Annotated in this window: 805 protein-coding genes, 4 tRNA genes and 28 pseudogenes (1 of these 837 cut by a window edge); 403 read left to right on the top strand and 434 right to left on the bottom strand. The window is 62.4% G+C overall.

What is annotated here, in order from left to right; all coding sequences use genetic code 11:
- Nucleotides 1-169: 169 nt before the first annotated feature.
- Entirely contained in the window at nt 170-874 is a 705-nt protein-coding gene (locus tag X735_RS157040; RefSeq protein ID WP_023810165.1) for a hypothetical protein, read from the bottom strand.
- 359 nt (nt 875-1,233) lie between these two features.
- Between X735_RS157040 and X735_RS157045 the strand changes: the two genes are divergently transcribed.
- Nucleotides 1,234-1,323, top strand: a tRNA-Ser gene (locus X735_RS157045).
- 537 nt (nt 1,324-1,860) lie between these two features.
- On the opposite strand, the gene X735_RS157050 is transcribed toward X735_RS157045, so the two are convergent.
- A complete protein-coding gene (locus tag X735_RS157050) occupies nt 1,861-3,078 on the bottom strand; it encodes an FAD-dependent oxidoreductase (protein ID WP_023810163.1) in 1,218 nt (405 codons plus the stop codon).
- A gap of 15 nt (nt 3,079-3,093) precedes the next feature.
- The gene (locus X735_RS157055; protein WP_023810162.1) at nt 3,094-3,858 is read right to left on the bottom strand and encodes an HpcH/HpaI aldolase/citrate lyase family protein; all 765 of its coding nucleotides are present in this window, start codon (nt 3,856-3,858) and stop codon (nt 3,094-3,096) included.
- A gap of 110 nt (nt 3,859-3,968) precedes the next feature.
- On the opposite strand from X735_RS157055, the gene X735_RS157060 reads away from it, so the two are divergent.
- The 5 genes from X735_RS157060 to X735_RS0133935 are packed head-to-tail and all read left to right on the top strand — an operon-like array spanning nt 3,969 to nt 7,694.
- Nucleotides 3,969-4,859: a 2-hydroxy-3-oxopropionate reductase gene (locus X735_RS157060; protein ID WP_023810161.1), complete on the top strand. Its 891-nt coding sequence runs from the start codon at nt 3,969-3,971 to the stop codon at nt 4,857-4,859.
- Nucleotides 4,860-4,864: 5 nt separating this feature from the next.
- A complete protein-coding gene (locus X735_RS157065; RefSeq protein ID WP_023810160.1) occupies nt 4,865-5,677 on the top strand; it encodes a hypothetical protein in 813 nt (270 codons plus the stop codon).
- Nucleotides 5,670-6,476 (top strand): SDR family oxidoreductase, encoded by an 807-nt coding sequence (locus X735_RS157070; protein ID WP_023810159.1) that lies wholly within the window; start codon nt 5,670-5,672, stop codon nt 6,474-6,476. Before X735_RS157065 ends, X735_RS157070 begins: the two co-directional genes overlap by 8 nt.
- Before the next feature lie 31 nt (nt 6,477-6,507).
- Nucleotides 6,508-6,855: a RidA family protein gene (locus X735_RS157075; RefSeq protein WP_023810158.1), complete on the top strand. Its 348-nt coding sequence runs from the start codon at nt 6,508-6,510 to the stop codon at nt 6,853-6,855.
- 50 nt (nt 6,856-6,905) lie between these two features.
- Complete coding sequence (locus tag X735_RS0133935) at nt 6,906-7,694, top strand: FadR/GntR family transcriptional regulator (RefSeq protein WP_032908872.1); 789 nt, start codon at nt 6,906-6,908, stop codon at nt 7,692-7,694.
- Between the two features lie 43 nt (nt 7,695-7,737).
- Here the strand turns inward: X735_RS0133935 and X735_RS1000000168675 are convergent, their stop codons facing one another.
- Nucleotides 7,738-8,001, bottom strand: a complete 264-nt coding sequence (locus tag X735_RS1000000168675) for a hypothetical protein (RefSeq protein ID WP_128303176.1) — start codon at nt 7,999-8,001, stop codon at nt 7,738-7,740.
- Between X735_RS1000000168675 and X735_RS157080 the strand changes: the two genes are divergently transcribed.
- The 22 genes from X735_RS157080 to X735_RS157180 all read left to right on the top strand — a co-directional run bounded on the left by X735_RS157080 (nt 7,985) and on the right by X735_RS157180 (nt 33,395).
- The gene (locus X735_RS157080) at nt 7,985-8,695 is read left to right on the top strand and encodes an SDR family oxidoreductase (RefSeq protein ID WP_023810156.1); all 711 of its coding nucleotides are present in this window, start codon (nt 7,985-7,987) and stop codon (nt 8,693-8,695) included. The two genes, X735_RS1000000168675 and X735_RS157080, sit on opposite strands and share 17 nt — an antisense overlap.
- Nucleotides 8,696-8,706: 11 nt before the next feature.
- Entirely contained in the window at nt 8,707-9,456 is a 750-nt protein-coding gene (locus X735_RS157085) for an SDR family oxidoreductase (protein WP_023810155.1), read from the top strand.
- A gap of 95 nt (nt 9,457-9,551) precedes the next feature.
- Nucleotides 9,552-10,502 (top strand): LysR substrate-binding domain-containing protein, encoded by a 951-nt coding sequence (locus X735_RS157090; RefSeq protein ID WP_023810154.1) that lies wholly within the window; start codon nt 9,552-9,554, stop codon nt 10,500-10,502.
- Nucleotides 10,503-10,588: 86 nt separating this feature from the next.
- On the top strand, nt 10,589-11,623 hold the full coding sequence (locus X735_RS157095; RefSeq protein ID WP_023810153.1) for an amino acid ABC transporter substrate-binding protein: 1,035 nt from the start codon (nt 10,589-10,591) through the stop codon (nt 11,621-11,623).
- 82 nt (nt 11,624-11,705) lie between these two features.
- Nucleotides 11,706-12,869, top strand: coding sequence for an ABC transporter permease subunit (locus X735_RS157100; RefSeq protein ID WP_023810152.1), 1,164 nt, complete (start codon nt 11,706-11,708; stop codon nt 12,867-12,869).
- A gap of 3 nt (nt 12,870-12,872) precedes the next feature.
- Nucleotides 12,873-13,952 (top strand): amino acid ABC transporter permease, encoded by a 1,080-nt coding sequence (locus X735_RS157105; protein WP_023810151.1) that lies wholly within the window; start codon nt 12,873-12,875, stop codon nt 13,950-13,952.
- 11 nt (nt 13,953-13,963) lie between these two features.
- Nucleotides 13,964-14,722, top strand: coding sequence for an amino acid ABC transporter ATP-binding protein (locus X735_RS157110; protein ID WP_031212843.1), 759 nt, complete (start codon nt 13,964-13,966; stop codon nt 14,720-14,722).
- A gap of 32 nt (nt 14,723-14,754) precedes the next feature.
- Nucleotides 14,755-16,185: an FAD-binding oxidoreductase gene (locus X735_RS157115; protein WP_245273150.1), complete on the top strand. Its 1,431-nt coding sequence runs from the start codon at nt 14,755-14,757 to the stop codon at nt 16,183-16,185.
- 95 nt (nt 16,186-16,280) lie between these two features.
- A complete protein-coding gene (locus tag X735_RS157120; protein WP_023810148.1) occupies nt 16,281-17,951 on the top strand; it encodes a thiamine pyrophosphate-binding protein in 1,671 nt (556 codons plus the stop codon).
- Nucleotides 17,948-20,041, top strand: coding sequence for a hydantoinase/oxoprolinase family protein (locus X735_RS157125; RefSeq protein WP_023810147.1), 2,094 nt, complete (start codon nt 17,948-17,950; stop codon nt 20,039-20,041). The genes X735_RS157120 and X735_RS157125 overlap by 4 nt, the downstream gene beginning before the upstream one ends.
- A complete protein-coding gene (locus X735_RS157130) occupies nt 20,038-21,657 on the top strand; it encodes a hydantoinase B/oxoprolinase family protein (RefSeq protein ID WP_023810146.1) in 1,620 nt (539 codons plus the stop codon). The genes X735_RS157125 and X735_RS157130 overlap by 4 nt, the downstream gene beginning before the upstream one ends.
- Nucleotides 21,654-22,856 (top strand): pyridoxal phosphate-dependent aminotransferase, encoded by a 1,203-nt coding sequence (locus tag X735_RS157135; RefSeq protein ID WP_023810145.1) that lies wholly within the window; start codon nt 21,654-21,656, stop codon nt 22,854-22,856. The genes X735_RS157130 and X735_RS157135 overlap by 4 nt, the downstream gene beginning before the upstream one ends.
- 3 nt (nt 22,857-22,859) lie before the next feature.
- Nucleotides 22,860-23,672: an NAD(P)-dependent oxidoreductase gene (locus X735_RS157140; protein WP_023810144.1), complete on the top strand. Its 813-nt coding sequence runs from the start codon at nt 22,860-22,862 to the stop codon at nt 23,670-23,672.
- Nucleotides 23,673-23,835: 163 nt separating this feature from the next.
- Nucleotides 23,836-24,060, top strand: a complete 225-nt coding sequence (locus X735_RS157145; RefSeq protein WP_023810143.1) for an alkylphosphonate utilization protein — start codon at nt 23,836-23,838, stop codon at nt 24,058-24,060.
- Between the two features lie 257 nt (nt 24,061-24,317).
- Nucleotides 24,318-24,620 (top strand): DUF982 domain-containing protein, encoded by a 303-nt coding sequence (locus X735_RS157150; RefSeq protein ID WP_023810142.1) that lies wholly within the window; start codon nt 24,318-24,320, stop codon nt 24,618-24,620.
- Between the two features lie 452 nt (nt 24,621-25,072).
- The gene (locus tag X735_RS21525) at nt 25,073-25,162 is read left to right on the top strand and encodes a K(+)-transporting ATPase subunit F (RefSeq protein ID WP_023810140.1); all 90 of its coding nucleotides are present in this window, start codon (nt 25,073-25,075) and stop codon (nt 25,160-25,162) included.
- A gap of 21 nt (nt 25,163-25,183) precedes the next feature.
- Nucleotides 25,184-26,887, top strand: coding sequence for a potassium-transporting ATPase subunit KdpA (gene kdpA, locus X735_RS157155; RefSeq protein WP_023810139.1), 1,704 nt, complete (start codon nt 25,184-25,186; stop codon nt 26,885-26,887).
- A gap of 7 nt (nt 26,888-26,894) precedes the next feature.
- Nucleotides 26,895-27,110, top strand: coding sequence for a hypothetical protein (locus tag X735_RS157160; RefSeq protein WP_023810138.1), 216 nt, complete (start codon nt 26,895-26,897; stop codon nt 27,108-27,110).
- Nucleotides 27,107-29,275 (top strand): potassium-transporting ATPase subunit KdpB, encoded by a 2,169-nt coding sequence (kdpB, locus tag X735_RS157165; protein ID WP_023810137.1) that lies wholly within the window; start codon nt 27,107-27,109, stop codon nt 29,273-29,275. The genes X735_RS157160 and kdpB overlap by 4 nt, the downstream gene beginning before the upstream one ends.
- A gap of 74 nt (nt 29,276-29,349) precedes the next feature.
- On the top strand, nt 29,350-29,916 hold the full coding sequence (kdpC, locus tag X735_RS157170) for a potassium-transporting ATPase subunit KdpC (RefSeq protein WP_023810136.1): 567 nt from the start codon (nt 29,350-29,352) through the stop codon (nt 29,914-29,916).
- A 54-nt stretch (nt 29,917-29,970) separates the two neighbouring features.
- Nucleotides 29,971-32,706 (top strand): sensor histidine kinase KdpD, encoded by a 2,736-nt coding sequence (locus X735_RS157175; RefSeq protein WP_023810135.1) that lies wholly within the window; start codon nt 29,971-29,973, stop codon nt 32,704-32,706.
- Nucleotides 32,703-33,395, top strand: coding sequence for a response regulator transcription factor (locus tag X735_RS157180; RefSeq protein ID WP_023810134.1), 693 nt, complete (start codon nt 32,703-32,705; stop codon nt 33,393-33,395). The genes X735_RS157175 and X735_RS157180 overlap by 4 nt, the downstream gene beginning before the upstream one ends.
- Nucleotides 33,396-33,407: 12 nt before the next feature.
- Here the strand turns inward: X735_RS157180 and X735_RS157185 are convergent, their stop codons facing one another.
- The 7 genes from X735_RS157185 to X735_RS157215 all read right to left on the bottom strand — a co-directional run bounded on the left by X735_RS157185 (nt 33,408) and on the right by X735_RS157215 (nt 38,996).
- Nucleotides 33,408-34,844 carry an MFS transporter gene (locus X735_RS157185; protein WP_023810133.1) on the bottom strand — a complete coding sequence of 479 codons (1,437 nt, stop codon included), beginning with the start codon at nt 34,842-34,844 and terminating at the stop codon, nt 33,408-33,410.
- A 210-nt stretch (nt 34,845-35,054) separates the two neighbouring features.
- Nucleotides 35,055-35,534 (bottom strand): DUF992 domain-containing protein, encoded by a 480-nt coding sequence (locus X735_RS157190; protein WP_023810132.1) that lies wholly within the window; start codon nt 35,532-35,534, stop codon nt 35,055-35,057.
- 93 nt (nt 35,535-35,627) lie between these two features.
- Nucleotides 35,628-36,104: a DUF992 domain-containing protein gene (locus X735_RS157195; protein WP_023810131.1), complete on the bottom strand. Its 477-nt coding sequence runs from the start codon at nt 36,102-36,104 to the stop codon at nt 35,628-35,630.
- A 201-nt stretch (nt 36,105-36,305) separates the two neighbouring features.
- Complete coding sequence (locus tag X735_RS157200; protein WP_023810130.1) at nt 36,306-37,148, bottom strand: tetratricopeptide repeat protein; 843 nt, start codon at nt 37,146-37,148, stop codon at nt 36,306-36,308.
- Nucleotides 37,149-37,286: 138 nt separating this feature from the next.
- Nucleotides 37,287-37,565: a 30S ribosomal protein S21 gene (gene rpsU / locus X735_RS157205; protein WP_023810129.1), complete on the bottom strand. Its 279-nt coding sequence runs from the start codon at nt 37,563-37,565 to the stop codon at nt 37,287-37,289.
- Nucleotides 37,566-37,742: 177 nt separating this feature from the next.
- Entirely contained in the window at nt 37,743-38,129 is a 387-nt protein-coding gene (locus X735_RS157210) for an SET domain-containing protein-lysine N-methyltransferase (RefSeq protein WP_023810128.1), read from the bottom strand.
- 108 nt (nt 38,130-38,237) lie between these two features.
- Nucleotides 38,238-38,996 carry an SDR family oxidoreductase gene (locus X735_RS157215; RefSeq protein ID WP_023810127.1) on the bottom strand — a complete coding sequence of 253 codons (759 nt, stop codon included), beginning with the start codon at nt 38,994-38,996 and terminating at the stop codon, nt 38,238-38,240.
- A 269-nt stretch (nt 38,997-39,265) separates the two neighbouring features.
- On the opposite strand from X735_RS157215, the gene X735_RS157220 reads away from it, so the two are divergent.
- The 8 genes from X735_RS157220 (at nt 39,266) to X735_RS157255 (ending at nt 47,115) form a co-directional block, all read left to right on the top strand.
- Nucleotides 39,266-40,519, top strand: coding sequence for a sarcosine oxidase subunit beta (locus X735_RS157220; RefSeq protein WP_023810126.1), 1,254 nt, complete (start codon nt 39,266-39,268; stop codon nt 40,517-40,519).
- On the top strand, nt 40,519-40,959 hold the full coding sequence (locus X735_RS157225) for a hypothetical protein (RefSeq protein ID WP_023810125.1): 441 nt from the start codon (nt 40,519-40,521) through the stop codon (nt 40,957-40,959). The genes X735_RS157220 and X735_RS157225 overlap by 1 nt, the downstream gene beginning before the upstream one ends.
- Nucleotides 40,960-40,970: 11 nt before the next feature.
- Nucleotides 40,971-41,282 carry a sarcosine oxidase subunit delta gene (locus X735_RS157230; protein ID WP_023810124.1) on the top strand — a complete coding sequence of 104 codons (312 nt, stop codon included), beginning with the start codon at nt 40,971-40,973 and terminating at the stop codon, nt 41,280-41,282.
- The gene (locus tag X735_RS157235; protein WP_023810123.1) at nt 41,279-44,272 is read left to right on the top strand and encodes a sarcosine oxidase subunit alpha; all 2,994 of its coding nucleotides are present in this window, start codon (nt 41,279-41,281) and stop codon (nt 44,270-44,272) included. The genes X735_RS157230 and X735_RS157235 overlap by 4 nt, the downstream gene beginning before the upstream one ends.
- Nucleotides 44,265-44,849 (top strand): sarcosine oxidase subunit gamma, encoded by a 585-nt coding sequence (locus X735_RS157240; protein ID WP_023810122.1) that lies wholly within the window; start codon nt 44,265-44,267, stop codon nt 44,847-44,849. The genes X735_RS157235 and X735_RS157240 overlap by 8 nt, the downstream gene beginning before the upstream one ends.
- A 59-nt stretch (nt 44,850-44,908) precedes the next feature.
- A complete protein-coding gene (locus X735_RS157245) occupies nt 44,909-45,139 on the top strand; it encodes a hypothetical protein (protein ID WP_023810121.1) in 231 nt (76 codons plus the stop codon).
- A 76-nt stretch (nt 45,140-45,215) separates the two neighbouring features.
- Nucleotides 45,216-46,001: a ThuA domain-containing protein gene (locus X735_RS157250; RefSeq protein WP_023810120.1), complete on the top strand. Its 786-nt coding sequence runs from the start codon at nt 45,216-45,218 to the stop codon at nt 45,999-46,001.
- A 64-nt stretch (nt 46,002-46,065) separates the two neighbouring features.
- Nucleotides 46,066-47,115, top strand: a complete 1,050-nt coding sequence (locus X735_RS157255; RefSeq protein WP_023810119.1) for a Gfo/Idh/MocA family oxidoreductase — start codon at nt 46,066-46,068, stop codon at nt 47,113-47,115.
- A gap of 50 nt (nt 47,116-47,165) precedes the next feature.
- Here the strand turns inward: X735_RS157255 and X735_RS157260 are convergent, their stop codons facing one another.
- From X735_RS157260 to X735_RS157280, 5 genes are all read right to left on the bottom strand, one after another.
- Nucleotides 47,166-47,414 carry a DUF680 domain-containing protein gene (locus X735_RS157260; protein WP_023810118.1) on the bottom strand — a complete coding sequence of 83 codons (249 nt, stop codon included), beginning with the start codon at nt 47,412-47,414 and terminating at the stop codon, nt 47,166-47,168.
- Nucleotides 47,415-47,586: 172 nt separating this feature from the next.
- Nucleotides 47,587-48,225: a TetR/AcrR family transcriptional regulator gene (locus X735_RS157265; RefSeq protein ID WP_023810117.1), complete on the bottom strand. Its 639-nt coding sequence runs from the start codon at nt 48,223-48,225 to the stop codon at nt 47,587-47,589.
- 164 nt (nt 48,226-48,389) lie between these two features.
- Nucleotides 48,390-49,421 (bottom strand): phosphotransferase, encoded by a 1,032-nt coding sequence (locus X735_RS157270; protein WP_023810116.1) that lies wholly within the window; start codon nt 49,419-49,421, stop codon nt 48,390-48,392.
- Complete coding sequence (locus X735_RS157275; RefSeq protein WP_023810115.1) at nt 49,418-49,903, bottom strand: MaoC family dehydratase; 486 nt, start codon at nt 49,901-49,903, stop codon at nt 49,418-49,420. Before X735_RS157275 ends, X735_RS157270 begins: the two co-directional genes overlap by 4 nt.
- A 38-nt stretch (nt 49,904-49,941) precedes the next feature.
- Nucleotides 49,942-50,757 carry an SDR family oxidoreductase gene (locus tag X735_RS157280; RefSeq protein WP_023810114.1) on the bottom strand — a complete coding sequence of 272 codons (816 nt, stop codon included), beginning with the start codon at nt 50,755-50,757 and terminating at the stop codon, nt 49,942-49,944.
- 115 nt (nt 50,758-50,872) lie between these two features.
- On the opposite strand from X735_RS157280, the gene X735_RS157285 reads away from it, so the two are divergent.
- The 6 genes from X735_RS157285 to X735_RS157310 all read left to right on the top strand — a co-directional run bounded on the left by X735_RS157285 (nt 50,873) and on the right by X735_RS157310 (nt 56,778).
- Nucleotides 50,873-52,114, top strand: coding sequence for an acyl-CoA dehydrogenase family protein (locus X735_RS157285; RefSeq protein WP_023810113.1), 1,242 nt, complete (start codon nt 50,873-50,875; stop codon nt 52,112-52,114).
- A gap of 52 nt (nt 52,115-52,166) precedes the next feature.
- The gene (locus X735_RS157290) at nt 52,167-53,204 is read left to right on the top strand and encodes a zinc-binding dehydrogenase (protein WP_023810112.1); all 1,038 of its coding nucleotides are present in this window, start codon (nt 52,167-52,169) and stop codon (nt 53,202-53,204) included.
- Between the two features lie 215 nt (nt 53,205-53,419).
- Nucleotides 53,420-54,583, top strand: a complete 1,164-nt coding sequence (locus X735_RS157295; RefSeq protein WP_023810111.1) for a glycosyltransferase 87 family protein — start codon at nt 53,420-53,422, stop codon at nt 54,581-54,583.
- Nucleotides 54,576-55,565 carry a glycosyltransferase gene (locus X735_RS157300; RefSeq protein ID WP_023810110.1) on the top strand — a complete coding sequence of 330 codons (990 nt, stop codon included), beginning with the start codon at nt 54,576-54,578 and terminating at the stop codon, nt 55,563-55,565. The genes X735_RS157295 and X735_RS157300 overlap by 8 nt, the downstream gene beginning before the upstream one ends.
- Nucleotides 55,562-56,371, top strand: a complete 810-nt coding sequence (locus X735_RS157305; RefSeq protein ID WP_023810109.1) for a ChbG/HpnK family deacetylase — start codon at nt 55,562-55,564, stop codon at nt 56,369-56,371. The genes X735_RS157300 and X735_RS157305 overlap by 4 nt, the downstream gene beginning before the upstream one ends.
- Nucleotides 56,368-56,778 (top strand): GtrA family protein, encoded by a 411-nt coding sequence (locus X735_RS157310; RefSeq protein ID WP_023810108.1) that lies wholly within the window; start codon nt 56,368-56,370, stop codon nt 56,776-56,778. The genes X735_RS157305 and X735_RS157310 overlap by 4 nt, the downstream gene beginning before the upstream one ends.
- A gap of 61 nt (nt 56,779-56,839) precedes the next feature.
- Here X735_RS157310 and X735_RS157315 read toward each other — a convergent pair whose 3' ends face one another.
- The 3 genes from X735_RS157315 to X735_RS157325 all read right to left on the bottom strand — a co-directional run bounded on the left by X735_RS157315 (nt 56,840) and on the right by X735_RS157325 (nt 62,151).
- The gene (locus X735_RS157315) at nt 56,840-59,971 is read right to left on the bottom strand and encodes an efflux RND transporter permease subunit (protein WP_023810107.1); all 3,132 of its coding nucleotides are present in this window, start codon (nt 59,969-59,971) and stop codon (nt 56,840-56,842) included.
- Nucleotides 59,968-61,131, bottom strand: a complete 1,164-nt coding sequence (locus tag X735_RS157320; RefSeq protein ID WP_023810106.1) for an efflux RND transporter periplasmic adaptor subunit — start codon at nt 61,129-61,131, stop codon at nt 59,968-59,970. The genes X735_RS157315 and X735_RS157320 overlap by 4 nt, the downstream gene beginning before the upstream one ends.
- 192 nt (nt 61,132-61,323) lie before the next feature.
- The gene (locus X735_RS157325; protein ID WP_023810105.1) at nt 61,324-62,151 is read right to left on the bottom strand and encodes a MurR/RpiR family transcriptional regulator; all 828 of its coding nucleotides are present in this window, start codon (nt 62,149-62,151) and stop codon (nt 61,324-61,326) included.
- Between the two features lie 144 nt (nt 62,152-62,295).
- On the opposite strand from X735_RS157325, the gene X735_RS157330 reads away from it, so the two are divergent.
- From X735_RS157330 to X735_RS157385, 12 genes are all read left to right on the top strand, one after another.
- A complete protein-coding gene (locus tag X735_RS157330; RefSeq protein WP_023810104.1) occupies nt 62,296-63,114 on the top strand; it encodes an N-formylglutamate amidohydrolase in 819 nt (272 codons plus the stop codon).
- A gap of 18 nt (nt 63,115-63,132) precedes the next feature.
- Entirely contained in the window at nt 63,133-64,695 is a 1,563-nt protein-coding gene (locus X735_RS157335) for an amino acid permease (protein WP_023810103.1), read from the top strand.
- A gap of 87 nt (nt 64,696-64,782) precedes the next feature.
- Nucleotides 64,783-66,153, top strand: coding sequence for a glutamine synthetase family protein (locus tag X735_RS157340; RefSeq protein WP_023810102.1), 1,371 nt, complete (start codon nt 64,783-64,785; stop codon nt 66,151-66,153).
- 191 nt (nt 66,154-66,344) lie between these two features.
- Nucleotides 66,345-67,733: an aldehyde dehydrogenase family protein gene (locus tag X735_RS157345; protein WP_023810101.1), complete on the top strand. Its 1,389-nt coding sequence runs from the start codon at nt 66,345-66,347 to the stop codon at nt 67,731-67,733.
- Between the two features lie 17 nt (nt 67,734-67,750).
- Complete coding sequence (locus tag X735_RS157350) at nt 67,751-68,923, top strand: iron-containing alcohol dehydrogenase (protein WP_023810100.1); 1,173 nt, start codon at nt 67,751-67,753, stop codon at nt 68,921-68,923.
- 242 nt (nt 68,924-69,165) lie between these two features.
- Entirely contained in the window at nt 69,166-70,272 is a 1,107-nt protein-coding gene (locus tag X735_RS157355; protein ID WP_023810099.1) for an ABC transporter substrate-binding protein, read from the top strand.
- A gap of 63 nt (nt 70,273-70,335) precedes the next feature.
- Nucleotides 70,336-71,250 (top strand): ABC transporter permease subunit, encoded by a 915-nt coding sequence (locus tag X735_RS157360; RefSeq protein WP_023810098.1) that lies wholly within the window; start codon nt 70,336-70,338, stop codon nt 71,248-71,250.
- Nucleotides 71,247-72,038 (top strand): ABC transporter permease, encoded by a 792-nt coding sequence (locus X735_RS157365; RefSeq protein ID WP_023759707.1) that lies wholly within the window; start codon nt 71,247-71,249, stop codon nt 72,036-72,038. Before X735_RS157360 ends, X735_RS157365 begins: the two co-directional genes overlap by 4 nt.
- An 11-nt stretch (nt 72,039-72,049) precedes the next feature.
- Nucleotides 72,050-73,114, top strand: coding sequence for an ABC transporter ATP-binding protein (locus tag X735_RS157370; protein WP_023810097.1), 1,065 nt, complete (start codon nt 72,050-72,052; stop codon nt 73,112-73,114).
- A 269-nt stretch (nt 73,115-73,383) separates the two neighbouring features.
- Nucleotides 73,384-74,934: a sodium:proton antiporter gene (locus X735_RS157375; RefSeq protein WP_023810096.1), complete on the top strand. Its 1,551-nt coding sequence runs from the start codon at nt 73,384-73,386 to the stop codon at nt 74,932-74,934.
- A 164-nt stretch (nt 74,935-75,098) separates the two neighbouring features.
- Complete coding sequence (locus X735_RS157380) at nt 75,099-76,001, top strand: endonuclease/exonuclease/phosphatase family protein (RefSeq protein WP_023810095.1); 903 nt, start codon at nt 75,099-75,101, stop codon at nt 75,999-76,001.
- Nucleotides 75,998-76,843: an EamA family transporter gene (locus X735_RS157385; RefSeq protein ID WP_013529691.1), complete on the top strand. Its 846-nt coding sequence runs from the start codon at nt 75,998-76,000 to the stop codon at nt 76,841-76,843. Before X735_RS157380 ends, X735_RS157385 begins: the two co-directional genes overlap by 4 nt.
- Before the next feature lie 7 nt (nt 76,844-76,850).
- On the opposite strand, the gene X735_RS157390 is transcribed toward X735_RS157385, so the two are convergent.
- The 13 genes and pseudogenes from X735_RS157390 to X735_RS157445 all read right to left on the bottom strand — a co-directional run bounded on the left by X735_RS157390 (nt 76,851) and on the right by X735_RS157445 (nt 91,994).
- The gene (locus X735_RS157390; RefSeq protein ID WP_023810094.1) at nt 76,851-78,068 is read right to left on the bottom strand and encodes an MFS transporter; all 1,218 of its coding nucleotides are present in this window, start codon (nt 78,066-78,068) and stop codon (nt 76,851-76,853) included.
- A gap of 170 nt (nt 78,069-78,238) precedes the next feature.
- On the bottom strand, nt 78,239-78,547 hold the full coding sequence (locus tag X735_RS157395) for a Dabb family protein (RefSeq protein WP_023810093.1): 309 nt from the start codon (nt 78,545-78,547) through the stop codon (nt 78,239-78,241).
- Nucleotides 78,548-78,564: 17 nt separating this feature from the next.
- On the bottom strand, nt 78,565-80,193 hold the full coding sequence (locus tag X735_RS157400) for a choline dehydrogenase (protein ID WP_023810092.1): 1,629 nt from the start codon (nt 80,191-80,193) through the stop codon (nt 78,565-78,567).
- A 12-nt stretch (nt 80,194-80,205) separates the two neighbouring features.
- Complete coding sequence (locus X735_RS157405) at nt 80,206-80,964, bottom strand: 3-ketoacyl-ACP reductase (RefSeq protein WP_023810091.1); 759 nt, start codon at nt 80,962-80,964, stop codon at nt 80,206-80,208.
- Entirely contained in the window at nt 80,961-82,463 is a 1,503-nt protein-coding gene (locus tag X735_RS157410) for a GMC family oxidoreductase (RefSeq protein WP_023810090.1), read from the bottom strand. Before X735_RS157410 ends, X735_RS157405 begins: the two co-directional genes overlap by 4 nt.
- 88 nt (nt 82,464-82,551) lie before the next feature.
- Entirely contained in the window at nt 82,552-83,667 is a 1,116-nt protein-coding gene (locus X735_RS157415) for an ABC transporter ATP-binding protein (RefSeq protein WP_023810089.1), read from the bottom strand.
- 4 nt (nt 83,668-83,671) lie between these two features.
- The gene (locus tag X735_RS157420) at nt 83,672-84,616 is read right to left on the bottom strand and encodes a carbohydrate ABC transporter permease (protein WP_023810088.1); all 945 of its coding nucleotides are present in this window, start codon (nt 84,614-84,616) and stop codon (nt 83,672-83,674) included.
- Nucleotides 84,613-85,569: a sugar ABC transporter permease gene (locus X735_RS157425; protein WP_023810087.1), complete on the bottom strand. Its 957-nt coding sequence runs from the start codon at nt 85,567-85,569 to the stop codon at nt 84,613-84,615. Before X735_RS157425 ends, X735_RS157420 begins: the two co-directional genes overlap by 4 nt.
- A 90-nt stretch (nt 85,570-85,659) precedes the next feature.
- Nucleotides 85,660-86,913 carry an ABC transporter substrate-binding protein gene (locus tag X735_RS157430; RefSeq protein ID WP_032900903.1) on the bottom strand — a complete coding sequence of 418 codons (1,254 nt, stop codon included), beginning with the start codon at nt 86,911-86,913 and terminating at the stop codon, nt 85,660-85,662.
- A gap of 57 nt (nt 86,914-86,970) precedes the next feature.
- Nucleotides 86,971-88,482 carry an aldehyde dehydrogenase family protein gene (locus X735_RS157435; RefSeq protein WP_023810085.1) on the bottom strand — a complete coding sequence of 504 codons (1,512 nt, stop codon included), beginning with the start codon at nt 88,480-88,482 and terminating at the stop codon, nt 86,971-86,973.
- Between the two features lie 10 nt (nt 88,483-88,492).
- A pseudogene (locus tag X735_RS01000000165685) lies at nt 88,493-89,345 on the bottom strand (enoyl-CoA hydratase/isomerase family protein).
- The gene (locus tag X735_RS157440) at nt 89,338-90,939 is read right to left on the bottom strand and encodes an acyl CoA:acetate/3-ketoacid CoA transferase (protein WP_023810082.1); all 1,602 of its coding nucleotides are present in this window, start codon (nt 90,937-90,939) and stop codon (nt 89,338-89,340) included. The pseudogene X735_RS01000000165685 and the gene X735_RS157440 overlap by 8 nt, the downstream one beginning before the upstream one ends.
- Nucleotides 90,936-91,994, bottom strand: coding sequence for a LacI family DNA-binding transcriptional regulator (locus tag X735_RS157445; RefSeq protein ID WP_023810081.1), 1,059 nt, complete (start codon nt 91,992-91,994; stop codon nt 90,936-90,938). The genes X735_RS157440 and X735_RS157445 overlap by 4 nt, the downstream gene beginning before the upstream one ends.
- A gap of 237 nt (nt 91,995-92,231) precedes the next feature.
- On the opposite strand from X735_RS157445, the gene X735_RS157450 reads away from it, so the two are divergent.
- Together X735_RS157450 and X735_RS157455 are read left to right on the top strand one after the other, a co-directional pair.
- Nucleotides 92,232-93,386, top strand: coding sequence for a dihydrodipicolinate synthase family protein (locus X735_RS157450; RefSeq protein WP_023810080.1), 1,155 nt, complete (start codon nt 92,232-92,234; stop codon nt 93,384-93,386).
- A 184-nt stretch (nt 93,387-93,570) separates the two neighbouring features.
- Nucleotides 93,571-93,777: a hypothetical protein gene (locus tag X735_RS157455; protein WP_023810079.1), complete on the top strand. Its 207-nt coding sequence runs from the start codon at nt 93,571-93,573 to the stop codon at nt 93,775-93,777.
- A 154-nt stretch (nt 93,778-93,931) separates the two neighbouring features.
- On the opposite strand, the gene X735_RS157460 is transcribed toward X735_RS157455, so the two are convergent.
- Together X735_RS157460 and X735_RS157465 are read right to left on the bottom strand one after the other, a co-directional pair.
- A tRNA-Val gene (locus X735_RS157460) sits at nt 93,932-94,006 on the bottom strand.
- A 116-nt stretch (nt 94,007-94,122) separates the two neighbouring features.
- Nucleotides 94,123-94,485, bottom strand: a complete 363-nt coding sequence (locus tag X735_RS157465) for a response regulator (RefSeq protein WP_006199474.1) — start codon at nt 94,483-94,485, stop codon at nt 94,123-94,125.
- A gap of 164 nt (nt 94,486-94,649) precedes the next feature.
- Here X735_RS157465 and X735_RS157470 point away from each other — a divergent pair, with 164 nt between their 5' ends.
- Together X735_RS157470 and hisN are read left to right on the top strand one after the other, a co-directional pair.
- Nucleotides 94,650-95,591: an N-formylglutamate amidohydrolase gene (locus X735_RS157470; RefSeq protein ID WP_023810078.1), complete on the top strand. Its 942-nt coding sequence runs from the start codon at nt 94,650-94,652 to the stop codon at nt 95,589-95,591.
- A 327-nt stretch (nt 95,592-95,918) separates the two neighbouring features.
- Nucleotides 95,919-96,692, top strand: coding sequence for a histidinol-phosphatase (gene hisN, locus X735_RS157475; RefSeq protein WP_023810077.1), 774 nt, complete (start codon nt 95,919-95,921; stop codon nt 96,690-96,692).
- Between the two features lie 97 nt (nt 96,693-96,789).
- Here hisN and X735_RS157480 read toward each other — a convergent pair whose 3' ends face one another.
- Entirely contained in the window at nt 96,790-97,767 is a 978-nt protein-coding gene (locus X735_RS157480) for an alpha/beta hydrolase (RefSeq protein ID WP_023810076.1), read from the bottom strand.
- Nucleotides 97,768-98,247: 480 nt separating this feature from the next.
- On the opposite strand from X735_RS157480, the gene X735_RS157485 reads away from it, so the two are divergent.
- Complete coding sequence (locus tag X735_RS157485; protein WP_013529716.1) at nt 98,248-98,715, top strand: Hsp20 family protein; 468 nt, start codon at nt 98,248-98,250, stop codon at nt 98,713-98,715.
- Nucleotides 98,716-98,787: 72 nt separating this feature from the next.
- On the opposite strand, the gene X735_RS157490 is transcribed toward X735_RS157485, so the two are convergent.
- Nucleotides 98,788-99,837: a low specificity L-threonine aldolase gene (locus X735_RS157490; RefSeq protein WP_023810075.1), complete on the bottom strand. Its 1,050-nt coding sequence runs from the start codon at nt 99,835-99,837 to the stop codon at nt 98,788-98,790.
- A gap of 494 nt (nt 99,838-100,331) precedes the next feature.
- On the opposite strand from X735_RS157490, the gene gltB reads away from it, so the two are divergent.
- Both gltB and X735_RS157500 read left to right on the top strand, forming a co-directional pair.
- Nucleotides 100,332-105,068: a glutamate synthase large subunit gene (gene gltB / locus X735_RS157495; protein WP_023810074.1), complete on the top strand. Its 4,737-nt coding sequence runs from the start codon at nt 100,332-100,334 to the stop codon at nt 105,066-105,068.
- Nucleotides 105,069-105,208: 140 nt separating this feature from the next.
- Entirely contained in the window at nt 105,209-106,663 is a 1,455-nt protein-coding gene (locus X735_RS157500) for a glutamate synthase subunit beta (protein ID WP_023810073.1), read from the top strand.
- Nucleotides 106,664-106,821: 158 nt separating this feature from the next.
- On the opposite strand, the gene X735_RS157505 is transcribed toward X735_RS157500, so the two are convergent.
- Together X735_RS157505 and X735_RS157510 are read right to left on the bottom strand one after the other, a co-directional pair.
- The gene (locus X735_RS157505) at nt 106,822-108,036 is read right to left on the bottom strand and encodes a DUF459 domain-containing protein (protein WP_023810072.1); all 1,215 of its coding nucleotides are present in this window, start codon (nt 108,034-108,036) and stop codon (nt 106,822-106,824) included.
- Between the two features lie 128 nt (nt 108,037-108,164).
- Entirely contained in the window at nt 108,165-109,385 is a 1,221-nt protein-coding gene (locus X735_RS157510) for a lytic murein transglycosylase (protein ID WP_023810071.1), read from the bottom strand.
- Nucleotides 109,386-109,594: 209 nt separating this feature from the next.
- On the opposite strand from X735_RS157510, the gene galU reads away from it, so the two are divergent.
- Entirely contained in the window at nt 109,595-110,500 is a 906-nt protein-coding gene (galU, locus tag X735_RS157515; protein ID WP_023810070.1) for a UTP--glucose-1-phosphate uridylyltransferase GalU, read from the top strand.
- A gap of 40 nt (nt 110,501-110,540) precedes the next feature.
- On the opposite strand, the gene X735_RS157520 is transcribed toward galU, so the two are convergent.
- Nucleotides 110,541-112,331: an outer membrane beta-barrel protein gene (locus X735_RS157520; RefSeq protein ID WP_031212822.1), complete on the bottom strand. Its 1,791-nt coding sequence runs from the start codon at nt 112,329-112,331 to the stop codon at nt 110,541-110,543.
- A 250-nt stretch (nt 112,332-112,581) separates the two neighbouring features.
- Here X735_RS157520 and X735_RS157525 point away from each other — a divergent pair, with 250 nt between their 5' ends.
- Nucleotides 112,582-113,583 carry a KpsF/GutQ family sugar-phosphate isomerase gene (locus X735_RS157525; RefSeq protein ID WP_023810068.1) on the top strand — a complete coding sequence of 334 codons (1,002 nt, stop codon included), beginning with the start codon at nt 112,582-112,584 and terminating at the stop codon, nt 113,581-113,583.
- Between the two features lie 63 nt (nt 113,584-113,646).
- Here X735_RS157525 and X735_RS157530 read toward each other — a convergent pair whose 3' ends face one another.
- From X735_RS157530 to X735_RS157565, 8 genes are all read right to left on the bottom strand, one after another.
- The gene (locus X735_RS157530) at nt 113,647-114,111 is read right to left on the bottom strand and encodes an NfeD family protein (protein ID WP_023810067.1); all 465 of its coding nucleotides are present in this window, start codon (nt 114,109-114,111) and stop codon (nt 113,647-113,649) included.
- 11 nt (nt 114,112-114,122) lie between these two features.
- Nucleotides 114,123-115,073 (bottom strand): SPFH domain-containing protein, encoded by a 951-nt coding sequence (locus X735_RS157535; protein ID WP_023810066.1) that lies wholly within the window; start codon nt 115,071-115,073, stop codon nt 114,123-114,125.
- Between the two features lie 121 nt (nt 115,074-115,194).
- Complete coding sequence (locus X735_RS157540) at nt 115,195-116,406, bottom strand: FAD-binding oxidoreductase (RefSeq protein ID WP_023810065.1); 1,212 nt, start codon at nt 116,404-116,406, stop codon at nt 115,195-115,197.
- A 52-nt stretch (nt 116,407-116,458) separates the two neighbouring features.
- Nucleotides 116,459-117,523, bottom strand: coding sequence for a ferrochelatase (gene hemH / locus X735_RS157545; protein ID WP_023810064.1), 1,065 nt, complete (start codon nt 117,521-117,523; stop codon nt 116,459-116,461).
- Between the two features lie 236 nt (nt 117,524-117,759).
- Nucleotides 117,760-119,787, bottom strand: a complete 2,028-nt coding sequence (locus tag X735_RS157550; RefSeq protein WP_023810063.1) for a bifunctional metallophosphatase/5'-nucleotidase — start codon at nt 119,785-119,787, stop codon at nt 117,760-117,762.
- A gap of 187 nt (nt 119,788-119,974) precedes the next feature.
- Nucleotides 119,975-120,355, bottom strand: a complete 381-nt coding sequence (locus X735_RS157555; protein WP_031212818.1) for a hypothetical protein — start codon at nt 120,353-120,355, stop codon at nt 119,975-119,977.
- An 85-nt stretch (nt 120,356-120,440) separates the two neighbouring features.
- Complete coding sequence (locus X735_RS157560; protein WP_023810061.1) at nt 120,441-121,886, bottom strand: homospermidine synthase; 1,446 nt, start codon at nt 121,884-121,886, stop codon at nt 120,441-120,443.
- Between the two features lie 219 nt (nt 121,887-122,105).
- Complete coding sequence (locus X735_RS157565; RefSeq protein ID WP_164892874.1) at nt 122,106-123,137, bottom strand: substrate-binding domain-containing protein; 1,032 nt, start codon at nt 123,135-123,137, stop codon at nt 122,106-122,108.
- Between the two features lie 213 nt (nt 123,138-123,350).
- Here X735_RS157565 and X735_RS157570 point away from each other — a divergent pair, with 213 nt between their 5' ends.
- Together X735_RS157570 and X735_RS157575 are read left to right on the top strand one after the other, a co-directional pair.
- A complete protein-coding gene (locus X735_RS157570) occupies nt 123,351-123,680 on the top strand; it encodes a hypothetical protein (protein WP_023810059.1) in 330 nt (109 codons plus the stop codon).
- Between the two features lie 95 nt (nt 123,681-123,775).
- Nucleotides 123,776-124,219, top strand: a complete 444-nt coding sequence (locus X735_RS157575; RefSeq protein WP_031212814.1) for a hypothetical protein — start codon at nt 123,776-123,778, stop codon at nt 124,217-124,219.
- Here the strand turns inward: X735_RS157575 and X735_RS157580 are convergent.
- From X735_RS157580 to X735_RS157600, 5 genes are all read right to left on the bottom strand, one after another.
- Complete coding sequence (locus X735_RS157580) at nt 124,216-125,136, bottom strand: DUF3445 domain-containing protein (RefSeq protein WP_023810057.1); 921 nt, start codon at nt 125,134-125,136, stop codon at nt 124,216-124,218. The two genes, X735_RS157575 and X735_RS157580, sit on opposite strands and share 4 nt — an antisense overlap.
- A gap of 3 nt (nt 125,137-125,139) precedes the next feature.
- Nucleotides 125,140-125,802 carry an aminotransferase class IV family protein gene (locus tag X735_RS157585; protein ID WP_023810056.1) on the bottom strand — a complete coding sequence of 221 codons (663 nt, stop codon included), beginning with the start codon at nt 125,800-125,802 and terminating at the stop codon, nt 125,140-125,142.
- Complete coding sequence (locus tag X735_RS157590; protein ID WP_023810055.1) at nt 125,751-126,896, bottom strand: aminodeoxychorismate synthase component I; 1,146 nt, start codon at nt 126,894-126,896, stop codon at nt 125,751-125,753. Before X735_RS157590 ends, X735_RS157585 begins: the two co-directional genes overlap by 52 nt.
- Before the next feature lie 181 nt (nt 126,897-127,077).
- Complete coding sequence (locus X735_RS157595) at nt 127,078-127,845, bottom strand: NADH dehydrogenase (RefSeq protein ID WP_023810054.1); 768 nt, start codon at nt 127,843-127,845, stop codon at nt 127,078-127,080.
- A gap of 361 nt (nt 127,846-128,206) precedes the next feature.
- The gene (locus X735_RS157600) at nt 128,207-130,039 is read right to left on the bottom strand and encodes a M3 family oligoendopeptidase (RefSeq protein ID WP_023810053.1); all 1,833 of its coding nucleotides are present in this window, start codon (nt 130,037-130,039) and stop codon (nt 128,207-128,209) included.
- Nucleotides 130,040-130,214: 175 nt separating this feature from the next.
- On the opposite strand from X735_RS157600, the gene X735_RS157605 reads away from it, so the two are divergent.
- From X735_RS157605 to X735_RS157615, 3 genes are all read left to right on the top strand, one after another.
- Entirely contained in the window at nt 130,215-131,750 is a 1,536-nt protein-coding gene (locus X735_RS157605; protein ID WP_023810052.1) for a sigma-54 dependent transcriptional regulator, read from the top strand.
- Between the two features lie 409 nt (nt 131,751-132,159).
- Nucleotides 132,160-133,983: a DUF882 domain-containing protein gene (locus X735_RS157610; RefSeq protein ID WP_023810051.1), complete on the top strand. Its 1,824-nt coding sequence runs from the start codon at nt 132,160-132,162 to the stop codon at nt 133,981-133,983.
- Nucleotides 133,984-134,148: 165 nt separating this feature from the next.
- A complete protein-coding gene (locus tag X735_RS157615; RefSeq protein ID WP_023810050.1) occupies nt 134,149-134,340 on the top strand; it encodes a hypothetical protein in 192 nt (63 codons plus the stop codon).
- Between the two features lie 73 nt (nt 134,341-134,413).
- Here the strand turns inward: X735_RS157615 and X735_RS157620 are convergent, their stop codons facing one another.
- Nucleotides 134,414-135,052, bottom strand: a complete 639-nt coding sequence (locus X735_RS157620; protein ID WP_023810049.1) for a 2-dehydro-3-deoxy-phosphogluconate aldolase — start codon at nt 135,050-135,052, stop codon at nt 134,414-134,416.
- A gap of 297 nt (nt 135,053-135,349) precedes the next feature.
- Here X735_RS157620 and X735_RS157625 point away from each other — a divergent pair, with 297 nt between their 5' ends.
- The 3 genes from X735_RS157625 to X735_RS157635 all read left to right on the top strand — a co-directional run bounded on the left by X735_RS157625 (nt 135,350) and on the right by X735_RS157635 (nt 138,132).
- On the top strand, nt 135,350-136,270 hold the full coding sequence (locus X735_RS157625) for a rhodanese-related sulfurtransferase (RefSeq protein WP_023810048.1): 921 nt from the start codon (nt 135,350-135,352) through the stop codon (nt 136,268-136,270).
- A gap of 116 nt (nt 136,271-136,386) precedes the next feature.
- On the top strand, nt 136,387-137,118 hold the full coding sequence (locus X735_RS157630) for a tellurite resistance TerB family protein (RefSeq protein ID WP_023810047.1): 732 nt from the start codon (nt 136,387-136,389) through the stop codon (nt 137,116-137,118).
- A gap of 258 nt (nt 137,119-137,376) precedes the next feature.
- On the top strand, nt 137,377-138,132 hold the full coding sequence (locus X735_RS157635) for an SDR family oxidoreductase (RefSeq protein ID WP_023810046.1): 756 nt from the start codon (nt 137,377-137,379) through the stop codon (nt 138,130-138,132).
- Here the strand turns inward: X735_RS157635 and X735_RS157640 are convergent, their stop codons facing one another.
- Nucleotides 138,133-138,498, bottom strand: a complete 366-nt coding sequence (locus X735_RS157640) for a YciI family protein (protein WP_023810045.1) — start codon at nt 138,496-138,498, stop codon at nt 138,133-138,135.
- A 149-nt stretch (nt 138,499-138,647) separates the two neighbouring features.
- Complete coding sequence (locus tag X735_RS157645; protein ID WP_023810044.1) at nt 138,648-139,832, bottom strand: pyridoxal phosphate-dependent aminotransferase; 1,185 nt, start codon at nt 139,830-139,832, stop codon at nt 138,648-138,650.
- An 83-nt stretch (nt 139,833-139,915) separates the two neighbouring features.
- On the opposite strand from X735_RS157645, the gene X735_RS157650 reads away from it, so the two are divergent.
- The 4 genes and pseudogenes from X735_RS157650 (at nt 139,916) to denD (ending at nt 142,891) form a co-directional block, all read left to right on the top strand.
- Nucleotides 139,916-140,602: a GNAT family protein gene (locus X735_RS157650; protein WP_023810043.1), complete on the top strand. Its 687-nt coding sequence runs from the start codon at nt 139,916-139,918 to the stop codon at nt 140,600-140,602.
- 10 nt (nt 140,603-140,612) lie between these two features.
- A pseudogene (locus X735_RS01000000165680) lies at nt 140,613-141,595 on the top strand (cation diffusion facilitator family transporter).
- Nucleotides 141,596-141,684: 89 nt separating this feature from the next.
- The gene (locus tag X735_RS157655; RefSeq protein WP_023810042.1) at nt 141,685-141,897 is read left to right on the top strand and encodes a hypothetical protein; all 213 of its coding nucleotides are present in this window, start codon (nt 141,685-141,687) and stop codon (nt 141,895-141,897) included.
- 16 nt (nt 141,898-141,913) lie between these two features.
- On the top strand, nt 141,914-142,891 hold the full coding sequence (gene denD / locus X735_RS157660) for a D-erythronate dehydrogenase (RefSeq protein ID WP_023810041.1): 978 nt from the start codon (nt 141,914-141,916) through the stop codon (nt 142,889-142,891).
- A gap of 25 nt (nt 142,892-142,916) precedes the next feature.
- Here denD and X735_RS157665 read toward each other — a convergent pair whose 3' ends face one another.
- The 4 genes from X735_RS157665 to X735_RS157680 all read right to left on the bottom strand — a co-directional run bounded on the left by X735_RS157665 (nt 142,917) and on the right by X735_RS157680 (nt 146,956).
- On the bottom strand, nt 142,917-144,110 hold the full coding sequence (locus X735_RS157665) for a nickel/cobalt transporter (protein WP_023810040.1): 1,194 nt from the start codon (nt 144,108-144,110) through the stop codon (nt 142,917-142,919).
- Nucleotides 144,107-144,775, bottom strand: coding sequence for a DUF1007 family protein (locus X735_RS157670; protein WP_023810039.1), 669 nt, complete (start codon nt 144,773-144,775; stop codon nt 144,107-144,109). Before X735_RS157670 ends, X735_RS157665 begins: the two co-directional genes overlap by 4 nt.
- A gap of 82 nt (nt 144,776-144,857) precedes the next feature.
- Nucleotides 144,858-145,757 (bottom strand): LysR family transcriptional regulator, encoded by a 900-nt coding sequence (locus X735_RS157675; protein ID WP_023810038.1) that lies wholly within the window; start codon nt 145,755-145,757, stop codon nt 144,858-144,860.
- 2 nt (nt 145,758-145,759) lie between these two features.
- Complete coding sequence (locus X735_RS157680; RefSeq protein WP_023810037.1) at nt 145,760-146,956, bottom strand: amidase; 1,197 nt, start codon at nt 146,954-146,956, stop codon at nt 145,760-145,762.
- Between the two features lie 540 nt (nt 146,957-147,496).
- Here X735_RS157680 and odc2 point away from each other — a divergent pair.
- The gene (gene odc2 / locus X735_RS157685) at nt 147,497-148,630 is read left to right on the top strand and encodes an ornithine/lysine decarboxylase (protein ID WP_023810036.1); all 1,134 of its coding nucleotides are present in this window, start codon (nt 147,497-147,499) and stop codon (nt 148,628-148,630) included.
- A gap of 171 nt (nt 148,631-148,801) precedes the next feature.
- Nucleotides 148,802-149,371, top strand: coding sequence for an N-acetyltransferase (locus X735_RS157690; protein WP_023810035.1), 570 nt, complete (start codon nt 148,802-148,804; stop codon nt 149,369-149,371).
- A 92-nt stretch (nt 149,372-149,463) separates the two neighbouring features.
- On the opposite strand, the gene X735_RS157695 is transcribed toward X735_RS157690, so the two are convergent.
- The 11 genes from X735_RS157695 to flhA all read right to left on the bottom strand — a co-directional run bounded on the left by X735_RS157695 (nt 149,464) and on the right by flhA (nt 159,529).
- On the bottom strand, nt 149,464-149,772 hold the full coding sequence (locus X735_RS157695; protein ID WP_196815312.1) for an SCP2 sterol-binding domain-containing protein: 309 nt from the start codon (nt 149,770-149,772) through the stop codon (nt 149,464-149,466).
- Nucleotides 149,773-149,945: 173 nt separating this feature from the next.
- Nucleotides 149,946-150,461 carry a hypothetical protein gene (locus X735_RS157700; protein WP_023810033.1) on the bottom strand — a complete coding sequence of 172 codons (516 nt, stop codon included), beginning with the start codon at nt 150,459-150,461 and terminating at the stop codon, nt 149,946-149,948.
- Nucleotides 150,462-150,558: 97 nt separating this feature from the next.
- Nucleotides 150,559-150,984 carry a hypothetical protein gene (locus tag X735_RS157705; RefSeq protein WP_023810032.1) on the bottom strand — a complete coding sequence of 142 codons (426 nt, stop codon included), beginning with the start codon at nt 150,982-150,984 and terminating at the stop codon, nt 150,559-150,561.
- Nucleotides 150,985-150,997: 13 nt separating this feature from the next.
- Entirely contained in the window at nt 150,998-151,609 is a 612-nt protein-coding gene (locus X735_RS157710; protein WP_031212809.1) for a rod-binding protein, read from the bottom strand.
- Nucleotides 151,610-151,738: 129 nt separating this feature from the next.
- On the bottom strand, nt 151,739-152,632 hold the full coding sequence (locus tag X735_RS157715; protein ID WP_023810030.1) for a carbohydrate ABC transporter permease: 894 nt from the start codon (nt 152,630-152,632) through the stop codon (nt 151,739-151,741).
- Between the two features lies 1 nt (nt 152,633).
- Nucleotides 152,634-153,584, bottom strand: a complete 951-nt coding sequence (locus X735_RS157720; RefSeq protein ID WP_023810029.1) for a sugar ABC transporter permease — start codon at nt 153,582-153,584, stop codon at nt 152,634-152,636.
- A gap of 94 nt (nt 153,585-153,678) precedes the next feature.
- Nucleotides 153,679-155,004: an ABC transporter substrate-binding protein gene (locus X735_RS157725; RefSeq protein WP_023810028.1), complete on the bottom strand. Its 1,326-nt coding sequence runs from the start codon at nt 155,002-155,004 to the stop codon at nt 153,679-153,681.
- A gap of 38 nt (nt 155,005-155,042) precedes the next feature.
- Nucleotides 155,043-156,128 (bottom strand): sn-glycerol-3-phosphate ABC transporter ATP-binding protein UgpC, encoded by a 1,086-nt coding sequence (gene ugpC / locus X735_RS157730; protein ID WP_023810027.1) that lies wholly within the window; start codon nt 156,126-156,128, stop codon nt 155,043-155,045.
- Between the two features lie 178 nt (nt 156,129-156,306).
- Nucleotides 156,307-156,690 (bottom strand): hypothetical protein, encoded by a 384-nt coding sequence (locus tag X735_RS157735; RefSeq protein WP_023810026.1) that lies wholly within the window; start codon nt 156,688-156,690, stop codon nt 156,307-156,309.
- Nucleotides 156,691-156,692: 2 nt separating this feature from the next.
- Entirely contained in the window at nt 156,693-157,445 is a 753-nt protein-coding gene (gene fliR / locus X735_RS157740) for a flagellar biosynthetic protein FliR (protein ID WP_023810025.1), read from the bottom strand.
- Nucleotides 157,442-159,529 carry a flagellar biosynthesis protein FlhA gene (flhA, locus tag X735_RS157745; protein ID WP_023810024.1) on the bottom strand — a complete coding sequence of 696 codons (2,088 nt, stop codon included), beginning with the start codon at nt 159,527-159,529 and terminating at the stop codon, nt 157,442-157,444. The genes fliR and flhA overlap by 4 nt, the downstream gene beginning before the upstream one ends.
- 147 nt (nt 159,530-159,676) lie before the next feature.
- Here flhA and X735_RS157750 point away from each other — a divergent pair, with 147 nt between their 5' ends.
- Nucleotides 159,677-159,976 carry a putative quinol monooxygenase gene (locus tag X735_RS157750; protein WP_023810023.1) on the top strand — a complete coding sequence of 100 codons (300 nt, stop codon included), beginning with the start codon at nt 159,677-159,679 and terminating at the stop codon, nt 159,974-159,976.
- Nucleotides 159,977-160,105: 129 nt separating this feature from the next.
- Nucleotides 160,106-161,887: a chloride channel protein gene (locus X735_RS157755; protein WP_023810022.1), complete on the top strand. Its 1,782-nt coding sequence runs from the start codon at nt 160,106-160,108 to the stop codon at nt 161,885-161,887.
- A 49-nt stretch (nt 161,888-161,936) separates the two neighbouring features.
- Here X735_RS157755 and X735_RS157760 read toward each other — a convergent pair whose 3' ends face one another.
- From X735_RS157760 to X735_RS157900, 30 genes and pseudogenes are all read right to left on the bottom strand, one after another.
- Nucleotides 161,937-163,580 (bottom strand): MFS transporter, encoded by a 1,644-nt coding sequence (locus tag X735_RS157760; RefSeq protein ID WP_023810021.1) that lies wholly within the window; start codon nt 163,578-163,580, stop codon nt 161,937-161,939.
- 229 nt (nt 163,581-163,809) lie between these two features.
- Nucleotides 163,810-164,076, bottom strand: a complete 267-nt coding sequence (gene fliQ / locus X735_RS157765; protein ID WP_023810020.1) for a flagellar biosynthesis protein FliQ — start codon at nt 164,074-164,076, stop codon at nt 163,810-163,812.
- A gap of 24 nt (nt 164,077-164,100) precedes the next feature.
- Complete coding sequence (gene flgD, locus X735_RS157770) at nt 164,101-164,508, bottom strand: flagellar hook assembly protein FlgD (RefSeq protein WP_013529774.1); 408 nt, start codon at nt 164,506-164,508, stop codon at nt 164,101-164,103.
- Nucleotides 164,508-164,951, bottom strand: coding sequence for a flagellar biosynthesis repressor FlbT (flbT, locus tag X735_RS157775; RefSeq protein WP_023810019.1), 444 nt, complete (start codon nt 164,949-164,951; stop codon nt 164,508-164,510). Before flbT ends, flgD begins: the two co-directional genes overlap by 1 nt.
- Nucleotides 164,948-165,295: a flagellar biosynthesis regulator FlaF gene (flaF, locus tag X735_RS157780; RefSeq protein WP_023810018.1), complete on the bottom strand. Its 348-nt coding sequence runs from the start codon at nt 165,293-165,295 to the stop codon at nt 164,948-164,950. The genes flbT and flaF overlap by 4 nt, the downstream gene beginning before the upstream one ends.
- 31 nt (nt 165,296-165,326) lie before the next feature.
- On the bottom strand, nt 165,327-166,370 hold the full coding sequence (locus X735_RS157785) for a flagellar hook-associated family protein (protein ID WP_023810017.1): 1,044 nt from the start codon (nt 166,368-166,370) through the stop codon (nt 165,327-165,329).
- A gap of 4 nt (nt 166,371-166,374) precedes the next feature.
- Nucleotides 166,375-167,829, bottom strand: a complete 1,455-nt coding sequence (gene flgK, locus X735_RS157790; protein ID WP_023810016.1) for a flagellar hook-associated protein FlgK — start codon at nt 167,827-167,829, stop codon at nt 166,375-166,377.
- A 27-nt stretch (nt 167,830-167,856) separates the two neighbouring features.
- Nucleotides 167,857-169,113 carry a flagellar hook protein FlgE gene (locus X735_RS157795; RefSeq protein ID WP_023810015.1) on the bottom strand — a complete coding sequence of 419 codons (1,257 nt, stop codon included), beginning with the start codon at nt 169,111-169,113 and terminating at the stop codon, nt 167,857-167,859.
- Between the two features lie 79 nt (nt 169,114-169,192).
- Complete coding sequence (locus X735_RS157800) at nt 169,193-169,861, bottom strand: response regulator transcription factor (RefSeq protein WP_013529780.1); 669 nt, start codon at nt 169,859-169,861, stop codon at nt 169,193-169,195.
- A 222-nt stretch (nt 169,862-170,083) separates the two neighbouring features.
- A complete protein-coding gene (locus tag X735_RS157805) occupies nt 170,084-170,671 on the bottom strand; it encodes a transglycosylase SLT domain-containing protein (protein WP_050592657.1) in 588 nt (195 codons plus the stop codon).
- Nucleotides 170,601-171,707 (bottom strand): flagellar hook-length control protein FliK, encoded by a 1,107-nt coding sequence (locus tag X735_RS157810; RefSeq protein WP_245273146.1) that lies wholly within the window; start codon nt 171,705-171,707, stop codon nt 170,601-170,603. Before X735_RS157810 ends, X735_RS157805 begins: the two co-directional genes overlap by 71 nt.
- Before the next feature lie 1,625 nt (nt 171,708-173,332).
- Nucleotides 173,333-174,667: a MotB family protein gene (locus tag X735_RS157815; RefSeq protein ID WP_023810012.1), complete on the bottom strand. Its 1,335-nt coding sequence runs from the start codon at nt 174,665-174,667 to the stop codon at nt 173,333-173,335.
- Nucleotides 174,664-175,290 carry a hypothetical protein gene (locus tag X735_RS157820; protein WP_023810011.1) on the bottom strand — a complete coding sequence of 209 codons (627 nt, stop codon included), beginning with the start codon at nt 175,288-175,290 and terminating at the stop codon, nt 174,664-174,666. The genes X735_RS157815 and X735_RS157820 overlap by 4 nt, the downstream gene beginning before the upstream one ends.
- A gap of 3 nt (nt 175,291-175,293) precedes the next feature.
- Nucleotides 175,294-176,940 carry a flagellar basal-body MS-ring/collar protein FliF gene (gene fliF / locus X735_RS157825; protein WP_023810010.1) on the bottom strand — a complete coding sequence of 549 codons (1,647 nt, stop codon included), beginning with the start codon at nt 176,938-176,940 and terminating at the stop codon, nt 175,294-175,296.
- Nucleotides 176,941-177,072: 132 nt separating this feature from the next.
- Nucleotides 177,073-178,137 (bottom strand): flagellin, encoded by a 1,065-nt coding sequence (locus X735_RS157830; RefSeq protein WP_023810009.1) that lies wholly within the window; start codon nt 178,135-178,137, stop codon nt 177,073-177,075.
- A 268-nt stretch (nt 178,138-178,405) separates the two neighbouring features.
- Nucleotides 178,406-179,392: a flagellin gene (locus X735_RS157835; protein WP_023810008.1), complete on the bottom strand. Its 987-nt coding sequence runs from the start codon at nt 179,390-179,392 to the stop codon at nt 178,406-178,408.
- 198 nt (nt 179,393-179,590) lie between these two features.
- Nucleotides 179,591-180,322, bottom strand: coding sequence for a flagellar type III secretion system pore protein FliP (fliP, locus tag X735_RS157840; RefSeq protein WP_023810007.1), 732 nt, complete (start codon nt 180,320-180,322; stop codon nt 179,591-179,593).
- A pseudogene (locus X735_RS01000000165670) lies at nt 180,319-180,812 on the bottom strand (flagellar basal body-associated FliL family protein). Before X735_RS01000000165670 ends, fliP begins: the two are co-directional and overlap by 4 nt.
- Before the next feature lie 19 nt (nt 180,813-180,831).
- Complete coding sequence (flgH, locus tag X735_RS157845) at nt 180,832-181,539, bottom strand: flagellar basal body L-ring protein FlgH (RefSeq protein ID WP_023810006.1); 708 nt, start codon at nt 181,537-181,539, stop codon at nt 180,832-180,834.
- On the bottom strand, nt 181,536-182,126 hold the full coding sequence (locus tag X735_RS157850; protein ID WP_032908856.1) for a MotE family protein: 591 nt from the start codon (nt 182,124-182,126) through the stop codon (nt 181,536-181,538). The genes flgH and X735_RS157850 overlap by 4 nt, the downstream gene beginning before the upstream one ends.
- A 3-nt stretch (nt 182,127-182,129) precedes the next feature.
- Complete coding sequence (locus tag X735_RS157855) at nt 182,130-183,371, bottom strand: flagellar basal body P-ring protein FlgI (RefSeq protein WP_023810004.1); 1,242 nt, start codon at nt 183,369-183,371, stop codon at nt 182,130-182,132.
- Complete coding sequence (flgA, locus tag X735_RS157860; RefSeq protein WP_031212802.1) at nt 183,368-183,895, bottom strand: flagellar basal body P-ring formation chaperone FlgA; 528 nt, start codon at nt 183,893-183,895, stop codon at nt 183,368-183,370. Before flgA ends, X735_RS157855 begins: the two co-directional genes overlap by 4 nt.
- 3 nt (nt 183,896-183,898) lie before the next feature.
- Nucleotides 183,899-184,687, bottom strand: a complete 789-nt coding sequence (gene flgG / locus X735_RS157865) for a flagellar basal-body rod protein FlgG (protein ID WP_013529795.1) — start codon at nt 184,685-184,687, stop codon at nt 183,899-183,901.
- A gap of 11 nt (nt 184,688-184,698) precedes the next feature.
- Entirely contained in the window at nt 184,699-185,025 is a 327-nt protein-coding gene (locus X735_RS157870; protein WP_023810002.1) for a flagellar hook-basal body complex protein FliE, read from the bottom strand.
- Nucleotides 185,025-185,441: a flagellar basal body rod protein FlgC gene (gene flgC, locus X735_RS157875; protein ID WP_013529797.1), complete on the bottom strand. Its 417-nt coding sequence runs from the start codon at nt 185,439-185,441 to the stop codon at nt 185,025-185,027. Before flgC ends, X735_RS157870 begins: the two co-directional genes overlap by 1 nt.
- Before the next feature lie 2 nt (nt 185,442-185,443).
- Nucleotides 185,444-185,824, bottom strand: a complete 381-nt coding sequence (gene flgB, locus X735_RS157880; RefSeq protein ID WP_023810001.1) for a flagellar basal body rod protein FlgB — start codon at nt 185,822-185,824, stop codon at nt 185,444-185,446.
- An 80-nt stretch (nt 185,825-185,904) separates the two neighbouring features.
- The gene (locus X735_RS157885) at nt 185,905-186,747 is read right to left on the bottom strand and encodes a hypothetical protein (protein WP_023810000.1); all 843 of its coding nucleotides are present in this window, start codon (nt 186,745-186,747) and stop codon (nt 185,905-185,907) included.
- Nucleotides 186,734-188,137, bottom strand: coding sequence for a flagellar protein export ATPase FliI (fliI, locus tag X735_RS157890; RefSeq protein ID WP_023809999.1), 1,404 nt, complete (start codon nt 188,135-188,137; stop codon nt 186,734-186,736). The genes X735_RS157885 and fliI overlap by 14 nt, the downstream gene beginning before the upstream one ends.
- 3 nt (nt 188,138-188,140) lie before the next feature.
- The gene (gene flgF / locus X735_RS157895) at nt 188,141-188,863 is read right to left on the bottom strand and encodes a flagellar basal-body rod protein FlgF (RefSeq protein ID WP_023809998.1); all 723 of its coding nucleotides are present in this window, start codon (nt 188,861-188,863) and stop codon (nt 188,141-188,143) included.
- A 7-nt stretch (nt 188,864-188,870) separates the two neighbouring features.
- The gene (locus tag X735_RS157900) at nt 188,871-189,992 is read right to left on the bottom strand and encodes a DUF1217 domain-containing protein (RefSeq protein WP_023809997.1); all 1,122 of its coding nucleotides are present in this window, start codon (nt 189,990-189,992) and stop codon (nt 188,871-188,873) included.
- Between the two features lie 146 nt (nt 189,993-190,138).
- Here X735_RS157900 and motA point away from each other — a divergent pair, with 146 nt between their 5' ends.
- Genes motA through X735_RS157930 form a run of 6 tightly spaced genes read left to right on the top strand, consistent with a single transcriptional unit; the run spans nt 190,139 to nt 194,977 of the window.
- Nucleotides 190,139-191,014: a flagellar motor stator protein MotA gene (motA, locus tag X735_RS157905; RefSeq protein ID WP_023809996.1), complete on the top strand. Its 876-nt coding sequence runs from the start codon at nt 190,139-190,141 to the stop codon at nt 191,012-191,014.
- 32 nt (nt 191,015-191,046) lie between these two features.
- Nucleotides 191,047-191,994 (top strand): FliM/FliN family flagellar motor switch protein, encoded by a 948-nt coding sequence (locus tag X735_RS157910; protein ID WP_023809995.1) that lies wholly within the window; start codon nt 191,047-191,049, stop codon nt 191,992-191,994.
- 16 nt (nt 191,995-192,010) lie between these two features.
- On the top strand, nt 192,011-192,397 hold the full coding sequence (gene fliN, locus X735_RS157915) for a flagellar motor switch protein FliN (protein ID WP_023809994.1): 387 nt from the start codon (nt 192,011-192,013) through the stop codon (nt 192,395-192,397).
- 43 nt (nt 192,398-192,440) lie between these two features.
- Complete coding sequence (locus X735_RS157920) at nt 192,441-193,451, top strand: flagellar motor switch protein FliG (protein ID WP_023809993.1); 1,011 nt, start codon at nt 192,441-192,443, stop codon at nt 193,449-193,451.
- 9 nt (nt 193,452-193,460) lie between these two features.
- A complete protein-coding gene (gene flhB, locus X735_RS157925) occupies nt 193,461-194,543 on the top strand; it encodes a flagellar biosynthesis protein FlhB (protein ID WP_023809992.1) in 1,083 nt (360 codons plus the stop codon).
- Entirely contained in the window at nt 194,540-194,977 is a 438-nt protein-coding gene (locus tag X735_RS157930) for a hypothetical protein (protein WP_023809991.1), read from the top strand. The genes flhB and X735_RS157930 overlap by 4 nt, the downstream gene beginning before the upstream one ends.
- A 35-nt stretch (nt 194,978-195,012) precedes the next feature.
- Here the strand turns inward: X735_RS157930 and X735_RS157935 are convergent, their stop codons facing one another.
- From X735_RS157935 to X735_RS157950, 4 genes are all read right to left on the bottom strand, one after another.
- Nucleotides 195,013-195,783, bottom strand: coding sequence for a helix-turn-helix transcriptional regulator (locus X735_RS157935; protein ID WP_023809990.1), 771 nt, complete (start codon nt 195,781-195,783; stop codon nt 195,013-195,015).
- A complete protein-coding gene (locus X735_RS157940) occupies nt 195,780-196,403 on the bottom strand; it encodes a LuxR family transcriptional regulator (protein WP_023809989.1) in 624 nt (207 codons plus the stop codon). The genes X735_RS157935 and X735_RS157940 overlap by 4 nt, the downstream gene beginning before the upstream one ends.
- 549 nt (nt 196,404-196,952) lie before the next feature.
- The gene (locus X735_RS157945) at nt 196,953-197,984 is read right to left on the bottom strand and encodes a histone deacetylase family protein (protein WP_023809988.1); all 1,032 of its coding nucleotides are present in this window, start codon (nt 197,982-197,984) and stop codon (nt 196,953-196,955) included.
- A gap of 26 nt (nt 197,985-198,010) precedes the next feature.
- Nucleotides 198,011-198,667, bottom strand: a complete 657-nt coding sequence (locus X735_RS157950) for a TetR/AcrR family transcriptional regulator (protein ID WP_023809987.1) — start codon at nt 198,665-198,667, stop codon at nt 198,011-198,013.
- 261 nt (nt 198,668-198,928) lie between these two features.
- On the opposite strand from X735_RS157950, the gene X735_RS157955 reads away from it, so the two are divergent.
- From X735_RS157955 to X735_RS157990, 8 genes are all read left to right on the top strand, one after another.
- Entirely contained in the window at nt 198,929-200,608 is a 1,680-nt protein-coding gene (locus X735_RS157955; protein WP_023809986.1) for an amidohydrolase, read from the top strand.
- Between the two features lie 141 nt (nt 200,609-200,749).
- On the top strand, nt 200,750-201,844 hold the full coding sequence (locus tag X735_RS157960; RefSeq protein ID WP_023809985.1) for an ABC transporter ATP-binding protein: 1,095 nt from the start codon (nt 200,750-200,752) through the stop codon (nt 201,842-201,844).
- A gap of 2 nt (nt 201,845-201,846) precedes the next feature.
- Nucleotides 201,847-202,767 carry an ABC transporter permease gene (locus X735_RS157965; protein WP_023809984.1) on the top strand — a complete coding sequence of 307 codons (921 nt, stop codon included), beginning with the start codon at nt 201,847-201,849 and terminating at the stop codon, nt 202,765-202,767.
- Complete coding sequence (locus X735_RS157970; RefSeq protein ID WP_023809983.1) at nt 202,760-203,560, top strand: ABC transporter permease; 801 nt, start codon at nt 202,760-202,762, stop codon at nt 203,558-203,560. Before X735_RS157965 ends, X735_RS157970 begins: the two co-directional genes overlap by 8 nt.
- 23 nt (nt 203,561-203,583) lie before the next feature.
- Entirely contained in the window at nt 203,584-204,618 is a 1,035-nt protein-coding gene (locus X735_RS157975) for an extracellular solute-binding protein (protein WP_023809982.1), read from the top strand.
- Nucleotides 204,619-204,686: 68 nt separating this feature from the next.
- A complete protein-coding gene (locus X735_RS157980) occupies nt 204,687-205,883 on the top strand; it encodes a serine hydrolase (RefSeq protein WP_023809981.1) in 1,197 nt (398 codons plus the stop codon).
- A gap of 36 nt (nt 205,884-205,919) precedes the next feature.
- Nucleotides 205,920-207,101 carry a serine hydrolase gene (locus X735_RS157985; RefSeq protein WP_023809980.1) on the top strand — a complete coding sequence of 394 codons (1,182 nt, stop codon included), beginning with the start codon at nt 205,920-205,922 and terminating at the stop codon, nt 207,099-207,101.
- A gap of 128 nt (nt 207,102-207,229) precedes the next feature.
- Nucleotides 207,230-209,554, top strand: a complete 2,325-nt coding sequence (locus tag X735_RS157990) for a Tex family protein (RefSeq protein WP_023809979.1) — start codon at nt 207,230-207,232, stop codon at nt 209,552-209,554.
- On the opposite strand, the gene X735_RS157995 is transcribed toward X735_RS157990, so the two are convergent.
- Nucleotides 209,555-210,466, bottom strand: a complete 912-nt coding sequence (locus X735_RS157995; protein WP_023809978.1) for a LysR family transcriptional regulator — start codon at nt 210,464-210,466, stop codon at nt 209,555-209,557.
- 137 nt (nt 210,467-210,603) lie between these two features.
- On the opposite strand from X735_RS157995, the gene X735_RS158000 reads away from it, so the two are divergent.
- The 4 genes from X735_RS158000 (at nt 210,604) to X735_RS158015 (ending at nt 218,577) form a co-directional block, all read left to right on the top strand.
- Entirely contained in the window at nt 210,604-211,800 is a 1,197-nt protein-coding gene (locus tag X735_RS158000) for an acyl-CoA dehydrogenase (RefSeq protein WP_023809977.1), read from the top strand.
- Between the two features lie 111 nt (nt 211,801-211,911).
- Entirely contained in the window at nt 211,912-215,271 is a 3,360-nt protein-coding gene (locus X735_RS158005; RefSeq protein ID WP_023809976.1) for a transglutaminase family protein, read from the top strand.
- A 6-nt stretch (nt 215,272-215,277) separates the two neighbouring features.
- A complete protein-coding gene (locus X735_RS158010) occupies nt 215,278-217,689 on the top strand; it encodes a circularly permuted type 2 ATP-grasp protein (protein ID WP_023809975.1) in 2,412 nt (803 codons plus the stop codon).
- 3 nt (nt 217,690-217,692) lie between these two features.
- The gene (locus X735_RS158015) at nt 217,693-218,577 is read left to right on the top strand and encodes a transglutaminase family protein (protein ID WP_023809974.1); all 885 of its coding nucleotides are present in this window, start codon (nt 217,693-217,695) and stop codon (nt 218,575-218,577) included.
- A gap of 58 nt (nt 218,578-218,635) precedes the next feature.
- Here X735_RS158015 and X735_RS1000000169725 read toward each other — a convergent pair whose 3' ends face one another.
- Nucleotides 218,636-218,812, bottom strand: a complete 177-nt coding sequence (locus tag X735_RS1000000169725; RefSeq protein WP_245273167.1) for a hypothetical protein — start codon at nt 218,810-218,812, stop codon at nt 218,636-218,638.
- On the opposite strand from X735_RS1000000169725, the gene X735_RS158020 reads away from it, so the two are divergent.
- The 5 genes from X735_RS158020 (at nt 218,730) to X735_RS158040 (ending at nt 224,363) form a co-directional block, all read left to right on the top strand.
- Nucleotides 218,730-219,659: a glycosyltransferase family A protein gene (locus tag X735_RS158020; RefSeq protein ID WP_245273162.1), complete on the top strand. Its 930-nt coding sequence runs from the start codon at nt 218,730-218,732 to the stop codon at nt 219,657-219,659. The genes X735_RS1000000169725 and X735_RS158020 overlap by 83 nt on opposite strands.
- Nucleotides 219,660-219,758: 99 nt before the next feature.
- Nucleotides 219,759-220,865: a DNA topoisomerase IB gene (locus X735_RS158025; RefSeq protein WP_023809972.1), complete on the top strand. Its 1,107-nt coding sequence runs from the start codon at nt 219,759-219,761 to the stop codon at nt 220,863-220,865.
- 107 nt (nt 220,866-220,972) lie between these two features.
- On the top strand, nt 220,973-221,347 hold the full coding sequence (locus X735_RS158030) for a YciI family protein (RefSeq protein WP_023809971.1): 375 nt from the start codon (nt 220,973-220,975) through the stop codon (nt 221,345-221,347).
- Entirely contained in the window at nt 221,344-222,618 is a 1,275-nt protein-coding gene (locus X735_RS158035; protein ID WP_023809970.1) for an RNA polymerase sigma factor, read from the top strand. Before X735_RS158030 ends, X735_RS158035 begins: the two co-directional genes overlap by 4 nt.
- Before the next feature lie 209 nt (nt 222,619-222,827).
- On the top strand, nt 222,828-224,363 hold the full coding sequence (locus X735_RS158040; protein WP_031212791.1) for an aldehyde dehydrogenase family protein: 1,536 nt from the start codon (nt 222,828-222,830) through the stop codon (nt 224,361-224,363).
- 44 nt (nt 224,364-224,407) lie between these two features.
- Here the strand turns inward: X735_RS158040 and X735_RS158045 are convergent, their stop codons facing one another.
- Together X735_RS158045 and X735_RS158050 are read right to left on the bottom strand one after the other, a co-directional pair.
- Complete coding sequence (locus tag X735_RS158045; RefSeq protein ID WP_023809968.1) at nt 224,408-225,274, bottom strand: hypothetical protein; 867 nt, start codon at nt 225,272-225,274, stop codon at nt 224,408-224,410.
- Nucleotides 225,275-225,426: 152 nt separating this feature from the next.
- Entirely contained in the window at nt 225,427-226,290 is an 864-nt protein-coding gene (locus X735_RS158050) for a hypothetical protein (protein WP_023809967.1), read from the bottom strand.
- A 372-nt stretch (nt 226,291-226,662) separates the two neighbouring features.
- On the opposite strand from X735_RS158050, the gene X735_RS158055 reads away from it, so the two are divergent.
- On the top strand, nt 226,663-228,453 hold the full coding sequence (locus X735_RS158055; protein ID WP_245273144.1) for a ShlB/FhaC/HecB family hemolysin secretion/activation protein: 1,791 nt from the start codon (nt 226,663-226,665) through the stop codon (nt 228,451-228,453).
- A 10-nt stretch (nt 228,454-228,463) separates the two neighbouring features.
- Nucleotides 228,464-235,144, top strand: coding sequence for an MBG domain-containing protein (locus X735_RS158060; RefSeq protein WP_196815311.1), 6,681 nt, complete (start codon nt 228,464-228,466; stop codon nt 235,142-235,144).
- Nucleotides 235,145-235,435: 291 nt separating this feature from the next.
- On the opposite strand, the gene X735_RS158065 is transcribed toward X735_RS158060, so the two are convergent.
- From X735_RS158065 to X735_RS158075, 3 genes are all read right to left on the bottom strand, one after another.
- On the bottom strand, nt 235,436-235,771 hold the full coding sequence (locus X735_RS158065; protein ID WP_023809964.1) for a hypothetical protein: 336 nt from the start codon (nt 235,769-235,771) through the stop codon (nt 235,436-235,438).
- A gap of 62 nt (nt 235,772-235,833) precedes the next feature.
- Complete coding sequence (locus X735_RS158070; RefSeq protein WP_023809963.1) at nt 235,834-236,682, bottom strand: endonuclease/exonuclease/phosphatase family protein; 849 nt, start codon at nt 236,680-236,682, stop codon at nt 235,834-235,836.
- Nucleotides 236,683-236,792: 110 nt separating this feature from the next.
- Nucleotides 236,793-238,256 carry a phosphatidylserine/phosphatidylglycerophosphate/cardiolipin synthase family protein gene (locus X735_RS158075; protein ID WP_023809962.1) on the bottom strand — a complete coding sequence of 488 codons (1,464 nt, stop codon included), beginning with the start codon at nt 238,254-238,256 and terminating at the stop codon, nt 236,793-236,795.
- Nucleotides 238,257-238,562: 306 nt separating this feature from the next.
- On the opposite strand from X735_RS158075, the gene X735_RS158080 reads away from it, so the two are divergent.
- From X735_RS158080 to X735_RS158130, 12 genes and pseudogenes are all read left to right on the top strand, one after another.
- Nucleotides 238,563-238,766: a hypothetical protein gene (locus X735_RS158080; protein ID WP_023809961.1), complete on the top strand. Its 204-nt coding sequence runs from the start codon at nt 238,563-238,565 to the stop codon at nt 238,764-238,766.
- A gap of 436 nt (nt 238,767-239,202) precedes the next feature.
- A complete protein-coding gene (locus X735_RS1000000167250) occupies nt 239,203-239,691 on the top strand; it encodes a hypothetical protein (protein WP_081734785.1) in 489 nt (162 codons plus the stop codon).
- 190 nt (nt 239,692-239,881) lie between these two features.
- The gene (locus X735_RS158090; protein WP_031212781.1) at nt 239,882-240,397 is read left to right on the top strand and encodes an AraC family transcriptional regulator; all 516 of its coding nucleotides are present in this window, start codon (nt 239,882-239,884) and stop codon (nt 240,395-240,397) included.
- Between the two features lie 196 nt (nt 240,398-240,593).
- Nucleotides 240,594-245,293: pseudogene (locus X735_RS01000000165665) on the top strand (YadA-like family protein).
- A 7-nt stretch (nt 245,294-245,300) separates the two neighbouring features.
- Complete coding sequence (locus tag X735_RS158095) at nt 245,301-245,858, top strand: invasion associated locus B family protein (RefSeq protein WP_023809958.1); 558 nt, start codon at nt 245,301-245,303, stop codon at nt 245,856-245,858.
- A gap of 13 nt (nt 245,859-245,871) precedes the next feature.
- Nucleotides 245,872-246,540: a hypothetical protein gene (locus X735_RS158100; RefSeq protein WP_023809957.1), complete on the top strand. Its 669-nt coding sequence runs from the start codon at nt 245,872-245,874 to the stop codon at nt 246,538-246,540.
- Nucleotides 246,541-246,578: 38 nt separating this feature from the next.
- On the top strand, nt 246,579-247,040 hold the full coding sequence (locus tag X735_RS158105; protein ID WP_023809956.1) for a DUF4189 domain-containing protein: 462 nt from the start codon (nt 246,579-246,581) through the stop codon (nt 247,038-247,040).
- Complete coding sequence (locus X735_RS158110; protein ID WP_196815310.1) at nt 247,010-247,573, top strand: invasion associated locus B family protein; 564 nt, start codon at nt 247,010-247,012, stop codon at nt 247,571-247,573. Before X735_RS158105 ends, X735_RS158110 begins: the two co-directional genes overlap by 31 nt.
- 419 nt (nt 247,574-247,992) lie before the next feature.
- Nucleotides 247,993-249,516, top strand: coding sequence for a TolC family protein (locus X735_RS158115; RefSeq protein WP_023809954.1), 1,524 nt, complete (start codon nt 247,993-247,995; stop codon nt 249,514-249,516).
- 39 nt (nt 249,517-249,555) lie between these two features.
- Nucleotides 249,556-251,688, top strand: coding sequence for a type I secretion system permease/ATPase (locus X735_RS158120; RefSeq protein ID WP_023809953.1), 2,133 nt, complete (start codon nt 249,556-249,558; stop codon nt 251,686-251,688).
- A gap of 42 nt (nt 251,689-251,730) precedes the next feature.
- Entirely contained in the window at nt 251,731-253,020 is a 1,290-nt protein-coding gene (locus X735_RS158125; protein ID WP_023809952.1) for an HlyD family type I secretion periplasmic adaptor subunit, read from the top strand.
- The gene (locus X735_RS158130; RefSeq protein ID WP_023809951.1) at nt 253,010-253,648 is read left to right on the top strand and encodes a ribbon-helix-helix domain-containing protein; all 639 of its coding nucleotides are present in this window, start codon (nt 253,010-253,012) and stop codon (nt 253,646-253,648) included. Before X735_RS158125 ends, X735_RS158130 begins: the two co-directional genes overlap by 11 nt.
- Nucleotides 253,649-253,671: 23 nt before the next feature.
- Here the strand turns inward: X735_RS158130 and X735_RS158135 are convergent, their stop codons facing one another.
- On the bottom strand, nt 253,672-254,604 hold the full coding sequence (locus X735_RS158135; protein WP_023809950.1) for a transglutaminase-like cysteine peptidase: 933 nt from the start codon (nt 254,602-254,604) through the stop codon (nt 253,672-253,674).
- 2,404 nt (nt 254,605-257,008) lie between these two features.
- On the opposite strand from X735_RS158135, the gene X735_RS1000000169720 reads away from it, so the two are divergent.
- The 7 genes from X735_RS1000000169720 (at nt 257,009) to X735_RS158170 (ending at nt 264,040) form a co-directional block, all read left to right on the top strand.
- Nucleotides 257,009-258,058 (top strand): Ig-like domain-containing protein, encoded by a 1,050-nt coding sequence (locus X735_RS1000000169720; RefSeq protein WP_348625579.1) that lies wholly within the window; start codon nt 257,009-257,011, stop codon nt 258,056-258,058.
- Nucleotides 257,949-259,805, top strand: a complete 1,857-nt coding sequence (locus X735_RS1000000169715; RefSeq protein ID WP_348625578.1) for a type I secretion C-terminal target domain-containing protein — start codon at nt 257,949-257,951, stop codon at nt 259,803-259,805. Before X735_RS1000000169720 ends, X735_RS1000000169715 begins: the two co-directional genes overlap by 110 nt.
- A 60-nt stretch (nt 259,806-259,865) precedes the next feature.
- On the top strand, nt 259,866-260,237 hold the full coding sequence (locus tag X735_RS158150; RefSeq protein ID WP_023809946.1) for a hypothetical protein: 372 nt from the start codon (nt 259,866-259,868) through the stop codon (nt 260,235-260,237).
- A 32-nt stretch (nt 260,238-260,269) separates the two neighbouring features.
- Nucleotides 260,270-261,028, top strand: coding sequence for a lytic transglycosylase domain-containing protein (locus X735_RS158155; protein WP_023809945.1), 759 nt, complete (start codon nt 260,270-260,272; stop codon nt 261,026-261,028).
- A gap of 140 nt (nt 261,029-261,168) precedes the next feature.
- Nucleotides 261,169-262,320 carry an ABC transporter substrate-binding protein gene (locus X735_RS158160; protein ID WP_245273142.1) on the top strand — a complete coding sequence of 384 codons (1,152 nt, stop codon included), beginning with the start codon at nt 261,169-261,171 and terminating at the stop codon, nt 262,318-262,320.
- Between the two features lie 372 nt (nt 262,321-262,692).
- A complete protein-coding gene (locus tag X735_RS1000000169710) occupies nt 262,693-263,058 on the top strand; it encodes a thermonuclease family protein (RefSeq protein WP_245273141.1) in 366 nt (121 codons plus the stop codon).
- 229 nt (nt 263,059-263,287) lie between these two features.
- Nucleotides 263,288-264,040: a GGDEF domain-containing protein gene (locus X735_RS158170; protein WP_023809941.1), complete on the top strand. Its 753-nt coding sequence runs from the start codon at nt 263,288-263,290 to the stop codon at nt 264,038-264,040.
- A 58-nt stretch (nt 264,041-264,098) separates the two neighbouring features.
- On the opposite strand, the gene X735_RS158175 is transcribed toward X735_RS158170, so the two are convergent.
- On the bottom strand, nt 264,099-265,646 hold the full coding sequence (locus X735_RS158175; RefSeq protein WP_023809940.1) for a GMC family oxidoreductase N-terminal domain-containing protein: 1,548 nt from the start codon (nt 265,644-265,646) through the stop codon (nt 264,099-264,101).
- Nucleotides 265,647-265,689: 43 nt separating this feature from the next.
- A complete protein-coding gene (locus X735_RS158180) occupies nt 265,690-266,367 on the bottom strand; it encodes an FCD domain-containing protein (protein ID WP_023809939.1) in 678 nt (225 codons plus the stop codon).
- A 204-nt stretch (nt 266,368-266,571) separates the two neighbouring features.
- On the opposite strand from X735_RS158180, the gene X735_RS1000000169705 reads away from it, so the two are divergent.
- From X735_RS1000000169705 to X735_RS158220, 10 genes are all read left to right on the top strand, one after another.
- A complete protein-coding gene (locus X735_RS1000000169705) occupies nt 266,572-267,378 on the top strand; it encodes a GMC family oxidoreductase N-terminal domain-containing protein (RefSeq protein WP_245273138.1) in 807 nt (268 codons plus the stop codon).
- A complete protein-coding gene (locus X735_RS1000000169700; protein WP_245273136.1) occupies nt 267,305-268,276 on the top strand; it encodes a GMC oxidoreductase in 972 nt (323 codons plus the stop codon). Before X735_RS1000000169705 ends, X735_RS1000000169700 begins: the two co-directional genes overlap by 74 nt.
- A gap of 290 nt (nt 268,277-268,566) precedes the next feature.
- Nucleotides 268,567-269,718, top strand: a complete 1,152-nt coding sequence (locus X735_RS158185; protein WP_027039500.1) for a cupin domain-containing protein — start codon at nt 268,567-268,569, stop codon at nt 269,716-269,718.
- 45 nt (nt 269,719-269,763) lie between these two features.
- The gene (locus X735_RS158190; protein ID WP_050592656.1) at nt 269,764-270,921 is read left to right on the top strand and encodes a hypothetical protein; all 1,158 of its coding nucleotides are present in this window, start codon (nt 269,764-269,766) and stop codon (nt 270,919-270,921) included.
- Between the two features lie 9 nt (nt 270,922-270,930).
- Nucleotides 270,931-271,338 carry a RidA family protein gene (locus X735_RS158195; protein ID WP_023809936.1) on the top strand — a complete coding sequence of 136 codons (408 nt, stop codon included), beginning with the start codon at nt 270,931-270,933 and terminating at the stop codon, nt 271,336-271,338.
- Between the two features lie 26 nt (nt 271,339-271,364).
- On the top strand, nt 271,365-271,985 hold the full coding sequence (locus X735_RS158200; RefSeq protein ID WP_023809935.1) for a glutathione S-transferase family protein: 621 nt from the start codon (nt 271,365-271,367) through the stop codon (nt 271,983-271,985).
- The gene (gene fhmpcd1, locus X735_RS158205) at nt 271,985-272,914 is read left to right on the top strand and encodes a 5-formyl-3-hydroxy-2-methylpyridine 4-carboxylate 5-dehydrogenase (protein ID WP_023809934.1); all 930 of its coding nucleotides are present in this window, start codon (nt 271,985-271,987) and stop codon (nt 272,912-272,914) included. The genes X735_RS158200 and fhmpcd1 overlap by 1 nt, the downstream gene beginning before the upstream one ends.
- A 130-nt stretch (nt 272,915-273,044) precedes the next feature.
- On the top strand, nt 273,045-273,875 hold the full coding sequence (locus X735_RS158210) for an ABC transporter ATP-binding protein (protein ID WP_023809933.1): 831 nt from the start codon (nt 273,045-273,047) through the stop codon (nt 273,873-273,875).
- Nucleotides 273,872-274,687, top strand: a complete 816-nt coding sequence (locus X735_RS158215) for an ABC transporter permease (RefSeq protein WP_023809932.1) — start codon at nt 273,872-273,874, stop codon at nt 274,685-274,687. Before X735_RS158210 ends, X735_RS158215 begins: the two co-directional genes overlap by 4 nt.
- A gap of 39 nt (nt 274,688-274,726) precedes the next feature.
- Complete coding sequence (locus X735_RS158220) at nt 274,727-275,737, top strand: ABC transporter substrate-binding protein (RefSeq protein WP_023809931.1); 1,011 nt, start codon at nt 274,727-274,729, stop codon at nt 275,735-275,737.
- A gap of 38 nt (nt 275,738-275,775) precedes the next feature.
- On the opposite strand, the gene X735_RS158225 is transcribed toward X735_RS158220, so the two are convergent.
- Nucleotides 275,776-276,201: a hypothetical protein gene (locus X735_RS158225; RefSeq protein ID WP_023809930.1), complete on the bottom strand. Its 426-nt coding sequence runs from the start codon at nt 276,199-276,201 to the stop codon at nt 275,776-275,778.
- 154 nt (nt 276,202-276,355) lie between these two features.
- Between X735_RS158225 and X735_RS158230 the strand changes: the two genes are divergently transcribed.
- The 8 genes from X735_RS158230 (at nt 276,356) to X735_RS158265 (ending at nt 284,811) form a co-directional block, all read left to right on the top strand.
- Complete coding sequence (locus tag X735_RS158230; protein ID WP_023809929.1) at nt 276,356-277,330, top strand: BMP family protein; 975 nt, start codon at nt 276,356-276,358, stop codon at nt 277,328-277,330.
- Nucleotides 277,331-277,409: 79 nt separating this feature from the next.
- Nucleotides 277,410-278,978: an ABC transporter ATP-binding protein gene (locus X735_RS158235; RefSeq protein ID WP_023809928.1), complete on the top strand. Its 1,569-nt coding sequence runs from the start codon at nt 277,410-277,412 to the stop codon at nt 278,976-278,978.
- Nucleotides 278,975-280,072, top strand: a complete 1,098-nt coding sequence (locus X735_RS158240; RefSeq protein ID WP_023809927.1) for an ABC transporter permease — start codon at nt 278,975-278,977, stop codon at nt 280,070-280,072. Before X735_RS158235 ends, X735_RS158240 begins: the two co-directional genes overlap by 4 nt.
- Before the next feature lie 3 nt (nt 280,073-280,075).
- Nucleotides 280,076-281,011 (top strand): ABC transporter permease, encoded by a 936-nt coding sequence (locus tag X735_RS158245; protein WP_023809926.1) that lies wholly within the window; start codon nt 280,076-280,078, stop codon nt 281,009-281,011.
- Between the two features lie 47 nt (nt 281,012-281,058).
- Nucleotides 281,059-281,865 (top strand): 4-pyridoxolactonase, encoded by an 807-nt coding sequence (locus X735_RS158250; RefSeq protein WP_023809925.1) that lies wholly within the window; start codon nt 281,059-281,061, stop codon nt 281,863-281,865.
- 25 nt (nt 281,866-281,890) lie between these two features.
- The gene (locus X735_RS158255; protein ID WP_023809924.1) at nt 281,891-283,069 is read left to right on the top strand and encodes an alanine--glyoxylate aminotransferase family protein; all 1,179 of its coding nucleotides are present in this window, start codon (nt 281,891-281,893) and stop codon (nt 283,067-283,069) included.
- A 33-nt stretch (nt 283,070-283,102) separates the two neighbouring features.
- Nucleotides 283,103-283,849, top strand: coding sequence for an SDR family NAD(P)-dependent oxidoreductase (locus X735_RS158260; protein ID WP_023809923.1), 747 nt, complete (start codon nt 283,103-283,105; stop codon nt 283,847-283,849).
- 125 nt (nt 283,850-283,974) lie between these two features.
- Nucleotides 283,975-284,811 carry a sulfite exporter TauE/SafE family protein gene (locus X735_RS158265; RefSeq protein WP_023809922.1) on the top strand — a complete coding sequence of 279 codons (837 nt, stop codon included), beginning with the start codon at nt 283,975-283,977 and terminating at the stop codon, nt 284,809-284,811.
- A 21-nt stretch (nt 284,812-284,832) separates the two neighbouring features.
- Here X735_RS158265 and X735_RS158270 read toward each other — a convergent pair whose 3' ends face one another.
- Nucleotides 284,833-286,182 carry an HlyD family type I secretion periplasmic adaptor subunit gene (locus tag X735_RS158270; protein ID WP_023809921.1) on the bottom strand — a complete coding sequence of 450 codons (1,350 nt, stop codon included), beginning with the start codon at nt 286,180-286,182 and terminating at the stop codon, nt 284,833-284,835.
- Entirely contained in the window at nt 286,179-287,948 is a 1,770-nt protein-coding gene (locus X735_RS158275; protein ID WP_023809920.1) for a type I secretion system permease/ATPase, read from the bottom strand. Before X735_RS158275 ends, X735_RS158270 begins: the two co-directional genes overlap by 4 nt.
- A gap of 490 nt (nt 287,949-288,438) precedes the next feature.
- Between X735_RS158275 and X735_RS1000000168655 the strand changes: the two are divergent.
- Both X735_RS1000000168655 and X735_RS158280 read left to right on the top strand, forming a co-directional pair.
- Nucleotides 288,439-288,610: pseudogene (locus X735_RS1000000168655) on the top strand (IS21-like element helper ATPase IstB); the annotation flags it as partial.
- A 495-nt stretch (nt 288,611-289,105) separates the two neighbouring features.
- Nucleotides 289,106-291,208 (top strand): hypothetical protein, encoded by a 2,103-nt coding sequence (locus tag X735_RS158280; protein WP_023809919.1) that lies wholly within the window; start codon nt 289,106-289,108, stop codon nt 291,206-291,208.
- Between the two features lie 333 nt (nt 291,209-291,541).
- On the opposite strand, the gene X735_RS158285 is transcribed toward X735_RS158280, so the two are convergent.
- Nucleotides 291,542-292,183 carry a response regulator transcription factor gene (locus tag X735_RS158285; protein WP_023809918.1) on the bottom strand — a complete coding sequence of 214 codons (642 nt, stop codon included), beginning with the start codon at nt 292,181-292,183 and terminating at the stop codon, nt 291,542-291,544.
- A gap of 98 nt (nt 292,184-292,281) precedes the next feature.
- Between X735_RS158285 and X735_RS158290 the strand changes: the two genes are divergently transcribed.
- Together X735_RS158290 and X735_RS1000000169240 are read left to right on the top strand one after the other, a co-directional pair.
- Nucleotides 292,282-292,491: a hypothetical protein gene (locus X735_RS158290; protein ID WP_023809917.1), complete on the top strand. Its 210-nt coding sequence runs from the start codon at nt 292,282-292,284 to the stop codon at nt 292,489-292,491.
- Between the two features lie 270 nt (nt 292,492-292,761).
- Entirely contained in the window at nt 292,762-293,211 is a 450-nt protein-coding gene (locus X735_RS1000000169240) for a hypothetical protein (protein ID WP_196815309.1), read from the top strand.
- Nucleotides 293,212-293,588: 377 nt separating this feature from the next.
- Here the strand turns inward: X735_RS1000000169240 and X735_RS158305 are convergent.
- A tRNA-Met gene (locus tag X735_RS158305) sits at nt 293,589-293,665 on the bottom strand.
- A 240-nt stretch (nt 293,666-293,905) separates the two neighbouring features.
- Between X735_RS158305 and X735_RS158310 the strand changes: the two genes are divergently transcribed.
- Nucleotides 293,906-294,871: a Gfo/Idh/MocA family oxidoreductase gene (locus tag X735_RS158310; RefSeq protein WP_023809914.1), complete on the top strand. Its 966-nt coding sequence runs from the start codon at nt 293,906-293,908 to the stop codon at nt 294,869-294,871.
- A gap of 40 nt (nt 294,872-294,911) precedes the next feature.
- Here the strand turns inward: X735_RS158310 and mnmA are convergent, their stop codons facing one another.
- The gene (gene mnmA, locus X735_RS158315) at nt 294,912-296,102 is read right to left on the bottom strand and encodes a tRNA 2-thiouridine(34) synthase MnmA (RefSeq protein WP_023809913.1); all 1,191 of its coding nucleotides are present in this window, start codon (nt 296,100-296,102) and stop codon (nt 294,912-294,914) included.
- A 288-nt stretch (nt 296,103-296,390) separates the two neighbouring features.
- Between mnmA and X735_RS158320 the strand changes: the two genes are divergently transcribed.
- Nucleotides 296,391-296,666: a DUF1153 domain-containing protein gene (locus tag X735_RS158320; RefSeq protein WP_013529904.1), complete on the top strand. Its 276-nt coding sequence runs from the start codon at nt 296,391-296,393 to the stop codon at nt 296,664-296,666.
- Nucleotides 296,667-296,730: 64 nt separating this feature from the next.
- On the opposite strand, the gene X735_RS158325 is transcribed toward X735_RS158320, so the two are convergent.
- Nucleotides 296,731-297,657, bottom strand: a complete 927-nt coding sequence (locus X735_RS158325; RefSeq protein WP_023809912.1) for an NADP-dependent oxidoreductase — start codon at nt 297,655-297,657, stop codon at nt 296,731-296,733.
- A gap of 90 nt (nt 297,658-297,747) precedes the next feature.
- Here X735_RS158325 and X735_RS158330 point away from each other — a divergent pair, with 90 nt between their 5' ends.
- Nucleotides 297,748-298,146: a helix-turn-helix domain-containing protein gene (locus X735_RS158330; RefSeq protein ID WP_023809911.1), complete on the top strand. Its 399-nt coding sequence runs from the start codon at nt 297,748-297,750 to the stop codon at nt 298,144-298,146.
- Nucleotides 298,147-298,232: 86 nt separating this feature from the next.
- Here the strand turns inward: X735_RS158330 and X735_RS158335 are convergent, their stop codons facing one another.
- Nucleotides 298,233-298,610: a flagellar export protein FliJ gene (locus X735_RS158335; protein ID WP_013529907.1), complete on the bottom strand. Its 378-nt coding sequence runs from the start codon at nt 298,608-298,610 to the stop codon at nt 298,233-298,235.
- 452 nt (nt 298,611-299,062) lie between these two features.
- Between X735_RS158335 and ctrA the strand changes: the two genes are divergently transcribed.
- Nucleotides 299,063-299,758 carry a cell cycle two-component system response regulator CtrA gene (ctrA, locus tag X735_RS158340; RefSeq protein WP_006203583.1) on the top strand — a complete coding sequence of 232 codons (696 nt, stop codon included), beginning with the start codon at nt 299,063-299,065 and terminating at the stop codon, nt 299,756-299,758.
- A gap of 102 nt (nt 299,759-299,860) precedes the next feature.
- Here the strand turns inward: ctrA and X735_RS158345 are convergent, their stop codons facing one another.
- Complete coding sequence (locus X735_RS158345; RefSeq protein WP_023809910.1) at nt 299,861-300,265, bottom strand: response regulator; 405 nt, start codon at nt 300,263-300,265, stop codon at nt 299,861-299,863.
- 239 nt (nt 300,266-300,504) lie between these two features.
- Nucleotides 300,505-301,206, bottom strand: a complete 702-nt coding sequence (locus X735_RS158350; protein WP_023809909.1) for a histidine phosphotransferase family protein — start codon at nt 301,204-301,206, stop codon at nt 300,505-300,507.
- A gap of 390 nt (nt 301,207-301,596) precedes the next feature.
- Here X735_RS158350 and X735_RS158355 point away from each other — a divergent pair, with 390 nt between their 5' ends.
- Both X735_RS158355 and X735_RS158360 read left to right on the top strand, forming a co-directional pair.
- On the top strand, nt 301,597-302,133 hold the full coding sequence (locus tag X735_RS158355; protein ID WP_245273156.1) for an EipA family protein: 537 nt from the start codon (nt 301,597-301,599) through the stop codon (nt 302,131-302,133).
- A gap of 189 nt (nt 302,134-302,322) precedes the next feature.
- Nucleotides 302,323-303,459, top strand: coding sequence for a hypothetical protein (locus tag X735_RS158360; RefSeq protein ID WP_023809907.1), 1,137 nt, complete (start codon nt 302,323-302,325; stop codon nt 303,457-303,459).
- Nucleotides 303,460-303,550: 91 nt separating this feature from the next.
- Here the strand turns inward: X735_RS158360 and X735_RS158365 are convergent, their stop codons facing one another.
- The 6 genes from X735_RS158365 to X735_RS158390 all read right to left on the bottom strand — a co-directional run bounded on the left by X735_RS158365 (nt 303,551) and on the right by X735_RS158390 (nt 308,455).
- Entirely contained in the window at nt 303,551-304,441 is an 891-nt protein-coding gene (locus X735_RS158365) for an RNA methyltransferase (protein ID WP_023809906.1), read from the bottom strand.
- Between the two features lie 164 nt (nt 304,442-304,605).
- On the bottom strand, nt 304,606-304,950 hold the full coding sequence (locus tag X735_RS158370; protein ID WP_023809905.1) for a metalloregulator ArsR/SmtB family transcription factor: 345 nt from the start codon (nt 304,948-304,950) through the stop codon (nt 304,606-304,608).
- Nucleotides 304,951-305,102: 152 nt separating this feature from the next.
- Entirely contained in the window at nt 305,103-305,882 is a 780-nt protein-coding gene (locus X735_RS158375; RefSeq protein WP_023809904.1) for a HugZ family protein, read from the bottom strand.
- Nucleotides 305,883-305,913: 31 nt separating this feature from the next.
- Entirely contained in the window at nt 305,914-307,089 is a 1,176-nt protein-coding gene (locus X735_RS158380) for a CaiB/BaiF CoA-transferase family protein (protein ID WP_023809903.1), read from the bottom strand.
- Nucleotides 307,090-307,095: 6 nt separating this feature from the next.
- Nucleotides 307,096-307,857, bottom strand: coding sequence for a 3-hydroxyacyl-CoA dehydrogenase (locus tag X735_RS158385; protein ID WP_023809902.1), 762 nt, complete (start codon nt 307,855-307,857; stop codon nt 307,096-307,098).
- A gap of 61 nt (nt 307,858-307,918) precedes the next feature.
- Nucleotides 307,919-308,455, bottom strand: coding sequence for an N-acetyltransferase (locus X735_RS158390; RefSeq protein WP_023809901.1), 537 nt, complete (start codon nt 308,453-308,455; stop codon nt 307,919-307,921).
- A gap of 275 nt (nt 308,456-308,730) precedes the next feature.
- Here X735_RS158390 and X735_RS158395 point away from each other — a divergent pair, with 275 nt between their 5' ends.
- Complete coding sequence (locus tag X735_RS158395) at nt 308,731-309,723, top strand: glutathione S-transferase family protein (RefSeq protein ID WP_023809900.1); 993 nt, start codon at nt 308,731-308,733, stop codon at nt 309,721-309,723.
- Nucleotide 309,724: 1 nt separating this feature from the next.
- Here X735_RS158395 and X735_RS158400 read toward each other — a convergent pair whose 3' ends face one another.
- Nucleotides 309,725-310,219, bottom strand: a complete 495-nt coding sequence (locus tag X735_RS158400) for an NUDIX domain-containing protein (protein WP_023809899.1) — start codon at nt 310,217-310,219, stop codon at nt 309,725-309,727.
- Between the two features lie 53 nt (nt 310,220-310,272).
- On the opposite strand from X735_RS158400, the gene X735_RS158405 reads away from it, so the two are divergent.
- Nucleotides 310,273-311,202 carry a metallophosphoesterase gene (locus X735_RS158405; RefSeq protein ID WP_023809898.1) on the top strand — a complete coding sequence of 310 codons (930 nt, stop codon included), beginning with the start codon at nt 310,273-310,275 and terminating at the stop codon, nt 311,200-311,202.
- On the opposite strand, the gene X735_RS158410 is transcribed toward X735_RS158405, so the two are convergent.
- The 4 genes from X735_RS158410 to leuA form a co-directional block, all read right to left on the bottom strand.
- Nucleotides 311,186-311,803 carry a hypothetical protein gene (locus X735_RS158410; protein ID WP_023809897.1) on the bottom strand — a complete coding sequence of 206 codons (618 nt, stop codon included), beginning with the start codon at nt 311,801-311,803 and terminating at the stop codon, nt 311,186-311,188. The genes X735_RS158405 and X735_RS158410 overlap by 17 nt on opposite strands.
- 113 nt (nt 311,804-311,916) lie before the next feature.
- Nucleotides 311,917-312,720 (bottom strand): alpha/beta fold hydrolase, encoded by an 804-nt coding sequence (locus tag X735_RS158415; protein WP_023809896.1) that lies wholly within the window; start codon nt 312,718-312,720, stop codon nt 311,917-311,919.
- 198 nt (nt 312,721-312,918) lie between these two features.
- Nucleotides 312,919-314,694 (bottom strand): hypothetical protein, encoded by a 1,776-nt coding sequence (locus X735_RS158420; protein WP_023809895.1) that lies wholly within the window; start codon nt 314,692-314,694, stop codon nt 312,919-312,921.
- A 184-nt stretch (nt 314,695-314,878) separates the two neighbouring features.
- Nucleotides 314,879-316,555 carry a 2-isopropylmalate synthase gene (gene leuA / locus X735_RS158425; RefSeq protein WP_023809894.1) on the bottom strand — a complete coding sequence of 559 codons (1,677 nt, stop codon included), beginning with the start codon at nt 316,553-316,555 and terminating at the stop codon, nt 314,879-314,881.
- Between the two features lie 712 nt (nt 316,556-317,267).
- On the opposite strand from leuA, the gene X735_RS158430 reads away from it, so the two are divergent.
- A complete protein-coding gene (locus X735_RS158430) occupies nt 317,268-318,434 on the top strand; it encodes an ATP-grasp domain-containing protein (protein ID WP_023809892.1) in 1,167 nt (388 codons plus the stop codon).
- A gap of 4 nt (nt 318,435-318,438) precedes the next feature.
- A complete protein-coding gene (locus X735_RS158435) occupies nt 318,439-319,215 on the top strand; it encodes an esterase family protein (RefSeq protein WP_023809891.1) in 777 nt (258 codons plus the stop codon).
- 23 nt (nt 319,216-319,238) lie between these two features.
- Here the strand turns inward: X735_RS158435 and X735_RS158440 are convergent, their stop codons facing one another.
- On the bottom strand, nt 319,239-320,774 hold the full coding sequence (locus X735_RS158440) for an MFS transporter (RefSeq protein WP_023809890.1): 1,536 nt from the start codon (nt 320,772-320,774) through the stop codon (nt 319,239-319,241).
- A gap of 147 nt (nt 320,775-320,921) precedes the next feature.
- Between X735_RS158440 and X735_RS01000000165655 the strand changes: the two are divergent.
- Nucleotides 320,922-321,774, top strand: a pseudogene (locus X735_RS01000000165655) (LysR substrate-binding domain-containing protein).
- Nucleotides 321,775-321,896: 122 nt separating this feature from the next.
- Entirely contained in the window at nt 321,897-322,976 is a 1,080-nt protein-coding gene (locus tag X735_RS158445; protein ID WP_023809889.1) for a siderophore-interacting protein, read from the top strand.
- A gap of 36 nt (nt 322,977-323,012) precedes the next feature.
- Here X735_RS158445 and X735_RS158450 read toward each other — a convergent pair whose 3' ends face one another.
- The 5 genes from X735_RS158450 to X735_RS158470 all read right to left on the bottom strand — a co-directional run bounded on the left by X735_RS158450 (nt 323,013) and on the right by X735_RS158470 (nt 326,212).
- The gene (locus X735_RS158450) at nt 323,013-324,116 is read right to left on the bottom strand and encodes an AbrB family transcriptional regulator (protein WP_023809888.1); all 1,104 of its coding nucleotides are present in this window, start codon (nt 324,114-324,116) and stop codon (nt 323,013-323,015) included.
- Nucleotides 324,117-324,206: 90 nt separating this feature from the next.
- A complete protein-coding gene (locus X735_RS158455; RefSeq protein ID WP_023809887.1) occupies nt 324,207-324,452 on the bottom strand; it encodes a type II toxin-antitoxin system Phd/YefM family antitoxin in 246 nt (81 codons plus the stop codon).
- A 28-nt stretch (nt 324,453-324,480) separates the two neighbouring features.
- Entirely contained in the window at nt 324,481-324,789 is a 309-nt protein-coding gene (locus X735_RS158460) for a putative quinol monooxygenase (protein ID WP_023809886.1), read from the bottom strand.
- A gap of 56 nt (nt 324,790-324,845) precedes the next feature.
- Nucleotides 324,846-325,625, bottom strand: coding sequence for an SDR family oxidoreductase (locus X735_RS158465; protein WP_023809885.1), 780 nt, complete (start codon nt 325,623-325,625; stop codon nt 324,846-324,848).
- Nucleotides 325,626-325,774: 149 nt separating this feature from the next.
- The gene (locus X735_RS158470; protein WP_023809884.1) at nt 325,775-326,212 is read right to left on the bottom strand and encodes a DsrE family protein; all 438 of its coding nucleotides are present in this window, start codon (nt 326,210-326,212) and stop codon (nt 325,775-325,777) included.
- 102 nt (nt 326,213-326,314) lie between these two features.
- On the opposite strand from X735_RS158470, the gene X735_RS158475 reads away from it, so the two are divergent.
- Nucleotides 326,315-327,418 carry a hypothetical protein gene (locus X735_RS158475; RefSeq protein WP_023809883.1) on the top strand — a complete coding sequence of 368 codons (1,104 nt, stop codon included), beginning with the start codon at nt 326,315-326,317 and terminating at the stop codon, nt 327,416-327,418.
- A 377-nt stretch (nt 327,419-327,795) separates the two neighbouring features.
- Here the strand turns inward: X735_RS158475 and X735_RS158480 are convergent, their stop codons facing one another.
- Together X735_RS158480 and X735_RS158485 are read right to left on the bottom strand one after the other, a co-directional pair.
- Nucleotides 327,796-328,743: a cation diffusion facilitator family transporter gene (locus tag X735_RS158480; protein ID WP_023809882.1), complete on the bottom strand. Its 948-nt coding sequence runs from the start codon at nt 328,741-328,743 to the stop codon at nt 327,796-327,798.
- Nucleotides 328,744-328,748: 5 nt separating this feature from the next.
- Nucleotides 328,749-330,938 carry an anthranilate synthase gene (locus X735_RS158485; RefSeq protein ID WP_023809881.1) on the bottom strand — a complete coding sequence of 730 codons (2,190 nt, stop codon included), beginning with the start codon at nt 330,936-330,938 and terminating at the stop codon, nt 328,749-328,751.
- A gap of 318 nt (nt 330,939-331,256) precedes the next feature.
- On the opposite strand from X735_RS158485, the gene X735_RS158490 reads away from it, so the two are divergent.
- On the top strand, nt 331,257-332,027 hold the full coding sequence (locus X735_RS158490) for an isocitrate lyase/phosphoenolpyruvate mutase family protein (protein ID WP_023809880.1): 771 nt from the start codon (nt 331,257-331,259) through the stop codon (nt 332,025-332,027).
- Nucleotide 332,028: 1 nt separating this feature from the next.
- Here the strand turns inward: X735_RS158490 and X735_RS158495 are convergent, their stop codons facing one another.
- The 4 genes and pseudogenes from X735_RS158495 to X735_RS158510 all read right to left on the bottom strand — a co-directional run bounded on the left by X735_RS158495 (nt 332,029) and on the right by X735_RS158510 (nt 336,320).
- On the bottom strand, nt 332,029-333,084 hold the full coding sequence (locus X735_RS158495; RefSeq protein ID WP_023809879.1) for a succinylglutamate desuccinylase/aspartoacylase family protein: 1,056 nt from the start codon (nt 333,082-333,084) through the stop codon (nt 332,029-332,031).
- A gap of 87 nt (nt 333,085-333,171) precedes the next feature.
- Nucleotides 333,172-334,360, bottom strand: a pseudogene (locus X735_RS158500) (MFS transporter).
- A 125-nt stretch (nt 334,361-334,485) separates the two neighbouring features.
- Nucleotides 334,486-335,862 carry an FAD-containing oxidoreductase gene (locus X735_RS158505; RefSeq protein WP_023809877.1) on the bottom strand — a complete coding sequence of 459 codons (1,377 nt, stop codon included), beginning with the start codon at nt 335,860-335,862 and terminating at the stop codon, nt 334,486-334,488.
- A complete protein-coding gene (locus X735_RS158510) occupies nt 335,859-336,320 on the bottom strand; it encodes a membrane protein (RefSeq protein ID WP_023809876.1) in 462 nt (153 codons plus the stop codon). The genes X735_RS158505 and X735_RS158510 overlap by 4 nt, the downstream gene beginning before the upstream one ends.
- A gap of 142 nt (nt 336,321-336,462) precedes the next feature.
- On the opposite strand from X735_RS158510, the gene X735_RS158515 reads away from it, so the two are divergent.
- Nucleotides 336,463-337,020, top strand: coding sequence for a sugar O-acetyltransferase (locus X735_RS158515; protein WP_023809875.1), 558 nt, complete (start codon nt 336,463-336,465; stop codon nt 337,018-337,020).
- Nucleotides 337,021-337,025: 5 nt separating this feature from the next.
- On the opposite strand, the gene X735_RS158520 is transcribed toward X735_RS158515, so the two are convergent.
- Nucleotides 337,026-338,021 (bottom strand): helix-turn-helix domain-containing protein, encoded by a 996-nt coding sequence (locus tag X735_RS158520; protein ID WP_023809874.1) that lies wholly within the window; start codon nt 338,019-338,021, stop codon nt 337,026-337,028.
- Nucleotides 338,022-338,148: 127 nt separating this feature from the next.
- Between X735_RS158520 and X735_RS158525 the strand changes: the two genes are divergently transcribed.
- Entirely contained in the window at nt 338,149-338,793 is a 645-nt protein-coding gene (locus tag X735_RS158525; RefSeq protein WP_023809873.1) for a cysteine hydrolase family protein, read from the top strand.
- Between the two features lie 65 nt (nt 338,794-338,858).
- Here X735_RS158525 and X735_RS158530 read toward each other — a convergent pair whose 3' ends face one another.
- The 8 genes from X735_RS158530 to X735_RS158565 form a co-directional block, all read right to left on the bottom strand.
- Entirely contained in the window at nt 338,859-340,538 is a 1,680-nt protein-coding gene (locus X735_RS158530) for a formate--tetrahydrofolate ligase (RefSeq protein WP_023809872.1), read from the bottom strand.
- 312 nt (nt 340,539-340,850) lie between these two features.
- Entirely contained in the window at nt 340,851-341,975 is a 1,125-nt protein-coding gene (locus X735_RS158535; RefSeq protein WP_013529949.1) for a DUF2333 family protein, read from the bottom strand.
- Nucleotides 341,976-342,080: 105 nt separating this feature from the next.
- Nucleotides 342,081-343,388, bottom strand: a complete 1,308-nt coding sequence (locus X735_RS158540) for a DUF6638 family protein (RefSeq protein WP_031212740.1) — start codon at nt 343,386-343,388, stop codon at nt 342,081-342,083.
- 195 nt (nt 343,389-343,583) lie between these two features.
- A complete protein-coding gene (locus X735_RS158545; protein WP_023809870.1) occupies nt 343,584-345,494 on the bottom strand; it encodes an ATP-binding protein in 1,911 nt (636 codons plus the stop codon).
- A 24-nt stretch (nt 345,495-345,518) separates the two neighbouring features.
- A complete protein-coding gene (locus tag X735_RS158550) occupies nt 345,519-346,664 on the bottom strand; it encodes a hypothetical protein (protein ID WP_023809869.1) in 1,146 nt (381 codons plus the stop codon).
- A 31-nt stretch (nt 346,665-346,695) separates the two neighbouring features.
- Complete coding sequence (locus X735_RS158555) at nt 346,696-347,784, bottom strand: hypothetical protein (protein WP_023809868.1); 1,089 nt, start codon at nt 347,782-347,784, stop codon at nt 346,696-346,698.
- Between the two features lie 311 nt (nt 347,785-348,095).
- On the bottom strand, nt 348,096-348,485 hold the full coding sequence (locus X735_RS158560) for a cytochrome c family protein (RefSeq protein WP_023809867.1): 390 nt from the start codon (nt 348,483-348,485) through the stop codon (nt 348,096-348,098).
- A gap of 94 nt (nt 348,486-348,579) precedes the next feature.
- Nucleotides 348,580-349,437, bottom strand: a complete 858-nt coding sequence (locus tag X735_RS158565) for a LysR substrate-binding domain-containing protein (protein ID WP_023809866.1) — start codon at nt 349,435-349,437, stop codon at nt 348,580-348,582.
- 100 nt (nt 349,438-349,537) lie between these two features.
- Between X735_RS158565 and X735_RS158570 the strand changes: the two genes are divergently transcribed.
- Nucleotides 349,538-350,434 (top strand): DMT family transporter, encoded by an 897-nt coding sequence (locus X735_RS158570; RefSeq protein WP_023809865.1) that lies wholly within the window; start codon nt 349,538-349,540, stop codon nt 350,432-350,434.
- A gap of 70 nt (nt 350,435-350,504) precedes the next feature.
- Here the strand turns inward: X735_RS158570 and X735_RS158575 are convergent, their stop codons facing one another.
- Nucleotides 350,505-351,116 carry a thymidine kinase gene (locus tag X735_RS158575; RefSeq protein ID WP_023809864.1) on the bottom strand — a complete coding sequence of 204 codons (612 nt, stop codon included), beginning with the start codon at nt 351,114-351,116 and terminating at the stop codon, nt 350,505-350,507.
- Between the two features lie 258 nt (nt 351,117-351,374).
- Here X735_RS158575 and X735_RS158580 point away from each other — a divergent pair, with 258 nt between their 5' ends.
- The 3 genes from X735_RS158580 to choV all read left to right on the top strand — a co-directional run bounded on the left by X735_RS158580 (nt 351,375) and on the right by choV (nt 354,466).
- The gene (locus X735_RS158580) at nt 351,375-352,310 is read left to right on the top strand and encodes a choline ABC transporter substrate-binding protein (RefSeq protein WP_023809863.1); all 936 of its coding nucleotides are present in this window, start codon (nt 351,375-351,377) and stop codon (nt 352,308-352,310) included.
- 123 nt (nt 352,311-352,433) lie between these two features.
- Nucleotides 352,434-353,288 carry a choline ABC transporter permease subunit gene (gene choW, locus X735_RS158585; protein ID WP_023809862.1) on the top strand — a complete coding sequence of 285 codons (855 nt, stop codon included), beginning with the start codon at nt 352,434-352,436 and terminating at the stop codon, nt 353,286-353,288.
- The gene (gene choV / locus X735_RS158590) at nt 353,285-354,466 is read left to right on the top strand and encodes a choline ABC transporter ATP-binding protein (RefSeq protein WP_023809861.1); all 1,182 of its coding nucleotides are present in this window, start codon (nt 353,285-353,287) and stop codon (nt 354,464-354,466) included. The genes choW and choV overlap by 4 nt, the downstream gene beginning before the upstream one ends.
- A 51-nt stretch (nt 354,467-354,517) precedes the next feature.
- Here the strand turns inward: choV and X735_RS158595 are convergent, their stop codons facing one another.
- Nucleotides 354,518-355,924 carry an ATP-binding protein gene (locus X735_RS158595; RefSeq protein WP_023809860.1) on the bottom strand — a complete coding sequence of 469 codons (1,407 nt, stop codon included), beginning with the start codon at nt 355,922-355,924 and terminating at the stop codon, nt 354,518-354,520.
- Nucleotides 355,921-356,637 (bottom strand): response regulator transcription factor, encoded by a 717-nt coding sequence (locus X735_RS158600; protein WP_013529960.1) that lies wholly within the window; start codon nt 356,635-356,637, stop codon nt 355,921-355,923. Before X735_RS158600 ends, X735_RS158595 begins: the two co-directional genes overlap by 4 nt.
- A 252-nt stretch (nt 356,638-356,889) precedes the next feature.
- On the opposite strand from X735_RS158600, the gene X735_RS158605 reads away from it, so the two are divergent.
- The 4 genes from X735_RS158605 to clpS all read left to right on the top strand — a co-directional run bounded on the left by X735_RS158605 (nt 356,890) and on the right by clpS (nt 358,479).
- A complete protein-coding gene (locus X735_RS158605; RefSeq protein WP_023809859.1) occupies nt 356,890-357,192 on the top strand; it encodes a hypothetical protein in 303 nt (100 codons plus the stop codon).
- Nucleotides 357,193-357,231: 39 nt separating this feature from the next.
- Nucleotides 357,232-357,465, top strand: coding sequence for a hypothetical protein (locus tag X735_RS158610; RefSeq protein ID WP_013529962.1), 234 nt, complete (start codon nt 357,232-357,234; stop codon nt 357,463-357,465).
- 215 nt (nt 357,466-357,680) lie between these two features.
- Nucleotides 357,681-358,046: a hypothetical protein gene (locus tag X735_RS158615; protein ID WP_023809858.1), complete on the top strand. Its 366-nt coding sequence runs from the start codon at nt 357,681-357,683 to the stop codon at nt 358,044-358,046.
- 127 nt (nt 358,047-358,173) lie between these two features.
- Nucleotides 358,174-358,479, top strand: a complete 306-nt coding sequence (clpS, locus tag X735_RS158620; protein WP_023809857.1) for an ATP-dependent Clp protease adapter ClpS — start codon at nt 358,174-358,176, stop codon at nt 358,477-358,479.
- A 2-nt stretch (nt 358,480-358,481) separates the two neighbouring features.
- Here the strand turns inward: clpS and X735_RS158625 are convergent, their stop codons facing one another.
- The 4 genes from X735_RS158625 to X735_RS158640 all read right to left on the bottom strand — a co-directional run bounded on the left by X735_RS158625 (nt 358,482) and on the right by X735_RS158640 (nt 365,412).
- Nucleotides 358,482-360,560: a membrane protein gene (locus X735_RS158625; RefSeq protein WP_023809856.1), complete on the bottom strand. Its 2,079-nt coding sequence runs from the start codon at nt 360,558-360,560 to the stop codon at nt 358,482-358,484.
- A 63-nt stretch (nt 360,561-360,623) separates the two neighbouring features.
- Complete coding sequence (locus tag X735_RS158630; protein ID WP_023809855.1) at nt 360,624-363,446, bottom strand: DUF4159 domain-containing protein; 2,823 nt, start codon at nt 363,444-363,446, stop codon at nt 360,624-360,626.
- Nucleotides 363,443-364,408, bottom strand: coding sequence for a DUF58 domain-containing protein (locus X735_RS158635; protein ID WP_023809854.1), 966 nt, complete (start codon nt 364,406-364,408; stop codon nt 363,443-363,445). The genes X735_RS158630 and X735_RS158635 overlap by 4 nt, the downstream gene beginning before the upstream one ends.
- Nucleotides 364,408-365,412 (bottom strand): MoxR family ATPase, encoded by a 1,005-nt coding sequence (locus X735_RS158640; RefSeq protein ID WP_023809853.1) that lies wholly within the window; start codon nt 365,410-365,412, stop codon nt 364,408-364,410. The genes X735_RS158635 and X735_RS158640 overlap by 1 nt, the downstream gene beginning before the upstream one ends.
- 154 nt (nt 365,413-365,566) lie before the next feature.
- Here X735_RS158640 and X735_RS158645 point away from each other — a divergent pair, with 154 nt between their 5' ends.
- From X735_RS158645 to X735_RS158655, 3 genes are read left to right on the top strand one after another with little or no spacing between them, the layout of a single operon-like run.
- On the top strand, nt 365,567-366,196 hold the full coding sequence (locus X735_RS158645; protein ID WP_023809852.1) for a DUF1285 domain-containing protein: 630 nt from the start codon (nt 365,567-365,569) through the stop codon (nt 366,194-366,196).
- Nucleotides 366,196-366,828, top strand: a complete 633-nt coding sequence (locus X735_RS158650; RefSeq protein ID WP_023809851.1) for a CoA pyrophosphatase — start codon at nt 366,196-366,198, stop codon at nt 366,826-366,828. Before X735_RS158645 ends, X735_RS158650 begins: the two co-directional genes overlap by 1 nt.
- On the top strand, nt 366,825-368,090 hold the full coding sequence (locus tag X735_RS158655; RefSeq protein WP_023809850.1) for a CCA tRNA nucleotidyltransferase: 1,266 nt from the start codon (nt 366,825-366,827) through the stop codon (nt 368,088-368,090). The genes X735_RS158650 and X735_RS158655 overlap by 4 nt, the downstream gene beginning before the upstream one ends.
- Nucleotide 368,091: 1 nt before the next feature.
- On the opposite strand, the gene X735_RS158660 is transcribed toward X735_RS158655, so the two are convergent.
- The 3 genes from X735_RS158660 to hemF all read right to left on the bottom strand — a co-directional run bounded on the left by X735_RS158660 (nt 368,092) and on the right by hemF (nt 369,992).
- Nucleotides 368,092-368,277: a DUF1059 domain-containing protein gene (locus X735_RS158660; RefSeq protein ID WP_013529972.1), complete on the bottom strand. Its 186-nt coding sequence runs from the start codon at nt 368,275-368,277 to the stop codon at nt 368,092-368,094.
- A 228-nt stretch (nt 368,278-368,505) separates the two neighbouring features.
- Nucleotides 368,506-368,766, bottom strand: coding sequence for a DUF1344 domain-containing protein (locus tag X735_RS158665; protein WP_023809849.1), 261 nt, complete (start codon nt 368,764-368,766; stop codon nt 368,506-368,508).
- A gap of 311 nt (nt 368,767-369,077) precedes the next feature.
- A complete protein-coding gene (gene hemF / locus X735_RS158670; protein ID WP_023809848.1) occupies nt 369,078-369,992 on the bottom strand; it encodes an oxygen-dependent coproporphyrinogen oxidase in 915 nt (304 codons plus the stop codon).
- Between the two features lie 167 nt (nt 369,993-370,159).
- Here hemF and X735_RS158675 point away from each other — a divergent pair, with 167 nt between their 5' ends.
- Nucleotides 370,160-370,417, top strand: a complete 258-nt coding sequence (locus X735_RS158675; RefSeq protein WP_013529975.1) for a hypothetical protein — start codon at nt 370,160-370,162, stop codon at nt 370,415-370,417.
- Here X735_RS158675 and soxR read toward each other — a convergent pair.
- Nucleotides 370,414-370,875, bottom strand: a complete 462-nt coding sequence (gene soxR, locus X735_RS158680; RefSeq protein WP_023809847.1) for a redox-sensitive transcriptional activator SoxR — start codon at nt 370,873-370,875, stop codon at nt 370,414-370,416. The genes X735_RS158675 and soxR overlap by 4 nt on opposite strands.
- Before the next feature lie 161 nt (nt 370,876-371,036).
- Nucleotides 371,037-371,495, bottom strand: a complete 459-nt coding sequence (locus X735_RS158685) for a tRNA (cytidine(34)-2'-O)-methyltransferase (RefSeq protein ID WP_023809846.1) — start codon at nt 371,493-371,495, stop codon at nt 371,037-371,039.
- A 505-nt stretch (nt 371,496-372,000) separates the two neighbouring features.
- Between X735_RS158685 and X735_RS0133870 the strand changes: the two genes are divergently transcribed.
- From X735_RS0133870 to X735_RS158705, 5 genes are read left to right on the top strand one after another with little or no spacing between them, the layout of a single operon-like run.
- On the top strand, nt 372,001-372,396 hold the full coding sequence (locus X735_RS0133870) for a hypothetical protein (RefSeq protein ID WP_023809845.1): 396 nt from the start codon (nt 372,001-372,003) through the stop codon (nt 372,394-372,396).
- 29 nt (nt 372,397-372,425) lie between these two features.
- Complete coding sequence (locus X735_RS158690) at nt 372,426-374,312, top strand: ABC transporter ATP-binding protein (protein ID WP_023809844.1); 1,887 nt, start codon at nt 372,426-372,428, stop codon at nt 374,310-374,312.
- Nucleotides 374,313-374,322: 10 nt separating this feature from the next.
- A complete protein-coding gene (locus tag X735_RS158695) occupies nt 374,323-376,206 on the top strand; it encodes an ABC transporter ATP-binding protein (RefSeq protein ID WP_023809843.1) in 1,884 nt (627 codons plus the stop codon).
- A gap of 3 nt (nt 376,207-376,209) precedes the next feature.
- Entirely contained in the window at nt 376,210-376,701 is a 492-nt protein-coding gene (locus X735_RS158700; protein ID WP_023809842.1) for a GNAT family N-acetyltransferase, read from the top strand.
- A 1-nt stretch (nt 376,702) separates the two neighbouring features.
- Complete coding sequence (locus X735_RS158705) at nt 376,703-377,014, top strand: DUF6665 family protein (protein ID WP_023809841.1); 312 nt, start codon at nt 376,703-376,705, stop codon at nt 377,012-377,014.
- 62 nt (nt 377,015-377,076) lie between these two features.
- On the opposite strand, the pseudogene X735_RS01000000165645 reads toward X735_RS158705, so the two are convergent.
- The 3 genes and pseudogenes from X735_RS01000000165645 to X735_RS158715 form a co-directional block, all read right to left on the bottom strand.
- Nucleotides 377,077-377,422 (bottom strand): annotated as a pseudogene (locus X735_RS01000000165645) (cupin domain-containing protein).
- Nucleotides 377,423-377,845, bottom strand: coding sequence for a type II toxin-antitoxin system VapC family toxin (locus X735_RS158710; RefSeq protein ID WP_023809840.1), 423 nt, complete (start codon nt 377,843-377,845; stop codon nt 377,423-377,425).
- Nucleotides 377,845-378,120: a type II toxin-antitoxin system Phd/YefM family antitoxin gene (locus tag X735_RS158715; RefSeq protein ID WP_031212730.1), complete on the bottom strand. Its 276-nt coding sequence runs from the start codon at nt 378,118-378,120 to the stop codon at nt 377,845-377,847. The genes X735_RS158710 and X735_RS158715 overlap by 1 nt, the downstream gene beginning before the upstream one ends.
- Nucleotides 378,121-378,380: 260 nt before the next feature.
- On the opposite strand from X735_RS158715, the gene petA reads away from it, so the two are divergent.
- From petA to X735_RS158745, 6 genes are all read left to right on the top strand, one after another.
- A complete protein-coding gene (gene petA, locus X735_RS158720; RefSeq protein WP_023809838.1) occupies nt 378,381-378,941 on the top strand; it encodes a ubiquinol-cytochrome c reductase iron-sulfur subunit in 561 nt (186 codons plus the stop codon).
- Between the two features lie 16 nt (nt 378,942-378,957).
- On the top strand, nt 378,958-380,259 hold the full coding sequence (locus X735_RS158725; protein WP_013529985.1) for a cytochrome b N-terminal domain-containing protein: 1,302 nt from the start codon (nt 378,958-378,960) through the stop codon (nt 380,257-380,259).
- A gap of 28 nt (nt 380,260-380,287) precedes the next feature.
- Complete coding sequence (locus tag X735_RS158730; RefSeq protein ID WP_023809837.1) at nt 380,288-381,160, top strand: cytochrome c1; 873 nt, start codon at nt 380,288-380,290, stop codon at nt 381,158-381,160.
- A gap of 127 nt (nt 381,161-381,287) precedes the next feature.
- Entirely contained in the window at nt 381,288-381,983 is a 696-nt protein-coding gene (locus X735_RS158735) for a phosphatase PAP2 family protein (protein ID WP_023809836.1), read from the top strand.
- Nucleotides 381,984-382,159: 176 nt separating this feature from the next.
- Nucleotides 382,160-383,305, top strand: a complete 1,146-nt coding sequence (locus tag X735_RS158740) for an alpha-hydroxy acid oxidase (protein WP_023809835.1) — start codon at nt 382,160-382,162, stop codon at nt 383,303-383,305.
- A 9-nt stretch (nt 383,306-383,314) separates the two neighbouring features.
- Nucleotides 383,315-383,860 (top strand): adenine phosphoribosyltransferase, encoded by a 546-nt coding sequence (locus tag X735_RS158745; RefSeq protein WP_013529989.1) that lies wholly within the window; start codon nt 383,315-383,317, stop codon nt 383,858-383,860.
- Nucleotides 383,861-383,905: 45 nt separating this feature from the next.
- Here X735_RS158745 and X735_RS158750 read toward each other — a convergent pair whose 3' ends face one another.
- The 4 genes from X735_RS158750 to X735_RS158765 all read right to left on the bottom strand — a co-directional run bounded on the left by X735_RS158750 (nt 383,906) and on the right by X735_RS158765 (nt 387,518).
- The gene (locus tag X735_RS158750; protein WP_023809834.1) at nt 383,906-384,376 is read right to left on the bottom strand and encodes a MaoC family dehydratase; all 471 of its coding nucleotides are present in this window, start codon (nt 384,374-384,376) and stop codon (nt 383,906-383,908) included.
- Nucleotides 384,373-384,849: a MaoC family dehydratase gene (locus X735_RS158755; RefSeq protein WP_023809833.1), complete on the bottom strand. Its 477-nt coding sequence runs from the start codon at nt 384,847-384,849 to the stop codon at nt 384,373-384,375. Before X735_RS158755 ends, X735_RS158750 begins: the two co-directional genes overlap by 4 nt.
- A gap of 123 nt (nt 384,850-384,972) precedes the next feature.
- Nucleotides 384,973-385,947, bottom strand: coding sequence for a magnesium/cobalt transporter CorA (gene corA, locus X735_RS158760; protein WP_023809832.1), 975 nt, complete (start codon nt 385,945-385,947; stop codon nt 384,973-384,975).
- A gap of 236 nt (nt 385,948-386,183) precedes the next feature.
- Nucleotides 386,184-387,518, bottom strand: coding sequence for a solute carrier family 23 protein (locus tag X735_RS158765; protein WP_023809831.1), 1,335 nt, complete (start codon nt 387,516-387,518; stop codon nt 386,184-386,186).
- Nucleotides 387,519-387,654: 136 nt separating this feature from the next.
- On the opposite strand from X735_RS158765, the gene guaD reads away from it, so the two are divergent.
- Nucleotides 387,655-389,019, top strand: coding sequence for a guanine deaminase (gene guaD / locus X735_RS158770; protein ID WP_023809830.1), 1,365 nt, complete (start codon nt 387,655-387,657; stop codon nt 389,017-389,019).
- A 67-nt stretch (nt 389,020-389,086) separates the two neighbouring features.
- Here guaD and ychF read toward each other — a convergent pair whose 3' ends face one another.
- From ychF to X735_RS158790, 4 genes are all read right to left on the bottom strand, one after another.
- Nucleotides 389,087-390,190 (bottom strand): redox-regulated ATPase YchF, encoded by a 1,104-nt coding sequence (ychF, locus tag X735_RS158775; protein ID WP_023809829.1) that lies wholly within the window; start codon nt 390,188-390,190, stop codon nt 389,087-389,089.
- 91 nt (nt 390,191-390,281) lie between these two features.
- Nucleotides 390,282-391,007, bottom strand: a complete 726-nt coding sequence (gene pth / locus X735_RS158780; protein WP_023809828.1) for an aminoacyl-tRNA hydrolase — start codon at nt 391,005-391,007, stop codon at nt 390,282-390,284.
- 23 nt (nt 391,008-391,030) lie between these two features.
- Entirely contained in the window at nt 391,031-391,672 is a 642-nt protein-coding gene (locus tag X735_RS158785) for a 50S ribosomal protein L25/general stress protein Ctc (protein WP_023809827.1), read from the bottom strand.
- Between the two features lie 249 nt (nt 391,673-391,921).
- Nucleotides 391,922-392,956, bottom strand: a complete 1,035-nt coding sequence (locus tag X735_RS158790) for a class I SAM-dependent methyltransferase (RefSeq protein WP_023809826.1) — start codon at nt 392,954-392,956, stop codon at nt 391,922-391,924.
- A gap of 292 nt (nt 392,957-393,248) precedes the next feature.
- Between X735_RS158790 and X735_RS158795 the strand changes: the two genes are divergently transcribed.
- The 8 genes and pseudogenes from X735_RS158795 (at nt 393,249) to X735_RS158820 (ending at nt 403,595) form a co-directional block, all read left to right on the top strand.
- Nucleotides 393,249-395,255, top strand: a complete 2,007-nt coding sequence (locus tag X735_RS158795; RefSeq protein WP_023809825.1) for an EAL domain-containing protein — start codon at nt 393,249-393,251, stop codon at nt 395,253-395,255.
- 478 nt (nt 395,256-395,733) lie between these two features.
- Nucleotides 395,734-397,167: pseudogene (locus tag X735_RS01000000165640) on the top strand (LLM class flavin-dependent oxidoreductase).
- Between the two features lie 91 nt (nt 397,168-397,258).
- Nucleotides 397,259-398,053 (top strand): ABC transporter ATP-binding protein, encoded by a 795-nt coding sequence (locus X735_RS158800; protein WP_031212725.1) that lies wholly within the window; start codon nt 397,259-397,261, stop codon nt 398,051-398,053.
- Nucleotides 398,050-398,931 carry a branched-chain amino acid ABC transporter permease gene (locus tag X735_RS158805; RefSeq protein ID WP_023809823.1) on the top strand — a complete coding sequence of 294 codons (882 nt, stop codon included), beginning with the start codon at nt 398,050-398,052 and terminating at the stop codon, nt 398,929-398,931. The genes X735_RS158800 and X735_RS158805 overlap by 4 nt, the downstream gene beginning before the upstream one ends.
- Nucleotides 398,932-398,934: 3 nt before the next feature.
- Nucleotides 398,935-400,005 (top strand): branched-chain amino acid ABC transporter permease, encoded by a 1,071-nt coding sequence (locus X735_RS158810; protein ID WP_023809822.1) that lies wholly within the window; start codon nt 398,935-398,937, stop codon nt 400,003-400,005.
- 23 nt (nt 400,006-400,028) lie between these two features.
- Nucleotides 400,029-401,328: pseudogene (locus X735_RS01000000165635) on the top strand (ABC transporter substrate-binding protein).
- A gap of 86 nt (nt 401,329-401,414) precedes the next feature.
- The gene (locus X735_RS158815) at nt 401,415-402,764 is read left to right on the top strand and encodes an ABC transporter substrate-binding protein (protein WP_023809821.1); all 1,350 of its coding nucleotides are present in this window, start codon (nt 401,415-401,417) and stop codon (nt 402,762-402,764) included.
- A gap of 60 nt (nt 402,765-402,824) precedes the next feature.
- Nucleotides 402,825-403,595 carry an ABC transporter ATP-binding protein gene (locus tag X735_RS158820; protein ID WP_023809820.1) on the top strand — a complete coding sequence of 257 codons (771 nt, stop codon included), beginning with the start codon at nt 402,825-402,827 and terminating at the stop codon, nt 403,593-403,595.
- A gap of 96 nt (nt 403,596-403,691) precedes the next feature.
- On the opposite strand, the gene X735_RS158825 is transcribed toward X735_RS158820, so the two are convergent.
- Complete coding sequence (locus X735_RS158825) at nt 403,692-404,120, bottom strand: MarR family transcriptional regulator (RefSeq protein WP_023809819.1); 429 nt, start codon at nt 404,118-404,120, stop codon at nt 403,692-403,694.
- Nucleotides 404,121-404,270: 150 nt separating this feature from the next.
- Between X735_RS158825 and X735_RS158830 the strand changes: the two genes are divergently transcribed.
- A complete protein-coding gene (locus tag X735_RS158830; RefSeq protein WP_023809818.1) occupies nt 404,271-405,128 on the top strand; it encodes an alpha/beta hydrolase in 858 nt (285 codons plus the stop codon).
- Between the two features lie 76 nt (nt 405,129-405,204).
- Here the strand turns inward: X735_RS158830 and X735_RS158835 are convergent, their stop codons facing one another.
- Complete coding sequence (locus X735_RS158835) at nt 405,205-406,446, bottom strand: MFS transporter (RefSeq protein ID WP_023809817.1); 1,242 nt, start codon at nt 406,444-406,446, stop codon at nt 405,205-405,207.
- Nucleotides 406,447-406,618: 172 nt separating this feature from the next.
- Here X735_RS158835 and X735_RS158840 point away from each other — a divergent pair, with 172 nt between their 5' ends.
- Nucleotides 406,619-407,503: a helix-turn-helix transcriptional regulator gene (locus X735_RS158840; protein WP_023809816.1), complete on the top strand. Its 885-nt coding sequence runs from the start codon at nt 406,619-406,621 to the stop codon at nt 407,501-407,503.
- 117 nt (nt 407,504-407,620) lie between these two features.
- Here the strand turns inward: X735_RS158840 and X735_RS158845 are convergent, their stop codons facing one another.
- The 7 genes from X735_RS158845 to lgt form a co-directional block, all read right to left on the bottom strand.
- Nucleotides 407,621-408,556 (bottom strand): ribose-phosphate pyrophosphokinase, encoded by a 936-nt coding sequence (locus tag X735_RS158845; RefSeq protein ID WP_013530002.1) that lies wholly within the window; start codon nt 408,554-408,556, stop codon nt 407,621-407,623.
- Between the two features lie 63 nt (nt 408,557-408,619).
- The gene (locus X735_RS1000000170240; protein WP_280940280.1) at nt 408,620-408,751 is read right to left on the bottom strand and encodes a hypothetical protein; all 132 of its coding nucleotides are present in this window, start codon (nt 408,749-408,751) and stop codon (nt 408,620-408,622) included.
- A 42-nt stretch (nt 408,752-408,793) separates the two neighbouring features.
- A complete protein-coding gene (locus X735_RS158850) occupies nt 408,794-409,381 on the bottom strand; it encodes a hypothetical protein (protein ID WP_023809815.1) in 588 nt (195 codons plus the stop codon).
- 43 nt (nt 409,382-409,424) lie between these two features.
- The gene (locus tag X735_RS158855; protein ID WP_023809814.1) at nt 409,425-410,585 is read right to left on the bottom strand and encodes a Xaa-Pro peptidase family protein; all 1,161 of its coding nucleotides are present in this window, start codon (nt 410,583-410,585) and stop codon (nt 409,425-409,427) included.
- Nucleotides 410,585-411,379 carry a peptidoglycan editing factor PgeF gene (gene pgeF / locus X735_RS158860; RefSeq protein WP_023809813.1) on the bottom strand — a complete coding sequence of 265 codons (795 nt, stop codon included), beginning with the start codon at nt 411,377-411,379 and terminating at the stop codon, nt 410,585-410,587. Before pgeF ends, X735_RS158855 begins: the two co-directional genes overlap by 1 nt.
- A 107-nt stretch (nt 411,380-411,486) precedes the next feature.
- Nucleotides 411,487-412,575, bottom strand: a complete 1,089-nt coding sequence (locus tag X735_RS158865) for a class I SAM-dependent methyltransferase (protein ID WP_023809812.1) — start codon at nt 412,573-412,575, stop codon at nt 411,487-411,489.
- A complete protein-coding gene (gene lgt, locus X735_RS158870) occupies nt 412,572-413,426 on the bottom strand; it encodes a prolipoprotein diacylglyceryl transferase (RefSeq protein WP_023809811.1) in 855 nt (284 codons plus the stop codon). The genes X735_RS158865 and lgt overlap by 4 nt, the downstream gene beginning before the upstream one ends.
- A gap of 166 nt (nt 413,427-413,592) precedes the next feature.
- Here lgt and X735_RS158875 point away from each other — a divergent pair, with 166 nt between their 5' ends.
- From X735_RS158875 to X735_RS158885, 3 genes are all read left to right on the top strand, one after another.
- On the top strand, nt 413,593-413,895 hold the full coding sequence (locus X735_RS158875) for an accessory factor UbiK family protein (RefSeq protein WP_023809810.1): 303 nt from the start codon (nt 413,593-413,595) through the stop codon (nt 413,893-413,895).
- A gap of 344 nt (nt 413,896-414,239) precedes the next feature.
- Complete coding sequence (locus X735_RS158880) at nt 414,240-414,740, top strand: YbjN domain-containing protein (RefSeq protein ID WP_013893499.1); 501 nt, start codon at nt 414,240-414,242, stop codon at nt 414,738-414,740.
- A 26-nt stretch (nt 414,741-414,766) separates the two neighbouring features.
- A complete protein-coding gene (locus tag X735_RS158885) occupies nt 414,767-415,126 on the top strand; it encodes a tRNA-binding protein (RefSeq protein ID WP_023809809.1) in 360 nt (119 codons plus the stop codon).
- A gap of 78 nt (nt 415,127-415,204) precedes the next feature.
- On the opposite strand, the gene X735_RS158890 is transcribed toward X735_RS158885, so the two are convergent.
- From X735_RS158890 to X735_RS158905, 4 genes are all read right to left on the bottom strand, one after another.
- The gene (locus X735_RS158890) at nt 415,205-416,227 is read right to left on the bottom strand and encodes a glycosyltransferase family 1 protein (protein ID WP_023809808.1); all 1,023 of its coding nucleotides are present in this window, start codon (nt 416,225-416,227) and stop codon (nt 415,205-415,207) included.
- Nucleotides 416,228-416,448: 221 nt separating this feature from the next.
- On the bottom strand, nt 416,449-417,864 hold the full coding sequence (locus X735_RS158895) for an ATP-binding protein (RefSeq protein ID WP_023809807.1): 1,416 nt from the start codon (nt 417,862-417,864) through the stop codon (nt 416,449-416,451).
- Nucleotides 417,865-417,913: 49 nt separating this feature from the next.
- Nucleotides 417,914-418,633 (bottom strand): response regulator transcription factor, encoded by a 720-nt coding sequence (locus tag X735_RS158900; protein ID WP_013530014.1) that lies wholly within the window; start codon nt 418,631-418,633, stop codon nt 417,914-417,916.
- The gene (locus X735_RS158905; RefSeq protein WP_023809806.1) at nt 418,620-419,153 is read right to left on the bottom strand and encodes a MarR family transcriptional regulator; all 534 of its coding nucleotides are present in this window, start codon (nt 419,151-419,153) and stop codon (nt 418,620-418,622) included. Before X735_RS158905 ends, X735_RS158900 begins: the two co-directional genes overlap by 14 nt.
- A gap of 246 nt (nt 419,154-419,399) precedes the next feature.
- Between X735_RS158905 and X735_RS158910 the strand changes: the two genes are divergently transcribed.
- From X735_RS158910 to X735_RS158920, 3 genes are all read left to right on the top strand, one after another.
- On the top strand, nt 419,400-420,293 hold the full coding sequence (locus tag X735_RS158910; RefSeq protein ID WP_023809805.1) for a branched-chain amino acid aminotransferase: 894 nt from the start codon (nt 419,400-419,402) through the stop codon (nt 420,291-420,293).
- Nucleotides 420,294-420,438: 145 nt separating this feature from the next.
- Complete coding sequence (locus X735_RS158915; RefSeq protein ID WP_023809804.1) at nt 420,439-420,756, top strand: hypothetical protein; 318 nt, start codon at nt 420,439-420,441, stop codon at nt 420,754-420,756.
- A 137-nt stretch (nt 420,757-420,893) separates the two neighbouring features.
- Nucleotides 420,894-421,532 carry an MBL fold metallo-hydrolase gene (locus tag X735_RS158920; protein ID WP_023809803.1) on the top strand — a complete coding sequence of 213 codons (639 nt, stop codon included), beginning with the start codon at nt 420,894-420,896 and terminating at the stop codon, nt 421,530-421,532.
- A gap of 126 nt (nt 421,533-421,658) precedes the next feature.
- On the opposite strand, the gene X735_RS158925 is transcribed toward X735_RS158920, so the two are convergent.
- From X735_RS158925 to X735_RS158935, 3 genes are all read right to left on the bottom strand, one after another.
- Nucleotides 421,659-422,087, bottom strand: a complete 429-nt coding sequence (locus X735_RS158925; RefSeq protein WP_023809802.1) for a BA14K family protein — start codon at nt 422,085-422,087, stop codon at nt 421,659-421,661.
- Between the two features lie 183 nt (nt 422,088-422,270).
- On the bottom strand, nt 422,271-422,483 hold the full coding sequence (locus tag X735_RS158930) for a cold-shock protein (RefSeq protein ID WP_013530020.1): 213 nt from the start codon (nt 422,481-422,483) through the stop codon (nt 422,271-422,273).
- A gap of 321 nt (nt 422,484-422,804) precedes the next feature.
- Nucleotides 422,805-423,017 carry a cold-shock protein gene (locus tag X735_RS158935; protein ID WP_006202520.1) on the bottom strand — a complete coding sequence of 71 codons (213 nt, stop codon included), beginning with the start codon at nt 423,015-423,017 and terminating at the stop codon, nt 422,805-422,807.
- A gap of 496 nt (nt 423,018-423,513) precedes the next feature.
- On the opposite strand from X735_RS158935, the gene X735_RS0133850 reads away from it, so the two are divergent.
- A complete protein-coding gene (locus X735_RS0133850; RefSeq protein ID WP_031212712.1) occupies nt 423,514-423,930 on the top strand; it encodes a Kazal-type serine protease inhibitor domain-containing protein in 417 nt (138 codons plus the stop codon).
- A gap of 31 nt (nt 423,931-423,961) precedes the next feature.
- On the opposite strand, the gene X735_RS01000000165630 is transcribed toward X735_RS0133850, so the two are convergent.
- The 7 genes from X735_RS01000000165630 to X735_RS1000000168645 form a co-directional block, all read right to left on the bottom strand.
- Nucleotides 423,962-425,473: an EAL domain-containing protein gene (locus X735_RS01000000165630; RefSeq protein ID WP_196815308.1), complete on the bottom strand. Its 1,512-nt coding sequence runs from the start codon at nt 425,471-425,473 to the stop codon at nt 423,962-423,964.
- A 190-nt stretch (nt 425,474-425,663) separates the two neighbouring features.
- A complete protein-coding gene (locus X735_RS158940) occupies nt 425,664-425,882 on the bottom strand; it encodes a hypothetical protein (RefSeq protein ID WP_023809801.1) in 219 nt (72 codons plus the stop codon).
- Between the two features lie 99 nt (nt 425,883-425,981).
- Complete coding sequence (locus X735_RS1000000169235) at nt 425,982-426,119, bottom strand: hypothetical protein (RefSeq protein ID WP_023809800.1); 138 nt, start codon at nt 426,117-426,119, stop codon at nt 425,982-425,984.
- Between the two features lie 39 nt (nt 426,120-426,158).
- The gene (locus tag X735_RS158945; RefSeq protein ID WP_023809799.1) at nt 426,159-426,440 is read right to left on the bottom strand and encodes a hypothetical protein; all 282 of its coding nucleotides are present in this window, start codon (nt 426,438-426,440) and stop codon (nt 426,159-426,161) included.
- Nucleotides 426,437-426,706, bottom strand: coding sequence for a hypothetical protein (locus X735_RS158950; RefSeq protein WP_023809798.1), 270 nt, complete (start codon nt 426,704-426,706; stop codon nt 426,437-426,439). The genes X735_RS158945 and X735_RS158950 overlap by 4 nt, the downstream gene beginning before the upstream one ends.
- 144 nt (nt 426,707-426,850) lie before the next feature.
- Nucleotides 426,851-427,057 (bottom strand): cold-shock protein, encoded by a 207-nt coding sequence (locus X735_RS158955; RefSeq protein WP_023809797.1) that lies wholly within the window; start codon nt 427,055-427,057, stop codon nt 426,851-426,853.
- Between the two features lie 219 nt (nt 427,058-427,276).
- Nucleotides 427,277-427,687, bottom strand: a complete 411-nt coding sequence (locus X735_RS1000000168645; protein WP_155930562.1) for a hypothetical protein — start codon at nt 427,685-427,687, stop codon at nt 427,277-427,279.
- 94 nt (nt 427,688-427,781) lie between these two features.
- Between X735_RS1000000168645 and X735_RS158960 the strand changes: the two genes are divergently transcribed.
- Nucleotides 427,782-429,404, top strand: coding sequence for a tetratricopeptide repeat-containing sulfotransferase family protein (locus X735_RS158960; protein ID WP_245273128.1), 1,623 nt, complete (start codon nt 427,782-427,784; stop codon nt 429,402-429,404).
- Nucleotides 429,405-429,548: 144 nt separating this feature from the next.
- On the opposite strand, the gene X735_RS158965 is transcribed toward X735_RS158960, so the two are convergent.
- Together X735_RS158965 and X735_RS158970 are read right to left on the bottom strand one after the other, a co-directional pair.
- Nucleotides 429,549-429,902: a DUF1428 family protein gene (locus tag X735_RS158965; protein ID WP_023809794.1), complete on the bottom strand. Its 354-nt coding sequence runs from the start codon at nt 429,900-429,902 to the stop codon at nt 429,549-429,551.
- A gap of 75 nt (nt 429,903-429,977) precedes the next feature.
- Nucleotides 429,978-430,406 carry a glyoxalase/bleomycin resistance/extradiol dioxygenase family protein gene (locus X735_RS158970; RefSeq protein ID WP_023809793.1) on the bottom strand — a complete coding sequence of 143 codons (429 nt, stop codon included), beginning with the start codon at nt 430,404-430,406 and terminating at the stop codon, nt 429,978-429,980.
- Nucleotides 430,407-430,644: 238 nt separating this feature from the next.
- Here X735_RS158970 and X735_RS158980 point away from each other — a divergent pair, with 238 nt between their 5' ends.
- The gene (locus X735_RS158980; RefSeq protein WP_023809791.1) at nt 430,645-431,259 is read left to right on the top strand and encodes a glutathione S-transferase family protein; all 615 of its coding nucleotides are present in this window, start codon (nt 430,645-430,647) and stop codon (nt 431,257-431,259) included.
- A gap of 16 nt (nt 431,260-431,275) precedes the next feature.
- Here the strand turns inward: X735_RS158980 and X735_RS1000000167235 are convergent, their stop codons facing one another.
- The 10 genes from X735_RS1000000167235 to X735_RS159025 all read right to left on the bottom strand — a co-directional run bounded on the left by X735_RS1000000167235 (nt 431,276) and on the right by X735_RS159025 (nt 441,758).
- Complete coding sequence (locus tag X735_RS1000000167235; RefSeq protein ID WP_023809790.1) at nt 431,276-431,434, bottom strand: hypothetical protein; 159 nt, start codon at nt 431,432-431,434, stop codon at nt 431,276-431,278.
- 136 nt (nt 431,435-431,570) lie between these two features.
- A complete protein-coding gene (locus X735_RS158985) occupies nt 431,571-431,879 on the bottom strand; it encodes a HigA family addiction module antitoxin (RefSeq protein ID WP_023809789.1) in 309 nt (102 codons plus the stop codon).
- Between the two features lie 27 nt (nt 431,880-431,906).
- Nucleotides 431,907-432,185, bottom strand: a complete 279-nt coding sequence (locus X735_RS158990) for a type II toxin-antitoxin system RelE/ParE family toxin (RefSeq protein WP_023809788.1) — start codon at nt 432,183-432,185, stop codon at nt 431,907-431,909.
- A 78-nt stretch (nt 432,186-432,263) separates the two neighbouring features.
- Nucleotides 432,264-433,790: an ABC-F family ATP-binding cassette domain-containing protein gene (locus tag X735_RS158995; RefSeq protein WP_023809787.1), complete on the bottom strand. Its 1,527-nt coding sequence runs from the start codon at nt 433,788-433,790 to the stop codon at nt 432,264-432,266.
- 252 nt (nt 433,791-434,042) lie between these two features.
- A complete protein-coding gene (locus X735_RS1000000167230) occupies nt 434,043-434,630 on the bottom strand; it encodes a hypothetical protein (RefSeq protein WP_081734780.1) in 588 nt (195 codons plus the stop codon).
- Between the two features lie 136 nt (nt 434,631-434,766).
- Nucleotides 434,767-435,075 (bottom strand): hypothetical protein, encoded by a 309-nt coding sequence (locus X735_RS159010; RefSeq protein ID WP_023809784.1) that lies wholly within the window; start codon nt 435,073-435,075, stop codon nt 434,767-434,769.
- 63 nt (nt 435,076-435,138) lie between these two features.
- Nucleotides 435,139-438,309, bottom strand: a complete 3,171-nt coding sequence (uvrB, locus tag X735_RS159015) for an excinuclease ABC subunit UvrB (protein ID WP_023809783.1) — start codon at nt 438,307-438,309, stop codon at nt 435,139-435,141.
- Nucleotides 438,310-438,437: 128 nt separating this feature from the next.
- Entirely contained in the window at nt 438,438-440,060 is a 1,623-nt protein-coding gene (locus X735_RS159020) for a DUF2778 domain-containing protein (RefSeq protein WP_023809782.1), read from the bottom strand.
- A 145-nt stretch (nt 440,061-440,205) separates the two neighbouring features.
- Nucleotides 440,206-440,460: a hypothetical protein gene (locus X735_RS1000000168640; RefSeq protein ID WP_155930561.1), complete on the bottom strand. Its 255-nt coding sequence runs from the start codon at nt 440,458-440,460 to the stop codon at nt 440,206-440,208.
- 35 nt (nt 440,461-440,495) lie between these two features.
- Nucleotides 440,496-441,758, bottom strand: a complete 1,263-nt coding sequence (locus tag X735_RS159025; protein ID WP_023809781.1) for a hypothetical protein — start codon at nt 441,756-441,758, stop codon at nt 440,496-440,498.
- Nucleotides 441,759-441,864: 106 nt separating this feature from the next.
- Here X735_RS159025 and X735_RS159030 point away from each other — a divergent pair, with 106 nt between their 5' ends.
- Both X735_RS159030 and X735_RS159035 read left to right on the top strand, forming a co-directional pair.
- Nucleotides 441,865-442,923 carry a CapA family protein gene (locus tag X735_RS159030; protein ID WP_023809780.1) on the top strand — a complete coding sequence of 353 codons (1,059 nt, stop codon included), beginning with the start codon at nt 441,865-441,867 and terminating at the stop codon, nt 442,921-442,923.
- 84 nt (nt 442,924-443,007) lie between these two features.
- Nucleotides 443,008-443,958, top strand: coding sequence for a DUF3137 domain-containing protein (locus tag X735_RS159035; RefSeq protein ID WP_050592655.1), 951 nt, complete (start codon nt 443,008-443,010; stop codon nt 443,956-443,958).
- 13 nt (nt 443,959-443,971) lie between these two features.
- Here X735_RS159035 and X735_RS159040 read toward each other — a convergent pair whose 3' ends face one another.
- On the bottom strand, nt 443,972-444,466 hold the full coding sequence (locus X735_RS159040) for a DUF2314 domain-containing protein (protein WP_023809778.1): 495 nt from the start codon (nt 444,464-444,466) through the stop codon (nt 443,972-443,974).
- Nucleotides 444,467-444,902: 436 nt separating this feature from the next.
- Between X735_RS159040 and X735_RS159045 the strand changes: the two genes are divergently transcribed.
- The 4 genes from X735_RS159045 (at nt 444,903) to X735_RS159060 (ending at nt 448,275) form a co-directional block, all read left to right on the top strand.
- Nucleotides 444,903-445,145 carry a DUF1344 domain-containing protein gene (locus tag X735_RS159045; protein ID WP_013530037.1) on the top strand — a complete coding sequence of 81 codons (243 nt, stop codon included), beginning with the start codon at nt 444,903-444,905 and terminating at the stop codon, nt 445,143-445,145.
- Between the two features lie 233 nt (nt 445,146-445,378).
- A complete protein-coding gene (locus X735_RS159050) occupies nt 445,379-447,001 on the top strand; it encodes an FAD-binding oxidoreductase (RefSeq protein ID WP_023809777.1) in 1,623 nt (540 codons plus the stop codon).
- Between the two features lie 15 nt (nt 447,002-447,016).
- A complete protein-coding gene (locus X735_RS159055; protein WP_023809776.1) occupies nt 447,017-447,649 on the top strand; it encodes a hypothetical protein in 633 nt (210 codons plus the stop codon).
- A gap of 95 nt (nt 447,650-447,744) precedes the next feature.
- On the top strand, nt 447,745-448,275 hold the full coding sequence (locus tag X735_RS159060; protein WP_023809775.1) for a dihydrofolate reductase family protein: 531 nt from the start codon (nt 447,745-447,747) through the stop codon (nt 448,273-448,275).
- Nucleotides 448,276-448,308: 33 nt separating this feature from the next.
- On the opposite strand, the gene X735_RS159065 is transcribed toward X735_RS159060, so the two are convergent.
- The 3 genes from X735_RS159065 to X735_RS159075 form a co-directional block, all read right to left on the bottom strand.
- Nucleotides 448,309-448,830, bottom strand: a complete 522-nt coding sequence (locus tag X735_RS159065; protein WP_023809774.1) for a hypothetical protein — start codon at nt 448,828-448,830, stop codon at nt 448,309-448,311.
- Nucleotides 448,831-448,980: 150 nt separating this feature from the next.
- Complete coding sequence (locus X735_RS159070; protein WP_023809773.1) at nt 448,981-450,111, bottom strand: hypothetical protein; 1,131 nt, start codon at nt 450,109-450,111, stop codon at nt 448,981-448,983.
- Between the two features lie 6 nt (nt 450,112-450,117).
- Complete coding sequence (locus X735_RS159075) at nt 450,118-450,552, bottom strand: hypothetical protein (protein WP_023809772.1); 435 nt, start codon at nt 450,550-450,552, stop codon at nt 450,118-450,120.
- Nucleotides 450,553-451,273: 721 nt separating this feature from the next.
- Here X735_RS159075 and X735_RS159080 point away from each other — a divergent pair.
- Complete coding sequence (locus X735_RS159080) at nt 451,274-452,212, top strand: diacylglycerol kinase family protein (protein WP_023809771.1); 939 nt, start codon at nt 451,274-451,276, stop codon at nt 452,210-452,212.
- Between the two features lie 79 nt (nt 452,213-452,291).
- On the opposite strand, the gene X735_RS159085 is transcribed toward X735_RS159080, so the two are convergent.
- The 3 genes from X735_RS159085 to X735_RS159095 are packed head-to-tail and all read right to left on the bottom strand — an operon-like array spanning nt 452,292 to nt 456,030.
- Complete coding sequence (locus X735_RS159085; protein WP_023809770.1) at nt 452,292-453,209, bottom strand: NAD(P)-dependent oxidoreductase; 918 nt, start codon at nt 453,207-453,209, stop codon at nt 452,292-452,294.
- Entirely contained in the window at nt 453,206-454,417 is a 1,212-nt protein-coding gene (locus tag X735_RS159090; RefSeq protein ID WP_023809769.1) for a mandelate racemase/muconate lactonizing enzyme family protein, read from the bottom strand. Before X735_RS159090 ends, X735_RS159085 begins: the two co-directional genes overlap by 4 nt.
- Nucleotides 454,414-456,030 (bottom strand): GMC family oxidoreductase N-terminal domain-containing protein, encoded by a 1,617-nt coding sequence (locus X735_RS159095; protein WP_023809768.1) that lies wholly within the window; start codon nt 456,028-456,030, stop codon nt 454,414-454,416. Before X735_RS159095 ends, X735_RS159090 begins: the two co-directional genes overlap by 4 nt.
- A gap of 204 nt (nt 456,031-456,234) precedes the next feature.
- Between X735_RS159095 and X735_RS159100 the strand changes: the two genes are divergently transcribed.
- The 3 genes from X735_RS159100 (at nt 456,235) to X735_RS1000000167225 (ending at nt 458,258) form a co-directional block, all read left to right on the top strand.
- Entirely contained in the window at nt 456,235-457,176 is a 942-nt protein-coding gene (locus tag X735_RS159100) for a phosphoribosylaminoimidazolesuccinocarboxamide synthase (RefSeq protein ID WP_023809766.1), read from the top strand.
- Nucleotides 457,177-457,542: 366 nt separating this feature from the next.
- Nucleotides 457,543-457,938 (top strand): acyl-CoA thioesterase, encoded by a 396-nt coding sequence (locus X735_RS159105; RefSeq protein WP_023809765.1) that lies wholly within the window; start codon nt 457,543-457,545, stop codon nt 457,936-457,938.
- A 116-nt stretch (nt 457,939-458,054) separates the two neighbouring features.
- The gene (locus X735_RS1000000167225) at nt 458,055-458,258 is read left to right on the top strand and encodes a hypothetical protein (protein ID WP_081734779.1); all 204 of its coding nucleotides are present in this window, start codon (nt 458,055-458,057) and stop codon (nt 458,256-458,258) included.
- A 150-nt stretch (nt 458,259-458,408) separates the two neighbouring features.
- Here X735_RS1000000167225 and X735_RS159110 read toward each other — a convergent pair whose 3' ends face one another.
- On the bottom strand, nt 458,409-458,777 hold the full coding sequence (locus X735_RS159110; RefSeq protein WP_023809764.1) for a helix-turn-helix domain-containing protein: 369 nt from the start codon (nt 458,775-458,777) through the stop codon (nt 458,409-458,411).
- Between the two features lie 89 nt (nt 458,778-458,866).
- Here X735_RS159110 and X735_RS159115 point away from each other — a divergent pair, with 89 nt between their 5' ends.
- A complete protein-coding gene (locus X735_RS159115; RefSeq protein ID WP_023809763.1) occupies nt 458,867-459,472 on the top strand; it encodes an NADPH-dependent FMN reductase in 606 nt (201 codons plus the stop codon).
- A gap of 60 nt (nt 459,473-459,532) precedes the next feature.
- On the opposite strand, the gene X735_RS1000000167220 is transcribed toward X735_RS159115, so the two are convergent.
- Together X735_RS1000000167220 and X735_RS159125 are read right to left on the bottom strand one after the other, a co-directional pair.
- Nucleotides 459,533-460,255, bottom strand: coding sequence for an MBL fold metallo-hydrolase (locus X735_RS1000000167220; RefSeq protein WP_245273154.1), 723 nt, complete (start codon nt 460,253-460,255; stop codon nt 459,533-459,535).
- A 155-nt stretch (nt 460,256-460,410) separates the two neighbouring features.
- Nucleotides 460,411-460,815, bottom strand: coding sequence for a helix-turn-helix domain-containing protein (locus X735_RS159125; RefSeq protein ID WP_023809761.1), 405 nt, complete (start codon nt 460,813-460,815; stop codon nt 460,411-460,413).
- A gap of 97 nt (nt 460,816-460,912) precedes the next feature.
- On the opposite strand from X735_RS159125, the gene X735_RS159130 reads away from it, so the two are divergent.
- Together X735_RS159130 and X735_RS159135 are read left to right on the top strand one after the other, a co-directional pair.
- Entirely contained in the window at nt 460,913-461,893 is a 981-nt protein-coding gene (locus X735_RS159130; protein WP_023809760.1) for a zinc-binding dehydrogenase, read from the top strand.
- A gap of 109 nt (nt 461,894-462,002) precedes the next feature.
- Nucleotides 462,003-462,929 (top strand): DMT family transporter, encoded by a 927-nt coding sequence (locus tag X735_RS159135; RefSeq protein WP_023809759.1) that lies wholly within the window; start codon nt 462,003-462,005, stop codon nt 462,927-462,929.
- Between the two features lie 10 nt (nt 462,930-462,939).
- On the opposite strand, the gene X735_RS159140 is transcribed toward X735_RS159135, so the two are convergent.
- Nucleotides 462,940-463,848 carry an alpha/beta hydrolase gene (locus X735_RS159140; RefSeq protein WP_023809758.1) on the bottom strand — a complete coding sequence of 303 codons (909 nt, stop codon included), beginning with the start codon at nt 463,846-463,848 and terminating at the stop codon, nt 462,940-462,942.
- Nucleotides 463,849-463,957: 109 nt separating this feature from the next.
- Here X735_RS159140 and X735_RS23520 point away from each other — a divergent pair, with 109 nt between their 5' ends.
- The gene (locus X735_RS23520) at nt 463,958-464,656 is read left to right on the top strand and encodes a CGNR zinc finger domain-containing protein (RefSeq protein WP_032908926.1); all 699 of its coding nucleotides are present in this window, start codon (nt 463,958-463,960) and stop codon (nt 464,654-464,656) included.
- A 55-nt stretch (nt 464,657-464,711) separates the two neighbouring features.
- Here the strand turns inward: X735_RS23520 and X735_RS159145 are convergent, their stop codons facing one another.
- Nucleotides 464,712-466,217, bottom strand: a complete 1,506-nt coding sequence (locus X735_RS159145) for a winged helix-turn-helix domain-containing tetratricopeptide repeat protein (protein WP_023809756.1) — start codon at nt 466,215-466,217, stop codon at nt 464,712-464,714.
- 230 nt (nt 466,218-466,447) lie between these two features.
- Here X735_RS159145 and X735_RS0133825 point away from each other — a divergent pair, with 230 nt between their 5' ends.
- Both X735_RS0133825 and X735_RS1000000168635 read left to right on the top strand, forming a co-directional pair.
- Nucleotides 466,448-466,702 (top strand): hypothetical protein, encoded by a 255-nt coding sequence (locus X735_RS0133825; RefSeq protein WP_023809755.1) that lies wholly within the window; start codon nt 466,448-466,450, stop codon nt 466,700-466,702.
- A 5-nt stretch (nt 466,703-466,707) separates the two neighbouring features.
- Nucleotides 466,708-466,881 carry a hypothetical protein gene (locus tag X735_RS1000000168635; protein WP_155930560.1) on the top strand — a complete coding sequence of 58 codons (174 nt, stop codon included), beginning with the start codon at nt 466,708-466,710 and terminating at the stop codon, nt 466,879-466,881.
- A 207-nt stretch (nt 466,882-467,088) separates the two neighbouring features.
- Here X735_RS1000000168635 and X735_RS01000000165625 read toward each other — a convergent pair.
- Nucleotides 467,089-467,399 (bottom strand): annotated as a pseudogene (locus X735_RS01000000165625) (winged helix-turn-helix transcriptional regulator).
- 171 nt (nt 467,400-467,570) lie between these two features.
- On the opposite strand from X735_RS01000000165625, the gene X735_RS159150 reads away from it, so the two are divergent.
- Nucleotides 467,571-468,455 (top strand): NAD(P)-binding domain-containing protein, encoded by an 885-nt coding sequence (locus tag X735_RS159150; protein WP_023809753.1) that lies wholly within the window; start codon nt 467,571-467,573, stop codon nt 468,453-468,455.
- 1 nt (nt 468,456) lies between these two features.
- A complete protein-coding gene (locus tag X735_RS159155; protein WP_023809752.1) occupies nt 468,457-468,849 on the top strand; it encodes a hypothetical protein in 393 nt (130 codons plus the stop codon).
- A gap of 27 nt (nt 468,850-468,876) precedes the next feature.
- Here X735_RS159155 and X735_RS159160 read toward each other — a convergent pair whose 3' ends face one another.
- Complete coding sequence (locus X735_RS159160) at nt 468,877-470,187, bottom strand: hemolysin family protein (protein WP_023809751.1); 1,311 nt, start codon at nt 470,185-470,187, stop codon at nt 468,877-468,879.
- A 75-nt stretch (nt 470,188-470,262) separates the two neighbouring features.
- Nucleotides 470,263-471,177, bottom strand: coding sequence for a LysR family transcriptional regulator (locus tag X735_RS159165; RefSeq protein ID WP_023809750.1), 915 nt, complete (start codon nt 471,175-471,177; stop codon nt 470,263-470,265).
- A gap of 126 nt (nt 471,178-471,303) precedes the next feature.
- On the opposite strand from X735_RS159165, the gene X735_RS159170 reads away from it, so the two are divergent.
- Nucleotides 471,304-472,326: an NAD(P)-dependent alcohol dehydrogenase gene (locus X735_RS159170; protein WP_023809749.1), complete on the top strand. Its 1,023-nt coding sequence runs from the start codon at nt 471,304-471,306 to the stop codon at nt 472,324-472,326.
- A gap of 13 nt (nt 472,327-472,339) precedes the next feature.
- Here the strand turns inward: X735_RS159170 and X735_RS159175 are convergent, their stop codons facing one another.
- Nucleotides 472,340-473,047, bottom strand: coding sequence for an LssY C-terminal domain-containing protein (locus X735_RS159175; protein WP_023809748.1), 708 nt, complete (start codon nt 473,045-473,047; stop codon nt 472,340-472,342).
- Between the two features lie 110 nt (nt 473,048-473,157).
- On the opposite strand from X735_RS159175, the gene X735_RS159180 reads away from it, so the two are divergent.
- Nucleotides 473,158-473,871 carry a gamma-glutamylcyclotransferase gene (locus tag X735_RS159180; RefSeq protein ID WP_023809747.1) on the top strand — a complete coding sequence of 238 codons (714 nt, stop codon included), beginning with the start codon at nt 473,158-473,160 and terminating at the stop codon, nt 473,869-473,871.
- A 12-nt stretch (nt 473,872-473,883) separates the two neighbouring features.
- Here the strand turns inward: X735_RS159180 and X735_RS159185 are convergent, their stop codons facing one another.
- From X735_RS159185 to X735_RS159195, 3 genes are all read right to left on the bottom strand, one after another.
- A complete protein-coding gene (locus tag X735_RS159185; RefSeq protein ID WP_023809746.1) occupies nt 473,884-474,690 on the bottom strand; it encodes an extensin family protein in 807 nt (268 codons plus the stop codon).
- A 115-nt stretch (nt 474,691-474,805) separates the two neighbouring features.
- Nucleotides 474,806-475,843 carry an extensin family protein gene (locus X735_RS159190; protein ID WP_031212699.1) on the bottom strand — a complete coding sequence of 346 codons (1,038 nt, stop codon included), beginning with the start codon at nt 475,841-475,843 and terminating at the stop codon, nt 474,806-474,808.
- Nucleotides 475,844-476,030: 187 nt separating this feature from the next.
- Nucleotides 476,031-476,456 carry a DUF3775 domain-containing protein gene (locus X735_RS159195; RefSeq protein WP_013530064.1) on the bottom strand — a complete coding sequence of 142 codons (426 nt, stop codon included), beginning with the start codon at nt 476,454-476,456 and terminating at the stop codon, nt 476,031-476,033.
- Nucleotides 476,457-476,599: 143 nt separating this feature from the next.
- Between X735_RS159195 and X735_RS159200 the strand changes: the two genes are divergently transcribed.
- Both X735_RS159200 and greA read left to right on the top strand, forming a co-directional pair.
- Entirely contained in the window at nt 476,600-477,139 is a 540-nt protein-coding gene (locus tag X735_RS159200; RefSeq protein ID WP_023809744.1) for a tetratricopeptide repeat protein, read from the top strand.
- Nucleotides 477,140-477,409: 270 nt separating this feature from the next.
- Nucleotides 477,410-477,883 (top strand): transcription elongation factor GreA, encoded by a 474-nt coding sequence (gene greA, locus X735_RS159205; protein ID WP_013530066.1) that lies wholly within the window; start codon nt 477,410-477,412, stop codon nt 477,881-477,883.
- A 242-nt stretch (nt 477,884-478,125) separates the two neighbouring features.
- Here greA and waaC read toward each other — a convergent pair whose 3' ends face one another.
- From waaC to X735_RS1000000170230, 4 genes and pseudogenes are all read right to left on the bottom strand, one after another.
- Complete coding sequence (gene waaC, locus X735_RS159210; RefSeq protein WP_023809743.1) at nt 478,126-479,115, bottom strand: lipopolysaccharide heptosyltransferase I; 990 nt, start codon at nt 479,113-479,115, stop codon at nt 478,126-478,128.
- Nucleotides 479,112-480,119, bottom strand: a complete 1,008-nt coding sequence (waaF, locus tag X735_RS159215) for a lipopolysaccharide heptosyltransferase II (RefSeq protein WP_023809742.1) — start codon at nt 480,117-480,119, stop codon at nt 479,112-479,114. Before waaF ends, waaC begins: the two co-directional genes overlap by 4 nt.
- The gene (locus X735_RS1000000170235) at nt 480,092-480,604 is read right to left on the bottom strand and encodes an NAD-dependent epimerase/dehydratase family protein (protein WP_348625574.1); all 513 of its coding nucleotides are present in this window, start codon (nt 480,602-480,604) and stop codon (nt 480,092-480,094) included. The genes waaF and X735_RS1000000170235 overlap by 28 nt, the downstream gene beginning before the upstream one ends.
- A 118-nt stretch (nt 480,605-480,722) precedes the next feature.
- Nucleotides 480,723-481,184: pseudogene (locus X735_RS1000000170230) on the bottom strand (NAD-dependent epimerase/dehydratase family protein); the annotation flags it as partial.
- 147 nt (nt 481,185-481,331) lie between these two features.
- On the opposite strand from X735_RS1000000170230, the gene X735_RS159220 reads away from it, so the two are divergent.
- The 6 genes from X735_RS159220 (at nt 481,332) to X735_RS159245 (ending at nt 485,515) form a co-directional block, all read left to right on the top strand.
- Nucleotides 481,332-481,568, top strand: a complete 237-nt coding sequence (locus X735_RS159220; protein WP_023809741.1) for a type II toxin-antitoxin system Phd/YefM family antitoxin — start codon at nt 481,332-481,334, stop codon at nt 481,566-481,568.
- Nucleotides 481,561-481,998 (top strand): hypothetical protein, encoded by a 438-nt coding sequence (locus X735_RS1000000168630; protein ID WP_245273125.1) that lies wholly within the window; start codon nt 481,561-481,563, stop codon nt 481,996-481,998. The genes X735_RS159220 and X735_RS1000000168630 overlap by 8 nt, the downstream gene beginning before the upstream one ends.
- 16 nt (nt 481,999-482,014) lie before the next feature.
- Nucleotides 482,015-482,647, top strand: a complete 633-nt coding sequence (locus X735_RS159230; protein ID WP_013530072.1) for a LysE family translocator — start codon at nt 482,015-482,017, stop codon at nt 482,645-482,647.
- 142 nt (nt 482,648-482,789) lie between these two features.
- Nucleotides 482,790-484,283 carry a D-glycero-beta-D-manno-heptose-7-phosphate kinase gene (gene rfaE1 / locus X735_RS159235; RefSeq protein ID WP_023809739.1) on the top strand — a complete coding sequence of 498 codons (1,494 nt, stop codon included), beginning with the start codon at nt 482,790-482,792 and terminating at the stop codon, nt 484,281-484,283.
- 7 nt (nt 484,284-484,290) lie between these two features.
- Nucleotides 484,291-484,863, top strand: a complete 573-nt coding sequence (locus tag X735_RS159240; RefSeq protein WP_023809738.1) for an SIS domain-containing protein — start codon at nt 484,291-484,293, stop codon at nt 484,861-484,863.
- Complete coding sequence (locus X735_RS159245; RefSeq protein ID WP_023809737.1) at nt 484,856-485,515, top strand: HAD family hydrolase; 660 nt, start codon at nt 484,856-484,858, stop codon at nt 485,513-485,515. The genes X735_RS159240 and X735_RS159245 overlap by 8 nt, the downstream gene beginning before the upstream one ends.
- Nucleotides 485,516-485,519: 4 nt before the next feature.
- Here X735_RS159245 and X735_RS159250 read toward each other — a convergent pair whose 3' ends face one another.
- Both X735_RS159250 and X735_RS159255 read right to left on the bottom strand, forming a co-directional pair.
- Nucleotides 485,520-486,314 (bottom strand): glycosyltransferase family 2 protein, encoded by a 795-nt coding sequence (locus tag X735_RS159250; RefSeq protein ID WP_023809736.1) that lies wholly within the window; start codon nt 486,312-486,314, stop codon nt 485,520-485,522.
- 251 nt (nt 486,315-486,565) lie between these two features.
- Nucleotides 486,566-487,045, bottom strand: a complete 480-nt coding sequence (locus X735_RS159255; protein ID WP_023809735.1) for an Lrp/AsnC family transcriptional regulator — start codon at nt 487,043-487,045, stop codon at nt 486,566-486,568.
- A 248-nt stretch (nt 487,046-487,293) separates the two neighbouring features.
- Here X735_RS159255 and trxB point away from each other — a divergent pair, with 248 nt between their 5' ends.
- Both trxB and X735_RS159265 read left to right on the top strand, forming a co-directional pair.
- Nucleotides 487,294-488,268 (top strand): thioredoxin-disulfide reductase, encoded by a 975-nt coding sequence (gene trxB, locus X735_RS159260; protein ID WP_023809734.1) that lies wholly within the window; start codon nt 487,294-487,296, stop codon nt 488,266-488,268.
- Between the two features lie 79 nt (nt 488,269-488,347).
- On the top strand, nt 488,348-489,244 hold the full coding sequence (locus X735_RS159265) for a LysR family transcriptional regulator (RefSeq protein ID WP_023809733.1): 897 nt from the start codon (nt 488,348-488,350) through the stop codon (nt 489,242-489,244).
- A 175-nt stretch (nt 489,245-489,419) separates the two neighbouring features.
- Here the strand turns inward: X735_RS159265 and X735_RS159270 are convergent, their stop codons facing one another.
- Together X735_RS159270 and X735_RS159275 are read right to left on the bottom strand one after the other, a co-directional pair.
- On the bottom strand, nt 489,420-489,917 hold the full coding sequence (locus tag X735_RS159270; RefSeq protein WP_023809732.1) for an isoprenylcysteine carboxylmethyltransferase family protein: 498 nt from the start codon (nt 489,915-489,917) through the stop codon (nt 489,420-489,422).
- Between the two features lie 719 nt (nt 489,918-490,636).
- On the bottom strand, nt 490,637-492,688 hold the full coding sequence (locus X735_RS159275; RefSeq protein WP_023809731.1) for an elongation factor G: 2,052 nt from the start codon (nt 492,686-492,688) through the stop codon (nt 490,637-490,639).
- Nucleotides 492,689-492,978: 290 nt separating this feature from the next.
- Between X735_RS159275 and X735_RS159280 the strand changes: the two genes are divergently transcribed.
- Entirely contained in the window at nt 492,979-493,374 is a 396-nt protein-coding gene (locus tag X735_RS159280; protein ID WP_023809730.1) for a cupin domain-containing protein, read from the top strand.
- A gap of 182 nt (nt 493,375-493,556) precedes the next feature.
- Nucleotides 493,557-495,074: an MFS transporter gene (locus X735_RS159285; protein WP_023809729.1), complete on the top strand. Its 1,518-nt coding sequence runs from the start codon at nt 493,557-493,559 to the stop codon at nt 495,072-495,074.
- Between the two features lie 92 nt (nt 495,075-495,166).
- Here X735_RS159285 and X735_RS159290 read toward each other — a convergent pair whose 3' ends face one another.
- On the bottom strand, nt 495,167-496,369 hold the full coding sequence (locus tag X735_RS159290; protein ID WP_023809728.1) for a pyridoxal phosphate-dependent aminotransferase: 1,203 nt from the start codon (nt 496,367-496,369) through the stop codon (nt 495,167-495,169).
- Nucleotides 496,370-496,576: 207 nt separating this feature from the next.
- On the opposite strand from X735_RS159290, the gene X735_RS159295 reads away from it, so the two are divergent.
- The 3 genes from X735_RS159295 (at nt 496,577) to X735_RS159305 (ending at nt 499,068) form a co-directional block, all read left to right on the top strand.
- Nucleotides 496,577-497,476: an EAL domain-containing protein gene (locus tag X735_RS159295; protein ID WP_023809727.1), complete on the top strand. Its 900-nt coding sequence runs from the start codon at nt 496,577-496,579 to the stop codon at nt 497,474-497,476.
- Nucleotides 497,473-498,321 (top strand): EAL domain-containing protein, encoded by an 849-nt coding sequence (locus X735_RS159300; protein WP_023809726.1) that lies wholly within the window; start codon nt 497,473-497,475, stop codon nt 498,319-498,321. Before X735_RS159295 ends, X735_RS159300 begins: the two co-directional genes overlap by 4 nt.
- 138 nt (nt 498,322-498,459) lie before the next feature.
- Nucleotides 498,460-499,068, top strand: a complete 609-nt coding sequence (locus tag X735_RS159305) for a glutathione S-transferase family protein (RefSeq protein ID WP_023809725.1) — start codon at nt 498,460-498,462, stop codon at nt 499,066-499,068.
- Nucleotides 499,069-499,261: 193 nt separating this feature from the next.
- On the opposite strand, the gene X735_RS159310 is transcribed toward X735_RS159305, so the two are convergent.
- Both X735_RS159310 and X735_RS159315 read right to left on the bottom strand, forming a co-directional pair.
- On the bottom strand, nt 499,262-499,462 hold the full coding sequence (locus X735_RS159310) for a hypothetical protein (RefSeq protein WP_023809724.1): 201 nt from the start codon (nt 499,460-499,462) through the stop codon (nt 499,262-499,264).
- 272 nt (nt 499,463-499,734) lie between these two features.
- Nucleotides 499,735-499,947 carry a cold-shock protein gene (locus X735_RS159315; RefSeq protein ID WP_010910991.1) on the bottom strand — a complete coding sequence of 71 codons (213 nt, stop codon included), beginning with the start codon at nt 499,945-499,947 and terminating at the stop codon, nt 499,735-499,737.
- 276 nt (nt 499,948-500,223) lie between these two features.
- Here X735_RS159315 and X735_RS159320 point away from each other — a divergent pair, with 276 nt between their 5' ends.
- Nucleotides 500,224-500,553, top strand: coding sequence for a hypothetical protein (locus X735_RS159320; protein WP_023809723.1), 330 nt, complete (start codon nt 500,224-500,226; stop codon nt 500,551-500,553).
- Nucleotides 500,554-500,579: 26 nt separating this feature from the next.
- On the opposite strand, the pseudogene X735_RS01000000165620 reads toward X735_RS159320, so the two are convergent.
- Nucleotides 500,580-501,471, bottom strand: a pseudogene (locus X735_RS01000000165620) (LysR family transcriptional regulator).
- Between the two features lie 156 nt (nt 501,472-501,627).
- Here X735_RS01000000165620 and X735_RS159325 point away from each other — a divergent pair.
- Nucleotides 501,628-502,530 (top strand): MBL fold metallo-hydrolase, encoded by a 903-nt coding sequence (locus X735_RS159325; RefSeq protein WP_023809722.1) that lies wholly within the window; start codon nt 501,628-501,630, stop codon nt 502,528-502,530.
- 1 nt (nt 502,531) lies between these two features.
- Nucleotides 502,532-502,921 (top strand): nuclear transport factor 2 family protein, encoded by a 390-nt coding sequence (locus X735_RS159330; RefSeq protein ID WP_023809721.1) that lies wholly within the window; start codon nt 502,532-502,534, stop codon nt 502,919-502,921.
- Between the two features lie 304 nt (nt 502,922-503,225).
- On the opposite strand, the gene X735_RS159335 is transcribed toward X735_RS159330, so the two are convergent.
- Nucleotides 503,226-503,795, bottom strand: a complete 570-nt coding sequence (locus X735_RS159335) for a methylated-DNA--[protein]-cysteine S-methyltransferase (protein WP_023809720.1) — start codon at nt 503,793-503,795, stop codon at nt 503,226-503,228.
- A gap of 181 nt (nt 503,796-503,976) precedes the next feature.
- Between X735_RS159335 and X735_RS159340 the strand changes: the two genes are divergently transcribed.
- The 5 genes from X735_RS159340 (at nt 503,977) to X735_RS159360 (ending at nt 508,731) form a co-directional block, all read left to right on the top strand.
- Nucleotides 503,977-504,882, top strand: a complete 906-nt coding sequence (locus tag X735_RS159340; RefSeq protein ID WP_023809719.1) for a lytic transglycosylase domain-containing protein — start codon at nt 503,977-503,979, stop codon at nt 504,880-504,882.
- 5 nt (nt 504,883-504,887) lie between these two features.
- Nucleotides 504,888-505,376, top strand: a complete 489-nt coding sequence (locus X735_RS159345) for a GNAT family N-acetyltransferase (protein WP_023809718.1) — start codon at nt 504,888-504,890, stop codon at nt 505,374-505,376.
- 251 nt (nt 505,377-505,627) lie between these two features.
- Nucleotides 505,628-506,896: an ABC transporter substrate-binding protein gene (locus X735_RS159350; protein WP_023809717.1), complete on the top strand. Its 1,269-nt coding sequence runs from the start codon at nt 505,628-505,630 to the stop codon at nt 506,894-506,896.
- 46 nt (nt 506,897-506,942) lie between these two features.
- A complete protein-coding gene (locus X735_RS159355) occupies nt 506,943-507,905 on the top strand; it encodes a sugar ABC transporter permease (protein ID WP_023809716.1) in 963 nt (320 codons plus the stop codon).
- A gap of 1 nt (nt 507,906) precedes the next feature.
- Nucleotides 507,907-508,731 (top strand): carbohydrate ABC transporter permease, encoded by an 825-nt coding sequence (locus X735_RS159360; protein ID WP_023809715.1) that lies wholly within the window; start codon nt 507,907-507,909, stop codon nt 508,729-508,731.
- A gap of 13 nt (nt 508,732-508,744) precedes the next feature.
- Here X735_RS159360 and X735_RS159365 read toward each other — a convergent pair whose 3' ends face one another.
- Nucleotides 508,745-509,080 carry a hypothetical protein gene (locus X735_RS159365; RefSeq protein ID WP_023809714.1) on the bottom strand — a complete coding sequence of 112 codons (336 nt, stop codon included), beginning with the start codon at nt 509,078-509,080 and terminating at the stop codon, nt 508,745-508,747.
- Between the two features lie 145 nt (nt 509,081-509,225).
- Here X735_RS159365 and X735_RS159370 point away from each other — a divergent pair, with 145 nt between their 5' ends.
- Both X735_RS159370 and X735_RS159375 read left to right on the top strand, forming a co-directional pair.
- On the top strand, nt 509,226-509,969 hold the full coding sequence (locus tag X735_RS159370; RefSeq protein ID WP_023809713.1) for a DUF899 family protein: 744 nt from the start codon (nt 509,226-509,228) through the stop codon (nt 509,967-509,969).
- A gap of 209 nt (nt 509,970-510,178) precedes the next feature.
- Nucleotides 510,179-510,733 carry a DUF4142 domain-containing protein gene (locus X735_RS159375; RefSeq protein WP_023809712.1) on the top strand — a complete coding sequence of 185 codons (555 nt, stop codon included), beginning with the start codon at nt 510,179-510,181 and terminating at the stop codon, nt 510,731-510,733.
- 343 nt (nt 510,734-511,076) lie between these two features.
- Here X735_RS159375 and X735_RS159380 read toward each other — a convergent pair whose 3' ends face one another.
- Nucleotides 511,077-511,397: a DUF1476 domain-containing protein gene (locus tag X735_RS159380; RefSeq protein ID WP_023809711.1), complete on the bottom strand. Its 321-nt coding sequence runs from the start codon at nt 511,395-511,397 to the stop codon at nt 511,077-511,079.
- A 211-nt stretch (nt 511,398-511,608) separates the two neighbouring features.
- Here X735_RS159380 and X735_RS159385 point away from each other — a divergent pair, with 211 nt between their 5' ends.
- The 5 genes from X735_RS159385 to X735_RS159405 all read left to right on the top strand — a co-directional run bounded on the left by X735_RS159385 (nt 511,609) and on the right by X735_RS159405 (nt 515,519).
- Complete coding sequence (locus tag X735_RS159385; protein ID WP_023809710.1) at nt 511,609-511,992, top strand: DUF6152 family protein; 384 nt, start codon at nt 511,609-511,611, stop codon at nt 511,990-511,992.
- The gene (locus X735_RS159390; protein ID WP_023809709.1) at nt 511,993-512,454 is read left to right on the top strand and encodes a DUF6644 family protein; all 462 of its coding nucleotides are present in this window, start codon (nt 511,993-511,995) and stop codon (nt 512,452-512,454) included.
- 347 nt (nt 512,455-512,801) lie between these two features.
- Nucleotides 512,802-513,194, top strand: a complete 393-nt coding sequence (locus tag X735_RS159395) for a RidA family protein (RefSeq protein WP_023809708.1) — start codon at nt 512,802-512,804, stop codon at nt 513,192-513,194.
- A 375-nt stretch (nt 513,195-513,569) separates the two neighbouring features.
- Nucleotides 513,570-514,643: an ATP-binding protein gene (locus X735_RS1000000167200; RefSeq protein WP_210164042.1), complete on the top strand. Its 1,074-nt coding sequence runs from the start codon at nt 513,570-513,572 to the stop codon at nt 514,641-514,643.
- Nucleotides 514,644-514,661: 18 nt separating this feature from the next.
- Nucleotides 514,662-515,519: a hypothetical protein gene (locus tag X735_RS159405; protein ID WP_155930557.1), complete on the top strand. Its 858-nt coding sequence runs from the start codon at nt 514,662-514,664 to the stop codon at nt 515,517-515,519.
- A 33-nt stretch (nt 515,520-515,552) separates the two neighbouring features.
- Here the strand turns inward: X735_RS159405 and carB are convergent, their stop codons facing one another.
- From carB to X735_RS159420, 4 genes and pseudogenes are all read right to left on the bottom strand, one after another.
- A complete protein-coding gene (carB, locus tag X735_RS159410) occupies nt 515,553-519,050 on the bottom strand; it encodes a carbamoyl-phosphate synthase large subunit (RefSeq protein WP_023809705.1) in 3,498 nt (1,165 codons plus the stop codon).
- Nucleotides 519,051-519,330: 280 nt separating this feature from the next.
- Nucleotides 519,331-520,230: an SH3 domain-containing protein gene (locus X735_RS159415; RefSeq protein WP_023809704.1), complete on the bottom strand. Its 900-nt coding sequence runs from the start codon at nt 520,228-520,230 to the stop codon at nt 519,331-519,333.
- A gap of 178 nt (nt 520,231-520,408) precedes the next feature.
- Nucleotides 520,409-521,175, bottom strand: a pseudogene (locus X735_RS1000000170380) (metallophosphoesterase family protein).
- A gap of 76 nt (nt 521,176-521,251) precedes the next feature.
- Nucleotides 521,252-521,608 carry a helix-turn-helix transcriptional regulator gene (locus tag X735_RS159420; RefSeq protein WP_023809703.1) on the bottom strand — a complete coding sequence of 119 codons (357 nt, stop codon included), beginning with the start codon at nt 521,606-521,608 and terminating at the stop codon, nt 521,252-521,254.
- Between the two features lie 199 nt (nt 521,609-521,807).
- Between X735_RS159420 and X735_RS159425 the strand changes: the two genes are divergently transcribed.
- On the top strand, nt 521,808-522,986 hold the full coding sequence (locus X735_RS159425) for an MFS transporter (RefSeq protein ID WP_023809702.1): 1,179 nt from the start codon (nt 521,808-521,810) through the stop codon (nt 522,984-522,986).
- Between the two features lie 28 nt (nt 522,987-523,014).
- On the opposite strand, the gene X735_RS159430 is transcribed toward X735_RS159425, so the two are convergent.
- Nucleotides 523,015-523,473, bottom strand: coding sequence for a MarR family winged helix-turn-helix transcriptional regulator (locus X735_RS159430; RefSeq protein WP_023809701.1), 459 nt, complete (start codon nt 523,471-523,473; stop codon nt 523,015-523,017).
- A 208-nt stretch (nt 523,474-523,681) separates the two neighbouring features.
- On the opposite strand from X735_RS159430, the gene X735_RS159435 reads away from it, so the two are divergent.
- Nucleotides 523,682-524,476, top strand: a complete 795-nt coding sequence (locus tag X735_RS159435) for an SDR family oxidoreductase (protein ID WP_023809700.1) — start codon at nt 523,682-523,684, stop codon at nt 524,474-524,476.
- Nucleotides 524,477-524,549: 73 nt separating this feature from the next.
- Here X735_RS159435 and X735_RS159440 read toward each other — a convergent pair whose 3' ends face one another.
- Nucleotides 524,550-525,488, bottom strand: coding sequence for an IS110 family transposase (locus X735_RS159440; protein WP_023809699.1), 939 nt, complete (start codon nt 525,486-525,488; stop codon nt 524,550-524,552).
- Nucleotides 525,489-525,911: 423 nt separating this feature from the next.
- A complete protein-coding gene (locus tag X735_RS159445; protein ID WP_023809698.1) occupies nt 525,912-526,511 on the bottom strand; it encodes a LysE family translocator in 600 nt (199 codons plus the stop codon).
- 96 nt (nt 526,512-526,607) lie between these two features.
- On the opposite strand from X735_RS159445, the gene X735_RS159450 reads away from it, so the two are divergent.
- The gene (locus tag X735_RS159450) at nt 526,608-527,477 is read left to right on the top strand and encodes a LysR substrate-binding domain-containing protein (RefSeq protein ID WP_023809697.1); all 870 of its coding nucleotides are present in this window, start codon (nt 526,608-526,610) and stop codon (nt 527,475-527,477) included.
- Nucleotides 527,478-527,548: 71 nt separating this feature from the next.
- Here the strand turns inward: X735_RS159450 and X735_RS159455 are convergent, their stop codons facing one another.
- The 3 genes from X735_RS159455 to X735_RS159465 form a co-directional block, all read right to left on the bottom strand.
- A complete protein-coding gene (locus tag X735_RS159455; protein WP_023809696.1) occupies nt 527,549-528,199 on the bottom strand; it encodes a dihydrofolate reductase family protein in 651 nt (216 codons plus the stop codon).
- Nucleotides 528,200-528,306: 107 nt separating this feature from the next.
- On the bottom strand, nt 528,307-529,149 hold the full coding sequence (locus tag X735_RS159460) for a protein-L-isoaspartate O-methyltransferase (RefSeq protein ID WP_023809695.1): 843 nt from the start codon (nt 529,147-529,149) through the stop codon (nt 528,307-528,309).
- Nucleotides 529,150-529,236: 87 nt separating this feature from the next.
- Nucleotides 529,237-530,601, bottom strand: a complete 1,365-nt coding sequence (locus X735_RS159465; RefSeq protein WP_023809694.1) for an Nramp family divalent metal transporter — start codon at nt 530,599-530,601, stop codon at nt 529,237-529,239.
- Between the two features lie 234 nt (nt 530,602-530,835).
- Here X735_RS159465 and mntR point away from each other — a divergent pair, with 234 nt between their 5' ends.
- Entirely contained in the window at nt 530,836-531,288 is a 453-nt protein-coding gene (gene mntR / locus X735_RS159470; RefSeq protein ID WP_023809693.1) for a manganese-binding transcriptional regulator MntR, read from the top strand.
- Between the two features lie 97 nt (nt 531,289-531,385).
- Nucleotides 531,386-531,574 (top strand): hypothetical protein, encoded by a 189-nt coding sequence (locus tag X735_RS159475; protein WP_023809692.1) that lies wholly within the window; start codon nt 531,386-531,388, stop codon nt 531,572-531,574.
- A gap of 83 nt (nt 531,575-531,657) precedes the next feature.
- Here the strand turns inward: X735_RS159475 and X735_RS159480 are convergent, their stop codons facing one another.
- Nucleotides 531,658-533,757, bottom strand: a complete 2,100-nt coding sequence (locus X735_RS159480; RefSeq protein ID WP_031212682.1) for a hypothetical protein — start codon at nt 533,755-533,757, stop codon at nt 531,658-531,660.
- 188 nt (nt 533,758-533,945) lie between these two features.
- On the opposite strand from X735_RS159480, the gene X735_RS159485 reads away from it, so the two are divergent.
- From X735_RS159485 to X735_RS159495, 3 genes are all read left to right on the top strand, one after another.
- Entirely contained in the window at nt 533,946-534,866 is a 921-nt protein-coding gene (locus X735_RS159485) for a neutral zinc metallopeptidase (protein WP_023809690.1), read from the top strand.
- Nucleotides 534,867-535,020: 154 nt separating this feature from the next.
- A complete protein-coding gene (locus X735_RS159490) occupies nt 535,021-536,286 on the top strand; it encodes a tetracycline resistance MFS efflux pump (RefSeq protein WP_023809689.1) in 1,266 nt (421 codons plus the stop codon).
- The gene (locus X735_RS159495) at nt 536,283-537,200 is read left to right on the top strand and encodes an aldo/keto reductase (RefSeq protein ID WP_023809688.1); all 918 of its coding nucleotides are present in this window, start codon (nt 536,283-536,285) and stop codon (nt 537,198-537,200) included. Before X735_RS159490 ends, X735_RS159495 begins: the two co-directional genes overlap by 4 nt.
- A gap of 73 nt (nt 537,201-537,273) precedes the next feature.
- Here X735_RS159495 and X735_RS159500 read toward each other — a convergent pair whose 3' ends face one another.
- The 3 genes from X735_RS159500 to carA form a co-directional block, all read right to left on the bottom strand.
- Nucleotides 537,274-537,654, bottom strand: coding sequence for a helix-turn-helix transcriptional regulator (locus X735_RS159500; RefSeq protein ID WP_023809687.1), 381 nt, complete (start codon nt 537,652-537,654; stop codon nt 537,274-537,276).
- 14 nt (nt 537,655-537,668) lie between these two features.
- On the bottom strand, nt 537,669-537,920 hold the full coding sequence (locus tag X735_RS159505; RefSeq protein WP_023809686.1) for a type II toxin-antitoxin system RelE/ParE family toxin: 252 nt from the start codon (nt 537,918-537,920) through the stop codon (nt 537,669-537,671).
- A gap of 70 nt (nt 537,921-537,990) precedes the next feature.
- Nucleotides 537,991-539,208, bottom strand: a complete 1,218-nt coding sequence (gene carA / locus X735_RS159510) for a glutamine-hydrolyzing carbamoyl-phosphate synthase small subunit (protein WP_031212679.1) — start codon at nt 539,206-539,208, stop codon at nt 537,991-537,993.
- Between the two features lie 278 nt (nt 539,209-539,486).
- Here carA and X735_RS159515 point away from each other — a divergent pair, with 278 nt between their 5' ends.
- Nucleotides 539,487-539,936, top strand: coding sequence for a GatB/YqeY domain-containing protein (locus X735_RS159515; RefSeq protein WP_023809684.1), 450 nt, complete (start codon nt 539,487-539,489; stop codon nt 539,934-539,936).
- 128 nt (nt 539,937-540,064) lie between these two features.
- A complete protein-coding gene (locus X735_RS159520) occupies nt 540,065-540,379 on the top strand; it encodes a hypothetical protein (protein ID WP_023809683.1) in 315 nt (104 codons plus the stop codon).
- Nucleotides 540,380-540,493: 114 nt separating this feature from the next.
- Here X735_RS159520 and X735_RS159525 read toward each other — a convergent pair whose 3' ends face one another.
- Nucleotides 540,494-541,399: a LysR family transcriptional regulator gene (locus X735_RS159525; protein ID WP_023809682.1), complete on the bottom strand. Its 906-nt coding sequence runs from the start codon at nt 541,397-541,399 to the stop codon at nt 540,494-540,496.
- Between the two features lie 102 nt (nt 541,400-541,501).
- On the opposite strand from X735_RS159525, the gene pcaD reads away from it, so the two are divergent.
- The 3 genes from pcaD (at nt 541,502) to X735_RS159540 (ending at nt 543,062) form a co-directional block, all read left to right on the top strand.
- Nucleotides 541,502-542,293, top strand: a complete 792-nt coding sequence (pcaD, locus tag X735_RS159530) for a 3-oxoadipate enol-lactonase (protein WP_023809681.1) — start codon at nt 541,502-541,504, stop codon at nt 542,291-542,293.
- A 262-nt stretch (nt 542,294-542,555) separates the two neighbouring features.
- Nucleotides 542,556-542,801 (top strand): hypothetical protein, encoded by a 246-nt coding sequence (locus X735_RS159535; RefSeq protein WP_023809680.1) that lies wholly within the window; start codon nt 542,556-542,558, stop codon nt 542,799-542,801.
- A gap of 111 nt (nt 542,802-542,912) precedes the next feature.
- Entirely contained in the window at nt 542,913-543,062 is a 150-nt protein-coding gene (locus X735_RS159540) for a hypothetical protein (RefSeq protein ID WP_245273118.1), read from the top strand.
- A 103-nt stretch (nt 543,063-543,165) separates the two neighbouring features.
- Here the strand turns inward: X735_RS159540 and X735_RS1000000167195 are convergent, their stop codons facing one another.
- A complete protein-coding gene (locus tag X735_RS1000000167195) occupies nt 543,166-543,309 on the bottom strand; it encodes a zinc-binding dehydrogenase (RefSeq protein WP_023809679.1) in 144 nt (47 codons plus the stop codon).
- A gap of 78 nt (nt 543,310-543,387) precedes the next feature.
- Nucleotides 543,388-544,371 (bottom strand): hypothetical protein, encoded by a 984-nt coding sequence (locus X735_RS159545; protein ID WP_023809678.1) that lies wholly within the window; start codon nt 544,369-544,371, stop codon nt 543,388-543,390.
- A gap of 403 nt (nt 544,372-544,774) precedes the next feature.
- Here X735_RS159545 and X735_RS159550 point away from each other — a divergent pair, with 403 nt between their 5' ends.
- Nucleotides 544,775-545,488, top strand: coding sequence for a DNA helicase (locus X735_RS159550; RefSeq protein WP_023809677.1), 714 nt, complete (start codon nt 544,775-544,777; stop codon nt 545,486-545,488).
- Between the two features lie 19 nt (nt 545,489-545,507).
- Here X735_RS159550 and X735_RS159555 read toward each other — a convergent pair whose 3' ends face one another.
- Nucleotides 545,508-546,461: a hydrogen peroxide-inducible genes activator gene (locus X735_RS159555; RefSeq protein WP_023809676.1), complete on the bottom strand. Its 954-nt coding sequence runs from the start codon at nt 546,459-546,461 to the stop codon at nt 545,508-545,510.
- A gap of 263 nt (nt 546,462-546,724) precedes the next feature.
- Here X735_RS159555 and katG point away from each other — a divergent pair, with 263 nt between their 5' ends.
- Nucleotides 546,725-548,923 (top strand): catalase/peroxidase HPI, encoded by a 2,199-nt coding sequence (katG, locus tag X735_RS159560; RefSeq protein ID WP_023809675.1) that lies wholly within the window; start codon nt 546,725-546,727, stop codon nt 548,921-548,923.
- Nucleotides 548,924-549,104: 181 nt separating this feature from the next.
- Nucleotides 549,105-549,661, top strand: a pseudogene (locus X735_RS01000000165610) (GNAT family N-acetyltransferase).
- 8 nt (nt 549,662-549,669) lie between these two features.
- Here X735_RS01000000165610 and X735_RS159565 read toward each other — a convergent pair.
- Nucleotides 549,670-550,086: a helix-turn-helix domain-containing protein gene (locus tag X735_RS159565; protein ID WP_023809674.1), complete on the bottom strand. Its 417-nt coding sequence runs from the start codon at nt 550,084-550,086 to the stop codon at nt 549,670-549,672.
- Nucleotides 550,087-550,192: 106 nt separating this feature from the next.
- On the opposite strand from X735_RS159565, the gene X735_RS159570 reads away from it, so the two are divergent.
- Nucleotides 550,193-552,367, top strand: coding sequence for a heavy metal translocating P-type ATPase (locus X735_RS159570; protein ID WP_023809673.1), 2,175 nt, complete (start codon nt 550,193-550,195; stop codon nt 552,365-552,367).
- A 59-nt stretch (nt 552,368-552,426) separates the two neighbouring features.
- Here X735_RS159570 and X735_RS159575 read toward each other — a convergent pair whose 3' ends face one another.
- Entirely contained in the window at nt 552,427-553,611 is a 1,185-nt protein-coding gene (locus X735_RS159575) for an MFS transporter (RefSeq protein ID WP_023809672.1), read from the bottom strand.
- A 144-nt stretch (nt 553,612-553,755) separates the two neighbouring features.
- Nucleotides 553,756-555,420 carry a Na/Pi cotransporter family protein gene (locus tag X735_RS159580; protein WP_023809671.1) on the bottom strand — a complete coding sequence of 555 codons (1,665 nt, stop codon included), beginning with the start codon at nt 555,418-555,420 and terminating at the stop codon, nt 553,756-553,758.
- 387 nt (nt 555,421-555,807) lie between these two features.
- On the opposite strand from X735_RS159580, the gene X735_RS159585 reads away from it, so the two are divergent.
- The 7 genes from X735_RS159585 (at nt 555,808) to X735_RS159615 (ending at nt 563,015) form a co-directional block, all read left to right on the top strand.
- Nucleotides 555,808-556,188: an RcnB family protein gene (locus X735_RS159585; protein ID WP_023809670.1), complete on the top strand. Its 381-nt coding sequence runs from the start codon at nt 555,808-555,810 to the stop codon at nt 556,186-556,188.
- Between the two features lie 136 nt (nt 556,189-556,324).
- Complete coding sequence (gene dnaG, locus X735_RS159590; RefSeq protein WP_023809669.1) at nt 556,325-558,259, top strand: DNA primase; 1,935 nt, start codon at nt 556,325-556,327, stop codon at nt 558,257-558,259.
- 423 nt (nt 558,260-558,682) lie between these two features.
- Nucleotides 558,683-560,704, top strand: a complete 2,022-nt coding sequence (gene rpoD / locus X735_RS159595) for an RNA polymerase sigma factor RpoD (protein WP_023809668.1) — start codon at nt 558,683-558,685, stop codon at nt 560,702-560,704.
- Between the two features lie 181 nt (nt 560,705-560,885).
- A complete protein-coding gene (locus X735_RS159600; RefSeq protein ID WP_023809667.1) occupies nt 560,886-561,179 on the top strand; it encodes a GYD domain-containing protein in 294 nt (97 codons plus the stop codon).
- 106 nt (nt 561,180-561,285) lie between these two features.
- Complete coding sequence (locus X735_RS159605; RefSeq protein ID WP_023809666.1) at nt 561,286-561,555, top strand: DUF333 domain-containing protein; 270 nt, start codon at nt 561,286-561,288, stop codon at nt 561,553-561,555.
- Between the two features lie 26 nt (nt 561,556-561,581).
- A complete protein-coding gene (locus X735_RS159610) occupies nt 561,582-562,646 on the top strand; it encodes a DMT family transporter (RefSeq protein WP_031212677.1) in 1,065 nt (354 codons plus the stop codon).
- Nucleotides 562,647-563,015 carry a DCC1-like thiol-disulfide oxidoreductase family protein gene (locus X735_RS159615; protein ID WP_023809664.1) on the top strand — a complete coding sequence of 123 codons (369 nt, stop codon included), beginning with the start codon at nt 562,647-562,649 and terminating at the stop codon, nt 563,013-563,015. It begins immediately after the preceding gene.
- Nucleotides 563,016-563,082: 67 nt separating this feature from the next.
- On the opposite strand, the gene X735_RS159620 is transcribed toward X735_RS159615, so the two are convergent.
- On the bottom strand, nt 563,083-563,340 hold the full coding sequence (locus X735_RS159620) for a DUF2798 domain-containing protein (RefSeq protein WP_023809663.1): 258 nt from the start codon (nt 563,338-563,340) through the stop codon (nt 563,083-563,085).
- A 271-nt stretch (nt 563,341-563,611) separates the two neighbouring features.
- Here X735_RS159620 and X735_RS159625 point away from each other — a divergent pair, with 271 nt between their 5' ends.
- Together X735_RS159625 and X735_RS01000000165605 are read left to right on the top strand one after the other, a co-directional pair.
- Nucleotides 563,612-564,313 carry a PadR family transcriptional regulator gene (locus tag X735_RS159625; RefSeq protein ID WP_023809662.1) on the top strand — a complete coding sequence of 234 codons (702 nt, stop codon included), beginning with the start codon at nt 563,612-563,614 and terminating at the stop codon, nt 564,311-564,313.
- A gap of 112 nt (nt 564,314-564,425) precedes the next feature.
- Nucleotides 564,426-564,725 (top strand): annotated as a pseudogene (locus tag X735_RS01000000165605) (HlyU family transcriptional regulator).
- 88 nt (nt 564,726-564,813) lie between these two features.
- On the opposite strand, the gene X735_RS159630 reads toward X735_RS01000000165605, so the two are convergent.
- From X735_RS159630 to X735_RS159655, 6 genes are all read right to left on the bottom strand, one after another.
- Nucleotides 564,814-565,023 carry a hypothetical protein gene (locus X735_RS159630; RefSeq protein WP_023809661.1) on the bottom strand — a complete coding sequence of 70 codons (210 nt, stop codon included), beginning with the start codon at nt 565,021-565,023 and terminating at the stop codon, nt 564,814-564,816.
- Between the two features lie 93 nt (nt 565,024-565,116).
- Nucleotides 565,117-565,740, bottom strand: a complete 624-nt coding sequence (locus X735_RS159635; RefSeq protein ID WP_023809660.1) for an outer membrane lipoprotein carrier protein LolA — start codon at nt 565,738-565,740, stop codon at nt 565,117-565,119.
- Between the two features lie 49 nt (nt 565,741-565,789).
- The gene (locus tag X735_RS159640) at nt 565,790-566,053 is read right to left on the bottom strand and encodes a YMGG-like glycine zipper-containing protein (RefSeq protein ID WP_023809659.1); all 264 of its coding nucleotides are present in this window, start codon (nt 566,051-566,053) and stop codon (nt 565,790-565,792) included.
- Nucleotides 566,054-566,169: 116 nt separating this feature from the next.
- Nucleotides 566,170-566,856, bottom strand: coding sequence for a hypothetical protein (locus X735_RS159645; protein WP_245273116.1), 687 nt, complete (start codon nt 566,854-566,856; stop codon nt 566,170-566,172).
- A 21-nt stretch (nt 566,857-566,877) separates the two neighbouring features.
- Entirely contained in the window at nt 566,878-568,080 is a 1,203-nt protein-coding gene (locus tag X735_RS159650; protein ID WP_023809657.1) for an MFS transporter, read from the bottom strand.
- A 126-nt stretch (nt 568,081-568,206) separates the two neighbouring features.
- Entirely contained in the window at nt 568,207-568,665 is a 459-nt protein-coding gene (locus tag X735_RS159655; RefSeq protein ID WP_013530158.1) for an Lrp/AsnC family transcriptional regulator, read from the bottom strand.
- A gap of 173 nt (nt 568,666-568,838) precedes the next feature.
- Here X735_RS159655 and X735_RS159660 point away from each other — a divergent pair, with 173 nt between their 5' ends.
- On the top strand, nt 568,839-569,573 hold the full coding sequence (locus X735_RS159660) for an AzlC family ABC transporter permease (RefSeq protein WP_023809656.1): 735 nt from the start codon (nt 568,839-568,841) through the stop codon (nt 569,571-569,573).
- Entirely contained in the window at nt 569,570-569,869 is a 300-nt protein-coding gene (locus tag X735_RS159665; protein ID WP_023809655.1) for an AzlD family protein, read from the top strand. The genes X735_RS159660 and X735_RS159665 overlap by 4 nt, the downstream gene beginning before the upstream one ends.
- Before the next feature lie 55 nt (nt 569,870-569,924).
- On the opposite strand, the gene X735_RS159670 is transcribed toward X735_RS159665, so the two are convergent.
- The gene (locus X735_RS159670) at nt 569,925-570,560 is read right to left on the bottom strand and encodes an FMN-dependent NADH-azoreductase (RefSeq protein ID WP_023809654.1); all 636 of its coding nucleotides are present in this window, start codon (nt 570,558-570,560) and stop codon (nt 569,925-569,927) included.
- A gap of 111 nt (nt 570,561-570,671) precedes the next feature.
- Between X735_RS159670 and X735_RS159675 the strand changes: the two genes are divergently transcribed.
- On the top strand, nt 570,672-571,622 hold the full coding sequence (locus X735_RS159675) for a LysR family transcriptional regulator (protein ID WP_023809653.1): 951 nt from the start codon (nt 570,672-570,674) through the stop codon (nt 571,620-571,622).
- Here the strand turns inward: X735_RS159675 and X735_RS159680 are convergent.
- Nucleotides 571,561-572,181: a TetR/AcrR family transcriptional regulator gene (locus X735_RS159680; RefSeq protein WP_023809652.1), complete on the bottom strand. Its 621-nt coding sequence runs from the start codon at nt 572,179-572,181 to the stop codon at nt 571,561-571,563. The two genes, X735_RS159675 and X735_RS159680, sit on opposite strands and share 62 nt — an antisense overlap.
- A gap of 66 nt (nt 572,182-572,247) precedes the next feature.
- Here X735_RS159680 and X735_RS159685 point away from each other — a divergent pair, with 66 nt between their 5' ends.
- Nucleotides 572,248-572,673, top strand: coding sequence for a VOC family protein (locus X735_RS159685; RefSeq protein ID WP_023809651.1), 426 nt, complete (start codon nt 572,248-572,250; stop codon nt 572,671-572,673).
- A gap of 6 nt (nt 572,674-572,679) precedes the next feature.
- On the opposite strand, the gene X735_RS159690 is transcribed toward X735_RS159685, so the two are convergent.
- Nucleotides 572,680-573,630, bottom strand: coding sequence for a trypsin-like peptidase domain-containing protein (locus tag X735_RS159690; RefSeq protein ID WP_023809650.1), 951 nt, complete (start codon nt 573,628-573,630; stop codon nt 572,680-572,682).
- 168 nt (nt 573,631-573,798) lie between these two features.
- Between X735_RS159690 and X735_RS159695 the strand changes: the two genes are divergently transcribed.
- Together X735_RS159695 and X735_RS159700 are read left to right on the top strand one after the other, a co-directional pair.
- The gene (locus tag X735_RS159695; RefSeq protein WP_023809649.1) at nt 573,799-574,671 is read left to right on the top strand and encodes a S1C family serine protease; all 873 of its coding nucleotides are present in this window, start codon (nt 573,799-573,801) and stop codon (nt 574,669-574,671) included.
- Nucleotides 574,672-574,679: 8 nt separating this feature from the next.
- Entirely contained in the window at nt 574,680-575,315 is a 636-nt protein-coding gene (locus X735_RS159700) for a helix-turn-helix transcriptional regulator (RefSeq protein WP_023809648.1), read from the top strand.
- 6 nt (nt 575,316-575,321) lie between these two features.
- On the opposite strand, the gene X735_RS159705 is transcribed toward X735_RS159700, so the two are convergent.
- Both X735_RS159705 and X735_RS159710 read right to left on the bottom strand, forming a co-directional pair.
- Nucleotides 575,322-575,711: a type II toxin-antitoxin system VapC family toxin gene (locus X735_RS159705; RefSeq protein WP_023809647.1), complete on the bottom strand. Its 390-nt coding sequence runs from the start codon at nt 575,709-575,711 to the stop codon at nt 575,322-575,324.
- A complete protein-coding gene (locus X735_RS159710) occupies nt 575,708-575,974 on the bottom strand; it encodes a type II toxin-antitoxin system VapB family antitoxin (protein WP_023809646.1) in 267 nt (88 codons plus the stop codon). The genes X735_RS159705 and X735_RS159710 overlap by 4 nt, the downstream gene beginning before the upstream one ends.
- A 179-nt stretch (nt 575,975-576,153) precedes the next feature.
- Here X735_RS159710 and X735_RS159715 point away from each other — a divergent pair, with 179 nt between their 5' ends.
- The gene (locus tag X735_RS159715; RefSeq protein ID WP_023809645.1) at nt 576,154-577,020 is read left to right on the top strand and encodes an NAD(P)-dependent oxidoreductase; all 867 of its coding nucleotides are present in this window, start codon (nt 576,154-576,156) and stop codon (nt 577,018-577,020) included.
- 124 nt (nt 577,021-577,144) lie between these two features.
- On the opposite strand, the gene X735_RS159720 is transcribed toward X735_RS159715, so the two are convergent.
- Nucleotides 577,145-577,660 (bottom strand): TIGR00645 family protein, encoded by a 516-nt coding sequence (locus X735_RS159720; protein WP_023809644.1) that lies wholly within the window; start codon nt 577,658-577,660, stop codon nt 577,145-577,147.
- 305 nt (nt 577,661-577,965) lie between these two features.
- Nucleotides 577,966-579,948, bottom strand: coding sequence for an OmpA family protein (locus tag X735_RS159725; protein ID WP_023809643.1), 1,983 nt, complete (start codon nt 579,946-579,948; stop codon nt 577,966-577,968).
- A gap of 196 nt (nt 579,949-580,144) precedes the next feature.
- Between X735_RS159725 and X735_RS159730 the strand changes: the two genes are divergently transcribed.
- Complete coding sequence (locus tag X735_RS159730; RefSeq protein WP_013530173.1) at nt 580,145-580,591, top strand: YcgN family cysteine cluster protein; 447 nt, start codon at nt 580,145-580,147, stop codon at nt 580,589-580,591.
- Nucleotides 580,592-580,844: 253 nt separating this feature from the next.
- The gene (locus tag X735_RS159735) at nt 580,845-581,201 is read left to right on the top strand and encodes a hypothetical protein (RefSeq protein ID WP_023809642.1); all 357 of its coding nucleotides are present in this window, start codon (nt 580,845-580,847) and stop codon (nt 581,199-581,201) included.
- Nucleotides 581,202-581,447: 246 nt separating this feature from the next.
- Here X735_RS159735 and X735_RS159740 read toward each other — a convergent pair whose 3' ends face one another.
- On the bottom strand, nt 581,448-582,158 hold the full coding sequence (locus tag X735_RS159740) for an SIMPL domain-containing protein (RefSeq protein WP_023809641.1): 711 nt from the start codon (nt 582,156-582,158) through the stop codon (nt 581,448-581,450).
- A gap of 135 nt (nt 582,159-582,293) precedes the next feature.
- On the opposite strand from X735_RS159740, the gene X735_RS159745 reads away from it, so the two are divergent.
- Nucleotides 582,294-582,369 (top strand) — tRNA-Ile (locus X735_RS159745).
- 213 nt (nt 582,370-582,582) lie between these two features.
- On the opposite strand, the gene X735_RS159750 is transcribed toward X735_RS159745, so the two are convergent.
- Genes X735_RS159750 through X735_RS01000000165600 form a run of 3 tightly spaced genes read right to left on the bottom strand, consistent with a single transcriptional unit; the run spans nt 582,583 to nt 585,154 of the window.
- Nucleotides 582,583-584,271 carry a recombinase family protein gene (locus X735_RS159750; protein ID WP_023809640.1) on the bottom strand — a complete coding sequence of 563 codons (1,689 nt, stop codon included), beginning with the start codon at nt 584,269-584,271 and terminating at the stop codon, nt 582,583-582,585.
- The gene (locus X735_RS1000000167190; RefSeq protein ID WP_032908834.1) at nt 584,268-584,774 is read right to left on the bottom strand and encodes a DUF2924 domain-containing protein; all 507 of its coding nucleotides are present in this window, start codon (nt 584,772-584,774) and stop codon (nt 584,268-584,270) included. The genes X735_RS159750 and X735_RS1000000167190 overlap by 4 nt, the downstream gene beginning before the upstream one ends.
- Nucleotides 584,775-584,779: 5 nt before the next feature.
- Entirely contained in the window at nt 584,780-585,154 is a 375-nt protein-coding gene (locus X735_RS01000000165600; RefSeq protein ID WP_245273115.1) for a DUF3489 domain-containing protein, read from the bottom strand.
- A gap of 366 nt (nt 585,155-585,520) precedes the next feature.
- Here X735_RS01000000165600 and X735_RS159755 point away from each other — a divergent pair, with 366 nt between their 5' ends.
- A complete protein-coding gene (locus X735_RS159755; protein ID WP_081734773.1) occupies nt 585,521-586,507 on the top strand; it encodes a 5'-nucleotidase in 987 nt (328 codons plus the stop codon).
- 219 nt (nt 586,508-586,726) lie between these two features.
- Here X735_RS159755 and X735_RS159760 read toward each other — a convergent pair whose 3' ends face one another.
- From X735_RS159760 to X735_RS1000000166735, 11 genes are all read right to left on the bottom strand, one after another.
- Nucleotides 586,727-587,263 (bottom strand): GNAT family N-acetyltransferase, encoded by a 537-nt coding sequence (locus X735_RS159760; protein ID WP_023809638.1) that lies wholly within the window; start codon nt 587,261-587,263, stop codon nt 586,727-586,729.
- A gap of 111 nt (nt 587,264-587,374) precedes the next feature.
- The gene (locus X735_RS159765; RefSeq protein ID WP_023809637.1) at nt 587,375-589,111 is read right to left on the bottom strand and encodes an adenylate/guanylate cyclase domain-containing protein; all 1,737 of its coding nucleotides are present in this window, start codon (nt 589,109-589,111) and stop codon (nt 587,375-587,377) included.
- A 439-nt stretch (nt 589,112-589,550) separates the two neighbouring features.
- Nucleotides 589,551-590,009 carry a YidB family protein gene (locus tag X735_RS159770; protein ID WP_023809636.1) on the bottom strand — a complete coding sequence of 153 codons (459 nt, stop codon included), beginning with the start codon at nt 590,007-590,009 and terminating at the stop codon, nt 589,551-589,553.
- Nucleotides 590,010-590,371: 362 nt separating this feature from the next.
- The gene (locus X735_RS159775; RefSeq protein WP_023809635.1) at nt 590,372-591,325 is read right to left on the bottom strand and encodes a PleD family two-component system response regulator; all 954 of its coding nucleotides are present in this window, start codon (nt 591,323-591,325) and stop codon (nt 590,372-590,374) included.
- A 64-nt stretch (nt 591,326-591,389) separates the two neighbouring features.
- Nucleotides 591,390-592,409, bottom strand: a complete 1,020-nt coding sequence (locus X735_RS159780) for a chemotaxis response regulator protein-glutamate methylesterase (RefSeq protein ID WP_023809634.1) — start codon at nt 592,407-592,409, stop codon at nt 591,390-591,392.
- 22 nt (nt 592,410-592,431) lie between these two features.
- A complete protein-coding gene (locus tag X735_RS159785) occupies nt 592,432-594,705 on the bottom strand; it encodes a hybrid sensor histidine kinase/response regulator (protein WP_023809633.1) in 2,274 nt (757 codons plus the stop codon).
- Nucleotides 594,702-595,406 carry a chemotaxis protein CheW gene (locus X735_RS159790; RefSeq protein ID WP_023809632.1) on the bottom strand — a complete coding sequence of 235 codons (705 nt, stop codon included), beginning with the start codon at nt 595,404-595,406 and terminating at the stop codon, nt 594,702-594,704. Before X735_RS159790 ends, X735_RS159785 begins: the two co-directional genes overlap by 4 nt.
- Nucleotides 595,406-596,644 carry a protein-glutamate O-methyltransferase CheR gene (locus X735_RS159795; RefSeq protein WP_023809631.1) on the bottom strand — a complete coding sequence of 413 codons (1,239 nt, stop codon included), beginning with the start codon at nt 596,642-596,644 and terminating at the stop codon, nt 595,406-595,408. The genes X735_RS159790 and X735_RS159795 overlap by 1 nt, the downstream gene beginning before the upstream one ends.
- Complete coding sequence (locus tag X735_RS159800; RefSeq protein ID WP_023809630.1) at nt 596,641-597,108, bottom strand: chemotaxis protein CheW; 468 nt, start codon at nt 597,106-597,108, stop codon at nt 596,641-596,643. Before X735_RS159800 ends, X735_RS159795 begins: the two co-directional genes overlap by 4 nt.
- Nucleotides 597,109-597,131: 23 nt before the next feature.
- Complete coding sequence (locus X735_RS159805) at nt 597,132-598,769, bottom strand: methyl-accepting chemotaxis protein (RefSeq protein WP_023809629.1); 1,638 nt, start codon at nt 598,767-598,769, stop codon at nt 597,132-597,134.
- A 914-nt stretch (nt 598,770-599,683) separates the two neighbouring features.
- Nucleotides 599,684-600,853 (bottom strand): fasciclin domain-containing protein, encoded by a 1,170-nt coding sequence (locus X735_RS1000000166735; RefSeq protein ID WP_023809628.1) that lies wholly within the window; start codon nt 600,851-600,853, stop codon nt 599,684-599,686.
- 551 nt (nt 600,854-601,404) lie between these two features.
- Between X735_RS1000000166735 and xth the strand changes: the two genes are divergently transcribed.
- Nucleotides 601,405-602,202, top strand: coding sequence for an exodeoxyribonuclease III (gene xth / locus X735_RS159810; RefSeq protein ID WP_023809627.1), 798 nt, complete (start codon nt 601,405-601,407; stop codon nt 602,200-602,202).
- Between the two features lie 50 nt (nt 602,203-602,252).
- On the opposite strand, the gene ligD is transcribed toward xth, so the two are convergent.
- Entirely contained in the window at nt 602,253-604,025 is a 1,773-nt protein-coding gene (gene ligD, locus X735_RS159815; protein WP_023809626.1) for a DNA ligase D, read from the bottom strand.
- A 424-nt stretch (nt 604,026-604,449) separates the two neighbouring features.
- The gene (locus X735_RS159820) at nt 604,450-604,824 is read right to left on the bottom strand and encodes a hypothetical protein (protein ID WP_031212655.1); all 375 of its coding nucleotides are present in this window, start codon (nt 604,822-604,824) and stop codon (nt 604,450-604,452) included.
- Nucleotides 604,825-605,016: 192 nt separating this feature from the next.
- Here X735_RS159820 and X735_RS159825 point away from each other — a divergent pair, with 192 nt between their 5' ends.
- Both X735_RS159825 and X735_RS159830 read left to right on the top strand, forming a co-directional pair.
- A complete protein-coding gene (locus tag X735_RS159825) occupies nt 605,017-606,459 on the top strand; it encodes a LuxR C-terminal-related transcriptional regulator (RefSeq protein ID WP_031212654.1) in 1,443 nt (480 codons plus the stop codon).
- A gap of 561 nt (nt 606,460-607,020) precedes the next feature.
- Nucleotides 607,021-607,743, top strand: a complete 723-nt coding sequence (locus X735_RS159830) for a Crp/Fnr family transcriptional regulator (protein ID WP_023809623.1) — start codon at nt 607,021-607,023, stop codon at nt 607,741-607,743.
- A 322-nt stretch (nt 607,744-608,065) separates the two neighbouring features.
- On the opposite strand, the gene X735_RS0133760 is transcribed toward X735_RS159830, so the two are convergent.
- Together X735_RS0133760 and X735_RS1000000169680 are read right to left on the bottom strand one after the other, a co-directional pair.
- Nucleotides 608,066-608,353, bottom strand: a complete 288-nt coding sequence (locus tag X735_RS0133760) for a hypothetical protein (RefSeq protein ID WP_023809622.1) — start codon at nt 608,351-608,353, stop codon at nt 608,066-608,068.
- The gene (locus X735_RS1000000169680) at nt 608,350-608,535 is read right to left on the bottom strand and encodes a hypothetical protein (protein ID WP_245273113.1); all 186 of its coding nucleotides are present in this window, start codon (nt 608,533-608,535) and stop codon (nt 608,350-608,352) included. Before X735_RS1000000169680 ends, X735_RS0133760 begins: the two co-directional genes overlap by 4 nt.
- A gap of 167 nt (nt 608,536-608,702) precedes the next feature.
- On the opposite strand from X735_RS1000000169680, the gene X735_RS159840 reads away from it, so the two are divergent.
- Nucleotides 608,703-608,891 (top strand): hypothetical protein, encoded by a 189-nt coding sequence (locus X735_RS159840; protein ID WP_023809620.1) that lies wholly within the window; start codon nt 608,703-608,705, stop codon nt 608,889-608,891.
- On the opposite strand, the gene X735_RS159845 is transcribed toward X735_RS159840, so the two are convergent.
- Entirely contained in the window at nt 608,888-609,607 is a 720-nt protein-coding gene (locus X735_RS159845; protein WP_023809619.1) for an SOS response-associated peptidase, read from the bottom strand. The two genes, X735_RS159840 and X735_RS159845, sit on opposite strands and share 4 nt — an antisense overlap.
- Nucleotides 609,608-609,687: 80 nt before the next feature.
- Between X735_RS159845 and X735_RS159850 the strand changes: the two genes are divergently transcribed.
- Both X735_RS159850 and X735_RS159855 read left to right on the top strand, forming a co-directional pair.
- Nucleotides 609,688-609,921, top strand: coding sequence for a hypothetical protein (locus tag X735_RS159850; protein WP_023809618.1), 234 nt, complete (start codon nt 609,688-609,690; stop codon nt 609,919-609,921).
- An 11-nt stretch (nt 609,922-609,932) separates the two neighbouring features.
- Entirely contained in the window at nt 609,933-610,178 is a 246-nt protein-coding gene (locus X735_RS159855; protein ID WP_023809617.1) for a hypothetical protein, read from the top strand.
- Here the strand turns inward: X735_RS159855 and X735_RS159860 are convergent.
- Both X735_RS159860 and X735_RS01000000165595 read right to left on the bottom strand, forming a co-directional pair.
- On the bottom strand, nt 610,175-610,402 hold the full coding sequence (locus X735_RS159860) for a hypothetical protein (RefSeq protein WP_023809616.1): 228 nt from the start codon (nt 610,400-610,402) through the stop codon (nt 610,175-610,177). The genes X735_RS159855 and X735_RS159860 overlap by 4 nt on opposite strands.
- Nucleotides 610,402-611,240, bottom strand: a pseudogene (locus tag X735_RS01000000165595) (RNA ligase family protein). The gene X735_RS159860 and the pseudogene X735_RS01000000165595 overlap by 1 nt, the downstream one beginning before the upstream one ends.
- Before the next feature lie 135 nt (nt 611,241-611,375).
- Here X735_RS01000000165595 and X735_RS159865 point away from each other — a divergent pair.
- Nucleotides 611,376-611,564: a DUF3606 domain-containing protein gene (locus X735_RS159865; RefSeq protein WP_023809615.1), complete on the top strand. Its 189-nt coding sequence runs from the start codon at nt 611,376-611,378 to the stop codon at nt 611,562-611,564.
- A gap of 489 nt (nt 611,565-612,053) precedes the next feature.
- On the opposite strand, the gene X735_RS1000000167180 is transcribed toward X735_RS159865, so the two are convergent.
- Both X735_RS1000000167180 and X735_RS159870 read right to left on the bottom strand, forming a co-directional pair.
- Nucleotides 612,054-612,227 (bottom strand): hypothetical protein, encoded by a 174-nt coding sequence (locus X735_RS1000000167180; protein WP_023809614.1) that lies wholly within the window; start codon nt 612,225-612,227, stop codon nt 612,054-612,056.
- Between the two features lie 407 nt (nt 612,228-612,634).
- On the bottom strand, nt 612,635-612,934 hold the full coding sequence (locus X735_RS159870) for a hypothetical protein (RefSeq protein ID WP_127291957.1): 300 nt from the start codon (nt 612,932-612,934) through the stop codon (nt 612,635-612,637).
- Between the two features lie 1,457 nt (nt 612,935-614,391).
- Here X735_RS159870 and X735_RS159875 point away from each other — a divergent pair.
- Together X735_RS159875 and X735_RS159880 are read left to right on the top strand one after the other, a co-directional pair.
- On the top strand, nt 614,392-614,622 hold the full coding sequence (locus tag X735_RS159875) for a hypothetical protein (RefSeq protein WP_023809610.1): 231 nt from the start codon (nt 614,392-614,394) through the stop codon (nt 614,620-614,622).
- Nucleotides 614,622-614,864 (top strand): DUF982 domain-containing protein, encoded by a 243-nt coding sequence (locus X735_RS159880; RefSeq protein ID WP_023809609.1) that lies wholly within the window; start codon nt 614,622-614,624, stop codon nt 614,862-614,864. The genes X735_RS159875 and X735_RS159880 overlap by 1 nt, the downstream gene beginning before the upstream one ends.
- A 460-nt stretch (nt 614,865-615,324) precedes the next feature.
- Here X735_RS159880 and X735_RS159890 read toward each other — a convergent pair whose 3' ends face one another.
- Nucleotides 615,325-616,071: a Crp/Fnr family transcriptional regulator gene (locus X735_RS159890; protein ID WP_023809607.1), complete on the bottom strand. Its 747-nt coding sequence runs from the start codon at nt 616,069-616,071 to the stop codon at nt 615,325-615,327.
- Between the two features lie 490 nt (nt 616,072-616,561).
- Between X735_RS159890 and X735_RS01000000165585 the strand changes: the two genes are divergently transcribed.
- Nucleotides 616,562-616,912 (top strand): response regulator, encoded by a 351-nt coding sequence (locus tag X735_RS01000000165585; RefSeq protein WP_245273111.1) that lies wholly within the window; start codon nt 616,562-616,564, stop codon nt 616,910-616,912.
- A 95-nt stretch (nt 616,913-617,007) separates the two neighbouring features.
- On the opposite strand, the gene X735_RS1000000168625 is transcribed toward X735_RS01000000165585, so the two are convergent.
- From X735_RS1000000168625 to X735_RS159920, 6 genes are all read right to left on the bottom strand, one after another.
- A complete protein-coding gene (locus X735_RS1000000168625; RefSeq protein WP_155930556.1) occupies nt 617,008-617,307 on the bottom strand; it encodes a hypothetical protein in 300 nt (99 codons plus the stop codon).
- A gap of 453 nt (nt 617,308-617,760) precedes the next feature.
- On the bottom strand, nt 617,761-619,215 hold the full coding sequence (gene terL, locus X735_RS159900) for a phage terminase large subunit (RefSeq protein ID WP_081734771.1): 1,455 nt from the start codon (nt 619,213-619,215) through the stop codon (nt 617,761-617,763).
- Nucleotides 619,212-619,658: a DUF5681 domain-containing protein gene (locus X735_RS159905; RefSeq protein ID WP_155930555.1), complete on the bottom strand. Its 447-nt coding sequence runs from the start codon at nt 619,656-619,658 to the stop codon at nt 619,212-619,214. Before X735_RS159905 ends, terL begins: the two co-directional genes overlap by 4 nt.
- Entirely contained in the window at nt 619,655-621,034 is a 1,380-nt protein-coding gene (locus tag X735_RS159910) for a DNA methyltransferase (RefSeq protein ID WP_023809603.1), read from the bottom strand. Before X735_RS159910 ends, X735_RS159905 begins: the two co-directional genes overlap by 4 nt.
- 299 nt (nt 621,035-621,333) lie before the next feature.
- Nucleotides 621,334-621,711, bottom strand: a complete 378-nt coding sequence (locus tag X735_RS159915) for a hypothetical protein (RefSeq protein ID WP_023809602.1) — start codon at nt 621,709-621,711, stop codon at nt 621,334-621,336.
- Nucleotides 621,708-622,970, bottom strand: a complete 1,263-nt coding sequence (locus X735_RS159920; RefSeq protein WP_023809601.1) for a hypothetical protein — start codon at nt 622,968-622,970, stop codon at nt 621,708-621,710. Before X735_RS159920 ends, X735_RS159915 begins: the two co-directional genes overlap by 4 nt.
- Before the next feature lie 99 nt (nt 622,971-623,069).
- Between X735_RS159920 and X735_RS1000000167170 the strand changes: the two genes are divergently transcribed.
- Nucleotides 623,070-623,480 carry a helix-turn-helix transcriptional regulator gene (locus tag X735_RS1000000167170; RefSeq protein WP_023809600.1) on the top strand — a complete coding sequence of 137 codons (411 nt, stop codon included), beginning with the start codon at nt 623,070-623,072 and terminating at the stop codon, nt 623,478-623,480.
- A gap of 486 nt (nt 623,481-623,966) precedes the next feature.
- Here the strand turns inward: X735_RS1000000167170 and X735_RS159930 are convergent, their stop codons facing one another.
- The 8 genes from X735_RS159930 to X735_RS159965 all read right to left on the bottom strand — a co-directional run bounded on the left by X735_RS159930 (nt 623,967) and on the right by X735_RS159965 (nt 630,585).
- Complete coding sequence (locus X735_RS159930) at nt 623,967-624,659, bottom strand: ABC transporter permease subunit (RefSeq protein WP_023809599.1); 693 nt, start codon at nt 624,657-624,659, stop codon at nt 623,967-623,969.
- Between the two features lie 17 nt (nt 624,660-624,676).
- A complete protein-coding gene (locus X735_RS159935) occupies nt 624,677-625,393 on the bottom strand; it encodes an amino acid ABC transporter permease (RefSeq protein ID WP_023809598.1) in 717 nt (238 codons plus the stop codon).
- 66 nt (nt 625,394-625,459) lie between these two features.
- Nucleotides 625,460-626,287, bottom strand: a complete 828-nt coding sequence (locus tag X735_RS159940) for a transporter substrate-binding domain-containing protein (RefSeq protein WP_023809597.1) — start codon at nt 626,285-626,287, stop codon at nt 625,460-625,462.
- Between the two features lie 24 nt (nt 626,288-626,311).
- Nucleotides 626,312-627,052, bottom strand: a complete 741-nt coding sequence (locus tag X735_RS159945) for an amino acid ABC transporter ATP-binding protein (protein ID WP_023809596.1) — start codon at nt 627,050-627,052, stop codon at nt 626,312-626,314.
- A 56-nt stretch (nt 627,053-627,108) separates the two neighbouring features.
- A complete protein-coding gene (locus X735_RS159950; RefSeq protein ID WP_023809595.1) occupies nt 627,109-627,672 on the bottom strand; it encodes a peroxidase-related enzyme in 564 nt (187 codons plus the stop codon).
- The gene (locus tag X735_RS159955) at nt 627,669-628,139 is read right to left on the bottom strand and encodes a hypothetical protein (RefSeq protein WP_196815305.1); all 471 of its coding nucleotides are present in this window, start codon (nt 628,137-628,139) and stop codon (nt 627,669-627,671) included. Before X735_RS159955 ends, X735_RS159950 begins: the two co-directional genes overlap by 4 nt.
- A gap of 8 nt (nt 628,140-628,147) precedes the next feature.
- Nucleotides 628,148-629,617 carry an NAD(P)/FAD-dependent oxidoreductase gene (locus tag X735_RS159960; protein ID WP_023809593.1) on the bottom strand — a complete coding sequence of 490 codons (1,470 nt, stop codon included), beginning with the start codon at nt 629,615-629,617 and terminating at the stop codon, nt 628,148-628,150.
- The gene (locus X735_RS159965; protein WP_023809592.1) at nt 629,614-630,585 is read right to left on the bottom strand and encodes a LysR family transcriptional regulator; all 972 of its coding nucleotides are present in this window, start codon (nt 630,583-630,585) and stop codon (nt 629,614-629,616) included. Before X735_RS159965 ends, X735_RS159960 begins: the two co-directional genes overlap by 4 nt.
- Nucleotides 630,586-630,817: 232 nt before the next feature.
- On the opposite strand from X735_RS159965, the gene X735_RS159970 reads away from it, so the two are divergent.
- Complete coding sequence (locus X735_RS159970; protein WP_023809591.1) at nt 630,818-631,888, top strand: NAD/NADP octopine/nopaline dehydrogenase family protein; 1,071 nt, start codon at nt 630,818-630,820, stop codon at nt 631,886-631,888.
- A gap of 138 nt (nt 631,889-632,026) precedes the next feature.
- Here the strand turns inward: X735_RS159970 and X735_RS159975 are convergent, their stop codons facing one another.
- On the bottom strand, nt 632,027-632,719 hold the full coding sequence (locus tag X735_RS159975) for a flavin reductase family protein (RefSeq protein ID WP_023809590.1): 693 nt from the start codon (nt 632,717-632,719) through the stop codon (nt 632,027-632,029).
- Nucleotides 632,720-632,758: 39 nt separating this feature from the next.
- On the bottom strand, nt 632,759-633,439 hold the full coding sequence (locus tag X735_RS159980) for a GntR family transcriptional regulator (protein ID WP_023809589.1): 681 nt from the start codon (nt 633,437-633,439) through the stop codon (nt 632,759-632,761).
- A 170-nt stretch (nt 633,440-633,609) separates the two neighbouring features.
- On the opposite strand from X735_RS159980, the gene X735_RS159985 reads away from it, so the two are divergent.
- The 7 genes from X735_RS159985 (at nt 633,610) to X735_RS1000000169670 (ending at nt 640,452) form a co-directional block, all read left to right on the top strand.
- On the top strand, nt 633,610-634,830 hold the full coding sequence (locus tag X735_RS159985) for an amidohydrolase family protein (RefSeq protein WP_023809588.1): 1,221 nt from the start codon (nt 633,610-633,612) through the stop codon (nt 634,828-634,830).
- A gap of 122 nt (nt 634,831-634,952) precedes the next feature.
- Nucleotides 634,953-636,530 carry a nickel ABC transporter substrate-binding protein gene (locus X735_RS159990; RefSeq protein ID WP_023809587.1) on the top strand — a complete coding sequence of 526 codons (1,578 nt, stop codon included), beginning with the start codon at nt 634,953-634,955 and terminating at the stop codon, nt 636,528-636,530.
- 12 nt (nt 636,531-636,542) lie between these two features.
- On the top strand, nt 636,543-637,478 hold the full coding sequence (locus X735_RS159995; protein WP_023809586.1) for an ABC transporter permease: 936 nt from the start codon (nt 636,543-636,545) through the stop codon (nt 637,476-637,478).
- The gene (locus tag X735_RS160000; protein ID WP_031212634.1) at nt 637,469-638,377 is read left to right on the top strand and encodes an ABC transporter permease; all 909 of its coding nucleotides are present in this window, start codon (nt 637,469-637,471) and stop codon (nt 638,375-638,377) included. Before X735_RS159995 ends, X735_RS160000 begins: the two co-directional genes overlap by 10 nt.
- A complete protein-coding gene (locus tag X735_RS160005) occupies nt 638,370-639,365 on the top strand; it encodes an ABC transporter ATP-binding protein (RefSeq protein WP_023809584.1) in 996 nt (331 codons plus the stop codon). The genes X735_RS160000 and X735_RS160005 overlap by 8 nt, the downstream gene beginning before the upstream one ends.
- Entirely contained in the window at nt 639,362-639,742 is a 381-nt protein-coding gene (locus X735_RS1000000169675; protein ID WP_245273109.1) for an ATP-binding cassette domain-containing protein, read from the top strand. The genes X735_RS160005 and X735_RS1000000169675 overlap by 4 nt, the downstream gene beginning before the upstream one ends.
- A gap of 38 nt (nt 639,743-639,780) precedes the next feature.
- Nucleotides 639,781-640,452 carry an ABC transporter ATP-binding protein gene (locus X735_RS1000000169670; protein WP_245273107.1) on the top strand — a complete coding sequence of 224 codons (672 nt, stop codon included), beginning with the start codon at nt 639,781-639,783 and terminating at the stop codon, nt 640,450-640,452.
- Nucleotides 640,453-640,608: 156 nt separating this feature from the next.
- Here X735_RS1000000169670 and X735_RS160010 read toward each other — a convergent pair whose 3' ends face one another.
- The 3 genes from X735_RS160010 to X735_RS24400 form a co-directional block, all read right to left on the bottom strand.
- Nucleotides 640,609-641,256 carry a hypothetical protein gene (locus tag X735_RS160010; protein WP_023809583.1) on the bottom strand — a complete coding sequence of 216 codons (648 nt, stop codon included), beginning with the start codon at nt 641,254-641,256 and terminating at the stop codon, nt 640,609-640,611.
- Nucleotides 641,257-641,292: 36 nt separating this feature from the next.
- Nucleotides 641,293-641,961 (bottom strand): HupE/UreJ family protein, encoded by a 669-nt coding sequence (locus tag X735_RS160015; RefSeq protein WP_031212632.1) that lies wholly within the window; start codon nt 641,959-641,961, stop codon nt 641,293-641,295.
- A gap of 114 nt (nt 641,962-642,075) precedes the next feature.
- Nucleotides 642,076-642,360, bottom strand: a complete 285-nt coding sequence (locus tag X735_RS24400) for a hypothetical protein (protein WP_155930554.1) — start codon at nt 642,358-642,360, stop codon at nt 642,076-642,078.
- Nucleotides 642,361-642,568: 208 nt separating this feature from the next.
- Here X735_RS24400 and X735_RS160020 point away from each other — a divergent pair, with 208 nt between their 5' ends.
- From X735_RS160020 to X735_RS01000000165575, 8 genes and pseudogenes are all read left to right on the top strand, one after another.
- Complete coding sequence (locus tag X735_RS160020; protein WP_023809580.1) at nt 642,569-642,850, top strand: metal-sensing transcriptional repressor; 282 nt, start codon at nt 642,569-642,571, stop codon at nt 642,848-642,850.
- Nucleotides 642,851-642,858: 8 nt separating this feature from the next.
- On the top strand, nt 642,859-644,166 hold the full coding sequence (locus X735_RS160025) for a cation diffusion facilitator family transporter (RefSeq protein ID WP_023809579.1): 1,308 nt from the start codon (nt 642,859-642,861) through the stop codon (nt 644,164-644,166).
- A gap of 116 nt (nt 644,167-644,282) precedes the next feature.
- Nucleotides 644,283-644,717 carry a YqaA family protein gene (locus X735_RS160030; protein ID WP_023809578.1) on the top strand — a complete coding sequence of 145 codons (435 nt, stop codon included), beginning with the start codon at nt 644,283-644,285 and terminating at the stop codon, nt 644,715-644,717.
- A 103-nt stretch (nt 644,718-644,820) separates the two neighbouring features.
- Nucleotides 644,821-645,087, top strand: a pseudogene (locus X735_RS160035) (VTT domain-containing protein); the annotation flags it as partial.
- 107 nt (nt 645,088-645,194) lie between these two features.
- Nucleotides 645,195-645,719: pseudogene (locus tag X735_RS1000000169665) on the top strand (DUF1007 family protein); the annotation flags it as partial.
- Between the two features lie 3 nt (nt 645,720-645,722).
- A pseudogene (locus X735_RS1000000169660) lies at nt 645,723-646,235 on the top strand (DUF1007 family protein); the annotation flags it as partial.
- 21 nt (nt 646,236-646,256) lie between these two features.
- Nucleotides 646,257-646,970: a sulfite exporter TauE/SafE family protein gene (locus X735_RS160040; RefSeq protein WP_023809575.1), complete on the top strand. Its 714-nt coding sequence runs from the start codon at nt 646,257-646,259 to the stop codon at nt 646,968-646,970.
- Nucleotides 646,971-647,099: 129 nt separating this feature from the next.
- Nucleotides 647,100-647,811 (top strand): annotated as a pseudogene (locus X735_RS01000000165575) (CNNM domain-containing protein); the annotation flags it as partial.
- An 856-nt stretch (nt 647,812-648,667) separates the two neighbouring features.
- Here the strand turns inward: X735_RS01000000165575 and X735_RS1000000169655 are convergent.
- The 3 genes from X735_RS1000000169655 to X735_RS1000000170375 all read right to left on the bottom strand — a co-directional run bounded on the left by X735_RS1000000169655 (nt 648,668) and on the right by X735_RS1000000170375 (nt 650,162).
- Entirely contained in the window at nt 648,668-649,024 is a 357-nt protein-coding gene (locus X735_RS1000000169655) for a tyrosine-type recombinase/integrase (RefSeq protein ID WP_023809574.1), read from the bottom strand.
- A gap of 69 nt (nt 649,025-649,093) precedes the next feature.
- Nucleotides 649,094-649,738, bottom strand: a complete 645-nt coding sequence (locus X735_RS1000000169650) for a hypothetical protein (protein ID WP_245273103.1) — start codon at nt 649,736-649,738, stop codon at nt 649,094-649,096.
- 43 nt (nt 649,739-649,781) lie between these two features.
- Nucleotides 649,782-650,162, bottom strand: coding sequence for a hypothetical protein (locus X735_RS1000000170375; protein WP_348625576.1), 381 nt, complete (start codon nt 650,160-650,162; stop codon nt 649,782-649,784).
- 775 nt (nt 650,163-650,937) lie between these two features.
- Between X735_RS1000000170375 and X735_RS160050 the strand changes: the two genes are divergently transcribed.
- Complete coding sequence (locus X735_RS160050) at nt 650,938-652,092, top strand: RelA/SpoT domain-containing protein (protein ID WP_245273101.1); 1,155 nt, start codon at nt 650,938-650,940, stop codon at nt 652,090-652,092.
- Between the two features lie 93 nt (nt 652,093-652,185).
- Here X735_RS160050 and X735_RS1000000169645 read toward each other — a convergent pair.
- Nucleotides 652,186-652,353: pseudogene (locus tag X735_RS1000000169645) on the bottom strand (IS1595 family transposase); the annotation flags it as partial.
- 158 nt (nt 652,354-652,511) lie between these two features.
- The gene (locus X735_RS160055) at nt 652,512-655,418 is read right to left on the bottom strand and encodes a glycosyltransferase (protein ID WP_023809568.1); all 2,907 of its coding nucleotides are present in this window, start codon (nt 655,416-655,418) and stop codon (nt 652,512-652,514) included.
- A gap of 904 nt (nt 655,419-656,322) precedes the next feature.
- Between X735_RS160055 and X735_RS160060 the strand changes: the two genes are divergently transcribed.
- The 4 genes from X735_RS160060 to X735_RS160075 are packed head-to-tail and all read left to right on the top strand — an operon-like array spanning nt 656,323 to nt 661,265.
- Nucleotides 656,323-656,997 (top strand): hypothetical protein, encoded by a 675-nt coding sequence (locus X735_RS160060; RefSeq protein ID WP_031212622.1) that lies wholly within the window; start codon nt 656,323-656,325, stop codon nt 656,995-656,997.
- A gap of 7 nt (nt 656,998-657,004) precedes the next feature.
- The gene (locus tag X735_RS160065) at nt 657,005-659,683 is read left to right on the top strand and encodes an OmpA family protein (RefSeq protein WP_023809565.1); all 2,679 of its coding nucleotides are present in this window, start codon (nt 657,005-657,007) and stop codon (nt 659,681-659,683) included.
- Nucleotides 659,684-659,696: 13 nt separating this feature from the next.
- The gene (locus X735_RS160070; RefSeq protein WP_023809564.1) at nt 659,697-660,191 is read left to right on the top strand and encodes a Rab family GTPase; all 495 of its coding nucleotides are present in this window, start codon (nt 659,697-659,699) and stop codon (nt 660,189-660,191) included.
- 3 nt (nt 660,192-660,194) lie between these two features.
- Complete coding sequence (locus X735_RS160075; protein WP_023809563.1) at nt 660,195-661,265, top strand: adenylate/guanylate cyclase domain-containing protein; 1,071 nt, start codon at nt 660,195-660,197, stop codon at nt 661,263-661,265.
- Nucleotides 661,266-661,570: 305 nt separating this feature from the next.
- Here the strand turns inward: X735_RS160075 and X735_RS160080 are convergent, their stop codons facing one another.
- The 3 genes from X735_RS160080 to X735_RS160090 all read right to left on the bottom strand — a co-directional run bounded on the left by X735_RS160080 (nt 661,571) and on the right by X735_RS160090 (nt 664,388).
- Nucleotides 661,571-662,950, bottom strand: a complete 1,380-nt coding sequence (locus X735_RS160080; RefSeq protein WP_031212620.1) for a hypothetical protein — start codon at nt 662,948-662,950, stop codon at nt 661,571-661,573.
- A complete protein-coding gene (locus X735_RS160085) occupies nt 662,950-663,474 on the bottom strand; it encodes a GNAT family N-acetyltransferase (protein ID WP_023809560.1) in 525 nt (174 codons plus the stop codon). Before X735_RS160085 ends, X735_RS160080 begins: the two co-directional genes overlap by 1 nt.
- 74 nt (nt 663,475-663,548) lie before the next feature.
- Nucleotides 663,549-664,388, bottom strand: coding sequence for a hypothetical protein (locus X735_RS160090; RefSeq protein WP_023809559.1), 840 nt, complete (start codon nt 664,386-664,388; stop codon nt 663,549-663,551).
- A gap of 189 nt (nt 664,389-664,577) precedes the next feature.
- On the opposite strand from X735_RS160090, the gene X735_RS160095 reads away from it, so the two are divergent.
- On the top strand, nt 664,578-665,993 hold the full coding sequence (locus X735_RS160095; protein WP_023809558.1) for an adenylate/guanylate cyclase domain-containing protein: 1,416 nt from the start codon (nt 664,578-664,580) through the stop codon (nt 665,991-665,993).
- 124 nt (nt 665,994-666,117) lie between these two features.
- Here X735_RS160095 and X735_RS160100 read toward each other — a convergent pair whose 3' ends face one another.
- From X735_RS160100 to X735_RS160135, 8 genes are all read right to left on the bottom strand, one after another.
- Nucleotides 666,118-666,597 carry a class I SAM-dependent methyltransferase gene (locus X735_RS160100; protein WP_023809557.1) on the bottom strand — a complete coding sequence of 160 codons (480 nt, stop codon included), beginning with the start codon at nt 666,595-666,597 and terminating at the stop codon, nt 666,118-666,120.
- Between the two features lie 207 nt (nt 666,598-666,804).
- A complete protein-coding gene (locus X735_RS160105; protein WP_031212616.1) occupies nt 666,805-667,986 on the bottom strand; it encodes an ABC transporter permease in 1,182 nt (393 codons plus the stop codon).
- A complete protein-coding gene (locus X735_RS160110; RefSeq protein WP_023809555.1) occupies nt 667,983-668,981 on the bottom strand; it encodes an ABC transporter permease in 999 nt (332 codons plus the stop codon). The genes X735_RS160105 and X735_RS160110 overlap by 4 nt, the downstream gene beginning before the upstream one ends.
- 2 nt (nt 668,982-668,983) lie before the next feature.
- Nucleotides 668,984-670,882 (bottom strand): ABC transporter substrate-binding protein, encoded by a 1,899-nt coding sequence (locus X735_RS160115; RefSeq protein ID WP_023809554.1) that lies wholly within the window; start codon nt 670,880-670,882, stop codon nt 668,984-668,986.
- Entirely contained in the window at nt 670,879-672,774 is a 1,896-nt protein-coding gene (locus X735_RS160120; RefSeq protein ID WP_023809553.1) for an ABC transporter ATP-binding protein, read from the bottom strand. Before X735_RS160120 ends, X735_RS160115 begins: the two co-directional genes overlap by 4 nt.
- 157 nt (nt 672,775-672,931) lie before the next feature.
- Nucleotides 672,932-674,266, bottom strand: a complete 1,335-nt coding sequence (locus X735_RS160125) for an adenylate/guanylate cyclase domain-containing protein (protein WP_023809552.1) — start codon at nt 674,264-674,266, stop codon at nt 672,932-672,934.
- Nucleotides 674,267-674,801: 535 nt separating this feature from the next.
- Entirely contained in the window at nt 674,802-674,906 is a 105-nt protein-coding gene (locus X735_RS1000000169640) for a hypothetical protein (RefSeq protein ID WP_023809549.1), read from the bottom strand.
- 179 nt (nt 674,907-675,085) lie between these two features.
- Nucleotides 675,086-676,267 (bottom strand): DUF3095 domain-containing protein, encoded by a 1,182-nt coding sequence (locus tag X735_RS160135; protein ID WP_081734769.1) that lies wholly within the window; start codon nt 676,265-676,267, stop codon nt 675,086-675,088.
- A gap of 74 nt (nt 676,268-676,341) precedes the next feature.
- Between X735_RS160135 and X735_RS160140 the strand changes: the two genes are divergently transcribed.
- Nucleotides 676,342-677,430: a glycosyltransferase family 4 protein gene (locus X735_RS160140; protein WP_023809547.1), complete on the top strand. Its 1,089-nt coding sequence runs from the start codon at nt 676,342-676,344 to the stop codon at nt 677,428-677,430.
- A complete protein-coding gene (locus X735_RS160145) occupies nt 677,427-678,188 on the top strand; it encodes a polysaccharide deacetylase family protein (RefSeq protein WP_023809546.1) in 762 nt (253 codons plus the stop codon). Before X735_RS160140 ends, X735_RS160145 begins: the two co-directional genes overlap by 4 nt.
- A gap of 1 nt (nt 678,189) precedes the next feature.
- Here the strand turns inward: X735_RS160145 and X735_RS160150 are convergent, their stop codons facing one another.
- From X735_RS160150 to X735_RS160155, 3 genes are read right to left on the bottom strand one after another with little or no spacing between them, the layout of a single operon-like run.
- Nucleotides 678,190-679,044 carry an MBL fold metallo-hydrolase gene (locus X735_RS160150; protein WP_023809545.1) on the bottom strand — a complete coding sequence of 285 codons (855 nt, stop codon included), beginning with the start codon at nt 679,042-679,044 and terminating at the stop codon, nt 678,190-678,192.
- 23 nt (nt 679,045-679,067) lie between these two features.
- The gene (locus tag X735_RS0133700) at nt 679,068-679,514 is read right to left on the bottom strand and encodes a cyclic nucleotide-binding domain-containing protein (RefSeq protein ID WP_031212612.1); all 447 of its coding nucleotides are present in this window, start codon (nt 679,512-679,514) and stop codon (nt 679,068-679,070) included.
- A 34-nt stretch (nt 679,515-679,548) separates the two neighbouring features.
- On the bottom strand, nt 679,549-682,263 hold the full coding sequence (locus X735_RS160155) for an ABC transporter ATP-binding protein (protein ID WP_023809544.1): 2,715 nt from the start codon (nt 682,261-682,263) through the stop codon (nt 679,549-679,551).
- 233 nt (nt 682,264-682,496) lie between these two features.
- On the opposite strand from X735_RS160155, the gene X735_RS160160 reads away from it, so the two are divergent.
- Nucleotides 682,497-683,162, top strand: a complete 666-nt coding sequence (locus tag X735_RS160160) for a class I SAM-dependent methyltransferase (protein ID WP_081734794.1) — start codon at nt 682,497-682,499, stop codon at nt 683,160-683,162.
- Nucleotides 683,163-683,198: 36 nt separating this feature from the next.
- On the opposite strand, the gene X735_RS160165 is transcribed toward X735_RS160160, so the two are convergent.
- From X735_RS160165 to X735_RS160210, 12 genes are all read right to left on the bottom strand, one after another.
- A complete protein-coding gene (locus tag X735_RS160165) occupies nt 683,199-684,350 on the bottom strand; it encodes a glycosyltransferase family protein (protein ID WP_023809542.1) in 1,152 nt (383 codons plus the stop codon).
- Nucleotides 684,347-685,591, bottom strand: coding sequence for a glycosyltransferase (locus tag X735_RS160170; protein ID WP_023809541.1), 1,245 nt, complete (start codon nt 685,589-685,591; stop codon nt 684,347-684,349). The genes X735_RS160165 and X735_RS160170 overlap by 4 nt, the downstream gene beginning before the upstream one ends.
- A gap of 1 nt (nt 685,592) precedes the next feature.
- Nucleotides 685,593-686,807 carry a glycosyltransferase family protein gene (locus tag X735_RS160175; RefSeq protein WP_023809540.1) on the bottom strand — a complete coding sequence of 405 codons (1,215 nt, stop codon included), beginning with the start codon at nt 686,805-686,807 and terminating at the stop codon, nt 685,593-685,595.
- A gap of 937 nt (nt 686,808-687,744) precedes the next feature.
- A complete protein-coding gene (locus X735_RS24565; protein ID WP_023809539.1) occupies nt 687,745-688,236 on the bottom strand; it encodes an alcohol dehydrogenase catalytic domain-containing protein in 492 nt (163 codons plus the stop codon).
- Complete coding sequence (locus X735_RS1000000170225) at nt 688,190-688,315, bottom strand: alcohol dehydrogenase catalytic domain-containing protein (RefSeq protein WP_196815303.1); 126 nt, start codon at nt 688,313-688,315, stop codon at nt 688,190-688,192. The genes X735_RS24565 and X735_RS1000000170225 overlap by 47 nt, the downstream gene beginning before the upstream one ends.
- Nucleotides 688,316-689,061: 746 nt before the next feature.
- Complete coding sequence (locus X735_RS160180; protein ID WP_023809537.1) at nt 689,062-690,438, bottom strand: MmgE/PrpD family protein; 1,377 nt, start codon at nt 690,436-690,438, stop codon at nt 689,062-689,064.
- A 26-nt stretch (nt 690,439-690,464) separates the two neighbouring features.
- Entirely contained in the window at nt 690,465-691,277 is an 813-nt protein-coding gene (locus X735_RS160185; protein ID WP_023809536.1) for a CoA ester lyase, read from the bottom strand.
- Nucleotides 691,271-692,113 carry a MaoC family dehydratase N-terminal domain-containing protein gene (locus X735_RS160190; RefSeq protein WP_023809535.1) on the bottom strand — a complete coding sequence of 281 codons (843 nt, stop codon included), beginning with the start codon at nt 692,111-692,113 and terminating at the stop codon, nt 691,271-691,273. Before X735_RS160190 ends, X735_RS160185 begins: the two co-directional genes overlap by 7 nt.
- A gap of 10 nt (nt 692,114-692,123) precedes the next feature.
- Nucleotides 692,124-693,254: a CaiB/BaiF CoA-transferase family protein gene (locus X735_RS160195; RefSeq protein WP_023809534.1), complete on the bottom strand. Its 1,131-nt coding sequence runs from the start codon at nt 693,252-693,254 to the stop codon at nt 692,124-692,126.
- Nucleotides 693,247-693,987 carry an NAD(P)H-dependent oxidoreductase gene (locus X735_RS160200; RefSeq protein ID WP_023809533.1) on the bottom strand — a complete coding sequence of 247 codons (741 nt, stop codon included), beginning with the start codon at nt 693,985-693,987 and terminating at the stop codon, nt 693,247-693,249. Before X735_RS160200 ends, X735_RS160195 begins: the two co-directional genes overlap by 8 nt.
- Before the next feature lie 9 nt (nt 693,988-693,996).
- Nucleotides 693,997-695,145 (bottom strand): acyl-CoA dehydrogenase family protein, encoded by a 1,149-nt coding sequence (locus tag X735_RS160205; RefSeq protein WP_023809532.1) that lies wholly within the window; start codon nt 695,143-695,145, stop codon nt 693,997-693,999.
- A gap of 105 nt (nt 695,146-695,250) precedes the next feature.
- A complete protein-coding gene (locus X735_RS160210; protein ID WP_023809531.1) occupies nt 695,251-696,186 on the bottom strand; it encodes a LysR substrate-binding domain-containing protein in 936 nt (311 codons plus the stop codon).
- A 101-nt stretch (nt 696,187-696,287) separates the two neighbouring features.
- Here X735_RS160210 and X735_RS160215 point away from each other — a divergent pair, with 101 nt between their 5' ends.
- The 5 genes and pseudogenes from X735_RS160215 (at nt 696,288) to X735_RS160230 (ending at nt 700,267) form a co-directional block, all read left to right on the top strand.
- A complete protein-coding gene (locus tag X735_RS160215; protein ID WP_023809530.1) occupies nt 696,288-696,860 on the top strand; it encodes a thiamine pyrophosphate-binding protein in 573 nt (190 codons plus the stop codon).
- Between the two features lie 5 nt (nt 696,861-696,865).
- On the top strand, nt 696,866-697,453 hold the full coding sequence (locus X735_RS160220) for a thiamine pyrophosphate-dependent enzyme (RefSeq protein WP_023809529.1): 588 nt from the start codon (nt 696,866-696,868) through the stop codon (nt 697,451-697,453).
- Between the two features lie 8 nt (nt 697,454-697,461).
- Nucleotides 697,462-698,923, top strand: a pseudogene (locus tag X735_RS01000000165565) (aldehyde dehydrogenase).
- A gap of 94 nt (nt 698,924-699,017) precedes the next feature.
- Nucleotides 699,018-699,797 carry an SDR family oxidoreductase gene (locus X735_RS160225; RefSeq protein WP_023809528.1) on the top strand — a complete coding sequence of 260 codons (780 nt, stop codon included), beginning with the start codon at nt 699,018-699,020 and terminating at the stop codon, nt 699,795-699,797.
- A 20-nt stretch (nt 699,798-699,817) separates the two neighbouring features.
- Entirely contained in the window at nt 699,818-700,267 is a 450-nt protein-coding gene (locus X735_RS160230) for a VOC family protein (RefSeq protein ID WP_023809527.1), read from the top strand.
- A gap of 46 nt (nt 700,268-700,313) precedes the next feature.
- On the opposite strand, the gene X735_RS160235 is transcribed toward X735_RS160230, so the two are convergent.
- Together X735_RS160235 and X735_RS160240 are read right to left on the bottom strand one after the other, a co-directional pair.
- Nucleotides 700,314-700,967 (bottom strand): GntR family transcriptional regulator, encoded by a 654-nt coding sequence (locus tag X735_RS160235; RefSeq protein ID WP_023809526.1) that lies wholly within the window; start codon nt 700,965-700,967, stop codon nt 700,314-700,316.
- Nucleotides 700,968-701,073: 106 nt separating this feature from the next.
- Nucleotides 701,074-702,252 (bottom strand): FAD-binding oxidoreductase, encoded by a 1,179-nt coding sequence (locus tag X735_RS160240; protein ID WP_023809525.1) that lies wholly within the window; start codon nt 702,250-702,252, stop codon nt 701,074-701,076.
- A gap of 203 nt (nt 702,253-702,455) precedes the next feature.
- On the opposite strand from X735_RS160240, the gene X735_RS160245 reads away from it, so the two are divergent.
- The 5 genes from X735_RS160245 to X735_RS160265 are packed head-to-tail and all read left to right on the top strand — an operon-like array spanning nt 702,456 to nt 706,685.
- A complete protein-coding gene (locus X735_RS160245) occupies nt 702,456-703,658 on the top strand; it encodes a pyridoxal phosphate-dependent aminotransferase (RefSeq protein WP_023809524.1) in 1,203 nt (400 codons plus the stop codon).
- A gap of 8 nt (nt 703,659-703,666) precedes the next feature.
- Entirely contained in the window at nt 703,667-704,116 is a 450-nt protein-coding gene (locus X735_RS160250; RefSeq protein WP_023809523.1) for an acetyl-CoA carboxylase biotin carboxyl carrier protein subunit, read from the top strand.
- A 5-nt stretch (nt 704,117-704,121) separates the two neighbouring features.
- Complete coding sequence (gene accC / locus X735_RS160255; protein WP_023809522.1) at nt 704,122-705,495, top strand: acetyl-CoA carboxylase biotin carboxylase subunit; 1,374 nt, start codon at nt 704,122-704,124, stop codon at nt 705,493-705,495.
- Nucleotides 705,485-705,874 (top strand): biotin attachment protein, encoded by a 390-nt coding sequence (locus tag X735_RS160260; RefSeq protein WP_023809521.1) that lies wholly within the window; start codon nt 705,485-705,487, stop codon nt 705,872-705,874. The genes accC and X735_RS160260 overlap by 11 nt, the downstream gene beginning before the upstream one ends.
- A gap of 37 nt (nt 705,875-705,911) precedes the next feature.
- Nucleotides 705,912-706,685 (top strand): 5-oxoprolinase subunit PxpA, encoded by a 774-nt coding sequence (locus X735_RS160265; protein ID WP_031212611.1) that lies wholly within the window; start codon nt 705,912-705,914, stop codon nt 706,683-706,685.
- A gap of 49 nt (nt 706,686-706,734) precedes the next feature.
- Here the strand turns inward: X735_RS160265 and X735_RS160270 are convergent, their stop codons facing one another.
- The 6 genes from X735_RS160270 to X735_RS160295 all read right to left on the bottom strand — a co-directional run bounded on the left by X735_RS160270 (nt 706,735) and on the right by X735_RS160295 (nt 712,530).
- Nucleotides 706,735-707,760, bottom strand: a complete 1,026-nt coding sequence (locus X735_RS160270) for a proline racemase family protein (RefSeq protein ID WP_023809519.1) — start codon at nt 707,758-707,760, stop codon at nt 706,735-706,737.
- Between the two features lie 42 nt (nt 707,761-707,802).
- Nucleotides 707,803-708,834: an Ldh family oxidoreductase gene (locus X735_RS160275; protein WP_023809518.1), complete on the bottom strand. Its 1,032-nt coding sequence runs from the start codon at nt 708,832-708,834 to the stop codon at nt 707,803-707,805.
- A gap of 38 nt (nt 708,835-708,872) precedes the next feature.
- A complete protein-coding gene (locus X735_RS160280; RefSeq protein ID WP_023809517.1) occupies nt 708,873-710,036 on the bottom strand; it encodes an epoxide hydrolase family protein in 1,164 nt (387 codons plus the stop codon).
- The gene (locus X735_RS160285; RefSeq protein WP_023809516.1) at nt 710,033-711,013 is read right to left on the bottom strand and encodes a biotin-dependent carboxyltransferase family protein; all 981 of its coding nucleotides are present in this window, start codon (nt 711,011-711,013) and stop codon (nt 710,033-710,035) included. The genes X735_RS160280 and X735_RS160285 overlap by 4 nt, the downstream gene beginning before the upstream one ends.
- Nucleotides 711,010-711,747, bottom strand: a complete 738-nt coding sequence (locus X735_RS160290) for an allophanate hydrolase subunit 1 (protein WP_023809515.1) — start codon at nt 711,745-711,747, stop codon at nt 711,010-711,012. Before X735_RS160290 ends, X735_RS160285 begins: the two co-directional genes overlap by 4 nt.
- Nucleotides 711,748-711,753: 6 nt before the next feature.
- A complete protein-coding gene (locus tag X735_RS160295) occupies nt 711,754-712,530 on the bottom strand; it encodes an SDR family oxidoreductase (protein ID WP_023809514.1) in 777 nt (258 codons plus the stop codon).
- Between the two features lie 238 nt (nt 712,531-712,768).
- On the opposite strand from X735_RS160295, the gene X735_RS160305 reads away from it, so the two are divergent.
- The 6 genes from X735_RS160305 to X735_RS160330 all read left to right on the top strand — a co-directional run bounded on the left by X735_RS160305 (nt 712,769) and on the right by X735_RS160330 (nt 718,154).
- Nucleotides 712,769-713,404, top strand: coding sequence for an RraA family protein (locus X735_RS160305; RefSeq protein WP_023809512.1), 636 nt, complete (start codon nt 712,769-712,771; stop codon nt 713,402-713,404).
- 147 nt (nt 713,405-713,551) lie between these two features.
- On the top strand, nt 713,552-714,670 hold the full coding sequence (locus X735_RS160310; protein WP_245273099.1) for a branched-chain amino acid ABC transporter substrate-binding protein: 1,119 nt from the start codon (nt 713,552-713,554) through the stop codon (nt 714,668-714,670).
- A 118-nt stretch (nt 714,671-714,788) separates the two neighbouring features.
- The gene (locus X735_RS160315) at nt 714,789-715,700 is read left to right on the top strand and encodes a branched-chain amino acid ABC transporter permease (RefSeq protein WP_023809510.1); all 912 of its coding nucleotides are present in this window, start codon (nt 714,789-714,791) and stop codon (nt 715,698-715,700) included.
- The gene (locus X735_RS160320; RefSeq protein ID WP_245273097.1) at nt 715,700-716,659 is read left to right on the top strand and encodes a branched-chain amino acid ABC transporter permease; all 960 of its coding nucleotides are present in this window, start codon (nt 715,700-715,702) and stop codon (nt 716,657-716,659) included. The genes X735_RS160315 and X735_RS160320 overlap by 1 nt, the downstream gene beginning before the upstream one ends.
- Nucleotides 716,660-716,661: 2 nt before the next feature.
- Nucleotides 716,662-717,426 (top strand): ABC transporter ATP-binding protein, encoded by a 765-nt coding sequence (locus X735_RS160325; protein WP_023809508.1) that lies wholly within the window; start codon nt 716,662-716,664, stop codon nt 717,424-717,426.
- A complete protein-coding gene (locus X735_RS160330; RefSeq protein ID WP_023809507.1) occupies nt 717,426-718,154 on the top strand; it encodes an ABC transporter ATP-binding protein in 729 nt (242 codons plus the stop codon). Before X735_RS160325 ends, X735_RS160330 begins: the two co-directional genes overlap by 1 nt.
- A 234-nt stretch (nt 718,155-718,388) precedes the next feature.
- On the opposite strand, the gene X735_RS1000000169635 is transcribed toward X735_RS160330, so the two are convergent.
- On the bottom strand, nt 718,389-718,529 hold the full coding sequence (locus X735_RS1000000169635; protein WP_023809506.1) for a hypothetical protein: 141 nt from the start codon (nt 718,527-718,529) through the stop codon (nt 718,389-718,391).
- Nucleotides 718,530-718,776: 247 nt separating this feature from the next.
- On the opposite strand from X735_RS1000000169635, the gene X735_RS160335 reads away from it, so the two are divergent.
- From X735_RS160335 to X735_RS1000000169630, 3 genes are all read left to right on the top strand, one after another.
- Nucleotides 718,777-718,980 (top strand): CsbD family protein, encoded by a 204-nt coding sequence (locus tag X735_RS160335; RefSeq protein ID WP_023809505.1) that lies wholly within the window; start codon nt 718,777-718,779, stop codon nt 718,978-718,980.
- A 534-nt stretch (nt 718,981-719,514) separates the two neighbouring features.
- Nucleotides 719,515-719,820 (top strand): hypothetical protein, encoded by a 306-nt coding sequence (locus X735_RS160340; protein ID WP_023809504.1) that lies wholly within the window; start codon nt 719,515-719,517, stop codon nt 719,818-719,820.
- 265 nt (nt 719,821-720,085) lie between these two features.
- Nucleotides 720,086-720,334, top strand: a complete 249-nt coding sequence (locus tag X735_RS1000000169630) for a c-type cytochrome (RefSeq protein ID WP_245273152.1) — start codon at nt 720,086-720,088, stop codon at nt 720,332-720,334.
- Here X735_RS1000000169630 and X735_RS160345 read toward each other — a convergent pair.
- From X735_RS160345 to X735_RS160375, 8 genes and pseudogenes are all read right to left on the bottom strand, one after another.
- Nucleotides 720,306-721,766 (bottom strand): cytochrome c, encoded by a 1,461-nt coding sequence (locus tag X735_RS160345; protein ID WP_196815302.1) that lies wholly within the window; start codon nt 721,764-721,766, stop codon nt 720,306-720,308. The genes X735_RS1000000169630 and X735_RS160345 overlap by 29 nt on opposite strands.
- Nucleotides 721,767-721,786: 20 nt before the next feature.
- On the bottom strand, nt 721,787-722,128 hold the full coding sequence (locus X735_RS160350; protein WP_023809501.1) for a hypothetical protein: 342 nt from the start codon (nt 722,126-722,128) through the stop codon (nt 721,787-721,789).
- A 1-nt stretch (nt 722,129) separates the two neighbouring features.
- Nucleotides 722,130-722,732, bottom strand: a complete 603-nt coding sequence (locus tag X735_RS1000000168615) for a cytochrome c oxidase subunit 3 (protein WP_023809500.1) — start codon at nt 722,730-722,732, stop codon at nt 722,130-722,132.
- A complete protein-coding gene (ctaD, locus tag X735_RS160360; RefSeq protein WP_050592652.1) occupies nt 722,729-724,669 on the bottom strand; it encodes a cytochrome c oxidase subunit I in 1,941 nt (646 codons plus the stop codon). The genes X735_RS1000000168615 and ctaD overlap by 4 nt, the downstream gene beginning before the upstream one ends.
- The gene (coxB, locus tag X735_RS160365) at nt 724,666-725,646 is read right to left on the bottom strand and encodes a cytochrome c oxidase subunit II (protein ID WP_050592651.1); all 981 of its coding nucleotides are present in this window, start codon (nt 725,644-725,646) and stop codon (nt 724,666-724,668) included. Before coxB ends, ctaD begins: the two co-directional genes overlap by 4 nt.
- Before the next feature lie 248 nt (nt 725,647-725,894).
- Nucleotides 725,895-726,776 (bottom strand): cytochrome c oxidase assembly protein, encoded by an 882-nt coding sequence (locus tag X735_RS160370; RefSeq protein WP_023809497.1) that lies wholly within the window; start codon nt 726,774-726,776, stop codon nt 725,895-725,897.
- Nucleotides 726,777-726,871: 95 nt separating this feature from the next.
- Nucleotides 726,872-728,625, bottom strand: a pseudogene (locus X735_RS01000000165555) (thiamine pyrophosphate-dependent enzyme).
- A 106-nt stretch (nt 728,626-728,731) separates the two neighbouring features.
- The gene (locus X735_RS160375) at nt 728,732-729,742 is read right to left on the bottom strand and encodes an ATP-dependent DNA ligase (RefSeq protein ID WP_023809496.1); all 1,011 of its coding nucleotides are present in this window, start codon (nt 729,740-729,742) and stop codon (nt 728,732-728,734) included.
- A 224-nt stretch (nt 729,743-729,966) separates the two neighbouring features.
- On the opposite strand from X735_RS160375, the gene X735_RS160380 reads away from it, so the two are divergent.
- The 3 genes from X735_RS160380 to X735_RS160390 all read left to right on the top strand — a co-directional run bounded on the left by X735_RS160380 (nt 729,967) and on the right by X735_RS160390 (nt 732,766).
- Nucleotides 729,967-730,557: a LysE family translocator gene (locus X735_RS160380; RefSeq protein ID WP_050592649.1), complete on the top strand. Its 591-nt coding sequence runs from the start codon at nt 729,967-729,969 to the stop codon at nt 730,555-730,557.
- A 247-nt stretch (nt 730,558-730,804) separates the two neighbouring features.
- Nucleotides 730,805-732,184: an Nramp family divalent metal transporter gene (locus tag X735_RS160385; RefSeq protein ID WP_348625573.1), complete on the top strand. Its 1,380-nt coding sequence runs from the start codon at nt 730,805-730,807 to the stop codon at nt 732,182-732,184.
- A gap of 87 nt (nt 732,185-732,271) precedes the next feature.
- Nucleotides 732,272-732,766, top strand: coding sequence for a hypothetical protein (locus tag X735_RS160390; RefSeq protein ID WP_023809493.1), 495 nt, complete (start codon nt 732,272-732,274; stop codon nt 732,764-732,766).
- Between the two features lie 72 nt (nt 732,767-732,838).
- Here the strand turns inward: X735_RS160390 and X735_RS160395 are convergent, their stop codons facing one another.
- The gene (locus tag X735_RS160395; RefSeq protein WP_023809492.1) at nt 732,839-734,950 is read right to left on the bottom strand and encodes a catalase; all 2,112 of its coding nucleotides are present in this window, start codon (nt 734,948-734,950) and stop codon (nt 732,839-732,841) included.
- A gap of 291 nt (nt 734,951-735,241) precedes the next feature.
- Here X735_RS160395 and X735_RS160400 point away from each other — a divergent pair, with 291 nt between their 5' ends.
- On the top strand, nt 735,242-735,805 hold the full coding sequence (locus X735_RS160400) for a sigma-70 family RNA polymerase sigma factor (protein WP_023809491.1): 564 nt from the start codon (nt 735,242-735,244) through the stop codon (nt 735,803-735,805).
- On the opposite strand, the gene X735_RS1000000167145 is transcribed toward X735_RS160400, so the two are convergent.
- From X735_RS1000000167145 to X735_RS160440, 10 genes are all read right to left on the bottom strand, one after another.
- Entirely contained in the window at nt 735,806-735,982 is a 177-nt protein-coding gene (locus X735_RS1000000167145; protein ID WP_023809490.1) for a hypothetical protein, read from the bottom strand. It abuts the gene before it with no gap.
- A gap of 461 nt (nt 735,983-736,443) precedes the next feature.
- Nucleotides 736,444-737,358, bottom strand: a complete 915-nt coding sequence (locus X735_RS0133675; RefSeq protein ID WP_031212594.1) for a class I SAM-dependent methyltransferase — start codon at nt 737,356-737,358, stop codon at nt 736,444-736,446.
- A gap of 3 nt (nt 737,359-737,361) precedes the next feature.
- On the bottom strand, nt 737,362-738,336 hold the full coding sequence (locus X735_RS160405; protein ID WP_032908818.1) for a GNAT family N-acetyltransferase: 975 nt from the start codon (nt 738,334-738,336) through the stop codon (nt 737,362-737,364).
- Between the two features lie 8 nt (nt 738,337-738,344).
- Nucleotides 738,345-739,493: a glycosyltransferase family 4 protein gene (locus X735_RS160410; protein ID WP_032908815.1), complete on the bottom strand. Its 1,149-nt coding sequence runs from the start codon at nt 739,491-739,493 to the stop codon at nt 738,345-738,347.
- A gap of 6 nt (nt 739,494-739,499) precedes the next feature.
- Complete coding sequence (locus X735_RS160415; RefSeq protein WP_023809485.1) at nt 739,500-740,432, bottom strand: beta-xylosidase; 933 nt, start codon at nt 740,430-740,432, stop codon at nt 739,500-739,502.
- The gene (locus tag X735_RS160420; RefSeq protein WP_023809484.1) at nt 740,425-741,087 is read right to left on the bottom strand and encodes a methyltransferase domain-containing protein; all 663 of its coding nucleotides are present in this window, start codon (nt 741,085-741,087) and stop codon (nt 740,425-740,427) included. Before X735_RS160420 ends, X735_RS160415 begins: the two co-directional genes overlap by 8 nt.
- Nucleotides 741,088-741,089: 2 nt before the next feature.
- Complete coding sequence (locus X735_RS160425) at nt 741,090-741,893, bottom strand: sugar phosphate nucleotidyltransferase (protein WP_023809483.1); 804 nt, start codon at nt 741,891-741,893, stop codon at nt 741,090-741,092.
- Nucleotides 741,893-742,993, bottom strand: a complete 1,101-nt coding sequence (locus X735_RS160430) for a glycosyltransferase (RefSeq protein WP_023809482.1) — start codon at nt 742,991-742,993, stop codon at nt 741,893-741,895. The genes X735_RS160425 and X735_RS160430 overlap by 1 nt, the downstream gene beginning before the upstream one ends.
- 14 nt (nt 742,994-743,007) lie before the next feature.
- Nucleotides 743,008-743,604 (bottom strand): histidine phosphatase family protein, encoded by a 597-nt coding sequence (locus X735_RS160435; protein ID WP_023809481.1) that lies wholly within the window; start codon nt 743,602-743,604, stop codon nt 743,008-743,010.
- A complete protein-coding gene (locus X735_RS160440) occupies nt 743,601-744,704 on the bottom strand; it encodes a myo-inositol-1-phosphate synthase (RefSeq protein ID WP_023809480.1) in 1,104 nt (367 codons plus the stop codon). The genes X735_RS160435 and X735_RS160440 overlap by 4 nt, the downstream gene beginning before the upstream one ends.
- A gap of 154 nt (nt 744,705-744,858) precedes the next feature.
- Here X735_RS160440 and X735_RS160445 point away from each other — a divergent pair, with 154 nt between their 5' ends.
- Nucleotides 744,859-746,601 carry a hypothetical protein gene (locus tag X735_RS160445; RefSeq protein WP_023809479.1) on the top strand — a complete coding sequence of 581 codons (1,743 nt, stop codon included), beginning with the start codon at nt 744,859-744,861 and terminating at the stop codon, nt 746,599-746,601.
- A 9-nt stretch (nt 746,602-746,610) separates the two neighbouring features.
- Here the strand turns inward: X735_RS160445 and X735_RS160450 are convergent, their stop codons facing one another.
- From X735_RS160450 to X735_RS160485, 9 genes and pseudogenes are all read right to left on the bottom strand, one after another.
- On the bottom strand, nt 746,611-746,796 hold the full coding sequence (locus X735_RS160450; RefSeq protein WP_023809478.1) for a hypothetical protein: 186 nt from the start codon (nt 746,794-746,796) through the stop codon (nt 746,611-746,613).
- A 94-nt stretch (nt 746,797-746,890) separates the two neighbouring features.
- Nucleotides 746,891-747,937: a UDP-glucuronic acid decarboxylase family protein gene (locus X735_RS160455; protein WP_023809477.1), complete on the bottom strand. Its 1,047-nt coding sequence runs from the start codon at nt 747,935-747,937 to the stop codon at nt 746,891-746,893.
- 23 nt (nt 747,938-747,960) lie between these two features.
- Nucleotides 747,961-749,168: pseudogene (locus tag X735_RS1000000166725) on the bottom strand (glycosyltransferase).
- On the bottom strand, nt 749,165-750,259 hold the full coding sequence (locus tag X735_RS160460; RefSeq protein WP_023809476.1) for a glycosyltransferase: 1,095 nt from the start codon (nt 750,257-750,259) through the stop codon (nt 749,165-749,167). Before X735_RS160460 ends, X735_RS1000000166725 begins: the two are co-directional and overlap by 4 nt.
- Nucleotides 750,256-751,386, bottom strand: coding sequence for a glycosyltransferase (locus tag X735_RS160465; RefSeq protein WP_023809475.1), 1,131 nt, complete (start codon nt 751,384-751,386; stop codon nt 750,256-750,258). Before X735_RS160465 ends, X735_RS160460 begins: the two co-directional genes overlap by 4 nt.
- A gap of 2 nt (nt 751,387-751,388) precedes the next feature.
- Nucleotides 751,389-752,489: a glycosyltransferase family 4 protein gene (locus X735_RS160470; protein ID WP_023809474.1), complete on the bottom strand. Its 1,101-nt coding sequence runs from the start codon at nt 752,487-752,489 to the stop codon at nt 751,389-751,391.
- Complete coding sequence (locus X735_RS160475) at nt 752,474-753,766, bottom strand: TIGR04295 family B12-binding domain-containing radical SAM protein (protein ID WP_023809473.1); 1,293 nt, start codon at nt 753,764-753,766, stop codon at nt 752,474-752,476. The genes X735_RS160470 and X735_RS160475 overlap by 16 nt, the downstream gene beginning before the upstream one ends.
- Entirely contained in the window at nt 753,763-754,836 is a 1,074-nt protein-coding gene (locus X735_RS160480; protein ID WP_023809472.1) for an NAD-dependent epimerase/dehydratase family protein, read from the bottom strand. Before X735_RS160480 ends, X735_RS160475 begins: the two co-directional genes overlap by 4 nt.
- Nucleotides 754,833-755,939 (bottom strand): SDR family NAD(P)-dependent oxidoreductase, encoded by a 1,107-nt coding sequence (locus tag X735_RS160485; protein ID WP_023809471.1) that lies wholly within the window; start codon nt 755,937-755,939, stop codon nt 754,833-754,835. Before X735_RS160485 ends, X735_RS160480 begins: the two co-directional genes overlap by 4 nt.
- 212 nt (nt 755,940-756,151) lie before the next feature.
- On the opposite strand from X735_RS160485, the gene X735_RS160490 reads away from it, so the two are divergent.
- Nucleotides 756,152-756,424: a hypothetical protein gene (locus tag X735_RS160490; RefSeq protein WP_023809470.1), complete on the top strand. Its 273-nt coding sequence runs from the start codon at nt 756,152-756,154 to the stop codon at nt 756,422-756,424.
- Nucleotides 756,425-756,530: 106 nt separating this feature from the next.
- On the opposite strand, the gene X735_RS160495 is transcribed toward X735_RS160490, so the two are convergent.
- A complete protein-coding gene (locus X735_RS160495; RefSeq protein ID WP_023809469.1) occupies nt 756,531-757,124 on the bottom strand; it encodes a response regulator in 594 nt (197 codons plus the stop codon).
- Nucleotides 757,125-757,456: 332 nt separating this feature from the next.
- Here X735_RS160495 and X735_RS160500 point away from each other — a divergent pair, with 332 nt between their 5' ends.
- Together X735_RS160500 and X735_RS160505 are read left to right on the top strand one after the other, a co-directional pair.
- On the top strand, nt 757,457-760,567 hold the full coding sequence (locus tag X735_RS160500; protein ID WP_023809468.1) for a CheR family methyltransferase: 3,111 nt from the start codon (nt 757,457-757,459) through the stop codon (nt 760,565-760,567).
- Nucleotides 760,564-760,944, top strand: coding sequence for a response regulator (locus tag X735_RS160505; RefSeq protein WP_023809467.1), 381 nt, complete (start codon nt 760,564-760,566; stop codon nt 760,942-760,944). The genes X735_RS160500 and X735_RS160505 overlap by 4 nt, the downstream gene beginning before the upstream one ends.
- A 427-nt stretch (nt 760,945-761,371) precedes the next feature.
- Here X735_RS160505 and X735_RS160510 read toward each other — a convergent pair whose 3' ends face one another.
- Together X735_RS160510 and X735_RS160515 are read right to left on the bottom strand one after the other, a co-directional pair.
- Entirely contained in the window at nt 761,372-762,550 is a 1,179-nt protein-coding gene (locus X735_RS160510) for a zinc-dependent alcohol dehydrogenase (RefSeq protein WP_023809466.1), read from the bottom strand.
- A 76-nt stretch (nt 762,551-762,626) separates the two neighbouring features.
- Nucleotides 762,627-763,403 carry an SDR family NAD(P)-dependent oxidoreductase gene (locus X735_RS160515; protein ID WP_023809465.1) on the bottom strand — a complete coding sequence of 259 codons (777 nt, stop codon included), beginning with the start codon at nt 763,401-763,403 and terminating at the stop codon, nt 762,627-762,629.
- Between the two features lie 330 nt (nt 763,404-763,733).
- Between X735_RS160515 and X735_RS160520 the strand changes: the two genes are divergently transcribed.
- The 8 genes and pseudogenes from X735_RS160520 to X735_RS160550 all read left to right on the top strand — a co-directional run bounded on the left by X735_RS160520 (nt 763,734) and on the right by X735_RS160550 (nt 767,287).
- Nucleotides 763,734-764,000 carry a hypothetical protein gene (locus X735_RS160520; RefSeq protein WP_023809464.1) on the top strand — a complete coding sequence of 89 codons (267 nt, stop codon included), beginning with the start codon at nt 763,734-763,736 and terminating at the stop codon, nt 763,998-764,000.
- Nucleotides 763,997-764,215, top strand: a complete 219-nt coding sequence (locus X735_RS160525; RefSeq protein WP_023809463.1) for a hypothetical protein — start codon at nt 763,997-763,999, stop codon at nt 764,213-764,215. Before X735_RS160520 ends, X735_RS160525 begins: the two co-directional genes overlap by 4 nt.
- 4 nt (nt 764,216-764,219) lie before the next feature.
- Nucleotides 764,220-764,438: a hypothetical protein gene (locus tag X735_RS160530; protein ID WP_023809462.1), complete on the top strand. Its 219-nt coding sequence runs from the start codon at nt 764,220-764,222 to the stop codon at nt 764,436-764,438.
- Nucleotides 764,439-764,522: 84 nt separating this feature from the next.
- Entirely contained in the window at nt 764,523-764,753 is a 231-nt protein-coding gene (locus tag X735_RS160535) for a hypothetical protein (RefSeq protein ID WP_031212583.1), read from the top strand.
- A 157-nt stretch (nt 764,754-764,910) separates the two neighbouring features.
- On the top strand, nt 764,911-765,366 hold the full coding sequence (locus tag X735_RS160540; RefSeq protein WP_023809460.1) for a hypothetical protein: 456 nt from the start codon (nt 764,911-764,913) through the stop codon (nt 765,364-765,366).
- Nucleotides 765,363-766,583, top strand: a complete 1,221-nt coding sequence (locus tag X735_RS160545; RefSeq protein ID WP_023809459.1) for a divalent metal cation transporter — start codon at nt 765,363-765,365, stop codon at nt 766,581-766,583. The genes X735_RS160540 and X735_RS160545 overlap by 4 nt, the downstream gene beginning before the upstream one ends.
- Nucleotides 766,583-766,952, top strand: a pseudogene (locus X735_RS01000000165550) (hypothetical protein). The gene X735_RS160545 and the pseudogene X735_RS01000000165550 overlap by 1 nt, the downstream one beginning before the upstream one ends.
- Nucleotides 766,952-767,287, top strand: a complete 336-nt coding sequence (locus tag X735_RS160550; protein ID WP_245273093.1) for a hypothetical protein — start codon at nt 766,952-766,954, stop codon at nt 767,285-767,287. The pseudogene X735_RS01000000165550 and the gene X735_RS160550 overlap by 1 nt, the downstream one beginning before the upstream one ends.
- A 31-nt stretch (nt 767,288-767,318) precedes the next feature.
- Here X735_RS160550 and X735_RS160555 read toward each other — a convergent pair whose 3' ends face one another.
- Together X735_RS160555 and X735_RS160560 are read right to left on the bottom strand one after the other, a co-directional pair.
- Entirely contained in the window at nt 767,319-767,645 is a 327-nt protein-coding gene (locus tag X735_RS160555) for a hypothetical protein (RefSeq protein WP_023809457.1), read from the bottom strand.
- A gap of 353 nt (nt 767,646-767,998) precedes the next feature.
- A complete protein-coding gene (locus X735_RS160560; RefSeq protein ID WP_023809456.1) occupies nt 767,999-768,430 on the bottom strand; it encodes a GNAT family N-acetyltransferase in 432 nt (143 codons plus the stop codon).
- Nucleotides 768,431-768,662: 232 nt separating this feature from the next.
- Between X735_RS160560 and X735_RS0133655 the strand changes: the two genes are divergently transcribed.
- Nucleotides 768,663-768,860: a hypothetical protein gene (locus X735_RS0133655; RefSeq protein WP_013530427.1), complete on the top strand. Its 198-nt coding sequence runs from the start codon at nt 768,663-768,665 to the stop codon at nt 768,858-768,860.
- A 125-nt stretch (nt 768,861-768,985) separates the two neighbouring features.
- Here the strand turns inward: X735_RS0133655 and X735_RS160565 are convergent, their stop codons facing one another.
- Nucleotides 768,986-769,504: a ferritin-like domain-containing protein gene (locus X735_RS160565; RefSeq protein ID WP_013530428.1), complete on the bottom strand. Its 519-nt coding sequence runs from the start codon at nt 769,502-769,504 to the stop codon at nt 768,986-768,988.
- Nucleotides 769,505-769,939: 435 nt separating this feature from the next.
- On the opposite strand from X735_RS160565, the gene X735_RS160570 reads away from it, so the two are divergent.
- Nucleotides 769,940-771,502, top strand: coding sequence for a GMC family oxidoreductase N-terminal domain-containing protein (locus tag X735_RS160570; RefSeq protein ID WP_023809454.1), 1,563 nt, complete (start codon nt 769,940-769,942; stop codon nt 771,500-771,502).
- 67 nt (nt 771,503-771,569) lie between these two features.
- On the opposite strand, the gene X735_RS160575 is transcribed toward X735_RS160570, so the two are convergent.
- The 8 genes from X735_RS160575 to X735_RS160610 form a co-directional block, all read right to left on the bottom strand.
- Entirely contained in the window at nt 771,570-773,099 is a 1,530-nt protein-coding gene (locus X735_RS160575) for an aldehyde dehydrogenase family protein (RefSeq protein ID WP_023809453.1), read from the bottom strand.
- Complete coding sequence (locus tag X735_RS160580; RefSeq protein WP_031212578.1) at nt 773,096-773,902, bottom strand: creatininase family protein; 807 nt, start codon at nt 773,900-773,902, stop codon at nt 773,096-773,098. Before X735_RS160580 ends, X735_RS160575 begins: the two co-directional genes overlap by 4 nt.
- A complete protein-coding gene (locus X735_RS160585; RefSeq protein ID WP_023809451.1) occupies nt 773,899-774,873 on the bottom strand; it encodes an ABC transporter permease in 975 nt (324 codons plus the stop codon). The genes X735_RS160580 and X735_RS160585 overlap by 4 nt, the downstream gene beginning before the upstream one ends.
- 10 nt (nt 774,874-774,883) lie before the next feature.
- Complete coding sequence (locus X735_RS160590) at nt 774,884-775,906, bottom strand: Gfo/Idh/MocA family oxidoreductase (RefSeq protein WP_023809450.1); 1,023 nt, start codon at nt 775,904-775,906, stop codon at nt 774,884-774,886.
- Nucleotides 775,907-775,917: 11 nt separating this feature from the next.
- Nucleotides 775,918-778,461, bottom strand: a complete 2,544-nt coding sequence (locus X735_RS160595; RefSeq protein WP_023809449.1) for an ATP-binding cassette domain-containing protein — start codon at nt 778,459-778,461, stop codon at nt 775,918-775,920.
- A 116-nt stretch (nt 778,462-778,577) separates the two neighbouring features.
- Nucleotides 778,578-779,597, bottom strand: coding sequence for a sugar ABC transporter substrate-binding protein (locus X735_RS160600; protein ID WP_023809448.1), 1,020 nt, complete (start codon nt 779,595-779,597; stop codon nt 778,578-778,580).
- A gap of 159 nt (nt 779,598-779,756) precedes the next feature.
- Entirely contained in the window at nt 779,757-780,695 is a 939-nt protein-coding gene (locus tag X735_RS160605; protein ID WP_023809447.1) for a threonine/serine dehydratase, read from the bottom strand.
- Nucleotides 780,685-781,752 (bottom strand): succinylglutamate desuccinylase/aspartoacylase family protein, encoded by a 1,068-nt coding sequence (locus X735_RS160610; protein WP_050592648.1) that lies wholly within the window; start codon nt 781,750-781,752, stop codon nt 780,685-780,687. Before X735_RS160610 ends, X735_RS160605 begins: the two co-directional genes overlap by 11 nt.
- Before the next feature lie 129 nt (nt 781,753-781,881).
- Between X735_RS160610 and X735_RS160615 the strand changes: the two genes are divergently transcribed.
- From X735_RS160615 to X735_RS160640, 6 genes are all read left to right on the top strand, one after another.
- Nucleotides 781,882-782,667, top strand: a complete 786-nt coding sequence (locus X735_RS160615; protein ID WP_023809445.1) for an IclR family transcriptional regulator — start codon at nt 781,882-781,884, stop codon at nt 782,665-782,667.
- 129 nt (nt 782,668-782,796) lie between these two features.
- Complete coding sequence (locus X735_RS160620; protein WP_023809444.1) at nt 782,797-783,546, top strand: GntR family transcriptional regulator; 750 nt, start codon at nt 782,797-782,799, stop codon at nt 783,544-783,546.
- A 46-nt stretch (nt 783,547-783,592) separates the two neighbouring features.
- Nucleotides 783,593-785,161, top strand: coding sequence for a putative N-acetylmannosamine-6-phosphate 2-epimerase (locus tag X735_RS160625; protein WP_031212571.1), 1,569 nt, complete (start codon nt 783,593-783,595; stop codon nt 785,159-785,161).
- 82 nt (nt 785,162-785,243) lie between these two features.
- The gene (locus tag X735_RS160630) at nt 785,244-786,539 is read left to right on the top strand and encodes a sugar ABC transporter substrate-binding protein (protein WP_245273091.1); all 1,296 of its coding nucleotides are present in this window, start codon (nt 785,244-785,246) and stop codon (nt 786,537-786,539) included.
- A 56-nt stretch (nt 786,540-786,595) separates the two neighbouring features.
- Nucleotides 786,596-787,462: a sugar ABC transporter permease gene (locus X735_RS160635; RefSeq protein ID WP_023809441.1), complete on the top strand. Its 867-nt coding sequence runs from the start codon at nt 786,596-786,598 to the stop codon at nt 787,460-787,462.
- Between the two features lie 2 nt (nt 787,463-787,464).
- Nucleotides 787,465-788,286 (top strand): carbohydrate ABC transporter permease, encoded by an 822-nt coding sequence (locus tag X735_RS160640; protein ID WP_023809440.1) that lies wholly within the window; start codon nt 787,465-787,467, stop codon nt 788,284-788,286.
- Here the strand turns inward: X735_RS160640 and X735_RS160645 are convergent.
- The 8 genes from X735_RS160645 to X735_RS160680 all read right to left on the bottom strand — a co-directional run bounded on the left by X735_RS160645 (nt 788,276) and on the right by X735_RS160680 (nt 796,853).
- A complete protein-coding gene (locus X735_RS160645) occupies nt 788,276-789,403 on the bottom strand; it encodes an NAD(P)/FAD-dependent oxidoreductase (protein ID WP_023809439.1) in 1,128 nt (375 codons plus the stop codon). The genes X735_RS160640 and X735_RS160645 overlap by 11 nt on opposite strands.
- Nucleotides 789,404-789,579: 176 nt before the next feature.
- A complete protein-coding gene (locus X735_RS1000000168610) occupies nt 789,580-789,969 on the bottom strand; it encodes a hypothetical protein (protein ID WP_155930552.1) in 390 nt (129 codons plus the stop codon).
- An 81-nt stretch (nt 789,970-790,050) separates the two neighbouring features.
- Nucleotides 790,051-791,661, bottom strand: a complete 1,611-nt coding sequence (locus tag X735_RS160655) for a GMC family oxidoreductase N-terminal domain-containing protein (protein ID WP_023809437.1) — start codon at nt 791,659-791,661, stop codon at nt 790,051-790,053.
- A 56-nt stretch (nt 791,662-791,717) separates the two neighbouring features.
- The gene (locus X735_RS160660; protein WP_023809436.1) at nt 791,718-792,749 is read right to left on the bottom strand and encodes an extracellular solute-binding protein; all 1,032 of its coding nucleotides are present in this window, start codon (nt 792,747-792,749) and stop codon (nt 791,718-791,720) included.
- A gap of 104 nt (nt 792,750-792,853) precedes the next feature.
- On the bottom strand, nt 792,854-793,642 hold the full coding sequence (locus X735_RS160665; protein ID WP_023809435.1) for an ABC transporter permease: 789 nt from the start codon (nt 793,640-793,642) through the stop codon (nt 792,854-792,856).
- Complete coding sequence (locus tag X735_RS160670) at nt 793,639-794,538, bottom strand: ABC transporter permease (RefSeq protein WP_031212568.1); 900 nt, start codon at nt 794,536-794,538, stop codon at nt 793,639-793,641. Before X735_RS160670 ends, X735_RS160665 begins: the two co-directional genes overlap by 4 nt.
- Nucleotides 794,535-795,629 (bottom strand): ABC transporter ATP-binding protein, encoded by a 1,095-nt coding sequence (locus X735_RS160675; RefSeq protein ID WP_023809433.1) that lies wholly within the window; start codon nt 795,627-795,629, stop codon nt 794,535-794,537. The genes X735_RS160670 and X735_RS160675 overlap by 4 nt, the downstream gene beginning before the upstream one ends.
- A 93-nt stretch (nt 795,630-795,722) precedes the next feature.
- Complete coding sequence (locus X735_RS160680) at nt 795,723-796,853, bottom strand: branched-chain amino acid ABC transporter substrate-binding protein (protein ID WP_023809432.1); 1,131 nt, start codon at nt 796,851-796,853, stop codon at nt 795,723-795,725.
- Nucleotides 796,854-797,046: 193 nt separating this feature from the next.
- Here X735_RS160680 and X735_RS160685 point away from each other — a divergent pair, with 193 nt between their 5' ends.
- From X735_RS160685 to X735_RS160725, 9 genes are all read left to right on the top strand, one after another.
- Nucleotides 797,047-797,964 (top strand): branched-chain amino acid ABC transporter permease, encoded by a 918-nt coding sequence (locus X735_RS160685; RefSeq protein WP_023809431.1) that lies wholly within the window; start codon nt 797,047-797,049, stop codon nt 797,962-797,964.
- A 1-nt stretch (nt 797,965) separates the two neighbouring features.
- On the top strand, nt 797,966-799,141 hold the full coding sequence (locus tag X735_RS160690) for a branched-chain amino acid ABC transporter permease (protein WP_023809430.1): 1,176 nt from the start codon (nt 797,966-797,968) through the stop codon (nt 799,139-799,141).
- Nucleotides 799,138-799,923, top strand: a complete 786-nt coding sequence (locus X735_RS160695) for an ABC transporter ATP-binding protein (RefSeq protein ID WP_031212566.1) — start codon at nt 799,138-799,140, stop codon at nt 799,921-799,923. Before X735_RS160690 ends, X735_RS160695 begins: the two co-directional genes overlap by 4 nt.
- Complete coding sequence (locus X735_RS160700; protein WP_023809428.1) at nt 799,916-800,617, top strand: ABC transporter ATP-binding protein; 702 nt, start codon at nt 799,916-799,918, stop codon at nt 800,615-800,617. Before X735_RS160695 ends, X735_RS160700 begins: the two co-directional genes overlap by 8 nt.
- A gap of 203 nt (nt 800,618-800,820) precedes the next feature.
- Entirely contained in the window at nt 800,821-802,095 is a 1,275-nt protein-coding gene (locus X735_RS160705) for an NAD(P)/FAD-dependent oxidoreductase (RefSeq protein WP_023809427.1), read from the top strand.
- Nucleotides 802,096-802,137: 42 nt separating this feature from the next.
- Nucleotides 802,138-802,554: a RidA family protein gene (locus tag X735_RS160710; protein ID WP_023809426.1), complete on the top strand. Its 417-nt coding sequence runs from the start codon at nt 802,138-802,140 to the stop codon at nt 802,552-802,554.
- Nucleotides 802,555-802,559: 5 nt separating this feature from the next.
- The gene (locus tag X735_RS160715) at nt 802,560-803,234 is read left to right on the top strand and encodes a DUF1028 domain-containing protein (RefSeq protein WP_023809425.1); all 675 of its coding nucleotides are present in this window, start codon (nt 802,560-802,562) and stop codon (nt 803,232-803,234) included.
- Between the two features lie 20 nt (nt 803,235-803,254).
- Nucleotides 803,255-804,745: an aldehyde dehydrogenase gene (locus tag X735_RS160720; RefSeq protein WP_023809424.1), complete on the top strand. Its 1,491-nt coding sequence runs from the start codon at nt 803,255-803,257 to the stop codon at nt 804,743-804,745.
- A gap of 151 nt (nt 804,746-804,896) precedes the next feature.
- On the top strand, nt 804,897-805,853 hold the full coding sequence (locus tag X735_RS160725; RefSeq protein ID WP_023809423.1) for a LysR family transcriptional regulator: 957 nt from the start codon (nt 804,897-804,899) through the stop codon (nt 805,851-805,853).
- A gap of 6 nt (nt 805,854-805,859) precedes the next feature.
- Here X735_RS160725 and argE read toward each other — a convergent pair whose 3' ends face one another.
- Nucleotides 805,860-807,020: an acetylornithine deacetylase gene (argE, locus tag X735_RS160730; protein WP_023809422.1), complete on the bottom strand. Its 1,161-nt coding sequence runs from the start codon at nt 807,018-807,020 to the stop codon at nt 805,860-805,862.
- Between the two features lie 279 nt (nt 807,021-807,299).
- Between argE and X735_RS160735 the strand changes: the two genes are divergently transcribed.
- The 11 genes and pseudogenes from X735_RS160735 (at nt 807,300) to X735_RS160775 (ending at nt 820,905) form a co-directional block, all read left to right on the top strand.
- On the top strand, nt 807,300-809,369 hold the full coding sequence (locus X735_RS160735; protein ID WP_023809421.1) for an NAD(P)-binding protein: 2,070 nt from the start codon (nt 807,300-807,302) through the stop codon (nt 809,367-809,369).
- Between the two features lie 82 nt (nt 809,370-809,451).
- Nucleotides 809,452-809,844: pseudogene (locus X735_RS1000000168605) on the top strand (response regulator); the annotation flags it as partial.
- A gap of 2 nt (nt 809,845-809,846) precedes the next feature.
- Nucleotides 809,847-810,128: pseudogene (locus X735_RS1000000168600) on the top strand (ANTAR domain-containing protein); the annotation flags it as partial.
- Nucleotides 810,129-810,130: 2 nt separating this feature from the next.
- Nucleotides 810,131-811,369 (top strand): CmpA/NrtA family ABC transporter substrate-binding protein, encoded by a 1,239-nt coding sequence (locus tag X735_RS160740; protein ID WP_031212563.1) that lies wholly within the window; start codon nt 810,131-810,133, stop codon nt 811,367-811,369.
- 356 nt (nt 811,370-811,725) lie between these two features.
- On the top strand, nt 811,726-813,042 hold the full coding sequence (locus X735_RS160745) for a CmpA/NrtA family ABC transporter substrate-binding protein (RefSeq protein ID WP_023809419.1): 1,317 nt from the start codon (nt 811,726-811,728) through the stop codon (nt 813,040-813,042).
- Between the two features lie 70 nt (nt 813,043-813,112).
- The gene (gene ntrB / locus X735_RS160750; RefSeq protein ID WP_023809418.1) at nt 813,113-814,003 is read left to right on the top strand and encodes a nitrate ABC transporter permease; all 891 of its coding nucleotides are present in this window, start codon (nt 813,113-813,115) and stop codon (nt 814,001-814,003) included.
- A gap of 10 nt (nt 814,004-814,013) precedes the next feature.
- On the top strand, nt 814,014-814,811 hold the full coding sequence (locus X735_RS160755) for an ABC transporter ATP-binding protein (protein WP_023809417.1): 798 nt from the start codon (nt 814,014-814,016) through the stop codon (nt 814,809-814,811).
- A gap of 4 nt (nt 814,812-814,815) precedes the next feature.
- Nucleotides 814,816-817,266, top strand: a complete 2,451-nt coding sequence (gene nirB / locus X735_RS160760; RefSeq protein WP_023809416.1) for a nitrite reductase large subunit NirB — start codon at nt 814,816-814,818, stop codon at nt 817,264-817,266.
- Between the two features lie 62 nt (nt 817,267-817,328).
- Nucleotides 817,329-817,658 carry a nitrite reductase small subunit NirD gene (gene nirD, locus X735_RS160765; RefSeq protein WP_023809415.1) on the top strand — a complete coding sequence of 110 codons (330 nt, stop codon included), beginning with the start codon at nt 817,329-817,331 and terminating at the stop codon, nt 817,656-817,658.
- Nucleotides 817,659-817,662: 4 nt separating this feature from the next.
- A complete protein-coding gene (locus tag X735_RS160770; protein WP_023809414.1) occupies nt 817,663-820,539 on the top strand; it encodes a nitrate reductase in 2,877 nt (958 codons plus the stop codon).
- Nucleotides 820,540-820,638: 99 nt separating this feature from the next.
- Nucleotides 820,639-820,905: a BrnA antitoxin family protein gene (locus tag X735_RS160775; RefSeq protein ID WP_023809413.1), complete on the top strand. Its 267-nt coding sequence runs from the start codon at nt 820,639-820,641 to the stop codon at nt 820,903-820,905.
- A gap of 17 nt (nt 820,906-820,922) precedes the next feature.
- Here X735_RS160775 and X735_RS160780 read toward each other — a convergent pair whose 3' ends face one another.
- The 9 genes from X735_RS160780 to X735_RS160820 form a co-directional block, all read right to left on the bottom strand.
- Nucleotides 820,923-821,279 (bottom strand): cupin domain-containing protein, encoded by a 357-nt coding sequence (locus X735_RS160780; RefSeq protein ID WP_023809412.1) that lies wholly within the window; start codon nt 821,277-821,279, stop codon nt 820,923-820,925.
- 9 nt (nt 821,280-821,288) lie between these two features.
- Nucleotides 821,289-822,671, bottom strand: coding sequence for an FAD-binding oxidoreductase (locus X735_RS160785; RefSeq protein ID WP_023809411.1), 1,383 nt, complete (start codon nt 822,669-822,671; stop codon nt 821,289-821,291).
- Between the two features lie 28 nt (nt 822,672-822,699).
- Nucleotides 822,700-823,809, bottom strand: a complete 1,110-nt coding sequence (locus X735_RS160790) for an ABC transporter ATP-binding protein (RefSeq protein ID WP_023809410.1) — start codon at nt 823,807-823,809, stop codon at nt 822,700-822,702.
- Between the two features lies 1 nt (nt 823,810).
- Nucleotides 823,811-824,599 (bottom strand): ABC transporter permease, encoded by a 789-nt coding sequence (locus X735_RS160795; protein WP_023809409.1) that lies wholly within the window; start codon nt 824,597-824,599, stop codon nt 823,811-823,813.
- Nucleotides 824,596-825,504, bottom strand: a complete 909-nt coding sequence (locus X735_RS160800; RefSeq protein WP_023809408.1) for an ABC transporter permease — start codon at nt 825,502-825,504, stop codon at nt 824,596-824,598. The genes X735_RS160795 and X735_RS160800 overlap by 4 nt, the downstream gene beginning before the upstream one ends.
- A gap of 24 nt (nt 825,505-825,528) precedes the next feature.
- Complete coding sequence (locus X735_RS160805) at nt 825,529-826,608, bottom strand: extracellular solute-binding protein (protein ID WP_023809407.1); 1,080 nt, start codon at nt 826,606-826,608, stop codon at nt 825,529-825,531.
- 3 nt (nt 826,609-826,611) lie between these two features.
- Nucleotides 826,612-827,304, bottom strand: a complete 693-nt coding sequence (locus X735_RS160810; RefSeq protein ID WP_023809406.1) for an XRE family transcriptional regulator — start codon at nt 827,302-827,304, stop codon at nt 826,612-826,614.
- Between the two features lie 135 nt (nt 827,305-827,439).
- A complete protein-coding gene (locus X735_RS160815; RefSeq protein ID WP_023809405.1) occupies nt 827,440-828,534 on the bottom strand; it encodes an ROK family transcriptional regulator in 1,095 nt (364 codons plus the stop codon).
- A gap of 57 nt (nt 828,535-828,591) precedes the next feature.
- Entirely contained in the window at nt 828,592-829,242 is a 651-nt protein-coding gene (locus tag X735_RS160820; RefSeq protein ID WP_023809404.1) for an SGNH/GDSL hydrolase family protein, read from the bottom strand.
- A gap of 342 nt (nt 829,243-829,584) precedes the next feature.
- Between X735_RS160820 and X735_RS160825 the strand changes: the two genes are divergently transcribed.
- The 5 genes from X735_RS160825 (at nt 829,585) to X735_RS160845 (ending at nt 834,935) form a co-directional block, all read left to right on the top strand.
- Nucleotides 829,585-830,664, top strand: a complete 1,080-nt coding sequence (locus X735_RS160825; protein ID WP_023809403.1) for a substrate-binding domain-containing protein — start codon at nt 829,585-829,587, stop codon at nt 830,662-830,664.
- An 81-nt stretch (nt 830,665-830,745) separates the two neighbouring features.
- Nucleotides 830,746-832,257: a sugar ABC transporter ATP-binding protein gene (locus tag X735_RS160830; protein ID WP_023809402.1), complete on the top strand. Its 1,512-nt coding sequence runs from the start codon at nt 830,746-830,748 to the stop codon at nt 832,255-832,257.
- Between the two features lie 10 nt (nt 832,258-832,267).
- Nucleotides 832,268-833,230, top strand: coding sequence for an ABC transporter permease (locus tag X735_RS160835; RefSeq protein WP_023809401.1), 963 nt, complete (start codon nt 832,268-832,270; stop codon nt 833,228-833,230).
- 3 nt (nt 833,231-833,233) lie between these two features.
- On the top strand, nt 833,234-834,187 hold the full coding sequence (locus X735_RS160840) for an ABC transporter permease (RefSeq protein ID WP_023809400.1): 954 nt from the start codon (nt 833,234-833,236) through the stop codon (nt 834,185-834,187).
- A gap of 64 nt (nt 834,188-834,251) precedes the next feature.
- Nucleotides 834,252-834,935 carry an SGNH/GDSL hydrolase family protein gene (locus X735_RS160845; protein ID WP_023809399.1) on the top strand — a complete coding sequence of 228 codons (684 nt, stop codon included), beginning with the start codon at nt 834,252-834,254 and terminating at the stop codon, nt 834,933-834,935.
- Nucleotides 834,936-835,082: 147 nt separating this feature from the next.
- On the opposite strand, the gene X735_RS160850 is transcribed toward X735_RS160845, so the two are convergent.
- Nucleotides 835,083-835,454, bottom strand: a complete 372-nt coding sequence (locus X735_RS160850; RefSeq protein ID WP_245273087.1) for a hypothetical protein — start codon at nt 835,452-835,454, stop codon at nt 835,083-835,085.
- Between the two features lie 108 nt (nt 835,455-835,562).
- The gene (locus X735_RS160855; protein WP_023809397.1) at nt 835,563-836,666 is read right to left on the bottom strand and encodes a histidinol-phosphate transaminase; all 1,104 of its coding nucleotides are present in this window, start codon (nt 836,664-836,666) and stop codon (nt 835,563-835,565) included.
- A gap of 130 nt (nt 836,667-836,796) precedes the next feature.
- Here X735_RS160855 and X735_RS160860 point away from each other — a divergent pair, with 130 nt between their 5' ends.
- The 8 genes from X735_RS160860 to X735_RS160895 all read left to right on the top strand — a co-directional run bounded on the left by X735_RS160860 (nt 836,797) and on the right by X735_RS160895 (nt 845,182).
- A complete protein-coding gene (locus X735_RS160860; protein ID WP_023809396.1) occupies nt 836,797-837,570 on the top strand; it encodes a 3-oxoacyl-ACP reductase family protein in 774 nt (257 codons plus the stop codon).
- A 207-nt stretch (nt 837,571-837,777) separates the two neighbouring features.
- Nucleotides 837,778-839,100, top strand: coding sequence for a histidinol dehydrogenase (gene hisD, locus X735_RS160865; RefSeq protein ID WP_023809395.1), 1,323 nt, complete (start codon nt 837,778-837,780; stop codon nt 839,098-839,100).
- Nucleotides 839,101-839,115: 15 nt separating this feature from the next.
- Nucleotides 839,116-840,141 (top strand): zinc-binding dehydrogenase, encoded by a 1,026-nt coding sequence (locus X735_RS160870; protein WP_023809394.1) that lies wholly within the window; start codon nt 839,116-839,118, stop codon nt 840,139-840,141.
- A 32-nt stretch (nt 840,142-840,173) separates the two neighbouring features.
- A complete protein-coding gene (gene hutC, locus X735_RS160875) occupies nt 840,174-840,905 on the top strand; it encodes a histidine utilization repressor (protein ID WP_023809393.1) in 732 nt (243 codons plus the stop codon).
- A 109-nt stretch (nt 840,906-841,014) separates the two neighbouring features.
- The gene (locus tag X735_RS160880; RefSeq protein WP_023809392.1) at nt 841,015-842,313 is read left to right on the top strand and encodes a hypothetical protein; all 1,299 of its coding nucleotides are present in this window, start codon (nt 841,015-841,017) and stop codon (nt 842,311-842,313) included.
- A 200-nt stretch (nt 842,314-842,513) separates the two neighbouring features.
- Entirely contained in the window at nt 842,514-843,521 is a 1,008-nt protein-coding gene (locus tag X735_RS160885; RefSeq protein WP_031212560.1) for an ABC transporter substrate-binding protein, read from the top strand.
- Nucleotides 843,522-843,621: 100 nt separating this feature from the next.
- Complete coding sequence (locus X735_RS160890; RefSeq protein WP_031212557.1) at nt 843,622-844,389, top strand: ABC transporter permease; 768 nt, start codon at nt 843,622-843,624, stop codon at nt 844,387-844,389.
- A 10-nt stretch (nt 844,390-844,399) separates the two neighbouring features.
- A complete protein-coding gene (locus X735_RS160895; protein ID WP_023809389.1) occupies nt 844,400-845,182 on the top strand; it encodes an ABC transporter ATP-binding protein in 783 nt (260 codons plus the stop codon).
- 105 nt (nt 845,183-845,287) lie between these two features.
- On the opposite strand, the gene X735_RS160900 is transcribed toward X735_RS160895, so the two are convergent.
- From X735_RS160900 to X735_RS160920, 5 genes are all read right to left on the bottom strand, one after another.
- Nucleotides 845,288-845,734 carry a hypothetical protein gene (locus tag X735_RS160900; RefSeq protein WP_245273084.1) on the bottom strand — a complete coding sequence of 149 codons (447 nt, stop codon included), beginning with the start codon at nt 845,732-845,734 and terminating at the stop codon, nt 845,288-845,290.
- Nucleotides 845,735-845,895: 161 nt separating this feature from the next.
- A complete protein-coding gene (locus X735_RS160905) occupies nt 845,896-846,336 on the bottom strand; it encodes a DUF411 domain-containing protein (RefSeq protein WP_023809387.1) in 441 nt (146 codons plus the stop codon).
- 41 nt (nt 846,337-846,377) lie between these two features.
- Nucleotides 846,378-847,724: a multicopper oxidase family protein gene (locus tag X735_RS160910; protein WP_245273082.1), complete on the bottom strand. Its 1,347-nt coding sequence runs from the start codon at nt 847,722-847,724 to the stop codon at nt 846,378-846,380.
- A gap of 222 nt (nt 847,725-847,946) precedes the next feature.
- Nucleotides 847,947-848,309, bottom strand: a complete 363-nt coding sequence (locus tag X735_RS160915) for a hypothetical protein (protein ID WP_245273081.1) — start codon at nt 848,307-848,309, stop codon at nt 847,947-847,949.
- A 163-nt stretch (nt 848,310-848,472) separates the two neighbouring features.
- A protein-coding gene (locus X735_RS160920) for an ABC transporter ATP-binding protein (protein WP_023809384.1) crosses the window boundary here: on the bottom strand, nt 848,473-849,932 show its 3' portion. Its footprint extends 349 nt past the window's final position; only the last 1,460 of its 1,809 coding nucleotides appear in the window; its start codon lies beyond the right edge, outside the window; its stop codon occupies nt 848,473-848,475.

Below are 849,932 nucleotides of genomic sequence, written 5' to 3'. Positions count from 1 at the left end.
TGCGCTTCAAACTCTCGCTGTGTTTGGACATGAAAACCCCCGAAGGTGGATGTCCAACTTTCGGGGGTCAGTTCATACAGGCGGGTTTTTGCGTTTGGTGCCTTGCAAACCGACGTGCCGGCGAAGTCTTTAAAGACCGGGTGAACCCGGATTCCTTGCTCTGCGCGAATTATACGGCCGGCTTCCTTTTGCGCCGATGGACAAGCCAGACGGCGAAAATGCCGCCGCCAATGGCGCCGATCACGAGGCCGGCCAGGCCGGTGAACACGGCAAAATAGCCGCAGGCGCCCTCGAAACAGCTCATCTCGGTGGCATCAGCGATCACCGAGCCGATGGCGAATCCGCCCACGGCGCCGATGACCGCGCCCAGGACGATGCCGAGCAGCGCGGCGATGACCGAGACGAAGGCCGATGGGCTTTCGGTTTCCGGATTGACATAAACGGCATCGGCTTCGGATCCACGGCGCAGCAGATAGATGCAGAGAACGCCGATGGCGATTTGAGCAGCCATGATGGCAAGCGCCTGGCCCGAAAAGACGAAATCCGAAATCGTCAGTGCACAGGCCTGCCAGGTCACCAGCCAGACGATTGTGGCGACCTGCCAGATGATGAACCGTCGCGGGAAGCGGGCCGAGCGGCCGAAGGCGAGGCCGAGCAGGTAAAGCCCCCACAGGATGGTGACGATATCGATGACGAGCCCGCCATAGATAAGGTAAAACACGCTGTCTGGCAGGCCGGTGGCGCCGACCGCGGGCCAGACGGAGATCAGGCCGTAGACCGACCACGCCATGACGAAGACAAGCCAGCCCACCGGCACGAAGGACAGCCCGCTGTCCGGCCGCCTGACTGGCGTCTGTCCATTGCTCGATGTCATGTCCGCACAATGCCCCCGCAAAGCCTCGGCACCCGACAGGCAACTCCGGGGGAAGTCAAGGGCGGCCGGCCCCGCGGTCCTGCCTGTGCACACCATTGCAGCGGCGGCGCCTGTAAAAACGGGCATGCCGGCCGCCTTGTGAAACACTGTGTGGCCGGCAAAGCGAATAGACTGCCGTTATGGCTTGGCATTCGGCGCCGGATCGACTAGATGAGCCCCGCGCCTGTTGCTTCGGCTCAGGTGCGGGGAAGGGCGTTCGCTGGTTGGCGGCGCCGGCGCGGATTTCCACGCCTCAGCCCCAAGGGAGGTGCATCTCCCCAACCCGCACGGCGAAACCGGCCGACGCGACATGCATGGACGGAGAGGTGGCCGAGTGGTTGAAGGCGCACGCCTGGAAAGTGTGTTTACGGGAGACCGTAACGCGGGTTCGAATCCCGCTCTCTCCGCCAATTTGCAACCCAGCCGGAGTTGCCTGGAGCCGGCGCCCAGGGCACACGGACCAAGGCAATCCTCGTCGAGCGCCACGGAGGACCCGACGTTCTGCAGCTTGCGGAGATCGGCTTGGCGCCGCCATCGTAGCGAGGTCCAGATCCGTCACACAATCATTGGGGTCAATTTCATCGACGTCTATTGCAGGACCGGATTTCGACCTCCTGTAGCCGCCGGGCGTTCCGGGCATGGAAGCCGCCGGTCTCATCGCAGCGGTCGGCCCGGAGGTTTCAGGCTTTTCAGTCGGCGACCGCATTGCCTATGCATGCCCGCCGGTCGGCGCCTACTGGCGCAGGCTGCCGACGCTCATCGCGATCTCGAGGCCAGGAGGACAACCGGGGCGCTTGTGCTGAAGGTGTGATAGTGTTGCCCCGGTGCTGTCATATTCTGAACTTGGCGAGCAGTTTTCACTACCGTCTCCACTGAGATGCAATTTCATTCGACAAATGCCGGGCCGAATACCGGAGAATGGCAGCAAAACGGTCGATCATCTCGCCCTAGATCACCGCTTCCTCGAGGAACGGCTCGTTGCGCTCTATGCGCTCGTAACAGAACGGCGACAGATCGAGTGTCTGGAAAGCCCCGTGAACGATGAGTTCTGAAACTCCCCGGCCCACGGCTGGCGACTGTTGCAGCCCGTGCCCCGAGAAGCCGTTGGCAAACATGAAATTGGTCACCTGCGGGTGGAAGCCGACGATGCCATTGTGGTCGAGCATGTTGTACTCGTAGTGGCCGGTCCAACTGGTCTGGACCTTGAGGGCATCGAAGGCCGGGACGCGATGCCAGAGCGCTGGCCAGATATATTCGTCGAACTCTTCATACTGCATTTCGAAGTCGTCGTAGCCGGCCGGCCCGTCGCCCTGCGGGGTGTTGCCGGTGAGAAAAAGCTCGCCTTCCGGGCGCACGAATGTTCCGGAAAGGTCGATGACGTTAGGCATCCGGCCAGGGATCGGATTGGCACTGGCGAAGACGAAGCTATAGCGCTTGTACGGCGCGACCGGGATCGACAGGCCGGCCATGGCTGCCACCTGTTGCGCGCGCGGACCCGCGGCGTTGACCAATGTTCCGCAGGCGATCGTCTGGCCGGTCGCGAGGCGCACTGAGACGACCCGCCCGTTGGCGATGCCAAGCTCCGTCACGGCATTATCGATATACTCGACACCGCTGGCGCGGGCGGCTCGGCGAAAACCGTTCATCAGCCCCATGGAATCGAACCAGCCCTCTTCCCGGGCCCCCCAGGAACCGCCGCCGAGATCATCCACGTTGAGCCAGGGAAAGCGATCCTTCAGCGGGCCCGGCTCGAGGAAGACAGTGTGAGCCCCGAGACTTCGCTGCAGGTCGACGCGCTCGCGGGCCGCTTCGATGCCGTCCGGGGAGCAGCAGTAGAGATAGCCGTGCTCACGAAAGCCGAGATCGGGCGCCGGCTCGTCCTTGTAGAAGGGTGCCATGCGCTCCTGGAAGGTGCGGATGACCTCGATGCCGAACTGGCTGATCTTCACATTGATCGGATTGGAATATTGCTGCCGGATCGCGCTGGTGGACAGCGCTGTCGATGAAAACTCGTAACTGCTATCGCGCTCGACCACGAGGATCGAGGCACCGCTGCCCAGCGCCTGGCTCAGCCAGTAGGCCGTGGACGAGCCGACAACCGCTCCGCCGACGATGACGATGTCGTAGGCGTTGCGCGATGGCGCTTTGTAAGGCGGGATCGCCATGGCTCCGACTCCAAGCTACTGGTTGAACAATGCGATCAGGGCATCCGAGCCCCGCGCAAGAAGGCCAAGGTCCGAACCGACGGCAACCATGGTGAAGCCTTCGGCAAGGTAGCGGTCGGCATCGGCCTTCGCCGGCGCCAGGATGCCGCTTGCCTTGCCTGCCGCCGTTGCGGCCTGACGCACGGACGAGATTGCCTCCTGGACATGTGCCGCGCCGGGATTGCCCATCGCGCCCATATTGGTGGAAAGATCGCCGGGACCGACGAAGAGAACGTCGACGCCGTCGACCGCCGCGATCTCGGCGGCATTCGCCACGCCCAATTCATCCTCAATCTGCACGGCGAGAAGCTGCTGCTCACGCGCCTTGGCGTGGTAGCCGGCGATGCGGCCGAAGGCGTTGGCGCGGTGACCGACCGAGAAGCCGCGAAATCCGCCGGGCGCATAGGTCATGGCCGCGACGATGGCGCGGGCCTGATCGGCGGTCCGTACATTGGGGATCATCAGGCTGCGTGCGCCGATATCCAGCGCCTGCTTGATCAGATTGGGATCGTCGGAGGGCAGCCTGACGACAGCTTCGCTGTCGAAGCCGCCCATCACCTGAAGCTGCGCCATGATGCTGCGCAGATGGTTGGGGCTGTGCTCGCCGTCGATCAGCACCCAATCGGCTCCGGAGCCGGCGACGATCTCCGTGGTGAGCGCCGAAGCCAGCGAGCACCAGATGCCGATGTGAGCCTGGCCAGCCGCTGTGGCAGCTTTCAGCGTGTTGAGGCGTTCTTGCATCTTGCGATCATCTCCAATCATCTGGATTGAAATTTGTATGATGTCCTATATCATATGGCTACAAAACGGTGCAAGATGGGATGTGCGGACTTTCGAATGGGAGCTGGAGAATGAGGATCGGGTTCATCGGGCTTGGCGTCATGGGAGCACCGATGGCGCGCCACCTGGCCGATGCCGGGCATGAGATCGTCACCGTTCTCAATCGCTCCCCTCTACCGCAGGGCCTGACCGCATCGGTCGTCGCGTCCGCCGCCGAAGTGGCACGGCGGTCCGAGATCATCATCACCATGCTGCCCGACACGCCTGACGTCGAACGCGTCCTGTTGGGCGAGGACGGCGTCCTGGAAGGACTGTCAGCCGGCAAGCTGGTCGTCGACATGAGCTCGATCAGCCCCATCGCCACGGCGGCGTTCGCGGCGAAACTGCGAGAGAAGGGAGCCGGCTACCTCGACGCCCCGGTCTCGGGCGGCGAGGTCGGCGCCAAGGCGGCAAGCCTCACCATCATGGTCGGCGGCCCGGCCGCCGAGTTCGAGCGGGCGCTGCCGATCTTTGAGACACTCGGCAAGAACGTCACTTCGATCGGCGAGCAGAATGGCGCCGGGCAGACCTGCAAGATCGCCAACCAGATCATCGTCGCGCTCAACATCGAGGCCGTGGCCGAAGCGCTTGTCTTCGCCAGCAAGGCCGGGTGCGACCCGACGAAGGTGCGCGGCGCCCTGATGGGTGGCTTCGCCGCTTCACGCGTCCTGGAAGTGCATGGCCAGCGCATGATCGACCGGACCTTCGCCCCAGGCTTCCGCATCAAGCTCCACCAGAAGGATCTCAACCTGGCGCTTGACAGTGCCCGCGTCCTTGGCGTGGCGCTGCCGAACACCGCCATGGCGCAGCAACTGATGAATGCCTGTTCAGGCCATCCAGGCGGCGCCGAGGCCGATCACTCGTCTCTCGTCCGGGCGCTGGAGATCCTCAGCGGCCACGAACTGTCAAAAGAAAAGGAGTAAAACCGATGCGCGGAACCGGCAAGGCCGAGATCTTCGTGATGCTGGCCCATCCCGTGGCCCATGCCAAGAGCCCCGGCATATTCAACGAGATCTTCGAGCAGAAGGGCCTCGACAGCCTCATGGTGCCCTTGAGCTGCCGCCCGGAGGATTTCGAGACCTTCTGGGCCGGCATCACGGCAGCCGAGAATATCAGGGGCGTGATCATTTCGGTGCCGTACAAGGTTGCCGTCTACCACAAATGCTCCGCCGCGCATGACCGCGCCGCGCGGGTGGAAAGCGCCAACTCGGTGCGACGGCTGCCGGATGGCAGCTGGTATGCCGACAATTTCGACGGCGTCGGCTTCATCGATGCGCTAAAGGCAAACGGACATCAGATCGCCGGCCGCCGCATTCTTCAAGTCGGTGCCGGCGGCGCCGGTGCCTCGCTCGCCTATTGTCTCGCGGAAGCCGGCGCCGACGAAATCCGCCTTACCGACATCGATACGGCGCGTGCCGAGAAACTGGCGGCGCTGGTTGGCCGCGCGTTCCCGAAATGCCGCATCCAGGTCGGAGGGGCCGAGCCTTCCGGCATGCATATGGCGATCAACGCCACACCTGTCGGCATGCATGCCGGCGATCCGCTGCCGCTTGACGTCAGCCGGCTGACCCCGGATATGACGGTCGTGGACATCATCATGGAGCCTGCGGAAACCGCTCTGCTGCGGGCGGCCAAGGGGGTCGGCTGCCGCGTTCAACCGGGACGCCCGATGATGGATTTCCAGGTCCGGGCGATGTCCGAATTCTTCGACATCGAAGGCAAGGACCGTGGCCATGGCTGAGACACCGACTGCCGTCGTCATCGGCGGCACGTCCGGCATCGGACGCGCTATCACGCAGCGCTTCGCCGAAGACGGTTATCATGTGGTCGTCTCCGGCCGGGATGCGACGAGGGGCAATGAGGCGGCCGGCTCCTGCCAGGCGGCAGGCGCGCCGCGTGCGCTGTTTGTCCAGACAGATGTCGCAGATAGCGGCTCAGTCGAGGCTCTGGCACGGATTGTCAGCGACGGGTTCGGCACGCCTCACGTCGTCGTCAACTGCGCCGGCATCTTGCAGAGCGGCAAGTACGTCCTTGATCAGGATCTGGACGAGGACGAGAAGATGTGGCGGGTGAATTATCGCGGCACGCTGTTGGGGTGCCAGGTGTTTGGCCGGCTGATGTCGGCCGCCCGGCGAGGCGCGATCCTGAATGTCGGCTCGCTCGCCTCTTTCGCGCCGCTGTCGCTGCCGGCCTACACGCCGGGAAAGCATGCGGTCCTGGCCCTGACCCAGATCCTCGCCGCCGAACTCGGCCCGCATGGCGTTCGCGTCAATGCGGTCGCGCCCGGCTATACACTTTCCGATGGTTTGAAGACCAAGATCGCCAAGGGTGAACGCAACCCCGAAGCCATACAGGCCACCACGGCACTGCGACGCTTCGTCGAGCCGCGCGATGTCGCCGAGGCGGCATTGTTCCTCTGCTCGGAGCGCGCCGCTTCGATTACCGGCGTCACCTTGCCGGTCGACGCCGGCTGGCTGGTTCAGGCGCCTTACGCACAATATCTGCAGGGAAATCCCATCCGGCAAACGCCGGCTATCTGACAAGGATAATCCAGTGAGCAATATCCGGCCAGTGAGCGACATCCAGCGCTTCGACTTCGATACCCGCATCCACCACGGCGTCATCCATAACGGCACGCTCTACCTCACCGGCCAGGTCGCGAGGCCCGGCCAGTCCGCGGCCGACCAGATGCGCGAGGTGCTCGGCAAGATCGATGCGCTGCTTGGCAAGGCGGGCACGGACAAGACCCGCATCCTTCATGTGCAGATGTGGCTGGACGACATCAGGGATTTCGACGAAGTCAACGCGGTGTGGGACGCCTGGATGCCCGGGGAGCACGCACCGGCGCGCTCATCGGGCGAAGGACGGATGGCGAAGCCCGGAATGCTGGTCGAACTGATCGTCACCGCGGCGGTTTGAATGGTCCTGCCGGTTCGGGCATCATCCCGAATCTGGCGAGAGGGAGACTGATGACGAAGCGCAAGCCGCTTTCCACCGTCGTGGCGGAGAGCCTGTCCGAGAAGATCCGTTCCGGACAGCTGCTGCCCGGCGCGCAATTGCCGACAGAGGCGGAGCTTTGCGCCGAGTACGATGTCAGCCGCACGGTGGTGCGGGAAGCTGTGGCGCGACTACGTTCCGAAGGCCTGGTGGTGCCGCAGCAGGGGCGCGGCATGTTCGTCAGCGAGACGCCGGCGCCGCGCAACTTCTCGATACCGGACGAAGCGCTCAGGACCTTGCCGGAAACCATTGCGCTGCTCGAGCTGAGGTTGAGCGTCGAGGTGGAGTCGGCGGGATTGTGCGCGGAACGGCGCACCGATGCGGAAGCCAGCGTGATCCGCACCTTGATGGAACAGGTCGACGCCCAGCAGGCCGATCCCGCCGTCGTCCAGATCCACTACGACTATGATTTCCACCTGGCGATCGCCAAGGCGGCACGAAATGAATTCATCCACGGTTTCCTAGGCTATCTCGGGCCGATGATCGTGCCGCGCTTCCAGCTCGGCTATCTGGTCACGCCCGAACTCAAGGACAGCTACTACGCGCGCATACACAGCGAACATAAGACGATCGTCGACGCCATCGAAAGGCAGGATGGCCGCGCCGCCCGCCAGGCCATGCGCAAGCACCTGCACAACAGCCTCGGGCGGGTGCGCGCCCTGGCCCGAGCCTCTGGCGTGGAGGCAATCGAAGCCGAGCAGAAGGCGGCGGCGGCCTCACTTTTCACCGACATGAAAAGGCCTGTCTCGACAGGCGGATGAGGCCTCGGCGAATTCGATCGCATCGGCGCGCCTGAGCCGAAAATTAGACATCCGTTGCGAAAGCCGTGTTTTTTGTTCCGTCACCGGCTGCGCGGGTTTCCCAAGGGTTGAAGGCGCCAGCTTGCCAGCGTTTCCCTGGGTTTTCGGCTGCTGCGGTTAAACCAACACCCCAAGGGATTTTGGAGGCGTTCGAAATTTTCGAAAGTTTATCTTTCCTTTTTGCTGGTTTTCTTGGTTTCGCGGCATCGGCCCGGGCCGCAAACTGAAAACAGACAATCAGGAAAGTCCACGTGACGACAGCCTTCATCACCGGTGCGACGAGCGGCATAGGGCGGGCCATAGCGATCGCGCTGAGCGACGCCGGCTACGACGTCTATGCGGTCGGGCGCAGCCAGGCCGCGCTCAAGGAGCTGCAGGCACAGCGGTCCGGCATCGTGCCGATTGCCGTCGACGTCACCGACCGCGAGGCCCTGGAAGCGGCCCTGGCGGATCTCACCATCGACGTGCTGATCAACAATGCCGGGGTCATGCCGCCGCTCGGCAACTTCGCCGATATGAAGATCGCTGACATCGACACCACGCTCGAGGTGAACCTCAGCGCGGCAATCCTGCTCACGCGCCTCGTCGTCCCGCAAATGCGCGAGCGGCAGTCCGGGCATGTATTGTTCACCGGCTCCACAGCGGGCCACGCGGCATACTCCAACGTTGCCGTCTATTCAGCGACCAAGGCGGCGATATCAGGCTTTGCAGCAGCGCTGCGCGCCGACCTCTCCCCATCAGGCGTACGCGTCACCGAGATCGTTGCCGGCCGTGTCGAGACGCAGCTCTACCAGGACATCCTCGACGCCAACGCGCGCGCAGCCATGTACGCCAGCAAAGTGGTGCAACCGGATGACGTGGCCAGGATGGTCGTCGCTGTGCTTGGGCTCCCCGCATGGGCCGACGTTACCCGTTTCGACATCATGCCGACTTGGCCAACCTCGCCAAGCGGTACCAAGTAAGGAAAACTGGGATGAAAGATCTTTCCGTTCTGATCGTTGGCGGTGGTGCCGGCCTCGGTGCCCTCTTAGCCGAGATGGCTGTCGAGGCCGGAGCGGCAAAGATCGGCATCATCGACATCAACCAGGAAGCCGCCGAGTCCGCGCTGGCGACCGCGAAGGCCAGCGGACTGCCTACCGCGACCGCCCTTTGCGACATCCAGGTAGGCCCAGAGTGCCACGCCGCATTCGAGGCGATCGTTTCGAAACTCGGGCGCGTCGACACGCTGATCAATTGCGCCGCGATCTACCCTCGCCGCCCGCTCCTCGAAATCACCGACGCCGACTGGGATGCCTCCAACGGCATCAACATCAAGGGCACCTACCACATGATGGTGGCGGCGGTTCGCCACATGCAATCGCAGGAGCCGAAGAGCCACGTCCGCGGGCGGATCGTGAACCTGACCTCGGTCGACGCCTTCAAGGCGCATCCGCAGAACGCTCATTATGCGGCGACCAAGGCCGCCGTCGTCAGCCTTACCCGATCCTTTGCCCATCACGTGGCGAAGGACGGCATTCTGGTGAATTCGGTGGCGCCGGCCGGCATGGCGACGGAGAAGGCAAAAGCGCTCGGCTTCCTGGAGGAACTGGCCAAGGCGAGCCCGCTCGGCCGCGGTGCCGAGCCAAAGGAAATTGCCGAATGGGTGCTGATGACGGGCAGCCCCAAGAACACTTACATGACCGGTGAAAACGTAATTGTTTCAGGCGGTTACATATACGCCTGAGCCTCTTTCGCCGCAGGCGACTGAACTCTGGCAGTGCATGACCGAGGCAGTGCATGACCGACCGGCCACAAGCAGGGAAAGGAACGGGATTTTCGATGACCGGCAAGCTGCGCCTTCCCTCGCTGAATGCTCTGCGCGTGTTCCACGCGGTCGCGCAGCACAAGAGCTTTCGGCAGGCGGCGGATGAATTGCTGGTCACGCCGCAGGCCGTCGGACAGCAGATCAAGCTTCTGGAGGATACGCTCCAGGTAACGCTGTTCGAGCGTAAGGGCCGGTCGATCGAACTGACCGAGTCGGCCATTCTTCTGTCGCACTATGTCAAAGCCGGCTTCAACGAGTTTGCCGAAGGCGTTCGCCGCGTCACCAAGTCGAACTATCGGGACCGCATCAACCTGAATGCAAGCCCATACTTCGCCACGCACTATCTCCTGCCGCGGCTTTCGTTGTTCCGGGAAATCTTGCCGGGCGCGGATCTGCGCCTGACGACGATGGTCGACCTGCCCGATTTCGGGCGCGACGATATCGATATGACGGTCCAGTGGGGCTACGGCAACTGGTCCGACTATGAAACCACGTTGCTGGTGCCGGACCCGAAGATCATCTGCTGCACGCCGGCGATCGGCGAAAGGATCAAGTCGGCGCATGATCTGACACAGTTCACGTTGCTCGACACCGTCAAGTCGAAGCGTCTGTGGCCGGACATATTGCGCCACCTTGGCGTGGAACTGACGGATGGCGACCGCAGCATCAGCTTCGACGACGCCGCGACCATGCGCCGGGCGACCTTGCAAGGCATAGGTGTGGGCTTGGTTTCCGTCATCGACGCCGAGGAAGATTTCCGAGCGGGCACGCTGGTCGCGCCGATCGGCCGCGACGCCATTGCCGATATGAAGCCAGAGGAAGTCCCGGGCTTCTATCTTGTCGTCCCGCGCGGACATCTGCGTGTGAAGGCGGTCGCCGCACTTCACCGATGGCTGGCTCAGCAGGACTGGCGCGGCGACCTCACGATTTCCTCGTTACCGAAACCGGCCCCGCTTTCCGACTAGAAGCGGCTTCGAGACCGAGGCCTGAAAGACGCTTTTTAGGCCTCCAACAACAAGAAACCAAACAACCTCAACAGTGGAGACGGAACATGAAAATGATGAAATGGGGGGCTTCGGCCCTGGCCCTTGGCCTCGTGCATTTTGCGGCGCCGGCGGAAGCCGCCGGCGGCAAGACGCTCGAAACCGTCAAGGCACGCGGCATGCTGAACTGCACCGGCCATGACGGCTCCTATCTCGGCTTCGCCGAGGTGGACGACAAGGGCAACTGGAAGGGCATGGACATCGACCTCTGCAAGGCGGTAGCCGCGGCCGTGTTCGGCGACCCGGCGAAGCTGAAGGTCGTTCCGATCAGCTGGGCCCAGCGCTGGCCGGCCTTGCAGTCCGGCGATGTCGACATCATCATCAAGGCCTCGGGCGGCACGCTCAGCCGCGACACCGAACTTGGGCTGCAGTTCTCCATGTCCTACTATCTCGGGACCACCAAGGTGATGGCGCACAAGGAGCTGAACCTCAAGTCGCTCAAGGATGCCGCAGGCGGCACGATCTGCATTCCCGCCGGCACCTCGCAGGAACAGCAGGTCGCTGCCTATACGGCCAAGCTCGGCATCAAGCTCGAACCGGTGCTCATCGAGAAGACCGAGGAGCTCGAGCAGGCCTATTTCTCGGGACGCTGCGATCTTTATGCGCAGTGGGGTCCGACACTGGCCATTGCGCGCATCGCCAAGAGCAAGGTCGACGACCACGTCATTCTGCCCGACGTGCTCGCCGTCGAGCCTGAAGTCATGATCATGCGGCAAGGCGACGACAACTGGGTCGACATCGCCAACTGGACGCTGAGCACGCTGATCTTTGCCGAGCAGGAAGGTATTACCTCGAAGAACGTCGACGAGATAAAGGCCAAGCCGACCTCACCGCAGGTCGCCAAATTCCTCGGCGTCACGCCAGGCATGGGCAAAGGTCTCGGGCTCTCCGACGACTGGGCCTACAAGGTGATCAAGAACGTCGGCAACTACGGCGAAATCTTCGATCGCGATCTCGGCAAGGACTCGCCCTACAAGATGGATCGCGAACTGACCAATTTGTGGAACAATGGCGGTGTCCTGTTCCCGCTGGTTGTCGATTGATCCGTTCTGAACGCATCTCGCTCCAGGTCCCGCCCGGCTCCCACCGGGCGGGACCGCGCGGCAATTCGGGAAGGATTTCTGAATGGTCAGCCTGCTGAGAAATCAAAAAGTCCGCAACGCACTGTTGCAGGTCCTGTATGTCGGCTCGATCGCCGCGATGGTGCTTGCCGGCATTGCGATCGCCAGACAGAACCTGGCGGCGCAGGGGATCACCTCCGGATTCGACTTCCTGTTCAAGTCCACGGGCTGGGACCTGAACTTCTCGCTGCTGCCCGCCACGGCGAACGATCCTTATTGGTGGTACTTCCTCATCGGGATCATCAATACGCTGTTTCTGGGAACCGTCGGCCTGACGCTGGCGACGATCGTGGGAACGATCGTCGGCCTGGCGCGAACATCCTCGAACGAATTGGCCCGGCTGCTCGGCCGCACCTATGTGGACATCTTCCGAAACATCCCGCTGATCCTCCAGGTTTTTTTCTGGTATGCCGTCATCACCCATCTGCCGACGCCGCGCGCCGCGCATGAGGGATGGGGCTTTCTCCTCACCAGCCGGGGGCTTTACATTCCGTTCCCCAATGTCAGCAGCGCCGCGCTCGCTGCGGCGACATTGGCTGTGATTGCCGCCATCGCGCTGCCGATCTGGCTGGGCAGGACATCGCGCCTCAGCCTGCCGGTCGGCCAGCGTGGCGGCATCCAGCTTGCCTGCGCGGCGGCGGCACTTGCCTGCGCGGCCGTCGTTCTGGTGGCCGGCCGCCTGGCCGACTTGCCGCTGCTCGATTTCCCGGCGCTGCAAGGTCTCAATCTGAGAGGCGGCCTGCGCATTCCGCCGGAATTTGCGACACTGGCCATCGCGATCGCCATCTATGGCGGCTCCTACATCGCCGAGATCGTGCGCGGCGGGTTCAAGGCTGTCGGCAAGGGCCAGGTCGAGGCGGCTCTTTCCCTGGGCCTTGGCCCGTGGCGGGTCTTCATGCTGGTGCGGCTGCCGCTGGCACTACGCGCCATGCTGCCAATCCTCGCCAACCAGTATGTCTGGCTGATGAAGGCGACCACAATGGGCATCGCGGTGGGCTTCACGGATTTCTTCATGATCGTGGCGCTGACGATCAACCATTCCGGCCAGACAATCGAAGCGATCGGCATCCTGATGGCTGGCTTCCTCGCCATCAACCTCAGCCTCGCCGCCATCTTCAACCGCATCAACAAAGCAATCGCCCTCAAGGGCAACCAGTTGAGGGGGTGAGGGATGGAAATGGTCGTTGTCGCCCCTCCTGCCCTTGGAAAGATCGAGGATCTGAGGCGGCGCTTCTTTGCGACACCCCTGCAGGCATTGCTGTCGCTGGCTTCCCTGGCGATCATGGTCTTCCTGGTCTGGAAGCTCCTGAATTGGGCGGTTTTCTCGGCCGTCTTCACGACGAGCGGCGGACCCGAAGCCTGTCAGGCGGCGGCGGGAGCCTGCTGGTCGGTCATTGCCGCGCGATGGCGCATCATCCTGTTCGGCCTCTATCCCTATGACGAGCAGTGGCGGTCGGCCCTGGCTTGCCTGACCGTCGTGGTCATGACGGTGCTAAGTTGCATTCCGGCCTTCTGGACGGGTCGCCGCATCGCACTCGTATGGGGAGCCGGAACGGCGCTTTTCTACGTGCTGATGAAGGGCGGCGTGCTTGGTCTGCCCTATGTCGGCGAGGAGGCCTGGGGCGGACTGGCGCTGACCCTGTTCATCTTCGTGACCACCTGCCTGATCGGCTTCCCGCTGGCAATCTGCCTGGCGCTGCTGCGCCGCTCCGGCCTGCCATGGATTTCCCGCACCACCGGCCTCATCATCGACGGGGTGCGTTCATTGCCTCTGATCTCGATCCTGTTCACCTTCGCCATCGTGCTGCCGTTCGCACTGCCGCAATGGCTGGTGGGCGACAAGCTGTACCGGGTGATCCTGGGCTCGGCCCTGTTTTTTTCCGCCTACCAGGCGGAGATCGTCAGAGGTGGGATGCAGGGCGTTCCCAGTGGGCAAGAAGAGGCAGCCAAGGCGCTTGGCATGCGCTACTGGCAGCGCGTCGGCCGCATTCTTCTACCGCAGGCCATGCGCAATGCGCTGCCGGCGACGATCAACCAGTTCGTGATCTCGTTCAAGGAAACCTCGCTGGTGATCATCGTCGGCTTCTTCGAGATCCTGGCCTCCGGCAATGCCGCCTACGGCACCGGCGAGTGGCGCTTCGCCTATGTCGAGGTCTATGCCTTCATCGCCTTCATCTACTTCATCTTCGTGTTCAGCCTGTCCCGCTATGGCGCTTTTCTCGAGCGCCGTATGTCGGTCGGCGAACGATAGGGGGCGTTTACGTGATTTCAGGAAACCGATCCAGCGGCCCCGCGGTGCTGATCGAAAATCTCGACAAATATTACGGGACATTCCAGGCGCTGCGAAAGGTGAGCTTGTCCGTGGATCGCGGCGAGAGGATCGTCGTCTGCGGCCCGTCCGGCTCCGGCAAGTCCACCATGATCCGCTGCATCAACCGTCTGGAGCAGCACAATGGCGGCCGGATCACCGTGCTCGGCACCGAGCTCAACGACGATGTCGGCAACATCGACGGGATCAGGCGGGAAGTCGGCATGGTGTTCCAGCACTTCAACCTGTTTCCACACATGACGGTGCTGGAGAACTGCATGCTCGCGCCCATGATCGTGCGCAAGGTGCCGCGCGCGGATGCCGAGGCGACCGCCCGGCGCTATCTGGAGAAGGTACGCATTCCTGAACAGGCGATGAAGTATCCCGGTCAGTTGTCCGGCGGCCAGCAACAGCGGGTCGCGATAGCGCGTGCCCTTTGCATGCAGCCCGAGATCATGCTGTTCGATGAGCCGACCTCTGCGCTCGACCCGGAAATGATCGCGGAAGTGCTCGACGTCATAGTCACGCTCGCCTCCGAAGGCATGACAATGATCTGCGTCACGCATGAGATGGGTTTTGCGCGCCGGGTTGCCGACCGGGTAATTTTCATGGATGGAGGCGAGATCGTCGAACAGGCGCCTCCCGATGAATTCTTCACCTTTTCCCGCAACGAGCGCACGCGGCAGTTCCTGTCGCAAGTGCTTGGTCACTGATCGATGCAACGATCCCGCGTCAGGCCGCAGCCATGTCCGTGACTGATCCCGTCACCGTCTTGCGCGAGATGCTCGGACCGAAAGGCTGGCTTTCGGGCAGCGATGCCAGGCCCTATCAGCGCGATTCGCTCGATCGCTACGGCGTCGCGGCTCTGGGCGTAGCCAGGCCTGCGGACACCTCCGAAGTGGCCAGTGTCGTAAAGGCATGCCATGCGGCCGGACTGGCGGTCGTGCCGCAAGGCGGCAACACCGGGCTTTGCGGCGGCGCCGTCGCCGATCGGCCGGATGCGGTGATCGTTTCGCTTTCGCGCATGACGGCGATCGGCAAACCGGACTTGGACAGCGGCTCGATCCTCATCGAGGCGGGGGCCGTGCTTGCCGCGCTGCACGAGGCGCTGGAACCGCACGGCCTGATGTTTCCGATGCATCTCGGCGCGGAAGGCAGCGCCAGGATCGGCGGCCTGGTCGGCACCAATGCCGGCGGCAGCCAGGCATTCCGGTATGGCATGATGCAAGACCTCGTGCTTGGCCTGGAGGTCGTGACCCCTGACGGGGCGATATGGAACGGGCTGCGCGCGGTGCAGAAGGACAATGCCGGCTACCAGTTGCGCAAGCTCTATTGCGGCGCGGAAGGAACGCTTGGCATCGTGACGCGGGCGATCCTGCGGCTCTACCCGATGCCGCAGCGGCAGGCGAGCGCGCTTGTCGTCATGCCCGATTTCGCTGCCGCGGTTTCGTTCGGCACCTTTCTGCGGGGCGAGGCGGGGGAATTCCTGACCGGCCTCGAGTTCTTCTCCGACATCGGGCTGGGACTGGCCCTCAAACACCTGCCCGACCTAGCCTACCAGTTGGAGGCACGCGGCGAGGTCTATGTGCTGGTCGAACTGGCATCGGCCGTCCCCCGCGTTCCACTCGACGAGATACTGGCTTCGGCGCTGGAGTGGGGGATGGAGCAAGGCCTGGTGCTGGACGGAGCATTGGCGGCGACGGGCGCGCATCGCGCACAATTCTGGCGGCTGCGAGAGGAGCAGCCGGAAGGACAGAGGCTGGAAGGCGAGCAGCTGAAGCACGACATCTCGGTGCCTCCGGGCGCTATCGCCCGTTTCGTCGAGGCCGGCGCAGAGATCTGCGACGACATTCTTCCCGGCGTGCGGATAAACCCGTTCGGGCATCTCGGCGACGGCAACATCCACTACAATCTGTCGCCGCCGGAAGGCCGCGCCGATTTTGACGGCAAGGCCGGGCGGTTCGCCGAGGCGCTATCGTCGCTCGCCACGGAAATGGGCGGCAGTTTCGCGGCCGAGCATGGACTTGGCCGCGCCAAGGTCGCCATGGCCGACCGAAACCGCAGTCCGTTGGAGCGCGAACTCATGGCGCGGCTCAAGGATGCATTCGATCCACGGGGAACGATGAATCCGGGCGTGCTGGTGCACGCTGCTCGGCAAAGAAAAACTTTCGAATAGACGGCATTTCTTGATTTCGCCCCGAACCGCCTGCGTGCACCTATGAACCGAAGGCAGGCTCGATCGACCTGCCGCCAAAGTGAGGATGTCGAAGCATGATCCGCAATGGCGGCCGCCTTCTCGTCGAGTGCCTGATCGGGCTTGGCGCGACCAGGAGCTTCGGCGTGCCCGGAGAAAGTTATCTGGCCGTCCTGGACGCGCTGCACGACACGCAGGGAAAGCTGGACTACACGCTTTGCCGCAATGAAGGCGGCGCGGCGTTCATGGCCTCGGCCTACGGCAAGCTTACCGGCTCGCCAGGCATCTGTTTCGTGACGCGCGGCCCAGGCGCCACCAACGCCAGCATCGGCGTTCACACGGCCATGCAGGACAGTTCGCCGATGATCCTGTTCGTCGGCCAGGTCGGCACCGACATGAAGGGCCGCGAAGCCTTTCAGGAAATCGACTACCGGGCGGTGTTCGGCACGGTCGCCAAATGGGCGGTCGAGATCGACGATGTCGCGCGCCTGCCCGAGATTGTGGCGCGGGCATGGACGACCGCATTGACCGGACGACCTGGTCCCGTCGTGGTCGCGCTGCCCGAGGACATGCTGACCACCATGACCGAAGCGGCTCCGCTCAGCGCACCGGTGGCCATTTTCGAGCCGGCGCCGGCGCCGGAAGCGATCGCTTCGGCCTTCAGGCTGCTGGCCAAGGCCGAGAGGCCGGTCCTGCTCATGGGCGGCGCCAACTGGACCGTGGACGGACGCGCGGCGCTACAGGCTTTCGCAGAGGTTTCCGACATCCCTGTCGTGGCGGCCTTTCGCTATCAGGACCAGTTCGACAACCATTCGCCGGTCTTTGTCGGCGAGGCCGGCGTCGGCATGGTGGCGCATGTCAAAGCCCTGCTCCGCGACGCCGACGTGATCCTGGCCGTCAATGTGCGTTTCGGCGAGATGACCACGGACGGCTATACGCTGCTGTCCGTGCCGTTGCCGCGCCAGAAACTGATCCATGCCCATGGCTCCGATCGCGAGATCGGCAAGATCTATGTGCCGGCCATCGGTATCCATGCCGGGCCGAACGCTTTCGCCCGGGCGTTGACGCCCGTCAAAGGCGGCTGGGCGGACTGGCGCGCGACGGCCCGCAAAGCCTATGAAGGGACATTCGGCGCGCCCGTCCAGCCCGGCCCGGTGGACATGGTGGAGGTCAGCGCCTGGCTGCGCGAAAACCTGCCTCCCGACGTCATTCTCACCAACGGCGCCGGCAATTTCACCGTCTGGCCGAACAAGTTCTTCAAGTTCGGGCCGGACGCACGGCTGCTCGCCCCGCAGTCTGGCGCCATGGGCTACGGCCTGCCGGCGGCAATTGCCGCCAAGGTTGCGTTTCCAGAACGCACGGTCGTCTGCTTTGCCGGCGACGGCGACTTCCAGATGAATTGCCAGGAACTCGGAACCGCCATGCAGGCTGGCGCGCAGCCGATCGTGCTGATCCTCAACAACGGCATCTACGGCACGATCCGCGCCCATCAGGAGCGCCACTATCCGGCGCGCGTTTCGGGCACGTCGCTCGAAAACCCTGATTTCGTGACACTGGCAAAGGCCTATGGCTTCCATGCCGAGCGGATCGAGGCGACGCGCGATTTCGCGGCGGCGTTCGATCGGGCGCTCGGATCCGTGACGGGAGCGGTCCTCGACATCGCCATATCTCCCGAAGCGCTGACGCCCCGACAGACCCTTTCCCAGATGCGTGACGCCGCGCTCGCTTCCCAGAAGGCCAAGGCATGACCTCCAAAGACGACATCCGTCTCGGCGCGGACATCGGCGGCACGTTCACCGACGTCGCGCTCGACCTCAGGGGAACGATCTTCTCCACCAAGGTGTTGACCAATTATGCGGCGCCCGAGCAGGCGATCCTGGACGGCATTGCCGTCGTCACGCGCGATGCCGGTATCGCGCTTGCCGAGATCGGCATCATCATCCACGGCACGACGCTGGCGACGAATGCGCTCATCGAACGCCGTGGCGCCAGGACCGCGCTGGTCACCACCGAAGGGTTCCGCGATGTCATCGAGATGCGTACGGAAAACCGCTTCGAGCAGTATGACCTCGACCTGCAGCTGCCGGCGCCGCTAATCCCGCGCGAGCACCGTTTCACGGTAAAGGGCCGGATCGGCGCGGAAGGCCAGGAGCTTCAGCCGCTCGACGAAGCCGCCCTGGAAGGCATTGCCGACCGGATCGGGGCCGGCGGCTTCGGCTCCGTGGCGATCGGCTTCATCCACGCCTACACCAACCCTGATCATGAGCGCCGGGCACGCGCTATCCTGTCCCGCAAGCTTACCATCCCGATTTCGATCAGCGCCGAAGTCTCGCCGCAGATGCGCGAGTTCGAACGCTTCAACACGGTCTGCGCCAACGCCTATGTGCGGCCGCAGATGGCGGACTATCTCGCGCGTTTCCAGACCCGCTTGAAGGAGATGGGCGCCGAGTGCCCGGTCTTCATGATCCATTCGGGCGGCGGTCTGATCTCGGTGGAGACGGCCTCGGAATTTCCCGTGCGCCTCGTCGAGTCCGGCCCGGCCGGCGGCGCCATCTTCGCCGCCGACATCGCCAGGCGATTCGGCCTGGAAAAGGTCGTCTCCTATGACATGGGCGGCACCACTGCAAAGATCTGCCTGATCGAGGATTATGCGCCACGCACCGCCAGAACCTTCGAAGTGGCGCGTACCTATCGCTTCTGCAAAGGTTCCGGCATGCCGATCTCCATTCCCGTGATCGAGATGATCGAGATCGGCGCCGGCGGCGGCTCGATCGCCTGGGTCGACGCCATGGGCCGCATCCAGACCGGTCCCGAAAGTGCCGGATCGGAACCTGGCCCGGCCTGCTACGGCCGCGGCGGCAGGCGCCCGGCCATCACAGATGCCGACCTGGTGCTCGGCAAGCTCGATCCCGACAATTTCGCCGGCGGCGCCATCAGGCTGGACACGTCCGCATCCGAACAGGCGATCCTGCGCGATGTCGGCGAACGCCTGTCGCTCGATGCCATGGCGACGGCCTTCGGCATCTGCGAGGTGGTGGACGAAAACATGGCCAATGCCGCCCGCGTCCATGCCGTCGAAAACGGCAAAAACATTTCCGACAACGTGATGATCGCCTTCGGTGGCGCGGCCCCGCTTCACGCCGCAAGGCTTTGCGAGAAACTCGGCATCGACCAGTGCATCGTCCCCAAGGGCGCGGGCGTCGGATCGGCGATCGGCTTCCTCAAGGCTCCGTTCGGCTACGAAGCCCTGGCATCCCGGCTGACGCGGCTGTCGCAGTTCAAGCCGGCCGAGGCCAATGCTTTGCTCGACGACCTCAAAGTGTCAGCCGAAAGCTTCGTGCGGGCAGGGGCCAACGGTACGATCACATGCGAAATCACCGCCTTCATGCGCTACGCCGGCCAGGGCTGGGAAATCCCCGTGCCGCTGCCGGACGTGCCGTTCGGCAACGATGCCGCAACCACGCTCGAGGATTTGTTCCAGGCGAATTACCAACGCTTCTTCGGCCGCGCCATCGAAGGACTTGCCGGCCTGGAAATCGAGATCGTCACCTGGTCCGTGAAGGCGACGGATGTCCGGCCTGCTGTCGCCAGGCACGAGCTGATCACCGGCAAGCGGACCACTCAGCCGGCAACAAGCCGCGCGGTGTTCGATCCGGCCAGCGGTGCGCCACGGACCTATGGCATCGTCGAACGGGAGGGGCTGTGCACCGGCGATCGGGTGGCGGGCCCGGTCATCATCGTCGAACGCGAGACGTCCACCGTCGTCACCACGAGCTTCGACGCCGTCATCCAGAGCGACGGCGCAATCCTTCTGATCCGCAAAGGCAGCCAGGCATGAGCGACATCAGTGAAATCCGCATGCAGGTTATGTGGAACCGGTTGATCTCGGTGGTCGAGGAGCAGGCCCTCACCTTGCTGCGCACGGCTTTCTCGACATCGGTGCGCGAATCCGGCGACCTGTCGGCGGGCGTGTTCGATCCCCGCGGCCAGATGCTGGCACAGGCGGTGACGGGAACGCCCGGCCATGTCAACACCATGGCCGAGGCGGTGCTGCATTTCATGAATGAAATCCCGCGCGAAACCATGTTCGAGGGCGACACCTACGTCACCAATGACCCCTGGTTGGGCACGGGCCACCTGCACGACATCACCATGGTGTCGCCGTCGTTCCTGAACGGCGAATTGGTTGCGTTCTTCGCCTGCACGGCGCATGTGGTCGATGTCGGTGGGCGCGGCTTCGGCGCTGACGGCAAGTCGGTCTACGAGGAAGGCATCCAGATCCCGATCATGAAGTTCGCGGAGAAGGGCAAGGTCAATTTCGATCTCGTCAGGATCCTGCGCGCCAACGTCCGCGAGCCGAACCAGGTCGTCGGCGATTTCTATTCACTCGCCGCCTGCAACGAAGTCGGCCACCGACGCCTCATCGACATGATGAAGGAGATCGGCCTGGCATCGCTGGACGGGCTTGGCGAGTTCATCTTCTCGCGCACCCGCGACGCCATGGTCGAACGCATCAAGGCGATGCCCAAAGGCAGCTGGTCGAACGCGCTGGTGACCGACGGCTACGACAAGCCGGTGAAGCTCGCGGCGACCGTCACGGTTCGGGACGCCGGCATCGAGGTCGATTTCACCGGTACCGACCCGATGAGCCGATGGGGCATCAACTGCCCGATCATCTACAGCAAGGCCTATGCCTGCTACGCGTTGAAATGCGTGGTGGCGCCCGATATTCCTAACAATGCCGCGTCGCTCGCCTTCTTCACCGTGTCGTCTCCGGTCAACATCCTGAACGCCGTGCGGCCGGCGCCGGTGGCGCTCAGGCACATCTTCGGCCACATGGTTCCCGATCTGGTGCTCGGCGCGATTGCCAAGGCGATGCCCGGCAAGATCCTTGCCGAGGGCGCCGGCGCACTGTGGAACATCCATATCTCGGTTCGGCCGGTCTCCGGCGGTTCGGGCCGCCGCGCCGAGGTGCTGATGTTCAATTCCGGCGGCATGGGCGCGCGCCCCGGTCTCGACGGATTGTCGGCGACGGCCTTCCCCTCCGGCGTCCATACGATGCCGATCGAGGCAACGGAGCACACCGGCCCGATCGTCATCTGGCGCAAGGAGCTGCGGCCCGATTCCGGCGGCGACGGCGAGTTCCGCGGCGGGCTCGGGCAGGTTATCGAAATCGAGGCGATCGAGGGCCATGAATTCGACTTTTCGGCCATGTTCGACCGCGTCAATCATCCCGCCCACGGGCGCAACGGCGGCGGGCCTGGAGTGGCCGGCGTGGTCAGGCTGGACGATGGCACGCAGATGCGGCCCAAAGGCTGGCAGCATGTTCCGGCCGGCCGTCGGCTGATCCTCCAATTGCCGGGCGGTGGCGGCTATGGCGATCCGTCCAAGCGCAGCACCGAGGCGCGGGCGAACGACCGCTCCAAGGAATACATTTCGGAGAACGGCAAATGAGCTACATTGCCTCGCGCCTGTCTGCGGTGAAGCCTTCGGCGTCCATGGCTGCTTCGCAAGCAGCCAAGGCCCTGCGCGCCAAGGGCGTCGACGTGATCGATCTTGGCTTGGGCGAGCCGGATTTCCCGACACCGAGCCACATCATCGAAGCGGCGCATTTTGCCGCGAAGGCCGGCCAGACGCTATACACGGGTGCCGCCGGCACGGCCGAGGTGCGCGAAGCCGTGGCCGGCAAGTTCCGCCGCGAAAACGGACTGGACTACACGGCGGACGACGTCGTCGTGGCCAATGGCGCCAAGCAGATCATCTTCAACGCGCTGATGGCGACGCTGGAGTCTGGTGACGAAGCGATCCTGCCGGCGCCCTACTTCGTTTCCTATCCCGAGATGGTGAAGCTGCTCGGCGGCACGCCTGTCGTTATCGAGTGCCCGGAAACTTCGGGCTTCCGGCTGACGCCGGAGTTGCTCGAAAAAGCCATCACGCCAAGGACGAAATGGCTGTTCCTCAACATGCCCGGCAACCCCTCCGGCGCCATATATTCGCAATCGGACCTGCGGGCACTCGGAGCGGTTTTGGCAAGGCATCCGCAGGTGCTGGTGCTTTCCGACGAGATTTACGAGCACATCCTGTTCGACAGACGCGACTTCGTCTCCTTCGGCAAGGCTTGCCCGGAACTCAGGGACCGCACCCTGATCGTCAACGGCGTCTCCAAATCCTATGCGATGACCGGGTGGCGTGTCGGCTATGCCGCCGGGCCGGCGCCGCTCACCAGGGCGATGGCGACCATCCAGAGCCAGTCCTGCACGTCCGTCTGCTCGATCGCGCAAGCGGCGACGGTGGCCGCGCTCAACGGCCCTCAGGACGAGGTGGCACGCTTTCGGCAGGCGTTCGAGGCGCGCCGCGACCTTGTCGTCGACGGCATCAGGCGAATCAACGGTCTTACGCTTTCGCCACCGGAAGGCGCCTTCTATGCCTATATTGGCTGCGCCAGCCTGATCGGCCGCAGGACCCCAAAAGGCGTCGTGCTCGAGGACGACACGGCAGTGGCGAATTATCTCCTGAACGAAGGGCGCGTGGCCTCGGTGCCGGGCGCCGCCTATGGACTTTCACCCTATTTCCGCATCTCGACCGCGACCGGCGAAGAGGTGCTGACCGAAGCGATCGCGCGCATCAACGCCGCCGTCGCGCAAGTGGAGTAGATCATGCCGCATTACGAACGCATCCTGATCACCGGCGCGGCCGGCCGCCTCGGTTCGGAACTGCGAAAGGGGCTGGTGCCGCTGGCAAAAACGATCCGCCTGGCAGGCCGCGAACCGTTCGGCGATCTTGCTCCACACGAGGAAGAAGCGGTCTTCGACCTCGCCGATATGGAGGCGACGATTGCCGCCACCAAGGATTGCGACGCGATCGTGCATTTCGGCGGCGCACCACTCGAATGCGAATGGCAAACCATCCTGGACTCCAGCATCCGCGGCTCCTATCACATCTACGAGGGCGCCCGGAAACACGGCGTGAAACGAGTCATCTATGCCTCCTCCGTACATGCCGTCGGCTATCACGAGGTCGAGGCGCATATCGGCGTCGACGTGCCGGTCCGTCCCGACAGCCTCTATGGCGTGTCGAAGAACTTCGTCGAGAGCCTGAGCCGGCTTTACTGGGACAAGTTCGGCATCGAGACGGCGTGCCTGCGCATCTTTTCATCCTTCCCCGAACCGGCGGACCGTCGCATGCTATGGTCATACCTCTCCTTCGCCGACTGTGTGCGTCTGGTCGAGGCAGCTCTCACCGCGCCGCGCGTCGGCCATACGATCTCCTTCGGCCTTTCCGACAACAAGGTGAAAACGGTCGACAACAGCGGCGCCAACCATCTGGGGTTTTCTCCGCAGGATAGTGCCGAGCCGTTCCGCGCAGCGGTCGAGGCGAAGACGCAGATTCCGGATCCCAAGGCGCCATCGGTGAAGTATCTGGGCGGGTGGTTCTGCGAGCTTGGCCATCCGGACGACGAGCCGGCGTAGCTATCGAAATACCAATCCGCTAGATGGCGCAGACCGGAAGCCGAGATGCGGCAGGCGATGGATTCACGCATGGTGGCGGAGATCGAGCAGGTTGTCGGCGGTCGTCATCGGTTTTGGGATTCTCACCTGATCTGGTAGTGGGATCCAAATCACAGGAGATGGCATGCCGAACGATGTACTCGTGCGCGACAGCAATGGCGCTCAATTGAATGACGGCGATTCCGTCACGCTGATCAAAGACCTCAAAGTCAAAGGCACTTCGGAGACGATCAAGCGCGGCACGTTGGTGAAGGCCATCCGGCTGAACGGCAATCCCGGCGAGATCGAATGCAACACCAAGCAAGTGAAAGGCCTGGTGCTCAAGACGGAGTTCGTGAAGAAGGCGTAAGCCTCAAGGCGGCAAGCGATCTCGATGGCTCCTTCGGGATTCCGGAAAGCCTGCCGTCGCCAAGTGGGTCGCGGAGCCATTGAGCGTCCGGCACCCGACAGTTGCGCTGTAAAATTGATGATTTCGCCGACCAGGCACAAAAAACCGCCAAGACCTAAGTCTGGAACCTCCTGCCGCTCCGCGCGTTTCACGGCGTCCCGTTCGCGGACCCGCCCGGATATCTCTCCAAGCGCGCGAAAAAACCAGGAGCCCGCTTCATGCACGACAAGCTGTTTCATTCACCGGTCGCACTGTCGGTCGGCCTCGGCTTCAAGCGCGAGATTGCCTCGCTGGCCGAAATGCACGATTTCCTCACCAATTGGACCACCTCCCGCCGCGGCCCGCTCTACCGAAATGCGGTGAAGGCATGTGATCTGGCCGTTCCAGGTTATGTGAGCGTCGAGCAGGCGCGCCGGGCGTTGCTCGAATTCGCGCAAGCCGCGGGCATCCTGTGGCCGGACCTCGAGCCGGTGGCGGGCGTGCACGCCGTTGCGCGTGGTTATGGCGGCTACGCCGCCTGAAGATTGATGTTCCCCGTGGCGGCTGAAGCCATACCACCATAGAAAGCCCGGCTGGCCCCCAGCCGGGCTTTCCCGTTTCCGGCAGCTCGCAAGGAAATCGCAATCCTGTGGTTGGCCGTGTGCCTTGGGCGACAATGCCTGGGTGGAGTGTTGGGAAGAGCCCGCGCAAAAATCTTTATGACATTCCTATTTCTTTCCACTGCGCCCTGTCTCGAACCTTTATGGCGATCGGGTCCATATTCCTTTCAGAAAACACAACCGGTTCCGTCGCCAAAGATGCGACGGGCCACTTCCGATATATTGCGAACTCTCCTGTCAAATTCGCAAAGTGCAAAAGAACAAAAGGAATAAACACAATGGATATAGCCGTTATCGGGATCGGAATTTTGTTCTTCGCCTTTTGTTTCGCCTACATCAAAGCTTGTGACGCGCTCTAGAGCGAGGCTGAAAAAATGATCATCGACTATATTCTCGGTGGCGGCGTTACGCTGTTCCTGCTCGCCTACCTGACATACGCCCTCGTTCGTCCAGAACGCTTCTGAAGGCACGGAAAGCCCACAGCCATGACACTGAACGGTTGGATACAGATCCTGGTCTATTGCGGGATCGTCATATTGCTGGTGAAGCCGCTCGGCGGCTACATGCACCGCGTCTTCAACGGCGACCGCACGCTGCTTTCGCCGGTCCTTCGCCCGCTTGAGCGCGGGCTTTATCGTATCTGCGGAACCAGCGAACGCGAGGAACAGCACTGGACCACCTACGCGGTCGCCCTGCTGCTCTTCAACCTCGCCGGCTTCCTGGCGCTTTATGCCCTGCAGCGTCTGCAGGGCAGCCTGCCTTACAATCCTGCCGGCATGACAGCGGTTGAACCAGGGCTGGCCTTCGACACCGCCGCCAGCTTCATGACCAACACCAACTGGCAGAACTATGGTGGCGAGAGCACGATGTCCTATCTCGTGCAGATGGCCGGGCTGACGGTGCAGAACTTCGTTTCGGCGGCCACCGGCATTGCCATCGCCATCGCGCTGATCCGCGGCTTTGCACGGGCCTCCGGCAAGTCGATCGGCAATTTCTGGGTCGATATGACCCGCTCCACACTCTATCTGCTTCTGCCGTTCTGCATCGTGCTGACGCTGGTCTATGTCTGGCTCGGCATGCCGCAGACGCTCGGCGCCTACGTCAACGCCACGACGCTGGAAGGCGCGCAACAGACCATCGCCGTCGGCCCGGTCGCTTCGCAGGTGGCCATCAAGATGCTCGGCACCAATGGCGGTGGTTTCTTCAACGCCAATGCCGCGCACCCGTTCGAGAACCCCGACGCGATCTCCAACCTGATCCAGATGGTGTCGATCTTCGCCATCGGCGCCGCCTTGACCAATGTCTTCGGCCGCATGATCGGCAACCAGCGCCAGGGCTGGGCGATCCTCTCGGCCATGGGCGTCATGTTCATCGCCGGTGTCGCCATCTGCTATTGGGCGGAAGCCGCCGGCAACCCGCTGGTGCATGCGCTGGGCATCGACGGCGGCAACATGGAGGGCAAGGAGACGCGTTTCGGCACCGCCCTGTCGGCGCTGTTTGCCGTCATCACCACGGCCGCTTCCTGCGGCGCGGTGAACGCCATGCACGGCTCGTTCACCGCGCTCGGCGGCATGATCCCGATCATCAACATGCAGCTTGGCGAAGTCATCGTCGGCGGTGTCGGCGCGGGTCTCTACGGCATCCTGATGTACATCGTCGTTGCCGTCTTCATTGCCGGCCTGATGGTCGGCCGCACGCCCGAATATCTCGGCAAGAAGATCGAGGCCAAGGAGGTCAAGATGGCTATGTTGGCCATACTATGCCTGCCGCTGGCGATGCTGATCTTCACGGCCATCGCCGTCGTGCTGCCGACCGGCGTGGCGTCGATGGGCAATGCCGGCCCGCACGGCTTCTCCGAGGTTCTGTATGCCTACACTTCGGCGGCGGCCAACAACGGTTCGGCCTTTGGCGGCCTCAGCGGCAACACGCCCTGGTACAACATCACGATCGGCATCGGCATGCTGATGGGCCGCTTCCTGGTCATCATTCCGGCGCTGGCCATTGCCGGCTCGCTGGTGGCGAAGAAAACGGTTCCGGCTTCCGCCGGCACCTTCCCGACCGATGGCCCGCTGTTCGTCGGGCTGCTGGTCGGCGTCATCCTGATCGTCGGTGGCCTCACCTTCTTCCCGGCGCTCGCCGTCGGGCCGATCATCGAGCACCTGGCGATGGCTCACGGGCAGACCTTCTGAGACCGTCATGTCCTGGTTCAATGCCATGCGCCGCAAGGTCGGCCACAGGGACGATCACGGAAAGGAGGAGAGACCTCCTCCTTTCCCGACCCTGTCGACGTTTCTCGGCCTTGCGGCAGTCATGCTCGTCCTCTGGCTGCTGGCCTACAGGCCGCCGCATTTCCTTTCGGCATCCAATCATCGGGTGCCGTCCAACAACACCGAAGCCGGAGCTTCAAAATGAGCAACTCGAAATCAGCCAGCATCATGGATGCCCGCATCTTGGTTCCCGCCATTGGCGGCGCCTTCCGCAAGCTCGATCCGCGCACGCTGGCCAGGAACCCGGTGATGTTCGTCGTTGCCGTCGTCTCGGCGCTCACCACGGTGCTGTTCGTCAAGGACCTGGTCACCGGAGGCGGCAATCTCGGCTTCACGCTGCAGATCATCATCTGGCTTTGGTTTACCGTGCTGTTCGCCAACTTCGCCGAAGCGGTCGCAGAAGGCCGCGGCAAGGCGCAGGCGGATTCGCTGCGCAAGGCACGCACCGAGACCCAGGCCAAGCTTTTGACCGGTGAAGACCGCACCAAATACAAACTCGTNTCGCTGCGCAAGGCACGCACCGAGACCCAGGCCAAGCTTTTGACCGGTGAAGACCGCACCAAATACAAACTCGTGCCCGGCACCAGCCTCAAGGTCGGCGATGCCGTGCTGGTCGAGGCCGGCGACATCATCCCGTCCGACGGCGAAGTGATCGAAGGCGTTGCTTCGGTCAACGAGGCTGCGATCACGGGCGAATCCGCGCCGGTCATTCGCGAATCCGGTGGCGACCGTTCGGCGGTCACCGGTGGCACCCAGGTGCTGTCCGACTGGGTCCGCGTCCGCATCACCGCCGCCTCCGGCCATACCTTCCTCGACCGCATGATCTCACTGGTCGAAGGTGCCGAGCGCCAGAAGACGCCGAACGAGATCGCGCTCAACATCCTGCTCGTCGGCATGACGCTGATCTTCGTGCTGGCCACCGCGACGATCCCGAGTTTTGCCTCCTACTCGGGCGGCTATATCTCGGTGACCGTTCTGGTGGCGCTGTTCGTCACCTTGATCCCGACCACGATCGGCGCGCTGCTTTCGGCCATCGGCATCGCCGGTATGGACCGTCTGGTGCGATTCAACGTGCTGGCCATGTCGGGCCGCGCCGTGGAAGCCGCAGGCGACGTCGACACGCTGCTGCTCGACAAGACCGGCACGATCACACTAGGCAACCGCCAGGCGACGCAGTTTCGCCCGGTCAAGGGCGTCACCGAACAGGAACTGGCCGACGCGGCCCAGCTTGCCTCGCTCGCCGACGAGACGCCGGAAGGCCGCTCCATCGTCGTGCTGGCCAAGGAGAAATACGCCATCCGCGCCCGCGACATGGCAACGCTGCACGCCACTTTCGTGCCCTTCACAGCGCAGACCCGTATGAGCGGCGTCGACATCGATGGTTCATCGGTGCGCAAGGGCGCCGTCGATTCCGTGCTTGCCCATGTCAACCAGTCGGCAGCCGCCGCCCATGGCACGCGCCCAAGCAGCGAATCCATCCGCGATCTCCAGTCCATCGCCGACGAGATCGCCAAGTCCGGCGGCACGCCGCTGGCGGTCGAACGCGACGGGCGCCTGCTCGGCGTCGTCCACCTCAAGGACATCGTCAAGGGCGGCATCAGGGAGCGTTTCACCGAACTGCGCCGCATGGGCATCCGCACGGTGATGATCACCGGTGACAATCCGATGACGGCGGCGGCGATCGCCGCGGAAGCCGGCGTCGACGACTTCCTCGCTCAGGCCACACCGGAGGACAAGCTGAAGCTGATCCGCGACGAACAGGCCAAGGGCAAGCTGGTGGCCATGTGCGGCGACGGCACCAACGATGCACCCGCCCTTGCACAAGCCGATGTCGGCGTCGCCATGAACACCGGCACGGTTGCCGCCCGCGAGGCCGGCAACATGATCGACCTCGATAGTGACCCGACCAAGCTGATCGAGATCGTCGAGATCGGCAAGGCGCTCTTGATGACGCGGGGTTCGCTGACAACCTTCTCGATCGCCAACGATGTGGCCAAGTATTTCGCCATCATTCCGGCGATGTTCGCCGTCTTCTACGTCGCACCGGGACAGACGACCGGCCCGCTGCAGGCACTCAACGTCATGCATCTGGCGACGCCGCAAAGCGCCATCCTGTCGGCCATCATCTTCAACGCGCTGATCATCATCGCGCTGATCCCGCTGTCGCTGAAGGGCGTCAAATACCGCGCCATTGGCGCCGGCGCGCTGCTCAGCCGCAATCTTCTCGTCTACGGCCTCGGCGGCCTCATCGTGCCGTTCGTCGGCATCAAGGCGATCGACATGATCGTCACCGCGCTTGGCCTCGCTTAACTCTTTGTTTTAACGCAATTCCGGACGGAAAACCGCTTCACACTTTTCCTGGAATTGCTTTGAGGAACATCTCCATGCTCACCCAGCTAAGACCCGCGATCATCATGATCGTCTTCTTCACGGTCCTGACCGGCCTGATCTATCCGATCGGCATGACCGGCATCGCCCAGGCGATCTTCCCGCGCCAGGCCAATGGCAGCCTGATCGAGAAGGATGGCAAGGTTATCGGCTCCGAACTGATCGGCCAGGGCTTTGCCAGCGACAAGTATTTCCATGGCCGCCCCTCGGCCGCCGGCGACGGCTACAACGCCGCCGCTTCGAGCGGCAGCAATCTCGGCCCGACCAATCCCAAGCTGATCGACCGCATCAAGGGCGATGCGGAAAGACTGAAGGCGGAGAATCCGAACCAGCCCGTCCCGATGGACCTGGTGACGACGTCCGGCAGTGGCCTCGATCCCGATATCAGTCCCAAAGCAGCCTACTTCCAGGTCGCCAGGGTGGCCAAGGCCAGGGGGATCGATGAAGCCAAGGTCAAGGCGCTTGTCGACAGTCAGGTCGAGGGCAGGGAACTCGGCTTCATGGGCGAACCGGTGGTCAATGTGCTCGGTCTCAACCTTGCGCTGGACGCCGCGAAACAGTGAATGGTGCGGGCTGGGGATCGACAGTATCTCCGGCGCCATCCATGATCGGTCCCGATGCCGGACGACAGAAACAACGACGCCAGACCTTCTCCCGACGCACTGCTTGACCATGCCGAGCGGGAAGGTCGCGGCCGGCTGCGGATATTCCTGGGTGCCGCTCCCGGCGTAGGCAAGACCTATGAGATGCTGATGTCGGGCCGCGCCAGGCTGACCGACGGCGTGGATGTGGTGATCGGTGTCGTCGAGACGCATGGGCGCAAGGAGACACTGGCCCTGGTCGAGGGTTATGAGGTCATTGCCCGCCGCAAGGTCGACTACAAGGGGCGCATCCTCGACGAGATGGACATCGACGCCATCCTCGCCCGGCGCCCGGCGCTGGTTCTTGTCGACGAACTCGCCCACACCAATGCGCCCGGCAGCCGCCATCCCAAGCGCTATCTCGACGTCCAGGAAATCCTGACGCACGGCATCGACGTCTACACGACGCTCAACATCCAGCATGTCGAAAGCCTGAACGACGTTGTCGCCCAGATCACCAAGGTCAGGGTTCGCGAGACGGTTCCCGATTCCATCATCGACCAGGCCGACGATGTCGAGATCATCGATCTCACTCCCGACGACCTGATCAAGCGGCTCGAGGAAGGCAAGGTCTATTTCCCCAACACCGCGCAGCGCGCGATCGAGAACTATTTCTCGCCGGGCAATCTGACGGCGCTCAGGGAGCTGGCGCTGCGCCGCACCGCGCAGCGCGTCGACGACCAGTTGCTGATCCATATGCAGGCCCACGCCATTCCTGGACCGTGGGCTGCGGGGGAAAGGGTACTCGTCTGCGTCGACGCGCGTCCGGGCGGGGCGGCGCGTATTCGCTACGCGCGCAGGTTGGCCGACCGGCTCCGTGCCCCGTGGACGGCGCTGCATGTCGACAGCCCTCGCTCGGCCAGCATGCCCGAAGCGGACAAGGATCGGCTCGCTACGAACCTGCGGCTTGCCGAACAGCTCGGCGCCGAGGTGACCACCATTCCCGGTCAGAACATCGCGCAGGACATTGTTCGCCATGCGACGGCGAACAATTTCACCCATATCGTGGTCGGCAGGCCGACCCGGTCGCGCTGGCGGGAATTGATCGAAGGCTCGCTCACCTACGATCTCATCCGCAACGCCGGTGACATCAGCGTCCATGTCATTTCAGGAACCGAACGCAACGCCGAGGTGACGTCGAGGAGTGTCAAGGCGGCGGACGAGCAGTGGCAGTTCGAGATCTGGCCCTATCTCAAGGCCACGGCCTTTGTCATCGGTTCGCTCGCCTTCGCCGTCGTTCTCGACCAGTTTCTCGACGTTCGCAACCTGGCGATCATTCTTCTCATCGGCGTACTGGCATCGGCGGTAACCGGCGGTCTGTGGCCGGCTCTGTACGCTTGTTTCGCCAGCGCCCTTGCTTTCAATTATTTCTTCCTGGAGCCTCGTTATACGCTGACGATCCGGGATCCGGAGAGCATCGTCGCGCTTGGCGTCTTTCTCGTCGTTGCGGTCATCGCCAGCAATCTGACGGCGCGCGTGCAGCGCCAGGCGGTCGCCGCCCGCTCGCGGGCGCGGGCCACGGAAGACATCTACCTCTTTTCAAAGAAGCTCGCCGGCGCCGGCACGCTCGACGACGTCCTTTGGGCCACGGCCTTCCAGATCGCCTCGATGCTGAAGCTGCGGGTGGTGCTGCTTTTGCCGGAAGACGGGACCATCACCGTCAAGGCCGGCTATCCGCCCGACGACACGCTGGCCGAAGCCGACATCGCCGCCGCCCGCTGGGCCTGGGAGCACAATCGTGCCGCGGGTCGCGGCGCCGACACGCTTCCAGGCGCCAAGCGCCTCTATTTGCCCTTGCGGACGGGGCGCACGGCCATCGGGGTCGTCGGCCTGGACAACGACAAGCAGGGTCCGCTGCTGACGCCCGAGCAGCAGCGGCTGCTTGACGCACTGGCCGACCAGGCGGCGGTCGCCATCGAACGTATTCAATTGGTTGCCGACGTCGACCGTGCCAAGCTCGCGGCCGAGGCGGACAGGCTGCGCTCGGCGCTGCTCACCTCCATTTCCCATGATCTGAAAACGCCGCTCGCTGCCATCATGGGCGCGGCTGGCACGCTGCGGGATTTTTCAGTCGCGCTTCCCGAACCGGACCGGGCCGAACTGCTGTCGACGGTGCTGGACGAATCCGAGCGGTTGAACCGCTTCATCGCCAATCTGCTCGACATGACCAAGATCGAGTCCGGCGCGATGGAGTCGAACTACGCCTTTCACTATGTCGGCGACATCGTCGGCTCCGCCTTGCAAAGGGCCAGGAAAATCATTGGCGAGCACAAGATCGAGACCGACATCCCCAAGGATTTGCCGATGTTGAAGGTCGACCCGGTGCTGTTCGAGCAAGCGTTGTTCAATCTTCTCGACAATGCGGCGAAATATGCCCCGGCAGGCTCGACGATTCGCATGCAGGGTTGGACCGACAATGGCTCCGTCCTGCTGCAAATCATGGATGAAGGGCCAGGCATTCCTCCCGGCGATCTGGAACGGATTTTCGACACGTTCTATCGAGTGCGCAAGGGCGACCAGATCCGCGCCGGTACGGGGCTCGGCCTGTCGATCTGCCGCGGCTTCGTCGAAGCGATGGGTGGCACGATCATGGCGGCAAACCGGACCGACGGTTCGGGCGCGGTGTTCACCATCAAAATGCCCAGGCCGGCAAATCCGCCCAATTTCGACGCTTCGAATACCGACGACCACGATGTGGGTGACCTGGCATGACAAACTCGAACGTCAGAATATTGGTCGTCGATGACGAGCCGCCGATCCGCAAGCTGCTGCGCGTCGGGCTCGGCAGCCAAGGTTATGCGGTCAGCGAGGCGCCGAACGCGAAGGTGGCGATCGAGCTGATGGAGGCGGAGAAGCCGGACCTCGTCCTGCTCGACCTTGGGCTGCCCGGCATGAGCGGCCATGAACTGCTGCGCAAATGGCGCGACGATGGTCTCGACATTCCAGTGGTCATCCTGTCCAGCCGGACCGACGAGGCCGGCATCGTCCAGGCCCTGGAACTCGGCGCCGACGACTATGTCACCAAGCCTTTCGGCATGAATGAGCTGGTGGCGCGCATTCGCGTGGCGCTCCGCCACAAGTTCCAGCAGCAGGGCGAGAAGCCGATTTTCCAGACCGGCGATCTCAGCGTCGATCTGGTCAAGCGCATCGTCAAGGTCGAGGGCAAGGAGGTAAAGCTCTCGCCGAAGGAATACGACATCCTGCGCATGCTGGTGCAGCACGCCGGCAAGGTGCTGACCCATCATTTCCTGTTGAAGCAGGTCTGGGGCGACTCGACCGACGTGCAGTATCTCAGGGTCTATGTGCGGCAGCTCAGGCAGAAGATCGAGAAGAGCCCCGACCAGCCGCGCTACATCACCACCGAGACCGGCGTCGGCTACCGCCTGCGCGAGGTCGAGTGAGCAGGCCAGGTTTTAGCCGATAGCTTCCCGTGGCTGGCCAAGCGGTCTGGAAACCCGCAAGGCCGCGAGGCAGCCGACAATGCCGAGCGGCACGAAGGCAAGAAACAACCACGACGCGACATTCGCCGCCGCGTCGTGGTTCAGACCTTGCGAAAAGCCGCTGGCGTTGGCGACGATGCCGGCGAGTGCGGCGCCCACGGCATAGCCGATGCGCTGCATGGTCGGCACCGCCGCCGAGGCGATGGTCTGCTCGCCCTCCGGCGCGGAGGCCACGATGACGCGCGTGAGGAAGGGCCAGGCCACGCCGAAGCCGCCGCCTTGCAGCAGGGCGCAGATCAGGATCAGCGGAATGGAGCCCAGCGGTATCGCATACGCAAAGCCTGCGATGCCGGCCGCGATCATCACCGCGCCGCCGACGATGATCAGCCGCTCGCGCTGCGGCGGCGCGTTGGCGACCAGGATCGACAGGATCGACCAGGCGATCGATTCGGCGGCGATGATGTAGCCGGTGGTCAGCAGCGGAATGTCGTGAAGACTGGTCAGCAACAGCGGCCCGTAGACGCCGAAGGAACAGGTCGCCACCGAAAAGGCGGCAACCATGGTCATGCCGGCGCCGACCGGCGTGCGCCACGAGAACAGCCGCGCCGGAAACAGCCGCGAACGCGGCTTCAGCGCGTCGATGGTGAAGAACAGCACCAGGCCTATCAGGCCGAAGGCCATCAGCAGCGAAGAGCGCAGCAAGGCGATGTCGACGCCGGCCGAGGCAATCAACACCACGGCGACGGCAAGGCAGCCAAGGGCCGCGAACGGGAAGGGCGGCGCCTTGCCCGTGCTCGTCTTGGGTTTCGTCGCCTGCGGCGTGTCGAGCACGATGAAGCTTGCCAGCGCCATGGCAGTGCCGCCGAGAGTAAAGATGCCGAAGGCCCAGCGCCATGACAACAGCTCGGTCATGATCGCGCCGAGCAATGGTCCGCTGAAGGCGGCGACGCCCCAGATCGCCGACATGATGCCGAAAAGCTGCGGCCAGATGGCGCGCGAGAACAGTCGTTCGACCGAGACGAAGGCCAGCGACACCAGCGCACCGCCGCCAAGTCCTTCGATCAGGCGGCCGGCGAGGAACAGTGGCATGGAAGGCGAGGTGGCGCATATCAGCGCGCCTGCTGCGTAGAGCAGCGCGGCGACCACCATGTTGGTGCGCAAGGGGACATAACTCACCAGTCGTCCGGCGGCTGCGCCGGCAACGATGGCGCCGAGTTCGTAGATCGCCAGCGACCAGCCGACGAGCTGTACGCCCGCCAGTTCGCCGACCATGGCCGGCATCACCGTTGCCACCATCGTCTCGTTGGTGGCGTGCAGCAGGATGCCGAGGCTGATGAAGCAGAAGCGCGCCAGGTCGCCGCTTGCCCACAATAAGCGCCAGTCGACCCTGTTCGTGCTGATCTCGGTCATTTCCACCCCTGTCTTGCATATCTCGACGCCAGCGCAGCACGCCAGAAGCCAGTACGGGTTTCCGGCAGGACCATGCGAATCGACAGCGCCGGATCGAGGCGTTGTGGCGTTCGGGGCAGGCTTGTAAAACCTCAACCGGGGTTGAGCTCAAGCGGTTTTTTTGAAGATCGTTCGCGCGGCAGCCTTTCCGGTTGCGGGTTCGTTGCGCGATCAGTTCTCGGTGCTGCGCAGCTGGAATTGGCTGACGCCGATCGCGAGGTTCATGCCGGTCTGCGTCTGCAAGCTGAGCGGCTGCAAGGTGAAGGCCTGAGAGGAGCCGCCGACCAGCAGATTGGCGCCGGCGCCGACGGCGGCCGTCACCTCCGCGCTGGCGCCGATGTAGTCGCCGGCCAGCGCACCCGGCGCATAGATGTTCTTCAGCGGCGTCAGCACGATCCACTGCATGACCGTCTGCTTCGTCGTGCCGATGTCGAGGCCGTATTTGTTGACAGCGCCGAAATAGGCTTCCGGCGCGAAGCTTTTGTCGGCGGGGTTAAAGGTGCAGCTCAGATCCTTGCTTGAGCCGAAGATGAAGCCGGTGCCGCCGCCTATGGCGCAGTCAAGCGTACCGACTTCCATGCCTCGGTCCTGCGCCTGCACCGCTCCGGATAGCGTGGTGAACATGGCGGCAGCTATGGCTGTCTTCAGCATGATGGTTCCCCTCCAAAATCAAACGGCGCGAAACCATCCTATTTGGTTCCGCGCCGCGGGGTGAGGGGTCATGGAGCGCACGGCTCCATGTAATCACTTGAATGAGTGGATCAGCTGGAGCGAGGTCACGGCCACGGCAAGGTTGACGCCGGTCTGCGCCTGGACGCTGAGCGGCTCCAGCATGAAGGCGCTGTCCAGGCCGCCAACCAGCAGATTGGCGCCGCCGCCGGTCACCACGCTCGCTTCGGCGTTGACACCGTAGTAGCTGCCGGCGAGATCGCCTCCGTCACGGTCCCGGGTCGCAGCCAGCACGGCCCAGACGAGCTGGCCCTGATGCGTCTGGCCGACATCGAGGCCGATCTTGGAGATGACGCCTGTGTAAATCTCGGACGGCCCGTGATGATGAGGCCGGAAGACACAGGACACGCCCTTGTTGGAAGCGACGATATAAGCGGTGCCGCCGTCGATGGTGCAATCGAGCGTGCCGAGTTGCAGCTTGCCGGCGCTGGCCGGAGCCACCGCGAACATCGTCGTGGCGAGGGCAGCGGCGCAGGCGAGTTTCTTGATCATGGGAGGGTCCTTTCGCAAAATACTTTCAACAACGGCTTGGGTGGGTAGACCGTTCCGCCGAAAACTTGGCGCGATCAAGGCAGGGGCCGAAAGCCTCCTGCCGGGGTTAATGCGCGGTTGCGAAGTGCGTCCTTTCGGACACGCAAAGAATCCCGCAGCACTTGGATGTCATGCGGATTTGTATGGGAAGCCGAACCGAGATCAGCTGACGCGGGCGAGGCCATCCTTGGCCGGCTGGTAGGTAGGGTCGAGGCGAACGGCTTCCTTATAGGATTTCGCGGCCTTCGCCTTGTCGCCGCGCCGCTCATAGATCAGCGCCTGGTTGGACCAGGCCTCGGCATTCCTGCCGTCGAGCTTGATCGCCATGTTGAAATCGGAGAAGGCATTGTCTTCGTCGTTGGTCGCCAGATAGGAGAGGCCGCGGCCATTGTAGGGTTCGGCGGCGTCCGGCGCCAGCGAGATGGCGGTCGAGAAGTCCTCGATGGCGAATTTGTGCTGGCCCTGGCTCTGATAGATCAGGCCTCGATTGTGGTAGGCGCGCGCGTCGGTCGTATCGAGCTGGATCGCCTTCTGAAAGTCGTTGAAGGCGTCCTGGGTGCGACCCGCCTTGCGGTAGAGATTGCCGCGGCCGATATAGGCGGCGTCATAGTTCGAGTTGATCTGGATCGAACGGTTGTAGTCCGCCAGCGCGGCTTCCTGGTTGCCGAGGAAGCGCTGGATGAGCGCGCGATTCGAATAGGCCTGGAAGAAATTCGGATTGAGCTGGATGGCTTGATTGAAATCCTTGAGCGCCGCCTGGTACTGACCGCCACGGCCATAGGCCGAGCCGCGCACATTGTAGCCTTCGGGATCCTGGGGATTGCGCTGGATGACCGCCGACAGCGAGGAAATGTTCTCGCTCGACCCTTGCGCCTTGTCGATGTTGTTGAATTCACCGGTCGGGCCCGCCGTTTGGCAGCCGGCAAGCGCCAGTCCGGAGAGCAGGGCTGCTGTCAGGGCGAAACCACGCAATGCGGTCCCGCGCTCCACGCTCGTTGCGTTCATGTCTGCCCTGTCCTCACTTCAAGCCGCGTCGTTCAGGTCCGGCTCCCCCTCCGGACCGGTCACATCAAAACAAAAAGGTGGCGGCGATTCCACATCGCGCCACCTCTGATATCCTTCGAAAAGGACGAAAAATTGGCGTTAGAACCGCGGCGGACGCGGAGCGCCACCTGCACCGCCGGCGGCGCCAGCAGCGACCGGGCGCGGCGTCATCGGCAGTAGGCCTTCGCGCTGGGCGCGCTTGCGGGCCAGCTTGCGGGCGCGGCGAACGGCTTCAGCCTTTTCGCGGGCGCGCTTCTCGGACGGCTTCTCGTAGTGACCGCGCATCTTCATTTCACGGAAAATGCCTTCGCGCTGCATCTTCTTCTTGAGAGCGCGAAGCGCCTGATCAACGTTATTGTCGCGGACGAGTACCTGCACGGGCAATCCTGTCTTTCGGGTTTGATATCAACAGGCAAGCGGCCATAGCCACTAGCCTCCGCGGCGGTTTACACCACGAATTGTGGCGGCTGATAGCAGAATCATGCCGCGCTGTCCACAGCGGAAATGAATTTGCGGGGCCAGCCGCCGTCTGTTTGCCTTGATATAAGGAGCCGACTAGGCCGTCGCGAGGTGCAGCAACTCGAAATTTTCGAAGAACTCGCCGTAGTCGCAGGTGATCTCCTCGCCCACGCCGATGTCGCGGGTCGCGGTGGCCCCGCCATATTGCGAAAAATCCGTATTCGGATTGCTGGAATGGTTCATGAAGCGGCCATTGTCGACTTCATAGACCAGGAAACCTGGCCGGTCCGGGCTCGGATAGGCATAGCGGTCGAGCAGCTCCCTGAGATGCGGGGGTGCCGTCTCGTATTTGTCCATGGGGATCAGCCGGTCGAAATCCGGATCGAGCCGCCAGATCGAAGCGCCTTTCCTGATCGGCTCCGCGGCGAACACGCCGACACCTTCGATCGCACTCGCAGTCACATAGGTTCTGATCAGCATCATGGTTCCAGACCCGCTTTTGGACATAAACGGAATCGCCAAATCGCGGCGAAAAATCAAGAGCGGCCGTTTGCCTGGCGGTTATGAGCATGCATCCCGCCGCTGGAATCTTCACGTCCGGTTGATCGACACGCCGCCATCGGCAAACAGAGCCGCTCCGGTGGTGAAGCTCGAGGCGTCGGAGGCGAGATAGAGTGCCGAGCGGGCGATCTCCTCCGGCATCGCGATACGCTTCAAAGCATGCAGGCCTTCGACGAAAACCCGTGATTCCGGGGTCTTGAAGGTTGCCGCCGGTGTGTCGGTGCCGCCGGGCAGCAGCGCGTTGACCCGCACGCCTTTCGGGCCGTATTCGGCGGCCAGCACCTGTGTCAGTCCGATCAGGCCGGCCTTGCTCGCGGCATAACTAGTCATGCCGGGCATGCCGACTGTGTGACCAACGAAGGTGGAGGTGAAGATCAGCGAACCGCCGCCGCGCTCGATCATTGCCGGCACCTGGTATTTGGCGCCGAGAAACGCGCTGGTGAGGTTGGTGTCGAGCGTCTTGCGCCATCCCTCCAGCGGCAGGTCCGAAATCGGCCCCATCCGGCCAACGGCGCCGGCATTGTTGAAGGCGATGTCGAGCCCGCCGAACTTTTCGACCGCCAGATCGACAAGGGCCTTTGCATAGGCTTCGTCCCTGACATCGCCGGCAAGCGCGATGGCCGCGCCATCATTGTCTTCTATCTCGGCGACGAGCGTATCGAGCTCGGCCTGACGGCGGGCGGCGACGATGACCTTGGCGCCTTCCTCGGCAAAGAGTTTTGCCGAGGCCCGGCCGATGCCGGAACTGGCGCCGGTGACGATGGCGATCTTGTTTGCGAGTGCGAACATTTTTGCATCCTTTTCTTCGCGCCGGCCTGACCGGCAGTTGGGGTGCTTGGTCGCAGATCGAGGCAAGGCGAGCCACCCGATACGTGCCAAGATGCTGGAAAGCGCCGACGCACCAGATGCGTCTTTTTCACCACGGCGCAAAACGGCAAGCGCCGTCGCAAACAGCGCAAGGGTGGAAGTGCTGTTTCGCTAGTGATACACCTCGCGCGCCGGGACCGAACGAACGCCGGCCGCCATTCGCGAAGCCTTTTTGGGGCGAGGTTGGGACGTTGAAGAAATATTCGGTATTCGCCATCGCCCGGGAAGCCATGCGCGGCCACAAGGGCTGGGAGGAACAGTGGTCCTCGCCTGAGCCCAGGAAAGAATACGACGTCATCATCGTCGGCGCCGGCGGCCATGGCCTGGCCACCGCCTATTACCTCGCCACGGTGCACGGCATCACCAATGTCGCGGTGCTGGAAAAGGGCTGGCTCGGCGGCGGCAACACCGGCCGCAACACCACCATCATCCGCTCCAACTATCTCTATGACGAGAGCGCCGGCATCTACGACCACGCGCTGAAGCTGTGGGACGGGCTCAGCCAGGAGCTCAATTACAACGTCATGTATTCGGCGCGGGGCGTCATGATGCTCGCGCACAATGTGCACGACGTGCAGGTGCTGAAGCGTCACGTTCACGCCAACCGGCTGAACGGCATCGACAATGAGTGGCTGACGCCGGAGCAGGCGAAGGAATTCTGCCCACCGCTCAACACCTCCAAGGAGGCGCGCTATCCGGTGGTCGGTGCGTCGCTGCAGCGGCGCGGCGGCACGGCCCGTCATGACGCCGTTGCCTGGGGCTATGCGCGCGGCGCCTCGGCGCGCGGCGTCCACATTATCCAGAATTGCGAGGTTACCGGGGTCAAGCGGGCGGCCAATGGCGCGGTGATGGGCGTCGACACGACGCGCGGCTTCATCGGCGCCAAGAAGGTGGGCGTCGTTGCCGCCGGCCATTCCTCCGTCATCATGAACATGGCCGGCGTGCGCATGCCGCTGGAAAGCTATCCGCTGCAAGCGCTGGTGTCGGAACCGGTCAAGCCGGTGGTTCCCTGCGTGGTGATGTCGAACACGGTGCACGCCTATATCTCGCAGTCCGACAAGGGCGAGCTGGTGATCGGCGCCGGCACCGACCAGTATGTCTCCTACTCGCAGACCGGCGGCTTGCACATATTGCAGCATACGCTCGACGCCATCTGCGAGATGTTCCCGATCTTCACGCGCATGAAGATGCTGCGCTCGTGGGGCGGCATCGTCGACGTCACGCCCGACCGCTCGCCGATCCTGGCCAAGACGCCGGTGCCCGGCCTCTATGTCAATTGCGGCTGGGGCACGGGCGGCTTCAAGGCGACGCCGGGATCGGGCCATGTCTTTGCCCATACGATCGCCAGGGACGATCCGCATCCGATCAACGCGCCCTTCACCATCGAGCGCTTCCGCACCGGACGGCTCATCGACGAGGCGGCGGCGGCGGCGGTGGCGCACTGATGATGGCGCAGATGGCTGTCGCGATGCCGCTGATGCTGGCGGGGGAACAAGTGCTGGCGGGGGAACGGGGCATGTTCCATTTTCCCTCGCCGGACGAAGTGCGCACGCAGCCGATCAGCCGCACCGGCAACGAAACCGTCTGGCCGTTTTCGGTCGATGACGGCACGCTGGCCTGCGTCTGGAGTGGCGGCCAGAGAGTGGTGATGTTCTTCGAGGGACGACCCGAAGGACTCGACGAGGCCGAGACATTCCAGCCGCGTCAAGTCATCGTCACCACCGATCCGATGCAGCTCACCCTCGGCAACATGGCGTCCCGCGATCTGTTTCGTCCCGCTGCAAGCGTGGAAGAGCGCATCCGGCTCGTCGCACCGTTCGCGACCTTGGGACAGAAGCTTTGCGATCAACCGGCGGGCGCCCACGTCGGCCACGGCGAATTGTAGGAACCAGGACAATGCTTCTCATCCGCTGCCCCTATTGCGAGGAAGAGCGTCCGGAACTCGAGTTCCGCAACGCTGGCGAGGCGCACATCGCGCGCTCGGCCAATATGGCCGGCGAGAGCGACGACGATTTTGAAAAGTTCTTCTTCATCCGCTCCAACCCCAAGGGCATCATTTATGAGCGCTGGCGGCACATGCATGGCTGTGCGCGCTTCTTCAATGCCGTACGCGACACCGTCACCGACAAATTCGTCATGACCTACAAGGCCGGCGAGCCCAAACCCACCAAGCTGCCGAAAAACTCCAACGAAGTGGTTGCCAAATGAGCGGCGCGTTCCGCATTCCCGGCGCTGGCCGCTTCAGCCAAGCCAAGACCGCGCGGTTCAGCTTCGATGGCCAGTCCTATGCCGGCATCGAGGGCGACACGCTGGCCTCGGCGCTGCTCGCCAATGGCGTCCATCTCGTCGGCCGTTCGTTCAAGTACCACCGTCCGCGCGGCATCCTGTCGGCGGGCGCCGAGGAGCCGAACGCCCTGGTCGAAATCAGGCGCGACGCGGCACGCAAGACGCCGAACGTGCGGGCGACCGTGCAGGAGCTCTATGATGGGCTTGATGCGCAGTCGCAGAACCGCTGGCCGTCACTGTCCTTCGACCTCGGTGCGGTCAGCGATATCGCCTCGCCGCTGCTTTCGGCCGGCTTCTACTACAAGACCTTCATGTGGCCGAAAGCGGCGTGGAAGACGCTCTATGAGCCAAAGATCCGCGCCGCGGCCGGTCTTGGCGTTTCCCCGGACCAGCCGGATCCCGACCATTATTCATCGCGCTATGCGCATTGCGACGTGCTGGTGCTGGGCGGCGGTGCGGCAGGCATCGCGGCAGCGCTTGCGGCGGCCGAGACCGGCGTGCGCGTCATCCTCGCCGACGAGCAGGCCGAGTTCGGCGGCAGCCTGCGTTTCGAGAGCGGCGCGAAGATCGACGGCCAGGACGGTTTTGCCTGGGCGCAAGCTGCCGTGGCGAAGCTCGCCGCGATGGACAATGTCCGCGTGCTGTCGCGCACGACGGCGTTCGGCTACTATGCGCAGAATTTTATCGGGCTGGTCGAGCGTGTCAGCGAACATCTGAGGACCCCCGGCCACGATCTGGCGCGCGAGCGGCTTTGGCAGGTCCGGGCCAAGCGCGTGGTGCTGGCCTCCGGTGCGATCGAGCGCCACATGGTGTTTGCCGACAATGACCGGCCCGGCATCATGCTGGCGGGTGCCGCGCGTACCTATCTCAACCACTATGGCGTCGCCGTCGGCAGGAATGTCGGCGTCTACACCGCCAATGATTCCGCCTATGCAGCGGCGATCGACCTGAAGAAAGCCGGCGTCAACGTGGCGGCGATCGTCGATCTGCGCGACAATCCGACCGGACCGGTGATCGATGAGGCGAGGGCGCTCGGCATCGAGATCAATTTCGGCCGCGCGGTGATCCGCGCCGGCGGTAAGCTCAGGGTGTCGTCGATGACCGTGCAGCCGAAGAATGGCGGCGGCGAACGCACCATCGCGGTCGATGCGATCCTGATGTCGGCCGGCTGGACGCCGTCGGTGCATCTGTTCTCGCAGTCGCGCGGAAAGGTCGCCTTCAACGACGAGACCAAGCGCTTCGTGCCGGGCACCTATGCGCAGGACTGCGTCTCGGTCGGCGCCTGCAACGGCACCGATGGGCTGTCGGCCACGGTGGACGAGGCCTATGCGGCGGGCGTCAGGGCGGCGAAAGATGCCGGCGCCAAGGCCGCCAAGAGCAGCAAGCCGAAGGTCGATGCGTCGGAGAGCTGGTCGCGCGGTATGTTGGGCGCGGCGCCCGGCGCCGGGCCGGACACGACGGTGAAGGCGTTTGTCGATTTCCAGAACGACGTCACCGCCAAGGATATCCGCCAGGCGGTGCACGAAGGCATGCGATCGATCGAGCACGTCAAGCGCTTCACCACCAACGGCATGGCGACCGACCAGGGCAAGACCTCCAACATGCACGGCCTGGCGATTGCCGCCGAGGTGCTGGGAAAGCCGATCCCGGAGGTCGGCCTGACCACGTTCCGCGCGCCCTATACGCCGGTCACCTTCGGCGCGATCGTCAGCCATGCGCGAGGTCCGCTGTTCGACCCGACACGCAGAACCGCGATCCATCCCTGGGCCGAGGCGCAAGGTGCCGTGTTCGAGGATGTCGGCCAGTGGAAGCGCGCCTGGTATTTCCCCAAGGCGGGCGAGGACATGCACGCGGCGGTCGACCGCGAATGCGTCGCCGTGCGCAAGACGGCTGGCCTGTTCGATGCCTCGACGCTGGGCAAGATCGAAGTGGTCGGGCCGGACGCGGCCAAATTCATGGAGCTGCTCTACACCAACCCATGGGAGAAGCTGGAGCCCGGCCGCTGCCGCTACGGCATCATGCTGCGCGAGGACGGGTTCATCTATGATGACGGCGTCGTCGGCAGGCTGGCCCCCGACCGTTTCCACGTGACGACGACGACCGGCGGCGCGCCGCGCGTCATGAACCACATGGAGGACTATCTCCAGACCGAGTTCCCGCATCTCAATGTCTGGCTGACCTCGATCACCGAGCAATGGGCTGTTATCGCGGTGCAGGGACCCAAGTCGCGCGACATCATCGCGCCGCTGCTCGAAGGCATCGACATGTCGGACGAGGCGCTGCCGCACATGTCGGTGCGCGAAGGCAAGATCTGCGGCGTGCCGACGCGGCTGTTCCGCATGTCGTTCACCGGCGAGCGCGGCTTCGAGGTGAACGTGCCGGCCGACTATGGCCAGGCGGTCTGGGAAGCGCTGTGGGCCGAAGGCCAGAAGCATGGTGCGGCTGCTTATGGCACCGAGGCGATGCACGTGCTGCGCGCCGAAAAGGGCTACATCATCGTCGGCCAGGACACCGACGGCACGGTAACGCCGAACGACGCCGGCCTCGATTGGGCGGTCGGCAAGAAGAAGCCGGACTTCGTCGGCATCCGCGGCCTGACGCGGCCAGATCTGGTCGCCAAGGGCCGCAAGCAATTGGTCGGCCTGAAGACCAGGGATCCCAAGGTGGTGCTGGAAGAGGGCGCGCAGATCGTCGAGGACCCGAAGCAGGCGATCCCGATGAAGATGATCGGCCATGTCACCTCGAGCTACTGGTCGGAAAATTGCGGCCGCTCGATCGCTCTGGCGCTGGTCGCCGGCGGCCGCGACCGGATGGGCGAGACCCTCTATGTGCCGATGCCGAACGGGGTGATCGAAGTGGAGGTTACCGGCATGGTGTTCTTCGACGAGACGGGAGGGCGCCTCAATGGCTAAGGCCGCTGCAAGAAAGACGGCTCCGGCTGCATCGCCTTCGGTCGAACGCCGTCCGGCGCTGGCTGGGCGCAGCACCACTGCCGCCAGCGTCAAGGTCGAGGTGCTGCCGCCGGCCGAGCGCGTTTCATTACGGGCGCCGGAGGCTTCGGTCGCAGCGCTTTCAAAGGCGCTCGGCGTGACCTTGCCGAACAAGCCGAAAACCGCTGCCGCGAACGGCGGGCGCACCGCTCTGTGGCTCGGCCCCGACGAATGGCTGGTCATCGATGAGGCCGACAACGATCCGCTCGCCGATTGCGCCAAAGTATCCGCGCTGCATTCGGCGGTCGGCGTCTCGCATCGCAACATCGCGATATCAGTGACGGGTGCCGGAGCGGCGGCGGCGATCAATGCGGGCTGCCCGCAGGACCTGTCGCTCGACGCCTTCCCGGTGGGAGCAGCGTCGCGCACCATCCTGGGCAAGACCGAGATCGTGCTGCTGCGCACGGGTAACGACGCCTTCCGGGTCGAATGCTGGCGTTCCTTCTCGGACTATGTCTTTACTTTGCTGTCCGAGGGATCGCGCGACGCGGCGGTCTGAACTCGGAACGTTTTGCAGGGCACGCTCGTTCTGCATCCGCACGCCGAGGGAGAATGCCGATGCCGTCGAATTCCGCGCCGAAGTCGCCGGTCATAAAGACATCGGCTGTCCGCTCGCTCGAACACGAGCGGCACGAAGCGCCGAGCGCCGAAGACGAACTCGAGGAAGGCCTCGAAGACACGTTCCCGGCCAGCGATCCGATATCCATCACTGGAACGGCCATTCCTGGAGCTCCGGCAAAACCAGGCAAGGCCAAGACCGTGCCCGGGCGCAAGAGGCGCAAGCCGTAGTTTCCATCGGGCAAGATCTCATCGGGCCTTCTCAATCCCCTTGGACATGCTATTTAAAGCGCTTTGGGAGATGAAAATGCCGACAAAAGCGATCGTATGGGGCGAGAACGTCCACGAGCAGACCAATGAAGCCGTGCGCGACCTCTATCCCTTGGGGATGCACGGCACCATTGCCGCCGCCCTCAACCAGGACAAGGGCATCGAGGCGACCACCGCCACCTTGCAGGAACCCGAACATGGCCTGAGCGAGAAGCGCCTGGCGGCCACCGACGTGCTTTTGTGGTGGGGCCACGCGGCGCATGGCGAGGTCAAGGACGATATCGTCGAGCGGGTGCAGAAGCGGGTCTGGGAAGGGATGGGCCTGATCGTGCTCCATTCCGGCCACTACTCGAAGATATTCAAGCGGCTGATGGGCACGCCCTGTTCGCTGAAATGGCGCGAGGCGGGCGAGCGCGAGCGCGTCTGGGCGATCAACCGCGGCCACCCGATCGCGCAAGGCATCGGCGAGTGCCTGGAGATCGGCGAGACGGAAATGTATGGCGAGCCGTTCGCCGTGCCGGAGCCGCTCGAGACGGTGTTCGTCTCCTGGTACGAGGGTGGTGAGGTGTTCCGATCCGGGCTGACCTACCAGCGCGGTGCAGGACGGATCTTCTACTTCTCGCCCGGCCACGAGACCTATCCGATCTATCACAATGAGGGCGTGCAGCAGGTGCTGCGCAACGCCGTCCATTGGGCGCACAACCCGGCGCCGGCCTGGTCCGGCATCACCAACGCGCCGAACGTGCCGACGGATGCGGCCAAGGAGAAGATCGTGCAGAAGGGGCTGCGCCTGCATGCCGACGGCGACAAGGGCCTGAGTTGATTCGGGCCTGAGCTGATCGGGGCCTGAATTGCTTAAGGCGTGAGTTGATTGGGGCTTGGGGCTAATGCACCGAATTCTTCTGCTCGGCACCGGCGGTATCGCCGGGCATCATGTCGAGGAGTTTGCCGAGATCCCGGGCTGCAGCATCGTCGCCTGTGTCGACCAGGTGCCCGGCCGCGCCGCAGCGTTTGCCGCCGTCAGCAAGATCGGCGAATCTTTCGAGAGCCTGGAGGCGGCGATCGCCTGGGGTCAGTTCGATGCCGCCATCAACGCGACGCCGGATGGTGCGCATATGGCGACGACGCTGGCGCTGCTTGCCCAGGGAAAGCATGTGTTTTGCGAAAAGCCGCTGGCGCCGAACCACGCCGACGCGCTTGATATGACCGAAGCGGCCGAGGCTGCAGGGGTGGTCAACATGGTCAACCTGACCTATCGCAACTCACCGGCGATTCATGAAGCGCGGCGCATGGTGCTGGCCGGCGAGATCGGCGAGCTGCGCCATGTCGAGGCGAGCTACCGGCAAAGCTGGCTGGTCAGCCAGTCATGGGGCGACTGGCGGGTCGAGGACAAATGGCTGTGGCGCTTGTCCAGCCGGCACGGTTCAACCGGCGTGCTGGGCGACGTCGGCATCCACATCCTGGACTTCGCCACCTATGGCGCCGATCAGGACATCGTCAGCCTCCACGCCGATCTGGTGACGTTTCCGAAGGCCGAGGGCGAGCGCATCGGCGACTATCTGCTGGATGCCAATGACAGCGTGGCGATGACGGCCCGGCTCAGTTCCGGCGCGCTCGCCACGATCGCGGCGAGCCGCTACATGACCGGCCACGCCAACGATTTGTCGCTGGCCCTGCACGGCACCAAGGGCGCCATCAGGGTCGAGACCGACGGCAAGGCATCTAACCTGTCGGCCTGTCTCGGCGGCGATGTCGATCTTCAGCAATGGCGAACGCTGGCGCTGCCCAGTGTCAAGCGCAATGCGCGACGCTTTGCCGATGCGCTGGATACAGGCCGGAATGGCGATCCGTCGTTCCGGCGTGCCGCCGACATGCAGAAGCTGATTGACGCGGCCTTCGAGAGTTCAGCGGCGAAGCTGCCGGTTTCGGTCAGCTGAAGTTTCCACCTGACCGGCTTGTGCCGGCCAGAAGTGATGTCCTGCAAATATCAGAACGAGCTCGGCACGATCCAAGGATTGATGTCGATGCCGAGGCGCGGACCTTTGCCTTCAGCGGTATTTTCCGTGGCGCCCTTCTTCTCGACCGAACCGGTCGAAGCGCAATCGAGCTTCACGTTGGTCTTGGTGTCAACGCAGGCCGCCACCGGCGCATGCTTGACGGGGTGGGTGGTGTTGGCGGCGAAGGCCGAGCCCGAAAGTGCCAGCACGGCGGCGAGGGTGAGGAGTATCTTTTTCATTGTCAGTCTCCGTTTTCGACGGGTGAATTTCTCTCGTACATGTACGATGCACTGTACATATACGCCCGTCGATCGCGAAGTTCAAGGAAAACCGTACGCGTACAATAAATTTTTTGTTAACCAAGAAACCCCCCAGGTCTGGAGGGGATACACAAACCAAAGGAAACGGCGTTCAGCAGTTGACCGGTGTCTCGGTCAGTGGCGGCACGTTTTGCGTGCTGAGCGTGGCAAGCGTGAAATCGCACATCCGCTTCACGAAGGCCTGCGGGTCGCCGAAGGGGTAGAACGGAAAGGTGATGAGCAGCGAGATCGTGCCGTGGCCGACCGCCCACAGCATGGTGGCGATGGCGCGCGGATCGCCCTGCAATTTGCCGGCGGCGACGCAGGCCTCGACCCTGCTGATCAGCACCTTCATAGCAGGGTTGCTCTCTTCCATTTCGTTGTAGCCTTCTGGCAGCTTGGTCTTTTCGGTCATGAACACGGTGCGGTATTCGTTGGGATTGCCGAGTCCGAAAGCGGCATATTCGGTCATCACCGCCTGCAAGGCCTCGATCGGATCGTCGGACGGATGCTCCTCGATGCGGCGGGCAAGCGTCTCGAATGCATCCTCGGCCAGAGCGAACAGGATGTCCTGCTTGTCGGCGAAGTAGGAATAGACCGACATCGGGGCGTAGCCGACCCGCTTGGCCAGCTTGCGGATGGTCAGGCCTTCATAGCCTTCCTCCTGGACGAGCTTGTGCGCGGCCTCGACCAGTTCGGAGCGCAGTTCGGCCTTTTGTTTCTCGCGGCGTGTCGGGACGCTCGGCGGCAAGATCTGGTGCCTTTGGTTGGTTGGTGTCTGGCTAAATTATATACGCTGTACGGAAACGGACAAGAGCGCGGGAGGTTCCCAAGCGGTATGCTTCGGATCGTGCCGACGCTTGTCGAAGTTGGCGGCACCCGTGATCAGCACCTTTGCTCCGTCAAAGCGGCCCATCACGCCTCCTTGTCGATCAGCTTCGCGGCAAGACGCGAAAGCAGCTTCACCGCCTCGCCATAGGTCCGGGCTTTTTCCGGATTGGAGGCGTTGCCGTCCAGCGCCCGCTTGTAGACGCCTTGGCAGATCGCGGCCAGCCGGAAGAAGGAAAAGGCCAGGAAGAACGTCCAGTTGCCGATACCGGTGAGCCCGCGCCGCCGGCAGTAGGCGGCGACGTAGTCCGTTTCGGAGGGCAGCCCGCGCGCCGCGCGGTTGATGCCGCCCAGGCCGCGAAAACCCGACGCGTGCGGCAGCCGCCATTGCATGCACTGATAGGCGATATCGGCGAAGGGGTAGCCTGATGTCGACAGTTCCCAGTCGAGCACCGCCAGAACTTTTGGCCGGTGGGGCGCGAAGATCAGATTGTCCAGCCGGTAATCGCCATGGACCAGGGAGACGCGGCCGTCATCCTCCGGTATGTGTGTCTCCAGCCAGGCAATCAACCGGTCCATATCGGCCACCGTGCCGGTCTCCGAGGCGCGGTACTGGCTGGTCCAGCGCGCCAGCTGGCGCTCGAAATAACTGCCCGGTCGGCCGAAATCGCCGAGCCCCACGGCCTCGACATCGACCTCGTGCAGCGCGGCAAGAGTGTCGTTCATGGCATCGTAGATGGCGGCGCGTTCATCGTTGTCGCGAGCCTCCGGCAGGGCCGGATCCCAGAAAATGCGGCCGTCCAGGAAATCCATCACGTAGAACATACGGCCGATGGGCGAGTCTTCCGCCGACAGATGCAGCATGGCAGGCACAGGCACGGCGGTGCCGGCAAGCGCGCTCATTACCCTGAATTCGCGATCGACCTGATGCGCCGATTTCAGCAATTGCCCCGGCGGCTTGGCGCGCAGCACATAACGGCCGCTTGCCGCCGTCAAAAGGTAGGTCGGGTTCGATTGGCCGGATTTGAACTTCTCAACTGCCTCAAGGCCGGAAAAGCCAGGTATGTTCGCCTCGAGGTAAGGCGCAAGCGCTGCCTGGTCGAGAACGGGATCACTCATGCCGTCTCGGGCTGGCGTTCGATCAAGGTCAGCGTCAACCAGCGCGCGGTCAGTGCCGGCTTCTTCGAACCCTCGATCTCGATCGTCACGTCATGCGCGGTCTGCACCCAGCCCGACGGCCTGACCTTGACGTCGGCCAGCACGAACCGCGTGCGGATGCGCGCGCCGGTCTTCACCGGCGCTAGGAAGCGCAGCGAATCGAAGCCGTGGTTGACGCCCATCTTGCCGTTTTCCAGCGGCGGCATGGTCTCGAAAGTCATCGCCGACAACAGCGACAGCGACAGGAAGCCGTGCGCGATGGTGCCGCCGAACGGCGTTTCGCGCATGGCCCGCTCCGGATCGCAGTGGATGAACTGGTGGTCGTCGGTGGCGTCGGCGAACTGATCGATCATGCGTTGCGTGACCGCCCGCCACGGCGACACGCCAACCTCCTTGCCGACACTGGCCAGAAGCACATCGAGACTGATCGGTTCCACGCTCATGTCCTCCAGTTCCCCCCGGCTTCTGTGGCCGGAAAATGTCATTCCTTGAACAAGGTCAGCCCATGCTGCACCGACTGTCCGCCGTCGATCGGCAGAATGGCGCCGGTGATGTAGCTGCCTGCACGGCTGCACAAATAGAGCGTTGCGCCGGCAATGTCATCCGGTGCGCCGATACGGCCGATCGGAACATGGCTGCCGACGTGCCTGGCCTGCTCATCCGTGCCCGTGGCGAATGCCGTCATCCGGCTCTGGAAGGGGCCGGGAGCGAAGGCATTGACGGTGATGCGGCGGCCGGCGAACTCGAGCGCAAGGGTGCGGGTCAGATGATGCACGGCTGCCTTGGACGCCGTGTAGGAATAGGCGTCGTCGGCCAGCGGCTGCGTGCCCATCACCGAACCGAGATTGATCACCCTGGCCGGATCGGCGTCGCTGGCGGCAGCGTCGAGCAGTGGCAGCAATTCGCGGGTCAGATGGAAGACCGCGGTGACATTGACGCCAAACACCTTGGCCCAAGCCGAATAGGGGAAGCTTTCCAGCGGCGCGCCCCAGGAGACGCCGGCATTGTTGACCAGAATATGCAGTTTCCCGGTCCGCGCCTTGACCGCGGCGACGAGTGCAGCGATGCCGGCTTCGCTAGAAACGTCCCCGGCGAAGCCCTCGGCCCGGCCCGGTGCACCAAGCTCGTTCAACTCTTCGGCGACCTGGATGCAATCCTCGCCCTTGCGCGACGCGATCATCACGCTGGCGCCGGCCCTGACCAGCCCGGTCGCCGCCATGCGGCCTATGCCGGTCGCGGCACCCGTCACCAGCGCGGTCTTGCCGGCCACCGAAAACAGCTCGTCCAGATAGCTCATCACAATCCTCCGCGCTCGGCATGCGGGCAAACAGTTCGCGTTGACAAGGCTATCCGAAGTACGGTCATCCTTGCCACTGACAAAATGCCTGGCATGCATGAAGGGTTAGCGACCGATGACGGAGATGAATCTCGGCATGACCGAGCGGCTGAAGCCGATCCACGCGCGCGTCGCGGCCATGGTTCGCGACGAGATCATGCCGCTCGACAGGGAATTCCTGAGCGAGGTGGGCAAGGCAGGCAACCGCTGGGTCTACAGTGCGCGCCAGAGCGAGATCCTCGAAGGGCTGAAGAAAACCGCAAGGGAGCGCGGCCTGTGGAATTTCTGGCTGACCGGCTCGGAACGCGGCTACGGCCTTTCCACCGTCGAATATGCCTATCTGGCCGAGGAGATGGGCAAGGCGCATCTTGGCGCCGAGACCTTCAACTGTTCGGCGCCCGACACCGGCAATATGGAGGTGCTGGAACGGTACGGCTCGGCCGACCACAAGAAAGAATGGCTGGAACCGCTGATCGAGGGCAAGATCCGCTCGGCCTATCTGATGACCGAGCCGGATGTCGCGTCGTCCGATGCCACCAACATTGCCATGCGCTGCGAACGCCAGGGCGACGACTACGTGCTCAACGGCGAGAAATGGTGGGCTTCGGGCGCCGGCGATCCGCGCTGCGCCATCTACATCGTCATGGTCAGGACCGGCGGCGATGACGAGCCGCAGCACCGCCGTCATTCGATGATCCTGGTGCCATCAGGCACAAGGGGTGTGACCAAGGTCCGGGCCATGCAGGTTTATGGCGATGACGACGCGCCGCACGGCCACATGCATCTTCGCTTCGACAATGTGCGGGTACCGACATCGAACCTGATCCTCGGCGAGGGCAGGGGGTTCGAGATCGCGCAAGGGCGGCTCGGTCCCGGCCGCATCCACCATTGCATGCGCGCCATCGGCCAGGCCGAGATGGCGCTCGAGATGCTGTGCCAGCGTTCCTTGCGCCGCGAGGCCTTCGGCCAGAAGCTGGCAAAGCTCGGCGCCAATTTCGACATCATCGCCGAATGCCGCATGGAGATCGAGATGGCCCGGCTGCTCTGCCTCAAGGCGGCGTGGATGATCGACCAGGGCGACGCCCGCGCCGCAGCCCCCTGGATCAGCCAGATCAAGGTGGTGGCACCCCGCGTCGCGCTCAAGGTCACCGACGAGGCGGTGCAGATGTTCGGCGCGCAAGGCATCAGCCAGGACACGCCGCTGGCGCGGTCGTGGACGCATCTGCGGACCTTGCGCCTTGCCGACGGGCCGGACGCCGTGCATCGCCGTCAGGTGGCGCGCACCGAGCTGAAGAAATACACGCAAGAAAAGGTCTGAGCGCCGGCATCGTCATCTGGCGATGCCGACAGTCCAAGCACGGAGTGTTCCAATGGCCGTCCCCTCCGAAATGAAGGCGCTGCTGCTGGTCGGCGACGGCTACACCAGGACGCCGAGCGGCAGTGTGCTGGAGGCGATGGAGCCGTATCTCGAGCCGGGCAACATCGCGGTGCCGACACCCGGACCGACGCAGGTGCTGATCAAGGTCAGCCTCGCCTCGATCAACCCCTCCGACATCGCCTTCGTCAAGGGCCAGTACGGCCAGCCGCGCGCCAAGGGACAGCCGGCCGGCTTCGAGGGCGTCGGCATCGTCGTCGCCAGCGGCGACGAGACCTATCCCCAAAGCCTGATCGGCAAGCGCGTCGCCTTTGCCACCGGCGTCACCAACTGGGGCTCGTGGGCCGACTATGCCGTCGCTGAAGCTGCTGCATGCATTCCGCTGCTCGACACGGTCCGCGACGAGGATGGGGCGGCGATGATCGTCAACCCGCTCACCGCGCTCGCCATGTTCGACGTCGTCAAGGAGGAAGGCGAGAAGGCCTTCGTCATGACCGCCGGCGCCAGCCAGCTCTGCAAGCTGATCATTGGCCTGGCCAGCGGAGAGGGCTTCCGGCCGATCGTCACCGTGCGCCGCGACGACCAGATCGCGGCGCTGAAAGCGCTCGGCGCGGCGCACGTCCTCAACGAAAAGGCGCCGGATTTCAAGGCAGCGCTGCGCGAGGTGATGAAGGCCGAACAGCCGCGCATCTTCCTCGACGCGGTGACCGGGCCGCTGGCTTCCGCCATCTTCGACGTCATGCCGAAGCGTTCGCGCTGGATCATCTATGGGCGGCTCGATCCCGAACACACTGTTATCCGCGAGCCCGGCCAACTGATCTTCCAGCACAAGCATATCGAAGGGTTTTGGCTGAGCGAGTGGATGCGCCAGTTCCGCGATCGCCGCGGCCCGGCGATCCTGGAAGCGCAGAAGCGTTTTTCCGATGGGCGCTGGTCGACCGACGTGACGGCGGTGGTGCCGCTTGCCGAGGCGATGGCGCGGGTGCCAGCGGAACTGGCCAAGCCGAACGGCAAGGTGTTCATCCGGCCTTAGGCCAATTCGAAAGATTCGAGCAGCTTGGACGGGAGGGGCCTCGGAGGGCTTTGCGGGCAGAGATTGCCGGTTATCCGCCGACGCGGGACCGTCAGGCCGATATCCTGGTCCATCAAGCCCCCTATGCCACGCCGCTGCGTCCGTGATATGCCGCCGCCATCGAATGCCGGGACAGGCTGGACTGAGCCTGTTCCGGGATTGTGTGGGGTGCCTTGATGACGATTTCCAAGCCGGTTTTCGACCGTTTGGGGTTTGGCCTGTGGATCGGAGCGTTCCTGGTCGTTCTTGCCATGGTCCTGTGGTCGCCGTACACGCGGACGGTATGGAAGGCCTATATAGATGGCAGCGAGGCGCTTCTGGCCGGTCTGCCACTCTACGACACCCAATCCGAGATGGGGTATCTCTACGCGCCGGCCTTCGCCGCGCTCTACACTCCAATAGTCAAGCTCGGTCCGCATCTGGGCGGCGTGATGTGGCACTCCCTCGGGTTTGCGGTGCTGACCTATGCCGCGATGCGGCAGGTGCGCAAGCTCGGTGGTGACGAGTTGATGTGGCTGCTTTCTTTCGGCCTCTTCCTCGCTGTGCCGATGGCGCTCGGCGCGATCCGCAACGGCCAGGCGACGATCCTTTTGACCGGCGCTTGCTGGCTTCTCACATTGTCGGCGCTGGAAGGACGACGGGCGGAGACGTTCTTCTGGGCTTCGCTCGCCATCATCGCCAAGCCGACCGCGATCATAATGCTGTTGTTGGTAGGAGCCCTTCGGCTTCGGTTGATACCGGTGCTGGTGCTGGCGGTGCTGTTCGTGCTCGCACTGCCTTACGCTTTTGCTCCCGCCGGCTATCTCAACGATCAGTATCGTGTCTTCGCCCAGATGCTGACCTCCATGGCCGTCGAGAACACCAGCCATTTCGTGTCCACCGATTTCACGGCACCGTTCACCACGATAGGGCTGCCGATACCGGAATTCGGCGCAACGATCGTGCGCATGGTCATGGCCCTGCTTACGCTTTCAGCCGTCATCTGGTTCGACCGCAGGCTCGAACAGGGAAAGGCGGCGCTGGCGATCTTCCTGACGGCCACCTTCTACATGTGCGTCTTCAACCCGCGCGTCGAACCCAACACCTTTGCCATGATCGCGGTACCAGCCGGTCTTGCCATCGCCCTGTTGTGGCGCGAAGAACGGGGCGGCGTCCTCGCCTCGGTGCTGTCGATGACGCTGTTCGTGACCGGGCTGAGCGGCGTCGAGCGCCATGTGCACGATTTCCTCTTCCCCTGGTTCCGGCCGGTCGCCGTCACTTTCATCGCCGGTTCGCTGATCTGGTGGTTCTGGGCCAAGGCACGGGAAAAGGTGGTGAATGCGGGAGTCGCGAATGGCTGAGTTGCGACAGAGCCTCGATATCGTTGCGCCATTCTTCAACGAGGCGGCATCGGCATCGGCCTTCGCGCGCCTGCTAGGCGAGCTCGAAGCGGCCGTGGCACAGCGCTTCGGCATGACCGTGCACAAGATCCTGGTCGATGACGGCAGCGGTGACGATGGCGCTGGACGATTTTCGCAAGCGCTGACGGGATCGTGGGAGATCGTCCGCCTCAGCCGCAATTTCGGCAAGGAAGTCGCTGTACTCGCCGGCCTCGACCAGTCGCGCGGCGACATGGTGCTGATCATGGACGCCGACCTCCAGCATTCCCTGGACATCAGCCTGAAGCTGATCGCCGAGCTGGTGGACCATCCGGACATCGACGTCGTCTTTGCCCAGAACGACCGCCGCGAGGCGAGCTGGCGGCGCAGCCAGCTTGCACGGCTTTTCTACAGCCTGATCAACAGCAGCCAGCGTTTCGATATTCCCGAAAATGCCGGCGACTTTCGCGTCATGCGCGGCGCTGTCGCGCGCGCTCTGACCAGCCTGCGTGACAAGCGTCGCTTCAACAAGGGCCTGTTTGCCTGGGCCGGCTTTCGCCAGAAGGCGTTGCCCTATTCGCCGGAAGGCCGCGCCAGCGGCACATCGAAATGGAGCCGGCTCAACCTCATCGCCTTCTCGCTGGAGGGGTTCACCTCGTTCTCCGTCATTCCGCTACGCCTGATCAGTCTTAGCGGGCTGCTCGCGGCGATGGCCGGCGCGCTCTATGGCGCCAAGGTGTTCTTCGAGGTGATCTTCTACGGCATTGCCGTTCCGGGCTACCCCAGCCTGCTGGTTGCCGTCGTTCTGCTCGGCGGCCTCAACCTGACCCTGCTTGGCCTGATCGGCGAATATGTCTGGGTGACGCTCAGCGAGAGCAAGGATCGGCCGGTCTATCTCGTGCGCGATGTCGTGCGCAGCGAGGCCCCCGCCGACCGGCCGGAGCCGGGCACTTCGAACAGATGACGCGGCGCATTCGCCTGATCGCTGACGATTACGGCCTGGCGCCTGGCGTTTCCGCCGGGATTCTCGATCTTCTCGATCGGGGGCGCCTGACCGGCACCAGCTGCATGACCGGCTTTCCCGAGTGGGCAAAGGAGGCAGAGCGCATAAAACCGCTGTGCGGCCGGGCCGCGGTTGGGCTGCACCTCACCTTGACCGACCAGTTGGCCGCCACCGGCCGGTCGGCCTTGGCGCCGGAAGGCCGGCTGCCACCGCTCCGCGCACTGGCCTTGCCTGTTCTGCGCGGCCGCATCGGCGACCGCCATGTCCATGCCGAGCTTGACGCCCAGTACGGCCGCTTCGTCGAGGCGCTTGGCCGCCGCCCCGATTTCGTCGACGGGCACCAGCATGTGCATTTCCTTCCCGTTGTGCGCACATGGCTGCGCACACGGTTTCCAGAAGGCGCCGACAGGCCGGCCCTGCGCGGCGCCCCGGCGCTGGCCGCAGGGTCGAAAGTCGCCGCCATTGCCGCGCTGGCTGCCGGGTTCAACCGCTCGATGCAGCGCGCGGGCTTCATCGTTTTCCAGCCGCTCGCCGGCATCTATGACTGGCGACAGCCCGAAAAGTTCGCTGCGGTTCTGCAGGCGGCCGTCGAAGGGTTGCCGGAGCGAGGGCTGTTCATGTGCCATCCCGGCCATGTCGACGAGACGCTGCGCGCGCGCGACACCATGCAAGATGTGCGCGAGGTGGAATTCGCGGCCCTCGCATCGGACGAATTCGGCGCTGGTCTGGCCCGCGCCGGCGTCGAGATCTTGGACGGCAAGAGATGAGCGAAGCCGATCGGCCCCAGCGTTCGGCCGGCAGCAAGATCGTCCGCTTCGCCATTGTCGGACTGGCGAACACGGCCATCGACCTTGCCAGCTTCTTCCTGCTGCTCAAGCTCGGGGTTCCGCCGGTGCCGGCCAACATCGCTGCCTGGTTCGTCGCCGTCACCTTTTCCTTCGCGGCGAACGGCTTGTGGTCGTTCGAGCGCAATCGAGCCATCCGGCTGCATGATGCGTTCCTTCGTTTCGCCACGCTTGGAGCGCTGATTTCGCTCGGTGTCTCCAGCCTCTCGATCGCGCTATTCGCCGGCATAATCGGGGTGTGGCCGGCGAAAATCGGGGGCGTCGTGGTGGCGGCGGTGCTGAATTTCCTCGCCGCGCGCTGGTCGATCGAAGGTCGGTTGCTGAGATAGCCGGAATTATTTTTCTTACGAAATTCCGGACGAAAAACCGCTACACACTTTCCTGGAATTTCTATTCTGCCGGCTCCACATTGGTGTAGGCGGCTTCCTCCAACTCGCGCTTCAGCCGGGCTTCCTCGTGGGTCTTCGGCGTGACGAAGCGGCCAAGCAGGAGATAGGCGACCGGCGTCAGGAACAGCGTCGAGACGGTGGCCAGCCCCAGGCCGCCGACGATGACCCAGCCGAGCGCGACGCGCGCCTCGGCACCGGCGCCGCTCGCCAGCACCAGCGGCAGGCCGCCGAGCACGGTGCAGATCATCGTCATCATCACCGGCCGCACGCGGATGATCGAGGCCTGTTCGATCGCCTCGCGCACGCCAAGCCCGCGGTCGCGCAACTGGTTGGCGAATTCGACGATCAGGATGCCGTTCTTGGCCATGACGCCGACCAAAAGCACCAGGCCGATCTGGCTGTAGGCGTTGAGACTGGTGCCCGAGAGGAGAAGCGCGAAAATCGCACAGGCCAGCCCGAGCGGCACCGTCGCCATGATGATGACGGCGCTGACAAAACTTTCGAACTGGGCGGCCAGCACCAAAAGGATGATGACCAGCGCGAAGCCGAAAATGGTGACCATGGCGCTGTTGGTCTCGCCTAGCGTCGCCGCCTCGGCCAGGGGCAGGATGCGGCTGCCTGGCGGCAGCAGCGGTGTGGCGATTTGCTCGGCGCGGGTGAGCGCGTCGCCAAGCGCGAAGTCGCCGCTGAGGTTGGAGGTGATCGCCACAGAGGGCTGCTGCTGTTCGCGCGACAGCGACGGTGGCACGGCGCGTTCGGTCAGCGTGGCGATGGTCGACATCGGCACGAAACGTCCGTCGGCTGTTTTCAGGAAGATGTTTTCCAGATCCGTCGGATCGTTGATCGGATTGGTGGTCGAGACCAGCTTCACGCCGTAGCTGCGGTCGGCGATGTAGACGTCGACGACGTCGTTGCCGTCGAGCATGGCCTGCAAGGTGTTGGCCAGTCCTGATATGTCGATGCCGAGGTCGGAGGCGCGCTCGCGGTCGATGGCCACGGCTAGCTGCGGCTGCGTCGGGTCGATCGACAGGCGCGGTGTCTGGAAGCGCGGGTCCTTCTGCATCTCGGCGATGATCTTCACGGCGGCATCGCCGAGTGCCTTGCGGTCGTTGCCGACCAGCGCGAACTGCAGGCCGTTGCCGGCGCCACGGATACCGAGGCTGTTGGGCTGCACCGGGAAGATGCGCACGCTCGGCACCTGCCTGGTCAGCTGGCTGATCTCGGCCATGATCTCCTGCTGGCTGCGGCTGCGCTCGTTCCACGGCGCCAGCGTCATCACCATGAAGCCGGAGTTGTAGGAGCCGTTCTGGCCGGCATTTTCGAAAGTGCTGCGGATCTCGCCGGAATCGCGCATCGGCTGGATCAGTCTCTCGATCTTCTGCATCTGCTGCGTTGTGTAGTCGAGGCTGACGCCTTGCGGGGCGCTGATGCGCAGAAGCACGGCGGCGCGGTCCTCGGTCGGCGTCAGCTCCTGGCGGATGGTGCCGAACAGCGTGAAGGCGGTGCCGGCGAACAGCACCGCGACCAGAAGCACGATCCATGGCGCGTCGAGGCAGGCGTGCAGGCTGCGCTTGTAGGCCGTATTGAGCGCGCCGCCGATGCGGGCGCCGATGCCATGGCCACCTTCGTGGTGGAGCGATGCGCTGGTCAGCATGCGCGAGGCGAGCATTGGGCACAGCGTCAGCGCCACCACGCAGGACAAGAGCACCGACATGGCAAGCACGAAGCCGAATTCGCGGAACAAGCCGCCGGTCTGGCCGGGCAGGAACGAGATCGGCACGAAGACGGCGACCAGCGTCAAGGTGGTGGCGATGACGGCGAAGAACACCTCCTGCGCGCCGAGCACGGCGGCGGCGCGCGGCCCCATGCCTTCGTTGCGTCGTCGCACGATGTTTTCGAGCACGACGATGGCGTCGTCGACGACCAGACCGGTCGCCAGCACCAGCGCGAGCAGGGTCAGGATGTTGACCGAGAAGCCGGCCAGATAGATGGCGGCGATGGTGCCGATCATGGCGACCGGCATCGACAGGCCGGGGATCAGCGTCGCACGCCAGTCGAGGAGAAACATGTAGATGACGATCAGCACCATGGTGACGGACAGGCCGAGCGCGATCTCGACCTCGTGCACCGCCCCCTTGACGAAGACAGCGTCGTCGCTGGTGATCTTGATCGACATGCCCTCGGGCAGGTTTTCCTGCAGCTTGGCGACGGCGGCCTGGACGCCGGTCGAGATGTCCAGCGTGTTCGATTCCGCCTGGCGGATGATGCCGATGCCGATGCCGGTCTTGCCGTCCGAGCGCAACGTGGTCTGGCCGACGTCGGGGCCGAGCGTGACGGTGGCGACATCGCGGATGCGCGTCGTGCCGCCGACAATTATGTTTTCGAACTCTTCAGGCGTGGTCACGTCGGCAGTCGTGCGGACGATCAGGTCCTGGTTGGTCGTGGTGATCGAACCGGCGGGGGAATCGAAGGCGACCGAGGCAAGGGCGGCCCTGAGGTCGGCGACCGTGAAGCCGAGGCTGGCCAGCTTGTTCTGGTCGACATCGATGCGGAAGATCTTGTCGCGGTCGCCATAGACCTGAACGTCGGCAACGCCGGGCACGGCGGCCAGCTCGTCCTCGATCTGGTCCTGGACCACCACGGTCATGTCCTGGATCGACATGTTGTCCGAGGTCACCGCCAGTCGCATCACCGCGTCGGAATTGGCGTCGGCCTTGACGATGCGCGGCGGATCGGCGGTGTCCGGCATCTGGTTGGCGACGCGGCCGACGGCATCACGCACGTCCGAGGCGGCGACATTCAGATCGACGCCATCGTTGAACTCGATGGTGACGCGGCTCGAGCCGAATGAGGAAGACGACGAGATCGACTTGACGCCGGAGACGCGGGCGACGGCGCCCTCGATGGTGTCGGTCAGTTCGCGATCGACGGTCTCGGCCGCCGCGCCCTCGAAGGTGGTGGAAACGGTGACCACCGCGCGATCGACGTCCGGCAGTTCGCGGATCTCGACGCCGTAGAAGGCGGCCAGGCCGGCGACCGCAATCAGTGTGTTCAGCACGAAGGCCATCACCGGCCTGCGGATGAACAGGGCGGTGAAGCCGGTCTCGCTGGCAGTGTTGGCGGGGCTGGTCATGTGCCTGCGGCGGCGTCCGCGGCGCGCTGCTCTTCGCCGGCGAGGCGGACCGCGCCGCCCTCGCTGACGCTCTGGGTGCCTTCTGTGACCACCATGTCGCCATTGTCGATCTCGGCGTCGATCAGCACGGTCTCGGTGTTGCGCTGTACGATGCGCACCGGGACCCGCCTGGCCTTGCCGTCCTCGATCTGCCAGACATAGGCGCCGTCCGCCCCCCACAGGATCGCCAGCGGGCTGACGGCCGGATAGGTTTGCCCCGGAAATTTCATGGTGATGCCGAACGACATGCCGGCGCGCAGTGAATCCGCCGGGTTGGCGATCTTGGCCTTGACCAGCAGGGTGCGGCTCTTTTCATCGATGTGGTTGTCAATGGCCGAAACGGTGCCGCTATAAGCATTGCTGGGATTGGCGATCGGCGTCGCCGTCAATTGTGCACCGATCTTGACGGCGGCAGCGAAGCGCTCGGGCACCAGGAAGTCGACCAGGATCGAGGACCGGTCGTCGAGCGTGGCGATGGCCGACTGGTTGGTGACATAATTGCCGGCCGAGATCGGCAGGATGCCGACGGTGCCGGCGATCGGCGCCAGAATCGACCGGCGCTGCAGTGCGAGTTCCGCATCCTGAAGCGCCAGCTTGGCGCCCGCCAGCACCACCTCGGCGTCAGCCACTGCGACTGGTGTCGCGGCATTGGAGGCACGAAGCGACCTGACACGGTCGAGTTTGGCCTGCGCATCCTGCAAGGCGAGCTTGGCGCGGTCCTGAGAGATCACTTCGGTCTCGGAATCCAGGGTGGCGAGAATCTGTCCCTTATCGACATGGCTGCCGGATTCGACCAGCAGTTCGGCGAGGCGGCCGGAGCTGTAGGGATTGACGGCCACCGAGGCGTTGGCACGGCCGGTGCCGATTGCCTGCAGGCGGTCGTTGATAACAGCCGAAGTGGCCGCAAGGGCGACCACGTTCACCCGCTGGTTGCCGCTATTGCGGCCGTTTGACTGCTTCGCGTTGGCGGCGCCGGTCTCAGCCGGGGGCGTTGCCGCGGAGGCCCAGTCGATGCCCCAGCGTGCCAGCACGTCCGGCGCGCCGGGATAAAAGCGCAGCCAGGCGGCTGCCGCCACCACCAGCACCACAAGTGCAAAAAGTATCTGTTTCCAGGCGGCCATCGGCACTCCGGTTGGTAAAACAATCCTTCCGTCTACCGGTTTCCCGAAATGAAGCAGACGCAGCGAGGCTATTGTAAGGCAAAGAAGCCGCCTCGATATCGCGTCTTTATGACAATTCTCCGGGGGCTGCGCACATTAAATATATGTAACGTTGAGAAAATATGCATAACGCTTTGGATCATCACACAGGCACTAACGCAGACTTTCCATCTCGCGAATGCGTTTGGCGCCTTCTGCTTCCAGTTGCCTGGTGACGGCGCCGATCAGCGTTTCGGCGACGACGAAAAGGGCAGCCGAAGAGTCCCATGCCGACGGCACCGCGGTTCGTCCGGCGATAACATGACGAGCAAAGCGGGCGATCGGCGACAGCCACTGGTCGGTGAACAGCACGATCTGGACGCCACGCTGATGCGCCTTTTCGGCGAAGCGGACGAGGCTGTCCTGGTAGCGCCTGATGTCGAAGATCACCAGCACGTCGCGCTTGCCCATGTCGATCAATCGGTCGCGCCACATGCTCTCCTGCCCGGCGAGGTGAAAGACATCCGGCTGGATGACAGCGAGGTGGGCGGCCATGTAGCGCGCCAGCGGATCGGTGAAGCGGCCGCCGATCAGGAAGGTCTTGCCGCGCCGGTCCGCTAGCCGGGCGGCGATGTCGGCAAGCTGCCTGTCGGACAGGTGTCTGAACGTCTCGCGCATGTTGTCGAGCGTCGCTTCCAGCATCGGCGACACCGTCCCACCACCAGGCGAGGGCGGATTGAGCGTCCTTGTCGCCGGCGATTGCAGTTGCGCCGCCAGTTCGTCCTGCAGGCTCGACTGGAATTCCGGATAGTTCTGAAAACCCAGCCGGGCGACGAAACGCAGGATCGTCGGCGAGGAGACGCCCGCCGCGGCCGAGAATTCAGCGACCGTTTTCAGGCCGATCATCGGATAGTTGGCGATCAGTGTCTGGGCCGCGCGCCGTTCGCCGGCCGGCATCGTGCCGAGGCGATCGGCGATCAGTTCGGCAATGCTGGAAATCATGTTTTCCCCACCCCTGGCCCGGCCGAAGGCCTTTTCCGAGATCGCATTTGACAAAGCCGGACAAACTGTATGAAATCATCCACAGGGACGCAATGAGGCAAAATACGTAACATACGATACAGCGCTCCCCGGGGACGGCACAGTATGGAGAAAGCACGGCCCGCCAGCCTTGCATCGTCTGATACCGTAAGGGTGACGAACCCCGGCGGATCGAGCCCTTTCGTGCTGACTTGCGATCACGCCTCGAACTTCCTGCCGGCCGAATTCGGTACGCTCGGCCTTGCCGCCGAGGACCTGTCCCGTCACATCGCCTGGGATCCCGGCGCGCTGCCGGTTGCCCGCCGCATGGCGCAGGCGCTCGACGCGACGCTGGTGGAAACTCGTATTTCTCGCCTTGTCATCGACTGCAACCGGCCACTCGACGCGCCCGACCTGGTACCGCCGGTCAGTGAGACAACGGCCATACCGGGCAATGCCGGCCTGTCGGAGAGCGAGCGGGCGGCGCGTGTTGCCCTGTCATGGCAGCCGTTCCACAACACGATTGCCGGTATCATCGACAACAGGCTGTCACAGGGTCAGCAAACCCGGCTGGTTTCGGTCCACTCCTTCACGCCGGTCTACAAGTCCATGAGCCGGCCCTGGCATATCGGCATCATCCACGACGAGGATCGCCGGCTGGCGGCGCCGCTGATATCGGCGCTGAAGCGGCTTGCCGGCGTCACCGTCGGCGTCAACGAGCCTTATTCGCCTGATGACCGCGTCTATTTCACGCTGGAACGGCATGCGCGCTCGCGCGGCCTGCCCTGCGCGATGATCGAAATCCGCAACGACGAAATCGCCGGCGAGACCGGGCAGCGGAAATGGGCGGATCTGCTCACGGGCATTTTTTCGGATCTGGAGCCAGAGGAGGCCGGATATTCCAGATCGCATTCAGTCGGAAAGTCAGTTCAATCGGCCAATTAGAACCACAGGGGAATGAAAATGGCAGGACCGGATTATACGGACGTTGACAAGAAGGAGGACCTGAAGGTTCTCCATGGCATGGGCTATGCCCAGGAACTGTCGCGAAGCATGAGCCGCTTCTCGAATTTCGCGATATCGTTCTCGATCATCTGCATCCTTTCGGGCGGCATCAACTCCTTCGCGCAAGCCACATCGTCGATCGGCGGCGCAGGTGCGGGCATCGGCTGGATCGTCGGCTGCTGCGTGTCGGGCTTCTTCGCCCTTGCCATGGCGCAGATCGCCTCGGCATTTCCGACCGCCGGCGGCCTCTATCACTGGTCGTCGATCCTCGGCAACCGCTTCACCGGCTGGCTGACGGCCTGGCTAAACCTGTTCGGCCTGATCACCGTGCTCGGCGCCATCAACATCGGCACCGCTTTCTTCTTCGTTGGAACGTTCGGAAGCTGGTTTGGCATCACCGGCACGCCGGGCGAAATCGTCGGGTTCGTCGCCTTCATCACCGTGCTGCAGGCGCTGTTCAACCATTTCGGCATCAAACTGACGGCAATGCTCACCGATGCTTCGGGCTTTCTTATCCTGGGCGCAACAGCAGTGCTGATCGTGGCCTGCCTGGTGTTCGCACCGGCAATCGACATCAGCCGGCTGTGGACGTTCACCAACTATTCAGGCGATGCGGGCGGCGGTGTTTTTCCGCAAACCGACTCCATGAGCTACCTGTTCCTGCTCTGCCTGCTTCTGCCCGTCTATACCATCACCGGCTATGACGCCTCGGCCCACACCTCCGAGGAGACCGTCAAGGCAGCACACTCCGTCCCGCGGGCGATCGTTTCGTCGGTGCTGTGGTCGTCGCTGATCGGCTGGGTGATGCTGTGCGCAATCGTTCTCGCGATCCCGGACCTGGCTGCCGGCGCCAAGCAGGGATGGAGCGTATTCTTCTCGACAATGGATGCAATCCTGCCGGTGTGGCTGAAGGAACTGCTTTATTTTGCAATCCTGATCTCGCAATTCCTCTGCGGCCTCGCCACCGTGACCTCGGCTTCGCGCATGCTGTTCGCCTTCTCTCGCGACGGCGGCATGCCTGTTGGCTCCGCGGCTCTCGCCAAGGTCAACCCGACCTGGCGCACGCCGGTCAATGCGATCTGGACGGCCGCGATCCTCGAGATCCTTTATGTGTTCCTTGCCCAGTTTATTTCGATCGGCGGCACCAACATCTACACCATCGTCGTCAATTCGACGCTGGTGTTCCTGTTCCTGTCGTTCACCATCCCGATCGCACTCGGCATGGTCGCATTCGGCACGGCCAAGTGGCCCAATCCTGGCCCGTGGAACCTGGGCGCCGGACTGTTCAAGCTCTTCTGTGCGCTGTCGATTGTCGGCATGGTGATCATCTTCTACATCGCCATCCAGCCGCCGAACGACAAGGTGCTTTACATCACCATAGGCTTCATCTTGCTGACCGCCGTGCTTTGGTTCGGTTTCGAGAATCGCCGCTTCCAGGGTCCGCCGATCGGTGACCAGATTGCCAAACGCCAGGCCGCGATCAGGGCAGCCGAGGTGGCTATCGGCGAAGCTGGCGCCTGATATCGCCCTATATGGCCATGGCCGGCCTCGCGCCGGCCATGGCTACGTTTATCCCTTTCAATCGACAAGTGCTGGAGTGCCAAAGGAATGGCCGGAAATTTCTCGTTCGATCAGTTGAAGAAAGCGGTCTCCAGCGGTGAGATCGACACCGTGCTGGCCTGCATCGTCGACATGCAGGGACGGTTGGCGGGAAAACGCTTCCTGGCGCAGTACTTCATCGATTCCGCGCATGACGAAACGCATGGCTGCAACTATCTGCTGGCGGCCGACATCGATATGGAACCGGTGCCGGGCTACAAGGCCGCGAGCTGGTCGAAGGGCTATGGCGATTTCGTCATGAAGCCGGATCTCGCCACGCTGCGGCGCATTCCCTGGCTGGAAAAGACCGCACTCGTGATCTGCGACGTGCTCGACCACCACACCCATGATGACCTGCCGCACTCGCCGCGCGCCATCCTCAAGAAGCAGGTCAAGCGGCTGAGCGAGCGCGGCTATATCGGCTATTTCGCTTCCGAGCTCGAATTCTATCTGTTCAACGAGACATACGATTCTGCCCGAAAGAAGCACTGGCAGGGTCTCGACACCGCATCGCCCTATATCGGCGACTACCAGATCGGCATCACCACCAAGGAAGAAGGCGTCATGCGCCGGCTTCGCAATGAGATGGAAGCGGCCGGCATCCCGATCGAAAATTCCAAGGGCGAGTGGGGTCCGGGCCAGGAAGAGATCAATGTGCGCTATGCCGAGGCGCTCGACATGGCCGACCGCCACGTCATCCTGAAGAACGGCGCCAAGGAAATCGCCGAGTCCGAGGGCAAGGCGATTTCGTTCATGTCCAAGTATAATTACGGGCTCGCCGGCAATTCCAGCCACATCCACAATTCGCTGTGGAGCGCCGACGGCAAGACACCGCTGTTCTTCGACAAGACGGCCGACTGGACGCTGTCGACGCTTGGCCAGCAATGGGCCGCCGGCCAGCTCAAATACGCCAAGGAATTCACCTGGTTCCTGGCGCCCTATATCAACTCCTACAAGCGCTTCCAGGCCGGCACCTTCGCGCCGACTAAGATCATGTGGAGCGAGGACAACCGTACCGCCGGCTTCCGCCTGTGCGGCGAGGGCACCAAGGGCATCCGCATGGAATGCCGCATCGGCGGCGCCGATCTGAATCCGTATCTTGCGTTCGCAGCGCTGATCGCCGCCGGCCTTGCCGGCATCCACGAAAAGCTGGAATTGCAGAAGCCGTTCGTCGGCGATGCCTATCAGGCATCTCGCCTGCCGGAGATCCCGAAGACGCTGCGCGATGCCACCGACACGCTGGCGAAGTCGAAGATGCTCAAGCAGGCGCTCGGCGAGGATGTGCTCGAACACTATGTCCACACCGCAAAGTGGGAGCAGTTCGAATACGACCGCCGCATTACAGATTGGGAACTGCACAGAGGGTTCGAGCGGTACTAGTTATCGACTGTTCGTCGGCGCCGTCGGCGCCGTCCCTTACCCTTCCTCTCCGTGTGAAGAAAACGGAGAGGAGGCGAAGACGCTGGAGCTCCATCCTTCTCCCCGTCACTATGCGGGGAGGGGTGCCGGCAGGCGGATTAGGGGCAGCGTCAGCCCACAAGACTTTGTTGTAGAATGCGAGGACTTCCAAAATGACCGAAACGGTCAAACTCATATCCCCCATCGATGGCTCGATCTATGCCGAGCGGCCGATCGCGACCGACCAAGCGATCAACGCCGCGGTCGAGCGTGCCAAGGCGGCGCAGGAGAAGTGGGCTGAGACGCCGATCGTCGAGCGCGGCAAGTTTATGCTGGCCATGCTGGAAGCGCTGGTCGCGATGACCGACGAGATCGTGCCGGAGATCGCCTGGCAGATGGGGCGCCCGGTGCGTTATGGCGGCGAGTTCGGTGGTGTCAAGGAGCGCACCACCTACATGGTCGAGATCGCCGAGGCGGCGCTCAAGGCGGTGCCGGCCTCCAACCCGAAGGACGGCTTCCGTCGCTATGTGAAGAAGGATCCGCTTGGCGTGGTCATGGTGATCGCGCCGTGGAACTATCCCTACCTCACCGCCGTCAACACCATCGTGCCGGCGCTGATGGCCGGCAACACCGTGGTCCTCAAGCATGCGGCGCAGACGCTGCTGGTCGGCGAGCGCTTTCAGCAGGCTTTCGACAAAGCGGGCCTGCCCAAGGGCGTATTCCAGAATGTCGTGCTCAACCATGCCCAGACCGAGAAACTGCTCGGCTCGGGCAAGATCGACCATGTCAATTTCACCGGTTCGGTCGGCGGCGGCCGTGCCATCGAAAAGGCCGCGGCCGGGACCTTCATGACGCTCGGCCTCGAACTTGGCGGCAAGGATCCGGCCTATGTGCTGCCCGACGCCAAGATGGACCATGCGGTCGCCAATCTGGTCGACGGCGCCTTCTACAATTCCGGCCAGTGCTGCTGCGGCATCGAACGTGTCTACGTGCACGAGAAGGTCTATGACGAATTCGTCGAAGGCTTCATCGCCGAGACCAAGAACTATGTCGTCGGCAACCCGCTCGACCAGGCGACGACGATGGGACCGATGGCGCAGGCGCGCTTCGCCGACCTGATCCGCGAACAGAAGGCCGAAGCGCTGCGCAAGGGTGCCAAGGCGCACATCAATATGAAGGTGGCTAACGACAAGGCGGGTTCGCCCTATCTGGCGCCGGAAGTGCTGACAGAAGTCGACCATCAGATGAGCGTCATGCGTGAGGAAAGCTTTGGCCCGATCGTCGGCATCATGAAGGTGCGCAACGACGAAGAGGCGATCGCGCTGATGAACGACAGCCCCTACGGGCTGACCGCTTCGATCTGGACGCGCGATACCGAGCATGCGGTGGCGATCGGCAACCGCGTCGAAACCGGCACGGTGTTCATGAACCGCTGCGACTATCTTGACCCGGCCTTGGTCTGGACCGGCGTCAAGGACACCGGCAAGGGTGCGGGCTTGTCGGCCATCGGCTACGATAATCTGACCCGGCCGAAATCTTTCCATCTGCGCGAAGCCATCTGATTTATTGAAAGACAAAAATGTCCAAGCTGATCTCCAAATGGAACTATCCCACCACCGTCCGCTTCGGCGCCGGTCGCATCAAGGAATTGCCCGAGGTATTGACGGCCACCGGCATCAAGCGGCCGTTGTTCGTCACCGATCCGGGCCTGGCGAAACTGCCGGTCGTCGCCTCGACCTTGAAGATCCTCGACGATGCGAAGGTCCCTTACGGCGTTTTCTCCGAGGTCAGGCCGAACCCGGTCGAATCCAACCTGACCGCCGGCATCGCCGTGTTCAAGAAGGGCAAGCATGACGGCGTCATCGCCTTCGGCGGCGGCTCGGCGCTCGATCTTGGCAAGCTGATCGCCTTCCAGGCCGGGCAGACGCGGCCGGTGTGGGATTTCGAGGATGTCGACGACTGGTGGACGCGCGCCAACTCGGATGCCATCGCGCCGATCATCGCCGTGCCGACCACCGCCGGGACCGGATCGGAGGTTGGCCGCGCCGGCGTCATCACCAATGAGGCCACGCACACCAAGAAGGTCATCTTCCATCCCAAATTGTTGCCGGCTATCGTCATTGCCGATCCGGAGCTTTCGGTCGGCATGCCGGGCTTCATCACCGCCGGTACCGGCATGGATGCGCTGGCCCATTGCCTCGAAGCCTATTGCGCGCCCGGCTACCATCCGATGGCCGACGGCATTGCTGTCGAAGGTGTCCGGCTGGTCTTCGAGAACCTGCCCAAGGCCTATGCCAACGGCAGGGATCTCGTTGCGCGCGCCCATATGATGAGCGCCGCTGCCATGGGCGCCACCGCCTTCCAGAAAGGGCTCGGTGCCATCCATTCGCTTTCGCACCCTGTCGGCGCGCTCTACGACACCCATCACGGTATGACCAACGCGGTGTTCATGCCCTATGTTCTGGCCTTCAACCGGGACTCCATCGAGGAGCGTATTGGCCGGCTCGCCGCCTATTGCGGCATCAAGGGCGGCTTCGACGGCTTCGCCAAAGCCATCATCAAGCTTCGCAAGGAACTGAAGGTGCCGCATGCACTGCCCGGCCTTATCAAGGGGCTCGACATGGACAAGAAGCGCAAGGCGCTGATCGCCGACATGGCGGTGGTCGATCCGACTGCCGGCGGCAACCCGGTCAAGCTGACTAAAAAGGCGGCGCTGACGTTGCTCGAAAACGCCATCGCCGGCACGGTCTGAGGCGTTTTCCGCACGCAAAGTGATCTGAAAAGGGGCTATGAAAACAAAGGGGGAGGATGACGGGCAAGGCAAAAACTAGTTAGCCGGAAAAAGAATCCCGAAGCGATTGCTACATCAGGTTAAAAAGAGTTTACTTTTTCGCACTGCGAGCAGCCGCTTTCACAAAGCTTTCATCTGGCTGTCACATGAAAACGATACCGCATCGCAGGCGTCCAACGGCGTCAGTTCAACGGAGAGAACACATGTTCAAATTCACGGGGAAAGTGCTTTCCCTTTCGGCCGCGACCCTGATGGTGTCGTCGGTGATTTCGTCCGCGGATTCGATGGACGATCTCGTCAAGGCCGCCAAGGCGGAAGGCCAGCTCACCACCATCGCGCTGCCGCATGACTGGTGCGGTTACGGCGACGTCATCGCCGGCTTCAAGGCGAAGTATCCGGAAATCACCGTCAACGAACTCAATCCCGATGCCGGTTCCGGCGACGAGATCGAGGCGATCAAGGCCAACAAGGACAACAAGGGCCCGCAGGCGCCTGACGTCATCGACGTCGGCCTGTCCTTCGGTCCGACCGCCAAGGCCGATGGCCTGATCCAGCCCTACAAGGTGTCTACCTGGGACTCGATCCCCGACAGCGCCAAGGATGCCGAAGGCTTCTGGACCGGCGACTATTACGGCGTGCTTTCCTTCCAGGTGAACAAGGACCTCGTCAAGGAAGCTCCGGCCGACTGGGCCGACCTGCTGAAGCCGGAATTCGCCAACTCGGTAGCCCTTGCCGGTGATCCGCGTGCCTCGAACCAGGCGATCCAGGCGGTTTATGCCGCCGGCCTGTCGTCAGGCGCCGCCGCCGGTGAAGCTGCCGGCACCGCGGGCCTCGACTTCTTCAAGAAGCTCAATGCCGCCGGCAATTTCGTGCCGGTCATCGGCAAGGCTGCGACGCTCGCCCAGGGCCAGACCCCGATCCTCGTCACCTGGGACTACAACGCGCTCGCCGGCCGCGACACGCTGAAGGGCAATCCGCCCGTCGACGTCGTCGTGCCGAAGACCGGTGTTGTCGCCGGTGTCTATGTGCAGGCGATCAGCGCCTACGCGCCGCATCCGAATGCAGCCAAGCTCTGGCTCGAATACCTCTACTCGGACGAAGGCCAGATCGGCTGGCTGAAAGGCTATTGCCACCCGATCCGCTTCAACGATCTCGCCAAGAACGGCAAGATCCCGGCTGAGGTGCTAGCCAAGCTGCCGCCGGCCGAAGCCTATGCGTCCGCCGTGTTCCCGACACTCGACGAGCAGGGCAAGTCCAAGGAAGCCATCACCAAGAACTGGGATGCCGTCGTCGGCGCCAACGTCAAGTAATTCACACCATGCCGGGCGGCCTCGCGGCCGCCCGGTCCTTCTCTCGAAGACGGTAGCCGGCGCATGACCGATATCTCATTGTCCGACCACGCTGTTACCGGGAAGACCGCGCCTCCCGCCGAAGCACGCAGCATGCGGCTGCCGACCCAGTGGCTTGGCGTTGCACCGTTCTTCATCTTCGCCATCATGTTCCTCATCCTGCCCACGCTCTATCTGATGCTGGGTGCATTCCAGAACGATGCCGGCGAATTCACTCTCGAAAACATCGCAGCGCTGGCGCAACCGTCCATCGTTGCCGCCTACTGGATTTCTATCAAGATCAGTCTTGCTTCATCGCTGATTGGCGCATTCGCGGGCCTGGCGATTGCCATTGCCATCGTGCGTGGTGGCCTGCCGGACTGGATACGTTCGGCGACACTGACGTTTTCCGGCGTGGCCTCCAATTTTGCCGGCGTGCCGCTGGCCTTTGCCTTCCTCGCCACGCTCGGCCGCCTCGGCCTTGCGACGGTGATCCTAAACACCGTGTTCGGCCTTAACATCTACGCGCATGGCTTCAACATCCTGTCATTCTGGGGCCTGACACTGACCTATGTCTATTTCCAGATACCGCTGATGGTGGTGATCATCGTGCCAGCCATCGACGGGCTGAAGAAGGAATGGGGCGAGGCAGCCGCGACGCTGGGCGCGACCATGTCCCAGTACTGGCGCATGGTGGTCATTCCGGTGATCTGGCCGAGTTTCCTCGGCACCGTGATCCTGTTGTTCGCCAACGCCTTCGGCGCCATCGCCACCGCCTATGCGCTGACCGGCTCGTCGCTCAACATCGTGCCGATCCTGCTCTATGCCCAGATCCGTGGAGATGTGCTGCACAATGCCCATCTCGGCTATGCCATCGCCTTCGGTATGATCGTCATCACCGGTCTTGCCAATGTGTTCTACATCTGGTTCCGGACCCGTTCCGAGAGGTGGCTGAAATGAAGTCGGGAAAGTTCTGGGCCTGGCTCGTCTTCGCTCTTGGCGCGGCCTACTTTTTCATCCCGCTGATCGCGACCGTGGAGTTCTCGATGCGCATGCGGCGCGGGGAGTACTCCTTCGACGCGTACAAGGTCGTGTTGGGCGACGCCCGTTTCCAGGCCACCTTCGGCTATTCGGTACTGGCCGCCGTTTTCACCATCATTCTCGGTGTGCTGATCGTGGTGCCCGCCGCTTATTGGATCCGGCTTCGGCTGCCGCAATTGCGGCCGATCGTCGAGTTCATTACCCTGCTGCCGCTGGTTATCCCAGCCATCGTCATCGTCTTCGGCTACATCAGAATGTACGGGTCGAATTCGCCGCTGCCGTTTCTGGCGACCGATACAGGCACCAATGCCTTGTTGGTCATCGGCTATGCGACACTGGCGCTGCCCTATATGTATCGCGCCGTCGACACCGGGCTTCGCACAATCGACGTACGCACCTTGACGGAAGCGGCACAGATCCTTGGGGCTGGCTGGGGCACCATCATCACCCGTGTCATCCTGCCCAACGTGCTGATCGCGGTGCTCTCGGGCGCCTTCCTCACCTTCGCCATCGTCATCGGCGAATTCACCATGGCCAGCCTGCTCAACCGGCCTGCCTTCGGCCCTTATCTGCAGAATATTGGTGCCAACCGCGCCTATGAGCCGGCGGCACTTGCCATCATCGCCTTCGCCATCACCTGGGGCTGCATGTCGTTGATCCAGATCCTGTCCCGCTTCGCGCCGAGATCGGCGAACCGTCCGAACTGAAAGTCAAAGCCATGGCCGACCCGTTCCTCTCCATCCAGCACGTTCGCAAATCCTTCGGCGCCACCACAGTGGTGGAGGATTTCAATCTCGACGTCGAGCGCGGCGAATTCGTCTCCTTCCTGGGTCCGTCCGGTTGCGGCAAGACCACCGTCCTGCGCATGGTCGCCGGTTTCGAGGAGCCGAGCGCGGGCACGATCGTCGTCGGCGGCAAGGACATTACGCGGCTGAAGCCCAACCAGCGCAATGTCGGCATGGTGTTCCAGGCCTATGCGCTGTTCCCGAACCTGACCGTGGCGCAGAACATCGGCTTCGGCCTGAAGGTCGCCGGCATGCCAAGGGCGGACATCGATGCTCGTGTCGCCGAGATGCTCGGCATCATCAAGCTGCCGCAGATGGCGGATCGCTATCCCTACCAGCTCTCGGGCGGCCAGCAGCAGCGCATCGCATTGGCCCGCGCCATCGCCCCGAAGCCGAAGCTGTTGCTGCTCGACGAGCCGCTGTCGGCGCTCGACGCCAAGGTGCGCGTGTCGCTGCGCGAGGAAATCCGCTCGATCCAGAAGAAGCTCGGCATCACCACCATCTTCGTCACGCACGACCAGGAAGAGGCGCTGTCGATCTCGGACCGCATCGCCGTGATGTATGGCGGCAAGGCCGAGCAGGTCGGCACGCCGTTCGAGATCTACAACCGCCCGGCGACCAAGTTTGTCGCCAATTTCGTCGGCACGCTGAACGTGCTCGAAGGCACCGTCACCGATGCGGCTGCAGGCACGGTGCGGGTCAATTCCGAACAGGTCTCGCTCAAGGGCAAGCTCAACGGTTCCAAGTCAGGCGACACGCTGTCGCTGGCGTTGCGACCTGAGGCAATCTCGCTCGGACGACAGCCCGGCCGCGATTCCAGCCTTTCGGGAGAGATATCCGAGGTGCATTTCCTCGGCTCGGTCATCCGGGTTCGTGTCGGCATCGGCGGCAACACGGTCTCGCTCGACACCTTCAACAGCCCGGCGACACCGCCCCCCGCAGTCGGTGAAAAGGCCGAGATCTCGTTCTCGTCGAGCGATATGCTGGTGCTTCACTAGGCTGATGCGCTTGTTCAAAATGAATGGCTGCATCCCGGTCTGCGAAGACGGGAGGATGCTTCCGTCCGCGTGGCATGGGCTGCAATGCAGGGTTTAAGCGAGCCCTCTATCGGTGATTTCGATGTCGGTGCGGTCGGCGCATTTGTCGAATTGGCAGGGCATCGGCGGAAGGCGAGGCATATTCCCCTCGGCTCAAGCTTGCTGGCCAATCAACAGTTTCCAGCCGCTTTGCCACTGCCAGCGTCTCGGCTTCCCGGCTATAACAGGCCATGGCGCTTTTCGAACTGACACTCGTTCTGCTGTTGATCGCTGTTGCGCTGACGGCGCTGTCGCGGCGCGTGCAGGTTCCCTATCCCTCTTTGCTGGCGCTGGCAGGGGTGGCCATCGCCTTCGTGCCTGGCGTGCCGACCATAGAAATCGATCCGGAACTGGCGCTAGCCCTGTTCATCGCGCCGGTGCTGCTCGATGCCGCCTATGATACCTCGCTGCGCGATCTCAACCGCTACAGGGTGCCGCTTGTGCTGCTGGCGCTTGGCGCCGTCCTTTTCACGACAGCGACGGTTGCGCTGGCCGGCTGGGCGATGGCAGGCCTGCCGATCGCCGCAGCCATAGCGCTTGGCGCCATCGTGGCGCCGCCCGATGCGGTTGCGGCATCGGCCGTGCTTGGCCAGTTCAAGGTGCCGCACCGCATCACTGCCATTCTGCAGGGCGAGAGCCTGCTCAACGACGCCACCGCGTTGCTGATTTACCGGATGGCGATTTCGGCGGCAGCAGGTTCCATTCTGCTGAGCAGCGCCGTTCCGATGATCCTGCTGTCCACGCTCGGCAGTCTTGCGGCCGGCTACCTGCTTGGCCGGGTGTCTCTGATAACGCTGGGCCGGATCGAGGACCCGGCGAGCGGCACCGTGGTGCAATTTGCCGGCACATTCGGGGTCTGGATCCTGGCCGACAGGATCGGACTGTCGGCCATCATCACCATAGTCGTCTATGCCATGACGATCGCCCGCACCGCGCCGCGCCGCATGCCGGCCAGAAACCGCATCAGCTCTTATTCGGTCTGGGAAACGGCGGTGTTCGTGCTCAATGTCCTGGCTTTCGTGCTGATGGGCCTGCAGGCACGTACGATCGTCGGCCGGCTTGCCGGGCAGGGGCAGACCGATGCGTTCGTCCTGGCCGGGACAGTGCTTGCCATCGTCATCGTCTCACGCCTCATCTGGGTGCTGGGGTGCGGCGCGATCATCAGGTGGTTTGACCGTTCCGGCGGAGCTGATCGTCAGCGTGACGCTCCGTCGTTTCGGGGCGGCGTGCTGATCGGCTGGTGCGGGATGCGCGGTTTGGTGACGCTTGCGGCGGCATTCGCCCTGCCGGCTGAATTCCCGGCCCGCGACCCGATCGTGCTCGCTGCCTTCACGGTCGTGCTCGGCACGCTGGTGCTGCAAGGCATGAGCCTGAAGCCGCTGCTGCGCCTGCTAAATCTCGACCCTGACGAAACGGTCGACCGCGAGGTTGCGCAGGCACGCGTCGTGGTCATGCAGGCCGCGCTCGACATATTGGGCGGCAAGACATCGGACGCGGCGGCCGCGGTGCGCGAGCAATATGCCGCTCAACGCAAGATCGCCAAAAATCCCGACGATGCCCAGGCAGCGACCGAATATGACCGCTTGCGTCTTTATGCGATCAAGAGCCAGCGCGACGCGCTGGAGGAATTGCGCCGCAACGGGACGATTGGCGACGAAGCCTATCATCGCCTTGAGGAAGAGATCGACTGGACCGAACTGGCGGCGTCGCCACCCGGCCGGTTCCAGCCGCTGAATACATAAGGCATCGCACGCCGTTTTCCGGCGCACGGAAGATACCGAAGTGCTTCGGGATCGGTGCATGATCCCGGTGAAGCAAGGCTGGTCCAAGCCACGTCCATTCTCCTGCACATTGCAACCGTGGCATCGAACCGCTACTGCCAACACGAAATTGAGCCGGATAAGCAATGAAGCTGGTCAGCTACAACATCCAGTACGGGTTCGGCGGCGACGGCCGCTACGATCTTTCGCGCGCCGCGCGCATCGTTGCCGGCGCCGACATCATTGCGCTTCAAGAGGTGGAGCGGAATTGGCAGCGCAGCAATTTCGATGATCAGCCGGAGCTGCTTTCCCGTCTGCTGCCCGAACATCACTGGGTTTACGGCCCGGCCTTCGACATGGATGCCAGCGAAAGGCGCGACGGCCGTCTGGTCAATCGGCGCCGCCAGTTCGGCACCATGGTGCTGTCGAAACTGCCGATCGTCTGGTCGCGGCTGCATGCGCTGCCGATGCGCCGCACGCAGCGGCCGCTCAACACCCGCAACGCCGCGCTTGAATGCATGATCCGCACGCCGGCAGGGCCGGTGCGGGTGTTGTCGCTGCATCTCGCCCACATCGCGGCCGAGGAGCGGCTGGAGCAGATCGACTATCTCTTGGCCGAGCATCGCCGGGCACCGTCCGATGGCGGGCCGTGGAGCGGCGTCGACGACGAGCCCACGCGCAACTGGACCAGCGGCGAAGCGGAACCGGAAAACCCGCTGGCGGCGATCTGGATGGGTGATTTCAACATGGAGCCGGGCAGCGCCGAATATCGCCGCATCGTCGGCAGCACGCCCTACCATCGGGGTGCCGCCTATCTTGATGGTTTCGTCGATGCCGCCGCCGTTGCCGGGGAGCCGGTTCCGGACTTCCACACCCATGTGAAGACCATCGACGGCAAGCTGGCAAAGCGCCGGCTCGACCATTGTTTCGTCGGCGGCGTGTTCGCCGGGCGGGTGCGTTCGATCAGTGCCGACATCGGCGAGGTTGCGTCGGATCATTTTCCGCTACGGGTCGACATCGACCTGGAAACGCCCGGAATTGCCACATGACGCTTTTCGTCTTCTTCGCAGTGCTTGCCGCCGCCGCCATGCACGCGATCTGGAACGCGCTGGTCAAGGTCCATCTCGACCGCTTCCTGTCGATCACGCTGATGACGCTCGGCATGGGCGCTGCGGCCCTCGTGGTGCTGCCTTTCGTCGAAGTGCCGAAGGCGGAAGTGTGGCCCTACATCATCGCCTCGGTCATTTTCCACATGGGCTACCGGACGTTCCTGATCGGCGCCTACAAGGCCGGCGATTTCGCACAGACCTATCCGCTGGCGCGGGGCACAGCACCTCTGCTCTCGGCCTTTGGAGGCATGTTCGTCGTTGCCGAAATCCCCGGCCCGTTCGCCATGCTCGGCATCTTCCTGTTGTCGGCCGGCACGCTGGTGATGTCGTTTCGCGGCGGCGCGCATCTGGAGAAGCTCAATCTGCGCGCGGTCGGCTTCGCGCTGGGCACCTCTATCTTCATCGCCAGCTACACGCTGTCCGACGGTAGCGGCGCGCGGCTGGCGGCAACCGCGCAGAGCTATGCAGCCTGGCTGTTTATCTGCGATGCTTTTGGCGCCTTGGTGCTGTGCCTCATCTTCCGCGGGCCGAAGGCGCTGCCGGTGCTGGCGCGCGACTGGAAGGCAGGGCTGTTCACCGGCGTGCTCAGCGGTGCCGCCTACTGGATCGTCATGTGGGCGATGACCAAGGCGCCGATCGCTTCGGTGGCATCGCTGCGTGAAACCTCGATCCTGTTTGCCATGATGATCTCGGTCTTCGCTCTCGGCGAAAAAATGACCGGCTGGCGCGGTGCTGCCGCGCTCAGCATCGTGGCCGGCGTCGTCGCGCTGAGGCTTGGTTAGGCGCCGCTCAGGTCAGGACCGTCATCACCTGGCCACGTCGTTCCGGGCTGAAGCGGATGACGATGATGATGCAGACGGCGACCACGCCTGCGAACAGCGCCAGGGCATAGCCATAGCTGCCTCCGGCGCTTTCAGCGATTCCTGCTTGATAGGGGCCGCCATAGGACGCGGCGAGATTGCCCGCCTGATAGATAAAGCCGGGCAAGGTCGCCCGCACCGCGCCGGGCGAAAGCTCGTTGAGGTGCACGGGGATGACGCCCCAGGCACCCTGGACCGCGACCTGCATGACGAAGGCGCCGATGGCGAGCATGAACGGCGTGGTCGAGTAGGCCCATAGCGGGATGGACGGCAAGGCGATCAGGCATGCCAGCGTGATGGCGTTGACGCGGCCGATCTTCTCCGACAGCGCGCCGAATGCCAGGCCACCGACGATGGCGCCGATATTGGCAACGATGGTGATCCAGCTCACTGTGTGCGGATCAAAGCCATGCTGCTTCTTCAGGAAGGTCGGATAAAGATCCTGCGTGCCATGGCTGAAGAAATTGAAGAACATCATCAGCACGACGGCATAGAGCGCGACGCCCCAGTGCTTCTGCAGGGTTTCCCACATGCCCGGTCTCGCGGTCTTCTGCGCTTCGACGAAGGCCGGCGATTCCGGCACATGCGAGCGGATGAAGAGCACGATCAGCGCCGGCACGAAGCTGAGCAGGAACATGGCACGCCAGCCGATCGTGTAGCCGCCGATCGTCTGCTGATAGAGCAGACCATAGACCACCGCCGCCAGCAGATAGCCGGCCGGATAGCCGCATTGCAGGATGCCGGAGACCATGCCGCGTGCGCTCGGCGGAATGGACTCCATGGCCAGCGAACTGCCAAGCCCCCATTCGCCGCCCATGGCGATGCCGAACAAAGCACGCAGGGCGAGGAATATGCCGAGATTGGGCGAGAAGGCGGCCAGCGCGCCAATCACCGAATAGCTGACGATGTTGAGCATGAGGATCGGCTTGCGCCCGTATTTGTCGGCAAGCATGCCGAAGAAGAACGCGCCGATGAAGCGTGTCGCCAAGGTCAGGAACAGCGCCTTGGAGACCGCGGGCACGTCGGCGTGGAATTCGGTCGCGATATCGGTGAGCAGGAATGTCAGAAGGAAGAAATCGAAAGCATCGAGCGTCCAGCCCAGGAATGAGGCAAGGACGGTCTTCTTCTGCTGCGAATTAAGGGGCAAATCTTCCTCCATCATCATCGATGGGGGGAATTATCGGCCAGTTCAGGGAAGACCGGTGGTCACGTTTTCGCGTGGCTCATTTGATCGAACGCCCGCAGGAATGGCGGAAGGTGCGATGAGACCGACCGGTGCCATCTGTCGATGAACTCGATCGTGGCTTGAGGGTAGGTTTAGATTTCGAGATCAAACACCAGCAGTCCGTCCGTGCCGCCTTCCAGGGCAGCGACCAGGCGCGCGCCGGCGCGCTGGTGCGCTTCATGCACAAGATAGGCATCGCGCGCGGCAGCATCGCGGAAATCGATGGTGAAGCCGTGGGTGAAGCCGCGTGCGAACGGCTCCGGGCTGACATTGGCGCTGAATTTTACTGCGTCCATGCCGTCGATCACCTGTCGCAGCGCCTCGAGATCGGCATGGATCGCCGTGCGCTCGGTGGCGTCGACATCGTTGCGCAGCTTGACGAAAACACAGTGCCTGATCATGTCTTACTCCTCAGTGGCTAAGCAGCCCGGTTTCCGGAAAACACCGCCGGCGGCAGCGGCTCGCGGCCAAGGACCAGGTCGGCGCCCTTTTCACCGACCATGATGGTCGGCGCATTGGTGTTGGATGAAGGCACGCGCGGCATCACCGAGGCGTCGCAGACGCGCAGGCCCTCGATGCCGCGCAGCCGCAGATCCGGCGTCACGACAGCCATATCATCATGGCCCATGCGGCAGGTGCCGACCGGATGGTGGTCGGTCTTGGAACTGCGGCAGGCATAGTCGAACAGCTCGTCGTCGCTGGCGAGTGACGGGCCGGGCAGCACCTCGCGCAGCACGTAAGGGGCAAGCGCCTTCTGCCGCATGATCTCGCGGGCCAGCCGCAGCCCCTTGATCGACATGGCGCGGTCATAGGGATCGGACCAATAGTTCGGATCGATCAGCGGGTGGTCGGCCGGGTCGGCACTCTTCAGCCGGACCGTGCCGCGCGAACGCGGACGCAGGAAAGCCGAGTTCAGGGTGACGCCAGGGTTTTTCAGCTTCTCGACGCCGGCTTCGATGCCGGAACCCAAGCCGAGATGAAACTGGATGTCGGGCGAGGCGGCGGTCGGGTCGGCGTACCAGAAGCCGCCGGTCTCGAACAGGCTGGAGGCCACCGGCCCTTTCTTCAGCAGCAGATACTGCAGGCCGGCCCAGGCCGTGCGGTGCAGCTTGGCGTAGTTGTCATAGGTGTGATCGCCCGTACATTCGGCGATGACGAACAGATCAAGATGGTCCTGCATGTTGGAGCCGACGCCGGGCAGGTCGTGCACCGGCGTGACGCCGACCGACTTCAGATGGTCGGCGGGGCCGATGCCCGACTGCATCAAGAGTTTCGGCGAGCCGATGGCGCCGGACGAGACGATCACCTCGCGCTCGGCGCGCAGGATTTTCTTCTCGCCGCCCGGTCTGTCGACAATTTCGACGCCGATGGCGCGGCCCTTCTGGACGACGATGCGCGTCACCAGCACATCGGTTCGGACGGTCAGGTTCTTGCGGGCGCGGATCGGCCTCAAATAGGCGACTGAAGCGGACGAGCGCCGGGCATCCTTCTGGGTCAGCTGGTAATAGCCGACGCCTTCTTGGGCAGCGCCGTTGAAGTCCGGGTTGAAGGGGATGCCCATCTGCTGCCCGGCACGGAAATAGGCCTCGCAGATCGGCAGCGGCGCAATCGGGTTCGAGACGCCGAGCGGGCCCTGGTCACCGTGAAAATCGTTGGCGTAGCGCTGGTTGTTCTCAGCGCGCTTGAAATAGGGCAATACATCGCGATAGCCCCAGCCGGCGAGGCCTTCTTCCTTCTCCCAGTCGTCGTAGTCGCGGGCGTTGCCGCGCGTGTAGATCTGGGCATTGATGGACGAGCCGCCGCCGACCACCTTAGCCTGCGTGTACCAGAAGACGCGGTCCTTCATATGACTCTGCGGCACGGTCGACCAGCCCCAGGAAGCAATACCCTTGGTCATCTTGGCAAAGCCGGCAGGCATGTGGATATAGGGATGCCAGTCCTTGCCGCCGGCTTCCAGCAGCAGGACCGAATTTGCCGGATCCTCGCTCAATCGGTTGGCCAGAACGCAGCCGGCCGGACCGGCGCCCACGATGATGTAGTCGGTCATGACACTGTCCACTTATAGTCGCGGCACGGAGAGGGCGCCATCGACATTGATGATCGAGCCGGTCGAAAAGCCGAGCCTGCCGCCGGCGAGCGTCGCCACCACCGCACCGATGTCCGATGCTTCGCCCCAGCGTTTGGCCGGCACCAGTCCACTGTCGATGAGGGCATCGTATTTGGCGGTCACGCCTGAAGTCATGTCGGTGCGGATGATGCCGGGCCGCACCTCGAACACGCCGATGTTTTCGGGCGCCAACCGCAGCGCCAGGTTCTTCACCCACATCGAAAGCCCGGCTTTCGAGATGCAGTAATCCGGCCGCTCCGGCGACGCCATTTCGGCGCTGACCGAGGTGATGGTGATGATCGATCTCTGATCGCCCGAAGTGGCCAGCATCGCCTTGGCGACAGCCTGGCTGAGGAAGACGGTACCGCGCAGGTTGATGCCCATTGTGCGGTCGAAGTTCTCCGGTTTGAGGTCCAGGAGGTCACCGCGCACCACGGCGCCGATGCCGGCATTGTTGACCAGGCAGTCGATGCGGCCGAAGGCGCGCATCGCGGTATCGACAAGTACGGTGTGGCTTGCGAGATCGGCGATGTCGGACTGGACGTAGGCGAACTTCGCGCCACGCTTGGTGATGTCGGTGGCAAGTCCGTCAGCGGCCGTTTCGGCAAGGTCGACGACCAGAATATCGAAGCCGGCATCCGCCAGTGCCTGGGCGCAGGCAAGCCCAATGCCGCGCGCGCCGCCGGTGACGATGGCGGAGGGGCGGGTCATGCGGCGAGGTCCGTCTTATGGATGTGATCGGCGACACGCAGCGCCTGCGCGGCGATCGACAATGCCGGATTGACCGCCGCCGAGTTCGGCAGGAAGCCGGCGTCAACGACAAACAGGTTCCGGTGATCGAATGAGCGGCAGAACGGATCGAGCGCCGCCGTCGCCGGATCGTCGCCCATCTTTATCGTGCCGCATTGGTGCGACGGCGTGCGCTTGTCGAAGGGGCGCGAGAGAACGATGGGATAACCGCAGGCGCGGAAGTTTTCGCGCATCACCTTGGTCAGCCCGTCGAGCGATTGCATGTTGGAGCGCCGCCATTGCATGACGATGTCCTTGCCATCAACCATGATGCGGCTTTCGGGATCCGGCAGGTCCTCGCACATCAGGTACCAGTCGACGGCGTGGCCGGCCATGAAATCAAGCGCGAATTTTGGCGTGTACCTGACATTGGCCTGCAGCATGTTGCCGTCGATCTTGCCGAGCAGCTGGACGTTGCCGAGCGGCTTGCCGCCCTTGCCGCCGGACAGGTAATAGTCGTTCAGCATCAGCGTCTTCTGGTACACGGCATCGTTGCGGCGGCGCGGGTCGATCGCCAGCATGGCGCTCGAATTGTGGTTCATGAAATTGCGGCCGACCTGGTCGGACCGGTTGGCCAGGCCTTTGCCATCAGGAGAGGGCGAGCGCAGCAGGATGACTGCGGAATTGACCGCGCCGGCTGAGAGGATGACCAGCTTCGGTGATACTTTCTTCAACTCGCCATTCTGGCGGTAGTGAATGGCTGATATCGTCGTGCCGTCCGCCGAGGCTTCGAGATATTCGACGCAAGCGCCAGTCTCGAGCCGAATGTTCTGGTCGGTCAGCGCCGCCGTCAGCGGACCGGTCTGCGCGTCGACCTTGCCCTGGCCGGTGTTGGGAAACGCGTCCCAGCCGGTCTTGCCCTCGTTCAGCCAGGTTTCGATGTCGACACCGAGCGGCAGCGAGGCCGGATGCAGGCCAAGGTTTTTCAGCTCGGCGCGGGCGCGGGCGATCGGTGCCTCGTCGGGCACCGGCTTGTAGGTGTAGGGGACCGAATGGAACGGCTCGGTCGGATCCTCGCCCAGTGCACCGCGCACGCGAAACAGCTGTTCGGCTTTCGAATACCAGGGCTCGAATTCCTCATAGGAAAACGGCCATGCCGGCGAGACGCCGCCAAAGTGCTCCATGGCGGCGAAATCTTCCTTGCGGTAGCGGATCAGCACCGCGCCATAGAACTTCGAATTGCCGCCGACATAGTAGTAATTGCCGGGGTTGAAGGCGGCACCACCGGCCTCACGCCACATCTCCTTCGGCCTGTAATGGCCGTCGACAAAGATCGAGCGTGTGTCGCGCGCGTGCGGTGTCGCCGGCAACGGCTCGCCGCGTTCCAGCATCAGGATGGAGGCGCCGCTGCCGGCAAGGCCGGAGGCGATCGTGGCGCCGCCAATGCCGGAGCCGATGATGACGATGTCCGGATTTGTCATGGCCTAAATCGCGTCCCGACGCGTTTTAGTTTCTTGTTTTGATGCATGTCGTTGCCCCAAAACCGGATCCACTTTTGGGCGACATACATTAGCGAATACGGGTCTCGGTCGCCGGATCGAAGAACACCGCCTTGGTCAGGTTGAAGGCGAGCGGCGTGTTGGTGCCCGGCTGGATGTTGGCGTCGGCGCGCAGCCGCGCCACCACGCCCTTGCCGCCGAGATTGGTGACGGCGAAGGTATCCGAGCCGGCCGGTTCGACGACCTCGATGTGACAGTCTGCGGTTGCGATGTGCGAGGCGTTGCGCTCGGCACCTTCCGGATCGGTCAGGGCTTCGGGGCGGACACCGAAGATGATCGGCTTGCCCTGGAATGCCGACAGGCCGGCCGGTGCATTGGCCATCGGCAGCGAGATCGGCTCTCGTGCTTCGCGCTGCAGCACGACGGACAGCGCATTGCCTGACGTGCCGATGGTCGCCGGGATCAGGTTCATCGCCGGCGAGCCCATGAAATCGGCGACGAAGAGATTGCTCGGATTGTTGTAAATTTCGGCCGGCGTACCGAACTGCTGCACCTCGCCATCCCGCATGACCGCGATCTTGGTGGCCAGCGTCATCGCCTCGATCTGGTCGTGTGTGACGTAGACGATGGTGGTGCCGGTGGTGGCGTGCAGACGCTTGATCTCGATGCGCATGTCGACGCGCAGCTTGGCGTCGAGGTTGGACAGCGGCTCGTCGAACAGGAACAGTTTTGGGTCGCGCACCAGCGCCCGGCCCATGGCGACGCGCTGGCGCTGACCGCCCGAAAGCTGGCTCGGCTTGCGCTGCAGCAGATGACCGATCTGCAGCACCTTCGCCACCTTGTCGATGGCCTTCTGGCGCTCCGCCGCCGGCACGCCGCGCATCTCCATGCCGAAGGAGATGTTTCCGGCCACCGTCATGTTCGGGTAGAGCGCATAGCTCTGGAACACCATGGCGATGTCGCGCTTGGAGGGGTGCAGATCGTTGATGGTGCGGCCGTCGACACGGATTTCGCCAGACGTGATCGTCTCCAGGCCGGCGATGGTGTTGAGCAAGGTCGACTTGCCGCAGCCGGAAGGGCCGACCAGCACCAGGAAGCCGCCTTTCTCGAGTTCGACATCGATCCCTTTGAGGATCTCGACCTGGCCGAAGCGCTTTCTCAGACCATCAATTTCCAGAAAAGCCATCAGATCATCCTTTGACGGCGCCAGCCATGAGACCACGCACGAAGTAGCGGCCGGCGAGCACATAGACGAGAAGGGTGGGCAGTGCCGCGATCATCGCGGCGGCCATGTTGACGTTGTATTCGACGACGCCGGTCGAGGTGTTGACGACGTTGTTGAGCGCCACCGTCATCGGCATCGCGTCGCCGGTGCCGGCGTAAGCCGAGGCGAACAGGAAGTCGTTCCAGATGTTGGTGAACTGGTAGATCACCGTGACGACGAAGATCGGCATTGAATTCGGCAGCATGATGCGCCGGAAGATCTGGAAGAAGGAGGCGCCGTCGACCTGTGCCGCCTTGACCAGTTCGGTCGGGAACGCCTCATAGTAGTTGCGGAAGAACAGCGTGGTGAAGCCGATGCCGTAGACGACGTGGACGAAGACGAGGTTGACCGTCGGGTTGCCGAGGCCAAAGCTGGTTCCCGTTGCATTCTGCAGCGTGACGCCGAAGCGGCCGAGACTGCCGAGGATGGTCGCCATCGGCAGCAGCACCGACTGGAACGGGATGAAGCAGGCGAACAGCATCAGCCCGAACACCAGCGTTGCCCCGCGAAAACGCCACTTGGTCAGCACGTAGCCGTTGAGCGCGCCGAGCATCGTCGAGATCAGGACGGCCGGGACCACCATCTTGATAGAGTTCCAGAAATAGCCCTTGATGCCGGCGCAGGTGAGGCCGACGCAGGTCTCGCCCCAAGCCTTCAGCCACGGATCGAAGGTCGGCGCCCTGGGCAGCGCCAGCATGTTGCCGTTCTGGATCTCGTCCATGGTCTTGAACGAGGTCACCAGCATGACGAACAGCGGCATCAGATAAAATAGCGCAAACAGCGCCAGCAGCCCGTAGATGACGATGCGGTTGATAACCTTGACGTTGACGCCGCCGGAGGCTTGGCGGGCGGGAGTGGTGACGGCGCTCATCGCGGCTTCTCCCGCAGTTCCGAATAGAGATAGGGCACGATGATGGCGACGATGGTCATCAGCATGATCACGGCGCTGGCCGAGCCGACGGCCATTTCGTTGCGCTTGAACGTGTACTCATACATGAAGTTGGATGGCAGCCAGGCCGAGCCGCCGGGGCCGCCGCTGGTCAGCGCCACGACCAGATCGTAGGACTTGATGGCGAGGTGCGCGAGCACGATGAAGGCCGACAGGAAGATCGGCCGCAGCAGCGGGATGACGATGCGGCGGTAGAGCTGGAAGGTGGTGGCGCCGTCGATCTGCGCCGCCTTCATGATCTCGCCGTCGATGCCGCGCAGGCCGGCCAGGAACATCGCCATGATGAAGCCGGAGGCCTGCCAGACGCCGGCAATGACCACGGTGTAGATGACGAAATCCTTGTTCTTGATCCAGTCGAAATGGAAGCTCGTCCAGCCCCATTGATGCAAGGTCTGCTCGAGGCCGAGGCCGGGATCGAGGAACCATTTCCAGGCGACGCCGGTGACGATGAAGGACAGCGCCATCGGGTAGAGATAGATCGGCCTCAACACGCCTTCGCCGCGGATCTTCTGGTCGAGCAGGATGGCCAGGAACAGGCCGAGCGCCAGGCAGATGAAGATGTAGAGAAAGCCGAAGATACCCATATTGGTGATCGACGTGTACCAGCTCGAGGGCGGGTCGGTGTCGAAGGTCCAGCCCCACAGTCGCTGATAGGCGCGCGAGCCGGTTAGGACATAGGATGGGAAGGTCTTGGAATTGGTGAAGGACAAATAGATCGTCCACAGGATGAAGCCGTAGACGAAGACGATGGTGATGGCAAAGCTGGGCGCCAGCACGATCTTCGGCAATGCGTCCTGCAGGCGTGAGCGCACCGAGGCGCGTGGCCGCGCATGCTCCGGCGTCAGCTTGATCTGGCTTGTCGCTACCGTGCTCATGGGGCTCCTCCCGTCGACTCGCGGCCAACCAGCTTCGCGGATCTGGGCCTTCCCCGCCGGAGCGGGGAAGGCGTTTTTGGCGCGTGGCGCTTACTTGGCGTCGTCGATCGCCTTGACCAGCTCGGTCACGGCCTCGTCCGAGGTCTTGATCTGCCCATGGACGAATTTGGAGACGACGTCCTTGTAGGCATTGGCGACCGCCGGGGGCGCGCCATAGCCCTGGGCGAGCGAGCCGAACAGCGTGCCGCCTTCGTTAGCTGCCTTCAGGTCGGCGATGCCCTTCTTGCCGCACGCGTCGAAGTCGGTGTCCGGAACGTCGGTACGGGCCGGAACCGAACCCTTGACGACGTTGAAGGCCGACTGGAAGCTCTTCGACAGGGTGGCGGTAGCCAGTGCGACCTGGGCGGCCTTGCGGTCGTCGGGAACATTGAACATGCCGAACATGTCGGAGTTGTAGATCACCGAGCCGTCGGTGCCCGGGAAGCGATAGCACAGGAAGTCGGTGCCCGGCGTTTTCTTGGCGGCGTTGAACTCGCCCTTGGCCCAATCGCCCATGACCTGCACCAGGGCATCGCCCTTGATGACCATGGCGGTGGCAAGGTTCCAGTCGCGGCCGGAGAAGTTGGGGTCGACATAGGTGACGAGCTTGGCCAGATTGTCGAACGACTTCTTCATCGTGTCGGACTTCAGGGATGCGTCATCGAGGTCGTTGAAGGCCTTCTTGTAGAACTCGGGTCCGCCGGTCGACAGCACGACCGAGTCGAACATGGTGGCTTCCTGCCAGTTCTGGCCGCCGAGAGCGAGCGGGATCACCCCTGCCGCCTTGGCCTTGTCGAGCAGGGCAACGAAGTCGTCGAAGGTCTTCGGCTCGGTGCCGCCGATCTTGTCCAGGACGGCCTTGTTGATCCACAGCCAGTTGACCGAGTGAACGTTGACCGGCGCCGCGACCCACTTGCCGTCATAGACCGAAAACTTCTGCAGGGCTGCCGGAACGGACTTGTCCCAGCCTTCCTTCTTCGCCGTTTCGGTCAGGTCGCCCATGACGCCGGCAGCGGCGTAGTCGAGCACGGTGTAGCCGAGCATCTGCGAGGCGGTCGGATAATTGCCGGCCGCGACCATCGCCTTCAGCGCAGTCATGGCGGCGTCGCCGCCACCGCCGGCCACCGGCACGTCCTTCCAGGCGTAGCCTTCCTTGGCCAGATCTCCCTTAAGGACGTTGAGAGCAGCCGCTTCGCCACCCGACGTCCACCAATGCAGCATCTGCACTTCCTTGACGTCCTCGGCGTGGGCCGCGAAAGCCAGGCCGGATGCGAGAGCGGTTCCGATAAGCAGTTTGCGCAACATGTACTACCTCCCTTGTTGCATTACACGACCGGTGAAGCCCACCGGGTTCTTCTCAACTCAGCCGACCCACCACCCGGTGCGCTGGCCGCGATGAAACTGGATTGTCTTTTCCTCGGTATAATCCTCGACGGCGCGTTTGCCGAGTTCGCGTCCGAGACCGGACTGCTTGTAGCCTCCGAACGGCAGCTCGGGATAGCCTTCCATGAATGTGTTCACCCAGACGGTTCCCGAACGCACCCCACGCGCAATCGACATGCAATTGTCGATACTGGCGCTCCACACGCCCGCCGACAAACCATAGGGCGTGTTGTTGGCGATGTGCAACGCCTTTTCAATCGATTCAAAAGTCAGAACCGAGAGCACCGGACCGAACACTTCTTCGCGCGCAATGGCCATCTCCTCGGTAACGCCGCGGATGATGGTGGGATCGAGATATTGGCCGACATTGGAGGCCAATTGCTTGCCTCCGCTGTAAACCTGGCTGCCGTCGCCTTCAGCGGCGGAAACATAGCCGGCCACCTTCTTCAGATGGTCGGACGAGATCATCGCGCCCACCTTGGTTTGGTCATCGAGCGGATCGCCGACCGTAACCCTGGCGGTAAGCGCCTTGACGGCGCTGAGAAAATCGTCGGCGATCGCCTCGTGCACGATCAGCCGGCTGCCGGCATTGCAGCACTCGCCGGCATTGAAGAAGCCGCCGAACACCGCCGCATCGGCGGCCGCCTCGAGGTCGGCGTCCGGGAAGACGATCTGGCCGTTCTTGCCGCCGAGCTCCATCGAAACTTTCTTCAGCGATAGCGCGGCGGACGCCATGGTCATCTTGCCGACGCGGGTCGAGCCGGTGAACGAGACCATCTCGACCAGGGGATGGCTGACCATCGGCGCGCCGACGTCGGCGCCAAGCCCGGCCAGGATGTTGACGACGCCGGGGGGCAGGCCGGCCTGCAGCAGGATATCGCCGAGCACAAAGGTCGAGGCCGAGGTCATTTCGCTCGGCTTGACCACCGCCGTGCAACCGGCGGCGAGCGCGAAGGGCAGTTTCTGGCTGACGATCAGGAACGGGAAATTCCACGGCGTGATGATCGAGACGACGCCGATCGGCTCGCGCAGCACGACGCCCAGCATGGCATCGCCGAGATTGGCATAGGATTCACCGTGCAGCGTGCGGGCGAGCGAGGCGGCGTAGCGCCAGATATCGACGGCGCCGCCAATCTCACCGCGCGCCTGGGCGATCGGCTTGCCGGATTCCAGTGCATCGAGCCGGGCGATCTCTTCCAGCCGGCCCTCGATCAGGTCAGCCGCCTTGAGTAGGATCGCGGCACGCTCAGCTGCCTTCATGCGCGGCCATGGACCGGTCTCGAACGCCTTGTGGGCGGCCTGCACAGCGGCTTCCACTTCGGCCTCGCCGGCCTGCGCGTAGTGCGAGACGGTGAAGCCGTGGCCGGGGCTATTTCGAGCAATCGTGCGGCCGTCGCGGGCATCGACATGCTTGCCGCCGATCAGCAGTCTGTACGCTTTCGGTGCCGCAGCCGCCTCGGCCGGCATGGCGATCTTGAGGGGGGCGTTCATCTGTTTTCCTCTAGGATCTCGAAAAGGCTGGCTTCTGCTTGGCCTTGAAGGCATCGACGCCGGCCTTGAGATCTCCGGTCAGGGCGATGAAGCCGCTGGCCAGCGCTTCGGTGGCGGCGGCACTTTCCTCGCCTTCGGCGACCGCGATCATCAGCTTGGCGGCTTCGGTCGCCAGCGGGCCGCGCTCGGCGATCTTTTCCGCCCACGCCCTTGCTTCGTCGTATGCCTTGCCAGTCGCGACCACCCGGTCGACGATGCCCAGAGCGAGTGCCTCGGGGGCGAGAAAGATCTCGCNCGTATGCCTTGCCAGTCGCGACCACCCGGTCGACGATGCCCAGAGCGAGTGCCTCGGGGGCGAGAAAGATCTCGCCGCCGAGCGCCATGCGGCGCACCGTCTGCGCGCCGAAGCGGCGCACGGCGCGCTGCGTGCCTGACCAGCCGGGCACGACACCGATCGAAGTTTCAGGGAAGCCCAGTTTCACTTGTGTTTCCGCCACGCGGAAGTCGCAAGCCACAGCCAACTCCAGGCCGCCGCCCAGCGCATGGCCGGACAGGACGGCGATGGTCGGCTGCCGCAGCCGCGCCAAGCGGTCGAAGACGCGGTGGCCATAGCGCACCCATTGCACCTGGAAATCGGCGGCACTCATCCGCGCCCACGCCTCGACATCGCCGCCGGCGCAGAAGCCCTTGCCTTCGCCACGGATGAGCACGACGCGCACGCCGTCGGCCGCTTCCGCTTCGTCGAGCGCTGTTTCGAGCGCGCGAAGCATGGGGATATCCAGTGCGTTGAATTTCTCCGGCCGGCGCAGCGTGACGATGCCGAGGGCGCCATCCTGTTTGAAGGTGACGAGAGGCTCAGCCATGCGCGCCTCCGAGCGAGGCGCCGCCATTCAGTGACAGGCCTATCGGTTGCTCCTGATAGAGGGCTGCCGGTGTCGTCTTGAGGTCCTTGGCAACGCCCAACGGCATTTCCGACTGCGCCAGCACATCGCGCTGTAGATCGATGCCGGGTGCGAGTTCTGTGACGACCAGGCCCTCCGGCGTGAGCCTCATCACGCAGCGCTCGGTGACATAGGTGATGTCCTGCCCCTGCGCGACCGCGCGCTTCCCCGAAAACGAGATGTGCTCGACCTCGTTGACCACCTTCTTGACCTTGCCCTCCTGCTCGATGCGGATACCGCCATCGGCCAGAGACAGCTTGGCGCCGGCGTTGAAGAAGCCGGAGAAGACGATCTTCCTCGCCCGTGCGGTGATGTCGACAAAGCCGCCGGCGCCGGCGGTGACATGCGGGCGCGCCGAAAGCTTCGAGACATTGACCGAGCCATGGCGATCGATCTGCAGGAAGGACAGCAGCGAAGCGTCGAAGCCGCCGGCCTGGAAATAGACGAACTGGTGCGGCGAGGGCATGAAGGCGTCGGCGTTCGACGAACAGCCGAATTTGAAGTCGAGCAGCGGCACGCCGCCGACCGCGCCCTGTTCGATCACCCAGGTAATCTTGCCGTGCTGTCCTTCCTCGAGAAGGATGCGAGGGACATTGGCGGAAATGCCGAAGCCGATGTTGACGGCCATGCCGTCGCGCAACTCCATGGCGACGCGGCGCGCGATCACTTTCTGGACGTTCATCTCCGGCGTGCGGAAGCTCGACAGCGGCCGGAAGATTTCTCCGGAGATGGCCGGGTCATAGGGTGTCAGCGTCGTCTGCAACTGGTCGGGCGCGACGACGATATGGTCGACCAGGACGCCCGGCACGCGCACGTCATGCGGTTTCAGCGTACCGTTTTCAACGACACGCTTGACCTGCGCGATGACGATGCCGCCATTGTTGCGAGCGGCGAGCGCCTGTTCGAGGCCGCCGAGATAGGCGCCCTCATGCTCGTAGGTGAGGTTGCCGCGCTCGTCGGCTGACGTGGCGCGGATGATCGAGACCTGCGGCACGATGGAGCGGAAATAGAGCCATTCCTCGCCGTCGAACTGCTGCACCGAAACGATCGGCTCGCTGGCGGCGGCGTTCATGGCGCAGCCCTGGTGGCGCGGGTCGGCGAAGGTGTCGAGACCGACCTTGGTCAGCACGCCCGGCCGCTTGGCGGCCGCTTCGCGGTGCATGTCGAACAGGATGCCGGACGGCACGTTGTAGGCGGCGACCGAATTGTCGCCGATCATCTTCCAGATCTGCGGCGGTTCGGAAGAGGAGGGGCCGGACGGGTAGGAGCCGCACAAAGTACGCTTCAGCAGGCCGGGCTTGGCCAGATGGTCGATGCCTTTGATGCCGTACATGTCGCCGGCGGCGATCGGGTGAAGTGTGGTGATATTTTTTGGGTGGCCTTCCCCATCGAAGCGTTCGCCGATCGCGGCAAGCACCGCGTCCGGACAGCCGAGACCGCTCGACGACGACACGGATACGACCATGCCGTCCTTGATCAGGCCCGCCGCCTGCGCTGCCGAAACGACCTTGCTCAATTCATGCTCCCCGAACCGGCCGTCCTGTTTCGGGTGCGGCGATCCGGGCCACAGCTTTCCCTGACGACCAGATTGACCGCGCCGATATGGTCCTCGGCGCGTGTGGTGCGCGACTGGATCATTTTCAGCATGACATGGGCGGCGCGTTCGCCGAGGCCGGCCGAGTCCACCGCGACGCTGGTCAGCGCCGGCATGTAATGCTCGGCCTCGGCCACGTCGTCGAAACCGACGATGGCGAAATCAGTTCCCGGCTCAAGCCTACGCTTGCGCAGCGCCAGCATGGCGCCAAAGGCGACAGCGTCGTTGAAGCAGAGCGCCGCGGTCGGCGGCTCAGCCATAGCGAGAGCGGTTTCCAGGCACGCTATACCACCTCTGCGGCTGGTCTCGCCCTCGACGACAAGTGCGTCGCGGGCGGCGATGCCCTGCGTCTCGCAGGCTTCGCGAAATCCGCCAAGCCGCTCGTGATAGACCACCAGGTCGGACGAGCCGCCGAAGAAGACCAGCCGGCGATGTCCCTTGCCGATCAGATGCGCGGTGGCGAGATAGGCGCCGCGATGATTGTCGGGCGCGATCACCGGGATGCGGCTCTCGGGAAGCCGGCGCATGGCGAAGACAACCGGCAGACCCGCCGTCTCGATCCGCCTGAAGGCGCCCGGCGTCGTGCCGCGAGCCGGCGAGACGATGAGACCGGCGACGCCTTGCTCCATCAGCGACTTCAGCACTTCTTCCTGGCGCACCGGATTTTCCGCCGTGTTGGCGATGAACGGCACGATGCCGGCCGACTGAAAGACGCGTTCCATGCCGACCGCCAGTTCGGCGAAGAAAGGATTGGTCAGATCGTTGATGACCATGCCGATGACGTTGGAGTGCGCCTTGCGCAGATTGGCGGCGCCGCGGTTGTAGACGTAACCGACATCCTCGATCGCCTTGCGCACCTTGCTCGCTGTTTCGGGCCGGATCAGTCCGCTGCCCTGGAGCACGAGCGATACCGTCGATTTGGACACGCCTGCTTCGCGGGCGATGTCGAATATCGTCGCCTTGGCCCGGTTGGCCATCCAGATGCATCCTCCTCGATTGCAGGCCCAAACTATTGGAACGTTCTAATCTCCGCTCCGCTCGTAAGTCAATCGGGATTTTCCCGCGCCTCGAACGCCGATTGTGCGTACTCAAATGGCTTGCTCCACAAGGATTAGTGTTGCAATGCAGCATTCTTCCTACCGTGGAGCCCGAATCTTAAAGGTTCTTGATTTATTGGAACGTTCCATTTAGTAGCGTTGCGAAGGGAGAGATCGATGGACATTTCCTTGCCTGGTGAGGGTGGCGGCAGCACCCGGTACACGCTGGTCGGCGAACCGGTGCAGTCTGACATCGGCGCGCGATTTTCGCGTATTGCCTATGCCGCTGCGCACGTCGTTGCCGATCCGCTCGCCATGACCGATCCGTGGTCCAGGCCGGTGGTCGACTGGGACAGGACGATGGCGTTCCGTCACCATCTGTGGCGGCTGGGATTCCGCATCGCCGAAGCGATGGACACGTCGCAGCGCGGCATGGGCTTCGACTGGGCAAGCGCGCAGGAATTGATCCGCCGTTCGATCGCCGAGGCGCGTACCGTCGATGGCGCCGATCTCGCCTCGGGTGCCGGCACCGACCATCTGGCGCCCGCCGCCGCCAGGACGCTGGACGATGTGATCGCCGCCTATGAGCAGCAATTCGCTTTCATCGAAGGCTTGGGCGGCAAGGCGATCATGATGGCCAGCCGGGCACTGGCGGCAGTGGCCAAGGGGCCGGACGACTATGTCGGCGTCTACGACCGCATCCTGTCCCAAGCATCCGGCAAGGTCATCCTGCACTGGCTGGGCGACATGTTCGATCCGGCGCTCAGGGGCTATTGGGGCAGCGAGAATTTCGAGACTGCTCTCGATACAGTTGTTGCCATCATCGAACGCCACGTTGGCAAGGTGGAGGGGATAAAAATCTCACTGCTCGATGCCGGCAAGGAGGTCGCGCTGAGAAACCGTCTGCCGGACGGCGTCGTCATGTTCACTGGCGACGATTTCAATTATCCCGAACTGATCGCCGGCGACGAGAAAAGACACTCGCACGCACTGCTCGGTATTTTCGATGCGATTGCGCCGGTCGCCAATGCAGCGCTGGCGAAACTGGCGGAGGGTGACCGCGCCGGCTATGACACATTGATGGCGCCGACCGTGCCGCTATCGCGAAAAATCTTCGAAGCGCCGACCGAGTACTACAAGGCCGGCATCGTCTTCATGGCCTGGCTGAATGGCCATCAGGACCATTTTGCGATGGTCGGCGGTATGCAGTCGGCGCGCGGCATCCGTCACTATGCCGACGTGTTCCGCCTTGCCGACCAGGCGGGATTGCTCGCTGATCCCGATCTGGCGGTAGCCAGAATGAAGAGCCTTTGCACCGTCGCGGGCATCTGAAGCGCGGAAAGGCTGACCGGTCGAAGAGGACGCGTCGCCACGCGATTGCTGCGCCTGCCCAGGTGTTTCCGCTGTCGAACGACCGCAGGGTGGTTTTCGCGTCACCAATTTTCTTGTGAACCAATTTCTCTCGAGGCGCGACCAAGCGATGTGTCCAAACATGGTCCATCAAGGAGAACGTCTGATGTTTACTGTTTCAAGAAACGTCCTTTTGGCCGCCATCGCCGTTTCGGTGCTGGCCGGCTGCAAGACAACCGCTCCCAGGGAATGCGACAAGCTGAAGCCTGGCGTCACCTACAACGGCAAATGCTGCGGTCTCGGAGAGCCTTGTCGCGAAGGCAAGGGCGGCGGCGACAGGCCGGGAAATACGCCTGATCCAGCGCCGCAATGATCTGATCGAGTGCGGCCCGTTCCGGTCAAACGCCGGGACGGGCGCGTTGCGCTCGAAAAACTCGCCAGTGTCCAGCTTCCCTTGGGCGAACGAAAATTGTCCAGCTCGGGCGAGCGGGCCAGGATGCCGATTCAAGTCTGATCGTCTGGTTGGATGGTGGGCGTGACAGGGATTGAACCTGTGACCCCTGCAATGTCAATGCAGTGCTCTCCCGCTGAGCTACACGCCCATCCGAAGCCGCGCATACACCATTTTTGATCCAGCGCGTCAATAGCAGGAAAAAGGAAAGAAGGCGTCGTCTCGCCGCAGTGGCGAAGAGGCGCGGCGCCTTGCCTAGAAAACGGCTCAGGCCGCCTGCAGCATCTTCTCGACCTCGTTGACGAGGTCACGCAGGTGGAAGGGCTTCGACAGCACCTTGGCGTCTTTCGGCGCCTTGGAATCCGGGTTCAGCGCAACGGCGGCGAAACCGGTGATGAACATGACTTTCAAATCAGGATCGATCTCGGTGGCGCGCCGCGCCAGTTCGATGCCGTCCATCTCCGGCATGACGATGTCGGTCAACAGCAGCGAGAACGGTTCCTCGCGCAGCCGCTCATAGGCGCTGGCGCCATTGTCGAAATCGCTGACCTGGTAACCGGCGCGCTCCAGCGCCTTGACGAGGAACCGACGCATATCGTCGTCGTCTTCCGCCAGAAGAATGCGTGCCATGATATCCCGTCCGAATCACCCGCCCGAGATTGCCGTTGGGCAAGCCCGTTAACCATCCTGTATATGAGGAGGTGAGGGTAAACATCAAGTGAACGCGGACGGCGATGATCCATATTTGCCAGGGCGCGTGCTGCCGCTGAAATGCTGGACACGCGGCCTGCAAGGTGACACTTTCACATCATGATGCACTGGTGTTTTCGGGTTCGCTCAAATTGAAGACGGCAGCCGAGGATTTTTCGGTCTTTCCACCCTTCGAAATCCGGTCGGGCGCCGAGCAGCGCGTCCCCTTCCTCTTCAACTCGCCGCATAGCGGCCGCTACTATCCCGAACGCTTCCTGGCCATGGCAAGGCTGGACCGCAATGCCATCCGCCGGTCGGAAGACTGTTACGTCGATGAGCTGTTCGGCGGCGCCGTGGCGCTAGGCGCGCCGTTGCTGGCAGCGAATTTTCCGCGCGCCTATCTCGACGTCAATCGCGAGCCGTGGGAACTCGATCCGCGCATGTTCGCCGAGCCAGTGCCGTCTTTCTGCAACATCCGCTCGGCGCGGGTGGCCGGCGGGCTTGGCACGGTGCCGAAGCTGGTGGGCGAGGGGCTCGACATCTATTCCGGTCGCCTGCCTCTGGCCGAAGCCGTTGCCCGCATCGAGGCCGTCTACAAGCCCTATCACGAGACACTGAAGCGGCTTTTGACCAGGACCCATGCGCGGTTCGGTTTTGCCGTGCTGATCGACTGTCATTCGATGCCGGCGAGCATCCGTGTCGGCGACAGCGGCCTGCGGCCCGACTTCATCATCGGCGACCGCTTCGGCATCTCGGCAACCGCCGCCCTGACCGAGACCGCGATCGGCCTGCTCAGCGCCATGGGCTATTCGGTTGCCCACAACAAGCCCTATGCCGGCGGCTTCATCACCGAGCATTACGGCCGCCCGGCGCGCCATCTGCATGCGCTGCAGATCGAAGTCAATCGCGGGCTCTACATGAACGAGCGGACATTCGAGAAGGCCGGCGGCTTCGATGCGCTGGCCGACGACCTGACGCGGTTCTCAGCCGACCTGATGTCGATGCCCGACCATCATTTCATCGACCTGCCGCTAGCCGCCGAGTGAGCGACCGGCCGTTGGCCGCAGAGTGAAATCGCGGCGTAAAAAAAGACCGCATCGTTTGCACGATACGGTCGAAGTCTAGGGAGGAAACGCCCAAGGAGGGCATGGACAGGAAACCCTGTCCGAGATCAAGGGTATTGTGCGCTGCACAAATGTCAAGCGACCTTGAGGCTTTTTTAATTCACTCTGATGTGGAAATTGCGTTTCGACGACGCTTGTGTGACATCCGGGCAACAGATGCCGTCGCGGAAAAGTCGTCGAACACTCTTGTTTTGGTACGAAATTGGCGGCAGAGCACGGCTCGGACATGCTGCAGTGCGGGAGAATCAGTTGGACATCAGTGTCGGTTTCATGCGCCGCATCGCGCAGGTGGCAGCGGCGGAGACCTTGCCGCGCTTTCGCAGCCAAGGTGCGGTCGCCAACAAGGAACAGGGCAGTTTCGATCCGGTCACCGAGGCCGATCGCGAGGCCGAGCGCGCCATCCGGGCGCTGATCTCTGCTGAGTATCCCGACCATGGCATTCTTGGTGAAGAGCATGGCAGCGAGAACATTTCGAGCCGGCATGTCTGGGTGATCGACCCGATCGACGGCACGCGCGCGTTCATTTCCGGCCTGCCGGTGTGGGGCACACTGGTCGGGCTGACGATCGACGGCGACGCCGTTGCCGGCATGATGGCGCAACCCTTCACCGGCGAGCTTTTCTACGCCAACGGCTCGGGCTCCCATTATGAGGGGCCAGGCGGGCCGCGAAAACTGACGACCCGCAAGACGACGAAGTTGGACCAAGCGACGCTGTTCACCACCACGCCGGCCCTGTTCAAGGGCGAGGCGCGCAACCGTTACGATGCATTCGAAAGACAGATCCAGCTCGCCCGCTATGGCGCCGATTGCTATGCCTTCGCCATGATCGCCTCAGGAAGCGTCGACATCGTCGCCGATCCCGGATTGAAGCCCTACGACATCGTGGCGCTGATCCCGATTATCGAAAAGGCAGGCGGCGTCGTCACCACATTCGATGGCGGGCCGGCGGAACAGGGCGGCGATGTGCTCGCCGCGGCGACGCCGGAGCTTCATGCCGCCGCCATGGCCGCCTTGCGCGGCTAAACGAGCGTCCGCTGCCATTCAGGTGATGCCGACCGCTTGAAGCAGTCGTTTTACTGCCGGCGCACCCCTTGGGGAGCGGGCCAGCGACCGGCGCCTGTCAGGCTGTGGGGTCGTCGCTCCCGGGAATGAAGGCGTCGAAAGCGGCGAGCAATTGCTCGCGATAAATGTCGGCTTCCTGCAGGATTTCGTGGCGGGAGCCATCGATCATCAGCAGCGAACCGAGCCGCAGACGCCTGGCGTAGGTTTCCACGGCCCTGGTCGAGACGACCTGGTCGGCGCCGGCGGCGATTATCAGCAGGGGGACCTGAATCCCTGCCATGAAGTCGGGGTCGCTGACAGCTTCGGAGGCTTTCGCGGCTGCCCGCAGCCAGCGGATCGTCGGACCCCCAAGCGCCAGTTGCGGATGTTCTTCATAGAGCCGCGTGTTGCGTCGATAGCGTACCGGGTCAGACGTCAGCTTGTTGGTCTCGAAAGGGGCCGTCACCTTCGGCCGCGGACCCCAGGCGGCATAGAGCCGGCCGAGGCCGAGAACGCAGAACAACGAGCAGACGCGGCGAACCGTCGAGATCGAGACCGGCAGGTCGGGCAGCGTCAGGAAGGGCGCGATCAGCACCATGCGCCGGATGCGGTTCACCATCGACGGGGCGGCAAGCAGGGTGATCAAGGCACCTGCCGAATGGGCGAGGATGTAGTACGGTCCGCGGCAATCGGGCAGCACGATCTCCTCGAAGAACTGTTCGAGGTCGGCGGTGTAGTCGCGGAAGCTGCTGACGTAGCCGCGCTGGTGATCGCGGATCAGCCGGTCGGAATCGCCCTGGCCGCGCCAATCGAGGGTGGCGACGCCAAAGCCGCGATCGGCAAGGTTGCGGATGGTTTCGAAATATTTCTCGATGCACTCGTTGCGGCCGGTGAGCAGGACCACGGTGCCCTTCATCGGGCGAGCGACTGCGCCGAACAGGCCGTAGCGGATATTCTTGCGGTCACGCGTGGTGAAGAAGCCGCCGGTGGCGTTTTCCGGCCGCGGATTGCCCTCGATTTCGTGAAAAAGGGAGTTTTCGGTGAAAAGATCCGTCATTCGGCGCTTCGTGCTCGGCGTCTCGCATGCCCGCCTGCGCTGGCCGGCTCCGCTAAGGTGATAGACGCCCATGCGCCAAAAGCCAAGGAATTCCCGGTGAAGGGGAGGCTGCGCCAGGGAAGGCCGGAAGCCGCTCGAAAGCGTGCTTCCGGCCTCTGTCGATCCGGGAGGAAGGGACGTTACACCCGGTCGGCCTCGTTGCGGTGCCTGTTGTGCAATGGGCGCCGCCAGTCCTTGATCCTGTAATGGACTTTAGCGCCGGCTGCCTGAACGCGCGCCGAAGTGCCGGTTCATCTGCCGTTCATCAAGGGGCCTGCCGCCGTGGTTTTTGCCGCCAGGTGAAATCTTGAAATGCTTTCCAGCGCTCCCCAAATGTCTGGTGCGGTCGCCAATGTCGGGGCCGCTGGCCCACCCGAAACGCCGCTCAAGGGTTTCGCACCGGCCATACGCAAACCATGTTGCTCAACAGGAGAACACCTCATGCGTCACGTTGATTTTTCCCCGCTTTATCGCTCCACCGTCGGCTTCGACCGTCTGTTCACGATGCTCGATTCGCTTGCGCAGCCGGATGGCGCGCAGACCTATCCCCCCTACAACATCGAGCGCACCGGTGAGGATTCCTACCGCATCTCGATGGCGGTTGCCGGCTTCTCGGACGAGGAAATCTCGATCGAAGCCCATCGCAACGTGCTGACCGTGAAGGGTGAGCGCAAGGACGAGGGTACCGGCGAAGGCTCTGAGCTGCTCTATCGCGGCATTGCCTCGAGGGCTTTCGAACGCCGCTTCCAGCTTGCCGACCACGTCGAGGTCGTTGGCGCCTCGCTGAAGAACGGCCTGCTCTTCGTCGACCTCAAGCGCAACATCCCCGAGGAGCTGAAGCCGCGCAAGATCGCCATTACGGCGTCTTCGGCCAAGGCCAAGCAGATCGAGGCCAAGACCGCTGCCTAAAGTACAAGTCTCCTCCCGAGACGGAAGCGGCGCCGAAAGGCGCCGCTTTTTTGTTGTCGGGGATATCCGTTATCAGGCGATCAGCTGGCCAAAACGGTCGACTTCATCGGCTGTCGTCGCAAAGCTGGTGACGAAGCGGTAGAGCAACTCGTCCTCGCCGATGTGGCCGTCAAAGCCATGCGGCTTGTGCCAGTCGTAGAAGGCGGCCCCCGCGGCCTGCAGCCCCTCGGCCTCGGCTTTCTTGATCACCGCGAAAACCTCGTTCGCCTGCGGCAGCCATGCCAGCTTGGCCGTGGCCGAATCCTCGATCGCGGCGGCAAGGCGTGCGGCCATAGCGTTGGCGTGGCGGGCGGTGTCCAGCCACAGTCCATCCTTGAAATAGGCCTCGAACTGCGCCGCCACGAAGCGCGATTTCGAAAACAGCTGGGCGGCGCGCTTGCGCAGGAAGGCCAATTCCCTGGCACGATCAAGATCGAACAGCACGACCGCCTCGGCGCACCAGCAGCCGTTCTTGGTGCCGCCGAAGGAGAGGATGTCGACGCCGCGTCTCCAGGTCATTTCGGCCGGTGTCGTCTCGAGTGCGACCAACGCATTGGCAAAGCGGGCGCCATCCATGTGCAGGGGCACCGAATATTGTTTGGCGATCGCGGAGATCGTCTCGATCTCATCCAGGCCGTAGATGGTGCCGACCTCGGTCGACTGGGTGATCGAAACGGCCATCGGTCGTCCCCAATGGACGATTTCCGGTGCGAAACGGCCGATGGTCCTTTCCAGATTGTGCGGATCGATCTTGCCCAGCGCGCCATCGATCTCATGCAGGCGAGAGCCGCCGGAAAAATACACCGGCGCGCCGCATTCGTCCTCGATGACATGCGATTCGCGATGAGCAAAGGAAATGCCGCCCGGCTTGTTGTAAGCGGTGAGCGCCAGCGAATTGGCGGCCGTGCCGGTGGCCACGAAGAACACCGCGACCTCTCGTTCGAAAATCTCGCTGAAGCGCTGGTAGACTGCCCGGTCGAGCGCACCGTCGCCATAGGCGGTGGAAAAGCCGCCGGCATTGGCCGACAGGCCGGCGGCAATATTGGGATGGGCGCCTGCCCAATTGTCGGAAGCGAAGAACATGCATCTGCCTATGTCTTGGGAGATCGGGGCTTTGGGGAAATCAGCCTGAAGTTGACCGGTTTCGCGAGCGGACCGCAAGGGGCCAGGCGCCGGAAAAATGGTAAAGCCAGCCAACCGACAAAGCCCGGGTCGAAGACTGAAGCTTACGTTTTTCCTCAACTTCACGACATTTTCTGTCGCGGAAAGCCCAAGTTTTTTGTGAATCGGTCTTGTGTGCGTCCCAGATTTCTGCAATAAAAATTTAGGACAGTAGTGCTGTCTTATTTTGTCGCACAAAACGAGCTGGATTGGCGTATCATTTGGGCCTCTCCGGCTGTTGCCGCGAGCGACAGGTGGACAGCCAGACTCTGGCCTGTACGATTACCAGATGCGATCCATGCGAAAAGCCGCCTGGTTCGGCAAGGATTTCGCAAGACGTGCCACAAGGATCAGGGTGAGCCAAGCGCTTGCCGAGGCAAACCAGCGCCTGAATGGCTGGGAATGGAGGACAGGAGATGACGGACATGACGCACTCTGCGACGAACGGCCAGGCCGCGCAGACGAAAGCGGCAACCGTCAAAACCATGTCCCGGACCGATATTGGCCGAACCGCCAACGGCCTTTCCGCCCAGGGCCTTTACGATCCTCGCAACGAGCATGACGCCTGCGGCGTCGGCTTCATCGTCAATATGAAGGGGGTGAAGTCGCACCAGATCGTCAAGGACGGGCTGGCTGTGCTCGAAAACCTGACGCATCGCGGCGCCGTTGGCGCCGATCCGCTGGTCGGCGATGGCGCCGGCGTGCTGGTGCAGCTTCCCGACCAATTCTTCCGTGAGGAGATGGCGGCCCAGGGCATCGACCTGCCGCCGGCCGGCCAGTACGGCGTTGGACACTGGTTCATGCCGCAAGACGTGGCCCTTCGCGCCCATATCGAGGACATCATTGCCGAATCGGCGCAATCCGAGGGGCTTCCGCTCATCGGTTTCCGTGACGTGCCCGTCGACAATTCGTCGCTGTCGAAGGCGCCTGACATCGTGGCATCCGAGCCGTTCCATCGGCAGATATTCATCGGCCGCACGCCAGACATTACCGATGACGAGGAATACGAGGCCAGGCTCTATCTGTTGCGCAAGGTGATATCGGGCCGCATCTACGCCGAGAACGACAACAAGGACATCGGCGCCTATTGCGTGTCGCTGTCGGCGCGCACCATCGTCTACAAGGGCATGTTCCTGGCCTACCAGGTCGGCGCCTATTACAAGGACCTGATCGATCCGCGCTTCGAGACCGCGCTGATCCTCGTCCACCAGCGCTTCTCGACCAACACCTTCCCGTCTTGGAAGCTGGCGCATCCCTACCGCATGGTCGCCCACAATGGCGAGATCAACACCGTGCGCGGCAACAACAACTGGATGGCCGCGCGCCAGGCGTCGGTCGATTCCGAACTGTTCGGCAACAACATCTCGAAGCTGTGGCCGATCTCCTATGACGGGCAGTCCGACACCGCCTGCTTCGACAATGCGCTCGAGTTCCTGTTCCAGGGCGGGTACAGGCTCAGCCATGCCATGATGATGCTGATCCCGGAAGCCTGGGCCGGCAACAAGCTCATGGATGCCGATCGCAAGGCCTTCTACGAATACCATGCGGCACTGATGGAGCCGTGGGACGGGCCGGCGGCGGTGGTTTTCACCGATGGACGCCAGATCGGCGCCACGCTCGACCGCAATGGCCTGCGCCCGGCACGCTACATCGTCACCGACGACGACCGCGTCATCATGGCCTCGGAAGCCGGCGTGCTGCCGGTGCCCGAGGAGAAGATCGTCAAGAAGTGGCGGCTGCAGCCAGGCCGGATGCTGCTGATCGACCTGGAGAAGGGGCGTATCGTCTCCGACGAGGAGCTCAAGTCGGAGATCGCGACCAAGCATCCCTACAAGACCTGGCTCGCCAACACACAGCTCATCCTCGAAGATTTGAAGCCGGTCGAGCCGCGCGCGCTGCGCAAGGATGTCAGCCTGCTCGATCGCCAGCAGGCGTTCGGCTACAGCCAGGAAGACACCAAGCTGTTGATGTCGCCGATGGCGACAACAGGCCAGGAGGCGGTGGGCTCGATGGGCACCGACACGCCGATCTCGGCGATGTCGGACAAGTCGAAGCTGCTCTACACCTATTTCAAGCAGAATTTCGCCCAGGTCACCAATCCGCCGATCGACCCGATCCGCGAGGAGCTGGTGATGAGCCTGGTGTCCTTCATCGGGCCACGGCCCAACATCTTCGACCTGGTCGGCAATTCGCGCCGCAAGCGGCTTGAGGTGCGCCAGCCGATCCTGACCAATGGCGATCTCGAAAAAATCCGTTCCATCGGCCACACCGAGGACCGCTTCGACACCAAGACGATCGACATCACCTATGGCTCGGCCGAAGGGGCCGCGGGCATGCAGGGCGCCATCGACCGGTTGTGCGAGCGGGCGGAGGCGGCGGTCGCCGGCGGCTACAACATCATCATCCTGTCCGACCGCCAGGTCGGGCCGGACCGCATCGCCATCCCGGCGCTGCTGGCTACGGCTGCGGTCCATCATCACCTCATCCGCAAGGGGCTGCGCACCTCGGTCGGGCTCGTCGTCGAATCCGGCGAGCCGCGCGAAGTGCATCATTTCTGCTGCCTTGCCGGCTATGGCGCCGAGGCGATCAACCCTTACCTTGCCTTCGACACGCTGCTCGACATGCACAAGCGCGGGGAACTGCCGAAGGAGGTGGACGCCTACGAAGTCGTCACGCGCTACATCAAGTCGATCGGCAAGGGCATCCTCAAGGTGATGTCCAAGATGGGCATCTCGACCTACCAGTCCTATTGCGGCGCGCAGATTTTCGACGCCATCGGCCTGAAGACCGATTTCGTGCAGCAATATTTCACCGGCACCGCGACGCTGATCGAAGGCGTCGGGCTGGACGAGATCGCGGCCGAGACGCTAAGCCGCCACAATGACGGTTTCGGCAACGACCCCGTGCTGCGCAACAGCCTCGAGGTCGGCGGCGAGTACATGTACCGCATGCGCGGCGAGGCCCATATCTGGTCGCCCGACGCTGTCGCCACCTTGCAGCACGCCGTGCGCCAGGGATCGTGGGAAACGTTCAAGGACTATTCCGCCCAGATCGACAGCGAGACGGCCCGCGCCCAGACCATTCGCGGCCTGTTCAAGATCAAGCTGGCCGGAGAAACCGGCCGCAAGAAGGCGGCGCTCGACGACGTCATGTCAGCGGCCGACATCGTCAAGCGGTTCTCGACCGGGGCGATGTCGTTCGGTTCGATCTCGCGCGAAGCGCACACGACGCTGGCGCGCGCGATGAACCAGATCGGCGGCAAGTCGAACACCGGCGAGGGCGGCGAAGAGGCCGACCGCTATCTGCCGCTGCCCGGCGGCGGCAAGAACCCGGAACGCTCGGCGATCAAGCAGATCGCCTCGGGGCGTTTCGGCGTCACGGCCGAATACCTCGTCAATTCCGACATGATGCAGATCAAGGTGGCGCAGGGCGCCAAGCCCGGCGAGGGCGGCCAGTTGCCCGGCCACAAGGTCGACGCGACCATCGCCAAGGTCCGGCATTCGACGCCGGGCGTCGGCCTGATCTCGCCGCCGCCGCATCACGACATTTATTCGATCGAGGATCTGGCACAGCTGATCTACGATCTGAAGAACGTCAATCCGGCGGCCGACGTGTCGGTCAAGCTGGTGTCGGAAGTCGGCGTCGGCACGGTTGCGGCGGGCGTTGCCAAGGCACGCGCCGACCACATCACCATTTCGGGCTATGATGGCGGCACGGGCGCCTCGCCGCTGACCTCGCTCAAGCATGCCGGCAGCCCATGGGAAATGGGCCTTGCCGAGACGCACCAGACGCTGGTGCTGAACGGTCTGCGGTCGCGCGTTGCGCTGCAGGTCGATGGCGGGTTGCGCACGGGACGCGACGTGATCATCGGCGCGCTGCTCGGCGCCGATGAATTCGGCTTCTCGACCGCGCCGTTGATCGCGGCCGGCTGCATCATGATGCGCAAGTGCCATCTCAACACCTGCCCGGTCGGCGTCGCGACTCAGGATCCGGTGCTGCGCAAGCGCTTCAAGGGCACGCCCGAGCATGTCATCAACTTCTTCTTCTACGTCGCGGAAGAGGTCAGGGAGCTGCTCGCCGAGATGGGCTACACCCATCTCGACCAGATCATCGGCGACACCGATCTTCTGGAAAAGCGCGACCTGATCGTGCACTGGAAGGCACGCGGGCTCGATTTCTCGAAGATGTTCTTCAAGCCGGATGCGCCGCATGAGGCCGTGCATTGGACCGAGCGGCAGAAGCACCCGATCGACGACGTGCTCGACCGCAAGCTGATCGAGCTGGCAAAGCCGGCGCTCGAAAGCAAGCAGCCGGTCAAGATCGAGGTCGACATCCGCAATGTCGACCGCTCCACGGGCGCCATGCTGTCGGGTGAAGTGGCCAATCGCTTCAAGCACAAAGGCCTGCGCGAGGATACGATCCAGGTGAAGCTGACCGGCACCGCCGGCCAGTCCTTCGGCGCCTTCCTGGCGCGCGGCATCTCATTCGAGCTTGTCGGCGCCGGCAACGACTATGTCGGCAAGGGCCTGTCGGGCGGCCGCATCGTCATCCGGCCGCCGGAAGGGGCCAAGATCGTCGCGGCTGAGTCCATCATCGTCGGCAATACGGTGCTCTATGGCGCAACCGAGGGCGAGGCCTACTTCGCCGGCGTCGCCGGTGAGCGTTTCGCCGTGCGCAATTCGGGCGTCGCCGCCGTCGTCGAAGGCGTCGGCGACCATGGCTGTGAGTACATGACCGGCGGCATCGTGGTCGTCATCGGCCAGACTGGCCGCAACTTCGCCGCCGGCATGTCGGGCGGCGTTGCCTATGTGCTTGACGAGGCAGGCGACTTCGCCGAGCGCTGCAACATGGCGATGGTCGAGCTGGAGCCGGTTCCCGAAGAAGACGATTTGATGGAAAGGCTGCTGCACCATGGCGGCGACCTCGATCACAAGGGCCGCGTCGACGTCTCCGGCGACATGACCAGCCATGACGAGGAGCGGCTTTACCAGCTGATCTCGAACCATGTGCATTACACCGGGTCGGTACGTGGCCGCGAGATCCTTGACGACTGGACGACATTCCGGCCGAAATTCCGCAAGATCATGCCGGTCGAATACCGCCGCGCGCTGATCGAGATGGAACGCATGCGCATGGGCGTGGCGGCGGAATAGATTTGGAATTGCCGGGAGGCCCAGGTTTCCCGGCCCATCTTCATCGATAGTTTGACCTCGTGCGAAAGGTTGCCATGGCTGCCTCAAGGGGTTAACGGGTGCGGCGAAAACCGTACCATCTGGACAGCAGGAACTGGACTATGGGCAAGGTAACAGGCTTTCTCGAAATCGACCGGCAGGTGCACAAGTACCAGCCGGCCTCCGATCGCATCCGGCATTTCCGCGAATTCACGCTGCCGATGTCGGACAAGGAGGTCGAGAAACAGGCCGCGCGCTGCATGGATTGTGGCATTCCGTTCTGCCACGGGCCGACCGGCTGCCCCATCCACAACCAGATCCCAGACTGGAACGACCTCGTCTACAATGGCGACTGGGACAACGCGATCCGCAACCTGCATTCGACCAACAATTTCCCGGAGTTCACCGGCCGCATCTGCCCCGCGCCCTGCGAGGAAGCCTGCACGCTGAACCTCGAGGACATTCCCGTCGCCATCAAGACGGTCGAGCAGGCGATCGCCGACAAGGCCTATGAAACCGGCCATATCAGGCCCTATCCGCCGGAAAAGAAAACCGGCAAGCGCGTCGCCGTCATCGGCTCCGGCCCTGCCGGCATGGCGGCGGCCCAGCAGCTTGGCCGCGCCGGCCACGATGTTCATGTATACGAGCGCGAAAGCCGGCCCGGCGGGCTGATGCGCTACGGCATTCCCGACTTCAAGATCGAGAAGCACTACATCGACCGGCGCATCGAGCAGATGCAGGGTGAGGGCGTGACCTTTCATTGCGGCGTCAATGTCGGCGTCGACAAGCCGGTTGCCGAGCTGCTCGCCGAACATGATGCGGTGCTCTATTGCGGCGGATCGGAAACGCCGCGCGCGGCCGGCATTCCCGGCGACGATCTCGGCGGCGTGCATGACGCGATGCCCTATCTGGTGCAGCAGAACAGGCGAGTCGGCGGCGAACCGATCCAGTCGGTGGCGTGGCCGTCGCATCCGATCATCGCCGGCGGCCAGCATGTGGTCGTCGTCGGCGGCGGCGATACAGCGTCCGACTGTGTCGGCACGGCCTTCCGCCAGGGCGCCGTGCGTGTCACCCAGCTCGACATCCGCCCGCAGCCGCCGGAGAAGGAAGACAAACTTTCGGTCTGGCCCTACTGGGCGACCAAGATGCGCACCTCGTCCTCGCAGGCCGAGGGCGCGGAGCGCGAATTCCAGGTGGCGACGCTCGAATTCATCGGCGAGGAAGGCCAGCTGACCGGCGTCAAGTGCTGCGAGGTCGATGACAAGCGCAAGCCGATCGCCGGTACCGAATTCGTCATTCGTGCCGATCTCGCTTTCATCGCCATCGGCTTTGCCGGGCCGGCCGCGGCCGGTGTGGCGAGAGAATTGGACGGGCAGATGAAGATCGCCACCGACAGCCGCCGTTCCAGGAATGTCGAGGCCAATGACCGGGACTACAGGACCAGCGTCGACAGACTCTATGCGGCCGGCGACGTGCGTCGTGGCCAGTCGCTGGTCGTCTGGGCAATCCGCGAGGGCCGCCAGGCGGCACGCTCGATCGACGAGGCGTTGATGGGGTCGAGCGTTCTCCCGCGCTGAGCCCGTTTGGAAACTCTACTCCTGCGGCCATCTGAAGGCGTTTTCTGCGCTTCCGGTGCTCGCGTACTCAAATGTACGCTCCGCTCCGGTTCTCGCAAACACCATCATATGACTCGCAGGAGCGAGTTTCGAAACGGCCTTGGAGTAGCTCTGCGATACTAACGATTGATCGCGGTCGTGGTGTCGCTCGCGGCCGCGGCTTTCGGCGGCCATGAGAAATCGTCCGCGCGGCCGGGCGATGCAATAGGTGCCTTGCCCTCGACCACAAGCTTTTCACCGGGCAGGTCCGGATTTGCTTTCGCCGGCGGGGCCGCGCCAAGCAGCTCGGAGCCGCCGTCGAGTGCCGGATCGCTGAGCAGCATCGGCGCGGTGCGGTCGATGACGATGGGTGCCGCGGCCGGCGCCGGCGCCTCGACAGGGGCGCCCGCCGGAGCGGACGGTGTAATCACGCTTCCAGGCGCGGTCAGGCCGAGGATCTTCAGCAGCGGTTTTTCGGTATAGAAGGCGAGTTTGCGCTTGCCCGCCCTCGAGACGTTGATGCCGTCATCGGCGCGCAGCCGCACCGGCTGGCCGTTGATGTCGGGGCCGCTGGTGACGAAAGCACCGTTCTCATCGACGAAACCGTCCCAGACGTCGACGAATTCACCGCCATGGCTTTCAGCGGCCTGATGGTAGATGTCGTTGAAGGCCAGCATGTCGGAGGTCATCTTCGGCACCCGGAACGCCGGCATGCCGACCCACAGGAAGGGGACTTTGGCCGCGGCGATGGCTTTGCCCAGCGCGTCGGTCCGCCGTTCATATTCCTTGGTCCAGTTCTCGGAACGTGGCTGCTCGCGCACGTCACCCACCTTCATCTGCTGGCGGTCGTTGGAACCCAGCATGACGATCACGGCGGCAGGTTTTTCGGTCTCGATCAGCGATTTGATCTGTTCGGGCCAGTTGTAGAAGTCGTCGCGTACGAAGCCGGACGAACCATTGCTGCGAACGACGATCCTGACGCCGGCATTCTCGGCAAAGGCGGTGTCGAGGCCTTCGGCGAGGCCGGCCGCCATGAAGTCGCCGACTACCAGGACGGTGCGGGCGTCCGGTGCCTTGACGACCACCGGGATTTCCGGTTCCGCGGGCGGGCGAGGGGCGCGGGGTTTTTTCGCCTTGGGCCTGGGCCTTGCTTTCTGGATGTCCTGCGGCGGCTCGATGCGCTCGCTGCGGCGCGGGAACAGAAGGTCGCGCAGCGACCAGCCGCGGTTTTGCTGCTCCTGCGCCATGGCCGGCGCATGAAAGGCGCCAGCCACACCGACGGTGAGCACGATCACGGCCAGGATGAGCACCGGCATGCGACGAACAAGCCCTGCGATGCGCGCAGCCGAAGCCAATCGTTTCCTCCATCCCTTGGCGCAGCCCTTTTTTTGAAAAGTCGTACTTTTCAAACGGACTTTGCGCCAACCAGATTGCTACAGCGTCCTTTGCGCGGCCGAAAGGCCGCGCGGCACCGCAGGCGGCTCTATTTCTGCCGGAGCCACTTCAGCACTTCCATGCTCGGGTAACCGTCCTGGGTCAAGCCGGCCTTGGCCTGGAAAGCCAAGATGGCTGATTTCGAGCCGTCGCCTATCTTGCCGTCGAACTTGCCGTCATAAAGGCCATGTTGGGAAAGCCGCTGCTGCAGCTCCTGCCTTTCCTCGAAAGTGAGCTTGGTGAAAGGCCGCTTCCAGTCCTGCACGAGACCGCTGGAGCCGGCGATTTCGTCGGCAAGAAGGCCGACGGCAAGCGCATATTTGTCGGCATTGTTGTAGGCTTTGATGACCGTGAAATTCTTGATCATCAGAAAGGCCGGCCCGTTGCGGCCGTCCGGCACCTTCAACGTCGCCTTGTCTGAGCCGTTCTTGAACGGCTTGCCGTTGGCCCTGACGACGCCCAGCGCCTGCCATTGCGACAGCGTCTTGGACCCGGCGGGAAGTTTGCCGGCCGGCAAGGCGACCTCATAGCCCCAGGTCTTGCCGGCCTGCCAGCCATTCTTCTTCAACAAATTGGCTGATGTCGCCAGCGCATCGGGGATCGAATTCCAGATGTCGCGCTTGCCATTGCCGTCCATGTCGACGGCATAGTGCAGATAGCTGGTCGGAATGAACTGGGTGTGGCCCATGGCGCCGGCCCAGGATCCGCTCAGATGGCTTTCGTCGATGTCGCCGGTCTGCAGGATCTTCAGTGCGGCGACCAGCTGGGTGCGGGCGAATTTCGCCCGCTTCGGATCGGCATAGGCCAAGGTTGCCAGCGAGCGCACGACATTGCGCATGATGTCGTCGCGCTTGAGGATCTCGCCATAGTTCGATTCCATCGACCAGATGGCCAGGAGGATGTAACGGTTGACGCCGAACCTGGCCTCGATCCGATCCAGCCACGGCTTCCATTTCCTGGCCATCTGCTGGCCGACGGCGACCGACTGGTCATGGACGCGGTTGTCGAAATAGTCCCAGGCAGGAGCCGTGAATTCAGGCTGCGTACGCGCCTTTTCCAGCACCACCGGATCGATATCCCTGATGTTCCTGAAGGCCTGGTCGTACAGGGCGCCGGAAACGCCGCTCTGCACGGCGGTGGCGCGGAAGCCGGCGACCCACTGCCGGAAACCGGCATCGGCGAAAGCGGGGCCAGGCATCAGCAGAGCGAGCGATAGGCTGGCTGCCGCTATGACGCTGGTAAAACGTTTTGCGGCATTGCGAACGGACATCTTTTCCTCCTTCTCTGTCTCAGGAAAGACCATTCATCGCCGAACCAGGTTAGGAATTAGTTTACCATAGGCGCCACCGGGAACGAAAAGACGCTTCGAAGCTTTACCGGTGGACATTCCTCTCAGTTGCCCAGTATTCCCCAATTCCGGCGTGAAAATGTCTTGGAACGGGGATTGCGGAGCTGGCCCTCAAACGGATAATTGAAAGCATGAAGAGAGTTCGCAAGGCAGTCTTCCCGGTCGCCGGTCTCGGCACACGGTTTCTCCCGGCCACCAAGGCTGTCCCCAAGGAAATGCTGACCGTCGTCGACCGGCCGGTGATCCAGTATGTGGTGGATGAGGCGCGCGAGGCCGGCATCGAGCATTTCATCTTCGTCACCGGCCGCAACAAGGCCGTCATCGAGGACCATTTCGACATCCAGTTCGAACTCTATGACACGCTGGCCCAGCGCGGCAAAGACGACCAGCTCGCCCGCCTGCAACGGCTGCAGCCGGCGCCGGGGCAGACCAGTTTCACACGCCAGCAGGTACCGATGGGACTTGGTCACGCCGTCTGGTGCGCCCGCGAGCTCGTCGGCGACGAGCCCTTCGCGCTTTTGCTGCCCGACATGATCATGCAGTCGGAGAAGAGCTGCACGAAGGCAATGGTCGAGCTCTACGAGGAGACCGGCAACAACATCATCGCGGTGCAGGAATGCGCTCCCGCCGAAGCCCACAAATACGGCATCGTCGGCCGCGGCGAGGACACGCATCACGGTTTCCGCATCACCGAGATGGTGGAAAAGCCGAAGGCCGGCACCGCGCCGTCCAACCTTTACATCAACGGCCGCTACATCTTGCAGCCGGAGATATTCAAGATCCTCGAAGGCCAGGAAAAAGGCGCCGGCAACGAGATCCAGCTCACCGACGCCATGCTGAAGCTGGAAAAGCAGCAGCCTTTCTACGGCTACCACTATCGGGGCCGCACGTTCGACTGCGGATCGCCGGAAGGCTTCGTCGAGGCCAACGTCGCCTTCGCGCTGTGGCGCAGCGACATGAACGAGAACATGGCTGGCGTCATCCGCACGCTTCTGGACGAGTTGAAGCCGTCTGAGCGCCGCGGCGCTGCGTTTTAAGGTATTATAGCGAGCGGCCGGATGTCGTTGGTGCGGCCGTTCAGCGCTGCACCTTCACGCCGAGGAAGATGCTGTTGGCGGTGTAGTCCCGGCCCGGCAGATTGCTGGTCAGCTTCTCGGTCCTCACTCTTGTGGTCAGGCCGGCGTAGCGGTTCAACCACCAGGTCAGTCCGGCCTCGGCGCTCAACACCCTGTCATGGCCGTCGATGCCGATGTAATCACGCCAGTCGAGGCCCAGAGCCGCATTGGCGGTGAGGTTGGCGCGAATCTGGCGCTCGCCGGTCAGGCGACCGGAATAGAGGATGTCGCCGCTTTCGCCCGATGTGGTCGTGGGCTCGACGGTGGTCCGCCCGGTCAGGCCGATCGTTGTGCCGCGCTCGGGTGACCATTTGAGGTCGGCGTTGACGGTGGCACCAGAGATCGCATCAAGGTTTTTGTCGTCGATCGCTTCCCTGAGCCAGCCGGCCGAGAATTCACCCGACAGCTTCTCACCCATATCGAGTGCAAGGCCAGCGCGGGCGCCGAGCCGCGTCGACGAGCGCTCGAAGCCTTCATTGTCGATGCGTTGATCATAAGTCCGGCGGCCGACCTCGATTTCGGTGAAAGGGGTCAGGGCAGGGGAGATCTCGTAGCCGGTGCGCAACGTCGCCGTGTAGAGCGTGGAGTCCTGATCCTTCTGCGACAGCGAGGTGCCGTCCGAGAGCTTGGCGTCGCCGTAGAAGTCATGCGAGACCGCGCCGGTCAACGTGTACTGCATCTTGCCGAGATGCTTTTCGACGGCGAGGCTGCCATCGATGGTCTGCCGCAGCGGCTGCTTGCTGACGCCCGCGATGGCGTCCGGCGATGATGCCGATTCCGGCACGGCCTCGTAGCCGAGCTTGGCGATGGCGCGCAACTCATTGTCGAGGTCGACATTGAGCTGGCCTTCGATGCGCCCTTGCTCGTCGTGAACCGGGTAACCCGAGACAGTCTCGCGAAAAAGGCCATAGCCGTCGATCGTGGCTGAGTTCTCGCGCCAGTCGGAGGCGGCGGAAAAGCGCAGCGCCGTCTCGGACAGCAGCGCCGACTTGCCGGCACTGCTCGAATCGCCGTTCGATGTGGCGGTCAGGCCCTGTTCGATCGTCGGCCGGATGACGAAGGACCCCCATTTGACGCCGGTGGCAGCAAACGGATCATCCTCCGGTTTTTTCTTCTGGCCTTCGATGGCGTCCGTGCGCTCCGCGCCTGGGTCGAGCTTCTGCCTGTCGGCACTGTCGATGGTGAGGGCGCGGCGGTTGGCCGTGCCCGCATCGGTCTCTTCACCATCGGCAGCGTCCGTCGTGGAGGCCGTCGTGGAAGCGGTGATGTCGGAGGCGCCGGCCGTCGATTTCTTCTTCTTTTTCGATTTGTCGGCAGCCTTGTCCTTGGCCTGGTCAGCAGCATTCTGCCCGGCGGTCGATGAGCGGCGGCGAGGCTTGGGCGGCGCCGCAGTGTCGGCGGCCGTGTCGTCGGTGGCTGACGCCGGGTCGAAGAGGCTGCCGGTCGCGTTGGCGTCGCCAGTGTCGGCGTCGTCAGGCACGGCACCGGCGCTGGCCGGCAGATAGGTGCGGGCCGGCGCATTGGCCTGCGCTGCATTGGCCGGCTGTTGACCCTGCGCTGCCAGGGCCAGCTGTCTCGCCTTGCGCTGCTGGTCGGACAGGATCGCCGATTCCGAAACCTCGCCGCGCAGTTCGGTTTCCTGGGCATGGAGCGCAGTCGGGCGCAGCAAGGCAAACATGCTGGTTGCCAGCAGCAAGGCGCAGACCGCCTTGCCCTTTCGTCCTGTCGAATTTTCTGGCTGGGCCCCGGACATCGCCACCACTGCTTGCGCGGCGCACGCGCGCCATACTTACCGAACCGTAAATGGGGATGGTTAACGGAGGGTTGAGGCGGCGGCCCGTCAGCCGCCTGAAGCGCTGATTTCCAAAGGCATTCATACCGCGTGCGTCAAGCTTTTGGTTTTCGCCCCTGCCGTCGTCAAAAACCACCGCACACGTTCGGGCAACACGCCTTGGGCCATTTCTGTTGGACAGCGCGCCGGCAAAGCGCTAATCGCATCAGCCATGCATGCGGGATCCATGGATAAGAAACCTTCGGACAGGCAAGCCTCGATCGCTTCGGCGCTGAGGACGGTGGCGACAGAACAGGCTGGTGTCGCAGCCCTTGCCGAGGCGCTGGAGAATGGGCTGGCCGGGCCTTTCGCCCAGGCCGTCGAGATGATCTCGGGGATTGAAGGCCGGCTCATCGTCACCGGCGTCGGCAAAAGCGGCCATATCGGTTCGAAGATCGCGGCGACGCTGGCCTCGACCGGCACGCCGGCTTTCTTTGTCCATCCCGCCGAAGCCAATCACGGCGATCTCGGCATGATCGCCAGGGACGACGCCATCATCGCCATGTCGTGGTCGGGCGAAAGCAAGGAACTGATGGGCATCGTCGCCTATTCCAGGCGCTTTTCCATTCCGCTGATCGCCATCACCGCCGGAGAGACATCGGCGCTGGCGCGGGCGGCGGACGTGGTGCTGCTTTTGCCGCGCGCTCCAGAGGCCTGTCCGCACGGCCTGGCGCCGACGACATCGACGCTGCTGCAACTGGTGATGGGCGACGCGCTGGCGATCGCGTTGCTCGAGGCACGCGGCTTCACGCCGGACCATTTCCGCACCTTTCATCCGGGCGGACAGCTCGGCGCCAACCTGACACAGATTCGCGAGATCATGCATGTCGGCGACAGGCTGCCGGTGGTGGTTGCGGGCACCGGCATGCAGGACGCGATCCTGGAACTGTCGCGCAAGGGGTTTGGCTGCGTCGCGATCACCGACGCCGACGGTGCGCTGGTCGGCATCATCACCGATGGCGACATCCGCCGTCACATCGGCAGCAATCTGCTGGCGATGACGGTGGATCAGGTGATGACAAAAGGCCCGAAGACCGCGACGCCGGACACGCTGGTGGCAACGGCGCTGCAGACGATCAACAATTCAGCCATCACCAGCCTGATGGTGGTGGAGGGCCGGAAACCAGTCGGCCTCATCCACCTGCACGACCTGCTGCGTATCGGCGCCGCCTAAGAGCGCTGATCTTCGGTGATGCCGGCCTGACCCGGATCTCGACACACTCTTAACGCCGCTCGTTCAGACCGCCTCGACGGTCAGTTCCAGATCCGTATCGGCCGCGCCCGTCACGCGCACTTGCGTGCCGGCCGGCAAATCCGGGCCGGAGACACGCCACAGCGTATCGCCCAGCTTGATGCGGCCGCGTCCGTCCCGGATCGGCTCGGCAAGTGTCGCCATCCTGCCGACCATTTGCGCGCCGCGCCGGTTGAGCAGCGGCTGGTCGGTCGGGTCGTTGCGGCTGCCGACCAGCTTTTTGCCGACATAGGCCGAGACCAGCGACAGCGCCAGGAAGGCGAGGACCTGAACCTGCCAGGTCCAGAAGCCGGCGTCCCAGATCAGCAGCGACACGGCGCCGATGATCAGCGCGGCGATGCCGATCCACAGCATGAAGATACCCGGTGCGATGATTTCCATCACCAGCAGGACGAAACCGAGTACCATCCAGTTCCACGGGCCGAGTTCGGAAACGATGCGGTCGATCATTGGTTTCGACCTCAGTTGTCGGTTGGGCGAACGACCGGCGGGCGCGCGGCCTGCCTCTGCGAGCCGGTCGTGCCTTCGCTGCGGAAGACTTCCTTGGCGATCTCGCCAATACCGCCGAGCGAACCGATCAGCGACGATGCCTCGAAGGGCATCAGCACGATCTTGCTGTTGGTGGCCGTGCCGATCCTGCCAAGCGCTTCAGTGTATTTCAGCGCTACGAAATAGTTCAGCGCCTGCACATCGCCTTTGGAGATCGCTTCCGACACCACCTGGGTGGCGCGGGCTTCCGCCTCGGCCGAACGTTCGCGCGCCTCGGCATCGCGGAAGGCGGCTTCCTTGCGGCCCTCGGCCTCGAGGATCTGCGACTGCTTGAGACCTTCGGCGGCAAGGATCTGCGCGCGCTTGTTGCGTTCCGCCGTCATTTGCCGGCCCATCGATTCGATAAGGTTGGCCGGCGGGTTGATGTCCTTGATTTCGACGCGGGTGATCTTGATGCCCCACGGATGGGCCGCTTCATCGACGACGCGCAGCAGGCGCTCGTTGATGGCGTCGCGGTTCGACAGGAGTTCATCGAGGTCCATCGAACCCATGACGGTACGGATGTTGGTCATCGTCAGGTTGAGGATAGCGTTCTGCAGGCCGGCAACCTGGTAGGCGGCCTGCGCTGCGTTGAGGATCTGGAAAAAGGCAATGCCGTCGACACCGACGATGGCGTTGTCCCGGGTGATGATTTCCTGGCTCGGGACGTCGAGCACCTGCTCCATCATGTTCATCTTGGCGCCGATGCGGTCGATGAACGGGAAAATGAAATTGAGGCCTGGGCTCAGTGTCTTGGTGTAACGGCCAAAACGCTCCACCGTATAATTGTAACCTTGCGGGATTGTCCTGATGCCTTTGATCAGCAGCACCAATACCAGAAGTGCAAGTGCACCAACCGCAATATCGAAACCACTGAAATCCATTTGGCTCTCCCTCAGACGAAGGCCGCTCAAGCCATTCTCGCGCAGCCGACTTCACCAAAGACTTAAGTGTATTTCAGATGCGTTACAATCAGGTGATGATGGATTGTTTATAGGGTTGCACTCAGCGGTTGAAGGCAAACAACCTTGCATCCGTGTCATCCAGCCCGTTGATCGAAGCCGGGACAATCTCGGAAGCGATCTGCGAGAAGGTGATGCCGTTGCCGCCGTAGCCCAGCACCGCATGGATGCGCGGGTGGCGGGGAATGGCGCCGATATAAGGCAGGCCGGTGGTCGTGGTGCCGAACGAGCCGGTCCAGGCAAAATCGGGTCTGGTGTCGAGATGCGGAAATATCAGGCCGAGCTTCTCGGCGATGCGTGTGCTCTTGTCGGCGATCAGCTCGTCGCGCCGCGCTTCGTCGATAAAATCCTCGTCCTCGCCGCCGCATATGACCCGGCCGTCGACCGTCGTGCGCATATACAGATACGGCTCCGACGCTTCCCAGATGAACGCTGCGTCCGGCCAGAGCTTTCGCGGTTGCGGGCGTGTCGCAATCGCCCATGTCGAGATGATCCGGTGGGCCGCGGCCGGCACGATGTCTACAAGTTCGTAGCCGGTGGCCAGAACAACATGTCGTGCGGTTATGGTCGGGCCATCCCTGGTCGCGACGACAACAGCTTCGGCGCTGTCCTCGATCATTGTGGCTTCGACGGGGGCATAGAAGCGTGCCTTGCGCTCCAGGGATTTCAGCAGCAGCCCAGCCGTCAGCTTGCGCGGGTCGAGCGCGATGTTGCCGTGGCCGAGAATGGCGCCTTGGCGGTCGATGCCGAATTTCTCGGCTAGCTGTTGTCGGGTTAAGCAGATGGCGCCGATGCCGGCTAGCCGACGTGCCTCGGCCTCGTCGCGCAGTTCCGACGGACCAAGCATCGTGCCGGCCAGATAGAGTGATGGCATGCGGCTCAGGCCACAGTTGATGCCGAGTTCGGCGATGCGTCCGGCGAGATTGGAGACGGCGAGCCGCGAGCGTCGCCAGGCCTGCTGGGCCGAGGCTCTGCCGACCATCTTCGAGAGCGTGGAGAGGGGCTGGTCTATTTCGAATGCCACCAGTGCGGTGGTTGCGGCGGTCGAGCCCTTCAGCGGGCCGCGCCGGTCGATGCAGATCACCCGATGGCCATCGGCCGTCAGCGCCTCGGCCATCATGGCGCCGCTGATGCCCATGCCGACGATCAGCACATCCGTCTTGACATCTCGGGTCAGACTGTCCGTCGGCACCGTAGGCGCCCGATAGGCGGACCAGACGGGCCGGCCACTACTGAGGTCGAGTTTGCGGGACATCGAATTCTCCGGAGGGCGCGCCTTAACGCCTCGGAGCAGGCGTTGTTCCGGTTCAGACCCAGCCGGACAGTTCGCGCCGCACCATCGCCTCGATCACCGCCATCCCTTCCGCGCTATCGTTGAGGCAAGGGATATGGGCGAAATTCTTGCCGCCGGCATGGTGGAAGGTTTCGGCCGCCTCGCGGCCGATCTCGTCCAGCGTCTCGATGCAGTCGACGGAAAAGCCGGGATTGACGATGGCGATCGACTTGACGCCGTCCTGCGCGAGTTTCTCGACCGTCTTGTCGGTATAGGGCTGCAGCCATTCCTGCGCCCCGAAGCGCGACTGGAAGGTGATGATCAGTTTCTTGTCATCCCAGCCAAGCCGTTCGCGCAGCAGCCGCGTCGTCTTCTGGCAATGGCAATGATAGGGGTCGCCCTTCTCGAAATAGGGTTTTGGAATGCCGTGATAGGAGGTGATGACCACCTCCGGCTCGAAGTCCAGCGTCGCCAGATGCCGTTCAATCGAGCGCGCCAGCGCTTCGATGTAGACCGGTTCGTCATAGTAGGGCGGCACGCTGCGGACGGCCGGTGCGCGGCGCATTTTCATCAGCGCGCGAAACAGCTGGTCGTTGGCTGTTGCCGTGGTCGTCGCTGAATATTGCGGATAGAGCGGGAAGGAAAGAATGCGGTCGCAGCCCTGGTCGACCAGACGCTGGGCAATGCTGGCGGTTGAAGGGTTGCCGTAGCGCATCGCCCAGTCGACGACGACATCAGGCAGGTCGCTCAGCGCTTCGGCCAGCTTTTCGGCCTGGGCGCGGGTATAGGTGCGCAGCGGCGACTCGTTCTTTTCCCGGTTCCAGATCCGTGCGTAGTTGGCGCCCGACTTCTTGGGCCGCGTGGTGAGCACAAGGCCATAGAGGATCGGATACCAGATTGCCCTGTTGAGCTCGATGACGCGCGGGTCGGACAGGAATTCACGGAGATACCGCCACATCGGCTTGAAATCGGTGCCGTCGGGCGTACCCAGATTGACCAGCATGACGCCTATCCTGCCCGCCTTGACCGGCGGATGCCCAGCGGGCAACGGGCCGAGCGCCTTTGCGGCCTTGGGTTCGGCAGGGGTGGGAAGCGTCATAAGGGTTCTCCGGAAGACGCGAACCTAACCATCTTGCGCGCGCATTCAATGCAGCGTCTGGCCGCACCTTAAAGCGGATTGTCTGAATGGATTCAGACGACCCGCTTTAAGTCTTTGTTTTTATGCATGTCGTTCTCCCAAAACCGAGTTCACTTTTGGGCGATATGCATTAGCCCGAAAACAGGACGCCCGTCCGGTTTTCGGACGGACGGTGTCATTCAGGCATATAAGCGAGGCTATTTCGGCGGGATGGTCAGCGTTGCGCCGACCGGAAGCCGGCGCGGCTCATAGCCCTTGTTGGCGCCCGAAATGACCTTCCACCTGGCGCCGTCGCCATAAGCTTTCTTTGCCAGATCCCAGTAGGTGTCGCCGGCAACGATGACATGGCTGGCTTCGGTCGGCGCGGCCTCAGCAGGCTTTGCCGGCTCGGCGGCGGGAGCCGGTGCCGCCGGGGCGGGGGCTGCTTCAGCCGGTTTTGCCGCCTCGGCTGGTGGCGCTGGCGGGGCTGGTGCTCCTTCCGTCGATATGGCCGGGGGCGTGTTGGCGATGTCGCCCGAGTTGGCCGGCAATTCAGGCATTGCAGGTGCCGCTTCAGCAGGCTTGGCGGCTTCAGCCGGATCGGTTGCCGGGGCCGCAGGCGCCGCAGCGACGGTCGCGGCCATTTCGGTGATGCGGCCGTCGAGCTTCGGCGTGTAGGGTCGGTGGGCACCGAGATAGTCGGCAACCACCTGTTCGAGGCCGGGGCCGTAATCGTAGGCATTCTTGGCCTTGTCGGCGAAGATCTTGTAGCCGTCGCCGCCCTGGCGGACATAGTTGTTGGTTGCGACCAGATAGTCCTTGTCCGGCTTGATCGGCGTCCAGGCGCCGCCTTCCATGACTTCCACCGACTTGACGCGGCCGGCATTGGGCGCGACGGATTTGTCGAAGGAATATTTCAGGCCGGCGACCTGGGGGAAGCGCCCGGCGCCGTCCTCGAGCTGGCTGAGGCCGCCCTCGAGGCCGGCCACCAGATCCTTGCCCGAAATCTGGAAGGTCGCCAGCGTGTTCTGGAACGGCAGCACGGCCAGCACCTCGCCCATGGTGACGGTGCCCTTGTCGATCGAGGCGCGCAGGCCGCCGCCATTGGAGATGACGATTTCGACGCCCTGTCCCTTGACGCGGTCGAGGACGGCGTCGGAAACGAGGTTGCCCATCGCGCATTCTCGGGTGCGGCAGCTCTCACGACTGCCGTCGATGACGTCGGTGGTTTCCGCCACTTCCTTGTTCTTCAGCGCCTCGATCGGCGCGCCAAGTTCCTTGATGCGGGCGAGCACGGCCGGGTCGTGGGTGATCGACTTGTCGAGATAGATCGGGTCGCCGCTGGCCGATTTGACGACGCCATTGTCGTCGAACACCACCTTGAACTCGCCGAGATATTTCGAGTAGGACGCCGCCTGCACCACCGGCACCTTGTAGCCGTCCGGATTGTCGACCATCGTCGGGTAGGGGCCTTCGGCCTTCGGATCGGTGTTCGACAGCAGGGAATGGCTGTGGCCGCCGACGACGACATCGATGCCCGGGATCTTGGCAATGACGTCGCGTTCGCGCCTGTAGCCGATATGGGTCACGGCGATGATCTTGTTGACGCCTTCGCCCTTGAGCTTCTCGACCTCGGCGGTGATCGACCTGACGTCGTCCTCTATAGTGACGTTGGGTCCGGGGGAAGCGAGGTCCGGCGTGTCGTTGGTGATCGCGCCGATGATGCCGATCTTCTGGCCGCCGACCTCGACGACAACAGACGGCTTGATGCGGTCGCCGAGCTTGGATTGCGCGTTGGCCTTCACATTGGCGCCGAGCACCGGGAACTTGATCATGTCGAGGAACGGCGCCAGGGCCACTTCGCCGTCGTCGAATTCATGGTTGCCGAGCGCCATGGCATCGAACTTCATGTCGTTGAGGAATTCGCCTTCGACCTTGCCCTTGTAAGTGGAGTAGAACAGTGAGCCCTGGAAATTGTCGCCTGCGCTGAGCAGCAGCACGTTCTGGCCTTCCAGCTTCTTGCGCTCCTGGGCGATCGCGGTGATCAGCCGGCCCGCGCCACCGATGCACTCGCCCTTGGTTTCCTCGTCCGCCGAGCAGGTCGATTCATATTTGTTGTTGCCTTCGATGCGGCTGTGCCAGTCGTTGATATGCAGGATGTTCAGCGTGTAGTCGGCAAAGGACGCGCCGGCCGACAGACCGAGTGCTGAGGCTGACAGGGCTGCAATGGCGGCAAGCTTCTTCATCTTCGTCTCCCGGAAAGCTGATCGGAGGCCATTAGCGCTCTTGCTTGACTGGAACATAACAGCCGGCGCTTCGGCCATGTTCCCATCGCGTTCGGGATGACGCAAGCGGAATCCGGGACCCTTTGCCGGCATAAAAAAGGACGGCGGCCAACTGGCCGCCGTCCTTGGAAAACGAATGGTCGTGGGTTCAGACGCGCCTTGTCAGCACGAAATTCTGACCGCTGGAGCTGGTGCAGTTGAGCTGGCTTGTCGACACCATCAGGCAGTTGAAGCTGACCGCGGTCTGGCGGATCAGCGAGGTGCCGCTGATCTGCACCGATGTGGCGCCTGTCATCGTATAGCTGCCGTCGGCAAGCTTCTGGCCGGTGTCGGTGGCGACCGTCGTGAAGGTACCGCCGGCGAAGGTCGACAGGCCGGTGCCTTTGGCGTCGATCCAGGAGCCCTCGACGCCTTTCGGCGCCGCCGCCATGGGCGGCTCATCGGGACCGCTGGTCGCACAAGCAGCAAGCCCGGCCAAGGCTGCCGCCGCTACGCTCATCGAAAGAACTTTGCGCGCAATGTTGTTCATATGAAAATCCTCTCCTCAGTCCGCATCCCTTCAATCGCCCGATTTCCGGGCGATTGCAAGGCAGTGAGGCAGGTAGGCGGTGCTGCTATCGCACAAGGATGTTGCGGAACTGCCACGGGTCGTTCCGGTCGAGGTCTTCCGGGAACAGGCCGGGACGGTTATCGAGCGGCGTCCAGTCGGTGTAGTAGCCCTTGACCGGTCCGAGATATTGGGACTGCACTTCCAGGCACCGCCTGTAGTCCATCTCGTCGGCTTCGACGATGCCGGCCTCGGGGTTTTCCAGCGCCCAGACCATGCCCGAGAGCACCGCCGAGGTGACCTGCATGCCGGTGGCGTTCTGGTAGGGCGCCAGCTTGCGCGCCTCGGCGAGCGACAGCTGCGAGCCGTACCAATAGGCATTCTTGTCGTGGCCGTAGAGCAGCACGCCGAGTTCGTCGACGCCGTCGATCAACTCGTTCTCGTCGAGCACATGATGCACCGGCTGAGGCTTACCGGCGGCGCCGAACATCTCGTCAAGCGACAGCATCGCGTCGTTGCAGGGATGGTAGGCATAGTGGCAGGTCGGGCGGTAATGCACCTTGCCCTTCTTCGAACGCACGGTGAAGAAATCGGCGATCGAGATCGCCTCATTGTGCGTCACCAGCAGGCCGTATTGCGCGCCGGGCGTCGGACACCACGAGCGCACGCGCGTATTGGCGCCCGGCTGCTCCAGATAGATGGCTGCCTTGGAGCCATGCTTGTGCTTCTTGGCGTTCTTCGGCATCCATGTCTCGTGCGTGCCCCAGCCAAGTTCCGCGGGCTGCAGGCCCTCGGAGATGAAGCCTTCTACCGACCAAGTGTTCCAGAACACATTCATCGGCTTCGGCTTCTTGGTGCGCTGGGTGTCGCGTTCGGCGATGTGGATGCCCTTGACGCCGGCCTTCTTCATCAGCTTGGCCCAGCCCTCGCGGTCGTCCTGCGCGGGCTCCGAGAATTCCAGGCCAAGATCGGTGGCGAGATTGACCAACGCCTGCTTGACGAACCACGAGACCATGCCTGGATTGGCGCCGCAGGTGGAGACCGCCGTGGCGCCGCCGGGCTTGTCGTGCTTTTCCTTGAGCAGCGACTCGCGCAGCGCGTAATTGGTGCGGCTGGCGTTGTCCGCCTTGGCGTCGAAATAGAAGCCGAGCCACGGCTCGACGACGGTGTCGATGTAGAGCACACCGAGCTTGCGGCAGAGCCGCATCAGATCCACCGAGCCGGTATCGACCGACAGGTTGATGCAAAAGCCCTGGCCGCCGCCATTGGTCAGAAGCGGGGTCAAGAGCTTCTTGTAGTTCTTCTCGGTCACCGCTTCCTGGACGAAGGCGATGCCGCGCTCGTCGAGCAGCTTGCGGTCGGTGTCGCGCGGGTCGATGACCGTCATGCGCGACTTGTCGAACTTGAAATGGCGTTCGATCAGCGGCAGCGTTCCCCGGCCGATCGAGCCGAAGCCGATCATCACGACAGGGCCGCTGATCTCACCGTAAACGGGCCAGTTTTCATTCGCCATTTTATCGAGCACTCCTTCAAAACCCAGGAAACTGGGAAAACACGCGCAAAACCGGGAATTTCTGCCCGGCGGCCATGCGCTACATCACAGATCATTGTCACAAACCAGCGAAAAGCGCCAACCAGCGGCTACGCTGCGTTGGCTACGTGGTTAAGGCCGAAACCGTGGATGAGTGGCTCTATCCGAGCCTGAGCTTGCCCATTCGCCAAGCGCACCGGTTTAACGGATTTTTGCCCTCGGCGCGGCTGTGGACGCCCGAACCACCAGTTCCACGGGCAGAACGACTTGGCGGGGCGGTTGATTGTCAAGAACCATGCGGGCGGCGAGCCTGCCTTTTCCGATCACGTCTTGCGCGACAGTCGTCAACGGAGGCGTGGTGCGTGCGGATTCGGCAGTGCCATCGAAGCCGATAACCGACACATGGCGCGGCACCTCTATGCCACGACGAACCGCCTCGTCGAGTATTGTGATCGCTTGCCAATCCGACATGGTCAGGATTGCGGTTGCTTCGGGCACATTGTCGAATACCACCGCCCCAGCAGATGGATCGCCCGGCGTCGTCTCGATGATCGGAACATCGTCGATCGACAAGTTCGCCTCCGCCAAACCCTGTTTGAAACCGTCGAGCCTTTCGTCGTCGAGTGAGAAGCCGGCTAGAAGCGGGCGCTCTGCCTGTCCGGGCATGTGCACGATCGGAGGGCCTGGAGTCCTCCGTATGGAAAGGATGGCAAAATGCCGGTGCCCTAACCCGGTCAGATGCCGGACGGCGGCGACCGCGCCACTTCTGCCGTCGATCTTTATCGAATTGATGTCGGGACCTGCGTCATTTTCGAGAATGACGAAGGGCAGGCGCCGTCGTTGTGCCGATGTTATGAGACCGATGTCCCCGCTGTGACCAAGGATGAAGCCGTCAACGAGGGCCTCGCGGATGCTGGCGAAGCGGGTATTGTCGGTGCCGTTTACAAGGCTGAGCGTCGTTCCGGCCTCGTCGCAGGCGAGCGAAACGCCCAGCACCAACTCGCGGCCATAGGGGCTTCTCATCACCTCGGCGATGGCGTAGGCGCCAGGTGGCATGAACCCGATGGCATTGAACTTGCCATCCCGCAGCAATCGTCCTTTCGGGTCGGGGCCGCCAAATCCGAGCGCTCTCGCGGCCGCTTCAACACGTTGGCGCAATTCAGGCCTGACCAGTTCCGGCCGGTTGAAGACGTTGGAAACAGTGCCCCGGGAGACACCGGCAGCCTTGCCCACATCGGCTAGCGTTGGCATTGTGATTCACCCATTTCCCTTCAGTTAGACCATTTTTTGGAGCGCTCCAAGAATTTCGTTGACTCGAAAGTGAAAAAGGGGGATCGTATCACTTGGAGCGCTCCAAATAAACATATCTGCTATATTTCGCGTCTGAAACAACGGAGATTGTCAAAAGGCTTGGTCACAGCGGCGGCCATGCCCAAGGAGAGAGTCATGGCAGAAACCAATGTTTTTCCAGCCTCGCTTGTCGGTAAGTCTTTCGACTGCGTTTTCGGCCCGTTCGTACCCCGGCTGACGTTTTTCTCGCCGGAGGAATTGCATGTGCAGGCGTCGATCGGTGCCACCGAAATTGACGAGATGGTCAAGATCGACATGACCAGCGTACGCCCGAACCTCGTTCTCATGAGCTGGACGGAGCAGAGCGGCAACTTCATCGTGCAGTTGCAGGATCATGAAAACGGGATCGTCCATAATTATGCGCGTCTGGCCGATGGGCAGCTCTTCTGTGCCCAAGGTGCCATTCAATCCGTTGCGGTGGCGTGACACTGCCGCGTCTTGGCCCGGCCGACCGCGTGCGGCCGGACTCCGATCTGCTGAAGTGCCTGTCATCGATTTCCCTAATGGAGGAGGAAAGTGCGATGGAACTCGCTTACGACAGTCATCTGCTTGCCCGAATTCTGTTGAGCGTCGCGACCGTGGGCTACGGTGTGGTGACGATCAAAGCCGACCTCAACGCCACCCACGCCACCAATCCGCTGTGGACCCCGCACGCCCGGTTTCACGTCGTTTGGCAGGTGCTGAGCTACACCGGAGTTGCGCTGATTGCGCTGGGGCTTATCTGGATCGAGGGGCCACTCGAAGCCGAGCGGCTCTATCTCGCAGGGGGATTGGGCGTCGCTATGTACGGAGCGTTCTTCGTGGCAATGCTCTCACGACCGATTTATGGCGGCGTGCTCTACGACGAGAACGGCTATCTGCCATTCCGACCGCCGTTCGGACCGGCGGGTTGGCGGTGGGATGTCAACGTCACCGTCTTTAGCGCGATGTCCGCGATCCTGCTGCTGGGCCTAGCCGCGATTTAGGACAGCGCCAGCGCCCCGAGCCGGTCGACTAGCCGATCGCGGTCTGATGTCAGGCCCTTGTAGTCGAGATGCGCGAGATCGAGCGCCTTGAGCTGGGCGGCGAAAGACGCCGCGAGCTTCGCCCGATCAGGGTGCCTGGCCAGCACGGCGAGCGGGTCGAGATGGATGCGGATGGTGAACAGGATATCGCGTGAAACAGGCAGTTTGCGCAGGGTTTGCCGCTCGACGCGGATGAAGGCATGGGCGTCGATGTCGCCATCGGGAAAGCGCGACCGCCGATTTGTAGCGCGGTCGATGCGCTGCAGGTCGGAAAGCGGATGGTAGAGCGCGTTATCGGACTGGATCGACCAGTTGTAGCGCTCGACGGCCTGCCCCTGGAGGCCATCGAACATCCGGTTGATGAGTTCCGCCGGACGCGTGCCCGGGCCGAAACCCGGCACCGGCGCGTGGATGTCGTGCAGCGGCTTGCCGAATTTTTCCAGGAGCGACCAGGACGAGGGAAAGCACAGCGAGCCGGCAACGAGACGCCAGCCATTGTCGCCGCGGCGCATCAGGATCAGGTCCTCCTGGATGAGCTGTGAGGCCTTGGCCAGCGGAGCCTCGGCGAGGGAAGCAGGCAGACGGCGCGCCGCGCCCACCACCTCGACGCCTGATCCGATGCACCGATAGATTTCTGGAAACCTGTCCAACAGATGCGCACTGAGCAAGTCGAGCACCTCCTGCTGAGCGTCCCGCGTGCCGTCCTCCTCGACAAAAACCCGCTCGGGGATTTCGGCATAGAGCCGGTACTTCTCGGCGAGATACGGCAGCAGATGGTCGTCGATCTCGATCCAGTCCGCCGGATCGAGCGGCTTCAGCCCGATGCTGAAGAGTTTCGACGAGCCGTCATAGGGCGTGTGGGTGGGCAAAGAGGTCATGCTTCAGATCAGTCTCGCAGGGATTAGTCCGCGCAGCGAATTGCCGACAAAAAGTGCTTTGGCCGACTTCAGGTCGCTGTAGCTGTAGACGGCTTCACGGGCGCGGCCTTCATCCAGAAGCTGCGCGCGCAATACACCAGGCAGCAGGCCGCAGTCGAGCCGGGGTGTGGCCAGCACGCCGTCGCCGAGATCGGCAAAGACATTGGTGATCGTGCCTTCACAGATCTCGCCGCGCTCGTTGGCCATAAGCACCTCGTCGGTCTGGGTGACGAGATATTCGGCGCGGGCATGCGTGTAGAGCTGTCGTCGGCTGGTCTTGTGGCGCAGCAGCGTGTCGTGCGAATCGAGCCTCGTCCGCGCCAGCCGCAGCGTCCAGACCTTGTCGGCGGCGAGCGGTTCATAAGGCTGCGCCGAGGCCGCCACCTTACCATCATGCGACAGGACGAGCCGCGTGCGCATGGCAACGCCGGAACCGCTGACCGCGCTGCTCAGCGCCTCGCCGACCGTGCCTGGATCACAGCGGAAGCCGAGCTCAGCCGCCGAGCCGTAGAGGCGCGCAAGATGGCGATCGAAGCGCAGGAAGCCCGGGCGGGGTTCCCAGCGCATGGTCTCGATCAACTGAAAGTCGGCGGTGTTCCCGTCGCGAAGCGCGCTTTCAGCAGACACTCCTGATACTCCTCCTGCGCCGTCGAATCGAAGACGACGCCGCCTCCGACATTGTAGACGGCCTCGCCGCCCGAAAAGAGCGAGATGGTGCGGATCGCCACGGAAAAGCGCATCGGGCCGCCGGGCGCGATCCAGCCTATGGCGCCGCAATAGGCATCGCGGGGCGTGCCTTCCAGATCGCGCAGGATCTCCATGGCACGGATCTTAGGCGCGCCGGTAATCGAACCGCAAGGAAACAGCGCCGCGAAGATCTGGCGGATAGAGAGACCCGGCAGCAGTCTGGCCCTGACGTCGCTTACCATCTGGTGCACGGTCGGGTAGGTCTCGATGCGGAACAGCGCCGGCACGTCCAGCGTGCCCACCTCGCTGATCAGCGAGATATCGTTGCGCAGGAGATCGACGATCATCCGGTTTTCGGCCTGGTTCTTCTCGTCATTGCGCAGGAAGATCTTCTGCCGTTCGTCCTCGGCTTTGGTGGCGCCGCGCGGCGCCGTTCCCTTCATCGGATGCGTCTCGATCATGCCCTCGGCGTCGATCTCGAAGAACAGTTCAGGCGAGCGCGACAGCACGATGGGTTCACCGAGCGCGATCAGCGCGCCGTATTTCACCGGCTGACGTTCAGTCAATGCATTGAAGGCGGCCAGCGGCTCGCCCGACCACTGCGCATGCACGGGAAAGGTCAAATTGCCCTGGTAGCAATCACCTTGCCGGATGTGCTGGTGCAGCCGCGAGAAGCGTTTTTCATAATCCTCGGGCGACCACGTCGCACGGGCGTCGAAGATCGGGCCGTTGGTCGCCGTGGTGTTGCGCGGCGGCACCGCCTCTTCGACCGGGGCATCGAAAACCCCAAGGCACACGAGTGGGGAGCGGCGTCCGTTAGGCAGCAGGGGAACGAGCTTGGGTTCGAGCAGGTAGCCCGCCTCATACGAGAAATAGCCGGCAAGCCATTTGCCTGCATCATGCGCGGCTTGTGCTGCTTCCAGAGCCGGCCCGAAATCCCCTGCTTCGTGCGCCACGATGATATCGGCCGGCCGGTCGAAAACGAGCTGGCGCGCGCTTTTGTCATTGCGAAAAATTGCGGCGGGCAGGGACATGGGCACCGAATGCTGCGGTCAATGAAGCCATCAACCGCTCTATATGGGGTGCCGCCCGCGCGCAATCGAGGGAACGGCACGCTGCCTCTTAAAGCCGACCTTAGGGCCAACTCAGGAACCAAGAGCAAACGGCGGCGCCGATATGGCGCCGCCGCTTGCAATCTTCAATATTCGCCAGCGATCAGCTGTTGCCGGTGGTTCCGGCTGTTGGAAACTGCTTGGCGAATTCCTTCTCGTTGCCGGCGGCGAGCAGCTTGGCCTGCTCGATCCAGCGTTCGCGCGCGATGCGGCCGTCGAAATTCATGACGTCCTCGATCCGTTTGATATCGGCCGCGGTCCAGGACGCGATCTGGGCGAAGTTGGTGACGCCTTGCGCCTTGAGCAGCTTCTCGTTGACCGGACCGATACCGATCAGCCGGCGCAGATTGTCGGGCTTGCCGGATGCTGGACCGGCTGCTGGCTTGGCTGCTGGTTTGGCTGTTGCAGGCTTGCTCGTTGCGGATTTGGCTGGAGCCGAGGTTTTGGTGACGGCGGGTTTCGCCGCCGGCTTGGCAGAGACCGCCTTGGCAGAGACCGGCTTGGCAGAGACCGCTTTCGCAGCGGCGGCCGGTTTAGCCGGCGCGGGCTTTGTGGCGGCGGATTTGGCCGGCGCGGGGGTCGACATCAGGGCCGCCGGCGCCTGGCTTGCCGGCTTTGCCGCGCTGCTTCCGGCGGCAGGTGCGGCCGGCGCGTCGCGCAGCCGGCGCTCGAGGTCGGCGCGGGTCTTGCCGCATGCATCGAGTTCGCCGGTCAGGCGGTCGCTGTCGGTGCGCAGCCTGTCGCGTTCGCTGCGTGTACGGTCGAGGTCGCCGCGCAAGCTGTCGAGTTCACCGCGCAGGCGCCCCCAAAGGAACCAACCGACCAACACGCCTATCAGGAACGCCAGGACCACGTAGAAAAAAGTGCCCATTGTCTCTCTCCAGTCAGATCCGTCTGCCGTGGGTCATGACCTTCGGCGAAGGACTACTCTTGGTGGTTCCGCGGTAAGCAGAACAGCCGGCTTCGGTTCGAGCTGCGGCGATCGGCTTTGCTTGCCCATGGCCAACGGCCGTTGTCGCGTTCGCCTGAGCGCCACGGCCGGCTGAGATTTCTCCTCGCCGATCCGCATGCGCTCCGGCTGAGCTTGGAGCGAAGGCTATCATAGAGCTTGTGGAAAGCTATCGGAAAACTTCGGTGGAGAGTACTTCAAGAACAGATATTTAGGGTGATAGTAGAGCTGTCCCAACATGCATTCCGGCTAAACTGTTAGAGCGATGCCTGAGGGACGCGTTTCAAGCGTCGAGCGCTTCCAGCTCGTCGATCAGGCCGCTGATGACGCCAAGTCCGATCTGCCAGAAGGCGGGATCGGTTGCGTCGAGCCCGAAGGGTGCCAGAAGCTCGGAATGATGCTTGGTGCCGCCCGCGCGCAGCATTTCGAAATACTTGTCCTGAAAGCCGCGCTCGGCGTTCTGGTAGACGGCGTAGAGCGAGTTCACCAGGCAGTCCCCGAAAGCATAGGCATAGACATAAAAGGGCGAATGGATGAAGTGCGGGATGTAGGTCCAGAACACCTCGTAGCCTTCGCGCAGTTTGATAGCGGGACCCAGACTTTCGGCCTGCACTTCGAGCCAGAACTGACCGAGCCTGTCGGAGGTCAGTTCGCCGTTCTTGCGTTCGGCATGCACCTTGCGCTCGAATTCATAGAAGGCGATCTGGCGTACGACCGTGTTGATCATGTCCTCGACCTTCTGGGCGAGCATGGCCTTTCGCTCGCGCCGGTCGGTGGTCTGGTCGAGCAGCGAGCGGAAGGTCAGCATCTCGCCGAAGACCGATGCCGTCTCGGCCAGCGTCAGCGGCGTCGAGGCCATCAGTGCGCCCTGGCCGCCGGCCAGCACCTGATGCACCCCATGGCCAAGCTCGTGCGCCAGCGTCATCACATCGCGCGGCTTGCCCATGTAGTTGAGCAGGACATAGGGATGCGCCGACGGCACGGTCGGATGCGCGAAGGCGCCAGGCGACTTGCCGGGCCGCACCGGCGCGTCGATCCAGTTGCGGTCGAAGAAGGTTCGTGCGATCTCGGCCATGTCGGGCGAAAAGCGCTGATAGGCGGACAGCACCGTGTTCCTGGCCTCGTCCCAGCCGATGATCGCCTGGGGCGTATCCGGCAACGGCGCGTTGCGGTCCCAGTGGTTCATCACCTCCATGCCCAGCCAGCGCGCCTTCATCGCGTAATAGCGGTGCGACAGGCGCGGATAGGCATCGCGAACGGCGGAAGCAAGGGCGTCCACCACGCTGCGCTCGACGCGGTTTGCGAGATGGCGTGAATCGGCGATGTCCTCGAAGCCGCGCCAGCGGTCGGATATTTCCTTGTCCTTGGCCAGCGTGTTGGTGATCAGCGTGAAGGTGCGCAAATTTTTGCGGAAGGTCGTGGCCAGCGCCTCGGACGCCCGGCGGCGCACCTCGCCGTCGGCATCCTGCAAGCGGTTCAGCGCCGGCTCCAGCGTCAGGTCCTCGCCGTCGATGTCGAAGCGAAGGTCGGTCATCGTCTCGTCGAACAGGCGGTTCCAGGCGCCGCGCCCAGTGATCGACTTTTCGTGGAAGAGCTGCTCGACGCGGTCCTCGAGCTGGTAAGGCTTGTCCTTGCGCAGATCGAGCACCCATGGCCGGTAGTGACCGAAGGCGGGGTCGCCGGCGAGCGCGCCTTCGATCGACGCATCGTCTATCAGGTTGAGTTCGAGCGCGAAGAACAGAAGGTGCGCGCTGGCGTCGGTCATCTTCTCCTGGACGTCGCCATAGAGCTTGGCGCGCTGGGGATCAGCGGTGTTTCCGGCATAAACCAGTCCCGCATAGGAGACGATGCGGCCGATCAGTTCCTCCAGCGCCTCGTAGGCGACAAGCGCCTCGCCCAGCCTGCCGGCGCTGCCGCGCTCGGCCTCGGCGGCCAGTGTGCCCTTCCAGCGGTTCTCGAAGCTGGTCGCATCAGTCGCGGCCCTGGCGATGTCGCGCTTCAGTTCTGGCGCGTCCATGCCGGCATAGAGGTCGGCAAGGTTCCATTCCGGCAGGTCGCCCAGCTCGGCCGCGCCCTGACCGGACGCCGGCGCCGTCAGCCGCCGTGCGGAAACCATGTGCCCAGAATCCTTATGCATTGCCGACACCTTCCGTGGCCAAGGTTCGAGGGGAAACGAGAAGCCGGTCAAATCCTAAGGAATTCATTCACCGGGTTTTTTGAAACCTTATTTAGAACCCTGTGCCAAGATGGTCCACAGGGCAGAATTCCTCGGGCGGGCAGTCATACCAGTCATGACAGGTTCCATACTCATAGTCGATGACGATCCGGTGCAACGCCGGCTGCTCGAAGCGGCGGTGACGCGGTTCGGCTACAGCGCAATCGTCGTCGACGGCGGCGCGGCCGCTCTCGATATCCTCGATGGACCCGGCGCCCGCGAGGTGTCGGTGGTCATCCTCGATCTGGTCATGCCCGGTCTCGACGGTATCGGCGTGCTGAAGGCGATGCGCGAGCGCGACATCCACGTGCCGGCCATCGTGCAGACCGCGCAGGGCGGCATCGAGACCGTGGTTTCGGCGATGCGTCACGGTGCCTTCGATTTCGTCGTCAAGCCGGCGTCTCCCGACAGGCTGCAGGCGTCGATCGGCAATGCGCTCAAGGTCGAGGCCGTCGAGGGCGAGGTCAAGCGCACGTCGCGCCGGCGCGGCGGCCTCCTGACCTTCAAGGACATGATCACGCACAGCCCGGCCATGGACAGGGTGATCCGCCTTGGCCAGAAAGCGGCGGCATCCAACATCCCGATCCTGATCGAGGGCGAGTCCGGCGTCGGCAAGGAATTGGTGGCGCGCGCCATCCAGGGCAGTGGCGACCGCCGTTCGAAACCCTTCGTCACGGTCAATTGCGGCGCCATCCCCGACAATCTGGTCGAATCGATCCTGTTCGGCCATGAGAAGGGCTCGTTCACCGGCGCCACCGACAAGCACACGGGCAAGTTCGTCGAAGCGCATTCGGGCACACTGTTCCTCGACGAGATCGGCGACCTGCCGCTCGACGTGCAGGTCAAGCTGTTGCGCGCGGTCCAGGACGGCGAGGTCGACCCGGTCGGCGGACGCTCGACCGTCAGGGTCGACATAAGGCTGATTTCGGCCACGCACCGCAACCTCCTGCAGCAGGTCAAGGACGGCAAGTTCCGCGAGGATTTGTTCTATCGGCTGAACGTCTACCCGATCTTCGTGCCGCCGCTGCGCGACCGCCGCGACGACATCCCCTATCTGGTCACCCATTTCATGGAGAAGGTGGCGCCGGCCGACCCGCACCGTCGCCTGCAGGGTATTTCGGCGGCAGCGCTCGCCGTGCTGCAGGCCTATGACTGGCCTGGAAACATCCGGCAGCTCGAAAATGCCGTCTTCAGGGCCTCGGTGCTTTGCGAAGGCGATGTGCTTTCCGCCGAGGACTTCCCGCAGATACGGGCGCAAGTGGAAGGCACCGTCAACCTGGATATGGACGGCGATGCGCCGGCGCCCTCCCAGTCTTTGCAGGAGCGCGATGACGAAGCCTTGCCCGGCGAGGGCGGCCCAGCAATCGCGTTCGATCCGCCGGCAAGGCTGCAGCCTCGCTTCGGCATGTTGCGGGCGCTCGACGAGCGCGGCAATGTGCGGGCACTGGCCGATGTCGAACTCGAGATGATCAAGCTTGCCATCGATCACTACAACGGACAGATGAGCGAAGTCGCCCGCCGGCTCGGCATCGGCCGCTCGACGCTCTATCGCAAGCTCAAGGAACACGGCATCGATCCGGAGACAGGCCGCGTCGACCGACTCGCCTCGTAAGGACGAGGCCAGACTGAGCTTCGGCCCGGAATCCGGCCTTGCCATAAGGCCGGCGCCAGCTTGCAATGCCACAACAGCCCCTGTATCGCCGTTTCAGCGGGATTGTGGCTGTCCCATGGACAGCTCTGTTCACGCATTAAGGCTAACGGTAACAGATTGTGTTCGGGCCGAAGGCGGAAATCTGATCTAAACCAGCGGTTTACCAAGAAACCTTGTGAACAATTTTTGACGGGATATCGCCACGGTGTTACCGCATTTCGGCTTCAATAAGCGATGATTAACCATTAGGATCGATATTCGGGTGTGCTAATGCCACATCCGTTTGGACAAATCCGGGGACAAACGGCAGCCTGCAAGGCCTTTTGATTTGAACAGAATCGAACGACACACAAACAGGCGGCACCATCATTTGAGCGTCTGGCCGAAGTGGCTGGCAGTGTTGGTTGTCGCTTTTGGTTTTGTTGCCGCGGCTGCGAGCGGAGCTAGCGCCGAAACACGGTCGCTGAAGCTGTATCATCTCCACACCCATGAGAAGGCCGAGATCGTCTACAAGCGCAACGGCCGCTACGTTCCCGAGGGTCTCAGGAAGATCAACATCATTTTGCGCGACTGGCGTCGCAACGAGCCGACCAAGATGGATCCGCGCCTGCTGGATCTGGTCTGGGAAGCGTATCGGGAAGCCGGCGCCACGGACTACATCCAGGTCATCTGCGGCTATCGCTCGCCGTCGACCAACTCGATGCTGCGCGGCCGCAGCAGGGGCGTCGCCGAGAAGAGCCAGCACATGCTCGGCAAGGCGATGGATTTTTACATCCCCGGCGTGCCGCTGAAGAAGCTGCGTAACATCGGTCTCAAGATGCAGGGCGGCGGCGTCGGCTACTATCCGTCATCCGGTTCGCCGTTCGTCCACATGGATGTCGGCAATGTGCGCCATTGGCCGGGTATCAGCCGGCAGGAACTGGTCAGCCTGTTCCCCAATGGCAAGACGCTGCATGTGCCGAGCGACGGCAGGCCGCTGCCCGGCTTCGAGCAGGCGCTCGCCTCCTACAAGGCGCGCAAGGGTTCAGGCTCGCCGGCTATCGAGATGGCCAGCGCCGGTGGCAGCGGCAAGAAGTCAGGCGGGTTCCTGTCGGCATTCTTCGGCGGCGGCGACGACGAGGCCGAAGACAGCGCCGATGTCCAGACCGCTTCGGCCGCCCCCCCGCCCAAGGCGAGAAACCTGAAGCCGGCAGCAGCAGCCAAGACCAACAACCTCCCGGGTATCGCCATCGTGGCGCCGGAGAATGCGCGGCGCGCCGAGATTCCGCAGGTGACCGAGCAGCAGGCTCCGGAGCCTGAAGAGGACACGCCGGAGACGATCATCGCGGCATTGCCGGCCCGAAGCATTCCGCTGCCGGATTTCGCACCGCGGCCGAAAGCCGATGTCGGCGCTCAGCAGCCTGAGAACGTTCCTTTTGCGATGGCGGAGGCGACAGCCACCACCGAGCAGGCCGTGGCGACCGCGCATGCGCCGGCGAGCGTTCCTTTCGGCTTGGCCGATGCAACGGCTTCGGCTAATCCGGCCCAGATCGCGGTCAACAACATACCGTTGCCGACATGGCGTCCCGACAATTCGCTGCCGGCCGCTCTGGCTGCGCCGCCCAGCAAGGATGTGCTGATGGCGCTGGCCGAGACGGCTGATCAAGGCAAGACCGCGACCGATGCGTTCTCGGTGCTGCCGACGGCGCGGCCCGAGATGGCCAGGCCGGATGCGGTCAAGGCCGTGCTCGACGAGGCCAATGCACAGGTCGGTGCGGCCGATTACCAGCTTGCTTCCTTGTCCGGATCCGAGCCGCGTTCGGCGTTCAACGATCCGGGCACCAACGCCGCATCGCCGCGCGATGCTGTCGTTGCCCGTCCGGCCGGTTCCGATCCGGCCGCCGCGATCGGCGCCGGCGTCAAGACGACCCGCAAGGAATCGAGAGCCACCGCCCGCGACCTGAAGCCAGGCCCCAAGGCCATGGTGGTTGCAGCCGCACCGCAGGCCGCCCGCTGGGCGCTGACCAGCGGCGAGCATGTCGCCACCGTTTCAAGCGCGACGACGGCGCCGGGTTACGCCTACAGCATCGTGCACACGCCGCCGAGCGAGGTCTACACGGCCGGCTTCCAGCCGAGCAGCCAGGTGGCCGATGCCAATCGCTTCACCGGCAACGCCGTCAAGTTCATGTCGGTGGCCCGCTTCCAGACCAAGTGACGGCAAATCAATCGACAAAGCCGCGCCGGGCAACCAGCGCGGCTTTTTGTTGTTCAGCGAACCGGGCCAGCCCGCACGGTCACGCGCGGCTGAACTTCTCGTGAAGCCGGAACGGTCGGCCTATTCCCCGGGTTAATGTAGGTTCGTTCAAACCCGGGGAGATCCATGAAGAACATCCTATTGGCATCGGTCATCGCATTGGCAACCGCTTCGGCGGCCATCGCCCCTACGCAGGCCGAGACCATTGTCGTCAAGACTCATGACCGTATGCACATGAAGAAGCATTGCCGGACCAAGGTGGTCACAAGCTGGAAGCATCACCACAGGGTGGTTGAAAAGGTTCGGGTCTGTAGCTGATCCGGTTCGGAGCCGATTTGGCAAACCCGGTCGACGCGAGTCGGCCGGGTTTTTTCGTGCCGTGGCCGAAGCCTTATTTCGCAAGCTTGCTCGCCGCGCGCGCCAGGGCTTCGATCTCGTCCCACTTGCCGGCCTTGACGAGGTCGTCGGGCGCCACCCAGGAACCGCCGACGCAGACCACGTTGGGCAGGCTTAGATAGTCAGCCGCGTTCTTGGCCGAGATGCCGCCGGTCGGGCAGAATTTCACATCGGCGAGCGGTGAGGCGAAGGCCTTCAGCGAAGCGATGCCGCCCGACTGCTCGGCCGGGAAGAATTTCAGGAAGCGCAAGCCGGCTTCCCGCGCGGCCATGATCTCGCCGGGTGTGATGGCGCCGGGCAGCAACGGAACATCGCTGCCGGCGGCTGCCGACAGAAGCTCGCGGGTGATGCCGGGGCTGACGATGAAGCGCGAGCCCGCGGCAGCCGCCTCTTCGAACTGCCTGGCATCGAGAATGGTGCCGGCGCCGACGATGGCGTCCTCGACTTCACCAGCGACCCGCCGGATCGCTTCCAGCGCATCGGCGGTCCTCAGCGTGATCTCGATTGCCGGCAGGCCGCCGCGCGCCAGCGCGCGCGCCAGCGGCACGGCATTGGCGACATCAGAGATCTTCAGCACCGGGATGACCGGCTGGCCGTTGAGGAGCGACAGGAGTTTTTCGGTCTTGCTGGGCATGTGTCTCTCCGTGGCGTGGGACAATTCAACCGATTAGCAGAAGGCCGTTTTCCTGTCCACGAAACCGGCCGTGTCGCGATGTCACGCGTCGCCCATGCTCGCCAGGCTTAGCTCACAAAGGCGGCTGTCAGCTCGGCGGTGTCGGCAGTTTTGTTTCAGGATAGGAATTTTTTCTTGACTCCCTGACCTCAGCTATGGTACAAATTCGCCCATGGTGCAGATTTGCGCCAGTGACCTCCGAACAGGATGCTTGCTCTGCCTTGAATCGGCTTTCGCGAGCGTTTAGTGGCTTCGGCAATGACATCCCTTCCGCCCTTCCGCGTCGCAGCGCTCTACCGGTTTGCCCGGCTCGACGCTTTCGAGGAACTGCGCGCGCCGCTCGCCGCCTTCTGCTGTGGGCGCGGCATCAAGGGCACGCTGCTTCTGGCGCATGAAGGCATCAACGGCACCGTCGCCGGCAGCGAGACGGCAATTGCCGAACTGATCCTGTACCTTGAAGCCATCGAAGGGCTGGCTGGCCTCGAGGTCAAGTACAGCGCAGCCGCGGACATGCCGTTCCACCGCATGAAGGTGCGGCTGAAGCGCGAGATCGTTACCATGGGTGTCGATGACATCGATCCTTCGAAAAGTGCCGGCACCTATGTCGCGCCGGCCGACTGGAACGCGCTGATTTCGCAGCCCGACACTGTCATCATCGACACGCGCAACGCCTACGAGGTGTCGATTGGCACATTCAGGGGTGCGATCGACCCGGCCACCGCAAGCTTTCGCGAGTTCCCGGCCTGGGTGGAGGCGCACCGGGGGGAGTTCGAAGGCCGCAAGGTGGCGATGTTCTGCACCGGCGGCATACGCTGCGAAAAGGCAACCGCCTATGTCAAATCGCTCGGCTTCGAGGACGTCTTTCATCTCAAGGGCGGCATCCTCAAATACCTCGAAGAGGTTCCGGCCGAACAGAGCCTCTGGCAAGGCGAATGCTTCGTCTTCGACGAGCGCGTTTCGGTGTCGCACGGCCTCGCCGAGGGCAAAGCGGAACTGTGCCGCGCCTGCCGCCGCCCGCTGACGCCGGGCGACCTGACGTCGCCCAAATTCGCCGCCGGTATTTCCTGCCCGCATTGCTTCGATGCGCGTTCGGACGAGGACCGCCAGCGTTATGCCGAGCGCCAGCGCCAGGTCGAGCTTGCGCAGGCGCGGGGCAGAGAGCCGCATATCGGCTCCTGATCCAGGCATCGAGCTGCTGCAAAGCGGCCGCTGTCATTGCAATGTCAAGTTTCGGGACCTACGTCTTCGACGTCCGAAACCTGCCCGTTCGGCCGGGCAAAGCCTGGAGGCACTGAATGTTCGATCCCAAGAAGCTTCTCGACGATCTGCTCGGCTCGCAAATCCCCGGCACCAGCGGCACCGTTCGCGACAAGGCGGGGCAGGCCGTGCAGATGGCCAAGGACAATCCGCTGGCCGCCGGCGCACTGGCCGCCGTGCTGCTTGGAACTGGTGCCGGTCGTAACGTGACGGGCGCCGCGGTGAAGCTTGGCGGACTTGCTGCCATCGGCGGCCTCGCTTACAAGGCCTACCAGAACTACAAGGCCGGCAACGCACCCGCCGAAGCACCGGCGGCCGGCGAGCCGGAATTGCTGCCGCCGCCCAAGGACACCGCCTTCCACCCGTCGCCGCAAGGCGAGGACGAATTCACGCTGACCCTGATACGGGCGATGATCTCGGCGGCGAAGGCCGATGGCCATATCGACGATGAAGAGCGCCAGAAGATCGCCGGCAAGCTCAGCCTGGCCGGCATAGACTCCGATGCCGAAAAGTTCCTGATGGCGGAGCTGGCAAGCCCGCTCGACCTCGACACGCTGGTGGCCGGCGCCAAGACCGACGCGCAGAAGCTCGAACTCTACACGGCATCGCGCCTGACCATCGATCCCGACACCCGCGCCGAGCGTGGCTATCTCGACCTGCTTGCAGGCCGGCTCGGCCTGCCGGACGCGCTGGTCGACCATGTCGAGGCAACGGTTTCGGCGGCCAAGGTGCCGGCCAAGGCAGGGACGTCACCCAATCCGCGCTGGTAGGCCAAAACGGCACAGGAGGCACTTTCCGGGTTAACCTCTCGTTAACCCAGCAAGCGCATCATTCAACACAGTCGGATCGGCTTTTCCTCCTCCCAAGCCCGGTTCAGATCAGGGGCGGTCGCCAATGGCCGCCCTTTTTGTCGGCCCGATCGGATGGACACGCTTGCCATCGCCGCCGTCATTTGCGATGCCTTCCTTTTTCGAGCCAAAACCCGAAAATCAGTCGAGCAAGCGCAGCTCTGCCGGAGGACAACAGCCATGACCGAGCAAAGAACCGCCATCGTCACCGGGGCCGGCACGGGCATCGGCAAGAGCGTCGCCACGGCGCTGCTCAAGAACGGCTGGAACACGGTATTTTGCGGGCGCCGCAAGTCGGTGCTGGACGCTGCGGTCGCCGAGGCCGGCCGCACCGACGCCAAGGCCTTGGCGGTAGCCTGCGATATCAGCAAGGCAGGCGAGGTCGACGATCTGTTCGAGACCGTGGCGGCGGCCTTCGGCCGTGTCGACCTGCTCTTCAACAATGCCGGCATGGGCTACAAATCGGCGCCGATCGACGAGATACCGGTCGAAGTGTGGAACGATATCGTCGGCGTCAATCTCACCGGTTCGTTCCTGTGTGCCCGTGCCGCCTTTGGCGCCATGCGCAAGCAGAAGCCGATGGGTGGCCGCATCATCAACAACGGTTCGGTGTCGGCCTATGCGCCGCGCCCGGGCTCGGTGCCCTACACGGCGACCAAGCATGCCATCACCGGGCTGACCAAGACGCTGGCGCTCGACGGCCGGCCTTATGACATCGCCTGCGGCCAGATCGACATCGGCAATGCGCTGACCGATATGGCGCAGCCGATGACGGTCGGCGTGCCGCAGGCCAACGGCTCGATATCAGCCGAAGCGGTGATGGATGTTCAGCGCGTCGCCGACGCCGTCGTCCATATGGCCAGCCTGCCGCTCGAGGCCAACGTGCTGTTCATGACCGTCATGGCGACCAAGATGCCGTTTGTCGGGCGTGGGTAGTTATTCTCCCGGTAGCTCTGCGCCGGGTAGATAGAGCGCGATAGGACGGATCTCGTACACGGCGGTCGGATTGACGCGACGAAACTCGCGCGCGATAGCGATGGCATCGTCCCGCGTCGGGCAGTCGACGACATAGAGGCCGAGAAGCTGTTCCTTGGTTTCGGCGAAGGGGCCGTCGACGATCATGCCGTCGCGCAAGGTGCAGGCCGATTGTGTCGCGTCAAGCCGCGCCGACGGCCCAAGGCTGCCGTCGGCATAGAGCCCTTGATGGATCTTGAGCAAGTCAGCCATCAGCGCCGTATCTTCCTGCGGCGTCAGCGCTTTGATTGCGTCTTCCACATGATAGGCAAGGATTGCATAGAACATCCGATGTCACCCCACTTCGATCCTGATCCGAGGACCGTAGCCGTTCTCGACATGCACGCCAGTCTTGGCCGCGCGCCTCCGGACGGCTCATGACACCGTGATGCCACAGCCGCAATTGTCCGGAAGAGGACAGCGGGCCGCTTTCAAGCTTACTTCGCCAGGAAGGCCCCGATCCGTTCCAGCGCCCGCAAGATGTTCTCCTCGGAATTGGCGTAGGAGAGCCTGATATAGCCTTCGCCGAGAATGCCGAAATCGGGACCGCCGATCAGCGCCACACCGGCATCGTCGAGCAGCGCCGAGGCCAGCTTCTTGGCCTTCCAGCCGGTCTTCGAGACGTTGGGGAAAGCGTAGAACGCGCCCTTGGGCGTGATGCAGGAGATGTCAGGCAGGGCGTTCAGTCCCTCGACGACGATCTTCCGGCGGCGGTCGAAGGCGCGCATCATATTGGCGACATCGTCCTGCGGGCCGTCGATTGCCGCGATGCCGGCGAATTGGCTCGGCGCGTTGACGCAGGACCAGCAGTTGACAGCCAGCTTGCGCACCTTGTCGTAGAGATGGGCGCCCTTGTCGCCATTCGGCCAGATCGACCAACCCATGCGCCAGCCGGTCATCGCCCAGGTTTTCGACCAGCCATTGAGCACGATCAGCCGGTCGCGGATCTCGGGAAAGCCGAGCAGCGAGCAATGCGTCTCGCCATCATAGGTCATGACGTCGTAGATCTCGTCGGAGAGGATGGCGACGTGCGGATGCGCCTCCAACCCCTTGACCAGTTTCTCGATCTCGGCACGCGGCGTGACGCCGCCGGTCGGATTTGCGGGTGAGTTGAGGATCAGCAGCCTGGTCTTCGAGGTGATCAAGGCCAGCGTCTCCTCGGCGGAGAAGGCAAAGCCGTTCTCCTCGCGCATCGGCACCGGAATAGGCGCCGCACCGGTGAACTCGATCATCGAGCGATAGATGGGGAAGCCCGGATCGGGATAGAGGATTTCGGCGCCAGGTTCGCCGAACATCAGGATCGCCGCGAACATGGTCGGCTTGCCGCCGGGCAGGATCATCACCGTTTCGGGCGATACTTCGACACCGGTGGTGGTCAGCGTGCGCCGCACCACCGCCTCGCGCGTCGCCAGCAAGCCGTTGGCCGGCGTGTAGCCGTGGTGACCGTCGCGCAACGCCTTGATCGCCGCCTCGACGATGTGCTGCGGCGTCTTGAAGTCCGGCTGGCCGATGCCGAGATTGACGATGTCCCGACCTTGGCTTGCAAGGGCTGTCGCCCGCGCCAGCACCGCGAATGCATTTTCCTCGCCGAGACGGTCGAAGGCCGAAATCGTGTGGAGCATTTTTCCCGTCCGTGTGGTTCTTGCTGTTGGGTCGCGTTTTTGTGAGCTTCGGCTGGCAAAAGTCAAACGGATTGGAGCTTTCGGTGTCGGAAAATCTCAGGGATTGGCAACCGCGCCCGCGGCCTGAACGCAAGACCATCGACGGAAGCACTGTCCGGCTTGAGCCGCTGAGTGCTGCAAAACACGGCGATGGCCTCTATGAAGCATCCTCCGTGTCCGACATCGACGGCCGCTTCGCCTGGCTGCCGGACTTCCCGCCGGAGACCCGCGCCGCCTTCCAGCCATGGCTGGACAAGGTCGAGGCCAGCGAGGATCCGCTGTTCTTCACCGTCATCGACAAAGCCAGCGGCAAGGTCGCCGGACGCCAGACGCTGATGCGCATCGATCCGGCTTACGGCGTCATCGAGATCGGCAACATCTATTGGGGACCGCTCATCTCGCGCAAGCCGGGAGCAACCGAAGCGCAGTTCCTGTTCATGAAATACATCTTCGACGAACTCGGCTACCGCCGCTACGAATGGAAGTGCAACAACCGCAACGAGCCGTCGAAGCGGGCGGCCGAACGGTTCGGCTTCAAGTTCGAAGGCATTTTCCGCCAGCATCTGATCGTCAAGGGTGAAAACCGCGACACCGCGTGGTATTCGATCATCGACAAGGAGTGGCCGGCTCTGCGCAGTGCCTATGAGGCGTGGCTCGATCCGGCCAATTTCGATGGCGACGGCCAGCAGAAGCGACGGCTCGAGGATTGTCGCGCGGAATTCGGCGCTTAGGAGTTCGCCATTGGCACATACAAACGATCACCGCGGGCATGATCACACTGGGCACGATCATGGGCCTGGCCATGTGCATGGCTCGACCGACAAGAAACGCGTTCTGATCGCAGCCTGCCTGACCGGCGGCTTCATGGTCGCCGAAGCGCTTGGCGGCATCCTCACCGGATCGCTGGCGCTGCTGGCCGATGCCGGCCACATGCTCGCCGACTCGATCGCGCTCGGCTTGGCCTGGTATGCTTTCCATCTAGCCGGCCGCCCGGCGACCGTTCGCCTCACCTACGGCTTCGGCCGGGTGAAGACGCTGGTGGCCTATACCAACGGCATCGCCATCTTCGTCATCGCGCTGTGGATCGTCTATGAGGCGTGGGGGCGCCTGCAGGCGCCGGCACCAGTGCTTGGCGGGCCAATGCTGGCGGTGGCGATCCTCGGCCTGCTGGTCAACATCGGCTCGTTCTTCGTGCTGCATGGCGGCGACCGCGAGAGCCTGAACATGCGCGGCGCCATCCTGCATGTGCTTGGCGACCTGCTCGGCTCGGCTGCGGCCATAGCGGCGGCGCTGGTCATCCTGGCGACGGGCTGGACGCCGATCGACCCGATCCTGTCGGTCCTGGTCTCGCTGCTGATCCTGTACACGGCGTGGTCGCTGATGCGAGAAGCCGCTCATGTCCTGCTCGAGGGCGTGCGCCAAGCCTCGACCGCGATCTGATCGCCAGGGATATCGAGGCGACGATCCAGGGCGTGCGCGAAGTGCACCACATGCATGTCTGGTCGCTCGACGGGACCAGCAACATGGCGACGCTGCATGCCTGTCTCGACGAGGGCGTCGATGCGCATCAGGCGGTGAGTGCCGTCAAGAAGCGGCTTGCCAGCGAGCACGGCATCAGCCATGCCACCGTGGAACCGGAATTCGGCCAGTGCGCCGACGATGGCGACGAGCACGGGCATGGGCACGAGCATGAAGCGGCAGCCTATCACGACCACCATCATTAGGACCGATCGATCGACGTCGATTGGTCCTGCCTCGGGAGTTGCAAAACCTTGAAAACCAGCTTGATGAACACCCGCTGCCCTGGTGCGGCGTGATGGATCGCGACACCAGGAATGCTCTTATCGCCGCAGTGTGGATCATGCTTCTGTTCGGTATCGGCGCCTACTATCTGCCGACCGTGATGCTGGCACTCGGCAGCCTTTCGACCGTGCTGGCCGGCGCCTTCGGCGTCGTCTTCGTGCTGGCGTTCTTCTCGGTGTTCTGGCTGCGGGCCCGCAACCAGCGCAAAAACCAGGGTAAATAGGCAAGGGATTTTCGATATGCGCATTCTGATCACTGGCGCCGCGGGTATGGTCGGCCGCAAGCTCATCGCCCGGCTGGCCAAGGACGGCACGCTGCGCGGCGGCAAGATCACCGCGCTCGATTTACACGATATCGTGCCGCCGCAGGCACCGAGCCTGGATGGCGTCAGCGTCACGCTGCACACCGGCGATCTCGCCGAAGCGGGTGCCGCTGAGCGCCTGGTCGCATCGCGTCCCGATGTCGTCTTTCATCTCGCGGGCATCGTATCGGGCGAGGCGGAAGCCAATTTCGATCTCGGCTACCGCGTCAATCTCGATGGCACGCGGGCCCTGTTCGATGCCATCCGGCTGGCGGGCTTTGCGCCGCGCGTCGTCTTCACCTCGTCGATCGCGGTGTTCGGCGCGCCGTTCCCGGATGTCATTCCCGATGACTTCCATCCGACGCCGCTGACCTCCTACGGCACCCAGAAGCAGATGAGCGAAGCGCTGCTGGCCGACTATTCCAGGCGCGGTTTCTTCGACGGCATCGGCATCAGGCTGCCGACGATCTGCGTGCGGCCGGGCAAGCCGAACAAGGCGGCGTCCGGCTTCTTCTCCGGCATCATCCGCGAGCCGTTGAGCGGCCAGGAGGCGATCCTGCCGGTGCCGCGCTCGGTCGTGCACACGCATGCCAGCCCGCGCTCGGCGGTCAACTTCCTGATCCATGCGGCAGGGATCGACAGCAGCGCCGTCGGGCCACGCCGCAACCTGACGATGCCTGGCGTCGCCGTCACCGTCGGCGAACAGATCGAGGCGCTGGAACGCATCGCCGGGCCGAAGGCGGTAAGCCTGATCCGCGAGGAGCCGGATGACACGATCTGGGCGATCGTCAAGGGCTGGCCAACACGGTTCGAGGCGCGGCGGTCAAGGGAACTGGGCTTCAGCGCCGAGAACAGTTTTGACGAAATCATCCGCGCGCATATCGAGGACGAACTCGGCGGCAAGATCGCGGGTTAAACCCCGAGCCTCGCGGCGCCGGGCATCATCCGCCGCTCGCCAAGCTCGCCGACAGCAACAACAATCCGAACAGGAACACGAAGGCTGCGCCGCCGATCTCGACGATCGAGTGGATGCGGTTGCCCATGCGGCCGTCGCCGGCGAAATACACCGCCCAGTTCTTGGCGGTCACCGCCAGTGTCGCCAGTGCCGATACGGTGATCGCCGTTCCCAGCGACATCGCCAGCACCGACAGCAGGCCGCCGAGCCAGAGCCCGTTGAGCAGGGCGAAGCTGAGCACGATCAGCGCGCCGGAGCAGGGGCGGATGCCGACCGCCGCCACCGCCGTCCAGGCCGTGCGCCAGTCGAAGCGGTCGCCCGACAGCAGCGCCGGATCTGGTGCATGCGAATGGCCGCAGGTGTCGCAGACTTCGCCCGCCGCGTGATCGTGATGAGCATGATCGTGTTCGGCATGATCGTGATGATCGTGCGAAGGGCCGTGCACATGGTCATGCGCGTGTAGCGCGTGCGAATGAGCATGCGCCGAATTGCTGTGAGCTGCATGGGAGTGACCGGCCTGCGAATGCGCGCCGTGCGAATGACCCCCATGAGAATGATCGGCGTGAGAATGACCGGCGTGAGCCGCCGACAGGCTGTAGGCCGGGCCTCTTCCGAACAGACGGAGGATGGAAGGGCCGAGCTTGCGCCACAGCAGCCAGGCGCCGAACAGGGTGACGAAGACAAAGCTCATGATCTCCATGAACCAGGCTGCGTCCGTCATCGAGACGGAGGTGCCGCGCAGGACGAAGTAGGCGACTCCCATCACCGCGACCGCGGTCAGGCCCTGCAGCAGCGCCGAGACGAAGGACAAGAGGATGCCGCGCCGCAACGCCACCTCATTGGCCACCATGTAGGACGAGATCACCGCCTTGCCGTGGCCGGGGCCGGCGGCATGGAAAATACCGTAGGCGAAGGACAGGCCGACGAGTACCCAGATCTTGCTGCCGTCCTGGCGCATCGCCTTCATCGCCGTCGCCAGCGCGCGGTAGAATTCCTGCTGCCTGAGATTGATCCACATCAGGATATGGGCGAACGGGCCGGTGGTGGGCGCCATGCCGTCATTGACGCCGATGCCGAGCGAACTCTGGGCATGAGCGGCGTCGGCGAAATGCATCATGGCGACAGTGAGGGCCAACAGGCCGAATGCCAAACGCAGGGACGGTTTCGTCACCGGCTTCATCCTTCTGGCTGACAGGTCAGTTCGAGCTTGGTGGCGAAGATCTTGCTCATATCGGTGCCGGTCGGGTCATTGAAAAAGGCATCGGTGAGGGTCTTCTGGTTTTCCTTGATGGCCTCGTCCGGGTCTGGACGGACCACCTTGCTGGTGCAGTTCGAGGGCAGGCCTTCAACCGTGATGTTGGAGTCCTCGGTGAAGTCGATCGCCGTGTAGAATGTCGGATCGTAGACGCCGATATCGATCTTGCCGTGGAGCTTGATCGGCACCTTAGGTTCGGACTCGAAAAGGATGATCAGCTGATCGTTGTCGAAATTGGCCATCAGATGCGGCGGCGGCGTCATCGCCACATCCTTGCCGTCGACGGTGACGAGCTGGAAGTAATTGAACTCGGCCAGCGAGGCATGAACGGTGTCGGCGACTTCCTTCAGCTCCTTGTCGTCGAGCTTCAGGTCGGAGTTCTTGTCGAACTCCATCATCACGGTCGAGGAAAACAGATCGTCGAAGCGCCAGAGATGACGCAGAGCCTTCACGCTTTGGTGATCCGGGGAGAGGATCACATCGAGGCGGGCCTCGGCGAAGACATGCGGATGCACGTAAGCGGGTCCAGTGGCGGCAAAAGTAGCCGCCAAGGCCGAAGCCAGCATGATTGCGTGCCGTTTCAGATTCATTCTCGGTCCATAGGCCTCGGAAGAGTTGCCGAGAGTTACCAGAAAGGGGGCGAAATTGGGACCACGAGACTATTGACGCCGGTCAGCCAGCCTCGCGCGTCCTGAACCACTGCACCAAAAAGTCGACGAAGACGCGGACTTTCGCCGGCAGATAGCGACGGTGCGGGTAGACGGCGAAGATGCCGCCGCCCGACAGGATACGGTCATCCATCACCGCCACCAGCCGGCCGCTCGCGAGGTCGGGCGCGGCGATGAAATCCGGCAGGACGGTAAATCCGAGACCCGCCACGGCCGCGGCTCTCGCCGTCATCGGGCTGTTGACCTCGACCGGACCGGACACCGAAACGCTCACCGGATCGCCATTGTCGCCCTTGAACGGCCAGTTGTTCAGTCCGCGGCCATTGGTGTCGACGATGCAAGGCATGCGGCTGAGATCCTGCGGCCGTGTCGGCATGCCATGCTTGGCGATCAGTTCGGGGGAGGCGCAGAGCTTTATCGAAAACGGCGCCAGCCGCCTGGCGATCAGCGACGAGTTCTCCAGCCGCGAGATGCGCACCGCAAGGTCGAAGCCCTCCTCGACCAGATCGACGAAGCGGTCGTCGAGCTGGATGTCGAGGACGATGTCGGGATGCTGCTTGGCGAAGTCGATCAGCGACTGGCCGATCGGCGCATCGGCGAAGGTGCGCGGCGCCGACAGCTTGATCCGGCCGCGCACGTCACCGGAGGATTCACGCACCGCGTCGGCCAGGCTGTCGACCTCGCGCACGATCTCCGAGGCGCGCCGGTAATAGGTGTGGCCGGCCTCTGTCATCGAGAACTGGCGCGTGGTGCGGTTGAGCAGCAAAGCGCCGAGTTCGTCCTCCAGCTCGCGCACATATTTCGACAGCAGGGCCTTGGAGCGGCCGATCTTGCGCGCCGCCGCCGAAAAGCCCTCGGCCTCGACCACGTCGATGAAGGCACGCATGCGCGTCAGTGTGTCCATGGTCAGGCCTTTCGTGCCGCGTCGAGAAGTTTCCGGCCGAGCCGTATCAGGGCAATGTCGCTGCCGGAAGGGCCAAGCAGCGACAGGCCGAACGGGGCGCCGGCGACCGAGCCGACGGGCAGTGTGATCTGTGGAAAACCGGACAGGCCGGCCAGGCACAGAAGTTGGAGCGCCCGTTCGCGATAGGCCTGGAACTGCTCCGGCGTGCTGTCCACGTAAGGTGCCGGACCAGGCACCGTCGGCAGGACAAGGAAGCCGTTCTTGCCGAGCAGGGCGCTCAGTTCGCCGCGAAAGGTCAGACGTCGCACCTTCTCGGCCTGGGCTGTCTTGTCGTCGACGGCGCGGCCAAAGCCGAAACGCTCCTCGACGCCGGGGCCAAGGCCGCGCTCGCCGCTGGTGATCCATTCGCCATGCACCGCCCAGGCCTCCCTGGCCTGCAGCCGGCGAAAGCACCAGTAGAGTTCATCGGGAGATGAGGAGAAGCGCACTCCCGGCGTCATCGGCGCGCCGAAGACCTTGCCCGCCAGCCCCTTCATTTCACCATATTCGGCAAGCGCCGGGCGGGCGACCAATCCATCCAGCCAATCCAGTGCCAGCGGCCGGTCCAACACATGCTGGTGCGGATCGCGGCCGAGCAGCAGCTTGCCGACGGTTTCGTAGGTCTCGATGTCATCGGCGAACCAGCCGAACGTGTCGAGGCTCGGCGCCAGCTTCATCGTGCCGTCGAGCGGAATGCGGCCATGCGTGGTGCGCAGCCCGATCAGTCCGCAAAAGCTCGCCGGGGCGCGGATCGAGCCGCCGGTGTCGGAGCCGGTGGCGATATCGGCCAGCCTGCCCGCCACCGCCGCCGCCGATCCCGATGAGGAGCCGCCTGTGACGCGGTCGGGTGCCGCCGGGTTCACCGGAAACGAGAAATGCGCATTCTGGCCGAACAGCGCGAAGGCAAGCTCGTCGGTCTGCGTCTTGCCGACGAAGCGTGCGCCGGCATCGAGGATCATCTGCACGGCGGGTGCGGTGCGCGAAGCTGCGTGGCTTTCGGCGAATTTTTGCAAATTGCCGCAACCGGTGCGGTAGCCGGCGACGTCGTAGATGTCCTTGACGGCCAGCCGCAGGCCGGCCAGCGGGCCTAGCTGGGCATGTGCCACTGGCATCTGGCGAAGATCGAGAAAGGCGTTGAGAGGGCCGTGCGTGCCTGTCATCGTTCGATATCCGGATACGGTTGCCGCAACATTGTTCGACGCCAGAAATTTTACAACCTGCGATACGATTTTTATTGATTGTGAAAGTCTTCGCCCTTATATCGCGCTTGCCCAAAGTCGCACGTGCCTGTGGGTGTCCGCCGATCCTCGAATGGTGAGGGAAATCGGTAAGGTAACTGGAGCTAACCCCTCCAGTCGGTCTAGCGGCCAACCGCCAGCCCGAGGACACCTTGAAGCAACGACGGTGCGGGCCTTTCTGGTGTTCTGCCGGTTGTCCAAAAACCGGGGTTACTGAAGAGGCACACCTTCATTGCCGGCAGTGCGGACGGGTCTCCCATCCAAGCCAAGGCAGACAAAGCGAACCGAGGCCGGGCAAGGCCAAGGTTCACCGCCGCGAGACGGCGCTTCATGGTTCCGGGGTCTCCACCGGCTGGTTCCATGAATTTCCGTCCCGCCTTTGTCCACCGCGAGTTCGCGAGGCCGACAGCCCGCGTCCCGCAGCCTTATTGCGCGCCGAAAGGCGCTGATGGAGAGACCCCGATGGCCACCCAGCGCATTCTTGACTTTCTCGCCACCCGACGTCCGACCGGCCCCTGCCTCGTCGTCGACCTCGATGTCGTGCGCGACAATTTCCGCGCCTTCGAGAAGGCGCTGCCTGATTCCAAGATCTACTATGCTGTGAAAGCAAACCCGGCGCCGGAAATCCTGCGCCTGCTTGCTGCGATGGGCTCGTCCTTCGACACCGCTTCCGTTGCCGAAGTCGAGATGGCGATGGACGCTGGTGCGCCGGCGGACCGCATCTCCTTCGGCAACACCATCAAGAAGGAGCGTGACATCGCACGCGCCTACCAGCTCGGCATCCGCCTGTTCGCGGTCGACTGCGTCGAAGAGGTCGAGAAGATCGCCCGCGTCGCTCCAGGCGCGCGCGTGTTCTGCCGCGTGCTGACCGATGGCGAGGGCGCGGAATGGCCGCTGTCGCGCAAGTTCGGCTGCGTGCCGGCGATGGCCGTCGACGTGCTGCGCCATGCCAAGGGGCTCGGCCTCGACGCCTATGGCGTGTCGTTCCATGTCGGCTCGCAGCAGACCGACCTGACCGCCTGGGACCGTGCGCTGGCCGACGCCAAGGTGGTGTTCGCGACGCTCGCCGAAGAAGGCATCGTCTTGAAGATGGTCAATATGGGCGGTGGTTTCCCGACGCGCTATCTGCGTGACGTGCCGGCCGCCCAGGCCTATGGCCAGGCGATCTTCTCGGCGCTGCGCAAGCATTTCGGCAATGCGCTTCCCGAGACCATCATCGAGCCGGGCCGTGGCATGGTCGGCAATGCCGGCGTCATCAAGTCGGAAGTCGTGCTGATCTCGAAGAAAGCGGCCAACGACAATGTGCGCTGGGTGTTCCTCGACATCGGCAAGTTCGGTGGCTTGGCCGAGACGATGGACGAGGCGATCCGCTACCCGATCGTCACCGCGCATGACGGCACGGAGACAGCGCCCTGCGTGCTCGCCGGCCCGACCTGCGATTCGGCCGACGTGATGTACGAGAAGACGCCCTATCCGCTGCCTTTGTCGCTGACGATCGGCGACGAGGTGCTGATCGAAGGCACCGGCGCCTACACGACCACCTACTCGGCGGTCGCCTTCAACGGCTTCGAGCCTCTCCGATCCTACGTGATCTGACGGCGCTTCCTCAGCGCATTTTCGGACGGCGAACCGGACACAACTTCGCCTGAAAATGCGCTGAGAGAGCCGATCAGATCATCCCAGGTGGGCGCCTGTCGTCCACCCGGGCTCGCCTGTGGAACAGATCTCCGCTCGCCAGGGATTGCGGAAATGGAAATGTCATTTGAAATGGAAATGCCAGTTGAAATTGGGGGCCACGCACCGGCCTTTGGGATGGTCGCCGAAGCCGCCGCCGATGTTGCGGCGCGCGAGGCGTTGCTCGATCGGGCCATGGGGCCGAAGCGCAGGAAAAAGTCGTCGGAGAAGTTGCGGCGTGGCCGGCGGCCCTCGGAAGGGCTGGCCTTCGTCGCCCGCGATGCTTTGGGCGGCGTGGCCGGCACCGTGCGGCTGTGGGATGTCAGGCTGGGCGAGGGCGGTGCGGCCGCGCTGCTGCTTGGCCCGCTTGCCGTCGACCCGTCGCTCAAGAATGCCGGCATCGGCTCGGCGCTGATGCGCCATGCCATCGCCGAAGCGGCGCGTCTCGGCCATGCCGCTATCCTTTTGGTCGGCGATGCGCCCTATTACGCGCGCTTCGGCTTCTCGGCCGAGAAGACCGGTTCACTTGCCATGCCAGGACCCTATGAGCGGCACCGCCTGCTGGCGCTGGAACTGGTGGAAGGCGCGCTTGACGGCGTGCACGGCACGCTGAAGGCGGCCGGCCGCAAGCTGAAGGCGCAGGAACTGATATCGGCGGCCTGAGACACGAAGCCGGCAGCATTTCATGCAAAAACGCCGCCCGAAAAGGCGGCGTTTTTGCGCTTGGTGGGTGCCGCCTGGGCGGCTGGATGCCTTCAGCCGATCAGCTGGCTGAGCGCCATGGCGACGGTCATGTCGCCTTCGACCTTTATCTTGCCGGTCATGAACGCCATTGTCGGGTTCAGGTCGCCAGCGATCAGCGAATCCAGATCGTCGAGCGAGAGCTTGATGGTGCAGTCGGTGGGTGCATCGGTGTTCGAGACGGTTGCGCCGTCGATGACGATGACGCCGTCGCTGCCGGTGTCGAATTTCACGGAACGATCGAACCCGCTGCTGGCCACCCGCGACTTGATCTTCTCGGCAATCTTCTGAACGCTCACGCTGTTCTCCTTGTCTGGTTGCATCTGTCTCGCAACGGCGCTTCGATCCAGCCGAAGCCCATGCCGCGGTTTCGCGATCACGGTCGCTGCCGCATATAGCTTTGGGTTGACGTTTACGTCAACGCGGATTCGGGTGGCTGGTTCCTGCCCTTGCGGCAGGCGAGGCTCGATGTGACCAGGCCTGTGAGCAGGGCAACTCAGTGTTCCTTGAACGCCTTGGTCATTTCGGTCGCCGTTTCGCTTTTCTTGCGGCGCAGCCAGTTGTCGCGGATTTCGTCCTTCGACAGGAAATTGACCTGGTCGATCAGAACCTCATGCACCAAAGGCGCGCCGACACGCGCGTTGACGGTATCGCGGATTGCGGCGCGGAAGGCATCGAGATCGATGGTCGCCTTGTTGGTGAAGTCGATCTGCGGATTGGAATAGAGGTAGGAATAGACCTGGTCGGTGATCAGCGCTTCGGCCGGAATGGACAGCTTCTTTATCTGCTCGGGTTCGACGGTGTAGACGAGCTTGGTCAGGAAATAGCCGCCGATCTCAGAATCGCGGATCAGCGGCACCGAAATGATGTCGGTCTTGACGTAGTCGAGACCGCCCAGCATCGGCTTCGGCGTTTCGCCGACACCGCGCTCGCCGGCCGCCTGGAAAGAATAGAACACGGCGCCGAGGGTTGCGGCGCAAATCCAGACGGCGATGGCGATGACCTTGATCATCGGCTCTTGTCAGTCCCTTGATCCGTCCCTTGCGAAGGCGACGCGGCACTGCGCCGTTGCTTCGGCAGTATCTCCGAAGTGTCGCTCGTGTTCGGCATCATGCCTTCATCCAGCCGAACTCGCCGGCGGAGTAGGTGCCGTCGGTCTCGGCGCGCTGGATGGCGTGCCGCAGCAGGCTGGCGACTTCGTTGACCGCGCTGAGATGCGCCAGGATCGCCGCTTCGTTCTTCGCCAGCTTCTGGCGCAGCCGGGTCAGGCCCTCGCGGTGCTGTTCGAGGAATTCGGCTTCGCTGCCGCCCTTCATGGCGCGGGTCAACTCGTAGAGGTAGCGGCTCTTGCGGGCGTTCGACGCCTTGAGATCATAGTTGGTCGCGTTGCGGATACCGGCGGTCTCTTCCTCGACCACTTCCTCGATGCGACCGATGATGGCGGCGAGGTTGCCGGGCCGCGCGAACGGGATCGGCGCTTCCGACGCCGTCGTGCGTACTGGCAGGTTGGGGGTGGATTCCGAAAAGTCGGCCATGGCGTTTCCCAGTTTAGATCTTGATGTTTGTTTTTATGATCGTCTCGTCACCGGTCATCGACCCCGCAGCCTTGCGCTGCAATTGGTGGACCAGCGAGGTCGACAGGCTGTTTTGCTGGTCGATCTCGGTCTTTTCCAACCCGCCCGAAACCGGACCGACCGGAACCACGCGCTTGCCTTCGAGATAGTGGTCGGCAAGCATCGACTTGGCGATGCCGATGCCACCGCATTCGGCCATCACGTCCGCGACCCGCTCGGCAAGCTGCGATTTCCACATGTCGCCGGCCAGGCCCTTGCCGTAGACGCCCTCGGTATCCTTTGGCAGCATGTTCTGGATGAAGGTCTGCAGCACCATCGCCTCGAACTTCTTGAATTTGTTGGCCGGGTCGGTTGCAGCGGCGGCCTTGTCGGCGGTGGCGCGCGACAGGATCGAGCCGGCATCGACCGAAGCGGCGGTGTCGAGTGAAAACGTGCCCGCAGCGCCGCCGGCCCGCTTTGCCAGCGCGGCGCGGGCGGTCTCGATATCCGCCGGGTCGACGGCTCGGGCCACATCCATAACGATGTCGCTGGGTGGAGAAATCGCCAAGAAAGTCCGCCTTTTACCGGTTTTCCTTAGCCAGACCATGCCTCAACAAGCTTGTGGCAGGCTTGCGGGAAGGAGAGGGAGCGGAAGTGCGGGGATCGGATCGAAGCTGCCGGCTTCGCGCCATGCGTTGTCGGGCAGTTTTTTCCATCGTCGATTTCCGCCTCAGCTTCACTCCTTGACCGCGCCCGTCATCGAGGAGACGTAGTGCTCGACAAAGAATGAATAGAGCACCACCACCGGCAGGGAGCCGATCAGCGCGCCTGCCATCAGGGCTCCCCATTCATAGACGTCCGAACGTACGAGCTCGGTAAGCACGCCGACCGGCACGGTCTTGTTTTCGGACGACTGGATAAAAGTCAAAGCGTAGATGAATTCGTTCCATGACAGGGTGAAAGCGAAGATGCCGGCGGAAATCAGGCCAGGCACCGACAGCGGCAGAACTATCTTGGTCAGGATTTGCCAGCGGCTGGCGCCGTCGATCAGCGCGCATTCTTCCAGTTCGAAAGGGATCGAGCGGAAGTAGCCCATCAAGAGCCACGTGCAGAATGGAATGAGGAACGTCGGATAGGTGAGGATCAGCGCGAACGGCGTATCGTAAAGGCCGAGGTTGAAAACCATCACCGACAGGGGAATGAACAGAATCGAGGGCGGCACGAGATAGGCCAGGAAGATCGCCAAGCCGACCTGCCGCGCCCCGGAAAACCTCAAGCGTTCGATCGCATAGGCAGCGAAAACCGCCGCCAGCAGCGACAGGAAAGTTGCGGCGGTCGAGATGATGATCGTGTTGAGAAGCCAGCCCGGATAGGATGTGTCGAAGAGCAGATACCGAATATGCTCGAGTGTCGGATGGACGACCCAGAACGGATTGAAATTGGCATAATCCGTCATCTCGAGATTGGGTTTCACCGCCGTGATCGTCATCCAGTAGAACGGGAACAGCAGCACGATGACGAAGATCAGGAGCGGCAGATAAACGGTCACCACGCGCCGGGGCAGGCTCTGGAGATAGCCCATGCCGCCTTCATCCGTGTTCGGACGATTGTTCGTTTCGATCGCGGCCATGTCAGTCTCCACCGCCCTGCTGCCATTTACGACGTTGCAAGCCGAAATAGCTGAAAAGGATCGCCGCTAGCAGGAATGGGATCATCGCCACCGCGATCGCGGCTCCCTCGCCAAGCTGGCCGCCGGAAATGCCGCGCTGGAACGAGAGCGTTGCCATCAGATGGGTGGCATTCACCGGCCCGCCGCGAGTCAGCACATAGATCAGCTGGAAATCGGTGAAGGTGAACAGGACCGAAAAGGTCATGGTGATGGCGATGATCGGCGTCAGCAGCGGCAGCGTCACATAGCGGAACAACTGCCAACGGCTGGCGCCGTCGAGCGTCGCGGCCTCGTAAAGCGATTGGGGAATCGTCTGCAGGCCGGCCAGCAGCGTGATGGCCACGAAAGGAATGCCGCGCCAGACATTGGCAGCGATCACCGAGGCGCGTGCGTTCTCCGGATCGCCAAGGAAATTGATGCGGTGATCGATCAGTCCCATTTCCATGAGCGCCCACGACAGGATGGAGAACTGCGAATCGTAGATCCACCAGAAGGCGATGGCCGAGAGCACCGTCGGCACCACCCACGGCAGCAGGACAATCGCACGGAAGAACGATTTGAAGGGAAGGTTCTGGTTGAGGAGGAGCGCTAGCCAGAGGCCGAGCGCGAATTTGAGGATCGAAGCGCTGATCGTATAGAGCAAGGTGTTGAAGACGGAGAGCCAGAAGACGGCGTCGCTCCACAGATATTCATAGTTTTCGATGCCGATGAAGATGCCGGGGCGGCCGATGCGGGCATCGGTGAAGCCGAGCCAGACGCCAAGCCCCAGCGGATAGGTCAGGAAGACAAGCAGCAGTGCAGCCGCCGGAAGCATGAAGCCGAAGCCAAGTGCGTTCCGACTTTCGCTCCAGCGCGACAGAATCCGTGAGAAGATCGAAGATCGCGGCTGGATAGCAGCTGACGGCACGGCCATGGGTTGGCTCCTGCTGAGGTCTCATTGATAGGCCGGATCGGCCGCGACGCAATCCGAAGCCAGCCGGGCAGCCGCGCTGCCCGGCTGAGCAGGCTCAAACGCGATAATAGCGATTTGCCCGCTTCTCGGCCTCTTCCATTGCCTCTTGCGGCGTCGCCTGGCCGGTCACCGCTTTGGCGAACATGTCGACCAGCACGTAGTCGGCCATGGTTGCCGCCGAGGCATAGCCGAGCGGCCCGGCATAGCCGTTAGGCCGCAGAGTAGCCGAAGCCTTGGCGTAAGCGGCGTTGTTGGGATCGGCGGTCCATACGGGGTTGTTGTCGAATGCCTTCAGTGTCTGGCAGCAATATCCGGCCGAGGAGGTGATCCAGTCCTTCATTTGCGGTTCCTCGAACATGAACTGCAAATACGCCTTAGCCGCGTTGGGGTAGGGCGTGTAATTGAAGATGACAGCCGTGGTCACCTGGAACAATTCGACGGATTTGCCGACAGGACCGATGGGCAGGTTGGTCGTGCGTATGTCCTTGGCGATTTCAGCCAGCTTTGGATCTTTGTCCTTGTTGATCTTGGCCGTGTTGTAGGCGGAAATTCCATTGGCGATCACCCCCAGTTCGCCGGCCAGGAAGGCGCGGTTGTTGTTGACGTCGAGCCAGCTTTCGGTGCCTGGAATGAAGGTCTTGTAGAGCTCCTGCGCGTATTCGATCGCCTTGAGGGTCTCGGGGCTGTTGATCGTTACCTTGCCACTCTCGTCGACCATCTGGCCGCCATGGCTCCACAGCAGCCAATGAGCATAGTTGTTGCCGTCGCCGACGCCATGGCCATGCGTGAAGCCGGCCGGATGTCCCTTCGCTTGCAAGGCCTTGCAAAGTTCCAGGAAGCCTTTCGTATCCTTGGGAAACTCCGAAAAGCCGGCCTCTTTCACCCAGCTTTCCCGATAGACGATGGCATTGCCGATCGTGGCCAGGGGCAGGCCGACGAACTTCCCGGCGCGTGTCGCATATTGCTTAGGTCCCTCGTGCCAGCCACCGTATTTCGCGCCTAGATACTCACCCAGTTCGCTCACGTCGTGCAGCTTGTCGGGATATTGGTGCGGGTCATCGAACCAGACGAACATCAGGTCGGGGCCGGACCCGACATTTGCTGCGACCGCCGCCTTGGGACGAATGTCCTCCCAGCTTTCCTTGTCGACGCGAACCTCGACACCTGTCGCTTCGGTGAAGCGCTTGGTGTTGGCCAGCCATTGGTCCTCGTCGCCCTGGACGAAAGGCGACCAGCGCAGCAGTCTAAGCTTGGCGCCATCCTCGGGTTTGTATTTCGGTCCGTCCTGGGCAAGGGCCGGAGAGCTGATGAACCGACTTCCCAAGGCACCCGCCGCCGCGCCGGCGGTGGTGCGGATCACGTCGCGTCTGGTGAACTTCATGCTCGTTTCCTCCTCTTTGTTGTCCTTGCCTTGTGGTCCTAACGATCGGTACGTGTCTGGAATCTCTGTCCGGTTTCTCCGTGAAAGAGATGGATGAGGCTGGGCTCGGCCGTAAGCCGGATGGTTTCGCCCGGCGTGAAGGAATGTCGTTCCCGGAAATTCGCGACGATCTCTTCGCCGCCGGCTGTCCGGCCGATGAGCTGCACTTCGGATCCGGTTGGTTCAACCACCGCGACGGTGACCGGAATGCCCTGGTCGTCCGACAGCCGCAAATGCTCGGGCCTTATTCCCAGCACCACAGGCTCGCCGTTGGGGATGGAAAGTGCCGAGGCCAACGGGACTGAAATCCCCCCGGCACCTCGGAACGAGGGTGAGCCGTCGGTAGCGATCTCGCCCCTCAGCAAATTCATGGCCGGCGAGCCGATAAAGCTGGCGACAAAAAGATTGTTCGGGCGGTCATAGAGTTCCAGCGGCGGCCCTATCTGCTCGACGATGCCGTCATGCATGACCACGATCTTGTCAGCCATGGTCATGGCTTCGATCTGATCGTGCGTGACATAGACTGTCGTGGTCTTGAGGCGCTGGTGCAGTTCCTTGATCTCGGCGCGCATCTGCACCCTGAGTTTGGCGTCGAGATTGGACAGCGGTTCGTCGAAGAGAAAGACCGCCGGATCACGAACGATCGCGCGGCCCATCGCGACGCGCTGGCGTTGGCCGCCGGAAAGCTGCCTAGGATAGCGCGCCAGCAACGGCACCAGCCCAAGGATTTCGGCTGCGCGGCGCACGCCTGCATCGCTCTCCGGCTTGGAAACTCCTTTGAGCATCAGCGAGAACGCCATGTTCTCGGCGACGGTCATGTGTGGGTAGAGCGCATAGTTCTGGAAGACCATGGCGACGTCGCGCTCCTTAGGCGCAACGTTGTTGACGACACGTTCGCCAATCGCGATCTGGCCGCGTGAAATCTTTTCCAGGCCGGCGATCATTCTGAGGAGGGTTGATTTTCCGCAGCCCGACGGTCCGACCAGAGTGACGAACTCGCCGTCCTCGATGTTCACGCTGACCCCGTGCAGGATCTCGACAGCGCCGAATGATTTATAGACTTCGCCAATTGCGACAGACGCCATCGATCCTCCCAACAAATTCCCGCGACGTCGTCGAAGGAACAACGCTTCCGCTAGCGACAGCCCTGGCTCCTCCCAGGCTCACGCTAGGCCGAAACGGTAGCGCTACCAAACCGGGCTGTAAAGCGTTTACGGGAAAGCCGAACCTTGGAGGGTCCGCTTCGCGCCACAATACTCCCCGCTACTCGTGCGTCCGTTTCTGCGCGATGATATCGAGCCGCTCGCGGTCGGAGCGTTCGCGTTCGTCGCGGTTGCGCACGTCCTTGTAGGCGCGCTCGACCATGTTGGTGCGGGCGGTCGCGGCGGCGATGAGGCTGGCTTCCTGCCTGGCGCTCGCCAGGTTCGCCTCCTGGCGCACGACCGCCTGGGCGATGCGGCGATGGTAGAGGTCGGGAAACAGGGCGGAGAGCGAATCGGCCTGGTCGAAATGGCCGACCAGTTCCCTGGCTTCGGCCTCGGCCGCACCGGCCGCGGCAAGGAAGGTGGCGTGGCGGGTTTCGTGCAGCGCCTTCAGCTGTTCCTGCACCTTGACCAGCTTCTTGAGGCGGTCCTTGCGCGTGCTCATTTCTATCTCGCCAATGTCAGATCGACGAAGCCGTCGACGAACAGCGACAGCATGGTGCCGACGGCGAAATAGAAGATGATCATGCCGCCGGCGATGATGAAAGGCTGGGAGATGAAGTAGATCGGGATCTGCGGCGTCAGCTTGTTGACGAAGCCGATCGTCAGATTGACGAGAATAGCATAGGCGACGAACGGGCTGCCGAGGCGGATGACCAGGAAGAACGTGTCCGACACCGTGTCGGTGACGTCGACGAGGGCGGCCTGCGGGTTGAAGAAGACGTTGACCGGCGCGACCGTGTAGGAGGAAACCAGCGCGCGTATTATCTCGTGGTCGAAATCGAAGACGAACAGCATCAACAGCGCCGAGAACGAGATGATTGCGGCAAGGGCTGCCTGGGGTTCGGGCTCCTCGATCGCCGGTCCGCCGGTCCCGCCATAACCGACCAGCATGGCGATGGCCGAGCCCATGAAGCGCAGGGCTTCCATGTAGAGCCTGGTCATGGCGCCGATCAGGCCGCCGACCAGAAGTTCCGAGATGATCATCGGCACAAGGATCTGCGGGCGCGGGTCGACGAAAGGAAAGATCTTGTCCCACAGAAAGGCGAGCAGGCCGCCGGTGGCGGCGACCGCCACGAACAACCTGACCTGGACCGGGACGCGGGCGCTGGAGAGGCCCGGCATCAGCATGAAACAGGCGCCGATGCGGCAGAAGGCGAGGAACGCCGCGATGACGACGCCTTGCGACAGCACGCTCACGATATGGTTCCGAGCACCTTGATCTCGACGCCCTTGGCGATTTCGACATGGCTGAGCACCGGAAGTGTGGTGAACAGGCGCTCGATGATCATGCGCACATAGGGGCGGGCGTCGGGCGCGGTGACGAGGACGAAACGCTCGCCGGCTTCCAGATACTTCTTGATCGCCTTGGTGGCGTCCTGGCCGAACTCCTCGAGCTGGCGCGGGTCGATGTCGAATTCGCGCACCTCACCCTTGGCGTCGCGCTTGAGGCTCTGGTGGAAGGCGAGATCCCAGCGGTTGCCGAGGCGCAGCACTTTCAGCACGCCGCCCTCGGACAGGTCGCCGCATATCTGCTGGGCCATGCGGATGCGGACATGCTCGACAATCTGCTCGGTGCGGCGCACATGCGGCGCGATCTCGGCGATCGCCTCGATGATCAGGTGCAGATTGCGGATCGAGACGCGCTCGGCCAGCAGCAGCTTCAACACCGCCTGCAGGCCGGGATAGGAGATGTGCGTGGTGCAGATCTCGTCGGCGAGCTTGCGGTATTCCTGGTCCTGGCGTTCGAGCAGCGCCTTCATGTCCTTGTAGGACAGAAGCTGCGGCAGGTTGTTACGGATGACCTCGGAGAGATGGGTGAGCAGCACCGACATGTTGTCGGCGAAGGTGTAGTTCTCGCGCTTCAGATCCTCGGCGAAGGCTTCGACGACGGAATAGGCGCGCATGCCGAAGGCCGGCTCGCGGATTTCCTCGCCCGGTATCTCGGGTATGTCGCGGTTGCCGAGCAGCACCATGATCTCGCCGACGCGCATCTGGTATTCGGCCACCACGGTGCCGTGCACCTTGATCTGGTAGCTCTTCGGCGGGATGGCGAAATCGTCGGCGACGCGCACTTCCGGCACGACGAAGCCGTACTGGGTGGCGAATTTCTTGCGCATCTTGCCCATGCGGAAAACCAGTTCCTGATGCGACGTCAGCAGCCTTGTCGACAGCTGCTTGCCGATCAAGAGCTCGATCTCGGCGGTGGCGAGCGAGGCCTTGACCGAGTTCTTCTCCTCCTCGACCTTGGTCGCCTTTTCCTGGTCCTTGATCGCCTCGGCTTCGGCGAGAACCCGGTTGGCGCGCATCGGGATGACGTAGCCGAGGCCGGCCATGCCGGCGGCGAGCGCAAAGAACGGGAACAGCGGCAGGCCGGGCATCAGGCCGAGCAGCACCAGCAGCGATGCCGCGACATAGAGGGCGCGCGGGTGGGCGCCGAGCTGGCCGAACACCGCCTGGTTGGTCGAGCCGCGGGTGCCGCCCTTGGAGACGAGCAGGCCGGCGGCGAGCGACACGATCAGTGCCGGGATCTGGGTGACGAGGCCGTCGCCGACCGACAGCTTGATGAACACGTCGGCGGCTTCGCCCATGCCCATGCCGTGCCTGATGTAGCCGATGGCGATGCCGCCGACGATGTTGATGGCGGTGATGATGAGGCCGGCGATGGCGTCGCCGCGCACGAACTTCGAGGCGCCGTCCATCGAGCCGAAGAAAGAAGATTCTTCTTCCAGTTCACGGCGGCGCAGCTGCGCCGTCTTGTCGTCGATCATGCCGGCCGACAGGTCGGCGTCGATCGACATCTGCTTGCCGGGGATGGCGTCGAGGGTGAAGCGGGCGCCGACTTCGGCGATACGCGTGGCGCCCTTGGTGATGACGATGAAGTTCACCACGATCAGGATCATGAAGACGATGAGGCCGATGACGAAGTCGCTGGCCATCACCAGCTTGGAGAAGCCGGCGATGACGTAGCCGGCCGCGTGCGTGCCCTCATTGCCATGCGCCAGAATCATGCGCGTGGTGGCGATGTTGAGCGACAGCCTGAGCATGGTGGCGATGAGCAGAACGGTTGGAAAAGACGAGAAATCGAGCGGGCGCTGGATCCATAGCGCCACCATCAGGATCAGCACCGAAAGCGCGATCGAGAAGGCGAGGCCGATGTCGATGAGAAAGGCCGGAATCGGCAGGAACAGGACGGCCAGGATGATGACGATGCCGATGGCGAAGAAGACGTCGCGGCCGTTCTTGGCCACCGCGCCGGGCTGAATGCTTTCGCTGATCGCCATATCGTCCTCAAACCCCATAGACTGCCGAGCGCGCGACAGCCCTGTGAGGGTAGCCCGCCAAGCTTGCGCGAGGGTGGGAGACTGGCTAGTTCCAACGATCATGCGCAGGTCGCCGTGTCGGCCGACCGTGTAAAGAAGGGAAAACCCGTGCTTCTGATCATCGGCACCATCCGCTTGCCGCCAAACAAACTGGAAGTAGCCAGGCCCACTATGGAACGCATGGTTTCCGGCAGCCGCGCCGAGCCCGGCTGTCTCGAATATTCCTATGCGCAGGATGTTTTCGATGCCGGGCTCATCCGGATCACGGAAGTCTGGAGCGACAGGGCGGCGCTCGACGCGCATTTCCGCTCGCCGCACATTGCGGACTGGCGTGCGAGCTGGCCGGCGCTTGGCATAGGCGAGCGCAACCTCGTGCTCTATGAAGCCGGCGAGCCCATGCCGACCTGAACTGTCCATCGGCGATCGATATCGCGCTGTCGCCAACATGGTGTCTGTCGGCATTGTGGTTGCCATGCCGTGCCGCCGGGCGTATCAGGCTGGTTTTCCACTGCCTTTCGATATCGGCGAGCCGCCCCGGTGCTTTCCAGAAACCACAGCGAAGTCTATGCCCGCCGGCTGCGCGCGGTGCTGATCAGGTCGTTGCCCCTGCTCGAGGCACGCGGCATCGTGGTGGTTATCCTCGCCGGTGTGGTAGGCGTAATGGCAGGCATATTGGTCACGGCGATGAGCCAGATCGTGCAGGACCTGCACGGGCTGCTGTTCGGCGTTCAGCCAGGCGGCCGGCTTTCCGGCATGTTCTCGCTCGCCAATCCGATGCAGGCGTTGATACCGGCGATCGGCGGCATGCTGCTGGGGCTGACGGTGGTCTGGCTCAGGATACGGAAATTCCGCACACCGATCGACCCGATCGAAGCCAATGCGCTCTATGGCGGGCGCATGTCGCTGACCGACACCTTCATCATCGCCGGCCAGACCATGATCTCCAGCGGTTTTGGCGCCTCGGTCGGGCTGGAAGCCGGCTACACGCAGGTTGGCTCCGGGCTGGCATCGCGGCTGGCGGGCATCTTCAGGCTGCGCCGCAACGATGTCCGCATCCTGGTCGGCTGTGGTGCGGCCGGCGCCATCGCCGCCGCCTTCGATGCACCGCTGACCGGCGCCTTCTACGGCTTCGAACTGGTCATCGGCATCTACTCGGTCGCCAATGTCGCGCCTGTCATGACCGCCGCGATCTCAGCCTCGCTGACCGCCGAGATGTTCGGCGGGGTGCCGTTTCCGCTTGAGCTTTCGGGTCTGCCGGCGCTCACCGCCAGCCAGTATGTGCCGTTCCTGCTGCTCGGCCTGCTCGGCGGCGCCGCCTCGATCGCCATCATGCATCTGGTGACGTTGATCGAGCGCGGTTTTGCCAGGCTGTCGATCGATGCGTCGCTGCGCCCCGTCATCGGCGGCGTCATCGTTGGCTTGCTGGGGCTGATCACGCCGCAGGTGCTGTCCAGCGGCCATGGCGCGCTGCATCGCGAATTCTCGATGAATTACGGTTTGGCCGTGGTGGCCAGCGTCTTCGTGCTCAAGCTGGCGGCATCGGCGATCTCGCTGGGGTCGGGCTTTCGCGGCGGATTGTTCTTCGCCTCGCTGTTCCTCGGCGCGCTGCTCGGCAAGGCGTTCGCGGATGTGATGCTTGTTATTTCTCCGGCAACCGGCATCGACCCTGCCGTCGCCGCCGTCGTCGGCATGACTTCGCTCGCCGTCGGTGTCGTCGGCGGTCCGCTGACGATGACCTTCCTGGCGCTGGAATCGACCCGCGACCTGACGCTGACCGGCGTCGTGCTGGCCGCCTCGATCATGTCGGCGATCCTGGTGCGCGAGACCTTCGGCTATTCGTTCTCGACATGGCGCTTCCATCTGCGCGGCGAGACCATCCGCAGCGCCCACGATGTCGGCTGGATGCGCAGCCTCACAGTCGGCTCGATGATGCGCAAGGACATCAAGACCATCTATGCCTCGACGACGCTGGCAGCCTTCCGCAAGCAAGTGCCGCTCGGCTCTGCCCAGCGCGTCATCGCCGTCGACGCGGGCGACCACTATGTCGGCGTGCTGATCGTAGCCGAACTGCACAGCGATCCTTCCGGCGGCGAGGTCCCGGTGCGCGATCTTGCCAAATACAAGGACGCGGTGCTGGTGCCGAGCATGAACGTGCAGGCCGCCGCGGAAACATTCCAGCGGGCGGGCGCCGAAGAACTCGCTGTCGTCGAGGATTTCACCGACCACATCGTGCTGGGGCTGTTGACCGAAGGCCATTTGATGCGGCGCTATGCCGAGGAGCTCGACAAGGCGCGCCGGGACCTGTCGGGCGAGGGGTGACGGGAGGGCCAAGCGGGGTGCCTGCGACCGGGGGCGCGGTTGCGGAGCCCTAATGCTCGATAGGTCCCTTGGCCATCACAAGCGCTGTGCCCGCAGTGGTCGGGCGTTCGATCATGCGTCGCACGCGCGGCGGTTCGTCGCCGCTGTGCAGGGCCCGCACGCGTTCGCCGATGACGGCATCGGCATGGGTGATGCGTCCATTGTGCCTGATATATTCGATCCAGGTCGGCGTGTGATAATGCTCGATCCATACGGTGGGATTCTCGAGGTCGCGCGCCAGCGTCCAGTTGCGGGCGCCGTCACGACGGCGGATGCGGCCGCGTTCGGCCATGATGGCGAGGAACTCCGGTTCGTCCTCGTGCCGGATCACATACTCGATCATGATGGCGATGGGACCACTGCGCGGCTTCAGGTCAAGCGCAAGGTGCGGTTCCTTGAAGCGATTGAGCGGGTCGAGGTTGAGCACCTGCTGTTGCGGCAGCGGGAGCAAAAGACCGATGGCGCCGCCGGCCAGCATGGCGACGCTGGCTGCGATCAGCGCGGTTTCGGCGCCGTGCGCATCGGCGACGACACCCCAGATCCAGCTGCCGAGCGCGATGCCGCCGAAAGTCGCGGTCTGGTAGACCGACAGCACCCGGCCGACCACCCAGCGCGGCGTCGCCATCTGCACCGTGACGTTGAAATGCGAAAGCGCGATCACCCAGCAGGCGCCGCCGACAAGCAGGCCGAGCGACGTCTGCCAGGCATGCTGGCTGACGGCGGCATTGAATGCGCAGACAGCGAAGCCGGCAAAAGCACAGCGCACCATCGTCTCGCTGGACAGCAACTGCCGCAGCCTGACGCTGATCAAGGCGCCGCCGACCGCGCCGATGCCGAAGGCGCCGAGCATGATGCCATAGGTCAGCGCATCGCCCTTGACGACATCGCGCGCCACCAGGGGCAGCAACGCAAGCACAGCGCCTGCACTGAAGCCGAACGCAGCACCTCTGACCAGCACCTTGCCGATGTTAGGCGACATGGCGACATAGCGCAGGCCGGCGCCCATGGCGGCCCCCAGCGATTCGCGCGGCAAGGTCGATACCGGCACGTCCGGCTTCCAGCGCGCCAGCACGACGATCAGGCCGATATAGCTCACCGCGTTTGCCGCGAAGGCGGCCGCCGCACCGGCCGCGGCGACAATGATGCCGCCGATCGCCGGACCGACGCTGCGCGTCAGGTTAAAGCCCATCGAATTGAGGGCGACGGCCGCCGGCACCTTGTTGCGGGGTACGATATCGCCGACGGAGGCTTGCCATGATGGGCTGTTGAGCGCGGTGCCGCTGTCGATCAGGAAGGTGAAGGCAAGCAGCGTCCATGGAGTGATCAGGCCGGAATAAGTGAACACGGTCAGGAGCACCGACACCACCAGCATGAAGGTCTGGGCGACCAGCATCACCTTGCGCCGGTCGAAACTGTCGGCGATGGCGCCGGCGACGAGCGCAAACAGCATGATCGGCAAGGTGGTCGAAGCCTGGACCAGGGCCACCTGATAGGGCGAGGTGGCGATCGTGGTCATCATCCAGGCGGCGCCGACACCCTGGATCAGGCCACCGAAATTCGAGACGAGACTTGCGCCCCATACGGCGCGGAAAATGCCGTGACGGAAGGGCGCCAGCGCCGAGACGCTCTCGCTGTCCGGCTTTTCGTCAATCATTTGGGGTTCCTGCCATGTCGTGCCTGCTCGTCAGACAATCCGTTTGCGCAGACCGTTTGCCGAAAGTAGGGCATGGCGCCGCAAAGGGCAAAAAAGCTCATGGTCCAACAATGGGATAGAGGCGGTCCAGGCCTTGTCCGCCGTGGGTCCGGAGGTGCCGCGGGGATCGGCGGCTCTGTCTTCAGACAATTGCGAACGGCATGCCGCGGCACACCATCCTGGAACAGGTTCAGAATCCGTTCTGGATGCGCTCGAAGATGACGTTGGTGAAGGCCGATATCTGGCTGCCGATGAAGGGGCCGGTCAGCGCCACCACCAGCATGATGGCGACGATTTTCGGCACAAAGGTCAAGGTGATCTCCTGCACCTGCGTCAGCGCCTGGATGAGGGCGATGCCGATGCCGACCGCCATGGCGACCAGCACCACCGGAGCCGACGCGACGAGCACCGTCCACACCGCATACTGGACGATGTCGAGAGCGTCGGCCTCATTCATGGGACTGGCTCTCTGCCGAAAGCGTCAGCTTGCTGCCTTGACCGAAACTCCCGGACCGACCGCGACTTCGGTGCCGTTCTGCAGCACGGCGATGAGACCGTTGCTGGCGAGGCGCACCGAAGCCACGGTGCCCGTCGTCAGGCCGTCGGCGGAGGTTATCGAGCGCCCGATCAGTGCGTCGGCCTGCGACAGCGCCGAGGACTGCATGATCTGATTGAGCTTGGTGTTGGTCTGCACCGATTGCTCGACCTGAGAGAAGGTGGCGAGCTGGGCGACATATTGCGTCGAATCCATCGGCTTGGTTGGATCCTGGTTCTTCATCTCGGCGATCAGAAGCTTCAGGAACGACTGGTAGTCGACCGCTGTCTTCGAGGTCGACGCCGTGGCCTGATTGGCGCCGGTCGGAATCGTCGTCGTCATGTCCACGTTCATCAGTATCGTGCTCCCACAGCCAACGGGCGCTCGGCACCCGAAACATCGTCATTACCACCCAGCGCGCGGCGTTCGAGCGGATAAAGCGCGCGGATCGCCTTCAGCGCCTCGTAGATATGATCCTCGCCGACCATGCGGTCGATCTGTTTCAGCGCGCTGCAGATCTGGGTGTCCTCGAAGCTTGCCAGAAGCAGCGGCAGCGAACGGCGGAACATGTCGCGCGCGGCGGCGGCGCCCGCCGGGTTCATCAGCATGACCTGCAGGATGAAATAGAGCTGCTTGAGCGGTGTCGAGGCATCGTCGGCCTGAATCACGTGGCTTTCGAGCAGGAACTGGACGTCGTTCATCAATTCGACGGTGACCTTGCGGTCGACCCGGATGACGGCGCCGTTGATGTAGATCTTTTCGTTCGGCTTGAGCGATATCTTCAGCGTGTTGGTCATTGAATGCCGTCCCTGATGATCTGGGACACCTCGATCAACCCTTCGAAATTGTTGGTGCGGCCCTGACGGATGTCCTCCGCCTCGCGCAGCAGCCACAGGCCGATGGAAATGAGGTTGGCGCGCAGTTCCTTGGGCAGGGCGTTGTCGCTGGAGCCAAGATCCTCGACGAAGGCGGTCCAGACGCGGTTGGTGAAGTGAAGCGCCTCGATCGCCTCCATCGAATCGTGGCCGGCCGCTGCTGCCGCCGCCAGCATGTCGATCGAGCGGGTCAGAAGCTCCCGCTCGCGGTCCTTCGCGTCGGCAACGGAGTTGCTCTGGATGTCGGCGTAGGAGAATTGGTACATCGTTGGGGCTCTACCGTTCCGTTAAGCGTTGTCAGGTCAGGTAATTCAACAGGCTGAGCTGCTGCAGGCGTGCGGTCAACGCGAAAGACGTTTCGATGTGCTGTGTCAGGTCCGCGACCCGTGTCGCGGCTGCCGCCGGATCGACGGCTTCCAGATCGAGAATGTGCCGTTCGAAAAGGTCGACCTGCGTTTTCATCCGATCGTTGGCATCGGAAACCCGCTTCTGGACGATGCCGGTCTCGGATTGAAGCTGGCCAATGCCGCTCAGCGCTTCGCCAACCAATGTGGTCGAGCGGCTGACAACCGTATTCTTCGCCGCCTGGCTGATGTTGCTGGACATCAGGCTGCTGACCATGGCTGCCGCCATGGCGAGTTTCTGAATGCCATCGCTGTTGGCGCTGGTCGAAGTCGGTGTGGTTTCGTTGAGTGCGATGCGGCTGACGATCTGCTGGTCGGTGGCGTTCGACCAGTTGCCTTGCCAACCCGCGCCCGTGAACTGCGGCACGACATCATTGGTGATGAAATCGTCCATCTGGGCAGCCGTGATGTTGGCCGCTGCCGGGTCGTCCTGGGTGAAACCGAAATTGGTGAGGAAAGCGGTATCGAATGCAGCCTTGGCAGGAGAGCCGGCAGCGGTGAAATCGTTGATCGGCTTGACGTCTGTGTTGGTGCCGGCAAACAGATATTCACCATTGACGCTGGTGTTGAGGATCGAGGTCAGCTGCTGGATGGTCGCCTTGCCGGAGTCCCGGGTGAGGCTGTTGGACGAGTCGCTCGAGGAAGCGGTGGTCAGGGCGGACAGGAAGGTCTGCGCGGCGGTGGAGAGCTGACCAAGCGAGGTCTGCGTCGAGGAAAGCCGGGCGCCGACCAGGCCGTTGGAATCGATGATGACGTTGAGCCGGTCAAGATCGCGCTGGAAGGTGACGGCCTGGGTGGTGCGCCCACCGAGAGCCAGGCCGACGTCAGCGACCCGGCCCGTCGAGGATTCTTTGGTGGCTTTGACGAGTTCGGCCTGCATGCGCATCTGCTGGGAGCGCATGGCATTGGAGATTGCGGCCGAGGAGACTGAAGTCATGGAATTATCCCACCGCGTTGAGCAAGGCCGTCAACATGTCGTCGACGGTTTTCATCATCCGGGCTGATGCCTGGTAGGTGTGTTCGAGGTCGAGCAGCAGCGACATTTCCTGGTCGACATTGACCCCGGTCGCGTTGGACAGCGCCTCGGCGCTGCGCGATGCCAGTGCTTCCTTGGCGTCGGAGGCGGTCGAAGCCTGCTGGCGCACGCTCTCGAACCAACCGATCGAACTGGCGGCGTAGTCGGATACGCTGGAGGTTGCCGAAACGCCGGCGGCGGGGTCGAAAGTCATCGGCTGGTCGAGCCGGTCGCCATAGGCAACCAGAAGGGTGGAATAGGACGCGCCGCCGCCCGTGTTGGCGACATAGGCAGCACCGTTGGCGCCGCCGTCGCGCAGCAGCGTCGGGTTGCCGCCGGTGCTCGGGTCCATCGCTGCATTGACGCTGATGGACGCGGCAAGGCCGGTGACCAGCGTGCCGGCGGCCGGCACGGCCGGCGCTCCCGACCAGGTGAACAGGCCGGCGGCATTGGCCATCGAGGGTGCGGTCTCGGCAAAAGCGGTGATCAGGCCACGCGCGGTCTCATCGAGCTGGCTCTGCATGGTCGAGGCGACGCCGTCGCGCAATTGCAGCAGGCCGGCAAGCGTGCCGCTGGCGCTGGTGTTGCCGCCGGCTCCCGCCGAGATCGGCACGTTGTCGATGTAAACGGCATTGCCGGCGGCACCCGCGGTATAGCCTGCCGACGCCGCGAAGGTGACCGTGCGCGGTATCGTCTCGAACAAAGTCGTGCCGTCACCGGTGGTGATGACCATGTCATTGTCGCCTCGCGTGAAGGTCGACACCGGGACATAGTTCGAAATCTTCTTCAAAAGCGCGTCGCGCTGGTCGAGCGCATCGGAAACGTCGGTGCCGGAACGGGTTCCGGACATGACCGCCGTGTTGGCATCCTGGAATTGGCCGAGCAGCGAGTTCAGGTCATCGACGGCCGTGGCGATCTGGCCGTCGGTCTGGGTGCGGAAATCCTGGACTGCCTTGGAGCCCTCATTGAGCGAGCGCACGACCTGCTTGGCGGCGTCGATGACCGAGGCGCCGAGGTTCTGGTTCGACGGCGAGGTGGCGTAGAGCTGCAGCACCTGCTGCAGGTTGGCGATCGCGGTCGAGGGCGAGGACGCATTGTCGACGCCATTGACCGCAACGCCCAGCTGATCCATGCCGCTGTAGAGCGCGTTCTGCCCGCTCCAGGCCGACAGCGCGCCGAGATTCTGGCGAAACAAAAGCTCGTTGGCTGCGCGCTGGATATCGACCGAACGCGCGCCCTGCGCCGTGCTGGTGACGACGGCCTGACGGCGTGAATAGTCCGGGTTGGAGGCGTCGGCCACGTTGCGCGAGACAACGCTGGTCTGTCGCGCGGTGTTCATAAGCGCCGACTGGGCGATACTCAATGCGGTAGACAGTGACATGCGGGTCTTTCGCGGGCGACGCCCGTCTTATCTCTTCAGGTTGACAAGGACGTCCATCAGATCGGAACCGGTCTGGAAGACTTTCGAATTGGCGGTGTAGCTGCGCTGTGCCGCGATCATGTTGGTCAGTTCTTCGGCGATGTCGACGTTGGAATTCTCGAGCGCGCCGGAGATGATGGAGCCGAGCTTGCCTTCATTGGCAAAGCCGACACGAACCGCGCCGGACTCGGTGCCCTGCGAATAGACGTTGCCAGGCAGCGCCTTGAGCTGATCCGGGCTCTGTACGTCAGCCAGCGGGATCTTGTAGAGCGGCTTGGTGGAGCCGTCCTTGTACTGCGCGTAGATGGTGCCGTCCTTGCTGATCTGGACCTTGTCGATAGTGCTCGGCGCGTTGCCGTTGACCTGGGCGTCGGAAACCGTGAAGCCGGCGCCAAGCTGGGTCAGCGCAGACAGATCGAGCGAAAAGGCGGCGCCGTTGGGCACGGTGAGGGAGACGCTGTCGACGGCGCCGGTGAGCTTGCCAGTGGTGGCGTCGAACGTCAGGTTGGCCGAGCCCAGCGCGCCACCGGTATAGGGGAATGCTGTCCCGGCCGTGGCCTGAGACTGATCGAAGACCGAGACCTGCCAGGTGCCGGCGCCGGTGTTGGTGAAATAGACGTCGAGCAGCTTCTTGTTGCCGAGATTGTCGTAGGCAACCATGGAGGATTTTGAGGTGTACTGCGCGCCGACAGCATTGGTGGTGGGCAGATTGCCGGCGGCGATCGGGGTCGCGCCGGCCGGCAGGTTGCCGGCATAGCTGCCCTCAGTGCTCGGTGTTGCAGTCATTCCCTGGTCTGAGATGACAACCGGGACCAACCCCTCGAAGCCATTGACCGTCGCTGCCGGTACGCCGTTGTCGTAGCTGTACGCCATCAACTGGAAGCCGGCCGAGTTGACCAGTCTGCCTTGACCGTCGGGAACGAAAGCGCCGGCCCGGGTCAGGTAGGGGGTGCCGCTCGGATCCTGAACGACAAAGAAGCCATCGCCGCTGACGGCAAGGTCGGAAACCGAGGTCGTGTATTGAAGCACACCCGGATCGCTGACCGCCTGGCGGATCGTCGTGGTGACGCCGCCGGAATTGTAGGCACCGCCGGTCGACGGCATGACCAGCGTCGAGAATTCGGCGGAGGAGCGCTTGTAGCCGGTGGTGTCGGAATTGGCGATGTTGTCGGCGACCGTCGATAGGCGGTTTGCCTGGGCGTTCATGCCGGAGACGCCGGTCCGCATCATTCCGTAGAGGCTCATCGAAACGTCTCCGCTGTGTCCATGCTGCTGGCTACGAGGCTACGCATGTTTTCTTGCGCGAGGCTGGCGCGGCGCTGCATCAGAAGACGAGCCGGTAGCCGAGGAAACGCTTGGAATCGATCGGGTCGGTGCCCAGCTTCTCGCGCAGCTTCTTGCGCAGTTTGCTGATGTGGCTTTCCACCACGTTCTCCTCGACCTCTTCGTCGAAGATGCCGTAGATGGCATTGAAAACCTGGGTCTTGGTGACACGGCGCCCCCGATTGCTCGCCAGATATTCGAGGATGCGGCGCTCGCGGCGCGGCAGGGGGAGGGGCTGACCGTCGATCTCGGGGTCGCGGCCGTCCATGAAGATGCGCATGGCGCCGATCTCGGTGTAGGCGACGTCTTCCTGGGCGCGGCGGCGGATGGCGGTGATGCGGGCCAGAATCTCGCGGATATGGACGGGCTTGCGAATGACGTCGTCGACGCCGCTCTCGAACAACCGCAGCGTGTTCTCCAGCGAATGCTGTTCGCTGAGCGCAATGACCGGAGCGCCGGTGCGGTCGCGGATCTGGCGCGGAGAGATGGAACCCTCGCGGCAGTCGCCGATGAGGAAGGCCCTGACCGAGCGCAGATCGGTGTCCGCGGCCGAGTTCACCCACTCACCGAATTCGCCGGACGCAAAGCCTGCACAGGCGATGCCCTCACGATCGAAAAGTGAATTGTATCCCTCTGTTACGAGCTCGCGCTCGTCAACGATCACAATCATCGGCCCCGCCTTCCGAATCAAATCATTTGCCCCGTGAAGAGAGGCGTATCCGCTGGCGGGAATCCTGAACAACCGTCATTTCTTGTAGCTAGTTTCTTGGGAGTCTGGAATCGTATCGGTTGCATTAGCGGGCGGCCAGATGTGCTTTCGGCGGCAAGGTATGATCAAGTCAAACCAACAATTCGGGTTGTACGGTTGGTCTATTAGTAACGGGAAATGCGCTTACGGGTTGCAGAAGCCGCGGGCGTTCGCGGTCCATTTTCCAAAGCCGGTGGCGACCATGTTGGCAATGACGCGGCAGACATAGATCTTCTGCGCCGGGTCGTTGTCGGGACCGGCATGATAGCGGGCAACGGCCATCGACCAGGTCTCGTGACGGGCATGAAGGCTGGCCAGGAAGCGCGCCGCATAGTCGACGTTCTGGCGTGGGTCGAGCATGTCCTCGACGCTGCGAAAATGCGATGCGTGATAGTGGTGATTGATCTGCATGCAGCCCAGATCGATCAGGGTCTTGCCCTCGCGCCGGGCATTGGCGAAGGCGGCAAGGGCCTCGGTCCGGCTCCTCGGAAAGACTGCTTTTCCTTCTATATTCAAGGCATTGGGTTGAAGGCTGCCCTTGTTTCCGGTCTCCGTCAGGCCAACAGCATAGAGGATGCCGGCGGGCACGCCATAACGATCGGCGGCGCGCAGGATCTCCGGCTCGCAGGGGTTGGCCGCGGCTGCGGCGGCGTTTGCCGCGCTAGATAAAGATATCGCCGCCAGCGCGCTCGCGAGCAGGCGAAGTGCCGCGGCCGTAGTCCTGCGCGTCATCGTTGCGTTTCCCTGAGGATTGCTGGCCCGGTTGCTGGCCGCCGGCTCCACCATTGCCGCTGCCCGAATTCCCCGGTTGAAAGGATGCTGGATCGCGGCCTGTCGCCGCCGCCATAGGAGCGGTTGCATCCGTCCGGGTTGTAGCGGGAACTGCTACCGAAGGTTGCAGTATCGTGACCTTGTCAACCTCAAAGCCGAGCCCCCGCAGTGACTTGACGATGGCCTCGCTGTCGGCGGACAGCCGACGATAAGCGTCGTGCGTTTCAGGCTTCAGCTCAATCGAAAGTTGTTCCCCGGAGAGGCGAAGATTGGCCGTCACCATGCCGAGTTCGGCTGGGTGGAGTTCGATCTTCAACACATGTGTCGGAACGGCAACAGAGCTGGCCAGATGGGTGGTCGTGGGTGAGGCTGAAAGCGCCTTTTGCGGCCCGGCGTCGGCGGCTATGGCGTTGATCACATTGAGGGCTGCCTGGCTGATGGGACTTTGCGGCGGTGCGGGGAAACTCCGTTCCGACACCACGTCGATGCGCGCAGTGGACAGGGACTGTTTTCCCGCTTCTGGACGCATCGAGGACTGGACATCCTCGATGCTCTTCATCGCATTCGCGGTGTGCTTCGACCGCACGCCGGGCACATCGGCGGCCGGTGCGTCCGACAGCTTCTGGGCCGCCGCAGCGGCGTCGCGTTTTGGCGCGCTGGAGGCAGCGCTCGGCGACTGACCGTCAAGCGCCGTCAAAGGTCCGTCGACGATCGACGCCTGCTCCGGCTTCGACATGGTTTCGAGTGCTTCGCGTCCGCCCGCGGCTTTTGGCCGGTAGGTCTTTGGCAGTGAAGCCTGCCCATCGAGCGCCGGGTCCGACGGATTCTCGCCGGTGGCCGTATTGCCCCCGGCTGCCTTGGCCGTTGTCGCGAAATGCCGCAGGTCATGAAACGCGATCAGCAGCGGCAGGTCGTCCTGAAGCGGCCCGGCATCCGGCGCCGTATCTTCAGCGTCGGCCTTCGCGTTTTCTTCCAAATCGTCCTTGCCGGTTTTCACGTTTGCCACTTTGGCCGAGATGGTCCTTCCGGGCTCGGCCGATGCCGGTTCGGCCTTGGCGTCATGCCCGGCAAGGCCGGCAGCGAGCTTGCTCCAGCGCTGGTCGCGCGATCCCGCCTCTGTCGACGGCTGCCGTTCCGGGCGGGCATCGTCGCGCAGCATCTTGCCGAAGCCGGCGTCATCGTTCCTGCCGTTCGCGGCAGGCTGCTCCGACGTCGCGCGCGTGGAGGCAAATCCTGGCAAGGCCGAGCCGAGGCTGGTGGTCATTTTGGGGCGGCTCCAAGCATCTGGTCGATCAGGTCGAGCTGTCGACGTGTTCTGGTCATGGCGGCGTCGGTCGGATCGGCGGGCTCTGGACCGGCTGCGGGCGACAGTGCCGACGCCGGCATGACAGTCGCAGGCTCGGCGGATGCCGCTGCTGCCATGTCCGGGGCATTGGCGGCTGGTCCGCCGGAGGCCGCGGTGACGGCGGGTTGCTCCGAGATGGCGCCTTCGACCGGTGGCAGGCCACTGTCATCGGCGCCTTGCGCCGTGGCGATCTCGGGCACCGGCTGTGCCGCGGCGGCAGGAACTGGGGCAGGCTTTTCCGCCGGAAGGGCGGTGGGCGGCGCGACGACCTCGCCGGCAATGGCCTGCGCGGCGTCGAGCAAAGCGCGGTCGCCCTCCGACAGCCGGCTGCGGTCGATCTTGCCGAGCTTGGCGCGAACGTCCTCGATTGTACCCGAGGTGACGGTGGAAAGGCTGGCATAGAGCAGGGCGCGTGGATCGTCCTGATTGGTGTTGCCGTCGCGGCCCTGTTCCGCCCGCGCCGAAGCGAAGGCCGACAAGTCGTTCAGGCCGTCTATCGCGGCCCGGCGGGCGATGCGCAGATAGATCACCTTCTCGCGCTCGGGATCCATCATCGAGGTGATGTCGCCCAGCTTGTCCTGGCTGATCGACATGTGCAGCGCGATGACGCCGGAGACGAAGGAGTCGGCGAACTGGCTGGCATAGGGCGAATAGAGATAGCGCTCGACATATTGGGTGGAAGCAAGGGCGAAGCGTGCCGCGTCGCCTTGCGCGACTGCAAGGCCAACCNGCTTCCTCGACCAGCGTGCCGGGGCTGAGCAATCTTGCCTCGTCGAGCAGACGGAGTGCGGTCGCCGGTTGATCGCCGGCAAGCAGTGAGCCTTTGACCAGGGCGAGGAAGGCGCCGAGATCCGGGGGCAGCGCCATGGGATCGATCGGCCTCAAGGCTTCGATAGCCTCGCCGGGCCGGCCGTTGAGGTAATCAATCACGCCTTTGGCGATGGCAAGGCTTTGCGGGTCCGTCGTAGCGCGCGACGTGGCCGCTTCGACGGTCACCGGGTTGCCGCCGCTCATGCCATAGACAAGCAGAGCTCGAAAGTTCTCGGGATCCTTGTAGTCCTCGGCATTCGCCGCCCGCAGGCGCGCATCTGCCATCTCCAGCAGCTTGGCTTGCATCGGCAGGGCGGCATGATCGCCGGCGGCTATGCGGTCCTGGATGAGTTGCAGCGAGCGCACCAACTGATACGGCTGCAGCGTATCCTGGGCGAAACCGGTCGACGGGTGTCCGCCGGCCAGCAGCAACAGGCCAATCAACCGGCGGGTGACGGCCGCTCGCTTCATCCGCCGGTCGCCATCAGGATCTCGATGCGGCGGTTCGCGGCCGCCAATGGATCGGCTGCTATTTTCGGCTGGCGGTCGGCGAAGCCGGCGACCTCGGTGATGCGGCGTTCGTCGACGCCGCCGCGCACGAGCATGTAGTAGGCGGAATGCGCGCGCGCCGTCGACAGGCGCCAATTGTCGTAGCTGTCGCCGCGGAACGGCCGGGCGTCGGTGTGGCCGTTGATGCTGATGGTGCCCTTCTGGCTGTTGACGATGCGGCCGATCTTCTCCATCGCCAGCACCAGTTCGCGTCTCGGCAATGCCGAGCCGACCTCGAACATGCCGAAGTCGAGCTGGTCGGTGATCGAGATGACGACCCCCTTGTCGGTGGCTTCGACCGAGACGCCGTCGTGCAGCTTGTCGCCGGGCTTGAAGGCATCGGCCAGTTGCCGCTTGACGTCGGCCGCTGCCTTGACGGCAGCCGCGGTTGGCGCCTTCTCGCCGACGTCAGGCTTGGTGGCGTTTTGCGTCGCGGCTTTCGCTCCGCCCGCGACCGTGGTGCCGTCCGGTTTGGTCTCGCCGGCCATTGCCGTGGCAGGGTTCGCGGCCTGCTTGCCGGTCGCGTCCTTAGCCAGCGGCTCGAGCGGTGCCGCGACAGGCGGCACGGCTTTGACTTTGAGCACTTGCGTTTCGGCGGTCTTGTCGCCGGGCTTGGCCGGATCGCCCTCGATCTTGGTGCGCTCGGCGCTGGCCTCGGCGCCGGGCGCCGCGACCTGCTGCGACCAGAAATCCGGCTCGAAGGGATCGCGGTAGGAGGCGCCACCGGAGGCGCCGGTAGCCGGTCCGGCAGCCTGCACGCCGCCGTCGCCTTTCTGGCTGACATTCTGCATGACGCCGGTATCCGCGGCGATTTCCGAAAGCACCGCGTAGGGGTCGGCGAAGAGATGATCGTCGGTGCGTTCCGCCTGCTGCGGCTCCTGCTTGTCCTGCTTGCGGTCCGACGCGCCCGCGCCGGCATTGCCGTTCTGTCCGGCTTTGCTGGTCGCCTCTTGCGGATCGTCGGCCGTCAGCCCCATGGCGCGCGGGCCGTCGCCGAGATCCTCCAGGCCCTTGCGGCTCGAATTGCGGTCGACCAGCTTGACCGGGTTGAAGTAGCTGGCGACGGCTGCCTTGGTCTGCTCGTTGGCGGCGTTGATCAGCCACATGACCAGGAAGAAGCACATCATGGCCGTCATGAAGTCGGCGAAGGCGATCTTCCAGACGCCGCCATGGTGGGCTTCGTCATGGTCGTCATGACTGCGCCGCACGATGATGATCTCGTGGCGGCCGTGATCGGCGTCGGCGACGCTCATGCCAGGACCTCCGAGAGGGTCGTCGACCATTCGGCCATGCGCGTCTCGAACACCGCCTCGTCGATGGCGACGGTCAGGTCGAAGCCTGGCGCCTCGACAAAATCGAGATTGGCGGCGCGGGGTCCGAGCGACGCCTTCAGTGTTTCGAACATCGAGAGCGGGCCGCGCACGACGATGCGCACCGCTTCGGCATCGCCAACCGCTTCGCGAACGGCGCCGGCCAACGCATCGATCGAACGTTTCTGCAGATCGTCGCTGACGATGCCGCCGATGATGCGGGCGACCGTGGCGGCGACAAGTCCGGTCACGCGCGCCTCCATCGCATCGATGCGCAACGAGACAGCCTTGCCGACATCGTCGCCGAGGCTTTCGAGAAATATCCTTGCTTCCTCGGCACTGGCCTGGCGTTCGGCTTCGAGCGCGGCGTCATGCGCAGCCGACAGGCGGACCTCCAGCGCTGCCTCCGCCTGGGCAACCGCCTCGGCGATCAGCGTGCCGATATCGGCTTGTGGCGCCGGCGTCTCGGGCTTGTGGTCGGGATCGACTGCTGCCCGGGGCTGGCCGGCGCGTTGCGCGCGCGTCCCGAAATCGGGCAGAAGGTCGAAGAGGGCTACGGAGGGCATGGTTTACACCGCCACTTCCTGGGCAGCCCATTTGCGCAGGATCTGCGCGGTGCGCTCCTCGTTGAGATCGACCATCCTGGCAAGCCTGTCCTGCGGCGCCGGCCGGATCTTCTGGCGAAGATCGTCGAGCGGCGTGGGGCCTGGGCGTGTGCCTGGCAAGGTCCCGATCGCGGCACTGTCGGTGGCCGCCATTGCCTCCGGCGTCGGCAGCGAGCGCTGGACGTCGTCGAAGCTGGGACCTGCCAGGGCCGGAGTAGCCTTTGCCGTCAGCGCCGCGGCCATCGGCCTCAGGCCGAAGAAGGCGACCAGGAACACCACGACGATGAAGGCACCGGCATTGATCATCGTGCCGGCATGCTGGCCGATAGAATCGAGCATTCCCGCCTGCGGGATCGCCTCGCCATCCAGGCCATCGATGAACTCGACCGCCGAGACGTCGATGATGTCGCCGCGCTTTTCGTCCAGGCCGGTGGCGGACGTGACCATCTTCTGGATCTCGGCGACGCGCTTGGCGATCTGCTCCGGCGTGGCGTCCTTGCCGAGGATGGCCGTCAGCCGCTGCTGATTGACGACCACGGCAATCGACATCTTGGTGACGGTGTAACCGTTGGAGACCGTGGCGATCTTCTTGGAATTGATCTCGTAGTTGGTGATCTCTTCCCTGCGGTCGTTTTGCGAGGAGGATTGCGGACCATCGGTGGCGGTTGCCTGGGTCTCGGGCAGGTTCTGCTCGACGCTGGCCGGAGTGGAAGCCTGCTTCTGGTTGTTGTTCTCGTTGGCCCGCACCGACTGCACCGAGCGTTCGACGCGGGAATTCGGATCGAAGATGGTCTCTTCCGTCTGGCGGGTGTCGGTGTTGACCTCGGCCTTGACGCTGGCGCGGAAATTGTCGGGGCCGAGATAGGCCGTCAGCGCACGGCGAATGTTGTCTCCGATCTGCGCCTCGACGGTCTGCTCGACGCCGAGCGTGCGGGCGGCGCTGGTGTTGGAAGGGTCGTCGCCCGCAGCCAGCAGATTGCCGCTGGAATCGAGAACAGTCACCTTGTCTGCCGACAGGCCGGGAACGGCGGCGGCGACGAGATGGCGGATCGACATGGCGCTCTTCTCGGCGTCGATGCCGGCGTAGCGGATGACCACGGAAGCGGAGGGCTGCTGCTCGTCGCGGCGAAAATTGGCGCGTTCGGACATGACGATGTGGACCCGCGCAGCCTTGATGCCCGATATCGACTGGATGGTGCGGGCGATCTCGCCTTCCAGCGCGCGCACGCGGGTGATCTGCTGCATGAAGGAGGTGAGGCCGAGCGAGCCGACATTGTCGAACAGTTCGTAGCCGGCATTGGCGCTGGTCGGCAGGCCCTTTTCGGCAAGCAGCATGCGGGCCTGAGCGGTGGTGCCGGCCGGCACCAGAACCGAGGTTCCATCGGCGCCGACATCGAAGCCGATACCGGCTTCGCCCAGCACCAGGCCGATCTGGTTCACGTCGGCACGGTCTAGTCCCACATAGAGCGTGTCGTAGGCGGGGCGGTTGAGATAGACCGAGGCGATGCCGATGACGCCCATCACCAGAACGGCGATGCCCGCCAGCATGGCGAGGCGCTTCACGCCAAACCCGCGGAGATTCGAGATGATGCTCTGGATCTGTTCCGGCACGGTTCAACGACTCCCAGCATGATTGTCCGCTGGAACTCTAGTCTTCGAAGCTTGTGCGAAAATGAAATCGGGCCGCGCTTGCGGCGCGGCCCGATTATCTGATGGGAAGGTGGGCGCCGGTGGCGCCCGTGATCAGCTCTTGAACAGAGACAGGATCGACTGCGAGGCGGCGTTGGCGATCGACAACGCCTGGATGCCGAGCTGCTGCTGCACCTGCAGGGCCTGGAGACGGGTCGATTCCTTGTTCATGTCGGCATCGACGAGCTGGCCGACGCCGCGGTCGATGGAGTCCATCAAGCTCTGGGTGAAGGTCTTCTGCAGGTCGATGCTGCTCTTGGCCGAGCCGAGGATGGTGGCGGAGTCGGTCAGCTGGGCCATGACCTTGTCCATCCTGGTTACCATCTGCGTGATGATGTCGTCGGTTACCCCTGGGGCCGTGATGTCGAGGTTGTAGGCGGAAATATTGTCGACCTTGGCGACCGCTCCCGCCGCCGTCTGGCCGGCTGTGTTCGCGGCGATATCCGTTCCTCCGCCCGCGATCACGCCCGCATAGGCGTTGTCGTACAGGGTCTGGGCGGCGCCCGTGGAATAGATGGAGGTTTTGCGATCGAGGGTTCCGGAATTCTTCACCTCGGCGGCGAGGCCGTAGTCGAAAAGCTTGGTGCCCTCAACATCGATGTTGATCGTTCCGATCGACACTGCGCCGGATGAGGAGCGATTGAATGAGGACACGATCTGCGAGTCGGGCTGGACGCCATCATTGGGGGCGACAGTCTGCTTGGAGGTCACCGCCAGGAAATTCGAGCCGGAGAAGGTCGCCGCATCGGCGAACGACTTCATCTGCGTCTGAAGCGCCTTGATCTCGGTCTGGGTTTTTGCCTTGGCGGCATCCGTCTGGCCGACCATGGACAGCACCTTGGTCTTGATCTGCCCGATCGTTGTCAGCACATTGTTCATGCCGGTGTAAGCGGCGTCGACCTTCGAGGCGCCGAGGCCGAGTGCATCCTGCACGGTCGACAGGGCCGCGTTGTCGGAGCGCATCGTGGTGGCGATCGACCAGTAGGCGGCGTTGTCCGAGGCCTGCGAGACCCGGTAACCGGTCGATATGCGGGCCTGCGTCTGTTCGAGCGACTTGTTGGTGGCGCTGAGGCTTTGAAGTGCGGTTAACGCCGAAGCGTTGGTCATGATGCTCGCCAAGAAAGTCGCTCCTTCTCAAAAGCCGACATGCTCAGACATGCCGGATGGGCCTGTTCAACGGGTGGCATCGTGCCGGTCGGACCGATTCGCCAACTGTCGTAAGCTATTGGTTAACCATAACTAGCGCGGCATGGTTAACAGCCTGTTAAAAGCTGGCTTTTGAGAGTTAAGCATCGAGGGTTGCGTGGGGCTGGAGCAAAACGCAAATCGGGCCGCGCTTTTGGCGCGGCCCGATTTTTTAGTGCGAACTGTGGTTGAGCGAAGGCGATTAGCCGCGGAAGAGCGACAGGATCGACTGCGACGAACCGTTGGCGATCGACAGCGCCTGGATGCCGAGCTGCTGCTGGACCTGCAGGGCCTGCAGACGGGTCGATTCCTTGTTCATGTCCGCATCGACGAGCTGGCCGACACCGCGATCGATGGAGTCCATGAGGTTCGAGGTGAAGGTCTTCTGCAGGTCGATACTGCTCTTGGCGGCGCCGAGCGTGGTGGCGGCGTTGGTCATGGCCTTGAGCGCGGCGTCGACGACGTTCATCTGCTGCGCGATCTGGCTATCGCTGGCAGCCGTGCCACCCGAAAAGATAGTGAGCGAGGCAACCGAATAGGTGTCGGTTGCCGCTGCTGCAGCACCCAGGGTGGGGTTCGAGGCCGTGGCAACAGCAGCGCCCGTGGTGCCGAGGCGAGCCGTGTCGAGAATACCCTTGGCGGTTGGTGCCGCGCCGGCATCGTACAGCTTGATGCTTTCCACATTGACATCGATCGTCGAGATCGAAGCCGCGCCGGTCGCGTCGCGGTTGAAGGCCGAAACAATCTTCACGTCGGCCGCGGTGCCTGTCGCAGTGGACACCGAAAGCATGTTGGTGCCGGAGAAGGTGGCGCCATCGGCGTAGGCCTTCAACTGGTTCTGAAGGGCGGCGATTTCGACCTGGGTCTTTTCCTTGGAGGCGTCCGTCTGGCCGTAGGACGCGACCAGCTTGGTCTTGATCTGGTTGATGGTATCGATCGCGCTACTCATGCCGGTATAGGCTGTGTCGACCTTGGAGGCGCCGAGGCCGAGAGCGTCCGAAACGGTGGACATTGCCTGGTTGTCGGAGCGCATCGTGGTGGCGATCGACCAGTAGGCGGCGTTGTCCGAAGCCTGCGAGACCTTGTAGCCGGTCGAGATGCGGGCCTGGGTGTCGGTGAGGGATTTGCTGGTGGCGTTGAGGCTCTGCAGGGCCGTCAATGCGGCGCTGTTCGTCATGATGCTGGACATGGTACTCGTACCTTGATTTTACAGGTATTTTTTACATACCGGCTCTACCGGTATGACGGTGCGGCATCATGCCCATGATCTCTCAAAATCGATCACCCGCCATCTGCGAGCGAATATGCGGGCAAGTCCCTACCAAAGGGCTAAACCGGACGGTTAATCGAAAATATATTGCTGGGATTTCGAGCCGGCGCGGCAGGATCAGTTGAAGGAGCGCACCAGGCTGCCGACAAGCAGGTTCCAGCCGTCGATCAGGACGAAGAACAGGATCTTGAACGGCAGCGACACCACTGTCGGCGGCAGCATCATCATGCCCATCGCCATGGTGATGGTGGCCACGATCAGGTCGATGACCAGGAATGGCAGCACGATCAGGAAGCCGATCTCGAAACCGCGCCGGATCTCCGAGATCATGAAGGCCGGCACCAGGATGCGCAGGTCGACGGTGTCACGCGAAACGGTCTGGCCGCGCTCGCGGGCGAGGTCGGCGAAGAGGTCGAAATCCTTGTCACGCACATTGCGCAGCATGAAGGTGCGGAACGGGTCCGAAATCTTGTCGAAGGCTTCGGTCTGGGTGATCTGGTTGTCCATCAGCGGCTTGACGCCGGTGTTCCAGGCCTGATCGAAGGTCGGCGCCATGACGTAGAACGTCATGAACAGCGATAGCGAAATGAGGATGAGGTTTGCCGGTGTGGACTGCAGGCCGATGCCGGCGCGCAGGATCGAGAAGGCGATGACGAAGCGGGTGAAGCTCGTCACCATGATCAGCAGGCCCGGCGCCACCGACAGCACGGTCAGCAGGCCGAACATCTGGATGATGTAACCAACGGTGGTGCCGTCGGCCTTGCCGATGCCGCCGAGATCGAGTTGCTGCGCCGCCGCGACGGACGTTGCGGCCGCGATCATCGCCGTGGCGAGAAGGAACTTTCTCATTCGAGCAGCAATGTCCTGATAAGAATCTGCTTGGCGTGACCCTGGCTGCGGATCGAGGCTCGTTCCTCGAGATCGGCCTTCAGGTGCTGGTAGCCGCTGGCGCCCTCGATCTGATGCATCTTCAAGGTGCGCACCAGGGCCAGAAGATCCTGGTGGATGTCATCCGACATTGCCTGTGGCTGCGGCCCGTCATAGACGACGGACACCTCCATTCTGATCCAGGTATCGGCAGGCGAGGCGATGTTGGTGGTGATCGGCGCCAGCACGACCAGTGTAGGCCCCACGGCTGGCTGCTCGGCAGAAGCCGGCTGCTCCGTCTTGCCTTCATTCTCGGGCGCCGCCGGTACCGACGACGGTGCGTCGACACCCTTCAGATAGCCGCCGGACATCCAGCCCATGCCGATGCGGCCGCCGTCACAACCAGCAGCATGCCGGCCTGAATGGCAGGGGAGGGACCCTTGCGCGGCTGGACCTGTTCGACATTTGCCACTGTGCTCTGTTCCCCAACCCTAGAACGGAAGAACCTGGTCGAGAATCTGCTGGCCGTAGGCAGGCTGCTGGACCTCGGTGATGCGACCGCGTCCGCCGTAGGAGATGCGGGCCTCGGCGATACGTTCGTAGGGGATGGTGTTTTCGGCGCCGATATCGGCCGGCCGCACGATGCCGGCGAGCGTCAGCACCCTGAGCTCGGCGTTGACGCGCACTTCCTGCGATCCGGTGATCATCAGATTGCCGTTGGGCAGCACATCGGTGACGATCGCCGCGACATTGAGCTCAAGCGTCTCCGAGCGCTTGATCTCGCCGTCGGCAGTCGTGTCCGTGGTGGAGCTGAGAGCCCCAGCGCCCTTGCCGGCGGTGCTCCACTTGTCCCACTGCGCGCTGAGGTCGTAACCGAGCTTGCGATTGGCGGTGCGGCTCCTGTCGTTCTGGTTCTTGAAGTTGGCCCGATCGTTGATCTTGATCTTGACCGTCAGGATGTCGCCCTGGGACAGCGCCCGCGGGTCGGTGAACAGCCGGCTCTGGCGGTCGTCCCACAACGAGAATTTCTTGACCGGCGGGGGCGGCGTTTGCGGATAGCGATAGAGGGAGCCAGTGCTGCCGCCATCGATGCCGGAGCCGACCGGGGACAGGGCCGGCTCCCTGCCGACCTCCTTGAGGTTGGTTCCGCAACCCGACAGCACGGTGACCGCGCACAGGACAAGCATTTTCCGGATCATGACGGATCTACCCTTCGGGCTGCGCTGGCCATAATGCCGGTGAGCGTCGCCGCCGCCTTCTGGTCCATTTCGTTGAGGATGACGCTCGCCTTGCGTGAATCGAGCTTCATCAATATGGCCGCAGCCAGATCGGCGTTGACGATGGCCAGCCGCTCGGCGGCGGCGTCGGGTTTCATGCCGGCGTAGATCTGGACGACGCCGTCCTCGGCCCGGGCCAGGAAAACCTCGCGCCGCTTCAGCCAGGTCTCGTATTCAGCTTTCTTTGCATCGAGAGCTTTCATGCGCTCGTCAATGCCGGCCTGGAGCTGCTTCAGTTCCTCCGCTTGCAGGACATAGCGGCGGTCGCGGGCGGCGTCGGCGATGTTTGAGCAGAAGCGCTCGATCTCGCTTTGGTCCGGCGCCTTTTCCCGTGTCAATTGCCGCGGCGGCGCTGCCACCGGTGCTCCCGGCAGAACCTGGCGGACCGTCTCCTCGCCGCGTGCGGTGTCGCCGGCAAAGGGCAGCGCCGCGAGAATAGCGGTCGCAAGCAGGATCGCGGCTTTGCGGTGTCTGCCGTCATGGCGTGGGAAGGAGCGCGTCATCGGCATCGCCTATTGCAGAACCAGGTCGGCCTGCAGGGCCCCGGCCGACTTGATGCCCTGCAAAATGGCGATGATGCCGTCCGGCTTGACCCCGAGGCGGTTGAGGCCGGAAACGAGGGTTTGGAGATCGGGTCCGTCAAGCACGGCAACGCGGGCGTCGGGCCGGCTGGCGTCGATGGCGGTGAACGGTTCGATGGCGGTCTCGCCCTTGGAGAAGGGCTCGGGCTGGACGACGCGCGGCGCTTCGGTGATGCGCACGGTGAGCGTGCCGTGGCTGATGGCGACCCGTGAGATCTTGACGTCATTGCCGATGACGATGGTGCCGGTGCGCTCGTCGATGACGACACGGGCCGGCGTGTCGGATTCGACCACCAAATTCTCGATTTCGGCATAGAAGCGCGCCGCCGAGACACCCTTCGGCCTTCTGATCTGAACGGTGCGCGAATCGCGCTCTGCCGCCACCCGCATGCCGAAGCGCTGGCCGGTATAATCGTTGATGGCGTCCGCGATGCGGATAGCGGTCGAGAAATCGGGATTGCGCAGTTGCAGCGTCAGGATCGCCTGATCGTCGAACTCGGCCTGGACAGCACGCTCGACGATGGCGCCGTTCGGCACGCGGCCGGAGGTCGGCACGCCTTGCGTCAGTTGCTCGGCCTGTCCCTGGGCGGTAAAGCCGGACACGATGACCGAGCCCTGGCCGACGGCATAGATCTCGCCGTCCGCCGCCTTCAGCGGCGTCATGATCAGCGTGCCGCCGGAAAGCGAGGTCGCGTCGCCCATCGAGGAGACGTCGATGTCGATGCGGGCGCCCGACTGCACGTATGGCGGCATGTTGGCGGTGACGATGACGGCGGCGACATTCTTGGCGCGCGCGCTGCCGCCCTCGGTGGCGATGCCGAGGTTTTCGAGCATCGCGCGGATCGACTGTTCGGTGAATGGCGAGTTTCGCAGGCTGTCGCCCGATCCGGCAAGGCCGATGACCAGGCCGTAGCCGACGAGCTGATTGTCGCGCGAACTCTGCAACTGGGCGATGTCCTTGATGCGCGAGGCGACCTGGCCGGGCGGCAGCGAACTCGGCCCGGTCGACACCCGGAACATGCGGCTGGTGGTGGCCGGATCATATTCGGGATCGTTGTAGACGCCGCCATTCTTGGCGGCGAGCTCACGCTTGGCCTTCGGCGTCAAGCCGTCGGCCAGCGCCGGCTGCAGGCCAAGCACGGCTGCCAGTATCAGGGTAAGCCCGCGCATCATGAAGCGCTGACCTGGATGGTTCCATCCGCCATCACCGTGCCGGACAGGACTTTGCCGCTGTCGATGTTGCGAACCTTGACGAGGTCGCCCGCGGCTCCCGGCTGCAGCGTCACGGCGGTGGCCGAGATCGTCAGCCCGCCGGCGATGAAGAAGATCTGCACGGAAGCACCCTGTTCGACCAGCCAGGCCTCGCGGATGGCGGTGGAGGGAATGTAGCGGCCGGGCAGCAACGTGCGCTTGGCGACCTTGCCATCCAGTTCCTCGACCCGTGTGGCGACCGCCTCTGGCTTGTGCTTGCCGACGATAAGGGTGACCTGTTTCAGGGCAGCCAGGTTGATGGTCTCGCCGGGATAGATAACCCGGCTCGGAATAAGCACCACCTCGCCGACAGCTTGATTGCTGGCGATCCGGGTGGCCGACTGGTTGGCCGATTCCTGGGCAAAAGCCGGCATCGTGCCGGTCACCAGCGCAAGGACGAGCGCGCTGCGGCGGAATGCGGACAGGAGGCCGGGCGTCGACATCATGCGTTACCTGATGTTCTTGGAGACCACGGAGGCCATGTCGTCGGCGGCCTGGATGACCTTGGAGTTCATCTCATAGGCGCGCTGCGCCGAGATCAGCTCGGTGATTTCCTTGACCGGGTCGACGTTGGAGGCTTCGAGATAGCCCTGCTGGATGGTGGCGAAGCCTGGATCGCCAGGCACGCCGACATTGGCTGGCCCCGAAGCCGTGGTTTCCTGGAACAGATTGTCGCCGAGCGGCGCCAGGCCGGCCTCGTTGGCGAAATTGGCGATCTGAAGCTGACCGAGGTTCTGCAGGTCGGTCTGGCCGTCGATGCGGGCGAAGACCTGGCCGGTCTTGTTGACGATGACCTCGACGGCATCCACGGGGACGTTGATTGCCGGAATGACGGCAGCGCCGTCGACCGTCACCAGCTGGCCGGTGGCGTTGGTGTTGAGAGCGCCGGCACGGCTGTAGAGCGTGCCGCCGTCGGCACCCTCGATCTGAAACCAGCCCCTGCCGGTCAGCGCCAGGTCGAAACTGTTGCCGGTGCTGGTCAGTTCGCCCTGTGTGTGCACGTTGCGCACGGCCGTCGTCTTGACGCCGAGGCCGATCGAGACGCCCTCCGGCACCAGCGAGGCGTTGGAGCGGTTGGGCACGCCTTGCGTGCGGTCGACCTGATAGAGCAGGTCGGAGAATTCGGCACGGGCGCGCTTGTAGCCGGTGGTGTTGATGTTGGCGATGTTGTTGGCGATGACTTCCAGATTTGTCTGCTGGGCATTCATGCCGGTGGCGGCGATGGCAAGTGCTTTCATGGCGGAATTCCTCAGATGCCCATTCGACTGACTTCGAGATACGCGGAAACCACCTTGTCGCGGATGGCGACGGCGGTCTGAAGCGCCTGCTGCGCGCTCATCACGGCGTCGACCACCTGACGGGTGTCGGCGTCGCCCTTGAGCGCCTGCATCGATACCTGCTCGGCATTCTGCATCGTGTCGACGGTCTTGGAGGCTGCCTGGCTCAGCGCCTCGGCAAAGGAGGTGCCGACATTGCCGCCGGCCGAGGGTGTTGCGCCGCCCTGGAGCAGGCTTGTCGCCGTGTCATCGCCGCCGATCGACGGCTTGAACTGAAGGGCTCCGATACCGCTGATCATTACTGGTTCCTCATCAGGTCGATGGTCATGGAAATCAGGTCACGGGCCTGCTTGACGACCTGAAGGTTGGCCTCGTAGGAGCGGTTGGCCTCGGTCATGTCGGCCATTTCGATCAGCACGTTGACGTTGGGCATCTTGACGTAGCCCTTCTCGTCGGCTGCCTCGTTGCCGGGCTGGAACTCGACTGGAAAGTCACTGGGATCTCGATCGATCGAGTTCACTGCAACCGTTGAACTGCCGGAGGCCCGGTCAAGCTCGGAGACGAAGCTGATGGTCTTGCGGCGATAAGGATCGGAGCCGGGCGCGGTGCCGGTCGACTGGGCGTTGGCGAGGTTTTCGGAAACCACGCGCAGGCGCTCCGACTGGGCGCCGAGGCCGGATGCTGCGACTTTGAGGGCTGCGGTCAGTGCGTCCATGGTCAGCTCTTCACCGCCATCATCATCATCGTATGAAACGCCTTGACGATCGCCGTGTTGAGTTCGAAGGAGTGGCGCACCTCGCCGGCTTTCAGCAACTGGTCTTCCAGAACGACGGAGTTCTTGGACGGCATGACGACGCCGTCATCCTCCTGCGGCTTGATGGTGAAGCCGGCATTGCTCGCTGCATTGCCGAGATGGCCGGCCTGGGTGGCCTGCAGCGATACGGCGGCGCGGTCGAGCACCTTTTCGAATGGCTCGACGTCGTTTGCCGTATAACCCGGCGTGTTGGCATTGGCGATGTTGCCGGCGACTGCCGACTGGCGCACGGCCAGCCATTGCGCTTGCTTGGCGGCGAGATCGAAAAGGGAAACGGGCTCCATGGGAATCTCCGAGCAGGTACCCAGAGACTAGGCCGCCAGTCTTGCGCGGGCCTTGCGGATGGCCGGAAGCCGGAGATCGTTTATCTGGAGAGTTCGATTACCCGGTCGGCACTGGTGACCATGACCCATTTGCCGTTGCGCTGCTCGATGGAGGACACCTGACTGGAGTCAGGCAGTATCGAGCCGCGCTGGACGATCCAGAGGCCAGCGTCGTCCTGGATCATGGCACGGCCGTTGGCGACATGAACCATGCGGAATTTCGCCGCGTCGGCCGGAAACGGTTGCTCGTCGGGTGCGGCTGCGGGATTGGCATCATCCCGCACCGTTCCGGTGGCAAGAAGATCGAGATTGGCCGCGGGAATATCCTTTGCCGTCAGCGGCGCGCTGCGTTCGGCGACCACGCCGCCGCCCGCTCGCCCGGAATTGGAGCCGGTGCCGCCGAACTTCATCGCCTGGACGCCAAACTGGTCCTGGTTAAAGAAGATGTACCAGGGAAACAGGGCGCAGATCAGGCCGAGCGTGATGCCGAGCGCGGCTATGACGAAATCGCTGCGTCGGTCGGACTTCTTCCTCAGTCGGGGAAACGGTGCCTTTGGCGGCTGCGGCCATTCGGTGCGCGGGAACAGCCCGTTGATCAGCGAGTCGCGGCTCGCCTGCGTCATCTCGGCAGCCACCGCCTGGACAGCCCGGGGCAGAGCGGGTTCGACGGGCCTGGCCAGAAGATCAGGATCGGCTCTGCCAGCCCGTGGCAGGATTGGCTTGACGGCTCTGGCCAGAACGGCCTCGGCTTTGGCTGCGATGATACGGGCAGCCTTTGCCTTGGCGGTTCTCGCTTCGTCAGCCTCGGCTTGCTCCACGGCATTGGCCTCGGCGATCATGTCGCGCAGGATGCGCTCGGTATATTCGCGTTCAGTCTCCGGCATCGGCGTTCAGCTTGCTCTTGAGGTGGCGGGCGAGATCGGAGAAAGGGTCGGCCGACGGGCGATCCTTCGGCGCTTGCGTCAGCGCCTCATAGATCAGCGGCACCTGGCGCACGGCGATGTCGAGTTCGGCATCGACGCCCCCCTGATAGGCCCCAAGCAACCGGATATCGCGCGTGTCCTCGAAGCGCGAGATCATCGACTTCAGCCTTGTCACCAGCGCGCGCTGTTCGACGCTCCAGGCCTTTCCGGCCAACCGCGATATGGACGACAGCGGGTTCACGGGGGGATAGCGACCCTGTTCGGCGATCGTGCGATCGAGCACGACATGGCCGTCGAGGATGCCGCGCACGCAATCGGCGACCGGGTCGTTGTGATCGTCGCCGTCGACCAGCACGGAAATGATGGCGGTGATCGACCCTTTGCCTTCCGTACCCGGCCCGGCGCGTTCGAGCAGCTTGGGCAGTTCGGTGAACACCGAGGCCGGATAACCGCGCGCGACCGGCGGCTCGCCGGTTCCAGTCGCCACCTCACGCAGGGCGTGAGCGAAGCGGGTGATCGAATCCAGCACCAGCAAAACGCGATGCCCCTGGTCGCGAAAGTGCTCGGCGATGCGCATGGCGGTGTCTGGCGCACGCCGGCGCATCATGGCGCTTTCGTCGCTGGTGGCGACGACGGCGACGGTCTTGGCCATGCTGTCGCCGATCGTGTCCTCGAGGAATTCACGGACTTCGCGGCCGCGTTCGCCGACGAGCGCCACCACGACGGTATCGAATGCGTCGGCGCCGGCGAGCATGGCGAGCAGCGTCGACTTGCCGACGCCGGAGCCGGCAAAGATGCCGAGGCGCTGGCCGAAGCAGAGCGGCGTGAAGATGTCGATGACCTTGACGCCGGTCATGAAGGCAGTGCCGACGCGTTGCCGCGCCATGGCCCCCGGCGTCGTCTGGGCGCCGCGCGTTGTGTCGTCTCCCCGGGCGAGTGGCGGGCCGCCATCGATCGCCCTGGTGAGTGCGTCGATGGTGCGGCCGCGCCACGAGGCATGCGGCGCCACCACGAGCGGACCGCGGCGGAACACGGCATCACCGATGCCGGAATCGGCGCTGCGTTCGAAGGGCGCCACGACGGCCTCGTCGCGGCCGATCTTGACGATCTCGCCGCGGCGCGCACCGGCATTGCCGCGCTGCTCGACGATGTCGCCCAGCCTGGCGAAACCGGAAAGGCCGTGCACCTTGTAGTGCGTGGGCGTGACTTCGATGACGCGGCCGCCGCGCTTGAGCAGCGCCTCGGCGTCGGCGAAACGCCGCCAGACCCGTTCCAGCGCGGCAAGCCGGTCTTCCGGCGCCGGCTGGAGTTGTCTTTCGAGTGCGCGCAGGGATGGCTGGTCGAGCGACATGGATTATTTCGAGCCGAGCGTCTTGATCGCCTCGTCGGTGGACGAGTCGGTCTGCCGCATCAGGGCGGCGGTGTTCTCGAAGGCGCGCTGGACCATGATCAGCCTGGTGATCTCCAGCACCGGATTGACATTGGACTCTTCGAGAAAGCCCTGGGCAACGCCGATATCCGAGCGATCGGTGACAGGCTCCGGGGTGCGTGCCGGAACGATGCCGGAATTGCCGTAGCGGACGAAGTTCGCGCCTGGATCGAAATTGTAGAGACCGATCGAGCCGACAAGCTGATCGTTCTGGCGCAACGAACCATCGGCCCCGGCCTTGGGCGGGCCGTTGCGGGGGTCAAGCTGGATCGGCGAGCCCCCGGCATCGAGCACCGGGTGGCCCTCGAGCGACATCAACTCGCCGTTCTCGTTCATCGAAAAGCGTCCGTCGCGGGTCATGACGGTGCCGACCGGCGTCTCTATGGCGAACCAGGCATCGCCCTGGACGGCGAAATCGAAGGGATTGCCGGTCTCGCTCAAGGCACCGTGGGCGCCGGAAAGGTAGGTCTTGCCCGGAGAGGCGAAGGATACCGATTTCTGCCCGGTGCCGGAGACGACGTCCTCGAACTTCACCCCGGTGGCGCGAAAGCCGATCGTCGAGGCGTTGGCGACGTTGTCGGCGATGGTGTCGAGGCGCCGCTCGAGCGCGATCTGCGACGAAAGGGCGACGTACAGGCTGTCCCGCATGATGGTCTCAGAACCTCAGTTTCTGCATGGCCATCATCAGGTCGGTGGAGATGCCGACGGTGAGTGGCTGGGCAAACAGCACGCTGACCGAGGCGACGGCCGATGAAGTCGGGTGGTTGATCTCGTACATGCTGGTGAAGCGCGTCAGGAACTTGCCGAGTTTTTCGGGGTCGGAGAAATCCGAGATGTCGAGTTTTTGCTCGAACAGCTGCGCCTGCTTGTCGACGTCGGCGGTGGCGAAGGAATCGGGCAGGCCGAGCACGGTGCGCACGACACTGGCAAGCGCGGTGTCGGCCAGCACGTCATACCAGCTGGTGATGGTCGGGGCCTTGCGATCGAAATAAAGCGCCAGCCGCACGCCCTGGTTGGTCTGACCGGCATCCTCTTCGAGGGTCTGGCGCATGTATTTGTCGACGGTCGGCTGTTGCGCCGGATTGATGGTGGTGGTGTTTTCGCCATAGGCTTCGAAGTTGAAGGCGGAGGCAAGCGCGGCATAGGTCTTGTCCGTCATCTTGTTGGCGACACTGTCGGGGTCGCGGACGCCGCCCTGCAGAACCCGCTTGATGAGATCCTTGTCCTCCGTCGCCGAATCGAGACCGAATGACGCCAGCGCGTATGTGTAGAGCCGGTTGTTCGACATCAGATCGTCGATCGACTTCACCTTGGTGATGTTGGCAAGATAGTATGTCGTCTCGCCCTTCACATAGGCCGAATTGGGATCGAGGCCGGCGATCTGCGCCTGGGTGGCATAGTTCTTGGTCACCAACTGCTGTGTCTTGTTGTAGATGGTCGCATCGGCGCCGTTGGCGGCGAAGTTGAAGGCGCTGACGAATTCGGCGTAGCGCTTGTCGGTCAGCTTGTTGGCGAAGCTGTCGGGATCGGAGACGCCTTCCTTGAGTGCCTTGACCATGAAGGCCTTGGCGTAGTCCATGTCCTCCAGCCCGTAGGCCTTCATGGCATACTTGAACAAACGGTCGTTTTTGACGAAATCGTCGATCGATTTCACCTTGGTGATATTCGCGAGATAATATTTGGTGTCGCGATCAACCACGGGCTGCTGCTCGATCCTGTCGATCGATTTTGAAATGTCCTTGGTGATGAGCTGGTAGCTGGTAAAGGTATTGAGCAAAGACGTGCCTCCGGCCGAAGCTATGCCGGCACAATACCCCTACTTCCTTGCGCGAAACTGAATCGCTTCCAAGCCCTCGATTCAAGCCTCACACAAGGCACGGGGACTATCCCTAGCTCCTGATGTGAAATGCGGAAGGACCTGTCGTGGGCATTCTGATTGGACTGGTGGTAACGCTCGGCTGCGTCCTTGGCGGCTTCATGGCCATGGGCGGCCATCTTCATGTGCTGATTCAGCCATGGGAAGCCGTGATCATCTGTGGTGCGGCTTTTGGCACCTTCCTCGTCGCCAATCCGATGAAGACGGTCAAGGACACCGGCAAGGGCATCCTCGAAGCCTTCAAGCAGGCGGTGCCGAAGGAACAGGACTATCTCGAGACGCTCGGCGTGCTGCACTCGCTGATGCGCGAGCTGCGCTCGAAATCCCGCAGCGAAGTCGAGGCGCATATCGACAATCCGGAAGAGTCGGCGATTTTCCAGGCGTTCCCAACCGTGCTGCATAACCACGACCTGACGCATTTCATCTGCGACTACTGCCGTATCATCATCATCGGCAATGCCCGCTCGCACGAGATCGAGGCGCTGATGGACGAAGAAATCCAGACCATTAAGTCCGACAAGATGAAGGCCTATCACGCGCTGGTGGCGGTGGGCGACGGCTTGCCGGCGCTCGGCATCGTCGCCGCCGTGCTCGGCGTGGTCAAGGCGATGGGCGCGCTCGACCAGTCGCCTGAAATCCTCGGCGGTTTGATTGGTGCCGCACTTGTCGGAACGTTCCTCGGCATCTTCCTGTCCTATTCGGTGGTCGGGCCGGTCGCCACCAAGATCAAGACAGTGCGCGAGAAGAAGAACCGCCTCTATATCATCGTCAAGCAGACGCTGCTGGCCTACATGAACGGTGCGCTGCCGCAGGTGGCGATCGAGTTCGGCCGCAAGACCATCTCGTCCTATGAACGGCCGACGATCGACGCCGTCGAGCAGAGCACGATGAATACCGGCACCGTCGAAAAGAAGGCCGCCTGAACGATGCGCGACAGATCGGTCCCGGCACTGTCATGACCAGCCTGGGCAGTCCAGCGGAAGCGCGCTCGCTGATCATCGAGCGTCTGGTCGGCGACAGCGGCGAGGCCACGCAGGTCATCGACGCAGGCCGCGCCATGGCCGAACGCGCCGTACCGCTGTTGCAGAAAAGCCTGACCAGCGAGCTTGGCGTTCCGGTCGTCGTCGAACTCAAAGCGATCGAGGTCAGCCGCGTTCCCGAGGCGCGTTCGCGTGCCGGCGACACGTTTGCCATGACCGTGATCGGCTCGTCGGCGTCCTCCGATGCGATGACCCTGGTGATCGATGCTCCGGCGATCGCGATCATGGTCTGCACGCTGTTCGGCGGCGATCCGGATCTGCCGGCATCGCCGATCGAACGCGATCTGTCGCAGATCGAAATCGATGTTTCGACCATGGTGTTCCAGCAGGTCGCGCAGGCCCTCAACGGATCGGGAAAGCGCTCGCTCGACCTGCGCCTGCCCGCGCCGCGAGCAATGTCCGGCACTGAGGCGAAGCAGTATGTGCTGCGCGATGGCGCGGCAATCCGTATCGTGCTTGGCATCTCGACGCCGGCCGATAGTGGCACCGTCACGGTGACGATGCCGCAGCGCGTCGTGCTGGCCAGCCGCGACGGAGCCGTTTCTGTCAGCGACGACGATCACGGCCCCAGCTGGCGCGCCCGCTTTTCGGAAGAGGTGATGCGCTCCACCGTGGCGCTCGAGGCCACGATGCCGCTGGCGCGGCTGACGCTCGGCGAGCTCGCCGGTTTCCAAATCGGCGACGTCATCGAATTCGAGGAAACGGCCCAGTCCCAGGCGCGTCTCAGCGCACGGGGCAAGACGCTGTTCGTATGCGAGTTCGGCAAACTGGGACAGAGCTACACCGTCCGGATCAGGCATCCTTACGACGCCGGACAGGACTTTATCGACGGGCTGATGCCGGCAGCCGCCGGACGCGCCTGAGAATTTGGAGACGATCATGGCCAAAACCAAGGCGGAAGCCGACCTCGACCAGCCGGACGAGCAACTCGACCGTGCCATCGAAGAGTTGCGCGGTGTCCTGCATGAAGAGGAGCAGCGCCCCGATGCGGCGTTCAGGGCGGCCTCATCAGCCAATTCGAGCGTGATCATGAACATCCCCGTCGATGTCCAGATCATCCTCGGCAGCACGGAGATGCCGGTCTCCGATCTGATGGCGCTGCAAAAAGGGTCGACCGTGGCGCTCAATCGCCGCATTGGGGAACCCGTCGACGTCGTGGTCAACGGCCGCAAGATCGCGCGCGGCGAGATCACCGTGCTGGAAAGCGATCCGTCGCGTTTCGGCATCAGGCTGACCGAAATCATCGCCGGCACGAAGGGCGCCTAGACATGGTTTGCGGGGCTTGCCGGTGGCGGCGGAGGCGAGTGGCATGACGACGCCGGTGACCTTGACCCGCGCGCAGAAGGCGGCCGCCATACTTGTGGCGATGGGCAAGCCGTCGGCCAGCCGCCTGCTGAAATTCTTCAAGCAGGAAGAACTGAAGGCCCTGATCGAGGGCGCCCGCCTGCTGCGGACGATTCCGCAAAGCGATCTTGAGCGCATCGTCGCCGAGTTCGAGGCCGAGTTCACGGAAGGGGCGGGGTTGCTCGATTCCGCCGACAGGATGGACACCATCCTCAACGAATCGCTCTCGCCCGAAGAGATGAGCGCGATCATGGGCGACAAGAAATTCGAGGTGGCACCGGAAGGCCCGCCGCCGATCTGGCCCGAGCTCGAAAAGCTCGAGCCGGCGCGGCTTGGTGCCTTCCTGGCCGGTGAGCATCCGCAGACGGCGGCCATGGTGTTGTCGAAGCTGGCACCGCAGGTGGCGGCCAACGTGCTGCTGACACTGACCAAGCCGATGCGTGGAGAAATCATCAAGCGCATGGTGACGATGGCCAATGTTCCCGACGCTGCCGCCAGGATCGTCGAAGACCGGCTGCGTACCAGCGTGCTGGCGGAAACCTCGACCAAGGACACCTCGGCCGGGCAGGCGCGTGTCGCCAGCGTTCTCAACGAACTCGACAAGCCGCTGCTCGAGGAGGTCATGCAGGATCTGGAAGCCGCCGGCACGCCTGATCTCGACGGTGTGAGGGCCCGCCTGTTTGCTTTCGAGGACTTGCCGCTGCTCACTCAGAAAGCGCGGGTGCTGCTGTTCGACGGGCTGTCGACGGAGTTGGTCACGCTGGCCCTGCGCGGCACTTCGGCCGCACTCGCGGAATCGGTGCTGTCGGCCATCGGCGCCCGCTCGCGGCGCATGATCGAAGCCGAACTCGGACAGGGCTCGGACGGGGTCCCTCTCGCCGACATCACGGCGGCCCGCAAGACGATCGTTACGACGACGATCCGGCTGTCGCGCGAAGGCGCCTTCGAACTACCCTCGACCCAAGACGCCGCCTAAGACCGCGCCATGGCTGACGCGGTCGACAAGGATTCGAAAACCGAAGAGGCGACGGAAAAGAAGATCCGCGACACCGTCGAACAGGGCAAACTGCCCCATTCGCGGGAGACAGCGCTCTTTGCCTCGTTCGTTGCCATACTGGTGTTCACCGTCTTCTACGCCAAGGATGCGATCATTGATCTCGGCATGTTCCTGTCGATGTTCCTGGAGAAGCCGGAAGCCTGGCCGATGGACACGGAGACCGACGTCATCGCGCTCTACAAAATCGTCCTCCTCGAGGTTGGCCGCGCCGTCCTGAGCCTGATGGTGCTGCTGACCGTCGCCGGCGTCGGCGCCTCGGTGTTCCAGAACATGCCGCAATTCGTAGGCGAGCGGGTCCGGCCGCAACTCTCGCGCATTTCGATCGCCAAGGGGTGGAACAGGCTGTTCGGAATCCAGGGTTGGGTCGAGTTCCTGAAGTCACTCGGCAAGGTCGGGTTTGCCATCGTCGTGCTGAGCTTCACGCTGTCGGAAGACCACCGAAAGCTGCTCGCCGGGATGATCACCAATCCGGTCGCCTTCGGTCTCGTCATCCGCGGCATCGCCGTCGACATCCTGGTGGCGATCGTCTTCGTCATGGGGCTGATCGCGGCAATCGACATCGTCTGGTCGCGCTTCCACTGGAAGCAGGATCTGCGCATGAGCAAGCAGGAGGTCAAGGACGAGTTCAAACAGTCCGAGGGCGACCCGATCGTCAAGTCGCGGCTGCGCTCGCTGGCGCGCGACCGGGCGCGCAAGCGGATGATGACGGCGGTGCCGCGCGCGACGCTGATCATCGCCAACCCAACGCACTTCTCGATCGCGCTGAAATATGTGCGCGACGAGGACTCGGCACCCATGGTGCTGGCCAAGGGCCAGGATCTGGTGGCGCTGAAAATCCGAGAGATCGCGCGGGAACACAACATCCCGGTCTTCGAGGACGTGGCGCTCGCCCGCTCCATGTACAAGCAAGTTTCGGTCGATAGTGTAATCCCATCACAATTCTACCAGGCCGTCGCCGAACTGGTGCGGATCGTCTACTCGAAAAAGGCTGAGCGCAGACAGATTTCATGAACCGGCAACCGCACGCAAAATCCCGCGAGATCATCGTCGCCAGCGCCATCGAGCAGGTGGTGGGGGAACTCAGGCTGATCGATGTCGCCGACTACATCGCCTTTATCCGGCTGGAGCATTTCGCGTGCCTGTCGGACCTCGTCGATTCAGCGGTCGAGTTGTTCTTCATGCCGGGCACTCTGCGGCTCGGCCATGGCGGCGAGGCGCATGTCGACTGGAGCGGCAGCCCGCGCATCGTGCTCGATCTGGAACTGAGGCCGCCCGGCGTCACCGTCTATTTCCAGCTGACGCTGAGCGAGCTCGGCGCATCGGTGGCGGTCAACTACGTGTCGTTCGAGAAGCCGGGCGAAGACCCGGAGCACAATACGGCGCTGCTCGAGGCGGTGATCGAAGAGGCGCGTATCCGCAAGGTCGAGCCGCTCGCCTATCGCTGACCGTCGGTCGCCTTTCGAAGCGCTGTCGAATTCCCCTATTCGATCAAGCCCAGCCGCAGCGCCTTGGCAACGGCCTGGTTGCGATTGACGGCGTTGAGCTTCTGGGTCGATTGGGTCAGATACTGGTTGGCGGTGTGCACCGATAGCTTCAGGAGCCGCGCGATCTCTTCGCTGGTGTTGCCGTTGGCGGTCAGCTTCAGGCATTCGAGTTCGCGCTTGGAGATTGCGCGCATGCGGCCGGTATCGCCCGGACGGATGCGGGCGACGGCGGCGAACAGCGAAAAGCAGCGGGCGTGTATTTCGTAGAGCGCATCCTGCTGCAAGGTCATCTCCGAGCCCAGGAACACGACAAGACCGCATTGGCCGCGGTCGGCGTGAACAGGAAAAGCGATGCCGCTGGTTCCGGGCACCAGCGCCGCCATCTGCTCGGTCCAGGCGAGATCGCCAAACAGCTCCGCCATGGCAGGGACGCCGTCATCCGTCCACCAGCGCGGTTCGGTCGAGATGCGGGTGTGGCGCACGATCTCCTCGCCGTTGGCGCCTGAGATGAACTTGGTCGCCACGGCAATGCCGGGATAGTCGGAATCAAAGCATGGGACTAGCCGCGCCCGCTCGGGCGAGGGGCTTACGAAGAAGAGGCCGAAAGCCGAGGCATTCATGTCAACGGCGATCCAGCGGCAGCGGCGCACGGCATCGGGAATGGTGACCGCGTGATGGGTTTCGGAGCCAAGGGTGAAGGCTCCGAACGGGTTGCGCTGCTCGTTGAAAAGGGCTTCGGCCGTTTCCTTGATATCGGCGTGTTTCAAATGATGCCGCTCCTGATCGCCGTGGCGATGGCCATCGCGCGGTTNGTCTTGCCTTCGGAAACCCAAAACAGGCATTCGCGCTCGCGATCCGACAACGGATCCTGCATGGCGGCAGCGGCAATCAGTTGCGGGATGTGCGAGAGCGCGTAGCAGCATTTCAGCTGCGCCCGCATCAGCGCCGGCTGGTCGATGCTGCCGGCGGTCGCCGCAGAGAACAGGGCGAACAGGCGCTGGCGACCGACATTGAGGCGCAGCGAATAGATTTCGGCATGGCCGAGCACGTCGAGAAGGCGGGCTTCCTCGCCGGTGATCAATCCGTCTGTTTCTGGTGCCCGGGATGCCACCAGCGGCTGTGGACGGATACCTGGCGCGACGGTGAGCGCGCCTTGCGCGAGCCCGGCGATCAGCCGCTTGCCGATCAGCTCGATGGCATCGAAAATCCAGTTGGAGGAGACGATGCGCGCATCGTTGCGGTCCTGGTCGTGGACGATGGCGACCAACATGTAGCTGTCGGCGCCGATCTCGGCGGTCAGTTGCATGAAAAAACTGGTGAGATCGCCGCGCGACGTCAGGCGCGAGCCCAATGTGTCGGATTGAAGAAGTGCGGCGGGACTGCTCATTCTTGTTGCTTTTGGCCGGAATCGTTTCTGCTGTCCGGATGCTGGAAGCCAGCCGCCGAACCCGAATACGCATTACTTTGACGAAGACACACGCGTGGCGCAGGGCTGCACCAACCAGATCCGAATCCATTCAGGGAACGCGAAGCCGTCCGCGTCTGGTGCCGGAAAAGCTCCGGAACAAGAGACTTTGGGTGGTCGCCGCGCCCCCCAAGGACCGGCTGATTCGGGTCTAATCTACCCGCAGTTGAATCTGACATCAAACGCGATTTGACAAAATCGAATCCGGTGGACTCAGGTGCGACTCAGAGCTCGGTTTTCGCGCCTCGGACAGAAGACCGGGACGCGAAAATCTTCGCCGGCCATCTCGGCGGCAGGTCGATTTCGCCGGGCTCGGGAGCATTGACAGACGGGCGCGCCGGTTGCTGTGCCGAAGGCTGGTGCCTTGGCCCGATAGTGGGAGCCGGGCGATGTTGCCGCCCGGTCCCGGTGGTCCTTTGCTTATGCCTGTCGTTGTCCCAAAATCGCTAGATGCTCCTGGACGATAGGCATTTACCGATCCTCGAACCCGGTCAGCACGCCGACCGCGTTGATGCCGATCTCCTCGACGGCATAGCCGCCTTCCATGACGAACAGCGTCGGCAGGCCGAGCCTGGCGATGCGGCGGCCGATCTTGGGATAATCCGATGTCTTCAGCTTGAATTGGCTGATCGGGTCCTTCTCGAACGTATCGACACCCAGAGAGACGATGACGACATCCGGTGCATAAGCGGTGAGCCTGGCGCAGGCATCCTCGAGCGAGGCGTTCCATGCATCCCAGTCGGTGCCGAAGGGCATTGGATAGTTGATGTTGAAGCCTTCGCCTTCGCCTTCTCCGCGTTCGTCGGCATGGCCGAGGAAGAACGGGTACTCGACCATCGGATCGCCATGCAGATTGAGCACCTGGACGTCGGCACGGTCGTAGAAGATCTCCTGCGTGCCGTTGCCGTGGTGATAATCGACATCGAGGATCGAGATGCGTTTGGCGCCCTGGTCGCGGAACCATTGCGCGGCGACGGCGGCGTTGTTGATGTAGCAATAGCCGCCCATGAAGCCGGCCCCGGCATGGTGGCCGGGCGGACGGCAGAGCGCGAAGGCGGAAGCCTCGCCGCCTTTGACCAGGCCGGCGGCGGACAGCGCCACATCGTAGGAAGACTTGATCGCCGCCCAGGTACCTTCGACGAAGGTGGCGCCGGCATCGAAGGAATAATAGCCCAGCAGCGCGTCGACGCGCTTTGGCGGCACGTCGCCGCGCAGGCCGCGCGTCGGCCAGGTGAAGGGCATCGCCGTGCCCGTGAGGCCTGCTTCCAGCCATTGCGGCCAGACCGTCGGGAGGAAGTCGATATAGTCTGATTTGTGGATACGCTTGGCGGCGGCGAGGTCATGTTCGTGCGGCGCGATGATGGGACCCAGTTTCTCGCTTTCGACCTGTGCCTTGATGAATTCGGCCCTGGATGGCTTTTCGAAGCCCGGCACGATGGCCGATGTGACCAGTTCCATTTGGCCGGCATGGCCGGCGTGCAGGGGGGAGAAAACAGTCTTCATAAATTCCTCTCGAAGTGTGAAATCAGTCAAGATTCAAGATTGAGATAAGGGCTCACCAGAGCGAGCCACATGGTTTCCACATCGTCCTCGATGAGGTCGAACGTCCTGCGATCCTTTTTCAGCCCCACAAGCCGGCAAACGTGTCCGACCTCCATCATCAGCACACCGAGCCGGCTGGCGATCTTGTCTTCAAGTGCCGGGTTCACATGCTGCAGCCATGCGGCGTAGAGGGCGATGATCTGGTCGTCATATTCGTTCTGGATCGGCCTGAGGTCCGCGTTGCCTGAAATGGCCTCGATCACCGGCATCAGGGTGGCGTTTTCCAGGTAGAGCCTGGACGTGTCGGTGAAGAGCCTGCGCACTTCCTGCCGAAACTCTTCACGATTGGTGGGCGGGGCGACCTTGATACGCTTGGCGATCACCTCGGGAAAGGATGACAGCCAGCGCCGGGCGAGGTCCAGAAGAATGGCTTCCTTGTTGGGAAAGTATTGGTAGATCGAACCAACTGACAAGCCTGCGCGCTGCGCAATGGCGAGCGTCGTCGGCGTCTTGGTTCCTTGCTCGCGCGTCAAAACCAGCGCTGCGTCGAGAATCCGGTCGACCACCTTGCTGGAACGTTGTTGCCGCGGCTGTTTGCGCGGTTCGAGCGCTATCCTGGTTTTGCGGTCGAGACTGCGCTTCACTGTCCGATGTCCTCGTTCCCCGCCTGGTCTCAACATGGTGGGAGCTTGCTGTCCACAATACATTCCAGATTCGGTATGTTGACAAACGCGAATAATCAGTCGCATTCTTTATCCACGCTGCCTCTTGGGATGACAAGGGGAATTTCCAAGACAGCGCGCTGGCATTCTTTTTCGTCCCATGGCGCCGCTCCGGTGGAGTGGCAGGTCGTTGGACATGAGGGGTTGTCGGTCCCAGTCAGTCGTCAAAAGCGCGGAGTCGCGATGTCTGTCACAGGTGCGGGTCACAATGCGGATCTGATCGTCATCAACGGTCGTGTACGGACCATGGACGACGACAATCCCGCCGCCGAGGCCGTCGCCGTCAAGGACGGCGCCATCATCGCCATCGGCAGCCGCGCCTCCATCGAAGAGTTCAAGGGACCGGCCACCAAGGTGATCGACGCCAAGGGCGGTTCGGTGGTCCCGGGGTTCATCGAAGCCCATATGCATCTGTTTTCGGGCGGGGCTGAACTTGCCCACCTTCAACTCACCGGTATTCATGGCTTCGAGGCGCTGCAGAAGGCGATCCGCGGCTATGCGCCGACCCGGCCCGACGCGACGATGCTGGTCGGCCAAGGCGTCGACTACACCGTGCTCGGCAGCGAGCGCGTGACGCGCCATCACCTCGACGCCATTTTGCCCGATCGACCGTTCTGCATGGCGGCGCCCGACCATCACACCATGTGGGCCAACACCAAGGCGCTGGAAATGGCCGGCATCCTGCAGGGGCGCACGCTCGGCCCTGGCAATGAGATCGTCATGGGCGACGACGGACTGGCCGCGGGTGAATTGCGCGAAGGCGAGGCCTTTGGCCCGGTGCTCGACCTTGCCGGCGAAGGCCGGGTGCGGCTGGGGCTGTCGACCGGCGGCGAGCCGGACCCGATGCCGACGACGGCCGAGCGGGACGCCGACCGCGACATCATGCGGCGCGGGCTCGCCTGGTGCGCCCGCCACGGCATCACCTCGATCCAGAACATGGACGGCAATCTCTATCAACTTGAGCTGCTGGCCGAGATCGACGCCGAGGAAGGTTTGCCCTGCCGCGTCAAGATCCCGTTCCACTACAAGAATTTCATGACGCTCGACATGCTCGACAAGGCGTCCGATATGGCCGAACGCTACAACAGCGAATGGCTGTCGTCGGGCATGGTCAAGGTGTTCTACGACGGCGTTCTCGATTCCTGGACAGCTGTCATGGTCGAGCCCTATGCCGACCGCCCGGACTGGGTTGGCGAGCCGCTGTTCACGCCGCAACAATTCATCGATCTAGCCGTCGCGGTCGACAGACGCGGGTTGCAGATCGCCGTGCACTCGATCGGCGACGGCGCGGTGCGCGCGGTGCTCGACGGTTATGAGGCGGCGCAGAAGGCGAACGGCAAGCGCGACAGCCGTCACCGCGTCGAGCACATCGAGGTCACCACCACCGCTGATGTGCCGCGTTTCGCCGAACTCGGCGTCATTGCCTCCATGCAACCGCCGCATCCGCCCGGCGCAATGGATTTTCCGCTGGAGCCGACGGTATCGCGCATCGGGCCGGCGCGCTGGCCGCTGAGCTATGCCTGGCGGACCTTGAAGGATGCCGGCGCGCATGTCGTCTTCGCATCCGATTGGCCGGTGTCGCCGATCGATCCGATCCTGGGCATTCAGGCGGCAGTGTTGCGCAAACCGTGGGCAGAAAGCGACCCGGACCAGAGTTTCTCACTGCATGAAGCGATCGCCGGTTACACGATCGAGGGCGCCTACGCCGAATTCGCCGAGCACCGCAAGGGCACGCTGAAGTCAGGCTACATGGCCGATCTGGTGGTTTTGTCGATGGATATCGAGAACACCGCCCCGGCCGACCTGCACAAGGTGCGGCCGGTGACGACGATTTGCGGCGGCAAGGTCACCTATCAGGCCTGACTATGGCATGGGGCTTGCAGGCCTCAATGACTGATTGAACTGTGACCCAATGCCGGGCTTGCCAACCCACCGGCCATGTGGTCACATCGAACAGGGGAAGAGCTCCGCCAGCAAGAGCGGGGTCAACAGTGAGGCGTAATCGTGCCGGACAAACCGGATCGGAATGCGATTGAAGTAGTAAACGTCAGCAAAATTTTCGGATCAGGTGAGGGGCAGGTAGCTGCCCTCGACACGGTCTCGGTATCTATCCGGGAGAACGAATTCTTCACGTTGCTGGGGCCATCCGGCTGCGGCAAGACGACGTTGCTCAGGCTGATCGCCGGCTTCGACTTTCCAACCGCCGGTGAAATCCTGCTCTACGGCCAGGACATCGCGCCGCTGCCGCCCTTCAAGCGGCCGGTTAACACCGTTTTCCAGTCCTATGCGCTGTTCCCGCACATGACGGTCGCCGACAATATCGGCTTTGGCCTGGAAATGCTGGGCAAGCCGAAGGCGGAGATCAAGGCGCGCGTCGCCGAGATGCTGAAGCTGGTCAAGATGGAGGCACTCGCTGGTCGTCGCACCAGCCAGATCTCCGGCGGCCAGCAGCAGCGCGTGGCTTTGGCCCGCGCTTTGGCGCCGCAGCCGAAGGTGCTTTTGCTCGATGAGCCGCTGTCGGCGCTTGACTACAAGCTGCGCAAGGAGATGCAGATCGAGTTGAAACGGCTGCAGCACGAGACCGGTATCACCTTCATCTTCGTCACCCACGACCAGGAAGAAGCGCTGACCATGTCAGACCGCATCGCGGTGATGTCATCGGGCAAGATCCTGCAGGTCGGTTCGCCCTGGGATATCTACGACAAGCCGGCGGAGCGCTTCGTCGCCGACTTCATCGGTGAAACCAACTTCCTCACCGCCGCCATCAGCGAGATGGCCAACGGCAAGGCGCGCGCCACGCTCAAATCCGGTGCGACCATCGAGGCGACCGTGGCCCAGAGTTTCCAGCCCAAACCCAACGCCACGGTGGTGGTTCGGCCCGAACACGCCAAGCTGACCAAGGCCAAGGGCGAACTGTCGGGGACGGTCGAAAACATCGTCTATTTCGGCACCGACACCCACATCCATGTTCATCTCGACAGTGGCGAACTCTTCACCGTACGCCAGCAGAACACGCGCAGCGCGGGCTGCGGTTTCGAGAAGGGCGACGCAGTCGGCATCCTCATCGGCAGCGATGCCGCTCAGGTCCTGAAGGACTGACGATGGCGACCGCGGAAGAAGTCGCCAAGGCAGCGGAGCGGCGCGATGTCCGTGACCGCTGGCTTTTGTCAGCGCCAGCGCTGCTGGTCATTTTCCTCGCCGCGACCGGCCCCTTGCTGATCGTGCTCGTCTACTCGTTCCTGACGCCAGGCTCCTATGGCGACGTGAAGTGGCAGTTCTCGCCGGAAGCCTGGATATCGGTGTTTCTGGAACGCGATATCTTCGACGACACGCTTTCGATCGCCGCCGCCCACGTCACCATCTTCCTGCGCTCGATCAAGCTCTCGGTGGTGACGACGATCGCCACTTTGGTGCTTGGTTTCCCGACCGCCTATTTCATGGCGACGCGCAGCGAAAAGACCCGCGATCTCTGGCTGTTCCTGATCACCATTCCGTTCTGGACCAACCTCCTGATCCGCACCTTCGCGGTGCTGCAGATCATCCGCAACGAAGGCATCATCAACACGATCCTGCTCAAGCTCGGCATCATCTCGGCGCCCATCCAGATACTCTACACCGACACGGCGATCCTGATCGGCATGGCCTATGTCTACCTGCCGCTGATGGTGCTGCCGATCTATGCCAGCATGGAAAAGCTCGATTTCCGGTTGGTCGAGGCGGGGTACGACCTTTACGCGTCGCGCTTCCAGGTGCTGCGGCGGATCATCTTTCCGCTGGTCAAGCCGGGTGTCATCGCCGGCTCCATACTGGTCTTCATTCCAGCACTTGGCGCCTATGTGACACCGAGCGTTCTTGGCGGCGGCAAGAACATGATGCTGTCCAACCTGATCGAATTGCAGTTCGGGCAGGGTCGCAACTGGCCACTCGGCTCGGCGCTGTCGATCGCCGTCATGATCATCGTCATGGTGGCGCTGCTTGCCTATGTGCGCAATGCCGGAAGATCGGGGGTGCGTCATGGCTAAGAACTTTTCCATCAAGCACCAGCCAGGATTCACCGCGATCGCCGCAACCTGCTTTATCGTGCTGTATCTGCCGATCATCGTGCTGGTCATCTATGCCTTCAACGCGGCGAGCTCGACCTCCGAATGGGGCGGCTTTTCGCTGAAATGGTTTCAGTCGGCATGGCAGAACACGCAGGTCGTCGATGCCACGCTGCGTTCCTTCCAGATTGGCTCCATCGCGGCGGTGCTCTCCACGATCTTTGCCACCATGGCGGCGCTCGCCACCACCCGCACCGCGCCCTATCCCGGCCTCACCTTCAAATATGCGGCGATCAACCAGCCGCTGATGGTGCCCGAGATCGTCACCGGCGTGGCGCTGCTGATCTTCTTCTCGCGCATCAAGATCTTCACCGGCTATTCCGGCATCGGCTATCTGGTCGCCGCGCACACGGCGTTCTGCATTCCCTTTGCCTATTTGCCGATCCGGGCGCGGCTTGAGAATATGGACCTGACGCTGGAGCGTGCCGCAGCCGACCTCTACGCGACGCCCTGGAAGGCTTTCCGGCGCATCACGCTGCCGCTTCTGTGGCCTGGCATCCTGGCCGGGCTGATGCTGGCCTTCGTCATCTCGCTCGACGACGTCGTCATCACCGAGTTCGTCAAATCAGGCGGCCAGGACACGCTGCCCACCTACATGCTCGGCCAGATCCGCCGCGGCATCACACCCGAGATCAACGCGATATCGACCGCCTTCCTGCTGCTTTCGGTCGCGATCGTCACGTTGTTTTTCTTCGTCAGCAGGAAACGAGACTGAACCGAAAAATGGGAGTTAAAACCATGAACTGGAAGACAACAGCAACCGCCATGGGGTTGGCGTTGCTCGCCTCGACGGGCCTGGCCCGCGCCGACGGCGTGCTCAACATCTACAATTGGGGCAACTACACCAGCCCCGACGTGATCAAGAAGTTCGAGGCCAAATACAACGTCAAAGTGACCATCACCGACTACGATTCCAACGACACCGCGCTGGCCAAGGTTCGCCAGGGAGGCACCGGCTTCGACATTGCGGTGCCGTCGCAGACCTACGTGCCGATCTGGATCAAGGAAGGCCTCATCCAGGAGACCGATCCTGGCAAGATGGAAAACTTCAAGAACGTGGCGCCGGAATGGGCCAATCCCGATTTCGATCCGGGTCGCAAATACAGTGTTCCATGGGCGTGGGGCACGATCGGCGTGGTCGTCAACACCGATGCCTACAAGGGGCCGGCCGATAGCTGGGGTATCATCTTCAACACGCCTGACGAGCTCAAGGGCAAGGTCAATGTCGTTCCGGAGATGGGCGATGTGATGTTCGCCGCGATCAAGTATGTCGGCGGCCAGCAATGCACCGACGACAAGGCGGTGCTGAAGAAGGTGCGCGACCTGTTGGTGGCGGCCAAGCCGAACTGGATCGCGATGGAATACAACACCATCGAGAAGATGGGCGCCGGCGACTTCAAGGCGACCAGCGATTGGAACGGCTCGGCGCTGCGCCAGCGGCTGGCCAACCCGGCCATCCACTACAACTATCCGAAAGAAGGCTTCGGCCTGTGGAGCGACAACGTCGTCGTTCTTAAGGAAGCCAAGAACGTCGAGAACGCCAAGCTTTTCCAGAACTTCATCATGGACCCGGAAAACGCGGCAGGTCTCTCGGCCTTCCATCGCTACGCCAATGCCATCACCGGCTCGGACAAGTACATGCCGGCCGACATGAAGGACGCGCCCGAAGTCATCATTCCGGCCGCGGACAAGCCACGTGGCGAGCTGCAGCAGATGTGCTCGCCGGAGACCCAGGAAATTTACACCAAGATCTGGACCGAGTTGCAGAAATAAACTGGGTTCGACGGACCCGGCGGCACACGCCGCCGGGTCCGTTTTCATGTTCAAAGGACTCGGCCGTCATGGACTCCTATCGCAATTCCGATCCGCGGCCGCCGATCATGCAGGGCTCGCCGCCCGCCATGGTACCGCCGAAGCTCGACTGGGACCGGCCGCCGTGGAACCGCTGGGCGTTCCAGAACATCCGTGAAATTCTGCCGACCGCCGAAGTCTGGCGCGGCAATGGCCATCGCCACCGCTTCGAACGCGCCGAGGCCGATCTCGACGGGCTGACGGTCGAGGACAGCACAGGCGCGCCGACGACGCTCGCCGGGCTGCTCGACGAGACCTATACGGACGGCTTCCTGGTGCTCAAGGACGGCAAGGTCGCCTATGAGCGCTACTTCAACGGCATGGATGAGCGCACGCTGCACCTGTCGCAGTCAATGGCGAAGTCCCTTACCGGTTCGGTGTTCGGCATACTGGTTGGGCGCGGCCTGATCGATCCGGCCAGACCGGTAACGGACTACCTGCCGGAGCTCGGCGTTACCGGCTGGGCCGGCGCCAGTGTGCAGCATGTGCTGGACATGACCAGCGGCGTCCGCTTCTCCGAGGAATACACCGACCGCTATTCGGACATTGGCCAGGTCGATGTCGCCACCGGCTGGAAGCCGGTGCCGCCGGGCAGCGATCCGGCCTTTCGCTGGCCATCGCACATGTTCGAGCTGATCCTGGGCTTGAAGGAAACGATCCGCCCGCATGGTGCCCAATTCGAATACCGCTCGATCGAGACCGACGTGCTTGCCTTCATCATGGAACGGGTGACGGGCAAACGGCTTCCGCAGCTGGTTTCGGAAGAACTCTGGCAAAAGCTCGGCGCTGATGAAAGCGCCTGCTTCACGGTCGATAGCGCCGGCTATGCGGTGGCGGATGGCGGCTTCAACGCGACGCTGCGCGACTATGGCCGCTTCGGCCAGATGATCCTCGACAATGGTGGCAGCGTCGTGCCGGCCGACTGGATCGAGGCAACACGCAACGGCAGGCATGGGCCTGACTTCAGCCCCAGTCTGCCGGAGGGCAGCTATCGCAACCAGTTCTGGATCGAGGACCCGCGCTCGCGCGCACTGATGTGCCGCGGCGTGTTCGGTCAGATGATCCATATCGACTGGAACACCGGAATGGTCGTGGTGAAGCTTTCGACCTGGCCGGATTTCGCCAATGGTGCCTATTCCATAGCGACGCTGAAGGCCGTGCACGCTATCGCCACGGCACTTCGCTGAGCCCCACAAAGAAGAAACGACCCGGAAGGAAACGCCATGACCGGCAAGACCGTGTTCGAGACCCGCTATGGCTTCCGGCGCAACCAGGTGGTGCTCGCCAACTGGCGCGAGAACCCGTTCAATCGGTGGTCGTTCCAGAATCTCGGCGAACTGGTGCCGACCGCCCGCGTGGCGGCGGCGTCGGGCGTTGTCGAAACCCCCGTGCGCGATATGGGCGGCCTACTCGGCGAAAAGGTCGTGATCGCCGGCACACCGGAGACGGTGGCTGAATTTCTCGCACGTTCGAGCACCGACGCACTGACGGTGATGAAAGGCGGCAAGATCGTCGGCGACTGGTTCGCCCCGCATATGGATTTCGGCGCCCGCCACATCATCTTCTCGATCAGCAAGTCGGTGACAGCCATCATCGCCGGCATATTGCAAGGCGAGGGGGTGTTCGACCCGGAAGCGCCGGTGACGGCCTACATCCCTGAAGCCGCCGGCTCTGCCTATGGCGATGCGAGCGTGCGGCATGTGCTCGACATGAGCGTCAGCCTCGATTTCGAGGAGGCCTATCTCGATCCGGAGAGCGCTTTCGCCCGCTATCGTCGCGCCACGCTGTGGAATCCGGGCGGCGGCACGGAGAGCCTGCGCGAATTCATTTTGACCTTGCAACGCCTTGCAGAGCCGCATGGCCAGACCTTCCGCTACCGCTCGCCGAATTCCGACCTGCTCGGCCTGCTGCTCGAGCGCGCGTCGGGCCAGCGGTTCAGCGACCTGATGCGCGAGAAGCTGTGGCTGCCGCTCGGCGCTGTCAGCGAAGCCTCGATCGGCGTCGACATGGAGGGCACGGCGCGCACTGCCGGCGGCATTTCGGTGACGCCGCGCGACTTGGCGCGTGTTGGCGAGATGATGCGGCAAGGCGGGGTGGCCAATGGCCGCCGCATCGTGCCCGAGGTGTGGGTACGCGACACGACCAGCACTGGCGGCAGTGCGGACGCCTGGCAGCGCGGCGCGATGCTGCCGCTGTTTCCCAAAGGCCGTTACCGCAACAAATGGTACCAGACCGGTTTGCCGAGCGGCGCCTATTGCGGCATCGGCATCCATGGTCAGTGGCTGTATGTCGATCCAAGGACCGAAGTGGTGATCGCCAAGATGTCGTCGCAGCCCGAGCCGGTCGACGATCCGCTCGATGTCGAGATCGTCGCCTTCTTCGAGGCGCTCAGCCGCATGGTCTAGACCGGGCCCGAGCCGTCACATTAGCGCACGCTTTCCTGTGGACCCGCCGGGCTGATCGAAGCGCGGCGGTTGGCGGGCCGGACGTCTGCGCCTATGGTCGCCGCTCTTTGGATGAGAGCAGGAACGACATGGCATCCGACATCAAGCGCATCGCAGCCATCATCGCGGCCGAGATCAGCGCGCGGCCCGAACAGGCGGCCGCGGCGATCGAACTGCTCGATGAGGGCGCGACAGTGCCGTTCGTGGCGCGCTACCGCAAGGAAGTCACCGGCGGCCTGGACGACACGCAATTGCGCAATCTTGCCGAACGGCTTGCCTATCTGCGCGAGCTCGACGCGCGCCGCGACACCATCCTTGGCTCGATCCGCGAACAGGGTAAGCTGACCGAGGAGCTTGAAGGCAAGATCGTCGCCGCCACCACCAAGGCTGAGCTGGAAGATATCTACCTGCCCTACAAGCCCAAGCGCCGGACCAAGGCCGAGATCGCCAGGGAACGCGGGCTGGGGCCGCTGGCCGAGGCCATCTTGGCGAACCGCTCATTGGTGCCTGCCGAACTGGCGCTGGCCTATGTCAGCGAAGAGGTGGCCGATACCAAGGCGGCGCTCGAAGGGGCGCGCGACATCCTGTCGGAACAATTCGCCGAGAATGCCGATCTGGTCGGAAAATTGCGCAGCTACATGAAGGAGCGCGCCTTCATGCGGGCCAGGGTGGTCGACGGCAAGCAGGAGGCCGGCGCGAAGTTCTCCGATTATTTCGACCATGTCGAGCGCTGGACAAATGTGCCGAGCCACCGCGCGCTGGCGATGCTGCGCGGCCGCAACGAGGAAGTGCTGTCGCTCGACATCGAGGTCGATGCCGATGACACCTCGCCGGTGAAGCCGGTCGAGCGGATGATCGCCAATGCCTATGCCATCGGCGGCAGCCTGCCCGGCGACCGCTGGCTGATGGACGTCGCCGGCTGGACCTGGCGCATAAAACTGTCACTACACCTGACACTCGATTTGATGCGCGACCTGCGCGAGCGGGCAGAAGAGGAAGCGATCCACGTCTTTGCCCGAAACCTCAAGGATTTGCTGCTAGCCGCTCCCGCCGGTTCGCGCGCGACGATGGGGCTCGACCCCGGCATCCGCACCGGCGTCAAGGTGGCGGTGGTCGACGGCACCGGCAAGGTGCTGACAACAACGACGGTCTATCCATTTCCGCCCAGGAACGATGTGCGTGGCACGCAGGCGGAACTCGCCAAGCTCATCCGCTTGCACAAGGTCGAGCTGATTTCGATCGGCAACGGCACTGGTAGCCGCGAGACGGAAAGGCTGGTCGCCGACATGCTGTCCGACATGCCGGCGGATGGTGGGCCGAAGCCGCTGAAGGTGATCGTCAGCGAGGCCGGCGCCTCGGTCTATTCGGCATCGGCGACGGCGGCGGCGGAATTCCCTGGCCTCGACGTGTCGTTGCGCGGCGCTGTGTCGATTGCCCGGCGGCTGCAGGATCCGCTGGCCGAATTGGTCAAGATCGAGCCCAAATCGATCGGCGTCGGCCAGTACCAGCATGATGTCGACCAGTACCGTCTCGGCCGCTCGCTGGAAGCGGTGGTGGAAGACGCGGTCAACGCCGTCGGCGTCGATCTCAACACCGCCTCGGCGCCGCTGCTGGCGCGCGTTTCAGGTCTCGGCGCGTCTCTGGCCGACGCGATCGTCGCGCATCGCGATGCGACCGGCCCCTTCGCCAGCCGCAAAGACCTGCTCAAGGTGCCGCGGCTCGGACCTCGCGCATTCGAACAATCCGCCGGCTTCCTGCGCATTGCCAATGGCAGCGAGCCGCTCGATGCCTCGTCGGTGCATCCGGAGGCCTATGGCGTGGCCAAGAAGATCGTCGCCGCCTGCGGGCGCGATGTGCGGTCGTTGATGGGCGACAGTGCAGCACTCAAGGCGCTCGATCCGCGCGTTTTCGTCGATGAGCGTTTCGGCCTGCCAACGGTACGCGATATCCTGGCAGAGCTGGAAAAGCCGGGCCGCGACCCACGTCCGGGCTTCAAGACGGCGACGTTTGCCGACGGCATCGACGATATCAAGGATCTGAAGCCCGGCATGCTGCTGGAAGGCACCGTCACCAATGTCGCCGCCTTCGGCGCCTTCGTCGACATCGGTGTCCATCAGGACGGGCTGGTGCATGTCTCTCAGCTGGCCGACCGGTTCATCAAGGACGCGCACGAGGTGGTCAAGGCCGGCGATGTGGTGAAGGTGCGCGTCGTTGATGTCGACATCAAGCGCAAGCGCATCGCGCTATCCATGCGCAAGGATGGTGGCGAAGGGGGCGCGTCGAAAGGTGGGCCGCGCGATACCGGAGGCGGCAGGCCGGCACCGCGTTCGCCGGCGCCTCAGCGCCAGCCGGAGCGGCCGGCACAGCAAGGCGCGTTCGGCGCGGCGCTGGCGGATGCGCTGAAGCGGAAGTAGTTACCACGCCAGAACGGCCGGCTCCTTCTCGACCTGGCCCAGCAGCCAGTCGCGAAAACTGGCGACTGGCGGATGGCCGCGCTTGTCGTGTGGGACGACGAGATAGTAGGCGGTGCGGCTTTGCATGGGCTGGCCTGGCGCCGGCACCAATTGGCCGCGCTGCAATTCGCCTGCAATGAGGATCAGCGGTAGCAGCGCCACACCGAGCCCCGCCATGCAGGCCTGGGCGGCGGTGCCGAACTGCTCGAACTGCATGCCGGGCCCCGTCGGTGCGCTCAGGCCCTGATGCTCGAACCATTCCGTCCACGCGCCAGGGCGCGTCGCCATATGCAGCAGCGGCAACCGGCCGATATCGGCCGGTGTGGCGATGGCGCGGCCGGCGAGGAATTCGGGCGACACGACCGGCGCCACCGTTTCGCGCACCAACAGTGTCGAGTCGGCCTCAGGCCAGTCCGGCAGGCCATAGTGGATGGCGGCATCCAGCCTCTCCCTGGCGAAGTCGAAGCGGCCGATGCGGGTGACGAAATTGATGGTGATATCGGGATTGTTTTCGACGAAATCGGGGATCATCGGCATCAGCCAGCGCGTGCCGAAGGTCGGCAGAATGGCAAGGTTCAGGATGCCACTATGCCGATTGCTCATCAATCCAAGGGCTGCATCACGCAATTGCCCAAGTGCCGAACGCACCGCCTCGGCGTAGATTTCGCCCGATGTCGACAGCCTGACATTGCGGCTGTCGCGTTCGAACAGCCGGCGGCCGAATTGATCTTCAAGAAGCCTGACCTGCCGACTGACCGCGCCCTGGGTCAGATCGAGTTCCTGGGCGGCGGCGGTGAAACTGCCCAGCCGGGCCACAGCCTCGAAGGCGGCAAGGGCGCTTATGTTGGGCAAAAGGCGGCGTTGGACACTCATGATCCATTCCTATAGCTCATTGATCGGTGAATCAATTTCGTTTGATTTTTTCGAGGCGCAGGCCGATAGAACGGGCCAAGATTTTGCTTCATGCATGTCATCGTTTTGAGCGACATGCACTTGGTTGGGAGAACGCCATGGCCGCCGACAAGAATGCATTCGTCTGGGAAGATCCGTTCCTGATCGAGGGCCAGCTTTCGGAAGACGAGCGCATGGTGCGCGACGGTGCGGCGGCCTTCGCCGCCGACAGACTGGCGCCGCGGATCGAGGACGCCTACCTCAACGAGACTTTCGACACCGCGATCTTCCGCGAAATGGGCGAGGCCGGCCTGCTCGGCATCAATATCCCCGAGGAGTTCGGCGGGCTTGGCGCTAATTATGTGACCTACGGGCTGGTGGCGCGCGAGGTGGAGCGCGTCGATTCCGGCTATCGTTCGATGATGTCAGTGCAGTCGTCTCTGGTGATGTATCCGATCTACGCCTATGGCTCGGACGAGCAGCGCAAGAAGTACCTGCCCAAGCTTGCCAGCGGCGAGTGGATCGGCTGTTTCGGCCTGACCGAGCCGGATGCCGGCTCCGATCCGGGCGGCATGAAGACACGCGCCGAGAGGACAGCCAACGGCTACAAGCTGTCCGGTTCGAAGATGTGGATTTCCAACGCGCCGGTCGCCGACGTGTTCGTCGTCTGGGCGAAGCTGAAGGGCGAGAACGGCAAGGACGAGATCCGTGGCTTCGTGCTGGAAAAGGGCATGGAGGGGCTTTCGGCGCCGAAGATCGGCGGCAAGCTGTCGCTGCGGGCGTCGATCACCGGCGAAGTGGTGATGGAAGGCGTGGAGGTCGGCGAGGACGCGCTGCTGCCCAACGCAAAGGGCCTTGGCGGACCGTTCGGATGCCTCAACCGGGCTCGCTTCGGCATTTCCTGGGGCTCGATGGGCGCCGCCGAGGATTGCTGGCACCGCGCCCGCCAATACGGGCTCGACCGCAAGCAGTTCGGCAAGCCGCTGGCCGGAACGCAGCTCTACCAGAAGAAGCTGGCGGATATGCAGACCGAGATCGCGCTTGGGCTGCAGGCATCATTGCGCGTCGGGCGGTTGCTCGATGAAGGCAAGATGGCGCCGGAAATGATCTCGATCGTCAAGCGCAACAATTGCGGCAAGGCGCTCGACATCGCCCGCCAGGCCCGCGACATGCATGGCGGTAACGGCATCCAGATCGGCTACCACGTCATGCGCCACGCGCAGAACCTGGAGACGGTCAACACCTATGAAGGCACGCATGACGTGCATGCGCTGATCCTGGGAAGGGCGCAGACGGGGATACAGGCGTTTTTCTGAGCCGGCAACCGTTGCTTAAATTAGGTGCACCGCAACATCTCTGCTTGGAGAATGGCGGCCTGATGTGTCAGGGTTCGGCGAAATCGTTGAAACGCTGAATTCCGGGGCTTCATGGCAATTCTGGCAGCCGTCTATCACCTGACCCATTACAAATATGACCGGCCGGTGGTTCTCGGGCCCCAGATCATCAGGCTGCAGCCGGCGCCGCATTCCCGCACCAAGGTGCTCAGTCATTCGCTCAAGGTCGAGCCGGCGAACCATTTCGTCAATCTGCAGCAGGATCCTTACGGCAATTTCCTCGCCCGCTTCGTCTTTCCGGAGCCGGTGACGGAGTTGAAGATCGAGGTCGACCTCGTCGCCGACATGACGGTCTACAACCCGTTTGATTTCTTCGTCGAGCCGTCGGCCGAGGCGTTTCCGTTCGAGTATCCGGAAGAAATCCGCGACGATCTCGCCATCTATCGCACCCCGGAACCGGCGGGACCGCTGCTGTCGGCGCTGCTGAAGACCATCGATCGCAGCGCAGCCAACACCGTCAATTTCCTGGTCGACCTCAATGCGCGGCTGCAGCGCGAGATTGCCTATATCGTGCGCATGGAAACCGGGGTGTTCTCGCCGGAAGAGACCTTGGCCGCGAAAAAGGGGTCTTGCCGGGATTCGAGCTGGCTGCTGGTGCAGATCCTACGCAATCTCGGTATCGCGGCACGCTTCGTTTCCGGCTATCTGGTCCAGTTGAAGCCCGATCTGGTGGCGCTGGACGGTCCGCCGGGAACGGCGACAGACTTCACCGATCTGCATGCGTGGTGCGAGGTCTATCTTCCCGGCGCCGGCTGGATAGGCTTCGATCCGACCTCGGGCCTGCTCACCGGCGAGAGCCATGTGCCGCTGGCCGCCACGCCGCATTTCCGCAACGCGGCCCCGATTTCCGGCATGGCGAGCTTCGCCAATGTCGAATTCGGCTTCGAGATGCGGGTCGACCGCATCGCCGAGCATCCGCGCATCACCAAGCCGTTTTCGGACGAAAGCTGGCAGGCGCTCGACGCGTTGGGCAACAAGGTCGATGCAGCGCTTGCTGCCGGCGACGTGCGGCTGACGATGGGCGGCGAGCCGACTTTCGTGTCGGTCGACGATTTCGAGTCGGCCGAGTGGAACACCGCCGCCGTCGGTCCCACCAAGCGTGAAAAGGCGGACGAACTGATCCGTAAACTGCGCGAGCGCTTCGCGCCCGGCGGCTTTCTCCATTACGGCCAGGGCAAATGGTATCCGGGCGAAAGCCTGCCGCGCTGGACCTTTTCGCTCTACTGGCGTGCCGACGGCCAGCCGGTGTGGAGCGATCCGTCGCTGATCGCACGCGAAAAGAGCGAGGCCGATATCGGCCCGAAGCAGGCCGAAAGCCTGCTCACCGCGATTGCCGGCGAACTCGGCATCGACAAGGCCATGGTCAGCGAAGCCTATGAGGATCCGGCCGAATGGCTGCTCAAGGAAGGCAAGCTGCCCGACAATGTCGATCCGTCCAACTCCAGGCTGGAGGATCCGGAAGAACGCAGCCGCATGGCGAAAGTGTTCGAACGCGGGCTGACCAAACCGTCCGGCTATGTGCTGCCCGTCCAGCGCTGGAACAGCCAGGCATCGGATCCGCGCTGGCGCTCGGAAAAATGGAAGACGCGGCGCGGCCGGCTGTTCCTGGTGCCAGGCGATTCACCGGTCGGCTACCGGCTGCCGCTCGGCACGTTGCCCTATGTGCCGCCCGAGCAATTCCCCTATATCGTGCCGGTCGACCCGTCGCTACCACGCGGCCCGCTGCCCGCGCGTGAAGCCATACTGGCCGGACCGACTCCAGCCGAACTCGAAGGCGCCGACGAGATGGCGCGCCGCCAGCAGGCGGCATCGTTCACCGCTGCGACCGGCCAGCAGGAGCGGGTCGAGCAGGAGATCACCGAGATTGGCGGCGCTGTGCGCACCGCGCTTTCGGTCGAACCGCGCGACGGGCGGCTGTGCGTGTTCATGCCGCCTGTCGAGGCGCTGGAAGACTATCTCGAACTGGTCGCGGCGGCCGAGAACGCGGCAAAGGCGATCGGCCTTCCCGTGCATATCGAGGGCTACGGCCCGCCTCACGATCCGCGCCTCAACGTCATCCGCGTTGCGCCTGATCCCGGCGTCATCGAGGTCAACATCCATCCTGCTTCCAACTGGCAGGATTGCGTGGCGACGACGACGGCGATCTATGAGGAAGCGCGGCAGACACGGCTTGGCGCCGACAAGTTCATGATCGATGGGCGCCACACCGGCACCGGCGGCGGCAACCATGTCGTGGTCGGCGGTGCGACACCCAATGACAGCCCGTTCCTGCGAAGGCCGGACCTGTTGAAGAGCCTGGTGCTGCAATGGCAGCGCCATCCGTCGCTGTCCTATCTGTTCTCTGGCCTGTTCATCGGGCCGACCAGCCAGGCGCCACGCTTCGACGAAGCGCGTCACGACTCGCTCTACGAGCTTGAGATCGCGATGGCGCAGGTGCCGCATCCAGACCAGGGCAACGCACCCTTGCCATGGCTGGTCGACCGGCTGTTCCGCAATTTGTTGACCGACGTCACCGGCAATACGCATCGTTCGGAAATCTGCATCGACAAGCTGTTTTCGCCGGACGGACCGACCGGTCGGCTGGGGCTGGTCGAATTCCGCGGCTTCGAGATGCCGCCCAATGCACGCATGTCGCTGGCGCAGCAACTGTTGGTGCGCGCCATCATCGCACGTGCGTGGAAAGGCCCGCTCGATGGCCGCTTCGTGCGTTGGGGCACCTCACTGCACGATCGTTTCATGCTGCCGCATCATGTCTGGGCCGATTTCCTCGACGTGCTCGACGACCTCAAGCTCAACGGCTTCGAATTCAGGCCCGAATGGTTCGACGCCCAGCTCGAATTCCGTTTCCCGTTCTGCGGCGAGGTTCAGCATGCCGGCATCAAGCTGGAGCTGCGCCAGGCGCTGGAGCCGTGGCATGTGATGGGCGAGCAAGGCGCGATCGGCGGCACCGTGCGCTTCGTCGATTCCTCGGTCGAACGGCTGCAGGTCAAGACCGAAGGGCTGAACCCGGAGCGCCACGCAGTCGTCTGCAACGGCCGCATCGTGCCGATGAAGGTCACTGATAATCGCGAAGTGGCGGTGGCGGGTGTCCGCTTCAAGGCCTGGCAGCCGGCATCGGGCCTGCATCCGGCGCTGCCGGTCAACACGCCACTGGTCTTCGACATCTATGACCGCTGGTCGGGGCGTGCGGTCGGCGGCTGCGTCTACCATGTCGCCCATCCCGGCGGGCGCAATTACGACACCTTTCCGGTCAATGGCAACGAGGCGGAAGCTCGGCGGCTCGCCCGCTTCGAACCGCGCGGCCATACGCCATCCGCCTATGTGATCCGTGAAGAACAACCGGCGGAAGATTTCCCGATGACCCTTGACCTTCGGCGGCCGGCAAGACTCTGATCAGCGATGGCAAAGGGGAATCACAAGAGGGGACACGGCAAGCCGCGGACCCACAGCCTGCTGGAGCACTACCAGCCGATCGACGGCGTCGTCGACGAGATGGTCGATGCGTCAGGCAATCCTCGCCCGGTCTGGAAGCATTTTGTCGAGGCGCTCGAGGAACTCGGCGCTGAAAAGCTCGGCCAGCGCTTTGCCCGCGCCGACCAGTATCTGCGCGATGCCGGCGTTTATTACCGCGTCTACGACAAGGCCGGTGCCAATGAGCGCGAATGGCCGCTGGCGCATGTCCCGGTTCTCATCGAGGAGAGCGAGTGGGCGGCGATCAGCGCCGGCCTCGTGCAGCGCGCCGAACTGTTCGAGGAAACCATCGCCGATATCTACGGGCCGAACCGGCTGGTCGAGAAAGGCATCCTGCCGGCGGGATTGATCGCCGCCAGCCCCGAATATTTGCGGCCTGTCGTCGGCACCAGGCCGGCCGGCGGCCACTTCCTGCATTTCTGCGCCTTCGAGCTCGGCCGTGGACCTGACGGCCAGTGGTGGGTGCTGGGCGATCGCACGCAGGCGCCGTCCGGCGCCGGTTTCGCACTGGAAAACCGCGTCGCCACCACACGCGCGCTGTCCGACATCTATGGCGAGATGCATGTGCACCGCCTTGCCGGCTTTTTCCGCCGTTTTCGCGATGCGTTGATCGGCATGGCCAAGGAGACCGACGGCCGCGTCGCCATCCTGACGCCGGGGCCGCTCAACGAAACCTATTACGAACACGCCTACATCGCCCGCTACCTCGGCATCATGCTGCTCGAAGGCGAGGATTTGACCGTCTCCGACAGCCGGCTGATGGTGCGCACGGTTTCCGGCCTGATGCCGATCAGCGTGTTGTGGCGGCGGCTCGACGCCGCTTTCGCCGACCCGCTCGAACTGCGCCCGGATTCGCAGATCGGAACGCCGGGCCTGGTCGAGGCGATCCGCCAGGGCGCGGTTGCTACCGTCAATGCGCTGGGCTCTGGCCTGATGGAGACGCGCGCGCTGCTTGCCTTCCTGCCCAAGATTTCACGGGCCTTGCGTGGCGAGGAATTGCTGCTGCCAAGTGTCGCGACATGGTGGTGCGGGCAAGCTACCGAGCGCGCGCATGTGCTGGCCAATATCGATCGCATGGTGATCGGGCCGGCGCTGTCGACGAGGCTTGCCTTCGAGGACGACGATTCAACGAAGCTAGGCTCGGCTCTGTCGGCCGGGGAGCGGGCGGAACTGGTGGCGCGCATCGAACGTGATGGCGGCGATTTCGTCGGCCAGGAAGCGGTGACGCTTTCGACGACGCCCGTCTATGTCGGCGGCTGGCTGGAGCCGCGGCCAGCGAGCCTGCGCGTCTACCTGGCGCGAACGCCGGAGGGCTGGACGGTGATGCCGGGCGGTTTTGCCCGTATCGGCCTGTCGCTCGACCCGACGGCGATCGCCATGCAGCGTGGCGGCCAGGCGGCGGATGTCTGGGTTGTCAGCGACAAACCGGTGGAGCGCGAGACGCTGCTGCCGCAAGAAGGCGACAGTTTCAGCCGCACCAGGCCCGGCAGCCTGCCCAGTCGCGCGGCGGAGAACCTGACCTGGCTCGGCCGCTATATCGAGCGCTCGGAAGACACGGTGCGCATCCTGCGCGCCTACCATGTGCGGCTGGCCGAAACCTCCGACCCGGATATGCCGCTGCTCGCCGACATCAGGGATTATCTCGAACCTTTCGGCATCGATGTGGAGACAGCGATCCCGTCAGGGCTGATCGGCACGCTGGATAGCGCGGTCTACAGTGCCGGGCAGATCCGCGACCGCTTCTCGCCCGATGGCTGGCTGGCGCTGAAGGACCTGTCGAAAACCATCCATCAGTTCGCAACGACGGTCGCGCCCGGCGACGACGCGACCCGGGCGATGACAGTCATCCTGCGTAAGCTCGCCGGCTTTTCCGGCCTGCTGCACGAGAACATGTACCGCTTCGCCGGTTGGCGCTTCCTCGAGATTGGCCGCCGGCTGGAGCGCGGTATCCAGATCTCCCGCACGCTGTCGCGGCTGACCAGCGCCAAGGCGCCGGACGGCGCGCTCGACATGATGCTGGAAATCGGCGACAGCGTGATGACCCATCGCCGCCAATATCCGGTGCAGGCCGGTCGGCGCACGGTGATCGACCTGCTGGCGCTCGATCCGCTTAACCCGCGCTCCATCCTGTTCCAACTTGAAAGGCTGAAGGCCGAAATCGGCCTGTTGCCGTCGCTCGGCGGGGAGGGGCAAATGTCGCCGGCGGCGAAGGAAATCCTGCAGCTCAACACCCAGATCGCCATCAAGGAGCCTTCGGACATGACCGCAAAGGCGCTGGACGACCTCGCCTATGAAATCGGCGGCCTCTACAACAGCCTCGCCAAAGCCTATTTCGGATAAAGCATGCTCTACGACATCAGGCTTCATCTGCATTACGATTACGCTGCGGCGGCCGGCGGCGGTCGTCATCAGGTGCGCGTACTGCCGTCGACGATACCGGGCGTGCAGCGTGTCATCGCCGCATCCCTGTCCTTTGCGCCGGCACCCAACGAGCGTTCCGACTTTTCCGATTTCTTCGGCAACAATGTCACCTCGATCGTCTTTCGCGACGCGCATGACGCGCTCGACATCAGGATGAGCGCCCGCGTGTCGGTGTCTCGGCCCGAGCCCGGGCTCGACGTGTCGCCCGATATCGCCCGGCTGAGGCAGGAGCTCGCCGCGGTGCGGTCTCTGGCACCTGATGCACCGCACCATTTCCTGACGGCCAGCACCCATGCCGGCATCGACGATGCGATCACCGCTTACGCACGCGACAGCATCGCCGGCTCTGCCGCCGGCACGGTCATGAGCCTGTGCAATCGCATCCATCGCGATTTCACCTATGACGGCGAAGCGACAACGGTGCGGACCCGGGCCAGTGATGCCTTCAAGTTGAAGCGCGGCGTCTGCCAGGACTTTTCGCACATCATGATCGCCGGCCTGCGCGGGCTCGGTATTCCGGCCGGCTATGTCAGCGGCTTCTTGCGCACCATCCCGCCGAAGGGCAAGCCCCGGCTGGAAGGCGCCGATGCCATGCATGCCTGGGTCAAGGTCTGGTGCGGGCGCGATGCAGGCTGGCAGGAATTCGACCCGACCAACGGCATGCGGGCCAGCAACGACCATATCACCGTCGGCCACGGCCGCGACTATTCGGACGTGGCGCCGATCGTCGGCGTGCTCAAGACCACGGGGGGACAGGTTGGCGAGCAAGCTGTCGACGTCATTCCCGTCGTGCTCGAAAGAGCCTGAAGCAGGTCGTACACGCAGCGGTATTTGCGCCGCAATTCGGGATGGACAAGACTGCTTCTCAAATACCGATGCGGCCGCTAGTCTGTATTCGTTTCGGGGTGACGGTAGTTGTATCCTCAAGCGCATGGCGCGAGGGTTTGTAATTGAGAGCAATCAGCGTCGTCATTCCTGCCTGTAACGCGGCGGCGACCATCGCTGCAACGCTGGCGTCGCTACGCAGCGAGGCCGAGATCATCGGCGAGATCTTGCTGGTCGACGACGCGTCGACCGATGGGACGGCAACCATCGCGCGGGAGGCCGCGGCACAACTGTCGTTGCCGCTGCGCGTGCTGTCGGCCAAATGCCGCGATGCAGGCGGTGCCCGCAATTTGGCGCTGGCCGAAGCGGTCTATTCCTGGGTCTACCTGATCGATGCCGACGACCTGCATCTGCGGGGCGGGTTGCGCGCACTGCTCCGCAAGGCCCGGGAGCAGCCGGAGGCCGACATGATCGTCGGTGCCTACCGGCGACGGGTGAACGGCCAGGACCGGCAGATCAAGATGCCGAACGGCTACCAGGCTGCGTGCCTGGCAAATGCTTCGGCCTATGTCAAAGGCGACATACGTTCGGTCGCCGTGGGCAGCGTTCTGGCATCGCGGACCCTGATCGGCGAGACGCGGTTCCCGATCGGAATGGCCTATGACGAGGACACGCTGTTCTGGGCACGGCTGATGAGCAAGGCATCGCTCGCCATGGTTTCGCAACCTGTCATGGTCTACGAGGTTTCGCCGGTACGTTCCGATGACCGCTTTGCCATCAACCCGGTGCGGCGCTTCCTGGACTGGCGCCGGGAACTGCGCACACTCACCGACTGCAACATCCCGTTGTCGGCCCTCAAGGCCAGGGAAGGCCTTGTCGCCCTCAAGATCGCCCGGGTCCACTATGCGCGCGGCGATCTGGGCACCGCGGCGCGCTTCCTGGCGGTAGCCGCGGCCGCGCCAAAGCGGCGCTCAGAAGCTTGGCGCTGCCTGCGCTACAGGTTCAAGCTCGCGGCGCGGCGGCGTTTGTCCGCGCCGCCGATCAAGCTGGAAGGCGCTCTGTAGGCGCCAGCCAACACGATATCGGCGCGAGACGCTTTTCGGACGGCGCGTGGAACCAGCGGTCGGCCAGTGGCTTATCTACGGAATTCGCGTGGAGCCGACATGTTGCAAAAATCCGGATTGTCTCCCAGCCGACCGGCTGGCCAGGATGCTGTGTCGCCAGATGGCGCGCCCAAAAACGGGGCACAAAGCTCGGCCGACCATGCGTCGCTTAGCTATGTCAGTGATGCTGAGCCCGGTATCCGGCGGCTGAAAACAGGCAAGGGGTTTTCCTACCAGGGACCTGACGGAGGGACAGTTTCGGACACTACCAGGGCCCGCATCGAGGCGATCGTCATTCCGCCGGCCTGGAGGGATGTGTGGATTTCGCCGGACGCGGACGGCCATATCCAGGCAACCGGCAGGGACCAGCGCGGACGCAAGCAATACCGCTATCATCCGCAATGGGCCGAAGAGCGCGATGGTGCCAAATATTCGAGCCTGGTTGCTTTCGCCGAGAGCCTGCCGGACCTGCGGCACAGGATCGACAGCGATCTGCGCCGTCGTGGCCTGCCGTTCGAGCGTGTCGTCGCCGCGGTCGTCTGGCTGCTCGACAACACGATGATCCGCGTCGGCAATGCCGCCTACGCCCGTGACAACAAGAGTTTCGGGTTGACCACGTTGCGCGACCGGCATGTGGATATTGTCGGTTCAAGCCTGCGCTTTGCCTTCAAGGGCAAGTCGGGCAAGGAGTGGAAGCTGAAGCTGGTCGACCGCCGCATCGCCAGGATTGTGCGCGGCGCACAGGACCTGCCAGGCCAGAAGCTGTTCCAGTATCTCGATGAGGACGGCAACAGGCGGCCGGTCCGCTCCGAGGACGTCAACCGCTATATCCGTGAGGCGGTCGGTGACGCCTTCAGTTCGAAGCATTTCCGCACCTGGGGCGGCACCATTCACGCCGCGTCGCTGTTTGCCCAAACGGAACTGCCGCAAAGCCGGGCGCAGCGAAACAGGGCGATGAACAGCGTTATCGACAAGGTTGCCGAGCGGCTGGGCAATACGCGTGCCGTCTGCCGCAAATGCTATATCCACCCGCGGGTCTTCGAAGCGTGGTCCGAGGGGCGGTTGCTGAATGAAATGGCGCAAGCCAACAAACGCAAACGCTCAATCGATGGTCTCGATGACGAGGAAGCTCTCGTGCTGCGATGGCTGAAACCGCGAGAAAGCTGACCAGCGCGGCCGGCCGTGGCCAAATCCGCCACATCTGGATTTTTTTATCGACGTGGTGTCGGGATCGGTCTTACTGTTTCGTCCTTTGACAGAGAAAAGGACCAGCCATGCTCTACGCAATCCTCTGCTATGCTTCCGAAGATGTCGTCTGCTCCTGGAGCAAGGCACAGGACGACGAGGTCATGGCCAATATCCTCGGCGTTCAGGAAAAATATGCCAAGGCCGGCCGGCTTGGCCCGGTGGCACGGCTTCTGCCGACGACCGCCGCGACGACCCTGAGAAAGGTCAAGGGTGAATCGGTCGTCATCGATGGGCCGTTCGCCGAGACCAAGGAACAGTTTCTCGGCTTCTACACGCTCGAATGCGCTGATCTCGACGAGGCGGTGGAGTTCGCCCGCGAGCTTTCCGAGGTCAACCCGAGCGGTGGGTCGTATGAAATCCGGCCGGTTTCGGTCTTTAACCCAACAAGGGTTTCCGCATGACCGAAATGGCCTGGATAAGCTCCGCGATCAGCGCCGCCCGCCCGCAGGCCATGGGTGCGCTGCTGCGTTATTTCCGCGATCTCGATACGGCGGAGGAAGCTTTCCAGGACGCGTGCCTCAGGGCGCTGAAGAACTGGCCGCAGAACGGGCCGCCGCGCGACCCGGCGGCCTGGTTGATCTTCGTCGGTCGCAACAGCGGCATCGATGCGGTGCGCAAGCGCGCCAAGCAGGCGCCGATGCCGGAGGAAGACCAGGTTTCCGATCTGGAAGACGCCGAGAGCGATATCGCCGAGCGGCTGGACGGGGCGCACTACCGCGACGACATATTGCGGCTGCTGTTCATCTGCTGCCATCCTGATCTGCCGGCAACGCAGCAGATCGCGGTGGCGCTGCGCATCGTCTCCGGTCTTACGGTCAAGCAGATCGCGCGCGCCTTCCTGGTTGGCGAAAGTGCCATGGAGCAGCGCATCACTCGCGCCAAGGCGCGCATTGCGGACGCCGGCGTGCCGTTCGAGACGCCGGGCGCGGTCGAGCGGTCGGAACGGCTCGCCGCCGTCGCCGCCATGGTCTACTTGGTCTTCAACGAGGGCTATTCGACCAACAGCGGCGAGGCGCCGGCCCGCGCACCGCTGTGCGAGGAGGCAATCCGGCTGGCACGGCTGTTGCTGCGGCTGTTTCAGACCGAGCCGGAGATCATGGGGCTGACGGCGCTGTTGCTTCTGCAGCATGCGCGCGCACCGGCCCGTTTCGACGAGAGCGGCGAGATCGTGCTGCTCGAAGACCAGGATCGCAGCCTGTGGAGCCGCAAGATGATCGATGAGGGGCTGGCGCTGGTCGACAAGGCGCTGCGCCATCGCAAGCCCGGCCCCTACCAGGTGCAAGCGGCGATTGCCGCGCTGCATGCGCGGGCCGAAAAGGCCGAGGACACCGACTGGAACGAGATCGATCTGCTCTATCGCTTGCTCGAGCAGATGCAGCCGTCGCCGGTGGTCACGCTCAACCGGGCCGTCGCGGTCTCGAAGGTGCGTGGACCGGCAGAGGCGCTCGCCATGATCGAGCCGCTGGAAGAACGGCTTTCCGGCTATTTCCATTTTTTCGGTCTCAAGGGCGGCCTTTTGATGCAACTCGACCGGGGCGACGAGGCGCGCGTCGCCTTCGACCGCGCCATAGCGCTTGCGAACACGGCGGCGGAAGCTGCCCATATCCGCATGCATATCGACCGGCTGATCAAGGACGGTGCGGTACGCCCAGCGGCCAAGAAGGCAAACTGAGCGCCATCTGGCTCAATCGTGCAGTTTGGGCTTAGACCATGCCGGGGTGGTGATTTTCCCTTGAACCGAGTAATGCCACGCGATGATCGTGCCTGAGGTGCCTTTGTGCACGCGGGCAGCATGGCGCCAGGCTTTGACCGGCGTGCCTTTTGTGCATGTCGTTGTCCCAAAACCGCTGGGCACTTTTGGGCGACATGCATTATGAGCGACTGGATCTGAAAGGGACAAGAATGACGATAGGCAAGGAAACGACCGAACTGCTGGCGAAACTGGGTGTGGCCAAGGAGACGCTGGTCGGCGGCGACCTGATCGTGCGCAGCCCGGTGACGGGCGAGCAGATCGCGGCGCTGAAGACGATCTCACCGGCTGACGCGGCCAAGGTGATCGATGCCGCGCACAAGGCCTTCCAGGCCTGGCGCATGGTGCCAGGCCCGCGGCGTGGCGAACTGGTGCGGCTGCTCGGCGAGGAGCTGCGTACGCACAAGGCCGAGCTTGGCCGGCTGGTCTCGATCGAGGTCGGCAAGATCCCGTCCGAGGGGCTCGGCGAAGTGCAGGAGATGATCGACATCTGTGATTTCGCCGTAGGCCTCTCCCGGCAATTGTACGGCCTGACCATCGCCACCGAGCGCCCAGGCCATCGAATGATGGAAACCTGGCATCCGCTCGGCGTCGTCGGCGTCATTTCCGCCTTCAATTTCCCGGTGGCTGTGTGGTCGTGGAATGCCGCCCTGGCGCTGGTCTGCGGCGACGCTGTGGTGTGGAAGCCGTCGGAAAAGACGCCGCTGACCGCACTTGCTTGCGAAGCCATCTTCAAACGTGCGGTCAAGCGCTTCGGCGCTGACGCTCCCGATGGCCTGGCGCCGGTGCTGATCGGCGACCGCGCCGTCGGCGAGATCCTGGTCGATCACCCCAGAGTGCCGCTGGTTTCGGCGACCGGCTCGACCCGCATGGGCCGCGACGTCGGCCCGCGGCTGGCCAAGCGCTTTGCGCGCGCTGTGCTGGAGCTCGGCGGCAACAATGCCGGCATCGTCTGCCCGACCGCCGATCTCGACATGGCGCTGCGCGCGATTGCCTTTGGAGCGATGGGCACGGCCGGCCAGCGCTGCACGACGCTGCGGCGCCTGTTCGTGCATGACAGCGTCTACGACGCCTTGGTTCCGCGCCTCAAAAAGGCCTACGAGAGTGTGTCTGTCGGCAATCCGCTGGAGACCTCCTCGCTGGTCGGGCCACTGATCGACAAGGCGGCATACGAGGCCATGCAGAAGGCGCTGAAGGAAGCCGCCGCCCATGACGGCAAGGTGACCGGCGGCACGCGGGTCGAGAACGGCCACCCCGATGCCTACTACGTGCACCCGGCGCTGGTCGAAATGCCAAGCCAGGTATCCCCGGTGACGGAAGAGACCTTCGCGCCGATCCTCTATGTGATGAAATATTCGGATTTCGACGCCGTGCTCGACGAGCACAATGCGGTGGGCGCCGGCCTGTCGTCGTCCATCTTCACCCGAGACCTGCAGGAATCCGAGCGTTTCCTGGGTGTCGACGGATCGGATTGCGGCATTGCCAATGTCAACATCGGAACCTCGGGCGCCGAGATCGGCGGTGCCTTTGGCGGCGAAAAGGAAACCGGCGGCGGCCGCGAGAGCGGCTCCGACGCATGGAAGGCCTATATGCGACGTGCCACCAACACGGTGAACTATTCCAAGGCGCTGCCGCTCGCCCAGGGCGTGTCGTTCGACATCGACTGAAGGGCTCGCCGGCTTGGGCATCCCGCACGGGGGATGCCCACCGGTCAGCTGCCTGCTGGCGAGTCAAAGGCCTTGACGAACGCGGCATCGATGATAGCCAGCTTGACGGCCTGGGCGGTCATGTACTCCCGGTAGAAATCGCCCGACACCCACATCACCGAATTGCCGCGCTGGCCGAGCCAGCCAACGCTGCCGAGGTCTTCGGCATCCCGCAGTTTGCGTGCCAGGTGGGTTCGCGACAGCTTGAGCCATTTGGCCAAATCGCCGATCGAGACGACGCCAGTCGGTATTGCAGCGAGGCCGGCATGGTCGGGATCGACGCCCGATATCAGCCAGTCCATGACGACGCCGCCATTGTTAAGCCAGGTGAACAGCGAAAAGGTCCGCTTGGGCTCGCGCACGGGGCTGGAGGAGATCAGCCCGTCAGCCACCAGCGGTTGCACCCTTGCGAGCGCAAAGGGCCGCTCCAGAAACGTCGCCAGACGATTCGCGCCGTCGAGACTGTCCAGTGTGTGCAGATGAGCCATCATCCAGCCGGCGAGCGTGTCCAGCGTGTTCACTGTGGGCTGTATGGGGCGGATGCGGCCATCCTGAGCTGCCGAGAGGTGCTCGATGAAATTGTAGTGCAGCATCTCCTTGAGGAAGGCGTCGGCGGTGTTGCGGCTGGCGACGGAATTCTCCCGGATGACGTCGATGAAACGCGCCGCCGTCAACTGCTTGCGGTAGTCATCGGGCTCCCGTCTGAAATGCAGGGCAAGGCCGATATGCGCCATCAGCCAACGCTGCTGGGTGGCAAATATCGAGGCAAGCCTCGGGTTCGTCTCGTAGGTCTGGATAAGCGCCTGCGCCTGGGCACGGACACAGCGATGCAATGCCGGGTGACCGGCAATATGGTCCAAGGTCAGCGCCATTCTCCCCCCGTGCGTCAAGCCCCCCAACGCGAAGACGCAGATCACATTTTCAGCCTTCAAGGCCCGTGTCCAGACGCGCCCGCTCTATAACAGGTTATGATCGCCAGTAGACAATGTTCACGGCCCGGGCAGATATCGATCGCGCCGATCCTTCAGCGGTCTTCCGGAGCTGGAAAACAGGCGTCGAAGGCCGCATCGACAATGGCCAGTTTGGCGGCCTGGACGGTCATGTACTCCTGGTAGAAAGTGTTCGATACCCACATCACCGAATGGCCGCGCTGGCCGAGCCAGCCGATGCTGCCGAGTTCCTCGGCAGCGCGCAGCTTGCGGGCAAGGTGGGTCCGCGAGAGCTTGAGCCATCTGGCGAAATCTCCGATCGAAACCACGCTGGTCGGAATCTGGTCCAGGCCGGCATGATCGGGGTCGATGCCCGACATCAGCCAGTCCATGACGATGCCGCCATTGTTGAGCCAGATGAACAGGGAAAAAGTCTGGTTGGGCTCGCGCACCGGCTTGGAGGCAAGCAGGCCGTCCGCCACCAGAGGCTGCAGCCTGACAACCATGTCGGGCCGCTCCAGGAACTTGGCCAGCCGGTTGCCACCGTCGAGATGATCCAGCGTCTGCAGATGGGCAAGGACCCAGCCGGTGAAAGTCTGCACGGTTGCCGCCGTTGGCTGCAAAGGGTGCGTGCGCCCGTCGCCACCCGAAACATACTCGGCGACATGATAGTGCAGCATCTCCTTGATGAAAGCGTCCGCCGTGTTGCGGCTGGCCACCGCGTGCAGGTGTACGAACTCGGTGAAACGCGATACCGTCAGCTCCTTGCGGCGGTCGTGCGGATCGCGCCTGAAATGCATGGCAAGGCCGACATGACCCATCAGCCAACGCTGCTGCGTGGCGAAAATGGAAGCCAGTCGCGGGCTCGTTTCATAGATGTTGATCAGCGCCAACGACTGTGCCTGGACACAGCTATGCAGGGCCGGATGGCCGGCAATGTCTTCCAGATTCAGCGCCATCCTCCTCATGTTCCGAGTTAACTCCAATAGCGGAGTCGCGTCCACATTTTCCAGCCTTCGATAGCTGTGTCCAGAGGCACCAAATGCGAAGAGCAAGCCCAACCCGAACATGGGGCCGGCCACGACCGTTTCCATGGTAGGGTCCGCTAACCGGTTGCTGTGGCTTGGAAAACCCCTCCCAATAATAGTCAGCCGGACGGCCGCCCGTTGAATTGACGTTCACCAGAGCGAGGCATAGTTTCCGCGACATCCGAGCGGCGGGGGCACGCCTTCCCGGAAGTGAGTTCGAAAGCAGAAGCCAATTAACGAGCGATGAAATCTCGCGCGGTGGCGAAGCTTTGCCGAACTCTACCTCGAAGGACGAGTGATTGAGTGAAGTATACAAGCAAGATCGCGGTTGGCAGGGATAACGACTGTCACCCAGTTTTCGGCGGGCTGGCAGCCCGTAAGGGATGGTTGATCCTGTTTGCCGTCTCGGCGTGCCTGTGGCTTCAAACCGGCGCGTTTGCCCAGACAGCCAGCCAGATCACGCCGCCCAGCTTTCGGCCGCCATCGGCGGCCAACACGGCAGGCGTTTCCATTCCCGAAGGTGAGGGCCTCGAGGCGCCGGCGGGTGCCGAGAAGCTCAAGGTCAAGCTCGGGGATGTCGGCGTCGAAGGCGGCTTGCCCGACATGGCTGACGCAACACGCAAGATCGTTGCGGGCCTGGCCCATCGAACGGTCACGGCGGCGGAAATCTTTGCCGCGGCGCGAAAACTCGAAACCGAATATGGACGGGCCGGCTATGCGCTGGTGCGGGTGGTGCTGCCGGCGCAGAAGCTCAACGACGGCGCAGGGCTCCGGCTGGTCGTCGTCGACGGCTTTCTCGAACGGATCGACACCAGCAATCTGCCCGAGCGCATACGCGGGCGGGTCGAGGCAACGCTGGCGCCGCTCGTTGGACAAAAGAGCATCAAGCTGTCGGCGATCGAACGCAAGCTGCTGCTGGCTGGCGATACGCCCGGGGCCCGGCTGCGCTCAACCTTGCAGGCCGGAACAGCCAAAGGCGCCAGCGTGCTGGTCATCGATGGCAAATATCGCCCGATCGGCGGCCAGGCGACCGTGGACAACTCGCTATCGCCGTCGTTGCAGCGCTGGTCTACGGGCATCGGCGTCGATTTCAACTCATTGCTCGGCCTCGGCGAACTCGTCTATGTCAGGGCAGGCGGCTACCCCGATGGCGGCGAGAGTGGCCTGTTCACGGATGGCCCACGCAATCGCAACTATGCCGCGGGCATCGTCGTGCCGATCGGCTATGACGGGCTGACGCTCAACCTGGAAGCCAGCCGCACGCAGGCCAATCCGACAGCCGAGCCCGGCACGCTCGGCTTCGGCAGCGCCTTCGAGCGTTATTCGGCGCGGCTTCGATATCCCTGGATCCGCAGCCGTGCGCTTACGATCAGCACCGAACTGTCCTTCGACGTGCAGAACGACACGCTCGACGCGGTGACGCCGATTTCGCTGCCGATCGCCGAGGACCGGCTGCGCATTGCCCGGCTCGGTCTCGACGGCATCTGGTTCACACCGCTTGGCGGCGTCTTCATCGGCAACGTCGTTGCGTCCTTCGGTATCGATGGGCTCGGCGCGCGTTCAGCCGCCGATGCGACGCCGCTGCTGCCACTGTCGCGTCAAGGCGCCGACGCCGATTTCCAGAAGCTGGAGGTCTCGGCCAGCTACAGCCAGCCGCTGGCCACCCATCTCGGCCTCGATCTCTACGCCCGCGCGCAGACCTCGTTTGGCAAGCCGCTGCTGCAGTCCGAACAGATCGGGCTGGTCGGCGCGAACGGTCTGTCGAGCTTCGACGCGGGCGCGCTGCAGGGCGATTCCGGCTATGTGCTGCGCGGCGAGCTGTCCTCACCCTGGTACGTGCCGTTCACTGGCGGCATCGTTTCGTTGTCGCCCTACGTGTTCGGCGCTGTCGGCCAGGTCCATCTCGAAATGCCGACCGCGCTCGAGACGGCCAACATCGTCGGCGCGTCATACGGGCTTGGCCTGAAGGTCGGCACCGCGCTGGCGGGCGACGCGACCAACGCCAGCCTGACGCTGGAATGGGGCCGCCAGCATCGTGACAACCATCTGCCGACAAGCGATCGCTTTTCGCTCAGCGGCGCCGTCCAATTCTAGAGAGATGACCATGCAGCGCAAAGCCCACCTCCCACGGCGGCACCTGAACCGCACCGGCGCGCCGTCGATGGCGCTGCTTTTGACGTCGACGGCGCTTGTCGGCTTCACGTCGGCGCGGGCACAGGAACTGCCGACCGGCGGCAGCGTAGCATCCGGCGGCGTCACCATCGCCAACCCATCGTCGTCGCAACTGAACATCAGGCAGTCGACCAGTTCGGCGATCGTCAACTGGCAGAGTTTTTCGATCGGTGCCGGCGCGACAGTCACCATCGACCAGCCATCATCCTCGGCAACGATGCTGAACCGCGTCACCGGCGGCACCAAATCGACCATTGCAGGCCAGCTCAACGCCAATGGCCAGGTGTTCCTGGTCAACCCCAACGGCATTGCCATCTCCAAGACCGGCAAGGTTAGTGCCGCCGGCTTCGTCGCCTCCTCGCTCGGTATCAGCGACGAGGATTTTGAGGCCGGAAAGCTGGAATTCGAGGGCAAGGGAGCTTCAGCCGCCGTCTCCAACCAGGGTGCGATCAGCATCGGGCGTGGTGGCTATGCCGCATTGATCGGCGGCAGCGTCGACAATGCCGGCTCGATCACCGTGCCGCTTGGCAAGGTCGGGCTCGGATCGGGTGAGAAGGCAACACTTGATTTGTCCGGCGACGGCTTCCTGCAGGTTTCCGTGCCGAGCAAGGCTGACGGCAGCAATGCGCTGGTCAGCAATTCCGGCTTGATCAGTGCCGATGGCGGGCTGGTCGAACTCAAGGCGGCTGCGGTGCGCGATGCCGCACGCCAAGCCGTCAACATGTCCGGTGTCATCGAGGCACGCACGGTGTCTGGCCAATCCGGTGCCATCGTGCTCGGCGGCGATGAAGGCTCGGTCGAAATCACCGGCATGCTCGACGCTTCGGCCAAGGCCGGCGGCAAGGGCGGCAAGGTCACGGTCACCGGCCGCAAACTGAAGCTCAAAGCCGCCAAGGTCGATGCCTCGGGCAAGGATGGCGGCGGCAGCGTCAGGATCGGCGGTGACAAGCAGGGCAAGGGCACCTTGCAACGCGCGGTCACAACCGAGATCGATGCGAAGACGACAATCAGTGCCGATGCGACCGGCAACGGCACTGGCGGCACGGTCATCGTCTGGTCGGACGAGCAAACAAAGTTCGCCGGCAAGATTTCCGCACGCGGCGGTGATGACGGCGGCAATGGCGGCTTTGCGGAAGTGTCCGGCAAGCAGCGCCTCGACTTCACCGGTGAGGTCGATCTGCGCGCCCGCTTCGGCGACACCGGTGACCTTTTGCTCGATCCCTACAACGTCACTATATCGAACGCTGCCGGCAACACCGGCGGCAGCATGTCCGCCAACACCAATGACAGCGTCATCAACGTCACCACGCTGCAGAACCTTCTTGCAACGGCAAACGTCACCATCTCGACCGGCAGTGGCGGTTCGCAGGCTGGCGACATCACCATTGCAGCACCGATCGCCTGGAACACCAACACGCTGACGCTCAGCGCCTCTCATTCGATCGTCTTCAATGCGAACGCCACGATCGGCGGCGTCGGCGGACTGGCGCTCATCACCAACAATGGCGGCACCGGCGGCACGATCTCCTATGCCTTGGGCGCATCGGCGACCTTCACCGGCACGCCCGGTGCGCAGGCGCTGTCGGTCAACGGCCAGAGCTACACGCTGATCTATGATGTCAACGGCCTGCAGGCGATCAACAGCGGGCTCACCGGCAGCTACGCGCTGGCCAAGAATATCGATGCCAGCTCCACGTCCAGCTGGAATAGCGGTCTCGGCTTCATATCGCTGGGCACCGACGGCAACAGCAACATCCAGAACGGCGGCAACGGCTTCACCGGCTCGTTCGACGGGCTCGGCCACACCGTCGACAGCCTGTCGGTGACGCAGTCCGCTGCCCAGTATGTCGGCCTATTCGGCTATATCGGCGCGGGCGGCCTGGTCCAGAATGTCGGCGTCACCAATGTGACGGTCCGGGGGTTTAGGACCCTTGGCGGGATCGCCGGGTTCAATGCCGGCACGGTGGCCCAGAGTTATTCGACTGGTCAGCTGTTCACCACGCAATACGGGTCCACCTCAGGCGGTCTGATCGGCGAGAACGATGGCGCACTCTCTGACAGCTTCTCGACAGTGGTCATCAACGCACGCGACACAAATGCCGCGGGCGGCGCGGTGGGCTTCAACAATTTCGGCACCATCGATCGCGTCTATGCCATGGGCGCTGTCGATATCGGCAGCGGCGGCGCGGCCGTCGGCGGCCTCGTCGGATCGAATTATGGCTATTCGTTTGTCGGCGAGGGCGGCAGGATAACCGACAGCTATTCGACCGGCGCGGTCAGCGGCGGATGGAATGTCGGCGCGTTCATCGGCAACAACCTTTACGATGGCGTGATCACGGGCGCGTACGACACGTCGACATCCGGCCCCTACAACACCACATCCAGCGCCAAGCCTGCGATCGGCGGTGGCACCACCGGCCCCAATGTCAATGTCGTCGGCCTGTCGACCTCCAGCTTCCAGAATGGCGGCGCCAATGGACTGAGTGCCGCCTTTGGCGGCGGGACTGGCGGCCTCTATCCCTATCTGAAGAGCTTCTACCCCAATGGCGTCCAGGCGATCTCCGGAATTGCTTACAAGGATGCCGGCAACACGCCGCTGATTTCCGGTACCGGCCAACCCTATTACACAAAGAATCCCGGGCTGGTGTCCGTCGTCTCCGGCGGCGTGAACCTCGGCACAGTCTCGACCGGCGTCAACGGCTACTATTATCTCGCTCTGCCGGCCGGCGCGGTCTCGAACTCGGTGCTCGCTTACACCGTTGCCGAAGCGGACTCGGGCGCCAAGAATGGCGTGACCTTCCGGACCGGCCTGTCCGGCAGCAATGTCTCGAACCTCAACGTCTATGGCGACTGGCGGCTCGACGAGGCGGATGGCTCGATCGCCTCGCTGTCGGCGCTGAGCAGCGCCTATAGCGCGGCGATTGGGTCAGCCTCTGTCGGCAGCCTGTCCTTCGCCAATCGCCAGATTGAAACCGTAGCAGCCACCTTCGCCCTCAACCAGGCGCTGTCGGTCGGCACCGGCACGCTGGCGCTGTCGTCGAACGGCGTGGTGACGCAGACTAGTGGCCTGACGGCGGCGTCGCTGGTTCTCGGTGGCACGGGTAGCTTCACCCTGACCAACGCCGGCAACCAGGTCGGCAACGTCGCCGGCAGCGCCGGTTCCGTCGATCTGCGCGATGGTGCAAGCCTGACGATCGCCAGTGCTTCCAGCGCCCGTGGGGTTATGGCGACCGGGGTGAACACCACCGGTTCGGTGAAGCTTCAGACGACGGGCGATTTGACCATTGCGGCAAATGCGACAATCAGCGGAACGGATCCAGTGCTCTCGGCCGCTGGCCTGTTCGTCAACAACCGGGGCAGTGACGCCGTCGCCGCCACTAGCGGACGCTGGCTGATCTATGCGGCAAATCCCACCGGCAATACATTCGGCAATCTGGACAGTGGCAACACGGCCGTCTGGAACACGTCGGCGGGTGGTCCGGTGAGTGCGACAGGCAACCGCTATGTCTTTGCCTATCAGCCGACACTGACCTTCAAGTCTAGCAATGCGACCAAAATCTATGGCGATACCGCCCTGCCGGCACTGACCTATTCAGTGGCGGGCTACCAGGCGGGCGTGATCGGCGCCTATCTCGGCGACACCGCCGCCACGACCTTCAGCGGTGGCCCAAGCGTCACGTCCGTCAACCCGCCGGGCAATACACAGGTCGGAGCAGGATCCTATGCAATCACCGTCGGCGCCGGCAATCTCGCGGCGTTGAGCGGCTATGGCTTCGCCTACAACAGCGCGGGCCTGCTTACCATCGGCAAGCGCGCGGTGACGGTGACGGTGACGCCGGGCCAGGGCAAGATCTATGGCGATGCCAATCCATCATCCTATGCATACACCGTTTCGGATCTCGGCGCCGGCACGGCTCTGGTCGGTAGCCTTAGCCGCACGGCAGGGAACAGCGCCGGGACTTATGCCATCAACCAGGGCAGCATCACCAACACCAGCAATTCGAACTACGACATCACCTATGTCGACGCCAATTTCACCATCGCCAAGCGCGCGATCACGGTAAGGGCCGATGCCAAGAGCCGTACCTATGGCAACTCCAATCCGACGCTGACCTATCAACTCACAACAGGCAGCCTCGTCAGTGGCGACAGCTTGGGCGGTTCGCTGACGACATCGGCGACGACGGCATCCGGTGTCGGCAGCTACGGCATTGCGCAGGGCACACTCAACAACAACAACTATGCGATCAACTATGTCGCCGCCAATTTGTCGGTGACGCCGCGCGCCATCACGGTGACAGCCAACGCCAAGAGCCGCATCTATGGCGACAGCAATCCGGCTCTGACCTATCAGCTGACATCAGGCAATTTCGTCAATGGCGACAGCCTGAGCGGCGCACTGGCAACAACGGCGACGACGGCATCCGGTGTCGGCAGCTACGGCATCATGCAGGGCACACTCGCCAACGGCAACTATACGATCAGCTATGTCGGCGCCAATCTGTCGGTGGCGAAGCGCGCCATCACGGTGACAGCCGATGCCAAGAGCCGCATCTATGGCGATGCCATTCCAACGCTGACCTATCAGCTGACCACGGGCAATTTCGTCAATGGCGACAGCCTGAGCGGCGCGCTGGCGACGTCGGCCACGACAGCATCCGGTGTCGGCAGTTACGGCATTACGCAAGGCACACTCGCCAACAGCAACTATGCGATCAGCTATGCCGGCGCCAATCTGTCGGTGACGAAACGGGCGATCACGGTGACGGCCGATGCCAAGAGCCGCATCTATGGCGACGCCAATCCGGCGCTGACCTATCAGCTGACCTCGGGCAATTTCGTCAATGGCGACAGTCTCGCCGGTGCGCTCGCTACAACGGCCACGACAGCATCCGGTGTCGGCAGCTACGGCATCACGCAAGGCACACTCGCCAACAGCAATTATGCGATCAGCTATGTCGGCGGCAATCTCGCGTTGACCCCGCGCGCGATCACGGTGACGGCCGATGCCAAGAGCCGCATTTATGGCGATGCCAACCCGGCGCTGACCTATCAACTGACATCAGGCAATTTCGTCAATGGCGACAGCCTGAACGGTGCGCTGGCGACGTCGGCAACGACAGCATCCGATGTCGGCAGCTACGGCATCACGCAGGGCACGCTCGCCAACAGCAACTACGCGATCAGCTATGTCGGCGGAAACCTGTCAGTGGCACAGCGCGCGATTACGGTGACGGCCGATGCCAAGAGCCGTGTCTATGGCGATGACAATCCAACGCTGACCTATCAGCTGACCTCGGGCGATTTCGCCAATGGCGACAGTCTGAGCGGTGCGCTGGCAACGACCGCCACGGCATCATCCGATGTCGGCGGCTACAGCATCACGCAAGGCACGCTTGCCAACGGCAATTACGCCATCAGCTATATCGGCGCGGACCTTTCGGTGACACAGCGCGCCATCACGGTCACGGCCGATGCGGGCCAGAGCAAGATCTATGGGGACAGTGATCCGCTGTCCTACGGCTATGCGGTTTCCGGTCTTGGCGGCGGGACGGCGCTGGTCGGCACGCTTGATCGCGCCGAGGGCGAGAATGTCGGGACCTATGACATTGGCCGCGGCACCCTCAGCGATGCTGCCAACGGCAATTACGACATCACCTATGTCGGTGCCGGTTTCAGCATCGGCAAGCGATCCGTGACCGTCACTGCCAGCTCGGGTCAGGGCAAGACCTACGGCAATGCCGATCCGTCGTCCTATGGCTACACCTTCACCGATCTCGGCAATGGCGCGGCGCTGGTTGGCGCTCTCGACCGCACGACCGGCGAAGATGTCGGCGCCTATCAGATCGGGCAGGGCACACTCGCCAACGCGGCCAACTCGAACTACGACATCAGCTATGTCGGCGCCGATTTCAGCATTGGCAGGCGTGCCGTGACAGTCACGGCCAATTCGGGCCAGGGCAAGATTTACGGCGATGCCGACCCCTCCTCCTATGGCTACACCAGCACCGATCTCGGCAGTGGTGTGGCGTTGGTCGGCGCTCTCGATCGCGCCTTGGGAGAGAACGCCGGAGCCTACGCGATCGGCCAGGGCACGCTCACCGACAACGCCAATGCGAACTACGAGATCAGCTATGCCGGTGCCGACTTCAGCATCGGCAAGCGGGCGATCACTGTGGTGGCGGATGCGCAGAGCCGGCCGCAAGGCATGCCCAATCCGCCACTCACCTATTCGATCGGCGGTCTGGGGTTGGTCAACGGGGATACATTCCTTGGCGCGCTCTCGACTGAGGCGACACACGCTAGCCCTGCTGGCAACTATGCCATCGAACAGGGGAGCCTGACCCTCTCGGCCAACTATGAGCTGGCCTATGTCGGTGCCGATCTGGTGGTCTCGCCGCCCAACACGGTGCCGGCACCGGATGCGGCCAGCACGGTCGCGTACAACGCCGATGCCCATGCTGCCGGCGGGCCGGCTCGGGTTTTCTTCACCGGGCAGCCGGTGGATGGCGATGCGCAAACGCTGGTCGAAGACCCGCGCCTTGACGATCCCGCCTTCTGCCAGGGCGTGGCGGACGCAGCTTCCGTCTGCAGCGTTGCCTCGGTCCGGTAGGAAATGGGGACGCGCTGGTTGGCGCCTTGACCGCGTTGCCGGCGAGACTGTCGGCAGCTATACCATCGCCCAGGGCGGCATCACCAACGCCGCCAATCCGAACGGCGATATCACCTATGACCTAATGCCATGGCCGCCTGGGACCCGGCCGTCCTTGCCGCGTTGCCACGGTCCGGTGAGCGTGCGGGCGACCACGATTTGACGCGGTCAATTATCACCTCTCACATCAGCGCTACTTCGTCAGCCGATCATGCAGGGCCGGCTTTCGCCGGCCGGTTGCTCCGATCGGGATCAGCCGCAGACGCGGACCTCTTCGATCACCCTGTGGTGGTGGCGCCAATGCTTGACCAGTTCGATATGGCAGCGATGATGCCGGTGATGGCGGCGATATTCGCCGTACCGGTATTCGCCATTGTCATATTGAACGTTCTGGTCGCCATCATACTGATTGTCATAATAGCGATCGCGGTGGTGGCGGCGAATAACGATCCCACTATCGGAATCGTCATCCGGCAAATATCGGTCGCCGTCGTCGGACTGGATGGTCACGCTTGCCGCTTGCGTCGGCGCAGTGATCCCCGCTGTCGCGGCCAGTGCCAACAGGGAAGCCAGAATCAGCTTTTTCATCTCGTCCTCCTGCGTGTTCAAGACATGTTAACTCGCGGAAGAACCGGGCGTTCCGCTTAACTTTACACGCTTTGCGACGCGGAAGACATCAAGGCGTCATCGTCCACCCGTTCCAGGCGTACGAAGGCCGTCAGCGGCAGGTGGTCGGAGGCAACGCGCGAAAGCGGCGTGTCATGCGCGTTGATGGCGGCAATCATGCCGTGCCTGTTGGCCATGATCCGGTCGAGCGCCAGCAGCGGCAGGTTCGACGGGAAGGTGGGGACCGCCGGCGGCTGCGGGCCGAACGTCGCATGCAGCGTGTTGAGAGCGGAGCGGTTGCCGAGCCGCCATTCGTTGAGGTCGCCGAGCAGCAAGGTCGGTCTTTCGTCCGGGCTGTTCATCAGGTCGAGCACAACGCGCGCCTGCTGGGAGCGCGAGCGGCGCAGCAGGCCAAGATGGGCGGCGATGATGCGCAGCGTCCGGCTTCCATCGAGGTCGATCTCCGCCACCACCGCGCCGCGCGGCTCCAGTCCCGGAAGCTTGATCTGGTGCACGTCGCGAACGACGCCCTTCTTGAACAGCAGGACGTTGCCATGCCAGCCATGGCCCTTGCCGGTGGCCGAAATCGGCACCGGAATCAGGCCGGTTTCCCGCTCGAGCCGGGGCAGGTCGAGAAGCCCGACACGGTCGCCGAAGCGATTGTCGGCTTCCTGCAGCGCAATGACATCCGGATCGATTTCGCGGATGACGCGGATGATCCGCTCCGGGTCGAATTTCCTGTCGACGCCGATGCATTTGTGGACATTGTAGGAGGCAACCAGCGTGCCGGTGGTGGCTGTCGTCTTGAGTGCTGCGGCGTTAGCCTTCTGCATCCGGCGGTCACGAAGGGACAGAAGCATGCTTGCCGGGAGGCTGCGTCCAATTCTGTGCATCTCTGTGCTGCTCGTCCTCGCTGGTTTCAATTCAGAAGCCGGATACAGTGAAAATAGGCAATTTCGGCGTATGTTCCATGACAGACGAGTTCCTCAAGCGCACCTCCGCCTTAGAGATAGGGTGAACCGAGCCATAATACCCGGTCGAACAGCCTGATAAGAAACGGCCGGGCTCGCAAGGCTTCCAGCGTCACCGGCACGGCGGAGGCAATCGCCGACCCGATCCGCGTCTCGATCTCGCTGGCAAAGCCGGCATCGAGCACCTCCAGGTCGATCTCGAAATTCAGCCGCAGCGATCGGGCATCAAGATTGGAAGATCCGACATAGGCCCACACGCCGTCGATCGAAAGCAGCTTCGAATGGTCGAACGGTCCCTCGGTTCGCCAGACACGGCAATAGTGTTTGAGCACCTGATCGAACTGCGCCATCATCGCGCGGTCGACGAGGAAAAGATTGTTCACCGCCGGCACCACGATGTCGATTTCGACCCCGCGCCTGCCGGCGGTGATCAGCGCGCTGATCAGTTCCCGATCCGGCAGGAAATAGGGCGACATCACGCGTATGGACTTGCGGGCGACCGAGAATGCACCGATCAGCAGCTTGTGGTTGGTCTCGTTGCTGGCATCCGGGCCGGACGCGACTGCCCGCACCATCATCGGTGCGCCTGGCGGTGGCGACAGCGGGGCGATGCGCCAGGCGTCGCCCTTCAGCGCCTCGTTGGTGGCGAAGCGCCAGTCCTCGGCGGCGACCGAAAACAGGTCGGCGACGATCGGACCGGTCACCCGGAAATGTGTGTCCCTGGCGCTGTTGGAGCCGGCGAATTCGGCTGAGAAGCCTTTTCGGATGTTCATGCCCCCGGTGAAGGCGGCGATGCCGTCGACCACCAGGATCTTCCGGTGGGTCCTCAGATTGGCGTAGGGCAGGCGCAGGCCCATGACGATGTTGCCGTTGAAGACATCGGCGGGGATGTTGGCCTCGCGCAAATGCCCCAGGATGCTCGGCACCGAGTAGCGGGCGCCGACGGCATCGATCAGCACGCGGACGGTGACGCCGCGCCGGACGGCGCCGGCCAGCGCCTCGACGAAGAGCAGGCCGACGGCGTCATTGTCGAAAATATAGGTCTCGAGCAGGACGCTGCGCTCGGCGCCATCGATCGCCGCGCACATGGCGGCATAGGCCTCGTCGCCGGTCTCCAGCACATCGATTGCATTTCCAGGATTGAGCGTGCGCCGCGCCACCCTGTCGCCCAGTGTCCGCAAGCCCGTGAACCGTTGCCCGTAGCGCTCGACGATCAGGGCCTCTTCGACAGCGACGTCGCGCTCATGCTTGGCGGACACCGCGCCGTCGGCAAACGGGCGCTGGGCGGTGATCGTGGCGCGACGGATGCGGTTGATGCCTGCGACGGCATAGATCAGCACGCCAAGGATCGGCGACAGCACCATCACGCCGACCCAGCCGGTGGCGGCGCGGACATCTTCCTTGGTCATGACGGCATGGACGATGCCAGCCGTCGCCATCGCCACTGAGATGATCGCCAGAATTTGCGGCCAGTGAGTCGCCAGGGTCTCCAACATGCCGAGACTATCCAGCGAGCGGTTGCAGAAGGCAATGCAGCCGCTCGTGCCGCGCATTCGGTGGATGGTGGCATGCGGCCCTGGCTGAAGAGTTCGACCAGCCGCAGAGATCGATGGGTTGAAGCACCCCGATAGATCCTGTTCAGAAGGAAAAACCTGACCCAGGGGAAGCATAGAGCCTGGCATCGTCCTGTTCTGCTCGGGGCCTCCGAAGCCTCTTATGCTTTGGTACCACCTCTATTGTATATCAGGAGGAATGATTTTAGTGAATAAAAACACTTTGATTGATGGCGAGGGGGGCGCCGAATGATGAAATTCAACTTCGATGGACCTCTCGGCGATGACGCAGCTGCCGACACGTCGGCAGAATGCCAACGCCAATTGCTGCCTCTCGTCCGCGAGATCGTTCAGGCAGCCGTCGCTGCCGGGTGGAGCGAGGAAGACGTTCTTCTGGGTTTTGTGGAACTTACATGGGATTTGTATGAGAATCGTCGCGACGATCTGCAATGACCGGCGGCAAATCCGGTAGCTCTGCATTGTTGAATGGCCGCCGAAATGGCCAAACTGTCCCCTGAAGCAGGGCTCCGAATTCAGGTCAACCAGAGGCCTCGCGGCAGTTGGCGACTTTTGCGCACGCAGCTTTTCACGATAGGAATTTTTTCTTGACTCGGTGACCTCAGCTAAGCTACATATTCGTCCATGGTGCTGATTTGCGCCAGTGACCCGCCGCGCAGGCGGGTTTTTCGTTGATGCTCCGTCAGTCTATGCGCCGGCGAAGGTGTCGAAAAATGTTCCAGTCCCTCCCTTGTGACTGGTTCCTCTTATCCCGAACAAAATTTTTTCTTTGCGTACGGATGTTATTCACTATCCGCGGCATGTGCGTTACGCTGGGTCCGGGTCGGGCAAGGGGGATTTCAGGCAGCGGACAAAGCGGCAGAGGCCAGGCATGAAAAATACGGACGATGCTCGGGACAGCGGCGATTCCCGGGGCGTCAATCGAGAACGGACAGCTCGATATGTCCTGGACATAATTCCTGAAAGCGCAGGTCCCAGGAGGGCCACCACGCGGAGGAGTGTCATACACTCCGCCCGCGATCCCGTCCCGCAGACATTCCTGACCAAGGAGCCTTCCACCGGAATTGTGCTGAGGCCCATAGGCGGATTGAGAGCCTCGCTCGGCAGCGACAGGATCACGGAATACGGCGCGCCACGCGTGCGGGAATATCTCGACGAAAACGTCGTGCGAAAAGTCATCGCCGAATTGGCATCCTTCGCAGGGGTTTCATCCAACCATATCATAGCAACGTTCGGCGTGCCGCCGCATTGCGGTGAGTTGCCGATTGCCGAAGTCGCCTGTCTCGCCGGTTCTTCGGATCGGAGCCATCTGCCTGCGAGAACGCCGACCGGGGCCGCGCATGCTTCCCTCAAGAACTGAGGGCCCGGCCATGGCAAAATGGCAACGCCTGCTCACCCGCGACGCAAGACCGGAATTTTCTACAAGGCTTGCTGAGTTTCTCAAAATACATCCCGCTGCAAATCTGCCCCAAGCTCCGCAGGAGTCCTCTGGAATGTCATGCAGTCCGCGCATTGTTCGCCGTCCGGCCGGAACGATCCGATGAGTGGCGATGCCGGTCAGCTTCGATCAATCACGAATTGTTTTTCAGGGGAAAATGGAAGGAAGCCTTGGGTTGAACCTCATCTGGGACGTATCGGGAGGCCGAAAAATGCCGGGCGATGATGGTTTCCCCGGACCGGTTTCCGGAACCAACTCGCGACAGCCGACGCTCAACGCGAAAGGCGGGCTTTCCGTCCGCGCCGCGCGCCGCGTGCAGCAATTCCTGGACGAGAACTTTACGCGCAAGCTGGCGCTGGCTGATATGGCCGCGGTTTGCGGGCTTTCCCCCTATCATTTTGTGCGGGCTTTCTCGAGGACGTTCGGAATGCCGCCGCACCAGTACGTCCTCGACCTGCGGCTGGATTTCGCTGAAAGACTGCTTGCAGACAGCAGCATGACGATCGCCGACATCGCCCACTCGAGCGGGTTTTCAAGTCAGAGCCATTTTACCACCGTGATGAAGAAATACCGGCAGCGGACCCCGTTGCAGGCACGGGTGGGAAAGCTTAACGCCAAGGTTAGGTGAGGCGACGCTTATTTCATTGCTTTGTTTCTTGGTTTTAAAGCATTGGCTAAGGTAACAAGCCGTTAACCTCTGTAGGTTTGCTGCGCTCTTTTCTCACAAGGCAGCAATTTCGTGAAATACCGCGGGCAGGAATCATGTCTTCCTGCGGTGGAGCGGAATTGTCAGACATTTCGTGCCGGCCAGCGGAGAGGGAACCATGACCGACAATCAGATTTCGAACGGCTCGCTTCTTGTTCAGCGTCGCGCGGCGCATTTCGCCGGGCACTGGATCGCGGGGGCCGATCATGGCTCACGCTCGACGCGCCGCCGCCTAATGGCGGTGCTGCGCATGGCTCATTGCGTGCTGGGCATGGGGCGCAAGCGCCTGGGGCTGGGAACGCTGGGCGTCGGCGGGACGTCGGCGGCGGCGCTTGCCGTGATGGGGATCATGATCCCGCAAACGGCTTTCGCGCAGCTCGCCATTGGCAACGGGACTGTGACCAACGTCGCGAACTGCACGACTCCCTCCGCAGGGATACAAAGCACTGCCATCGGTTGTGCCAGCACCGCCACCGGGTCCGCCTCAACCGCCGTCGGCGATGGTGCCAAAGTGAATGGCGACGACGGCGTGGCACTGGGCACCGGTGCCACGGCAACGGGCAACGCTTCGATCGCTATCGGCTACACGATGAGTGCCAATGGCCTCAACGCCATAGGCATAGGTGTCTTCGCGGGCGCAACCGGCGTCAACGCGCTCGCTGTAGGCGGTAACGCCAAGGCCAACGGGGACGGAGCAAGCTCCATTGGCGTCAACTCAGTTGCAACCACAGGCGCGGCCGCCTTTGGCCTGAACGCGCGTGCCGACGGATTGAACTCGACGGCGATCGGCTATGTTACCCGGGCGACCGGGCTGCGCGCCACCGCTCTCGGGTTCGGGGCAACTGCATCCGGGCTGGATTCGCTTGCCCAAGGTAACAGCGCCACCGCAACCAACCAGAATGCCATCGCCATCGGATTCCAGGCGACCGCGACCGCGATCAACGCCGTCAATCTTGGCAACCGAACTGTTGCGGGAGGGGGCGCGCTGGCCCAGAGTGCCATCGCCATCGGTACGGATGTGACGGCGTCCCAGGTTGACTCCACCGCGATCGGGCGCGCGAGCAAGGCAACGGGAACGTCCGCCATAGCGATGGGCGCGACCTCGATTGCGAGCGGCTCTGCCAGCACCGCGGTCGGCAACGCGTCCGCTGCCAGCGGCATAAACGCCTCCTCATTCGGGACGGGTGCAAATGCGATAGGAGACAATTCTCTCGCAGCCGGCGTCAGTGCCAACGCCGGCGGAGTCGGCAGCACCGCGCTCGGCATAGGTACGTCGGCCGGCGGCGCCAGTTCGGCAGCCGTGGGCTTCCAGGCCCAGGCCGCCGGCACCAATGCCGCAGCCGTTGGTCCCCAGGCAAATGCATCGGCGATAAACTCGGCAGCGTTCGGCAACGTCGCCACGGCTTCGGGCCAATTCGCGCTGGCCCTGGGCAATTCGGCCGTATCGAGCGGAGTAGGCTCGGTCGCGGCGGGCTCTGGAGCCCAGGCCACGGACGTCTCCACCACGGCTTTGGGTAACAACGCCGCGGCGACCGCCGCAAATGCCAGTGCGCTGGGATTGGGCGCCACGGCCAGCGGAGTGTACGCCACTTCGCTCGGTTCCACATCCAAGGCCACCGGTGCCCGTGCGTTCGCCGGTGGCCGTTCGTCCACTGCGGGAGGCGACGACTCCATTGCCATAGGCACGACATCCATCGCGACAGCGGCGAGCTCGACAGCAGTTGGAGCGGGCGCTGTGGCACAAGACGTCAATGCGATTGCCATCGGTACCGCCGCCGGCGCTATCTCCGCCGACTCCGTCGCCATCGGCACGGGCGCGACCGCCGATGGCGGCAAGGNGGCGATCCGAGCTATGCCAGCGGCACCGGCGCCTTCACCGGTGGCGCCAACAACATCGCCAACAGTGACGGCACGGCGAGCGCCACCGCGGCCAATACGGCCAACGGCGCCGTCGCCATCGGCAACAACAACAAGGCCATCGGGCAGGGCTCGGTGGCACTGGGCAACGGCTCGACCGCGGGTGCGGCCGGCCTCGCCGGCAATGTCGCGCTGGGTAATGGCGCGACAGCGGCGGCGAGCTCCGGCGACGTGGCGCTCGGCTCCGGCTCGGTGACCACCACGGCCGTCGGCACGGCGAGCGGCGTGGTCAACGGCACGACCTACGCCTTCCAGGGCACCAACCCGCTCTCGACCGTCAGCATCGGCGCGGTCGGTGCGGAACGCACGCTCACCAACCTGGCGGCGGGGCGCGTCAGCGCGCTCTCGACCGATGCGATCAACGGCTCTCAGCTCTTCGCCACCAACCAGGCCGTCGACGCCATTGGCGTCACGCTCAGCAACATCAATGTCGGCGGCGGCATCAAGTATTTCCACGCCAACTCGACCCTGGCGGATTCACAGGCTCTCGGAACGGATTCCGTCGCGGTCGGCCCGAACGCCGTGGCCAACAATGACGGCGACGTGGCGATCGGCCTGAATTCGACATCGGGCGCAACGACCGCCGTCGGTGGCACAACGATCGGCGGCGTCAACTACACCTTTGCCGGCGCCACACCGGCCGGTGCCTTCTCGGTCGGCTCGGCGGGCGCCGAACGCCAGATCCAGAATGTCGCGGCCGGGCAGTTGAACGGCGGTTCGACCGATGCGGTCAATGGTTCGCAGCTCTTCGCCACCAACCAGCAGGTCACGCAGAATACGACCGATATCGCCAATATCGGCAGTGGCGTGACCGATCTCGGCAACACGATCAACAACATCGCCGGCGACACGTCGACCGCCTATACCGACGCCAATGGTGTGGGCATCCGCTACGCCCGCACCAACGAGGCAGGCTTGGCGCAAACCGATTCCTTCGCACAAGGCGTCGGCTCCACCGCCGTCGGCTACCAGGCGACCGCCACCGGCGTCAGCGCACTGGCGCTCGGCCGCGACAGCAATGTCAGCATCGACGGCGGCGTGGCGCTTGGCTCGGGTTCGGTCTCCGATCGCGCGATCGCTCCGCTTACCGGGCAACTGCCCGCCGGCCCAGCCAACTTCATCCAGTACAACACGACCGACAAGACGCTGCTCGGCGCCGTTTCGGTCGGCGACGCTACCTCGTATCGGCAGATCACCAATGTGGCCGACGGCACGCAATCTCAGGATGCGGTAACGCTTCGGCAGCTGCAGGGCGCCATCGCCTCCGTCTCGGTGACGTCGACGAAATACTTCCATGCCAATTCGGCGGCGGGCGACTCGCTGGCGGTCGGCGCGGAATCGGTCGCGGTCGGCCCGACGACGGTCGTCAACGGCGACAACGGCATCGGCATCGGCAATGGCGCCACTGTCGAGCAGGATGCACCCGGCGGCACAGCGATCGGCCAAGGCGCCCACGTGATGCTGGCCGACGGCCTGGCGCTCGGCACCAATTCGCTGGCGTCCGGCATCCAGTCGGTGGCGCTCGGCGCCGGCGCCCAGAGCACCTTCATCAACAGCGTTGCGCTCGGCGCGCAGTCCATCACCAGCGTCGGCGCGCAGGCCGGCTACACGGCCTTTGCGCTCGCCGGTTCGCAGACCTCGGTCGGCGAGGTGTCGATCGGCGCCGCCGGGGCCGAACGCAAGCTCACCAACGTCGCGGCGGGCTCGGCCGATACCGACGGCGTCAACGTCTCGCAATTGCGCGGCGTGACGCAAAACGTCAGCAACCTGTTCGGCGGCGGCACGACCGTCAATCCCGACGGCTCCATCACCGGCCCGACCTACACCATCCAGGGCAACAACTATTCCACCGTCTATGACGGCTTCACGGCCGTCGACAATGCGCTGACCAGCATCAGCAATGGCGGCGGCATCAAATATTTCCACGCCAACTCGACGCTGGCCGACAGCATCGCCGGCGGCACCAACGCCGTGGCGATCGGGCCGGAGAGTGTGGCGAGCGGCACCGACAGCCTGGCTGCGGGACATGGCTCGACGGCCACCGGGCAGGGCGCCGTCGCGCTCGGCCAAGGCGCCAAGGCCAACAACGCCAACGATGTGGCGCTCGGTTCCGGTTCGGTGACACAGACCGCCGTCGGGACCTCCAGCACCGTCATCAACGGCAAGACCTACACTTATGCCGGGACGACGCCGACCGGAACCGTCAGCGTCGGCGACGCCGGCGCCGAGCGGACGATCACCAATGTCGCCGCCGGCCGCGTCGATGCCGGCAGCACCGATGCGATCAACGGCTCGCAGCTCTACGCCACCAACACGGCGATCGAGGATCTGAAAGCCGGCGTCGGAAACCTTACCCAGAACGCGGTGACCTATGACACCCAGGGCGGCAACAAGACGAACACCATCACGCTGCAAGGTGGCGACGTCAACGCGCCGGTCGTCATCTCCAATGTCGGCCCCGGCGTCAAAGGGACCGATGCGGTCAACGTCGACCAGATGAACCAGGGCCTGACCGCGGGCAAGAGCTATACGGACAACCGCGTGGCCTACGCTATCGATACGTCCAACGACTACACCGACAAGGTGGCGGTCACGACCTTGCAGCAGGCCAACGACTATACCGACCAGAAGCTCAGCCAGCTCAATTCGGACATCAGCGGCATCCGCGACGAGGCGCGGCAGGCGGCCGCGATAGGCCTTGCGGCCGCCTCGCTGCGCTATGACGACCGGCCCGGAAAGCTGAGCGTCGCGGCGGGTGGCGGCTTGTGGCGGGACGCAGGCGCGTTCGCCTTCGGCGCTGGTTACACCAGTGAAGACGGCCGCATCCGGGGCAATCTGTCGGGCACGGCCGCGGGTGGGCATGTCGGTGTCGGCGCCGGCATCAGCTTCACCTTGAACTGAGGCAGGAATGAAAGGACTTGTTGCCCTGACCTGCCTGGCGCTCTGCGGCGGCCTCGTGCCGTCCGCCGGGCAGGTCGCGTCGACCTACAGGATCAAGCCATCGGACGTAGTGGTGCCGCCCGAGGTCAAGCTCGGAGACTATCAGCGCACCATCCGCCCATTCGATAACTGGACGCTGATCTGCGACGAGAACCTCAAGGCTCGCAAGAAGGTCTGCAACGTCTCGCAGATCATCGAGGACGCATCAGGCAAGATGGCTTTCAGCTGGTCGCTCGCCGCCACCCAGGACGGCAAGCCGTATATGATCCTGCGCACCGCTCCGAACGCCAGGAGCGATGGCCTGGTGTCACTGAAGTTCGATGGACAGAAGCAGCCGATCGACGTGCACCTGAACGGCTGCAACGAAATGGTCTGCGTCGGCATGTTGCCGGTAGGCCCCGTCATGCGCCGACAGATCTCGCAGAATGCGACACCGGCGATCTCCTATTCGACGGTCGACGGTCAGACGATCACCGTGACCGCAACGCTCAAGGGGCTGTCAGAGGCCCTTTCACCACTCAAATAACCGGGGCATCACCATGAGCCAGCAGGACCAGTTCACGTCCGCGAAACGCACTGCGACCGTCGAGGCGGATCGGCAGAGGCGGGCCGAGTCCCCAAGGCGGCGCTGGCCACGCGTGGCCGGATATTCACTTCTGGGATTGGTCGTGGCGGGCCTTGGCTTCGCCGCAGGGAACTATGCCGCCATCGCCAATCTGGTCGGCGGCGCGACGGCCGCACCCGCAGAAACTGCGGCGGCCCCCGTGCTTCCGGACACGCCCTTCCTCGAGCATGTCAAGCAGGCCGGAGTGCAGGCCTGCTCGACCGTCTATCCGGCGCTCGGACAGATTCTGACGAACGGCACGAAATACAGCGTCAAATCCCTGTGGAACGACCAGGCCGCCGACAAGCACGCCATCCAGGCCTTTGTCGGCATGGATTATGCGTCGGAACGCTATAGCGGACCGGCCGCCGGCATCGTCTTCGCATCGCCCACCGCCACGGGTTGCGAAGGGGCGATGGTGCGGGTGGCGCCATTCGCCAGCCCGTGCGCCGACATCGCATCCATCCTGCCGCAGGGCAGCAAGATTACCGACCATCTCGGGCAGGTCGAGGTCTACGAGCTCGGCGGCAATGCCGGTGAAGCGCTTCTCCTGCCGACGGGCAAAAGCTGTGTGGTGATCTCCCTCGCTTCGGCGGCGAAGTAGGACGCGAAGCGATTGAGGTTAAGGAAAGGATGCCGACCATGAGATTGCAGGCTTTGGCAGTTTTGGGCTTGACCCTGTTGTGGAGCGGACAAGTCGTCTCGGCCGACCTTGTGGCCCCATCGGAACCGCAACAGGAGGAAAAAGGCATCTGGGCGGCCATTGCCTATTCGCAGGCCGATAGCAAATACGGCTTCTTCTGGGGCGCCGACAAGCGGCAGGAAGCGAAGGACATCGCACAGAAATATTGCGAGAACGCGGGCGGAAAGGCCTGCAACGTCGTCACCGTCTTCCGCAACCACCGCCATTGGAATGATGACGACGAGACCGGCTTTCCCTACAAGCACTGCGGTGCACTCGCCGTGGCAGACAAGGTGGAGAACCGTTTCACGCCCTGGGGCGTGAACTCGGCCGAGACCCGTCGCGAAGCGGAGGATCTCGCTTTGCAGGCCTGCGAGGCGGCGGGAGAGAAATGCAAGATCCGCGAGTGGGTCTGCACATGAAGCCTGGCCCGAAGGCCGTCTCCGCATGTGGGGCAATTCTATTCTCGTTGATGTCGCCGGTGTCTGCCCAGCAACAGGTGGCGGCTGTCCCGGATGGACCCTCATCGCTGCGTGAAGTCTATCAGGATTGGAGTGTGACCTGCTCGGTTCGAGAGAAGGCGAGAGTGTGCTCGCTCGCGCAAGATCAGGTCCAGCAGAACGGGCAGAGGCTTCTTGCCGTGGAGATCGCGGCACGCCCGGACGGCTCGACGACGGCTACCCTGCTTCTGCCCTTCGGCATCCTGCTCGACCCGGGCGTGACGCTGCAGATCGACGATCAGCCGCCACTGTCCCCGCAGCGCTTCAGGACCTGCCTGCCGACGGGTTGCGTCTCGGTCTTTACCGTCGATCGGCCGACGCTTGGAAAGCTGAGGGGAGGCTCGGTGCTGAAGCTCAATGTGACGACGGACGCCGAGACCCCGCTGAGCTTCCCGGTCTCGCTTCGCGGCCTGACCGCGGCGCTCGACCGCATGGTGGCGTTGAGCGCAAATTAGGGTGCGCGCTGACCCAGCTTTTGGCCGCAATCAGCGACATGACGCGCACGCCGGCCGCCGCGACGGAGTATTTTGGGGCGGCTGCCGAGAGGGCGTACCTGAAAATGGCTCAACTTCAGGTTGGGTCATCAACAGCCGCCATACCCACATGGCATGATTCTGGCCATATCGGCCCACTGACCTGCCGTTTTTCGGGCTATCCCGCAGAGTGCGGCGTCCGGATACAACCGGAGCGAGCCGACGTTATGTGCTATTTTTGCTACATCTCGCAGCCTTGTTGCCCAAAAAGGCTATTTAGCGACCTCTAAATCAATAATCGCTCACATATTTCGTGAATTTGTGAATAATCCACCGACGGGCAGGCCTTGGCTTGGTTAGCGCTCTGAAAAGGACGCTGGGGAAACGTTAGGGTGGGATTGATGAATACGACAAACATGTCGACCATAGGCAGGCGCCTTGGTCTTTTGATGGCGGCCACCATGCTGACCTGCGGGAGTGCTCATGCGCTTACGCTCAAGGAGGCGATGGCTGTCGCGGTGGAATCCAATCCCGAGATTGGACAGGCGATCGAAAATCGCGAAGCAATCGAGTTCGAGTTGCGGCAGGCCAAGGGCCTTTATCTTCCCAGTGTCGATGTCGAGGCATCGGCCGGCGTTCGCCGGCTCGACAATTCATCCCGGCGCTCCCTTTCCATCGAAGACGACGCGCTCTATCCGGCTGAAACGGATCTTACCGTTTCGCAGACGCTTTATGACAGCGGCGCAAGGCGGGCCGAATTGAACCGTCAGGCATCGCGCGTCGATGGCGCTTCGTTCCGGGTGCTGGAACGGTCCGAATTCATCGGGCTGTCCGTTGTCCAGGACTATCTGGAATACATGCTGCAGGCTTCGATCGTTGTCGAAGCGAAGAAAAATCTCGGCTTCCACCAGGGAATTCTCGGCGACATCCGGCAAGGCATTTCGGGCGGCGCGCTGAACGAGGCCGACCGGCAGCAGGCCGAGGAACGGCTGTTTGCCGCCAAGGCGCGCATGCAGGAGGCGACCGAGGAACTGGAAGCGGCCAAGATCCGCTTCTTCAAGACCGTCGGAAAGCCACTGACCAGCCCATCGAGGCCGGGCGATGTCTCGGCTGCGCTCCCGCGATCGCTTGACGAGGCAATAGGGTTGGCGCGCGAAAGCAATCCGCGCGTGCACATGGCCAACAGCGACATCGACGCGGCGGCTTCCCTCGTGGATGCCGCACGGGCTAAATTCGGCCCCTCCATCATCGCTGAAGGTCGCGCCCGGGCGGGAACTGACATTGACGGCGACGATGGCGACACCAGCGACCTGCAGGCACGCGTGGTCCTGCGGTGGAATCTCTACCGCGGTGGTATCGACAAGGCCAACGAGCAGGAGCAGATCCGCCGCACCAGCGAACAGCGTCTGGCGCTGCATCAGGTGCAGCGCGAAATCGAGGAAGCCGTTCGCACGTCGTGGGATCGTCGTTTCCGACAAGCCGATCTGGCGAAGACCCTGAGGCAGCAAGCCGCCGCCAATGAGAAGCTGGTCGCTTCCTATCGCGAGCAGTTCAAGGTTGGACAGCGCTCGCTGCTCGACGTGCTCGACGCGCAGAATACGCGGTTCAACACGGCAACGCTGGCGGATACCGCGTCCTACGCATCGCTGTTTGCCCAGTACCGGCTTCTGGCCGCGACCGGACAGTTGCTGAAAACGATGAACCTTCAGCCGGCAAAGCAGGCGACAGCCTATGCACGCACCGAGTTCGCAGCACCGGAAACCGCGGACACCGAGACCTNTCAGCCGGCAAAGCAGGCGACAGCCTATGCACGCACCGAGTTCGCAGCACCGGAAACCGCGGACACCGAGACCTATGCGCGGACGCCGTCGGAGCAGAAGAGCGACCTGCCTTTCGACATCCTCGCTCCGGTGAGGAAGAAATAAGACGACGCAAGGTCCAGCGAGCGTCCTGACGGGCAGATCGTGAACCAGCAACCCAACATCCTCTCCCCCAAGGAGGCGTTCAAGGCCTGTTTCTCAGCCGTTGCCGGATATCTCGGCAGGCCGAGCGCGGAGACCGTGCTGTTTGCCGGCGTGCCGCTCTCGGACACGCGAATTGCGGTCGACGACATCAGGCACCTTGCCGAACGCATCGGCCTGGAGGTCACCGAGTTCAACCACCGGGATTTTCTCAGGGGGCGTATCGATCTGCCCGCAATCGTCTTTCGCGTCAGCCAATTGCCCGTTGCCCTGCTCGCTCTAGGCGAAGACGATGCGTATATCACCGCGCCCCAGGAAGACGGCCGCACCGCGATCGGCCGATCGGAACTGGCCGCCAGCTACATCAGCGGCGGCGCTTCCTTCTCGATCACCTACGCCAATGCCGCCGAGACCATGTCGGTCGGCTCGGCGGCCAGGATCGAGCGGAGACATTGGCTCACGGGGACGATGGGCGCTTTCTGGCGCACCTATTCGAAAGTCGTCCTGGCGGCGGTGTTCATCAATCTGCTGGCCATAGCCTCGCCGATCTTCACCATGAACGTCTACGACAGGATCCTGCCGAACAAGGCAATATCGACACTGTGGGTGCTGGCTCTCGGCATCGGTGCGGTCATCCTGTTCGACCTGCTTTTGAAGACGGCCAGGGCTTCCCTCATCGACTATGCCGGGCGCAAGGCGGATCTCCGAATATCCTATCTGCTGTTCGAGAAAGTGCTGAACTCGTCGCTGTCGGCGCGCCCCGGTTCGACCGGTGAATACGCAAACAGGGTCACGCAATATGAATTCGTCAGGGAGTTCTTCACCTCCAACACCATAAGCGTGTTCATCGACACGGCATTCGTCTTCGTCTTTCTCCTTGTGATCTATGCAATTGGCGGCTGGCTGGTGATCATACCGGCGCTGGCCTTCGTGATGTCCGTCATCGTCGGCCTGGTCACCCAGCGCCGCATCGGCAAGCGCGTCGCCGCCTCGATGAACGAAGCATCGCAGCGCCAGGCACTGCTGGTCGAATCCATCTCGACGCTGGAGACGATCAAGTCGCTGCGCGCCGAGGCGTATCTGCTGCGAAAATGGGGGGAGCACTCCAAGAACGCCGCCAACACGTCCGAGAAGATCAAGCAGCTTTCGGCGGCGGCGGGCAACATCACCCAGTCCATACAACAGCTGGTGACCGTCGCCCTGGTCGTGGCCGGCGCCTATGCCTTCTCGGAAGGGCATGTTTCGACAGGAGCAATCATAGGAACGGTGATGCTGGCGAGCAGGGCCGTGGCGCCGCTCGGCCAGATCGCCATAACGTTGTCCCGGTTTCGCCAGGCCATGCTCTCGCTGAGAATGGTGAATTCGATCATGGCTCAACCGGAAGACCGACCTGACACGGTGGGTTTCGTCAACCGCCCCATTCGCAAGGGGGCGATGGTGTTCAGGAACGTCGGGTTCGTCTATCCCGGCTCGGAGAACGAGGTTCTGACCGGCCTGAATTTCTCGGTGAAGCCGGGGGAGCGGATCGGCATCATCGGCCGCATAGGATCGGGAAAGACGACGATGGGGCGGCTGATCGGCCGGCTCTTCCTGCCGACTTCCGGTGAGTTGCTGCTGGATGGGATCGACATTCGCCAGTATCACCCGTCCGAGGTTCGCGCCGCGGTCGGCATCGTTGCGCAGGCCGGCGACCTGTTCTCGGGCACCATCAAGGAAAACCTCCTGATGGCATGCCCCGAGGCTACAGACGAACAGATCATCGAAGCTGCAAAGGCGGCCGGCGTCGACGATTTCGTTTCACGCCACCCGCGCGGCTACGACATGAATGTCGGCGAGCGCGGCACCAATCTTTCCGGCGGCCAGAGGCAGACCGTGGCGATCGCACGCCTGCTTTTGACCAAACCGAAAATCGTCTTTCTGGATGAGCCGTCGGGCTCGATGGATCTTGCCTCGGAACGCCAGTTGATCAAGCAGCTCAAAGTCGCTTTCGACCGCGACACGACGCTGATCGTCTCCACACATCGGTTCAGCATGCTTGAGCTGGCCGACCGCCTGATCGTTATCGAACGGGGCAAGATCGTTGCCGACGGACCGAAGGACCAAGTCATACAGGCGTTGCAGAAAACAAGCGCCTGACAAAACAATTATTGCTGCATCCAATGCGTTGGGGCGTGGGAAATGCTTGCCAGGGAAGATCGACCGCCGCTGTTTGCGTCGGCGTCCATATTCATCATCGGAGCGCTCTTCGTGGTCTTTGTCGCCTGGGCGTCCTTTGCCGAAGTCGATGAGATCGCACGCGGCGACGGCAAGGTCATACCCGCTTCCAAGACCCAGATCATCCAGGCGAGTGAAGCCGGTGTCGTTCAGGAAATCGCCGTGACGATTGGCCAGGTCGTCAAGAAGAACGATCTCATCATTCGTCTGGACAACACGCTCAATACGTCCAGTCTCGGCGAGCAGCAGGCCAAGGCGCGCGCGCTGGAAGTGCGCATAGCAAGGCTGAAATACGAACAGGCCGGCAATCTCTCGGGCCCATTTCCGTGCCCGCAGGACATCCAGTCGGTCGCTCCGCAAATCTGCGACAATGAACAGAAGCTGCTCATTGCCCGGCGCGGGAACTTCGACAACAAGCTGTCCGTGCTCAAGTCACGCCTCGATCAGCGCGAGAGGGAACTGGCCGAGGCGGTGGCCAATTCCGACCGTCTGACCAAGAACCTGGTCGTCAGCGACCAGGAGGCAAAACTGGTCGACGCGATGGTCAAGAAAGGCCTGATGGCAAGGACCGAGCAGCTCCGGGTAGAGCGCGAACAGACCGAGCTCAACGGCCAGCTGAACCTGGCCGGCGAAACAATAAAGAAGATCAAATCGTCGATCACGGAAGCCCAGCTGCAGGTCGAGGAACTCGGCCTGCAACTGCAGCAGGAGGCGTTGGACGACCTTACCCAGGCGCTGGCGGAACTTTCGGTGGTGGATGAAACCATAAGGGGGGCCACCGACAAGGTCGCGCGCACCGATATCCGGTCTCCCGTGGATGGCATCGTCAACACGCTGGAGCTGAACACGGTGGGGGCCTTCGTCCAGCCTGGCGCCGTCGTCGCCGGCATCGTGCCGACCTCCGAGACGTTGCTGGTGGAGGCACGGGTCTCGCCACGGGATGTCGCGTTCATCCGCCCCGACCAGGAAGCCCTTATCAAGGTCACCGCCTATGATTTCTCGATCTTCGGCGGCATCGAGGGCAAGGTCTCCAACATCACAGCCGACAGCCTGGTCGATCAGAAAACGGGGGAACCCTACTATCAGGTGCGCGTGGCGACGGACAAATCCACTCTTCAAAGAGACGGCAAGGCCTATTCGATCATTCCCGGCATGATCTGCTCGGTTGACATCAAGACCGGGCGCAAGACGATCCTGCACTACCTCCTGAAGCCGATCAACAAGGCGCGCGAGGAGGCGATGAGTGAGCGGTAGCGCCAGCCCTCATCCTGATGGCGAGCGACTGCTTCCGCCAGTCGCGGCCGAGGATTTCGGGCTTGAATTTCGGGTCGTGGCGCGTGGCGGCATAAGACGCGGCATCCGCTTGGAGCGGGCATTCTGGTTTTCGCTGAAGCAGATGGCCGAACGCAGGAAATGCACGATCGGCATGCTGATCGACGAGATCGCCGAAAGCCAGGCACAGACAGGCAATTTGACATCCGCGATCCGGGTGGCCTGCATGCGTGGATTGGCGGATGAAAACCTGACCTTGCGAAGGCTTGCATCGATCAACACCATCAACGCCATACTGGTCGCTTGCCCGTCACCAGCCTTTGCGCTGGCATCGTCGAAGAAGATCCTGTCGTTCAACGCGCCGTTCCAGCAATTGGTCAAACGTCAATTGCCGATCGCCCCAAGCGATGACGCACGGCACGATCTCAAGCTGGCATTGGACCTCAACGTAGCCGACATCTTCGCGCGGCTCGATGCCAATGGCGAATCGCCGGTGGCCACCGGTTTTGTCATCGGCGCGGGTGATCGTCGATACCGGGGGCAATTGAATGCGGTGCGGGCTCCGGTGCTCGAGCCGGAGCTGCTGATGGCGTTCGTCTTCGGCGGCTGAATCACCACCAATCCAACGAGAACTTACGGCTGAAAACCTTCGCCAGGTGCGACGGTTGCGATACCGCCTTTGATGTCAGCCATCTGGGCTCCGCCCGGTCTTGAACCGTGGATCCAGGCCCGGTCCGTGCTGAACGAGTAGAGCGGAACGTAATCCGGGAGATCGCTGTCACGCACGACAGTGTTGCTGAGGCTGTCGAGAATGAAGGTGCCGCTGCCTGTGCTCACCGACAGCACTGCGTGAAAGAAGCCTCGCTTGCGGTCCTGGAGAACAACCAGCGCCATGCTCTGCGTTGGAATGCCGGCCCTCAGCAGGGCCGTCATCTTGAGTATGGCAAAATCCTCGCAATCGCCGGCTCGCCGCTCGAGAATCTCCGAAGGCTTCGCCCAATAGTCGAGCTTGCCGTAGACGACGCTATCTTTCCTGTAGGCGATCAGGCGATTTACGCTGCTGTTGACGAAGGACAGCTTCTCGCTGAATCCCTTGCCTTGAGCGGCGGCGACCATGCCGGCAAAAGCTGTGCTCTTGCGCTCGCAGGGGCTGCCCGCCGAACAAGCGGTGATTGCCCGGTACACGGGCGCCCAGCGCGCCGCGACGGGAAAATTGCGCATGGACAAGGCAACCGATCCGAAGACCCCCGGAATGATCGACGCGGTCTGCACCGGATCTATCCCGGCGTCATCTCGCGCCGTTGACGAGCCATCCCCGCGGTCAGCATCTGCCGGGCCATAGCTGCTGATGACCTGACCGATCCGGTAAGCGCCCGCAGGCTGCCTGGGCTGGGGCCTCGCCAGCGAAACACCGCCGAGACAGGGCGGCGTCTGGACCTTCTCCTGAGGCCAGCCGGATGCGGCGATATCGCTCGCGAATGACGGCCCCGCCAGGCCGACAAGCCCGATTGCCAGCAGGAGCATCTGGAGCCGGGTTTTTCCCGGAACTGTTTTTTGCTTTTTCATAACGCCCACCTTTGACTGTGGACGCTACCAATCTTGTCTCAAATTATTGGAAAGGAAGGTGGATAAATATCCAGCAACTGTCTTTATCCAGTTTGTCTAAAATTTTATTCAAATTTATACTTTGGTTCACCAAAAAGATGCCGACTAGTCATCCGTCAACCAGACCTCCAGAAACCAACATATATCAGGTTATATTGTTGCGGTTTACCACGTGTAAAAAATGCCGGGCAATGCATATCATAATATATGAAATAGATTAGGGGGCAGTTGCAAAGTAGAAGTGGCCGCTGTCTCTATCCGGTAAATATCGGAGGGGTTTCAGCCATGACGAACAATATCGAGTTGGACAGCTTTTCGGCTTCCTTGAACGAGCATTCCGCGTCCAATGAACACGCCGATCAGGCGTCGCCGGCGGAGATCCGGGTCGCACAGGCAAATTCGACGCAGCCCGCGCCGGCAGCGTCCGAACCGGTGCCGGTCGATGTCGGCGGCGGAGCGCCTGTCAAGCCAGAAGCCCCCGCGGAAGCAAAGGCACCGCCGGCAGCTGCGCCGCACGAATACGTAGCCGACGCCAGCCATGTGGTGAGGCTTCCCGCCAACGCCTCCATCGACAACATCAAGGTCGATGGCCAGAACCTTCTGCTCGAACAGGCCGACGGCTCGGTAATCGTGGTCAAGGATGGCGCCCTGAACGTGCCGACCTTCATCATCGGCGACGTCGAGGTGCCGCGCGTCGCGCTGCTGGCGGCGCTGGAAGCCAGCCATGTCGATGTCGCCTTCGGCGCCGACGGCTCCATGTCGGCCGGCCCGGGCGGTTCGAATTCAAGCGCAGGCGGAGATTTCTCGGTTCCCCCCGGCGGCATCGGCGACGGGTTCGACCTGTCGGCCCTGTTGCCCCCGACGGCTCTGCAGTTCGGGCTTCTGGAGCGGCGCGAGCTGTTTCCCTCGATCGTCGACAGGCAGGTTTCAGTGACGGCCACGTCACTGCTTGCCCCGACCGAAGCGGCTAGTGAAACTGGCCTCGATGGCGGTGGGGCGCAATCTCCGGGTAGCGAAGCGCCGACCGACAAAGAAACGTCCAGCACTGGAACGATCAGCATCGACGCGCCGGATGGAATTGGCTCGATCGTCATCAACGGTGTCACCGTCACCGGCGTCGATCAGCACATCCCAGGGCAGTACGGTTACCTGACGATCGTCTCCTTCAATCCGAGCACCGGTGCCATCGAATACAATTATACGGTGACCGAATCGGTTTCCCATACGGATCAGACACCCGGCTATGATCCCAGCACCGACACGGTTCCTGAGAATTTCACCATCACTGTCACGGATGTCGACGGCGATACTGCCAGCACCACCTTCGCCGTCGCCATCTTCGACGACGTGCCGACGGCACACGCCGATACCGACAGCATCGCGGCCGGCCAGTTTGGCCCCGCGACGGGCAATGTACTGGTTGGCGGAACCGATGCCGGCGACGCCAACGCGACGGACGGCGTTGCCGACACCAAGGGCGCCGACGGCGCGACTGTGGTTGGCGTGCAGGCCGGCAACACCAATACCGATGTCGACAATGCGGCCACGCTGAACGCGCCGATCCAGGGCAGCTACGGCACGCTGACACTGCTGGCGGACGGCTCCTACAGCTATGTGCGCGCTGCCGGCACGCCAGGCGGCGTCAACGACGTGTTCACCTACACGATCAAGGACGGCGACGGCGACACCTCGCATACCACGCTGACGATTTCGATCGGCAACTCGACGCCTGTGATCACCGACCTGACGCCGGAGGCCACCGGCGGCGACGTCGTCGTCAACGAGGCGGCGTTGAATATCGGCACGCCGGGCGGGCCTGGGTCCGATCCGGCAAGCACGGCCGAGGCCGGCGCCGGCACCTTCACCGTCTCCTCGCCCGACGGCATCCACTCGCTGGCGATCGACGGCAACGCCTTCATCACCGATGGCGTGTTCACGGGCGGCTCGTTCACGACGACGCTCGGCAACACGCTGACGGTGACAGGCTACAATGCCGCCACCGGTGAGGTGAGCTACACCTACACACTGCTCGACAACGAGGGGCATGACCCCATCCAGGGCACCAACAACCTCTTCGAGAACTTCACCGTCACGCTGACCGACCAGGATCTGCAGAGCGCCAACGCCACGCTCTCCGTGAAAATTATCGACGACATTCCGACGGCACATGCCGACACCAACAGCGTTGCCGAGGGCGGCATCGTGAGCGGCAACGTGCTGACGGACGGCACGGACGACGTGTTCGGCGCCGACGGCGCGGCGGCGGGCGGCGGGGTTGTCGAATTGCTGGAGCCCGATGCAGCAGTGAANCGTCAACAATGTCGAGACCTTCACCTACCAGGCGACCGACGCCAACGGCAACACGATCACTAACACCATCACCATCGACGTCACCGACGACATTCCGACGGCACATGCCGACACCAACAGCGTTGTCGAGGGCGGCATCGTGAGCGGCAACGTGCTGACGGACGGCACGGACGACGTGTTCGGCGCCGACGGCGCGGCGGCGGGCGGCGGGGTTGTCGGCGTGGCCGCCGGGAGCAACACCGCGGTTCCTGTGAGCGGCGGGCTTGGCGCCGGCATTCCCGGGACTTACGGCACGCTGACACTGAACGCCAACGGCAGCTACAGCTATGACGGCCTGCCCAACGTGGTCCCGCCGGCCGGCGCGACGGAGACCTTCGTCTACACCATCATGGACGGCGACGGCGACCTGTCGACGACGACCTTGACCATCAACCTGTCGGATAGCGGCCTTGCCGCCTCCAATGACGACCTGACGGTCAACGAGGCGGCGCTGCCGATCGGCAGCAACCCGTCGAGCACCGCCGAGACCATCGCCGGAACGGTCGTCGACAATGTGTCGGGCGGCACCGGCCCCTACACCTACGCCCTGGTGGGCAGCGGCACCGGCACGCACGGCACGCTGACCTTCAACGCCAACGGCACCTACAGCTACACGCTGACCACGCCGGTCGACGGCGCCGATGCCAACAACGGCACCAACACCGTCAACAATGTCGAGACCTTCACCTACCAGGCGACCGACGCCAACGGCAACACGATCACCAACACCATCACCATCGACGTCACCGACGACATTCCGACGGCCAACCCGAACACCAACAGCGTTGTCGAGGGCGGCATCGTGAGCGGCAACGTGCTGACGGACGGCACGGACGACGTGTTTGGCGCCGACGGCGCGGCGGCGGGCGGCGGGGTTGTCGGCGTGGCCGCCGGGAGCAACACCGCGGTTCCTGTGANAGGCGACCGACGCCAACGGCAACACGATCACCAACACCATCACCATCGACGTCACCGACGACATTCCGACGGCACATGCCGACACTGGCAATGTAAACGAAGGCGCTCTGCTGACCGTGACGGCGGCGGCGGGCGTGCTGGTCAATGACGTTGCCGGCGCCGACGGTGCAACCATCGACGGCGTGCGGGCAGCGGGCGGCAATACGACGACGGCGGTGACGACCGGTGTTAACACCGACATTGCCGGCCTGCACGGCACCTTGCACCTCAACGCCGACGGCTCCTATACCTACCAGTCGACGACCCACAGCATCAGCGCCAACACCACGGACGTGTTCGTCTACACCATCAAGGACGGCGACGGCGACCTGTCGACGACGACGCTGACCATCAACCTGGCGGACATCAATGACGCACCCGTTGTCGCGAACACCCAGAACTGGATGTCGAGCGACCCGGCGCAGCAGACCTTGAGCACGCCTAGCTATCCGAATGGGTATCCGTTGCTGGTTTCCATTCCGACGGATGCGGACGGGGATAACCTCATTGTCACCGCCACGGGAACGATCCCCACCGGCACATTCTATTTCAACGGCGTGACCTATGTCGCCCTAACAGCCGGCACGGTGCTCTACAATCCGTCCGGCGGTATCGATTTGCTGGACGACCTGGTTTATCGGCCAACAGCATCGCAAACTGACACGGTCAACAACAACCTGTCGCTGGATGTATATGACGGTCATACTCACATAGCGCAGACGGTCGGCATCCACGAAGTGCCGCCGACTAGCCTGCCGAGCGACACGTCGCAGATTGGCAATGGCAACAGTCCGCTTACGTCGGGTAACGATCAGATCACAACGCTCTCCCTGTCGCAAGCGACGGTCAGCGCAATCCTGGCTGATCCACACAACTCGACGGTAGTGGTCTATACCGACTTCCAGGAGTCGCCTTTCATCACGCCTATTCCCTTGGGCGAACGGAATCCGGGTGTCTACGGAGACAGCAGCGCGGGCTCGCATCGTGAGCAGGAAGTGCAAGTCGAAATCAGAATTGGCTCGGATCGCTTCGCGATCGTCGAAGATGACACCAGCCCTGGGACTTTCGAGCAGAGCTGGTTCTACGATCCGACCACAGGTTTGATGAAGGCGACCGTCGACTACGACCACATTTACCTTCTGGACGGCAGCGGCAATGCCACCTCCACAACGCTTGCCAGCTACCTGATCACGCATCCGCCGTCAGTCGGCGACAACTGGACCCTGTCTTATTTCGACAATGATGGCGGCAATTTCCAGGCGCGCAAAGTGAGCTTCTCTTTCTTCTCGCATGATCCAGGCGACCCCGGGATCACGGTGAATGGCGATGCCACACTGGCCGACCAGATCTATGGAACGTCCGGCATCGACCATCTTAACGGCAATGGCGGCAATGACATCATCATTGGGCGAGGTGGCAACGACTTCCTTGACGGCGGTGCTGGCAACGACACGCTCGATGGAGGTGCTGGCAACGACACGCTCGATGGAGGTGCTGGCAACGACCTGCTCATCGGTGGCGCGGGCCAAGACACGCTTACCGGAGGCACTGGCGCCGACACGTTCAAGCTCGATCATCTCGACATCAAGGATCTCATCACTGACTTCAATGGCGGCGAGGGCGACAAGATCGACCTGACCGGGCTGTTCGACACAGCACCCGGAGGGGCTAATATCGGTGACTTCGTGAACTACGATGCGGGGACGGGCACGCTCAGCGTAGATGCGAATGGGACAACCGGCGGCGCCAATTTCATTGACGTGGCAACGCTGACGAACTTGCCCGCTGCCAACACCATCACGCTGCTCTACGACGACGGCGTAACCCAGCATACGACGACTGCAAACGTGGTTTAACGCCATGGCGCACGGCCACGCGACTATGTTATACATCGCTAATATCTAGGGGAGCTCAACATGAAACGTTCTGCAAGACTGCTGGTTTCCGCTGCGACGCTGTTGCTGGCAGTCGGGTCGACGGGGTATGCCGCCGACATCATCGATGGCCCGACCGGCGATTATTGCCGTGTCGTGGGGACGTCCAACCTGGTGCTGAACGACAACATCGTCGATCTGAAGCAGCAAGTGGTGAAGCTGATGGACGAGTCGGTCGCCGCCGCCAACAGTTCGGAGTGGATCAACTCGTCGCGTCCCGTCTTCGTCTGGGCATCGGAAGCCAAGGTCGCCTGCGGCATGGCTTACGGCTATCTCAAGACGAACTACAAGGACGAAGACACCCTCAACAAATGCGAGTGTTTTCACGATCGCATGGTCGAGTACATGCACTGACCGGATAGGCGAACCCACGCCTGTTGGCCATCATGACAGCCGACGAATCCTTCCTGAAGGCGGTTGCGGGCGCGATCGTGTTGCTTGGCTTTGTCCAAACGGTCACGCCGGCCAGTGCCAACTGGCTGGAACGACCATCCGTGAAACAACAGCTTTCGTCCGGCCTGAAGCAGGCAGTGCGCTGTGATCCGGCTACGGAGTGGACCCGGCAGACATTCAAGGCATTTGCCAGCTGCCAGGCATCGATCTATGGCCTGGAGCCGCTGCTGGCGCATGCGGTGATGGAGATCGAAAGCGGTTTCGATCCCGGCGTCCAGGGCGCCGACGGCGAAGTCGGCCTGATGCAGGTGATGCCGGCGACCGCCAGGATGCTCGGCTTTCGAGGCTCCCTGGACGATCTGAGCGCGCCGGCGACCAACATCGCGCTGGGGGTCAGATATCTTGCACAGGCCAACAGGCTCGCCGCGGGCGATCTGTGCACCACCGTCATGAAGTATCGCGCCGGGCACAATGAAAGCCGGTTCTCGGCCCTTTCGGTCCGCTACTGCCAGCGTGCGCGGGCAATCCTGGCAAGGGAAGGGATTGAAGTGACCGGACCTTTGCCGGTGGCGACATTTGGCTTTGCCGCATTTTCGCCGGGAGGGGAGGAGGGAGCCCCTGCCCAGGGAAAAGGTGTGTGCGTGCGCCGCCTGTTCGTGCCCGGGCCGCGATACATGAAATGCGCCGACTATCGAAGTGCCGGGCAAGCAAGGCAGATCAGGGCGCTCAGAGGCAGGCTTTTCGGCGGTTAAAAGAACTACAGACGGCACTGCAAGTCCGCCGTAACATGCGTTGAAGACCAGACCGGGAACAATATCCGGCGGCACACAGGGGTGGAGCATTCATGGAAGCTGGCCGACAGGTCCACCGTCCGCGGACATGGGCAATCGCCTTGGCGCTCGCCACGATCTTATCGGGCTGCCAGTCGAAAGGCGGCGTCTCCGAAGTGCTCGATCCGGCGGCGGTTGCCGCGCCTGCCGGGCAGAATGGGGCCGCTGTTACCGGTCCCGCCCAGGCGACCCAGTCGCTGGGCACCGGTTCGACAAAAGTCACGATGCTGCTGCCGTTGTCCGGCTCCGGAACAGCGGGCGAAAACGGCAGGAAGATGCTGGATGCGGCCAAGCTGGCGATGACGGATATTGGCAATGGATTGCTGACGCTGACGGTAGAAGACACCAAAGGCGACAGCGCACTGGCCAGCAAAATGGCGATAACGGCCATAACGACGGGCTCGAAGGTCGTGATCGGCCCGACCGAACTGACGGCAGCCCAGCATATTGCCACGCTTTCGGGATCGAAGCGGCCACCGGTCTTGGCGCTTGCCGATAATTTCGCCGGCGGCGCCGGGGTTTATGCCGTGCTCCTTGGCGAAGCGGACAGCGCCGCCGCGGGCGCCGCGGGACTGGCCGCGAAAGGCAGCAAGAAGTTCGTACTGCTTGTCGCGGATGGCCCAAACGCCGGCGCCATGGAGAAGCGGGTCGCAAACAGCCTCAGCATCTACGGCGCGGCGCTCGCGGTCACTCTCCGATATTCTGCCGGCGACGGCGCCGCGAAGGCGGTCGACGAAATGGGCTCACTCGTGGACGCCCCCGACGCCGTCATTGTCGCCAGCGGCAATGGCAGTCCGTCGCCCATCCTTGCCGCCCTCAAATCGAAGGGCATTCCGGGAAAGACTATCTCCGTCGTCGGAACGAACCGTTGGCTGGAGCACCCCACGGATCCGCTCTTCGAGGGGGCGTTTATCGCCACGCTCGATCCAGGTGAAACCGGGCCGATCGCCGACCGCTTCAGGACGGCATACAACTATCCGGCTGACGTCAATGTGGCCTATGCCTATGACATGGTTGCCCTGACGGCAGGGATTGCCAGCGCGATCGGGCCTGATGGCTTCAGCAAAAAGGTTCTCGAGAATCCAAACGGCTTTCGCGGGTCGACCGGCCTGTTCCGGTTTCGGGCCGACGGATCCAGCGAACGCTCGATGCCGTTCTATCGGATTGAAAAAGGTGCGCTCAAGCTGGTTGCCAAATCGACGTCGGGTTTCTGACCGGCGCAAATCCCTGAGATCCTGTTCAAGCTGATGGGCAGGCCGGGCCGCAGCCGCTTGGCGATCGCGCTCGGAAGCCTGCTGCTTCTGGCCGGGATACTGCTGATCATTCAAGGTGGGGCGTTGCTTTCGGTCGATCGGCCTGTCCGTGCCCCGTCGCGGGATGTTGACGATACGCAGCCTATCCGGCCGGTTGCCCCGGTAGCCGGCGCACAACGCCTGGAGCCGGCGCGCAAGGTTGCTCAAGACCTGATCGCTCCGCCACGGCTTGATCCCGCTGAGATCGAACGGACCGAACCCCGTCCGCCACTCAGCGAGCTCGGTCTCGCCGTGCCCCCGAAAACGCCAATGCCTGGGGATTGGCGGGAGGTCTTGCTCTACCGCCCGGTTGCCACATCGTCGGCGATGTTCGAATCCATGGGCCGCAAGGTGGTCATCAGCGGAGTGCGAGGCATCGATCTCGACAGCTCCTGCTCGTTTCATGACGTCACCTGGCCTTGCGGCCTGCGCGCACGCGCCGTTTTCAATTCCTGGCTGAGGGGACGCGGGCTGCACTGTTTCGTACCGCCGGACGTCGAGCGTTTTGCCGTCGCCGCGCCATGCAGGCTGGGCAAGCAGGATGTTGGCGCCTGGCTTGTCTCCAACGGCTGGGCCACGGCGCTGCCGAACGGCATCTACGGCAAGGCGGAGGCGACAGCCAGAAAGGCTGAGATGGGCATATTCGGTCCGGTACAATAGCCTGCCATTCAACCCTGATGTTTTGTTTGTTAACCGCCACGGGCGCAGCTTTGCGTCTTTGTCTTTCATGCATGGCCTTTTCCAAAGCCGAGGTCATGCATTGGGAGCAAGCCGATTTCGTCCGCAGCCTTGATGGGGTCATCGCGCAATCGATTAAATTGCAAGGTTCCTTGAAACTGAAATTGCAACACACCGGCCCTATACCAGCCCATCCACAGGAGATCGGCCAGTGACAAAGACTATGGCGAGCACCACCGACCAGGCATGGAAAGGCGTCGCTTTGCTGACGTTTCTGGGAACCACTGCAATCCTGGGCGTTTCCGTCGGCCTCAATTATCTGCTCCTGTTCTCCGAGGCGCTGACGCCATTTGGGCGCAGCATGATCACGGCAATCCTGTTGCCTGTCGTCCTTGGTGTTCCGCTTTTTCTGTTCGTTGGATTGAAACAGATCGAGCTTCGTCGCTATCGCCGGGAACTCGACAAGTCGGCAACCTTCGACACCACGACCGGCTGCCTGAACGGAGCGGTCTTCACGTCGATGGTCGAAAAAAGAACGGCAAGGCCGTCGGTGCCGGGGCCTAAATCGGGCGCCTTCCTGGTTATCCATTCGGAGCATCTGCGGTCCATCAACCTGCGCTTTGGTCTTGAATGGGGCGATCAAGCCTTGCGGCTCATAGCCTCGACCATACAATCGTCGGTGCGCGCGGAAGACCTGGTTGGACGCATGGGGACGTCTATGTTCGGGGTTTTCCTCGCCGGCGCGACCGAAGCAGAAGCCAGGGAAATCGGCGAGCGTATCGAGGCGCGCATCGCGCAAGTCTATTTCGCGCCAAAGGGGACCGAGGATGCCCTGACCGTCAAGGTCGGCGGCGTGGTGTTCGAAAACCAGGTGGAGTTCGCGGACATGTTCCGGTCCGCCGAGCAGCGCATGGCCGGCGTCCAGGACGGAGCCGCGTTTGAACTGACGCATCTCCATAGCTGACATTCGCCGGGAACCAGAGCCATTCGGAACCCAGGGGAATTGTCGGACGCGGCCGCGGTTACGCTGACGACGGGGTAGCCCGTGAAGACGCCGCCCAGGTTTCGGCTACGGCGACGATCGCGGCATTGATCGGTCCGCTCGGGATCGCCGGCATCACCGAGGCGTCGACGACAAAGGCATTGTCGAAGCCGTTCAGCCGCAAGTCAGGATCGACGACGGCCTCAGTGTCACGACCCATCCGGCACGTGCCGGCCGGATGGTGATGGGTGGAAGCAGCCCTGGCGATGAAAGCATCGAGTTCGGCATCGGACTGAACCGGGGCGCCTGGCAGGATCTCCATATCGCGCCATTCGTCCAGAGCCGCATGATGGCCGACCATGCGCGCCCGCTTCAACGCCATCCTGAATGTCGCGCGATCGTGTTCGGTTTCGAGATAATGCGGGTCGATGACCGGCGCATCGTTGCGGCCCGGCCCGCTTGGTGTGATGCGCCCTCGGCTTGTCGGATGGGTGACGCCGCACAGGATGGTAAAGGCGGAGCCATAGGGCGGGGTCTTCAGGCCCTCGGCCGCGGACGGGGCGACGACGCAGGCGAGCACGATATCGGGACTTCCCGTAGAGCGGGTCGGATCGTCGCTGTGCAGATACATCAGCGATTCGGAGTGCTGCAGGCGGGAGGGCGGCACCGGCTTTTTCGTGCTGTAGACATTTCCGAGAGCCAGCAGATGATCCTGCAGGTTGCGGCCCACATCGCCCCGATCGGCAAGGCAGCGTATATCCGCCTGCTTCAGCGTATCGGGACAGCCAATGCCCGACCGCATGAGGATGAGCGGCGTGGATACGGCGCCGGCGCAAAGGACGATCCGGTCGGCGCAGAGCGTCCTGGTCTCACCCTCGCACACCACGCTCACGCCCGTGATCTTGTGGCCGTCCAGCACCAGGTGCTCGACCTCGTGGCCGGCGAGCAAGGTCAGGTTCGGCCGCGCCATGACCTGCGACGGCAGATAGGCGTCGGCGACGCTCAGGCGCTTGCCGTCACGTATATTGAGTGAATTGGGACTGGTGCCGACCAGTTCGCCGCTGTTGTGGTCGCTCAGGGTGGGAGCGCCCAGGGATCGCCCGGCGGCGATGTAGGCACGCACGACCGGACTGACCTCGGCGTCCGGCAGATAGACGTCCAGCGGGCCGCTCTTGCCGCGTGTCGGCGCATCGAAGGCGGTGAAGGCTTCGCTGCGGATGAAGCCCGGCAACAACCCCCGATAGGACCAGCGCTCGCCGCCGGCTTGCGCCCAGGGTTCGAAATCATCGGGATGGCCGCGCACATAGGCCATTGCATGCAGGCAGCTCGAGCCGCCGACTATCCTGCCTCGCGGCCATTCATGGATGCGGTCGGCGGTGAAGGGCTGGGGCACGGTCCGGTGGCTCCAGTCGTAGGCGCGGCCCTGGAGCATCGTCCACTTAAGCGGATCGGCGATGTCGGGATCGGCCGGCATCGCCCCGGCCTCAATGAGGCCGACCTGGCACGACCGGTCTTCACTGAGCCGGCTGGCAACAACCGAGCCGGCGGATCCCGCACCGATCACCAGCACGTCGAAATGACGTTTCAATTTGGAATTCCCCGCACAGGCTCAATGTCGGAAGCTGATACGATCACGCGGCAAAGGCGCCGGCATTCGACCGTTCCATGATCTGTCTCTGCACGGACAAAAGGTGCGCGCGCATTGCGGTCTCTGCCGCTTCGGGATCGCGCTGCGAGATCGCTTCGGCGATCAGGCGATGCTCGCCGTCGCGGTGGGCGATCCGCTTGGGGCAGGTGGGTGCCGCGGTGCGCGCAACCTTCACCCGCGCATCGACACCGACCTGGCGCAGCATCTTGTAGAATTCCGCGGCGAGGTGGTTGCGGGCCGCGGCAACGATCGCGAGATGGAAAGCGAAGTCGACCTCACCCGACGGGGCGTTCTCAGGCGTGGTTGCCGCGTCGAGGATCCGCGCCGTCTCGAAAGAAGAGGCGCGCAGCGACGCCAGTCGGGCAAGGCCCGGCTCCATGATCAGGCGCAATTCCAGGACCTCGATCGGATTGGTTACCCTGACCAATTCCTCGCCATATCTCGGAAGGGCGGTCGGCGCCCGCCTGGCGCGCGCCGGTTTGAGGTCGCCCGAAAGGCGCAGCACTTCAAGCGCCTTGCGAAGCTGATGGCGCTTGACGCTCAGATGTTCCGCAAGATCGCGCTCGGACGGAAGCTTGCCGCCGCCCTGCTGCAACTGGCGGACCGCGGCGATGATGTCGTCGAGATCCGATGGTCCGACCTGCGGCTCGAATGCGCTCAAAACCAAATCTCCTGTCCGATCGGCAGACCGCCGACTCAACGTCCCGACATCATATTGTGACACGAAAACCTGTTCGACGGCACTCAACCAATTCAACCAATCTACAACTGTACGCAATGGTTGACAACACCAGTTGCGCGATGGTTGACTGCCCATGTCGACGGTTGCCATCGCGGCGGACCGTCTTTCTCCCGAGGATCACGCATGCCGGCTGGCGAAACCTTTGACTACGTCATTGTCGGTGCGGGATCGGCCGGCTGCGTGCTGGCGAACCGGCTGAGCGAAGACCCTGCCGTGTCGGTGCTTCTGCTGGAGGCTGGGGATTGGGACCGCGATCCGATGATCCACATCCCACTCGGCTGGGGCAAGATCCTGACCGAACGCCGCCACGACTGGATGTATTTCTGCGAGCCCGAGGCCAATGTCGGCGGCCGCAAGGTCGAATGCGCGCGCGGCAAGGTCATCGGCGGCTCTTCCTCAACCAACGCCATGGCTTATGTGCGCGGCAATCGCGGCGACTATGATCGCTGGGCGGCAAGCGGCCTGACGGACTGGTCGTTCGACAAGGTGCTGCCCTACTTCAAGAAGCAGGAGCGCTGGGAAGGAGGCGAAAGCCGGTATCGCGGCGGCAGCGGGCCGCTGAACACCCAGTTCTGCCGCTACAAGGACGAACTGATCGATGCGTTCGCGACGGCCAGCCGTGATGCCGGATATCCGCAGACCGACGACTACAACGGCGCCATACAGGAAGGCTTCGGCCGCCTGCAGATGACAATTGCGAACGGCCGCCGCTGCTCGACCGCGACCGCCTATCTGCGGCCGGCTATGCGTCGCGGCAACGTCAAGGTGCTGACCGGCGCGATGGCGACGAAGATCCTGCTGAAGAATGGGCGCGCAACCGGCGTTGCCTNGCAACGTCAAGGTGCTGACCGGCGCGATGGCGACGAAGATCCTGCTGAAGAATGGGCGCGCAACCGGCGTTGCCTACACCAGAGGCGGGGCGAGCCATGAAGTTGTGGCGCGGCGCGAGGTCCTGCTTGCCGGCGGCGTCATCAACACGCCGCAGCTGATGATGCTGTCAGGCATAGGCGACAGCGGCGAGCTCGCGGCGCATGGCATCGAGACGAAAGTCGATCGTGCGCAGGTCGGCAAGAATTTGCAGGACCATGTTTCGGTCATCCTGATGTATCGTCGCAAACAACCGGGACCGTTTCTCAAGATGATGCGGGCCGATCGTATCGGGCTGGATTTCGTCAAGACCTATCTCACCGGAAAGGGCTTTTCGGGAGATGTGCCTGGCGGCGTCGTGGCATTCCTGAAGAGCGACGCAAGCCGGCCGTTGCCGGACGTACAGCTGCTTTTCACCGCCGCACCGCTTGGAGCATGGCCTTACATGTCGCCGTTCAAGGCGCCGTTCGCCGACGGCTTTGCGACCCGTATCGTTGCCGTGCAGCCGGAGAGCCGCGGCAGCGTCAGGCTGGCGTCCAGCGATCCGGTCGCCGCGCCCCTGATCCATCAGAATTTCCTGTCCTCGCAGCGCGACTGGCAGTCGCTTCGCGCCGGCTTTCGTGTTGCGCGCAACCTTGCCAGCCAGCCGTCCATGGCTCCGTTCGTTGGTGCGGAGTTCTTCCCCGGCCCGAAATGCGAGAGCGACGAAGAGATCGACGAGCATATCCGCAAGACCTCGATCACCGTGCATCATCCGGCCGGCACGTGCCGCATGGGCGTCGATGCGGCATCGGTGGTCGATCCGGAATTGCGGGTGCGCGGCATCGCCGGACTTCGTGTCGTGGACGCCTCGGTCATGCCCGACCTCGTCTGCGGCAACATCAATGCGGCGGTCGTCATGATCGCCGAAAAGGCCGCGGATCTGATCCGCAGCCGCGCCCAACAGAGCGTGGCGGCCTGACAGAGGCGGCCGGAATACAACCAAAGTCTTTTGGTTGAGATTGAAAACTGCGTTGGTTGGACCGTCATGTGCCTCCGCCTGGCCGTGACGAGGCGGCTTCATGCCCTGATTTCAAGGCATATTTCGAGCACTCTTGGGCTATTTCTGCCTGTTTCTGGGCATTTGCCTCTCAAAAATGCACCTCAACCAAAAACTTATAAAATTCGCAATTTGGGTATTGTCGCGCAAAACCAATGCGAATACGGTTGAGTTGGTTAGAAGTATTTTCTTCGTGACGAGAGGTGTCCGATATGTCCCTGGCGCAACCAGCTAACGATGTGCTCACCAACAAGAAGGCAGCACTCAAGGGCCTCTATGACGCCCTCTACGCAAAGAACATGTTTCCGTTCTGGGCGACGTCGGAAGGCGTCGATCATGACGAGATAAAGCAGCTGATGGCGACGTCGAAGGCCGTTCCCTTCGTGTGGTCCTATTCGGACATCGAGCCGCTGCTGCAACGCGCCGCCGAACTGGTGACCATGGACGACAGCGAGCGCCGCTCGCTGATCCTGGTCAATCCTGGCCTTGCGCCCAAGCGTGCATCGGTCAGCACCATGTACACCGCCTACCGCCTGAATGATCCCGACGAGATCATGCCGCCGCACAAGCACTCGCCGAGCGCCATCCGCTTCGGCCTGACCGGCAAGGGCAACTTCACCGGCGTCGAGGGCGAAGACGTGGTCTTCGGCCCCGGCGACATGGTGCTGACGCCCAACGACGCCTGGCACAATCATGGCACCGTCGGCGGCGAGCAGGCGGTCAACCTGTCGGTGCTCGACCTGCCGCTGGTCGAAACGCTGCACGCCGTCCATTTCGACCACAAATACACCGAGATGGTCGACGGCAAGGAAGTCGAGAAGAAGGTGCAGACCGCCCGCTATCCCGGTGACTATTCACAGCGCATCTATGGCGAGGGCGGCCTGATGCCGCGTTTCGTCGACCACAAGCGCGGCGGCGGCCTGTCGTCTCCGATGTATGTCTATCGCTGGGAGAAGATGGAAGCGGTCCTAGACGCTCACAAGGATTGGGATGGCGACCCTCATGAAGGCATCGTCATCGACTATGTCGATCCGACGACCGGCGGACCCGTCTTCCACACCATCAATTTCTACGTGCAGATGCTGCGCCCCGGCGAGAAGACCTTGCCGCAGCGCGAGACCGCCAGCCTGCTCTTGGCGCCGTTCCGCGGCAACGGCCATTCGATCATCGACGGCAAACGATATGACTGGAACCAGTTCGACACCATCGCCATACCCGGCGGTTCCTGGGTCGAGCATGTCAACGGCTCGTCGAGCGAGCCGGTGATCTTCTTCGGCGCCACCGATGCGCCGACGCAGAAGGCGCTGCTCCTCTACAAGCGCTGGGGCCGCAACCAGGCCGGCGATCTGCTCCGTCTCGTCTAGTTCCCATCCTACTGCCCCGCCGCCATTGGCGGCGGGGACATTGAAATGACGTTTCAGCAGCAAGGGCGTATGCATTTGGTTTCGGCGTTCAACACCAAGCAGATCGGCCATGTCGACTGCCCAGGCGGCGGCCAGGTCTGGGTCGACGGCAACATCCTCTATATCGGCCACATGCGGCCGCCGAGCGGTACGACGCTGGTCGACATTTCCGACCCGCGCAATCCGCGCAAGATAGCCACGATCGATGTTCCGCCCGGCTGGCACTCGCACAAGGTGCGCGCCAAGGACGGGCTGATGATCATCAACCACGAGCGCTTTGGCGATGCCGGCCCGGCCGATTTCGGCGGCGGGTTGGCACTCTACGACACAACCAAGCCGGCACAGCCCAAGCTCATCTCGAAATGGATAACCGGCGGCAAGGGCGTCCACCGCTACGACTTCGACGGCCGTTACGTCTACATCTCGCCGACCGCCGACGGTTATGTCGGCAACATCGTGATGATCCTCGACCTGATCGATCCCACAAAGCCGGTCGAGGTCGGACGCTGGTGGATACCCGGCCAGTGGACGGGTGGCGGCGAGGAATACCCCTGGCACGACTATGTCACGCCGCGTTGCCACCATCCTTTGCGCATGGGCGACCGGCTGTATGTCAGCTACTGGCATCACGGCCTGTTCATCCTCGACATTTCGGACATCACCAAGCCGAAGCTGGTCTCGCACGTCAATTCGAGCCCGAGCTTTCCGCATCCCACCCACACCTGCCTGCCGATTCCACAGCCGCTCAAGGGCCGCAACATCATGGTGGTGGCGGACGAGGACGTCGCCAAGCTTCGGCCATCACCGCCGGCCTTCACGTGGATCTACGACATCACCGACGAGACCAACCCGTTGCCGATCTCGACCTTCCAGGTGCCGGGCCTCGACCCGGATGGTTCACCGCAGCCGCAGATGACCGGCTGCCATCAGCCTTCCGAACGGTTCAAGGGCACGATCATTCCGTTTGCATGGTTCGCGCAGGGGCTGCGCCTCGTCGACATCGCCGACCCGTTCGCGCCAAAGGAGGTCGGCCATTTCGTGCCCGACGCGCCCGAGGGGGCGGAGCGTTCCTCGTCCAACGACGTGACCATCGACGACCGCGGCATCGTCTACCTGATCGATCGCATCCGTGGCGTCGACATCATCGAAACCAGTGTTCTCTAGGAGCAGGCATTGAGCGACAGCACGCGAAAATCCGCCAGCCATTACGCCATCGGCAACAAGAACCCGAACCTGCCGTTTCATCCGGCGGTGCGTGCCGGCGACTTCATCTTCGTCTCGGGCCAGGTGCCGAAGGACGACAACAACAACATGATCAGCGGCACGATCGAGGAAGAGACGCTGGCCACGCTGAAAACCATCGCGCGCGTCATCGCGCATGAGGGCGCGACGCTGTCGGATGTCGTGCGGATCACCACCTATCTCGAGGATACGCGCGATTTCGGCCGCTACAACAAGGCGTTCCTCGAAGGGATCGGCGATGCCGTGCTGGCGCGCACGACCGTCGAGGCAAAGGCCGTCATCAACACCAAGATCGAAATGGACGCGATCGTCTACAAGCCGCTCCCAGCGAGCAAGTAGGCATTGGACACAATCGAGGAGACGACATGTACAAGCTGTTAGGCCGCCAGACATCAGGCAACGTCCAGAAGGTGCTCTTCATGCTCGAAGAGCTTGGGGCATCCTACAAGCGCGAGGACTATGGCCGCCAGTTCGAGAACACCCAGACGGCGGAATACAAGGCGCTCAACCCGACCTCCAAGGTGCCGACGCTGGTCGACGGCGACACCGTGATCTGGGAGTCCAACACCATCCTGCGCTATCTCGCGGCATTCGGTGGCGAACAGTTGAATGGCGCCACGCCGGCGGAAAAGACCGAGGTCGAGCGCTGGATGGATTTCCTGCTGGCGGCGGTCAATCCCGGCTACCTGGCGGCCTTCAAGGGCGCCAAGCTCACACCCGAGGAACAGACCGCCGAATACAAGGAACAGGTGAAGGACCTTGTCGCGCAACTCAAGATCGTCGATGGCCACCTGGCCGGCAAGGACTTCCTGGCGCTGGACAAGCTGACCCTTGCCGACATCGCCTGCGCGCCGATCCTGAAGCGCTGCGTCGACTTCAAGATCGACCGGCCGTCGATGCCCGATCTGGAGCGTTGGGTGGCCGCGATCGCCGCCCGGCCGGCCTTCAAGGCGGCAACCACTGCTGCTCCCGCAAAGGCCGCATAATGATCAGGCGCGCCGCTCTCATCGGATTGGGAACGATGGGTCCAGGCATCGCCGCGCGGCTTTCGCGCGGCGGCCTCGATGTCACGGCGTATGATGTTTCACAGGCGTCGGTCGAGCGTGCCCGCGGCATGCTCGATCTCGCCGGCGGCGTGCTCGATCGTCTCGACATCAAGGCGCCCGGGACAGGCGCCGGCAGCGTGCGATTCGTCGAGACGATCGCCGAGGCCGTCGATGGCGCCGAACTGGTGATCGAGAACGTGCCCGAGAATATCGACATCAAGGCGCAGACCTATCGCGACATCGATCCGCTGATCGGCCCGTCCGTCATCGTCGCTTCCGACACGTCGGGCATCCCGATCACCAAGCTGCAGGCGCATATTTCGCATCCCGAGCGGATGGTCGGCATGCACTGGTCGAACCCGCCGCACATCATCCCGATGATCGAGGTGATCGGCGGCGAGAAGACCGCACCTGAAACCGTGGCTGTTATCCGCGATCTTATCCGCTCGATCGGCCTGCTGCCGGTGGTGGTGAAGAAGGATGTTCCAGGCTTCGTCGAGAACCGCGTGCTCTATGCGCTGCTGCGCGAGGCGGTTGATCTTGTCGAGCGCGGCGTCATCGAGCCGGAAGACCTCGACACCTGCGTATCCTGGGGCATCGGCTACAAGATCGCCGTCATCGGTCCGATGGCGCTGCTCGATATGGCGGGGCTGGATATCTACAAATCCGTCTCATCCTTCCTGAATGCCGATCTCTCCAACCGCGACGATGTCGCGCCGATGGTGCTGGAGAAGACGGCTGCGTTGAAGTTCGGCATCAAGTCGGGCGAGGGCATGTTTGCCTACACGCCCGAGCAGACAAAGGCGCTGCAAGGCGAACGGGCGCGCAAGCTCGTCGCGGTGCGGCGCATCCTGGAAGGCCGGGAGTAGCTAATGTCAAACGGTGCGCAGAGGGCAGGCCGGTTCGAGGAGTTCCACCGGTCGGCTGTTTGTGTGAAGGGTGCCTTCGCCATCAAGACGGCGTGGCTGCGGCCGACGAAAGCGCGCGGGGCGACAAGCCATGCGCATTGAAACCATTCGAGCCGCCGGTGACAGGCCGGCCCATATCCGCCATGACAATCTGATCTCCGCCAAGGGCGTTTCGGTGGTCATCGCCCGGCAGTTGATCCTCAGCAACATCGATCTCTCTGTGCCGAAGGGGTCGTTTGTCTCCCTTATCGGCCCTTCCGGTTGCGGCAAGAGCACCTTGCTCAAGGTGCTGGCCGGGCTGGTGCAGCCGACCCAGGGCAGCGTTGCGATCGCCGGGCTCGCACCGGTCGAGGCGGCGCGCAAGTGTATGATCGGCCTCGTCTTTCAGGACGCCAACCTGCTCCCCTGGAAGAACGCCGTCGACAATGCGTCGCTGCTGCTCGGCATCGCCGACAAGTCGCTGTCGCGCTCGGATTTGCGGGCGCGCGGGCAGGAGATGCTGGAACTGGTGGGGCTGGGCGACAGCGCCCACAAGCGCCCAAACGAACTGTCGGGCGGCATGCGGCAACGGGTCGCCATCGCACGGGCCCTGGCGCTCGATCCGGCGGTGCTGCTGATGGACGAACCGTTCGGCGCGCTCGACGCCATCACCCGCGATTCGATGGGGCAGTCGCTGCTGGAAATCTGGCAGCGTACCGGCAAGACGATCGTGCTCGTCACCCATTCCATCGACGAGGCCATCCATCTGTCGCGCCATGTGCACGTGCTGGGGATCAAGCCCGGGCGGATCACCGAGAGCCTCGACATTGCGCTGCCTTATCCACGCGACCTGTCGGTCAGCGAAGATCCGGAGTTCGTCAGGCTGGTGGTCCAGTTGCGAACCATGCTGCGCTCCAGCCATCAGCCGGGAGGCGCGTCTTGAGCGACCAACCCATCACGGACCTTCCCGAGCCGCGCCTCGCCTCCAGCTGGAGTGCGGCGACCGGCAGTTGGCTACCGGCGGTCATCCTGCTGCTGGTGACGATCGTGGCGTGGGAAGCCGCCGTGCGGATCTTTGCCATATCCGCCTTCATCATTCCCGCCCCGTCCGAGATCGCGAAGTCGCTGGTGGCGCAATGGGGCACGCTGATGCAAGCGACGCTGGTGACCGCGGGCGAGATCCTGTTCGGCTTCCTGGTCTCGGTCGTGGTCGGCATTGCCATTGCGCTGGTCATCGTGCGCTTCGACTGGCTGGGACGCGCGCTGTATCCACTGGTGGTGCTGTTCCAGAACGTGCCGAAAGTCGCGCTCGCGCCGATCTTCATCCTCTGGTTCGGCTATGGGCTGGCGCCCAAGATCGGCCTCATCCTGGTCATCGCCTTCTTCCCGGTGACACTGTCGATGCTGGCGGGCATGCAATCGGTCGACCGCTCGCTGCTGTCGCTGATGAATTCCGTCGGAGCCAGCCCGACGCAGATCCTGTTCAGGATCCGTGTTCCGCATTCGCTGCCGAACCTGATGGCCGGAACCAAGATCGCCGCCACGTTGAGCGTGATCGGCGCCATCGTCGGTGAGTTCGCCGGGGCGTCGGACGGTCTCGGCTACGTCATCCAGTTCGCTTCGACCCAGCTCGACACGGCGCTGGTCTTCGCAGCGCTGCTGCTCGTTTCCGTGCTTGGCATCGCCTTCTACTACGCCGCCGAAATCCTCGAACGCATCGTGGTGCCGTGGGCGCCGAAATTCAGCCAGTCCTAGGTCCGCTCGATCAACCAAATTCATAAAAGGGAACAAAAAATGCTGAGACGCTCACTTATCAAGGCCGCTACCTTCGCGGCGTTTGTTGCAGCACTCGGTTTTTCCAACGCTGCTCTGGCGGCGGACAAGGTCAACGTTCAGCTCGACTGGGTGGTGCGCGGCAATCACGCCATGTTTTTCGTCGGCAAGGAAAAAGGCTTCTTCGCCAAGAACGACATCGATGTGGCCGAGATCCGCAAGGGGTCCGGCTCGCCGGACGCGATGCGGCTGGTGGGCAATGAGAACGCGGATTTCGGCTTCGGCGATCTTCCCACGCTTGCCGTCGCACGGTCGCAGAATGTCCCGGTCGTGGCGCTGGCGGCCGTCAATCAGCACTCGCCGCTGGGGATCATTTCGCTGGCCAAGACGCTGAAGCTCACCAAGCCGTCCGACCTCAAGGGACTGACCATCGGCATTCATCCGGCTGGCTCCACCTACATCTTCTTCAAGGGCTTCCTGGCCGCCAATGGCCTGACCGAAAAGGACATGACGCTGAACAGCGTCTCGCCTCCCTATGAAAGCTATCTGCTGCTGGGCCGGGTTCAGACGGTCGTCGGCTATATCGACGCGGAGGTTCCCGAGCTGGAGGCGAAGGCCGGAGGCCCCGGCTCGCTCAGCATCATGATGGGGGCGGACCATGGGTGGAAAGCCTATGGCTCGGGCCTGTTCACCTCGCAGGCGATGATCAAGGACAAGCCGGACGTCGTGCGCCGCTTCGTCAAGGCGTACAGGGAGGCCTTCGACTATGTCGTGGCTCATCCGGAAGAGGCCGCCGAGATCACGGCCAAGGCAGCGCCCGGCTATGCGGACAAGAAGGACGTGCTGCTGGCGCAGATCAACGCCGACATCGCCTCGACATTCAGCAGCCCCGACACCAAGGAACACGGTCTCGGCTGGATGACGAAGACGCAGTGGGAGGAGACCCTAAAGACGCTGACGGACCAGGGCGTGCTCAAGGCGGCTCTGTCGGCGGACGACGTCTTCACCGACGCATTCCTGGCAAAAGAATAAGGGGCGCGCGGTGTTCGAACGGAAAGATCGATGAGCGCCTACCGGCAGACCAGGCTGTCCTGCGCGATGGCGCAGGACACATCACGCTCGCCTTTCGCCGCATCGGCGCGGTCGAGCGTGACCTGCACGCGGGTGGCATATGCCCGGCTCGCCAGACCGCACCACAGCCGCTCGACGGGCAGGTTCTCGCGCTTGTCGTTGAGGATCGTGAACGTGCCGGTCTTCGCATCGAACCAGAGCTCGACGCGGGTCTTCTTGCCCGGCTCGATCGTTGCGATCCCGGCTGAATACCAGTGGGCGAAGTCGGCGTTGCAGGAGAGGCCTTCGCTGCCCGCATTCGAAATCGTCAACGGAACCATGTCGAGCCCGTCAGTGCCGGTGCGGACGGTGACATGGTGCAACTCAACCGCGTTGGCGAAGGACGACAACGCCAGCATCACCGGAAGGGCATAACGGATCTTCACTTTGCCTGAGCTCCATATATAAATTTCGCAGGCAGTCTATCTCGCTTTCGCGCAATAACAATAAGAATGTTGATTGGTAAATCAAAACAGAGAGGGTAACATGTTAAAGATTCTCAAGAGCAGTGTAAGTGCAGTTATATTGAGCGGTGTCTTGATGAGCGGCGCGCTTGCCGGCGAGGTCAAGTCGATCGCCATCCTGACGCCCGAAGAAGGCACGGACTATGGCTGGAACCAGCAAGGCATCGACGCTGCCAAGGCGGCGGGCAAAGCCGCAGGTGTCGAAGTGGTCGTGGCCCAGGGTCTCGGCTATGGCGACGTTCGTCCGACCTTGCGGGAACTTGCCTCCGACGGCGCCAGCCTGCTGATCGCGCATGCCAGCGGCTACAACACCTCGGCGCCCGAAATCGCCAAGGAATTGAAAGTTCCGGTGGCGATCGTCGACACGCCAGCCGGCCTGGAGAAGGGCCTTGTCGCCGACTACACGCTGAGCGGCCACGAGGGTGCCTATCTCGCCGGCCGTCTCGCCGCCAAGGTGTCGCGTTCCAAGTCGGTCGGCATCGTCGTCTCGGGCGAACCGCCATCGTGGAATTCGCAGTCGGCGGCGTTCGCACAAGGCGTGAAGGCGGAAAACCCTGACGTCAAGATCACCTATGCGGTGATCGGCCCTGCCGCCTACAGCGACGCGGCCGGCGGCAAGCGCGTCACCGAAAGCGTGATCGCATCCGGTGCCGACATCATCTTCGGCCAGGGCAACGGTTCGAGCTTCGGCATGCTGCAGGCGGTCGAGACGACCAAGGCAGCCGATGGCGGGAAGGTCTATTTCATCGATGTCATCGGCGACAAGTCACCGATCGACAAGGGCTTCCTGCTGTCGTCGGTGGTGTGGAACATCGAGCCGGTTTATGCGGCAATGATTGCCGACCTGAAGGCCGACACGTTCGGCACCAAACACTATACGATCGGCCTCAAGGACGACTCGGTCAAGCTGCTGAAGACCGCTGCGATCCCGGACAATGTCTGGACGGAAATCCAGGCGCTGCGCGAGGACGTCATTTCCGGCAAGATCAAGGTCGAGCCGGTCTATGACGCGGCCGCCGTCAGGGCACTGATGACCAGCGTCGCCCAGTAAGGCGATCACGGTCAACTGCCGGAGGGGTGATCCGTTCACCCCTCCGGACGATTCCCGTTTTTTTTGGTGCTGGGCTTTCATGAGCGGTTTTTCTTCATCGTCCGTTGCCGGGCGCGACATCGTCGCGCTTGAAGGCGTGACCAAACGGTTCCCCGGCATCGTTGCCAATGACAGCGTCGACCTGTCGATCCGCCCGGGCGAAGTGCATGTGCTGCTGGGCGAGAACGGCGCTGGAAAATCGACATTGATCGGCATGTTGTCCGGCCTGCAGCAGCCGGACGAAGGACGCATACTGGTCGACGGCAAACCGACGCCGATCACCTCGCCGCGCCATGCGCTGGCACTCGGCATCGGCACCGTATTCCAGCACATGATGCTGGTGCCGACGCTGACGGTGGCGGAGAACCTTCTGCTTGGCGGGCCGTGGTGGCAGCGCCCCAGGACCGAGGAACTGGCGGCGCGCGTCGCCGAGATCACCGGCACGCTCGGCATCACCGTCAAGCTTCAAGCCAAGGTATCGGAGTTGTCGCTCGGTGAGCAGCAGCAGGTCGAGATCCTGCGCGCGATGCTGCGCAACAGCCGGCTGCTCATCCTTGACGAGTCCACCTCCATGCTGACGCCGAAAGGTATCGACGAACTGGGCGCGCTGATGCGCCGCCTTGTCGAGCAGGGCCTGGCGATCGTCTTCATCACCCACAAGCTCAAGGAGGCGGCTGCCTTCGGCGACCGCATCTCGGTGCTGAAGCTTGGCCGCAAGGTCGGAGAGATCCCGCCCGAGCGGTTTCGCACGCTGGGCGAACAGGAGATCGTCTCCGAGATCGTGGAATTGATGTTCGGCAAGCAGAAGGATGATCCGGAAGCCGTCGAGCGTCCGGTCCGCACTGCCCGAGCAGAAGCGGCCCCGCTGCTTCAGGTTACGGATCTGGCGGTAGCACCGACGGACAATGCACCGGGCCTGTCGTCGATCTCCTTCGACATCCGCCCGGGCGAGATCCTGGGCATAGCCGGCATCGACGGCAACGGCCAGAAGCAGCTGGCGGAAGCGCTGGCCGGCCAGCGTACAGCTGCCGGCGGCTCGGTGCGGCTGGAAGGCGCCGCCATCGAGACGCTGAGCGTCGGCGAGCGCCGCCGGCGCGGCCTTCGCTACCTGACCGACGACAGGCTGGGCGAGGGCACTGTCGGAACCTTCCCGGTCTCGATCAACTTCTTTCTCAAGCAGGTCGGCGCGGCTCCGTTCTGGCGCAACGGCGTCGAGCAACGCGCGGAGATCGACAAGCGCGCCGCCCAGCTCGTGCGCGAATATGATGTGCGTACGCCGAGCCTGAAGGCGCCTGTCGCGCGGCTGTCCGGCGGCAACATCCAGAAGGTGCTTCTGGCGCGAGAACTGGCTGAGGGCGCCAAGGTGGTGATCTTCAACAAGCCGACCTACGGGCTCGATCTCGCCAACACTTTGGCGTCGCGCCAGCGCATCCGCGACACGGCGGCGCGTGGCCTTGCGGTGCTGCTGATCTCCACCGACCTCGAGGAATTGCTTGGCATGTGCGATCGCATCGCCGTCATCGCCGACGGAGCTTTGGTCGGCACCGTCGAGAATGCCGACGACGCCCGCACCAAGGTCGGTCGCCTGATGATCGGACTTGCCGCATGAGCATTGACACCGCACCCACGGTCAGTGCTACCGCACTCGATGCCACGAGCGGGGCAACGACGCGCCGCGACATCCTGCATCGGCTGCTGATGACGCTCGGCCCGATCCTCATCGCTCTCGTCATAGCCGGCTGTATCCTGCTTGCCGTCGGCGTCGACCCGCTCGCCTATTATGGCTTCGTGCTGGAGAAGGGACTGTTCTCGCCGCTCGGCATCCAGCAGACGCTGACGCGCATGGCGCCGCTGCTGTTTCTTGCCGCCGGCCTGATCGTGGCCTTTCGCGCCGGCATGTGGAATCTCGGCGGCGACGGGCAGTTCCTGCTTGGCGCGGTGACGGCGGCTGCCAGCGCTCCCGTGTTCGTGCAGATCATGCCAGCCTGGCTGGCGCTGTTCTGCTCGTTCCTCGTCGCCATGGTGGTGGCGATGATCTGGTCGCTGGTGCCGGCCCTGCTGCGTGCCTATCAGGGCGTCAACGAGATCATCACCACGCTGATGATGACGTTCCTCGGCACTTCGCTCGCCAATGTGCTGGTCAAGCTGGCATTTCGCGATCCGGGAACGACCGTGCCGCAGACGCGCACGCTGCCGGTGGAGGGCCGGCTGCCGCGCCTGTTCGAAACGACCATCACCAGTGGCCTGCTGCTTGGGCTGGCGGCGATCGTCATCGTGCATCTGGTGATGACGCGCACGGCGTTCGGGCTGAAGCTGAGGATCGTCGGCGCCAATCCACGCGCGGCGGTTCACTCGGGGCTCGGCGTTCCCGGCCTGACCGTTGCCGTCTTCGCCATTTCCGCCGGGCTGGCCGGACTTGCCGGCGCTGTCGACATCATCGGCGTCCAGGGCAATGTCCGCGCCGACTGGAATCCCGCCTACGGGCTTGCGGTGATACCCGCTGTCTTTCTCGCCCGCATGAACGGCTTTGCAGCCATTGGTTTCGTGTTCCTGCTCTCGGTGCTTTCGATCGGCGGCGAGAGCGCGGCGCGCCGGCTCGGCGTGCCCAATCATTTCACGCTGGTGCTGGTTTCCATCGTGCTGATCGTGCTCGCGCTCGCCGAATATTTCGATCACCGATACAACCAGTCGCGGAGGGCCTAGGGCATGACCGGGCTGTTCAGCGAAGTCTTTCTCAGCGCGCTCCTGTTCGGCGCCGTCACCGCGGCGATCCCGCTGCTGCTTGCCGGGCTCGGCGAGCAGATCTCCGAGAAGGCGGGCGTGCTCAATATCGGCATCGAAGGGATGATGCTGGCCGGCGCCTATCTCGGCTTTGTCGGCGCTTTCTATTCGGGGTCGCTGTGGCTGGGCTTTCTCACCGGTGCCGCTGGCGGCGCCGCGGTGGCGCTTGTCATGGCGCTGCTTTGCGTGCGCATCGGGCTGAACCAGATCGTCATCGGCATCGCGCTGACCTTGGGGCTCGAGGGCCTGACGGCACTGCTCCACCATTTCCAGTTCTCACGCAGCTACCCGCGCCTGCCCGCGGCGGATGCTACCGTCATTCCGCTGCTTTCGGGCATCCCGGTCATCGGGCCTGCATTCTTCAAGCATCATCTGATCGTCTATCTGGCGGTCGCGCTGGTTTTCGGCATGAGCTACCTCTATCGGCGCACGCAACTCGGCCTCAATTTGCAGGCGGCAGGCGACAAGCCGGCCGCGCTCGATGTCGCCGGCATCGATGTCGTGCGGACCCGCACCATCGCCGTGTTGACGACCGGAGCGCTGGCTGGGCTCGGCGGCGCCTATCTCGCCAATGTCGGGGCTGGGCTGTTCATTCCGTTCATCACCAATGGCGCGGGCTTTCTCGGCATCGTGCTGGCCATGCTGGCGCGCGGTCGCCCGATCTGGGTGCTGTTCGGCGCGTTGCTGTTCGGCGTCTGCCTGTCGCTGACGACGGCCATGCAGGTGGCCGGCATCAACATACCGACCGACATCATCCAGATGCTGCCGTTCCTGGCGGTGATGATCATGCTGGTGCTGTTCGGCCGGCGCGCGAGCCTGCCGGCGGCGCTCGGCATTCCATACGAGCGCGGCGCGCGCTGAGCACAATTCATGCGCGGACGGGACCCGCGCCAATAAAGGAGGCAAGAATGTCGGATACCAAGGTCTACCTGCTCGACGGCGGCTCGCTCGTTCTCGACGGCTATCATGTGTTCTGGAATCGCGGCCCTGGCGGTGAAGTGCGCTTCCCCGTCTATTCGATCCTGATCGAGCATGCCGAGGGTCGGTTCCTCATCGACACCGGCTACGACTACGACCACGTGATGAAGGTGCTGCCGTTCGAAAAGCCGATCCAGGAAAAGCACCAGACCATCCCCGGCGCCCTGGCGCTGCTCGGCCTTGAGCCGAAGGACATCGACGTCGTCGTCAACTCGCATTTCCACTTCGATCATTGCGGCGGCAACAAGTATTTTCCGCATGCCAAGAAGATCTGTCATCGGACCGAGGTGCCGCAGGCCTGCAATCCCGAGCCCTTCGAACATCTCGGCTATTCCGACCTGAGCTTTTCGGCGGAGGCTGCCGAAGCGCGTGGCGCGACCGCACAATTGCTTGCGGGAACGACACGGGCGAATTCGACCTTCGAAGGCATCGATGGCGACGTCGAGCTTGCCAGGGGTGTCCGGCTGATCTCGACGCCCGGTCATTCGATCGGCCATTACAGCCTGCTGGTAGAGTTCCCCAAGCGCAAGCCGATCATGTTCACCATCGACGCGGCCTATACGCAAAAGAGCCTTGAAACGCTGTGCCAGGCGGCCTTCCACATCGATCCGGTGGCGGGCGTCAATTCGATGCGCAAGGTGAAGAAACTCGCCGAGGACCATGGCGCCGAGTTGATGTACTCGCACGACATGGACAACTTCAAGACCTACAGGACCGGCACGCAATTCTACGGCTGACCGCCTGCAATCGGGAGACAAGACGATGCGCTATCTCGAACACGCCGATCCGGTCATCACCCTGACCGCGGGGCCGGTGAACGCCTATGCCGAAGTGCTGCGCGGCCTCGGTCGCACGGTGCTCTACGACTACGACCCGGCGTTCCAGCTTTTTTACGAGGGTGTGGTCGACAAGGCGCAAAAGGCGATGCGGCTGTCGAACAAGCCGGTCATCCTGCATGGCGAGCCGGTGCTTGGCCTGGAGGCCGCCGCGGCCTCGCTGATCACGCCGGACGATGTCGTGCTCAACCTTGCCTCGGGAGTCTACGGCAAGGGCTTTGGCTATTGGGCGAAGCGCTATTCGCCACATCTGCTCGAGATCGAGGTGCCCTACAACGAGGCGATCGATCCGCAGGCGGTCGAGGCAATGCTGAAGGCGCATCCGGAGATCACCGTCGTTTCCGTCTGCCACCACGACACGCCGTCCGGCACCATCAATCCGATTGACGCCATCGGCGCGCTGGTCTCAGCCCATGGCGGTTACCTCATCGTCGATGCCGTCTCGTCCTTTGGCGGCATGAAGACGCATCCCGAGGATTGCAAGGCCGATATCTATGTCACTGGCCCGAACAAATGCCTGGGCGCGCCTCCCGGCCTCACGATGATGGGTGTCAGCGAGCGGGCCTGGGCCAAGATGAAGGCCAATCCTCTGGCGCCGCGCGCGTCGATGCTCAGCATCGTCGACTGGGAGCATGCGTGGTCGCGGGACAAGCCGTTTCCATTCACGCCGTCGGTCTCGGAGATCAACGGGCTCGATGTCGCGCTCGACCTCTATCTCAATGAGGGACCGGAGGCTGTGTGGGGGCGCCATGCACTCACCGCCAAGGCCATGCGCGCCGGCGTTGCCGCGATGGGTCTGTCGATCTGGGCTGCCAGCGACAGCATCGCGTCGCCGACCACGACCGCTGTCCGCACGCCCGAAGGCATCGACGAGAAGGCGCTTCGCCAGGCCGCGCGCGCCCGCTACGGCGTGGTGTTTTCGTCTGGCCGCGGCGAAACCTTGGGCAAGCTGACACGCATCGGCCACATGGGTCCGACCGCCCAGCCGATCTATGCGATCGCGGCGCTCACGGCGCTTGGCGGCGCCATGAACGCGGCCGGCCAGAAACTGGCGATCGGCAAGGGTATCGACGCGGCGCTGGCCGTGATCGACGCCGACGCCTGAACAGACATCACCACGGATTGAGGGAGCATTTTCATGACTGAACGGCTTGCGGGAAAGACGGCCCTGGTTACAGGCGCCGCGCAGGGTATCGGCAAGGCGATCGCAACGCGGCTGGCCGCCGACGGGGCAACCGTCATCGTCAGCGACATCAATGCCGAAGGCGCCGGGGTGGCGGCCGCGACGATAGGCGGGAAGGCGAGGGCGATCGCCGCGGACATTTCCGATTCGGCATCCGTCAAGGCGCTCTTCGCCGAAATCCAGACCCTGACCGGAGGCATCGACATCCTGGTCAACAATGCCAGCATCGTGCCGTTCGTCGCCTGGGACGATGTCGATCTCGACCATTGGCGCAAGATCATCGACGTCAATTTGACCGGCACCTTCATCGTCAGCCGCGCCGGTACGGACCAGATGCGTGCGGCAGGCAAGGCCGGACGGGTGATCAGCATCGCATCCAACACCTTCTTTGCCGGCACGCCGAACATGGCGGCCTATGTCGCGGCCAAGGGTGGCGTCATCGGTTTCACCAGGGCGCTCGCCACCGAGCTTGGCAAATACAACATCACCGCCAATGCGGTGACGCCCGGCCTCATCGAGAGCGACGGCGTCAAGGCGAGCCCGCACAACGAGGCGTTCGGCTTCGTCGAGATGCTTCAGGCCATGAAAGGCAAAGGGCAGCCGGAACATATCGCCGACGTGGTTTCGTTCCTGGCCTCCGACGATGCGCGCTGGATCACTGGCCAGACGCTCAATGTCGACGCCGGGATGGTGCGCCACTAACCAAAAGCGCATTCCAAAAACGCTATGACCCTTCTGGGCGACCTGCATTTTTTGGGTCGCAACAGCGGGAGCGCGGCCGTGCCCGCAAGGCCGTGCCGCAAATAGCCAATCAAGGAAAAATCACGGTGGACTTCGGATTCGACACGTCGGTTTTCGACGGGCTGACGATTGCAATGCTGGTCGCCGGCCTGGCCATGACCGGAATGGCCTCCGGCGTGCTCGCCGGTCTGCTGGGGGTCGGCGGCGGCATCGTCATCGTCCCGGTGCTGTTCTGGGTGCTTAGCCTGTTCCACTTTTCGCCTGCTGTGATCAGCCATCTGGCGGTCGCGACCTCGCTCGCGGTCATCATCCCCACCTCGATCTCGTCGATGCGGTCGCACAACAGGCGCGGCAATGTCGATCGGCCTCTGCTCACTCTGTGGGGACCGGCCATTTTCGCCAGTGCCCTCGTCGGCGGCATCATGTCGAAATTCATCCCGGGCGCCGGCTTGCGGCTGGTCTTCGGCGTCGTCGGCCTGCTGGTGGCCGTCAACATGGCGCTGCCGAAGCACCTCGTGATCTCCGATCACCTGCCGCAAAGCGGCTGGATCAACCGCGCGATCGCTGCTGTGATCGGCTTTGTCTCTTCGCTGATGGGAATTGGCGGCGGCACGCTCTCGGTGCCGACGCTTTCCAGTTTTTCCTTTCCGGTGCATCGTGCCGTCGGCACATCGTCGGCGCTTGGCCTGCTTATCGCGCTTCCGGCAGTGGCCGGCTTCATCTGGTCGGGTCTTGAAATCGCCGGCAGGCCTCCGCTCAGCCTGGGTTACGTCAGCCTGCCGGCGGTTGCCATCATAGCGCCGGTGAGCTTTCTGTTTGCACCCTTGGGCGCAAGGCTCGCCCACGCGCTCAATCCGCGCTACCTGAAACTTGCCTTTGCGTTCTTCCTGGCGATCACGGCCGGGCGAATGTTGCTTTCCTGAATCCGGTTCAGCGGCCTACGGCTATTTTTCCCGCATGGCCCGGCGGAAGTTCTGCGTGATCGGCTCGGCGAGGTAGGAAAGCACGGTGCGGGCACCTGTCCGGATCATCGTCTCGCTCGACATGCCGGGCAGTAGCTTGCGGCCCTCCAGCTTGGCGAGTTCGCTCTTGTCGATCAAAACGGTCGCGGCGAAATAAGGTGCCCCGCTGCGCTCCTCAACCATGCGGTCAGCCGACACGATCTCCACGACGCCCTCGAGCGGCGGCAGGTTGTAGCGAGCGAACGCCGGGAAGCTGACGCGCGCGGGCTGTCCGGGGGCGATCGTCTCGACATCCTCCGGCTTGACCATGGCTTCGACCACGAGTTGCTGTCCGAGCGGCACGATCGTCATCAATGTCTCACCGGGTTTCACGACGCCGCCTGCCGTATGGACCTTCAGGTCCATGACGATGCCGTCAACCGGTGCGGCGACGTTGGTGCGGTCAAGCACGTCCCTGGCGGAGCGCTCCTGCTGTCCGAGGTCGAACAACTCCGCCTCGACCTTGCTCAACTCATCGACGGCCTGGTTCAGCCGCACTGTGTTGAGGTTCAGGATCTGCATATCAATCTCGGCCATGGCGCTTCCGGCACGGGCGATTGCGGCAATGTTGGTAGCGCGCTCCCCTTCGATCTCCCGCTGTTGGCGTCTGAGCAACAGGTTCCGTTCGCGGGTGGTCAGCCCTTTCTTGAGCAGACCCTCAAGGTCTTTGCTTTCGCCCTCGATTGCCTCGATCTGCTTGTCTTCGGTGACGATAAGCTGCTCCAGTCCCGTTATCTCTTCCTCGACCTGGTGACGGCGCTGGCCGAGAATTTCCCGCTCGTCCTTCAGATTGTGGTGCTTCGCGGCAAACACGTCACGCTGTGCTGCCACCGCGTCCTTCACGGCGGTGGCGGGGTTTGCGAGCAACGCCGGATTGAACTCGATCTCGGCCTTGCCGTCGCGCTCGGCCCTGAGACGGGCGGCCAGCGCCTCACGCGTTGCTATCCGGTTCTGGATCAGGTCGAGCTGCGCCTTTGCCTGCGTGTCGTCGAGCCGGACGAGGATCTTGCCCGCCTTGACGATATCCCCGTTGGCGGCGTTCAACTCCGCGATGATGCCGCCCTCGAGGTGCTGGATGAGCTTGCGGTCGCCGGCGACCTTGATAACGCCCGGCGCCACAGCGGCGCTGTCCAACGGCGCCAGCGCCGCCCAACCCCCGGCCACGCCGAAGAACAGGAACATGATCGCGAACCCGGTGCAGGTCACGCCGGTGAGACGCAGCGGCACCGGTTCCAGCAGCGAGGGCGGAGGAAGGGGTAGCGGCACGACGTTCAATCCGGGGGGGCGGCTCATGCTTCCTTGACCTCTTTGATTTCCTTGACCACTTCAAGGGCTGGCAACTGGGCCGCTTTGGGCAGATGGGCCACCTTGCTGACACGGTTGGCGAGTTCGTTGAAGACATGGTCGCGCGGCCCGAAGAGATCTTGCTGACCTCTGTTGAGCACCAGTATCTTGTCTATCTTGTCCAAAAGGTTGGGGCGGTGCGCGATCAGGATAACGGTTGTGTTCGTGGCCTTGGCCACGCCGAGAGCAGCAATCAATGCCTCCTCGCCCTCTCTGTCGAGGTTGGAATTGGGTTCGTCGAGGATAAGCAGCGCGGGGTCGCCGTAGAGTGCCCGCGCCAGCCCGATGCGCTGGCGCTGCCCGCCTGACAGGACGGCGCCGGATTCGCCGATCTCGGTGGCGTAACCCTTCGGCAGTCCCTTGATCAGTTCGTGGACTCCTGCCAACTGCGCGGCCTCGACCACCTTGTTGAAGACCGCCGGGTTGAGCGTCGCGAAGCGGCAAATATTTTCGGACACGGTGCCGGCGAAGAGTTCGATGTCCTGCGGTAGGTAGCCGACATGACGGCCACGGTCTTCCGCCGCCCATTGGGCAACATCCGTTCCGTCCAGCAAGGCGCGCCCCGCGGACGGGCGCCAGGCACCGGCGAGTATGCGCGCCAGGCTCGTCTTGCCAGCCCCGCTCGGACCGATCAACGCCATCGCTTCACCCGGCTCGAGGCGGAAGTTGATGCCTTTCAGGATATGTTCGCCACCCTGTCGGGCAAGCACAATGTTCTCGGCCTCGAACCTGCCTTTCGGTCGTGGTAGCGGCAGAACCGGTGTGGATTCCCGGTGCTGTCCGGCGACAGCGGTGAGACGCCGATAGGCGGCACGCGCTCCGAGCGTCGCCTTCCATGTGCCGATGGCTTGCTCGACCGGTGACAATGCGCGGCCCATCAGGATCGAGGCGGAGATCATGATACCGGGCGAGGCCTCGTTGCGAAGTACCAGATAGGCGCCGAGGCCGAGTATCGCCATTTGCAGGGCCAGCCGGTGACAACGCGCGATAGCCGCGATGGCCCCACCCCGGTTGGCGGCAAGAACCTGTCCTCTGTTTGCCTCGTCCTGCTGTGCCTTCCAGCCCTCCATCAGTGGCTTCAGCATACCCATCGCCTGGACGACCTCGGCGTTGCGGATCGCCGCCTCGGCCTGCACATAGGCCCGCGACTGCGCACCCGAAGCCTCGGTCAAGGGCTTTCGCGTGACGTATTCGTTGAGCAGCGCCAAAGCGAACAGGACGATCCCGCCGCCCAGCGCCAGCCAACCCAGCCAAGGGTGCATGACGAATATGGCAGCGAAAAACAGCGGCGCCCAAGGAGCGTCGAGGATCGGGAAGACGCTCGGGCTGGTGCAAAAATTCCGCACCTGGTCCAGATCGCGCAATGCACGGGCGTTGGCCTGGCCGGGCGCCGAGGCGGCGTATTCCACCGATGCAGTCAGCAGAACCGGTCCCAGCCGCGCATTCATCCAGGAACCGACCTTGGCCAGAAGACGCCCGCGTATTACTTCCAACCCGGCGAGCGTCCCGAGCGCGGCCGCCGCCATCAGCGAAAGCATCACCAGCGTCTCCAGGCTATGGCTGCCGAGCACGCGGTGGTAGACCTGGAGCATGTAAAGCGCCCCGGTCAGCATCAGCACGTTGATGCCTCCGCTGAACCAGATCAGCGGCCGAATGGCGCGTTTGACCTCTTTCATCACTACCTGCAGGGCAGGGGGCTGTTGCTTGGTTTTCATCGCTATTTCTCTGGTGTGCGGAGTGACATCCGGCGCAAGGGATTGCAGTTAGTCCAGCCATAAGTTGCTATGGTGAGTGCCATCGAGATTCCCCCCTTTTTGAACGCATCAAGAAAAGGGGATCCCCCCAGATGCCCTACCCGAGTGCATCCGCTGGCGCGCTGACGCGCTGAACTGCGGCCTTTGATCCTCGATTGTGTCGCCGCCGACGAGGAGGCGTCCATTCCCGGTTCGATAGTATTGAGATCAATGTCCGCACCTGATCGAACGATATATACCTTTCGATAGATCAGGCCGGCGCAGGCGCTGCGGCGGTTATCACGGCCGATGCCATCACGCGGCTTTCCGGCCCCTTTGCCAGCTTCATGTCGATGCCAGTTGAAAAGTGCTGGTGTCAGAGGAGGCCCGTTCCTGGACGCGCAGCGCCTTTGCCATGCGCCATGCCCAGGCCAGCTCCGCCCGGCTGCCGAGGTGCAGCTTCTCGTAAACGTGGTATAGGTGCAACGTCGTCGATCTGCTCAACCAGCTCAAGACCGAGTGTCGCGCCGACTATCTCACTCGCCTCGGCTTCGTCGTCCTCGATGAACTCGGATCGTCTCACGCATCACTGTGAGATCATCGAGACTGTCAATGAGTGCGGGCGCTTCAAGAACCGCGCCTGATCACCCAACACGGCCAAGCTCATCCGCGCTCGCCGGGCTGCGCAACCCGATAAGCTCCGGCGAGCGCTAAGCGACGTGCCCTACATAGAGGGCGACGCCGATCGGGCCAAGGCTTTTGACACATATGGTTTGCTCCGGCGCGGGCATTCACTACGGCGCTTCTCCGCCAGGTCAATATTCCCATTTACACTGACGACAGCAACCCTATCGAAAACGATATATATCGTTCGATATAGGTCAGAATACTACCAGACGGAAAGTTGACTTGCCATCCTTAGGCTGCGCCAAATTGACCCCTGAGCATCTGGGGTTTGTTAGCATTTCAAGTGGCATCTCAAGTGATGGCGGACGGGCAATCGTAGCTTTCCAAGCCTCCGGAACTTACGCACGTCAAGGCGTGCTCTGTTCCGGTTCTCGAAATCCACCATTTTCGGCGCGCCCTGACCTAATCCCAACTGACCCTGGAACAGCTCGATCACAATTGGGAGGAAGATTATGACTACGATTACCGCCACCAATCTCGTTCTCGACGAGCAGATCGGCGTACAGACCGTCACCGATGATAATGATGTCCTCCTCGACCAGACGCTGAGCGACGCGCTCACCGCTCTCGGCGTGCTTGGAATCAGTCCTACCGACCCCACGACAGGGTTCCCGCAGGTGGCTGTCAACACCGCCCTCCTTGACACAACCGGCGCGACCGATCTGGCGCTGTCGATTCCCGATGACGGCCCGGGCGGCACCACGAGCGGCCTCTTTACCGTCGGCGGTGTGGAAATCTTCCTCTACAATGAGGGCGGCATCATTTATGGACGCGAGGCCGACGGGAATGGTGACGCCGATCCCGCTGGCGCCTTGGCGTTCGCGGTTGCGCTTGACGAGACTGACCTGTCATCGGCGCAGATTTACCTCATTCAATACGAACCGCTGCAGCACAACGTTCCTGGTGATCCTCCTGTCATTGACGATGACGACATCCTGTCATTTGCCCAGGGCAAGATCACACTGGATGTAACGACCACTGAGCTCGTAACGACGTTTCAGGTGCTGGACTTCGCGTCGATCCCGTCAGGTAGCCCACAGGAGACACTCACGGTTGCGACAGCCGATCTCACTGACAATCACAGCGCCAAGTTTGATGGCATCATCTTCCCGGCAGGTGCAGTCACTGATCCGACGACCATCAACAAGAACCCCGGAACCAATGATGATCTGAATCCCGACGCCGTCGGCTTCGGTGTGAAGGGGGGCCAAGCCTCTCAGATGAATCAAAATGAGGGCTTCTTCGTCCAAGACGCGGCCTGGACTTCTGCCACTCCGGATGCGAACGAGATCGGCGGCATCAGGTTCGACGTCCAGGGCATAGGCGGCGTGAAGAGCGTCAACATCGAGTGGTGGACTGTCGATAATGGGATAGTTATTGAGCACGGGACCGACACAGTAACTTTACCTTCCGGCAGCGCCGTCTTTGAGAATTATACCATCGAGTCGGCGGATAGCGTCGATCAAATCTACGTTCGATTTACCTACGACACGAAGCAGAGCACCTCCGGTGTGCGCGTTGAGAACCTTGAAGTCGCGTTCCCATCATCGAGCGAGGTGACGGTCGTCAACCACGAGGATCTCGGGACGCACCTCGTGTTCGAGGATGCCGGGCCGACGTTCGACGGCATCACTGGTGATGCAACGCCGTTCCAGGTCGGATTGGCCGCCAATCAACAGGACACAGGGACGTTCGACCTTACTCCCGGAGCCGACGGCTCACACGTCACCATCACCCAATATACCGATCTCGGTGGCGCTGACATCGAGGAGATTCTCACCAACGACGGAACCACGCTGACGTACCGCGACGTGGCCACCGATACGGATCTTTACCAACTGAACGTGACCGACTCGGGATACACCTTCGACGTGCTCTTCACACCCCAGGGTGAGCAGTCCGACCTCAACTTCAATGCGGTCAAGTCGGGCGGTCCCCAGGAGACCTTGACAGTACCCACGGTGGATAACACCGGCAGCATCGTCTTTGACGGCCTGATCTTCAACGCTACGCCCGCAGCGGGCGCGACCGAGGCAGCCTTTGTGCCGTTCAACACCACTCCACTGGGAGGCCCGACTGTAGCGGCTGACGACCTTAACCCCGATGCAGTTGGTTTCGGCGTGAAAGGCGGTCAGGCTTCGCAGATCAATAACAACGAGGGCTTCACCTTCTCCACTGCGGACGGGTCTGACATCAACAATCTAACCTTCGCGGTCGCAGGAATTGGAAACATCAACGCCATCACCGTAGAATCGTGGCTTTACGACGATGGCGGCAATCTGATCGATCACACCATCGAAAACGTTACTGGCTTGCGCTCGGGCAATCAGACCGTGACCATCGATGACGATGGTGGGCAAGCCTTCGACACGGCCTACGTTCAGTTCCACGTCGGCGGTGCCAACTCGGGTGTTCGCATCCTCGACTTCTCGACGAGCATCGAGGGCCCAGTTGACGATCAGCCGTTCGAATTCACTCTGGCAAACACCGACCTCGACGGGGATGCTGCTACGCAAACACTGAGCATCCTCGCAAGCCAGGACTTCATCGTTTGATGACGTTCTCGCAGCCTTCATTAGCTTCAACGCAGACGATCCGGCCCCTTCGAGGGGCCGGACGTTCAAGACACCAAGGCTCTGGACTCAAACTAGGCGACATGCAAAGCGGCGGCTTGCGGTGTATGCTGTGGCGGCTTTCCGACAACCAGCCTCTTTGGCTGAAGGAACCGGAGGAGGGGAGAGCCAGCAACCGCCAAGCCAATCTCCAATGCCCCGGTTATCAGGCGGGTCGGACCGAGAGCAGGCTGTCGCAATCGCGGCCGATGCCATCGCGCGGCTTTCCGGCCCGCTGCCGGCCTCACGTCGATGCCCGTTAAAAAAGTGCTGCTTTCAGAGGAGGCCCGTTCCTGGGGGGGGGGCGAGGCTTTTGCCGTGCGTCATCCAGGCCAGTTCCGCCCGGCCGCCGAGGTGCAGCTTCTCGTAGACGTGATGCAGGTGCATCTTCACCGTGCCTTCGGATAAATGCAGCCGCTGCGCGATGGTCTTGTTGCGCAGCCCGCGCGAGACGAGATCGGCGATCTCGGTCTCCCGCCCGGTCAGCCGGGACATTGGCTGCGGCTGCGACCCGGGCATCAGCAGTTGCTGGACGATCTTGTTGTCGATCCACTTCTTGCCCGCCGCCACCGCATTCACGCATTCGATGAGAAAGCGGTGGCTGATGCCGTCCAGAAACAGGCCGTCGACGTCGAGCGTCTGTATCTCCTTGACATCGAGCCTGCCGGTTGGCTGCACGATGAAGATGATGCCGAGAGCGCTGTTGCCGGCCTTCAGCCGTGAGGAGAGACCTGATGTCTGCTGGTCCGCGAGATCCACGCCCACGATGACGATATCAGGTTGATGGCGCTCCACATGAGCGAGAACGTCCACAGGGCGGCGGCACTGGGCGACAACATCGTGCCCAGCCTTCTGCAACACCCACTCCAGACCGGCGAGATACACCCCCCGCGGGTCGGCGACAACCAAAGTCGACATACCAACACCGTCCGAAAAAAACGCAACGAACTTGGTTAAACACCCGTTAAATCAGGAAACCAGAGCGTAGGCATATTGTCAAGTAACAGCTAATATACATGTTGCTATATCCGCGACGGGCCGGGGAGCAACCAAAGCCCTGGTTCCGGAAGGAACTGTCGGAGATTAAGCTTGTTCGTCGGATCGGCAAGGTGCGCGATGTCGGCCGCAAGATGCTGGACAAGTCGACCGACCGGCATGCCCAATGCTATCGCGACCGGGTGACGACCGGCCCGCTCAGCGACGGCCAGGGGGGCAGCGCTGCATGACTGCCTTACAGTTGCGACTCGTTGAGCCTGCGGTCGGGAGGTTCCGATCTCACTGGCCCGCGGTATCGCGTTGGCGGTGCAGCGCCTATCAGGTCGCGTGTGAGTGGCTGCTGCTCAGGTCTAGAACGTCGACGCCGACCGACTTCCGCACGAGCCAGGCCGGCATGAGTTCCCGGACAACCGATTTGAGATAATCAACCATGGGCAACGCATGTTGCCTTCTGCGGGTTCCGTATCACCGCCATCCCTCGCAGTTCAGAGCCCGAGGGTTTGGCCCGCTTCAATCTGAAGGAAATCTGCCGACGAATTCCGGAACACAGCGTCCTGGAACGCGGCGACGGCAGAGCCATGGGTGACATCGACCAGCACGGTCGCCGCAGCTTCAACTTTGTCGGCCGCTTCGTCGACCTTGTCGAATCGCATCATCATTCGATCATGGAGCATCGAAAGCCGGGCCGCGTGGTAAAGCACGCTGCGTTTGTGATAATCCGAGTCCAAGGGTTCGAACAGCATTGTCATTTGGGGCTATCGTTCTCGTTTGGCGGCCTCGACCAGACGCCGAATCCTGCCGGACCGTTCGATGCTTTGGGCCACCATCTTTTCCGCGCGTTCAATCGCGAGTTCGGCCCGTTCGATCCGCGGCTTGGCGGCTTGGCATTGGCGACATCGGACGCAATCCCGATTCCGTGGGGTTTGATGGTGTTCATCATGAGTTTGTAACCCACCGAGGGCGGAATCGTTCCTTGACCGGCCAAGTAGCCCTGTCGGCCGACGTGGGGGATTCTCTTGACGATGTCAGCACCCTCGACCATCGGCAAGCCATGCACGTGGGCAAGCAGCATGCCTAGCGCGCCGTCCAACGAAGCGCAGGCCAACACGAGGTCGAACATTATCTCCGGTGCCTGGCCTTCAACACACGGTCTATATTTCGCTCATCGAAAAGGGGTTCAGGTCGCATCCATGTCGCGTGGACCTGCCGATAGTTGCAGGAAACCCTTGGAAATCAACGGTAGTCATTTGCAACATGGTGCGACTTGAGAATGGCAAAGAAGGCGCGCTAGATGACGCCTAAACGCCTAAATTTATTTGAAGAAATTTGGTAGCGGGAGAGGGACTTGAACCCCCGACCCCAGGATTATGATTCCCGTGCTCTAACCAACTGAGCTACCCCGCCAGGGCGGCGAAAGGCCCGAAATCCGCCTCAAATCGAAAGGCATGTCGGAGGCGTTCGCCAAGGTCGCGCGGATATAAGGTTGGGAGGGTGAGCCTGTCAAGCTTCGAAGCAACCGGCTTGCCGGCTTATCGTCATTATCGAAAAGCTTTGCCGTGCGGACATTTGGTTGCCGCCGCCGGGGTTGAGTTCGAAGGGGCACGTCGCTATGTCTCGGCCAAGAGTTTTTAGAGTTTGAAACAGATGAAGCCGCGCATAGCAGTCCTCGGTTGCGGATACTGGGGCAGCAACCACATCCGCACTCTCAAGGCGCTCGGCGCGCTGTACGCGGTCTCCGACACCAACCGGGCCCGCGCAGAAGGCTTCGCCAGTGAGCAGGACTGCCTGGCGATCGAGCCGGACCAGTTGTTCGTCCGTGACGATATCGACGCCATCGTCATGGCACTGCCGCCGCAATTCCATGCCGACCTTGCCGTGCGTGCCGTCGAGGCCGGCAAGGAGGTGCTGGTGGAAAAGCCGATCGCGCTGACGGTTGCCGATGCCGAGCGTGCGGTGCGGGCGGCCAAGGACAATGGCCGCGTCTTCATGGTCGGCCATGTCCTGCGGTTCCACCCCGCTTTCGAGACGCTGAAAGGGCTCATCGACAAGGGCGAACTCGGCGAAGTCCGCTACATCCACTCGCACCGGCTCGGCCTCGGCAAGTTCCACACAGAGAACGACGCGCTGTGGGACCTGGCGCCGCACGATCTGTCGATGATCCTGGCGATCACCGGCACAGAGCCGATCGAGGTGCGCGGCGAGGGGGCCGCGCTGCTCGACAGTCTCAGCGACTTCGCCCATCTGCACATGCGCTTTCCCAACGGCCTGCGCAGCCATCTCTTCACCTCGCGTCTCAATCCCTATCGCGAGCGGCGGCTCACCGTGGTCGGCACCAAGGCGATGGCGGTGTTCGACGATGTCGAGCCATGGGAACGCAAGCTTGCCGTCTACCGCCACGCGGTGTGGCAGGACAGCGGCCAATGGGCCTTCACCACCAATGAGCCATCCTATGTCGCGGTTGCCCAGGGCATGCCGCTGACACGCGAGCTGGAGCATTTCATCCAGTGCATCGAGACGCGTGCCGAACCGCGTACCAGCGGCGAGGAAGCGATCAGGGTGCTGCGCATCCTGACCGCCGGCACGGTCACCCACACCAAGTCGAATTCCTGAAGCGCGGATTATTCGGCGGGTATCTTATTCGGCAGGTATCTTATTCGGCAGGTATCTGGGCCGGCCTGGCGGCAAGCCGGGTCAGCATCGCCTCGGCCTCGGCGCCACGCTCCGAACGCTCGATGAAGCCGCCGCCGAACACGCGAGCTTCGTTGCCGTCATCGGAGTAGAGCACGCAGGCCTGGCCCGGCGCGATGCCGGACTCGCCGTCGATCAGTTCCACCCATGTGGCACCGGCACGATGATGCAGCACGGCCGGGCGCGGCGGCCGCGTCGAGCGGACCTTGGCGAACAGCTCCAGGCCGCCAGCAGGGACGTCTGTGAGCGGTCCGTCGCCCAGCCAGTTCATGTTGCGCAGATAGATCTTGTGCGTCTCCAGCGCCTCGCGCGGGCCAACCACGACGCGAGCGCGGTCGGCATCGAGGTGGACGACGTAAAGCGGCTCGCCGGAAGCGATGCCGATGCCACGGCGCTGGCCGATCGTGTAGCGCAGGATGCCCTCATGGCGGCCGAGCACGCGGCCGTCGATGTGGACGATGTCGCCCGGATTGGCGGCGGTTGGCTTCAGCTTGGCGATGATGTCGGAATACTTGCCCTGCGGCACGAAGCAGATGTCCTGACTGTCCTGCTTGGCGGCAACCGCCAGCCCCATCTCCTCGGCAATGGCGCGAACCTGAGGCTTCGGCAGGCCGCCAAGGGGAAAGCGCAGATAATCGATCTGTGCCTGCGTGGTGGCGAACAGGAAATAACTCTGGTCACGGTCGGCGTCGACCGGCCTGTAGAGCGCGCGGTGGGCGCCGTTGGCGCCGGAACGGATGTAGTGGCCGGTGGCCAGCGCGTCGGCGCCGAGCTCCTTGGCGGTGGCCAGGAGGTCGGCGAACTTCACCGTCTGATTGCAGGAAACGCACGGGATCGGCGTCTCGCCGGCGACGTAGCTCTCGGCGAAGGGATCGATGACCGCCTTGCGGAAGCGTTCCTCGTAGTCGAGCACATAATGGGGGATGCCGAGCGTCTCGGAGACACGGCGGGCATCGTCGATGTCCTGCCCGGCGCAGCATGAGCCGGCCCGGTGCGTCGCCGCGCCGTGGTCGTAGAGCTGCAAGGTGACGCCGACGACGTCGTAGCCCTCACGTTTCAGCAGGCCGGCGACGACAGAGGAATCGACACCGCCCGACATGGCGACGACGATGCGGGTGTTTTCGGGACGTCCGGGAAGATCGAGACTGTTCATGATGCTTTCGTTCTGCACGGCGCCTCAATGCCAATGTCGAGAATATAGGTCAAGCTTTACCGGCGCGCCAGCGTGCAGGGCGATTCACCGGTTGCGTCCGATCTCCGCCAGGGGATGCATTTTCCCCGGCAAATCAGGGTTTGCGGGCAGATGTTTCAAATGCCGGCGAAAAGACTAACGCGGCGTTCATGATCCTTACCTAGTCATTAGGGTCTGCTTAGGCAATTTTTAAAGCTGTGGCGGTAACGTGGCGGGGATTGGGTCTTTGAGTTTTTTGTAGAGAGTACGATGACCGATCTGGTTAGACCGAGAGTCAAATATGTTATCGGGCCTGACGGCAGCCCTCTTACGATTGCCGATCTGCCGCCGACCAATACACGTCGCTGGGTTATCCGGCGTAAGGCGGAAGTGGTTGCGGCCGTGCGCGGCGGGCTTTTGAGCCTGGACGAGGCATGCCAACGCTACAAGCTCACCACCGAGGAATTCCTGTCCTGGCAGGCGTCGATCGACGAATATGGCCTTGCCGGGCTGCGCACCACACGCATCCAGCAATACCGGCACTGACCATTGCGAATTTAGACGAAGGGCGCGGCTAACCCCGCGCCCTTCTGTTTTTCACCGTTCCCGCTCAGAGCGATAGCACAACCTTGCCGATCGGCTTGGTGGCGAGGAAGGCGTGAGCGGCCCCCGCATGGTCCAGCGGGAAGCTCTTCGCCACATGGACGGCAAGCTTGTTGGCATCGATCAACCGAGCCAGTTCCAGCAGGCCCTCACTGTCGGGCACGACGGACATACGCTCGACCCGAATGTCTCGCGCGCCGGCCTGGGCCCTTGTGTTGTCGCTGACATCGAGCAATGACACCAGCACGCCGCCACGCTTGAGCACCTTCAGCGAGCGTTGGGCGTGGTCGCCGCCCATTGGATCCAGCACCAGATCGATGTCGCGGATCTGATCGGTGAAATCGCCCTTGGTGTAGTCGATGACTTCGTCGGCGCCCAGTTTGCGGACGAAATCGAGCTTGCCCGGGCTGGCCGTGGCGACGACGTAGGCGCTGCGCGCCTTGGCGATCTGCACCGCCAGATGACCGACGCCGCCGGCTCCCGCATGCACCAATACGCGCCGATCCGATTTCAGTCTGCCGTGACGAACAAGCCCTTGCCAGGCGGTGAGGCCGGCCAGCGGCAAGGCGCCCGTCTGGAGGTGGTCCGCGCCCTTCGGCTTCAGTGCGATTTGATCGGCAGGCACGGCAGCCAGCTCGGCATAGGCCGCCGCCTGCTTGGGGAAGCGCGGCATGCCGAACACCTCGTCGCCGATCTTGAAGCCGGTGACGCCGGGGCCAAGTGCTTCGACAGTTCCCGAGATGTCCCAACCCAGGATGAAGGGCGGCTCGCCGAGCAAGGGGTAGTAGCCGGCACGGACGGCGCCGTCGACCGGATTGATGCCTGCGGCCTTGACGCGAACCAGCACTTCGCCGGCCTCTGGCGTGGGATCCGGCTGATCGGCGATGACAAGGACGTCGGGTCCGCCGACGGATTTCTGGATAACGGCACGCATTGAGATGTCTCCTGCTCGGTTGATGCCACTATCATTTGGATAGTAATAGTCTCTTGTCCAGTATGTACCTTCCTGATATATACGCACCCCATGGATAGTGAAGATGATTGCGGTTTCGGCTATGATGCGTTCCGGCGGACGTGTCCTTCGCACACCGTGCTGGAGATGCTGGCCAGCAAATGGGTCTATCTGGTGGTTTGCGCGCTGCGCAAAGGCCGGCTGCGCAATGGCGAGCTCGCCCGCAAGCTCGAAGGCATCACGCCGAAGATGCTGACGCAGACGCTGCGGGTGCTCGAGCGCGACGGCCTGGTGCGGCGCGAGATTTTCCCGGTCATTCCGCCGCGCGTCGAATATGAATTGACCGAGCTCGGCCAGAACCTGGCGGGGCTGCTTACCCAGATCAGGTCATGGGCGGAGCAACATGCGCCGGATATCAAGGATGCCCGTGCAAGGGCAATTGCCGAGAGTGAAGGGGATTGGGCCGCGTAGGGCGGATTCATTTTTCCCGCCGGAGCCGCAAGCCGCGACAATGCGCCAGCCTAATGGCGGGCGTTGGCGCGGCAAACCGCCAGGTCTTAGCCGATCATGGCGCTGCGGCCACCGACTTCCGCTTCGCGGATCTTCGTGTCGCGCGATTCCAGCATTTCCGCCTTGGAAAGCTCCGCTTCAGCTTCGCCGAGTAATGATTCGGCGGCGCTTCGCTGCTGGGCGAGGTCGCTTTGGGAATTCCTGAGGTTGTCGCGGCGCAGGCGAGCCGCCTTGGCGAAGGTCGGATAGGCGAAATGGTTGATGTCGGTGATGCCGGCCTTCTTTTCCTCGGCGGTGATCTGAAGCTCCAGCTCGACGGCCATGCGTTCGAACTCGGCGATCATCATGTCGAGCTGCAGCAGCTGCCGCCGCTTCTCATTCACCTGAAACTGTTTCAGCCGAACGAGGTTTTCACGTGACTTCATGATTCGGTACTCCCGGAAACGCACACCCGCATCTATCGTCCAAACCACCTGGAAACGCCCAGGCCGCACCCGTGTCCACCGCCTTTCCCCTAACTATGGGAAACAAAACCCTAAAGTTTTTTGCCGACGGTAACCATTCGTTTACGGGCATTGTTAATCATACGGGTCAGGACTTAAGGCCGGGTAAAAATTCCGGCCACCGATGCGGAAGCGACGTCGATGAGTCCCTGGAGTCGCTTAGTCCAGGTTGTTAATGTGTTGCATTAGGAATTTGGTTCTGAGATTCGTTATTAGATTCAAGAGGGTGTAGAAAGAGGTTAAAAAATCTGGTACCGTCATGGACGGGAAATTAGGATTTGTTAACCATTCAATGGCAGCCTCTGCACAAGGCAACCACTGCTCCGGGTCCGGACGGGTCGTGAAATGGTCCGGCAGCAGAAAAGGGGAATGAAATGCGTGTTCTGCTGATAGAAGATGACAGTGCAACCGCACAAAGCATCGAACTGATGCTGAAATCGGAAAGTTTCAACGTCTACACGACCGATCTCGGTGAAGAGGGCGTCGATCTAGGCAAGCTCTACGACTACGATATCATTCTTCTCGATCTCAACCTGCCTGACATGTCGGGCTACGAGGTCTTGAGAACGCTTCGCCTTTCCAAGGTCAAAACACCTATTCTCATCCTCTCCGGCATGGCCGGCATCGAGGACAAGGTGCGCGGCCTCGGCTTCGGTGCAGACGACTACATGACCAAGCCGTTCCACAAGGATGAGCTGGTTGCCCGCATTCATGCCATCGTGCGGCGCTCCAAGGGCCACGCCCAGTCGGTCATCACCACCGGCGACCTGGTGGTCAACCTCGATGCGAAGACAGTCGAAGTCGGCGGCCAGCGCGTGCACCTGACCGGCAAGGAATACCAGATGCTGGAGTTGCTTTCGCTGCGCAAAGGCACCACGCTGACCAAGGAAATGTTCCTCAACCACCTCTATGGCGGCATGGACGAGCCTGAGCTGAAAATCATCGACGTCTTCATCTGCAAGCTCCGCAAAAAGCTCGATGCGGCATCGGGCGGTCAGAACTACATTGAAACGGTCTGGGGGCGCGGCTATGTGCTGCGCGAACCGGAAGACATTCGCGTCAGCGCCTGAGCGACGAATCGTTCGAATCTTTTCAAAAAAACCCGGCTTCGGCCGGGTTTTTGCATGACGGGCTGGTAACGGTCTGTTTTTGGGCTTCCGAGCAGGAAACCGTCACGCACTTTTTCTGGAATTGCTCAAGGGTGTCGAATCAGGTGCGCTCTTCAAGGTGCGAAAGCGCTCGAGCAGTTGCGGGCGGTTGAACGGCTTCAAGAGATAGCCCTGGGCGCCGGCGCGCTTGGCCCGCATGATCGAAGCAATATCGAGCTCGACCAGGGAAATCAGGATCTGCGGCCTTATCGGGCTCTCCATGGCGCGGACGCGACGGATGAGATCGACCGCCGGTACGTCGGGCAAGGCGCCATCGACGACGATGATGTCGGGCATGTCGGCGGCGCACATCTCCAGCGCGTCAAGTCCGCTGGCGGCCTCGATGACAATCATTTCGGAGCCGCCCAGGATGCGTTTTGCAACCTTCCTGATGACGCTTGAATCGTCGACGAACATGCAGCGTTTCATTTCCGGGTCCTCTTTGTCTTCTGGCAGTCCGGTAGCGTCGGGGGCATCCAGGGCGGACCATAGGCCAATCTGGTAAAGAAGCCGAAAAGGCGTTAGGTAAAATTTTTACAAAGATAGGCAGGTGCCTGCTTTTATTCGCGAATGCTTTGGCACTGCCTGGACGACCAGATGCATCTCAAGTCGATGAGCTGGAATTACAGATTTCAATGTAGAAATACTTCGCTTTATCGGCTGCGCAATCAGGCCGCAGAAAGCACGATTTCTTCCGGCGTCGCGTGGATCGATATCGTCATGCCGGCTTCGCGCGCCAGAAGCAGCGTGTAGTAGGGCTGCACGGAATGCGCGTCGATCGGTTCCTCCGGCTTGTGGCCGGAATGCAGTTCGAGNAGCGTGTAGTAGGGCTGCACGGAATGCGCGTCGATCGGTTCCTCCGGCTTGTGGCCGGAATGCAGTTCGAGGAACTTCGGCGGCACACGCAGCATCGGGCCAGCCGACGCAAGCGCGAAACGCGGTTCGGTCTCAAGATTTTCCAGCGTCACGGAAAGCTTGCCGCCGCGCGGAATGGCGGCATTGGCGACGAGGATCAGGTTGAGCAGCAGCTTGACCTTGTTCTTGGGCAGCAACGCGCGGGGCCCGTTCCAGGTCAGTTCCGGCTTTTCGTTCTTGAGGAAGGCGATGGCGACCGCTTCGGCATCGCCGGTATCGATCAACATGCCGGCCGAGCCGGCGGCACCGAAGGCGATGCGGGCGAACTGCAGGCGGGCCGAAGCGTTGCGGGCGCTCTGGCGGATCAGCTTCATCGCGTCCTCGTCGGCGCCGCCTTCATCAAGCAATTCGAGCCCGTTGTTGATCGCGCCGACCGGCGAGATGATGTCGTGGCAGACCCGACTGCACAAAAGCGCTGCCAGATCGGGTGCGGAAAGGGTGAACAGATCGGCCATCGGCGAAAAATCCCTGCAAAATCTCACAACTCATGGCCGGGCGATCGATCGTCGCCTGCCACACGAATCACGCACTCTCTCCTCGGGCTTTCTGAATACACAGCGCCCGTGCGTGCAGCAACAAATCCAAATTGTGGTTGTGGCAAATGGCGTGTTCACGCAGGCTGCCGGCCCACTTGAGCGACCCCAAACAGCCTTCGAACCGCCATGTTCATGTGTGAGCTTAATGGTTGAAAAAGGATTACGGCATAGTTTGCCCCTAACAGTTACCCTTAACGGCCGGCTAAAAGAGCCGTACGGGGTGCGAGGCGTCGGCGAAGGTGCTCCCTGACGGAGATTGGAAGCATGTTTTCCCGATACTACGACCGGAGCTTTCTCCGTGTCTTCTCAATGGCGGTCACGCTCCTGGGCGTTCTCGTCTTCTCGACTTCAGCCCTGCGGGCCCAGGAATACACCGCTCAGGAGATTGTCGATTCCGGTCACAAATTTTTTGGCGCGACATCGGGCGGGCTCGCCACGGTGATCGAGAAGATTTTTGCCTCCTACGGCCTGCCCAACGGCTATCTGCTGGGCGAAGAAGGCTCGGGTGCGCTGATCGGTGGCCTGACCTATGGCGAAGGCACGCTCTACACCAAGAATGCCGGCGACCACAAAGTGTTCTGGCAAGGCCCGTCACTCGGCTGGGATTTCGGCGGCGAGGGGTCGCGGGTGATGATGCTGGTCTACAATCTCGACGATGTGGGCAGCCTCTACAACCGCTATGGCGGCGTCGCCGGTTCGGCCTATGTGGTGGCTGGCGTCGGCTTCAACGTGCTGAAGAACAACAATGTGATTTTGGTGCCGATCCGCACCGGTGTCGGTGCCCGGCTTGGCGTCAATCTCGGCTATCTGAAGCTTACCGAGCGCGCCACCTGGAATCCGTTCTAAGCTGAAGTCCTTGGCTGTCGTTTCCCAAAACCGGGACCGCTTTTGGGTCGACATGCATTAAACTCGTGGCGTTGCGGCAAACCCTTGCCGCAACGCTGGATTTCCGCCATGTCAACGTGGCACAGTCAAGCGCTCTATGCGCTTTTGGTTTATCTTGTTTGATGCTTACCGGCCACAACGGGTAGTCACTTGGTCCAGTCGGTCCTGTTCTTCGTCCTCGGCTTTCTCTGCGCTGGCTTTCTGGCGCTCATGGTGGCTCCGGCCATATGGCGTCGTGCGGTCGCGCTTACACGCAAACGCGTCGAATCCTCGATCCCTCTGACGCAAACCGAAATCCAGGCGGACAAGGATCGCATCCGCGCCGAATACGCTATGACGACGCGCCGCCTGGAAATCGGCGTCAAGGCGTTGCGAGAGAAGGCGGCCGAACAACTCGTCGAGATCAATCGCGGTCGCGAGGCCATAAAGGGCCTGGCGGTCGAGCGGACGGACAAGAACCAGGCGCTGACCGAGCTGGGCGCGAAGAACGAAGCGCTGCGTCAACGAGAGGGCGAGTTGCAGCAGCTTTCGGAGCGGTTGAAGGAAACCGAGCGCAAGCTGGAAAAGCGCGCAGTTGAGCTGGAAAAGCTGGAGCGCATGTATGACGATGCCAGTTTTTCCTCGAGCAGCCGGCAGATCGAGCTCGTGGCGCGAGAGTCCGAAATGCAGAAACTCGCCAGTGACATTGCGATGCTGCGCGGCCAGCGCAAGGAAGCCGACAGGCGCGGCCAGGAAATCGCGGCCGAAAGCAAGGCCGCGCGGGACGCTCTGAAAGCCGAGAAGAAAAGGACCGCCGAGCTCGACAAGAAGGTCGAGCGGCTGCTGGCCACACTTGCCGATCGCGAAGACAAACTCGACCGCCGCGAAAAGGAACTGGCACGCATGCGCGAAAGATCGAAATCCGAAGACAGCGCGCCAGCCTTGCGGCTGGTCGGCAAGGGCGGCGATGTCGCCAGGAGTGATGATTTGGACAAGGCAATCGCCAAGCTCGACAGTGACCGTGAGCAGCTCGAGGCGAGGCTGACGGCGCTGGCGCGCGAGAACAAGCGGCTGAAGGCCGACCTCACCGCACTGGCCGCGTCCAAGGCCACGGACAGCAGCTCTGCCTTGCGCGAGCAGATGAACGCGCTGGCGGCGGAGGTCGTCCATCTGACGGCGAAGCTCGAGGGGCCTGGTTCGCCGGTCGCCAAGGCATTGGCGGTACCGTCGGACGCCCGCTCCGGCAACGGTGACCGCAGTCTTGCCGACCGCGTGCGCGCGCTGCAGAAGGCTGACGCGACAAGCTGAATCAGGCCTCTTTAGAGTATTTCACCGTTTCACGGAAACGGCGAAATGCCCGAACTCTTTGCTTTGACGCAATTCTGGACGGAAAACCGCTTCACACTTTTCCTAGAATTGCTCTAGCCGAAAAATGATGCAGCGCGATGGCTGAAGCCGCGGCGACATTCAGGCTGTCGAAGCCTTCCGCCATGGTAATCCGCACGTTGCGCAGGCTTGCGAGCAGGTTGTCCGGCAAGCCTTCGCCCTCGGTGCCGAGATAGAGCGCCAGGCGCCTACTGCGCTGCGCATCGCGGATGTCGGTCTTCCCGCGTGGCGACAGCGCGAATTGTTCGAAGCCACGTCGGGCGAGCATCGTTGTGAAGCCGGCGGTATCGGAGAACGATGCGAAGGGGATCTTGAGCGCGGCGCCGACCGAAACGCGGATCGCCTTGCGATAGAGCGGGTCGCAGCATGTCGCATCCAGCAGAACAGCGTCAGCGCCAAAGGCGGCGGCATTGCGGAAGATCGAGCCCACATTGTCATGGTTGGCGATACCGACGAGCACTACGACGAGCGCCCGAGGCGGCAAGCCATCGAGCAGGTCTTCGGCCGGCTGCGGCTCTCCCTTGCGGCCAATGGCCAGGATTCCGCGATGCATATGAAATCCGGCGATAGCGTCCATCACCGCGCTGGTGGCGACATAGACCGGGAGGTCGGCGGGCGCCTTGCTCAGGATGTTGTCGAGACCTGNGTCCATCACCGCGCTGGTGGCGACATAGACCGGGAGGTCGGCGGGCGCCTTGCTCAGGATGTTGTCGAGACCTGCCAGCCGGTTTTCCAGGACCAGGATCGATTCGGCGGCAAAGCGCCCGGTCGAGAGCAGCAGGTCGAGCACCACCTTGCCTTCGGCGACGAAGCGGCCTTGCCGGCCGGCGAGGTCACGCTCGCGAATGTCGAGATAGGCAGCGACGCGCGGATCTTGCGGGTCGTCGATGCGAATGGGATCCATGCATTCCTCGCGACCGTCGCATCGGCCCGAAAATCCGGACCGCTTCCCGGCGCTCACCTTGTTTGGAAAGCACGATGCGACAATTCGGGACAATCAGCCAGCTCTGTACGCCCCGGATGGGCGCATGTCGCTCTGAAATCACCGGCGAGATCGGCGCTATGTGGTCAGGTTCCAGCACGGCGCAAACGGTGCGCCATCTGGGACAGGTCATCCTTGCCGCTGCCGAAAATGCCGTCCAGCATGACAAGCAGTTCTCGCACGGCGTCGGATTTGCAGGAGTAGTAGATCATCTGCCGGTCGCGGCGGGTCTCGACCAGGTCGAGCGCCCGCAACTTGGCGAGGTGCTGGGACAGGGCGGATTGGCTGAGCATCACCTTCTCAGCAATGGCTCCAACCGACATTTCACCTTCGGCGAGATAGCTCATGATCAACAGTCGCTTCTCATTGCCCATCAGCATGAGAAACTCTGCCGCCGATTCGGCGTTCACGATTAGCTTTGTCGAGACCATCGATCCCCCATGCTTCCTGTTCATCCCGACGCCATGGGGGCAATGGCGTCTGATTCCATAAATTCACTTGTCGATCGGCGCTGGCGATTCAGCGTCACCAAAAGGTAGAGCATTTCACTTAAATCTCAAGTGTTGCTTTTGATCCAGCATAATTAAGTCTCAGTCCCGGCGTCGGCCATGGCTCGGCCGGCCTTGGCCATATCGACCAGAACGTGCCGCAATTCGCCTGCCGCCGCCAAAGGGTGTGGGTAAAAGACCCGGCAAACATCGTCGCCCGACACCAGATCCATGCCATCGGCATCGAATCCGGCAACACGCCAGCCGTTTCCGGACGCTTTGGCGAAATGCTGTGCGTAAACGGCGATTGCGTCGAGATGGTCGGCGTTCATGTGGTCGATGGCGGATTGTTCGCGCGCCGCGAGTTCCTCGACGACCGGTCCGCTGGCGAGCAAATCCGATCGATCGAGCTGATAGGCCTTGCCGAAGCCGCCGTTGAGGCTGGCGCGTTGCGGACCGAGGCGAAAGATCGAAAAGTCGCCGAGACCGGCGTAAAGATTCGCCCTGGGATTGTGATTGAGATAACGGCGCTCGGTGCGGGCGTGTTCGGCTGATCCGCGCTCAAGCCGTGCCGCCTGGCAGATCAATGTCAGGCGCGGGTGCGCCAGCGGGTCGCCCTTGCCCGGTTCGCCGAGCAACAGGGAACAGCGCGGATCGGCAAGCAGAGCGCCGGTGTGCGCCGAAAGCATCGAAACCAGGATCAGCGGCGCGCCGTCGATGTCGGTGGCCACGCCGACCCTGCTGGCCAGCGGCGAGCCGGTTTGCGGTTCGATCACCGCCAGGGCGCCAAAGCGGGCGCTGCGCAGAAGCGTCTTCGCCAGCCGGATCGCTTCGGCGTCCGTCTCGCGGATCACGTCCTTTTTCGGCTCGTCCAAGGCAGCACCACAGTAAGTTGATCTTTCTTCTCTAGTTATCGGTCAGCAAGCTGGATTTGACAAGGTCGTCGATCTCGGCTTTCGCAAAGCCGAAACGTGCCAGAATTTCCGATGGCGACACATCCTCATTGCCTGGCATAGGGGCCAATGTCGGTTGCGAGCTCGAGAAACGCGGCGCGGGGGCCGGGCGCTCAAATGCACCTGTCGTCACAGAGGCGTTGCGTGCCCGATTGTGCGGGTGGTGCTTCGCCTCTTGCAGCGACAGGACGGGTGCAACGCAGGCATCGGTTTGCGTGAACAGAAGGTCCCAGTCGTCGCGTGGTTTCTGCCGGATCCGATCGGCAATGGCGGCGCGCATCGGCGGCCACAGGGCCTTGTCGTACTGGCCGGACGCAAAGCGCTCGTCGAGCGGCAGCAGCCTGGCGAATTCGGCGAAGAATTGCGGCTCGAGACAGCCGATGGCGATATGGCGTCCGTCCGACGTCTCATAGGTATCGTAGAACGGGGCGCCGGAATCGAGCAGGTTCGCGCCGCGCTTGTCGCTCCACAAGCCGGCCGCCATCAAGGCGTGCAGGGGCACCGCCAGCATCGAGGCACCGTCGACCATCGCGGCGTCGATGACTTCACCCTTGCCGGTGCGCGAACGTTGGAATAGGGCGGCCAGCACGCCGGCCATCAGCATCATGGCGCCACCGCCATAGTCGGCGACAAGGTTGAGCGGCGGGACCGGACGGCCGTCGGCATGGCCGATGGCGTGCAGCACGCCGCTATAGGCGAGGTAGGTGATGTCGTGGCCGGCGCGGCCGGCGAGCGGGCCGTCCTGGCCGAAGCCGGTCATACGGCCGTAGATCAGCGCGGGGTTACGCGCCAGCACCGCTTCCGGGCCGAGGCCGAGCCGCTCCATGACGCCCGGGCGAAAGCTTTCGAGCAACATGTCCGCCTTTTCGGCAAGGCGCAGCAACAGATCGGTGCCTTCACGGCGCTTCAGGTCGAGGCGCAGGACGGCGCGGCCATGGCGGTCGATGTTGTACTCATCCGGCAGCGACAGGAACTGGCTCGTCCCCGCCCGTTCGATGCGCAACACTTGCGCGCCCATCTCCGACAGCATCAGGCCGGCCAGCGGCACCGGGCCGAGCCCGGCCATCTCGATCACCTTCAGCCCGGCCAGCGGCCCGGTTTTAGCGGCAGCGGACAGGCCGGCGCTCATGACCTTCTATTTCGGCGCCATGCGAATGGCGCCGTCGAGACGAATGGTCTCGCCGTTCAGCATCTGGTTCTCGACGATGTGCAGGGCGAGCGCGGCGTATTCGGACGGTTCGCCCAGGCGCGACGGGAAAGGCACGGCGGCGCCCAGCGAATCCTGCACCTCTTGCGGCATGCCGGCCATCATCGGCGTCTTGAAGATGCCGGGCGCGATGGTGCAGACGCGGATGCCGGAACGGGCAAGATCGCGCGCCACCGGCAGCGTCATGCCGACGACGCCGCCCTTGGAAGCCGCATAGGCGGCCTGACCGATCTGGCCATCATAAGCGGCAACCGAAGCGGTGTTGACGATGACGCCGCGCTCGCCGCACTGCAGCGGCTCGAGCTTCGACGCGCGCTCGGCAACGAGGCGGATCATGTTGAACGTGCCGATCAGATTGACCTCGATCACCTTGCGATACTGATCAAGGGGGTGGGGACCATCCTTGCCGATCGTCTTCACGCCGATGGCGATGCCGGCGCAGTTGACCAGGATCCGTGGCTGGCCAAGCTTGGCCGTAACGTCGGCGAGGGCAGCGGTCCCGCTGTCGGCGCTGCTGACGTCGCACTGGACGGCTATACCGCCGATCTCGGCCGCGACCTTGGCCGCGCGATCGATACCGACATCGAAGATGGCGACGCGGGCGCCCTTGGCCGCCAGCGCGCGCGCCGTTGCCTCGCCAAGGCCGGAGCCGCCGCCGGTGACGATCGCGATCTGGCCGTTCGGGTTCATGGCGTCATCCTTTGATCTCGGGAACAGTGGGATGGATCAGGCGCCAGATCGAAGGGAAAGGTCAAGCCATCGCCGCGGTAGGATCGGCCACCCTGGCCTGATCGGCGTGGCCGACCTCGCCCAAGAGCCTGGCTACCGCGCCCGGCGCGATCTCGTGCGACAGCAGCCGGTCGAGATCGACGGGGCGCGGCATCGAAATCTGGCCGCGCGGAATCCGCTTGAAACCGAGCGGCCCGTAATAGGGCTCGTCACCGACCAGCATTACGGCAGGTGCGCCGGCCCGGGCGGCGGCCTCCAGCGCGATCGCCACCAGCCGGCGGCCGATGCCGAGATTCTTGAAGGCCGGCCGCACCGCGAGCGGCCCGAGCATCAATGCGCGGCCGGCGCCGGCGGCGATGCGGGTCATGCGCACCGAGGCGACGACAAGGTCGCCGTCGACGGCGACAAAGGACAGCGAGCGCTCGTGCCCTCCGGCTTCACGGATCTTGTAAGCGGCCAGCACAAAGCGGCCGGGCCCGAAGGCTTCGTCGTTGATGGCTTCGATCTCGGGGTCGTGCGCCGGGGTTTCCGGCAGGTATTTCACGTCGGCAAGGCTCATGGTCGTTGCGGTCCGATACAAGGAGGAGAGGTTTGCTGCAAACGGCAGCATTCGCCAGTCAGCGCTTCATCAAGCGCGGGCGCCCTTTCGTCGTCGGTCAAACCGGATCAAAGCAAAGTCGAACATGCGGATTGTGCGCTAGCATCAATTTCCCGCCGCTGCAATCGGCCGTTTTTGTCCGTCATTTCTGCCAAGTGACGGTCTGTTCAGCACCTGACGTCTTCGACAGGGCAGCCTTGTGCCTACATCAACCAACAGGACGCAAGGAGATTTGCATGGGATTGCTGGTTGAAGGAAGATGGCAGGATCGCTGGTATGATACGGCGGACAATGGTGGCAGCTTCGTGCGGACGCAGTCGCAATGGCGCGACTGGATCACTGTTGACGGCAAGCCGGCTGAAGGCCGGACGCGCGGTTTCAAGGCCGAGCCCGGCCGCTATCACCTCTATGTCTCGCTTGCCTGTCCGTGGGCCCACCGGACGTTGATCTTTCGCGCGCTGAAGAAGCTGGAAGGCGTCATATCGGTGTCGGTGGTGCATCATTTCATGGGCGCCAACGGCTGGACGTTCGTGGCTGAGGACGGCGCCACGGGCGACACGCTTTACGGCCTCGACTTCCTGCACCAGATCTATGCCAAGGCCGATCCCGCCTATTCGGGCCGGGTGACGGTGCCGGTGCTGTGGGACAAAAAGGAGCAGACCATCGTCTCCAATGAGTCTTCCGAAATCATCCGCATGCTGAATTCAGCCTTCGACGAATGGGGCGACGCCAGCCTCGATTTCTATCCGAAGGCGTTGCGCGGCGAGATCGATCGGATCAATGCGCTGGTCTATCCCGCGGTCAACAACGGCGTCTATCGCGCCGGCTTCGCCACCACGCAACGTGCCTATGAAGAGGCGTTCGGTGAATTGTTCACAGCGCTGGATACGCTGGAGGAGCGGCTGTCGAAGCAGCGCTATCTCGTCGGCGATCGTATCACCGAAGCCGACTGGCGGCTGTTCACCACGCTGGTGCGCTTCGATCCGGTCTATGTCGGCCATTTCAAATGCAATCTGCGCCGTATCGCCGACTACCCGAACCTGTCCAACTATCTGCGCGATCTCTATCAGGTGCCTGATGTGGCCGGGACGGTGAATCTGCATCATATCAAGGCGCATTATTACGGCAGCCACCAGACAATCAATCCGACGCGGATCGTGCCTGTCGGACCGGATCTGGATTATGCCGCACGGCATGACCGGGCGCGCTTCGAGAAAGCGGCAGCCTGATCTACCAGTAGGGCGAGGGCTGCTCGCCGTCAAAAACCTCGGCGATCCGGCGCAGCGTCGCCGGCGTCGTGCCCTGCGGCAAGCCGTCGAGCGGGAAGAAGCCGGCTTCGGCGATTTCGTGGTCCGGCAGCTTCGGCGCCGTCTGGCTGAAATGCTCGAGCAAATAAAAGCCGACATGGTCGCGGCGGCTGGAGCGGCGGTTGAAATGCATCGATTTGAGCACCGGCGGGGCGGTGAGAGCGATGTTGCCTTCCTCGGCCAGTTCACGGGCCAGTGCCTCGTTCATCGTCTCGCCGACTTCGACGCCGCCGCCGGGAAGCTGCCAGCCCGGTACATAGGTATGGCGAATAAGGAAGACGGACCTGGACGCCCTGTCGTGGATCAAGCCGCGCACGCCAAGCGTCATCGGCCTCCGCAGCACGAAATAGAGATGGAACAGCCTGGCCCTCAAACCTGGCCAGCCGGTCTGGCGGAAGGCATCTTCAGGGCTCGTCATTGATAGCGAAACCGTGGGTGGAAAGCCGCGCGCGGGTCGCCTATGAAGGTTGTATGTTCAGGCTCGCGCATATTTCCGATGTCCATCTGGGGCCGCTCCCCGATGTATCCTATCGCGATCTCGCCTCCAAGCGCGTGCTCGGCTATGTCAACTGGCAGCGCAACCGCCGCCGCCATATGCATGATGCGGTGATTGACACGATCGTCGCCGACATCAAGGCGAACACGCCTGACCACCTCGCCGTCACCGGCGACCTGGTCAATCTGGCGCTCGACGGCGAGATCGAGATGGCCAGGCACTGGTTGGAGACGCTGGGGCCGGCGCATGATGTTTCGGTCGTTCCGGGCAACCACGACGCCTATGTGCCAGGCGCCTTCGACAAGGTCTGCCGATCCTGGGCGGCGTGGATGAGCGGCGACGGCGTCAACACGCCGGTCGATCGTAACGCATTTCCCTATCTGCGCGTGCGCGGCAACGTCGCGCTGATCGGTGTCTCGACAGCGCGCGCCACGGCACCCTTCATGGCCAATGGTTTCTTCATGGAAGGCCAAGCGAAGCGGCTCGGCAAAATCCTCGGGGATACCGCCGGACAGGGGCTGTTCCGCGCCATCATGATCCATCATCCGCCGGTGCGCGGCGCGGTCCCGCAGCACAAGCGGCTGTTCGGCATTGCCCGCTTCAACAAGATCATTCGCCGCCACGGCGCCGACCTTGTCCTGCACGGCCATTCACATCTGCCGTCGCTGTTCTTCATCGGCGGTCGCGGCGTCAGGATTCCAGCGGTCGGCGTCGCCGCCGCCGGCCAGGCGCCGGGCGGCAAGAACCCGGCGGCGCAGTACAATCTGTTCGACATTGACGGCGAGACGGGCAACTGGCGGATCCGGCTGACGCGGCGCGGCCTGACCGGGCCGTCCATGCCGCCATCCGATCTGCAGACGCTGGAACTCGGTGCCGTGACTGGCGCCGCTATGGCCGCAAGCTGACTACCATGGCGACGATGCGGTCCCAGAACAGGACGATGGACACGAGAAGACCGACCAGGGCACCGGCAGCCACAAGGCCAAGCCCGGACAGAAAGGCCGACCAGCGTTTGCCGCGCGCCGTCGCGCGCAGCGGCGGTTCGGCTTCCGGCACATAGGCACGTTTCATGCCGGCGACGGCCGGTTCGACGCCGCCTTCCAGCATCCTCTGACGCTCGACAATGCGCTCCGCGACATAGCGTGTCACGGAATGGGCAACCGGCTTCATCTCGGTGGATTCGGCAAGCACCACCCGGCCGATACGGGTGTCCTTGAGGAAGCGATAGGTCCGGCGGTCGCGCCCCATGGCGACATGACTGATGGCGTCGATCCACAAGCGCGGCTGCAAGCCGGACGAGACGACAAAGTCGAAATTGTCCATGTCGGCCGGAACATCGGCAAAAACCGGTGCCAGTTCGGCGGCGAGCAGATCGAGGCGCATGCGATGCGCCTCGCGCATGTCGACGACGACGTCGTCGCGGTCGGCGAAGGCATTTTTGACATCACGGATGGCATCGGACAGTTTCTTGGACTGGTCGATGGTCTTCTCGCCTGCTTCCTTCATCGGCGTCTGCCTCGTGGGTTTGGTTAACACCGGGTTAACACAGCCGCCGGCAAAATGCACTGGCGAGATCGACGGCCCCCGGGGTGCCCAGGAAGGTTGTCGTGCGAAAAAGGTCAGCTGGCTGCTGCGGCGAATTTCTGGCGATGTGGCCTGGCGCGACGATTGGTGTTGCGGCGAATGATCTCGGCAACAAGGCCGGGGGCTTCCTCAGCCAGCATATGGCCGGCCTCCAGCACGTGGTGCACGTGAAAATGCGCCGGCAGGTCATCCGCCTGGGTAAAGGGCAGCACCGCATCGTTGGTTCCCCATGCCACCATCACTGGCATGTTCAGTCCATCGAGGCGATCGTGCGGGATGACGCCTTGCCGACCGTCCACGGTCATGGCGGCTGCGATCTCGACCAGCTTTTCGAGTTGGCCGGGTCGCCTGCGCATTTCCCAAAGGGTGTCCACCATATGTTCGAGTGGCGGGGCTGAAGGTCCCGACATGACGGCGAGGCAGGAGCGGATCTCGGACCGATCCGAGGCTTCGGCATAGCGGCGCAATAGCGGTCCATTGATTTCGGGGCCAAGGCCGCCCGGCGCCAGAAGCGTCAGCGAGGCTATCTTTTCAGGCTCGGCCAGCGCCATCAGCGCCGCCACGGCACCGCCCATCGAGTGGCCCACGAGATGAACGCGCTTCAGGCGACGCTCAGAGAGATCGGCGAGCACGGCCTTGGCCGCCACCCTGGCCGGACCGGCGGCGGGAAAATCGAGCGACATCCCATACCCAGGCAGATCATAGGCCAGCGTATGCGTGGAAGGCGTCAGGGCGGAAATCACCTCGCGCCATACATCATGGCAGCCGCCGAAACCGTGCAGCAGGACGATGGCCTTCGAGCCAACACCCTCTTCGGCGGCAAAAAGTGATGCGGTCATGAAAGCTGATTTTTTTGTTATTGCAGAATGCGCGACACCAATGATGGCTGAATTGCTCCTAGTCCAACGTGATGACCAGTAAAATTTTCGCGATTTGTACGGTTGTGTACAGAACTTGGCCACCAATCGGCAATCGGCGATCGGAGCGCAGGAAATCCATCGGGACGCGGCGCAGCCAGTGCGCGGACGTCGATGGTGTCAGCTTGGGCTGCCGAGCCCGGCAGCGCGGAGTGCCTGGACCAGCCGGTCGGTCAGGTCGGCCGGATATTTCCGCTCGACGAAAGTCGCCCGTGGATCGGCGGCAAATTTGGGGAACTCGGTGGTCAGCTGTTTCAGCAGCGTGCTCACCAGATGGTCCTGTCCGGCAGCCTTGGCGCCGACCAGCCGCGCCGCCAGATAGTGTGATTTCGTTGCCGTCGTTCTCAGTGCCATGCTGGCCGCGACCGCCTTGTTCATGTCGCCGAGCATGAACTCACCAACGAACAGCCCGTAGTCCCACCATGTCGGGTGCCCGCTGAAGGTCTCCGCCGCATGATCGAGGATCGGCGTTCCCTCGGCATATCGTCCGGCGAAGATCAGCCCGTAGCCGTAAGCGGCGGCCATGCCGAGGTCGTAGGGGTTGAGTTCATAGGCCTTGCGCATCCAGCGGATCGCTTCGTCCGTATTGCCGAGGCGCGAACTGACATAGCCGTAGGAGCGATGCGCATAAGGGCTGGTCGGACCCATCTGCACGCCGCGATGGGCAAACTCGACGGCTGTCTCAATCGTCGCATTGGGCGGATAGGCGTAATGATCGGACACCGCCTCGAGATGCAGGGAAGCAAGTTCCGAATAGACGAGCGAGGACTTGGTTCCACCATTGGCCAGCTTCTCGAGGCAACGGTAGGCTGCCTCATGGGTCCTGGCGTTCTGGTCGAGATAATATTTGCCGTTGAGCAGCAGACATTGCGTCAGGCCGTTTGGCGTGCCGGTCTGCTCGATATAGTTGTAGATGGTGCCGGAGGCGGGGAGTGCCGAGCTCAGCATGTCGGCGATACGGTCTTCGACCGCGGCAGGTGCGCTGTCGGCGGGGGTGAGATTGCGCGATAGAAGCACCCGTCCGGACGCCATGCTTTGCAGTTCGATCGTGATGTCGCCCGCGTCCGGTCCGGGCAGGACGTCGAATATGAAGCTCGCAGCGTCGTCAGCCGGATCGCCGACGGTGTCGCGGCCGATGAAGTCGATGGTATCGAAGCCACTCAGGCCGGCGCGCAGCGATGCGGCGACACGGCTGGCGTCGGGGCCGTCAGCCTTGAGTCCGATATAGACTTGCGGAAGGGCGTCAGCCCTTGCCGATGCCGTGACGCTTGCGCTTGCGCCAGCGATCTCCGGCGTTGCCGAGATGTCGCCGCCTGCCAGCAAGGCAGTGCTGCCCTGGCGAAGGATCAGTACGCCCAGCATGGCGATGACCAAGGCGATCGCCATCCAGAAAAAGCGGAGATGGCGCGCCACCGAGGGGGCAGGCGAAATCGGTACGGAAGCCAGAGACATCGCGTCCAGCATGCCCGTGCCGGCTTCGTTGGACCGATCGGCGGATACGACGCCGTCCAGCCTGAGTTCGGGAACAGCCTCGGCAATATCCGGCAGGCGGATCGCGTTCAATTCATAGGCAGGAACATAGCCGCCGCGCGGAATGGCGATGCGGACCGGCTCGGCAATTCCCTCATTGGCAAAATAGTGCTGCAGAAGCTCGCGCAGCCTGCCTGCCTGCACACGCACCACGGCATCGGTGGACGGATCGAAGTCGCCGTCCTTGCCGAAAACATCCATGGCAATGGAAAAGCCCTTGAGCCTGTCGGCTTCGCCGGCCTGTTCACGTTCGACAAGATAACGCAGCAGCTTGCGCGCGCGTTCGGATCGGCCGAACGTTTGGCTGGCAAGCAGTCGCTCCAGTGTCTCGCGCACTGCGGGGGCGGCAGGCGTGGCATGCTGCAAGTGTCGATCCTCTCGAAGTCGGCACAGGTTGAGGCGCGATCATATAGGTCCCGCACCACCACACAAGTATACACCCCGTTATGCGATCACGTACCCACCGGATAATTCCGCGGTGGTTAATGGCCCGAAAGATCGGAACCGTTCACCAGGTTGGGAGGGTTCCGATCTTTGTTCCCGTCGGGCGTCAGCCGGCTTTTTTACCGACGATACGGTTCGCGGCAGACATCACCGCCTCCAGTGAGGCGGCGACGATGTTGGTGTTGATGCCGGCGCCGAACAGCTTGCCCTGGGGATACTCCATCTCGACATACGAAATGGCTGACGCGTTCGAGCCGCGCTGCATCGAGTGCTCGGAATAGTCGAGCACCGACATCTCGACGCCGACATGGCGCGACAGCGCATCGACGAAGCCGTCGATCGGACCGGTGCCTGTGCCGGAGATCGTCACTTCCTTGCCATTGTCCAGGATGACCGCCTCGACGACGCGCCGGCCCTTGATTTCGGTGCTGGGATAGGTGTGGTGATCGAGGAATTTCAGCCGCGCGGCCGGCTGATCGACATAGGTCTCGAGAAAGCGCTCGTAGATACGCCTGGCCGGCACTTCCTTGCCCTCGGCGTCGGTGATCGCCTGGATTTCCTGGCTAAATTCGATCTGCAGATTGCGCGGCAAGTTGAGGCCGTAATCGGCCTGCAGCACATAAGCGATGCCACCCTTGCCGGACTGCGAGTTGATGCGGATGATGGCTTCATAGCTGCGGCCGACATCGGCCGGATCGATCGGCAGATAGGGCACTTCCCACAGGCTCGTATTGGCCTTCTTCAGCGCCTTCATGCCCTTGTTGATGGCATCCTGGTGCGAACCGGAAAAGGCGGTGTAGACGAGTTCGCCGACATAGGGGTGGCGCTCGGGGATCTTCAACTGGTTCGAATATTCGTAGACGTCCTTCATCCGGTTGATGTCGGAGCAGTCGATCAACGGATCGACACCTTGCGTGTACATGTTCAGCGCCAGCGTGACGATGTCGACATTGCCGGTGCGCTCGCCATTGCCGAACAGCGTGCCTTCGACACGGTCGGCGCCGGCCATCAGGCCGAGTTCGGTGGTGGCGATGCCGGTGCCGCGGTCATTGTGCGGATGCAGCGAGACCAGCAGGTTCTCCCGGTTGTCGAGGTTGCGGCACATCCACTCGATGCGGTCGGCATAGATGTTGGGTGTCGACATCTCGACCGTCGAGGGCAGGTTGACGATCAGCTTGTTGTCCGCCGTCGGCCTGACGATCTCGGTGACGGCGTTGCAGATCTCCAGCGCCACTTCGAGTTCGGTGCCGGTAAAGCTCTCCGGCGAATACTCGAAGCGAAAGCCTCCGCCGGCCTTGGCCGCCATGTCGGTGATCATCTTGGCGGCGTCGGTGGCGATCCGCTTGATGCCGCCGACGTCCTTTTCGAAGACGACGCGACGCTGCAGCTCGCTGGTCGAATTGTAGAAATGGACGATCGGGTTGGTGGCGCCCTTCAGCGCCTCGAAGGTGCGGGTGATCAGCTCCGGCCGGCACTGCACCAGCACCTGCAGCGAGACATCGGCGGGCACGTTGCCTTCCTCGATGCACCAGCGGGCAAAGTCGAAATCGGTCTGCGAGGCCGACGGGAAGCCGATCTCGATCTCCTTGAAGCCCATGTCGAGCAGCAGGCCGAACATGCGTGCCTTGCGCTCATGGCCCATCGGATCGATCAGCGCCTGGTTGCCGTCGCGCAGGTCGACCGAGCACCAGATCGGCGCCTTGTCGATGACCTTCGAGGGCCATGTGCGGTCGGTGAGGCCGACGGTCGGATAGGGCTGATATTTGCGGGCTGCGTCGGACATGCCCTTGTTCTGGATGCTTCGTTCCGCATCCTTGCCGGCTACCGCGGCATCGGAACGGATCTCTTCTCGTGCGTTCATCGTCTTTTCTCCCGGCGGCTCATGGATCCACCCTCAGGTGGATTGATGGCGAGCGGCGCCTTACCAGAATTTCGTTCGCTTGATGTGATTGCCAAGGAGCATGCGCTTGCGCGGCGGTTCGACCGCCGGGCGCTCCTTCAGCGAACCCGGCGATCGCCGATAAGGCCGAGAAGAAGCAGGGTCGAAGCCAGCGCGCGCACGGTCTCGCCGGAAAAACCGGTCGGACGGGAAGCGTTGGTGGCGCGCGTGTTCATGGCTGATCTCATATAGGAGCGGCTTGTGGGAGGCAAGTGGGGCCGCATTGCGGGTAATGCTGATGACAGCGAGTTCGGCAGTGTTGGCAGCCTTTGTGCCGGCAGCTTTCCACGATAGGAATTTTTTCTTGACTGGGTGACCTCAGCTACGGTACATATTCGTCCATGGTGCTGATCTGCGCCAGTGACCCGCCGCACAGGCGGGTTTTTCGTTTGATGCTCCGTCAGCCAACGCGCCGAAGGCCGCGGGGGAACCCGAGTTCGGTGCCTTGGCTTTGCTGGCCGGATTTTGCTGGATATTGTCCCCACCGCACATGCCCTTCCCCAGGCGCTGCAAATGCGCCAGACTTGGGCATCGACGGGTTGCGATGGGGTTGTCCATGAATTTCGTGTTCTTCTCCCCGCATTTTCCCGCCAACGGCGCGGATTTCTGCGACCGTTTGAAGAAGGCCGGAGCCAGGGTGCTCGGCATCGGCGACGCACCCTATGACGCACTCGACGCCAAGCTGAAGGCGGCGCTTTCGGAATATTACCGTGTCGCCGACATGGAAGACTACGATCCGGTGTTCCGGGCGATGGGGCATTTCATCCACAAATGGGGCCGCATCGACCGTTTCGAATCGCTCAATGAACATTGGCTGGAGCTGGAAGCCAACATCCGCTCCGACTTCAACATCTACGGCACCAAGCTCGATTTCGTGAAGAATCTGAAGCGCAAGAGCCGCATGCGCGCCTTCTTCCGCAAGAGTGGCGTCGACACCATCGCGCAGCGCAAATGCTCCGACCGTGCCGGGGCCATGACTTTCATCCGGCGCGTCGGCTATCCGGTGGTGGTCAAGCCCGACAGCGGTTCCGGCGCATCGAACACCTTCAAGATCTCCAACGCCAAGGAACTCGACCAGTTCTTCCGGGACAAGCCCGAGGACGTGACCTTCGTCATGGAGCAGTTCATCGAGGGACTGGTGGTGACTTATGACGGGCTGGTCAACCGCGACGGCGAGGTGGTGCTGGCGGCCAGCCATCGCTATGACCAGAGCATCATGGAGGTGGTCAACAAGGACCGCCACATGAGCTACACCTGCTTTCCCAAGGTTAGACCGGCGATCGAGGAGGCCGGCCGCAAGATACTGAAGGCGTTCGACGTGCGCGAACGCTTCTTCCACATTGAGCTGTTCGAGACCAAGGACGACCGGGTCATCGCGCTGGAGGTCAACATGCGTCCGCCCGGCGCCTGGATGACCGATGCGATCAACTATACGTTCGACGTCGACGTCTATGCGGCATGGGCCGATATGGTGGTCAGAGATGCCGCCGGCGGCCCTTACGAGGGCAAATACTTCACCGCCTATGCCAGCCGCAAGCGACGCCTCCACTATTTGCACAGCCATGAGGACGTGCTAGCCGCGCACCGCGACAAGATCGTCCACCATCAGGCCATCGAAGAGGTTTTCAGCCGCGCCATGGGAAATTACGCCTATCAGATGCGCTCGAAGGACGAAGCAGCGTTGCGCGAGGCAGTCGCCTATATCCACGCGGAAAAGGCGTGAGGCGATGGACATCTCCTATCACAAGAATTTCTCGAGCCAGCTCGGCCGCGACATGGAATACAAGCGCTACGGCCATGCCGGCCGGCCGGTGGTGGTGTTTCCGACCTCGCAGGGCCGGTTCTACCAGTTCGAGGATTCCGGCGGGGTGGGCGCACTGGCCGAATTCATCGACACCGGCCGCATCCAGCTGTTCACGGTCGACGGCGTCGATTCGGAATCCTTCTTCGACAAGCATGCCGACGCGGCCCATCGCATCGCCCGCCACGAAGCCTATTTCCGCTATGTGCGCGAGGAGGCGCTGCCGGAGTTCCTGTCCGCAGCCGAGCAGGCCAATGGCGGCCGCAAGCTGAAGCCGCTGTTCTCGGGCTGTTCGATGGGCGGCTATCACTCGTCGAACTTCGTCTTCCGCTTTCCCGAACTTGCCAGCGGCGTCATCGCGCTGTCGGGCGTCTATTCGGCGCGCGACTTCTTCGGCAAAGCGCTCGAGGGCGACATTTTCTACAACTCGCCGCTGGACTATCTGCCCGGCATCGTCGATCCCAAACTGCTGACCCGGCTGAAGGCGCTCAGGCTGATCTTCTGCTGCGGGCAGGGCGCATGGGAAGAGCGGATGCTGGTCGAGACGCGCAGGTTGGAACAAATCCTGCGCGACAAGTCCATTCCCGCCTGGGTCGATTATTGGGGTGGCGATGTCAGCCACGACTGGCCGTGGTGGCACAAGCAACTGGTCTATTTCTTCGGCCGCTGGCTGGATGAGGACCTGATGCACAGGCTCGATTGATAGCGGGGGCCGTCCGCTGACTGCTACCCTTCCTGCGGCACTGCCTGGACGTCGACACTTTCACCTGAAGCCGATCCGCGACGCAGGCCAAGGAAGACGACGACGGCGGTCATGACGGTGATTGCCGCCAGCACGATCAGCAGCCTGTCGAACGCCGTCTCGTAGGCCTGGACCAGAACAGCGGCTCCGGCTTGGGGCAGATGTTGTGCTGCTTCGCCGAGATTGCCGGTCACCAGCAGCTGGGCTGCCGCCGCCGCCTCCGTCGAAGATGCCGTTTCCTCGGCGGCGACCTGCGCGGCGGTAAAGCCGGAAAGGGTCGCCATGACGATCGCGAGCGCCACACCCTCGCAGGCGACGCGGGTGGTGTTGAAGATGCCGACCGCCATGCCGGCGCGCTCTCTCGGCACGACACTGACGGCAAGCCCGTCCATCAATCCCCAGGGCAGGGCGATGCCGACGCCGATCAGCATCAGCGGCGCCACCAGCGCACTATCGACCGGTGGTGTCAGGCTCAGCCAGACAAGCCCGGCGGCAGCGACAAGCAGGCCGACGCCGCAGATCGTGGCCGGCGCGATCCAGCGCGCCAGCTGTCCGGCGAGCATCGGCAGGATCAGCAGCGGGCCTGATAGGCAGATCATCAATTGCCCGGCCTTGATCTCGCTCATGCCCTCGATGCCGATGAAGCGGATCGGCAACAGGACGAGCAGGACGACGAAGGCGTAAGCGGGTGCCGCAGCCAGAAACTGGACGCCGACGAAGCGGGGATAGGCAAACAGCGTGAGGTCAAGCATCGGCCGTTGTGCGCGCCGCTCGACAAAGACGAAGGCGACAAAACAGATGACAGAAGCGGCCAGAAGGGTGACGACAAGGGGATCGGCCCAGCCGCGCTGCGGGGCCTGGAGCACGCCATAGGTCAGCGACGCCAGCGCGATCGTGAAGGTGCCGGCTCCCGCCCAGTCGAGGCCAGTCGCATCCGGATCTCGCGATTCCCTGATGGTGCGCAGGCCGAGCATGGCGGCGGCAATCGCGAGTGCTGCAACCAGAATAAAGATCGACCGCCAGCCGAATGCAGAGATAAGCAGGCCCGACGCGATCGGGCCGAAGGCGAGGCCGATGCCGAAACTGGTGCCGAGAAAGCTGAAGGCGCGCAGCCGCAATGGCCCTTCGAGTTCCTGGGCGAGTGCCGAGGCGCCGCCAGCGAAGGCGGCCGCACTGCCGATCCCCTGCGCGGCCCGGAAAATGTCGAACCAGATGATGTCCGGCGCCAGCATCGCGCCCAGCGACGCCAGGACATAGAGGGAGAGGCCGACGAGGAAGAGGCGCTTGCGGCCATGGTTGTCGGCCAGAGCGCCCGACGCCATCAGGGTGGCGCCGAAGGTCAGCATGAAGGCGTTTGTCACCCAGTTGAGCTCGATCGGACTGCCGCCGAGATCGGCCGCGATGCGCGACAGAGCGACGGCCGGACCGGTGAAGGTCAAGGGCATCGTCATCGCGGCAAGGCAAACGGACAAGAGCACGAGCCATCTCTCGGCAGAGCCGGTTGTGGTCCTAGAAGTCATGGATTTCCCTATCTGAAACAGCACTCGCCGGTCGGCCGCGCGTTTGCGGATCCGGTCGTGACGACAAGATAGGTCGTCGGCATTTCAGGAAAAATGGTGTTATATCTCCTGGTATATCGGACTGAAACGCTCGAATGGAATGACACGATGGATCGTCTCAACGGGCTCCTGGCCTTCGCCCGCACCGCCGAATTCGGCAGTTTCGTCGCTGCAGGGCGGGCGCTCGGCATCTCGGCTTCCGCCGTCGGCAAGNAGGTTGCTTCAGCGCAGCACGCGCCGCATCGGCCTGACCGAAGAGGGCAAGCTGTTCAACGAGCGGGTGCGCCGGATCCTCGACGACATCGGCGATGCCGAGGCGATGCTGTCGCGGACACGGGAAACACCGCGTGGGCGGCTGCGCATATCCACCCCGATCGTCACCTATCATCTGCTGCTGCCGGTGCTGTCGGAGTTCATGGCCCGCTATCCCGAGATTGAGCTCGACATCGATTTCAACGACCGGATCGTCGACGTCATCGACGAGGGCATCGATGTCGCGATCCGTAGTGGCGAACTGCCGGATTCGCGCCTTGTGTCGAGACCCGTTGCGCCCTTTCGCATGCTGCTGTGCGCGGCGCCCTCCTACCTCGACCGCCATGGCGCCCCCAGCGTGCCGGCTGATCTCACCAGGCATTTCGGCATAAACTTCCGCTTCCTGAACAGCGGCAGGCTGCTGGAGTGGCCGTTCACTACCGGAAGCGCCGAACCGCAGATACGCTCGATGCTGACATGCAACAACATGGAGGCGTTGAAAGGCGCCACGCTCGCCGGGCTCGGCATCGCCTGCATGCCGGATTTCCTGGTGCGCGAGGCGCTGCACGAAGACAGGCTGCGTACCGTCCTCGACGGTCATGTCGACGGCCGTGGCCAGTTCCGGATGCTGTGGCCCTCCAATCGCCATTTGTCGCCGAAGGTGCGCGTCTTCGTCGACTTTCTTCCCGAGCGGCTTGCTGCGCGGTAGGCGTTCATCGCTAAATATGAATTTTATAATCAAGTTTATGTGGAAACGCCGCAGCGGCTGTGGCATGTCGCTGACGGCGGTGGCGCTGCGGCGCTTGCCGAATTGTTGCGAAGGACTGAGCGATGGACCAACTGAACGCGCAAACCCGGATCAGCGACGCGGCGATCAGGTTGGTGATGGACCGGCTGCGCGCAGAGCACAGCGAATTCGAGATTGACACTGGCGTTGCCGACCAGTGGGAGCTCCGCCTCTACTACGGCTCGTTGAGCGCTACGCTTGATGATGAAAGCGTGCTGATCCGGGTCGCGGCGACAGACGAAACCTGCCTGTCCTACATGAAGATGACGGTCGCCGGCCATGTCGCCGAACATCTCGGCACGACCAAGGGCATCCATTGGCAAGGTGACGGCAGCGACGCCGGTACGCCGGTCTTCTTCCGCGAGATCGCGGTGATGTCGTCAACGCGGATATCGGCGCACATGCAGCGCCTGCGCTTCGCCGGCAAGGATCTCGGCCGATTTACCCATGGCGGCCTGCACATGCGGCTGCTGCTGCCGCCGCCTGGCCGCCGGCTGGTTTGGCCGACGATGGGCGCTGACGGCTTGATCGTCTGGCCTTCTGGCGACGATGCGCTTGCCGTGCGGGTCTACACGATCCGGGCGGTGGACGCCGCAAGCGGTTGGCTCGACGTCGATTTCGTGTTGCATCCAGGCCAGGAGACGCCCGCCGCCGCCTTCGCGCAAAGCGCACAGGCAGGAGACGTGATCGGCATGATCGGACCCGGTGGCGGCGACGCCCCGGTGGCGCAGACCTTGCTTCTGCTCGGCGACGACACCGCACTGCCAGCCATCGGCCGGATTTTGGAGCATTTGCCGGCGTCAACCCGCGCCGAGGCACTGATCGAGGTCGATGGCCCGGATGACCGGATCGCGCTGGCGCAAGGGGACAATGTCGATATCACCTGGCTCTACCGGCACGGCCGAGAGGCCGGCACCGCCGGCCTGTTGCCAGCCGCCTTGCGGGAGCGCAGCCACATGGCGCTTGCCGACGGTCTTTATGTCTGGGCCGGATGCGAATTCGGCGATTTCCGGGAGATCCGCAAGATCGTGCGCAAGCAATGGAACCTATCGCGCAACCGGCACCTGGTCACCGCCTACTGGCGCCGCGACGCGCAAAGCGAGGATGAGGGCGGCGAGGAATAATCCGCGGCTTATGACCGTCTCTGGCGTCGGTTTTGCCTATTGCCTGACGCTTCTGGCCACCAGCCGCGCGACGCTCGGGCCGACCAGCAGCACGATCAGGAAGCGTGCCGATTGCAGGGCCATGACGAAGGAGATGTCGACGTTCTGCGCGGCGGCGGCGATGATGGCGATGCTGTCCATGCCGCCAGGGCTGGTCGCCAGATAAGCGGTCAGCGGATCGATGCCCAGGAGATGGCTGATCATGAAGGCAAGGCCGCCGCAAAAGGCCATCAGCGCCACGATCGAGGCGATGATCTGCGGCAGCGCGCGTGTCGCATGGCGCAGGATCGCCCTGGTGAAATTCAGCCCGATCGACCAGCCGACCATGGCGTAGCTGACAGCCAGCAGCCAGGGCGGCAATTGCATCTCAACGCCCAGGCCGAGATGGATGACGCCGCCGAAGATGAAGGTGCCGAGGAAGTAGGGAGAAGGCAGCCGGCACAGCTTTCCCGCCAAGCCGCCGATAAACGCGATGCCGATGGTGGCGGCGAAGGCTTGGGCGTCGATCGGCGGGAACCAGGTGATGGCGGGGATTTCGACGCCCGATGTGTCGACCCACATCTTGGCAACGAGTGCTGCCGTCATCGAGACGAAGATGACGCGCAGATATTGCATGAAGGCGACGAGACGCTGGTCGGCGCCGAACGCACCGGCCATCAGCACCATGGCGGTGGCCGCGCCCGGCGACGAACCCCAGACGGCGGTGGTGCCGGGCAGGATGCGCCAGCGGCTGATCAGCCAACCGAGCAGGCTGGAGGCCGTGACGGTCGCCACCACGACACCGAGAAACAGCGGCCATTCCCGGTAGAAGACTGGAAAGATGTCGGCCGAGATCGAGCTGGCGACGAGGCAGCCGACGATCGCCTGGGCGGCGCCGAACAGAAGGCGCGGCACACGCACCGTGGCGCCATTGGTGCCGGCGACGATGGCCGCCAGCATCGGCCCGATCAGCAACGCCGCCGGCAGGGTGGCGAGTTCCAGCGCGCCGGCAAACAGGAGAGAAACAACCAGCAGGGCAAGCCACTGCCAGAGCTTGCGCATCCGCGCCATGCGCTCGAGTGTGGGCAGGTCCGGGGAGGGCTGCTCGGCCGAGGAATCCATGTTTCGCTCTTAGACCCGCAGGGCGAAAAATGCGAACCGCGGTTCATAGAAAACTATTGTTTCACCCGTCCAGGTGTCGAGTAACAGGTTTCATAAGCCGGCGTCGAACCGTTGCTCGATCTCATTGCGACCCATGCGGTCGAAATCGTCGGGGACGGAAAACTGGCCGGCCATAAAACCGACCCGTCGCGCCTGCAGAGCCGGTTGTTCGATCGGCACGATTCTGGCCAACGGCTTGCCGGCTTTGGCAATAACAAACGACTCGCCTTGGGCTGCACGTCTCACAAGGCGCGACAGATGGGCTTTCGCATCGCGAATGTTTACTGTCTGCGTCAAAGGTTGCTCCTCAAAGTTGGCATCGAACTCACCCCGTCTTGCCGTCGGCTAGGCCGAAGCCGCCGACAGGGTGGGTTTCGACCTGGAATTCGAAGCCGGCGATGAACGGCCGCGCCTTGGCGATCGCCGCCTGGACTTCGGGAAGCTGCAGCGAGGCCTTGTGGCTTTCGGCGTCGGTCCACACTTCGGTGACCCAGATCGCGTCGGCATCGGCGGGGTCGCGCGCGATGATATAGCTCAGGCAGCCTGGCAGGGCGCCTGTACTGTCGCGCAGGAGGTCCATGACCGCGTCGCGCTGGCCGCGCGCCGCCCGCATCTTGCCGATCAGTCCATACATTCCGTTGTCTCCCTTTGAGGTTTCGACAAGCAGATCGCCAGTATGCCGATAGCCGCTCAAGGCATCAACTGGCCGCCATTCACCTCGATGACCTGGCCGGTGATGTAGCCGCTGAGAAGATCGGAAGAGAGGAACAGATAGGCGCCGACGCAATCCTGCGCCGTGCCGGCGCGTCCCTGCGGAATGGTGGCGACCATGCCTTTGATCTGCTCGTCGGTCGAATAGCGCTCGTGGAACGGGGTGAGAATGGTGCCGGGCGCCACCGCGTTGACGCGGATGCCGAAGCCGATCAGTTCCTTGGCCATGCCGCGCGTCACATTGGAGACGAAGGCCTTGGCCGAGCCGTAAAGCCCGGCGCCGCCGCCGGCGCCATTGCGGGCGGCGATCGAGGAGGTGTTGACGATGAAGCCGCCCTGTTTCTTCAGCCACGGGATCGCCTTGCGCGAAGCAGTCAGTACCGAACGGGCGTTGAGGTCCATCACAGCGTCGTAATGCGCCTCGGTCTGCTCGGCATAGGGAATGCGGCCAAGCATGCCGCCGGCATTGTTGACCAGCCCGTCGAGGCGGCCGAAATATTGCGCGCTATCCTCGACGACGCGCTCGACATCGGCGGCAACGGAGAAATCGCCCTGAACGAGAAACACCTCGCCGCCCTTGTCGGCAATCGTCAGGCCGAGCTTCTCGGCGGCGTCTTGACTCGAATTGTAGTGCAGCGCCACCTTGCATTTCTGCGCTGCATAGGCCAGCGCGAGCGCCGCTCCGATGCCGGTCGACGCACCGGTGACCAGCACTGCCTTGCCGGCAAGATCGGGTATGCTGAGTGTGGTGGCTGGCACGGTTCTTCCTCCGGGACGTCTGCCTGTCCTTCGTAGGCCCTTGCCACCCCGGTGTTCAAGCCTTTGAGCAATTCAAGAAACGTGTGAAACGGTTTCCCGGGAAAAGGAGTAGCGCTTTCCCTTGGGGAATTTGCGCCAAGCAAACCGCTCTACGGGTGCAGATAGGCGTAACCTTGGCCTTGCAGTTCGGCGAGTTTGACGACGCCGCCCTTGTCGGCGGCATGAAACCCGGCGAGCAGGTCGGGGAGCGAAATATCCATGCCTTGCATGGTGTTGGCGCAAGCATGGGATTCCAGCCCCTGCCGCACCAGGCCGGCGAAGCGCCCGGAAATCGCGGCCGATATTCCCTTCGACTTGAAGCTGGCCAAGGCCGGGCCATGCACGACCAGCACGATGTCGACATTGCCGCCGGTGCCCTCATAGTGGTTCTTGATGTTGCCGAGCACGAAATTGACCTTGTCGGTATCGCTCAAGTGGTAGGCGACTTTTTGCCTTGTGGGCTCGGTGGCGGCTGCCTGTGCTGCCCGCAAACCAAGAAGCGTTCCGGTTCCGGCAAGAACCGCGCGGAACATGTCGCGCCGACGCATGGCATCCTCCTTCGCTTGGCGGCCCGCCGCGAATTGCGTGGCTGCGGCCGCAATACTAGCATAAATTGACGTTGCGTCCTGTCGATGCGGAGGAGAGATCACATGGCGTTCAGGGCAGGGGAATGGAAGACAGTCGCTGGCGCCGGGTTTGGCGCGGCGCTGCTTGGCTTGCTTGCCGGACCGGCCTCCGCCGACGATGCGCTGAAGCTCACCGAACTCAGTCCGAACGGCGCTGATGCCTGTTTCGGCCGCGTCTATGATGCGGGGCATCTCAAGGCGCACCCGAAGCAGAAGGTGGCCCGGATCTTCTTCTACTACGGCCATGATCCAGTCAGCCGGCCGAACGAGGAACCGGCCGCGAATTCCGACACGTCCTACAATGCTTTCATCGCCACCACCGTGCGCGGCGCCAAGGCGCCTGAATGGGCCGGCGGCTGGTGCAATCACGCATCCGAGGGCGGCAAGACAGGCCCGGTCCATTGCGGCATGGAATGCGACCGGACGCTTGCGTCGCTGAAGGTCGACGACAAGGGCCGGCTGTTCCTCTCGGATCTGCAGCCCGACATCTATCTCGATGCCGGATCGGAAGAGGAGCTTGGCGCAGCGGAATATCACAGGCAGGCGCTCGGCAAGGATGACGACAATTTTCGCCTCGACCCGATCCCAGCGGCGACCTGCAAGGCGGAGTTCGCGCGCATCGATCCGGTCGACCCGGCGCTAGGCCCACCGCTGCGCGAGCGGCTGAAGCCGGCCCAGGCCTTCTGCTATGGGCGCGACTATGATGCTGCCCATCTCGGTTCGCACCCCGATCAACTTACCAAGTCGATCCGGGTTTTCCGCGGCAAGGTAGAGCTGGCGTCCTTCGCCTCGGGTGGTGACGCCGCCAACTGGCCAGACGGCGCCGATATTGCCGTTACCGTCACCACATGGCAGAAATCGGCTGAGGTTACGCAGACTTATTCCTGCCAGGGCGAAGCCGACCAGTGGCGCTGCGCGGCCAGTTCGAAGATGAACGATTTCTCCTGCGACATCGCGCAGAAGGAGATTTTCCTCAAGCGTGGTGCCAATGGCACGATGATGCTGGCAAATCCCAACAGTGCACTCGCGATCGTCGACCTGTGTTCGAAGGCCGCCGACGGCAAGACGAAATCCGACGACAAGGTCTATCGGCTGCAGCCGATGCCGCAATCGGCCTGCTCGCCGTGAGCATCTCTGGAGGGGGCGAATGGATAAGGCAAAGGTCTTTTGGTATGGCCGATCGCAAGCGGTACGCTTGCCGAAGAATACCGGTTCGAAACCGGCGAGGTTTCAATCCGTCGCGAGGGCCGAGCGGTCGTCCTCGAACCGCTTGCGCAGGATTGGGGCTGGCTCGACCGTGTAATCGGGCCGCTTGACGATGATTTTGTCGAGGCGGTCTTAGAAGGCCGGTAGCGACGAGTCTCCTCGGCGCAGAAGTTTTCGCGGTACGCTTGTCGCTTCGTCATCCTCGGGTCTCCGCGACGGAGCTTCGCTCCTGCTCCGCCCGTGGATGACGAAGTCGAGAGGCTTCGGCTAATTTTCCAAGGTCGTGACGGGAGACCGCCTCACGCAAACGGCACGGCCGTCGTGCCCTTGGGCAGCTTGGCCTCGTCATCGGGCTCGACATGGATGGTGACGCGCACCGAAGGGATTTCGGCCTTCAGCGCGTCCTCTATGCGGTCGCAGATGACATGGCTGGCGCCGACCGACATGTCGGCATCGACGACCAGATGAAACTCGATGAAGGTGGCGCGGCCGGCGATGCGCGTCTTGAGGTCGTGAACCTCGAGCGCGCCCTTGCAATTGGCCGAGATGACGTCGCGGATGCGCATGTGTTCCTGGGTGTCGACGGCGCGGTCCATCAGGCCGTTCATCGACGAACCGATGACGTGCCAGCCCTGCCACAGGATGTTCAGCGCCACGAGGACGGCAAGCGCCGGGTCGAGGATCTGCCAGCCGGTCAGGATCGCTCCGACCAGGCCGCCGAAGACGCCGATCGAGGTGACCACGTCGGTCATGATGTGGTTGCCGTCGGCAACCAGCGCCGGTGACTTCTCCGCCCTGCCGGCGCGGATCAACGTCCAGGCCCAGAAGGCGTTGATGACTGTAGCGACGCCGTTGACGGCAAGACCTTCCCAGGGCTGTTCGAGCGGTGCCGGGGTCTGCCAGTGGCGCCAGACCTCGTTGAGGATCAAAAGGGCGGCGAGCACGATCAGCACGCCTTCCAGCACCGCCGAGAAATACTCGGCCTTGTGATGGCCGAAAGGGTGGTCCTGGTCGGCCGGCTTGTGGCTGACCTGGATCGCCCAGAAGGCTGCAACCGAGGCGATGACGTTGACGATCGATTCCAAGGCGTCCGAGTAGAGCGCCACGGAGCCGGTGACGTACCAGGCGGCAGCCTTCAGCGCGAGCACGACAAAAGCGACGATAATCGACCAGAAGGCGAGATTGGCGATTTTGCGCTTCGCGGCCGCCTTGGCCGCGATCGCCATCGTGTTCTCGGCTTCGGCCATGATCGTCAGGCGGCCTTTTCCTTGGCCTTGCGGGGCAGGTGGGCGACGATGTTCTCGATGATGCGCATGCCGGCATTGTGGCCGAGCGTCATGATCGATTCCGGGTGGAACTGTACCGCGGCGATCGGCTCCTTGCGGTGTTCGAAGGCCATGATGATGCCGTCCTCGGTCTCGGCCGTGACGATGAAATCGTCGGGCAGGCGCACCGGATCGGCAAAGATCGAGTGGTAGCGGCCGACGGTCACTTCCTTGGGCAGGCCCGAGAAGATGATGCCGGGCTTGGAAACCCGGATGCGCGACGGCTTGCCGTGCATCGGTATGTGCAGCTGCCGCAGTTCGCCGCCATAGGCCTCGGCCAATGCCTGCAGGCCAAGGCAGACGCCGAAGATCGGCAGTTCGCGGGCGCGCGCCTTCTTGATGGTGGCGGCGCAGTCGAAATCTTTCGGCGTGCCGGGGCCGGGCGACAGCACGACGAGGTCGGGCTTCAGCCGGTCGAAGACTTCCTCCGGCACCGGCGAGCGGACGGTCGAGACATTGGCGCCGGTCTGGCGGAAGTAATTGGCCAGCGTGTGAACGAACGAGTCCTCGTGGTCGACGAGCAGGATGTTGACGCCGTCGCCGACGCGCGCGGTGGTTCGCTCGGTGCTGGCGGAATTGGCTGTCTTGGCGTCGCGAATGGCGGAGAGCATGGCGGATGCCTTCAGTTCGGTTTCGGCTTCTTCTTCCTCGGGAATGCTGTCGAACAGCAATGTGGCGCCGGCGCGCACTTCGGCAATGCCGTCCTTGATACGGATGGTGCGCAGGGTGAGGCCGGTGTTCATGTCGCCGTTGAAATTGACCATGCCGATCGCGCCGCCATACCAGGCGCGCGGGCTTTTCTCGTTCTGCTCGATGAAGCGCATGGCCCACAATTTCGGCGCGCCGGTCACGGTGACCGCCCAGGCATGCGACAGGAAGGCATCGAAGGCATCCATGCCTTCGCGCAGCCGGCCTTCGATGTGGTCGACGGTGTGGATCAGGCGCGAATACATCTCGATCTGCCGGCGGCCGATGACGCGCACCGAACCCGGCTCGCAGACCCGCGATTTGTCGTTGCGGTCGACGTCCGAGCACATGGTCAGCTCGGATTCGTCCTTCTTCGAGTTGAGCAGTTTCAGGATCTGCTCGGAGTCCGAAATGGCATCGTCGCCGCGCTTGATGGTGCCCGAGATCGGGCAGGTCTCGACGCGGCGGCCGTTGACGCGAACGAACATTTCGGGCGAGGCGCCGATCAGGTATTCGCCTTCACCCAGATTAATGAAGAAGGAATAGGGCGAGGGGTTGATTGCCTTCAGCTTGCGCGAAATCTCGGATGGCTGCGTCTCGCAGCGCTCGTAGAACATCTGGCCGGGCACGACCTCGAACAGGTCGCCGCGCTTGAACGAATCCATCGCCTTGCGTACCAGATCGGCGTATTCGCCGGGTTCATGGTCGCCGCGCGGCGGGATGCGGTCGGGGCTCTTGAACGGCTCGGCGATTTCGTCGCGCGGCAGCCCTTCGGTTGAAAACCCGTCGCCGGCATAGTCGTAGCGGTCGGTCCAGGCCTTGGCCGAATAGTGGTCGACGACCAGGATCTCGTCGGGCAGGAAAAGCACCAGATCGCGCTGGCTTGGCTTGCGCTCGAGCTTGTAGTCGACCGGGTCGAATTGGAAGGCGAGGTCGTAGCCGAAGGCGCCGTAGAGGCCGAGGTTGGCGTCTTCCTCGGTCTTGAACAGAGCGGTGATGGCGCGCAGGACCGTAAATACCGAAGGCACGCGGCTGCGCTCCTCTTCAGTGAAGACACGGCCGGGCTTGGCGACGTCGAGGCGGATCAGTTTCTCCGACGTCTCGGCGATGGTGACGTCGGCGAGGTCGCCCAGCGTCTTGCCGATGACCGGCAACAGCGTCTCGCCACGGCCGTTCAGCGCCTCGATGCGCATGGCACGGCCGCGCGCCGAGACGACCAGCGGCGGATCGATGATGGCGGTGTCCCAGCGCGTGTAGCGGCCGGGATATTCATAATTGGAGGAAAACACCGCACCGCGGCGCGAATTCAGGCCGTCGACATAGGCGTCAATCGCACCTGCATAGGGCCGGTCGTGGCGCGCGCGCGTGATGGTTATGCCACCCGCGGTCACGAAACTTTCCGCGCCGTTTTCCAGAACCTTCATCGTCATTGCCGTCTCCATCAGCTTCTTGGGCAACGGACCCGGGAATGGCTTGGAAAAAACAAATGGCCGCCCGGACTTTCCGTTGCGGCCACCCTCTCTTTTCACGCGCACGTGTTCGAACAGGCCGCTGTCAGCAGGCCCACCACCAAATGGTCTTGATCGAACGCATGTTCATGGCGAAATCCATAGCCGCGAAAGGGAGGATACGCAACAGGTTTGAAAAGCCTGTCCGGTGGCTGTCGCTTCTGCGCCTCATGGTACATCGCCAGAACCGGCTATGGCGCTTAGAATGTTCATCAACAGCAGGAAGACGAGAAAACAATCATGACCGAGCAGATCGAGCGTGCGCGGACGTTCCATTCCCTCCACGTCAAGGGAAACCCGATCGTTCTCTACAACGTCTGGGATCCGGGTTCGGCCAAGATCGTCGAGAAAGCGGGCGCCAAGGCGATCGCCACCGGAAGCTGGCCGGTGGCGGCCGCCTTCGGCTATGCCGATGGCGAGAAAATCCCGCTGGAGCTGGCGCTCGACAACATCAAGCGCATCGTCACTGCCGTCGACCTGCCGGTGACCATGGACCTCGAGGGTGGTTACGGCGTCGACCCGGAAATTGTTGCTCGCACGGTAACGTCGGCACTGCGGGCCGGCGCTGTTGGGTTCAATTTCGAAGACCAGGTTGTCGGTGGCAGCGGCCTGCACGACATCGCTGTTCAGGTAAAACGCATCGAAGCCGCGGCGGCGGCCGTCAAGGCTTCCGGGATACCGGCGTTCATCAACGCTCGAACCGACATCTTCCTCAAGGCGAAACCGGATGCGCATGATGACGCCCTGCTCGACCAGGCCATAGAGCGCGCACAGGCCTTCGAAAAAGCTGGCGCGCACGGCTTCTTTGCGCCGGGCCTTGGCGATGAGGGCCTGATCGAGACACTCTGCAAGGCAATTGCGTTGCCGGTCAACATCATTGCGCTGGCGCATGTGCCGCCGCGCCAGCGGCTAGCGGAACTGGGTGTCGCCCGCATCAGTCACGGCCCGGTGCCTTACCGGCAGATGGCCGAATGGCTGGAGGCGAAGGCGCGGCTGGCTATTTCGGGTTAAGTCAGTCCTCCAGCGTCCCCGACCGGGCGTCGGCGCTCTTCCTGTCGCCGACCAGCTTCAACAGATCCTCGCCGGCGCGGATGATGCGGCGCGAGCGGCGGGTCAGGATGATGCCATCCTGCGGCGCAAACACTTCGGTGCGGCCATCGGCTTCGCCCGGTGCATGGACGATGGTGGCTAGGCGCGCGCCCTTGGCGACGCGGTCGCCGGGTTTCACGTCGTAGAGCACGGCACCGGCCCGTGGCGCCGGCATCATGTCGATGTTTTCCAATGGCGCCACGAAGCCGGTGAAAGGACCCGGCGCGGGCAGGGCGCTATCGGCGATCACGCCGCGCGCCACCAGCAGCCGGTAGAGGCCGTCGGCGTCGGCGTCGGCCAAGGCACCGTCGACATCGAGGATGCCGCGATATTCGACGGTGGTGGCGACGCGACGGTCGAGCTTGGCCACATCGGCGGGGACGTTCTGGTAGGGCATGATCGAGGCGCCCTCGAAGGTGCCGTCGGTGTCCTCGCTCCACAGCACGACCGCGTCGACGCCCATGGCGGCGGCGCAATCGGCCATGGCCGGCCACAGGCTGGTGTGGACGTAGAGATAGGCGAGGCCCTCGTCATCGCAGTGCAGGTCGAGCACGATGTCATGGCCTAGCGAGAGCTGCACCAGCCGCGTCTTCAGCCGCTGGTCGACGCTGCCAAGGGTGGTGTCGGGCAAGAGCGCTGTGTCGGGCGCGGCGAGCAGTGGAAAGCCGCGGTTGAAATTGGTGCGCGTGCCGAGATGGAAGCGGCCCTGATGCTCGCCGAAATGATATTGCGCCCGGCCGACAGGGTTGGCCCAGGGCACGACGGTGAGGTTGCCCTTGATGCGGCCTTCGGCCTCCGCCCTGGCAAGCATCGGCATCAGCGCGTCGATGGCGACGACGCCCGGCAACTCACCGGCATGGAGCGCCGCCTGCAGATAGGCCGAAGGAGCAGCCTTGTCGGAACCAGTGAAGCGGAACAGCGGGAATTCGTAGGAAACCCCTTCGCTTTCGCCGGCGATGCGCTCGATCGATTTCTGCATGACTTCCTCCATCAAGGACCAGAAGACATGCGATTTGAAGGCGCCTATGTCGATTGGTCCAGCCCGCCGCGCTATGGGCGCAAGAGACTATTCAGCCGGGAGCTGGATGACCGGCGCGCGCCGGTCCAGCGCCTGTGACAGCACGGCGACGGTCACTGCCAACAAAGCGAGTGCTGCGCCGACCAGCGGCAAATTGGCATAGGAAACACCGGCGGAAAGGGCCACGCCGCCGATCCAGGCGCCGCTGGCATTGCCGACATTGAAGGCGCCCTGGTTCAGCGTGGCGGCGAGGTTCGGTCCCTCGGAGGCCGCCTCGACGACCCGGATCTGCAGCGGCGGCACGACGACGAAGATGAGCAGGCCCCACAGGAAGACGATGCCGACGGCAACGCTGGCGATTGCGCCGAATTGCCTGAAGCCAACGAAAAGCAGGGCCATCAGCAGCAGCGTGCCGATCACCGTCGGCATCAGTTTCCAGTCGGCCAGTCTGCCGCCGATAATGTTGCCGATGGTCATGCCCGCGCCGAACAGCAGCAGAACCCACGTGACTGCGGAGGTCGACAAGCCCGATACCTCGGTGAGGTAGGGCTTGATGTAGGTGAAGACGGTGAACAGGCTTGCGGAAGTCAGCGCCGCGATCAGCATGGCCAGCCAGACCTGCAGCTTGCCCAGCACGCGCAGCTCGCCGCGCAGGCCGCCACCGCTTGGCTGGGCGACATCGGACGGCACCAGCCAGGCGATCGCTGCCACCGAGATCAGGCCGATACCGACCACGGCAACGAAGGTGGAGCGCCAGCCGAACGCTTCGCCAAGTGCGGTTCCGGCGGGAACACCCAGGATGTTGGAGAGCGTCAGCCCGGCGAACATCAGCGCGATGGCGCTGGCCCGTTTGTTGCGCTGCACCAGGCTGGCGGCAACGACCGAGCCGATGCCGAAGAAGGCGCCATGGCCGAAAGCGGTGAAGACGCGCGCGGCCATCAGCGTCCAGTAATTGGGCGAGATGGCGCAAAACAGATTGCCGATGACGAACAGCACGGCCAGCCCGACCAGCACCGGCTTGCGCGGCAAATGCGCGGTGGCCATGGCGACGATCGGGGCGCCGAAGACGACGCCCAGCGCATATCCTGTGACCAGCAGGCCCGCAGATGGGATCGACACGCCGAGGTCGGCGGCGACCTCGGGCAGCAAGCCCATGATGACGAATTCGGTGGTGCCGATGCAGAAGGNACGTGTGCTCTTCCGATCTAATGGCAAGCGCAAGGATCGGCAAAGGCATGGGGCGTCCAGACTGAATCGGTTCAAATCCAGACTGCGCGAAGGACGCCGCCGTGCGCAAGCGGCATTGCTGCATTGCAGCGATGCAGAAAAGGAAGAGCTTTGAAATGGGTCGCCAACAGGCTGTCAAGCCAGCGGCTTCAGTTCCTGAGCAATGGTGGGCAACAGTTCCGAGACATTCGGGTGGATATGCACGGCACGCGCCAGCGTGTCGACGGGCGCCTTGGCGTACATCAGGTCGAGCACGCAATGGATAACCTCGTCGCCGCCGGGTCCGAGCACCGAGCAGCCGAGGATCTCCCTCGTGTCTGCGTCGACCAGGATCTTCATGAAACCCTGCGTCTCGCCCTTTTCGATAGCGCGGCCGACGCGGGTCATCGGCCGCTGGCCGACCAGCGCGCGACGGCCGGATTTCTTCACCGCAGCCTCGGTCATGCCGCAGCGGCCGAGCGGTGGGTCGATGTAGAGCGCATAGGCTTCGATGCGATCACTGACCTTGCGCGGATCATTGTCCAGCAGGTTGGCGGCGACGATCTCGTAGTCGTTGTAGGAGGTGTGGGTGAAGGCGCCCCTGCCGTTGCAGTCGCCCATCGCCCAGATGCCGGGCACGCTGCTGCGCAACTGGTCGTCTACAGAGACGAAGCCGCGCTTGTCGACCTCCACGCCAGCCCTCTCCAGGCCGAGGTCATCGGTGTTGGGCGTCCGCCCCAGAGCCAGCAGCACGTGCGAGCCGACCGCCGGCGGTTTGCCGGCGGAGAAGGTCACGGCAATGTCCTGGCCTTGTCTGGCAAAGCCGATGTCGTCGGCGCCGAGATGGACCGTAATGCCTTCGTTTTCGAGGATCGACAGGATGGCGGCGGAGACATCCTCGTCCTCGCGGCCGGTCAGGCGGGGGCTCTTCTCGATGACGGTGATTTCGCTACCGAAGCGGCGGAACATCTGTGCGAATTCGAGCGAGATGTAGCTGCCGCCGACGACGATGAGATGGCGCGGCAGCACGTCGAGATTCATCATCGAGGAATTGGTCAGATAGTCGATGTCGTGGATGCCGGGCAGGTCTGGGACCGAGGCGCGGCCGCCGGTGTTGAGGAAGATATTTTCGGCGGTCAGCAGATCGTCGCCGACGCGCACCGTGTTGGCGGATTCGAAACGCGCATGGCCGCGATAGAGGGTGCATTTGTCCATGCCGGCAATCCAGGTCTCGAGATTGGTGCGAGCGTCGATCGTCACCTTGTCTTTGCGCGCTTTGATCCTGGCATAGTCGACGCCGACGGGGCCACTGAGCGTCACGCCGTAGTCGGCGGCGCGGCGCGCCAGATGCGCGGCATAGGCGCTGGCGACCATGGTCTTGGTCGGCATGCAGCCGGTGTTGACGCAAGTGCCGCCGACCAGCTTGCGCTCGATCAGCGCCACGCTCCTGCCGGCGGCCGTCAGCCGGCCGGCCAGCGGAGGGCCAGCCTGTCCGGCACCGATGATGATGGCGTCGAAGGTTTTCGTCGTCATGCCACCGCAGCCACGATCAGCAGACCGCCGATGATCGCCACCGCGTCCTCGATGAAGGCGGCGGGCGGATCCTTGCCGAAGGCGGCTGCGAGCCGGCCGCGAGCTTCAGCGCCGCCCAGCGTGCCGATGACAGCGCCGATGGCGCCCGCGATCAGGCCGCCGATGGTGGCGCCGCCTGTCGCTCCGATCACCGCGCCGGTGAAGGCGCCCATGACGATGCGGGCGCCGAATTGCTGCGGCACTTTACGGCTCGGCGTCGACGGCAACTGGTCGGTGACCAGTTCGACGATGGCCAGGATGGTGAAGATGCCGACAGCCGCCCAGTGACTCATGAAGCTCGCCCAGGTGCCGGCAACCGGCAGCCAGCCGAGATAAGCACCCCAGGCAACGGCAGCCGGCGCCGTCATGGCGCGAAGACCGGCAATGACGCCGATCAGCAGTGCGAGAATGTAGAGCATGGTCGATCCCCCTCGATCACCGGGCCAGGACGGCCTTTGAGACGGCAGGCTACCATAGGTCCAATATTTGACCAGTACTTGCATCGGCGCTTTTCTGTTGGCCGCACTTGTGCTTTGCAAGGACGTGAACTGGAGACGCGTCATGGTCGAAAGCGAGCGCGTGAAGATGGCGGCCGGCGAATGGTACACCTGCCTCGATGATGAACTGGAGTCCTTGCGTGTTGTCGCGCGTGACGCGGTGTTCGAGCACAATTGCCTGCCGCCGCGGCAGCGCGGCAATCTCGGGCCGGGCTTGAGAGCTTTGCTCGGCAACGCCGGCGAGGGCGCCCGCATCGAGGCACCGTTTCACTGCGCCTATGGTTTCAACATCTTTCTCGGCGACGGCGTCTTCCTTAATGCCGGCTGCACCATCCTCGACACAGCGAGTGTGCGCATCGGCAAGGGAACGCTGCTCGGTCCCAATGTGCAGATCTACTGCGCCGAGCACCATAGGGAGCCCGCTGGGCGGCAAGCTGGACTGGAGATCGCCAAGCCGGTCGAGATCGGCGCCAATGCGTGGATCGGCGGCTCAGCCGTCATCCTTGGCGGCGTCAGCATCGGTGAAGGTGCCATCGTCGGCGCCGGCGCGGTGGTGACACGCGACGTGGCTGCGAACACCACGGTGGTCGGCAATCCGGCACATCAGGTCAAGCGGGACTGAACAGATCAGGACGACAGGACGTACGCCATGCGCTCGTCCTGACCGGCTCGCCTGGAGAATTCGCGCCGATATTGCGCCGGCGATGTCCTGAGCCTTGCGGCGAAATGCTGGCGCAGCGAGGTGGCGCTGCCGAAGCCGGCTTCGAACGCCACCATGTCCGTCGATTTCTCTGTCGCCTCCAGCAACCGTTGAGCCAGTTCTATCCGCTGGCTGGTCAGCCAATCGCCGAAACTGGTGCCGATCGATTTTTGGAAGCGGCGGGTAAAGGTGCGCCGGGTCAGGCCGGCGGCCTCGGCGACGCTATCCAGGCTATGCGTCTCTCCGAGCGCCGCGCGAACCGCGTCGAGGGCTTGGGTGAACCGGTCGGCGTCCGCGCTTCTTGCCACCGGATGCTCGATGAATTGCGCCTGCCCGCCCTGCCGATGCGGAGAAAGGACGATCTGGCGTGCGAGCCGCAGTGCGGCTTCCGCGCCGTAGCGGGCGCGCACGATGTGAAGACAGCAGTCCAGACCGGCGGCGACGCCGGCCGAAGTCACGATGTCGCCATTGTCGACATAGAGCACCGAGGCATCGACGGCGACGTCGGGATGGAGTGTCTGCAATTGTTCGGAATAGGCCCAGTGCGTCGCGGCACGACGGCCCGAAAGCAGTCCGGCAGCGGCAATGGCGAAGGTTCCGAGGCACAGGCCGACGATCAGGGCGCCGCGTCGGTGCGCCCGGCGCAGCGCCTCCATCAGCAGCGGCGGTGCCGGCTCGCCGAGATGATGCCAGCTTGGGACGATGACGATGTCGGCGCCGTCGAGCCCTTCGAGCCCATGCGGCGCGGCAATTGTCAGTCCGGCTTCTGTGTGGATCGGACCGGCCTTGACCGCGCAGATGCGGAAGTCGAAGCGCGGCAGGCCAAGCGCCGTCCTGTCCTCGCCGAAGACCAGGCACGGCACCGAAAGATGGAACGGGCTGATGTCGTCGAAGGCGAGGACGGCAATGATCGGGTCGGTCATGGGTGCTTCCGGTAGTTGAAAGCGGATTGTCCCAATTCTTTCGAATGATGTCAATCGGGCCACTTTTAGCAGGCCGGCGACCCGTCTATTTTCGGCCCATCGCATTCAAGCCGGAAAGGAAAACACCATGTCTGACCCAGCCAACACCACGCCACGCCGGGCGCTGATCGTCGTCGATGTGCAGAACGACTATGACGGCGGCAATCTCGCCATCCAGCATCCGCCGTTCCGCGACAGCGTCGTCAATGTGGCGCGGGCGATGGATGCAGCGACTGCTGCCGGCATCAAGGTGGTGGTCGTCAAGCAGATGGCGCCGGAGACATCGCCGATCTTCGCTAGGGGCAGCCACGGCGGGGAACTGCATCCCGAGATCGCCAGGCGCGAGCGCGACCATTATGTCGAAAAGAACCTGCCCTCCGCCTTCACCGGCACCGATCTCGAGGACTGGCTGCGCGCCAATGCCATCGACACGATCACTGTGGTCGGCTACATGACGCATAATTGCGACCTGTCGACCATCATCCACGCCGTGCATATGGGCTTTGCCGTCGAGTTCCTGTCGGATGCGACCGGCTCGGTGCCTTACGCCAACAGCGCCGGCTACGCCTCGGCCGAGGAGATCCACCGCGTGGTCACGATCATCCTGCAGTCGCGCTTCGCGGCGGTGCTCAAGACCGCCGAATGGGTCGAGTGCCTGAAAACCGGCGCGTTGCCGGAACGCGACACGATCTTCGGCTCCAACCAGCGGGCGCTGTCGCGCAGCGCTGCTTAGGGTTATCCGAAAACAGAAGGGCGCCGCATCGCTGCGGCGCCCTTTGCGGTTTGAACTGAAGGATTTTAGAACAGGCCTTCGATCTGGCCCATCTCGTTGAGGAAGATCTTTTCCGAGGACGGCGCCTTGGGCAGGCCGGGCATGGTCATGACCTCGCCGCAGATGATGACGACGAAGCCGGCACCGGCCGACAGCCTGACCTCGCGCACCGGCACCGTGTGGCCGGTCGGCGCGCCGCGCAGGTTCGGGTCGGTCGAGAACGAGTACTGCGTCTTGGCCATGCACACCGGCAAGTGGCCGTAGCCGGCGTCTTCCCAGGCCTTGAGCTGGTCGCGCACCGACTTGTCGGCGATCGCTTCCGAGCCGCGATAGATGCGCTGGACGATGGTGTTGATCTTCTCGAACAGCGGCATGGCATCGGGATAGAGCGGCGCGAACTGCGAAGCACCGGATTCGGCCAGTGCCACCACCTTGTTGGCGAGATCCTCGATGCCGGCCGAGCCGTGCGCCCAGTGCTTGCACAGGATCGCCTCTTCGCCCATCGATGCGACATAGTCCTTCATCGCCTGGATCTCGGCGTCGGTGTCGGAGTAGAAGTGGTTGATGGCAACCACCGCCGGCACGCCGAACTGGCGGATGTTCTCGATGTGGCGGCCGAGATTGGCGCAGCCCTTCTTCACCGCTTCGACGTTTTCCTTGCCGAGGTCTTCCTTCTTGACGCCGCCATTCATTTTCATGGCGCGCACGGTGGCGACAATGACGGCCGCCGCCGGCTTGAGGCCCGCCTTGCGGCACTTGATGTCGAAGAACTTTTCAGCACCGAGGTCAGCGCCGAAGCCGGCTTCGGTGACGACGTAGTCGGCGAGCTTGAGCGCCGTCGTGGTGGCGACGACCGAGTTGCAGCCATGCGCGATGTTGGCGAACGGGCCGCCATGCACGAAGGCCGGGTTGTTCTCCAGCGTCTGCACCAGGTTCGGCTGCATGGCGTCCTTCAACAGCACGGCCATGGCGCCGTCGGCCTTGAGGTCGCGGGCATAGACCGGCGACTTGTCGCGGCGATAGGCGACGATGATGTCGCCGAGGCGCTTTTCGAGGTCCTTCAGGTCGGTCGACAGGCACAGGATGGCCATGACTTCCGAGGCGACGGTGATATCGAAACCGCCCTCGCGCGGGAATCCGTTGGCGACGCCGCCGAGCGAGCAGATGATTTCGCGCAGCGCGCGGTCGTTCATGTCCATGACGCGGCGCCAGACGACGCGGCGGGTGTCGATGCCGAGCTCATTGCCCCAGTAGATGTGGTTGTCGATCAGCGCCGAAAGCAGGTTGTGCGCCGTGGTGATGGCATGGAAGTCGCCGGTGAAGTGGAGGTTCATGTCCTCCATCGGCACGACTTGCGCATAGCCGCCGCCGGCGGCACCGCCCTTGACGCCGAAGTTCGGGCCCAGCGAGGCCTCGCGGATGCAGATGATCGCCTTCTTGCCGATGCGGTTCAGGCCGTCGCCGAGACCGACCGTGGTCGTGGTCTTGCCTTCGCCGGCCGGCGTCGGGTTGATGGCGGTGACGAGGATCAGCTTACCGTCCTTGTTGCCCTTCACCGATTTGATGAATTCAGCTGAGATCTTGGCCTTGTCGTGGCCATAGGGCAGCAAATGTTCGGTCGGGATACCGATCTTCTGGCCGATCTCCTGGATCTGCTTTTTCCTGGCGCCGCGCGCGATCTCGATGTCGGACTTCACTTCGGCCATGACGGCTTTCCTCTGGATTGGACGATGGAGGGGACGGGTTGATCTTACTCGCAGGCAGGTTGGACCCGGGCGCGGGCATGTTCTAACCCTGTCGCTGCCGCGGCGTCAACTTTCATGCAACTATGTTTCCTATAGAGAAAATTCCTCTGCGGACCGGCCGACCTGTCATCGGTTCTTCCTGGCTCCGTTGCCGCGCCGTATAGAAGCCAGAGGACACGCCGCGCCGCCGTCTCAAAACAGCCGCACAATGCACGGAATGCGACAGAGGCGACGGCGCAAATTCGCCATCGCCTGGTCCCTAATGGAACAGCGCTACTGCGTCAGAACGTTGCTGATTTCGACCATGTTGGAGCGCACCCTGAGCACATAGAAGCCCATCGTCGTCAGATGCGTCGGCAACAGCCAGCCATCCTCGCGGCCATTGGCGATGATGAAAGGCTGGATCTTCAGCGCCGAAACGAACTGCGAGTCCATTGTGTCCCACAGGTTCTGCAGATGCTTTTCCTTGATGACGTCCTCGAAGTCGGCCTGGGCGCCCTTCATCAGGCCGTAATAGCCATAGAGCTGGCCATAGGCGAACCAGTAGCGGTCGTCGGCGCGGAAGTCGAACCAGCCATTGTTGTGGTTCTCGGCGCGTTCCTTGAGGATCGCCGAGGTCGAGCCGATGTCGGACGAGATGCGGTCGATATACTGTTTCAGATTGTCGGCGCGGGCGTCGAATGTCGCCTGGCAGGTAGCAAGGCGAGCGTTGAAGGAACGCAGCATGCGCACAGCGTCGCGATAGTAGCTCGGTGTCGGCGTCTTGGGGCCGAACGGGTTCAGGCCGAAATACCAGGTCTCCTCGTCGAACTGCAGGTTGCCGCGGGCATTCTGCAGATCGCTGTCGATCTGCGAGGTGGTGCGGACGCGGCCGAGATTGTCAGCGAGTTCGGTCGCGGTGCGCCGCACCGCCTGGTTGATGCCGCGCTGGAAGGAGGCCTTGTTGTCCATCCACGGCGTGTTGTCCCAGTCGATGCCGAACAGGCCAAGCTTGTAGAGGATCATCGACGAGATCCAGGCATTCTGGTTGACGTTGAAGTCGGTCAGGTCGGCGGCGATCTGGGCAATGCCGGAGTTGCCGCAGGTCTTGGCGGTGTCGGTGCCGGCGCCGGCGGAGACCTGTTCGCCGGCGGAGACATTGCGCTTCTCGAACGTGTAGGTGTCGGGATAGTTCGGGTTGAAATTGTTCCACCATTGGGTGGCGTAGAAGAAATTGGCGTAGAGGCCGATCAGCACCAGCAGGGCGAGGCCGACCGCCGCCTTGAGGATCCAGCCGCGCTGCGTGTACCAGCGCCCGGCCCACAGGAACGGCCACAGGATGACGCCGATCAACAGGCCGATGCCGCGGCCAATCCACTGGAAAATGCGGGTGAAGAAATTCACGATCGGATCGAGCATGGCTGTGTCACCCCCTCAAAGCATGACGCCAAAAAGTTGCAGGCTTTTTGGATAACATCATGCGCCAAAACAAGAAGTTAGAACGACATAACGATTCATTTCGTTCTAGTCAGTCAGGCCGTAGAGGCGTGTGCGAAACGCCACCTTGTCCTTCAAATATGTGGTTTTGAGAACGTCCACAACATGCGATCGCCACGCGTCGCTGAAGCCGCCATAGTCCTCATAAAAGCCGTCCTTGTTGAAGATGTAGCGCGAAACGAAGTCCGACGGTACGAAATCCGAGATCAGCCGGTTGGTCAGCCAGGCGTCGGGGTGGTCAGGCTTGGCGCGGATGACAAGGAAACGTTGCTGCGGGAAGACATCCTCGATCTTGAGGTGGCCGAGTTGGGCGATCTCGCGCTTGGCGGCGTTGAGGAACGGAAAATTGCCGTCTCTGGTGATCAGGTCGGCATGGCTCTGGATCCAGGTCTGCAGCCAGACCTTGTCGACATCGGTCAAATTGCGGTTCGGCTCGGCATCGCGGATCAGCGCGCGCACCACCATCTCGGCGCGGTGCTCGAGATAGCCCGAGGTCTCCACCCAGGAGGCACGCGGCAGCTCGATGCGGCCGGTGGTGGCGAGGAACTTGAACACCTTGTCGGCGTCGTTGATCGAGAGATAGCTGACCTGCCACGGCCGCGAGCGGCGGAAACCGGGGGCGGCCGGATCGCTGATCACCGTCGTTATATCAGGGTCGACGAACACGTAGAGACCGCCGAAGTGACTGGTCCAGTAGGCATTGTGGCGGAAGATCACCTGGTCGGGCACCAGCGCGTTCTCGCGGATGTCGCCGCAGATCTTGGCAAGCTCCACCATCCGGTTCAGCATGGCGCTGTCGCGCCAGGCATCGGGCTCCTGCTTCAGCCGGTCCACGAGCTTGCCGAGTTCGGCGGCCTTGCCCAGCACATCCTCGGCCGACAGCACCTTGAATTCGACCTGGCTGATCGACAGCAAATCCTCGATGTCGTTGACCTTCGGAATGGAATCCTCGATCTCGCCGTAGATGACGTCCTTGATCGTCAGCGCATCGATGGCGCGCCGGTTCCTGGACATGAACTCGAACATCAGTTGCGAGGTGTTGGAGAAGGCGGTGTGCACCACCGGCAGGTCGATCTGCGACGGCGTCAGGATGATGAAGCGGCGGTTGACCTCGTTGGGATCGAGATAGTCATAATCATCGCATTCCTCGGCCACTTCAGGCGAGAAGCCGGTGCGGTCGATCTGCAAGCTCTTTAGTTTGGTCGGCTTCAAGCCGAATGCGGCGAGCGCCTTGTTGTAGCGCTGGATCAAATGCGGCTCGTCGACCGTCAGCAGCCGGCCATAGATCAGCTCGTTGTCGCGCAGGAGATCGGGTTTGGCGGGTTTTGTGGTCAAGGTTCATCGCTCCCGAGGAGCGTGCCAGCACCCCCCTCTGGCCTGCCGGCAATCTCCCCCTCAAGGGGGGAGATTGGCAGCGTCGTCCGTGTCGCTTCTCCAGATAGGTCGAAGATTGGCAAAAGCGATGGTGAAAGTCGATCTCCCCCCTTGAGGGGGAGATGGCCGGCAGGCCAGAGGGGGGTAGGCGCGCACTCACGCATTCCACAGCCCCTTCTTCTTCATCTCCTCCATCTCGCGCGCGGCCCGTTCGCGCAGGCGGGCGTCGCGCAGCAGCTTTTGTACGGCGGAGTCGTCGGACTTGTCGGAATAGCGGAACTCCGAGTCGGCGTAGCGGTTGATCTCCTGCATGACCATGTCCATCGAAAAGGGGCCGCGCAGTTCCTCGATCATCGCTTTCTTCTCGTCATAACCCTTGTGCATGAAGACTTCCGGCTTCTCGAACCAGTCGTCGGGAAGCTCGATGTCCATGGCGCGCATCTTGATGGCGTCGGTGACGTTTTTGATGGCGCGGCCGGTGAAGCGGGGCTCGGCATCCTTGATCAGGTGCAGATAGGTGCCGATGTCGGCCATCGATTTCGGTGCGCCGTTCTCCTTCATGTAGCGCTCGTAGACCTTCATCAGCCCGTCTTCTTGCGGCTTCTCGTGCCCCTCATAGGCTTCGGTCACGGCGCGCTGGATTTCCTGCGCGGCGTAGAGATCGTGGTCGCCGAGCGGGATCTTGTGGTTTTTTCCCGCCAGCAGGACAAAAATATCGATGTAGTCGTTGCGGCTCTGCGGCCCGTCGACCAGCCAGCGGGCGCCGGCGCGCTGGCGCAGCGCGTCGTCGACATTTTCGGGATAGTTGGAGAACATGCCGAACGAGCAATTGCCGCGCACCACGGTCGCGGCACCGGCGAAGGCATCCATCAACACGCCGGTGATTTCCTGCTGGCCGGCCGAGGCGCGGTCGTCTGAGCGGCGCGCCGCCACCTGGTCGATGTCGTCGATGGTGCCGAATCCGATGACGCGCGGGTTCAGCACATTGTTGATGAACTGGCGGCAGTTCTGGCCTGATTTGCCCTGATAGGACGAGATCTGGTCGACGCCGAAATTCTCGTAGGCGAAGGGATAGCCGGCGACCTGGCAGTAGCCGTTGACGAGGCCGGCGATCATCTGGATCAGGGTCGTCTTGCCGGTGCCGGGGGCGCCGTCGCCGATGAAGGTGAACAGGAAGCCGCCGAGTTCGACGAACGGATTGAGTTCGCGCTCGAAGTCGTAGGCCATCAGCATCTTGGCGAGCTTGACCGACTGGTATTTGGCGATGTGATTGCCGACGACCTCTTCCGGCTTCTTGAATGTCATCACCAGCGGTTTTGAACGCTTGCCCGGCGCGACGTCGAAACCATCCAGGGTGAAATCGTCGGCATCGATACGGATATGCGCGTTCTCGAACGGGCCGATGCCGTCGAAGCGGCCCTTGCGGGCCAGCAGCCCGTCGATGGCGACGCGGGCGAAGGCACGCGCCCTTGTCATCAGGTCGGCGTCGTCGGACGATCCCGAGATCGCCTTGTCGAGGCTGGCCAGGATCGACTTCACCGCATCCTGCGGCGTGTCGAACAGGAAGTCCGGTTCGGGACTGTCGTTGGGCGCCTCGCCGTCGCTGTCGATCAGCTGGAACAGGTAGGAGGCGAGGCTGAAGGCCGAAATGTAAGCCGAGGCCGACAGAAGCTTCTTGAAGGTAGACGCCTCGTCGCCTTCGAGCGGCGCGCGGGTGTTCTTGGCCTGCAGACTTTCAAGGTCCGAGCCCTCGGCAAAGACGTCCGATATTGCCAGCGCGATCGCCGTGCCGCGCCGGGCGCGAAACAGGAGCGTGTGCTGCGGGATGGTCAGCAGCTGATCATCGGGATGAACGGCGCCGACGGTCTTCGACAGCTCGACCTCGCGCGTGCGGCGCACCGAACCGACCGAGACGGTCGAAACGAAGCGGCGGTTGGTGCCGGCAAGCGCTGTGCCGGAGGAGCTAGACGGGTCCTCCAGCACGACGACACGGGTGATGAAGCTCTGCGCGGTAGCGCGGTGCTTCTCGATGGCGGCTTCCGGGATGGTGGTCAGGCCGGTATCCATGAAGGGTGCTCCGTGGTGTGACGGTCAGACGTCCGAGATGACCTGTCCGTTGGACAGGATGTGAACCTTGTAGCCGGCAAAGACCTTTTGCGCTTCGCCAGCGGCGTAGAGCGCCTGATAGGCCTCGTGCGGGATCAGCGCGTGGTTTTCATAGCTCGACACGCCCTGGCGCGCGGCTTCCAGATCGTCGGTGTTGATGAAGAATTCCTGGGTCGTCTTCTCGCTCGAAAACAGGCCCTTGCGGCCGGGCTTCTCGGCCTTGGAATAGACCTCCTGGATGGTCCAGGTCAGCAGCCAGGCATTTTCGGGCTTGCGCACCTTGGCGAGTACCTCGGTCACCGTCGAATTGTTGTCGGTAATGCCAGCCGAATAGAACGGGCCGAGCACGACGCGGCGCAGCTGCTTGGGGTGCAGCGGCTCGAAATCCTTGTCGAGATTGACCGCGATGGTCGCCGGCGACAGCGTATAGGCGGAGTTCTTCTCGGTGAAATCGTCGAAACGGTGGGCAAGCTCGGGATTGAGCAGGCCATCGACCGGCAGCGGAATGTCAATCGTCTCGTTCAGCTTGCCGTTTCTATCGACAAGCTGGCGAATCATCGTTTCGGACGAATCCTCCACCGTCACCATGTAGACTAGCGGCAGGTTGGCGCTGCCGTCGAACGTCGCCCAGTGGACGAGATAATAAGGCCGCCCCGTCTTCGGATTGACCGAGACCTTGGCCGTTTGCGCCAGGGTGAACGGGCCGAAGGTGTTCTCGCTTTTCACGTCCTCGAGATAAAGCCGCTCGGCTATCGACTTCTGCAGCGCCGCGGGGAATTCCTTGTGGCGCAGGATGAAGTCGGCCATTTCCTCGCGCAACTCGCCGGCGAGCGGAATGTTGGCAAGCCGCGCGTCGGCCTGGCGTCGGTCGTTTTCCAGTTCGAGCAGGTTCTGGAACACCGGAAATCCGCTTTCGGCGCGCGAAATGCGGAATGTGTCCATGAAGCCGAGCCGGTTGCGCCAGCAGGAAAACGACTTGTCGAGCCTGGCGATGTGTTCGGCGACGATCTTGGCGACGATGCCATGCCGGTAGAGCGGCGAGCGATCGTCGCGCATGAACACTTCAAGGCCGCTGAGCGCGGCCGTGATGGCGGAAAAATACCGTGCCGCCGCTTCGTTTTCGGGGGTCATGCCTGGTCGCTCGCGGGCAGTGCTGTCACCCTTAAGACTGCACGTAGTTAGCCGAATTGTGCTTCTTCAGCACCTCGTCGAAGCGGCGGGCGAAGGCATCGTCGGCCAGCTTCTTGCGGCGCTGGATGTCGGCGGTGGCGACCATGTTCTTCTCGTGCATCTCGAGCAGGTCACCGATGTGCTTTTGCGATGCGGCACCGATGCCGGCCATGGTTTCCTCGGCGGTGTTGTCGACCCGGCTGCCCAGCGTGTTGATCTTGTGGGCGACGTCCTGCTGGGCCGCGGTCTTCAGCGAATCTTCCAGCGCCTTGTAGAGCACGATGCGCTGCTCGGTATCGATGGTCAGCTTGTTGATCAGCGTCGATTGCGCGGCGATCTGGTTGTTGAGCGAATCGACGAAGGTCTGGAACATCGAGGTGTAACGCTCGAGCGTCTGGCTCTCGGCCAGCAGCTCCTGCTCCTTGGCCTGCTTTTCGTTGTATTCCGTCGCCAGCTTGGAGCGTTCGCCTTCGAGCTGCGTGCGGTCTTTCTGGCTGGTCGAAGCGGCGATCTTGTTTTCGATGTCGAGCAGCATCGGGTTGAGCTCCTCGATGCGCTTCTGCACGGCTTCGAGATTGGTCATGGTGGTCTTGCGGCGCTCGATAACCTGAGACAGGCTGGTTTCCGAGGTCTTGTAGCGTTGGTCGAGAACCTCTTTCTGCGCCTTCAATATGCCGACGATGGTGTCGGATTTGACCAGCAGTTCCTGCAGATTGCCGGCCAGCGACATGTTGCGAACGCGGTCGGTGCGCATGCGCTGCTTGCTCTGGCTGGAGAAGATGCCAATGAATTTTTCCCAGCCGGTGTAGTTCTTCATGCTCTCGAACTCGGCGCCGAAGACGTTGGTGGCGTCCTCCAGCCCGATGATCAGGTCGGCAATGTTGCCTTCCATCACCTTCTGCTGCTTCAGCACATCCTCGATGCGGGCGTTCTCGAGGTCGAAATTTGCGTCGCCGATCTTCTTGTCTGATGTGGCAAGCGTATCAAGCATGGTGCCGGATTGCTCGATCTTGGAGCGCATGTCCTGCACGACCTGCTTGGTCTTGGCAATTTCGGCGTCGAAATTCTGCAATGTCGCCATTGGGGCCTCCCGCTTCGGCATGACGTCGCTGGTCGCGAACAGCGGCGAATATATGTGGGGCATCAGGGGATTGAAAGACGTGAAGATAAGGGCGGCGTGAAAACAAAAAAATTCGTCAGGGTCTTGAAAACCAGTGAAGGCGTGGGCTTGGCGTGATTAGCTTGCCGACCAGCCATAGTTCAGCTGTCATTGAACTTTCATGCGGCAAGGCGAAGGCGCACGGATGCCTTTGTATTGGGCAAACCACCGAAGCAATCGCGGCCGCGATATGCGAGGAGAAAGCCGGCTTTACAGAGCTGACGAACAGCGGATCAGGGCTTGGGATCGGCCTTCAGATAGGCAATGACATTGGCGATGTCGTCGTCTTTGGCCAGGCCGGCAAACGCCATCTTGTTGCCGGGCACTTTCAGCTTGGGTGCCCTGAGATACTCGGTGAGATTGGCTTCATCCCAGACCAGGCCGGCGGCGCCGGCACTCTTCATCGCCTCGGAATAGCGGCCAAGAAAACTCTCCGCACTTCCGGCGGTGCGACCAACGACGCCCAGCAGATGCGGACCGACCTTGTCGCGGTCGGTGGCTGCTTCATGGCAGGCCATGCACCGGTTGAAGGCCTTCTTGCCCAGGGCCGGGTCGCCGCCGGCATGGGCCACAAGCGAGCTGGCAAGGAGAAGGATGCTGGCGGACGAAGCGGCTCGAAACATGCTGCCTCCGGAGAGTTCTGGCTGGCGGCCTTATAGTACCGAGGCTTTAACAAACGCTGCATCGCGGCGGGATTGCGGAAGACAGGCCCGCGAGTCAGGCCTGTTGTGCCAGATCGCGGCGCAGGAAATCATTCAGCCGCTCGACCGCCTGGGTCGTCGACAGCGGGTTGCGCAGGATGCCGATTTCGAGGTCCGGCAGCACCGGAAGCCCTTCATTGCCGCCGACGATGCGCAGCGACGGTGGTACGCTGCGCAGGGCGAGGCCAGCCACCGCGAGCCCGGCCTGGACGACGGCGATCAGGCCAAGCAGAGAGGCGCTTGAATAGGTACAGCGATAGGAGCGGTCGGCATCGCCAAGCGCCTGCAGGACATTCATCCTGGCGGCGCAGCCCGGTTCGAACAAGGCGACCGGAAGCGGATCGGTCTCCCAGGCGACATGGTTTGATGAGGCGACCCAGACGAAGCGTTCCAGCCGGATCACCTCAAGCGGCTGCTCCGGCAAGCGGGTGATGATCGCCAGATCCAGCCGCCCCTCCGCCAGCGTCTTCACCAGCGCGGTCGACTGTTCGCAGATCAACTCCACCGTCACCAGGGGATGCTCCGCCGCGAAGCGTGAGAGCACGGGCGGCAGGAGGAAGGCGGCATAATCGTCGGGCACCCCCAAGCGGACGCTGCCTGTTTCCTTAGGCCGGGTGACGCTTGCCCAGGCTTCATCCGACAGTTTCAGCAACCGGCGCGCATAGATCAGGAAATCCTCGCCGATCGCATTGGGAGTGACGGTTCTGGGACCACGCACCAGAAGCTGGCTGCCGACTATCTCCTCCAGCCGCTGCATCTGCATGCTGACCGCCGACTGGCTGCGGCCGACCCTGGGTGCTGCATTGGAAAGGCTGCCGCTCTCGACGACGGCGACAAAGGTTTTCAGCAGATTGAGATCGAGTGGCGCGGCCATGGTGCTATCAGCATATCGAATAGGTCATGCCAAATCTATTCGCTTGTTTGAAGGTGGCGCCAGTGACCAGATGGTTGCTGGGATCGCTGGGAACCATCACATGACGGACGCCTCGACAGCCCGCTTCCCGGCCGCGAGCCTTGCTCTGGCAATGGTGATCGCAGGCACGGTCGGCGCCTTCGCCACGGAATCGGGGCTGCATCCCGTTGCCGTCGTCTTCTGGCGATGTGTGTTCGGCGCGATATTCCTTTTCTTATGGTGCCTGTTGCGCGGCTATCTGCCGGATCGGACGCTGTCGCCGTCTCGGCTTGCCCTTGCAGCACTTGCCGGCGTCTGCATGGTGCTGAGCTGGACGGCCTTCTTCGCCGGCTTCGCCATGACATCGATCGCCACGACGACGATTATCTACCATATCCAGCCGTTCTTCGTGGTCCTGATCGGTGTCGTCTTCCTCAAGGAGCGCATCTCGCTCGACCAACTGCTGTGGATGCTCGGTGCGTTTCTCGGCGTCGTGCTGGCCAGCGGCCTCGTCTTCGCGCACGGCCACGACGATGCCAACTGGGCGCCGGGCATTGCGCTGACGCTGGGCGGCGCAATGCTCTACGCCGTTACAACGATCCTCGCCAAGGGCCTTGGTCAGCAGCGCGCCGAAATTACGGTACTCTGCCAGACGGTGGTGGGGGTCGTCATGCTCGCCCCGTTCGCCGGCGTCGGCCAACATATTGCGCTTGCGTCATGGGGCTGGCTGCTCGGCATCGGCGTGCTGCACACCGGCATTGCCTACGTGTTGATGAATTCGGCCTTTCCGCGCCTGACGACACCGGTGATCGGCGTCATCACCTTCATCTATCCCGTCGTCGCCATCATCGTCGACTGGGCGATCTATGGGCATCCGCTCGGGCTGGCGCAGGCTGCCGGCATGGCGCTGATTGCAGTGGCGACGCTGGGTGTGCGGCTGGGTTGGCGGTTTCCGAAGTGGCGTGTCTCGACCGTATGAGCCCGGTGCAATTCCAAGAAAAGCACATAGCGCTCCCCCTGGGAACTGCTCCAAAAACCAAGAGACAGAGTCAGCCCTTGATAAAGCCGATGAAGTCGTCGGGCGCGGCGCGGCCCATTTCTTCTTCCCAATGACGGCGGCAGAGCGAGACATAGACGTCCTTGCCGATCGCCACCTGCTCGCCCAGGCGCGCCACTTTGCCATCGGGGCCGAGGCGCACGACCATCGTCGCCTTGCGGCCGCAGCGGCAGATTGTACGCACTTCGCGCAAATCGTCGGCGATGGCCAGCAGCGCGCGCGAGCCGGAAAACAGCTTGCCCTGGAAATCGGTGCGCAGGCCGTAGCACATGACCGGGATATTCAGCCGGTCGGCGATGCGGGCGAGCTGCCAGACCTGCTCCTCCTCGAGGAACTGCGCCTCGTCGACGAAGACGCAATGCACTGACGTATGCGCGTGATGATCGGCGACGCGGGTGAACAGATCGTCGCCATCGCGGAACATCTCGGCTTCCGTCTCCAGGCCGATGCGCGACGAGATCAGGCCGGTGTCGCCCTTGCGGTAGTGGCCGGCGACGAACAGCATCGTGCCCATGCCGCGCTCGCGATAATTGTAAGAGGCCTGCAAGAGCATCGTCGTCTTGCCGGCGTTCATAGTCGCGTAGTGGAAGTAAAGCTTGGCCATGCCGCTCTTTTAAGCCGACTTGCCCTGATACGGGGAGGGGCGGTCGCCCGCATTCCCCTGAAAAAGCCCGCCCGTCTTCGAAAAAACCGTCCGGCATGGCAAAAGCGCCTGATGTGTCGCTGATTGGCCAGCCCGCGCCGTTGATCGTGATTGTCTTAATGCTTGAAACCACACCAGAATGGTGTTTGGCTGACGAAACAAGGCGGGCATAGAAACCGTAGCTACGCTTCGCCAAAGAATCACAATGGGAGACTGTCTATGTCGCGTATGAACTCTTTCGTCGCCGGCCTCGGCCTGGCGGCTTTTTTGTCCACCAGCGCTGCCTTTGCCGGCGATCCGGCGAGCTGCAAGGCGGTGCGTCTTTCCGATGTCGGCTGGACCGACATCCAGGCGACGACCGGCGTCGCATCGGTACTGCTCACCGCGCTCGGCTACGAACCGCAGACGATCCAGCTGTCGGTGCCGGTGACCATGGCGTCGCTGAAGAACAAGGATCTTGATGTCTTCCTCGGCAACTGGATGCCGTCGATGACCAACGACATCAAGGACTACACCGCCGACGGTTCGGTCGAGACCATCAGCGAAAACCTCAGTGGCGCCGGCTACGGTATCGTCGTGCCGACCTATGTCGCGGACGCCGGCGTCAAGACGCTGACCGACCTCGGCAAGTTCAAGGACAAGTTCGACGGCAAGATCTACGGCATCGAGGCCGGCAATGATGGTAACCGCATCATCCTCGACATGATCAAGAACCCGAAGGACAATCTCGAAGGCTTCGAGCTGGTCGAATCCTCGGAGGCTGGCATGCTCACGCAGGCCGAGCAGTCGATCAAGAGCAATGAGTGGATCGCGTTCCTCGGTTGGACGCCGCATCCGGTGATGGGTGCCATGAAGATCACCTATCTCGATGGCATGGGCGACAGCGGCTTTGGCGCAGCCACCGTGCATACCAATGTGCGCAAGGGTTACACCACCGAGTGCCCGAATGCCGGAAAATTCATCGCCAACCTGAAGTTCAATCTCGACATGGAAGGCGAGATAATGGACGCGATCCTCAAGGGCGCCGATGCCAATACGGCTGCGACCGACTGGCTCAAGAAGCATCCGGACGCGGTTGCTCCATGGATTGCCGGCGTGACCACTTTCGATGGCGGCGACGCGGCTGCAGCCGTGAAGACTGCGCTCGGAAGCTGAGCAGGTCTTGCGTTCGGCGTGACCGATCAAGAAGGGCAGTCACTTTAGAAGGGGCTGCCCTTTTTCATATCCTGTGACAAGATGACCGTCCGGCAAGGACGGCGACTGTCAAAGAGGGGCAAGATGGATCCGATTTCAAAATTCTTTGTCAGTTACAAGATCCCCATAGGCGAATGGGGCAAAGCGTTCTTCACCTTCCTTACCGACAATTTCAACACCTTCTTCCGCGGTCTCTCCGGCGGTTTGAATTTCCTGCTCGACGGAGTGGTCGACACGCTGCTGCTGGTACCGCCGGTCCTTCTCATCGCGCTGATTGCACTGCTTGCCTATTATCTGCAGCGATCGAGAGGCTTGGCCGTGGCTGTCTTTCTCGGGTTGCTGTTCATCCTCAACCAGAACCTCTGGAAGCAGACGGTAGAGACGCTGGTGCTGGTGGTTGCCGCCGCCGCCGTCTCGATGGCCATCGGTGTGCCACTCGGTATCTGGGCGGCGCACAAGCCGAAGGTCTATCGCGTCATGCTGCCGGTGCTCGATTTGATGCAGACGCTGCCGACCTTCGTCTACCTGATCCCGGTGCTGACGCTGTTCGGCCTCGGCAATGCGCCCGGCCTCATCGTCACCATCATCTTCGTCATCCCGACCGCGGTTCGTCTCACGCATCTCGGCGTTGTCTCGGTGCCGAAGTCGATCGTCGAAGCCGGCGAGGCGTTCGGCGCCACCAAGAGCCAGTTGCTGTGGAAGGTGGAGCTGCCCTCGGCGCTGCCCACCATCATGGCCGGTCTGACGCAGTCCATCATGCTGTCGCTGTCGATGGTGGTGTTTGCCGCACTGATCGGCGCCGGCGGCCTCGGCACCGAAATCAACCGGGCGCTGGGTTCGCGCAAGATCGACCTCGGGCTTGAGGCGGGCCTCGCTATCGTCGTTTTGGCCATCGTGCTCGACCGGATGACCCGCATCGCCGTTGGAGGCAAGAAATGACCGTCGCCGTCGATTTCCGGAACGTCGATATCGTCTTCGGCGCCGACCAGGCCGGATCGCTGAAGATGGTCGACGCCGGAGCCAGCCGCGCCGAGATCCTCGACAAGACCGGCAATGTACTGGGTTGCGCCGGCGCCAGCCTGACCGTGAACGAGGGCGAAATCTCCGTGCTGATGGGTCTCTCCGGTTCGGGCAAGTCGACATTGCTGCGGGCGGTCAACCGGCTCAACGTGGTGTCGCGCGGCCAGGTGCTGGTCAAGGATGGCGACAAGACCGTCGACGTCGTCACCTGCGACGAGGCGACCCTGCGGCGCCTGCGCCAGAAACAGGTGGCGATGGTGTTCCAGCAGTTCGGCCTTTTGCCCTGGCGTACGGTGGAGGAGAATGTCGGTCTCGGCCTCGAACTCGCCGGCGTACCGGAAGCCGAGCGCAAGGAGCGCGTGCAACGCCAGCTCAAGCTGGTCAATCTCGACCAGTGGTCGAAGAAATACGCGCATGAGCTGTCGGGCGGCATGCAGCAGCGCGTCGGCTTGGCGCGGGCCTTCGCCACCGAGGCGCCGATCCTGCTGATGGACGAGCCGTTCTCGGCGCTCGACCCGCTGATCCGCACCAAGCTGCAGGACGAATTGCTGCAACTGCAGGCCGAGTTGAAGAAGACCATCATCTTCGTCAGCCACGACCTCGAGGAGGCGCTGAAGATTGGCTCCCACATCACCATCATGGAGGGTGGGCGCATCGTGCAAACCGGCGCGCCGGAGGACATCGTGCTGCGGCCTGCCAACGACTATGTCCGCGACTTCATCGCCAATGTGAACCCGCTGTCGGTGCTGACCGCCTGGAACGTGATGCGCGACCGTCGCGATCTGGAGCACGGCAAGGACGGCTGGGTGTGGCTCGACCGCCGCAAGACGACGCGCTTCAAGATCGACGATCACGGGCTGGTGGCGGCGGCCGAACGCGACGGCAAGCCGGCGGTGTGGGTGTCGTGCGCCGACGTCGAAGGCCAGCCCGAGGAAGTAGCGCAGGTGTTCTGGGCCAATCCGGGCACCTCGCTGAAAACCGTCATGCTGGCCATGCACCGCTCGCAGACAGCACCCGTGGCGCTGTTCGACGACCAGTCGCGCTTCGTCGGCGCCATCGGCATCCGCGATGTGCTGAGCGCGGTGCTGCGGCGGTAACGCCAAATTCGTGGACGCCGCCGCGGGCAGCGGAGGCTGCTTGAATGCTTTTTATGCCGCCAGCGGCAGGCGCAGTTGCGTCAGCAGGCCACCGCCCGGGTTGTTGGACAGGCGGATCTCGCCACCTGCGGCGCGCGCGATGTTGCGGGCAATGGTCAGGCCGAGGCCCAGACCGCCGGTCTGGCGGTTGCGCGATTGTTCGAGGCGCACGAACGAGCCGAACACGGCGTCGATCTGTGCCTGCGGTATCCCGGGCCCTTCATCGCGGATGGTGAGCAGGATCATGTCTTCCGACCGGCGCAGCGAAAGATGCGCCTTCTTGCCGTAGGTGACCGCGTTCTGCACCAGATTGGTGACGCAGCGCTTGAGCGCGACCGGCCGCGCCATGCAGATCAGCCCGCGCGAACGGGTCTCGTCGTCGAACGACACGTCGTCATAGCCGTCGGCGATCGATTCCACGAGCGACCAGAAATCGATGCGTTCGTTCTTTTCCTCGGTCACTTCGAAGGTGGCGAAGTCGATCACCGAGCTGGCGATGCCCTCGACGTCGGCGAGGTCGTGCGCCAGCGCCTCGCGGACCGCCGATTTGCGCAACAGCTCCAGGCGCAGGCGCATCCTGGTCATCGGCGTGCGCAGATCATGCGCCAATGCCGCCGCCAGATGTTCGCGGTCCTCGACATATTCGCGCAACCTCGCCTGCATGGCGTTGATCGCCTTGGCGGCGGCACGGACCTCGCGGCTGCCGCTCTCGGCGATCGGTGGGCTCTTCAGATCCTTGCCGATCCGGTTCACGGCGGTTTCCATCATCCGGTAGGGCGCCGTCAGCCGGCGCAGCGACCAGATCGACATGATCACCACCAGCCCTGCGATCAGCGAATAAAGCGGCAGGCTGTCGAAGCTCAGGATCGGGCCGACGGGCGTGATCGGTTCGGTGAAGTTCAGCCATTGGCCGTCGGCGAAGCGCAGCGAGGCCGTCAGCTTGTCGCTCTGGGCGAAGTCGGCGGCCAGCACCAGAAGGTCACGCTCGACCTGTCCGATGTCGGGTCCCGGCGCCGTGCCGTCCGCGTCATCGGCCTCGCGCGTCGCCGGATCGCGGCGCACGCGTGCATCGGTGATGCCGAATTTCGACAGCCGGCCGACGAGGATGTCTTCGAGTTCGGCCAGTTCGTCGTCGCCGGCGATCGACGAAGTGACCGCCGGCGTGTCCGAAACGGTGAGCGCGTAAGTGGAGTTGAAGAGGCCGGTCGCCGTCGCCTTGCGCTCGTCCGGACTGGCGTCATGCATGAGCTGAACCAGCGAGAAGGCACGGTCGTTGAGCCGGTAGAGGTCGACGACGCCGTTGGCGGCGGCGCGGTCGCGCGACACGATATAGAGGGTCGCGACCTGGCTGATCAGCAGGCCGGCAATGACGATCAGCAGCACCCAGACAGGCAAGGTCTGCGGCAGGAAACGTCTCATTCGGAGGTCGTCTCGGGCAGGAACTGGTAGCCGCCGCTGCGTACGGTCAGGATCAGCTTGGGCGTCTTCGGGTCATCCTCCATCTTGCGTCGCAGCCGGCTGACCAGGATGTCGATGCTGCGGTCGAAGGAATAGTCGCTGTCGCCGCCGGACAGCTCGATGAGCTGGTCGCGGGTCAGCACGCGCTGCGCGCTCTTGACGAAGGTCTGCAGCAGATTGAATTCGGCCATGGTCAGTTCGACCCTGACATCGTCGGGTGCGATCAGCCGGCGCCGAGCACAATCCATCGTCCAGCCGGCGAAGCGGTAGATCTGCTTGGTGGTGGCGCGCTTCGGCTCGGCGGCGCCATTGCGCCTGAGCACGGCGCGGATACGCGCCAAAAGCTCGCGCGGGTCGAAGGGTTTGGGCACATAGTCGTCGGCGCCCATTTCCAGGCCGACGACGCGGTCGGTCGTCTCGGTGACGGCGGTCAGCATGATGATCGGCGTCGAATACTGGGCGCGCAGGTCGCGGCACAGCTCCAGCCCGCTCTTGCCGGGCAGCATCACGTCGAGGACGATGAGGTCCACCTGGACGCGCCGCAGGATGGTCTCCATCTCGATGCCGTCGGCGGCAACCGAGGTGTGCAGGCCCCGTTTCTGGAAGAATTCCTGCAGCAGGTCGCGGATACCCTTGTCGTCGTCGACGATCAGTATGTGTGCGTCGGATTTCACAGCAGCCCTGTCATTGTTGCCAAGCCCTTCTGTCTTTGATTGCCAAGCCCTTCTGTCGCAACCCACACGATAGAATTCAGGCCATATGTTGGCCAGTGGCTATGACGGGTTCACACCGGCTTTCTCAGACACAATCCAGAAACAAAATTCTACAGTTCAGAAAAACTCCTGAAAAATTTCAAGGGCATAACTGATCTCGTGGCGGTCAGGTCATCGGCTGCGACGCTAGTCTCCGGGTTTACGGATAAACCGATGCCAAGGTTGTCGATCAGTTTGTTGGGTGCGTTGCTGGGCTTCTGCCTGGTCACTGCCGCTGTCGGACAATCGGACGCAAAGGTGACGCTCACAACCCGGAGCGAACGGTGCGCCAATCTTAGCCACCAATTTGATGAAGCCCTCGAAACCCATGCCACGGCAACGCAGGTCACCGCGGCAAAGGCACTTCAGAGAAAGGGCAACCGGTACTGCGCCGCCAAGAAACAGGCGCAGGGCATCCGGATGCTCGCCAGTGCTTTGAAGCTGCTTGGAGTGACGCCGAACGACCCGGTTCAGTAACACTCCGAAACTTGGCCCGCATAAAAAGGAAACGAAGCCATGAAAAAGTCCATCCTCTCCGCAACGGGTCTCGCCGTCGCTCTCGCCTTCGCGATGCCGGCTCTCGGCAACGCCGCCGCCACCACGACCGCTGCTCCGGCTGCTTCGACGACCACCGCTCCGGCGACTGCCGCTCCGGCCAAGGCTGCTCCGAAGAAGGTCGTCAAGAAGACCGTCAAGAAGCACAAGAAGGCTGCCGAGAAGGCCGTCAAGAAGGACGCCCCGAAGACCTAATAAGGTCCGGCGCAAAATGCCGGCCTGTTGACCAAGGCCGCTCCAGCTGGTTTCGGCTGGAGCGGCCTTCTTCCTGTCCGAACCGCTGAAGCCCTGACGTTGGCGATGAAGCGGGTCGATGGGTTCAACTGATCTTGACGAAGTCTGGCACCGGCAGCTTCCGCCTCGACTGACACTTAACCCGTTTGCAACGCCGACCGTGTAGGACAATCCGCATGAAGAAGCGGCTTTCGTCCATTTTGCGCTCGATGGTGATCGGCGGCCTGGTTGCCACCGGCGTCGCCAGGGTGCTGATCCTGTTCACCGCCAGCCCGGTGCCCGATCCGGCCACCGGACGCACCGAGCCTTCGCTGTTCGCGCCGGCGATTTCCACCAGCTGGGACTACATCACGCCGGCACAGACCTGGCTGCTGGTCGTGCTGACCGGCGCGACGCTGATCTGCGTCGCCGCGTGGCCGATCGCGACCTGGCTGGAACGCCGGGCGGATGCCGGTGGAAACCGCTTTCGCCCCGATATGCCGTCCGCCACGACCGCGCGGCAGATTCCAAGCCGTCGGATGTTCGGTCGCCAGGGCCGTTGAACGGCAAACGACACTTTCCCACATAGGTGTGAATAGCCGCGCCCGGCTTGCGGCGTTGATCAAAATAGACGGCTGCTTTCGCTGGTGCCAGAATGGCGAAGGTCGCTTACGCAAATGGTCGGTTCCAATGCCTGAAATCACCACAAAACCGCGCGTCCAGGTCAAGCCGCAGGTCGAACGGCCAAAGCTCTACAAGGTCATCCTCATCAACGACGATTTCACGCCGCGCGAGTTCGTGGTGACGGTGCTGAAGGGCGAGTTCAAACTCAGCGAAGACCAGGCGCATCGGGTGATGATCACCGCGCATCGGCGTGGCGTCTGCGTCGTCGCCGTGTTCACCAGGGATGTCGCCGAGACCAAGGCGACGCGTGCCACCGATGCCGGCAAGGCCAAGGGCTATCCGCTGATGTTCACGACGGAGCCGGAAGAGTAGCCCTACCGTCCTTCGCGGTACCACATCGAACCCATTGCCAGAAGCAGCAGGCCGAGGCCGAGGAAGCCGCCGAACAGCGGCACGCGCGAGACGGCCTTGAGCACGCTGTCGTCCGTGGTGCGCAGTCCGATCCAGTCGTTGCCGGACGCGGCGCCAGCCGAGCGCACCGGCACGATGGAGGGCAGCGTCACGTCGCTGCCAAGGGCTGTGGACGACGCCAGCCGGCGCACGCTGCCGCCGGTGGCTTCAGCCGGCGCCTTCAGCCGGCTTTCGGTGGAAATGACGTCGGCGAATTCCGGTGCGTTGACCGGCCCGACATGGGCGAGCGCGGTGAGGTCGCCATTGGCGACCTGATAGAGGCCGATCTCGCTGGTCTCGACGCTGCCGAGGAAGACCCCGGGCTCGGATTTATCGAGCTTGACGGTCAAGGTCTTGCCGGACGGGGTGATGATCTGCGCGGGGCCGGGATCGTCGGCCATCGTCTGGCGGCGGATTTCCAGCACCATGCCACGGCCGTCGGCGGTCAGCCGCTCTTCCTCGAGCTCAGGCTCCTTCATCAGCCAGTGGGCGATGCGCCGGTAGAGCTGGACATGCGGGCCGCCGCCCTCGAAGCCGCGCGCCCACAGCCAGCCCTGATCGGACAGCAGCATGCCGACGCGGCCTTCGCCCTTGCGGTCGAGCAACAGCAGCGGCCGGTTGTCGGCGCCCTTCATCACCACTGCGCCTTCGGGGTTCTGCACGCCGATGGTGCGGAACCAGCGGCTCCAGTGCGGCGGCTCGGTGGCGGAGCCATCCAGCCCACGCGTCACCGGGTGGCGCTGGCCGAGTTCGGTGAGGCGCGGATAGAAGGCCTTGTCGACCACCTCGCCGGTCGGCATCGCCGGCAGGGCGGACATCAGCGGCGTGCGCGCGATCGAGCTTTCGCCGGCATATTCGGGGCCGGCCGCGATCAGCAGCGCGCCGCCCTTTTCGACATATTCGGAGATGTAGTCGTAATAGAGGATCGGCAGCACGTCGCGGTGCTGGTAGCGGTCGAAAATGATGAGGTCGAAATCCTTGATCTTCTCGACGAACAGTTCGCGGGTCGGGAAGGCGATCAGCGACAATTCGTTGATCGGCGTGCCGTCCTGCTTTTCCGGCGGCCGCAGGATGGTGAAATGGACGAGATCGACCGAGGCGTCGGATTTCAGCAGGTTGCGCCAGGTGCGTTCGCCGGCATGCGGCTCGCCGGAGACGAGCAGCACGCGCAGATTCTCGCGAATGCCGTCGATGAGCGCGATGGCGCGGTTGTTGGTGTCGGTCAGTTCGCCCGGTTCGCGGTCGATGGCGAGTTCGACGATGTTGCGCCCGGCACCCGGAATGGTCACCTGCAGCGGCATCGCCTGGCCAACGGTGGCGTGCTCGACCGCGACCTGTTCGCCATTGACCGAGACGCGCACATCGACCGGGCCGGTCTCGTTTTCGGTCGAGATGACGCGGTAGGTCATGTCGAGCGGCTTGCCGACAAGGCCGAAGCGCGGCGCGTTCTCGAAGCGGATGCGGCGGTCCTTTTCGTGGTCGTTGCCGGTGATCAGGGCATGCAGCGGGGCGTTGAAATCGGGCGCGGCCGGGGGGGCGTCATGGACCTCGCCGTCGGTGATCATGATGGCGCCGCCGATGCGCGACGGCGGCACGTCGCGGAAGGCGCCCTCGAGCGCGCCGAACAGCCGTGTCTCGGTGCGCTCCTCGGCGGCTTCGGATTTACCCGCTTCGACGACGCGCACGTCGAACTGCTTGAAGCGGCCAAGACGCTGCTGCAGCCCGGCCAGTGCCTCGTCGGTCTGCTTGGTGCGGTCGCCGATATCCTGGCTCTGGCTACGGTCGACAATCAGCGCGACGACGCTTTTCAGCGGCTCGCGCTCCTCGTTGAGGAACACCGGGTTGAACAGGGCGGCGGCGAGCGCCAGAAGGGCGACGAAGCGGAAGACCGAGCCGCGCTGGCGAAACCACAGGCCGACAAGCGCCAGCAGCGCCAGCGGCACCAGCGCCAAGGCCAGCAGGGGCCAGGAGATCAGCGGTTCGAAGGAGATCGACCAGTTCATCCCTTACCCTCCCCTTTGTGGGGAGGGTTTATCCGAGACCGGAGGGCACCAAACAAACTCATCTTACTGCCCCAGCCGTTCGAGCAGGATGGGCACGTGCACCTGGTCGGATTTGTAGTTGCCGGTCAGCATGTACATCATGATGTTGACGCCGGCGCGCAGCGCGTAGATGCGCTGCATCGGGTCTGCCGGCACGGTCGGAAGCAGCGCATCGCCGTTCTCGTCGACCGCCCAGGCGCCAGCGAAATCATTGGCAGTGATCATGATCGGCGAGACGCCATCGCCGGTGCGCACCGGCCGGTTCTCGGCGTTGCTGGCGTCGAGCGAGGCCTCGACCCAGAGCGGGCTGCCGGCGAAGCGGCCGGGGAATTCGGGCAGGATGAAGAAGGATTTGGTCAGCACGTGGTCGGACGGTACCGGTTCCAGCGGCGGCACGTTGAGGTTGCCGAGGATGTCGCGCAGCCGCTCCGTCGCCGGGCTGGTCGAATCGGCGCCGATGCCGTTGGCGAACTGGTCGCGGGTGTCGAACAGCACCGTGCCGCCTTGCTGCATATAGGCGTCGACGCGGGCGATCGCGGCCTGGCTGGGCATCGGTGCGGCCGGATCGATCGGCCAGTAGATCAGCGGATAGAACGACAACTCGTCCCTCGAGATGTCGACGCCGGCCGGCTCGCCCGGTTCCAGTGCCGTCTTCTCGACCAGAAAGCGCGTCAGGCCCTCGAGCCCGGCGCGGCTGATCGAATCGTCGCCCGGCACGCCGGTCAGCACATAGGCGATGCGGGTCTTCGAAATCGCCTCGATGGCAATTTCGTCACCCGGCTTGGCGTCGTCGGCGCGGGCAAGGTCGGCATGACCGAACAAGGCACCGAGCGCAATCAGGACGACGGCGGCGCTTGTCACGGCACCGGCGCGGCGCGGCCGGCGTGAAAACAGGCCACCCATCCAGAACACCGCCAGCGTATCAAGCAGCATCAGCACCAGGGCGGCCGCGACCAGCGTGCCTTTCAAATTGCGCGATTCGTCAAAGGCATACTGGATCGAGGTGACTGGAACAGTGATTCGCGGGCGCACCAGGGGCGCCAACTTGCTGTCGGTTTCCAGCAGATTGTGGGCAAATACACCCGTCTCGGAACCATAGAGACCGGGCGGGTTTTCAAAAGTCACCGGCAGCGCGCCAGCGCCCGGTACAAGCGGCCGCGCGTCCGGCGTCGGCGGCACCAGCGAGCCGTCGGCTGCAATCATGCGATAGGGCGCCAGCGACGCCGCGGCGGCTTCGGCATTGGCGATGGCCGCGCCCTGGTTGCGCGACAGCTGCACGATGCGGCGCAGCATCTCGACGAAGCTGCCAGAGATCGGCAGGTTCGACCAGGTTGCCTCAGGGGTGACGTGGAACAGCACCAGCGTGCCCTTGCCTTTCTTCAGTCCGGTGACCAACGGCGTGCCGTCGGCAAGGGCCGCCCAGGTGCGCTCGACGATATCGGGTGTCGGCTCGGCCAGCACCTGCCTGCTGACGGTGACCTCGGTCGGGGGCGCCAGATCGGCGAACGGGCCGGCCTTGGGGAATTCGGTGACAGGCTGCGGCGACGTCCATGATAGCGCGCCGCCGAGCGAACGCTCGCCGGTGCGAAGGCGGACCGGCAGCAGATCGTCGTCATCGCCCGCAGTAGCCAGCCGCGAACCGGCGAAACGCACCAGCGTGCCGCCATTGTCGACCCAATCGACAAGCCTCTGCCGGACTTGTCCGGGAATGGTGCCGATATCTGCCATGACGATCATCGCGGGCTTCTGGTCGAGGATCTGCGGGATGGCGTCGGCAAGATCGGCGCTGGAGGGTTCGACCAGATCGGCGAATGGCTGCAGCGCCCGCCTGATGTAGTAGAGCGGCGACAAAAGCGGCTGTGCCTGGTCGGCCTCGGCCTGCGACAATAGACCGACGCGCCGCCGCTTGGAGCTTTCGTCGAGCACGCGGACCGCACCGGCCTGCCGCTCGCCGTCGAGCGCGATGGATGCGAAGTCGTTGCGCAGCTCGAACGGCACCGCCATGGTGCCGGTGGCGGTGGTTTCGCCAGGCGAAAAGGTCAGCGTAGCATCGGCGATGCGGCGGCCCTTGTCATCGAAGGCGCCGGCGGTGACCTGAGCCGGGGCAGGGTCGCCCGGCGCGCGGATGGCGGTCAGTGCAAAGCCGTCGACCTGGTTGTCGGCGGTGGTCAGGCCGGTCAGCGACAGCCTGTCTGCGGTTGCCCAGACGACACGGGTGGCATTTTTCGACAAAAGTGTGTTGAAGGCGGCTTCATCGCCTTTTGCCGCCAGGCCGTCGGCAAGCACGGCGACACTGGCCCCGGGCAAGGTCTCCAGCACGCCGGCGACGCGGGCATAGACGGCGGGCCGGTCGGTCGGGATCGGCCGCGGCTTGGCGGCACGCAGCCGGTCAAGGGCGGTGGCGGCATCGAACGGCCCGATCTCGGCATTGGCCTTTTCGGCGGTGAAGGCGATGACGACCGGCACGCCGTTGGAGCCGGCGTCGTTGATCAGCCGCTCGGCGGTGGCGACGCGTTTGCCCCAGTCGGCGGCACTTGCCCAGTCATTGTCGATGACGAGCGCAAGCGCTGCACCCTCGGCCGGCAGCTTTTCGCGCGGATTGAAGACCGGGTCGGCCAATGCGGCGACGATGAGGGCCGCCATCAAGAGCCTGAGCAGCGTCAGCCACCACGGACTCTGCTGCGGCGTCTCCTCGCGCTTCAGCACGCGGGCCAGGATCTTCAGCGGCGGGAAGATTTCGGTCTGCGGCTTGGGCGGCGTCAGCCTGAGCAGCCACCAGATCACCGGCAGTGCCAGGAGGCCCCACAGCACCATGGGGGCGCCAAAGGAAAGCGGCAGCCAACTCATGCGACAGCCTTTCCTGGCCGATCGCCACCGGCGATCGTGCCGGCACGACCGTCAGCGGTCGGCCTGACCGAGGGGCCATCAGTGGTCATCGCCATGTGCAGCCGCACCAGCGCGTCGGAAGCCAGCCGATCGGTGTGGTTGACGGTAAAGCTCCAGCCAAGCCGTTTGCACCAGGCTGCCAGTTCGTGGCGTCGGGCGGCGTAGAGCAGGCGATACTCATCCCCCAGCATTTCGGCGCGGCCGGCGGTCAGCTTGTCGCCGGTCTCAGGATCGGTGAACTCGGTTCGGCCAGCATAGGGGAAGGTCTCCTCGGCCGGGTCGGCGACCTCGATCAGGTGGGCACGTACGCCGTGGCGGGCCAGCACGTCGAGCCAGGCCATCGTCTCTTCGACGGGATCGAGGAAATCGCTGACGATGACGATGTCGCAGAAGCGCCTGATATCGGACAAATCGGGTTTTGCCGGCAAATCGCCGGCATGCATCAACTGGGCGGCGATGCGTTCGGCGCCGTTGCGGGCGGTGAACGGATCGGTGAGGCCCGGCCAGGCGATGCGCTCGCCGCTGCGCGACAACAGCTCGGCCATGGCCAGCGCCAGCACCAGCGCGCGCGATTGCTTGGAAACGCTGGCGCCGGTCGATTTGTAGAGCATCGACGGCGAGGGGTCGGCCCACAGCCAGACGGTATGGGCGGCTTCCCATTCGCGGTCGCGCACATAGGTGTGGTCGTCGCGGGCCGAGCGGCGCCAGTCGATGCGCGAGGAATCGCCCTCGACATAGGGCCGGAACTGCCAGAAATTCTCGCCGATGCCGCGCTTGCGGCGGCCGTGCCAGCCGGCGATCACGGTGTTGACGATGCGCCGCGCCTCGACCAGCAGGTCTGGCACAAGCGAGGCCCGCAACCGGCCACGGGCGAGCGCGTCACGCGTCGCTGCCGGAGCCTGGACCTCGCCGATGCGCGGCATCAAATCCCTTTCACGAGTTTCGCCACCACGTCACGCACGCTGGTGCCTTCGGCGCGGGCGGCGAAGGTCAGCGCCATGCGATGCTGCAGCACCGGCTCGGCCAGCGCACGCACGTCGTCGACCGAGGGCGCCAGCCGTCCGTCGTAAAGCGCGCGCGCCCTTGTGCACAGCATCAGCGCCTGGCTGGCGCGAGGGCCGGGGCCCCACGCGACGTTCTTGTCGGTTTCGGCGTTGCCTTGGCCGGGACGCGCCGAGCGCACCAGCGTCAGGATCGCTTCGACGACGCTTTCCGGCACCGGCATGCGGCGGATCAGCGTCTGGATTTCCTTCAGCCGCACCGGCTGCAGCACGTTCTGGGCTTTCGCGTCCTCGATGCCGGTGGTTTCCAGAAGGATGCGGCGCTCGGCCTCGATTTCTGGATAGAGGATGTCGACCTGCATCAGGAAACGGTCGAGCTGCGCCTCGGGCAGGGGATAGGTGCCTTCCTGCTCGAGCGGGTTCTGCGTTGCCAGCACATGGAAGGGCGCCGGCAGGTCGTAGCGGGCGCCGGCAATGGTGACGTGGTATTCCTGCATGGCCTGCAGCAGCGCCGACTGGGTGCGCGGCGAGGCGCGGTTGATCTCGTCGGCCATCAGAAGCTGGGCGAAGATCGGCCCGGAGATGAAGCGAAAGGCCCGCTTGCCGGTCTCGTCCTGCTCCATCACCTCGGAGCCGAGGATATCGGACGGCATCAGGTCCGGGGTGAACTGGATGCGGCGCGAATCGAGGCCGAGCACGATGCCAAGTGTTTCGACCAGCTTGGTCTTGGCGAGGCCCGGCACGCCGACCAAAAGCGCATGTCCACCGGCCAGCAGCGCCACCAGCGTACGCTCGACGACGCTTTCCTGTCCGAAGATGACCCGGCCGACCCCGTCGCGGATCCGGGAGATGTCGGCAAGCGCCTTTTCGGCCTCGGCGATCATGTCCTTTTCGCTGATCGGGCTTTCCTTGACCATCACGCTCATGCCGCATCGATCCTTGTGGTTGGAATACCATGGCTGGAACAACGGCTGCACCATACCATAAGTTGCCGCGATTCGGCCTCGCGTGGCGCCTATGTCGAAACTTAAATCACAGACTTAGGCTGACAAGCGGAACAACAGTGACTATTTCGTGACCATGACGGGACCCTTGGTACATCGTGAAGAAAGCCTGACTGGTGCCACCGAGGCGCGTGGCCTCGAGGCACTCATCTCGCGCGCCGCCCGTGCCGGCAAGGGCGCGGCACCCGTCGAACGCTGGAATCCCGACTTCTGCGGCGATCTGGACATGGAGATCAAGTCCGACGGCACCTGGTTCTATCTGGGCACGCCGATCGGGCGCATGCCGCTGGTGCAGCTTTTCTCCTCGGTGCTGCGCAAGGACGCCGATGGCAGGACCTATCTGGTGACACCGGTGGAAAAGGTCGGCATCCGCGTCGCCGATGCGCCGTTCATCGCCGTCGAAATGGACGTTTCGGGTAGCGGCGAAGCGCAGACCATCACCTTCCGCACCAATGTCGGCGATGTCGTCGAGGCCGGGCCGGAACGGCCGCTGCGCTTTGTCGACGAGAACGAGACCGGCGGATTGAAGCCCTATGTGCTGGTGCGTGGCCGTCTGGAGGCGCTGGTGGCGCGGCCGGTGATGTATGAACTGGTCGGGCATTGCGAGGAGGTCGAGATCGGCGGCGAGACGATGTTCGCGGTGCGCTCCAAGGGCGCCGTGTTCCCGATCATGCCGGCGGACCAGTTGAAGCGGCTGAGCGCGTGATGGACCAGGTGACGCCGGCGCCGTTTTCATCCGCGGATTTTCGCGCGCGTTTTGCCGTGCAGCCCGATGCGCATGCAGGCGACGATTATGGCGATCATCGCTTTAACCCCGGCCATCCGCGCCTCAATCAGGGCATGGCGCTGCGCAATGCCGCGGTGCTGATCCCGGTGGTCGATCATGAGGGCGATGCGACGGTTCTCCTGACCAAACGGGCCGAAAAGCTGCGCAGCCATTCGGGGCAGGTGGCATTTCCCGGCGGCACAATCGATCCGACCGATCCGAGCCCTGAGGCTGCGGCGCTGCGCGAGACCTTCGAGGAGATCGGGCTTGGCCGAGACCGCATCGAGATCATCGGCCGCATGCCCGACTATGTGGCCGGCAGCGGCTACCGCATCGCGCCGGTGCTGGGCATCGTGCTGCCCGGTTTCCAACTGACGCTCAACGCCGACGAGGTCGACGCCGCTTTCGAAGTGCCCCTGCGCTTCTTGATGGACCCGGCCAACCACAAGCGCGACAGCCGTATGTGGAACGATCTCGAATGGTTCTTCTACGACATGCCTTACGGCGAACGGCGCATCTGGGGCGTCACCGCCGGCATCATCCGTACCCTCTATGAAAGGCTTTATGCGTGAGTGTCTCGATCGCGGACAGGGCCGACTGGCTCGGCGACAAGCATCTGCAGCGCCTGCTGTTCGCACTGGCCGAAGGCGGTGAAGAGGCGCGAGTCGCAGGCGGCGCGGTGCGCAACACGCTGATGGGCCAGCCGGTCGCCGACATCGACATCGCCACCACCTGCCTGCCGGAGGAAACCCTCCGCCGCGCCGAAGCGGAAGGGTTCAAGGCGGTGCCAACCGGCATCGAGCATGGGACAATCACCGTGGTTGCCGGCGGAAAACCTTATGAAATCACCACCTTGCGCGCTGATATCGAGACCGACGGGCGGCGCGCGAAAGTGTCGTTCGGGCGCGACTGGAAGCTCGATGCTGAGCGGCGCGACTTCACCATCAACGCGCTCTATGCCGGGGCCGATGGCAAGGTGGTCGACCTGGTCGGCGGCATTGCCGACATCGAGGCGCGCCGGCTGCGATTCATCGGCGACCCGGAAGCGCGCATTCGCGAAGACTACCTGCGCATCCTGCGCTTCTTCCGCTTCTTCGCCTGGTACGGCGACGGGCGGCCGGACGCCGAAGGGCTGAAAGCCTGTGCCCGGCTTAAGGAAGGGCTGGCCCAGCTTTCGTCCGAGCGAATCTGGTCGGAACTGAAGAAACTTTTGTCGGCGCCCGATCCGTCACGGGCGCTGCTCTGGATGCGGCAGGCAGGTGTCTTGACCGCAGCGCTGCCGGAAAGCGAGAAATGGGGCATCGATGCCATCCATGGGTTGGCCAAGGCCGGGAAGGATCTGGGCTGGGCACCCGACCCGCTGCTCAGACTGGAAGCGATCGTGCCGCCCGATGCCGCTCGCATGAAGACGCTCGCCGAGCGGCTCAAACTCTCGACCGCCGAAGCGGATCGCCTGCGTCACTGGGCGCTTGCCAGCGCCGTCGAGCCGAAGACGACCGAGGGCGAACTGGCGAAAAGGCTCTATCGCGGTGACCGGCAGGGGTTTGTCGACCGTCTGCGGCTGTCGCTTGCGGCAGCCAGGGTGCGCGCCGTCGAGGACAATGAGGCGCTGCTCGAAGCCGGTGGTTTTTCGCGCCTGCTCGCCTTCGCCATCAAATGGGAAAAGCCGTTGTTTCCACTGAAAGGTGCCGATCTCACGGCGCTCGGCGCAACTCCGGGGCCGAAACTCGGCGAAGTCCTCAGGAATCTCGAGGCGGAATGGGTCGAAGCCGGGTTTGCCCCTGATCGCGACGCGCTCCTCAAGCGCGCCGCCGAAGCCTTGAAGGCCGGGTAGATCAGGCCGCGTCGCGGGTCTTTTCGATGCGCGAGCGGATCGCCTCGATCATCGTCTCGCGGATCACCGTCTCGCCATGCGTCTCGCGCATGTGCTCGACGGCACGGCGCATGACCTCGGCCTCCTCGTCGGCACGCGTGTGCCAGTCACAGCCGGGCACGAGCGACCCGCAGTGAAATTCCTTCATGGGATTTTCTCCTTTTCCTCCGTGGAGCCCGAGGCTCCGGCACTTTTTTGGCTGACGGTCCAAATCCGAGATCGGATCCTGGGGCCGCGAGCGGGAGAAGCATAACACAGATGGGGTGGCATTGGTTGCAGTCAACGGCGAAAAGGCGGAGCAGGCGCTGCTCCGCCCTCTTACGCTACCCCCAAACAGGACCGGATATCGTCTCATCCTGCTCTGGCGGGCAAGCCATCATTTTGCGACCTTGACGGCCTCGGCGACCTTGTTCTTGCCCTTCATATCCCATGAGACGCGGACCTTTTCACCGACCGTCAGGCCAGGATCCTTGAAGGTTTTGGGAAGCGTAAAAGACGATCCATCATCGAGGACCAGGCTCATGGCCGTCGTGTCAAAGGTCTTGATCGTTCCGGTGGTGTGCTTGACGGCGGCGAATGCCACTGAACCGGAAGCGAGAAGGGCAGCGGCGGCAGCCGAAACAATGATCTTGCGCATTGCGAAGTACTCCTGGAAAGGCGGGTATCTTTTTGACGAAGATGTCCCGCATCGTCTTGGGCCGTCCGGTCGCGTCGGGTCGCGGCTCGCTTTGTCTTGACGCAATTCCCGTCGGAAAGCCGTTTCGCACTTTCCTGGAATTGCGCGCAGGCGAGCCGCCGGCGCTTCCCGACCCGGCGCCACAAATAGACTAGTCTTTTCAACAGCCTATTAGACGAAAAAGAAATTTTTCGCCGCACCGTGTGCCACATTCCATGCCCATTTCGAGCGAATGGGACATCAATGCGGCTCACGCCGGGCTCACCATTTTGTTACGGCCAGCGGACCTCGGGTGGCAGGCTGGAAAGGATGGACGCGACATTGCCGCCGGTCTTCAGTCCGAAGATGGTGCCGCGATCGTGAAGCAGATTGAATTCGACATAGCGGCCGCGGCGGATGAGCTGTTCGTCGCGGTCGCCATCGGTCCAGTTCTCGTTGAAGTTGGCGCGCACGAGGTGGCCGTAGACGACGAGAAAAGAGCGGCCGACATCCTGGACGAAGTTGAAATCGGCATTCCAGCCGCCTTTGTCCTCGCCCGAATGCAGCCAGTCGAAGAAGATGCCGCCGGTGCCGCGCGGCTCGTTGCGGTGCGACAGATAGAAATACTCGTCGCACCAGGCCTTGTATTTCGGGTAATCGGCGACGTCGGCGTTCTTCTCGCAAGCGAATTGCATGGCGCGGTGGAAGGCGACCGTGTCGGGGTCGTCCTGCGTGCGGCGGCTGTCGAGCACCGGCGTTAGATCGGCGCCGCCGCCGAACCATTGGCGAGATGTGACCACCATGCGCGTGTTCATGTGCACGGCCGGAACGTTTGGGTTCCAGGGATGCGCGATCAGCGAAATGCCAGATGCCCAAAAGCGCGGGTCTTCCTCGGCGCCCGGCATCTGCTTCCTGAATTCGGGTGAGAACTCGCCGTGGACGGTCGAGGTGTGGACGCCGACCTTTTCGAAGACGCGGCCGTGCATCATCGACATGGTGCCGCCGCCGCCGCGCCCCTCGTCACGTTCCCATGGCGTCTTTTCGAAGCGGCCGGGCGACCACGAGGCCAGCGGCCCGCCAAGATCCTGCTCGATCTGCTCGAAGGTGGCGCAGATGCGTTCGCGCAGCGCCTCGAACCACAGCCTTGCCTTCATCTTCTTCTGTTCGATGTCGGCGGGCAGGCCTGCCGGTATTTCTGGTCGTTCCAAGTGCCGTCTCCGGTTGGGGCGGCGAGTCCCACAAATGACTCGTCTTTTGCCGGCGCGATCCCTAATCTCTTAAGGGCAAGGGTCAAGTCACTTTGGTTTTGCGCATGATCCTTTCCGAAACTCGATTCCGATTTCGGGGTCATGCGCCAGGTGCAAGGAGTTGTTTCGTGCGCACCCCGGCAAGACCGCCGCTGGATGGCCTGAAGAAAAGGCTCGACCAAAGCCGTGCCGAGCGTGTTCGTATGCCGCGCGACGGTTTCCTGCGCGAGACCTTCGTGCTGCCGCGCTCCGATGCGCGGCTCAAGGCCAAGGAATGGTTCGAGCGCTTTCCCAAGCAGGCCTACTGGACCGAGATCGAAAGCTGGTTCGAGCGGCCGGGCGACTTGATCGAGTTCACCATCAGGCGGTTGCCTGCGGCTGACTAGGATGTCCTCGAGAGAGGCGGAGCAACCAGCCTTCTTGCCCCTGTCCCCTCGCGCGCCAGCCGGTCGCCCTTGTTACGCAGCGGGCATTTGTCGATCGACATGCAGCCGCAGCCGATGCAGTCGGTCAGCCCGTCGCGCAGTTTCTTCAACTGGGCGATCTTGTGATCGAGCCCGTCGCGCCAGGCGGTCGACAAAAGGTTCCAGTCATCGCGCGTCGGCGTGCGGCCTTCTGGCAGCGATGCCAGGGCTTCACCGATCTCGGCCAGCGAAATGCCGACCTCCTGCGCCACCTTGATGATCGCCACGCGCCGCAGCACGTCACGGCCGTAGCGGCGCTGATTTCCCGCCGTGCGGTGGCTGCGGATCAGGCCGCGGGCCTCATAGAAATGCAATGCCGACACCGCCACACCGCTGCGCATGGCGACCTGGCCGACCGTTAATTCCGTTATCGGTGCCATTCCTGATTTTCCCGCTTGACCTCAAGTTAAGCTGAGCTTGTAGCGAAGAAACCCGGGGTCTGCAAACGAAGGAGAAGGCGATGTGTGCCTGGGTAAGAATGAGTGGAGAAACCACTGTCGTCGGCGGCGGCAAGCATGGTGTTGTCGATGGGTTGCGGATCCTATCCGAGTTGCCGGATGGCTTCGCCCGCCGCCATGGCGACCGAAAGCGCGACATTGATGCTGCGCGCCGTGCCCTGCATGGGGATGGTCAGCCGCGCATCCGCCGCCTGATGGACAGGATCCGGCACGCCTGCGGATTCGCGACCGAACAGCAGAATGTCGCCTTCGGCGAAGGTGAAGTCGGTGTAGGCCGTCGTCGCTTTGGTCGACAGCAGCACCAGCCGGTGCGAACCAGCCTTGCGCCGTTCCTCGAAGGCGTGCCAGTCGACATGCCGGGTCAGGGCAGCCATTTCGAGGTAGTCCATGCCGGCTCGTTTGAGCGCTTTGTCGGAGAGCGGAAATCCGGCCGGTTCGATGATGTCGACGCCAAGTCCGAGGCAAGCGGCGAAGCGCAGGATTGTCCCGGTGTTGCCGGCGATATCCGGCTGGTAGAGCGCGATGCGGAGACGACAGTTCATTTCCGCGTCTTTCTAATAAGTGGCAAATCGGCCACAGCGGGCTCGCGGTTTTGGAAATTGCTGGACCTGCGGGTGGCCATTTTCTGCGAAGTCGGGTATGTCAGCTCCATTGTCAACCCGAACCGATGGAGGGGTAATTCATGATGACCATGCACATCCAGCGCCCCTCTTATGGGCTTACCTGCCTGCCGGCGGTTTCGGTACGACGATTCTCCTGACTCTCTAAGACTTGATCGCACCGATTCCCGCCGAAACGATTTTTCGGCTCTCGAAGGAATCCTGCGATGTTTTTCAACCGGTTAAAGGGGCCTAGAGCCCCAGCNGCTCTTGAAGGAATCCTGCGATGTTTTTCAACCGGTTAAAGGGGCCAAGCGCCCCAGCTGAGCATGTCGCGACCGAGGCCTATCCTCGTGTCCCGACGGATGCAATCCGTGCCTCCGGCCGAAGGCCGGCGCACGACATTGCTTCGCCTTTTTATGTCTATTTTCACACGGAGGACGGACCGATGTTCGATCCCTATAGAATACCTGGCTCGAGGAGCCTGCATATCCACCGACTGCCGACCTGGGCGCTGCTGATCGGCGACACCTATTCGTCTGCGGTTCACGCCGAGGTTCGCCGCCGGCCGCATCGCGGCATGCTGCCGGATGTCGATTTTTCGCGCGCGGTTCCCGATCCGAGCCGCCCGTCGCTGGTGCGCCGGATCATCCGGCTGGTCAGGCCGGGCGCGAAAAACCGGGCTGGCGGCACCGTGTCGTCAGGATCGGCTGGCGCAGCTGTCGGCGAAAAGCCCGCGAGCCCCTATATTGCACGAGGCATGGCCGACGGTCCGGGTGATTCCAGACCGTCGGCCCTTGATGCCATGGGTACCGGGGATTTCGTACGCTCACGTGCCGCGTAAGCGGCAAACACATTTCACAGGCATAACCTATGTTGTTGTTTAGCTGGTTTGAAAAAAGGCTCGATCCGTTCCCCGCAGCGGAACCGGTCGAGCCGCCCAAGACGCTGGTTGCCTTCTGCCTGCATTATACGCGCGGCGCATGGCCTTATATCCTTTTCGACGCGGTGCTGGTGACGGCCATCGCGATCGCCGAAGTATGGATGTTCGGCTTCCTCGGCCGCATCGTCGACTGGCTGTCGGGGCAGAATCGCGAAACCTTCCTGCAGACGGAAGCCTGGAAGCTCGCCGGCATGGCCTTCATCGTGCTGTTCGCGCTGCCGGGCACGGTATGGCTGCATTCGTTTCTCAACCAGCAGACGCTGATGGGCAATTATCCCATGCGCATCCGCTGGCAGGTGCACCGCTATCTGCTCAAGCAGTCGATGAGTTTCTACCAGGACGAGTTCGCCGGCCGCATCGCGACAAAGCTGATGCAGACGGCTCTCGCCGTGCGCGAATGCGTCATCAAGGTGATCGACGTCCTGAACTACGTTATCGTCTATTTCCTCGGCATGCTGCTCATCGTCGGCTCGGCCGACTGGCGGCTGGCCGCGCCGCTCGGCGTCTGGCTGGTCGGCTATATCCTTTTGCTGCGGTTTTTCATTCCCCGGCTGGGCAAGGTTGGCGAGGAACAGGCCAATGCGCGCTCGATCATGACGGGCCGTGTCGTCGACAGCTACTCCAACATCCAGACGGTCAAGCTGTTCAGCCATGCACGCCGCGAAGCGTCATTCGCCAAAGACGGCATGTCCGGCTTTCTCGAAACGGTCTACCGGTCGATGCGGCTGGTGACAGTGCTTTTTGGCTCGCTTTACATCCTAAATGCATTGCTCTTGTTCTCTGTCACCGCGATGGCGTTGTGGCTGTGGCTGGGGCAAGCAGTGACGATCGGCGCGGTCGCCGTGGTCATCGGCCTTGTGCTCAGGATGTGGGGGATGTCGCAATGGATCATGTGGGAAATGTCGGGCCTGTTCGAGAACATCGGCACGGTGCAGGACGGCATCGCCTCAATCTCGCTGCCGCGCCTTGTCGAGGACAGGCCGGACGCGAAGGAGATCAGCGTTTCCAGGGGTGAGATCCGCTTTGAGGACATTCGCTTCCACTACGGCAAGCAGAAGGGTGTGATTGAAGGCCTGTCGCTGGCGGTGAAACCGGGCGAGAAGGTCGGCATCGTCGGCCGTTCCGGCGCCGGCAAGTCGACGCTGGTCAACCTGTTGCTGCGCTTCTACGACCTCGAAGCCGGGCAGATATTGATCGACGGCCAGGAGATCGCCGGTGTGAAGCAGGATTCGCTGCGTGCGCAGATCGGCATGGTCACGCAGGACACCTCGCTGCTGCATCGTTCGGTGCGCGAGAACATCCTTTATGGCCGGCCCGATGCCACCGACGAGATGCTTGTCGAGGCGGCGCGCCGCGCCGAGGCGCTGGATTTCATCGGCGGGCTTTCGGATGCCAGCGGCCGCAAGGGCTTCGATGCCCATGTCGGTGACCGCGGCGTCAAATTGTCCGGCGGCCAGCGGCAACGCGTCGCCATTGCTCGCGTTATGTTGAAGGACGCACCTATACTTATCCTTGACGAAGCGACTTCGGCGCTTGATTCCGAAGCCGAGGCGGCGATCCAAGAGAATCTCTACAAGCTCATGCAAGGCAAAACCGTCATCGCCATAGCGCACCGGCTGTCGACCATCGCGGCGATGGACAGGCTGGTGGTGATGGACAAGGGTCGTGTCATCGAGGAAGGTTCGCACGAGGAACTCGTCGCCAAGGGCGGGCTCTACGCGCAGCTCTGGCAGCGCCAGTCGGGCGGGTTCCTGCTTGAGGACGGTCCCGCCGACGCCGCCAACGACGCACTTGCAAAGGGGCAAGCCGCAGAATGATGGCCGCCGCATGATGACAGCCGTCTATCGCTGGTTCGAGAACTGGGTCTATCCGTTCAGGGAGCCAGCGAATCTTCGGCCACCGACCAGCGTCGGCGGCTTTCTCTGGCACTATGTCGGCCAGGCGAAGTTCGCCTTCTTCGCCATGCTGGTCATCGGCGGCATCGCGCCGCTGGTCGAGGCCGGCCTGTTCTACTTCGTCGGGCGGCTGGTCGATATTCTCGACCAGCTTCCCGCCGAGCGCAGTTGGCACGCACTGTGGGCCGCCGCAGGCCCTGAACTGGTTTTCATGGCCGTGGTGGTGCTGGTCATCCGCACCGTCGTCGTCGGCCTTTCGGCGCTGGTCGACGAACAGACGATCACGCCCGGCTTCTACAATCTGGTGCGCTGGCAGGCGCACCGGCATGTCTCGCGCCAGTCCTACGCCTTCTTCCAGAACGATTTCGCCGGCCGCATCGCAACAAAGGTCTGGCAGGCGGGCCAGGCCACCGGCGACCTGATGGAAAGCTTCATCGAGGTCGTCTGGTTCATGATCGTCTATACGGTGACGACGCTGGCGCTGGTCGCAGGCCTCGATCTCAGGCTGGCGGTGCTGGTGGTGATCTGGATTTCCGCTTTCGCTTGGCTGGCCAAGCTCTATCTGCCGGCAATCCGCAAGCATGCCGAGGAAACAGCCGAGGCCGGCTCGATGATCACCGGCCGCATTGTCGATTCCTATTCCAACGTGCAGACGCTGAAACTGTTCTCGGCCGATGGCGACGACCGCTACATCAGGAACGGTTTCGACATCTACCTCGACGCATTGCGCCCGTTCACCCGCCGGCTGACCGGCGTGCGCATGGCGCTGACGACGCTGTCGGGCATCATGATCACGGCGATCGGCTGTTTTGCCGTCTATCTCTGGGTCGAGGGCTCGATCACCGTCGGCGCTGTCGCCTTCACCCTGTCGCTGGTGCTGCGGCTCAACATGCTGCTTGGCCGGCTGATGATGCAGCTCAACAGCATCTTGCGAAACCTCGGCGTGCTGGAGAACTCCAAGGCGCTGATTTCGCAGCCGCTCGGCCTCACGGATGCGCCCGACGCCAAGGAACTCGTGGTGGCAGGCGGGCGTATCGAGGTGAAGAACGTCGAGTTCCATTACGGCAAAGGTTTCGGCGTACTGAACGGCATCGACCTTGTCGTCAAGCCGGGCGAGAAGGTCGGGCTGGTCGGACCGTCTGGCGCGGGCAAGACGACCCTCGCCAATCTGATCCTGCGGCTCTACGATCTGGAGAGCGGGTCGATCACCATCGATGGCCAGGATGTCGCCAAAGTCACGCAAAATTCGCTGCGCGCCAATATCGGCGTCGTCAGCCAGGACACGGCGCTGTTCCACCGTTCGCTGCGCGACAACATCAAGCTCGGCATGCCTGACGCGACCGATGCGGAGGTGATCGCGGCGGCGAAAAAGGCCGAGGCGCACGAGTTCATCCTGACCTTGCGCGACAACAGGGACCGCGCCGGCTACGAGGCCTTTGTCGGCGAGCGCGGCGTCAAACTGTCGGGCGGCCAGCGCCAGCGCGTGGCGATCGCCCGTGTCTTCCTGAAGGACGCGCCGATCCTGATCCTCGACGAGGCGACCTCGGCGCTCGATTCGGATATCGAGGCGGCAATCCAGGAGAATCTGACGCGGCTGATGGAGAACAAGACGGTCATCGCCATCGCCCACCGGCTGTCGACGATCGCAGCACTCGACCGGCTGGTGGTGCTCGACGGCGGCCGCATCGTCGAGCAAGGCACGCATGACCAGCTGGTGGCGCTCGACGGGCTCTATGCGCGGCTGTGGAAGCGGCAGTCCGGCGGTTTTCTCTATCACGAGGACAGCGTGCTCGAAGAGACGCGGCCTGCGGAGTAGGGCATGGTTGGATCGGCAGAGGTCATTCCAGAGATCGGCCCCGGAGTGAGCTATGTGCTCAAGCGGCTCCGGCCAACCACGCCGGCCTTCGACGCGCTGAAGCAGGAAAGCCGGTTTGGGGGCTACTGGATGCTGGTGCGCCTGGCGGATGGCTGGGCTAGCGGCCGTAACAAGTTCTTGAAGCGCGGCGAGGCACTCTACGGAGCCTGGAATGGCCGGGAACTCGCCGGCGTGTGCGGGCTGAACATCGATCCCTATTTCGAGGCCAGGGGCCACGGCCGGGTCCGGCACCTGTTCGTCAGTGCGCGCCACCGTCGCAACGGTCTTGGCCGGATGCTGGTCGAGACCGTTATCGACAGGGCACGTCACCATTTCGCCGTGCTGAACACCCGCGCGCCGCAAGAAGCCTTCGGTTTCTACGAACGGCTTGGCTTTCAGCGCGTGGAAGGCGAAGAATTCGTCACACACCGCATGGTCTTCGGGAAAGGAAGCTGAAATGTCCTTGCGTCCGCCATCTCATCTAGCCGGCGCCTCGTCCGCGGAAGCCGCCTTCGACGCGCTCGGCCATGAAATATTGGCGGAAAAGGCGGCAGCACTTGGCCGCGCCGGCCAGCGGGTAGAGGAAACGTTGGCCAGGCTGCGCGACAATGCCGACGAGCAACTGCGCCCCCGGCTGCTCAAGGATGCCGCCGAGGCGGTGCATGGCTATTTCATCCAGCGCGAGCTGTGCGGCTTGCGCAAGCACGATACCGTCATTCGTGAATACAACATCCCGAAAGCGGTGCTGGCCAGGCTCGGCGCGAAATAACTCTCTTTTGTTGGACCATGATCTTATTCCGAAAACCGGTTCCCACTTTTCGGGATCATGGTCTACTCAAGCCATTCGGTGATGAAGCTGCCATTCTCGTGGATGTCGGTCGTCTCCGGCGGGCCTGGGCCGAGATTGGTGAATTTGTGCGGCGTATTGGGCGGCACGATCAGGATCTGGCCGGCGGATGCCTCGATCTCCTGGTCGCCGACGGTGAACAGGCCGGTGCCCTGGCGAATGATGAAGATCTCAGCGTAGGGATGTGTATGCAGGCGGGGCCGCCTCCGACGCCAGGCAGATAGTTGAAGATCAGGCAGGAGAGCCGTAGGCGCCACATTGCAATTCGCCCTTCCAATGGTCGGAGCGAACAGACCAGGTGTCGCGGTCTATGATTTGTGCCCTGGCTATCTAGCCCTTCGCGGGTATCCAGGGGTTGAAAAGCTTCACCCCGGTGCCCTCAAAATCCTTGGTATTGCGTGTCACGACTGTCAAATTATTGACAAGCGCGCTGGCGGCAATGAGAGCATCGCGTTCCGGCTTAGGGTCAGGAACGTGGAGGTTTGCGCAACGCACGACAACGGCCGTGTCTATGCTCAGTATCCGGTCGTCGAACTGTGGAATTAGTATTTGATCCAACCACTCACGGTACATGGCGGCCTGGCGGGTGTCCTTCCTCGACAACAACAGTGTTCCGATTTCGAGTTCCAGGATCGAAATCACCGACATGAAAAAGCTGGCGACGTCGTGGGTCTCAGACCAGGCTAAAACGTTGCGATCGGCCTTGTCCCGACGACGCAGATTCGAAACGACATTGGTGTCGAGAATAAACATCAGTCGAGATCGGGAATCTTGAAAAACGGTCCTTCCAGGCGAGGTGGTTCCCAGTCGAAGTCTGCTTCGGGGCGATCGTCGGCAATCGCGTCCGCGAGGCTTCTCGGCTTCTTCTCCAACCGCTCGTATTCCTCCATCGAAATCAGCACATGGGAAGGCTTGCCGCGATCGGTGATGATAACCGGTCCGTTCCTGGCAGCCCGCTTCGCAAGCGCCGTGTCCTGGTTGAATTCACGGCTCGACATGATGGTGATCGTCTTCGTTGAGATGTTCATTTCAGCACCTCCGTCGAGTAGATGTAGACATATTGCTACATTTAGCCAAGCACGTCAAATTCATCGCTGTGCGGAACGCCCGCGACAATCTGCCCTTGTGCCTTCACCCGTCTGGACAAAAACGGGCTTCACGCATAAACCGAAGTCCAAATGCCGGAGGAATTCGCAAGCCTGTTCGCCATGCGCTGTCGGGTTGGCGTAATTGAGCGGGGAACAAGGCTCAGCCACCGGCACGGAAGAGGCGAAAGGATCAGGCACCCGTGAGCGCAACCGACACCCAGGATCCCAACCGTCGTGATTTTCTCTACGTCGCCACCGGCATGGCCGCAGTGGTCGGCGCGGGTGCTTTCGCGTGGCCGTTCATCGACCAGATGCGCCCCGATGCCTCGACGCTGGCGCTCGCTTCCGTCGAAGTCGACGTCGCCTCGCTGACGCCGGGCATGTCGCTGATCGTCAAGTGGCGCGGCAAGCCGGTCGTGGTCCGCAACCGCACCGAACAGGAAATGAAGGACGGCGAGGCTGTCAATCTCGCCGATCTCAAGGATCCGATCGCCCGCAACGCCAATCTGCCGTCCGATGCGCCGGCGACCGACGCCAATCGCACCACGCCCGGCAAGGAGGCCTGGATGGTGATGGTTCAGGTCTGCACGCATCTCGGCTGCATTCCGCTTGGCCAGGAAGGCGATTTCGGCGGCTGGTTCTGCCCGTGCCACGGTTCGCAATACGATACGGCCGGCCGCATCCGCAAAGGCCCGGCGCCTGAGAACATGGCGGTTCCGGTATTCAAGTTCATTTCCGATACCAAGATCCTTATCGGTTGAGGCAGGGGATATTTCGATGAGCGAGGGACACTCGACCTATACGCCCAAAACCGGTCTCGGACGCTGGTTCGACGCCCGCATGCCGCTGCCGCGGCTGGTCTATGACAGCTTCGTTGCCTATCCGGTGCCGCGCAACCTCAACTATGCGTGGACCTTTGGCGGCATCCTTTCGATCATGCTGGTGGCGCAGATCCTGACCGGCATCGTGCTGGCCATGCATTACACGGCTGACACCAATCTGGCCTTCGGCTCGGTCGAGAAGATCATGCGCGACGTGAATTCCGGCTGGCTGCTGCGCTACATGCATTCGAACGGCGCCTCGTTCTTCTTCGTCGCCGTCTACATCCACATCTTCCGTGGCCTCTATTACGGCTCCTACAAGGCGCCGCGCGAACTGCTCTGGATCCTCGGCTGCATCATCTATCTCCTGATGATGGCGACCGGTTTCATGGGCTACGTGCTGCCATGGGGCCAGATGAGCTTCTGGGGCGCCACCGTCATCACCGGCTTCTTCAGCGCCATTCCGCTGGTCGGCGACTGGATTCAGCAGCTGCTGCTCGGCGGCTTTGCCGTCGACAACCCGACGCTGAACCGTTTCTTTGCGCTGCACTATCTGTTGCCGTTCATGATTGCCGGCGTCGTCGTTTTGCACATCTGGGCGCTGCATGTCGTGGGCCAGTCGAACCCGACGGGTATCGAGGTCAAGTCGAAGACCGACACTGTCGCCTTCACCCCCTACGCGACCATCAAGGACGCGTTCGGCATGATCGTGTTCCTGTTCTTCTTCGCTTATTTCGTCTTCTACCTGCCGAACTATCTCGGCCATCCCGACAACTACATCGTCGCCAACCCGCTGAAGACGCCGGCCCACATCGTGCCCGAATGGTACTTCCTGCCGTTCTACGCGATCCTGCGCGCCATCACCTTCAATGTCGGGCCGATCAACTCCAAGCTCGGCGGCGTGCTGTGCATGTTCGGCGCCATCGTCATGTTGTTCCTGGTGCCGTGGCTCGACACTTCGAAGGTACGCTCGGCCGTTTACCGGCCCTGGTACAAGCTGTTCTTCTGGTTGTTCGTGGCCGATGCCATCCTGCTTGGCTGGCTGGGCTCGCAGCCGGCCGAAGGCAGCTATGTGTTCATGGCGCAGATGGCGACATTGTTCTACTTCGCCTTCTTCCTGATCGCGCTGCCGGTGCTCGGCCTGATCGAGACGCCGCGACGGCTGCCGAACTCGATCACCGAGGCGGTGCTCGAGAAGAACAAGGGCGGCAGCGGACATCCGGCGGGCGCTACGGCGGCTCCGGAAACCAAAGGCTGAGCGGGTAGAGAATCTAAGGGGATTTGGCATGAAAAAGATTCTCACCTCGCTGGCGCTGATCGGCCTCGTGGCGGTCGCCGCTGGGGCCGCGGGCACTCGGGCGATCGCCGCCGAAGAGGCACACAATGTGGCCAATCCGACGCATTTCCCGATCGACGAGCCAAAGGAAATGGACTGGAGTTTCACCGGCCCATTCGGCACTTACGACAAGGCGCAGTTGCAGCGCGGCCTCAAGGTCTACAAGGAAGTCTGCTCGGCCTGCCATTCGATGAACCTGGTGGCGTTCCGCACGCTGTCGGACCTCGGCTATTCCGATGCGCAGATCAAGACGCTGTCGGCCGAGTACACAATCCATGACGGCCCCAACGATGCCGGCGACATGTTCGACCGTCCCGGCAAGCCGTCCGACCATTTCCCGCCGCCCTTCGCCAATGAGGAAGCGGCTGCTGCTTCCAATGGCGGCGCTGCCCCGCCCGACATGTCGCTGCTGGCCAAGGCGCGCGGCGTCGAGCGCGGCTTTCCGCAATTCGTCTTCGACATCTTCACACAATACGATGCCGGCGGTCCCGACTATATCCACTCGCTGCTGACCGGCTACGACCAGACGCCGCCGGCCGGCATGGTGATCCCGGAAGGCACCCACTACAATCCGTACTTCATGTCCGGCGTGTCGCTGAAAATGCCCAAGCCGCTCTCCGACGGCCAGGTGACCTATGATGACGGTGCGCCGCAGACCGTCGACCAGTATTCCCGCGACGTCTCCGCCTTCCTGGCGTGGGCGGCCGAGCCGCATATGGAAGACCGCAAGAAGACCGGTTTTCGCGTTCTGGTGTTCCTGCTTTTGTTCGGCGCGCTGGTCTATCTCACCAAGCGCAAGGTGTGGGAAGGCGTGGCCCACTAGGCCATACAATCAAGTGATCGCGAAGGGCGCCGAGAGGCGCCCTTTTGCATTTCCGGAGGCTGGTCATGTCACATGGCCGTCATCGCATCCGGCGATCCTGTGCTGCTCTCATCAAAGGATCGCATTCATGAAAAGATACGCATCGCTCGCGGCAGGCCTGTTGCTGCTCATCCTCGGCTCGGCAGCGCAAGCGGAAGACGCCCAGCCCTTCGTCACCAACAAGGACGTCGACCTGACGATGATCCTGCCGCCGCCGCCGGCAAACGATTCGGCGCAGACCAAGGCCGAACTCGGCGAGGTGCTGACGCTGCAGGTGACGCGCACCCCGGAGATGGTCGCCAGCGCGGTGGCTGATGCCGAGGAGAATGTCTGGCGCTTTGCCGACGTCATGGGGCCGAAATTCAACAAGGAAACGCTGCCGAAATTCAGCGCTTTCTTCGATCGCGTGGTGGCTACCGAAGGGGCTGTAGTCGACCCGGCCAAGGATGTCTGGAAGCGCCCGCGCCCGCATCAGCTCAGCGATCTCGTCAAGCCGGCGGTCAAGCTGTCGAGCTCCGGTTCCTGGCCGTCCGGCCATGCCACCGTAGGCACGATGATGGGCATCATCCTGTCCGACATGGTCCCGGAAAAGCGCGCCGAGATCATGGCGCGTGCGGCCGAATACGCCCACAACCGCGAGGTCGGCGGCATCCACTATGCGTCCGACGTCGAGATGGGCAAGATTTCCGGCAGCGTTATTGCCGCGGTCCTGCTCAACCGGGACGACTTCAAGGCTGAATATGAAGTGGCCAGGGCCGAGCTTCGTTCCGATCTCGGCATGTAATCCTCGTCAGCCGGATTTAGACGGGAAGGGGCGCTTAAGGCGCTCCTTTTTTGTTAACGCTCGTGCTCAAGCGAAAGTTCGGCAATTAGTCCGTTGGCATGGCGGCATCAGGTTGATATTCGACGCATCGAACGGTGGCGAGAAGCTCGTCCCGCCATGGCCTTTGGAATTCGATGATGCGGCTCAGCGACTGTCACAACTTTTCCGATTTCCGGCGGATGGCACAGCAGCGGCTGCCCGGGCCGATCTTCAACTACATCGACGGCGCGGCCGACGATGAGGTCACCTATCGCCGCAACACCGAAAGCTTCGAGACCTGCGACCTTGTTCCCAACGTGCTGCGCGGAGTGAGCGAGGTCGACATGTCGGTGACGGTCATGGGCCAGAAGCTGGCGATGCCGTTCTATTGCTCGCCGACCGCCTTGCAGCGCCTGTTCCACCATCAGGGTGAGCGCGCGGTCGCCAGGGCCGCCGCCAAATACGGCACCATGTTCGGCGTCTCCTCGCTTGGCACCGTCAGCCTCGAGGAGGCGCGCGGCATCAGCAGCAGCCCACAGGTCTACCAGTTCTATTTCCACCGGGACCGAGGTCTTAACCGGGCGATGATGCAGCGCGCAAAGGCGGTCGGCGTCGAGGTGATGATGCTGACCGTCGACAGCATCACCGGGGGAAACCGCGAGCGCGACAAACGCACCGGCTTTGCCATTCCCTTCAAGCTCAATCTCGCCGGAATGGCGCAGTTCGCGCTCAAGCCGGCCTGGGCGATCAATTATTTCACCCATGAGGGGTTCAAGCTGCCGCAGCTCGACGAGCATGTCGACATGGGTGGCGGCACGATGTCGATCAGCCGCTACTTCACCGAGATGCTAGACCCGTCGATGACGTGGGACGACGTGGCCGAGATGGTCAAGCTTTGGTCGGGTCCGTTCTGCCTCAAGGGCGTCATATCGGTGGAGGATGCAAGACGCGCCGTCGACATCGGCTGCAGCGGCATTGTGCTGTCGAACCATGGCGGGCGGCAGCTGGATGGCTCGCGGGCGGCGTTCGATCAGCTTGCCGAGATCGTCGACGCCGTTGGCGACAGGATCGACGTCATCATGGATGGCGGCGTGCAGCGCGGCACCCATGTGCTGAAGGCGCTGTCGCTCGGTGCCAAGGCCGTCGGCGTCGGACGCTACTATCTGTTCCCGCTCGCGGCGGCAGGCCAGCCCGGCGTCGAACGGGCGCTTGAGCAGATGCGGGTCGAGATCGAACGCGGCATGAAGCTGATGGGCTGCAGTTCGATCGAACAATTGTCGCGCAAGAACGTCCGTTTCAGGTAATCTCGACCCATGAAATCCTCCCTCGAAGACACATTGCTCGCCGCGATCCGCACCATTCCGGATTATCCCAAGCCCGGCATCCTGTTTCGCGACATCACCACGCTGCTCGGCAATGCGCGCGCCTTCCGCCGCGCCATCGACGAACTGGTGCATCCCTATGCCGGCCAGAAGATCGACAAGATCGCCGGCATCGAGGCACGTGGATTCATCCTTGGCGGCGCCGTCGCCCATCAGCTCTCGGCCGGTTTCGTGCCGATCCGCAAGAAGGGCAAGCTGCCCTACGAAACGGTGCGCGTCGCCTATAGCCTGGAATATGGGCTGGACGAGATGGAGATGCACAAGGACGGCGTTGCTCCGGGCGAGAAGGTGATCCTTGTCGACGATCTGATCGCCACCGGCGGAACGGCTGAAGCCGCGGTCAAACTTCTGCGCCAGATCGGCGCCGACATCCTCGCTGCCTGTTTTGTCATCGACCTGCCGGACCTCGGCGGCCGCGCCAAGCTCGAAGCCCTCGGTGTGCCGGTCAGAACGCTGATAGGGTTCGAAGGACATTGAGGAGTGCTCTCCCTTCTCCTACAAGAAGGGAGAGGGAAAGTGGCGTTACTCGGCCTTCACCAGAACGGCGCTTTCGAACTCGAGCACCTTGTCGCCGGTGGAATCGAAAGCTTCCGAACGCAGCGCCAGCAGCCGCCAGCCGGGGCGTGAGGCGATTGGGCGGTGCGACAGCGCGGTGCGCGTGAAGGTGATGGTTTGCCCGGCATAGACCGGCTTCAGCCATTTCAGGTTCTTGAAGCCGGGCGAGGGACCGAATTCCGGCACTGGACCGGGACCGCTCCACGCAGCGATCTCGGCGTCCATACGGTTTTCCAGATTGAGTTTCATCCAGGTCGCGGCCGTGTGCCAGCCGGACGCGCAGAGGCCGCCGAGCACACTTTTCTTCGCGGCCTCCTCGTCGATATGGAAGATTTGCGGGTCGTACTTACGGGCGAAGGCCTTGATCGCCTCGGGCTCGAATGAGTGCGAGCCGAGCGTGACGGTGGTGCCGATACGGAAGAACTCGTCCAGTGTCATGCTTGGCTCCCCGCGGCATCGCGCGTGAGGAACATGACGGAGTTCTCGAGCTCGAAGACGCTTTCGCCACGCTGGTTGAACAGTTCGCTGCGCATGGTGACGAAGCCGAGTTGCGGCTTCGATTTCGACAGGCGCTTGGCAATAACCATCAGGGTGCCGGTCAGTTGGTCGCCGGCCAGGACCGGCTTCTTCCATTTGACCTGATCGACTCCGGGCGCGCCCTGGCAGGTCGAGTCCAGCAGGAACGCATCGCACAGCATGCGCATGAACATTGCGCAGGTGTGCCAGCCCGACGCTGCCAGCCCGCCGAGGATGCTGGCCTTACCGGCTTCCTCGTCGAGATGCATCGGCTGCGGGTCGAATTCTCCGGCGAATTCGACGATCTCGGCGGCACTCACGAGCTTCGAGCCGAGGTCGATCGATGCGCCCTCGATGAAGTCCTCATAGGCCCATGTTTTTATCTCTGCAGTCATGGTCTGGAATCCGGCTTGTCGACCCACGATCCCCAGGATCGGGGTTTCCGGATGCAGGCCGGCGTTCGTTTGGTCAAGCGATTTCTACTGCGCCAGCCTGTGGCAGCCGATCGACAGGGCCACTCAGAGCCAGCCGCGGCGGCGGAAGTACCAGAAGGGCAGGATCGCCGACAGCACCATCATGGCGATGGCGAAGGGATAGCCAAGCTCCCATTTCAACTCGGGGATGACGTCGAAATTCATGCCGTAGATCGAGGCGACCAAAGTCGGCGGCAGGAAGATGACGGCGGCGACCGAGAAGATCTTGATGATGGCGTTCTGCTCGATCGAGATCATGCCGAGGGTGGCGTCGAGCAGGAAGGAGATCTTCTGCGACAGGAAGGTGGCGTGGTCGGCGAGCGACAGCACATCGCGCGACAGCGTCTTGATGCGCGCCTTGGTGTCCTTGCTCATCTTGGTGCGGGTCGAGGCATGGGCGAAGAAGCCTGCCAGCCGCTGCAGAGAGATCAGGCTGTCGCGGATCGAAGACGCGATGTCCTCCTTGCGGCCGATGGCTTTCAGCAACTCCTGGAAATCACGGTTGCGCTTGGAAACCTTGGTCGACCGCGCCTCGAATATATCGCGCGAGATCGCCTCGATGTCGCGGCCGGCGCGTTCCAGAATGTCGGCGAGACGGTCGACGATCGCCTCCAGCAAGCCGATCAGGATGGTGTCGCCGCTGGTGCAGCCGGTCGCCACCTTCTCGGCGCGCTGCGGAAAGGTCTTGAAGGCCTTCGGCTCGTGGTAGCGCACCGTGATCAGCCTTGTGCCGGCGAGCACGAAGGTGACCGGCGACATCAAGGGATCGTCGACCTCGGTCTGGGCGGGCAGGGTGGCGGTCATGAAGTAGGCGCCGTCCTCGACATAGAGGCGGCTCGAAATCTCGATCTCCTCCATCTCCTCGCGCGTCGGAATGGCAACGCCGAGCCAGCTCTCGATCGTCGCTTCCTCTTCCTTTGTCGGGTTGAACAGGTCCGCCCAGACGATGGTCTCGCTGTTTGCCAGGAGATCGTCGACGACGCGCAGGCGGTCATTGTCCACGACGAAGGCCTTGATCATCGCCTGATATCCCTTGCTGGGGTCAAAGGGTGCGTTCGGATTGACGCGTCGTGTTGGATTGCACGAGACGGACACTTTCGCCGAAAGCGCCGACCGCGTGCCCCAGCCGATTAGACCCGTGATGTGACAAGGTCAAGGCAGGCCATGCCGCCCGCAAAACAGGTCAACGGCAAGTGCTGTCAACGATGCAGAGAGATAGCGGACGGCACATTGCCGCCCGCCATCTTAGGATACGTCTACCGGGAGTTTGGCAGGATCTGGTGCAGCACGATGGCCCAGACGGCGCCGAAGGCGATCGATGAGCCGAGGATGTACTGCACGAGGTCGGGGAGCGTCTTGACGAAATCCGGCGGCGCCAGCGTGGCAAACAGCGCCATCAGGATCGGCAGACCGATGACCAGCATGTTGCGCTCGGTCAGGGGTGTACCGCGCACGACGCGGAAACCGTTCATGGCGATGACGACGCAGAGGACGCCGAAAACGCCGCCGATGACAGGCCCCGGTATCGAGGCGATGACCGCCGAAAGCTTGCCGATCAGCCCGAACAGCACCAGGAAGATGCCGGCGGCGGCAAAGGCGGCGCGGCTGGCAATGCCGGTGATGGCAATGATGCCGGCATTGGACGAATAGCCGGTCACCGGGGTGCTGCACAGCAGCGCGCTGACCAGGCAGCCGAGGCCTTCACCTGTCGCGCCCTTGTCGAGCTGCTCGTCCGACAGCGGCTTGTCGATGACGGCGCCGACGGCGAACCAGGTGCCGGTGGTTTCGGCGAGAACGACGATATAGACGATCAGCATCGTCAGTGTCGCCGACAGCGAGAACGTCACGTCGAGATTGAGGAAGGCGATTCGCGGCATGGAAAACCATGTCGCGTCCGCAACGCCCGCCATGTTCAACTGGCCCATGAAGGCGGCGGCCACGCTGCCTGCCACCAGGGCGATGATCACGGACAGCAGGCGCAGCCAGGCGCCCTTCGCGCCAAGTGCCATGCCGGTCAGCATGCAGCCGACGAGGAAGGCAGCGGCGATAAAAGCGAGGACGATGTTGCCGCCGACCGTGGCGGTGCCGTGGACCGCGAACACGCTCTCCTTGAGCGCCACCGGCATCAAGGCGACGCCGACGACGATGATGATCGCACCGCCGACGATGGGCGGTACGAAGCGGTTGACGAGGCGATGGAAGATTCTTGTCGGCGAACCGAGCAGGATGACCAGTATGGCGCCCGGAATGAGCGCTCCGACCACGGCGGAGAGACCGCCAACGCCGCCGCCTGCTCCGAAGGCGATGGCCAGCACCGCGCCGATCGGGACGAAGGACGGCCCCTGGACGACCGGCAGCCGCATCAAAAGCTGCGACTGGATCAGTGTGGCAATGCCTGCGGCCACGAATGCGGACTGGATAAAGGCGCCGGCATCGCCGACGCTGAAGGCGAGCACCGATGCGATGATAAACGGCACGATGTAGACGTCCATCGCCAGTACATGCTGGAGGCCGAGCAGCGCTGCCTTGCCCCATGGCAGCGGATCGTCCGGTTGGGCAATCAATGTGATCTCTGACGCAACGCGTTCCATGTACCGTTCCCCTTCTGACCCCTCTGGAAATTCCCGCTCGATCATGGGATCAGTCGGTGCCGAAGGACAGCGGCCACAACATTTGCCAACTGTTTTTTTGTAGGCCAAGCAGACCGTTAGCCAAACCGGAGCCGCAATGACGAGAGAACCCTTCACGCTGCTCGGCACCGCCTTCCACACGCCCCAACGCGGCAGGCTGGAGGTGCTGAAGGACCATCTGTTCAGCGTCGATGCACAGGGGCGCATCGCGGAAATGCTGGCGCCGGATCATCGCGAGTACGAGGTCAGGCAGAACGCTGCCCGCCTGGCGGGCACGCTTGTTGAGCTTGCCAATGGCCAATTCCTGCTGCCCGGTCTCATCGACCTGCATATCCATGCGCCGCAATGGCCGCAGATGGGCAAGGCGCTGGATGTGCCGCTCGAAGTCTGGCTGCAGAAATACACCTTTCCGCTCGAAGCCCGCTATGCGGATGTCGATTATGCCCGCGAGGTCTATGCCGATCTGGTCGATAACCTGCTGGCCAACGGAACCACCACGGCGCTCTATTTCGCCACGGTCCATGTTGACGCGAGCCTGGCGCTTGCCGAGACCTGTCTTGAGAAGGGTCAACGCGCGCTCGTCGGCAAGGTGGTGATGGACGATCCAGAGCAGTGTCCACCTTTCTACCGCGATGCCGATGCGGCAAGCGCGGTATCGGACACCAGACGGTTCATCGAGGCGGTCAAGTCGCTGGATCCGCGCGACAGGCCGCTCGTCCAGCCGGCGATCACACCGCGCTTCATCCCAAGCTGCACGGATGCGGCGCTGCAAGGACTCGGCGAGCTGGCAACCGAATTCGGCTGCCACGTGCAGACGCATTGCTCGGAGAGCGACTGGGCAAAGCAGTTCGTCGAGACGCGCTTCGGCCGCACCGATGCGGCAAGCCTTGATGGTTTCGGCCTGCTCACCCGGCATACGATCCTGGCGCATTCGAATTTCATCGATGAGCAGGATATGGACCTCATAGAGGAGAGGGGCGCGGCTGTTGCCCATTGCCCGCTGTCCAATTTCTATTTCGCCAATGCCGCATTTCCGCTGCGCGCAGCACTTGACCGGCACATGCACGTCGGGCTCGGAACCGACATTTCCGGAGGCTACAGCCCGTCACTGTTCGATGGCTGCCGACATGCATTGTCAGCGTCGAGGACGCTGCAAAGCGGTGTGCATGCCGGCCTGCCGCCGGAGCAACGCGGTGCGCCCGGCGAACCCATCACGCACCAGGAGGCGTTCTGGCTGGCGACCGCCGGCGGTGCGGAAGCACTTGATCTGCCGACGGGCAATTTTCGCGTCGGCTATGAGTTTGACGCGCTGCTGATCGACACCAGCGCCAGGGCATCGAACATCCACATCGGCATGGCCGACGATACGCTTGAGGAGATATTCCAGAAGATCGTGCTCAACGCAGCGCGGGCCAACATCGCCACGGTCTGGGTGAGTGGCCGGAGGGTAGTTGGGCAATAGCTGGTTTTCCCGGGCTAGCCGGAGAGGGCGCTGATCACGCCGCCACGGCGGCGTGACATCCGTCACATCAGGTGTTGAACTTGAACAACAGCACGTCGCCGTCCTGGACGACATATTCCTTGCCTTCGTCACGCGCCTTGCCGGCTTCCTTGGCCGCCACTTCGCCGCCCAGTGTGACGAAGTCGTTGTAGGAGATGGTCTGGGCGCGGATGAAGCCGCGCTCGAAATCGGTGTGGATGACACCGGCGGCCTGTGGCGCCTTGTCGCCCTTATGGATGGTCCAGGCGCGCGTCTCCTTCGGCCCGGCGGTGAAATAGGTGATGAGATGCAACAGGTCGTAGCCGGCGCGGATGACCTTGTTCAGGCCGGGTTCGTCGAGGCCCAGCGACGACAGGAATTCCATTTCTTCCTCGTCGGAGAGCTGGGCGACTTCCGCCTCGATCGCCGCCGAGATCACCACGGTGCCGGCGCCTTGGGCGGTGGCCATGTTTTCCACGGCACTGGTGTGCTCGTTGCCGGTGGCGGCGTCGGCCTCGGCGACATTGCAGACATAGAGCACGGGATGCGAGGTCAGAAGGTTCAAGCCCTGCAGGATGCGCAAATCTTCGGGCGAAATACCCTTGAGCAGAATGCGGGTCGGCTTGCCGGCCTGCAGCAGTTCGAGCGCTGCCTCCATCAGCGGCAGCACGGTCGTCGCTTCCTTGTCCTTGCTGCCGGCGCGCTTGCGGAATTGCACGATGCGGCGTTCGAGGCTGTCGAGGTCGGCGAGCATCAGCTCGGTCTCGACCGTCTCGGCATCGGCGACGGGGTCGATGCGGCCCTCGACATGGGTGATGTCGTCATCCTCGAAGCAGCGCAGCACATGCACGATGGCGTCGACCTCACGGATGTTGGCGAGAAACTGGTTGCCCAGCCCTTCGCCCTTCGAGGCACCGCGCACCAGACCGGCAATGTCGACGAAGGATATGCGGGTCGGGATGATCTCCTTCGACTTGGCGATCGCGGCGATCTTCTGCAGGCGCGGATCTGGCACCGCCACCTCGCCGGTGTTCGGTTCGATGGTGCAGAATGGATAGTTGGCGGCTTGCGCCGCAGCCGTTCTGGTCAACGCGTTGAAAAGCGTCGACTTGCCGACGTTGGGCAAGCCAACGATGCCGCATTTGAAACCCATTTTTGTTCGGTCCTATCGGGAAAATAGAAATTTGATCAGGGCTATGGGCGATAGGGGTGATCAACGTCAAGCCCTTCGGTCCCCTTGATGCTCAGTCCTTGCCGCCGAACAGCTTCTTCAGCATGGCGGCCATTGGACCGCTTTCCGGCAGCTTGACCACCGGCTGTTGAGGCCGTGCTTGGCGGACGTGACTTTGCTGCTTCTGCGCCGGCTGCTTCGGTGCCGGCTTTTCCGGTTGCGAGCCGGCCTTGCCCTGGACGGCGAGGCTGGTCTTGTTCATGAAGCCGGACTCGTCGCCCTTGGCGATCATGGCGGCGTTGTCGGCGATCGCGTCGAGCAGCGGGTCGAGCCATTCGCGGTCGGCCTTGTCGAAATCGCCGAGCACATGGTGCTGGACCATTTCCTTGACGCCGGGATGGCCGACGCCGATGCGTACGCGGCGATAGGCGTTGCCGACATGGCCGTCGATCGAGCGAATGCCGTTATGGCCGCCGGCACCGCCGCCAGTCTTTATGCGCAGCTTGCCTTCGGCAAGGTCGATCTCGTCATAGAAGACGGTGAGCGCGGAAAGCTCGAGCTTGTAGAAGCGCAGTGCTTCGCCGACCGACTGGCCGGACAGGTTCATGAAGGTCTGCGGCTTGATCAGGACGATTTTTTCGCCGCCGAGCGTGCCCTCGGAAATCAGGCCCTGGAATTTCTTCGACCAAGGCGAAAAGGAATGGCGGCGGGCGATTGCGTCCGCCGCCATGAAACCGACATTGTGGCGGTTGTCAGCGTATTTCGCGCCCGGATTGCCGAGACCTGCAAACAGCAGCATCGCCTGCTCCGGGCGTGAAAGAGTTACTTCTCTTCGGCGGCAGGAGCCGCTTCAGGTGCAGCCGCTTCAGCCGTCTCTTCCGTCTCCGGCTTCATCGCCGACGAACCGGCAATGGTCGCGATGGTGAAGTCGCGGTCGGAGATCACAGGCTTGACGCCAGCCGGCAGCTTGACCGCCGAGATGTGGATCGAGTCGCCGATGTTGGCGCCGGTGAGATCGACGGTGATGAATTCCGGGATCGCATTGGCCGGGCAGTGGAACTCGACTTCGTGACGCACGATGTTGAGCACGCCGCCGCGCTTGATGCCGGGCGACTTGTCTTCATTGATGAAGTGGACAGGCACGTCGACATTGACCTGGGTGTCCTTGCCGATGCGCAGGAAGTCCACATGGACAGGGAAATCCTTGACCGGGTCGAGCTGGAAGTCCTTCGGCAGGACCTGGATCTTCTTGCCGTCGACATCGATCGTGGCGATCGTGGTCAGAAACCCGCCGCCATGGATCTTGTAGTAGATGTCCTTGTAGGTGAGCGCGATAGCCAGGGGAGGCTGCTTGTCACCATAGATTACTGCAGGCACTTTACCGTTGCGGCGAACTGCACGGGCGGACCCCTTACCGACCTGTTCGCGTGCTTCGGCCTTGAGCTCGTAAGTGTCGTGGCTCATGGCATTTCCTTTCGGTTTGTTCTGGAGCGCTCACGGTGGGCAGAGTGCCTGGACCGTAAACGTCGAAAGCCGACATACCCATGCATGATCTGGTCCGAAAACCGGAATCCACTTTTCGGGATCATGCGGGAAGGCGGCCTTCCGCCGCGTTGCCTCCAAGGGTGTCTACGCGGGTGGCGGCTCTATAGCGGAAGGCGGCCGGAGGTGCAAGCCAAAGGCACGCCCGGCCTGGTGCAGTCCAGGCGGTCGCTATCCGCGCTTTTCGATGACGGCATAAAGCACGTTGCGGTTCTCGCCGAAGAACACCTGCGCCTCGACGGTGTTGCGGTCGACGCTGGCATTGACGATGTTCCACATATCGATCTCCGATCTCAGCAGCAACACCCAGTCCATGAATGTCTCCCGGTAGCCGGCGTCAGGCGTGCCCTCGGCGTAGTTCGCAAACAGGAAGGTGCCGTTCGGCTTCAACATCTGCAGGCAGGTCTTCGTGAGTTTCACGGCGACGTTGTGGGCGAGGTAGTCGTAAAGGCCGGAGGCATAGATGAAGTCGAATTTGCCGAGCTTGTGGCCTCGCGTGAGCACGGTTCGCACCGAGCCGTCGATGGCTTCGACCGCGGTGCCCTGGAAGTCGCGCGCGATAAGCCCAACGCTCTGGGGGTCCTGGTCGAGCGCAACCCAGCGCTTGAGCCGGCCCTCCGTCAGGGCGACCGAACGATTGGCTTCCCGCAAATGGCCGGCCGCGATCGCCAGGACCTCGGTTTCCGGTCCATTCTTGGCCGCGATCTGATCGACATATCGGGTCAAGAGATCGCGCCGCTCCCGTGCGGCGACGCATGACGGTACGTTCTGGGTATGGCTGTACAGGGCCTTGCCGATCTCCGAGGCGTTGGCCACGCTCTCTGCCACATGCGGATCGCAATAGATGTAATCAAGCAACTGCGCGTCGCCGGAATAGCCCCTGGGCTTGGTGAAGGACCAGTGCGTCAGCGGATCCTCGAGAAAATACTTCAGGATCGGATGGTTCTGCGCGACCGGTATCAACGCATGCCAGACGTCGGGATGAACCTTGGAATGCAGGCCATTCAGAAAGGACAGCAAGCGACCGACGATCTCGGCCGGGTTCTTGTCCTGTTCGACCTGCTGCTGTGTCGCGTGGAGAATGAGGGCCAGCTCAGCACGCGCGGTTTCGAACGCTTCGCCATGATGCTCGAGCTTTCCCCGAGGCAGCGTGCCGGCGAGCATCTCGGCAGTAATCAAGCTTTTGCCATCAAGAACGGTCTGCACGCCATCACTCCATAGTTAACAGTCGGTTAACTTATTGCGTAGAATGCTCCCTTTGCCAATGTCGGGCCGACGGCATTTTATCGTTATGATTAATTTCCCGCCAACCATGTTCCTCTTTAGACGGCTTTCGGCCCGAATTCCGGGTTCGAGTTAACGGAAACTTGTCTTGCGCGATTGCATTTGTTTGCCCGGCGTCGCAATCGCCGTCGCGTCCAAGGAGCCGGCCCGCGTGGGGGCAGAAGCTGGAAATGAGTTCGGGAAACAAAATCCCTTTCAAACGGGGTCTATTGTGATGAACGAACACCTGTCATCCGTATTGGTCGATGCGGTTGATGCGGAGCCGTACGAGCCGCGCTACGAACTGGGGGCCGACGAGCTTCGCACCCTTTACCGCACGGAAGCGCAGGCGACGCGAAGAGGGGAAGCCAGGCCAGGGCTTTGGATCGCGGTTGCGATCTATCTCTTGTTTTCGGCAACCGATCTGCTGCTGATCCCGGATGTGGCCGCCTATACGATCACGGCGCGCTTCACGGTCGGATTGAGCGCGCTTTTGATCCTGGAAGCGCAGCTTCGCCATGGCGTCGGGACGGAATGGCTCGACGTGACCTGCGCCGGGGCCATTATCTTTGGCTATGTTGGTTGGCTGTGTCCGGCGATTATGGGCGCGGACAAGGAAAGTGTCTCTTACTATATGGTCTTTGGGACCATATTCATGATGAGCGCCAATCTTTTCTTTACGTTCAATTTCAAGCTTTCTATCGTAACTTCCGCAGTAATTTTATGTATACTTTATATTGTAAACTACTTTGTTCCTTCAACCCTCACATACAAAATGGTATTTGGGGCCTTCTATGTTTCGTGTTTCACGTTCACCTCGTATGTGAACTGGAAACTAAATGAGGAACGCTACAACGTCTTTCTGAATGCCCTGGAAGCCAAGATCCAGCACAATGAGGCGACCGAACGCGGCAAGGCCCTGCTGAGATTGTCGCGGACCGATCCGCTTACAGGTCTGGAGAACCGGCGCGCGATCGACGAGAAGCTGCGGGACTACTGGAGCGATTGGCAAAAGGTCGGCACCAGCTTCGGGGCGATCCTCATCGACGTGGACTTCTTCAAGAAATTCAACGACTGCTACGGCCATCAGGAAGGCGACCGCTGCCTGATCCATGTCGCCAATGCCCTGAGCGAGATGATCAAACAGTATAATGGTTCCATAGGCCGCTACGGCGGCGAAGAGTTCATCGTCCTGGCGCGCATGGAGACAAAAGAGCAGATCCTGAACATCGCGGAAGCCATTTGCAGCACGGTGGAGAACCTGGCGCTTACCCACGAGCTCCGGCGCGACGGCGTCTCGATCGTAACGGTGAGCGTTGGCGCCGCATTCACCAGGACGCAGACCGGGGCCAAGCTGGAGAAGATCATCCACGAGGCCGATCGCGCTCTCTATCTGGCAAAAGCCGGCGGCCGAAATTGTGCCCGGCTGTTCGATCCAACCGATCCGCAAAGCAGCGACGAGAGTGAGAACATTGCGGCCTTGCTGAAGATCGCGATCGGCCAGAATCTCGTTTCACTCGTTTATCAGCCCATCCAGGATGTCAAATCGGACCGGGTCGAAGCGGTGGAGGCTCTGATGCGCCTCAAGATGCTGGACGGCACATCGGTTCCGCCCAGCCTGTTCATTCCCGTTGCGGAACGAACCGGTGCGATCCTGGAACTCGGGCGCTGGGCGATAAGGACAGTGTGCGCCGAGCTCCTGGCGGACGACCACGTCCGTGTCGTCAGTGTCAACGTCTCCCCGATCCAGCTCAAGACACCGGGCTTCGCAACGTCTGTTGCGACTATTCTGGGCGAGACCCGCGTCGCCGGCAGCAGGCTGGCCTTCGAGATCACCGAAGGGCTGGAGATGGAGATGCATTCGGACATCCTGCGCTGCATCAGCGACCTGAAGCTGCTCGGGATCAAGATATGGCTCGATGATTTCGGGACGGGCTTCGCGGGCCTTTCGTGGCTTCGCCTGATCGATTTCGATACGGTGAAGATCGACCGCTCGTTTCTTCACGACTGCAGCTCCCCGAGCGGCAAGGCAATGCTACAGGACATTATCACCCTGGTCCGAAATCGCGGCCACAAGATCCTGGTCGAAGGGGTGGAAACCGACGAGCAGATGGTCTTGATGCGCGAATTCGGCATAGACAAGATCCAGGGCTTCCATGTCGGCCGCCCCGCTCCCGCCGTCAGTTTCCAGGCAAAGCGGGCCATGCGCAAACGGTCATTTGCCGTGCTTAAGTCCGCATGATGACGTGTGGGCGGTGGCATTTGGCTTAGAGCTTAGGCCGCTATTTGGCCGCGACGGGCCAAAAGCCGAAGTCTAGCTGACTTCACCTGAGCGCCGCGCCGGCTTCCAGTTTCTGGCCTGCTTCATATCGGCAGGAACACCGTCAGCGGGCTGAGCCGCGGCGGATGTCGAGACGCGGCCCGGCACCAAAGACGACCACGTGGAGAAGGCCGGCGCCAGATCAGCCCGACCATCGCCGTCAGGATCATCGCACCATCCGCTTGGCGGACCGGGTCAAGATCGCCACCGGCGGCAAGGTGATTGCGTCTACTTTTTCCTGATGGGGATCTCGCGCAAAACACCTTGCTTCCGCGAAACGGCTCGATCGAGGAATGCTATTCCCTAGATTAGTCTATTAAAACCATTTACTTTGATATTTGGCTCCCGGCCCTACCCTGCCAGCTCAACCACGATTGCTTGCAGGATTCCGGAACCGACAATGAGCAAGACCATCCGCTTCAATGCCTTCGAAATGAACTGCGTCGGTCACCAGTCGCCCGGCCTCTGGCGCCACCCGCGTGACCGGTCCTGGGACTACAAGGATCTGGAGTATTGGACAGATCTCGCCAGGCTTTTGGAGGCCGGGTTCTTCGACTCCGTCTTCATCGCCGATGTGATCGGCTATTATGATGTCTACAAGGGCAACCTCGACAATGCGTTGCTGCAAGGCGTGCAAATCCCGGTGAACGATCCGTTGCAGCTCGCCAACCCGATCGCCTTGGCCACCAAACATCTCGGCATCGGCATCACGGCTTCGACGAGCTTTGAGCATCCCTACACCTTCGCACGCCGCCTCTCGACGGCGGACCACCATACCAAGGGCCGTATCGGCTGGAACATCGTCACGTCCTATCTGGAGAGCGGGGCCAAGAACATCGGCCAGGGCGGGCTGCGCAGCCACGACAATCGTTATGACGTTGCAACCGAATATGTCGAAGTCCTCTACAAGCTGTTCGAGGGCAGTTGGGAAGAGGGAGCCGTGCTGCGCGACTAGGAGCGCGGGATATTTGCCGATCCGACAAAAATCCACGAGATCGGCCACAAGGGAAAATATTTCGATGTGCCGGGCTTTCACCTATGCGAACCTTCGCCACAGCGCACGCCCGTTCTCTTCCAGGCCGGCGCCTCGGGTGCCGGCAAGCAGTTCGCCGCCGGCCACGCCGAATGCGTGTTCATCTCGACGCCTCTGAAGGATGCCACCCGCGCCTATGTCGCGGAAATCCGCAAGCGCGCCGCCGAGCAGGGTCGCGATCCGAAAAAGGTGCTGATCTACGCGATGGCAACCATCATCGTCGATGAAACCGACGAAAAGGCACGGGCTAAATATCAGGATTACGCGAACCACGCCTCCTATGACGGCGCCCTGGTCCTGATGTCTGGCTGGACCGGCATCGATTTCGGACACTACAAACCGACGGATACGGTCAAGAAGGTCAAGACAAACGCGATCATCTCCGCCGTCGAGCATCTGGCCGGAGGCGACAAGGTCTGGTCCATCGAAGAGCTTGCAAAATGGGGCGGCATTGGCGGTCTCGGGCCGCTTTTCGTGGGATCGCCATCGACGATCGCCGATCTTCTGCAGGAGTGGGTCGAGGAAACCGACATCGACGGCTTCAACCTGGCTTATGCGCTGGCGCATGACAGCTTTGCCGACGTCATCGGATACGTCGTGCCGGAACTGCAGAAGCGCGGGGTCTACGCGACGCAGTATCGCGAGGGCACACTGCGCGAAAAGCTGTTCGGCGAAGGCCCCTATCTGCCGGCAAACCATCCGGCCCATCGCTTCCGCGACATCGAACGCGTCAAGCGCGACGAGGCCGCGGCGCAATCAACCTTGACCGAAGGGCATGCCCGCCAATCCGAACCGGCCTGACATCATCCCTGCACGGCGCCGGAGGGAAAGCGGCCCGCGCCGCCGGACCGTCGGACTTTGCCTCTGTCAGCCACCATGGAGCGCTGAATTCATGACAACGCCATCCGCACCCGCATTGGAAGTCAAGAACATCTCCCTCGCATTCAAAGGCGTGAAGGCGATCTCCGATCTAAGTTTCGAGGTGGCGCCTCAGGAAATCTGCGCCCTGATCGGCCCGAATGGGGCGGGAAAAAGCTCGCTGCTGAACATCCTGAACGGCGTCTATGTTCCCGATTCAGGCGAGATCATCTTCGAGGGCGAACATTTCCATCGGATGCAGCCGCTGGAGGCCGCGCGCCGCGGCATCGGCCGCGGGTTCCAGAACAACGCGCTGTTTTCGGGAATGAGTGTCGCCGACAATGTCATTGCCGGCCTGTCCAGGCATGCTCGCGCAACGCTCCTGGAAGAAGCACTGCTTTTGCCGCGCGCACGCGCCGAGGCGCGCCGTTTCCGCGAGCGCGCCCATGAAGTCCTGCGCCTCTTCGATCTGGAGCGGCATGCCGAGACCACCGTGGCCTTGCTGCCCTACGGCGTGCAGAAGAAGGTCGAACTAGCGCGCGCCATTGTCGCGGCTCCCCGCCTGCTGCTTCTCGATGAACCGCTGGCAGGCATGAACAGCGCCGAGAAACAGGAAATCGCGCAGATCATTGCCAGGCTGAACCGCGACCTGAAGCTGACGATCGTGCTGATCGAGCACGATATCGGCATCGTGCTGAAGCTCGCTCACCATGTCGTCGTGCTCGATTACGGGCGCAAGCTGGCCGATGGCGCGCCGGATACCATTCGCGACAATCCCGAGGTCATCGCCGCGTATCTGGGCCACGACAAGGTTGAGATCGCCGCATGAACATGTTTCTCGAAACCCTCATCGGCGGCCTGCTGGCGGGCACGATGTACTCGCTCGTCGCCATCGGCTTCGTGCTTATCTACAAGGCCTCCGGCGTCTTCAACTACGCGCAGGGGTCCATCCTGCTGTTTGCAGCCCTGACCTTCGTGTCGCTGACCGATCAGGGTGTGCCGGTGCTGGTGGCGCTGGCGATCACGGTGGTCGTGCTTGCGCTGATGGCAGTCGGGATCGAGAGGCTGATCCTGCGCCCGCTCGTCAACCGCAGCCCGATGACGCTGTTCATGGCGACGCTCGGGCTGGCCTACATCGTCGAAGGGACAGCCCAAGGGCTCATGGGGTCGCAGGTCAGGGCGCTCGATCTCGGCATCGAGGATCTGCCGATCTTCCTCGGCGACATCATGATCAGCCAGTTTGATCTCACCGCCGCCGCAGTCGCGCTCGTCCTGGTGGTGGCCCTGTCGCTGCTGTTCAACAAGACCCGCCTCGGAGTTGAGCTCAGGGGCGTGGCCGACGATACTCGCGCCGCTCTCTCCATCGGCATCGATGTCAACCGCATCTGGCAGATCGTCTGGACCATTGCGGGGCTCGTCGGGCTTGTGGCCGGTCTGCTCTGGGGCGCCCGCCAGGGCGTGCAGTTCTCATTGTCGCTGGTGGTGCTGAAGGCCCTGCCGGTGCTCATCATCGGCGGCTTCACCTCTATTGCCGGCGCCATCGTCGGCGGGCTCGTTGTCGGTGCAACGGAAAGCCTAGCCGAAACCTATATCGGCCCCTTCCTCGGCGGCGGCATCACGCCCTGGTTTGCCTATGCGCTGGCGCTCGCCTTCCTCTTCATCCGCCCCGCCGGTCTGTTTGGCGAACAGAAAATCGAAAGAGTCTGAATCATGTCCGATATTGAACTCCGGCTTACCGGCGGCATAGGCGAGGGCGCAAGCACCCGGACACTGGTCGGCATAGCCGCGGCTGCCCTGATTGTTGCCCTACCTTTCCTCGCCACGGAATACTGGATCAATGCTATCGCCGTGCCGTTCCTTATTCTGTCGCTGGCAGGTCTCGGCCTCAACCTTTTGACGGGTTATGCCGGCCAGATATCGCTCGGCGCCGGTGCGTTCATGATGGTGGGCGCCTATGCGGCATTTGCCTTCCAGCTGCGGCTGCCCGAACTGCCGCTGCCATTGGCACTGATAGCAGCCGGCATCGTCGCCGGCGCGGTCGGGTTCGCCTTCGGCTTTCCCTCGACCCGCATCAAGGGTTTCTATCTGATCGTCAGCACGCTTGCCGCGCAGTTCTTCTTCGAATGGCTGTTTCTCAAATTTCCGTGGTTCTACAACGGTGATCCGTCTGCCACGATCTCGCTTCCAGCGGGTCTGTCCGTCTTCGGCATCGATCTCAACAGCCCGCACGGACGCTATTACCTGACGCTCGCCAGCGTCGCCGTGCTGACCTGGCTTTCCTACAATCTCGTGCGCAGCCAGCCCGGTCGCAACTGGATGGCCCTCCGCGACATGGATACGGCAGCGGCCGTGATCGGCGTGCCGATCCTGCGCGCGAAACTCCAGGCCTTCGCCGTATCGAGCTTCATCTTGGGCATTGCGGGCGCACTCTGGGCATTTGCGTATCTCGGATCGGCCAGCGTGCAGAGCTTCGGCCTGACGCGATCCTACCAGATACTCTTCATCATCATCATTGGCGGCATGGGCACCATTCGCGGCGCTTATTTCGGAGCCGCCTTCGTCAGCCTGTTGCCGCTGGCGCTCGACTGGCTGTTCCAGCGGCTGCTCGGCGGCCATGTCGACGCCGGACTGCTTCAAAACATCCAGAAGGTGATCTTCGGGGTCCTCATCCTCTGGTTTCTCATCAAGGAACCGGAGGGACTAGCCCGCTTGCTGCAAAGACAGCGTGGAGATTTAGGCAATCGCCGCCTTGCGCGGCTCAAAATCAGGAGACAGACGTGAAGAAACTGATCATTGCCGCGCTTTTGGCGGGTGGCGCCTTCGTGGCGAGCCCCGCCACGCTCAACGCCGCGGATGTGTCGCAATATATCCCGCTGCCGACCTATCGTGTCGGTGCCTACGCCTCTTCGGGCGAACTCTGGTGGGCAGGCGAAAGGGACTATTTCCGCTATATCAATGAGGTCGAGGGCGGCATCGACGGGATAAAACTCAACTACGAAGAGTTCGAGACCGAGTGGAGCCCGGACCGGACTGTCGAGGTCTACGAGCGGGTCAAGGGCGGCAAGGATGGTTCGCCGATCGCTTTCTTCTTCACGCACGGTACGCCCGCGACCTATGCGCTGCTCGAGAAGGCTGCCGCCGACAAGATCCCGCTGATCGATCCGGCCGGTGGGCGCACCGAATCCATCGACGGCAGGGTGTTCCCGTATGCCTTCCCGCTGCTGTTCAGCTATTACAGCCAGGCCTCGACCGGCATCAACTATATCGCGTCCAAGGTCGGTGGGTTCGATAAGCTCAAGGGCTTGAAGATAGCAACCGTCTATCACGACAGCGCCTATGGGCGTGCCACCCAGCCCGCTGTCGACCTGCTCGCCAAGAAATACGGCTTCGAGAACATCCAGATCCCCGTCGCCGATCCAGGCAATGAACAGTCGCCGCAATGGCGCCAGGTCCATGAGCTGAAGCCGGACTGGGTGTTCTTGCGCACCTGGGGTGTCTCCACCGTGGTGGGCATCAAGACGGCAGCCCGCTTCGGCTTTCCGGCCGATCATATCATCGGCGACGTCTGGGCCGGCTCCGAATCCGACGTCATCCCGGCCGGGAAGGCGGCGATCGGCTATTCCGCCCTTGCGCCTTATCCGGCGGGGGCCGATTTCGAGATCCATCAGCGGCTCAAGAAATTCATTCTCGACGCCGGCAAGTCCGACCTGCGCGATCAGAAGTATTTCGGCGCCGTCAATTACAATGTCGGTCTGGTCAATGCCGCGCTCGCCGTGGAGGCGCTCCGCACCGGCTACAAGAAGTTTGGCGCTCGTCCCCTGAATGGCGAGGAAGGCCGGTGGGCCTTCGAGCATCTGACCATCGACGAAAACCGTCTCAAGGAGATCGGCTTTGTCGGCCTGCTGCAGCCGATCCAGATCACGCCGCTTGACCATGAAGGCGGCGGCGCTGCCCGCATCCAGAGCTGGGATGGCAAGAAGTGGGTTCTCCAGACCGACTGGATCAAGGCCGACCACGGAGCGCTACGGCCGCTGATCGAGCAGCAAGCCGCCGCCCAAGGAACACGGCATCGCACCGCGTACGCCAGATACCGAAACCAATTGATATTCCACTTGATAGTCCCACCGGGGGAGGGGCGTCGTGCCCCTCCTTGCCTGAAACAGGAGTTCACCATGCACCAAAAGCTCGCCATGCACCAAAAGCTCTTGCGCGCTGCCCTGGCGGCTGCCACTTCGTTGCTGCTGCTTGCCAGTGCAGCCAAGGCCGTTGAAACCCAGCCGGGTCCCGACAGCGACAAACAGTTTTTCCCGATCGCCAGCTATCGCGTCGGCCCCTATGCGGCGTCGGGCGCTTCCATCTGGGCCGGGCAGATCGATTATTACCGCTATATCAACGAAGTCGAAGGCGGCATAAACGGCGTCAAGATTGCCTGGCAGGAATGCGAGACGGAATGGACGGCCGAAAAGGGCATCGAATGCTATGAGCGCTTCAAGCACGGGCTGAACGGCGCTCCGGTCGCCGCCTATTTCCCGAACGGCGCGCCTGCCGCCTATGCACTTTCCGACCGCGCGGCCGCGGACAAGATACCGCTGGTAACACTTGCCTACGGTCGCACCGAGGCCACCGACGGGCGTGTGTTCCCCTATATCTTTCCGGTCATGGTGACCTTCTACAGCGAGGCGTCGGCGGTCGTGAACTATGTTGCCGAGCGCGAAGGCGGCTTCGACAAGCTCAAGGGAAAGAAGATCGCCACCGTCTACCATGACAGCGCCTATGGCCGCGAGACGCTTGATCCGCTCGCCCTTCTGGCAAAGAAATACGGTTTCGAGAATATCCAGATTCCCGTTGCCGATCCGGGCAGCGAACAATCCTCGCAGTGGCGGCAGGTCCGCGAAGCAAAGCCGGACTGGGTGTTCCTGAGAACCTGGGGTGTTTCGACGCCGGTAGCCATCAAGACCGCGGTGCGTTTCGGCTTTCCCGCCGACCACATCATCGGCGATGTCTGGGCTTCGTCCGAGGAAGACGTGATCCCGGCCGGCGAAGCGGCGAAGGGATATCTGGCGCTGACGCCTTATCCGGCCGGCGCCGACTTCAAGATCCACGAGCGTTTGAAGAAGGACATCATCGACGCCGGCAAGTCCGACCTGCGCGATACCAAGGCTTTCGGCAGCGTCTATTACAATTCAGGTCTCGTCGGCGCCCTGCTCTCTGCGGAGATCGTTCGGCAGGCCCAGGCCAAGTTCGGCAACCGCCCGATCACCGGAGAAGAAGGCCAGTGGGCGCTGGAGCACCTGAAGCTTGATGACGCAGCCCTTGAAAGGGCAGGTTTCCGAGGCCTGGTGCAGAACCTCCAACTGACGCCCGCGGACCATGAGGGCGGCGGCGCGGTGCGAGTGCAGCAATGGAACGGGTCCAAATGGTCTCTCGTCAGCGACTGGGTGCAGGCCGATCGCACAACGCTGCGTCCGTTGATCGACGCGAAATCCGAGGCCTATGCCAAGGAGCATGGAATTACGCCCCGCGATATCGGCAGCAACTGACAGGACGCGGCGGCCGCTTTGACGGTTTCCCACGATAAGGAGAAACGCCATGACCACGACATCGAAGCCGTCGCCCCGGCGGCTGATCAGGACACCCTTCTCGAAGTGTCGGGCATCGAAGTCGTCTATGGGGGCGCCATTCTGGCCGTCGCCGATGTGTCGCTGACGATCGGCAACGGCGAAATCGTTGCTTTGCTTGGAGCCAACGGTGCCGGCAAGAGTACTGTGCTCAAGGCGATTTCGGGCCTGGCCAGCGCCGATCGGGCCAAGGTGCGCCGGGGGCATATTCGCCTCGACGGTGAGGATATTCTCGGGCTTGCGGCCAACAGACTGGCAACGCGGGGCATCGTCCACGTCATGGAAGGGCGCCATGTCTTCTCGCATCTGACGGTCGAGGAGAACCTCTTGACCGGCGCATTTCTGCACCGGCCAAGCCGCAAGGAGCTGCAGCGTCAGCTCGATGACGTCTACGGCTGGTTTCCACGCCTGCGCGACAAGCGGCGCACGCATGCCGGGCTTGCGTCCGGCGGCGAACAGCAGATGCTGGCCATCGGCCGGGCGTTGTTGACGCAACCAAGGCTCGTCCTGCTCGACGAGCCCTCCATGGGGCTCGCACCGCGCATCGTTCAGGAAATCTTCGCGATCATCGCGCGCCTTAACCGGGAGAAAGGGACGGCCTTTCTGCTGGCGGAGCAGAATGCGGCTCTCTCGCTTGCCTACGCACAGCGCGGCTATGTTCTTGACACCGGCCGCGTGGCGCTCGAAGGGCCGGCGGCCGACCTTGCAGCGCGTGACGATCTCCACCGCATCTATCTGGGCGACGCGCCCTGACGCAGTCGTCGCGTTCGATCCGCGAATGTCTTCGAGGATGCATCTCGCGGGCAGAGGCCGGCGGGTGAGGTCCGACCGTCGAGAAGGCCGGGCCGGCTACCGGTCGCCGATCAACGCGGCGCGTAGCGCCTGGATCTGCCGGTTCAAGGCATCGAGCTGCGCCAGCGTCATGCCCGAGCGCTCGATCAAGGCTTCATTCAGGCAGTTGCATTGCACCAGCAGCCCGCGCCCGGCTGATGTCAGGTCGACCTGCACCTGGCGTTCGTCGGTCTGGCTGCGCTGGCGGGTCACCAGCCCGGCCTGCTCCATTCGCTTTACCAGCGGCGTGACGGTGCTCGATTCCAGAGCGAGCCTGTGGGCGATCGTGCCGACCGACATGCCGTCAGCCTCTCCAAGCGCGTTCAGTACCAGGTACTGCGGATAGGTGATGCCCATCTCGTCCAGCATAGGCTTGTAGCTGCGGTTGATGGCCATGCTGGTGGCATAGAGCGTGAAACAGAGCTGATTGTCCAACGGGAGAGGCACGGCGCATTCCTTTTGCCAATATGGGCGTCAATTCGATACCACGAAAAATAATATCGCGATATATATTTTTGTGGACAAGGGTTTTGAGTCGCGCTAGCTAAATCGTTATCGCGATATCGTTTATCGCGAAAATAACAGAAGGAGATTGAGATGACCTCGCAAACCAAGCCCAGTTCCGGCAGCGGTACGATCACCACCAAGGACGGAACGCAGATTTACTACAAGGACTGGGGGACCGGGCAGCCTGTCGTCTTTCATCACGGCTGGCCGTTGAGCAGCGACGATTGGGACGCTCAGATGCTGTTCTTCCTGTCACAGGGCTACCGTGTCATTGCACATGATCGTCGTGGCCACGGCCGCTCGACCCAGACCGATATCGGCAACGAGATGGATACCTATGCCGCCGACGTCGCGGAACTCACCGCTCATCTGGACCTCAAGAACGCCATCCATGTCGGCCATTCGACCGGCGGCGGCGAAGTGGCGCGCTATGTCGCCAAATACGGCGCCGAAGGCCGTGTCGCCAAGGCGGTGCTGATCGGCGCGGTGCCGCCGATCATGCTCAAGACCGCTGCCAATCCCGGCGGCCTGCCGATCGAGGTCTTCGACGGCTTCCGCTCCGCCCAGGCAGCCAATCGCGCCCAGTTCTTCCGCGATGTTCCCGCCGGTCCATTCTATGGGTTCAACCGCCCGGGCGCGGACATCTCGCAGGGCGTCATCGACAATTGGTGGCGCCAGGGCATGATGGGCGGCACCAAGGCGCATTATGATTGTATCAAGGCTTTCTCGGAAACCGACTTCACGGAGGATCTGAAGGCAATCGACGTGCCGGTCCTGGTCATGCACGGAGACGACGACCAGATCGTTCCGATCGCCGACTCGGCGCTGCTGACGATCAAGCTGCTCAAGAAGGGCGAGCTTAAGGTCTACGAGGGTTTTCCGCACGGCATGGCCACAACCCATGCCGATGTCATCAACGCCGACCTGCTGGCCTTCTTCAAGGCATAGGGCTTTCCGAATAGCCTACAAAAATGCACCCGCCATCAGGCGGGTGCATTTTTTGTGAGGTTCAGATTAGCGTGATCTAGGCAACTAACTGCGCTTTGCGTGCTTCCTTCATGTTCGGCAGGAACACGGTGAGCAATCCAAGAAACGGCAAATACGAGCAGATCTGGAAGACGAAATCGATGCCCTTCATGTCGGCGACGATGCCGAGCACGGCCGCCGCGATGCCGCCCATGCCGAAGGCGAAGCCGAAGAAGATGCCGGCGATCATGCCGACGCGGCCCGGCACGAGCTCCTGCGCAAAGACGACGATGTTCGAGAAGGCCGAGGACAGGATCAGGCCGATCAGCACCGTCAGCACCATCGTCCATTCCAGATTGGCGTAGGGCAGGGCGAGCGTGAAAGGCAGCACGCCGACGATGGAGAACCAGATCATCGCCTTCTGTCCGTAGCGGTCGCCGAACGGGCCGCCGAGCAGGATGCCCAGCGCCGAGGCACCGAGGAACAGGAACAGCATGACCTGCGACATCTGCACCGAAACGCCGAACTTATGCATGGAATAGAAGGTGTAGTAGCTGGCGAGGCTGGCGATGTAGGCATTCTTGCTCAGCACCAGCAATGTCAGCACGATCAATGCATTCGTCACCTTGCGGCGCGGGAAAGGCGAAACGAAGCTCGCCGCCTTGCGGGTGCCCTGCGCGGCACGCAGCCGGCTGTACCAGCCGCCGACCTGCCACAAAACGATGATGCCGATCAGCGAGCCGACGGCGAACCAGGAAATGCTGGTCTGGCCGAACGGCACGACGATGAAGGCCGCCAGCAGCGGCCCCATGGACTGGCCGAAATTGCCGCCAACCTGGAACAGTGACTGCGCCAGGCCGAAGCGGCCGCCGGAGGCGAAGCGGGCGATGCGCGAGGATTCCGGATGGAAGATCGCCGAGCCGATGCCGATCAGCGAGGCGCCGATCAGCAGCAGCGAATAATGCCCGGCATAGGCGAGCACAATCAGGCCGATCAGCGATGACGCCATGCCGTAGGGCAGCGAGTAGGGCATCGGCCGCTTGTCGGTGATCATGCCGATCACAGGCTGCAGCAGCGACGCGGTCACCTGGAAGGTGAAGGTCAACAAGCCGATCTGCCAGAAATCGAGGCCATAATTCTCTTTCAGGAGCGGGTAAATGGCCGACAGCAGCGACTGCATGATATCGTTGATGCAATGGCAGAAGCTCACCGCCAGGATGACGGTGAAGGCCGTCGCCTGGGCTGAAGCGTGACTGGTGGTCGCCGGTGGGGCGACGCTGGCGGCTATCGTATCGGTCAAGGTAGGCTCCGTGGTCTTTTTGGCGGGCAGGCCCGCAGGCAGTTGACGGACGCACCTGCGGCCGCCTTGTCGGACGCTCCTGTGGAGCGCTTGGGACGGTGCCTTATAAGCTGCTTGCGGGATGACTTCTTTCGTGGTTTGGTCCAATAGTTTCGCAAGTGGGCCATATCGGATGCCGCACGGCAAAGAAGTCTTTCACGCTGGCAACGCCAATCTCGGCCAGTTGCACGAGAGCCGCTGGCAGTGGCTTGAGCAAGTGGCCGGGCCGGCGGTGGCATTGCCGACCGAATATCCCGATGGCTACCGTGTGCCGCAGCACCGCCACAGCCGCAGCCAGCTCTTGCATGCGCTTGTCGGCGTGGTGTTGGTGACGACGCGCTACGGGCGCTGGATGGTGCCGCCGGACCACGCGATGTGGATTCCAGCCGGCACTGAGCATTCCGTCGAGATGCTGGGCGATGTCTCGATGCGTTCGGTCTATGTCATGCCACAGGCGATCCCCGGGCTGCCCGAAGGCTTGCGCGTCGTCGGCGTCACCGACCTGATGCACAGCCTGATCGTGGAATCGGAAAAGCTGCCGCAAGGCGGCGTTCTGGAAGGACGCGGTGGGCTGATCATGAACCTTTTGCTGCACGAAATCCCGACCTTGCCGGAACGGCCTCTCGGGCTGCCATTCCCGTCCGATCCGAGGCTGTCGGCGCTGTGCCGGCGCTTCGTCGCCGCACCGTCGCCGCACGCGACGATCGATGAATGGGCGGATGCCGCCGGCATGAGCCGGCGTTCGTTCACGCGCGCCTTCCAGCGCCAGACCGGCCTGTCGCTGTCGACATGGCGCCAGCAGGCCTGCCTGTTCGCGGCGCTGCCCAGGCTGGCGGACGGCGAGCCGATCACCAGGGTGGCGCTCGATCTCGGTTATGACAGCGTGCCGGCCTTCATCACCATGTTCAAGCGCATGCTGGGGACCTCGCCGCGCGGCTATATGCGCGGCGCACGAGAGAGCGTCGAGGTCGCTCGTCGCCTGATCGGGCCGGTTCGGTTGGAAAGCTCTGCGCCGTAACGGCAGGTGCTGTTCTAGAAGCATCTCACCGTTTCACGGAAACGGCGATCTGCTCTAACTCTTTGTTTTGACGCGGTTCTAGACGGAAAACCGCTTCACACTTTTCCTGGAATTGCTCTAGTCGAACAGGCTCGACACCGATTCTTCGGTCGCGGTGCGCGAAATGGCTTCGCCCATCAGGTCGGCGATCGAGATGACGCGGATGTTGGGAGCATCGAGCACGCCCTGCGTCGGCTGGATGGAATCGGTGATCACCAGTTCCTGGAGCTTCGAACCGCTGATGCGGGCAACCGCGCCGCCCGACAGCACGCCGTGCGTGATATAGGCGGTGACGCTGGTGGCGCCGTTGGCCAGCAGCGCATCGGCGGCGTTGCACAGCGTGCCGCCGGAATCGACGATGTCGTCGATAAGCAGGCAATCCTTGCCGGCGACCGCGCCGATGATGTTCATGACTTCCGATTCGCCGGGACGCTCGCGGCGCTTGTCGACGATGGCCAGTTGCGCATCGAAGCGCTTGGCCAGCGCACGGGCGCGGACCACGCCGCCAATGTCGGGCGAGACCACCACGACGTTGCCGAGCTGCTTGTATTTGGCCTTCACGTCGCGGGCCATCACCGGCACGGAAAACAGATTGTCGGTCGGAATGTCGAAGAAGCCCTGGATCTGGCCGGCATGCAGGTCAAGCGTCAGAACGCGGTCGACACCGGCGCGGGTGATCATGTTGGCGACCAGCTTGGCCGAGATCGGCGTGCGGCCGGAGGCGCGGCGGTCCTGCCTGGCGTAGCCGAAATAGGGGATGACCGCCGTGATGCGCTTGGCCGAGGAACGCATGAAGGCATCGATCATGATGAGCAATTCCATCAAATGATCGTTGGTTGGGAACGAGGTCGATTGCAGGATGAAGACATCCTCGCCGCGCACGTTTTCCTGGATTTCGACGAAGATTTCCTGGTCGGCGAAGCGCCTGACCGTGGCTTTGCCCAGCGGGACGTTGAGGTACCGGGCGACCGCTTCGGCCAGCACCCTGTTGGAATTGCCCGCGAAGAGTTTCATGCACGGTTCCTGGTGGAGGATGATGAGACCTGACGGACTCGCTTGCGCCCTTTAACCGGGCTTTTAGCGGCCCGCGCCGGTATTGCAAGCGCCGAGATCGGGAATCCGCCGGCTAAACTCAAGAAAGCTCCGCGCCATCGCCGGGCTGCAACAGGGAGCAGCGGACTTGCGCTGCCCCTTCTTCTCGTCGGGCATCGGATTTTCCCAAAACCGTCTCCACTTTTGGGTCCGATGCCTCTAGCCCGCCTTGCCGCCGAGCCAGGCCGCGAATTGGTCGATGGTCTGATCGGCGATCGTCTGCATGGTGGCCGGCGAGACCCCCTTCCAGCTGTCGCCGCCCGCGCTGGCGCCGGAATTGACCGACGGAGCCTTCTGCTGACCATTGATGCGGTGCAGCCGGTTGCCGGCGGGGTCATAGATATCCCAGACGTAGATGACGGTGATGTCGGCGCCTTCCGACATCGTCGAGAAATAGCCCTTCAGCACATGTGTCACGGTCTGGTCGGCGCTGCCGGCGAGCGTGATACCGCGCTGCCTGGCGCGGGTCTGCAACTCCGCCGTCAGAGGTGTCGCGGCTTCCACCGAAGCGCCGACGATCGGCGCGATCTGCAGGCGGGTCTTCGACAGGATGGCAGCGCTTTGGGCTGATGTGACCGGTGCGGCGGTGGTTGCGGGAGCGCCCGCCGTGCTGGTGGCGGGCAGCGTCTGGGTCGACGTCGCCGGCGGCGTGATCGCCGACGGTTCGAGCACGTCCTTTGCGTTGGTGCAGGCGGCAAGAGCCAATGCCACAAGCAATGACACGGTCGTCACATGCGATCGTCTCATTTGCCTTCTAACTCCTTGGCGAAGAACGCCTCCCACTGTGGATTCACTGTACGATCAAGTCGAGATCATGGCGGGACAGCGGCTTGGGCTGGGATTCGGTGGTCAGGTAGGTGCGGCCAAGCGTCATCGCCGTCTCGGTATCGGAGTCCATGATGATCATATGGGCGAACAGCGTCATGTTGGGCGCGATCGGTTCGGGATTGCCCTGGTAGAACATCGGCATGTCCATCCAGGACGGGGTGAAGCGGGCGCCGACTGAATAGCCGCAGGCGTTCAGCCGGTGCTTGGTCAGGCCGTGCGCCTCCATGGTGCGGGCATGCGCATCGAAGACGTCGCCGAAGCTGTTGCCCGGCGTCATCGCCTTTTCGACAGCCAGAAGGGCCGCGCGGGCGGCGTCGAACAGTTCCTGATGGCGCTTCGACACCTTGCCGGTCAGCACCGTGCGCATCATCGGTGCGTGGTAGTGGTTGAAGACGCCGGCCCATTCGAGCGTCAGCTGGTCATTTTTGGTGAGCTTGCGGCGGCCGGCCTTGTAGCGGCACAGCAGCGCATCGACGCCGGAGCCGATGATGAATTCGTTGGCCGGATAGTCGCCGCCGCCGGCAAAGATCGCACCCTGCATGGCGGCCAGGATCAGGGCTTCGTCGCCGCCTTGCTTGATCAGCGGCAGCGCCGCGTCGAGCGCATCATCGGAAAGATTGGCGGCCTTCTCGGCCTTGGCGACCTCGGCCGGGCTCTTGAACAGGCGCAGACGGCCGACAATGCCGGACGCATCGGCGATCTGGCCGAAGGTCTGCAACTGTTCGTCGAGCCGTCGGCCATTGAACGCGGTCAGGCCATGGGTGTCGTATTCGACGCCGATGCGGGCGCCGAGCAGGTCGAGTTCGTTGAGCAGATTGCGCAGGTCGACCGCCGGATTGGCGCCGTTGCGGTCCGTCCACAAGACGATGTTGTCGATAATCGAGGTCTGACGCGCCTGGCGCAGGTCGGCCGAGCGGGTCAGAAGCACCATCGAACCGTCGGCCTTCACCACCAGGCACTGGAAGAAGCAGAAGCCGAACGTGTCGTAGCCGGTCAGCCAGTACATGCTTTNCATGCTTTCCTGCGCGAACAGCAGGATGGCGTCGAGCTTCTTTTCGGCCATCTCGATGATCAGCCGGTCGCGCCGCGCGTCAAATTCAGATCGTTCAAAATGCAGCGCCATTATTCCCTCTCCAAGACAATTGCCGAAACCTGCCGGCCGTAATCGGGCTCCTTGCGATGCGTGGTGCGCCGGTAGGAGTAGAACAGGCCCTCCTCGGCGTAAGTGCAGCGGTCGAGGCCCTCAGCCGTCACGCCGGCCTTGGCCAACCGGTCAACCGTGTAGCGGTTGAGGTCGAACATCGCATGGCCGGCATTGGCGGACGGCGCGAAATAGAGGATGTTTTCGGCGTCGGCTTCGACAAAGCGGGCGACGAATTCCGGGCCGATCTCGTAGTTTTGCGGGCCGATGGAGGGGCCCAGCACGGCGACGATGTTTTGACGCCGGGCGCCGAGGCTTTCCATTGCCAGGATGGTGTTTTCGAGCACGCCAGTGAACGCGCCTTTCCAGCCGGCATGCGCGGCGCCGATGATGCGCGCCTGGGCATCAGCGAACAACACGGGACCGCAATCGGCGGTCGAAGCGCCGATGGCGATGCCCGGTCGGTCGGTGACGATGGCGTCTGCCTTGGGCCGCTCGCCGGCAAAGGGCTCCCTGGCGATGATGACGTCGGGCGAATGGATTTGCCAGGCGGTTAACAGATGGCTCGCCGGCACGCCCATCCATGCCGCGACACGGGCGCGGTTCTGCGCCACAAGCATCGGGTCGTCATTCGATCCGGTGCCGATGTTGAGGCCCTGGTAGATGCCGCCGGAGACACCGCCGACGCGGGTGAAATAGCCGTGGCGAATGCCTTGTGCCCGCGCCTTGTCCAGCAGCGGCGACCGAACGGGATCCGGTTTGGTCTGATTCAGCATGCGGGCGTTGTTGTCCGTGTGGGCGGTTTCGTCAAGAAGAAGGTGCTTGGTCGAGAACAGGCGCTGCAAAGCGCGGACGGGAGATTGGGAGGGGTGGCGGTAAAAAGTCAATCCGCCCCGGCGAAGGGCCGAACCGCCACGCCGCGGGGCAGTACCGCAAGCACCTTGAACAGCTCGCCCATGGCTTGCGGCCCTGCGAGGCGCTCGACGTCCCCGGCGATCCTTTCGCGCGCCGCCTGGCCGGCATCGGCGCCAAGCCGGCCGGCGCGCTCGAGGATACCCATGCCGAGGAGGAAGTCGCCCTGTGTCGTCAGATGAGCTTCGAGGCCATGTGCACGCACGATCATGGCAAGGGCGGCGAAATCGACATGGGAGGTGAGGTCGGCCTCACCGGGATTGGCCAGCACATCTTCGTGATCGTGGCTGCGCAAGGCCTGAAGCGTGTCCCCGACACCCGGCTGGAAATGGCCGTAGTCGAGAAACAGGCCAACGCCGCCATGCCTGGATATGCGCTCGGCGATCGTTGCCATGAGCGCGGTGCGGGCAGGCGCCACTTCGGCAATCGCGCCTTGCGGCGCTTGAGTGGCATCGGCGGGCAGCAGCGTCGGGTCGACCGAACCGGCGCCGGCGAAGAAGCAAAGGTCGTTGGTCTCGTCGAGGCCGACCATGCGCTCGCGCCAGCCGGTGCCGGCTCGGACGAACTGGCGGATGGGCACGGCGTCGAACAGTTCGTTGCCGACGATGAACAGCGGTTGCTGCGGCAAGGTCTCGATGGTTTCATGCCAGCCAACCGCGAAGGGTGTGGCGCCAAGCGTCTGCTTCTGCACCTCGGTCAGGCGCGGGCTGGTCTCGATCATGGCGAAGGTGGCGCCGCTGGCCAGATCAGGATCGAGCCGCGACAGCGTACGCAACATGTCCTTCATCAGCGTGCCGCGGCCGGGGCCGATCTCGGCGATGGTGGCCGGCAGCGGCCGGCCGCTCGCCTGCCACGCCTGGTACATCCACACGGCGACCAGTTCGCCGAACATCTGGCTGATTTCCGGCGCGGTGATGAAGTCGCCGCCCGCACCAAAAGGCTCGCGCGTCGTGTAGTAGCCGTCCGCCGGGTCGAACAGGCACAGCGCCATGTATTCGTTGATCGGAAGTGGCCCCAATGCCTCGATCAGGTCGACGATGCGGGTTTTCAGCCGTGTCATGCCGGCTGCGGCTGCGCCACCGGCCTGGCGGTCAGCATCGCCCAGATACCGGCCAGCACCATCGGCGTCGACAGGATCATGCCCATGGTCAGCCAGTTGGTGCCGAGGAGGTAGCCGAGCTGCTGGTCGGGCTCGCGGAAGAACTCGACGAAAATGCGCGACAGGCCGTAGCCGCAGATGAAGGCGCCGCCGACGAAGCGCGGCGTCTTCAGCTTGAGGCGCGAATGGGTGAGGATGCGCAGCACGAGGAACAGCACCACGCCTTCGAGAAGCGCCTCGTAGAGCTGGCTCGGGTGACGGGCAAACGGCCCGCCATTGGGGAATTCGAAAGCCCAGGGCACGTCGGTCGGGCGCCCCCATAGCTCGGAGTTGATGAAGTTGGCGACGCGCACCAGGCCAAGGCCGACCGGCACGCCGGCCGCCACGACGTCAAACAGCGACCAGATGCGGATGCCGCGCTTGATGGAAAACAGCGTCATGGCGAGGATGACGCCAAGCAGGCCGCCATGGAACGACATACCGCCTTGCCAGACCGCCAAGATGTCGAGCGGGTGGGCGATGTAGCGTGGCAGATCATAGAACAGCACATAGCCGGTGCGGCCGCCCAGCACGACGCCGATGGCCGCCCAGACGATGAAGTCGTCGAGATCCTCCGGCTTCATCGGCAGGACGCCGTTCGGCCATAGCTTGGCATTAGAGGCGAGCCGCTTGGCATACCACCAGGCGAACAGGATGCCGACGATATAGCCGAGGCCATACCAATGCACCGCCAGCGGCCCGATCTGGATGAGGATCGGGTTGATGTTGGGGAAGGGTAGGGAGGCCAGAGGCAGCAGGAAATATTCGTTCAACGGGGAACTCTCGGTTGCGAACGTGTTTGCGCGCGGACCATGCGGCAGGGTTTTGGCAGGGTCAAGGCAAGGTGGGCGCCCTCGACTTGATGCCGCAGCGCGGCGCAACATGCTTGCATTCGACGCGCGGCGCCATTACCTCATTTCGAGCAAGCGAGGATTTGCCATGTCGACCGGACCGAACCGCATTCTCGATGAATTCGCCAAGCTGATGACCGATGCCGCCGGCGCTGCCCAGGGCGTGCGCCGGGAGGTGGAGACCGCCTTCAAAGGCCAGGCCGAACGCATCCTCAACACCATGGACGTGGTGCAGCGCGAAGAGTTCGAGGCCGCGCGCGAGATGGCCGCCAAGGCCCGGGAAGAAAACACCCGCCTTGCCGCCCGTATCGAGGTGCTCGAGGCGAAGCTTGCGGAACTGGCCGGTGACGCCGCACCGGCGGCGGCGGCCAAGCCCCGCACAAAAAAATAATCGTTAAACTTTTCCACATAGCCCGATCCTGAAAAGCGCTTTGCCGTGAATCGCTTAACGGCATTGCATGAATCTTTGTGACAGCGGCTTTCCACATGCGAATGACGCAGTGCGAAAAATTGGGCTGTTCACGCGACTCCCGATCAATAGACTGAATTTGTTGCATGATTCGGAGCAGGGTCATGCGACCGGGCGGTGGGGTCCGGTCTGGGGTCTTTGCGTCGAGAAGTCGTCTTTTGCGCAGGAAAGTCCTGGCCGTCCGAGTTCTAGACAAGATTGTTCGTTGTGTGTGCCCTCCCGCGGAGCGTGTGGCGGCGCTCGTACAGAACGACAGGAAGCATTCCATGGAACTTCTCGAACTCGAATTCTCCCGCGAAATCCATCCGGTGGATGTTATCGAGCAGGTGGCCCACAACAACGACTGGTCCTTTGAGCGGGCAGGCGACGACGAGATTTCGATCTCGGTTGCCGGAAGCTGGACCGACTATCACGTCTCCTTTTCGTGGATGGAGGATTTCGAAGCGCTGCACCTAGCCTGTGCCTTCGACATCAAGGTGCCGGAGACCCGCGCGCTGGAAGTGATGCGGCTCTTGTCGTTGATCAACGAGCAGATGCTGTTTGGCCATTTCGACCTCTGGGAGCAGGAGGGCGCGATTATGTTCCGCCAGTCGCTGCTGCTGGCCGGCGGGGTCGAGCCGTCGAGCCAGCAGGTCGAAGTGTTGCTGTCGTCGGCGCTGGAAGCCTGCGAATGCTATTTCCAGGCGTTCCAGTTCGTCGTCTGGTCGGGAACCTCGGCCAAGGACGCCCTGGCCGGCGTGCTGTTCGAGACCTACGGCAACGCCTGAGTCCCCGTGAGGCAGACAAGACCAAGATGAGTTCGAACAGCGAGCGCAAGCCCGAGATCAGTTTTGCCGATTTCGATCGTGTCGACATCCGCGCCGGCACGATCGTCGAGGCCGAACCGTTTCCCGAGGCGCGCAAGCCCGCATTCAAGCTGAAGATCGATTTCGGCCCCGGCATCGGCATCAAGAAATCGTCGGCGCAGATCACCAAATATTATACACCGGAGACGCTGATCGGCCGGCAGGTGTTCGCGGTGGTCAATTTCCCGCCGCGCCAGATCGGTCCATTCATGTCGGAAGTGCTGACGCTCGGCTTTCCCGACGAAGAGGGCGCTGTGGTGCTCGGAGCGATTGAGCGCAAGGTGCCGGATGGCGGGCGGTTGTTTTAGGCTAGAGGAACGACCGTCGTTCCTTCGCGCTCCCTCCGTCCTGCTGATGTCGAACAGTACGATGCCGCCAGCCTTGAGTCAGGCCGCCAGCTTGCGCGTTGTGCCCAGTGCTTCCTCGACCGTATCGAGAAACATCTCCGCACAGGCTTTCCAGCTATAGCGCATGGCACGTTCGCGGGCTTCGGCACGGTCTACATTGAGCGCGGCAAGCGAGGCCTCGCGCAGATCGTTGGAGACCGCGCCGCCGAAGCCGTCGCCGACGATGTCGACCGGCCCGGTCACCGGATAGGCGGCAACCGGCGTGCCGCTGGCCAATGCCTCGATGATGACGTTGCCGAACGTGTCGGTGCGGCTCGGGAAGACGAAGACATCGGCCGAGGCATAGATCTCGGCCAGTTCGTCGTTGGGGCGATGGCCAAGGAAATGCGCTTGCGGATATTTTGCCTTGAGCCTGGCAAGCTCGGGGCCTTCGCCGACGATCACCTTGCTGCCCGGCAGGTCGAGGTCGAGAAAGGCGGAGAGGTTCTTTTCGATGGCGACGCGGCCGACGCAGAGGAAGACAGGGCCGGGGAAGCCGAGATCCTTCTTCTTGTCGGGCCGGAAATGGTCGGTGTCGACGCCGCGCGTCCACGGCCGCAGCTTGGTGAAGCCGCGCGCTGAGAGGTCGTCTGCGAGCGACTGGGTGGCGACCAGCGTGCCTTGGCCGGAATTGTGGAAATCGCGCAGCCAGCGATAGGCCCAGCTTTCCGGCACCGGCAGCCGTGCGCTGAGATATTCGGGGAAGCGCGTGTGATAGCTGGTGGTGAACGGCCTGCCGGCATTGCGGCAATAGCGCCGCGCCATGATGCCGAGCGGTCCTTCGGTGACGATGTGGATGTGGTCGGCTCTGCCGGCGTCGATCAGGCGCGCGACATGGCCGGGCGTGGTCAGCGCCAGCCTGATGTCGGGATAGGTCGGCAAGGGCAGGGTGCGAAAGATGTTCGGCGTCAGGAAATCCACGGCGACATCGAAGGATTTCAGCGTCTCGGTGAGCCGCTCCAGCGTGTGGACAACGCCGTTAACCTGCGGCCGCCAGGCATCGGTGACCATCAATATGCGCATGGCGGCCCTTTGCAGGAAAGGTCGACGGTTGCCTTGAGACGATGCCGGAACGGCGACCAGCCCGCTGCTCTCGCTTCGCTCCAGCGCACCCGGACGGGCACGGGGTCGAAGTGAGGCGGCAAGGCCGAATCGATTGAGGTCGCGCGCTTCATGCACGCTCTTGATCATGGTTTCATGACGGGCGGATGAAGCCGGTTTCCACTTTTCGGAATCGTGCCCCGTTATGCGGGAACCTTGATGACAGCGCGCAGTCCGCCGAGCGGGCTGTCTTCAAGGGTGATGTCGCCGCCATGGGAACGGGCGATGTCGCGGGCGATCGACAGGCCGAGCCCGGTGCCGCTGGCATCGAGGTTGCGGGCCTCGTCGAGCCGCACGAAGGGTTTGAACACGTCTTCGCGCCGGTCAGCGGGGATGCCCGGACCATCGTCGTCGATGGTGACCAGCAGCGAGCCGCGGCCATGGGTGGCGTTGACTTCCACCGTCTTGGCATAGCGGAAGGCGTTGCCGATCACGTTGGACATCAGCCGGGCAAAGGCGTTCGGCCGCACATGCACGTCGGGGTCTCCGGCAAGCGTCGTCGACAGCTTGCGCTTGCGCAGCCTGGCCTCCTCGTCGAGTTTCTCGAAATAGGCCTCGAGATCGAACCGTCCGGCGTCTTCCGAAGCCTCGCCACGGGCAAAGGCGAGATAGCCTTCGAGCATCGACTGCATGTCGTCGATGTCCTGGTCGAGCGCGGCCTTGGTCTCGGCCTTGCCGCCGGAAAGCGCCAACTGCAGCTTGAAGCGGGTGAGGATGGTTCGCAGGTCATGGCTGACGCCGGTCAGCATGGCGGTGCGTTGCTCGATCTGGCGCTCGATGCGCTCGCGCATCTGCATGAAGGCAAAGCCGGCGCGGCGAACCTCCTCGGCGCCGCGCGGCCGGAAGTCGCGCGGCATCGGCCGGCCCTTGCCGAAACTTTCGGCGGCTTCGGCGAGCATCAGGATCGGCCGGATCTGGTTGCGCAGGAAGGGGATGGCGATCATCAGGAGCACCAGCGAGGTGCCGACCATCCAGATCAGGAAGATGTGGGTGTTGGAGGCATAGGCCTGGCTGCGGCGCACGAAGACGCGCAGCACCTTGCCCTCGAGCTGCACGCGCACCTCGACGATGTTGGAGTTGCCGACCGTGTCGATCCAGAACGGGCGGTTGATCTGGCGGGTGATCTCGGACGAGAGAACATCATCCAAAATCGAGAAAAACGGCTTTGGACCGGGCGCGGGCAGTGGGTCGGGCGGCAAGAGGTCGACCTTCAGCTGCATGCGGTCCTGGGCGATGCGGATGATGTTGGTGTAGTCGGCATCGCGCGGATAGGTCTCGATCAGGTCGATGATGGCGGCAATGTCGCGCACGGTGGCCTGCGACAGGCGCTGCGTCACGGTTGCCCAATGACGTTCCATGAAGACGAAGGCGACGACCGATTGCAGCAGGATCATCGGCGCGATGACGATGATCAGCGAGCGGGCATAGAGCCGCTTGGGCATATAGAGCGAGACGAGGCGCCAGAAGCGGTTCCAGGCGCGCGGCACCGCCTTCAGCGTCCGCGCGGCGCGTGCGCTCAAGCCGCCATTGCCCGGCTGTTCCAGTTCCGTGGTTGCCATTCGCTCATTTCGCTTGCCCGCAGCCGCTCAACAGGCCGCAGGCGGCATTCTATTCCACGCTGAGCCGATACCCAATACCGCGCACGGTCTGCAGCCAGACCGGGTTGGACGGATCGCGCTCGATCTTGCGGCGCAGCCGGTTGATCTGGACGTCGATGGTGCGCTCGCCGACCTCCGAATCGTCACCGACAAGCTCGTGGCGGGGTATCGTCTCGCCGGCCCTTGCCGCGAAGATCGCCAGGATCTCCTGTTCGCGGTCGGTCAGCTTCAGCGCCTCGCCGCCACGCTTCAATTCGCGCCGGGCGATCTGGAAGGTGTAGGGGCCGAAGACCAACTGCTCGACCTTGGGCGTGGTCGCCGGGCCACCACGGCGAAGGATGTTGTTGATGCGCAGGATCAGCTCGCGCGGATCGAACGGCTTCGGCAGGTAGTCGTCGGCGCCGGCCTCAAGCCCTGAGATGCGGCTGTCGGTCTCCGACAGGGCCGTCAGCATCAGGATCGGTACGTTCTTTTCGGCCCGCAGCGACTTGGTCAGGTCGACGCCCGTCTCACCCGGCATCATGACGTCCAGCACCAGAAGGTCGAAGTCGAGGCCGGCAAGCTTGCGCCTGGCTTCGCCGGCATTGCCGGCGACGGTGACGCGAAAGCCGTTTTCGGTCAGATACTGCTTGAGAAGATTGCGGATTCGGGTGTCGTCGTCGACCACAAGCAGGTGTGGCGCGTCGTCGTCCGGTGCGGCCGCGTGATCGACCCGTTCAGTGCTCTCCATGGCTTTTCCCTGACATTTTTGCGGACCCAACGTCGATCTGCGCCCTCAGTTCCGGATTGACCATCGCTTCGAGGAACCGTTCCACCAAGGTTCGTTCGGCTATTCCGGAATCTCCCAATGCAGCATGGATGCGGCGCGACTGTGGCCGCGCCAGCGCCAACGCCAGCGCACGGCCCTTGGCCGTCGGGTAAAGCTCGCGCTGGCGGCGGTCGCGCGGACCTTGCAACTGCACGACATGGTCGGTGTCGATCAATTGCTTGAGCACGCGGGCCAGGCTCTGCTTGGTGATCTTCAGCACGTCGAGCAGTTCGGCGACCGTCAGGCCAGGCCTGCGGTTGACGAAATGCAGCACCCGGTGATGGGCACGGCCGAAGCCGTAGTCGGCCAGGATCTGGTCCGGATCGGAGGTGAAGTCGCGATAGGCAAAGAAGAGCAGTTCGATGATGGCGAAGTCGATGCCGTCCTCGACCGACATCGCGGTCCTGATCGGTTTTCCGGCGGCTGGGCTTCGATCCGTCATTATTTCTCCGTGGGAAAGAGAGATTATGTCAGTACTATTGACGTAATTTCCCTGCAATGGTAATTTTTGACAAGCTTTTGGGCGGATTGCGAACGAAAAGGCAAGGGAAGCCGGTTTTTCCGGAATTTCCTAAGTTTGCCAGAGCGCAATTATCCGCCTACGCTCCACCATAAAAGCCGCTTTGGGCGGCCGACACGAAACACACAACGATACAACTATCCGGGCTGCCGCCCGTGGGAGGTTACCATGGCATCCGTTCCCTTCGATCAACTCGATGGCTTCATCTGGATGAACGGCGAATTCGTCCAATGGGGTGACGCCAAGATCCATGTGCTGACGCACGGGCTGCATTACGCCAGCGCCGTTTTCGAGGGAGAGCGTGCCTATGGCGGCGAGATCTTCAAGCTCAACGAACACACCGAGCGCCTGCATGAATCGGCACGCCTGCTCGGTTTCAATATCCCCTATTCGGTGGCCGAGCTCAACGACGCCTCTTCCACGCTTCTCAAGAAGCAGGGTTTCCAGGACGCCTATGTCCGGCCGATTGCCTGGCGCGGCAGTGAGCAGATGGGCGTCTCGGCGCAGAACAACCGCATCAACTGCGCCATCGCCATCTGGCAATGGCCGAGCTATTTCGATCCTGCGCAGAAGCTGAAAGGCATCCGTCTCGATGTGGCGGAATGGCGCCGGCCCGACCCGCGCACCGCGCCTTCCAAGTCGAAGGCCGCCGGCCTCTACATGATCTGCACCATGTCCAAGCACGCCGCCGAGGCCAAAGGCTATGCCGACGCCATGATGCTCGACTGGCGTGGCCAGGTCGCCGAAGCGACCGGAGCCAACATCTTCTTCGTCAAGGAGGGGAAGATTCACACACCCAAGCCCGACTGCTTCCTCGACGGCATCACCCGCCGCACGGTCATTGGGCTGGCCAAGGATCGCGCCTTGGAGGTGATTGAACGCGCCATCCTGCCGGAAGAGCTGGAAAGCTTCGAGCAGTGCTTCCTGACCGGGACGGCAGCGGAAGTGACGCCGGTTTCCGAGATCGGGCCTTACCGATTCGAGGTCGGCGAAATAGCCAAGAATCTTATGAATGACTATTCTGCGGCCGTTCAGCCCAAGCACGCGATCGCCGCAGAATAACGAAAGTCACAGCTTTTTTAGGAAGTAGGGGCGGTTTTCGGGCCGCCCCTTTTATTTCAGCGTTTCTGCATTTGACTTTCGTCCAATTCGGCGTCTCATGATGGTGTCGGCCCGGGAGGCTGACAGCTATGGAGGGACTAATCATATGGACATGAACACGCTTCTTCCGATCATCATACAGGTGATTACTGGCGTCATCGGTGGTCAGGCGGTCGGTGCGGCGCTCAAGACGGCGGCGATGGGTCAGCTTCCCAAAATCCTGGGCGGAGCCATTGGCGGCGTCGGCGGTGCGGCGATCCTCGGCAGCCTGCTGGGTGGCGGTGCGGTCGATCCGGCGGCTGCGGCAGCAGCAACGAGCGGTCTCGGCAGCGCGCTGAACCTGCAGAACATCGTCGGCGGCGCCGGCGGCGGCGCGATCCTGACCGCCATTCTCGGCGCGGTCATGGGCGCCATGAAGAAGTAGGCAGGCCGTTTCGGTCTTTTCAAATGGGCGGCTTCGGCCGCCCATTTCCGTTTTCGGAGCTACCGATGTTCGTCTTTCGAGGGTGGACGCCCTTTGTCCGCGCCTCTACATCACCCGTGAACATCGAAAGGACGATCATGGGTCAGCTCAATGCCGGCATCGTGCCGGTCACACCGTTCCAGCAGAATTGCACCATCCTGTTCGACATGGATGACAAGCATGGCGTCGTCGTCGATCCTGGCGGCGATATCGACAAGGTGCTGACGGTGCTGAAGGACAATGCGATCTCAGCCGGGGCTATCTGGATAACGCATGGCCACATCGACCATGCCGGCGGCGCAATGGAGTTGAAGGAGGCGCTCGGCGTCGAGATCATCGGTCCGCATGAGGCCGACAAGTCGCTGCTCGACAATCTGGAAAACCAGGGCAAGCGCTACGGCATCGCCGGAGCGCGTAACTGCGTGCCCGACCGGTTCCTGGCCGAAGGCGAGACCGTGTCGTTCGGCGGCCATGTGTTCGAGGTGCTGCACTGCCCCGGCCATGCACCAGGTCACGTTGTTTATTACAACCGCGCGGCCAAGTTCGCCCATGTCGGCGACGTGCTGTTCCGCGGCTCGGTCGGCCGCACCGACCTGCCGGGCGGCGACCACGCGGCGCTGATCGCTTCGATCAAGGACAAGCTCCTGCCGCTCGGCGATGACATCGGCTTCATCTGTGGCCACGGTCCCGGCGGACGTTTTGGCGAGGAGAGGCGGACCAACCCTTTTTTGACTTGAACCAGGCTCGGAACCGTAGCTGTTTTCATCAGCCTCAAGCGACCGTTGACATTGTAGGGACCACAACAAAAAAGCGCTGGCCTTGCGGTCAGCGCTTTTCTGTTTTGGGGCAGGGAAGCCCTTGGTTTAGTTGGCAGTGCAGAAATGCTGTTCGCCGTCATTGCCGGTGAACGTGCCGGTACGGGAATTGAAGCTGCGGTAGCGGTCCGAGCAGTATTCGTACCAGTCACGCGTCCATGGCTCGGCATAACGATCGGCGTAGACCACTCGCGGCTCCGCATAGTAGCGGCGCACCGGGGCCGGGCGTATCACCACGTCACGATCGTAACCGTCATCGTAGTAGCGGTCAGCGCCGGGCGGCGGCCGGTCATTGGCCAATGCACCACCGATCAGCGCGCCGGCCGCGAGGCCGAGCACGCCGGCGGCAATGGCATCGCCGTTGCCATGATGGCCATGATGACGGCGCCAGTCGCGCGCATTGGCGGCGGGCAAGGCCGTGAGCGTGGTAGCGACCACGGCAGCGGCCAGGACGGCGGTTTTGAAAATTCGGTTCATGTCGATCTCCTTCGTGCCGGCCCGTGTAGTTTCGGGGATGCGGTCCGGCTTTACCGAAGACTAATATGCGACCGTGGCTGAACGGGGGCTGAACGGATTTTTACGTGTCTATTCAAAACAGACGTCAAAAATCATAGGCTCTCAAGGGAGCGATCTGCCTGGGATCGCCGGTTTGAAGCCGGCTCAGCCGACCGACAGGTTGACGGCCTTGGGACCCTTGCCGCGCTTGTCCGGCTCGGTGTCGAACGACACTTTCTGGCCATCCTCGAGACCGGGAAGACCGGACGCCTGCACGGCTGAAATATGGACGAAAACATCCTTCGCTCCATCATCGGGCGTGATGAAGCCGAAGCCCTTGGCATGGTTGAAGAATTTGACGGTGCCGGTCTGCGGCATGGGAAGCTCCTTTGTCCCATAAACTCCAGTCTCGGGCCGGCAAATGCCCGAGTGGAAATTTGTCCTTTATTTTAGCGTCATCGGCAAGGGAAAGTTTTGCGGGCGTCTAAAGCACGTTGCGGCGCGCTTTGGGTCTTTGTTTTTATGCAAGTCGTTGCCCAGAACCTGGCGGCTTGGGCGACATCACCGGCCCGCGCCTTCGATAAGGAAAAGGCGCGACGAAGATCGCCGCGCCTTTCCAAAATTCAGATCCCTCTCCAGGCCAGGTGCAGGCATGGAGCCTCCGTCGCACGTCCGAGTGACATGCGGCGCGCCGATGGCTCAGGCTGCGCGGAGGTTGACGGCCTTGGGGCCCTTGCCCATGCGGTCCGGCTCGACGTCGAAGGTGACCTTCTGGCCGTCGACGAGCGTGCGCAAGCCGGAGGCTTCGATCGCGGAGATATGGACGAACACATCCTTGGCGCCACCATCGGGCGTGATGAAACCGAAGCCTTTGGTCGCGTTGAAGAATTTAACGGTGCCGGTCTGGGCCATTGGGGAAACTCCTTCACCCGTTCAGTCTTTGGTGGTCCCGCCCGCCGCCTGGCGCAAAGGGCAGTTCCCGGTGGTTGCTTCGGCAGTCATGCATTGGCGCATGGTCAAACCCCCCGCCGAAAACGGGGCCGTCAGAGATTCACAGTATCGGGGAAAGGTCGTCCAAAACGTTCCGCTCTCCGGGTCGCAAATGCCCGAACACGGAATTTATCGCACGGAAACGTGATGGTTGCAAGATACCGCCGCGGGCCGCCACACTGGGCGCATCCCGACGCAAGGATCGACTGACTTGGGCATCGATGGGCTCGGCATAGGCTTGCTTGCCGGTCGGGTCTTCGGCCAAAGCCAGCCCACGAATGGGCCAGACATCGGCGGCGCGCTACCCCCCCCCTTGCGGGCCAGGCGCCGTCGTCGTTGCGGGGCCCAAACGGGGGGTTGCATTTGGCAAGGGAATGGCGAGGATCGATAACCGGGGACGCGATCGTGGGAGATCATCATGAAATTTCTGGCGGCAATCTTTTCGCGGCAGGGTTTTGCCATCCTGTTGCTGTCGGCAATTCTTGCCGCCTGCACCGTCGTCGTCGATGAGGGACCAGGGCCGCGCCCGCGTCCGCCACGGCCCGAACCGCAATATTGCAGCAAGCAGTACGAGCCGGTCTGTGCCCGCCGCGGCGGCGACCGCCAGACCTTCGCCAATGCCTGTCTTGCCGACCGGGCCGGCTACCGCATCGTGCGCGACGGCCCGTGCCGCGACGGCGGCGGTGGCGGTGGCGGTGGCGGTGAAGAGCAGACGTTCTGCACCCGCGAATATGCTCCGGTCTGCGGCCGCCGTCATGGCGAGATGCGCACCTTCCCCAATTCCTGCGAAGCCCGCGCCGCGGACTATCGCGTCGTTGGCGACGGGCCGTGCTGAGAACGATGCGCCTTGTTGAGGACGACAGGCGTCAAGCCGTCGGCTTCACCTGGCGACAGTAGGCGATGAACTCGGACGCGGGCATGGGTCTGGCGAAAAGCCAGCCCTGGGCGTAGTCGACGTCGCGCGCCGCGAGGTAGTCGGCTTGCGCCTGCGTTTCCACGCCCTCGGCAACGATCTTCAGCTTTAATGTCTTGGCCATGTCGATGATATGCGGGGTGACGGAACTGGTGGCGGAATTCGTGCTGATCGTATCGATGAACGATTTGTCGATCTTGAGCGCATCGAGCGGCAGCCCCTCGAGATAGGACAGGCTGGAATAGCCGGTGCCGAAGTCGTCGATTGCCACTGCGTGGCCAAGTTCGCGGGCACGAACGAGCGTCGAGCGGGCCGAGTTGATATCGACGAAACCTCGCTCTGTCGCCTCGAGCCAGATTTGCTGGGGCCGGATCCCGGTGTGCTGCAACGCGTTTTCGATGATAGGCAGGACCCGCGCGGTGCCGACATCGGTTGCGCTGAGATTGATGGCGATGTGAAGCGAGCGGTCGGCGACCAGAAGCCTGTTCAGGTCGAACACAACCATCGCGATGACCTGATCGGTGATCGCCGTGATCAGGCCGCTCTCTTCCGCCAGCGGAATGAAGAGATCGGGCCGGACCAGGGAACCGTTCGGCCGCTTCCAGCGCACCAGCGCTTCCGCCCCGATGCAATTGCCGGTCCTGAGTTCGACGATCGGCTGATAGTGGACGATGAATTCGCGCTTGCGTACGGCGATCTGCAATTCTCCCAAGGGCGAAAGCCGCCTTCGCGACAGCCACACAACCATGCCGATGATGAAGGCGGCCATGAAGGCGCCGAGCGGGAGCAGCAGAAATTGCTGCTGGCGAACGCTGCCCAGGATCTGGCTTGTCGGTTCGGTGGCGACAGCGATCCAGTCCGTCCCGCGCGCCGTGGCAAACAGGAGATCGTCATCGATGCCTTTGCTGGGGCCGGCGATGATCTTCTCGACGCGGGCGGGATCAGGGCCGTTTAGTGCTCCAAGCAGGATGCCCGTTTGCGTCGTCAAGGCGAGCTGGACACCGGGATCGACGATGACGTCGACAAAGCGTACCGGATCGACAAGGACGTTGTGATCCCTGTATCGCAGCGCCATCAGAAAATGGTCCTCGCTCATCACCGGCTGCATGCGGGCGGTGACGGCAATGCCGTCCCTGGTGGTGAAGTCAGGGGTGGATTGCGCAACGCGCGCTTCGGTCGATCCCCAGGAAGAGCATTTAAGCAGGCCGTTTTCGAAATAGCCCATTTCTTCGATCGGGCGCGTGTTGATGGTGAGTTGCCGCATGCGGGCTATATGGTCCGCCGAACAGCGGATGCCGGTGAACTGGTCGATCTGCCGCAAAGCGGCGGTGGCATCCTTGAGCGAGATGTCGGCCCTGGCGATGGCGCGGCTGGCGAACAGCTGCAGCCGCTCATGTTCCTTTTGGACGGCCTGAATCCAAGCGAGATGAAACATAGCCGCGATTGGCACGATGGCGCCCAGCATGGCCAACACCCCGCCGTCACGATGATGCGCGACCTGTCCATGCGCCTCCTGCCTTCTGGTATGAGCGGCGATCGTGGGTGGTCGCCCGCAACGTCTCGGCCACCAATCGCGGCAGCGGCCCGGTTCAGGCGGATCTTAGGGCCTCGATCTTACGTGAACTTTAATGGAGTCGTTGGGCAGCACCGCTGCTCTAAACCGGATACGCCCCGTCGGCCGGGCCGGCGTAAAGCTCGCTGCCGGTGTCGTCACAAATGCGCAGGCGATCGGGGATTTGCGGCATGGCCAGCGTGTGGAACAGCGCGGTGGCGCCCTGCAGCGCGGCGCGCAGGTTCGGCGCCTCCAGTGATACCTTGTCGAGAGTGGCTTCGTCGGCGTCGCGCGACCGGTAGAACTCGATGACGAAATTCAAGCGCGCCTCCGTGGCAGAGCATTGCGCGGGCCTGTTCAGTCAATTCGTCCCCCACAGAGGGACGACGGAGAGGACGCACGAGGCGCGCCCTCCAGTTTGTCAGCCCTTCGACTTCGGCTTCAGGTTGCTCTCCGCCTGCTTGACCGAGGAGCCGAACGGGGAGGCGGGCTTTGCCACGACCTTGTCCTTCTTCGGCTTGCGTGTCTCGCGGTTGCTTCGCTGTTGACCTTTGGACATGTCGTGCTCCTACTTCAGTGTTGGCTTGGCGGTGAGGTCTCAGATGAGCGGGTTGCTGGCAACAACGGGGTTGCCGGCAACAACCGGATCTGCCGGTTCGAGATTGTCTTCGGTGGTGACCCGCTCATAGGTCTCCTGCTCGCTGCGGATGCGGTATTGCGGCGAACCATCCTTGACCGGCAGCCTGCTCTTGATCTGGAACAGTTCGGCGGTCTTCTGGACGAGGCCGGTGCGGCTCTTCATGCGCACGGTCTGACCGATCGAAAACTGGTGCGCGGGCGTGTCGGTGCGCGGGCGCGCATTCTGCTGGAAACGGATCATGCTGCATTCTCCCTGTCGCGCTTCAGCGCTGTTTCGAGTTCGAGGTAATCGATGGCGACAAGCTGGCTGGTGGGCGGGTTTTTCGCTGCCCTTGCCGGCAGATGGATGAAAGTGGCGACGCGGCGCCAGGCAAGCCGCGACATGCCCTCGATCAGCTCTTCGTCGTGGTCGATGTCGTAGTCGCCGGCCGGCAGCTGCCCTTCCAGTCCGCCGAGCACGAAAGGTGCGGTGAAGTGCGCGATGGAGTGGGTGGTGCGGTCCGGCATTGTCTTACCTATGCAAAGCAGCGGTCCTGAAAACAAAAAAGCGGGGACGAGCCCCGCGTTCCTATTTCCGGCAGTCGCTGGAAATAAGCCGCTTTCGAGAGCTGCCAGTACATCCGTGGTCAGCGTTCATCGAATTCGGCCGGATCAGATCAATTGCAAATTGGCGGCCGACTCGCGGCCCTTGGTGTCACGCTCCAACTCGAACTGCAGCTTCTGGCCTTCGGCGAGGCCGGGGAAGCCGGCGCGCTCCAGTGCGCTGACATGGACAAAGACGTCCTTGCCGCCATCGGTCGGCTGAATGAAGCCGAAGCCCTTCTGGCCATTGTAGAACTTCACGGTTCCGGTGTTCATGTCGGTCTTTCGAAGAATGAGAATGGTCGCGCGGAGCGAATATGCCGCGCGCCCCGTATCGATGATTTGGAATGAGATTGGCGGGTCGAGAACCTCTGACGCCGCGAGATGCCAATTCTGGCCCAAAGCGATCCTGTACAAATAGGCCTTTGTTGTAATTTAATCAAGGCGTTTTAAAATAAAATTGGGTTTCATTCAAAAAATTGCGCGCTGTAACTATCAGAAAAATGATGATACAAATTCATACAATTCAAAAACTGTTTGAAGCTTAGCGGGAATAATTCTCCCGGTATTTTCATTTTTCTTGTGAATTGAAGAAGGAGACCTCGTGATGTCCGTAAAGACGCCAATAGGCACCCCCGTAACGATCACGCCGGTCGCAAAGCCGGTAATGGCAAAGCCGATGGTTGTCCTGTCGCCGCGGCTGACTGTCAGAAGTGACGAGGCGGCAAAGCGAAGGATCGCCGACACCGATGGAACGGTCCGGCGTGCCAGGCAGGTTGCCGAGACCAATCGCCTGATTTGATCTTTCCGCACCGACGAAAGGACGAGACAGCAGGCGAAGCCTTGAACCTGCGGCGCCGATGGCTTAGATCGCCACAGGCGGACAAAACACGGCAGGTTTCCCATCAACAGAGATCAAAGACGAGCGGCGGGTGCGGGAGCCAGGTCTGGCGCAGGCGGACAGCCGCCGCTGGGCCTCGACCAGTATGTGCAGCAGGCGTTGCAACTGCATCAGGCCGGGCGCCGGCAAGAGGCTGAGACGATCTACCGGCAGGTGCTGGCGCGTCAGCCCAAGCACGCCGCCGCCGCGCATTTCCTGGGACTGCTGCTGCACCAGACCGGGCGCAGCGAAGAAGGGCTGGATCTCATCGAACGGTCGGTGAGCCTGCAGCCGACGAATCCCGATTTCCTCAACAATTTCGGGACGGTGATGCGCGACCTCGGCCGCCCTGCTGCGGCCATCGATTTCTTCCGCGGGGCGGTGGATCTGCGGCCGGACCAGCTCGCGGCGCGCGACAATCTAGGCTCATCGCTGAAGCAGGTCGGCCAGTTCGAAGAGGCCGAAGAGATTTATCGCGGCACGGTTGCACGCAACCCATTTCATGTGCGCGCCCGCATCGGGCTTGCCGAAACCCTGCAGGAAGCCGGGCGGCTGGATGAGGCGCTCGCCGTCTTCCGCGAAGCGCTGACGATCCGGCCCAAGGATGCCGACCTGCTGCACGGGCTCGGCGTCGGGTTGATGGAAAAGGGCAAGCTTGACGAGGCGGCCGACCTGTTCCGGCAGGCGTTGGCGATCAATCCCGCCATGGCCACAGCCTGGCTGATGCTGACGCAGGTCAAGCGCCAGAAGGAGCGCGACAGCGAGCTTGGGGGCATGGAGGCCCAGCATGCCAAGGCGCCGCAGGACAGCCTGGCACGCATGCAGCTGTCTTTCGGACTCGGCAAGGCGAATGACGATCTCAGGGATTATGGCCGGGCCTTCGACTATTTCGCCGAAGGCAATGCGATCCGCCGCAAAGGCATCGACTACGATCAGGCCAGGACGCGGGCCGAGTTCGAGGCGATGAAGGCCACCTTCGATGCCGGCTTCTTCGAGAAGCACAGGCCCAGCTCAATCAGCGACGACACGCCGATCTTCGTCGTCGGCATGCCGCGTTCGGGCACGACGCTGGTCGAGCAGATCATTGCCAGCCATCCGCAGGTCTATGGCGCAGGCGAGCTCAGCATCTTGAAGAAGGCGGTCGGCAGGCAGTTCCCGGCGACCATGCCGGGTGGCTTCCCATGGGGCGTATCGGATACCGGCGATGCGGATTTTGCCGAGGCAGGCCAAGCCTATCTCGACATGCTGCATGCCCGCTATACGAACATGCGTCACGTCACCGACAAAATGCCAGGCAACTTCCTGCTTGTCGGCTTCATCCACATGATGATGCCGAAGGCCAGGATCATCCACTGCGCGCGCGATGCAGCGGCCACCTGCCTGTCGATCTACAAGGTGCATTTCCGCGGCGACAGCCATCGCTATGGCTACGATCTCGGCGAGCTCGCCGACTTCCACAATCTCTACACCGACATCATGAAGCATTGGCACACGGTGCTGCCGGGCGTCGTGCATGATGTACGCTACGAGGATTTTGTCGCCGACCAGGACGGACAGACGCGGGCATTGATCGCTCATCTCGGCCTGCCTTGGGACGATGCGGCACTATCGTTCCACGAAACCGACCGACCGGTTCGCACGGCTTCAGCCGCACAGGTGCGCCAGCCGATGTATCAGGGGTCGGTCGATCTGTGGAAGCGCTATGGAGACCGGCTCAAGCCGTTGCTGGACAAGCTGGATTAGTGCAACGCTATCTAGCTGATCGCGTGGCCTTAGAGATTGGCCTAAGCACCCGCGTCGTCATCCTAGGGGCTTCGCGACGGAGCTTCGCTCCTGCTTCGCCCTAGGATGACGAAGCTGAGGCTTCTTCTAATCGCTACCGGCTGCTCAAAGCTCAATGAATGGCTTGAAGCCACCGAAGATCATGCGCTTGCCGTCGAACGGCATGTCCGCCCAATCGGCCTTCAAGCGCGGGTCGGCCATCACCTTGGCCATGACGGCATCGCGGCTCTCCCGCGACTCATAGACGGCCCAGGCGAAGACGACGATCTCGTCGTCCTTGGCCTGCACGGCACGCGGGAAGGACGTGACCTCGCCATAGGGCACGTCGTCGCCGATGCATTCGACATAGGCGAGCGCGCCATGTTCCCTCCAGATAGGCCCTGCGAGGTTGGCCAGCTTCTTGTAGTCATCGAGTTTTGCCTTGGATACGGCAAGTACGAAACCATCGACATAGGACATTTTGGATCTCCTCCTGGAAGTTCACGGGGCCTCACCGGCGCTGGCCGGTGAGGGGCTCGGGCCATCGGCGGCAGATCAGGCTTTCTTCACCGGCGCGTTCATCGCCCATTCGACGCCGAACGGGTCTCGCATATTGCCCCATTGATCACCCCAGAACATGACCTGGAGCGGCACGGCGACTTCGCAGCCGGCATCGACGGCGCGCTTCCACCAGGCTTCGATATCGTCGCTGCCGAGGTGAAGCTGCATTGTGTAACCCTGCGGCTTGACGGCGGGCATTCCGTTTTCCGGATAGAAATCGGAGAGCATGAGCGTCGAGCCGTTGATGTAGAGGTGAATGTGCATGGTGCGGCCTTTTTCGTCCGCCGGATAGGCAAAGACCTGCTCCGCGCCGAAGGCCTTCTTGTAGAATTCGGCAGCCTTGAAGGCGCCATCCAACTGCAGATAGGGGGTCAATCCGCCGAGCACTTTGGCCGCGGGCTGAACGGGGGTCTGGTCAGTCATTTGTTGTTCCTCTTTGCGTTTGGCGTTGCGAGCCAAAGGACGGATGAGGCGGCGGCGATCCTACATGGCCGGGAGATTTTTTTTGGCCGACCGGCCCTGGACTGGCCAGGCAGCCGGCAGCTGAACGAGAGACGTGAAACGAACTTGCGTCGGCGGCCCCCAATCAGAGCGCAATTCTCGCTGCTCGCGGGCTAGAACAGATGGATCACGCGAACGCCGCTTCAGCCCCGAGATGACAATGATCCTCTACTATCAGACCCATTCACCCTTTGCGCGCAAAGCGCTCGTTTTCGCTCATGAGGCCGGCATTGCCGATCGGCTCGAGGTCATTCATCACGAGACCAGTCCGACCTTGCACAATGCTCGCGTCTACGCCGAAAATCCCCTCGGCAAAGTACCGGTGCTGCTGCGGCCCGACGCGTCGCCGATCTTCGACTCCGATGTCATCTGCGCCTATCTCGACACGCTGCATGACGGCCGCAAGCTGCTGCCGCAAGATGGCGAAGCGCGCTGGCAGGCGTTGCGGCTGCAGTCGGTCGCCCAGGGCCTCGCGCAGACAGGCATCGCTTTGCGCTGGGAGACGGAAAGAAGACCCGAACAGCTGCGTTATAGCGCTCTCGCCGACGGATACCGGGAAAAGATCGAGGCGAGCTACGACTGGATCGAAAGTACGCTGGACGACGAGGCACCGCTCCATGTCGGCCACATCGCCTTGGCCACCACGCTGTCCTGGATGGCGTTCCGACACCTGCCGCCTTTTCGCTCGCGGGCGCGGCTGACGCACTGGTTCGAGGCTTTCGAAAAACGCGTATCGATGCAGGCGACACCGCTTTCAGGCGATACGCATGACTGACTGGCGCCTCGCGAGGTCAGGGGCGGCGGCCGTTCTGCGCGTCGAAGACGTCCGGAAAACCGATATCCTTGCGCAGCGAGGCAGGCAGTGAAAGCAGGATGCGCTCGCTGCGGTGACGAGCGCGCGCTGCCGCATACCGGGTTGCGATGCGACCGATGGATGAAAGAACCGACATGATAATTCTCCCTGGGTTGGCGCCGGCATCATCGTGTCGGCATCCCAAGGACGGGGCTGGCTGAGGCTATCCGACAGACCGTCGAAATTTTTTTATCGTGGCGTCTGATGGTCTATTCGAATGCTGCCGTACGGACCTACGCAACCCTGAGCGTAGGGATCGCTGAAACATCAACCTCACGCTCTGCGTGCCAGGCATCGAAAGCCGCCTGCATTCGAAGCCAGATCGCGGCTCCGTCGCCGAACAGCTTGCCAAGGCGAGCGGCCACAGCCGGTGAAACCGGCTTCTTTTCGCGGATGATGTCATAGAGATGCTGCCGGGAGATCCCGAGCAGATTTGCAATTTCCACCTTGGTCTTGCCAGTTGCCGGGATAATGTCCTCAAGCAGCGCTCCTGGGTGGGAGGGACAACGCTCAATAGGACGCGTCGGCTCGTGCACGGTCATAAGTCGAACTTCTCCAGTCTGGCCGCCTCAGTGATATTGCTCGAAATCGACGCGGGCGGCATCCTTGCCGTCGAACTCGAATGTGATGCACCACGGGCCGTTGACGTGGACCGTGTAGCGGATTGGATCGAAGCCTTTCAGCGGGTGGAAATCGAAGCCGGGAAGGTTCATTTCCTCCGGCTTCTCCGAAGCTTCCAGGCGGTCAAGCCGGACAAGAATGCGCTTGTGCATCTTGGCGTCGATCTTGCCGGTCTTTCCAGTTTGAAAGAGGTCCGACAGCGCCTTGTTCTTGAAGGACTTGATCATCGGTATATGTAAACAGATTGCTTACAAAAAACAAGGTCTGTAAGCAAATAATTTACATGCCAGTCGACTCCGTTGGCCTCATCCTGCCGTTTCAACCACCGAGCGGAAGAAATCCTCCGGGTCTTCGACTTCGGTGAGCTTCCGCTTCTCGATCAGCCAGAAGCGGTTGCCGATGGCGCGGATGAAGGAGCGGTCGTGCGAGGCGAGCACGCAGCTTGCCTGATGTGCCAGCAGTTCCGCTTCCAGCGCTTCCTGGCCGTCGATGTCGAGATGGTTGGTCGGCTCGTCGAGCAGATAGAAGTTGGGATCGGCGAGCCTGAGGGCCAGCATCATCAGCCGCGCCTTCTGGCCGCCGGACAGCACGCCGATCTTTTTCTCCTGCATCTCGATGACCACGCCGGCGCCGGCCAGCAAGGACCGTGCGCGCTGCTCGCCGACATCGTAGCGGCGCGAGACCATCGCCAGCGGCGTGTCGTCGCCGCTGATGCCGGACAGCGCCTGGTCGCTGTAGCCGAGCACGGTCGACGGCGTCACCTTCACATTCCGCAACGTGTCCGGTTCGATGATGGCATTGCGGATCAAGGTGACGAAGCGCGACTTGCCGACGCCATTGCGGCCGAGCAGCACGATGCGGTCGCCCTGGCAGATATGGCGCCTGCCGGTCTGAAACAGCAGTGTGCCGTCGGGTGTTTCGACAGCCGCGTCGTCGAGCGTGATCAGCACTTTGGCGTGAGTGCCGCGATTGGCCAGTTTTATGGCACCCGCCGACTTCTCGCGATGCGCCGGGTTCGCCGCTTCCTCTAGTTTTTCGGCCCGCTGGTTGAGTTGCTTGGTCTTGACCGTCAGCAGATCGCTGCCCGAATTGATGCCGATGTTGTTGAGCTTGGCCGCCTGTCGGCGCAATTGCTGCGCCACCTTCATGTCGCGCTGGAACTTGCGCTCCGTCGAAGCATCGACGTCGTCGAGCGCCTGTCTGGCGCGGGAGTAGGGCAGAGCAAACACCGGCGACTGTTCAGGGCGCAGGAACAGCGTCCGGTTGGTGGTGGCGTCGAGGAAGGCCCGGTCGTGGCTGGCGATGACGACCGGCACTTCGCGCGGCAGCGTGTTCAGCCAAGTTTCGAGCTGGCTGATGCGGGCCAGATCGAGATGGTTGGTCGGTTCGTCGAGCAGCAGCACGTCCGGATCTGTCACCCAGACGCGGGCGATCAGCGCCAGTCTCTGCCAGCCGCCGCTCAGCGCCTGCATTGGCCGCTCGCGCATGGGCTCCGGCACATCGAGTGAATCGAGAACCACGTCGACGCGCCACAGCTCGCTTTCAGCCTGCTCGGGCGGCAAGACGTCGGCCACTACCTGATGGAAGCTGCGGGTGAGAAGGGCCGGGGCAACGGATTGCTCGACATGACCGACGCGCAGGCCGCGCGTGCGGGTGATGTCACCGGAGGTCGGCTCCATCTCGCCGGTCAGGCATTTCAGCAAGGTCGACTTGCCGCGGCCATTGGCGGCGACAATGCCGAGCCGGTCGCCGGAGCCGATGGTGAGGTCGAGATTGGCAAACAGCGGCGCACTCATGGTGACGCCGAGGGATTTGAGGCTGATCAGGGCCATTTTGATTTCTCTGGTCTTGCCGGAGGAAAAGTCCGGTTCAATGCACTTTGACGGTGCGCAGGCTGGCCATCAGGCTCGGCGTTGCAAAACCACGAAGGGCAGACCAAAAAATCGAAGCGGGAAAACCCGGACCGTCCCTGGTCAGCCCTGCAAGCAAGCTCGCAGGGCAGAAATCGGGCCACGCTGACGATGGTGACGATGAAACGTAAACACGTGAGCCCTCCTTTCAAAACGTTCGAGTGTGTGGACTGGCTACACCAAAGGTGGGGCCGCTGGCAAGTGTGTCCTCTGCAGGCCGGCCTTAGTCTCGCGGCGGATTACCCAGTCCCCCTTATTTCCCTGGATTTCCTGCGGTGTCAGGAAGTGAAACTCCATCAGGATCGGTTCTTCCGGTCCCTTGAAGAAATGAAGCTCGGCGTGGGGGAGCACGAGCCGGCGGACAGTTTCAGATACGCTTTCCACCTTATATTCCTCGGCATGCAGTCCTAGACCTGCGAGGAGCGTCCTGGCGGCCGAAATCGTCATTGCCGGGCTAAAGCCATCGAGATCGATTTGGCTGTTGCCGCTCCATTTCAAAGGCAAAGGCTTGGGGACATCAGGCATGTCCCAAAGTTTGATGCTGATGCGATGGACGCGTGCTCGATTGCGCCTGGTCAAAATGTCGATTTCCAGATCGCCATAACCCAGAAGAAAGCCGCACGGCTGATCCTGATAGACATACAACCATTTAGGAAAGCCAAGGTGTTTCTCGACCGGACCGAGATCAGCTCCGGCCCGCAAAGGCGTGTCTTTGCTACCTAAGATTAGGGGGAGAATATGGAGTTTGCCTCGCTGTCGCATCGATCAAACCTTGGTTGGCTGGATATCCCGTCGCAGGGAGCATATTCCGCCTGCCCTGACCATTGTGCTACCCAGCTGATTGATTGAGCTTCACAGGTCAAAGGGCCGGATCAGACAGGTCTCAAGTAACCGCCGCTTAGTCCATATTCTTTGTTGAGATCGAGTAGGAAATGCCGAACACCGCGCTTCTGCCGAGATCGACAACGATCACAAGCAGGGCGTTGAACCTGCCGGTGCCAATCAAAACTTGATCAAACCGGTTTTGAACGTCCCGGTAAACATAGTGGACGTCGTTCAAATAGGGCACGCCGACTTCGTCCAGATTTAGCGCGTCGACATAGGGCCATATGTCTACGACAGCATTCGCCGTCGCGGTGATATTCGTCATCGGCTCGGCAAAGCAAGCCTTGAACTCCTCTTCATCAAGTCTGCGAACGACGACCATCACCTATTCTAAGCGGCGGCATCTGAAATCCGCAACCGATCGCAGGCTCGATGCTGCAGCTTCCTACCGCCCCGGCCTACCTGTCTTTCCCGGCCGACGCTTTTCGCGGCGGGCATCTCCCGCGTCTTCATACGAGCCGATGCCGGCGCGCTGGCGAACGATTGGTTTGCCGTCGCGTTCCTTTGTGCCCCCCTCTGTCCTGCCGGACATCTCCCCCACTTGGGGGGAGATCGGCTGTGGCTTTGCCGGCACTTTTCCCTCGACCGGCTTTTCCGTGCGCCGCACGGTCATCTCATCAAGCGAGTTCTTCTTGAACAGCGGCTTGACCGGCTCGCCGGGAATGCCGAAATCGGAGCCATGCGCCTCTTCGGCCGACTGTTTCTTGAACAACGAGCGCGACACCGCGCCGGCCGGCGTCGGCATGTCGGTGCCCGGACCCATGTCGTCGATCGAGGGTTTCGAAAACAGCGGTTTTTTCACTGGTACGGCGCCATCGGCGCCCATCTCGTCGAGATCAGGCTTGCGGAAGAGGTTGGGCCGCGCAGCCTTGGCCGCCTCTTCGGCGGCACGGGCTTCGTCGAACTTGCGGAAACGCTCCTGTTCCTCTGCTGTCCGATGTTTGGCCACGCCCTTGTTGTGCTTGCCCTTTTCGCGACCTGAGGCAGGACTTTCCATATCGGCGTATTTGGCCAGTGGGTCTTCGGAGATGGACAGTTCCATCTCTCGCAGACGCTTGATCTCGTCGCGGATACGAGCCGCCTTCTCGAAGTCGAGATTGGCCGCGGCATCGCGCATCTGCTTTTCCATCGCGTCGAGATGGGCCTTGAGGTTGTTGCCCATCATGGCGCCGGCATTGTCGGTGAACTGCGAAATGTCGGCGCGGACGTGGTCCTTCTCGTAGACCGAATCCAGAATGTCGGAGATGCGCGACTTGACCGATTCCGGGGTGATGCCGTTGGCCTCGTTCCATTCCACCTGCTTTTCGCGGCGGCGGTTGGTCTCGGCCATCGCCCGCTCCATCGAGCCGGTGACTTGGTCGGCATACAGGATGACCTTGCCGTCGACGTTTCTGGCGGCGCGGCCGATGGTCTGGATCAGCGAGGTTTCCGAGCGCAGAAACCCTTCCTTGTCGGCGTCGAGAATGGCGACGAAGCCGCATTCGGGAATGTCGAGGCCTTCGCGCAGCAGGTTGATGCCGACCAGCACGTCGAAGGCGCCGAGGCGCAGATCGCGCAGGATCTCGATGCGCTCCAGCGTGTCGATGTCGGAGTGCATGTAGCGGACGCGGATGCCTTGCTCATGCAGATATTCGGTCAAATCCTCGGCCATGCGCTTGGTCAGCACCGTGACCAGCGTGCGGTAGCCGGCCTTGGTGGTGTCGCGGATTTCGCCAACGACATCGTCGACCTGGGTCTTGGCCGGGCGAACCTCGACCGGCGGATCGATCAGGCCGGTCGGGCGGATGACCTGTTCGGCGAAGACGCCGCCGGCCTGCTCCATTTCCCAGCCGCCAGGGGTCGCCGAGACGGCGACCGAAAGCGGACGCATGGCATCCCATTCCTCGAAGCGCAGCGGCCGGTTGTCCATGCAGGACGGCAGACGGAAGCCGTATTCGGCCAGTGTCGCCTTGCGGCGAAAGTCGCCGCGATACATGCCGCCGATCTGCGGCACGGTGACATGGCTTTCATCGATGAAGACCAGCGCGTTGTCGGGAATGTACTCGAACAGCGTCGGCGGCGGATCACCCGGCTGGCGGCCGGTGAGATAGCGCGAATAGTTCTCGATGCCGGCGCAGGAACCGGTGGCTTCCAGCATCTCGAGGTCGAAGCGGCAGCGCTGTTCCAGCCGCTGCGCCTCGAGCAGGCGGCCTGCGCGCTCGAGTTCGACCAGCCGGTGCTTGAGCTCTTCCTTGATCGACTTGATCGCCTGGTTCAGCGTCGGGCGCGGCGTCACATAGTGCGAATTGGCGTAGATCTTGACGCTTTTCAGCTCGCCGGTCTTCTGGCCGGTCAGCGGGTCGAATTCGGTGATCTGCTCGATCTCGTCGCCGAACATTGAAATGCGCCAGGCGCGATCCTCCAAGTGGGCCGGGAAGATCTCGATCGTGTCGCCGCGCACGCGGAACGAGCCGCGAACGAAATTGATGTCCTGCCGTTTGTACTGCTGGGCGACGAGATCGGCGAGCAGCGCGCGCTGGTCGAGCCGATCGCCGATCTGCATCTGGAAGGTCATCGCCGTATAGGTCTCGACCGAGCCGATACCGTAGATGCAGGACACCGAGGCGACGATGATGACGTCGTCACGCTCGAGCAGCGAACGCGTCGCCGAATGGCGCATGCGGTCGATCTGCTCGTTGATCGAGGATTCCTTCTCGATGAAGGTGTCGGTGCGCGGGACGTAGGCCTCCGGCTGGTAGTAGTCGTAGTAGGAGACGAAATACTCGACGGCGTTTTCCGGGAAGAATTTCTTGAACTCGGAATAGAGCTGCGCCGCCAGCGTCTTGTTCGGCGCCAGGATCAAGGCAGGGCGCTGCGTCTCCTCGATCACCTTGGCCATGGTGAAGGTTTTTCCGGAGCCGGTGACGCCGAGCAGCACTTGGGTCCGGTCGTTGTTGTCGACGCCTTCGACCAGATCCTTGATCGCGGTCGGCTGATCGCCGGCCGGCTCGAAATCCGAAACCATCTTGATGGCAATGCCGCCTTCGGATTTTTCGGGGCGGGCAGGGCGGTGCGGCGTCCACAGCACGCCGTCCTTGTGCAGCGGATTGCCGGATTCGATCAGCGCCGACAGCGCGGCGACGGTAGCGGTGACGCTGCCCGAGGCCATCGTCTCGGCGTCTTCCAGCGAGATGTCGAGACCGGCGACCGGGTTGAGGCCGGCTGCCGTGCGCTCCCTGGCTGACGCCGCGCCACCCATCGAGGTGCCGCGCGAACTGCGTCCCGGCGAGCTTGAGCGCTCGGGTATCTTCTTCGACGGCTTCGGCGATTTGCCGCCGTCGCCCTTGCCGACAAGACGTCCTTCGTTTTCGGCTTCCTGCTCGATCTGCTCGGCCCAATCCGCGATCGAACCGGTCAGCGGCGTGCCAGAGAGCTCCGGCTGCGGCATCTCGGCGAAACCGCCTTTGTGCAGCGGCTCGGAGGCGTCGAGGAAATCGGTCAGCGGGCTGCGCCGCTTCGGCGCGGCGCGGTCGTCGTTCGCCGTCGGCGGCGTTTTCTTATCGGGGGATTTGGCCATGTCCCGAATATGGGATTTCCTGGCCAAAATGGAAAGAGCGCGGTGGGGAGAGGCGTGCCGAACAGCGCTGCTCCTGACAGCAGGCTGTCAGGAGCAGGCGGGAAGGTGCGGCCGAAAGCCTCTTGTCGCTACACGCCCCTGGCGGCTGATGCGACCTGCGTCGCCGACCCGTTCAGGCGCGGCACCACGACAAGGCGTTTGATCTTGCCCTTCTTGTAGGCGGCGAGGAAGCGCGCATAGTCCTTGAAGGCGACGCAACCGCTCGACTGGCCGTAGCGGCCTCGAAGCAGGTAGGTATGGGCCAGAAAGCCGTCGCGATTGTATTTGTTGCGGCCATCGGCCGGTGTCAGGCGCAAGGCCTCCACTCCGTGGAAGCGCGTCTCGCGCAGCGACAGATTGTAGGTGTTGGGCGGTGTCGGTCCGCGGTTCTTCTGGTCGGCATAACGCGGCTGGTCCGTCATGGCGCCGATGCCAGAATGAGCCTCGAGCCTTGAGCCGTCAGGCATGTAGACGGTGCCGGCGCTGATATCGTAGACGGCGACGCCATTTCCGGCTCCGCTTCTGGATCCCGGCGAGTTGAACAGATTTCTGAACGCCTTGCCAAGGCCGCCCGAAGGCGTGTCGGGCTTAGCATAGGCCAGCACATCGCCGCCATCGGCTGGCCGGCCTTGCCGCGTCGGTTTCGCCGGCTGGGCCTGCTGGACCGTCTCGCGTGCCGGCTTCGATTGCTGGGCGGGCTTGAGCTGCTGAACAGATTTGGGCTGCTGAACGGGCTTAGGCTGCTGCTGGACGATTTTGGGCTGCGGCGGGTCGAATTGCGGGCGGCGGGTCGGCAACGGCACGTCGTTGGTCAGCGCGTCCGGCAGCGAGGCGGCATCACCGGGTTGATCCTGCTGGGTTTCGACGGGGGAAACCGCGACATCGGCTGACGATTCCTCGATCGGCAGCGGTGAGGCAAACGCCCCGGCGTCGACCGGCAGCGACTGCACGAGGGCAAGTGCCAACTGCGAATTGTCTGGCGTATCAGATTGGGCAAAGCCCATCGGCTGCGGTGCGGTCTGCACGACCACCGAGCCGGTATCCAGCCGGGCGAAACGTTCGGCCGCCGGAACTGGCATGTTATCGGACAGGCTGGCCGTGACCTGGACGGACGGCACCAGCGACGCCTCGGCAATTCGCGGTGCGACGGTGGAGATCACCGGGCGCGTGTTGGCAGTGGCGGCAGGCTTTCCGGCGTCGGCAAAGGCAGCGGCCAGCTTCATCGGCGAAAGCGACGCTTCCATGCGTTCGAAGCGCTCCTGCGCCTTCGACTTCACGGCGGCTGGCATCGGCTTTGCCTGCGCTACAAGGCGTTCGGACTTTTCCGCCCGTGAGCTTACCCTGGCCAGCTTGAAACAGCTGGCACCGCACTGCACCGAATGATCATGCAGGGCCTGAGTGCCGCCATTGGCATTGGCCAGCACGAAGGGTGCTTTCAAGAAGTGCTGTTTCAGCGGATCGGTAAATGCGAGCGATCCCGGCATGGACAGCGTCTGGGGCAGGCCAACCGAAGTCGCCGACAGCGAGGCGCCGACGGAACTGAGGCCGGCCATGGTGCCGATCAGCCAAAGGCCGATGGCAGTGCTGACGCAGGGCAGTGCGACCCAGCGGGCCACCCGGCCAGCGTTGAAGGAAGAGGAACGCGGAGCATCGACGAACTCGCCGCCCTCACGCTGTCCCCGGTTTTTTTTATGTGTACTCAACAACGCCATGCAACCAATCTCGCTTCAATCGGTTTCCCCGTACGTGGCCTTGAGAGCCGCGACGACCATTCTGTGAGTGATCCCAGGTGGTCCCCGACGCGTTTGCCGCGTCTGTAGTTGGTTGCCAATTGCTTCAAAATATGGACAAAGTTGGTTAATCAATTCCTCTCAAAACCAACGACGAGATGTGGATTTTGGCCAAATCAGCCTTCGTCCACGGCCAGGAAAGTGGTGTTGTCGCCCTTCCGACCTGGTTTTGCTGCCTGTTTTTGGCGGCCGAGTCAAGCAAAACAGCCGCTGCTAATTTTTGCGAAGCGCCTTCGCGCGGCATCTGCAGTGAGGTGACTGCCAGCAGACATCGCTTGGGAAAGGCGCCTGTTTCCAGTAAAAATGTTGCCGGTCTTGCCAAGATTTCCCCTGCGGAAGAGCCTCAACATCCCGCCCTCAGTTGAACCAGAGCGCAAAGGTCAGAAACCCGCCGCCGCCGAACTGGCGCTGGATCTGGTCGAAATCGCTGCTGGTGACGAGCTCGCCGCTTTCGAGGTAGGGCGCGATGGCCGGGCCGGTGATCGACAGCACCAGATCGAAGTTTTTCGGGTCATCGAAGAAGCGCTTCATGTTGATGCCAAGGCCCGTGCCGGCGGTGACGCGGAAATGCGGCAGCAACTTGCGGCCCTCCAGGAGATCTTCGGCCATGGTCAGGGCGGCGAGCCAGGCCTGAACCTGCTCCTCGCCGACTTCGAGGCCGGTGAGCGGGTTCTCGCCCTTCTGCTGCGGTCCAGGCAGCCATTCGCGGTCATTGTCGGTCTCGGCGCGGATCGCCTTCCAGTCCTCGCGCGACAGCCGGATCATTTCCAGCAGGTGGCGGCGCGCCGCTTGCCGGCGCTCCGGTTCGACCACCGGCCAGTTGATGAGATGCACCATCGAGATGAAATCGGCGATGCGCCATTCCGACGAGAAGATGCTCGAGCCCATGTCGCCGGCCGGCGGCACCAGAATATCCTGCAACGGCAGCTTGGCGCGCGGGAACAGCATGTGGAACGAGCCGTCGAAGGTGCTCCTGAAATCATGCGCCAGCCAGAAATCGGCCTGGGCCATCAGGAACTCGGCATAGCCCTGCAGCCAGTACCCGTCGGCGCGGTCGAAACGGAAGGTGAGCGTGGGGACGGCGTCGTCCGATGTAATGCCGCCACGGGACAACGCGGCGATGATCGCCGCCATGCTCTCGTCCGGAGCGATGGTGCCGTCCTCGTTGAGGTCTATGCCCGCACGGGTGAGATCGATCGCCATGCCGATATCGGCGTTCGCCGGCACCGACGCAAACGTCGCCGCGGATTTTTCCAGCCGGTCGCGGAAGCCGACCAGGATGGCGCGGAACTGCTCGTAAGTCAGCGGCTCGGGATTGGGATTGTCGGGCACCGGCAACCGCATCAGTGGCAGCATGAAGGACTGCGGGCTTTCGAAACCATGGCGGTGCAGGCCGGTGGCCAGGATCTCCAATGCGGTGAAGAACTCGCCCGCCCCGGCCGCATAGGCGGATGCCGGGTCGTTTGGCGCGGCGGCCTCCAGCATCGACAGGGCAGCGTCGCGCGCGGCCACGCTCTTCGCCTCGAACAGTCGGGTAGCCGCTTCGGGCATTGCCGCCGACGCGGAAGACAGCGGCAGGAGCAAAATGAAAGCGGTCAGCAGGCCTGCCAGTCGTGTCATCTTTTCCCCCAATATTTGTCGCGCAGCGCAGATATACACCATTTGCAGCGCTGCGCTTCAACCCGCCCGCCGGACGGTCTACACAGGGCAAACAATTGGGCATCGCGTGTCGAATTATCCGTTTTCCTACAAACTGTCCTGGCTGCCGCGTTTCTTGAAGCCGTCTCTGGCCGGCGATGTGCAAGACTTTGCGCTGATGGCTGGGACGCTTATGGATCCGCCGCCGAGGCAGACAATGCGGCTTGCCTTTGTCGGGGACATCTCGGCGGTGGCCAACCGCAGCGCGCCGGATTGCGATCCGGCGATCAAGGCGCTGCTCGGCGCTGCCGATCTGGTGATCGGCAATTGCGAAAGCCCCGTGGTGGACAGACCAAGCGCGGCGCTGGGCACAAGGCTCGGCACGCATCATGCGATGAGCGAGTTGTTTCTGGCCGAGGCGCTGGCGGCGGTTGGTATTGCGCGAGAAAGGCTCGTGCTGTCGCTGGCCAACAACCATGTGCTGGATCAGGGCGTCGCCGGTTTCGACGAGACGGTGGCGGCGTTGCAGCGGCTCGGCATCCGCACGGTCGGCCTGGCCGCCAATGGCCCGGTGGTGCCTGTCCAGGTCGGACCGCTTGATATCGGCTTCGCCGCATTCACGCTGTGGCGCAACGCCGATGAAAAACTGTTTGCGGGGCGCGTTTCGATGGACAGCGATCCGACGGGCTGGCCGCGCGCTGGCTTGGATCTTCTCTGCGCCGTGCCGCATTGGGACTGGGAGTTCCGGCATTTTCCGCGTGCCGAGACGCGGGCGCTGGCCAGGCGGCTGGCCGGGCAGGGCGTCGGACTGATCGCCGGCCATCACGCCCATGTCGTGCAGCCGGTGGAAAGGATCGACAAGACGGTGGTCGCTTATGGACTTGGCGATTTCCTCGGCACCGCCTTCGCCCGCCAGCCATGGCCGGGTCGCATCGGTTCTATCCTCACTGTCGATGTCAGTGCCGATGCCGGTACGCGCGGGACGATCGCGTCTTACCGGCTGCATCCCTTCATGCGCCTGCGCGCCGGCGACCATGAGCGGCTGGTGTTGGTGGAGGCTTTGGAGGGCCGAGTGCGTGACAAGGTCGAGGGGCGACTGAAAGCGATCTTCCCTTCTCCACCAACCGATCAAGGCGTACCCGCTTAAACGTCTGGCGGCGCCTGCAAAACCGACTATCATGCTCCCGCAGAGGCAGGATTGCGGGGGATAGCGGTGGAAACAGCGGATTTCATGCCGAGCGAAACGGTCATCGCCGGCATCCGGAAAGACATCGCGGCCTATGAAGCGGCGAGGGCGTCGGCGGTCAGGCAGGTGCGCTGGCGGGTGCCGGTGTTCGTCGGCCTGGTGCTGGTGGCCGTGGTGCTGGTCGCCTGGCTGTTCAACAAGGTCGCCGACCCCAACGAGCAATGGGTCTCGACGCCGCATGTGTTCCTGTATGTCATCGGCTTCGCGGCTTCGATCCTGCTCTATTTCCAGGCCAGGAAACCGGCGACGCGGCTGCAGCAATCGTTCCGCGAGACGCTGTTGCCGATCATCTTCGGCTTCATCGCCGACATGCGCTACCAGCATGGCGTGACGCCGAATTCATTCGACCGGTTGCCGCGCACGGCGGTTGGTCCGTTCAACCGGCAGGCGTTCGACGACATCGTCGCGGGCCGCTACGAAGGGTTTCCGTTCGAGCTCTACGAGGCGCATCTGCGGGAAGGGTCGGGCAAGGGCTCGTCGACGGCCTTTCAGGGCGTCATCGTCGCCTTCGAGACCATCGCGCCGTTACCCGGCATATTGGTGGCGACGCGCCGGACCAACGCGGTCATCAGTTTCTTTCGCGGCATATTCGCCAGCAAGCTGCAGGAGCTGTCCAGTGGCGACGTGGCGCTCGACGCCGCGTACGAGTTCCGCACCGACAATCTCGGGGCGGCACAGCCACTGGTGAGCGGCCGGCTGGCGCAGGCGCTGAAATGGCTTGGCGAAACCTGGCCGGACGATCCGGCCCGTGTCGCGCTCAATGGCAGCGATGGGTTCCTGCTGCTGCCGCAGACGAAGAACTTCTTCGAGCTGCCGGATATTTCGGTGCCGCTCGATTACAGCACGCATGTCGCGCCGATGATATCAGACATGGGCGCGATGCTGGCGACGGCGGCACTTGTGCGCAAGATCGGCGCGAAGGACGAGATCGATTAGTTGGGCCTCGCTGTCAGCAGTCAAAGCCGTATTGGTCGCGCATGGTGTCCGCCTCCTCTTTCGACATTTTGTTGAACATAACGCAGACGGTGAAGCTGCCGACCTGATGGCCGGCGCGCATATAGCCCCAGTCGGAAATATCGTTTCGGGTGAATTCTATATTCTGCCCGAGGACCACATTACGCACTTGCTCCGGCTGGTTCGCCAATATGCCGACAAAGCCTGTTTCAGTGCGGCGGAACGGGATGACCCAGAAGTGCTCGCTGACATTCCCGTCGCGCACCTTGACCTTCAATTTGAACCTGTCGGTGTCGGAGGAAGGAGCCTCGGACAGTGCCAGGAATTCATCCAGGCTGGCGAGCGCCTGCGCTGTCGCTGCCGCCATCTCGGGATCGTCCTCGGTAAACATAATCGTCTTGTCATCGCCCGGATCCGCGCCTTGCGCACAGGCGGACCCCGGCGCAAGCGCCAGCATCAGGGACATCGCGGTCCGGACTGCAAGTTTCATGGAAGGCCCCCTTTCATCGTAACGGCGCACCATCCTGCATCCGTTCCCGATTTGCAACCGGAGCGCGAGTTTCATCACTTCGGAGCGGCGAGTTGAGCTGATCCATGAAACAAAATGTGTATCATGACCGGTCGGCAGTCTGTTTCGTGATGCCGCTTGAGACGGATTGCGGCGGCCGCGCCGTGATCGAAACCGCCCGCCACAATCCGGCTAAACGACTCTTTTCGCGGACAGAAGTCCGCTCATTGGGGGAGCCGAAGCGGCCTGAAATGATCTCGGTCGCAGACAATGTGTCGGAATTAAGCCTATGATATTGTTTGCAAAAATTCACCCAACGTGATTTGCGGAGCGAGCGCTTCCGTTCCAGTTTCAGGCCGTCCGGTGCTGTCGTTTCCCAAGGCGGCCCGGAAAAGTGAAACAGCACGGAGTGCACCCCATGAAGAAGACCCTCGCAACCACCGCCGCTCTGCTCGCCTTCCTCGGCACGGCCTATGCCGCGACCGTTCAGGGCACGATCCAGGCCGTCGACCCGACGACCAAGTCGATCACCCTCGACGACGGCAAGATCTACCAGCTGTCACCGGAAGCGACGATCGGGAAATTGAAGGTCGGCGCCAAGGTGGCGGTGACTGTCGATGACAAGACCGGCATCGTGACGTCGATCAAGAAGGCCTCGTAACGCGAGAGCATCGTGCGTCGGCAGACCTGCTGACCGGATTTTTCAAACCCTGTTCCACTCATGGCCGGTCCCTCCGGGGATCGGCCATTTTCATGCCTCGCCCCTCGATGCCGGGCGACCTGGATGAGGTCTTCCGGCTGGACCCCAGGGCCGGCCGGCGGAACGCTGTCCGGCGGCATCGCTATGGTTTTTGCCAAAAAGCCGCGCTATCCCTTGGCCAACGGGGGATATTCATGGCCGACGAACAAAAAGGGTTTCGCCTGTCGCGGCGATTGCTGCTGGGTGCGGCTGTCCTAGGTGGCGCGGTGCTGTGGGGCGGCAACACCGTGGCGCGGCTGGCGCGCGCGCCTTCGGGGCCGAAGAACGCCGGACGGATAGCCGATATCGACGGCTTCGCGTTGCCTTTGAAGCCGCTGGACAATGCGCCGGCCTTCGATGCGTCGCTGCCCTGGTCGGCAAAAGGCGGCGACATCAACGATGCCAGCGGCCTGTCGATGACGCCGGTCTACGGCGTCGTCGAGGTCAGCGAGGACGAGCACATCGCCAATGCGCTGGCCTTCGCGCGTGCCAATGGCCTGAAAGTCTCACTGGCCGCCATCCGCCATTCGATGGGCGGGCATGCCTTCGACGACAACGCGCTGGTACTCGACCTCAGAAAGTTCAACAAGGTGACCGTGGATGCGGCGGCGAAGACCATGACCTTGCAGCCGGGCGCGCGCTGGCACGACATCCAGAACCTTCTGCATCCGCGCTTTGCGGTGAAGGCGATGCAGTCGACCGACATCTTCTCGGTCGGCGGCTCGCTGTCGGTCAATGCGCACGGTATGGACCACCAGGCAGGGTCGGTGGCGGGCTCGATCCGCTCGATGCGAGTGATGCTGGCCGACGGCTCGGTGACGACCTGCTCGCCCACCGAGAACACCGATCTGTTCCGCCACGTCGTCGGCGGCTATGGCCTGTTCGGCGTGGTGCTGGAGGCGACGCTCGATATCGTCGAAAACGCCGTCTACCGGACCTCGCGCGAAATCATCAGATCGGACGATTTTCCGAAATTCTTCGCCGAGGTGCTGGAGCCGAACAAGAATATCGGCCTGTTCTACGGCCATCTGTCGACGGCGCCCGGCAATTTCCTCGAGGATATGATCGTCTACCGTTACGACAAGGTGGCGGAGCAGCCGCCGGCGGATCAGCCTGAGATCGGCGAGCCGGGTTCAGTCGGGCTGAAACGGGTGATCATCAACCTGGCGAAATGGGGCAGCCTGTTCCAGGAGTTGAAGTGGTTCACCGAAAAGACGCTGGAGCCGAAATTCGAAAGCTGCACGGTGGCGCGTACTTCGGCCATGGCCGAGGGCGAGGCCTGTCTCGTCACCCGCAACAACCCGATGCACGATTCGGTGCCCTATCTCTTCAACGATCAAATAGAAGAGACCGACATCCTGCACGAATATTTTATTCCACGTGCCGCCTATGTCGAATTCATCGCGGAAACGCGCGAGATCCTGCGCAACCAGACGCTGCCGGTGCTCAATGCTTCGGTGCGCATCGTCCACAAGGAGGATGTGGCGCTGACCTACGCGCCGGAGCCAGCCTATTCGCTGGTGCTCTACATCAACCAGCCGACCGATGCCGACGGCAATGCCAGGATGCGCGCGCTGACGCGGGCGCTGATCGACGTGACGATCAAGCATGGCGGGCGCTTCTTCCTGCCTTACCAGCTGCATTATACGGCCAGGGAATTGCTCGCCTCCTATCCCGAACTGCCGGCCTTCCTGGCGGCGAAGCGGCAGTATGACCCGACGGAACTGTTTTCCTCGACGTTCTACCGTGCCATCAAGGCGCTGAGCGGGGTGGCGTAGACGTTAGGAGACTTCATGCGCAAGGTATCAGCCGCGGCACTCATCCTCATCGCGCTGTGCGCTGGCCCTGCCGGAGCCGAGGATCTCAAGGCCTTCAAGCTGACCATCGACGGGGTAACGATCGATATCGATCCCGGCGAGAGCACTGATGTGACGCTACCCGGCGGTAAGCACAGCAAGGTGACGCTCGAGCGCAACGACTTCGCGACCTTCTCCGGCAGCGATTTCTCCTTCGTCCATCCGAGCAATATTTCGGTGACCAAGACCGACCTCGGCGATGATATCACGCAGTATCTGATGGCGTCGGCTCTCGGCACGATCGTCGTCGTGCAGGAATATGGCAAGATGAATCCGGTGTCGCTCAACCAGCTGATGCTGCAGGAGATGACCAAGGAATCGGTGCAGGCCGGCGCCACGCTGACGCAGGAGCCGACGACGCGCAAACTCGCCGACGGCAAGGAATTGACCGGGATTCGCGCCGAGGTGAAGACACGCACCGACACCGCCGATTTCGAGATCGTCGGCTTCGGCCTGGCCGATCGGGGGCTGCTGTTCATCACCCGCGTTGCCGGCGAGGATGCAGCGACCGAACAGCCGCTTATCGACAAGTTCTGGCAGAGCCTGAAGGTCAAGTTCAGGCCGGACTAGGGTCGTGTCTCAGTTGGGTTTCGGGGGGGAATCCATACTTTTGCATAACGGCGGCTCAAGTTATTCTGACGACCCTGAATTGGAGGTCCTGCAGCATGGCGAAGCTCATTTTCAGAATGAACCAGTCACTCGACGGCTATGTCGACCACCAGAAAATGCCGTCAGGCCCGACAATCTTTCGTCACTGGATGGAGCAAGTGCGCAATTTGAGCGGCAGTGTTTACGGTCGCGGCATGTACGAGGTCATGCGTTATTGGGACGAAGACAGTCCTGAATGGAGCGCGGAGGCGCACGAATTCGCGGCGGCGTGGCGGAGCCAACCGAAGTGGGTTGTGTCGCGCTCGCTGAAGTCGCTCGGCCCCAACGCTACACTTGTCGGGGACGACGTCGAGGCGGTGATAGGTGGGCTTAAGGCTGAGCTCGTCGGGGAGATTTCAGTTTCCGGACCAAACCTGGCACGAAGCCTGGCCGATCTTGGTCTTATCGATGAATATCAACTTTACCTCCATCCGTTCGTGCTCGGTCAGGGCAAGCCATTTTTCGCCGGCCCCCGGCCGCCGCTTCGCTTTGTGGCCAGCGATTTGATCGGTGATGACGTAATCAGGTTGACCTATGTTCCTGCCTGATTAAGCGGTCGTCAAACCGAGACGCCAGCAGGACTACAGCCCCTTCGGCACCAAGCCGGCCAGCCAGTTCACGGAGCGTTTCGCGGCATCGGCGGTCGCCGAGGCGGCGCGGCCGAGATCGGTCTTGACCACTGCGTAGCCGTTTTTGGTGCGATAGAGCACGCCGGTTCCGCCATCGACCACCTGTTCATAGGCGACCGGCCGGGCGGCATCCGCTTCCATGGCGGTCGTCGGTGAACCGACCGAAACGCTCGGCCGGTGGCTCAATTCAGGCGGTAGCGGGCTTTCGGTCCTGACAACGCGGCTGGCGGGCTTCAGTTCCGGGCGCGATGCGGTCGCGGCCAGCTGCGAGGAGGACGACGAACCCTTCGTGCGGCAAATGCCGGAGACGAGCGGATAGTTGAAATTGCGCTCGTGCAGCATCTGGCTCTTCATCGCCGCTTCGCACTCGGCGACGGTCGACCACTTGGCCGGCGTCTCGCCGATATATTCGCAAAGCTTGGCGTCGCAGTCGCAGCCGACAATGGTCATGGCGACAAGGGCGGTCTTGATCACGGTCTTGTCCCTTCGAGATGCCCCCCGGCAACCCATCCATTTCTTCCCATTCCTTCGCGCGCGAACAAGGCGGGATTTGGCCGCGATTGTGGAATGGGCGTGGCGGAGCGCAGGAAATGCATAATCCTGGCCGGGCCTGGCCGAAAGGCCTCAGTAGTCGTAGACGTGTTCAAGCCTGGCGCCGGCCTTGATCAGCGCCGGCAGCACGAGATGCAGCTTGCGCACGGCGACGATCATGCCGGTGCGGCGCGTGGATTGATCGGCCGGCAGCGGATAGCTGAACAGGATGCGCATGCCTTCGGGAACGGCGATCGTATCGGTGGAGAGCACGGTGACCATGATCTCGTCATTGCCGCCGATCTCGACGAAGGAGACGCCCTTGTCGATCAGGCGCGGGACCATTTCGGTGAAGACCTGATAGCGCCTGGTGACGAAGATGGTGCCGTCAGCGCCCATGTCGCGTTCGAGCAAGGTGTCGGGCTCGTTGCGGGTGGCTTCGCCGACGGGTCCCTTGGCCCAGACATGGACGTCGAGCAAGGCAGGGTCCATCGTGGCGGCGAGGGCCTTTTTGATCAGGTCGGCATAGCCCTGCTTGATGGTGTCGGCGAGGCCGAACGCCAGCTTGCGTTCGCTGGTCCGGATCGAGCTGTCTCCCGGCGCCGGCTGCACGGCAAACAGGCCGGCGCGCTTCTCGGCATAGGGGAACTGATACCAGGGCACCTGGTCGAGAAACCCTGCATAGTCCGCCGCCACCTTGGCCTGATAGATGTCGGCGGCGGTGCGCTTGGCCGTCGTCGCCTCGGTGATGCGGCCGACCGTGTTCTCATAGGCCCACTGCAGGATATGCTCGATCGAGTGGCTGGTGCCGATGATGACCAGCATCTGGTGGTTGGCGTAGTTGAACTTGTAGGCAGAACTGGCGCGGATGACCATGGCGTAGTCCTGCCAGAAGCGGCCGACATAGGACCAGTAGGGAAAGCCGCTCGGCTGGTCCTTGTCGACGAAGCCGGCATATTCGCGCGCGGCGTAGACGATCGCCCATTCCGGATAGGTGAGGAAGGTCGATTCCTCCGGCCGCTGGTAGAAGGGGATCTCGGCGCGGACCTTGTCGGCCAGCGCCTTGGGCGGGGCGCCGTCGGCAATGCCGGGCAGCGGCGTCTTGTCGAGCGACGACGTCGTCAGGAAGCCGTAGCTCAGCCCGGCGATCGGGATGAGGATGACGATGACGATCACCCACAGGATCGTCTTGATGATGCGCTTCAGCCAGCGGAACAGGAACATGCCAGATCAGGCCGTGGCGAAGTGTTCGTGTATGCGCCTGGCCAGCCGGAAACCGACATAGACGGCGAAGCCACCGATGACCAGGTGCGGCAGGTTGGCGAAGAAGCGGGCCGGGAATTCGATATCGTTGAGGGAGCGGAAGCCGTTGATGAAGATGCCGGCATCGAGGCAGCCGGAACCGGTGATCAGGCCAAGCACGCCGTCGAACAGGTAGACCGAACCGAACAGCTTGAAATAGAACACCGCCTGGCGGTGCGAGATGAAGGCTGCGGCCAGCGCCCAGACGCCGGAGAAGGCGTGCAGCAGGTCATCATACCATTGCAGCGAAAACAGACCGAACAGATTGCCGCCAGCGTCATTGAACGCGGGTATGTAGCCAATGGCGACGACGCCGAAAAACAGGAAGGCATAGGCGACGGCAAGCTTCTGGATCAGCGTCATGAAGTATCCCCCTCTACGAGTCCGCTTTGCAAACAGACTCTGACGACGCAGCGATACTAACCGATTTTAGCGCGCGGTGAAGCGGCGCCCGCGAGATCGCCGGCGAAGGATATCGAGGGGCAAAAAGACAGTCGGCGCCGGGATTTCTCCCAGCGCCTCCCTGTCAGATCAGGACACGGTCGCGGCAGCAACTTCCGTAAAGTCGTCGCGCCTTGCCGGCCTTGATTTTGACGGTCCTGCCAGTCCGCCGCCCGAGAGCAGCGTCCGTTCGGGACCACGCTGGTTTCCACCCTTGCGGGCTTTGCCCTGCGCACCATCGAAGGTTTCTGCCGTCCTTCATGGCAGCATCGGTCCGCCGTCGGCGTTGGCACGCTTTCCGCGGCCCCGTAGGTCTCGGCTCCGTCCCTCGAAACAGGCAAGCCTGCTCTCGCTTCGGGCCGTACGGGCCTCAGGAAATCCGCCTTTCACTTCGCCTTTCGGCTTGATGATCGGTAGCCGCCTGAGATGGGTTTAACCTACGCCGGGTAAGGGTCCTGGGGAATGGCCGGAGGCCTGTGGATAACGGGATTATCGGGGATCAAGCTGGGGTAACGAAATTTTCCTGTCCGCCACGATGGGCGTCATCGGCGGACATTCGGCCTTGCTCTGCGGGCGGGTGCAGTCTTCAATGCCGGCAAAGGATTCGAGGCGCCGAGCGCCTCGATCCTTGCGGGAGGGTTGCTTGAAAGTCGGAGTGGTTCTCAACCCGATTGCCGGTGGGGGCCGGCTGAAACGGCATTGGCCTGATGTCGCCGTGTCGCTGAAAAAGCATTTTGGCGAATTCGAGCTGCGCGAAACGCAGGCGGAAGGTGACGCCGAAAGGCTGGCAATCGATCTCGCGATGATTGGCTTCGACCTGGTGATTGCGGCCGGCGGCGACGGCACTGCCAGCGAAGTGGCCGATGGACTGCTGCAGGCGTTCCAGGAAAGCGGCCGGACCACCGAGCTCGGCCTCTTGCCGTGCGGCACCGGCATCGATTTCGCGCGCGGGCTCGGCCTGCCGAAAGAGGTGGATGCCGTGCTGAAGCGGTTGGCCGAAGCCAAGGGTCGCAAGGTCGATGCCGGGCGCATCTGCTACATCGACGATCACGGCGCGCTGGCCAGCCGGCATTTCATCAACATCGCCAGCCTGGGGCTTTCCGGCGCCACTGACCGCGCCGTCAATGCCGACAAGCGCAAGGGCAGGATGTCGGCCAAGGCGCTTTTCCTGTGGCGCACCGTGGTCGAGTTCATCCGCTACCGCTTCCAGGACGTCAGGATCACGGTCGACGACGGCGCGCCCGTCGAAGCGCGCATGGCGCTGGTGGCGGTCGCCAACGGAAAATTCTTCGGCGGCGGCATGATGATCGCGCCGGATGCGGAACTGACCGACGGGCAGTTCGACATCGTCATCCTGCGCGCCGCCGGCAAGCTGAAGCTGATCTGGGACATCCGGCTGCTCTATGGCGGCCGGCACCGCAACCATCCAGCGATCACCATCTTGCGCGGCAGGAAAGTGGTGGTCGAACCGCTCGGCGATGTCGAGAAGAACGGCGCGCTGGTCGACATAGACGGCGAGTCGCCGGGACGCATACCCGCGACCTTCGAGATCCTGCCGGGTGCGTTGACGCTCAGATACTGAATCAAGCCGTTGACGGATTGATTCAGATGAATCCGCCGATCCAGCCAACTCGCTGAAATCGCTTAATATCCAGCCGGCGTTAGAGTTCGAGCTTGGCCGGGAAACCAGGTGCGCGCAGGTCGGTGCCGACGGCATCTTCCAATAGTTTGACGATCTGGGTCGACCAGGCGCCGCCGCCATAGGCGGCCTTGCCTTGCTGAAAAATCGCGTTGACGCGCGACGCCAGCTCAAGCGGCACGCCTGACTGTTCGCCCATGGCGAGCGCGAAGCTGAGGTCCTTCAGCGCCAGATCCATGGTGAAGCCGATATCGTAGGAGCCGTTGAGAATGAGCTGGCTTTCGGTATCGTGGACGAAGCTGTTGCCGGAGGAGGCGACGATGGCGTGATAAGCTTGGGCGAGGTCGAGCCCGCCTCGCTTGGCCAGCATCAGCGCCTCGCCGGCGGCGACGAGGTGAACGAAGGCGAGCATGTTGGTGATCACCTTGATCACCGCCGCCGAGCCGACCGGCCCCATCAAGAACGATTTCGCGCACATCGCTTCGATTGCCGGGCGATGGCGCGCATAGAGCGCTGGATCGCCGCCGACCAGCGCGGTGATCTTTCCGGCCGCCGCCAGATGCACGCCGCCGGTGACCGGGCATTCCAGCGTCTCGATGCCTTTGGCCGAGGCGAGGGCCGCGAGGCGGAGAATCTCGTCGCGGCCGTTGGTCGACATCTCGATCCAGGTGCCGCCTGTGGGCAGGCCCTCCAGCAGACCATCGGCGCCCGCCAGCACGGCTTCGCTGACCTTCGGAGAGGGCAGGCAGGAGATGGCGTTGCCGGCCCGTGCGGCGGCCTCGGCGGGGCTGCTTGCCGCTGTGGTCCCGAGCGCCACCAGGCGCTCGACGGCGGTGGGATCACGGTCGAAGACGGTGACGGCAAAGCCGTTGCGGATCAGGCTGGCGGCAAGGTTGCCGCCGAGGTGGCCAAGACCGATGAAGGCGTAGCTTTCGCTCACGGCATCAACGGCGTCTGCATCATCTGCAGATGCAGGTCCTTGCCCGTATAGGGGTGCGCGTCGCAGACCGCCTCGTTGAGCTCGACGCCGAGGCCGGGCTCCTTTGAGGGGATGATTTTGCCGTCCTGCCACTCGATCTTCTTCTTCAGCAGCGTGGCGTGGAAACCGTCCCACTGCTTCAGCGATTCCAGGATGAGGAAGTTGGGCAGCGTCACCGCCAGCTGGATGTTGGCCGCACCGACGATCGGTCCGCAATAGCAATGCGGCGCGATCTGGATGTGGTAGGCCTCGGCCATGGCGGCGATCTTCTTGGTTTCGAGAATGCCGCCGGAGCGGCCGAGGTCCGGCTGAAGGATGGTCGCGGCGCGGTTCTCGATGACGCGGGCGAACTCGAACTTGGTCGTCAGCCGCTCGCCGGTGGCGATCGGGATCGAGGTCGCGCGGGCCACTTGGGCCATGACCTCAGGCATGTCCGGCGGCACCGGCTCCTCGAACCACAAGGGATCGTAGGGCTCGATGGCGCGCGCCATGCGCAGCGCGCCGGACGCCGTGAACTGGCCGTGCGTGCCGAACAGGATGTCGGCGCGGGTGCCGACCGCCTCGCGGATCGCCTTGATCATGCGGGTGGACAGGTCGATATCGACGAGGCGCGGCTGATGGCCGTCGAAGGCGGTGTAGGGGCCGGCCGGGTCGAGCTTGACGGCATTGAAACCCTGCTCGACATATTCGAGCGCACAGGCAGCGGCGAGATCTGGATCGTTGTAGACGTTCTTGCCGTGCGCGTCCTCGGAGTGGACGCTGCCGCTGTGCGGATAGAGATAGGTGTAGGAGCGCAGCGTCTCGTGCACCTGTCCACCGAGCAATTTGTAGACCGGCTTGTCGGCCTCCTTGCCGATAATGTCCCAGCAAGCCATCTCCAGCGCCGAGAAGCAGCCCATGCCGGAGACATCGGGGCGCTGGGTGAAACCCGAGGAATAGGCGCGGCGGAAGAAGTTCTCGATGTCGTGCGGATCGCGGCCGACGAGATAGCGCTCGGCCATGTCCTCGACCATCCGGGCGGTAACATGGGCCGAGAAGGTGGCGTTGTAGGCCTCGCCATAGCCGACCACGCCACCATCGGTGGTCAGCTTGACGAAGATGAAATACTTGCCGCCGATGCCGGGCGGCGGATTGCCGACAACCCAGGTCTTGACGTCGGTGATCTTCATTCTTGGTCCTCCAGAACCAGTTCGGCGCCTTTCCAACCGGTCATGATCGAGGCGGCGTTGGTGTTGCCGGTGATGTTGTCGGGAAAGATCGAGGCATCGATGACGCGCAAACCTTCCAGACCATGCACCCTGAGACGCGGATCGACGACGGCGCGCGCGGGATCCGGCCCCATGCGGCAGGTCGAGACCGGGTGATAGACGGTGCCCGAGCGCTTCCTGAAATCCTGGACCAGATCGGCGTCCGAGGTGATCGACGGGCCGGGCAACACCTCTTCCTCGATGATCTCGGCCATGGCGGGCATCGAGGCGATCTTGCGCACGAATTTCACCGCCGCCAGCATCTCCTCGACATCGGCATTGGTGGAGTAGGCATTGGCCGTTATCTTGGGGTAGTCGCGTGGGTTGGCCGAGCGGATCATGATCTCGCCACGGCTCGACGGGCGGCAGTTGGACAGGCCGATGGAAAAGCCCGGCCATGGGTCCGGCGTCAGGATCGGGCGCTCGCCGCTTTTGGGAATGACGGTCGAGAAGGCCTGGAAATAGAGCTGCATGTTTGGCCGCGTCGCCGCCGGGTCGGTGCGGAAGAAGCCACCGGCATTGTTCATCGACAGCGACAGTGGGCCGGAGCGGGTCAGGATGTATTGCATACCGACCAGCAGCTTGCCCCACCAGGGACGCAGCGTCTGGTTGAGCGTCGGCAGCCGGCCCTTAAAGGTGTAGTTGATGCCGACATGGTCCTGCAGATGCGCACCGACATTTTCGTTGGCATGGACGACGGGAATGCCCAGGCTCCCAAGCAGGGCGGAAGGGCCGACGCCGGACAGTTGCAGCAATTGCGGCGAGTTGATCGAACCGCCCGACAGGATGATTTCGCGGCCGGCACGCGCCGTCTTCATCCCGCCGTTCTGCTGGTATTCGACGCCGACGGCACGCTTGCCCTCGAACAGGATTTTTGTCGCCAGCGCCTTCATCTCGACGCGGACATTCCCGCGCTTCATCGCCGGGCGCAGGAAAGCGCGCGCCGCCGACATGCGGCGGCCATTTCGGGTCGAGATCTGGTAGATGCCGACGCCTTCCTGGGCGGCGCCGTTGAAATCCGGGTTGAGCGGCAGGCCGGCCTGCTGGCCGGCGGCGAGATAGCGTTTGGTCAGCGGATGGACTGCGTCCGAACAGTCGGTGACATGCAGCGGGCCGCCCGTGCCGCGCCATGTGTCGGCACCGGCCTGGTTGTCCTCGAGCGCCTTGAAGGTGGGCAGCAGATCGTCATAGCCCCAGCCAGGATTGCCGGCGGCTGCCCAGGCATCGAAATCCTCACGCGCGCCCCTGATCCAGACCATGGCATTGATCGAGCTCGAACCGCCGAGCAGTTTGCCGCGCGGCCAGTGGTCGGCATTGCCGGCGAGGCCCGGGTCCGGCTCGGCCTTGTAGTTCCAGTTGACGTCGGGATCGAAGAAGGTCTTGCCGTAGCCGAGCGGCATCTGGACGTAGAAGCGGCGGTCTGTGCCGCCGGCCTCCAGCACCAGCACCGAGAAGCGTCCCGAGGCCGAGAGTTTTTCGGCCAGGACCGAGCCGGCCGAGCCGGAGCCGACGATGATGAAATCATAGATCTGCATGATGATGCGGGCGGCTCCGGAAAATTGGCTGCAGCCTAGACGCGACGGCATTCCGAAGTCGCCGCGCCATCCGGCATCAGTTGTGAAAAAAGCGACCGCCGAACTGGCCTAGTTTACGGGGATTCCCGACAATCGCGCTTGATATGCACCGGGGCGACAGCTTATGCGATGGGATCGGCCACTCTGCGGAAGGCAGGAAATCATATGCGGACCCTTCCTGACGCGTTCATTCCCGAACTGCCGGGCCACTACAGCGGCAAGGTCCGCGAGAACTACGACCTTGCGGATGGCCGGCGCATCATCATCGCCACCGACCGGCTCAGTGCCTTCGACACCATCCTGACGTCGATCCCCTACAAGGGCGAGATCCTTACTCAGACGGCGCGTTACTGGTTCGAGGAAACCGCCGACATCTGCCCGAACCATGTTCTCGAATACCCCGACCCGAACGTCGTCGTCGGCACAAGGCTCGACATCCTGCCGATCGAGATCGTCGTGCGCGGTTATCTGGCGGGCACCACCAGCACCTCGATCCTGACGCGCTACAAGCGCGGTGACCGCGACATGTACGGCATCCGCCTGCCGGACGGCCTGCGCGACAATGAAAAGCTGGCGGAGCCGATCATCACGCCGACCAGCAAGGCCGCGCATGGCGGCCATGACGAACCGCTGTCCAAAGCGGAGATTCTCGAGCAGGGTCTTCTCACGCAGGCGCAGTGGGATACCGTATCGGACTACGCCTTGCGGCTGTTCGCCCGCGGCCAGCAGCGCGCCGCCGAACGCGGCCTGATCCTGGCCGATACAAAATACGAATTCGGCACCGACAAGAACGGGACCATCATTCTTGCCGACGAAATCCACACGCCCGACAGCAGCCGGTACTGGATCGCATCGAGTTACGAACAGGCGCTCGCCAGCGGCAGCCGGCCGGAGAGTTTCGACAAGGATTTCATCCGCTCGTGGGTCTCGGCGCGCTGCGATCCCTATAGCGACCCTATTCCGAAGATTCCGGACGAGATTGTCGAACAGGCCTCGCGGGTCTACGCGCAGGCCTACGAGGCGATCACGGGTAAGGAATTCTCTCCGGACCTTTCCGGGGACAGCGTGCTCGATCGCATTCGCTCGAACCTAAGGCGCTATTTCTAATCGACCTTCGCCGGGTGATGCGAACTGCCGTCTTCCACTCACCGCCATGCCAGAGCCCACCAACTCGGGTTAACGGAGCCTTCGCGGGGCGTTGGCTGACGGTGCATCCAACGAAAAACCCGCCTGTGCGGCGGGTCACTGGCGCAAATCAGCACCATAGGCAAAAATCTACCATAGCTGAGGGCACCAAGTCAAGAAAAAATTCCTATCGTGAAAAGCTGCCGGCAAAAAAGCTGCCGACACCGCGGCCCGGCTATCGCAGGTCTTTTGTCAGTTCGGAGCCGTGTGGCCATGTCGTGGCGCGTTGACCTTCGGGCGCCGTGACGATACGGGATCGAGGGCGGCCGGTCTCGAAGGATTTCTCGCATGGTGCACTACGCTGAAGGACGGCCGCTTGGCGATCTGACGCTGCGCACCCTGGCCATGCCTTCGGACGCCAATGCGGCCGGCGACATTTTCGGCGGCTGGGTGATGGCGCAGATGGACCTGGCCTGCGGCATCCGCGCCGCCGAGCGCGCCAAGGGCCGCGTGGTGACGGCGGCGGTCAAGGAAATGTCCTTCGCCAAGCCGATGAAGATCGGCGACACGCTGTGCATCTACACCCATGTCGAGCGCGTCGGCCGCACCTCGATGACGCTCAAGGTCGAAGCCTGGGCGCAGCGCTACCTCTCCGACCTGATGGAAAAGGTCACCCATGCCGATTTCGTCATGGTGGCGCTGGATGGCGAGGGCAAGCCGAAAGCAGTTCCTGCCGAAAGCTGACGCGAGCCGTTTTTCCCACGCTTGGTCATTTGTAACAGTGCCCCGCCTGGAGACCCGTTTCGCGACATCCGATGGTTGCCTCCAAGCCTGATCCTGCTGCAATCGGAGGAGAGACAATGCGTCAACATCTGCTGAACGGTTGGCTCGTGGCAGCCCTGGTCGCGACGACATGCCTGCTCGGCGTGACCGCTTACGCGGAGGTGAAGGAAGATATCTCGCGCAGTGCCTGCACGCATGGGGAACAGGCTCCCGGCGAGCAGGGCGCACGGTGTGATACCTGTGCCGCCGCGCGATGCGATGTCCGCACATCAGGAGCCTGAGCGGCAGCCGTCAGCGGACGGCATGAGCGGCAATCCACCAGCCAAAACGGCGCGTGCATTCGGGCAACGATCCGCGCAGCCGAGATAGAATTTCCGATCAGGCAAGCCGGATGTTGCGTGCGGGTCTGAATCCCTTGCAGCGCAAGGGTTTCAGACGCGGGCGTCGTCGAATTTTTCGCGCGCCGCCTTGACGCGCATGGTGTTCGCACGCGCCCATTCGCTCAGTGCGCTGACGGGGATCAGCAGCTCGTGGCCGAGTTCGGTCAGCTCATAATCGACGCGCGGCGGAATGGTTGGAAACACGGTGCGGGTGACGAAGCCGTCACGCTCCAGCCCGCGCAAGGTGGTGGTCAGCATCTTCTGCGAGATGCCGCCGACGGCAGCACGCAATTCGTTGAAACGCAGCGGTCCGTCGCCCAGCTTGCCGACGACCAGAACGGTCCATTTGTCGCCGACGCGCTGCAGGATTTCCGAGATGGCGCGGCAGTCCTCGGTGCGGTGTGGGTGCCTCGGTAACAAAAAAGTGCCTTCTTGTGCATCGCGTTTGCAGTATCTCATATAGCGCAGGTATCCAAATGATACCAGTACTTCGTGCAAGGAGAGCCCTTATGTCCAAACCCAAAATTGCTATCGTCGTCGGATCGACGCGCGCCGCTCGTTTCGCCGATGTGCCAACCCAGTGGATCGCCAAGATCGCCAAGTCGCACGCCGACATCGATGTCGAGATCGTCGACCTGCGCGACTTCCCGCTGCCGTTCTTCGACGAGGTCGCATCCTCCGCCTGGGCGCCGTCGCAGAACGAAGTGGCACAGCGCTGGCAGAAGAAGGTCGCCGAATTCGACGGCTTCATCTTCACCGCCGCCGAATACAATCATGGCCCGACGGCCGTGCTGAAGAACGCCATCGACTACGCCGCCAATGAATGGAACAAGAAGCCGGCCGGCTTCGTCGGTTATGGCAGCGTCGGCGGCTCGCGTGCCGTCGAACAGCTTAGACTGTATGCCGTCGAATTGCAGATGGCGCCGGTCAAGTCGGCCGTCCATATCGCCTGGGGCGATTTCCTCGCCGTCCGCCAGGGCGAGAAGAAGCTGGAAGACCTCGAGCATCTGAACCAGGCCGCCACCGCGCTGGTCAACGATGTTGCGTGGTGGGCCAAGGTGCTCAAGGCAGCGCGTCAGGCCGACGCCGTTGCCGAGGAAGTCAAGGCGGCCTGACCGCCAATTCGAATTATCCTCCCAAGGATCCGGGGCGGCGCTTGCGTCGCCCTTTTTCAATTATAGCGGCTCGAATTGAAAGCTGGCGCCGGATCGGACGACGCGGCCGATGCCGGGCGAATCCAGATGCGCGCCGGCGACGAAACAATGATCGTCGGCTGCAAGCGCCAGCAACCGCAACCGGCTTTCGCGCGCCTGGTCCTGATCGGCGTCGAATTCCCATGTCACCTCAGGTCGATCGAACTGAAGCGATGGGACGTGAACGGTGTCGCCCCAAATCAGAATGGGTTCGCCGCCGGCAGAAACACGAAAGCAGCTGTGTCCCGCTTCATGGCCATGAGCGCCGACAATGTCGACATGTGTCCCGATACGGTCTCCGGCTTCGAAGGGTTCCGCCATGCCGTGAAATCGTTCGAGCCGCGCTTCGGCGCGAAAAAAGCCGAGTTCTTCCCCGGGAACGAGCAAGCGCGCCAGGCGCGGGAAAGCGTCGCGGCCGTCGGCAAGCACAAGACCATGGATGTGGTCGAGATGCGTGTGGGTGAAGCAGACGGTACGGACTCGTCCTGCATCGATGCCAGCTTCGTCCAGCGCCTCGGGAAGTCGGCCCATGGTGGGATGCCAGGCGTTCGAGGCGCCGGTATCGATCAAGATGATCCCGTTTCCATCGTCAATCGCGAAGGCATTGACGGAAAGCCTGAGTTGACCACCAACCAACGCGACTTGTTGCGGCAATTCATCGCCAAATGGCTTGTCGCCGCGTTGCCGAAGCCGTCCGATCGGCATGTCGACATAGCCATCGCGCAAGGAGGTGATGCGCAAGTCACCAAGATCGTAGGTCTGATAAAGGTCGCCTGAAGCTATGCGGCGCATTTTTTCGATCCGTTCTGTGGACATCGACAACCTGCGACGGGCAGCCCGCGTCGCCCCGTCAATTCGATTTATGCCATTTGTGCATGCGTCGCCTGCCTCGGCCGGATGATGCAGTCTGCGAGGCGGTTCGTCTCGTTCAACTCGTCGGCGTGGTGCTGGCCCCATTGGCAGAGCGCCAGCAGGATCGGCTCGAGGCTGAGGCCGAGGCGCGTCGCCGAATATTCGACGCGCGATGGCACTTCGGCGAAGATTTCACGGCTGACCAGGCCGTGCTCTTCCATTTCGCGCAGCTGCTGGATCAGCACTTTCTGGGTGATGCCCGGCATCAGCGTCTTGAGCGCCGACAGGCGCCGGGGACCATCGAAGAGATGGTAGAGGATAACCGCCTTCCAGCGACCCGCGATCACTTTCAGCGCCCGTTCCGCCGGCAGCATCGGCAGTCTTTTGATCGGCATTCTCTTGGGATCTGGCATGGTCACCTCCTGGTCAGCAGGGGACAAATGAGTGTGTAGTCGAGGCTCCGCAGATAGTGGCAAACCGCTGCCGATGCCAGTGCTATCGGAGTTTGCCATGAAAGCCATTCAACTCAGCCGCTTCGGCGGTCCCGAGATGCTGGAGGTGGTCGATCTGCCGACCCCGGTGCCGCAGGCCGGTGAGGTGCTGATTCGTGTCCATGCCGCCGGGATCAACTTCTTCGAAGTGCTGATGCGCGCGAACCGCTACGCGGTGACGCCGCAACTGCCGATGATCCCGGGCGTCGAGGCGGCGGGTGTCGTCGAGGCCGTCGGGCAAGGCGTGGATGCACAATTGCTGGGTCGCCGCGTGGCCGCGCCTTTGTTCATGTCGCAGCGTCCCCACAGCGGCTATGCGGAGCAGGTGACGATGTCAGCCGATCTCGTCGTGCCGCTGCCGGATGCGCTGCCGTTCGAGGCTGCCACGGCGCTGATGGTGCAGGGGCTGACGGCCCTTCATCTGCTTCGGCAAAGCCCGCCCGATGACAAGGCGGTGCTGGTGCCGGCCGCATCGGGCGGTGTGGGAACGCTGCTTGTCCAACTGGCCAGGCTGAAGGGCGCACGCCAGGTGATCGCAGCCGCCGGCGGCAAGGCAAAGCTGGATTTCGCCTTGTCGCTCGGCGCCGATGCCGCAGTCGACTATACCAAGCCGGACTGGCCCGCTCGCGTCCGCGACCTCACCGGCGGGGAGGGCGCCAACGTCATCTACGACACAGTCGGCGGTGCGCTGACCGCTGCCTCACTTGAGGCTCTGGCGCCTGGCGGCGAACTGGTCTTTGCTGCGCTCGGGCGCTTTGGCCTCGCTGCCTCCGATCTGGAGCAGTTGATCGGCCGCAACCAGTCACTCAGGGGTTTCGCGCTGCTGCCGCTGCTGTCTGCCGATGTGCTGAAAGCCAGCCTGTCCGAACTGTTCCAAATGGCGGCAAGCGGCCGGCTGCAGGTCACGATCGGCGGCAGATTCCGGCTCGACCAGGCCGGGGAAGCGCACCGGTTGCTGGATGAGCGCCGGTCGACCGGGAAGGTGGTACTGATACCCTGATATGGCGATAGCCGCGAACACGACGCCAATCGGGGTTGGACTGCTACATCGACGGGACTGCCATCTGGTCGCGCCCTGTGGCCTGATATATCCGGCTGCAATCCGTCACATGAGTGAAGCCGTGAAGACATCCAGCCTGACCGGCGCCGTTTCCCCGATGATCCCGGTGCTCGTTTGCGCGCTTGCGATCTTCCTGCTGTCCGGGATGGATGCGGCGATGAAGATCCTGGTCATCGCGGTCGGCGTCTACAACACCTTGCTATGGCGCAGCATGGTCGCGACCGTGGTCGCGGGCGCGGCCTGGTTGGCGGGACCGCGCCTAACGCCAACCGTTCCGGTGCTGAGGCTGCATGCGCTGCGTGCCGCGATTGTCGGCATCGTCCTGATATCCTTCTTCTGGGGCTTGGCCAGGCTGCCGCTCGCGGAGGCGATCGGGCTCAGTTTCGTGGCGCCCTTGTTTGCCCTGTTTCTCGCCGCGCTGCTGCTGGGCGAACGGATCCGGCGCCAGGCTGTCTGGGCATCTTTGGCCGGCATTGCCGGTGTCGCCATCATCATGGCCGGCCAGTTCGGGAAGGCAGACTATTCGCAAGATGCCATGCTCGGCACGGCAGCGGTGCTCGTGTCGACGGTGTTCTACGGCTACAATCTGATCCTCGCCCGGCAACAGGCGCAGTTGGCCAAGCCCATCGAGATCATGCTGTTCCAGAACCTTTGCGTTGCCATCCTCCTCGGTCTCGCAGCACCCTGGCTTGCCGTCGCCCTACCGAGCAATCTTTGGCTTCCTTTGGCCGGGGTGACGGTGCTGTCGCTTGCCGGGCAGTTCCTGATGAGCTGGTCCTACGCCCGCGCCGAAGCGCAATATCTGATCCCGACGGAATACTCGGCCTTTATCTGGGCGGTCGCGCTCGGCTGGTTCTTCTTCGGCGAGGAGGCGACCTGGACCACCTTGACCGGAGCGTGCCTGATCGTCGCCGGCTGCCTGATCGCCGCGCGGGCCAATCCCAGGCTTGCCGAGCCCATCGAAGTGGCGGTTTGAGCGCCGACGTTCAGCGCCCGGCAGGTTCGCGAAATACCCCAGTCTCCACCTCGTGGATGAAGTGAGCGATGAGAGCCGCGCATTGGCGATGATGCGTTTCGAGAAGCATGTGTCCGCTCTCAAAGACATGGATTTCGACTGCGTCGAGGTCGCGGCTGTAGGCCATGATCTCGTCCAGCGCGAAGAAGGCGTCGTGCCGTCCCCACAGCACGAGGCATGCTGGCTGTTGGTCGCGGAGATAGGCCTGGATGGCCGGGAAGCGGGCGATGTGCGAGCCATAATCGGTGAAGAGTTCGAACTGAATGTCGGTGTTGCCGGGCCTCGCCAGACGCTCCGTATCGAGATACCAACCCTCGGGCGGAAACAACACCTTCAGACGCTCGGGGAGACCGCCGATATATTGGTTCCGGGTCCCCTCGAAATTCATCCAGTCCGGCAGTTTGGCGCGGTTTTCTTCAGTCGGTTCGGCGAGGAACGCCTTCGGCGCGTCCCATTCCGGTCCCAGCCCCTCGTCATGAGCGTTGCTGTCCTGCGCGATCAGGCCGAGGATGCGATCCGGCCGCCGTGTGGCGAGATGATAGCCGACGGGCGTGCCGAAGTCAGTGATGTAGAGGAAGAATCGCTGGAGGCCGAGGGCCTCGATGAAGGCTTCGATCGTGTTGGCCAGGTTCTCGAACGTGTAGTCATAGGCATCGATGGAAGGGGCGGACGAAAAGCCGAAACCGGGCAGATCCGGCGCCACCACATAGGCTGTCTCCGCCAGCGGTTCGATGACATTTCGATAGACGTGCGACGAAGTCGGATACCCGTGCAGCAGCAGGATTGCCGGCCTGCCCGGGTCGCCGGCATGACGATAGAAGATGTCGAGGCCGTCGACATTGATGGTCTGGTGGCGGGTCTTGTAACGATTGCTGCACATCCTCTCTCTCCAGGCTCTCGCGCCGATCTGGGGTGGCTTTGACACCGTATATCGGTGTGATAGTGATTCATCTTGTAACCGTATAATGCAAGTAATGAGGTTATGTTCCGTGAGCCATGCACACACCGAATGGGTGCCGGATCACTTCATAGGCGGGCATCCCGCTTTGGACCTGTCGAACGCCGTGTTCGACCGGCGGGTGCCAGCAGCTGATAATGAACTGTTTAAGTCCGTCCGGGATGTTGCGAACTGGTTCAACGCCTCAGGGCTTGCCGACGATCGCCAGGCGCAGGCCGTCGCCGAGATAGCGGATGGGCGGTTCGTGGAACGGGTCCGCGAAGTGCGGGAGGCGTCATTTCAGGTTTTCGAGTCAATCGCCGCCGGCAAACCGTCCGCGGTCGAACCGCTAGATCATTTCACCGTTTCACGGAAACGGCGAGCTGCTCTAACTCTTTGTTTTGACGCAATCCCGGACGGAAAACCGCTTCACACTTTTCCTGGAATTGCTCTAGGCGTGTTATTCTCGCGCACGGCAAGCTCGCTTGCCGCCGGCTCTATCGAGCTGGATCGCACCAGACCGAAGCTTGCCCTTGCCCGGTGGCGGGACCCGGATGCCGTCACCGCCTTGCTGGCCATGCTGTCCATCGAAGCGTTCTTCACCCTGCCGCGCGACAGGCTGCATTCCTGCCCTCGCTGTGGCTGGCTTTTCCTCGATACGTCGCGAGGCGGCAAGCGGCGCTGGTGCAGCATGCGCACCTGCGGTAACCGCGAGAAGGTCTCGCGCCACCGAGATCATGCCCATGCCTAGATCCGGGTTAGCGCACCACTTCGCCTTTGCCACGGGCAGGCCGGATGCCGGCGCGTCACTCCGGAAGACCGGCCTTGCGAAAACCATCGACGAAATGCTCGAGCGTAGCGGCGTCGCGGAATGGCTCGGTCGTCGCCCAGTGATGGGTTGTGAAATGCGGGTTGCCGACGAGAAACAGCTCGGCCTCCGCGCGCGCCTCATCCAGCCGGCCGAGTTGCGCCAGGCTTGCCGCCAGGAAACGGCGTGAGCTTGTGCGATAGGTCTCGTCACGGCGCAACGTCTCGATAGCGGCTTGATAGTCGCGCGCCGCATATTGCGCCTGGCCGAGCGTCAGATAGTACCAGCTCGCCGGAAACGGGTTCAGCCGGAACGCCTTGCGAATGTGCTCAAGGCCCTCTTCGACCCGGCCGGCCAGAACCGCGATGTCGGACAATGCAGCCCAGGTGTCGGCCTCGTTCGGGTCGAGCTCGATCGCCTTGGCGAATTCGGCATCCGCCTCGGCGAAGCTGCGCTCATAGGCAAGCAGGTAGGCCAGGATCCAGCGACAGCCAGCATCGTTGGGATCGATCGCCACAGCCTTGCGCGCCAGCTCCAAGGCAACGCTGCGGGCAGCTTCGGTTGGTCCGCCCCAATGCACCTGTCCCATCCAGTGGTTCATGGCAAGCCAGCGATAGGGCTCGGCGTATCCGGGATCGAGCGACACCGCGCGCGTCAGCATCAGATGCGCTTCCTGCGCCATCTGCGGCGAGTCGTCGATCAGCTTGCGCGCCCGCACGCAGAGATCGTAAGCCTCGAGATTGCTGGGCCGGTTGCGCGGCGGCAGCGTGCGCAGACGGCCAAGCAATGCCTCCACGATCTTGGCCGTCACCTCGTCCTGAACGGCAAAGATGTCGTCCAGGCCGCGATCGAAGCGTTCCGCCCACAGATGATCGCCGCTCACCGCGTCAACCAGCTGTGCGTTGATGCGCACGCGCCCCGCGGCGCGTCTTGCGCTGCCTTCCAGCAGGTAGCGCACGCCAAGGTCCCCGGCGATCTCGCGCACGTCCATCGCTTTTCCCTTGTAGGCAAAGGTCGAGTTGCGGGCGATGACGAACAGGCCGGAGATCCTGGACAGGTCGGTGATCAGGTCTTCGGTCAACCCGTCCACGAAGGAATCCTGCTCGGGATCGTTGCTGAAATTTACGAAGGGCAGCACGGCTATCGATGGTTTGTCGGGCAGCGGCAAGGGTTTTCGCTTGGCCTGGCCGAGCTGTTCGACGGCCCCCGTGAAACGGTAGCCGACGCGCGGAACGGTGGATATCCATTCGCCGTTCTCGCCGACAGGACCAAGCAGCTTGCGCAACTGCGCGATCTGGACGGTGAGGTTGCCTTCCTCCACGGCCGTGCCCGGCCATGCAGCGTCCATCAACTCGGCCTTTCCCAAGATTTCACCGGGCCGCCCGACGAGTGCTGCAAGCAGGCTCAGCCCGCGATAGCCAACGGCAACGGGGACGTCGTTCCGAAGCAGCGTTCCCGCACCCGGATCAAGCACGAACGGACCAAAGGCAAAACGCGATCCCATAGACGCATCTATAGAGCAATTCCAGGAAAAGTGTGAATCGGTTTTCTGTTCGGAATTGCGTCAAAACAAAGGGTTAGAGTAGGTTACCGGTTCCGTGAACCGGTGAACTGCTCTAGCTCGTTTGGAAGTTTTGAGAACTATTTGGGAGGGCTTAATTACGGCGCCGTCCGTATCCTGCAGAATTCAACCTCATCGAGAGCCCTAGGCCCTCAAACCATATGGAGGTTGCCATGACCAATACACTTGCATCAGCCCAGCGTTGTGCAGCGCGACCGGGAACGCCCGTGCGGCCGGCATCGCGCCGGCTCCTGAAGACCCTGCGAAGCATCATAGCGAGCTGGCACGATCGGACCTGGCGCGAACGGATACGCTTTCGCTGGCAACTCAGGCAGATGTCGAAGGACAATCCGCATCTGATCGACGATATCGGCCTGACGATAGAGCAGGTCGAGGGAGAGATCGCCAAGTCCTTCTGGGAACGATAGAGCGAATGCCGCAATTGCTCGGGCGTCAGCGCACCGCCTCGCGATGGGCGCTTGCCAGGCGGGATGCGGCGGCCGTCGAGATCGCCACCTCGAAGCGCCAGCCCTGCGCGTCGACGCATTCGCCAGTCGCCGGCATGATGCATGTGCGCCAGCACATAGCCGGCGACGGAGCCCGGTGATGGGAGAATGCCGGCCGTTGTGGCGGTGCGAAACGGTAGTACTCGTCATGGACCAGCACCATCGGAACGCCTTTAATCTCGACAGGACATCGAGCGCGTCGCACCCCTGAAGCGTGTCCCGTACGAACGGGTTCAGGCGACCCGTTTTAGGTCCTCGTTTTTATGCATGTCGTTCTCCCAAACCGAGGTCGCTTTGGGCGACATGCATCAGAGGGCATCCATATGTACGCCATTGGCAATCTGAGTGCAGCCGGGCAGGCCGAATTGCTCGGCCCACAGACATAGTGAACCTGCTGCTGCGTTGAGCGCCGCGCCGCGTTCTGTCAGCGAATAGACTACCTTCGCTGGAACCACGGAAAGACTTTACGGTCGACAAGGCCGTCGGCCTCCAGTTCTCGCAATTGTTGCGCCAGCATCTTTTCACTGATGCCAGAAAGCGCCTGTTTCAATCGACCAAATCTGCGCGACGCCGTTCCGAGCTCGCAAAGGATATCTACTTTCCACTTTCCTTCGACCATTCTGACGGCCGCTGCAAAGCCATTGTCCGCGGAATTGTTCATCGCGCGTTCCTTACCTTCTGGTGACCACTTACGCCCGGGTGCGTATCGCGCGCCGCTCGTTTTGACATACCTCTCAAGACGATCACAGCAAAACGCGGTCTGACGCCGCCAATTGATATGGAGTGTGGAATGAAGCTTTCAATCACGGTCATTGGAACGGGCCGTATGGGCTCGGCGCTCGCCGGCAGCCTGCTTCAGTCGGGATATCCGACGACTGTCTGGAACAGAACCAGACAGAAGACCGATCCACTCGCCAGGCTGGGCGCAATCGCCGCGTCCTCCGTGGAGGAAGCCGTGAACGCAGGCGAGATCATCATTGTGAATGTCAGCGACTATGAGGCGACAAAAGCGCTTCTCCACAGTGACGCCATCGCCTCAGCCATTCGCGGCAAGCTGATCGTGGAGTTGACTTCGGGGACGCCGAGTGGCGCACGGGAAGCCGCTGAATGGTGTACGAAGCACGGCGCAAACTACCTTGATGGCGCGATCATGGCGACGCCGGATTATATCGGCACGGACGCCGGGACCATCCTGCTTGCCGGGCCAAGGGAGGCTTTCGACACGAACCGCGATGTGTTTCGCGCCTTGGGTGGCAATGTCCAGCATGTTGGCGAAGAACCAGGGCGTGCGAACGCGCTCGATAGCGCACTACTGGCTATCATGTGGGGCGCTCTGTTCGGGACGCTCCATGCGATCGCCGTGTCGCAGGCCGAAGAGATCGAACTGGGTGAACTGGCGCGGCAGTGGTCCGCGACGGCGCCGGTCATTGACGGCCTGGTGACCGACCTCATCAAGCGGACGAGCGCTGGCCGATTTGCCAGCGATAACGAAACGCTCTCGTCGATCTCGGCGCACCACGGCGCAATGCAGCATCTGTTGGAGTTGATGCAGTTCCGCGGAATCGACCGTTCAATAGTCGATGGTTATGATGCGATATTCAAACGGGCCATAGCGGCGGGCCACTTGCACGATGATTTCGCCGCGCTCTCGCATTTTCTGGCGACAGGGAAGTAGCATGCCTTTGACGCATCTCATTGATAAGTATTGTGCATCGTGGTCCACCGAAAACGCCGAGAAGCGGCGGGCGTCGCTGCTATCGGTCTTGAGCGATGGCGCGACGTATACAGATCCAACCGTTCACGCTGTTGGTGCCAAAGAACTGCTAGCCCACATTGCAGGAATTCAGAGCAAGCATCCTGGTGCCTGCATTCTGCGGACCAGCAACGTGGATGTTCATCACGGCGTCGCGCGCTTCGCGTGGAAGTTTGTGATGCCTGACGGTTCGTCTTTACCCGAGGGCCTGGACATCGCTTTTCTAGATGAGGAGCAGAAACGGATAACGCGCATCATTGGCTTCTTCGGTTTGTTGAAACCAGTTCGACCTCTGGCAGAGGGCGGCGTCAGCTAACCGGTCAAAAGCTGACATTCGAACATGTCAGCGCACCGCCTCGCGGTGGGCGCCGGGCAGGCGGGTGGCGATCAGCTTGTCGATGCGGCGGCCGTCGAGATCGACCACCTCGAAGCGCCAGCCCTGCGCGTCGACGCATTCGCCAGTCGCCGGCAGATGGTGCATGTGCGACAGCACATAACCGGCGACGGTTTCGTAATCGCGGTTTTCCGGCAGGTCGATGCCGAGAATGTCGGCCATCTCGTCGGCCTGCATGTAGCCGGCGAGCAGCCACGAGCCGTCCTCGCGCTTGACCGCGTTCTCCTCGTCGCCGGCGTCTGTGTCCGCGCGGAACACGCCGGTGATGGCTTCCAGAATGTCGGCCGGGGTGACGATGCCTTCGAAATGGCCGTATTCGTCATGCACCAGCGCCATCGGCACGTCGGATTCCTTCAGCTTCTGCAGCACATCCAGCGCGTCGGCCTGGTCGTAGACGATGGGGGCTGCGCGAACATGCCTGCGCGGGTCGAGCACGCGGCCGGCAAGCAACGCCGCCAGCACGTCACGCGTCTGGACGACGCCGATCATGACATCGACGCCGCCGTCACCTGCCGGCAGGCGCGAATGCTGGGTTTCCATGAGCAGCTTGCGGATGGCCGCCTCGTCGGATTGCAGATTGATCCAGTCGACCTCGGTGCGCGGCGTCATCACCGCGCGCACGGCGCGGTCGCCAAGCCGCATGACGCCGGCGATCATGCGCCGCTCGTCGGATTCGATGGTGCCGTGATGCTCGGCCTCGGCGACCAGCATCTTGATCTCCTCATCGGTGACCTTCTCCTCGCTTTCGCCGCGCTGGCCGAGCAGCCACAATATGGTGCGGCCGGAGAAGTCGAGCAGGAAGACCAGCGGCGCCGAGATGGTGGCGAGGATGGTCATTGCCGGAGCGACCCTGGCGGCGACCCGCTCTGGGTCGCGCAAGGCAATCTGCTTGGGCACCAGCTCGCCGACGATCAGCGAGAAATAGGTGATGATGGCGACGACGATGCCGACGCCGAGCGGATCGGCGACGGTCTCGCGGATGCCGGTCGAGGCCAGGAACTGCGCCAGCCGTTCGCCGAGCGTGGCGCCGGAAAAGGCGCCGGAGAGGACGCCGACCAGGGTGATGCCGATCTGCACCGAGGAGAGGAACTTGCCGGGATTCGAGCCAAGCTCGAGCGCGCGGCCGGCGCCATTGATGCCGCGGTCGATCATCGCTTTCAGCCGGGCCGGTCGCGACGAGACGATGGCAAGTTCGGACATCGACAGAAGGCCGTTCACACAGATGAGGACGACCACGATAGCGATTTCTACGTATAACATGAGCGGTCAATAGCATTGCGGCGCGGTCTTCGAAAATAGTCTGACGTGATTTTTGAGAAATGACCGGCATTTCGGTCACGCGGCATCCCAGGGCGGCGTCGAAAAATGTTCGACGAGGGCGTCGACGACAACCCGTACCTTTGGCGTGAGCGCGCGCGTTACCGGCCAGACGGCATGCACGACGATGTTCTCGACCAGGCAGTCCGACAGCACCATTTCGAGATCGCCGCTTTTGAGGCTGTCGGCGGCCAGCCATGTCGGCAGGAAGGCGATGCCGCAGCCGGCGAGCGCTGCATCCAGCATCGGTTCGCCATGGCCGAGAACGAGTCGCGCCTTGGGCATGAAGGTTGCGAGATGGCCGTCGGAATGCCTGATCACCCAGGGACGGACGATGCCCTCGCGACCGTAGCCAATGACGCTGTGATCGGCGAGATCCTCGACCGATTGCGGCCGGCCATGCCTGTCGAGATAGTCGGGAGCCGCGCATATGGCCGAGCGCTGGGCGTAGAGGCGCCTGGCCGCAAGCGACAGGCTGTCGTCGAGTTCGCCCATGCGGATCGCCAGGTCGATGCCCTCCTCGATCAGGTCGACGCGGCGGTCATTGAAGGAGACTTCCACCGTCAGGTCCGGAAATTCCCTCGAAATCTCGAACAGCACGGGGGCCACGCAGCGTCGGCCGAAGGCCAGCGGCACGTCGATCCGAAGCCGGCCAGACGGGACCTGCCGGCGCGAGGCAAGCAGCGACTGTGCGGCTTCGATCTCGGCAAGGGCCCGGACGCAAGCTTCATAATAGCTGACGCCTTCGCTGGTCGGACTGAGGCTGCGGGTGGTGCGGTTCAGCAAGCGAACGCCGAGTCTCTGCTCCAGCTGCGCGATCGATTTGCCGATCGCCGACTTCGTCACATGCAGCCGCTCGCCGGCGCTGGTGAAGCTGCCGGCCTCCACCGCCTGAACGAACGCGACGATGCCTTGCAGGTCGGCCGTTTCCATGGCGATTTCCTATTGTCGACTTTTAGTCCGCAATCAGTGTCAAATTATACCGCACGAAAGCACTATTTTCTATAGTCGAAAGGCATAAATGTCTCGCCTGCATCAACGCACGGAGCGCGACGCGACATGAGCACCCCAATCAACAGATCCTGGCAGATGAGCGGTTTTGGCCTGTCGAGGCTAAGCCAGGTGGAAGGCAAGGTACCCGAGCCAGGGCCGCACGATTTGCTGGTGCGGACCAAGGCCGTGTCGCTCAACTACAAGGACAAGATGATCGTAGACGGCGTGCTGGTCCCCGATCTTGCCTTTCCCTTCGTGCCGACATCCGACGCGGTGGGTGAAGTGGTGGCCGTCGGCAGTGCGGTCAGCCGCTTTCAGGTCGGCCAGCGCGTGCTCGGCCAGGTGATCGCCGATTGGCCGGATGGCGACGCACCGCCAGTGCTGCATAAGCACACGCTGGGGTCGTCGCTGTCGGGCATGCTTTCCGATCATGTCATCTTCGGCGAGGACGCCGCGGTGCTGGCGCCGCCATCGCTCGGCGACATCGAGGCCGCGACATTGCCGATCGCGGCGCTGACGGCCTGGTTCGCCATGGCCGAAGCGACCAGACCGGTGCCGGGCCAGACCATTCTGATCCAGGGCACCGGCGGCGTGTCGCTGTTTGCGCTGCAGTTCGCCACCGCGTTCGGCCTGCGCGCCATCGTCACCTCAAGCAGCGACGAAAAGCTTGAGCGGGCAAGAAAGCTCGGCGCCTGGCAAGGGATCAACTACCGCACGCAACCGGCCTGGGACGAGGCCGCGCGTGAGCTGACGAATGGGCTGGGCGTCAACCACGTGCTGGAAATGGTCGGCGGCGACAATGCACGGCGATCGCTGAACGCGCTGGCCGCCGACGGCCGGCTGTCGATCATCGGCCTGCTGGGCGCGATGGAGCTCAGCTTCCCTATCGTGCCCTTCATGCGCAACCGCATCACCGTGCAGGGCCTGTCGGTCGGCCATCGCCGCGCCTTCGAACGTATGAATCAGGCGATCGAGGCGCTGGCGATCAAGCCGGTCATCGACAAGGTCTTTGGCTTCGACGAGGTGCCACAGGCCTTGCAGCATCTGGAGAAAGGGCCGTTCGGCAAGATCGTGATCACCACGAACTGACTTTTGCGATGGGTCATGGCAGCTGCTTCAACATGCCGACAATCGCCTCGCCGTCCGTGAAATAGGGATCGCCGCCGCCATTGCGGCCCGTACTGGTGGCGCCGACGCCCGATATGTCGCTGGTCGAGATCAGCGTGCCGGCGGTGGCCAGGTCGCGCACCAGGAAATCGCGCTCGGCGTCGATGTCGGGGCCGATATGGTGGGTGACGGCGCCGGTGTCGTGGCTGAGGCCGACGCCGCGATCGAAGCTGGCCGAGCCCAGCCACAGCGGCCGGCCATCGTCGCCGCTTGCCTCGGTCTGCCAGAAGCGCACATGATGCCGGCGGTCGGCGCTGAGGCCCTCCGGCTTTTCGAAGGCGAGATCCTGGGCGCGGCCATCGAACAGCAGCCTGCTGACCGGCGCATCGGGGTAGGGGTGGTCGAACAGCACGCTTTCACCGATTTCGATCGCGGTCTTCAGGGTCACGGCGTCGGCGGTGTCCCAGCCGGCGATGGCGAAGGCGTGGACTACTTCCTTTCGCGTACCGACAAGACCGACATTGATGGGATCGCCCGGAATGCCTTGCGGCGTGTGCGTCACCATCTCGAAGCTGTGCTTGCGAAAGCCGCGATCGTGAAACGTCCAGAATTCCGGTGCGGCGAAATAGGCGAGCGCCAGATAGGCGGCCAGCAAGGTCGCCACCCAGATTGCAACGCGTCGCCGAAAACTTCGCTGGCTCATGAACGCCGCCCGATCCGTGCGGTATCTTTTGCCCGAGGGACCCTGGAAATCAATGGCCAGCAGCGCGCCGCCGCTTTATCGTGGGCCATCGTTTCTTCGTGGGGGCAGCAATGGAGCGGAAGCTGGCAGGCCGCAAGCCAATGGCGTTGACCGCCGAGCTTGTCGCGCAAGTTGAGCGTGTCGAGCCTGATCCCGGGCCAGAGCCCGGAACCAGCGAGCACACCGATGCGGAGTTCGATGGCCTGGTCGAAAAGCTGCTTTCGCAGCATCGTCCCGACACGCTTTGGGTCTTTGCCTACGGGTCGTTGATCTGGAACCCCGAATTCGCCCATGTCGAGCAGCGCCCGGCCACGGCGCCGGGATGGCACCGCTCGTTTTGCCTGAAGCTGACCCGCTGGCGCGGAACCCGTGATTTGCCGGCCCTGATGCTGGCGCTCGATCGAGGCGGCAGTTGCAACGGCATCGTCTATCGGCTGCCCGCGGAAGACCATTTCGGGCAACTCGGCCAGTTGATGCGCCGCGAGATCGATGCCAACCCGCCAACCAACGTGCCATGCTGGATAAAGGTCAAGACCAAGGACGGGCCGCTGCATGCCTTGGCCTTCGTCGCGGCGCCGGATGGCAGGGCCTATGCCGGCCGGTTGCCATTGGAGCAGGTTGCCGACACTCTGGCACGGGCTGCCGGTCATTGGGGCTCTTCGGCGCAGTATTTGTTCAGGACCGTGAGCAAGCTTGAAGAGAGCGGCATCCGCGACCGGAATCTCTGGCGCATCCAGGACTTGGTCGCACGGCAAATCGCCGCTTCAACCGGTGGCGCCGACTAGGCTGATCTCTTTCTAACGGCAGGCGCGATAACCGTTCTTGCGGTTCTTGATGTCGAAATGGAAATGGTTGCGGTGGTCGTAATTGTAGCCGGGGCCGAGCACGGTGGTGAAATACTGGCAGCCGTCGGCGCGTACATTGTTGAGGAAGCCCCGGGTGCGGAAGGCGAACAGGCCGGGCTTGCGCACGTCGATGTCGTCGCCATTGTTGAGTTCGATGCTCATGACGTCGAGCGCATTGCCCTTGCCGTGCTCGGACAGTACACCTTCGCCGGCAATCCTGCGGCAGGAATAGCTGGAGCCCTGGTGGATGGTCTTGACACCGGAGAAATAACGCCAGCGGGCGGAGGGGACGAGCTCGTTCTTCGTCCAGCCGGCAAAGGTGGCGGCCATGTCGCAGGTGAGGGTCGCGGCGGGTTTCATCTGGATGTTGCCGATGGCCGAAACCTTGACCGGATAATCGATGCCGCACTGGCCTTTATGGATCGGCGCCAGGTCGGTGTAGGCGACATCGAGGCGCTTCAATTGCTGCCGGCAGTCGGTTTCGCTGGCCGGCATCTGCTCGACGGGCGACATCGGCTCGTCCATGCGCGGATAAGCGGCCTGCGTCATGTACGGATTGGAAGGGACAAGCTTCTGCATGCCGGCATATTGCGGCACGGCAGCCGTCTGCGCGCCGACGTCGACGGCCGGCTCCAGCGACAGCACACTGCCGGTGTTGCAGGCGGAAAGCGCCGCCAGCGCCAGGCCGGCGGTCAGCATTGCTGGATATTTTGACTGGCGCGCGGTGGCGAAAAACACGGCCCGAAATTTGCCGGCCATTGGCGGAATCCCGTTGATGGATATCCGGCATTTTAACGATCAAGGGTAAAGGAAAACTCAGCGCCCGCGTTCATGCCTGCGGCCGAATTGCGGCACGCGGCTGGATCAGCCATGTTCACTGGCAGAACGTCCCGCCGTGCCGGCGCGGTTCGAGATCGAGATGGAAATGCAGGGAATGATCAGGATCGGCGCCCGGACCGAGCACCGTCTTGAAAGGTCCGCAGGCCGCCTTGCGCACGGCATTGAGGAATTTAGCGTCTTTCTCCGGCGGCGCTGGGCCGACCTCGATCTTCTTGCCGTCCGACAGCGTGAAGCTGGCGATGTCGAGTGCGTTGCCGAACGCGTGTTCCGACAGTTTTCGTGTGCCGTTGCGTGGCCGGCAGACAAAAGCCGACGCCTGGCCGATCGATTTCAGGTCCGCACCGAATTCGGCTTTCGCAGCCGGCTGGATGACATCGGCGGCAAAACGCGCCATTGCCTCGGCCATCTTGCAGTTGAGCTCGGTGGCGGGGCCGATGGCGACGGACTTTCCAAGGGTCTTCAGCACGATGGGATAGGGGATCGAACAGCCGATTTCGGCCTGGCTTTCCGCCTTGTGTTCTTCGAATTCGACGCCGAGCATCTTCAGCCGTTCGCGGCATGCGACTTCCTCGGCCGGCATTTTTTCATCGGGCATGTCGGCCGAGCGCGGGTCTGGCAGCATCTTCTCGTCGTCTGCATCGGCCGGCTTTTGCGACGGCTGCGGGCCAATGTTGGGCGGCTGAGCCTCGGGCTCCGCGATGTCGGGTTTTGGTGTCGGCGTTGGCGCGACCGCGGGCGGCTCCGGTTCGCTTTCCGTATCGGCTGAGGGTTCGGGAGCCGGCGGCTCGGGAAGTGCCTGCTTTTCCTGGCGGGATTTTTCTTCATTGGAACGGTCGGGCGCGCCGGCGGTGTTCGCAGCGTCCGCCGGGCGTGGTTCCGGCACTGGAATGGCGGGTCCGGATCCCGAAATGCCGGGTCTGGGCATCGGCACATCGGCAGGCAAGGGTAGCGGCGGCAGCGTTTTCTGCTGTGCCTGCTTCGGCGTCACCGACCGGTGTCTTCGTGGTTTCAGGCGCTTTCCGCCTCGCGGTTTAAGGGACTGTTCGGCTCTTGGTGTCAACGGCTGCTCTATCCTCGGTGTCAACGGCTCGTGATGCCGATGGCGATGTCTCGCCTCGGCCGGCATCACCAGCAAGACCGTGACGGCCATGACGAACGCGATCCTGCATATTCGGGAAAAGACAATCGACCCCATCGCCGTCAACGGCGCCGACGCGAGGAAAGTTGCCTTGGCCCCATCACGAACGGTAACCGCGTCGTTACGCACCGATCGCTTCCAGCCCTTCCTCCAGCCAGTCGGCGAGCAGCGGCATGCCGAGCAGGTATTTCGCGGTGCGCTTGTTGGCGCGTTCGCGCGCTGCCGCCAGCGCGTCCGCCCATTCGGTGGCGTCGTAGTCGCCGCGACCGACCCAGGCCAGCGCGATCAGCTCGGCTGCTTCATCGACATTGAGGTCGTTTATCAGCTCGCGCAGCTCTTCCTCGGTCAGATTCTCCGAGCTTTCCTCGGCAAGGCCGTCATGGTGATGGTTGACATGGGACTCGCCGTCGAGTTCGACCTCGTGCTCGGCGCCATCTGCATAGTCTTCATTGACGGCCGCACTCAGCGCCTTGGCCTTGAGGATGAACAAGCGCACCGTGTCGGGGCCGATCGAAAGCTCCCAGTCCTTTTCAAGCCGCCGCTGCAAGGGCCGTCTCCCTCAGGTCGTTTGCCGGATGATAGCGGATTCGCAGCATCCGTCACCTGATGTTCTCCCGCACGTAATTTTCCGGGATGAAACGCAAGCCGACCGGCGTTAGTGTTGCATTCTCACCCCTCCAGGAGGTTTCGATGCATAAAAGAGTGCTGATCCAGGCGGCGACTGCCCTTGTCGCGCTGCAGTTCCTTGCCGTTCCGGTGTTCGCCGCCGGCGGTGACAGTGGCGGCAGCGATCAGACCGTCACCCAATGCAAGAAGGGCGAAGTCTGGGATAAGAAGAAGAAAAAGTGCGTCGCACCCCAGGAGGGCATGCTCGACGACGACAGCATCTATGATGCCGGCCATGCGTTGGCGATGGCCGGGCGCTATGACGAGGCGATCGCCGTGCTCAGCCTTGCCGCCAACAAGCAGGATCCGCGCATCCTCAACTATCTCGGCTATTCGCACCGCCATTCCGGCCGCGTCACAGTCGGCCTCGGCTATTACGAGGAAGCGCTGCGCATCGATCCGGACTACACGCTGGTGCGTGAATATCTCGGCGAAGCGCATCTGCAGATCGGCGATCTGGCCGGCGCCCAGCAACAGCTGATGGAAATCGAGAAGCGGACCGGCAAGGGTTCGCGCGAATACGGCATGCTGGCCGAGCAGATCGACCATTTTATGCGAAGCTGAAAAGATTCCAGGGCTCTTTTAAGCGGCCGCGAGCGATCGCGGCCGCTTTTGTTGCCCCCAGTCTCATTCACCGCCCCCGGCTGATGAATGCGGGGATGATTTTTACAAAACCGATTTTTGGGCGTGAAAAACCCGCGAAGATTGCTATATTCAGGGAAATTGCGGTGAAACGGTTCCGTTAGCCCGAGGCTGCCGGACCCGTTTTCTTTTTGTACCATCGACAAGGCTTTCCCCGAAACGCGGGGGTGGCAGCAGGAAAGGTCAGGCATCATGAACAAGGTCCCGATGACAGGCGAGGGGTTCGCGTCATTGAAGGAAGAACTGCGCTGGCGCCAGCAGGAAGAGCGGCCGCGCATCATCGAGGCGATCTCCGAAGCGCGCTCGCATGGCGACCTGTCCGAAAATGCCGAATATCATGCCGCCAAAGAGGCGCAGAGCCTCAACGAGGGCCGCGTCAACGAGCTTGAAGATTATATCGCGCGGGCCGAGGTGATCGACGTCAGCAAGCTCAGCGGCGACAAGATCAAGTTCGGCGCCACCGTGGTGCTGGTCGACGAGGATACCGAGGAAAAGAAGACCTACCGGATCGTCGGCGACCAGGAGGCGGACGTGAAGTCCGGCCGCATTTCGATCTCCTCGCCGATCGCGCGTGCGCTCATCGGCAAGGAAGTCGGCGACGCCATCGAGGTCAATGCGCCTGGCGGTGCCAGGGGGTATGAGATCGTCCAGGTGCAGTTCATCTAGGGAATTTGAGGGGGGAGCGGCTGCGACTTTTAAGCTGAGGTTTGCGCCGCCCCTCATTGCCCTGCCGGGCATTTCTCCCCGTATAGTGACGGGGAGAAAGATGCTCTCATCGACGATTTCGCCAATTTTCAACGTAGCAGAATAGACGCTGGCCTTGCGTTCAGATCCCTTCTCCCCGTCGTTATACGGGGAGAAGGTGCCGGCAGGCGGATGAGGGGCAGCGCCAGCCTTTCCGATTGACTTCAGTTCTTGCCAGCGTTGGCCTTGCCAAGGACCTGGAGTCCCGCCAGCCTTTCTGCCTCCGCCACCACCTCCGCCGGCATCACACGCTTCCCGGGCGGGGCCAAGAGCGTCGACGCATATTGCCCGCGAGGCCCCGTCAACCCTGGCTCGGTTGCCAGGAACACCGCAACCGTCGGCAGCCCGAAGGCGCTGGCAAGATGGGTCAGCCCGGTGTCGGCGCCGATGACCAGCTCCGAGCGGCCGATAAATGCAGCGATCTCGGCCAGCGGTGACTTTGGCACCACAACTGTTAACGGCACTGCCTTGGCAATGGCTTCGGCCACGGCCTTCTCGCGCTCGTTCGCCCATGTGGTGACCGGCGTCATCCCACGTTCAGCCAGCAGGCGGGCGGTTTCAATCCAGTCTTCGGCCGGCCATTTCTTGTCTTCGCGGCTGGTGCCGTGCAGCAGGAAGGCGGTTTTTCCAGAAGGGCCCGCCAGAGTGCCGGCGGGCGGCACGATGCCGGAGTCCAGGGTCGAAAGATCGGGCTGATAGCCGAGCGCCAGCCCGAACAGCCGCCGTGTCCGCTCGATGGCGTGCAGGTCGCGCGGCACGGGATAAGTGGCATCGTAGAACAGCGTCGCAGAAGGTTCGCGCGCGCTCGAACGGTCGAAGCCGGCAATGGGGGAGCCCACCTGTCTTGCCACCAGAGCCGATTTCAGGAGGCCTTGCGCATCGATGACGAGGTCGTACCGGCAATCGCGCAAGGTCCGCCGCAGGGCGGCCGCCTCGCGCCAGGTGGCGCCGTCGAGCAGCGCCTTGCGCCAGCGCCGGATCGCCACTGTATGAATCCGGTCGATCGCCGGGTGAAGCGCGACGATGCCGGCAAATGCCTCTTCGACGCACCAGTCGAAGGTCAGGTCCGGGCGGTTGCGACGGGCATCCTCGACGGCCGGAAAGGTGTGAATGACGTCGCCCATCGATGACGTCTTGACGATCAGCACCTTCATGCCGCTGCCGGGATGTCCAGCAGCCGCTCCGCCGCTGCCGCGACCTGGCCGACTTGCAGCGTCTTCAGGCAGTTGAGGTGGCCGAGCGGGCAGACCTTCTGGTGGCAGGGCGAGCACGACAGGCTAAGCCAGACCAGTTCCCGGTGCTCGGCCAGCGGTGGCGTGTTCTCGGGCGAGGTCGAGCCGTAGACGGCGACGATCGGCGTGCCGACGGCGGCCGCGACATGCATCAGCCCGCTGTCGTTGGACACGGCCAGCCTTGCGGCGGATATCAGGTCGATGGCGTCCTCCAGCCGCGTCTGTCCGGCGAGATCGACGACGCCGGGCGCCAGGGCCGCGATCTCCGCCGTCACGTCGCGGTCGTTCTTCGAGCCGAACAGAGCGACCTTCAAGCCTTTGCCCATGAAATCGCGGGCAAGCCCGGCATAGCTTTCGCTGGGCCAGCGCTTGGCCGGGCCGAATTCGGCGCCGGGCATCAGGGCCACGAATTTCTGCGGCGCTAGGCCGAACCGGCCGAGCAGGTCGACCTGGTTTTTCGTGTCCACGCTAAGCCGTGGCGCTCGGAAACCACCGCCCTGGGCAAGGCCGAAATAGGCCTGCGCGGTGCGTCGTTTGATGCTGTCGGGCAATGGCACGATGTCGGTCAACAGGCCATAGCGCATCTCGCGCAGGTTGCCGACCCGGCGCGGAATGCGGGCAAAGAACGGGATTAGCGCCGACTTCCAGCTGCCCGGCAGGACATAGGCGATGTCGTAGCGGCCGCGCAGCAGGCGGCCGAAGCGTCGCCGATGGGTGAATTCGAGCGCACCGGGTTTGAGCGGAAAGTCGATCTGCTGGCGGATTTCGGGCATGCGGTTGACCAGCGGCGCTGCCCAGGTCGGCGCCAGCACATCGATGGCGGCGTTGGGATGCAACTCCTTCAGCGCCGAAAACAGGCACTGCGCCATCACCATGTCGCCCACCCAGCGTGGGCCGATCACGAGGATCGTTGGGCTTTCAGCCATTCGACATAGTCTCTGACACCGGTTTCCACTGTCCGGAATTGGCCATTGTAACCGGCCGCGCGCAAACGGGACATATCAGCTTGCGTAAAGCTCTGGTAGCTGCCCTTGAGATGGTCGGGGAAGGTGATGAACTCGATCTCGCCCTTGCCCAGCGTGTCGATCACTGTTTCGGCTATGGCGCGGAAGGGCTGGGCACGGCCGGTGCCGCAATTGAAGATGCCGCTTGAGCCCTGTTTCCACAGCCACAGATTGACGTCGGCGACGTCGCCGACATGGATGAAGTCGCGGCTTTGTTCGCCGGGCCCGAACCCGTCATGGGCGCCGAACAGTTTCGGGTTCTCGCCGCGTTCGACCTGGTTGAACAGATGGAAGGCGACGGAGGCCATGGCGCCCTTGTGCGCCTCGCGCGGGCCATAGACGTTGAAGTAGCGCAAGCCCACGACCTGTGAATGGTCGGTATCGAAGGCGGTGCGCCCGGCGAACACGGTTCGCCTGACGAAGTCGTCGAACAGCTTCTTGGAATAGGCGTAGACGTTGAGCGGCCGCTNACGGAAACTTGGTCCGCTGCGCCCGGCTCTGACTGATCAAGGCGGTGCGCCCGGCGAACACGGTTCGCCTGACGAAGTCGTCGAACAGCTTCTTGGAATAGGCGTAGACGTTGAGCGGCCGCTCGAGCGCCGGATCCTCGCGAAACTCCGAGCCGCCGCCATAGACGGAAGCCGAGGAGGCGTAGAGGAAGGGCACGCGCAGCGCCTGGCTTGCGTGCAGCAGCCGTTTCGAGAAGGCGTAGTTCACCTCCATCATGAACTTGCCGTTCCACTCGGTGGTGGTCGAGCAGGCGCCCTGGTGGAAGATGGCCTCGATGCGGCCGAGCGAGCCTGCCTCCATGCGGTCCAAGAAATCGTCCTTGTCGAGATAGTCGGCGATCTTGAGATCGGCAAGATTGGCGATCTTGTGACCGTCGGTAAGGTCGTCGACGACGAGGATGTCGTCATGCCCTTCGGCATTCAGCGCGGCGACGATGTTGGAGCCGATCATACCGGCGCCGCCCGTGACGATGATCATGAAGGGCCTCTGGTTGCTTGCGATTCCGGCCCTTATAGGGGAGGCTAGGCGGGCTGTCGATAAAGCCAGGCATGTGCCTGTCCTGCCATTTTTATGGGCTTGTCTGTTTTGTCTGTTTTGTCTATTATGGACAAAACGGGACATCCCATGAAAAACTATCCATCGACCGATCTGAAACAGAATCTTGGAGATGTGCTTGCAGCTGCCAGCCAGCAGCCGGTCTCCATCACTCGCCACAACAAGCCGAGATACGTCCTGATGAGCATCGAGGCCTACGAAGCGCGCTTCGGCAACGACAGCCGCCGCGTCTACGCTGCGGAGGATGCCCCGACCGAACATGTCGAGATGCTTGAGGAGTACGCCGCGGAATTGGACCGTGATTAAACCCGCCGCTGCGGACGTCTGGCGATATCCATATCTTTGGCATCGCCAACACGGAGACGGCGAGACCGAAGGCCGGAAGTCACGGCCTGTAGCCTTTGTGGCTGTCCTTCCTGGGAAAGCCGGCGGTACGAACCTCTTCATCCTTGCAATCACTTCCACGCAGCCGGGCCGTGATCGCGTTGCCGTCAGCATCCCGGAAATTGAACGCCACCGTGCGGGCCTCGACCCTATGCCCCTTTGGGTCATGGTCGACGAGTACAATCATGATATCCTGGAAGCGTCAGCCTATTTCGAGCCGGGTGCGCGAATCGGCGCGTTCAGCCCGTCATTTCACAAGAAAATTATGTTCGCTTTACTGCGGTTGTCCGCACGGGTCAGTCCAAAGCCATCCCGCCCCGCGCGCGGACTGAATCGACAGAACAGAGCATGATCGTGAGGGACCAAAAATGCCATCGACCGAACTGCTCATCGCGTTTTTCGCCACCACGGCGATCTTCGCCTACATTCCAGGCCCGGCCATGCTCTATGCCGCCGCGCAGACGATGGCGCGCGGCCGCTGGTCCGGCCTGACGGCGGCACTTGGCATCCATCTGGGCGGCTACGTGCATGTTTTCGCCGCGGCTGCCGGGCTGTCGGTGCTGTTTCATGCCGTGCCGACGCTCTACCTGGCGGTCAAGCTGGTCGGCGCGCTCTATCTGATCTGGCTTGGCGTCTCGCTGTTTCGCAAGCGCGCAGACGGCGATGCGGCGCTGCCTGCCATCGAGCGCAAATCAGCGCGGCGCGCCTTTTTCGAGAGCATCACCGTCGAGGTGCTCAATCCGAAGACAGCGATCTTCTTCATGGCGTTCCTGCCGCAATTCATCGACGCCTCGGCGGCGTTTCCGGTCTGGCTGCAGTTCGTCGTGCTCGGCACGATCGTTAATCTGATGTTCTCCTCGGCCGATATCGTCTGTGTGTTCCTGGCGGGCGCCGTGATCGGCCGTTTGCGGCGTTCGAGCCGGGCACAGCGGCTGATGCAACGGGCGGGAGGGGCCGTGCTGGTCGGGCTGGGCGTCCATGTCGCCCTGCAGAAGAGCTGACCGCCCGAGCCTGCCGGGATCATGCCTGCCGTTGCGCTGCGTGAATTTGCGGTATATCGGCTTTCGCCATGAGCGATCCGACCAGTCGATTGATGAGCACTTATGAGATTGAAATCGGCCTTTTCCCTGTGTTGCCAGTGACATGATCAAGCACAATCCGCCTTCTCCCGAACCGTTGCACCGCGCCATTGCGCGGTTCGGCCAGGCCACCGTGCTGGTGGTCGGCGACTTCATCCTCGATCGTTTCGTCAACGGTGTCATCGAGCGGATCTCGCCGGAGGCGCCGATCCCGGTGCTGCACGGGCGCGGCGAGACCTCGACCATGGGCGGTGCCGGCAATGTCGTGGCCAACATCGTTTCGCTTGGTGCTGCCGCTGTTCCCGTCTCGGTCATCGGCACCGATGTGGCAGGCGATAGCCTGGTGCGGATGCTCGGCGAGCTTGGCGCCGATACGGCGGGCCTCGCGCAGGAGCGTGGTCGCATGACCTCGTCCAAAAGCCGCTTCAGCGCGCTCAACCAGCAGGTGCTGCGCTTCGACGAGGAGGAAATCAAGCCGTTGGGTGCTGCGGAGCGAGCCGGCCTGATCCGGCATTTCCGCGCCGCACTGACGCGCGCCGACATCGTCATCCTGTCCGACTACGGCAAGGGCATCCTGCTCGACGGCGTCGCCGGCGACTTGATCGCCATCTGCCGCGAGGCTGGAAAGCCGGTGCTGGTCGACCCGAAGGGCCGCGATTATGCGCGCTATGCCGGGGCGACCGCCATCACCCCCAACCGCAAGGAACTCGGCGAGGCCGTCGGCCATGCGGTGTTCGCCGATGACGAGATCGTGGCTGCCGCACGCGAGCTGATTTCGGCACATGGTTTCGATTTCGTCGTTGCGACGCGCAGCGAAAAGGGCATGAGCGTGGTCGGTCCCGACGAGGCGCGCCACATCGCCACCCAGGCGCGCGAAGTGTTCGACGTTTCGGGCGCCGGCGACACGGTGATCGCGAGCTTCGCGCTGGCGCTGGCCGTGGGCGCCGATACGGTCATGGCCGCTTCGATCGCCAATGCCGCTGGTGGCGTCGTGGTGGGCAAGCGTGGCACCGCGCGGCTGACGGTCGAGGAACTCACCGGCGCGCTGTTCCGTTCACATGGGCCGACCGCCCACAAGGACGCCATCCTCGATGCCACATCGGCCGCCCGCATGGTGGCGGCGTGGAAGGAAGAGGGCCTGAGCGTCGGCTTCACCAATGGCTGCTTCGACATCCTGCATGCCGGCCATGTCAGCTTGCTGCACGCGGCGCGCAGCCAGTGCGACCGGCTGGTGCTCGGCCTTAACAGCGATGCCTCGGTGCGGCGACTGAAGGGCGCCGGGCGCCCGGTCAACGACCAGCACGACCGCGCCTGCGTGCTGGCAGCACTTGCCTCGGTCGATGCGGTCGTGGTGTTCGAGGAAGATACGCCGCTGGCGCTGATCGAAGCGCTGCTGCCCGACATACTGGTCAAGGGGGCCGATTACACGGTCGACACCGTGGTCGGCGCCGATGTGGTGCAGAAGGCCGGCGGACGCGTCGTGCTGGTCGATCTGGTCGCCGGAAAAAGCACCACCAACACCATTGGCAAATTGCGCGCCGGCGGCACCACAAACTGAGGGTTTCATGTCCGAGTTGAACGATTATCTTGTCCGCTCCGCGGCTGCCATATCAGCCATGGTCGAACGGGACCTGACCGGTGAGATGGGGCGGGCAGCGAGCGCGGTGGTGACGGCGCTTTCGTCGGGGAAAGCCTTGCTCATCGCCGGCAATGGCGGCTCGGCCAGCGACGCCATCCACATTGCCGGCGAACTGGTCGGCCGCTTTCTCAAGGAGCGCAAGGCCTACAATGTCATCGCGCTGCCGGCCAATGCAGCGGTGCTGACCGCCTGGGGCAACGACTATGGATTCGACACGGTTTTTTCGCGCCAGGTCGAGGCGCATGGCGCCGCCGGCGGGGTGCTCCTGGCGATCTCGACCAGCGGCAATTCGCCGAGCATCCTTGCCGCCGCCGAACAGGCGCGGAGGATGGACATGACGGTGATCGGCATGACCGGCGACACCGGCGGCAAGCTGAAGCCTCTGTCCGATATCCTGCTCAACGTGCCGTCGACCTCGACGCCGATCATCCAGCAGGGGCATCTGTGCCTTTACCATCATTTGTGCGAGGTGGTCGAAGCGCGCCTCAGCAATGGCTGATCCCCCGACCTCTGGCCGCTATCCGCTGGCGGAGCCTGGCCTATGGGTCGAGCAGGTCGGCTCAAGGCTGTTCGCCGCCGGCGCGCCGGCGCTGTTCCTCGATCGCGACGGCACCATCAATGTCGATACGGGCTATCCGGATGATCCTGCCGAAATGGTGCTGCGCGCGGACATAGCCGCGGTGATAGCCGCCGCCAACCGGGCCGGCATTCCGGTCATCATCGTCACCAACCAGTCGGGCATCGCGCGTGGCTATTTCGGCTGGGGCGATTTCGCTGCCGTCAACGGCCGCGTGCTCGAGCTGCTGCGCGCCGAAAATGCGTTCGTCGATATGGTCGTCGCCTGCGCCTATCACGAAGCTGGCACCGGTGTGCTTGCGGTCGCCGATCATCCGATGCGCAAGCCCAATCCGGGCATGCTGCTGGAGGCGGCCGGGCGCCTCGGGCTCGATCTGCGGCGTTCGCTGATCGTCGGCGACAAGGAGGCCGACATGGAGGCGGGACAACGCGCCGGCCTCGCGCAGGGCTGGCTGGTAGACGGGCAAGCAGCTGTCCGATCGGGCTTCACAATTCAGCCTTGGTGCGCCCGCGCGGATTTCGACGGCCTGCTCGCCGCAATAGCTGCGCTTGGCACCGCCTCGGGCGCGCCGTGACGGCTTACATCCGATCTTTGTCTCGCCAGGCTTCATAAAGCTTGGCCTCTGTCGCGAACGAATACAGCATCACCAGCATCGAATAGACGAATCCGTGCCGGCCGCACAGGAAGTAGCGCTTGGCCAGGTAGAACTTCAGGAAGTTGCCGAGAGGCGACAGCACCAGTCTTATCAGGCCGGGCTTCTTGGCTCGTTCGACCAGCGTGGCAACCTTGAGGCTGGAGTAGGTGTTGGCTCTTGCCAGATCCTCGGCAATGGTCATTTCGCGGCGATGCAGCAGCACGCCATTTTCTATCGTGCCGGTTTCGCCTGGCACCTCGAACGACTCATGGACCCGCAGATTAAGGTCCATCGTGGCCTTGTCGCGGCGGAAAAGACGCAGCAGCCTGTTGTGAAGCACCCAGCGGTGCGCATAGCCATAGCCCTTCAGCTTGTCGCGGCGTCTGATGTACCATCCGTCGAAGGCGTCACTCCCAAGCTGGGTCACATTCATGATTGACTGCCTGAGCACGTCGTCGATGGCCTCGTCGGCTTCAATCGAAAGGCACCATGGTTGCGTGGCCTGATCGAGCGCGAATTGCCGCTGACGAGGAAAGCCCGGCCAATCGTTGTGAAACAGCCTTATCGGGTAGCCTTTGGCGATGTACCCATTGACGACGTCCAGAGTGCTGTCCGTCGAGCCCGAATCGACGACGATGATCTCGGCGCAGAAATCGACGCTTTCCAGGCACTCGCCGATCATATCGGCCTCGTTCATGCAGATGACCAGCGCCGAAACCGGGCTAGAAAATCGAGTCATCGTCCCACCCCACGGCACACAATTCTCGGAATTGGGCTGCCCTGCGCCACTTGTTTACGCAATCCCGAAAGCGCTATGCGCTTTCCCCAGGAAAACCGTTACACACTTTTTCTGGAATTGCTCTAGGAAACCAACAAGACGGCTACGGCAGAACATCCGGCTTCACAGGAGAGCTATCGAACGCCAAAGCGGCGCTGATATGGCGAGGCGTTCAAGCCGCATCGGCGAAAGCCCGCTGCGGTTCAACCGGGTCAAGGCTGTGCGAACGAGACCAGCCCTTCGTCCTTGACCCGGCGGATGGTGAGCGCTGTTCGCACCGTGTCGACATTCGGGGTCGAGGTCAGTTCCTCGATGACGAAGGTCTGGAAAGCGCCAAGGTCGCTCGCCACGCAATGGAGCAGGAAATCGGATTCGCCCGACACCATCCAGGCGTCGCGTACGATCGGCCAGCCGCGGGTGCGCTCGGCAAAGATGCGCAGCTCGGCATCGGCCTGATGATGCAGGCCGACCAGGCAGAAGGCAACGACATCGAGGCCGAGCGCTGGTGCATTGAGCAAGGCACGGTAGCCACGGATGATGCCGGCTTCCTCCAGGCGCTTGACGCGGCGCAGGCATGGCGGCGCCGAAATGCCGACGCGATTCGACAGTTCGACATTGGTCATGCGGCCGTCGCCCTGCAATTCGCGCAGGATCTTCCAGTCGATGGCGTCGAGGTCGGCCTTGAGCGGCATGGGGGCTCTCGATCACAAGGGGCAATACGCAAGAATCTTGCGTGATTTTGTAATTAAACGACTTCGCTGTCCATTCCATCCTTCGCCCGGAATATTTCGCGGGATCAGCGGGCGACAGGTGTGACAAAGCTTTCCGGGGACGAACTCCAACTTGCCTTGCTGGCGTCGTGGGCAACACTTACATTACGCGCGACAATGATCGAGTTTTCCATGCCGCAATTGCCGGCAGCCCTCCGCAGAGGCTTTACATGACCACCAAGCACGCGCCCGTTCTCATCATCGGTTCCGGTCCGGCCGGCTATACGGCAGCGGTCTATGCCGCCCGCGCCATGCTGAAGCCGATGCTGGTCGCCGGCCTGCAGCAGGGCGGGCAATTGATGATCACCACCGATGTCGAGAACTATCCCGGCTTCGCCGACCCGATCCAGGGTCCGTGGCTGATGGAGCAGATGCTAAAACAGGCCGAGCATGTCGGCACCGACATCATCAACGACATCATCACCGAGGTCGACCTCAACGTGCGACCGTTCCGTGCCAAGGGCGATTCCGGCACCACCTATACCGCCGACGCGCTGATCATCGCCACCGGCGCGCAAGCGAAATGGCTGGGCATCCCGACCGAGCAGGACTTCATGGGTTTTGGAGTCTCGGCCTGCGCCACCTGCGACGGTTTCTTCTACAGGGGCAAGGATGTCGCGGTGATCGGTGGCGGCAATTCCGCGGTGGAAGAGGCGCTCTATCTGTCCAATCTCGCCAAGAGCGTGACGGTCATCCACAGGCGAAGCGATTTTCGCGCCGAACGTATCCTGCGCGAGCGGCTTCTGAAGAAGGACAATGTCCGCGTCATCTGGGACACGATCGTCGACGAGATCACCGGCCGGCCCGGCAAGACGCCGCTGCCGCCCTCGGTCGAGGGGCTGAAGCTCAAGCATGCGGTGACCGGCGAGGTGTCGCACCTCAAGGTCGACGGCGTGTTCGTGGCCATCGGCCATGCGCCGGCGGTTGAACTGTTCGCCGGCAAGCTCAAGCAGAAGCCGAACGGCTATCTGTGGACGGCGCCGGATTCGACCCGCACCGATGTGCCGGGCGTGTTCGCGGCCGGCGATGTGACCGACGATATCTACCGCCAGGCGGTGACGGCGGCGGGGCTTGGCTGCATGGCCGCACTCGAGGCGGAGAAGTATCTGGCCGGCATCGAAGTGCATCGCGAAGCGGCCGAGTAGAGAGTTCAGAGAGCGGCTTAGAAACGCCGTGTAAAAGCCTGATTTTTCATTCAGACGCCAAAACAGAACGAGGGGAATCATGGCGTTGGACTGGGACAAGCTACGCGTGTTTCACGCTGCGGCGGAGGCGGGGTCGTTTACCCATGCGGCCGAGACATTGCATCTGTCGCAATCGGCGATCTCGCGGCAGGTCAGCGCGCTCGAGCATGATGTCGGCGTGCCGCTGTTCAACCGCCACGCCCGCGGGCTGGTGCTGACCGAGCAGGGTGAGATGCTGTTTCGCACGGCGCATGACGTGCTGATGAAGCTGGAGACCATCAAGTCCCGGCTGACCGAGACCAAGGATCGCCCGTCGGGCGTGCTGCGGGTGACGACGACGGTGGGGCTGGGCGCCGGCTGGCTGACCGAGCGGGTACAGGAATTCATCGAACTTTATCCCGAAATCAGCCTGCAGCTGATCCTCGCCAACGAGGAACTCGATCTCACCATGCGCCAGGCCGATTGCGCCATCCGGCTGCGCCAGCCGCAGCAGCCGGACCTGATCCAGCGCCGCCTGTTCACCGTGCATTTCCACCTCTACGCGGCCCCATCCTATGTCGCCAAGCATGGCAAGCCGTCTTCCGTCGCCGAGCTGAAGGCCCATCGCATCGTCACCTTCGGCGTGCCGGTGCCGTCGCATCTGTCGGAGCTGAACTGGCTGGAAACGGTCGGTGATTTCGAAGGCGGACAAAGGGTGCCGACGCTGCAGATCAACGACATATTGTCGATCAAGCGTGCGGTGCAGGGCGGTGCCGGCATCGCCATGCTGCCCGACTATGTGATCAGCAAGGACTCCGATCTGGTGCAGCTGCTGCCGGAGACCGAGGTGCCGTCTTTCGACACCTATTTCGCCTATCCCGACGCGATGAAGAACCAGGCCAAGCTGCACGTGTTCCGGGACTTCATCATCGCCAAGGCCCGAAGCTGGTCCTTCTGAGGGCATGCCGATATTCAAGTGAGGCCGCCGCGAATGGCCGCTTCCTGCGCTTCCCCGTCTACCGCATCGCGGTAGAACTGTGCTCACGTACTTAAGTACCCTCCGCTCCGGTTCTCGGCAGCCACCATTCTCGACTCGGCCTGACCTGAATCTCAACGCGCCCTGCGATGGTGGCTCAACCACGCCAGGGCGACAGTCGAGGCAGCCAGCCCGGGACGTTGCGGCGGTAGGTGTCGTATTCGGCGCCGTAGCGGTGAGCCAAGGTCGGCTCCTCGTAGAACCGCACGAAAGAGCCCATGACGATCGCGCCGATGACTGCATAGGCGACAAGCGCCCAGCTCGAGAACAGCAGCGCCTGGCCGAGGATGATCGACAGCACGGCGACATACATCGGGTTGCGGACATGGCGGTAGATGCCACCGATCACCAGCCTCTCGGTCGGGGCGACCGGTGCGGGTGTGCCCAGGCCCTCAAGCGCAAAACGGCCGAAGGCATGCAGGAGTGCCGCGACCGCGGCGACGATCAGAAGCCCGCCGACAGGGACAAAGCCCGGGAGACCAGACCACGGCAAGCCCCAGCGATCGGTCAACAGCCAAGGCACCAGCCCGGCAACCACGCAGGGCGCCGCGATGAAGAAGGCCGCACTGCCCGCGATCGCCGAAAACGTCCGCATTGGCTGCTTCCTCCCCGATTGCCTTACAAATGCACGCCTACTGCCCGCTTCCACATCATTGCCCAGTTTTGGCATTTCGAGCCGAAAGCCAGCCGAGATTAGCGATTCTGTAGTTGCAATTGCCCGATTCAGCGCTCCATTTCGACGATTTTGCTGGTCCTATTGGCTTCTGGAATGGGTTAGACCACAGCCTGCGTCTTTTTGCATGTGTGTGTTGCAAAATAGATGCTTGTTTCTTGGGCATGATGAGCACATATATAGATCATCTCCTGGGCGCGTTCTCCTCCCATTAGCGCCCTCGAGTGTTCCCCTCTGGAGGTTAGCCTTAACAGGCACTCCAATCAAACTCAGCCGGATCTTCATTGATCCGGCTTTTTTGTTGCCTGTGCCCTGCTGGGCCGGCCAAAAATTCCATCACAATTGCCACGTAACGGTGACATGTAACCTCTGGTAACATATCCCGGACGCCCGCGACCTGCTATGTAGATCATAGGACGCGGTGTGGTTCGGACGGGAGATGGGGGCATCACTCGTACGGCCCGGGCTCAGGCGGCTACCGCGTCCGAACCGTTTTTCCGCCGAACTCGGCGGTACCAAATGCGGCGGACCTGACGTTTTACCTCCCAAGGAAACGGTCCGCGAACAAAACGACGTCCGGCCCCGCCGGACGTCGTTTTCTCTTGTTCCCCCAAATCAGGTTCGAGAGGAACGCCACGCCATCAGGCAGCCTTGCCGTTGGTGTTCATCGCCTCGTCGGCCAGACGGCCGGTGAGTTCGGCCATGTGGTCGAAGACGGCACGGTAGCTGGCAACGCCCGCGGTCGCGGAGCGCAACTCGATGATCAGGTCGCCGATCTCGGCTTGCGGCATGGTTGCCTCGACGACATCCCATCCCGGCCAGTCGGGCCGCGCGTCGTAGCCGAGGATCTGGCCGCGCCGCTGCGGGATGAGCGCGATGATCTTCGAGGTGGCGTCGGACGGCGTGACGATCTCGACCTTCATCACCGGTTCCAGCAGCACCGGCGAGCAGGCGGCCATGCCTTCTTTCATCGCCAGCCTGGCCGCCATCTGGAAGGCCATGTCGGAGGAATCGACCGCGTGATACGAGCCGTCCGACAGGTTGACGGCGACATCGACCACGGGAAAGCCGAGCGGCCCGGACTTCAGATAGTCGCGCACGCCGGTTTCGACCGACTGGATGTAGGTCTTCGGCACGACGCCGCCGGTGATGGTATCGGTGAACTGGAAGCCGGAGCCGCGCGGCAGCGGCTTGATCTCGATCACCACATCGCCGAACTGGCCATGGCCGCCGGACTGTTTCTTGTGACGGCCGCGCTGCTGCGCCGGTTTGCGGATCGTCTCGCGATAGGGCACCGCCGGCGCATGGCCTTCGACCGGTATCTGGTTCTTGCCCTCCAGCCGTTCGCGCACGACGCGCAAATGCATCTCGCCATGGCCCGACAGCACGGTCTCGGCCGAGTCCTGATTGTGGCGCAGGCTAAGCGAAGGGTCTTCCTCGGCCAACCGCTGGATGGCGGCCGACATCTTCACTTCGTCCTTGCGCTCCTTGGGGCGCAACGCGAAGGCGAAGACCGGCTGCGGCGGCACGAACTCAAGCAGCGGCTTGATGCCGCCCCTGGCCGAACTCAGCGTCTGGCCGGTCTTGACCTCGTCCAGCTTGCCCAGCGCCACCGTGTCGCCGGCCTTGGCGATGGTGAGCTTAACCTGGTCCTTGCCGAGCATTCGGTAAATGCCGGAGACCTTGGCCGTGTCGCCGCCGGGCAGCCAAAGTTCGGAGCCGTCGACGACCTGGCCGGAGAGGATACGTGATACCGACAGTTTGCCGCCATGCGGCGTGTGGATGGTCTTGATTACCTGGACCAAGGTGGCCGCGCCGTCGGGTGCGCCGAGCCGCTTGCGGGTCGCCTCGATGTCGGGCGCGTCGTGGCGGATCGCCTTCAAGAGGCGCAGCACGCCGTTGCCTTTCTCGGCGGTGCCGATCAGCACCGGCGTCACCGCGCCGTCGCGCAGATCGGCGGCAAGGTCGTCGAAGACGGCGTCCTTGGGCGGCTCGATCTCTTCGAGCAGCTGTTCCATCAACTGGTCGTCATGGTCGGCCAGCGTCTCCAGCATGGAGAAGCGTGCCTCCAATTCGCGTGCCTTGTCGTCGCCGGGAATCTGCGCCACCTCGCTTTCGGCATATTCGCGATAGATGTAGGCGCGCTCCAGCGCCAGGTCGATCGAACCAATGACGACGCCGTCCTTGCGCAGCGGAATCTGGCGCAGCAGCAACGGCACGGCACTGGCCGGCTGCAGCATCTTCAGCGTGTCGCGCACACCGATGATTGCCTTGTCGACCTTGTTGAGGAACAGAATGCGCGGCACGCCGAGATCATCGAGCTTGCGCATGATCAGTTGCAGGGCAGGGATCTTCTTTTCGTCGGCCTCGGCTACGACCACCGCGAGGTCGCAGGCGGCCAGCACCGGCTCGGCCTCGAAGGAGAATTCGATGGAACCGGGACAGTCGACGAAGGTGATCTGCTCGCCCATGAATTCGGTTGTGGCGACCGTCGCCTCGACGCTCATGGCGTGGGCGCGCGCCTCGGGCGAATGATCTGAAACGGTGTTACCTGATGAAACGGGATTTTGTCGGGGAATTGAGCCCGTACGGGCCAATATGGCTTCGAGAAGTGTCGTCTTACCGCTTGCGAAGGGACCGACTATGGCAATGCATTTCGGTCCCGTGCGTCGTCCTCCGGCGCGAGTACCCATGACTGACCTCCACTCAGGCGTTTCCCGTAGGACCGACTGGCATGTATGGTTCTGAGCGGCGGCCGGCCTGTTCGACCGTCGCGGGCGGGTTCTTTTCAAGTGCCACCTGCCCAAAGCCATCGTCCCACTTGTTTGCCGGCAGGGCAAGAAAAATAGAAACCCTTTGCTCGGCCGTGGACCGTGCGGATCATATGCTGGGCTGGCAGCCGGAAGCTGTTGCACGTCGATCGATATCGGCCGAAACTGAAAACAGGCGATCCGTCGCCCGCTGTTTGAAGGACCATCGACCCATGAAGATCATTGCCTGCGGCAGCGTGCCGACCGTCATCGCACCGGAAAAATACTTTACCGGCCGGGTGCTGCAGACGCCGATCATCGAGAAAGAGGCGCCGGCGCGGCTGCGGGCCACGCTGGTCAGCTTCGAGCCGGGCGCGCGCACCCACTGGCATACGCATCCGCTTGGCCAGACGCTTTACGTGACGGTGGGCGCCGGGCTTGCCCAGACGTGGGGCGGCCCGGTCCAGGAGATCAGGGCCGGCGACGTCATCTCGTTCGCGCCTGGCGAAAAACACTGGCATGGCGCGGCGCCGAAATCGGCGATGACGCATATCGCGATGCAGGAGGCGCTCGACGATGTCCATGCCGATTGGCTGGAGGGGGTGACATCGGAACAATATGGCGGCTGAATGCTCAGTCCGCAGGAAGCCGGCTTCTCTTCCAGCCGCTACATTTTTAGAAGAGGGCGACTCGCGGCGAGTCCCGTATCGTGGCGCAGGCCATGCTCAATCGCCGGATCGACAGCGCCATGCCGCCCCTTCAACTGACCGTCGGTCAGTGATGATTGCGAAACTCACGTCCGGACGTAGCCATGTCAAAGCACCGTTTGCCCCTGGTCGCCGCTGTCTATCTTGGTTCGTTCGTGGCTCTGCTCGACGTCAGCATCGTCAATGTCGCGCTGCCGACCATCCAGCAGGCGTTGCAAACCGATTTCGGCGGCCTGCAATGGGTGGTCGACGCCTACACGCTGTGCCTGTCCGCCTTCATGCTGTCGTCGGGCCTGATCGGCGACCGCTACGGCCGCAAGCGCTCGTGGCTGGCCGGCGTCGGCATCTTCGTGGCCGGCTCGCTGATCTGCGCCGTCGCGCCCAATCTGCCGGTGCTACTGGCCGGCCGAGTGGTACAGGGCATCGCCGGCTCGCTGCTCATTCCAGGCGCGCTGTCGATCCTGACGCAGGCCTTTCCCGATGCGCGCCAGCGCGCCGGCGTCATTGGCGGCTGGGCGTCGTTCGCTGCCATCTCTCTGCTCGTTGGTCCCGTCCTCGGTGGCATCCTGGTCGAGACCGTCGGCTGGCAAAGCATCTTCCTGATCAACCTGCCGCTGGGCTTGATCACGATCGCGCTCGGTGCTGCTTCGATCAACGAGACGGCGCATCCCGAACATGCCCATCTCGATCTCGTCGGTCTGGCTCTCAGCATCCTGTGGCTGGGGGCGCTGACCTTTGGCCTGATCTCGGCCGGCGAGAATGGCTGGGGCGAGCCAAGGACGGTCGCGGCGCTCATCGCCGGCGTCGTCGGCCTGGCTGCTTTCCTCGGCTTCGAGGCGCGCACGGCACGGCCGATGCTGCCGCTTGGCCTGTTCCGTGACGTTCGCTTCGCCGTCGCCAATGTCGCTTCGTTCGCGCTCGGCTTCACCTCCTATTCCAGCGTCTTCTTCTTCTCGATGTTCCTGCAGCAGGTGCAGGGCTGGTCGCCGACGCAGACCGGCCTGCGCATGGCGCCGGCTTTCATCGTCCAGATCGTGGTGTCGCCATGGATCGGCAGGCTGAGCGCGCGCTATGGTCACTCCGCGCTGATGACCATCGGCTATGTTGCTATCGGTCTGTCCATGCTCGGCATGTGCTGGGCCGTCCCTTCGACATCCTACGCGATGCTGTGTCTTCTGTTCGCCATTGGCGGCCTCGGCAATGCGCTGGCGATTCCAACCGGCAGCGCCGCGGCCATGTCCTATGCGCCGCGCGAACGCTCGGGCATGGTGTCGGCGGTCATCAATGCCACCCGCCAGAGCGGTCTTGCCATCGGCATCGCCTTGCTCGGCGCCTTGATGAGCATGCGGGCGACCAACCTTTTGACCGGGTATCTCGGCGATGCCGGTGTCGCCAACGCGGAAGCGGTGGCCCGTGCTGCAATTTCGCGGCATGATTTCGCAACCGATGCGGCGATGGGCGAAAGCGGCGTGCATGAACTCTATACTGCCGCCTATGCCGGCGGCTTCCACGCCGCGATGCTGACAGCAGCGATCGGCGCGTTCCTCACCGCCGCACTGCTGGTTGCCGTGTTGGCGCCGGCCGAGGCGCGCTCTGCCAAAGAGACCAAGCACGAGGCGTGAGGCTGACGACCCATTAAAAACCCGGCGGTGATGAACTGACCCCCGAAAGTTGGACACAACCTTCGGGGTTTTTCGCGTTCATAGTGCGTCGGTCAGGTCAGCGAAGCCGTAAAACGCTGGATGCGTGTGCAGGCTTCTTCCAGAAGCGTCTCCGAGGTCGCGTAGGAGATGCGGAAGTTGGGCCCGAGGCCGAAGGCCGAGCCGAACACCACCGCGACGCCCTCGGCTTCGAGCAGTTCCGAGCAGAAGGTCTCGTCGGTGTCGATCAGCCTGCCAGCTTTGGTCTTCTTGCCGATCAGCTGGGCGCAGGAGGGATAGACATAGAAGGCGCCTTCCGGCGACGGACAGGTGATGCCGCGTGCCTGGTTGAGCATCGACACGACAAGGTCGCGCCTGCCTTGAAAGATCGCCTTGTTTTTGGCGATGAAATCCTGCGGGCCATTCAGCGCCTCGACGGATGCCCATTGCGCAATGGTGCAGGCGCCCGATGTTTGCTGACCCTGGATCATGTCCATCGCCTTGATCAGTTGAACCGGACCCGCTGCATAACCGATGCGCCAGCCGGTCATGGCATAGGCTTTCGACACGCCGTTCATGGTCAGCGTGCGCTCATAGAGTTTCGGCTCGACCTCGGCGATGGTCTTGAAGACGAAATCGCCATAGGTCAGGTGCTCGTACATGTCGTCGGTCAGCGTCCAGACATGCGGATGCCTCAACAGCACGTCGGCCAGCGCGCGCAGTTCGGCCTCGGTGTAGGCAGCGCCCGAGGGATTCGACGGCGAGTTCATCAGCAGCCACTTCGTGCGCGGCGTGATCGCCTTTTCCAGCACGGAAGCGGTCAGCTTGAAGCCGTTGTCGATCGAGGTGTCGGCAAACACGGAGGTGCCGCCGCAGATCGCCACCATCTCGGGGTAGCTGACCCAGTAGGGGCGAGGAATGATGACCTCGTCGCCGGGGTTCAGCGTCGCCATGAAGGCGTTGAACAGGATCTGCTTGCCGCCGGTGCCGACTATGGTCTGCTCGGGCTTGTAGTCGAGATTGTTCTCGCGCTTGAACTTTTTTGCGATCGCCTCGCGCAGCGGCACGATGCCCGAAACCGGCGGATACTTGGTTTCGCCACGGTGGATTGCCTCAATCGCCGCATTCTTGATGTTGTCTGGCGTGTCGAAATCCGGTTCGCCGGCGCCAAGCCCAATAATGTCACGGCCGGCATTTTTCAGCTCGCGCGCTTTCTGCGTGACCGCGATGGTGGCGGAAGGCTTCACGCGGGAAAGGGTGTCGGCAAGAAAGGCCATGAGCTTGACGTCTCCATGGAAGATCGGCGCGGCCAGGAGCGACCGCGGCGCTTCTCATGTCGCATGATTTCGCGCAACGCAAGCATTGTCGGCTGATCCAGGTCTCAAGGAGCTGTGATCGGAACCGGGGCCGGCAACAATAAATTCATTAACGAGCGGTAGAGGCTTGAGTGGCAGGATCGCAGACCAATTGCGGAGCGAGGAACCGTGTCGCGCAGCGTCGGGCTTGCCCACATCATCCGCCAGGACGACGGCACCTCCACCGGTGTCTGGGGCATCTACACGCTGCAAAGCGCCTTCCAGCCGATCTNGCCGATCTTCGCTTTCAAGGAAGGCAAGCTGTCGGTGGTCGCGTTCGAAGGGCTGATCCGACCGTTCCGCGACGGCGAGCCACAATCGCCGATGAATTTCTTCTCGACCTGTCCGGCCGCCGACCGGCTGCATATCGAGGCGCTGACCAGGACGCTGCATCTTCTCAACGCCGGTGCCTGCCTGCCGCGGGAAGCGTCGATCTTCGTCAATTTCGACCCGTCGGTGTTCACCGAACGCACTGTTGCCGACGCTGCCTTGCGCGACATGCGGCTCGTGCTGCACGAGGCCGGCATCGACCCGCGTCGCGTCGTCTGCGAGGTGACCGAGCAGCGGTCGGCGTCGCAGGAAGCCTTGCACGGCTTCGTCGCGGCACTGAGGGCCAACGGTTTTCGCATCGCCGTCGACGATTATGGCGCCGACGATTCCGACATCAATCGGGTCAAGGAGTTGAAGCCGGATATCGTCAAGTTCGATGCCTACTGGATCACGCAGCTGATGGAGTCCGGCGCCGGCTTTGCGTTGCTGACCGCCATGGTGAAGAACTTCGAGGAGCAAGGCATCCATACGGTGTTCGAAGGCATCGAGGAGGGCTGGCAACTGGAGCTCGCCGAGAAATCGGGTGCGTCGATGGTGCAGGGTTTCGTGCTGGCGCGGCCCGAATTGGCGCCGACCAGCTTTGGCGTCTTCGACAAGGCCAGGCAGGCGCCTGTCGCTGCTGCCGTCGACACGGTTCCTGCCGTGGCAACGCCTTCGGCGCGGCCGGTCAAGGCCTTCGGGCGCCGTGTGGCGACATGAGAGATGATCGGCGGCGCAATGTCGGCGATGCGATCCAGGTCGACGAAGTCGGCATCGAATACGGCATATATGGCGAGTTCCGGCTGCGCAGCGCCTACCAGCCGATTTTCGCGCCGCGCGGCCGTTTCCTTCACGCGGTCGCGGCCGAAGCCCTGATCGAGCCGCACCGTGCCGGCCGCCCCGGTGCGCCAAAAATGTTCTTCGAAAGCGTTGCCGTCTCGGACCGGCTGTTTGTGGAAACCATGTGCCGGGCGCTGCATCTCAGGAATTTCCGCAATATAGGCGTCGATGGGCTCGACCTGTTCTTCAACTACAATCCGCTGATCAACGACCATGCCGGGCGGGCACTGGCCGAGATTCGCCTGATGACCAGGCATCTCGGCGAGTTCGGCCTGGCGCCGGCCATGCTGGTCTGCGAAATCACCGAACAGGCGGCCGACGATGCGGTTCTCACGCGGCTGGTGCGCGAATTGCGGCGCGACGGCATCCGCATCGCCATCGACGATTTCGGCACCGGACACTCGACCGAGGAGCGGGTGAGCCTGCTCAAGCCCGACATCGTCAAGATCGACGGCACCTGGTTCGCGGAGTTCTGCCGCCACGCCGCCGCCGAACGGTTCTTCCGCCCGCTGGTTTCCAGCCTGCATGACCGCGGCGCCAAGGTGCTGGTCGAAGGCATCGAGCAGCCCACCCATCTGCGCGTCGCGCTCGAAGGCGGCGTCGACCTGCTGCAGGGTTTTCTCCTCGCCCGTCCCGCGCTTGCCGGCACGGTATTCGAGGAAAAGCCGCTGGTCATCGATGCGCTGCTGGGCCGGGACAGCAAGGTCGTGCCCCTCTTTGGCTAGGGCATGCCGACAATTGGTGCCGTGAGCGTCCTTGGACGCTTTGCATCAGCGGCGCTGATCGTCGTACCAAAACAAATCATTGGTTGAGGCCGCCGCCGCTGCGATAATCGCGCGGAGACAGTGCTCCGGAGAACAGCCATGATACTCTACGGCATGATCGACAGCGGCAATTGCTACAAGCCGCGCCTGCTGATGGCCAAGCTTGGCCTTGCCTTTACCAATGTCGGAGTGAGTTCGCACACAGGCGACACACGCAAAGCCGATTTTGTCGCCAAGAACCCGAACGCCATGGTGCCGCTGCTCGAGTTCGACGATGGCCGGCGGCTGGCCGAATCCAACGCCATCCTGCTCTATCTCGCCGAAGGCACCCGCTTCCTGCCGGCGGACAGGTATGAGCGTGGGCTCGCCTATCAATGGCTGTTCTTCGAACAATACAGCCACGAGCCCTACATCGCCGTGCGCAAGGCGCTGCTGACCTTCCCCGAACGTGCCGGGGATGCGACGCCGGAGCGGCTGGCGGTGACGCTGGAGCGCGGCAACAAGGCGCTCGGCGTGATGAACAGGCATCTGGAAAACAATGCTTTCTTTTCCGGCAGCACGCTCAGCGTCGCCGACATCGCGCTGTATGCCTATACGCATACGGCAGAGCAGGGCGGCTTCCAGTTCGACGCCTATCCGGCCGTGGCGGCCTGGCTTGGCCGGGTAGAGGCCGATCCGGGGCATGTGCCGATCGAGTGGCTGCCTTAGTTTTGTCCTCACGCCGTCGCCGCTTCGCGGCTGCTCCGGACGGGGCGCGCCAACAGGCGCGACGCCCGGTCGGGCTTGCGGCCTTCGGCCGAGGCGTGAATGGCTCCCTGAGCGAGATGATTGGCTATTTCAGGAGACGGTCGTAATCGGCATGGACGCCGAGCCTCCCAGAACGATGGGGAGGCGACGTGATTCACAGAGGACGCGTCCGGCCAGCGCGATGATCCGCCAGTGCCTGTTCGGCAAGCTTGTCCAATCGGCCGGCCTTCGCATCGGCCTCGATCTGCCGATCCCACATGTCCGCCCGAAGCGCCTCGAACCAGGCGGCAAACGCCTTCAGTTCTTCGGCGCTTAGTTCGGCGACGGATTTTTCGATTTGCTCAAGCTTGGTCATGGCTGAATAGTACCACTATTGGGCCAAAAGTACCACAAGTGGTACTATAGATCCTAGCTGAGGCGCCTGATCTCCAGACAGCAAAAAAGGCGGGATAAATCCCGCCTTCCATGCTTGGTAGCCTGATCGGGAGCGTCCGGTCCGGGCTGGCAGCTATCTGCTGATCCAGCTTGTCGGGTCTTTCCGCTCCAGCGCGCTTCTCGCGCGACTGTCAGTACATCCGTGACTTGCCGCGCGCCCCGAGCTCTCGCCCGGCGCGCGCTATCGCAAAATCAGGCTGCCTTGCTCAGAGATCCAGCGGACGACTTGCCAGTGCGGCGGTCCTGCTCGATCTCGAAGTTGATCTTCTGGCCTTCGACCAGGGTCGACAGTCCAGCACGCTCGACAGCGGAGATATGGACGAAAACGTCCGCGCCGCCCGCGTCAGGCTGAATGAAGCCGAAGCCCTTGGTGGCGTTGAACCACTTGACCGTTCCTGTTGCCATTTTAGATAGTCCTTCAACATTTGCTTTAGATTGACCGGACCGAAGTCCAGCCGGTGTGCATCGAGATTTTGGAGATAGACGTCAGCAAACGCGAAGATCGCGAGGCCCGGATCGATCGGCCGAAATATCAATGGAAGGCATATAGGCTGGTTTCGCATAAAATACAAGACTGCGTGAGAAAGCCGTGATCGAGCGCTGCCCAACGGCTGCCCCAATCTGCTGAAAACGTTGCGGCAGATCACGCTGTTCTCGAGCGGCGGATCAGGGGAGACGACCATGAAAATCATTCTGCTTGCCGCCTGCCTCACGCTTGTCGCCGCTCAGGCGCAGGCGATCTCGCGCTACGACCCGACGCGTATGAGCTGCGGCAAGGTTCAGGGGACGATCGCCCGGCAAGGGGCCGTCATCCTGCGCTACCAGTCGAAGCGGGTGCCTGGGCTGCCGCTCTACGACCGCTATGTACAGAGCCAGCGATTCTGCAGCATGGGCGAGGTGAGGACACGGGCCTACGTGCCGAGCGCCGACACAAAGTCCTGCCCGGTCTACAACTGTAAGCGGCCGGACAATGACCGGCATTTCCGCCGGCGGTTCTTCCACAACAACTAGCGCTTATCGACCGGCAGCCATTGCTCTCAATCCCGGATGTGTTCTGTGAGCATGGACACAAATTGCGTCACCTTTTGCGGGCGAAAGCGCGCTGCCGGATAGACCACGTGAATGCCGCCGGAGGGCAGCACCCAGTCGGGGAGCACGTGGACGAGGCGGCCTTGCGATAGGTGGTCGACGACCAGATAGTCCGGCAGAACTGCCAGTCCGCCCCCGGCGAGCGTCGCTTCCAGCACAGCCGGCGTCGAGTTGATGGAGAATGCCTCGCGCAGGGTGATGGTGCGCGGCTCGAAACCGCCTCGGGTAAAGTTCCAGGTGAACGGCTTGCGAAGCACGGCATTGGCAACGAGCGGTAAGGAAGAAAGGTCTTCTGGCTTGTCTACTCTGATCCCGGCGGCGAAATCCCGCGACGCGACCAGGATTTGCCGGAAGGTGCCGATGCGGCGCGCCTGCTGGCTGGAGTCCTCCAGCCAGCCGACCCGGATGGACAGGTCTATCTTGTTGTCGATCAAGTCAATTATGGCATCGGAAATGAGCAGTTCGACGCCGCAGGCAGGAAATTTCTTGCGAAAGCGGGCGGCGATCGGGGCCAGCACGATCGCGCCATAATCATTGGACGCGGAAACACGCAGCACACCGGCCACCTCGGCGTTGGCCTCGCCAACCTCGGCGATCGCTTCTTCGACATCCCGCAGGATCAGAACGCAGCGTGCATGCAGAAGACGGCCTGCTTCCGTCGGCTCGACCCTTCGCGTCGTGCGCACGAGAAGCGTGGTTCGCAGCTCAGCCTCAAGGCGCGCGACCTGTTGGCTGACAACTGTTTTCGTGATGCCGAGCCGCTCGGCCGCGCGGGTGAAGGAACCCGCGTCGACCACCGTGGCAAAATAGGCGAGGGCGATTGAGGTTTATCGATTCCACCACGAAGGCTCATTGTAAGCTTTCAACATACAGTTTGTATTATTATAGCCAATTTATTGATTAATCCAAAGAGCCTACCGTGCCGTTCCACCGTCCGTCCTGCGGCCGGCGGGTGCGCAGCCGCATCCGATCCCTTTCATTCAACGGAGATATTCCATGTTCACGAGGAGACAGATCATGAAGACCTCATTGGCCCTCGGCGCAACCGCCGCTTTCGCTCCCATCGACAGCGGCCGAGCCGCCGGCGCCAAGCTTGGCTGGAAACACTTCCCGGCGGGTCCAAACGGCTTCTTCCGTGCGCCGGTGCTGCTGTCGGGGCCGAGCGAAGCCCTGTTGATCGATGGCGGCTTCACCTATCCGGACGGCAAAGCGCTCGCCGATGCCATCAAGGCCAGCGGCAAGAAGCTGACCACCATCTACGTCACTCAGTCCGATCCCGATTACTACTTCGGCCTGAAGCCGGTGCGGGACGCCTTCCCGGAGGCGAAAGTGATCGCCGCCTCCGCCACGCTGGAAGCCATCAAGGGCAATGTGGAGAAGAAGCTCGCCGTCTGGGGTCCGCAATTGAAGGAAAATGGCCCGCAGGCGCTGTCCGACATCGTCTTCCCCGAGGCATTCGACGGCGCAACGCTGACCGTCGATGGCGAGACTGTCGAGATCGTCAATGCGGAAGAAGGATTGGCCAACCGCCGCTATCTGTTCGTGCCGTCGCTCAATGCCGTTTTCGGCGGAGTGATGATCTTCTCGGGCGTTCATGTCTGGACCGCCGACACGCAGACCAGGGAGAGCCGCGCCGCTTGGATCAAGACGCTGGACGCGATTGCCGCCCGCAAGCCCGCTGTCGTGGTGCCTGGCCACATGGCCCCCGATGCCGCGATCGGTCCTTCGGCGGTGGAGTTCACCAAGTCCTATCTCATCACCTTCGAGGAAGAACTGGGCAAGGCGGCAGACAGCGCCGCGTTGAAGGCGGCCATGGAGGCCCGCTTCCCCGGCCTCGGTATGGGCGTCGCCCTCGATGTCGGATCCAAGGTCGCCAAGGGCGAGATGAAGTGGGGCTGAGATGGCGACGAACCTCGATTTGATCCGTAGAACCTACGAGGGAACTTCCGAGGAGAACGGCCGCAATCTGCTGGCCGTTCTTTCCGCCGACATCGAATGGACCGAGGCGGAAGGGTTTCCCTATGCCGGCACCTATATCGGCGTCGAGGCCCTGATGCAGGGTGTTTTCAAGCGGCTCGGCTCGGAGTGGACCGGATACCACGCCGCCGTGCACAGTTTCATTGCCGATGGCGACCGGGTGGCGGCCTTCGGCGTGTATTCCGGTACATACAAGGCGACGGGAAAATCCATGACGGCCCCCTTCGCTCATCTCTACGAACTGCGGGACGGCAAGAGCATCCGCATGCGGCAGTATGTCGATACGGTCCTCGTCGCGCGCGCACTGACCTGACACCGACGCAACCAGGGAGACATCCATGCTGCAACTTAAACCCGACGATGACGGACGGTCGCGACTCGGTCAGGCAGCTTCTGGAAAAGATGGGAGTTGCCCATTGGCCGAAACAGGCGGTCGACTTCAAGCGGGTGATCGCCCAAGGCGATCTTGTCATGCCCCAGGTCGTTCAGCCGAAAACGGCTGACACGCCAGAGACGGTCATCGTGGATATTTTCCGCGTTGGAAGCCGGTGCCCGCCAACCCGGTCAACAGGCGATCGATGTACTGATCCCGGCTTACTGCCAGCACCGGCCGCCGTTCAAAACCCGAACGACACCTGCGCCGGTGGCAGCGGGCCGACGCGCACGCCTTCCATGGCCAGCATCTTCTCCTTGGTGATCGATCCGCCGGGCGCCGAGAAGCCGCCGATCTTGCCGCCGGCGGCAAGGATGCGATGGCAAGGGATGACCAGCGGCACCGGATTGGCGCCAAGGGCGGCCCCGGTTTCGCGGGCGAGCCCGGCATGGCCGGCGGTTTTGGCCAGCTCACCATAGGTGGTGGTTTCGCCGAAGGAGAGTTTTCGCGCCGCGTCGTAAATGGCGAGGCGGAAATCGTCGACGCCGTCGAGATCGACCGGCACGGCGGAGAAATCGATGTCCTCGCCCGCCGCATAGGCCTTGATCGCTGCGATCAGCTCGACCACCCATGGCGGCTGCGCCGTGGAGGTGGAAACGCCGCCATGGCGCAGCAGGCGCCGCTCCACCGCTTCGCGGCTGCGTTCGGGCAGGCAGAGCCGGATCAGGCCCTTTTCGCTCCAGGCAATGCCCATGAAACCGATCACTGTTTCTAACACTGCGTGGCCGGCCGTGATCGAAGCTGTCGTGACCATGATGCGCTCCTTCCCGCAAAGTGGCGAAATCCGGGATTCGTCCCAGTACATATCCGGAACAATATGGCACCACCGCCTGCGTCTCGCCACCCGAAAACCACCTGATCGCCCCGATTGCCCGGCCTGAATCGCTGGTGTAAGGGATTTCTTAACAACCCGACAAACCGGACCCGAGCGCGGCTTGCCAGCAAAACTCAACCTTATCGCGATCGGCGTGATCCTGGCCGCCGCCGGCATCAGCGGCTGCACGTCGACCTCGCAGATGAAGTCCGCGCCTGCTCTCACCGAAACAGCGACCGTCGCCGGCACTGACGCCGGCTTCACCGTGCCTCTGCCGGAGACGGTTTCGGTGCTGCCGGAATCATCGGGAATCGCCCCCGCTCAGACGGCCGAACTGCCGCTCGATCCCGCCGCACAGCCGGCTGCCGCGACCGCCGCTTTTGCCGGATCGACACCGGCGGCACCAGCCGTGCCCGCGGTGATGACCGCCAATGCCTGGCAGGCGCCGCCGCCGGCAAAGGCGAGCGAGCCGGTCAAGGCGGCCGAGACCTATACGACCGCGGGGCTCGTCATACCGGCAACCGCCAAGGGCGATCGCATGCCGGGCGTCCAGCAGGTCGCCTATGTCGTGCCGCAGAACCCGGCGGCCCTGGTCCAGTTCCCGGCAGGGCCCGTGCAAGAAGAACACGCGACGGGCGTGCGTGGCGATGTCGAGCGGCTGATCGAGAAATATGCGGCGATCTATCAGGTGCCGGTGGATCTGGTGCGCCATGTCGTCAACCGCGAGAGCACCTTCAACCCAAAAGCCTACAACAACGGCCATTGGGGACTGATGCAGATCAAACACGCGACGGCGCGCGGCATGGGCTATGACGGGCCGGCCAAGGGCCTGTTCGACGCCGATACCAATCTGAAATACGCGGTGAAATATCTGCGCGGCGCCTGGCTGGTGGCCGGCGGCAACGCCAAGAAGGCCGACTGGCTCTATCAAACCGGCTATTATTACGACGCCAAGCGCAAGGGCCTGCTCGAGGCGACCGGCCTTGGCCGCGACCGCCAGCGCCGCCGCCTGCAGCCCGACGCCTGAGCGCAATGCCTGAACCGCGCCCGCCGGCTCTGAATGACATCCGGCTGTGCAAAATCCTCGACGAGACGCTGGTTCCGCCGCACTGGCCGGAGGGTTTTGTCATGCGCAGCTTCGAGCCCGGTGACGCGCCCGCCCTGCATGCGCTTTTGACTGAAGTGTTCGATGACGACGCCGATGGTCCGTTCGACGAGTGGTGGCCGCGTATCGCGGACGATCCCGAATTCGACCCGGCGCTGTGCTTCCTCGTCATCGACGCCAAGGGCCGGCTGGCGGCGGCGGCGTTGTGCTGGACCCGCGGCTTCGTCAAGGACCTCGCCGTTCATCCCGAGGCGCGCGGCAGGGGTGTTGCCGAAGCGCTGATGTGGCACGCCTTCGCCGTTTTTCGCGAACGCGGCGCCGATCATGTCGACCTCAAGACCAACACGGTCGAGAATCCCGCCGCGGTCCGGCTCTATGAGCGGCTGGGGATGATGCCTGTCGCCTGGGAAGGCTAGGGTGTGCGGATATTCAGGTGATGCCGGCCTGCAAGCGACGGTTCCCTGCGCTTCCGGCCTTCGCCGGCCGAAGCACCCATAGTTGCCTGACCTGAATCTCAACACACCCTGATGCATGTCGCCCACGCAGGAACGGCATGATTTGGGAACCCAAAAGCGCCGCTTCGCATTTAATGGGAGGTGAGGGCCTGACAAGCTGCCGGCGCGTGGGAGGATTTTCCGTCACCGGCTGCGGAGGGACATCCACCACCATGACGTTTTCTCACGCATTCCTTGCGGTCGGCGTCGCTGCCATGCTCGCTGGCACGCCAGCATGGGCCGTCGATCTGTCGATCGTGTCGGGCGATACCGGCGATGGCATCAAGGTGCTGCGCGAGATCCTCGACCGTTACGAGAAAGACAGCGGCAACAAGGTCGGCATCGTCGTCATGCCGGCGTCCGGGACCGACCAGTTCGGCCAGTACCGGCTTTGGCTTGCCGCCGGAAACAGCGACATCGACGTCTACCAGACGGATGTGATCTGGGCGCCGCAACTCGCCAGCCAGCTCGTGGATTTGACCGCAGCGACCAAGGATATCGTGGCTGAGCATTTCCCGTCGATCATCCAGTCGCAGACCGTCGACGGCAAGCTCGTCGCCTTGCCGATCTTTACCGATGCGCCGGCGCTCTACTACCGCAAGGATCTCCTCGACAAATATGGCGCCAAGGTGCCGGCCACCTGGAAGGAACTGGCCGACACCGCCAAGCTGGTCATGGACAAGGAGCGTGCGGCTGGCAATCGGGATATCTGGGGCTTCGTCTTTCAGGGCAATGCCTATGAGGGGCTGACCTGCGACGCGCTCGAATGGGTGATGTCGAATGGCGGCGGCCAGATCATCGAGCCGGACGGCACCATCTCCGTCAACAACAGCCAAGCGGCGGCGGTGCTCGACATGGTCAAGGGCTGGGTCGGGACCATCGCGCCACCCGGCGTGCTCGCCTACCAGGAAGAGGAATCGCGCGGTGTCTGGCAGACAGGCAATGCGGTGTTCATGCGCAACTGGCCCTATGCCTACGCGCTCGGCAACGGCGAGGGCTCGCCGATCAAGGGCAAATTCGACGTGGCGCCGCTGCCGGCCGGCACGGGCGAGGGCGCCCGACCGGTCGGGGCCCTGGGCGGCTGGAATCTCGCCGTCTCCAAATATTCGAAGCATCCGGATGCCGCGATCGAGCTGATCAAGTTCATCGCCTCGCCCGCGATGCAGAAATACCGCACGCTGAAGACGTCCAACCTGCCGACCATCCAGGCGCTGTATGACGATGCCGACATCGCCAGGCAACAGCCGATCGTTCCGCGCTGGAAGCAGATCTTTCTCGATGCGGTGCCGCGCCCCTCGGCCGCGACCAGGATCAAATACAACGAGGCGTCGAGCCAGTTCTGGAACGCCGTGCACAACACGCTCTCGGGCGACGGCACTGCCGCCGACGATCTGGCCGATCTCGAAGCGATGCTGACCAAGTTGAAGGGCCGAGGCTGGTGACGATACTGGGACAGCCACCCGGCGGGACCGCAACGAGCGGAGCGAGATGACAGGGACGGAACCGGAAACAGCCAGGGCCGCGCACTCGCAGTTGACGGCGCAGCGCGTTCGCTCGGCGTGGCTTTTCCTGGCGCCAATGCTGCTGGTGCTCGCCGCGGCGGCCGGCTGGCCGCTTGCCCGCACGGTCTATTTCAGCTTCACCGATGCCTCGCTGGCCGATCTCGATGCGCGCCAATGGGTCGGCTTCGCCAATTATTTCTCGGTGTTCAGCATGCCGAGCGGCAGGACCCTCTATGACGGGTTGCTCGTCGATCCGGTCTGGTGGCGTGCCGTCTGGAACACGGTTCGTTTCACAGTGATTTCGGTGACCTGCGAGACCATCCTCGGCACCATCGTTGCCCTGGTTCTCAACGCGGAATTCGCCGGCCGCGGCATCGTCAGGGCAGCGATCCTGATCCCCTGGGCGATCCCGACGATCGTCTCGGCGAAGATGTGGCAATGGATGCTCAACGACCAGTTCGGCATCATCAATGTCGTGTTGCTCAACCTCGGCCTGATCAGCGCCAAGATCGCCTGGACGGCCAACGCCGACACGGCGATGGCGGCGGTCCTCATCGTCGATATCTGGAAGGCGACACCATTCATGACGCTGCTCATCCTGGCCGCGCTGCAGATGCTGCCGAGGGAGATCATCGAGGTCGCCAGGCTCGACGGCGCCAACCCCTGGCAGATCTTCTGGCGGGTGACCTTGCCGCTCATCCGCCCCGCGCTGATGGTGGCCGTGATCTTCCGCGCGCTCGATGCACTGCGCATCTTCGACCTGATCTATGTGCTGACGCCCAACAATGTGCACACCAAGTCGATGTCGGTGTTCGCCCGCGAGAACCTGTTCGAGTTCGACAAGTTCGCCTATGGCTCCGCCGCCTCGACCTTGCTCTTCCTGATCCTCGCTTTGCTCACCATCGTCACCATCCGGATCGGCCGGATAAGCCTGGACGGAGGCCGCTGACATGTGGATCCTGAAGCGCACGGCCTTTTACCTGCTGGTCGCGGTCATCGTCTTCGTCGCCGTGTTCCCGTTCTACTACGCCATCGTCACCAGCCTGAAATCGGGGACCGACCTGTTCCGAGCCGATCTGTGGCCGACGACGATCCGTCTTGCCAATTACCGGAATGTGCTGACCGAGGGCAGCTTCGTGCGCAACCTCGCGAACTCGCTCTTCGTCTCCGGCGCAGTCGTCGCGTTGTCGCTGTTGCTCGGCGTCACATCAGCCTATGCGCTGGCGCGCATTCGCTTTCGCGGTCGCTCGGCCCTGCTGTTCATCATCCTGTCGGTGTCGATGTTCCCGCAGGTGGCGCTGCTGGCCGGGCTGTTCGAACTGGTCCGCCTGTTCGGCCTCTACAATTCGCTGTTCGCGCTGATCTTCTCCTACATGATCTTCACCTTGCCGTTCACCGTCTGGGTGCTCACCACCTTCGTCCGCGACCTGCCGGTCGAGGTCGAGGAGGCGGCGATCCTAGACGGCGCGACGCCGTGGATCATCATCACGCGGGTCTTCCTGCCGCTGATGTGGCCGGCGCTGGCGACCACCGGCCTGCTGGCTTTCATCGGCGCGTGGAACGAGTTCCTGTTTGCCCTGACCTTCACCTCCAACAACGCACAGCGGACCGTGCCGGTAGCGATCGCGCTGCTCTCCGGCAACTCGCAGTTCGAGATCCCTTGGGGCAACATCATGGCGGCCTCGGTGATCGTCACGGTGCCGCTGGTGGTGCTGGTGCTGATCTTCCAGCGCGAGATCGTTTCCGGCCTCACCGCCGGCGGGGTCAAGGGGTGAGGGGGCGAAACGCTCAGATGTCCGGTGCGTTGCCGATCTTCTTCTTGAGCTCCAGCGCCCAGGCGCGGCCTTCGTCGCCGCCCCACAGCAGCCAGGCAATGTAGCCGGCCGAAGGGTTTTGCTCATTGCCGTAGTTCCTGCCGCGCTTGTCGATCTCGTGGCGGGCGAAATAGCTGACCATGCGGCGAATGGTGGAGGGCGCGAGCTTTTCCCGGTTCTTCAGCTCGGTGGCGCGGGCCACGCCGATCTCGGTGCCGCCGCGGCCGAATTCGCCGCGTAGCCTGAGGCCCTTGGCGGCATTGTCGGCCACCACTTGCGGGCAGCGCAGATCGATCTCGTCGTCGTGCATCTTGTCCCCCGGATCACGCTGCCCGAACAGGTATTACGACATCTCGCCAGGCGCAATGAATGTCGGGACCGATCGCCGCCAAACGTCCTTGGGTCGCAGAGCAACCGCGCCGGGACGCCGGCGCCGCGACTTGAAGGAGCCGATCATGATCACCTTTCCTAACGAATCCGCGAAATACCGCACCGCGCGCGAAAAACTGCTGCGCAAGGAAATCGAGCTGCGCCGCGTCATGGAAGAGGTCGCCGAGGCCCGGCGCGCGCTGCCGCCGGGCGGGCTGATCCGTCAGGACTATGAGTTCGACGGGCTGGATACCGATCGAAGGCCGGCCAAGATTAAGCTTTCGGAGCTGTTCGCGCCGGGCAAGGACAGCTTGATCCTTTACAACATGATGTTCCCGCGCCACCCGCAGGAGAAGCGCGATGTGGCGACCAGCGGCGGCACGGCCAGGCTCGCCCGGCAGGACCAGCCATGCCCTTCCTGCACGGCATTGCTCGATCAGTTCGACGGCGCCGTCGGGCATCTCCAGGCCGCCGGCTTCAATTTCGCGGTGGTGGGCAAGACCGCGCTCGAAAACCTGGTCACGCTCGGCCGCGACCGGGGCTGGCGCAACATGCGGCTGGTGTCTTCGGCTTCCAACAGCTTCAAGCGCGACTACAATGCGGAGGCGGCCGACGGCTCACAGATCCCGCTGCTGTCGGTGTTCCACCGCGACGGCGACGGCATACGCCATTTCTGGAGCTCGGAACTGGATTTCGCACCGACGGAGCCGGGCCAGGACCCACGCGGCCTTGGTACCTGCGAAACGCTGTGGAACCTGATGGATTTCACGCCTGAAGGCCGCCCGAACTGGAACGAGCAGTTGCAATATGGCGGGGCGTGTTGCCACTGAAAGGCAGCTCTGGTCAGCCGCCGCGTTTTAGTTTTCGGAACATGAGTCCCATGGCTGGCTCGAACGAGGGCATCGGCGAGCGTTCGAGTCAGGCACGGATCGGTGGGGCGATTGAGGCGACGTGCGCAGGCTTCTTCCTCATGAGCTGCAACCGGAGTGCCCAAGCGACGTTGGATTGTCCGAGGGACAATTTCAACCGGAGACATGCCATGAAAACGCTTACCATTCTGACCGCAGCAGCATTGCTTGCCGGCGCGCCGGCCTTTGCCCAGTCGAACACGACCGCCACGACCACGCCGCTCGCCACGACGACGAAGGTCGACACTTCGACCTTCATCAAGACGGTGCCGAGCGCCAATGAGTTCGAGATCGAGTCCAGCAAGCTCGCCGAGCAGAAGGCGACCGACGCCGACGTCAAGGCGTTCGCCAAACAGATGATCTCCGATCACACCAAGGCCGGCGAGGAATTCAAGGCGGCGCTTGCCCAGGGCCAGACAACCTCGGCCACAGCGCCGTCCGGTCCGGCCCTGCAGCCCAAGGAGCAGAAGATGCTCGATGAGTTGAAGAGCGCCAGCGGCGATCAGTTCCAGGCGAAATACATCGAAATGCAGACCAACGCCCACAAGGAAGCCGTCGCGCTGTTCAGCGGCTATGCAAAGTCAGGCGACGACCCGGCGATGAAGGAATTCGCCAAGAAGACGCTGCCGACGCTGCAGATGCACGAAAAGCACGTGAAGGAACTGGCGGCCGCGCATCAGGGGTGAGGGCGGTTCAGGTCGGCGCTCTACGGCGCCCCCCTCTGTCCTGCCGGACGTTCGTTATTTGGAAAGCCAAGCAATTGGCTTTCCATCCGCTTCGCGGACCACTCCTCAACCCCCACAGGTGGGGAGATTGGCCGTCGTCACTGTTTTCGCCAATTTTCAACGTTGCAAGATGAAGGCCGGCGCCAAAGCTGCCAATCCCCCTTGAGGGGGAGATGTCCGGCAGGACAGAGGGGGCGCCGTAGAGCGCTACCATGGAAGCCAGCCCGCTTGGCAAACCAACACCACAATGTGGCCCTGTGCCTCAAGGACGGCACGCCCTATACCGATCAAGGCTGAGCGCTGCTCAGGTCGACTTGATCTGCTCGACCGCGGTCACCAGCAGGTCTTCCATGGCGGTGCGTATCTGGGCATCCGACTGGGCGATGCCTGCCGCGTCGAAATCAGCGCGGACCTTGCGGAACACATCGTTGTCGCCGGCCTCTTCGAAGTCCGCGTGCACGACCTCCTTCGCATAGCCGTCGGCATCCGCACCGGATTTGCCGAGCTTTTCGGCGGCCCACAGGCCGAGCAGCTTGTTGCGGCGCGCCATGGCCCTAAACTTCGTTTCCTCGTCCATCGCGAACTTCTTTTCGAAGCCTTCCTGACGGTCTCTCATGCTGCTCATGGTTTGCCTCGTTTAGATGTGAGTCCGGTCTTCAGCCTGGGGGAAGAACGGCAGGAGAGGCGAGAGTGGCGCGCATGGATGTCATTAGCAAGGCAAGGTCGCCGGTGATTGAGCGGGCGCCTGGCGGCAGTGGTCTTCGCCCGATGTGATTTGACGTCGCCGTGCTGTGTCCTACTCTCGAATGCCTCTGGATGAACCGAGGAGACGAGCGATGCAGTTCAACGGAATTCGCGGCGTCTTGCTGACGGCGGCCGTGATCCTTGCAGCCGGCACCGCGGCCTATGCCCATCATGGCTGGTCGTGGACGCAGGACGGGTTTTTCGAACTCAGGGGCAAGATCACGGCCATCTATATCGGCAATCCGCACGCCACGCTGGATGTCGACGCCGAGGGCGAGGCCTGGCGGGTGGAGATGGCGCCGCCGTCCCGCACGATCGCCGCCGGCTTCACGGAGGAGGTGGCCAAGGTCGGCGACGAGGTGACCGCGATCGGCAACCGCTCGCTCGAGGCGACCGAAAAGCGCATGAAGGCGGTGCGCCTCATCGTCAACGGGAAGACCTATGATGTCTATCCCGACCGCGTGCCGCCGGCCTAGATGACGGAGCTTCTCGCCGGCATCGAGCAACTCGCTTTGGCGCGGTGGCTGAAGGCGTCCTTCGTCGCCTACCCCGTGGTCAATGCGCTCCACATCATGTCGATCGGCGCGCTGCTGACCAGCGTCGTTCTCATGGACCTCAGGATCTGCGGCGCTTTCCGCTCGCTGCCGCAAGCGGCGTTCGTCGCGCTGCTGCGCCGCACCGCTTTGGCGGCATTCGTGGGTGCGCTTGTCACAGGCTCGCTGCTGTTTTCGGTCAAGGCGAGCACCTATGCGGCAATGCCGATTTTCCTCGCCAAGATGACACTCATCCTTGTTGCCGGCGTCAACTTCCTCGCCTTCATGCGCTTCTCCCGCGCAACAGATAGCGACGAGCCGGCAGGTGGGACCGTCCTGGCCGTGCTCTCGATTCTGCTGTGGATTTCCGTGTTTTTCGCCGGACGGTTCATCGGTTTTCTCTGATTAGAGCGAGCGCCTGCACTGGCGTTCCGCCAGTGCAGGGATAAGCTCCCTGAAGCACCTGGGTTGTCACCTACAGTTTTTTTGCGAAGAGGACCCCCACCCCTAACCCCTCCCCACAAGGGGGAGGGAGACTTCCGTTGGCGCTGACCTAGGCAAATCGTCTGTCTTTCGGCGCCGAAGAAGAATTTAAAGGCACGCGGCAGCGTTCCCTCCCCCTTGTGGGGAGGGTTAGGGTGGGGGTCCTTCTTCGCAAGAATCCACATGCGATAGCCCTGCCCTTGGGAAGGTTAGGGGGCTCTTCATTAGCGCTAACGCGGCAGCCTGCTGCATACTCAGGGAGAACCACCATGAAGAAAGAAATCATCGAAGTGCCGGTCATGTCGGCGAAGGTGCGGGCGCTCGGCCTGCCGTGTTCGACTGCGGTGAGGGCCAACGGCTTCGTGTTCATCTCGGCGACGCCGCCGGTGGACATGGTGACCGGCGAGATGGTGCGCGGCGATATCGAGGCGCAGACCGAGGCGTCGCTGAAGGCGCTGAAACATTGCCTGGAAGCGGCCGGCACCTCGCTGGACAATGTGGTGATGGTGCGCATCTACGCCGTCAATTCCGGCTTCTACAACGCCATCAACCGCGTCTATGCCAGGTACTTTTCGACCAACCCGCCGGCGCGGAGTTTTGTGCCGGTGGCGTCGTGGCCGATGGAGTTTGACATCGAGATTGAGTGTGTGGCGGTGGCTTGAGTCTCGTGCCCCGTCGAACTGATGCCGATCGAGGACGGCGATGAACGCTACTAAGCTAGACCACTGCGCGGTCTTTGCTATGGCTCTCCCTTGAAGTGGCCATGCGCAGCCCGTCGATATCATTTCTTGCTCTGACGTCGACTGGATGTGCCTGGGTTCGATAGGTCGTTCTTTGCGCGAGTATCGGGCCCTATCCGGGCAGTAGTGGGAAGCGGATCAGATCTCAAAATAATAAACTTGGAGTGATGAGGCGAGCGGCCAATCGACATTGCGATTGCGTGATGCAATCGCTATTGTCAATGCACTAAATTGCCAGATACATCGCAGATGGGGGGTCGACTAGTGAATCTTGATGTTTTTGGGCTAAACTCTCAGATGAGCCCAGACGAGAATAGGCTTGTTAAGAAAAGAGATCTTAGAAATCTGCTGACTTCATACGCGGATGAGGCTGATGTTTTTACCGAAATAATTCAAAATGCTTTAGACGCGATTAGAACCGCTAGCGAAATTGGAATTTACAAGGATGAATCGCCAAAGATAACAATATTTTTGGGTAGAAGAAACAACGAATCTCATTATTTCGCAGTCCAAGACAATGGTATTGGGATGAGTCCTGAGACTGCGGCGAAATTCACGGCGCCCGGCTTCTCGTCTTTGAAGAAAATGGGAAAGACCGTCGGTTACAAAGGAGTGGGGGCGTCGTTTTTCTTCGCGGCTTCCAACCGCATAAGCTTTCGTACAGTTGATCCAACGGGCACGGTAAGCGCAGCAGGTATTATCGGATCACTTCAGTGGGTACTAAATGACACGTCCCCTTTGCCGATCGTAACAGGAGATTTTGATGCCCCTCAGGCAGTTATTGACCGCAATTCAGACAGGCACGGGACAGCAGTTGTTTACTATTTCGATCCGGCGTGGAAGCCTTCCAGTTTAACATACGTGGTTCGGAAGGAAGATGACGCGAATCTTGAAATTGAGCATTGGGCATTTTTTCTCTGCTGCCGTACATCACTGGGGCGAACCCAGGTTCTCAATGGAATAGACGTAGAGGTTGAGTTTGTACTGGATAAAGGGGATGGGGATGTGCATTCTGCAACTTGGCGTACGGGAGATTGGAGTCCGCAAGAGAGAAAGTTAGGGTACCCTTTCCCGCACAAAGTTTTGAAAGTGGCGCATTCAGTAAGAGATATTGAAAATACACCGGACCACTCTAAGACGAAGCACAATCGAAAATACCAGGCGGTACGTGAGTTATTTACAAAAGATCAGATATTGGGCCTTGATCCAAAGATTGATTTTACGCCTGAGGAAGATGCGTTCATTGAAGAGCATCTGGATTTTGTTGAAATATTTTTTGCGTACTCTACAGATATACTTAAAGAAATAAATATCAGGAGTGGATGTCGAGCCGCGCCCATCAGGTATGGCATCAAACTTTCTGTAGACTGAGTTCCTCAGGGGCGCTTCTTGGATTTCGACTTGACGTCCAATCAAGGGCTTGGACGCCAAGCTCATTGCGTTATGGGTTTTTCTAGGCTGGAACTGGACGTTGGGAGAAAGATACCGGCCAATGAGGCTGTGACCGAAGTAGTTAGGAAGATTGGAGTTCGCATGATGACGGTCGTGGGCGAATTTCGGTGGGCCATGCGGATTAAGGATCGCCCAGACATTGCCACTGATCTATCGAACTGGCTCCTGAGTGTGGAAAATCGGTCTAAGCAATCGATTGTCCGGCATTTATTCAAGCTTGCAGAATCACCGTCTCCACTGGAAGTAGACCCCGATAGTGAAAACGATGTCATATATTTGTTTGGGGCGATGATAGCGAAGCAGTTTCTGAAAGGCTACCGAGTTAGAGCTTTGTCCGGCTCGGCGCGGTATGACGGCTTACTTGACATTAATCACAGTGAGAGCACTGATTCGTATAGCGATCCGCTTTCGCGCAGAGATGCTGAGAATACTGTTGATGGCCTTGGTAAGGTTCTTGAATTTAAATATGCCTTTTCTGCGTTAATTGACGATTTCGAGAGTAAGAAGAAGAACCCGAGGGAAATTGACGTGGCGGTCGTGTGGACACTTCCGACACTTGGAGTTAACAGAGGGTCTATCGAATATTGCTATGCCGACAAGGAGGACGTTCGACCAATCTATGGTGGAACACACATTTGGCGAGATGAAAATGACACCTCAAGAATTCCAATAATTTGTCTCCGGCACGTCTGCGCTCTGCTGTCGAAAAGCCTTGAGTCGAAGGAAGGCAAGCCAGGATTTGGGACTGGCGTTTATGAGAAATTTTTGGAGGAAGATCGAGATCAATCGATATAAACTATGGTAAGGGCCAATTGCGGCGAACATCGTTCAGCCAAAATACTCCTGAAGCGGCCTGACCTCCAGGCTCCCCGCCTTCAGCGCCGCAATCGCTTCCGCCACCGCGGCCGCTCCCGATAGCGTCGTATAATACGGCACCTTCTGCATCAGCGTCGCGCGCCGCAGCGACTTCGAGTCCGACACCGCCTTCTGGCCGTCCGTCGTGTTGAAGACGATCTGCACCTGGCGGTTGCGGATGGCGTCTTCGATGTGGGGGCGGCCTTCCAGCACCTTGTTGATTTTTTGGGCGTCGACGCCGTTTTCGGCGAGGAAGCGGGCGGTGCCGGAGGTCGCCAGCACCTTGAAGCCGAGGCCGGCGAGGCGCTTGACCGCCGGCAGGATGCCTTTCTTGTCCTCGTCCCGCACCGAGACGAACAGGGTGCCGGAGCGGGGGAGATCAACACCTGCGCCCAGCTGGCTCTTGGCGAAGGCGAGCGCGAAGTCGCGGTCGAGGCCCATGACCTCGCCGGTCGAGCGCATTTCCGGCCCGAGCAATATGTCGACGCCGGGGAAGCGCGCGAAGGGGAAGACGGCTTCCTTGACCGCGATGTGGCCGGGGTTTCTGGGGTCGGGCATGGCGCCGTAATGGGCGAAAGCGTCTTCCAGCTTTTCGCCGGCCATGATGCGGGCAGCAATTTTCGCGATCGGCCGGCCGATGGTCTTGGCGACGAAGGGCACGGTGCGTGACGCCCGCGGATTGACCTCCAGCACATAGACCGTGCCGTCCTTGATCGCATACTGCACGTTCATCAGGCCGCCGACATTGAGCGCGCGGGCGAGCGCCGCCGTCTGCCGCTCCAACTCGTCGACCAGTTCCGAAGGCAGCGAGTGCACCGGCAGCGAGCAGGCGCTGTCGCCCGAATGGATGCCGGCCTCCTCGATGTGCTCCAATATGCCGGAGACGAAGGTCGACTTGCCGTCGCAGAGGCAGTCGACATCGACCTCGATGGCGCCACTGAGATAGGTGTCGAACAGCAGCGGGTTCTTGCCCAGCAGCGTGTTGATCTGCCCGGTCTTGTCGTTGGGGTACTTCTGCTTGATGTCCTCCGGCACTAGGCCAGGCACGGTGTCGAGCAGATAGGTCTGCAGCATGCCCTCGTCATGGATGATCTGCATGGCGCGGCCGCCGAGCACATAGGACGGGCGCACCACCAGCGGGAAGCCGAGCTCGCCGGCAACCAGGCGGGCCTGCTCGACCGAATAGGCGATGCCGTTCTTCGGCTGGCTGAGGCCGAGCTTGTGCAGCAGCTTCTGGAAGCGGTCGCGGTCTTCGGCCAGATCGATCATGTCGGGCGAGGTGCCGAGGATCGGGATGCCGGCCTTCTCCAGCGCATCGGCGAGCTTCAGCGGCGTCTGGCCGCCGAACTGGACGATGACGCCGACCAGTTCGCCCGAGGCCTGCTCGGCGCGCAGGATCTCCAGCACGTCTTCCGCTGTCAGCGGCTCGAAATAGAGCCGGTCCGACGTGTCGTAGTCGGTGGAGACCGTCTCCGGATTGCAGTTGATCATGATCGCTTCGTAGCCGGCGTCGCGCAGCGCGAAGGCGGCGTGGCAGCAGCAATAGTCGAACTCGATGCCCTGGCCGATGCGGTTCGGACCGCCACCGAGGATGACGACCTTCTTGCGCGACGACACCTGCGCCTCGTTGGCGAGGCTGCCTGCGAACGGCACCTCATAGGTCGAGTACATGTAGGCGGTGGGCGAGGCGAACTCGGCGGCGCAGGTGTCGATGCGCTTGTAGACCGGATGAACGTCGAGCTTTTCGCGAATCTTCGCAATCACTTCCACGTCTGTCTTCGTCAGTGACGCGAGGCGCGCATCGGAGAAGCCCATCGCCTTCAGCATGCGCAGGTTGACGGCGTCCTGCGGGATGCCGTGCTCGCGGATGCGTGCTTCCATGGCGACGATGCCGGCGATCTGCTCGAGGAACCACGGGTCGATCTTGCACATTGCGTGCACGTCTTCCAGCGAGGTGCCCATGCGGATCGCCTGCGCCACCATGCGCAGCCGGTCGGGCGTCGGCGTGCCGAGTGCGGCGCGGATGGCGTTGCGGTCGTCGACATGGTTGGCGGCCCCGTAGCCGAGGCCGGGAATCTCGATCTCGTCGAGCCCGGTCAGGCCGGTTTCCAGACCACGCAGGGCCTTCTGCAGCGATTCCTGGAAGGTGCGGCCGATGGCCATCACTTCGCCGACCGACTTCATGGCGGTGGTCAGCACCGGCTCGGCGCCGGGGAATTTCTCGAACGCAAAGCGCGGGATCTTGGTGACGACGTAATCGATCGACGGTTCGAAGGAGGCTGGCGTCGCGCCGCCGGTGATGTCGTTCTCCAGCTCGTCCAGCGTGTAGCCGACCGCGAGTTTTGCGGCGATCTTGGCGATCGGGAAACCGGTCGCCTTTGAAGCCAAGGCGGAGCTGCGCGAGACGCGCGGATTCATCTCGATGACGACCAGGCGGCCATCGGCCGGGTTGACGGCGAACTGCACGTTGGAGCCGCCGGTCTCGACGCCGATCTCGCGCAGCACCGCGATCGAGGCGTTGCGCATCATCTGGTATTCCTTGTCGGTGAGCGTGAGCGCCGGGGCGACGGTGATCGAATCGCCGGTGTGCACGCCCATCGGGTCGATGTTCTCGATCGAGCAGACGATGATGCAATTGTCCGCCTTGTCGCGGACGACCTCCATCTCATACTCCTTCCAGCCGAGCACGCTCTCCTCGATCAGCACTTCGGTGGTCGGCGAGGCGTCAAGGCCGGACTGGACGATCTCGTAGAATTCGGCGCGGTTGTAGGCGATGCCGCCGCCGGTACCGCCCATGGTGAAGGACGGGCGGATGATGGCGGGCAGGCCGACATGGTCGAGCGCCTGGGCGGCGATCGCCATGCCATGGCTGATGTAGCGCTGCTTGCGGTCGCCTTCGCCGAGGTTCCAGCTTGTTTCCAGCGCGTCGAGCGCGGCGTCGAGATCGGCCGGCGCTTCGGCCTTGACCGCGGCGCGCTCGGCCTCATGCGTCTTGCGGTCGGTGTTCTTGACGTCGGTGGCGTTGGCCAGCATCGACTTCGGCGTTTCCAGCCCGATCTTGTGCATCGCCTCGCGAAACAGCGCGCGGTCCTCGGCCTTGTCGATGGCCGTGGCGTCGGCGCCGATCATCTCGACATTGTAACGCTCGAGCACGCCCATGCGGCGCAGCGACAGAGCGGTGTTGAGCGCGGTCTGGCCGCCCATGGTCGGCAGCAGCGCGTCGGGCCGCTCCTTGGCGATGATCTTGGCGACCACTTCAGGCGTGATCGGCTCGATATAGGTGGCGTCGGCCAGTTCCGGGTCGGTCATGATGGTGGCCGGGTTGGAATTGACCAGGATGACGCGGAAGCCTTCCTCCTTCAGTGCCTTGCACGCCTGCGTGCCGGAATAGTCGAACTCGCAGGCCTGGCCGATGACGATGGGGCCGGCCCCGATGATCAGGATCGACTTGATGTCAGTGCGTCTTGGCATGTCAAAGGTCCGTTCGGCGGGCGGCTTGCACAAAAAACCGGGACGGGAAGACCCGGCCGGTTGTGCTCGCGATTCTGGTATCAGGCTAGGAGGGCCTTATAGGGAAGAGTTTTGACTGATGTAACCCCGAAAATGCGAGGTAGGGGAGTAGGGGAATAGGGGAATAGGGGAATAGGGGAATAGGGGAATAGGGGAATAGGGGAATAGGGGAATAGGGTGTGGGTTCGAGGGAATTCCAAACATACTCCCTTATTCCCTTATTCCCCTACTCCCCTAAATTCTAATTCCCCAGCGCCAGCTGATCCGTAATCTCAAACCGCTCGGCCTCGCCGATGCGTATCATGTTGAGGCTGCCCTCCCGAGTGAAGCGGAAATTGCCGTCCGCGTCGGAACCGGCCGGCTGGCCGGCACGGAAGGAGATGATGCGCGTGCCGCCATCGGGCCAGGTCACAGTGATGTTCGCCTTGTCGGCGGTGTGCACCACGCTGACCTTGCAGCGCTCCATTGGCTGGCCGACATAGCGGGCGCAGGGAATCTCGGGGCCAGAAGCCGGCGTCGGAACGGAATCAAGCGGGACGTCAGGCGCCGCCAGCGCCAGTACGTACGCATCCTGCATCGCGGCGCGGCCGATTTCGGCGGCGGATTTTGGCGTGCTTTCGACTGCCGGACCGGCGCCGCCAAGCCGCGCTGTCAGGTCGGGCGGTGCGACCGGCGCCCTATCGGTGGCCTGCGATTGATCCGGCGCCGAGGCCTGCCCGGCCTCATTGGCGCTGCCGGTGGAGGCAACCACCGGCGAATCGGCCGGTCTTGTCTCGCCTTCGACATAGGGGGCCGGATTGAGGGGGATGAGATAGCGCGCCGGCGCCCAGCCGCTCAGCTTCTCCTTGCCCGTGCTCTCGATCTTGCACCATTTGTAGCCGTTGATGTCGTTGCAGCCGAGATTGGTGACCATGTCGCCGCTGCTCAGCCGCGCCTCGACCGTGGCGACCGGCGATGCGGTGGTGCGGACCTTGAGAAGATCGTCCGGCGCCAGGCCGGTGACGACGGAGATGACGAGGTCCGGCGCCTCTTGGGCCATCTCTTCAGCCATAGCGGGGGCAATCACCGGCCACGCCGTCATCAACAGCGGAGCAGCAATCAGCGCATGCAGGGTTGTTCGGAGCGTAACTGTGCGCCTCATCGTTTGGCCGTGCGCTGACATCATGCCGCGGCGGATCGAGCCCGCCGCAAGCCCGGCCGGTTTTATAAGGGACGACGCGGCGCCATGTAAGCCCGAAAATTCGGCTCGCCGTTCCGCCGGTCCCAACCCGGCCCGCCAGGCCGTGAGCCTACTCAGCCGGGCATGAACGCAAGAGCGTTCAGCCGGGCATGGGCATGAACCCTGTTCTGAGCGCGTGAGCCCATTCCGGCCGGCCCGCCTGTTCGGCTTGCCTGGCGGCCGCCTCGTGGTCGTAGTCGACGGCGATGGCCTCGAAGCGGTCGGACTGGCCGTTGCTGCCCAAGGTGACGATGCCGTAGCGCGCATGCGGCGAGCCCTGCTCGGAGACATGCGCCGGCGGTGTGGAATCGTCATAGGCGGGGCAGCCGATGCTGCCCGGGTTGAAGATGACGGGACCATCGGGGACGCGGATCAGTTCCGCGCGGTGGCTGTGGCCGCACAGCGCGCGATGCGGCAAGCCGGGTCGAGCGCCTTCAGCCGCCGCCGGATCGCCGTCAGCGGCGCACGCACCAGCTGGCCATTGACGATGGTATCGGCGAGATATTTCTCGTCATGGTCGGGACGGGCGTGGAAAGCGATGATTCCGGGTGCGATCTCCAGCGTCAGCGGCTGGGCGAAAAGCATCTGGCGCTGCGTCTCGGTCAGCCGCTCCTGCGCATAGGCGTCGGAGGGCCACATGGTGTCATCAGCGGGGTCGGCGGCGACACGGCGGTCGTGGTTGCCGCGCACTGTCGGCAGGTTCAGCGCCTCCAACCGCGCAAACGTCTCGCGCGGCCAGAGCGGGCCGGAAACGCTGTCACCCAGGTTGACGGTCAGGTCGGCGCCGCCGCGCCGCTTCAGATCGTCAAGCACGGCGTCGAGCGCCAGCACATTGCCGTGGATATCGGCGAGGACGGCGATGCGCATTTTCGGGAGGCTCCTGTGTGACGCCGCTTTTCCTTTTCCCACGTCCGTAAGGCGAGGAACCCAAATTCTTCGGCGTTCAGGCGTGGATTTCGATGTCGTGGCCGCCGACCGCCGGCACTGCCGGATCGTTGCCGGCGGCGGCGATGACGCTGTCGAGCAGGCCGGGGAAGCGGGCGTCGAGATCGGCGCGGCGCAGTGTGATCATGCGGTTGGTGCCGACCACCTCGGCACGGGTGACGCCGGCCTCGCGCAGTTTGGCGAGGTGGTAGCTCAGATTGGTCTTCGAGCCGAAATCCAGGAACTGGCTGCAGTTCAGCGGCACGCCTTGCTTGCTGGCGAGATAGCGCACGATGGCGAGCCGGGTCGGATCGCCGAGCACGCCAAGCACGATCGGCAGGCTGATCTGGTCCGTATTGGGGTGTGGCAAGGTCATGGCTCGAAACTAAGCACAGTCGGGTCCGATTTCAACGCATCCATCATTGTTGGCCCGCACGCGGCCTTTCTCCGTCTCGCGCCGACCTGTGCTGACACAGGGCTGTCAGGAAGGTTCAGCTATTTTTCCCTGGCTTCATTGACATGATGCCCTATTATGTCCAATTGTTCAATAACTTTTGAACTAAGGACATCCCGCCATGGACAAGCGCCTTTTCTGGCTAGCGCTCGGATCGTTTACGATCTCGACCGAAGGCTTCGTCATCTCCAGCCTTCTGCCCGACATCGCGGCGGATGCCGGCATCTCCATTCCGCTGGCCGGCACGCTGATCACCGCCTTTGCGCTCGCCTATGCGATCGGCACGCCGATCCTGGCGACGCTGACAGGCGAATGGGACCGGCGCCGCGTCATCCTGTGGACGCTGGTGTTCTTCGTGCTCGGCAACATCGCTGCTGCCTTGAGTTCCTCCTTCGAACTGCTGCTGATCGCGCGCATCGTCATGGCGCTGTCGTCGGGCCTGTTCGCCGCAACCGCGCAAGGCACCGCGGTGGCGCTGGTCGATGACCATCACCGGGCGCGTGCCATCGCCGTCGTCGTTGGCGGCACTACGGTGGCCGTTGCCCTGGGTGCGCCGCTGGGCGCGCTCGTTGCCACCGTTGCCGGCTGGCGCGGCACCTTTTTTGCCATCGCCGGCCTTGGCGCGCTTGCAGGCGCGATCCTGTGGTACCGGCTGCCGCGGGGCATCGTTGGCACCAGGCTGCCCTTGAAGCGCAGGCTGGCGGCAGCGCTGCGTCCCGGCGTGATGCCGATCCTGTTGACGACAGTGCTGGCGCTGATCGGCGCCTTCACCGTCTTTGCCTATGTCGCGCCGCTTGCCATCGAGGGCGGCGGTCTCAGCCAGATCGCGCTGCCCGGCATGCTGCTCGCCTTCGGCGTCGGTGCCGTCATCGGCAACATTGGCGGCGGCCAGGCCGCCGACCGGTTCGGCGCGACCCGCACCGTCGGCTGGTCGCTGGCGCTGAGTGCCGGCATGCTGGTCCTGCTATCGGTCATCCCGACCTTTCTGCCGCCGCATATTGCCGGACCGGCGCTGATGGCGATGATGGTGCCGTGGGGCATCGTCGGCTGGGCCTTCCCGCCGGCGCAGGCCAGCCGCATCATCAAGCTGGCGCCCGACGCCGCCCCGATCGTGCTGTCGCTCAATGCCTCGGCGCTCTATCTCGGCGTGGCGCTGGGCGCCGTGGTCGGTGGCGCCGTGCTGCGCTACGGCGCGCCGGCCGATCTCGGCATGGTCGCCGCGATCTTCCCGATCGTCGGGCTTGGCATCGTGGTGGCCGGCCGCTGGGCGGCTCGGCCCGTGGCGATGCCTGCCGAGTAGAGTCTGTTGACAACGGCGGCCCAACGCCTCAGGGCGTGGCCGGCGGCAGATCGAAATCCAGCGCGGCGATCTCATCCAGAGCCGCGCGCAGCCTTTCCGCCTTGTCCTTGCCGGCCACGTCCTCGAAGCGCTGCTGGGCGATGTGCCACAGCTTCATCGCCTCATCGAGCTTGACCAGACCCTGCGGCGTCAGCCGCACGCGCTTGACGCGGCGGTCGTCCGGATCGGCGAAGGTCTCGACATAGCCGTCGCGGATCAGTGGCTTCAACGTATGACCGAGCGCCGACAGGTCCATGATCAGCGACGTGGCGATGGCGCCCATCGCCGGCTCGTCGCCGATATGGATCTGGTAGAGCAGGCCCTGCTGTGTCGCCTTGAGGCCTGACGGCTCCACCACATCATCATAAAACTTGCCGAGCTTGCGCGCCGCACGGCGCAGCGCGGCGTTGTTGCAGAGCGTGAGGCCGGGCAAGCTGTCCTTTGACATGATGGTCCTTGGCGCCGGCGAATGAGGCCCGGCTGCTACCCTCAAATAATCCTCGTCCGTATCATTGACAAGATAGTGGCATATGCCTACTTCACAATTAGTGGCATATGCCACTAATTCAAATCAAGCGGCTTTCCGGCAGCGCGGCAGATGCCACGGCGCCGGATCAGTCGAAGCGAACCAGATCAGTCGAAGAAGGAACAGGACAATGAGTGGACAGGGCAACAAGGGCACGGCGGTCGTCACCGGTGCTTCGTCGGGCATCGGCGCGGTCTATGCCGACCGGCTGGCGGGGCAGGGCTACGATCTGGTGCTGGTGGCGCGGCGCGCCGACCGGCTGGAGGAACTGGCCGGGAAGCTGCGCCAGACCTATAGCCGCAAGGTCAGCGTGATCAGCGCCGACCTCTCCAACGACGACGACGTCCGCCGCGTCGAGCAGGAGATCGCCAGCGACGACAGCGTGACGCTGCTGGTCAACAATGCCGGCCTTGGCGGCCAGTCCGTGGTGGCAACCGCCGATGCGGACGCTGCCGAACGCATGATCAAGGTCAATGTCATCGCCTTGACGCGGCTGACCCGTGCCGTGCTGCCGGGGTTTTTGGCGCGCAACCGAGGTGCGGTCGTCAACATCGCCTCGGTGCTTGCCTTCGACACCTCGTTCGGCGGCATCTACAGCGGCACCAAGGCCTATGTCGTCAACTTCACCGAGGCTCTGCACCGCGAGGTCGAGGGTACGGAGGTGAAGGTGCAGGTGGTGCTGCCGGGCGCGACACGGACCGATTTCTGGGAGCTTGCCGGCAGCGATATCGACCAGCTTCCGAAGGAAATCATCATGACGGCCGACGATATGGTCGATGCGGCCCTTGTCGGCCTTGCCAGGGGTGAAGCCGTCACCGTGCCGGCGCTCGCCGAGCCGGCCAAGCTGGACATTTTCCTCGGTGCCCGGCAGGCCTTCTACGGCAGCCTGCACGCCGACAAGCCTGCGGCCCGCTACGCGGCTTGAGGGTTTCGAGGCCGATAGCAGAAACTGGGTTCCTCGCCCCCACGTGAGTGGGGGAGAGCGACTATCTGGGGTGTCAAGTTGCAATTACGAACTCGTTGCGCGCATCGCGTGCTTTTGCATTGAGGATGACCAGGAGTTTTCTGGCGAGTGCGATGCGGATGAGCATTTTTGGCTTTCCCGCCTGTTGCAACCGTTGAGCGAAAGCTTTGAGATGAGGATCGAATTTGGCCACGATAGCTGCGACGATGAAGAGGATGCCACGCGGCCCGGCGCGTCCGCCTCGCACATGCCTGTTGCCGGTGCGCTTGCCGCTATCGTTGGCGAAAGGAGCCAGGCCTGCCAGCTTGGCGATGGCCTTGTTGGAGATGAGGCCGATCTCGGGCAGTTCGGCCATCAGACGGGCGACAGTGCGCCCGGCTACGCCCTTGAGCGAACGAAAGGCTCGCTCCAGCCTGGCCCACAGCGGATCGTCATCGATCATCGAGGCAATCTCGCCTTCCAGGCGCCGTTGCTCGCGCTTGAGGAAGGCCAGCGTCGCCTCGATGCTGGCGCATACCTCGGCGTCGCATGCGGCACTTCTACGCTGCTTGTTGATGGTCGCATCGCCGACAATCTGGCAAAGCCGGCCAACCAACGCGGTAAGCCGCTGTTGGGCAGCGCTTGGCGGTGGCGTCGGCACCGTGTTCTTGACTGCGCCGTAATGGGCGATGACAGCGGCGTCGATCCTGTCGGTCTTCTCCAGATAGCCCATCGCCTCGGCGAAACGGCGCACGCTCTTGGCATTGACCACGCCGCACGGCATGCCGTGCGCCCACAAGAGCATGAACCCCAGCCGTTCATAGCCGCCCGATGCCTCCATCACCGCAAGGGCTGCGCCATGGCTGCGGCAGAACAGCCAAAGAGCTGCAATCCCCGCCGCATCGTTGGCGAAGCGCGCTGCCGCTCCGCCAGGCCGGACATGCGCGTCCAGCCAATCTTTCGAAACATCAACTCCACAAATAATCCTGTTCACGGTAACCTGCCTTGTGCGTACGGTTGGAACCAAGCGACTGTTCGGTCGTGCGTGACGAAGGCGAAGATCCCAAGCTCTCCCGCGGTTGTAACCTCAGGTGGTACGGGCGACTTCGCCAAGCCAAGGTCCGGGCGGCCGCCCGGACCTTGGCTCAATCGCTCTAATCCCACGAAATCTCTCTCGTGTAGATACAAGGTGGCNGGGCGGCCGCCCGGACCTTGGCTCAATCGCTCTAATCCCACGAAATCTCTCTCGTGTAGATACAAGGTGGCTCGGCGAAGCCGAGACGGAGAGGGGGACTGGCTCGACGGAGATCAAGTTTCAAGAAGTATCCGCCCTACGAAGCCCCCTCTCCGACCGCTTCGCGGCCACCTCTCCCCCGCGTTGCGAGGGCGAGGAACCCAGGTTCTGCAAGGCCGCGCTTTACGCCGTCCGCCACATCGGAATGATCGAGGCGGCCAGCACCAGCGCCAGCACGATGTTGAGCGCGCGCCATTGCCATTCGGTCTTGAGCAGCCGCGCCAGCACCATTCCGGCCACGCACCACAGCGACAGCGAGGCGGCCGCCGCGAGGCCGAAAGTGGCGCCGAGCAGCAGCGCGAGCTGCATCGGCCCGCTGGCCAGCGCCGCGAACGAGGCCGCGGCGCCCAGCCCCATCGCCCAGCCCTTCGGGTTCATCCATTGAATGCCGGCGCCGCCGAGAAAGCTGTTCGGCCTGGCCATGCTCACATCCAGATTGGGCGGTCCGCTGCGGCCGATCTTGATCGCCAGCCAGAGGAGATAGAGCGAGCCGATGACCTTCATGGCCAGTTGCAGCGAAGGCATGGCAAGCAGCAGACCGGCGAGCCCGGCGGCGGCGGCACCCGTCACCGTGGCGAGGCCGGCGGCGCTGCCGACCAGCAGAGGCACGGAACGGCGAAACCCGAACTGGGCGCCGGACGCCGTAGACAGGGTTGTGGCGATGCCGGGCGTGGTGGTGGCGACGATGGCAAACAGGATGAGCGGGAGAATGGGCTCGAGCATGCGGCGTCCTCTGTCAGGGCTGCGATCGTAGCTGCGCGCGAACTTCAGTAAATGCAATGTTTGCCATGGTCGGCATTAGGATGGATAATGCCAGCCATGATCCGAAATCTCGACATGGCGCTGATCCGCACCTTCATCACCGTCGCCGACAAGGCCAGCATGACGGCGGCGGCCAATGCGCTGCACCTGACGCAAGGTGCTGTCAGCCAGCAGGTCAAGCGGCTGGAGGAGGCGCTCGGCTCCAGCCTCTTCGAGCGCGACCGGCGCGGCTTGCGGCTGACGCGCGCCGGTGAACAGCTGTTCGGCAGGGGCAAGCGGTTGCTGGCCTTGAATGACGAGATCTGGGCGGAGATGGCTGGGACACCGGTGGCCGGCCAGGTGCGGCTCGGCGTGCCCTACGACCTTGTCGGCACCTTGCTGGCGCCGGTGCTGAAGACCTATGCCGAGACCTATCCGCAGGTTGAGATATCGCTGGTCTGCGCCTCGTCGCCGGAATTGGCTGCTGCCCTTGCGGCCGGGACCATCGACCTTGCGGTGATCGAGGAACGCGTCGGCCCGTCGGCGGGCGAGTGCCTTGCCATCGACCGGCTGGTCTGGGTCGGCGCCAAGGGCGGCGTTGCCCGCGCCAAGCGGCCGCTGCCGGTGTCGATCGTCGCCGACACCTGCGCCTTCCGCCCGGCGGTGCTGGCGGCGCTCGGTGAGCATGGGCTGGAGTGGCGCACCGTGTTCGAAAACGGCAACATCGACGCGACGACGGCGACGGTGCGCTCCGACCTCGCCGTCACCGCCTGGCTAGCCTCCACGGTTCCGGCGGATCTCGACATATTGCCACCGGAGTCCGGCCTGCCGCCACTGCCGAATTTTGCCATCAACCTGCATCTGCCGAGGCATGGGGTAGGGCCGGCGGCGCAGGAATTCGCACGCCATATCCGCGATGGGCTGGCACGACGGCCGGTGGCGGCTTGAGAGACTTCTCAGAACTTGGGTTCCTCTACCCCGTCGATCGGGGGAGAGGAAAGGGTGCAAAGGCCGTCCTGCTACTTCCAGTTCTTGCGCCGTTCGAGCTCGGCGTCGGACGGCTCCCCTGTGACAAACGACCCAACCTTGATCTCGCCCGATCGTTCGTAGGTCGCCATGATGACGCCGGTGCTGGTTGCCTGCGACTTGATGAGCTTGAAGGCGGCCGGCATCGCGCTGTCGCCGAACAGCCGCTTGCCCTTGCCCAGCAATAGCGGGAAGATCATCAGCCGAATTTCGTCGATCAGCCCGTTGGCGAGCAAAGTCTGGATCAGATCGCCAGATCCCTGGATGAGCAGGTCCGGCCCATCCTCCTGCTTGAGGCGGCGCAACGTCGCGATGATATCGGCTCCGAGCGCTTGCGTGTTCTGCCAGGTGAGGGTGTCAGGCCGATGCGTCGCCACATATTTGGTCGCGGGGTTGAAGGCATCCGCGATCGGATCTTTCTGATACGGCCAGTAGGCGGCGAAGATGTCGTAGGTTCTGCGGCCGAGCAGCAGGGCGAAAGGCTTGGAGAACAGTTCATCCATCGCCGCGGCCCCCGCCTCGTCAACGTAATGGAAGGTCCAGCCGCCGAACTTGAAGCCGCCGGCCGGATCCTCTTCCGGGCCGCCGGGTGCCTGCATGACGCCGTCAAGGCTGACGAATGTCGCAGAGATGATCTTTCTCATCCAATGCTCCCGTTCTTCGATCCACGCCGTCGTGGCCGGACTTCAGCCCAAGGACGGGCGACGAGCCACCGGTCCGACAGGACATATGAAATTTTGGCAAACCACCATCATTTGCGAGGCCCGGGGTGGAGATCTTCCGACGAGAACCAGACATCGCCCGATATGGCGGTGGCGGTGTCGTCCGGTGCCCTGTCCTGGACCAGCCAGATCGAGCGGCTGCGCGCGGCCTGCTCGCGCGTCGGGATCCTCGACGCTGAGTCTGCGAGCGAGGCGCCGACACAGGGAATGAACCACGATCGCATGAACGGATCGCAGGCGAAGCCTTTTTGCGTGCGGATCACCATCACCGCCAGTGGGACGCGCTCGGCCGGGCGCCAGGGGAAGATCATGCGGCCGCCAGGTCGCAGCGCCTTCAGCCACCCTGCTGGTGGCGCTGCGACGCCAGCATTGACATAGATGATGTCGGATGGCGGCAGGGGCGTCGTCACCGCATCGCCATGGACGACCGTTGCATTGCCATATGCTTCGAGATTTTTGCGCGCCAGATCGGCCAGTTTTTCGTCGAGTTCGAAGCCGGTGACGGTGCCGCCTGGTAAAACCAGCCTGGCCAGCACGGCGGTGTAGTAGCCGGTGCCGGCGCCGATATGAGTGACGGCCTCACCAGGTTTAGGCGCAAGCTTTCCGATCCACATGGCGTGCAGGAAGGGCTCGCCATTGTTGATGCCCTTGTCGTCGTCGAGCGTCACCAGCACGTTCTGATAGATATGAGCCGGGTCGGCGCTCGGCGTCGTGACCTTGCCGTTGCCGGCGATGACCGTCCACGGCCCGGGACCGAGAAACGCTTCGCGTGGCACCTCGGCGAAAGCCGCTTCCAGGCGTGGGTCGGGCGAGCCGGCATTGGCGACCAGCAGCCGCGCGTAGAATTTCCTGATGTCTTCGATCCGGGCCATGCTGCGGGACAACATAGCGCGGATTGCCAATTTGTCGCGAGGCTACCCTCTGCGCAGAGGGTAGTCGATTTCCCGGCGAGGCGGAGCTTAGCCGATCCCGAACAGGGTGTCGTAGAGCAGCTTGAAGTTGAGCCCCAGGATGACTGCGGCGACCACCCAGGCAAGGGCGGCGACGCCGCGCGGAATGGCGAGATTGCCCATCTTCTTCTTGTCGGAGACGAATTGCACCAGCGGGACGACTGCGAAAGGCAACTGCATCGACAGGATCACCTGGCTGAACACCAGCAGCTGGCCGGTGCCCTTTTCGCCATAGAGCGCGGTGACGACCACCACCGGGATGATGGCGAGGCCGCGCGTCAGAAGCCGACGTGCCCAGTTGGGGATGCGCAGGCGCAGAAAGCCTTCCATGATGATCTGGCCAGCAAGCGTCGCCGTCACCGTGGAGTTGAGGCCGGAAGCCAGCAGCGCCACCGCGAACAGGATCGAGGCGATGCCGAGGCCGAGCAGCGGCGACAGCAGCTCGAAGGCTTGGCCGATCTCGGCAACGTCCTGATGGCCGGTGTTATGGAAGGCGACCGCCGACACGATGAGGATCGAGGCGTTGACGAACAGCGCCAGCATCAGGGCGATGGTCGAGTCCGTCGTTGCCCATTTGATGGCATCGCGCTTGCCCTTGTCGGTGCGTTCATAGGCGCGGGTCTGCACGATCGAAGAGTGCAGATAGAGATTGTGCGGCATGACGGTGGCGCCGATGATGCCGATGGCGATGTAGAGCATCGCCGGATTGGTGACGATTTCCGACGACGGCACGAACATGGCATGCAGGATCGAGCCGGCCGGCGGGGCGGCGACGAAGATCTGGATGGCGAAGCAGCTGAAGATGATGATCAAAAGCGCGATGACGAAGGCTTCGAGATAGCGGAAGCCCTTGTTCATCAACAGCAGCACGAGGAAGGCATCGAGCGCCGTCAGCATGGCGCCGCCGATCAGCGGAATGCCGAACAGAAGTTGCAGCGCGATCGCCGTGCCGATGACTTCGGCCAGATCGCAGGCGATGATGGCCAGTTCGCAGGCGATCCACAGCACGAAATTGACTGGACGGGGATAGTAGGCGCGGCAGGCCTGGGCGAGGTCGCGGCCGGTGGCGATGCCGAGCCGTGCCGCCAGCGCCTGCAAAAGGATCGCCATCAGGTTGGACAGCATGATGATGAACAGCAGCGTGTAGCCGAACTGCGCACCGCCGGCGAGATCCGTCGCCCAGTTGCCCGGGTCCATATAGCCGACCGAGACCATGTAGCCGGGACCCATGAAGGCGAACAGGCGACGGAACCAGACGCCCGAGCTTGGCACGGCGATTGTGGAATTGACTTCGCGCAGGCTGGGCTGCTCGTCCTCGTCGGGCCTGGCGAACCGCCATGAGGAACGGGAGGCTGTGGCTTCGGCTTCAGACATGAAGGAGGGCTTTCCGCGAGACTGGACGATGTTGCCTCAAGCTATGCCATGGCTCAACATTATGCAATATGCTATATTTCATTGTCGTTGCTTTTAGGCGGCTGGCGGTCATCGGGTGAAACGGCAATCGGAAGCGCTGGTTGCACCTGTGGCGGAATGCAAATAAACGGCCTGAAGAATCAGAGCCCGTGCTATGAAAGCGTGGACGGGTGATAGCCTCGGGAGGAGCGCATATTGGCGCCGAAGAACAGACCAGTCCCGCGTGAGCCGCTGCTCGACGCCGAAATTCATTCGGAGGGATTCCGGCAGCAGCGCGAAGCGCGCCGCAGCGCGCTGGTCGAGGATTATGTCGAGCTGATCGCCGATCTGATCGAGGACGGCAACGAGGCGCGCCAGGTCGACATTGCCGCACGCCTTGGCGTTGCCCAGCCGACGGTGGCCAAGATGCTGACCAGGCTGTGCGCCGACGGGCTGGTGTCGCGAAAGCCCTATCGCGGCGTTTTCCTGACCGATGCCGGCCGCAAGGTCGCCGAGGAGAGCCGCATCCGCCACCAGACGGTGGAAGCCTTTTTGCGCTCGCTCGGTGTCAGCGCCGAGACGGCGCGCATCGACGCCGAAGGCATCGAGCACCATGTCAGCGTCGAGACGCTGGAAGCGTTTCGCAAGGCGATGACGGCGACGCGTTGAGCCGAACCCGCCGCTGGATTTCCTGAGCCGCCGGAACCGCCGTACGCCACGCACGTTGCTGCTGACACCGCGCGATGTCGCGGCAAGGGAGGAAGCGATGGGCGTTGAACGGGCACCGACCGCAAAGGGCAAGCAGGCTGCCGAGGGACTGACACAGGCGGCGGCAAGCGATGAGCGCAAAACCGAGGCCGAAACCCACCATTCGCTGAAAAAGGGCGCGGCGCGTTTCGAGGAACGTTCGAAGAGCTCCGACGGCAAGAGCGCCGGCGCCAAGCAGGAAGATTAGACGTCTGTCAGGTTGACGTCAGCTGTTCTGGGCGAACGCCGTCTGCCGGAACGTGGTGGCGGCGCTTTCAACAAACCGTTCCCTCACTCGCGGACGTCCTGCACCCAGCTGCGCGGGTGGCCGTCGACGCGGAACTGGAAGATGAAATAGGGCGGAATGCAGGTGCCTTTGCCAGCTTTCGCTTCCGCCAGATCGTCATAGCCTGCGGTGCAGATGTAGTCCTCGCGGCAGGGATGCGCCTTGTCGCAGGCTCGTAGGCCGGCGGTCTTGGTAAATTCCTTCGTGCAGAATTTGTGGTCCTTGCCCGACGCGATGCAGTCGTTGAAGCCGGTCTTGGCCAGACGCCCGCACGTTGCTTCGTCGGGAAGCTTGTCGCAGCTTGCCTTGCGCAGCATGCCACCGGGAAAGCCGCCGGTCTTCTGCTGCGGATTGTCGTAGCGCTGGCGCGCGGCGCCATAGCCGGCGAGTTTGACCAGCGGCTTCTTGTCCTTCGCGGAGTCGATGGCGCAGGCCTTGGCGGTGGCCGGCGACAGGCGGCAATACTGGTCGCTGCCCCAGCTCGACATCTTGATCTCGCCGAACTCGACGGGGTCGCCGACCACCGTGCCTGCTTCGCTGACGCAGGTGCCGAAGCCTGGATGGAAGGCGCTTTCGTGGACACCGGCGCAGCGCAGGCCCGCACCGCAGCTCCAGTCCTTGAAACTTGCATCCTCGCCGCGATAGCAGATCGAGCCCCAGCCATTGTAGAGGTCGGTGTCTTTCAGCGCCTCGGCATATCTGGCGTCCGGACGGGCGGCGAAGCTGCGCGTAAAGTCTAGCTGACTGCCGGCGGCGAACTGCTCGACGATGGCGCGGCGGCGCGGCAGGTCGGCGAAGAACACGGCCGAGCCCGGCACGAAGACGGCGTTGCGGCGCGGCTCGCTCACCGGATCTGCGCCGGTGTAGTGGAAACCGGCAATGCCACGCGTCTGATGGCAGCCGGTGCAGCTCATCTCGTTGAGCCGCAAGTTGAAGCCGGCCACCGACTTGATGGTCGAGAGTGTGTTGCCCCTGGCGATATAGTTCTTCAGCGCCTTGTCGATGTCCGCGTCGTCGACCAGCCCGTAGACGATGTTGTTCTGCGACCGGCTGAGACCGCCGGGGGCGACGGAGACGGCGCTCCTGGCCAGGAACTTTTCGTCGATCACCAGCCGGCCATGGTCGAGGTCGTAGATGTTGCGGTCGGTGAGCAGCCATTTGGCGAAGGACGGCTTGTCGGCCAGCACAATGGCGCGGTCGATCTGGTTTTCCATCTTCGCTTCATAGAAGCTGGACGCAGCCGGATCCCATTTGAAGATCTTCAGGAGATATTCGGCATGGCCGCCGAAATCGCGCCGCGTCGAGGCCGACAGCCTGAGCACCTGCATGTTGAGTTCGAGCCGCATGATCTGCGACGAATTCAGCATGGTGCCTGACAGCGGCCCTTCGTCGGAGCGCAGCCAGGCGGCAAGCTGGTCGGGTGGCAGGTCTTTTTTTCCAGCTGCCAGCCAGCGCTGGGCAACATCGGCGCAGGACACGTCAGTGGCGCTTGGCAGGTCCTTCGAGGCGCGCGCTTGTGCCTGCCTGGGTTTGGCGTTGAACACCAGGCTCATGGTCAGCGGCAGGCGCGAGGAAATGCGCTGGCCCGCCTTTCCCTTCACAGGCTTTTCCGCGACCGAATAGTGGAAACGGTAGATCAGCCGGATTTCGCCGCATTCGGTGTGGCCGAGATAGCCGCGGTCCATGCGGTTGACGACGCCGGTCAGGTCCAGCGTCGAGCCGTCGTCATCGATGTATTTCGGATTGAATTTCTGGCTGGTGTCCTTCGACTTCGCCATGGCAGCAACATAGGGATCGGGGCTGGTCTTCGGCTCGTCGGCTATCTGCCGCTTGACTGTGTCGCGCACCGTGGCCAGCGCCGGCACCGAAAACAGGCCGCGATTGTCGACCTCGCGGGTGAGGCCGAGTGCCGGGCCCAGCAGGCGGCTGATCGACAGGCCACCACGCTCCAGCGCCTGCAAGGTGGCGGGATCGGTGACGGCAACGCTGGAATCGAGCGTGGCGGCACGGGCGGACCCGATGCCGAAACAAGTCAATGCCGTCAGCAACAGCAGGAATTGGCCGATCGTCCGCAAGCGCCCCTCGCTTCCCAGAGAAACGGACATTAACGGTCTTCGATAGTCTCGGCCATGGGGACGATTGCAACGCCGAGCCGCTCGCCGCAACGAGCTTGGCCGCAAGGCGACCCGTATGGCCAAAAAGGCCATCGAAAAATGCTGTGACTTGGCGCAACCATTGGGATAATTGTTTGTTGCCCCGGAACAACGGGGAAGTTGCTGCACGAGGAGTTGCCATGCTCTGGAAGGGCCGTCGTCAGAGTGACAATATCGAGGACGACCGCAGCGACAGCGGCGGTGGCGGACTCGGCGGCGGCGGTGGCCAGTTCCGCATTCCGATCGGCGGCCGCACCGGTGGCGGCGGCAGCATCTTCCTCGTCATCCTGGTGGTGCTGGCCGGATGGTATTTCGGCTTCGATCCGTCGACGATCCTAGGTGGCGGCGACGGCGGCCTGCTGCCGGGCGGCGGCGGCCAGATCACCGACAACAGCGGACAGGACAACGGTGCCACACCGGCCAATGACGAGATGAAGCAGTTCGTGGCCACCGTGCTGGCCGAGACCGAGGACACCTGGTCCGGCATCTTCAAATCTCAGGGCCTAACCTACGAGGATCCGAAACTGGTGCTGTTTTCCGGCCAGGTCCGCTCGGCCTGCGGCTTCGCTTCCGCGGCGGCCGGACCGTTCTATTGTCCCGGCGACCACAAGGTCTATCTCGACATGACCTTCTTCCAGCAGCTCGACCAGCAGTTCGGCGCCTCGGGCGAATTCGCCCGCGCCTATGTGATTGCGCATGAGGTCGGCCACCACGTGCAGAACCTGACCGGCATCATGTCCAAGTTCAACCAGATGCGGCAAAGCATGGGCGAGGTCGAAGCCAACCAGATGTCGGTGCGAATCGAGCTTCAGGCCGACTGCTTTGCCGGCGTGTGGGCGCATTACACCGGGCAGAAAGGCATATTGGAGCAGGGCGACATCGAGAGCGCACTGAACGCCGCCAAGCAGATCGGCGACGACACGCTGCAGAAGAAGACGCAAGGCTATGTTGTGCCGGAAAGCTTCAACCACGGCACCTCGCAGCAGCGGCAGACCTGGCTGGCGCGTGGTTACAAGAGCGGCAAGCTGTCGGAGTGCAACACGCTGAGTGGGCCGATCTGACAGACCGTTTTCGAGCTTCACCTGCCGGCGATGCTGCCGTCAGGGGGTGTCAGGATGAATAGAATCAGCCTGTTCTCACATTGTTCCTTGCGGCGGGCTCGCCTATAAGTGCGTCCGCCTGCGCCTGAGGGCGAGCAGAGGAGCTTGATCCTGCATGATCGACCCTAAAACCGCCAGACGGGGCCTTGCGCTCGTCTTCACCACGCTGCTGCTCGACATTATCGGCTTCGGCATGATCATGCCGGTGCTGCCGGCCTATCTCAGGGAATTGACCGGGGTCAGCATCAGCGGCGCGGCGATCGAAGGCGGCTGGCTGTTCTTCGTCTATGCGGCGATGCAGTTCGTCTTCGCGCCGATCATGGGCGGCTTGAGCGACCGGTTCGGGCGGCGGCCGATCCTGCTCGCATCGGTGCTGACCTTCTCCATCGACAATCTGATCTGCGCGGTCGCCTGGTCCTACCCGATGCTGTTCATCGGGCGTGTGCTGGCCGGCATTTCAGGCGCCAGCTATTCGACGACTTCAGCCTTCATCGCCGATATTTCGAATAATGAGAACCGGGCAAAGAATTTCGGCCTGCTCGGTATCGCGTTTGGCGTCGGCTTCGTCATCGGGCCGGTTCTCGGCGGGCTGCTCGGTACGTTCGGGCCGCGCGTGCCGTTCTATTTCGCCGCCGGGCTCGCCTTCGTGAATTTCCTCATTGCGTTGTTTTTCCTCCCGGAAACGCTCGATGACAAGCATCGCCGCCGCTTCGAGTGGAAACGCGCCAACCCGGTCGGCACGCTGCTCCAGATGCGCCAATATCAAGGCATCGGCTGGATCGGGCTTGTCTTCTTCCTGATGACGCTCGGGCACATGATGTATCCGGCGGTCTGGTCGTTCGTCTCCAGCTATCGCTATGGCTGGAGCGAGCAGCAGATCGGCTTCTCGCTCGGCGCCTTCGGCCTGTGCGGTGCGATCGTCATGGCGACGGTGCTGCCGCGCGTGATCCCGAGGCTTGGCGAGTGGAAGACGGCGGTCATCGGCCTGACATTCACGGCAGCCAGCGCCTTCGGCTATGCCTTCGCGTCGCAAGGCTGGATGATCTATGCGGTGATCGTCGTCGGCTGTCTGGAAGCGCTGGCCGATCCACCGCTGAGGAGCCTCGCCGCCGCCAAAGTGCCGCCATCGGCGCAAGGCGAATTGCAGGGGGCGATGACCTCGATCTTCTCGATCACCTCGATCATCACGCCGCTGCTCTATACGGCGATCTTTTCCTGGCTCACCGGGCCAAGCGCGCCGGTGACCTTCGGCGGTGCGCCCTATCTGGTGGGCGCATGTTTTCTGACGCTGGCGGTCATCGTCTTCGTCACCAAGGTGGCGAGGCCCGCGGCGCGCGCAAATGTCACCGCCGGCGTCGCCGAAGATGGAGCGCAGGTGTGAGTCACAGCCGCATTGCGCTGACTCGGGACGGACTGTCGCTGTCGCGGTTGGTCTTCGGCGCCTCGCGTCTGCTCGACAGCGCCGCCCGCCCGGATGCCGATCAGGTCGCACGGCTGATCGGCACCGCCGTCGATCTCGGCCTGACCAGCTTCGATCATGCCGACATCTATGGGAACTACGAGGTGGAAGCGGCCTTCGGTGCGGGATTGGCGCGCTGGGAAGGCAAGCGCGACAGCATCGAGCTGATCTCGAAATGCGATATCATGCTGAAGTCGCCAAACCGGCCGGACAACCGGCTGAAGCACTACGATACCGGTGGCGGCCATATTGTTGCGTCGGTGGAGCGGTCGCTTGCCAATCTCGGCACCGACTATATCGACCTGTTGCTGCTGCACCGGCCCGACCCGCTGACGGATGCCGACGAGACGGCGGCAGCTCTTGCCAAGCTGGTCACATCTGGCAAGGTGAGGGCGGTCGGCGTCTCCAACTTCACGCCGTCGCAGTTCGATCTGCTGGCCTCACGGTTGCCGTTCGCCCTCGCCACCAACCAGATCGAAATGTCGGTGCTGAAAACGGCCGCATTGACCGACGGCAGCCTGGACCACGCGCAGCGCCTTGCCTATGCGCCGATGATCTGGTCGCCGCTCGGGGGCGGCTCGCTGTTCACCGGCAAGGAGGGGCGCGAGGCGCGGGTGCGGGCAGCGCTTGCTGCGGTGGCCGCCGAGATCGGAGCCGGCGATCTGGCTGCCGTCGCGATCGCCTGGCTATTGCGCCATCCGGCCCGATTGGTGCCGGTGCTGGGTTCGATGAAGCCGGAACGGCTGGCCGCCATGGTCAAGGCGTTGGAGATCAGCCTCGACCGCCAGCAATGGTTCGCCATCCTGGAAGCCAGCGAAGGCCGGCCGGTGGCGTAGGACGAGATACTAGAGTCTTTGTTTGACGCAATTCCCGGACGGAAAACCGTTTCACACTTTTCCCGGGATTGCTCTAGGTTTCGATCCATTCGCCGGGGATATCCAGCGTCTTTGCCAGCATGGCACTGGTCTGCGGCGATGGTTTGCGACGATTGGATTCGAGGTCGGACAGGAAACCCTGGCTGACACCAATAGCAGTCGCCAAATCGGCTTGGGTCAGGTTGCGCCAATTGCGCAGCGCCTTGAGCCGGCTCGAGCCCCGCAGGATATCCATGGTCACGGCAGCGGGCAGGGGCTTTTCCGTTTTGAGCTCGGCCTTCCGTTCATCGTAGATCGCCACATCCGCAGCATCCATGGCTTCTTCAGCGGCATGCAGCAATGCCTCGTAGTCGGCCCTCGGGATGACGACCAGTTCTTCGCCGGTTGAGGTCTTGATGATTTGCGGGGCGTTCATGATGATGTCCTGTCCTATGGCCTGCTATAGGTCGTCGTTTCACGCTTGCCGATGTAGATCGCGAGAATCGTGGTGCGGTCTTCGTCGAATATGACGCGGTAGCGGCCGATACGCAGTCTATAACCGTTCCGGCCGGCAAGACGCTTTACATCTCCACGACCGCTGACGGCGTAAGTGATCAAACCTTCGGAAACCTGCTCGCGGACATCCGCCGGCAGGTTATCGAGATCGCGAGCCGCCGATACTGAAAGGATGATCGTCTTCACAACAAATAATATCGCACATTTATCGCTTTGCGTTAAGCGATATTATAGCTAACAGCCGATCCTCAAAGGATCAGGCCCGTTCGGCCAGCAATTCCTCGCCGCGCTTTTCGCGGATCAAATTGACGAAGCGGCGGAACAGGTAGTGCGAATCCTGCGGGCCGGGGGAGGCTTCGGGGTGATGCTGGACCGAGAACACCGGCCGGCCGGTCAGCGTGATGCCGCAGTTCGAACCATCGAACAGCGAGACGTGGGTTTCCTCGACGCCCGATGGCAGCGAGTCGGCATCGACGGCAAAGCCGTGGTTCATCGAGACGATCTCGACCTTGCCGGTGGTGTGGTCCTTGACCGGATGGTTGGCGCCGTGATGGCCCTGGTGCATCTTGGCGGTCTTGCCGCCCAGCGCCAGTGCCAGCATCTGGTGGCCGAGGCAGATGCCGAACACCGGGATGTCGGTCTTCAACAGATCCCGGATGACCGGCACGGCATAGTCACCGGTGGCTTCCGGGTCGCCGGGGCCATTGGAGAGAAAAATGCCGTCCGGCTGCATGGCAAGGATTTGTTCGGCGCCGGTCTTGGCCGGCACCACCGTGACCTTGGCGCCGAGGCCGGCGAGCAGGCGCAAGATGTTGCGTTTGACGCCATAATCGATGGCGACGACGTGCATTGTCGGTTCGGTCTGCTCGCCAAAGCCTTCGTTCCACACCCAGGGCGTCTCGCGCCAGACCGAGGACTGGCCCGACGTGACTTCCTTGGCGAGGTCAAGCCCGATCAGCCCCGACCATGCGGCGGCGCGGCGCTTCAGATCGTCGAGGTCGAACACGCCATCGGGCGCATGCGCGATGACGGCGTTGGGCATGCCCCTTTCACGGATCAGCGCGGTGAGCGCGCGGGTGTCGATGCCCGAAAGGGCGACGATGCCGCGCTTCTTCAGCCATTGGTCGAGACCAGCGCCGGCGCGGTAGTTGGACGGGTCGGTGACATCGGCCTTGAACACGGCGCCAACGGCGCCGGCGCGGGCGGCCGGATTGAGATCCTCGATGTCCTCGTCATTGGTGCCGATGTTGCCGATATGCGGGAAGGTGAAGGTGACGATCTGGCCGGCATAGGAAGGGTCAGTGAGGATTTCCTGGTAGCCGGTCAGCGCCGTGTTGAAGCAGACTTCGGCGACGGCGGAGCCGGTGGCGCCGAGGCCGCGACCTTCGATGACGGTGCCGTCGGCCAGCACCAGAAGGGCGGTCGGCTTTTCAGTGGTCCAGGCGGGCGTCGAGGCGGCGGTCATCTCGGCCATGGCGGCACTCCTATCGGGCTGCCCGCTGCAACCGGCCCGGCGGGCCATCTGCGCGGCAAACGGCGCGAAGCGGCGATTTTCGCGGCCTCCACGCAGTCAAATTTCCGTTCATGCAAGGCCCAGTACATAGGGGAAGGGGGCAGAGCGGTCAATGATCATGCGAAATGCCGCCATGTTTTATTTCGCCTAGCAAAATCAGTGGCTTGCCCCGGCATATCAGGGTTTGCCTTGGCTCGCCCCCGGCGCTATTGTCCGCGCCGATCGAAGGAGAATGTACCATGCGCGGCAAAATCGCCGAATCCCTGAAGAGCGCGATGAAGGCGCAGGACAAGCACCGGCTGCCGACATTGCGGCTGATCCAAGCGGCCATTCACGACCGCGACATCGCCAATCGCGGTTCGGGCAAGGAGCCGGCCAGCGATGAGGAGATCCTGCAGATCCTGGCCAAGATGGTGAAGCAGCGCGAGGAATCGGCCAAAGCCTTCGACGACGGCAAACGGCCGGAACTCGCCGCGCAGGAGCGCGGCGAGATGGAGATCATCCGCACCTTCCTGCCGACGCAGTTGGACGATGCGGCGGTGACGGCTGCGGCGCGCGAGGCGATCGCCGCGACCAGTGCGGCCAGCCAGAAGGACATGGGCAAGGTGATTGCCGCACTGAAGCAGAAATATGCCGGCCAGATGGATTTCGGCAAGGCGAGCGGCATCGTCAAGGGTCTGCTGCAGTAGGGTGCTGCTCATCTCGTCGCTTGGGTGGCCGACCGGGCGCTCCCGGAACCCAGATCCGTCCGGAAGTCCAGGAGTTGGAACTCGGATACCGCCGAGATGTTTATCCGTCATGCAACTGGAGAGATGTCATGACTGACAACGAAACCCGCTACGAAACCGGCGCGACGAAATATCCGGCGAAGACCGATGCCGACGCTTCCGATGAATTCGCCCAGGATGCGGCCGCCAACAAGAAGCCCGCCAGCGGAATGGGGCTCACCCGCCGGGTGGGCGAAGTGGAAGACCGAACCCGCCAGTCGGACGGACAAAACCCGCCAAGGCAAGGCACGCCGAGCGCCGCAACCGAAAAGACGTCCGGGGCCGGCCCCGCTATCGCGGAGCGTTCAAAGGACGTCAAGGCTCCGAAGAGCGGCCGCCAGCCTGGAGCGTATCACAGGAAGTGATCGCTCGACGGGACCCGAGAGGTCCTGGCATTGCACGGCCGGTCATTAATGACCGATTTCCACTGGCGCCTTTCGCGACTGGTTGGTCGGTATCTGTCCGGCGGGCCTCCTCGGCTACAATGCACGGCGCAATGTCGGCGCTTCCTGCTGGATATGATCCCACAGCCGGTTGGCGATCGGCCCATGCGGCCGGTCGCGGCGCCGCGCCACCACCAGTTCGTCGGTGCGGCCCGGCAGATGGCGGCCGGCAATGGATTGCAGGCGCCCGTCATGCAGTTCTTCCTCGATCAGGAAGCGGGGCAGGTGGCCCCAGCCAAGGCCCTGCAGGATTATCTCCTTCTTCATGCCCTGGTCGGCGACGAGGCATTGCGGCGCGCCTTCGATCAGCGAATAGTTTTGTTGTGGCGAATGGCGGGCGCTGTCGCGCATGACGCATTGGGTGAGTGCCTGCATCTGGTCCAGGGTGATCGGCTGCTCGATACGCTCGGGCAGAAAGCCCGGCGCCACCACGGGAATGAAGGACACCTTGCACAGATCGACCCATTCCACCCGCGCATCGCCCTTGTCGACCCAGTGCAGGATCAGATCGGCTTCGTCATCGAATAGACGCTCCCATGGGCCGCCGACCGCTTCGAAATGCAGATGCAGGCGGGTGCCGGGGCACTGTGCGAAGAACCGCCCGAGCATGCCCAGCACATGCGGGCGCGGGCACAGGTCGCCTATCACCACGTGGATCTCGCTTTCCTCACCCATCGCCAACTGGGCGGCATGGACGCGCAAACCATCCAGCTCGCGCAGCAGCGATAGCGCTCGGCGGTGGAACGACAGCCCTGCCTCGGTCGCACGCACGCGATAGCCGCTGCGGTCCAGGAGGCAAAGGTCGAGCTGTCGCTCCAGCTTGGCGACGGCAGCGAACACCGCCGGATGCGAGCGATGCAGCACGGCCGCCGCAGGCTGAAAGCCGCCGGTGCGAATCACCGCATCGAAGCATTGAAGGTCGTGGAGAGTAAATTCGGTCATGTCGGTTTTTATTACAAAGATTGTCCCATCTTTGTAATATCAACAAAATTATCCCTCGGCTACGTTTGGCCTCATTCAAACGTTCCAGAAGGAATTTTCATCATGAACAAGCTGAATTTCGTCACGACGGGCGACGGCACGCGCATCGCCTACCGCTTCGACGGCGAGGCAAGCAAGCCGGTGCTGGTGCTATCGAATTCCATCGGCACCACGCTGCACATGTGGGACAGGCAGGTTGGCGAGTTGTCGAAGCATTTCCGTATCCTGCGCTACGATTTTCGCGGCCATGGCGGATCGAGCGTTCCTGTCGGCGCCTACTCGCTCGACCGGCTTGGCCGCGACGTCATCGAACTGCTCGACGCGCTCGACCTGCAACGCGTACATTTCCTTGGCCTGTCGCTTGGCGGGTTCGTCGCGCAGTGGCTCGGCATCCACGCGCCCGAGCGGATCGACCGGCTGATCCTGAGCAACACCTCGTCTCATCTCTCGCCGGCAAGCTATTTCGACGAGCGGATTGCCGCGGTGCGGCAGGCACCGGACATGTCGGAAACCGCCGAGACGTTCCTGAGCAACTGGTTCCCCGCGTCGATGGTTGCCGCCAACGAGCCCGTGGTCGAAGAGTTTCGCACCATGCTGCTGGCTATCGACCGGCAAGGCCTGGCGGGCCTGTTCGCGGCGGTTCGCGACGCCGATCTTCGCCGTACCGTAGCACTGATACCGCGACCGACGCTGGTGATCGCCGGTCGGCACGACACGGTGACAGCAGCCAGCCACGGCGAGATGATTGCCGCGGCGGTGCCCGGCGCGAAGCTGGTCGTGCTGCCCGCGGTCCATCTGTCGAACATTGAGTATCCGGCAGAGTTCATCCAGGCTGTGGTCGATTTCCTGCGCTGAGCTGGAGCGCGACGGAAAGGCGTCCGGCGCCAGTCCGGTGGTCGCCGAACGTTCGAAGGAGGCCATGGTTCAGAAGAGGGGCGGCGGCCTCGGTCAACGTGAGCGCCTAAGCCGAACCGAGCCCATCTGGCGAAAAGCGTCTTCAACGCTTTTCGGAACGATCCCGTCACCTTGCCATTATCAGCACGAGGGCAGGCTCGGACCCGACCTTAGAGGTGGCCGGTGACTTTCGAGCGCCAACACGAACACGCCGGAGGAAGCGATGACTGGACGCAAAACCCACGATCAACAAATTCGCATCATTGAAGAGCGGGAAAACACAAAGAACGCCGGCAAGGATTTCGATTCAGAGGCGGATCTGAAACGATCAGCGGCGGAACGCGAAGCGCTGCGCAAGGGATCGGACATGAGAACCGACACACCGGACCTCGTCGATCCGGACGACCGCAACATCCTTCGCGGCAAAAATCAGGAAAGCGTCCATCACAAAAACCGTCCTGACGACTAGATGAGCACCGATCCTGGAACATTTCTCATAGATTGGAGGCAGCCCATGGCACGCGGGAGCAAGAAACACATCGGAGCAGGTTCGCAGGGAAAGGGTTCTGGGACAGGCGCCATGACCGTAACGCCAAAGGACAAGCTCGAAGAAAACAAGGTTCTGTCCAATCGCGACAAGGCACAGCATTCCAAAGAACGCGGTTTGGACTCCAGGCAGGTCGCGACAGAGCAGCATCAGGATCATGCCGCCAACCGTTTACGGGACTGACGCCCTGCTGGACGCCAGCCTCGGCGCGCCGCTAGCTTTTGATAAAATTGGCTCGGCGGCCTGATCCAGCTCTGCGTCCGGGGGAATCCACGCAACCACGTCGCTAGGCGGCGACCTCAAATACGATCCTGCCGCGCACATGCTCGTTTTCCAGCCGTTCTTCCGCCTCGGCGACCTCTCCAAGAGGGTAGGTGGCTTGCACGAAGGGGGTGACTTTGCCGGCCTCGATGAGGCGGCCGATCTCCACGCGCGCTCCGCCACTTTGCCTTTTCCGCCGAACATAAAGCGGCACGGTCCTAATCAACGCGGCGGTGCGATGCGGACTTCAAGACGCTTCGCAGATCGGCAGCGGCTGCGGCGGTGGTGCCGGGTGATCCTTCCTGTATTGGGCGATGATCGGCTCGAGGGTCTTTCGCGGCCAGAATTTAGGTGTGCCGATTTCCTTCAGGCAGGACGCGTTCCAGTAGGCGCCCGGCTGTGAATGGTTGGCTGCGACCGCGGCGATGTCGCGCGATTCCGGGTAGATATAGAGCGTCGTCGGATTGTCCTTGACCATGGTGATGATCTGCTGCGCATCCGCCGGCGACCAGCTGGTGCAGCCATTGCTGCGGCCGCCGGCATAGTCCACCAGTTTGCCGAACGGCACGAAGCCGTCATGGTCGGCATGCGAACTTTTCGGGTTTTTGCGCAGGCATAGGCCGTGCAGCACCTGGGCGGCATGGCCGCCGATCACCCGCTGCCTGGCATTCGCGGCCTCGCCTTCGCCGTCGAACTGGATGAAGGTGCGCTGGAAAACCGCGTCCTGTTTCGCAACGGTGCGGTAATAGCCCTTGAACGAGGTTTTTGCCTCGCGGGTGATATAGCCGCCGCCGGCCGTCAACGACGAATCCATCGCATTGCCGAAATTCTTCGCGCACCGCTTGCTGTTCGAAAAATCGACAACGCCTTTCAAATCCCGGCCGCTGCCATGACCCGACGAAATCGCGCGAAACGACTGGCTGGCTTCGCAGATGACGTAATAGCGGCGCCCCAGAACGCCATCGCCCAGATCGCTGGGGCGCGTCGCATCCATGGCGAAGTAGCAGGGGTTCTTGACTGCACCTTGCGCGACCTTCTTCCGGTAAAGCGCGCGGGCTCGTTCGAGGACAATTTGTGAGATCTGGCCGTCGCTGTTGCCGATGTGAGCCTGCAGCCAGGCCGGAACGTCAGATGGTGCGGCAAAGGATCGAGCCGACATCGTCAAGGCAATGGCGGCGACGAGGAGGCTGAGGATCGGGACGATACCCAGAGGGACGAATCTCAACCGCACCGGATCAACTCCTGCCAAAGCCGTTTCCTTGCGGTGTTGCCGCCGGGAATCGATCATAAAGGGTCTCGCATTATCAGGCGAAACACATCTTGTTTAGCGCACCCTTTGTTAACGCGTGCCCTCCGCAAGTCCGCACGAAGAGCCATGAAGGAGATCGACGCGCGCAAATGCTCCTACGCCGGGATGCTGGCTCGAGGCTTGCAGCGGGCTCCCCGCATCTTTGAATGTCTGCGATTTTCGATACGCAGGGATTGAGCTATCATCTGATTCTGGCGCAGCCCACGCCTCCTCCCTCCGCCGGGAAAGCATCGTTCATGCAGGGCACTCTCATCACCGAACCGACTGTTCGAGCGCCAGGCATAAGGAGGGATTGCGGAAACTGCTCGCACCAGGAGGTTTTGCAATGAAGCTGTCCGCGCCCGTTTACCATCTGAAGCGTCAAGCCAAGCTGTTGTCCCGCGAGGCCAAAATTCCGCTCCACGAAGCGCTTGATCGTGTTGCAGCACAGGAAGGCTTCGCCAGCTGGAGTCTGCTTGCAGCCAAGGCAGCCGAGGCGGCGCCTGCCGGCATACTGTTTGCGCAACTTGCGCCCGGCGATCTTGTTCTGGTGGGTGCACGACCCGGCCACGGCAAGACGCTGATGTGCCTCGAACTCGCGGTCGAAGCCATGAAATCAGGCCATCGCGGTGTGTTCTTCACGCTGGAGTATACGCAGCGGGATGTGCTGGGCCGGTTTCGCGCCATCGGGGCGGACCCTGCACGGTTCAACGACCGGTTCGTGTTCGACAATTCCGACGCCATCAGCGCCGACTACATCGTCAGAACGCTGGCGGCGGCGGCGCGCGGTACGCTGGTGGTCATAGACTATCTGCAACTGCTCGATCAGAAGCGGGAAAACCCGGACCTGATGGCGCAAGTCCGCACGCTGAAGGCCTTTGCCCGCGACAGGGGATTGATCCTCGTTTTCATCTCGCAGATCGATCGCTCATACGATCCGGCGAGGAAGCCGGTTCCCGATATCAGCGACGTGCGGTTACCAAACCCTCTGGACCTGTCGCTGTTCGACAAGACCTGCTTCCTGAACAAGGGCGAAATCCGGTTCCACGCGGCAGGCTGACGATCCGGTCAGCCAGCCTTCATTGGGCCGCTGCCGGTAGATTCAGAGGCTGTGCAACCGATGCCGAACTGTGCTGCGCGCGCAATGCTTCGGCCGCCTGGCGAACCACTTCGGATATAAGCAGCAGCTGTTTGGCGATCGGGCTTGTCTTGCGCCAGATCATGCCGATCGTCCGCGATGGTTGGGGATTGGCGAAGTGGGCGATAGAGACTGCCGCGGAGCGCGTCTCCACCGGCACGGCCATTTCGGGGATCAAGGTGACGCCGACGCCGGCGCCGACCATCTGCACCAGGGTCGACAGCGAGCTGCCGTCCAGCAACTCGCGCGGCCGTGCCGAATGCATGTTGCAGAACGACAGCGCCTGATCGCGAAAACAATGGCCCTCCTCGAGCAGGAGCAGCCGCATCTCGCGCAGCATTTCGCGGTTGGGCACCGGCTTTCCCTCATCCTCGCCGGGCCGGACCAGCACGAAGTTCTCGGCAAACAGCACGATTTCCGTCAGCGAGGGTTCCGACACCGGCAAGGCAACGATGGCCGCATCGAGCCGGCCGTCGGCCAGTTCCTGGATCAGCTTCTGCGTCTGCGTTTCGCGCACGTGGATATCGAGCCCGTCATGCATGCGGGCGAGGTTGCCGATGATGGCAGGCAGAAGATAGGGTGCGATCGTCGGGATCACGCCGATGCGCAACCGTCCCACCAGCCGGTCGCGCGAGGCGCGGGCCAGATCCGTCAGCTCGTCCACCGAGCGCAGGATGTCGCGGACGCGCAAGGCGAATTCCTCGCCGAAATTGGTCAGCCGGACCTGGCGTGGGCCTCTTTGGAAAAGCGCCGTGCCAAGCGTTTCCTCCAACTCCCGGATCTGCACCGAGATGGCGGGCTGCGAGATGGCGCAGGCATCCGCCGCGCGTCCGAAATGGTTGTGCCGCGCCAGTGCCTCGAAATAACGCAACTGCTTCAGCGTCAGGTTTGTCATAATGTCATCTTATCGCTGTAATCAGGAAATCCAACTTAAATTAATCAGACGGCTTTGCTATACGAGTCGCAACGAAGATGAGGAGCAGCCGGGACCGCCTGGTGAGGCGCATGCCCGCAGCAACAGGACATCCAACATATTCGGTCGCGTATCGGGCATATGGTCATCGCGCCAGCCATGAAACGGACCGCCTCCAGGGACATTTCTATGTCCCTGTCACGCAGCAGTTGAACAGCTCAACACAGCCACGATCGGAGAAGAACATGGACGCACAGACCGATGATCCCAGCGCCGGCAAATGCCCCGTTGCACACGGATCCTCCAGCAGGAGCAACCGTGACTGGTGGCCCAACCAACTCGATCTTGGCGTTCTCCATCAGCAATCGAACCTTTCGGATCCGATGGGCGAAGAGTTCGACTATGCCGAGGAATTCAAGTCGCTCGATCTCGATGCGGTGATCAAGGACCTGCACCAGGTGATGACGGATTCGCAGGATTGGTGGCCGGCCGACTTCGGCCATTACGGGCCGCTGTTCATCCGCATGGCCTGGCACAGTGCCGGCACCTACCGCATCGGCGATGGCCGTGGTGGCGCCGGGGCAGGCCAGCAGCGTTTCGCACCGCTCAACAGCTGGCCGGACAATGCCAATCTCGACAAGGCGCGCCGGCTGCTGTGGCCGGTCAAGCAGAAATATGGCCGCAAGATTTCCTGGGCCGACCTTCTGATCCTCACCGGCAACGTCGCGCTGGAATCGATGGGTTTCAAGACCTTCGGCTTCGCCGGCGGCCGCGCTGACGTCTGGGAGCCCGAGCAGGACGTCGACTGGGGTTCGGAAACCAAGTGGCTCGACGACAAGCGCTATTCCGGCGACCGTGAACTTCGCGGCCATCTCGGCGCCGTGCAGATGGGGCTGATCTACGTCAATCCGGAAGGGCCGAACGGCACGCCGGATCCGCTGGCCTCGGCCCGCGACATTCGCGAGACCTTCGCCCGCATGGCCATGAATGACGAGGAGACCGTGGCGCTGATCGCCGGTGGTCACACCTTCGGCAAGACGCACGGTGCCGGCGATGCGTCGTTGGTTGGCGCGGAGCCAGAGGGCTCGATCATCGAGGCGCAAGGCCTCGGCTGGTCGAGCAAGCATGCTTCCGGCATTGCCGGCGACGCCATCACCTCGGGCCTCGAAGTGACCTGGACCACGACGCCGACCAAGTGGAGCAATAATTTCTTCGACAATCTGTTCGGCTTCGACTGGGAACTGACCAAGAGCCCGGCCGGCGCCCATCAGTGGACGCCAAGGGGTGGCGCCGGGGCCGGCACCGTTCCGGATGCGCACGATCCGTCAAAGCGCCGCGCGCCGGCGATGCTGACCACCGATCTCGCGCTGCGGGTAGATCCTGCCTACGAAAAGGTGTCGCGGCGCTTCCACGAGCATCCGGAGCAATTCGCCGACGCCTTCGCCCGCGCCTGGTACAAGCTGACCCATCGCGACATGGGTCCGGTCGCCCGCTATCTCGGCCCGCTCGTGCCGAAGGAAGAGCTGATCTGGCAGGATCCGATCCCGGCCATCGACCACGAGCTGGTCAGCGAGCAGGACATCGCCTCGCTGAAGGCGAAGATCCTGGCATCGGGCCTTTCAGTCTCCGAATTGGTCTCGACTGCGTGGGCCTCGGCCTCGACGTTCCGCAATTCCGACAAGCGCGGTGGCGCCAACGGGGCACGTATCCGACTGGCGCCGCAGAAGGATTGGGACGTCAACCAGCCGGCGGAACTGTCGAAGGTGCTTGCCAAGCTCGAAGCCATTCAGAAGGAGTTCAACGCGGGCAGCAAGAAAGTCTCTCTTGCCGACCTGATTGTGCTTGGCGGCGTTGCCGCGGTCGAGAAAGCCGCGAAGGACGGAGGCCATGAGGTGAAGGTGCCGTTCACGCCAGGCCGCATGGACGCCTCGCAGGAGCAAACGGACGTGCATTCCTTTGCCGCGCTCGAGCCAAAGGTCGACGGCTTCCGCAATTACGTCAGGGGCAAGCAGCCGATGTCGGTCGAGGCCATGCTGGTCGACCGGGCGCAGTTGCTGGCGTTGACCGCGCCGGAATTGACGGTGCTGGTCGGCGGTCTGCGCGTGCTCGGCGCCAATACCGGCGGATCGAAGCACGGCGTGTTCACCGACAGGCCGGGCACTTTGACCAACGACTTCTTCGTCAATCTGCTCAGCATGAACACGGTCTGGGATCCGGCCGCCGGCTCTGTTCCGGGTTCGGAAGAGGTGTACGAGGCGCGCGACCGCAAGACCAAGGCGGTCAGGTGGACCGGCACCCGTGCCGATCTGATCTTCGGCTCGCACGCCCAGTTGCGTGCGCTTGCCGAGGTCTATGGCTCCGCGGATGCAAGCCAGAAATTCGCCAGGGATTTCGTGGCGGCATGGACAAAGGTGATGAACGCCGACCGCTTCGACATCGCCTGACTTCGCATAAGGGTACTCCCGCGCGCCTGCGCCGGAGCTCCAGTCCTCCCAAGGACATAAGATCGGGGCCGCGTTTCCAGCGATGGAAACGCGGCCTTGTCGTAAGAGGCTGCTCCTTGGTGGACCGTGCCTTGCCGGGCAATGCTGCTATTTATCGGCGTAGCGTCTCCGCCGATGCACCATGATCGAAATCGTCAAACCCGCGCTTGAACATCTGCCATCCTACAAGGTGGCGCTCGAGCGCGGCTGGTCACCGGACAATGTGCGGCTGATGGAAGCGACGCGCGAGCAGCTCGCGGCCATCGAAAAGGATCCCGTGGCCTTTCTTGCCGACCTCGACAATCCCCAGGCCAAGGGCGGCCCGATCAGCTTGCCCGACGGCAAAAAAGTGCCGCGCCTGCCGGGCTTCCGCCGCTGGATCTGGGATGGCGAGGCGTCGGGCTCGATCGGCTTTCGCTGGCAGAAGGGCACGGCGGGACTGCCGCCGCATGTGCTCGGCCATATCGGCTATTCGGTGGTGCCGTGGAAGCGGCGGCGCGGCTACGCCACCGAGGCGCTGCGGCTGATGCTGGACGAGGCGAGGGCGGTCGGCCTGGCTCACGTCGATATCACCGCCAAGCCGGGCAATCCGGCCTCGCACAAGGTGATCCTGGCCATGGCGGCAAGCTCGTCGAACGCTTCTTCGAGGACGCCGCCTATGGCGGGGCGGAAAGCTTGCGGTTCCGGATCGAGCTGTAGGATGTGTCTCAACCATGCTCATCGGCGCACAGCGCATGATCCGACAGCGCGCGGATGACGTAGCAGTCGCCGACCGTCTGGCCATTGCAGCACGTGGCGATGCGTTCGAGCTCGGCCTCGAGTCGCTTCAACTGGGCAATCTTTTCCCGCACCGAGATCAGTTGCTCCTCGGCGATCTTGTCGGCGTGGCCGCAGGGCTGCTCGGGGTGGCCGCTCAAGTCGATCAGGGAGCGGATGTCGTCGACGGCGAAGCCGAGGTCGCGGGCGTGGCGGATGAAGGCCAACCGCTCCAGCTCCTGCCTGGAATAGCGGCGCTGGTTGCCTTCCGAACGCTCGGGCGCGGCGACAAGGCCCATCTGCTCATAATAGCGGATTGTCGGCACCTTGACCCCGGTGCGACGCGAGAGATCACCGATCGAAAACATGAAATTTTCCCTTGAAGCTCTAGTGACTAGAGCAATTATAGTGCCTGACATCAGCATTCAAGACCCATGCGGCGACGCCGCGCGGGCAAGACAGGCAGGTAATGTGATGACGACGCCGCTCAAGCAGGAAACGATCGGGCAGACACGGTTCAAGATCGGCGGCATGGACTGCGCCTCCTGCGCGGCCAAGATCGATACGGCGGTGCGTCGTCTCGACGGCGTCGCCGATGTCTCGGTTTCGGTGACCGGCGCCAGCATGACGGTCAGCCACAGCGGTTGGCTCAACGACGACAAGGTGCTGCGGCAGGTGGCGCGGCTGGGCTACGGCATCGTCAAGGCGGAAGGCGGGGCCGATGGGCGTGCTTCAGTGGCCAAGGATCATGATCATGCTGATCATGATCACAGCGATGCGGCGCCGGGGCAGGCGTGGTGGCGCTCCCGCCGTGCTGTGCTGACGCTGGCCTGCGCGGCAGCGCTTCTCGCCGCCTACGGCATCGGCCATCTTCTTCCTGCGGCCGAGCGCTGGGTCTTCCTTGCCGCCCTGCTGGTCGGCCTGGTGCCGATCGCACGGCGAGCGCTGATGGCGGCATTGGCCGGCACGCCGTTCTCGATCGAGATGCTGATGACCATCGCGGCGATAGGCGCCGTGATGATCGGGGCTACGGAAGAAGCCGCCGCCGTGGTGGTGCTGTTCCTGATCGGTGAACTTCTGGAAGGTGTCGCAGCCGGCCGGGCGCGGGCGAGCATCCAGGGACTTGCCGATCTGGTGCCGAAGACGGCCTTGGTCGAACGCGCGAGCGGCACATCGGAAGTTCCTGCCGAACAGCTCGGCGTCGGCGACATCATCCTGGTGCGGCCGGGCGACCGCATTCCGGCCGATGGCGAGATCATCGAGGGGTCGAGCGAAATCGACGAGGCGCCGGTGACCGGCGAGAGCACGCCCAAGCGCAAGGGCACTGGAGAGCCCGTCTTCGCCGGTACCGTCAGCACCGACGGCGTGCTCAGGGTTCGCGTGACGGCTGCCGCGTCTGACAACACCATCGCTCGGGTCGTGCGGCTTGTGGAGGAGGCGCAGGAAGCCAAGGCGCCGACTGAACGCTTCATCGACCGCTTCTCAAGATACTACACCCCGGCGGTGCTGGCGGTCGGCGCGCTGGTTGCGCTGTTGCCGCCGCTGCTCATTGGCGGCGACTGGAACGAATGGATCTACAAGGGCCTGGCGATCCTGCTGATCGGTTGCCCCTGCGCGCTCGTCATCTCGACGCCGGCAGCAATCGCCGCTGGCCTTGCGACCGGCGCGCGGCGTGGCCTGTTGATGAAAGGTGGTGCGGTGCTGGAAGGGTTTGGCCGGATCACGGCGGTGGCCTTCGACAAGACAGGCACGCTGACCGCGGGCAGGCCCGTGGTGACCGACATCATGGCCTATGGCCGCGATGAACGCACCGTGCTGGCGCTGGCGGCAGCGCTCGAGCAGGGTTCCAGCCATCCGCTGGCCATGGCGATCCTCGACAGGGCCAAGGCTGATGGTGCGCCGGTGCCGCCGGCTCTGGCGGCGAAGGCGATCTCGGGCAAAGGTGTCGAGGGCAGCGTCGGTGGCGTCGCCGTCTTCCTCGGCTCCGGTCCGGCGGCGGGCGAACGCGCCGACATGACGCAAGTGCAGCGCCTTGCCGTCGACAGCCTCAACGGGCAGGGCAAGACCGTCTCGGTGCTGGTCGCCGACGGCGTGGTGGCAGGGCTGATCGCCATGCGTGACGAGCCGCGACCGGATGCGGCGGTCGGCATTGCGGCGCTGAAGGCCGAAGGCATCCGCACGATCATGCTGACCGGCGACAATCGCCGCACGGCGCAAGCCATTGCCGCTTCGCTCGGCATCGAGGCGCGGGCGGAGCTGTTGCCTCAGGACAAGCAGCGCATCATCGGCGAATTGCAGCGCGAAGGGCTGAAGGTCGCCAAGGTCGGCGATGGCATCAACGACGCACCGGCGCTCGCCGCCGCCGACATCGGTATCGCCATGGGCGGCGGCACCGATGTAGCGCTGGAGACCTCGGATGCGGCAATCCTGCATGGCCGCATCACGGACGTCGTGCGGATGGTGAGGCTGTCGCGGGCGGTGATGGCCAATATCAGCCAAAACATCAGTGTGGCGCTCGGGCTGAAAGCGGTGTTCCTGGTCACCACCATTCTAGGCATCACCGGCCTGTGGCCGGCGATCCTGGCCGACACCGGCGCCACCGTGCTGGTCACCGCCAACGCCATGCGCCTGCTGCGCTGGCGCGGGTGAAGTGTTTTGGTTGATCCGATCTTTTCGGAAAACCGGCGGCCACTTTTCCGGATCGTGGTCTATTCCGCCGGAGCCGTCAGCGGCGGCGTGGCGTTGCTGCGCCCTTCCCAGACATAAGATGCCAGTGCGACCGCGACGGCGACCAGCATGGCGATGGCGCCCAGCAGCGGCAGGCTACGGTAGCCATAGCCGCTGTTCAGCATCGCGGCGCCCAACGACGCGGCCAGCGCGATGCCGACATTGAAGCCGGACGGAATGAGCGACGAGGCGAGGTTCGAGGCGTCCGCCGTCCAGGCCAGGATGCGGGTCTGGATCGGTGTGCCGATGGCGAAGTTGAGGCCGCCCCAGACGACGATCGCCACAACCATCGGCAGGGGATAGGGGCTGACGGCGTAGATGACGGCCAGCGTCACCGCCTGCAGGGCCAGCATGGTGATCAATGACGGCATTAGCTTCCAGTCGGAGAGCTTGCCGCCGAGGAAGACTCCCAGGGTGGCACCGACGCCGTTGAGCAGCAGCACCCACGGCACCAGGTTCTCGTCGAGCCCGGTGACCTCCAGCAGTGTCGGGGTGATGTAGGTGAACAGGCCGAACTGGCCGATCATCAGCATCAACATCAGGATCAGCGAGGTCCAGACCTGCTGGCGGGCCAGCACACGGACCTCGCGGGCAAAACCGGCGGGCCTGACCGACGATCCGGTGGTGCGCGGCAACAGGGCTGCCATGGCAAGCGTTGCCGCCACGCCGAGCGCGCACATCACCCAGAAGGTGGCACGCCAGCCCCAGATGTTGCCGATCGCGGTGCCGGCCGGCACGCCGATGACGTTGGAGACGGTGAGGCCGGACAGGATGACGGCGACAGCCATGCCGCGCTGGTCCTCGCGCACGAGACCGACGGCGACGACCATGGCGACGCCGAAATAGGCGCCATGCGCGACCGCCACGGCAATGCGCAACAGTAGCATCGAGGTGAAGTCGGGCGCCAGCGCGCAAGCCGCCTGGCCGATGGTGAAGGCGATGGCGAGGCCGAGCAGCAGGCTTTTGCGTGACAGCGACTTGGTGGCGAGCGCCAGCAGCGGGCCGCCGATGGCGATGCCGCCGGCATAGCCGGAGACGAGGTAGCCGGCCGAGGGGACCGAAACGCCAAGACCTTGCGCCACCTGCGGCAGCACGCCGGCAATCACGAATTCGGTGGTGCCGAAGGCAAAAGCGGCAATGAACAGGGCTATAAGCGGAAGCGACATGGCAAGGCCTTAGCTGGAACGGCCTCAAACCACGGATGGGCTTTGCGGGCAATGAAGAAATTTTTGTCGCGAGTTTAGGTTTTCTTCAGTGAGCGAGGCGGTGAAGCGCCAATCTCCCTCCTTGTGGGGGAGATTGGCTGCTTCTCAGCTCGCCTTCAACCGCGACCCAGTGAGCAGACCGCGCTCTTCGAGCACCGGATAAGCCATCGAGGCCAGCAGCGAATTGATCTGCTTCAGGTCGCGGATGGTATCGAGATGAATCGAACTGGTCTCGACGCTTTTGGCGGTGCCGTCGCGCAGCCGCACGAAATGGCTGGCGCTGGTTTCCTTCTCGCGGTCACGCAGCTGGTCCTTTTCCAGCACCAACTGGCGGGCAGTCTCGGGATCGCGCGACACCAGCACATTGAAGGCAAGCCGCGCATTGGCCAGCACCGAGCCATGGAAGGCGCACAGCTCGGCCCAGCCCTCGTCGGTGAATTCCAACCCGCGCTCGAATTTCTTCTTCACATGCACCAGCATGTTGCGCACGATGATGTCGCCGACCTGCTCGAGCTTGACGCAGGCGCCGATCAGTTCCTGGCAGCGCAGCGCTTCGTCCTCGGTCAGCGGGTTCCTGGTCAACTTGGCGAGGTAGAGCTTGATCGCGGCGTGCTTGCGGTCGACGCGGTCGTCGAGTGCGGCCAGCGCCTTGATCTTGTCGGCATCGGCACTTTCATAGAGTTCGATGATGCGCTTGAGCATGATCTCGATCGTCTCGCAGACCCGCACCACCTCGCGGGTGGCATTGGCCAGCGCCTGGCTCGGCACGTCGAGCGCGCTTTCGTTGAGCGCGGACAGTTCGACGACGTCAAGCGAGGCGGCCGGCACCGGCTTGGTGCCAAGTGCGACGATCTTCTCCGAAGCGCGGTAGACGAACCCTGCCAGCGGCAGGCCGGCGAGCAGGATCAGCACGTTGAACAGGATGTGGGCATTGACGATCTGGTCCGCCGCCGTCGAACCGAGAAAGGCGAAGTGCGGCCTGAAGATCATGACCAGGATCAGCATGACAAGCGAGCCAAGCCCGCGCATCAGGAGGTTGCCGATCGGCACGACGCGCACTTCGGGGCTCGACGAGCGGGTCAGCATCGGCGCGATGATCGAGGAGCCGAGGTTGACGCCAAGGATGAGAACGACGCCGAGTTCGGGCGTGATCAGGCCGCGGCCTGCCAGCGTCGCCATCAACAGCACCGCCGCGATGCTCGATTGGAACAGCCAGGTGATCAGCGCCGCCAGCAGATAGGCGGTGATGGAATCGGTCGAGAAGTAGTTGATGATGACCGGCATGAGCTGGCTGTTGCGCAGCGGCTCAGACGCCTGGCCGATCATCTCCAGCGACAGGATCAAAAGGCCGATGCCGACCAGAATGCGGCCGGTCTGGCGCCAGTCGCGCCGCTCGGTGGCCATGAACATGACCGTGCCGGTGATCAGGCACAGCGGCACCAGCAAGGTGAGGTCGAAGGTCAGCAGCTTGACCACCAGCGCAGAGCCGATCTCGGCGCCGCGCACTGCCAATTGGCCCGCGGCGCCCGAGACGATGCCAGAGCCGGCGAAGGAGCCGACCAGCAGCGTGACGGCTGTGGAACTCTGCAGGGCGATGGCAAGGCCGGTGCCGGCCAGCACCGCCATGATCGGATTGCGCATGGTGGCGCGCAGGCGGTGGCGCAGCACGTCGCCATAGGCGCGTTCAACGCCGGTCTTCACCATGCGGGTGGCAAACAGCATCAGCGCCACGGCGCCGGCCAGATGCAGAAGGACGACGGACCCGCTCATTTCGCCCCCCGCATGCAAACAGGATGCGCGTCCTGTTTGGCGTGGCGATCAGAAGGGAAAACGAGGGTACGAATCATGTTCATGGCGGTGACTTATAATAACTCGAATATTTTAGCCGGATAATAAAATCTTGTCGATTTCAAGGGCCGTTGCAGCGCGACGGGCGGTGTCGGAAAATGGACGGACGCGCAAATGGTTGCATTGCGGGGCGGGCTCGAAGCAACGGATAGGCAGAGTTAGCAGCGCGACCGGCTCCTGCCTTTGCGATTATGTTCAGCTCTATTGGGTAAATAAAGGAAATCATTACACAATTGTAATGCAGGCGTTCAGCTTCGGTTCATCGGTGGCCCGCTATTCCTCTGGCATCGACAACCAAGGAGACTTCTTTTGAAACGCATTGTCCTTTCCGCACTCGCTTTCTCGATGCTGGCCGCTACGTCGCTCACCGGCCAAGCCGCACCGCTGAATGCACCGAACGCTCCGCAGTCGAATTACAGCCAGGTCGACTGGCAAAAGCCCACCAACAGGGATGTCAAGAAGCGCTTCGTCCAGAAGCGCGTCATCCATAAGAAGGTCATCGTGAAGCGCAACAACTGGCGCAACGGCCATAAATATTCAGGCTGGAGACAGCACCAGCCGATCCGCGACTATGGCCGCTACGGCCTGCATCGTCCCGGTCGCGGCCAGGAATGGATCCGCGTCGGCAACGACTATGTGTTGGTCGGTGTGCTCTCCGGCGTCATTTTCGGCGCGCTTGCCGCGCATTAATCGGTCCCCAGGCGGATATTGGAAAGAGGCGGCCCGCAACGGCCGCCTCTTTTGCCTGTGGAAACCGGGTATGGCCCGCATTAAGGGTCGTCGGATTTCGCGGGTATGATTATATAATCGGGAAACGAGTTCCCCGATGCGCTTTCCACCCGCCTTCCTCGACGAGATACGCGACCGCGTGCCGATTTCATCGGTTATCGGCCAGCGCGTCGCGTGGGACAGGAAGAAAACCAACGCACCGCGCGGCGACTATTGGGCCTGTTGTCCGTTCCACGGCGAGAAGAGCCCATCCTTCCACTGCGAGGATAAAAAGGGCCGCTACCATTGTTTCGGCTGTGCGGTTTCGGGCGATCATTTCAAGTTCCTCACCGAACTCGACGGGATGAGCTTTCCCGAAGCGGTCGAAAAGATCGCCGATATGGCCGGCGTGCCGATGCCGGTTCGCGATGCGCAGGAGGAGCGGCGCGAAAAGGAACGCGCCAGCCTGACCGACGTCATGGAGATGGCGACCGCCTTCTTCCAGGAACGGCTGCAGGGGCCGGAAGGCGCCAAAGCCCGCGCCTATCTCAGAGACCGCGGGCTGACGCCGGCGACGCAGCAATCGTTCCGGCTCGGTTTTGCGCCCGACAGCCGCAATGCGCTGAAGGAGCATCTCGCCGCCAAGGGTGTGCCGAAGGCCGATATCGAGGCTTGCGGACTGGTGCGCCACGGCGACGACATTCCGGTTTCCTATGACTGGTTCCGTGACCGCATCATGTTCCCGATCCCGGATTCCAGGGGGAAGATCATCGCCTTTGGCGGCCGCGCGCTGCAGCCCGATGCGCTGGCCAAATACATGAACTCGCCTGACACCGAGCTCTTCCACAAGGGCAATGTGCTCTATAATTTCGCCCGCGCGCGCAAGGCATTGGCCAAGGGCGGCACGGTCATCGCCGTCGAAGGCTATATGGACGTCATCGCACTGGCGCAGGCCGGCTTCGAGAACGTCGTGGCGCCGCTCGGCACCGCGCTTACCGAGAACCAGCTCGAACTGCTCTGGCGCATGGCGCCGGAGCCGATGCTGTGCTTCGACGGCGACAAGGCCGGGCTGAAGGCAGCGTGGCGGGCCGCCGACATGGCGCTGCCGTCTGTGCAGGCCGGGCGCTCGGCGCGCTTCGCGCTGCTGCCGGAAGGCAAGGATCCCGATGATCTGGTCAAGGCCGAAGGACCGGATGCGTTTCGTCGCGTTCTGGCCGAGGCGCGGCCGCTGGTCGACCTTTTATGGATGCGTGAGACGGCGGGCGGCGTCTTCGATACGCCGGAGCGGCGGGCCGAGCTCGAGAAGACGCTGCGCGAACTGACCAGCCGCATCCGCGACGAAAGCCTGCGCTACCACTACCAGCAGGAGATGCGCGAGCGTGTGCTGAGCTTCTTCGGCTCGCAGCGCGGCACCAGGCAAAATCGGCAAGACTGGAAACAGGGCCAAGGCAAGACGGCCGCGCCCGGCGGGCAGTTCGCCAAGGCCGGCAGCGGCCGCATGGCGATCACCGAAAGCCTCGGCCAGTCGGCTTTGGTCAAACGCGGCGGCGAAGGGATGTCGGTGCGCGAGGCGACGATCATCGTCGCATTGGTCAACCATCCGGCGCTGATCGACGAGAATTTCGCTCATATCGAGTTCCTCGATCTCGCCAACTCCGATCTGAGGCGGCTGCATGGAGCGATTCTCGACGCGATGGCGCACGACATGGCCAATGACCGGCAGGCGGTGATTGCGACGATCGAACGCGCCGGCTGCGCCGAGATCTGGGAGCGGGCCGTCGGGCTGATCCGGCGGATGCGGCAATGGCCGGCGCTGGAGACCGCCGCCCTTGAAGATGCCCGCGATGCTTTCAGCCAGGCGCTGCACTTGCAGCGCAGCGCGCGCACCTTACATAAGGAGCTGAAACAGGCGGAAGCGGCGCTCGCCACCGATCCCACAGACGAAAACTATCGGCATCTGATCGAAATTCAGGCGCAATTTCAGGATGTGCAGGCTACGGAAGCGCTGATCGAAGGGTTTGGCGTCTCCTCGGGCAGGGCTGGGCGAGCTTAGTTGGAAGCGAGTGAATTGAGAAAGCGTCGTTGCGCGTCCAAATGGCGCGTAACGGGCTAAGTCGGGTAATTGATTCGCTTTTTTCATGCGAATCATGCGAGAGGCGCTTGACCTTCTGGCAGATTGGCGGAATCAGGACGATTCGAAACGTTAACCCGAACCCGCGTCACGGGAAAACAAGCGATGTGAGGTACTGGTCACTGGACAGGCAGCCCGCCTGCCACAGATATCAGGGTTAATCTGGACTTAATGCATGTCGCCCAAAAGGGGAAACCCGATTTGGGCAACGACATACACCAAACGAAACGAGTTGATGCAGTTACTGGCCCGGTGAAGCGCGTTTCATAAGCGAGCGCATCCGATTTGACTGGTCCGACAGCTTACGCGGCTTTGAAGTTCGGCCGCTAGGAGAAGATAAAGACTATGGCGACAAAGGAAAAGGAAGAGGTCGAAACCGAACGCGAAGGCGCCACCGATGGCCCTCTGCTCGACCTTTCCGATGATGCTGTCAAGAAGATGATCAAGGCCGCCAAGAAGCGCGGCTATGTCACCATGGACGAGCTGAATTCGGTGCTGCCCTCAGAGGAAGTGACCTCCGAGCAGATCGAGGACACGATGGCGATGCTGTCCGACATGGGCATCAACGTGGTCGAGGACGACGAGCAGGGCGAGGAGCCCGAGGCCACCGACACCGCGGCCGATGCCGAGGAAGACGCCAACGAGTTGGCTGAGCAGACCGGCACCGCGGTCGCCGCCACCACCACCAAGAAAGAACCGACCGATCGCACCGACGATCCGGTGCGCATGTATCTGCGCGAGATGGGCTCGGTGGAGCTTTTGTCGCGCGAGGGCGAAATTGCCATCGCCAAGCGCATCGAGGCCGGCCGCGAGACGATGATCGCGGGTCTGTGCGAAAGCCCGCTGACCTTCCAGGCCATCATCATCTGGCGCGACGAACTCAACGAATCCAAGATCCTGCTGCGCGAGATCATCGATCTCGAAGCCACCTATGCCGGCCCCGAGGCCAAGCAGGCGCCGGTGGTCGAGCGCGTCGAGGAAGCCAAGGTCGAGGACAAGCCGCGCCGTTCGCGCGACGACGAAGACGACATCACCAATGTCGGCGCCGATACGCGTGGGCTGACGGATGACGACGACGAAGACGAGGACGAAGCGAGCCTGTCGCTGGCCGCGATGGAAGCCGAACTCCGCCCGCAGGTGATGGAGACGCTCGACGTTATCGCCGACACCTACAAAAAGCTGCGCAAGCTGCAGGACCAGCAGGTCGAGAACAGGCTCGCCGCTGCGGGCACGCTGTCGCCCAGCCAGGACCGCCGGCTGAAGGAGCTCAAGGACCAGCTGATCAAGGCGGTGAAGTCGCTGTCGCTCAACACGGCGCGCATCGAGGCGCTGGTCGAGCAGCTCTACGACATCAACAAGCGCCTGGTGCAGAACGAAGGCAAGCTGCTCAGGCTGGCCGAAAGCTACGGCGTGCGCCGCGAAGAGTTCCTGAAGGAATATCAGGGTTCCGAGCTCGACCCGAACTGGACGCGCTCGATCGGCAATCTGACATCGCGCGGCTGGAAGGAATTCACCAAGAACGAGAAGGATGCGATCAAGGACCTGCGCGCCGAGATCCAGAACCTCGCCACCGAAACGGCGATCTCGATCCTGGAATTCCGCAAGATCGTCAATCAGGTGCAGAAGGGCGAGCGCGAAGCGGCGATCGCCAAGAAGGAAATGGTCGAGGCCAACCTGCGCCTCGTCATCTCCATCGCCAAGAAGTACACCAATCGCGGCCTGCAGTTCCTCGACCTGATCCAGGAAGGCAATATCGGCCTGATGAAGGCGGTCGATAAGTTCGAATACCGCCGCGGCTACAAGTTCTCGACCTACGCGACATGGTGGATCCGACAGGCGATCACGCGTTCGATCGCCGATCAGGCGCGTACCATCCGCATTCCGGTGCACATGATCGAGACGATCAACAAGATCGTGCGCACCTCGCGCCAGATGCTGCACGAGATCGGCCGCGAGCCGACGCCGGAAGAACTGGCCGAAAAGCTTGCCATGCCGCTCGAAAAGGTGCGCAAGGTCTTGAAGATCGCCAAGGAGCCGATCTCGCTCGAAACGCCGGTCGGCGACGAGGAGGATTCGCATCTGGGCGATTTCATCGAGGACAAGATGGCGATCCTGCCGATCGACGCGGCGATCCAGGCCAATCTGCGCGAGACCACCACGCGCGTGCTGGCCTCGCTGACGCCGCGCGAGGAGCGCGTGCTCAGAATGCGCTTCGGTATCGGCATGAACACCGACCACACGCTGGAAGAAGTCGGCCAGCAGTTCTCTGTTACCCGCGAGCGCATTCGTCAGATCGAAGCCAAGGCGCTGCGCAAGCTCAAGCACCCGAGCAGGTCGCGCAAGCTGCGCAGCTTCCTGGATAGCTGAGACTTACCGATGCAAAGAGTTCAAGGGCGCCGATGGCGCCCTTTTTTGTTGCGGGACGCACTCTTGCGCTGCAGGCCCTTCAGGAGGATAATTTCCGTGTCGGATGCATTTTCTGGGCGACAACCCGGATGCCCGCCCCGGCGAAGCCGCCGTGCTCCGTGGCCCCGGAGGGAGGTGTGCCATGACAAGCTACATCGTGCTGATGAACTGGACGGAGCAGGGTGCCAGGAACGTACGCGAGTCACCGAAGCGGCTCGACGCCGCCAGGAAGCAACTGGGAGACATGGGCGGATCGTTCAAGGCGTTCTACCTGACCATGGGCGAATACGATATGGTGGCTGTGGTCGAAGCCCCCGACGACGCGGTGCTGGCGCGCTTCTCGCTGATGCTGGCGGCAGCGGGCAATGTCAGGACGCGGACGCTGAAGGCCTTTCCCGAATTAGCCTACCGCGAGATCATCACCTCGCTCGGGTGAAGGAATCGGCAGGGTTTCTCGAAGTCGCTGGTTGGTGCCGGCCTGGTGGCGCTTTGCCGCAAGACGGGGCGCTTCGCCGTGATAGAATGCGGCCGGGGAGATCGCGATGAAGAAGGTTTCGATATTGGTCGCCAGCTTTGCCGCTTTGTCGTCGCTGCCGTTTTCCGTCGGCGCCAGTGCGCAAAAACCGGTCGGCATGGCCAATCCGGCATCAGTCCATTGTGGCGAGATCGGCGGGCGCCTGGTGATCAGGAAGGACAAGGCCGGTAATGAATATGGATTCTGCGGCTTGCCCAATGGACGCCTTTGCGAGGAGTGGGCGCTGTTTCGCGACAACAAGTGCATCGGGCCAAAGGCGGCCATGCGCCGCAAGTGACACACTTGCCATGATAGGGTGAGGTCATGTCCGAACCGCATTCCCATTCGCATCTGTGGCCCGGCGTGCCACTCGCGCTTGGCTCGGCCGTCCTGTTCGGGGCGACGCCGCCGCTCAGCAAGCTGCTGCTCAATGGCGTCAATCCCTTCATGCTGGCCGGGCTGCTCTATCTCGGTGCCGGTCTCGGGCTGGCTCTGTACCGCCTGCTTCGGGGCAGGCAGGCCGCGGCCGGGGAGGCGCAACTGACCGCTGGGGATATTCCCTGGCTGGCGCTGGCGATCGGCATGGGCGGCATCATCGCGCCGGTGCTGCTGATGTTCGGCTTGACCCTCAACACGGCGTCCAGTTCGGCGCTGCTGCTCAACCTGGAAGGGCTGGCGACGATGGCGATCGCCTGGCTCGTCTATCGCGAGAATGTCGACCGGCGCCTGCTTTTCGGCGCGTTCGCCATTCTGGCGGGCGCCGTTCTTCTGTCGTGGCAAGGTGAGGGCGTCGCCTTCAACCGTGGCGCCCTGCTGGTGGCGGGGGCTTGTCTGGCCTGGGGGATCGACAACAATTTCACGCGCAGGATCTCCGCCACCGACCCGGTGGTGATCGCCATGCTCAAAGGGCTGGTGGCGGGTGTCGTCAATGTCGGGCTGGCGCTTGCCGGCGGTGCTTTGTTTCCCCCGGGGTCGGTCATTGCAGCGACCGCGGCAGTCGGTTTCTTCGGCATTGGGGTCAGCCTGGTGATGTTCATCGTGGCGCTGCGTCATCTGGGTACCGCCCGGACAGGGGCCTATTACTCGCTCGCTCCCTTCATCGGCGCGCTGCTGGCAATCGCCATCCTGGGTGACGCCGTCACGCTCAAGCTTGCGGCCGCCGGACTTCTGATGGGTGTTGGCCTGTGGCTGCATCTGTCGGAGCGCCATGAGCATGAGCACGACCATGAGGAACTGGAGCATGAGCACAGCCATGTGCATGACGAACACCACCAGCACCATCATGACGGGCCGGTAAGCGAGCCGCATTCTCATTGGCACCGGCATGCCCCAATGCGACACCGGCATCCGCATTATCCCGACCTGCACCACAGGCATGGCCACGGATAAATGCTGACCGTCTGGTACAACACGCGCTGCCCGGTCTGCGATGCCGGCATAAGCAGGCAGAAGCGGCGGCTGATCGAAGCGGTCAAGGCCGGGCGGATCGAGTTCCGAGACATCAATTTTGAACCGGCAGCGCTTGCCGGGCATGGCGCGTCGCTTGAGGATATCCGCCGCCGGCTGCACGCCACCGACGTGGCGGGCAGGCTGCTGGTCGGCGCCGACGTTGCCATCGCCGTGTGGAAGGTCACGCCGGGCGAGGGCTGGCTGGCGATGGTGTTCGGCAATCCGGTTGTCTTGCCGCTGACACGCTTTGCCTATGATCGTTTCGCCGACCTTCTCTATGCCTGGAACCGGCGCAAGGGTCGCTGGTAGCGCTTCGTGATTAATGACCAGAAGCGCAAAGGTCCGGAGGACATCTCCGGACCTTTTTTCGTGCGAGTTATCGGCTGGCCGGCTCGCAGAGCGCGCCGACGATGCGGCGTACCACCGGCAGCACCAGCAGCAGCGTCGGAAACGCCACCAGCCAGGACAGCCCCCAGGCGGTCAGCCAGATGGACGGCAGCTCGGGGTGGAAGCCAAGGCTTTTCAACGTCGAGATGAACGAGACGATGAAGGTCATCAACAGCGACAGCACCAGCGGGCTAAGAACAGCGGCATAGCGCGCAGGCAGCTTCCTGCGCTGATGTCTTGCAGTCATTTTGAGAGTTCCCTGAAGTATCCGGTCCGTCGCTTTTGGCATCCATTCGCCGGTGACCGGCAAAATTGCCCGGAAAGACCGGGGTTGGATGCGTTGCTTGACGTCAGACGCTTACGGAGCAGCCGAGGCGCTCGCGGGCCTTCTAGCGGTACGTTCCGGTGAAAGCAAGCCTCTGGCGCCGCATTCAGATACATCGTAAGATATATCTTGACTCTCCCGATTGGCTCGCATAATTAAGATATATCGTAAGATACAACTCAAGGAGCAATCAATGCACAAACATTTTGGGAACAATCATTTCGGCGAGCGCATGTTCATGCACATGGCCGGCAAATTCGGCGGCAAATTTGGTGGCAGAGGGGGCGGCGGTTTTGGCCCGTTCGGGCACGGCGGTCGCGGTGGCGGGCGGGGCGGCCCGGGCGACATGTTCCGCGCCGGGCGCATGCTGGCCGACGGCGACCTCAAGCTGATCACGCTGTCGCTGCTGGCCGAGGCCCCGCGCCACGGCTACGACATCATCAAGGCCTTGGAAGAGCGCACCAGCGGCATCTACAGCCCGAGCCCGGGCGTGGTCTACCCGACGCTGACCTTCCTGGAAGAGGCCGGCTATGCCGCCTCCGCCGCCGACGGCAACAAGAAGGTGTTTTCGATCACCGAAGCTGGCCAGGCGCATCTCGCCGACAACCGCGAGATGATCGATGGCGTGCTCGACCATCTCGAGCGCTTCGGCCGCAAAATGGCCAAGGCGCGCGACTGGTTCGGCTGGAACGACGAGAGCGAAGAGGGCGGGCGTCGTGGCGGCCGGGGTGGCCGCGGGGATCGTTCGGAAGCGCGGGACGAATTCCGCGCAGTCCGCCACCGGCTGCGCGCGGCTCTGGGTGACTTCGTCGACGCCCCGGCCGACAAGCAGGCCGAGGCGATCGCCATCCTCGAAGCCGCCGCCGAGGCCCTGGAAGCGCTGTCGCACAAGTAAGCTCGTCCAGCCGACCGGACGCAGCCCTTGCCCGCTGGGCCAAGGACCGATAGTGAAATTCATCCCGCGTCACTCTACATGGTGCGGGATGAATGCTGTTGGAGGAAGCCCGATGTCTTTTCTGAAGCGTCTTTTCGGCGGTGGCGCCAGCGGAGCCGAAACGGCTGGGCCAACGAGCGCAGCGCCGGCCAAGTAGGTCGAGCACAAGGGCTTCCTGATCAGCGCCACGCCCTACAAGGCGGATGGCCAGTACCAGACGTGCGGCGTCGTCTCCAAGGAGATCGACGGCGTGGTGAAGGAACACAAATTCATCCGCGCCGACCGCTTCGCCGGGCTCGACGACGCCGTCGACATCTCGATCAAGAAGGGCATCCAACTGGTCGACGAGCAGGGCGACCGGATTTTTGGGTAGATCACCGCCAGCAGGTCACTGCCTAACCATGCGGGCCTTTGCGCCACGATGGACCTCTCGGTCCGGGTTGACGTACGACCGCCGGCGATCAACTCGTCCTGGTGGGATCAATCGTCATCAGGCGGGTCCTGGCCTCGATCAGATGCCTTCTCGCGGCCCTTATCCGGCCGCACAATGCCAAGTTAAGAGCGACGCCGCCTTCCTCGTCCAGCAAGTCATTCGCGCGCTTCAGAGAGCGCTCGGCTCTCCTTATGCGCAGTCTGGCGTTGGCCGCTTCGATGCTGTGAATTTCAATCATTGTGCCGCGTCCTTTGCGGTTCCGGTCCCTTCATGGACTAAACCGCCGCTGATCCTATTGGTTCCGGCGCTGTGATTATGGCTGCGGTTTCGGCTATTTCGTTGTGGTGTTGAATTCACGGTTTGCCGCATAATCGATAACGAAGGTGCCCTCGGGAGCGCGAACGCCTTGCCTCACATTTGAGATGGTCACCGTCGTGGTAAGTCCCTTCTCGTCGGTGAGGCTCCATCTGCGCAGATCGAGCGATTTTCTGTCGAACACCATGGAGATGTTCGAATTGCCGAAAGCCGATCTGTCGGCCAGCTTGACGGTTACTTGAGCGCCGTCTTCTCTGATGCTTTTGACGCGACTGCCGGAGAAGTCGACCTTGTTGTCGAGCAGCAGCTTAAGCGGCGTCTTCGAGAGAGCATAAAGCCGCGATGTCTTCAGTCTCCTGTTATAAACCACCAGGGATTTGCCATCCGCGATCACGCTGACCCCAGATTGGCCTGCATAGTTGAACCGGATCTTGCCTGGGCGTTGGAGAAAAAACCTGCCGTGTTTTCTTTCCGCTTTCGGGCCTGATTGCACGAAATCCCCTGACATGGATTTCACCGATGAGAAGTGATCGGCAACCGTCTTTGCTTCAACCGGCGCGGCCGAAGCCCCGGCATTCACCGCGGCAACGCCGATAACGGCACACAAGAAACCCAGCAGCTTTTTGATCCGATAGGCCATTCGATTAACCCCCAGCAAACGCGTGATCGAAGGAGATCACGCGTTGAGATCAGTAGCCGTTCGGGCACCGCGCGACGTAAACCCGGCCGTACCGATCGCGATATCTGCACTGGCCGGCTTCGCTGGCGTGGCCGATGATGGCCCCTGCTATCGCACCAACCGCACCGCCAACAACCGCCCCTTCCACAGGGTCTCCGGCCACCGCGGCGCCTACGGCCGCGCCACCCAAGCCGCCGACGGCGGCGCCTTGTTCGGTACGGGAGCACGCCGAGAGCGGAATGAGCAGGCTCAAAATGAGCAGCGTCTTTTTCATTGGTTCTCTCCTGGGGCTACTATTAGCCAAAGCTTAAATGCTCAAGAGAGCTTTTCGATCCATCGACCGTTGCCTGCCATTCAAGCCTGGCCGTGGCGGAGCCACGCGCCTTCGGCTCAAATGCCTGCGATCGCCAAAAGCCAGGCCAGGATGTCGAGCAGCAGAAACAGCAGCGCAATCTGCAGCGCCACCCGCAGCCGCTGGATAATTCGCCAGTTGCCGGCCATGTCCGCCTTGATGCGAAGGGCAAGCGCGCGGCGCATGGCCGACATCGTCGTCGGCCTGTCGCCGTCGACATATTGATCAAGCAGCTCTTCCGGATCGAAGCGGAATGTATATTGGTGGTAGGGCCAAAGCATGAAGACGATCAACCCGCCGATGCCGAACAGCAGGGCCACCGCGGTCCAGTCCCAGAGCCCAAGCCCATTGGAAAGGGCCGCACCGCCGCGCAATGAGTTTGCGAATGCGGTGGCAAAGACAAGGCTGCCGGCGCGGGTGCTCATGTTCTCCACAAGGGTCTGCTGTTGCGTGAGACCTCTCACCGCCTCCTGATAAATGAATGCAAGACGCGGATCGTCGTCGGCAACAGCGCTTGCGGCAATTCTGTTGCTTTCGCTTCCACTCGGATGTTCCGCCATCAGGGTGTCCTCTCTGGCGTGGACTGGATGCGCGAGCTCAGTCGAGATCCCACGGAGCAAATGTTGTCCGTGGACTGCCCCGCGCAAGGGGGGGAACGGATGAAACAGGGGACAGGATCCGTGGCGAACCGAACGGGCGAGGCTGATTGCGCGCCTGGCCAGCAAGGTTTGGGAAATCGACCCGGGCTAAGCCGGCTGCAACTCCCTGCGCGGCAGTGGCGGGAACGCGATGGCGATGCCGACCGCGCCGAGCCCGATAAGAGCCGAGCCGATGAACAGCCAGGAATAGTTGGCGTAGGCGTCGAACACCATGCCGCCGGCAAGCGGTCCCAGCGCCATGCCGAGGCTGGACAGCATGGTGGCGGCGCCGAACACGGTGCCGAGGATGCGCTGGCCGAAATATTCGCGCGCCAGCACCGCATAGAGCGGCATGACACCGCCATAGGTGGCACCGAAGATAACGGCCAGCATGTAGAACTGCTCAAGCTGGCTGATCGACAGATAGGCGGCAATGACGATCGCCTGGATCGCCAGGCCCGCGATCAGCACCGGCTTGACGCCCAGCCTGTCGGCCAGCACGCCGTAGAAGAGCCGGCCGCCGAGGCCTGCCAGGCCTTCGACACTGTAGATCGAGACCGCTGCCATGGGGGCGACGCCGCACAGCATGGCATAGCTGACCATGTGGAAGATCGGCCCGGAATGCGCCGCGCAGCAGGCAAAGAAGGTCAGCCCCAGCACGATGAATTGCGGCGAGCGCAGCGCCTGGCCGACCGTCAGGCCGGCACCTTCGGCAACCGGCGCGGAGCCGGGGTCGACTAAGACGGGCTTCGGCGGCTGGCGCACCAGCAGCACCGCCGGCAACAGCAGCACCCAGGCGGTAATGCCGATGTCGAACATGGCGGTGCGCCAATCATAGGCGGAGATCAGCCAGCGGGCGAGGGGCGAGATCGTCATCGGCGCCACGCCCATGCCGGCCGAGACCAGTGAGACGGCAAGGCTGCGGTTGGTGTCGAACCAGCCTGTGGTCAGCGCGATCATCGGCGCGAAAAAGGCGCTTGCCGCGAGACCGACCAGCACGCCATAGGTGACCTGGAAGCTCAGCAGCGAACCGGCGCGGCTGGCCAGCACCAGCGCCAGCCCGAGCAGCACCGCGCCGATCATCACGACGATGCGGGCGCCAAAACGGTCCGATATCGCGCCCCAGGCGAAGCCACCAAGGCCCATCACCAGGAAGTTGAGCGTCATGGCGCTCGAAATGCCGGCGCGCGACCAGTTGGTGTCGACCGCCATCGGCTCGAGAAAGATCGCCAGCGAAAACATCGTCCCGATGGCGACGCAGGACATCAGCGCGCCAGCGGCGACGATGACCCAACGATAGGAAAGGCTCATTCAAATCTCCCATGCCTAAGGGCAGCGCTGCGCGCTGCTTGCACCCGAAGGACGCCGGCACCGGGTTCGATCCTACAATCCGGTTGCATTTTTTATCCAGTTTGACGTGACGCCGTTTTCAGTAGCTCAGATCGGCAGTTCCGACGTGTATTTGATCGTCTGGCTGGGGACGTCGGTCTTGACGTTCTGCACGCCCTTGATGCGGCTCAGATGCTCCGACTGGAAGCGGCGGTAATCGTCGATGCCGGCCGCCACCACACGCACCATGGCGTCGCAATCGCCGAGCATCAGGTAGCACTCCATCACCTGCGGCAGCTTGGCGACTTCGGTGGCGAAATGCTCGATCGTGTCCTCGTCCTGCGTTTTCAACCAGATGCGGGTGAAGAAGGTCAGGCCCTTGCCGATGCTGGCGGGGTTGAGCACGGCGACGTAGCGGTCGATGACACCGGCCTCCTCCAGCAGCTTCACGCGACGCAGGCAAGGCGATGGCGACAGCCCGACCTCATTGGCCAGATCGTTGTTGGCCATGCGGCCGTCGCGCTGCAGCGCCCGCAGGATCCGCTTGTCGATCTCATCAAGTTTCATGGCTCTGGATTCCATCTATTTATGGCTTTGTAGCGCCAAATGCCAAATTCTGATGAAACACAACAATCTTCGCAACCAAATTGTGAGCCGGTGCCGCTATGTTTGCGGCCGACATCACAAGAGTCCAGAAGCAACCCGGGAGCGGCGGCCGCGAGGCGCGCCAGGGGAGACGCATGAGCATTTCACAGGCAGTCGAGGCGGCGGGCAATGGTTCGGGATCCGAGTTCCGCCGTGGCGTGGCGTCCTGCGCGCCGGTGCTGTTCGGCACCATCCCCTATGCGCTGGTGCTTGGCGCCCAGGCCACGCAGAAAGGCTTAAGCACGGTCGAACTGTCTGCCATGACAGGGCTGAACTTCGCCGGCGGCTCGGAATTCGCGGCGATCCAGTTGTGGACGTCGCCGCCGCACGTCGTGCTCATCGTCGCCATCACCTTCCTGGTCAACAGCCGTCACCTGCTGATGGGTGCGGCACTGGCGCCATTCCTGCGCCACCTGCCACGACGCAAGGTGTTTCCGGCGCTTTTCTTTATGTGCGATGAAAGCTGGGCGCTGGGCCTGGCCGATGCCAAACAGCGCGCTGCCGCCGGCATCACGCCGGCCTTCAGCCCGCGCTACTATATGGGCGCGGCGCTGGCGATGTATCTCGCCTGGGTGTCCTTCACCACGCTGGGTGCCTTGCTCAGTCCGATGCTCGGCGACGTCGGGACCTATGGTTTTGACATGGCGTTCCCGGCCGTCTTCCTGGTGCTGATGCGCGGCATGTGGACGGGTATGGCGGCGGCGCGGCCCTGGCTGGTCAGCCTGATCGTGGCAGCACTGGTCTATCTCTTCGTTCCCGGCGCCTGGTATGTCGCCGCCGGCGCGGTATCGGGGCTGGTCGCGGCTTGGCTGATGGCGGGTGATGCATGATCGACGCAATGACCTTTCTCACCATCGTGCTGATGGCCGGCGTCACTTACCTGACGCGCATCGGCGGCTATGTCGTGCTGCGCAACCGCACACTCAGCGCGCGTGCCACGGCGGTCATGGGAGCCGCGCCTGGTTGCGTGCTGATCTCTGTCATCGCACCGGCCTTCGTGTCGAAGTCCCCGGCGGATATTCTGGCGCTGGCTGTTACTCTGGTAGCCGCCACGCGGCTTTCCATGCTGCCGACCGTGCTGATCGGAGTCAGCGCCGCTGGTCTGCTGAGGCACCTCATCGGCTAGAACGAAAAAGGCAGGCGCGCACGCCTGCCTTTCGAAGCGGACAAATTTTGGCTCTTTACGCGGCAGCCGCGACACCCTGGCTGGCGGCCACCACGGCATCGACCTTGGCGGTCGCCTTGGCGAGCGCTGCGGTCACCGCGTCAGGACCCATGCCGACGCCTTCGATGCGGATGACATCGACGTCGGTCATGCCGAGGAAGCCGAGCACGCCGCGCAGGTAGGGAATGGCGTGATCGAACTGCACGGCCGCACCTTCGGAGTAGATGCCGCCCGAAGCCAGCACGATATAGACCTTCTTGCCGGTGACGAGACCCTTGGGGCCGTTCTCGCCATAGGCAAAGCTCTTGCCGGAACGAGAGATGTGATCGACCCAGGACTTCAGTGTCGAGGAGATGTTGAAGTTGATGAAGCCTGTGGCCAGGATCACTGTGTCGGCGGCAAACAGCTCGTCGAGCACCACATCGGAGACGCCGACGACTTCAGCCTGGCGCGCAGTGCGGGCTTCCGCCGGCACGTAGATGCCGCTGGCGTAGTCGGCATCGATATGCGGCAGCGGGTTGGCGACGAGGTCGCGCACGACGAGCGTGTTCGACGGATCGGCGGCGACGAGCTTTTCAGCGAATTCGGTAGCGATGCGGGTCGAATGCGAGGCGGCGCCCCGCGGGCTTGAGGTGACAAGAAGAATGGACATTTTGGGCTCTCCAGCGGTTGGAATGATTTGTCCCACCAGATATGGGGCTTTCGATCCATTCAATAAACTGGTATATTTTCTATACGATCCATCTATAAGTTAGATATATCGATGCAGCCCAACCCGACGCTCGATCAACTTCAGATCTTTGTGACAGTCGCCGAAGCCGGCAGCTTCTCGGCCGCCGGCCGCAAGCTCAACCGGGCACAGTCCGTGATCAGCTACGGCATCGCCAATCTCGAGGCGCAGCTGGGGCTGAAACTGTTCGAGCGCGAGGGCACGCGCGAGCCGCAATTGACCGAGATCGGCCGGGCGATGCTGGAGGATGCGCGGCGCATGATCGGCGTGCTGCAGCGCATCCGCTCCCGCGTCGACGGCCACCACCAGGGGCTCGAGGCCGAAGTCGCGCTGTCGGTCGATGCGGCGCTGCCGTCGCCGGTGCTGGTGCGGGTGTTGAAGGCATTCGAGGTGCAGTTTCCGACCGTGATGCTGCGCCTGCATATCGGCACGCTCGGCCTGATCCCCGATCATGTCGTCAGCGGGCAGGCCGACCTTGGCATTGGCGGCCTGCTGGGCGATGTCGATGTGCATCTCGCGCGCATCGGCTTCATGTCGATCGTGCTGGCCGCCGCGCCCAGCCATCCGCTGGCCCTGCTGCCGAAGCCGGTGGCGATCGAGGATGCGCGCGAACACACGCAGCTTGTCGTCACCGACCAGTCGGAGCGTACCAAGGGGCGCGACTTCGGAGTCTTCGCCTACCGTACCTGGCGGCTGACGGATGTGCGCACCAAGCATATGCTGATGCGCGAGGGGCTGGGCTGGGGCGGGCTGCCGCGCTGGCTGATAGCAGACGACCTGGCGAGTGGCCGGCTGGTCGAAATCGACCTCGAATCCTTCAGGGAGGTGAGTTCGCCGCTGTTTGCCATGCACCGCAACGATCGCAGCCCGAAGCCAGCGGCCGCCTGGCTGATCGACCAGTTCAAGCGCCAGCTCGGCTGCTTCAACGAGTTCGAACCGGGCGAGGTGCCTGAGGAAGAGACAGGCCATCGATCAGTGCTATGAGCACCGCGCGGTAGTCCTGAGCTGACGCACCGGCCTCGATGGCCAGGGCGGCACGATCGAAGGCGGAGCCGAGCAGTGCGGTCAGCGCGTCGGCCGGCAATCTCGTCATCGTTTGCGCCCGCATCGCCGCGACCAGCCCTTCGCGCAGCGAGCGGTTGCCATGGCGGTTGTCGATCGCGTCCATGGCGGCGCGGCCAAGCACGGCCGGGCCGTCGAGCAGCAGCAGGCGCGTGCGGCCTGGCGTGCGCATGGCGGTGAGATAGGCGTCGGAACCGGCAATCAGTGCGTCGCGGGCATTGAGTGATGGCGCCGAGGCGCGCTCGATCTCCTCGGCGACCGCTGCCGCCTCCTGGTCGACCACGGCGGCAAACAGCGCCTGCTTGTCGGCGAAGTGATGGTAAAGCGCGCCGCGCGTGACGCCGGCGGCAGCGGCGATCTCCGGCGTGCCGGTCTCGGCATAGGATTTTTCCGTAAACAGCTTTCGCGCCGCGGCAATCAGGTCGGCGCGCGTCGCCTCGGTACGGTCACGGTTGGAACGGCGCGCGGAATCGCGTTGCATACATGCAGCCTGTATGTTAATTCAATTTACATGCAGACTGTATGTTAATTGACGGGAGAAGGAAAGATGAAGACGACGAGCTATTACCCGGTGCTGATGACCGGCGACGTCGCCGGCACGACGGCGTTCTATGTCGAGCATTTCGGCTTCCAGCCGCTGTTTGAAAGCGACTGGTATGTGCATCTGCAATCGGTGGACAACAAACGCGTCAATCTCGGCATCGTCCAGGGCGACCACGAGACCATCCCGAAGGAGGGGCGGGGCCGCACATCGGGCCTGCTGATCAATTTCGAGGTTCGCGACCCGGACGCGGTCTATGAGCGGATCCTTGCCGCCGGCCTGCCGATCCTCCAATCCTTGCGCGACGAGCCCTTCGGCCAGCGCCATTTCATCACCAAAGACCCCAATGGCGTGCTGATCGACGTCATCAAGCCGATTCCGCCGAGCGAGGCGTTTCTGGCGCAGTACGCCGAGGGGGCTGCGGAACGGTGACCGTCCTCAGCCCGCCCTTGCCACCGGCGTCACCGTCACCTGGCTGACGCCGGTGCGGCGCACCACGGTGCATTGTGTCTCGCGGCCGATGCGCTCGGCGTCGAGCACGCGCACCAGGTCGTCGACGCCGGTGACCGGGCGGCCGTCTATTGCGGCGATGATGTCGCCCTCCTTCAAGCCGGCCTTGGCCGCCGGGCCGTCCTTCTCGACGCTGCGCAGGCGAACCGCCGTGCTGGTCGAGACTTGCGACAACAGGGCAGCGCGTCGCGGCAGATTGACGGTGTCGGCCGAGACGCCGATGAAGGCGCGGCGCACGCGGCCGAAGCGGATGATCTCCGAAATGACGAAATTGGCGGTGTTGGAGGCAACCGCGAAGGCGATGCCTTGCGCGCCATGGATCATGGCGGTGTTGACGCCGATGACCTCGCCGGCCGACGACACCAGCGGTCCGCCGGAATTGCCGGGATTGAGCGCTGCGTCGGTCTGGATAACGTCGTCGATCAGCCGGCCGGTGGAGGCGCGCATCGAGCGGCCGAGCGCGGAGACGACGCCGGAGGTGACGGTCCATTCGAAACCGAGCGGGTTGCCGATTGCAATGGCGATCTGGCCGCGCCGCAGCCGCTTGGAATCGCCCAGCGGTGCGATGTCGGCAAAGCTGCCGTCGGCGCGCACCAGCGCGATGTCGGTGTCGGGATCGCGGCCAAGCACGCGGCCTTCGCGGGAGGCACCGTCCGGCATCGACACGCGCACCGTCCTGGCGTCGCCGACGACGTGGAAATTGGTGACGACCAGCCCGTCCGGCGCGATGACGAAGCCGGAGCCATGGCCGCCCTGACCGCCAACGCGCTCGATGCGGCAGACGGCCGGACCGATGCGGTCGACGGCGTCGGCAACCGTCGTCGAATAGGCGTCGAGCAGCGTATCATCGGTTTGGAATTTGGCGACGGCGAGGGCCATGGGAGGGCTCCGTGTGTTCAGGCTTGATCGTGACTATATGTGCGGAGCGGCTGGAACCGCAGCGACCTGACCAGATGGCCAGTCAAACCGGCAACTAGCCGTCAGGCGAGTACCCGCGGACGCGCTGTCGAGCGATATCTGGGGCATGGATGAACCCAGGAGACCATTATGAGCGATTTCAATCTGAGCGCGTTTTCGCAAGCCGTCGCCGATCTCGCCGCCAAGGCCGCGCCGGCAACGGCTGGCTTCGCCACGCATCATCACCGCACGGCAAGCGCCTTCCACTGGCGCGACGGCTATTTCGTCACCGCTGAAGAGGCTGTCGAGGCCGGCGAGGAGATCGAACTGGTGTTGGCTTCGGGGGAAACGGTGAAGGCCGAGCTGGTTGGCCGCGACCCTTCTACCGGTGTTGCCCTGCTGAAGCCGGCGGAGGCCGTCAGCGCCGCGCCGTTGGCCAAGGCCGATGCGGTGCGGCCGGGCAACATCGCCATTGCCATCGGCAGCAGTGACGGTTCCGCTTTGGCTGTTTCAGGCTCGGTGGGCGAAGTCGGCCCGGCCTGGCGCTCGATGCGCGGCGGCACCATCGACCGGCGCATCAATCTTGCCGTCGGCGCGGGCGGCCGTTTCGAGGGCGGCCCGGTTCTCGACGCCAAGGGTGCGCTGATCGGCATGCTGTTGTTCGGACCGCGCCACCGGGCGCTGATCATGCCTTACGAGACGATCGAGCGGGCGGTCGCGACCTTGCGCGAAAAGGGCCATGTCGCGCGCGGCTATCTCGGCGCCGGCCTGCATCCGGTACGCGACCGCGACGCGCACGGCGCGATGGTGATGAGTCTCGATGACGATGGTCCCGCGAAGGCCGCCGGTCTCTCTCTTGGCGATATCATCGTGGCGTGGAACGGCGAGGCGGTGCACGGCCCGCGGGACCTGATCCGCAGGCTCGGACCCGACAGTGCCGGCGCTTCGGTGACGCTCGGTGTCGTGCGCGGCGGCGAACAGCGCGATGTCGCGCTGACAATCGGCGAAAAGCCGCTGAGCTGAGAGGATCCATGGACACGCTCACCAGCGACCGGATCATGCATGACGGTGCCGTCTCGCGGCGGCTGGTGGTGCTGATTGCGCTTGGCGATGCGTCACGCGCCGAGCGCCTGGCGGCCTCGCTGGCCGCGAGCTATGACCTGCTGCCGGTCGTGGCTGGCGGTGGAAGAGCCGACGTCGCCATCGTTGACGACAGCATTGGTGATGGCGTGCCGGCCCTCATTCCACGGGTGCTGCTGACCGGACGCGCTGGCGGCGAGTGGCCCGTCGGTGAGGTGCTGGCCGTGATGTCCGCTGGCGCGGACGATTTGTTGATCGCCGCGGCGGCGCGGCTGGCCGCGGCCGGCTATTGCGTCTCGGGCGAGCGCGGAAGCGGACGCCATGAGGATTTCCGTGCCGGCGATGGCGAGCCGTTCGAGGAGGAAGCCTCCGACGAGCATGCCGCCCGGCCTTCGCTGTCGCCGCGTGAGGCGGAAGTGTTGGCGCTGCTGGCCGAGGGCGCTCCAAACAAGGTGATCGCGCGGCGGCTCAACATTTCGGTGCACACCGCGAAGTTTCATGTCGCCGCAATCCTGATCAAGCTCGGTGCCGCCAACCGCACAGATGCGATTGCCATTGCGATGCGCCAAGGGCTGGTGCTGGTCTGATCCCGATCACACCGCCGCCTCGATATCGGTGAGGTGGAAATCATCACCCTTGAACAGGAGCGGCATGGCCTCGAGCCGCGCCGTGGCGTAGGCGATGCAGTCACCGAAGTTCAGCGCCGCCGGGTGCCGACCCTTGCCGTAGCGCAGGAAGGCTTGACGGGCGACAGCTGCATGATCGGCGGTGAGGGCGACGGTCTCGATCGAGGCGGTGTGTAGGAAGCTGTCGAGGCGATCCAGGATTTCATCTTGCTTGCCGCCGGCAAGAACCATCGTCGTTTCAAGAAAAGTTGGCGCGGCCAGCAGGCGTCTCTTGGCCTGCGTGATCGCCAGCACGAAACGTTCGTGACCTGGCTCGGCGCGCAGAATGGCGACCAGGGCCGAGGAATCGATGATCATTTCGTCGGGATTCCGAACTCGTCGTATCCAAGGATTTCGTCGTCGGTCATCGCATTTTCGCGTTTGGGGATTTTTCCGGCGCTGTCGGAGATCGCCATCAACCGCTGAAACAGGTCGCTGGCTTCGTCGCGCGGCACCAGCCGCTCGCGTGCAACCTCGCGCTCGAGACTTTGGCGGATGGCCTCCGTCACCGAGACGCGCCGGCGGCGGGCAAGTTCGCGCGCCAGTTGCTCGACTTCCAGATTCTTGATCGATAGCGCCATTCTATATCATACCTATCCATATAGAATATATTACCCAGGCGGCGATAAATCCAATAGGTTTGTAGTGCTGGCCAACGACAGCCTCCGCAACGTCACCGTGGCCTCCCGCAGCAAGCTCTTGATGTCCGAGGCCCTCACAGGCAAGGATCGCGCAGCGAGACAATGCAGGCGGAGGAAAAATGTCGCTCAAGGGAAAGACGCTGTTCATCTCCGGCGGGTCGCGCGGCATCGGGCTGGCGATCGCGCTGCGCGCCGCGCGTGACGGCGCCAATGTGACGATCGCGGCCAAGACCGCCGACCCGCATCCGAAGCTGCCGGGCACGATCTATACGGCGGCTGAAGAGATCGAACAGGCCGGCGGCAATGCGCTGCCTGTGCTGTGCGACATCCGTGAGGAGGCACAAGTGGCCGAGGCGGTCGCCAGGACCGTGGAGAAATTCGGCGGTATCGACATCTGCGTCAACAATGCCAGCGCCATCCAACTCACCGGCACGCTCGAGACCGACATGAAGCGCTACGATCTGATGCATCAGATCAACACGCGCGGTACCTTCCTGGTCTCGAAAATGTGCATTCCTCACCTGAAGTTGGCGCAAAATGCTCACATCTTGAATCTGGCGCCGCCGCTCGACATGAAGGCCAAGTGGTTCAGGAATCACGTCGCCTACACGATGGCCAAGTTCGGCATGTCGATGTGCACGCTGGGCATGAGTGCGGAGTTCGCCAAGGACAGCATCGCCGTCAATTCACTGTGGCCGATTTCGACCATCGACACGGCGGCGGTGCGCAATCTGCTCGGGGGCGCGACGGTGGCGGCGATGAGCCGTTTGCCCGACATCATGGCCGACGCCGCGCATGCCATCTTCATGCGCCCCGCGCGCGAGACAACAGGTAATTTCTACATCGACGAGGAGGTGCTGCGCGCCGAGGGCGTCAGCGATTTTTCAGCCTATGCGCCAGGTGCGACCGGGCCTCTGGCCGGCGATTTCTTTGTCCCTGATGAGGTGTTTGCCCGCACGGACAGCAAGATCAAGAGCATCTACTAGATCCGCGTTATTGTGAGCGTCGAGCTAAGCCATCCGCCGTGGCTGAGCCACGGCAAAGCCTCGCGCAAACAAAGCATAGGGCGCCAACCCTGCCGGGATGATTCAAGGTCCGGCAGGCGCTTGCTTACGCCTCATCCTTCTTGCCTTTGCTGAGGCCCATCAGCCGGTCGATATAGGCGAGCATGAGGGCCGAGACGACGAAGGCGAGGTGGATGATGGTCAGCCACATCAACTGGTCGGTCGTGTAGGTCGACGAGTTCAAAAACACCTGCAAAAGGTGGATGGACGAGATGGCGACGATGGTCGAGGCAACCTTGACCTTCAGCGAACCGACATCGATGGTGCCCAGCCAGTGCACGCCACCCTCCTGGTCGTCGAAGCGGCTGACGAAGTTCTCGTAGCCCGAGATGATGACCATCACCACCAGCGAGGCAACCAGCGCGGCATCGATCAGGCCGAGCATCTTGAGGATAGTGTCGGTGTCACCGAGCGTGAACGCCAGGGTAATGAACTCATAAAGCTTCTTGCCGAAGGACAGCGCATAGACGGCCAATGCAAGGGCCAGGCCTATATAGAAAACGACGAGCAGCCAGCGCGACGCGAGGATGATCGATTCGATGGCGAGTTCGAGACGCTTCATAGAATGATTCCGGCTGGTTATCTCTCGGACAATGGCCGTATTCGGCCAGGTCGCCACCGTTTGCAACACAAAAAACCCCGCCAAACAACGTCCGGCGGGGCTTAATGCGTCCCGCTGGAGTCGGGACGGGGCAGGGAACGCCCAGCGCCGAATCTGGGGTGGCTGCGCCCGCGATTCAATGAGCCGTGTCTAATCCCCGAACAATTCTTGTTGAACCCGGCGCGTTGATCCACCCCCGGCAGTGCCGGGGATGGATGCTTCTCGTGCCGATTCCGCAAACCAGGTCATGGTTTTGAAATCATGACCTAATTGTTGCTGGCGACCGGTGCCACCAGCGACGTGATGCGGCGAATGCCAACGCGCCGGTTCTCGCGGTTCGGCGCCGACGTATTGACCTTCAGATACTCCTCGCCATAGCCCTGTGTCGTCAGGTTCTCCGGCGGGATGCCGAAGGCGTTGGTCAGCGCCTCCGCCACCGATTCCGCGCGGCGATCTGACAGGGCGAGGTTGGCTTCAGGCGAGCCGACGGCGTCGGTGTGACCTTCGATCAGGAAGGTCTCGGCCGGGTTCTTCTTCAACAACTTCTCCATTGCGGTGGCGACGCCCTCGAGCTTCTGCACCTCGGTGTCGGAGATCGAGGCCGAGCCGAATTCGAAGTTGAGCGTGTCGAGATCGACGCGCCGTGCGATGTCGCGCACGCGGGCCGAACGTTTGACCTCGTCGATCGAGTAGAGGCGCTGGACCTTCTCCACCGGTGGCTGTTCGAGGAAGGTGTAGTAGTCGTCCGGATCTTCGACATCCTCGGAGTCCAGAATGTATTCCTCGCGCGGGATTGTCAGCCGCATCGGCGGCAGATCATCGCCGGGATCGCGCCAGTCGCTGTCGTCCTCATAGTGCCGCTCATCGACATAGCTCAGCACATATTCGCGTCCATCCGGCGCAATGCGCGAACGCTGGATGACGTCGCCATAGCGGTTGCGGATGGTGACGATCTGGACACCGTTGTCACGCTCGACGATTTCCCGGGTGCGATTGCCCGAGAGATCCTCATAATAGACGTTCCTGGCGCCGCGGGTCATGCGCGGGGCGTCATTGCTCTCGACGAACGTCTGGTTGTTGAACTGCAGGATGACGCGGTCGCCGAGTTCCCTGACGACGTCGACGCCTTTCGGACGCCGGCGGTCGCGGGCGTTCTCATCGGGTGCACGCTCTACGCGTGTGCCCTTTTCCTCGGTCACCGGCGCGATCTTCTCGGGCTTGATCTCCTGCTGTGCGGCCCTGTCGTCGGTGGGGGGCGGGCCTTGGTCGATGGGAGCAGCCACCGGCTTGCGGCCCTGATCGCCACCTTGCTGGGCATTTTGCCCGCCATTCTGCTGCTCGCCATCCTGGGGGACGATCTTGTCGCCCTGCTTGCGGCCGCCTCTGCGCTCGGCGTCCTTCTGGCTGTCCAGGATGGGAGCGGCGTTTGGATCGGCCGGTGCTTCGCCTTGCACCGGGTTTTCGCCCTGTACCGGTGCTGCCGTCTGACCATTGGCCGGTTGTTCGCCGGTGGCTGGCTGCTCGGCTGTGGCCGGCTGCTCGCCAACAGGTTTCCTGACACGCTTCTTCGTCGTGTCCTGGGGCTGCTCGCCCTGGGCCGCGGGCTGTTCGCCGGCAGGGGCCGTCGCCTCTCCAGCGGGAGCCTCCTTCGGTGCCGGGGCGACTTCAGGTTGGGCCTGCTGGTCCTGCCTGTTCTTCTTGCGCGGCTTGGCCTGCTCGCCGGGCTGATTGTCGTTGGCCGGTTCCGCCTGGCCGGCCGGCGCCTGCTCGGTTTGCTGCTGGTCGCGTTTCTTCCTGCGCGGCTGCTGTTCCTCGGCTGGAGCGGCCTGTTCGGCCGGCGCCTGCTCGGTCTGCTGCTGCTGGTCGCGCTTCTTCCTGCGCGGCTGCTGTTCCTCGGCGGGTGCTGCCTGTTCGGCCGGCGCCTGCTCGGTCTGCTGCTGCTGGTCGCGCTTCTTCCGGCGTGGCTGCTGCTCCTCGGCGGGCTGCTCGCTCTGGGCAGGCGCGGCCTGCTGTTCAGGCTCGGCCTTCTTGCGTTCGCGCTTCTGTTCGGGTTCCGCCTGCTGCTTTTGTGCGCAGGCTTCGGCCGCTTCGCCTTCGGCGCATGCTGCTTGCGCCAGGATGAATGGGGCTGCCGTGCGCTGGGCAAGGCCGGACGCGACACTTCCCTGAAGCGGGAACGCGCCCAACGGCGCGGATGCCATCAACAGGCCAAGTGCCGTGCCTGCCAGAATCCGTGGTTGGCGTTTCATCGAAATTCTCCTTGTGGGGTCCCATCCTTGCCGAAACCGATCTTGTGCCGATTGGTTCCAGTCTGGCACGGATAGAGGCCGTACGGGGCGATTGACCGACCTTTTGAAGGCAACTTCATGTCATTCACCTGGCGATAGCCGCATTGCGACCATTGCCGCGCTTGACCTTGCCCGCGGCTGGGGCCACATCCCGGAAATGGAAACGCCATTCTGGAAAACCAAGGCGCTGGAGGCGATGAGCCCGGCCGAGTGGGAATCACTGTGCGACGGCTGCGGCAAATGCTGCCTGTCAAAGCTTGAGGACGAGGACACTGGCGAGATCTACTGGACCAGCGTCGGCTGTCGGCTGTTCGACGCCGAGACCTGCCGCTGTTCGGACTATGCCAATCGGCTGGCGCGCGTTCCCGACTGCGTCGGGCTGACGCCGCAGAATGTGCGAACCATCAGCTGGCTGCCCAGCACCTGTGCCTATCGGCTGGTGGCCGAAGGCCGCGACCTCTACTGGTGGCACCGGCTGGTGTCGGGCAGCGCCGAGACCGTGCATGAAGCCGGCATCTCGATGCGCGGCCGGGTCAAGGCGAGCGAAACCGATCTTGCCGAGCCGGAAGACTATTTTGACTATGTGCTGGACGAGGAGCCGTAGGACCAGCGACGGTGAGCAGGAGCCTCCCGTTCGAATGCATTCGGCCAATCAGCGGGGTTGGAACCGGGGCGTCGAGTCAGACGTTCTGGCCTTCACCAAGGGCTGGGGACGACGGCAAATGGCCGGAACTTTCCTTCTTCCCGCCATATGAACCGGAGATGAACGGCAGGTTCGTAAAGAGTTCAGACAGGCAAGCGCATTCTCCCCCTCATCGGTTCACAAGGGGCGAAGGCCCGCAAAAGGAGAGAAGACGATGTTCAACACGATCAAGACGGCAGCCCTTTCGGCCCTGGTCGGTCTCGGCACGCTGGCGGCTGTTCCCGCTCACGCCGACAGCCTTTACCTCGGCTTCGGCAACAACAACGACCCGCGTTTCGGCGTCTATACCGGTGACGACGGTTATCGCCATCGCCGTGACGAGCGCCGTGGCGACTGGCGCCGTGGCTGCTCGCCGGACCGCGCCCTCGACAAGGCCGAACGCATGGGTCTGCGCCGTGCCCGCATCGTCGACGTCAGCCGTCGTACGGTGAAGGTGATGGGCCGCCAGGACGGCGACCGCGTCGTCGTCGTGTTCGCCAATGAGCGCGGCTGCCCCGTCATCTATCGCTAAGGCCGGCTTTGGCGGATCATAGAGGCATGATCGTCTGCGAGGATCAGCCGGGAGACACGACCTTCAGTGAAGGTCGGTCTGGCAGCATGATCTCCTACGAAGATCAGCCGGGACTAGCCGAGCCCCTTTCCGTTTGAAGGGTGTGGCTCGAAAAAACCCCGCGGGAGCAATCCTGCGGGGTTTTTCATGCACGCTATTGGCTGATGATTGCCGTGGCTAGGCTCAGCTACGGACCGTCAGAGCCGATTATTTCAGTTCGAAGGTGACGGTGACCTGCACATTGTAGGCGTTCTCACCGGCTTGTACCGGAGCCGCGCCGGCCGCGGCATCGAAGGCTTTGGCATTGATCGGCATCGGCGCCGGCCTGATGTTCTGGTCTGTGATCTCGAGCACCCGGCCGAGGCTGACGCCGGCGGCTTCGGCCAGCGTCTTGGCCTTGGCCATGGCGTCGGCGACCGCCTTCTTTCGCGCCTCGGTGACCGTGGCTGCCGGGTTGTCGTTGGTGAAGGCAATGCCGCCGCCCTGGTTGACGCCCAGCGACACCGCCTTGTCGAGGACCTCGCCTGTCTTGTCGACGTCGCGCACCCGCACCGAAAGCGTGTTGGTCACCTGATAGGCGACGAGTTCGGCTTCCTGGCTGCCGTCCGGCTTGTTGGTGTAGTTGTAGCGCGGGTTGATCTGGATGCCAGCGGTCTGCAGATCGCGGTCCTTGATGCCGGCGGACTTCATCGCCGCGATCACGGCGGCCATGGCGTCATTGTTGGCATCGAGCGCGGCGCGCGCGGTCTTGGCCTCGCGCATGACGCTCAGCGTCAGGACCGCCAGATCGGGGGCTACGGTTGCTTCGCCTTCGCCCGACACGATGATGCGGGGCGGCGTCGGCAGATCGGCGGCTCCAGCCATCGCCGGAAAAGCGATTGCAGCGGCGAGCGCGAGAGGCAAAAGATGTCTGGTCATGAAAATCTCCTTGGTCTGCGATCAAGTCGCAAGGGGTCGCGTAGAGCGCGATTATGGGTTGATTTGGGCGATCTGCGGAAGCCCGTAGGGAAAGCCTTGTGCCGCGATGCGAAAAACATTAATCCAGCCCGCGTGGGGCCTGTAGCTCAATGGTTAGAGCCGGCGGCTCATAACCGCTTGGTTGGGGGTTCGAGTCCCTCCGGGCCCACCATCCAGTCCCCTCGTTTTTCGGGGTTTCGACCGTCTCAGAATACCTCCGACATTTCCGTGGGTTAGCGCCGAGTAGTGGGCAACACTTGGCTGAGACGCCGCGGTAAACGCAAAACACCCGACTTTTAAGTCGTCCGTCTCTGTCGGGCGAATTCCGTAGCCAAGTGTTTGCCAAAGCGATGGTCGACTGGTCAGCGAGATGCTCGCCGGATGGTTAGAAGCCCAGGAGTGCAGCCTGGTCAGTCCAAGTAAGGGGGAGGTCCGACAATCGGGACAGCCGGTGCGCCGTTAGTTCAACAGGTTGATCACCTGCAACGATGTTGGCCGCAATTTTTGGAACGAGGAAAGCGAAGGGCAATAGGCGGCTGACCTCGGATGTATCGGTGCCGTTGAGCATGGCAACGTCGGTAAGGCTGCGACCGACTCCGTCTGTAAGTTGGCCGAGATATAGGTGGGCGCGGCGCAGAAGGTTGATCAAGGCGGCATCGGGTGCCCGGTTGATATTGGATCCGTTGGTAAGCACGATCCGCGTTTCGACGCCGCGACGCTTCATTCCGATTGGACATTCGATGGAAGTTACTTGGGCGCTATCGTTGGGTGGCAGCTTTCGGTCGAGAAGCAATTCCGATAGCGAGCGGCGATCCAGTTCGATGGTCAATAAACCAAGCTTGAGGGTGATCCTGTGAACGATCTTTTGGAGGAGAGATCGCTTCGCATCCGTAGTGCCTGAAGCCCAACACGACCGCATCTCGTCAACTCGCCGCATCGCTGCCTGGATTTCGCCAGAGTCTGCCCATTGCCGAATCCAATCAGACAGTTGGGCTTGATCACTGAGAATCCGATTGAGGCGATGCTCAACAACTGACTCAAGTGCGGGTGCCGGAAGACGCCAGCCCTCGGAACCTTTCCTGCGCTCATCGACGAACTGCTTTGAGACATAGTATCGGTAGCGAACACCTTGCTTATTGGCATGAACCGATCGCAATTTCTCGCCCGCTTCATCAAAGAGCAGACCGGTGAGCAAATGGGCTTGCGTGACATTGGACTCGCTTCGCCGCCGCGGCGCCTGAGAGGCAAGTAGTGCCTGGGCCTCGTCGAACGTGGCAGACGTGACAATTGGCTTGTGCTCTCCATCGTAGACCTGATCCTTGTGCCTGATCTTGCCGACGTAGACCGGGTTCGAAAGCAGGTGGTAGAGGTTGCCGCGACCAAACGGCATGGTAACTGCAACTGATCCGTCTATGAGGTGTCGCGATCGTGTGGAAACCCCGTCGCTCGCAGCCTCATCGACAAGGTCGCGCACTGACCTCAGGGTGAGATAGCGGGCGAACAGGTGTCTGACTGTTTGTGCCTCGGTTTCGTCAATCACCAGCTTGCGGTACTCGACACGATAGCCCAGGGGCACCACGCCACCCATCCACATGCCTTTCTTCTTCGAGGCCGCGATCTTGTCGCGGATACGCTCTGCTGTAACCTCTCGCTCGAACTGGGCGAAGGACAAGAGCACGTTGAGCGTGAGCCTGCCCATTGAGGTTGTGGTGTTGAACTGCTGCGTGACCGAGACAAACGAGACGGAGCTGGCATCGAAGATCTCGACGATCTTGCAAAAATCCATCAGCGAACGGGTGAGGCGGTCGATCTTGTAGACGACCACCACATCGACCTCTTTGTCCCGGATGTCCTGTAGGAGACGCTGCAGGGCAGGGCGCTCCATCGTGCCGCCCGAAATCCCGCCGTCATCGTAGTGGCTTGGCATCAACTTCCAGCCAAGACCGACCTGCGATGCGATGAAGGCCGCGCACGCTTCGCGCTGGGCATCGAGCGAATTGAATTCCTGCTCCAATCCCTCTTCGGTCGATTTGCGAGTGTAGATCGCGCAGTTGAGGCGAGGGATTGCTGTCATAGGCCAAAGAACCTCGGGCCAGACCAATGGGCGCCGGTAATGCGGCGGGCGACAGCCGACAGCGATCCGTACGTCTTGCCATCGAGCACGAAGCCGTCATAGACCACTTCGATAACGTGCATCCGGCCATTCCATTCCCGCACCAGACGGGAGCCGATTCTTGGCGGAAGGGATCGTGGCGGCGACGTTAGTGCCTTATCCGATGACGCTGCTCGGACCGACGGAACACCGTCCTCGCGATCCGGTCCAGTATTGCTCGGTTGGACAGCCTTTACGTTGGACTGGCGCGCGTTGCCTGCTCCGAGTGTTTTCTTGACGGTCGAAGGTAAACCACCCAATCGCTTGGCCTGGAGATGCCAGGCGGCCGACCGTTCAAGCAACCCACGTTTGACCCCTTTGGGCGGCGGGCAGCCATAGGCCTTTTTCCATGCTGCCGTGAGTTCATCACGCGTGAGACCGCCAATCCCGGCGATCTCACTATCCAGATCCTGTCTTTTGCGCATCTAGGTCAACCGGCGGTCTTCGCCTCGGCAATGCGGTACCGCCTTTGTCCGTCCTTGCCGGTGTCGCTGAGCAGTTCGTGGCCAAGCTTCTTCTTGACGGTACCGGAGAGGAAACCCCGCACCGAATGCGCCTGCCATCCCGTCGCATCCATCAGGGTTTGGATTGTAGCGCCTTTGGCCGACTTCAGCTTCTTGAGGACGATGTCGGTTTTGGTAGGCGCTGCGGGCGCTTCGTCCTTTGCCTTCTTGACCGTCACCGCGACGGTCACCACGGACTTCTCGCGCGGCTTCCGGGTTGGGGTGCTGTCGTCGACGCTGGGTGCCGTATCGGCGGCTTCCGCATTGTCGGCCTTCATAGTGGTGTTGTTAAAGATAGACATTTCAAATCTCCATCAGTTAGAAGCCCGGACCATTCCGGCGCTTGTACTGACCGAAGCCCGCTGTCTTGGCGGGCTGGAGATTCTGCTCGTTGTTAATCCATTGTTCTTCTGCTGCGCTGGCAACACCAATGCTTCGTTGCCGTATGAAGTCCAGTCGAATATCGCTGCCTTCGAGGGCTTAGACCACACCAGTGGACCTTCCCACGACGTGTCGATGCTCCCAAGTCCATCTGGCATTTGAAAAGTTAGGAAATCGCGATGAAATGACAGCGATCCGCAATGAACCGCAGATCTTCAATTCTTCGGAAATAAGTCAAATATAGAAAGGGCATTGCCTAGGCTGTCTTAATATCGGAGGAAGGGCAAATGGAAATCGCGGAAGCCTCTCTTACAGCCGAAGATGACAAGGGGAATGGCGATCCAGGGTCTACGCTAAGGGCCAGCCCTCTCCGCATCGGAATCTCTACGCGCGCTCTTTTTGATCTGGAGGAGGAACATCGCGTATTCGAGAACTACGGCGTCAAGTCGTATGCGGCCATGCAACTCGAACGCGAGGACGTGATCCTCCGCAGGGGTGCTGGCTTTGAGGTAGTCGAGCGGTTACTCGCGCTGAACGATCCTGAGGCTGCTCCGTATGTTGAAGTGATCCTTCTGTCCCAGAACTCGCCCGACCTCTCTCTCCGAGCGTTCAAGTCGATCGATCATTATGGGCTTGTCGTCAAGACAGGCAGTTTTACTAGCGGGCGGTCACTCGCTCCTTTTGTTCCTGCTTGGGGCATTGACCTATTTCTCTCAAACGCGGACACGGATGTAAAAGGAGCGGTGGACGGCGGAGCAGCCGCTGCTCGGCTTGGCTTGGCGCCCAAGGATCGTGCCGAAACACCCCAGGGCGAGGTCCGGGTCGCGTTCGACGGCGATGCTGTAGTGTTTGGCCCCGAGTCCGACGCAATCTACAAAGAAAAGGGCCTGGAGGCTTTCCTTGCGCATGAGACCGCGAACGCGAGCAATCCGATGGCGCGCGGCCCGTTTGGCAATTTTCTTCACAAGTTATCGGCATTGCGCCGAGTTTTCCTTAATGAGGGCAACGTGAGTAAGGTCCGCATCGCACTTGTCACTGCCCGGAACGCCCCTGCGCATGAGCGCGTAATTCGGACGCTGAGAGCGTGGGGAACACCAGCTGACGAGGCGCACTTCGTAGGCAGCCGTGAGAAAGCACCCATCCTGAAGGCGCTCGGGGCCCACATTTTCTTTGATGATCAAGAGAAGCACGTTTTAGGCGCGGCGGCAGTGGTTCCTGCCGGCCATGTTCCCGGACCTCACGATCCGGCTGCGCCGGTAATCCCGGCCGGCTGATTCTTCAGGATTAGATCTCGTTCGCTTTGACTGAGCGTCCGAACGTGACGGCATGCGATCTGGGCATAGTGGAAGCCGAACGGCGGCTTTGCGCCCAATGGCAGTCATTCGTACGGTCCCGTCCATTCACCAAAAGCGGACCATGGGGCGGAAGTATAGGTGAGCATTCCGTGCCGGCGAGCGCCGCCAACTGCGTGCGACTGCCCTGTAAGCCGGAGGTCAGAGCGTCTTGCTCATAAGCAGGATAGGAACCGGAGCCCCGCCACGCTCGTCGAAGAATTTCTTGACGGATTGGTACCCGCAGGCGCGATACAGTGGCTCTCCGGCCGCGGTAGCTGCCAGCTCAGCACGGGCGAAGCCCTCGGCCTTGGCGGCACGCTCACAAAGCGCAAGGATCAAGTGGCCGACCCCCCGCCGGACAAAGTCCGGATGGGTGTACATGGCTCTGATGCGTGCTGCGTCCTTGGCAGGATCAAGCAGCGCTGCATCACGTCCAGGCGACTGATCTCCACCATACATCGTTGCGCGCCGGCTCCAACCGCCGCAACCTGCCAAAACGCCGTTGTGCTCCACGAGGAAGTAAGTGCCGTCGTCGACAAGTTGTGTATCCAGCCCCATGATGGCCCGGCTGGATTGGATCTGAGCGTCATCTAGAAAGGGCTTCTGGAGTTCAGAGATCGCCGCGTCCATGAGCGTAATCAGGGCCGGGAGATCCTCCCGTTGTGCTTTCCGGTGCCGAAAGTCTTCACTTGCCATGTTCAAGTCTCGATTTGACGAATTTCGTTCCGGCAGAAGAGACCAAATATTCGCTGCTGCGGCAGCCTCGAGACGCTATCCACTGCGGCCCCGACGGCATAGCCGTGACAGTCATTCTGGCAGCCCCGCCATGCGATAGCCTTCCACGATATGCCGTCGGACGTCCTCGGCCGGGAAAGGCTGCGAAGCTGACCAATGCCTGATTGTGAAGTGCGGATTGCTTATCATGAACATTTCCGCCTCCCAGCGCGCCTCCTCCAAACGGCCAAGTTGCGCAAGGCTTGCTGCAAGCAGGCGTCGTGAAGTCGTGCGATAAGTTTCGGGTCTCCGCAACGTTTGAACCGCGGATTCGTAGTCGCCGATGGCATACTGAGCCTGGCCCAACATCCAGTAGTACCAACCGGGCGGGTGAGGGTTGAGCCGCAGCGCCTTGCGCACCTGCTCTATGGCTTCGGCAGGCCGGCCGTTTTCCGTCGTCAGTTCAGCTTGCATTGCCCATGCGTCGGCGTGGTTGGGATCCAGCTTGTGGGCGGCGGCGAATTCGGCATCCGATTCCGCCCAGCGACCCTCATGTCCTAGTATAACGCCCAATACCCATCGGTTCCCAGCGTCATTCGGGTCGAGTTCGACCGCCTGCTGTGCTTCGGCAAGCGCACTTGTGCGATTGGGGTCCATCGGTTCGTCCCAGAACTCCCAGCCCAGCCAGAGGTTGAGTGCCAGCCAACGATGCGCCTCCGCATATTCCGGATCGAGCGCAATTGCCCGGTTCAGCAGGAAAATGGCTTCTTTCGCGGTGAGTGCCGTTTGCAGGCCCAAGGCCCGTGCACGCACACATAAATCATAGGCCTCCAGGTTCTTCGGTCTGTTGCGCCCCGGCGCGGCGGTCAGACGGCCCACCAGAGCCTCGACAATCTTGCCGGTCACCTCGTCCTGAACAGCGAAGATATCTTCAAGGCTTCGGTCGAATCTTTCGGCCCAAAGGTGGTCGCCCCCGATCGCATCGATCAATTGAGCGTTGATACGCACCCGTCCAGCTGCCCGCCGTGCACTACCCTCAAGAAGATGGCGCACTCCCAGTTCTCGCGCGATGCGACGCACATCCATATGCCTGCCCTTGTATGCAAAAGCCGAGTTGCTGGCGATGACAAACAACTCGCTGTTCCTCGACAGATCCGTGATCAGGTCTTCGGTGAGGCCGTCGACAAAAGCCTCCTGCTCCGGATCGTTGCTCATGTTCGTAAAGGGAAGGACGGCGATGGAGGGCTTGCCGGGGAGCGGCAGCGGCGCTTTCTCTGCCGGTCCGCCACTTTCAGATGAGGCCGATAACCGAATCCGGTAAACGGATACCGGTTCGGCAACGTTCTTGATCGCTTGCGGACCGAGTTCGTCGAAGTCGCATTCAAGCTTTCGCTTGACTTGATCGTAGACGCTGCCGGAGACGCAGATATCTCCGGCCCCGGCCATTGCCTGAAGCCGCACTGCGACAACAACGCCATCGCCGAACAGATCGCCGTCCTCGACAACGACATCGCCCAGATTGATGCCGATATGCAGGTTGATTTGTCGGTCGAACGCCAAACCCTCGTTCGCGGCCATCATCCGCTTCTGGAGTTCGACGGCGCATGACACCGCGTTCACTGCGCTTCCGAACTCGACTAGGACGCCATCACCCATCACTTTTACGACACGGCCGTGACGGTCGCGGACCAGTGGTTCCAGGATCTCCTTCCGCCTCCTCTTTAACGCGTTCAATGTTCCTTGCTCGTCCAGGTCCAGAAGTCGGCTGTAGCCCACCACGTCGGCGGCCAATATGGCGGCAAGACGGCGTTGGGCGCGTTCTTCGGCCATTTCGCTTTGCTTTCATTGAAAGCAGAAAAATGGGATTGTATGACGTCTATTTCAAAAGTCTATCAGGCTGACTTTGAAGCTCGATCGGCAAGCCGCTACATGGGGTGATCGCGTCACGTCGGTCGATCATTCACTTTCTTGTTTACGCGGTCGCGAGGACGATACCTCAAAGACGGAGGGGCCTCAGCCGAGCCCGCATTGTGTCGTTTCGGAACCGGGTGGACCAATCAATTTAGGGTCATGTTGAATAAAATGCAGAGTGGAACTCAACGCCGACCTGTGCCAGGGTCCCGCCTCATCACAACCAGTCCAAAGAGAAGATCGCCCCCTTTCACCACTCTTTCCTTCGCGGCGCCCAACGGCAGGCCGTGGCCCGCCCGTTCAGTCATGCGCTCCGGATTGCGGCGCGGCCAATTTAACGGTCGATGTAATCCCCCGTTTACCGCTCTGGAGTGCGTGGCGGCACCTGATCTAGGAGTGCGATCTCATCGGTCGCTGCTGGCAGTTCGCCCCTTGGCGTCAGCTTGTCGACCGCCTCGGGCAAGTCTTTAGTGATCCGGGCAATCAACTCATCGCGCGACAGACCAGTTTGCATCGAAAGCGCAGTGAGAGTGTCCTCGTCAATTGCCGTCTCCACGTCCTTCGGGTCGATCGGTTCGTTGGGTCCGGTACTAACCCACGAATCGACCTTCGATCCCGCTCCTGCATTTCTGAAGCGGTCGAGGATGTCCCCAAACGCGGTCCCGGAGACGCCCTTGGACAGCTGATCCAAGAGCCCGCCTTGTGTGTTGTTTGGATCTCGATTTCCCGCGCCGCGGATCAAGTCACCGATCTTATCGCGATTTTGGTAAGCAAGAATGCCAAGCATCGCGACAGCCAGTCTTCCCAGATTTGCCATTGGTTTCCTCCTTAGCTAACAGGAAGAAGGCTTCGAGGCTCGCAAGGTTCCGCCTGCTGGAGTTAATAGACCTGTGGAACACGCTCAGCCTTCTCCTCCCGGAATTCTGCAGCGAAGCGCGCCGCAAGTTTTCCTCGCCGCGCCAGTGCTTCACACGGCAATCAACCCTGGGGTTTTAAGCGGCGCAATGATAAGGAGGAGGGAGCGGAACCTGGCCAGCTCGCTGTCGCTGTCATTCCCAACGTTTGCCCAACCAGTCTTCAAGCCCGTTGTCCGGCTCCTATCTTCAACCGAGTGCCGCTCTCACGCCCCATCTTAGCCTCAAATTACACACCCGCTCTTCGGAGGTGCATTGAGCTTCTCTAGCTGCGGGACATATGAAGCGCAACACGATCTCGTCCTTCCGATTTGGCACGAAACAGAGCCAAATCGGCGGCATTGACGAAATCGTTTGGCGTCTCGTTCTCGGTGGGCACCGCTGTTGCGGCGCCAACGCTGATGGTCACGCGATCCGGGCCGTGGGGTATGTTCAATTCCCGCACGCTCTGGACGAGCCGCTCTGCGATCGCGCTGGATTGTTCCAGTAAAGTGTCGACCAGCACGATGACGAACTCTTCGCCTCCGTACCGCGCAGCGAGATCGGTGGAGCGGCCGGAACCACTCTGGATTACGCGGGCGATTTGCTTGAGCACCTCGTCGCCGGCCATATGGCCATAGGTATCGTTGTATCGTTTGAAGTTGTCTGCATCGATCATCAACAGCGACAATGGGGACTGTGCGCGAAAAGCGCGCTTCCATTCAGCCGCCAGATATTCGTCAAAATAGCGCCTGTTGCCTAGACCCGTCAGGCCATCGATCCGCGTCAGACGTTCAAGCTCGAGATTTGCACTGATCAGCTGTCGCTGGCTTTCCCTTAGCGCTCGGTACGCCGCGTCTCGCTGGACGTGATCCAGATAGGCCCGCGTGTGATATCGAATACGTGCAATCAGCTCGATACGGTCCGGCAGTTTGACGAGATAGTCGTTCGCTCCCGCAGCGAACGCCTCGCCCTTGGTGGCTGGATCTTCCTTGCTCGACAGCACAATGACTGGGACCGCGCGTGTCGACCCATGCTTCCTGTATTCTCGCACCAGATGCAGCCCATCGACCCCGGGCATGACGAGATCCTGCAGAATAACCGTTGGCTTTACCTCATCCGCGACCGCCATCGCTCTCAATGGGTCGGTGCAGAAGTGTAAGGAAATATCGGGCGCGGTGGCTAGAGCGCGCCTGACCGCCTCGCAAACCATGATCTGATCATCGATGAGCAGAACCATGGATGAATAATTATCTGCGAGTGGCGGGACCAGCTCTGGTTCTTGCGTCATCGGACGGGCCCTTTCACGTGGAGCGCTCGCAGGCTTCGATTATACGTGAGCCGATAGCACTCAAAGGAAGAATATCAACAGCCGCGCCGATGTCGGCGGCGGCCTTCGGCATGCCATAGACGGCACTGGTTGCTTTATCCTGCGCGATTGTGAGATGCCCCTTGTCGCGGAGCTGTCTCAGCCCGCGCGCACCATCCCTGCCCATGCCTGTGAGCAGAACACCAGTCACCGAGCCGGGCCACCATTGCGCCGCACTTTCGAAGAACACATCTACGGACGGCCGATAAACATTGTCCTTGGGGCTGGGCGTATAGCCAAGTTGCCGAGCTGACTTGAAAACCAGATGATCCGCAGAACTGGCAACGAGAACGGTGCCGGCTTGAGGACTATCCCTTTCCCGCGCCGGACTGATCGGGAGAGGCGTATGCTGCCCCAGCCAATCAACGAGGCCTGGAACGAACTGAGCATCGAGATGCTGGACGAGTACAATCGCGCCGCCAAAGTCAACGGGAAACGAACTCAGGACTGCGGCAACGGCAGCCGGCCCGCCCGCGGAGGCACCGATTGCAATCAGGCGTCGAGGTGTCGGCTCAGCCGCACGTGACATCCGCCTTTTTGCCTGGGTCGGCGCATCACCAATCAGCTTGCCGATCGTCCCTATCTTGTTCGTCAAAAGCCGGGCGGATTGCGAGGACACGTTACCTTCGATGCCCACTGAGGGAATATCGACTGCGTCAAGCGCGCCATGACCCATTGCTTCGTAGACGCCGGCGAGGTTGGCTTCGATACTAGCGGTCACCAGCAAGATTGAGCACGGGGTTTCCGCCATGATTCTGCGGGTCGCTTCCACGCCGTCCATCTCTGGCATCGCTAGATCCATGAGTATGAGATCCGGCAGATCACGTCTGCAGACCTCGACCGCCTCTCGCCCATTGGTCGCGATCCACGCGACCTGATGTTCGCCGGTCGACAGGACCAGTCGACGCAGAAGTTCAACCGCCATGGGCATGTCGTTGACCACGCCGATTCTCATTCGCTGGCTTCCCATCTCGTTCTCATTCAACCGCCTCGCCAATCATGTCCACGACGGCATGGATCAGCGCCTCGTCCTGAAAGCTACTCTTGGTCAGATAATAGTCCGCACCTGCGTCGAGCCCGCGCGCGCGATCTTCTTCCCGATCCTTGTATGAAACGATCATGATGGGTGTGTTCTTAAGATGAGCGTCCTTTCTGATCGAACTCACCAGCTCGATGCCATCCATACGAGGCATGTCGATGTCGGTGACGACGAGATCGAAAGGACCAGACCGGACGGCATTCCACCCGTCCATACCGTCGACCGCAACTTCGACCTCATAACCGTAATTGCCCAGCATCTTGCGCTGGAGTTCGCGAACCGTCAGTGAATCGTCAATCACGAGCACGCGCTTGCGCCTGCTCGCTTCGGGACCGCCTGCGGCGCGCCGAAGAGTTCGAAGTCCGCTGGATGATGCAAGCTTCTCCACCGATCGGATCAGATCGTCGACGTCGAAGATCAGAACAGGCGAACCGTCTTCCATCAGGGCTGCTGCGCTGATGTCCTTGATCTTGGCAAACCGTGGGTCCAGAGGTCTGATCACCAACTCGCGTTCCCCGAGAAAACGGTCGACGATCAGGCCGTACGCATCGCCCCGACCCGCATCCACGACGACGACCGAGAGTTCGTTCGGTTCCGATCCGGGCTCACCTCGATCCAGCACCTCGCGCGCGGTGACCAGCCCGATCTGTCGATCATTCAATCGAAAATGTGGCCGGCCCTGCAGGAGATTGATCTGCGTCCGCTGCAGTTTCAAAGTCTTGGAAATGGCAGCGAGTGGAAAAGCATAGGGCTCCCCATCAACATCGACGAGCAGCGTGCGCAGGACCGACAACGTCAGCGGCAATTGCAGTTGAAATCGGGTTCCGTGCCCAAATTCTGAGGAGACGCTTGCGACTCCCCGGACTTCCTTCGTCATGGCTTGCACTGCATCAAGCCCCACACCGCGACCGGAGACGTCGGTAAGGCCCGCTTTCATCGAAAAGCCTGGCAGAAACAGGAATGCGAGCAATTCGGTTTCGCTGAGTGTGTCAGCACTTTCCCTGGTTGCAAGTTGCCGGGCGACGACGGTCTCGCGCAGCTTCGAGAGCTCGACCCCCCTGCCGTCGTCCACCACGGCTATCTGCAGCAGCCCGGCATTATGCCTCGCTTCGAGCCTGATGAGCCCCTCTTCGGGTTTCCCCATCGCGATGCGCTCCTCAGGCGGTTCAAGCCCATGGTCTACAGCGTTGCGCAGGAGATGCCCCAAAGGGGCATCAAGCTGCTCGAGAATATCGCGGTCGATGCCGGTCGAGCCGCCTACAATCTCCAGTCGCACCCGCTTGCCAAGGGTACGACCGAGGTCGCGGATCGTTCTCGCATAGTGTCGCACGCCGTCCTCAAAAGGCCGCATCCGGCTCGCCAACGTTTCGTCGTACAACCTGTTGGCAAGATCGGTCGCTTTCCGATCAACTGAATCCAATTCATCGAGACGCTCCGCCAGGAACGCTTGGTTTAACCGAAGCTTTCGCTGCGCCTCAGCCAGCGCCTCCATCACCGCCGCATGGTTTAAAACCGGCGGCAGCACTGCATGAAGATTGTCGAACGCACTTGCGAGGTCCGATTGAAGTCGCTTCAGCCGTAGCAGCCCATCAGCGAATGGCCTGAGCCGCCGAGCTTCCATCAGCGACTCGCCAGCCAACCCGAGCAATCGGTTCAGGCTGTCTGCCGTCACCCGGACCATTCTATCAGAGCCGATGCTGCCGTGCGCTTGCGGTACCGCCGCAACTAGGACGTTCGCTGAAGAGGTCGTCGCCAGTTGCTCCTGGGCATGGTCTGGAGTTGCGAAATCAGCTGCAGAATCTTGGGTCCCGGGCTTTGCCTCGGGGAGGGACAATTCCTCGAACTTCGCGAGAAAGCTTTCTACTTCTGAGTTGGCACTCTCGCTCGATGATCCCGATGCGATCAATTTCAAAAGGTCAGAGCCCTGCAGAAGCGCATCTATATGCTCCCGTCGCACCCTCAGATGCCCACGTTGCGCTGCGACCAGACAGTCTTCCATCGCATTTGCAACTTTGACCGCAGGCATCAAGTCGATGATGCGGGCAGCTCCTTTCAGGGAATGCGCGGCACGCATGCATGCTTCCAGGGCGTCGGGGGCGATAGGATCGCGTTCGAGTGCCAGAAGCCCAGAGGTTAGAGCCTGTGACTGCGTCTCCAGTTCGGCCTGGAAGAGGGTGAGCATCGAAACCTGGCTGAAGTCTCCATCTGTCATGCGATGCTCCGGTCAAGCATCGTGAGCAGTTGTCGTGGATCGAGACAGCCAACGGCTCGTCCCTGCCACGGCAGCACGGCAACTGTAGCGGCCGACACTGCCTTGCCAATCGTGGCCGGAACATCGAGAGTGTCGCGTTCTTGGTACCGATGTAAGCCGTGGATCTCGTCAACCGTAAAAGCAACCCGCTTGTCGTGCTCGCCTACCACGACTAGGCGGCGAAATACCTTGGTGCGTGTGCCTTGTTCCCCCTCCTTGCGCTCGTCTATCCCGAGCAATTCGGCCAGGGACAGGCAAATGAGCAATTCACCACGGACATTCGCAATACCGAGCAGTGCACTGTTCCTGCGGTGTGGAAGTGAATGAACGCGACGAGATTCAGCCACTTCATGAAAAATACCGACCGGCAGTGCAAGCCATTCGTCCCCCAAACGGAAGAGAACGGCCGTCTGCAGCGCGTCGCTGTCTGTCGAATGGATCCCTGCACGATCAGCGTTATCATGCCATTCGCCGCGGTATGCCGAGGGCGCTGCACGGTCAAGAAGGCGTCGTGCAATCTTCTTGTAGGTCGGGCAATTCCGGCAGTGGAGATGCTGCTCCAGTAGCGGACATGACTTGTCGCCCCGTACGCCTATTTGCCGCCAGCAGTCGTCGATTGCAATCTCCTCCACCGGCTGAGCGATCTTTGTCGAAGCCGCCATCAGCCGCCGCTCCTTTTCTGGACCCGACCCAGCCGGCCGGCCAGCGCCTCGGCGCCGTTATGGTCGCCTTGCTTGCTAAGCAGCAAGGCCAGATGGACGAGAGCTTCTCGATGATTTGGTGCGAGATAGAGCGCCTTGCGATAACTTCGCGCGGCTTCGGGTGCAGAACCATCCGCATCTTGGACGAGGCCCAGCAGGTAGAAGATTTCCGCGGAAGGACCGAATTCCTTGAGATGCGCCAGGGCGACCTCCTGTGCCTCCTTTACCCGTCCTGCATTGGCGATCCGTTCAACCGCGATGAGGCTTTCCGAGGCCTGTGCAAGCGGCTTGGTCGGAGCCTGCCTACGGCCTTCATTGCCAATTGTCGGTCGGAACGGAAGAAGAGGCTCGCTCTTGTTGACCTTCGGGCTTGGCGCCCGCACCGGGACGGCGGCCGGAACTTTCGGCGCCGTGGTCTTGACGGCCTCCGATTTCAGAAAGGCAAAGGCCAATGGCCATTCAGCGGAAATAAAGCCATGCAACCTTGGAAGAGCTGCTTCCGCCGGACCGACCAGAAGAAGTCCGTCCTTGGCCAGCAGGTCCTTCAGGCAGCTCAATGCGCGATCCTGCAGCTCTCGATTGAAGTAGATCAGCAAATTGCGGCAAAGCAGGATGTCATACACCTCTTGCCCGAAAGCGCGAGAGCCGAACAGGTTTCCTACCCTGAACCGAACCTGTTTCAGCACCCCAGCAATAGGCCGCAACCCGCCCTCAGCCGCTTCGAAATAGCGATCTTTAAATTCGAGATGGCTCCCGCGAAACGAATTGCGCCCATAGATGGCGCGTTCAGCCGTGGCGATATTGCGACTGCTGACGTCCACGCCATCGATCTTGAACTCGTGCGCCTCAAAGCCGGCATCGAACATCGCCATGGCGACCGAATAAGCCTCTTCGCCGGTTGAACATGGCAGGCTCAGGACTCTTATCGGCTGAGCAGGCTTGTGCACGCGCGCATGCCGCGCCAGCATCGTGAACGCTTCTCGGTCGCGAAAGAACCAGGTCTCTGGGATCACCACCGCATTGATCAGCTCCTGCAGCTCCTGCGAGGAAACGGTCAAGTGTTCCCTATAGGCCTGAGGGTTGGTTATCCGGCATGCTTCCATCCGGTCTCTGACCGCCTGACGAACCACTGTCGGACCAACACTGGCACTGTCCAGTCCGATGGTTTCCATCAGGAGCTTTTCTATTGCGCCGGTCATTGATCACCTATTGCGGCCTGGCGGAGCAAAGCGGTACGAATCTCTTCCGAAAGCAGCGCTTCCACTTTGACCGACTGAATGATCTCCGAACCATCGGAAGCCACCGGCCCAAGATAGGGCGGGGTTCCTTGTTCAAGTCCGAACGGCGCGAAATCGGCAGGGTGTCGCTCGAGCGTATCCGTCACCCGTTCCGCGATCAGCCCCAGCAGGCGTTGCTCGCCATCATGCGCCGGATAGCGCGTCACAACGATCCGGGTGCTCAATAGGCGCTCCGATGGCCGGCCAAGCGCAAGATGGGTAACATCGATCAGAGGGATGGGTATTCCGTTATAGCTGACCAAACCCACCACACCAGTTGGCGCACCCGGAAGAACTTTCACATCGAAATAGGGCAGCACCTCTTCAATTTGGTGGACATCGATCAAGTAGCGATCCGGACCCATGCTGAAGGCGAGGAATAGCATTGTCACCTCCTACTGCCGACTCGCTATGCTCGCAGCTTGAACCTCGAAATGCTACTTCGCATGCCGCCTGAGACTTGATTGAGCTCGTCGATCGCGAGCGTCGATTGCTGAAGGGATTCGACTGTTTGCTGAGCTGCCTCGCTTAGCTGGGTTAGCGTGTCGCTGATCTGCCCCGCGCCGGTCGCCTGTGCTTGCATGCCTTCATTGGCGACTTCGAAACGTGGCACCAGCCCCTGAACCTGCTGAATGATATCGAAGAGTTGCCCGCCGACCTGCTGGATTTCCTGCATACCCCGGCGGACCTGCTCGGAAAACTTGTCCATGCCCATCACCCCGGCCGCGACTGCCGACTGGATGTCCTTGACCATCTGCTCAATATCGTAGGTGGAGACAGCCGTCTGGTCCGCGAGCCTTCGGATTTCCGTCGCTACAACTGCAAAACCCCGGCCATATTGGCCTGCCTTCTCAGCCTCGATGGAAGCGTTGAGCGACAACAGATTCGTCTGATCGGCGACTTTTGTGATGGTCGTCACCACCTGATTGATGCTGCCGGCTTTCTCACTCAAGATCGCGAGTTTGGAATTGATCGCGCCGGCCGCTTCCATGACTTGCTGCATGGTTTCTTCCATACGGGTCAGCCCGGCTTGACCTCCGCCGGCGACGGCAGCCGTTTGTTCGGCAACTGTGGAGACCTCGTTCATCGTGCGGACCAGCTCGTTTGATGTGGCGGAGATTTCCTTGGCTGTCGCGCGGATTTCTGTTGTGGTCGCTGCGATTTCAGTCGCAGTTGCCTGCTGTTGCTTGGAGGTGGCGGCGATCTCAGTTATCGACGTGCCGACCTGTATGCTGGACCTTTGAACCTGACCAATGAGGGTTGTGAGATCGTCCGCCATTGCGTTGAAGCCGTCGGCAAGCACACTGAATTCGTCTCGGCGCATCAGATCGAGGCGTTCGCTGAAGTCGCCTTGCCGCATCAATTGAACCGCGTTGACCAAACGGGTGAGCGGACCTGTAATGGCGCGAAACAGCTGGTAACCCAAAAGAAGGGCTAGCCCGAGGGCTACCAACAAGCCAACACTCAAACCGACTTCGGCCGTTCTAACGATCGAGCTGATCCGCTGGGTCGCACTGTTTGCCTCGCCTCTATGATCCTCAACCATGGCCTGCAGAGCGGACTGCAATTTTACAAAAATCGGCTCTACGGTGTTCTTGAGGGCCGGGCTTTCATTGGGAGTTTCACCTTTCGACAAGGCAGCCCGGCTTGTGTCCAGCACAGCAGTTTCAGCCAGACGGAATTGGTTGGCGAGTTCTTTGACGAGTGCATAATTCTGCTTGTCGATGTCGGAGACGATTGTTGCCTCATAGTCGTCCATCGATCGCTGCACTTGGTCGCGATTGGTCGTGATCGCGCTTTCAAGCGTGCTTCTGTCCGACGGGTTTTCCTGAAGGGCAAATTCCTGAAGCAGACTATGGGCCGCCATCTGGCCCGTCATGATCTCGGTGCTGTGATAAAGGTCCGGTAGGATGCCCTTCTCGACCTCAGTCGCCTCCTGGCCCGCCTGAAGAAACCAGGCGTACGCCATGACGGCTATCACGGACATGACCACCAGAACGGCAGCGAAACTGACGAGGATGCGGTGGCGTATTGTCAGACTCTTCATGGAACCGGTTCACCAATGGGGGCATCGTGGGCTGCGCGACAAGCGCTCGTTCCGACGTATTCGAAAAGGTGCGTCGAAAAGCGGCAGTCTGATGCTGAATGGTTTCTTTTCCGTTCCATCGCAAATGATGGAGAGGCGGCTCGCCAATCGGCGGCGCCAGAAGCGGTGGTCAAGGACGTCCTGCCGTCCACGCACATCAGCCCGACATCGGCTAGGGTGGCACGCCGCGTCAAGAGGAGCGTGTATGAGCTACTTGTGGCCATGAGTTGAATGACTGCTTAGGTCAGCTCGATGCCCGAAAGCCGACCTCCCGCTTGCGGCCCAGAGTCGCCAGTCTGCAATGCGCCTCATTTCGGCCAGAAGGTCGACATTTGCCGCGTCCAAAAGCGTACATCGTGATGATCGGCGTTCTGACGGTCTGTCTGCGCCAGCGACCGTCAGAACGCTGCTTGAGAAGAGGTACAGAATCACATCAAATATCCGTGCCTTCAGTCCGATCTCCCGGCTCTGCTGGATCAGCAAATGCCCTGCAGATCGCTCTGGGCGGCCTCGAATATTCCCGCGCTTTGCCTCCAGACAGGCCGCCGGAGGTAATGATCCTCGGCCCCGCGCTTTTGGCTAGTATTTGATAACGAAAAACCCGCTTCGGCGGCTTTTTTATTCAATATCTTTTTTTTAGTCCAGCGCGTTTCGTGTACTCAGCAAATTTCACTGTTTCGTTTCGGGTGGCGTCTTAGCTGGTCTAAATGAGCGGTAAATCGCGCCGAAAATAATCCCCACTGCTATCCCAACAAAAATGATTAGCAACGCTCCACCAGTGGTGTTTGGCGCAATGATCGTCATCGCAATGAGCCCAAGCACCAATCCCACCACTCCGGACACACCGAACCCGGCTATGAAATCTAGGAAGGGCGTCACTTTACACCGACGACTGAAAAGATCAGGGACCCGTAGTGATCCGCCCACTCGCGAGCTGTTGCGATCAAGCTTCTATCGAACGTTCCCGATCTCCAAAGCTCGGGCCTGTTTTCAATTTCCACTACCCACCGGTGCATGATGTCACTTGCCATCTTGTATTCGGTCACTGTTGAAAGGTCGGCTTTAAGAACCACAGCACCAGGCTTTCCGATTTGCGTCGGCGGTGCCCACGCAATCAGAAAAGGCCCGTCGCCGTCGACAGCAACGCCGCTTGCAACTGCATCGCGGACTGCCTTTTGCGAAACAGCCAGTCCATAATCCTGAAGGGCTTCGTCGCAGGTCCTGGTTATGTTCGCGTTGGTTGCGGCCTTTGCATGCTCGGCGCTGTCCATCGGCCATACCGTTACCATTTGGGCCGCTGTAGGGACGACGAGCGACGACGACGGCAGGACGGCATTCACAAACGCCTCGCACAGCATCTTTTGCCGTTCCTGGTCGTAGATGGTAACTTTCGATTTGAATGCCAGAATCCCATAAGCCGCGAAATTAGTGGGTGGATATTCGTTCGGTCCGGCAAAGATCCTAGAGGCGTGAATTTCGTGAGAGGTGTCTGGAGCGCCGGGCGAAAGTACTTTGTCGACCGCGTAGACCAAGCCGTTCGTCTGTTTCACGTCGCTGGCAACGAGACTGGCAATGTCGCCAAATTGGTCCGTTACAGAAATATTGCTTCCTGCCGCCCGAAAAGTGAGAGAGCATCCCCCGATTGTGTCGACCGAGTAGGCTCCGTTGTTCGCGGCTATCTCAGCGAGGATCGCGTCGGTACTCAGATCTCCGGAAATCACATGACACTTTAGGATTTTGGAGAGTTCGTTTTTAGCTTCGGGCGCAAGAAGAACCTGCACTGCACCTTGCTGCAATCTTGCAAATGCGGCGTCTGTCGGCGCGAGAACAGTAAACGGGCCTTTACCCTCCAACGTCTCAACCAGCCCGGCCGCTTTCACAGCTGCTATAAGGGTGGTGTAGTCCTTGGAAAGAGCGGCATTCTGGATGATATTGTTGTCGGAAGTCGTCTGGGCGCGTGCTACCGCCGTCTCAACCGTCTGGGCGTTTCCGACCGCCACCTGACTTATCAGGATGCACACTGCAAAAATCAGTCGACGCTTCATGCCAAACTCCGCCCAGAGAGAGCGAATTTATCATAACCATCAGTTTTGATAAGTGACCTTGGCTATTTGCCCAAGGCGCAGTTCTTTGGACGTTTGGCCTTACGATTGCGCCACCAATGAAACTGCGGGAGGCGGTGACATCACTACTGCAATGGCGCGCCAAGGATTTTCAACGCGAGTTTAGGGGCCGCGAACGGCCCCGTCTGAGGATCATCATACCGTAAGCTGCCTGTTCGCTCTCTGCCAGACAGGACGTTCGGCACGCCGACTCTTGATGTCGGCTTCGAGGCGCATTTCAGACATTCAGTCAGTCGAGGGCCGCATCGCACCTGCCTGAGAGTTTCGCTCGAGTTCGGCCGGACTCATCCTATCGCTGTCATCTTGAACTTTCCCCACGCTCGGCGGTTAAAAGGAGCCGAGAGGATCAACGATGTCGAAATCTGATGGCAGAGGGTCCGACGGCATGCGGTCTTCCTGTGCAGCGTAGTGAGGGATCAACTGCTGAGCCATTCACCTTGATACCGCGTGAAGAGTTTTGGAGAGAGCTCCTGATGACCCGCATCGCAACATTCAACGTCAACGGTGTGAACGGCCGCCTGCCTGTGCTCATCAAGTGGCTGGGTCAGACCGACTATGACGTCGTGTGCCTTCAGGAATTGAAGACCTCGGATGAGAAATTCCCCGCCGAAGCCATCAGGGACGCCGGCTACGGCGCAATCTGGCACGGGCAAAAGTCCTACAACGGCGTAGCCATACTCGCTCGTGGAAAAGAGCCGTTGGAGCGCCGTCGTGGGCTCCCGGGCGATCCTGACGACACGCACAGCCGATATATTGAGGCTGAGGTGGATGGGATCGTCGTCGGCTGCCTCTACCTGCCCAACGGCAATCCCGCTCCTGGCCCGAAATTCGAGTATAAGCTGCGCTGGTTCGACCGCCTGATCAGCTACGGCAAGCTGCTGCTCAGGGAAGGCGTCCCAAGCATTCTCTGCGGCGACTACAATGTCGTGCCCACCCCGATCGATGCCGTGGTGCCGCAACGTTGGTTAGGCGATGCAGTCTACTTTCCGGAGAGCCGGCAAGCCTATGCCGAAATGCTTGATGGCGGCTGGACCGATGGCGTCCGCCGCATCCACCCGGAGAAAGGCGTCTACACCTATTGGAACTTCTCCTACCAGGGTCGCTATGATCGAAGTTCCGGCCTGAGGATGGATCATCTTCTGGTCAGCCCATCCCTTTCGGACAGGTTGTGTGACGCCGGCGTTGACGCTGACGTGCGCGGTTGGGAAAAGCCGAGTGATCATGCGCCAGCCTGGATAGAACTCGGCCGGTCCGGCAAAGACACGACGTGATCTCATTCGGGATGTCTCCGGCGAGCACTCTTCATTTCCGGCGTTTGCGCTCACGCAGCTTTTCTGAGGGCCGCCCTGAACGGACGGTCGATCGTGAAGGCATCTGGACGGATGGCTGCCTCAACCTGGCTCCAGGTCACCGGATGGGCGATTGGAAAACCGCGGCGCGCCCGTGGCGAGAAGGCGCCCACCGCAGTGCTGCCCCGACCATTGCGGAGGTAATCAATGAAGATGCGGCCTGTTCGAGCCGACGGCGAGGCCGAAAGTAGATAGCGGTCCGGATGCGCTTCAGCGAGCCGATTGGCGAAGGACCTGGCCAAGAGGCGGCCGCTGTCGTGCGTGATCTTGCTCTCCAGCGGGACCATCAGGTGAATGCCTTTGCCGCCAGTAACCTTCGGCCAGCTCTCCAGCCCTTCCGCTTCCAGGATGTCGCGGAGCGCCAGTGCGGCCTCGATGACTTGCTCCCACTCCACGCCCTCGCCGGGGTCAAGGTCCAGAACAATACGGTCGGCATGTTCGATATCGTCGACGGTGGCGTTCCAGGGATGCAGCTCTACCGCATCCATCTCGACCAGTCCCAGCAAACCGGCAAGGTCGTCCACCCACACGCGCACACCTTCGCCACCCTCGCGCTTCTGCAGCCGCAATTGATGCACTGCCGCCGGGATCTGCGGCAGTGCGCCTTTGTGATAGAAGGTCGCGCCATGAGCATGGCGGACCAGCTTCAGCGGTCTGTGGCCGAGATGAACCAGGGCATGATCCGCAACCCTCTCCCAGTAACGCGCAAGCTCGTCCTTGGAGGGCGAGACAGCGTCTGGCAGCAGTTGCAGGATGTTTTCACTGGGAACGCCATGTTTCCGGGTTGGCCCGCGTCGCTTTGATGGCGCTTGAGGCTTGGCCGGGATTGGCACGAGGTCTTCGCGCAAACCCTTGAACACTGCCTCGCGCAGCACCCCGCGATCGGTGACGCCGCTGAACTGGACCTCGGCCAGCACGTGTGGTTTCACCCAAGTCGCTTTCGGCTTCACAATCGGCTCTGACAAAGGCGACTTGCTGATGATCAGCGGGTCAAGCCGCTCTCGCACAAGTTTCGCAGCGCTCAAGGTGTACCCGCTGCGAGCCTTCCCGGCATAGAGCAGTCGGTTGCCCTCGCGGCGCCCGATATAAAGCGATGCAATGCGGCGCGGGTGAGCACCGAGTTTCTCTACGAAAGCCACGATAGGGAAGGTGTCGCTCTTGATGCACTTTACCTTCAACCAACTGGTCTGAACCCCCGAGCCGTAGGTCGCATCGACGCGCTTGGATACGATCCCCTCCAACCCCATCCGGCAGGCATGTTGAAACACATCCTTGCCGCTTACCTCCAGATGTTCGGCATAGGTCAGTGTCGGCGCGGTGTTCTCCAGTAGCCTCTCCAGGGCTGCCTTGCGCTTCACCAATGGCAGTTGCCGAAGATCGCGCCCGTTAAGGTGCAGCAGGTCGAACGCATAAAAGATGAGTCTCGCGGAATCTGGATTGCCCAACTCTCTTTCCAGGGCTTGGTAATCCGGAAGGCCGGTGTCGCCGAGAACGACAGCCTCCCCATCGATGATCGCGGTCCTCACCGGCAAGCCCGCCGCTGCTTCAACTATCCGGCGGTATCGATGCGACCAGTCGTAGCCACGGCGCGTGAAGGCCCGTGCTTTGCCACGCTGCATGATCAGCTCAGTGCGGTAGCCATCGTACTTGATCTCGTGAATCCATTCGCTGCCCTCGGGCGCCGTTGCGACCAGAGTCGGCGACTGAAACTCGACGAAAGAGAGCCCGTTTGCTGCCTTACTCATGCACCCTCCGAACCGCGACTCAAGGCTCAGTGCACCAATAGGTTCCAGGTTTTAGCGAAATAGTATGTTCGACTGCTTGCACCGGCAATCCTGGGCCAGCCGGCTGCAAGGGAGATCAACGACAGGAGAAATCGCACTTTCTTCGTCGGTCAGCGGGCCTAGCGGGTCTTCGTTGCAGGAAAATTGGGCTATCACTCGCCTACTAAGGGCCAACTGAGGCTAGCTCGGCTTTTGGGCCGGGAGCGGATCGGCAGCTTGCGGAGCCACGCAGCCGAAGAGCGGTCATTCCATGAAGTTGTTTACAGCCCCAGGAGGAGTGTCACTCCTCCCGGAATAACAACCTGCCATTCGTCAACGCCATCCTTCCAACCTGGGGAGAACCGCCGGAAATCAGGCTATCAGATTGCACACCGTCGCGTTGGAGTCATTCATCGCGCCAGTATGGGTGGGAACAGCTGAATTGGCGCGAGCCAACCAGACGGCGTTTGGTCCTCGATATCGTTCTTTGGACCTGCGGATCATTCGCGGTCATGTCGGGTACGACAGTGTAACCCTGATCGACAAGCTGCAGTTTCAGCTCCGCCAGGTGGCGCCTGAATCCGTTTTCAATGTAGCTGCGCGGATACCGCCATCCGTTCCTGCATGCTCGCACGAGAATGTCGGAATACAGTTCAGCGCTGGCAGCTTTCACCGTTTCTTCCGAAGTCAGTTTGCTGTCGGTTTGGGTACCTTCGGACAAGCATGGCCCCGCCGACACCAAAAGCACCAGTAGTACGGTCAAGACAGGCAACTTTGTCATGGAGCCCTCCGTGTTCTAAATCGACCAGGCCTGCCAAGCAACCTAACCTGCCCACCTGCAGAGACTAGGATGCTGACCCGTCGCATGGAATCGTGCAAATGCAGTGTTTTCGATATCGCATCTGTAGTATTTTCATCCTGATGTAAGGCCATCGGGTTCTGGCCACAGGTCGGCAGCAAGGAAAATGGAACGATGCTTCGCCCCGTAGGCAATCCTCTCGCCGGCTTATCGGATCGGGAGTTGATGGTCGCGGCAAAGTTTGCGGAGGGAATGACTTATCGCGAAATTGGCGAAACACTCTTCATAGCGCCTACCACCGTTCGGACCCATCTTTCGGCCATTTATCGGAAGCTCGATGTTCGCAGTAAAGTGGCGCTTGCTGGGTTACTTGCCGATCACCGCCAGCAGGACCGCAGCCATGCACCACCCGGAAGTCTTTCGACCGACGAGCCGGGTCCGCCGGTCCTCGCAGTTCTCCCGTTCGACAATCTAAGCGGAGAAGAACGCTGGACTCGTATCGCTGATGGTTTGTCGGCGGACCTCATAGTTGATCTCTCTCGCTACCGGGACCTTGCGGTGATCGCCCGCCAAACAATGCTTTCCTACAAGGGACGGCGTGTTGACGTGCGAGCTCTCGGACGAGAGTTGAATGCCGACTATGTGATCGAGGGAAGTTTTCAAGTGGACGGGCAGCGGGTGCGCATCCGCGTCCAACTCGTCGACGCCCACACAGGGGTCGATGTCTGGACGATGCGTTACGATCGTTCCGCGAACAACCTGTTTGCGATGCTGGACAGCGTGACCGAAAACGTCATCAATGTCCTTGCAACTTGCCACGGTCAGCTCGCCAATCTGCGACGCGATGCTGCTCGTCGGAAGGCTCCAGCAAGTTTGCAGGCCTATGACTGCTATCTGCTTGGGCTTGAGCAGAAGCACCTTTTCACCCGTGAGTCGAACAAGGAGGCGATACGGCTACTGGCGCGTGCGATCGAACTCGACCCGGGTCTAGCAAGAGCTTGGACCGCGCTGGCACTTGCGCATGCTGTGGAAGCCATCAACGGGTTTACCGACAACCTTTCCGGCTCGATCGAGAGCTGGAGCAAATGTGTCAAGCAAGCGCTGGCGCTCGATCCGGCCGACATTTACGCCCGCATAATGCTTGCCGATCTTCGGGCATTGCAGGGCGATGTCGAAGCTGCTGTCGAAGAACATGACCGAGTGTCGGTGGCTGCTCCAAATGACGCGGACTCACTTGCCTTTCTTGCGGGTAGCCTTGCTCTTGTTGGTAGCGACCCGAAGCGTGGCTACGAACTGGCCAAGCGAGCGGTCCGGCTAAATCCTTATGTTCCTTGGTATTATGGAATGCTTGCCCGATGCAGCTACGTTCTAGGCTTTTACCGTGAATCCCTGGTCGCGCTACGTCAATCTGCGCCAGATTCGCCCGCCACACTTCTGTTTGTGGCAATGGCTCATGCGATGCTCAATGAAACGCCTCAGGTCGCCAGGATCAATTCGCGACTGAAGGACGAGTTCCCGAATTTCACGGCTGAGGTGTTCATCAGAACCTATCCGGTTACCAATCCTGTCGCCACTGCTGCAATCAGAGAAGGCGCCCGTCGTGCGGGTTTGGCATAGCTTCTTCACTCCTGGTCACCTCAGAGGCGCATTGCTCCTCGGCAGCATTGGGGCCGGAAGCTGAATGGCAGCTTCAGCTCTGCAACTCCAAACAGCCGACGCTCAACGATGATCTACATCAGCTTGTAAGAGCCAAGCAACTCACCACTTGACCCGCAAGCCGAGCGAGCCGGTCAGTACATGACTGTCACCGAAGTCTTTGAGGCCCGTCCGGGCGATGGCTTCGCCGAAAGCCGAGAACCTGTCGTCGGCCCAGTTGATCGTGCCGCCAAAACCGAGGCCGCCCCAGAGTTGCTTCCTTCCCGGTGCACATCAAGCCGGCTCGTTGGCCGCTATCGCAAATTGTTGGATTCGTACGAAGCAGAGTTCTGTACGATTCCAACCCTTTAAATTTGTACACCCTGTTTTGTAATTCCGCGGCTGAGGGGACGCCGTGCATCAGTTTGCATTTCACTGTCAATCGCGCGCCAGAGGGCGTAAGTTCGCCAAATCGTCTGCACGTGTTTACGGGCGCGGACGGCAAGGAGATTGGAAAGCTCTTGCCCCAAGTGGGATTGAGCTATGACCAATCCACAGAACGATTCCTATAAAAACGAATTGCTGCGTCGGCTTAACCCTGGTGACCTGGCGCTTTTGCAGCCACATCTTGAGCCGTGTGCCCTCAAGCTGAAGATGACCTTAGAGAAAGCCGATTCAGAGATCGAGACGGTTTACTTCCTGGAGGACGGCATCGCTTCTGTGGTCGCGACGGCTTCAGGCAAGGAGGCCGAGGTTGGACTTGTCGGTTTTGAGGGAATGACCGGTGCCGCGCTCGTGATGGGCGCTGACTATGCCCCGCATGAATGTTACGTTCAGTCGCCCGGTAGCGCTTTCCGGATCGGAACCGAGCCCTTCAAGGATGCTCTTGCGAACAGCCCAACATTGCGCCTGTTCCTGTTACGCTATGTCCACTACTTCCACATTCAGACCAGCTATACGGCCCTGATCAACGCCAAATCAAACCTTGAAGAGCGTTTGGCGCGTTGGCTTCTGATGTGTGACGATCGGATCCACGGCGAACGCCTTGCGATCACCCATGAGTTTCTCGCCGTCATGCTTGGAGCAAGACGGCCAGGAGTTACCGTTGGGCTTCAAATGCTGGAAGGACGCGGGCTCATCTATTCTCGGCGGGGCGAAGTGCGTATTAGGGACCGCAGCGGCCTTGCGGCCTGCTCAAATGGCACCTACGGCAAGCCAGAGGCCGAATACGTACTGCTCGTTAAGACCATCGCATGCCGGACGTAAACCACTAAATAGCCATGACGAAGCTATCCGACCAGCACAGCGGCTAGCCTGCCGACGAGTCGCCGTAACACGCCTTATCCTCGAAGCCTCACGTAAGCTCTTGGAGAAAATTGCCAAGCACAATGACTCTACCCAACCGTAGGGAATGGCCGACGGACGCACACACAGGCCTTGGCTTCCGGGACCACACCTTAACTGCGCCTGGAAGAATGGCCATGTGTGTGTTAGGCGGCGGACCTGATGTCTGCTTGGCCAGCGCCGCACAGCCCAACAACTCCACATGCTGCCGGTACGCTCCCATGCCCTGCCGCGCGGCTACCTGTTACTCACCATCGAAAGTCGGCTCCCATTCGCGATTGCGCTTCCGTTGCTGACCCTCGTAATCGGGAATACATGTGAAGAACACCGGTCGATGGTCGCGACCCGCAGCCTTGCAATCCGAGCAGCCAAAAAGCCCGACCAGGTCCCAGTGCATCGATCCGTGATCTGGCCCGAGGCGATCTATCAGCGCATGGATGTCGAGCTTGATGGACTTGCAGCACATAGCATGCCCGCAATTTACATAGAGGCATTCGCGCGCGGCCAACGTATCGGCGAGGGTCTTCGTCATCCTTTGAAGCGCTCGGTATGCCAGGTGATCTTGCCGTCGATCTTCATCGGTTTGTGGATCAGCAGACGCTTCGGCAAGTGCTCTGGATGCACCTCCAGCAGCGTGATCTTGATCTGAGGTTGGCACCGGCTGCAATTGAACTTCAGCGTCTGCGGATCGACGCCGCCGCCGTAGACCATCATCAGGTCGGCCGATCGGCAGTAGCGGACATTGCCGCAGCTGCATTCCGCTTTCACAAGCATGTTGTGCCGGGTCGCTTTGCCCAGCGTGTCGATCGGTTCGTGTGCCATGAGAACAGAAAAGGAACATTTTCCTTGCCCGTCAAGTCTGACTGTGGAATCTTTCTGCCATGAGCGACGAACCAGCGAGACTAGCCGAAGGCATGACGCCGGCACAGCGCGACCACGTGAAGGTGCTTGGCCACACATGTGAGCGTAACGGTTGTGGCAAGGTCGCCGGCTGGGGCTTTGCCCGGCCGCGCAGGGAATCACATTGGTTCTGCTATGAGCACCGCGGCGACGGCGATCAGTATCTCTAGACGTCGAACAAATCGGTCGGCCCCAAACCGATCTCGTCGATGATGTCGGGCGTGTTGTTGCTTGGTTTCCCGACCTTGCTGTCGATCGGCCACATCTTCATGAGGTCGGATGGATAGGGCTTCATGAGGTCGCGAGGATCTGTTTCCGGCCCGAGCCAGCGCATGTAATCGGCCGGCGCCAGAATAACCGGCATGCGATCATGGATCGTCGCCATCAACGTATTTGGCTCGCAGGTGGCGACAGCGAAGGTCCGGATCAACTCGCCGGTCGCCTTGTCGGCATATTCTTCCCAGATTCCAGCCATGGCAAAAGGATCGTCATCCTTCATGGCGATAGCGTAAGCCTGTTTTTTCTTGCCCGAAGGGTCGAGCTTTTGCCATTCGAAATAGCCGTCGACAGGCACCAGGCAGCGGCGCGCGGCATATGCCTTTCGGAACATGCCATTGCTGGCAATGGTCTCGTAGCGCGCATTGACAGGCGGCGGACGGCCGCCGCCATCGCGCGCCCAGCCGGGAACAAGTCCCCACTTCGCAGAAACGAAACCGGCCATGCTCGTGGAAAGCTCTTCGCGGCTAATGATTGGATAGGTCAGGCTGGGCGCACCGTTCCAGATCGGGAACCCGTTGCCCAAGCGCTCGATGTCGCCGGGGTGCGCGAACTCGAAGCGCCGCACCATGTCCGGGATTGTCGATTTTACGAAAACGCGTCCACACATTTTAGGGTCGTCTCATTGACAAGGATCGAGGCCTGCCCAAAATGGGAACAGAGTGAGAACGAGTCAAGGCTGTCGTAGTGATGCCTAAGAAGCAAAAGGACGTGATGCTGCCAGGGGTATCGGGCGTCACAATCGATATCGACGACCGCGACAATCCCAAGGTCTGCCTGGTCGGGCTGTTGACTGATGAGGGGAAGCGATCCTTCACATTAAACGAAAACGGTGCGCGGATGATGGTGAAGGCGATGCACTCGTTTCTCGATCTTCTCGACGGAACTACGTCCGAGACGATGCCCAAAGGCCCCGCCAACTGAGAATGCAGCGCATGATCAATCCACCCAGGAGACAGGACGAATATCAGGACCGGGCAATTGACTGCCAGGAGGCAATGGAGCCCGGATTTCAGGCGATTGTCGATTGCATGATAGAGGCGGGATGGACGCGGGGCGAGATATTGCGGGCATTGAAACGGCTCATCGCCGCCGACAACATGACGCAGAAAGAGAACGCCAGGACGGAAACGCAGCTCGCGATTGCGCGGGCCATGATGCGCGCCGGCAAGCCGCTCTAATGCTCGCTGACGCCGGCCTCATCGACTTCCGCTTCCATCTGCTCACTGACAGGCTTGACCTTGCCGGCGTCGGCCAAAGGATGGTCATCAAAACCCTGCAGCCAAGCGTCGGCCTGTTCTTCCCAATACTCCGGCACTGAGCGCTCCTTACCGTCCTTGCGCGCTTGGGAGCCATACATCCAGGCATAGGTGATGCGCTCCTGATCTTTCTTGGCGACCGCCATTATTCCTCCTCCCGGTAATCGAGCAGCTTCGCGTGGCGTAGTTGCTCCTCACCTTTCAGGAACTTCACGCGGCCGACAAGACCCGGCTTCAGCCATTCCGCCTTGTCTCTCTTCAGGCCTTTCGGCACAGGGCCGCCCACCTTGCCCTGCACGCGGTCCCAGAGGCGCTTGCGTTTGTCGAATTTGAAATTGACGTTGGCGGTGCCGAGATAGCGGCCGTTGTCAGCCANAAGAACCCTTGCCGCCTGGCCCGGATCACGCTGAACGCCGATGATGTCCATCTCCTTTTCATCGTAGCACTTGATTTTGCGCCAGTTCATCGTCGGGCCGCTGCGATAGAGACTGTCCCGGCGCTTCGAGACGATGCCTTCTTGTCCAGTCTGGTCGGCAAGGTAGTAAACCGCGTCGCCCGTGCCGGGCATCGCCTCGCTGAATTGGATGCGGCCGCCGGCCTCGATCATTCCCTGCAGGATCTCGCGCCGATCCTCGAGCGGCATGCTGCGGAGGTCGTGCCGTTTAGGTGCAGCAAATCGAAGGCGACGAGATAATAGTCCTGATAGGTCTCGCGGCTGCTGACCGCCGACTGCAGCGCATGGAAATCGGAGCGTCCAGCCTCATCAACCACGATGGCTTCACCCTCAATGATGAAGTCGTCGGCTTCAATCGCGGCGGCTTGGTCGGCAAGGATCTGGTAGCGTGCAGTCCAGTCGTACCCTCTCCTCGTCAGCACTCGGATGCCGTCTTCGTCCTTGATGATCTGCGTGCGATAGCCGTCGAACTTTATCTCGTGAATCCAGTCGTCACCCTCTGGCGGGTTATCGACAAGCTCCGGCTCCATCGGCTTGATGAACTTCAAACGCATCAACTGACCCACACCCGCGATTCAATCAGCTTTAGCTAAAATAGTTCCAAGAAGGATGAACAATGCGACCCGGTGCGCGTTGCGGATCAACAACCTCTAGGAGCAACACCAATGGCCGACGACAAAAGCAAGCGTGATTTCCGCGACCGCGACCGGGTATCAGGCGACGAAGAATATGAGGTCGGTTATCTCGCCAGCAAGTTTCAGCTTACGATCCCCGAGGTGCGTGAACTTATCAAAAAGCACGGCAACGACCGTGAGACGCTAGAACGAGAAGCAAAAGCGCTGGGCAGTAGATGACCAAGCTATCCGACCTTGGACCACCCATCCCCGGCAGGCAGCACGGCGGCGAGCCAGCCGACGAGCGGGAGAATTTCTACACCTGCCCCACGTGCGGCCAGCAGGTCGACATGCGCGACCTACGCCAAGTCGCTTGGCATGAATTGCCAGGGCACCAGCCCTTGGAACCGGCTCTTTCCACCGGCAGTAGCAGACGTCGGCAGTAGTCGGCACGATCAAGCAGCCGAAGGATCGAGTGAGTGACCGTGCCGACCATGCTGGGCACGAGGGTGGGCCTAATGACCAGGCCCCATATGATACTAGACAATGGCGTCGCTACAATTATGCCTGATGGCCTATGCCGGATAAAGCGGAAGTCGCATGCTCTTGCCGCTGTGCAATTACATGGAACTGGCCTCCAAGTGGCACATTAACCCTACGAGCGGTCGATTCCCAAGGATGTAGCCGCTTAACAGGTCCGCCGCCGGCGCCCCAATAGGCGGCGGACTTCTAATGACGCTCCTTCAAGAATCGGGCTTCACGAAGCAGCGAATTCCAGTCCGTGCCGATAAGCTTGATCAGAGCGCGCGCCTCAGGTTCTGAAATGCCGACTTCTTCAGACAAACGACGGGCAAGCAGTTGCTGATTGCCTTTGTCTACACGCCCATCGCCTTCCTTTTTCATCGGCTCCTCCTTTGGGAAGCCAACTCACGGCATGACCGTTCGTTTCATCGAATAAGAAAAAAGCCCGCCGCCCCATTCACGGCAGCGGCAGGCCGTCCCAGGGATAACGGGACTCGCTGGGGTGTTGGTTTTCCCCTGCTGTCGCGGGCGATGCAAAACAGGTGCCACTAGGGTGAACCAACATGGCACAGATTGCAGGCGGCGATAACATATATGTCGACTAACTAATGTAATGGAACGGCCGTTGGACAAGCAGAGAACCAACTGGCACAGCTTGGACCTTCGCTGCGAAATGCAAGACTATAGTCCTGCTATCAACCCGCCGTGCCGGCCTAGCACGACGGGTTTTTCCAATGCGGCGACATCCTGAGAATCGACCGCTATGCATCAACCTGGGACAGGTCAGGTCAGCAGCCTTCCGTGGTCTTCTTCACCTGGCCAGGAGCAGCCGAGTTAGCATCGGTATCCTGTTGACCTGGCGCGGCCTGCTTGGCGCTACCAGTTTGTTGACCCGGAGCGCAGTCCTTGGCGGAGTTCGAGTTCGTTCCACTCGTGGTGGTCGAATCCGTCCCCTGATCGGTCGTAGTGCTCGGCATTGTCTTGGTTGTCGAGCTCGACGATCCGCCTGTGGTCGTGGTGGTCGATTGCGCAAAGGCGAGGCCAGTTGACAGTGCCATAATGGCTGAAGCGAAAAGAACCTGTTTCATGATCAACTCCATCTCGGAACGTCCCTTCGGTACCGAACTTCGCTGCGAAACGACGGTTCCCAGAAAAATGACTAATCAAGGCGCCCGCCCCGCTTGCGGAGCGATGAGGGGAGGCCAAGCGCGTCGCTGTCATAGAACGAGCGTCCTGAACATCGTCGAGTGAATGGGCTAAACAGCGCGGATCCACACAATTGCGCCGCTGCTATCGGTCTTTCGGGGGAGAGTTCACAGTGCACTGCCTGCGGATTATGGTGGATCTCTCACGCGAAGAAGCGAAGCTTGCCTAAAATTCTAAGCTCGGAGGCACCTCGCGTGTCCTGAATAGCCCGTACCTCGGTGCCGTAGTGGCGCTATGCCCGATGCGTTTTGGTGGGCAGCTCAAATTTCTGCAGAGTCGAGTAAACGACTATCATAGTTAATTGTGGCTGCCGGTGACCCTATGTAATCAGAAGCTCAATGTAGCTTTCCCAGGGAGGACGGTATGTTATATCCAGGTCGGTTTTTGGAGCCGAGCGATATTATGGTGCTTGCCCATGTTTGTCGGACGGTCTGCAAAGAGCGCGGTGTACGTGTTGCTTCGCAGGACGGTGAGCGCATAGCTGCACACGTACTCAGACTGTTTATGAACGGCTTGACTGGTGAGAATGAACTCCTCGATGTTGAGCGGAATTGGGCTCGACGGAGTGGCCTGTCTTTCCAGGAGTTTCCCGTCAACGACGCAGAAATGAGAGATGCCGCCTGATTCAGTTGATTGTTGCAGCCGAAGGCGCCCCACCTGCGATAGGTCGGGTGATCGGGAGCAAACCTTGCCTTTGAGAGTTGGTAGAGCCGTTTCAACGGGCGACTAATCGAATGCTTCTTTCCGCGAATAATGCGATCTCGACGGCCGTTTTGGCTGGCAGAGGCGTCAATGCGGAAGTGTTTGGTGTGGTCGACCTCTCCACTAAAACTGAGGCCAAAATCGGTCCCATCACCTTGGGTATGGCCATTCAGTTGGTGGCCAACGCTTCGGTGCTTGGATACGATGTTCGCGGAGCCATGATCTTCTATGGCGAACCGGGCACCCCGAGTCTAGGGCAAGAGAGTGCGAACGCTTGTGGGCGCAGTTTGGCGGCGCGCTTTGCGACCGTAACCCGACGATCTTTCGGATTACACATCTCGAAGGGGAGCATTCTCCGTCCGGGTAAATGTTTGGCAGATCACCGGCACGACCCTCAATCCGACCAGTGGCCCAGGCTCTCACAGGGCCGAACAAACCGCTAGGAGATACGAAATGCCGACCCTCCGCACGTGTGCCGGCACGATCAAGAGCGCCCAGCAATGCCCTCAAGCGCAAGGCGCAGATCTAAGGGATTGGCGCCCTTCAGAACCTGCTTTGTACGTTTCCGGCCCTTGCCTTTTTCGGAAAGTGCACCACAGAATGGGTCATTGAGGTTCTGTCTCTCTGGGAGGATGGGATGGACATTCAAGCACCTGTTTGGCCTGCGCAGCTAGCGGCCAAGGAGCTGGTTCGCGAGGCCCTGTTGGGCTATCTACCGGGCGACATAATTTCCGTGAAGGCGACCATTGCATTGGTGCGCGAGCGCGGCCGTGACCTTCGTGAAACCGACTGCCAACTAGTCGAAATGATCGTCAATACAGCCTCCATTTGGCAGCTATTCGTCGCGTTCGACGTGCGCGAACCCTGATGCCCCATCGTTGGTTCAACCCGCCTGTCTACGTCAAAACCGACCGACCGGGATTCCGCCTTGGGATCAGCCGTATCGGCACTGCCGCCGAGGAACTATTGAAGTGGTCCAACCGTGGCCCAAAGTGGCGGTCGGCGGCGGAGGCATGTCTGTCTGCGATGGATGGCAAAATGCCGATTGGTGACTTCCGGCTACTGTTCGAGGCTGCGGCCGACCAAGAGGAGATGCTGCTGCCGGATTAACAACGTTATGCGGGTCTGGTAGCTATGGCGGCGGCGAATTGACCAGCGCCTTTAAGGCTTCGGGTTCGCCCTTAGCACGGCCCGCTCAGCCTCTCCACCATGTCAGGTGGCGCCCGCAGAACGGTGACTTTGCGGAATTTCGACGCTATCAGGCGCTCCTAGGCAGTCGTACTTAGAGGTTACCTGGGGCGGCCCTTCGCTTCAGGTCGACAAGATTCAGAACGCTGACGAGATCGCGGGAATACTCCTCGTCAAGATACTCCGCCGGAGCGCCCCACGCGTCTGCTGGCTGCCCAGTGAACACGTCAAACACCGTCCAGGTTTCGTCGGGCTCCTTCCTGAGGTCGTATCTTTGAGAAGTCATGCCGTCGCTATTTTATGTCTGCGGTCGGGTTCGTCAAGCTGTGACCGGCGGATCGCGAAGGGCTTGGCTGAACGGATTATGAGCGAGCCAGCAGGCTCAGAAATCGGCACCTGTTTGCGCAGCCCTTTGGTGCAGATAGGTAGAGTCAAAATCTGCGGCGCGGACGAGCCCTGCCCAGTCGGTCGCATGAAAACGCGAGCCAACGGTGGATATCAGACCGTCGCGTCTAAGTTCCTGAAGCACCCGGTTCACGTGCACGGTGGAAAGCCCAAGTGCGTCGCCAAGTGCAGCCTGCGTGATCGGAAGGTGGGCCACACGATCCTCAATGCGGCCCACGGAGTGCAGGCGGACTATCAGTTCGCAAAGAAGGTGAGCCATACGAGCATAGGCGTCGCGTCTCCCGACGTTGGTGACCCACTCTCGATAAATCGCCGCATCGATCACCGTCGAGCGCCAAAACACTCTCGTTATCGAAGGGTGCTGGTCGCAAATATCGTGAAGAGCGTCATGCCGCATGAAGCCCACCCGCGTCGGCATGAAAGGTGTGAAAGTGGAATCCATGACCGACAAATGCAAACCATGCAGGTCGGGAATGTCGCCCGGAACAAAAAAGGAGGAAATCTGACGCTTGCCGTCGCCGGTTAGTTTGGTCGAGCCTATCAAGCCGTCCAGAACGACGAAGGAAAGGGTCGGTTTGTCGCCCTCGCGCAGAATGTCTTCGTTGGCATGATATTCCTTCTCCTGAATCGAGATGTTCCCCAAGAGCGCAATATCTGACGGTGCGAGTTCCGAGATGGTCTGGAGCTTGCGGATTAAAATGTTCGAAGAGGGAGCCTGTGCCATCAAGAACCTGTTTGGGGTTGGCCCTAACTTGCTGGGGGCGCTAATGTTCTCGAGGGCGGCATGGTTGGTGACCTTAGATTGTGCTTGATGCCTTTGGCCTCCCGCATCAGGGAGGACCAATTCGCTCCTAGAAGCGATATCAACTCCAGGGCTTGCGCCTCTGTGATGTCTGTCTCTCCGATAAGCCTTGGGACAAGGCGACGCTCGAGTCAGACCTCAAATCGTGCTCCCCTATGACCTACCACTCAGAACCCTCCAAACTATAACATATGTTTATAAGTTCCTATCTAAATGACTGTTTTGCGTGAGGCTCCTCCCTTTCGGCTGCGCCCTCCGAGTCCCAGCCCGCTTTCGCCGCATTAACATATGTTATTGTCTAAGGAGCATTTTCGGGCCTGCGGCCGTTGAATTGCCGAGGAATACTCAGGGAGGCATACCTTTCAATGCCGTCGGTTTCCGTACTGGTTGTGGAGATGAAAGCATCATTCTCTTGGACATCGAAAGCTCCCTCCGGGAGGCCGGGTTTGAGGTGATTCCCGTCTCAAAGGGCCTTGAAGCCATTGCAATTTTTGATCGTGAGCCGGAGCGAGTTGCGGCTCTGCTCACAGATATCAGGCTTGGAGACGGCCGAACCGGGTGGGATGTGGCCAGACACCTCCGAACCGTCAATCCCACTATGCCAGTGATATACATGAGCGGCGATGGCGCGGACGACTGGCCGTCGCTTGGAGTGCCCAACAGCCTGATGATCACCAAGCCGTTTGTTATGCCGCAGATCATTATCGGGCTGGCAACTCTCCTCAATCAAGAGAGCGTGAAGCAGCTACCTGCCTCAGAATAGCTGCGAGGTGGTAGCTGGTTAGTCATAGGGTCTTCGCGCAGCCGCGTCGGTCAGGCGTATCGGTACGGCCGTAGCTTTCATGGCCAACTCGAAGTCTATGCCAGGCTGTTCAGCAAATCCGAGCCAGGTCGGGCGCCCTGATAGTAGGCCAGCCGACCGACACTGCGATGCATTGCCAAGGCCTCCCGAAATGTGCAGCACATTCGGACGGCAAGCCAAAGATCGCCTTCATCCATGTGGCCTTCTTGAAAGTGACGGATCACCGCCGGAGCGATGTGCTCTATTTCTTCGCTCGCATGGTCGAAATTTCGCTCGGAACAAAGCCGCTCGAAGACCCGTTTGCAGGTCTGCAAATCAGCGGGGGAAAGGTTTGGGTGATCGAGGCGGTTCAACATCAAGCGCCTCAAAACGCAACGTGCAAGAACGTTCCCTCAGAACCGATTTAGAGATCGCAAGGGGCGCGAGTCAATGAATCGTTAAGGACGTACATTTCGGGTTTTGTCTCGGTTTGAAATGCAGAAAATCGACGGCGGCGTTGCGGGCGTCTCAAAGCCCCGAACGCTTCGAAGGTCGTACCTCATGGTGTGGGCGCCCGAAAACAATGGCAACGAACCCTCCGGGTGCAGATCGCGGCGGCTGTCCTGACCGTAGCCTTTCGCGCTCTGCTACAAGCTGCGATCATTGAGCCGACAACCTCAGTATCTCGGATCGTCTAGCGGCGTCGGCGTGCTACATCGTCCGTTCGCTTTAATGTCCGCTCCTCGGATGGGGCCAGGGTTCTGCTCAACGTCGTTATGTGGGCGCAAAGCTGACATTTCGCGAAAGCGCCCAAATTTTGGAGCAGGACTTCAAAATTTGCCGATATAGAACCTCCCCGTAGGCTTGTCGTCTTTCATCCAGATCAGCGCCTGCGTCATGGAATCGACTTGGTCGTCGTGCCTGCCATGCGGAAATGCGAGCACCTCAAGCAGGAAGTCATCTCTCCAATGTGCGTCTTTCGGAAGATTGACGTTGCCGTTTTCGATCATCGCGGCAACGCGTGACAGCCGACTTTCCTTGTCGGTTCTGGCTTTTACCGCCGTCGTGCTGATGTCTTGGCTTTCCAAGTCGGCGATGAGGCTTGAGCCAGAGCCGGCATCTTCAATGAGGATGATGTCAGGGTCGTGCTCCAAAAGGGAGTTTTTGACGGACTTGATGAGGTCTGGATAAGCTGCCCTGACGCGCACGAGATCAAGGAGATAATAGTTGTTGTCGTCCTTGGCCCATGTCGTTCCGACGGAGTAATCGCTGGAGGGGTCGCCCTTAAGGGCGGTGTCCCAGCTTTGAACGATGGTCATCGACCGACGGTCGAACTGATGCGGATCGTAGTCGCGAAACCACACCCTCTTGACCATGTTGCCGTCCGGTGGGGCAGGGGATTGTTGGTACTGCGCGGAAAAGTTGAGTGATCCTAATAGGCGCTTTAGACCGTCCAGTTCGGCGTGTCCCAGACGCGCGGGGTGGAGCAAGTCGCCAAACTTGCGATCGTGCCAGCGATTTACACTTGTCTGGACGCGTTCGTTCTGCTCGGCAATCGCCGACAGGTTCAAATGCTCCCAGCCGCCAGTCTCCAGAAGCACGCCTGCCAGGTCGTCGACATGCAATCTTTGCATGACAAGGACGACGGCACCGGCAGCGGGATTGTCGAAGCGCGACATCAATGTCGTGCGAACCCAGTCGGCGCACCTATTGCGAGCCGATTCCGAATGCGCTTCATCTGCCTTCAAGGGGTCATCGATAATGATGATGTCGCCACCGCGGCCGGTTAGCTGACCACCGGTCGAGGTCGCCAGGCGCCCACCGCCGAGCGTGGTCTGCAGTTCATTTTCAGTGTTCTTGCGCGGGCTAACCTTGAAGGTCGGAAACATCGACCGGTACCAGGCGGTGTTGACGACTGTTCGAAAGTCGTTGGCGTGCTTGACCGCAAGAGGTTGAGCATAAGAGACGCAGATCATTTTCTTCGACGGATCGCGGCCAAGAATCCATGCCGGGAACGCGACCGAGCTGGTGACCGACTTCAACGATCGCGGTGGCATCGTAATGATCAAGCGCTTGCACTTGCCCGCTGAGACGCGCTCGAGCTGATGCGCAATCGCTCGGATGTGCCAGTTGGGCAAATACTTGGCACCTGGATCGACAGCGGAGAAAGCCAGCGCCACGAAGGTCGCCAAGTCATCGCGGGCCGCGCCCAACAGCAGCTGAAGGGCAGTCGGTGCAACGGGCGAAGAGGATGGTCGGCCCGGTAGGGGAATTGGAGCGTTCATTCCTCGTCTCCCTCGTCGCCGGTCTTGGAACGGGCTTCAGTATCGTTCTCTGGCGAGTCCTTGTGGTCGAGATAATCCCGCATCATGTCCACCATTGTTTGCGGATCGAACACGTCGACCTCTGCATCGGGTTGCCGGCTTTCCTCAAGTTCGGCACAACGTGATGCGAGCTGAAGAGCATGGGCCGCCGACCGGAAATCGCCTGAAAGCGCATTGTTGCGCATTTTGAGGAGGATGGCCTCGAGTGCCGTCACCGTCGTCGTCCTGCCATTCTGCTGGATTTGGATCGGCCCAAAGAGCGTCTCACGTACAATAGTGTTCATGTTTTTTTTGCCTTTCGGTCGCCCTTTCGGATTGCCTGACATTCCTTTCTGGAACCGGGTTTCAGTTGGAGGCTTGCCGTAGCCTATCGAGTAGTCGGCAGGTTTCTTTCTCCGTGTCACAGCAGGCCTCCCACAGTTTCAGGCGCCGGGGTCGCGGACGCTGTTTTGGCGCGTGCGTCGGAAGATTCGAGGCTGCCACGCTGCTCGCACAGTTCCTCGAACGTCTCGCCCGTGGTGGCGAGCGTTGCCTGCTTGCCCGTATGCCTTTCGAAGCGGCGGATGATCAGATCGCAATAGTGAGGATCGATCTCGATGAGGCGTGCATGGCGCCCTGTCTTGTGCGACGCGAGTAGCGTGGTCCCCGAGCCGCCAAATGGGTCCAGCACGACGTCGCCGCGGCGGCTGACGTCCAGCAGTGCGTCGGCAACCAGAGCGACAGGTTTGACGGTCGGATGGGCTTCGAGCTCTTCCATCCGCGTCGTGCCAAAGCTGTTGGCGCCGCGGTAGGTCCAGACATTGCTGCGGTGACGTCCGTGTTTGCCGAGTTCGACGTTGTTGCGATGCGGCTCTTTCCCGTTTTTGAACACCAGCACCAGCTCGTGCTGAGAGCGGTAGAGGCTGCCCATGCCGGCATTAGTCTTATTCCAGACGCACAGATTGAGCAGATCGCCGAACGTCTGTTTACCCGCCAATGTGGTCTCTGCGATATGACGCCAATCCATGCACACGAAGGCGATAGCGCCCGGCTTGCTCGACCCAGCAATCAGTGAGAACGACTGTTCCAGGAACCTTGCGAACTCATCGTCGGACATCTCGCCGGATGCCATTGCAAATTCCCGGTGGCTTGTCTTGCCAAGACCACTGACGTGTCCGCCGATCGGAACATTGTAGGGCGGGTCTGTAAAACAGACGGATGCCTTCTCGCCCTGCATCAGCATATCGAAATGCTCTGCCGAAAGCGCGTTGCCGCAAAGCAGTCGATGATCGCCAAGTAGGAATAGATCGCCAGGCCGTGTTACTGCTGGCCCCGCCGATTGCTCCAGATGTTCCGCTTCGTCCCCTTCGGCTTCATCATCCTGATTGTCCGGCGAGAACTCGCTGATGATCAGATCGACCTCTGGGATGTCGAAGCCGGTGAGGCTCACATCGAAGTCGAGATCGACCAGCGCCTGCAACTCGATGGCCAGGATCTGCTTGTCCCAGCCGGCCTTCTCGGCGATCCGATTATCGGCGAGGATGTAAGCGCGCTTCTGCGCCTCACTGAGATGGTTGATCGAGAGGGTTGGAACGTCCTTCCATCCCAGCAGGCGCGCTGCTGAGAGTCGGCCATGGCCGGCAAGGACGTTGTTCTTCTCGTCGACCAGGACCGGATTGGTGAAGCCGAATTTTTCGATGCTGTCGGCAATTTGTCGGATTTGTTTCTTGGAATGGGTGCGAGCGTTGTTGCGGTAAGGGGTGAGTGCGTGGATCGAAACTGTGGTGATGTTGGTGGCCATGAGATCCTCTGAATGCCAGCCCAGGAGCGACCGACATCGGTATGTTCCTGAGAATTACCCAGAGAATAGCGACCATTGACTTGGCGCAAAATACCAAATCTTCGGATCCATCGAACGCAACTTGAACTAAATGCATTTTTTTTTGTGTTATCTCGACTTGAGATTGCAACAAAATATTTTGTCGCTCGGCAAAAGTGATGCCGAAGGCCGACAAAATATTTTGTTGGCCTATATCTAGGCCGAACCAATACATTTTTTCAGCGACCTCAGCGTCGCAAGCTGATTCGCAAAATGCTGAGCTAAAGGGCCTCCTGTTTGAGCCGCAGAGCCAATGCCTTGGCCTCTTCCGGCGTCAGTTGATTGAGAGCCACACGAAGCGCTTCACACAGTTCGTCGAGAATTGGGTCATTGTCTTCTGATCGGGTATGGCGATGGGCGCGTTGCTGGAAGAACAGGCTGAGCCAAAGGTCGAGCGCGCTGCCTTGCCATTTGCCCGTCTTGCGAGCTTGCCCCGACATTGCGATGGCAAGGCCGGCTAGAGCGTCCATTCCTCCGGCGACCTCGTACCCGTTGAGGAAATGGGCGAAGCGGCCGGATTGATCCCACTTAAGGGGCGCGGGCATGGTTGAGAAGTCGCCCTCCAGGGCCAGCCGTTCCCATTTGAGCAGCCTTGTCATTCGGCAGCCTCCGCCATCAGGCTGAGCCTTGGGCGGATCAACGAAACAAAGCGATTAGCCGCATGGCAGAGCCAGTCGAGCTGCTGGCCTTCGTCTGCGAAGTCTGACCTTGGCCTAAACACGCCCAACTCCGCATGAAATGGCCTGTCCGATTTCAGCCGCGCGACCAAATCAAGGCCGGTTTCTCCGCGCAATTCTGCAATGTCGTTGTGGAATTCATCAAAGAGAGCCTGACCATCCTCTTCGCGGAAGGTCAGGAACAGGCCGACTTCGGCTCTGCTGCCAGTCGACCGAAAGGCAGTCAGCCATCCTAGCGGGTCGGGCAGGGGAACTCTCACCCAATTGTCGCCGCCGTGGCGTGGTGCCAGTTGGTCTGCGTGGTCGAACTGTACCTCATCAATGAACCGCTGCCAGAATGCACGGTTGATGCCCCGCCGGTTTACTCGGTCGGGATCGACAACATTCTCCATGGTGTCAGCGGGCGGGGCGCTGATAGGTTCTGGCGTTTCCAAATAGAGCGGCATACCGCCGAGGTCGACCAAAACTCTCTGCTGCAGGACTTCGGTCCGCAGCGGCACCGTAGGCATAACGATAATATTTCCAGAAGTCGTTTGCCAAATCTGGATTTCAAGTAGCGCGAGTTGGGCTAGTCCGCCGCCCTGCGCGTTGAGGTGCTCGGCAATCGCGTGAGTGTCCGATCGGATGCCGTCACCGGCAATGATGAGCTGAAAATTTCCGAGTCTTAGCGATCGTGTTACCGCATCGACGAACGGAGCTTCTTCCAGGTCTGGCCACCGAAGCTTCGCCGCGGCGAAGATCGGGTTGGGATCAACCAAGGTCAGCTTGCGCCTCAAGGTCGAGGATAGATCGCCAAAACTCCAGTGTCGTAGCAAAGCGGCATATTCGAGGATCTGCGCCAACACTTCTCGTCGTGCTTGGGGATTTCGCCAAAGCTTGCACTCGATGACGACCAGCCGGCCACTTCTGCTAACGCCCAGGAGGTCCGCAAATACTGTCCCGCCCGCGCGAGGCAGAGGGAGTTCGCAGCATAGGGGAACGATATCTCCAAGGCCGTGATCGCGGTCGGCGACGATGAGTTCGGGATGTCGAAATAGAAGATCGCGAAGCCAGCGCTCGTCATAAGCCGGCGCTGAGACGCTGGTGGGAGACTCTCCGACACTCGGTGCATTGCGCACCAGAGGGTGTCGACGCAGCGGCGTGGCAATGTCTTGCAGGGATGATAGGAGCAATGCACTCATTCGGGTATGACGCTCTTTCTGAAAGGATGTGCCGGCTTCACACTGGACGCGGTCACCGCTGGTTCGGTGATGTTTCTGACGTGACTTGAAGTAAACTTCATGATGATGACCAATGCTGAAGCTGACTTCGTTGTCAACGAGAAATGCCGAAGTCACGCTTCAAGTATGAGCGACTCTTTAAAGCAGGCTATAGGTGCGCGAGTTCAGGCTGCGCGGCGCGGGGCGAAGCTGAGCCAGGAAGTGTTGGCTGACCGTGTTGGGCGCACCCCTGAGAGCATTTCCAATATCGAACGCGGCAAACAGCTACCCAGCATTGAGACGCTTGCCGAGTTAGCGCGCATCCTCAAGATGCCATTGATGGACTTTTTTGATGGTCTGGAAAAGACACGCCCGCTTTCGCGCGAGCGGGCGGAACTTGAGGCCGAGCTCCTCGAGACGGCGCGCCAACTGACACCTCGGCTTATCAAAGTTGCGGTGGAGCAGGTCAAGGCGCTGAGGCAGTTGGGCTGACGTTGACAACGGGCCTGGTGCCAGCGCCCGATGTTCTACACGGATTTTGGGTAGCAAGGGTTGGGGGAATCTTTGGCGCGTGGCTGCGGTTGGCGTTGACACCCAATTTATCGGCGCTGTCGATGTCATTAGCGTCACGCGCAAGATCGTAAGGGCGACGCTGATCGCAATCATACTATAGACTGCGGGCGGGCTCGTTGTCGTCCAAAGCCCGGCGCCCGCTAAGGGGAAGCCCTCCAGACGGGGGAGAACCCACCTCAACAAATATGTGTCATCTGCAGCTGCCGATAGAGAATGCAAGTCGGCATGCAAGCTCAGTCTATTTGCCCACGCTCCAGGCGGCATGGGGTCGACCGGCGGGCACTCAAAATTATCGATACATACATCGGCTACTTGGGCTTCTCCTCGGGCTTTTCATGGCCAACAGAATTGCCTCCAAGGTACGGCTCGATATCCGAAGCTTGACGATTCTATCCCACATCCACCTCATGTCCGCACCCTCAGCGCCTGCTCCAGCCTGTCGGCAATCTGTGTGACGATATAGGCAATCACCATATAGATCACGACGGCAATCACGAAGGCTTCGAGGTAGTAGTAGTTCAGCGCGGCGGTCAACTGGGACTGGGCGAAGATATCGACAACCTCGATGGCGAATCCGAGAGAAAGGGCCTTCATGATGACCATCATCGAAGTCGTCAGGTCAGGAATTGCCGTGAGGGCCACCTGGGGAAATAGGATACGTCGGAACAGTTGGCCGCCCGTATAGCCCAGCGAATGGGCTGCGTCCGACTGACCGGTGTCGAATGCATTCAGGGCTCCCTTGATAATCTCCGATTGGAACGCGGCGACACAGCCGGTAATCGCAACTACAAGGATGACCCAATTGGGGGTTTCGTGGGCGTTGAAGTTGATCCCCAGCAATGAGAACAGGAACTGGAATGCGGGCGGCAGACCGAAATAGGCGAGGAAAATAACGATGACCATCGGAACGCCCTTGAAGACGATCTTGTAAGTCATGATGAGCTCTCGCAGCACCGGTACCCGTCTGTATTCGATAAGTGCGAATATGCTGCCGACTATCGTCGACAGGACGAAAATCATGAGCGCCATTCCAATCGTCACGGGTACGGCACTCAGAATTTCCTGCGTGTCCTGGAGCAAAATATCGGTATCAAACATGGTTGAATACCCTTACGTCAGACGCTCGCGAGGAGCTGGTTCTTGATCGGGGTTGTTGGCGTCGCCTCAGGCGCTTGCATCGGTGATCGAAGCTCGAAGAAGCGCACGATGAGCCATGCGACCAGGCACATCAGCGAATAGATGACCGCCAGGACGAGATAGGTTTCGAACTGGAATTGGTTGTAGTCTCGCTCCATGATCAGATGCGCAGTCGCCATGACGTCGGCCGCCCCGATGTACATGACCAGCGCAACGTTATGGATCAGGTAGATGACGGAGTTCCCATAGCCCGGCAAAGCGAAGTGCACCGCTTGCGGGCCGACGACGCGAGTAATTTTCTGTCGGAACGTATATCCAAGGCTGTCGGCCGCATCGTGCTGGCCGCGATCGACGGCCAGGTATGCAGGCCGCATGACTTCCGACAGATAGCCGCCGTGGTAGAGGCTCAACCCCACCATGGCAGCCATTGTCGCCGAAATAAAATCTTTGGCGCCGAACAGGATCACCAACAGCGGAAGCCCATAAAACGCGACGAACAACTGCAGTACGACAGGAACGCTCCGGGCATAGGACACGTAGAGGTCCACCAGGTGACTGATGACTGGCACCCTGCGGACCCGGAGGGTTGTCGCGATGAGAGCCAGGCAGAACCCGGAAATGAGGGCTGTAAACGTGATGGCGAGCGTCAGCGGCAGTGCCGAGAGCAACTCGGGAATCATAGCAGATACATCCACTTTGAACGCTCCTTCTTGCAATTCAGCCTTGCCGCTGACTAGCGAATATGGTCGCCGACGGCCGTGCTATTTCATGTACTGGACGATGCCCTCGCCGAACCACTTCTGCGAGAGCTTTTCGATCGTGCCGTCGTCTTTCAATTCCTTGAGAACCTTGTTCACATCGTCGGCCAGAACCTTGTTCTCGTCAGATCGGTGGATCAGCATGTAGGTGTTGTTGCTGAACACTGGCTCGGACGCCACGATATCGAGTTTCTTTTGCTCGATGACGGTCTGCTCACCGAGATTCGACGGCAGGACGAGAGCGTCGAACTTGCCGTTCTGAACTTCGTCCAGCCGGTTCGGGTAGGGGATACCGGCACTCGATGCCGTGACATCGAGCTTGTATTCCGGGTTTTCTTTCTGCCAATTCATGATGAACTTGTAGGTTCCACCGCCGGCCGTGGTCGGAACGATCCTCTTGCCGACCAGGTCTTTCATTTCCTTAATGCCGCTGTCTTTCTTGCTGTAAATCTTCATCAGGCTGGCGCCCATGGGATTTTCCGGAATGAGGAACTGCTTGGAGCGTTCGGGCGACTTGTAGTAGCCACCGACCGCGATGTCGTACTTGCCCGTGGCGAGGCCAGTTTCCTGGGCAATGTCGGAGACGCCTTCCATTTCGAACTTATACTGCGGCAGCTTTGCGTTGATCGCCTTCAGAAGATCGGGCTCATAGCCTTGCGGCTCGACGCCGATCGCGCCCCATGCCAGCGGCTTGGATTCGGCAGAGGTGGCGATCTTGATCGTCCGAACGGTCTGGCCATGGCTGATCCCCGCTGTTGCAAGGGCAATTGCGATGCCGCCAGCGATGGCCAGGGCATAGCGGCGAGAAAAACTGGATGTGATTGCAGACATTTCTTAGGTTCCCTTCTTGTTGAGCTATTGAAAAGCGAGTTCCGACTGCAGGAATTGGGCAAGTCGCGGGCTGGAAGGTGCATCGAAGATTTCAGCCGGGCTGCCATCGGCGGCAACCACGCCACGATCCATGAAGACGATCCGGTTGGAGATGTTCTTTGCGAATTGCATCTCGTGGGTCACAAGCAGCGAAGTGATCCCTGACGAGGTGACATCCTTGATCACCTTTAGAACTTCACCGACGAGCTCGGGATCCAGCGATGACGTAGGCTCATCGAAGAGTATCACGTCGGGGCGAACCGCCAGGGCGCGCGCGATGCCGGTGCGCTGGAGCTGGCCGCCCGACAGTTGGGAGGGATAGCTATCTCGCTTCGGGGTGAGGCCGACCCGCTCGAGCTCCCGCAAGGCGATCTCCCGCGCCTCATCTGCGGACTTGCGCTGCACGATCACCAGGGGATCCATCACGTTCTGCAGGACCGTCATGTTCTTGAAGACGTTGAATTGCTGAAAGACCATCGCCGTTCGCAAGCGGATCGCCTGGACAGCGGTCTTGTCGGCACGCTGGTAATCCATCCGAATCTGATCGAACGCGATGGTTCCTGAGGATGGCTTGGCAAGGTAGTTGATGCATTTCAGCAACGTGGTCTTGCCGGTGCCGCTGGGGCCGATGATCGACACCACGTCACCCCGCTTTACCGAGAGATTGACGCCGTTCAGAACCTGCGTGCTTCCGTAGGACAGCTTTATATCTTTGAGTTCAAGCATTCTGGTTGGTGCCCTTCACAGTGTGGGACGGAGTGCCTTGACCGCATGCGACATCATCACCCGCTCTCCGCATGGCCGAGAACGTGCATCAGCCGGTTTGCCCAGCCGAAGATCGATATGGCGTGGATCAGATCGATGATCTCGCGGTCATCCATGCCAACTGATCGAAGCGCGGCGATGTCGTCTGCCGTCGCTTCCGACGGCGCCGCCGACAGGCGGCGGGCAAAGCTGTAGATTGCCGCATCGCGTTGGCCGAGCGCTTCAGGTTTGTCGAGATAAAGTGCGGTGACCACTTGGTCGCTCTTGGTCAACTCCGCATGCCGGCGGGCGTGGACAACGGCACAGAATTTGCAGCCATTGACGATCGAGGCCCCCAATGCGCCAAGTTCGCGGTCGGGACGGGCGAGCCCGCCTTCGACATACATGATTGCGTTGAACAGAACCGTGCGGGCAAGATAGCTCTCTGGGTCATGCGCAAGGGTGCGCACATATTCCGAAACTTTCTTGGCCGAAGGCGTAACCTTCATCGCTTCAAGCTGTTCCGGCGTGGCTTCGGATAGCTTGACCGGCGCGATGTATGGCTGCCAGTTCAGCGGCTTCAGGCGCACCGAGGAAATCATGCCGACCTCATCAATCGCAAGCCGGTCGCTACCCGCGTCTGGAAGTTGACGAAGGCAATCAGTTCGGAGAGCGCGACGATCTGAGGATTGCTCAATCCGGCCTGGGCGAGCAGGGCGATGTCGCTCGCCTCGGCCTTTTTTGGCGTCATCGTGACCAGGTCGGCGTGCCGGGCGATAGTCGCCAATGGTTCTTCCAGAGCCGTCTCGCCCTGGGCTACAGCCAGAAGCTGCTCTGTCGGATCAAGCTGATCCAGCTGAACATCATATTCGGCCACCAGGACCGGATCGGCATTCAGGGCGGCCATGCGACGGGCAAGAGCAACACGCAAATTCGGCGCCAGCCCCTGATCGTTTGCCGGGTGCAGCACCGAGAGGCGACATTCCTCGGCCCCTCGCACGAATTCGGGCCGAAACCGCCGTGCAGCGAAAAGGGCATCGTCCGGTGAAAGACCCGCTGCCTTGTCCATTGCGTCAATCACAGCGCGGCCTCCTTGTGCAACAAGGGTGTTGAATCGACCCACTCGTCGCCCAGAAGTTCGGGCGTGTCGTAGGCGATCAGATTGGCGAAGTGGGTTTCGACATCCTCGGCAAACAGCGATGCGGCAATGCCGCGCACAAGACGGTCGGCACCGGCGCTGACGGCCGGGATGTCGCCGGAGACCTTGCCGTGCGTCAGCATGGCGGCGTCGTTGAAGCAGTGGATATGTGCAAGCATCGGGCAGGAGCCGGGGACGCGTTCGCGAAACTCGAAGGCAGGACCGAGATCCGGCGCGTCCGACATGCCTGCACGACCCGGCCCCATATCCGGCCTATATCGGCCATCCGACCAGGTGCGGATATGTGGGGCGATCGCCGCGAATTCCGGGCGGCCGTTGAAGTCATTTGAAAAACCGGTTGCCGCGATCAGGAAGTCGTAGCGCATCGGCCCTTGTGTGGTTTCGATCAGCAGGCCCTCCGGATCTTCCCTTACCGCAACGATGCCGCAGTCGAGAAAGAACCGGGCATTCGCGTGGCGAGACACGCGAAGCGTGGATGAACGCGGCGGCGGCGTCTGGGTGGAGGCGGTGTAGTCGAAGAACTTCCACTTCCAGGCATCGGGCAACTTATGCATGCCGAGTACAACACCCGGGCTGCCGATGCCGGTCAGCTTGTTGATGCACGGCATCTCCTTGCGCCGGATCAACATGTCGACAGAGCCGGCGCCCGCCTCGAGTGCGGTCGCAGCATTGTCCATGGAAGAGGCACCGGCGCCAATAACTGCCACACGCTTGCCTTTCAGCGCATCGAAATCGATGTCGTCGGCAGAATGGGCCCAATAGGCGCGATCGATCCCGTTGAGGAAATCGGGCACGGCAAAACCGCCCAGGCCAGACCGGCCTGTGGCCAAAACGAGATGACGGGTGAGAACCCGACCTGTTTCCGCGCCCTCGATGTCGATCGCAACCAGATCTCCAACGGGTGCGAGTCCGGTCATGCGCACGCTGTTGCGCACTGGCAGAGCAAGGACTTTGCGATACCAGACCAGGTAATCCATCCACTGGCCCTTGGGTATTTTGTCCAGCGACCGCCAGGCCTCAACGCCCCATTGCGCCGTGAACCAGGCGCGGAACGTCAATTGCGGCAGGCCGAGCGACGGACCGTGCAGGGTCTTCGGCGACCGGAGCGTTTGCATGCGGGCAAACGTTACCCACGGCCCTTCGAGCCCGGCAGGCGCCGCATCATAGGCGACGACATTGGTTATCCCCGTCAGCACCAGCTTTGCCGTGGCAGCAAGTCCACACATGCCGGCGCCGATCACCACGACGTCACGGACAGGAACACCATCGTGCGAACGCGCGGGGACCCATGGCTTGGCAGGCAGTTCGAGGAAGTCGAGATCCTGCGCCAGCTGTGCTTCGAGCGCGGCAAGGCCTGTCGATGCTGCCGGGGTAGGAGTATGCTTCATATTCCAGTTCCGTTATTTGCGCCCGACGCGGGATCGTTCACCAATTGGCTGGCCAAGGCCGGATCGAGTTTCTTGAAGCCGACGATCGATCGTTCAGCCACCGCTTCGACCGCATCCATTAGCGCCTGCGCGACTGGGCGAAGGGGACGTTTTGCGGCAGCCACAACCCCCCAATAAAAGAGAACGGTCGCGTCAATCGGGCGGATGGCGACCCCAGGCAAGGCCACGCCATAGGCGGTGAGGGGATCAATGACAGCGGCAACGCCGGTCCGGCGCACAAGCTGCAACGCGCCATAGGCAGTATTCGTCCGGATCACTGGCCCGGTGTCGATGCCCCTGGCGGCCAATGCCTTGGAGACGTGCAGTTGGAAACGCAGCGGGTTGAGCAACGTAGCGACGCGACGGCCGGCAAAGGCCGAAAGCGGTATGACATCAAGTTCTGCCAGCGGATCGTCCTCCCGCACAGCGGCAACATCGGGCGCCGAATAGAGCCGCAGGACATCCAGACCGGGCGTATCGAGCGGCAGGCTTGAAAAGCCGATCTCGGCACGACCGCTGCGCACTTCCTGGGCGACGATGGAGGGAAGAAACTGTCCGAGATGTGTCTCGTGCGGAAGCTCGATACCCTTGAGCTCGGCCATGGCCGTCGGGATTAGGCCAGTGCCGATCGCAGAGGTTGTGACAATCTGCAGGATCCGACCCCGGCCGGCGGCGATCATCTTGGCCCGCGCCGCGAGTTCGGTGAAGGACATTAGCAGTCGCCGCGCTTCTTCTTCAAATGCGACACCCTCTTCAGATAACTGCACCCGACGACCGACCCGGTGCAGCAATTCGAAGCCAAGTTCTGCCTCAAGATCCTGAATGGTGCGTGTCACCGCAGGTTGGGAACGCCCGAGCATGTCAGCCGCCTTGGTAATGCTGCCGCTGGCAGCAACCGCGAGGAAGGTCTGAAGGTCCCGAGTTTCCATATTCTCCCTACATGTGAAATCCGTATGATTGACATCGTCTCATTCATTTTTGATATATGTCAAGCGGAAACTAATGTTCCCAGCGGCGCTTGCCGGCTCAGAGCCGGAGCCCTTGATCGAAACGGCTGGGGGCAACTCACGTGACTCCAATTTGGAACCTCGTGATGAAAAAACTTGTAGGCGGGGACGGCAAGGATTCTCGAACTATAAAGCCTGCAACAGGAGGAATGTTATGCGCGTGAGTATTCTGGGCGCCGGAGCAATTGCCTATGGCCTTGCGGCCTATTTGGCACAATCGGGACACTCGCCAACACTTTGGTCACCGTCGGGACACCGCACCAGAACGTTGGCTACTGGCGAATTATTGAAGGCGACGGGGGACATCGAGGCGACGGTGCCGGTGCGCATTGCCAAGGATTGTAGAGATGCTATCGACCACGCGGACGTGGTGGTGATCGCGCTTCCGGCTTACGGCCACAAGATGGTGATGGACGCCGCCGTCCCTCATCTGGCAGATGGAATTCCGGTCATCATCAGTTCGCATAGTTCGTTCGGGGCTCTGTATCTCTGGAAGCGGTTGACGGAGCGCAAGGTCAGGTTGCCGATCGTCGTTTGGGGCACAACACTACTGACTGGTCGCCAGCTCGGATCAACCGAAGTCAATGTCACTTCCATTCGCCAGAAGCTTGACGTTGCGACGCTGCCTTTCGATGCGCTCGACCAAGGGTACGAGCTTTGCACAGCCTTGTTCGGCGATCGTTTCGTCAAGCGGGATGGTCTGCTGGCGATTGCGCTCAGCAACCTCAATCCGCAGAACCATCTGGGAATTGCCCTTCTCAATCTCACACGCATGGAGAAGGCCGAGCAGTGGAGCCAGGGGGGAAATGTCACTCCTGCCGTTGGTCGCTTGATCGAGGCTCTGGATGCCGAACGGTTGGCCATCGCTGCCCATTTCGGTATCGCGGTTCGTACCGTCCAGGAACATTTTTCATTGTCGTTCCACGTCCCCATGGGCACTGTTTCGGAAATGAACCAGGAGATGGATCGTCTAGGCCGCGGCGGGTTTGGCCCGACAACCATCCAGAGCCGCTATATTCTCGAGGATGTTCCGTTCGGCCTGCTACCGACTGCCGTTCTGGGGAAGATCAGCGGAAATCCGGCGACACTCCATGAATCCGGAATTTCCATCTTGTCGGCGGCTTATGGCCGGGATCTCAAGGGAGATAATGATATTCTTCCTGCGCTCGGCATCGAGGAAATGACAAAGGCGGATCTTGAAACCCTTTGCCGCAAGGGGTTTTAACAGCTTCCAGTGCGCTGTAGCCCAGCTGCAGTGAATATTCTCCCAGCCCGGCATCGGCAGGGTCCTTGGCCGCAGGCAGCGTCTCTGCCCGATCAGGAAGGATGATTGAAGCGACGAGCGCGTTGCGCGATCAGGGCGCTATCCATCGGTGTTGGTTGGCATAGGCCTCATTGCCAACCATTGCTCATGCGACATCGTTGGCAGGTCAAACTGGTGGCGGGTGGTCGAATAACCGTGTCCACCCATTCTGCCGACGGCGTCTAGCGCGAGTTGATCGATATAGAAACGCTCCTGGTCAACAAGATCCTCACGAATGTGCATCCGCATAACTTGACCAAGGACAATCTCGCGCGACTTACCCAGGCCAAGCGTCAAATGTCGGCGGCATTCGAAGGCTATAGGCGCTTCGAAAATGTAGGGGCATTGGACCGTCTCACCGGGCACAGGCGTCAGTCCGGCCTCGGCCAGTTCGTCAATGTGGGAAGGAAATGGGACGGCACAGACGTTCATGGCGTCAACCAGCGCATGGTCCACGATGTTGACTGTGAATTCCTCAGTCAGTCGGATGTTGAGCGTCGTATCTTTGAAGGACATATCATTATGGTTCTCCACACCCAGGGCTAGGATTGGAGGATCGGCCGAGAGGCAATTGAAGAAGCTGTAGGGCGCAGCATTGACAGTCCCGTCGGGGTGTCGTGTGGTCACCAGAGCGATTGGCCGAGGCACCACTGCCCCGATCAGCAGCTTGTAGCGTTCGCGTGCCGAGATGCGGGCGAAGTCGATGCTCACGCGGCTCCGCTGCCCCACCGGCTCGGGTTGGGGGTTGAGCATTATATCCTCCTGAATTTTGCCAAGCTGCTTGAGAGTTGGTCACCCTGCCTGAGCGTATGTACTCAGGATGGAGCGAACGTCGGGCTCAGTTTGATCGCTGATTTGCGCCCGAGCCTCGAGTGCCTCGAGATGGTGTTCCATCGCATGCATGGCGCGCTCGGGATTGTGTTGGCGCAGCGCCTGAATGATTTCGACGTGTTCGTCGACGCCGCACTGATCGGAGTGCGGACGGCTGTACAAGGCTAGGATCAGCGAACAGCGCGATACAATCTCGCTGACATAACGGGTCAGCGGCTTCGATCCCGTGAGTTCGGCCAGCAGAATGTGGAATTCGCCCGCCAGCCGTATCGATAATGGTCCGCTCGTGTCTACTGCGTCCCTTTCAAGTTTGACGTGGCCCTCAAGTGCCGCAAATTGAGCGGGTGTGATCTTTCGCGAAAGCCGGTCCACTACCTCGCGCTCCAGGCAGCGTCGTAGGGAAAATATATCTAACGCTTCCTCGAGCGTCGGTTCGGCGACGCAGGCTCCGCGATTATTCCTCACCTCCACCAGGCCTTCGGCACTCAGTCGGACAAGCGCGTTTCGTACGCTGGTCCGGCTAACGCCGAACTGCTCGCCGATGGCGTCTTCGGGCAATTTCATACCGGGGCGAAGCGCCTGCTCAATGATGGCGCGACGCAGCGACAAGTAGACGTTTTCGGCTCGACTCGATTTGGTCATCGCATCCCCCTAAGCTCCCGCAACTTATCGATCAAGATATATTTTTGTCAATGTGGGATACGATTTATCTTGAAATAGGTATACAATTATGCGGTAGTTACGTACACGGACCTGCAGGGGGCCGTCGCCGTGCCGCAGACGATAGGCTGCCTCTGGGAGGAGCGCACCGCATGACAACCAATTTGTTGATTAGAAATGTGCGCCCGATGGCTGGCGCCAATGTGGATATTCTTATTGAGAATGGCCGCATTACCCGCGTCGAGCCGGAGCTTTCACCTTTGGGCGGGCTGGTGGAGGACGGCGGAGGTCGCATCGTCGTTCCGGGCTTGGTCGAAGCGCACACCCACCTCGATAAATCGATGATCGGAATGGCGTGGTATCGCAATGAAGTCGGCCCTCGCTTGATAGACAAGATCGAGACCGAGCGTGAAGCCAAGATCCGCTTGGGTATCGATCCGGTCCGCCAGTCGCGTCGACAGGCGCTTGCCTCAGTGGCGCAAGGCACCACCCATATCCGTAGCCACGTCGATATCGACACCGTGCACGGCCTTGCCGGTGTAGAGGGCGTCATGCGCACTCGTGACGAGCTACGAGACCTCGTCGATATTGAGATCGTCGCCTTTCCTCAAGGCGGTATGATGATCCGGCCTGGCACTGTCGAACTTATGCGACGGGCGTTGGAAATGGGCGCCGAGGTGGTCGGCGGGCTGGACCCTGCTGGGGTTGATCGCGATCCCAAAGGGCACCTCGATGCAATTTTCGACCTCGCTCAACGCTTTGGCCGGCCCATAGATATACATTTGCACGAAGCGGGAGAGCTTGGCGCCTTTTCGCTCGAACTCATCATCGAACGCACCCGTGCACTCGGCATGCAGGGAAGGGTGGCAGTCAGCCATGCCTTCTGTCTCGGCATGCACGATGCCGATTATGTCGGCCGACTAATCGACGAGTTGGCGGAGCTTTCGATCCATATTCTTACCACCGGGCCGGCATCGCAGCCGTCGCCTCCGGTCGCCAAATTGCGATCTGCTGGAGTGGTCGTCGGCGCCGGAAATGACGGCATCCGTGACATCTGGGGACCTTACGGCAGTGGTGACATGCTGGAACGCGCGATGTTTGTCGGCTTGCGCAACAATTTTCGCCGCGACGATGAACTCGAATGGGCCCTCGACGTCTGCACGCGCGGCGGTGCCGGAGTTCTTGCGCTGGAAAGGTACGGCCTGATGCCCGGCTGCTGGGGGGACATGGTTTTGGTGGAAGGCGAGACACTCGCCGATGCCGTCGTGTCCCACCGGCCCCGCGCGTTGGTCGTCAAGCGCGGCAAGGTCGTCGCGCGAGGCGGGGTTGCGGTGCAGACCTCACCTGCGCAAATGAGCACAAAAACTTACTAGAAGGGATACGATGTCTAAATTAAATTGTATACAATAATGTGATATGTCTATACAAAAAAGGCCCCAGTGCCTTTCGAGGCAACCTAGGCCCCAGGGAACAATAAGCAACGAGAGGAGCAATCATGTCATTCAACAGGCGTACATTTCTGCAGATCGGATCAGGGGCGTTAGGACTCGCAATAACCGATGCTACCTTCACCAAATTTGCCTTTGCCGAGGGGGCGGCGGGCACATTGCGAGTGGCGATCGCCAAACCCGCGGGCAATCTTGATCCGCAGAGCCACTACGCGATCTGGGCCATTCAGGACCTGATGTTCGAGCCGCTGGTGCGGTACGGCAAGGGCGGCCAGATCGAGCCTTGCCTTGCGACCGACTGGAAGATCGAAGAGGGGGGCAAGACGTTGCATCTTACGTTGCGCCAGGGGGTAACGTTCCAGGACGGCACAGTGTTCGATGCAGCCAGCTGCAAGTGGAATCTGGAGCGTTGGCTAGGACTCGATCAGTTCAGCTGGATGAACTGCTCCAAGTATTTTCAATCGTTGGAAGTGATCGATGAGCACCAGATAGCCGTTCATTTCAAAGAACCGCCGCTGGCGCTCATGCAGGAGCTTTCCTACACACGGCCGCCGAGGTTCCTTAGCCCCAAATCGGTCGATGCGAATGGCAAATTTGTCGAACCCGTCGGCACCGGTCCTTGGCGTCAACTTGGCGCTGACGATACACAAAGTGTTTTCGAGCGCTACGACGGCTACTGGGGCGACAAGCCGACTTATCAGCGTCTCGAAGCCAAGGTCATCCCTGATCCGCGCGCGCGGGTTGCCGCCCTGCGCGCTGGCGAGATCGATCTCGTCGGCGGGTTTTGGATCGCGCCGCTTACCCCCGTTGAGGCAAAGCAGCTCGAGGCCGCAGGGCTCAACGTGGTCATCGATCCCGGCAACGTCACACTGGTGATGGCTTTCAATCCCGATCGCACCGAAGCGCTCAAGGATCCGCAAGTGCGCAAGGCCGTCAGCATAGGGATCGATCGCGCGGCGATTTCCCAGGCGCTCTACCAAGGCTTTGCCCGACCGGCGGGCAACCTGTTCTCCGATGCATTGCCATTTGCTGGCACCCAGCATGATGCCCCAGTTCGCGACGTTGCGGCCGCATCAGCGCTCCTGGAGAAGGCGGGTTGGACGGGTGGTCCCGTGCGTTCCAAGGACGGCACGCCACTGACGCTTGAGATTGTCGTCAGTCCCGACGCCGTTCCCGGCTCTCGCGTCGTGGCCGAAGTCATACAATCCGAGATGAAGGAAATCGGCATCAATTTGATCGTCCGCTCTGTCGACCACGCTTCTAAGCACACCGACATGCTCGAACGGAAATACGATCTCGGCTTCTTCCTGACCTACGGGGCTCCTTACGATCCGTTCGGCACGGTGGTGGCCTTGTGCCTCTCGACCTTCAAAAACGATGTCGAGGGCAAGCTGTTCACCGATCCGGCCAACCTGGACCCGCTGATCAACGCTGCGACAGCGGCAACCGGGGATCAGATCGCGCCATCGATCCAAAAGGTTTACGACTGGCTGCGTGACAACGACGCGATAGCGCCGTTGGTTTACGTTCCCAGCATCTGGGCGCACTCCAAGCGGGTCCAGGGCTTCACCAGCCCGGTCACCGAATACGATATGCCATACGAAAATATCGTGCTGGCCGAGTAGAGGGAGGGCGCGTTGATCCACTTCATCAGCAAGAGGCTGAGGCACTCCCTCGTACTGCTGTTCATGGCGTCTCTGGTTTGCTTTACCCTGGTTGTTTCGGCTCCGGGAAATGTCGCTGTTCTCATCGCTGAACTCAGAGGAGCAGTTGCAACCCCGGGTTACGTCGAAAAGGTTGCCGAAGAGATCGGACTGCATAAGCCCCTGCTGATGCGCTACGCGGGTTGGCTCGGCGATGCAGTCCGAGGAGATTTTGGCATCTCCTACAGAACGGGCCAGGAAGTCAGTGCGGACTTGCCAAAGCGCATGTTGGTCACCGGTACCCTGATCGTTGGCAGCGCCGTGGTTGCGACCCTGCTCGGCCTGGCTCTTGGATTCCTGGGTGCCTTCTGGCCCTACAGACTGCCGGACCGCGTTTCGCGCGGTTTGGCTCTTCTCGGCGCATCGACACCGACATTCTTCGTCGGGGCGCTGATGATCTATGGTTTCTCTGTCACCTTTCAGCTCTTTCCATCCTTCGGCTTCGGCGGTCCGGAAAGTTGGGTGCTGCCATGGGTCACTGTCGCGGTGCTGCCCGCCGCCGTGCTCAGCCGTGTCGTTCGTGTGGGACTGGAAGAGGCCATGGCCAGCCCCTTCGTGTTGACGGCCAAAAGCAAAGGTCTGGGACGGACCGCCATCCTGTTCCGGGACGCGCTGCCAAACATCATACCTGTGTTCATCAACGCACTGGGAACCCAGGTCGGCCTGATGACCGCAACTGCTATCATCGTTGAACCGCTGTTCGCCTGGCAGGGCGTGGGCGACTACTTTCTCCAAGGCGTGAAGTTCCGGGACTTCATGGTCGTGCAGGCCTGCCTGTTGATCTTCCTCGCCTTCTTCATCGTGGTGAATCTGATCGTCGATCTCGCAGTTCTGATGACCGATCCACGTGTCCGGCGCCAATGGAGCTGACCATGAATAGATTAAAGCCTGCATTCGCCCGGTTGAACAAGTTGCCCCGCGTGGCCTTGATCGTGATCGGCCTCTTCCTCGCCCTGGGCAGCTTCGCGCCATGGCTCGCTCCACAAGATCCCAGCGCACAGAACTTACTGGAGACCGGCCTGGGACCAACTGCCGCACATTGGCTCGGCACCGACCATCTCGGGCGCGATACGCTCAGCCGCCTGATCATTGCGGCGAATACGTCGTTGGTCAGCGTTGGCTCGGTCCTCATCATTGCAATGACGGTCGGTGTCGCCATGGGGACCATCGCTGGCTACCACCGCGGTTGGGTAGACGACCTGCTGATGCGCATCGTCGACGTCGGACTGTCCATCCCAAGCCTGATCACTGCCCTTGCCGTGATCGGGATCGTCGGGCCGGGCTACTGGACCATGGTACTGGCTCTGTCATTGGCATGGTGGCCGATGAGCGGTCGTATCAGCCGGGCCGTGGCGGTCAGCATCATGAGCAAGCCGCATATCGAAGCCCTGCGTGTGCTGGGCGCCAGCCCATGGCGCATTTACTTCGGCCATTTGCTCCCCGGCACCATCGGCGCGGTCATGGTCTATGCGACGGCGGATGCCGGGACAGCCGCTTTGGCTGTCGCAACACTCAGCTTCCTTGGTCTGGGCATTCAGCCGCCCACGCCGGAATGGGGACAGATGCTTGTTGATGCTTTGCCGTATCTCGAGTCGGATCCGCGACAGGTTATACTGCCCGGCCTGGCCCTGACCGCTGCGGTGATCGGCTTCAACATCCTCGGCGAATCCATAGCACTTAATCGCATTCCCAAGCCGCTTTCGAGGCGGACGCTTGCCTTGCGCAGAATTGAGGTCGCCGGCTGGGCCAAGGAGAATTCGGATGCATGACGAACCCCTTTTGAACGTCAGCAATCTGACGGTCGATCTCCTGACCGCGAAGGCCGCGGTACGCCCCGTCGATGGCGTCAGCTACACCGTCCGGCAAGGAGAATGCCTTGCCATCGTCGGGGAAAGCGGCAGCGGCAAGACTGTAATGAACTTCGCGCCGCTCGGTCTGATGCCGACCGGCGTGACGACGAACTTGTCGGGATCGGTGCGCTTCGATGGGCGTGAATTGATCGGCCTGCCGGAATCCGAGATCCGTAAGGTACGAGGCAAGTCGATCGGATTCATTTTCCAGGATCCGATGAGCGCGCTGAACCCCGTCCGCCGTGTTGGAAGGCAGATCGCCGAGATGGCGGAGCTCCATCTCAAGATGACCCCACGCGCTGCGGAGGAGCGGGCGTTGGAACTCATCAAGCTGGTCGGCATCTCGGATCCAGCAGCGCGACTTCGTCAATTCCCCCACGAACTGTCGGGTGGTCTCAGGCAACGCATCGTAATTGCCATTGCGCTGGCCGGCGAGCCAAAACTTCTGATCGCGGACGAGCCTACGACCGCTCTCGATGTGACGGTCCAGGCTCAAATCCTGCGCCTGCTCAAGGACCTGCAGCGGCGGCTCAACATGGCCATGGTGCTGATTACCCACGATATGGGGGTAGTCGCCGGAGCGGCCGACAACATCGTTGTCATGTATGCGGCTCGGGCCGCCGAACGAGGTCCCGTGGACAAGGTCCTCGTTACCCCACGCCATCCGTACACGAGAGGGCTGATCAACGCGATCCCACGGCGCGAAGACCCGATCGGTTCGGAGTTTCGCGGTCTTCCCGGGATACCGCCAACGCTGGGCGCGCCATTCAAAGGCTGTGCCTTTGCCCCGCGCTGCGAGCTCGCAATTCCCGCATGCACCGCAAGCCGCCCTCCACTTGCGCGGTCGGCCGACAGCGCTGTTGTCGTGGCCTGCGCGGTTGTCAACCAAAGGAAGGCAGCAGCATGACGCACGGTCCTGTTCTGAAAGTCGAAAACCTGCAGACGCGCTTCAAAAGCGTTCAGCGAGGCAAGTTCATCCATGCCGTCGACGACGTCTCGATCGAGCTCTATCCGGGCGAGATCGTCGGTCTGGTAGGCGAGTCCGGTTGCGGAAAGTCGACGCTGGGCCGCACCATTGTGGGTCTCGAAAAGGCAAGCGCGGGACGAGTCCTGCTTGATGGAGTGGACCTCACCACACTCTCCGGTGCAGCACTGCGCGAAAGCCGCAGGGCGCTCCAATACGTGTTTCAGGATCCATATTCGTCCCTGAACGACAGACAGACGGTCGGTGAGACGATCGATGAAGCGTTGCTGATCAGCGGGTTGAAANATATTCGTCCCTGAACGACAGACAGACGGTCGGTGAGACGATCGATGAAGCGTTGCTGATCAGCGGGTTGAAATCACAATCCGACCGCAACCATCGTACCAAGGCGCTCCTGGATCAGGTCGGACTGGCGGACGCTTTGAAGGATCGGCACACGCGGGAACTGTCCGGAGGGCAGCGCCAGCGCGTTGCGATTGCCCGATCCCTCGCCGTGAATCCAAGAGTGCTGATCTGCGATGAACCAGTTAGCGCACTGGATTTGTCCATCCGAGCCCAAGTGATGAACCTTTTCCTGCACCTGCAGAAAGATTTTGGGGTGGCGTGCCTGTTCATTGCCCACGACCTTGCGTTGGTCAGGCAGGCTGCATCGCGCGTCTACGTGATGTACCTCGGCAAGATCGTGGAGCACGGGCCATCGCAGGAACTCTACGATCACCCAGGCCATCCCTATTCGCAGATGTTGCTGGCCTCGACACCGGAGGTGCATCCGATCGCCGAAAAGCAGCGCAGGGTTCCAGTCATGATCGGGGAGGTGCCGAGCCCTACGAATCCACCATCCGGCTGCAGGTTCCGGACTCGCTGCCCCTTGGTGGTCGAAGAATGCAAACAACAGATGCCACCGGCCTTGAAGCTATCTCCTGGGCACAGTTCGGCTTGCGTGTTTGCCAAGGATCTCCATCGCGGCAAACGTTCGGCGCTGATTTCGCCAACAGCCAATGCGGCATGACACGTTGAGACAGCCTAGCGGCGCACCAATTCACCACGCCGCCGCCTACCCGACACGAATGCTCACGGGACGGTGGTGCGCCAAACAGTGAGGTCGTGGCAATGAACAGCGCGTCACTCCGGCGCCAAACGGCGCCGGATAAAATTGACGTATCGTTCACATCATCCGTTTGATGTCGGTGTAGGCACCGTTCGTCTTCAGCGTCACGGTGACGTCGGCATCGGTGCGGTTACGCCAGAACCAACCGTGATTGCCGTCAAACGCTGCCTCAAGTACGCCCTCGTCCTCTGCAGCCCCGCGGCCCTTCTCGTATGAAATGTTTTCGCCGCCGCCGTCACCATGGGTGTCGAAGTTCACCGCCGCGCCATTGGCCGTCCAAGAGTATTGTGCCTGTGCGCCCTTGGCCATGACGAGCTTGATCTCAGCTCCTTCGCCGGGCTTCAGGGTGACCGACATTTCGTCTGTCCGGAGTTCCTGGGCAGAGGCGGAACCCATCACCAGTTCAGCGAAGACGCGCTCCAGAAGACTCGACTGCTGATCTCGGGCTGGCACGGCGATCGGAGTGCCGTTTTGCAGTTCGCGAAGGCGGTCCTGCTCGGCCTCTTCGGCCAGTTGTGTCTTGATCTCGCCCATCTCGGTGAGCTCGAGCGCTCGCCCAACGCCGGTGGGATCGATGGCGTATTCGGCCGGCAGCACGATGGTCACAAGGATGGCAGCTGCCGCGAGAATTGCGATGACGGTAGAGCGAAGGAGTTGCATGGATGTCGGCAGCTCGGCGCGGGTCGGGATGTCGGTATTGTACATAGGAGAATTCCTTTTTTGGGATCTTTACTTGGAGGGTCAGGAGACGACCCAGCCGGTGAGCTGATAGCCGATCAGCACAAACCCGGCGGTCATCATGATGGTGTTGGCGGTGTATGCGTGGCGCCAGAAACTGTCGGTCCGGCGCCAGTAGCCCATGACAATAAGGATGGCAGCGAGCGCCAAAAGCTGGCCAACCTCAACGCCGACGTTGAAGGCAAGAAGATTTGGCACTAGCCCGTCGGGCGAGATGTTGTATTCGATGATCTTCGTCGACAGGCCGAAGCCGTGGAAAAAGCCGAAGATCAGCGTCGCGATCCTGGTGTTCGGCTGGAAACCGAGCCACCTCTGGAAAGCGCCCATATTGTCGAGCGCCTTGTAGACGACCGACAGGCCGATGATCGCGTCGATGATGTAGCTGTTGATGCCCACCTTGAAATAGACGCCAAGCAGCATGGTCGTGGAATGGCCGAGCGCGAACAGGCTCACATAGATGCCAATGTGCTTCATCCGGTAGAGGAAGAAGATCACGCCGAACAGGAACAGGATGTGGTCGTATCCCGTCACCATGTGCTTGGCGCCGAGATAGATGAAGGGCAGCAGATTGATGCCCGTGATCTCCTGGATATAGCCCTTGTCGCCTTCGGCAACGGCATGGGCGAGGGCAACCGCCCCAAGCAATGGAAGGGTCAGGAGAGCAATGAGCATAGGAAGGGCCAACCGCCAGCGCGCGCAAGGCGTGCGTGGCGGACCCTCGTAGAAGGATCCTTGCATGAGAATTCCAATCGTCCTCGTTGAGGATGGCCGCGCGTGCGGCCGCGATCATGCGATGACGATCTGCTTGGGAGGGCGCTCAAGCCGGAAACGGATTTTGAGGTCGGCAAACGAAGGCGGGTAAACCAGCCAGCTCCGGCCTATCGGCGGTGCTGGCTGCGCGAAGCCCGGAAGCGTGCTCGCCGTCTCATGGGTGTGGTCGGCCGGATTGTGGCCGTGGGTATGACCAAAGCTCTGCTCATCGGCTTCGCCATCGTCATGGCTGTGGCCGTGTTTTTCGATCTGTGCTGCCAGCTCTGCGTGACGCGCTGCCTCGGCGGCAGCGAGCGCCATCGGGCTATGCGAGGCCGAACCACCCATTGGGGAGACCAGCACGCCGAGAGTCATCGCGAAAGCGACGATGAGACGAAAGGCTATGCTATGGATCCAATTCGGCATGCTTAACGATTATTCTCTAAAATCCTAACGAATGGTTGCGTGCACCAGAATCGAGGCCACTTTGAGGCTTGGAATATCCTCTCTGGGGGGATAGCATCAAGGTATGAATGAGCGTCCCCAAGTCCACGAAACCCATCCTGCCATCATCAAGCGGCTGAAGCGCGCCGACGGCCATCTGCGCGGGATCGTCGAGATGATCGAGGCCGGTCGACCGTGCCTCGACATCGCCCAGCAACTTCATGCCGTGGAGAGGGCCATCGCCCAGGCCAAGAAGACGCTGATCCAAGATCACCTCAACCACTGCCTTGAGGACGTCGTCGGACCGCTGGCGCTCGAGCAGCGCCGCTCGATCGACGAGTTCAAGGATATCACCAAATACCTGTGAGAAGCGCCATGATGGACAAAGTTCGCGATTGGTTCGGATTCGGCCCGATGACGCACGGCATGGGCGGCCACGGACATGATCACGGCGAGGGCGGCCATGGTCACACCCATGGCGTCATCGACCCGACGATCGCCACGACGACGCGCGGCATCTGGGCGATCAAATGGTCATTCGTCGTTCTGGCCATCACGGCGGCGCTTCAGCTCGTGGTCGTGTTCCTCTCCGGCAGCGTGGCACTGCTGGCCGACACGATCCACAATGTCGGCGACGCGGTCACCGCTATCCCATTGTGGGTCGCCTTCATGCTGGCCCGTCGCAAACCGAGCGAGACGTTCACCTACGGGCTGGGCCGCGTCGAGGATCTGGCCGGCATTCTGATTGTCCTCATCATCCTGTTCAGCGCCATCGTTGCCGGCTACGAGGCGATCGACAGGTTGATCAATCCGCAGCCGATCGCATTTCTTGGCTGGGTCGCCATAGCCGGCATCATAGGTTTCTTAGGCAACGAGGCCGTCGCTGTGTTCCGTATCCGTGTCGGCCGCGAGATCAACAGCGCGGCGCTGATCGCGGATGGTTACCATGCCCGCACCGACGGCTTTACCAGTCTGGCGGTCGTGCTTGGCGCTATTGGCGTGTGGCTAGACTTTCCGCTTGCCGATCCGATCATCGGACTGTTGATCACGCTGGCGATCTTCGCCATCGTATGGCAGTCGTCGAAAGCCGTGTTGACCCGCATGCTCGACGGCGTCGAGCCTGGCNCCGCCAAGCATGTATCCGGCATCGAGCGTGTCCAAAGCGTGCAGGCGCGCTGGATCGGCCACCGCCTGCATGCCGACGTGGCCATCAGTGTTCCGGAGATGGCGACGGCCAACGACGTGCTGGGTGTAACTGAAGCCCTCAAACAGGAGCTGTTCGCCCACTTGCCGGCGTTGGCCGAAGCCAACGTTCGCTTGGTGAGCCCGGCCGTCACTGGCGCGGAAACCTCTCATGCTCACCATCATGCGCCGGAGCCCTTCAAGGTCGCCTGCGATCTGGCTGAAGGGACATTGGAAATCGTCGATACACCGGCTGGCGAGCGGATGCGTCTGACGATCGACCGGCATGCCGACGATTTGACGGCGACGGTGATCATCGACCGGCCAGAGGGGCCGGAGACGTTGCACCTCGATCCTGTCGCCGACAATCATCATCGCCTTGAGAGCACAGTCACCCCTGCCGAGCCGCATGAATTCGAGGCAAGACTGGTCCTGAAGGCCAAGGATCGCGAACAGGTGCTACCGTTCAAGATGGTCGAACCCGAAGGTCACCATCATTAGGTCGACAGACAGATACGCTGTTCAATGACCGATCTCGCAGCCTACGCTGGTCTTTTCCTGGCAGCCTTCATCGCCGCGACGATCGNTATTAGGTCGACAGACAGATACGCTGTTCAATGACCGATCTCGCAGCCTACGCTGGTCTTTTCCTGGCAGCCTTCATCGCCGCGACGATCGTGCCGATGCAATCGGAAGCGGTGCTGATCGGGCTCTTGCTTGCGGATTATTCGCCCTGGTTGCTAGTCGGAGTCGCGAGCGTCGGCAACGTGCTTGGGTCGGTGATTAACTGGTTGCTCGGCCGAGGCATTGAGCGCTTTCGGGACCGGCGGTGGTTTCCGGCGAACCAAACGCAACTAAACCGCGCGCAAGTGTGGTATCGCCGTTACGGGAAGTGGTCGCTCCTGCTGAGTTGGCTGCCGATTGTCGGTGATCCGCTGACCGTCGTCGCGGGCGTCCTGCGCGAGCCTTTTCGGGTTTTCCTCTTGCTGGTCACTGCGGCCAAGGTCGGCCGTTATCTTGTTCTTGCCGCCATGACGCTGAGCGTGATTTGATCTTGAGGGCCCACCTTAACCGCATGTCCCATTTCGGCCTGCTTGCAATGCCAGACGTGCTGCCTGACCGGAAACGATGAAGTGCGAGTGAAAATGCGACCNCAACTGGTTGCTCGGCCGAGGCATTGAGCGCTTTCGGGACCGGCGGTGGTTTCCGGCGAACCAAACGCAACTAAACCGCGCACAAGTGTGGTATCGCCGTTACGGGAAGTGGTCGCTTCTGCTGAGTTGGCTGCCAATTGTCGGTGATCCGCTGACCGTCGTCGCGGGCGTCCTGCGCGAGCCTTTTCGGGTTTTCCTCTTGCTGGTCACTGCGGCCAAGGTCGGCCGTTATCTTGTTCTTGCCGCCATGACGCTGACCGTGATTTGATCTTGCGGGCCACCTTAACCGCATGTCCCATTTCGGCCTGCTTGCAATGCCAGACGTGCTGCCTGACCGGAAACGATGAAGTGCGAGTGAAAATGCGACTGACGGGCATGGTATCAGGCGTCGCGCTGTTGCTCGCTTCCGCCGCGGCGGCGAGTGCCCATCCCCATGTCTTTGCCGAAGCGAAGCTGGACATGACCGTCGGTCAAGACCGCACGGTCAAATCACTTCGGCATCTCTGGCGTTTCGACGACCTCTTTTCCAGCACTGTGCTGATGGAATTCGACAAGAATTCCGACCTTNCGCTTCGGCATCTCTGGCGTTTCGACGACCTCTTTTCCAGCACTGTGCTGATGGAATTCGACAAGAATTCCGACCTTGTCCTTGATACAAAAGAACTCGATGAGGTTGCTCTCACCGTCCATGCGTCGCTGGCCGGGTACAACTACTTTCAGATGGTGACCTTGAACGCCAAGGACGTGACGATGGCGCCGCCACCGAAGTTCAGCGTCAGCTTTGAGAATGATCAGCTCGTTGTCCAGTTCGAAACGCAGCCGAAGGACCCGTTGGCTCTTGCTGGAAAAGTCAGCATCGGCGTCTATGACCCGACCTTCTACACGGCGATCGATTTTACCGANCTTCGGCATCTCTGGCGTTTCGACGACCTCTTTTCCAGCACTGTGCTGATGGAATTCGACAAGAATTCCGACCTTGTCCTTGATGCAAAGGAACTCGATGAGGTTGCTATCACCGTCCATGCGTCGCTGGCCGAGTACAACTACTTTCAGATGGTGACCTTGAACGGCAAGGACGTGACGATGGCGCCGCCACCGAAATTCAGCGTCAGCTTTGAGAATGATCAGCTCGTTGTCCAGTTCGAAACGCAGCCGAAGGACTCGTTGGCTCTTGCTGGAAAAGTCAGCATCGGCGTCTATGACCCGACCTTCTACACGGCGATCGATTTTACCGACGACGACAAGATTGCTGTGGCTGGCCTGCCTGTAGGCTGCTCACGCGCGGTCGTCCGTCCAGATCCGGACACGGCCATCGCACAGAACCAGAAAAGCCTGACAGACGCGTTCTTCAGTGACCCAACAGGGACCGATCTCGGCAAGATTTTCGCGACACGCCTCGAATTGACCTGCGGCTGACCCGGAGCCGGTTCGATGGCCATGTTCCAGACGCTGGTCGACTTCCAACGCACGATCTACCTGGCGCTGGCGGAGCAGATCAAACTGCTTTCGGCCGGCGGCGATTGGCTGGCCTTCACGGCCTTTCTGCCGATGGGCGTGTTATTCGGTGCAGCGCATGCGCTGACGCCGGGTCACAGCAAAGCCCTACTGGCCACGTATTTGGCCGGTTCGGACGCAAAGGTTTCGCGCGGTCTTCGGGTATCACTGACACTTTCCTTCACGCATGTGACGATTGCCGTGCTGATCGCGGCGCTCTCGCTACCGTTGGTGTCTATTGCCCTGGGCAGTGTTGGCCGCGCGCCGCTACTAGAAGACGTCAGTCGCGGGCTGCTTGGACTCATAGGCGTCTGGATGCTCTGGCGCGCATTGAGCCACGGCCATCACCACAAGCATGAGGGCGAGGCCGTCGGCGTCATGGCCGGCTTGATCCCATGCCCGCTGACGCTTTTCGTGATGACCTTCGCAATATCCAGAGGCGTTCCGCTCGCCGGTATCCTGTTTGCAATCACCATGATGGCCGGCGTGGCGCTGACGCTGTCTTGCGTTGCGGTGTTGTCGATCCTGTTTCGGGAGCGCCTAGTGCATTTCTTCGACAGCCGGCCACGCCTGTTCGATGCCATTTCGCGGACGATCGAAGGCGCTGCCGGAATTGTTCTAGCCGGCGTAGCGGTCTGGCAAATCACTTCTTCCTAACGCTGTCCAAAGCCAGAGTCCCCGCGTCGGGGCAGCAGCTCCGCGTGATAATTCTGAGCCCAATGCGGTTGCGCAATAGCGCCAAATACGCTTCACAGATCCCGCCAGTCAGATCCAGCAGAGGATATCATGCCGGCGGACGATGGTAGTCTACGCGACATTCTTGGAATTCTGTTGGTTCTAGTACTCGTTGGCGCAAATGGCTTCTTTGTCGCTGCGGAATTTGCGTTGGTGGCGGTCAGGCGGAGCCGCGTCGACGAACTTGCTACCGCTGGACGCTTGAATGCCGGGCTGCTTCAAAGAGCCTTGGCGAATCTCGATGCCAATCTTGCCGCGACCCAGCTGGGTATCACCATTTCGTCGCTGGCGCTTGGCTGGGTTGGCGAACCTGCACTCGCCCATCTGATCGAGCCACTGCTGGTCGGAGCGATGGGGTCTCTTGCCACCGCCGGATCCCATATAATCGCCGTAGCAATTGCTTTTATTATCATCACTGCTCTCCACATCGTTCTGGGCGAGTTGGCGCCGAAAAGCCTGGCGCTTCAGCGTAGCGAGGGCACGGCACTCTGGGTGGTGCGGCCGCTAGGCCTGTTCCTGTTCCTGCTCAGGCCGGCGATCCTCGCTTTGAACGGTCTTGGCAATCTGGTGTTGCGTCTCTGAGGATTGCGGCCAGAGACGGGCGAGGAGTCCCTGCATTCGCCTAGAGCTGAAGCTGCTTGTCGCGGCGAGCCAGGAGGCAGGGCTGCTTCACCAGACCCAGCAGGAGCTCGTCGAGCGCGTCTTCAACATTGGCGATCGGCGCATCGCCGATATCATGACGCCGCGGCGCGATATCGACTGGATCGGCGTGTCGTCCGCAAACAGCCCGGAAGGTAAAGACCTGTTTCGCAAGGCACAGCTCACCTCGAACCTGCAACTCAATTGGGCCGACGGGATGCAGGGCGCTGGCCCACCGTCTGAGCAGGTCGTTTGCAATGCGTTGCTAGCCCCACAGGGTCTTTGGCGGTGGCGGATCACCCTCAGGATCATCCAAATCGTCTGGGTCGGGAAAGAGATTTTGCTCGCGCAGGTTCGAAGTCAGCACATCAAGTTGGTTCTGCGCTTCGATGTGAGCCAGCCGCTGTTTGGCCCATTCGATCAATAGCCGCGGCCGGGAACGGGTATCTGATAGCGAGCACAAGTCTTCGCCAGCCCTCGTCCGATATGTCGAACCGCTCAGCGAGCGTGACAATAGGGGTCGACCAAACGAGGTCATACAATTCTTGGCGGGTGAAGGTGTGCGGCATTTTTGGCTTGGGGACGGATTCGGTGGGTGAGACAACCCAGTCGCTAGGCCGCTCAAAGTCAAGCAAGCGATGCGCATTTCCCGCGCCTGACGCACGTGGCGTTTCCCTGTTGGACTACTTTCATTTCCCTGTTAGGGCGAATAGGGAATTCCTGGACAACGCGTTGAAACTACTGTGAGATTTCAGGCCGGAATTGGCTCGGCCGCTCAAAATCGCCAGAAATTCGCTGTTTTTCGGGCTCTAATAGGGAAAATCAGACAGAGACTGGTTCGCCAATGACTGCCTGCACCACCATAACCATTGATTTCATTGATAAAAATATGCCTCGGTCCAAAACGTTTTGGACCCATTGTGGGCCCCAAAAAAAGGGCCGCTGATATGGCCACGCTGCGCATGGTCGGTTGATTTCACTTACTTGACGACGCGCAGGGCCGCTCGCTGCTTCATCGCATCGCGTTTGGCCTCGCGCTCATTGATGGCGCGGGCTATGTCGACAGCCATTCGCTTCTTGTTGGCCTCTCGGACATATTCGTCCGTCACCGTCATGGAAGAATGCCCCATCGCCTCCATGATAGCGCGCGCTTGGATGTTGCATTCGGCGAGATACGTGCCGAAGGTACGGCGTAGCCCGTGCAGAGTGTAGCCCTCCGGAATGCCGGCCTGCTTGTGCCAATGTGCCATCATGCCGGTGAGACTCTTTTCCGCGAATGGGTGCCCATAGGCATTCTTCAGCACCGTGCCGCCTTTCGAACGATCAAGCGGCGCCAATAAACATCTCGCGCCCGCCGTGATGGTTGCGGTTTTTCTTCTGCCGGAAATCGAAGGCCTCGATCACCTCTAGAGACCCGTCGAACAGTTCGATCTCCTCGAAAACCAAATCGTCCCATTCCAACGAGGCGATATCGCCTCGACGGTTGCCGAGCCAGAACGCGAGCGCGTAGCAGGTGCGGGGCGGGGAGCCAATCGGATGGCGCGCCTCGAACTTTTCCCGAATGGGGACCCGCCACGCGGGATTGGCGGTCGATTAGGAATCCGGACGTGGATCGACAGTGAGGATTCGTTCTGCGGTTTGATCCATTTCTCAATTTCGATCCCCACCCACAAGAGCTTCTTGATTGCGACCAGCAGGTGCTTGGCAACCGTCCTGTTGGCGGCAAAGACGCTTTCTATAATCGAACGCAGATGGTCGGCGTCGAGATGTTCGACGGGCGTATCGCGCCAAGTTAGCGGACAGGCAGGATCGACCTGCATCCGAAGGAAGCGTTCAATAAGACGGGCATTCTTCCGCTGCGTCGCTTCGTCAAAGTCCAGCCATTCCATCGTCGCTTCAAGCCGCCGCGCAGCATGACCGAATGTCTTTGGCAACGCCCGACCGGGTAGGTCGATAATAGCTGCCTTGAGGCCCTGGCCTTGCGTCGCCTTTTCGTAGGCAGCCTCGAATTCCGGATCGCCGGGCTGACCTGGGAGGCGGATTTCAGGCATTCCCTTTGCACGATAGCGATAGACTGTCTTTCCATGACATCCCCTACGAGTTGCGCGCCGGTTCCAAGGAAACAGGCCTTAATGAGGCCGTACTGGAGATCGGTGCAGTCCTGGAACTCGTCCAAGAATACCTGGCTGTATGTTTCCTCAGCGCGTTCCGCGCGATCACGCTGCCCTCGACGATCGTCTTCGCAAGAGGGATCATGTCCCTGAATGTAATCGACTGGCCCTGGATGCGAGCCGGCCCGACGGAGAAGTCCGCAGCCAGTACGTCCTGCCCGGTGAGCGCGAGGCGGAACAGCTGGATTATGCGGAGCACGAAGCGATGGAATGTGAAGCTGTCGAAGCGTTCCCCAAGCTGGTGGCCGCACCGGCGCCTTACGCGCGCCTTGAGGTTCGTGCTGGCATCGACTTTGAAGGAGATCGCAAGGATACGCTTTGGGTATCTGCAGCTTCGCGTCCGCAGGAGAAAGTCGGCGCCTTGCGAGCATCTCCGTCTTGCCGGCTCCCGGTCCGGCAGTGAGCGCTAGGTTGGCTTCGGTCTCTGTTGCTGCCTCTAGGGCATTGGGCTCCAGAACGAACCCGTCCGAAGGTTTCCAATGTTCCGCACGGATCATTCAGGAAGATTTCCCAGCATCGTCCTCACGCGTTCGAGAGCCGATCGAGGAGCTGGCGAAACGGCCGGAGGTGCGCTTTCGCACGCGCTCTTACGAAACGGTGCGCTCGGCCGTCNCCCCGCCGATGGCGAGGAGATCGTTCGAAGACCAATCCTCGATGAACTGCCGCCACCGACGCTGATCGTCGCCGACATGAACAATCGAGTGGGAATGATTCAGGCCCACTCAAACGTCGATTGGCTTTGATGAACCTTCGCATATCGCCCACCCGGATTTCTAGGTACCACCATCAGAGCAATAAGGCTCACGGTGGTGCTTTTTAATGCCCAATGCGATGGAGAAAAGGCAATTTCCTGCCATGAAGCCTTCAATTGTCCTGAGGTATCTTTCAGGAGGCAATTGCTATGTTGTCGGCGTCGCCCTTAAAGCACTGAAAAGAACTATAAGCTGGCTGACCGTGACGGCATCTACGTCCGCGTCATGTCCAGGGGCGCGATCTAGGCAGATACGGCCGAGACGATCGCTCGCGGAGATCCGATGTCGCGCGCTATGGTACTTCGCTTACCCAAACGGATATGACTCTTGGGATCTGATTCCCCTGCGATAGTCCGGCCAGTCCAGAATGAGGCGGGCTATCTTGATTTCTTGGCTCCAATGACTGAGTACCCGCGCCTTGCCTACAGCATGAAAGCCGTTCGCAAGGCAGGCGACCGGCTGGCAAAACCTATTCAGTTCGGACGAGACATCACTGTCGGCCAGTATGTGGACGCACTCGAAATCTTCTCAATCGCCAATAGCTGGCGCGACTCGCACTTTCTGCCGATGCGCAGCGTTCGGTTCTCTGTCGGTCATCACATAAGAGCCCTGCGACTGGAGGGCGACATGGCATCCCGGCCGAAGCGCATGGCATCCATTCGTCGGAAGCTTCGAGAGTCCACCACCAATTTGGACACCATGAACGACATCGGCGGTTGCCGAGCGATCATGGCCGATATCAAAGGTGTTCGCTCGCTTCTCGCATCGATGCGAGACAAGTTCCCCCATGAGATCCACTCTAGGGAGTTTAACTATATCGATGAGCCGAAGCCGGACGGGTATCGAAGTCACCATATTGTTTTCAAATACCGACCCAGAGATGCCGACACCGAGGCTTTCGACGGACGACGCATCGAGTTGCAAGTTCGTACCAAGCTTCAGCACTCATGGGCAACTGCGGTTGAGGCTGTCGGGCTATTCCGGGGCCAGGATTTGAAGCACGGAGAGGGCGACCAGGATTGGCTTCGCCTTTTCCAGCTTATGTCGGCGGAATTCGCGCACGTTGAGCAGTGCCCCGTTCATGTAAGTGTTCCGGATCACAATGACCGGGTTCGAGAATTGCAGGATCTCAACAAGCGTATAGATGCGATCGGCATACTAGAAAAAATCAATAATACTACTCACTGCCCAGAAAACTTCGTACATAAAGCAGCCAAAACTCGATACTATTTGCTTCAATATGGAAAAGATCATAAATTGTCCATCGAGCCGTTCTGGGCGCTTATATTAGGTGCGCGAAAACTGAAAGAGATCGAGCAAAAAATCGAGCTAAGGGGCAGTGAGGTGAAGGCTGTCTTGGTCGAGGTAGATAAGAAAGAAAAGCTTGTGGAAATGTATCCGAATTACTTCGGAGACGTTTACTTATTTGCTCGTAATCTGAAATCCATCTGCACGGGAAAAGCGGCTATCGAATACAGTTAGCCTGCACAGGTGGTAGCTCCGAACCCTACGAAAGGCCCTATTATGGTTCGGCTTAAGCGCCGTCGCTCGCTTCCGTGTGAAGTAACCCGAGGCGAGGCGCTTGCCGACGATACCATCGAGGCTGCGACCGGCCCGTGCATCGTCGTTCATGCCAGGGGCTACGCGTGAATTATGGCGGAAGTCATATTCGGAGAGGTCGCGGTGCAGATGCTTTTTTGCGCAAGGCTGATAGGTGCCACGCATGCCGCGCTTGAAGATGCTGATGCGCCGGGTATTTTGGCAGTGTTTACTCAGCCGCCGGGGCAGGTCATTCCGATCTCGGGGTGACATCGGGCGATCGCAGCAGTCTGGCGAGTGCGGAGCGTTTCGTCGATCTTGCGCACGTGAGCGGGACCGATGACCGTGACAAAGTTCACCGTTTAATCGAGCATGGCCTCGACGGTGGCGACAAAGTCGTCGAGCGAGCGATCCCCGCGAATCTCGATGCGTGGAAGATCGATGGGATCGCAATTAAGGTCCGCCGGCCCGTGTCTGCTGCCGAAGCCGATCCGATAGCCGGACTCCTTGGCCAGTCTGCCGAGCCGTCGGTCGGTGACAGAGAAGGGTGCCGCGAACGCCGAGGTTGGCCGACCGGTCCAACGTTCGATGAACATACGAGAGCGCAGCAGTTCGGCGGCCAAGTCAGAGCTCGACAGACCATCGATCGCGCGATGCGTCGCGAGATGGCTTCCGAAGAACGCACCTTCGGCGGCGAGCCGCCGCACCGTCCCGGCATCCATAAGCTGCGTCGGCGGACCGTTTTCGGCATCCCACTGCGCGCTTTCACCCACCAGGTCAGTCACCAGGAACACTTCCGCGGTCAGGTCGTTCGCGCGCAAGGTTGGCCAGGCTTGGTCGGCAAAATTCTGGAAACCGTCATCGAAGGTGATGAGCACTGGGCGGCCAGCGAAAGGCTGACGGTTGGCGATGGACCGTTCCAGTTGCTCGGACGTGGTCGCGTGAAAGCCATTGGCGCGCAGCCATGCCATCTGGCTGGCGAATGCGGCGGGCGTTAGCCGAAAACGGGCGAGGGCAGCCGGACCTTCTTCGGCGACGCTGTGGTACATGAGGACAGGGATACGTGGCCGCCGCTCGCTGCGCGCGACGTCGCGGCGCAAGGCCCGCGCCCCGCCCCAGACGATATTTCGGGCGACCCCGAGTCCGATGGGCGCGCGGATCGGCGCATGATCAATCCTCGGTTCCGTCACTACATCGTGCGGTGACAGGCGGCGGAAGCGGTCTATGCGATAGAGCTTGGTCTGGATCGACTGCTCGAGGACGAGACCTTCGGTCGCTGCGAGCGCCTCTGAGATCGCTTGTGCCCCGAATGTGTTCCAGTCGAACCCCGTCCTTTCAACATTGTCACGCAGCACGAATGCGTGGGCGCTGATGAAACTGCCGCCAGGCGCCAACGCCTCTGCGAATTTTTTGGCAATGCGCCGCAACTCGGCGAGATCATCCAGATAGTAGAGCACTTCCGAACAGAAGATCAGATCCATTTCACCCGGCAGCGTGTCTGCGGAGAAATCCAGTACGCCGAATTCGACGTTCGGCTGATCGCTGCATCGCGCGCGGGCCCGTCCCACGGCTATGGCGGAGATGTCGGTTGCGGTCAGATGGCCCACTCGCGGCGCCAGCTGCCGCGTGAAGTGGCCCTCCGCGCAGGCGAGCTCAAGTGCCCGTCCGATGGGACCCGCAGGCAGAATCTCGAGTTGCCGCTCATATTTTTCCTGCTCATAGGACGAACTGTAGTTCCAGGGATCCTCGGTCGTGAAATAGCCATTCCAGAACAACGTGCGATTCTCGTCGTGCCTGGGCCGTGCACGGCGCGGCGCGGCAGAAGGCTCCGCAGGTTCGGCGCTCGACCGGACCAACTCCCGCGCTTGCGCAGCCAATCTCGCGAGTTTGCCGAAATGGCTGTCCGGATCAGGCTCGCGTTCGGCTGTGCCTGACAATGCCCGGGCTGGAAGCGTGTTCGGAGTGTTGGCGCCAGCCTCCTTTTGCGGTGCGAAATTCCGGATCAGTTCAATCCAATGATCCCTTGTCACTGTCCCGAGCACGCCGAATTGTACGACGGCCTCGATGTGGCCATCCATCATCAGGTAGGCATAGATTTGGTCGATTCCTTCCGGCAGTTCGGTCGAGGTCGGATTTCGAGCGTCGACGCGGATTCCAAGTGTTCGCGCCAGCCTGCGCGGCGCGCCAAGATCGTCGGCGTCGAGAAGCATTTGCTCAAGCTGATACTGGATGCGGCGAGCCGCTGCGGGATTGTCCCAGACCTTGCCGAGTTCGGTAATCAACTCGGTGATGGCGCGGCCGAACCTTCCCCACCTGGCAGCCAGTTGCGCCGGCACAGACAGGCTTCCCACCGCAAGGCCGTTGATGGCTACCTTGGCGATCTCACTCGCCCACTTGCGTCCGGCCGGAAGCGCGCGCAGGGACTGCGGGTTGATCGAGCCCGAGCCGCCGCCGCAATCCGACGCGGCGTTCCAAAATGCGAACCACGCGAGTGCTTCGGAAGCGGTGCGGCCATCCGCCGAGTTCGCTCCGTTGGCGTGGATAGTCACCGGGTGTTTGACTCTGGAGTCGGCAGAGAAGCCACGGGCGATGACGATTTCCGCGTCGGCCAGCATCTGAGATGAATTGCGGGTGAGCGAGTTGGGGCTAGCCCGGTAGAAGGCGAGCGGCTCGTCGACCATTACCCAATTTCTGCCGAGACGGGCGAGGCGCTGCCACAGATCCCAGTCCTCGCATGTGCGCAGCGACACATCGAAACCGCCCAACTCGACGATTGTCTCCCGGTCGAGCAGCAGCGCGTGGGTGGCGATGGCACACCGGCGGGCAAATGTTTCAAAGGGCTGGATCGCAACCTCTGACGAGATGCTCAACCAGATAAGTTCGCCATCGGGCATCACGCATTGGGAGCCGCAATAGGCGGCCACTGAATCGGGCGCAGCCTCCAGTGCGGCTAGCATTTTCGCGAGGAAGCTGGCGTCTACCCAATCGTGCGCATCCAGAAACATGAGCCAGTGGCCGCGCGCCGTCGAAATCCCGCTATTGCGCGCGCCGGCGGGGCCACGGGCGCAAGAATTCAACGTCCGAAATCGGGAATCTTGTTCCACATAACTGGCAATGATCGCGGGGGTGCGGTCCGTGGAGGCGTCGTCGACGATGATCGCCTCCCAATCCACGATTTCCTGATCGAGAAGGCAATTGAGTGCGCGCGCCAGCGTCACCTCTGCGTTGTGCGCAGGAACCACGATTGAAACCAATGGATTATGCGCCATGCCGTCTTACCCAAGCCTGGTTCGAAGGTACAAGAGCCCCGAGACATAGCCGGCGGTTTCCCGCCAAAGGAAACGGTCACCGAGGATGCTGCGTCCAAACAGTCTCCCGTAAACTCTTCCGAGCCGTCGCGCCGCCATTTGGCTGCAGTGCGAGCTTGCTCCTGTCGTGCTAGCGACATTAGAAGCCTGGCGCAGCATTTCATCCGTGCCGCCGAGATCGGACGCCGGCTGTCGCAGATGCACGTCAAAACCAAGCATGCCGCATACTCATGTCGATCCCTGAAATCGGCACCATGACCACAAGCTGCGGTCCCTGGCACCTGGCTATGGCAAACTGCCGTCCTTTGCAATCGACGACGCAGCAATGCAAGCCCACTGAAGCTTTGGTTGAATGACTGCCAGCTATTGGGACCTATTGCTCTCTCCTATCGACCGAAACACCTCGATTCCGGGCTGCATTCTTGATCGGCGATTCCTCGTGTAAGAAGAAGATTCTCCTTCTACTGTTGAGATCGCGCCGGAAGCTGATGGTGGCAGTATATAGCGGAGCGAGAGCCAATATGCTGCTCACTGGAACAGCTATTTTAGCAATTTCTAATGAAAACTCATTACTTACGTCTGTCTAAATAGATATACATAATGCCATTGTATCACTCGGCTTCATAGTAGATTTCGCTCGATAACCAATTAGATTAAACGGCTATGGTTGCTATCACAGAGAGGGGCGAGAGCAACACCTAGCGGTACTGGTGCTTTTTCGGCCGGTCCAAGACGTGTAAAAAGAGCACGCAAATTGGCTTTCGCCAAGAAGATTCCGGCTTGCAGGTCGCGGATTTTGCTGGCATCTTCACCTGTTTATGGGTCTCTGCACTGTGGCAGGTGGTTCAAATAGAGGGGTATAAGGATGGCCAAGGAATCTTCGAGTACTTCGAGTGCCGTTTCCTCCGCAAACAAGGCGGACGCAAATTTGATCGGTAATGCAGACGGAAGCGGGCTGAACTTCATGGCGGCCCAGGTTCGCGAAAACGGGGGCGCCGGCGACGCCGTAGGTGTCGACAAGATACGCGATCTGCTGTTCGGCAACCAGATGCAGGACTATGACCGCCGTTTTTCCAAGCTTGAAGAACGGGTGTTGCAGCGCTTCAAGGATGTCGAATCCGAAGCCAAGCGCAATCTTGAGATGTACGAGTCAAATGCAAAGAAGCAGATCGATTCGCTCGCGGCGCAATTGCGGAACGAAAAAGACTCACGAGCCGATGCCGACAAGGAGATTGACCGGAATCTTCGCGAGCAAAACCAGGCACTTGAAAAGCAGGTGCGTGCGTTGTCGGATCAATTGAGCGCGCTTGAGCGGGACGTTTCGGACCGGATAAATCGAAACGATCATTTGTTGCGTGAGGAAATTAAGCAGAAGAATGAAGGCGTTCAGATGCTGATAGAGAAAATGTTTGCCGATCTCAGCAACGTTAAGACCGACCGAAATCTTTTGGCTGGCCTGTTTGTAGAGGTTGCGAAATGTCTGAATCAGGATCCCGTCGGCAGCAAGGGCAACTCGGATCGTAGCTGGAAAGTGAGTTGATGGGACCTTGACGTCAACCGTCGACCCAATCAGTCTTCCACAAAGAACAGCCTCGAACGATACAGAAATTGATCGCGAGGCTCTGGCTCGTCTTTTGGTCGAAATTGCCCGGAACGTTGATCCGGACTATCGTGCGCGTTTCGACGGAGTTCCAACCGCCGATCCTCGCATGGAAACGCTGCGCCAGTTGCTGGTCAGCCGCGAAATTTCGGAGCTTTCACGAGTTACGCATCTGCTGGACGAACCCGAGCAGCTTGCGGCAGCGGTGGGCGATGTTCTTCCCACTGCGGTCGCGCGAGCGACTCATGCGCAGCTCGGCGAGGCGCTTGCGCCAGCTGTCGAACGGGCTGTGCAACGGTCAATCCAGAAGAGCCCGCGCACGCTGACGGATATATTATACCCGGTGTTTCTGCCGGCAATCCGCAAGTCGATCGGGGAAAAGATCGACCAGACATTTCAGTCACTGAATGAAACTTTAAGACATATATTTACCTGGCATGGGCTCAAGTGGAGATTTGAAGCTTGGAGGACAGGTGCGAGCTTCTCGGAAGTTGTCCTAAAGCATTCTCTTATCTATCGTGTAGAGCATGCCTTTCTCATTAATCGTAATTCCGGGCTTTTGATAGCGCATGTAGCTGCCGACAATGCGACGAGCGAAGATCCCCAGCTGATTTCGTCGATGCTTAGTGCAATTCAAGATTTTGTGAAAGATTCATTCAACGAGAGAGAGCAGAGCGGCCTGGACACTATCCGTTTTGGCGACCTTCGTCTCTGGTCGGAAGTTGGACCGTTTGCGACCCTGGTTTCGGTGATCCGGGGAAATCCGCCAGAGGAATTGCATGAAATAGTTCGCGATGTATTGCTTCGCATCCATGAGGAATGCTCACAGGCTTTAGTAGAGTTTGACGGCGACAGTTCGCAGTTGGCCGGGGTAGAGGCGCAATTGCGGACCTGCGTGGAGCAGAAGCAGGAGGAATCAAACGAGGGATTTCCGTGGCTGGTGGCCGCCGTGGCCCTGCTGTTTTTGATTCTGGCAGGCGGTTGGTTCTTTCTTTCCTGGCAATCCGGGCAGCGCTGGCAGGCTTATGTGTCGCGCTGGCAGGCCTACGTGTCGCGACTGGAGGCCCAGCCGGGCATCATCGTTGCCGAACAACAGGCGCGCGACGGCCAATTCTATATTGCCGGCCTAAGAGACCCGCTTGCCGCCGACCCACAGTCGCTGTTGTCTGGAACGCAGGTCGATCCCGCCCGGGTTCATTCGCAGTGGCAATTCTATCAGAGCCTTCAACCGGAGTTCGTGCTGAAGCGGCTGAAGGCGTCGCTGGCTCCGCCGGATTCAGTACGACTATCAATCGACAATGAGCGCATCGTTGCCGAGGGTGAGGCTCCCGACACCTGGATAGATCGGGCGCGTGCAGCGGCCCGACAGCTTTCGGCAGGCGGACCGGAATTCGACATCTCCAAGGTTCGTGACGTAAGCCCCGAAGTACTCGAGGCGAAGCGCTGGCAGGCCTACGTGTCGCGACTGGAGGCCCAGCCGGGCATCATCGTTGCACAACAAAAAATACGCGATGGCCGATTCTATATTGCCGGCCTGAGAGACCCGCTTGCCGACGACCCGCAGTCGCTGTTGTCTGGAACGCAGGTCGATCCCGCCCGGGTTCATTCACAATGGCAATTTTATCAGAGCCTTGAGCCGGAGTTCGTGTTGAAACGGCTGACGGCGTCGCTGTATCCACCGGATACAGTACGACTTTCGATCGTCAATAATCGCATCATTGCCGAGGGCGAGGCTCCCGACACCTGGATAGATCGGGCGCGCGCAGCGGCCCGACAGCTTTCGGCAGGTGGACCGGAATTCGACATTTCCAAGGTTCGTGATGTGAGCCCCGAAGCACGCGCGGCGGAGCACTGGCAGTATTATGTGTCGCGACTTGAGGCCCAACCGGGAATTGTCGTCGCCCAACAATCGACCAGGGGTGGACATTTCTATATTTCCGGCCTGCGAGACCCGCTTGCCGCCGACCCGCAAGCTCTGCTGTCCGGAACGGAGGTCGATCCTGCCCGCGTTCATTCACAGTGGCAATTCTACCAGAGCCTTGATCCGAAGTTTGTGGTGAAGCGGCTGACGGCGTCGCTGACGCCGCCGAAATCGGTCCGACTTTCGATCATCCAGGGTCGCATCGTTGTCGTGGGCGAGGCTCCTGCCGCCTGGATCGACCGGGCGCAGGCCGCCGCTGAACAACTTTCGGCGGACGGAGTGGTTCTGGATGTCTCGCAACTGCGTGAGCTGGACCTTGCAGAGCTCAATCATTTGAGAGAGTCTATCCAGACGACCGACATTTTCTTCTCTTCCGGCAAAGTTGTGCCGGGACCAGAGCAGACGCCGGTTCTCGACAGATTGGCGGATCAAATAAAGGAATTCGCCCAAAATGCCCGCAAGTCAGGCGTAACTGCGCGGTTCATGTTGACCGGCCATTCGGACACCACGGGCCGTGAGACGGCCAACGCGTCGATCAGCGCCGCCCGTGCCGAGACAGTTCGTGCGCTTCTCAACAAGCGCGGCGTCGCCCCGGAACTGCTGCTGGTTCGGGGCGCGGGCACCTTTGAACCGGCGGTGCCTGAAAATAGTCAGGCTGGTAGCTCCACCAATCGCCGGGTTTCCGTTACGGTAAACTTGGACTAGGTGGGAGCCCAAGATGTTGCAAAAAAAGATCTGTATGTTGGGCGGGTTCTCTGTTGGAAAGACGAGCCTGGTTCGCAGGTTTGTGAAAAGCATCTTTTCAGAGACCTACTTGACCACGGTGGGAGTGAAAATCGACAAAAAGAGTGTCGCACTCCCGGACAAAACAGTGGATCTGATTTTATGGGATTTGGCCGGCGAAGATGATATCGGCTCATTCCGCGTCAGCCATGTGCGAGGTGCGACAGGCCTCGTGCTTGTCGTCGATGGAACCCGCGCCGCTACCCTTACCGCTGCACTCACGCTGCGCGAGCGGGTCGAGGCTGAATTCGGTGCTATGCCGTTCGTACTGCTTTTCAACAAATCAGATCTGGCCGATCGGTGGGTAATACCAGATAGAGAAATTGACGAACTGAGGCAACGCGGATGGCAAGTCTATCTGACAAGTGCGCTCTCGGGTGAGCATGTCGATGATGCGTTTCTTAAACTCGCTTCGATGGTCACCAAATAGACCATGCAAAGATTGCCAAGAGAGGTCGGAAGCTGGATTTACGATTTCTTCTACAACGAGCGTGCTATTGCGTATGTGAAAATTGACGCCCAGCTGCGGACAGCGGCGAAGGGCGGTAACGTTGAACATTACGGGCTCTCATGCCTTCGCATCGGTAAGCCTGTAGCCGACCAGCTTGAATTCATGGAAGGTTTGCTGCCTTGCCCGGAGCTTCCATTTCATATGCCTATGGTCGAACTGCCCAGCGGGCGTGTCGCGGACCTTCATCTTTTTGCTGATGATGACTGCGTGTGGCTGCTCTTTCTTGATGCCACTGCCGAACGCGACAACAAGCAGCGGCTTCAACAGAAGGCTTATGAAATGACTCTTCTGCAAGAGAGGGAGCGCCAACTCAACGAGAAGTTACATTCGGCCAATGAGGCGTTGAGGAAGAGTCAGGAGGGATTGTCGCGTGAATACCAGCGCGCGGAATCCCTGCTCCTCAACATTCTTCCGGCGTCGATCGCGGAGCGGTTGAAAGCGCAAAAGAAAATTGCCGACAACCACGCGGAGGTGAGTGTGCTTTTTGCCGACATCGTCGGTTTTACCGAAAGAGCGCGCAGCGTCGGAGCGGTGACTACGCTCGCTATCTTGAATTACTTCTTCAAGGCGGCGGATAGGCTCTCGGAACGACACGGCTGCGAAAAGATCAAGACTATCGGCGATTGTGTCATGGTGGTCGCTGGCCTGCCCACCGCGCGATCCGATCATGCACGAGCCCTCACGCACTATGCAGTTGAACTGCGCAAGGCGGTCAAGCGCGAACTCTTCGCAGGAGAACCGATAAGGCTGAGAATTGGAATTCACTCGGGACCGATCGTCGCTGGCGTCATAGGCAAAAGGCGGTTCGCCTATGACCTGTGGGGCGAGACCGTTAATCTCGCCTCACGTATTCAAACGTCCGCGGAGCCCGGTGAAATCCGTATCTCCGATGCAACGCGCCAACTGCTTGGGCCAAAATTTGCTTGCGACCCACTTGAGGAAACGGAATTGCGTGGTGCAGGTCGTGTACGAATGTGGCGGCTCCCAGCCTGATTTCCGGTTGACGATCCTGGAGCGCACTGCATCTCAAGCCGCAAATGATCAACGCAAAGATTTGACCCAACTAGTGACCCTCATTGGGCGACTTGGGGCTGGCTCGCAACGACAGTTACGGCCATCTGGGCCGTTTTCCCCACGCGTGGCGGCATGGCAGGAACTGCTCGCGTCAATCCTGACTATTCGCTGGAATACCGTCGCAAAGTCTTGCCTTACAAGAACCCTGCCGATATCGAACTCACGGTCGACGGGCTCCGCAAGGCCGGAATAGTGCAATGACAAATGAGGGCATGCGGCCCGGATCAGACGCCAAAGGCTCGGCCTATCTTGCGCCATCGGGCGTTTTCACGAACCAGTTTCAGGTCGTCGGTCGTCTCGGCAAAGGTGTGCGAACGGTAGTGCCCGAGCAGGTCAGGAAACAGCCTCCCTGCCGGCAGGCCGGCAACCTGTTCGCGGACCGACATTTTTTCATCGATGACCCGGGTGCCCCAGGCATTTTCCCGAACCTGCAACTCGGCAGCCAGACCGCGCTCTTCCGGCGCGGTTTCATCCAGCGCGGCCAGCAGGATCGAATGGAAAAGCGCTACATAACCGATCTGCCTCAGGCCGCCCACGACCCGCACGCGCGGCAATATGGCAAGAACGAGGAACGTCAGGAACAAGTTCGGCAGCAGCACGCCGTCCAGCAGCGCCTGCTTGAGATGCGCCCGCTCGAACGGGATGGAAAGACCATTCGGCCTTTCAGGCTCGATCAGGTGCCCGTTCTCGAGGACGAGCTTGCGCACGCGCTCCTCGCGAATGCCCCAGAAATAGGCCGTGGCATTGGGCAGGAATCTGCCAAATGGGCTCGATTCGGTCTCTTGCAGGGTACGTTCGAGACGCTGACGCCTTGCGGGCTCAAGGAGCAGCTTGGAAAGAAGGCTGCTGTCATGGTCCAGATGCCGCGCCACGACGGAAGCCGCGAGCCGGTCATCGATGAACACCGGCCGAGCCATGCCGGAACGATCCCAATCGGCGACCAGATCCTCGTTGAGTTCTGTCAGTGCATCGGCGGCGGTTCCAAACACCTTGTCCTGGCTGGCGAGCAGTGTGCCCAGCCAGCGGCTGGCATCCGTTTCGTCGCCCACCGCTTCGAGCGCCCGCTTGTTGAGGGTGACCGGGCCGGCCGCGCAGGCGCTTTTGCGGCATAGTTTGTGGCGCCCCATGCCAAACAAGTTGACCTTGTCGTCGCCGACATCGAGCCATCCCGGCCCCTCCCGGCCAATTGTCTCCATGGTCATCGTCGTTCCCATGAAGCCGACGAAGGCCGACAGCCCGTTTTCGACCGCGCCGAGCCAGGCAAACAGGAGGGCATCGAAGGTGATCCGGTCCATCAGAAGCAGGCAGTGGAGGCCGGACTGAATCACCGGTCTGTGGTCGAATTCTTCAAGGGCCTTGCCGACCTCTTCAGGCTGCATGATCAAATCAAGGCGCTGATGCAGTATATCAAGCAGGATCGAACGGGCAGCGATCGCCGGACTCGATGCAGGCCTTGCCACCGGCCGCCACAGATGGCGGGCGTATTCGGAAACCGGTGCATTCCAGTTCTGCTCGATGTCACGCACGACTTCCGGGCAGAGCAGTGATAGCACTGCCAGAACATCCACCGGAGCCTTAAGGGTCGGATCAAAGTCCGTGGTCATCAGAACCGCAGCCGGGCCATGCTCAGAAGGTCGTGATACCGCCCTTCGGTAAAGCCGGCCTTCACATGCCGGCCTTCGACCTCGAAGCCGTGGCTTGTGTAGAGGCGGATGGCCGGTTCATTGTCGGCATAGACGGTCAATTCGACTCGCTTCAGGGCGCGCCAGTTGTCGGCCACGTCAAGCAGCGCGCCAAGTATGGCAGAGCCGATACCCTTGCCGACAAAGCCATCGTCAAGGCCGATATTGATCTCACCGATGTGCGAACGGCGCGGCGAACCCTGCACGACCAGGCTGCCATGGCCGACGACCTTGCCGTCCAGCTCGGCAACGATCCAGGTGGTTTCCTGGCCGGACTTGGCGATACGCCGTTCTACCTGCTCCACCATCTCGAATGGCATCCTGAGCGTGCCCCAGCGGAAGCCCGGCATGTTGAAGATGGCGCAAAGCGCCTCCGCATCGCTTGGCCGAATGGCCCGGAGTTGCGGCTGGATTTTCTTTGGGAATGGCGAGGTCGTGCTGGTCATGGCTTTCCCGGCAAAGGCAATGGGCCCGGCACGATGCACCGGACATCATCTGAAAATCCAGCCATCTCATCATCCTATGATGCCGATTGCGCGCTGAAGTACCAGGAGACGGCGTAGAGTTTGAAGATGCCGCTGATTCCGATCCAGCCGAAAAGGGCGAGCCAGCACAATGTTCCCGTCGCCGTCCAGTCGATCCGGTGCACTGCGGCCTCGGTGATGACAAGGCCAAGGATGGCAAACAAGCCGACCAGAAACTGCGCCAGACCGAGCACCAGCAGCTCTTCGCGCGGCGCGCTTTTCCTGACGAGATATGTGCCGCCCGCTCCGGCGAGGAAGATGGCGCTGTAGACCTGAGCGTGGAAGGCGTCGATCGGCCACGGCCAGAAGCCGCCGAATGTCAGGGGAAACAGCAACAGACCGACGCCATAGAGCCCGAGGATCACCATTTCCATCGACATGTAGCCGCGCCATGCAGAGTTTAAGGTCACGCCCTTTGCGGAAGGACGGCCCCTGGCCCGCCAAAGGAACGATCCGGATACCGCGACCGAAGCAAGATAGACCAAGAACCAGAGCCAGGGCGCTTTGCGCTCGAAGTTGAAATAGCCGAGACTGAAGAACGAAGCCGCCGACACGATGACGGTGAAGATGAAGGCCATGACAAGCACGAGCCTGCCTGGCGACCAGCGGTTCCAGACCAGCAGCGCCGCCATCACGACCATTTCGGCGGTGTAGAAGCCGCCGAGGAAGCGGGCATTGAACGGCGTGACGGCCCAGGGCCAGCGCGGCTTGACCAGCGCAGGCGCGAAAAACAGGCCGGCGCCGACGATCAGGACGATGATGACCCCCGCCGAGAAAAGCCGCAGGGCCGCGGGAAATGGCGGGTTGCCGGGTGTCGGCGCGGGAGAAAGTCCCAAAGATGAATACCCCATGGACTCACCATAGTGCCGCTTGCGATCGGTGAAAATCCCGACGGAAATTGAACCGTCGCGCGGGCTTTGCCATTCGAATGGCCGTACGATCCGTTTCGAAGTAAGATGGAGCGCTCGGAACAAAGACCGGTTCCGGTGAACCACCTAGGGGGCGCATTTTCCGGAGCCTGCACGATGACCGAAATTCAGGATCTGTTCTCGCTTTTGCGGCAATCAACCGATGTCGATCTCCAGGCAATCGACGCGATCCGGCGGACCATCGCGGAAGGCAAGGATTATGAACTTTGCCGCATCAATGTGCCGGCTTTCGCCAGCAAGCATGGCCTCGACGAGGAACGCGCCATAAGCGCCTTCCTCCATGCGGCGCGGGTGGGCATCTTCGACATTTCATGGAATGTTCTGTGCCCCGGCTGTGGCGGCGTGCTCGACACCAACGCTACGCTGAAAACCCTGCAGAAGGACGAATACACCTGCGCGCTATGCTCCGAAGGCTATTCGCCGACCCTTGATGAGATGGTCGAGGTGACATTCACCGTCAGCCCTCGCGTGCGCAGGATTGCCGCCCACAATCCACACGAACTGCCGTTGGTGGAATATTTTCGCCAGATTTACTGGGGATCCGGCGTCGATCTGCCGGAAGAGGATCTGGCGAAAAACATAGGAGCGTTCTCGCTGGAGGATATCGAGCTGGCGCCGGGTGAAAAGGCCGTCCTGCTTATACAGCTTCCGCCCGAATTCATCATCGTCTTCGAGCCGGTCACCCATTCAGCGCAGTTCATCGACGCGAAGGGCAAACCAACAAAAGAGCGGCGAAGCCTGTCTTTGGCTTTCGACCGCGACCATGTCCAGAACCAGACACTGGAAATGCTACCCGGTCCGCTGCGTATTTCGCTGGAAAACAGGACCGACACCCGCGTGCTGCCGGCAGTCTTCATCGCCGGCGAGGCATTGCATAATCTCCTGGGCAAACGCCGGCCTTTTCTGACCGCCAAGCGCCTGCTCACCAACCAGACGTTCCGCGACCTCTATCGTACGGATACGCTCGACATCAACCAGCGCCTGAAGATCACCAGCCTCACCTTCCTGTTCACCGACCTGCGCGGATCGACCGCGCTTTACGAGCGGGTGGGCGACCTTTCAGCCTTCGATCTCGTGCACGTGCATTTCCAGGTTCTGCACGAGATCGTCGCGGCGGAGGCAGGCGCGGTGGTGAAGACCATCGGTGATGCGGTGATGGCGACATTCGCGACGCCTGATCGCGCGATGGCTGCGGCCCTCAGGATGCGTGATGCCATGCGTGCGCTCAATGACAGAAGCGGGCGCGAGGATCTGCTGCTCAAGATCGGTGTCCATGCCGGCCCCTGCATCGCCGTGTCCATGAACGAGCGACAGGACTATTTCGGCCAGACGGTCAACATTGCTTCACGGGTCCAGAACCTGGCCAACGCACAGGCTATCTTCGCCACCCGTGCAGTGGTCGACGACAATCTCACCGCCGATCTGTTGCGCAGGAACGCTCTGACGCCCGTGCTTCACGAAGTCTCGCTGCGCGGCATCGAGCGGGAGATAGCGGTGTATACAATCCCCTGAGCAATTGGGCCGTCCAGAGCAATTCCAAGGAAGTGTAAACGGTTTTCGGGAAAAGCGCCTAGCACTTTCCCTTGGAATTGCGGTAGAGCATCGTTTGCGTGAAAAGATGAGGGCTCTCGGCCGCTCACACGCGCTTGCAGAGGAAATAACGATCGGCGGGCTCTGAAGTCGGCGCCGGGAGGCGTTGCAGCAGCGGGTGATCGAGCGGCGTGCCACTGACCGCGAAGCCGCCGACGCGAAGCAGGCTCGCAATCAGATCGGGAAGCCAGGTAGCAGTCACTGCATCGCGATCGTCATAGCCGGTGCCGATGTCGGCATGAACAAGGGCGGCTTCGATGCCAATGAACTTGCGGGCCGTCTCGCGTATTTCGCCGAGCACGAGGTTTTCGGCTTCGGGAATTGAGCTGGCATGTGCACCGACTTCGCGGTCGAACACCACGATCCGGCGCCCGGGCAGGCGCTCGCGCAGATGGTGGAACGTCCGTCCGTTGCCGAGGCCGAGCTCGAGCACAAGCCCCTCCATCTTCGCCACCTCGACGCAGACTTGGTCGAGAATGTCGCGCTGTGCGGTCATCCTGCTGATGAAATTCTCAAGGCGACTCATATGCTTTGTGTGTCCTGAACCAGCTCAAGATCGGCAATGCCTCCGACACGAACTGTTCACGGGTGTATCCCGAAGGCGTAGTGCCAAACTCGATCACGTGTCGGAACATATAGAGGCGGACGATGAACACTGCAACAACCGTACAGGCAGCCGGCAAGGATCATACCGGGTGGAATAGGCGGCACGGCGCGCGGCAAAATAACGACCTCACTTGTAGGGATCTGCGGCGTCCCGCAAGCCGTCACCGAGGAAGTTAAACGCCATGATGACGAGAATGACGGGGAGCATCGGCAGGAGAAGCCATGGATAGAACGCGATCACGCTGACGCTGCGCGCCTCGGTGAGCAGGATTCCCCAGCTGGTTATCGGCGCCCTCAGGCCGAGCCCGAGGAAGCTCAGCGCCGTCTCGCCCAGGATCATGCCAGGAATCGAGAGCGTCGCCGTCGCGATCAGATGCGACATGAAGCCGGGAATGAGATGCCGCCTAATGATGCGGCTGCTTCCGGCGCCCATCAACTGCGCGGCGAGAACGTAATCTTCCTCGCGCAAGGCCAGAAGCTTTGAACGCACGGCCCGCGCCAGTCCGGTCCAGTCGAGCACTCCGAGGATGACGGTGATGCCGAAATAGATCAGGATTGGGCTCCAGGTTATCGGCATGATCGCCGCCAGGGCCAACCATAGCGGAATGCTGGGAATCGATTGCAGAACTTCGATTATTCGTTGAACGATCAGGTCGAAGATACCGCCGTGATAACCGGCCAGTCCGCCGATGACGATGCCCAGCAGGAAGCTGAAACTGATGCCGACGAGGCCGATTGTCAGTGAAATGCGTGCGCCATAGATCATGCGCGAGAGCACGTCGCGCCCCAGCCGGTCGGTGCCCGCCAGGAAAAGCTGACCGTTTTCGGCAGCGCAGACAAAATGCCTGTCACCTTCGATCAGGCCCCAGAACCGGTAACGATCGGCCTTGCAGAAGAAACGGAGCCGCTGAACATCGTCCTGGTTGTCGATGTAGTTCCGCTTGAGCGTGTCCATGTCCAGCGTCATCTGGCGGCCATAGACGAACGGCCCGACGAACTGGCCGTTGTGGAACAGGTGCACCTGCTGCGGCGGCGAATAGATGTAGTCCATGTTGCGCGTGTGCAGGTTGTAGGGCGCCAGGAACTCGCAGATTAATATCCCGAAATAAAGCACTACCAGGAATATGCCGGATACAAGGGCGAGCCGGTGCAAGCGGAATTTCCACCACATCAGCCGCAACTGCGACGCCTGAAAGACCTTCGACTGCTCCACCGTCATCGCCTCGACCGACTGCAGGTCAAAGGGCGCGCTGGAAACATAGTGTTCTAGTGGAGCACTCGGAGCGGGGAGCGGCGAATCCGTTTTCATTTGGTGCTGCCGCCCTGCAAACGAATTCGTGGATCCAGCAGCGCCAGCGCCAGGTCGGAAATCAGGACGCCGATAACCGTCAGGAAGGCGAGGAACATCAGGAACGACCCCGCCAGATACATGTCCTGGCTTTGCAGCGCCTTGATCAGCATTGGCCCGGTCGTTTCCAAAGACAGCACGATCGCGGTGATTTCGGCGCCGGAGATGATGGCCGGCAGGATGGAGCCGATGTCGGAAATAAAGAAATTGAGCGCCATGCGCAGCGGATATTTGACCAGCGCCCTGAACGGATGAAGACCTTTGGCGCGCGCGGTCACCACATATTGCTTGTGTAGCTCATCGAGCAGATTGGCGCGCAGCCGCCGGATCATGCTTGCCGTGCCGCCGGTGCCGATGATCAAGACCGGGATCCAGAGATGGGAGAGTATCGACTTCGCCTTGGCCCAGCTCATCGGCTCGCTGAGATATTGCGGGTCCATGAGATGGCCGATGGACGTGCCGAACCAGATGTTGGCGAAATACATCAGGATCAGCGCCAGCATGAAGTTCGGAATGGCAAGGCCTAGGAGGCCAAAAAAGGTCAGGCCGTAATCGCCCCAACTGTATTGATGCGTCGCGGAGTACATGCCGATCGGAAAGGCGATGAGCCAAGTGAAGATGATCGTGACGAAGGAAACCAGCACAGTCAGCCACATTCGGTCCCCGACGACGTCGCGAACCGGCAACTCATACTCGAAGGAATAGCCGAAATCGCCGTGCAGCATCCCGCCGACCCAATAGAAGTAACGAATGATCGGCGGCTTGTCGAAACCATATTCCTTGCGCATCATCTCGATGCGATCGGAATCCACCCCTTCGCCCTGTGCCCGAAGCTCGGCGACATAGCTGTCGAAATAGTCGCCGGGGGGAAGTTCGATGATCGTGAACACCAGCGCTGATATCACCAGCAGCGTTGGAACCATCACAGTAATGCGCCAGACAATATATCGAAGCACGCTCAGGACTCTCCAAGCCAGAATGTATCCGGCATGTAGACACCGAAATAGGCGGTCGGATCGTAGCCGAAGAGCGCCTTGTCAGGCAGATTGCGCAGCCGTGAGGACACCAGAATCGGCTGATGCGTTCCGTTCACGGTCCCGATCGAAAACACCTGATCGGTGTAGATCGACAGCATCGAATTCCAGATTTCGGCGCGCTCTGTCGCTTCGGTCGATGCGTTCCAGCGCTTGAGCAAAACCATTAACTCGATCACTGCAGGAAGATCGGGCGCCTCGCCCATCTTGCCATGAGACAAGTAGTGAGCACCCCAGAGCGGCCATTGCAGCTGATCGTCGATTGTGGGGGCCAACTGACTCGGGTTCATGTCGGCGGTCGGCACGCCATTGTCGATGCCCGACCACATCGACATCATGATCTGGCCGCCAAGCGCGCGGCTGCGGAAGATGTCGCGCTGCGAAGTCCGGATGAACAGGGCGATGCCGATCTTTCGCCAGTGATCGGTGATGAGTTCGAGCGCGTCGGTTTCCAGCGTGCTTTCGCCGGCGGTTTCCACGATGATCTGGGCAGAGCGTCCATCGGGAAGTATCCGCAGGCCGTCATCGTCACGTGCCAGAAGCCCGACCTCGTCGAGCAGCGCGTTGGCCTGGTCGGGATCATGGGCAACCCAAGCTTTAGCGAATTCCGGCCGGTAGAGCGGGCTCTCGGACAAAACCGTATCGGCGCTTTCCTGCGCCAATCCGTAGAACACGGCCATATTGATCTCGCGCCTGTCCACGGCGAGCGAAAGTGCGCGGCGCACGCGCACGTCACGCAGAAGGCCACGCCACACCTGGTCGGCACAATTCAGATTCGGCAGCAGCGCCAGCCGAGAACCCTGTGTGCGTTTCCACAGGTGCATCTTCACCGGATAGCGCTTCTCCGCGTCCTTCAGGAAGGAGTAATCGCTGAAGTCAATTCCCATGCATTGCAGGTCGCTCTCGCCCGCCCCGGTCTTCGCGGAGATGATCGCCGATGAGCTGACATTCATGATGATTCGGTCAACATAGGGCAGTTGCCGGCCGTTCTCGTCTGTCCGATGAAAGAAGGGGTTGCGCTCGAAGATGAATTGCTCGGCCGGCGGCTTGGTTCGGTTCTGCCAGGGGTCGAGCGTCGGCAGTTCCGGGTTCTCCGGGCGATATTGCCGCGACATACGGATATGCAGGAGCGTCCATTTCTGGGTCCGGTTCTCCTTCATCAGGCCGGCGAGCCGGAATGGATCCTGATATTTCTTGTGGAACTGCTTGAGATAGGCGGATGGCAGAACAAGCGATATCGGCGAAGCGGCAGCGAGCTTGGGCAGGAAGTCGGGATTGGGCGCATCCCAACTATAGCGCACCGTCAACGGATCGACGATCTCGAAGCGTGGCGGCTTGCCGTCCGCCATCAGGGTCGGGGCGAGCCCGCCTTGCGAAAGCTCATCGTTCAGCCAGACATCTTCCCAACAATAGCGAAAATCCTCCGGCGTCAGCAGGCTGCCGTCGGACCATTTGTGTCCTTCCCGTATCTTGAACGTGAAGATGCGATCATCCGCGACGTCGAAATTTTCGAGAATGTCGGCCTGCAAGCTAAGCTTTTCGTCGTAGCCGACCAGGCGAGAATATCCGTAAATCGTCATCATCCGGATATCTTTCTGGCTGCCGATGATCGTACGCAGCGTGCCGCCATATTGGCCCGGCTGCCGGCCCATCGTGGCGAGATTCAAGGCGCGCGGGCTCTTGGGCAGGCGCTCGGTGAGTGCTGGCAGCGCCCTGGCCGTCAGCTGCGGCCGAAGAAATTCCGGCTCCAGGTCGCCAGCGCGCGACGTGCCCGGCAGGAGTGCCGAAGCCATCACGCCAAGGACGGTGCGACGGCTGATCAATGGCGTAACTCGCTGACATCGGCCGAACGTCGGGCCAGCACGAGGTGGCCGCCGCCAAGATCGAGCGGCGCCAGGACATCCTCGTCGCCTTCTTCGCGGAATTGTGGTCCCCATGCGCTGGTGTCAGAAGCGCCGCCGAGCTTCAGCGTCTTGAAATCCATCGGCCGGTCGAGATCGGGGAAAGGTACCGCGGCGACCAGGGAGCGCGTGTAGGGGTGGATTGGTTTCCTGAGCAGAATTTCGCGCGGCGCAAGCTCGACGATACGCCCGCCGCACATCACCGCGATGCGGTCTGCCATGTAGTCCACCACCGCCAGATTGTGGGATATGAACAGGTAGGTCAGGCCCAGTTCTTTTTGCAGGTCCTTCAGAAGATTCAGGATCTGCGCCTGGACAGAGACATCGAGCGCCGAAACCGGCTCGTCGCAGATCAGGAGTTCAGGCCCCAGCGCCAATGCGCGCGCGATGCCGATGCGCTGACGCTGCCCGCCGGAGAAACTGTGCGGATAACGCTTGATGAAGCGCGGATCGAGCCCGATTGCCTGCATCAGGCTCTTGACCGTGGCGAGTCGGGACGCCGCATTGCCACGCTCATGGATCTCCAGCGGCTCGCTCAAGATGTTCTCCACCGTCATGCGAGGTGAAAGCGACGAAACCGGGTCCTGGAAGACCATCTGGATTTTCGCGCGCAATATGCGCAGGGCATCTCCCTCTGCGCCCAGGACGTCGGTCGGTCCATCGCGGCCGTTGAAGATCACAGAACCGCCGCTGGGGGTAATGGCCCGCATGAGGATCTTGCTGACGGTTGTTTTGCCACAGCCGCTTTCGCCGACCAGACCCAGACACTCACCCCGCCTGATGTCGAAGCTCACGCCGTCCACGGCGCGAACAGAGGATTGATGACCCCCGCTGAACCATCCTGACTTGCGGATGGTGAAGGTCTTAGTCAGATCCCTTACCGACAGCAGGATGTCGTCTGGCCCCTTCGATGCCGGGGCAGTCTGCTTGCCGAGCAGGTTCCCGACATTCACCGGCACCTCGCGGAGCGCCTTTAGCCTTTCACCGGGCTTCAGGTCGAAATGCGGAACGGCTGCCATTAGGCCCTTCAGGTAAGGGTGGCCCGGCCGGCGGAATATCGCCTCGACAGGCCCCATTTCCATGATCTCGCCATGGTACATGACCACCACCTCGTCGGCGACATTGGCGACCACGCCGAGGTCGTGCGTGATCAGCAGCATCGCCATGTTCAGCTTGGTCTGAAGCCCGCGCAGCAATTGCAGGATTTGTGCCTGGATGGTGACGTCCAACGCCGTCGTCGGCTCGTCGGCGATCAACAAAGCAGGCCGGCAGATAAGCGCCATGGCGATCATGGCGCGTTGCCGCAATCCTCCCGAAAGTTCAAATGGATACATGTCGTAGGCGCGCTTGGGATTGGGGAAGCCGACAAGGCCGAGCATTTCCTCGGTCCGCGCCTTGCGCTCCGCCCGAGCCATAGGCGTATGAATCTGCAAGGATTCGCTGACCTGGTTGCCGATCGTGTGCAGCGGCGAGAGCGATGTCATTGGCTCCTGAAAGATTTTGCCGATGCGGCTGCCTCTCAACGCCCGGATTTCGGTTCCGTCACGCTGCATCTGCAGGATGTCTTGCGTCGTGCCAGGCTTTTCAGGATCAGAAAACAGGATACGGCCGCGAACGTGGGCCGTATTCGGCAAAATGCCCATCACTGCCTGGCTGAGAACCGATTTTCCGGAACCGGACTCGCCCACAAGCGCGGTAACCTTGCCGGGCAGGACGCGGAGATTTGCGCGTCTGACGGCATGCAACGGTCCCCCGATCATGGCAAAAGAGATGCCAAGATCCTCGATCCGCAGCAGATCAATGCCCGAATTCATCCTCACACCAGCCCCACTCTGGCAGTCTGCCGGGCGGCAGACCCAAAAAGCGAGACTAGCGTATTGCCAGCCTAGAGCAACTTGGATTCGAATCGAATTCCGCGACGGAACCGGCGACCGGGCTGCACACCAAGGCTTTCGGACCGGATCGTGTCGGTTACTGGAGCTTCCTCCGGTCGCTTGCCGACAACCGCGCGGCATCGCGATGAAGCAGCATGACCTGCTCGGCGTCCGATATCCGGTCGTGAATCGGCGCAGCGTCTTCATCGAGCGCGAGAGCACCCGACAAATCGGGTGAAAGCACCGTCAGCTTCTGCTTGATACCCGCCAGTTCCTCCGTGCCGAGCGTCAGCCAACTGTTGTCGCCGCAATAGCTGGCGAAGTCCTTGCTGGCGAGAACGCTGTGCGGATATTTCTTGGTCAGGGTCTGGAGACGCTGGACCTCGTTTACAGCCGAGCCGAAGACAGAGAATGTCAGCCGGTCGGTAAGTCCGACATTGCCGAACATCACATTGCCGACATGCAGGCCGATACCAAACTTTATGTCGCCCAACCCCTGCTCCTTTCTGCGCAGATTGAGCTCCATCATGCGCGCGCTGGCCTTGTGCGCTGCCGCAAGAGCAGCCTGGCAGGCGATCTCGGACTGCGAGCGATGCCTTTCGCAGGGGTAGACGGCGATGAAGCCATCCCCCAGGAAACTCATGATCTGCCCGCCTTTGCGATTGAAAGGTGCAGCGATGGCATCGAAAAACTGGTTCAGCGTATCGATGTAGATTTCGCGACCGGAGGTTTCGGCAAGCCTTGTCGACCCCCGCATATCGCCCATGACCAGTGCGGCCCGGATTGTGTCACCCTCGCCGCGCTTGATCTGGCCGTCCAGCACACGTCTGCCGGCGTCGCCGCCAAGATAAGTGGTCATCATGTTGTCGGCGAGCTTCGTGAGCACCGCCATCTTGGTGGCGATAGCGAGATAGTTCTGGATCCGCAATAGCGCCGAAATCATGCCGTCGCTGAAGCCAGACGCACTGTCGGTCGACCACGACCCCATCATGCCCTGGCTGGTATCGCCGTTGAAGGGATGCACGAATGCCATGTAATCGGTGACGCCCATACGCCTGAGGTCGTCGAAAACAGGAAACTCCGACCGCACCGAGGGGTCAAGCCGGCGCCGCAGGTGGTCGAGCTTGTTGCTGAGCAGATGGTAGTATGGGCTGGTCAGGAATCTGTCGGAATGAACGCCGTTCTCACTGCGGAAGCCTTCCACTTCCAGGCCCTGGCCGCGAAGCCAGGTAAAACCAAGCGCGTCATAGAGCGGATGAAGCATCGAAAAGCTCAAATGCACCCGCTTCAGCGGCAGGCCGGCAGCAGCCAACCGTTCACAAAAGCCCTTTACCAATGTTTCCAGGTCGTTGCCCGCCAGCGCCGATTGGCTCAGCCAGTCGGCAACTTTATCCATGAGAATGGTGGAAACTTCTGCTTGCGCTGTGCTCATGCTATCTCAAACCCGTCGAAGACGAGCCATCTCCTTTGATCCGCCACACAAGTGAAGGCAGTGAAGCCGGCTTCGGCGACGAAAGCCGGCGAAGAATTTCCTAAATAACTCCTTGCAGGAAGGAAGCAGGCGTAAACAGCATCTATCACCTGGAACCCTATGTGGCGAGGCTTCCGGCGGAGTGCAATCTCGATGCTGACATCGGGCAAAGAATTCGCCGTCTCAGACATCGTCGGGCCTTCACCACCACTGTCGCTTGGACCAGCCCGAGGCGGCCAAAATCATTGCGTGTGTCGACGACCAGAGGAGCGTGATCAGCGATCGCCTGATAGTCGATCGCGTCGTGGTAGGTTGCCACGACGACAGCATCGGATCCTTCGGGGATCCTCTCCGGCTCCCGGTGTTTCGTCAGCGGTGTCGGAACGCAGATTATGATGGCATCGCAGACGGCTAGTTCGGCAAATCCGCAGTGGTGCGGAACCGCCCGGCCGGCACGGCTGTCGACGTCACTGCCTCAAGTAGGATTGGCCGTTGCTCAGGCATCGACCTTCCGGGCTTCGATGTCGAAGCCGGAAACCGGGAACCCGGCGCGTGCGATCGCAACCGACAGCGGCAACCCGACATAGCTCGGTCCGATCACGCCGACTTGCGCGACGCACCTCGAAATCCGGTTCAGAAGACGGTCATATGTTGATCGTTAGGCGTCCAAAAATCTGCTTTCCCGTCAATTCGGACAGGCTACCCGCTCCCATGGCGCGGCTCACCGGTGCCAAGAACCATGAGTGAGGGCATATTGCGGAAATCGATTTCCGCAAGCAGTCAGCAGACCGGCGCCTTCGCCTTCAGGCTTGCGGCAGCCATCGCGTAGCCGCCGGCGGCGCCATCGATGAAATGAACATGATCGCGCTGCAGCGGCGAGATGACGAGGCAGGTCATCAAGGCCGACTTCTGGCGGTGCAGGCCATAATTGCAGATGCCCGCCTCTTCCGCCTGCTTCAGCCGGTCTTGGATCCGATGCAGCACATCCGCGTCAACGTCGATGGTCATCTTCAAGCCGTCGTCGAACTTTCGGAAATCCGAATTGCTGGCCACCTCGCGTTTGTAGACCTTCGGATCGAAACGGCCAATCGTCCAGCCAAATCGATCGGTTACAGCCGTAAGCGTCATCAGGAACACGATCCACAGCTTCGACCGCCACCGCCATCCTGCCGTGGCCATCGCCCGCGCCTCGACATCCAGGCCGGCGGGCAGCAGACTGTAGCCCGGGCCGTCCACCGGCACCGGGTGGCCATCGCGCTCCTGCCTGCCGGCGAGGGCGATGATGTCGGAAGCCAGAAACTGAAACCCGCGCAAGTCGCGCGACGCCCCCGGTGTGGCTATGATCGAGACGATTTCGCCATGCCGTGCTTCGATCGGGTTCCAACGGCAGGAAAGGCCGGTCAGATCCGGCCGCGCGCCGACCGGCGCAGGATCGATGCGGTAGCGCCCCGCTTTCATCTCAGCTTCCGCCCAACTGCCGCCACCGCCGGCGAACATGGCATAGAAGGCCGCTTCGGAGGCCTGGAACCTCGCCACGCGAACGTCGAGGCCCTGCGCCCTTATGTCCCCTATCGGCACGATCGCGGCGCGCAAGGTCAGGCCCAGTTCGTCCGCCACCCATCTTTGGACGGCCGCCAGCGCGTTGCGGGCGATCTCCAGCGCCGAGCCGGGAAACGCCACGAGTGCGCCGTCGCCGCCGAAGACAAAGGGGAGATCTTGCCGACCCAGCGCATTGAGCAGCGCCGAAATGACGCTTGCGCCGGCCATATTGACGGTTTTATAGCGCCCCGCCTCGATCGCCTTGGTCGAGCCGACAATGTCGGCAGTGGCCAGCGCCCAGCCATCGGGGAGGGGCCGATAGTTATCGATATCGGCAACGCTTTCGAACTTTGCGAAGACCGGCAAAGAAGCGACAAAAGGGTCGGACGCGACAGCTGTTTCCATGGCCATCAGATAGCACATTCCACGACTTGAAGGTGAAGTCGATCACGCTTGGAAATTGACTTGCGCAGGCTTTCCGATGATAGGGTCGCGCGATGCGAATTGCCTTCTACGCGCCGCTGAAGTCACCCAATCATCCCGTTGTCTCCGGCGACCGCCAGATGGCACGGATGCTTGTCAAAGCGCTGGAGTACGGAGGGCATAGCGTCGAATTGGCATCTGAGTTGCGCTTCTATCTACGCCAGCCGGAGTCGAAAAGTTTCGAGGCACTCAAGATCGAGGCCGCAGAGGAAGCCGCGCGGCTGACCAAGCTTTGGGATCGTGACGGCAAGCCCGATCTCTGGTTCACCTACCATCCCTATTACAAGGCGCCCGACTTGATCGGGCCGGAGCTGGCGTCGGCCTTTGCTGTCCCCTATGTGACAGCGGAAGCCTCCTATTCCAGGCGACGCAATGCCGGCTTGTGGGCCGATAGCCAAGCATTGGTGGCGCGAGCCATCGAACAAGCGGCTCTGAACATCTGCTTCACCCAAAGGGATCGTCAGGGACTGGCGGATGCTATTCCCAAGGCCGCTTTCGGTATGCTTTCGCCCTTCATCGACATATCGGCATTCCGGGAAATCCCGGCACGGGGTTGTCCGACGCGCCTCGTTACCGTCGCCATGATGCGCCCGGGCGACAAACTGGGCAGCTATCGCATGCTGGCGCAAGCGCTCGGCTTGATCGGCCATATGCCCTGGACCATGTCGGTCGTCGGAGACGGGCCAGCTCGCGACGAGGTCGAAGCGCAATTCGCCGGCTTGCCCGCCGATCGTATCGAATGGATCGGCTCGATCGAGCCTGCCGCCGTGCCGGATGTCCTTTACACCGGGGGAATCTATGTCTGGCCGGGTTATGGCGAGGCCTACGGCGTTGCCTATCTTGAAGCACAGGCCGCCGGCCTTCCGGTGGTGGCTCAGGACATCGCCGGCGTGCCGGAGGTCGTGCGGGATGGCCAGACCGGGTTTCTCACCCCGCCGGGCGATGTCGCGGCGTTCGCTTCCGCCATTGAAAGGCTTCTGGCCCGGGACGACGAAAGAACCATCATGGCCGCGGAAGCCCGGCGTTTCGTTCTCGAAGAACGTTCCCTCGGTGGCGCAGCTGCGCGTCTGGCCGAACTTATTGCGAAGGTCCCGGTCTCATGACGTCCGATCCGATCTGGCAGCCCTTGGTGGAAGAGCTGGCGCGCCTGCAACGGGCGGGCCGCAAGGCGGAGTTCTGGCTGCGCGACGACGACGCCGTGTATCCGACGCCTGCGCTTGATCGGCTGCTCGACCTCACCGGTGAATTCGCGGTTCCGGTCACTCTGGCCGTCATTCCGGCCCTGACCGACGCGAAGCTTGTCGCCCGGCTCGACGAGGCCCCGCATGCCACGGTCGCCATCCATGGCTGGGCGCACCGGACTCATGCGCCCGAGGACCAGAAAAAGCAGGAGCTCGGCGCGCATCGGCCACGCGAGGCGGTGCTCGATGATCTGGCTCGCGGACTGTCGCGAGTAACCGGCCTGCACGGCGCACGTGCCGTTCCGATGCTGGTGCCGCCCTGGAACAGGATCGACGCCGGCGTGGTATCCGACCTTGGATCGATAGGTTTTGCGGCCTTGTCAGTCTATGGGCCGCCGAAGCCGGCTTCATTGGCGGTCATCAACAGCAATGTCGACATCATGGATTGGCATGGCACGCGCGGCTGCCGCGATCATGGTGTATTGGTCCAGGCTATCATCGCACACTTGCAGCATGCATCCGACGGCGAGCCGATCGGCCTGCTCACCCACCATCTTGTACATGATGAATCGGCCTGGCTTTTCCTCGAACGATTGTTGACAGTCACCGCACAGGCTGAACCCTGTGCATGGCTTCCGATCAGGACATTGATCGGGCGCCACGCGGGTAAAGGAAAATAGCTCAGCGCTTTCTGTGCGATGAGACCGGGAACTTGAGCATCTGGCCATCCCGCGCGGCAAAAGCGCCGGCAAACCTGTCCTTGGCCAGCTTCTCCATCTCGTCCAGTTGCTCGTCGGTGCGTGTCGGATCGTGGTGAAACAGCGCAAGCGCCCGTGCACCGGCCGCCTCACAGAGCTTGACGCCCTGTTGCCATGTCGAGTGACCGTTACCGCGGCGGCGTTCCATTTCCTTCTCGGTGTAGGTGCAATCGTAAATGACGAGGTCGGCATCTTCGATCAGGTCGAGCACCGACTGATCGAGTTTGTCCGGCTCGTGCTCGGTGTCGGTGATCACCGCCACGACGCGGCCGCCCCATTCGATCCGGTAGCCTATGCAGCCTCCCGGATGGGTGAGACTGCCGGTCCGAACCACCACCCCTTCGCGCGGCCGAAGCACGTCTCCGGATACGAAATCGCGGCAGTCGAGATTTGCCTTGCAGACGTTCATTTTCACCGGAAACCACGGCGGCCGTATGAACTCATCGATAATCTGCCGGGTCGTCATGCGTCCTGCAAGATGCCCGGACCAAAGCGTAAGCTTGACGCTCGGGTCGAAGATAGGCGCAAAAGCCGGCAGCCCGATGATGTGATCGTAATGGCAATGGGTGAAAAGCAGGTCGAAATCGGTCACATCCGACGCCTGAAGCGCCTTGCCGGCAGGCCGCAGGCCAGAGCCTGCGTCGAACAGAAGCGTATGCTTGCCGCATCGCATCTCAATGCAGATTGTGTTGCCGCCATAGCGAGCGAATTCTGGCCCGGATACAGCAATGCTGCCGCGCACGCCCCAAAATCTGACCAGGAAAAAATCGTCGTCCATGCTACCTTTGGCCCATCATAGCTCTAGGCGCTTCGTGCGTCGATCAGATCCGCGGTCGTATGGCTTAGCCGATCGGCAAGAACCCGCAATATCTCGATGGTCATTTCCGGGAACTCCTTCATAAGCCTCAGGAAATGATCCTTGCGGATTCTCAAGGCCTCCAGATCACTTGCCGCGCTGACGGTGGCAGTGCGGGAGCTGTTGCACAATATGGCGATCTCGCCGACAATCGAATTTGGCAGCAGTTCGGCAACTTTCATCGGCCCGCTGTCGGAATCGACCAGAATATCCGCCCTGCCTGAAAGGATGACATAGGCAGCGTCTGCCTCGTCGCCCTGCCGGAAAAGAATCTGGCCGGCGCTGTAATTCACGCGATCGGATGTGAACGCGAGCAGCTTGAGCTTTGCCGGCTCAATGCCAGAGAACAAGGGAACGCGTTGCAGCATTCCAACTTCATCCTTGAGCAGCATTGTCGCAAACCTTCCTAAATTCGCGTCTGCCAGACTATGACAGAAGTTCCTTGAAGATACCGTTCTCTGCCAAAAGTGTCTCGTGTGTACCGTCTTCCACCAATTGACCCGAGTCAAAGACCATAACGCGATCGAACATCATCGCCATTGCCGGACTCGTCACGACCCACACAATTGCCGGCGAATGGCCGTCGCGTCTGGCTTCCTCGAGCACGTTTCGCAGCACCTTGTCCTGAATGCGCTGGTCGAGCGCCGACAGCGGCCGGTTGAGAATGAGAAAATCGGGACGCTTGAGCAGAGCCCGGGCAACATCGAGCTTCTGTCGCTGTCCGCCGGTCAGCCGCCTTCCACCGGCGCCGACGTTGAAGTCCAGGCCGACATCCAGAAGCTCGGCATAGAGCCCCAGCTCGTCAAGAATGTCATAGACGATGGAGCGTATGCGGTCCGGGGCGTCGGGATGGTTGTTTCCCACACGGCCGAATAGGACATTGTCCATGACGGTGGCCGCGGCAATGTATTTGGCAGGATCATACCGTTCGATCGCGTTGTGCAGTTCGGGCGGCAGGTTTTCATAGAACTGGTTGCGTGCGGCGACGATCTTGCTCATCAACTCGTCGGTCAGCAGGCCGAAGCGGTGCCGGGGCTCGATATAGGCAAAGCTCAAGGTGATGATCATGGCGCGGTCGGCCTCCGAAACCGCCTCGTAGGGGCGGTTCTTGAGCCGCTGCAGCAAGGTCTCGTAGGCGGGGATCTCCTCGGCGCTCATGAAGGCGAGCTGCTGGAAGAACTGGTGATCTGGCGGCAGGTCGGCAAACAGCTCGATCGCCTGTTCGGCGATCTCCATGCCCATCTCGTAGAGCGTGCTGTCGAGGCCGGCCTGCTTCAGCACGGAAGCAAAGTAGGGATTGGCCGCCAGAGCCTTGTCGGCCAGTTCGGGGCCGGCGGCGGCGCCGAAAAGCAAGTTCTGGCCGATCGTCGCTTCCGTGTTGTAAGCGCCCGGCTCGAAAGGAACCACCAGTTCGCGCAGCCCTTCCTGTTCCAGCCGGGTTCGCAGCGCTGCACGCAGTTCGACGATCCGCCCGGCGAGCTTCGTGTGACGCGTGAGGTCGGCCGAAGAGCGCAAGCCAAGATCCAGAATGTCGCGCGACAGAAGAACCGCGTCGAGCACCCGGCGCACCGCTTCAAAGAGGTCGTGCGGGCCGGTAGCACCGGCGGAAGCATAGTCGATCCAGTCGCTATGGACGTCGAAATCCGGATTGCCCGACCAGCGCGCCTCGTCCATATTCCAGCGCTGCTGGTCTGCCGCGGCGCCGTCATAAGTCACCGATGTCAGCGGTGCATGCTTCAACCCGTAGAGCAGGTTATCGCGCAGGCTTGCTTGGAACAGGAAAACATCCGACGAGGCGTAAGACATGCGCCGGCCGGTCACGGCTTCGGGGAGTTCAAGCAGGTCATCGGCGCCCGAAGCGACCTTTCCACTCTCTGGCCAGTTCAGACGCGCGAAGGCTTCTGCTAGCGCCTCCGCTCCGCCTGTCGGGGTGCTGACCAGCGCCACCGTCTCAGCCGGCTTGACCTGCATGGAGACACGGTTGAGGAGCATTGCACCGCCATCGTCTGCCATGGAGAGACCGACCGCCGACAGCGGGTTTGTCATCGGACCGGGATCGTCGATCGTCAGTGCCGCGATTCCCGGCGCAATGATATCCTCGACGGTGAACTGTTCAACGACCTGCTGATATTTGACCTGGACATCCTGCCGATCCTGATCCCAGTCGATCAGTTCCTTCATCGGTCCGGGCAGGTCCTTGTAGGCTCCGATCACCGCCACGAGTTGGCCGACGTCCAGCCGGCCCCCGATGACCAGATACCCGCCGATCATGTAGAACAGAAAGGGCGTGAGCTGTGCGAGAAAATTGTTGAGGAACTTTACCATGAATTTCCATTGGTAAAGATCGAAGCGGATCTTGAAGATGAGCCCTAGCCTAGCAGCTATGTCGGCGCGCTCGTAGTTCGACGTATCGTGGACGTGAACCGCGCCGATGCCGTCAACGATTTCGCCAACCCGGCCAGAAAGCGCGCGCGCCGTCAACTGCCGTTGGCGCCCAAGCACGAGCAGCCGCCGCCGCATCCGCGGGATGAGTACGATCTGGATGATCACGATCACCACCGCTATCATTCCGAGCCAGACGTTCTGGACCATGATGAACAGCATGGCCGTCAGCGCCTGGCCGCCGAGCAGCACCGGCTGCAGGAAGGCATCGCCGATAAAGCCGCCCAGCGGCTCCACCTCATCCTTCACCATGGTCGCCACTTCGGCGGATTTCACCCGCTTGAAGTAAATCGGCGGAAACCGCAGCACACGATCGATCAGATCGAAGCGAATACGCCGCAGCATGCGTTCGCCGAGGCGGCCCTTGTAGGTGTTGATGTAGAGTTTGAACAGGCCGTTGATGACGACCAGCAAGAGGAACACAAGGCTCAGGGCAAGCAGCGTCTCCTTGCGGTCAAGCTGAAAACCGGAGAAGAACTGGACCTCGCCAATGAACGGCAGGTTATAGTGCAATCTCATGAAGGGCAGGGTCGTGCCGGGTTGCTCGAACCCCTTCCCCTGGATCGGGCCGTTGACGATCAGCTTCGGCAGGTCGAAGGACATGAAATATGGGATCATCGAAAGCAGGACGATCATCAATATCCAGATCTGCTGCTTCCGGGTGTGCGTCCAGATATAGCGGGCTAGGCTGGGTTCCATATGCGACTGTCAGTTTGGAGGATGCAGGCGGTGAAAGCACCTGCTGGCAAACGATGTATCGGCAATGTCTTCGCGGATGGACGCCGCTGGTCGGGACAGACGCAATCGGCCCCCTTCGCCACCGTGCAACGGCGAAACGGCTGGCGGCATCGTCTTATCCGCAAGTCGAACAGGCTCGCGTGAGGCAATATTGCGTTGTGTCGCCCGAAATCCCAACATAGAGGACGAATATGATGGATGTCACACAAGCACGCAATGCCGGCGGGCACGAACAAGCCTTGGATCTCGCCCGGGGAATTGCCGCCTATGTCGACCACCCTCTCGTCGCCGGGCTGGCGCGCGTCATCGCCAAGCATCCGACGGCCGACATCGCCAACGCCTTCAACCACAAGCAGGTCGCTTGCAAGATGTGGGCGCTCGACGAGCTGTTTGGAAGCTGCGGCGGCCGGTTCGGGCGTATATGGGTGCTGGGTGGATGGTACGGCGTATTGCCGGCAATGCTTTTCAACGACGCCCGTTTCGACATTGCGGCGATCGACAGCATCGACATCGATCCGGAAGTCGGGCCGGTCGCCCGGACCCTCAACCGGGAAGCCGGCGACCGCTTCCGGGCGCTGACGGAAGATATGTACGCACTCGACTATGCCGCCGGGCGGCCCGACCTAGTGGTCAATACGAGCTGCGAACACATAGCCGAGCTGGGTGCCTGGCTTGCCCTGCTTCCGCGGGGCACGAATGTGCTGCTGCAATCGAACGATTACTTCAGCGAGCCGACGCACATCAACTGCGTGGCTTCGCTTGCAGCCTTCGAAGCAATGGCGGCGCTACGGGAGATCAGGTTCTCCGGCGAACTGCCGACAAAAAAATATACGCGCTTCATGCTGATTGGAACTGTTTGAAGCGCGTTTCGCGAATCCAACGAGATGCGACCTGCGTTAGGATTTCGAGGACCAGGTTCGTTGCCGCTCGCGCAGGATTTGCGCAGAGTGACGGGCGCCTTCCAGATCGAGACGATGCGCCGCTGGCGCCGGTCCCGCAAGCGCCTGTTCGATCGCTTGCGCCAGACACTCAGGCGTCAGGTCCTTTTCCATCCGCACCGTTGCAAGGCCGAGCTCTTCGAGCATAAGGGCTCGAACCGTCTGTTCCGTTTCCCCGCCGGCTGCAAAGGGAACGAGCAGCGAGCGACAGCGCGCGCGCAGGACATCGCAGACAGTGTTGTAACCCGCCTGCGAGACCGACAGGCGGGCGCCGGTCAGCAAGCTGGCGAAATCCTCGCGAAACCGGAAGATGGACAGGCGCGGCGTCGCATCGCGTGTAATCGCGTCAAATTCGTCCTTCGGCAGGTTTGGGCCGGTGATCAGACACCATTTCCAGGCGTTGTCGGCATTCCGCGCTAATGCGATGGTGGACCGGACAAGGCTCTTTCCGGCGGCCCCGCCGCCAACCGACACCACAACGTCGAAACGCTCGGAGGCCGCGGGCGCTGGTGGCGCGGCAACGAGCCCTGTGTACGCAACCTCGGCCCTGATCGCTCCCGCCAGTGGAAATGTCTTGTCGATGGTTGCGAAAGCCGGATCGCCATGGACCATGACAAGGTCAAAATGCCTGTTAACGAGATCGACCGTTTCCTCGTTTCGGCCCGGCTTGACGCGCTCCTGAAGGATATCACGGACTGACGTCACCAGCAGCGGTCTGGGCGACGCCGCGTCGATGGCCTCGATCAGCGGCAAGAGTTCGAAACGCATCTGCCGGCGCCCAAATGGAAACGCCTCGACAATGACGATATCAGGCCTGCAATCCCGGAATGCCTGCAGCAGCATCTCTGAACGCCGTTTCTTGAAATCATCGTCGATGGGCTTGCCCTGCAGGTCGACAAGACCGGAAAATCCTTCATCACCGGAGGTGACAGATGGCAGGGTTACAGATATTGCCCCCAATCCCGGAAACCCCGCGACCGGCGCTCCGCCAGTGACGATGGTTACGTCAAACCCGTCATCGACCAGAGCCGCCGCGACGCGGCTGGAGCGCGCGAGATGGCCGATGCCGAGCAGGTGCTGGACATAGAAGAACGCGCGCAGCCGCTTCATTCGGCGGCCCGCCACTCCCGTTCGAACAGCTCCTTGAGCTGTCCAATGCTTGCTATGTGATCGAAATTGCCGCGCACGCGCGCCTCTGCGGTGTCGCCGAGGCGGGCACGCAGCACGGGATCACGGATCAGCCGCTCCAGCGCCTGTGCCAGGGCAATTGGGTTTTCCGTCGGAACCAGCAGCCCGGTTTCATCCGGCGATAAAAGCTCCGGCACGCCGGAAATATCGGTCGACACGCAGGCAAGCCGCTGGCTGGCCGCCTCCACCAGAACATTCGGCAGACCATCGCGGTCACCATTTGCGGTGATCCTGCAGGCCAGGGCGAAGATATCGGCGCGGCGGTAGTGCTCAAGCACCTCTTCCTGCGCGAGCGCGCCTTTCCAAGAGATGCGACCATCCAGTCCGAGCTTTTGCGCCAACGCCTTGAGCCGTTCCAGTTCCTCGCCGCCGCCAATATGCTCGAAACGCCACGCTAAATCACCGGGCAAGAGGGCAAGGGCCTCCAGCAAGGTGTCGTAACCTTTCTTTGCAACGGCGCGCCCGACACTCAGAACGATAACCGGTTCGTCCGGCGCCGAGCCGTCATGCTGTTTTCGTGCCTCGCCGAAAATGCCGAAGCGATCAAGGTCGAGCCCATGATAGCTCAAATGCACTGACGAGTTGCCGTCGGCGAGTTTTTTCAGACGGTCGAAGCCGGTTTTCGTGCAAGTTACCGTCCAGCGCGCCGAGGAAAGCTTGCTGGCCAGATCCCAATCCGCCGAAGTCCAGATGTCCTTGGCATGGGCCGAGCAGCTCCAGGGCAGACCAAGAAGCTGGCTGGCATAGCGCGTCACCGATGCCGGCGTGTGCGCGAAATGCGCATGCAGCCATACCGCGTCTTCGGGCCATTCGGCCGCTAGCACGAGCGCTTGCCCGAAACGGCGCGCGCGATTGCGCGTAAAGTCGCGCGGCATATCGACGGCCAGCGATCCCAGTGCACGCCAGAAGCCCGGCCGCAGCAAACAAGCAGAAAGCGAGCGAACCACGCGCAGCGGCTCTTCATGCAGATATTCCGGCAGATAATGGACGGGCGCTTTGATCTCGTCATGCACGGGGTGGCGTTTTGCGTCGGTCGGCCGCCTGAGCGCGACGAGTATCAGATCGAACCCCGCACGCTCCAGTCCGAGCAGTTCCTGCGCGATGAAGGTTTCCGAGAGCCGCGGATAACCCTTCAGAACCACGACGATCTTGCGATGTTGCAACTCAGTTCATGCCTTCAATAACCGAAAGGTGAGGGCCAGCCTGCCGGTCGAGCAGTTCCGCGACGATTTCGGAAATATGAGGGAGCCCTTCCAGGGTCAGATGTGGATTACTCTGGGATGGACGAGGCCGATTCGGCAGCGCCACCAGTGCATCGGCAAATCGCTGGGAGTCCTTGGCTTCCTCCGGCAAAAGCATTTCGACGAGGCCCAGTTCGGCTGCGCGCCGCGCGCGGATCAGTTGTTCCTGGCGGGGTTCGATGCGCGGCACGATGAGCGCCGGCTTGTCAAAAGATAGTATCTCGCAATAAGTATTGTAACCGCCCATCGCCACTACCGCCTTGGCGCCGGCAATCAGGTCTTCCATGCGGTTGTCGAACTCGATAATCTTGATGTAGGGGATCGTGGCCCCCTTCTTCAGCAACTTGTTGCGCTTGCGAGCCGGCATGTAAGGCCCAAGCACGATCAGCGCCTTGTGCTGCAATTTCGGATCCTGCTGATAAGCGTCGATGACGTCGTGAATCAATTCGGCGCCGTCGCCGCCGCCACCGGTGGTAACCAGGATATAGTCGCCCTCTGGCCGGTGGCCGGGCAACTGGTTCCGCTGCAGGCTCCGTTGCAGGAAACCGACGAATCTCATTTTTGCCCTGACAGCCGGCGGCACATCCAAGCCGGTCAACGGATCGTAGAAATCCGGCGGGCCATAGGCCCAGACCTTGTCGTAGAACAGGCCTATCTTGCGCATCACATCCCTGCGCGCCCACTCTGCTTCGAGCAGATGCGGTGCATCCATCACCTCGCGCAGGCCAAGCACCAGCGTGGTGCCCCGCGTCTTGAGGTAGGACAGCGTGTCCTCAATCTCACCGCGCAGGCCGAGCGGTTCCTTGTCGACGATGAAGATATCCGGCCGGAAGGTCTCGGCTGTGTGGCGGATGATCGACTGACGCATCCTTAGCGTCTCATGCAGATCGATGTCCTTTTCCAACGAGGTGTATTCGCCGTTGCGCAGCTTGATGACGCTGGGGATCTTCACGAAGTCGACACGGGCGCGGTAGTCGAAGGCGCCAGCGATAGTCGCACCCGAAATGATAAGCACCTGAAGCCCACGGAAATCCTCGACTAGCGAATGCGCAATAGTCCGGCAGCGCTGCAAGTGGCCGAGCCCGAACGTGTCGTGGCTGTACATGAGAATTCGTGCGTTTTCTGCGTGCTGGGTCATTCTTGAACGTCTCTTAAAATTCTCGCCTTGACACCGTGAGTGGCCCGCCGGCTTCGAAACCATCCTGGGTTTGGCCGCAATTTTCAATTTTATATTGCTTCTATGGAATGCCGTTCAGATATGCTTTCTGATCGCGAGTCCGAGACTAGATGGGTTGGCGAATATCGCCGCGCGGGTGTGAGCAGAGACTTCCTGTTATATTGTGGGATGGATCGAAGAGGAAAGCGATGTCAAAAAAATCGGCAGAAATCATCCCTCTTGATTCCAATCCGGACTGGTAAAGGTGAAATTCCCCTATCTTGCCCATATAGCCAATTGCTTGATCGGTATACGAAAGGACAAGGTCGCTGGCGTCGCACGGCGCATTCTTGTAGAACTCATTCGTGCGCCATTGCACTCGCCTCGGGACCAAAGGTGCCGCCCATTATTCTCTTGACGGGCGGTCTCATTGTGATTCACCGACCAGAAATTGAGCCATCTGTCGCCAAGCTAGCCGGAATTTCAGCAAAAATCGAGTGGATGCCAGCGCGGTCGCAACACACCACCCGCTGCAGGGTGTGTGCGACACCGGTTGCTTGTCGATCGTTATGGCCCATGCCAATGCCTTATTGGAGCGGTGACGGTACTTCTTTAAACGGCTTGGGCAGGCCGTCGAACGTCGTGAGGTACAAAAATCGCCCGATTGGTCCCGATAGTTGGTGAACCCTCGAAAATTCTTTGCGGCGAATTCCCTTTAAAACCAAAAGCGTAATTTTTTGACGGCTCTGGTGTCGGTCTCTTTTGGGATTATAGGGATATTTTAGTGCAATTTCAATGAGTTATAGGCTACTTGATCATGCCTTGCGGATCGAGCCGCTTGTCGGCCAGCCATTCGACGACGCGTGGCAACAGCCGGCGATTCAGGCGCGAGCCGGCACGGGATCGCGCACGGAGTGGATCACCTTGTCGGCACCGAAGCGTAGCGCCCGCTCGAGGCGAGCTTCATCGATGTCGGCCACGATGCAGCGGGCACCATGCATTTTGCCAACCTGCAGCACCGTGACGCCGACGGTTCCGGCACCCTGATCAGCAGTATCACAGAGCCACAGCCGGTGCGGTCGAGGACGTTGGCGGCAATCGAAATCGGTTCGGCCAGCGCCGCCAGACTGAACGGCATGTCGGCCGGAATTGGAATGGCATTATGCGCCGGGACGGCGACGAAGTTACGGAAACCGCCGTCGCGATGGACGCCGATCACTTCGAGGTGGGCGCAGACATTGGAACGGCCGATCCGGCAGGGATAGCAGTGGCCGCACGACACCACGGGGTCGACCACCGCGCGGCCTCCTCCCACGGCAACGCCGGTCACATGGCGTCCGAGCGCGGTGACGGTGCCCGCGAACTCATGGCCGATGACGCGCGGATAGAACGGCGAACGGATTGGAGCCATGCAGGATGTGAATGTCGGAGCCACAGATGCCGGCACGGCTGACGTGAACGACCACTTCGCTGGCGCCGGGCTGTGGCATGGCGCCCGGCCGGATTTCTAGCGACTGCGGCGCGCTGACAAGAACCTCAGCATGAACACTCCAGCTAAGTATACTAGTCGACAATTGCCATGGCTAACAGATCGTCAAGTTGGTGCGCGACCAGAGGCCTCCTGATGAGGCGATCGAAGCGGAACGGGCCGGGGATAATTGGAAAAGCGTTTCGGCGCTTCTCGCCTAGCGACGTCGTCGAGTCTCCGATGGGACATGCCAGACTTGTAAAACGTCCGCTAGGGCCATCCCGAAGTCGCGAAGCTGTCAGTCGGGTTCCGGCCCCATTTCCGCCGTTCTGGACCCTGCTCCCAACGTTCGTAAAACGAGGTCAGCTATGGTCGGCAGTTTGGGGTCGCGGGAGCATACGAAACGATACGGGAAGCTTTCAGATTCTGGCCCACGAAAAACTCAACAGAACCAAGGATTTTAATATGCCCTCCGGGCCCACCATTATCGTCAAACTGCTTTACAACACAGGGCGGCGCGAAAGGAATCGAACTGCCCGTTATGCGCTCGTTCGCAATTGACGACCCAAATTCAGTAGCGTTTGTTCAATCTTCGCAAATGGCAGCAATGCGCTTCAAGTCGGCCGTTCGACACTGGGTGATCTCCCGAAAGCTGACATCGCCTCTGAAGTCAACTGCGGTCGCTCCTGCGCACGCCCCATAGCACGACCGGCCGCGGGCAATTCTCCATCCGTTCGGGCGGATGCAGTCCTTCGGCGCGATAGCGGGCTAACTCTCAGCAAATATATGCGCCGTGCTTCCGGGCTGATCGAGTCTCCAGATGCGGGCTATACACGCGCGCATCTCGTCGGCGGTGGCGCCGCCTCGAAATTCGGCAAGGCGTATGGCCTTGGCTTCCAGTTCCTGTTTCGCAAGCGTGTTGCCGGGGTCGCCCTTGGGCTCGTCGACGCGGGTATCGAGTTTGCGGCCGTCAATGGTCATGACGCTCACCTTGCCGACCCATTGCTTGGGATAAAGTCTGTCGATCTCGGCGTCGAACTCCATCCGCACCTTGGCGCGGAAACGGGCGACGCGCGTGTCGGCAAGTGCTTGGTGTTCGAACGCGTCGAGATCGGCGACGCCATGGACGGCGATGAGGCCCAACACTGTGCCCATGGAGAACTTCGCCTGGTGGACGGTTTGTGGAATGACCACCGCGCCCAGGACATCGATGGCTCCCTGATGGACATGGGTTACCACATCAGCGATGTCGTCCGGACCGAGCCCCTCGCCGCGCATGAGAAGCTGCAGCGCATCAGCGGCCGGATGGGTGTGCCGGCAGGCGGCGTGCCATTTGAAGGAGGTCTCCTCGGTTGCCCAACGGCTGCCGAGGCCGTCCGTCAGGCGGGCCGGATCGGCGTCGCTGGACATGCCTGAAGCCATGCCCTTTTTCCCTTCGAGGATCTGCGCGGCCCCCTTGAAGCCATCGCGTGCCAGATAGGCAGAAAACAGGCCGTTGGCGGCGGCTCGCGCCGTATGAAGCTGCTTGGAATCGGCGGCATCGCGCAAGAATTCCCAGAGCCCTGCCGCCTGGGTGCCGGCGGAGCCGAGAGCATGGTTGAGACCGGCTGCGTCCAGTCCGATCAATCTGCCGACCGCCGCGGCCGCGGCGACAGCGCCAGCGGTGCCGGTGGTGTGGAATATCTCGTAGTGCGAGCGTCCGAGGAATTCTCCTACGCGGATGCCCACTTCATAGCCGGCGATGCAGGCAGTCAGGACGTCGCGGCCGGTCTTCCCCTCAGCCTCGGCAACCGCCAGGACCGCCGGAAAGATCACGGCCGCCGGGTGAAAGACCGAGCCGTTGTGAACGTCGTCCTGTTCCACGATATGGGAGGCCGCCGCATTGACCATCGCCGCGAAATAGGGGCTTGTGCGCCGCCGCGTCGGGATGATGGTGCTTGGGCCGTCCGCCGGCCCCATGGCACGCGCAAAGCCGTCGATGATCTCGACCTGGTGCGCACCCTTGCCGGCCAGCGCCGAGCCGAGCCAGTCGATCATCAGTCCTTTCGCGAAATGAACGACGCGCGGCGGGATCTGTTCGAAGTCGAGTTCGGCGATGAACGAGCAGAGCCTGGCGGTCGGCCAATCGGCGGTGTCCGTGCTCATCTGTTGCTCCTCCTCTGGCATGCCCTTTAGACCAAAGCGGCCCGGCGCAGGACCTGCCTTGCACGTTCGATGACCGGCCGATCCACCATCTCGCCGTTCACCTGGCTGGCTTCGCCTGATGAGGCCGCGCCAATGATGTCGCGTGCCCATGTGATGTCATTTTCGCTCGGGCGAAAGCCATTGCGAATCGGCTCGATCTGCCTCGGATGGATGGCCATCTTGCCGCCAAAACCCATCTTCATGGCGTGGCGGGCGTCATCCTCCGTGATTTCAGGATTGCTCAGGTCGGTCGTTACGCCGTCGATCGGCGCGGCCCGGCCAGCGGCGCGCGAGCGCCAGACGATTTCGCTGCGAGCCGCAAGCAGGATCAGCCGATCATGCGCGCAACCGAGATCGAGCGAGAAGTCGACCGAGCCGAAGGCGACGGCAACGACGCCGGGCGTGGCCAATATGTCCGGCAGATTGGCAAGGCCGACAGCACTCTCGACCAGCGCGATGACGGAAACGCTGCGTGCCATGTGCCTGGTCATATCAGTAATGTCTTCCGGCCGCTCGGCCTTGGGCAGCATGACGGAGACGCCGTCGAGGCGCCGCACGGCATCGATATCCACTTCGTGCCAGGGTGTGCCGACGGCGTTGATGCGAACCACGACCGCGGATGTCAGCACGGCTGCATGGGCAACGACTGCTTCCCGGGCGCGCTCCTTGTCGCCAGGGGCGACGGCATCCTCGAGGTCGAGAATGACCGCATCCGCGCCGCTGCTGTCGGCCTTGGCAAAGCGCTCCGGCCGCGAGCCGGGTACGAAGAGCGGCACCACAGGCGTGACGAAGCTCACCATTGCGCCGTGGCCTTCACCGTCACATGGCCGTCGGCCGACCGTACCTCGAGGGCCATGCCATCTTGGCCTCGGGATGTTGCGCTCAAAAGCAGGCGCTGCGGGCCGGTCGCGGGATGCACGCCGCGGAACGAGAAACGGCGCGGCGACGTGCCGGCAATGGCGGTGGCGAAGTTCATCAGCAGCGTCGCCTGCAACGGGCCATGGATGACGAGCCCGGAATAGTGCTCGACCGTCGTGGCGTAGGGCGCGTCATAGTGGATGCGGTGCCCGTTGAACGTCAGCGCGGAATATCGAAAGAGCAGCACGGGATCGACGTTGATCGTGCGCTCGTGCGATGCGGCCAGGGGCGAATTGGCCGGCGGGGCAGGGGTCGCCGCAGCAGCTTCGGCGGCGCGATAGACGATGGTCTGGTCCTCCTCGATCACCGGACCGGAATCGTTGGCAATGTCGTGCCGGACCGTGACGAAGGTGAGGGGGCCGCTGCGGCCATGCTTCTCCTCTATGGCGGTCAATGTCGAGCGGCGGCGGATGGGGTCGCCGGAGCGGATCGTCGCCATGAAACGCACGTCGCTGGCAGCCCACATGCGGCGCGGAAGCGGCACCGGTGGCAGGAAGCCGCCTTTGGCCGGGTGCCCGTCAGGTCCGAGTTCACGCATGGCGGCAATGTCCGGCGTCAGGCACCAGTGCAGTCCTGGCGGGGCCGCGCCCTCGGCAGTCTGCGCCGCGTGGTCCCCAAGCGTGGCGCCAAAGCTGGCCAGCAGGCGCGGGGTGACAATGTCCTCGACCGTGTGTGTGCGTCCAACCCATTCCTGCAGCGTGGTTATGTCCAGGCTCATCAGGTCCTCGTCAGGCGGCGAATTCGGACCGGATCCGGTCCGTATCGGCGCCAAGGGCGGGAACGCTGGGGACCGTTGCGAACCCCTCCGACCGCCCTGCCGGCATCGGCACGGAGATGCGCCTGCCGTCCGGCAGCGCCACCTCTGTCCGGCGCAACGCCTTGTGGTGCGGCAGGTCGTTCATTGCGCTCACCTGGCCCCAGGCGATCTGCGCCTCGTTGAGACGGTTTATAGCCACTTCGCAGTCGATTGCCGCGAAGATCGGTTCGATCTCGGCGTCGAGTGCCGTGCGATTGGCCACCCGCCAGGCATTGGTGGCGAAGCGTTCGTCGGCGAACAGATCCTGCCTTTGCAGCACGAGCGTGCAGAAGCGCTTCCATTCATTGTTCTGCTGGATGGACACGACCACGCTGCCATCCCGACAGGCATAGGGTCGATAGGGGTAGATCGAAGCGTGCGCCAGGCCATATCTCTGGGTCTCACGGCCCGCATATTCGTAGTGCAGCAGCGGCACGGTCATCCAATCGGCCATGGCGTCGAACATGGCAATCTCGACAATGCGACCGCGCCCAGTCTTCTGGCGCGCGAGCAAGGCTTCGAGGATCGCTGCATGGGCATTCATGCCGGTGGCGATGTCGGCGGCGGAAACCCCGACCTTGCTCGGCGTGTCCGGTGTGCCGGTAACGGCGCAGATGCCGCTTTCGGCCTGCACCAGCATGTCGTAGGCGCGCATGGCCGCGTAGGGCGTGTCCTGCCCGTAGCCAACGATGTTGATGGCTATCAGCCGAGGAAACTCCTTCGCGATTGTATCGGCCGAGAGGCCGAGCCTGTCGATGGCGCCCGGCACGAGATTCTGCACGAGGACGTCGGCGCGCGCGACCATCCGGTGCAGGAGAGCCAGGTCGTGCTCGGTCTTCAGGTCGAGCACCGCGCTCTCCTTGCCGCGGTTGAGCCAGACGAAGTAAGCGGACATGCCCTCCACTGCGGAATCGTAGTGACGCGCGGTTTCGCCTTCCGGGCGCTCGATCTTCACGACGCGTGCGCCGGCATCGGCAAGGCGGACCGTGCAGAGCGGAGCGGCGACGGCCTGCTCGATCGAAACGACAAACAGGCCCTCCAGTGGGCGGGCGCCGTCAGACATTGCGCTGCACTCCCGAGCGCGCCAGCACACCAGGCTTCAGCCGCTCGTTCTTGCCGTAGTCCTCGGCTGCGTGGAAGAACAGATGCGGCGTGCCATCAATGTCCTCAAGCCTCTTGCGGTAGGCTTCCAGATAGGCCTTGCGGCCATCGTCGCCGACACGGCCCGGCATATAGGCGACGAAGGGCGGCAGCACGTCGAAGCCGGAATAGCGCAGCAGACCATTGTGGATCGGCCACAGCACCGTGAGGATGTCGCCGTCGATGCCATCGGGCGCGTAGGTGTCGGCCGACGTGCCCGTGGTGGCGGCCACCATGGCGAGCTTTCCCCTGAACATGCCGGTGTCGTATTTGCGGCCCGGCATATAGGCGAAACCGCGCGCGAAGACGCGATCGGCCCAGCCCTTGAGCATTGCAGGCATTCCGAACCACCAGACCGGGAACTGGAACAGCACGAAATCCGCCCGCTTCACCTTTTCGACCTCGGCGTTTATGTCGGCCGCGAGTGCGTCGGCCTCGTAGGCGGCGGTCTGCTCGCGCGGCAGGCTGAAGAAGTCTGGATCGTTGCGCTCGCCCGATATGTCGCCCGGCCCTGCGACAGGATTGAAGCCCATCGCATAGAGGTCGCTGACAACCACGTCGTGGCCGGCGCGGGTCAGGGTTTCCACGGCGAGATCCTTCATGGCGCCGTTGAAGGATTTTGCTTCCGGGTGGGCGTAGACGATGAGGACGTTCACGGACGACTCCTAGTAGGAACGCGGCAGTCCAAGCACGTGCTCGGAAAGGTATGACAGGATGAGGTTGGTCGAGATCGGCGCGACCTGATAGAGACGCGTCTCGCGGAACTTGCGCTCGACATCGTATTCTTCAGCGAAACCGAACCCGCCATAAGTCTGGATGCAGACATTGGCGGCTTCGTTCGAAGCGTCGGCCGCCAGCATCTTGGCCATGTTGGCTTCAGCGCCGGGGTTCTTGCCGGCCTCGTAGAGGCTCAGCGCCTGGCGCACCATCAATTCAGCTGCGCGCATGTTGGCGTAGGCCCTTGCGATCGGGAACTGGATGCCCTGGTTCTGGCCGATTGCCCGGCCAAACACATGCCGCTCCTTTGCGTAGGTGCTGGCCTTTTCGATGAACCATTTCGCATCGCCGATGCACTCGGCGGCAATCAGGATACGCTCGGCGTTCATGCCCGAGAGGATGTAGCGGAATCCCTTTCCCTCTTCGCCGATCAGGTTTTCGACCGGCACGCGCAGATCGTCGAAGAAGACTTCCGTGGTGGCATGGTTCATCATGGTGCGGATCGGCCGGATTGTGAGGCCGTTGCCGACGGCTTCGCGCATGTCGACGATGAGGACGGAGAGGCCGTCGGTCTTTTTCATGCCGTCCTTCAGCGGCGTGGTCCGCGCCAGCAGCAGCATCAGATCGGAATGCTCGGCACGGCTGGTCCAGATCTTCTGGCCCTTGACCACGAAATGATCGCCGTCGAGGCGAGCAGTAGTCTTGAGCGCGCCGGTGTCGGTGCCGCTGCTCGGTTCCGTGACGCCGAAGGCCTGCAGGCGCAATTCTCCTGTGGCGACCTTCGGCAGATATCGCTGCTTCTGGGCTTCCGAGCCGTGGCGAACAAGCGTGCCCATCGTGTACATCTGGGCATGGCAGGCGCCACCATTGCAGCCGGCGCGCTGGATTTCCTCCAGCACGGCAGCGGCGGCCGAAAGCGGCAAGCCCGAGCCATCATAGGCCTCCGGGATCAGGATCGAGAGCCAACCGGCCTGCGTCAGCGCTGCGACGAATTCACCGGGGTAGGTCATGTCCCTGTCGAGTGCGCGCCAGTATTCTCCGGGAAAGCGCGCGCACAACCTGGCGACGGCATCGCGAATGTCCTGGTAGTGTTCCATGAGGTTTGTCCGGCTTTTCGTCTTGCTGCAGGCCTCACTATCGCGCCTCGACGCCCTATCCGCAATGCAAGGCAGGCGTGAGCAGATATAACGAAATTCAAATGCTTATGGCGGAGGACCGAGAAGCTGGCCAACCCAGACGGCCCGCCCGACAAGATCCTTGGCGATGTTCTCGATCGCTTGTCCGGCAAACCGCGCCAGCCGCGAGGCAGGCCGGTCCGCCGGGTATGCAAGGATCAGGCGGCGCACGGGCACCGGATCGATCAACGGCGCGGCGGTGAGCAGCCCGGCGGTCACGTCGGCATGGATAGGAGCGAGCGGCAGGATCGTCCAGCCATGGCCGTTGCGCACTAGGTCCTTCAGCGCGGAGTATGAGTCCGCTTCGATGCCGACATCGAGCGTGATGCCGGCATCCGTGGCGCAGCGTTCGACGATGATGCGCAACCCGTGCTTGATGCTGGGCAGCAGCAGGCGCTTGCCCGCGAGCGAGGCGAACGATACGGCGCGCACGGTTGAAAAACCCGCGTCCGGCGGTCCGATCAGGAACAGGTTTTCCAGGAGCAGCGGGCGCGAGCGCAGCGAACGCGCCATGCGCGGGTCGTAGAGCACCGCAACGTCCACCTCGCCGCGGTGCATCCAGTCCAGCAGATAGCCGGTGTAGGCACTGACAAGCCTGAGCTTGGCCTTGGGATGGGCCTTGCCGAAGGCGGCCGCCAGCGGTAGCGAAATAATGTCGGCAACGGTGGGCGGCAGGCCGATGGCCACTTCGCCGGTTAGCGGCGCATCGGCGGGCGTGGCCGTGGCGCGGATCTCGTCGATCTCGGCCATCACGCGCATGGCGTGCGCCAGCACCTCCTTGCCCTGCTCAGACAGCACCATGCCGCGTCCATGGCGCAGGAAAAGGGCAAAGCCCAATTCCTCCTCCAGCATGCGCACCTGCCGGCTGAGCGCCGGCTGCGCAATGTGCAGCCGGTCGGCGGCCTTGCTGAGGCTGCCGAGTTCGGCGACGTGGATGAGCGTGCGTAGCTGCGATAACTCCATGAGCTATCGAATATCATTATATCTGATCACAATAAAGGGACGAAGATTAGATTGGACAGCCGAGGTAACCTGGTTCCAATCCAAATTCCCGGGGGTCCAAGGTGACGGCGAGCATAGAAGCAAAACATCCGCAAGCGGCAGCACTTGCAGCCGCTCCGGCGGCGTCTGAAAAGCAGTGGCCGGATCCGGTCTATGACGTGCTCAAGGCCGCCGGCATCAGCCAGATGTCCTACGTGCCCGACGCAGGCCACACCACATTGATTGAGCGCTTCAGCACGGATCCCGAGGTTGTCACCAATGTGCTGACGACGGAGGAGGAGGGCATCGCCATTGCCGCAGGCTCCTGGCTCGGCGGCAAGCGGAGCGTCGTGCTCATGCAATCCTCAGGCGTCGGCAATTGCATCAACATGCTGTCGCTTCCCGTGCAGGCGCGCTTTCCCCTGCTCGTCCTGGTGACGATGCGAGGCGAGTGGGCCGAGTTCAATCCGTGGCAGGTGCCAATGGGGCAGGCGACGGAGGCCTCGCTGAAGGCGATCGGCCTCAGGGTGCTGCGCGCCGAGACCGGTCCCGATCTCGTGGAGACGGTGGCGCAGGCAGCCTTGATGGCTTTCGACGCCGACCAGCAGATTGCCGTGCTGATCGGGCAGCGGCTGCTCGGCAAGAAGAAGTGGTGAGCGACATGAATTTACCGACGATGGACCGCCGGGTTGCGGTGAAGAAGCTGCTTGACGCCCGCGACGGAGCCCTGGTCGTGACCGGTCTCGGCTCGCCGAGCTACGACGTGCATGCTGCCGGTGACCGCAACGACAACTATTATCTGTGGGGCGCCATGGGCGGTGCTGCGCTGATCGGCCTGGGGCTTGCCCAGGCCCAGCCGCAGAAGCGGGTCATGGTGATCACCGGAGATGGCGAACAGCTCATGGCGTTCGGTTCGCTGGCGACGATCTCGGTGGCGCGGCCGAAAAATCTCGACCTGATCGTGCTCGACAATCAGCATTTCGGCGAGACCGGCATGCAGTCCAGCCATACCGGCAAGGGCATTGGTTTCGACAAGGTCGCGGCCGCTTGCGGTTTTTTGAAGACCGCCGAGCTGCGTACGCTGGAGGAGGTCGACACGCTGTGTGAAGAGCTTCGGCATCCGGCCGACGGTCCGCGCCTTTTCGTGCTGAAAATCACCGCCGAGAACCTGCCGCGCTCGCTGCCGCCGCGCGACGCGGTCGAGGTCAAGAACCGCTTTCGCGCCCATCTGGGCTTTACCACCTGTTGAGGACCGATATGGCGCTGGTCAGTTTCCAGAACACGGTCGGCGGTCGGTTGCAATCGACAGCCGATACATTCGAGAGCCATGATCCGTTCACCGGCAGGCCCTGGGCGCTGATTCCGCGCGATGGACAGGCCGAGGTGGATGCCGCCGTAGCCTCCGCCAAGGCTGCTTTCCGGTCGAAGGAGTGGGCCGGGATCACGCCCACCGCGCGCGGCAAGCTGCTCGTGCGGCTGGCTGAGCTGATCGCGGAGAACGCGGATCGCATTGCCGCCATCGAGACGCGCGACAATGGCAAGCTGCTCACCGAAATGACGGCACAGCTGCGCTATATCCCGGAATGGTTCCGCTATTTCGGCGGTCTTGCCGACAAGATCGAAGGTGCGGTGCTGCCGATCGACAAGGCTGGCATGTTCGCGTTCACCCGCCACGAGCCGCTGGGTGTCATTGCAGCGATCGTGCCCTGGAATTCGCCGCTTTTACTCCTGACATGGAAGCTCGCGCCGCTGCTGGCGGCAGGCAACACTGTCGTCATCAAGCCGTCGGAACACGCCTCGGCCTCGACGCTGGAGTTCGTGAAACTGTTTGCGCGGGCAGGCTTCCCGCCCGGCGTGGTCAACACCGTTACCGGCATGCCGCTTGATGTCGGCGCGCCACTCGTCTCTCATCCCGACGTCGCCAAGATCGCCTTCACCGGTGGTGAGCCTGGCGGGATCGCGGTCTATCGAGCGGCTGCCGAACAGCTAAAAGTCGTCACGCTGGAGCTCGGCGGCAAATCGGCCAACATCGTCTTCGACGACGCCGATATCGAGGGCGCGGTCAACGGCGCGATCTCAGGCATCTTCGCCGCCAGTGGCCAGACCTGCATCGCGGGTTCGCGGCTGCTGGTGCATCGCAAAATCCACGACCGGTTCGTGGAGAGCGTCATAACGCTGGCGGCCAGCGCTCGACTGGGCAATCCGGCGCTGCAAGAGACGCAGGTCGGGCCGATCACCACGCAAGCCCAGCGCGAGAAGGTGCTGTCCTATCTCGGCATCGCGCGCCGCGAGGGTGCGCTTTGCGTGCTGGGCGGCGGCAAGCCGGCCTCGGGTGAATTGGCCGAGGGCTGGTTCGTCGAGCCCACCATCTTCACTGGCGTGAACAACACCATGCGGATCGCGCGCGAAGAGGTGTTCGGACCGATCCTTTCGGTCATTNCCTACACGACGCTCTTCCGATCTCAGCCCCTACGGGCTGGCGGCAGGAATATGGACCAGCGACATGGGCCGGGCGTTGCGCGGCGCGGCCGCAATGGAGGCGGGGATGGTCTGGATCAATTCATACCGTGCCGTCTCCTACATGGCGCCCTTCGGCGGCTACAAGAGGAGCGGTATCGGGCGCGAAAGCGGGCAGGATGCCATCAATTCCTATCTGCAGACCAAGACGGTGTGGATAGACACCGCCGGCAAGACCGCCAATCCCTTCGTTATCCGCTAGGCTAGGCTTCGGTGGGAGAATCCCCATCCGTAGCCAAGCTCGGCCCATACTCCTTGAGACGGTGGCCGACTTACAAATGATCGAAGGATTGGACATGAGACAGGCAGGCAAGGTGGCGGTTGTCACAGGCGCGGCGCGCGGCATCGGACGCGCTTGCGCGGAACGCTTTTTGGCCGAAGGCGCGAAGCTCGTGCTCGGCGACATCAATGCCGTGGAGCTAGAAAAATGTGCCGCTGAAATCGGCACCACCGACAGCGTCCTGGCGGTCGTTACGGATGTCAGCAAGAAGGAACAGATCGATGGGCTGATTGCAGCGGCGGTGGCGAAGTTCGGCCGTGTCGACATCATGGTCAACAATGCCGGCATCGCTCCGGTCCAGGACTTTCTCGACATCACAGAGGCGGACTACGACAGGGTTCTCGCCGTCAATCTGAAGGGCGCGTTCATGGGCACCCAGGCGGCCGCCCGCCAGATGATCGCGCAAGGTGGAGGCGGCGTCATCATCAACATGTCGTCGATCAATTCGGGCCTCGCCAACCCGCGTGTCGCCACCTACGCGATCTCCAAGGGCGGCATGAACCAGGTCACCAGCACCGCGGCCGTCGCCTTCGCTCCCCATGGCATCCGTGTGGTCGGTGTCGGCCCGGGCACCATCGCCACGGACATGGTCATGGACGGGACATTCATCGATTCGGAAGAAATGAGACGGGCGGTCCTTTCGCGTACACCGCTCGGGCGCCTCGGCACGGCAGCCGAGATCGCCTCGGTCGTGGCGTTCCTGGCCAGCGACGACGCTTCCTACATCACCGGCGAGACGATCTACCCCGACGGGGGGCGCCGCGTGCTGAACTATACGGTCCCGATCAAGGAGTGAGAAGAATGGGGAGTGACGACATGGGTAATTTCGAAAAGCTGCATCACATCTGCATCGTCGTGCACGATATCGACAAGGCGCAGGCCTACTACGACTCCATCGGCATCGGGCCATGGGAGCCCTATCCGCCGCTGGCTGAATACGAAGAACTGCAGGTCCCAAGCCCCGAGGGTTTCAAGGCGATGCAATATCGGATTTGCAACTTGCCGAACGTTCAGCTGCAGCTGTGCCAGCCAAACGGCGATCCTTCACCGCAGCGAATTCATCTCGACAGCAAGGGTGAAGGTGTCTTCCATATCGGCTTCGAGGTTCGTGATGCGGACGCAGCCGAAACCAAGGCGAAAACCGACGGACTTGCCGTGCTGATGCGCGGGCGCCGGGAAAACCGCACCGGCTTCACCTACTACGACACAGCCGACAAGGCAGGCGTGATCCTGCTGACCCGGGCGACCAATCTGCCCGGCAAATGATCTTCGCGCGAAGGATTGGGGCTGGACAAGGAGACGGGGCGACTGATCAGCTGCCCCGCAATTCCTCAAGCCGGTCGACCAGGAATTTGCCGCTGGTGATGATATGCATTTCCAAAAGGCCGACGGCGCGCAGCGTATCCTTGGCTTCGCACAGGTCGATGAGCTGCCAGTGGTCGCGGTCGGACTGGGCCTGGATTTCGGTGAGCGTCACCATCATGCGCGTGTAGCGTTCCAGCTGCTGGTAGATGCGCCCGACCAGTTCGATCGTCGCCTTGCGGCCGGACGGCGCGTAGAGCGCGGCGTGGAAGTTCCAGTTGAGCTGGTTCGAGTACTCGCCTGTCTTGCCCTGCTCCTGGTGCTGCTTTGCGCGCTCGCGGGCCAGCGCGAGGTCTGCCTCCGTCATCCTTGGAATGGCCAGGGCTAGCAGCCATGTTTCGATCCGGGCTCGCAATTCGTAGAGCTCGAGAATCTCGTCCAGGGAAATGGAGGTAACGACGGCGCCCTTGTGGGAAACCAGCGTGACGAAGCCTTCCGAATGAAGCTGATGCAGCGCCTCTCGCACCGGAATTCGGCTGACGCCGAACTCGGTGGCCAGATGCTCCTGCCGCAGCTGAAAGTTGGCCTCGTATTCGCCGATCAGGATCTTCTGCCTGATGGCATCGGCGACCTGGGTCGAGATGGTTTTCTTCTGTACGAGCATGAATCAGCCTGAGGCGGCCGCCGTGTTTGTTGACTGGCGCCGTTTTGATTGAAGAAGTGGACGCATAGCACCGTTGTCACTGCGATGCCATGTCGCCCGTTTCGCTTCAGTAGACATGTTCCTCGATAGGCTGATTGCCAGCGATCCGTTCGTAGCGGAAGGCCGAGAGGTCGACAGATCGGTACTCGCCGTAGGCAATGAGGTCGCTGACGCCCGACCCGGTCGCCGCCGCGTGCATCATGCCGTGGCCGCTGAAGCCGGTGGCCAGGACGAAGTTCGAGATCTCGGGATGCCGGCCGATGATGCCGCTGTGGTCGAAGGTGTTGTACTCGTAGAGCCCCGCCCAGGCGCGCAGCATGCGCAATTGTTCGAAGCCTGGCACACGATAGGCGAGTACTGGCCAGATCAACTCGTCGAACAGGTCGTAGTCCACATCCAGGCCGAAATCGTCCGGGTCGTTCTCGCGTACCGGTGGAATACCGCACAGGAAGAGCTGACCTTCCGGCCGCAGCCAGAGGCCGCTTGTGTCGAAGATGAAGGGGCAGTTCTCGATCCTTGCCGGTGTTTCGAAGACGAAGACGCATCGCTTGCTCGGGACGACCGGTAGGTCGGCGCCGGCCATCCTGGCAATGCCCGCGCTCCATGGCCCGGCCGCGTTGATCACCGTGCCGGCGGCAAGCCGGTCGCCATTGTCCAGAACCACTTCGCCAACCTTGCCGGGAGACGCCATGGTCAGTCCGGTCACGGTCGCGGCAAGATAGTCCACGCCCTGCGTGCGTGCCTTGCGGCGGAATGCCTGCATCAGGCCGGGGCCGTCGAACCAGCCTTCGCTGCCAAGGCCGAGCGAGCCAAGGGCGAGATCGTCCGTGTTGAGCCATGGGAAGCGTCGCGCCAGATCGGCCTGCTCGATCAGTTCGGCGTCGACGCCCATGCCGCGCTGAACGCGGTTCTTGGCACGCTGCGCGTCGGCCCGCTCGGGTGTCGCCAGCACGAGGTAGCCGGGCTCATGCAGGCCGATGTCGGCCAACTCGTCGCCGATGGCAAGCCGCGTCTTTACCTGGCGCAGGAAGTCGATGCTGAACTTCGACATGGCAATGTTGGGCGCCGTGCCGAACTGCTGGCGGATGGCGCTGGTCGACAAGGAAGACGAGGACGCCGTGTAGTACGGGTCCCGCTCGATCACCGCGATCCTGCCATCGAAATCCGGATTGGCTGACAGAAAGTAGGCGATCGAGCTGCCGACAACGCCGCCGCCGACGATCACCACATCATAGTTTGTGCCCATACCAATCGCGTTCCCTATCTCGAATATCATCCGCGGCGACAAGGATTGGATATCTTCCTCTATCGGTCCACGTCCAAAACGAGACATAACCCGGTCTTCGATGCAGAAAAAGAGGTTTGACGTGAAAAACAGAATACATTATCCAATTTGTAACAGATATCACCTGCCCGGCAACGTCGCGGCAGCCATGCCGAGGATTTCCCGTGGGCCTCATCGCTCCCCGTCTCGACGTCATCAAGCCAAGCCCCAGCATGGCGGTCACCGCGCGGGCAATCGAAATGCGTTCGGCCGGCATCGACGTCATCAGCCTGAGCGCCGGCGAGCCGGATTTTCCAACGCCACCGCACATCGTCGAGGCGGCCTACGAGGCGATGCGCAGGGGGGAGACGCGCTATACGGCGGTCGACGGCACCGCCGCGCTGAAGAAGGCGGTGGCCGGAAAATTCAGGCGCGAGAACGGCCTCGATTACAAGCCTTCGCAAATCAGTGTCGCGGGCGGCGCCAAGCAGATCATCTACAACGCCCTGCTGGCAACGCTGGCCCCCGGCGACGAGGTGGTTGCCCCAGCGCCCTATTGGGTTTCCTACACCGACATCGTCCTGCTCGGCGAAGGCAAGCCCGTGGTCGTTCCCTGCACGGAGCCGCAGGGCTTCAAACTGACACCGCAAGCCCTGCGAGCCGCGATCACCGGGCGCACCAAATGGCTGCTGCTCAACACGCCTTCCAACCCGACAGGCGCCGTCTACAGCCGCGACGAACTTGCGGGGCTGGCGGGGGTGTTGCTCGATCACCCGCATGTGCACGTTCTGACCGACGACATCTACGAGCATATCCTGTTCGATGGACGAACCTTCCATACCATCGCCGGCGTCGAGCCGAGGCTGAAGGACCGTACGCTGACAGTGAACGGGGTGTCGAAGGCCTATGCCATGACCGGCTGGCGGATCGGCTATGCCGGCGGGCCGGAACCGCTGATCCGCGCCATGGCGACCGTGCAGAGCCAAAGCACGTCCAACCCGTCGTCCATCTCGCAGGCCGCGACCATTGCCGCACTGGAAGGTCCTCAGGACTTTCTTCGCCCTCGGGCGCTTGAATTCCAGGCACGGCGCGACCGCGCTTTGGATCTGCTGCGCGCGATTCCCGGTCTCACCTGCCGGACGCCCGAGGGCGCCTTCTATCTCTATCCCAATTGCTCGGCCCTGATCGGTCGTCGCCGCCCGGACGGCACTCCTATCGGCAGCGACGACGACTTCTCGCTTTACCTGCTCGATCAGGCGCGGGTCGCGGTGGTGCAGGGCTCTGCCTACGGCCTGTCGCCGCATTTCCGCATTTCCATAGCCACGTCGATGGACCTGATCGAAAAAGCGATCGGGCGTATCGCCGAGGCTGTCGAAGCGCTGCGGTAGGGCCGGCGATGGATCTCGACTTCGTCCAGAAGCTGATCGAATTTGTCTCGCGTTCGCCCATTGCCGAGTTGGAGATCGAGCGCGATGGCGTTCGTATCCGCATGTCCAGGCAGGGGGTGCTGGCGCAATCCGCGTCGCAGCCTTCGCCGCAGTCGGGGTCAGCCGCCGGCCCTGCCGTCTTCACAAATCCGGCTTCGACAGCTCCGCCCATCGCGCGGCATTCGATCCGCGCGCCGCTGACCGGCGTGTTCTACCGTTCCGGCACCGAAGGCGAACCGCCGCTCGCTTCGGTTGGCGATGTGGTCGTGGAAGGGCAGAAGGTCGGTGTCCTCGAAGCCATGAAGACGTTCAACGTCGTGGAATCCGATCGCGCTGGGCGGATCGTCCAGATCGCGTTGGACGACCATGCCGCCGTGCAGTCCGGCGATGTGCTGTTCGTTCTCGAAGATTTGGGCTAGCGGCGATGTTCGACACCGTCCTTATCGCCAACCGCGGTGAAATCGCGCTGCGCATCCTGCGCGCCTGCCGCGATCTCGGATTGAAGACGGTGGCAGCGCACTCGGAAGCCGACGCGAGCCTTCGCCATGTCGCGCTGGCGGACAGGGCGATCTGCATCGGGCCGGCTGCGGCGACGGAGAGCTATCTCAATATCGCCGAGATCATCGCGGCCGCGCAACTCACCGGCGCGGGCGCGATCCATCCGGGCTATGGTTTCCTCTCGGAAAACGCCGCCTTCGCCGAGGCCGTCGAAAATGCCGGCCTCGCCTTCATCGGGCCGTCGGCCGCGGCGATCCGCACCTTGGGCGACAAGGTCTCCGCCAAGCGCACGATGATCGCTGCCGGCGTTCCCTGCGTTGCAGGGTCGGAGGGGGCGCTGCCGCAGGACGAGCAGGCAGTGCGCGCCATTGCCGAGGCCATCGGCTATCCGGTCATCGTCAAGGCGGCGGGCGGCGGCGGCGGGCGCGGCATGCGCATCGTGCGCGAGCAGCGCGCTCTGTTGGAAGCCGTTTCGATGGCGGTGAAAGAGGCGGACCGGGCCTTCGGCAACCCGCAAGTCTATCTGGAGAAATTCCTTGAGCACCCGCGCCATATCGAGATTCAGATTCTGGCGGACAAGCATGGCAAGGCGGTGTGGTTAGGCGAGCGGGATTGCTCCATGCAGCGCCGCCACCAGAAGATCATTGAGGAGGCGCCGGCGCCCGGCATCGCCCGCGAGGCGATTGCCGAGATCGGCGAGCTGTGTGCCCACGCATGCCTAACCATCGGCTATACAGGCGCGGGCACGTTCGAATTCCTCTACGAGGACGGGCGCTTCTCTTTCATCGAGATGAACACCCGCGTGCAGGTGGAGCATCCCGTCACGGAACTTGTCACCGGCATCGATATCGTGCGCGAGCAGATCCGCATCGCCCGGGGCGAAGCCCTGTCGTTCAGCCAGGAAGACATCCGCATCCAGGGCCACGCCGTCGAATGCCGCATCAACGCTGAAGATCCCTACAGCTTTCGCCCGCATCCGGGCCGGGTCGAGCGCTGGACGCCGCCCGGCGGCCCGGGAATCCGCGTCGAATCGCATCTCTACTCCGGTTACACCGTGCCGCCGCACTACGATTCCCTGGTGGCCAAGCTGCTGGCGCATGGCGCGACGCGGGCCGAGGCGATCCGGCGCATGAGCGGCGCGCTGGGCGAGATGGAGGCTGTCGGCATCGCCACCAACGCGCCGCTCCACGGCCTCCTGATGGAGGAGCCCGGCTTTGCCGCCGGCGGCTTCGATATCCATCATCTTGAACGTCTCATTGAAGGCGGTCTGCTCCAGGGACGAGGCGGCGATGACGGTTGAGGAGCTCGAAAGGCTGGCCGGCTGGTGTGTTAGCGCCGGCATCGGCGAGATCGAAGTGTCGGAGGCCGGCTTTTCGTTGCGCCTGCACATGCAATCCGTTGTTCCCTCGACACCCGCGGCCGAAGCCCCGAAGGCCGAAACGGTCTTCAAAGGCGTGCGCGCGCCCGGCGTCGGCGTGTTCCGTCTCGATCATCCAACGACCGGTCGGCCGGTTGCCGACCCTGGCCAGGTGGTTCGCAAGGGCGAGACGGTCGGCGTCCTGCAGGTCGGCCCATGCCTGAAGGCCGTGCTCGCGCCGGTAGACGGCGTGCTGGGCGCGGCGCTGATCGAGGACGGAGCGGTCGTCGGCTACGGCACGCCGCTCTACGAGCTGGTGTGAAGCAAAGGCGATGGTTCGAACCACTGAGGAAAGCGCCATGGCGGCCCAAGGATTGCAGGTCGATATCAATTCCGACATGGGCGAGGGTTTTGGAGCCTACAGGCTCGGCGACGATGCGGCGATCCTCGACATCGTCAGTTCCGCCAATGTCGCCTGCGGCTTTCATGCCGGCGACCCCGAGATCATGGCTGCCACCTTCTCGATGGCGCGCGACAAGGGCGTTGCCGTTGGCGCGCATCCGAGCTTCGCCGATCTGTGGGGGTTCGGACGCCGCATCATTCCGCATTCCATGGATGAGATCGAAAGGCTGGTCGCCTACCAGATCGGCGCGGCGCAGGCGCTTTCCGCCTATGCCGGCCACCCGATCCACTATGTGAAGGCGCATGGCGCGCTAGGCAATCTTACCCAGACCGATCGTGGCGTCGCCGAAGCGGTGACGCGCGCGGTCAAGGCCGTCGATCCCGGCCTGATCTGCCTGGTCATTGCGCTCGGCTTCCAGGACAGGATCGCGCGCGACGCTGGGCTGACGGTCAGGTCCGAGATATTCGCCGACCGCGCCTATACGGAGGAAGGCTTCCTTGTTTCGCGCAAGCTGGAAGGCGCTGTCATCCACGACGCCGAGAGGGCAGCCGAACGGGTCGTCCGAATGGTCAAGCAAGGCGCCATCGAGACGCTTTCCGGGCAGATGCTGCGGACGCCGATCGATTCGATCTGCGTCCACAGCGACACGCCGGCTGCCGTCGCCATCGCCGCGCATGTCAGGAGACGGCTTGAGGCAAGCGGCGTCAGGGTCAGAGCGTTCGCGGCCTAAGCGACCGAACGGTTACGCGGCCGTGCCGAAGGGCACGGCCGCGTCCGTTTCAGAACCAGACGTCGCTGAGGCGATGCCCTCGTGGATAAGGGTCTGTCGGGTCGAGGCCGTACTGGCCAATGCTGGTAATCCAGGCCTGCCCGGCAATGGTGACCACGACAGCGTCGCGATCGCCGACGCGCGCATTGGCGATCACCCGGGAATCGAAATGGGTCCCGATGATCGACTTGTTGCGGAACAGCTCTCCCTTGGCGATCTGCCCCTTTGCCGACATCACCGCCAGCCGCCCGGTGGTGCCGGTGCCCGTAGGCGAGCGGTCGAGCCTGCCATGCAGACACACCGTGCCGTTGACGCTTTCCACGCGACCGTCGACGCGCTTGATCGGGCCTTCGAAAATCACGTTGGACACGTCGCGGATCTTAGCGTTCTCCGGATGCACGACAACGAGCTGTTCGTTGGCCGCCTTCTTGATACGTTGGCCCATCAGCGACATCTGGTGTGCCTCGTCGGGTGTTATGGAAAAGCCCAGTGCGCGCGCGTTCACATGGGCGAAAGTCATGCCGCCATAGGAGGTGTCGACGGTGATCGTGCCGAGCCCCTCGACTTCGACAGGTGTGTCGAGGTGGAACGCGAAAGCCGGCACATTGGTGAACTCCACCTGCTTCACCTTGCCGTTCTCGCAGAGGCAGCGCACCTCGATCATGCCGGCCGGCGCCTCCATGCGCAGCCGCGTCTCGGGTTCCTTCATCGGCACCATGCCCGTTTCCAGCGCCACGGTGGCGACGCAGATGGTGTTGGAGCCCGACATGGGCGGGTATTCGGTGCTTTCAATTATGACGTAACCGAGATCCGCCGAGGGATCGCAAGGCGGCAGGATGATGTTGCCGTTGACGTAGGGCGCACCGCGCGGCTCGAACAAGAGCAGCCCACGAATGTCGTCCATATGCGCTTCGAGATACTCCTTCTTTTCGAACATGGTCTTGCCCGGAACGTCCTTGACGCCTCCGGTGATCACATTGCCGACTTCGCCCTCGGCATGGCAGCCGACGACCGTGAATGTTTTCGTCCAGCGCATTTTTCTCCTCCAGTGATTGATCTTGGCCCTGGCGATACCGATTCAGACCGTGTCGAGCCCCCGTTCGAGAAAACGATCGAGTTGTTCCATTTCCTGGTGCGAGAGGACGATACCGTCGCGCTCCGACGTCTCGCGGGCTAGGAACCGCCTTTGCGAGGGTAGGCGCGCACCTTGGCCCAAGATCGCCTCGAACAGCGCTTCAGCACGGCCCAGCGGATTGCCGGGCCGGCCGGCGGCGAAGGCTTTCGGCGAGAAAGCGATGACCAACTCTCCGTGCGACGGATAAAGCGTCGTGGTGCCAAGCAGCTCGAGCGCCCCGGGGCTGGTCAGGTCGCCGATCATGATCCCGGCGAGCAGTTCGATCATCGTCGCGATGGCGGAGCCTTTGTGCCCGCCGAAGGGAAGCATGGCGCCCGCCAGGGCAGCTTCGGGATCGGTCGTTGGCCTGCCGTCCGAATCCATGGCCCAGCCTTCCGGCAGCTTCTTGCCTGCCCGGCGGTGGAGCTCGATCTCGCCGCGCGCGGCAACCGAGGTCGCGAAGTCGAAAACGTAGGGAGGCTGCTCTTTACGCGGCCAGCCAAAGGCAAAAGGATTGGTGCCCAGCAACGGTCCGTTGCCACCGGTCGGAGCGACGGTGGCATAGCTCGGGCACATGGCCAGGCCGGCAAGGCCTGCCTGGGTCAAGGCTTCGACTTCCACCCAAAGGGCGGAAAAATGCACGGCATCGTTGATCGCTAGCGCGGCGATGCCGCAGGAGCGTGCCCGCTCGACCAGCACCGGCAGGCCCAGTTCGAAGGCCGGGTTGGCGAAGCCGTGCTTCGCATCCACTTTCACAATGGCGGGAGCGTCTTGCGGCAACAGTTCGGGCACCGCGTCTGGGTTTACCTTCCCTGCCTTGATCGTTCGCAGCGCGCCTTCGATCCGGTAGATACCATGCGATTTGCAGGCATCGCGCTCCGCCGCGACGATGACCCGTGTGATGGCGCTGGCCTGGATGGGGTTCAGTCCGGCCTTGCGGAAAATTGCATCGACGCGCTTATGCAAGGCATCGATGGTGAGGGCGGTATTGTTCATTTCTGGCCTTCGGGTTTGGCTGCGCGCAAACGCTGCCTTTAAAAATCCAGACCGCCGGCAAAGGCTCTTATATTCTGTGCAAGCAAAGCGGGCTGCTCGAGGGCTGCGAAATGACCACCGCGCGGCATCGCTGTCCACTGGCGGATGTCCTTGAAGACGCGCTCGACCCAACTCCTGGGCGGCATCGGCAGCTCTTTGGGGAACAAAGCCACTGCAAGCGGGACGTTGATCGCTGTGCCGGACGCGAATGCAAGCGGACGGGCGCGCGTTTCCCAATAGAGTCGCATCGACGAAGCGACGGTCCGGGTGAACCAGTAAAGCGAGATGTTGGCGAGCATGTCGTCGCGCGAAAATGCGGCGTTGGGCAGATCGCCATCGCAATCGCTCCAGTCGCGGAACTTCTCGATCATCCACGCTGCCAGTCCGACCGGCGAATCCGTCAGCCCATAGGCAAGCGTTTGCGGGCGCGTCGCTTGAATATGAGCATAGGCGCCATGAATATCCGCCCATTCGGCTTTCCGTTCCAGGAAGGCGCGTTCTTCCAAGCTTAGGTCGCCATCCGGGCCTGGATCGTGAGGAGGTGAGTATGAGCCGGGGATGAAGTTCAGATGCACCCCGGCGAGACTGTCTGGATGCGCGTGCGCCAGGCAGGTCGACACGCCGGCGCCCAGATCGCCACCTTGCGCGAGATATCGTTTGTAGCCGAGACGGCTCATCAACTCGGCCCAAAGGTCGGCGACGGTGAACAGGTTGAGACCAGGCCTGGTCGGTCGGCTTGAAAAGCCATAGCCGGGAATCGAGGGGACCACGACGTTGAAGGCGTCCTCCTGTCTTCCGCCATGCGAAAGCGGGTCGGTCAGAAGCGGGATCAACTCATGAAATTCGAAGACGCTGCCTGGCCAGCCATGGGTGAGTATGACCGTTCTGCCGGTTGCGACAGCGGCGCGCGCATGGATGAAATGGAGGGTTTCGCCGCCGATATCCGTCTGGTAGTGCGGATGGATGTTCCAGGCGGCTTCCTGCTTGCGCCAATCGAAGCCAGTGCGCCAGTGTTGCATTAGTCGGCGCAGTTGCTCGTGCTCCGTTCCCTGCGTCCAGCCTATTGCCTGCAACTGGTCCGGCTCGCGCCAGATCGAGATGCGCTTCTTCAAATCGTCGATTTCAGACTGGGCAATCTCGATGGTGAAGGGGCGAATTTTCATGGAGCCCTCTGCTCGCCGGCCATAAGGTTTCGGGCGGCGATAAAGTCGTGACTTTGCTGCCGGTTCGCGCGAAGCGCTTCTGTCGACGCTTCGATCGAGACCGGCAAGAAACGTAGGCGAGCGCCGACCGGCGCTTGCGCCAGCCGCCAGAAATCGGCTTCGATCACCGTGGCGATCTTCGGATAGCCGCCGCAGGTGTTGGCATCGGCAAGTTGGATGATCGGCTGGCCGGACGGCGGCACTTGAACAGTTCCCGGCACGATGCCGTGGGACAGCAATTCCAGCGGCGAGAGGAGGGAAAGCGTCGCCCCGGCAAGGCGATATCCCATACGGTTGGCGTCGTTGGTGATGCTCCATTCGCTGCCGGTGAAAGCCGCCTGGGCCTCCGGCCTGAAGGCGTCGAACTCGGCGGCCGGCAAAACCCGCAATTCGATTGCCGAGGCCAAGCCGTCCGCCGCGCCTCGCCGCTCTTCCAGCGCTGCGCCGATGCCGCCCGCGGGAAGGCGGCATTGCGCAGGGTTGAGCGCAAGCCGGTCACCGCGGGACAGACCGCGTCCGGCGAAACCGCCGAAACCGCCTTTCACATCCGTCGCGCGCGACCCCATGACGGACGGCAGATCGAGCCCGCCGGCAAAGGCGATGTAGGAACGAGCACCGATGCGCGGGGTTTCGAGGACTAGGGTCTCGCCGGCGCGGATCGTCATGGCCCACCAGGGTGGACAGGGCCGATCGCCGACGCTGACGGCGCAATCCGCGCCGGTGATGGCGACGGCGGTGTCGATATGCACGCGCAGCCGGAACGGATGAAGCGCGACCTCGATCCCGGCAGCCGAGGGGTCATTGCCCAGCATGAGATTGGCGATCGCCAGCGCCTGCCTGTCCATGGCGCCGCCATGGCTGACCCCCAGCGCCAGATGACCGGGCCGGCCGAGATCCTGGACCGTGTTCGGCAAGCCGGTGGTGAGGATCTCGATCATGCCTCGATCTCTGCGATTGCGAATCGGATTTTGTCTCCGGGCCTGAGCAGCACGGGCAATTCCGCTTCGGCCTTGAACAGCTTCACGTCGGTATGGCCGATTATGTGCCATCCGGAAGGCGCAGTCATCGGCATGATACCCGCCTGCGCGCCACCAATGATGACGGCGCCCTCAGTGACTTTGAGGCGAGGCGTGCTGCGCCTTGCCCAGGCAAGCAGCGGGTCGAGACCGGACAGNACGGCGCCCTCAGTGACTTTGAGGCGAGGCGTGCTGCGCCTTGCCCAGGCAAGCAGCGGGTCGAGACCGGACAGATAGGGAAAGCCCGGCATGGCGCCGATGGCGGCGACGGTGTAGGTGGCCGCCGCGTGGCGGCTGACGGTCTCGTCGACAGACATGCCGCAATGTGCGGCCCAGCCGGCGAGATCCTCGCCGCGCGCGCCGCCATAACTGACGGGAATGGTATGATGCGTGCCGGTCACCGCGTGGGCATCGGTGCAAGCCCAGAGCGACATCAGCTGACCCGTGACGCTGTGGGCGTCCGTAGCGAGTGGGTCAAACACCACCAGCAGGTTGTTCATGCCGGGAACGGCCTCGCGCACCCCCTCTAGGCGCAGCGCGGCATTCGCCACCGCCCAGACCAGTTCCTGGGTGGCATCGCTGAAAGCCCCCTGCACGCCATCGAGCAGCAGCGCGCCCGATCCCGCAAGACTGATGTGAGGCGTACCGACAACCATGGGCGGTCAGTCCTTCACCGGCACCGTATAGTTCAGGATCAGGCGACCGCCATCCGGATAGATGGTCTGGCCGACGATGTAGGAAGCGTCGTCGCTGGCCAGGAAGGATGCGACGCTGGCGATCTCCGAAGGTTCGCCACAGCGGCCGCTCGGCGTGCGCGACAGGATGGTCTGGCGCTGCGCTTCGCTGGCCATGACCGAACTCTTGACCATGTCGGTCAGGATGGTGCCGGGGCCGATGGCGTTGACGCGGATGTTATGCGGGATCAATCCGACGGCCATCACCGCCGTCAATTGCTTAATGCCACCCTTGGACACGGCATAGGCGACGGAATTGGGAATGGCCAGGATGGCGTTGATCGACGACATGTTGATGATCGAGCCGCCGCGTCCCTGCGCGATCATGGCCCTTGCCGCGGCCTGCCCGAGAAGGAAGGGCGCCTTGAGATTGACGCGCTGAACCAGGTCGAAGGCTTCCTCGGGGAAGTCGACGAAATCGTCCAGATGGATGATGCCGGCATTGTTGATGAGGACGTCGACACCGCCGAATCGCTCTGTGGCCTTGGCAACAACATCGGCTGCCATTTCCTGCGTGCATTCGGAGAGATCCGCCGATAGCCAGGCGGCACGCTCACCAAGACGTTCGGCATGCTCGCGCCCGCGATCGGCCTGCACGTCGACAAGCACAACCTTGGCGCCATCGGCATGAAAGCGCTCGGCGCAGGCAAGGCCCAGGCCTTGTGCCGCCCCGGTAACGATCACGACTTTTCCTGCATGCTTCACAGCCAATTCCCTTTTTACAATCATGGCGTTTATGGATATGTTATCCAATCTATCTTGAACTTTGCCGCCAGTGCAAGCCCGGACGGGTGGGCCTTTGCGGTCATGTTTGCCCAAGTGGCGGCGTTTATGGGCTGCTTTGGCTTTTTTCTGCCGACCATTGCAAGCCGGTTGACTCCACTGAATTAATTGTGATTGGATACTATATTCATAAAAGTGCCGACGACGGGGAGTGCAGACGATGGCGGATGGATCACAGGAAAGCGAACTGATCGACGCGTTCCGCGCTCTGGCGACGCCGTTGATCAGCGACAATCTCGCCCGTGTCCCCGGGGCTGTCGGGTTGCGGCCATTTCACCGGGTGGGCGGCGTCATGGCGGGGAGGGCGCTGACGGTCAGGACCCGCCCCGGCGACAACCAGTTCATCCATCGTGCGCTCGATCTGTTGCAGCCCGGAGACGTCATCGTCGTCGATGGCGGCGGGTATGAAGGACGCGCGCTGGTCGGCGAGATCATGACAAGTGTCGCGGCGTCGCGCGGCGCCGCAGGCATTGTCATCGACGGCGCCATTCGCGATGCCGGTGCCATCGGCCGCAATCCGTTTCCATGCTTCGCACGGTCGGCCATCCATCTCGGACCTTACAAGGATGGTCCGGGAGCCATAAATGTTCCCGTCTGCATAGGCGGCATGGTCGTCGGTCCCGGCGACATCGTCGTCGGTGACGAGGATGGCGTCGTGGCATTTCCAATCGAAGATGCCGCGGCTTTGCTGGCCGCCGTCAGGGCGCAAGAAGCGCGTGAGGCCGAGATCATGCAGAGCATCCGGGAGAACCGCTACCAGGGAGCCTATGCCCGGGCTGCCGGCGGCAGTCACTGATCGGCGGATCAGAGCCTGCGGGTGACAAATCGCGTGGCCGGCTGGCGATCTTGCTCAACATAACCGCTCCCCAGCTAACCGAGGGGCGAAACAATGCATTTCGGGCACGCCGCCTGGATGCGCCAACAGGGGAAATGGAGAGAATTAATGGTTGTTTCCTTCAAGAGGCTTGCCAAGAGGCTTGCTTGTGCCACCGCCCTTGCCGGGCTGGCTATGACCACGATGGCCGCGGCTGCCGACATCAAGATCGGCATTGTGGCCCCCATGACTGGCCAACTGGCCAGTGAGGGGCAGGATATGGAGAACGCCGTGAAGATGGCGATCGATGCCGTCAACGCCAAAGGCGGCGTCAACGGCGACAAGATCATCACCACTACCGCCGACGACGCCTGCGATCCGCAGCAGGCGGTGACCGCAGGCAGCAAGCTTGTCTCGGAAGGCGTGACCGCCATCGTCGGCGGCTACTGCTCGGGCGCCGTCTTGCCGACATTGAAGATCTATGGTGACGCCGGCATTCCATTCGTCATCATCGGAGCGAACTCGACCAAGCTGGTCGCCGCCAATCAGGGCAATGCCTTCCTAGCCAATTCAACCGGTGACATGCAGGCGACGACAGCCGTCGAGCTCTTCAAGAAGAACGGCTACAAGAAGATCGCGGTCGTGGACGAAGGCGATGCCTATTCGTCCGACTTGGCCAAGCTGACCGCCGAAGCCTTCAAGAGCGCAGGCGGCGAAATTGCCGCCAAGGAGACCACCACGGCCGGCGAGCAGGACTATTCGGCGGTCGTCACCAAGATCAAATCGAGCGGCGCCGACGCTGTCTTCTGGACCGCATATCATGCCGGTGGCGCCCTGCTCACCAAGCAGCTCCGGCAGGCCGGGTTCCAGGGCGGCATTGTGCTGGGCGACGGCAACAATTCACCGGAATATCTGGAGATCGCCGGGTCGGCCGGTGAGGGCGTGTACCTGTTGTCTCCCCCGACTGTCGACCTCTTGTCCGGCGCCGCCGACTTCAAGGCCAAGTACAAGGAAACCTATGGCCGCGACGCCGGCGCCTATGCGGCGCTCTCCCACGATGTGGGCGACCTGATCGTCGATGCGATCACGCGGGCCAAGTCGGCGGATCAGAAAGCGATCATCGAGGCGCTCAAGGCGAGCGACTTCAAGGGCCTTGCTGGTGAAATCAAGTTCACCGACAAGAACACGCTCCAGACCTCGAATTTCCGCCCGGTGATCGCCAAGGGCGGCAAGTGGGTAGCCGAATAAAGGCCAACCGGATTGACGCCGAGGCAGGCCTTGTGGCGGCCTCGGCGTCACCGCCGATTGTCTGGTGTGCCGACGCTGCGCTCAGACAAGACTTTTTCAATTCTGCCCTGGAGCATCAATGACGCTCGACCTGCTTATTCAGCAACTGGTGAACGGTCTTATCGTCGGCTCGTTCTATGCCCTGATCGCGCTTGGCTACAGCATGGTCTTCGGCGTCATCAAGCTCCTGAATTTCGCCCATGGCGACATCTACATGAACGGCGCCTTCGTCGGCCTCATCGTGTTCTCCTTCGTCGGCATATGGGTCGGCAATGGCTGGCTGGGCGTGGTCTGCGCCCTGCTTGTGTCGATGCTGGCTGTCGGCTTGCTCGGCGTCATCATCGAACGCTTCGCCTACAGGCCGATGCGCAATGCGCCGCGCCTCTCCATCCTCATCACGGCGCTCGGCGCGTCGATGGTGCTGAACGGCACGGCACTCGCCCTGACAGGCGGGCGGCATTACGCCTTCAACACGGACCTCGGTTTTGCCGGCGTGGATATTTCCACCGTTCACATCACCTACACGCAGATGGTGCTGGTGGCCGCCTCCATCGCTCTTATGGCCGGCATGCAGGCCTTTGTCTCACGCACCATGTACGGCAAGGCGATGCGCGCCGTGTCCATCGACATGGGGGCGAGCCGCCTGATGGGCATCGATGTCGACCGGGTGATCGCCTTGACCTTCTTCATGGGCTCGGCGCTCGCTGCCGGCGGCGGGGTCATGGCCGGCGCCTATTATGGCAGTGTCCATTTCTTCATGGGCTTCATCATGGGGCTCAAGGCCTTCACCGCCGCGGTCATAGGTGGGATCGGCAGCGTGCCGGGCGCCATGCTCGGCGGATTGCTGCTCGGCCTGCTCGAAGCTTTCGGTTCGTCCTTGCCCTTCGTCGGCTCGGAGTGGCGTGACGTCTTCGTGTTCGGGACCCTGATCCTGTTCCTTGTGTTCAAGCCGACCGGCCTTCTTGGACGCTCTGTCGTGGAGCGGGTGTGATGACCGACGAAGTGAGAACCATGCCGACCGCCGGGCAACCGCAATTGATGCGCTGGTCCGTCGTGCTGCCCGGCCTGGCGGCGCTCACCTGCGCGCTGGTGTTGCCGCAATTCGCCAACGCCTATGTGACGGAGGTGGCAACCACGGCGCTGCTCTATGTCGTTCTGTGCCTCGGCCTCAACGTTGTCGTCGGCTATGCAGGCCTGCTCGATCTCGGCTACGCCGCCTTCTTCGCGGTCGGCGCCTACACATCAGGCATCCTGACCGCGGAATTCGGGTTCAATTTCTGGCTTACCATCCCGGTCGCCATGGTCGCCGCCTGCGTGGCCGGCATCATCATCGGGGCTCCGACATTGAGATTGCGCAGCGACTATCTGGCGATCGTGACGCTGGGCTTCGGCGAAATCGTGCGCATCATCGCCCGCAACCTCGACATCACCGGTGGCGCGAGCGGACTCATCGGCATCGAGCGCCCGGAGATATTCGGCTTCAGGCTGATGCAGGTGCAGCACTTCTACTATGCGTTCCTGGTGCTTGCGCTTCTCACCGCCTTCGTCTGTCTGAGCGTCGAGCGATCGCGAATGGGACGAGCCTGGTTCTACGTTCGCTACGATGAGGACGCCGCCGCTGGCATCGGCATCAACCGTGTCACGGCCAAGCTGCAAGCCTATATGATGGGCGCTGTGATCGCTTCCGTGGCCGGATGCCTCTACGCAGCCAAGATGACGGCCATCTCGCCGGAGAGTTTCACCTTCAACCAATCGCTGCTCATCCTTCTCGGCGTCGTCCTGGGCGGCATGGGCCGCATTCCCGGCGTCGTCCTTGGTGCTGTTCTCGTGGCCCTGCTTCCGGAGGTGCTGCGCGGCGCGGGAACCTATCGTCCCCTGGTGACCGCGGTTGCGCTGCTGGCAATCATGCTCTTCAGGCCGAACGGGCTGTGGCCGGACAAGCGAGTTTGACCATGGCGCTGCTGGAAGTCCGCGACCTGCGTCTCAGTTTCGGAGGACTGAAAGTCCTTCACGACATTTCGTTCTCGGTTGAGAAAGGCGCCATCAACAGTCTTATCGGGCCGAACGGGGCCGGCAAGACATCACTCTTCAATTGCCTGACCGGCTTCTACAAGCCGAAGGGCGGCTCGATCAGTCTGGGCGGCCGGCCAATCACCGGCTTGCCGCCGCATCGCATCACCGCGCTCGGCCTCGCCCGCACGTTCCAGAACATCCGGCTGTTCAAGGAAATGACCGTTCTGGAAAACGCCATGTCCGGCCAGCATTGCCGCAGCCGCCACGGCATCATGTCGGCGATCCTGCACTTGCCGGCACAGCGGCGCGAGGAGGAGACGATCCGCGCGGCTGGCATGCGCTGGCTCGATTTTGTCGGCATCGAGCAGCATGCGCATCGCCGTGCCGGTGGTCTTTCCTATGGCGATCAACGGCGGCTCGAACTCGCAAGAGCCCTGGCGTCGGCGCCCGAGCTCATCCTGCTGGACGAGCCCGCCGCCGGCCTGAACGAGCGCGAGAAGCTGGACCTTGTTCACCTGATCCGCCGCATCCGTGACGAAACCGGTGTCACCGTCCTGCTGATCGAGCACGATATGGGCCTGGTCATGCAGGTGTCGGAGAAGATCGTGGTGTTCGACTATGGGCAGAAGATCGCCGACGGACCGCCGGAGGCCGTGCGAAAAGACCCCAGGGTCATCGAAGCCTATCTCGGTACGGAGGACTGATGGACGCCGAAATCGTTCTTTCCGCGGACCGCATCGTCGCACGCTATGACGGCATCGAAGCCCTTCATGGTGTCAGCCTTTCGGTCAAGCGCGGCCAGATCGTCGCCCTGCTTGGCGCGAATGGTGCGGGCAAGAGCACCACCCTGCGCACGCTGTCCGGCCTTGTTGCCGCATCCTCCGGATGTGTCCGCTTCCTGGGCGAGGACATAACCAAAGTCCCTGCCCATCGCCTGCCGCATCGCGGGCTCGTCCACGTCCCGGAGGGAAGGCGTATTTTCGGCGACATGACGATCAGGGAGAACCTCGACCTGGGCTCGTTCACGCTTGCCGACGACGTCGAGCGCCGGCGGCGGCTGGATCATGTTTTTGAGCTCTTCCCCATCCTGGCGCGCAGACAGAATGGCGATGCAAGGAACCTCTCGGGAGGCGAGCAGCAGATGCTGGCGATCGGCAGAGCCCTCATGGCCGCGCCCAAGGTGCTGTTGCTCGATGAGCCTTCCATGGGTCTGGCGCCGCAACTGATCAAGGAAGTCATGAACATCGTGCAGCGCCTCAATCGTGAAGGCGTGACCATTCTGCTTGTGGAGCAGAATAGCAAAGTCGCCTTGAAATTCGCCGACTACGGCTACGTTCTCAAGGCCGGACGCGTTGTTCTTGAGGGACCAGGCAGCGATCTCGCGAGCAATGAAGCGGTTATCAGCGCCTATTTAGGTGGCGTCGCTGCTTAGCTGGCAAAGCTGCCAACGCCCGGATTTTACAGAATGAGGCCGCCGCTCCAGTCCATGATTTGCCCGCCTTGCAGGAGTGGGATCAGCCACAACGAGTTGATTCTGTAGAAACGTTGACCTTCCGGGCCTACCATCCAGTCTGTGTTCCGACCCCGGGGACATAGCTGACAAAACCTCGAGGGACGCACGGAAACCAGCGGATTGCCGCAACCGCGACGGCGATCCCATAATGGCTCAGGAGTGATTGTTCATCCGCTCGAACAAAGCTTCGCCCATCCGGCGCGTATCGGCCAAAATACCGACAAGCACCTCGTCCTTGTCCGCTTCGAATTGCGCAAGCGCCCCGGTGGCGAATTCGCCCGGACTGACCATCATACGGTTGGCTGTTCCTCCGCTGCGCGTGCTGCCAACGCGACCGGTATCGATAATTGGCGGAGCCATCCATCTCCACCACCCGAATTCCGCTCGACCTCAATTGATGACGCAGACTGAGCGTAAAGGAATGGATCGCGGCCTGTGAGAGCAAGACAAGCGCCTTGCTGTCGAGTTCCAGGAACATCCGTCGTTGATTTGCGTTTGCTCTCCGAGGTTAGACGTTTTCAAACCGAAGGAGAACGGTGTCATGGACTGGAACCGCGTGGAAGGAAACTGGAAACAGGTGAAAGGCAAGGTCAAGGAGCAGTGGGGTAAACTCACGGATGATGACCTTGACCGCATCGCCGGCAAGCGCGATCAACTCGAAGGCAAGATCCAGGAGCGTTACGGCCTCGAAAAGGACCGTGTGCGGCGCGATATCGATGACTGGTACGGTCGGCAGGGCTGGTAGGCGTGTGAGCCCCGGCTGCGGCCAACTCCAAGACGCGGCCGCAACAGTTCAGCAGGTCCGGGCCATGCAGGCGCCGAGCCTTGTCGTCAGTTGAATTTTGCAGCAAGGATTTCATACTGTGTCAGAAGATATCTCTCGCAAGCAAGAGCAACGGGGGACAAGAAGGATTGTCATGTGGGCGGTCGCAGTTATCGCTGTGATTTTCCTTGTTCTGCTTGCTACATTCGTGTTCGGCCCGTTGGTGTGATTTTCGTCGCAATGATTGACCTGTTTCCTCCACGATCCAGGGATGATTGAGGGCGCTTGCAGCAACCACCATCGAGCGACGATGTGTTTGGCGAGGATATGCGGCTGGCGCTGCTTCCGCAGCCGGACGGCGCAACAAGCGGCGCGCTTATACCGACTGCCGTCGCGCGGCTAACAGTCTGCTGCAGCCTGAAAACCGTTTCACAGGAATTTCGCTGAACACGACTTCGCCGGGAACATATCAGGGAACGATTGGTTTGGTGGCGGCACACAACCAGGAGATCCACCATGATTGTCAAACTTTTCTCCGCCGCTGCGCTCGCGCTCGCATTGGCCACATCGGCGATCGCGCAGTCGAACGGTTCAGGCTCCAACAGCGGTTCGGGCACGACGCCCGGAACCACGAATGATGCCAATGGTACCGCCGGCACCGGTTCCAGTACTTCGACAACCCCCGTTGACCCGAACGCAACAAATTCGACAACCACCCCGAACGGCATGAGCGACCGCTGCAAGGACGCCGCGGGCAATGATACCGACACAAACACCGCCTCCGGCACGACAACGTCGAATGTGCAGAACTGCAACAAATAGATTGGTGCCTCGGAGCGCTGCCGGACATTGCTCCTTTCCCTGGGGCTGCGATCGGGCCGCGTTTTGCGACTGCGATGGCATGCGCGGATGAGCCGACAACCCGTCAGGCTGATGCCATCCGCGCTGCCCTGGGTGGCAGGCGTATCCGCGGCAATCGTCATTTATTCCGGTAGTTTGCGCCGTCAACTTGGTCCGCGGCGACAATCTCCGGGAAACCACCATTGCACAGGCCATCGGTGGCGACCCTGACCGGGCCGTCCCGGCAATGATCCGCCACGGCTGTGGCGGATGTCACGAAATCCCGGGGGTACCCGGCGCCCATGGCACCGTCGGTCCGTCCCTGCAAGGCGTCGTCGAAAGAGGATATATCGGGGCGTCGCGAGCCACCCCGGATGCGATGATGCGCTGGATCAGCAGGGCGCGGGATGTAGACCCGAAGGCGGCCATGCCCAATACAAATCTGTCGCTTCAAGAGGCGCGCGACATTACCGCCTATCTCTATGCGCGAACATGAGGCGCGCTGAAGTCGCCCCACGACGCAGGCGTCTTGCCAGCAAAAGCAGCAGGCCAAGCATCAACACGGCGGCGCCCGCTACAAGTGATTGAGCCGCCAGAATCATGATTGTCTGGCTGGTTGTCGTTCCTGCCCGCATCTGGCGTACATCGGCCGCGGTGACGCTGAGGTCGGGATTTCCGAACCGCGCGGTGACGTAATTTGCAAGAGCTGCCACCTGGCCATCGTCCAGCCAGCCGCCGAAGGCCGCCATCGATTGACGCCCGGCCACCTCACCAGCTTTGACGCCTTCAAGGATGGTCATGACGACATCCTCGGGCGTGGCCGCGCCGGGGGTGCTGTTGCGGGTCAAGGACGGATAGTATCCGTCGGGCGATCCGCCTCCGTTCGCCCCATGGCACGTCGAACAGAGCGATCGATAGAGATCATCGCCGGTTGCGGTCCCGCTGCCTTGCGTCATCCCCTCGGTTCCAGCATCGCCGTCGGCCGCGGCCGCGGCCGCGTTACCCCATGAGAAACGCGGCTGCTTCTCGTCTCCCGGTTGGGTGGGCACGTCCCTGAGATAGGCGACAATAGCCTGGATGTCGTCGTCGGAAAGATGCTGCAGGCTGTTCATGACCGTTTCCGCCATCGGCCCGCCCGCGTAGGCCTTCCCGGGCACGGCGCCGGTTTTGAGAAATCGAGACAGCTCTTCGTTGCTCCAGCCGCCGACGCCTGCGATCTTGTCGCTGGTGATGTTGAAGGCGTGCCAGATGCCGGCGGTGCCGCCGGCAAGCTTGTGGTCTTCATCCATGCCGAACGTCGCATTCCTTGGCGTGTGGCAGGCACCGCAGTGGCCGAGCACCTCGACAAGGTAGGCTCCCCTGTTCCATGCGGCGGTCCGGCTCCGATCGGGCGTGAAACTGCCGGTTTGGAGATTCGCGAGCTTCCACAGCGCAACCGTCCAGCGCTGGTTGAATGGAAAAGGCAGAATGTTTCGCGGCCGCGGCTGGGAAATCGGCGGCTGCGCAAGGAGATAGGCCCGAATTGCAAGCACGTCCTCGCGGCTCATTGCGGCGAAGCTGTCATAGGGCATGGCGGGGTAGAGATCGGCTCCGTCGCGCCTGATACCTTTCTGGACGGCTCGCACGAACTCGTCCGCGGAATAGCGTCCGATGCCCGTTTCGAGATCTGGTGTGATGTTGGTCGAGTATACATCGCCGAACGGTGTCGGCACGCGATAGCCTCCAGCGAAGGGGCGGCTCGGATTGGACGTGTGGCAGCCGATGCAGTCGGCCGCTCGCGTGAGATATTCACCCCTCTGGATTTCGCTCGCCCGCAGCTCGGTGCAAAGCGCCAACGACGACAAGACGAGTACGACCGCCCGAGAAATGACGGGTGGGAATGGAATGCCCGTGGCAGGCCAAAGCGCGTACCGGCGGTGGATGGCCAATCTCCGCGTCTTTGGCGTCGTCACAGTTCGCACCCGCTGAAGATCAGCCCCGCCACCACTTGCGCCAGCAAGATGAGCGTGAACAGCGCCCCGATGCCCACCGAAGTCCTGGCAAGGAACGCACGCGTGCGCGCCCTCCGGGGCGGGATCGTACCATGTCCGCGGTCATGAACGGCGTGCCACGACAGCAGCGTGCCTGCCAGGGCGACAGCGGCGCCTATCAATGAGAACAAGGCAGTGGGACGAAAGCCGGCATGGCACTGCCAGGATGCAATGGAGTAATCGAACTGCAGGGCTATTGCCCATGCAACTGGCCCGCTGACCAGGCCTGCCCAGGAAACGCCGGTACGGATCGCCTGCATCTCACATCCTCGGAGCCCAATAAATAACAAGATAGAGCACGACCCATGAGACGACGACGAAGTCCCAGTAGAACGCATTGTCCGAGACGTCGCTGAAGCGGCGGCCCGCCTTGCCTTTTTGCGTGAACATGAGAACCGCCAGGACGATCGTGTCGCCGACATCGGTAAGAAGATGCGTCGTATGCAGTCCAAGCAGGAACCACACGATCGATCCGTAAGCGTTCTGATCCCAGGAAATCCGCAGAGCCGGAAATTCCCAGATGCGAACGATCAGCGGAAGAATCCCGACGATCGACATGACGACCATGCCAAGGCGAACTTTCGCGAGGTCCTGGCGACGCGCCCAAAACTCGATCAGGTGGTTGGGCACGACGCTCGCAACCAGAATAATCAACGCTGCCGTGCCCGGCAGCAGATCTGGCGCCGGGGCTCCGATGGGCCAATGCCGGGCCAGCACAGCCAGATAGAAGTAGGTGCCTATCGCCAAGGCAAAACCTGTTGCCTCGAGAGCAATGAAGGCAAGGGTTCCCCACCACATCGGGCTCGCCGACCCGAAATCATATGTGGGCAGGTGGCTGACGTCGGCGACGGGACGGTGCCTCATTCCTCGTCCTCCGGCTCGCCTTTCGGCCAGAACCAACAGATGAAGCCGATCGAAACCGGGATCGCTCCCCAGACCACCGCCCATGGCGTGTATATCGAACCGAGAAATGCGCCGCCCACCGCAATGGCCGACAGCAGCGGCCAGATCGAGTTGTCAGCCGATGGCACCCTTAGTTGCGGCACCGCATCGGCGACCGTGCCGGCGAGCACCTCGCGTGCGTCGACACGCAGACCCTCGACCACGGGAAGCGTATCGGGCTCGGCCCAAAGCGGTTCGCGGTGAGTTACCACGGGCAGCCGCGAAAAATCGTAGGAGGGCGGCGGCGACGTCGTCGCCCATTCGAGCGTGCTCGCGCCCCAGGGATTGTCTCCGGCAATGCGGCCGTTGCGAAGGCTGAGCAGGAGGTTCAGGAAGAAAAGCGCAAAGCCGGCGAACACCACCAGTGAAGAGAGGCTGATGAGGAGGTTCATCTCGCCCCAGCCGCTCGCCGGCGGATACGTATAAACGCGGCGCGGCATGCCTTGCAGACCGAGAATATGCATGGGGAAGAAGGTGAGATTGAACCCGAGGAAGACGAGCCAGAAATTCCAGCGGCCGAGCCTCTCCGACAGCATGCGTCCGGTGATCTTGGGAAACCAGTAATAAACGGCGCCGAGCAGGGGGAAGACGGCGCCCCCGACCAGCACATAGTGGAAATGGGCAACCACGAAATAGGTGTCGTGCACCTGCAGGTCGAGCGGCACCGAGGCGACCATGACCCCGGTCAGGCCGCCGATCACAAAGGTGAAGATGAAGCCGAGCACGAAAAGCATGGGCGTGGCGAAGATCGGCCGGCCGCCCCAGATCGTCGCAATCCAGCAGAAGATCTGAATGCCGCTCGGAATGGCGATCATCATCGAGGAAGCGGTAAAGAAGCTTTCGCCGAGCTGCGGCAGGCCGGTAGCGAACATGTGGTGCACCCACAGGCCGAAGGAAAGAAAACCGATCGAGATCAACGACAGGACGATGCCGAGATAGCCGAAGATCGGGCGGCGAACGAAGGTCGGCAGGATCGCGGAGACGAAGCCGGTCGCCGGAATGAAGATTATGTAGACCTCGGGATGGCCGAAGAACCAGAACAGATGCTGCCACAGCAGTGCATCGCCGCCTGCTGCGGGATCGAAAAATTTCGTGCCGACCAGGCGGTCCAGGATCAGCATTGTACTCGAGACCATCACGGCCGGCATGGCGAACAGGATGACGAAAGCCGTAACGAGGACGGACCAGACATAGAGCGGGATGCGGTCGAGCGACATTCCGGGAGCACGTTGTTTGAACACTGTCGCGATGATCTCGACCGCTACCGCGAGCGCGGACACTTCAGTGTAGGTCACCATCTGCGCCCAAAAATCGGGGCGCTTGCCGATGCCATATTCGGGTCCGGCGAGCGGTACGTAGGAAAACCAGCCGGCATCCGCACCGGTTTCGAAGGCAAAGGCGATCCAGATCATCAGCCCGCCGGAAAGATAGACCCAGTAGCTGAATGCATTGAGCCGCGGAAAGGCGACATTGCGAGTGCCGATCATCAGCGGCACCAGGTAAATGGCGAAAGCTTCCATCACCGGCACGGCGAACAGAAACATCATCGTCGTGCCATGCATGGTGAACAGCTGGTTGTAGAGATCGGGGCCGATGTGGCCGGCCTCAGGCTGGGCAAGCTGGAAACGCATGGCGAGCGCTGATAGACCCGCAAGGATGAGAAACAGGAAAGCCGTCACGATATAGCGCCGTCCGATCAGCTTGTGATCGACCGTGACCAGCCAGCCGTAGAAGCCTTTCGGCGTTCGCCAGGCATGCGCCAGAAAAGCGCGCAGTCTCACCTCTTCGAGGCCGGTGTCACGGATGCCTTTCAAGCCCTGCTCGGTATGCTCGGCCGGCTTTCCCGCAATGCCGCTCATTCGAGGCTTCCGAGATAGGTGACGACCGCGTTGAGATCGTCGGCGCTAAGGGCAATGCGCGGCATCTTGGCGCCAGGCTTTATCGACTGTGGATCGGCAATCCAGGCGGCGAGTGCGCCAGGGGTCATGGCCAGCGTATCCGCGGCCAGTGCACGTCGGCTGGCGAGATGGGTAAGATCAGGTCCGACCGTTCCGCTGGCGGGCGTGCCTCTTATCGTATGGCAGAGCGCACAGCCGGTGGAAAGAAATGCCTGTTGGCCGCGGCGTTCTTCCTCGCCGCCAGGCGCCGATGCGACGGCGTTTTGCCTGGATTGCCATGCTTCGAACGCTTCGCGGCTTTCCGCGATGACGGTGATGGCCATATGGGCGTGCTGATAGCCGCAGAATTCGGCACACTGGCCACGATAGATGCCGGGCTTATCGGCGATGAGGGTAAGCTGGCTTAGCCGGCCCGGAATGAGATCGCGCTTACCGGCAAGGTTCGGCACCCAGAAGCTATGAATGACATCGAGCGAATCGAGTTCGACCTTGACCGGTTCGCCAACCGGGACATGGATTTCATTTGCCGTGACGATCGATTGCGAGGGATCATTACCGGCATACCGGACCTCCCACCACCATTGGTGCCCCGTGATCCGCACGGCAAGCGTTTCCGTTCCGCTCAGCGAAGCAATGGATTTGCCGGCGAAAAAACTCGCTATCGTCATCATGACGAGCACCAGAACGGTCAACGCAATGGCGCTGCCGACAGCGCGGGTAAATCGGCGCTCCTGATGTGAATCGATCTCGAGCGGCGAGCGCGTTGTCTCGGACAGGCGGCGATGCAAAAGCGCTGCCGCCAAGACCAGCATGACAAGCAGCCACGTGGCCACCGCGACTGCGCTGAAAGACCAGATCAGATCAAGGATTCTCCGGGCGTTCGCACCGTGTGCATGGAGGGCCGACTGCCGATCGCCGCATCCTGCCAATACCAACATCGGCGCTGCGCTGACCCACCTCAAACGCTGTTGCGCGGCCTTTCCCGGAACAATGTCAGTCAGGATTTGCGTTGGACATGTAAAGGCAAGCGACATTCGCGGTCGTGTCCGCCTGCGAGAGCCGGCCAACGGACTCATGCACCTCGCCATGAAGGATCCACCATCGTTGCCAAGGCCATAACGCAGCTGACTGAAAAAGGATGCTTGGCAACACCGCCCCGGCGAAAACCGACGTGAAGCGGTGCGGGTTAGACGATGCGCAACTCCTGGGGAGCCTGATGCCGCCGACTGCTCGTTTGAATCCAGAAAGCGACCAAGAGCAGTGCGGCTCCGCCATAGATCAGGCCAGCGGGAATCCACATGATCAAGCCTGCAAGTTGCTGGTCCTCGAGCGGGCTGAGCCCCCACAGATCCGAGCCGACGGCGTTGGCCGGATACCACAGCTTTGGCGAGACAACGAGCAAAGCCCCGAGCAGCCCGGTGTGGAGCGAGGTGAAGAAGAGATGCATCACTGCATTGCCGCGAGCGTGCTCGCGGCCAGGGCGAGGCAGCAGCACCCACCAGAACAAAAGCCCGGTGCCGAGGAAGCTCGCGTGCTGGGCATAGTGCAGGAAACCCTGCTGGAGGGCAGCCTCGAACAGCGCCGGGAGATGCCAAATCCATATCGCGGCTCCGTGCAGGACGGTCGCGACCACAGGGCGGCTGATGAACGCCCAGATCGCCCGAAGCGTATTTGCATGTCCGGCCGCTCCGAATATCTGGCGCAGCTGTACCGGCAGTGCCCACATCATCGCCGCTGTCGGGCGGGAGGCAACCAGCAGAGGCGCTGCGACCACCATCAGCAATTCATGCTCGATCATGTGCGCCGCAAACACATGTTCGCCCAACGCATGGATCGGGCTTACAAGGGCGAACGCCAGGACGGCCCAGCCGGCAGCAAACTGGAAGGCCTGCCGTGATCGCAAGCGACGTCCGCGTCCGCTCCGTCGCCACAGTCGGTTGGCGCCGGCAACATACAGCAAAAGGATTGCCGCCAGTGGCAATGTGATGGGGAGCGCCAGAGTCCAACCGGCCTGCGGAGCGCCGTTGCCGTAGCAGATGGAGGTCGAAAAAAGCGCGTCGAAGCTCATGATCCGCATCCGTCACCCGGAAGAGCACCGGTTCATCTGGAAAGATCCAGAATGAAGCCAAGGAGGCGCGCTGTTCCCACCTCCTTGCGCCGCCTCTAGGCGTCCATCATCGATTTCGCCGGCTCCCGGGCGATATTTTCTTCCATGCGTTCGTGTCCCGGTGTTCGCGGCAGGGCCTGGCGGAAGTTCTTGGCATAGTCTGCCGGCATTTTGGGTGGCATCAGCGGCTCATAGGCATCGACCAGCGCTTCGATCACGACAGGGCCTTCCGTGGCGAAAGCCTGGTCGAGAACCGTCTCGATCTGATCGGTCCGCTCGATGCGAAAACCCTTGGCGCCCATTGCTTCCGCCGCCATGGCAAAATCGATCGGCTGCAATTCGCAGCCGAATTGCGGATTCCCCAGAAACATCATCTGCTCCCAGGCGATCTGATTGAGCATGTTGTTCTTGATCACCAGAACCTTCAGCGGGATCTTGTAGCGCACCGCCGTCGAGAATTCGCCGAGCTGCATGGCAAAGCCGCCATCGCCGACGATGGCGGCAATCGGGCGACCGGGGAATGCTATGCCGGCAGCGATGGCGTAGGCGAGACCGCAAGCCATCGACGCCAGCGATCCGGACACCCCAAATGCCTGGCCGCTGCGAAGATCGACATGGCGGGCGGCCAGTTCCGTGTTCTGACCGGAATCCGTGGCCAGCACCGTGTCGTCGGCCAACCGTTGTCCGAACGCCCGGGCAATCGCCTGTGGCTTCAAGGGTTGCGCCTGCATGTCTTCCGACTGCCGCATCATCTCGCGCCATTTTCTCATGGTCTCTTGGGAACGGTGCAGGAACTCATCGGAGGGCTTCTGCGTCAGACGTTGGTTGAGCGCGCGCAATGTCTCGGCCGCGTCGCCGACAAGGCCGGCTTCGACTGGAAAGCGCAAGCCGATCCGCTGCGCATCGCAGTCGATCTGGACGCCACGGGCCTGCCCGGGCTGCGGGTAGTATTCGATATAGGGAAAGGTCGAACCGACAATCAGCACCGCGTCACAGCTCTCCATCGCCTCTTGCGAAGCCAGGGTTCCAAGAATGCCGATCCCGCCGGTGGTGTAGGGATGGTCGTCCGGCAGCACCGCCTTGCCCAGCAAGGCCTTCGCGACAGGCGCCTGCAGCAGGCGCGCCGTGTGTTCGAGTTCGGCGGCCGCGCCGATGGCGCCGCGTCCGGCCAGGATCGCAACCCGCGAAGCGTCATTGAGAATGTCGGCGGCTTTGTCGAGCTCAACGTCCAGCGGTACGCTGTGAGCGGCGAACATATCCTGCGGCGTGTGCGCCGGGCGATTGCGCTTGGAGCGCTTCGACGGATCGCGCTCCTGCTCCTGGATGTCGCTGGCAATCGAAAGATGTGCGACGCCCTTGCGCGCCAGCGCGGTTCGGCAGGCAAGGCTGGCGACGTTTTCCATATGCGCGGCATCGGCAACATGGGCGTTATAAACGGAGACATCATTGAACACGCGCGTCAGATCGACATCCTGTTGCGTGAACGTCTCGATCAGATCGTGGAACTGCATGCCCGTAATCGCCAGCACCGGAGCCTGGTCGAGCTTGGCGTCATAGAGGCCGGTCAGAAGATGTGTTCCGCCGGGACCGGACGTCGCAAGGCACACGCCCAGCTTACCTGTCCACTTGGCATACGCACATGCCATGAAGGCAGCCGATTCTTCATGCCGGACCTGAACGAAGGCAATCTTGTCGCGCCGCGTCCGCAACGCTTCCATGACGCCGTTTATGCCGTCTCCCGGCAACCGAACACCACCTCCACGTCCCAGGCGACGAGCGTATCGATGAGAATTTCTGCTGCATTTGGCATGTCAGGGTAGCTCCGGCGGATGGTGTCCGAACCGGTGAATCCCGAGTTGGTTCCTTCGTCACAATAAATCGTGACAGGTTTCTGGAAGCGATCTCCCCGGAGCGGTCTATTCGATCTGCTCGAACGTGCATTGCCGTGGCGCCTTGTCGGGGCGCCAGCGCAGCAGTTTGGTGCCGTGGCGAAACCGATTGCCGGTAACGTGGTCGAAGCGGACCTCCACCACCAGTTCAGGTTCCAAGGGTTCCCATTGTCCGCTGCGCTCCGTGCTCCAGCGGCTCGGGCCGCCGGGCGCCTTGCCGGTGAATCCGGGCTCTGACCGCAGCCCTTCCAGCCGGCGCGTGAGCGCTCCTCTGTCGGTCCTGGCGATGGTCGACGTGAAGCCGACGTGATCGAGCTTGCCGTCGTCATTGTAGAGGCCGAGGAGCAGCGAGCCGACCTCACGACTGTCCGCGAGATAGCGGAAACCGCCGACAACGCAATCGGCGGTGCGCCTCGGCTTTACCTTCACCATCGCACGTTCGCCGCACAGATAATGCTCATCGAGCACTTTGGCCACGATGCCGTCGGTCGATGCATGGCCGGAGCCGTTTAGCCATCGAGCCGCCGTGGCTGCATCATAAGCGCACTTCGACAGGCGAAGATCTGGACTGTTCGAGGAGGTCGCGAAGTCCTCGATCGCTCGCCGCCTTTCGACAAGTGGCTTGCCCGTGATGACCTCGCCGCCCGGCCTGGCAAGCATGTCGAAGAGGATCAGACTGGCAGGCGTCTGCGAACTCAGTTTGCGGATTCTGCTTTGTGCTGGGTGAAGGCGCATCTGCAGCGCTTCGAAGGAAAGCTCACCGTCAACCTCAATGACAATCTCGCCGTCGATGACGAAGTGCCCGCGCTTGAGGTCACGCAAAATCTCCGTGATTTCTGGAAAATAGCGGCCGAGCGGCTTGCCGGATTTGGCGCGCAGGTCAACGGCGTTGTCGCTCTTGAAAGCCAGGCAGCGAAATCCGTCCCATTTGGGCTCGTACTGCCAGCGGTTCCCGTCCCTGGGGATTTCATCGGCAAGCCTGGCCTCCATCGGAGGAGTGTCCAGCGGGAGCGGGAAGGCGTTTATCGGTTCATGCACGGGTCAGGCCTCCAAAACCGGTTCAGGAACGGCTCCGGCTTTTCAACTTCCAGGACTGGCACCGCGTTCCATCTGACGGTTCTGCCTGGTTCTTCGCGATGGGACATTTTCATTTGCCGCGGAACCCGGATGACGGCTGGTCGCTTTGATGTCATCGGCAACGCGAGCGGAGATGTCCCATCGATCCCTCATTGTGGATAGCTTTTGTCGGAACCGTCATTCTGATGCAGATGCCGCCAGGCCCCGACAGCATGCTGGTGATGGCACGCGGCATCGGGCAGGGGCGCGACGTGGCGCTGTTCACGGTGCTCGGCATGACGCTGGGCGCCGGACTTGTGCAGCTTCCGCTGATTGCATTCGGCCTGTCCTCGCTTGTCCACGCCTCGCCCCTGGCGTTCAATCTGCTTCGATGGGCCGGGGCGGCCTACATCGTCTGGCTGGGTATCCGGCTGCTGCTTTCATCCTCGGCAACCATTCCCACGGGTGACCTCAAGGCCCTGCGGCCGCTCGCCGCCGCCCGGGAAGGAATGATCGCCAATCTGAGCAATCCCTGGCCTTTGATGTTCATGGTTGCGTTCCTGCCGCAATTTGTCGATCCGCATAGGGGCTCCGTCACGTTGCAGCTGGTGCTGCTTGGCGCAACACAGAAGATAACCGGTGTGCTGGTGCTGGGAGCCTACGCCTTGGCATCGGGCGCGGCCGGCGCATGGGTCATGCGGCACCCTCGCGCAAGGCTTTGGCAGCAGCGGCTCGCCGGCTGTCTCATCATCGGCCTCGGCGTGCGGATGGTGATCGGCGGCGGTACGAGCCGCTGACGAAGCGGATGAACAGCCGGGCCCCACACTCGACTTTGGCGCCGCTGGACATTCCTTCAAAGAATAATTTTGTGCCACGTCGCCTGAATGACAGGCTTCGACACAAGCATTCTCTTCTTCAGGGGAACGGAGCATTCGCTTCGATGTTCGGCTCCGCCGAAAGAACCCGCATGGGATGAATCGCCGTCGCGGACCGGGACTGTGTCCAGGAACAAAAAGCCTGACCAGAGGTTCGAACTCGATCTCAATGCAGCTTGAAACGGCTGCTTCATCGGCATCCGATTGGAATGTTCGTCATGATTTCTTGCGTGGCCCCGGTAAAGACGCGCCTTCAATGAACAAGCCACCTGAAGAGGGCCAAAGGGCAAGAGAGCCAAAAAAAGGCGGCGTCGTTCGGGCTCTCGGGCTTGGTCTGATCACCGGCGCGGCCGATGACGACTGCTCGGCTATCGGTACCTACGCGAGCGCCGGAGCGCGGTTCGGGCCCGACCTGCTGTGGACGGCACCTGTCACGCTGCCGATGATGTATCTCGTCGTCTATCTTTCATCCAAACTTGGCCAGGTTTCGGGTCGCGGGCTTTTCAAGGTCATATCGGACTTCTATCCGCGTTGGCTGCTATGGTCTGTGCTGGTGGGCGTACTGATTGGCAACACGATCGAGGCAGCCGCCGACCTTGGCGCCATGTCGGCGGCCATTGTGCTGTTTGTTCCGCTGCCTGCTCCGTTGGTCGTCATTGTCGTCGCGATCGTCATTTTTGCCCTGCAGGTGTTCGGATCGTATAAATTGATCCGAAATGTGTTCCGGTGGCTGGCTCTGGCTCTGCTTGCCTATGTGGTCTCCGCGGTGCTTGCCAAACCGGATGCCGCCTCCGTTCTGCGTGGCACGCTGTTGCCAAAAATCGAGTTCAGCCGCGAATACCTGTCCATCCTCGTCGCCATCGTCGGGACCACGCTCTCCGCATACCTTTACACGTGGCAGTCCAATCAGGAGGTGGAGGAGGAGATCGCCAAGGGTCGAACGAGCCTCGAAGAGCGCAAAGGAGCCACCGAGGGCGAGCTGCGCCGATCCCGCCGCGATATCCTGATCGGCATGACGTTTTCCAATCTGATCATGTATTTCATCATCCTTTCGACAGGGTCGACGCTCTACAAGGCCGGGCAGACGCAGATCGAGACAGCGGCACAGGCGGCCGAAGCGCTGCGGCCGCTTGCCGGCGACGCTGCCGGCATTCTCTTTGCGGCCGGTGTAATTGGCGTCGGCTTTCTGGCCGTGCCGATCATGACCGCTGGCGCTGCTTTCGATTTCGCTCAGGCGATGGGATGGAAGAATAGCTTGCATGCCAAACCCCGGCAGGCTCCCAAATTCTACATCGTGATCGGGGTCATAACGCTGGTGGCGGTGGGCCTCAATTTCTTCGGCTTCAACCCGATGAAAGCGCTGGTCTGGTCCGGCATCGTGCAAGGATTTTCAACGCCGCCGCTGCTGCTTCTCATTCTCATCATGACCAACAACCGCAAGATCATGGGTGACAAGGTCAACAGCACAAGTACGAACATCCTGGGTGGGGTGACGATCCTGGCGATTCTTGCGGCGTCGGCGGGGCTGGTAGCAAGCTGGTTCCTGTAGCTCGCCGGGCGTGAAGGATGTTCAGGCCTGGTGGAACATCGGCGGTCAAATGTCGTTGAGACGTTTGTGGGAGAAAGAAGGTTGTCCATGTCAAAGTTGCAGGCCGCCACTCCGGATCGTTTAAGGCAACTCAGGCTTGAAGCTTCAGCACATTTCGCTCCGTTGATGCTGAACGAGGCCCTGTTGCGCCTTTCCCATGCCTGCGGAGCCGACAGCCTCGACCGCTTCGAGAAAGCCATGGTTGATCAAATCGAGGCAGCAAAGGACGATCGGGCCGATTTCGAATCGATCAAGGAATTCGCGATCGAGCAGCTTTACGCCCTGGTCCGGAACGCCAACGATTCGCCAAAAAAGAAACAGGCACTTGAGAAGATAGACACGCGCAGAACGCCCGGCCGTTCCGAAGAACCACAGACGCTCGAGGACCAACTGCAGGCGGGGTTGGAGGATTCCTTTCCGGCGAGCGATCCGCCCTCGGTGGTGTCCACGACCATTTCAGGCGGAGCAAAGAAGCTGGTCGGGACCGACGAGGTCCTGGAAAAGCAGCGGCAACAAGCGTCCAGCAAGGAAGGCCGCTCGTAGATCGCGGTGGCGGCTGGTGTGGCGGCAACCAAGGCCTGCGGACACGCCAACGGAACAGCTGGCGCCATCGCATCAAAGCTTGACAGCCGCCTCCCGCGCCCAGAGCCGCAGTTTGCGGCATGACTGCACAAACGCAGTTACCGAAGCTGCCGAATCCAGCCGCGTCAACCCCTCATCGGCATCGGGAGCGACGCCTGCTTTGATCAGGAGCGGCTCGGCCCCTGTGGTGAAGCCGATGAACTTGCAGTGCGCAAACGCATCAGACACGAAATCCTTCGCAGCGGCCTCCTTGACCAGCAACTCGGCGCCCGCCTCGGAGAGGAGCAGCACCACCGCGTCGAACAATACGGATGGACCGCCGTCGATCATGTGCCTTGCCTCGATGTGAGTGCCGTCGGCGGTTTCGACGCCGCCCACCTTGGGCGCAACCACCTCCATCACCGCGCCTTCCGCTTCGATGGCGGAACGAAGTTCCTCGAACAGCGCGACATCGGCTCCATCGCTAAGCATGACACCGACTTTGCGGCCTTCAAAACTATCAGGCCCATTTTGAATGATGCTGAGCGCCGGCGACGGCGGCAAGTCATCACGCGGCGTAACGGCGGCTTCGGCAGGTTCGGGCAGGTCACGGACGCCGAGCTTGTCGGCGACCGTGGTCGCCAGCGTTTCATCGATGTTCAACAAATGCGAAACCATGCGCTCGCGGATCGCCGGTGCCTGGACCTTGCTCAGTTCAAATGTCAGCGCCATCGCGATGTGACGCTGCTCCGGTGGTGTCTGGCTGTTGAAGAATTGCCGGGCCTGGCTGTAGTGATCGGCGAAGCTCTCCGCGCGCAGACGTACTTTCTGCCCTTCTTCGGCATCGGCGAAAGAACGGAAGCCACGCTGCGGATCCTCGCGCGGTCCCAGTCCCCATGAGTTCGGCTCATAATTGGCGCGACCGGCCGGGTTGCGCATGGCCATGTGCCCGTCCTGTTGAAAATGGGCGAACGGGCACTTCGGCGCATTGATCGGCAGATGGGTAAAGTTCGGGCTGCCCAGCCGTTTCAATTGGGTATCGAGATAAGAGAAGTTGCGGCCTTGCAGAAGCGGATCGTTGGAGAAATCGATTCCGGGCGGCACATTCTGCGTCATGAACGCCACCTGCTCGGTCTCGGCGAAGAAATTATCCGGCATCCGGTCGAGCACCAGCCGACCGACCGGAATTGGTTCGAGGACCTCTTCGGGAATGATCTTCGTTGCATCCAGGATATCGAAGTCGAAACTGTCGGCAAACGCCTGATCGAACAGTTGCACCGTCAACTCCCATTCCGGGAAATTGCCGGCCTGTATGGCCTCCCACAGATCGCGGCGATGGAAGTCGGGATCGGCGCCATTGATCTTGACCGCCTCGTTCCAGACCACCGATTGCATGCCGAGCTTGGGTTTCCAGATGAACTTGACGAAGGTGGATTCGTCCTTCGCGTTGACGAGGCGGAACGTGTGCACACCAAAGCCCTGCATGAAGCGGAAGGAACGCGGGATCGCGCGATCCGACATGATCCACATCACCATGTGCATCGATTCCGGCATCAGGCTGATAAAGTCCCAGAAATTGTCGTGCGCCGTCTGTGCCTGCGGAAAGGCACGGTCGGGCTCCTGTTTGGCAGCGTGGATCAGGTCGGGAAACTTGATGGCGTCCTGGATGAAGAAGACCGGGATGTTGTTGCCGACCAGGTCCCAATTGCCTTCCTTGGTGTAGAGCTTGACCGCGAAGCCGCGCACGTCGCGGGCGAGATCGAACGAGCCCTTGTTGCCGGCAACCGTCGAGAAACGAACGAATGCCGGCGTCTTCTCACCAACTCGCTGGAAAATGTCGGCACGTGTGTATTTGGCAAGTGACTCGTAGGTCTCGAAAAAACCATGCGCACCGTAGCCGCGGGCATGAACGACCCTTTCCGGGATGCGTTCGTGGTCGAAGTGGAAAATCTTCTCGCGAAAGTGAAAGTCCTCGATCAGCGATGGTCCGCGCTCACCGATCCGCAATGTGTTTTGGTCGTCGGAGACAGGCGTTCCGAGCGCCGTCGTAAGGGCAGGCGTTTCGTCCCCCGCGATCTGGTGCAACTCGCCGCCATTTCCGCGCGCGCTATTCTGATCCAGTCCACTTGCCGATTGGCGAGCGGAGGGGCGAGCGGATTTGGCCATGACAGGTCCTCGATCGATACCGGAAGGTTGAAGTGGTCAAGCCATCAAACTGCCGGTGAGCGGCTTTGTTCCCGTAAAAAATGGACGCTGGAGACACCGCTGTCGGAGGAGCCGTGACTGCTGCGGCGATGGTGCGCGCCGATCGGATGACAGATATCTCCGCCTGCGCAGAATTTATGAAGAGTTGTCTCCAGCACGAGGAACGAACCAAACTTCCATGCATTTAGCTGGGGCTGCGTTCACACACTCTTTCTTCTGGGAGCTGGACCATTGTCATCCGGAGGCTGCCTTTTGGCCGACCAGGAAACCAGTGAAGTTTCCATCGTTGACCTGATACCTGCCCTGCGGGCATTCGCGCGCACCTTCTGCCGCGTCCCCGACGACGCCGACGATCTCGTGCAGGAGACACTGACCAAGGGTCTCGCCAACATCGACAAGTTCGAACCCGGTACGCGCATGAAGTCGTGGCTCTTCACCATCATGCGCAACACTTATTACACCCGGGTCAAGATCGCTGCCCGGGAGGCGCCCGGCCTGCTCGATTGCGCGTCTTCGAGGCCAATTTCGGAAGCTACCCAGGAATGGACGGTTCAGAGCAGGGAAGTTCACGGCGCCATTCAAAGGCTGCCTGAACACCAACGCGAGGTCCTGATGCTGATCGGCGTTTTGGGAGTGAGCTACGAGGAAACCGCCGACATATGCGGTTGCGCGGTCGGGACGGTCAAAAGCCGCCTGAACCGTGCGCGCGCCAACATCCTTGAATTCCTGGGGGAGAGTTCGCTGCAGACATTGATGGAAAGACGAAACCAGCTGTCGGATGGTCAGCTCGATGTCGAGGTCGACGGCCGCAGATAGTCAGTTCTTCACGTCGCGTCGACGTTTCTCGACGAGCGCGTTTTGCAATTCGATCGCCAGCTCGGTCAGGCGATCTGGAATTTTTTCCTGCTCTATGGCGGCCAGCAGGGAAGCAATCTCCTGATCCACAGCCATCTCGACATGCGGATCCGCGGTATCGTCGCTCGAACGAGACATCACATTCTCTTGATAGCGGTCCCTTGATCCTAGTGTGGTGGTAAGCGCCTTGCATTACAAGGCGGTGTCCACCGCCAAGAAGCTCACCAGCGGCCCCTTGCACAGGTTTATTTCCTTGCTGCTCCTTCGTCGCCGCGGGCCATGGACGCGCTGCGGTAGCGTTCAGTCCTTAGGCAATCGGTCAGCGGCGTGACCCGGATATTGATCGGACTTGATCCGATTGCCGTCCTGCCCGCGCTCCTGGCCATGCTGCTTCTTGTCGCGATTCGACAAGACCGCGTTTTCTTCGATCTCGTCCTTCTCCGGTGAGGTCACCGCGCCGGCGTCGGCACTCTTGCCTGGCTACTGCGGCCGAAATGTTTTTTACCGCCGGATGCCATGATATCCTCCTTCGAATCGGGGACACTCGTCGGTGCCCGTTGTTCGACGTCCGAACTGGCATCGCGCTGTAATGTTCCGCTTCACCCAGCGAGCAGAAAGGCGTCGCCATCCCACGACCGAAACGGCTTCTCGCCGTCGATGAGGACCCGCAATTGATGAGCTTGCGCCAGACGGCCGATGTCATCGCGGTCTGAGAGAAGTGATCCGCGATAGGAATAGTTCAGCAAGGCGAGCCAGCCCGGCCGTTTCAGAACGCGCGCAATTTCGTCGAAATGCCGATCAGCCATGCCGGCCAGAACCAGATAGGGAAAGCTGTCCACCGCCAGCACGCAATCGAAACTGGCATCGGCGAATTCGGACAGATCGAGACCGGAGGTTTGTCGCAACTCGACATTGCCGAGCGCGGCGCATTGCTCGGAGGCGATGGAGATCATCCGCGGCGATATGTCGATGCCGACCATCCGCTTGAAGGATTTGCACAGCGCACGCTCGAAACGGCCGATGCCGCAACCGATGTCGAGGATGCTCCGTTCCCTTCCGGTGAATTCTCGCGATTCCAGCCATGCAACGATTTCGTTGGTCGTGGCTGTGAGCCTTGCCTCATCGCCGAGGGATGCCAGTTGGACACTCGCGGCTCCCGAAATCGCTGCCGCGGCATCGAAGCTGGAGGCCAGCCGCCTGACGACAGCGACATTCGTCTCATCCTCATCGCGCTCATGCCGAACGGCGCCACCCGTTGCCTGCAACATGGCGAAGACGTCTGGCTTGCAGCGCAGCAGTCCGGCGACCTTTCGCAGCCTTGCTGCGTCGCCGGCATCCGCCGGCTGGACCTTCAGCACGACCTCCGCCAATTCCGCCGCTCCAATTGTGGGCGGCAGGTGGAGCGCCAGTCTGACGAGAACGCCTTCGGCGCAAATGCCATCAGCCACGCAGTCTTCAACCGCCAGCCTGACCGATGTCGGGCGCTGGGCGGCTTTCGGTGCGGTTACACTCATGCATCAACTCCGCGTCCAGATCCTGCGCGTCGTCCACCTGTCGACGGCGCCCCAGCCATATTTATAGGCCTCCTGGCCGCGCAGGAAATCGAACTCGCGCGCATCTTCGCGGATCGCTTCCGCGATTGCGTGGCCAATCAGGATCGCGCCTGGGCTCTCCTCGGCATAAGCAGGGTCGAAGCCACCGAGGTACGCATAGGCACGGCCGCGGTGGTGAAATCCGTAATAGGCGCCGACGGTCCCGCCATCGATCGCGAACAGCCAGCATCGCACCAGACCGTGAGCATCGAGCACGGGAAGTGAGAGCCGATGGAATTGCTCGACGGCGGCGTTGGCCAACACACCGCCTCCTTGTTCGGCCCAGCGCATATTGTGCAGGCGGATCAATTGATCGAGGAAGGTTTGCGGACTGCCGCTCGCCGACGACAGCGCGATCCGGCCGCATCTTGATGCGGCTTGACGCGCCCGACGCAACTGGCGTCTGCGTCTTGCGGGGACGCAGCCTGCAAGCGTTTCGTCGCCGGCGAGGGCGAGCACGGGGCAGGCGGCATGGGCGGTCGGCCAATCCATCTCGGGATGCGTCATCGCAAGGGCGACGCTGTCCTGCGGCAAGTCCGACAAGATCCATTGCACCCACCCGATCGAGAGGATCGACTCGGCGACAATGGCGACGACCTCGGCTTCGATCCCAGGGACAGCCAGAATGTCCAGGTAGTCGCTGAGCGAAATGCCGACCGGAAGCAGCTTCGAACCGGCGGTCCCATGCTCAAGATAGAGCGGCGCCAGCCCGACCAGATCGCCGCCGCGCCATACCGCGACCGTCGCCAGTTCACCGGGTGCGAATGCGTGCCACCATGGCACCAGCCAGGCGGGAGATTGAAACGGCGTCGCCGAGGGACTCTGCTGCCACAGTTTCCACCAGTGCGGCGTCAAGGCGTCGAATTGTGCGAGGTCACCGATGATTTCGCTGCGCAGCACAGCTTTACTCACGGCACCGCGGCGAAGCGCCGGCGACCACTGCCAAGCTGTGCCAGCGCCTGATAGGCGTCCATGTAAGACGAGATCATCCGTTCCAGCGAAAACCGCCGTCGCGCTTCGGCCCTGCATGTCTCGGCATCCAAGCTGGACGCCGCAAGAATGGCTTGGGCCATCTCATCGACCGTGTCGACGAGAAAGCCCGTCCTGCCGTGCTCTATGACATCGGGAAGCGCACCATTTGGAAAGGCGACTACCGGGGTACCGCAGGCGAGGGCCTCCATGGCCACAAGCGAGCTGGTCTCGGCTGCGAGGCTCGGAATGACCAGACAGCGCGCTGCGTTGAGAATGCGTCGCTTGGCGGTGAAGCCGAGCGGGCCAAGGAAGCGGCGGCGGCCATCGAGGCGAGATTGGACCTCATCGCGAAAGTACCGCGTATGCGTTTCATAGGGATAGACCTTGCCGCCGATGACCAGCGGCACATCTGCCTGTTTGGCTGCGTCGAGCGCCAGGTGGACGCCCTTTTCCGGGCAAACCCGGCTTAGAACAAGGGCAAAGTCGCGCTTCGGCTGCAGCAGGGTCAGTGCTTCGATGTCAACGCCGTTTGGAATCGGCGCCGCCAGCCTGGCGCCTGATGGCGCGGTTTTCTGCTGGCTGGTCGAGACCGCATGGAGCCAGAGGTCACCGCGCGTCGGGCGCAATGCCGCGGCCGGATACCAATCCAATGGCAGGTGGAGGGTCACCAAGGTCGGACCATCGTCGGGCAGATAAGCGTCGAAATCAATGCCGTGCAGATGAACCACGTCGATGGGCCATCGGGCGCGGGCAGCCGCGATCGCGTCGCGATGGGCCTGTTGGGCGCGGCTCTTCGCCGCCTCGTCGAGTACGCCGTTTTCGGCCGGTATTTCCACAAGCGTGCCGCTCGTTCTGGAGCCTCGGCAGCCAATGACGATAGATCGATGACCGGCCTGAACCAGTGCCCGATCGAGCATCGACAGAACCTGTTCGGCACCGCCGACAGCGTCGGGGCCGACGGGTGCGAGAGGGTAGGCGACATTGAGGACGGTGAGCGTCGCGGCCGGTCGCGTCTCGTTGCCCTGCGCCGCATCTCCACCTGTCAACGGCGTCGCGGAGCCCGGCATCTGATGCATAGGCACCATGACATTTCACGCGGCCGAGGCCCGCTGCGTGGGGAGCGAGGCGGATGTCATGCCAGGCGCATAGCGGCGGATCATGGTTGAACAGAATTCCGCGAACTCCTCCGGCACCAGGGGGGGGCTGGTGTGGTGGGGCATCATTCCGCGGTGCTGAGGTGTGAAGCAGAAGGTGACCGTCACATCGAAATCGGCGAGTGCTTCCATCTGCCGGTCGAACCAGTCCAGCGCATTCGGCCGAAAGCTGTCCGCCCAGGAAAGCCCGGTACGCATATTGGTGACACCCAGCCGCTTCATCCAGGCGACCGCATCGTCCAGCCGCGGGTCTTCGAAATGAAACCACTGCACCAGGCCCATTGCAGGTGCATGGCGCAGGAATTCCTCCAGCGCGGGCTTTGGCGTGCCGTCCTGGCGCAGCAGCCCCATATGGAAATGCCGGTAATAAGACGAGCCCTCGGCTTCGCGGTGCCGCGTCGTTGCTTCCCATTCACGCGGAAGATCATAGAGGCTGTACCACTGGATGCGTGGCGCATTGCCGAGCAGCAATTCAGCTGTGCGCTTGAGCCCCCAGACTTGGATTTCCTCGGCGCCGAAGGTCGATACGCCGACTTCGCTGACCCAGATGGGAAGGTCGGTGACGGTCGCGATCTCGCCGATCTTCTGCGGCCACTCCTGGATCTGCCACAGATTCCAGTCGAGGGGAAAGCCGTGCACAGCGACGGCATCTACATGATCCAGCACGCCGAATTCCTTCATGCGGGTGATGAACCCCGGATCTATCGGCGAGATGCCGCCGAGCACTTTGGTCAAAGCCGGGTTTTCAGATGCGATTGCGTCCGCCGACAGGATCGCCATCCTGGCAAAGCGGCTCCAATCAGGGTCGAGTTCCGGGTCCCAATGCGATTTGTTGTTGGGCTCGTTCCAGATCATCGCGGCTTCAATCATGGCGCTGTCCTTTCGAGGGGTAGACGGGACCGCCACTGGCCGGGTCGCCGGCGGCGCGGCAGAAATAGACCTCCTGCTCCGGATGCAGGACGATTTCAAATCCGGCGCTGCGCAGCATCGCTTCGGTGCAGGCGCGGTTGGGAATCCACCAGTTGGTCGGGTCATCGGCATAGCGGTGCTCGATGAAATGGAGCTTGGGAAATTCCGGCCGGTCGAACAGGTCATGCGTCCAGAAATGATAGTTCTCTTCCATCTCGGGCAGATCTGTGCTGCCGCGCTGCATGGACTGGAAGATCATCAGGTCACCGGCGACATGCTCACGGATAAGGTCGAGCGCGAGCAAGGGGTGGCGCAAGTGATAAAGCACCCCCATGAACAGCACGATATCGAATGTTTCGCGCAGGGCGCCGACGTCGTAGACCGAAAGNCGCCGTTTCATCTCGATGGAATAGAAACCGGCATTGCAGCCGATATCCAACACCGTCTTGCCTGTCAGATCCGCGGGAATGGCCTCGGCGAATTTGCGCCATTTGATCAGCGGATAATTGCCGAGAAAATGGTTGGGAGCGGTTTCGACACCCGCCAGTTCCATGTTGTGGAACCATGGGCCGAGAGCATCGATACGGCGGCGGATTTCGGCATGGGAATGCAGCATGATCAGGCTCCTTCGCCGGGAACGACAGGCACATGCGAACGGGCACCTGGCATAATCGTGGCGGTTTGGTGATGGACGGGTGCGGCGCCGTCCTCGAGCAGCCGCAGAGCCGTGCGATAGCCATTGAACGTGCCGACATCGACATAGGCGGACCCAGCCTTGACGCCGGAGGCTTGACCTCCGGCCGCAAGGTAGGCGTTGACCAACGTGCCGATATATTCGTCACGGCATTCCCGCTCGCGCCAGAGTGCCGCAAGCTGATGCAGAATCTGGCCCGGCATCTTGAACGCACCCCAAACCCAGTTCGTGCCGGCATCCTGTTGCTTGACCTGGATTTCGATCACGCGCTCGTGGTCATCGACAATGACGGCGTCGAAGAATTCCGGACGATCCACCGGGAAGAGCAGAAATGAAAGCTGATCGTCAGGCAAATGACAGAAGCCATCCTCGGGAAACCAGATCGTGTCGGGAAGGCCGACCAGGACGACCTCATTGGGCGCGACGAGAGGAGCTGCCCGAAAAATCGCATCGCAAAGCCCAACCGGATTGGGCTGCACCACGAAGAGAGCCGCGGCGTCACCATAGCCGGCGGCGTAATATTCGAGGATGTCGGATTTGCCCGATCCAATGATGAAGCAGATCTTGTCGACGCCGGCGCGCACCATCCGCCGCACCAGATACTCGCTCACGGCGCAGGGACGCTCGGTCTGCCCATCGATCCGACTGCCGACCGGCAGCAGCTCTTTGGAGAAGCCGAGCGGCTGAATGCGGCTGCCGCGCCCGGCAGCGGGCACGATGCCCAACATCAGACTGCTTCCATCATCGGTTCGCCGGGAGATCTTTGAAAGGCGTCGTTTAGAATGTGGTCCAGCTCCGCCGCGCGCCGGGCAGAGGTGTGTTCGTCGAGAACCCGTTCGCGCGCTCGGGTTTTGATGGCATCGAGTTCTCGTGCGGGTAAGGCGAGCGCCGCGACGACGTCATCGGTGTCGTGGGCCAGCAGGATCTCGCTGCCGGGTTCGAAGAAGCTGCTTAGGCCGGGCCAGGTGTCGGTTATGATCGGCACTCCACATGCCGCTGCTTCAAACAACCGGCCCGAAGGGCACCAGCCTTTTTGCGCCATCGCCTCGCGGGTGACATTCAGCGTCAGACGAGAGGATGAGAAAAACGCCGGGTGATCGGCCGGCGGAAGGTGCCTGACGAAGAAGATGTTGTCGCTCCACGGGAACTCCTGCGGGTATTGTGCGCCGCCGATGACGAAGCGCTGGTCCGGCAAGCGCGCAGCTGGGCGAACCAGCAGATTTTCGACTGCTGCCTGGCGATCTGGCGCATAGGTTCCGAGATAGGACAAATCGGCCCTGAAATCGGCTCGCGGCGCTGCCGGCCGGTGTTGGTCGGGATCGACATGCCCATAGAGCGGCACCACGTAGCGCGCACCCAGCACCGTCTTTAGCGCGTCGATCGCCGGGCCGCCTGTGTAACTCAGGACGAGATCGAAATCCGCAAGACCCTCGGGGCCGAAATAGGGTGGACGCTCACCTTGTTCGATGCGGGCAAGCGTGACTGGAGTGTCCAGATCGTAGAAGACCCGCACTCCGCGCCCTGCCTGCTGCGCCAGCCGCGAGGCGTCCACGGCGTCGGGACAATAAGAGGTGACGATCACGACATCCGATCGTTTGATCGTTTGCTCCGCGACCCGGCGGATGTCCTCCCAGTCCGGGTAGAGCACGACGTTGCCGCCGTCCAGATGATCGAGATCGCGCGTTCCGGCATAGTAGGGTGTGTCGCGTTCGAAGAAGGTAATGGACCAGCCGCGCCGGGCGAGGGCTCTGATCAGTCCCCTCCATAAAGTGGCATGGCCGTTACCCCATGAAGACGTGACGGTAAGACCGAAAATGACCATCTGCATCCGGCAAATCCTCGTCAGGCAACTTCGTTCAATCGGATCAGCTTCGCCCCCCAGTCCCCCGACACGATCGTCGTGATCGAGGCGGGATCGATGTCGAAGCGAAAGCAGTCACCGGCCGGCAAGCCAAGGACGGTGCAGACGGCGACCTTGATCACATCGGCATGGCTGACCAGGGCGACGCATTGGTTCTGATGCCGCTCGCGGACCGCGGCCATCAGCGACACAATGCGTTGCTGGACATCCTGCATGGTCTCGCCACTCGGTGTCCTTGCCTCCTGCCGCTGGTCATTCCACGCTCGCCAACTGGCGTCGCCATTCAGCTCATCGAAAGTCTTTCCCGACCAGTCGCCGAAGTCGATCTCGTCGAGTTCGGCGCAGATCGCGATGTCCCCGACACCGCAGGCTAGCGCGATTGGCAGCGCCGTCTCTCGCGTACGCTCACGCGGGCTGCACAGGATCGCGACGATAGGCTCCCGGGCCATGCGGCCGCCAAGCTGCGCTGCCTGTGCCTTGCCGGCATCGCCGAGGCAAACGCCGTCCATCCGGCCTGCAAGATAAGAGCCGACATTGTCGTGTGCCGCATGGCGGATCAGAAAGAAGGTCGTCGTCATTCTGCGGCATCGAGCAAAGGCTCGTCCTTGCCAGCGATGAACGCAAGCGTGCGCTGCCGCGCTTCGGCGTCGGTGAACTGTTCGGGAGGCGACTTCATGAAATAACTGCAGGGACCGGTCAGGGCACCGGCTATGCCGCGATCGAGCGCCAGCTTGGCGCAGCGTAACGCATCGATCACCACGCCGGCTGAATTTGGAGAATCCCAGACTTCCAGCTTGAGTTCGGCATTGAGCGGCACGCCGCCGAAAGTCGTGCCTTCCACCCTTATATAGGCCCATTTGCGATCGGTGAGCCAAGGCACATGGTCGCTCGGGCCGACATGGATATTGCCCGGCTCCAGGGGAACATCGAACTGGCTGGCCACGGACTGTGTCTTCGAGATTTTCTTCGATTCCAGCCGCTCGCGTTCCAGCATGTTGAGAAAATCGGTGTTGCCGCCGAAATTCAGCTGATAGGTGCGGTCGATGCGCACGCCGCGTTCGCGAAAGAGATTGGCCAGCAACCGGTGCACGATGGTCGCGCCGACCTGGCTCTTGATATCGTCGCCGACCAGCGGCAGTCCTCGCTGCTCAAAGCGCCGGCGCCATTCCGGACGTGAGGCGATGAAAACGGGTATGCAATTGAGGAAGGCGCAGCCGGCCTCGAGTGCGCATTCGGCATAGAAGCAGGTCGCCTCCTCGGAACCCACCGGCAGGTAGGAAACCAGCACGTCAGCGTTGCTGTCGCGCAGGATCTCGCTGACATTGGCAACCGGCTCCGGAGCTTCTTCAATCTCGTCACGCAAATATTTGCCGATCCCGTCCAGCGTCGGTCCGCGCTCGACGCGAACGCCGGTTGTCAACGCGTCGGCAAAGCGGAACGTGTTGTTGGGGGCGGCGTAGATCGCTTCCGCGACGTCGAGGCCAACTTTGCTCCTGGCGACATCGAATGCGCAGACAATCTCGATGTCGTCGACATGGTAGCCGCCGAGGTCGGCATGCATCAGCCCAGGGATTGGTTCGTTGCTTTTCGCGTGACGGTAAAAGGAGAGGCCCTGCACGAGGGAGGATGCGCAGTTGCCGACACCAACGATACCAACACGAACCTTTTTCGATCCCACGAACCGCCACCCTATGTTGTTCAAAGGTAAGTTCCTGGCGCCGAACCATCAGCGTGCCGGAATGTTCCTCGCCCATCGAAAAATTGCGTGAGACAGCATGGATCGAAGCTGCATTCGATGCGTTGCCGCACGGCAAGCATTGGAAAACCGATCGATGATCGTCTACGGCGACCACAAGCAGACGCAGAACGCACAACAGCTTCGCGAAGCAGCAAGCGAAATGGCCGAAAGCCTGGATCGGATGTCTCATGGCATCCAACGCCATGCTGCATTGGTCGGACTGTTCATCAGCGTGTCGGAGCTGGTTCAGGCGCTTGCCGATGTCGATTTCGAAACTAGCGGCATCGACATCTTTTCGCCACGACAACAGCAAGGCGCCAGGTTGCTGGTCGGACTTGCGGCAGAGGTGGCGAAGTCGTGGCGAAGCGGTTTTGACGCCGGCGGTGGCATCGACCCGGGACTTTTCAAACTGCTGGCCGGGCTCGACTGCCAGGCCGAGGTTCTGACCGGCTCTGCCGAGGGTTATGCGCATTATGCGCTTTATCCCGAAAGCTATTTGGACGCGGCGCAGAAGTCGGGTCTCGATGCGAACACATGCGTGATCGGCGTCCGCAGCATTGGCCTCGGGCTGGCAGCTATGGTGGCGGCCTCGATTGGTGCGCCGGCACCATTCAGCGTTCGCCCGATCGGCCATCCCTTCCGCAGGCATATCAACGCCGATCCGCGGTCGATCGCCACTTGGATGAACAATCCATCGGCGCGTTTCGCCGTTGTCGACGAGGGTCCTGGCCTGTCCGGCAGTTCGATGCATGCCGTTATCGTGTGGCTGCGTGAACTGGGTATCGATACGGACCGCATTCACCTGTTTCCCAGCCATTCAGGCGGCCCGGGCATCGAAGCGTCGCGGGAGGCTCGGGAGACATGGTCGCGCTGTCCGAAGCATGTGGCGACGGCGTTTGAATGCACCTTCTCCGAAAGCTCGAAAATTCCCACGTTGCGCGACTGGGTGGCCGAGGCGGTCGGCAGGCCGGAATTAAGCCTGACCGAGCTATCTGGCGGCGAGTGGCGGGCCGCCCACTACGCCGATGAAGGGCGCTGGCCGCCGAGCCCACGCGGTAACGAGCGGCGCAAATTCCTGGCGTCCGCCGGGCGTGACCGCTGGCTCGTCAAATTTGCCGGCCTCGGCGAAACCGGACTGCGCAAGAAACGAGCCGCGGGGATGTTGTATGAAGCCGGGTTCGGATCGCAAGTTGTCGCGCTTTGCCATGGCTTTCTGGTTGAACGGTGGATTGACGGCACCACGATGGATCAGGCGCCGCTGCCCAGGGAAAGACGGATCGCGGAGTTCACAAATTACCTGGCCTGGCGTGCGGTCAATCTTCGAACTTGCGAACCGGGTGCATCATTGCTTGCACTCGCGGAGATGGCTGTTTCCAATGCGTCGGAAGCCGTGGGCGAAAAACGCGCGGCGACGTTGCGCGGTTGGCTCTCGAAACAGACCCCCGCGAGCGGGCTGCAGCGGGTTGAAATCGACGGAAAGCTCCAACCGTGGGAATTTCTCGTTCGTGCCGACGGCAGGGTGCTCAAGACAGATGCTGTCGACCATTGCCGGGCACACGATTTGATTGGCTGCCAGCCGATTGAGTGGGACATTGCCGGCGCCCGTGTCGAGTACGGGCTATCCGACAGCGATGTGAGGACCCTGGTCCAAGGAATGAAGCTTGCCATCGACAACGGCCACATCGGCTTTTTCGAACCGTGCTATTTGGCATTCCAGCTCGGGCTCTGGAGCACGGCTGCGCAATCTGAAAATGGCCGGGAAAAAGCAAGGCTGGCCGCGACGGCAGACCGATATAGGATGCGACTGATACGGTTCCTGGACGAATGCCGGCCATGATCGTTCCGATCAGTCCAGCCTTCGCAACATGTCTGCTTCCTGCTCGAGAATAGTGGCCACTTCCTCCCGCTGGAGATGCGTCATCATCAGGCTGACGCAGCACTCGAGATAGGTGATCGAGGCGCGCCGCAGATAGGCAGCCGTCTCGTGTTCGGCCATCTGGTCGATCTCTCTCGCGGGTCGCTTGGGTCGCATGAGGATGATCCTCCGTATCGGGTCCTCCCGCCAAACCACAAGCTTGGGCGGATGTTCCGCACGATCTCGGGAAAGATTCGACCGCCGGCTCGCATCATGCCGGAAGGTTCTGCAGCCCGCCGGATGCGGGTCTCGCCCTTTTGGCAAAGCCTGTCATCTGATCGCCGATGCGACTGCCTTCGAGCGCCGCGAAATAATCGATCGTCAGCTTGAGCCCTTCGTTGAGGGGCACCTTCGGTGTCCAGCCGAGCAGCGCTTTTGCACGCGAAATATCGGGCTGCCTGCGCCGAGGATCGTCTTGCGGCAGCGGCAGAAATCTCAGATCCGATTTGGTGCCGGTCATCGCCTTTACCAACGCCGCCAGTCGCACGATGCTGAATTCTCCGGGATTGCCCAGGTTGACCGGCTTGCCCGGATTGGGATCGATATCCATCAGTCGCCTCAATCCATCGATCTGATCGGAGACGTAGCAGAAGGATCGCGTCTGCAAGCCGTCGCCGAAGATCGTCAGAGGACGTTTCTCGAGCGCCTGCATGATCAGGTTCGAGACGATGCGGCCGTCCGCCGGATCCATTCTCGGACCGTAGGTGTTGAAGATGCGCGCGACGCGCACGTCGGCTTTGCCGGCTCTAAGATAGTCGAAGCAAAGCGTTTCGGCGGTGCGCTTGCCCTCGTCGTAGCAGGCGCGTGGGCCGGTGCAGTTCACATGGCCAACATAGTCCTCCTTCTGAGGATGTTGCTCCGGATCGCCATACACTTCGCTCGTCGAGGCCTGTAGCAGCCGCGCGTTATTGTGGGCAGCGAGTTCAAGCAGGTTGAGCGTGCCGATCACACAGGTTCGCGTGGTGTGGATCGGGTCGGCCTGGTAACGCGGCGGCGAGGCAGCGCATGCCAGATTGAAGATACGCTCCACGGGCTCGCCGAGATCCAATGGCCGGCAGATGTCCTGCTCGATCAATCGGAAACCCGGCTGGTCCATGATCGAGATGATGTTCTCCATGCGCCCAGTCAGGAAATTGTCGGCGCAGATCACGCGCCAGCCGTCGCGGAGCAATGCTTCGCAAAGATGCGAACCGAGGAATCCCGCACCGCCGGCAACAAGCACTGCCTTTGCCCTTTGCGCGTTTCTTTTTTGTCGCATCGTCGTTTTCTCCTGTATGCCGGTCATGCTGCGCTTCCGATGTCGAAATCGAGGGCCGCCGCCCTTGGCTGTGTCAACGCCGCCACGAATTCGCGGGCCCTGGCCGCACCGGTGTGGAATGCGAGGACGCGTTCGCGGGCCCGGCGGGCCATGGCCCGGCGTGTGCGCTCGGACTCGCCGAAGAGGATCTCGACGACAGCGTCCGTTTCTCCGGCGGTGTGGATCGCCGATGCGGGAAAGAAGCTGTCGAGCCCTGGCCAGCGATCGCTGATGATGGGCGTGCCGCAAGCAGCCGCTTCGAACAGGCGCACACTGGGCGACCATCCGGCAGCGATCATGGAACTGCGTGTGACGTTCAGCGTGTAGCGCTGACGGCTGTAGAACGCGGCATGATCGGCGGGCGGCAAATGTTCGATGCGTTCGACATTGTCCGGCCAGGTGATGTCGGATGGGTATTGCGAGCCCGCTACGACGAAACGGCGGTCCGGCATATNTGATCGGCGGGCGGCAAATGTTCGATGCGTTCGACATTGTCCGGCCAGATGATGTCGGATGGATATTGGGAGCCGGCCACGACGAAACGGAGGTTCGGCATATGCCGTGCGGGCTCGAGCAGCAGAGCGTTCAGCGTTGTCTGCCGGTCCATGCTGTAGGTGCCGAGATAGCCGAGATCCCAGCGGATCGGATCGCCGGTCCGGTGATGCCGTTCCGGGTCGGCCGAGCAGTAGAGCGGTTCGGCTCGGCGCGCGCCGAACTCCTCCACCAGATGGCCAAGCATCGGCCCGCCGGTGAACGAGAAGTAGACATCGAAATACGGAATCTGCCGCCAGCTCAGATAATCGCAATCATCGGCCGAAAGCTGCGCCACGGTCACCGGTGTGTCGATGTCGTAGAAGCAGAAGCGCCCCTTGCAAAATGAAGCGACGATGTCGATGACCACGCGCCCTTCCGGCACGAAGGAGCCGATGACGACGATGTCGGCCTGCTCCAGGCACCGGGCGTAGTCGCGTTGCAACTCCGCAGTGGTTTCGTAGTAGCGCAAGGCGCAGAAATCCGGATCTCGCAGATCGCGGTGGTTGGCGTACCACGGCACGTCGCGCTCCAGAAAGGTCACGCGGTGGCCGAGTTCGTGCAGACCTTTCAGCAGGCCTCGAAACGTCGTGGCGTGGCCGTTTCCCCAGGACGAGGACAGCGACAGGCCGAGAAAGACGATGTTCAATTGCTTGGTCATTCCGCTGCCTCCACGGTCCCCTGCTCGAAATGACGTTTGAAGACGGCATCGGCCACGTCCGCCCGCAGCGCGTAGGTATGGTCGGCCAGCACGCGGCAAAGTGCGGCCTGGCCGATTGCTTTTGCACGACTGGAGGTCAGCGAGCGCATGATCTCGGCGACATCGCCGCCGTCGCGTGCCACCAGGATCTCCTCGCCTGGTTTCAGGAACAGTTCCACGCCCAGCCATGCGTCGGTGATGAGGCAGGCACCGGCGCCAGCCGCCTCGAAGACACGCGTGGCCGGTGAAAAACCGTTTACGGCCATGCTGTCGCGGCTGATGTTCAGCACTGCCTTGGGTGTGACGTTGAAGGCATTATGATCGCGGGTGCCAACGTGACCAAGCCAGCCGACGTTGGCGGGAAGCGGCTTGTCCCCCCAGCCAGATCCGCCGAGCAGAAAACGCTGTTTCGGAAGCTGGCTTGCGGGATCGAGGAAGAACGCTTCGACGCGTGCCTCACGATCCGGCAGCCGGTTGCCCAGGAACGCCAGATCGCAAGCGAAACGCGCATTGCTGGCGACCGGGTGATGCGTTTGGGGATCGAGCGCATTGTAGATCGGCACGCATTCGTTCGCCCCCATGGCACGGTAGGCCCAGACGACGGGGTCGCCGCCGCCATAGGTCAGCACAAGGTCGATTTCTTGCAGGGCGCCATGGAGCGGATGGTCCGGTTCGTCGCGCAGCTGGGCAAGGGTTGCTGGAGCGTCCACGTCCCAGAATACCACCAGCGCGTCGCTGCGGGCGTGGTCGAGGACGGCGCGCAGCAGCGCCTCGTCCTCGAAACCGACGCCACTCGCCTTGACGACGATGTCGGCGCTGGCGGCGCGTGCCGCGACCTGCATCAGTGCGTGCTGGGTCGCTTCATATACGACCACAGTGCACCAGTCAGGCGCCTCGATGTCGCGGTTCTTCTGCCGGTCGTAGACGTCGGGCTCATAGAAGGTGATTTCGTAGCCCAATTGGGAAAGCGCCTTCAGCAACCCGCGATAGTAAGTCGCGGCACCGTTCCAGTAGGACGACAAGAGGCTCGATCCGTAGAATGCCATCTTCATGCGGCGGCTTCCTTTGCGGTGGTCTTGTTGATGGTGTGTTCGGCTGTGCATTCCGTGAGCACGCCGAACAACTCGTCGACGCGGTGCGAGCAGGTGTGCCGCGAGCGGATGGTCTCGAGACCCGAAGTCACCAGGGAAGCCGCGAAATCCGCATCGGCCAATACCGCCCGCAGGTGTTGCCGCATTTGCGAGCCATTGTGGGCAAACAGAAAGTCGACGCCGGGCCTGAACAGCTGCTCGACATCGGACCATGGTGCTGAAATCAGCGGAATGCCGCAGGCGAGCGCCTCGAACATGCGGATCGTCGGAATTCCGGGCAAACCCTCACGATAGGGGCGCCGTGGGATGTGGACGGTGACACGATGCGCGGCGAACGCCTTCGGCACGTCGGCATTGGCGATCCATCCGTCATAGCGCAGTCCGGCGGCGGCTAGGTCCGTGAGCGCCGGCTTGGGATAGCGGACGCCGTGCACCGTGGCCTCGAGGCCGAGATCGCGGACCGGCTTGATCAGAAACTCCCTGAGTTCGACGGTTCGTTCATCGTCGCCCCAGTTTCCAATCCAGACCAGATCGGACGTGACGTGGATCTCCGGGTGCGGCTTGAACAGGCGATCGTCCGCGGCTTCATGCCAGGTGAAGACGCGCTTGCCCCAGCCGGCGCGCAGATAGCTCTCGCGCAAGGCCTCGCCAAAGGCGAGAACGCCGTCATAGTGCTCCAACCGCAGCGCCGAGATTGCCTCGGTGGCCGATACGGCCCGGTGGTGGGTGTCATGAAACAGAAGGATGAAGTTGCCGCCAGCGGCCCGGGCACGGCCGAGGCGTGCGACAAGCTCCGGATCCGTCCACTCATGAACGATCACAACGTCGGCCTCAGCGATCCACGCTTCGTGATCGAACCCGGCATCGTAGGTCACCGGCATCAGTTCTGGGAAATCCTTGCGGAAGCGTTCGATAGCGAAGGATCCCTTCTCGGCCAGCAGGTTCGAACGGCTCCAGCCGTCCGCGGGCTCCAGCGCGACCGCCTGGTGCCGGCGCGCGACCAGTTCCCGCATGATACCGCGCAGGAAATGGGCATTGCCGTGGTTCCAGTCGGAAACGACCGAGTGGGTGTAGAACAGAAAGCGCATGGTCAGCGCCCCGCCATGGCCAGGGCCGCCTTGTCGTAGACGCCTCGCATGGCCGCCGCTTGCCTGACCAGTGTAAACCGGCGGCTCCGTCGCATGGCTGCCTGGCCGAGCTCCTGCCTGAATTCGGCGTCGCTGGAGAGACGATTGAGGCAGGCAGCGAGGTCGTGCGGATTGCGCGCATCAAAGAACATCGCGGCCCCGTCCCATAGTTCGCGATAGGTTGCGATGTCGGAAAGCACCAGTGGCGTTGCCGACATGGCAGCTTCCAGCGCGGCCAGACCGAATGGCTCATAGATCGATGGCGACACGAAAATACCGGCGCGCGCCATCAAGGAGCGCACCTCGTGAGACGGCAGTGCTCCCAGAGGAACGGCATAGCTGAAGCCGGCACGTCCGCCGTTGGGACCGTGCATCGAACCGGCGGCAAAGATGGGCCATTGCGTCAGTGACGCGGCCTGGTCGATCACCGCCGCATTTTTGCCCTCGTCCCACCAACGGGCGGCGGCGAAGACGAGCGGTTGACGTTTTTCGGCATTCGGGACGGGGCGGGCGCTATTCGCCACGACGTGCAGGCGCGCGATCGGGCCGTAGCAGGTCTCAAGCATGTCGGCGTGGCTGCGGCTCGGCGCAATGACTGCGTCGGCCCGATCCAAGCCGCGCCTGTTGCGCTCCTTCTGCCAGGCCCATGCGCCATCCACCGCCTGTTTCCTGACGGCGTGGAACCATGTCGTCACGCAGGAATGGGAGACCACCACGGCTGGGCATGGCGCATCGAATCCCGATGCCTGCGTCGGCGCGTTGAAATGGACAAGGTCGATGGCGTGGTCGCGCATGGGCGCAAGCAATTCCCGCGGCAGCGCGTCGAGGTCGCCGCCGTTGCGGGTCATCCAATCCGGCGGCGTATTCAACCAGATCAGCGTCGTGAAAGCCTCCGCCTCCTCGGCCTGCTGCCTCGACGGTTGCGGACCGAGGCCGGCAAGCACCACGCTGTCGCCGCCGTTCACAAGTTCGCGCGCCAGATCAAGGGCATAGCGCCATACGCCGCCCACGGCATCGACGGTCATCAGGATGCGCCGCGAGCGCGGCGTCAGTGTCCGCAACATGTCGCCTCCAGTTCCGCCAGCGGCCGCGGCCGCCTCTCCTGGATGTCACTGAATTTCTGGAAAGATGCGAGGTAGTGGTCATGGGCGCGTTCCCAGGCAAGGTCGTCGGGTTCGCCCCAAAGCTCGCGGTAGCTGGGCGAACTCGGATACGGGTAAAGCGGCACAGGTTCGTTGGCCCATACGCCGTGGTCGATCAGGTGGGTTCGCCAGTGCTCGACTAGGGCGGGATCATCCTCGACCACGCCGATCAGATTGGCCTGGACGAATGGAACGTGACGTCTGGCGTCGACGAGCAGCGCGGCGAGTTCCTCGGTGCCCAGCCGGCAGCGCTTGGCCAGCATTGCCCGGCCTTCGACGGTCAGGCTTTCGAGACCGGCTTCAATGGAGACGCAGCCTGCGGCGCCCAGCAATTCCAGCAGCTCGGGCTTCCACAGATCGATGCGGGTCTGTACGCCGAATTTCACGTCGCGATCGACCAAGGCTTCCAGCAACGCTTTTTGCGGCAGGAAGATTTCGTCGATGAAGTAGATGTAGCCGACACCTTGGGCAATCAGCCGATCGATCTCCGCTACCACCGCTTCGTGGTTTCGACGGCGATAGGCATCGCGGAAATCGATCTTGGCGCAGAAGCTGCAATTGTAGGGACAGCCGCGCGATGCCTCGACTTCCGCGCCGAACCCGACCTGATTGTCATCGAACCTGTGATGGTGATGCGCATGGGCTGCGATCCAGTCCGCTGGCCATTCGAGTGGCGGATGATCGATAAACGAGCTGGCGTGGACGCCGCCGTTCGAAACCACCTTGGCGTCCCGTAGATAAGCGGTTGAGGGCACCGCGCTCCAATCGTCGCGCTGGGCAAGTTGCTCGACGACTTCTTCGCATTCGCCGCGCACGACGATGTCGACACCGAGCTTGCGCAAGGTTGGCGCCGGCGTCGCCGAGCCGTGCGGCCCGACCGCGACCGTGCGTCCACCGCGCCCGGCCAGACGGTTGAGGAAATCGGCCGGCACACGCAATTCCGGCGGTGCGCAGCGCCAGAACAGATAGGTCGGGGCGGTACTGACGACGGTCATAGCCGGGGCGAAATCAGCCACCCGCTCGCAGAGACCGGAATTGTCGAGCTTCTGCAACTGGCCATCCAGCATCAGCACCTGATGTCCGGCGGCTTCGAGCAGGGCCTTCGAATAGCCGAGTTCCAGCGGCAGATGCGGTTGGCGGCAGCCGAAATAAATGCTGTCATCATACGTCCAGGACGGGTTCACCAGGGCGATTTTCATGCAACGTACCTCACGGCTTCAGGGCGAGGCTCGAGCCGATGGCGCTGCAGCCAGTCGGCGAGGTCGCGGATGCCTTCGCGCCATGAAACATGGGCCATCCAGCCAAGCGCGGTTTTGATCTTGCGGGTGTCGGCGACGAAGAAGGGCTGGTCGCCGGTGCGTTCCCCATCATGGCGGATTGAAAGATCATGGCCGGTCAGGCTACGGATTTCGCTCAACAACCTGCGCAGGCTGACCGCATTTTCCGGGCCGCCGCCAAGATTGAATGCCTGGCCTTTGGTGGTCTCGATGCGATCGAGCACGGCCCTGTAGGCGGCGACGGCATCGGAGACATGCAGGATATCGCGCACTTGCCTGCCGTCGCCGTAAATGGTGATTGGGCGTCCCGTCAGCGCGCTGAGCAGGAAGTGTGCGACCCAGCCCTGGTCCTCGGTTCCGAACTGGCGCGGTCCATAGATGCAGCTCATCCGCAGAACCGCCGTCGGCATGCCGTAAGATTTGGCATAGTCGAGCACATACTGATCCGCCGCGCCTTTGGAGCAACCGTAGGGCGTGCAGAAGTCCAGGCCCCGAGCCTCATCGATGCCGTTCCCTTGGATGACGCTGTCGCAAGGCACATAGCGATCGCCATCCTCGCGGACCGCTACGTCGGGCAGGCTGCCATAGACCTTGTTGGTGCTGGCGAAGATCACAGGGATATGCTCACCGCTCAGCCGCGCGGCCTCCAGAACGTTGAACGTCCCGCGAAGGTTGATGTCGAAATCCTCGCCCGGCTGGACCAGGCTTGTGGTGACGGCGGTTTGCGCGGCCAGATGGAAAATTGCCCTGGAAACCATCAAGACAGGCGCCAGTGCGTTGGCGTCTCGCACGTCGATCGTCTCCACCGTGAGGCGACCACCGTGTTTTTGCGCCAGCCATTCAAGGTTCTGCTGGACGCCCGGACGGCTGAGATTGTCGATCACCAGTACCGGCTCGCCATCCGACAACAGGCTGTCGGCGAGGTTCGATCCTATGAAGCCGCTGCCGCCGACGATGGCGACCGGCGCGTCGCGTCGATTGCGTGTGTTCATGAGACCAACCCACGTTCTTCTAGCTCGCGCTTCATGTCGGCGCCGCGGTCGACGGCGGACGTGTTACGCACCCAGGAAACGAACTCGCCGAGCGAATTCTCCAGTTGCCGCACCGGCTCGAAACCGAGCAGCTCACGGGCCTTGGAGATATCGGCGAAGCAGTTCCGGATATCGCCGGAGCGGGCTTTGCCGAGCAGTTCCGGCGAGCGGTTCGGTGTCCCCATGGCTTCGGCCAGCAATCGCGCGACTTCGCCGATCGCATAGGCGCGGCCGCTGCCGATGTTGATGACATGACCCCTTGCCTGGCGTTGCTGCAGAGCAAGGCGAAAGGCGCGGGCGACGTCACGCACATGGACGAAATCGCGCTTCTGTTCGCCATCCTCGAAGATCATTGGCCGTTGGCCGTTGGCGAGACGCGAAGCGAAGTTGGCCAGCACGCCGGTATAGGGATTGGATAACGCCTGGCCGGCGCCGAAGACATTGAACAGGCGCAGCGCGACCGCATCGACGCCATAGGCCTCGCCGAAGATCAGCACGGCGCGTTCCTGTGCGTATTTTGTCAGCGCATAGATGGAGGCGAGATCGACCGGCTTTTCTTCGTCCGTCGGCAGCGGCGAGAGGGCGTCTCCCTCTGGCGACAGCGGGTTCCATTGCCCGCTCCTGATGTCGCTCGCCTTGCGCCGAGCATTGTCGACACGCCGGCCGTCTGGCGTTGCATAGAGCCCTTCGCCATAGACGCTCATCGACGAGGCGACGACGATCCGTTCGACCGGGTGCTTGATCAATGCTTCAAGTAGCGTTGCGGTGCCGAGATCATTGGCGCCGACATAGCGCGCGATCTCGTACATCGATTGTCCGACGCCGACTTCCGCCGCCAGATGAATGACCGCGTCGACACCTTCCAGCGCCCTGGCGACCGCCTCCCGGTCGCGGACGTCGCCCTTGATCAGTTCGGTCCCGGCGGGAAGCGCGACGGCTTCGCCCGCATGCACCTGCTCCAGCAGCGCATCGAGGATGCGAACCGAATAATCCTGCTCGACGAGTTCCTGTGCGACATGCCGGCCGATGAAGCCGCAGCCTCCTGTAACCAATATGCGTTTCACGACGACTCCTCAGACAAGTAACCTCGGCGCCCCGAACTTTTCGGCAAAAGGTTTGTTCCCTTGCTTCAACAAAGTTCCTTTGGCCGGTCCCATTGGGAGCCGGCGCAGCGCGATCACGGCGCGGTTCTGGAACATTGACGTGCTTGTGCTGTTAGGACGCCCGACAGCCCGCGTGTCCTATGTGGCAACGCCGATGATCAAAGGAGATTTCAATGTCTCAGTCGCAAACGACCACCAACCATGACGAAATTCGCAAATGGGCCGAGGAGCGGGACGGCCGGCCGGCGGTGGTGCGCACCAAAGGCGAGGGCGGTATCCTGCGGATTGACTTCGGCGAGCCCGAGGAAGCATTCGAGCCCATCGAATGGGACGAGTTCTTCCGGATATTCGACGAGAATGATCTGGCCTTTCTGTATCAGGCCAAGACCGGTGAGGGGAAAGCCAGCCGTTTCAACAAGTTCGTCGAGCGCAATCAGAAGGGCTGATGACGCCGGTCAAGCGGCCTATCTGTACGGCCAATTTTTCGAGATGTGGTGAACAATGACGGCCCCGCGGCTTAGCACTTCAGCCTGAGAGGTCTTGGAAAACAAACTAATGCATCAGTTTTGCGCCGCGGGTTTTCGCCATCTCTTGCATGATGTCGTTGAGCCAGTTTTCAGTGGATTGACCAAGCTGTCTGCGGTCGACATCCCGGATCGCTTGCTCGAGCGTCCTCTCGACGAGCCGATCCGATGCCTCGACGTCTGCCAGCAAAAGGCGCGCCGCAAGTCGCAGTTTGGGCAAAAGCGCGAAGACGTCGTCGGAGGGGTCCGGCACGGGGGCCGCTCGCCCAGATGCCTGCGGGGGAAAGAGCGCGTTGAACACCGCCTGGCTGCCCGAGGATTTCCGCAAATTGCTGGCGTAGCGGAGATGATCGGGAATGGCGATGTCGTCATCGCCACTGAAGAACACGAAGGGGACACCCCGGCGCATCAACTCATCGGCGATTGGAAACACGCGTCGGCCATTGAGATTGACGTCGAGGATTGCAGCTTCAGCCGTCCCGGTGTGTTTGGATGCCTGTTCGACGGTTGCAGCGGGACCGAGGATGATGGCACCCATATTGCTGAAAAACCGCGCAAGATCTCCCGCCATCGCCCATTCGTCTTCGACTATCAGAATATGCAGCCCCCGCAGGTCGCGCACGTCGTCATCCTTTCTTGGAACGGAGATTAGAATGCAGCGGATTTGCCTTCCGAATTCTGTCGTCCAAGGCCGCCTGCAACCGTCTCGTAAGCGCCAGCATGCGATCAGGGACGGCCCCAGCATGGGAACTTCCAAGCGATCCAGGCTCCCCTGATACCACCGGCGTCGGGAGTTTTATGTCAGCAGATCGTTTTGTCATTGAACCACCATTGATATCGGGTTCAACGTCATCCCTGACGTCTTGTTCCATCCGTCTTGCGCGCTATATGGTTGTGTCCTGTCCGCCGGCCTTGAGGGGATTTCAGGTCGGGTCGGCGAAAGGGGGACATGACGTGACAGCCCAACCGAAAAGGTTTCCCATCGTGGGCATAGGCGCGTCCGCGGGCGGCATTCCCGCGATGGAAGGTCTGTTCAAAGGCGTGGCCGGTCAGCCTGGTATGGCTTTCGTCATCATCACGCATCTCAGCCCCAAGCGCGAAAGCCTGTTGCACGAGGTCATCAGCCGCTACACCGACATGCCTGTCATTGTGATCGAGGACGGCATGGTGGTTGAACCTGACCACGTCTATGTGATGCCGCAAAACGTGACATTGGCCATTGAATCGGGGGTGCTGCACCTCCGCCGGCCGAATGGGCTTACCCAGGAGCGCAAGCCCATCGATATCTTCTTCGCCGCATTGGGTGAAGACCAGGGCGAATATGCCGTTGGCGTCATCCTGTCGGGCGGCGACTCCGATGGAACCCTGGGCGCCAAGGCCATCAAGGAGCGGGGCGGGTTTACCGTCGCGCAAGCGCCGGACGGCTACGGGCCGCGCAATCCCGACATGCCGCAGAGCGCTATTGCCAGCGGACTCGTCGATGTCGCTGTGCCCGCCGAGGAGATCGGGGCGAAGCTGGAGGCTTTCGCCCGCGGCTTCGACCCGCTGGAAGGGCTGGCGGAAGAAGATGGCGACCACACGGCCGACATCGATAAGGTGCGAGAACAGATATACGCCATTCTGCGCAGCCACTCCGGCCACGACTTCTCGGGCTACAAGACCAAGACATTCCTGCGCCGCGTGAAGCGGCGCATGCAGATCGCCCAGGTCCATTCCATCAGCGCTTATATAGACTGGCTGAAGAAGGATGCTCGCGAGGTGATGAACCTTTTTCGCGATCTGCTGATCAATGTCACCAACTTCTTTCGCGACCCCGATGCCTTCGAGTTGCTCGAGCGAAAGATCATACCGCAGCTGTTCGAAGGCAAGACCGCCAGCGACACCGTCAGGGTCTGGGTTCCCGGATGCGCCACGGGCGAGGAGGTGTTCTCCATCGGCATCCTGCTGCGCGAACACATGGAGAAGCTTACGGTCGTTCCGCGCGTCCAGATATTCGCCACCGACATCGACGAGCCGGCGCTGGCGGTGGCGCGGGCGGCACGCTATCCGGAAGCCTTGCTGCAAGGTCTTTCTCCCGAACGCAAACAGCGGTTTTTCAACGGCGATGGCGAAAGCTATGTCATCAGCAATGCGATACGCGAACTGTGCATCTTCTCGCCGCACAGCGTCATTCGCGATCCACCCTTCTCGCGCATGGACTTGGTCTCCTGCCGCAATCTGCTGATCTATTTCGGCCCGATCATCCAAAACCGCGTCATCCCTGTCTTCCATTATGCGCTGAAGCCCGGCGGTTACCTTTTCCTTGGCACCTCCGAAAGCGTCGGGCAGCACGACGATCTGTTCGCCACCGTCGACAAGAAACATCGCATCTTCCATGCGCGGGAGCATGCCTCACCGCACATCAGACTGCCGGCCCTGATCGGGGAAAGTCATTCCAGCGTCTTCCCATCCGAAAGCGCCGGCTCGAAGAAGGGACTTGTCGGCTATCCCTTGCGGCAGGCAGTGGAGGCGCAGGTGCTGGAACGGTTCGCGCCGCCGCATGTCCTGGTCAACGCCGAGGGCGATGTCGTCTATTATTCGGCCAGGACCGGCAGATATCTCGAAGCGCCACAAGGGATTCCCAGCCGGCAGTTGCTGACGATGGCAAGGCGTGGGCTGCGGCTGGATCTCCGCGCCGCACTGCGCGAAGCGACGACCACGCGCCGCACAGTGGTGCGGGAAAACCTCACCGTGGAGGAAGACGACGAACGGGTCCAGCCGATCAGGCTGACGATCGAGCCGCTCGCGGAACGCGGCAACGGCGAGCCGCTTTACCTTGTCCTTTTCGAGCCGTCGGGCCCGACGCAGGCCCGCTCAGAGGAAGACGGCGGCAGCCGTGACAGTGACAGCACCGCCGATCTCGAGCGGGAACTGCGCGATACCAGAGAGCGCCTGCAATCGATGATCGAGGAATACGAGACCGCGCTGGAGGAGGTGAAATCGTCCAACGAGGAACTCGTCTCCGTCAATGAGGAGGCGCAATCCACCAACGAGGAACTCGAAGCCTCGAAGGAGGAGATGCAGTCGCTCAACGAGGAACTCAACACGATCAACGCCGAGTTGACGGCCAAGATAGAAGAGCTCAACCACGCTAACGGCGATCTGCGCAACCTGTTCGAAAGCACCGACATAGCGACCATTTTCCTCGACCGCAGCCTTGTGGTCCGCACCTTCACGCCGGCGGCGTCATCCTTCTTCAGCCTGCGCCCCTCCGATGTTGGCCGGCCGCTGACGGATTTGTCGAGCCAACTCGACTACCCAGAGTTGAAGCAGCACATCGACAAGGTGTTCGAGACAGGCGAGATCCTGAATCACCATCTGCCGCGCGATGCCAGGGGCTTGTTCCACATGGTCCGCATCAATCCCTATCGGGACAAGGGCAACAGGATCCAGGGCGTGGTGGTGACACTTGTCGATGTCACCACGCTGGCACAGGCAGAAGAGCATCAGCAGGTGCTCATCTCGGAACTTAACCACCGGGTCAAGAACATGCTTGCGGTGATCGCCAGCATTGCAAGCCGCACGCGGGAAAGTTCTGATACGAAGGAGGAGTTCGCGGATGCGCTGATCGGCCGCCTGCATGCCATGTCGCGGGCCTACGGCCTGCTGACCCGGGAGAGATGGAAGGAAGCCTCGGTCAGGGAATTGCTCCAGCAGGAGCTCGAACCATTCGGCATCGAGCGGGTTGAACTCGATGGCGCAGACGTGAAATTAGGCCCGCAACAGGGGCTTTCCCTCAGCATGGCCATTCATGAACTGGCCACCAATGCGGCCAAGTATGGCGCTTTGTCAAAAGTCGACGGCAAGGTCAGTGTGCAATGGTCGATCGACCATGACAGTTTCACATTTGGCTGGCGCGAAAAGAACGGCCCTCCTGTAGAGGCGCCGTTGGACAACGGCTTTGGCCTGACCCTGTTGCAGGGAGAAATCGGTTACAGGCTCGGCGGCCATGTCGAGACCGCGTTCCACAAGGACGGCCTCAGCGTCCAGATCGCATTTCCGGCAAATCACAAGGAGGCGCCGTGAGCGACGACAGGCCGCGCGTTCTGGTGGTCGAGGACGAATGGCTGATCGCCGAAGACGTCGCGTCTCGCCTGCGTGCGGCGGGTTATCCGGTGATCGGCCCGGTCTCGTCGGTCGCCGCGGCTCGTCAGCTTATCGATGCAGGCAAAGCCGACGTGGCGCTGCTGGACATTCAATTGAACGGTGAAACAAGTCTGCCCGTGGCCGAAACATTGCTGGCTCGCGGCATCCCCTTCGCATTCATGACCGGATTTGGGCCGCGCGACGTTCCCACACCCTTCCGAAACTGCAAATTCGTGCCGAAACCGGCAGGCGACGCTGCACTTCTCAACACCCTGGCCGACCTGGCATCGCTTCGTCCCGACAAACACTCGCTGTGATTTCAAGAGGCCGGTTTCGATCAGTCCAGGGGCTTGTCGGTCGGCCTAGGCGTGGTGCTCGCCTGACGCGGCCGCCCGGCGTTTCGATTGGCAACCGGATTGTCCAGCGGCGGGGCCGATGGCCGGGATGTGCCGGCGGTTTTCGGCGTCAGCGGCTTGGCACCGGCATCTGTGTCACTGGCGTCCCGTCTCGGGTGCGGCAGAGCATCGGCGTTTGGCGACCGGACGCTGGGTTTCGATGTGGGATTCTCATTGCTCATGGCGATAACTTCCTTCGCAGCGGGCGGGCACGACAGTCTCGTCGCCCTGAGTTTATTCTGCGGGTCAACCGCCGCCACGGTCGAAAGTTCCAGGTTCCTCGGCAGCGTCGGTGCTATCCTTGGCGGGGAATCCGCGCAAGGTGGACCCCGCGCAAGATACCGACATCTCAGCCATGCGGTCGCATCACCACCTTGATGCAGCCATCCTGCTTGTCACGGAACGTCTTGTAGAGGTCCGGTCCCGCTTCGAGGTCTGCCCGGTGCGTGATCACGAAGGAGGGATCGATGTCGCCCTTCTGTACCATGGCCAGGAGCGGTTCGAGATAGCGTTGCGTGTGCGTCTGACCCATCCGGAAGGTCAGTCCCTTGTTCATGGCGGCGCCGAACGGAATATGATCGACGAGGCCGATATAGACGCCGGGCACCGAGATGGTGCCGCCTTTGCGGCAGGAGTAAATTGCTTCGCGCAATACATGCGGCCTATCGGTGCCGAGATAGACGGCAGCCTTGACCTTGTCGAGCATGGAGTCGGCACTGGCGCCGGGATCCGACTCGGTACCGACACAGTCTATGCAGCGATCCGGACCGCGGCCATCGGTCATCGCCATCAAGGCGTCGTAGATATCGGAGTTGCTGAAGTCGAGCGTCTCGGCCTTGCCGTGCTCGCGAGCCATCGCCAGCCGCTCCGGCACCTTGTCTATGGCAATGACGCGGCCGGCGCCGAGCATCCATGCGCTCTGAATGGCGAACTGACCAACCGGACCGCAACCCCAGATGGCGACGGTTTCGCCTGGCTCGATGCCGGCGTTTTCAGCCGCCATATAGCCGGTTGGAAAGATGTCGGAGAGGAACAGCACCTGTTCGTCGTCCATTCCCTCGGGCACCTTTATCGGACCGACATCAGCGAAAGGAACGCGCAGATATTCGGCTTGCCCTCCCCAATAGCCGCCGACCAGATGCGAATAGCCGAACAGGCCAGCCGGGGATTGTCCCATCACTTCGGCAGCCTGTTTGGCATTGGGATTGGACCTGTCGCAAAGCGAGAACAGCCCCTTCTGGCAAAACCAGCATTCGCCGCATGAGATGTTGAAAGGCACCACGATGCGGTCGCCCTTTCTGAATTTCGAATGGCCGCTGCCGACTTCCACGACCTCGCCCATCGTCTCGTGTCCGAGCACATCGCCCGACTCCATCGTCGGCATATATCCGTTCATCAGATGCAGGTCCGAGCCGCATATGGCGCAACAGGTGACTTTGATGATGACGTCACGATCATCCTCGATGGCGGGATCAGCCACCTGGTCGCATCGAATGTCGCCTTTGCCGTGCCACGTGAGCGCTTTCATGATGGTGCTCCTGCCTTGGAAGAAGGTCGGCAGAAGAGTCTGCCCGACATTTTGGTTCTGGCGTGAAGGCTGAAGGTCAGCCTTTGGAGGCAGAACCCGGCTCGGCCATCTTGCGGTGCTGTTCGGCCAGCGTGCCTGCCGGCGTCACATGTGCCGCGGCGACCTGCAGCTTGTTCTTCCAGCCGCTGATGACTTGTTCCTCACCGTCCATCATCGCCTCGTAGCCGGCCTCGGCCACATCGGCGGGATTGTCCTTCTCATCGGCGCCGACCTTGGTATCCATCATTTCGGCGCGTTCGAAGAACCGCGTCTGCGTTGCCCCGGGCATCAGCACGGTGACTGTGGCCTGCAACTCATGACGCAGTGCGATCGAGAAGGAATCGATGAAAGCCTTGGTGCCGTTGTAGACCGCCTGGAAAGTGCCCGGCATGAAACCAGCGATCGATCCTGTGAAGAGAATGCGGCCTCGGCCGCGGCGTGCCATCCTGACTCCGAGTTGATGCGCGAGATAGACTGTCCCGGTGATGTTGGTGTCGATGATGCGGCGTACTTTTTTCCAATCCTGATCGACGAAACCACGGCCGAGCCCACGTCCGGCATTCAGGAACAACAGGTCGACATCGCGATCGCCGATCCCGGCGATCAAACGATCGACACCCTCCTCGGTCGCCAGATCGGCCTCGATGGCTTCGACAGTCACACCATGCGAACCGAGCGCCTCAGCTGCCTGCTGGATCGCGGGCTCGTCGGCGGCTAGCATCAGGTGGTAGCCGTCCTTGGCGCACAGTTTGGCGAGTTCCTTCCCAATGCCGCTCGAGGCGCCCGTCACCACGGCCAATTTTTCATTCGTCATCTCGTCCTCCGAGCTTCGCTTCGGCCGAACCACTGTCGGGACGGATTGTTCCGTACGGAGAGGTTGAATGCGTGGCCGTATGCAGGCCGTGACAAGGATTTGTTCTTGAGTTCAATGAACACGCGGCGTGGAGAGGTGGAACAACTCAGGTCCGGGCGAGTTCGATATCATGCAGCATCGTTGCTCCCCTTGTTTGATGCTGCACGATCGGGTCCCCTCAGCCTGATCCGCTCGCGCTTTCTATCGGAAAGCGCGAGCATCTAATCACCTCGACAATCATGTTTTGGAACAACAAACCCGTTCGGCAGTTCGGGGCGCAGGAGGAATAAAATGCAATACGCCGAAGAAATCGCGCTCAGGCGCGTGAAAATGCTGGTCGAACAATATGTTGTCGCCAGGAGCAGGAGATATGATTTCGTCTCGACGGAACTTGCCTGCAAGGCCATTCGCCAAGTCGTACGAAGTCCGATCGAAGACGCCGAACTGGACCATTTGCTGGCTAGAAGCGCGGTCAAACAGGGGCTTTCGGTGCGGTTCGACCGAATAGGTCATTGGCAGGCGGCTTCGCCCGAACTCAGCCAGGAGAAATCGGCATGAGAGCAGTGCTATTGATGTCAGCGGCATTACTCGCCTTGGCGGGGTGCAACGACAATGCCGATCCGGCCAAGTCCAAGACGGACACTACGAACAGCCAGCCGGTGGACAAGAATCCCACGACGGACACCAACCCGACGCCGCAGACCAGCACCGGCGGCGACCAGCAAGGTACGCAGCCAACGCAGCCCGCATCTCCAAAGCCAAGTGGCGACTAGGCCTATGGAGCGACGCAACGCAATAATCTCGCTGGTGATAGCGGCGGTCATCATTGTCGGTTTCATCGTCGGCTTTTTCTACGTTGACATGGGCTGGCAGACCTCCCCGCTGAAACGTGCGCCGGAGCAGAACCAGGGCGGCTATGCCCCGGCGGACACCGCCCCGGCTGCGGGCGTCCAGAAAAATCCCAGGAAAAACACGGAAATGCCGGGGCAACAGTGATCGACGGCCGGCAGCAACAGGAGAGGGCGACCTCGCGGTGACCCTGCCGAACTGAGTTCAATACAGCACCGATCTGGAGTGTGGATGATGGGCATCCTTTCCGACCTCGACAAGAAGCTGACGGACAATATGTACGAGCATGGCAGCGAATTCACCGATGCGGTTTCGGATCTGCCGGAAGCAGTCGTGGAAGCGGTCGAACGGCTGATGTTTTTCATCCAGCCCGACGCGCGCGATACAGTCAGAACTCAGGTTCTCGGCCTCATTCACGAATACAGAATCCAAGACGCGCCGAACGGGGATCGCCCCGCCTGACCTTCAGCTTACGCTGGTGCGGCAATTGAAACCGATCGGGACCTGGCTCGCCGCCTCGTGCTCCGGATCGGCGGGCGCGGTCGTTGACGGACCCGACGAGTGCTCTAGATCAGATTTACGCCGGCCACGGTTTTGTTGGGTCGGGGGAGACTATTCGGTGGCGCACCAAACGCCTGATTTGATCGTTAGACGCCGCTATCTCAGGCACGACTGCCTGTGCTTGCTGTTGCTGATGTTGTCGGCATGCTCATCTTCCGATCAGATCGAGCAGCAATCACGAACAGCGGCCTCCGCATCGCAGACCGTGTTGATGGCGCTGGACGCCTGGGCGGCAGGGGCGGCGCCGACCGCATACACGGTGGGTACGCTGCAATCGATCGGCGAGACGCTTGCCGACGCCGGGGCGCAAATCCGGTCCGCGCAAACCAGTGAACCCGCCGAGCAAGCTTCACTGACAAAGGCAGTCTACGATTTGTCGGTCGCGGTGGCGCGTGCAGAGGCCGGATTGCAGGCGGGCGACCGGCCGGAAGTCCAAGACGCGCAACAGGATCTACGGCTGGCGTCGCGTTCGCTCGCTACCGCCTACGCCAAGTATTTCGCGCCGAAGCCATGAAGAAGCTCATGGAAATATCCCTCGGCGTCGTCACCAGCGTCGGCGGCTTCCTCGAAGTTGGGTCCATGGCGACGGCGGCGCAGGCAGGCGCGATGTTTGGCTTCCAGTTGATCTGGGCGGTGGTGCTAGGCACCATCTGCATCATCTTCCTTGTCGAAATGTCCGGCCGGTTCGCGGCCGTGAGCCATCACACGATCTCCGACGGCATCCGCGAGAGATTCGGCTTCAACGTCTTTCTATGGCCGTTGCTGGCCGCCCTGCTGGTCAATTTCCTGGTGCTGTCCGCCGAGATCGGCGGCGTCGCCATTGCGCTCGAATTTGCCACCGGCATAGGCTTCCAGTGGTGGGCACTGCCGGTGGCTTTGCTGGCGTGGCTGCTGCTTTGGAAAGGCACCTTCGGCTTCATCGAGAAGGGCGTATCTATTCTCGGTCTGGTGACGCTGTGTTTCGTCGTCGGAGCGGTGATGCTGAGACCCGATTGGACGGCAGTCGCAAGGGGCGCCGTGCCTTCGCTGCCGGTCCACGATGCCGCCAATTACTGGTTCATGGCGGTGAGCATTCTCGGCGCCTCGATATCGCCCTACCTCTTCATGTTCTATTCCTCGGGGGCCATCGAGGACAGGTGGGACAAAAGCTATCTCGGAGCCAATCGGGCCATAGCGGGGTTGGGCATGACTTTCGGGGGGACCATCTCGATCGGCGTGTTGATCGTGGCCGCTCTCGTGCTCGCCACGCATGGCGTCACCCAGGTGGACGACTATCACCAATTGCCGTTGATGCTGATATCCATATTCGGCTTCTGGGGCTTCGTGCTGTTTGTTGCCTCCCTCGCCATTGCCTGCTTCGGCGCCGCACTAGAGGTCGGGTTGCAACAGGCCTATCTTGTGGCCCAGGGTTTCGGCTGGAATTGGGGCGAGGATCGCAAGCCGCGCGACGATCCGGGTTTCAGCGCCACCTACACGATATCATTGCTTTTGGCGGCTATTCCCATCGCGCTTGGTCTCGATCCGCTGAGGCTCACCATCTTCTCCATGGCGCTGACGGCAGCCAGCCTGCCGCTGACGGTCGTTCCTTTCCTGTTTCTGCTGAACGACAAACGTTATGTCGGCGAGCATCGCAATGGCTTTTTGTCGAATGCCGCCGTCATCTTCATCATCGCGCTTGGCTTCGTACTGGCGGTGGTGACCATCCCGCTGCAGATATTCGGGGGCACATGATGAAGTTGCTGCGTGATCTCCTCGACAAGCAGGTGGTCGACCGCGAGCAGATCAAGATCGGCAAGGTCGACGGGCTNCGACGGGCTGGTGGCGGAGTTGCGGCCTGGCAAGCCGCCTCGGATCATTGCCATCGAGCTCGGCTCCATCACCCTGGCACGTCGCCTCGGCGCAGGGCCTGGGCGCTGGATGGCGCGGCTCGCGGTCAAGCTGGGTGGCAAGCAGCATGGCGAACCCCATCGGATCGCCTGGCACAAGGTCAAAGATATCGGCATCGATATCGAGTTCGACATCGATGTGCGAGAAACGTCGATCTTCGCCTGGCAGGACTGGTTGCGCGACCATGTCATCGAGCGCATTCCGGGAGCTTGATGATGACCACGGTCAATCTCGAGCATCTGGCTGGGCGACGCGTACTCTCGCAGCGCGGCAAGAATGTCGGCTATATCGAGGAGATCCACGCCGAACGGGATGGTGACGATTTCGTCGTCACCGAATTCCATGTCGGGGTCTACGCCGCTTTCGAGCGTCTTTCGGCCTCGGCCATAGGCGTGGCGGTGCTGGATCTTTTCCGATTGCGCCGCCGCGACGGTCTATATCGCATCCCTTGGGACAAGCTCGACATTTCCGATCCCGCGCGACCGCGGCTGCTGTGCCCAATGACCGAACTCTCAGGCATGAAGGGCGCACCAGACCTCCATGAATAGGCCGTGGGGTGCTGCATCGTCGGGATCGTTCTCAGCGCAGCATGCTTGCCGCCAGGAAAACCACGGCTGCTATCAAAACGACAGCTGCAATCACCAAAACCGGCCAGTTGGCGCCAGGCCGCAGTTCCGGCTCGCCTTCGACCGGGCGCATGGCATTGGCAAAGCTGGCATCGTTTTCGAATTCTGGACGATTGCGCGGCGGACTTGTCCCAGCGACCGGATTTTGTGTGTCCGCGGCCTCTGCGTCTGTCTCAAGCGGGGCAATGGCGGGATCGAACCCCGGCGTCTTGTCCTGCGTCGCTCCTGCCTGAACTTCGCCTCTGGCCGCGGCAGGGGTCGGACTTGAAACCTTGGCCATGATTTCTCCCTTTCAACCACGCCCTGGCAGACTTGCACTTGTGAGCGCGGCGAGAGCAAAGCTTGCGTGCGCCGGAGCGGCCTACCACGGTCGATTTGCTCGCCATGCGGTCCCTCGTAGCGCACGCCAAACTTCTGCCGCCGCCGATTTGTTCCAAGCAGCAACACCCACGGCCTGAGTCGGTTCACACGAGGCTGTGTCGCTCAAGAATTTGGCTGTGGAGCATGGCGTCGCAAATTGGCGTTAGATCAGCCTTGGCAGATCCTATGAACAGTCACTGCTCGCTGCGGGAAAATGAACCGACCCGTCGCTGCCTCGCGATTGAGGCCATGACGGCAGGTTCGCGATCAATTTCACAGCAGATCTTTCCGAAGGAAGATGCGGGCATGTCCAGGGATCCCGAATTCGACTTTGCCAAATTCCTCGAAACCATGGCGCATGTAGAATACCGGTGCCTGGAAACTGCTCGTCTCCACGACGGCCTTCTTACAGCCACGCCGGATGGCTTCTTCCTCGACAGTCCTGAGAAGTTGTGAGCCAAAGGATTGGCCACGCAACTGCTCAGGCAGGAAGAACATGTCGAGAAACAGGAGCCCGAGCTCCGTTCTGCCCCAAAGCCCGCCCCAGACTCTTCCTGAGTGGTCGCAAAGCTCCGCTCCGATGACAGCTCGGTCGTCGATCCCGGTCTGTGCGATGTTGTATTGATAGAGCGCTGCGGCGGCCCGCGCTCTATCATCCTCGCTATACGTCAAAGCGGTTGTAAATCTCTCGGATCGGAATGACATGCATTTTCCTCCTGGGTGGGCACAGGCATGAGACCCGCCGGCAACGTCGGTCACGGCCAAGATGAACTCGTTGCCAACGCCAAGAAAATAAATCCGACAGCCATCTCAGGCGCCTTCGAACGCCGCGGGCTTTGTGGTCTTCACAAAATGTTACGTGAGGGAACGTTCGCGCCTGACTCTTCTTAGGCAATCGAGGCGGTTGTCGCCTCGTGGATTTTGAAGGAGAAGAAGAATGCCCAATCAAGGTGGTAGTCACGAACAGCATGTGAAGGCAGGCCAGCAGAGCCACAAGAACGCCGACAATAAAAACCGTCAGCAACAGCAGGCCGCTGGTGGTGGTCAACGGCAGCAGGGCGATGGATCCGGCATGCGTGGTGGAACCCACGAACAGCACGTGAAAGCTGGCGAACAAAGCCACAAGAACCGCTGATCGCGGTTGATTTCAGCAGACCCACCCCGAAGTATCGGGGTGGGTCTGATTGCATCTGAAGGGGTACCGACGAAGAGGCCGGGTCGCGAAGTCGCCCCGGCGGCTTTGGCGCCGGGCACAACCAGTCAGGCAGCTTGCTCCAGGGCGCGCTCATTGACACCGCCTTCGCCCAGCCCGGAAAGCGCTTCGTCCGTCGCGACCTCCTCTTTCAATGTCTCGTTGAGGAGCTTGACCACGTCGCTCTTGCCAAGCTGTTCAGCCCACGCGACCAACGTGCCATAGCGCGCGATTTCATAATGCTCGACGGCCTGTGCCGCGCCGACCAGCCCTGCATCCAGCGCCGGGTCACCCTTGTATTCGTCGAGAATTTCCGACCCTTCCTCAAGAATGCCGTCGATCGCCGGACAGGTCTTGCCGCGGGCCGGTTTGTCCATAAGTTCGAACACTTGCTCGAGCCGATCGACCTGGCCTTCGGTTTCCATGCGATGTTTCTCAAAGGCCGCGGCCACCTCCTCGGATTCGGCGCCCTTTGCCATCTTCGGCAAGGCTTTGAGTATCTTCTTTTCAGCGTAGTAAATGTCCTTCAGCCCATCGAGGAACAAAGCCTCCAGTCCCTTTGTCGTCGCTCTTTTTGCAGTCGCCATGATTTGTCTCCCTGGATTGTCGTGAAAGCTCACCGGCGGTGTAGCCATGGACTAACTTTCCATGGAAGCAGTTGTTCCCTGGGCGCGACTCGGAAGGGCAGCACGCCAAACACCGCTTTTGTCGAAAACCGATCGCTGTCAAAAGGCGATGGATGATGACGGTGTGAGAACCGCCGGCAGGGGACGGAGAGCACCGGGGTTCTTCGCGCGATATGGAGCAGATGGTGAAAAGAAACCCTTCCGATGGGTTCATATACGAAATCATATTTACATATAAAACAAATCATGATGATCTTGCAGTCGTGCAACGCTAAGGTGGTTGGTTCCGGCGTATATCGCTGAGCCTGAATGCCAGCAGATGATCGTGCACAAATGAAATCAACATGATGTCGCGGTCGAGCCAGCCGTGCATTGGTCGGATCCGGGGAGTACGGCATGCCGTTTGATGTCATCGTTGTCGGAGCCGGCGCAGCCGGGGCTGTTCTTGCCGCCCGGCTCACCGAAGATGCGGCCACGACCGTGCTTTTGCTGGAAGCGGGGCCGGACTACCGGAGCGGCGAGCAACCTGCCGAGATGGCGAGCCCAAATCCCTTCAACCTGCTGCTTCCCGATCATTTTCAGCAACAATACATGTATCCCGACCTGATGGCTCGCCGCACCAAGCGGCAGGAGCATCGGGTCTACTGGCGCGGCAAGGGGCTTGGCGGTTCGACGGCCGTCAATGGGCAGATTGCCATTCGCGGCGTGCTCAATGCATTCGACCGCTGGGAGCAAATCGGATGCAAGGGCTGGTCGGGAGCGGATGTGCTGCCCTTCTTCTGCCGCCTGGAGGACGACCCGATCGCGGCCAATTTTCACGGCAGCGGCGGCCCGATTCCGATCTACCGCGCGCCTGTCGAAAGCTGGGGAAGCGTCGACAAGGCCATGCGCCAAAGCGCGATGGCTCTCGGCCATCCCTGGCATGACGATCTCAATGCTCCGGATGCCGAAGGGGCTTGCACCTATCCCATCAACAGTCGAGCCGGCAAGCGCGTGTCGGTCAATGACGGCTATCTGGAAGCTGCCCGCGACCGGCCGAACCTCACCATCATCGGGCAGGCGACGGTGGACAAGGTGCTTTTCGATGGCAAGAAAGCGATCGGCGTTTTGGCCATCGTGGCCGGTCAGGTTCGCAAATTCGAGACGCCGCTGGTTATCGTCTCGGCCGGCGCCATCCACTCTCCGGCCATCCTGCAGCGCTCGGGCATCGGTCCGGCGGCTCTCTTGAAACGAAAGGACATCGAGGTGCTTGCCGACCTGCCGGTCGGCGAAGGTTTCTTCGACCATCCTTATTGCCGCATCGAACTGAAGCTGAAGCCGGAATTCAAGGCGACCGATGTCGACGCGCGGCATACCAACTGCTGTGTGCGGATGAGTTCCGGCGTGCCGGGTGCCGAGCGCGACGACATTCTCTACGTCGCCATGAACCATGGCGGTATCGGCGTGGAGTCCGACAGCGCCCAGTTCGGCGAGGCCATGGTCAATCTGATCCTGATGGAGGCCAAGAGCCGCGGCACCGTGCAACTGCGTTCCGCCAACCCTTTCGACCAGCCGATCGTGGAAGAGAACATGCTGGACGATCCAATGGATCTCCAGCGCATGCGTATCGCCTATCGCCACCTTGGCGAGATTGCCCGGCAGGCGCCGATCCAGGCGATCGCCGAGCGCGTCCTGCTGGGGGATTCCGATCTGCCTTTGTCATGGCTCGAAACGGCAAGCGACGAGGAGGTCGACAATTTCCTGCTGGCGCAGTCTTCCGATGCGCAGCATGGGATCGGAGGCTGTTGCATGGGGGGGCCCGGCGAGGCCGTGGTCGATCCGGAATGCCGGGTCTACGGTTTGGAAGGATTGCGGGTTATCGATGCGTCGATCATGCCGCTCGATTGCCAGGCAAACACCAATCTCACCTCGATCATGATTGGCGAGAAAATGGCCGACAGCCTGCGCCGGTCCACCTGACAGCTCTCTGCCGAACTGCATATGGTCGCGAGGGCAGGCCCGCGCAAAAAGGCGCGGGCCTTGAATGTCAGCGAGTGACATCCACGGTAATCGTCTTCAGGTCGCACATTTCCATCAGCGTGTGCCGCCCACCGGTGCGACCGAGGCCGCTCTGCGTCCCGGCGGCGCCGCCGGCAGGAATATGCGGCTCCCAATAGCAGCTCATCTCGTTGATGTTGACGATGCCGACCTTCAGGCTTTCAGCAAAGGCAAAGGCGTTCTTGATGGTGCTGGTGAAGACTGCGGCCGACAGGCCGTAGGGGCTGGACGCCGCAAGTTCCATCGCCTCCCCGTCGGTCTCGAAGGTCAACACGGGTGCGATCGGCCCGAAGGATTCCTCGACATTGAGCAGGCTTTCCCGGGTCAGTCCTGTGACGATCGACGGCTCGAAATAGAGATTGGTGGCAAAGCCCGCTGCCACATTGCCGCCGGTGACGATCTCGGCGCCGCGCGCGCGGGCGTCCGCGATGTGGCTGAGCACCTTGTCGACGGCCACCGCATTGTTGATCGGACCCATCGTCGTCGCGGGATCGAAAGGGTCGCCCATTTTCACCTTCGCGGCCGCTTTCACGAGACCTTCGATGAAACGGTCATGGACGGATTTATGCACCAGCACGCGTTCGGTGGCCGTGCAGATCTGCCCGGCATTGGCAAAGCAGCCGGCCCCGACCTGGGCGGCAGCCATGTCGATATCGGCATCGGCCAGCACGATGGTCGGACCGTTGCCGCCCATTTCGAGCAGAAGCGGCTTGCCCGCGCCACGCCGGGCGATCGTCGCGCCGGTGGCGGAACTGCCGGTGAAGCCGATGGCATGGGTGCCCGGATGAACGACCGCCTCGTCGCCCACCTCCGCACCGTCACCCAGAACGAGATTGATGGCGCCGTCCGGCAGGCCCGCCTCGATGAAGCATTCGACAAGTGCAGTGGCAATCAGCGACGTCGTCGGCGCGGGCACCCAGACGACGGTGTTGCCCGTTGCGACGGCCGGTCCGAGATAGTAGAGGCAGGGCAGGGCGAGCGGGAAATTCCAGGGTGTGATGATGGCAAAGACGCCCTTCGGCTGCAGGAAGCTGAAGGCGCGCTTGTTGGCATCGGCAAGCGGAAACGCCGCCGTCTCCAGCCACTTCATCTGTTCTGCCGCATTGCGGAAGCCGAGAGCCGCCGCCGACGCTTCGGCCTTTGCTTCGCTGTGGAACGGCTTACCCTGTTCCAGGCAGAGCAGGCGCGCAAGCTCCTCGGCGCGCCTGTCGATCGCGTCGGCAATGCGCATGCATAGTTGAGCGCGCGCGAAGGTTCCCATCTTGCGCATGGTCTCGCGTGCGCCTTCGGCGGCTTTCACCGCGCGACCGACATCGGCGCGGGTGGAAAGGGAGAGATAGCCGAGATGCTCGCCCGTCGAAGGACTGTCGATTTTCAGGAATTTGCCCGAGCTGCCGGCAATCCACTCGCCGCCGATGCGGTTGATGCCGATGCGGGCGGCTGCTTCCGGCTCCGAGACGATCGCCATGCCGCGCAGGTTGGGGCCTTCGAGAGAAGATTTGAAATGGACTGTCATCATGCGTTCCTTTGGCCGAATTCGGATTGGATGTTCAAAATGGCGGCACGGCTGCGCTCCACGGCTGCGATGAAAAGTCTGCTGCCGGCCTCTGCGCTCGCCTCCGATGGCGTGCCGATGACGCCGTTGTCGCGGATGGCTTCGAAACGGCGCCAGACGGTGACGGCCGGCGCGGCGTAAAGGTGAGGATCCGGCCAGGATGGCGAAGTGCCGCCTGGCGGGATGAGATCGCGGCGAACGCTGTCGCCAAGCACATGCATCATCAACGAGGTTTCAAGCGCGCAAGCGTGACCGGTGCCCGTGGCGGCATCGGGCAGGGCCTCCGCCGCCACGTCGGCGATGAGATCGAAATACGAGAAACCCGCGGTGACGATGCCACGCTGGCCAAGGGTGGTGATCGCCACCTGGATCGCGGCGCGGTTTCCGCCATGGCCGTTCAGCATGACCGGCAGGAAGCCGTCTTCGGCAAGGCAGGTGCAGAGATCGACGAGCACGGCGATGAAGGTCCGCGGACTGAGGCTCATCGTGCCGGAGAAGGAGCGATGATGCTCGGACGAGCCATAGGCGAAAGGTTCGGCGACCCGCATGGAAGCCTGTCCTTCCGCCGCGGCGAGAGCGACTGCTTCCGCAAGCCAGCAATCGACGCCGAGAGGCAGATGCGGGCCATGTTGCTCGACAGCGCCGAGCGGCAGAATGACGACGGGTTTATGCACGCCGGCTGTCGCGTGTATTTCCGTATCCGGCGAGGTCATCAGCGCAAAGCTGGACCTGAGCGGGATCGGCAAGGCCGGAACTGGCTCGCTCATCGTGCTGCCTCGACGAGCCGCGCCTTGGCGTAGGTCATGCCGGAATCGGCCAGGAGAGCGACCATGATGATTGCACCCTTGTAGAGTTCGAGGCTGGAAGGATCCGTGCCGAACACCCGAAGCGCAGTTGTCAGCAGACTGACGATCAGGGCGCCGACGACCGCCCCCCACACCGTTCCCCGTCCGCCGAAGATACTGGTGCCTCCAAGCACGGCAGCGGCGATCGCGTCCAGAAGCAGCGAGGTACCGCCGATATTGGGCGTCACGACAGGCACCCGGCTGATCATGATCACGGCCGTCAGGAAGACGAAGATGCTGGAGGCGCAATAGACGAGGATCGTGTGTTTCGTCACCGGGATGCCGGCAAGTTCCGCGGCTCCGGCATCCGACCCGAGCGCATAGGTACGCAGCCCGAAACGGCTGTGCCGCATCAGGATTGCTGCTACGGCAACGATCAGGAGCGTTGCGAAGATGACATTGGGAATGCCAAAGCTGCGCTCAATGCCGACCGCGCGAAGCGTCGGATCCTTCAGCATCAGGACGCCTTTGGAGGCAACGGCAAGCGTTGCGCCCTGCAGCGCGACCATTGTGGCCAGTGTCGTCACGAAGGGCGGTATCTTCAACAGTGCGATAACGGCGCCGTTCGCGAGGCCGATCACCACCATCACGGCAAAGCCGACGAGCAAGGCAAGCGGCAGGCCGGCGCCGCCGTCGATCAGGCTGGCGATGAAGACGGCGCAGAAGGCGACGCCGACGCCGGCGGACAGGTCGATGCCCGCCGTCAGCAGAACGATCAGAGCCCCAAGCGCCAGGATGGCGATCGGGGTCGCCTGGGCGACGATGTTGATGAGGCTGGCGGTTGAAACGATGCGGGCGTCGATGAGCGCGAAGATCGCCAGCAGGATGACCAGCAGGATCAACGGCGAGAGGTCGAGAAAGCGCCTGCACCAGATGTTCTGTTGGCGGGTCATGAGGGTTCTCTCATCGGATGTGCCAGTCTTCGACCGGTTCGCGCAGGCCTGATTTGACGCTGCGCAGGATTGCATCATTGAGGGCGACGGCGCGCAGGGCGTCGCCAACCGGCATCACGAAAGGGGTATCGTCGCGAACCGCCGAAATGAAATGGTGGACCTCCTCGAAGAGATCCCCGGTGATACGGCCATTGACGGTCGGCCAGTGCAGGGCGTCGGGTTGCGACCACTGTCCATGCGACAGGATGCGTAGACCGTGGTCGCGCACGTCGAGGTCGATCATGCCTTCGGTGCCGATGATTTCCGTGCGTGCCCAGATGCCGGTCGGAACGGTCGGTGGCAGCGTCCAGCCGAAATAGAGCTGTCCGCTCATTCCGTTCGACAACTCGACGGTGGAGAAGATCGCATCTTCGGATCTAACTCCGAGCGAAGGCATGAGCTTGGCGACGGGCCGGGAGTAGACGGCGATGATGTCCGAACCCGAGATCCATTGCAGCGCATCCACGTCATGCACGCCGAGGTAGAAGCAGACGCTCGAATTTCCGTTCATGCGAAGACCGACTTCGCGACTGGTGAAACGGCCGCTGCTGCCGTGGATCGGCTCGCCGATCCGCCCGGATCTTACCGCTGCCGCGGCCTCGCAATAGCGAGGGTCGAACCGCAGGATGTGGCCGACCAACAGGCGTGCGCCGCTTCTCTCCGCTGCTTTCGCGATCGCCTTGGCAGGGGACAGATCATGAGCCATCGGCTTTTCGAGCAGCACCGGCTTGCCGGCATCGAGCAGAATGCGGCAGACGTCTTCATGCAGCGTGTCGGGTGCCGCCACGATATAGGCGTCGGCGGCATTGGCGGTCAGCGCGGTGGTGGCATCGCGGAAATACCGGGCACCGAAATCCGACGCGGCCTTGCTCCCCGTGGCAGCATTCGGATCAACGAATGCCGACAGTTCGGCGACAGGACTCGCGGCAACCACCTGCGCATGCAGGAGACCCATGTAGCCGGCACCGACGATGGCGATTTTCAGCTTGCTCAAAGGGTTTCTCCTTACAGGCCTGGTGCAAGGTTGGATGCTGGCCGGGGTGCGCAAGCTTGTGGTGTGATCGTGCGATCACCGAAGGCCAGCGTCATCACGTCTTCTTCCGTCGCCCCACGAGCCAGCGTGCCGACAGAGTGGCCTTCGCGCATGACGACGATGCGGTCGGCAACGCCGAGAACCTCGGGCAACTCGCTCGACACCATGAGGATCGCCGCGCCCTCGGCCTTCAATCTTGCGATTAGGTGATGGAGTTCGGATTTTGCGCCGACGTCGACGCCGCGTGTCGGCTCGTCGAGCAGGATGATCTTCGGCTTAGTGGCAAGCCATTTGCCGATGACGACCTTCTGCTGATTGCCGCCCGAAAGCTCGATGGTCATCTTGTCGGGCTGGGCCGGCCGCACGCCGAGTGAGCCGATGAGATCGCGGGCGAGTGCCAGGATGCGGCGAGGTCTCAGCAGGCCGAAGTGACTGTTATCGCGAATCCAGGCGAGGGACAGATTGTCCCTGATCGACATCGTGCCGACGAAGCCTTCCAGATGCCGGTCTTCGGGTATGTAGACGATGCCGGCGCGATTGGCGGCCTTGGTGTCGCCGCCGGTCTGCTGCCCGCCGAAAATTCTGAGCGTGCCGCCATGCATGGTCTCGAGGCCGGCAATCAGCCTGAGCACCTCGGAGCGGCCGCTTCCCATCAGGCCGGCGAGCGCGACGATTTCGCCCCTGCACACGCTGAGCGTGGCCGACTTCAAGAGCTTGCCATCGGAGATGTTGCTGATCTCGATCGCGGTTTCGCCGACTTGCGCTTCGAGATAGGGGAAGATGTCGCCGACATCGCGCCCGACCATCATGGAGACGATCTCGGCCTCGTTGGTCTGGCGGGTCTGGCGCTCGCCGATGAACCGTCCGTCACGCAGAACGACGACGCGGTCGCACTGGCTGAAGATCTCTTCCATCTTGTGCGAGATGTAGAGGATGCCGGCGCCGCGAGCTCTCAGCCTGTCGATCAGGTCGTAGAGCTGGTCGCGCTCGCGGTTGGAGAGCGCGCTGGTCGGCTCGTCCATGATGAAGAACCAGGCATCGGACAGAACGGCACGGGCAATTTCCACCATCTGCCGGTGCCCGACGGAAAGCGTTCGCAGCTCCGCGCCAATGTCGATATCGAGCGACAGCTCGTCCATGATGGATTTCGCATCGCGCCGCATCCGGGCCCGGTCGAGAAATCCCAGGCGGGTATGCGGTTCGCGGCCGATGAAGAGATTCTCCGCCACCGTCAGGTCCGGCGAAAGGCTGAAATGCTGATGGATGACGCTGATGCCCTTGGCGTCGCTGGGGGAGTGGAACTGGACGGCGTTGCCGTCGATGACGATCTCACCCTCGTCCGGACGATGCAGACCGGAAATGCACTTCACCAGCGTCGATTTTCCGGCCCCGTTCTCGCCGGCAAGTCCTACCACCTCGCCGGCCGAGACGGCAAAGCTGACACCGTCGAGTGCCTTGACGCCCGGAAAAGACTTGCCAAGCCCGCGCAAGGCGATGCTGTGTTTGCCGACCGGTGTTGCGGCGGTGTTGCGGGGCGACGGGGTGGACTTGCGGCCACTGGTTTTGAACAGGGCGGCGACACTCTCCGGCTGGCTGGTGAGAACGGCCACCAGAATGAGGCTCGCGGTCACGAAGTAGATCAGGATCTGTGGTACCTGCAGGAAGGACAGGCCGGTGTTGATGACGCCCAGCAGCAGCGCCCCGATCGCCGTTCCCCAGATGGAGCCCTGGCCGCCGGACAGTTTCGTGCCGCCGATGATGGCGGCTGTGATGGCTGTAAATTCGAGGCCGGTGCCGGCAAGCGGCTGTGCCGAACCAAGGCGGCCGATGGTGAGTATCGCGCCGAGCCCGGCCGTTGCGCCGGCAATCAGGTAGACGGAGATGCGCACGAGGTCGACGGGAACCAGTGAGGCCCGCGCTGCTCCCGCATTGCCGCCGACCGCATAGATCCAGCGCCCGTACACCGTGCGATTGAGCACGAACCACCAGAGGCCTAGGCAGATGGCGGCGATGATGACGGAGACCGGCAGGAGGCCGATCGTCTCGCGTCCCGCGAAAAGCAGGACCGGATCGGCGACCGCGATACTGGATGCGCCTGAGAGACTGAGCGCCAGGCCGCGCGCAAACGCCATGGTGGCGAGCGTTGCGATGAATGGAGAGATGCCGGCAAAGCCGATCAGCGCTCCATTGAGCAGACCGATTGCGGCACCGCCACCGATCGCGGCGAGAAGGCTCAAGCTCGCCGAGCCGGTTGCCGTGTAGGCAAGGCCCGCGGCGATGCCGGAACAGGCAAGGTTGCTGCCGACGGAAATATCAATGCCGCGCGCGATGATCACGGCCGTCATGGCAAAAGAGATGAGGGCGATGACCGCACTCTGCTGCGCGATGCTGACAAGATTGCCGGTCGACAGAAAACGCGGATCGATCCAGCCGAAGACGGCGATGGCGACCAGCAGCACCGCGATGAGAACCGGTTCGTTGCGCCGCAGTAACGGAGAGGTCCAGGACTGGAACATGGGTTGGTCCTCTTGTCGAGCATCATGCGCGGTCACCACGGAAGCGGCGACGGCGATCGTCAGGAAAAGGGGACGCCGGATGATATGTCATCCGGCGCTTGAGCCGCTTTAGGCTGTTACTTTGCCAGGGTCATGGCGGTCGCCGGAACCTTGGGACCGAGTTGCTCGGTATAGTTCTTGGCTTCCACCGCCTCCTTGTCGGTATTGATGTATTCGAAGGTGAGGCCATCCGCCTTGAGCTTCGCCGCCGTCGCATCCGAGGTCACGAAATAGGTCGGCATGTAGAGATCCTGCGGCAGCTTTTCGCCGTTGGCCAGGCGAGCGGCAACGGCGATGTTCCAGTAGCCGACACGGTAGGCGCCGGTCAGCACGTCCATCACCATCTTGCCGTCGTCGATCAGCGGCTTCATCTCGGCGTCGCCGTCATAGCCGCCGTAGAGCAGCTGGGTTCCCATCGAGCTGGCAACGGAATCGGCGGCCAGGCAAAGGCTGTCGGAGATGCAGCCGATGGCCTTCAGATCCGGATAGGTGGTGAGCCAGGTCTGGGCGGCATTGGTTGCCTTGGCTGCGTCCCAGCCTGTCGGCTCGATGCCGACTACCTTGATGTCCGGAAACTCCTTTTTCAGGGTTTCGACAAAGCCTTTTTCGCGCGTGTCGGACACGAAGTTGCCACGCGAACCGACGAGCAGGGCGACTTCGCCCTTGCCGCCAAGCGACTTGCCGAGCGCGCGGGCAACCATCGACATGTTGTCGTAGTCCGGATAGAGCGTCGAGTAGTTCGAGCCGGCCTCGACCTTGTTGCCCATGGTGATCACCGGAATACCGGCGGCGGTGGCTTTCTGGATGACCGGAATGACCGCGTTCTTGTCGATCGGATCGATCAGGATCGCGCTGACGCCCTGATTGATGAAATTCTCGATGATGCTGACCTGTTTTTCCAGGCTGCCCTCGGCGCTCTGCCAGGTGGATTTCACCCCATAGTCGGCGGCAGCCACGTCGCCCGCTTCCTTCATGCGGACAAAGAAGGAATTCTGCAGGTCGATTGCCGCAAGCCCAAGAACCTTTTCCGCGGCAAGCGAGGGCGTCGCGGTGGCGAGTGCGAGCAGAGCAATGGATGCTTTTAAGGAAAGGCGCATGTTTCAGTTCTCCTCTTGTTGCGACAGGGCGATTCTTCGCCTCTTTTTCATGTCCCGCACGACGACCGTCCCAGCGACAGGCATTCCGGCGGTATTCCGCGGCACTCGTGCCGTATCCATGTCAGGGCCGCGTCCTGCGTGGACCGACCTTGTTCAACCTCAGCCATTCAGGCCTTCGACACCGGCGCCGCAGACAAGCCCGGCGATGCGGGCGCCGCGCGGTGGCTTGAAAGCTCCGCTCGTCAACGCGGCCAGCGATGCCGCCCCACTGAGGTCGGCGGCAATGCCGAATTCGAACCAGAGTAATTCAGCGGCCTTCTGCATGTCCGCATCCTCGACAAGGACGATATCGTCGACGTGCTTGGCGACGATCGCGTAGATGCTTTCATCCGTGCGGCCGCAGGCCATGGTCGCCACCTTCGTCGTTATCTCGGGCAAGCGAACGACACGGCCGGCAGCCAGGGAGGCGTGAAGGGTCGGTGAACCGGTCGGCTCGACACCGATGATCCTGGCTTCAGGTTTGACGTGCTTCAGGACTTCGGACATGCCACTGATAAGGCCGCCACCGCCGATCGCGACGATATAGATGTCGGCATCGGGAATCTGTTCGACCATCTCCAGCGCCACGGTTCCCTGACCGGACACGATCTGCGCATCGGCGAATGGATGCATGTAGAAGGCGCCGCGCGCCTTTGCCTCGGCCGATGCCGCCTCATGCGCTTCATCCCAGACATTGCCTGCGAAGCGAACGTCAGCGCCCCATTTGCGCAGCTTTTCCGCCTTCAGCGGGCTTGCATTGTTCGGCAGGTAAATGGTGGCGGGAACGCCGGCCTGGGCAGCCACATAGGCGGTGGCCAGGCCGTGATTGCCACCGGATGCGGCGATCAGTCCGTTTTCGATCCGGCTTGGCTCGAGCGTTTTAACCCGGTTCGTGGCGCCCCGAATCTTGAAGGAGCCGCTTACCTGGAGGCATTCCAGTTTCAGATAGACATCATTTTGAAGGTTTGCGCCCGTGGCATGGTCGAGCTTGACGACCGGGGTGCGCCGTATGAAGGGGGCAATGCGCCGGGCAGCCGCAATGATGTCCTCATGGCTCATCGGTCAGTGCCTCCGGATATTCGTTGGCAAGCACGAAGCAGCAATTCCCCGGACGCACGCGGCCGGGCTGACGCTTGGCGAAAACGATGCCGTCGATGGGGTGAAGGAGATCGATGGGCGCGCGTGACGGCGTGTGGAGGAAGTGAATGCGTCCGGCAAGGTCGCCTTTGCTGACGGCACTGCCGAGCGGGCTCAAGGGCTCGAAGACACCGTCCTCCTCGGAAAGCAGATAGCCTTCGCTTCCGGGCACCTTGAGCACGCGCGCGTTGGCGCCAGGGGCGATGTCAGGCGCGCCTTTCAGGACGCCTGCATGTTTCAGCACATTGCGGATGCCCCTGCGGCAGATGGCCAGCGCATCCGGACTGACAAGGCCGCCGCCGGCCATCTCACTGCCGATAACGATCAGCCCTTGGTGGTTGGCGGACGCGGTCGAAGTCCGGGTTTCACCGAGATTGTCGACCATGACAACGGTCGGCGCCCCGAAGGCGAGCGTCGCCCTGATGTTCTTGCGATGCCCTTGCGCGGTCGGGGATGGCTCAATGATTGCGCTCGGCAAGATCATCAGGGACGAACCGCCGGAATGGAGATCCAGGAAGTAGTCGGCCTTCGGAAACAGGATGTCATGCACATAGGCCGCGATCTGGCTTGTCAGCGTGCCGTTGAAATCGCCCGGGAAACTGCGGTTGAAATTCAACCCGTCGACCGGGGAGGTGCGGGTGCCGGCCTCGACAGCCCGAATGTTGATGGCCGGAATCGCAATGATGCGACCGGCAATATCCCGTGAATCGATCTCGCGCAGAAGCTCGCCGAGCGCGATCGGCCCCTCATATTCATCGCCGTGGTTGCCGCCCTCGATCAGGACCGTCGGACCGTCTCCGTTCTTGATGACGGCGAGCGGAACGCGGACCGTGCCCCAGGCATCGTCGTGCGGCGATTGGGGCACATGGAAGAAGCCGATCTGCTTGCCCTCGCGATCGAAATCGACCGACGTGTAAACACTGTTGTTCCGGGGAGCGATGGTTGCGCGCACAGTGTTTGCAGGTCTCGGTACGGTCATCGGGTCGGCCTCGAATTCATTGTCCGGCCATCATGTCAGTTTTATATATGGTGTCAAGTTTGGATATAAAACCAATGGCAATTCCGATTTCTTATCTCTATCGTGCGCGGACCACCGGGGATTCTTCGAATGTCAGATGACGCAAAAGAGAGTGGCAAACCGACCTATTCGGCCCCGGCGCTGAGCAAGGGCCTGGATGTTCTGGAACTGCTGGCGGAAGCGCGGGCACCCTTGACGATGAAGGAGATCGCGGAAGGCCTCGGCCGTTCGAAGAATGAGATATTCCGAATGCTGATCGCGCTGCAGGAACGTCAATACATCGAGCGCAACGCCGAGACCGACGCCTATTCGTTGACCGACAAGCTTTTCAAGCTGGGGCTGCACACGCCGAGCGCTCAGGATCTCATGTCCGCCGCCATGCCCGAACTGACGCGGATTGCGGGGGACTCAAATCAGTCGCCGCACCTGGTCGTCTTCAATCACGGCTTGACCGTCGTAACCGCGGCCGTTCCCGGGGGCGAGGACATGGCGTTCACGCTACGTCTTGGATACGGCCGCCTGGCCACCGACGCGACCTCCGGCCATGTGATACTTGCCTTCCAGCCGTCAAAGGTCGCGGCGCGGATGATCGATGAAAGTGAGGCGCACTCCCCGGCGCCGCTGGATCGTGACGCGCTGGAAAAGCAGCTTCGGATCATCCGCGCGGACGGCTACTGGATGCGCGAAAGCCGCGACTTCGTCGGCATCACCGATATCTGCTGTCCGGTCATCGGACCGGACGGCAGCGCCGTCGCCTCCATTATCGTCGCCTATATCAATCGCCATACGCGTGAAAGCCGCCATGCCTTTACTCTGGAGGTCCTGCGCGCGGCCTGCGATCGCATCTCCATGAAGTTGTCACCGCGGGTTCGCTGAGGGATCGTGGTGGGCCGGGGGCGCGGACGAAGCACCGTCCGCTGGCCGTTTGCACCGGATTGGTAATACCAGTATAGGTCCAGTCAGGAATGTTCCGATCCAGGGTGCTTCTCGCGCGGAGGAAAGGCAATGACAACCGTGAACCTGATCGGGCTTGTCAGTCGGGAAATGGAAGCGACAGCGTCCGATGTGCCGCTTTACAGGCGGTTGAAATCGGCGATCGAGGCAGCGATCCGCTCCAATGCATTGAAGGCCGGCGCGGTTCTGCCAGGCGAGCGGGTTCTGGCGGAAGCCCTGTCGATCTCGCGAGTCACTGTGAGAAAGGCCCTGGCGCTGCTCGAAGAGGAAGGGCAGCTCAATCGCCGGCACGGTTCCAAAACCGAGATCGGGTCGCGGGTCGAGAAATCGCTTTCGACGCTGACGAGCTTTTCGGAGGACATTCTGGCGCGCGGCCTGAAGCCTGGATGTCTATGGCTTTCCAAGCAGATAAGCCGCCCATCCCCAGCCGAAATGATGGCCTTGGGTATTGCAGGCAATACCAATGTAGTTCGCATGCGTCGTGTGAGGACGGCCGATGGCGCGCCGATCGCCGTCGAGGTCTCGGCCGTGCCGGTTCGCTTCCTTCCTTCGCCCGAGATGGTTCAGGATTCCCTTTATGAAGCGCTTGATGCACGCGGCTTCCTGCCTCAGAGGGCAGTCCAGCGCATGCGCTCGCGCGGCGCGTCGCTGGAGGATGCGAAACATCTTCATTGCGAGCCGGGCGCACCGCTGCTGATGACCGAGCGCCGCTGCTTTCTCGCCGACGGACAAATCGTCGAATACTGCGAGACACGATACAAGGGCGACGTCTACGATTTCGTCTTCGAGCTGCAAAGATAATACCAGTTATGAACTGGTTGTAATCTGGTATTTTCCATTTATCGTGATGGCGACAGGGAGTGCCGACGTGCAGCGGGAAGACATCACCAACAGTCTCATCGTGTCCTGCCAGCCGGTTCCCGGCGGCCCGATGGATAGTGCGCAATTCGTGACAGGCTTTGCCAGGGCCGCTGTTGAAGCCGGAGCCAAGGCCCTGCGCATCGAATCCGTGTTCTATGTCGCGGCCGCACGCCTGGCCGTCCGCGTGCCGATCATCGGTATCGTCAAGCGGGATCTCACCGACAGCCCGGTGCGCATCACACCCTATCTGGCCGATATCGAGGCCTTGGCAGAGGCGGGCGCCGATATCATCGCTTTCGATGCGACGGACCGTGTCCGTCCCGTTCCTGTCGAAGCGCTTGTGAAAGCCGTCAAGGCCAGGAACAAGCTGACCATGGCCGATTGCTCTTGCCTTGACGATGCGCGCCGGGCCCTTGCCGCGGGTGTCGATTTCGTCGGCACGACGCTTTCCGGCTATGTCGGTGGGCCGGAGCCGGAGGATCCGGACATCGCCCTCATTGCTCAAATGCGAACCCTGACCCCCTACGTCATTGCTGAAGGGCGTATCCGGTCGCCTGAGCAGGCGGCTGCCGCCGCGCGCGCCGGCGCCTGTGCCGTGGTTGTCGGCTCGGCGATCACCCGTACCGAGCACGTCACCTCATGGTTCCATCAGGCGCTTTCCGACGCCTATGTGGCGAGGGGCGCGCAAACCGCCCTTGGCACAAGTGTCCTGGGCCCAACCGTTCTGGGCATCGACATCGGGGGAACCAAGACCATGGCCGCGCTGGTCAGCGGCGGCAAGGTGATCGAGGACATGATCGTGCCGACCGCGCGAGAGGCTGGACCCGACGCCTGGCTTGCATCCTTGGCGCAAAGCACGTCGGCCTGGTCGAGCCGCTTCAGTCGTATCGGCATTGCGGTGACCGGATTGGTAGAGGATGGACGCTGGTCGGCGTTGAATCCGGCAACCCTCGGCATTCCCGACGGCTACCCGCTGGTCGAAAGGGCGTCCTCTGTTTTCGGCAAGCCGGTCTGTGCGGTCAACGATGCCCAGGCAGCTGCCTGGGGCGAATACAAATTCGGCGCCGGGCAAGGTCGCGACATCGTCTTTCTAACCATCTCGACCGGAATTGGCGGCGGCATCGTTTGCAACGGCCGATTGCTGTCCGGTCTTGCCGGTCACTTCGGTCTGATCCGTAGTCTGTCTGAAGACCGGGCTCCGCTCGAGGACGGCACCTCCGGCCGCTGGATCGCTTCGCAAGCCCTCAAGGCCGGCTTCAAGGCCGATGCCGTCGATGTGTTCAGGCGTGCGCTGAAGGGCGAGGCCTGGGCCGGCGCCATCGTCTCGCAGAGCGCCTCGCGGGTCGCGACGCTGTGCCGGGACATTCAGATGATGTTCGATCCCAAATTGATCGTCATCGGCGGCAGCATCGGTCTTGCAGAAGGCTATCTCGACCGGGTGCGCGCACATCTGAGCGAGGTCCCGCCGCGCCTTTCCCCCGATCTCGTAGCGGCGAAGCTCGGAGGCCACGCCGGCGTCATCGGTGTTGCCGATCTTGCCGAATGGGCAAGGTAACGGCGCGCCCGATCATGTCATGCAAAAATCATCAAAAAAGAAGGGAACGATCATGAAATTGAGCAGGACGTCTTTTGCGCTTATGGCCACCCTCCTTGCGGGGACGGCTTTGCCGACCTCTGCCAACGCAACCGTGACCGTGCTCGGCTGGCCTGGCGGCTCCGAGGAAACCGCACTGCGGGCAACCGTGGAAACCTACAACACGCAGGCCAGTGATGCCGACAAGGTGGAGTTGCTGTTCTTCAACCGCGAAGGCTTTTACGACAAGCTGCAGGCCGACATGGCGGCCGGATCCAGTGCCTTCGACGTGAACCTCGTCGCCACCTACTCGCTCGGTCGCTACGCGCCCTATATGGAGCCGATCGATCTTGGCGCGGACGCGGCCAAGGTTTTCGGCGAATCCGTTCTCAAGACGATGCAGTTCGACGGCAAGCAATACGGCGTGCCGACAGACCTTTCGTTGCACTTCATGTACTACCGCAAGGATCTCATCGACGCCTTGATCAGGGATGACGCCGCCAGGAAGACCTATGGTGAAATCGCCCAGAAGTATCTCGGCAAGCCGCTGCAGCCGAAAGACCCGGACAGCTGGACCTGGGACGACTGGGGGGCCACCGCCCTCTATTTCACCAAGCGGGTGAACCCCGACAGCCCGGTGCGCTACGGCACGGTCCTGCAGATGAAGAACCTGCTGTTCAACATGATGGTCTTCCAGTCGCTGCCGCGCTCCTACGGCGGCGACTGGATGGACAAGGACGGCAATGTCACGGTGGATTCCGATGCCTACAGGACAGGCCTCGAGCTCTACAAGAAGCTCTATGATGCCGGGTCGTCGCCCAAGGATTCGCTGAGCTACGAATATGCGGAAACCAACGCGGCCTTCGCATCCGGCCAGGCCGCGACAGCGCTCCAGTGGAACGCCGCGGCGGCGGATCTGACCAGCACCGAAAAATCCCCGGCCGTCGCCGAGGTGACCGGGATCATCGCGCCGCCGGCAGGTCCCGACGGACGCGCCGATCATATCCACGGCCTTGGTTTGGGCCTCAACAAGAACGCCAAGAACAAGGAAGGCGCCGTCAAGTTCCTGAAGTGGCTCGCCACCGAGGATGCGGCCTTGCTCTATGCGCGCAGCGGCGGTTCGCCGGCATTGTCTCCCGATGTCGTCGGCAAGGTTGCGAAGGAACGTCCCGACCTCGTCAAGCTCGGCGAATTCGCCAGCAAGTACGGCTATGTCATGACCGGAGCGACGTCCGCGAGTGCGCTCCCGGTTTATGAGCTGCAGGCAAAGGAGTTCACCGGCTACTGGTCCGGCCAGCAGAGCCTCGAGGATGCGCTCGCCCACACCAAGGCGGGCATGCAGGACCTTCTGAAGAAATAAATTATTGGCCGGACGCCGGGCCGAGGCCCGGTATCCGGCGCGTTTGGCGGATCGACATGGCCCTTGTGACACGTGCCGAAGGCAGGAAGTATCTGACGCCGCTGGTCGGCTTCCTGCTTCTGTTTCTCGGCTTTCCGGCGATCGTCAATCTGATCTATTCCGTTTCGACCGTCACATTCGAGACGTTGCGCAGTCCGGTGTTGAGCGGTTTCGGTAACTATGTCGCGGTGTTGAACGACCGCGAATTCTGGAGCTCGGCCTGGTTCTCTCTGCGCTTCGGTATTCTTACCGCATCGGCGGAATGTCTGATCGGCCTTTTCCTTGCCATCTTCCTGGCGCCGCTTCTGAGCAAGCGTCCAGTCCTGATGGCGCCGTTGATGCTGCCGCTGATGGTCGCGCCGGCCATGGTCGGTCTCATGTACCGGCTGGTGCTGCATGAATTCGCGGGCCCCGTCCCCTACTATCTCTTCGAATGGTTCGGCGACAGCCCGGCCTTCCTCGACATCGACAATGCCTTCCGCACCCTTGTCGTCGTGGAGACGCTGCAATGGACGCCTTTCGCCTTCCTGCTCTTCTACATGGCCTATTCGGCCATACCGCTCGACGTGCGCGAAGCCTCCTCGCTCGATGGCGCATCACCGTTTGAGATCGTCCGCTGGATCGACCTGCCGTTGATGAAGCCGACGCTGGTCATTGCGTTTTTCATCCGTTTCATCGACGGTTTCAGGGTGTTCGACAATGTCTACGCACTGACCGGCAGTGGCGCTGGCGGTTCAACGACGTCCTTGTCGATCTACATCTATCAGGCTTTCTTCAAGGAAGGGGCTATCGGCAAGGCGGTCGCCGCCTCGGTTGTGCTGTTCCTGGCTTCGTTCATCGTTCTCCACGGCCTTAACCGGCTTGCCGGCCGCAGGAAGCTTTGACGATGGTCAGGGCACTGCGCTGGATCGTTTTTGCCATCGCCGTGCTGGCGATGAATTTCCCCATTATCGTGACGCTGATCACATCGCTCAAAAGCCAGCGCGAGCTTTCGACGAACCCCGGTTTGTGGATCAGCCAGCCGACGCTCGACAACTATCTGGAGGTCCTGACGCAGACCAGCCGCTTCAACATCTATGCCTATCTGCTGAACAGCACCGTGGCGGCGCTGATTGGAACCGGCCTTGCGATCGCGCTCGCGTTCCCGGCTGCCTATGCGATCGCGCGTAGCGAGGCGGGAAAGCGCTTGGTCCTGCCGATCGTCATCAACCTTCGCGCCGTGCCGCTGATCATCTTCGCGATCCCGCTTTACATGATGTACCAGTGGCTGGGCCTGCTCGATACGCGGATCGGGCTCGGGCTCATCCTGACCATCGTCAACGCGCCGCTTGCGCTCGTCATCCTGGTGAACGCGATTTCAGATGTACCGGTCGAACTCGACGAGGCGGCGAAAGTCGATGGCGCAAGTTCCTTGCAGGTGATGATGATGATCGTCCGGCCCGTCATCCGACCGGCGCTCGTCACAACCTTCATTTTCGGCTTCATCACTGCCTGGAACGAGTTCCTCTTCGGCCTCATGCTGACAACCAGCCGTGCCGTCCCGATGACGGTCGGCGCATCGTTTTTTTTCGCCGCAAGCGGCGGCGGCGTAAAATGGGGAACCGCTTCCGCGGTCATGATGCTGGGCGCCTTGCCGCCGGCCTTGCTGGGTCTTGTGATGTATCGGCAGATATCAGGATCCATGACCGCTGGAGCGGTCAAAGGCTAAGGCAAGACGAGTTCGTCGTTCTGACTAGTTGGACAACCCTATCCGACAGGGCGAGCGCACTTGTCAGGCCAGGTGACTCGATTCCGAAAAGACTGATCAGCCGTCCGGACGAATCTGCCAGAATGTCGAAATCGCCGAACTGCAACCCGTTCGTTTTAGGCCGCAGCCCGCAATAGCTCGGCTCCAGTTCCCCGTCCCTCAGCCCCGGCCAATAGCGTCGGATGGCCGCGTAAAATGGCGTGGCCCGAGTTGGGTCGACCGCGTAGCCGACCTCATCGACGGGCTCGACGTCCGGCCCGAAACGAACCGATCCGCCCATATCCAGCGTCAGGTGAACTCCGAGGCCGCCTGGTTCCGGAACCGGATAAACAAGATGGTTGAAGGACGGGCGGCGTCCAAGCGCAAAATAATTGCCTTTGACGTAGGTGACATCTGGGATTTTGCCGCCATGCCCGCCCGCGAGGCTTCGGGCAACGAGATGGGCTGACAATCCGGCCGCATTGATGACCAGATTTGCGGCGATCCTATAGCCTTCCATATCGCCGCCAAACTGGAGCTCGCAGCCCGTTTCGTCGACGCTCCCGCCGAGAACCGGCGCGCGAAACGCAAAGGTGGCACCGGCATTCTCCGCATCGCCCTGTAGCCCCAGCATCAGCGCGCGGCTGTCGACGATCCCCGTGCTTGGGGACAAAAGCGCGCCGGCAACGTCCAGTTCAGGCTCAAGGCGTTCCACATCCGAGCGGCTGAGCATCTCCAGGTCCGCAACACCATTGTCCGCAGCCTTGGTCCGGATCCCCTCCAGAATCGGCAATTCCGCGTCGCTGGCGGCGACGATCAGCTTGCCGATGCGTTTGTGCGGAATCCCGCGCGCTTCGCAATAGCGGTAAAGCGCGTTCTTTCCTTCGACGCATAGCTGCGCTTTCAGGCTGCCCTTCGGATAGTAGATGCCGGCATGGATGACCTCGCTGTTGCGGCTCGACGTGCCCAGCCCGGGGCTGTCCTCGGCCTCCACGACAATAACTTCGCGTCCATCGAGCGCCAGCTGCCGCGCAATCGCCAGGCCGACGACGCCGGCGCCGATGACGATGCAATCGACTTTCTCGTCGGGGACCTCCATCGTCAGTCGCCAGACCCTAGGGAACAATGCAGGACGTGCAAGCAGGCCTCACCAGAATTGCGGACCCACCGAAGGCGCCGCCAGCATGAGATGTCACCACAAGCATGACATGTCACTCCACCGCCGAGCAAATAGAACGAGATGTCCAGACCGATGCCGTTCATCGGCTGCTGGGTTCAATTCAAACTTGCGTTGTGTGGCGCACGCAGCGCAATTTGTTTGCGTCCCGTTGCATTGATGCCAACCGCGATCTCGGCGGCCCTGCCAAGGTCGTGCTTCAGAACCCAGACGCGCGGCGAAAGTTCATCGTCTTTCTGCAAGGGCAACTCGGCATCTCCGCGCAGGAGGCGGATACGATGCTGGAGCACTGCGCCAACTCCTTCGTCGGCATCTTCACGACCTTCGACCGTCGGTTTCGCCAGCGGTTCGCGAAGGCCGACATCGAAAGGCTGCTGCGCGAGATCAACGGCGAGGCGGATGAGCGGGACGATCAAGCCGCTTGAATTCGATGGCGCGTGCCCGCCGCAGCCCAGCTGCAAAAGGTAGCGGTTCAATGTTTGATTCACTGAACCGCTCCAACTTATTGTTTTTGCGCGGCTACTGAAGGAAGGCCGCTGTACGCCTTTCCTGGAGTTGCGCTACAGAAATTATCCCCGGCCCAGGATCATCTCCGCTGCCCGCTGCCCGATCATCATGCTGGGGGCATTGGTGTTGCCGCCGATCAGCTTCGGCATCACGGACGCATCCGCGACCCGCAAGCCACCGATGCCGCGCACCTTGAGCGTTGCCGGGTCGACGACGGCCATCGCGTCGGTCCCCATCTTGCACGTCCCCACCGGATGATAGACGGTGAGCGCTTCGGCACGCAAATAGGCGAGGATCTCGTCATCGCTGCGAACATCCTTGCCCGGCAGCATCTCCGTCCCCCTGATCGGGTCGAACTCGGATGCGGCAAAGATTTGACGCGCGATCTTGATGCCTTCGACCAACACCCTGGCATCCTCGTCGTTCGAGAAGAAGCGATGATCGATCAGCACATCCCGCTTCGATGCCTGGCCTGACAGTTTGAGTTCGCCGACGCTTTTGGGCCTGAGCACGCAGGTGTGGATTGCGTAGCCATGGCCGTACTCCACCAGCTTGCCGCGATGGCTGCGATAGCCGGGCACGAAGTGGAACTGGATGTCGGGAATGCCGTTCGCATATTTCGTCCGGGCAAAGCCGCCGGCTTCGACATAGTTGGTGGTGAGCATGCCCTTGCGGCCGGCAAAGTACCGGAAAGGCGCAGCCAGCACGCGGGGCAAGTTGGGCAGCGACAGGCCGAGCGTCTTCGTGCTCGAGGAGCGGACCGTGATCATGCCGTCGATATGGTCCTGAAGGTTCTTGCCCACGCCCGGCAGACCGACAACCGGCTTTATGCCGATCGCCTGCAACTCGGCGGCTGCGCCGATGCCGGACGCCAGCAGGATCTTCGGTGAATTGATGGCCCCGGCCGAAAGCACGATTTCGCGGCGGGCCGACAGCGTCTTCTGCTCGCCCTTGTGCCGCACCCGTACCCCTGTCGCGCGCCCCTGGGCTATATCGAGGTCGATCACTTCGCATTCGCTGAGGATTGTGAGATTCTTGCGATCGAGCACCGGGCGCATGAAGGCGGTGAAACTGCTGAAGCGCTGGCCGCGATCCTGGGTGACATTGTAGATGCCGAGGCCGAACTGGCTTTCGGCATTGAAGTCGCTGTTGGCCGGAAGACCGGCATTGTTGCCGGCCTTGACGAACATCGACGACAGCACATTCGGATCGCGCGGCTTGTCGACCAGCAGTTCCCCGCCTGTACCGTGGTAGTGCGGGTCCTGGCCAAGCAGGTTGCGCTCGAGCTTCTTGAAGACGGGAAGCACGTCGCTGAATGCCCAGCCTGCGCAGCCGAGTCGCGACCACTCGTCATAGTCCTGCGCGGCGCCCCTGATGTAGACCATCGAGTTGATCGAACTGGAGCCGCCCAACGCCTTGCCGCGATTGACCGGAATCCTGCGGTCGTTGAGGTTGGGCTGAGGCACGCCGACATAGCAGTAGTCATAGTTCGGATTGCCGTAGAGCGAGAGGATGCCGGCAGGCACCTTGACCCGCAGGCCGCTGTCGCTGCCGCCGGCTTCGATCAGGCACACTTTGTGGGACGGGTTGGCGCTCAGGCGATTGGCAAGGACGCAACCGGCCGAGCCTGCGCCGATGACGATGTAGTCGTAGTCAAGATTTTCGGTCTGCATGGCCAGCCCCTTTGAGAATGGAGATGCCGGGGCGGCGCGCGCCCCGGCTGAGCGGCTCATTGCAGAAGCTGCGTCCAGACCTTGGTGACGAGTTCCTGCGCCGCCGGCGAGCAGGCCTGGCCCATCTTGACGGGAACGGTCGGGAACAGCTCCGGAGCGTTCTCCTTGTTGTAGAGCGCCTTGCTCTCGTCGATCTTCACCGGCGAAGAGTGGCCGTAATAATTGTACTGCGCCGTCGCGTTGTCGATCTGGGTCATGAAATCGATGAACTTCTTGGCGTTCTCGATATTGGCCGCGCCCTTCGGCACGACATAGGAATCCAGCCAGCCGACCAGACCTTCTTTCGGCATCGCGTATTCGACATTGGCCTTGTCGTTGCGGCGAAGCCTCATGGTGTTGCCGTCCCACCAGAAATGGGCGGCAACCTCGCCGCTGCCGATGCGGTTTTCGATGTTGTCGCTGGAATAGGCCGCCACGAATGGCTTCTGCGCCAGCAAGAGGTCGAGCACGCGCTTCATCTCCTGCGGGTCTTCGCTGCAATATTTGATGCCGAGATAGTTTTCCGCTGCCGGAATGACTTCGTCGGGCTGCGCCAGGCTGGCGATCTTGCCGCGCAGCTCCGCCGGTGGCTCGAAATAGGTCTTCCAGCTGTCGACCGGGCCTTTGTAGAGGTCGCGGTTGACGGTGTAGCCGGCATTGCCGAAGGCGAGCGGGATCGAATGATTGCCTGTCGCATCCCACCACGGTTTCTGCCAGTCCGGCAGGACTTGGCTGTAGGCCGCCATCGAGCTGGCGCCGAAATCCTCGAGCAGCCCACTATCGATCATGATCTTCACGAAGTGCTGCGAAGGCGTGACGATGTCGTAGCCCGACGAGCCGGCCTGCAGCTTGGTCAGCAGGTCCTCGTTGGATGAGAAGGCGTCGACCGTGACCTTTATGCCGGTTTCCTTCTCGAATTTCGTGACCATCTCGGGCGAGATGGAATCCGCCCATGCGTAGATGGCCAGGCTGCCCTCGGCGAGAGCGGGCACGCTAAAGGCGAGGCTCATGGCACCGGCCATGGCGAGCGCTGCAATTTTAGTCGTCATGTCATTCCCCTGTTTGTTGTTCTCCCAAGGGCGACGATAACAAACCGTCGGGTTCGATAAATTCGATTTGCCCGACGCCTTGATTAGGAAAAACTACGCCGCTGCTACTGCCGTCGCTGAAGCAGGAAGGCCACGGTCGCCAGCACCACCGAAACAATCATGATCAAGGTCGAGATTGCGTTGAGCTGCGGCGACACGCCCTGCTTGATCAGCGAGAAAATGTAGACCGGCAGCGTGGTGGCGCCGCCGGAATTCAACAGGTTGCTGGTGATGAAATCATCCATCGAGATGACGAAGGCGAGCATGGCGCCGGCGAACACACCGGGCAGGATGAGCGGCAGCGTGACGCAACGAAAGGCGACCCAGCCGGTGGCATAGAGATCGCGGGCCGCTTCCTCCAGATCGAGGTCCATCCCTTGTAGGCGGGCGCGTATCGGCAGGAAGGCGAACGGGATGCAGAAAGTGGTGTGGGCGATCATCAGCTTCACCATTCCGTTGGCGAGCCCGATCTCGGAGAAGAGGATCAGGACGGCGACAGCAACGACGATTTCGGGCAGGAGCAGCGGCAGGTTCACCACCGCTTCGGAGATCCGGCGGAACCGGACATCGCGGCCGCGCACCAGTACCAATGCCGCCATCAACGCGACAAGCGTCGAGGCGACTGTAGCGACCGCGGCAACGAGCAGGGAGGTCTTCACCGCCGTCATCAGGTTCGCGTTGGACAAAGCGGTGGCGTACCAGTGCAATGAGAAGCCGCCCCAATTGGAGACGATCCGGTTCGCATTGAAAGAGTAGAACACCACGACGGCGATGGGCAAATAGAGATAGGCGAAGAAGATCGCGCTGAAGAGACCGAAGCCCGGATAGCGCCTGACATCATCGTCCGCGTTCATGCCGCACGCTCCAGGCCTTCGGTGCGCATCGAGCGCAGACCCTGGAAAATCAGGAAGACCATGACCGCGGCCATCAGCACGATGGCGATGGCGGCGCCGAGCGGCCAGTTGCGGGCGCCACCGAACTGCAGCTGGATGAGATTGCCCATCATCATGGTCTTGCCGCCGCCGAGCAGGGTCGGCTCCAGGACCGCGCCGAGGCTTGGAACGAACACCAGGATCGCGCCGGCGATCATGCCGGGCCGGGTGAGGGGTAGGATAACGCGGCGCAATGTGGTGAGGCGGTTGCCATAGAGATCATGCGACGCCTCGATGAGCGCAGGGTCGAGCTTTTCGATCGAGGCGAAGATCGGCAGGATCATCAGCGGAATGTAGCTGTAGACGAGACCGAGCAGCATGGCGGTGTTGCCGAACAGCAGCGAGTCCATGTTGTCGACGAGGCCGAGACCGCGAAGGGTCTTTTCGACGACACCATCCTTGCCAAGGATGATGATCCAGGAATAGACGCGCACGATCATTGAAACCCAGAATGGCAGCGTGACGAGATAGATCAGCAGCACTTTGATCGCCGGCCGCTGCAGCGCGATGAAATAGGCGACCGGGAAGCTCAGAAGCAGGCAGATCGATGTTGTCACGGCCGACAGGACCAGCGTCCTGGCAACGACGATGAGATATTGCGGATTGAACTCCAGCTCGCCGGTCCAGCCTTCGTTGAACAGCAGCTGCTTGTAGGGCGCGGTGGTGAACACATATTCGAACCCGCCGTAAGGTCCGCGCGTCGAGAACGACACCACGATGATGATACCGATCGGGATGATCAGCGTCAGCAGCATGATGAGATGGGCCGGCAGCAGGCCGAGGACATTCCAGTCAGGAGTTTTTGTGGGTGCCTTCATGCGCCGAGGATCCGCACGGATTCGGCGGCAAAGCCAACTTTTACCGATTGCCCGATTTCGAACATCTGGCCGCGGCTGACGCTGTTGCGCTTGGAGATGCGCAGCTTGGTGCCGCCCGCTTCAATCAGATAGTATGTGTAGCCGCCGAGGTAGTTGGTGCTCATGATCGTGCCGTCGACAGCGATCGGGTTGTCCTGGGCGGGCAGGCTGATTTTTTCCGGACGTATCGAGATAAAGGCCTTCTGGCCGGCGACCGCTTTCTTGTGCGAAGCGGTCAAGGTCATGCCGAGCTGCGTCTTGACGGTCGCCTGCTCGCCGTCCACGGTGATCACGTCGGCGTCGAGGAAATTGGTCTCGCCGATGAAGTCGGCGACGAAGCGGTTCGACGGCTCCTCGTAGATTGCCGCGGGAGTGCCGAGCTGCTGGATCTCGCCATCGCCGAGAACGCAGATGCGATCCGACATGTCGAGCGCTTCTTCCTGGTCGTGGGTGACGAAGACGAAGGTGATGCCGGTCTTGCGCTGCAGGATGCGCAGTTCGTCACGCATGGCCTGGCGCAGCTTCAGGTCGAGTGCCGAGAGGGGCTCGTCTAGCAGCAGCACTTCCGGTTCCGGCGCCAGAGCGCGGGCGAGCGCGACGCGCTGGCGCTGGCCGCCCGACAATTGCTGCGGCTTGCGCCCGGCAAAGGCCTCCATATGGACGAGACGAAGCATATCGGCGACGCGCGTATCGCGGCGGTCCTTTGACCAGCCGAGGTTTTCGAGCCCGAAGCCGATGTTCTGTTCGACGCTCATATGCGGAAACAGGGCGTAGCTCTGGAAGACGGTGTTGACCCGCCGCCTATGAGGGGGGAGTCCCTGTATGTCCGAGCCGTGCAGGAAAATCTGCCCCGCCGTCGGCTGCTCGAAACCGGCGATCATGCGCAGCAGGGTGGTCTTGCCGCAGCCGCTCGGGCCGAGCAGCGTGAAGAACTCGTTGTCGTAGATGTCGAAGGAAACAGGCTTCAGCGCCTGATAGGTGCCGAACACCTTGGAGACGCCCTTGATCTCGACGGCCTTTCGAGGTGCGCCGTGGCCGGCCTCGTCATTCATGGTCAGGCGCTCCGGTCAGGACTTTTTGCGAGCTCGGTGATGAAGGTGATCGACGCCGCGCCACGGAGAACGGGCGCGGCGTCGATCAGGTAGTTACATCTTCTCCCATTTGCCGCTGCGGACGACGAACATGTCGATGTCGATGGCCATGTTGGTCTGTCCGTTGGCATCGAACGAGACGTCTCCCAGAATGCCGTCGTGGTGGATGTCACGAATGGCCTTGCTCAGCGCTTCCTTGTCGTCGAGGCCTTTTTCCTTGATGACCTGAAGCAGGATCTGCGTCGCCTCGTAGGCATATTTCGCATAGGAGCCGGCAGGATCGGGATAAGCCTTGGTTTCATAGGCCTTGTTGAATTCCTCCAGCTTGGGGTTCGACTGGACGGCCGGAGTTCCGGCGATAGTGCCCTCGGCTGCAGCTCCCGCGATCTCGATGAATTTCGGGTCGTAGATGCCTGAAATTCCGTACATCGGCAGATTGCCCATGCCGAGGTCGGCCATCTGGCTGCGCACCAGCGCTGCTTCGGTGACGACGCCGCCGAAATAGACCGCGTCGGGCGACGCTGCCTTCGCGGTAGTCAGCATGGCGCGGAAATCGGTCGTGCCGACAGCCGCGGCATCCGAAGAAACGACCTCGCCGCCGGCCGCCTTGAAGAAATCGCCGAACCATTTGGTGTTGGCCGCACCGTAGTCGGTGGTGTCGGAGATGATGGCGATCTTCTTGATCTTGCCTTGCTTGGCGATGGCTTCGGCCAGCGGCTTGTTCTCGTTGACCAGCGTCGGCGTCACGCGGGTCACGTTCGGGAAGTTCTGTTCGGTGATCTTCGGGCTGACCGCGCCCCAGACGATGAACGGCATCTGCGAGCGGTTGAAGACCGGGATCGTCGCCAGCGCGACCGAGCTGTTCCAATGCCCCGTTGCCGCGACCATTGCGGGATCGTTGACCAGCTTCTGCGCCGCCGAAACGCCGACGGCCGGATCGGAGGCGTCATCGAGCACGACGCCTTCCACCTGGTGCGGGTAGCCGCTGGCATTGGCCTGCTCGATGGCGAGCAGGAAGCCGTTGCGGGCGCCGAGGCCCTGCTGGGCGTTGCCGCCGGAGAGCGGCCCGATGAAGCCGAGCTTGATCTGGTCGGCCTGCGCCTGGGCGGCGCCCAGGGCGATGGCAAACAGAGAGCCGGCCAGAATTGACGATACGCGGATAAGCGCACTGCGCCTGTTTTGCATGGTTCCACCTCAAACAGAATTATCTGCCGCCGTCGTAGCGACCCGGCCGATCGTGATCGTCGGCTGATCATCAGTGTACGGGCGCGTATTCAGTGACGAAATTCGGAAATTGTGACTCGTGAGTTCGGAGATTCGTTCTGTCCGCCCGGGATGGCGGTTGATACCTGTCGGCTTCAATCGAGAGACGGACCGCATGGCGGAACTGCTTGTCCAGCAACTGGTGAACTGGATAACCCTTGGCTGCATCTATGCCTTGCTGGCGATCGGATTCAGCCTGATCTTCGGTGTCTTGAACGTCATTCATTTCTCGCATGGCGATGTCGCGATGACGGCGCCGTTCATCACGCTGGCGCTTGCCCAGGCGCTGGCGACCGCTCTTGGCGCCTCGGGGCCCGCCTGGCTGGTGCTTGCGGTTCCGGTCGCCGTGCTCGCCGTCGGTTTAATCGGCGTCCTGCTCGACAAGGTGGTCATCAGGCGCTTCCGCGATGCGCCCGCCATGATGGCGCTGGTGGCGACGGTGGCGCTCGGCATCGTCATCCGCGAGCTGATCCGCCATCTCTATCCGCAGGGATCGAACCCGCATGCCTTCCCGCGCCTGGTGTCGGGCATGGCTTTCGAAATCTCCGGCGTTGCCATCAGTTGGTTCGCGCTGCTGGTGGTGGTGCTGACCGTCGCGCTGGTTGCCATGCTGTTTGTCTTCCTGCGCATGACCCCGCTCGGACTGCGCATCCGGGCGGCCTCGGAGGACCGGGTCGTAGCGCGCATGATGGGCATCCGCGATGCACGCGTCTTCCGTGCGACATTCTTCATTGCCTCGGCTATCGGCGCCATCGCCGGACTTTTGTTCGCAAGCTATGCCGGCGTGACACGGTTCGACTTCGGCGTCATGGCCGGCCTGCTCGGCTTTTCAGCCGCGGTGATCGGCGGCCTCGGCTCGATGCCGGGCGCCATATTGGGCGGACTGATCATTGCCGGCATCGAAGTGCTGGCGCAGACATTCGTGCCGGACGGCGCTTCCTACCGGCTGGTCTTCGTCTTCCTGCTGGTCATCGCCGTGCTCATCTTCCGCCCCGCCGGCCTGCTTGGGCGCACCGTCATGGAGAAAGTCTAGCATGCAGGGTCGTGCTTCACCCGACGTGCCGGGCATAGCTGCGGCCACGGTCTTCGCCATCGCCTCGCAAATCATCGGGGCAGCGTTCCTGTACCTCATCCTCAGAGTCGACGGCGGCTGGCAGGTAGTCGGCCTGCTGGCCTTGCTCGGCCTCGGTTTCTATCTGCTGGAGAGGCTGCCGTGGATCGCCGACTATGCGTTGGCGAGCTTTGCCCGGGTTCCGCTCGTGGCGATGATCACTGCGGCCGTCATCGTCCTGGCCTTTCCGTTCTTCGTCGGTTCGAACACCTATATCCTTCATCTGCTGATCGTCGCCGAGCTCTATGCCGTGCTGGCGCTGGCGCTCAATTTCCAGCTCGGCAGCGCCAACATCCCGAACTTCGCCACCGGCGCTTCCTACGGCATCGGCGCCTACGTGTCGGCGCTGCTGGCGATCAATTTCGGCGTCAGCTTCTGGCTGACGTTGCCGGTCGCGGCACTGGCCGCGACCTTGTTCGGTTTCATCATCGGCATCCCGTCGATGCGCACGCGCGACACTTATCTGGCGCTTGTCACCATCGCCTTCGGTGTCGTGGTCCAGCAATTGCTGAACAATTTCAGTTGGACCGGCGGACCGAACGGACTGGTAGGCATTCCGGCGCCCAGCCTGTTCGGCCATTCCTTTGCCGATCCGCTGGTGATCTTCGGCTGGAAGCTGCCGAGCCAGGCGAACTTCTATTATCTGTCGGCTGCATTGGTCGTCGTCGCCATCGTCACCGCGCACCGGCTGCACGGCTCGCGCATCGGGTTGGCCTGGAACGCGCTGCGCGCCGACGAGATCGCCGCCAAGGCGCAAGGCATCAACGTGGCGTGGTTCAAGGTGCTGGCCTTCGCGGTCGATGCCTTTCTCGCCGCTTTTGCCGGCACGATCTACGCCTTCTACGTGTCCTACATTTCTCCCGACAATTTCACCTTCCTGGTCTCCGTCACCATCATGACCATGGTCATCGTCGGCGGCATGGACAATATTTTCGGTGTCATCGTCGGTGCGTTCCTGCTGACCATCCTGCCGGAGAAATTGCGCGCGTTCGCCGACTACCGCCTGCTGTTCTTCGGCGTCGTCATCATCGGCTTCCTGATGATCCGGCCGCAAGGTCTGTTCCCGCAACGCATGCGGCGCTACGGAGGCGAGCCGTGAGCGCGCTTCTCAAGGTCGAGAATTTGACGATGCGCTTCGGCGGCCTGGTCGCGCTCAACGATGTCAGCCTGTCGATCGACAAGGGCGCGGTGCTCGCCGTCATCGGCCCGAACGGCGCCGGCAAGTCGACGCTGTTCAATGTCGTGACCGGCGTCTACCGGCCAACCTCCGGTCGCGTGACCTTCGACGGCGCCGAGATCACCGACCGCCCGTCCTACGAAGTTGTCGACCGCGGCATCGCCCGCACATTCCAGTCGTCGCGTCTGTTCTCCGACCTCAGCGTCCTCGACAACGTAATCATCGGCATGCACACCCGCACCAGGACCGGCGTGCTGACCGCGCTGTTTCGGCCCGGCGCGTCGCGCCGTGAGATGGCGGCCTGCGTGGAAAAGGCCGAAACCCTGCTCAAGCTCGGCTCCGGCGACCTGTTCGAACAACGCTACCGGCCAGCGGGCACGCTGGCCCAAGCCGACAGGCGGCGGCTGGAAATTGCCCGCGCGCTCGCATCACAGCCCAAGCTCTTGCTGCTCGACGAACCTTCGGTCGGCATGGACGACATGGAAACCGACGCACTGGTGGCCGACATCACGCGGCTGCGCGTACAAAACCCTGCTCTGTCGGTGATCCTGATCGAGCACGACATGCGGGTGGTCGAAGCGTTCCCGCAGCATGTCACCTGCATCGACTATGGCAGCAAGATCGCCGAGGGCGACTTCGCGGCGGTGCGCGCTGAGCCGCGCGTCCAGGAAGCCTATCTCGGGAAGGCGGTCGCCCATGCTTGAGCTCAGGGATGTCGATACTTCCTATGGCGCGGTGCCGATGCTGCGCGGCGTGGCGATGAGCGTGCGTCCCGGCGAACTGGTCTGCCTGCTGGGGCCGAACGGCGCCGGCAAGACGACAACCTTCATGACCGTCTGCGGCGTCGTGCGGGCGCAGCGCGGCAAGGTCGAGGTGATGGGCAGGGACATGGCGACGCTCGGCACGGAAAACCTCGCGTCGCTCGGCGTCGGCCTCATTCCTGAAGGGCGCCGGCTGTTCCCCGGCCTGACCGTGATGGAGAATTTGCGCCTGGGCTATGACGCGGTGTCGGGCAGGGGACCCAATTTCGCGGTGCAACTGGACAAGATGTGCAAGCTGTTCCCGCGCATCCATGAGCGTTTGCGCCAAGTCGCCGGCACGCTGTCCGGCGGCGAACAGGCGATGGTGGCGCTGGCGCGCGCCCTGATCGGCGAACCCAGACTGGTGATCATGGACGAGCCGTCGCTCGGTCTCTCGCCAAAACTCATCGGCGAGTATTTCGAGATTACAAGGGAGATCCATCGCCAAGGCACGACCATCCTGTTGATCGAACAGAATGCCGAAATGGGGCTGGGCATCGCCGATCGCGGCTATGTGCTGGTCAAGGGTAAGGTCGCCCAGGAGGGGCCGGCAAAGGAGTTGCTATCGTCCAAGGCGGCCAGAAGCCTTTATCTCTGAGCCGTCCGTTTCTTCTGTCTCGACGGTGATGATCCACGCCCCGCGCTCCACATCTTCGGCCATGCTTCCCGGCATTTAGGGACAAGCTAACCACTGCCACATGAAATCATAATTTTCGCTGCCCGGTGCCTCCAGTAAACCAACGATCAGATCTCCGCCGCATGCGCAGACACTCCCGGGGAGAGCCAGAAAGGGCCGCTTAAATGCCAGTCGAAACGGTAGACACGCTTGTTGTTGGCGGCGGCCAGGCGGGGCTGGCCATGAGCGAGCATCTGAGCAAGTGCGGGGTGCCGCATCTCGTGCTCGAGCGGAGCCGCATCGCCGAACGCTGGCGTACCGAAAGATGGGACTCGCTGGTTGCCAATGGTCCCGCCTGGCATGATCGTTTTCCCGGCATGGAATTTCCGGACGCCGGTCCCGACGCCTTTGTCGGCAAGGAGAAGGTCGCCGACTATTTTGTCGCTTACGCCGGCATGATCGCTGCCCCCATCCGCTGCGGCGTGGAGGTCAGGAGCGTGGAAAGGCTTGTCGGCCGTCCCGGCTTCCGGGTCGAAACCTCGGATGGCGTGATCGAGGCCAGGAGCGTGGTTGCCGCTACCGGGGCTTTCCAGCATCCGGTCATTCCGGCGGTTGTCCCCGGGGATGCCGGAGCGATGCAGATCCATTCCAGCGCCTATCGCAATCCGGGCCAGTTGCCCGAAGGTGCGGTGCTGGTGGTCGGCTCCGGGTCCTCGGGGGTGCAGATCGCCGACGAACTCCAGCGCGCGGGACGGCGCGTCTACCTCTCGGTCGGGCCGCATGATCGGCCGCCGCGGGCCTATCGCGAGCGTGACTTCTGCTGGTGGCTGGGGGTTTTGGGCAAATGGGACGCCCAAGCGCCGGCGCCTGGCACCGAACACGTCACCATCGCGGTGAGCGGCGCGCGGGGCGGCCAGACGATCGACTTCCGGCGTCTTGCCGCGCAAGGGATGACGCTGGTTGGCCGGACGGAATCCTACAAGGAAGGGGTCATGACCTTCGCTCCGGATCTGGCTAAAAATATCGCGCGCGGCGATGCGAACTACATGTCGGTGCTGGACGAGGCCGACGCCTATGTCGCTCGCAACGGCCTCGACCTTCCCGAGGAGCCCGCGGCCCGCGAGATCGGACCGGACCCTCGATGCATGACTGATCCCATTCTCGAGCTGAACCTGGCGGAAGCCGGGATAGGTTCGATCATCTGGGCAACGGGATTCACCGTCGATTACAACTGGCTGAAAGTCGATGTGTTTGACGAAAAGGGCAAGCCGAAGCACCAGCGCGGCGTGTCGACCGAGCCGGGGATCTATTTCCTGGGCCTGCCGTGGCAATCGCGGCGGGGGTCGAGCTTCATCTGGGGCGTCTGGCACGACGCACAGCATGTGGCAGACCATATCTCCACGCAGCGCAAGTACCTGGCCTACCATGCGTCCGCAAAGCGCGAGACCAGGGTAGCATAGAAACGGACGTCCCGACCTCGAGCCTGACTGACGGAGACCAAGATGGCGCATACAAGAATTCGCAAGTTCAACACCAAGGACACCTATCCCGAGCAGAAACTCGACAATGATCTGTGCCAGGCGGTCGTTACGCGGGGCGGCAGGACCGTCTACCTGCGCGGCCAGTGTCCGCAGGATCTCGACACGGCCAAGAATATCGACAGCCATGATCCGGTCGAGCAGACGCACAAGGTCATGCAGAACATCCGCCAGCTGATCGAGGAGTGCGGCGGCACCATGGAGCACCTGGTCAAGGTGGTGGTCTACATCACCGATGTGCGCCATCGCGAGGCCGTCTACCGCACCATGGGCGAGTACATCAAAGGCGTGCATCCGGTTTCGACCGGCCTTGTCGTGCAGGCCTTGGCGCGGCCGGACTGGCTGGTCGAGATCGACGGCACCGCAGTTATCCCGGACTGACGGCGATGACCTTTTCCATTGTCGCGCGGTGCAGCCACACCGGCATGTTCGGAGTCGCAGTATCCTCCTCGTCGCCTGCTGTCGCCGCGCGCTGCGCCTATGCGCAGGCTGGTGCCGGCGCCATTGCCAGCCAGAACGTCACCGATCCGACGCTGGGGCTGCGAGGTCTCGAATTGCTGGCGCGCGGCGCTTCGGCCGCCGAGGCGATTGCCATATTGAAGCGCACCGGCGCCTATCCCGAATACCGGCAGGTGCTGGCTGTCGACGCCGCCGGGACGACCGCGATCCATTCGGGTCCCAAAGCTCTTGGCATCTGGGCGGAGGCGCGTGCGGAAAATGTCGCCTGCGGCGGCAACATGCTGGCCCATGACGGCGTTCCGCAAGCCATGGTCGAGGCCTTCCTGGCGTCCGAGGGGCATCTCGGCGACCGCCTCATCGGGACCATGCGCGCCGCGCTCAAAGCGGGCGGCGAGGCTGGTCCTGTCCATTCCGCCGGCATGAAGCTGGTGCGCGAGGTTGCGTGGCCGGTCGCCGATTTGCGCTGTGACTGGACCGATGACTGCCCGATCGAGCAGCTGGCGACGCTGTGGGAACTCTACAAGCCGCAGCTCGATGCCTATGTGACCCGCGCCATAAACCCATCCGATGCGCCGAGCTACGGCGTGCCGGGAGACGAATAGTCAAGACAGGGTCACCTGCGATGAGCGAGCTCAGCCACAAGGACTGGATCGGCAAGGCGTCCGCGATCCGTTTTCGCGACAAGGCGTTCATCGACGGCAAGACGGTTGCGGCGCGTTCGGGCCGGACCTTCGCCAGCGTCAATCCGGCAACTGGCGAGGTGCTGGCCGAAGTGGCGTCCTGCGGTGAGGAAGACATCGATCTGGCGGTTGCCGCAGCGCGGCGCAGCTTCAATACCGGCGTCTGGTCGCGGACCAGCCCGGCGCACCGTAAGGAGGTTCTGCTGCGGCTGGCGCAATTGCTGCGCGAAAACCTGCATGAACTGGCCCTGCTGGAATCGCTCGACATGGGCAAACTGGTCAGGGATGCGGCCGCGGTCGACGTCCCCGGCTCGGCAGCGATCTTTCAATGGTATGGCGAGGCCATCGACAAGATCTATGGCGAAGTGGCGCCGGCCGGCGAAGGTGATCTGGTGCTGGTGCGGCGCGAACCGCTTGGCGTGGTCGGCGCGGTGGTGCCTTGGAATTTCCCACTCGACATGGCGACGTGGAAATGCGCGCCGGCACTGGCGGCAGGCAATTCGGTGGTGCTCAAACCCGCCGAGCAGTCGCCTTTGTCGGCCCTGCTTCTGGCGGAACTGGCAATGGAAGCGGGCCTGCCTGCAGGCGTGCTCAATGTCGTGCCCGGCCTTGGCGAAACCGCCGGCCAGGCGCTTGGCCGCCATATGGATGTGGATTGCCTCGCCTTCACCGGTTCGACCGCCGTGGGCAAGATGTTCCTGCAGTATTCCGGCCAGTCGAACATGAAGCAGGTCTGGCTGGAGACCGGTGGCAAGAGCCCGAACCTCATTTTTGCCGATTGCGGCGATCTCGACGCGGCAGCCGACATGGCGGCCTTCGGCATCTTCTTCAACCAGGGCGAGGTCTGTTCCGCCAATTCACGCCTGCTCGTCCAGCGCGGCATCAAGGATGCTCTGGTGGAGAAACTGGTGCAACGTGCGGCGGTCACGCAGCCCGGCGATCCGCTCGATCCGGCTTCGAAAATGGGCGCGATGGTCGATAGTCGCCACGCCGCCAACGTCATGCGCTTCGTCGAGGCCGGCAAGAAAACCGCGCGCCTGGTCGCGGGCGGCGACCTGGTCACGGTCAACGGGCGCGGCAGCTTTGTCCAGCCGACCATCTTCGACGATGTCGCGTCTGCCGATCCGATTGCCCGCGACGAGATCTTCGGGCCGGTGCTTTCGGTCATCGCCTTCGACGACGAGGCCGACGCGATCCGCATCGCCAATGACAGCCCTTATGGGCTGGCCGCATCGCTGTGGACCGACAGCCTGTCGCGCGCGCATCGTATCGCGGGCCGGCTGCATGCCGGCACGGTTTCCGTCAACACGGTCGACGCGCTGAGCCCGATGACGCCGTTCGGCGGTTTCAAGCAATCCGGCTTCGGCCGCGACCTGTCGCTGCATGCGCTCGACAAATACACCGCGCTCAAAACGACATGGATCAAGTACTGATGGGCGCCTAAAGCGCATCGCGATTGAACGGATTCACGCGATGCGCTTTAGGCCTTTGCTCTATGCATGTCGTTTGCGCAAAACCGGGGCCACTTTTGCGCGACATGCATTAGGCTTGATCGAAGCCCTCAAACCGGCAACATAGCCAGCCATGCCGCTACGCTTCACGCTCAGACAGCTGGAATATTTCGTCGCCGTGGGCGAAGCCGGCTCCATCGCCAAGGCGGCCGAACAGGTCAATGTCTCGCCGCCGTCGATTTCGGCTTCCATCGCCCAACTGGAAACCGAGTTCGGCGTCCAGCTTTTTGTCCGCAAGCATTCGCACGGTCTCTCGCTCACGGCCGGCGGCCGCGTCTTCCTCAAGGAAGCCGCCCGGCTGCTCAACGATGCCGACGCCTTGCACGACGTCGCCGGCGACTTTGCCGAAAAGGTGCGTGGTCCGCTGGCGGTAGGATGCCTGCTGACGTTTGCGCAGATCGTGCTGCCGGCGCTGCGCATGCGGTTCGAGCGCGCCTATCCCGATGTGCGCGTGCGCCAGTTCGAGCGCAATCAGGGGCAATTGCTCGAGATGCTGCAGCGCGGTGAAATCGATCTTGCACTGACCTACGATCTCGAACTGTCGCAGGACATGACCTTCGAGCCGCTGATGCTGGTGCCGGCCTATGTCATGCTGCCGGCGGGGCATCGCTTCGCGGCAAAGGCGTCGATCACGACGGAGGAATTGGCCGATGAGCCGATGGTGCTGCTCGACCTGCCGTTCAGCCGCGAATATTTCCTTTCTGCATTCCACCAGCGCGGGATCCGCCCCAACATTGCCGAGCGCACCGGCGACATCGCCGTCATGCGTTCCATGGTGGCCAACGGCTTCGGCTACGGCATCGCCAATATGCGGCCGCTCAACACGCTGGCGCCGGACGGCAAGCCGCTGGTCTTCGTGCCGTTGGACGGCGATCTGCGGCCGCTGACCATGGGCGTCGCCTTGCCCAGTTCCGAACACCGCACGCAAACCGTCCAGGCGTTCATCGACCACTGCCGGCATTTCGTCGTCGAGCAAGGCGTGTTCGGCGCCGAGCGGGCTGTCGGCCAGGCAGCACTTCCACAGAAGTAGCCCCGGTTAAGCCAACTGCTGGTCGGCAAGCCGCTGCAGCAATTTTTCCAGCATGCCGTCGCAGCGGCGCATCTGCTCGACGCTGACGAACTCATCCGGCTTGTGTCCCTGCGCCATCGATCCCGGTCCGCACACGACCGTCGGCGTGCCGAGATCGCGGCTGAACAGGCCGCCCTCCGTACCGTAGGCAACCTTGATGGTGTTGTTGGCGCCGGTCAGCGATTTGATGAAAGCGACGGCTTGCGAACTGGCCGGCGTGTCCAGGCCGGGATAGGTGTTGGTGATGTCTATGTCGATCGCCGCCTCGGGGGCGGTGGCCGAGGCTTCGGATGCAATATGAGCAGCCTCCTTGCGCAGACGGTCGAGAATCTCGTGCGGATCGTCGGCCGCGACATTGCGGATCTCGAAGTCGACCTGGCAGAGGTTCGGCACGATGTTCAGCGCCACGCCGGCGTTGATCTTGCCGACATGGACGGTCGTGTAGGCAATGTCGTAGTCGCCGTCGCGGGCGCCATCGCGCACCAGCCGATCCTGCTCGCGGCGCAAGGCGGCGACGAAGTCGCAGCCGAGATGGATGGCATTGAGCGCCAACGGGGCCAGCGCCGAATGGCCTTCGCGGCCTTTGCAGAGCGCGCGTGCGGCAAGCTTGCCCTTGTGGCCCGTCGCCACCTGCATATCGGTGGGCTCGCCGACGATGCACAGCAAGGGCCGCTGCGGGGCTGCTTGCAGCATGTCGATCAGGCTGCGCACACCAATGCAGCCGATCTCCTCGTCGTAGGAGAGTGCCAAATGCAGCGGCGTGCGCAGCGTCATTTTCGAGGCTTTCAGGCACGCCGCGAGCGCGCAGGCCACAAAACCCTTCATGTCGGCTGTGCCACGTCCGTAAAGCTTGCCGTCTCGGCTCGTCATCTCGAAGGGCGGCAGCGTCCAGGCTTGGCCGTCGACGGGGACGACGTCGGTGTGACCGGACAGCATGATGCCGGAAGCGTCGGCCGGTCCGATGGTGGCAAAGAGGTTGGCCTTGTGGCCGTCCTCGCTGTGGATGATCTGGCTGGCAATGCCATGCGCGTCCAGCAGCTCCGCCACGTAGCCGACGAGGGCGAGGTTCGAATCGCGGCTCACCGTCGGGAACGCGATCAGTTTTTCAAGGATCTGGATGCTGTCCATGCGTCTTGTGTCTCATTGGCCGTCGGCACTTCTAGCATCGCGCGGCCGCGGCCTTGAAGTCGCATTTGGCTCAGCCGGGATTCAGCGGATGCTAATCCAGGCAGTGCTGATCGATTAGGCGCGTCCTAACCGGCACAGAAGAAATCTGTTGTTTCCCGGCGCTTGTCGCAATTTATGAATGGTCTCACGGCATCAACCCACTGGGCTGGCCGGCTTGCACCTTGGCTCGAAACCATGATCGGGCATGTGCAAGGCGACGCTGGCAGGAAGGCACGTTCCATGCGCGATCCGCGCTACGACATTCTGTTCGAGCCCGTGAAGATCGGTCCGGTGACCGCCAAGAACCGCTTCTACCAGGTTCCGCATTGCAATGGCGGCGGCTACCGCGACCCTTCGGCCGCAGCCGAGATGCGCCGCATCAAGTCGGAAGGCGGCTGGGGCGTCATCTTCACCGAGCAGACCGAGATGCACCATACTTCGGAGATCACGCCCTTCATCGAGCTCAGGCTGTGGGACGATGCCGATATCCCGGCACTGGCGAAGATGGCCAAGGCCATGCACCAGCATGGCGCGCTGGCCGGTATCCAGCTGGCCTATTCAGGCATCAACGGTCCCAACCTCTACACCAAGGAAGTGCCGCGCGGGCCGTCGGCCTTGCCGATCCGTACCTTCACCAACGATCCGGTTCAGGCGCGCGCCATGGACAAGCAAGATATACGCGACCTGCGCCGCTGGCACCGCAATGCATTCAAGCGTGCCAGGCTTGCGGGCTTCGACCTGGTCTGCCTCTACGGCGCGCATGGCTTCGGCATCATCCAGCACTTCCTGTCCACCGCCACCAACCAGCGCAGCGACGAATATGGCGGCTCGCTGGAAAACCGCTCGCGGTTGATGCGTGAGTTGATCGAAGAGGGCAGGGATGCCATCGGCGGCACTTGCGGCCTGACGCTGCGGCTGTCGCTGGACGAGATGATCGGCGAGCTTGGCTTCGCCAACTCCGAAGTGCGCGACATGATCGAGATGCACGCCGACCTGCCAGACCTCTGGGACCTGGCACATGGCGCCTGGGAGGATTGTTCGGGGCCGTCGCGGTTCAAGGAGGAGGGCGCGCAGGAGAGCCTGGTGTCCGGCATCAAGAAACTGACCTCGAAGCCGGTCGTCGGCGTCGGTCGCTTCACCTCGCCGGATGTGATGGTGAAGATGATCAAGTCCGGCACGCTGGATTTCATCGGCTGCGCGCGGCCATCGATCGCCGATCCCTTCCTGCCGAAGAAGGTGGAGGAGGGGCGAATCGAGGACATTCGCGAATGCATCGGCTGCAACATCTGCATCACCGGCGACATGACCATGTCGATCTCGCGCTGCACGCAGAACCCGACCTTCATGGAGGAATGGCGCAAGGGCTGGCATCCCGAACGCATGCAGGCCAAGGGCGATAGCGACAGCGTGCTGATCGTCGGCGCCGGCCCGGCCGGGCTGGAGGCGGCGCGTGCGCTCGGCCTGCGCGGCTATCAGGTGGCCATCGCCGAAGCCGGCACCGAGCTCGGCGGCCGCGTGGCGCGCGAATGCCGCTTGCCCGGTCTCTCGGCATGGGGACGCGTGCGCGACTACCGCCAGTACCAGATCAGCCAGATGTCCAATGTCGATGTCTATTTCGAAAGCCGATTGTCGGCGCAGGAGATACTGGACTTCGGCTTTCAGAACATTGCGCTTGCCACCGGCTCGACATGGCGCCGTGACGGCGTGGCGCGCGCGCATGTCGTGCCGATGCCGGCGGACCCGGCCATGCCGGTCTATACGCCGGACGATCTGATGGGCGGCAATGTGCCGACCGGCACTGTCGTGCTGTTCGATGACGATCACTATTACATGGGCGGCGTTTTGGCCGAGCTGATGGCGCGCCAGGGCGCGAAGGTGACGCTGGTGACGCCGTCCGCCTATGTGTCCGACTGGACCCGCAACACGCTGGAGCAGGGCGCCATCCACCGCCGGCTGGCCGAACTCGGCGTCGAGATCGTGTTGAACCGGATCGTGACGCGCATCGTACCGGGCGGTGTTGCCACGGCCTGCGCCTATACGGGCAGCCAATTTGACATCGCCGTGGACGCAGTAGTGCTGGTGACATCGCGCCAGCAGGACGATAGCGTCTGGCACGAGCTGAAGGCGCGGCGCGACGAGTGGGCCGACAGCGGCATCCGCTCGATCAAAATCATCGGCGATGCCGAGGCGCCGGGTCCGATCGCCTGGGCAACCTACGCCGGCCACCGCTTCGCGCGCGAGCTGGACGAAGCCGATATCGGCGACGCACTGCCCTTCCGCCGCGAGGTCACGGCGCTGGCGGCGGATTAGGCGCCTGCGGCGCGGTTAGCGAATCTCGGGTTGTTCAACCATACCGCATTGCACAATTCCTTCGCTTGGTCACAATGCAGGCATGGTTCGAACCGCACTCGCCGTCCTGGTGATCGACGAAAACCGCATCCGCGCCGCGATCATCGAGGCGGGGTTGCGCGAGGCCGGCCATGAGCGGGTCACCGTCATCCATGATGTGACCGGCATTGCGCGGCGGATCGCCGAGATCGAGCCCGATGTCATCGTCATCGATCTCGAAAACCCGAATCGCGACATGCTGGAAAACATGTTCCAGCTTTCGCGTGCCGTAAAACGGCCGATCGCCATGTTCGTCGACCGCTCGGACCAGGCCTCGATCGAGGCGGCGGTCGATGCCGGCGTTTCGGCCTATGTCGTCGACGGTCTGCGGCAAGAGCGCGTCAAACCCATTCTCGACATGGCGGTCAGCCGCTTCAACGCTTTTTCGCGCATGGCGCNCTGCGGCAAGAGCGCGTCAAACCCATTCTCGACATGGCGGTCAGCCGCTTCAACGCTTTTTCGCGCATGGCGCGCGAACTGGAAGAGGTTCGCGGCGAGCTCGAGAGCCGTAAGGTGATCGATCGTGCCAAGGGCATATTGATGAAGTCGCGCGGCCTCTCCGAAGAGGCCGCCTACACGCTGCTGCGCAAGACGGCGATGAACCAGAACCGCAAGATCGGCGACATCGCCCAGAGCCTGGTGACTGCCGCCGGGTTGCTGGGACCGGCGGAGGACGAATGAGCATGGACGCCGCGCACCAGATCACCGCTGGCTTCATGCCGCTTTTCGACAGCGCCGTGCTGGTCGCGGCCGGTGAGCTTGGCTTTGCCGCACGAGAAGGCATCGACCTCACCCTGCACCGCGAGACGTCCTGGGCTAACATCCGCGACCGCATCGCCATCGGTCACTTCCATCTGGCGCATATGCTGGGACCGATGCCGCTCGCCTGCAATCTCGGGCTGACGCCGCTCGCTTCGGAAACCATCGTGCCGTTCTCGCTCGGACTCGGAGGCAATTGCGTCACCGTCTCCAACACTGTGTGGGCCGGAATGGTGGCGCACAGCGCCGAAGCCGATCTCGACCCCGCGCGCGCCGGTGCGGCGCTGCGCGCGCTCATTCGCGAGCGCGCTGCGGCCGGTGGCGACCCGCTGCGCTTCGCCGTGGTGCATCCGCATTCCGGGCACAATTACGAATTGCGCTATTGGCTCGCCGCCTGCGGCATCGATCCGACGCGCGAAATCGAGATCGTCATCGTGCCGCCGCCCTTCATGGCCGATGCACTGGCCGCCGGCCGCATCGACGGCTACTGCGTAGGCGAACCCTGGAACAGTGCTGCGGTTGCCGCCGGCACCGGGCATATCGTCACCGTCAAGGCGCGGATATGGCGTAACAGCCCGGAGAAGGTGATCGGCGTGCGCAAGGCCTGGGCAGACGAAAACCCCGAGGCCTTGGCGGCGCTGCTGCGCGCGCTGCATCACTCGGCACGCTGGTGCCAGGATCCGGCCAACCATGGCGAATTGGCTGCCGTCATGGCGCAGGCCGGCTTTCTCGGCCTGCCGCCGGCCGTGCAGATGCCGATCCTGACCGGCCATCTCCGACTGGGCGGCGGCGCGGAGCGGAGCATCGACGACTTCTTCCTCCCCTTCGACAAGGCGGCGAACTTTCCGTGGAAGAGCCATGCGCTGTGGTTCTACACGCAGATGGTGCGTTGGGGGCATGTGGCGCATACGCCTGAAAACCTCGCCATCGCGCGGGATTGCTATCGTCCCGATCTCTATCGTTCGGCGCTGAAGCCGCTCGGCATCGCACTTCCCGGCGCCAATTCGAAGGTCGAGGGCGCGCTCCAAGTTGCAACCGCGGTCGGCGCGACAGGCGCCGGCCTTGTGCTCGGTCCGGACGGTTTCTTCGACGGCCAGATCTTCGATCCGGACGAGGTCGACGCGTACATTACCGGCCAGAAATCGGCTCGCGCGGAAGCCTGATCATTTCCGCGTCATTCTTGTGCATTGCACAAAAATTGTGCGCGCGATTGCCCGAATGAGCAATCTTTGACCTTCCGGCCATAGGACCCGGCGCGTCCGCGATCGGCGCTGGTTACTGATTTAATTGATCTTTTTCGCCTCTCTCAAAACTGGCACGGTTCCTGCTTTGAAATAGACAGGCCCTTCGCGGGTCACGGAACAGGCGCCCAATGGCGGGCGCCACAGGCAAAGCTGCCGCTCAGGTTAATACGCGCTCCCGGTCACCCGGACGCGAAGACCTGGCTGGCGGCTTTTTTGTTTTGATCAACACACAATCGACGACGCGGATCCCAAGCCGCGCCCAACCGGAGACGACGATGACGAAACGGATCAGGACTGGAACGACCCTCAAAGACATGACGCGCCGCGATTTTCTGGTCAGCAGTGCAATGACGGCCGGCCTGTTCGTGGCGGCCCGCAAGCTCTTCCCTTCCGGCGCCTATGCTGCGACCGCCACTCCGGAGGTCACCGGCGCCAAGCTCGGCTTCATTGCCCTCACCGATGCGGCACCGCTGATGATCGCCAAGGAGAAGGGGCTGTTCGCCAAGTTCGGCATGCCCGATGTCGAGGTGCTCAAGCAGGCCTCCTGGGGCGCGACGCGCGACAATCTGATGCTCGGCGGCGCCGCCAACGGCATCGACGGTGCCCATATTCTGACGCCGCTGCCTTACCTCATGCACACCGGCAAGGTGACACAGAACAACCAGCCGATGCCGATGGCGATCGTGGCGCGGCTCAACTACGACTGCCAAGGCATTTCGGTCGCCCAGGAATATGCCGGCACCGGCGTCGGCCTCGATGCCTCGAAGCTGAAAGACGCCTTTGCCGCCAAGAAGGCGGCCGGCAAGGAAATCAAGGCCGCCATGACCTTCCCGGGCGGCACCCATGATCTCTGGCTGCGCTACTGGCTGGCCGCCGGCGGCATCGATCCCGACAAGGACGTTTCGACCATCGTCGTGCCGCCGCCGCAGATGGTGGCCAACATGAAGGTTGGCAACATGGACGTGTTCTGCGTCGGCGAGCCGTGGAACGAGCAGCTCGTCCATCAGGGCGTCGGCTTCACCGCCGCCACGACGGGCGAATTGTGGAAGGGCCATCCGGAAAAGGCGCTCGGCCTGCGTGCCGAATTCATCGAGAAATACCCGAACGCCACCAAGGCGATCCTGATGGCCGTCATGGAAGCCCAGCAATGGTGCGAGGCCAGCGACAACAAGGACGAGATGGCCGCCATCATCGGCAAGCGGCAATGGATGAACGTGCCTGTCGCCGACATCATCGGCCGCCTCAAGGGCGACATCAACTACGGCAATGGCCGCGTCGCCAACGGCACCGATCTCTACATGAAGTTCTGGAAAGGTGGCGTCTCCTATCCGTTCAAGAGCCATGATGCGTGGTTCCTCGCCGAGAACATCCGCTGGGGCAAATTCGCGCCGACCACCGACATCAAGGCGCTGGTCGATCAGGTCAACCGCGAGGATCTGTGGCGCGAGGCGGCCAAGGATCTCGGCGTCGCGGCAGCCGACGTTCCGGCGTCGTCGTCGCGCGGCGTCGAGACCTTCTTCGACGGCAAGATCTTCGATCCGGCCAACCCGTCGGCCTATCTCGACAGCCTGAAGATCAAGGCATCGGCTTGAACCTCTGCGCAAACGGCGCATTGCGCCGTTTGTCGCTCGAATTATCTGCCCCACGGAGTTTTCCCCAGACATGTCGATCCAGACTATCGAGGACACCAAGGTGAAGGCCTTTCCTGCGAAGCCGGCGGAGGTCATCGCCTTCACCGCAAAGGCACGACGTCGCTTCGATCCGCTGGCGATTGCCGGCAAACTGGCGAGCGCGCTGCTACCGCCGATCGTAGTCATCGCCGTCATGCTGGTCGTCTGGCAGATCGCCTGTTCGTCGCCCACATCAAGCCTGCCGCCGCCGACCCAGGTGTGGAACGAGGCCTACGATTTGATCGCGCATCCGTTCTTCGACAATGGCCCGCAGGATATCGGCCTGGCATGGCGCGTGCTGATCTCGCTGCAGCGTGTCGCCATCGGTTTCGGCCTGGCGGCGGTGGTCGGCGTCGCGCTCGGCGCGCTGGTCGGCCAGTCGATCTGGGCGATGCGCGGCCTCGACCCGGTGTTCCAGATCCTGCGCACGGTGCCGCCGCTGGCCTGGCTGCCGCTGTCGCTGGCGGCGTTCCGCGATTCCAGCCCGTCGGCGATCTTCGTCATCTTCATCACGTCGATCTGGCCAATCATCATCAACACCGCCGTCGGCGTGCGCAACATCCCCGAGGATTACCGCAACGTCTCGCGCATCCTGCGGCTCAACCAGTTCGAATTCTTCGTCAAGATCATGGTACCGGCCGCCGCGCCCTACATCTTCACCGGCCTGAGGATCGGCATCGGCCTGTCCTGGCTCGCCATCGTCGCCGCCGAAATGCTGACCGGCGGCGTCGGCATCGGCTTCTTCATCTGGGACGCGTGGAACTCGTCGCGGCTGCCCGACATCATCGTGGCGCTCGCCTATATCGGCGTCACCGGCTTCTGCCTCGACCGTCTGGTCGCGGCGGTCGGCGCCTTCGTCACCCGCGGCACAACGGCAAAGTGAGGAGAGGGCGATGACGGCCTATCTGAAGCTCGACCATATCGACAAATCCTTCTCGCGTGGTGCCCAGGTCAGCGAGGTGTTGAAGGACATCAGGCTGACCATCGACAAGGGCGAATTCGTCTCCATCATCGGCCATTCCGGCTGCGGCAAGTCGACCCTGCTCAATCTGATCGCCGGGCTGACCAAGGTGTCCGCCGGCGCCGTGCTGCTCGAGGACAAGGAGGTCGACAGCCCCGGTCCCGAACGCGCCGTGGTGTTCCAGAACCACTCGCTGCTGCCGTGGCTGACCGTCTATGAAAACATCAACCTGGCGGTGTCGAAGGTTTTCGGTCGCTCGAAAAGCAAGGCCGAGCGGCATGACTGGATCATGCGCAATCTCGACCTCGTGCAGATGGCGCATGCCAAGGACAAGCGCCCGGCCGAGATATCGGGCGGCATGAAGCAGCGCGTCGGCATCGCCCGGGCGCTGGCCATGGAGCCGAAGATCCTGCTGCTCGACGAGCCGTTCGGCGCGCTCGACGCGCTGACGCGCGCGCATCTGCAGGACGCGGTGATGGACATCCATTCCAGGCTCGGCTCGACGACGATCATGATCACCCATGATGTCGACGAGGCGGTGCTGCTGTCCGACCGCATCGTCATGATGACCAATGGCCCGGCGGCAACCATCGGCGAAGTGCTTGCCGTGCCGCTGGCGCGGCCGCGCCGGCGCGTCGAACTCTCTTCCGACCGGACCTTCCTGCGCTGCCGCGAGGCGGTGCTGAAGTTCCTCTACGAACGCCACCGCTTCGTCGAAGCCGCGGAGTAGCACCATGAGCGAAAGACTTGTCATCATCGGCAATGGCATGGCCCCGGGGCGCATGCTGGAGCACCTGCTGGAACAGGCTCCGGGCCGCTACACCGTCACCATCTTCAACGCCGAGCCGCGCGTTAATTACGACCGCATCATGCTGTCGCCGGTGCTGTCGGGCGAGAAAGCCTATGAGGAGATCATCATCCACGGCGACGGCTGGTACATCGCCAACAACATCACCCTCTACAAGGGCCACAAGATCGTCGCCATCGACCGAGCGGCGAAGACCGTCACCTCCGATCATGGCGTCACCGAACCCTATGACAAGCTCGTCATCGCCACCGGCTCGGTGCCGTTCATCATTCCGGTGCCCGGCCATGACCTGCCGGGCGTGCTGACCTATCGCGATCTCGACGACGTGCAGGCGATGATGCTTGCCGCCCAGTCGCGGGCCAAGGCGGTGGTCATCGGCGGCGGCCTGCTCGGGCTGGAGGCGGCAGCAGGGCTGAACGCGCAAGGCATGGACGTCACCGTGCTGCATGTCATGCCGACGCTGATGGAGCGCCAGCTCGATCCCGCGGCCGGCTATCTCTTGCAGCGTGCGGTGGAACAGCGCGGCATCAAGGTCATCACCAAGGCCAACACACAGGCGATCACAGGCAACGGCAAGGTCGGGCAGGTGGAGCTCGCTGACGGCACCATTATCCCAGCAACGCTTGTGGTGATGGCCGTCGGCATCAGGCCGAATTCGGCGCTGGCGAAACAGGCCGGCATCGCCGTCAACAGGGGCATCGTCGTCGACGCCGGCATGCGCAGCAACGATCCCGACATCTACGCGCTCGGCGAATGTGCCGAGGTCAACGGCCAAGTCTACGGCCTCGTCGCACCGCTCTACGAGATGGCGCGCGTGACCGCCAGCCAGCTTGCCGGCGACGCGGCGGCGGCCTTCGTCCATATGGACACGCCGACCAAGCTCAAGGTCACCGGCATCGAGCTGTTCTCGCTCGGCGACTTCGCCGAGGGCGAGGATCGCCAGGAGATCGTGCTGCGCGACGCCGCCGCAGGCGTCTACAAGCGCCTGGTGCTGAAGGATGACCGCATCATCGGCACCGTGCTCTATGGCGAGACGGCTGACGGCGCCTGGTTCAACGACCTCAAGAAGAAGCAGACCGACATTTCCGAAATGCGCGACACGCTCATCTTCGGCCAGTCCTACCAGGGGGGTGCCCCGCTGGACCCTATGGCGGCCGTTGCAGCCTTGCCGGATGATGCGGAAATCTGCGGCTGCAACGGCGTTTGCAAGGGGAAGATCACCGGCGCGATCACGGCCAAGGGCCTGACCTCGCTTGACGACGTGCGCGCCCACACCAAGGCGTCGGCCTCCTGCGGCTCCTGCACCGGGCTGGTTGAAAAGCTGATGGTGCTGACCCTCGGCGACACGTACAACCCCGCCGCCGTGCAGCCGATGTGCTCCTGCACCACCCTCGGCCATGACGAGGTGCGCCGGCTGATCAAGGCCAAGAGCCTGAAGACCATTCCCGCCGTCATGCAGGAACTGGAATGGACGACCTCCTGCGGCTGCGCCAAATGCCGGCCGGCGCTCAACTACTACCTCGTCTGCGACTGGCCGGATGACTACGCCGACGATTACCAGTCGCGCTTCATCAACGAGCGCGTCCACGCCAACATCCAGAAGGATGGGACCTATTCGGTGGTGCCGCGCATGTGGGGTGGGGTGACCAATGCCGCCGAACTGCGCGCCATCGCCGACGTCGTCGACAAGTTCGAAATTCCGATGGTCAAGGTCACCGGCGGCCAGCGCATCGACATGCTCGGCATCCGCAAGGAGGACCTGCCGGCAGTGTGGGCCGATCTCGGTCAGGCCGGCTTCGTCTCCGGCCACGCCTATGCCAAGGGGTTGCGCACGGTGAAGACCTGCGTCGGCTCAGACTGGTGCCGGTTCGGCACGCAGGATTCTACGGGCTTCGGCGTCCGCATCGAAAAATTCATGTGGGGCTCGTGGACGCCGGCCAAGGTCAAGATGGCGGTGTCGGGCTGTCCGCGCAACTGCGCCGAGGCGACCTGCAAGGATGTCGGCGTGATCTGCGTCGACAGTGGTTATGAGATCCATTTTGCCGGGGCGGCCGGCCTCGACATCAAGGGCACCGAGGTGCTCGGCCTGGTCAGGACCGAGGACGAGGCGCTGGAGCATATCGTGGCGCTGACGCAGATGTATCGCGAGCAGGGCCGCTATCTCGAGCGCATCTACAAATGGGCCAAGCGCATCGGCATCCCCGAGATCAAGCGTCAGATCATGGACGATGGCGACAAGCGCAAGGCCTATTACGACCGTTTCGTCTTCAGCCAGAAATTCGCCCAGGTCGACCCGTGGTCGGAACGCGTTTCCGGCAAGGACAAGCACGAATTCCGGCCGATGGCCTCGGTCGGGTTTGCGCAGGCGGCGGAGTGAGCGTGTTCCCGAAAAGTGGAAACCGGTTTTCGGTCAAGAACACGCGCAAAGAGGAAATCTAGATGAACTGGGTAGCAATCGGCTCCATCTCCGACATCCCTCGCCGCGGCGCGCGCTGCGTCGCAACGCCCGAGGGAAAAATCGCCGTATTCCGCACCCTGGACGATCAGGTCTATGCCATCGACGACCATTGCCCGCACAGAGGCGGACCGCTCAGCCAGGGCATCGTGCACGGTGCGGCGGTGACCTGTCCCTTGCACAATTGGGTGATTTCGTTGGAGACGGGCAAGGCGCTCGGCGCCGACGAGGGCGCGGTGCGCACCATTCCGGTGCGGGTCGAAGGCGAGCGTCTGTTCATTGCGCTGGAAGCGCTGGCCAGCCGCGCGGCCTGAACCCATGGAGATCGACGAAGCGCGCGAGGTGAGGACCACCTGCCCCTATTGCGGGGTGGGCTGCGGCGTGCTGGCGAAGGCCACCGCGGACGGGCAGGTGTCCGTCCGCGGCGACCCCGACCACCCGGCCAATTTCGGCCGGCTCTGCTCCAAGGGCTCGGCACTCGCCGAGACCATCGACCTCGACGGCAGGCTGCTGCATCCGGAGGTCCACGGCCGCCGCGCCGGCTGGGACGAGGCGCTCGACCTTGTCGCCTCGACCTTCTCGCAAACCATCGCCGAGCATGGCCCGGATGCGGTCGCCTTCTATGTTTCGGGCCAGTTGCTGACCGAGGACTATTACGTCGCCAACAAGCTGATGAAGGGTTTTGTCGGCTCGGCCAACATCGACACCAATTCGCGCCTGTGCATGGCCTCCTCGGTCGCCGGCCACCGCCGCGCTTTCGGCTCCGACACCGTGCCGGGAACCTATGAGGATCTGGAATTGGCCGACCTGATCGTGCTGGTCGGCTCCAATCTCGCCTGGTGCCATCCGGTGCTCTACCAGCGCATCGCGGCTGCCCGGGAAAAGCGGCCGGAGATGAAGATCGTCCTGGTCGATCCGCGGCGCACCATGACCGCTGACATCGCCGACATGCATCTGGCGATCGCGCCGGATGGCGACGTCGCTTTGTTCACCGGGCTGCTCGCTTATCTCGGCCAGCACAATGCGCTCGACCGCGCCTACATCACGACGCACACGACCGGCTTCGGGCAAGCGCTTTTCGCGGCCTCCGCGCTCGACCTGGCCGGCGTCGCTGCCGGCACGGGCCTGAGCGAGGACGAGCTTGGCCGTTTCTACAGCCTGTTTGCGGCAACGGCGAAAACGGTGACGGTTTACAGCCAGGGTGTGAACCAGTCGTCATCCGGCACCGACAAGGTCAACGCCATCATCAACTGCCATCTCGCCACCGGCCGCATCGGCAAACCCGGAGCAGGGCCGTTTTCGGTGACCGGCCAGCCCAACGCCATGGGCGGCCGCGAGGTCGGCGGCATGGCCAACATGCTCGCCGCGCATATGGAAATCGAAAACCCCGACCATCGCGACCGCGTGCAGCGCTTCTGGAACGCGCCGGCCATTGCCGGAAAGCCCGGCCTGAAGGCAGTCGAGATGTTCCAGGCGCTGGCCGACGGGCGGATCAAGGCGCTGTGGATCATGGCCACCAACCCGGTCGATTCGATGCCGGACGCCGATGCCGTCGAGGCGGCGATCAAGGCGTGCCCGTTCGTGGTGGTGTCGGACGTGCTGGCCCAGACCGACACCGTCCGCCACGCCCATGTCCGGCTGCCCGCCGCCGCCTGGGGCGAGAAGGATGGCACCGTCACCAATTCAGAGCGCCGTGTGTCGCGCCAGCGCGCGTTTTTGCCCGTGCCCGGCGAGGCAAGGCCCGACTGGCGGATTGTCGCTGAGGTCGGCAAGCGGATGGGGTTTGGCGAGGCGTTTTCCTATGCGACGCCAGGGGAGGTGTTTGCCGAGCATGCCGCGCTGTCAGGATTCGAGAATGATGGCGCGCGGGATTTCGATATTGGTGCTTATGCCGGGGTTGATGCGGAGGAGTATGAGGCGCTGGAGCCGTTCCAATGGCCGGCGCCGAGCCCAGCCACCCCCCTCTGGCCTGCCGGCCATCTCCCCCGCAAGGGGGGAGATCGGCTGCCACCACGGCCTTCGCCAATTACAAACAATGCAGGAGATATGCGAGCATCAAAGCTGCCAATCTCCCTCCTTGCGGGGGAGATGTCCGGCAGGACAGAGGGGGGTGCTCAAGCTCGACATCAGTCGGACGAGCATCTTCGGGCCGGGCAGAGGCTGGAAGGTAACACCACCCGCTTCTTCGCCGACGGCAATTTCTACACGCCCGACCGCAAAGCGCGCTTCATCGCCATCCGCCCCACCACGGAAGTCCGCACCAGCCCGGACTATCCGCTGATCCTCAATACCGGCCGTATCCGCGACCATTGGCACACCATGACGCGAACCGGCAAAAGCCCGCGTTTGTCGCAGCACATCGCCGAGCCCTTCGTAGAAATCCACCCGGCGGATGCGCAGCGCTTCGGCATCGGCGACGCCGACATCGCGCGGGTTTCCAGCCCGCGCGGCGACGTGCTGGTGCGCGCGCTGGTGACGGCGCGCCAGCGCCAGGGCAGCCTGTTTGCGCCGATGCACTGGACCGATCAGTTTGCGGCAAGGGGCCGGCTCGACACGCTGACCGCGCCGCTGACCGATCCCATTTCCGGCCAGCCGGCGCTGAAACATGTCGCCGCCCGCATCGAGAAATTCGCCGCAAAGGCCTTTGGCTTTGCGGTGACGCGGCGCAGGCCTGAGCCTGATACCGCGGCCTACTGGGCCGTGGCCAAATGCAAGGGCGGCTGGCGGGTCGAGCTTGCCTTTGCCGAAGACGACATCGATTGGGCTGGCTTTGCCGGGTCACTGTTCGGCGTGTCACCGGGTGCGGAAATGCTCGCCTATCATGACCGCGACGCCGGCCAGCATCGCATCGCCGCCTTCGACGGCGATCAACTGTCAGCCGCCTTGTTCGTCGCACCCGGCCCGGTCGCCGTGTCGCGCGGCTGGGCGGCGGAACAGTTGAGTGCCGATCATGTCGACCGGCGCGGCAGGTTGGCGATCGTAGCCGGACGACCGGGCGGGATCGACGTCGACCGCGGCGCCATCGTCTGCTCCTGTTTCGGCGTCGGCGCCAACCAGATCGCGGAAGCGGTGCGCGGCGGCTGCGGCAGCGTTGCGGCGATCGGCACGGCCCTGCATGCCGGCACGAATTGCGGCTCCTGCCGCGCCGAGATCAGGGTCATCATCGACGCGCAGAGTCTTCAAGCAGCCGAGTGATTGTCCCGACCAAAGGGGCCTGCGCGACGGCGCTGGTTGGGCTATGGTGGCGCAAGCGTGCCACGTCGTGCACGAATCGTCTTCAGTCAGGGTCATCCGATGGCAAATCCCCCGCGTCGACCGACAAATCCGATGACGGCCGCCGAGGCGGCTTTCAAGCCGGTGAAGAAGCCGGCCGCGCCGGTTCGTGAGCCCTCCGCCGCTCCAGGCGTCAGGGAGCTTGTTTCGATCCGGATCGATCGCGCCGTGCTGGACCACTTCCAGGAGGATGGGCCGGGCTGGCAGGACCGCATCAACGACGCCTTGCGGCAGGCGATAGAAGGCAAGCCTGTTGTTGCCGAGGATGATCGTTCAGACGACGAGTAGCGGCTGTTCCAGTCAGCTCACGCCTCGAAGTGCAGGATATAGAGCTTGCGCGTCTTCTCGTGGATCGTCCATTCGCCTTTCCAGCCTTTCGGCAGCACCAGCATTTCGCCCGGACCGACGTCCTCGCTGCGGCCATCGGGACCATGCAGCGAGACCCGACCTGACACGATGTGGCAGGTTTCGGAATTGCTCTCGCGCGATGCGGTGAAGCGGCCCGGCGTGCACTCCCAGACGCCGACTTCCAGTGTGCCGTCAGGCGAGGTCCACAGCGTCTTCGCTGCTTCGAGCTGATCGCCGCTGATCGAGGTCGGCTTGGGCTCAGGCTCGCCGAGGTCGATGGAAGCGAGATGGGCGAAGGTCTGGAAGTCGGTCATGGCGGTCTCTCAATGTCCTGTGATGCGGTCGGCGATTGCGGCCAGTTTCGACGTATGCTGGAGGCCGGCTTCCTCGCGCTCGTCGGCGACGCGATAGAGCTGATACATCGAGTGGACGCCGAGCCAGCGCATCGGCTCGGGCTCCCATTTGCTCACCTGGCGGTTGACCCAGGGCAGGCGGGTCAGTTCGGTGTCGCGGCGCAGGATAAGGTCGCGCAGCGTGCGGCCCGAAAGGTTGGAACTTGAGACGCCGAGCCCGACATAGCCGCCGGCCCAGCCGATGCCGGTTTCAGGGTCGAGGCCTGATGTCGTGCACCAGTCGCGCGGCACGCCCAGAACGCCGCACCAGGCGTGGTCGATGCGAAGCCCGGCTGTCTGCGGCAGAAGCCGGGTGAGGATCGCGTGCAGGCTTTCGATCGTGGCCTGCTGCGTCTGGCCGCGCACATCCGTTTGCGAGCCGTAACGATAGGGCACGCCGCGCCCGCCCATGGTGATGCGGCCTTCCCGGGTGCGCTGCGCATAGCAATAGGCGTGCGCGGCGTCACCGAGAAGCTCATGGCCCTCCCAGCCGATCTCGTCCCATAGCGATTGCGGCAGCGGCTCGGTGATGATCTGCGCGCTGTTGAGCGGCAGCCAGAGCCGCTCATTGCCTGATATGCCGGCCGTGAACCCTTCCGTGGCGCGGATGATGATCGGCGCGCGCACGGTGCCGCGGTTCGTCGTGACCTTGCCCTTCTCGATGCCGGTCACGGTGGTCTGCTCGTAGATCGGCACGCCAAGCCGCTCGACGGCTTCGGAGAGCCCACGCACCAGCTTGGCCGGCTGCACGCGCGCGGTGCCGTGGTGGACATAGCCGCCAAGCACATTTTTGATGTTGATGCGGGCCTTGGCCTCTGCCTGGCCAATCAGGCTGACGCGGTCCTGCGGCACGCTCCAGCCGATCGCATCGGCATAGGCGGCCTTGATCCGTTCGAGCTGCGGCGGGTTGGTGGCGACCGTCAGATTGTCGACGCGGCGGATGTCGGCATCGATGCCTTCGGCCTCGGTCACCGCGATCACTTCGTCGACCGTGCCATGCATGGCGGTTTCCATGTCGATGACGGCGCCGCGCGTCGAGGTCCGCAGATATTTCTCGCGCGACCAGCTGAAGCCGCCGGACAGCCAGCCGCCATTGCGGCCCGACGCGCCGAAGCCGGCGAACTCCCTTTCGACGATGGCGATGCGGATCGAAGGATCGGCCTTCTTCAGATAGTAAGCTGTCCACAAGCCGGTGTAGCCGGCGCCGACGATGCAGACATCGGCTTCGAGGTCACCCGGGAGCGGCGCGCGATAGGCCGGCAGCCCGATGTCGGCATACCAGAACGAGACGTTGCCGTTGACTTTGGCGTCCAGGTCTAAAAATCCTGCGGGGAAAGAGCGATCAGGTCATCGTCATGTCGGCGCGATCGTCGTCGGCAAGAAGTTTTGCATCGACTACCGACCAGCGCAGATCGACCGTGTCACCAATCGAGAACGGTGTGGCTTCCAGCGACGAGCGCACGATGGCGACCGAGCCATCGCGAAGCGTCACCTGGTATTTCGAACCCGACCCCAGATAGATCGCCTCGCTGACCTCACCGGTGAGGCTGTTCTGCCCGGCGGCGGGAGGCGTGTTGGTGCCGGCAAGCGAGAGCTTTTCCGGCCGCAGCAGGACCACCGGTTTGCCTCCGCCGGCAAGCTTGCCGTTGGCCACGATCTTCTGGCCGGCGATCGTCAGGCTGGTCTCGTTTCCTGACGTCTGGGCGGTGCCACGCAAACTGGTCGATTCGCCGATGAACTTGGCCACGAACAAGGTCGTCGGCTCGTCATAGAGCTGGCGGCCGGTTCCGACCTGTTCGATGCGCCCCTGGTTGAACACGGCGATGCGGTCGGACAGAACCAGCGCTTCTTCCTGGTCGTGCGTCACATAGACGAAGGTGGTGCCGAGTTCGCGGTGGATGCGCTTGATCTCCAGCTGCAGCCATTCGCGCAGTTTCTTGTCGAGCGCGCCGAGCGGTTCGTCCATCAACAGCAGCGGCGGATCGAAGACGATGGCGCGCGCCAGCGCCACGCGCTGCTGCTGGCCGCCGGAAAGCTCTGAGGGATAGCGATGCGCGAAATCGGCCATCTTGACCATGTCCAGCGCTCGCACGACGAGACGGTCGCGCGCCTGCTTGTCCATGCCGCGCAAGGTGAGGGGATAGGCGACGTTCTTGCCGACGGTCATGTGCGGAAACAGCGCGTAGTGCTGGAACACGACGCCGATGTTGCGCTTGTGCGCCGGCAGGGCGACGATGCTGTTGCCGCCGACGGCAAGATCGCCTGCGGTGAGGTCGGTGAAGCCCGCAACGACGTTGAGCGTGGTCGTCTTGCCCGAGCCGCTAGGCCCCAGCAGCGTCATGAACTCGCCGGGCTCGATATGCAGGCTGACATCGTCGAGCGCGGTGAAATTGCCGTAGCGCTTGGTTGCGCCCTTGATGTCGATGGCCGCGCCACGTTCCCTCGCAGTCATCTCAACTCCTCGTCGATTTCGAGCTGATGATCAGCCCGGCGCTGATGATCAGCGTCGTGGCAATGAAGATGATGGTTCCGACGGCCGTCACCGTCGGGTCGGCGTCGCGGGTGATGCTGGTGAAGATCTGCACCGGCAAGGTCTTGAGGTAGGGACTGGTGATGAACAGCGCGACGATGATTTCATCGAAGGAGGTGACGAAGGCAAACAAAAGCCCGGACAGGATACCGGGCGCGATCAGCGGCAAGGTCACGGTGCGGAATGTGGTGAAGCGGTTGGCGCCGAGGCTGGCCGCCGCCGTTTCCAGCCGCACGTCGAAGACTTCGAGGCTTGCCGATACGGCGATGATGACGAAGGGGATCGCCAGCATCGTGTGCGCGATGACGAAGCCGGTGGTGGTGCCGACAAGCTGGTAGTCGAGGTAAACGGCATAGATGCCGATCGCCAGCACCACGCCGGGCACGATCATCGGCGTGATCAGGATGGCGCGCAGCAGGCCGGCGCCGGAATGTTTCATGCGGCTGAGGCCAAGCGACGCCAGCGTGCCGATCAGCGTGGCGGCAACGGCGACGAGGCCCGCGACCCTGAGCGAATTGAAGAAGCTCGACAGCCAATCGGGATTGGTGAAGAAATTCGCGTACCACTGCCAGGAGAAGCCGGACGGCGGGAAAGCGAGCGACTTCTTCTCGTTGAACGACATCGGGATGATGACCAGCGTCGGCATCACCAGCCAGACGGCGACCAGCAGGCAGAACAGGCCGAGCAGAATGCGGAACGGCGTTTGTCTCATGATCTGGACGCCTGCTTGTGGCGCTGGCGCATCAGCGGTGCGGCGAGCGCCAGCAGCACGAAGGTCGCGACCAGCAGGACGACGCCCATGGCGCCGCCTCGGCCCCAGTTGAGCAGGCTGAGCACCTGGCTCTGCACCAGCGTCGACAGCATGGTGCTGCGCGGGCCGCCGAGCAGGGCCGGCGTGATGTAGAAGCCGAGCGACAGGATGAAGACGATGATGGCGCCGGCGAAGACGCCGGGCAGCGACAACGGCAGATAGATTTCCAGGAAGGCGCGTGCCGGGCGCGCACCAAGGCTGCGCGCCGCCTGCACGAGGCGCAAATCGATGCCGCGCATGACCGAATAGAGCGGCAGGATCATGAACGGCAGCAACACCTGCGCCATGCCGATGACGACTCCGGTCTGCGTGCGGATCAGCTTCACGCCGTCAAAGCCGAGCAGCCTGATCACCGAATTGATGATGCCGGAATCTTGCAGCAGGATGACCCAGGCCAAGGTGCGCACCACGCCGCTGACCCAGAACGGCACCAAAACGCACAAGATGAGGACGAGTCGCAGGCGCGGCTCGACGGCCGTCATGAGATAGGCGTAGGGGTAGGCCGCGATGACGCAGACGATGGTGACCCAGGCGGCGATGGAAAAGGTGCGCCACAGGACGGTGACGTTCACCGGCGTGGAGAAGAACCAGACGTAGTTCTGCAGGCCCCAGGCCGGGTCCGAAAAACTGCGCAGCGTGACGGTCAGCAAGGGATAGCCCATAGCCGCGATAAGCAGGAGCAGGGCCGGCATCGCCAGCAGGGACGGATAGGCGGCAAGGCGCAGGCGCCGCTGCGGCCCCTGCACGGCACCTGACGGCCGGGAATGATCACCCCCGGCCGTCGGCGTATGCGATGTCTGGCTCACGCCGTCACCTCAGTGATAGCCGGCTCAGTTGCCGGCCATCAGCGCCGTCCACTTGTCGGACGCGGCGGCGAAATTGGCGACCCAGAACTTGATGTTCTGCTGGTAGCCGAGCTTCGCGTGGTCCGGCGTGTTGGTCAGGAAGGCGGCGACGGATGCGTCGACCTTGGGCTGCGCCTCGTTGTTGATCGGCGAGTAGGACGTCTGCTCGGTCAGGATCTCCTGCGACTTCTTGCCGAGATAGGCGTTGATCAGCGCGTAGGAGGCATCGGTGTCCTTGGCGCCGACCGGGATGGTCAGCTGATCCATGACGACCAGCCAGTCCTTCCACACCGGCGTATAGGCAGCGCCATTCTTGACCGCCGTCATGGCGCGGCCAGTCCACATGATGATCATGTCGGCCTCGCCGGATTCGGCAAGCTGCTGGGATTCTGCGCCGGTCTTCCAGAAGATGGTGTCGGGGCCGATCGCCTTGATCTTGGCGATGCCCTTGTCGATATCGGCAGGCGTCATGGCGTCGACCTTGCCGCCGTCGGCCAGGATGGCCTGTTCGATCAGGCCGCCGAGCGGGCTGCCACTGCCGTCGATGGCACGGGTGCCGGGGAATTTCGCGGTGTCGAAGAAATCCTTCCAGTCCTTTGGCGGATTGTCCTTGTACGTGTCGTTCTTGTACATCAGGACCATGCCGTAGTTCATCGCCGGCACGCTGCATTCGCCGACCTGTCCGGGCGGGATGTGCGAGATGTCGAGCTTGGTCAGATCGAGTTTCTGGAACAGTTTTCCGCAATGCACGAAGGGCGGAAAATCGTCTGTGTCGACGACATCCCAGGTCACATTGCCTGATTCGACCTGCGCCTGAAGCTTGGCGATTTCGGTCGGTCCGTCGTTCAAAAGCTTGACGCCGCTCTTGTCGACGAATTCCTTGAGCGCGGCAACCTGGCCGTCCTGGTAGATGCCGCCATAGGAGACGAAGGTCAGCGTCTTGCCCTTCAACGAGCCGTCGACCACGGTTCCGGCCGGCGGCGCGTTCTGCGCGTGAGCGGCGGCTGCGAGCAAGGCCAGTGCGGCGGCGCCGACAAATCCGGCCAATCTTGATCTGCTTCCCATTTTCTAACCCTCCGATGGCTCGCTGTTTGATTTTGGCAGGCCGGGCGCGAGCGTTTTCCGGGCTACATATTGATCGAGGTCGACAGCGCCGCTTGTCGGCGGCGCGATGATCCACAGCACCTCGGCCACCGCATCGCCGACATTGATCGTCCGGTGCGGCGTCGAGGTCGAATATTCGATGCTGTCGCCCTCTTCGAGGGTGAAGCTCTCGTCGCCGAGCGTCAGTTGCACGCGTCCGCGCAGCACGAGGAACATCTCGCTCGCGTTGCCATGCGTATAGGGCACGTCGCCGGTGGAGCCGCCGACGGCGAACTCGCCGCAATAGACTTCCATCTCGCGGATCGGCCGGCGCGACAGCAGCGTCTTGCGGTAGCCTTCGCTGGTCGGCAGCGCCGGCCGCTCGGCGCGTGTCAGCACCGCGTGCGGCGACACTTCGCAGTCGTCGAAAAGATCGGCGAGGCTGATGCCGAGCGCATTGGCGATCAGCATCAATGTGCTGGTGTTGGCGCCGGAAAGGCCGCGCTCGAGCTGGCTCAGGAAGCTGGCGGTGGTGCCGATCATGCCGCCGAGCTGGCGCAGCGTCAGGCGCCGCGTGGTGCGATAGGCCTTGATGCGATCGCCCAATACCGTCGAGCGGCGCGCTTCGGCGCTGGTTGCGGCATTGTCATTGAGTGCGTGATCCGCAGCGATTTTCATGGCGATCTCAGGGTTCACTTAACATGCTATTAAGTGAGGCGTCCTGGCAAGTAGATTCGCTTGGTCACCTGAAAATCATCGATGGACCTGCAGAGGGTGCATGATCGGCAGACCGGCAACGCCGGTTCGGCTCGATCACTGGATCATGAAGCGCGAACTGAACGGCAGGCTTGCCGCGCCGACGGCCTTCGGGCTGATGCTGACCCGCGCGGGCAGCGCTTCGATGCCGGGGAATTCCCGGCCGATGTCGTCGCACAAGGCCTCGGCGATCTTTTGCGGCGCATAGCTGGACAGGACGACCGAACTGAACTCGACAAACTGGGTCAGCGCGGAGATCGACGCTTTCAGGCGGTCGGAACACTCGCCCAGCCATGCGCTGTAGGCCTCGCCCAGGTCAGGCCACTCAGGGCTGCTGCTCCAGATGATTTCGGACGGGCGCCCGCGCATGGCCAGTTCGCTCTCCAGGCGCATCAGGCCATGATCGAAGCTGGCGCTGGAGTTTCCCTTGTAGATCTGGTGGTTGAGGATGAGCCTGCTCTGCAGCCGTGCTCCCAGATAGAAGAACAGATAGTCGTTGAGCGGCTTTGCGACGCCGAACATGCTCTCGCCGCCAGCTGCCGCGGTGATGTCGTTCTGCACGAAAACCGGCAGCTTGATCTGTTCCTCGATCTCCCCCTGCAAGGCTTTCAGCGAGGTGCTCGATCCGTTGCGGGTTGCAGCCATCGTGTCGACATCGTCGGGAACGGCCAGGCCGATGCCGGCAACCCGGCTGCGCGCCTCGACCGGCAGGCTGGTCATGGCTTGCCTGATCGCGCCGAACAGATCGCCGCTTTGCGGAAAGGGATTGGCTTCATCCGCCGGCAATTGCGTGTGGAAGCGCACGGTGCCGATGAAATCGATGAGTGCGATGTCGATCCGGCGTCGGCTGAAGCCGACGCCAACCGCATAGGCGCCCTCCGGGTTGAGCGAAAGCGGGATGGTGGGCGGCCCGACGCGGCCGCGCTGCGCCTCGCCTTGCGAGACCAGGCCTTCCTGCTCGAGCGAGCGGACGATAACCGATGCCGTCTGCGCCGAGAGGCCGGTTTTTTCGCCGATTTCCATCCGCGAAATGCCTTCGTTCTGAAGCAGCAGCGACAGCACCAGCCGCTCATTGTAGCTGCGGACGCTCAACGCATTCAGCCCGCTCGCGCGATCGGCGATGCGCAATGGATTGGGTGGTGCGAACCTCATGTCAGGCAAGGGTCGCCCCGTCGGTTGGAGCTCGTTGCCCGGTGGCTTTAGTGTTGCTCATGTCGAGCGGCTCCAGCCGATGGCATCGACCGCGCGGGCAAGTGCGGTGCCCAGCAATCTGTGCGCCTCGGCATCGATGTGAAAGCCGTCCGCTTCGCTGCACGACACCACCGAGCCGGCATCGAAAAAGTGGAGTTCGAGCGAGTCCGCCAGAACCTCGAACTCGAGCGCGAGCAGGCGCGATTTCTCCGGCGCACCGGCGAAGATGGACTTCCATTCCTTGACGTCGTCCTGCATCGGCGGCGGCGCCACGATCATGATCTCGGGCGTCGAGCCGCCTGGCCCAGGCGCCAGCTCCTTGATGTCATAGACGAGGCAGCCGATCCCCATCGCCACTTCCGACGGCGGCTTGTTGAAGCGGATCTTCAGGTCGTTGGTGCCGAGCATGATGATGACGAGGTCGAGCGTCGCATGGCTCTGCAGGCAGGGGCGAAGATAGGTTCTGCCGTTTTTGTGGGCGCCCTCGATCGGGTCGTCGTGGACGGTGGTGCGGCCGCTCAATCCTTCCTCGATGACATACCAGTCGGGGCCTAGCTGAGAACGCAATATTCCCGGCCAGCGTTCACCCGGCCCATAGCGCTCGAGCGGCCCCCTGCCGGGGATCTGGCCGTGCGTGTTGGAGTCGCCGTAGCACAAGACTGATCGCATGTTTTTCCCGCCGGGACTGACAGCGCGCCGAAGCCGGCGAGCGCCATTCATGATGGATAGCGGAGCGGTGAAAGGCAAGCAAGGGAATAGTCATTCAACATGACTAACTATTGACAGGGCGAATCCGCTGTGCTTCTAAAGTGCCGGAGGAGTTCTCAACCGTCACCATCGTCCAGCCCGGGTTGGGCCTCGACACGCATGTGTTCGGGGACGGGAGAATCGCGTGCATCGGTCGGTTTGCGACGACGAGCATGCATCGGGAGAGCGTCTCGCGGCAGTACACATTCGTACGGCCGGCCATACGAATTCGTAGGCCGGGACAACCACAAGGAGGAGAGTTGAATGTTAGGATTGCTGAAAACCGTCGGCCTGGGGATGCTAGTTGCGTCCACGCTTGCCGTGACGTCCCTGGCGCATGCGGAAGACATCAAGCTGATGGACGGCGTCGCGCCGCGCCCCGACGACACGCGCATGACCGCGGCCGGTGCGTTCAAGAAGGACCCGCCCTGGGTCATCGGAATGAGCGACTTCGGCGTCAACGCAAACACGTGGACGGTACAGGTGGCGCATGAGGCGGAGAATGCCGCGGCCAAGGACAAGCGCATCTCGAAATTCATCCTGCTCGATGCCGGCTTCGACCAGAAGAAGCAGGTGGCGGATATCGAGGACCTGATTGCGCAGCATGTCGACGCGATCATCGTGCAGCCGGTGACCAGCACATCGGCGAATGCCAGCATCGCCAAGGCGGTCGCCGCCGGCATTCCCGTCATTCTCCACACCGGTCGCATCGATTCCGACGCCTACACCACCGAAATCCAGGGCGGCGCCGAGCATTTCGGCAAGGTGATGGGCGACTGGCTGGTCAAGACCGTCGGCGACAACGGCAAGATCTGGGTCCTGCGTGGCCTGGCCGGACATCCGGAAGACACCAACCGCTACAACGGACTCCTGGAGTCGCTCAAGGGCACGCATGTGCAGATCATCGCCGAGGAGCATGGTGACTGGCAGTACGACAAGGCCAAGAAGCTGTGCGAGACGCTTTATCTGAACAACCCACAGGTTGACGGCATCTGGTCGTCCGGCGCTGACATGACGCGCGCCTGCGTCGATGTCTTCAAGCAGTTCGGCACGCCCGTTCCGCCGATTTCGGGCGAGGGCAACAATGGCTATTTCGGCCAGTGGATCACGGACGGGTTCAAGTCGATCTCGCCGGAATACAGCCCCGCCCAAGGTGCGGCCGGCGTGCGCGCCGCTGTTGCCCTTCTGGAAGGCAAGCAGCTCTACAAACGCTATGTCTATAATCCCGACGGATGGGACCAGGACAAGGCCAAAAAATACTATCGCGACGACCTGACCGCCAATGTCTGGTGGCCGAGCGAACTGCCCGAGGACAAGCTCAAGGAATATTACGGCAAGAAGTGACGGCGCCGTGGCTGGCGGGGAGTGGACAAGCATTCCCCGCAGGCCGTTCCATGTGTTGAATTTGGTTCGTTCGAGGGTTTCGTGACCAATCTTATCGAGATGTCCCACATTTCGAAGGCATTCGGAGGGAGCAAGGCGCTCCATTCCGTTTCCCTCGATCTCAAGGCGGGCAGCGTCCACGCCCTGATGGGCGAGAACGGCGCCGGCAAATCGACGTTGATGAAGATCCTGGCGGGCGTGCATCAGCCCGATTCCGGCGAGATCTTCATGAACGGGGAGAAGCTCGATCTGAAATCGCCGCGCGCCGCACTCGATGCCGGCATTTCGACCGTTTTCCAGGAGCATTCGCTGCTGCCCAATCTGTCGATCGCCGAAAACATGTTTCTGGGCCGGGAGCCGACGACCCGGTTCGGCTCGATCGATTATCGGGCGATGAAAAGCCAGACCGCCAAGGCGCTTGGCGAACTCGGCCTCACGCTCGACCCGTCGCAACTCGTTTCCAACCTGACCATAGCCGAGCGGCAATTCGTCGAGATCGCGCATTGCATCCAGGCGGACGCCAGCGTGCTTATCCTCGACGAGCCGACGGCTGCTCTCAACGCGGCCGATGTCGATGTGCTCAACCGCAACATCCGCCGGCTGCGCGATAAGGGAAAAGCCATCGTCTACATCTCGCATCGCATGGAGGAGATCTTCGAGCTGTGCGACACGGTGACGGTGCTGAAGGACGGCGCACTGGTCGGCACCAGGATGGTGTCCGAGATCACCACCGACGACCTCATCGCCATGATGGTCGGACGCGAACTCCAGGACCTTTTTCCCGATCGCACGGGCGATAAGGGTGATGAGATCCTGCGAGTCGAGAACCTCAGAATCACCGACACATCGCGGCCGCTGTCGCTGTCTTTGCACAAGGGTGAGATCGTAGCCCTGGCCGGACTGGAGGGGCAGGGCCAGCAGCGCTTCCTGAGATCGCTGATCGGCCGCTATCATCCCTCCGCCGGGACGATTTCCGTCAACGGCAAAGCGCTGAAAATGCCGCTCCCGGCATCATCAGGCGTTCGCCATTTGCAGCAGCTGAGGGTCGGCTTCGTTCCCGAGGACCGCAAGGAGGAGGGGCTCTTCCTCGCTTTGCCGATCGCCCACAACATCGCCATCGGATTGCATTCGAGGCGATTCGAACTCGCGCCGGCGCAGCCGTATCGAAACGTCATCGCCCGCATGATGGAGGTCATGAACATAAAGGCGGCAGGGCCGTCCGCGCCGGTCGGCTCCCTGTCGGGCGGCAACCAGCAAAAGGTTCTCCTCGGCCGCTACCTGGCCGCCGATCTCGATCTTCTGCTGGTCGAGGAGCCGACCCGCGGCGTCGACATCGGCGCCAAGTCCGAGATCTACCACCTGCTGCGCGACTTTACCGCCAAGGGCGGCGCCGTGCTGGTGCTGTCGCGCGAGACGATCGAGTTGATCGGGCTCTGCGATCGCATCTACGTCGTCCACGACGACACCATCGTTGCCGAAATGCCGGCGGCGCAGGCGACGGAACACAAGATCCTCGACGCGGCCCTGACGGGCGGCTCCGCGCGCCAGCACTAGGGGGGCTGCCATGGTTCGCTCGCTGTTCAACATCCTGAGTGGCCGGAACACGCGGCAAGGCCTGTGGGGCCTGCCACTGCTGGTCGCCTTGTTCATTTCGCTGTGGCTGACCGTCGAGACGACACAATTTGCCACGGCCGAAAACCTCTTCAACCTGGTGGCCCAGGCAATGCCGCTGATCATCGCGGCCATCGGACAGTTGGTGGTCGTGCTCATCGGCGGGCTCGATCTGTCGGTCGGCTCCGTCATCAGCTTCACCACGGCGGTGCTGGCGCTCGATCAGCCGGCTGTCGTGCTGATCCCGGCGGTCTTCGTGCTGGCGGCACTCATCGGGCTGATCAACGGCCTGGCGATCACCCGTTTCAACGTCCATCCGATCATCGCGACGCTGTCGACGCAGTACATCGTGCTCGGCATCACGCGCATCCTGCGTCCTGTGTCCGGCGGTACGGTGCCGGAGATCGTCATCGATGCCGTCTCAGGCAGTTTCCTCGGCGTTCCCTATCCGGTTTTCTGGGGCATCGTCGTGATCCTGGCAGCGTGGAAACTGCTCTACGGATCGCGATACGGGCTGCATCTGTTTGCGATTGGCGGCGGCATTGCTTCGGGCGCTGAAAGTGCTGCCCGCAATTTCGGCGTCTCCGACCGTCGCAACATCATCCTCGCCTATGTGGTCTGTTCCTGTTTCGCGGCCGTTGCCGGTGTCTTCCTGGCCGGGCGCATCGTGTCGGGCGATCCGAATGTCGGGCTGCTTTTCGAACTCGACACCGTCACCGCCGTCGCCCTTGGAGGCACCCAGCTCTCCGGCAGCATAGGCAGCCTGCACGGCACGGTGATCGGCGCGCTGGTCATGGCGCTGCTGGCCAATGGCATGAACCTCGCCAACGTCTCCCCCTTTGTCCAGACCGCGATCAAGGGCGGCATCCTGCTGGCGGTGGTCGGGCTGCAATCCCGCAAGAAGATGGGGCTCTAAAAGATGGCTGCCGTTCTCGCAAATCCGATCGCCCGGCGCCTGCTGCGCATACCGCCGTCCTATTTTGTCTTTCTCGTGCTGCTGGCGACGCTGTGGATCGCGCGACCGAACATGCTCAACCTCAACATCATGGGTATCTTCGTCAGGCAGATCGTCCCGCTCGGCATCCTGGTGCTGGGGCAGCTCGTCGTCATGCGGGTGAAGTCGATCGACCTCTCCGGCGGCGGCATCATCCTGCTCATCAACTATTTCATCTCGTCGGGCACTTTCCCCGGCGCGTCGATGCCTTTCTTCGTCGTGCTGGCGCTCGCCACCGGCCTCGTCATCGGCCTGTTCAACGGCTTCATGATAGGGAGCCGGCGGGTGTCGGCTGTCATCGTCACGCTGGCGGTCAGCATCATCCTGGTAGGGCTGGTGCAGTTCCTGTCGAGCGGCAATCCGCCCGGCGATGTGCCGAAGCTGTTCAACGACCTCTACAACACGAAATTCCTGTCGGTTCCGACGCCGGTGCTGTTCTGGGTCCTGCTGACCGCTTCGGTGTGGCTGCTTCTGTCGCGGACCGTCTTTGGCCGCTACGTCGCCTCGGTCGGGGAGAATGCCGAAGCCGCGCATTTTTCCGGCGTGCCGGTCCAGCGCACGGTCATCCTGGCGCATACGCTCGCCGGCCTGATCGCGGCGATCGCGGCCCTGGTGCAGACCGGTTCGATCGCCGTCGGCAGCGTCCGTGTCGGCCTCGACCTGCCGATCCTGGCGGTCGCGGCAACGATCCTCGGCGGCGTCGTCTTCGGTCGTGGCGACGGCGGCGTCTGGGGGCCCTTCTTCGGGGCGCTGTGCTTTGCGCTGCTGTTCGTGGTGATGACGGTGCTCGGCATCGACGAGCCCGGCAAGCTCATCGCGCAGGGCGTCATCATCCTCGGCGCGGCGATCTTCTACGGAGTGCGCGTGCGAAACCCCTGACTTAAGACGGCGAAAAGCAAGTGCGCCGGCGTTCAGACAATTGCAAACAGATGGAGAAACATGGATGTCACCGCCAAAAAACATCATGTGCTACGGCGACTCGCTGACCTGGGGCTGGGTTCCGGTCAAGGAGGGGTCGCCGACCTACCGCTACCCCTATGACCAGCGCTGGACCGGTGTGATGTCGGCGGCGCTGGGGGCGGGCTACCATATCATCGAAGAAGGCCTGAGCGCGCGCACCACCTGTCTCGACGACCCCAACGATCCGCGCCTGAACGGGGCCAATTATCTGCCCTCGGCCATCGCCAGCCATCTGCCGCTGGACCTGGTCATTGTCATGCTCGGCACCAACGACACCAAGTCTTATTTCCGCCGGACGCCTTATGAGATCGCCAATGGAATGGCGAAACTGGTCGGGCAGATCCTGACCAGTGCCGGCGGCATCGGCACGCCTTATCCGGCGCCGAAGGCGCTGGTCATTGCGCCGCCGCCGCTGACCCCGATGCCCGATCCGTGGTTCGAGGGCATGTTCGGCGGCGGGCACGAAAAATCCAGGGATCTGGCCAGGCAGTACAAGGCGATGGCGGATTTCATGAAGATCGACTTCCTCAATGCCGGCGATTACCTCACCACGGACGGTGTCGACGGAATTCATTTCACCGCCGCAAACAACGCCGATCTGGGACGCGCGGTGGCCGGCAAGGTCAAGTCGATCCTCGAGCCGGGCCAGGTCAGCACCGCCGCTTGAAGCCGCCACGCCCGTCGGCTTGCGGCACACAGGCCCACGGCGCAGGTGTATCGCAGGTTCCTCCGGCGATGCACATCGATGCGGGGCCGAACGATGCGTTTGGCCCCGTATTGATATGGCGCCCTGCGCCGGCAGATGTGCGTCGATCTAGGGGCTTGGCCTCGGAGCTACGTCATCGGCGGACGCTTTGGTTTGGCGGTCGAAAACGACCGCCAGACCGTTCTTCACGGCAAGCGAGGCGACCATGTCGTCGAGTTCGCGGTCGGGAATGACGGGTTTGAGGACCTGCCGGATGGCCCGATAGGCCTGCTCGGTCGACACATAGCCGTATCGTTTTTTGCGCGCTTCCACATATTGCTCGATGAGAATGCCCAATCGGCGGGCGGCGATGTCATCTGGTTGCTGCAAGGGAGCCTCCTCAAGCGTCGATCGTTTGCAGACCCCAGAGATGTAAAAACCCACGCCGCGAAAGTTAAGGCCTGCTGTCGGCCTGAAGCTCAAAAAAATCTGCTGCCTCATTCGACGAATTGCGCCGCAGCGTGACATCGTGCCCGAACTGGTACCTCGCTGCCGCAAGGAGCAGGTCAATTTGGCTGGTCCGTTCCGAATCCCGATCAAAGCGTGTATTCACAACAGCTCCGACAGAACGGCCATGAAGTGGTCGTTCTCCGCAGCCGAGCCGATGCTGACGCGCACATAGGTGTCAAAACCCTGCTGCTTCCACGGCTTGACGATGACGCCTTGCCGCAACAGGCTTTCGACGAACACGGAAGCATCTCGCCGGCAGTTGAAGAACAGGAAGTTGCCCCTGGAGGCGGCGACGTCGAGGCCCTTGCTCGCCAGAAAAGTCTCGACGCGTTTTCTCTCCGCCCTGGCCAGCGCGACGACCCTGGCGAGGTGTTCGTCGTCGGCCAGCGCCGCGAGTGCGGCGGCTTGGGCCATGCCGTTGGCGTTGAAAGGCGTGCGGACGCGGTCGAGCAGCGCGCGCAGCTCCGGGTCACCGACGATGCCGAAGCCGATCCGCAATCCGGCCAGACCGAACGCCTTGGAAAAGGTCCGCAGCACGATCCAGGGCCGGTCCAGCTTTTCGAGATAGGGCAGGGACGACGCATAGTCGTCGCCCTCGGCATATTCGGCATAGGCTTCGTCGATGACGATCAGCGTCTCGTCGCTCGTCGCATCCAGAACCCTCGACAGATCGCCGCCGGAGAGCCAGCTGCCGACCGGGTTCATCGGGTTCGAGAACAGCAGCATGCGCGGCCGCTCGCGCGCCGCCTCGACCAGCGCATCGACATTAATGGTCAGATCGTCGTTGACGACAACGCGCTTGACGGTAGCGCCCATCAACGTCGCGTAGTCCTCATGCAGCGGAAACGACGGATAGAGCGTGACGACCGCGTCGCCCGGCCGCAACACGGCACGGCTGATGACGGAGAGAAGGTCTTCGGAACCGTTGCCGAGGATAATCTGGTCCTCGGTGACGGCATATTTGTCGCCGATCGCCTGGCGCAGCTTGCGCCCGGCAGGGTCCGGATAGAGGCGGAACATCTCGGAGCCGGCATGCATCGTCGTGGCGAGGGTCGGGCTGGGCCCGAGCGGGTTTTCGTTCGAGCACAGTTTGGCGATTCTGGCCGGTGCGTATCGCTCCATGACCTCGTCAATTGTCAGCCCGGAATTGTAGGGCGACAGGCGGTTGACTTCGGTACGGACCATATCCGAGGCTTTCGACAAGGGCGGGCTCCTCTGCGGTGGATTTCGTCATCCGTACCGTAGCCCAAACAGTTTGTATATGCTTGTATATGCAACTTGATCTGATAGTCTCGACGCTGAAGCGGAAACCGACACCGATCAGGAGGATCACATGCGCAACGCTTCTCTCTTCGATCTCTCCGGCAGGAAGGCGCTTGTCACCGGTGCAAGCCGGGGCATCGGGCGCAGCATCGCCGAGGCGCTGAGTGCTGCCGGCGCAGACGTCGCGGTCACGGCGCGCAGCCTGGCCTCGCTGGAGGCCACCACGGCAGCCATCCGCGCCGCCGGCGGAGTGGCGCACGCCATCGCTCTCGACGTCACCGATGTCGGCCGCTGCCGGGCAGCAACCGCAGAGGCTGCCAGCCTGCTTGGCGGTCTCGACATTCTCGTCAACAATGCCGGCGTGGAGGAGGTGCGGCCCTCGCTCGATGTCGACGAGGCGCTGTGGGACAGGATCGTCGACACGAATCTCAAGGGAGCGTTCTTCTGCGCCCAGGCCGCCGCGCGGCAGATGCGCGACGCCGGACGCCCTGGTGCCATCATCAATCTGTGCTCGCTGACATCCGAAGTCGGAATCCCCACCGCGGTGCCGTATGGCTCGTCGAAGTCGGGCCTGCTCGGCATGACCCGCGCCCTTGCGGCGGAGTGGGCGGAGCTTGGCATAAGGGTCAACGCCATCGCGCCGGGCTATTTCAGGACGGCGATGACCGACGTTTTTTACAGCGACGAGGCATGGCAGCACTCCATGCTGGCCAAGATCCCGCAGCGGCGTTTCGGTGATCTCCACGACTTGCACGGCATCGCCGTGTTCCTCGCTTCGGATGCGGCTGCCTACATAACCGGCCAGTCCATTCCGGTCGATGGCGGCTTTCTCGCCTCGATCTGATGAGGCAGGTTTGCCTCCGCAGTTTCGACGGGAAGGATGATGGAAAAATTGCTGGCGACCATCATACATACATGTATATACTTTTGCCTGAGTGAAGCCTCTCGACGGCTTTGATCCTTGCCCCGGTCGGCTTGTCGACCCGCAGAACTATGGCCATCCACGGGCCAACCGTCATTGCGTTCCAAGAGTTCCAGGAGACGAGCAATCATGTCCGACATCAGCTTCCACGATCTGTCATCCATCGATGCCGACCAGCGCGCCAGTCTGCTGAAGCGCGCCGAGGCCGATCTGACGGTCTTCGTTGAGAAGGTCCGGCCGATCATCCAGGCCGTCAAGGACGAAGGCGACGCCGCCTTGATCCGCTTCGCCGGGGAACTCGACAAGGCCAATGTCGCCGAGGGCGAACTGCAGGTGTCGGAAGCCGAGTTCGATGCGGCGTTCGACAAGGTGGAAAGGGACGTCGTCGAGAGCATCCAGTTCGGCATCGACAACATCAGGCGCTTCCATGAGGAGCAGAAGCCGGAGACGATGTGGCTCAAGGAAGTCCGGCCGGGCGCCTATGCCGGGGACAGGTACACGCCCATCGCATCCGTTGCGCTCTACGTGCCGCGCGGCAAGGGCGCTTTCCCGTCGGTGACGATGATGACGTCGGTGCCGGCGGTGATTGCCGGCGTGCCGCAGATTGCCATCGTGACGCCGCCGACATCGGATGGTTCGGTGGACGCGGCAACGCTCGTCGCCGCGCGTCTCGCCGGCGTGGGCACGGTCTACAAATGCGGCGGCGCCCAGGCAGTTGCCGCCGTCGCTTACGGCACCGAGACGGTGAAGCCCGCACTCAAGATCGTCGGTCCCGGCAGCCCGTGGGTGGTGGCGGCCAAGAGCGTGCTGTCATCGGTCATCAACACAGGCCTTCCGGCGGGCCCGTCGGAAGCGATTATCTTTGCCGATGACAGCGTCGACGGCGGGCTTGCCGCGCTCGACCTGTTGATCGAAGCCGAGCACGGGCCAGATTCCTCGGCCTATCTGGTGACGCACAGCCGCAAGATCGCAGAAGCAGCACTCGCCGCACTTCCCGAGCATTGGTCGCGGATGACCGAGCAGCGTGTGGAGTTTTCGCGCGCGGTGCTGACCGGCAAGCGCGGCGGCATCGTGCTGACCGCATCGCTGGAAGACAGCTACCGCTTCATCAACGACTATGCGCCCGAACATCTCGAGATCCTGTCGACGGAGCCGTTCGCCCATCTCGGACGCATCACCGAGGCGGCCGAAATCCTCATGGGACCGCATACGCCGGTGACCCTTGCCAACTTCGTCCTTGGACCCAATGCAGTGCTGCCGACCAGCCGGTGGGCGCGGACCTACGGCCCGCTTTCGGTGACGGATTTCGTCAAGCGCTCGTCGGTCGGCTATGTCACCTCGGCGGCCTATCCGGAACTCGCTCTGCATGCCCGCAGGCTTGCCCGCTATGAGGGCTTCAGTTCGCACGAGAACGCGGTCTCGGAAATCCGCGACCGCTATCTCGCCGGCTGAGCGGAAACGATCGCGATGAGGGCTGCTCGACTTTATCAACCTGGTGACCTGCGTGTCGAGGACATCGCTCCGCCAGGCGCGCCGGATCCGGGCTGGGTGAAGCTGAGGGTCGATGCCGCCGGCATCTGTGGTTCTGATCTGCACAATTTCCGCACGGGGCAATGGATAAGCCGGTCGCCGTCGACGGCCGGCCATGAACTGGCCGGCACGGTGACCGCCATCGGCGCAGGCGTTGATAGCGTCGCCGTCGGTGACAGGGTGGTTGCCGATTCACGGTTCTGGTGCGGAGACTGCGCGCAATGTCATGCCGGCAGGCGGCATCTCTGTGCGTCGCTGGGCTTTGTGGGGGAGATCTGCGACGGTGGGTTTGCCGAACAGGCGGTGCTGCCCGCACGGCTCTTGCATATCATCGATGCCGGGCTCGACGAGCGGGTCGCGGCGATGGCCGAGCCGCTGGCGGTGGCGTTGCATGCGGTGCGGCGGCTGCCGAAAACGGCAGGCGCGGTGCTGGTCGTCGGCTGCGGGCCCATCGGCGGTCTTGCCGCGCTGCTGCTGTCGCGGACCTTCGCCGGCATCGTGCTCGTCGCCGACCGCAACCAGAGCCGCTGCGCCCGGGTGGCGCGGGTGACGGGTGCCACGATGGTCGATCTGAACCGGGATGCCGTTGCCGCCGCAACCGCCAATGCCCCGCTGCTCGCGGCCATTGAGGCGACCGGCAGCGTCGCGGCGCTCAACCAGTTGCTTGGCGTTCTCGATCCCGGCGGCACGATCGCCATGGTGGGCATCTTTCACGGCCGCCTCAACATTGATCCCAATACGCTGGTCGAACGCGAAATCGGGTTGCTGGGATGCCACGCCTTTGCCGATGAGCTGCCCGAGGCCGTGCGGATGCTAGGTGAGCTCAGCGAACCGCTGTTGGCGCTGATCGACCAGGAGATTGGCCTGGATGACATTCCGGCTGCCTATGAGCGGCTGTTGGCGGGACACAGCGACGGCTTGAAAACAATCATCCGCATGCGGCAACCTGTCGAGCGGTCGTGATTTCCGATGAATCGCCGGAAAGGACTTTGGAAATGGTCACTTTGCCTGACACGGCCAGCCCTCTCTACGAGAAGGTGAAGGACTACATCCTGGCCAACATCGGAACGGGCCGGTGGGGCAAGGATCGCAAGCTGCCGTCCGAGAATGAGTTGGTGGCTTCACTCGGCGTGTCGCGGATGACGGTTCACCGGGCGCTCAGAGAGTTGACCTCGGCCGGGTTCCTGATCCGTCTGCAAGGTGTGGGAACTTTCATCGCGCCACCGCGGCCGCAATCGACACTGATCGAGATCAACAACATCGCAGCCGAGATCGTCGAGCGCGGCAACAGGCATCGTTCCGAAGTCCTCGTCCTCGAAACCATCATGCCGACAAAGGAGCTGGCGCTGTCGTTCGAGTTCGCAAAGCGCGTCCCGATCTATCATTCTGTCGTCGTCAATTTCGAGAATGATTTGCCGGTGCAACTGGAAGAGCGCTTCGTCAATCCGAGCCTCATCCCCGACTATGACAAGCAGGATTTTTCGAAGACGGCGACCTATGACTACCTCATGCAGAAAACCCCGGTGACCGAGGTCGAGCATATCATTTCCGCCATCCCGGCGGATGCCGAGACGGCGCGGCATCTGGGCATCGATGTCGGCGCCTGCTGCCTCTTCCTGCACCGCCGGACATGGACAGGCGCGGTGGTGGCGACGATCAGCAAGCTGACTTATGCCGGCAGCCGCTACTCGCTCGGCAGCCGCTATTCACCTTCAAAAAGCAGCTAACGGAAGCAGGTCGAATGCAAGTCGGAGCGGCCCCGCTGCCAATGTATATACATGTATCGATGAAAACGGTTTCGCCCTCGGCGAACGAACTGGCTGGAAGGAGCGACAGATGACGCCGGCACTGAGCCGCACGGCGCGGATCCGGGCACTCGCGCAGCATGATGTTGCCGAAGCACAAAGCGCGCTGGCGGCATTGCTGGGCGACCTGTTCGCGATGACCCCCCGCAATGTGCGCATCAACTTCGACAAGTACAGCCTCAATTCGTTGAACGGCTTCTTCGAGGACGATGGCAAGGCCTACTTCTTCAAGTTCCATCAGGAGGAGCGGGAAGAGGCGATGACGGGCGAGTATTACCGCGCCGAGATTCTGTCGCGCGCCGGCCTGCCGGTCGACCAACCCGTGCATATGTCTGCCCAACCAGGCGAGCAGATCCTTGTCTATCGCCGCCGCACGGATCCAAGATTTTCGGATGTGCTGTTCGCGCTGGATGGGCAGGACGATGCCTGCAAGCGGCAAGAAGCCGTTCTTGCCGAGCGCGACCTGTCGGCCAGGCTGCTCAAGGTCTATCTCGAGACGCTGCATCCCGTCACTGTCGAGGACGTGGCGGCGGAGCCGATCCACAGGCTGTTTCATGAGCGGCTGATCGATGCCGAGACACGCTTGTCACCAGGCGGAAGGCTGGCCGATTTCTATGTCGGCAAGCCGTTCGTCTTTCCCGGTGCCGAGCTGGATTGGGATCGGTTTTCCCGGCTGAAATTCGTCATCAACGACCAGCAGTACACCGACAGCATCGGTGAGCTTTTCGATGCCGCGGCTGTGCGCTTACGGCCCGACCGCCTTGCCGATGCCGGCGGCGTGGTCGCGCATGGCGACGCCCACAACGCCAATGTCTGGTACACGGCGAAGGCGGGGAGGGCGGAGCTGTCCTTCTTCGATCCCGCCTTTGCCGGCTCGCACATCCCGACGCTGCTGGCCGAGGTGAAGGCGACGTTCCACAACATCTTCGCCCACCCGTTCTGGCTCTATGATCCGGCGACCGCGACAGAGGCTTTTCGCGCCCAGGCGCGGCTGGACGGAAATCTGCTCCATGTCGACACGGACTGGGACCTGAGCCTCGTCCGCCGCGACCTGCTGGAGGTCAAGGCGACAGCGCTGTGGCGGCCATTGCTGCTGGAGCTCAAACGGCGCGGCATGCTGCCGGCCGATTGGCGCGCGGTGCTGCGAGCCGGTCTTTTCCTGTCGCCGACGCTGGTTATGAACCTGCGGGCTGGCGCGCGCAGCCACACGCCGGTCTCCTCCCTCATTGCCTTCTCAGTCGCGGTCATGGTCGGCAGCGAACCCGTTGCCGGAGCCGATCGGGTGACAGGTTTCCTCGACCGGATCGATCCGGCCAAGGTGGGAAATTGAGTCTTTCCAACTTGTATATGCATGTATGTATTTTAGCCTTGACATCCGCTCCCGCTGACGCTGAAATATCCTCGCACTTCACCATGAAGTGGCAGGTAAGACGCCGAGGCACAGTGCCGCAAGAGCAGAAACCCGCAGTCTCACCAGACCGGCTACCTCAGCTAGAAAAAGCGGTCTGATCATCAAGGGGAACAAAGATGATGCGTAACCTAACAGGACAGTTTCGCGCGCTCGTGATGGCCGCCGCCATCGGACTCGCCGCCGCCCCGGCAGCCTACGCGGCCGATGCGGCCATTCCCACCACGCCCGAGGCAGGAGCGTTCAAGATCGGCATCGAGCCCTGGCTCGGCTATGGCCAGTGGCATGTCGCCGAGGCCAAGGGTCTGTTCAAGACAAACGGGCTGAGCGACGTCCAGATCGTCAACTTCGCCGAGGACAAGGACATCAATGCAGCACTTGCAAGCGGCCAGCTCGACGCCGCCAACATCGCCACCCACACGGCGATGGGCATGGTTGCGGCCGGCCTGCCGGTGAAGATCGTGCTGCTGCTCGACGTCTCCATGACCGCCGACGCCATCATCGCCGGCAAGGACGTCACCTCCATCGCGGACCTTAAGGGCAAGCAGGTCGCCTTCGAGGAAGGCACGACGAGCGACATCCTGCTCAAATACGCGCTCGCCAGGAACGGCATGTCGATCGACGATGTGAAGCCGGTCCCGATGCCGGCGTCCGATGCCGGCAGCGCCTTGATCGCCGGTCAGGTGCCGGTCGCGGTGACTTATGAACCGTACCTCACCGTCGCCATGGCGCAGAACAAGGACCTCAAGCTTCTGTTCACCGCCGGCGAGGATCCCGGCCTGATCAGCGACGTGCTGGTGGTGCGTGACGAGGTGATCAAGTCGCGGCCCGGCCAGGTGCTGGCCATGATCAAGAGCTGGGACGCAGCGCTCAAGGACTACAATGCTGATACGCCCGGCGGCCGCGCCATCATCGCCAAGGCTGTCGGTTCGGACGTCAAGGACCTCAACACCGCCTTTGACGGCGTGCGCTACTACTCGCTGGCCGAAAACAAGACGGCGCTCACCGGCGACTTCACCACCAAGACCTTCGCCGATGTCGAAGCCGCCGCCAAGAACGCCAAGCTGCTGCAGGCCGATGTGACGCCGGAGCAGATGATCGACCCGTCCTTCGTCAAGGCGGCGGAATGATCAAGGCCGGATCGCGGTGGTGACACAGATGCCCGGGGAGCGACCGGCGCCAGGACCGATCGCGAAACAGGCGAGGCGCCGCCGATCCTCCGGGATCGGCGTGCCCATCGCCAGGTCGCGCTTTCTGATCATCGCGGTGGCCGTGTTCGTTGGGCTGGGCCTTGCCTGGTGGGCGGCGACCGGACTGGGGTTGGTAAAGCCGATCTTCCTGCCTTCGCCGGGCAGCGTCGCGACGCAGATCGCCAAGCTCGCTGCCGACGGCACGTTGTGGCTGGACCTCAAAGCCTCGATGTATCGCATCTCCATCGGCTTCCTCATCGCCTCGGTACTGTCGATACCGATCGGCGTTCTGATTGGCAGTTTCCGTTCTTGGGAAGCGGCCATCGAGCCGCTGGTTGATTTCATCCGCTACATGCCGGTCGTCGCTTTCGTGCCGCTCTCCATTCTTTGGGCCGGCACCGGAGATTCGCAGAAGTTCCTGATCATCTTCATCGGCACCTTCTTCCAGCAGGTCCTTATGATCATGGACAACGTCAAACGGGTTCCCACCGATTTCATCGGCCTTGGGCGCACACTCGGCCTGCCGGATCGCAAGATCCTGACGCGCATCGTCGTCCCCAGCGCCTTGCCGGGTATCTGGGATACGCTGCGCATCAGCCTGGGCTGGGCATGGACCTGGCTGGTGCTGGCCGAACTTGTCGCCGCGACTTCGGGGCTCGGCTATCGCATCACCGTGTCGCAGCGCTATTTCCAGACCAACACGATCATCGGCTACATCCTGCTGCTTGGCCTGCTTGGCCTCATCACCGACCAGGTGATGAAGGCGCTGGAGAAGGTGCTGTTCAAGCAAGAGGGCCGCTCGCAATGAGGTCCAGCCGATGAGTTTCCCCAAATTGCGGATCGCCGGCCTCCGCAAGAGCTTCGGCACGGGCGAACGGCGCACGGAAGTGCTGCGCGATATCAACCTCGATCTTGCCGACAACGAGTTTGTGTCCCTGGTCGGTACGTCGGGCTGCGGCAAGAGCACGCTGCTGTCGATCGTTGCCGGACTGCAGGACTTCGACGCGGGCGATCTCAGCATCGACGGCGCGCCGATCCTGCAGCCGGGTCTCGACCGTGGCGTCGTCTTCCAGTCCTACACGCTGCTTCCCTGGCTGACGGCGCGGCAGAACATCGAGTTTGCCCTCAAGGCCGCCGGCTACGATCGCCCGACCTGCCGCAGGATCGCGCTGGAGCATCTCGAACTCGTCAAGCTGTCCGACAGCGCCGACCGCTACCCGGCCGAACTCTCGGGCGGCATGAAACAGCGCGTCGCCATTGCGCGCGCGCTTTCCTACCGGCCCAAGATGCTGTTGATGGACGAGCCCTTCGGCGCGCTCGATGCCTTGACCCGGCACCAGATGCAGGAACTGCTCACCCAGATCTGGGAGGAACACAGGTTGACCGTCCTGTTTGTCACCCATGATGTGGAGGAGGCCGTCTATCTGTCGGACCGCATCGTCGTCATGGGCATCGGCCCGGGCCGCATCACCCAGACCTTCAACGTCGATATCGAGCGCCCGCGCCGCGAAGAGGTGATGGAAAGCCCTGCATTCATGGATCTGCAGCGCGGCGTGCACAAGGCCATCCGCGAGGGTTCAAAACGCCCCGAAATGGCGTAGGCGCTTGTGGTAGGCCCAATCATGCCGGACGAGGCTAGCACCCGGCGATACGCAAACGACGGCCGGACAGCATGCAAGCCGCCTGTCCGGCCGGAACTCCAACTGCTACGCAGGTATCAGGACGGCGATACGATGCACGCCGACCTCTTTGCTTGTATTCGTCGCCTCGTCGGTCTTGCCCTTGGCGCAGGTGTACATGTCACCCGTCTTGAGCTTGAATTCCTTGTCTGCCTTCTTGATGGTGAACGCGCCTGAAGTGATGGTGCATACCATGTCGTTGTCCATCATCATCGCGGAAGCGTGCGCTCCGGGCTGAAACACCACATCGACGATCGCGATGCTCTTGTAAGCGGCGATGTCGGAGTCGCCGGTGCCGACCTCCACCACCCTTACACCGGGCGCAATCTCCTTGCCTTCCTTCGGGCCGTATTTCTTGACCTTCGCGGATGCCGCCAGGGTGAACAGAGGCGTAATCGCGGCGGCCGTCACACCGAGAGCAATTGCAGACCTGCGATTTATGGTTTTCATTGCATCCTCCCATTGGTTGGTCACGCACGAAGGTGCATGGCCATTGTATATTAGCACAAACTCATGTCCTTGTATGCGAAATGGCGCAAAAGCAGGACACGAGGCCGTGCGAAGGACCGGAACATCATGGCGAGCCAGGTTCGGGCAGGGCAATCCGACATATCGGCAGACATCGCGGTTGCCTTTCAGTCCGTCGCGTAGACGGTGGGCGCCTTGCCGTCCTTGGTGAAGGCGTAGACGATGAACGGGCCGGCCTTCTCGCCACCCATGCCGGGAGCGCCGGTCGGCATGCCGGCTAGCGTGATGCCGGTGATGGCGGGCCGCTCCGTCAGCAGTTTCTTGACGATATCGACCGGCACCAAGCCATCGACGACATAGCCGTCGACCATCAGCGTGTGGCAGCCTTCGAGGTCGGCCGGCACGCCGGCATCGCTGCTGATCTGGGACAGGTTGTTGACCGGCTTGATGTCGACCTTGAAGCCGTTGTGTTCCAGATAGTTGGCATAGGATTCGCAGCAGCTGCATTGCGGGTTCTTGTACATCACCGCGTTGATGGTCGCCGCGACAGCTGGCAGCGGCATGGCGATCGCGACCGCTAAGGCGGCGAGGGAGTAAGTCAGTTTCATCGCAGTTCTCCTTGTTGTCTTGACGTTGTTTGACGAGAAAATCAGGTCACTCGAAACACCGTCATGAGGCCGGCCATCTGGTGGTCGGCGACATGGCAGTGCAGCATCCAGTCGCCTGGATTGTCGGCGACGAAAGCGCATTCGATCGTGTCCTTGGGGGCGAGCAGCACCGTGTCCTGCCATTGCCGGTGCGTCACCGGCGAACCGTTGCGCGCAAGCACCAGCATGCTGAAGCCGTGGATGTGCATCGGGTGCCACCAGGCGGTTTCGTTGCGCATGGTGAGATGACAGGTTGCGCCGCGCGGCAAGGTGAACTGCGGCGCCATGCCGGCGTGGCCGTCACCGGTCATCGACATGCCGTTGATCGCCCAGGCCGCGCCACCCTTCATGCCGGGTGTCGCCATGCCCATCATGCCGCCGACGCCGGCGAGCTTGCCGCCACCCATCATGCCGCCCTGCAGGACGATCTCCTGACGTTCGGCGCTTGCGAGATCGGGTTGCTGCAACGGGTTGCGCGGCAGGCCAAGCGGCGTGTCGAGAGGATGGGTCCGAAGCGGCGATGCGCTGTCATAGGCAAGCGTGGTCAGCGTATAGGCGAGACCGTCATAGAAGTCGTCGATCACCGCGTAACGCTTGCCCGGGTCGCCCTGCGTGTCGATCATGACATCGATGCGCATGGCGGGTGCCAGAACAAGACGGCCGTCATCCGGTTCGTGCGGATCACAGGGCTGGCCGTCGATCGCCACGACGACCGGGCGGTGGCCTTCGAAGCGCAACGCCATGATGCGGGCGAGCGAGGCATTGGCCAGCCGCAGCCTGACGCGTTCGCCCGCCCTTGCGCTCTGGTCGGCCGGCGCCGTGCCGTTGATGGTGACGACGTTGCCGACGCGGCCGGACATCGCCGCGTCCATCGCGCTGCCGAAGCCGAGGGCCATCTGCCCGTCGTCGGCAAGCCGCCAGTCCTGCAGCAACCACAGGAGGTCGCGGTCGACGGCGACAGGTTCGGTCTCCTCGACAACGAGGACGCCGGCCAGCCCGCGGCCGAGCTGCACGAGGCTGTTGGCATGCGGATGGTACCAGAAGGTGCCGGCGTCGGGCGGCGTGAATTCATAGACGCAATCTGTCCCCGGCTTGATCGGCGGCTGTGTCAGGCCGGGCACGCCGTCCATGGCGTTTTGCAGGCGGATGCCATGCCAGTGGACTGTCGTGTCCTCGTTCAATCCGTTCTCGACGACGATACGGGCGGGCTGGCCTTGGCGTAAGCGCAGCACCGGGCCTGGGACCGTCCCATCATAGGTCCAGACAGGCGTAAGCGGACCGCTAGCGCCGGTGAACATGGCCTGGCCCGGCGCCATCCTTATGCGGCGCTCATCGACGGCGGATGCCATCGACGATACGGGGCGCACTACGGTGGCCGCCGCAACGCCCGCCGCCGCGAGGACAAACCTGCGGCGTGAAATGGAATGACTGAAATCGATACTCACTCTCAAGCCCTTTGCGATCTCGATCGACGGCGAGCCTCTCGACGTCGAGTTGCCGTGTGCTCGCCGGCGCAAAGCGCCAGCGGTAATCAAACGCCAGAAGTCAGCCGCGAGGCGGCTGAAACTGCGTCAGACGAGATCGGTGGATTTGGGAGGGAATGGGTCGGGCAAGGAACTTCGCCCATGAAGGAACGGGGTCGGCAGTGCCGACGGCAGCGATGCCCGGGTCAAAGTCATCGCCGCGAACTCGAGCGGCAACACCGCGAGCACCGGTGCGACGCAGGTCGGCGGACAATGCATCGATTTGCCACTGTCGGCGGCGCCCTTGAGGCACGCGCTACAATCGCCATTCATGGCGGTGTCGGCCATCCTGGCCATGCCGGTGCCGGCAGGCATGCCGCTGCCAGTCGTCATCATCATCTTCGCCGACATGACGCTCGCCTGAGCGGCAGACAGGCTGAACCCGGCGGTCAGGAATACCGCGAGCAGCATGACAAGAATATGTTTTGGCGACCGGCGTGCCATCATCCGTCTAGGCTGGCCTCAAAAGATGGCTTTTGCAAGCTGGATTCCAATGCTGCGACAATCCCGGCATCGCATCGCGCCTGCCGCTAAAACCGAACTGCCGCGGGCCTTCGGGCTGCTGTTGAGCCGCTCAAAAACCCTGGCTGTGCCGCCAGCAGGCGATCCGGTGGCCGTGCGCGACCTCGTTAGCGGGCGACTCTGCCTTTCTGCAGTCGGGCAGGACCAGCGGGCAGCGGTCGGCGAAGGAGCATCCCGTGTTCGGGATGCCGGTGGCCTCTGTCTCGACCGAAGCGGAAAGCTTTGGCGCGGCCTCATCGGAAGATGCCGCCAGAAGCAGTGCGGTGTAGGGGTGGTTCGGGCCGCGAAAGATCTGGTCGGATGAGCCTGTCTCGACCAAGCGGCCGCGATAGAGCACGCCAATTCTGTCGGCCATGTAGCGCACCACCCTGAGGTCGTGGCTGATGAACAGATAGGTGGTGTCCTTGTCGCGCTGCAGGTCGTTGAGCAGGTTGAGCACTGTCGCCTGGACCGAGACGTCGAGTGCGGAGGTGGGTTCGTCGAGCACGAGGACCTTCGGCACGCCGGCGAAGGCGCGCGCGATCGCCGCCCGTTGCCGTTGTCCGCCGGAAAGCGACCGCGATTTCTGCTCGGCCGTGGCGCCGGCGAGGCGGACCGATTGCAGCAGGTCGCTGACGCGCGCTCTCACCTCACTGCCGCGCAGCCCGGCGAGCCGCCGCAACGGGCGGCCAAGGATCCTGCCGATCCGCTGGCGCGGGTTGAGCGTGCGATCCGGCGACTGGAAGACCATCTGCACGTCGCGGCGTTCGGCAAGGTTTCTCTTCTCGACGCGCGGCGCGACCGTTCTGCCGAACAGCTCGACCGATCCGGCGCTGGGCGTCTGCAGGCCGGTGACGATGCGTGCCAGGGTCGACTTGCCGGAACCGGACTCGCCGATCAGCCCGAAGGTTTCGCCTTGGCCGATGTCGAGATCGATGCCGTGCAGCACTGGCTGGCTGCCGAAGGCATGACTGATGCCTTTGCAGGCGATCGCGATCCGGCGTTCTTTTGGCAAGCCGGCGTCTTCGCCTTGGGCTGTGGGGTGCGCTGGCATGCCGTCCGTCTCCGCCAGTCTTCCGTCCCGCTTGGTGTAGTTGAGCGCCGGGATCGAGGCGATGAGCGCCTTTGTGTAGGCATGAGAGGGGTTGTCGAATACATCGCCGACGGCGCCGCTCTCGACCACCGTGCCCTCCTGCATTACCGCCACACGGTCGCAGGAGCAGCGGATCATATGGATGTCGTGGCTGATCAGCAGGATGCTGGTTTTGTGATCCTTGCGAAGGTCATGCAGGATGGCGATGATCTCGGACTGGACGCTGGCATCGAGCGCCGTCGTTGGCTCGTCCAGCACCAGCAGCGACGGATCGAGCGCAATCGCAATGGCGATGTTGGCGCGCTGCTGCATGCCACCGGACGATTCGTGCGGATAGAGATCCAGCACACGCTCCGGATGGCTGACGCGGACCCGTCCGAGCAGTTCCGCGGCACGCTCGCGCGCCTCGTCGGGGCGAACCGGGCGGTGCCGCATGATCG

The organism is Mesorhizobium sp. L2C084A000 (assembly GCF_000502875.1).
Lineage (GTDB): Bacteria > Pseudomonadota > Alphaproteobacteria > Rhizobiales > Rhizobiaceae > Mesorhizobium.
This window is presented reverse-complemented; position numbering and strand designations above follow the sequence as displayed.

What these genes read in the sequence shown, in the direction of transcription:
- X735_RS157040 (WP_023810165.1), bottom strand. Translation starts at nt 874, where the DNA reads ATGACATCGAGCAATGGACAGACGCCAGTCAGGCGGCCGGACAGCGGG.
- X735_RS157050 (WP_023810163.1), bottom strand. Translation starts at nt 3,078, where the DNA reads ATGGCGATCCCGCCTTACAAAGCGCCATCGCGCAACGCCTACGACATC.
- X735_RS157055 (WP_023810162.1), bottom strand. Translation starts at nt 3,858, where the DNA reads ATGCAAGAACGCCTCAACACGCTGAAAGCTGCCACAGCGGCTGGCCAG.
- X735_RS157060 (WP_023810161.1), top strand. Translation starts at nt 3,969, where the DNA reads ATGAGGATCGGGTTCATCGGGCTTGGCGTCATGGGAGCACCGATGGCG.
- X735_RS157065 (WP_023810160.1), top strand. Translation starts at nt 4,865, where the DNA reads ATGCGCGGAACCGGCAAGGCCGAGATCTTCGTGATGCTGGCCCATCCC.
- X735_RS157070 (WP_023810159.1), top strand. Translation starts at nt 5,670, where the DNA reads ATGGCTGAGACACCGACTGCCGTCGTCATCGGCGGCACGTCCGGCATC.
- X735_RS0133935 (WP_032908872.1), top strand. Translation starts at nt 6,906, where the DNA reads ATGACGAAGCGCAAGCCGCTTTCCACCGTCGTGGCGGAGAGCCTGTCC.
- X735_RS1000000168675 (WP_128303176.1), bottom strand. Translation starts at nt 8,001, where the DNA reads ATGAAGGCTGTCGTCACGTGGACTTTCCTGATTGTCTGTTTTCAGTTT.
- X735_RS157085 (WP_023810155.1), top strand. Translation starts at nt 8,707, where the DNA reads ATGAAAGATCTTTCCGTTCTGATCGTTGGCGGTGGTGCCGGCCTCGGT.
- X735_RS157090 (WP_023810154.1), top strand. Translation starts at nt 9,552, where the DNA reads ATGACCGGCAAGCTGCGCCTTCCCTCGCTGAATGCTCTGCGCGTGTTC.
- X735_RS157095 (WP_023810153.1), top strand. Translation starts at nt 10,589, where the DNA reads ATGAAAATGATGAAATGGGGGGCTTCGGCCCTGGCCCTTGGCCTCGTG.
- X735_RS157100 (WP_023810152.1), top strand. Translation starts at nt 11,706, where the DNA reads ATGGTCAGCCTGCTGAGAAATCAAAAAGTCCGCAACGCACTGTTGCAG.
- X735_RS157105 (WP_023810151.1), top strand. Translation starts at nt 12,873, where the DNA reads ATGGAAATGGTCGTTGTCGCCCCTCCTGCCCTTGGAAAGATCGAGGAT.
- X735_RS157115 (WP_245273150.1), top strand. Translation starts at nt 14,755, where the DNA reads ATGTCCGTGACTGATCCCGTCACCGTCTTGCGCGAGATGCTCGGACCG.
- X735_RS157120 (WP_023810148.1), top strand. Translation starts at nt 16,281, where the DNA reads ATGATCCGCAATGGCGGCCGCCTTCTCGTCGAGTGCCTGATCGGGCTT.
- X735_RS157125 (WP_023810147.1), top strand. Translation starts at nt 17,948, where the DNA reads ATGACCTCCAAAGACGACATCCGTCTCGGCGCGGACATCGGCGGCACG.
- X735_RS157130 (WP_023810146.1), top strand. Translation starts at nt 20,038, where the DNA reads ATGAGCGACATCAGTGAAATCCGCATGCAGGTTATGTGGAACCGGTTG.
- X735_RS157135 (WP_023810145.1), top strand. Translation starts at nt 21,654, where the DNA reads ATGAGCTACATTGCCTCGCGCCTGTCTGCGGTGAAGCCTTCGGCGTCC.
- X735_RS157140 (WP_023810144.1), top strand. Translation starts at nt 22,860, where the DNA reads ATGCCGCATTACGAACGCATCCTGATCACCGGCGCGGCCGGCCGCCTC.
- X735_RS157145 (WP_023810143.1), top strand. Translation starts at nt 23,836, where the DNA reads ATGCCGAACGATGTACTCGTGCGCGACAGCAATGGCGCTCAATTGAAT.
- X735_RS157150 (WP_023810142.1), top strand. Translation starts at nt 24,318, where the DNA reads ATGCACGACAAGCTGTTTCATTCACCGGTCGCACTGTCGGTCGGCCTC.
- X735_RS21525 (WP_023810140.1), top strand. Translation starts at nt 25,073, where the DNA reads ATGATCATCGACTATATTCTCGGTGGCGGCGTTACGCTGTTCCTGCTC.
- kdpA (WP_023810139.1), top strand. Translation starts at nt 25,184, where the DNA reads ATGACACTGAACGGTTGGATACAGATCCTGGTCTATTGCGGGATCGTC.
- X735_RS157160 (WP_023810138.1), top strand. Translation starts at nt 26,895, where the DNA reads ATGTCCTGGTTCAATGCCATGCGCCGCAAGGTCGGCCACAGGGACGAT.
- kdpC (WP_023810136.1), top strand. Translation starts at nt 29,350, where the DNA reads ATGCTCACCCAGCTAAGACCCGCGATCATCATGATCGTCTTCTTCACG.
- X735_RS157175 (WP_023810135.1), top strand. Translation starts at nt 29,971, where the DNA reads ATGCCGGACGACAGAAACAACGACGCCAGACCTTCTCCCGACGCACTG.
- X735_RS157180 (WP_023810134.1), top strand. Translation starts at nt 32,703, where the DNA reads ATGACAAACTCGAACGTCAGAATATTGGTCGTCGATGACGAGCCGCCG.
- X735_RS157185 (WP_023810133.1), bottom strand. Translation starts at nt 34,844, where the DNA reads ATGACCGAGATCAGCACGAACAGGGTCGACTGGCGCTTATTGTGGGCA.
- X735_RS157190 (WP_023810132.1), bottom strand. Translation starts at nt 35,534, where the DNA reads ATGCTGAAGACAGCCATAGCTGCCGCCATGTTCACCACGCTATCCGGA.
- X735_RS157195 (WP_023810131.1), bottom strand. Translation starts at nt 36,104, where the DNA reads ATGATCAAGAAACTCGCCTGCGCCGCTGCCCTCGCCACGACGATGTTC.
- X735_RS157200 (WP_023810130.1), bottom strand. Translation starts at nt 37,148, where the DNA reads ATGAACGCAACGAGCGTGGAGCGCGGGACCGCATTGCGTGGTTTCGCC.
- X735_RS157210 (WP_023810128.1), bottom strand. Translation starts at nt 38,129, where the DNA reads ATGATGCTGATCAGAACCTATGTGACTGCGAGTGCGATCGAAGGTGTC.
- X735_RS157215 (WP_023810127.1), bottom strand. Translation starts at nt 38,996, where the DNA reads ATGTTCGCACTCGCAAACAAGATCGCCATCGTCACCGGCGCCAGTTCC.
- X735_RS157225 (WP_023810125.1), top strand. Translation starts at nt 40,519, where the DNA reads ATGATGGCGCAGATGGCTGTCGCGATGCCGCTGATGCTGGCGGGGGAA.
- X735_RS157230 (WP_023810124.1), top strand. Translation starts at nt 40,971, where the DNA reads ATGCTTCTCATCCGCTGCCCCTATTGCGAGGAAGAGCGTCCGGAACTC.
- X735_RS157235 (WP_023810123.1), top strand. Translation starts at nt 41,279, where the DNA reads ATGAGCGGCGCGTTCCGCATTCCCGGCGCTGGCCGCTTCAGCCAAGCC.
- X735_RS157240 (WP_023810122.1), top strand. Translation starts at nt 44,265, where the DNA reads ATGGCTAAGGCCGCTGCAAGAAAGACGGCTCCGGCTGCATCGCCTTCG.
- X735_RS157245 (WP_023810121.1), top strand. Translation starts at nt 44,909, where the DNA reads ATGCCGTCGAATTCCGCGCCGAAGTCGCCGGTCATAAAGACATCGGCT.
- X735_RS157250 (WP_023810120.1), top strand. Translation starts at nt 45,216, where the DNA reads ATGCCGACAAAAGCGATCGTATGGGGCGAGAACGTCCACGAGCAGACC.
- X735_RS157255 (WP_023810119.1), top strand. Translation starts at nt 46,066, where the DNA reads ATGCACCGAATTCTTCTGCTCGGCACCGGCGGTATCGCCGGGCATCAT.
- X735_RS157260 (WP_023810118.1), bottom strand. Translation starts at nt 47,414, where the DNA reads ATGAAAAAGATACTCCTCACCCTCGCCGCCGTGCTGGCACTTTCGGGC.
- X735_RS157270 (WP_023810116.1), bottom strand. Translation starts at nt 49,421, where the DNA reads ATGAGTGATCCCGTTCTCGACCAGGCAGCGCTTGCGCCTTACCTCGAG.
- X735_RS157275 (WP_023810115.1), bottom strand. Translation starts at nt 49,903, where the DNA reads ATGAGCGTGGAACCGATCAGTCTCGATGTGCTTCTGGCCAGTGTCGGC.
- X735_RS157280 (WP_023810114.1), bottom strand. Translation starts at nt 50,757, where the DNA reads ATGAGCTATCTGGACGAGCTGTTTTCGGTGGCCGGCAAGACCGCGCTG.
- X735_RS157285 (WP_023810113.1), top strand. Translation starts at nt 50,873, where the DNA reads ATGACGGAGATGAATCTCGGCATGACCGAGCGGCTGAAGCCGATCCAC.
- X735_RS157290 (WP_023810112.1), top strand. Translation starts at nt 52,167, where the DNA reads ATGGCCGTCCCCTCCGAAATGAAGGCGCTGCTGCTGGTCGGCGACGGC.
- X735_RS157295 (WP_023810111.1), top strand. Translation starts at nt 53,420, where the DNA reads ATGACGATTTCCAAGCCGGTTTTCGACCGTTTGGGGTTTGGCCTGTGG.
- X735_RS157300 (WP_023810110.1), top strand. Translation starts at nt 54,576, where the DNA reads ATGGCTGAGTTGCGACAGAGCCTCGATATCGTTGCGCCATTCTTCAAC.
- X735_RS157305 (WP_023810109.1), top strand. Translation starts at nt 55,562, where the DNA reads ATGACGCGGCGCATTCGCCTGATCGCTGACGATTACGGCCTGGCGCCT.
- X735_RS157310 (WP_023810108.1), top strand. Translation starts at nt 56,368, where the DNA reads ATGAGCGAAGCCGATCGGCCCCAGCGTTCGGCCGGCAGCAAGATCGTC.
- X735_RS157315 (WP_023810107.1), bottom strand. Translation starts at nt 59,971, where the DNA reads ATGACCAGCCCCGCCAACACTGCCAGCGAGACCGGCTTCACCGCCCTG.
- X735_RS157320 (WP_023810106.1), bottom strand. Translation starts at nt 61,131, where the DNA reads ATGGCCGCCTGGAAACAGATACTTTTTGCACTTGTGGTGCTGGTGGTG.
- X735_RS157325 (WP_023810105.1), bottom strand. Translation starts at nt 62,151, where the DNA reads ATGATTTCCAGCATTGCCGAACTGATCGCCGATCGCCTCGGCACGATG.
- X735_RS157330 (WP_023810104.1), top strand. Translation starts at nt 62,296, where the DNA reads ATGGAGAAAGCACGGCCCGCCAGCCTTGCATCGTCTGATACCGTAAGG.
- X735_RS157335 (WP_023810103.1), top strand. Translation starts at nt 63,133, where the DNA reads ATGGCAGGACCGGATTATACGGACGTTGACAAGAAGGAGGACCTGAAG.
- X735_RS157340 (WP_023810102.1), top strand. Translation starts at nt 64,783, where the DNA reads ATGGCCGGAAATTTCTCGTTCGATCAGTTGAAGAAAGCGGTCTCCAGC.
- X735_RS157345 (WP_023810101.1), top strand. Translation starts at nt 66,345, where the DNA reads ATGACCGAAACGGTCAAACTCATATCCCCCATCGATGGCTCGATCTAT.
- X735_RS157350 (WP_023810100.1), top strand. Translation starts at nt 67,751, where the DNA reads ATGTCCAAGCTGATCTCCAAATGGAACTATCCCACCACCGTCCGCTTC.
- X735_RS157355 (WP_023810099.1), top strand. Translation starts at nt 69,166, where the DNA reads ATGTTCAAATTCACGGGGAAAGTGCTTTCCCTTTCGGCCGCGACCCTG.
- X735_RS157360 (WP_023810098.1), top strand. Translation starts at nt 70,336, where the DNA reads ATGACCGATATCTCATTGTCCGACCACGCTGTTACCGGGAAGACCGCG.
- X735_RS157365 (WP_023759707.1), top strand. Translation starts at nt 71,247, where the DNA reads ATGAAGTCGGGAAAGTTCTGGGCCTGGCTCGTCTTCGCTCTTGGCGCG.
- X735_RS157370 (WP_023810097.1), top strand. Translation starts at nt 72,050, where the DNA reads ATGGCCGACCCGTTCCTCTCCATCCAGCACGTTCGCAAATCCTTCGGC.
- X735_RS157375 (WP_023810096.1), top strand. Translation starts at nt 73,384, where the DNA reads ATGGCGCTTTTCGAACTGACACTCGTTCTGCTGTTGATCGCTGTTGCG.
- X735_RS157380 (WP_023810095.1), top strand. Translation starts at nt 75,099, where the DNA reads ATGAAGCTGGTCAGCTACAACATCCAGTACGGGTTCGGCGGCGACGGC.
- X735_RS157385 (WP_013529691.1), top strand. Translation starts at nt 75,998, where the DNA reads ATGACGCTTTTCGTCTTCTTCGCAGTGCTTGCCGCCGCCGCCATGCAC.
- X735_RS157395 (WP_023810093.1), bottom strand. Translation starts at nt 78,547, where the DNA reads ATGATCAGGCACTGTGTTTTCGTCAAGCTGCGCAACGATGTCGACGCC.
- X735_RS157400 (WP_023810092.1), bottom strand. Translation starts at nt 80,193, where the DNA reads ATGACCGACTACATCATCGTGGGCGCCGGTCCGGCCGGCTGCGTTCTG.
- X735_RS157405 (WP_023810091.1), bottom strand. Translation starts at nt 80,964, where the DNA reads ATGACCCGCCCCTCCGCCATCGTCACCGGCGGCGCGCGCGGCATTGGG.
- X735_RS157410 (WP_023810090.1), bottom strand. Translation starts at nt 82,463, where the DNA reads ATGACAAATCCGGACATCGTCATCATCGGCTCCGGCATTGGCGGCGCC.
- X735_RS157415 (WP_023810089.1), bottom strand. Translation starts at nt 83,667, where the DNA reads ATGGCTTTTCTGGAAATTGATGGTCTGAGAAAGCGCTTCGGCCAGGTC.
- X735_RS157420 (WP_023810088.1), bottom strand. Translation starts at nt 84,616, where the DNA reads ATGAGCGCCGTCACCACTCCCGCCCGCCAAGCCTCCGGCGGCGTCAAC.
- X735_RS157425 (WP_023810087.1), bottom strand. Translation starts at nt 85,569, where the DNA reads ATGAGCACGGTAGCGACAAGCCAGATCAAGCTGACGCCGGAGCATGCG.
- X735_RS157430 (WP_032900903.1), bottom strand. Translation starts at nt 86,913, where the DNA reads ATGTTGCGCAAACTGCTTATCGGAACCGCTCTCGCATCCGGCCTGGCT.
- X735_RS157435 (WP_023810085.1), bottom strand. Translation starts at nt 88,482, where the DNA reads ATGAACGCCCCCCTCAAGATCGCCATGCCGGCCGAGGCGGCTGCGGCA.
- X735_RS157445 (WP_023810081.1), bottom strand. Translation starts at nt 91,994, where the DNA reads ATGGCCAACCGGGCCAAGGCGACGATATTCGACATCGCCCGCGAAGCA.
- X735_RS157450 (WP_023810080.1), top strand. Translation starts at nt 92,232, where the DNA reads ATGGACATTTCCTTGCCTGGTGAGGGTGGCGGCAGCACCCGGTACACG.
- X735_RS157455 (WP_023810079.1), top strand. Translation starts at nt 93,571, where the DNA reads ATGTTTACTGTTTCAAGAAACGTCCTTTTGGCCGCCATCGCCGTTTCG.
- X735_RS157465 (WP_006199474.1), bottom strand. Translation starts at nt 94,485, where the DNA reads ATGGCACGCATTCTTCTGGCGGAAGACGACGACGATATGCGTCGGTTC.
- X735_RS157480 (WP_023810076.1), bottom strand. Translation starts at nt 97,767, where the DNA reads ATGACGGATCTTTTCACCGAAAACTCCCTTTTTCACGAAATCGAGGGC.
- X735_RS157485 (WP_013529716.1), top strand. Translation starts at nt 98,248, where the DNA reads ATGCGTCACGTTGATTTTTCCCCGCTTTATCGCTCCACCGTCGGCTTC.
- X735_RS157490 (WP_023810075.1), bottom strand. Translation starts at nt 99,837, where the DNA reads ATGTTCTTCGCTTCCGACAATTGGGCAGGCGCCCATCCCAATATTGCC.
- gltB (WP_023810074.1), top strand. Translation starts at nt 100,332, where the DNA reads ATGACGGACATGACGCACTCTGCGACGAACGGCCAGGCCGCGCAGACG.
- X735_RS157500 (WP_023810073.1), top strand. Translation starts at nt 105,209, where the DNA reads ATGGGCAAGGTAACAGGCTTTCTCGAAATCGACCGGCAGGTGCACAAG.
- X735_RS157510 (WP_023810071.1), bottom strand. Translation starts at nt 109,385, where the DNA reads ATGTCCGTTCGCAATGCCGCAAAACGTTTTACCAGCGTCATAGCGGCA.
- galU (WP_023810070.1), top strand. Translation starts at nt 109,595, where the DNA reads ATGAAGAGAGTTCGCAAGGCAGTCTTCCCGGTCGCCGGTCTCGGCACA.
- X735_RS157520 (WP_031212822.1), bottom strand. Translation starts at nt 112,331, where the DNA reads ATGTCCGGGGCCCAGCCAGAAAATTCGACAGGACGAAAGGGCAAGGCG.
- X735_RS157525 (WP_023810068.1), top strand. Translation starts at nt 112,582, where the DNA reads ATGCATGCGGGATCCATGGATAAGAAACCTTCGGACAGGCAAGCCTCG.
- X735_RS157530 (WP_023810067.1), bottom strand. Translation starts at nt 114,111, where the DNA reads ATGATCGACCGCATCGTTTCCGAACTCGGCCCGTGGAACTGGATGGTA.
- X735_RS157535 (WP_023810066.1), bottom strand. Translation starts at nt 115,073, where the DNA reads ATGGATTTCAGTGGTTTCGATATTGCGGTTGGTGCACTTGCACTTCTG.
- X735_RS157540 (WP_023810065.1), bottom strand. Translation starts at nt 116,406, where the DNA reads ATGTCCCGCAAACTCGACCTCAGTAGTGGCCGGCCCGTCTGGTCCGCC.
- hemH (WP_023810064.1), bottom strand. Translation starts at nt 117,523, where the DNA reads ATGACGCTTCCCACCCCTGCCGAACCCAAGGCCGCAAAGGCGCTCGGC.
- X735_RS157550 (WP_023810063.1), bottom strand. Translation starts at nt 119,787, where the DNA reads ATGAAGAAGCTTGCCGCCATTGCAGCCCTGTCAGCCTCAGCACTCGGT.
- X735_RS157555 (WP_031212818.1), bottom strand. Translation starts at nt 120,355, where the DNA reads ATGAACAACATTGCGCGCAAAGTTCTTTCGATGAGCGTAGCGGCGGCA.
- X735_RS157560 (WP_023810061.1), bottom strand. Translation starts at nt 121,886, where the DNA reads ATGGCGAATGAAAACTGGCCCGTTTACGGTGAGATCAGCGGCCCTGTC.
- X735_RS157570 (WP_023810059.1), top strand. Translation starts at nt 123,351, where the DNA reads ATGGCAGAAACCAATGTTTTTCCAGCCTCGCTTGTCGGTAAGTCTTTC.
- X735_RS157575 (WP_031212814.1), top strand. Translation starts at nt 123,776, where the DNA reads ATGGAACTCGCTTACGACAGTCATCTGCTTGCCCGAATTCTGTTGAGC.
- X735_RS157580 (WP_023810057.1), bottom strand. Translation starts at nt 125,136, where the DNA reads ATGACCTCTTTGCCCACCCACACGCCCTATGACGGCTCGTCGAAACTC.
- X735_RS157590 (WP_023810055.1), bottom strand. Translation starts at nt 126,896, where the DNA reads ATGTCCCTGCCCGCCGCAATTTTTCGCAATGACAAAAGCGCGCGCCAG.
- X735_RS157595 (WP_023810054.1), bottom strand. Translation starts at nt 127,845, where the DNA reads ATGGGCACTTTTTTCTACGTGGTCCTGGCGTTCCTGATAGGCGTGTTG.
- X735_RS157600 (WP_023810053.1), bottom strand. Translation starts at nt 130,039, where the DNA reads ATGGTTTCCGCACGGCGGCTGACGGCGCCGGCGTCCGGTCAGGGCGCG.
- X735_RS157605 (WP_023810052.1), top strand. Translation starts at nt 130,215, where the DNA reads ATGACAGGTTCCATACTCATAGTCGATGACGATCCGGTGCAACGCCGG.
- X735_RS157615 (WP_023810050.1), top strand. Translation starts at nt 134,149, where the DNA reads ATGAAGAACATCCTATTGGCATCGGTCATCGCATTGGCAACCGCTTCG.
- X735_RS157620 (WP_023810049.1), bottom strand. Translation starts at nt 135,052, where the DNA reads ATGCCCAGCAAGACCGAAAAACTCCTGTCGCTCCTCAACGGCCAGCCG.
- X735_RS157625 (WP_023810048.1), top strand. Translation starts at nt 135,350, where the DNA reads ATGACATCCCTTCCGCCCTTCCGCGTCGCAGCGCTCTACCGGTTTGCC.
- X735_RS157630 (WP_023810047.1), top strand. Translation starts at nt 136,387, where the DNA reads ATGTTCGATCCCAAGAAGCTTCTCGACGATCTGCTCGGCTCGCAAATC.
- X735_RS157635 (WP_023810046.1), top strand. Translation starts at nt 137,377, where the DNA reads ATGACCGAGCAAAGAACCGCCATCGTCACCGGGGCCGGCACGGGCATC.
- X735_RS157640 (WP_023810045.1), bottom strand. Translation starts at nt 138,498, where the DNA reads ATGTTCTATGCAATCCTTGCCTATCATGTGGAAGACGCAATCAAAGCG.
- X735_RS157645 (WP_023810044.1), bottom strand. Translation starts at nt 139,832, where the DNA reads ATGCTCCACACGATTTCGGCCTTCGACCGTCTCGGCGAGGAAAATGCA.
- denD (WP_023810041.1), top strand. Translation starts at nt 141,914, where the DNA reads ATGCGCATTCTGATCACTGGCGCCGCGGGTATGGTCGGCCGCAAGCTC.
- X735_RS157665 (WP_023810040.1), bottom strand. Translation starts at nt 144,110, where the DNA reads ATGAAGCCGGTGACGAAACCGTCCCTGCGTTTGGCATTCGGCCTGTTG.
- X735_RS157670 (WP_023810039.1), bottom strand. Translation starts at nt 144,775, where the DNA reads ATGAATCTGAAACGGCACGCAATCATGCTGGCTTCGGCCTTGGCGGCT.
- X735_RS157675 (WP_023810038.1), bottom strand. Translation starts at nt 145,757, where the DNA reads ATGGACACACTGACGCGCATGCGTGCCTTCATCGACGTGGTCGAGGCC.
- X735_RS157680 (WP_023810037.1), bottom strand. Translation starts at nt 146,956, where the DNA reads ATGACAGGCACGCACGGCCCTCTCAACGCCTTTCTCGATCTTCGCCAG.
- odc2 (WP_023810036.1), top strand. Translation starts at nt 147,497, where the DNA reads ATGGCCACCCAGCGCATTCTTGACTTTCTCGCCACCCGACGTCCGACC.
- X735_RS157690 (WP_023810035.1), top strand. Translation starts at nt 148,802, where the DNA reads ATGGAAATGCCAGTTGAAATTGGGGGCCACGCACCGGCCTTTGGGATG.
- X735_RS157695 (WP_196815312.1), bottom strand. Translation starts at nt 149,772, where the DNA reads ATGCAACCAGACAAGGAGAACAGCGTGAGCGTTCAGAAGATTGCCGAG.
- X735_RS157700 (WP_023810033.1), bottom strand. Translation starts at nt 150,461, where the DNA reads ATGATCAAGGTCATCGCCATCGCCGTCTGGATTTGCGCCGCAACCCTC.
- X735_RS157705 (WP_023810032.1), bottom strand. Translation starts at nt 150,984, where the DNA reads ATGGCCGACTTTTCGGAATCCACCCCCAACCTGCCAGTACGCACGACG.
- X735_RS157710 (WP_031212809.1), bottom strand. Translation starts at nt 151,609, where the DNA reads ATGGTCTGGCTAAGGAAAACCGGTAAAAGGCGGACTTTCTTGGCGATT.
- X735_RS157715 (WP_023810030.1), bottom strand. Translation starts at nt 152,632, where the DNA reads ATGGCCGCGATCGAAACGAACAATCGTCCGAACACGGATGAAGGCGGC.
- X735_RS157720 (WP_023810029.1), bottom strand. Translation starts at nt 153,584, where the DNA reads ATGGCCGTGCCGTCAGCTGCTATCCAGCCGCGATCTTCGATCTTCTCA.
- X735_RS157725 (WP_023810028.1), bottom strand. Translation starts at nt 155,004, where the DNA reads ATGAAGTTCACCAGACGCGACGTGATCCGCACCACCGCCGGCGCGGCG.
- ugpC (WP_023810027.1), bottom strand. Translation starts at nt 156,128, where the DNA reads ATGGCGTCTGTCGCAATTGGCGAAGTCTATAAATCATTCGGCGCTGTC.
- X735_RS157735 (WP_023810026.1), bottom strand. Translation starts at nt 156,690, where the DNA reads ATGAGCACGCGCAAGGACCGCCTCAAGAAGCTGGTCAAGGTGCAGGAA.
- flhA (WP_023810024.1), bottom strand. Translation starts at nt 159,529, where the DNA reads ATGGCGATCAGCGAAAGCATTCAGCCCGGCGCGGTGGCCAAGAACGGC.
- X735_RS157760 (WP_023810021.1), bottom strand. Translation starts at nt 163,580, where the DNA reads ATGATTGACGAAAAGCCGGACAGCGAGAGCGTCTCGGCGCTGGCGCCC.
- fliQ (WP_023810020.1), bottom strand. Translation starts at nt 164,076, where the DNA reads ATGAATGAGGCCGACGCTCTCGACATCGTCCAGTATGCGGTGTGGACG.
- flgD (WP_013529774.1), bottom strand. Translation starts at nt 164,508, where the DNA reads ATGAACGTGGACATGACGACGACGATTCCGACCGGCGCCAATCAGGCC.
- flbT (WP_023810019.1), bottom strand. Translation starts at nt 164,951, where the DNA reads ATGACCAACACGCTGAAGATATCGCTCAAGCCGAACGAAAAGATCTAC.
- flaF (WP_023810018.1), bottom strand. Translation starts at nt 165,295, where the DNA reads ATGTACCAATTCTCCTACGCCGACATCCAGAGCAACTCCGTTGCCGAC.
- X735_RS157785 (WP_023810017.1), bottom strand. Translation starts at nt 166,370, where the DNA reads ATGACTTCAGTCTCCTCGGCCGCAATCTCCAATGCCATGCGCTCCCAG.
- flgK (WP_023810016.1), bottom strand. Translation starts at nt 167,829, where the DNA reads ATGTCACTGTCTACCGCATTGAGTATCGCCCAGTCGGCGCTTATGAAC.
- X735_RS157795 (WP_023810015.1), bottom strand. Translation starts at nt 169,113, where the DNA reads ATGAGCCTCTACGGAATGATGCGGACCGGCGTCTCCGGCATGAACGCC.
- X735_RS157800 (WP_013529780.1), bottom strand. Translation starts at nt 169,861, where the DNA reads ATGATTGTGATCGTTGACGAGCGCGAGCTCGTAACAGAGGGATACAAT.
- X735_RS157805 (WP_050592657.1), bottom strand. Translation starts at nt 170,671, where the DNA reads ATGACGCGCAGGACTACGGCCGCGGCACTTCGCCTGCTCGCGAGCGCG.
- X735_RS157815 (WP_023810012.1), bottom strand. Translation starts at nt 174,667, where the DNA reads ATGAGCGTCGCCGACGCCGATCACGGCCGCCACGAGATCATCATCGTG.
- X735_RS157820 (WP_023810011.1), bottom strand. Translation starts at nt 175,290, where the DNA reads ATGCCCTCCGTAGCCCTCTTCGACCTTCTGCCCGATTTCGGGACGCGC.
- X735_RS157835 (WP_023810008.1), bottom strand. Translation starts at nt 179,392, where the DNA reads ATGTCCAGCATCATGACGAACAGCGCCGCATTGACGGCCCTGCAGAGC.
- fliP (WP_023810007.1), bottom strand. Translation starts at nt 180,322, where the DNA reads ATGAGAAAGTTCCTTCTCGCCACGGCGATGATCGCGGCCGCAACGTCC.
- flgH (WP_023810006.1), bottom strand. Translation starts at nt 181,539, where the DNA reads ATGATCCGGAAAATGCTTGTCCTGTGCGCGGTCACCGTGCTGTCGGGT.
- X735_RS157850 (WP_032908856.1), bottom strand. Translation starts at nt 182,126, where the DNA reads ATGCCGATGACGCGCTCCTTCCCACGCCATGACGGCAGACACCGCAAA.
- X735_RS157855 (WP_023810004.1), bottom strand. Translation starts at nt 183,371, where the DNA reads ATGATGCGCGGGCTTACCCTGATACTGGCAGCCGTGCTTGGCCTGCAG.
- flgA (WP_031212802.1), bottom strand. Translation starts at nt 183,895, where the DNA reads ATGATGTCGACGCCCGGCCTCCTGTCCGCATTCCGCCGCAGCGCGCTC.
- flgG (WP_013529795.1), bottom strand. Translation starts at nt 184,687, where the DNA reads ATGAAAGCACTTGCCATCGCCGCCACCGGCATGAATGCCCAGCAGACA.
- X735_RS157870 (WP_023810002.1), bottom strand. Translation starts at nt 185,025, where the DNA reads ATGATCAGCGGTATCGGAGCCCTTCAGTTCAAGCCGTCGATCGGCGGC.
- flgC (WP_013529797.1), bottom strand. Translation starts at nt 185,441, where the DNA reads ATGGACGCACTGACCGCAGCCCTCAAAGTCGCAGCATCCGGCCTCGGC.
- flgB (WP_023810001.1), bottom strand. Translation starts at nt 185,824, where the DNA reads ATGGAGCCCGTTTCCCTTTTCGATCTCGCCGCCAAGCAAGCGCAATGG.
- X735_RS157885 (WP_023810000.1), bottom strand. Translation starts at nt 186,747, where the DNA reads ATGCCGGAGACTGAACGCGAATATACCGAGCGCATCCTGCGCGACATG.
- fliI (WP_023809999.1), bottom strand. Translation starts at nt 188,137, where the DNA reads ATGTCGCTCGACCAGCCATCCCTGCGCGCACTCGAAAGACAACTCCAG.
- flgF (WP_023809998.1), bottom strand. Translation starts at nt 188,863, where the DNA reads ATGCGGGACAGCCTGTACGTCGCCCTTTCGTCGCAGATCGCGCTCGAG.
- X735_RS157910 (WP_023809995.1), top strand. Translation starts at nt 191,047, where the DNA reads ATGACCAGCCTGGGCAGTCCAGCGGAAGCGCGCTCGCTGATCATCGAG.
- fliN (WP_023809994.1), top strand. Translation starts at nt 192,011, where the DNA reads ATGGCCAAAACCAAGGCGGAAGCCGACCTCGACCAGCCGGACGAGCAA.
- X735_RS157920 (WP_023809993.1), top strand. Translation starts at nt 192,441, where the DNA reads ATGACGACGCCGGTGACCTTGACCCGCGCGCAGAAGGCGGCCGCCATA.
- flhB (WP_023809992.1), top strand. Translation starts at nt 193,461, where the DNA reads ATGGCTGACGCGGTCGACAAGGATTCGAAAACCGAAGAGGCGACGGAA.
- X735_RS157930 (WP_023809991.1), top strand. Translation starts at nt 194,540, where the DNA reads ATGAACCGGCAACCGCACGCAAAATCCCGCGAGATCATCGTCGCCAGC.
- X735_RS157945 (WP_023809988.1), bottom strand. Translation starts at nt 197,984, where the DNA reads ATGAAGACTGTTTTCTCCCCCCTGCACGCCGGCCATGCCGGCCAAATG.
- X735_RS157955 (WP_023809986.1), top strand. Translation starts at nt 198,929, where the DNA reads ATGTCTGTCACAGGTGCGGGTCACAATGCGGATCTGATCGTCATCAAC.
- X735_RS157965 (WP_023809984.1), top strand. Translation starts at nt 201,847, where the DNA reads ATGGCGACCGCGGAAGAAGTCGCCAAGGCAGCGGAGCGGCGCGATGTC.
- X735_RS157970 (WP_023809983.1), top strand. Translation starts at nt 202,760, where the DNA reads ATGGCTAAGAACTTTTCCATCAAGCACCAGCCAGGATTCACCGCGATC.
- X735_RS157975 (WP_023809982.1), top strand. Translation starts at nt 203,584, where the DNA reads ATGAACTGGAAGACAACAGCAACCGCCATGGGGTTGGCGTTGCTCGCC.
- X735_RS157980 (WP_023809981.1), top strand. Translation starts at nt 204,687, where the DNA reads ATGGACTCCTATCGCAATTCCGATCCGCGGCCGCCGATCATGCAGGGC.
- X735_RS157985 (WP_023809980.1), top strand. Translation starts at nt 205,920, where the DNA reads ATGACCGGCAAGACCGTGTTCGAGACCCGCTATGGCTTCCGGCGCAAC.
- X735_RS157990 (WP_023809979.1), top strand. Translation starts at nt 207,230, where the DNA reads ATGGCATCCGACATCAAGCGCATCGCAGCCATCATCGCGGCCGAGATC.
- X735_RS157995 (WP_023809978.1), bottom strand. Translation starts at nt 210,466, where the DNA reads ATGAGTGTCCAACGCCGCCTTTTGCCCAACATAAGCGCCCTTGCCGCC.
- X735_RS158000 (WP_023809977.1), top strand. Translation starts at nt 210,604, where the DNA reads ATGGCCGCCGACAAGAATGCATTCGTCTGGGAAGATCCGTTCCTGATC.
- X735_RS158005 (WP_023809976.1), top strand. Translation starts at nt 211,912, where the DNA reads ATGGCAATTCTGGCAGCCGTCTATCACCTGACCCATTACAAATATGAC.
- X735_RS158010 (WP_023809975.1), top strand. Translation starts at nt 215,278, where the DNA reads ATGGCAAAGGGGAATCACAAGAGGGGACACGGCAAGCCGCGGACCCAC.
- X735_RS158015 (WP_023809974.1), top strand. Translation starts at nt 217,693, where the DNA reads ATGCTCTACGACATCAGGCTTCATCTGCATTACGATTACGCTGCGGCG.
- X735_RS1000000169725 (WP_245273167.1), bottom strand. Translation starts at nt 218,812, where the DNA reads ATGATCTCGGCCTCGCTGCGTAGCGACGCCAGCGTTGCAGCGATGGTC.
- X735_RS158025 (WP_023809972.1), top strand. Translation starts at nt 219,759, where the DNA reads ATGTTGCAAAAATCCGGATTGTCTCCCAGCCGACCGGCTGGCCAGGAT.
- X735_RS158030 (WP_023809971.1), top strand. Translation starts at nt 220,973, where the DNA reads ATGCTCTACGCAATCCTCTGCTATGCTTCCGAAGATGTCGTCTGCTCC.
- X735_RS158035 (WP_023809970.1), top strand. Translation starts at nt 221,344, where the DNA reads ATGACCGAAATGGCCTGGATAAGCTCCGCGATCAGCGCCGCCCGCCCG.
- X735_RS158045 (WP_023809968.1), bottom strand. Translation starts at nt 225,274, where the DNA reads ATGGCGCTGACCTTGGACCATATTGCCGGTCACCCGGCATTGCATCGC.
- X735_RS158050 (WP_023809967.1), bottom strand. Translation starts at nt 226,290, where the DNA reads ATGGCGCTGAATCTGGAAGACATTGCCGGCCATCCGGCCCTGCATAGC.
- X735_RS158060 (WP_196815311.1), top strand. Translation starts at nt 228,464, where the DNA reads ATGCAGCGCAAAGCCCACCTCCCACGGCGGCACCTGAACCGCACCGGC.
- X735_RS158065 (WP_023809964.1), bottom strand. Translation starts at nt 235,771, where the DNA reads ATGAAAAAGCTGATTCTGGCTTCCCTGTTGGCACTGGCCGCGACAGCG.
- X735_RS158070 (WP_023809963.1), bottom strand. Translation starts at nt 236,682, where the DNA reads ATGCACAGAATTGGACGCAGCCTCCCGGCAAGCATGCTTCTGTCCCTT.
- X735_RS158075 (WP_023809962.1), bottom strand. Translation starts at nt 238,256, where the DNA reads ATGTTGGAGACCCTGGCGACTCACTGGCCGCAAATTCTGGCGATCATC.
- X735_RS158080 (WP_023809961.1), top strand. Translation starts at nt 238,563, where the DNA reads ATGATGAAATTCAACTTCGATGGACCTCTCGGCGATGACGCAGCTGCC.
- X735_RS1000000167250 (WP_081734785.1), top strand. Translation starts at nt 239,203, where the DNA reads ATGAAAAATACGGACGATGCTCGGGACAGCGGCGATTCCCGGGGCGTC.
- X735_RS158090 (WP_031212781.1), top strand. Translation starts at nt 239,882, where the DNA reads ATGCCGGTCAGCTTCGATCAATCACGAATTGTTTTTCAGGGGAAAATG.
- X735_RS158095 (WP_023809958.1), top strand. Translation starts at nt 245,301, where the DNA reads ATGAAAGGACTTGTTGCCCTGACCTGCCTGGCGCTCTGCGGCGGCCTC.
- X735_RS158100 (WP_023809957.1), top strand. Translation starts at nt 245,872, where the DNA reads ATGAGCCAGCAGGACCAGTTCACGTCCGCGAAACGCACTGCGACCGTC.
- X735_RS158105 (WP_023809956.1), top strand. Translation starts at nt 246,579, where the DNA reads ATGAGATTGCAGGCTTTGGCAGTTTTGGGCTTGACCCTGTTGTGGAGC.
- X735_RS158110 (WP_196815310.1), top strand. Translation starts at nt 247,010, where the DNA reads ATGCAAGATCCGCGAGTGGGTCTGCACATGAAGCCTGGCCCGAAGGCC.
- X735_RS158125 (WP_023809952.1), top strand. Translation starts at nt 251,731, where the DNA reads ATGCTTGCCAGGGAAGATCGACCGCCGCTGTTTGCGTCGGCGTCCATA.
- X735_RS158135 (WP_023809950.1), bottom strand. Translation starts at nt 254,604, where the DNA reads ATGAAAAAGCAAAAAACAGTTCCGGGAAAAACCCGGCTCCAGATGCTC.
- X735_RS158150 (WP_023809946.1), top strand. Translation starts at nt 259,866, where the DNA reads ATGAAACGTTCTGCAAGACTGCTGGTTTCCGCTGCGACGCTGTTGCTG.
- X735_RS158155 (WP_023809945.1), top strand. Translation starts at nt 260,270, where the DNA reads ATGACAGCCGACGAATCCTTCCTGAAGGCGGTTGCGGGCGCGATCGTG.
- X735_RS1000000169700 (WP_245273136.1), top strand. Translation starts at nt 267,305, where the DNA reads ATGGCGACGAAGATCCTGCTGAAGAATGGGCGCGCAACCGGCGTTGCC.
- X735_RS158185 (WP_027039500.1), top strand. Translation starts at nt 268,567, where the DNA reads ATGTCCCTGGCGCAACCAGCTAACGATGTGCTCACCAACAAGAAGGCA.
- X735_RS158190 (WP_050592656.1), top strand. Translation starts at nt 269,764, where the DNA reads ATGACGTTTCAGCAGCAAGGGCGTATGCATTTGGTTTCGGCGTTCAAC.
- X735_RS158200 (WP_023809935.1), top strand. Translation starts at nt 271,365, where the DNA reads ATGTACAAGCTGTTAGGCCGCCAGACATCAGGCAACGTCCAGAAGGTG.
- fhmpcd1 (WP_023809934.1), top strand. Translation starts at nt 271,985, where the DNA reads ATGATCAGGCGCGCCGCTCTCATCGGATTGGGAACGATGGGTCCAGGC.
- X735_RS158210 (WP_023809933.1), top strand. Translation starts at nt 273,045, where the DNA reads ATGCGCATTGAAACCATTCGAGCCGCCGGTGACAGGCCGGCCCATATC.
- X735_RS158220 (WP_023809931.1), top strand. Translation starts at nt 274,727, where the DNA reads ATGCTGAGACGCTCACTTATCAAGGCCGCTACCTTCGCGGCGTTTGTT.
- X735_RS158230 (WP_023809929.1), top strand. Translation starts at nt 276,356, where the DNA reads ATGAGCGGCGCGCTTGCCGGCGAGGTCAAGTCGATCGCCATCCTGACG.
- X735_RS158235 (WP_023809928.1), top strand. Translation starts at nt 277,410, where the DNA reads ATGAGCGGTTTTTCTTCATCGTCCGTTGCCGGGCGCGACATCGTCGCG.
- X735_RS158240 (WP_023809927.1), top strand. Translation starts at nt 278,975, where the DNA reads ATGAGCATTGACACCGCACCCACGGTCAGTGCTACCGCACTCGATGCC.
- X735_RS158245 (WP_023809926.1), top strand. Translation starts at nt 280,076, where the DNA reads ATGACCGGGCTGTTCAGCGAAGTCTTTCTCAGCGCGCTCCTGTTCGGC.
- X735_RS158250 (WP_023809925.1), top strand. Translation starts at nt 281,059, where the DNA reads ATGTCGGATACCAAGGTCTACCTGCTCGACGGCGGCTCGCTCGTTCTC.
- X735_RS158255 (WP_023809924.1), top strand. Translation starts at nt 281,891, where the DNA reads ATGCGCTATCTCGAACACGCCGATCCGGTCATCACCCTGACCGCGGGG.
- X735_RS158260 (WP_023809923.1), top strand. Translation starts at nt 283,103, where the DNA reads ATGACTGAACGGCTTGCGGGAAAGACGGCCCTGGTTACAGGCGCCGCG.
- X735_RS158270 (WP_023809921.1), bottom strand. Translation starts at nt 286,182, where the DNA reads ATGAGCCGCCCCCCCGGATTGAACGTCGTGCCGCTACCCCTTCCTCCG.
- X735_RS158275 (WP_023809920.1), bottom strand. Translation starts at nt 287,948, where the DNA reads ATGAAAACCAAGCAACAGCCCCCTGCCCTGCAGGTAGTGATGAAAGAG.
- X735_RS158280 (WP_023809919.1), top strand. Translation starts at nt 289,106, where the DNA reads ATGACTACGATTACCGCCACCAATCTCGTTCTCGACGAGCAGATCGGC.
- X735_RS158285 (WP_023809918.1), bottom strand. Translation starts at nt 292,183, where the DNA reads ATGTCGACTTTGGTTGTCGCCGACCCGCGGGGGGTGTATCTCGCCGGT.
- X735_RS158290 (WP_023809917.1), top strand. Translation starts at nt 292,282, where the DNA reads ATGTTGCTATATCCGCGACGGGCCGGGGAGCAACCAAAGCCCTGGTTC.
- X735_RS158310 (WP_023809914.1), top strand. Translation starts at nt 293,906, where the DNA reads ATGAAGCCGCGCATAGCAGTCCTCGGTTGCGGATACTGGGGCAGCAAC.
- mnmA (WP_023809913.1), bottom strand. Translation starts at nt 296,102, where the DNA reads ATGAACAGTCTCGATCTTCCCGGACGTCCCGAAAACACCCGCATCGTC.
- X735_RS158320 (WP_013529904.1), top strand. Translation starts at nt 296,391, where the DNA reads ATGACCGATCTGGTTAGACCGAGAGTCAAATATGTTATCGGGCCTGAC.
- X735_RS158325 (WP_023809912.1), bottom strand. Translation starts at nt 297,657, where the DNA reads ATGCGTGCCGTTATCCAGAAATCCGTCGGCGGACCCGACGTCCTTGTC.
- X735_RS158330 (WP_023809911.1), top strand. Translation starts at nt 297,748, where the DNA reads ATGGATAGTGAAGATGATTGCGGTTTCGGCTATGATGCGTTCCGGCGG.
- X735_RS158335 (WP_013529907.1), bottom strand. Translation starts at nt 298,610, where the DNA reads ATGAAGTCACGTGAAAACCTCGTTCGGCTGAAACAGTTTCAGGTGAAT.
- ctrA (WP_006203583.1), top strand. Translation starts at nt 299,063, where the DNA reads ATGCGTGTTCTGCTGATAGAAGATGACAGTGCAACCGCACAAAGCATC.
- X735_RS158345 (WP_023809910.1), bottom strand. Translation starts at nt 300,265, where the DNA reads ATGAAACGCTGCATGTTCGTCGACGATTCAAGCGTCATCAGGAAGGTT.
- X735_RS158355 (WP_245273156.1), top strand. Translation starts at nt 301,597, where the DNA reads ATGGCGGTCACGCTCCTGGGCGTTCTCGTCTTCTCGACTTCAGCCCTG.
- X735_RS158370 (WP_023809905.1), bottom strand. Translation starts at nt 304,950, where the DNA reads ATGGTCTCGACAAAGCTAATCGTGAACGCCGAATCGGCGGCAGAGTTT.
- X735_RS158380 (WP_023809903.1), bottom strand. Translation starts at nt 307,089, where the DNA reads ATGAGCGCCGGCCTGTCCGCTGCCGCTAAAACCGGGCCGCTGGCCGGG.
- X735_RS158385 (WP_023809902.1), bottom strand. Translation starts at nt 307,857, where the DNA reads ATGAACCCGAACGGCCAGATCGCGATCGTCACCGGCGGCGGCTCCGGC.
- X735_RS158390 (WP_023809901.1), bottom strand. Translation starts at nt 308,455, where the DNA reads ATGAGCCTTGCCGACGTGAAATACCTGCCGGAAACCCCGGCGCACGAC.
- X735_RS158395 (WP_023809900.1), top strand. Translation starts at nt 308,731, where the DNA reads ATGGGATTGCTGGTTGAAGGAAGATGGCAGGATCGCTGGTATGATACG.
- X735_RS158400 (WP_023809899.1), bottom strand. Translation starts at nt 310,219, where the DNA reads ATGACGAGCCCTGAAGATGCCTTCCGCCAGACCGGCTGGCCAGGTTTG.
- X735_RS158405 (WP_023809898.1), top strand. Translation starts at nt 310,273, where the DNA reads ATGTTCAGGCTCGCGCATATTTCCGATGTCCATCTGGGGCCGCTCCCC.
- X735_RS158410 (WP_023809897.1), bottom strand. Translation starts at nt 311,803, where the DNA reads ATGAAGGAAGCAGGCGAGAAGACCATCGACCAGTCCAAGAAACTGTCC.
- X735_RS158415 (WP_023809896.1), bottom strand. Translation starts at nt 312,720, where the DNA reads ATGACCGCATCACTTTTTGCCGCCGAAGAGGGTGTTGGCTCGAAGGCC.
- leuA (WP_023809894.1), bottom strand. Translation starts at nt 316,555, where the DNA reads ATGTCCGACGCAGCCCGCAAATATCAGCCCTATCCGACCGTCGGCCTC.
- X735_RS158430 (WP_023809892.1), top strand. Translation starts at nt 317,268, where the DNA reads ATGAATTTCGTGTTCTTCTCCCCGCATTTTCCCGCCAACGGCGCGGAT.
- X735_RS158435 (WP_023809891.1), top strand. Translation starts at nt 318,439, where the DNA reads ATGGACATCTCCTATCACAAGAATTTCTCGAGCCAGCTCGGCCGCGAC.
- X735_RS158440 (WP_023809890.1), bottom strand. Translation starts at nt 320,774, where the DNA reads ATGACTTCTAGGACCACAACCGGCTCTGCCGAGAGATGGCTCGTGCTC.
- X735_RS158445 (WP_023809889.1), top strand. Translation starts at nt 321,897, where the DNA reads ATGGACCAACTGAACGCGCAAACCCGGATCAGCGACGCGGCGATCAGG.
- X735_RS158450 (WP_023809888.1), bottom strand. Translation starts at nt 324,116, where the DNA reads ATGGATTCCTCGGCCGAGCAGCCCTCCCCGGACCTGCCCACACTCGAG.
- X735_RS158460 (WP_023809886.1), bottom strand. Translation starts at nt 324,789, where the DNA reads ATGTATGGACTGATCGGCAAGATGCGGGCGGCGCGCGGCCAGCGCGAC.
- X735_RS158470 (WP_023809884.1), bottom strand. Translation starts at nt 326,212, where the DNA reads ATGCGTCGGCGCGACATGTTCCGCGCGGTTCTTGCCGGAACCGGAACG.
- X735_RS158475 (WP_023809883.1), top strand. Translation starts at nt 326,315, where the DNA reads ATGGCGTTCAGGGCAGGGGAATGGAAGACAGTCGCTGGCGCCGGGTTT.
- X735_RS158480 (WP_023809882.1), bottom strand. Translation starts at nt 328,743, where the DNA reads ATGGCCGAAGCCGAGAACACGATGGCGATCGCGGCCAAGGCGGCCGCG.
- X735_RS158485 (WP_023809881.1), bottom strand. Translation starts at nt 330,938, where the DNA reads ATGACGATGAAGGTTCTGGAAAACGGCGCGGAAAGTTTCGTGACCGCG.
- X735_RS158490 (WP_023809880.1), top strand. Translation starts at nt 331,257, where the DNA reads ATGACCGAGCAGATCGAGCGTGCGCGGACGTTCCATTCCCTCCACGTC.
- X735_RS158495 (WP_023809879.1), bottom strand. Translation starts at nt 333,084, where the DNA reads ATGCAGAAATCGATCGAGCGCATCGCCGGCGAAAGCGAAGGGGTTTCC.
- X735_RS158505 (WP_023809877.1), bottom strand. Translation starts at nt 335,862, where the DNA reads ATGACGACGAAAACCTTCGACGCCATCATCATCGGTGCCGGACAGGCT.
- X735_RS158510 (WP_023809876.1), bottom strand. Translation starts at nt 336,320, where the DNA reads ATGCTCTACATTCTCGCACTGCTGATCGGCGTCATTGCCGGTCTTCGC.
- X735_RS158515 (WP_023809875.1), top strand. Translation starts at nt 336,463, where the DNA reads ATGGTCGAAAGCGAGCGCGTGAAGATGGCGGCCGGCGAATGGTACACC.
- X735_RS158520 (WP_023809874.1), bottom strand. Translation starts at nt 338,021, where the DNA reads ATGACCGACCCGATCATTGCCGTCCTCGCCTTCGACGACATCAGCCCG.
- X735_RS158525 (WP_023809873.1), top strand. Translation starts at nt 338,149, where the DNA reads ATGTCTGACCCAGCCAACACCACGCCACGCCGGGCGCTGATCGTCGTC.
- X735_RS158530 (WP_023809872.1), bottom strand. Translation starts at nt 340,538, where the DNA reads ATGGCCGAAGTGAAGTCCGACATCGAGATCGCGCGCGGCGCCAGGAAA.
- X735_RS158535 (WP_013529949.1), bottom strand. Translation starts at nt 341,975, where the DNA reads ATGCTCGATCCGATCGTGAATTTCTTCACCCGCATTTTCCAGTGGATT.
- X735_RS158545 (WP_023809870.1), bottom strand. Translation starts at nt 345,494, where the DNA reads ATGGATACCGGCCTGACCACCATCCCGGAAGCCGCCATCGAGAAGCAC.
- X735_RS158550 (WP_023809869.1), bottom strand. Translation starts at nt 346,664, where the DNA reads ATGACCCCCGAAAACGAAGCGGCGGCACGGTATTTTTCCGCCATCACG.
- X735_RS158555 (WP_023809868.1), bottom strand. Translation starts at nt 347,784, where the DNA reads ATGGCGACATTGCAGAATTTCGACGCCGAAATTGCCAAGACCAAGCAG.
- X735_RS158560 (WP_023809867.1), bottom strand. Translation starts at nt 348,485, where the DNA reads ATGTTTCGAGCCGCTTCGTCCGCCAGCATCCTTCTCCTTGCCAGCTCG.
- X735_RS158565 (WP_023809866.1), bottom strand. Translation starts at nt 349,437, where the DNA reads ATGGCCGCGCCACTCGATCTCAATCTGCTGAAAACCTTTGTCGCCGTC.
- X735_RS158570 (WP_023809865.1), top strand. Translation starts at nt 349,538, where the DNA reads ATGACGGACGCCTCGACAGCCCGCTTCCCGGCCGCGAGCCTTGCTCTG.
- X735_RS158575 (WP_023809864.1), bottom strand. Translation starts at nt 351,116, where the DNA reads ATGGCCAAGCTTTACTTCCACTACGCGACTATGAACGCCGGCAAGACG.
- X735_RS158580 (WP_023809863.1), top strand. Translation starts at nt 351,375, where the DNA reads ATGTCGCGTATGAACTCTTTCGTCGCCGGCCTCGGCCTGGCGGCTTTT.
- choW (WP_023809862.1), top strand. Translation starts at nt 352,434, where the DNA reads ATGGATCCGATTTCAAAATTCTTTGTCAGTTACAAGATCCCCATAGGC.
- choV (WP_023809861.1), top strand. Translation starts at nt 353,285, where the DNA reads ATGACCGTCGCCGTCGATTTCCGGAACGTCGATATCGTCTTCGGCGCC.
- X735_RS158595 (WP_023809860.1), bottom strand. Translation starts at nt 355,924, where the DNA reads ATGAGACGTTTCCTGCCGCAGACCTTGCCTGTCTGGGTGCTGCTGATC.
- X735_RS158605 (WP_023809859.1), top strand. Translation starts at nt 356,890, where the DNA reads ATGCCAAGGTTGTCGATCAGTTTGTTGGGTGCGTTGCTGGGCTTCTGC.
- X735_RS158610 (WP_013529962.1), top strand. Translation starts at nt 357,232, where the DNA reads ATGAAAAAGTCCATCCTCTCCGCAACGGGTCTCGCCGTCGCTCTCGCC.
- X735_RS158615 (WP_023809858.1), top strand. Translation starts at nt 357,681, where the DNA reads ATGAAGAAGCGGCTTTCGTCCATTTTGCGCTCGATGGTGATCGGCGGC.
- clpS (WP_023809857.1), top strand. Translation starts at nt 358,174, where the DNA reads ATGCCTGAAATCACCACAAAACCGCGCGTCCAGGTCAAGCCGCAGGTC.
- X735_RS158625 (WP_023809856.1), bottom strand. Translation starts at nt 360,560, where the DNA reads ATGAACTGGTCGATCTCCTTCGAACCGCTGATCTCCTGGCCCCTGCTG.
- X735_RS158630 (WP_023809855.1), bottom strand. Translation starts at nt 363,446, where the DNA reads ATGAGTTGGCTGCCGCTTTCCTTTGGCGCCCCCATGGTGCTGTGGGGC.
- X735_RS158635 (WP_023809854.1), bottom strand. Translation starts at nt 364,408, where the DNA reads ATGCCGCGCATCGGCGAGGTCCAGGCTCCGGCAGCGACGCGTGACGCG.
- X735_RS158640 (WP_023809853.1), bottom strand. Translation starts at nt 365,412, where the DNA reads ATGAGCGTGATGGTCAAGGAAAGCCCGATCAGCGAAAAGGACATGATC.
- X735_RS158645 (WP_023809852.1), top strand. Translation starts at nt 365,567, where the DNA reads ATGACGGGACCCTTGGTACATCGTGAAGAAAGCCTGACTGGTGCCACC.
- X735_RS158650 (WP_023809851.1), top strand. Translation starts at nt 366,196, where the DNA reads ATGGACCAGGTGACGCCGGCGCCGTTTTCATCCGCGGATTTTCGCGCG.
- X735_RS158660 (WP_013529972.1), bottom strand. Translation starts at nt 368,277, where the DNA reads ATGAAGGAATTTCACTGCGGGTCGCTCGTGCCCGGCTGTGACTGGCAC.
- X735_RS158665 (WP_023809849.1), bottom strand. Translation starts at nt 368,766, where the DNA reads ATGCGCAAGATCATTGTTTCGGCTGCCGCCGCTGCCCTTCTCGCTTCC.
- soxR (WP_023809847.1), bottom strand. Translation starts at nt 370,875, where the DNA reads ATGGCACCGATAACGGAATTAACGGTCGGCCAGGTCGCCATGCGCAGC.
- X735_RS158685 (WP_023809846.1), bottom strand. Translation starts at nt 371,495, where the DNA reads ATGAACTGTCGTCTCCGCATCGCGCTCTACCAGCCGGATATCGCCGGC.
- X735_RS0133870 (WP_023809845.1), top strand. Translation starts at nt 372,001, where the DNA reads ATGTTCGATCCCTATAGAATACCTGGCTCGAGGAGCCTGCATATCCAC.
- X735_RS158690 (WP_023809844.1), top strand. Translation starts at nt 372,426, where the DNA reads ATGTTGTTGTTTAGCTGGTTTGAAAAAAGGCTCGATCCGTTCCCCGCA.
- X735_RS158695 (WP_023809843.1), top strand. Translation starts at nt 374,323, where the DNA reads ATGATGACAGCCGTCTATCGCTGGTTCGAGAACTGGGTCTATCCGTTC.
- X735_RS158700 (WP_023809842.1), top strand. Translation starts at nt 376,210, where the DNA reads ATGGTTGGATCGGCAGAGGTCATTCCAGAGATCGGCCCCGGAGTGAGC.
- X735_RS158705 (WP_023809841.1), top strand. Translation starts at nt 376,703, where the DNA reads ATGTCCTTGCGTCCGCCATCTCATCTAGCCGGCGCCTCGTCCGCGGAA.
- X735_RS158710 (WP_023809840.1), bottom strand. Translation starts at nt 377,845, where the DNA reads ATGTTTATTCTCGACACCAATGTCGTTTCGAATCTGCGTCGTCGGGAC.
- X735_RS158715 (WP_031212730.1), bottom strand. Translation starts at nt 378,120, where the DNA reads ATGAACATCTCAACGAAGACGATCACCATCATGTCGAGCCGTGAATTC.
- X735_RS158725 (WP_013529985.1), top strand. Translation starts at nt 378,958, where the DNA reads ATGAGCGAGGGACACTCGACCTATACGCCCAAAACCGGTCTCGGACGC.
- X735_RS158730 (WP_023809837.1), top strand. Translation starts at nt 380,288, where the DNA reads ATGAAAAAGATTCTCACCTCGCTGGCGCTGATCGGCCTCGTGGCGGTC.
- X735_RS158735 (WP_023809836.1), top strand. Translation starts at nt 381,288, where the DNA reads ATGAAAAGATACGCATCGCTCGCGGCAGGCCTGTTGCTGCTCATCCTC.
- X735_RS158740 (WP_023809835.1), top strand. Translation starts at nt 382,160, where the DNA reads ATGCGGCTCAGCGACTGTCACAACTTTTCCGATTTCCGGCGGATGGCA.
- X735_RS158745 (WP_013529989.1), top strand. Translation starts at nt 383,315, where the DNA reads ATGAAATCCTCCCTCGAAGACACATTGCTCGCCGCGATCCGCACCATT.
- X735_RS158750 (WP_023809834.1), bottom strand. Translation starts at nt 384,376, where the DNA reads ATGACACTGGACGAGTTCTTCCGTATCGGCACCACCGTCACGCTCGGC.
- X735_RS158755 (WP_023809833.1), bottom strand. Translation starts at nt 384,849, where the DNA reads ATGACTGCAGAGATAAAAACATGGGCCTATGAGGACTTCATCGAGGGC.
- corA (WP_023809832.1), bottom strand. Translation starts at nt 385,947, where the DNA reads ATGATCAAGGCCTTCGTCGTGGACAATGACCGCCTGCGCGTCGTCGAC.
- X735_RS158765 (WP_023809831.1), bottom strand. Translation starts at nt 387,518, where the DNA reads ATGGAACGCGTTGCGTCAGAGATCACATTGATTGCCCAACCGGACGAT.
- guaD (WP_023809830.1), top strand. Translation starts at nt 387,655, where the DNA reads ATGACGAGAGAACCCTTCACGCTGCTCGGCACCGCCTTCCACACGCCC.
- ychF (WP_023809829.1), bottom strand. Translation starts at nt 390,190, where the DNA reads ATGGGTTTCAAATGCGGCATCGTTGGCTTGCCCAACGTCGGCAAGTCG.
- pth (WP_023809828.1), bottom strand. Translation starts at nt 391,007, where the DNA reads ATGCTGCTGTTTGCAGGTCTCGGCAATCCGGGCGCGAAATACGCTGAC.
- X735_RS158785 (WP_023809827.1), bottom strand. Translation starts at nt 391,672, where the DNA reads ATGAGCCACGACACTTACGAGCTCAAGGCCGAAGCACGCGAACAGGTC.
- X735_RS158795 (WP_023809825.1), top strand. Translation starts at nt 393,249, where the DNA reads ATGAACGAACACCTGTCATCCGTATTGGTCGATGCGGTTGATGCGGAG.
- X735_RS158800 (WP_031212725.1), top strand. Translation starts at nt 397,259, where the DNA reads ATGACAACGCCATCCGCACCCGCATTGGAAGTCAAGAACATCTCCCTC.
- X735_RS158805 (WP_023809823.1), top strand. Translation starts at nt 398,050, where the DNA reads ATGAACATGTTTCTCGAAACCCTCATCGGCGGCCTGCTGGCGGGCACG.
- X735_RS158810 (WP_023809822.1), top strand. Translation starts at nt 398,935, where the DNA reads ATGTCCGATATTGAACTCCGGCTTACCGGCGGCATAGGCGAGGGCGCA.
- X735_RS158815 (WP_023809821.1), top strand. Translation starts at nt 401,415, where the DNA reads ATGCACCAAAAGCTCTTGCGCGCTGCCCTGGCGGCTGCCACTTCGTTG.
- X735_RS158830 (WP_023809818.1), top strand. Translation starts at nt 404,271, where the DNA reads ATGACCTCGCAAACCAAGCCCAGTTCCGGCAGCGGTACGATCACCACC.
- X735_RS158840 (WP_023809816.1), top strand. Translation starts at nt 406,619, where the DNA reads ATGCCGCACGGCAAAGAAGTCTTTCACGCTGGCAACGCCAATCTCGGC.
- X735_RS158845 (WP_013530002.1), bottom strand. Translation starts at nt 408,556, where the DNA reads ATGAAACTCTTCGCGGGCAATTCCAACAGGGTGCTGGCCGAAGCGGTC.
- X735_RS1000000170240 (WP_280940280.1), bottom strand. Translation starts at nt 408,751, where the DNA reads ATGCCCGACGAGAAGAAGGGGCAGCGCAAGTCCGCTGCTCCCTGTTGC.
- X735_RS158850 (WP_023809815.1), bottom strand. Translation starts at nt 409,381, where the DNA reads ATGAGACGATCGCATGTGACGACCGTGTCATTGCTTGTGGCATTGGCT.
- pgeF (WP_023809813.1), bottom strand. Translation starts at nt 411,379, where the DNA reads ATGCTGAATCAGACCAAACCGGATCCCGTTCGGTCGCCGCTGCTGGAC.
- X735_RS158865 (WP_023809812.1), bottom strand. Translation starts at nt 412,575, where the DNA reads ATGACACGGCTGAAAACCCGCATCGTCGACCTGATCGAGGCATTGGGG.
- X735_RS158875 (WP_023809810.1), top strand. Translation starts at nt 413,593, where the DNA reads ATGTCGACCGGACCGAACCGCATTCTCGATGAATTCGCCAAGCTGATG.
- X735_RS158880 (WP_013893499.1), top strand. Translation starts at nt 414,240, where the DNA reads ATGGAACTTCTCGAACTCGAATTCTCCCGCGAAATCCATCCGGTGGAT.
- X735_RS158885 (WP_023809809.1), top strand. Translation starts at nt 414,767, where the DNA reads ATGAGTTCGAACAGCGAGCGCAAGCCCGAGATCAGTTTTGCCGATTTC.
- X735_RS158890 (WP_023809808.1), bottom strand. Translation starts at nt 416,227, where the DNA reads ATGCGCATATTGATGGTCACCGATGCCTGGCGGCCGCAGGTTAACGGC.
- X735_RS158895 (WP_023809807.1), bottom strand. Translation starts at nt 417,864, where the DNA reads ATGGCAACCACGGAACTGGAACAGCCGGGCAATGGCGGCTTGAGCGCA.
- X735_RS158900 (WP_013530014.1), bottom strand. Translation starts at nt 418,633, where the DNA reads ATGGAGAGCACTGAACGGGTCGATCACGCGGCCGCACCGGACGACGAC.
- X735_RS158905 (WP_023809806.1), bottom strand. Translation starts at nt 419,153, where the DNA reads ATGACGGATCGAAGCCCAGCCGCCGGAAAACCGATCAGGACCGCGATG.
- X735_RS158910 (WP_023809805.1), top strand. Translation starts at nt 419,400, where the DNA reads ATGGCATCCGTTCCCTTCGATCAACTCGATGGCTTCATCTGGATGAAC.
- X735_RS158915 (WP_023809804.1), top strand. Translation starts at nt 420,439, where the DNA reads ATGGACATGAACACGCTTCTTCCGATCATCATACAGGTGATTACTGGC.
- X735_RS158920 (WP_023809803.1), top strand. Translation starts at nt 420,894, where the DNA reads ATGGGTCAGCTCAATGCCGGCATCGTGCCGGTCACACCGTTCCAGCAG.
- X735_RS158925 (WP_023809802.1), bottom strand. Translation starts at nt 422,087, where the DNA reads ATGAACCGAATTTTCAAAACCGCCGTCCTGGCCGCTGCCGTGGTCGCT.
- X735_RS158930 (WP_013530020.1), bottom strand. Translation starts at nt 422,483, where the DNA reads ATGCCGCAGACCGGCACCGTCAAATTCTTCAACCATGCCAAGGGCTTC.
- X735_RS158935 (WP_006202520.1), bottom strand. Translation starts at nt 423,017, where the DNA reads ATGGCCCAGACCGGCACCGTTAAATTCTTCAACGCGACCAAAGGCTTC.
- X735_RS0133850 (WP_031212712.1), top strand. Translation starts at nt 423,514, where the DNA reads ATGAAATTTCTGGCGGCAATCTTTTCGCGGCAGGGTTTTGCCATCCTG.
- X735_RS01000000165630 (WP_196815308.1), bottom strand. Translation starts at nt 425,473, where the DNA reads ATGCTGGGCGCCATCGTGCCAATCGCGGCTATGTTTCATCTCGCTTGG.
- X735_RS1000000169235 (WP_023809800.1), bottom strand. Translation starts at nt 426,119, where the DNA reads ATGTCCAAAGGTCAACAGCGAAGCAACCGCGAGACACGCAAGCCGAAG.
- X735_RS158945 (WP_023809799.1), bottom strand. Translation starts at nt 426,440, where the DNA reads ATGATCCGTTTCCAGCAGAATGCGCGCCCGCGCACCGACACGCCCGCG.
- X735_RS158950 (WP_023809798.1), bottom strand. Translation starts at nt 426,706, where the DNA reads ATGCCGGACCGCACCACCCACTCCATCGCGCACTTCACCGCACCTTTC.
- X735_RS158955 (WP_023809797.1), bottom strand. Translation starts at nt 427,057, where the DNA reads ATGAACACCGGAACCGTGAAGTTCTACAATGGCCAGAAGGGCTTCGGC.
- X735_RS1000000168645 (WP_155930562.1), bottom strand. Translation starts at nt 427,687, where the DNA reads ATGGGAAACCTGCCGTGTTTTGTCCGCCTGTGGCGATCTAAGCCATCG.
- X735_RS158965 (WP_023809794.1), bottom strand. Translation starts at nt 429,902, where the DNA reads ATGTCCTATGTCGATGGTTTCGTACTTGCCGTATCCAAGGCAAAACTC.
- X735_RS158970 (WP_023809793.1), bottom strand. Translation starts at nt 430,406, where the DNA reads ATGACTGACCAGACCCCCGTTCAGCCCGCGGCCAAAGTGCTCGGCGGA.
- X735_RS158980 (WP_023809791.1), top strand. Translation starts at nt 430,645, where the DNA reads ATGATCCTCTACTATCAGACCCATTCACCCTTTGCGCGCAAAGCGCTC.
- X735_RS1000000167235 (WP_023809790.1), bottom strand. Translation starts at nt 431,434, where the DNA reads ATGTCGGTTCTTTCATCCATCGGTCGCATCGCAACCCGGTATGCGGCA.
- X735_RS158985 (WP_023809789.1), bottom strand. Translation starts at nt 431,879, where the DNA reads ATGACCGTGCACGAGCCGACGCGTCCTATTGAGCGTTGTCCCTCCCAC.
- X735_RS158990 (WP_023809788.1), bottom strand. Translation starts at nt 432,185, where the DNA reads ATGATCAAGTCCTTCAAGAACAAGGCGCTGTCGGACCTCTTTCAAACT.
- X735_RS158995 (WP_023809787.1), bottom strand. Translation starts at nt 433,790, where the DNA reads ATGGCCCTGATCAGCCTCAAATCCCTCGGCGTCACCATGAGTGCGCCG.
- X735_RS1000000167230 (WP_081734780.1), bottom strand. Translation starts at nt 434,630, where the DNA reads ATGCGACAGCGAGGCAAACTCCATATTCTCCCCCTAATCTTAGGTAGC.
- X735_RS159010 (WP_023809784.1), bottom strand. Translation starts at nt 435,075, where the DNA reads ATGGTCGTCGTTCGCAGACTTGATGAAGAGGAGTTCAAGGCTTGCTTT.
- uvrB (WP_023809783.1), bottom strand. Translation starts at nt 438,309, where the DNA reads ATGGCCAAATCCCCCGATAAGAAAACGCCGCCGACGGCGAACGACGAC.
- X735_RS159020 (WP_023809782.1), bottom strand. Translation starts at nt 440,060, where the DNA reads ATGGCGTTGTTGAGTACACATAAAAAAAACCGGGGACAGCGTGAGGGC.
- X735_RS159025 (WP_023809781.1), bottom strand. Translation starts at nt 441,758, where the DNA reads ATGACACGACTGGCAGGCCTGCTGACCGCTTTCATTTTGCTCCTGCCG.
- X735_RS159035 (WP_050592655.1), top strand. Translation starts at nt 443,008, where the DNA reads ATGCCGAGCGAAACGGTCATCGCCGGCATCCGGAAAGACATCGCGGCC.
- X735_RS159040 (WP_023809778.1), bottom strand. Translation starts at nt 444,466, where the DNA reads ATGAAACTTGCAGTCCGGACCGCGATGTCCCTGATGCTGGCGCTTGCG.
- X735_RS159045 (WP_013530037.1), top strand. Translation starts at nt 444,903, where the DNA reads ATGAAGAAGACCCTCGCAACCACCGCCGCTCTGCTCGCCTTCCTCGGC.
- X735_RS159050 (WP_023809777.1), top strand. Translation starts at nt 445,379, where the DNA reads ATGGCCGACGAACAAAAAGGGTTTCGCCTGTCGCGGCGATTGCTGCTG.
- X735_RS159055 (WP_023809776.1), top strand. Translation starts at nt 447,017, where the DNA reads ATGCGCAAGGTATCAGCCGCGGCACTCATCCTCATCGCGCTGTGCGCT.
- X735_RS159060 (WP_023809775.1), top strand. Translation starts at nt 447,745, where the DNA reads ATGGCGAAGCTCATTTTCAGAATGAACCAGTCACTCGACGGCTATGTC.
- X735_RS159070 (WP_023809773.1), bottom strand. Translation starts at nt 450,111, where the DNA reads ATGTTCCTGTTCCGCTGGCTGAAGCGCATCATCAAGACGATCCTGTGG.
- X735_RS159075 (WP_023809772.1), bottom strand. Translation starts at nt 450,552, where the DNA reads ATGACGCTGATCCAGAAGCTTGCCGTCGCCTATGCCTTCCTGTTTTTC.
- X735_RS159090 (WP_023809769.1), bottom strand. Translation starts at nt 454,417, where the DNA reads ATGAAGATCACCGACGTCAAGACCTGGGTTGTCGGCAATCCGCCGCCC.
- X735_RS159095 (WP_023809768.1), bottom strand. Translation starts at nt 456,030, where the DNA reads ATGCAGATCTATGATTTCATCATCGTCGGCTCCGGCTCGGCCGGCTCG.
- X735_RS159100 (WP_023809766.1), top strand. Translation starts at nt 456,235, where the DNA reads ATGCGGACCCTTCCTGACGCGTTCATTCCCGAACTGCCGGGCCACTAC.
- X735_RS159105 (WP_023809765.1), top strand. Translation starts at nt 457,543, where the DNA reads ATGGTGCACTACGCTGAAGGACGGCCGCTTGGCGATCTGACGCTGCGC.
- X735_RS1000000167225 (WP_081734779.1), top strand. Translation starts at nt 458,055, where the DNA reads ATGCGTCAACATCTGCTGAACGGTTGGCTCGTGGCAGCCCTGGTCGCG.
- X735_RS159115 (WP_023809763.1), top strand. Translation starts at nt 458,867, where the DNA reads ATGTCCAAACCCAAAATTGCTATCGTCGTCGGATCGACGCGCGCCGCT.
- X735_RS1000000167220 (WP_245273154.1), bottom strand. Translation starts at nt 460,255, where the DNA reads ATGCCGATCGGACGGCTTCGGCAACGCGGCGACAAGCCATTTGGCGAT.
- X735_RS159125 (WP_023809761.1), bottom strand. Translation starts at nt 460,815, where the DNA reads ATGCCAGATCCCAAGAGAATGCCGATCAAAAGACTGCCGATGCTGCCG.
- X735_RS159130 (WP_023809760.1), top strand. Translation starts at nt 460,913, where the DNA reads ATGAAAGCCATTCAACTCAGCCGCTTCGGCGGTCCCGAGATGCTGGAG.
- X735_RS159135 (WP_023809759.1), top strand. Translation starts at nt 462,003, where the DNA reads ATGAGTGAAGCCGTGAAGACATCCAGCCTGACCGGCGCCGTTTCCCCG.
- X735_RS159140 (WP_023809758.1), bottom strand. Translation starts at nt 463,848, where the DNA reads ATGTGCAGCAATCGTTACAAGACCCGCCACCAGACCATCAATGTCGAC.
- X735_RS159145 (WP_023809756.1), bottom strand. Translation starts at nt 466,217, where the DNA reads ATGGGATCGCGTTTTGCCTTTGGTCCGTTCGTGCTTGATCCGGGTGCG.
- X735_RS0133825 (WP_023809755.1), top strand. Translation starts at nt 466,448, where the DNA reads ATGACCAATACACTTGCATCAGCCCAGCGTTGTGCAGCGCGACCGGGA.
- X735_RS1000000168635 (WP_155930560.1), top strand. Translation starts at nt 466,708, where the DNA reads ATGCCGCAATTGCTCGGGCGTCAGCGCACCGCCTCGCGATGGGCGCTT.
- X735_RS159150 (WP_023809753.1), top strand. Translation starts at nt 467,571, where the DNA reads ATGAAGCTTTCAATCACGGTCATTGGAACGGGCCGTATGGGCTCGGCG.
- X735_RS159155 (WP_023809752.1), top strand. Translation starts at nt 468,457, where the DNA reads ATGCCTTTGACGCATCTCATTGATAAGTATTGTGCATCGTGGTCCACC.
- X735_RS159160 (WP_023809751.1), bottom strand. Translation starts at nt 470,187, where the DNA reads ATGTTATACGTAGAAATCGCTATCGTGGTCGTCCTCATCTGTGTGAAC.
- X735_RS159165 (WP_023809750.1), bottom strand. Translation starts at nt 471,177, where the DNA reads ATGGAAACGGCCGACCTGCAAGGCATCGTCGCGTTCGTTCAGGCGGTG.
- X735_RS159170 (WP_023809749.1), top strand. Translation starts at nt 471,304, where the DNA reads ATGAGCACCCCAATCAACAGATCCTGGCAGATGAGCGGTTTTGGCCTG.
- X735_RS159175 (WP_023809748.1), bottom strand. Translation starts at nt 473,047, where the DNA reads ATGAGCCAGCGAAGTTTTCGGCGACGCGTTGCAATCTGGGTGGCGACC.
- X735_RS159180 (WP_023809747.1), top strand. Translation starts at nt 473,158, where the DNA reads ATGGAGCGGAAGCTGGCAGGCCGCAAGCCAATGGCGTTGACCGCCGAG.
- X735_RS159185 (WP_023809746.1), bottom strand. Translation starts at nt 474,690, where the DNA reads ATGGCCGGCAAATTTCGGGCCGTGTTTTTCGCCACCGCGCGCCAGTCA.
- X735_RS159200 (WP_023809744.1), top strand. Translation starts at nt 476,600, where the DNA reads ATGCATAAAAGAGTGCTGATCCAGGCGGCGACTGCCCTTGTCGCGCTG.
- greA (WP_013530066.1), top strand. Translation starts at nt 477,410, where the DNA reads ATGAACAAGGTCCCGATGACAGGCGAGGGGTTCGCGTCATTGAAGGAA.
- waaC (WP_023809743.1), bottom strand. Translation starts at nt 479,115, where the DNA reads ATGAAGGTGCTGATCGTCAAGACGTCATCGATGGGCGACGTCATTCAC.
- waaF (WP_023809742.1), bottom strand. Translation starts at nt 480,119, where the DNA reads ATGGCTGAAAGCCCAACGATCCTCGTGATCGGCCCACGCTGGGTGGGC.
- X735_RS159220 (WP_023809741.1), top strand. Translation starts at nt 481,332, where the DNA reads ATGAAAAACTATCCATCGACCGATCTGAAACAGAATCTTGGAGATGTG.
- X735_RS159230 (WP_013530072.1), top strand. Translation starts at nt 482,015, where the DNA reads ATGCCATCGACCGAACTGCTCATCGCGTTTTTCGCCACCACGGCGATC.
- rfaE1 (WP_023809739.1), top strand. Translation starts at nt 482,790, where the DNA reads ATGATCAAGCACAATCCGCCTTCTCCCGAACCGTTGCACCGCGCCATT.
- X735_RS159240 (WP_023809738.1), top strand. Translation starts at nt 484,291, where the DNA reads ATGTCCGAGTTGAACGATTATCTTGTCCGCTCCGCGGCTGCCATATCA.
- X735_RS159245 (WP_023809737.1), top strand. Translation starts at nt 484,856, where the DNA reads ATGGCTGATCCCCCGACCTCTGGCCGCTATCCGCTGGCGGAGCCTGGC.
- X735_RS159250 (WP_023809736.1), bottom strand. Translation starts at nt 486,314, where the DNA reads ATGACTCGATTTTCTAGCCCGGTTTCGGCGCTGGTCATCTGCATGAAC.
- X735_RS159255 (WP_023809735.1), bottom strand. Translation starts at nt 487,045, where the DNA reads ATGCCGCTCAAGGCCGACCTCGACGCCATCGACTGGAAGATCCTGCGC.
- trxB (WP_023809734.1), top strand. Translation starts at nt 487,294, where the DNA reads ATGACCACCAAGCACGCGCCCGTTCTCATCATCGGTTCCGGTCCGGCC.
- X735_RS159265 (WP_023809733.1), top strand. Translation starts at nt 488,348, where the DNA reads ATGGCGTTGGACTGGGACAAGCTACGCGTGTTTCACGCTGCGGCGGAG.
- X735_RS159270 (WP_023809732.1), bottom strand. Translation starts at nt 489,917, where the DNA reads ATGCGGACGTTTTCGGCGATCGCGGGCAGTGCGGCCTTCTTCATCGCG.
- X735_RS159275 (WP_023809731.1), bottom strand. Translation starts at nt 492,688, where the DNA reads ATGGGTACTCGCGCCGGAGGACGACGCACGGGACCGAAATGCATTGCC.
- X735_RS159280 (WP_023809730.1), top strand. Translation starts at nt 492,979, where the DNA reads ATGAAGATCATTGCCTGCGGCAGCGTGCCGACCGTCATCGCACCGGAA.
- X735_RS159285 (WP_023809729.1), top strand. Translation starts at nt 493,557, where the DNA reads ATGTCAAAGCACCGTTTGCCCCTGGTCGCCGCTGTCTATCTTGGTTCG.
- X735_RS159290 (WP_023809728.1), bottom strand. Translation starts at nt 496,369, where the DNA reads ATGGCCTTTCTTGCCGACACCCTTTCCCGCGTGAAGCCTTCCGCCACC.
- X735_RS159300 (WP_023809726.1), top strand. Translation starts at nt 497,473, where the DNA reads ATGAGAGATGATCGGCGGCGCAATGTCGGCGATGCGATCCAGGTCGAC.
- X735_RS159305 (WP_023809725.1), top strand. Translation starts at nt 498,460, where the DNA reads ATGATACTCTACGGCATGATCGACAGCGGCAATTGCTACAAGCCGCGC.
- X735_RS159310 (WP_023809724.1), bottom strand. Translation starts at nt 499,462, where the DNA reads ATGACCAAGCTTGAGCAAATCGAAAAATCCGTCGCCGAACTAAGCGCC.
- X735_RS159315 (WP_010910991.1), bottom strand. Translation starts at nt 499,947, where the DNA reads ATGGCAACAGGAACGGTCAAGTGGTTCAACGCCACCAAGGGCTTCGGC.
- X735_RS159320 (WP_023809723.1), top strand. Translation starts at nt 500,224, where the DNA reads ATGAAAATCATTCTGCTTGCCGCCTGCCTCACGCTTGTCGCCGCTCAG.
- X735_RS159325 (WP_023809722.1), top strand. Translation starts at nt 501,628, where the DNA reads ATGTTCACGAGGAGACAGATCATGAAGACCTCATTGGCCCTCGGCGCA.
- X735_RS159330 (WP_023809721.1), top strand. Translation starts at nt 502,532, where the DNA reads ATGGCGACGAACCTCGATTTGATCCGTAGAACCTACGAGGGAACTTCC.
- X735_RS159335 (WP_023809720.1), bottom strand. Translation starts at nt 503,795, where the DNA reads ATGGTCACGACAGCTTCGATCACGGCCGGCCACGCAGTGTTAGAAACA.
- X735_RS159345 (WP_023809718.1), top strand. Translation starts at nt 504,888, where the DNA reads ATGCCTGAACCGCGCCCGCCGGCTCTGAATGACATCCGGCTGTGCAAA.
- X735_RS159350 (WP_023809717.1), top strand. Translation starts at nt 505,628, where the DNA reads ATGACGTTTTCTCACGCATTCCTTGCGGTCGGCGTCGCTGCCATGCTC.
- X735_RS159355 (WP_023809716.1), top strand. Translation starts at nt 506,943, where the DNA reads ATGACAGGGACGGAACCGGAAACAGCCAGGGCCGCGCACTCGCAGTTG.
- X735_RS159360 (WP_023809715.1), top strand. Translation starts at nt 507,907, where the DNA reads ATGTGGATCCTGAAGCGCACGGCCTTTTACCTGCTGGTCGCGGTCATC.
- X735_RS159365 (WP_023809714.1), bottom strand. Translation starts at nt 509,080, where the DNA reads ATGCACGACGACGAGATCGATCTGCGCTGCCCGCAAGTGGTGGCCGAC.
- X735_RS159370 (WP_023809713.1), top strand. Translation starts at nt 509,226, where the DNA reads ATGATCACCTTTCCTAACGAATCCGCGAAATACCGCACCGCGCGCGAA.
- X735_RS159375 (WP_023809712.1), top strand. Translation starts at nt 510,179, where the DNA reads ATGAAAACGCTTACCATTCTGACCGCAGCAGCATTGCTTGCCGGCGCG.
- X735_RS159380 (WP_023809711.1), bottom strand. Translation starts at nt 511,397, where the DNA reads ATGAGCAGCATGAGAGACCGTCAGGAAGGCTTCGAAAAGAAGTTCGCG.
- X735_RS159385 (WP_023809710.1), top strand. Translation starts at nt 511,609, where the DNA reads ATGCAGTTCAACGGAATTCGCGGCGTCTTGCTGACGGCGGCCGTGATC.
- X735_RS159390 (WP_023809709.1), top strand. Translation starts at nt 511,993, where the DNA reads ATGACGGAGCTTCTCGCCGGCATCGAGCAACTCGCTTTGGCGCGGTGG.
- X735_RS159395 (WP_023809708.1), top strand. Translation starts at nt 512,802, where the DNA reads ATGAAGAAAGAAATCATCGAAGTGCCGGTCATGTCGGCGAAGGTGCGG.
- X735_RS1000000167200 (WP_210164042.1), top strand. Translation starts at nt 513,570, where the DNA reads ATGAGCCCAGACGAGAATAGGCTTGTTAAGAAAAGAGATCTTAGAAAT.
- carB (WP_023809705.1), bottom strand. Translation starts at nt 519,050, where the DNA reads ATGCCAAGACGCACTGACATCAAGTCGATCCTGATCATCGGGGCCGGC.
- X735_RS159415 (WP_023809704.1), bottom strand. Translation starts at nt 520,230, where the DNA reads ATGAGGCGCACAGTTACGCTCCGAACAACCCTGCATGCGCTGATTGCT.
- X735_RS159420 (WP_023809703.1), bottom strand. Translation starts at nt 521,608, where the DNA reads ATGACCTTGCCACACCCCAATACGGACCAGATCAGCCTGCCGATCGTG.
- X735_RS159425 (WP_023809702.1), top strand. Translation starts at nt 521,808, where the DNA reads ATGGACAAGCGCCTTTTCTGGCTAGCGCTCGGATCGTTTACGATCTCG.
- X735_RS159430 (WP_023809701.1), bottom strand. Translation starts at nt 523,473, where the DNA reads ATGTCAAAGGACAGCTTGCCCGGCCTCACGCTCTGCAACAACGCCGCG.
- X735_RS159435 (WP_023809700.1), top strand. Translation starts at nt 523,682, where the DNA reads ATGAGTGGACAGGGCAACAAGGGCACGGCGGTCGTCACCGGTGCTTCG.
- X735_RS159445 (WP_023809698.1), bottom strand. Translation starts at nt 526,511, where the DNA reads ATGCTCGAGCCCATTCTCCCGCTCATCCTGTTTGCCATCGTCGCCACC.
- X735_RS159450 (WP_023809697.1), top strand. Translation starts at nt 526,608, where the DNA reads ATGATCCGAAATCTCGACATGGCGCTGATCCGCACCTTCATCACCGTC.
- X735_RS159455 (WP_023809696.1), bottom strand. Translation starts at nt 528,199, where the DNA reads ATGAGAAAGATCATCTCTGCGACATTCGTCAGCCTTGACGGCGTCATG.
- X735_RS159460 (WP_023809695.1), bottom strand. Translation starts at nt 529,149, where the DNA reads ATGGCCCGGATCGAAGACATCAGGAAATTCTACGCGCGGCTGCTGGTC.
- X735_RS159465 (WP_023809694.1), bottom strand. Translation starts at nt 530,601, where the DNA reads ATGTCTGAAGCCGAAGCCACAGCCTCCCGTTCCTCATGGCGGTTCGCC.
- X735_RS159475 (WP_023809692.1), top strand. Translation starts at nt 531,386, where the DNA reads ATGGGCGTTGAACGGGCACCGACCGCAAAGGGCAAGCAGGCTGCCGAG.
- X735_RS159480 (WP_031212682.1), bottom strand. Translation starts at nt 533,757, where the DNA reads ATGTCCGTTTCTCTGGGAAGCGAGGGGCGCTTGCGGACGATCGGCCAA.
- X735_RS159485 (WP_023809690.1), top strand. Translation starts at nt 533,946, where the DNA reads ATGCTCTGGAAGGGCCGTCGTCAGAGTGACAATATCGAGGACGACCGC.
- X735_RS159490 (WP_023809689.1), top strand. Translation starts at nt 535,021, where the DNA reads ATGATCGACCCTAAAACCGCCAGACGGGGCCTTGCGCTCGTCTTCACC.
- X735_RS159500 (WP_023809687.1), bottom strand. Translation starts at nt 537,654, where the DNA reads ATGAACGCCCCGCAAATCATCAAGACCTCAACCGGCGAAGAACTGGTC.
- carA (WP_031212679.1), bottom strand. Translation starts at nt 539,208, where the DNA reads ATGGCCGAGATGACCGCCGCCTCGACGCCCGCCTGGACCACTGAAAAG.
- X735_RS159515 (WP_023809684.1), top strand. Translation starts at nt 539,487, where the DNA reads ATGCGCGGCAAAATCGCCGAATCCCTGAAGAGCGCGATGAAGGCGCAG.
- X735_RS159520 (WP_023809683.1), top strand. Translation starts at nt 540,065, where the DNA reads ATGACTGACAACGAAACCCGCTACGAAACCGGCGCGACGAAATATCCG.
- X735_RS159525 (WP_023809682.1), bottom strand. Translation starts at nt 541,399, where the DNA reads ATGACCGAATTTACTCTCCACGACCTTCAATGCTTCGATGCGGTGATT.
- pcaD (WP_023809681.1), top strand. Translation starts at nt 541,502, where the DNA reads ATGAACAAGCTGAATTTCGTCACGACGGGCGACGGCACGCGCATCGCC.
- X735_RS159535 (WP_023809680.1), top strand. Translation starts at nt 542,556, where the DNA reads ATGACTGGACGCAAAACCCACGATCAACAAATTCGCATCATTGAAGAG.
- X735_RS159540 (WP_245273118.1), top strand. Translation starts at nt 542,913, where the DNA reads ATGACCGTAACGCCAAAGGACAAGCTCGAAGAAAACAAGGTTCTGTCC.
- X735_RS159550 (WP_023809677.1), top strand. Translation starts at nt 544,775, where the DNA reads ATGAAGCTGTCCGCGCCCGTTTACCATCTGAAGCGTCAAGCCAAGCTG.
- X735_RS159555 (WP_023809676.1), bottom strand. Translation starts at nt 546,461, where the DNA reads ATGACAAACCTGACGCTGAAGCAGTTGCGTTATTTCGAGGCACTGGCG.
- katG (WP_023809675.1), top strand. Translation starts at nt 546,725, where the DNA reads ATGGACGCACAGACCGATGATCCCAGCGCCGGCAAATGCCCCGTTGCA.
- X735_RS159565 (WP_023809674.1), bottom strand. Translation starts at nt 550,086, where the DNA reads ATGTTTTCGATCGGTGATCTCTCGCGTCGCACCGGGGTCAAGGTGCCG.
- X735_RS159570 (WP_023809673.1), top strand. Translation starts at nt 550,193, where the DNA reads ATGACGACGCCGCTCAAGCAGGAAACGATCGGGCAGACACGGTTCAAG.
- X735_RS159575 (WP_023809672.1), bottom strand. Translation starts at nt 553,611, where the DNA reads ATGTCGCTTCCGCTTATAGCCCTGTTCATTGCCGCTTTTGCCTTCGGC.
- X735_RS159580 (WP_023809671.1), bottom strand. Translation starts at nt 555,420, where the DNA reads ATGAGCGGGTCCGTCGTCCTTCTGCATCTGGCCGGCGCCGTGGCGCTG.
- dnaG (WP_023809669.1), top strand. Translation starts at nt 556,325, where the DNA reads ATGCGCTTTCCACCCGCCTTCCTCGACGAGATACGCGACCGCGTGCCG.
- rpoD (WP_023809668.1), top strand. Translation starts at nt 558,683, where the DNA reads ATGGCGACAAAGGAAAAGGAAGAGGTCGAAACCGAACGCGAAGGCGCC.
- X735_RS159600 (WP_023809667.1), top strand. Translation starts at nt 560,886, where the DNA reads ATGACAAGCTACATCGTGCTGATGAACTGGACGGAGCAGGGTGCCAGG.
- X735_RS159605 (WP_023809666.1), top strand. Translation starts at nt 561,286, where the DNA reads ATGAAGAAGGTTTCGATATTGGTCGCCAGCTTTGCCGCTTTGTCGTCG.
- X735_RS159610 (WP_031212677.1), top strand. Translation starts at nt 561,582, where the DNA reads ATGTCCGAACCGCATTCCCATTCGCATCTGTGGCCCGGCGTGCCACTC.
- X735_RS159615 (WP_023809664.1), top strand. Translation starts at nt 562,647, where the DNA reads ATGCTGACCGTCTGGTACAACACGCGCTGCCCGGTCTGCGATGCCGGC.
- X735_RS159620 (WP_023809663.1), bottom strand. Translation starts at nt 563,340, where the DNA reads ATGACTGCAAGACATCAGCGCAGGAAGCTGCCTGCGCGCTATGCCGCT.
- X735_RS159625 (WP_023809662.1), top strand. Translation starts at nt 563,612, where the DNA reads ATGCACAAACATTTTGGGAACAATCATTTCGGCGAGCGCATGTTCATG.
- X735_RS159630 (WP_023809661.1), bottom strand. Translation starts at nt 565,023, where the DNA reads ATGATTGAAATTCACAGCATCGAAGCGGCCAACGCCAGACTGCGCATA.
- X735_RS159635 (WP_023809660.1), bottom strand. Translation starts at nt 565,740, where the DNA reads ATGGCCTATCGGATCAAAAAGCTGCTGGGTTTCTTGTGTGCCGTTATC.
- X735_RS159640 (WP_023809659.1), bottom strand. Translation starts at nt 566,053, where the DNA reads ATGAAAAAGACGCTGCTCATTTTGAGCCTGCTCATTCCGCTCTCGGCG.
- X735_RS159650 (WP_023809657.1), bottom strand. Translation starts at nt 568,080, where the DNA reads ATGAGCCTTTCCTATCGTTGGGTCATCGTCGCCGCTGGCGCGCTGATG.
- X735_RS159655 (WP_013530158.1), bottom strand. Translation starts at nt 568,665, where the DNA reads ATGAAACTTGATGAGATCGACAAGCGGATCCTGCGGGCGCTGCAGCGC.
- X735_RS159660 (WP_023809656.1), top strand. Translation starts at nt 568,839, where the DNA reads ATGAGCATTTCACAGGCAGTCGAGGCGGCGGGCAATGGTTCGGGATCC.
- X735_RS159665 (WP_023809655.1), top strand. Translation starts at nt 569,570, where the DNA reads ATGATCGACGCAATGACCTTTCTCACCATCGTGCTGATGGCCGGCGTC.
- X735_RS159670 (WP_023809654.1), bottom strand. Translation starts at nt 570,560, where the DNA reads ATGTCCATTCTTCTTGTCACCTCAAGCCCGCGGGGCGCCGCCTCGCAT.
- X735_RS159675 (WP_023809653.1), top strand. Translation starts at nt 570,672, where the DNA reads ATGCAGCCCAACCCGACGCTCGATCAACTTCAGATCTTTGTGACAGTC.
- X735_RS159680 (WP_023809652.1), bottom strand. Translation starts at nt 572,181, where the DNA reads ATGCAACGCGATTCCGCGCGCCGTTCCAACCGTGACCGTACCGAGGCG.
- X735_RS159685 (WP_023809651.1), top strand. Translation starts at nt 572,248, where the DNA reads ATGAAGACGACGAGCTATTACCCGGTGCTGATGACCGGCGACGTCGCC.
- X735_RS159690 (WP_023809650.1), bottom strand. Translation starts at nt 573,630, where the DNA reads ATGGCCCTCGCCGTCGCCAAATTCCAAACCGATGATACGCTGCTCGAC.
- X735_RS159695 (WP_023809649.1), top strand. Translation starts at nt 573,799, where the DNA reads ATGAGCGATTTCAATCTGAGCGCGTTTTCGCAAGCCGTCGCCGATCTC.
- X735_RS159700 (WP_023809648.1), top strand. Translation starts at nt 574,680, where the DNA reads ATGGACACGCTCACCAGCGACCGGATCATGCATGACGGTGCCGTCTCG.
- X735_RS159705 (WP_023809647.1), bottom strand. Translation starts at nt 575,711, where the DNA reads ATGATCATCGATTCCTCGGCCCTGGTCGCCATTCTGCGCGCCGAGCCA.
- X735_RS159710 (WP_023809646.1), bottom strand. Translation starts at nt 575,974, where the DNA reads ATGGCGCTATCGATCAAGAATCTGGAAGTCGAGCAACTGGCGCGCGAA.
- X735_RS159715 (WP_023809645.1), top strand. Translation starts at nt 576,154, where the DNA reads ATGTCGCTCAAGGGAAAGACGCTGTTCATCTCCGGCGGGTCGCGCGGC.
- X735_RS159720 (WP_023809644.1), bottom strand. Translation starts at nt 577,660, where the DNA reads ATGAAGCGTCTCGAACTCGCCATCGAATCGATCATCCTCGCGTCGCGC.
- X735_RS159725 (WP_023809643.1), bottom strand. Translation starts at nt 579,948, where the DNA reads ATGAAACGCCAACCACGGATTCTGGCAGGCACGGCACTTGGCCTGTTG.
- X735_RS159730 (WP_013530173.1), top strand. Translation starts at nt 580,145, where the DNA reads ATGGAAACGCCATTCTGGAAAACCAAGGCGCTGGAGGCGATGAGCCCG.
- X735_RS159735 (WP_023809642.1), top strand. Translation starts at nt 580,845, where the DNA reads ATGTTCAACACGATCAAGACGGCAGCCCTTTCGGCCCTGGTCGGTCTC.
- X735_RS159740 (WP_023809641.1), bottom strand. Translation starts at nt 582,158, where the DNA reads ATGACCAGACATCTTTTGCCTCTCGCGCTCGCCGCTGCAATCGCTTTT.
- X735_RS159750 (WP_023809640.1), bottom strand. Translation starts at nt 584,271, where the DNA reads ATGACAGCAATCCCTCGCCTCAACTGCGCGATCTACACTCGCAAATCG.
- X735_RS1000000167190 (WP_032908834.1), bottom strand. Translation starts at nt 584,774, where the DNA reads ATGCGCAAAAGACAGGATCTGGATAGTGAGATCGCCGGGATTGGCGGT.
- X735_RS01000000165600 (WP_245273115.1), bottom strand. Translation starts at nt 585,154, where the DNA reads ATGTCTATCTTTAACAACACCACTATGAAGGCCGACAATGCGGAAGCC.
- X735_RS159755 (WP_081734773.1), top strand. Translation starts at nt 585,521, where the DNA reads ATGGAAATCGCGGAAGCCTCTCTTACAGCCGAAGATGACAAGGGGAAT.
- X735_RS159760 (WP_023809638.1), bottom strand. Translation starts at nt 587,263, where the DNA reads ATGGCAAGTGAAGACTTTCGGCACCGGAAAGCACAACGGGAGGATCTC.
- X735_RS159765 (WP_023809637.1), bottom strand. Translation starts at nt 589,111, where the DNA reads ATGGCCGAAGAACGCGCCCAACGCCGTCTTGCCGCCATATTGGCCGCC.
- X735_RS159770 (WP_023809636.1), bottom strand. Translation starts at nt 590,009, where the DNA reads ATGGCAAATCTGGGAAGACTGGCTGTCGCGATGCTTGGCATTCTTGCT.
- X735_RS159775 (WP_023809635.1), bottom strand. Translation starts at nt 591,325, where the DNA reads ATGGTTCTGCTCATCGATGATCAGATCATGGTTTGCGAGGCGGTCAGG.
- X735_RS159780 (WP_023809634.1), bottom strand. Translation starts at nt 592,409, where the DNA reads ATGAGAATCGGCGTGGTCAACGACATGCCCATGGCGGTTGAACTTCTG.
- X735_RS159785 (WP_023809633.1), bottom strand. Translation starts at nt 594,705, where the DNA reads ATGACAGATGGAGACTTCAGCCAGGTTTCGATGCTCACCCTCTTCCAG.
- X735_RS159790 (WP_023809632.1), bottom strand. Translation starts at nt 595,406, where the DNA reads ATGGCGGCTTCGACAAAGATCGCTCAGCCGGTGGAGGAGATTGCAATC.
- X735_RS159795 (WP_023809631.1), bottom strand. Translation starts at nt 596,644, where the DNA reads ATGACCGGCGCAATAGAAAAGCTCCTGATGGAAACCATCGGACTGGAC.
- X735_RS159800 (WP_023809630.1), bottom strand. Translation starts at nt 597,108, where the DNA reads ATGCTATTCCTCGCCTTCAGCATGGGTCCGGATCGCTACTTGATCGAT.
- X735_RS159805 (WP_023809629.1), bottom strand. Translation starts at nt 598,769, where the DNA reads ATGAAGAGTCTGACAATACGCCACCGCATCCTCGTCAGTTTCGCTGCC.
- X735_RS1000000166735 (WP_023809628.1), bottom strand. Translation starts at nt 600,853, where the DNA reads ATGAAGCGTCGACTGATTTTTGCAGTGTGCATCCTGATAAGTCAGGTG.
- xth (WP_023809627.1), top strand. Translation starts at nt 601,405, where the DNA reads ATGACCCGCATCGCAACATTCAACGTCAACGGTGTGAACGGCCGCCTG.
- ligD (WP_023809626.1), bottom strand. Translation starts at nt 604,025, where the DNA reads ATGAGTAAGGCAGCAAACGGGCTCTCTTTCGTCGAGTTTCAGTCGCCG.
- X735_RS159820 (WP_031212655.1), bottom strand. Translation starts at nt 604,824, where the DNA reads ATGACAAAGTTGCCTGTCTTGACCGTACTACTGGTGCTTTTGGTGTCG.
- X735_RS159825 (WP_031212654.1), top strand. Translation starts at nt 605,017, where the DNA reads ATGCTTCGCCCCGTAGGCAATCCTCTCGCCGGCTTATCGGATCGGGAG.
- X735_RS159830 (WP_023809623.1), top strand. Translation starts at nt 607,021, where the DNA reads ATGACCAATCCACAGAACGATTCCTATAAAAACGAATTGCTGCGTCGG.
- X735_RS0133760 (WP_023809622.1), bottom strand. Translation starts at nt 608,353, where the DNA reads ATGACGAAGACCCTCGCCGATACGTTGGCCGCGCGCGAATGCCTCTAT.
- X735_RS1000000169680 (WP_245273113.1), bottom strand. Translation starts at nt 608,535, where the DNA reads ATGATGGTCTACGGCGGCGGCGTCGATCCGCAGACGCTGAAGTTCAAT.
- X735_RS159840 (WP_023809620.1), top strand. Translation starts at nt 608,703, where the DNA reads ATGAGCGACGAACCAGCGAGACTAGCCGAAGGCATGACGCCGGCACAG.
- X735_RS159845 (WP_023809619.1), bottom strand. Translation starts at nt 609,607, where the DNA reads ATGTGTGGACGCGTTTTCGTAAAATCGACAATCCCGGACATGGTGCGG.
- X735_RS159850 (WP_023809618.1), top strand. Translation starts at nt 609,688, where the DNA reads ATGCCTAAGAAGCAAAAGGACGTGATGCTGCCAGGGGTATCGGGCGTC.
- X735_RS159855 (WP_023809617.1), top strand. Translation starts at nt 609,933, where the DNA reads ATGATCAATCCACCCAGGAGACAGGACGAATATCAGGACCGGGCAATT.
- X735_RS159860 (WP_023809616.1), bottom strand. Translation starts at nt 610,402, where the DNA reads ATGGCGGTCGCCAAGAAAGATCAGGAGCGCATCACCTATGCCTGGATG.
- X735_RS159865 (WP_023809615.1), top strand. Translation starts at nt 611,376, where the DNA reads ATGGCCGACGACAAAAGCAAGCGTGATTTCCGCGACCGCGACCGGGTA.
- X735_RS1000000167180 (WP_023809614.1), bottom strand. Translation starts at nt 612,227, where the DNA reads ATGAAAAAGGAAGGCGATGGGCGTGTAGACAAAGGCAATCAGCAACTG.
- X735_RS159870 (WP_127291957.1), bottom strand. Translation starts at nt 612,934, where the DNA reads ATGAAACAGGTTCTTTTCGCTTCAGCCATTATGGCACTGTCAACTGGC.
- X735_RS159875 (WP_023809610.1), top strand. Translation starts at nt 614,392, where the DNA reads ATGGACATTCAAGCACCTGTTTGGCCTGCGCAGCTAGCGGCCAAGGAG.
- X735_RS159880 (WP_023809609.1), top strand. Translation starts at nt 614,622, where the DNA reads ATGCCCCATCGTTGGTTCAACCCGCCTGTCTACGTCAAAACCGACCGA.
- X735_RS159890 (WP_023809607.1), bottom strand. Translation starts at nt 616,071, where the DNA reads ATGGCACAGGCTCCCTCTTCGAACATTTTAATCCGCAAGCTCCAGACC.
- X735_RS1000000168625 (WP_155930556.1), bottom strand. Translation starts at nt 617,307, where the DNA reads ATGTTGAACCGCCTCGATCACCCAAACCTTTCCCCCGCTGATTTGCAG.
- terL (WP_081734771.1), bottom strand. Translation starts at nt 619,215, where the DNA reads ATGAACGCTCCAATTCCCCTACCGGGCCGACCATCCTCTTCGCCCGTT.
- X735_RS159910 (WP_023809603.1), bottom strand. Translation starts at nt 621,034, where the DNA reads ATGGCCACCAACATCACCACAGTTTCGATCCACGCACTCACCCCTTAC.
- X735_RS159915 (WP_023809602.1), bottom strand. Translation starts at nt 621,711, where the DNA reads ATGACAAGGCTGCTCAAATGGGAACGGCTGGCCCTGGAGGGCGACTTC.
- X735_RS159920 (WP_023809601.1), bottom strand. Translation starts at nt 622,970, where the DNA reads ATGAGTGCATTGCTCCTATCATCCCTGCAAGACATTGCCACGCCGCTG.
- X735_RS1000000167170 (WP_023809600.1), top strand. Translation starts at nt 623,070, where the DNA reads ATGATGATGACCAATGCTGAAGCTGACTTCGTTGTCAACGAGAAATGC.
- X735_RS159930 (WP_023809599.1), bottom strand. Translation starts at nt 624,659, where the DNA reads ATGTTTGATACCGATATTTTGCTCCAGGACACGCAGGAAATTCTGAGT.
- X735_RS159940 (WP_023809597.1), bottom strand. Translation starts at nt 626,287, where the DNA reads ATGTCTGCAATCACATCCAGTTTTTCTCGCCGCTATGCCCTGGCCATC.
- X735_RS159945 (WP_023809596.1), bottom strand. Translation starts at nt 627,052, where the DNA reads ATGCTTGAACTCAAAGATATAAAGCTGTCCTACGGAAGCACGCAGGTT.
- X735_RS159950 (WP_023809595.1), bottom strand. Translation starts at nt 627,672, where the DNA reads ATGATTTCCTCGGTGCGCCTGAAGCCGCTGAACTGGCAGCCATACATC.
- X735_RS159955 (WP_196815305.1), bottom strand. Translation starts at nt 628,139, where the DNA reads ATGGACAAGGCAGCGGGTCTTTCACCGGACGATGCCCTTTTCGCTGCA.
- X735_RS159960 (WP_023809593.1), bottom strand. Translation starts at nt 629,617, where the DNA reads ATGAAGCATACTCCTACCCCGGCAGCATCGACAGGCCTTGCCGCGCTC.
- X735_RS159965 (WP_023809592.1), bottom strand. Translation starts at nt 630,585, where the DNA reads ATGGAAACTCGGGACCTTCAGACCTTCCTCGCGGTTGCTGCCAGCGGC.
- X735_RS159970 (WP_023809591.1), top strand. Translation starts at nt 630,818, where the DNA reads ATGCGCGTGAGTATTCTGGGCGCCGGAGCAATTGCCTATGGCCTTGCG.
- X735_RS159975 (WP_023809590.1), bottom strand. Translation starts at nt 632,719, where the DNA reads ATGCTCAACCCCCAACCCGAGCCGGTGGGGCAGCGGAGCCGCGTGAGC.
- X735_RS159980 (WP_023809589.1), bottom strand. Translation starts at nt 633,439, where the DNA reads ATGACCAAATCGAGTCGAGCCGAAAACGTCTACTTGTCGCTGCGTCGC.
- X735_RS159985 (WP_023809588.1), top strand. Translation starts at nt 633,610, where the DNA reads ATGACAACCAATTTGTTGATTAGAAATGTGCGCCCGATGGCTGGCGCC.
- X735_RS159990 (WP_023809587.1), top strand. Translation starts at nt 634,953, where the DNA reads ATGTCATTCAACAGGCGTACATTTCTGCAGATCGGATCAGGGGCGTTA.
- X735_RS160000 (WP_031212634.1), top strand. Translation starts at nt 637,469, where the DNA reads ATGGAGCTGACCATGAATAGATTAAAGCCTGCATTCGCCCGGTTGAAC.
- X735_RS160005 (WP_023809584.1), top strand. Translation starts at nt 638,370, where the DNA reads ATGCATGACGAACCCCTTTTGAACGTCAGCAATCTGACGGTCGATCTC.
- X735_RS160010 (WP_023809583.1), bottom strand. Translation starts at nt 641,256, where the DNA reads ATGTACAATACCGACATCCCGACCCGCGCCGAGCTGCCGACATCCATG.
- X735_RS160015 (WP_031212632.1), bottom strand. Translation starts at nt 641,961, where the DNA reads ATGCTCATTGCTCTCCTGACCCTTCCATTGCTTGGGGCGGTTGCCCTC.
- X735_RS24400 (WP_155930554.1), bottom strand. Translation starts at nt 642,360, where the DNA reads ATGGCGCTCGCTGCCGCCGAGGCAGCGCGTCACGCAGAGCTGGCAGCA.
- X735_RS160020 (WP_023809580.1), top strand. Translation starts at nt 642,569, where the DNA reads ATGAATGAGCGTCCCCAAGTCCACGAAACCCATCCTGCCATCATCAAG.
- X735_RS160030 (WP_023809578.1), top strand. Translation starts at nt 644,283, where the DNA reads ATGACCGATCTCGCAGCCTACGCTGGTCTTTTCCTGGCAGCCTTCATC.
- X735_RS160040 (WP_023809575.1), top strand. Translation starts at nt 646,257, where the DNA reads ATGTTCCAGACGCTGGTCGACTTCCAACGCACGATCTACCTGGCGCTG.
- X735_RS1000000169650 (WP_245273103.1), bottom strand. Translation starts at nt 649,738, where the DNA reads ATGCCTGAAATCCGCCTCCCAGGTCAGCCCGGCGATCCGGAATTCGAG.
- X735_RS160055 (WP_023809568.1), bottom strand. Translation starts at nt 655,418, where the DNA reads ATGGCGCATAATCCATTGGTTTCAATCGTGGTTCCTGCGCACAACGCA.
- X735_RS160060 (WP_031212622.1), top strand. Translation starts at nt 656,323, where the DNA reads ATGGCCAAGGAATCTTCGAGTACTTCGAGTGCCGTTTCCTCCGCAAAC.
- X735_RS160070 (WP_023809564.1), top strand. Translation starts at nt 659,697, where the DNA reads ATGTTGCAAAAAAAGATCTGTATGTTGGGCGGGTTCTCTGTTGGAAAG.
- X735_RS160075 (WP_023809563.1), top strand. Translation starts at nt 660,195, where the DNA reads ATGCAAAGATTGCCAAGAGAGGTCGGAAGCTGGATTTACGATTTCTTC.
- X735_RS160080 (WP_031212620.1), bottom strand. Translation starts at nt 662,950, where the DNA reads ATGACCACGGACTTTGATCCGACCCTTAAGGCTCCGGTGGATGTTCTG.
- X735_RS160085 (WP_023809560.1), bottom strand. Translation starts at nt 663,474, where the DNA reads ATGACCAGCACGACCTCGCCATTCCCAAAGAAAATCCAGCCGCAACTC.
- X735_RS160095 (WP_023809558.1), top strand. Translation starts at nt 664,578, where the DNA reads ATGACCGAAATTCAGGATCTGTTCTCGCTTTTGCGGCAATCAACCGAT.
- X735_RS160100 (WP_023809557.1), bottom strand. Translation starts at nt 666,597, where the DNA reads ATGAGTCGCCTTGAGAATTTCATCAGCAGGATGACCGCACAGCGCGAC.
- X735_RS160105 (WP_031212616.1), bottom strand. Translation starts at nt 667,986, where the DNA reads ATGAAAACGGATTCGCCGCTCCCCGCTCCGAGTGCTCCACTAGAACAC.
- X735_RS160120 (WP_023809553.1), bottom strand. Translation starts at nt 672,774, where the DNA reads ATGAATTCGGGCATTGATCTGCTGCGGATCGAGGATCTTGGCATCTCT.
- X735_RS160125 (WP_023809552.1), bottom strand. Translation starts at nt 674,266, where the DNA reads ATGAGCACAGCGCAAGCAGAAGTTTCCACCATTCTCATGGATAAAGTT.
- X735_RS160135 (WP_081734769.1), bottom strand. Translation starts at nt 676,267, where the DNA reads ATGTGCTATCTGATGGCCATGGAAACAGCTGTCGCGTCCGACCCTTTT.
- X735_RS160140 (WP_023809547.1), top strand. Translation starts at nt 676,342, where the DNA reads ATGCGAATTGCCTTCTACGCGCCGCTGAAGTCACCCAATCATCCCGTT.
- X735_RS160145 (WP_023809546.1), top strand. Translation starts at nt 677,427, where the DNA reads ATGACGTCCGATCCGATCTGGCAGCCCTTGGTGGAAGAGCTGGCGCGC.
- X735_RS160150 (WP_023809545.1), bottom strand. Translation starts at nt 679,044, where the DNA reads ATGGACGACGATTTTTTCCTGGTCAGATTTTGGGGCGTGCGCGGCAGC.
- X735_RS0133700 (WP_031212612.1), bottom strand. Translation starts at nt 679,514, where the DNA reads ATGCTGCTCAAGGATGAAGTTGGAATGCTGCAACGCGTTCCCTTGTTC.
- X735_RS160155 (WP_023809544.1), bottom strand. Translation starts at nt 682,263, where the DNA reads ATGGAACCCAGCCTAGCCCGCTATATCTGGACGCACACCCGGAAGCAG.
- X735_RS160160 (WP_081734794.1), top strand. Translation starts at nt 682,497, where the DNA reads ATGGATGTCACACAAGCACGCAATGCCGGCGGGCACGAACAAGCCTTG.
- X735_RS160165 (WP_023809542.1), bottom strand. Translation starts at nt 684,350, where the DNA reads ATGAAGCGGCTGCGCGCGTTCTTCTATGTCCAGCACCTGCTCGGCATC.
- X735_RS160175 (WP_023809540.1), bottom strand. Translation starts at nt 686,807, where the DNA reads ATGACCCAGCACGCAGAAAACGCACGAATTCTCATGTACAGCCACGAC.
- X735_RS24565 (WP_023809539.1), bottom strand. Translation starts at nt 688,236, where the DNA reads ATGGCTCCAATCCGTTCGCCGTTCTATCCGCGCGTCATCGGCCATGAG.
- X735_RS1000000170225 (WP_196815303.1), bottom strand. Translation starts at nt 688,315, where the DNA reads ATGCCACAGCCCGGCGCCAGCGAAGTGGTCGTTCACGTCAGCCGTGCC.
- X735_RS160180 (WP_023809537.1), bottom strand. Translation starts at nt 690,438, where the DNA reads ATGAGCACGGACACCGCCGATTGGCCGACCGCCAGGCTCTGCTCGTTC.
- X735_RS160185 (WP_023809536.1), bottom strand. Translation starts at nt 691,277, where the DNA reads ATGGTGAGCTTCGTCACGCCTGTGGTGCCGCTCTTCGTACCCGGCTCG.
- X735_RS160190 (WP_023809535.1), bottom strand. Translation starts at nt 692,113, where the DNA reads ATGAGCCTGGACATAACCACGCTGCAGGAATGGGTTGGACGCACACAC.
- X735_RS160195 (WP_023809534.1), bottom strand. Translation starts at nt 693,254, where the DNA reads ATGTCTGACGGCGCCCGCCCACTGGAGGGCCTGTTTGTCGTTTCGATC.
- X735_RS160205 (WP_023809532.1), bottom strand. Translation starts at nt 695,145, where the DNA reads ATGGAACACTACCAGGACATTCGCGATGCCGTCGCCAGGTTGTGCGCG.
- X735_RS160210 (WP_023809531.1), bottom strand. Translation starts at nt 696,186, where the DNA reads ATGGAGTTATCGCAGCTACGCACGCTCATCCACGTCGCCGAACTCGGC.
- X735_RS160220 (WP_023809529.1), top strand. Translation starts at nt 696,866, where the DNA reads ATGAATTTACCGACGATGGACCGCCGGGTTGCGGTGAAGAAGCTGCTT.
- X735_RS160225 (WP_023809528.1), top strand. Translation starts at nt 699,018, where the DNA reads ATGAGACAGGCAGGCAAGGTGGCGGTTGTCACAGGCGCGGCGCGCGGC.
- X735_RS160230 (WP_023809527.1), top strand. Translation starts at nt 699,818, where the DNA reads ATGGGTAATTTCGAAAAGCTGCATCACATCTGCATCGTCGTGCACGAT.
- X735_RS160235 (WP_023809526.1), bottom strand. Translation starts at nt 700,967, where the DNA reads ATGCTCGTACAGAAGAAAACCATCTCGACCCAGGTCGCCGATGCCATC.
- X735_RS160240 (WP_023809525.1), bottom strand. Translation starts at nt 702,252, where the DNA reads ATGGGCACAAACTATGATGTGGTGATCGTCGGCGGCGGCGTTGTCGGC.
- X735_RS160250 (WP_023809523.1), top strand. Translation starts at nt 703,667, where the DNA reads ATGGATCTCGACTTCGTCCAGAAGCTGATCGAATTTGTCTCGCGTTCG.
- accC (WP_023809522.1), top strand. Translation starts at nt 704,122, where the DNA reads ATGTTCGACACCGTCCTTATCGCCAACCGCGGTGAAATCGCGCTGCGC.
- X735_RS160260 (WP_023809521.1), top strand. Translation starts at nt 705,485, where the DNA reads ATGACGGTTGAGGAGCTCGAAAGGCTGGCCGGCTGGTGTGTTAGCGCC.
- X735_RS160265 (WP_031212611.1), top strand. Translation starts at nt 705,912, where the DNA reads ATGGCGGCCCAAGGATTGCAGGTCGATATCAATTCCGACATGGGCGAG.
- X735_RS160270 (WP_023809519.1), bottom strand. Translation starts at nt 707,760, where the DNA reads ATGCGCTGGACGAAAACATTCACGGTCGTCGGCTGCCATGCCGAGGGC.
- X735_RS160275 (WP_023809518.1), bottom strand. Translation starts at nt 708,834, where the DNA reads ATGAACAATACCGCCCTCACCATCGATGCCTTGCATAAGCGCGTCGAT.
- X735_RS160280 (WP_023809517.1), bottom strand. Translation starts at nt 710,036, where the DNA reads ATGAAAATTCGCCCCTTCACCATCGAGATTGCCCAGTCTGAAATCGAC.
- X735_RS160285 (WP_023809516.1), bottom strand. Translation starts at nt 711,013, where the DNA reads ATGATCGAGATCCTCACCACCGGCTTGCCGAACACGGTCCAGGATCTC.
- X735_RS160305 (WP_023809512.1), top strand. Translation starts at nt 712,769, where the DNA reads ATGGCGGATGGATCACAGGAAAGCGAACTGATCGACGCGTTCCGCGCT.
- X735_RS160310 (WP_245273099.1), top strand. Translation starts at nt 713,552, where the DNA reads ATGGTTGTTTCCTTCAAGAGGCTTGCCAAGAGGCTTGCTTGTGCCACC.
- X735_RS160315 (WP_023809510.1), top strand. Translation starts at nt 714,789, where the DNA reads ATGACGCTCGACCTGCTTATTCAGCAACTGGTGAACGGTCTTATCGTC.
- X735_RS160320 (WP_245273097.1), top strand. Translation starts at nt 715,700, where the DNA reads ATGACCGACGAAGTGAGAACCATGCCGACCGCCGGGCAACCGCAATTG.
- X735_RS160325 (WP_023809508.1), top strand. Translation starts at nt 716,662, where the DNA reads ATGGCGCTGCTGGAAGTCCGCGACCTGCGTCTCAGTTTCGGAGGACTG.
- X735_RS160330 (WP_023809507.1), top strand. Translation starts at nt 717,426, where the DNA reads ATGGACGCCGAAATCGTTCTTTCCGCGGACCGCATCGTCGCACGCTAT.
- X735_RS1000000169635 (WP_023809506.1), bottom strand. Translation starts at nt 718,529, where the DNA reads ATGATGGTCAGTCCGGGCGAATTCGCCACCGGGGCGCTTGCGCAATTC.
- X735_RS160335 (WP_023809505.1), top strand. Translation starts at nt 718,777, where the DNA reads ATGGACTGGAACCGCGTGGAAGGAAACTGGAAACAGGTGAAAGGCAAG.
- X735_RS160340 (WP_023809504.1), top strand. Translation starts at nt 719,515, where the DNA reads ATGATTGTCAAACTTTTCTCCGCCGCTGCGCTCGCGCTCGCATTGGCC.
- X735_RS1000000169630 (WP_245273152.1), top strand. Translation starts at nt 720,086, where the DNA reads ATGATCCGCCACGGCTGTGGCGGATGTCACGAAATCCCGGGGGTACCC.
- X735_RS160350 (WP_023809501.1), bottom strand. Translation starts at nt 722,128, where the DNA reads ATGCAGGCGATCCGTACCGGCGTTTCCTGGGCAGGCCTGGTCAGCGGG.
- X735_RS1000000168615 (WP_023809500.1), bottom strand. Translation starts at nt 722,732, where the DNA reads ATGAGGCACCGTCCCGTCGCCGACGTCAGCCACCTGCCCACATATGAT.
- ctaD (WP_050592652.1), bottom strand. Translation starts at nt 724,669, where the DNA reads ATGAGCGGCATTGCGGGAAAGCCGGCCGAGCATACCGAGCAGGGCTTG.
- coxB (WP_050592651.1), bottom strand. Translation starts at nt 725,646, where the DNA reads ATGTTGGTATTGGCAGGATGCGGCGATCGGCAGTCGGCCCTCCATGCA.
- X735_RS160370 (WP_023809497.1), bottom strand. Translation starts at nt 726,776, where the DNA reads ATGAGCTTCGACGCGCTTTTTTCGACCTCCATCTGCTACGGCAACGGC.
- X735_RS160380 (WP_050592649.1), top strand. Translation starts at nt 729,967, where the DNA reads ATGCAGATGCCGCCAGGCCCCGACAGCATGCTGGTGATGGCACGCGGC.
- X735_RS160385 (WP_348625573.1), top strand. Translation starts at nt 730,805, where the DNA reads ATGCAGCTTGAAACGGCTGCTTCATCGGCATCCGATTGGAATGTTCGT.
- X735_RS160390 (WP_023809493.1), top strand. Translation starts at nt 732,272, where the DNA reads ATGTCAAAGTTGCAGGCCGCCACTCCGGATCGTTTAAGGCAACTCAGG.
- X735_RS160395 (WP_023809492.1), bottom strand. Translation starts at nt 734,950, where the DNA reads ATGGCCAAATCCGCTCGCCCCTCCGCTCGCCAATCGGCAAGTGGACTG.
- X735_RS1000000167145 (WP_023809490.1), bottom strand. Translation starts at nt 735,982, where the DNA reads ATGTCTCGTTCGAGCGACGATACCGCGGATCCGCATGTCGAGATGGCT.
- X735_RS0133675 (WP_031212594.1), bottom strand. Translation starts at nt 737,358, where the DNA reads ATGAGTGTAACCGCACCGAAAGCCGCCCAGCGCCCGACATCGGTCAGG.
- X735_RS160410 (WP_032908815.1), bottom strand. Translation starts at nt 739,493, where the DNA reads ATGGTGCCTATGCATCAGATGCCGGGCTCCGCGACGCCGTTGACAGGT.
- X735_RS160415 (WP_023809485.1), bottom strand. Translation starts at nt 740,432, where the DNA reads ATGATTGAAGCCGCGATGATCTGGAACGAGCCCAACAACAAATCGCAT.
- X735_RS160425 (WP_023809483.1), bottom strand. Translation starts at nt 741,893, where the DNA reads ATGTTGGGCATCGTGCCCGCTGCCGGGCGCGGCAGCCGCATTCAGCCG.
- X735_RS160430 (WP_023809482.1), bottom strand. Translation starts at nt 742,993, where the DNA reads ATGCAGATGGTCATTTTCGGTCTTACCGTCACGTCTTCATGGGGTAAC.
- X735_RS160435 (WP_023809481.1), bottom strand. Translation starts at nt 743,604, where the DNA reads ATGACGACGACCTTCTTTCTGATCCGCCATGCGGCACACGACAATGTC.
- X735_RS160445 (WP_023809479.1), top strand. Translation starts at nt 744,859, where the DNA reads ATGATCGTCTACGGCGACCACAAGCAGACGCAGAACGCACAACAGCTT.
- X735_RS160450 (WP_023809478.1), bottom strand. Translation starts at nt 746,796, where the DNA reads ATGCGACCCAAGCGACCCGCGAGAGAGATCGACCAGATGGCCGAACAC.
- X735_RS160455 (WP_023809477.1), bottom strand. Translation starts at nt 747,937, where the DNA reads ATGCGACAAAAAAGAAACGCGCAAAGGGCAAAGGCAGTGCTTGTTGCC.
- X735_RS160460 (WP_023809476.1), bottom strand. Translation starts at nt 750,259, where the DNA reads ATGAAGATGGCATTCTACGGATCGAGCCTCTTGTCGTCCTACTGGAAC.
- X735_RS160465 (WP_023809475.1), bottom strand. Translation starts at nt 751,386, where the DNA reads ATGCGCTTTCTGTTCTACACCCACTCGGTCGTTTCCGACTGGAACCAC.
- X735_RS160470 (WP_023809474.1), bottom strand. Translation starts at nt 752,489, where the DNA reads ATGTTGCGGACACTGACGCCGCGCTCGCGGCGCATCCTGATGACCGTC.
- X735_RS160475 (WP_023809473.1), bottom strand. Translation starts at nt 753,766, where the DNA reads ATGAAAATCGCCCTGGTGAACCCGTCCTGGACGTATGATGACAGCATT.
- X735_RS160480 (WP_023809472.1), bottom strand. Translation starts at nt 754,836, where the DNA reads ATGAACACACGCAATCGACGCGACGCGCCGGTCGCCATCGTCGGCGGC.
- X735_RS160490 (WP_023809470.1), top strand. Translation starts at nt 756,152, where the DNA reads ATGTCTCAGTCGCAAACGACCACCAACCATGACGAAATTCGCAAATGG.
- X735_RS160510 (WP_023809466.1), bottom strand. Translation starts at nt 762,550, where the DNA reads ATGAAAGCGCTCACGTGGCACGGCAAAGGCGACATTCGATGCGACCAG.
- X735_RS160515 (WP_023809465.1), bottom strand. Translation starts at nt 763,403, where the DNA reads ATGACGAATGAAAAATTGGCCGTGGTGACGGGCGCCTCGAGCGGCATT.
- X735_RS160520 (WP_023809464.1), top strand. Translation starts at nt 763,734, where the DNA reads ATGCAATACGCCGAAGAAATCGCGCTCAGGCGCGTGAAAATGCTGGTC.
- X735_RS160525 (WP_023809463.1), top strand. Translation starts at nt 763,997, where the DNA reads ATGAGAGCAGTGCTATTGATGTCAGCGGCATTACTCGCCTTGGCGGGG.
- X735_RS160530 (WP_023809462.1), top strand. Translation starts at nt 764,220, where the DNA reads ATGGAGCGACGCAACGCAATAATCTCGCTGGTGATAGCGGCGGTCATC.
- X735_RS160535 (WP_031212583.1), top strand. Translation starts at nt 764,523, where the DNA reads ATGATGGGCATCCTTTCCGACCTCGACAAGAAGCTGACGGACAATATG.
- X735_RS160545 (WP_023809459.1), top strand. Translation starts at nt 765,363, where the DNA reads ATGAAGAAGCTCATGGAAATATCCCTCGGCGTCGTCACCAGCGTCGGC.
- X735_RS160550 (WP_245273093.1), top strand. Translation starts at nt 766,952, where the DNA reads ATGATGACCACGGTCAATCTCGAGCATCTGGCTGGGCGACGCGTACTC.
- X735_RS160555 (WP_023809457.1), bottom strand. Translation starts at nt 767,645, where the DNA reads ATGGCCAAGGTTTCAAGTCCGACCCCTGCCGCGGCCAGAGGCGAAGTT.
- X735_RS160560 (WP_023809456.1), bottom strand. Translation starts at nt 768,430, where the DNA reads ATGTCATTCCGATCCGAGAGATTTACAACCGCTTTGACGTATAGCGAG.
- X735_RS0133655 (WP_013530427.1), top strand. Translation starts at nt 768,663, where the DNA reads ATGCCCAATCAAGGTGGTAGTCACGAACAGCATGTGAAGGCAGGCCAG.
- X735_RS160565 (WP_013530428.1), bottom strand. Translation starts at nt 769,504, where the DNA reads ATGGCGACTGCAAAAAGAGCGACGACAAAGGGACTGGAGGCTTTGTTC.
- X735_RS160570 (WP_023809454.1), top strand. Translation starts at nt 769,940, where the DNA reads ATGCCGTTTGATGTCATCGTTGTCGGAGCCGGCGCAGCCGGGGCTGTT.
- X735_RS160575 (WP_023809453.1), bottom strand. Translation starts at nt 773,099, where the DNA reads ATGATGACAGTCCATTTCAAATCTTCTCTCGAAGGCCCCAACCTGCGC.
- X735_RS160580 (WP_031212578.1), bottom strand. Translation starts at nt 773,902, where the DNA reads ATGAGCGAGCCAGTTCCGGCCTTGCCGATCCCGCTCAGGTCCAGCTTT.
- X735_RS160585 (WP_023809451.1), bottom strand. Translation starts at nt 774,873, where the DNA reads ATGACCCGCCAACAGAACATCTGGTGCAGGCGCTTTCTCGACCTCTCG.
- X735_RS160595 (WP_023809449.1), bottom strand. Translation starts at nt 778,461, where the DNA reads ATGTTCCAGTCCTGGACCTCTCCGTTACTGCGGCGCAACGAACCGGTT.
- X735_RS160600 (WP_023809448.1), bottom strand. Translation starts at nt 779,597, where the DNA reads ATGCGCCTTTCCTTAAAAGCATCCATTGCTCTGCTCGCACTCGCCACC.
- X735_RS160605 (WP_023809447.1), bottom strand. Translation starts at nt 780,695, where the DNA reads ATGAGCCATGAGGACATCATTGCGGCTGCCCGGCGCATTGCCCCCTTC.
- X735_RS160610 (WP_050592648.1), bottom strand. Translation starts at nt 781,752, where the DNA reads ATGACCGTACCGAGACCTGCAAACACTGTGCGCGCAACCATCGCTCCC.
- X735_RS160615 (WP_023809445.1), top strand. Translation starts at nt 781,882, where the DNA reads ATGTCAGATGACGCAAAAGAGAGTGGCAAACCGACCTATTCGGCCCCG.
- X735_RS160620 (WP_023809444.1), top strand. Translation starts at nt 782,797, where the DNA reads ATGACAACCGTGAACCTGATCGGGCTTGTCAGTCGGGAAATGGAAGCG.
- X735_RS160625 (WP_031212571.1), top strand. Translation starts at nt 783,593, where the DNA reads ATGGCGACAGGGAGTGCCGACGTGCAGCGGGAAGACATCACCAACAGT.
- X735_RS160630 (WP_245273091.1), top strand. Translation starts at nt 785,244, where the DNA reads ATGGCCACCCTCCTTGCGGGGACGGCTTTGCCGACCTCTGCCAACGCA.
- X735_RS160635 (WP_023809441.1), top strand. Translation starts at nt 786,596, where the DNA reads ATGGCCCTTGTGACACGTGCCGAAGGCAGGAAGTATCTGACGCCGCTG.
- X735_RS160640 (WP_023809440.1), top strand. Translation starts at nt 787,465, where the DNA reads ATGGTCAGGGCACTGCGCTGGATCGTTTTTGCCATCGCCGTGCTGGCG.
- X735_RS160645 (WP_023809439.1), bottom strand. Translation starts at nt 789,403, where the DNA reads ATGGAGGTCCCCGACGAGAAAGTCGATTGCATCGTCATCGGCGCCGGC.
- X735_RS160655 (WP_023809437.1), bottom strand. Translation starts at nt 791,661, where the DNA reads ATGCAGACCGAAAATCTTGACTACGACTACATCGTCATCGGCGCAGGC.
- X735_RS160660 (WP_023809436.1), bottom strand. Translation starts at nt 792,749, where the DNA reads ATGACGACTAAAATTGCAGCGCTCGCCATGGCCGGTGCCATGAGCCTC.
- X735_RS160665 (WP_023809435.1), bottom strand. Translation starts at nt 793,642, where the DNA reads ATGAACGCGGACGATGATGTCAGGCGCTATCCGGGCTTCGGTCTCTTC.
- X735_RS160670 (WP_031212568.1), bottom strand. Translation starts at nt 794,538, where the DNA reads ATGAAGGCACCCACAAAAACTCCTGACTGGAATGTCCTCGGCCTGCTG.
- X735_RS160675 (WP_023809433.1), bottom strand. Translation starts at nt 795,629, where the DNA reads ATGAATGACGAGGCCGGCCACGGCGCACCTCGAAAGGCCGTCGAGATC.
- X735_RS160680 (WP_023809432.1), bottom strand. Translation starts at nt 796,853, where the DNA reads ATGCAAAACAGGCGCAGTGCGCTTATCCGCGTATCGTCAATTCTGGCC.
- X735_RS160685 (WP_023809431.1), top strand. Translation starts at nt 797,047, where the DNA reads ATGGCGGAACTGCTTGTCCAGCAACTGGTGAACTGGATAACCCTTGGC.
- X735_RS160690 (WP_023809430.1), top strand. Translation starts at nt 797,966, where the DNA reads ATGCAGGGTCGTGCTTCACCCGACGTGCCGGGCATAGCTGCGGCCACG.
- X735_RS160700 (WP_023809428.1), top strand. Translation starts at nt 799,916, where the DNA reads ATGCTTGAGCTCAGGGATGTCGATACTTCCTATGGCGCGGTGCCGATG.
- X735_RS160705 (WP_023809427.1), top strand. Translation starts at nt 800,821, where the DNA reads ATGCCAGTCGAAACGGTAGACACGCTTGTTGTTGGCGGCGGCCAGGCG.
- X735_RS160710 (WP_023809426.1), top strand. Translation starts at nt 802,138, where the DNA reads ATGGCGCATACAAGAATTCGCAAGTTCAACACCAAGGACACCTATCCC.
- X735_RS160715 (WP_023809425.1), top strand. Translation starts at nt 802,560, where the DNA reads ATGACCTTTTCCATTGTCGCGCGGTGCAGCCACACCGGCATGTTCGGA.
- X735_RS160720 (WP_023809424.1), top strand. Translation starts at nt 803,255, where the DNA reads ATGAGCGAGCTCAGCCACAAGGACTGGATCGGCAAGGCGTCCGCGATC.
- X735_RS160725 (WP_023809423.1), top strand. Translation starts at nt 804,897, where the DNA reads ATGCCGCTACGCTTCACGCTCAGACAGCTGGAATATTTCGTCGCCGTG.
- argE (WP_023809422.1), bottom strand. Translation starts at nt 807,020, where the DNA reads ATGGACAGCATCCAGATCCTTGAAAAACTGATCGCGTTCCCGACGGTG.
- X735_RS160735 (WP_023809421.1), top strand. Translation starts at nt 807,300, where the DNA reads ATGCGCGATCCGCGCTACGACATTCTGTTCGAGCCCGTGAAGATCGGT.
- X735_RS160740 (WP_031212563.1), top strand. Translation starts at nt 810,131, where the DNA reads ATGGACGCCGCGCACCAGATCACCGCTGGCTTCATGCCGCTTTTCGAC.
- X735_RS160745 (WP_023809419.1), top strand. Translation starts at nt 811,726, where the DNA reads ATGACGAAACGGATCAGGACTGGAACGACCCTCAAAGACATGACGCGC.
- ntrB (WP_023809418.1), top strand. Translation starts at nt 813,113, where the DNA reads ATGTCGATCCAGACTATCGAGGACACCAAGGTGAAGGCCTTTCCTGCG.
- X735_RS160755 (WP_023809417.1), top strand. Translation starts at nt 814,014, where the DNA reads ATGACGGCCTATCTGAAGCTCGACCATATCGACAAATCCTTCTCGCGT.
- nirB (WP_023809416.1), top strand. Translation starts at nt 814,816, where the DNA reads ATGAGCGAAAGACTTGTCATCATCGGCAATGGCATGGCCCCGGGGCGC.
- nirD (WP_023809415.1), top strand. Translation starts at nt 817,329, where the DNA reads ATGAACTGGGTAGCAATCGGCTCCATCTCCGACATCCCTCGCCGCGGC.
- X735_RS160770 (WP_023809414.1), top strand. Translation starts at nt 817,663, where the DNA reads ATGGAGATCGACGAAGCGCGCGAGGTGAGGACCACCTGCCCCTATTGC.
- X735_RS160775 (WP_023809413.1), top strand. Translation starts at nt 820,639, where the DNA reads ATGGCAAATCCCCCGCGTCGACCGACAAATCCGATGACGGCCGCCGAG.
- X735_RS160780 (WP_023809412.1), bottom strand. Translation starts at nt 821,279, where the DNA reads ATGACCGACTTCCAGACCTTCGCCCATCTCGCTTCCATCGACCTCGGC.
- X735_RS160790 (WP_023809410.1), bottom strand. Translation starts at nt 823,809, where the DNA reads ATGACTGCGAGGGAACGTGGCGCGGCCATCGACATCAAGGGCGCAACC.
- X735_RS160795 (WP_023809409.1), bottom strand. Translation starts at nt 824,599, where the DNA reads ATGAGACAAACGCCGTTCCGCATTCTGCTCGGCCTGTTCTGCCTGCTG.
- X735_RS160805 (WP_023809407.1), bottom strand. Translation starts at nt 826,608, where the DNA reads ATGGGAAGCAGATCAAGATTGGCCGGATTTGTCGGCGCCGCCGCACTG.
- X735_RS160810 (WP_023809406.1), bottom strand. Translation starts at nt 827,304, where the DNA reads ATGAAAATCGCTGCGGATCACGCACTCAATGACAATGCCGCAACCAGC.
- X735_RS160815 (WP_023809405.1), bottom strand. Translation starts at nt 828,534, where the DNA reads ATGAGGTTCGCACCACCCAATCCATTGCGCATCGCCGATCGCGCGAGC.
- X735_RS160820 (WP_023809404.1), bottom strand. Translation starts at nt 829,242, where the DNA reads ATGCGATCAGTCTTGTGCTACGGCGACTCCAACACGCACGGCCAGATC.
- X735_RS160825 (WP_023809403.1), top strand. Translation starts at nt 829,585, where the DNA reads ATGTTAGGATTGCTGAAAACCGTCGGCCTGGGGATGCTAGTTGCGTCC.
- X735_RS160835 (WP_023809401.1), top strand. Translation starts at nt 832,268, where the DNA reads ATGGTTCGCTCGCTGTTCAACATCCTGAGTGGCCGGAACACGCGGCAA.
- X735_RS160840 (WP_023809400.1), top strand. Translation starts at nt 833,234, where the DNA reads ATGGCTGCCGTTCTCGCAAATCCGATCGCCCGGCGCCTGCTGCGCATA.
- X735_RS160845 (WP_023809399.1), top strand. Translation starts at nt 834,252, where the DNA reads ATGTCACCGCCAAAAAACATCATGTGCTACGGCGACTCGCTGACCTGG.
- X735_RS160850 (WP_245273087.1), bottom strand. Translation starts at nt 835,454, where the DNA reads ATGAGGCAGCAGATTTTTTTGAGCTTCAGGCCGACAGCAGGCCTTAAC.
- X735_RS160860 (WP_023809396.1), top strand. Translation starts at nt 836,797, where the DNA reads ATGCGCAACGCTTCTCTCTTCGATCTCTCCGGCAGGAAGGCGCTTGTC.
- hisD (WP_023809395.1), top strand. Translation starts at nt 837,778, where the DNA reads ATGTCCGACATCAGCTTCCACGATCTGTCATCCATCGATGCCGACCAG.
- X735_RS160870 (WP_023809394.1), top strand. Translation starts at nt 839,116, where the DNA reads ATGAGGGCTGCTCGACTTTATCAACCTGGTGACCTGCGTGTCGAGGAC.
- hutC (WP_023809393.1), top strand. Translation starts at nt 840,174, where the DNA reads ATGGTCACTTTGCCTGACACGGCCAGCCCTCTCTACGAGAAGGTGAAG.
- X735_RS160880 (WP_023809392.1), top strand. Translation starts at nt 841,015, where the DNA reads ATGACGCCGGCACTGAGCCGCACGGCGCGGATCCGGGCACTCGCGCAG.
- X735_RS160885 (WP_031212560.1), top strand. Translation starts at nt 842,514, where the DNA reads ATGCGTAACCTAACAGGACAGTTTCGCGCGCTCGTGATGGCCGCCGCC.
- X735_RS160895 (WP_023809389.1), top strand. Translation starts at nt 844,400, where the DNA reads ATGAGTTTCCCCAAATTGCGGATCGCCGGCCTCCGCAAGAGCTTCGGC.
- X735_RS160905 (WP_023809387.1), bottom strand. Translation starts at nt 846,336, where the DNA reads ATGAAACTGACTTACTCCCTCGCCGCCTTAGCGGTCGCGATCGCCATG.
- X735_RS160910 (WP_245273082.1), bottom strand. Translation starts at nt 847,724, where the DNA reads ATGGCATCCGCCGTCGATGAGCGCCGCATAAGGATGGCGCCGGGCCAG.
- X735_RS160915 (WP_245273081.1), bottom strand. Translation starts at nt 848,309, where the DNA reads ATGCTGCTCGCGGTATTCCTGACCGCCGGGTTCAGCCTGTCTGCCGCT.